This window comes from Bacillus sp. 1A, assembly GCF_052682215.1.
In genome coordinates this window covers 1,966,655-2,889,400 of the sequence record NZ_JBQYLZ010000001.1, presented here as the reverse complement: position 1 = coordinate 2,889,400, position 922,746 = coordinate 1,966,655, and the positions used below count along the sequence as shown (strand labels likewise).

The window sequence follows — 922,746 nt, the reverse complement described above, 5'->3', positions numbered from 1 at the left end:
AAAATCGAAAACCACGCCAAGCTATCGTAACAGTTCCCGCCACTACTCAGCTACTAGCCATTGAAAAAGTGCGTGCGGAATGTAAACGTCGTTTCGGAAAAGCTTTATTATTGCAAACAGAAATTAAAGAAGAAATAACTTTTGAACAAAAAGAAAGCCGACCATAAATTGGTCAGCTTTCTTATCCGATCATATTTTCACATGAAGATTAGGGGCATCCTCTTTAAGGATCGGGATTTTCCCATTATGTACGTTCCATAATGGTCATCGAACAATATATTTCTATGCAATTAATTATTGAATAGAATAGGGCAAAACTTGTTCGCATTTTTAGAAAAGGGATAGGGATATAATTCAAGTAGTACTTCGAATACTCGAACTTTACACTCATTATATTAAAGCAAATCCTTTTATATGGGAAATATGAATTACTTACATAATTCATTCGTAAAACATATTAGTTTGCTATATTATTTTTATTCCATCAATAACATACATCCAGCTACAACTGGTGTCATAATCATTGAAAGCTGCAAAAGCATACGTGGTGCATAATTTGTAAACTTCGCCCCGATATACGCTCCTAACATCGTGCCAATTAATACTTGCAATAACAGTATATAATCTAGGTAGCCTTCTGAACTATATCCTAGCCCACCTCCAATCGCAATCGGCAATATGACAAGCATTGTTGTTCCTACAGATTGCTGGATTGTTAATCCTAATAGAACCATTAATCCAAGTTGAATAAATGGTGCAGAACCAATCCCAAATGAACCAGCCATCATTCCAGTGACTAATCCGAGACATATACATTTCATTATATTGTCTTTCGAAAAATCTTTAATTTCTGCTAAAAGTAGTTCTTTCCTATTTTGAAACTTAATTAATTTAACAAACATAAAAATTGCAGATAAAAATAACATCCCAGCTGTAAACCAATGAAGAAGATGCGGTGGTATAAGTGAACCAAGCTTTGCACCAATATAAGAACCAAGTGCTCCACATCCACCAACAATCCCTCCTATAGTAACTACAACATTTCCTTCACGATAATGACTTATAACCCCAGATAATGTCGTAAATGCCATTGCAGTTAAAGACGTTGCAAGCGCAACATGAATAGGAATGTGGAATACTAAAGTGAGTATTGCGATAATAAAACCAGCTCCCCCTGCTCCAACAAATCCTAATAAAACTCCCATTACTAACATCGTTATAATAATTGCCACAGACTTTCCCTCCAGTAAAGCAATTATCCATCATATTCTTCCTTGTATACAAATAAAAAGCATCCTAGATGGATGCTTTTTATTTCAATAATATGTACTTAATCTTGATTAATCAAAATAACTGCCGGACCAGCAACTACTACTCCAGCTACTTCTATCTTTTCAAATTCCTTTACTGTAATAGATATAACTCCTTCTCTTTCCATTAATTCTTTACTCAGGACATCAGTCGGGATTGCTTTCACCGTCTTACCTCCTTTTCATTTATACAATATGATACAGTGAAACTTTAATCAGTTGCGATTTGGTCCATTCCGCACTGATTATAATCGGGCTGCTCGTTTATGCACGATAAAAATAACCCAATGCATCTATATATATGCATCACCTCCACTTTCATTCCTTATTCCCTTCAAAACCCTTCTCTCCCTTCCGTAACGTATTGAAAAATAAAAAAGAAGCTATAACATATAGCTTCTAAATTTATTTAATCTCTCTGCACCTTATATTTCAAAACTCTACTATCTTTATCAAATTGTAAAACAAGATGTTCACTATCTATAGGGATAAAGCCACGTTCAGTTCCAAGATAGTACGAAGTGATAACCCCGTTTTCTCCATTTCTCGTTTCAGTAGGCGTTCCTAATAATTGTGTAATTTCTTCATTTGATTTTCCTGTTAATTTATATTTTTGTATTAGATCATCTACCATATGTACCCGTTTATCTTCAGCATGTAACCATCGATCTTGATTAAACTTTGAAGTGTATGTATTCATACTTAATTGTGCAGTACATACTATTAACGGAATAAGTGCTACTATTAACACTCCCGACATTTGCTTCTTTTCTTCATTACGATTTTTAGCAACATATAAGATCCACTTTTGAATCATAACTAATAAAACAAATGGCACGACTATTACAAAAACGCTCGTTACACTTAATGACGTATGAGCCATACCAATAATAAACATAAAAGCAAGATACATTAGTATATACAAACAAATATAAACATACAAAATACCCCTTAATATAGTACTCAGAAAGCCCACCTCTTTTTAATTCATTATATAATTTATTCGATTAATGGTTTCTCGAAGTTTTTCTAACTCTTGATCTGTATATATTACTTTCCCTGTTAAGATCTCATTTCTAAAGAACATTACAATTTGCTCTCTATCTTTTAATCTCGGCGTTTTTTCTTCAGACAGATCTAGCACTTCTTTCCCACTCTCATTATAAAAATATACAATCGGTTTTACGTTTTCCTTTACAATATCAACTTGTATTTCTTTCAAACAATTGTATAGAATATGGGATAGTTTCTTCGCTCTATATACTGGATTCCCTTCATTTTTCACTTGTATCGTTAATGAATCTTCACCTGTAATACATTCAAACGTCTCTTCTTTCTCTACTTCTTGTTGATACTTGCCAATTTCATCAATCATAAATGAATATATACTAGCATTTTCTTTCGTTAAGCCATGAATTAATGTCCCTGTCCATTCTTTCGTCTCAAGTACATACATACCCGTTTTACTTAAGACAAGATGATGAATGCGAAAATCATTTCCTCCGTGCTGACTTTTAATAAAAACATTCGGCATAATATGAAATTCATTTTCTAGTATTATGCCTTGTTCTACGAATCCACGCTTCATATAATGTAATGTTTCGTGTGTATTCACTTCAGCTCCATTTTTCGTATACTCTCGCAAATTTGCAATTAACTTTTGAAACATGTGTATTTCGTTACTATGTTTCTCTTGTATTTCACTTCGTTCTTTACTATGTTGCATAGCTAATTGATTTTTCATCATACGCATATTTTCAAGTTCTCTAGCTGCACTTATTTGTAAATCATTGTATTTCTTCTGTTCCATATTTTTTAATGTATTTTGTTGTTCTTTATGCTCTGTAACCGTAGCTGCAATTTCAGTTTCATACGTTTCAATTGCTTGTTTCTTTTCAAATTCTACTTGCTGACTCTCTGATTCTAGCTGTTTATTTTTATAGAACAGCACGAATACTACAGCTAATAATAATAAAATCACACCTATTAGCACATAATCCATATCCTTACTCCTTTATTCCATTTTCATTTATTTTTATAAACATCCATTATATTATACTATGCTTTCAATATACACTTTGTAAAAATTACATATTTTTAATGAAGAGAGACTTTAATAAGCGATTTTTCTCATTCCCCACTGATTGTTTCAGGTTGCCCGCAAATAGCAGCATAAAAGGAATCTCAGGCGAGATACCTTTTACGTGCATTTTATTGTACACCATACTGAATATAACTTGAATCATAGTATATCCAGCCATTTCCACCTAAACCAAGCCAACCATCTTGCTTACACCATACTCTATAAGCCTCACCGCGATGTAACTGTCTTATAACATTTCCATTTAATGATGGAGCATCCCGCAGATTCACATTATCACCAGTAATAGTCGCCACATAATGTTTATACTGAATGTAACTTGGATCATAGTATATCCATTCGTTTCCACCTAAAGCAAGCCAACCATTTTGTTCACTCAAAACTTCATACGATTCTCCTCTATTTAGCTGGCGAATTACACTAGATTGTAAAGATGGTCCACTCCGTAAATTTACATTATCGCCTTTAATTACAGCAACGCCGTAGACTGCAGTAGCAGTACTAGGTGGAGAAACATTTCCACCACCATTTGTTCCATTTCCTTGCAAAGCTTCTAATGAAACCGCTGCTGATACGTCACAGTTTCCTACTACACCTGAAATTCGACCAGAATCTGTGTATTGCTGCCCACTCTGTCCATCCACCAGCATCAGCAGGCGGCGTACTAGAGTATTTAGAAATCCAAAGTGGAATATCACTTAATCCGTTAATTCCAAACTCATTAATATACCAAACTCCTGTATATAACATGACATCTTTTCCAGTAGCCTGTTTCACATAATTTATGAAACTTCTTGCCCAATTAGATATAGCAGTACCAGTTAAATTACTATTACTCGGATCTATCGGTGATTCTAAATCTAAAACTGGTATTAAGTCTGTCTGATTGCTTTGTAATATGTTCACAAAATGTTTCGCTTCTGAAATTGCATCATTTAGTTCTGGATGTGCAAAATGGTATGCACCGATTAATACATTCGCATTTCGCGCTGCTTGTACATTTTGAACCAAAGTAGGATCAAGATTATTCACACCTTCTGTCGCTTTTGCATACGCCGCTGAAATACCCGATCCCTTCACTGCATTCCAATCAATGTTCCCTTCCCAATGAGACACATCGATAAACGTAATATTTGAACTAGATCTATCTTGCATATAAAAGCTCCTATCAATTTTTTTCATTTCGTATACATACAATATGTACAACTTTAATAAAGAGTCTCGACGTTTATACTATCGACATTGAGAGCAAACATATTTTATAAACAAAGTAAAAAGGCCTTGTAATTACAAGGCCTGTTGGAAATTCCCTTTATTTTGTAGTAAATACATATTATAATACAACCCTTGCTCACTCAGTAATTCTTGATGTGTTCCTCTTTCTACTATTTCTCCATCATGCATAACAAAAATTTGATCTGCATCTTGAATTGTAGATAATCTGTGTGCAATTGCTATAGTCGTTCTCCCTTTTCGCATTTGATGTAATGCTGTTTGGATCGCATCTTCTGTTTCTGTATCAATATTAGCTGTTGCTTCATCTAATACTAATACTTTTGGATTCGTTGCTATCGTTCTAGCAAAAGCAATTAATTGTCGTTGACCACTAGAAAATGCAGCTCCTCTTTCTACTACTTCCGTTTCATACTGTTCTGGTAATTTTTCAATAAACGTATTCGCTTGCACAAATTGTGCCGCTTCTTTTACTTCTTCATCCGTAATTTCTTCATTGTACATACGAATATTTTGTTTTACATTTCCCGCAAATAAAAATGCATCTTGCAATACGAGTCCTATTTTCTTTCTAATTTCTCTTTCTTCAAATTTCTCTAAATCTACACCATCTATTACAATATTTCCAGACTTAATATTATAAAATCGCATTAACAAATTCATAATAGTACTTTTTCCGCTACCAGTGTGCCCAACGAAAGCCACTGTTTGCCCTTGTTTCACGTGAAAAGATACATTTTTTAAAACATCACGTTTTCCATCATACGAAAAAGTAACATTTTTAAATTCAATTTCTCCATTAACGACTTGAGGATTTCCATCTCCTATTTGAACTGGCGCTAAATCTTTCTCATCCATTAAATGAAATACACGTGATGATGAAACAAGTGCCTGTTGGAAAAATGATAATTTCATCATCATCTCATTTACAGGCTGGAAGAAACGATGTATATAGTTAACAAACGCATATAAGACACCTACTTCAACAGGACTCTTCAAAGCATCAATTCCAAATAAACCAAGTACTAACGCAATAGCCACAATATGAACTAAATCAGTTGCTGGACGTAAAAGTAACGCGTCTAATTTTAACGTCCGCCGCCCTGCACTATAATGTTTATTATTCACTTCTTCAAACTCTTTTCTCATACGCTTTTCTTGTCTGAACACTTGAACAATATTCATTCCTTGAATGGACTCATTTAACTTCGCATTTAACACGCTTAATTGATTACGTACTTCTAAATAAAAGGCTGCACTCTTCCGGCGATATAGCACCATAATTGCAAACATTATCGGAATTAATACGAGAGAAAATAGAGCTAGTTTTACATTTAATAAAAACATTGCTACTAAAATACCTATTAAAAAGACTACATTTTTGACAAATGTGGATAATACACTGACATAAAAATCTTTAATTGCTTCCGTATCATTCGTTATGCGCGATACAAGCGTACCAATCGGCGTACGATCAAAGAAACTTAATGACAACTTTTGAACATGATCATATACTTCAACACGCATATCTTGAACAATTTTAAAAGCGATATTTTGAAAATACAATAAGTCTAAATAAGTAAATAATACTTTTAATAAGTGAGCAATAAGATACACTACAAATAGAGTAACAAGTGCTGATTGATCAAAGTTACGTGGTACTAAATGTTCATCAAGAAATTGTTTAATTAAAAAAGGACCCATCATTTCAGTTACAGTTGCACCAACTAAAAAGATAAATGCTAAAGATAGCAACCTTTTATATGGCTTCATATAAGAAAGTAATCTACTTAAATCACTCCGCTTCTTCCCGGTCATCATACGCCTCCTTTCTCGACTAATGCTTCTAACTGCTGGCTCTCGTACATTTCTTTATACCAACCGTTTTCTTCCATTAATTGTTCATGTGTACCTCGTTGTACAATTCTGCCTTCATCCACAACAAGTATAAGATTGGCATGTTGAATTGCACTTAAACGATGAGCAGTAATAATCGTTGTTTTTCCTGCTCTTTCCCTCTTTAATGCATTTAAAATCGTTTCTTCTGTTTTTGCATCTACCGCTGATAAACAATCATCTAAAATTAAAATTTCCGCATTCGTTAATAAAGCACGTGCAATAGAGATTCTCTGTTTTTGGCCTCCAGATAACGAAACGCCTCTTTCTCCTACTACTGTTTCATACCCTTCTGAAAATTGAAGGATATCATCATGAATACAAGCAATCTCTGCAGCGCGGGTTATTTCATTATATGTAGCATCCGCCTTTCCGAAGGCAATATTCTCCCCAATACTCGCTGAAAATAAAAAATGATCTTGCGGCACGTATGAAATGGCAGAACGGACACCGTAAAGTGTTACATCGCGAATATCCCGCTCCCCAACTTTTAATTCACCACTAAAATGATCATACTCACGGATTAAACATTTTAATAAAGTCGTTTTCCCTGCTCCTGTACGTCCGACAACGCCTAGTGTCTCACCCTTCTTCAAATCAAAGTGAACATCTATTAGCTGTAACAGTTCATTTTTCTTATATGAAAATGAATCGACCGCAAATGTAACATCACCGCTTGCTACTTTATGTACAGCATCTTCTCTATTTACTACATCTGATTTTTGCGAGAGAATTTTTTCTACACGGTCATACGAAGCACGCCCACGCTCCATAATATTAAACAACCATCCAAAGGCTAACATTGGCCAAACGAGGGTACCTAAATACGTTGTAAATGTAACGAGATCACCTACAGTTAATTCACCTCTCACAACTAATAATGACCCGTAACACACTGCAATTAAAAAAGAAAATCCAACGATAAGAGAGATTGTTGGATCAAACAACGAATCAATACGTGCGACTAACATATTTTTATGTACAACATCTTCTGATTTTTTTCGAAATGCTTGTAAATCTTCTCTCTCTTGTCCAATTGATCGAATTACCTTCATCCCACTCATACTCTCTTGCACTTTATCATTGATTTCTGAAAACGATTGCTGCGCTTTATGAAATCTTTTATGTAATAACGTTCCATAATAATTTGTCGAAATCGCTACAATCGGCATTGGAATTAAGCTTAACAATGTTAACTTCCAACTAATTGTAAAACCCATCGCTACGAGTACACATCCCCCAACCGCTAATGAGTCAACAAGTGTTAAAACACCCGATCCAGCAGTTTGTTGAATCGCCTGAATATCATTAGTCGCATGCGCCATCAAATCACCCGTACGACGTGATTGATAGAAAGATGGGCTCATCCTTGTAAAATGTTCATATAAATTCTTTCGTAATTGACGGGCTAGTTTTAACGAAGATCCAAAAATCATAATACGCCATAAATAACGTAATATGTACATAGTAATCCCTACAACTACTAACAGAATAACCCACCTCAACAATTTTTCAGATGTTAATGTTCCATTATTAATTTCATCTACTACAATACCTAGTACTTTCGGAGCTACAAGTTCAAGAAGCGCGACACCAAATAACATAATAATTCCGATTATGTACGCTCGTTTTTCTTGTTTAAAAAACCACGCTAAATTAATAAATACCTTCATTTTTATCCTCCTCCCTTAAAATGAGCGATGTTTTCAGTTTACCAAAAATACTGAATTTTTAAAAGTTTTAAACTGCATAACTAACAAAAAGAAAAGACACTCTTAGCGAGTGTCTTTTAGCGCTTATTTCGTTTGTTGCTTATTCATCGCGCTCATCATTTGATTGATTTTCTTTTGGGAAGGTTTTTGTCCCATTTGCATCATCATCATTTTTAACATTTGTTCATTAATTGGTGGATTTTTTTCTAAGTAGTTCATCATGTATTTGCGGGCAATGAAAAATCCTAACGCCACGCCTGCTACTAGTGCTACTACGCCCACTAGAATACCTAACCAAATTGGCATATATTTTCCTCCTTCATGTTGTCTACCTTACAGTGTACTAAAACCTTTTCAATAAGACAAGATACAATTCGACATTTTTTACACATATGTTCGTACTTGTTTTAGAGGATTCAGCCATCCGTACTTTGTATTTTCATAATCCATAGCTAAAAATGTTAATTCACACTTTCTTAACACCTCAAAGAAAGTCGTTTCCATAGAAACGTTTCCAGAGGTATTCATGCGAATATAGTGCGGTTTCACCATTATTTCGCCGTATTCCGCTCCTGTATAAAGTGTATGTGTATGATGTGTTCGATCATATTTACCAAGAACACGCAAAGCTTGTTCTAATTTATGGTGAATTTTCATTACTTGTAATGGCATCGTTATATACATCATTTGTTTATATAACACTTTTTTCTCCGAAAGGGACCCAGATTCTGAAAATCTAGCAAATAAATCAAAAAACAAATATTCACGACCAAAGTAAGCTTTCGCAATATCCTCTTGAATTAAATACAATTCATACGTTTTCATCTTTCGCCTCCCAATCTGGACAACCTTTTCCCTTCATTATATAGAAGAAATTTTGCAATGATTGTCTGACTGCGGAGAGATAAAAAACTTTTTCTGTCGAAAAAACTCATTTACATAGAAAAATCTCTCCATGCCGGAGAGATTTTTCTAAAATCATTAAAGCATTTCTTTTACTTTACGAACAACGTTCTCTACAGTAAATCCATACTCTTCCATAATCTTCTCACCAGGAGCAGAAGCACCGAATGTATCGATACCTAACACATCTCCGTCAAGACCTACGTAACGGTGCCATCCGAATGTAGCACCCATTTCGATTGCGAAACGTTTTGTTACTGCTTTTGGTAATACAGATTCTTTGTACTCAGCTGTTTGAGCTTCAAAGCGATCCATAGATGGCATGCTGACAACAGCTGCGTCAACGCCGTCTACTGCTAACGCTTTTTGCGCTTCAACAGCTAGACTTACTTCAGATCCAGATGCAAGTAAGATTACATCAGCTGTTTCTTTCTTGCTTGCAGAAACTACATATGCACCTTTTGCTACTTTTTCATACGTATCTTCTTTTGCACCTTCTAATGTTGGAAGGTCTTGACGAGTTAATACTAAAGCAGTTGGTTTGTTTGTAGATTCTAGAGCTAGTCTCCAAGCTGCAACAGATTCGTTACCATCAGCTGGACGAATAACAGATACATTTGGCATTGCACGTAGCGCTGCTAATTGCTCGATTGGTTCATGTGTTGGACCATCTTCACCAACAGCGATACTGTCGTGTGTGAATACATACGTTACTGGCAATTGCATTAATGCTGCAAGACGAATTGCTGGACGTAAGTAGTCAGAGAATACGAAGAACGTACCACCGTAAGTTTTTAAACCGCCATGTAGTGCAATACCGTTCATTGCTGCACCCATTGCGAACTCACGTACACCGTACCAAATGTTTTTTCCGCTGTAATCATCTCTTGTAAAGTCTTTTTCGTTATTCATGTATGTTTTGTTAGAACCAGCAAGGTCAGCAGATCCACCGAAGAATGATGGTACAGACTCTGCAATTGCATTAATTACAGCACCTGAAGAATTACGAGTTGCTGCTTTTGATCCTAATTCATAAGTTGGTAAGTTTTGCTCCCAACCTTCTGGAAGAAGACCATTCATTGCCGCTTGTAATTCGTTTGCTAATTCTGGATATGCTTGTGCATATTCACCTAGCATAGTGTTCCAGGCTGCTTGCGCAGTTTCACCAACATCTTGTACAGTTTTACGGAAGTTGTCATATACTTCTTCTGCTACATGGAAGTCTTGCTCAGCAGTCCAAGCATATGCTTCTTTCGTTAATTTTGTTTCGTCTACACCAAGTGGAGAACCATGTGAAGCTGATTTTCCTGATTTGTTTGGAGAACCGAAACCAATTGTCGTTCTTACTTCAATTAGCGTTGGGCGTTTTTCGTCAGCTTTCGCTTCTTCGATTGCTTTCGCGATAGCTTCAATATCGTTTCCATCCTCAACACGGATTACTTGCCATCCGTATGCTTTGTAACGATCTTCTACACTTTCAGAGAATGAACGATTTAAATCGCCATCTAATGAAATATCGTTTGAATCATAAAGCACAACAAGACGACCTAATTGTAAATGAGCAGCTAATGAAGATGCTTCAGCAGAAACGCCTTCCATTAAATCTCCATCACCACAAATAGCGTATGTATGATGATCTACTACATTATACGCATCACGGTTATATTTAGCCGCTAAATGTCTTTCAGCCATTGCCATACCTACAGCAGTTGCAATACCTTGTCCAAGTGGACCAGTAGTTGCGTCTACACCTGCTGTATGACCGTACTCAGGATGTCCTGGAGTTTTGCTTCCCCATTGACGGAAGTTCTTTAAGTCATCCATTGTTAGATCATAACCAGATAGGTGAAGTAGGCTGTATAGTAACATTGAACCATGACCTGCAGATAATACGAAACGATCACGGTTAAACCACGTTGGGTTATTTGGATTGTGTTTCATAAATTGAGTCCATAATGTATAAGCCATTGGTGCTGCACCCATTGGCATTCCTGGGTGACCAGAGTTTGCTTTTTCAATCGCATCGATGGATAATGTGCGAATCGTGTTGATAGAAAGTTGTTCGATTGAATGTGACATGCTATTCTTCCCTTCGCTTATATTAGTAAACGTTTTATACATTTATATGATAGCTTCCCACGCAAGATTATACAACATGTATCGACAAATATGTTGATATTTTTTTGGTTTTTCATAAAAAAATCAATGATTTCGGGAATGTATGGGTATTCAATATGACATACTTTTTCATTATTTTTATTTTAAAAAGAAAGGGAATTATCTGTATATTTATTCATCATTTTCAAATTCCATAATGCAAAATATATCCTTCCCCATTTTTCACTCTGCACAGCAAACGAATAAAAGAATTTAAATCTTGGCATAATTTATCTCGATTAAATACGTATCTTTCATATTCTCCATCAGTATTATTATCATTTTCCCATTGAAACTGCCCTGTCAGTTCGATTGTTTCTGGCGCTAGAGAAAACATGTTAACTAGCGAACAAAATAACTGTTCTGCTATCACTGCCCCTTGCTGTTCTATTTTCGTAATACCATAATAGTGAATTCCAAATCCTTCTGCTCTTTTCGCTGGATAATAGGTCGGAATCCAATGGGTAAAATCTAATAGATATACGATTAGCTCATCACTTAATACAACACACTCATCTATCGTTGCTTCTTCTTTATATAGAAAACAAAGTTCAATCCAATCTATACCTATAAAATCCAACCCTTTTTCTTCATTCGAAACAAATACAAATTCGTGCTGTAAAGCCAAATTATCCCCCCTATTGCTCACATTTATTATTCTTATTATATAAAAAAGCACCTTTTATAGGTGCTTAAAATAAATTATACAATTTTCTTCCGTATCGAACTTGAAATAAAATCAATGATAATTACCATTAAAATAATACCCAATAAAATAATCCCCACACGAGACCAATTGCGTGAACTCAGTGCAAAAATTAGAGGCGTACCAATCCCACCTGCTCCAATAACACCTAAAATAGCAGCGGATCGTACATTAATTTCGAACCTGTATAACGTATACGATAGAAAATCCGGTAATACTTGTGGCAATACTGCATACCAAAGTATTTGAAAGCGATTCGCACCTGTAGCTATTAACGCTTCCGTCGGTCCTTTATCTATATTTTCAATTCCTTCTGAATATAATTTCCCTAACATTCCGATAGAGTGTAATCCTAAAGCTAGAACTCCGGCAAAGGAGCCTGGTCCAACAGCTTTTATAAATAAAAGAGCCATAACTAATTCAGGAAATGTACGAACAAAACTAAGTACAAATTTCCCAGTTCCTGCCGTTAATTTTCCACTGCTCATATTCGTTGCCGCCCAAAAAGCGAATGGAACAGATAAAAAGGCAGAAATAAATGTACCTAATATCGCAATTGCCAACGTATCAATTAAGCCATGTAATAAATCTTCACCATCTGGCAAAGATACATACGACCAATCTGGATTCAATACACCTGTCATAATTGCTTTTGTAATTTCTCCTGCCGTATCCTTTATTCCCTCTAGCGGGACTCCTGAAAAAGCCCATACATAAACAAATGCAAGTGCTATAAAAATAAACCAGCGATACACACTCGGTTTCTTCGGTTTTGGTACAATTATCGTCGTTTTACTCATTATAATTTCTCCCGCAACAATGTACTTACATAATCAATTAACAATACAACAACAAGGGTATAAATAATAATAGATGCAGTTTGTTGATATTGTAAAAATCCAAGTGTACGGTCATAATACAACCCAATACCACCTGCTCCTACTAAACCTAAAACAGCTGCTGCACGTACGTTCACCTCAAATGTATAAAGAACATAGGAGACAAAATGTGCTTTCACTTGCGGAATTACCCCATACACAATCCATTGCACTTTATTTGCTCCTACTGCTGTCATCGCCTCTAATGGACCTGGATCAATCGATTCCATTGACTCATACAACAATTTCGCCACAAGCCCAATTGAGAAAAAAGTAAGAGCTAAAATACCTGGAAGTGGTCCTATTCCAAAAATAGCTACGAAAATTGCCGCTAATAATAAATCTGGTATCGTTCGGATAAAATTTAAAACCAATCGAGCTGGACCGTACAAAAATGTACTAGTAAACACATTACTTGCCGCAAATAGTGCCAGTGGAATAGCTAAAATCGCTCCTAAAGTCGTCCCAATAATCGCCATACGTATTGTATCTAACATCGCTGTTGTAATAACTTGAAAATAACTCCAATCAGGCGGCACCATCTCTTTTAACAAATCAATCATATTAGGAAAACCAACTACTAGTTTTGAAAATGATGCGTCGACCTGTACACTACTTCCCCACAACAGTAAAATGACTAGAATAGCCGTTAACATATGTTTCAACTTACTCGGCGGCTTCGGTATCGATTTTGAATATATCGTCGCGTCATTCATTTAACTGCCACCTCTAATAATTCACTTTTCTGCGCTACGTCTCCATAAATTTCAGCAAATTTTTCATCCGTTGCCTCTTCTACTGAACCATCAAAAACAATTTCGCCTGCATGTAATCCAATAATGCGTGTCGCATATTGCCTAGCTAAATCAATAGAATGTAAGTTTACAATTGTTGTAATCCCAAAATCTTCATTAATTTTTTTCAAATCATCTAATACTTGCTTTGTTGTTAGCGGATCTAACGACGCAACAGGTTCATCTGCCAATATGATTTTTGCTTCTTGCGCCAACGCTCTAGCAATCGATACACGTTGCTGTTGTCCTCCTGATAATTCATCAGCTCGCGCATATGCTTTTTCTAAAATATTCACCCTTTTTAACGATTGAAAGGCAAGCTCCAAATCTTCTTTTGGAAATAGACCTAACGTTGTACGAAAAGTCGAATGGTATCCAACACGCCCAGCTAATACATTCTTCAAAACCGTTGATCGTTTTACAAGGTTAAAACTTTGAAAAATCATACCAATATCCCGGCGCATGCGTCGTAATTCTTTTCCTTTCGCAGCAGTAATAGACTCACCTTCAATCAAGATTTCTCCTTCTGTAATCTCATGAAGGCGATTTACCGATCTAAGAAGTGTAGACTTTCCAGCCCCCGACAGCCCTACCATTACAACAAACTCACCTTTTTGAATGTTCAAGTTTATATTATTCAATCCTTTTGTACCATTCGGATACATTTTGGAAACATTTCGAAATTCTATCACACATCTTACCTACCTTCTATGTATTCAAAATGGCAAACTAACTGGAAACATATGCCTTCCAGTTAGCTGCCATTTCCATATGTATTATTGCGTTTTTACTTTCTTTCCATATTCACGAACGATATCAAATTTACTATCATCAGATTTAACATATCCTTCATGTGAATATACTTCTTTAATGATTTTGTGACCTTCCTCATTCTTTCCTATTTCAATGAAAGCGTCCTGTAATTTCTTACTCCACTCTGCATCTAAATCAGAACGTACCGAAATCGTATCATTTGGAATTTTTTCCGTAAATTTCACTATTTTCGTTTGATCGAATATATTCGGATAATCTTTTTTCACAATATTACGAGCATCTTGGAATACAACAGATGCATCTACATCACCATTTAAAAGAGCAATCAGCGACTGATCGTGACCTTTTAATGTAACAGGTTTCACATCCTTTAGCGGATCAATTCCCTCTTTTAACAATACAGCCGCAGGCCATACATACCCCGCTGATGACGTTACATCTTGATAACCAATTTTTTTACCTTTTAAATCTTTTACACTGTTAATATTTGAATCTTTCTTAACTACAAACTCAGATTTATAAAAGTCTACTAAATCCTTTGTAGGAGCTCCCGTTTCATCATCTACTCCAAAACGTTGTGCTTGTAAAATTACGTTTGCAGCCTTTTTCTCATGCGCTAGCACATACGCTGTTGGAGGTAAAAACCCTACATCTACTTGCTTAGACGCCATCGCTTCTACAATTGTATTGTAATTCGTTGAAATGCTAACTTTTACCGGAATATTTAATTTATCACTTAATAACTTTTCCAATGGTTTTGCCTTTGCCTCTAACGTATCTGCATTTTGAGAAGGAACAAATTGAACATTTAAAGTCTTCGGTACATAACCTTTTTTCGTATCTTCAGTTTTACTTGCACTTGATTCTTTCGTTCCACAACCACTTAATAATCCCGCCGCTAGTACAACTGTCGTACTCATTGCAAAAACTTTTTTCAACATATTAATGCCTCCAATTTTGTTGTTATAAAATTGCCTTCCGTAAACATGAAGAAATATATCACACATTTTCACGTACAATTGCTTATTTACAGAATCTTTACACATTCTATACATTCTCATTAAAATTCTCTTCATATATTTGATATGCTTAATTAGTAGATAACAATAGAAAAGGTGAATGATATTGAATCCAAATCAAATTGTAACTTTAAACATTTTATTAACAAGTGATATACATGGCACTGTTTATCCAATTCACTACCAAGATAACTCTCAAGCTGAAATTGGTTTAGCCAAAATTTCTACTCTTATAAAAAAAGAACGTTCCCAAAATAGAAACGTTCTTTTAATTGATAACGGTGACTTCATACAAGGAACACCCTTCACTTATCATTACGCTACATATGAAGAAGATAAGAAAAATCCAATGTCTTTATTAGCGAACTATTTACGTTATGATGCTGCAGTTATTGGAAATCATGAATTTAATTATGGAATGGACATATTAAATAATGCTATTTCTACTGCAAACTTTCCGTATCTATCAGCAAATATTTTAAATAAAAACAGAAAAGAACCTTATTTCGGGAAACCATATATAATAAAACATATTGAATCAAATATAAAAATTGCTATTTTAGGGATGACAACGCATTACATTCCCAATTGGGAACAACCCCATCACATTCAAGATTTACAATTTGAAGATGCATTAGAAACAACAAAAAGATGGGTTTCTTACATTCGCGAACACGAGAAACCCGATTTATTAGTCGTAGCCTACCATGGGGGATTTGAACGCGATTTACAAACTGGGGTACCGACTGAAGTTTTAACAGGTGAAAACCAAGGATATGCAATGTGCCATGAAATTGAAGGTATAGACATTTTACTAACAGGCCACCAACACCGGGAAATCGCTCACACCGTAATGAATGGTGTAACAATTTTACAGATTGGATGCAATGGACACTCCGTTGGAAAAGTAACAGTAACATTCGAAAAAACAGAAAAAAAATGGATAAAAAAAGAGAGTTATTCACAATTATTGCCCGTACAAGGAATTGAGGCTGACCAAGATATTCTTTCCTTGGTTGCCGATTATGAAGAAAAAACACAAAATTGGCTCGATCAACCTATTGGAGTAATCTATGGGGACATGCAAATTTCAGATGCTATGCAAACTCGTTTGCAAGACCATCCTTTTATTGAATTCATAAATAAAATACAGATGGATATAGCTAATGTTTCCATTTCTTGTACAAGCTTATTCCATAATACATCTCCAGGTTTCCCTAATCGCGTAACAATGCGTGACATCGTTTCTAATTATATTTATCCAAATACATTAAAAGTAATTAGAATAACTGGAGCGGATATAAAAGATGCCCTTGAACTCTCTGCTTCTTATTTCATATTAAAAGCAGATGGAACTATCATCGTAAACCCTACCTACATAGAACCAAAGCCGCAACACTATAATTACGATATGTGGGAAGGAATTTCGTACGTATTAAACATTTCCAAACCAATTGGCGAGAGAGTAGAATCCTTACAGTATAAAGGCGCTCCACTTCATATGAATGAAGAATATGACGTCGTTATGAATAATTATCGCGCAAGTGGCGGAGGGAACTTCTTTATGTTTCAAAATAAGCCCGTAATAAAAGACATACCAACAGATATGTCTGAACTTATCGCTAACTATATATTGAAGCACAAAAATATAGAAGCAACAGTCAATAACAACTGGAAAGTTATTAAATAACGGATATAATACATAAAAAAGATGGGCTTCGCCCATCTTTTAGTTTAATTTTGCATTATCTTGCTTTTTTAAAGCTTTTAATTTCGCCGGTGTAACATCAGTACCTTCTTCGTTAACAACTTTAATTCCTTTAAGTTCGTTTAACATATTTTGACGAAATCCTTTTAAATATTGTTCACGTAGCGATTGGCGCTCACGTTGTTCTTCTTCAGTTAAACCTTCAGCTTTTGCTTTTTTCGCTAAGAAGTTAATGCGTTCAATGAGTTCGTGACTTTGCATCTCGAATCCCCCTTTTACTCAAAACTGATTATTATCATACAATAGTTAGTCCTCTTTATCAAGCAATTGCTTTGTATATTCTACATATCTTCGATGTACAGTTGCTTTTGAAACATCATGACCAAAACCACGAAGTGTTGCTGCAATTTCTTCAAAAGTTAATTCATTCCGGCGTAAACGTACAATTTCCTCAATTGGCACTTCTTTTTTCTCACGTCCTATACTTAAATGACGATTTTTCAAATTATTCTCTGGACGAAATCCTTTCTCTACCGCTCTTTGCATGCCACGTTTAATTTTTAAATTGTGGATCTTTCTTTGATACTCTTCAACAATCCCAATTATATCTAGTACCATCGAATCAGAGTCAGAGAGTTCTAATTCTCCATTATGCGTATGCGTATATACTTTTATTCCCTCTTTATGTAAACAGTGCATTAATGCAATCTTTGCATTCCCTCTTCCAAGGCGCGTTTCATCTTGTATGAGAAGTACATCAACTTGTTCATCGCGAATTGTATCTAGCACTTCTAATATGCCATCACGTTCAATTGTATAACCACTAGCCTGCTCCTCAATCACCTTTACAACATTCATTTGATAGCGCTCAGCTAAATGCAATAATTCATCTTTTTGACGCAATAATGATGTTTCCTGTTCTTCTTTTGTTGTGCTCACACGTGCATAAATAATTGCATTCATTTTGAACCCTTCTTTCTCACTATATTTTCCTTATAGTGTATCATAAATTCGTCTTTCGTTCGAACTTATGTTTGTAGAATGTTTTTTCGCATGTTATACTTATTAATAAGAAAAATGAAAGAAAACGAGGTGTTAGAAAACATGGAAAAGTTAACGAAACGCCAGCAAGACATTCTCGACTTTATTAAGCTAAAAGTACAAGAAAAAGGATATCCACCTTCCGTACGTGAAATCGGTCAAGCAGTCGGCCTCGCTTCTAGTTCTACAGTGCATGGACATTTATCACGACTAGAAGAAAAAGGATATATTCGACGCGATCCAACAAAACCACGAGCAATTGAAATTTTAGGTGACAACCGAATGGATACAGAGACACAATCTGTTATTCAAGTTCCAATTGTCGGAAAAGTTACTGCTGGATTACCGATTACAGCAGTTGAAAGTGTAGAAGATCACTTCCCACTTCCAGCTAGCATTGTTGCTGGAGCAGACCAAGTATTTATGTTACGTATTTCCGGAGATAGTATGATTGAAGCTGGTATTTTCGATGGGGATTTAGTTGTTGTTCGCCAACAACAGTCTGCATACAATGGTGAAATTGTAGTCGCTTTAACAGAAGATAACGAAGCAACTGTTAAACGTTTCTATAAAGAAAAAGACCATTTCCGTCTACAACCGGAAAACTCTTCATTAGAACCTATCATTTTAAAACAAGTATCAGTTATTGGAAAAGTAATTGGCGTATATCGTGATTTACATTAAGAATAAAAAAAGAAGATAATTACCTTATTTATATACGGTAATTATCTTCTTTTTTTGTATTTTGATAGATTTTCATACATTTTATTTCTTATGAACGAGTTTCAATCGTCACATCGCCAGCAGCTGTTTTACCACTAATCTTTTTACTACCATTGCCAATTGTTATATTTTTATTTTCTTCATTAAAAATCATTACTTCACCAGCAGCACTTTGCCCAGTTATAACTGCATCTTGTGGTTTTTCTAATAAAGTAATATCTACATCCTCAGCAGTTGAACTTGCCTCTACATCATATTTAGGATCATGATCCATAATATGCACTTCCCCGCTAGCCGACTTCGCAGTTACTTTTCCTATTACCTTCTTAAAGCTCACCTCACCAGCTTTTGAAGATCCTTCCACACTTCTTGCTGTGACATTTTTCAAATCTACTTCTCCAGCGAGTGTCCCAACACTTACACAATCACTTTTCACATCACTTATTTCTATTTGTCCAGCTGATGAATTTATTTTTATCTCTTGGTATGAACGTTCAGGCACGAGGAGAGTTATTGTAGACGTTTGAAATCTAAAATCGTAAAAAGAAAAATCAAATGAAGCACCTTTTTCTCTTTCCCCAATAATTTTTAATGTGTCACCATCTTCGGCAATACGAACCTCGTGTTTACGTACATCTCCTGATTGCTTTACATAAAAAGAAGAGTCGGGAGATTTTTGGACAACAATATCCCCAGCATCTAACTTAACTTCTATATTTTTTAGTGTTTCGTTTTTAATTACGTCTTCTTTATTTCCTTCTTCTGCAGTTTGCACTGCTTTTTCATATGTTTGTGAAATCCCTATTACTCCAATAATGATACAAGCGATAGCTACTAATAATATTTTCTTCATCATCTACTCTCCTTTTATCATTTTGAAGTTCCATATTACATAACGTACGCATAACTTTTTAAACCACTTCGTACTATAATAAGCGATAATACATAACAACAAACCTACCCCAACAAACGTTATACTAACGAATAAATCCAACCATATAAAAGTACCCATAAATACTTTTCCAATAACGAAAAATGGTGTCACTACACTAGCAATTCCACCGAGCCAGAAGGAAAATATAAAAGCAATAATTGCAACTAACGGGCCTAACACAATAATAAAATTAAACAAACTAAGTCCAATCGCTGCCATGACAGCCCTTGTTATATTCGGAGTAGATGGGTCCTTTTTCATTTCATCAAAGCGATACAAAGCAAGTAAGTCTTTCGCAATTACTTTCGGAGAGCCAAGGCCCTTTATTATTTCCGATTCAGTTTTTCCTTCTTCTATTCCAAACTGAAAATGCTCTTCATAATCAAATAAAATATCTTTCCTCTCTTCTTCCGGTAACTTTCTAAGATGACTTGATAATTCTTTAAGAAACTGTTCTTTACTCATCCCATTCCACCCCTTCAATAATTTCTTGTACGCCTTTTGCAAAATCACGCCACTCCGCTACTAACAAATTCAGTTGCGTTTCCCCTTGCTCAGTTAGTTGATAATATTTACGAGGCGGCCCCTCCGTAGATTCTTTCAAATACGTTTGAAAATACCCTTCTTTCGTTAAACGACGTAATAAAGGATACACTGACCCTTCCGATATTAAAAATTTATTTGAGATTTGCTGTACAAGTTCATAACCGTAACAATCCTTACGTTTCACAAGTGCCAAAACACACAGTTCTAACACACCTTTTTTAAACTGAACGTTCAAGGTCAATCCCCCTTTCTCATTTCAGTACTGTTCAATACACGGTACCCGTTATATCCATAATATACCACTTAGTATTATTCATTGCAAGGTACTATATTTTTCAATACTTAATTTTCGAATTAAATACATCCACACCTTATTTCAACTTCCACATTTTCATTCATAGCTAGCACGCATTTTAAATAATCCACATGACTTTTTTCGGGCACTTTGCGGGCACCCATCTAATTCATTTCACAAGCCTTTATATTTGCCCACAAATAAAAAAAGCCCTGATACCGTAGTATCAAGGCTTTTTTCTCTCTTAGTATAGAGACATATATTGATCGCGTTCCCATTGGTGAACTTGTGTGCGGAAGATGTCCCACTCAATCTCTTTTGCTTCGATGAAGTGCTCAAGTAAATGTTCTCCTAGTGCACCGCATACTACTTCATTAGATTGTAATGTAACTAATGCTTGCGCTAATGTTGCTGGTAAGTCAACGATACCTGCTTCTTCGCGCTCTTCTTTTGTCATTACATAGATGTTACGGTCTACTGCAGCTGGTGGAGTTAATTTGTTTTTAATTCCATCAAGACCTGCTGCTAATAATGTAGCCATTACTAAATATGGGTTTGCAGCTGGGTCAACACTACGTACTTCTACGCGTGTACTAATACCACGAGATGCAGGGATACGTACTAATGGGCTACGGTTTTGTGCAGACCATGCTACGTAACAAGGAGCTTCGTATCCAGGTACTAAACGCTTGTAAGAGTTTACAGTTGGATTTGCTACCGCTGTAAATGCTGGTGCGTGTTTTAAAATACCTGCGATGAAGTGACGAGCATCATCACTTAATTGTAAGTCACCGTTTTGATCGAAGAATACGTTCTCACCATTTTTGAATAGCGATAAGTTACAGTGCATACCTGAACCGTTCACACCATATAATGGTTTTGGCATAAATGTTGCGTGTAAACCGTGTTTACGAGCAATTGTTTTTACAACAAGTTTGAATGTTTGAATGTCATCACATGAGCGAATTGCATTTGCATATTTAAAGTCAATTTCGTGTTGCCCTGGAGCAACCTCATGGTGAGACGCTTCAATTTCAAAGCCCATTTCTTCAAGTTCAAGAACGATATCACGACGACAGTTTTCCCCTAAATCCATCGGCGCAAGGTCGAAGTATCCACCGTTATCGTTTAATTCTAATGTTGGATTTCCTTTTTCATCTACTTTAAATAGGAAGAATTCTGGCTCTGGTCCAAGATTGAAATCTGAGAATCCTAATGCTTCCATTTCTTTTAATACACGCTTTAAGTTGTTACGTGGATCGCCATCAAATGGAGTGCCATCTGCATTGTAAATATCACAGATTAATCGAGCTACTTTTCCTTTTTCAGCTGTCCAAGGGAAAATTACCCAAGTATCTAAATCTGGATATAAGTACATATCAGATTCTTCAATACGTACGAAACCTTCAATAGAAGATCCATCAAACATCATTTTGTTATCAAGAGCTTTTGTTAATTGGCTCACTGGAATTTCTACGTTTTTAATTACTCCTAAAAGGTCCGTAAATTGTAAGCGGATATACTTTACATTCTCTTCTTTCGCCAAACGGAAAATATCTTCTCTTGTGTACCTAGCCATTATAAATTCCTCCTTAGTCCCTCTAAACACCTTCAGAATCAGTTATCTTTAGTGAAAAAACCTTGAAATGTCACCTTGTCGCAATGAAGTCCGATTAAATCTACCTGTATGTTGTAGTTCATCTCGAAGTATTTTGCGAAGCTCAGTTTTTGAAATTTCTTTCGTTTCTTCTTTTACTTTCACTGTTTCTGTTTGATTTACTTTCATTAGTAACACTTGTTTAATACCAGCCATATTCAAGCCTTGATCTAATAAATCTTTAATCTCTAACAACTTATCTACATCGTTAAATGAAAATAATCTACGATTCCCCTTTGTACGGGTTGGAGAAACAAGATTATGCTCTTCATAGTAGCGAATTTGACGTGCAGATAATTGTGTTAAATCCATAACAATACCAATAGGAAACAGCGGGGCAGAACGTCTATCTTCTTTCATTGTTTCAGTTCCTCCTTCGCCTTAACTGCTTCTCATTTTATACCATGTTATGTTTAGTGTCAATAGATGTTAGCTTTTCTTACATGATTTTTTTATAAATTTTTTCATTCTTTTTTCTAATGAGATTAATCATTACTTTCACACGAAAAAAGCTGTCGAAATCGACAGCTTCCCCTCAAGAAATTGTTAATAATTCTTTTTCAATTAACGCATCAATTGCAGAACAAATCGCAATCTTCACATGTGAATAAGTTAACCCACCTTGCACGTAAGCAACATAAGGCGGACGAATTGGACCATCAGCTGACAATTCAATACTTGCACCTTGAATAAACGTTCCCGCAGCCATAATTACATCATCTTCATAACCCGGCATATAGTTGGCATATGGAGTGAAGTGAGAATTAATTGGAGATGCATATTGAATCGCTTGGCAGAATGCAATCATACGATCTTTATCATCAAATTGAACAGACTGAATTAAATCTGTTCTTGGTGCATTCCATGCTGGTGATGTATTCATTCCTAACTTCTCTAAAAATGCAGCTGTAAAAATCGCACCTTTTAGTGCTTGTCCCGCTACATGCGGTGCTAAGAAGAAACCTTGATACATTTCTTGCAGACTGTATAAAGATGCCCCTGCTTCCGCACCGATTCCCGGAGATGTTAAACGATATGCACACGCTTCAACATACTGTTCTTTACCAACAATGTAACCACCAGTTTTAACAATTCCACCACCAGGGTTTTTAATAAGCGAACCTGCCATTAAATCTGCACCAACATGACATGGCTCTTGCTCTTCAATAAACTCACCATAACAGTTATCTACAAACACAACAACATCAGGTTTAATTTCTTTAACGAATGCTATCATCTCTTTAATTTGAGAAATAGTAAACGATGGACGAGTAGCATAACCTTTTGAGCGCTGAATCCCAATCATCTTCGTATTACTATGAATTGCAGTCGCAACAGCTCCAAAATCAACAAGCCCCTCTTCAGTAAGCGGAACTGCATTATAACCAATATTATATTCTTTAAATGAACCTACACCTTTTCCGCGTACACCAACGATTTCTTCTAACGTATCATACGGTTTACCAGTGATGTACAATAACTCATCTCCCGGACGTAAAACACCAAATAACGCTGTAGAAATAGCATGAGTACCTGAAATAATTTGCGGACGAACAAGACCAGCTTCCGCTCCAAATACATCCGCATACACTTTTTCTAACGTATCACGGCCAATATCATCATAACCGTAACCTGTCGTCGGAATAAAATGCGAATCACTAATTTTATGTTTACGGAAACTTTCTAACACTCGAAACTGATTGCTTTCAATTACTTCATCCGCGCGTTTATGTACTTCTGTAATCTGGCTCTCTACTTCTTTTACGATTGGAGCAATTTTTTCTCCATTTTTCAAACGATCAAACATTTTTATTTTCTCCTTCTTCCACTAAAAATCTCTTTAATTGCACATTAAGCGATGAATGAGCAAAAATATACCCCACGCAATCATATACAAATTTATCTTCCAGAAACTCCATCTTTGTTAATAGCGTCTCCGTCTTTAATAGCGTTAACAGCTTACCTTCACTCGGTGGAATTTCCACTTGATAACGATTCATTTCTTCCTTCATTTTCGTTTCTATCGCTTCTTTTATATGTAATAAATCACTTTGTTCAAAGGCACTAGTCATTAAGAAGTCACTTTTCGGAAACGGAATAAAGTTTTGATGTAATTCATCTTTTTTATTATATAACGTAATAATAGGAATATGATTAATTTCAAGTTCTGACAATAATTGTTTTACTGTTTTCTCATGCCCTACATAATTAGGATCTGCTGAATCAACTACATGTAAAATAACATCCGCTTCACCAGCTTCTTCTAATGTCGAACGAAAAGCAGCAATTAATGACGTAGGTAAATCTTGTATAAAACCTACCGTATCAGTTAGTAATACTGTATAACCTGAAGGTAACGGCATCTTCCTTGTCGTCGGGTCTAGCGTTGCAAACAACAAGTTTTCTTCAAACGTATCTGCTTCCGTCAATCTATTAAACAGTGTAGATTTTCCTGCATTCGTATACCCTATTAATGAAACTTGAAATACTTTATTATCTTTTCTTCTCTCACGATATCTTTTTCGATGCTCCACAACAACTGCAAGTTGTTTCTTTATTTCATCAACGCGTGATCGAATATGACGACGATCCGTCTCAAGTTTCGTCTCACCCGGCCCTCTCGTTCCAATACCACCACCAAGACGTGATAAAGACAATCCTTGCCCCATAAGACGTGGCATTGTATATTGCAACTGAGCTAATTCTACTTGAAGCTTACCCTCCCTCGACTTCGCACGTTGCGCAAAAATATCTAATATTAGTTGCGTTCGATCAATTACCCTCGCATCTAATACTGAGGATAAATTCCGAATTTGACTCGGCGTTAATTCGTTATTAAATACGATAACATCCGGTTCTAATTCTTCCGTTAACATTGTAAGCTCTTCTAATTTACCTTTACCTATATAAGTCGCCGGATGAAACTTCGGTCGTTTTTGCGTTGTAGACACTAACAATTCTGCTCGTGCAGTCTTCGCTAGCGATGCAAGCTCTTTCATGGAATGCATAAACTTTTCATCATCATCTTGTGGCAATTGACAGCCTACTAATATGACTTTTTCTTTTTCTTCCATCAAATATGTTCACTCATCCTTTTCGAAATTTAAACCTTCTAATATAATAGCAGAGGAAGCACATTTCATCTAGTTAGCGGGGGAGAAAATTCATGGCATGGGAGATTTTTAGCATCATAGGCACAATCGCTTTCGCATTAAGCGGAGCCATTGTTGCAATGGAAGAGGATTATGATATTTTCGGGGTGTATATTTTAGGAATGGCAACCGCATTTGGGGGAGGTGCCCTTCGTAATTTATTAATCGGTTATCCGATTGTCGCGTTTTGGCAACAAGACATGTTATTCCAAATCGCACTACTATCAATGACGATTATTTTTCTTTTTCCTAATAAATTAATTAGACATTGGAAAAAGTGGGAAAATATCACTGATGCTATCGGCTTATCAGCATTCGCCGTACAAGGAGCATTATACGCTCAAAAATTAAATTTACCAATTAGCGCTACAATCGTAGCAGCTGTTTTAACTGGTATTGGCGGTGGCATCATCCGCGATCTTTTAGCCCGCAGAAAACCTCTCGTCCTTCGAGCTGAAGTATATGCCTTTTGGACGATTCTTGCAGGTTTCTTAATCGGTGCTCAAATTATTGTTAGCGATTGGGCTCTATATACCTTATTCATTTTAATTGTTTGCTTCCGCATGGTTTCTATTCATTACAAATGGCATTTACCGCATAGACGTATCGATACAAAAGAACGTTCAGTGCATAAATAGCAATCCAACCTCTTTACAGATTGTAAAGAGGTTTTTCTTTTCTAACGAGTTTTTCTTTACATAATGTTTATACTAATCCTCAAAGCGAGGTGAACACAAATGACAAACCACGTTAATAAAGGTGCTCAAAAAAGCTCAGTAGGTCAAATTGGACACGATTCTAATTCTGCACACGAAAAAAGCGCTAAAATGGAACGCTTCCATAAATCTTATCAAGAAAAAGCAAAAAAAGAGTAGCAGCACTTATACAAAAAACAGACGCACAGTTTACGTACTGTGCGTCTCCTCTTCAAGCATCAAATCACAACTTGATATCCCAATTAAATCATATTTATCATACGTATCCTCTTGCAACAACCGCATAGCCTGTGTACGAATCGATTTTTCAACAATATTCCGTACATATCTTCCATTACTAAACGATGTAATTTGCGATGAGTACTTTACAGCATGTAAATGATCTCTAAATTTCCATTCAGCCTCTTTCGATAACTGGTATTCACGTTCTTCATACATCCTCTTCCCAATTTCCAACAGTTGATTTACTGAGTAATCAGAAAATTCAATTATAAATGGAAAACGTGATTGCAGTCCTGGATTTAATGAAAGAAAGTGATTCATCTCTCTTGAATAACCGGCTAAAATCAATACAAAACCGTGTTGTTTATCTTCCATATGTTTTACGAGCGTATCAATTGCTTCTTTCCCAAAATCTTTTTCTCCCCCTCGAGCTAATGAATACGCCTCATCAATAAACAAAATACCTCCCATTGCTTTTTTTATTAAATCTCTTGTTTTCTGAGCTGTATGACCGATGTACTCTCCTACAAGATCAGCTCGTTCAGCTTCAACTAAATGCCCTTTTGATAGAATATTCATCTCAAACAACAATTTCCCTATCATTCTAGCAACAGTTGTCTTCCCTGTACCTGGATTCCCTTTAAACAACATATGGAGTACTTGCTTCTCAGATTTCAACCCTATTTCTTGTCTTTTTTTATTCACATAAATCCAAGCATATATTTCTTTTATTATCTTTTTTATATCATCCATCCCAACAAGCTTTCCCATCTCTTCTTCAATTCTTTGCAACATCTCATGTTTCGTAGTAGTTTCACTTGAAATCACTGTTTTATTTTCTGCGGCCGGTAAAGAAATTTTCTTTCGATGATTTAACACAATGTTAATTTGATTATTATTTTTCTTTCGCATCGATTGTTCCATACAATCACCTCATTTTATCCCGCATGAACAGGCAGTAAGACTCCCACCTCAAAATTCAGCAAATGCTAGGAAGTTAGCCGGGAGATAACTGTCCGTAAATGCCCAATTGGTTCAACTAATAATCAGAGGGATGAACAAAATCCCCACTGATTAAAGTTTCACTTTATCCACTCACCAAATATTATTATTCCGGTCTCCCTTGCAAATGACTATTTTCAGAAAAGTTTGCTATAATATAAGAAATAATGAAGGTGGTGGGACTATGGAGACAACGGAATTCCATGATACAATACAAGCCTTTTCTATTTTTTTATTGAATAAAGGCCGAAAACCTTCAACCATTAAACGTTATGTTTATGACATTGAAGATTTCGGACATTGGTTAGAAAAAAACAAAAAGCTCCCTTCCAGTAATATATGGGCTACACTTTGTACAAAAGACTACGAAGATTACTTTTCCGACCTAAAAAAGAATCGACATTACTCAGAGAAAACGATGCACCGTGTATTTATTGTATTAAATAGAATGCATCATTTTCTAAACATCCCTAACCCATTAAAGAACATGGAAATTTCTATTCAACCAGACCGCACACTTCGTAACGAAGATTTCATTTCATCTGATGAAGAAAAAAGATTAAAACATATAATCACTTCATTAGAAGGACTTTCAGAAAAACAACGTCCTGTGCGCCCTTTATTAATGGATCGTAATGTTGCTATTTTAAACTTATTAATCGACTATGGATTATCCTTACAGGAACTTACAGCGTTAACTATGCATCACGTTCACTTTGAAACTAACACATTATCTATCCCAGAAACCGCAGGGGTAGAAAGAACAATTACATTAACTAACGAAGACAAAAAACAACTATATACTTATTACAAAAGCATCCCTGAACCCGTTCGTCCAAAATACCATAGTCATGACCCATTATTTATCGCATTTGATTTTAATCGTGGAACATACAGATGGGTATACGAAAATGATGCACCGAAGGGATTAACAGAAATCGCTATCCAAAAAATGATTCGCCTCGAAGTATCTAGAGCTAATTTACGCAAAGGAATCTCAGGACAACACTTTCGTAACACCTATATTTTAAACTTAATAAAAAAAGAAACTCCGGAGTCAGAAATTATAAAACTAGCTGGATTCAAATCAAAAGTTTCACTAAAACGATATTATAAATACGCAGAAAATAGAAAAAACGCCTTATCATAAGGCGTTTTTTCTATTTTTTCTTTAAACAAACGATTTTACTATGACCATTTAACTAATTTTTGCATCTACTATGATGAGTTTCGTTCCTATCCTCATTAGAAAGGAGAGATTTAATGTCTCATTATAACGACAGTCAGAACAAATTCTCCAAACCATGCTTTCCAGGTAGCGCTGGACGAATCCCAAATACCCCATCAATCCCAGTTACTAAGGCACAACTTAGAACATTCCGCGCAATTATTATCGATCTAACAAAAATAATCCCAAAACTTTTCGCAAATCCATCTCCTCAAAATATTGAAGATCTAATCGATACATTGAACCTACTAAGTAAATTTATTTGTTCACTAGACGCTACTTCCTCCCTGAAAGCACAAGGGCTAGCTATTATTAAAAACTTAATAACTATATTAAACAATCCAACCTTCGTAGCAAGCGCTGTATTTATCGAGCTTCAAAATCTAATTAATTATTTACTATACATTACAAAACTATTCCGAATCGACCCTTGCACACTTCAAGAGCTTCTTAAATTAATAGCAGCATTACAAACCGCTCTAGTTAATTCTGCTTCATTCATTCAAGGACCTACTGGGCCTACTGGGCCAGCAGGCGCTACCGGACCTCGAGGTAACACGGGCGCTACTGGTGCTACTGGTCCTCAAGGTAACACGGGCGCTACTGGTGCCACTGGTCCCCGAGGTAACACGGGCGCTACTGGCGCTACCGGTGCCACTGGTCCTCAAGGTAACACGGGTGCTACTGGTGCCACTGGTCCTCGAGGTAACACGGGCGCTACTGGTGCTACTGGCGCTACTGGCGCTACCGGTGCCACTGGTCCTCGAGGTAACACGGGCGCTACTGGTGCCACTGGTCCTCAAGGTAACACGGGCGCTACTGGTGCCACTGGTCCTCGAGGTAACACGGGCGCTACCGGTGCCACTGGTCCTCAAGGTAACACGGGCACTACTGGTGCCACTGGTCCTCAAGGTAACACGGGCGCTACTGGTCCTCAAGGCGTTCAAGGTAACACAGGTGCTACTGGTGCTACTGGACCTCAAGGCGTTCAAGGTAACACAGGGGCTACTGGTGCTACCGGTGCCACTGGTATAGGAGTTACCGGACCTACCGGACCTTCTGGTGGGCCTCCTGGACCTACTGGGCCTCAAGGACCTCAAGGTAACACAGGTGCTACCGGTGCCACTGGTCCTCAAGGTGCTCAAGGTAACACAGGTGCTACCGGTTCCACTGGACCTCAAGGTGCTCAAGGTAACACAGGTGCTACTGGTGCTACTGGACCTCAAGGTGCTCAAGGTAACACAGGTGCTACCGGACCTCAGGGCGTTCAAGGTAACACGGGTGCTACCGGTTCCACTGGACCTCAAGGTGCTCAAGGTAACACAGGTGCTACCGGTGCCACTGGACCTCAAGGTGCTCAAGGTAACACAGGTGCTACTGGACCTCAGGGTGTTCAAGGTAACACAGGTGCTACCGGACCTCAGGGCGTTCAAGGTAACACTGGCGCTACTGGACCTCAGGGTGTTCAAGGTAACACAGGCGCTACTGGTGCTACTGGACCTCAAGGTGCTCAAGGTAACACAGGTGCTACTGGTGCTACTGGACCTCAAGGTGCTCAAGGTAACACTGGCGCTACTGGTGCTACCGGACCTCAAGGCGTTCAAGGTAACACTGGCGCTACTGGACCTCAGGGTGTTCAAGGTAACACTGGCGCTACTGGTGCTACTGGACCTCAAGGTGCTCAAGGTAACACAGGTGCTACTGGTGCTACTGGACCTCAAGGTGCTCAAGGTAACACTGGCGCTACTGGTGCTACCGGACCTCAAGGCGTTCAAGGTAACACTGGCGCTACTGGACCTCAGGGTGTTCAAGGTAACACTGGCGCTACTGGTGCTACTGGACCTCAAGGTGCTCAAGGTAACACAGGTGCTACTGGTGCTACTGGACCTCAGGGCGTTCAAGGTAACACAGGTGCTACTGGTCCTCAAGGTGTTCAAGGTAACACAGGTGCTACTGGGCCTCAAGGCGTTCAAGGTAACACGGGCGCTACTGGGCCTCAAGGCGTTCAAGGTAACACGGGTGCTACTGGACCTCAGGGCGTTCAAGGTAACACGGGTGCTACTGGGGCTACTGGTGCTACTGGTGCTACTGGACCTCAAGGTGCTCAAGGTAACACGGGTGCTACTGGGGCTACTGGACCTCAGGGCGTTCAAGGTAACACGGGTGCTACTGGACCTCAAGGTGCTCAAGGTAACACAGGTGCTACTGGTGCTACTGGACCTCAGGGCGTTCAAGGTAACACAGGTGCTACTGGGCCTCAAGGTGTTCAAGGTAACACAGGTGCTACTGGGCCTCAAGGCGTTCAAGGTAACACGGGCGCTACTGGGCCTCAAGGCGTTCAAGGTAACACGGGTGCTACTGGACCTCAAGGTGTTCAAGGTAACACAGGTGCTACTGGACCTCAGGGCGTTCAAGGTAACACGGGTGCTACTGGTGCTACTGGGGCTACTGGGGCTACTGGACCTCAAGGTGCTCAAGGTAACACGGGTGCTACTGGGGCTACTGGACCTCAGGGCGTTCAAGGTAACACTGGCGCTACTGGGCCTCAAGGCGTTCAAGGTAACACAGGTGCTACTGGTCCTCAAGGTGTTCAAGGTAACACAGGTGCTACTGGGCCTCAAGGCGTTCAAGGTAACACGGGCGCTACTGGACCTCAAGGCGTTCAAGGTAACACGGGTGCTACTGGACCTCAAGGTGTTCAAGGTAACACAGGTGCTACTGGACCTCAGGGCGTTCAAGGTAACACGGGTGCTACTGGTGCTACTGGTGCTACTGGACCTCAAGGTGCTCAAGGTAACACGGGTGCTACTGGACCTCAGGGCGTTCAAGGTAACACGGGTGCTACTGGGGCTACTGGACCTCAAGGTGCTCAAGGTAACACGGGTGCTACTGGGGCTACTGGACCTCAAGGTGTTCAAGGTAACACGGGTGCTACTGGACCTCAAGGCGTTCAAGGTAACACGGGTGCTACCGGACCTCAAGGCGTTCAAGGTAACACAGGTGCTACCGGACCTCAGGGCGTTCAAGGTAACACGGGTGCTACCGGACCTCAAGGCGTTCAAGGTAACACGGGTGCTACTGGTGCTACCGGACCTCAAGGCGCTCAAGGTAACACAGGCGCTACTGGACCTCAAGGCGTTCAAGGTAACACTGGCGCTACTGGACCTCAAGGCGTTCAAGGTAACACTGGCGCTACTGGGGCTACTGGACCTCAAGGTGTTCAAGGTAACACGGGTGCTACTGGACCTCAAGGCGTTCAAGGACCAACAGGTGCTACCGGCGCCACTGGTATAGGAGCTACTGGACCTACTGGACCTTCTGGTGGACCTACTGGACCAACCGGGCCTACTGGACCTAGCTTCCCTGTAGCAACAATTGTTGTAACAAACAACATTCAACAAACAGTACTCCAATTTAACAACTTCATTTTTAATACTGCAATTAACGTAAACAACATTATCTTCAATGGCACAGATACAGTTACTGTTATCAACGCTGGTATTTATGTCATTAGCGTATCCATCTCTACAACTGCACCAGGATGTGCCCCACTTGGAGTAGGAATTTCAATAAATGGAGCAGTCGCAACTGACAACTTCTCTTCAAATCTAATAGGCGACTCACTTTCATTCACTACGATCGAAACATTAGCTGCCGGCGCAAACATTTCCGTCAAACCTACCCTTAGCGAAATTACAATTCCTGAAACAGGAAACACTAACATTCGCCTTACTGTATTTAGAATCGCTTAAATTTCACTATGTATCGTTTAAGGCAAATAAAAAAAGAGCGAGAAATTGAACTGCACCCCAATTGTTAGACACAGTCTAACAATTGGAGGTGCAGTTTTTCTATGGCTAAATTTACAGCTGATGAAAAAATACAAATCGTTCTACGTTATTTGAACGGAAATGAAAGTTATCGAGAAATGGGTAGATCGCTCGGTATAAGTGACACAATCATTTTGAATTGGGTAAACCAATATAAACAGAATGGTGTGGAAGCTTTTCTAAAACGATGTACAAATTACACACAACAATTTAAACTAGACGTACTAAACTTTATGATTGAAAACGGTATGTCCTTATTTGAGACGGCAGCTATCTTTAATATTCCTGCCCCTTCAACGATTTCTGTTTGGAAAAAACAACTGGAAACACAAGGAATTGATGCCCTTCAATCTAAGAAAAAGGGGCGTTTATCCATGAAAAAAGATTCAAATAAACAATTAAAACAAGCTTTAGCTGAAGGGTCAGCCGAAGCACTTGAAGCACGTATTAAACAGCTTGAAATGGAAAATGAGTACTTAAAAAAGTTGAATGCCTTAGTTCAAAACAAGGAAAAATCACAAAACAAGATAAAGCGCAAGTAGTCTATGAATTAAGGCATAAATATTTGGTGAAGGCACTCGTGGAGCTAGCTGGTATTCCACGAAGCACGTATTATGATTTAGTAAAAAAAATGAATCGCCCAGATGTAGACGCCGATTTGAAAGCTGAGATTAAAGCGATTTATGAGGAGAATGAAGGTCGTTATGGTTACCGTCGCATTCGTGATGAATTAACGAATCGTGGTCAGAAAGTGAATCACAAGAAGGTGCAACGCATTATGAAAGAGCTTGGCTTAAAGTGCGTTGTGCGCATGAAGAAATATAAATCTTATAAGGGGAAAGTCGGTAAAATTGCACCCAATATTTTAGAGCGTAATTTTTATGCAGATGCACCGAATCAAAAATGGGTAACAGACATCACAGAGTTTAAATTGTTTGGAGAAAAACTGTATGTATCACCTGTATTAGATTTGTATAATGGTGAAATTATTACCTATACAATTAGTTCTAGACCGACGTATTCGCTTGTTTCAGAGATGTTAGAGAAAGCATTAGAACGTTTACCTGAAAACCACCAGCTATTGATGCATTCGGATCAAGGATGGCATTATCAAATGAGACAGTACGTCCGTACACTTGAATCAAGAGCTATCGTACAGAGTATGTCTCGAAAAGGAAACTGTTACGACAACGCAGTAATAGAGAATTTCTTTGGGATTATGAAGTCGGAGTTCCTCTATATAAAAGAATTTGAATGTATTGAGCATTTTAAAATAGAATTAGAAAAATATATAGATTATTATAATACGAAACGGATTAAGGCAAAATTAAAAATGAGTCCGGTACAATACCGAACTCACTTTTATCAAGCTGCCTAATGAAATAACCGTGTCTAACTTTTAGGGGTCACTTCAAATCCGCTCTTTTTTTGTTATGTACAATAATTCATTACTACTCTAATTCAATTGAAACATTTTTTTGTGGTACAAATGTAGAAATTGCATGTTTATAAATAAGCTGTTGCTTACCCTCTGTTTCCAGTAGGACTGTAAAATTATCAAATCCTTTAATTAATCCACGAAGCTGGAAACCATTTAATAAGTACAGCGTAACAAACGTATTTTCTTTACGGAGTTGATTTAAAAACTGATCTTGAATATTGATTGATTGCTTCATGTCGAATCCTCCTCTTTTTCTCTACTTACTATTATTCGACTTTAGTTGTAACTTTCCTTCTATGTATCGTAAAATTTCTGACGTTTTTTCACCGCCTGTAACATCAAACCACGTGACATCCATCTTATTACGGAACCACGTTAATTGACGCTTTGCATAACGACGTGAATTCGTCTTTAATTGTGATACCGCTTCTTCTAAAGAGACACGATCCTCAAAATAATCATATATCTCTTTATACCCAATCGCTTGAATAGATTGACAATCTCTTATCTCACGATTATACAGCCCTTTTACTTCCTCTAATAAACCTTGTTCCATCATTAAATCTACTCGTAAGTTAATGCGATCGTATAGCATTTCTCGATCCATTGTCAAGCCAATTAGTGAAACATCATATAATAACTCGTTTTCTTGTTTTTCGAGTTGTTCACTCATTTTTTCACCCGTCGTGTGGAAAATTTCTAACGCTCTAATGACACGACGTACATTATTTGCATGAATACGCTCAGCACTTTCTGGGTCTACTTCTTGTAATTTCTTATGTACATATTCCACACCACGTTCTAATGCTAACTTTTCCATTTGTTCTCGGTATATAGCATCGCCAGCATCATCCGTAAACTGATAATCGAATAAAACAGATTGTATATACAGACCAGTTCCACCAACGATAATTGGCAATTTACCACGCTCTGCAATCTCTCGAATATGCTTACGAACACGTTCTTGAAATTCGGCAACAGAAAATGATTCTTCCGGATTTTTTATATCGACCATATAATGCGGAATTCCATCCATCTCTTCTTTTGTCACCTTTGCAGTTCCAATATCCATCGTACGATAAATCTGCATGGAATCTCCACTTATAATTTCACCATTCAACGCTTTGGCAAGATCAATACTTAACTTCGTCTTTCCAACAGCAGTTGGTCCAATGATGACAGCAACTTTTTCACGTTGCACTTCTCCCATATCATTCAACTCTCTTTATGTAATGTACTCCATCTATTGATTATATCCAATCTTACCAATTTTAACGGCATGATTGCAAGTTCTTTCATTCCGGTACATGAAATTACAAATAAAAAAGAACATAGTTTGTCCAATTCCGCATATACATGATTAAAAATACCTTCGAGAGGATGAGTTGACTATGAAACAATCCACCATCAATTTTTCATCTTTAACAAAAGACCTTATTTTAGCTACTGCTACAAAAGAACAAAATTGTTCACAAGAAGAATTATATTTCGCCTTAAATTGTTTGCTACGTTCTTTTCATTCTACTCTCCAAGAAACAACATTACATCCAGAAAATAAAAATACAGAGTATATACAAAATCAATTTTGCAGTGCCTATAAAATTATTACAGGTAAAACTATTTATCCTTTTCAATAACCCATAAAAGGCGGTTGCTTACATACTTTCAAGCAACCGCCTTTTATATTAATACATATACACTATTTGATCACTTTCACTTTTACAGATTTGCGCCCCCAGCTATCGGCACTACCATCTGAACCGACTAATACATCAATACGATTTCCTTTAATCGCACCACCAGTATCTCCAGCAATTGCTTCTCCATATCCTTCTACCCATACTTTTGATCCAAGCGGAATTACTTTAGGATCAACAGCAATTACTTTCATATTCGGATTTGCTGTTAAGTCATGCCCCATTGCAGTTAATACACGACCACCATACGTACCATTCTCACTTGGATGCGCTGTATACGCTGTCGCTTCTACTGTTATTTCACGTCCACCAGCAGGTGCACTTGTTTCAGTAGATTTCATAACTTGTTTCGTAGTTGACTGCTGTTTTGCCACAGGTTTACTTGATTCTACATTTTTAACAGACTCTTTGCTCTTAACTACTTTATTATTTTTAACCGGCGTATTTACTCTTACTGGCGCCTCTTCTTGCGTTACAACTTCTTTCTTTTCAATTACAGGTGCCGTCCCTGTTAAAAATGGCATGTGAACATATCCCGTTTTTCCATTATAGTCAAATTGTAACCATTCATTTTGAACTTGATTTGTCGTTTCAATTACATCACCTTTATTCAGCTTACCAAGAATTTCAGAGTCAGTATTCGCTCCAGCACGAACATTTAACACGCCCGGCGTTACATAATATGTACTTTTTGTAAATTCAGCACTTACAAACGCTTCTTTACCATTTAATTTAATTTTTGCCCATCCGTTTTCTGTATTTATAACATCTAATTTATTTCCACTTAACATTTTACCTACAAGCTTTGACTCTACAGTTGGGTTTTCTCTAACATTTAATACGTCTGTTGTTACAATCGTTTCTGCTTTCGCAGAACCTGCAAAAATCCCAAGACCAAAAACTGCCGCCGTTGCTATACCTAATAATTTTTTCATGAATAGCCTCCATTTGCTTTGTTTTCGTATTTTCATTATAGCAACAGATTTTTAGGATTTTTAGAAATCACACAATTACAAACCATTCGTAATACACGATTAATGAGTTGTAACATAAATTTCCATATTAATGAATTCCATTTCTAATAGAATTTCCAATAGTTTTCATATATTTTCCACATACTAGCCCAAAATTTTTTTCCAGAAAAAATTACAGTATTACTTTTTTGTTACAAAAAAAACATATTTCATTACATCTTTTACCAAAATTCATCATTCTCCAATTATTAATCTCCTTTTTTGTAATAAAAAAGAGCAGCTAATAAAAGCTACTCCTTTTTCATGTGTTATTTAACTTTCTTTTTCCAAATCCCCATCATAAGAGCTGAAATAACTGTCCCTATGAATATCGAGAAAATATATAACACCGGTTTATTTACTAATGCGATAACAAACAATCCACCATGCGGTGCTGGTAATGTAATTTGGAATAACATAGATAATGCACCCGCAATACTTGAACCAACAACACAACTTACTATTACTCGAATCGGATCTGCAGCTGCAAATGGAATCGCACCTTCTGTAATAAACGATGCTCCCATAATATAATTTGTTAAACCAGATTTACGTTCTGCTTCAGTAAATTTTGATTTAAAGAAAGTAGTTGCGAATGCAATCGCTAATGGTGGTACCATACCACCGGCCATAACAGCAGAGTGCACGCCAAAGTTCTGCGCTTCTATTGCAGCAATACCAAATGTAAATGCAGCTTTATTAATTGGACCACCCATATCAATTGCCATCATACCACCTAATATAAGACCTAGTAATATAGCATTTGTACCGTTCAAACCATTTAACCATCCTGTTAACATTTCATTCAATGCTACTACAGGCGGAATTACTACTTTTTGCATAACAACTCCTGTAATCAACAATCCAAAGACCGGATATAACAATACAGGTTTAATTCCTTCTAACTGTGCTGGTAATCCTGAAAACAATTTTTTCAATCCTAAAACAACATACCCAGCTAAGAAACCAGCAATTAATCCCCCTAAAAATCCAGCATTCGCATGTGCAGCTAAAAATCCACCTACAACACCAGGCATGAAACCAGGGCGATCAGCAATAGAACTTGCAATAAATCCAGCTAAAATTGGTACGAGGAATAAAAACGCACCTGTTTTGCCTCCACCAATAGACATTAACAATTCAGCCAATGGTCCTTCTGCTTTTATGCCACCAATCCAAAATGCTAGTGCAATTAAAATTCCTCCACCAACAACGAATGGAAGCATATTACTTACACCGTTCATTAAGTGCTTATAAATTCCTAACCCTTTTTCTTTCTCTGTACTTTCTGTCTTCTCATCTTCCTTTATTCCTTTAAAGATTGGCGCGTCTTGTTTTACAGCTCGGTTAAGAAGCGCTTCCGTTTTTCTAATCCCATCAGCGACTGGCACTTGAATGACATGTTTCTCAGCAAAACGGTTCATTTCTACTTGTTTATCTGCGGCAACGATAATAGCTGTTGCTCGTTCAATGTCCTCTTTCGTTAAAGCGTTTTTTATACCTGTTGATCCATTCGTTTCAACTTTAATCGCTATTCCTAGCTCTGCTGCTTTTGCTTTCAAGCTATCCGCAGCCATATAAGTGTGAGCGATTCCAGTTGGACAAGCCGTAACTGCTAATACGTACGGTTCATTTCCTTGTGGTTTTGCAACCTCAATGTCTTCTTCTTCTTTTTCATTCTCTTTTTCATCAAATAAACGAAGAAGTTCCTCTTCATCCTTTGCTTCTAACAATTGCTTACGAAATCCTTCATCCATTAATAATGTAGATAGGCGCGATAACGTTTCTAAATGAGTATTATTCGCCCCTTCGCTCGCAGCAATCATAAAGAATAAATGTGCAGGCTGCCCATCAAGCGATTCATAGTTGATACCGCTTACACTTCTACCAAAACAAATCGCTGGTTGCTTAACAGCTTTTGTTTTCGCATGAGGTATTGCAATCCCTTCCCCTATTCCAGTCGTACTTTGTGACTCCCGCTTTAAAATAGCTTCTTTAAATTCCACTTTACTATTTAAACGATTTGCTCCGTCTAATTTCTCAACTAATTCATCTATGACAGCTTCTTTATTTGAAGCTGTCAAGTTCATAATAACTGTATCCCTTTTTAATAGTTCTGTAATTTTCATATGTTACTTCCCCCTATCGCTTAGTTACAATTACTTGCGACAATAATTCTTCTACTTTTTCTTTTTCACATAAATCAGCTGAAAATGCCGTTGCACTCCCTGTTGCAACGCCATATTGAAATGCCTTTTCAATATCTTTTGTCTGTTCATATTTACCTACAAATCCTGCAACGAGAGAATCTCCGGCCCCGACCGAATTAATTACAACACCTTTTGGAACAGTTGCTTCATATATACCTTCTGCCGTAAATAATAAAGCCCCATCTCCAGCCATTGATACGATAACGTGCTCTACACCTTGTTCAACTAATTTTCTTCCAAACGGTAAAACATCTTCTACTGTTGAAATCTCTACTCCGAATAACTCACCAAGTTCATGATGATTAGGCTTTATTAAAAATGGTTTATTTTTAATTACATGCTGCAGCGCACTTCCACTTGCATCGACTACTACGCGAATACCTTTCTCAGCTCCGAGCGCTGCGATTGATTCATAAAAAGTAGTTGAGATAGACGCCGGTACACTTCCAGCTAGTACAACACAATCTCCCTGCCTCATACTTTCAATTTGTTTCATTAATTGTTCAAATTGCCCATTTGTCACACTAGGACCTTGTCCATTTAATTCTGTCTCTTCTTGCCCTTTTATTTTCACATTAATTCGGGAATCACCGTCTACTTGGACGAAGTTTGTTGTTACACCTTCCGCCTGTAATACATCTTTAATAAATCGACCGGTAAATCCACCAGTAAATCCAAGCGCTACATTTTCAACACCTAAACGATGAAGAACACGAGAAACGTTAATGCCTTTCCCTCCAGGAAATTTCATATCTTTCTCTGCTCGATTTACTGCGCCTAAATCGAAGGAATTAACTTGTACTACATAATCAATAGATGGGTTTAAAGTAACTGTATAGATCATTGTTTATCAGCCTCAATTACATTGGTTTGTCTTTTATATTTTTCTAAATCAATTTCTAAATGGTTTGTAATAATATTTGCTTCTTCAACATTGGCAATTTTCGCAAACGCAACTTCTGAAAACTTACTTTCATCAATTAAGAAATATCCTTCGTTCGCAAATGTTAATGCCATTTGTTTTAAAAGTGCCTCTTCTGGATCTGGAGTTGTAAAACCAAGCTGTTCATGCACACCATTTGCTCCTAAAAAACATTTATCAAAACGGTACTTCTGCATGCTTTCCTGTGCCATAGCACCAATTAAAGCTTTCGTCCTACTTTTCATCATTCCGCCTAGTAAATACGCACGAATATTATTTTCAACTAAAGCTTCAATATGCATAAGTCCATTCGTAACGACAGTAACATCTTTATTTATTAAAAATGGGATCATTTCAAATGTTGTACTTCCTGCATCTAAATAAATGCAATCACCTTGTTCAACAATGCTAGCCGCATAGTTAGCAATTTGTTGTTTTATTTGAATGTTTTTGGATGATTTTTCAACCATCGTTGGCTCTTGTCCTTTTCCTGTTAAAACAGCAGCACCACCATGAACTCTTTTTAATAACCTTTGCTTTTCCAATTGCGCTAAATCACGACGAATTGTTGATTCAGAGCTTTCTGTTCTTTCCACTAATTGCTGTAATTTAACAACCTTCTGCTCTTTTACAAGTTGCAATATCATTTGATGACGTTCAGGAGTTAACATTTTATTCACCTCTTCTTTGATTACAGTATAATGAAAACGATCACAAAAATCAACCATAAACATTCACAAATAACCAAAACCAGTCACAAACAGTTATAAACAACAAAAAAGAAACCCATTTGATTGTTATATCAAATGGGTTTCTTTTTTCGATTCACTTATAAAGAAGCTTTATATATACTTAAAACATCGTCTTTATTTAATTTTTTAAAGTTACCAAATTCACCATAAGCCATCGCTTTATCAGCCATTAAATCAATTTCATTTTCCCCAATACCGTAATCCGCTAACGTTACTGGTGCCTCAATTGAAGTCCAAAATTGACGTAACGCCTCGATTCCTTCTAACGCAATTTCTCGATCAGTCTTTTCATCTGTTTCTACATCGAATACGCGAATAGCGAACTGTTTAAAACGACTTACATTTTCATCTACAACACGCTTCATCCAGTTCGGGAATAAAATCGCAAGGCCACCCCCGTGTGGTATATCATGAACCGCAGAAACTGCATGTTCAATATTATGAGTCGCCCAATCTCCTTTTACTCCCATCGCTAAAATACCGTTTAACGCCATAGTACCGCAATATAAAATAGTTTCTCTATGCTCATAATTTTCTAAATCACTTAAAAGCTTAGGAGCAGTTTCAATTACTGTTTTTAAAACAGATTCACAATAACGATCTTGTAATTCTGTATTTGTTCCATGATGGAAGTATTGCTCTAATACGTGCGACATAATATCTACCATACCGTAAATTGTTTGATCCCTCGGCACAGACGCAGTATGAACTGGATCTAAAATCGAAAACTGCGGGAAAGTAACTGGGCTACCCCAGCCATATTTTTCATTCGTTTCCCAGTTTGTAATGACAGAGCCAGCATTCATTTCAGATCCTGTTGCCGCAAGCGTAAGTACCGTACCAAATGGTAATGCCTCACTAGCAAAGGCTTTTTTCGTTACAATATCCCATACATCTCCATCATATTTGCTACCAGCAGCAATTGCTTTCGTACAGTCGATTACACTTCCTCCGCCAACCGCTAATATGAATTCGACGCCATTATCTTTACAAATTTGAATCCCTTTCTTTACAGTTGATACACGAGGATTCGGTTCAACACCTGTCAATTCAAATATTTCCGCATTTATATCTTTTAAAATAGAAATTACATTATCATAAATACCGTTTCTTTTAATGCTGCCTCCCCCGTATACGAGAAGAACTTTTTTACCGAACTGTGGAATTTCAGTTTTTAACTGTTCTAATTGACCTTTACCGAAAATAAGTTTCGTTGGATTACGAAATACAAAATTTTGCATATCCCTTTACCATCCCTTCTATATGAAAAGCAACTATACTTTTGTATACCATATTTTTTTCATTTCACAAAAATATTTGCCTAACAAAAAAATCCCAGCCTAAAGGCTGGGATTTTTTATTGATAATACGGTGAGATCATTAAGTAAACAATAACACCAGATAAACTTACATATAACCAAATTGGCATCGTCCAACGTACAATTTTACGATGACGTGTTAATTGATTTGTAAAACCAAATACAAGTGCAAACAATGCAAGTGGTACAATAATTGCTGCCAGGATTATATGTGTAATTAAAATGATGAAATACACATATTTAATGAATCCTTCTCCGCCAAAATGTGTTGCTGGCGCCAAGTAATGATACGATAAATAAGAAACACAAAATAGCAACGTCGTTGTAAATGCTGCTAGGATGAAACCACGGTGCATTTTCACATTCTTCTTAATAATAGAGTATAAAGCTGCTAATAAGAATACGAACGTAAAGCTATTAAAAATTGCATTTAACATTGGTAAAATTGTTACATCAAAATGTACTTCTCCTTCATAGCCAACAGGTCCAAAGAACAAAAATAAAATAATCGCATTTACAATTACAGAAAGCGTTATCACAATAGGAGCATAGCTTTTCTGATTAGTTGATTGATCCACCAAAATGGTCACTCCTCTTCCTTCAAATATGTATACGTAACCTCACTATTTTAACATATTATTCACAGTGTAAATGTGACAATAGTTTGACACAGTAAGACAGAGCAAAGAAAAAAATCCTTCTTAATAAAACTTCTTAAGAAGGATTTTATCGCTTTATTATTTAAATAGCAATGTAATTAGTTTTTGTTAAAAAACGTATTACTATATGCTTGATAAATTTCAGACACTTGATATCCCATTAAAGAAATTGCTGTTAATGAAAAGAAACCAATCATAAGAAATCGAAACCACATATAAATCTCCTCCTTGTATTTAGCTTAAAAAGCAGTCGCTATATTACAAGTTGAATGGCACTCTTCATCGTCACTTTCCTTTTTCTTTACAATTGCTGTTATAAATCGAATCATAAAGAAAATCACAAAAGGAAATTGTTCGTAATTTACCTTGGCATAGTTTGGCAACGGCTCGCGCTGCACATCGAACGGAGATGAGAAGGAATAGAACATACCTTGCTCTTCCATATATACAATTACAATTTTCATACAAAACATTATTCCTAGAAATGAAACAATATCTTGCCATTCTGTCGTATATAACAAGTTATACAGCTCTAGTACGTACTCTTCCATCGTCATCCCCCCTTCCTTTTTTACCATTTTGCTCGCCTTCATATAAAAAGTCAAGAAAAAAGTTTATATTCACTATGACAATAGTAATTACTTGTTTCTATGATTATATATGATTCTTTTATAGCAATGATTGGGTGTAACTCTCTTCTAAAACAAGAAATTAGAATCGAACAGATTCCTCATTCTTGCTTTTAGGATTCAATAATGTACTATTTTTATTTCTATTAAAAATAAAATAAGAAATTATTATAAGAACAGTAACAAGCATTGTTAAAAGCGCTTGTGAACGTAAAGATTCAATTGCGAGCATGGCAACTAAAACTGCTATAATCGCAGTAATTGTAACATATGTTACATATGGAAAAAGCCACATTTTGACTTTCAAATTTTGTTGTTCCGCTTTCCCCATTTTTTTACGTATCTTGAAATGTGAAACCGCTATAACGAGATAAACGAGTAACGCAATCCCGCCAGATGCATTCACTAAAAATAAAAATACTTTATCTGGAGATATGTAACTAAAAACAACTCCAATGTAAGCAAAGAAAGTTCCAAATAAAACCGCCCGAACTGGAACACCACTACTATTCAATTTCAAAAATGCCTTTGGTGCGTCTCCTCTTTCTGCCATTGAAAAAAGCATTCTTGAGTTCGTATATAAACCCGAATTTAAACAAGAAAGTACAGCTGTTAAAACGATAAAGTTCATAATTTGTGCTGCCGCTGGTATCCCTATATGTTCCAGCACCGCCACAAACGGGCTTTTTAGTATGTTCGCTGAATTCCACGGAAGGAGTGTAACAACTACAGCGATCGATCCAATGAAAAATACGAGAATACGCCAAATTACACTATTTGTTGCTGTTTTTACTGCTTTTACAGGTTCGGCAGACTCTCCAGCGGCTACTGCGACAATCTCTGATCCCATAAATGAAAATATAACGACGGTAATTCCAAGTAGCACCGAACTTATACCATTTGGCATAAATCCTCCTTGCCCTACTAAATTCGAAGTGCCAGGTGCTTCCGTTCCTGGTACAAGTCCTAAAATAACAGCGAGTCCAAGACAAAGGAACAAAACAATACTTATTACTTTAATAAATGAAAACCAATATTCAAACTCTCCAAATGATTTCACCGAAAAAACATTCGTCAATGTTAATAAAATCGTTAATATTAAGCTTAATAACCAGAGCGGGATTTCTGGAATCCAATATTGAATAATACCAGCACCTGCTGTAGCTTCTATCGCAATAACAATTACCCAGAAAAACCAATATAGCCACCCAATTGTATAACCGGCCCATGGACCAATTGCTTCTCTTGCATATGTTGCAAATGAACCACTTGTCGGGTTAATAGCTGCCATTTCCCCTAGCATTCTCATAACGAAAATGACTAGAAGTCCTGCTAATGCATATGAAACGATAGAACCTGGTCCGGCTGAATGCACAACCGCACCGCTTCCAACAAACAAACCAGCTCCTATTACGCCACCAATGGAAATCATTGTAATGTGGCGTATTTTGAGGTCTTTCTTAAGATTTTTATCCAACTCTTGTACATCCCCTTCCAAACTTAATTTTGAAATTTACCCCGCATTAACGGGCAGTAAGACCCCCACCTCAAAATTCAGCGGAAGCAAAGAAGTTAGGTGGGAATCTACTGCCCGTAAAAGCCCGATTGGTGAGGGCTGATAATCAGCGGGGATGAACAAAGCCCCACTGATTAAAGTTTCACTTTATGTAAGAGTATTATGCGAAAAATCTTGTCCTATACTTTAAAATATATCAAAATATTCTGAATTTAACAATCGTAATTCGACCTCCTCCAAAAATTATTACATTAGGTTTAATAATTTTCCATACACAATTGTTGAGAAAATTATAGTCACCTTACAAAAGATCAAATTTTCAGATATTATGAAATAAACAAGATTATACATCTAGACAACTTTTTGTATAGGAGTGTTGATATGTTAAACAAGTTCAAATTTATTTGTTGTACTTTAGTAATTTTCTTACTGCTACCGCTAGCTCCCTTCCAAGCACAAGCTGCAAACAATTTAGGATCAAAATTACTCGTTGGATACTGGCATAACTTCGACAACGGTACTGGCATTATTAAATTAAGGGACGTTTCACCAAAATGGGATGTAATCAATGTATCTTTCGGTGAAACTGGTGGTGATCGTTCCACTGTTGAATTTTCTCCTGTGTATGGTACAGATGCAGAGTTTAAATCAGATATTTCTTATTTAAAAAGTAAAGGTAAGAAAATAGTTCTTTCAATAGGTGGACAAAATGGGGTCGTTTTACTTCCTGACAATGCGGCTAAGCAACGTTTTATTAATTCCCTACAATCTCTGATCGATAAATATGGTTTTGATGGAATAGATATTGACCTTGAATCAGGTATTTACTTAAACGGAAATGACACTAATTTTAAAAACCCAACTACTCCTCAAATCGTAAATCTTATCTCAGCTATTCGAACAATCTCAGATCATTACGGTCCAGATTTTTTATTAAGCATGGCTCCTGAAACAGCTTATGTTCAAGGTGGTTATAGCGCATACGGAAGCATCTGGGGTGCTTATTTACCGATTATTTTCGGAGTAAAAGACAAACTAACATACATTCACGTTCAACACTACAACGCTGGCAGTGGCATTGGAATGGACGGTAATAACTACAATCAAGGTACTGCAGACTACGAAGTCGCTATGGCAGATATGCTCTTACATGGTTTTCCTGTAGGTGGTAATACAAATAACATTTTCCCAGCTCTTCGTTCGGATCAAGTCATGATTGGACTTCCTGCAGCACCAGCGGCCGCTCCAAGTGGCGGATATATTTCTCCAACTGAAATGAAAAAAGCTTTAGATTATATCATTAAAGGAATTCCTTTCGGAGGAAAGTATAAACTTTCAAATCAGAGTGGCTACCCTGCATTCCGCGGCCTAATGTCTTGGTCTATTAATTGGGATGCAAAAAACAACTTTGAATTCTCTAATAACTATAGAACATATTTTGATGCTATTCCCTTGCAAAAATAATAAAAAACAACAATAGGTTACATAACCTATTGTTGTTTTTTATTTATGTAAATTACTTTTTCACTTCTACATGATGAAAAGATTCTTTTCCATCTCTACATAACTATTTACAATACTTAAAAGTAATTTGCCACGAAACCATTTCGTTATATAAACTTTCCAATTCTTTATGCCATGTTTCTACCATAGAAATTCCCCTTTCCTTTTTAACACTTTAAATAAAAATCACATAACATTCTGTATTTACCCAATAAAAAAAGAGAACTTTCTCTGAAAGTCCTGTTACTACTCTAAAATAGTCTAGTTGCTATTTTGCTTTAACACAAATACTGAAAGTTCAGGTACACTCCAAAATCTAACAGGCATTCGGGTTGTCCCAATACCACGATTTACGTATAAATGTAACGGCTTATTCTTCCCTTCTAATTCATACATACCTTCAACATGACTCTCAGCTAATTTTGTAGTAATTAATGGACCTATAAAAGGAATTTGAACTTGTCCTCCGTGACTATGTCCTGACATTTGAAAATCAACTGGGTAACGAGCTACTTTGTCTACAATATCCGGCTCATGTACTAAGAGCATATTAAAATCTTGTTGCCTTACTTGTTTTAAAGTCGCGTCTATTTTCGGATTTCCTAATAAAAAATCATCCAAACCTGATATTGTAATATATTTGCCATTTTCCGCATTAATTTTATGCACTTCATTTACTAACACAGAGAAACCAGCTTCCTCCATATACTTTTTATAAAATAAACTACCTCCCCCGCCCCTATCATGATTCCCAAACACTGCATATTTCCCTAAGGGCGCATGTATTTTCTGTAAAATACTTTTCGCTTCTTCTCTTTCCGCCTTATACGATCCAAACTTATCTATTAAATCCCCTGTAAAAACTACTACATCTGGATGTAATGCATTCATCTTCTCTACCAAATTTTCTAGTTGTTTCAATGTAAATTCTGGCCCTAAATGCACATCTGAGAATTGTAATATCTTTTTGTTATTAAACTCTTTAGGAATTGTAGAAGCTTCTATTTCATTCCACGTAACTGTTACTAGTTTTCGTTCTATTTCTGTCGCATAGAAATACAAACTTATTGAAATCATTACTATACTTATGAAACTGATTATACATATCTTGACGATTGATTTTTTTTGTTCTTTTTTTACATGATTCGTATTCATGTTCTCACCTCTAGAAGTACTTTAAAGCCTTATTGTTACATTAATGTGACAACATGAACAATGTTAGCTATATCCAATTCTATCCTCATTCACTTTGACAAATTTATACAGAAGTCATAACATGTTTTTATAATACATAGATTCTTAAAAATGTTCCTTCTATTCATTCTATCATTTTATTAAGGAGAGATTATTCATGTCTGTATTTACACCAGAAGAAATTACGGAACTTGCTGCGAATTCCGGTAGAAAAAAAGCTCATTTATCATTACTCCCTATGCTAATTCTCGGTTTTTTTGGTGGTGCTTTCATAGCATTAGGGTATTTACTCGATATTCATGTTATTGGAACAATGCCAAAATCTTGGGGATCATTTACTAGTTTTCTAGGTGCCGCTGTATTTCCTATCGGTCTTATACTCGTTATTCTTGCAGGCGGTGAGTTAGTAACTGGCAATATGATGACCGTTTCAATGGCATGGCTTCACAAAAAAATCGACTTATTTCACTTCATTCGAAATTTAGTTATTGTTACGTTTAGCAACTTCATAGGTGCTGTATTCGTTGCTTATTTTTTCGGTCATATCGTCGGATTAACAGAAGGCGCTTTTTTAGCGAAAACAGTTTCTATTGCGCAAGCTAAACTTCAAGATACACCACTACAAGCCTTCATTTCTGCAATCGGATGTAATTGGCTCGTTTGTTTAGCTGTTTGGCTTAGTATGGGAAGTAAAGAATTTATCGGAAAGATTATCGGCATTTGGTTCCCAGTTATGACTTTTGTTGCGATTGGATTTCAACACGTTGTAGCCAATATGTTTGTTATCCCAGCTGCAATTTTTGCCGGTCATTTAACTTGGATTGAATATTTTCCAAACTTCATTTTTGTTTTCTTCGGAAACTTAGTAGGAGGTATGTTATTTGTAGCATTACCTTATTTCATATCCTATAATAAGAAACTCCCTTCCAATAAAGAGCAAACTGCATTAAAGAAAAAATCTGTATCCGCTTAAATTGAATGTCTATAAAGTGGCTCTCAAAAATATTACAAATTTCATTTTTTTTACGAATATATGTGCGTACACTTGTTCTCGAATGTTTTATACGTTATAATAACAACTTAAATAGCATTATTTACATATGAGGTGAAAAACATGAACAAAACAGAATTAATCAAAAACGTAGCACAAAATGCTGAGATTTCTCAAAAAGAAGCTACTGTAGTTTTACAAACTGTAGTAGAATCAATCACTAACACTTTAGCTGCTGGTGAGAAAGTACAACTTATCGGATTCGGTACATTCGAAGTTCGCGAAAGAGCTGCTCGTACAGGCCGTAACCCACAAACTGGTGAAGAAATGCAAATCGCAGCTTCTAAAGTACCTGCTTTCAAAGCTGGTAAAGAACTAAAAGAAGCTGTAAAATAATGAAAAATAGCCTTCTCGTTTATGAGAAGGCTATTTTTTTCATTACATAATTAATAAAAATCTGACCATTATGCTGTTTCTTTTGTTCCTTTATGCAAATAAAACCGTTACTTTCAAAGAAAGGTTTTGCTGTAATACTCGCCTCTGTATATATCTCCCTATGACCCAAGCTTACTGCTTCTTTTTCTAACTTCTGTAGTATGTAGGAAGCTATCCCTTTTCCTTGATAATCTTTATGCGTAAATAAGCGATCCACGTAATGATCATCATTATAATCCCCAAATCCCACTATCACACCGTTATGATCCGCTACATAACTAATATTCTTTTCTAAAGACTTTAACCAGCTTTCTCTATCTAGTCGATCTGGTGCCCATGCCTGTAGCTGTAACACGTTATAATCTTTTGCATTAATTGTATGAACTGTTTCATAGAACAACTGTAATACTTGTTCTAAATCCTCCTTATGGAATGTTCTAATGATCGTATCTTTTAACATATATGAACCTCCTTACTAAACTATCATTTAACTTGTCTACCATCTAGTATTCAATATTTCTGCTTTATTATATCTTTTTTCTTTCTATATAAACAAAAAACAATACTTATTTCAAAGTATTGTTTTTCGTTTAAAAGCATATGCAATTACTCTCTAGATTTTTATTTTTTTAATTTCACTCTTTGTAATCGTAATGCATTTAATACAACGGATACAGAACTAAATGCCATAGCCGCTCCTGCAACCCAAGGTGCTAAGAAACCGAACGCCGCAATCGGGATTCCTAATCCGTTATAAGCTAGTGCCCAGAATAAATTTTGCTTAATATTTCTTATCGTCATCTTACTCATAAAGATTGCATCAGCAATACTATTTAAATCCCCACGGATTAACGTAATATCTGCCGCTTCCATCGCTACATCCGTTCCTGTTCCAATTGCCATACCGATATCCGCCGTAGCCAGTGCAGGAGCATCATTTATTCCATCTCCAACCATTGCTACTTTCTTACCTTGTGCTTGGAGTTTTTTCACTTCTTCTGCTTTTCCTTCTGGTAATACTTCTGCAATTACGTGATCAATACCAACTTGCTTAGCGATTGCCTGAGCAGTTTGTGTGTTATCTCCTGTGATCATAACAACGTCTAGACCCATTTTCTTAAGTCTTGCGATAGCTGCTTTTGAAGTATCTTTTACAGTATCTGCAACGGCCACTATACCAGCATATTCTTTATTGATCGCAATAAGCATTGCTGTTTTTCCTTCTCGTTCTAGCTCTTCCATCGATTTAGAAACTTCTTCAATATCAATATCGAATTTCTTCATTAATCGACGTGTACCAATTAATAATTGTTTCCCTTCTACAACTGATTCGATACCGAATCCTGGAATCGCTTCAAACGTTTCTGAACTTGGGATATCAATTTTCTTTTCTCTAATTCCTTCTACAATCGCTTCTGCAAGTGGATGTTCAGAATTTTTTTCTGCCGCACCGACTAAACGTAGTATTTCTTCTTCATGGAATCCATCTGCTACAATTACATCTGTTAAAACAGGCTTCCCGTTTGTCACAGTACCTGTTTTATCTAGAATAACTGTATCTAATCGGTGCGTTGCTTCTAAATGCTCTCCACCTTTAAATAAAATACCATACTCCGCTGATCTTCCTGATCCAGCCATAATAGATGTAGGTGTCGCAAGACCTAATGCACATGGACAAGCGATAACAAGTACGGCTATCATTTTCTCAAGTGCTCCGCCAAAATCACCAGGTGTAACAAATAGCATCCACACTGCAAATGTGATAATAGCAATCACAACTACAACAGGTACGAAAATACCTGAAATTTGATCAGCTACCCTTTGAATAGGAGCTTTTGAACCTTGCGCCTCTTCTACTACTTTAATAATTTGAGCTAATGCAGTATCTCTTCCTACCTTAGTTGCTTTCACTTTTAAAAAGCCATTTTTATTCATTGTAGAACCGATTACTACATCCCCAATTGTTTTATCAACTGGAATACTTTCACCTGTTAACATCGATTCATCTATCGCTGACTTTCCTTCTACAATTTCCCCATCTACCGGGATTTTTTCACCGGGTTTTACATAAACGATATCACCAGCTACTACTTCTTCGATTAAAATTTTCATTTCTGTTCCATCTCGTACAACAGTAGCGGTTTTCGCCTGTAATCCCATTAATTTTTTAATTGCTTCTGACGAGCGTCCCTTTGCTTTCGCCTCAAATAATTTACCTAAAATAATTAATGTAATAAGTACTGCACTCGTTTCAAAATACAAGTCTGTCATATGTTCCGAAGAACCAATCGACCTAATACTTAAATACACACTGTAAAAATACGCTGCCGACGTTCCAAGTGCCACGAGAACATCCATATTGGCACTTTTATTTCGTAACGCTTTATAAGCTCCAACATAAAACTGCCCACCAATGATAAACTGAACTGGAGTTGCAAGAGCTAGCTGCACCCAAGGGTTCATAAGCATATCAGGTAAATAAATAAACGATGTAAATGAGAAATGACTTACCATTGCCCACAGTAACGGGAATGATAAAATAAATGAAATGATAAATTTCTTCTTTTGTCGCTCAATTTCTTGTAAGCGATGATCAGTTGATCCATCTTGCTCATCTGATTTCACTTCCAATTTATATCCTAATTTCGTAATTGCACTCTTCATTTCATTTACATTAATTTCATCAGGGTTAAAATCTACTGTAGCTGATTCCAAAGCGAAATTTACTGTCGCTCCGTTCACACCTTCTAACTTATTTAAACGCTTTTCTACTCTATTGGCACATGCTGCGCATGTCATCCCAGAAACAGTAAACTCGGCTTTATCACTTACAATTCCATATCCTAACGATTCAACTTTTTCCTTAAACTGTTGCGGATTTGTTTTTTGGGGATCATACATTATTTTTGTTTTTTCAAGTGCAAAATTTACATTTGCATCATGAACACCTTCTACTTTTTTCAGACCTTTTTCAATTCTATTCGCACATGCCGCACATGTCATTCCTGATATTTGAAGATTAGCCTCTTTCTGTTCATTCATGTCTCTCACCTCTATATACCCTTATGAGGTATAATTATTAGCAAAATAAATCGTACTTCCTATAAAGTACGATTTATTTCCATATCTAAAAATAATTATTGAACATCGTATCCTTGATCTTCAATTACAGCAACGATATCTTTTAGTGTTACAGCAGACGAGTCGATAGTAACTTCAACAGTTCCTTCTGCTAATTGAACCTTCACTTGTTCAACACCGTTTAGTTCTTTCACACTGCTTTCAATAGAATTTACACAATGTCCACAAGACATACCTTCAACTTGTAATGTTAACTGTTCCATTTAAAATCCTCCTCTTGTTTCTTCATTGTTTGTTAATCACAATTACATCTTACCATACCCCCCTAAGGTAATCAATGGTTTTGTATCATGATTTTTCAATTATTTTCTAAAAGTTTATTTTACATACACTTTTTCACATCAATACCCCGAAATCTTATATGAAGGTAAACAAAAAACAAGCCAGTTACATACTAGCTTGTTTTTACGCTTTTGAAAAACGTTCAAATACAGTCATTAATTCTTCAATTGCTTCGTCACCATTGCCATCTTTAATAGCACCTGAAACACAATGACTTGTATGGTTTTTTAATACACCCATTCCTACTTTTTTCATCGCTGCATTAATCGCTGAAATTTGTACTAAAATATCCACGCAATAACGATCATTTTCAATCATATTTTGAATACCGCGGACCTGTCCTTCAATTCTCTTTAATCTATTTATAATCTGCTCTTTTTCTTTTTCTGATCTATGTGTTACCGCTTCATGCTCTTTATGATCCATATTATCACCTTCTTAAAGTTTCTCTTCATCCAATAAAACAATTATTTTTACGAGTATACCAATTATAGCATTAATTATCTACGTATGATACCCCATATGAGTATATTTCCGCTCTATGCTTATTCTTAACAACTTATTAGCTTCTCAGACTCAATTATTATGATAACCTTGCCTTTTTTTCAAAAAACAATAATAAGCAGGGATTAACCATCCCCGCTTATTATTCATCCACAAATATAAAAGTCTCAATTTTCACACGTGTAAATTGAGACTTTTTTCTTCCTATATATAATTATTGCTGATCACATACTTTTGTATCATTCACTACTGAAGTTCCTTCAACGGTTACCGTATGAAAACAGTCATTTACACGAACTGTCACGACATTATCTTGCCGATCAATAACGTGATATTCATTAAAATTTTTATTCAGAGCACTGCGAATTTGTTCTCCTTCATAAATTGGAATGCCATGTGATAAAACCCAAATAAGCCCAGCGATAGCAAGAATAGTTTTCATACGATCTACCTCCTTGAGAATATAGTGAACTTTTAATCCATGCTTTTTCAGCTCTACTAATCACGAATGGAATGAATCAAGCCTTTTTGGAAATAAGTTCATTTCGTCTATTTTATGTTTATGCTAATTGTGACCGAATTGTGACAACTTTTTGTCTCTTTAGACGAAAAGTTGAAACAAAACGTTCAAAAAGGACAATTCTACTTGCACAAACAAAAGGCTATGGAGAATTTTGATATGCTCCCCTTAAGGTAGACAGATTAAAAAATAAAAATCTGTTTGATCTTAAGGGGAGTTTTTTTGATGTCCAAAAAACGGTATCTTCCTGAATTTAAGCTAGAGCTATTGCTTGCTTATAGAAAAGGAAATTATACAATTACAGAACTTTGTAAGAAGTATCAAGTTACGCAATATTCATTCAAGGAATGGATGAAGTGTTTTGAACAATATGGGATTGAAGGTCTACAAAAAAGCTCATCATGGAAACGATATTCAAAGGAAGTCAAAGAAACAGCGGTTATGGAGTATTTATCAGGGAAATATTCTCAATATGAAATTATTAGAAGACATGAAATCTCAAGTAGATCCGTTCTCCAGCGATGGGTAAAGCATTATAATAGTCATAGAGAGTTGAAAGATACGTTGAAAGGAAAGATACGATCTATGACGAAAACGAGAATAACCTCTTGGGAGGAACGAATTCAAATTGTCCTATACTGTTTGGAGAACAATAAAAACTTTCAAATGACCGCTGACATGTATGATGTTTCTTACCAACAGGTCTATCAGTGGGTCAAGAAATATAACAATGGTGGAGATGAAGCATTAAAAGATAGACGTGGAAGAAAGAAGGAAGAACAAGAGCTTTCACCAGAAGAAAAAGTGAAATTAGAAATGAAGAAACTTGAAAGAGAAAATGAGCGGTTACGAGCCGAGAATGCATTTTTAAAAAAGTTAGAAGAACTCGAGAGGAGGCGTTAAATCAAGTACGTTTTGAAAATAAATATGTCGCAATTCAAGAACTTCATAAAGAAAAAAATATGCCAATCTCACTACTCTGTAAAATCGCTGGCATTACACGTGCAGCATATTATAAATGGGTAAACCGTACACCTTCAGTTAGAGAAACACAAAATAAAAAAATCATAGAAGAAATACAAATCCTTCACGAGAAATTAAAAGGTATCTATGGCTATCGTCGAATGGTGTTAAATATGAATCGCCTATTCGGTGAAACCTTCAATCACAAACGTATTTATCGTTTGATGAAGATAGCTGGATTACAATCTGTCATTCGTAGAAAAAGAAAGCGTTATAAAAATGTCACACCACAACATGTCACACAAAACGTATTAAATCGTGAATTTACAGCAAATAGACCGAATGAAAAATGGGTAACGGACGTGACAGAATTCAAGTATGGCTCATCTAAGAAGGCTTATTTAAGTGCGATTCTTGATTTGTATGACGGTTCCATTGTCAGCTACGTTCTAGGACATTCTAACAATAATCAACTTGTATTTAAAACCTTTGATCAAGCGCCAATTCGTTCATCTAAAGATGAACTTCTTCTACATAGCAATCGTGGTTTTCAATATACTTCCCATGGATTCAAGCGCCGTGTAGATAAAACAGGCATAGTCCATAGTATGTCACGTGTTGGTAGATGCATTGATAATGGGCCAATGGAGTCTTTTTGGGGAACGATTAAGTGCGAGAAATATTACTTACACAAATACGATACGTTTGAGGAACTAAATCAAGCGGTAGACGAGTACATTCAATTTTATAATTATGACCGATTCCAAAAACGACTAAACGGCCTCAGCCCCATGGAATATAGGGCTGAAGCCGCTTAGGGTGTTTTTATTATTTTCACTGTCTACTTGACGGGGGCTGTTCATTTCCCATAGCCTTTTGTTTGCATTTTATTAGATATTCATTTCAATTTATACGTGACTAATAAATCTTAACCCTTTACTTAAAGAGGTCGGCACAACTGATGCATGATTCTCCCCTTCAGCTTCATAAAACGTAAATCGAAACTGATCGTGTTTTACTCGGAGAAGGCGCTCTGATAATTCATTTGCACCTACAACCATATGCTCTCGTTCTAGTGAACCAACTGTAAGAAATACTCCTGTTTCAACTTTTGCATTGTTTAACTCATTTATTAGATTCTCTTCTTTTTCAAGCACGGATTGGTTATTCCACCAAATAGATGGACTACTAATAAAATAACTTTGAAAGGCATTTACGTTTGTAAATAGTATATGTAAAGCAAATAAACCACCTAGCGAATGCCCAAATAATGTTTGCTTCCCTTTATCAATCTCATAATTATTTTCAATTTGAGGTTTTAATTCTTCTTCAATAAAAGTAAAGAAATTATGTGCTCCTCCTGTTTTAGGCCACGGTTTACCGTCTGGTTTTAAAGGGGCATCTTTTGAAATTACACTAGGCGTAAAATCATAGCATCTTTCCTCACCTGAAAATGCCCCTTCAATTGGATAACCAATACCTACTATAATGGCTGGTGAAACACCTGTTTTTTCCGCTCTAACTGATTGTATTTTAACCGCTTCATGGAATGTTTGAAAAAAAGCATTGCCATCTAATACGTATATAACAGGATATCCTGACTCTGGTGCTGGCTGCCTCGGCTTTGAAATATGTATTTGATATTCCTTACCGTCTAATTTTGAATACATTTTCCACTGTTCTGTATTAGATGTAATAATCTGCTGTTTTTCAATAGTAGTATTCATCTTATATTCCCCCCTTCTTAACTCGTTACATATATTTCTACTTTCTCTTCTTGAAGTGCAACACTATCGTATCCAAAACAAACAGGAGACCCATTATACGGATCAATCATGACGCGCGCATCAATATGAAATACTTCTTTTAACACTTCATTTGTAATGATTTCTTCTGGGCTACCAGTTGTAACGATTTCCCCTTCCTTCATCGCAATAATTTCATCTGAAAACCTTGCTGCATGGTTAATATCATGCAGTACCATAACAACCGTACAATTATGTTCTTTATTTAACTTCTCCACAATTTGTAATACATCTAATTGATGAGACATATCGAGATATGTAGTCGGTTCATCTAGTAGTAACACTTCTGTCTCTTGTGCTAAAGCCATCGCTAGCCATACCTTTTGTCTTTGACCGCCTGATAAATTTGCAATTTGTCTCGTTCGAAATTCAGAAGTTTTCGTTATATCTAATGCCCAGTCAATCATCTCTTTATCTTTTGAAGTTAACTTATTTACATTATTTCGATGAGGATAGCGTCCATAAGAAATTAATTCTTCCACTTTAAGTTCTCCTGGTGCAATTGGAGTTTGCGGGAGTAAAGCTAACTGCTTCGCAATTTCTTTCGTTGGAATCGTATTTAAATCCTGTCCTTGCAAATATACTTTACCGCTCTTTTGCTTTAAAATTCTTCCCATTGTTTTTAACAGTGTTGATTTACCGCACCCGTTTGGCCCTATAATTGTCGTTACTTTTCCTTCTTGTATTTCCACATTTAAATCGCGAAACACTGTAAGCTTTTCATAACTCGTTTCTAAATTTTTTGCACTTAAAATACTCACTTTTATTCCTCCTCTTACGCTTTCGCCTTATAAAGTAAATATAAGAAATACGGTACACCGACAATAGAAATAACGATCCCAACAGGTAACTCTACAGGGTTGAAAACTGTTTTTGCAATAAAGTCTGAAGCTATTACAAGGAACATTCCGATTACTCCGCACGTAGGAATGATATGCTTATGCTGAATACCAACAAGCCTTTTCGCTATATGCGGTGCCATTAAACCAATGAAACCAATACTTCCTGAAACTGCAACACATGCACTTACAAGTCCGATACTACTTAATAGTAAAATAGATTTCTCTCTTTCTACTGAAACACCTAAACTTGTAATACTCGTTTCTTCCAATTGAAATAAATCTAATAAATAAGCTTTCTTTTGTATAAGCGGAATTAATATGATAAGCCACGGCAACATAGCAATAATATACTTCCAGTTTGCACTATATATACTTCCTGACACCCAAACTGCAGCCATCTCGAAATCAGTTGACTTCATTTTGAGTGATAAATACATGGAAAATGCTCCAAATCCTGATCCAATCGCAATCCCTGTTAATAAAAGACGCTGCGAATCTAACTTACCGTTTTTCCACGAAAACAGATAAATAATGATAGCAGCTCCTAACCCGCCAACTAAACCAAACATCGGCATCATCATAATAGAAACCCAGTCTGTGCTCTTTAATTGCCCTTGAAAGAAAAACATAAAAATGACGATTGCTGTTCCTGCTCCGGCATTTACTCCTAAAATTCCCGGGTCTGCCAGGCCGTTTCTCGTAATCCCTTGAATTACAGCACCTGCAACACCTAGACCTAATCCTACTAATCCAGCAATTACGATACGAGGAAGACGAAACTCAAAAATAACTAAATCATGGTCTGGTACTGGATCTATTCTAAAGAGTGTTTTAAATACATCTGTAATTGTAATATCAAACGTACCATTCGTTAAACTAATATAAATAGCACATAGTATTAAAAATATAATAATCCCCATCGTCATTCCAAAACGTTGACTTGAACTTTTAAGCATGTCTCTCTCCTCCTCTTGTACGAATTAAATAAAGGAAGAAAGGAATTCCAATTAAGGAGGTAACGACCCCAATAGGTGTTTCAAATGGATAGTTTACAAATCTACTTAAAACATCACATAACGCTAAGAAAACTCCACCAATAACGCCTGCACATGGCAAAATCCACTTATAATCTACCCCAATTATAAAGCGAGTAATGTGCGGAATAATTAAACCTACAAAACCAACTTTTCCTACTAAAGCAACTGCTGTTCCTGTTAAAAAGATAACTGATAAAATTGCCATCGCTTTAACTAGTTTTGTACGCTGCCCTAGGTTAATAGAAACTTCTTCTCCTAAAGAAAGAATGGTAATAGATTTTGATATTAACAATGCTAAAATTATTCCAATTATCCCAAACGGTATCGTGATTTTAATGATATTAGGGTCCACTTGGTCTAACTTTGCATTAAACCAAAAACTAACATTTTGAGAGATTTGGAAATATGATGCCATCGCGGCCGATACACTACTTAAAAATGTTCCAATAACTGTTCCGATAATCGCTAACCTAACTGGTGATAAGCCATTTTGAAGGAGCGAACCAAAACCAAATACGATACCGGCTCCTAGTGCAGAACCAATCATTGAACATAAAACCATACCAATTGATGACATTCCCGGAAGAAAAATCATACAAAGTGTAATAACAAAGGCTGCCCCATCCGTCACACCCATAATAGAAGGGGATGCAAGATAGTTTCTTGTCATCCCCTGCATAAGTGCTCCTGATATGGCTAGAAATGCTCCAACTAAAAGAGCTGCAACTACCCTTGGTAAACGTGAAGTAATAATAATATTATGATTTACATCGCTTGAATCAAAATGAAATAATGCGTTCCACACTATTTCAGCATCAATACTCTTCGCCCCATACAAAATAGAAAGTATAACTGTAAATAAGATGAGTATGGGTGCTATACATAATATAGTCACTGGTACTGCATTTGTTTTCTGCATATCATTCAACGCACCTTACTTATTGTATTATTTAGATAAATTTTTCACTGCTTCTTTTAAGAATGCTGTTTTACTCCAAGCAGTACCACCTTGTGCCATTGGGTCTACAACGTTTACAAACACTTTCTTTTCCTTCGCAGCATTCATACTTTGCCAAATTGGATTACTTTCAATTTCTTCTAGCACTTTCGGGTTTTTATTTTCAGTTGTCTCATATTGTAAGAAAATATAATCTGGGTTAAGTTCAGCAAGTTTTTCAAATGAAATTTTCTCTTGTGCTTTTACAGTTTTCAATTGTTCTGGAGCAGTTAATCCAAGATCTTTATAAATGACAGGGTTGAAGTATACTCCTTCTGGATATAGGAATAATTCGTTTGCTCTTAGTCTAATGACAAGTACTTTTTTGTCTTTTAACTTATCTCCTAGTTTTACTTTTGCCTTTTCAGCGTCTGAATTGTAATCTTTAATAATTTTTTCTGCTTTATCTTTTTTACCAGTTAATTCTCCCATTAACTTTAAGTTATCTTCCCAATTTGTTGAAACGTGTGATACCGGGAATGTAGGCGCTACTTTCGTAAACTTTTCAGCTGTTTCTGCTGGGAATTTTGTACTTGATGTAATAACGTCTGGCTTTAATTGTAGTAATGTTTCAAAATTTGGTTGCATTTTCTCGCCAACAGATTTCGCACCCTCTAAATCTTTCTCAAGATACTTCGGTAATTTACCACCAACAGTAATGGCACCTACCGGCTTAATACCAAGTACCGCTGCATCTTCCATTGACTCTAAACTAGCTGTCGCAATTTTATCTACTTTTGCTGGTACTGTATATTCTTTACCTAAATATGTAATTTTTCTTTTTTCGTCTTTTTTCGTTTCCATAGCTTTTGTCTGTTGCTTTTGTTCTCCTGAAGTTTTATCCGTACTATTGCATGCTGCTAGTCCTACACTTAAAACTGTAACCATCCCTAAAGTAAATAACTTCTTGTTCATCTTTATATAACTCCTCTCGAATTTTCAAACTATATTCTCAATAAAATTTAACTATATGTAACTTATCTCACATATATATTTCATTAGATTAATAATTCTATCCAGAACTCATTCTCGTTCACTTCCCCTAAACTATAATTCTTTTACACTTCATCTATTGATAACACTTTTCATTGATAATGATTATCGTTACTAAGTATATATTTAATATGCAATTATTTCAAGAAAGATTTGAAAAATTTTAACAAACTGAATAAAAAAGAAGTATCCACCTAATCTTAGGAAGATACTTCTTTTTTTAGAAATTTATATGTAATTCAACTGGGCAATGGTCTGATCCCATTACTTCACTATTAATTTTCGCCTCTGTTATTTTGTCTTTCATTCTTTCGGAAACAACAAAATAATCTAAACGCCATCCAATATTTTTTGCTCTCGCTCCCATACGATACGACCACCACGAATATGCACCTTCCTGATCAGGATACAGATAACGATACGTATCAATAAATCCTTCTTCTAAAATACATGTGAATTTCTCTCGTTCCTCATCAGAGAATCCAGGGTTTTTACGATTACTTTTTGGATTTTTTAAATCGATTTCTTTATGAGCAACGTTTAAATCACCGCAAAAAACAACGGGCTTTTTTTCATCTAATTGCTTAATATAAGCTCTGAAATCATCTTCCCATTTCATTCTGTAATCTAATCGTTCTAATCCTCGTTTTGAGTTTGGTGTATATAACGTTATCATGTAAAAATCTTCGAATTCTAAAGTAATAACTCGTCCTTCTTGATCATGCTCTTCAATTCCTAAACCGTATGTTACAGATAGCGGTTCTTTTTTCGTGAAAATAGCTGTTCCTGAATAGCCTTTTTTCACAGCATAATTCCAGTATGTATAATATCCCTCTGGATTTAAATCAATTTGCCCATCTTGTAATTTAATCTCTTGTAAACAAAATATATCAGCATTTGATTCCTCAAGATATTCTAAAAATCCACCTTTTGCGATAACTGCTCGCAAACCATTTACATTCCACGAAATTAACTTCACCTATAGTCCTCCTCTTGATGTTCACTTTCAAATTTCATGCTATCACAAAATAGAAAAACAATCATATTTTCACCTTTGTAATCTTGCTCTTACATTTGTGAATACATACATACGCACTTTATTCAGGTTATACTAATTTCAGAGGTGATGTTCTTTGCACAATGAAGGGATTACGTTAACAAATGAGCATTGGCAAGCAATTATTCATAATGACCCTTCCTATGATAGTAAATTCTTTTATGCTGTGAAATCAACCGGAATCTTTTGCCGACCGTCATGCAAATCAAGAATACCGAATAGAAACAATGTACGAATTTTTCATCATGCAGAGCAAGCATTAAGTGAAAAATTTCGCCCTTGCAAACGTTGTAAACCAAATGGGCTCACTTTACCTAATGAAGAGTGGGTAGAACAAATTAAAGATTATATCAAAAAGCACTTTGACGAATTATTAACTCTCGACATACTTGCTGAAATATGTCATGGTAGCCCATTTCATTTGCAACGCACTTTCAAAAAAGTAACAGGAATAAGTCCAATAGAATATATACAGCAGTTTAGGATTGTTAAAGCGGCAGAACACCTTTTACACACAAATCAATCCATTAAAGAAATTAGTACTGCTGTCGGGATAGAAAACCCAGAGTATTTCGCAACTTTATTTAAAAAGAAAACCGGACTTACTCCTACTGAATATCGAAAAAAGAACGAAATGAAAGAAGGATAAAATAATAAATTCCTCCAAAAATAAATTTATATATTGGACGCTACTTACACATGAAAATTGGCATTTTCATATTGCTGCAACTGAAAATGGACTATGCTTCATTGGATCACAAGATGAAAAATTTGAAGAACTAAATATATGGGCTAGAAAGAAATTGCCACAACATATATTGGCATGTAATCCAGATTACCTACAATCATATATGAAAGAAGTTATCGAGTATTTAGAAAGTAAACGTGAAACTTTTACATTCCCTATCGATGCTTACGGAACTGATTTTCAATTATCTGTTTGGAATACGGTACGTGAAATTCCTTATGGAAAGACATACTCTTATTCAGAAATTGCCGAAAGAATGCAAAAACCTACTGCTGTGCGTGCCGTTGCTACTGCTATTGCTGCCAACCCTCTTCTCATTACAATTCCTTGCCATCGTGTTATTGGAAAGAATGGTAAACTAACCGGTTTTAGGGGTGGATTAGAAATGAAGAAAGTGTTGCTTACATTAGAAAAGTCTCAGGTAAAATGCATATGACAGCAAAATATACTAGCACATTAACTTTAGCAGTTCCAACAGAATTTAGTTTCCAAGAAAATTTACGCTATCTATCACGTTCTAACAATGAATGTATGTTCCACATTGAAGATAACAAAATTTATAAAGTTATCCCTGTTCAGGATGTACATCCTTTAGTTGAAATTAGTATGAACTCGGATGATAATATTCAAATACGTTTTTTAGAAGAATCATATACATCTGAAGAATCGATATGCGAAGCTGTAGCTCACTATGTAAAAGAGTGGTTTGATTTAACTACTGATTTAGCTCCCTTTTATACATTAGCTAAACATGATGTACTCCTTCAAGGACCAATTGAACAATATTATGGGCTTCGTACTTTAGGTATTCCAGACTTATTTGAAGCACTTTCCTGGGGAATTATCGGTCAGCAAATTAATCTCACATATGCTTATACACTAAAAAGAAGATTAGTCGAACACTTTGGAAATTATGTAGAATGGAACGATAGAAAACATTGGATATTCCCTTCTCCTGAAACGATTGCCAATTTACATGTAGAGGATCTCAAAAACTTAAAAATGACGACTAGAAAATGCGAATATGTAATCGGTATTGCAAAGCTTATTACAGAAGGAAAATTATCAAAAGAATCTTTACTGCAAATACAAGATGTGCAACAAGCTGAAAAACAATTAACTGCTATACATGGTATAGGACCGTGGACTGCCAACTATGTTTTAATGCGCTGTTTACGATTTCCTTCCGCTTTTCCCATTGACGATGTTGGCTTGCACAATGCAATTAAATATATAACAGGTTCTGAAAGTAAACCGACTAAACAGGAAATAAAAGATTTTGCGGCAAATTGGACCAACTGGGAGTCTTACGCAACTTTTTATTTGTGGCGAGTATTATACTAAAAAACCAAGTAGCGCATCCGCACTACTTGGTTTTTTTAAGCTTGTTCTTCGAATCGTCTTGCGATTTCCACAATAACCTGAACAGCTTTTTCCATCGTATCCACCGAAACATATTCAAATTTACCGTGATAGTTTTCACCACCTGTGAAAATATTCGGCGTTGGTAATCCCATATACGATAATTGTGATCCATCTGTTCCACCACGAATCGGGTGAATGTTTGGTTCGATATTTAAACTTTTCATCGCTTCATATGCAATATCAACAATTTCTCTCACTGGTTCGATTTTTTCGAGCATGTTATAGTATTGATCATTCATTTCTAAAACGACTGCATTTTGTCCATACTTCTCTTGCATTTGCTTCACAATATTTTCAACGTTATGTTTACGCACCTCAAAATTTTCACGATCAAAATCTCGAATAATATAATACGCTTTACTTTGCTCAACATCACCATTTAATGAAAGTAAATGATAGAATCCTTCATAGCCTTCTGTATATTCTGGTGCCTCTTCTACTGGTAAGTGCCCATTAAACTCCATAGCAAGTTTAGTTGCGTTACGCATTTTATTTTTCGCTGTTCCAGGATGTGTATTCGTTCCGTTAAACGTTAACTTAGCACCTGCAGCATTAAAGCTTTCATACTCTAAACCACCTAATGGACCTCCATCCATCGTATAAGCACATGATGCACCAAATGCTTCTACATCAAAATGCGCTGGCCCACGACCAATTTCTTCATCCGGAGTAAATGCTACTCTTATTTTCCCATGTTTAATTTGCGGATTATGTATTAAATAGTTCATTGCAACCATAATTTCAGTCAGACCAGCTTTATCATCTGCTCCTAGAAGTGTCGTACCATCCGTTGTAATAATCGTGTGTCCTTTATATGATGGTAATTCCGGAAACTGTTCTGGCGTTAACACAACATTTAGCTCTTCATTTAACGTAATTGCATTGCCATCAAAATTTTCATGAATTTGTGGTTTTACGTTTTTCCCTGTAAAGTCTGTTGCCGTATCTAAATGTGCTAAAAAGCCGATTACTGGAACATCCTTATCCGTATTAGCAGGAAGTGTTGCCATTACATACCCATTATCATCCATTGTTACTTCTGTTAAGCCAATCTCTTTTAACTCTTCCACTAATAACTTCCCAAACTCAATTTGTCCAGATGTTGTTGGTACTGTATGACTTTCTTCATTTGATTGTGTATCAATCTTTACATATCTCGTAAATCTTTCAATAAGTTCTTGTTTCAAACTCATTCACTCCCTTTTATGTTTCTCGTTCTATTATAATCCTTAAAACGAAATATTTTAACTTTTTCGACTGCGAATATATATTTCATTTGTATTTTAGCAATTTTAAATAGCAGCTAAAAAGTCGTAATATTTGTACATCAAAACTCTTACATGTAATATACATAATTATACAATATAGGAGGTTTTAAAGATGAGGCTAACTCTCTTTCGCTATTTTCTTTTTTTCTTAGGATTAATTTTTTTCGGCCTTGGAAACGCCCTTGCAGTCAAAGTTAAATTTCTCGGTTTACACCCTTGGGAAGTTTTAAATATGGCTCTCTACCAAAGGTTTGGGTGGACCATTGGTACGTGGAGTGTCATATGTGGATTATGTCTCGTTCTCATTTCTTTACTAGTAGATCGAAAATATATAAATGTGGGCACATTTTTAAATGCACTACTTATCGGTCCCATTATGGACTTTTTCTTACAATCAAATATCCTTCCAAACGCTAGTGATTATTTATGGATAAACTTACTCATTTTATTTGCTGGTATTGCAATTACAGGTATTGGGGGAGGGATGTATGTTGCGGCTGGGATTGGTGCTGGCCCTCGCGATGGATTCATGCTTACTATTTCCGACAAAACAGGACTGTCTATTAGCCGTGCTAGAATTATAGTAGAATGTGTTGTACTAGTTATTGGATTTATGCTAGGAGGTCCTGTTTTCATCGTAACTTTTCTGTACACCTTTATTCAAAGTCCAATCTTTCAGCAATCATTTAAGATGTTTCAAACACTCTTACATACTTTACATAACAAAGAGAAAGTTAGTGAACATATTTAAAGTACAGCTTAATACAAATAAATTCACCCTATTTACGATTCTCACCGCAAATAGGGTGTTTCTTTTTTCATCTCACAATTTCAGAATATATACTACTCATTCACAATAAAAGTATATACATCGTCATAAATACAGCCATTTACTTTAATTACATACTTCCCTGGTTTACTAAAACGAATTGTGTATTTATTTAACTGAATTGCTTCTTTATCTCCAGAAAGAATATCAATACTTCTACCACTCAATACATAAAATTCACTTTGATTCATCGTTACATCAATCGCATTGAAATTTCCTTCTTTCACCTGCTTTGTTTCCGCAGCGCTTACACTTTGTTCTAAAAACAGTAGTCCACTTAATCCAATCGTCCCCGCTAAAGCAACTCCCGCAAACTTTTTAATCTTTTTCATCACAATGTCCTCCTTATAAATTTTGTGTAAAGATGATGTTCCCCTTTACACCACAAAGCCTATATGTAATGAAATGAAAAGTAAACGGGGACCGTAAGACAAAATTCTACATCTTTTTCTCTGTTTGAATATAAATCCAACGTTTGGAGTTTCGTCAAACTTAAAATTGTTTCCTTAAACCAACTTCCATTTATATTATTCAGAAATTGAATAATTACTTATTAATTTAACATTCTAAAAATAGTTGATAAAAATGCATTCTATAAAAAAGAGTGTGTTTTATAAGTAAAAATTAAACACACTCCATATATTCAGTTTCATTCTCCTATCCATAATTTTTTTACATTCAATAATTGTTCAGCATTAAATTCCAGCTTATATATGTCAGGCTTTGATGTATGTATTAGAAATTCAAACCCGTATTGCTTATCAAAATAATTCATCATGAGTGTCATTACAAGCCCATGTGTGCCAATTACAATTTTTTGTCCTTGAAAATCCATTAATATTTCCTTTAACACTTTCACTACCCGTCTCTGACAATCCTTATATGACTCTCCTTCCATGAGTGTAAAGTCAGGATTAGAGAACATCTTCTTTACAAGCGGATACACCTCTTTATCTGATATAACTTGATCCCCACTGGAAAACATACACTCTTTAAGGTTTTCATATATTAATATTTCTTTTTCATAGAAATTGGCTGTTTTTTCTATCGTTAACACAGCCCTCTTATATGGACTTGAAATGAAAGTATCGATTCCCTCTGTTTTTAATATGTCTGTTACTCTATGAGCGTCTAAACTTCCCTTTTCAGTTAAACCACGTGTTCTTTCACTCCCTTCTAATTTTGATGATTCACCGTGCCTAACCATATAGATATATGTATTCATACTTCCTCCTTGAAAATATTCATTCGTTTTTTATAAATCTTGTTGTTTTGTTCGTGTAATCCATTCTCCTACTAAACTCTCGAATAGTTCAGGCTGTTCAATTTGCAAATTATGTCCCGCCATATCAAGCACCGCTAATGTTGCTCTTGGATAATCTTCAATAATTTCTATAATATCTCGATAACCTACCGATATATCTTGTCTTCCTGCTAATAAAAGAACGGGTTTCTCATATTTCTTTCGGTGAAACTCCATAGTAAGAGAATAATTTTTTTGCAATCTTTCAATAAATTCATAATTAGCAACATCTAACCCCGGCTTAATTTCTTCTTTAAATCGCTTATATGTATTTTTATTTGCTACCACTGCTAACTCGCTAAATTCATTTCTTTCGGTAGAAGTTAACGTATTTAAAAACTCCTTATCTTGTACAATTATCTGTTTATCCGGTAAACGTCTTTCTTTTGTCAGCGCAACAACCACAGGACATATTAATAATAATCCATTGACTCTCTCAAACATTTTTGAAAGTATCCCTCTAGCTAAATATCCGCCGAAAGACTCTCCTACTAGTAAAAAATCTTTCTTTGGAATGATTTCTTCAATAAATATAGTTAACACTTCTAATATATGATCTGAACTATTTATCCAATCTGGAGCGTTCGACTTTCCCATTCCAGGTAAATCAATATATATTCGTTGATAACCTTCATATTTTTGAAATACTGATTCCATACATTTCATCATTAACCTATGATCCGGAGCACAGCCATGTATAATAAAGACCGGTTTCCCCTCTCCAACAATTTCATAGTATATTTCCGCATCTTTAATTCGCCATAACATAAAAAGTCCTCCCTATTTAGTGAAAATACTATCCACTCTGTAAGAATACACGTTCTTATTTTATATCCTTTTGTAACATTTTTACAAATGTTACTTTTCAGATTAAAAATGAAAACCTTACTTAAAATAGCCTATAACAATCCAAAGATCAGCTAGAAAGAGGATTCTCATCATTTTATATGCAATTGTGCATCTCCTCTTACAAATCACTAAAAAACCTTTACAATTCAAAGGATGACTAAATATACAATTTCCATTTAAAATCTTGATGAAGTACATATTATCAAACTCGATATTTTTCAATTTTAAGAAGTATTAAACTCTTCAATACTTTCCTTATAAACAAGATTTTTACAAGGAAATCTGATACAATTCTTAAATAATATTATTACGTATAGATATTACGAATATAGTGCATAATTAAAGAAGGTGATTTTATTGAAATTAAATAAAAATTTACAACTATGTATATTAATCGGAACATTAATATGCTATTCAATCTATTTTATATTTTTTTACCTGTTCCCTACTCATTTTTCAAATTCGGATGTACGCTTCGCTTCACTTATCGTTGAAGCCATTACATTTGTATCACTAATTTATTCTATATATTCTAAAAAAGTCAGTTCAAATCCATTTTGGGTATGTATCACAATAGCAATTGGGAGTTTTTTATTAGGAAAAATAGTATATACATATCAAGATAGCTTCTTCGAAATTCCAATACATCGTTTTACTATTTCTGATGTATTTTACATGTTTTTTCTACTCTTTTGTCTTATCGCTTTCAGTTATAAAATTTTAAAAGAATGCGATAAATGGGAAAAAGCGTTCTTTATTTGTGATATATGTATAGTACTTACTTCCATATTCACATTAGAGTGGTATTTATTTAATCAACCAAATTTAAATATATTCTCTCTTTCACTAGGAGATGTTTTCCTTTCATTTCTATATCCAATTGCAGATTTATTATTTCTTCTACTAGGCGTTAGTCTCTTTTTCCGTCCGACAATTTTTAATTCTAAACGGAAGATTTATATCTTTATTTTTGTATTAATAAGTTCTGCAACTTTTAACTATATTTATTTTTACTTAAATAACCATTTAGCAACTGAAACGATAACATTATTACGTCTTTTATATAGAATACCTATATTATTTATTGCAATAGCTGGATCTATTTCAGCAGATCGTAATAGCCATAAAAATTATTTCATTGTTAACCCTATAATAGGAAAAAAGGCTTTAGTTGTATTTCCCTATCTTGCTGTTGCAATACTAATCGGGTTTACATTAAAAGAACAAACATCATCCTCAACTCTCATTACAGGAAATTGTATTACTTTTATTTTCGTACTCATTCGTCATTCTATTGTACGTATGCAAAACAATTCCCTAACAAAACGTTTACAGGCATTCAATGCGCAACTAGAAGAAAAAGTGACTTTACGGACTTCTGATTTAGTTCATAAATCAGAGGCTCTATCTCAAAAACAACAAAAGTTTAAATCGTTATATGAATATCATCCTGATCCTATTTTTACAATTGATTTACATGGCGTATTCTTAAATGTAAATCAAGCCGGAAGTATGCTACTTGGAGCACCAACAGATGAGTTACTCGGTGAAACTTGTTTTTCGATTATTTTAGATGAAGACAAACATAAACTAACATCTGCATTAGAAAAGGTGAAACAACAAGAATCGGCATACTTACAACTAAGTTCTAAATATAAAGATGGTTTTACTTATTTTTTATACGTTACCATCGTCCCTATTATAATAGACGGACAAATTTCAGGAAGCTATATTATGGTAAAAGATATTACCGCACTAAAAAAGCAACAAGAAGAAATAAAGTATTTAGCATTCCATGATACGGTAACGAAAATTGGGAACCGTGCCTTTTTCCATAAGAAATTAAAAAGAGTTATAAAAAATGCTAAAACAACAGACAGTGAGTTCGCATTATTATACTTAGATTTAGATCGCTTTAAAGCAATTAACGATACACTTGGACATTCGGCAGGAGATCACATATTAGAAGAAGTAGCGAAGCGATTCCAATCATGTCTTCCATCACATACTCATCTGTCAAGAATCGGTGGCGATGAATTTACAATCTTAATTGAAAACTATACTGACGAAGATTCCTTATTCGATTTATGCAACCAGTTATTTGAATGCATGGAAAAACCGTTTGTCATACATGAGCATACATTAACTTTATCACTTAGTATCGGCATCGCTATTTATCCACATTCCGGAATCGATACCGCTACACTTTTGAAAAACGCTAATGTTGCAATGTATGATGCAAAGGCAAAAGAGCTTAACTCTGTCTCTATTTATGACGATGTAATCGCTAAAAAAATTGAAAGACGATTACGATTAGAAAAAGATTTACCAAACGCAATACAAAATGAAGAATTGTTCCTTTTGTATCAACCTCAAGTTGATAGTGAATCTAATAAAATTATCGGTGCAGAAGCTCTAATCAGGTGGAATCATCCTGAATTAGGCGTTATTTCTCCATATGAATTTATTCCGATTGCTGAAGAAACACTACAAATTATTCCAATAGGAAAATGGACATTGCAGCAGGCTTGTGAGCAAATGAAACGTTGGCACACACTCGGATATTCTCATTTAAAAATTGGTGTAAACTTATCTGCTAAAGAATTTGAACAAGAAGATTTTGTAAAGTCTATTTCTTCTACATTAGCAACTACAGGCTTACCGGCAAGTTCTCTCGACCTTGAATTAACAGAGCGCATTGCAATGATGGATGAGCGAGAAACATTGATAAAGCTCCGCACACTAAAGGGTTTAGGAGTTCACATTTCAATCGACGACTTTGGTACAGGTTATTCTTCACTAGCGTATTTACCTTTATATCCAATAGATACGTTAAAAATCCCAAGAGAATTTATTACAATGTCTGAAACGTGTGAAGACGGAATGGAAATTATTAAAACGATTATCACATTAGCACATACATTAGAAATGTCTGTCATTGCAGAAGGTGTAGAAACGAAAGAACATGTGAATTTCCTTCAAAAAAATAAATGTCAGTTTATTCAAGGTTACTATTATAGTAAACCTATCCATACTCATGCATTTACTAAGCTATTAGAAATCGGTATTCACCTATAGTATATTGCTAATATGGATAAGTAATAATGAATTTGAACAACTATAGTAAAAAGGAAAGAAGATATCTTCTTTCCTTTTGTTTTTTTATTTAAATTTCTATTCCTTCACCACTTCATTTATTATATCTATTAATTGATGAATCCCCTCATCATTTGTTTTCTTATATCCATTCATGTTTTGAATATATCTCTCCTTATTTGTATACAACTTATTTACTGCATGTATGAATACATTCGTACTTATTCTGTCCTGGATTATAACTTCCGCATATCCTTGCCGAGAAAAATATTCAGCATTTAAAACTTGATCTCCCCTACTAGAACTGTTAGTTAACGGGATAAGCAACATCGGTTTCTTCAAAAATAGCAATTCAGAAATAGCAGTAGAACCTGCTCTAGAAACTACAACACTCGCCATATTTAGTATATGCGGCAACTCGTCCCCTATATACTCAAATTGCATATAACCTTCCATACCAATAGATGAATCCACCTTCCCTTTACCGCACATATGAACAATATTAAAATTTAATAGTAATTTTTCCAAACTTCCCCTTACCATATCATTTATCCATTGAGCACCTTGACTCCCACCCATAATTAACAATACTGGTTTATCTTGCTGAAATTTACAATAGCTTCTTCCCCGCAATACATTGCCCCTCTCAATTTCTTCCCTTACAATTGGTCCTACATAAACCTTCTTCTCATTACTTACATTTTCTCCTGTCTGAGGAAATGTTGTGCATAGTTTTGTAGTAAAAGGTAATGCTATTTTATTTGCTAATCCTAACGTACTATCTGGTTCACGTATTATTACAGGTACTTTATTCATCCACGCTCCTATTACTACAGGAACGGACACAAATCCTCCTGCCGAAAAAACAACATCTGGTTTTATTCGTTTCATCAATTTATAACTTTGTATGCAACCTTTTATTATTTTAAAAGGATCTTTAAAGTTCTCCCAATCCCAATATCTCCTAAGCTTCCCCGTTGAAATACTGTTGTATTTCACATTTTGAACTAATAGTTTTTCAATTCCATTTTGAGATCCAATATACTCAATTCCCCATCCTTTTTCCATAAATTTAGGAATCAATACCATATTAATCATTACGTGTCCGGCTGTACCGCCCCCAGTAAAGAGAATCTTTTTATTCATAATTTATATCCACCTTTATCATTAAAAATCTTGTTTTATACTAATCTATTAAATGTAAGTAAACTTACTATTATTTATATAAACATTTAGCTCAAACCCTATATCTTGCAAAAAATCTTTAATAAGATCATAAAAATCATTTCCATACTCACTACATTCATACTGAGCAAAGACTTGAATTACAGGCCTAGTTCCTGTACCTATTACTGGATTTTTCCTATCACCCTTTTTACCTTCCACATAGGCTTGACATTTATTTATCGCCTCATAGATACACAAAACATGCTCTTCCTCATCTTTCCAGTCCAGCGTATCAACAATTAAAAGAAATAGCGTATTTTGATTATCTATTGTTTTATAGCCATTCATATATTTCTTACACCCTTTTCATTTTTCATTGAATGCAGATTTCACTACACTTCGCATACTCGAGTACATCTTTTAATGATTGATGGAATTGAATTTCTGGGACCCAACCTAACCTTTTTATATCCTCTATTACTAAACTCTCATTTGATTCGCTTCCACTATGCTCTGCTTCTTTTATGGAAAAACTCAGCTGTGTTAATTCTTTGTATTGTTCTATTACATCTAATAAAGACCGTTTTATCCCTGATCCAATATTATATTGTTTTCCATTTATTCCATCGCGCAATAACACATGATACGCTTTAACCGCATCACGTACATCTAGAAAATCCCTACTATCTTTCAAACTGTTTACTTCAATAATTGCTTCACTTTTATTCGACTCTATAGTTATCATTTTTTTTGCAAGAATAGAACAAATACCATTCGATACTCCTGGACCAATTAAATTCGAGGGCTTTGCAATGATAATATTTGAATTCGTTAATTCACTCCACGCCTCTGCAATAATGACTTGCATCGTTTTACTTAAACTATATGGATTTGAAATTTTTATATTGCTCATACTATCTGCTTGCAAAGCAGATCCTATAACCAATGTTCTACAGTGAGGTACTTCTTGCTTAATTGCTTCTAATAAATATAACGTCCCTATTACATTAACCTCTACATATTCAAGAGCAGCTGTCCAAGACTCTATGACCGAATTCTTTCCTGCTAAATGCAATACATAATCTGGCTTTATTTGTTTCATTACCTTCATTACTTCGCTCTTATTAGTTAAATTACAAGTAATACCATTCCCAATTATTTCTCTATGTGCACGATTTTGAAACATAGGAATTACATGAAAGCCCTGCTCTAAAAAATATTGGCAAGCATGGCGTCCTGTGAAACCATTTGCACCTGTTATTAAAAGACTCGCATTTTTTTTCATCGTAAAAACCCTCCTTTTAATAACATTTGTTTCACCTCGTGTTTTGTAAGTAAGTCTTGTTGAGAACTAAAACTCTTCACATCCACAAGCGGATAGCTAGCATAATATTCTTGCAGTCCTTCTATAGGAATAGTCGGTAGTACCACAAAATAATTTTGATCAAAACTTATACTTGTTTTACTCTCTACCTCAGATAAAAGCATTTCACTTAATTTTTCACCCGGTCTTATCCCTACTTCTTTTACCTTCACGTTTTCCTTTTTCGAATCTTCAATTAACACTTCTGCTAAATCTGTTATTTTACATGCCGGCATTTTCATAACAAAGATTTCCCCACCTCTACCTTGATATACGGCTTTAAATAACAATCCAACAGCATCTTCAATCGTTAAGAAAAATCTAGTCATACTTGCATCGGTAATCCCTACTTGTAAAGATTTTTTAATTTGTTTTTTAAAGAGTGGTACCACACTTCCGCTCGTCCCCAAAACATTTCCACCACGAACACAAATGAATTTTGTTTTCTTCGTTTGCATATTCGCATGCACCATTAACTTCTCACCAATTGCTTTTGTCATCCCATACGTATTTGATGGATCGGCTGCTTTATCCGTTGAAACATATATAACTTTCTCAACTTGCATCTGTATAGATGCTTCAATTACATTTTGTGTACCATGTATATTTGTTTTTATAGCTTCATAAGGATAATACTCACATACTGGAACATGTTTTAAAGCTGCAAGATGGAATACATAATGGACACCTTGGCATGCATAGACTAGTTGTTCTTTATCACGAATATCTCCAATAATAAATTTTAATCTATCATCATTTATAAACTGTTGCTGCATTTCAAACTGAACCGTTTCATTTCTTGAAAAAACTCTAATTTCTTTCGGTGATTTTTCTAATAATTGTTTTATAAGTTCCTGTCCCCACGAACCTGTACCACCAGTAATTAAAATTATTTTATTTAGCATTTCTTTTCCTCCTACCACACATTTCAATTAAAATTGTATTTATAAAATTTATTGAATTATTTTCAATTGATTTAAATCATAATTGTCGTTTGTTACATTTAATTGACAAAATAAAAAAACAGAAACTATTAAAAATAGTTTCTGTTTTTTATTTCACCTCACAACAGTAAGATTTTTTATACTTTTTGCATGATAACTAAACCCTTGTAAAAAACACCGCTCATTTATTTCTTATACTCGTAATAAAATAAATAGAACGATTCATAGCCAATAATCATGTTTAAATTTATGAAAAATGGAGGTAACGGAATGTACCGAAGCAATTCAAATCATACATATAACGGACCTTCCAAAGCACTGCCTCTCTCCCTATTTGATGTAAAAAATGAATTAAAACAAAAAAGCAAACTCATACATTCTGGCTCGATGTATAAATTAACGAAAGAAGAGCAACTCATCATCAACAACATAAAAATACAAACAGAACAGCTAAATAAAAATAATGTGACAAGAACACGCGCATACTACCAATTTTACACTCAATATCCAGAAATACATTGGGCACTACTTGGGCATATGGTATCACGTAACGGCGGTTGGAATATGACTGATTTAAAGGGCGATTTATATACGAAAATTTTATCAGAGAAAGATCAAATCACATTTTTTTCTTTTTTAGAAAGAGGGAATTGGCTTATTTTCCAAGATGTATATCCTCAATTTCTGCTTTATGAACAAAGTGTGAAAAGAGCACAAAAGCTATTTCACCTTCTCCCTCACCTAAATGTTTCTACATTTATGGAAACGATGTGGAACGATTTTTGGAAAACAGGTAACAAAAAAACATTAGCCATTGCAACTATTATTAATGAACAACACTACTTAGAAAAAAGAGTAATTCAAAATATACAATTTAAAAAGACTGTACTTAATAGTATTGGATTTAAACTCTTTGATTTCTTTCAGTTTAATCATATCCTTTTCCCATTCTACGAAAATGATAAGAAACTCAAAGTATTACTATTTGGTGATACAATGAAACATTTCACTTCCTTACACGAACGAATCTTAATTGGAAAAAGGTTGTATTCATTATTATTTCGAGACACACATGTTTTATCTCAAATAATAAGCTGGGCCCAGCACCATCCGCATACAGGATCAAGGAAAGATTACTGGCCTCATTTATTTTCAAGTGTCAATGAATCTTTTTCCCGTGAGTTTTATAAGCGTCGAATAAAGAAATGCCAGTTGCGTAGTGGCGCTTATCGTATATACAGTCCTGCACTCATCTATGCATGGCGAGATATGAAACATGAAGAAGTTGACAATGAAGATTGGTTTACGGACTGGCAAGTTGTAAATTACTTAGTAGATAAGGAGGAAAATATAAATGGACAAATTACAGAAGACTACTGTAAAACACTGGAAAAAATTGAGTTGGCAATTCTTGCAAAGAAAAACGTCCTCCTTCGAGAAGAAGAATGATTTTCTAGCATTAGCAGTTACAATCTTACTCTCTTCTATTATCGGAACTTGCTTAGATGCTTTCTTTGTTGCGAAACAAATATATTCCTTTCCGGTTAGACCATTCTCATCCATATTTTCAGTTAACATTGGCTTTACTTTGTTTGTACTACCGATTTTAACAGCTGTTTTTATACAAATTTCCAAAACATTATCTACAATTTCTAGAATTCTACTTATTATTTCAATAGGTATTTTTGCCAGCATTTTTGAACAAGTTGCTGAAAGATTCGGTTTCTTTATTCATAGCTTGGATTGGAATCATACATATTCTTTATTTGGCTATATGATTTTCTTTTCTTTTATTTGGAAAGTATATCATTTCATACAAAAATGAAGAGACCATAATCGATCTCTTCTTAAGCATAATCTTCGGTTATTGCTAATGATGCAGGATTTTGAAGAATTTTTGAACGTAAACGGTAGGCAACGATTTTCTTCTTATATTGCTTGATTACATCAACATGTTCCTCATGGCTATACAGAGAAAACCTAATCTCTTTATTCCCTTTCTTCGTGTTAATAACGATCGGTGTTCCTTCCCCGTGCGGTGGGAAATAATGTTTATCTAAAAATAAAGCCTCATTAAATTCATGAATAACTTGTAGTTTCATTTCTCCCTCTATATTTTTTCCATCTATCGATATAGAGGTATTCTCTTCTTCAAGTTTTTGATGCAATTCAAATCTACTAATAATTGATTCTACAACAGAAGTTGGCATACTAGAAACTAGCACTTTAAGAGCGCCAAAAATAAATAAAGTAACTATAAACCATGTTGTCATTTTCTCATCTCCATTACATTTTAAAATATAAATTTCGTTCCATACGGTATGAATATACTAATGAGTATTCCCGTTACAATCATCGTTACCGAACCGATTGTCGCTTCTTTTTCGCCTTCCTTCACGAGACGACTCACACCGATAATATGTGATGCGCAGCCCATCCCCACTCCTTTTCCAATCGTACTTGTTATTCGGAAAAACTTAAGTACTGTTGGTCCGATAATAGCACCTGTTATCCCTGCAACAACTACAAAACTAGAAGTCATAGATGGAATACCGCCAATTTGATCCGCTAATGAAATGGCGATAGGCATCGTCGCTAATTGCGGCAGTGTTGTTAATATGAGTTCCTTATCTATATTTAACATTCCGCCAATCACTACATTCATACTCGTTAAAGCCACTATACCTACCGCTACGCCGATAAGTATCGACAAAAAGTTTTTCATAAGTATTTTTCGCTCTTTAAATAAAGGTATTGCTAACGCTACAATTGCAGGACTTAATAAGCCGGAAAGAATATCTCCCCCATTTTCCCTATATTCATGATGAGAAATATCAAAAATTAAAAATAAGCAAATCATACTCGCTGTAACTGTTAACACCGGTAACGTAAATGGAAACGGAATTTTTTTATATAACTTTGTCGCCAATACATACATTACTACAGTAATAATAATTAAGACCATTTGCATCGTGCACCTTGTCGATTTTATTTTTTTGATGTTACTAATAATTGACTTATATATCCTGAAACAATTAAAGTTACTACCGTACTTGCAACTACTAACAGGAATATAATACTCCCCTTACCGAAAAGAAAAGACCCGAATTCCATCAGCCCTGTTGTCGAAGGAATTAGAAATAACGGTAAAAATACGAGTAACTTTTCCGCACCTTCCTCAAACCACTTTAATGGTAAAATACGAGTAGAAAGGAGCAGAAACAGCATTAACATCCCAATTAAACTTCCTGGCATTGATAAATGGAATACTCCTTGAATCCACGTACCAACTAAGCTAAATACATATAGCACGCCTACTTGCAGTAAAAGCGCCACGTACTTCATTTCTTTCCCTCATTTCAATATTACGCATCACTATTATGAGATCTCATTTAACGTTTCTGCAAACCTCGTAATTCCCAGTTGAATTTGTTCGACATCTACTCTCCCAAAAGTAAAACGAATATATTCATTTTTAGTACCTAAAACACTTCCCGGGACAAACGCTACACCATTTCGTATAGATTCGCCTAATAAATGATATTCATCAAATGTTCCTTGCACTTTGCACCATAAATGTATTCCACCCTCTGGAACAAAAAATTCAACCTGGTCCCCTAATATTTCTTCAAGCTTTCTAATTAACACATCTCTTCTGTCTTTCAATTGCTCACGAAGCATTGTAATATGTGCATGAAAATCTTCTGATTCTAAAAATTGATTTGCCACCCACTGCGTAAATACACTATGGCCAAAATCAACTTGCTGTTTTGCATCCGCTAAACGTTCTATTACACGCGTAGGGCCAATTACCCAGCCAATACGTAATCCTGATGCAACAATTTTTGATAATGAACTTATATAAAGAACATTCCCGTTTTGATCCATTGACTTTAATGTAGGATTCACTTCTCCATTAAATGAAGTTAAACTATACGGATCATCTTCTACAATCGGTATACCAAATTCAGAAGACAGCTCTAAAACCTTTTTACGCCTTGCTAATGACAACACAGTTCCCGTTGGATTTTGATAATCTGGATTCAAAAATACCATGCGAATACGATGCTTTTTATGCAAATCAATTAAGTCATCTGGATTCATTCCATGCTGATCAACAGGTAGATGGAATATTTTTAAGCCAGCAGATTTAAACATCGGCAATGAAAAACAATACGACGGATCTTCAATTGCAATCGCGTCTCCTGGTTTTAATAAGCATTGCACGATAAGGTTAAGTGCCTGTTGTGCGCCAGATGTAATAAGGATAGAATTCGAATCTGCTTCAATTTGTTTATATTGCTGAACATGTGCTGCAATTGTTTTTCTCAACATTTCATTTCCAAGCGGATGGTCATAACCGAGGTTTTCCATAAATGTTTTCTCCGACAAAATCGTTCGGAATCTATCGCTCGGAATCAATTCTGGTGACAATTCACCACTCGCTAAATTAATTAAGTCGTCTTTTTGTGTTTCCGTTCTAATTTGTTGAACGAGTGGTACGTTAGGTAAGAACGATCCATCCTCCACGTACCTACCCCAGTTCGGTATTCGTTTATGTGAGACACCCCATATATCTGTATTGACCCTTGTTCCGCTTCCCTTTTGCCGTTCTACTACTCCAAGTGATTTTAATTCTTCATACGCAGCTACTATTGTACTCCGGTTCACCTGTAATTCTTTCGCTAACGTACGCTCAGAAGGTAACTTGCTGTCAGAAGGAAACTCACCTGAAGAAATACCCCTTTCCATATAATCCGCTATTTGTTTATATACAGGCGTCTTATCTGCACGATTTGGTTTCCATTCCACCTTGTTGCCCCCTCTCAAAACGAACTATCCTTGATTCCCTAATAACAGTATTAACTTTAATAATAGTATTAATTAATTACATGATTTAAAAATCTTTCTACCGTCATATTAAAGCTAGTCGGCTGTTCTAAATAAGGTAAGTGTCCACTATTTTTAAACTCAATAAAAGTTGTATTTTTCAAACGTCTTTCAAACTCTCTTACATATTTCTCGGGAACGAAATCATCATTTTCCCCTCTTATAATTAAAGTAGGACATGAAATATTTGAAAGAAACGGTCTTTGATCATAATCTACTAATTCAGCAAATAATCTTTGAATATGCACCGAATTAATAGACTGTAAAGATTGATAAAATCCCCTAACAATTACTTCATTATCTGCTACTCCCATCGCCTTCAATAATGTATCCGCCCATGTTTTTCCATTATCGTGTAAGCTAAGTAAATCATATACTTCAATTCGTTCTTTTCGATCTTCAGGCTCCAAATAGGGAAATGCATTTACAACAATTAAACTGGAAACAAAGCCTGGATATTGAATAGCAAAATCGATACCGACTCTAGCTCCTTTTGAAAGACCACACATAACTACTTTTTGTAACTTTAAATAACTGCATAACTCATACAAAACATTTGCATATTCTTTAAAAGGAATTTCCAGCCCTTCAGATTTCCCATGCCCCGGTAAATCAAGAGAAATCACCGTCCAATTCTCTTTGAAATATTGCCTTTGATATAGCCAATTGTTTGCGTTCCCACCAAGACCGTGTAATAACAATATAACAGGGCCCGATCCTTCTATATTGTAAGAAATTTTCCGATTCTTATATTCAAAATACATATTCATCACCTTCAGCTATAACGTCACTTACTCTTATCTTTGAATGAATATATCCAAAATGGTTCCTTTTCTAACCACTCTACTGTTTCCGGTACACCTTCTTCATACTCTCTTTTTAGTTCCGTTACTTTCGTCGCAAATTGTGATGCATGTGCTTGCAATGCCTCTAACTTTTTGGGAACATATTCTTTCACTTCATTTTTAAAATGCGGAGGACCTATTTCCGCTTCATGATTCTTCGAAAAAGCTACCGCATAAAATGTTGGCCTTTTATATTCCGGAATATTAGCTAACGCCTCTGCTACCGCTTCTCCTGTTGCATCATAATCTGGATGAACCGCATATCCCGGATAAAAAGAAATGACTAACGAGGGATTCACTTCTTCTACACATTTTTGTATTACACGTCTTAACTCTCCGGGAGTTTCAAATTCAAGAGTTTTATCACGATATCCCATCATACGTAAATCTTTAATCCCTAAAATATTTGTAGCGCTCTTTAGTTCCTTCTCTCTTATAACATTTAATGATTCACGTGTTGCAAAAGGAGGATTCCCCATCGTTCTCCCCATTTCACCTAACGTTAAGCAAACATAAGTAAGAGGAACATTTCGCTGCGCATAAGCTAAAATTGTACCTGCCACGCAATATGACTCATCATCTGGATGCGGAAAAACAATTAAAACGTGGCGTTCATTTTTTATCAAAATCATACTCCTCCATCATATACAATATTAACCTTTTTCTTTCAAAACTATTAAATCACTACCGCATACCACGTTACCCCAACAAGTAGTACAAAAAGAAGGAGAATATAAATAGTTGATAAGTTTTTCACATTTCTCTTTGTAGACTTGCTGTAATTCTCCTCCACATTTCGTGCAACTAGCACGGTCCCAAACAGCGATACAATTACAATAATAACCACTAGTGAAATTGCAAAACTCATTGTATTTTCACCTCTCTAAAGACAATCTATTTTAATAAAGAACTTCCTCTTTAAAACGTTAATAACATACTACCTTTCTTCTCTTATCATAATGTATGTTTGCCAAAAACGGACCAACCACTTTTGTGTTTTTTTGCTCATCCACTTTGAAAATAAAAAGCAACTGATCACTTTGGACTCAGTTGCTTTTCACACGATAAATTATTTTCTTTTTTTATTTGAAATTAATTCGATTTAAAAGTTTAGTCTTTTCATAATGAAACATCGATTGAGATAACTCGAAAATTGTCCCGTTTACAAGACATACTGTATTTTCAATAAGAAGCGCCGGATCACCTTCATTTAATTCTAACAGCTGCGCGTTTTCTTTATTTACTTTTTCACAACTAATAACTTTATCGGCAAAGCCAATATTTAATCGTAAATCTTCAATGAAATAACTGTATACAGAGCTTAATGCTATTTCTTTATTCAAATATGGAATAATATCCTTTTTGAAATAACTTACTTCAATAGAGAATGGTTTACCATCTACAATTCTTAAACGCTTCAAAAAATATATCCTAGTTCCAGCTTCGCATTGCATCCGCTTTGCTATATCTTCGTCCGCATCTATTACTTCAAGCTCTAACACTTTCGTTTCAATATTTTGCGAAACGAGATTTTTCGTTAATCCACGTAAACTTCCTAAATTAATGTAATCTGTTACAGAAGTTTCACGTAAAAACATACCACTACCTTGCACTTGAAAAATATAACCTCTATTTACAAGCTGACTAATTACTTTACGTATCGTATTACGGCTTACTTCAAACCGATTCATCAAAGCTTCTTCTGTAGGTAGTTTTTTCGTTTCATTAAAAAGCCCATCTCTAATGTTTTGCTCTAACACATCTGCAATTTGTTTATACTTTGCACTCATACACTTTCTCCTAAAATACTCTTTTATCTGTTATAACTCTTCTCCTCTCGTTTCGATCACATGTTTATACCAATGAAACGAAAGTTTTTTCTTACGTTTTAAGTTATCATTATGATCGACAAAAATAAAGCCATATTGCTTTTTATACCCATTTAACCAACTTAATAAATCAATCACTGACCATGCATAATAACCTTTTAAATTGATTCCCTCTTCAATTGCACGCTTTATTACTTTTAAATGCTCTTCAATAAATTTAATTCTCGGAACATCTACAACTTCTCCTTCAATGATTGGATCTTCATCACCAAGTCCATTTTCCGTTACATACATCTTTATGTCACCGTAACGCTCTTTCAACATATGCAATCCATCTAAGAAACCTTCGGGAGATATTTCCCATCCCCATTTTGTATATGTTTTATCATCCATTTTTACTGTGCGATAAAAACCATCAAAAGAAGGATTACCTGGAGCAAGTGTTGAGTTTTCTCGAGAATGCTCATCGCTCTTTATATCCATATCGTATCTTTCTACTCGTATTGGTTGATAATAATTCAAGCCAATAAAATCATTCTTTTCGGCATTTTGTTTAATGAATTCTAATTCTTCAACCGTCCAATTAGGAGTCCACCCTTTTTCCTTTAATTGTTGAACAACATAAGGTGGATACTCACCTTTTAAAACTGGATCATAATACCAATACGTTTCATATTCATTCGCATGATTTGCTGCTAGTATATTTTCTTTTTCCTCATCCACACTATAAGCAGGTAAGAAAACATGTGTAATCCCAATCTCCCCATATTGTTTCAGCTGCTTGTACACCGCAACTGTTTTCGCATGCGCATAAAATACATAATGAGTCGCTTGAAAATACTTTGGAACATCATTTTGTATTCCTGGTGGATGTGCACCTTTTAAATAGCCTAATCCACAAAACATTACTGTTTCATTAAAAGTAATCCAATGTTTCACTCTATCACCAAATGCCTTAAAGCAAATTTCGGCATACTTTACAAAAGCATCTGCTGTTCGTTTATTCGTCCACCCACCATCCTTTTCTAATGGTAATGGTAGATCCCAATGATATAAAGTGACAAACGGTACAATCCCGTACTTTAAACATTCATCAATTAAATTGTTATAAAATTTAATGCCTTTTTCATTTACCTCTCCATCTCCAGTCGGCAATATTCTCGCCCAAGAAATCGAAAAACGATACGATTCCAATCCCATCTCAGCCATTAAACGAACATCTTCCTTATATCGATGATAATGATCAACCGCTACATCACCATTTGTTCCATTGTATGTTTTGCCAGGAATTTTTGAAAACTCATCCCAATTCGTAACACTTTTTCCATCCTCATTCCATGCACCTTCTACTTGATAAGAAGCTGAAGCGGCTCCGAATAAAAAATCATGTGGAAACTTCATAGTATATACCTCCATTTCATTAGAATAAATCAAATTCATTATTACATATAAAATTTATAGGTACAAATTTAAATGATTATTAAGTTTCTGTTTTTCACTATAATAGAACATAGCATTCACACCATTTACAAAAAAAGAACCTATAAAGGTCCTTTTTCAAATTGTGCAACGCAGACTATATTGAGTATCTTAAAGTTTATACTAATGATAAATGTTAACAAACTTATTCTTCAATAATGAATTGTGAAATTAGCATTTCTAAATTTTCGACTTTCTTTTTCATTTCATTAGATTTCGTCGTTATTTCTTGAATCAATGTGGCTTGTGCTTGAATTGATTGTACCGTTCGATTCGTTTCTTGTGCGACTTGTGTTGCAGTTTCAGAAACTATTGATAAAGAGGCATTCACTTCTTCTGTCCCAGCAGACATTTCTTCTGTGGCAGCAGACACTTCTTGAATTTGGGACGTTATTCTATTAATATCTTGCATAATAGATGAAAATGTGAGTTCTGCCTTATATGCTGCTTCTTTACCACCACTAACCTGTTGATGACCTTTTTTCATTACATGAACTGTATCCTGTGTATCTTGATGTATAAAACGTAATAAATTATTTATATCATTTACAGACGTTTTAGATTTCTCAGCCAGACCTCTTACTTCAGCTGCAACTACTGCAAATCCTTTTCCATTTTCTCCGGCGCGTGCTGCCTCAATTGCAGCATTTAAGGCCAGTAAATTCGTTTGTTCTGCAATATTAGTAATAATATCTAGCGCTTCTTCAATTTGTTGTGTACGTGTAACAAGTCTATCAATGACCTTAGCAGTTTCTTCGACAACTTCATTCACACTATTCATTTGACGAATAGATTGTTTTATAACTTCACTACCAGCATTTGCTTGGTCTATTGTTGCAACAGCAACTTCAGCAACCATCGCTGAAGATTCAGCTACTGTTTGAACTCCAGTTGCAATTTCTTCCATCGCAGTTGAACTTTCTTGAATACTAGTCACTTGTCCCTCTATTTCTTTATTTATTTCAGAAGTAGTTCGAACAACCTCGTTTGATATATTTGCTGCCGTTTTTGTCTCTTGTAACATATTTTCAGTTGAAATAATCACTTCTTTTGCTGTAACCTTCACCTGACCGACTAATTGTTGCAAGTTATCTAACATACTATTAAAAGATTGTACAATATGGCCTAATTCGTTCTCGGATTTATAAGAAGTTCGAATTGTTAAATCTCCAGCAGATACTCGTTCCATATCTTTTTGTAATAATACAATTGGTTTTTTTATAGCATTTTTTATTATAAAACCAATAAAAATAATTATTATGATTCCAACACATGAAATAATTACAAATGTTATTGTTGTATTTTTCACACTATTGATATTCTCTTTTTGTAGTTGTTCAGCCTCGGTATTATTATATAAAATAAGTTCACGAATAGACTGAATTGTTTTTCCCATATTAGGCTCAATTTCTTTTAAATAATAGCTATACGCTTCTTCATTATTAATCAGTCCCAAATCCTGTGCTTTCTTCATTTGTATTCTTAAATCTTTGAATTGACTTTGAAATGCATTATACAAGCCCTTTTCTTTATGAGAACTAATTCTAGTTTCAAATTGTTTTAATAACTCATCATTTTCTTTCCTAGTCTTATCCATTTCTGTTATTAGTTCTTTCATTCTTTTTTCATCTTTCGATATCATAATCTCCATAAAATTCATATTAACATGGTAAAAATTTGATTCTACAGTTCCTATCCATTCAATTGGTAATAGCCTTTCGTCATACATACTAGAAGATGTATTTTCACCTTTTTGAAGCCCTAAAAACCCTAGAGAAGATAACATGATACAAGCCAAACTCGATATAATGACTAACACATTTAATTTCGTTCCAATTTTACTATTTTTAATAAAAGACAACAAATCCACTTCATCTATATATTAGACTTATATGTTTTATATTACAATAAAATTCGACATTTATCGACAATTTTTTGTGTCGATTTTATAACTGCATTAAATTATTATATTAACTATATAAACCTATTCAAAGAACTTTGATTCTCATAATATCAAATACTAAAAAGTCTTATGGGAATTCCACAAGACTTTTAATAGCGTTACATTGTTTCTATGAGATTATGGTGAAACTTAAAGTGACTTATTAGTTCTTATAACTTCTTGATAGAGAATCGGTGACCACTTATCACTAACATAATCTTGGATCACCCAACCAACTCTTTTTGGATTCTCTTGTTTAATATATGCCGCAATTTCGGGATTTATATGAGAGGCATAATAATATGGGCTATTCCATGCTGTACCACCAGAAGACAAGCTTGTAAAATTAACATATAGATGATTTAAATCCTCACTATTGTTCATCGTTTCATTGATCGTATCTTTAATAGATTTTACTTTCTCATCATAACTCACTTTATATTTATCTTGTACGGTTACATTTACATTTTGATTTACAGTTGTCGTAAACGTCTCATTATCTGGCCAATAAAAATTATTATATCCTCCAGATTCATTACTACCACTATATCTTTTTAGTAGTACAATTTTCCCTCGAGCATCTCCAAGTTTTATATTTCCTTCTGTTTTTAAAAAGATAGGATCAACAAAATAATTTTTTTCAAACGTATTACTAAATGAACCTTCTGCCCCTTTCATATCCTCATACTCTTTTTTTAAAGACATAATAATTGTTTCACTTGGGTTATCTTTTAAAAATTGTTTCGCTTCGTTTATGAATTCATGCAGTGTTACATAAAGATATAATGGCCCATGATGAAGAACTATCGTATTATCATCTGTTAAACGGCCTCTTATATCAAAAATGCGAGCTCCATGATCCATTTGATAACGAAAATCATACTCTTGCGTCATTCCCCATACTTGCTTTATTGGATTTTGTAATTTGAACGTACCACTATCATGTGTTCCTGGAATTGAAATTCGTGCTAACGGGATGTTATCAGGTATAGGTTGCATCCATTTTGACCAATTTTCAAGTTCAATAACAGAGCTAGCTGCAACGACTTGCTTATCATGTAAAGCAAATACAGATGTGATAAATATCATACTACATATGAATAATTTCAAAATAAACTTCTTATTGCTCATTATTATTCCTCCTTTTTCTGTTTTATATCAAACTTATTGAATATAATATAATCTGGTGAGTAAAAAATAAATAACATTTCATCAATATGAAATATTGCATAGAAGTAAAGTTAAAAAATCATTCACATATACTGAATTAGAAAAATTTAAAGGAACTTCATCTGAAGTTCCTTTCGTTTATTTTATATTCAATATATATGAACCATCTTTATTCTCATACTTATAAACATATAAATAATATTTACCCGGCTTTGCATTATAAGTTTCTTTAACTACATTCCCTTCATTTTCACCATATGCTACATAGTTGTTTAAATCTGATTCATGATGAAGTACCCATGTCATTCCAATGTTTTGTTCATTTAGTAGAGAAATATTAATATTTTCTGGTGAGTCAATTTGGAAAGTAAATACATCTACCTTATCACGATTATGTAGTGTTCCTTTCATTTGTGTATGAAAGTTAACTTTATTTGCCTGTCTATGTTCATTATTTGGTTCATTTTCTGTTACTTGTAACTCATTCCCACCGTTTGGTTCTCTTTGTTCATACCCTAAGTTTACTAGTATAGACTTCAAATCTGGTAAAACACCAATTTTATCTGCATATGGATTTTTAGATTTCGTTCCAGTGTTATGGTTACTTAATATCGTTCTTAATTCACTTGGTCTATACGGTTGTCCTACATTTTTTTTAGCAATGCTTTGTACTAAAGTCGCTGCCCCAGCAATAATTGGCGACGCACTAGATGTTCCACTAAAGCTTGTAGTATAAAGATTTACAGCACTTCTACTTTGCTCAGCTGTAGTTGTATCTACATTTTCTCCCCACCCGTACACATCAATCCGACTTCCATAATTTGAAAACCACATACGCTCATGAGGGAAAGATGAAGAGCCCGCTCCTACCATAATTGCACCTGAATCTTTAAAATCTTTACTATTACGATTTAAGACTTGTTTACCATTTCTATCTTTAAATTGATCTAAATCATTCCATCCATTTGCTCCAGCCTCTATAATTACAACACCTTTATCTGTACCAGCACGAATTGCATCAAAGATATCTGGTTGTACTTCAACAGGTAAATATTTATCACCATATCCATCAAAGGAAGCTTGTGCCTCTAATAATAAAACATCCCCAGCTTCTAAATGATTTACAGCACTTAATATCGCATCAGCTGTATTATACTGTCCGTTATCCCTTATTTGAGAAATCACTTTCGCTTTCGCTTTTGGCGCAATCCCAATATTCCCCACTTCATTATCTTCGGAGGATACAATTCCTAGTACAGACGTCCCATGTCCAACATGCTGATCTGTATTTCTTCCAGACATTAATTCAATATTTTGATGTACTAAATCCTCATGATTTAATAGCCATCCATATTCCATATCAACAAAAGTTATACCATTTCCATTACCGCCTTGAACCCCCCAGGCGAAAGGCGCATTAATACCGTATGGTGCTGCTTCAAGATAACCTTGTTGTTTAAATCTAGGATTGTTATTAGGACTAAGAGCTACACTTGATATTTGCACTTCCGGTGGCGTTATTTTTTCTTGTTTCTGCATATACACATCTTCTATTAAAGAAGATGTCTTTAACTTATCTACTAGTTCTTCTTTCTGCTCACCATTTTGAGTTTGAAGAATATAGTAGTTTAATAAACTTGTAGATACATTATTGGGTGCTTTCACTTCAAGGTCTTGTATTTCTTCTGGACTTACAGATATGAATAAACGAGTGAATGTTACATCTGGATATTCTACCAAAAGTTCTTCTAGTACTTTATCACTTGCTTGAGCTTGTATCTGTTTTTCAATACCATCTTCATATGGTAATTTCAAATCCGCATTGAATTTTACAATGATTTTCTTATCTGTTTCTTGTTCTATCCCTAATTTACTCTGCTGTTCTATAGAATCAGCATTTACAATATTGACCGTGTCCCCTATTCCTAAAAATATTGAGATAATTACAGCTGAAACAGATATTATTTTAAATATATTCATTACATCACTCCTCCTATTAACAATATTTAATCATTATATTAATCTATAATGATTTTATTTATATAACATATTCCCTTTCTACTAAATAGATTATAGTAATCAGCAATATGAACTTCAATGTATTTTCATATGCAATATTTCATATTCGGACTCTACACTGCATAAATAAGAAACTTATGATGATTATTTATTTTATACGTGCTAATATACTTATATTAAAATATTATGTATAGACATTCTGAACTACATTACTTAACAGTTTCACCTTATTTTTGCTAGGAGGATTTACAATGAAATTATTAAAAATAAAACATATAATCCCTATATCTGCAGCTGCAATTACATTCGTATGTCATCAAAGTACAGCTGAAGCATCTACCATTCATACAGTAAAAAAGAATGATACACTTTGGGGCATTAGTAAACAATACGGGGTTTCAATACAATCCATTAAACAGGCTAATAATAAAGGAAACGATCAAACTTTTATTGGTGAACAGTTAAATATTCCAGGGTCCACGAACTCAAATGAAATCACCGTTCGTCAAAATGCCAAACCCAAACCTGCAAACATTTCTAGACAAATTATTTATCAAGTACAACAGGGAGATTCATTAGAAACGATAGCAAAGCGTTACAATGTTACCGTTCAATCTATAAAACAAATTAACAATACAGCCGGAAACAAGCTTTATACAGGACAACATTTAAAAATTAACTCAAGCATTTCAGAAAAAGAAAAAGACTTAATGGCACGCTTAGTTACTGCTGAAGCAGGTGGCGAATCCTATAAAGGTAAAGTAGCTGTAGCAAAAGTTATACTAAATCGTGTAAACGCAAAAGGTTTTCCAAATACAATAACAGGCGTTATTTATGAACCTATTAAATACGGATATGCCTTTACTCCTGTTACAGATGGAAGAATTAATCAGCCTGCAAGCCCAGAAGCAAAAATGGCAGTAGAAGAAGCTATCTCCACAAATGGCATACATTCTGATTGGCTTTATTTCTATAATCCAAAAACATCAACAGACAAATGGATTACGACACGTCAAACAGTAGCAGTAATTGGTAACCATCTGTTTGCTAAATAACATTTGAAATCATTAACAGACCTCTTCACTTGAAAGGTCTGTTTCTTTATATGTTAGATTTTATTAATCATATGACATAGTGATTATTTAAAACTATTTCTTCTTTCAAATAAAAACATTTGTATTTATCCCACCACTCCGAGAAATTAAAAAAGCATCAAGTTCAAAAACTCCCTCTTTATTAATAAAAGCTATTTCTTAACTTCATAAAATTGTTATACACTAGAAAAATAAAAACAAACTATTCGTTAGCGGGTGGAAAAATATGTATGACGTTACAATTATCGGTGCTGGAGTAAGTAGCATTTTTATGGCTTATTCACTGGCTAAAAGTAACAAAAAGGTTTTAATTCTTGATAAAGGTAAAGCGCTAGAAGATCGCCATTGTCCTTTAGACGAAGGAAAAGTGTGTACTTGTACTACATGTGATAAATATTTTGGGTTTGGTGGTTTAGGAAAATCTGAAGGGAAATTTAATTATACAAACGGATTTGGCGGAGAACTTGAGCAAAAAGTCGGTAAAGAAAGCTTTATTCAACTCATGGCTGAAGTAGATGAAATTCTATGTCAGTTCGGAGGAAGTTCTGTTTCAAAATACTCTACAGAAAATCCAAATCTCAATAAGAGAGCAGAAACGTGTGGTTTACAAATGCTAACAACAGAAGTACGACATCTTGGTACTACCCTTTCAAGTGACATTTTTCAACAACTCTATAAATTTTTACTTACGAAAATAAATATTCAATTTCATATAGATGTACAACATATTATGAAACAGAAAGATCATTTTACAATAGAGACAAATGAAGGAACAGTTCAATCTAAGCAACTAGTATTTGCAACTGGGCGTTCTGGAGCGGATTGGTTAAAAAAAATGTGCACTTCTCTCCATATTTCTCAGGAGCAAACTCGTGTAGATTTAGGGATTAGAGTAGAGATGAACGAACACCAATTACGTTCTATATTAAAAGATACATTTGAGACAAAACTTTCTTATGAGCATGAACACTTCACCGCAACTACGTACTGTATGAATCCAAAAGGACGCATCATTAGAAAGTACGAAGAAGGTTTAGTTATGCCTGACGGTCAAAATTTTCGAGAGGAAGGAACTGGCACACCTAACTTAAATTTCACTTTATTTATCCCGCGCTATTTTTCAACTCTCAAAGAAGCAAATGTATACGCAAGTTCAATTATTAAAAGCATTAACCAAGGACAAGATCGAATTGTTATACAGCGCTTAGAGGACTTACTAAATAAACAACCTACAACAGAGAACGGCATGAAACATAACCGTATACAGCCTACACTACAAGGAGATTATGGAGATTTGAATACAGAAATTCCTCGATTATATATTGAAGGGCTTAAAGAATTTTTATTACGTTTAGAACAATTTATCCAGGAACCAATCGATAAAGATACTTTATTATATGGAATTGACGGAAAGTTCTATGCTCCTACGATAAAAACCAATAACCATTTTGAAACAAGTGTGCATGGACTATTTTTAGTTGGAGATTGTTCAGGCGTCACTCATTCATTATCTCAAGCTGCTGCAAGTGGGTTGTATGTTGGAAAATATTTATCTCATATTTAATTTCTTTCATTAAGATAGCAATCAAATATTTTAACTTCCATAACACTTTATTTATGTACCTTGTCCTTCCCCTGCTAATGATTATCCCGCCAAGAATCGGGATTTTACGAGATACATATTTAACATAACTATGTATGGTAAAACTATCGACATTCAATTCTAACAAATTGAATGTCAACAGTTTTAAAAGCCTCTATTCTTTTCCACTTTCATTTGTTCGATATTTTGTAACATCATCATAGTGTTTAATATGTTAGGATGTCTATAAGTATTTTTTACTACAACTATGACTTTTTCTGTTCTATTTCCAAAAATAGATTTGCGCTTTAAAATTCCCCATTGTACGTATATGAATACTTCATATTATTACCTTTAGAAACCATTAAATGGTTCATTATACTCTAATAGTTATGAAAATATAATATATAAAGCAAGTTAAATAAATTGTATAAAGAAGGTGTAAAAATGAAAAATAAAATCAATTTACAAATGCAAAATATAAGCTTTGTTTTAATAATTGCTTTAGCAGTATGGTTAAAAACATATCTTATTACAAGATTCAGTTTCGATTTAAAAATTGAGTCTTCTACACAAGAGCTTATTTTGTTTATTAGCCCTCTCGCTGCATCATTAGCTTTTGTCGGATTAGCATTATTTGCAACCGGTGAAAAGCGAAATTATATAGCTCTATGTATTAATCTCTTATTAACAATCGTACTTGTTGGGAATGTAATGTTCTATGATTTTTATAGTGATTTCGTTACGTTACCAGTACTTGGACAAACATCAAACTTCGGCCAATTAGGCGGCAGTATTATAGAAATATTGAACTATAAAATTATACTCGCTTTCGTAGACATTATTTTCTTCTTTATTTTGTTAAAGAAGAAGGCACTAGTCTTCCAAACAGGACGTGTAACTCATCCGGCACGCTTGTTATATTTTCTCTTAACGTTTGGTGTATTTTTTGCGAATCTACACCTTGCAGAAAAAGAACGACCTGAACTATTAACGAGATCATTCGACCGAGTCATGCTTGTTAAAAATTTGGGACTATACACTCATCAAGTATATGATTTAACACTACAAGTAAAAGCAGGATCACAAAAAGCACTTGCTGATAGTAGTAAATTACAAGAAACTGAAAACTACGTAAAGGCAAACCAAAGTGAGCCAAACCCTAACATGTTTGGTGCAGCAAAAGGAAAAAACGTAATTGTTGTCACTCTTGAATCCCTACAAACCTTTTTAATAGGCGCATCAGTTAACGGTCAAGAAGTTACACCATTCTTGAATGAATTCATAAATGAAAGCTATTACTTCGATAACTTTTTCCACCAAACTGGGCAAGGAAAAACATCCGATTCTGAATTTCTAATCGATACGTCGCTGTATCCATTAAATCGAGGAGCTGTATTTTTCACGCACGGTAACAATGATTATACTGCGACTCCAGAGATTTTACGTCAGCAAGGTTATTTCACTTCTGTATTCCATGCGAATAACGCAACATTTTGGAATCGTAACATTATGTACTCTGCTCTCGGTTATGATCGTTACTATAATGAACTTGATTACAAAATTACGCCCGAAACAAATTTAAATTGGGGATTAAAAGATATCGAATACTTTGATCAATCAGTAGATATATTAAAAACTGTTGACCAACCCTTTTATGCTCGTTTCCTTACTTTAACGAATCATTATCCATTTACGTATGATGAAGATACAAAATTCATTGAACCATACAACTCTGGTAATGGCGTATTTGATCGTTATATCGTAACAGCACGTTACTTAGACGAATCAATTAAAAAATTTATTGAGCGTTTAAAGGCCGAGAGAATGTATGATGATTCTATTATTGTGTTGTATGGTGATCATTATGGCATTTCTGAAAAACACAATCGCGCAATGGCACAGTTTTTAGAAAAAGATCAAATAACAGAATTTGATACTTTAAATTTACAACGTACACCTTTATATATTCATATGCCTGGGCAAACAGAAGGTCAAACGATTTCAAAGCCTACGGGACAAATCGATATGAAACCTACTATTCTAAACTTACTTGGGATTGATACTACGAACGATATCCGTTTTGGTCATGATATGTTTTCAGATGAATATACCGGTTTTGTTGTTTTACGTGATGGTAGCTTTATTACAGAGAAGTATGCATACACAAACAACACTTTCTATGATCGCATAACAGGTGAAATTGTAGATTTACCAAAAAAAGAAGCACAAGCACTCATTAACCGTGCACAAAACGAATTACGAATGTCTGACAAAATTATTGAAGGCGATTTATTACGTTTCTCAGAAAGTAATAAAGTTAAAACTGGCGAAGTACAAACTAAAATTAAAGAGACTGAAAAATAATCTAAATATGAAAAGGGAGCAACTCATTAAGGTTGCTCCCTTTTACTCTCTTATAAAAAATCTGATATGTTTTACTTTTATTCTACGCTTGTTTCTAAAGTTACATCTGTATAGGTATGATCATCACCTATATTTAAAATTACTTCACATTGACGTAATCTCAATTCAAAGAGCATGATAGAATCATGATAAACTTCAGGTTGTGATTTCATCTTATGTAACATCTCTTGTTTTTCTTGTATTTCTAAATGAGTGTTTTCTACAGCTTGTTTCAAGGAGTTAAATGGATTCCTAAAGAATATGTTAATATCCCGCTCTTGCGTGTTTTCAAATAACTCAAATTGCAAGAAAAATTTCTTCATAATAGAAGCCGTTACCTCGGTATAATCTTCATTTTCTACATACTGTTTGTATTTGTTATATAGCATACCTTTGTTTTTAGGAAGAACTCCAAATAATTTACCGGCACTTTTCAGTAAAAATTGTGCTGGCGTAAAGCGACGTAAAATATTTACTTCATCCATTTGTATTCTAGTCGTCATTCTGTCAGTATCTCTGCGCCAGTCATCAAGCACTTTAAAATCACATTCTAACTGTATTCGATTTTCTCCAAATAAAGAATTAAGTCCTTCACTAAGTTCTTCTAAGTACGATTGACTTTGAAGGAGCTCATTATTAGAAATCGCAATCCAATTTTTCATAGAAAGAGCAAAATTAGGTAATACAGTTTGTTCTAAATATTTATGTACTCTTTCATTCATCGCTTTATTTAGTTCCGTATCAATGTGCCTAAAATCGCTTTCTTCACTAATTAAATCCGAACAACTCTGTAATATCTTCGGAATATTTTCAGTAAGTTCATTCGTAATTTCCATTTTCATTGTGCGATATGATTTTGTAATGAAATGAATTTTTTCCTTCTCAAAAGTAGTAAGATTATTAATGCTACCATTTAGTTTCACTAGCATATCTTCATTCCAATGAATAGAATCCACTAAATTGTTTTCTTTCTCAACGCGTTTATCCAATAGATATGTAATTGTTTTTCGAATGAAAAACAATAGCTTTTCCGTACGTTCTGCATCGACATTTTTATGATTAAAGTTAAAATGAATAAACTCAGTTAAATCATTTAATTGTTGACTACTTGTATATAACGAAGAGTAAGGGAAAATTCTCGCATGCGGGAAATATGTGTTTATTCTCGCTTGCGTATCATGTAATACTCTTTTCACTTCTGCATCACTGTAAATGTTATCGATTTTATTTAATAAGAAATGAATTTGTAAATTTGGTGTATGTTCTTGAATGCTTAATAGAATATCACGTTCTTTGTCAGTAAAAGGTGAATCCGCATTCAATACGAATAGTAATTCGTCTACAGAATTTAAATATTCGAATACCTCATCTCTAGTATCGTTATTCCTATTAAATCCAGGTGTAACTACAAATGTAAGTTTATTTTCACTTAAAAATCTGCATGGTAATTTAAATTCAACACATGCTCTATCTCTATATGTTTGATGGTGCTGAGACATCATATTATGGTAATCCGAGACATCTTCAGTTGTTGTAATTGCTAAGTCTGTTATGGCGTTAATTTCTGTATGCGCATCATTTTTTAAAACTACTACATTTGAAATTGATTTTTCTAATATATTTTCTCCTATTATAGAGTTAATAAATGTAGTTTTTCCGTTTCCTGAAGTTCCCGTTACTAAAATGCGATTTGTACTTAAATCTGCGAGCTCGCCAACTAACCATCTAAATCGGTGACCCATTTCTATATTATGTTTTTGTGCCCACTCTGTAATAGATTCAAAAAGATGCAAACTATACTCTAAGCCATCCACATGATTAATAGAATATAACAACAGGTTTTCAGCATGTTTTATATTTGCTGAATCTATTTCGGAAGGGAAAATCTCATCCCATGCCAATACAGCTGCAGATGGAAATACAGCATAAGATGGATTGACAACCTTTAACCAATTTGTTAACAAGTTTGGAATGATATCGTACAATTGTTTAAGGATATATTGACCTTGAATTAATTCAAAGTACGTTCCTTCGTAAAGAGAAGAAATTTTGTCCCATATATCGGACGAATGTATTTCGATATGTAAGAAAAATTCATTTATTGTGTTAAGCCATGATAAGTAATTTTGTTCGTTTTTATAACTATTCCAAAGTGATGAAACCATTTGCGTAAATTGTACTTGATCTACATTATTTAACGTAACTAATACTTCATAAAAATAATCTGGTGAAATATGTTTAGTAAATCTTTTATCGATATATCCTTTTAAAACCTCAAACCACGGATAAGATTCTGTTCGAATTAACTCATTCACAGCAAGCTCTACTGCACTATCAAAATCTTGCTGCTCCTCATAAAAGGAACGGGCAATTTTTGTGACATTTGGATAATCCGGATTTAAAGAAACTGCTTCTTTAATAACAGCGAAAGCAGAGTCAAAATTATTTTGCTCTATGTAAAGAGAAAGTAATTGTAATCTAATCTCCGTCATCAATATTATATTATCAGTAGTAATGGACGTATAAACATTTTCAGCAACTGGTAATTGATTAAGCTCGAAATAAGCATCGGCAATATTTTTTTGTGCCCATGGTGCTAATTCATTACTAACTTTTTCCCATTTAAAAATAGCTGCTTCAAAATCTTGATGGCGATAATAAAATTCACCTTGTGCAAAACGAATGTAAGATCCATCAGAAATCTCATTTCTTTCTTCGTTTACATAAGCTTCTCCAAGTACATCAATAGGTGGTTTTGTTTCATTCTCCATTAGGAATGTTTCATAATACATCTTTTTTATTAATTGTTTTTCTACTCTCATCTTTTCCCCCACTATATCTTGAAAATACATTTTTAAGATATGTCAATACTTTTTGTATGTATGCTTTTTATCTTAACAAAGAATATCTTTTGGAAAATTTCATTTTCCTTTCATTTTTCAAGTTAGATTGAATTTTTATGAGAAAAGTTTCAGTTTTTTTTCAATTTCCTTTCAGTTATGAAACAGCATTAAATGTTCCTAATAACCTAATAACACTATAATCTCCCGCATTATATTATCAGGAAAAGTCTATATAAACCCATATTATAAAAACAATTTATAACGAATATATACGCAGCATTCCCTTCCCTAATAAATAAAAGAAGCATTATCATATATTTCTCACATTGTTTTCCTTTGAAATATTTCAGTAGTTACGTAATTTAATTCCATTAACCTCTATAAATAACTAGTCCAAAAAAAATCTATATGCATATCATGTTATAGTAAAGAATTCAGGAAATCCTAAAAGGAGGCATTTTCATGTTTGAAGATAAATCTAAAATAAATTACCCATATGAATTTACTGAAACTACAACAATCCCGCTAAAAAACCCCATCAATAAAACTTTCAAAAACGGCTCTGGTACACATACTTTCCCAATTAAAAAACACTATAAAGAACAGGTGTTATATACGGAAAAAATTAATAATAATAAAAATAAATAACCTTATAGACTCTTATAACAATTAATCAAATAAGAATCTATATTAAACCTTGCATAGTTATTATATAAATCTTTCTTATACAACCCACGTATTTTTAAAAAGTGCTGATATACAGCGCTTTTTTATACATAGATAATGGAAGAACAAAAAAGGTATGGATATTTTCCATACCTTTTTTGTTCTTTACTATTTATAAATAAAGTACTTCCATGTTTATTTTACCTAATAGCACTTTAATGGGCCTTCTAGAAGAAATAAAAGCTAGTTTAATGAAAAAATAAGTTTCTTAGCCAATGCTCCTACTAGCATATTTTTACTCGTTGGAGTCATTGAAAAAAGGAGTAACTTTATGATAAATCACAAAGTTAAAGAAGCACCCAAGAATTATATATGTCATTTGCTCTATTATATATATTCAGAAATTCACCAAACATTGTTTCAAAGCTACTTAGTTTTCATAAAATATTTTTTGTTTTCGTTGGAACGGATAAGCTTTAATCTCATCTGTATCTAAATTTTCATGAAATAAATGAATAGCTATAATTTGTCTACAATCGTAGGTATGATAATAATATGTTCCGGACTCCATACACATTACGCTTGTATATATAGTATTATCTAATGCCCCTTCTTCTGTTATTACTCCGCCTTTAGGAACCTCACAATTTGATAAAATATGAAAAAGGGCCGTTACTCCCTCTTCTTCGCTATCTATACCTTGAATGTTTTGTTTGCCATATGCTGCCCGTACAAACCTTGATGGCGGGGTGAAATCTCCTGGAAGTCCCATTGAGCCCGATCCCTGACCAAAAGCACTTAATGATAAGTTACTCCACTCTGTTGGCGCGAATGGCTGCGATTTAAGGCCTATATATTGTCTTAAATTTTGTAAATGCCAATTAAACTCCGGACTATTCGTCATCACTCCTAGTGGGTTGTCATACATTTTTAATCCTTCATTTGTCGGCTCCAGTACAATGCAATCTCCCCATTTATCCGCTAAAATCCAATGTAGTGGTGGCGTAAGTCCTAAATCCGGTAATGGTATATCCAAAAAGGTAAGGCTATCTACAGATTCCTTTAACTCTTTGACAGAGTTGAATTGTGTCAGACTCCAAGTCACAAAATCAAATGGAGCCAAATTCGTTTTATTGTCATCTACGCTTTGACTATAAGTAGCGAATCCTGGAAAATAGAGTGTCGCACATGTCATACCCGCTTCATTTACTCCGTCCGCCATAATGATCCTTCCTTGATGATTAATACCCATTCCGACCGTAGCATGTTTCGTATTAATGATTTCACCAGTTATATTATTCCACTGGTAATGTCGAGGAATGATTATTACTTCTTGATTCAAATCTAACGTGAAGTCCATCGTTCTTGCAAATAGATGCTGACCGTTTTTTGTCTGTAATGTCAAACTCGTACACATAAAGAACACCCCGTTTTATGGTTTTATCTACACTTTATATAATTCTGATAAGTCTGTAAATTAAAACCCTCTTCCCTTACAAAATATTGAGAAAGCATATATGTACAAATAGGTTGGGTTATCGCTAGTTGATAAAAGAATTATATGAAAAAGGAGCGACTTGTTGTAGCCTGTACCCTCTCTACTACACTGATATTTCCAAAACAACTTTTGCACCACGCAGCTTTTTCGAATTACTTAAGTAAAGGTTTCCACCGTGTTGCTTTGCAAAATTTTTAGCAATGTATAACCCCATTCCATAATGATTTTTAGAGTTTCTACTTTTATCTCCTCTATAAAACTGCTCTGTAGCTGAATTTATTTCCTCTTCTGTAAACCCTCTTCCCGAGTCCTCGACAATAAATTGTAATTTTTCACTAATCATTTCCACTGAAAACATTAAGTCTCCATTTGTTGGAGAATATTCAATTGCATTCATCATTATATTCATAATGGCCCTTTTCAAAGCAGTCTCATCAACATGAATCAAATTTGGTATATCCTCAACATTTTTAATTAAATTTAACTGTTTGCCCAGAACACAAATCGCACTTTCTTCTATAATATTATGAATAAAGTTATGTAGATCTATTTGCTTAAATTGAAGTGAAGTGCTTTCCTCACATTTCGTAATGTCGAGTAAAGTTTTCATATACATTTCCATCTCATCAACACTTTTCAAAATATGCTCATTACACTTTTTCTGATTTGAATCTAGTGTTGATTCATTTAATAGCTCTGCATTCCCTCTCAATATTGTTAATGGCGTCTTAATGTCATGCGCCAAAGCAGCAATCTGCTCTCTTCTATTCGTTTCCATATCCCACTGTGTACGTAAGGAACTATTCAATTCATCTTTCATTTTTACTAAAGAATTTAATACTTCATTCACTTCAATTATTTTAGATTGTTCTACTTGAAAATCTAAATCTTCCTTTTGAATTTTATCCGTTACCTTTCTCAAAATCAGCATTTCCTTTGACAATGATTTGCCAAAATAACGAGATAGAAATATCACTTCAGCAACAAATAATAAAATAAAAAGGACAATTTCACAAACTTCCGGACTCGGTAAATACTTCTGCAAAAAAGGATTTTTAAAATTAGCATGTAAAGTATATAGAATGACACAAATATCTTTATCGCGTTCTATAATTGCATAGTAGTACTTACCATCACCTTTTTCATCATTCTGTATGTTATTCCATATTCGTCCTGCATAATCTTTATTAATATTCTCTTGTATAACGTTTCCTGACAAATCATACACAGCATATTTATATTGTTTTAAAATTTCATCATCGTCCTGTTCCGCTTTAACTATGGACTCTCTTTGCGACTCAATCTGTTTTTCATAATAATTTGCTGGAAGGATTATTTCTGCATTAACTCCAATTTGGAATAGAATCATAAAAAAAGTGACTAATGCAATCGTCCCTATTGAAAATGCAAAGATATACTGGATTAATATTTTGCTAAGGTTTACTTGTTTTTTCACTTTCTCCATTTATAACCAATTCCCCACACCGTTTCTATTGGATTCATATCATACTTACATAGTTTTTGACGGATATTTTTAATATGTTCTACAATTACTTGGCTATCACTTTCTCCCTCATATCCAAAAACATTTTCGTAAATCTTTTCTCTTGAAAATACTTGCCCATGATTCAAGGCTAAATATTCACAAATTCCGTACTCACTTTTCGTAAATGCGATAGATGTATCTTCATGCCATATTTCTTTACATGATAGATGAAATGTAAGACCTGATAGAAAAAATGCATTTTGCTTTTCTCTATGCTCACGCCTTACATGTGCAGACACCCTCGCACGCAGTTCTCCAATTCCAAAAGGTTTTGTAATATAGTCATCTCCGCCGAGGCTAAGCCCTGTAATCAGATCCTTCTCCATTGTTTTGGCAGTTAGAAACACAATTGGACTATCGACCAAATCTCGTATTTCCTTACACAGTGTAAATCCATCTATTTCTGGCATCATGACATCTAATAGAATTAAATCATAATGACAAAATTTATCCTTTGATATTGTAAGAGGATTACTAACGGCCGTTACCTCATGACCTTCTTTCTCTAAAGCACTTTTAATAATATAAAGGATACCGTCCTCATCATCAATTGCTAATATTCTTGCCATATAGAATCTCCCCCTCGTTTCCATTATAATACAAATGCATTTACATTTCTTTGCGTCCTTCATAAAAGGAAAACCACATAAGGGAAATAACAAATGCAATGATCGTGAAACAAACGCAAATCACCGCTCCCATTTTTGCCTCTACTTGTAAGACATGAATAGAATCGGGACTCAATTTGTGTTCCAAAAAATAATTGCATAATCTCACACTCCACGCACATGGCGTGTATTTCCAAATCACATCTCCCATCCCTGTAAGCATTAAAGCTGCCAGCAAGATTTCTATAATTCCAATCCCAATGGAAGTACCTTTACTAAAACGAAAATTTAAGAACAGATGCCATATATACATAAAGATTTGACAACCAAAAAGAATGACGGAAATTTTAACATACAAAGCAAATGGAAAGTCATTTTGCCCTAACAGAAAATGAAACCCTACCGCAAACCCAACGACTGCCAACATAGTTGAACAAAACCCACATATTAAAAGTAAACATACTTTACTAATAAATGCTTTACGCCTTCCGTATTCCGTTGATAAAAGTTCTTTAAAATTCCCTGCCACAGCCTCTTGTTCCACAACAGAAGAACACACAATGCTAATTAGCAACGGAAAAGATATCGATAATACTTGAATATATCCTGAAACCTTATTTATAGAATCAACTTTTGAAATGGAAGAATAACTTAAAAAAAGAGCAATACCGATGATTGGCATCGCTATATGTATCCAGAAAAAAATCGTATGTTTCATTTTTATAAAATCAGCTCTTAATATCCTCGACAAAAGCGCCATATTATTTTGCCTCCTGCTTTTCAAACCATTTTGCCGTCATATAAGTGAACAAAATGAACAACACGACAGAAATTGCCACGCCTGGCAGAATTGCATCGTAGGAAAGGAGTTCTGGTTTGAACGTTACACTTCCGGTTTCTGCATATAGACCATTTGGTAGTATTTTTAAAATAGGAATCATAAGTCTACTTGGGTATGTGTATGGACTAATCATCCAAATATTTTCTGTTGCTAATATAACCCCAAAAAGTCCATTTGCCCCTATATTCAATAGAAGTGTCGGAAATAGACCTATTTTATTACCTAAAAACAAGCATATCGGAATTTGCCACATAAAAGTAACGATTAAAAGAACACTTCCTAATAGCGCATTTACTGTAGGAATGATTCGGAAATTCTCCTTATTTAATAGTAAACTAGATAACTGGATTCCACAGAAAAAAAGTATGCATGAAAAGCTCAAAATCCCTAAAATTAGTAACACTTTAGAAATCCATACTCGTTTTAATGAAACTGGTAACGATAAGATAGAACGATTATTCATTTTCTTATCTTTCTCCACAAGAAGTACACAACTTAAAGAAATCATTCCTGGAAGCATCGTAATGTACCACCAATTGTAACTAGATAATTGAAAATAATCCGCCGATAATAAAAAAGCAATTAGTATTGTGGCAAATGGAACTAGCCATATAAGTTTGTTCAAAAAAGTATGTTTAATTTTAATTTTTTCAGATGCAATATATAGATTCATTTCTTATGCCTCCCTTCTATACTTTCCAGCCACTTGTACAAATAAATCTTCCAGATCATCATCCTTATTCAACTCCCCCTGGTACCCCAATACACCGCCTGATATAATCCCAACATGATCTGCAATTTGACTTACTTCGCTTAAAATATGACTAGATAAAATGACAGTAATTCCTTTTGCGGGAAAGGAAAGGATTAGTTTTCTTAATTCCTGAATCCCAAAAGGATCTAGTCCATTCATCGGTTCATCTAATATTAAAAACTTCGGATGATTCAGCAGTGCAATCGCAATTCCCAATCGTTGCTTCATCCCCATAGAAAATTCCCTCGCTTTTTTCCTATCTGTATTCTCTAGCTCCACAACATGCAATACTTCATCAATCCTTGATTTAGGCAAACCTAAAACAGTCGTACGAACCTGAAGGTTTTCTCTTGCTGTTAAATTTTCATAAAGCGGCGGAGACTCAATTAAAGCACCAATAGAATGTAAATCTTGCCGTGTCCATTTATGACCATCAAAATAAATCTCACCAGAAGTAGGTATAAGCATACCTGTTATCATTTTTAAAGTTGTCGATTTCCCTGCCCCATTAGGACCTAGTAATCCATAGATTGCATATTTCGGTACGGAAAGCGAAATATTTTGTACTACACTTTGCTTTCTAAATGTTTTGCAAAGGTTTTTTGTTTCTAACATCATCTCAGTCATCCTAAACTTCCTCCTCGTATATTGTAATTCTAGAGTAAACGACAATTATAAGGATTCTATAAGGAAAATAAAAAGACATAGAGAGATAGGAAATATTTTTCAAATGCGATATGTATGAAACTATGTATTCACATAATTTTTCTATACTTGGCTAGGATTAAGAATTTTTTTAAAAGCTCTTAAACTAAATGCAAACAAAAAAAGAAGCGATGTATTTCATCGCTTCTTTTTTATTAAATCATATCCAAAATCATAGTCCCCCTACATAACCCTCTTAAACATCTTCTCCAACTCATAAGTAGAATGATGCACAAGAATTGGTCTTCCGTGCGGACATGTGTATGGGTTTGTTGTTGTACGTAGCTCTTCCAGTAAAGCAAATATTTGATCGTTCGTTAAATATTGATTTGCTTTAATGGATGCTTTACAGCTCATCATGATGGCTGCTTCTTCACGTAGTTTTTTAATGTCAACTTTTTTTAGTTTGACGACTTGTTCCATCATTTCGTCGATAATTTCTGTTTCTTGTCCTTTCGGGAACCACGTTGGATGCGAGCGGACGATAAAGGATTGATGGCCGAATTGCTCCAAGAATAATCCAACTTTTTTCAGTTCTTCTAGTTGCTCTTCGACACGTAAAAATTCAGTGAGAGATAGGTCAATACGGTATGGTACAAGTAGTTCTTGTACTTCTTGTGCTACCCTTCCTACTTTATCCCGGAAGTATTCATAATTAATACGTTCCTGCGCGGCATGTTGGTCAATCATATATAAGCCTTTATCATTTTGAGCGAAAATATATGTTCCATGCATTTGTCCAATTGGATAAAGTGGTGGTAAGTCATTACCGTTCATTTCAATCTCTTCTATTTCCTGAACTTCTTCTTCCAATTCCTCTAATTCAAAGTCTTCATCGTTACTGTTCCACGATTTCTCTTTTTGAATTGGTTCTTCCATTATCGGTTTAGTAGATGGTTGCCAACTTTGTTCTTCTCTTACGAGCGACTGTGGTGGTTGCCATTCTTGCTTTGGCGGTTGCCACAGTTGTGCTGGCTGTTTCACAGCCAGTGGTTCTTCTCGTTTTTCATCCATGCCAGTCGGTAAAACGATGTCCGGCATAGATGGTTCTTTCGGCTTCGCATGCTCAAACTGAAACTGTTCTTGCACACTTTCATCTTTTTCTTTTTTCTTCGTTGTTACACCTGCATCTGGAATGAGCTGTATTTTTTTGAATGCCGATTGCAATGTTTCTTCGATAAGCTTTAGTAATTCTTGTTCTTTACTAAAACGAACTTCTAATTTCGCTGGATGTACGTTAACGTCAACAAGCATTGGATCCATTTCAATCGATAAGAAGCCGATTGGATATCGTCCGACTGGCAGTAACGTATGGTATCCTTGCTGAATGGCTTTCATTAATACGAAATTTCGAACGTAACGGCCATTTACGATCGTTGACATATAATTTCGAGATGCTCTCGTTACTTCTGGTAATGTTACATAGCCCTTAATTGTAAAATCTAAAGATTCAGCTTCAATTGGAACAAGCTTCTTCGCAACTTGAATGCTATAAATCGATGCAAGTACTTGTCTTACATCACCATTTCCTGATGTATGAAGCAATTTCTTTTCATTATGAAACAGCTTTAATGATACTTCTGGATGCGACATTGCAATACGATACACGATATCTGTAATATTCCCAAGCTCTGTATGAATGGTTTTCATATATTTAAGACGCGCTGGTGTATTAAAGAATAAGTTTTGTACTGTAATATCTGTTCCTTTTCGGCTCGCTGTTTTCTCCTGCTTTATAATGTCTCCACCTTTAATCATAAGGTGTGTACCAGGCGCATCACCTGTGCTAGTGATTAATTCTAATTCACTAACTGAGGCAATACTCGGCAATGCCTCACCGCGGAAACCGAGTGTTCTAATACGAAACAGATCGTTTTCATCTTTAATTTTGCTCGTCGCATGTCGTTCAAAAGCGACGATACAATCTTCTTCTGCAATGCCATCCCCATTATCAATGATGCGAATTTTTGATAAACCAGCTTCTTCTAAGTGGATTTCAATAGATGTACTATTCGCATCGATAGAATTTTCCACAAGTTCTTTTACGACTGAGGCAGGGCGCTCTACTACTTCCCCTGCCGCAATTAAGTTAGAGAGTTGATCATCGAGTTTGCGAATTTTCCCCATCTACTTACTCATCCTTTCTTTAACTTTTTCTGCAAGCGATACAGTTCGTTCATCGCCTCTAAAGGTGTCATATCAAGTAAATCAATTTTTTTAATTTGCGCAAGTACTGCCGTTTCTTTTGCATCTAGAACTGGCTTGTCTTGTTTTTTCGAAGATTGTTCTCCACCAAAGAATGATAATTGCGATTCTTCCTCAGTCTCTACTTTCGTCTCTTGTATTTCTGCTGGTTCTTCTTTTACAACAGCTGCTTCTGGAGCCACTTCTTGTACTTTCACTTCTGTACGCTTTGGAATAATAATTTCTTCTTGTCCTTCTAGTTGCGCTAACACTTCTTTCGCACGGGCGATTAAGCTATCTGGAAGCTCCGCAAGTTGCGCAACGTGAATTCCGTAACTTTTATCAGCTGCTCCATCTTGAATTTTATGAAGGAATACTACTTTTCCGTTCTCTTCAATAGCTGAAACGTGTACATTCTTCAATTGTCCTAAACTTTCTTCTAGCACCGTCAATTCATGATAATGCGTAGAGAATAACGTTTTCGCACCAATTTGGTCATGAATATGTTCAATGATTGCTTGTGCAAGTGCCATACCATCATACGTAGATGTACCGCGTCCAATTTCATCGAATAAAATTAAACTTCTTTCTGATGCATTTGCAATTGCATTTTTCGCTTCTAACATTTCGACCATAAATGTACTTTGACCCGAAATTAAATCATCCGCTGCACCAATTCTCGTAAAGATTTGATCGAATACAGGTAATACCGCTTCTGTTGCTGGTACGAAACAACCAATCTGTGACATAACAGTTACAAGTGCTAATTGTCTCATATACGTACTTTTACCAGACATGTTCGGTCCTGTAATTAAAAAGACATCCATCTTCTCCGGCATAATACAATCATTCGGTACATACAATTTCCCGTTCAATACTTTTTCAACGACAGGATGACGACCATCTTTAATAAAGATTTCGCGCTTAGTTGTTAAAACCGGTTTTACAAACTGTTCTTCTTCACTAACTGTGGCGAAACTTTGCAGTACGTCTAATTCACTAATTACTTTCGCTAAATGTTGTAATTTCGGAATAAATACTTTTACTTCTTCACGAAGCGCTGTAAATAAATCATATTCTAATTGTACAATTTTCTCTTCTGCCTCTAAGATTAATGTTTCTTTTTCTTTCAATTCATCTGTAATGAAACGTTCCGCATTAGCAAGCGTTTGTTTACGCTCATAGCGGCCTTCTGGAAGCGCTGCAAGATTCGCCTTCGTCACTTCAATGTAGTAGCCGAAAATACGGTTGTACCCGATTTTTAACGATTTAACTCCTGTAATATCACGCTCTCGTTTTTCAAGCTCAGCGATCCACGTTTTCCCGTTTTTACTAACGTAACGATATTGATCAAGCTTGTCATTATAACCGTCTTTAATAATATCTCCATCTTTAATAGAAAGCGGTGGGTTTTCTTGAATACTTCTTCCTAGTAATTCAGTTAAGCTCTCACATGGATCCGCACCTTGAATTAACCTTGCTGCATAAGCATTATCTAACAGACTAATCGCTTCTAAAATAGCCGGTACTTGAAGTAAAGATCGTCTTAACTGTAATAAGTCCCGTGCATTCACATTACCAAATGCAACTTTCCCTGCTAAACGTTCTAAATCATATACTTCTTTTAATTTTTCTTTTAAATCTTCACGTAAGAAGTAATCATTTACAAATGTTTCAACCATTTCTAAACGCTCTTCTACTTTTTCTTTTTGGATCAGCGGACGTTCCATCCACTGTTTTAACATACGACCACCCATAGCTGTTTTCGTTTTATCTAATAGCCATAATAATGATCCTGTTTTTTCTTTCGTTCGGAGTGTTTCTGTCAGCTCTAAATTTCGCTTTGAATGCACATCAATTTTCATAAATTGATTCGTATAATAAATTTCCACTGGTTGTAAATGGTCTAACGAACGTTTTTGCGTTCTTATTACATAGTTAAATAAGCGTCCAACTGCTTTAATTAACTTTGCTTGCGAAACGTTTTTCACAAGATGTTCTAACCCTTCCGGAATCGTTGTTGCATCTTCATACGAAATCGTCATTTTTAATGTTGCAGTTAATTTATTTAATTCATCTTTTGAAAATGTAGAATCTACAACAATTTCTTTTGAACCAGTTGCATACACTTCTAATAAAATATCTTCTACTGAACCTGTTAACAACGTTACTGTATTTTGTCCAGTCGTTAAATCATTACAAGCTAAAGCATACGATCCATCTTCAAAATATGTTAATGCTGCTAAGAAGTTATTTTCTTTCTCATCAATAGTACGCCCTTCCATCATCGTTCCTGGCGTAATTAGTTGTACGACTTCACGGCGTACTACACCTTTAGCTGTTTTTGGATCTTCCACTTGCTCACAAACAGCTACTTTATATCCTTTTTCAACAAGTTGTTCAATATAATTTTTAGCTGCATGATGTGGTACACCGCACATCGGTATACGATCACTACTACCACCATCTCGGCTCGTTAATGTAATTTCAAGTTCATGAGCTGCTTTAACCGCATCTTCAAAGAACATTTCATAAAAATCACCTAATCGGAAAAATAAAAAGGCATCTTGATAGTCTGCCTTAACCTTTAAATATTGCTGTATCATAGGGGTATATTGAGTCATACTTTTCCTCCATAATTCTTACATAGTAATCAATTTTCATATATGTCACACTTCACGGACATCCATATCTCCTATTTCAGGAGTCTTTCCTCATTATAGCACATTTCATAAGGAATCATGTTCATTCAAGCATCACTTATGTAAAGTAAAAAGCTAGGAAGAACTTCTCCCTAGCTTTCTATTACTCTTCTTCTGCATCGACGATAAAGTTCGGATCTAATTCTTCAAACTCATCATCATCGACTTGGAAATCCTCGTCTGATTCTACGCAACCTTCAGGATTTACACTTACACAAATTTTCGTTTCCCCAACTACTTCTGTTACAAATTCACGTTCTACAGTTACAACAATTTTATTACCATTTGGTGATACAAGAGCTTCTAAACAATTTGGTGGCTGAATGACACGAGCAATAATTTCTAAATCATCACCAGAAAAGTTTTTATCACGATACCCAATACTCACTTCATCAGTGTAGTTCACACGTTCTGTTACAACTTCTGTCTTTGTATTACCATCAAATGAATACCAAGTGTTCACATCATAGAAACCTTCAATTTCCACATGCTTTCCATTCTTTCTTGCTTCGTACGAGTGGTTAATTACCCAGCACCCTAAAATACTTGTTGGCTCATTATTCGATTCACATGTATGCGTTGACTTTGTATACTTACGTCCTTTTCCAACCACTGCTTTTGTAATAATCTCTCTAAATTCGGACATTCGTAACCCTCCTCAATCACTATTCACTTAATCATATGCGTGACAATAGCGGAATGTGTCATTCTTTTTTCGAGAAGAACTTACGTTTAACCCATTAAAAAAAGAGATGTCAATTCGACATCTCTTTAACAACCACAATTTCCTTTTTTACTTTCTACTGCTGCGCCCGTTTCACCCTTCAATACATCGCCATTAGTCGAAATTAATATTTCATCTGTTACGTTGTTAGAAATCGTACTTGCAACTAGCTGTAGTAAGTCATTTACATATGTTTGTGAAGATTTAAATTCTTGCACAACTGGGATACTATCCAACTTATCTTGCAATGCATCAATGTCAGCTTCTACTTTTTTCAAAGCTTCCCATTTCCCGTAATGCTGCAAGTTTACTGCTTGTTTTTGCAGTGCTTTAATTTCATCAATTGCGCGCTTTACATTTTCATTTTTATGAATTTGCGCCTCTGCTTTCTTAAAGAAATCAACTTCTTCTGTTTCAGAAATCATTTTTGCTAATTCTTTCGCTTGTTCAACAATTTCATCTTTCGAATATGCTTTCATCTATTATTCCACCTCAATCGGCTCTTCAACTAATTCCCCGTTAAGAGACCAAGTTTTTGCTTCCGTTACTTTTACTTTCACAAGCTGACCAATTAAAGATTTTGAAGCGACGAAGTTTACAAGTTTATTCGTACGAGTATAACCTGCGAGTACTTCTGGATTATTTTTACTTTCCCCATCAACTAACACTTCCACAATTTGACCTTTGTAACGATTATTCTTTTCAATTGCCAACGTATTGACTAGTGTATTTAAGCGTTGAAGACGTTCTTTTTTCACTTCCATCGGTACATTATCTTTCATTTTTGCAGCTGGTGTACCTTCGCGCGGAGAATAAATAAAGGTAAAAGCAGTATCAAATCCTACTTCACGATATAACGACATCGTTTCTTCAAATTGCTCATCTGTTTCATTCGGGAAACCAACGATAATATCAGTTGTGAATACTGCATTTGGAATTGCTTCTTTAATTTTTCTTACAAGTTCTAAATAATGCTCACGTGAATATTTGCGCGCCATAATTTTTAACATATCTGTGCTTCCAGATTGAACTGGTAAGTGAATATGTTCTACTAAGTTTCCACCTTTTCCAAGCACTTCAATTAAGTGATCATCGAAATCACGTGGATGGCTCGTTGTAAAACGAATACGGGCAATATCAACTTTACGGAGTTCGTCCATTAAATCGCCAAGACCGTATTCGAAATCTTCAAAGTCTTTACCATATGCATTTACGTTCTGGCCAAGTAATGTAATTTCTTTATAACCATTCGCAGCTAAATGACGAATTTCTTGGATAATGTCTTCTGGACGTCTGCTTCGCTCTTTTCCACGTGTATACGGCACGATACAATATGTACAGAACTTATCACAGCCATACATAATATTTACCCAAGCTTTAATATCACCACGGCGTACTTTCGGAAGGTTTTCAATTACATCCCCTTCTTTTGACCAAACTTCAACTACCGTCTCCTTCGAGAACATCGCATCTTTAAGAATATACGGCAATCTATGAATATTATGCGTTCCAAACACCATATCTACATGCTGATTTTTTTGCATAATTTTATTTACAACAGATTCTTCTTGAGACATACAACCACATACACCAATTAAAAGGTCCGGATTTCTTCTTTTTAATGACTTTAAATGACCTAGTTCACCGAAAACTTTATTTTCAGCATTTTCACGAATTGCACAAGTATTTAATAAAACTACATCTGCATCTTCAGTTGAAAAGGTTGGCTCATATCCAAGTGCGGTGAAAATACCCGCCATTACTTCCGTATCATGCTCATTCATTTGACAACCATATGTACGAATATAGAACTTTCTTCCTGTACCAAAATTGCGAAATTCTTCAGATAAGCCAAAATCCCGTTCAATTTTAACTTCTTCTCTCCCTCGTTTTTTCGCATCTTTTAAGGAAGGTGGTTGGTATACACTTTCAAAGTATTTACTATAATCTTTCTCTTCTTTTTTCGTAGAGGAATTTGCTTGTCGACTTGCTAATCGTTGTTGCTCGTTCATCGGTAATCTCCTTTCACCCTTAACTATACACACTCTATAGTCCATTTTAATGCGCTTTGACTCACCTCAAAAATGGTTAGATAGCTTGAGAGATAACTTGTCCTTTGAAACTTGAGTAATCAATCTAATCATTCATAAGAATGAAGTCTTCCCCACACAAATAGACATTCCCTTTTCATACTTCTTTTTGTCCTATCCAAAAGCATATTGCTTTATCCCTATAAACATTACCATAGTATGAAGCGTTGCGCCAATTTTAACAAGAAAGAGGCTCTGTCTGATCTTACATTTCATCAGCAATGAACTCGCCATTTTCATACAACGATTTATATATTATTTTACCATTCTGAATTTTCTAAGTAAATAAGACTACCCTATATTTTTTACTCATAAAAAAAGGTTACCAAATGGCAACCTCCTCTTCTTACATTACATAAATTCAGCTACGAGTTCATCAAACATTTTCTGATCCATATTTAAATCAGCTTGCACTAAAGGCTTCTCACTATAGCCTTTTACAAGTTCTTGGTATGAAGGTTGCGCTGTATTTTGATATATTAAACCTGTTACTAATCCGTTATTTTCCATTAACGTTTGCATAGCCATCATGCGATTAGACGGATCATATCCCTCTACTGTACTTAGTTTTGTTAAATTCTCTTTAAACCAATCGTAAGTATTTACTTTATTGTAAGTAACACATGGGCTGTATACGTTAATTAATGAAAATCCTTTATGGTTAATACCAGCTTCAATAATTTGTGTTAATTCTTTTAAATCACTTGAAAAGCTTTGCGCCACAAATGTCGCACCAGCTGTTAAAGCCATTTCCATAACATTTAGTGACGGTTCAATTGAACCTTGTGGTGTGCTTTTCGTTTTAAATCCAGCTTCACTGCGCGGTGAAGTTTGCCCTTTTGTTAATCCGTAAATTTGGTTATCCATTACGATGTACGTAATGTCGATGTTACGACGAATAGAATGGATTGTATGTCCCATACCAATCGCAAATCCATCACCGTCACCACCTGATGCGATAACTGTTAAATCACGATTTGCCATTTTCACACCTTGTGCAATTGGAAGGGCACGACCATGAATACTATGCACACCATATGAATTAATATAACCTGAAATACGACCTGAACAGCCGATACCGGAGACAACAGCAAGTTCATCTGGATTTAAACCAACGTTAGCTGCCGCACGTTGAATTGCAGCTTGCACCGAGAAGTCTCCGCAACCTGGGCACCAGTTTGGTTTTACGCTGTTACGAAAGTCCTTAAATGTTGCCATTTAATACAACCCCTTTTTTGCATTCGTTGTAAATCTCTTTCGGCAAGAATGGGTTCCCATCATATTTTAAAAGACTAGAAATTTTCTCACCGTTACCAAGATTCATTTTCATAATGTTAGCAAGCTGACCTGTTGCGTTGTTTTCTACCACTACAACACGCTTCGCATTTTTCACAAGTGGATCGATTTCAGCTGTCGGGAACGGGTGAATTAAGCGTACATGAGCATGGTTTACTTTCATACCCTCTTGTTCTAAACGCTCCATTGCTTCTTCGATCGCACCACGAGTTGAGTTAAATCCAACAAGCAATACGTCCGCTTCTTCATGCTTAACATTTTTATAGACAGGGGTATTAAACTTCAAGTTCTCCATTTTACGGAAACGTTTGTCCATTTGATCTTTACGGTTTATTGCTGATTCAGATGGTTTACCAGTTTCATCATGTTCTACACCTGTAACATGGTGAACACCATTTTTCATACCAGGTAAAACACGTGGTGAAACGCCATCTTCGGTTACTTCATAGCGCTTGAAGTATGCTTTATTTTCACGTTCTGGTAATTCCGCTTCTAAATCAAGCTTACCACGACGAATTTCCACTTTATCTAACGTAAGCGGTTCTACAGTTTGTTTTCCTAAAGAAAGCTGTAAATCCGTTAAGAAAATAACAGGTACTTGATATTCTTCAGCTAGGTTAAATGCTTCTACAATATCATAGAAAGCTTCTTCAACTGTACTTGGCGCCATTACGATTTTTGGAATCTCACCGTGCGTACCGTAAATCATCGCCATTAAATCCGACTGCTCTTGTTTCGTTGGTAATCCTGTACTTGGACCACCACGTTGTGTATCAACAATTACTAATGGTGTTTCTGTAATACCCGCTAAACCAATCGCTTCCATCATTAAAGATAGACCCGGACCGGCAGATGCAGTTAATGTACGAACACCAGCATAGTTTGCACCGATTGCCATTGTACAAGCTGCGATTTCATCCTCAGTTTGGATTACTGTTCCACCAACTTTTGGCAATTTTTTAATTAAGTATTCCATAATTTCAGATGCAGGTGTAATTGGATATGCAGACATAAAGCGAGCACCACCAGCTACCGCACCAAATGCGATTGCATCGTTTCCAATCATAAACATGCGTTTCTTACCATCAGCTTTTTCAAGCTGCATCATGTTTACTTTCTCACCAAGCAATTCTTTCATATATTGAGAGCCGCGCTTAATTGCGTCCATATTCTTTTGAACGACTTGCTCTCCTTTACGACCAAAGATTTCTTCAACAACATTTAAATAAGCTGTTTCATCTAATCCTAATACCGCACTTGATGCCCCAACAGCAACCATGTTTTTCATTAATGATGTGCCTAATTCTGAAGCAATATCTGTAAACGGTATCACATATAGATTTACATCTGTATTATCAGGTATTGTTGGATTAAATTTCGCATCCGCAACTACAATTCCACCTGGACGTAGTTCGTGGAAGTTAAAATCAATTGTTTCTTGATCAAAAGCAATTAAAATATCTAAATCATCTGAGATCGCGCGTACTTCTGTTGTACTTACGCGAATTTTATTATTTGTATGGCCGCCTTTAATACGTGATGAGAAGTGGCGGTAACCGTATAGGTAATATCCTAATCGGTTTAATGCAATACAGAAGATTTCTCCTGTACTTTCAATTCCTTCACCTTGTTGGCCTCCAACTTTCCATGAAAGTTGACTAATCATCTCCTACACCCCTTTTGGCTGCATTCATTGTAGTGTATTTTTTTACAGTAATAGTTTAGCATTTTTTATACAAATAAACTACAACGGACGCAAATTATGCCTCTTCTGATTTCCCTGAATCTTTAGTATAAAGCTATTTTGTTTTTCATTCTAGTATTAGGTCTTAAAAAAAGAAATAATATCAAATGAATTAATTCTAATTTTTCTGGATTTTTAAAACAAAAATCTTAAAAGCTTATATGTTCAACAAAATTATCATATAAAAATCGCTCTACAGTAGATGCAGCATAGTGTTTACAAAGCTCATTCATTACATTTTCATAATCTCGATACGCTGATACATTTACAACTGTTTCTAATATCCCATCAAAATCCGAACCAAACCCTATATTGTTCTCTCCACCTAATGAACAAATATATTCGATATGTCTTACTATATCTGTTATATTCGCTTGTTTTTCATTTGTTAAAAACTGCGGTACGAAAGTGACACCTATCATGCCATTTCGCTTTATAAGAGCTTTAAGTTGTTCATCGTTTAAATTACGTGGATGCTGACAAAGTTTCATACAGTTTGAGTGGGAAGCAATAGGATTTTTTGCACTTTCTACAACATCCCAAAAACTTCTTTCATTCAGATGAGACACATCAGTCCATACATGTAACATATTAAGTTCTTGTACAACGTCTTTACCGAAAGTCGTTAAACCCGCCCCACGTGTCTCTAGCGCACCATCAGCTAATAGATTGGCATAATTCCATGTTAGTCCAAAAGAACGTACTCCTAGGCGATACAACAACCGTAATTTCATTGCATCTTTTCCAATTGCTTCGCATCCTTCTAGTGTTAATATCGCTCCAATCTCGTCCTGTTTTAACATGTTAATATCATCTTTTGTCTGAATAAACTTTACACCCGGTAATGATAAAATTTCATTATAAAAAATATCTACCATTTGTAATGCCGCTTCAAATCGTTTTTCATATAGCACTGTTTCTGGCACATATATAGCAAAACATTGTATACTTCCTTTTCTTCTCTTTAACTGTTCAAATGTAATATGTAATTGCGGATCATGTTTAAAATCCTTTTTCCCTTGTGCACTCCATAACTGAAGAAGCACATCACAATGAGCATCAAAAATTTTCATTTTCATTCCTCCATTATAAAAACAACCTGTTTGCATACTGCAAACAGGTTGTTTAAACTTAACGAGGTTCTACAATTAATTTTATTGCTGTACGTTCTTCCCCATCAATCATAATATCCGTAAACGCTGGGATACAAATCAGGTCCAAACCACTAGGCGCTACAAATCCTCTTGCAATTGCTACTGCCTTTACCGCTTGGTTCAATGCACCTGCACCAATGGCTTGAATTTCTGCTGTTCCGCGTTCGCGAATAACACCTGCAAGTGCACCAGCTACAGAATTAGGGACCGACGTTGCTTTAACTTTTAATATTTCCATTCCGCGTTTCCTCCTCGTTTCTATAAAAAGTATTAGCAATTATTTCACTTTAACTTATATTCACGAGGAATGACGCGTATTCCTGCTAAATTTCTGTAATTTTTCTAAAAAATTAAAAAATAATAACTTTTCTAAATCTTATCCAGAAATTACTCAAAAAATGGCTGATCATCATTAATTAAGATACGCTGGATTTTCTTAGCTTTTCCTGTATTAGGATCCACATCAACTAGCACTGCACTTAATTGTGTTCTACCACTTGTCACTTCAAATCGTACTGGTAAGTTTGTTAAAAACTTCTTCAATACCGCTTCTCGATCCATACCTAAAATCCCATCGTAAGGACCTGTCATACCAACATCTGTGATATATGCGGTTCCGCTTGGTAAAATACGATTATCTGCTGTAGGAACATGTGTATGTGTACCCACTACTGCTGTAGCACGACCATCTACATACCAACCTAACGCTTGTTTTTCACTTGTAGTTTCCGCATGAAAATCAATAAAGATAATATTCGTACGTTTTTTTGCAATGTTAATTAATTCATCCACTTTACGGAATGGACAATCAATTGGAGGAAGGAATGTACGTCCTTGTAAGTTAATAACTGCAACTTCTGTTCCATTGCAGTTCACAAAGATAAGTCCTTTTCCTGGAGTTCCTTCTGGGAAGTTAGCTGGTCTTGCAAGATATTTTGCGTCATCAATAAATTCAAATACTTCACGGTTATCCCAAGCGTGGTTTCCAAGTGTAACCGCTTGTGCCCCGCATTCTAAAAAGTTTCGATATATTTTTTCCGTAATTCCACGTCCACCTGCTGCATTTTCTCCATTAATAATGGTTACTGTAGGTGTATATTTCTTCTTTAATGCCGGTACGTATTGTTGAATCATACCTCTACCAGGAGATCCTACTACATCCCCAACAAATAATATTCTCATATGTCTTACCCTTCCTATGTACTACATTTTTTATTACTATAGCTTCAAGTGATTTCCTTACAATATATTTATTATAAGTTCGTTTCACTTGTATACTAATTCCCTTTATTTTAACCAATTCCAACACAAAAAAATAAAGTGGTGTTTCACCACTTTATTTTGCGTATTCCACTGCACGTGTTTCACGAATAACAGTTACTTTAATATGTCCTGGGTAATCCAGTTCATTCTCAATACGTTTTCGAATATCACGAGCTAAACGATGAGCTTCTAAATCATCAATTGTATCTGGTTTTACCAGAATACGAACTTCTCGTCCTGCTTGAATTGCGAAAGATTTTTCTACGCCTTCATAAGACTCTGAAATCTCTTCCAACTTTTCAAGACGACGAATATAGTTCTCAAGTGTTTCACTACGAGCTCCAGGTCTTGCAGCTGATAATGCATCTGCTGCTGCAACTAAAACTGCAATGATAGAAGTTGGTTCTGTGTCCCCATGGTGAGATGCAATACTGTTTATAACTACAGGATGCTCTTTATACTTCGTTGCGAGTTCGACACCAATTTCAACGTGGCTACCTTCTACTTCATGATCAATTGCTTTACCGATATCATGTAATAGACCAGCACGTCTTGCTAGTTTTTCATCCTCACCAAGCTCCGCTGCCATAAGTCCAGTTAAATATGCAACTTCCATAGAGTGTTTTAAGACGTTTTGTCCGTAACTTGTACGGTATTTTAAACGACCTAAAATCTTAATTAAATCTGGATGTAATCCGTGAACACCCACTTCAAACGTTGTTTGCTCTCCGACTTCGCGAATATACTCGTCCACTTCACGTCTTGATTTTTCGACCATCTCTTCAATACGCGCTGGGTGAATACGTCCGTCCTGTACTAGTTTATCAAGAGCGATACGAGCTGTTTCACGACGAATTGGGTCGAATCCAGAAAGGATAACCGCTTCTGGTGTATCATCGATAATTAGGTCAATACCTGTTAACGTTTCTAACGTACGAATATTTCGACCTTCACGTCCGATAATACGTCCCTTCATTTCGTCATTTGGAAGATTTACAACCGAAACGGTTGTTTCAGCAACATGATCAGCTGCACATCTTTGCATTGCAAGAGATAAAATCTCTTTTGCTTTCTTATCCGCTTCTTCTTTCGCACGAACTTCACTTTCTTTTACCATTACGGCAATTTCATGAGAAACTTCACTTTCTACTTTACCAAGAATAATTGCTTTCGCTTGTTCGCGTGTCAGATTGGAAATGCGCTCTAATTCTGTTTGTTGCTTTTGAACTAACTCTCCCACTTTGCTTTCCAACTCTTCAATCTGTTGTTGTCTCGCTACAAGAGAATCCTCTTTCTTTTCTAACTGTCGCTCGCGTTTATCGAGCGTTTCGTCTTTACGATCAAGGTTCTCTTCTTTTTGCATTAAACGATTTTCTTGTTTTTGTAATTCGCTTCTACGGTCACGAATTTCTAATTCAGCTTCTGTACGAAGTGTATGAATTTCATCCTTTGCTTCTAAAAGCGCTTCTTTCTTAAGTGCTTCAGCCTCACGATTCGCTTCGTCTAGAATACGTTTCGCTTCGTTAGCTGCACCATTAATCTTCGCTTCAGCAATAGACTTTCGAACAAAAAAGCCAACAACTGCACCGACTGTTGCAAGCAAAATGGAGATGAGTATCCAAACTGTACTACTCATGATTTCACCTCCCCTTGCTATGAATGAAAAAAAGACTGTCGGCATGTACATTGAATACCAACATACAGCAAAGACCGTCGTCCCGCTTTTTTAAGGGACTTTCTTCATTTCACAATTAAAATGTCATATTATTATTTCGGCAAGATTTAAGTCTTACTCCGAATATTACTTCTCTTCTTGAGAAGAGTGTTTCGTATATAAGAAAAAATATACATTCTCATTGTATCTATCGCAATTTTCATTGTCAAGCGTTGTCTACTTTTACTTTCTTTACCTTCAGCTCTAATTCATATATGAATTTAAAAAGAAGACAGCATATTATCCTGGAAAACCTTAGTGAATTCCAGTTTATGCATACAAAACATGCATATATCCCTCTTTATACATAGCCTTTTAGGCAGATTACATATTTTATCTCCAACGATATACAACGCTTTCATAATAATTAAAAATAAAAGACACGGAACGTGTCTTTTATTTTTTAATCTTGAAGATTTGAATCTTCCGTTTCTTCAGCACCAGAGTCTTCACCAATTCCGTGATGGTCACGAACAAAGAAGGCAATTTCCTCTCTTAAATCCGTATTCTCTTTTAAGAATTGCTTCGAATTTTCACGACCTTGCCCTAAACGCTCTTCATTATAAGAGTACCAAGCACCACTCTTTTGAACGATATCAAGTTCAGAAGCCATATCTAAGATTTCACCTTCTCTTGAAATACCTTCTCCGTACATAATATCAACTTCAGCAACACGGAATGGTGGTGCCACTTTATTTTTAACTACTTTTACTTTTGTTTTATTACCAACGATGTCGTTACCTTGCTTTAATTGCTCCGCACGACGCACTTCAAGACGAACTGTTGAATAGAATTTCAACGCACGACCACCTGGAGTTGTTTCTGGCACTATCTATAGATTTTCCATCTCTATAGTCCGGACTATCTCTTCATCTCTTTACAGAGAGCCTTGCACTTCCAGCAGTAGCCTATCATCTGCCGTACCCTACTCAGTTAACTAAAAGTCCTTTTCGGTAGTCTCTACACCTTCCCCATATAAATATGAAGCTTGGCACGGTATTACCCTAAATAATGGTGGGCTTCACCGTTAGCAACTATATAAATAGTTACACCCTTAGGCAATAAGGTTCACAAGGTTTTTTAACATGCTATCACTAGCAAGGGAAACCCATGGTAAACTCCTTAATCTTTACGATTAAGCAACTTGTGGTTGATTTCCGAACATAACCCCAACTTTTTCACGAATTTGGTTAATAAAGATTGCGATTGTTTTTGATTTATTAATTGCACCTGACAGCTTACGAAGTGCTTGAGACATTAAACGAGCTTGTAGACCTACGTGTGAGTCACCCATGTCTCCTTCAATCTCAGCTTTCGGTACAAGAGCTGCTACAGAGTCAATTACGATAATATCAACCGCGCCACTTCGTACAAGTGCTTCTGCGATTTCTAGCCCTTGCTCCCCTGTATCAGGTTGTGATAATAGTAATTCATCTATGTTAACGCCTAATTTTTGTGCATATACAGGATCCATTGCATGCTCCGCATCAATAAACGCTGCTTGTCCACCTTGACGCTGTACTTCCGCGATTGCGTGTAATGAAACTGTTGTTTTCCCTGAACTTTCTGGTCCATAAATTTCGATAATACGACCACGTGGGTAGCCGCCTACCCCTAATGCCACATCAAGTGCTAAAGAACCACTTGAAATTGTAGAAATTCTACGCTCCGCTTGTTCTCCTAATTTCATAATTGAACCTTTACCGAATTGCTTCTCTATTTGTTTTAACGCCATATCTAACGCCGCTTGACGATCACTCATTCAAAATTCCTCCTTAACTGAATTGCTAATCTTATTATACCTATTTTCAATTCAATTTGCCAACAAAATCGAACATTTATTCGATTTTTTTATTTTCCATTAAATAAAAATGAGTTTAACCATAAAAAAAGCTAGAAGAAACTTATATCTCTTCTAGCTTTTTATATAAATGATAAAATCCATATTTCACCGAACGTTCCCTAATTTGTTGACGACTTCCACTTAAAATAAGAGGAAAGACTACAGTTGGTTCATCCTTAATCGCCAATCCAACGAATACTGTTCCCGGCTCTTTATGTTCTGAAGCATCCGGTCCTGCTACCCCAGTGAAACTAATTCCGATATCCGCTTTTAATAAGCCCTTAACATTTTCAGCAAGATAACGAGCACATTCTTTACTAACTGCACCATCAGTAGACAACACTTCCGCAGGTACATGTAAAACATGTTGCTTCACATCATTATGATAACAAATGATACCGCCTTTAAATACCGAAGACACACCAGCACTTTCTGTTACTTGATTGCCAAAGAGACCACCGGTTAAACTTTCTGCACACGCTAAAGTTAATCCTTTTTTCTTCAATAACTCTATCGCCTTATCATGCAGAAACTCTTGATCATACCCGTAGAAAAATTTTCCTACTCTTTCTAAAATCAAATCTTCCATATGCTGAATGCGTTTCGCAGCTTCATCAGCATTTTGATGTTTGGCAGTTAAACGTAGTGTCACTTCTCCATCATTCGCAAGGGGGGCGATTGTCGGGTTCGTTTGTCCATCAATTAAATCTTGAACTTTCACTTCTAATTGAGATTCCCCAATCCCGAAAAAGCGAAGCACACGAGAATAAATGTTTTCTCCTGTTGTAAAGTTACGTAAAAAAGGCTCTACATAACTTATATACATCGGCTTCATCTCTTTCGGTGGTCCTGGTAATAAAATATAAACTTTCCTGTTCTTATTTAGCCCCATACCAGGTGCCATGCCGTGATCATTCGCAAATACAGTTGCTCCATTCAAAACGAGCGCTTGCTTTTTATTATTCTCTGTGAACTCGCGACCTGTACGCTTAAAGTACTCGCTTATCGATGCTAATGCCTTTTCATCATATACAAGCTCTTCACCCAACCTAGAAGATATCGTTTCTTTCGTCAAATCATCTTTTGTCGGGCCTAATCCACCTGTGAAAATAAGTATGTCAGCACGTTCTTCCGCAACTTCAATCGCCTGCTGTAATCGCTTGTTATTATCTCCAACTACAGTATGGTAGTACACATTAATTCCGATTGAAGCTAACTTTTCAGATAAAAACTGGGCATTTGTATTTGCAATTTGTCCAAGTAATAATTCAGTTCCAACCGCAATAATTTCAGCATTCATCCCAATTCCCCCATAAACTTCTATTTTGAGTTTACAAAAGCAGCTCTATTTTTCCAGAAATAATCCCACCCTGAAATAACAGTAAAGATTAATGCAATCCATATGAAAATATCAGCAACTGGGATATGGATTAAATTTAAAGGTACATCGTGTAATAAATACGCCGCAATTGCAATAATTTGTGTCCACGTCTTAATTTTCCCTAACTGATTTGCTGCCACTACTTCTCCTGTTCCAGCAAGTACAAGGCGTAAACCAGTTACTGCAAACTCACGGCTGATAATTACAATAACGATCCAAGCAGGTACGTATTGCATCTCAACTAATGTAATAAGCGCTGCTGAAACAAGTAATTTATCAGCTAACGGGTCAAGAAACTTCCCTAAATTCGTTACAAGATTATACTTTCTTGCGTAATGTCCATCAATCCAATCTGTAGCCGAAGCAATAATAAAGATAAGTGCCCCTACTAAATGTTGAATTGGTAAATCAACATCACCAATTGTGTATGAACCCCATTCAAAGGGCGCTAACATAATTACCATAAAAATTGGAATTAAGAAGATTCTAGATATTGTAATTTTATTTGGTAAATTCACAGCTATTCCTCCATCATATCAAAAACATTTGTTCATTGAAAAAAGTCATCGAGGCGATGACTATTATTGTGCTGGTTGCCCTATCCCTTGGTTTTTTATCACCAATCTTTGGTGAAGTTCTTTTTCTGGATCCAATGGATAAGCGACCACTTGGCCATTCAGTTTAACTTCAACATTCGTTGCATTCCCAATATTAAGTCGCACTTCTTTTAATGTTGATACATCACGTTTTTCTATTTGGCCCTCTTGTACTGTAGCGTTTAGAATCACATTCCCCGCATCATCTTTAACATCTACATAACTCGCACCTTTACCCGATATTTCCAGTTCTAATGTTTTATTGTTATGAATTTCCAAAGTAGATACTTTACCAGTTGTACCAACTACTTTTACTTCTTCTTGTCCCGTTGGTTGTGCTGGTTGTTCCTCTTTCTTTGGCTCTTCTTTCTTTGGTTCCTCTTTTTTCGGCTCTTCCGCTTTCACTTCATCTTTCTTCGTATCTAACGGAGAGTTTTCTGCTTTTTTAACTTCAATTTTCTCACTTTGAGCATTCGGAACTTTCTCATCACCTTTTCCAGTTAACGCTTGGAAAACAAACCAAATTACCACTCCAAATGCAATTACTAATAGCGCAACTAAAACTTTCGGCATATGATCTGCAATTGGCCATGATGAAGATTTTTGCATTGTTTCTTGTGTTTTCTGTCCTGTTGATACTTGTGGAACGTCGCGTTTTTCAGATTGTGGTATCGTACTCTGATACTCTACAAGCAGTTCCTCTCCATTTAACCCAACCGCATCTGCGTATTGTTTAATGAATGCACGCGCATAAAAAGCTCCTGGCAATACATCATAATTGCCTTCCTCAATCGCTACTAAATGGCGTTTTTGAATTTTTGTAATCTCATGCAGCTGATCCATAGACAAGCCCTTCGTTCCTCTTGCTTCTTTCAGCTTTTGTCCTAATTCTGTCACTACTAACACCTCAATATTTCTTTAAAAGTCAAACATAGAGAAATTATTTTGCGTACCTTGCTCAATTTCATCTACTAAATTATATTGAATTTCTTCATCATAATCGTTACGCAACTCGATAATATAATCAAAATCATCCAATGTGTATTCTGACTGACTCACAAATACGTCAGGATGTTCCACAACTTTCGTTGCAGGTAATCTCATAATTTCACGAACAAGCTGCCAATGCCTTTCGTTAGCACGCTTTGTTGACACGATTCCATCTAAGATAAAAATATTGTCGTCGCTATACTCATCTTCAATCAATTGACTACGAACAGTTTGCTTAATAAGAGTAGATGATACAAATAACCATCTTTTATTTGCACAAACACTAGCGGCAACAATGGATTCTGTTTTTCCGACACGAGGCATTCCTCGTATCCCGATTAGTTTATGACCTTCTTTTTTCATTATTTCAGCCATAAAGTCTACAAGTAACCCTAATTCATCACGTACAAATCGAAATGTCTTCTTATCATCTGCATCTCGTTGTATGTACCTACCATGTCTAACCGCTAGCTTATCTCTTAGCTTTGGCGGACGATATTTCGTTACCGTTATGTTATCCATCGTATTTAAAATTGATTCAAGTCTAGAGATTTGCTCTTGATTATCACACATAAGGAGTAATCCACGTCGTGCATTATCTACACCATTAATTGTGACAATATTAATGCCGAGCATACCGATTAACGAAGAAACGTCACCAAGCAAGCCAGGTCGGTTTTTATGTATTTCATATTCAAAATACCATTCAATCATCCAAGATCACTCCCCTTGCTTACTTTACACCTACGTACTATATTATATGATTTCACCTTAATAGGGAAGCTAAATGTATAATCTATCCCGTTCAATTATTATACAAAAAAAATAGAGAGGAGAATCTCCTCTCTATTTTTTACTTATGCTGTACAAACTTCACCATTAAGTTTGCGATTGTATGTTGCTCTTGTTCATCAGCAACTTTCCAAAGCTCAGACAATAATTTCTCTTGATCGTTGCGCGCTTCTACTTCATTTGCTAAATAATCTCCAACACGAAATGCCATATCTGATACAGCACCACCATCAAGACCTTTTCCTGATGCCTGTTCTAAACGTTCTCCTAAAAAGCTCTTCCATTGATCAAAATTATCTAAAACTGACATGTGTAAGCACCTCACTACTTAGTAATAGAATCATGCTTAATTTGTACAGTTTTTCATTTTTTATGTAAGAAATTTTTAGCAATGCCAACCACCATTTACTCCGATAATTTGTCCAGTTATGTAAGATGCTCCTGGTGATACGAGGAATGACACTGTTTTCGCTACCTCTTCTGGTAGTCCCAACCTGCCTAACGGGATCTCTTCAGCAATTTCATTCTTATCCTCTTCTGAAAATACTTGTAACATTTCCGTTTCAATTGCACCTGGCGCCACCGCGTTAACCCTTAATCCACTTAATGAAACTTCTTTCGCTAAAGCTTTCACATATGAATTTTGTGCACCTTTCACCATCGAGTAAAGCACTTCACATGATGCGCCGATTTGGCCCCATATAGAAGAAACAAGTACAATATTACCACTTCTCCGCTGAATCATAGATGGCAGCGCCCTTGATAATAATTTATAGATACTCTTCACTTGAAGTTCTACCATATAATTCAATTCATCGTTCGTTACATCTGTTACGAGTCCAAAGATACTCTTCCCAGCTGCATATACGATAACATCAAGAGGATGTTCAATTTGTTCCCACAACTGCTCTGCCCCATCAGTAGAAGCTAAATTCGCTTGAACAGGAATCACTTCACCCCATTCTTTCTGCAACTCGTTCACTTTCTCTTCACCGTTATTATAATGAACATATACTGTATATCCATCTTGAATTAATTGTTTTGAAATAGCAGAGCCAATCCCTCCGCTTCCTCCAGTTACTAATGCATACTTTTTCATACAATTCCTCTCTTATCTCAACAAAATCTTTCTCCTATAAATAATACCCTCATCTTACAATTTATCAATGATAAGATGAGGGTATTATTATGAAATCTTTTATTTTTTCGGTAAAACTTGACAAACACTCATTTTCTCTTCTGATAATAATAATTTGGCTACTTCTTGTAAATCTTGAACAGTTAAACTTTCTAATACAGTCAATGCCTCAAACAGACTAGATTCATTAAACGCATATCGTGTAAATTGATTTGCAATATACTCCGGCGAATTCAACGAGCGTAAAAAGCCACCTATTTTCTTTTTCTTTACTCGTTCTAATGCCACTTCATCTAATTGATCATAATTTGTATTTAGTAAAATGCTTTTCAAACGCTCTTCCAGCTCATCAGGTTGCTTCGTATCGCCGCCAACCATTGCAAAACCGAAGTTATTCTCTTCCGTATAATCATACGAGAACGAATCATCAATAAGACCTTCATTATATAAAGATTCGTAATGAACGGAGCTTTTCCCAAATAAATAATCTAAAAGTAACGTAAGCGCAATTTCTTGTTTTAAAAGGGCTTTCCCTTTTTCTTTTAAATTTGTCGCTTTAATACCAACTAAACATTTCGGTGTTTGTACAGGCATGGAAATAATTTTCTTCTTTTCATTTACCTCATCTGGTTCTTCCTCAAATGAACGTACAATTTCTGGCTGGTTTTTATAATCTTTTTTCGCTTGATTTTCACGTACTAAATCCATTGTTTTCTCTGGATCAATTGCCCCCACAACGAACAATAACATATTGCTCGGATGATAAAATGTTTCATAACATTCATATAATAAGTCTTTCGTAATTTTACTAATAGACTCGATTGTCCCTGCAATATCAATTTTAATTGGGTGCTTTACAAACAAGCTATCAATTAATCCAAAGTATAAGCGCCACTCTGGATTATCTTGATACATTTGAATTTCTTGCCCAATAATCCCCTTCTCTTTTTCAACTGTTTTTTCAGAGAAGTAAGGCTCTTGTACGAAGTTTAACAATGTATTTAAATTTTGTTCTACATTTGATGTACATGAAAACAGGTAAGCTGTTCTTGTGAAAGATGTGAAAGCATTTGCTGATGCTCCTTGTTTACTAAACAATTGGAAAGCATCGTGATCTTCTTTTTCAAATAATTTATGCTCAAGAAAATGAGCAATTCCATCAGGCACACGAATCATTTCTTCTTTACCTAGTGGTACGAATGTATTATCCATAGAACCATATTTTGTCGTAAACGTTGCAAATGTTTTATTAAATCCTTGCTTCGGTAAAATATATACATCTAATCCATTAGGAAGTTTTTCATAATAGAGTGTCTCTTTTAATTGCTCATAAACAATTTTCTCCATTTATTCTCCCTCCGTTCCATGTAAAAAGTAAATTGTATCTAGTTCAATATTTTTAGCAACTTTCACAATCTCTTCTTTCGTTACACTTTCAATACCTGAAAGCCATTCTTCAACCGGACGCGTACGGTCTGAAATAATACCATGATACAGCATTTCCACAAATCCGCGCGGTGTATCAATCGCTTCTAATATTTGATTTTGAATGACACTTTTCGTTTGATGCATCTCTTCTTCAGAAAAATCACCATTTTGCATCGCCAACATTTGTTCTTTAATAATCTCAACAGCTTTTTCATAATTTTTCGCTTCGATCCCTGACATGACAAACAATAAGCCTTTATGACTTTCAAAGCGAGACGCTGCATAGTACGCTAAACTATTTTTTTCACGAACGTTAACGAATAACTTCGAATGAGAAAATCCTCCAAACAATCCATTGAACAATTGTAGTGCAAAATAATCTTCGTCTTTATACGTAATAAACGTACGATAACCAATGTGTAATTTACTTTGTTTTAATTCTTGTTTTTCAACAACTTCTTTTTCTTCATTATTTCTCTTATGAAGAAGTACATTTCTTTCTCTCGCAGGACGCGCTGAAATAGAAAAATACTTACTTACAAGATCCACTGCGTTTTCTGAAATATCACCAATAATGTATAGATCCATTTCATCTTCTGCTAACACTTTTTGATAATATTGATACAAACTTTCATTTGTAATAGAAGAAACACTCTCTTTTTTCCCATGTGCACTTAAACGATACGGTTCTACTTTGCACATTTCTTCAATTAAACGCTCGTTTGCATAGCGCATTTTATCATCGTACGTAGCTTCAATTCGTTGCAAGAGCGCTCTCTTTTCACTTTCTACGATAGAAGGTAAAAAACCATCCCCCTCTGTTGCTGGATGTAAAACGATATCCGATAACATAGAAAGTGCTTTTTCAAATAGCGGTGGTGCATCATGTAAATATACTTCATTTGCAATGTCTACATAAATAGAGATAATATGGTCTTCTCCTTTTTTACTTACATCTACTGCCAAAGAAGATCCGTATAATTCTTCTAAATATTGACGAAGACGAATTACAGAAGGAAGCTTTTCTGTCGCACTTTGCAATACGTATGGCAATAGGGCACGCTCTGTCACCGTCTCTTCATTTAAAGGTGCTTTAAAACGAAATACAAAAGTATTTGTTTTATATTTATCAGTCGGGATAATATGTACTCGCAAACCACCTAACTCATGTAACCGTTGTTCCATTAGTTTCATTTATAGCCCTCCTTTACGTATATAGGAATATTCCTCTTCAATATACAGTTTTTAGAAATAAAAAATCAACTTTTCTTCCTCACTATACTTACATGAGGCTCTTTCTAAAAACTGTCATATGTAAGGAACATCGTAAAATTCCGTATTACATATAGTCTATGTAAAAAAGCCCGCACTAATGTGCGAGCTTTTTTATACTTATCGTTTTCCTTTTTCATACGGCGTTCCTAACGCTTTCGGAGCTTCAGAACGACCTACAAAACCAACAAGTGCTAATATTGTGAATACATACGGTAATATCGTTAAAAATACACTTGGAATTTCCTTTAGTACCGGAATCGTACCACCTGTTATTCCAAGTGATTGAGCAAATCCGAAGAACAGAGCCGCTCCAAGAGCACCGAGTGGATTCCATTTACCGAAAATCATAGCTGCTAGCGCTAAGAAACCTTGTCCAGTAATTGTAGCACCTGAGAAGTTACCAGAAATCGACATAGCGAAGACCGCTCCCCCAACCCCTGCAAACATTCCAGATATAGCAACTGCAATATAACGCATTTTATATACATTAATACCCATCGTATCTGCTGCCATTGGATGTTCACCAACCGCACGAAGACGAAGACCGAACGGCGTTTTATAAATGACATACCAAACGACAAACGCTAAAATAATAGCAATATACGATGTTAACGGTACATTTGAGAAAAAGATTTTTCCGATTATCGGAATATCCGAAAGACCCGGAACATCGATTTTTTCAATACGATATTGAATGAAATCAGTTTGTCCTTTGCCAAAGATTTTCTTAATCGCAAATACCGTTAAACCAAGAGCTAAGAAATTAATCGCTACCCCGCTCACTACTTGATCCGCACGGAATGTAATGGATGCTACCGCATGAAGAAGTGCAAATAACCCACTACCAATTGCTGCAAATAATAGAGCTATCCAAGGAGTCATCGCTCCCCACGTATCACCCATTAATAACGTTGTAACGATACCAGTAAATGCACCAAATAACATTAAACCTTCTAACGCTATATTTACAACCCCAGAACGTTCACTAAACACTCCACCTAACGCCGTAAAAATAAGTGGCGCTGCCGTATATAACGTACCCGTCACAAGAATGGCTAAAATATCTAAAAAACTCATTTATTTCCCCTCCTTGCTCATGCGTGTAAGTGCCCAGCGTAAAACATAACTGCACGCTACAAAGAAAATAATACATGCAATAATAACGTTAATTAACTCAGAAGGTACATCTGCTTCAAAATTCATTTGTGGGGCTGCACTTTTCAAACCACCGAACAGTAAAGCCGCTAATAATATACCAAACGGATTATTCCCCCCAAGTAGAGCTACCGCAATCCCATCAAATCCGATACCAGTAAACGAAGACATCGCTGTCATGTTTTGGAATGTACCAAGCCCTTCCATAGCACCACCAATCCCTGCAAATGCACCCGCAATCGTCATAGATAGTACAACATTTCGAGAAACTTTCATCCCCGCATACTGAGAAGCATGTTGATTAAATCCAACAGATTTCAATTCGTATCCCAATGTCGTTCTGTCCAATAAGAACCACATAATAATTGCTACTAATATCGCTACGACAATCCCCCAGTGCAAACGAGAACCATCTGTTAAAGAAGATAACCATTCAGAAGATAAAGAAGCACTAGATTTTATATCATATGACTTCTCATTCGCCTCATGTAAAAAGCGTTTAATTAAATCATACGTCACGTAAAGTGCAATATAATTCATCATAATCGTTACGATTACTTCATTTACTTTAAATTTCCCTTTCAAATATCCCGGGATAAATCCCCATAGCCCACCAGCTATTGCCGCTACTAAAATTGACAACGGAATATGTAAAATTGCCGGTAATGATACTGCATATCCAAACCAAACAGCAGCAAGCCACCCGACTAATAACTGTCCTTCTACTCCGATGTTAAAAAGGCCTGTACGGAATGCAAATGCTACAGAAAGTCCTGCTAATACAAGCGGAATCATCGTACGTAATGTTTCACCAATTGCTTGTGGATTTCCAACCATTCCTTCCCAAAGCGCTGCATACCCAACAATTGGATCATATCCACTAAATAACATTACAATGGCACCAACAAGTAAACCAAAAATAACGGATAATACAGGAACTAAAATATTAATTGTTCGCTCCGTTAAAAATTTTTTAGCCATTTGTATTCACCTTCTCTTTCTCCGTTCCGCCAGCCATCAACAAACCAAGCTGTTGTTCATTTGTTTCTTTCGCATCAACAATTGCTACAATTTCCCCTTCATATATAACAGCAACTCGATCACTTACATTTAAAATTTCATCCAGTTCTAGCGATAGAAGCAATACTGCTTTTCCCTTATCTCTTTGCTCGATTAATTTTTTATGAATAAATTCAATCGCACCTACATCTAAACCACGTGTTGGCTGTGCCGCAATTAATAAATCTGGATTACGATCCACTTCACGTGCGATAATTGCCTTCTGCTGGTTTCCACCAGATAGTGCACGAGTTAATGTGTGTTCACCAGGTGTACGCACATCAAACTGTTCAATAAGCGCTTTTGCTTTTTGTGTGATTTGACTAAAGTTTAAAATCCCTTTCTTTGAGAATGGATTTTTATAGTACGTTTGTAAAACTATATTATCTCTAACAGAAAAATCAAGCACAAGACCGTGTTTATGACGATCTTCTGGAATATGACCAATTCCTTCCTCTGTAATTCTTCGAACAGGCCAATTTGTTATTTCTTTTCCTTTAATTGCAATAGAACCTGACTCAACTTTTCGTAAACCAGTAATTGCCTCTATTAATTCACTTTGTCCATTTCCATCAATCCCTGCAATACCAACGATTTCTCCTGCACGAACAGTTAAGTCAAGGCCTTTTACAGCAGGTAATTGGCGTGCATCATGAACGAAAATATTCGAAACAGATAGAACCTCTTCTTTCGGTTTAGCCTCTATTTTTTCTGTTTTAAAATTCACTTGACGTCCGACCATTAATTCTGCAAGTTTATGTTCATTCATTTCCGCAACGTCAACTGTACCAATTCCTTTACCTTTACGAATAATTGTGCAACGATCGCAAACTTCCATAATTTCTTTCAATTTATGTGTAATAAGAACGATAGATTTTCCTTCTTGCACAAGCTTTTTCATAATTTGAATCAACTCGTGAATTTCTTGAGGAGTTAACACCGCAGTTGGTTCATCGAATATTAAAATCTCCGCACCACGATAAAGCGTCTTTAATATTTCAACCCTTTGCTGCATCCCAACCGAAATATCTTCAATCTTTGCATTTGGATCAACTGCTAAACCGTACTGTTCAGATAATTGTTTAATTTCTTTCGCAGCCTCTTCAACAGCAATTCTTCCTTTTTTCTTCGGCTCATTTCCAAGAATAATATTCTCTGTAACTGTAAAATTATGAACAAGCATAAAATGCTGATGGACCATCCCAATACCAAGGTCATTTGCTATATTCGGATTTGTAATTTTTACAGGTTTTCCTTTAATCTTAATTTCTCCCTGTTCTGGTTGATACAAACCGAACAGTACATTCATCAATGTTGATTTCCCTGCACCATTTTCTCCAAGTAAAGCGTGTATCTCTCCCTGTTTTACTTGCAGCGTAATATCATCATTCGCTACAATGCCTGGGAATACTTTTGTAATATTGTTCATCTCAATTACGTATTCCATTTTGTTCCTCCTTCTAGCAGGGAACACTCCCCAATTGCAGTCTATTAAAGGTATTTTTATATATACAAAGGTTAGTTCTAAGAACTAACCTTTGCTATTTCTCTATTATTATTTCTTTAGAGAAGCTTCATATGTTTTATATTCTTCGTCAGTTGCAGGTACTTTAATTTCACCGTCAGTGATTTTCTTCTCAAACTCTTCTACTTTTGTTAAGATTTCTGGATTTACTTTTTTCACATTGTCAGTAGTTTTCGCAATACCAATACCGTCATCTTTTAATCCGAACTCTTCTACTTTACCGCCTTTTAATTTACCATCTTTCGCTTCTTGTGCTACTTTTGCTACTGCAATATCAACACGTTTTACCATAGAAGTTAAAGTTACGTTTTCAGGCATACCTTCTTGATTTTGGTCACGGTCAACACCGATTACCCAAACGTTTTCACCTTTTTTCTTACGGTTTTTCGCTTCTGTGAATACACCGTTACCAGTTGCACCTGAAGCATGATAAATTACGTCAACTCCACCACCGTACATTGCTGAAGCTAATACAGATCCTTTTTCTGGTTTGTCAAATGCATCTGCATATTGCGCTACAATTTCGATATTTGGATTTACTGCTTTTGCACCAGCTTTGAAACCTGATTCAAACTTTGTAATTAATGGGCTCTTCACGCCGCCAACAAATCCAACTTTATTTGATTTTGTCGTCATTGCTGCTACAGCACCAACTAGGAATGAACCTTCATGGTCTTTAAATGTAATACTTGTTACATTCGGCTCTTTCACAACAGTATCTACAATAGCAAATTGCTCTTTCGGATATTGTTTTGCAACCTTTTCAATCGAGTCTTGCATTAAAAATCCAATTCCGAATGTTGTGTTATAATGATCTTTCGCAAATTTTGTTAAGTTCGGAATATAGTCTGCATCTTTACTTGATTGAAGATAACGATATCCTTCATTTTTCTTTAAATCGTTGTCTTTACCAAATTTCGTTAAACCTTCCCAAGCTGATTGGTTAAATGATTTATCATCAACGCCCCCAACATCTGTAACCATACCAACTTTGAACTCTTTTTTGTCGCTACTCGCTTTATCCGAGTTACCACACGCACCTAAAACCGCACTTGCTGCTAATGTTAATGATAATAAAAGACCTGTTTTTTTCTTCATACTAGAAACCCCTCCTAAAATTATATATATCTCTTTATTCTTACGCTGCTGTCCCTAACTTCTTGCTGTCACCTCCCTAAAATGGAACTTACCTACATACGTTTTCTTAATACGTGGAAGCTAAACTTATCAGCTCTAAAGTAATTGATAGAATATAAGATTGGCTCATCATTTTGATCATAGTGCATTTGTTTTAAAACTAGCAGTGCCGTTTCCGGTTCACATTCTAAAATCGGTGAAATTTTCGAATGATAGCCAATTGGCTCAATGTGAGCAACTGCGTATGTGATACGTTTGTGCGTATTGTTATGTATCACTGTAAGTAATGATTCTTCGTTGTATCCCGATAAATCTGGCAAGATTTCTTTTGCAAGTTTATCGATACAATATACAACAGGTTCCCCATCTGCTGTACGCACACGCTCAATCATTACGGCATTAAAACCGTCTTCACTATTAAACTTCTCTTTTTCTTCTTCTGTTAAACTTGTTGTAGATGATGATAAAAAGATAGTTCCTGGTGTTTTCCCCACACTAGAAATCATATCTGTAATACTAGAAAGTTGTTCAATCCCAGAAGAAAATAATGGCTTTGCATTTACAAATGTTCCTACACCATGTCTACGAATGACAACATTTTCTTCTTCTAAAATACGCAGCGCTTCCCTTAAAGTCGCCCTACTTACACCAAGTTCTTTCGCTAAATCAAACTCTGATGGTAACTTCTGTCTTTCTTTGTAAGCTCCATCTTTAATTTTTTCTTTGATGTGATCAATCACCCGTAAATATAGGTGACGACTATCGGATTTTACTGACATAAGACTCCCCCGCATTTCAATTATTCGACCTCTGATGTAAGACTTCTTTTCTCTTTTTTCAACTTACAACATAATAAAAATTGCTAAATACTAAAAATAAGCTTAATTGTCGAATAAATATTAATAATTTTTTAAGATTAAATTTTCACTCTTTACTGCATAAAAAAAACTTTGCACCATAAACATTCCTCATTTCGAGAAAAAGTTCGGCACAAAGATCTCTTACATCCTTTGTTACACACTTTTCCCCTCATAGTCCAGCAATTCATGGTTGCCGGGTAGAAACTTATGGACCTTATCTCCAAGATTATATGAGGCAGTGATTCTTTTCGAAGTAATCTTACCACTTGCTCCCATACGTGTCAACAAAATTTAACATTTTTCTACATTAAATATCGAACATTTATTAAAAACATAATCAAAGTATTCGTATTCTAAAGAATCGCTTTAGATGTAAGCCCTTTCTTTATCGCTGAATATAGTATATAACAAAACTAGCATATAAAAAAGCCTAATTGTAAAAACAATTAGGCTTTTTTTATGAACTTTTTTCTTGTACATCATTAATGAGCACTTCTCGTGGTTTACTACCTTCATACGGACCTACTACACCATTCATTTCCATTGCATCAATTAAACGGGCAGCTCGCGTATAACCTACTCTAAACCTACGTTGCAACATAGAAACAGATGCTGTTTGCATTTCCACTACAAGCTGAACTGCTTCATCATATAATTCATCTTCTACTTCCTGCTTCGTATCAGGAACATCTTGTGGAATCATATCTTCTTGATATTGCGCTTTTTGCTGACCAATAACATACTCTACAACTCTCTCAACTTCATCATCGGATAAAAATGCACCTTGTACACGTACAGGCTTCGATGCACCAATTGGTATAAACAGCATATCTCCACGACCTAGCAGTTTCTCTGCACCACCACCGTCAAGAATTGTACGAGAGTCCGTTTGAGAAGATACCGCGAATGCAATACGTGATGGAATATTCGCTTTAATAACTCCCGTAATAACATCAACCGATGGACGCTGCGTCGCAATAATTAAATGAATACCAGCCGCACGAGCCATTTGTGCTAAACGCATAATCGCATCCTCTACATCTGATGAAGCAACCATCATTAAATCGGCTAACTCGTCCACTATTACTACAATATAAGGTAATTCCGGTTGTTTCGCTTCTGATTGACTATTATGTTCTTTAATATGATCATTATATCCTTCAATGTTACGCGTGCCACTATGAGCAAATAATTCATAACGTCGTTCCATTTCACTCACGACTTTTTTCAAAGCTTGTGATGCTTTTTTCGGATCAGTTACAACTGGTGTTAATAAATGCGGAACACCGTTATATACATTTAACTCTACCATTTTCGGATCAATCATCATTAATTTTACTTCATGTGGTTTTGCACGCATTAAAATACTAACAATAATACCATTAATACATACACTTTTCCCGCTACCTGTCGCACCAGCTACTAGTAAATGGGGCATTTTATTTAAACGGGCTAATACAGCTTCACCTGTAATATCTCGTCCAAGACCAATTAACAACTTCTCTTCCGGATGATTATTAGCCTTAGAATCAAGAACTTCTCTAAGCGTTACCATAGATACTTCTGAGTTCGGAACTTCAATCCCTACAGCTGATTTCCCGGGAATAGGTGCTTCAATACGAATGTCTTTCGCAGCTAAAGCAAGTGCTAAATCATCACTTAAACTAACGATTTTGCTTACCTTTACTCCCATATCAGGATACACTTCATATTTTGTAACTGCAGGACCTCTATGTACTTTTGTTACTTTCGCTTTCACTCCAAAACTTTGGAATGTACGTTCTAATTTACGAGCATTCTCATAAATTTCTGCATTTTCATTTGTAACTTGCTTATTCTTAGGAAATTTCAATATATCAAGTGCAGGAAGCTTGTAATCTTTATTTTCTACATTTGAAAATTGCATTGGCGGGGCACTTGTTTCCGCCTCTAAAGATTCTACAATCTTTTCTCCACGCTTTTTCTTAGATTCTTCAACAGGCGGAGCCTCTTCAATAGACGGTGAAGTTATTAACTCCGCTTCCTGTTCTTCGCTAATTCGTTTATTCTCTTCTTCATTTACAGGATAATTCTCAGTGAAATTCGAAATAATTGGAGGATCAATTGAGATTTCTTCCATCGGCTCAATAATCTCTTCTTGTTCTGCAGCACGTTTGCTTCTTGTGCTTCTCGTTGTTTTTTTCTTTTCTGTTTGTTCAGCCGTCCTTTTGGATCTCCAATCTTTATAATCCCCTTGCATTACTTCAAATTGACTTCTAAGGATTCTTCCTACAGGGGCAAGTACTTCTCCAATATGCTTATTTGTTATACAAAGTATGCCGAGAATCACTAAAATAATACCAATGATATAAGCTCCTACTTCGTCAAATAAAAAGTAACACGTCGCGAACATAAGCGCCCCAAACATACCACCGCCTAAATGAACGCTATCCGGCCCCTTTTTCATTTCAAGAAAGAAGTTATCTTTCGTACTCACAATAACAGAAGTATTTTGCACCGCTCCATCTTTCGTAAGAAGGTTAAATAATGTAATATGACTAAACATTAATATCGCCAATACTATTAAATAAAAACCAATTAACCGTTTATTTAAAAGGTTCGGCCATCCACGTTTGATAACAAACGAAACCGATAAAGCTATTACACCTAACACACCAATTATGTACCACTCACCAAAGAAGAAGCGAAAAAATAACACAAACGATTTCCCTACAACACCTAGCTGTAAAATCGTAATGATTGAAAGTGCAAAAAGAGTTAAACCGACGATTTCATAATACAAAGTTGGCTTTATCGTGCGTCTTGCTTTTGCCTTCGTCCCTCTTTGCTTTTGTTTTGCCATTTCTTCACCTCGTATTCTACATGTAAGTAGGGCTTCCTTAAAAAGCACTACTTATATGTCTGTTTTCTCTATTTTTTCAGGTCTTATATCTTCTATTTTTACACTTCTTGTAAATTGTTAAATAAACAGAAGAAAGCAGCCCTCTCATGGCTGCTCAACCGTCTTGTTTTTTATATTATACCATAGCTTCTAAACAAAATCCTTCTTTTTGCTAAAAGGTTATTTTCTGGCCGGGCTCAAACTCTAAGTAGTGTAGCGGATCCGTACTTAACACACGTACAATAGAATAACACCTATGTTCTTCTTCAGAAACCATTAATTCAACACCGTTTATATTTACAACTTTTTGGCTTTCACATTGCGAATAATCAGCTGGATATACAAGTTGCTCTGGCATAATTGTGTATAAAATCATTGTAACATTGTCCCTTCTGCACTATTATCCATGCGAGCATCTATTAATTCATTCAGCTTTCGAATCGCATTCCCAATACCACCGACATCATCTATAAGACCATATTTCACTGCATCGCCACCAATAACATTCGTCCCAATATCTCGCGTCAAATTCCCTTTCGCAAACATAAGTTCTTTAAAACGATCTTCGGTTACTTTCGAATGCTTCGTCACAAATCGAATGACTCTTTCTTGCATTTTATCTAAATACTCAAATGTTTGCGGCACACCTATAACAAGACCTGTTAGACGAATGGGATGAATTGTCATCGTCGCAGTTTCCGCAATAAATGAATAATCCGTAGAGACGGCGATTGGTACACCGATAGAATGCCCTCCGCCCAGAACAAGTGATACCGTTGGCTTTGAAAGCGAAGCTACCATCTCAGAAATTGCTAACCCTGCTTCAACGTCACCTCCGACCGTGTTTAATATTAAAAGCAAACCTTCAATTTTCGGATTTTGTTCTATCGCAACAATTTGCGGAATAATATGCTCATATTTTGTTGTTTTATTTTGCGGCGGCAACTGAACATGACCTTCCACCTGCCCAATGATTGTTAAACAATGAATACTCGATTCATTCATTTGTGGTACATTCGTTTGCCCTAGCTGTTGAATTTTTTCCACTATCGAGGCTTCTTTCCCAGTTTCTTTCGGCTCAGCCTCTTTCCCTTCATTTGTATAACGATCACGTTCTGTCATATCGCATCCCCTTTCACTCGTATATAACTATTATTTCTTAAGTTATAAATTTCATTCGATAGAGTTTAAAAAGAAAAAAAGATCACCCGTAAAGGTGATCTTTTTTATACTTCCATAATAATCGGTAAAATCATAGGTTTTCTCTTTGTCTCTTCGTACAAGAACTGCCCTAATAATTCACGAATATTTTGTTTTAACATAGACCATTCAATTGAATACTCTTTAATCGATTGCTCAACAATCATACGTACAATCTCTGTAGAGCGGTCAATTAACGCTTCTGATTCACGAACATACACAAAACCACGTGAAATGATTTCTGGACCAGAGATAATTTTCTTTTCATCTTTACCAAGTGTTACAACAACTACTAATATTCCATCTTGAGATAACATTTTTCTATCTCGAAGAACGATATTACCAACGTCACCTACACCTAATCCATCAATTAACACATTACCAGCTTGTACTTTGCCAACTAAGTTTGCGTCATCGTCACCAAAAGCAATTACATCGCCTTTTTCTACGATAAAGATATTCTCTCTTGCAATACCTACATCTTCAGCTAAATATGCATGTGCTTTTTGCATACGGAACTCACCATGTACGGGTACAAAATACTTAGGTTTCATTAAATTTAACATTAATTTTAATTCTTCTTGGCTACCGTGACCTGAAACGTGAACTTTTCTTTCACCGTAATAAATAACATCAGCTCCAGCTCTAAATAACAAGTCAATAATTTTCGATACAGATATTTCATTACCCGGAATTGGAGAAGCCGCAATAATAACCGTATCGCCTTTACGAATTGAAATTTGTTTATGAGCTTGCTTCGCCATTCTAGAAAGGGCTGCCATCGGTTCACCTTGGCTACCTGTCGTTAAAATAGCTACCTTTTTCTCTGGGAAATTGTCTACTTCTTGTAGTGAAATAACCATACCTTCTGGAACATCTAAATAACCAAGACGTCTTGCGATATCTACCACTTTCACCATGCTACGACCTACAACCGCTACTTTTCGTCCTGTTTCAGCAGCTGCATCAAATACTTGTTGAATGCGATGTACATTCGATGCAAATGAAGCAACAATAATACGTCCTTCTGCGCCGTAGAACACTTTAGAAATTTCTACACCAACTTCTTTTTCAGAACCTGTATAGCCTGGACGCTCAGCATTTGTACTATCAGATAATAAGCACAGTACGCCTTCATTTCCGATTTGTGCCATTTTCCCAAGGTCTGCTCCACTATTTCCAATTGGAGTTTGATCGAATTTAAAGTCTCCCGTGTATACGATAGCACCTTTTGATGTATGGAAACAAACACCAACAGAATCTGGAATACTATGTGTCGTTCCAAAGAATGACACCGTTGTAGTATTAAACTCTACTGTTGAATTTGAATCGATTGTTTTTAAGTCTACACGGCCTAACATACCCGCTTCGCCAAGTTTTTCTTGTATAAGTCCTACCGTTAATTTCGTTGCATACACTGGAATAGATAATTTACGAAGTACGTAAACAATACCTCCAATATGATCTTCATGACCGTGAGTAATAAATAAACCTTTTACTCGCTCTTGATTTTCCACTAAATATGTAATATCAGGAATAACGATATCAATTCCAAACATTTCATCTCCTGGGAACATTAATCCTGCATCTACAATAAAGATTTCAGAATCAATTTCAACACAGTACATGTTTTTCCCGATTTCACCTACTCCACCAAGAGCAAATACTTTAACAGACTCATTCTCTTTTCTCTTCATGTTGTTGCCTGGTTTAAAAATCTTTCAAACACTGATTTCACTAAAATTGCAGAGACACCAGGGGAAACTCTACAACCACCATATATTCACCGTCCAAGACGAATGTCCTTACCGTTATGCGATATCATGTCCTTGTTTTTTTTAAACCAGGTTTCACCTCTCTTTCATTATATAAATCAAATATCTTATTCGATATGATATGAAAATGTAATCAAATTATAATTTTTACCAATTTTGCTAAGCATACCCGTACTAAGCTACTTAGCCATATTATACCTGATACAAGAAATAGAACACAAGTTAAATCGTGCGAAAGAGAAAGTAAAAGAACGGAATTACAACAAAAATATCGAACGTATTTCCTTTATATTTGCTCCGATTTTATACTCCATATTATTTTGAAGAAATAGCCATAAATACGCTAAATTTATTTCATAATATGGATTTTCAAGACTTATTCTTCTAGAATCGAATAAAAAAACTTATAAAATGAAGCTTTTTTATAAATCACATCACATTTGAGGCAATTCCTCTGAAAAACAGAATCGATAGTTTATTACGTTTATACAAATGTTTATTCTATAATAACTATGTTTTTTTGATTCATTTAAAGGGGTACAATTATTATCTTGTACATGTTGCAATACATAATGAAAAAGTGATCAAACACATGGAGTAATATGGTAGGTAAAAAAGAGCGGCAAAGATTTTCATGCCATAAAAAAATGACCTAGTTCTACACTAGGTCATTTTTTATTAACGAGGGATAGATTGCATAACAGATTGTAACGTTACTCTTTCTTCTTCTGTTAATGGAAGAAGTGGTAAACGTACAGAGCCTACATCTAATCCAACCATTTGTAACGCTGTTTTTACTGGCGTTGGGCTTGGCGCCATAAATAATGAATCCGTTACTCTTACAAGTAATTGATGTAATTTTTGCGCCTTTTTAAATTCTCCTGCTTGGAATGCTGCAATCATTTCTTGCATTTCATTTCCGATAACATGAGATGCTACAGAAACGATACCTTTCGCTCCAACTGCCATAGCTGGTAACGTTAAACCATCATCACCGCTGTATACCGCAAAGTCGTCCGCTGTTTTTTCAATGATTTCTGTCATTGTTAACACATCGCCGCCTGCATCTTTAATCGCAACAATGTTTTCTATTTCTGATAAACGAACAACTGTATCAACGGAGATTTGTACAATAGATCGTCCTGGAACGTTATATAGCATAACCGGAAGCGGCGTGCTTTCAGCAATTGCTTTAAAGTGCTGATACATTCCTTCTTGACTCGGTTTGTTATAATACGGTGCTACTAGCATTACTGCATCAACACCAACCTCTGTTGCCTTTTTAGTTAAGTCAATAGAAGCATGCGTATTATTACTACCTGTTCCAGCGATTACGGGCACCCTTTTATCGACAACAGATACGACATGGCGATATAACGCTACTTTTTCTTCTGAAGTTAATGTAGGAGATTCTCCTGTCGTTCCTCCTACCACGATTGCTGTTGTACCGTTATCTATTAAATAATTTACCAATTTCGTTGTCTTCGCAAAATCGATATTTCCGTTTTTATCAAACGGAGTTACCATCGCGGTTGCAATTGTCCCAAAATCTATCATGGTCTCACTCCTTATTGTTCCAGTTGCTTTTCTTTTGAAAGCTCAAACGCACTATGTAATGCATTTACAGCCTCCACTAAATCAGTTTCTTTTACAAGAACCCAAATTGTCGTATGGCTATCTGCCGATTGCAGAATTTGAATACCTTTTTCCGCTAAAGCTGTAACGATTTTCGCAGTAACCCCTGGGTATCCTGCCATTCCAGCTCCTACAATAGATACTTTTGCACAATGCTCTGTCACAATTGGCTCATATCCAAGGTTTTTTAATAATTCAACTGCACGACTTGATACACTATCACTCACCGTATAAGCTACCCCAGTAGGTGAAATGTTAATTAAATCGACACTGATTCCTTCATTCGCCATTTCTTTAAACACATGCTGTTGTAAATCATATGCTGTTTCTTTTGCCAGCACTTTAATTTGCGTCACATTTGATACATGAGCGATACCTGTAACAGGACGTTCTTCTACATCACGGCCTTTTGTCGCACCGTCCGATGCTGAAATAAGCGTACCTTCACTATCAGAATACGTAGAACGTACACGAAGTGGTACTTTGGCATGCATCGCAATTTCAACTGCACGTGGATGCACGACTTTTGCACCTTGATATGCCATGTTACAAATTTCATTGTATGTTACCGTTTGAAGATGACGTGCATCTTTTACAATGCGAGGATCCGCAGTCATAACACCTTCTACATCTGTAAAGATATCAATAAATTCAGCATGAAGCGCAACACCTAATGCAGAAGCTGAAGTATCGCTACCTCCGCGTCCAAGTGTTGTCGTATCACCTTTTTTCGTTTGTCCTTGGAATCCTGTAACGACGATTACATCTACATTTTCTAGCTCTTCATGTATACGATCGCAGTTCATTTCAATAATCTTAGCATTCGTAAAATCATCATTTGTTACAAAACCAGCTTGTGCACCATTTAATGCCGCTGCTTTTATACCGTTCTCATTTAACATGTTAGAGAAGACGATTGCTGAGATTAATTCTCCGCATGATAATAATAAATCTTGCTCACGATTAGAAATGCGAGATTCCTCTTGATTTACAAGACTTAACAAAGTATCAGTTGCATATGGTTCACCTTTACGGCCCATAGCAGATACGACAGTAACTACTTTATAACCCGCATCTAGCGATTTTTTTATATGATGAAGCGCATGCTTACGTCCATTTTCATCACGTACGGATGTGCCACCAAATTTTTGAACAATAATTTTCATATTTTGCACCTTCTCTTAGCCGTTTACACTAATTGTAATTTTACTAAGCGCTCTGCAATTTGAACAGAATTCCATGCAGCGCCTTTTAATAAGTTATCAGATACGACCCAAAGATGGAATCCTTTATCGTTATTTAAATCTTTACGGATTCTTCCAACGAATACTTCGTTTTTACCTACTGCAGTAGCTGGCATTGGATATAACTGCTCTTCTGGATTATCTTGCAGAACAATACCTTCCGCATTTGCAAGTAAGCTCTTGAATTCTTCTACTGTTACACCTTCTTTTTCCACTTCGATGTAAACAGACTCAGAGTGACCTGATACAACTGGTAAACGTACACATGTTGCCGCTACTTCTAATTCAGGCATATGCATAATTTTTTTCGTTTCATTAATCATTTTCATTTCTTCAAACGTAAATCCATTATCTTGGAATTTATCAATCTGTGGAATCGCGTTGAAAGCAATTTGGAAATGTTTCTTATCACCTGATACAGGTAAAACATTCGCCTTCACTTCTTCACCATTTAAGATTGCTTGTGATTGTTCATGAAGTTCTTCAATCGCTGCCGCACCAGCACCTGATACAGCTTGATATGTGGAAACGATTACTCGTTTTAAACCATATTGCTGACGAACTGGCTCAAGAGCTACTACCATTTGAATTGTAGAACAGTTTGGATTTGCAATAATACCATTATGTTCTTTTAAGTCGTTTTCATTTACTTCAGGTACAACAAGTGGCACGTTTTCTGTCATACGGAATGCACTTGTATTATCAACAACAATCGCACCGCGCTTTGCTGCTTCTGGCGCTAATTGTTTTGATACAGATCCACCAGCACTAAATAGTGCGATATCTACTCCTTCAAAACTTTCAGGAGTTGCCTCTTGAACTGTAAATTCTTCGCCTTTAAATACAAGTTTCTTACCTGCAGATCGTTTAGATGAAAGTAACGTTAACTTCCCGATTGGAAATTCTCGTTTCTCTAAAGTATTTAACATTTGTTCACCAACTGCGCCGGTTGCTCCAACTACAGCGACATGAAAAGTTTTTTGCTTTTCCATCACTATGCCCCTTTCTAGATACCAATCCTTCTATAACTTAGAATCAGAAGGAGTATACAATACCCCTTCTAATCTTAATAACGTTAATTTTATCATATTCTACAGTAAGAATGATGGTTTCATCAAAAATTGTCCGTTTTTTTTCGTTTTTTAATTCATATATCTGAATTTTTCTACGACAACCGGTTGCAATTGCTTTCCTTGCAACGCTTCTAACACTGTATCTTCCAGCAGCTCCATGCGAGCTACCATTGAGTTCGGTTTTTTCTCTGGTGCATCTTGACCGAATGGGACGAAATAGATGTTTTTTGTTGCCATTAGGCGCATGAGATTTACCCCATTAAGCCCTAAAGCATCATTCGTCGAAACAGCCAACACGACAGGCTTGCCATTTCTTAACGTCGCTTTTGCTGCCATTAATACTGGAGAGTCTGTCATTGCATTTGCAAATTTACTCATAGAATTTCCTGTTAGTGGCGCAATCACCATACAATCTAGTGGAATTTTAGGTCCTAGTGGTTCTGCACCAACGATGGAATTAATCGCTTTAAAGCCTGTTACTTCTTCAATCTTTTTAATCCACTCTGCTCCTTCGCCAAATCTCGTATTTGTTGATTGAACAGTGTAAGAAACAACGGGGCGTACTTCTGCTCCCTCAGCAATTAATTTTTCTAAATGAGGCATTACTTCTTCGTACGTACAATGTGAACCAGTAAAACCAAACCCTATTCTTTTCCCTTTTAAATTCATTCCCCATTCTCCTTTCTTGCTATTACGTCTTCTGCTAGTAACTGAGAAAGAACGTTCGCTAAAATTTGTCCTGCTGTTTTTGGAGCAACAATACCTGGTAATCCAGGTGCTAACAGCGCTTTGACTCCTCTTTTTTCCGCATATCTAAAGTCGGTACCGCCTGGTTTAGAAGCTAAATCAATTACTAACGTATGAGCCGGCATTTTCGAAATAACATTCGCTGTCACGACGAGATGCGGAATTGTATTAATGACAATATCGATATTTCCTACTTCTTTCTCAATATTTTGCATATGAAAAGGAGAAAACATCATTTCTGTAATACGTGCAATATGTTCCGATCGTCTTGCTCCAACTTTGACATGGGCTCCTAATGATTGAAATGCTCTGGCAACACTCATCCCTGTTCTACCAAATCCTAAAACCATTACATTGGAACCATGAATTGTATAGTCGGTATGTTGAATTACCATCATTAATGTACCTTCTACAGTTGGTATAGAATTGTAGATTGCCACATCATCACGATCAAATAATTTAACAAGTTTGCGGTTTGTAGTAGATACGAGATTTTCCAAGTAAGGCGTACCAATACCTGAATATATAGTAAAGTGTTCTGGTGTATTTTCAATTTGTTCTTTCGTTATAGAAACTTTTTCGTTTGAAAAAATAGTATCTACTTCTCCCTTGGCATTTGTACCTGCAACTGGCAAAATAATTGCATCTACAGAAGTGAAATCTAAATTTTGTATACTTTCTTTTGCTGCCCCTGTGAAGCCATGATCTAACTGATCAAACCCTATCAATGAAAGTTTCGCATCCAATTCAACTAGCTTGCGAATTACTTCTAGCTGTCTTGCATCTCCTCCTATGACAGCAATATGCATCTCAGTCAACATTCCCTAATTCACCTTCTTTTTCTGTCATTTATAAGAAAAGTGCCTACTTTTTCTTTTTCCTCCACATCATATGTAATGTACGAGTTTTAGGTGATTGAAAAACAAAAGCACGTATGATTTATCCCGCTATTTGTATGCAGTTAGACCTCCATCTCAACATTCGACATATGAGAGGACATTATACGGGAAATTGATTTCCCGTAAACGCTCGATTCATGTGAGCTTTTACTCAGAAGAGAATGAACAAAAAAAGATGACCAAAATGGCCACCTTTCACTTCGAATTTGAATGATCCGTAATATCACAAAGGATCATATCGTGCCCTACTTTCATAATTTGACTCCACGTGACTCTTACTTCTTGTGGTTCCTTTTTAAAACCTCCCCATTTCCCAGCAGGTATGATAAGAGCCTGTATTTGCCCATTCTTCTCATCGATTTCTAAATCCACATGGCCTAAAACTCCCATTTTTTCTGCTCTTTCTAAATTTACGATCTCTTTACCACTTAATTCACTTAAACGCATACACTCTCCCCCTACCGAATTATTAATTTTAGTTATCTATAATTAGTACCTATTCTGTATATCAAAAAAAAATAACCGTATCTCATTTAAAAGAGATACGGTTATTTTTACATACTTCATATAAAGCAATTATAGTTTTATTCCTTTTGGAAGTTTTCCATCTGGACTAATTAATGCTGCAGAGAACTCATCTGTAAACATGTTACGAATTAACTCATCAACATTTTCTTTTGTTACAGTGTTTACACTTTCAATAATCTCATCAAGTGAACGATGCTTACGAAGTAGCAATTCATTTTTACCATTACGGCTCATACGGCTATTCGTACTTTCTAAACTTAACATTAAGTTTCCTTTTAATTGCTCTTTACTATTAATAAGCTCTTTTTCTGTAATACCTGTATTTTTCAATGTTTCTAATGTTTCTTGCATTGTTTCATACAGTGTATCTAATTGTTGGCTACCTGTTCCACCATACAGCGTTAACATACCTGTATCTTCATAAGAAGAATGGTAAGAAAATACTGAATAGGCTAACCCGCGTTGCTCACGTACTTCTTGGAATAAACGGCTACTCATACTACCGCCTAAAACGTTATTTAATACAATTAAGTTATAAATATCTTCGTGTCCCATTTGTAAGCCTTTATATCCTAAACATAAATGAGCTTGTTCTGTTTCCTTTTTACGTGCTACCTTATTAAAATGGAAAATTGGGCTATGTACTTGTTCACGGTTTGTTGTTCCTTCATAACTACCGAAATATTGCTCTACCGTTTGCAAGAAGGCTTCATCAATATTTCCTGCAACTGAAACAACGACATTTTCAGGTGTGTAATGATCCTTAATATATTGGCGTAGCGTATCACCTGTAAACGTATCAAGCGTTTCTTCTGTTCCTAAAATAGGATATCCAAGTGGATGCGTTTCATATGTTGCTTTCGTTAACATATCATGCACAATATCATCTGGAGCATCTTCGTACATTTTAATTTCTTCACATACGACATTCTTCTCTTTTTTCAGTTCTTCCTCATCAAATGTTGAATTAAAGAACATATCTGCTAATACATCTAAAGCATATTTAGCATGCTCATCTAGCACTTTTGCATAGTAACAAGTGTATTCTTTTGAAGTAAAAGCATTCACTTGCCCACCAATGCTATCAAATGATTCTGCAATTTCGCGTGCACTACGTGTTTCTGTCCCTTTAAAGAACATATGCTCTAAAAAGTGGGAAACCCCGTTATTTTTTTCATTTTCATTTCTTGATCCCGCATGAATCCAAATACCAATTGCAACCGATCTTACTGTTGGTATATTCTCCATAACGATTCTTACACCATTTTTACAAGTATATTTTTTAATCAAAAACTTTCCTCCTACTGCCAGTTTCTCTAATTAATTGCTATTATTTAATGATAACAAGTTTAAGGATGAATGTCATGCAAATGTATTTAATCCACACGTTTTTCATCCAGTAATTCTGTTATATTCCCTACTTTATATCCTTGTTCCTTCAATTTTGTAATCATTGTATCTAATGCTTCTGTTGTAGATGAAGTTGGATGCATTAATACGATAGCACCTGGATGTATTTTTGTCATCACTCTCTGCAATAGTACCTCTGGTTCAGGTCGCTTCCAATCAATTGTATCTACAGTCCACATAATCGTTCCCATTTGGAAATCATCTGCAATTTTCACGACTTCATCCCGAAAACTTCCACTCGGCGGAGCAAACCATCTTACCTTTTGATTCGTAGCTGCTTCGATCATTCGATTTGTTTTTTGTAACTGATCTCGGATTTCATCAGAAGATAGCGTTTTCATATTAGGGTGTGTGTAAGAATGATTTCCGACTTCTTGATTTGCATCAACAATCATTTTTGCAAATCGCAAATTTTCCTTCACCCAACGTCCTTCTAAAAAGAAAGTCGCTTTCACATCATGTTTTTTCAATATTTCTAATATACGAGGCAAATACTCGTTTCCCCACGCCACATTTATTGTTAATCCCACCATCTTTTTATTTGGATGTCCCCTATAAATTGGAGCTGGTGATAAATCTTCTAAGTGGACACTCGGTGATACTTCCTTGAATTCCAGATATTTTTGATCAAATTTCTTTAGTTTCCTCATATTATTATAAGATGCTTCGATATCAACTTGTCTTCCATTATATCCTGGTGTTAATTTCCATATCTTATCAATCATCGCGTTTTGAGGTGCAATCTCATATTGTTTTGCATGTTTTTGAATTTCTTCATATAAGTTATCCTGTGCAAAAACGGAATAAGAGCCTACACTGACATATAAAAAGAATATACATATGTATGCCAATATACGAGCTTTCATATAAACCCTCCCATTAACTATATAAAAACCTTTTTTCTTCTTATCTTTGTTAATTTGAGCGTTATAATGAAAACTATACCTATACTGACATAAAAATATATGTAAATCATATTTTTTACATAACAAAAAAAGCCAGTTTAACTGGCTTTTACTTATTGCTGCTCTTGTTTGTTTTCTTCTTTAGCAGCTTCTTTTTCTTGCTCTTCTTTTAGCAATACTTTTCTAGATAGATTCACACGACCTTGCTTGTCAATCTCGATAACTTTAACTGTAATTACATCACCGATCTTCACAACGTCTTCTACTTTACCTACACGCTCAAGTGCAAGTTCTGAAATGTGAACTAATCCATCTTTACCGCTGAATAATTCAACGAAAGCACCGAATTTCTCAACACGTTTCACTTTTCCTTCGTAGATTTCACCTACTTGTACTTCGCGAACGATATCTTCGATAATTTTCTTAGCTTTTTCATTCATTTCTTGATTTATTGAAGAAATGAATACTGTACCATCTTGCTCGATGTCAATTTTAACGCCAGTTTCTTCAATAATTTTATTGATTTGTTTACCGCTCGGCCCAATAACGTCACGGATTTTATCTGGGTTAATTGTCATTGTAATAATCTTTGGAGCGTAAGCTGATAATTCAGTACGTGGCTCTGCAATAACAGATAACATATGATTTAGAATGTGCACACGACCAACTTTCGCTTGTTGTAATGCCTCTTCTAAAATTTCACGAGATAGACCATCGATTTTAATGTCCATTTGCAGTGCAGTTACACCTTTTGCTGTACCTGCTACTTTAAAGTCCATATCACCTAAATGATCTTCCATACCTTGAATATCAGATAAAATTGTGTAATGCTCACCAGTTTTAACTAGACCCATTGCAATACCTGCAACTGGAGCTTTAAGTGGAACACCAGCATCCATCATTGCTAAAGTACTACCACAAATACTTGCTTGTGAAGTAGAACCATTTGATTCTAAAACTTCAGATACAAGACGTACTGTATATGGGAAATCTTTTTCAGATGGAATTACAGGTTCAAGAGCACGTTCTCCTAGTGCACCGTGACCAATTTCACGACGACCTGGTCCACGCATCGGTCTTGTTTCACCAACACTAAATGATGGGAAATTGTAATGGTGCATAAAGCGTTTTGATTCTTCTACACCAAGACCATCTAAAATTTGTACATCGCCTAATGCACCTAATGTACAAATACTTAATGCTTGTGTTTGTCCACGTGTGAATAAACCAGAACCGTGTGTACGAGATAAAATACCAACCTCTGATGCTAATGGACGGATTTCGTCACCTTTACGGCCATCTGGGCGGATTTTTTCAACTGTAATAAGACGACGTACTTCTTCTTTTACAATTTTATATAAAATCTCACTTACTTGTCCTAATGTATCAGCGTCAGCTTCCTGCGCTTCGTAATGCTCAATTACACGCTTTTTCACTTCGTTAATTGCATCTTCACGTGCATGTTTCTCATGTACTTGAATTGCAGAATGCATATCCTTCTCAGACATTTCACGTACAGCTTGATTAAGATCAGCGTCAACTTCATAAAGTTTCACTTCTGTTTTCTCTTTACCTACAGCTTGTACAATCTCTTCTTGGAATGCAATTAGACGTTTAATTTCGTCATGTCCAAACATAATTGCTTCTAACATTGTTTCTTCAGGCACTTGATCTGCTCCTGCTTCAACCATGTTAATTGCATCTTTCGTACCAGCCACAACAAGGTGAATATCACTTTGTTCTTGCTGTTCTACTGTTGGATTAATAACGAATTCGCCGTTAATACGACCAACTGTTGCACCCGCGATTGGACCTTCAAATGGAATATCTGAAATCGATAACGCTAATGAAGAACCAAGCATAGCTGCCATTTCAGAAGAACAATCTTGATCAACACTCATTACTATGCTGACAACTTGTACTTCGTTACGGAAACCATCTGCGAAAAGCGGACGAATTGGACGGTCGATTAAACGACTTGCCAAAATTGCTTTTTCACTCGGACGACCTTCACGTTTAATGAAACCGCCAGGAATTTTTCCGACTGCATATAAACGTTCTTCATAGTTTACTGTAAGTGGGAAGAAATCTACATTTTTTGGTTCTTTTGATGCAGTTGCTGTAGATAGAACCGCTGTATCGCCATATCTTACTAATACTGCTCCGTTCGCTTGCTTCGCAAGCTGACTTGTTTCAACTGTTAGCTGGCGACCAGCTAAATCTATCGAGAAGACTTGCTTTTCTTGACTCATTTAAGTACCCCTCTCAATTTAAAGTATTCAATTCTTCTATGTAAATGGATAGTATATCACAATATTCTACCTCTAGTATTACCGAAAATGAAGTAAGCTATAAAGGGTAGAAGATATATTTTTACCTAACAAAAAAGCGGGAATATTCCCGCTTCTTTGACTATCGACGTAAGCCAAGCTTTGTGATTAATTCACGGTAACGTGTGATATCGCTATTACGAAGGTAAGTTAGTAAGTTACGACGTTTACCAACCATCTTTAATAGACCACGACGTGAATGATGATCTTTCTTGTGAGTACGTAAGTGCTCGTTTAGAGTGTTAATTTGCTCCGTTAGGACAGCAATTTGAACCTCTGGAGAACCAGTATCAGTCTCATGAGTTCTAAATTGTGCAATGATTTCATTTTTACGCTCTTGTGTTAAAGCCATCCTATTTCACCTCCTATTAATTAAACCCCCAATTACCTAGCAAGCGTCGGTGAGTCGCAATGCCAAGCAATGGTTGTCATAAAGTACATAACATAGAATACTACTTTTCATTTGAAAAAGCAAGTATATTCTTTTCGTTCGCAAAATATTCTTGTGCTGTTTTCTTATCTTTTGCAATTTGTTCAACTAACTCATCGATGCCATTGAATTTCTTTTCTTCTCTTATACGCATATGCCACTCTACTGTAACATTTTGATCATATATGTCTTTGTTAAATTCAAATAAGTGCACTTCAATAGATAATTGACGCTCATCTTCTTTAAATGTTGGTTTATATCCAATATTACATACACCATCGTACCATTCATCGTGAACTTTTAATCTCACTGCATAAACACCTACAGGTGGTAATAGATACTCATCACTTAAACCTATATTAGCTGTGGGAAAACCAATTTGACGTCCACGCTTATCACCGTGTACAACCGTTCCCCCTACTGTATATGCTCTACCTAAAATAGATGGAATCTGTTCCATTTCGCCATTTCGAATTAACTTTCGTAATGCTGTAGAACTTACTTTCTCTTCTTGAAATTCAACTTTTTCAATCACAGTCTGTGTAAACTCCCCTCTTGCATGAAATGGTAAAGTCTCCATCTTTCCTTTTCCTAAACGTCCATATGAATAATCAAACCCTGCTACTACATGCTTTACATTCAAACCAATAATATAATCATCTACAAATTGTTGTGGCAATAAGCCTGCAAACGATTCATCAAATTTAATAACATATAATATATCGATCCCTAAGTTTTCGACTATTTTTTCTTTATCACACATTGGTGTAATATACTCCGCATGCGCTTCCTTTTTTCCTAAAACAACAGATGGATGCGGATAAAATGTCATAACTGCACTTTTATATCCCCGTTCATCCGCTATTTGTTTCGCAGTTCGAATTACACATTGATGCCCTAAATGAATGCCATCAAAAAATCCTAATGCCATTACAGTAGGTGGTAATTCTAATTTATTTTGTTCATGTGGATGAGTTAAATGAATAAGTTTCACGCTTGAATTCACCTTTTTCTGTAATAATCCTTCCAATAATTCATTATAGCTTTAGTTCTTGATTATTCACAAGTACTTTCATCGGCTTTAGCATACCAGGGTGTTTTGGATGGTGCTCAAAAATTGCAAGGCAGCGATCATTTTTATCAAACACTGTTATAAATGGCGCTGTTATTTGCAATTCATTTTTTAAGAACATACCATTCTTTATTTTCTCTGCTTGCTTTTCATCTACAACCATTTTCGGGAACTTACTTAACGCTTCATCAATTGAAATGAAGATAGACTCTACTGTTCCATTTTGCACGTTTTCTTCAATTTCTTCAAATGATATGCAATCTTCTAATAAAAATTCACCAGAAGCTGTTCTTACAAGGTGAGACATATGTGATGGAAAACCAAGTTTTTCACCAATCATTACTGCTAACGTTCTTACATATGTTCCTTTACTACACGTTACACGGAAACGGAATGAAATATTTTCCCCCTCAAACACTTCACGGTCATCTAGTAATACAAATTCATGAATTGTAATTGTACGAACCGGACGTTCAACTTCTTGTCCTGCTCTTGCATATTCATATAATTTCTTCCCGTTAACTTTTACAGCTGAAAACATCGGAGGCATTTGTTCAATCGTACCTGTTAATGCAGCAAGAGCCCCTTCTACTTCCTTACGAGTAATAACACGATCTACATTTTTCGTTTCAACTACTTCACCAGAAGCATCTTCAGTTGTCGTTGAAAATCCAAGTGTTACTTCACCTTCATATGTTTTCGTCTCACTCGTTAAAAATTGTGCAATCTTCGTTGCTCGTCCCACACAAATAGGTAATACTCCTGTTACATCTGGGTCTAATGTTCCTGTATGACCAATTCGTTTCTCACGCAATATCTTTCTTAATTTAAATACACAATCATGTGATGTCATGCCTTTTGGCTTATGTAATAATACTACACCTTCCATATATGTTCACCTCATCATAATTCTTTCATAGTAATTATCCAAAATTTATTTTGCATTGAAAAAATGGATAGACAAATGTCTATCCATTATTCTTCACGTTTACCGTCTTTATTAATTTGATGTAAAAGTGTATCAATTCGATGACCATATCCGATAGACTCATCAAACTCAAAGGAAATTTCCGGTGTTTTACGAAGACGAATACGCTGGCCAATTTCTGAACGAATGAAGCCTTTTGCCTTCGCTAAACCTTTTAATGTACTTTCTTTCTGTTCCTCATCACCTAAAACAGAAATATATACTGTAGCAATTTGTAAATCCCCACTCACTTGTACATCTGTTACTGTAACAAATCCAACACGTGGATCTTTAATTTTACGACTGATGATGTCGCCTAATTCTTTTTTCATTTGCTCGCCTACACGGTTTGCACGTAATTTCATAACTCTTCACCTCATTCAATACCATTCCAATTGTGTTATTGTACGTTCAATTTCAGGAAATGAATCGATGTACTCGAGTACACGATTCATTTCTTTTTCACAAATAACACGATTAGAGGATACAGAAACAATTGCAATTTCTGTACGTTGCCATACATCTTGATGCCCTACTTCTGAAACAGCTACGTTATAACGCTGCTTCACACGAGTTAGCACCCGTTGCAAAATTGCTCGTTTCTCTTTTAAAGAATGCACATCGTAAATCATACACTCGAATGAGAGTGAAGCGATAATCATCGCTTCACTTCTTCCATAATGTACGCTTCAATGATGTCCCCTTCTTTAAGATCATTATATCTCTCAATTGTAATACCACACTCATAGTTTTGTGCAACTTCTTTTACGTCATCTTTGAAACGTTTTAACGTATCAAGTTGTCCTTCGAAAATTACTACGCCATCACGGATAATACGCACGCCACTATCACGTGTAATTTTACCGTCAATTACGTAACAACCTGCGATTGTTCCAACTTTTGTTACTTTGAATGTTTGGCGTACTTCCGCTTGACCGATTACTTTTTCTTCGAATTCTGGATCCAGCATACCTTGCATTGCTGATTCGATTTCTTCGATTACTTTATAGATAATACGGTGTAAACGAACATCAACATTCTCTAATTCAGCTGTACGCTTCGCATTCACATCAGGGCGTACGTTAAATCCAATTACAATTGCATTAGATGCAGAAGCTAAAATAACATCAGATTCTGTAATCGCACCTACGCCTGTATGGATAATTTTAACTTTAACACCTTCAACATCAATTTTACGAAGTGACGCTGCCATTGCTTCTACAGAACCTTGTACGTCTGCTTTCACAATTAAGTTAATTTCTTTTACATCGCCTTCTTGGATTTGTTGGAATAAATCTTCAAGGCTTAATTTAGATTTTTCACCACGCTGAGCAAGTAACGCTTCTTGTGCACGTGATTCACCGATTTGACGAGCTTTCTTCTCATCAGCGAATGCCATGAAACGATCTCCTGCTTGTGGTACTTCGTTTAAACCTGTAATTTCAACAGGAGTTGATGGACCAGCAACTTTTACACGACGACCAATATCACTTACCATTGCACGAACACGTCCGAATGAAGTACCAACAACGATTGGATCTCCAACTCGAAGTGTACCGTTTTGAACAAGTAATGTCGCGATAGTTCCTTTACCTTTATCAAGCTGTGCTTCGATTACAGTACCAGTTGCATAGCGGTTTGGATTTGCTTTATATTCTTCTACTTCACTTACAAGAAGAATCATTTCTAGTAAGTTGTCAATTCCTTCACCTTGAATTGCAGAAATTGGTACAAAAATTGTATCTCCACCCCAAGCTTCTGGAACTAATTCATATTCTGTTAATTCTTGCATTACACGATCAGGATTTGCCGCTGGTTTATCCATTTTATTCACAGCTACAATAATTGGTACTCCAGCTGCTTTCGCATGGCTAATCGCTTCAACTGTTTGTGGCATAACACCGTCATCAGCTGCAACAACAAGGATTGTAATATCCGTTACTTGCGCACCACGAGCACGCATCGTTGTAAATGCCGCGTGACCAGGCGTATCTAAGAATGTAATCTTCTTGTCATTTACTTCAACTTGGTATGCACCAATATGCTGAGTAATTCCACCTGCTTCGCCTGCAGTTACTTTTGAATTACGGATAGAGTCAAGTAAAGTTGTTTTACCATGGTCAACGTGCCCCATAATTGTAACTACAGCTGGACGCTCTTTTAAGTTCTCTTCATCATCTTGCTCATCGATGAATGTTTCAAATTCAGTTTCACTTACAACTACTTCTTCTTCTACTTCAATACCATAATCAGTAGCAATTAACTCAATTGTATCTTTATCTAAGTCTTGGTTAATTGTTGCCATAATTCCAAGCATAAAGAGCTTCTTAATAATTTCAGACGGCTCTTTGCTTAATTTTTTAGCAAGCTCACCTACTGTAAGACTTCCAGAGAAAGTAACTTTATCTGGTGTTTCTACAGTTTGTGTTTGTTGTCTTCCAGCAAAGTTATCTTGACGTTTGTCTTCAGTTCCCTTGCCTTTTTTCTTTTTCTTATTGCTGTTCTTTTTACTACGAACAACTTTTTCTTCTACTTCAAACTCATCTGCAACAGAAGGTTTTTCAGTTTGATACGCATTATCTAATTTATTTACTACTTCATCTTCTAACATTGTCATATGATTCGAAACCTCGATATTCATTTCTTTTAGTTTTGTCATAAGATCTTTACTTGAGATATTATGTTGTTTTGCATATTCATGCACTCGAATTTTACTCATACCTTCACCCCCGGTAATTTGTATCGAGCATGCTACGCAGCTTTTTCGCAAAGCCCTCATCTAACACAGCTACAACGACTCGCTCGTCTCTCCCAATCGCATGCCCTAATTGTTGTCGATTTTCGACCTTTCTCATTGGTACGTTGTAATACGTCGCTTTATCCGTGATGCGTTTTGTAGTATTTGCTGACGCATCTTCAGATAGCAATACAAGTTTTGCTTTGCCACTTCGTACTTCTTTTAAAACAAGTTCTTCACCCGAAATAATTTTCCGAGCCCGGTTTGCTAGTCCTAAAAACGATTTCCAATCGGACACTTATTTCGACTCCTTCTCAACAAGCTCAAGAAGCTCTTCGTATAGAGAACCGTCGATTTTCGCTTTTAGATGATGTTCCAAAACATTTTTCTTTTGGGCTTGAAGAATACTTTCTTTATCTTTTGATAAATAAGCACCTCGTCCTGATTTCTTTCCAGTTAAATCAATGGACACTTCTCCCTCTTTGGAACGAACAATGCGAACGAGCTCTCGTTTTGATTTCATTTCTTGCGTTGCAACACATTTTCGTAACGGAACTTTTCGATTGCTCATACTCATCACCTCTATTCGATTTCGTCTTCAACTGAATCGAATCCGAATGCGATTACGCTATCTTCTTCTGTTACAATACCAAGTTGTTTCGCATCAGACTCACTCTTAATATCAATTTTCCAACCTGTTAATTTAGCTGCAAGACGTGCATTTTGTCCACGCTTACCAATAGCTAATGACAGTTGGTGGTCTGGAACAACAACAGTTGTTGCTTTTTCTTCTTCATCTACAAGAACTTTAACAACTTGTGATGGGCTTAAAGCATTTGCAACATATTCTACTGGATCATTTGACCAGCGAACGATGTCAATCTTTTCGCCTTTTAATTCGTCTACAATGCGTTGTACACGTTGTCCTTTCGGTCCTACACAAGAACCTACTGGATCAACATCAATGTTCTCTGCATGTACAGAAATTTTAGAACGATCGCCAGCTTCACGTGCTACAGAACGAATTTCAACAGTTCCATCATAAATTTCAGGAACTTCCATTTCGAATAAACGTTTTAAAAGACCAGGATGTGTACGTGATACGTAAATTTGTGGTCCTTTTGTTGTTTTTTCTACTTTCGTAATGAATACGCGAATACGATCATGTGGTTTGTACTGTTCGTTTGGCATTTGCTCACTTACAGGTAATAAAGCTTCTACTTTCCCTAAGCTTACATAGATAAAACGAGCATCTTGACGTTGTACGATACCCACCATGATATCTTCTTCACGGTCACTAAACTCAGAGTAAATAACACCACGCTCTGCTTCGCGCACTCGTTGTGTTACAACCTGTTTTGCAGTTTGTGCTGCAATACGACCGAAGTCTTTTGGTGTTACTTCAATCTCTAGTACGTCACCATCTTGATAGTTTGGATTAATTTGTCTTGCTTCTTCAACAGAAATTTCAAGACGTGGATCAAACACATTATCTACAACGTCTTTACGCGCTAAAACTTGAATTGTTCCCACTTCTGGGTTAAAGCTCACACGAACGTTTTGTGCTTGATTAAAATTGCGTTTATAAGCAGAGATTAACGCTGCTTCAATCGCATCAATAATAATATCTTTGCTGATTCCTTTTTCTGACTCTAATACGAGCAAGGCATCTAACAACTCAGTGCTCATGAAGATCCCCCTTCTAACTAAAACGTAACAGCAAGTCGCGCATTTGCAACTTTATCCATTGGAATTTGGATTTCTTTTTTACGTGTTTTAATTGTTAATAATAATGTAATTGTAGTACCATCGTAGGAAAGTAGCTTTCCTTCAAACATTTTTTCACCATCAATCGGCTCATATGTTTTAATTGCCACTTGTTTTCCTACCGCTTGCTGGAAGTCTTTCTCTTTCTTTAATGGGCGTTCCGCTCCAGGAGATGATACATCCAAAAAGTAAAGATGAGGAATTGGATCCTCTTTATCTAAAGCTTCGCTTAAACGTTCACTTACCGCACCGCATTCTTCAATGTCGACTCCCTTTTCAGAATCGATGAATACGCGTAAGAACCAGTCTTGTCCTTCTTGCACATACTCTACATCTACAAGTTCAAGATTTAACTCTTCAACGATTGGCTGCGCAAATGCTTCTACAACTTCTGTGACTTTCTTATCCATAAACAGCCTCCTTCCTGCCGCCATGTACCATTTACAAGAAAAGACCCCGTCCATAAAAACGGTCCATCTTATTCTTTCTCGTTAGCTAACAAAAGCCCCTGCCGTTAAGCAGGGAATATCTGTCTTAGTATTACCAAATTTAAGAAGTAAAACTTGTAACAAAATATGTATATACGACAGAAATTTCTTACCTCTCCACATCAATAAAACGTAGATAGTAACACGAAAGAGTGGGTTTCCCCACTCTTTTTTTTACACAATATACATGACATGGTTATCTCGGTTAATAGTATACCATAGCAAATGTTGATTTGCAAAGAATTTTCCTACCTATTAGAACAGTGATAACTGGTTTTGATCAGGTAGATCGCCTAAGCAACCTTGACTATCTAAATACTCAATAATTGTTTTCGAAACCTTACTGCGCTGCTGTAAATCTTCTTTTGATAAGAAATCTCCATTTTTGCGTGCTTCTACAATACTTAAAGCTGCGTTTGTACCAAGTCCAGGCACTGCATTAAATGGAGGAATTAAAGTATCCCCATCAATAATAAATTCTGTTGCATGCGAACGATATAAATCAACCTTTTGGAATGAGTATCCACGCTCACACATTTCAAGTGTCATTTCTAGTACTGTTAATAAACTTTTCTCTTTCGGCGCTGCATCCAAACCTTTTTGCGCAATTTCATCAATTCTTACACGTATAGATGCTGAACCTTTCGCCATCGCCTCTATATCAAAGTCATCTGCACGAACTGTAAAGTATGCCGCATAGAATAGAAGCGCGAAATGTACTTTAAAGTATGCAATACGTACAGCCATAAGTACGTAAGCAGCCGCATGGGCTTTAGGGAACATGTACTTTATTTTCTTACATGAATCAATATACCAACCTGGTACATTATTACTTTTCATGTCATCTTCCCATTCTTCCGGTACACCTTTACCTTTACGAACTGACTCCATAATTTTGAAGGCTAATGATGGGTCTAAACCTTGATAGATTAAATATACCATGATGTCATCACGACAACCGATAACTTCACTCAGCGTACATGTACCGTTATAAATTAACTCGTTTGCATTACCAAGCCATACGTCTGTACCATGTGATAGTCCAGAAATTTGGACTAACTCAGAGAATGTCGTAGGTTTCGTCTCTTCTAACATCTGCCTTACGAATTTCGTACCAAACTCTGGTATACCAAGTGTACCTGTTTTACAGTTAATTTGTTCTTCCGTTACCCCTAACGATTCTGGGCCTGAGAAAATTTTCATTACTTCCGGATCGTCTGTTGGGATTGTTTTCGGATCAATACCACTTAAATCTTGTAACATACGAATAACAGTCGGATCATCGTGTCCTAGTATATCAAGTTTCAATAAATTATCATGAATGGAGTGGAAATCAAAGTGTGTCGTTCTCCACTCAGCCCCTATTGAATCCGCCGGAAACTGAATTGGTGAGAAATCAAAGATATCCATGTAATCTGGCACAACGATAATACCACCTGGATGCTGTCCTGTTGTACGTTTTACGCCCGTACATCCTGCTACTAAGCGGTCAATCTCTGCATTTCGAATCGTTAAATTATGATCATTTGCATAACCTTTTACATATCCATAAGCCGTTTTTTCCGCAACTGTACCTATTGTACCCGCACGGTATACATAATCTTCACCGAACAGTACTTTCGTATAGTTATGGGCACGTGGTTGGTATTCCCCGGAGAAGTATAGTGATAGGTAAGCATTTGATATTATCTCCAGCTTTTCCCCCACTCCACACCGTGCATGAGGCTTTCACACTCACACGGCGTTCCATCGTTAACTTTGTCGAAATTTATACGCTGAGTTTTGGATTTCCTACTTCCGTTCTCAGCTTATTTAATTTACTTAATGCTTTCTTGTCAAATTTGATTAACATTTTTTTATAATCTTCATTTGCAAGAGGGTCTTTATTGTGAATTAACATATGATATTTCTTATTAATAATAATTAAGTTGTGATATTCATCACTACCACCTTGTCCTGTCGGCTTGATGTGATGACATATAGCATTATGAGGAGTCAATCGTTCTCCCGTTATGCCACAACATCCTTTTTGCGCGACATATTTACTTAAGCGATTATTTTCATACAGAACACTTTTTGTTATATATATTCCTTTACGAAACATTTCAATTTCTCGCACAGACACACGTTTTATTTCTTTATGAATTGATGCCCTATCCTTTTTATTATAAACAGAGAAGTTAGGGTCTCTTTGACCTCGTATATCATGTCGAATTGCTTCAATAGGATAGACCAGTAATCCATTACTTTTAAACCTTGAACAATTATAATCTCCATAAAACTTATCAATGATATTATTCGTTTCCTTTGTATAAACAAAGATGTTTCTAAACATCAATGATTTTATATTTGGATGAACTTTATGTCTTATCTCATTAAAATCTTGAGATATTCTGGTCGCAATTTTGTAGTAATTATGCAAACCGAGAATGTTCGAGTTAAAGTTCATTACTTTTTCTGGAGTAGGACTTTTTCTTAGTTTTACTAATTGATGCCTAATGCCACCCAATACTTTGCCTTTCGCTTTCGGGTCCATTTTAGAATTTACAATATAACCAGTTTTAGCATTTCCCTTCTGAACTGCTCTAAATCGAATTCCTAAAAAATCTGTACCGTTTTTCCGTAAGTTTGTGATTTTACTTTTTTCTTCACTTATCTCAAGCCCCAATCTTTCCTTGAGCCATTTTTCAACCGCTATTTTAATCTTTCTAGCGTTTTCGTAGGAATTTGTGAAGATTTTAAAATCATCTGCATACCTTACTAGATACATTGGTTTTAACCTTGTCTTTTTAAGCGCATCCGTTTTATTGCGTTTCAATTTATAAGGTATTCTTGTCGGTTTTGTTTCCCATTGGTTTGATACCCACCAGTCAAGTTCATTTAATACAACGTTGGCTAGCAATGGAGATAAAATACCACCTTGAGGAATCCCTTTAACAGAAATGCCTTCACCTGTAACTTCCGCCTTCAGCATCTTTTTGATGATGTATAAAACTTTTTTATCCCGTATTCCAATTGTCCATAGTTGCCTCATTAGCTTTTTATGATTAACGTTATCAAAGAAACCTTTAATATCTATATCCACTACAAAATGTTGATGACTGTGATTGACCATGTGATAGCACCTAGCTAAAGCGTCATGAGTGCTTCGTTTTGGTCGAAAACCATAGCTTTGCGGATGAAACTTCGCTTCAACAATCGGTTCCAAAATTTGTAGGAACATTTGTTGAATTAATCGGTCTTCAATCGTTGGAATCCCTAGAGGTCGCATTTTTCCGTTTGGCTTTGGTATAAACACACGTCTTACTGCATGTGGCATGTAATTTTCCAATCTCTTCTTCGTTAATCTAATTATCTTGTCGGCATCTATTTTATTAAGATGTTTTATTGTGTGTCCATTTGTACCTTTTGTTTTACTACCTGTATTGCTTTTTAAATTACGAAAGGCTAATCGAATGTTTTCTTCAGAAATAATCAACTCATAAATATTTTTGAAATATCGACCCTTTTTGCTTTCTTCATAAAGATTATCAAAAGTTGATTGCAAGCCAAAATATTCATTGTTTCTTAACTTTTGAATCATCAAGTCAGCCAACTAATCACTTCCTTATGAAGTTTTCGTTTCTCTTTTGTCATACACGAATCTGACTTTTGTAGGTTTTATTTTCGACGTTAACGACTTGTGCCCTTCCCTCTGAAATGTTTTTATCCTCCGACTTATTGGTTATTCAGTCATCTTCGGCATTTCATTAAGCGGTACTACGGCACTACTGCCACTTTCGTAAAATGTGTTATAGCATCTGCCTTTCCACATACCATCGTCATCGAAGTGCAATCTTCTCTTATGTCGAAAGCTTCACACGTTCCACTATTCTTATCTGTACATAATCCCCTTAGGTTCCCCCTAAATTCCGCCAAGCTTGACTGTGCCTGTAACACAGTATGGATTTTCATAACCAAACGCTTACTCATCCACACTTGGAAGTCCTCTTTGGACCCCGTTACATTTCTGTAACGTGACATTCACGAAAAGTCAGTCGAGGGTTCGTCCCAATCATTCTACTGATTCTAACCATAGGAATTTTATAGACACCAGACCTATCATTCACAGAAGATTTATATCTTCCTTTCCTCGTCTTTTACGTTAGGGTGAATTTCAGCCTACTTTAACGGGCTTCAAACGATGTTGATGTTTGCAATATCGCTATCGCTTGCCGTAGCTTCAGTGAGTATGTTTCAGGACGTTACTCCATCATTCCATACTTCGGAATAGCAGTTCTACTAGCAGATGCTAGTGCTTAACCTTTTCAGTTAAGAACGTGTCACACTCAGATCGATATCGGGTACCTTATCTCCTTTAAATCCAAGGAACGTTTCGAACGGGATATCATGTCCATCTTTCACGTATGGAACATTACATGCAGGACATTCTTTATCCGGCAAGTCAAAACCAGAACCTACAGAACCATCATTAAAGAATTCTGATTGCTTACACTTCGGACATACATAGTGTGGTGGTAATGGGTTTACTTCTGTAATTTCCATCATCGTTGCAACGAATGATGAACCTACCGATCCACGCGAACCTACTAAATATCCGTCTACTAACGATTTTTTCACAAGCTTATGTGAAATTAAATAAATTACGGCAAATCCATGCCCAATAATACTTTTTAATTCTTTTTCTAAACGCGCTTCTACAATTTCAGGTAACTCTTCACCATAAATGCTACGCGCCATTTTATAACTCATGTCACGCGTCTCATCATCTGCACCTTCAATTTTCGGTGTATATAGATCATCTTTCACTGGATGAACATCCCCAATTAATGATGCAATCTTTTGTGTATTCGTTACAACAATTTCTTTCGCTACGTCTTCACCTAAGAATGAAAAACACTCTAACATTTCATCCGTTGTACGGAAATGTACAGGCGGTAATGAATGTCGGTTTAACGGATTGGCTCCGCCCTGCGAACTGACTAAAATTTTGCGATACATCGCATCCTCTGGGTCTATATAATGCACGTTTCCTGTAGCAACAACTGGTTTATCTAACGTCTCACCTAGTTTTACTAAGTTAGAAATAATTGTTTTTAATTGTCCCTCATCTCGAACAAGTTCACGCTCTACTAAATGACGTAACACCTCTGGAGGCATTACTTCAATGTAATCATAGAACTGCGCAATTTCTTCTACCTCTTCAGGAGCTTTTTGCATCATCGCCTCAAACACTTCACCTTTATCACAAGCCGTTCCTACTAAAATTCCTTCACGATATTTTTTTAATAGTGACCTTGGTACTCGTGGTACACGGTAAAAGTAATTTAGGTGAGAATAGGAAACAAGTTTATATAAATTTTTCAACCCTACATCTGATGTGGCAAGTAATGTCATATGACTTGGACGTCCACGCTTATACGCATCCCCTTGCCCCATGCTATCATTTAATTGATCGTGATATTCAAATCCCTTTTCAATCACATCTTTTAACATTTTCACAAGTAAGTATCCCGTTGCTTCTGTATCATAAATCGCACGGTGATGTTGCGTTAATTCAATATCAAGCTTTTTACACATCGTATTTAATCGATGGTTTTTCATTTCCGGGAATAAGAATCTTGCAAGTTCTAACGTATCAATAACAGGATTATTCGTTTTTTCTAGTCCAGCCTTTTTAAAACCTACGTTAATAAAGCCCATATCAAAACTTGCGTTATGAGCAACAAGTGTATGGTCGCCCATCCATTCTTCAAACTTTTTAAACACTTCGTCCACTTCTGGTGCATCCGTTAACATATCATCTGTAATACCTGTTAATTCAATAATCGTCGCAGATAATGGTTGATGTGGATTTGCGAAAGATTCAAAGCGGTCAATAATTTCGCCACCTTTTACTTTTACAGCCGCTAACTCGATAACAGTATCATATACAGCTGATAAACCTGTCGTCTCAACGTCGAAAACAACATAAGTTTCCTCTGCAAGTAAACGATGCGCTTCGTTATATGCAATCGGTACACCATCATTAACTAAATTCGCCTCTACACCATATATAACTTTAACCCCAGCCTTTTTACCCGCAGAATATGCCTCTGGGAAAGACTGCGCAACAGCATGGTCTGTAACAGCGATTGCCTCATGTCCCCATTTACCTGCTTGGGCAACAAGTCTAGAAACAGGAGTAACAGCGTCCATTTGGCTCATCGGTGTGTGAAGGTGCAGCTCTACACGTTTTTCACCTTCTGGCGCTTTATCTTTACGAGACGGTCCTGTTATTTCATTTATATCATTTGCAATCATTACTAAATCTCGAACGAATGTATCATTTTGAACAGAACCACGCGCTTTCACCCACATTCCTTTTTTCAAGGATTGCAGCATTGGAATATCTTCTTTGTCACGCGAGAACATTTTGATCATAATTGAATCCGTATAGTCTGTTATTTTTAAAGTTAATAACGTACGGCCACTACGTAGCTCTTTCGTTTCTACATGGAAGACATACCCTTGAACTGTTTTTCTTCTTTCTTCATCTTGAATTTCTCGCATCGGTGTAATCTCTTCATCCGGCTTAATAAGATATCCGAGTACAACCGGTCCTTCATGCACAACGCTACTTTCTTCAGCTTGCTTCTTTGCCATTTCTTCCATAGCTTGTATAACACGTTCACGATCTTCTTGCTGCGTTTGCTCACGAAACTTTTGCATTTCTTCTGTATTTTGCTGTATATGTGTGTCTAACTGAAAACGCGGGAATCCAAAAGTTTCGTATTGATCCCCTACTGGTTTCGCAACGTTTTTCTTTAAAGCAGTAGATTCCAGCTCATTATTCACATTTATTAGCAACTTCACTCCATTCACCTGCGGAAGCTGCTTTTTTAAGTAAGCAAACATAGGTGAAAATGTAATTCGTTCCGTACAAAGTGGCCAATACGCCCTCACTTCTTCTTCTGTAAATTGTTTATTCTCTGTTTCTAATGCAAATGTTGTTCTTGCAATATGAGAAAATGATTGCTTAAGCTTTGTTTCTAGCAATTCATATAATTCTATAGGCAAAATTCGTGGCACTTGTAAATCAAAATGCCAACTTTTATTCGCTTTATCAATAACGAGCCTTTCAATGCCACCACCTTGTAAATATTGATTTATAAGATCGTCTGGTATTTGCAACTGCTGGAGCAAAATTTGAAATCGCTCTTGTTGTTCATTTGTTAAAGACATAAGCACTCTCCTTCCATTTGCTATTATAAATTGAAACGTACTACAAAGAAAGATTTCTCCCTTCTTCTTTTACAAAATACGTTTACAAAGAAAGAGAAGGTACCTCATTACGAGGTACCTCTTCTTATTTTAAAATATTTGCAATATATGTTTGAAGTTCTTCTACTTTCACTTCTTCAGACTCGCCTGTAGCACGTACTTTCACTTCTACAATACCTTCGTCTGCTTTTTTACCAACTGTCACGCGAACTGGAAGGCCGAATAAATCTGCATCTGCAAATTTAACACCTGCACGTTCTGCACGATCATCTAGTAATACTTCGTACCCTTGCTCTTGTAATGAGTTGTAGATGTTTTCACCCATTTCACGTTGCGCATCAGATTTCATATTTACTGGAATTACATGCACATGGAACGGTGCAACAGCTTTTGGCCAAACTAAACCGTTCTCATCATTAAACTGCTCTGCGATTGCTGCCACTGTACGAGATACACCGATACCGTAACAACCCATAATAAGTGGTTGTGTTTTTCCGTTTTCATCTAGGAATGTTGCGTTCATTGCTTCACTATAACGAGTTCCTAATTTGAATACATGGCCAACTTCAATTCCGCGTGCGAAAAGAATTGTTCCATTTCCATCTGGAGACTGGTCTCCTTCTTGAATGAAGCGTAAATCTGTATATTGACTTACTTTAAAGTCACGTTCTGGATTTACATTTACATAATGGAATCCTTCTTCGTTCGCTCCTGAACATCCGTTAACAATTGATGCTACAGCATGGTCTGCGATAATTTCGATATCCCCTGTTACACCAATCGGTCCTAAAGAACCAACTTCACAGTTTAATAATTCTTTCACTTCTTCATGAGAAGCAAGCTCAACAACTGAAGCGCCGTATACATTTTTCACTTTTACATCGTTTACTTCATGATCACCACGAACAAGTACAACTACTAATTTCTCATCTACTTTAAATACCATAGACTTAATGCACTTGTCAGCTTCAATGTTTAAGAATGCAGATACTTCTTCAATTGCTTTTTGATCTGGTGTTGCTACTTTTTCAAGTGCCTTTTCTGCTTCATCACTCTTCGTATACGTAGCTACCACAGGAGCCATTTCGATGTTTGCTGCATAATTAGATGTATCAGAGTATGCAATTGTATCTTCACCAACTTCAGATAATACCATAAATTCATGCGTATCTTTTCCGCCCATTGCTCCAGAGTCAGCAATAACTGCACGGAAATTCAAGCCACAACGAGCAAAAATGTTAGAGTATGCTTTGTATAAGCGATCGTATACTTCATCTAAGCTCTCTTGTGTAGCATGGAAAGAGTATGCATCTTTCATTAGAAACTCTCTTCCACGTAATAAACCGAAACGAGGTCTTTGTTCATCACGGAATTTTGTTTGAATTTGGTACAATGTTAACGGTAATTTTTTATATGATTTCACTTCATCACGTACAAGATCCGTAATTACTTCTTCATGTGTCGCTCCTAATGCGAATTCACGAGCGTTACGATCTTTCATACGCATTAATTCAGATCCGTAAGAATACCAACGGCCTGATTCTTGCCATAATTCTGCAGCTTGCATCGCTGGCATTAATAATTCTACAGCTCCTGCGCGCTCCATTTCTTCTCGAACGATACGTTCTACTTTGTGTAATACTTTTAATCCAAATGGTAGAAAACTATAAATACCAGAAGCATTTTGACGCATAAAACCTGCACGAAGTAATAACTGATGACTCTTAATCTCCGCATCAGCTGGAACTTCACGTAATGTAGGACTGAATACCATACTTTGTTTCATTTATTCGCACCTCTTCATTTTACTCTTACACGCAGTAAAACCCCTCACCTCGAGTTAGGTGAGGGATTTTATTCTACGAGCTCTATTTCATTATAAGTTTCACTTTATTTTACAAGAAAAACTTACGAATGTCATTCCAAGTTACAACTAACATAAGTAACATTAATAATGCAAAACCAATAAAGTGAACCATTCCTTCTTTTTGGCGGTCAATTGGTTTCCCTCGTAACGCTTCAATTAAGAAGAAGAACAAACGTCCACCGTCTAAAGCAGGGACTGGTAGTAAATTAAATAAACCAAGGTTAATACTTAAAACTGCTGCTAAACTTAATACACGCGTAAATCCATAATCTACAACTTGATCTGTTAGATTATAAATTCCTACTGGACCTGACAACTCATTAATAGAGAATTGACCAGTTACTAATTTCACAAGTGAATCAAAAATTAGTTTTGTCCATTGGTATGTTTGTTCAAATCCTGATTTAATAGAACCCATTACTGTTTTCTCTACTGGAGAGTAAACACCAATTCTACCTACTTCGTCTTTTCCTTCTTTATCGAGTGTTGGCGTTACTTTTACATTAAACTGTTCATTATCACGCTTTACTTGTAACGTAATTTCTTTATTTGGGTTTTCACGTACAATGGTAACAACATCTTTCCATGTACTTGTGTTTTTCCCATCGATTGCTTGAATTGTATCATTTTCTTTTAATCCGGCTTGCTCGGCTGCACTATTCTCCATTACTTTTCCGACCATTGGCTTGTCAACAGGAACACCTTGTACAAATCCAAGAATCACAAAAATAACAAATGCTAAAATGAAGTTCATTGCAGGACCTGCAAAGATTGTTAAGGCACGTTGACCCAATTTCTTGGAGCCGAACTGCCTATTATACGGAGCAATTTGTATTTCTTCACCAGCAGTAATAATACGAGCCTTTTCATTCACTCGGAATGTTTGAAGCTCTTCCTCGTACTCTTCATAGCCCGAAATTGTTAAATTATGCTCTAAATCAGCTTGTTCGACTTCAATGACACGAACATTTGGATACTTTTCATATCCATCAAAAACTAATTTCGCAACTTCGTCTTTTTCATTTAATACAAGGCCAACCTTTTTTCCAGGCTTTAACTCAACTGTGTCTGCATCCTCGCCAGCCATTCTTACATAGCCACCAAGGGGCAGTAATCGAATCGTATACACCGTTTCATTCTTTTCAAATGAGAATATTTTCGGACCAAAACCAATCGCAAACTCACGGCATAAAATACCTGCTCTTTTTGCGAAATATAGATGCCCTAGCTCATGGAAAAATACGAGTGCACCGAAAATTAATATAAAGGCAATCGCTGTATTCAATTCCATACCACCTTTGCTAAATTTGTTCCATCACAAACCGTCTTGTGGTTGCATCAATTTCCAGAATTTCCTCTAAGCTCGGACGTGCAATGACATTGTGATGGTTCATTGCTTTTTCAATGAGGTCTTCCACTGTTAAGAAACCAATTCTCTTTTGTAAAAAAGCTTCAACAGCTACTTCATTCGCTGCATTCATTACAGCTGGCATACTTCCACCTGTTTTTCCAGCTTCATACGCAAAACGCAAACAACGGAAACGTTCTTGGTTCATTTTCTCAAAATGCAATGTTCCCATTTCCCATAAATTTAACTGTTTTGTGTCTGAAAGAGGTAATCGATCAGGATATGTAAGTGCGTATTGAATTGGTACTCGCATATCAGGTGAGCCAAGCTGTGCCATCACACTACGATCTTCAAATTCAACCATAGAATGAATAATACTTTCTTTATGTAAAACAACATCGATTTGCTCATAAGGGATACCAAAAAGCCAATGTGCTTCAATTACTTCTAGCCCCTTATTCATCATTGTAGCAGAATCAATTGTAATTTTCGAACCCATTGACCAGTTTGGATGTCGAAGCGCATCTTCTACCGTCACATGATGCAATTCATCTCTCGTTTTATCACGGAAACTTCCTCCAGAAGCTGTAATAATCAGTCGAGAAATTCTTTTTTCATTTTCACCATTCAAGCATTGAAAAATAGCTGAATGTTCACTGTCTACTGGAAGTAACGAAACATTATGTTTTCGTGCTGCTTCCATTACAAGATGCCCTGCGGTTACTAACGTTTCTTTGTTTGCAATTCCGATTGTTTTTTTCGCCTCAATTGCACGAAGTGTTGGTAACAACCCTACGCTACCTACAACAGCATTTACTACAATCTCCGCATCTGGATGTAATGCTACTTCTAAAAGCCCTTCACTACCATATACAATTTTTGTATTACCAGAGACAGCTTGTAATTTTAAAACATCTTCCTCTCTTTGCACAGAGACAATTTGCGGAGAAAATTCTTGAATTACCTTTACTGCGTAGTCAATATTTTTCCCTACAGAAAAAGCAACGAGACGGAATTGGTCTGGGTGCGAGCGTAATACATCTAAAGTTTGTGTACCAATTGATCCGCTTGCACCTAATAAACTAATGTTTTTCATGACTCCAACCCCTCGTTCATTTATTAATTGTATTGTAATAAGAAGTAGAGAATTGGTAAAACGAATAACCAACTATCTGTTCGATCTAATATACCACCATGTCCAGGTAAAATTGTACCTGAATCTTTTACGCCATAATGACGTTTAAATGCAGATTGCACTAAATCACCAATTTGTCCAAAAATAGAAATGATAATTGTCAACACAATTAAAATCCCTACATTAGCCTCAACTGGGAAGAACATATTGTAAACAAGTGCCACAACAATCCCACAAACGATGCCGCCTAATGAACCTTCAATCGTTTTATTCGGACTAATTTCTGGCCATAATTTTCTTTTTCCTAATGCTTTCCCTACGAAATATGCGCCTGAATCGGTAGCCCATATAACAAATAATGCGCAAAACACATATTTAATTCCTAAAATTCTCGTTTCATTCAAATATAAGAATCCCATTGCAACATATGTTGTTGCCATTAGTAAAAAGGAAGCATGGTCAAAAGTAAATGTATTCTTAGAAAGGACTGTATATGATAAAAGTAATAAAACAATCACAAATGTGATTTCTAATTTACCTAATCCAATCCAAGTAAACAGTTCTGATGCACTACTTGGAATTAAAATAACCCATAATAATACTGCAGCTAAAACTGTTGGTACTGAAATAAGCGTAAGCTTATTCATACGAATTAATTCATATAAACCTATAGAAGCAAGTGCATACACTAAAACCGTAAAAGGCACGCCACCGTAAATTACGATGGGAATGAATAGCGCGGCAGCAACCACTCCAGTAATAATTCTCTGTTTCACTACCAAACCCTCTCTTTCTACACGCCTCCGAATCTGCGCCCTCTATGTTGAAAGTCTGTAATCGCATTTAGCAAATGTTCCTCGGTAAAATCTGGCCAATACACATCTGTAAACCAAAACTCCGAATATGCAATTTGCCATAACATGAAATTACTAATACGTAGCTCTCCGCTCGTACGGATTAACAACTCTGGATCAGGTAAAGAACTCGTCATTAAGTAGGAAGAAAGCATTTCTTCACTTACATCTTCAACACGAATTTTTCCTTCCTCACTATCTTTCACCATATGTTGCACAGCAGAAACGATCTCATCTCGACTTCCATAGTTTAACGCGAAATTAAGAATTAATCCCGTATTCTCTTTCGTATCTTCCATGGCCTTTTCCATCGCTCTGCGTGTATGCGTAGGAAGACGATCTTGTTGTCCTATCACTCGGACTTGTACGTTCTCTTCAATCAATTCTGGTAAAAATGTACCTAGAAATTCTTCTGGAAGCCTCATTAAATAGTCAACTTCCTTTTTCGGTCTTTTCCAGTTCTCAGTTGAAAAAGCATAAAGAGTTAACACTTTCACATTAAGTTTGCTTGCAAATTTTGTGATTTTCTTTACAACTTGCATGCCTTCATGATGTCCCGCAATACGAGGCATCGCTCTCCTCTTTGCCCATCTTCCATTACCATCCATAATGATGGCAATATGTTCTGGGATGTATCCTTTTTTCACTTTTTCAACGAGATGATCAAACGATGCGACCTTTTTACTTTTAAAAAAAGGAAAGTTTTTAAACATCATTCATACCCTCCAGCAAGCAGACGTATGCCTAAAAGTGTAAAAAGACCCCCTTAAGAAGAGGGTCATATTTGCGAAGGTATCGCTATTACACTTCCATGATTTCTTTTTCTTTGTTTTTTGCGATTTCGTCAACTTTTGCAATATATTTATCTGTTTCTTTTTGGATATCTTCAGTATATCCTCTTAAATCATCTTCTGTAATATCGCCAGCTTTTTCAAGCTTCTTAAGATCATCGTTACTGTCACGACGTACGTTACGAACAGCAACTTTTGCTTCTTCAGCATATTTTTTCACAACTTTTACAAGATCGCGACGACGCTCTTCTGTTAATGCAGGGAATGCAATACGAATTACAGTTCCATCATTAGAAGGATTTAAGCCTAAATCTGCTTTTAAGATTGCTTTTTCAATATCACCGATAGAAGTTTTATCATAAGGTTGAATTACAAGTAAACGTGCTTCTGGAACTGTAATGTTCGCTAATTGCACAACAGGTGTTGGTGCACCATAGTAATCAACTTGTACCTTATCTAATACAGACGAGCTTGCACGACCTGCGCGAACTGTTGCCAATTCACGAGAGTAAGCAGCAACTGCTTTTTCCATTTTTTCATTTGAAGACTTCAATACTTGTTGTCCCATATTTATTTCCCCCTTACAACTGTTCCGATATTTTCGCCTAAAACGGCACGTTTAATGTTACCTTTTTCCATAACCGAGAATACAATTAATGGAATATCATTGTCCATACATAAAGAAGAAGCTGTTGAATCCATTACACCTAAACCTTCTTTTAATACATCTAAGTAAGTAAGTGTTTCGTATTTCGTAGCTGTTGGGTCAAGAGATGGATCTGCATTATATACGCCATCTACATTGTTTTTCGCCATTAAGATAACGTCTGCTTCGATTTCCGCTGCACGTAGTGCTGCCGTTGTATCTGTAGAGAAATATGGGTTACCTGTACCTGCTGCAAAGATCACAACACGTTTTTTCTCTAGATGACGCACTGCTTTACGACGAATGTAAGGCTCTGCTACTTGACGCATTTCGATTGAAGTTTGAACACGAGTTTGAATTCCAATGTTCTCTAGGCTATCTTGAAGAGCTAATGAGTTCATAACTGTTGCTAACATACCCATGTAATCTGCTCCAGCACGATCCATTCCCATTTCACTTCCGATTTTTCCACGCCAAATGTTTCCGCCACCAACAACAACAGCAACCTCTACATCAAGTTCTGCAATTTCCTTCACTTGTTCCGCAACTGATTTAATAACAGATGGGTTAATTCCAAATCCTTGTTCGCCAGCTAACGCTTCTCCGCTTAGCTTTAATACGACACGATTATATTTCGGTTTACTCATAATGAACCTCCAATTGCTTACATCTTTATTTTAAAAAAGGGAACACAATGTGTTCCCTAATCTTTATTAGTTGCTACCTTTTACTTGGTTCATTACTTCTTCAGCAAAGTTGTCTTCGCGTTTTTCGATACCTTCACCAACAGCGTAGCGAACGAATCCTTTTAATGTTCCGCCTTTAGACTCAACGAATTGACGAACTTTCATATCAGGGTTTTTAACGAATGCTTGGTCAAGTAAGCAAATTTCTTCGAAGAATTTGCCAAGACGGCCTTCAACCATTTTTGCAACGATTTTTTCAGGCTTGCCTTCGTTTAAAGCTTGTTGTGTTAATACTTGACGCTCATGCTCAACTTCTTCAGCTGTTACAGCATCGCGGTCGATGTATTTAGGGTTAACTGCTGCGATGTGCATTGCTACATCTTTAGCAGCAGCTTCGTCAGTAGAACCTTCAAGAACTGTTAATACACCAATACGTCCACCCATGTGTAGGTAAGCGCCGAATGCATCAGCATCAGTTTTTGTTACGATTTCGAAACGACGAAGTGTAAGTTTTTCACCAATTTTAGCGATTGCTTCGTTGATGTGCTCTTCTACTGTTTTGCCGCCTTCGATTGTTTGAGCCATAGCTTCTTCAATGTTAGCTGGTTTGTTAGCTAATAAGTGAGCAGCTAATTCTTTAATTAATGCTTGGAAACCTTCGTTTTTCGCAACGAAATCAGTTTCAGAGTTTAATTCTAAGATTAAACCTTCGTTACCGTTTGTTTCGATGAAAGTTAAACCTTCAGCAGCGATGCGGTCTGCTTTTTTAGCAGCTTTTGCAATACCTTTTTCACGTAAGAAGTCAATTGCTTTCTCCATGTCGCCATTAGTCTCAGTTAAAGCTTTTTTGCAGTCCATCATACCTGCGCCTGTTTTTTCACGAAGTTCTTTTACCATTTGTGCAGTGATTGCCATATTTTTCATCCTCCTAAAATATGTATTTATACCTTTTATAAAGGTGTTTATACCTTAAAAAAGGTGATAAAAGGCCGAACCCCTTATCACCTTTCCAAATTTGTTACGCAGTAACAGTTTCTTCACCTTGTTTTGCTTCAAGGATCGCGTCTGCCATTTTAGATGTAAGAAGTTTTACAGCACGAATTGCATCATCGTTTGCTGGGATAACGTGATCGATTTCGTCTGGATCACAGTTTGTATCAACGATACCGATGATTGGAATGTGTAATTTGCGTGCTTCAGCAACTGCAATACGCTCTTTACGAGGGTCTACTACGAATAATGCACTTGGAAGACCTTTCATATCTTTAATACCGCCTAAGAATTTCTCAAGACGCTCTAACTCTTTTTTAAGTTGAACAACTTCTTTCTTAGGAAGTACTTCGAAAGTACCATCTTCTTGCATTTTTTCGATGTCTTTAAGGCGCTTGATACGCTTTTGGATTGTTTGGAAGTTTGTTAAAGTTCCACCTAACCAACGTTGGTTAACGAAGTACATACCAGCACGAGTTGCTTCTTCTTTAATAGCTTCTTGTGCTTGTTTTTTAGTACCTACGAATAAGATGTCTCCGCCTTCAGCAGCGATGTCACGCATCGTTCTGTAAGCTTCCTCAACTTTTTTCACAGTTTTTTGTAAGTCGATGATGTAGATACCGTTACGCTCTGTGAAAATGTAACGCTTCATTTTTGGGTTCCAACGACGAGTTTGATGTCCGAAATGAACACCAGCTTCAAGCAATTGCTTCATAGAAATTACTGACATAATATAGTTCCTCCTAAATGGTTTTTGATATCCTCCGTTTACTTCATCTCTAAGCGAAACTACAAACGTAGCACCAACACTTAAATCAGTAAACGTGTGTACTTTGTACTGACACCACTGCTTACTATATCATACTGAAATATTACAATCAAGTCGAAAATGCGAACAATGTAAAACTTTCTTTGTTCACACTCGAATTCTAGTATTACCAACCTGTATTTCCTTTAAGCAAAAAAATAAAATTCAATTCATAGCTTTTCCGAAAAACACGATTATGACACTATTCACAAACAACATCAATCTTTTATACACAAAAAAACTCTCCTCAAAAAATGAGGAGAGTTTTATAAATTAGTTTGTTTTTAATTTAGCAAGTTCCTGTAGAAACTTGTCGTTTAGCACTTTAATGTATGTTCCTTTCATACCTAAAGAGCGAGACTCAATAACACCAGCACTCTCTAATTTACGAAGTGCATTTACGATTACAGAACGAGTAATTCCTACGCGATCAGCAATTTTACTTGCAACAAGTAAACCTTCTGTTCCATTTAATTCTTCGAAGATATGCTCGATTGCTTCTAACTCACTGTAAGATAATGAGCTAATCGCCATTTGAACAACAGCTTTACTACGTGCTTCCTCTTCGATTTCTTCTGCTTTTTCACGTAAGATTTCCATACCTACTACAGTTGAACTGTATTCAGCAAGGATTAAATCATCGTCTAAGAACTCTTGACCAAGACGAGCTAACACTAATGTGCCTAGACGCTCACCGCCACCAACGATTGGTACGATTGTAGTTAAACCTTGACCAAATAATTCTCTATTTTCTACTGGGAATGCTGTGTAAGCACTGTTTACATCTAAGTTTGAAGATGTTTCTGTAATGTTGAATAAGCTTTGCGTGTATTCTTCCGGGAATTGACGCTCTGCAAGCATTTGTTTCATACGCTCATTCTCAATTTGTTGGTGAATTGCATAACCTAGTAATTTACCACGACGACTTACTACGAATACGTTCGCTTCGATTACTTCACACATTGTGTCAGACATTTCTCTAAAGTTTACAGGCTTTCCTGCTGCGCTCTGTAATAACGCATTTAATTTTCTTGTTTTTGCTAATAATTCCATTTCAAAAGTTCCTCCTACATGTTACTTACATATTTTTTCATCACTTGGAAACTAGGGCGAGTCACCTGATGACACTATTACAAAATAAACTGGCTCACATCTTTATTTTTAGCAATCGTTGCTAATTTCTCCTCAACGTATTGAGGTGTTATCGTTATTTTCTCTAACGTAATTTCAGATGCTTCAAACGATAAATCTTCAAGGAGTTTCTCCATAATCGTATGAAGTCTTCTTGCTCCAATATTATCTGTATCCTGATTAACTTGATAAGCAATCTCAGCAATCTTACGAATAGCTTCGTCTGAAAATTCAATTTCTATACCTTCAGTCGCTAATAAAGCCATATATTGTTTAATTAACGCATTGTCAGGCTCGATTAATATTTTAACAAAATCATCTGTCGATAATTTTGTTAATTCTACTCGAATCGGAAATCTCCCTTGCAGTTCCGGAATTAAATCCGACGGTTTAGACATATGAAACGCTCCAGCTGCAACGAATAAAATATAATCCGTTTTTACTGATCCGTATTTTGTCGCAACATTCGATCCTTCTACAATTGGTAAAATGTCACGTTGCACACCTTCACGTGATACATCTACGCTATTCGACTGCTTACCAGCAATTTTGTCAATTTCATCGATAAAAATAATCCCGAGCTGTTCAGCACGATAAACAGCCTCTTGTGTAACTTCATCCATATCAATTAAGCGCTGTGCTTCCTCATTTGTCAAGAGTTTTCTTGCTTCTTTCACAGAAAGTTTACGTTTTTTTGTTTTTTTCGGCATAAAACTTCCTAACGCATCTTGGAAATTCATTCCCATTTGTTCCATGCCAGTTCCTTGTAACATATCGAACATGGAAGACTGTTGCTCAGTCACTTCAATCGATACAATTTCATCTTCAAGAAGTCCTGCAGCAAGCTTTCTTTCCACATCTTGACGTTTCTTTTCGATTTCAACATCTTCCTGTGCATCAGATGTTTGATTCGAATTTTGAGCACCGCCAAATAGCATTTCTAATGGGTTTTTAAATCCAGATTGTTTCTCCGGACTCGGCACTAAAATTTCAACAAGACGTTGGTTCGCTTGTTCTTCTGCTTTGTCTTGTACTTTAATTACCATTTCTTCTTTCACGATACGAACTGACGTTTCCACAAGGTCACGTACCATCGATTCTACATCTCTACCTACATATCCAACTTCTGTAAATTTGGTAGCTTCAACCTTAATAAAAGGTGCTCCAACGAGTTTCGCCATTCGTCGTGCTACCTCTGTTTTACCAACACCTGTCGGTCCAATCATTAAAATATTTTTAGGTGCAATTTCATCACGTAGATTTTCAGCTAATTTACTTCGACGATATCGATTTCTTAAAGCTACAGCAACCGCTTTCTTCGCATCTTTTTGACCGATAATGTATTGATCTAATTTTTCCACAATTTGACGCGGAGTAAAATGTAAATGCATATAAAATGCCTCCCTTACGATTCTACAATTCTTCCACAATTATATTGTGGTTTGTATAAACACAAATATCGCCAGCAATGTCTAAACTCGCTTTCGCAATTTGCTTCGCTGTTAAATGTTCACTTGCATATTGCTTTAAAGCACGACCTGCAGAAAGCGCATAATTCCCACCAGATCCAATCGCTAAAATACCATCATCCGGTTCAATCACTTCTCCTGTACCTGAAACAAGAAGCATAGTTGTTTTATCCATGACAATGAGCATCGCTTCTAGCTGACGTAACATTTTGTCGCCACGCCATTGTTTTGCCATCTCAACTGCAGCACGCTGCAAGTTCCCATTGTACTCTTCTAATTTCCCTTCAAACATTTCAAAAAGAGTAAATGCGTCAGCAACGGAACCTGCAAAGCCAGCTAAAACTTTCCCTTGGAAAAGTTTACGGACTTTACGAGCTGTATGTTTCATTACAACTGCATTTCCCATTGTCACCTGACCATCTCCAGCCATTGCACATTCTCCATTATGATGAACTGCAAATATCGTTGTAGCGTGGAAATTTCCCATAGAAAAAAACTCCTTTATATGTTTTTATAGCTTTAAAAGCAATTTATGCCCGCGGGTGATGCTTCATGTAGACCGAACGCAATCTTTCTTTAGAGACATGCGTATAAATTTGTGTCGTCGACAAATTCTCATGACCAAGTAGCTCCTGTACAGTACGTAAATCCGCCCCTTCATCTAACATGTGTGTAGCAAATGTATGCCTTAACATATGGGGACTTATCCGCATTGTCAGTGAAGCCTTCTTAATGAGTTCGTTTAATACATAACGTACCCCTCGACTTGTTAGCGGCGTGCCTTTCGCATTTAAAAATACCATATGAGAGTGCTCTTCAGTTTTGTGAGCTAACTGTTTTCTCCCGTTCTCTATATAAGTAATTAAAGCATCTTGCGCATAGCTTCCGAACGGAATATACCTTTGTTTTTTTCCTTTTCCCATTACTAAAATTGTTCCCACCGCGAAGTCAATATCGGTAAGTTGTAAATTGACACATTCACTCACACGGATTCCAGTCGCATACATCAACTCTAATAAAGCTTGATTCCTTTGACCTAGCGGCGTTTCCGTATCAGCAACTTCAAATAATTCCTCTAATTCTTCAGCATATAAAAACTTTGGGATTGACAATTCTTTTTTGGGGAGTGACGCAAGTGCAAACGGATTATCTTTCCGATAACCTTCACGCATCAAAAAACGATATAAACTTCGTAAGCTTGATACTTTTCTTGCGACAGATTTACGGGCTAACTTTTCATCGTGCAACGTCGTTAAGTACAAACGAACATCCGCGTATGTAACATCTAAAAAAGAGGATATGCCTTCTCGCTCCATAAATTGCACAAAATGTTCTAAATCATTTTGATAACTTGCAATTGTATATTTTGAATAATTTCTTTCAATTTGTAAATATCCAACGAATAATTGTAACAATTTCTTCACATTCACACAATTCACCTCAATAAAGGCTACTAAATCGTATCACAACTTAGTAGCCTTTGCAAGAAATTTAACTAAATATTTACAAAATTTTGAATTGTTTCTAAAGCGCGTGTTGCATATGCTTCATTTCGTTCTGCTTTCCTCTTAATTTTCTTCTCTAACGGTGCAAACAAACCGAAGTTTGCATTCATTGGCTGGAAGTTTTTCGCGTTTGTCGCAGTAATATAATTCGCCATACTTCCCATTGCAGTTACAGGCGGTAATACAACCGGTTCTTCACCTTTCACAAGTCGCGCAGCGTTAATACCCGCTAGTAATCCTGACGCCGCTGATTCAACATATCCCTCTACTCCAGTCATTTGACCAGCGAAGAATAAATCATCACGTTGTTTATATTGATATGTTGGACGAAGCAAGTTAGGTGAATTAATAAACGTATTACGATGCATTACACCATAACGTACAATCTCTGCGTTTTCCAGTCCTGGAATCAACTGTAACACTTCTTTTTGTGGTCCCCACTTTAAATGCGTTTGGAAACCTACGATATTGTATAACGTTCCTGCTGCATCATCTTGACGTAACTGAACAACAGCATATGGCGTTTTCCCTGTTTTCGGATCTTCTAATCCAACAGGTTTCATCGGTCCAAATACTAGCGTCTGTCTTCCTCTACTTGCCATAACTTCTACCGGCATACAACCTTCAAAGAAAATTTCTTTTTCAAATTCTTTTAAAGGTACTGTTTCAGCAGCAATTAAAGCCTCGTAAAAACGGTCAAATTCCTCTTCCGTCATTGGGCAGTTTAAATATGCAGCTTCACCTTTATCGTAACGAGACTTTAAATATACTTTATTCATATCAATGCTGTCTTTCTCAACAATCGGTGCTGCAGCATCATAGAAATAAAAATAATCTTCACCTGTTAATTCTTTTAATTGTGCAGCAAGATCAGGAGACGTAAGCGGACCTGTCGCGATAACAGTAGGTCCTTCTGGAATTTCAGTAATTTCTTCATTCATCACAGTTACGTTCGGATGGTTTTTCACATACTCTGTTACCTTTGCCGCAAATTCATGACGATCTACAGCTAAAGCCCCTCCTGCTGGTACAGAGCACTCATCAGCTGCACGAATAATAACAGAGTCCATTAAACGCATTTCTTCTTTAATAACACCAACAGCGTTTGTTAATGTGTTTGCGCGAAGCGAGTTACTGCATACTAACTCTGCAAATTTATCTGTGTGATGAGCTGGCGTTTGCCTTACTGGTCTCATTTCATATAATTTTACTTGGACACCACGTTTTGCAATTTGGTAAGCAGCTTCACTTCCTGCAAGACCTGCGCCAATGACGTTTACTACTTGTGTTGTCATATTTATCACCTTTCCTTTTCTTCCCGAAAAAAATGTGAGCAGTTACGCTCACATTTGTTGTTCTTCTTCATAATCACACGAAATACATTGTACTTGCACGCCTTTTTTCAACTTCTTCTCTACAAGCATTCCTTCGCACTTCGGACATTTACGACCAATTGGTTTATCCCAAGATACAAAGTCACACTCTGGATACGTACCGCATCCATAGAAAAGACGTTTCTTTTTATTACTACGGCGTTCAATAATTTGACCTTTATCACACTTCGGACAAGTAACACCGATTTCTTTCACAATCGGTTTTGTATTACGACAATCTGGGAAATTCGAACAAGCCATAAATTTCCCGTATTTACCCATTTTAAAGACCATTGGGTGATCACACAATTCACAGTCTTCCCCAGCTGGTTCATCTTTAATTTCCACTTCACGCATTTCTTTTTCCGCTTTTTCTAAACGCGGTTCAAAGCCTACGTAGAAATCATCAACAATTTTTACCCAATTCGCATTTCCTTCTTCTACTTCATCAAGACTTTGCTCCATGTTAGCAGTAAATTCAATGTTAATAATTTCTGGGAAAAACTCTAAAATAAGTTCAATTACTATTTCACCAAGTTCAGTTGGAACGAAGCGTTTATTATCCAAACCTACGTATCCACGTTTTTGAATCGTTTCAAGTGTCGGTACGTAAGTCGATGGTCTTCCAATTCCAAGCTCTTCAAGTGTTCTTACTAGACGAGCCTCTGTATAGCGCGGCGGAGGTTGTGTAAAGTGTTGCTTCGGTTCTAAATCCTTCGAAAATACCGTTTCCCCTACTTCTAAAGGTGGCAACATTTTATCCTTTTCTTCAGCCCCGTCATCTTTCGACTCTACATACACTTTCATAAATCCTGGAAACTTTACAACCGATCCACTTGCACGGAACTGAACATTGTTATTAATGAGTCTAGCTGTCACAGTATCCATTATAGCAGACGCCATTTGACTTGCAACAAATCGCTCCCAAATCAGTTTATACAACCGAAGTTGATCCCGACTTAAGAAACTCTTTAGTTCCTCTGGCCTTCTCATTACCGAAGTAGGACGAATTGCCTCATGCGCATCTTGCGCGTTCGACTTTTTCGTTTCTTTCTTCTTTTCTGTCCCTATGTATTCCGCACCAAACGCCTCAGTAATGTAAGTACGAGCCTCTGTTTGAGCTGTTTCTGAGATACGTGTTGAGTCAGTTCTCATATACGTAATAAGACCTACAGTCCCTTGCTTTCCAAGATCTATCCCTTCATACAATTGCTGCGCGAGCATCATTGTTTTCTTTGCTCGCATGTTTAACTTACGAGCTGCCTCTTGTTGCAAGGAAGATGTTGTAAACGGTAATGCAGGATTACGTTTTCGCTCTTTTCGCGTTACATTTTCAACTGAAAACGCATTATCTTTCATCTGTTCAATTATTTCATTCACTTGCGTTTCATTCGTTAATTGAACTTTTTCACCATCTACACCGTAAAAACTTGCTTCAAATGTGTCTTTCCCTTTCACAAATTCTGTCTTAATTGTCCAGAATTCTTCAGGCTCAAAGATTTGAATTTCTTTTTCACGTTCGATAATTAAACGAACTGCTACAGATTGTACGCGTCCTGCACTTAATCCTTTTTTTACTTTCTTCCATAATAAAGGACTAATATTGTAACCAACAAGACGATCTAGTATACGCCTTGCTTGCTGTGCATCTACTAAATCCATATTAATCGCACGAGGATGTTTAAATGATTCTTTTATTGCATCTTTTGTAATCTCATTAAACACAACTCGGCAATCTGATTCAACGTCCACATTTAACGTATTGGCTAAATGCCAAGCAATCGCTTCCCCTTCGCGGTCTGGATCGGCCGCGAGATAGACTTTCTTTGCTTTTTTGGCCGCTGATTTTAAATCTTTTAAGACGGGACCTTTACCACGAATGGTAATATACTTCGGGGTGAAGTTGTTCTTTACTTCTATCCCCATTTGGCTTTTAGGTAAATCGCGAACGTGTCCCATAGACGCGACAACTTTGTATTTTTTCCCTAAATATTTCTCAATGGTCTTCGCCTTAGAAGGCGACTCCACGATTACGAGGTAATCTGACATGCTAGTGCCTCCTTAAGAGGTGGATTCAAGTCTTCATCAATCTTATTGATTTCTCTTGTTTTTGTCAATCAAGAATGAATATACCATACAGTGCCTATCTACCATTTGTCAATAATTGTTTAATAAAAACATAAAAATATAAGGTTAATTTAAAACTTCTTCCAAGATATCTTCTGCATTTCTTACTAGTTTTGCTCCTTGTTGAATGAGATGATTCGTTCCTGATGCACTATCTATAAATATAGGTCCAGGAAGTGCAAATACCTCTCTATTTTGCTCTAAAGCAAGGTCCGCAGTAATAAGTGTTCCACTTCTTGATTTCGCTTCTACAACTAAAACACCCTTACTTATACCACTAATAATCCGGTTCCTTTTTGGAAAATACCATTTTTTCGGTGCATAGTGCGGCGGATACTCCGTTAATAACAATATATATTCATTCCACGTTTCATATAAATGTCTATTCTCTTTTGGATACATATACGATAATCCATGTCCTAGTATTGCAATAGTCGGGCAATGCCGTCTTACTGTAATTTCATGAGACATTGTATCTATCCCTCTTGCAAACCCACTGACAATAAGCCATTCCCTTTCTAATAATGGGTGTAAAATAAATTTTAAACTCTCCTGTCCATATAAAGTCGGTTCTCTCGTTCCAATAACCGCTAATTTATTCGCTTTATTGAGAAAATCCTTCTCTCCTTTTCCATATAACACAAAGGGGGGATCTTGTATTTCACGTAATAATTGTGGATAATCTTCATCCCATATAGTCATATAAAAGATTCGATTTTTCTCTAAATAAGATATATATTGCGGGAGATTTGAACTTTGAAGAAAATTTACTAATTCTGAAGATTTTTTCGAGGATATTCCAGTGTAGTATTCCATTTGTTTTGTATTAAACGTGTATATTCCCTTCAATTCAGGATCGACATATAGTAGTCTTTCCATCGCCTTCCAATGATCTGCTAAAAAATAATGAAGATGTAATAATCGTTCTCTTTTCATCTTAATTCTCCTTACCCATAATTTTTATTATGTAAACAAAAATTGCGTAAAAAGACACCTTCAAGCAAGAAGGTGTCTTTCAACAGATTAGTAGTTTTTACAAGTCTCAAATAGACCTTTTTCTTTTAAAACAGAGATTAGCGTTTCGCCCATAACCGCTGGAGTTTCCGCTACTTTAATACCACAAGCTTCCATCGTTTTAATCTTTTCTGCAGCAGTTCCTTTACCACCAGAAATGATTGCACCAGCATGGCCCATACGTTTGCCAGCAGGCGCTGTTTGGCCACCAATGAAGCCTACAACAGGTTTTGTCATATTAGCTTTCACCCATTCAGCTGCCTCTTCTTCTGCTGTACCACCGATTTCACCAATCATAATTACAGCATGCGTTTCTTCATCTTCATTAAATGCTTTTAACGCATCAATAAAGTCCGTACCGTTAACTGGGTCTCCACCGATACCTACAGCAGTAGATTGGCCAATACCTTCTTGTGTTAACTGATGTACAGCCTCATACGTTAATGTACCAGAGCGAGATACGATACCTACATGGCCTTTTTTATGAATATACCCTGGCATAATACCAATTTTACATTCATCAGGCGTAATAACACCAGGACAGTTTGGTCCAAGTAAACGTGTATGTTTACCCGCCATATATCTCTTTACGTTTACCATATCTAATACAGGAATTCCTTCAGTAATACATACTACTAAATCGATTTCTGCATCAACTGCTTCCATAATTGCATCAGCCGCAAAAGCGGGTGGAACGTATACAACCGAAGCATTTGCGCCTGTTGCCTTCACTGCATCTTCTACAGTATCAAATACTGGTACACCTTCAATATCAGTGCCACCTTTACCTGGCGTTACACCACCGACAATTTTCGTACCGTATTCAATCATTTGTTTTGTGTGGAATAAACCTTGAGAACCTGTAATACCTTGAACAATAACTTTTGTATCTTTATTAACTAATACGCTCATTTTTCTCCCCCGCTTTCTATTAGCCCACTAGTGAAACAATTTTTTGTGCACCGTCTGCCATAGATTCTGCTGCAACAATATTTAAGCCAGACTCATTTAAAATTTTCTTACCTAACTCGACGTTTGTACCTTCAAGACGCACAACTAAAGGCAATTCAAGACCTACTTGTTTCGTCGCTTCAATAACACCTTCTGCGATAACATCACACTTCATAATGCCACCAAAAATGTTAACGAAGATACCTTTTACATTTTTGTCAGAAAGGATAATTTTGAATGCTTCTGTAACTTTTTCAGCTGTTGCACCGCCACCAACATCTAAGAAGTTAGCTGGATCGCCATGGTAATGTTTAATGATATCCATTGTAGCCATCGCTAAACCTGCACCATTAACCATACAACCGATATTTCCATCTAAAGGAATGTAGTTTAAGTCATATTTAGAAGCTTCAATTTCTTTTGAATCTTCTTCATCAAGATCACGAAGTTCTAAAATGTCTTTATTGCGATATAAAGCATTAGAATCAAAGTTTAATTTCGCATCTAATGCCATAACTTTACCGTCACCTGTTGTAACAAGTGGATTGATCTCCGCGATTGAGCAATCTTTTTCGATAAACGCACGGTATAAGCCCATCATAAACTTCACAGCTTGTCCTACAAGCTCTTTTGGAATATTGATGTTAAACGCGATTCGGCGCGCTTGGAAGCCTTGTAAGCCTACTGCTGGATCAATATATTCTTTAAAGATCTTTTCAGGTGTTTGCTCTGCTACCTCTTCAATTTCTGTTCCACCTTCTTCAGATGCCATTAAAACAACTTGAGAAGTTGCACGATCTAAAACTAAACCAACATAATATTCTTTTTTAATATCGCAACCTTCTTCGATAAGTAAGCGTTTTACTTCCTTACCTTCAGGACCTGTTTGATGTGTCACAAGTGTAGTTCCTAAAATGCTCTCTGCATATGTACGAACTTCATCTAAATTTTTTGCAACTTTTACTCCGCCAGCTTTGCCGCGTCCACCAGCGTGAATTTGTGCTTTTACTACACATACATCCGTTCCTAATTCTTTCGCTGCTTCTACAGCTTCTTCTACTGTAAATGCAACCTTCCCGTTCGGAACGCTAACCCCATAGCTTTTAAGGACTGCCTTACCTTGGTACTCATGGATATTCATGGTCCCATCCTCCCCTGTTTTCCTGTTTTACTCGAAAAGTTTTTTAATGTTTAAAAAACATTACATTGCCATTGTATAAGATGATTGGCACGCTGTCTACAATAAAGTGTCAGAAAACTGAAATCGCTTTATTCTTTTTTAAAAATAATAATGTTCATATACCAAAATAAAAAAATAAGCTGCATATTCGCAGCTTATTTTTGAATCGTATCTTTAATTGGTGCAAAAGATTTCCGATGTTCCTCTAATACTCCATGCGCTTCAATCGCTTCTAAATGTTGTTTTGTGCCATATCCCATATGTTGTTCAAATCCATATGCAGGATACTTTTCTCCAAGCTCTTTCATCATACGATCTCTCGTTACTTTCGCAATAATGGATGCAGCTGAAATAGAAATACTTTTCGCATCCCCTTTAATAATGGACGTTTGCGGAATTGGTGTAGGAAGTTTCATCGCATCAATTAATAAATGTTCTGGTGCACAAGATAAATTCGCAACAGCATCTAACATCGCTTGTTTCGTCGCTTGATAAATATTTATCTCATCAATAACTTGTGGTGATACAATTCCAACTCCAATTGCAATTGCTTGTGCTTTAATTTCATCATAAAAACGCTCTCGCTTCGCCTCACTCAGCTTTTTCGAGTCATTTAACCCTGGAATATAAAAATTTTCCGGAAGGACAACAGCTGCCGTCACGACAGGCCCAGCTAGCGGCCCACGCCCTACTTCATCTATACCGGCGATAAGTGTGAGCCCTTTTTCACGTAATGCGATCTCGTACTTGGACATTTCGAAAAACTTTTCTTTTTCTTTCTGCGCTAACTCTTTTTGTTTATGCCACTTCAAAATAAGCTTTTGTATTCCTTTTCGCTCGTCTTTCATTAATATTTGGAAGCGGTCGTCCTCCTCACTCATTATTTCATGCAGTAAACGTTCCGCTTCTTGAATAGTCACTTTTTGCATTCATGCCACTCCCTTTATATACAAAAAAGAAAAGACGTACAAACGCACGTCTTATACTTCTTCTACTTTTTCTGCATCTTCTGTCTGCTCTGCAAACTCTTCTGGTGTTTCAAACGTCATTTTCCCAAGTTTTCCACCACGAAGCTCACGAAGTACAAGCTCAGATGTTTTATCATAATCAATCATTCCGCCGCCCATTAAACAGCCTCTATTTTTTCCAATTGCATCGAATAACTCCACAATATCTTCTGGAATTTCATTTAAATTATATCGCTCTTTCAAACGTTCTGGGTAATGTTTCTCCATAAAACGTAAAGCGTAAACAGCAACATCTTGTAAATTTAAAATTGAATCTTTAATTGCGCCCGTTGTCGCTAATCGAAGACCCACTAATTGATCTTCAAATTTAGGCCATAAAATACCAGGTGTATCTAACAGTTCCATTTCCTTCCCAACTTTAATCCACTGTTGAGCTGTTGTCACACCAGGACGATCTCCTGTTTTAGCAATATTTTTCTTCGCTAACTTATTAATTAACGTAGATTTACCAACATTCGGTATACCTACAATTAATGCACGAATCGCTCTCGGTCTAATACCTTTTGCAACCATTTTATCAAATTTTTCTTTCACCAACACTTTACAAGCCGCTGCAATTTCCTTCATACCTTGTCCAGCTTGCGCGTTAATTGAAATTGCCATTTGGCCTTTTTCTTTAAAATATGCGATCCACTGCTTTGTTAATCGATCATCTGCCATATCCGCTTTATTTAAAACAACAAGCCTTGGCTTATGTGTAATAATCTCATCGATCATTGGATTTCGAGAAGATAAAGGTAATCGAGCATCTACAAGCTCAATTACAACATCAATTAACTTTAATTTTTCTGTTACTTGGCGTCTAGCCTTTGCCATATGTCCCGGGAACCATTGAATTACCATGTTGCCACCTTCTTTTTCTTTTATTTCACAATACGAGCATCTTTTAACGGCCAATATAGTATATTTGCTTTTCCAATCACTCGGTCCATTGAAATTGTACCAATCGAACGGCTATCTTTACTAAAACGACGATTATCGCCTAAAACAAATAATTGACCTTCTGGAACAGTTTTCTTCCCTGTCATTTCTTCAAGAGTAAAATCATATGTAAGCGGTCCGTCAGCAATTTGTTTTTTTTGCTTGTCTAAATACGGCTCCTCATAAGCCTTTCCGTTAACATATAGTTTATCATTACGATACTCTATTTCATCGCCTGGCAGGCCGATAATGCGCTTAATATAATCTTTATCTTCCGTCGCTCGGAATACGATAATATCAAATCGTTTCGGATCTCCTATGTGATAACCAATTTTATTGACAATCATTCGATCGCGATCATGTAAAGTAGACGCCATCGATACTCCATCTACGAGAATTGGCGCAAAGAAAAACTGTCTAATAACACCCGCTAATACAACAGCAATCAAAATTGCTTTAATCCATTCCCAAAGTGAACTCTTTTCTTTCTTCATGCATTTCCCCTCCACGATTATGTACGCTGCTCGTATTATATCAAAATTTTATATAGATTGGAAAAAGGGAGCTTGTGTATTTACAAGCTCCCATACATGTCTTATCGAATTTCTTTAATACGTGCTTTTTTACCGCGAAGGTTACGTAAGTAGTATAACTTAGCACGACGTACTTTACCACGGCGAAGTACTTCAAGTTTCGCGATTCTTGGCGTGTGAACTGGGAATGTACGCTCAACACCTACACCGTAAGAAATCTTACGAACTGTGAATGTTTCACTGATTCCGCCACCACGACGTTTAATTACAACACCTTCGAAAAGCTGAATTCTTTCACGAGTTCCCTCAACTACTTTTACGTGTACACGTAAAGTGTCTCCAGGACGGAATGAAGGAAGGTCAGTTTTTAATTGGCCTTGAGTAATTTCTGCGATTAATTGTTGCATATTAAATTCTCTCCTTTAAACAGATGCTCTTATAAAGTCTTAATAAATTACAGCGGAACATCGTTAATACGGCCACTGATTTCAGTAGCACAAGTGTTATAATAGCATATTGCTAGGACTGTTGCAATAGAAAATATATCAAGCCCTTACTTGTCTTCTTTAATTTGTTCTAGCCATTTCGCTTCTTGCTTAGATAATTCTCGTTCTTCCAGTAAATCCGGTCTACGCGTGTACGTACGACGTAGTGATTCTTTGTGTCGCCATTCATCAATATTTTTATGATTTCCTGACATGAGTACATCCGGTACCTTCATACCACGAAAATCAGCTGGACGTGTATAATGAGGATGTTCTAATAAACCTGTACTAAACGAATCCTCGACTTGTGAAGCATGATTTCCTAGCACTCCCGGGAGGAGACGCACGACACTATCCGTAATAACCATAGAGGCTAACTCTCCGCCGGTTAATACGTAGTCACCAATAGAAATTTCCTCCGTTACGAGATGCTCACGAATTCGTTCATCGTAACCTTCATAATGACCACACACAAAAATAACATGCTCTTCTTCAGCAAGTTCTTCTGCCTTCTTCTGCGTAAAACGCTCTCCTTGTGGACACATTAGGACAACTCTCGGTTTACGTTCTGTTTCCTTCGTTAACTCTTCCACTGCATCAAAGATAGGCTGGGGGGTTAATACCATCCCAGCGCCACCACCATACGGATAATCATCTACGCTATTATGCTTACTCGTTGTATAATCGCGGAAATTGACAACACGAAGCTCTACCGCTTCTTTTTCTTGTGCTTTCTTTAAAATTGAAGATCCAAACACACCCGTAAACATATCTGGAAACAATGTTAAAATGTCAATTTTCATTATAATAGCCCTTCCATTACATGAATGGTTACTAATTTATTCTCAATGTTAACTTGAAGTACAACATCATCAATATAAGGAATTAATAGATCTTGACCTTTTGGACGTTTAATTACCCAAACATCATTTGCACCAGGAGATAAAATTTCTTTTATTGTTCCTAACGCTTCTCCTTCTTCCGTTACAACACTGCAACCAATAATTTCATGGTAGTAGTATTCGCCTTCAGCTAGTTCACCTAACTGCTCTTCTGGTACTTTTATTAAAGAACCTTTAAACTTCTCTGCTTCATCAACATTGTTGTATCCTTCAAATGTTAATAAATCAAATGTCTTATGTTGACGATGAGAAGTTACTTTCACTGGAAGGTAGTCTGTACTTTTCTCATTACTTATGTATAACGTGTTTCCTACTTTATATCGCTCTTCTGGAAAATCAGTACGAGAAATAACACGAATTTCTCCTCTTACGCCATGAGTATTTACAATTTTCCCTACGTTAAACCACTTTGTCATAAATAGTATGTCACCCCTGGTTTCTATATAAATTAAGCATCTCCATTTCACATATGGAACATGCAACTTCTCTTTAAATGTTAAAAAAGGGAGAGGAAATAACTCCTCGCCCTTTTTACGTTTATTGAATTTCCAGTGTTACTTTTTCATCATTATGATGTCCCACTGAATACAAGAGCATTCGAATTGCTTTCGCAACTTTCCCTTGCTTTCCAATGACTTTTCCAACATCCTCAGGATGTACAGTTAATCGATACTTTATCTCTCCGTTGTAAAGTTCCTGTGTAACTTTTACATCTTCAGGATGATCGACAAGAGGCTTGACAATCGTCTCGACTAACTTCTTCATAGTCATTGCCTCAATTACTTACCTTGTTTAGATAAGTGGAATTTCTCCATGATACCTTGGTTAGAGAATAAGTTACGAACTGTATCAGATGGTTTAGCACCATTTCCTAACCATTTTAATGCTGCTTCTTCGTTGATCTTAACTTCAGCTGGTTGAGCAACCGGATTGTAAGTACCGATTTCCTCAATGAAACGTCCGTCACGAGGAGAACGAGAATCTGCAACAACTACACGATAGAAAGGAGTTTTTTTAGCTCCCATACGTTTTAAACGAATTTTAACTGCCATTTATAAAGCACCTCCGAATTTATTTCACACAGATAATTATATTAGCAAAAAGACTATTGCTTTGTAAAGTATTTTTTCTTAACAGAGCCATCTTTTTTCCTTACATGAATGGAAACTTCAATCCACCTAGTCCTTTTTTCTTACCTTTTTGCATTCCCGTCATCGTTTTCATCATCTTTTTCATATCATCAAATTGCTTGATTAAACGATTGATTTCTTGTACCGTTGTACCGCTACCTTTGGCAATGCGCTTTTTGCGACTAGCATTGATTATTTCCGGTTGTTCTCGCTCTAATTTAGTCATAGAACGAATAATTGCCTCAATATGCCCAATTTGTTTTTCATCAACTTGCGCATTTTTCAGCCCTTTAATTTTATTTGCACCAGGAAGCATTCCTAACAATTCATCAAGCGGTCCAAGTTGACGCACTTGTCCAAGTTGTTCTAGGAAATCGTCAAGCGTAAACGAAAGCGTACGCATTTTTTGCTCAAGTTCTTTTGCTTTCTCTTCATCAACTGTAGCTTGCGCTTTTTCAATTAATGTTAAGACGTCTCCCATCCCTAAAATACGGGATGCCATACGCTCTGGATGGAACGCTTCAATCGCATCTAGTTTTTCACCCATACCAGCAAATTTAATCGGTGTATTTGTTACCGCCTTAATAGATAATGCCGCACCACCGCGCGTATCACCATCTAATTTCGTTAATACAACACCTGTTAAACCTAACTGTTCATGGAAACTTTGTGCAACATTTACCGCGTCTTGTCCCGTCATCGCATCGACAACAAGGAAAATTTCATCCGGTTTCGCAACTTCTTTCACTTTCGCTAATTCATCCATTAGTTCTTCATCAATATGCAGGCGACCTGCTGTATCAATTAAAACATAATCGTGATGATCTTCTTTTGCTTTTGCAATCGCTTGTTTCGCAATTTCAACAGGACTTACTTGATCTCCTAAAGAGAATACAGGCATGTCCAATTGCTTCCCTAATGTTTCAAGCTGTTTAATCGCTGCTGGACGGTAAATATCCGCTGCAACAAGCATTGGTTTACGATTATGCTTTTTACGAAGCAAATTCGCAAGCTTACCCGTCGTCGTTGTTTTACCCGCACCTTGCAGACCAACCATCATTATAACAGTCGGTGGCCTATTAGCAACAGCAATTTTACTTTGCTCTCCGCCCATAAGCTCTGTAAGTTCTTCCTGTACGACTTTAATTACTTGTTGTCCAGGTGTCAAGCTTGTCATTACATCTTGTCCGACAGCACGTTCAGACACACGCTTTACAAAATCTTTTACTACTTTAAAGTTAACGTCCGCTTCTAAAAGAGCTAGACGAACTTCTCTCATCATTTCTTTCACATCGGCTTCAGAAACTTTTCCTTTGCCGCGGATTTTTTGCATTGTCTGTTGAAGTCGGTCGGCTAATCCTTCAAATGCCATATTGCCGCCCTCCTAATCTAATTTTTCGATAGCTTCAACAACTTGTTTCATTTCTTCATTCACATGCTCTTCTTCGCTGATTAGCTGTTTTAGCTTTGCAACAAGTCGCTGTCGCTCTTGAAACTTTTGAAGTAATACTAATTTATCTTCATATTCTTCAAGCATCGCTTCAGTCCGTTTAATGTTATCATACACGGCTTGGCGACTTACATCAAATTCTTCCGCAATTTCACCAAGAGATAAATCATCTAGATAATAAAGCGACATATAACTTCTTTGTTTTTGCGTTAACAACGATTGATAAAAATCAAATAAATAGTTCATTCTCGTTGTTTTCTCGAGCATGTTGGATCATCCTTTGTTAAGTGATTTCCCTTTACATGAATTAGTTTACATGGAGTACAAAAGAGTGTCAAGTTTTTTTCTTAACATCACATATTTTTATAGAAAAAGAAGCGGAAAATGCCGCTTCTTTCACTTACACTTCTTCTGTTTCTACTAAGTTCGCAAATAAACCATACACATATTGTTCTGGATCAAACTGCTGCAAGTCATCCATTTGCTCTCCTAATCCAACGAATTTCACCGGTACATCCATTTCGTTACGAATCGCTAATACAATACCACCTTTAGCAGTTCCATCTAACTTCGTTAAAACAATACCAGTAACGTTCGTTGCTTCACGGAATGTCTTCGCTTGACTTAAACCGTTTTGTCCTGTTGTTGCATCAATAACAAGTAATACTTCGTGAGGAGCCCCCGGTACTTCACGCTCAATTACACGCTTCACTTTCTCTAACTCTTTCATTAAGTTTACTTTATTTTGTAAGCGTCCTGCTGTGTCACATAGTAATACGTCTACTTTACGTGCTTTCGCGGCTTGTACAGCGTCATACATAACCGCCGCTGGATCAGATCCTGACCCTTGTTTAATCACTTCTACACCAACGCGATCGCCCCATACTTCTAATTGTTCAATCGCTCCTGCGCGGAATGTATCTCCTGCCGCCAATAGGACAGACTTACCTTCTGATTTGAATTTATGTGCTAGTTTACCAATCGTCGTCGTTTTCCCTACGCCGTTAACACCGACAAATAAAACAACTGTTAATTGATCCTCTTGCATATTAATTTCGTTACTAAACTCACTGTCGCCTTTGTAAATTCCTACTAACTTTTCTGAAATAACAGCTTGTACTTCTTTTGGATCTTGGATGTTACGACGTTGCACTTCTTCTTTCAATTGATCAATTAATTCCATTACCGTCGAAACTCCGACATCTGCACCAATTAAAATTTCTTCTAATTCCTCAAAGAAATCTTCATCTACTTTACGATAACGATAAACTAAATCATTTACTTTATCTGCAAACGAATTTCTCGTTTTTTCTAATCCATGTTTAAATTTCTCTGTTACCGTATCTGTTTGTTTTGAAATTTTTTCTTTTAATTTTTTAAAAAAACTCATACTGTCCCATCCTTCCTAATTACTTGCAACTAGTTCTTCTCCATCATCTAAACGAACCGAAACAAGTTTAGATACCCCTGACTCTTGCATTGTTACACCGTACAATACGTCAGACTCTTCCATTGTACCTTTTCTATGTGTAATGACAATAAACTGTGTCTCATCACTAAATCTCTTTAAATACTGCGCAAAACGGGCAACATTCGCCTCATCAAGAGCCGCCTCTACCTCATCTAATACACAGAATGGGACTGGGCGCACTTTTAAAATACCGAATAACAGCGCAATTGCTGTTAAAGCACGCTCCCCACCAGAAAGTAAACCTAAGTTTTGCAGTTTCTTCCCTGGCGGTTGCGCTACAATATCAATACCAGTATTTAATAAGTCCTCTGGATTCGTCATGACTAAATCCGCTCTACCGCCTCCAAATAATTCAGAGAATACCGATTGAAACTCCATTCGAATTCCTTCAAACGTAGTAGAAAAACGTTTTTTCATTTCTTCATCCATTTCAGTAATAAGTTGGTGCAATGTCGCTTTCGCTTCTTCTAGGTCATCTTTTTGCTCTAGTAAGAATGTATGACGCTCTGCTACACGCTCATACTCTTCAATTGCCCCTAAGTTCACTGTACCTAGCTCTTCGATGGATAATTTAATTAGTTTCACCTTTTTACGTGCATCCTCTGCAGGCATCATCATTGTATACTTCAGTTTTGCTGCTTCAAATGAAATCGTATATGTTTCACGTAAATGTTGTAATCTATTTTCTAACTCTACATCAAGTCGGTTTATTTTTACTTCTTGATTTTTCAGCATCTCAAGAATGTATTTATGTTTACCTGTTGTTTCTTTCAGATTACGTTCTAAATGTTCTACCCTCTCTTGTAACGTTATGCGTTGTTCACGACGAGAGCGAATTAACTCTGAAGTTTGATTACGATCATATGCTTTCTTCTCAATCATATTCGTAATCTGTTCTTCACCACTTGAATTAGATGTCATTTCTTGTTTTAAGAATGCTAAATCCTCTTTCGTTTTGACAAGCGTTGCATCCGTTTCTTCTTTTTCCTTCGTCAATCGTTCAACTTTTTCTTTTTGATTAGATAAGCGTTGTTGCTTTTCAGCCGCCAACACTTTTAACTCAGTCATTTCTTTTTGCACTTTTTCTTTCGAAGAATGCTGCTCACTTTTTTGTTTTGTTAAAGCGACAATTTTGCTATCTAATTCCGTAATCTCCGCTTGAAGCGTTGCTAAAATCTTTTCTAGCTCTTCTTTACGCCCTTGTATCTTCACTTGATCTTGTAAGAATCCTTCAATCTCTAAATCGTAAATAGATAAACGATCATTAATACGATGTTCTTCTAATTCTAAGCGACTAATTTCTTCTCTTAATTTCTGTTCATCTACACGCTCTGCTTCTACATTTTTCCTTAGTTCCCGTATTTTTACTTCTTTTTCTTGAATCTCTTGCTTTACTGCTTTAACAAAGTTTTCTAACTTTGTCGTTTTTTCTTCCATATCAATTAACTTGTTCGTCCACTCTTCTAGCTCACGTTGACGTCCTAATAAAGAAGATTTCGCCTGTTTTACCGCTCCACCAGTCATAGAACCACCAGGGTTCACTACATCACCTTCGATTGTTACAATGCGATAACGGTATTGCAGTTGTTTCGCCAACTCATTCGCCCCACGTAAATCTTTCGCAACAATAACAGTACCTAATAAATTTGAAACTACATTTTCATATTTATTGTTATATTGCACAAGTTCTGCCGCCACACCTACAAACGATGGGTGTTGATTTACAATACGTAATTGTTCAAATGATAACGATCTACTTTTAATAACAGCTTGCGGTAAAAACGTTGCTCGTCCATGTTTATTTTGTTTTAAAAACGTAATTGCATTACGAGCATGTTCTTCTTTTTGTACGACAATATGCTGCATCGCTGCACCTAGAGCAATTTCCATTGCAATTTCATATTCTTTCGGTACCGTTAGCAGTTCTGCAACAGCACCCTCGATACCTTGCAACCTATCTTCTCTAGCTTTTAACACTTCACGTACCCCTTGATAGAAACCAGAGTAATCCTCTTGCATCTCTTCTAGCATTTCTTTTCGGGAACGTGCCTGTTGTACAAATTGATACGCTTGATACAGTTTTGTTTCATTTTCACTATACTGCGTCTTGCATTTCCCAAGTGCCGCTTCTGTCTTTTGTATATTCGAAAGGATACCAGCTACTTTTTCTTTCACTTGTTCATAACTTTCCACAAGTTTCGTCTTTTTCGCTGTAATTTCCATGCGTATTTCTACATATTTCGCATTTTCTTCATCGAGGCGTTCATTTTTTGAGTTTTGTTGTTTAGATTGTTCTTCAATCATAGATAACTCATTACGATGACTAGCTTGTTGATTTAAAAGTTCAATATAGTCACCTTTTAAATTCTCAATTTGTTCCTCTAAATTGTCAGCAAAAGTTGCAAGCAGTAGCTCATTATCATGCAATTTTGTCTCCAACTCTTTTACTTGATTTACAAATTGCATCAACACTTCTGTACTGGATTCAATTTCACCATCATAACTTGTAGCTTTCTCTGTTAATTCAACAATTAACTGTTCGAGTTGTGCACAATGCGTCGTTGCATTTTGTTTTCTCTCTTTTAATAACTCACGCTGTCCTTCTAACTTTTCTAGCTCTTTACTAGAAAGAAGCAGCACTTCTTGTAAGGAATCTACAGACTCATCTACTGCTTGTAATTGTCCTCGTAATTCCTCAAGCTCTTCTTCACCTTTTTGTAAATGCGTTGACATTTTAGCTTCTTCGTTTTTATTATGCCCAAACTGATTTCGAAGCGCTTCCCATTTCTCATGTAATTCTTCAATTTCATGTACAATAAGCGCCGCTTCTACTTTCTCTAATTCTTCTTTTTTCTCGAGATAATCTTTCGCAATAGAAGCTTGTCTTTCTAAAGGTTCTACTTGACTACTTAATTCGTGAATGATATCTTGTACACGATTTAAGTTTTCTTGTGTGTCTGCTAATTTCACTTCAGCTTTCTTTTTACGAAGTTTGTATTTCAGCACTCCTGCAGCTTCTTCAAATACACCACGACGTTCTTCTGATTTACTACTTAAAATCTCTTCAACTTTCCCCTGGCTAATAATCGAAAAAGCTTCTCTTCCCATACCAGAGTCCATAAATAAATCGATAATATCTTTCAATCTACATGATTGTTTATTAATATAAAAATCACTATCACCAGAACGAGATACACGACGCGTTACACACACCTCATTATATTCAATCGGTAAACGTTGATCTTCATTATTTAAAGTTATTGTTACTTCAGCAACATTAACTGCTCTTCTCGTATCACTGCCTGCAAAAATAATATCCTCCATCTTTGCACCACGTAATGATTTTGCAGATTGTTCACCAAGTACCCAGCGAATCGCATCAGTAATATTACTTTTCCCACTTCCATTAGGTCCTACTACGGAAGTTACACCTGGGACAAAATCAACAGATACACGCTCAGCAAAAGACTTAAACCCTGCTATTTCTAATCTTTTTAAAAACACGAAAGGCCTTCCTCCTATTCTCCGTTGTTATAACTGTTGTCTATACAAAAACAAGCTATTATACGGATTTCCCTTCCCTTTATTCACAAACAAAAAGAAAGTTTCATTCTATGCATAAGGAATCCCCCTCATTCAAAGGGGGATTCCTTATAGTTGTTCTTTTAATTTTTTCAATGCTTCTGCAGCAGCTTGTTGCTCTGCTTCTTTTTTCGACTTGCCACTACCAAGACCTAAAGCCACGTTATTTAACGTAACACGTGACACAAATTCTCGATTATGGGCCGGTCCTTTTTCCTGCAAAATTTGATACTCAATATTGCCACTACCATCACGCTGAATCAACTCTTGTAATTGACTCTTATAATCCATCACATGAGAAAAAGCACCTTCATTAATTTTAGGGTATACAATTTCTTTTAAGAAGCCCCATACTGTTTCTAACCCTTGATCAAGATAAAGGGCACCAATAAACGCTTCAAAGACATCCGCTAATAAAGCTGGTCGTTCACGTCCACCTGTCATTTCCTCACCTTTTCCTAATAAAACAAGGCTACCAAATGACAACTCGTTTGCAAAACGAACAAGAGATGGTTCACATACAATAGCTGCACGTAGTTTCGTTAACTCTCCTTCGCTCATTGTCGGATATTTTTGAAACAGATACTGTGACACAGTAAGTTCCAATACTGCATCTCCAAGGAATTCGAGACGCTCATTGTCTTCATGCGGTTTTTTTCGATGCTCATTCACATACGATGAATGCGTAAATGCTTGAATCAATAATTTTTCATCTGAAAACGTAATACCTATCTCTTCTTGAAATACTTTAAACGCTTCACGATATTTTGTTTCGTATTTTTTTTCTCTATGTTTTCGGTACGGCATAGGTCCCTCCAGATATAAGCCGAGAAGCCCCGCTAAAAAACGGGACTTCACTTAAGCATTATAGATGACTCTCTATGTAAGTCACAGCATCGCCAACAGTAGCAATCTTTTCAGCATCTTCATCAGAAATTTCCATTTCGAATTCATCTTCCAATTGCATTACAAGTTCTACTACATCTAGGGAGTCTGCGCCTAAATCTTCTTTAAAGCTCGCAGCTGGTACTACTTCAGTTTCTTCTACACCTAAACGATCAACGATGATTTTTGTTACACGCTCTAAAACATCTGCCATTCCATTCACCTCCCCTCAAATATTATATTAAATATTGGCCAAAAAAACTAGTTGAAATCAATTCTTTTATTACATTACCATTCCGCCATCAACATTTAACGTTTGCCCTGTAATATATTTGCTTTGATCAGAAGCAAAAAACGTTACAGTATTTGCGATATCTTGCGCTTCACCAAACTGAGCTGCAGGAATTAACTTTAACATTTCGGCTTTTATATTTTCATCTAATATATCCGTCATATCAGTCGCAATAAAACCTGGAGCAATTGCATTTACAGTAATATTACGGCTCGCTAATTCTTTTGCTGATGTTTTTGTTAATCCAATTACACCCGCTTTAGCAGCAACATAGTTTGCTTGTCCTGGATTACCTGTCACTCCAACAACAGAAGCGATATTAATAATACGTCCATGACGCTGGCGCATCATGTATCGAGATACTGCCTTCGTACATAAGAATACACCTTTTAGGTTTGTATTAATAACTGTATCCCATTCTTCTTCTTTCATACGCATTAATAAATTATCTTTTGTTACACCTGCATTATTTACAAGAATATCAACTTGTCCAAATGTATCTACAGTTTGTTTCACCATATTTGTAACGTCTTCAGCATTTGCAACATCTGCTCTTACTGCAATTGCATCCGAACCTAATTTCTTTATTTCATCAACTACTTCATTCGCCTTTTGCTCATTACCAGCATAATTTACTACAACATTTGCCCCTTGTTTCGCTAAATCAATCGCAATCGCACGACCAATTCCACGTGAAGCACCAGTTACTAATGCTACTTTCCCTTTTAACATCAGTTTTCTCCTCTCAAATTTGAAATGGTATCTTTTAATGTCTCTTCATCGTATATCGCATATGCTTTCACTGATGAATCAATTGACTTCATAAGTCCAGCAAGTACTTTCCCAGGTCCAATCTCAATAAATGTATCTACCCCTTGATTCACCATGTTTTCAATGGACGGGTACCATAAGACAGGCGAATAGAGCTGTTCAATTAGCTTTTCTTGAATAAGTGCACCATTTGTAATAACGTCTGCTGTTACATTTGCGATAACAGGAATATTCGTATCTTGAATTGTAATTTCTTTTAAGACACTTTGGAACTTCTCCGCTGCTGGCTTCATAAGCGAAGAGTGGAACGGTCCACTTACCTTAAGCGGAATTGCTCTCTTTGCACCATTTTCTTTCGCTCTTTGAGAAGCAATCTCAACTCCTTGCTTTGTTCCAGAAATCACAATTTGCTTCGTACTATTCATATTAGCGATTTGCACTGCATATCCTTCACTTGTTACTTCTTCTGTAACTTGTTTCAGCATATGTGGGTCAGCACCTAAAATAGCCGCCATTGCACCTTCTCCACCAGGAACAGCTTCTTCCATATATTCCCCACGTTTTCTTACAGCATATACAGCGTCTTCAAAAGTTATTGCACCCGCTGCTACAAGAGCGCTATATTCACCTAAACTATGCCCTGCAACAAAGTCTGGTGTAATATCATACTCTTTCAAAGCTGTCAAAATAGCAAAACTCGTTGTTAATAAGGCCGGCTGCGCATTTGTCGTTAACGTAAGCTTTTCCTGCGGCCCTTCAAAAATCACTTCTGAAAGTGAATCTTGCAACACCTCATCTGCTTTCGCAAACACATTTGCAACCTCTTTATTATTCTCCGCTAACTGTTTACCCATTCCAACTGCCTGTGAACCTTGGCCCGGAAAAAGAAATGCTAGTTTTCCCATTTCAAATCCTCCTCTTATTGGAGTGGCTCTTTCTCCATTACGCTTGAAATAGTAGGAATAACTTCTTTCGCTACCATTTCTCTCGTTTGACGAATCGCACTAAATATTGATTGGTCATTGGAAGAACCGTGAGCCTTAATGACTGGAGCTTTCAATCCAAATAATGCCGCTCCTCCATACTCCGAATAATCCATTTTATCTTTTAATACCATAAGTTTTGGCTTTAATACCGCTGCTGCTAATTTGCTCGTAAACGAACTCATTAACTGCTCTTTTAACATAGAAAATAACGCAAGTGCTGTTCCTTCTAATGATTTTAGCGCTACATTCCCTGTAAAACCATCACATACAACAACATCTGCTACACCTTGCAATAAATCTCTTGATTCAACGTTCCCAACGAAATGAATTGGGGCATCCTTAAGCATTGCAAAGACTTGTTTTGAAAGCTCGTTCCCTTTGCCATCCTCTGTTCCAACGTTCAAAAGTCCAACGCGAGGATTTTTAATTCCTCTTACTTTCTCAGCGTATACAGATCCCATTACTGCATATTGATATAAATGAATTGGTTTTGCATCAACGTTCGCTCCAACATCTAACATAACAAAACCTTCTCCATCAACCGTTGGCATTGTAGGGGATAAAGCTGGTCGCTCAATCCCTTCCATACGACCTACAACGAACAATCCAGCCGCCATTAAAGCTCCTGTACTACCAGCTGATATACAAGCATCCGCTACACCGTCTTTCACTTGCTGCGCTGCTAGTACCATTGAGGCTTGTTTTTTTCGACGAACCGCTCTTACTGGTTCATCTGTCGATTCGATTTTTTCATCTGTATGAAGTATAGTAATCCGTTCTTCACTCGTTAAGTATTGACGAATTTCCTCTTCTTTCCCTACTAACGTAATATGTAAATCAGAATATTCCTTAATAGCTTTCATTGCTCCTAATACGACAGCCTTTGGAGCATGATCGCCGCCCATTGCATCTATTGCGATTTTCATAAGTTGTTACCTTCCTCACTATAATTACTAGATCGATACATTTCAAAAGTGCCTGTAAAAACAAGTTCTTCTCCAACAAAGCTACGCACTTTGACAACGGTCCGTCCTTTATCATTCTCTACATCTTCAACGCGCGCTTTTGCAACAACACGCTCTCCTAATTTTACAGGACGAATGTATCGAATGGTAGACTTTGCAGTTAAAGCTAATTCTTCATCAATAACCGCAACAGCTAGTGAGTTTGCTTGTGCAAACAAATGATGCCCACGGGCAATCTGATTTCTTTTAAATACGTGTTCTACCTTCACTTCAAAGATAGAAATCGCATGTCTATCTAATTCTATATCGATAATTTCTCCGACAACCTCTTCTAACGGTAAAGATTTCACATCTTCTTCATGTTGCTTTGTAGCTACATGTTTAATTCTTTCTCTTAATTCAGGAATAGATAATTCCATACGGTCAAGACGTACGGTTTGTATACTCACTTGAAATTTTTCTGCTAAATCTTCATCCGTAATAAAAGGATTCGTTTCTATTGTTTGTTGTAATAATTCTTGTCTTTCTTTTTTACTTCTTCTTTTTTTCATACCGCACCATCCATTTTTATGACTAGGTACTAACAGTAGTATATAATCATTAAAAGTAGAATGCAACAAAAACTTTCGTTGCCTCCCTTTAATCGAGCTTCTCTCCTTGGAACACACCTGTCCCGTCAAGATAAGTACGCAGCGAAGCATACTGATCATTATGCCAAAACGCTTCTGATTCTACTAGTAACGCCGCATCTTGTCTAGCTGTTTCTAACGCTCGATAATCATGTACCATATCAGCAACCTTGAATTCTGGTAAACCACTTTGCTTACTTCCAAAGAAATCTCCAGGACCTCTTAACTCTAAATCTTTTTCTGACAATACAAATCCATCATTCGTTTCGGTCATAATACGCATTCGCTCTTTTCCCGTTTCCGATTTTGGATCCGCGATTAATAAACAATATGATTGTTCACTACCACGCCCAACACGTCCCCTGAGCTGATGGAGCTGCGATAAACCGAAACGCTCTGCATCATAAATAACCATTACAGTCGCATTCGGTACGTTCACACCTACTTCAACAACTGTTGTCGACACAAGAATTTGCACTTTATTTTCACTAAATTGTCCCATTATCTCTTCTTTTTCTTGAGATGAGAGTCTGCCATGCATTAATCCGACTTGACATTTCCCTTGATAATGATGAGTCAGCATACTATGTAAGTCAATCGCATTTTGTACATCAAGTTTCTCAGATTCTTCAATAAGGGGACAAATAACATATGCTTGTCTTCCTTTTTTTATCTCCTTCTCCACAAAACCGAGAACTCGATCTAACATATCATGTTTTGCCCAGTATGTTTCAATTACCTTTCTACCAGCTGGCATCTCATCGATTATAGAAACATCCATCTCTCCAAATGCAGTAATTGCTAACGTACGCGGAATTGGCGTCGCCGTCATAAATAAAACATCCGGACTTTCACCTTTCTCCCTTAAAACTCGTCGCTGCGCTACACCAAATCGATGTTGTTCATCAGTAATAACGAGACCTAACCTATGAAAGATAACTTCATCTTGAATTAAAGCATGTGTTCCAACAAGGATATCTATTTCTCCTTGTTCTAATTTTGCCAAAATCTCTCGACGCCTTACACCTTTAACAGAACTGGTTAACAATTCAACATTCATACCAAAGTGCGAGAACGTCTCTGCAAGCGATTGATAATGTTGCTCTGCTAAAATTTCTGTAGGAACCATTAAAGCACCTTGATAATGTGCTAACTTCGCTGCATAAAGGCCAATCGCTGCAACGACTGTTTTCCCAGAACCTACATCACCTTGCAACAGACGATTCATCCGATAAGGAGATGTCATATCTTTCATAATTTCATCTACTACCCGACGCTGCGCACCAGTTAATGGAAACGGAAGTGCATCAATAAACTCTTGCAATTCTGCTGAAGGAATTTCTTTTTTCGTCCCTTTCGAATTTTCCCTCTCCATTTTCCGTAATGTTTGCATTTTTAGCTGAAATAAGAAAAACTCCTCATATACAAAACGGCGACGTGCTTGTTTTAAATCTTCCTGTCCTGCTGGAAAATGCAACGACCGAAGCGCTTCATAACGCGGCAATAATTTATATCGACTTAGCAATCCATCAGGTAACACTTCAACTATAGATTCTCCATACTCCTTGAACGCTTGGGCAATAAAACGGCGCATCTGTTTTACTGTAAGTTTCCCTTTCACTGAGTATACAGGCTCTACTTCTTGTTGACGTACAACTGGTCCAAAATGAAGCTCTGATACCGCAATCGTTTGACGGTGCTGATCCCATTTACCAGTAATCGTTACTGTTTCATTTAAATTTAACTTCTGCTTATAGTACGGCCTATTAAAGCATACAGCTGTAATTAAATAACGACCGACGAGGACACGAACCGTAAGACGCGACTTCTTCTTCCCATAATATTGCAGTAAAGGAGCACTATGAACCTTCCCCTCAACTGTTACACGTTCATCATGCTTTACTTCAGCAAGATCTTTCATCGCATAATCTTCATAACGGTACGGAAAATGTTCTAATAGATGAGAAACTGTATAAATCCCCATCTCGTTTAGTAATTCAGATGTTTCTCCTCCGATTCCCTTTACATCCGTAACAGGAACTTGTACAACTTCATTCAAGATTCTCACGCTCCGTCACATTATTTTCTTTGATTCATTCATACTATTGACATCTGTAATCGCTCTCTTTCACCCTATATATTCTATCATAGGCATTCTTAGAGAAACTACTCAAATCCCTCATAAACAATACGAAAGAAAAGAGCCTCACTATTAGCAGCAAGGCTCTTTTTTATCTTCAATATGCTAGCCTTTTGAATAAAAACTAGTAATAAACTTCATATTACTACTTCTTATCCATTAGCAAGTAAGTAATCCATTTATTTTCAAAACGAATTTTCTCTTATTCTACAGAGAAGATGAACGAATACACCGGTTGGTTTCCAGCATGTACTTCTACTTCTGCATCTTCAAAATTCTCCTCTACAAATGCAACTAACTCAGCTACTTCTTCGTCAGTTGCATCTTCACCTTGAAGAATCGTTACAATTTCAGAATCTTCATCAATAAGTGCTTCTAGTAATTGCTTTGCAGCTCCTACTTTTGCAGCGTTTGTTGATACAATTTTTCCATCTGCAATACACATGAAATCATCTTTTTGAATCGCTACACCATCAATTTCCGTATCACGTACAGCATACGTAATTTGACCGGTTTTCACATGAGATAAAGCTTCTTTCATGTTTTCTTCGTTCTCTTCTAAAGTTCCCACTGGATTAAATGCTAACATTGCAGCCATACCTTGAGGAACTGTTTTTGAACGAATTACAATCACTTCTTGATCCACAACTGACGCTGCTTGTTCTGCTGCCATAACGATATTTCCGTTGTTCGGTAAAATAATGATTTTTTCAGCATTCGCTTCTTCAATCGCCTTCACAATATCCTCCGTACTTGGATTCATCGTTTGGCCACCTTCGATAACTTTCGTCGCGCCAATGCTCTCAAATAAAGTTTTGATACCAGATCCCATAGCAACAGTTACGATACCGTACGGTTGTTTCTCTTTAGACTGGCTAGTTTGCTCAGGCATCATAGTAGGCTCATCTAATAAAGCAGTATGCTGTTCACGCATATTTTCTACTTTAATCTTAATTAAACTACCATAGCGTTGTCCATAATTCATAGGATCTCCAGGATGTTCCGCATGAATATGAACCTTAACAACCTCATCATCTGATACAACAAGTAGTGAATCTCCGTACACACTAATATCTTCACGGAATTTTTGTTCAGAGAAATTATGTTCTTTCATTTTTTCAGGCTCTAATTTCACCATGAATTCCGTACAATATCCATACTTAATATCTTCTGTACTCAATTGGCTTTGTACACTACGGTGATGTTCTGCGCGTACCATGTCATTCATAGATGGTTGGGCAGACACATTAGAAGAAATCGTTTCTCCTTTTAAGTCAGCTAAAAATCCTTCGTATACAACAACAAGACCTTTACCACCGCTATCTACAACGCCAACTTGTTTTAATACAGGTAATAAATCCGGCGTACGATTTAACGATGCATTCGCTTCTTTCACAACGTCTTCCATAAACAAAACAAAGTCGCGCTGTTTTTTCGCAACTGTCACTGCATATTTACCCGTTTCTCTTGCAACCGTTAAAATCGTTCCTTCAATCGGTTTCATAACCGCTTTGTAAGCCGCTTCTACCCCAGCATCTAAAGCTGCAGCAAAATCAACTGTTGTTAATTCTTCTTTTTGTTCAATGGATTTAGAGAAACCACGGAACAACTGAGATAAAATAACTCCAGAGTTACCACGTGCTCCCATTAATAATCCTTTGGCTAAACTTACGCCGACTTTACCAGCATGCTGTGAAGGATTTGCTTTCACTTCACGTGCGCCTGAAGTCATTGATAAGTTCATGTTTGTACCGGTATCGCCATCTGGAACCGGAAATACGTTTAATGCATCAACAAGCTGAACATTATTTGTTAAATTATTCGCTCCTTGCATGATCATTTGTGATAAACGTTTCCCATCAATTTTTTGAATTGACACAGATTTTCCTCCTTAATGCACATTACAAGTTTATTACTTTAACTCCTTGTACGTAGATGTTTACAGAATCTACTGCTAGTCCTACAGTTTGATCTAATGTATATTTCACTTTCGTCTGCACGTTATGTGCTACTTCTGAAATTTTCGTACCATAGCTCACAATAATATACATATCAATATGTACTTCATCTTCATCTTTACGAACAATAACACCTCTAGTGAAGTTTTCTTTTCGTAAAATGTCTGTTAAACCATCTTTTAACTGATTTTTTGATGCCATACCTACGATACCGTAGCAATCTACTGCGGCACCTCCAGCAATTGTTGCAATTACATCTGTACTAATATCAATTTGACCATACTTCGTTTTAATTTCAATTGACATCTCGTTTCCCCCTTCATGAATGGTGAAAGTGAGCTAGACTACTTTAGTTACTATCATATAATCTTTTTAAAGAAAATTCCATCGTTCTTTCTTTTCACTCTCATATTTTATGTTTTAAATCACATTTTTTATGATGAGCAAAATAGTCCATTGTTATTATACAACATGTACCACTATAATATGTCAAGCAATTTTTCTTGATTTCAACTTTTCATCATCGACATATGGTGTCAAGTAATTTTTCTTGATTTCTTTTTTCTACGGTGTTGCATTCTCTTTTTAGTTGTGTTAAATTATAGTAGTGTTTTTAGCATCGCAAAAAAGACTAACATTGAAAAATTACGTATGGTAAGGTATCAAGGGAGGGAAATATAAATGGCTCGTGTTTGTGCTATCACTGGAAGAAAAGCTCGTTCTGGTAACTCTCGTTCTCACGCAATGAACGCTACAAAACGTAAATGGGGCGCTAACCTTCAAAAAGTTCGCGTACGCATCGACGGAAAAGTTCAACGTGTTTACGTTTCTGCTAGAGCATTAAAATCTGGCAAAATCGAACGTGTTTAATAATAAAAAAAAGAGCCGATAGGCTCTTTTTTTACTATGACAATGGAAAAAGCACCGGTAATAGGTGCTTTTTTTAATCTTTTTTGAAGGTATTTAACATGGCACGAACAATTCCACCAAGAAATTTAGGTAACTTAATTGTATAAAATCTCATGGTTTCCCTCCTAATCCCCATTACTCCACTTGTTTACTATATGATGTAAGGAGCAAAATTGTTTCTTTAATCAGTGCTTCTTATCACCATTAATATGCCAGAAGTAAATGAAAAAGTACCTTTTTCCTCAACGAGTTCATTACTAATACAAAGTGTTGATCCCCATTCTATTGTTTTATTAGTTAGAGGATACTTAAAACCAAGTAATGTAATCCCTTCTACTATTTCAGTAACCGGCACAAAAGATACATAAGGGAAATTTTTATTTTCTTCAATTATATGTGTACCCACTTTTTTCACGCTTATTTCATTTTTATTGTCTACAATACACATTTCTATCCCTACTTCTAACCCTCTTAAAAGCATCTGTATATTTGCTAAACCGTGATCCAGCCTTCCACCGGTGGCACCAAAAATACGAATCAATATCGGATTTTGTTCTAACGCCCAATTAATCGCAATTTCTAAATCTGTTTGATCTTTTTCACGAGGAACAATATGTAAGTCATTTGTTTGCTGGCCCATCCATACTAATTCCTCTTCAGTAACTGAATCGTAATCTCCAAATGCAACAGCTGGAGTAATCCCTCCTTTTAATAGACGATATACTCCTCTATCAACTGCCGCCCACACTACTTTCTCATTTTCATATCGAGAAAAATCTGCACAATATTCCGCAGGTCCACCCGCTAAAATATGAATAATCATGTTTCCTTCCCCTTCTATTGTAAAAAGGCAATCTGCCATTCGGTAGATTGCCTTTTTACATATTTTTTCTCTATCCTTTATAAATAGTGAAAACTTACTACACTAGCAGTTTCACTAGGATAAAGACTCGTTCATTCATTATCCACGAATGACACGAATTGCTTCACCACGGTCTTTTTGATTGTATACTGCTGATCCAGCTACAAGTACATTTGCTCCTGCTTCAACACAAAGTCGTGCTGTTTCAGTGTTTACACCACCATCAACTTCAATTTCTACTTCTAGATTGCGCTCTTTAACCATTTCTGCCACTTGTTTAATTTTCGGTAATACAGAATGGATAAATTTCTGTCCACCAAATCCAGGGTTTACTGTCATAAGCAATACCATATCGATATCTTCTAATACATGCTCAATCGTCGAAACTGGCGTATGCGGATTTAATACAACTCCCGCTTTAATGCCATGAGACTTAATTAGCTGAATTGTACGATGCAAATGAGGGCACGCCTCTACATGAACAGTAATAATATCCGCTCCCGCTTTTGCGAAAGTCGGGATATAGTTATCAGGATTTTCAATCATTAAATGTACATCTAATGGTAAAGATGTAATTGGACGGATAGCTTCTACAATTAATGGTCCAATCGTAATATTTGGTACGAAATGTCCATCCATTACATCGACGTGAATGTAATCCGCTCCACCTTTTTCTACATCTTTAATCTCTTCCCCTAATTTTGAAAAATCTGCTGATAAGATCGATGGTGCAATTTTAATCATAACTAATACCTCGGCTTTCTCTCTCTAATTTCTTCTACGAATTGTTTGTAATTTTTATAACGATATTCTGTAATCTTCCCTTCTTCAACTGCTGTCTTCACAGCACATTTCGGTTCAGAAAGATGTGTACACCCTCTAAATTTACAGTATTGGCTCGCTTCTTTCAACTCTGGAAAACAATATGTAAGATCTTCTACCTCTATATCTATGAAATCAAGTGAACTAAAACCAGGTGTATCTGCAACTAGTCCGCTTCCAACCGCAATTAATTCCACGTGTCTTGTCGTATGTTTCCCACGTCCTAAATGCGAAGAAATATCATTCGTTTTCAGTTCTAACTCTGGACGTAAAACGTTAAGCATAGAAGATTTTCCAACACCAGATTGCCCTGCAACGACAGAAATACAACCTTCTAAGAATGGTTTTAAAATATCAATACTTTCCGATGTATTTATAGAAGTAAATAATACATCATATCCCATTTCACGATAGTCATTTGCATAAGATTCAACAGTCTCTCTCATTTTTTCATCCACTAAATCCATCTTACTAATGCAAATAATCGGCTTAATGTTATGATATTCAATCAGCACTAAAAATCGATCTAATAGTCCCGGATTAAAATCTGGTTCTACTGCAGAGAAAACGAGAATTGCTTGATCAACATTAGCAATAGGAGGCCTAACAAGTTCATTTTTCCGATCAAATACTTCAAGCACATATCCTTCAGTTGGATTATCTGCTTGAAAGACAACTTGGTCTCCTACCAGTGGCGTAATTTTATTTTTTCTGAACACACCACGCCCACGGCATTGTGTAATCCCTTCTTCATGCTGCACATAATAAAATCCACTTAGAGCTTTTACAATTTTTCCTTCTGGCATATAATTCTCCTTTATTTTGTATAAAGTGAAGCTGTCATTAATATTAAATGGTTTAAAATTCTTTAAATACTTATTTCAAAACCCGTCATATATACAAGTTAATATATTTAATCTACCATCAAATTTAAAATATTATTTATAACAGTATCACTTTTATAGCTTTTTGAATCATATATTTTTGCCTGTCATACAGTCCACTATATGTAGACAGCATAACAGGCAAGAGTAATACATTCCATCCCCTCTAGAAAGAAAATGGAAGTCATTATTATTGAGTTGGGTATGGTACTTCTTTGTCGATAATCGTTACACCATCTCGTACAATTTTATAGTGTCCTTTTGTACCTTCTTGAATTACAAATTCTAAAGAAATAGTTGCCGACTCTGAAATTGTTCTAGTTTCAATTGGTCTATCCATTTTTTGTTGCATATCTTCTTTATAAATTTCTATTGTTTGCGGTTTTTTCTCACCAATTATAGAAGACTCATACGGAATAGAAATATTATCCACTTTCACTGTTTTCGTTACTTTCGGCTTAGGCCCCTCTGAGATGATAATCGTCACTTTATCTCCTTCTTTTAACGGCGTTCCTGGTTTTGGAGATTGCGAAATTACAAGTCCTTTATCAACAGTATCGGAATACTCTCGTTTTATATCTGGAGTTAGCTTTCTCTCATTCAAATAACCGTTTACGCTATTTTCAGTCCATCCTGAAAAATCACCTGGTCTAATTTGATAAGGACCTTTACTTACCCAAATTTTCAGTTCTTGTTCCGCTTCTACTACCATTTGATCAGGCGTCGGAATTTGCTCTACGATTTCACCTTTCGGCCTATCATTTTCAATATAATTTATTGTAACTTGCTTATATTTTTCTTCTAATTCATTCCTTATACTCTCAAAATCTTTTCCTGTGAGATCACTCATCTTACTTTTCTTTTTTCCACCTGATTGATAGATAGTAATTTTAGAGTTTTCTTTCACGACTCTACCTGCCACAGGGTCTGTTTTTATCACATCACCTGCTTCAACATCATCTGTATATACAATGTTAGGTTCCGTAACCTCAAAACCCTTTTCAACTAATTTATTTACTGCTGTCGTATACTTCATACCAGCCACATCAGGGACTTTTACATCTTTTGGAATAAAGAATCCCGGAATAACAGTAAGCGCTAACGTTATTCCAATTGCTAAAAGTAAAAATGTCGTAATTAAAACTTTGATCCATTTATTACTTCGCTTTTTCTTCTTATTTAATTCCGTTTCTTCTTTTCTTTTCTGTTCATCCACTTTACTTCCTTTTAAAACAATTGTTTCATCAGTTACATTTTCGAATAATTGTTCTTGTTGAATAATTGGAATCGCTTTTGTCGCTTCCATATCTTCCGGTATGTAAAATGGCTGCTCATTTATCCTCTCTGGATATAGCGCAGTTTCAATATCTCGTTTCATCGCATTGGCAGATTGATATCGGTGAAACGGATCTTTCGCAGTTGCCTTTAATATAATATTTTCGACACTTTGCGGAATATTTTCATTCCATCTCTTTGGAGACGGAATTTCACTTTGTAAATGTTTTAAAGCTATAGCAACAGCAGATTCGCCAGAAAACGGTTGTCTTCCTGTTAACAACTCAAACATAACGATTCCTAGGGAATAAATATCTGATTGTTTATTTGCTATCCCGCCGCGTGCTTGTTCTGGTGATAAGTAATGCACCGAACCGAGTACCGAATTTGTATGTGTAATTGTTGTTGCACTTGTAGCTGTCGCAATTCCAAAATCTGTTACTTTTATTACTCCATCAGCTCGAATTAAAATATTGTGCGGTTTAATATCACGGTGCACAATTTCAAAATGATGGGCGTGTGCCATGGCGGATGTTAACTGCTCCATAATATCAAGAGCTTCTCCTATAGGTAACATCCCTCGCTCAATTATGTATTGCTTCAATGTTTGTCCTGGTACATACTCCATTACAAGATAATATATACCATCTTCTTCTCCGACATCATACATATTCACAATATTCGGATGCGACAACGTTGTAACAGACTGCGCTTCTCGATGGAAACGTTTAATAAACTCTTCATTATTTGAATAGTCGAGTCTTAATATTTTTACCGCTACATCTCGGCCAAGTATATCATCATGAGCTAAATACACATTGGCCATTCCACCACCACCAATCATTTTCAGCAGCTTATAACGGTCATTTAAGCGTTTTCCAATCAGCACGTTGCACTTCACCTACTTTCGTTTGTCGAACCCGCATAATCAATAAGAACAAGGGTGATATTATCTTCCCCGCCACGATCATTCGCCAATTGAATGAGACGTTGTCCCTTAGTTTCAAGCTGTTCATTTAACTGTAAAATTTGTTGCATATCAGCAATAGAAACTTTGTTAGATAACCCATCCGAGCAAAGAAGTAACTGATCATCTTCCTCAAGCACCAATGTTTTAACATCTAATCCGACTTTTTCTTCTGTTCCTAATGCCCTTAACAAAACATTCTTTTTCGGGTGATATTCTGCGTCTTCTTTTGAAATTTCACCATGTCTTACAAGTTCATTTACAAGTGAGTGATCTTCCGTTACAAGCGAGATTTCTCCCTCTGATACCATATAACAACGACTATCTCCTATATGACCTATTGTCACAAAGTTTGGCGTACAAATCGCTATTATAAGTGTTGTTCCCATACCATTACATTCTACATGTTGCTTAGAGTACTCATATATACGCTCATTAATAATCCCAACACTCGTATGTAACCACTCTTCTACTTTTTTTGGTTCATTCATATTATGCGTTTGCTTCCAATAATCATGGAATAATTGAATGGTCATCGAGCTAGCTACATCACCAGCTCGATGACCTCCCATTCCATCTGCTACTACCGCTAAAATATTTCCATCTAAATTGTGAAAAACTCCTGCACTATCTTCATTATGTTGGCGAACTTTTCCTTTATCTGATAGAAACACGGCTTTCATCTCGTCACCTCGTCTCTTCTTTACGCTCCTTCGCACGTAACTGACCGCAGGCTGCATCAATATCATGACCTTGTTCACGGCGAATTGTTACATTCACTCCACGATCTTTTAACGTTTTTTCAAATAAGAAAATTTGTTCACGTGGCGTACGTACATAATCACGTTCAGGTACGTAGTTTACCGGAATTAAGTTTACATGACATTTTACACCTTTTAAAAGCGCAGCAAGTTCTTCAGCTTGCTCAACTTGGTCATTTTCTCCTCCAAATAAGCCATATTCAAACGTAATACGACGCCCTGTTCTATTTACATAGTATTTAACAGCTTCCATTAAGTCTGGTAGCTTATAAGCACGGTTAATCGGCATTAATTTTGAACGTAACTCTGTATTTGCAGAATGCAATGAAATCGCAAAATTAATTTGCATATCTTCTTCAGCGAACTTATAAATTTTTGGAACAATTCCACTTGTTGAAACTGTCATATGTCTTGCACCAATATGAATTCCTTTTTCATGGTTTACAATGCGTAAGAATGACATTAAGTTGTCGTAATTATCAAACGGCTCTCCAATTCCCATAACAACAAGCGAACTTACACGTTCTTCTGTTTCATCAAGTGCACGTTGCACTTCTACTACTTGCGCTACAATCTCTCCAGCCTCTAAGTTTCGTTTTAACCCACCAAGTGTAGATGCACAGAACGTACAACCAATACGGCATCCAACCTGTGTTGTTACACAAATAGAATTTCCATATTCGTGTCGCATTAACACTGTTTCAATAGAATAACCATCATATAATTGGAATAAGAATTTAATTGTTCCATCAGAAGATGTTTGTTTTACCAATGTATTTAAAGTAGTAATATCAAAGGAATTCGACAATTTATCGCGTAATCCTTTAGAAAGATTCGACATGTCGTCATAATTTTTTACACGTTTTTTATATAGCCAATCAAAGATTTGTCCTGCACGGAATTTAGGTTCTCCTTGTTCCTTTAACCAATCTTGCATTTCATGAAGTTGTAAAGAATAAATTGATGGTTTCTTCGTTTCTAGATTTTTCTTTTGTTTTCTCACAGTCGTTTCCACGATGCTACACCTTCTTCCTTAAACAAGCAATATAAAAGCCATCTGTTGCAAAATAATGCGGTAAAATTCGTACTTGACCTTCATCAATATACGGATTTAACTTTTCTGGCATGCGATCTTTTATCGTAGTATCCCATTCAAATTCAGGATGCTCTTGTAAAAATTGCTTTATTACTTGTTCATTTTCTATTTTTTCTATTGTGCACGTACTATAAACAAGGCGACCACCTTGTTTTAATAACGGTGCTATTTTTTCTAGTATTGCAAGTTGAATCGTCGATAATCTTTCACTATCGCCTTTATTTTTACCTAACTTAATATCAGGTTTACGTCTAATCACACCAAATCCAGAACATGGTGCATCTACTAATATTTTATCAAATGTTTCATTTGCAAAGTGTTCTTGCACTTTTCTAGCATCTAGTGCTTTTGTTTCGACATTTTCTAGACCAAGTCTCTCTGCTTGTTGTTTAATTAAACGTACTTTGTGTGCATGTAAATCAAGAGACATAACTTGACCTGTTCCTTTTAATCGCTCTGCAATGTGCGTTGTCTTTCCGCCCGGAGCAGCACAACTATCAAGAACTTCATCTCCCTCATTCGGTTCTAAAGCGCGTGCTACAAGCATAGAACTTTCATCTTGAATAGAAAGAAAACCTTTTTTGAACGCATCTGTATGCGCTACATTCCCTCTTTCAATTTGAATTGCATCCTCTGATAAATCGCCGCGCTTCGCTTCTATACCTTCACCAGCCAACAACTCAATTGCTTCTTCTACTGTTATTTTATCAACATTTACACGCGCTGTTGGTACCGGGGGTAACATGTTCACTTCACACATTTTCTCTGCTGTCTCTAAACCATATTCAGAAGCCCAGTCTTGCACAAGCCACATTGGATGACTTGTTGCAATTGCCAAACGTTCTATTGGATCCTTGATTTCATCTACAGAAGGTACCCCTTCTCTCTGAATCGAACGTAATACCCCGTTTACCATACCAGCAATCCCTTTATGCCCGCGACGCTTTGCAATTTCAACTGCTTCATGAATAGCCGCTCTTTCTGGCACTCGGTCTAAATAAATCATTTGATATAAAGATAAGCGAAGTAATACTCTTACCCACGCCTCAACCTTCTTTTTTAAAAAAGGCTGTAAATAATAATCTAATGTGTCACGACGTTGAATCGTTCCATATACAATTTCAGTTAACAAACCAATATCTTTTCTATCAATTGCATTTTTTTCAATTAGATTATTTAAAAGTAAGTTACTGTATGCACCACTTTTTTCTACTTGAATTAAACCATCAAGAGCTAACTCACGAACATTTTGTCTCATGCATTTTCTCCTAACTTCGTTCCAATTTCAGGTTTTGTGCCACGTAAAAATTGCGAACAACTCATACGTTTTTTACCAGAAGGTTGCAATTCAGTGATTTTAACACCTGTCTCATTCCCTGTTGCAACAACAAATCCATCTTCTTCAAGAGCTACTATTGTACCTGGTTCAGCTTTCTCTGTAATAGAGACCTTCTCTCCCCACCATACTTTAATAACTTGTCCTGCCAAAGTCGTATAAGCGACTGGCCATGGATTCAATCCGCGAATGTGATTGTATACTTCTTCACCTGTTTTTGTCCAATCAATTTTCTCTTGCTCACGTTTTATATTATATGCAAACGTTACTTCTTCTTCGTTTTGTTTAATTGGTTCTAACTTACCTTGAATTAATAAAGGTACTGTTTTAGATAGAAGGTGTGCCCCTGCTTCACTTAACTTATCGAATAAAGAGCCTGTCGTTTCACGCTCTTCAATCTCGACTTCTACTTGCGTTAAGATATCACCAGCATCCAATTTCTCTACCATATACATAATTGTAATACCCGTTTTTTCTTTACCTTCCATAATTGCATAATGGATTGGTGCACCACCACGAAGTTCAGGTAGTAAAGACGCGTGGACGTTAATACATCCATACTTCGGTGCTTCTAAAATTTCATTTGGTACAATCTGACCGAAAGCAGCTGTTACAATTAAATCTGGCTCTAATGCCAAGACTTGTTCATATTCGTCTTTTTCACGAATTCTTAACGGTTGTAACACCGGAATACCATGTTTTTCTGCTTCAACTTTAACAGGTGTAGGTGTTAATACTTTTTTTCTACCTACCGGACGATCAGGCTGCGTCACAACACCTATTACATCATAGCCATCTTCGATAAGACGACGAAGCACCGGCACTGAAAAGTCCGGTGTTCCCATAAATACTACTTTTATCATTCAAAAACCGCTCCTTTTAATACCTATTCTAATTCGTTTTCCTCATAATATCTTGTCACTTTCGATGTAAATAACACACCGTGTAAATGATCGATTTCATGTTGAATTGCACGTGCTAAAAATCCTTCTGCTTCTAGTAAAAATACTTTACCTCGGCGATTTTGCGCACGTACTTTAATATAATCCGCACGTTCCACTTCACCATAAAGTCCCGGGAAGCTTAGACAGCCTTCGGGACCTACTTGTTCACCACGTTTTTCTAGTATCGATGGATTGATTAACTCGATTTTCCCCGTATCATCACCGATATCAACTACCGCAACTTGCAAGCTTACACCTACTTGAGGCGCAGCTAAACCGACTCCGTCCGCAATTAACATTGTTTCATGCATATCTTTCAACAATTTCACTAACTTTTTATCAAAGTTAATTACTCTTTCGCATGGTGTTTCTAACACTTCATTTGGATGCTTTACTATTTCTAAAACTGCCATATTTCCCTCCGCTACATTAACATTGTTGGATTAAAATCAATTGAGATTTGTAGCTCTTTTTGCATTTCTGCTTGATAATGTTCATTTACCATTTTGAGCACGTTCTTTAAGTTTGGTTCCCGTTTGTATTTTATCATGCATTGATAACGATATCTATCTTTTATCCTTGGAATTGCTGAAGCAACCGGTCCTAACACCATCGTTTGCTCTGTGCAGTGCGCCCGTAAATGACCGACAATTTTTTCCGTCACTTGCACTGCCTTTAATAATTCTGGATGAGATACTGTTACAAGCACAACATAGTAATAAGGTGGATATTGTCTTGTTCGTCTCATTTGCATTTCTTGGTCAAAAAACACATCATATTGTTGGTTCTTTGCTAACTCTATACTGTAATGTTCTGGCGTATACGTTTGAATTATAACTTCCCCTGGCAATTCATGTCTGCCTGCTCGTCCACTTACTTGCGTCAATAACTGATACGTCTTTTCACTCGCTCGAAAATCAGGCAAGTGAAGCATCGTATCTGCAGTTAAAACCCCGACAAGAGTTACTTTAGGAAAATCTAATCCTTTCGCAATCATTTGTGTTCCAAGTAGTATATCTGCTTTTTCTTCCCCGAACGCCTTTAATAATTTTTCATGCATTCCTTTGCGACTTGTCGTATCTACATCCATTCGAATGACTCGTGCCTCTGGAAATAGTTTTGTAATTTCTTCTTCTACCTTTTGTGTACCTGTACCAAAGAAACGAATATATGTACTTTGACAAGCAGGACACGCAGTCGGCATATTCTCTTCGTGACTGCAGTAATGACATTTTAAACGATGGTTCATTTTATGATATGTCAGCGAGATATCACAATGCGGACATTGTACAACATACCCACAATCACGGCACATAACAAATGTAGAATGACCTCTTCTATTTAAAAAGAGCACCATCTGTTCTTTCTTTTCTAATCGATCTGCTATTTTTTCATGCAATGCCTTCGAAAACATGGAACGATTCCCGTCACGAAGTTCCTCACGCATATCAACAATCTCTACTGTTGGTAACGCTTGTTTATTCATACGTTTTTCCATCGTTAGTAATTCATACACACCTTTTTTCGCTCTTGCAAACGATTCAAGTGTCGGTGTTGCACTACCAAGAACGATAGGACATTTATGATATTGCCCCCTCCAGACAGCTACATCCCTTGCATGATACCTCGGATTATCTTCTTGCTTATAGCTCGATTCATGCTCCTCATCAATAATAATAATCCCTAAATTTTCAAAAGGAGCAAATACAGCTGAACGTGCACCAACTACAACTTTCACTTCTTTTCTTAAAATCTTACGCCATTCATCATATTTTTCTCCAACAGACAGCGCACTATGAAGAACCGCAACTTGCGAGCCAAATCTGCCTTTAAAACGATCTACCATTTGAGGCGTTAGTGCAATTTCAGGAACAAGTACAATAGCTTCTTTCCCTTTCGCGAGCACCGCTGCTATAGATTGTAAATATACTTCTGTTTTTCCGCTTCCTGTAACACCATATAGTAAAAATGGATTGTAAGTTTCATTTGTAATTGATGATAAAATCGGTGCAATAACTTGCTTTTGTTCCTCCGTAAGTGGGAATGGTTTCGTTTGTTCAAAATCATCATCGTCATACGGATTTCGGTACACTTCCACATACTTTTCTGAAATTAGCCCCTTTTTAACAAGTGCTTTAATCGGAGCGTCTGTTATTTGCAACTCTTCTGTTATCACTTTCAACGGCACACTTTTATAATTTTCCACAAAATAATAGAGTACATCTTGTTGTTTTTTACTTTTCAGTTCAAATGCTGCTAATTCCAATTTATCTTCTAACAACTCCGGTTGAACGACTCTTTGTTTCTTCTTTTGCACTTTATCTTTTACCTGATAAACAACTTCAATCGTGCCATTTTTAATTTCTTGTTGAATCGTGCGGTATAGATGCGGCTGCGTCTCAATAGCTTCCCAATCTATCGCTTCTTTGTCCTGAAATAAAAACAGTAGTTCAGGTGCTACTTCTTCTTGTTTACGAAGTTGTAGACGCTTTTTATACGTAGCTTTTATCGCCGTTGGAAGCATGACTTGAAAGGCTGAAATCATATAACATAACGTTTCGCTTGTAAGCCAATATCCAAGCTTTAATAATTCCTCGTTTAAAACTGGTGTTACATCTAATATTTCATGGATTGTCTTTAGCTTCTTACTTTCTACTTCAGCCGAATCTTTGATGCCAATAATAAAGCCTTGCAATTTCCTTGGGCCAAATGGAACTACTACACGCATGCCTGTCTGAACAATATCTTCCCACTTTTTAGGGATAATATAATCAAATGGTCGATCTGTCTGACGTGCAGGTACATCAACAATTACACTTGCAAATTTCATAGACGATCATCTTCTAACATCATTTCAATTTGCTTTAATATTTCACGAGCAACCTCTTTCTTCGTTAAAAGTGGTAACTCGATAACTTCTCCATCTTTTCTATACATTGTTACAATGTTTGTATCTGTACCAAATCCAGCTCCTTGTGCCTTTACATCGTTCGCAACAATCATATTCGCATTTTTCTCACGTAATTTTTTTGTTGCGTATTCCTCTACCTTTGTCGTTTCAGCCGCAAAACCGATAAGTAACTGTTTATCCTTCATCTCACCTAACGTTTTTAAAATATCTACTGTTCTCTCGAGTTCGATTACAGCATCACCATTTTTCTTTTTCATTTTATTATCATGAACATATTTCGGGCGATAATCTGCAACTGCTGCTGTTTTAATGACAACATCTACGTTTTGATACTGTTGCAGAACTACTTCTAACATATCTTGTGCAGATTCCACTTGTACCGTATTTACATGTAATGGTGGGTTTAATGCTGTCGGTCCCGAAACAAGTATGACATCAGCACCTAAGTTCGCTGCCACTTCCGCAATTGCATATCCCATTTTCCCAGAAGAAAAATTGGTCATAAAACGCACTGGATCAATCTTTTCACGAGTTGGGCCAGCAGTTATTAATATTTTTTTTCCTTGCAACGGTTTTTGTTCGGAAAAAGCCTCTTCTAACCGTGCAATAATTGCTTCCGGTTCTTCTAGTCTTCCCTTCGCAACATAACCACACGCTAAAAAACCTTCTCCAGGCTCAATAAATGTATATCCTAACGTTTTCAACGTCATCATATTTTTTTGTACAATTTTGTTTTCATACATATGCACATTCATAGCAGGTGCAATCCACACTGGGGCTGTAGTAGCTAACAAAGTAGTTGTAATCATATCGTCTGCAATACCACCAGCTAACTTCCCAATACAATTGGCAGTAGCAGGTGCAACAAGTACTACATCTGCCCAATCTGCTAAATCGATATGTGCAATAACAGCCGAGTCTTTCTCATCGAATGTATCTGTATATACGTCATGGCGAGAAAGTGCTTGAAATGTAAGAGGCGTAACAAACTTCATTGCCGACTCACTCATCATTACTTTTACAATAGCACCAGCCTGTGTCAATTTACTAGTTAACGCAGCCGCTTTAAAGACCGCAATGCCTCCTGTTACACATAGAAGTATCTTTTTCCCTTTTAGCATATGGCTCGTCCTCTTTCTTTTTCAAACTTATAATACTGAAACAGAATTCCCAGCTCATCAGTACCAATATTTCTTCCCTATCGTAAAAAAATAACAACCTACTTGTAAATAGGTTGTTACCGTTACATAGAAAATTATAAAGTCTATGTTTTAATTTGTCGAAAAGAATGTCTTAATCGATGATTTTGCCTTCGCTTGGTACATATTTTAATACTTCTGCATCGATTTCTTCTAATGATTTACCTACACATTTATGAGAAACAGGTTGCTCGATAACACAGTTATCAGCAAGTTGCATTTCACGCGCACGTTTTGCAGCTACTGTTACAAGTGTATATTTAGAATCGATTTTTGTTAATAATGAATCAATTGATGGATTTAACATAATTATAGACCCTCCGTCATTTCTTTATAATATTTTGCTACTCTTTCGCGGCGGCAATGTTCACCAACCACAATTGCTTTAATTCTTTCACAAGCTAATTCAACTTGATCGTTTTCTACAACATAGTCGTAAGCGTCCATCATTTCGATTTCTTCTTTCGCTACCGTTAAACGATTTTCAATAACATCTTCAGTTTCTGTACCACGGCCGACAATACGGTTCTTTAGTTCAGATAAACTTGGAGGTGCTAAGAAAATAAATACACCTTCTGGGAAAGCTTTCTTAACTTGAATTGCTCCTTGCACTTCAATTTCTAAGAATACATCTTTTCCTTCTTGTAATGTTTTTTCAACATAGTCAATCGGTGTTCCGTAATAATTACCTACGAACTCAGCCCACTCCAGTAATTTTTCATTACGAATCATTTCCTCAAATTCTTCTCTCTCTTTAAAGAAATAATCCACACCATCTACTTCACCTTCACGTGGCTTACGTGTCGTTACTGAAATGGAGTACTGAAAACGTGTATCCTCATGACTAAACAGCTCTTTTCGAACCGTTCCTTTACCAACCCCAGAAGGTCCTGAAAGAACGATGAGCAATCCTCTTCTACTTCTCATAAATATGTAAAACCTACCCTTCCTCACTTAAATCTTCTTTATTATTCAAACGATGTGCAATCGTCTCTGGCTGAATTGGACTTAATACCACATGCCCATCATCCATAACAATAACCGCCCTTGTTTTTCTCCCATACGTAGCATCAAGCAAAGCATTATGTTCGCGTGCTTCCTGTACTGTTCGTTTAATAGGAGCTGACTCCGGACTTACAATAGCAATAATTCGATGAGCAGATACAATATTTCCGTATCCAATATTTAAAAACCGCATGGCCATAGTTTGCGCCTCCTAGTAAGTCTATCCGATTTCTCCACCACGTATAACTTTATATATTTTTTGAAAGCTACTCAATATTTTGTACTTGTTCACGAATTTTTTCAAGGTTATTTTTCATTTCTACAACATATTTTGAAATTGTTAAGTCATTTGCCTTAGAACCAATCGTATTAATTTCTCTATGCATCTCTTGCACGATGAAATCCATTTTCCTTCCAACAGGCTCTTCAATCTGCAGTGTTTCACGAAATTGCTCTAAATGACTTTGCAAACGAACTAACTCTTCGTGAATATCACAACGCTCTGCAAAGATTGCGACTTCTGTTAACAATCTTTGTTCATCTAGATCTTGATTATGTAATTCTTTTAAGCGATTTTCTAATCGTTCACGATATTTTTGTGTAACAATCGGTACATGCGGAATAATTGCATTTACACAATTGTGAATCTCTTGTAGACGATACGCTATATCTTTATGTAATCGTTCTCCTTCGCCATCCCTCATCGTTTTTAACATATGAGCAGCTTGGCGAACAGCCTCATATAAACCGTTCTCAAATTGTTCATTTACATTTTCTACTTCTTCAATCGCTGTTACTTCTGGCATTTCCATTAATTGCTGAAGTGTAATAGAATCTTGTAATTGAAATTTTCCTTTTATATCTTCCATAATCGATTGGTACTGCTCAAGAAGCGACCAATTCACATTTAATTTTCTTTCAACAAGCCCTTCACCCGTTATACTAATAGACACTTCAATGCGTCCACGCCGAACTTGTTCTGCAATTATTTTACGAATTTTTTCTTCAAATATCATCATTTGCTTCGGAAGTCGAATACTCATCTCTAGGAAACGGTGGTTCACCGATTTCATTTCTACTGTAATTTGAAAAGTATCATTTTCTACTTTCGATCTTCCAAATCCTGTCATACTACAAATCATTTTTATCACATCCAAGCCATGAAATAACTCAATGAAAAAGGTAATAGAGACAAGGCTCTACTACCTTCTGTAAATTATATCACATTTTCATATCATTGACTATTTCAAGTTTAATCCCTTCTTATATAATACTGGCTTTTCCTTCTTCCCCTTTTTCCCTGTTAATAAAGAACCTACTAATAAGAAGGTCGGAATTGATGACAAACCTCCAATTAACAACCAATCTCTCGCTTGTATTGGCATTGTACTAAAGATCGGTTGTAGCGGTGGGTAATATATAACCACTAACATTAACAGTAAAGAAATAATAACCGCTCCTACTAAATACACGTTCCCAAACGGATTACGGTGGAAGATTGAATGTTCACTTCGGCAATCAAATACATGAATAAGTTGTGCAAGTACCAACGTCGCAAACGCCACAGTTTGTGCATATTTCAGTTCATTTGGATGTTGATTATATGCAATAATAAACGCCACTAACGTCACTGCTCCAATTAGAAAGCCACGGCTTATAATTTTCCAGGCAAGCCCTCTAGCAAATACCCCTTCTTTCGGATGACGCGGCGTTCTCTTCATAACGTCTCCTTCCGCCTTATCCAATCCTAATGCCATCGCCGGTAATCCGTCAGTCACTAAGTTCACCCATAAAATTTGAATGGGAACCATCGGCAGCGGTAATGCAAGTAACATTGCAAATAACATGACTAAAATTTCTCCTACGTTCGATGCTAATAAATAACGAATAAACTTACGTATATTCTCGTATATATTTCTACCTTCTTTAATTGCTGATTTAATCGTAGCAAAATTATCATCTAGCAAAACAAGAGAAGAAGCTTCTTTCGCAACGTCTGTCCCTGTAATTCCCATCGCTATCCCAATATCCGCTGTTTTTATAGCCGGAGCATCGTTTACTCCATCACCTGTCATCGCTACTATATGCCCTTTATTTTGCAACGCCTTAACAATCTTCAATTTATGTTCAGGTGATACTCGAGCAAATACATACGTATCTTCTACAACACTTTCTAGTTCCTCTACATCCATATTCGCGAGTTCTACTCCTTCAACAACACGTCCACCAGGTGGTAAAACCCCTAATTGTTCCGCAATTGCCATTGCTGTCACTTTATGATCTCCTGTAATCATCACTGTTCGAATACCAGCTTCTCTGCACTCTTTTACAGCCTGTTCTACCTCTGGTCTTGGCGGATCAATCATTCCCTGTATCCCGACCAACATAAAATCTTTTTCAACGTCTCTTTCATGTTCAATAGAATCTGTTACTTTTAATGGCTTAAATGCAACTGCAATTGTTCGGAGCGCTTGACTACCTAAACTATGAATAGCCGCCTGTACTTCTTTTCTATACAACTCACTTAACGGTTGTTGCTTATCCCCCCATAAAATCGTTTGACTCATTTGCAGGAGGACATCTGGTGCTCCCTTCGTAACAAGAAACTTTTTCCCCTCTCTATCTCGCACAATAACACTCATCATTTTTCGAGTTGAATCGAATGGAAATTCACGAATAATTTCAAATTTCCCTTTCAGTGCCTCACGCGTTATCCCCGCTTTCATTGCTGCAGCTACAAGTGCTCCCTCAGTTGGATCTCCATCTAATACATACGCCTTTTTCTTTTGAATAATATTTGCGTTATTACAAAGTGAACCAAATGTTAGTAGTTGATACAGTGCTTTTGTTTTAGCTGGATCGCATTCTTTTTCACCTTTCAAAAAAGAGCCATTAGGTTCATATCCTTGACCCGTAACTTTCCATAATTCCCCACCTGACCACATATGTGTTACCATCATTTTGTTTTGCGTCATTGTTCCTGTTTTATCAGAGCATATAACAGAAGCGCATCCTAACGTTTCTACCGCTGGTAACTTCCTTACAATTGCTCTCTTTTTAATCATACGCTGTACACCAAGCGATAAAGCTACTGTAACAATTGCTGGTAATCCTTCAGGAATAGCAGCAACAGCTAGCGACACGCCTGCTAAAAACATATGATACACTTCATTCCCTTGATACACACCGGCTAATACAACAAGCGCTGTCAAAATAAGAGCGACAATAATTAATATTTTCCCGAGTTGCTCTAATCTTCTTTGCAGTGGTGTTTCCATTTGCTCTGCATTTTGTAACATATTTGCAATTTGGCCCATCGCTGTATTCATACCAGTTGCTACAACGACCCCTGTTCCAGCTCCTCGTGTAATCATCGTACCCATAAAAGCCATATTTTTTTGATCACCAATTGAAACATCTTTCCCCTGCAGAGCTTCTACCTTCTTCTGCACCGGTACTGACTCTCCTGTCAAAGCTGATTCTTCGATATATAAACTTGATGCCTCAACAAGACGTACATCCGCCCCAATACGATCACCACTAGAAAATTTAATGATATCACCTAAAACAAGTGCTTTAGACGGTGCTTTTACCCAATTTCCATTCCGCATTACAGTAACTTGCGGGGCGGCTAGCTCTTTTAAAGCTTCCAGTGACTTTTCAGCCTTTCTTTCTTGAAAAAAGCCAAGAATACCATTGATAATAACAATCGCAACAATCGCAATAGAATCAATGTATTCACCTAAAAAAGCTGAAACTATTGTTGCACCAAATAAAACAAGTACCATAAAATCTTTAAACTGCGCCAAAAATACCATCAGTGCAGAAGGCCTTTTGGCTTCATCTAATTCATTTGTACCAAATTTTTTTATTCGCCCTTCTGCTTCCTTCTCTGTAAGCCCAACCTTCACATTCGTATTCGTTCTTTCTTCCACTTCGTTTGCGCGCATTCCATACCAGTTCATCCCGCTATCGACCTCCTGATTCCAGACATACTCTATTGAAAGCTTATTCAGCCTCGTCCAAAAAAATGCTATAATTAACTTTTAGTTAGAAAGGAGTGTTCATTTATGGCATTCGATGGATTATTTACAAGAGCAATTACACATGAAATTGCAAATTCTCTTTACACTGGAAGAATTTCCAAAATATATCAACCTTCAAAATACGAGATTTTATTACATATTCGAGCAAACGGAAAAAATCAAAAACTAATTCTTTCCGCTCATCCGACATATGCACGTTTACACTTAACAAATCAAAATTACGATTCACCTGCACTTCCGCCAATGTTTTGTATGCTTCTTCGTAAGCATTTAGAAGGTGGATTCATTGAAAAAATTGAACAAATTGGTTTAGAGCGCATTATTCAAATTACAGTTCGTAGCAGAAATGAAATTGGTGACGAATCGCTAAAAACATTAGTAATTGAAATAATGGGACGACATAGTAACATCATTTTAGTAGATACAAAAACAAACAATATTTTAGATAGCTTAAAACACGTTTCTTTAGCGGTAAACCGACATCGAACTGTATATGCTGGAGCGGAGTACATTGCACCACCAGCACAACATAAAATTAACCCACTCCAGATTGAAACAAATGATGAATTTATTAGACCGCTAGACTTTCTATCTGGAAACATGGATAAACAGCTTGTCGGCACCTTTACGGGAATTTCGCCGTTATTCGCAAAAGAAGTAGTGAAAAAAGCAGGTATGGTAAATGAAAAAGCATTAGCGGACGCATTTTTCTCCATACAAAAACCATTACTAACTCATACATATTCACCAACAATGACTACTTCAAATGGAAAAGAATTCTTTTATCTTTTCCCTCTTGCACACTTGCAAGGAGAAGACAAGACATTCTCATCTGTTAGTGAATTGCTAGACCGTTTCTTTTTCGGAAAAGCAGAGCGCGACCGTGTAAAACAACAAGCTTATGATTTAGAGCGCTTTATGCAAAACGAAAAAAATAAAAATGAGAAGAAACTCATTAAACTAGAAAAAACATTACAAGATGCCGGAAAAGCAGATAAATATCAACTATTTGGAGAACTACTTACAGCCAATATGTACGCTTTGAAAAAAGGTGATAAAGATATTGAAGTCGTTAACTATTACGACGAAAATGGCGGAACTGTAAAAATTACATTAGATCCTTTAAAAACACCATCTGACAATGCGCAACGCTATTTCCAAAAGTACCAAAAAGCGAAAAATTCAGTTGTTGTTGTAGAAGAACAAATCGAAAAAACAAATGAAGAAATTCTTTATTTTGATAGCTTACTTCAACAAATGGAAGCTGCTTCTTCAAAAGATATTGAAGAAATTCGCGAGGAATTAGCTGACGAAGGTTATATGCGCAATCGTAAAGCAAAAAATGCTAAGAAGAAACCAACTAAACCGGTATTAGACAAATATTTAGCTAGTGACGGAACAGAAATTTTCGTCGGTAAAAACAACAAGCAAAACGATTATTTAACAACGAAGTTTGCCCGTCGTGATGAAATTTGGTTACATACGAAAGATATCCCTGGGTCTCATGTTGTCATTCGTTCTCTTGAACCTACCGAAGAAACCGTGTTAGAAGCTGCTAAAATCGCTGCCTATTTCAGTAAAGCAAAAGATTCTAGTTCTGTTCCTGTAGATTTCACCAAAATACGCCATGTCAAAAAACCGAGTGGTGCAAAACTTGGTTTTGTTACGTACGACAATCAGCAAACCGTATATGTAACACCTGATGCTGATACTGTAATGAAATTAAAAGCTTAAATATAAAAATGCGTTGCTCATAAGCAACGCATTTTTTATATTTTTTCAATTTAGTTCCTATATCCATTCAATAACTCAAAACATCTTTCTCCCTTTCAATATTGTCAAAAAAATTGACAGTGTCATTTCACAGTTGTATAAATTTTTTTACAACATGTAAATAAAGTGCGCCTCCAATCAATATTTTTTCATCCCCCTGCTATTTATTGAAGCAATCTGGATTTTATGAACAAACCGTCTCCCACAAATAGCGAGCTATTTTTTATCTCCCCTAAAATATATGTTGTTCCTACTATCTTTTCTTCAAATATATATTTTGGCACACTATTTGCTTTATTCAATACTGTGAATAGGGGGAATTAACATGACTTTAAAAATTAATAAAATCCAAAATCAACTACAAAACTATGAAATTGACGGATTACTTATTACAAAAAAAGAAAACCGCCAATATGCAACAGGCTTTACAGGTAGTGCTGGCGTCGTCTTAATCTCTGCGGATAAAGCTGTTTTTATAACTGATTTTCGCTATGTAGATCAAGCGAAATCACAAATAAAAGATGCTGAAATTATTATGCATAAAGGAAATTTAGAAAAAGAAATTGCAAATCAAGTATCGAAATTAAACATTCAAAAACTCGGAATTGAAGAAAACAACATGACATTGCAACAATATAAAAACTTACAAAAATACGTACATGTGGAAATGATTCAAGTGTGCGAAATCATCGAAAATATTCGTATTATTAAAGACACGCCTGAAATAGAAACAATGAAAATTGCAGCTAATATTGCTGACGAAGCATTTCACCACATCCTTACGTTTCTAAAACCAGGAATAAGTGAAAATGATGTACGAGATGAGTTAGAATTTTTCATGCGTAAAAAAGGGGCTACCTCCTCATCATTTCAAATCATTGTAGCTTCTGGCGTTCGCTCTTCACTTCCTCATGGAGTTGCATCAAATAAAATAATCGAGCGAGGCGACGTCGTTACATTAGATTTCGGTGCACTTTACGACGGATATTGTTCCGATATAACACGTACTGTAGCAATTGGGGAACCATCAGAAGAATTCAAAAAGATATACAATGTTGTACGAGAAGCGTTAAAACGTGGGACGGAAGCAATTAAACCTGGAGAAACTGCGAAAAGTATCGATGATATAACGAGAGATTACATTACTGAGCATGGATACGGCCAATATTTTGGACACTCTACCGGTCATGGTCTTGGGTTAGAAATACATGAACCTCTTCGCCTATCCCAAGAAAGTAAGGCTACTTTAGAAGAAGGTATGGTCGTTACAGTTGAACCTGGTATTTACATACCAAACTGGGGCGGTTGTAGAATTGAAGATGATATTGTCATTACAAAAGACGGATATGAAGTTATTACAAAATCAAATCGGGAACTAATTGTCATACCTTGTTAAAATCATAACCTTTTAAAAGGAGTTTTTCTCTGCACATAGAATTCTTTCTCTGGAGTCGTCGTTTAAAGAGGGGGAATTTAAATTGAATTTTGTAATTGATAAAATAGATGGTTTGCAAGCTGAATTTTCCAAACTTGTTTCCATGATGAATTACGCTCGCTATACAACAATGCAAGCGGTGGAATGTTTAACAATTGAAGAACTTGATTATTTATATGATGAGGAAGCAAACTCAATTGGTATGCTTTTGTACCATATGGCTGCTATTGAATTTTACTACCAAATTCATACTTTTGAAGACCGTGAACCAACGGAGGCTGAATTAGAACAGTGGTTACCTGCTATTGAGTTAGGAGTTCTTGGACGCGAGAAAATAAAAGGAAACTCTATAGAATTTTACATAAACACATTAGAAAAAGTACGTTCCAAAACGATCGAGACTTTTCAATCGTTACCTGATGAATGGCTATTTAAAACGACAGACTTTTGGTATGACAAACCAGCAAACAACTACTTTAAATGGTTTCACGTTTTTGAAGATGAAATCAATCATCGCGGACAAATTCGTTTAGTTAAAAAGATGCAAAAAACACATTCAGTAAAGTAAGAAAGTGCCACCGGATAAGGTGGCACTTTCTTTTATTCATTAACGAATAACTTTTCGTTTATTTTTTTAGCAACTACCGCTACCGATATTAAAATACATATTAAGTATAGCAATTTTACAATAAACAACCACCCTTGAAACATTATAATTCCATCTATTATCTCATTTCCTTTCAATAACAAAAATGGAATTGTGCTAATTATAATGACAAACTCGATGCTGAAAACAAATTTCTTTTTTCTGCTATATGCTTTCCATTCATCCCAGCGATACATGGGAGCAAATATCAATACTCCTATACATAATATAATTGGTACCCATTCACTTTTAAGAAATTGCCCTGAAATAACTGATAATAGTAAACAAACGAGCACACCATAATAACCTATTTTCTCTCTCATTCTTCCCCCCCCATTCTACTTCTCCTTTAATATGTAACTTACTATGCTTATAACAAATCTTAGTAAAATAACAAATACAATTACAATATAAAGCCCCTTCGCAGATGACATCCATTCTTGAAAAATAGACATTTTCTCCATTTGCTTCTGCCCCTCTATTAAAATAATCCCTGCGATAAATGAACAAATAACAATAATGCCTATCATAAATCCGATACTTTTCTTACTATATTGTTTCATATCATCCCAGTTATATAAAAGTATAAATACAAACCCGAAAACAGGTATAATACTGATCCATTCATTGTTTGTAAACAGGTTTAAAATGATTAATAGACTACAAGATATAACGAATCCCCAAAATCCAATTTTTTTGTGCATAAGCCCTCCTTAAATTCCATTTTTAGGATTAATTGTATTGTAACCTCCATTTCTACTTCTTACCATTACAGTATATGAAATTTCACTTTTTTTCTTTTTCCTATACTCACATACTTTTACTGCTTTCATACAATAAACTACACGAATGCCTAAAGGATGTGAATGTTATGGGAGTTGAATTAACGCTGTTGCATGCTCTCTATATTCTTTGTTTACTCACTATTATTACTTTTTTTATTCTCCGGAAAGATACGACGATTATTTGTATCGTTTTTATCTTTTTATTAGCATTAACTGCTACAAGTTCTATCCCTCTTGCCGTTAGCGGTATTTTTCAAAGTTTCATTTACGCCATTACTGAGCTATTACCAACTATATTAATCATCTCCATTATCGTATCAATGAGCAATCTACTCGTTCATACTGGCATAAATGATACGATGATTTCACCATTTACAAAGATGATTCGTACCCCTACCCTCGCCTACTGGATTATCGGCCTTTTAATGATGACAATTTCTTTCTTCTTTTGGCCTTCTCCAGCTGTCGCTTTAATGGGAGCTATTTTATTACCCGTGGCTGTGCGCGTCGGCCTTCCGCCAATTGGAGTTGCCATTGCTATGAACTTGTTCGGACACGGCATCGCCTTATCTGGTGACTTCGTTATTCAAGGTGCATCGAAATTAACAGCGGATGCTGCTGGTCTTCCTGTTTCCAGCGTTGTTTCTGCCAGTGTTCCCCTCGTTATCGTTATGGGTATTGTGACAACTTCCGTCGCATTTTTCTTCTTACGAAAAGAATTCCATACAGGCTTATCGTTGCAAGAATCTATCCCATCAACTGAGTCTTCTAAAACGCTCACTTCATTATCTCCTCGAACAAAAAAATGGCTCGCTATTTGTATTCCGATCGTATATGCCATCGATATCCTTTTCATGATTCAATTTAAACTACAAGGAAGCGACGCAACTGCACTTATCGGCGGGACGACTGTTATTATGATTATCATTATTTCCCTCATCGCTTACAAAGAAAATGGACTGAATAAAACGACCGATTATTTTATAGAAGGGCTCCAATTTGGATTTAAAATTTTCGGCCCAGTTATTCCAATTGCTGCACTCTTTTATTTAGGAGATAGCGGTTTTGTAAAAATTATCGGAGACTATTTACCGAAAGGTTCACATGGAATCATTAACGACTTAGGGATCGCCTTATCTCAAACTGTTCCTTTAAACCAATATGTATCGGCGGGAACATTAACTATCGTTGGCATCATAACTGGATTAGATGGATCTGGATTTTCCGGCATTTCACTTGCTGGTTCGATTGCTAACCTTTTTGGAACAGCACTTGGGCATGGAACAGCTACATTAACAGCACTCGGGCAAATTGCTGCAATCTGGACTGGGGGCGGAACGTTAATTCCTTGGGCGCTTATTTCTGCCGCTGCCATTTGTAAAGTTGATCCATTTGAACTTGCACGCCGAAACTTTTTACCCGTTGTGATTGGCTTAATTGTCACCACGATCGTTGCGATGTTTATTTTATAACGTAAGTAAGTGTTCTCTTGCTTACGTTTTTTATTGTGAAATCCATCATTTATTACTGACTTCCAAAAGGGATTATGTATATATTAGCGAAATTATATTAAGAGAGTATTTACTTCAAAACGTTTACGAGAAACAGATTACTTCCATTAGAAAAGGGGACATAACTATGAATGAATTGATTTTCGTCTTATTAATTTGTCCATTACTTATCTTTATCGTTTCTGTTATTGGAACGCGCAAGACGAAAACGTATTACGTAATGCCGATTGTAACGTTTGCTAGTTTTTTAATAATAGGTGTTATCGCCTTTACTCCAAAATTTTTCTTTTGGGTTGGTATGTACAGCATCTTCTCATTTATTGTTTCTTATATGACGCTATTGTTTGTGAGAGGATATGAGGTTGTGGAAAACGCTAAATAGTTGTTAGCAAGGAGATTGTCATATGATTTTCTTTGATATTGATGGAACTTTACTTGATTATGATACTGCTGAAAGTAAAGGTATTATAGATTTCTTTCAAACATATAACACTATTTTTTTAGGTAATGAATTAGAAGCCACAAAATTCTGGCATGAATTATCAGAAAAATATTTCAACAAATTTTTATCCAAGGAATTATCTTTCCAAGAACAACAAGTAATGCGAATGTATCATTTATTTAAAACATACGGAGTAAACTTATCAGCCAGAGAATCTCAGCATAGATTCAATCAATATATAGAACTATATAAGAACAACTGGACCCTGTTTGAAGATGTACTCTATACATTACAAACCTTGCAGCAAAGAGGGTACTCATTAGGTATCATTAGTAATGGCGATTATGAACAACAAATTGAAAAATTAACCGCTCTAAACATTCTACAATATTTCCAATATATTTTTACTTCTAGTGAGATTGGTATATCGAAGCCAAACCCTAAAATCTTTCAAAGAACTGTATTACAATTGAATCTTGAAATGAAAGATTGCTATTATATTGGCGATCGATTAGAAACAGATGCAATTAGTAGTACAGCAGCTGGAATGCATGGGATATGGTTAAATCGGGATAACTTGCAACTCAAGTTTGATGTTCCTACTATCTGTTCTTTACATGAAGTTTTAACAATACTATAAAAAAACGACCGCGTTCCCCCGCGGTCGTCTTTTTCGTGTTACGCTGTGATCCAAGCTTCGTTTGCTGGATTTTTACGCCACTCTTGTAATTTTTTCGTTTCAGCTTGTCCGATCATACCTTTTTCTGCTGCTACTTCAGTTAATGCACTGTAATCGCTTAAAGAGTATGATGCTACGTTAGCTGCTTCTAGTTTTTCTTTTCCTGCTTCTAGCTCGTATGTGAAGATTGATACGATTCCTAATACTTCACATCCAGCTTCGCGAAGTGCTTCTACACATGTAATTGCACTACCGCCAGTTGAAATTAAGTCTTCTACTACTACTACTTTTTGACCTTTTTCAGCTTTTCCTTCAATTTGGTTCCCTTTACCGTGACCTTTTGCTTTACTACGTACGTAGCACATTGGTAAATCCATACGATCGCTTACCCATGCAGCGTGCGCAATACCAGCAGTTGCTGTTCCTGCAATAACTTCTACAGTTGGGAAGTGCTCTTTAATTAACTCTTCTAATCCAGCTGCAATCGCTTGACGTACTTTTGGATAAGATAAAGTTAAACGATTATCACAATAAATTGGTGATTTCATACCTGAAGACCAAGTGAATGGATCATTCGGTTGTAAAAATACTGCTCCAATTTCTAATAAATGCGATGCGATTTCTTTTTTCATACTGTTACACCTTCCCACTGTTGTTTTACTGTTTTATACGCTTCAAGCGGATTTTCCGCTTTTGTAATACTACGTCCAACTACGATGTAGCTTGAGCCAAGTTCCCTCGCACGTTTCGGTGTTGCTACGCGCACCTGGTCATTTACATCATCGCTTGCAAGACGAATCCCCGGTGTTACTGTTACAAATTCATTTCCGCATACTTCACGTAATTTCGGAACTTCAAGTGTTGAACAAACAACACCATCAAGTCCACTTTCTTTCGTTAGTTTTGCATAATGAGCAACCGCTTCTTCTAACGTTTTCTCAATGCCAATCTCTTTTTTCATCATAGCTTCCGAAGTGCTTGTTAGTTGTGTAACTGCAATACAAATCGGTCTCTCTTTTCCTTCTTGCTTACCTTCCTCTAATCCCTCAATCGCAGCTTTCATCATACTGCTTCCCCCAGCAGCATGAACATTTACCATATCAACATCTAGACTAGCTAGGCTACGCATAGCGCTTTTTACTGTATTCGGAATATCATGAAGTTTTAAATCTAGGAAGATCTTATGCCCTTTTTCTTTTAAGTACGTAATAATCGCAGGTCCTTCTTTGTAGAATAACTCCATACCAACTTTGACAAATAACTCTTCCCCTTCAAAGTGGTGTAAGAATTGTTCTACATCTTGTTTCCCTGGAAAATCTAGTGCAACGATTAACGACTGTGACATGTTTGCTTCCAGCTCCTTCCTTGACATTCCGAAATGTGATCAAATCCTAATTCATCTAGTAATGCTGGTAATTCTTCAATAATTGTCGGACATACGAATGGATCGATAAAGTTCGCTGTTCCAACTGCAACCGCGCTTGCGCCAGCATAGAAGAATTCAATTACATCTTCCGCAGTTTCAATACCACCCATTCCGATAATCGGAATGTTAACCGCTTGGCTTACTTCATGTACCATACGAATTGCTACTGGCTTAATCGCAGGACCTGATAATCCGCCTGTACGGTTTGCTAAAATTGGTTTAGCTGTTTTTAAATCTAGACGCATACCAAGCAATGTATTAATCATCGTTAAACCGTCCGCACCCGCATTTTCAATTGCTTTTGCAATCTCCACAATGTTTGCCACGTTCGGTGACAATTTCACATATACCGGTACTTCAGAAACCTCTTTTACTCGCTTCGTTAAATCAGCAGCAATTTCAGGATTCGTACCAAAAGCGATACCACCCGTTTTAACGTTTGGACAAGAAATATTTAATTCTAGCGCATGAACATTAGGTGCCTTTGAAATTTCTTTCGCAACTGCTACATAATCCTCGGCTTGTGAGCCAGCAACATTCGCAATAATCGGAAGATCAAATTGCTCAAGAAAAGGTAATTCAGAATTCATTACCTTTTCTAATCCAGGATTTTGAAGCCCGATTGCATTTAGCATTCCGCCTGGTGTTTCCGCAACACGAGGCGTTGGGTTTCCGTAACGAGGCTGTTCTGTTGTCGCTTTAATCATAATTGATCCAAGTACACTTAAATCATAGAACTGTGCATACTCACGACCAAATCCGAAGCAACCAGATGCTGGGATGATTGGATTTTTTAATGATAACCCTGGTAATTCAACTTGCAATCTGTTCATAGTACAACCTCCCCGATTGGAAATACTGGTCCGTCGCTACACACCTTCTTGTAAGAATGTCCACTCGGATCTGCTTGTAAATGGCATACACATGCGAAACATGCTCCAATGCCACAGCCCATACGCTCTTCTAATGAAATGTAGGCTTTTCTCTCTTTATAGCGTCCTTCTAATGCACGAAGCATCGCTAAAGGTCCACATGAGTATAGAATGTCAAAGTCGATTCCATAGCTATCAATTACATCTGTTACAAAGCCTTCTGTACCATGCGTACCATCAACTGTTGCAACATACGTATCACCAAGCTCTGCGAATTTCTCTTCATAGAAGACAACATCTTTCGTTTGGAAACCTAAGATGTGAATAACGCGTACTCCCTTTGCTACAAGACGCTGTGACAATTCATATAGTGGTGGTACACCAATTCCCCCTCCAACTAATAGAGCCGTTTGTCCAGCTTCCGCTTCTTCTACAGGAAAACCATGTCCAAGTGGTCCTAACACATCTACAAGTTCGCCTTGTTTTCTTTTCGCTAATGTTTTTGTTCCTTGTCCTTCCGCACGATATAGCATTGTAAATTCGTTCTTGTCTTGATCGACATTACAAATACTAATTGGGCGGCGCAGAAGGGGCGTAATGCCCTCTGCTACCTTAATGTGTACAAACTGTCCTGGATCGTTCATTTGCTGCACTAGATCCCCTTGAAGCACTAATTCGTAAATGTTTTTTGCGATTTCTTTTTGGTTAACGACGATCATATTTTGCTTTTGCATCATGCATGTACCACCTCGTGACGCTTCGTTTGCGTAATTTCTTTCATTGAATGAGCTGAGAATGTCATAGATTCTAGTACTCGTAAGATTGCTCTCGTTGTATCAAGTGATGTTAAGCAAGCCACACCATTTTCTACTGATTCACGGCGAATGCGGAAACCATCACGCGCTGGTTGTTTGCCTTTTGTTAATGTATTGATTACAAACTGTGCTTTTCCTTGACGGATAATATCAAGTAAGTTGTACTCTTCAGAATCAATTTTATTTACAACTTGCACTGGAATGTTTTGCTCTGCTAACGATTGTGCTGTTCCAGCTGTTGCTAATAAGTTATAGCCGATTTCGTGGAAACGTTTTGCAATTTCCATTGCTTCTTCTTTATCTTTATCCGCTACAGTGATGATTACTGATCCGTGCGTTGGGATGTTAATTCCTGAAGCAACTAACCCTTTGTATAATGCTTTTTCAAGTGTTAAGTCTTTACCCATTACTTCCCCTGTTGATTTCATTTCAGGTCCTAATGTTGTATCAACTGAACGTAGCTTCGCAAATGAGAATACCGGTGCTTTTACATACACTTCTTTCTCTTCTGGGTGATAACCAGTTCCATATCCTTGTTCTACAAGATCTTGACCTAAAATAACTTTCGTTGCAACATTCGCCATCGGTACGCCTGTAATTTTACTTAAGAATGGTACTGTACGGCTCGCACGTGGATTTACTTCAATTACATACACTTCATCTTTGAATACTACAAACTGAATGTTTAGTAATCCAACAATGTTTAAACCTTTTCCAAGTGCAATTGTATGTTCAATAATTTGTTCTTTTAGTTTTGCAGATAAGCTTTGCGGTGGATATACTCCGATTGAGTCACCAGAGTGAACTCCAGCGCGTTCAATATGTTCCATAATACCTGGAATGAATACATTCTCACCGTCTGAAATTGCATCTACTTCAATTTCTTTACCAACCATGTAACGATCGATTAATACTGGATGATCTGCGTGAACTTTAACCGCATTTTTCATGTAGTGCAGCAGTTCTTCTTGACGATATACGATTTCCATCGCGCGTCCACCTAGTACGTAAGATGGTCTTACTAATACTGGGTAACCAATTTTGTCAGCGATTGCTACCGCTTGCTCTACAGTCGTTGCTGTTTTACCAACTGGTTGCGGGATACCAAGTTGTGTTAGAGCTGCTTCAAACTTATCACGATCTTCTGCACGGTCTAAATCTTCAAGTGATGTTCCTAAGATTTTCACACCATGAGCCTCTAATTTAGCAGCTAAGTTAATTGCCGTTTGTCCACCGAATTGGACGATAACACCTTCTGGTTTTTCTAAATCGATAATGTGCATTACATCTTCGATTGTTAATGGTTCAAAGTATAATTTGTCAGAAATACTGAAGTCTGTTGAAACTGTTTCTGGATTGTTATTAACAATGATTGCCTCATATCCCGCTTCTTTAATTGCCCATACAGAGTGAACTGTTGCATAGTCAAACTCAACACCTTGACCGATACGGATTGGACCAGATCCTAGAACTACTACACTCTTACGATCTGTTCTAACTGATTCATTCTCGTCACCATATGTGCTGTAGTAGTATGGTGTTGCAGATTCAAACTCTGCCGCACAAGTATCTACCATTTTATAAACAGGAGTTATGTTGCTTTCTTTACGCATATCGTAAATTTCACGCTCTGTTTTGTTCCAAGAATTGGCGATGTAATGGTCACTGAAGCCCATTTCTTTCGCTGATTGTAATACTTCCATATTTCCTACATTTGCTTTTACTTCGCGTTCCATATTTACGATATTTTCAACTTTTTGTAAGAAGAAGAAGTCCATTTCACACCAATTGTTGATTTCTTCTTTCGTTACACCTTGACGAATTGCTTCTGCTACAATAAACAGTCGCTCATCATCAGCTTTTATAATGCGTTTTTTCATTGTCTCTTTATCAAGCTCTTTTAAATGCTCTAACTCTAAGTGATAAACACCAAGTTCTAAAGAACGAATCGCTTTTAATAATGATTGCTCTAAGTTACGTCCAATTGACATAACTTCACCAGTTGCCTTCATTTGTGTACCCAGTGTTCTGTTTGCTGATTCAAACTTATCAAATGGCCAGCGTGGAATTTTTGAAACAACATAGTCTAATGCTGGTTCGAAACAAGCATATGTTTTTTGTGTTACTGGATTTATAATTTCATCTAATGTTAAACCGACTGCAATTTTTGCCGCTAGCTTCGCAATTGGATATCCAGTTGCTTTAGATGCTAGTGCAGATGAACGACTTACACGCGGGTTTACTTCGATTACATAATATTGGAAGCTATATGGATCAAGTGCAAGCTGAACGTTACATCCACCTTCAATTCCTAATGCACGAATAATTCGTAATGAAGTGTTTCGTAACATTTGATATTCACGGTCACTTAATGTTTGGCTCGGTGCTACAACGATAGAATCACCTGTGTGAACCCCAACTGGATCGATATTTTCCATGTTACATACTACAATCGCGTTATCATTTGAATCACGCATTACTTCATATTCAATTTCCTTACAACCAGCAATGCTCTTTTCTAATAAACATTGTGTTACCGGACTATGTTTTAATCCACCTGATACGATTTCAATTAGTTCTTCTTCATTACTACAGATTCCGCCACCTGTTCCCCCCATTGTAAATGCTGGGCGAACAATAACTGGATATCCAATTTCTTTTACAAATTCATGAGCTTCTTCTAGCGTATGAATAATGGTACTAGATGGAATTGGTTCATTTAATTCCTGCATTAAGGTACGGAATAAATCACGATCCTCCGCTTGCTCGATTGCTGATAATTTTGTTCCTAAAATTTCAACTCCGCACTCTTCAAGTATGCCTGATTTCGCAAGTTCAACAGCCATATTCAGGCCTGTTTGACCACCTAATGTTGGTAAGATTGCATCTGGACGTTCTTTACGAATGATACGGCTTACGAATTCTAGTGTTAATGGTTCTATATATACTTTATCTGCCGTTGCAGTATCTGTCATAATTGTTGCTGGGTTAGAGTTAACAAGGATTACTTTGTAACCTTCTTCTCTAAGAGATTGACAAGCTTGTGTACCAGAGTAGTCAAACTCTGCTGCTTGCCCAATTACAATTGGTCCTGATCCGATTACTAAAATTGTGTTAATGTCTAGGCGTTTTGGCATAACTCTTCCCCTTCTTTCTTGAAGTTTTCAATCATTGCTAAGAAATCTTCGAACAAATCGTTTGCATCTTCTGGTCCTGCAGAAGCTTCTGGATGGTATTGTACTGTAAATGCTGGGAACTTCGTATGACGAAGACCTTCTACTGTTCCATCATTTAAAGCAACATGTGTAATTTCAAGTTCTGTATTTTTAACTGATTCTTCTTCTACTGCGTAACCATGATTTTGAGATGTAATTGCTACTTTTCCAGTTGCAAGATGTTTTACCGGATGGTTTAAACCACGGTGACCGAATTTTAACTTACTTGTATTCGCACCAGATGCTAGAGCGAATAGTTGATGTCCTAAGCAAATTCCGAATAAAGGAACTTTACCGATAATGTTTTTTAACATTTCAATTGCTTCTGGTACATCTTTTGGATCTCCAGGTCCGTTACTTAACATAATTCCATCTGGGCTAAGACGTAAAATTTCTTCTGCTGTTGTATTGTAAGGTACTACAATTACATCACAGTCACGTTTATTTAATTCTCGTAAAATACCATGTTTCATTCCGAAGTCTACAAGTACAACTCGGTGTCCACGGCCTGGGCTTGGGTATGGATCTTTCGTTGATACGCGTTTCACGTGATCTGTAAATACTGTCGCTTTTAATTGGCTCACGATGTATTCTACATCTGCATCCATGTTACATAGACGTCCACGTAATGTACCGTATTGACGAATTTTTCTCGTTAATTTTCTTGTATCAATTCCTGCTAACCCTGGGATATTTCTTTCTTTTAAGTAATCATTTAACGAAATTTCATTACGGAAGTTTGATGGATGATCACAAATTTCGTTTACGATTAAACCATTTACAGATGGGTGAATTGATTCAAAATCGTCACGGTTGATGCCGTAGTTTCCGATTAATGGGTACGTGAATGTTACGATTTGACCGCAATATGATGGATCAGATAATGTTTCTTGATATCCAGTCATTCCTGTTGTAAATACAACCTCACCTGACTTTTCGATTTCTCCTCCGAAACCTTTTCCAATTAATACTGTTCCATCTTCTAAGATAAGTTGTCTTTTCATACTAATGCACTCTCCTTTTGCCATGCGATCTTACCACCAACGATTGTCATTACCGGCCATCCTTGGCATTTCCAACCTGCGAATGGTGTATTTTTTCCTTTTGATAAGAATGTTGTTGGGTCAATCTCTTCTTCTTGTTCTAAATCAATGATTGTAATATCAGCTGTTCTACCTTCTTTCAGGCGACCTGCTTCTAAGCCGAATGTATCAGCTGGTTTTTCTGTTAAGAATTGAATTAACTGCTCTAATGTAATAATTCCTTTTTTCACAAGGTTTGTGTATAGAAGTGGGAATGCTGTTTCAAAACCAGTAATTCCGAATGGTGCTCTTTCAATTCCTTGCGCTTTCTCTTCCGCTGTATGCGGTGCATGATCAGTTGCGATCATATCAATTGTTCCATCTAATAAACCTTCAATTAGTGCTGCGTGATCTTCTTTTCCACGAAGCGGCGGGTTCATTTTAAAGTTAGGATCAGCTGATGGGATATCATCTTCACATAACACTAAGTGATGAGGTGTTACTTCTGCTGTTACTTTAATTCCAGCGCGTTTCGCATCTCGAATTACGCGTACAGAACCTTTCGTACTTACGTGACATACGTGATAGTGACAATCTGCCGCTTCAGCAAGCAGTATATCCCTTGCAATATGTACAGATTCACATACTGATGGGATACCGTTTAATCCGTGTTTCTCAGAAAACTTCCCTTCATGTACACAACCTTTATTAATAAGAGTATTCTCTTCACAATGCGCAACTACTGCCATATTTAATTTCGCTGCACGCTTCATAGCAGCTAACATCATGCTAGCATCTTGTACGCCTACACCGTCATCAGTGAAAGCAAATGCTCCAAGTTCTTTTAATGTTTCGAAATCTGTCATTTCAGAACCAGCTTGGCGTACTGTAATTGCTCCGTATGGTAGTACGTTGACATGCGCTTTTTCTTTAATACGATTTTGCAAGTCTTCCATATGTTCTCTGCAATCTGGTACTGGGCGTGTATTTGGCATTGCACAAATTGTAGTGAACCCACCTTTTGCCGCTGCTAGTGTACCTGTTTCAATTGTTTCTTTATGTTCACCACCTGGTTCACGAAGATGTACGTGTACATCTACTAATCCAGGTGCGATTAACTTTCCGTTCACATCGATTACTTCAGCATTATCTGCCGTAATATTTTCTGCTACCTTAGCGATTTTACCGTCTTGTACGAGAAGATCTGTTGCTACGATTTTTCCTTCTTCATTCATATAACGACCATTTTTAAACAAGTAATTCATGTTTCATTCCTCCTAATACATTTGGTAAGGCGCGTTTTAGTACAGCCATTCTTACGTAAACTCCATTTTCCATTTGTTTAAATATGCGTGAACGCTCACACTCAACAAGTTCACTTGCAATTTCAACATCACGGTTTACAGGAGCTGGATGCATAATAATGCTTCCTTCTTTCATACGCTTTTCTCTTTCCACTGTTAATCCGTGTTTCTCATGATACTCTTTCATAATGTCTGTTTCATAATGATCATGACGCTCATGTTGTACACGAAGTAACATCATTACATCCACTTCTGGAACAAGTTCATCTAATGGTTTGTATGTTCCAAACGTGCTGTCTTCATCTTTCCACTCTTCTGGACTTGCAAAGTAAATTGTTGCACCCAGTTTCGTTAATGCTTCTGCATTAGAACGTGCTACTCGGCTATGACGAACATCTCCTACTATCGCAATCTTTAATCCTTCAAATCTTCCAAACTCTTGTTTAATTGTAAGAAGATCGAGTAGGCACTGCGTTGGATGGTTTCCACATCCATCTCCAGCGTTTAAGATTGGGATATTTACCTGTTCTTTTAGTTCATCGAAGTAGCGATCTTGCTCATGGCGGACGATCACCGCTTTTGTTCCGATTGATTCCAGTGTTCTTATCGTATCGTATAAAGTTTCTCCTTTTTGTACGCTTGATGCATCCGCTGAAAAGTTTAAAACTTCAAGTCCTAATCTCTTCTCAGCAACTTCAAAGCTAAATCTCGTTCTCGTACTATTCTCAAAGAACAAGTTCGCAACAAAAGTTTGCTCTGTCGTTTTGCTCTCTTTTCCATTCGCGAAATCTTCTGCGTCTTTTAGGATTTCTGAAATTTCTACTTCTGATAATTCACTCATCGTTAACAAATGGCTCATCGTCATCCCTCATCTTTCTGATTTTTATGTTACCACTTTTGTATTTTTATAACAACTTTTGTATAAAAATACCCTAGTCATTTGAGACTAGGGTGCAAGGAAGAAGCCACCCTTTCCGGTCTCACAGGACTGAATTAAAAGGTTATTATTATGAAGCAATCTGCTTAGATTGTTTTATTTGTTTCGTTTCTGGTAGTAGTAGATTTAATAGTACACCTACAATTGCTGCTAGTGCCATTCCTTCTACTTGGAACGATTCTCCTACGTGGAGTACCGCTCCACCAATACCGATTACTAGTATTACTGATGCAATCATTAAGTTTCGTTTGTCACTTAGGTCTGTTTTATCATCTACCATCATGCGTAATCCGCTTGATGCAATTACACCGAATAGTAAGATTGATACACCACCCATAACTGGTGTTGGGATCGAATGAATCAGTGCAGAAATCTTACCGATAAATCCGAACATGATTGCAAACACTGCTGAGCCGATGAATAAGTATACACTGTATGCTCTCGTAATTGCTAACACACCGATGTTTTCACCATACGTTGTATTCGGTGGTCCACCTATTAGTGATGCAATCAATGTTGCTATTCCATCACCGAAGATTGAGCGATGTAAACCTGGTTTTTCAATTAAATCTCTTTTAATAACATTTCCAAGTACAATTTGATGTCCGATATGTTCTGAAATTGTTACTAGTGCAACTGGTACCATCAAGAGTACAATCTTCCACGAAAACTCCGGAGTATATGTTACAAATGGTACTGTGAAATCTGGTACAACAAACCATTTTGCCTCAGCTACCGGCTTTAAGTTTACTAGCCCTTGGAAGTAAGCAAAGATATATCCGCCGATAATGCCCAGTAACACTGGTATGATACTGAAAAACCCTCTTCCGAATATAGAGCAGATAATTGTAATTGCTAATGTTACTAATGCTACTGAAAAGTGTGTAAAGCTATATTTGCCATCCGCACCGTTCATCGCCATGTTAACTGCTGTATGTGCTAAAGCTAGACCGATTACCATTACGACTGGACCAACTACGATTGGCGGAAGTAATTTCATAATCCACTCTGATCCTGACTTCTTAATTCCGAGTGAGATTAAGATGTACACAAGTCCTGCAAACAAACCACCGAGCATTGCTGCTCCAGGTCCACCTGCTGTTTTCGCTGTTATAATCGGTGCGATAAAGGCGAATGATGATCCTAGATAGGCAGGTACTTGACCTTTCGTTATAAGAAGAAACGCTAGCGTTCCTAATCCACTTGATATTAATGCTACTGACGGATTCAATCCTGTTAAAAACGGAACAAGCACTGTTGATCCAAACATCGCGAACAAATGTTGTATACTTAAAAATAACCATTTTCCCGGTTTCGGTACTTCATTAACGTCTAACACTGGCTTTTGTTCCATTGTTACATCCTCCTTCAGTTTAAATCTTTGCAATAAAAAAACTCTTTGTGCCTGTGCACAAAGAGTCCTACACTTTCGTATGCCAAATTTGACATATGAAAGCCAAGACCCTTTGGCAGCCTCACAGGACTACATTTAAAAGGGCTTTACTTATCGTATATGCTTACTCGATCTTGTTGATCTGTCTCTTGCAAATCAACTTCGATACGCTCTTCACTTGATGTTGGAATGTTCTTTCCTACATAATCAGCGCGAATTGGTAGTTCACGATGACCTCTATCAACAAGAACCGCCAGTTGGATTTGTGATGGTCTACCTAAATCCATAAGAGCATCCATTGCTGCTCGAACTGTTCTTCCTGTATATAATACATCATCCACAAGGATAACTTTTTTCTTCGTAATATCTACAGGGATATCAGAACCTTTTACAAGTGGTTCTTCATTTTTCGATTGTAGTGTTAGATCATCACGATATAACGTAATATCTAGCTCTCCAACTTCCATTTCTTTTCCTTCAATTTGACCAATTCGTTCTGCCAAACGTTGTGCAATAAAAATTCCACGAGTTTTAATTCCGACAAGAACACAATTATCGACACCTTTATTTCGTTCCACGATTTCATGACTAATTCGTGTTAAAGCGCGGCGAATCATTTGGTCATCTAAAACGACAGCTTTCTCTTGCATGCTCTACACCTCCAAGCTTTTTTCTTGCGTGAGAGTAATGGTATAAAAAAAGTCCTCTCAGCGTGTGCGAGAGGACTTTTGAAAAAAGGGTACAGCATACCCTATGTATTTCAAACCGTTACCTTCTCAACCTCACGGGGCTGTGTTAAAGGATCATTATTTAACTGTTGTCAGTATCTCAGTTTTCTTATGATTTGTCAATACTATTTCCGTAAAATATTTAATGCGTCTTCAAACACTTCTGGAATCGGTGCCTCAAACTGAATATATTCACCAGTACGAGGATGGTCAAACCCTAAAATACCTGCGTGAAGTGCTTGTCCATTCATGTCTAATGTTTTCTTCGGACCATACTTCGGATCTCCTGCAAGTGGATAGCCAATATATTTCATATGAACACGAATTTGGTGCGTACGTCCCGTTTCTAAGCGACATTCTACAAGTGTAAAATCTTTAAAGCGTTCTAACACCTGGAAGTGTGTAACAGCATTCTTACCATTTTCATCAACTGTCATGCTTTGACGTTCTTTCTTATCGCGACCAATTGGCGCATCGATCGTTCCTTTATCATGCGGAATCACACCGTGTACAATCGCTTTGTAACGTCTTGTTACTGTTTTTGCTACAAGTTGATTTACAAGTGACTCATGCGCCACATCATTTTTAGCAACCATTAATAGTCCAGATGTATCTTTATCAATACGATGCACAATACCAGGACGCATTACACCGTTAATACCTGACAGGTCTGTACAATGGTGCATAAGTCCGTTTACAAGCGTACCGCTTGTATGCCCTGGAGCTGGATGTACAACCATACCACGTGGCTTATTTACAACGAGTACATCTGCATCTTCATAATAAATTTCTAAGCCCATATCTTCTGCTTGGATATCTAACTCTTCTGGATCAGGAATCGTTACTGTAATTTCATCGTTTTCTTTAACTTTGTAATTCACTTTTACCGATTTTCCATTAACTGTAACGACATCATCTTTAATCCATTGTTGTACTTGTGAACGTGACCATTCACTGTTTATTTCTGCAACGAATTTATCAATTCGCTCACTTTTTTGTTCTTCTGCAACTGTTACTTGTACTACTTCACTCATTCAATTACTCCTTCGTTTTCTTGCCTTCTAATAATGTTTGAATAATAATTAATACAACACCAATACATAATGCTGAATCAGCTATATTGAATACTGGATAGTTGTACGAGAAAATATACACGTGAATGAAATCCACTACTTCTTGTCTAAATACACGATCAATGAAATTACCAATTGCTCCGCCTAATATTAGACCTAATGAAATCCCTAGAAGTTTGTCTGTTTTCGCATATTTTTGCATATAAATTACGATAAATACTACAAAAACGACTGTAATAATGTAGAAAAACCACATTTTATTTTCTAAAATCCCCCAGGCAGCTCCTCTATTTCGATGTGATGTTATGTATAATACATTATCGATAATCGGAATGCTCGTACCCAATTCCATGTTCTTTACAATTAGCCATTTCGATATTTGATCGATGGCAATGACAAATAACGCTATTACATAATATATCATTTTCATTTCCCCCACAAAGACAGTGTACCTCAAAATTTTAGCATAGCTGTAACCTTTTCACAATGAACCTTTATAGAAGAATAAAATAAATTAAAAAAAGGTAACATAATATCGTTGTGCGCATTCATACATTTACTTTTTCATAGAAAAATTCATGAATGGTACGGGCAGTCGGCATCGTCTTCATTTGTTTTACCGAAATTGCTCTCCCCGTTTCTTCACAAATACCATACATATCTATTTCCATTTTAAATAATGCACGTTCTACATCTTTTAAGTCCTCTTTTATATCATGTAATAGGAGTTTTTTCTTTATCTCTTCCTTAATTTCATATCCAAGCTCTTCGCTAAACTCTGTATCATATTTGTGCATGACCTCTTTAGCTAGCCTCTCTTGTAACTCTTTTCGCATCAATTGCAATTCTTCTTTGATTTCCATATACATTTCATTCACGTGTACATTCCTCCCAGCTGCAATGTACGATTAGTGTGTCCGAAATTTCTATGCTTACCTCACACACATTTTTCCTTCATAGGAAAGAGAGTGAAAGTTATTTTAATATATCATCAATAAAAAAACTGACTGTACTTACGCACAGTCAGTTTTTTTATTATTTTACATAGTTTTCTTTAACAACTGTTGCACAACGCTCACATAATGTTTCATGTTCAGCGTCTTTACCAATTGTTTCTGAAACTACCCAACAACGTTCACATGTTTCACCAGTTGCTTGAGCAACAGCAACCGCTGTATGCTCATACTTCGGCGCATCTGCTGGCGCTTCTTCCATCATACCACCAAGTTTATACTCAGAAACGATGAATAATTGCTTTAAGTCTTCGCTAATAGACTCTAACATAGTTTTCATTTCTACAGTCGGATATAGCGTAATACTTGCATTTAATGACTTACCGATTACTTTCTCATTACGAGCTACTTCTAACGCTTTTAATACGTCATCACGCAGCGTCATAAATGCATCCCATTTTGTTTTTAATGCTTCCGCACCATCTAATTGTACAGCTTCTGGCATATTAGTTAATTGTACACTTTCTTCTGTTACACCCGGAATGTATGGCCATACTTCATCAGCTGTATGCGGTAAGATTGGTGTTACAAGTTTCGTCAATGCAACAAGAACATCATATAATACAGTTTGAATTGCACGACGATCTTCATGGTTTGCACCTTCAATGTATAAAATGTCTTTTGCAAAGTCTAAGTAGAATGAACTTAAATCAATTGTACAGAAGTTATGAATTGCATGATACACAGCAGCGAAGTCGTATGTTTCATATGCTTCTTTTACTTTTGTAATTAAGTCATTTAATTTCACTAACATGTAACGATCTACTTCACGAAGTTCAGCTACAGCTACTGTATTTTCACTTGGCTTAAAGTCATCTAAGTTTCCTAATAAGAAACGGAATGTGTTACGGATTTTACGATACACTTCTGCTACTTGTTTTAAAATATCATCTGAAATACGTACATCAGATTGATAGTCAACAGAAGATACCCATAAGCGTAAAATATCTCCACCTAATTGATCCATAATTTTCTTCGGTACGACGATGTTTCCAATCGACTTACTCATTTTACGTCCTTCACCATCTAATACGAAACCATGGCTTAGTACGCCTTTATATGGAGCTTTACCTGTTACAGCAACTGCTGTTGATAATGAAGAGTTAAACCAACCACGATACTGGTCAGATCCTTCTAAATATAAATCAGCTGGACGTTGTAAGTCTTCGCGCTCTTCTAATACTGCTTGGTGAGAAGAACCTGAATCGAACCATACATCCATGATGTCTGTTTCTTTACGGAATTCACCATTTGGGCTACCTGTATGTGTAAATCCTTCTGGTAATAGATCTTTCGCTTCACGCTCAAACCATACGTTAGAACCGTGCTCACGGAATAAATCTGCTACATGGTTAATTGTTTCATCTGTAATAATTGGATCACCATTCTCTGCATAGAATACAGGGATTGGCACACCCCATGCACGCTGACGAGAAATACACCAGTCACCACGGTCACGAACCATATTATGAAGACGAGTTTCTCCCCATGCTGGTACCCATTTTGTTTCCGCAACAGCTTCTAATAATTCTTTACGGAACGCTTCAATAGATGCAAACCACTGTGCTGTCGCACGGAAAATAATTGGTTTTTTCGTTCTCCAATCATGCGGGTATGAATGCGTAATGAATGTTAGTTTCAGTAACGCGCCTACTTCTTCTAATTTTTCTGTAATTGGCTTGTTAGCTTTATCATAGAATAAGCCTTCAAATCCAGGTGCTTCATTTGTTAATACACCTTTATCATCAACTGGGCAAAGTACTTCTAATCCATACTTTTTACCAACAACGAAGTCATCTTCCCCGTGTCCTGGTGCTGTATGAACACAACCTGTACCTGCATCTGTTGTTACGTGATCTCCTAGCATAACTAATGAATCACGATCGTAGAATGGATGTTTTGCAACTGTATACTCAAGTTCGCTACCTTTTACCGTTTTCACAACTTCAGCATTTTCCCACTCTAACGTTTTTGCAACTGTCTCAAATAGTTCAGAAGCAATAATATATTTTTCATCATTTACTTTTACAATAGCGTATTCAAGTTCTGGGTGAACAGAAATACCTAAGTTTGCAGGTAATGTCCAAGGTGTTGTTGTCCAGATAATGAATTTCTCATCACCTTCTAATACGTTCTTTCCGTCTTTTACAGGGAATGCTACGTAAATAGATGCTGATTTTTTATCTTGGTATTCAATTTCAGCTTCTGCTAAAGCTGATTCACTCGTTGGAGACCAGTAAACTGGTTTCTGCCCTTTATAGATATAACCTTTTTTCGCCATATCACCGAACACTTTAATTTGTTGCGCTTCATAAGCCGGCTCTAAAGTAATATATGGGTTATCCCAATCTGCACGTACACCTAAACGCTTAAATTGTTCACGTTGACGTTCTACTTGTTCATATGCATACTCTGCACATAACTTACGGAACTCAGCAACTGTCATTTCTTTACGCTTTACACCTTTATTTGTTAAAGCTTGCTCAATTGGTAAACCGTGTGTATCCCAACCCGGTACATATGGTGCGCAGTAACCTGTCATTGACTTATAACGAACAATAAAGTCTTTTAGCACTTTATTTAATGCATGTCCCATATGAATGTCACCATTCGCATATGGAGGTCCATCATGCAGTACAAATAAAGGACGACCTTTCGTATGTTCTTGTACCTTTTCATAAATATTCATTTCAGCCCACTGTTCTTGCATTGCAGGCTCACGTTTTGGTAAATTCCCACGCATTGGGAACTCTGTTTTTGGCATTAGTAATGTATTTTTGTACTCCATGCTCAATTCCTCCTTACATGTATAAAAGAAACACTTAAAAAACGGAATAAAAAAGAGACCTTCTCATCCCAAAAAGGGACGAGAAAGTCTCCCGCGGTACCACCCTAGTAGATCCTATACGTATGTATACAATCCTCTTTATATTCTTAACGCGAATATACGCCTACGCTTACTCTGTTTGTTCAGCGCGGAACTCCAGGGTGATATTCCCATTATCTCCTTATCCTGAGCTTACACCATCCTCAGTTCGCTATATAAGGTATGAAAAAGGTACTTATCCCTATCTTCGTTTTTCTTAATAAATATGTTGTTTAAAATTATATGTAATAATGAGAAAAACGTCAAGCTTACACTGTTTCTTCTTTTTTCAACAGTTCATCTACTTCGTCTTCTAACTCAATTAGTTTATCCCAATCATCGTTGTTTAACATTTCAAGCTGTGTTTCTAATAACATACGGAAACGAGTACGGAATACTTTCGCTTGTTTCTTTAGCTCTTCAATATCAAAGGCAACTTTTCTTGATTTTACTAACGCTTCGTTAATAATACGGTCTGCATTCTTTTCAGCTTCACGTACGATTAATTTTGCTTCTTTTTGCGCATTACGTTTTACTTCTTCCGCTGCTTCTTGTGCAACGATGATAGATTTGTTTAACGTATCTTCAATATTAGAGAAATGATCTAACTTCCCTTCTAATTGCGCAACTTTTTCTTCTAAAGCTTTTTTCTCACGAATGACTAATTCATAATCTTTGATAATTTGATCAAGAAACTCATTTACTTGATCTTCATCATAGCCACGGAATCCGCGACCAAATTCTTTGTTATGAATATCTAATGGTGTTAACGGCACAACGCCACCTCCAAGTAGTTATCTAAATTTCCTATTTCAATTATATCTTTTCTTCGACAAAATAGGAGGATTTCCTTCTAAAAAACCAATCATTTTAGTATACCATACAAAATTCTCCATTTGTCGCGCTTTGTTCTACCTTCTACAGAAAACAATTTACTTCGTCCATATCCTCTCACTGAAAAAACATCTCCTGGATAACATTCATAAGAAGTTTGCTCCACTGTTTTCCAATTAACTTTTACTAAACCATTTTTTATGAAAGGTTGTACTTTTTGTCTGGATATATGTAACATTTCAGCTAACATAACATCTAAACGAAGTGAAGAAACCGTTCCAGATTTCTCTCCCCACGTTTCTTGCATCTGTAGAATTTTTTCTCCTTGCACTGGTGATAAGGAGACTTTCACTTTCCCTATAGATTGTAAGTTCATCTCAATATAAGATACAACTTCTTTCGCGACTACAATTTGGGCACGATCTTCTTGAAGCAAAATATCACCACATTTTTCTCTCGTTAAACCAAGAGACATAAATGTACCTAATATTTGCCTATGTTCTAGCGTATAAAACTTGGAAGGATAGTCAATTTCCAATACTTCTACTTGAAATTCCTCTTCATTCACTACTAGATAGTCCGGATAAATGAGTGCTCTCTTACGCTCTGCATGAGGCGTTGCACCATCAAACTGTACAGCAACATCCCCTTGTCCTATTACCATAGTGACAATTTGTTGTTGTCTTGGATCAAGGAAGTCTGTTAACTTCACTTGATGGTACTCCGCTGCTCGCTTCCACTCTAACACCTTATCCACAAAGACCTCTTCATCGGGTCTGAAATGTTCATAGATGCTCATGTATTTAACCTCTTACTATAAGAAATAGTTGAATATACTTATTAAACCATTCGTAGCAAGCTTTAACGTGAAAATCGCAACGAGTGGAGAGATATCAATCATACCAAGCGGCGGAATAAATCTGCGAAACGGTTCTAAATACGGTTCACAAATACGCGCAAGAATTTCTCCAAAAGTTGATTCCTTTGCACCAGGGAACCATGATAGAAGAATGTAAATAATAAGTGCCCACGAGTAGATCTCGATAGCAGTAATTAAAACGTTTAAAACTGTTACCATGGCGTATTACCACCTCTTTATATTTGTGTCTTCTTCTTCACCGAATAACTCTGAAATTGCACCAACAATATCTACATTTTCAGGGGTACACATAAATGTTTTCGGTCCTATTTTTTGAATGTCCCCGCCTATAGCGTATACAGTACCACTTAAAAAGTCAACGATACGTACAGCTTGATCAGTAGACATTCGTTGTAAATTAATCACAACAGCTCGTCTACCTTTTAAATGGTCCGAAATCCCTTGTGCTTCCGAATATGTGCGTGGTTCTAATAAAACAACTTTTGAAGATTGCTTTGCCGTTTCAATGCTCACAACATTTTGTTTCGGTTGCGCTTTTGGAAACGCAACATCTTGTTGTTCTGGCGGATCTTGCTGCTTCTTCATGTCTGTTTGCTCCTTTTCATAACTATATTGAGCTGCTTCTTTTTCTTCCGGTGTATCAAAAAAGAAGTATTTTACTTTTGACCAACTCATAATAAGATTCTCCTTCCTTTTACGCTTTTCCTACTAAAATCGTCCCCAAACGAATATATGTAGCACCTTCTTCAATTGCAATCGTGTAATCATTAGACATTCCCATTGATAATTCTTTACATGGCGCATGTAATAATTCTAGCTCCTGCACCTCTGTTTGTAGCATACACAACTCCTTAAAACAGCGTCTGATTTCTTCCTCTTCTTCTGTAAACGGAGCCATTGTCATTAGTCCAACCACTTCAATCTTATCCAATTCTTGCAAACTTTGAATAAAAGAAATGGTTTCTTCTATTGCCAATCCTTGCTTTGATTCTTCAGATGATGTTTTCACTTGAATAAAACATTTCACTTTCTTATCAGCACGTTTTTGAATTTCTTTTGCAAGTGAAAGACGATCTAACGAATGTAAATAATCAATTTCATTAATGATTTCTTTTACTTTTCTCGTTTGTAATGATCCAATAAAATGCCAATTCACTTTTGAACCGAAATGTTCGTACTTCTGTAAGAAACCTTCATTTCTATTTTCACCTAAATCGATAATTCCAGCTTCAATTACTTCGTTTGTTTTTTCAATTCCTACCGTTTTTGTAACCGCAACGAGTTTAATATCTTGCAACGAACGTCCCGCTCGTACGCAAGATTGTTTAATTGCTTCATTTACAGTTGTTAAATTTTTTTGTACTGTCACTTGCTTTCTTCCTCCTTAAAACCTATGAAACTCAACATTCTTCCTGTCTTACCTTGATCACGACGATGAGAGAAAAATAGTTGTTCTTCACAGCTTGTACAAAGAGATGACATTACAATATTCTCTTCTTTTATGCCTGATTGTACACATAATATACGATTAATTTCTTTTAAATTAATTGCGTACTGCCCATCAGAAATTTTTTTATAAGGGACAGAGCCGTTTACTACTTGCTCTGCTGCTGTTAACACTCGATCATCAACAACGTAACAACAAGATCCAATTGCTGGTCCAATTGCAACATGAATTTCATCACTTGAAATCCCTTCTGCATTCCATTTTTGAATCATTTCCTTTGCAATCTCTTTTACAGTCCCTTTCCATCCAGCATGCGCAAGTCCTATCATACCATGTGATGGTGCATAAAAATAGAGTGGAACACAATCCGCGTAACATGATGTTAGAAGAACATCATTATTAGTCGTATAAATACCATCTGTTTTTGAAATGCCGTCTTCATATGAATAGACGCCACTTCCTTTTTCCTGTTGTCCTACTTTTTCAACATGATGATCATGAACTTGTTCAGAGCAAATCCAGTTTTCTAATGGTTTTTGTAACTTATTTGCTAAAATGCGTCTGTTTTCATGAACGTTCTCCACGATATCATTCACATGTAATCCTAAATTCATCGCATGAAAGGAGCCCGTACTTACCCCACCATCTTTTGTCGTAAATCCAGCAGTAATGTTTCCAAGTTCTTTCCACGCTTGTAAATACAGTATACCGTCCACATATTTAAATGGTTGTCTCATAAAGTGACTCCTTTTAATTAAAATAACATAAAAAAGCATGGTACTTCCTGTCTATTTTACCATACTTTTATTTTTTCATAATGCCAACAGAAAAAAAAGAGGAATTTGTAATATTCTTTATGAAATTGTCGGTGTTTGTATTGATTCTGTTACAGAATTAACAGGATTTACTCTAACAAGTATGACATCTTCCCCAATTTTCATAATTTCCTCCCAAGGAATTACAATTTCTACATCCTTCCCAAAGATCCCTAACATACGTGCCTGTTTGGAAATAATAATAGCCCCGATCTTCCCTGTGTTCATATCAATTTCAATATCTCCAATATTCCCAAGCCTTTTTCCATCTGAAACATTTATTATCTCTTTCATCTGCAACTCCGAAATTCTTATCATTTTCATCCTCTCCCTTATATATGACGAATTGAAAAAACACTGTTTCTCAAATTAACAGGAAGCACCCTCTACTAATCCCATATTATTTTCATTATATGAACACAGCTTCCCTACTATGAGCGAAGACAAACTATATTACATATAAAAAGGTTTCACCATAAATGGTGAAACCTTATCCTTGAATCGTCTTATTCATTTGTTTAATAGCTGATTTCTCTAAACGTGACACTTGTGCTTGAGAAATCCCAATCTCTTCTGCAACTTCCATTTGTGTCTTTCCTTGAAAGAAACGTTTTCGAATAATCATTTTCTCACGATCATTTAAACGCTTCATCCCTTCTTTCAGTGCTAACTCTTCAACCCACTGCTCGTCCTTTTGTTTTTCATCACTTAACTGATCCATAACAAAGATAGGATCTCCCCCATCGTTATAAATCGGTTCAAATAATGAAACTGGATCTTGAATCGCATCTAATGCAAAAACAATTTCTTCATGAGTCACTTCAAGCACTTTTGCAATATCCATTGCTGTTGGTTCTTTTGAATTTTCTGCAATCAATTTCTCTCTTACTTGTAACGCTTTATACGCAATATCTCGTAATGATCGAGATACGCGAATCGGATTATTATCACGCAAATATCTGCGTATTTCCCCAATAATCATCGGCACAGCATACGTTGAAAATTTTACATTTTGGCCTAAATCAAAGTTATCAATGGATTTCATAAGTCCGATGCAACCAACTTGAAATAAATCGTCAACATATTCTCCTCTGTTATTAAATCTTTGGATGACGCTCAGTACAAGACGTAAGTTTCCATTCACTAATTTCTCTCTTGCGCTTATCTCTCCACTTTGCATTTCACGAAATAATTTACGCATTTCATCATTTTTTAGTACGGGAAGTTTAGCTGTATCAACACCGCAAATTTCTACTTTGTTTCTCGTCAAAGTGTTCCCTCCTATCGGGAGTTGCTGTACAGTGTAAAGTATTTCCTTTGAAGGGGATTTTATGCATGCGGTTTTCTCTTCATTTTTCATTTTCGTTGTCTCTTCTCATACAACGAAAGAGAATAAGACCAGCCTAGATAACGGCTGGTCTTATTCTTTACACCATTTTATTAAATTCTTTTCGTAATCTTTTTATGATTCTTTTTTCTAAACGCGAAATGTATGACTGTGAAATCCCAAGCATATCCGCCACATCTTTTTGCGTCTTTTCCTCTTCTCCAGCAAGCCCAAACCGAAGTTCCATAATTTGTTTTTCACGATCATTTAATTGATGCAATGCTTTCATTAGAAGATGACGATCTACAGTAGCTTCTAAATCTTTTGTAATAATATCATCATCTGTACCTAATACATCTGATAACAAAAGTTCATTCCCATCCCAATCGATGTTAAGCGGTTCGTCAAAAGAAACTTCTGAACGATTTTTATTATTCCGACGCAAATGCATTAAAATTTCATTTTCTATACAACGTGAGGCATATGTCGCTAATTTTATTTTCTTTTCCGGATTAAATGTATTCACTGCTTTAATAAGGCCAATTGTTCCTATACTAATCAAATCTTCAATATTTATCCCTGTATTTTCAAACTTTCTTGCTATATATACAACTAAGCGTAAGTTGCGTTCAATCAGTAACGATCTTGCTGCCTGATCTCCTTTTGGCAATTTATTCAAAAGAACTTCCTCTTCTTCTTTCGTTAACGGTGGTGGCAACGCTTCACTTCCACCGATATAATAAATTTCATCGGTCTTAATTCCTAATTTCAACAATACTTTATACCAAAGGTATACTAAATAAAATTTTAATTTCATCATATTATCCCGCCTCCCATTATTAAGCAATTACCATTTTTTGCGAAATTAACATTTTCGGATGCACAATACATTGATACTCTCCATTGGTTGACAACTGTTGTGTATTTAATCCAATCAATACTTTGCTGACTACAATAGAACTACCTTCATGATAAATTTGCACACTGTCTGGCTTAATTGCCCATAAAAATTGATTCTCTACTCCTACTGCTCTGAAAGGAATTAAGCGTAATTTTGTCGCCCAGCCAGAATCATTTTCTGGTATTTGAGGAATCTCTGTTTTGGAATAAATTTGTTCTGTTAACCAAGCTGGCAAGCAATGCTCTAATGATGAAATATGCATAATCATAACGGGTGTTTTTGTTAACGGGTCGTAAAGTTGGTTCCCACTATCAATTAAACCTGCGAGTTCTAGTTCCTCTTCAGCTAATTGAATTTTCAATTTCACAATTTGGTCATAGTGTATTTTTGTAACCTCTACACTTTCAATACGCTTTTTAGAAAAATAATAAATTACTGGAAAACCAAAAACAACAAACAACCAGCTAATTGGATCACCGTAAGAAATTGATTGAGATTGAACCAATCCATTTACCATTTCATTCGTTTGCAAAAAGAAATGAGTCCCAATTAACCCTCCGCCAACCATAAAGGTTACAAAGTAAAAAGTAAAAACAGTTTGTGCATAGTTTCTAAACGTTGTAAACCCAAATGCTGTATACACAATAAGTAACGAGTACAGTAGTTTCAAAATTGGATGTGTCATCATAGAAGCAAAAGGAGTAAAGGCAAAAATAACAATGGTTGAACCTATAAATGCCCCTAACACAAGCCTCCATCTTTTGATCTTCTTTTTTAACACGGTTGCTGTTAATAAAAGTAAAAGAAAATCAATGCAGGCGTTTAACAACCAAACAACGTCGGCGTAAACAACCAAACAATTCACCTCTTTTTTTAAGTTGAGACTAGTATAATGCATATCCAATAGGAAAGTGTGTCAATTTGCGGAGGTGTTTTTTTGTTATTTTGTGCTTTCTAGACAAAATCTGTCGGTAAAAAATAAAAGTATATGTTTCATAGAATACTATATCTTTTTACTTATATATTAAGTGGAACTTTAATCACCCCGCACGAATCAGGCTGCCCAGCAAATAGCGGGATAAATCGAAATATATAAAATAAAAAAAAGACCTGCTTAGCAGATCTTTTCCCTGTATAAAACAAAAAAGGAGCATAAAAACTCCTTTTCTTTTATCGTCTACGACGGTTACGTAAGAATGCTGGAATATCGATGTCATCTGAATCTGTATGACGCTCATGCACAACCGGCTCTTCACGTTTCATTTCACGCTTAACTTCACGTTGTTTTGAAGGTTGAGCTACTTGCTGTTGCTGTTGTTGCGTGTGATTCGCAGTCGGACGGATAATTGGTTTTGGTGGCTGCGTCGAAGCACTATCATCAAAACCAGTTGCAATTACAGTTACAACGATATCATCTTTTAATCCTTCATTAATAACAGAACCGAAGATCATATTTACTTCTGGATCTGAAGCTGAAGCTACAATGTCTGCCGCTTCTTGTACTTCATATAAGCTTAAGTTAGCTCCACCCGTAATGTTCATAATAACACCTTGAGCTCCATCAATAGATGTTTCTAATAATGGACTAGAAATCGCTTTTTTCGCAGCTTCAGCAGCACGATTTTCTCCATTACCAGAACCAATACCCATTAAAGCAGAACCTCTATTAGACATAATTGTCTTTACGTCTGCGAAGTCTAAGTTAATTAAACCTGGTGTTGCAATTAAATCAGAAATACCTTGAACACCTTGACGTAATACGTTATCTGCTTCACGGAATGCTTCTAACATCGGCGTATTTTTATCAACAATCTCTAACAAGCGATCGTTTGGAATTACAATAAGCGTATCTACATTTTCTTTAAATGCCGCAATACCAGATGCTGCTTGCGTTGCACGTTTACGTCCTTCAAATGTAAATGGACGTGTCACAACACCAACTGTTAATGCACCTAATTCTTTTGCAACTTGAGCAACAACTGGAGCTGCACCAGTTCCAGTTCCGCCGCCCATACCAGCAGTTACGAAGACCATATCCGCACCACGAAGTGCTTCTTGGATCTGTTCTTTACTTTCTTCTGCAGCTTTTTTCCCTACTTCAGGGTTTGCACCTGCACCAAGTCCACGTGTTAATTTTCCACCAATTTGCATTTTTGTTTCAGCTTTTGATAGATTTAATGCTTGTGCATCAGTATTCACAGCGATAAAGTCTACACCTTGTACACCGTGTTCAATCATACGGTTTACAGCATTGTTTCCGCCACCGCCGACACCGATAACTTTTATATTCGCTAATTGATCTTGAGTAGTATCAAACTCTAACATGTCGAAATCCCCCTAGAACCTCATTTTTCGTGTCCAATTTTAATCCCATAAATAACGGAATACACGTTTTACTTTTGACATCATACGTTCATCATTTTGATTATTATTGTTTTGATTACGAGTTTTTTGTTTCGCAGGTTGCTGTTGTACCGGCGTTGGTGCTGGTGCTGGTACTGGTTCAAAATGTTCTTGCTTTTCCTGCACATTTTTCCCACGTAATTTAGCTTTTTGATAAGAATGTTTAATTAATCCTACTCCACTTGTATATTGGGGCTCACGCACACCGATATAATCAGGAGTCGCTATACGAACATTTTCATGTAAAATATCATATGCAAGATCAAGAACACCCGGCATAGAAGCAATTCCACCAGTTAGTACATAGCCAGAAGCTACTTGCTTTACTCCTAACTTACGCACTTCATCTTGAACAAACATTAAAATTTCCTCTACACGAGCCTCTATTATATCCGATAATTCCAACTGAGAATATTGTTCTGTTTGATCGCTTCCCATAATAGGAACCGTAAACATCTCTTCTTCAGATGCTGTATCATAAAAAGCATGTCCATATTTCAACTTTATTTGATCTGCATTGTCTGTTGAAGTTTTCAACCCAATCGCAATATCCTTCGTTATATGGTCTCCACCTAACGGTAATACGCTCGTCGCTTGTAACTCTCCATCTTTAAAAATAGATAAAGTTGTAGATCCTCCCCCCATATCAACAAGGGCTACTCCTCTATGTTTCTCATCTGAAGATATAGCAACTGTTGCAGCCGCTAAAGGTTGAAGACAAATATCAACTATTTCAAGACCTGCTTTTTCTACACAACGAAGTAGGTTATGTAGTAAAGTTCTCGAGCCTGTTATAAGTGTACCTTCCATTTCTAATCTTACACCGATCATCCCGCGTGGATCGTTAATCTCGTCAAGACCGTCTACGATGAACTGTCGAGGTACCACATCAATAAACTCACGCTCTGGAGCAATTGACACAACTTGTGCTGCATCTAGAACGCGTAAGACATCTTCATTCCCGATTTCACGATCTTCATTTGAAACAGCCACTACTCCGTGACAAGGAAGTAGCTGTACCTGGTTTGCATTGACACCTACTACAACTTGCTCAATGTGGATTCCCACCATGCGCTCAGCTTGTTCAATTGCTTTTTTAATTGATCGAACAGTCTCGTCTATATCAACTATCGATCCCTTCTTTAAACCATTCGATTTTACATTTCCAACACCAATAATGTTTAAGCTGTCATTAACCATTTCACCAATGATGACTTTAACATTGGATGTACCGATGTCAAGACTAACATATATTTCATTGCTGTTCATTCTTTGGCACCTCCTTCTTTATTTATACCATACAACTCAATATATGGAACAACAATCGCAACTTTACTATTTATAAGAAAAATATTCAACGTCTTTATACGTTTCCCTTTTTTAACCCTATATTTTTCTTATTTTTATTTAACATTCATTTAAGAATATCGCAGTAAACTATGAATAACTGCTTATCTTGAAATAATTCTATTTCAAGTGTAAAGATTACCGCCAAGTATAAGTCTACACTAAGATGTACTCATAGAAAAGTGAAACTTGTACCAATCCTAGTATGAATCTAAGAATTTTTACATCTTTTTCATCAAATGAACCATTCTTGTAAATTCAGATGTATTCAATAGAACGTTCGTTTCGTTTTTTCTACAGGAACGTAGTAAAAACTATCGTTCTATTCTTTTTTTTCTTCCGCTCCTAATTCTTTCGTATATGCCCCTACTTCTAAATCAATTAATACCTTTTTACCCGGTTCAATTGTTTTTAAGATAAGCGGATAAGCTTCCATACGCTTTGCGAAATTTTGAATCGTAGTGCTCACTTCGTACCCTTCGTTCATATATAAAGTAAGGTGATCTTCATTCGCATTCGTCGGTGAATAACGAATTTCAGAAATAGACCTTAAAATAGTTGGTGTTAATTTTTCAAGCTCAGCAATTAACTCCTTCATTTTTTCCTCTTTAAAAGGTTCAAAAATTGGTGCTGCAACAGGAAGTTTTCCGTTCGGAAGTACATCAAGTGTTTTCCCGTTCTCTAGTAACGGTTGTAATTTCCCATCTTTGTTTATATAACCAATCGTTAAATATTCTTCAATATGAACATCAATTTTATTTGGAAAACGTTTTTTTACATTTACTGCTTTAATTTCTTTTCGTTTCGTTAGGTTTTCTTCTGCTTTATGTGCTGTCACTCGGAAATAACTTGTATCATACGTCACACCTGATTCCTTCATCACTTGTTCATCTGTCATATAATGATTTCCAAACACACTTATCTTTTTGATATTGCTTAGCGGAGACCGAAAATAAATTAAAAAGAGCACTAATAAAAATAAAATTGATATGTATAAAATCAACCGATGATTAACATTTTTCTTGTTTTTCTTCTGTTGATTTTTTAACTTTGGTACACGATCCTGTAGTTTAATCACTTTACTATTTTTCATGTACGATCCCCCTACGTAACATAAAAAACGGCATGTTCCTCATGCCGTTCTTATCTTCTTATTATAACATAAATGATAATGAGCGGAACGAATAACCGTTATCTTCCAATGATTTCTACTTCTGTATGCATTTCTACGCCAAATTTATCCTTGATTGTTTGTTTTATTAATGCAATTAAAGATAAGACATCTTGCGCACTGGCTCCCCCAGTGTTAATAATAAAATTCCCATGCATTTCAGAAATTTGAGCTCCGCCTATTTGATAACCACGAAGCCCCGCCTTTTCTATTAAGTCTCCTGCAAAGTATGGGATTGGATTCCGAAATATGCTTCCTGCACAAGGATGATTCCACGGCTGTGTTTCACGACGGTAGTCTTTATTCTTTTGCATGACGCTTACGATTCCCTCACGCTCTCCTAACTGCAATTGAAACTCAGCTTCCAAAACAATACCAGGACGTTTCGTTTGCAATACAGAAGTACGATAGGAAAACTCCATTTCTTCATGTGTTAACCAATCAATTGTTCCGTTTTCAAACAAAATAAGAGCTTTTGATAATATGTTTGATATATCCGATTTATGTGCTCCAGCATTCATATACACTGCACCACCAACACTTCCTGGAATACCACTGGCAAATTCCAGGCCGGATAACCCTTGACGACTAAGTAAAGTTGATAATTTAATAAGGGGATACCCACCACCAACTCTTACTCTATGTTTTTCGACTTCTAAGTGCTCTAATCCTTCTCCTAAACGAATAACGACACCTTCTATACCTAGATCAGATACAAGAAGGTTCGAACCTCGACCAATTACAGTCCACTTTGTTTTATATTTTTTTACTAACTGCAACGTTTTTTCAATACTGGCAACATGCTTTGGCACAATTAAAATATCAGCTGGTCCACCTATTTTCATAGTGGTATAACGCGCTAACGCTTCATTCACTAACACGCGACCAACATTTGCTTCTATAAGCTCATTTACTAATTGCTCCATAAACAATCTCCCCCATACTAAGTATCCTTATTACAGTAGTATGCAGGGCGTTCACCTAACGTTATTTTTTTACAAGCTTATTCATTACTTCATACAGCTTATTTGCTGCATCTGGAATACCTAATTGCCCCGCAGCCAGCTTCATATTTTGTAATGTTTGTGCATCTAATAAAATCTCATCAATATCACGAATAAGCGTTTCTGCTGTTAAATCTTTTTCAAGCAACATTTTTGCTGCTCCTTTATCTACAACAGAACGTGCATTCTTTTCCTGATGGTTATTTGTTACGTAAGGACTCGGTATTAACACACTTGGCTTACCTAACGCGGTTAATTCTGCAAGTGTTGTTGCCCCCGCTCTTGAAACAACAAGATCTACACCTGTAAGTACCTCTGGCATATTATGAATGAAAGGTTTAATAATAACATTATTCGGATTCCCTTTTTGCTTCACTGCTTCCATCACTTTGTCATAATGAACTTCACCTGTTACATACAATATTTCGTAACTTTTATTTCCAAACTGTTCAATTGCCTCTACGAAAGCATCGTTAATCGGTCTAGCCCCACGACTTCCACCAAAAATAAGTACCGATTTTTTAGGAAGAGATAAACCTACTGAACGTTTTCCTTTCATTCCATTCTGATCCATTACTTCTGATGCTCTTGGATTTCCTGTCATCACCACTTTTGACTGTGGAAAATGTTCTGCAGCCGCTTCAAAACAAACCGCAACTTTATCAACATAGCGGCTTAAAAATTTATTCGTTACACCAGGTACACTATTTTGTTCATGTACAATGGTTGGAATACCTAATTTTGCTGCAGCATATACAACTGGTCCACATACATATCCACCCGTTCCAATCACAATATCCGGATTAAAACGACGAATATATCGTTTACTATCTTGTACACCCTTTAGGAAACGCATCACCGTTTTCACGTTATCTAACGATATTTTACGCTTAAATCCACTTATAACAATAGATTGAAACGGTATGCCTGCTTTTGGAACGATTGTGCTCTCTAATCCACTCTCCGTACCAATATATAAAAACCTTGCTTCCGGATTTAATTTTTTTATTTCTCTTATTAGAGCAAGAGCCGGATAAATATGACCTCCAGTGCCCCCACCACTTACTAATACACGCACTACTAACTCCTCCGCTTCTCTTTTCTTATTTCAGTCGTATTTATTTCTATATACATCATGTTTCTTCGCGCACATACGAAAAACCCTGTCTTATAAAACAGGGTTTAGTAGCGAGAATGGCGACTTATATTTAATAATACACCTACTGCCATTAACATTAATGTCAAACTTGATCCACCATAACTTAAAAACGGCAAAGTAATACCTGTTACAGGCATCAATCCTGTTACAACACCAACATTAATCATTACTTGAATCGCAATCATCGCCACAATACCTACTGCTAAAAACGTACCATATAAATCTGGCGCTCCTAAAGCTATACGAATCCCACGCCATAATAATAGACTAAATAATAATAACACAAATGAACCACCAATAAAACCTAATTCCTCGGATAAGATTGCAAATATAAAGTCTGTTTGCGGTTCAGGTAAATAAAGAAACTTTTGTCTACTTTGTCCAAGTCCAAGCCCGAATAATCCACCAGGTCCAATTGCGAGTAACGATTGAATAATTTGAAATCCACTTCCAAGCGGATCTGACCACGGATCTAAATATGATGTAATACGTTTCATTCGATACGGTGCTGATGCAATTAGCCCTACAAATCCTGCTACACCAAGCAAACCAAACATTGCAAAGTGAAAGACCCTTGCTCCCGAGATAAATATCATAATAATACATGTCCCAACCATTACCGTTCCTGTGCCAAGATCTGGCTGTAACATAATCATTCCAAAAGCAAGAAATACAAAACTAAGAGCTGGTAGTAAACCACGTTTAAAAGAGGTAATTAATTTTTGTCGTTCCGCTAAAAATTTTGCTAAAAAAATAATCATCGCAAACTTCATAAATTCTGACGGTTGAATGGAAAATGCCCCGATTCCAATCCAACTTCGCGCTCCTCCTCGAACAAGTCCTACCCCAGGAACAAGAACAAGAATAAGAAGAATGAAGCAAACTAGCAAAATTACTTTTGAATACGTACGCCACACCCAATAATCAATTTTCATAATTAAAAACATTGCCACTACACCAATACTTGCAAATAGCAATTGCCTTTTTGCAAAAAAGAATGAGTCCCCCATTTTATAAGAGGCCCAAACCGCACTCGCACTATACACCATAACCATTCCGATTGTTAACAACGCAAGTGTAACGATGATGAGAATAAAATCAGGGGTTTTCTTCATTACCCATAAACACCACCTCTTTAGGCAGAAACTTTTGCCCTATGTAACAAAACATCAGTAGGTGTTAGCCTACTGATGTTTTGATTTACTTTATATAAGTTTATGCACAGCTTGTATAAAAATGTCTCCTCTTTCTTCAAATGTTTTAAATTGATCCCAGCTTGCACATGCTGGAGAAAGAAGAATTACATCGCCATCTGTAGAATGAGCATATGCTTTCACTACCGCTTCATCTAAAGTATCGACACTTTCAATTGTATCTAATCCCGCTTTTTCTGCAGCTCTTACTAATTTTGGAGCTGTTTGTCCAAATGTCACAATTGCTTTTACATTTTTGAAATACGGAATTAAATCATCGAATTCATTTCCACGATCAAGCCCACCTGCTAATAACACAATCGGTTGTGTAAACGCAGATAAAGCTTTCTCAGTTGCTAACATATTCGTTGCTTTTGAATCATTATAAACCTTACGATTGTTAATAGTTGTTACATATTCTAAACGATGTTTTACACCTGTAAAACGTTTTAACACCGCCATAATCGCTTCATTAGAAACACCTAATAATTTTGCGATACTCATCGCTGCTAAAATATTTTCTAAATTATGTTGACCAGGTAAAACGATATCGCCTACTTCAACAACTTTTTCACCTTTAAAACAAAGAGCATTCTCTTTTATACACGCACCATCTTCAATTTCTTTCGTTGTCGAGAATAGTACTTTTTGCCCTTTACTATAAGCAGATAAAGCCATCACATCTGCATCATCTGCATTTATTACACTATAATCATTTTCTGTTTGGTTTTTAAAAATATTTGCTTTTGCTAAACCATATTCCTTCTTCGTCCCGTGATAATCTAAGTGGGCCTCAAATAAATTTAAAAACGCAGCAATTTTAGGTTGGAACAATTCTACTCCCATCAGTTGGAACGATGAAAGTTCTGTAACTACAACTTCATTTTCTTTTGCATCCTGTGCTACTTCACACGCTACAGTTCCTATGTTCCCTGCAATTACAGGATGCTTTTGTCCTTCTTTTAGCATTTCAAATGCAAGCATTGTCGTCGTCGTTTTACCGTTAGACCCCGTAATCCCAACAAATGGTGCTTCTGAAATACGATATGCTAACTCAACTTCCGTAACAATTGGAATTTGCTTCTCTTTCGCAGCAACTAATATTGGATTAGAATACGGGATTCCTGGATTTTTTACTACAAGAGAAATATTTCTCTCTAACAATTCTAAAGGATGACCACCGCATACAACGTCCATTCCTTTTGCTTGTAATTCTGCAGCAAGTACATTATCCGCTAAAGGCTTTCCGTCATTTACAATTACATTTGCCCCTAATTTTTGTAACAGCGTAGCTGCTGCATAACCACTTTTTGCAATGCCTAATACAAGAATATTTTTATTTTGAAATTCAGTTACAGTTTTCAATTACATCCACACCCCGATATAAATTCCTAACACAGCTAATAAAAATCCTACAGACCAAAATGTCACAACAACACGCCACTCTGACCAACCACATAATTCATAATGATGGTGTAATGGACTCATTTTAAAGACACGTTTTCCTGTTGTTTTAAAAGAAATGACCTGAATAATAACAGATAAAGTTTCCATTACAAATACTCCACCAATGATTACAAGTAGTAATTCTTGTTTTAATAAAATCGCTACAGCTGCAATGGCTCCACCTAAAGCTAAGGAACCTGTATCTCCCATAAACACTTTCGCTGGATTTGCATTGAATACTAAAAATCCAAGTACAGCTCCTACAACTGCCATACAGAATATCGCTACTCCAAATTGCTCTTGCGCTACTGCAATAATACTAAACGCTCCAAATGCAATAGCAGCTGTTCCTGATAATAAACCATCTAAACCGTCAGTTAAGTTAACTGCATTTGATCCACCAATAAGCATAAATAATACAAGTACAAAATACGCCCAACCTAGTTCAAACTTAACATCTGTTCCCGGAATCATGATGTATGTGTGGAACGCTTGCCCTTTTCCAATTAAAAAGAACGCAATAGCAATAACAAGCTGACCTACTAATTTTTGTTTTGATGTTAAACCAAGATTTCTCTTCTTAACTACCTTTATGTAGTCATCTAAAAATCCAATTAATCCGTAGCCAAATGTCACTAATAATAATAATGAAACCTCTGCACCTAAATGATTAAACTTAATCGCCATAATAAGTGAAGTTACCATCATAGATACATATATGACAATACCACCCATTGTAGGTGTCCCTGATTTTTTTTGATGTGACTTTGGTCCCTCATCACGAATACTCTGTCCGAACTTTAATTTCCTTAAAAATGGAATAAACAATGGCGAAAGGGCAACAGAAATTAAGAATGCTACCCCAGCCGTTACTAATAAACCTTGCTCAAGCACATGTAGTCCTCCTCTCACGTTGTTACTCTTCGTTGTTTAAACGCTCTGTAATTGCTTCTTTAGCGACTTCACGATCGTCAAAATGATGAACGTCTTTACCAATAATTTGATACGTTTCATGACCCTTACCAGCAATAATGATGATATCTTCAGCTTTCGCGTTAGCAATTGCATGGTATATCGCTTCTTTTCTATCAATAATTACTTCATAATTATTCCCATTTGCACCCTGCACCATATCATCTAAAATAGCCCCTGGCTCTTCACTTCTTGGATTATCTGAAGTGTAAATTGCATGAGTTGCATATTTTGTTGCAACACTTGCCATGATTGGTCTCTTTGTTCGATCTCTATCTCCACCACAACCGACGATGCAATATACATCGCCTTTTGCAAACTGTTTTGCTGTTTTTAATACATTCTCTAAGCTATCTGGTGTATGTGCATAATCAACAATAACTGTATAATTTTGTCCACCATCAACTACTTCAAAACGTCCTGGAACTCCAGCTAGTTGCTTTATTACATCAATAACCGTTTCTAAACTTACACCAGAAACAAGTCCTGCCGCTGTTGCCGCTAGTACGTTATATACATTAAATTTCCCAATCAATTTCATCGTAACATTTACACTTTCATACGGTGTTACAAGCGTAAATGTAGTTCCAGCACTCGTCATAACGATATCTTTGGCCATAATATCACTTGTTGTATCAATTCCATACGTTACAACAGTTGCCGCAGTACTTCTCATATATTCCGCAGTTACAGCATCATCGTTATTCAGTACCGCGTACTTTTCACGATCATGGTTATAACTATTGCCAAGTTGTGCAAATAGCAACCCTTTTGCATGTTTATATTCTTCCATCGTTTTATGGTAGTCTAAATGATCTTGTGTTAAATTTGTAAACACTGCTACATCGTAATCACATCCGTGTACACGACCAAGATCTAAAGCATGTGACGAAACTTCCATTACTGTACTATCTACACCGTGCTCAACCATTTTTAAAAATGTCTGTTGAAGTGTTAGTGCATCTGGTGTTGTATTTTTCACCTCAAATGTTTCATCACCGATTTTCATATTAATCGTTCCAATTAACCCCGTTTTATGACCATGTGCGCGCATAATCTCATCCATAATATGCGATGTTGTTGTCTTTCCATTTGTACCTGTAATTCCGATTAAATGTAACTTGTGTGTTGGTTGACCATAAAAATAATCAGCTAAAACCGCTAACGAACGAAAAGTGTTTTTCACAAGTACAACTGGAACGTCAACATCAATTGGTCTTTCCGCAACAATAGCAGCCGCTCCTTGTGCCGCTGCTTGCTTAGCAAAATCATGGCTATCAACCGTATATCCTTTCATACATACAAATAAGCTTCCCTCTTTCACTTTACGTGAATCAGCTTCTATAGATGTGATTTCTGGATTTTCTTTTGGAACAACTGGAAAATCATGCAAACATGATAAAAGTGTATGCAACTTCATTTCACTAAACCCTCTCTACATTGTGTATTTATCTCTTTTTTAATAAGCAACACGTTACCTCCTAAATATGTAAAATAGGAGGTAAGTGCTACTGTGTCTAATAAATAGACTTATTTATAATTGAGGCTCTTACAGCCTCAATTTAAGTAACTCTTCTATAAAGAACTCACTTCCACCAATTGTACCATAAAACGTACTAGGTTACCTTTAATTCCCGAAGTAAATTCTAATTTTTGAGCCTTCTTTCACTTTAGCTCCTGCTTCTGGGGATTGTTTAATTACTTTCTCTCCGTCTCCACTTATATCAAGCTTCAAATCGACGAGTTGTGTCTGTAAGTCTTTCTTTTTCATACCAATTAAATTCGGAACTTCCACAGTTGGTGTATCGCCCCATTTATATTCTCTCTCAACTTGTTCTTTTCTCGGTTTCACTCCCATAACAGGAAGTGCATCCCGAAGAATATTCCCAACAATTGGAGCTGCTACTACTCCACCAAATTGCGTTACACCTTTCGGATTATCAACAGCAACATAGACAACAATTTCCGGATCATCCGCTGGAGCAAAACCGATAAAAGATACTATATAATTATTCTCTAAATATTTACCATCTTTCACCTTTTGGGCCGTACCTGTTTTTCCACCTACACGATACCCATCAATGAAAGCACCTTTACCAGATCCCTTTGCTACAACATTCTCTAATGCATACCGAACTTTTTCTGAAGTTTCCTTGGAAATAACTTTTCTTTTTTCCACAGGTGTCTTTTTACTTACAACTTGATTATTTTTCGGATCAATAAATTCCTTAGCTATATACGGTTGATACAATGTCCCACCATTTACAGCCGCTGCTACTGCCGCTACTTGTTGAATTGGTGTTACAGAAACCCCTTGACCAAATGAAGTAGTTGCTTGCTCTACTGGACCAACTTTATCTAAATTAAATAAGATCCCACTACCTTCACCTTGCAAATCAATTCCAGTTTTCTGTCCAAAGCCGAAATTACGAATGTATTTAAACAATCGGTCTTTACCAAGACGATCACCAAGTTCGATAAATCCTGGGTTACAAGAGTTTTGAACTACTTCTAAAAACGTTTGGCTACCATGGCCTCCCGCTTTCCAGCATTTCAATCTAGCTCCACCCACTTCAGCTGCTCCATCATCATAAAACGTATCTTTCTCTAAGTCTACTAAATTTTCATTCAAGGCTGCTGCTAACGTAATGATCTTAAATGTTGAACCAGGCTCATACGTACTCCATACAGGTAAATTTCTATTATACACTTCTGGAGAAACACTTTGAAAATCTGCTGGATCAAAGCTCGGCCGACTCGACATACCTAAAATTTCACCATTTTTCGGATTCATTGCAATCGCAATCATACCATCTGGATTATATGTCGACTCTGCAATATTCATTTCTCTTTCCATAATTCTATTAATACGTGCATCAATTGTTAAACCTAAATTCAAACCAGCTTCTGGTTTTTTGAAATCATCACCAACATTAGGCATCCTTTGTCCTTTTGCATCTGCAAAAAAACGCACATGACCTTCATCACCATTTAGCTCTTTATCATAATATTTTTCCAGTCCCATAAGACCTTGGTTATCACTACCTGCAAACCCTAATACGTGTGATAAAAAGTTGCCAAATGGATAGTACCGGATAGAGTCCTCTGCGATATAAACACCTTTCAAACTTAATCCTCGTACCTCTTTCGCTTTATCATGTGATATTTTCCTTCCGCCTTTATCTAACCTTACAATTGATTCTTTTTTTGTAATTCTCTTATAAATCTCATCTTTTTCCACACCTAATACTGCAGCTAACTTCTCTGCAGTCTCTGCTGGTTTTTCAATTTGCCTCGGTACAACAAAGACAGTTGGAGCACTTTTATTCGTAGCAAGTTCCACACCATTTCGGTCTAAAATTTTCCCACGTTCAGGTTCAAAAGTAATATTTCGACTCCATGAATCCTTCGCACGATCCGTTAACATATTGCCAAGAAAAAATTGCACATATCCAAGACGAATATCGATGATAGTGAAAATAAGTATACCTGATATGAGTATAAAAATAAGTCGTTTTCTAACCGTTACATTTGATACACGCATATTGGAACAAGCCTCCCTTACGCCTAGCTTGTTCCAATATATGCTTGTACTTATTTAATTAGAACTTCTTCTCTTTTACCATTACTGTTTTTCTGCTTCTTGTTGTGGTTCAAGTGGCGGTACAAGTGTTACACCTAACTCTGTACCAGGTTGCAACAATGTTCCTTCTGCTACACTTTGTTCAGTGACGTATCCGGTACCAGTAGGTTTTAAGTTTAGCTTTAATGTTTTTGCTAAATTCATAACATCACGCAGTGCCCAGCCTTGTATATTTGGCATTGTAGGTTTATCTCCTACTAAGAAGACTCGATCACCTTTTAATGTTTGCTCAGTCGCTTTTGGCACTTGTTGCTGCACTTTCCCCTCACCTAATACGATTGGACGAAGTTTTGCTTTATCAATTGCTTTTTTCGCTTCTTCCATCGTTTTCCCGGTTACATCTGGAACGACAGTTTGCTGCTCTTTCACATATTTCTTCGGATCTTTCACTTCATTAGGCTTAATCTTTAAATACTCTAAACTATTCTTCGTTACATATTTAAAAATATCAGCTAAAGGTTGTGCGCCACTCTCATCATCTTTCAATTTCGGTTGTTTAACAGCTACATATACAACAAGTTGCGGATCATCCATAGGTGCCATACCTAAGAACGAGAATATATAATTCTCTCTCCCTGTCATATAGCCACCTTTTCCATCCGGAATTTGGGCTGTTCCTGTTTTACCACCAACTGAATAACCATCGACTTTATAAGCGGTTCCTGTTCCTTTCGGCGATGTAACAACACGTTCTAATAACTGTCTTACTTGCGCTGCTGTTTCTTTCGTAACAGGTTTTCCCACTTCTTCTGGCTTATGTTCTAATTTTACTTCCCCTGTTATTGGATTTACAATTTTATCAACTGTATAAGGCTTCATCATTTTTCCGTCATTTGCAATAGCAGTTGCAGCTTGCACAAGCTGAATTGGTGTTACAGTAGAACCTTGTCCAAAAGCTGTTGTTACTTGCTGTATTTGCTGATCGAATATAATTGTATTTGAACCTTCACCAGGTAAATCAATCTTCGTTTTTTCATCTAATCCAAAACTATGAATATATTTTCGGAATCGTTCTGGTCCAAGTTTTTGATCCCCTAAAATTGCAAACGCTACGTTGGAAGAGCGCTCTACCCCTTCATCAAATGTGATAGATCCCCATCCAGCGCCACCGTTATGATCTTTTATTTTTCGGTTTCCGACTTGATATGTACCAGACTGATAATAATCTTGTCCTTTGTACACACCTTCATTAATAGCTGCTGCTAGCGTGAAAATTTTCATTGTTGATCCAGGTTCAAATGCATTTGCAATTGCGTCATTATAAAAATATTTAATATCCTCTCGGTTCGGATCATAACTAGGTTTAGTAGACATTCCTAATATTTTCCCTGTTTTTGGATCCGCAACAATCCCTATTAAGCTTTCTGGTTCATAATGTTTACTCGCTTCTTTCATTGCGTCTTCTAAAAAACTTTGAATACGCTGGTCAAGCGTTAAATATACATTATCTCCATTTTTAGGTGCCTTTACATTCACTTTTCCGCCGTCAAGAGATACGCCTCTACGATCGCCTGTATAAGCTACTTCTCCGTTAGAAGCTCCTAAATACTTATCCAAACTCTTTTCTAAACCAAATTGTCCTATAGCAATCCCCTTATCATCAGGTCTCGCATGACCTACGACATAAGATGCGAAATCACCGTTTGGATATACTCTGGCATTTTCAGTAATAAAAGATATGCCTGGCAATTTTAATGCTTCTATTTGATCTTTCTGTTCTTTCGTCAAGCCCTTACCTAATTTCCCGAATTCCACTTGACTTTTATCTTTATTTAACGCAGCTAAAATATCCTCTTCGCCTTTTCCAAGTACTCCTGCAATTTTCTTTGCAGTGTCCTCTTTATTCTCAACCGGCTTCGCACCTTTTAATTCCGCTACAAGTTTATAAGAGTTTGCATCTTGCGCTAATACATGACCATTTTGGTCATAAATCGTTCCTCGATTTGCTTCGAGAACTCCTGCTTTACTATGTTTTTGCTGAGCGAGTTTATCCAAATCTTGATTATGCACTGTTCCTGTTGCTTGTATGTAAAAAAATCGGGCTAATAATAGCAAAAAGAGCAGGAGGAATAAAATCATAAAATACCCTGCTCCCTTATTGGTATGAAATTTAGTCATATTTCTCTTCATTTTCCCTTCACACCTATTGCCTTATTTGAGGCCCTTCACATTATTCGCATTAATTTCTAGCCCGTGTTTTTTTGCAACTTCAGCGATTCGTTCATAGCGACTTAACTTCTCTACTTCAGCCTGTAACTCTTGATTTTCTTTTTGCTGCTGTACAATTTTTTGTTCTATCGTCGCTGCTTCTACATTAACTTGATAAAGGCCTGCTTTATTTCCAATAAACGCTACACAGGCATACAATAAAAAGCCAATAAATGCTACATACAACAGTTTTTCGATTCTTGTAATCTTCGCTTTAGCTTTTGGCTGAACCATCTGCTGTGGGGGCGTTTGAATCTGTATCTCTTCTTGCGCTTGTTGTTTGTACTTTACAGCTAAGTTACTCATACCTCTCTCCCCTTTTTATCGTTTTTCAGCGATTCTCAATTTCGCAGAACGCGCTCGATTATTTTCTTCTAACTCTATATCAGAAGGTAAAATCGGTTTTCTCGTAATAAGCTTTAATTTTGGCTTAAATTCATCAGGAATAATCGGTAATCCTGGTGGCAATTGTGGCGTTGTGCTATTTCGTTTAAACGTCGTTTTACAAATACGGTCTTCTAAAGAATGGAATGTTATAACACTAACTCTTCCGCCCGGCTTGACCATCTCAATTGCAGATTCCAACGCTTCTTCAAATACTTTCAATTCATCATTTACCGCAATACGGATTGCTTGGAACACTCGCTTCGCAGGGTGTCCACCCGTTCTACGAGCAGGAGCTGGAATACCCTCTTTAATTAGTTCTACTAATTCTCCTGTCGTTTCAATAGCTTTATTCTCACGATACGCTTCAATTTTCCTTACTATTTGTTTTGAAAATTTCTCTTCACCATACTGGAAGAAAATTCTTACAAGTTGCTCATATGACCAGCTATTTACAACATCATATGCTGTTAATGGGGCATCTTGATCCATTCGCATATCTAACGGTGCATCATGATGATAACTAAAGCCACGCTCTGGTGTATCTAATTGCGGGGATGAAACACCTAAATCAAATAAAATACCATCTACTTCTGTTATACCTAATTCCTGTAGTTTTTCAGATAAATAACGGAAATTACTTTTTACTGTTATGAACTGCTCACCGTATGAAGAGAATCTTTCTTTCGCATTTTGAATCGCTATCTCATCTTGATCAAACGCGATTAATCTTCCACCTTCAGTTAATTGGGATAATAAATAAGAACTATGTCCTCCTCCCCCCAGTGTACAATCTACATATGTACCACCTGGCTTTATATCTAAGCCGTCTACTGTTTCCTTCAAAAGCACTGTTACGTGTTTAAACATTGTTGCACCTACTCTTTTTCCAATTAATTATGTTGAATGCATCTCCTCCTCCAAACGCATATTTCACGATTAGAGAACGAAATACTATGAAAGAACGACTCATTTAACTTGCCTACAAAGGCAGCATACTATACAAATCGCTATTTTCTTTTATTATATACTAAATTTTATCATCTTTTGCGGGAATTTAAATAAAAAACTGTCGAAAAAGATGATAATACGTTTACATTTTGTGCTATTTTGTCATATATTTAAGTATCCTGCATAATTACGATATTCACTTTTTTAAAATTGATAATTCAGAAAAATTTCACTTCACAGTAAATTCAACAAGACAAAAATAAAATCCTGCTCCTAAGAGCAAGATTCTATAGTTTTATAACATGATGTTTTCCGTCCCAAGAAAACGGTTTTTCCATTACACGATCAACGAAATCCAAACCAAACTGATTTAAATAGTAACATACATTCCACACACGCTCTTGCGGCGCCCCTAATGGACGAAGTGCAAATTGTATGCGACGGAATTTATTTAGCTGTACTTCATGTTTTTTCTCAACATTTCTTTTCAACATTCTTTCCAACAGTTCAATTTGTTCATTAATTTTGAATTCATTTTTCCCTGCAAACGCACTTAATCCAGGATCTATTTTCTTCACAAACTGTTGTAATGACGTATGGATATCAATTATTTCTTTTTTCGCCTCTACAAATCGATCATCTATCGGTTCCTCTATTTGATTAGATAACCAGTTTTCACGCAACTTATCTACGTTATTTAAAAACGGATCACTGTCTTGCAATTGCAAATCGTATAAATCTGTCGCTATATCCCTCTCTACATAAGTGATTGTAATACGCGGAACGACAGGCGGCATTTGGAAACCAATCGTATGGAAAACTTGTTGCAATTCACTCCAGTAAGCTAATTCCCCTGGTCCTCCAATAAACGCGAGCGTAGGAAATAGATACTCTTGCATAAGAGGGCGCGTTACAACATTATTACTAAAGCGTTCCGGACTTCTTTCCATCTCTTCCATCAATTCCTCATATGAAAAGGAATACGCTCCATCCTTCCCTACAAACTTCCCTTGATCGTCTTCAAGTAATACTCGTTCATTATCAATTTCCATGAATATATGTACTGCATTATACTTTGTTTCAATAATCGGTTTATATCCTAATTCTTTAATTATTTCCTGTTGGTTATGAAGCCCCTCTTGCACTTCTTTATACTTACCTATAATTTGCTTAAAAAACGGCACTTCTAATTTTCTTAATTCAGGATGATGCGAATCAACAAGAATTAAACCAGAATTAACGAACATTTTCATAATAAGATGGGCAAAGAAATCTACATACGTATTCGATTTCCCCAAAGAATCATCAATAAATTGCAGTACATCCTTTGTAAAATTCGTTTCAGGGTATGTTTTGAAAATTTCTTCAATCCACTTTCTACAGTCTTCCAAAGAAAGCTCGGACTCTGAAGCACTCGCCACTTTCGGATTACGGTCATGAAAAATAGTCTTTTTTATTTTTTTATTCTTCGTTACAAAAGTATGATTAATTTCATCCATATCATGGTCTTCACCAGCAATCCAGAAAACAGGAACGACTTTAACACCTAAACTTTCTTCCTTTTCCCTCGCAAGCTGTAAAACTGAAATAATTTTATGAATTGTATAAAGTGGTCCAGTTAATAACCCAGCTTGTTGTCCAGCTATAACAACATATGTATTTTCATCTCCAAGCGCTTTTACATTTTGAATCGTAGCTTCTCCCGCTTGTAATTTTGTATTATATTCTAATAAATGCGCTACTAAACCTTGGCGGAAAAACTCCCTCTCACGCAAATCATGTACACGCTGTTTAAAAGCATCTTCTGTTAACATATAGTCAAAACACGACTGTATCTCTTTTTTACCGTTCATATAGTCCGCTACAACACCTTGTTGCGGAACAGAGATTTCTTTTATCTCCATATAATTCTTCCTTTCGTATCCTGTTCTCTCACCAATCCACATTGTAGTCAATGTTGCACGTAAAAGCAAAGAATTACACTTATTCTTTTACTTCTAATCCTTTTATTGCATCGAACAAAAATTGCAGTGTCGGAACAGATCGTTGCTGTTTCTTAGCTTCTTCTAATACATATCCAACAATCGCACCGATTTCCGTTTGTCTATTTGCCCTTACATCTGCCAGCATAGATGATGTATTACGAGACGTTCTTTCACATACGTGACGTACCATTTTCCATACCATTTCTTTTTCTTCTTTAACAAGAAAAACGACTTCCTGAAAAACTTGCTCCATCAATCGATAAAAAAACGGGTTCGTAATCAACTCTCCGTTCTGGACTTGTAATAATGCTGTCAATGGATTGATACATACATTAACTACTAATTTTTTGTGCATGACATCCTTCCAATCATCTTCTATTTGAATCGGAAAATGAGGAAATGGAAAGCAATTAAATATTTTTTCAAAATGTATAGACTGGCCGTGCACGATTCCAAACTTCGTTACACCTATCCCCGTATGATAAACGATATGTCTTTCTTCTTTTTTTGCACCATGCTCTACAATCCCAACCGCAATATTTTCATTCCTTATTTGCTGCATAGCATGAAGGTGCGACATTCCGTTTTGCAAAAAGATTAATGAGGATTCCCCTCGCACAAAAGGTAGTATGTCAGTTATATGATATTGCTTAACAGCAATAAATATATAGTCTAGCTTCTGGTCTAGCATACTTTCTATTGGTAAAGCAGGTGGGAATACGGTTTCACGTTTTTCCTCCCTCATACAAGTTACACCCGTTCTATTCAATTCCTCAGCCTGTTTAGCTGTCCTTGTAAACAACGTAACATCTTGATTACTTTTTTGTAAATAAAATGCATATAACAGACCGATAGCTCCTGGTCCCACAACTCCGATTTTCATTTTCACACAAGGAACTCATATAAATACGTTACACAAGTCCCTTTTCCCTCCCCCTTTTTATCCCGCAAACGCCTGATTGGTGCGGAATCATAATTAACTAAAGGTGAACAAATCCCAATGATTACAGTTTCACTTTACCTTTCTCAATTCCATGAACATAGTTTACAATTTCATTACTCTTTAACAAACAAATGCAACCTCTACTTTCAATATGTATATACTACCTATTAATATGTTTCTACTCTTAGTTTAGCAAATCCTCAAAAAAATAATAAAAGAAATATACTATCTTCTTCATAAAAATAAAAAAATGAGTTATAATATTATTGTAAATATTTTTACTTTTCTGCATTCAACGAGACAAGAAAAGGATGTGATGTTATGGGATTCCCAAAAGTTGAGCGCTTGCTCATCAATTATAAAACATTAGACGAATTTAAAAAATTTAAAGGTTGCGGAGCTCAAGAACTATCCATGTTAGAAGAATTACAGGCAAACATTATTGAAAACGATAGTGAATCTCCATTTTACGGTATTTATTATGGCGGATCACTAATTGCACGTATGAGTCTATATATGAAAAGGAACGGCGGAGAACCATTCGAAATTACAGGTACTTACCTAGAACTCTATAAACTTGAAGTGTTACCAACTTTCCAAAAACAAGGATTCGGAGAAATGCTTGTAAATTATGCGAAGGGGCTACAGTTCCCAATTAAAACGATCGCACGTATCCATTCAGCTGGTTTTTGGGATAAATTAAATTTCCAGCCTGTATCAGTACCTGATGGTGATTTTTATGTTTGGAACCCAGAAATAAATTTGAATACGGTTACAAACGAAGAGTCTGCATAAGAAATAAAAAAACAGCTACATAGCAGCTGTTTTTTTATTTCTTTAACTTTTCTAATTTCCCATTCGAACGAGCGCTATTTCTTTCCGCTACCATTACACTTCTTTTTTGATCGATATAATCAAGCAATGTTCTATACTCTTCCTCATATACTGATAATCGCTCCAAAAGACTCTCTCTCTCTGTTTGTAACGATTCAATTTGCTGTTGCAACAACATTAAAGAGTTTTCATCTTTATAATTTTGCAAGAAATCAATAACATCATTCAATGTAATTGACGTAGGCTCTACTACCTTTGTCTCTTTTACTTCATAATTTTCTACTTTACGTAGTTGCTTCGCTTCTTCAATACGTTCTTTGTATTGCTTTCTAACGTAAGAATTCCATCTAAAGCCACATGCTGCTGGTGTACGAGATAAATGTCTTCCCACTTCTTTAAAGGCAGATAATTGCGTTCCACCTTCTCGAATATGCCGGAGTACTACTTCTGCCAGAAGCAAATCTTCATCATCAGTCCAAGCATCTTGTCTTGTTGTCGCCATCTCTCTAGTCCTCCCTATGCATTTTTTATTAAGCATATGCAGTTACTAGAAAAGATAGAATACAACAAATAAAGAATAAGACAAAAAAAATAAACGCAGAAGATATCTTCTACGTTTATTTTCCCGCAATTACTTGCTGATTACTTCTTTACCTTTGTAAGTACCGCATGCTTTACATACACGGTGAGCTAATTTCGCTTCACCACAGCTTGGGCACTCTACCATACCAGGTACTGATAATTTGAAATGCGTACGACGCTTTCTTTTTACTGTTTTAGAAGTTCTTCTAAAAGGTACAGCCATTCTTCCCACCTCCTTAAAAGAAATAGTTATTTTCATATGAAGGCCTAAACCAGTCTTCCGATTATTTGTCAAAAAACTTTGCAAGTCCTGCTAATCGTGGATCAACAGTCTTTTCTTTGTTTTCTTCCGAAATCACTTGCCAGTCTTGACCTTGCATCGGTGCTCCACCAGAAACATCATCACTGAAAATTTGCATTGGAATCTCCAAAAGTATATTTTCCTTGATTACGGGCAGTAAGTCAAGTACTTCTCCTTCTAAACAATGAATTTCAGCTTCAGTTTCAAATTCTTCTTGTGAAGTTTGGAACACCTCAGTTGTTTTAATGTCAAATGGTAATGTCACATCTACTAAAGAGCGAGAACATGGTAAAACCATGCTTCCAGTTATATGTAGATGGAACGTAAACTTACCGGAGCCAAAATCAACTCTTCCTGTTACATGAGCAGGATTAATTTCACGAATATCTTTCTCGACCTCTTGTAGCTCACTTACATCTACCATCTCATCCAATGTCAATCCTTTATTTCTCAATTTATTCAATTGATGGATGGACCATTTCATATCATATCACCTCAAGGCAACAAACAAAATTATAGCTAGCCATTTTATATTTGTCAATGTTTTTTCTTTACACTATAATGAAGTCATCATAGTAAATAATATATAGAGTATCACGTTTTTGAAAAAGATGCTACATCGAAAGGAGAGATTACCATAAAAGCCAGTGGTATTGTTGTTGAATATAACCCTTTTCATAACGGTCATGATTATCATGTGCAACAAACAAAAAAGTTAACACACGCCGATATTACAATCGCTGTTATGAGTGGCCCTTTTTTACAGCGTGGTGAGCCAGCACTCATATCCAAATGGTATCGTACCAAAATGGCCTTATCATGCGGTGTAGACCTTGTTGTAGAGCTTCCATACGCCTTCTCAACACAAAAGGCTGAAACCTTTGCAAATGGCGCTATTTCTATTTTAAACGCCCTGCGTGTTTCTGAAATTTGTTTCGGTAGTGAAGATGGGCAGATTGAAAATTTTCATAACACCATCTCTGTGCAAAAAAATGAAGAAGATACTTTTAATCGTCTTGTAAAGCAATTTATGAATGCAGGTAACAGTTACGCAAAAGCTACATCTGAAGCCTTCCTACACATTTTACCATCCGAAAAAAACATAGACATGTCACAACCGAATAACATATTAGGATTCCAATACATGAAATCAATTTTCTTACAAAATAGTTCTATGCAAGCACAAACGATAAAAAGATTCGCATCTCATTATCATGATGAAACATTTAGCGACCAACATATTGCAAGCGCAACTAGTATTCGTAAAAAACTTTTTAGCGAAAATAGTTCTTTTACAGAAATTGAGCCTTTTATCCCAAAAGCGACTGCTTCTCTTTTAGCAAGTTACAAACAAAACTACGGGATATTACATAATTGGGAACAATACTTTTCATTTTTCAAATACAAACTCATGACGATGTCTCCAGAAGACTTACGACATATATATGAAATAGAAGAAGGTTTAGAGCATCGTATTTTATCAAAAATACAAAACAGTTCCTCCTTCCATTCATTCATGGAAGCATTAAAAACGAAGCGTTATACATGGACTAGATTACAAAGAGCTTGTACACACATTTTAACAAATACAACAAAAGAAGAAATACATAGCGCAAATATAGAGCAGCACGCACCGTACATTCGTCTACTAGGCATGTCACAAAAAGGACAAACTTACCTTTCAAAAAACAAGAAAAAAATAGAACTTCCCATCCTTACCCATACAAAAACATTTGACCATCCTACTTTACACATAGAGCGAAAAGCCAATTCTGTATATTTCTCCATCATGCAAGAACCATTACGAACACAACTACTAAAACAAGATGCAACACACCATCCAATTCGTTATGATGAAACAACTGCAAAATTTCTATAAAAAACCTCTCTTTTTCAGAGAGGTTTATTTTTTCTCGCCCATTTTTTCCAAATACAGCAATGCATCATCCAGCGTATCAACTGGTACAACTTTCATTTTTGTTTTAATATCTTTCGCAGCCTCAAGCGCATCTTTATAATTCGATTTCTCCGCACCTTTTTCATTTGGCGCAAAGAACACTTCAGCACCAGCATCACTTGCAGCAACCACTTTTTGCTGAATACCACCAATCGGGCCAATTTCTCCCTTTTCATTTATCGTCCCTGTTCCAGCTATTTCATGTCCTCTTGTTAAATCATCTTCCACAAGTTGATTATATATTTCTAATGTAAACATTAGGCCTGCCGATGGTCCGCCTATTTCATGAGAATCAATTTTCACTTTCGGATCTACCATTAATTCTCTTTCAGTAACGATAGAAACCCCTATACCAACACGCCCATTTCCATTCGGAATGGTCTTTACATTTAAATTTTCTTTTAACTGTTTTCCATTTCTCTTATACTCAATATTTACTGCTTCCCCTTCTTTTTTCCCTGTCATATATTCAATAAATTGCTCCGTCTTTTCAAATGTTTTTCCGTCGACAGCTATGATGACATCTCCAAGCTTAAGCTTTCCTTCTGACGGCATCCCTTTCGCTACTCCTGCAACCAATACACCTTTATTTTCAAAAGAAACAGTACGGTTTGCACGTTTATACGCATTATAGATTGCTGCATTTTGCGAATCTTTCATCGCATAATTTTGGCGAAATTGATATTCTTCATCACTCTCACCTTTTTGCAATATTTCTTCCGCTTTCGAAATATGTGTATATTTATTAAACTGTGCCGCTATTAAATTCACCACATTTGCTGGTCCCATTGAAACCGTAACAAGCATAAAATCACCGGATTCTTTCGTTCCACCCTCAACTTGAACATAAGGCTCTAATTTGGCCGCCATTCCTGGTTTTGTTACATAATACGGTAAACGTACGTAAACAAGTAACATCGCCAATATAACCCCTATTAAAATTGCATATATAAACCGAAAACGCTTAAACATTATGTTTCTCCTTCCACTGCTCAATTAATAAATAAATATTTGCAACATGTTTTTCCGCCTCTACTTCTCCAACTCGAATAATGTCTTCAATGTTTGTAAAAGCACGTGAACTAAATTGTTCTACAGCTGGTCGCATCATTAAATCCGATGCAATTTGTCGATTCATCACCAGCTCATGTTGCATAATTTCAATACTCTGCATAATTACATCATAAATAGACGTAACCTCTCCATTCACTTTAATCGGCGATACATCAACAGCAATAACAATATCGGCACCTAACTCTTTCACAACCGATACTGGAATGCGATCAATCACTCCGCCATCCACCAATAATCGTCCATCTATCTTTTCTGGTACAAACACTCCAGGTACAGATATGCTAGCTCTCACAGCCTCTGCAACAGGACCACTTGTAAAAACTACTTTTTCCCCCTTCAAGATGTCAGTAGCCACAACAGCCGTCGGGATATCTAACTCTTCTAAATTTTTATTATATGTAAACATTTTAATCATATCTTTGACACGTTTTCCAGCAATAAATCCCATTTTCGGAACTGTAAAATCTAAATAATATTTCCTCTTAAAAACATTTGCCAGTTTATACAACCTTTCAACGTTTGAGCTAGCTGCATAAAACGTACCTACTAAAGCCCCCATACTACTTCCTGCAATCATATGAATCGGTATACCATTTTCTCTTAAAACTTTTATAACACCAATATGCGCAAACCCTTTTGCGCCCCCAGATCCAAGAGCTAATCCAATTTTCGGTTCTTTCATTTTTCTCACCCTTTAATTTTTTTCATTCCTTTTTCATACTTATGGTCTAAATGCACTACGTATCCACGTATACTGAAATGAACGTTTTTTGGGACAAAGGGGGATTTACTTACATGTATGAAAAATGGAAAACGGCTTTTCTTACCATATCAACACTGTTTTTAACCTTTTCTCTTGTACTTCACCCCCAAGCTGCTTTGCAAGCTTCCATTCGAGGGTTAAATATATGGTGGGAAGTTGTATTCCCTTCACTTTTACCGTTTTTCATCATTGCGGAACTTCTAATTAGTATTGGTGTTGTAAAATTTATAGGTGTTATATTAGAACCACTCATGCGACCACTTTTTCGCGTTCCAGGGATAGGCGGATTTGTTTGGGCAATGGGAATGGCTTCTGGATTCCCTGCTGGCGCCAAATTAAGCGCTAGACTACGTAAAAGTAATCAGCTAACACAAATCGAAGCAGAACGCCTCGTATCTTTTACAAACTCATCTAATCCACTTTTTATTTTTGGAGCTGTTTCTATCGGTTTTTTCAATAATCCTAAATTAGGAATCGTATTAGCTGCTGCACATTATTTAAGTAACTTTGCCGTCGGGTTATTGATGCGTTTTTACGGCCATAACAATATTTCCACGAAGGATCAACATCCTACTAAAAAACGTCCTTTTCAAAACCCTTTTTCAGTCCTACACGAGACGCGTATGCAAGAAAAAAGACCATTAGGAAAATTACTTGGGGACGCTATCGTTTCTTCTATTCAAACGTTACTTATGATTGGTGGATTTATTATTTTATTCTCTGTTTTAAATAAAATGATTACTGTATTTCATATTACAGCAGCACTTTCTTTTATTATGCAACATATTTTATCATTCTTCCAACTAACTACAGAATTTAGTATTCCAATCTTATCAGGCATTTTTGAAATGACACTCGGTAGCCAAATGATTAGTCAAATAAATGAAACACCCCTCCTGCAGCAAGCTATGGTAACAAGCTTTATTTTAGCGTTTAGCGGCCTTTCTATTCAGGCACAAGTTGCTAGCATATTAGCTGAAACAGACATCCGATTTAAGCCCTATTTTTTCGCACGAATTATCCAAAGTATTCTGGCTCCTATTTTTACTTTTATATTTTGGAAACCATTTTATGAAAAAGTAAGCTCTTTTTCACCTATGCAAAAAGATATCCCCGTATTTTTATCGAATCATTCTTCTATACTGCAAGAAATTTGGACATCTTTTGTACACTATGGACCGATCTTTACTTTATTTTGTTTATATGTATATGTTATCTTATTATTTTTTCGTAGCAACAAAGAAAAACCCCGTTCACTTTAACGGGGTTTGAAACTTTTCTTTTAAAGCACGTTCTACAACAGGAGGTACAAGATCTACTACGCTTCCTCCATATCTCGCAACTTCTTTTACAATGCTCGAGCTTAAAAATGAATATTGGTTATTTGTCATAATAAAAAAGGTTTCAATATTTTCATCTAATTTTCGATTCATAGAAGTAATTTGCATCTCATATTCAAAATCAGAAACCGCTCGTAACCCACGCAAAATCGCGTTTGCATTACGCATTTTCGCATACTCCACTAGTAGTCCACTATGTGAATCTACTTTTACATTCGGGATATCCTTTGTTGCTTCTCGAATTAAATCTAAGCGCTCTTCAACTGAAAAGAACGGTTTTTTTGACGAGTTGTTTAAAACTACTACGTATACCTCATCAAATACTTTTGCTCCCCTTTTAATAATATCCAGATGCCCAAGGGTAATTGGATCAAAACTTCCCGAAGAAATAGCTATACTAGTCATTCCGTCCCCTCACCTTCATACTTATAAATCGATATTGCTGTAATCCCATAATTTTCAGCTCTTACTTTTACAAGACTCCCTATAGAATCAGGTAAAACTACATCATTACCATGCTCTGACATAATTAATCCATCTCTATGTAGCAATCCATGTTGATCCATCACACTAATTAAAGATACAATTTTTTGATCTTTATATGGAGGATCAATTAATATAAGATCGAATGATATTTCACGTTTTATAAGAGCCTTTACCGCACGTTCTGCATCATTTCGATATACTTCAGCTTGTTCCTGTATTCGACAACTTTCTAAATTTTGATGGATTACTTTTATCGCTTTATTATCTCGATCAACAAAAATTGCTTTATCAATCCCTCTACTTATAGCCTCGATTCCAAGACCACCACTACCGCCAAATAAATCAAGAGCGATACCACCATCAAAATAAGGACCTATCATATTAAAGATTGATTCTTTTACTTTATCTGTCGTTGGACGTGTTGTATTACCTGGCACCGCTTTTAGTGGATGCCCTTTACATTTTCCTGAAACTACTCTCATCTGTTGTCACTACCTTTATTTCAATCTATCGAGCAATTATAGAAAACCTTTCTCCATTCGGTAACCGCTACCAAACTATACTATTCCATGAAATTTCCCATTCATTTCTCAACGAACAATAGGAGAACTTTGGCTTAAAATAACCGCTCTGCATTTTTATGTATTCATCTCACCATGCGCTAACACGAACCCATTATGTATATTCGTTTCACTTTATCTTTTTTATCCTATCATAAAATAAAAAAAAGAAAAATAAAAAGCCAAACATAAAATTTAATTTCATGATGTATATCTTCATTTAGATTGGACATAAATAATTATAACAACATCACCTTCGATGTTGTTGCCAACCGCGGAGAAGACTTACGTTTCCCCATAAGTTCTTCCTCCGGTTTCTCCTCTCCCTTTGCCTTCTTACTAGTACATGCTAGTATAAGAAGGGCCCTGCTTTGCAGGGTTTTTTTTCTTTGTCTACTTTTCATTTAAAAAGTGAGATGGTACAGTAAATAAAAGAAAGAGGAGGAAAAAATATGATTCAACGCTTTATAGAACTCGGAGAAGGCTACTCTGATTTATATGAATTACTTGAAATTGCCAAAGCAAATCAAGAACGTATAACACATATGTTACAATTTGAAACGATTAAAAATGAAAAAAAAGTGTGCTCACTTGTTGTAATATTAAAACCAACTACTACTGGTGATTTCCAACCATTATACATATGTCGTGAAAGCATTCCTGTACTTGAAAATAAAAAAAGTAAACGCGTCATTTTATTTGAAGAAACGGCAGAACAACTAGGAAGAAAAGTGACTACCTTTACGGTAAAACCATCCACAACTTTCCCAGAAAAAGAACTGTTTTTCAATCATTTAATTGGTATTTTACGAATGAATAATTTCATTCCTCCAATGAAATAAAGTGTTATTTCAAGTAAAAAAATCCCCTACTAAATTTAGCAGGGGATTTTTTCTATTAACTATAATCGTATTCTTTTGCCCGATCAGGACGTGAATTTTCAAATTCCGTTTTTAAATACGGGCGGTACGACTGTTCTATCTTCTTCACAAAAGGAAGTTTGTTCAACTTTTGCATCATATGCTCAATTTGTTCCATATCACAATATACTACTGCGTATTTTAAGCGTTTTGATATGTAATGTATGTTACCATATTTCCTTAAAATCTTGGCATGTTTCAATGAATGTAAATAAACAATCATACTTTGTCGTTGCCCGAACATAATCTTCTCCATCTTCTCCTTTTAAAAACATATATTTTATATTTTATGAAAACCAATCAGAAATTTATGACATTACAGGACAAACTCTGTATACGTTTTCTTCTATCTTCTAAAAAACGGGGTAATTTACCCCGTTTTACAGCCACAACCTCCGCCGGTACCACAACCGCCACCACAGCCACCAGCATCAAAAAATGGATTTCCTGTTGGAACTTTGATGGAAGAAGACACCTCAGAACCGATTGCTACACTAACTTCATCTAACAACTTTTGCAAAGCTGTTTCTACTCGTTTAAAAGCTGCAACCTTATCATGTAAGTCTACAGAACGCTTTAACTCCCTCATTTTCGTCGAAACGAAAGTATAATCAGGATGGTATTTACCGAAACGTTGCACTTCTTCATATCGTTCTTTCATCGCTGTAAATTGCTGAATTAACGTCTGAACTTCCATATCTTCATGCAATTCTTTATAACACTTACGATAGTCTTCTGCTATATCTGAACAGATAATCGCTTTTGCAAGCTGCTCTGCCTTATCTAATATCAATACGCTTTCCAGCGTCGCTACAATCATGAGAGACACCTCCGAGTATTCATCATACCACATTTAGAATAGAACTACTAATTGAAGTGTCTCACTAAACAGAAAGATATCACTCTAACTATTTTCCGTATAATCCCAGCACATACTTATACATTAATATGTTCCGCAATATTATATTTCAGAACATCCCATTTCCCACTATTTTCTTTCACATAACTAATACATGCATTTTTTAATGGTGTCTTAAACGAAATATCTTCCGGTGCAATTGCATGTAAAATTGCTTTTATCGCATGTGAATGAGCTACAATGATAATACGTTTGCCAGAATGGGTTTCTGCAACATCTTTTATAGCAGCAAAGCAACGAGTTACAATCTCTTCATCTTGCTCCATACCTTCTACTTTACCTTCTGCAATTAGCTCCCTAACAGTCGCAACCGGCTTCCCAGAAGCTTCACCAAAATTACGTTCAACAAATCGCTCATCTAATAAAATCGATTGCAATCCTGCAGCCCCTGCAATTTCCTTAGCTGTTTCGTGCGCTCTAATTAATGGGCTACTTATAATTACATCCCATGCTTCCGCTTGCAAAGCAACTGCACTTTGACTTGCTTGCTTCTTTCCCACTTCATTAAGTGGAATATCTTCACGTCCCTGAATAATCTCTTGAAAATTCCAATCAGTTTGTCCATGTCGTACTAAACAAATTTCCGTCATGCTCATGCTGCAACTCCTTTTTAAATAATCCGCTTCTATTGTATCAAAAGTTCTGCATGACGGACATAGTTTTCCCTTCCAATTATGTTGTATTTTGCTGCTTCATATACTGAAACATATCGATCATAATGGAGGCAACTGCCAATTGGTTTTGAAATTTCTCAACTTTATCTGGTATCGTTTTTTTGAAATGCTGCATAGCCGCTAACTCAAATGCCTCTTTTTCTTCAGGGTTTCGCGTTAGTTTTCTATACCAGTACGGTTGCTCCCTAATATAGCGAGATAAATCCTCATCAGCCTTTATAAACTCCATAATTTCTGCTCTCATCCGCTTTCCCCCTAATCCTTCTGAAAGAAAAATGGATTATTTTCGGAAGTACTTTCTTCTTGCCGCGCGGGCTTCCCTTGAAATTGTTGAAAAACTTGTTGCACACTACCAATTGCACTCGTCACATTAGCTAAATGGTGTTGCATCTGTTCCACATCTAGCTTTTTAAAGAAAGAAAGCATTTGTCCCATCACATCAGCAGTTTTTTCCTCTTCAGTTCGATTATCTTTTTCTTTTTCTTGTTTATTTTCTTTTACCGAAGAAAAAGCTGGCGCTCCATCAGGCCTAAAAGTTGCCCATATCGGATCTTCTTCACCAAGTAAGTACCATTCTTCATAAAACTGTTGCCAAGTTTTGTGACCACTTCTAACCTCATGAACCATTTTAGGGTGATGGTTTACAAACTCTTTAAACTGTTGAACCGATGGATGTAACGGCCCTTTTGTTGTTGGCATAATCCTCACCTCTTCATGTATATCTACTATATAGTAAGAAAAAAAAGGCACATGGTTCGCCTATTTTTAGACGATTCATGCACCTTTTTATCCTGCTATTTGCATACGGTAAGATTCCGACCTACACTTCAGTGAATACAAAGTACTTAAACGTGAGGTTTTCCCTACACAACTTAAAATTTCATTTTATTTTCGAATAAAGTTTTGTGTATAAAACTTATCGTATACCCCAACACCTAATCCTGTAAATTGTTCATTTAATACATTCTTTCTATGCCCTTCACTATTTAACCAACCTTGCACCGCCGCAATTCCATCACTATGCTGCGCCGCTATGTTCTCACCAGCAAGTTGAAACCCTACTTTCCCGCGCTGTAAACGATCTCCTAACGTACCTAGTGTAGGTGAATCGTGTGAAAAGTAATTATTATCCTTCATATCTTTACTATGCCCTATAGCCACCTCTGCTGTTTGTTGATCCCAAGCTAACAGCGGTAACTTATGGCGACTTCGAATAATATTTGTTAAATCAAAAATTTGTTGCATATTCCCATTCTCTATTTGTTTCATTTTATCTGGAGTCAATGGTTGTTCAGCTAGTAATTCACCCGAATAAACAAGCTGATACGGTCTTTGGCGTAATAACGTTTCATCATCCATATAACGAACACCAACAAGCTCATGTGTAAAATGATCAAAATATAATTGTGCCCAGCCATCTTCTACAGGTATTAATGGTTGTTCCATCACTTCCGTGTCAGATAACTCAAATTGATAACTATTTTTCCCTCTTTTTAACGAAATCTCATGCGAGAGTGGATTCTTTTTATACACTTCTTCATACTTTTCATTTATATAATAAGGCGGCACCTTAACCTGCTCACCAGCAACATACGCCGTTACAACTTTTCGTTCTGCAACTCCAAATTGAACATACTTAGTTAAATCTTGATTATATACCCACCATTCATATCCGTAAGCAGATGGCTCTATTCGAGATGGTTCGCCCCATTTTGCTAATAAATTTTCAGAGTCCCCACCAATCATATTTAAAACCGTATCGGAAGAGTCTTCATTTACTTGTTTTTTCTTTTTCACAATTTTATTTTCTTGCTTTGATTGAGATGGGGTTAATATATATTGTGAAACGAGTAATTTCCCGTATAAATCAACAGCTAAAATTAAAAATGTAATCATTACGATACGCAATAATTTCTTCAATCGATATACCTCCTGCACAAAACATAAAATTGAGATATACACAAATCCTTTTCTTTCCTTTTTTGTGTGTACCGTACTCTTTTCACTATATCATATTTTCGCAAAAAAAGTCTGGATTCTACCTTTTCTCTCAATATGAATTGCACTTTCTTATTATTCATACTATTATAAAAATAATGATGTAACATGAAAAGAGGAGGTATTATATGCAATTTACAAATACGAAATTTAATGGGGCAGTCGTTGATTTAACACTATTAACAGAGATTATGGAAAAGAACCATTTTGTACTTGCTGGACAGTGGGATTATGAACGAGTTACATACGATTATAAATTTGAAATATTAAATGATATTTATTATTTGCGCGTACAAGGTTTGGCTGTTGAAGGTGATGTTGGTAGCAGACACGCTGAAATAAAGCTACTTCCTCCCTTATTAGGAAAACATTATTATCCTCACGGCGTTGAATATGGTGATGGTGAAACTTTCCCAACGAATGTACTTCAAAAAAGCGAACAACTCCTACAAAATATCGAAAAAGAGTTAAAAGAGTTCCAAATCATTGAGTAAATAGAAAAAGCGCATCATATTGATGCGCTTTTTCTATTTATCTTACTTAAGAATGAATCGTCTTTTTGACTGGATACCCATAAATAGTTCCATCCTTTACTTTAATCTCATCTTCCCAAGGAACCTTATATTTACCTTCAGCTAAATCTTTTACAAACGTATACGGGTTTTCTTTCACCCCTCCAGGAGTCGCTACATATCCCCTTGCACCTAAATTATATATATTATTTTCGAGACCCCATCCTAATCTAGCCTGATCTGCTAGCTCTGGATATACTTCGGCAGTAACAATCTCCCAAGGATTTCGGTGTCCCTGCACTAAAGTAGTCCCATCAAAATTACATACTTGTCCTTCACCAAAGTAATAAAATACCCCATCATAACCCGCTAAGTTCACTGACAATGTATACATTAAGTTTTGCCATGCATTCGAACGATTAGTTAACATCCATTGTTCACTAACTTGTGTGCTATATCCAGAAATACGAATCAAGACATTTGCACCTTTATAAGCTGCTTCACGAGCTACTTCAGGAAACATACCATCATGACAAATACAAACAGCTAATTTACTTCCTCCAGGTCCATCACAAACAGGTAAGCCTAAATCTCCAGCTTTCCAAGGTTCGACTGGCACCCAAGGATTTAGCTTACGATACTTCAAAATCATTTCACCTTGTGGATCAATAATTATTGCTGTATTATACGGTTCTCCACCATCAGGGTTTCTTTCCATTATAGAAAAAACACCATATACCTCAGACTCTTTACATGCCTCAGCAAACAAGTCTGTTTCCGGCCCAGGAACTGTACATAAAAACTCTTCTGTAGTCCATTTTTTTGTATTAAGCCCTTGTGTACTATATTCTGGAAATACTATCAATTCCAATCCAGGATACCCTGATTTAGTTGAATGAATTGTTTTTATGATCTGTTTAATTTGTTTATCAATGTCTGCACGTGACTCTACTACTGGTACTGGATATTGTATTAATGCTGTTAAAAAACCACTAATTGGCTTTACCATACTTCCACTACTACCCATTTAAATTCCCCCTTAAAATAGTTCTTGTTTATTAAAGATAACAATATAAATTTGTAACTCTCTAAAAAACTTGCACTACACATGGAATCATTACGTATTAAAGCTAGTAGTAAATCTTATATCCACTTTTAGTACATGCCTACACTAACTTAACATAAATAAATTGAAAATTCAATCTTTTTACAGTTTACTAAAACTAAAAAAGTGTATGAAAACCCATACACTTTTTTACTTAGTCTGTAAATACGGCGGCAATTGTTGCAACTGCTCTTTATCCTTTTCACGCTCTCGACGCGCCCATCGAAAGAATACATAGCCTATAATTGTGCCATACACTATTTCCTGGACAATTTTCATAATGATGCCACCTGTTTGTTGGTCTTGTACGACTGGCATCCAGTGTAAAAATTCTGGTCCCGTTATATTTAAATCTGATAAAGTTCCTGCGGGTACACAAAGTTCCATCGCCTTCATCCAAGCAGCCGGATCCGTATACGTTGCAAATAACGGTGCAGTTGCAAAAATGATTAACGCACAAGCTGGCGTTAATAATATACCGTTAGCAAACATATAACCAAGTTTCTTTATATCACTTAATGTTTGATATTCTGGTAATGGATTTAGCATCGGCCACCACATCATGATTGCCGTAAAGAACAATATAGCGAGACAAATAGGATGAGCAATTTGACTTTGTTTTACTGTATCAAAAACAACTGGTAAATGATAAAAAGAAAACAGGCCATTAAATACAAACAATGCAATAAGTGGTTTAGCAAATATCTTTAATATAATTTGAACGAACTTAAAAGAAGTAATATAACGATATAACCAATCTGGTATACCAAGCAACAGTAACGGTGGAACTGCAATATACATAACTGCCATTTCAAACATATGTGCACTAAATATAATATGACCAATTAAATCAATAGGCCCTCCCTTTACAAAATACAAAAGAACAATCCCGGTCGTAAAATAAAAAATTTGCTTCTTACTTACCTTCCTCGCATTTTCAAATCGCATTCTATATGGCCCAATAATTAAAAAGTACCCGATAAGGATCGAAAGCATAAATAATAAAAAGATTGGACTCCATAGAGCTTGAAAACCAAATATCCACAAGTTACTCATTGTCACACCTACCTTCTTAAGGTTATCCTTTCACATAACATGAAGAGGGAGCTGTGACGACACAAGCTCCCTTATTCTTCACTTTTCAAATCCACACAATTGTCATAAAAGCTAAAATTGTAATTAACCCGATCAACAGACCAGAATAAAGAAAGAAACTTGCCGCTTCATGTCCTTTATGACTCATATGCATAAAATAATACAATTGAAAAATTACTTGTACCACTGCTAATAGTAAAATAAATGGTACTGAGAAAGTCGGACTAAAAGTTTTCGGATATGCGACTGCTGCAAATGCAACTAATGTTAAAAAAATCATTAATGCAAATGTAATAACTTGATGCTTCATTTCCTCCGCACTTTTTCTCTTCCGATAAACAAGATCAACTTTAGGATTATTCGTTTGCTTTATCGCCATTGTTTATCCCACCATTCCCATCAAATATACTACAGTGAAAATAAACACCCAAACTACGTCAATAAAGTGCCAATAAATCGATGCAACATAAAACTTCGGTGCATTGTATAAATTTAGACCTCTCTTCGCATTTCTAAAGATTAATGTTAAAATCCAACATAATCCAAACAATACGTGGAGACCATGTGTACCAACAAGAGCATAAAACGCGGAACCAAATGCACTACTTCTCATAGTATGCTTAAATTCATGCGTATAATGATAAAACTCATATATCTCAAATGCTAAAAACCCTAAACCTAGCAACACTGTTACTAGTAGCCAAAGTTGCATTTTTTTAAAGTTAAAGTTTTTCATATGATACATCGCATAAACGCTCGTTAAACTACTCGTTAATAAAAGCATCGTCATAATGAAAACGAGTGGCATTTGGAACATCTCTTGAGATGTTGGTCCACCATTTGTAGAATTCTTTAACGCCAAATATGTGCCAAATAAGGAAGCGAACAATACTGTTTCGCCTCCAAGAAATAACCAAAAACCGACAAACTTATTTTTCCCCTCAAGGGTTGCTTTTTCAGGCTCTGCTGGAAATGTTTCATTCGTTAATTTTTCATCTACATGCATTATGCCTTGCCCCCCTTATCTTCTAAATCTTCCTTATGAATATGATATCCATGATCATCAATTACTGAACGTAGGAACATTGTGCCAAATGTAATGATTAAACCGATAATTGCTACTAATAACCAAAACTTATCTTTTCCACCCTGCATATACATTGCACCGAATGCCGCTATAAACAATCCTAAAGAAATGATAAATGGTGAAAATGATGGATTTGGCATATGAATATCACCAACTGGTTCCGCCGCTGTCATCTCTTTATTCCCTTCACGTTTTTCAATCCAAAACGGATCTAACCCGCGAACAAATGGTAATTGTTTAAAGTTATATTCTGGTGTTGGTGCTGGCATTGTCCATTCTAATGTACGTGCATCCCATGGATCACGACCAGCCTTTTCTTTTGAAACTGTCGTTTTAATTACATTGAATAGAAGAACAATCGTTCCAAGAGCCATAAATACCGCTCCAATAGAACTAATCATATTCCCCATTTCCAACCCTTGGCCTTCAAGATATGTGTAGTAACGACGTGGCATACCAATTAAACCAAGGAAATGCTGTATGAAGAACGTTAAATGGAAACCGATAAAGAATAGCCAAAATGTTATCTTTCCTAACGTTTCATTCAATACTTTATTAAACATCAGTGGCCAATAATAATGAGCTCCTGCAAGTAAACCAAATACAACACCGCCGACAATTACATAATGAAAGTGAGCTACTACGAAATAGTTATCATGAAATTGATAATCCGCTGGTGCAGATGCTAGCATAACACCTGTAACTCCACCCATTACGAATGATGGAATGAAAGCTACTGCCCACATCATCGGTGTCGTAAAACGAATACTTCCTCCCCACATCGTAAAGAGCCAGTTGAATATTTTAATACCGGTCGGTACTGCAATCGCCATTGTTGCAACTGAGAAAATAGCATTTGCAACTGGACCAAGTCCAACAGTAAACATATGATGCGCCCATACCATAAATCCTAAGAATCCAATTAATACTGTCGCGAACACCATCGACGAATAACCAAATAATCGTTTTTTCGAAAATGTCGCGAAGATTTCTGAGAATATTCCGAAAGCTGGGAGTATAAGAATGTATACTTCTGGATGACCGAAAATCCAGAATAAATGCTCCCATATAATCGTATTCCCGCCCAATGCTGGATTAAAGAAACTTGTTCCAAATAAACGATCTAACATTAAAAGTCCTAATCCTACAGTTAACGGCGGAAAAGCGAATAATATTAGAGAAGATGTTACAAATGTCGTCCATGTAAACATCGGCATACGCATATACGTCATTCCTGGCGCACGCATATTAATAATGGTTACAAGGAAGTTAATACCTCCAATTAATGTACCAATACCGGAGATTTGCAAGCCGAGTACATAAAAATCAACACCATGGCCTTTAGAGGCTAAAGCTAAAGATGCATAAGATGTCCAGCCTGCATCAGGTGCTCCACCTAAAAACCAACTTAAATTTAAAAATACTCCACCAAAGAAAAATAACCAAAATCCGAGTGAATTCAAAAACGGGAACGCTACATCACGTGCACCAATTTGAAGTGGTACAGCGGCGTTCATAAATGCAAACACGAGTGGCATAGCTGCGAGGAAAATCATTGTTGTACCGTGCATCGTTAATACTTGATTATAAGCATCCCCAACAAGAAAAGCGTTGTTAGGAATCGCTAATTGAAGGCGAATAAATAGAGCTTCTATTCCGCCTATTATAAAAAACAATCCACCTGCAATTAAATAGAGAATGGCAATCTTTTTATGGTCTACTGTCGTTAAATAATCCCATATGACAGCACCCATCCCCTGTTTTTTTGCTACAGAACTCACGTTTTCAACCTCCCCTTCGCGAATAATCCCTCTTTACTTTTCAACTTTTAACGTTTGTAAGTATGCATTTAATGCATCAACTTGATCATCCGTTAAGTTGCCATATTTACCAGTCATTTTATTTCCTGGTTTCATATTTTCAGGATCTTTCAGCCATTTTTTTAAGTTTTCTTCATTGTTTTCGGCAATACCGGCAACCATATCGCGATCCGCAAAGTTTGCTAAGTTTGGTGCGATACGAGCGGAAGGTGGTCTACTATCATTAGATCCAACTGCGTGACAACCAATACAGCTTTTATTAAATATTTCTTGGCCCTCTTGCGCCTTTGTTGAGGCTACTTCTTTCTTCCCATCAATCTTCTTCATATCAGCAAGCCACTTTTTGTACTCGCTTTCATCTAAAGCTTTCACTTTGAATTGCATTAAAGAATGTGATGGGCCGCAAAATTCTGTACAAAAACCATTATAAGTGCCCGATTTATCTGCCTTTAACCACATTTTGTTCACATTGTCTGTATTTGTATCCATTTTCCCAGCTAAAGATGGAACCCAAAACGCATGTTTAATATCGGCACCCTTCAAATTCAAATACACTTTCTTACCTGTGGGGATGACTAAATCTTGAGAAGTTACTATTTTTTCTGATTTATAAGAAAATTCCCACCAATAAAGATTCGCTGTTACATCAACAACGATAGTATCTTTATCAATATTCTTTTTCTCCATCGCACTTACATCAGCAAGTTTGAATGTATATGTAACCGTCGGAACAGCTAAGATTAACAAAAGAATAATCGGAATAACTGTCCAAATAATTTCTAGTTTGTGATTCCCTTCAACTTGCTCTGGAATATAATCTTCCTGACCTTTCTTTTGTCGGAAACGCACAATTACATATAAGAAAATAATAGTAACTACTAGTACTACTCCTACCATAATCGCAGTTGCTAGTAAGAGCAAATCATATTGCATTTTTGCTACTTCTCCTTGCGGAATTAAAGTAGATTGAAAGGCTTTACCGCATCCCCCTAACAGTAAAGCCAGCAGTGAAACGAACGAAAGCAGTCGCCACTGTTTCTTCATACAAACAACCCCCACTTTCCTTGTGAATTAGATTGTACTTTATAGTTAAGTAAAGTAAATCTCAACGTAAAGAAATCCAATTATGTCGTTGTCTTAGAAGAATGTAACTACAATCATTGATACAAATAAGATTGTTAAATAATTTAGGGAATAAACAAACATTTGTACGGACCATTTGATGTCATCTTGCTTACGGAAGCCATAAAATCCTAAAACGATCCATCCGATGTTTAACAATGTTGCAATTACCATAAATGTTATCCCTAGTCCACTCATATAAAATGGTAGTGGTAATAAACATACTGTCCAAATCATAATTTGGCGTTTCGTAATTTCAAATCCATGAACTACAGGAAGCATTGGAATTCCTGCATTTCGATATTCATCAACACGTTTCATCGCTAATGCGAGGAAATGTGGGATTTGCCAAATAAACATAATTAAAAATAACATCCAAGCAATTGGATGGCCTAAAGATGGATCGATTGCTGCCCATCCAATTAAAGGTGGAACTGCTCCAGATATACTACCTACAACAGTATTTAGTGTATACTTTCTCTTTGTCCATAACGTATATAAGACAACATATGTGAAAGCACCAATAAATCCCATTAATACTGCCATTGGTGTTGTTAATAATAAAAATACAAATCCAAGAAGTAATATAACTAGTCCAAATGTAAGTGCAAATCCCGGTTTATACTTCCCAGTAACTGTTGGACGGGTTTTTGTTCTTTCCATTAACGGGTCGATATCTCGATCAATGTAGTTATTTAAACAACATACCCCTGCCATAATTAATCCAGAACCAACGATTGTAAAGAATAACTTATCCAGATTGTCCATCACACTTAATCCATTAAAATGTAATGCCAACCAAAATCCTGTAAATACAGTAAGTGTATTTGAGTTTACAATCCCCATTTTAACGAGCGCTGATAAATCTTGTAGCCGAGTTGTTTCCGGTACACTTGTAACAGCTGACTCATCATGCAGCTCACTTGTTGCATGGCTCATCACTTTAACCCCCTCTTAAAACTTTCATCTTTCTTTTTGCGCCTATTTCGAATGAAATATTTCGCTTCTATATAGCAATATTATTACAGTAGAAATATTGTTAATCCATTCTACTACTAATCTACGCCCATACTCCAATATATTAAATCATATTTCCCGAACATTTTGTGAAGAAAACATGAACTTTTTGTGTCGAATATAAAAACTTAATTCTTACTTGTCCTTATCATAACATGATGTTACCTTCTATAATAAACTTTTTTGTCATATTTAACACGTATTCTCCCCATATCTTTTCAAAATAGCCTGTTTTTCACCTAAAAATTCCCTTATATATCCTATTTCCACACCCATTTTCTCTCCCCTGTCTGCCCCCGCCATTTCTTTGCTATTTTATTATTTTTTATATATCATAGGAACTAGCGCTTTTTATTCTATACATAATGGAATGAAAATATTTCGCAATAACTTCATAGCAGAAAGATGGTGAAATAGATTGCAACGCTTTATTAAATGGTTAGCAGTCATTACGAGTCTTGATTTATTAATAGTTTTACTAGGAGGCGCCTTAGTTACAAAAACAGGTTCTGGCCAAGGGTGCGGTAAATCATGGCCACTTTGTAACGGTGAATTTGTTCCATCTAATTTATCAATGGAAACTATTATTGAACTAAGTCACCGCCTTACATCAGGATCAGCAGGAATTCTTGTCACTCTTCTTTGTATTTTGTCCTGGAAATATTATAAACATGTGCGCGAAACAAAAACGTTAGCAATTTTATCCTTCGTATTTTTAATTGCGCAAGCATTAATGGGAGCGGCAGCAGTTGTTTGGGGACAAATGCCAGCTGTACTTGCTATCCATTTCGGTATTTCCTTAATTTCATTTGCTTCTGTCATTTTATTAACGTGTCTTATCTTTGAAATTGATCAGAAATTTGATGCACGTTCACTTATTATGGACAAAAAAATGAAATTTCATATTTATGGTGTAACAATTTACAGTTATATTGTCGTCTACACAGGTGCTTTAGTACGTCACGAACGAGCTAGCTTAGCCTGTCCAGACTTTCCTTTATGTAGCAAAAATAGACCTATGCCAACTCAACTACATGAATGGGTTCAAATGGGACATAGAGTTGCAGCGATGTTAATTTTCGCTTGGATACTATACGCGATGATTCTCGCTATTCGCCATTACAAGCAGCAGCCTGTCGTATACTGGGGATGGATCATTTCATTTATCCTTGTTACACTTCAAGCTATCGTAGGAATTTTAGTCGTATTTACAAATGCTAATTTAGTAATGGCATTATTACATTCACTATTCATTTCTTGCTTATTTGCTGTACTATGCTATTTAGTTATGTTAGGTACACGAAGTAAAGTGAATGCAAAAGAAGCTGAATCAACTTCTAAACAAACAAAATAAATTTAAATTAAAATACCTTGCCGAATTGGCAAGGTATTTTTTGCAATAAAGTGAAACTTTAATCAGTGGGGGTCTTCATCCCCCACTGATTATTAGCCCGCACCAATCAGGCTTTTATGGGCAGTTGATCCCCCATCTAACTTCTTTGTTTTCGCTGAATTTTGAGGCGGGTGTCTTACTGCCCGGCGAATAGCGGGATAAAGAAAAAGAGCTGCATTTACACGAAGGCACTGAAAAACTCCACTTCATAAGAAAAAGGATCCTACCACCTACTATATAAAGGTGATGGGGTCCTTTTTAATTTCAACATATTGATAAAATGCGTGTTATTTTCTCAAAGTAACCACTTTTTCAGTGGCCTCATTTACACAGCTCTTTTTCTTTTTTAGTCATCTAATTCAATCAGTAAGTCACCCGTTTGAATTGCATCTCCATCGTTAACATATACTTTTTTCACTTTACCATTGAACGGCGCTTGAACTGTCGTTTCCATTTTCATCGCTTCTGTAATTGCCATAGAATCGCCTTTTTTCACTTCATCGCCTTCTTTTACAACTACTTTAATAACCGTTCCTGGCATTGTTGCACTAATGTGGTTTGGATTTTCACGGTTTCCTTTCACACGTTGTGCCACTGTTGCTTTCACACTTTCGTCTTTCACAACAATCTCACGTGGTTGACCGTTAAACTCCAAGTAAAGAATACGGTTTCCATCTGACTGAGGCTCTCCGATTGATACTAGTTTAACCATCAATGTTTTACCTTGTTCGATTTCCACATTGATTTCTTCACCAAGTCTCATACCATAGAAGAATGTCGGTGTATCAAGCACAGACACACTTCCATAAAGCTCAGCAACTTTTTCGTAATCCATAAATACTTTTGGATATAATGCATATGCAACAACATCAAAAATCGTCACTTCGCGTCCAAGCTTATGGAATAGCTCTTCTTTTAACGCGTCGAAATCTACTGGCTCTAATAATTCACCCGGTCTTACTGTTAATGGCTCTTTCCCTTTTAAAATAATTTCTTGTAACTTTTTCGGGAAACCACCATACGGTTGTCCTAAATCTCCTGAGAACATTTCAACAACAGACCCTGGGAAGTCCATAGAATGCCCACGCTCTAAAACATCTTGTTCTGTTAAGTGATTTTGAACCATAAATAATGCCATATCACCGACAACTTTAGATGATGGTGTTACTTTAACAATATCGCCAAACATGTCATTCACACGGCGGTACATTACTTTCACTTCATCGAAGCGATCTCCTAAACCAACCGCTTTCGCTTGTTGTTGTAGATTACTATACTGTCCGCCTGGCATTTCGTGCATATATACCTCTGTATGAGGTGCATTCATACCACTTTCAAACGGTGCGTAGTATTTACGTACATCTTCCCAATAATGAGATAGTTTTTCTAATGAATCTATATTAACGTCTGGCTGTCTTTCGTTTCCACCTAATGCATAGTATAGCGTGTTCGCACTTGGTTGTGACGTTTGACCAGCCATAGAACTTACTGCTACATCGACAATGTCAACACCTGCTTCAATTGCCTTTGTATACGTTAATATACCATTTCCACTCGTATCGTGTGTATGCAAGTGAATCGGAATCGATACCGTCTCTTTTAATGCAGAAACTAAATCATATGCCGCATTAGGTTTTAATAAGCCTGCCATATCTTTAATTCCTAATATATGTGCTCCTGATGCTTCTAACTCTTTTGCTAAGTTTTTATAGTAATTTAAATCATATTTACTACGTAACGGATCATGAATATCTCCTGTGTAGCACATTGTTGCTTCTGCAATTTTACCAGTGTCTCGTACAGCATCAATCGCAACTCTCATACCTTCTACCCAGTTTAAGCTATCAAAAATACGGAACACATCAATTCCTGCTTGAGCAGAACATTCCACAAATTTTTGAATTAAATTATCCGGATAGTTTTTGTAACCAACTGCGTTTGAAGAACGAAGTAACATTTGGAATAAAACGTTTGGCATTTTTTCACGAAGATCTAGTAATCGTTCCCATGGATCTTCCTTTAAGAAACGATATGCAACATCAAACGTTGCACCACCCCACATTTCCGCTGAGAATAGGTTCGGTAACATTCTCGCTGTCGGCTCTGCAATTTGATGTAAATCTTTTGTACGAATACGCGTCGCCAGTAATGACTGATGCGCATCACGGAATGTTGTATCCGTTAAAAGTACACGCTTTTGATCTTGTACCCATTTTACTAATCCGTCCGCTCCACGCTCATCCAAAATTTGTTTCGTTCCATTTTGAACCGGCTCTGAGTGTAATACATTCGGTATACGAGCATCCGGGAAAATTGGTTTCTCTTTTTTCCCTACTCCTGGGAAGCCATTTACTGTTACTGACCCAATGTAATTTAACATTTTTGTTCCGCGGTCTTTACGTTTCGGGAACAGGAATAGTTCAGGTGACGCATCAATAAATGAAGTGTCATATTCTCCTGATAAGAAGTTTTTATGTTTTACTACATTCTCTAGGAATGGAATATTTGTTTTAATACCACGAATACGGAATTCTTTTAAGTTACGTTCCATTTTCGCAGCAGCTTGTTCAAAAGTAAGTGCCCATGTTGTAACTTTTACGAGTAAAGAATCATAGTACGATGTAATAACAGCACCTTGGAAACTATTACCTGTATCAAGACGAACACCGAAACCACCGCCTGATCGGTATGCCATAATTTTCCCTGTATCCGGCATGAAATTATTTAGTGGGTCCTCAGTCGTTACACGAGATTGGATCGCAAATCCATGAACAACTACTTCCTCTTGCTTCGGAACACCTACCATTTTACTATGTAATGCATGTCCATCAGCTATTAAAATTTGCGATTGAACGATATCTACCCCTGTGATCATTTCTGTAATTGTATGTTCAACTTGAACACGCGGATTTACTTCAATAAAGTAAAACTCATCACCTTTTACAAGAAATTCTACTGTTCCTGCGTTTAAATAATTTACATTTTTCGTTAATTTCACAGCAGCATCACAAATACGCTGACGCAAATCATCTGAAAGCGACACACTAGGTGCGATTTCTACCACTTTTTGGTGACGACGTTGTACAGAACAGTCACGCTCGTATAAATGAACAACATTGCCCTCTTCATCTGCTAAAATTTGAACTTCTATATGTTTAGGTTTTTCAACGAATTTTTCAACGTATACTTCATCATTACCAAAGGCTGCTTTCGCTTCTGACTTCGCTCGATTATACGATTCTCTTAATTCTTCACTACTACGTACAATACGCATACCACGACCGCCACCGCCAAGGGAAGCTTTGATAATAATCGGGTAATCATACTTTTCAGCAAATTCTCCAACTTCTTCTACTGAATTTACCGGCCCATCACTACCAGGAATAACTGGAATTTGTGCTAGCTGCGCTTGTGTTCTTGCTTTCACTTTATCTCCAAACATATCTAAATGCTTACTCTTTGGACCAATAAAGATAATCCCTTCTTCTTCACAACGTTTCGCGAATTGAATATTTTCTGACAAGAAACCATATCCAGGGTGGATTGCATCTACATGATTACTTTTCGCAATCTCAATAATGCCCTCAATATCTAGATAAGCATCAATTGGCTTTTTCCCTTCCCCAACTAAATAGGACTCATCGGCTTTATAACGATGATAAGAACCACTATCCTCTTTAGAATAGATTGCAACTGTTTTTAATCCAAGTTCCGAACAAGCTCGAAACACACGAATTGCAATCTCTCCACGGTTAGCTACCAATACTTTTTGAATACGTTGCAGCTTTGTCATGATTTTCCCCCTCTACTTTCCTACCACTCTAGAGATAAAATATATACACACCCTAAAGAGCGTGAAGTTCTTCACTTTCTACATTATATTATACTTAGAAAGCTTCACTTTATTTTTATCCATCATACCTTATTTTTTAACAAATGATAAGTTTTCTGATCAATTTGTTTCACAAAAATAGTATAGCATACCTCTTCCTTTTCTAACAACTTAATTGTATATCACATTTAATTTAATGTGATATATTTTTTAGTGTATATACCAATTAATGCATCCTATTTAATGTTTCTTGCACATAAAAAAACACATCGCGCTCTAAAGCACAATGTGTTTTTTATTTTACTACAACAAGACGCGGTCCATCTTGCTCTCTTTCTTTCATTATCTCATTTTGTTGTTTCTCTTGTCGTTTTACATGACTAGCAACATTTAATAATATACCCATCGCAATTAAATTAGCCAATAAAGAACTACCACCATAACTAATAAACGGTAAAGGTACTCCTGTAAGTGGTATTAATCCAGACATACCACCAACATTAACAAAAGTTTGTATCCCAATTAAACTTGCAATTCCGATTGCAATTAAACTTCCAAATGGATCTTTACACTTCTGTGCTACTCTAAACGAACGAATGATAATAAGTAGTAAACAGATTAAAATGATAGCTACACCTATAAAACCTAGTTCTTCAGATATAATCGCCATAATAAAATCCGTTTGCGGCTCTGGTAAGTAGCCATACTTTTGTATACTATTTCCTAGTCCTCTACCATTTAACCCACCTGAGGCAATTCCAATAAATGAATTTATTAATTGAAATCCATCTTTTTGCGGATCGCTAAATGGATCAAGAAAAACTGAAAATCGAGCTTTTTGGTATAGACTTAATTTATAGTTTCCGATAAAATACAACGCCGGAACCCACACGACAGATGTTAATAAAAATCTTTTAATCCACAAGTTAACATTAACTCCTGAACAGAAGAACATAATTAACACTGTTCCACCTATTAATATGTCAGTCCCTAAGTCATTTTGTAATAAAATTAATACCATCGATCCACCGACAACAAATATAGGAGGTATTATCCCTTGAAAAAAAGGGGTTTGCCTCTCTTGTTTCTTAGCAAAAAAACTTGCTAGCGTAATAATAACTGCTATTTTTACAAACTCAGCTGGTTGTATACCTAATATCCATCCTTTTGCACCATTGATTACCTTACCGAAAAGAAAAGCTGCTGTTAGTAAGCCCAGACTCCCTAACCCCATCGCTGTAAGAATTATTTTTTTCTTCCAAAATTTGTAAGGAATTACAGCGACAATCACTAGTATTACTGTTCCAATAGCAAGAGCAACTAATTGTTTTTTAAAAAAGTGATCTGCTGGCCAGTTATATTTCGACGAAATCGCGACAATGGAACTAGAACTATATACCATTATAACTCCCAACACACATAAGATAACAAGAGGAAGTAATAATGAATAATCCATTGATTTCCATACTCTTTTCATTTCATTTCCTCTTTCTGTTTCAATTTAATTATTGTTGTATTCCATATGTACATTGATTCTTCCTGCTTTATTATACAAATAAAAAGCCCAAACTATTTCAGTTTGAGCCCCCCTATTTGAACCCGTTATTGTTGTTTGTTCGTAAATGCTTCATGAAGTGCAGATAACTCACGTTCAAGCTCTCCTAACATTGCTTTCCCTTGTTCTTCTGCAATAAGACCAAGGCGAACTGCAAAATCGACCTCGCGGGATAGTCCAAACATTTGTGTGTCTAACACTTCTTCATATAATGGACATTGCGGCATTGTAAGATTGTCCATTTGCACCTTAATAAGTCTTAAAATCTTCTCCGCATCCGCTTGTAGAAGGGCTAGTGCCTTTTCCTGATGATTTGATACTGTCTCAGACGCCAAATTGATTCCCTCCGTTTCCGTCCTACTCTCTCCTATCTATTAATATTAGCGATAGTTTTAGTAAATTGCAATAGAAACATTTTTTGTGACAACCGTGTCTAATGCTATTATACTGAAAAGTGGGAGTATAACACAAATGGGGGAACAACAATGAGCGAAATTTTATTTATTAATGGAAAAGTTCGTTTTCCAATCACTATCGATCCAACTGTTTGGATCTTTGATGATCGAAAAGTAGATTTGACAACTTACTTTGATGAAACAAGAGAAAACACTTCAGAACTAGAAGCTTATTTAAAAAACACTTCAGAGCATTGGGATCGCGAAATCCGTGATGGTGCTGCGTTTCCACCGATACAACAAAGTGTAAAGAAATATAAAAAAGAACAACTAATTACTGGAACGTTCGGTATACCATTTCATCCATTTCTTGCTAACGCCGAAATTTCAGATGGCGCTACGCAAGTCGAAATTGAAACAGTAGATCAAACAATAATACTTCCATTAGAAACTGTAGAAAATGCTATTCTTGGTTTTTCAAAAGAAGGAAAGCCATTAAAAGAGGATGGACCTGTTCATCTATATTACAATGATGGATCTAATAGACAAAATCCAATCCGTAACATCCGTAAATTCACAATTATTTAAAGTGTATACTTGGAAGAAAAAGGAGTGAGCCTCAGCTCACTCCTTTTATAATAAATCCGCTGCAAGTTGAGCTAAATTAGACCGCTCCCCTTTAACAAACTTTACATGACCACTAATACGTTGCTCTTTAAACTTCTCTACAACATATGTTAAACCATTATTATATTCATCCAAATACGGGTGATCAATTTGCTGAGGATCTCCCATTAATACAATTTTACTTTTTTCTCCTACCCTTGTTAATATCGTTTTCACTTCATGCTTCGTTAAATTTTGTGCTTCATCAATTATAATGAACTGATCTGGAATACTTCTCCCACGTATATAGGTAAGGGCCTCTACTTCAATCGAACCCATTCCAGCTAAAATAGCATCTAACTCTCCTGGCTTTTTCGTATTAAATAAGTACTCTAGATTATCAAAAATCGGTTGCATCCATGGTCTTAACTTTTCTTCTTTTTCTCCTGGTAAATAACCGATATCTTTTCCGACTGGAACAATTGGCCTTGCAACGAGTAGTTTTTTATATAGTCCTAAATCTTCCGTTTGCATGAGTCCTGAAGCCAACGCGAGTAATGTTTTTCCTGTACCAGCTTTCCCCGTTAACGTTACTAGCGGAATATCTTCACGAAGCAACAATTCTAACCCCATAATTTGCTGCACATTTCGTGGTCGTATCCCCCATACTTGTTCATTGTGAAAAATAAGTTTCTTTACCTTCTTACCTAAATGATCCACAATGCCAAGTGCTGAACTAGATCCCCCTAATGCATCTTTCATTACTACAAACTGATTTGGATAAAAAGGGTGATTTGCAATTTCGGATAAAGGCAATTCACCTTTTTCATAAAAATAATCTAATTGCTCTTTTGATATATACCCTTCTAAAAATCCTGAATATATATTATCTACTTCAATTACACGATCACTTAAATAATCTTCCGCCTTCAAACCAATTGCATCAGCTTTTACCCTTACGAGCACGTCTTTACTTACTAAAATAACAGACTTCCCGTCCTCTTTTTCTTGTTCTTCTAAAGATAGATTTTTTGCTACAGCTAAAATTCGATTATCATTTGTTTTTTCTACAAAAATATCTTGTAGTTGAACAAATGAACGATGATTTAATTCAATACGAAATGTACCGCCGTTTTCTAACGGAATACTTTCATGCAGCTTTCCTATTTCACGAAATTTGTCTATTAACTTAGATACATAACGAGCGTTTCGTCCTACTTCATCCATATAACGTTTTTTCGAATCAACCTCTTCTAATACAACTGCTGGAATCACTACTTCATTTGTTTCAAATGAAAAAATAGATAAAGGATCCTGCAAAAGTACATTCGTATCTAACACATAAATTTTATCCAACCTGTTACCCCCTGACTCCACTTTTAAATTTGTAGAACAAGGGTTTCATCCATAAAATATGGACGAACCATTGTTATAATTATATGTACCGTATAAACGAGGTAGAATCGAAATTCATAACCATGAAACCTTTTATTTATTTTTTATTCATTTCTATTCAATATATTACTTTTAATTATAATTATTAACATAAAATCACAATAACTGATTACAAAAGTTAATAACTTATTTTCTTATTTATCACATTTATAATTCTTTTATTCCTACTAACACTTGGCTATCCAGCTTTTTCGCTGCGCGAATATCATATGTTTTTTCATAGGTTGGCTCAGTTGCAAGCTTCGCTCCATAAAACATAACATCACGTACTTCTTGTACATTTACTTCTATTACAGTTAATTTTAGAGGAATGCCTTCCATTCTATCAGTCAAAATTTCACCTGCACCACTTATGGAAAATACGGATTCATTCGCCATTATAGTCAATACTAGCCCAGTACTATGCCGTATATTTTCCACAATACGTGAACGTTGATCTACTGCAAATCGAATACTAGTTTTACTCACTGCATACACCCAAGAAATAGCACTTACGTTAGGAACTTGTTTTTCGAAGTCTGTTGTTGCTACCATAACAATACATTCTTTACGTAACGTTTGTACTAAATCATCTGTTAATGTAGGATCTACTACATTCGCCATATTTCCACCTCCAAATATACTTACTATATCCTTATCATAACTTATTTTTCGAATTGCGAAAATATTATTTTTTCCCGCTATTATTCAAAAATATTACACTTCCATGATATACTTATACTGATAGAATTCGTATTGAGGTGACGAAATGAGAGTCAAGTGTATGATTTGTGATAAAAAAGATATGTTAGATGATGAAAATCCTATGGCAAAAAAACTACGTAACCGCCCTATTCATACATATATGTGCATGGAATGTTCGGAACGAATTGCAGAACGTACGATGGAACGTCATGCAAGTGGTAATTTCCGATTATACCGTGATAAAAAAGTCGAAGACGATTGGTAAAATGTAAATAAGTCCTTAATCATATAGATAAGGACTTATTTATATTTTTCAGGTTCACGATTCATTTGATCCAAAAAACAATCAATAGCTTCTAACGGAAACCTTGCAGATTTTCTTTCTCCATTCATTTCATATGTAATCAAATACATTTCTTCATTCTTTTTAACTTCCACATTCTTTAATTTATGTTCTTCATATATCATATTTTCAAATAACAAATACGTTTCTTGTGCAGCACGATCATCTGGACGTGCTTCGGCAACTGTTTTAATTGTTAACCAATTATATAACGCATCTTGTACTGAACGCATAAAAATTTGCCCCCTCACCCTGCTTTTTGTTGTCTCGCTTGACGTAAACGCAACCTATAAATCCCAAGTACAATTGCCGCTACAACAAGGCCCTCTCCAACAGGTAAAAAAACTGCAAAGAAAGTTAAAACTGTACATCCAATCGCTAACGATATATATATCACTATATTTTTTATTATTGATAGTTTTCTTGCAAAACCTAAATTATACACAAGTGCACTTAATATAATAATGATGCCATACAGCAACCACATCCCTAGTTCCGGATTTTCATCAACTTTACATAATTTCGCAAAAAACGACATTCTTTCTAACATCATTCATCCCCCTTTCTCACAAGAAACAAATTTTATTTATGTACTTAATACAAGAGTAACCCGCAAAAAAAATACTGTCCACAAAAAAGAGTAAATATTCCAAAAATAAATACAATAAAAAACAGCCACCCCTCAAAGGTAGCTGTTCTATTATTTTACGCTTCTACAGATTTCTTTTTCTTAGCAGCTCTTTCGCGCTCGCTCTTATCAAGAATCTTTTTACGTAGACGAATTGATTCTGGAGTTACTTCACAGAACTCGTCATCGTTTAAGTACTCTAATGACTCTTCTAAAGTCATTAAGCGTGGTTTTTTCATTGTTGAAGTTTGATCTTTCGTCGCAGAACGAATATTAGTTTGTTGTTTCATTTTTACAACGTTAACTGTTAAGTCATTCTCACGAGTATGTTCTCCAACAATCATACCAGCATATACTTCTGTACCTGGTTCAACGAAGATTACACCACGGTCTTCAACTTGCATAATACCGTATTGTGATGCTTTTCCTGTTTCAAGTGAAACTAGAACACCTTGGCGACGTCCACCAACTTGTCCAGCGTGTACTGGTTGGTAGCAATCGAATGTATGGTTTAAAATACCGTAACCACGAGTTAATGTTAAGAATTCTGTTGTGTAACCAATTAAACCACGTGCTGGAACCATGAAAGTAAGGCGAACTTGACCGTTTCCGTTATTCACCATATCTAACATTTCACCTTTACGTGCACCCATAGATTCCATAATAGAACCAGTGTATTCTTCAGGTACATCGATTTGCACGCGCTCTACAGGCTCACATCTTACGCCATCAACTTCTTTAATAATTACTTCAGGCTTAGATACTTGTAGTTCATAACCTTCACGACGCATGTTTTCAATTAGGATAGATAAATGTAATTCCCCGCGTCCAGATACGATCCACGCATCAGGAGAATCTGTATTATCTACACGTAAACTTACATCTGTTTCTAATTGTGAACGAAGACGCTCTTCAATTTTACGAGATGTAATGAATTTACCTTCACGACCTGCAAATGGGCTGTTATTTACAAGGAATGTCATTTGTAGTGTTGGCTCATCAATACGTAATAATGGTAGAGCCTCTTCATGCTCAACCGGACATACCGTTTCACCTACGTTAATGTCTTCCATACCCGAAACAGCTACTAAATCTCCAGCTTTTGCTTCTTCAATTTCTTGACGTTTTAATCCAATGTAACCAAATAATTTCGTTACACGGAATTGTTTTACAGTTCCATCAACTTTCATTAATGCAACTTGTTGTCCTACTTTCATTGTACCACGGAATACGCGTCCAACCCCGATACGACCAACATAGTCATTGTAATCAAGAAGTGCTACTTGGAATTGAAGTGGCTCTTCGCTGTTATCAACTGGTGCTGGAATATGTTCAATAATTGTGTCAAACAATGATTTCATATTCTCTTCTTGATTTGCTGGATTTGAATCTAAGCTTGCTGTTCCGTTCATTGCTGATGCAAATACAACTGGGAACTCTAATTGATCTTCGTTTGCACCAAGTTCGATGAATAAGTCAACTACTTCATCAACTACTTCATCAGGGCGAGCGAAGTCACGGTCAATTTTGTTTACAACAACGATTGGAGTTAAGTTTTGCTCAAGAGCTTTCTTTAAAACAAATCGTGTTTGTGGCATACAACCTTCATATGCATCAACAACAAGTAGAACACCATCAACCATTTTCATGATACGTTCTACTTCTCCACCGAAGTCAGCGTGACCAGGTGTATCTAAAATGTTAATTCTTTTATCTTCATAGTGAATCGCAGTATTCTTCGCTAAAATTGTAATACCACGTTCTCTTTCTAGATCGTTTGAGTCCATTGCGCGTTCTTCAATATGTTCATTCGCACGGAACGTCCCCGCTTGACGTAATAACTGGTCAACAAGTGTTGTTTTACCATGGTCAACGTGGGCAATAATTGCTATATTTCGTAAATCTTGTCGTTTTTTCAACATGTCCAACTCCTAATGTCTTTTTAATCCTTCTCTATTATAAGAGCGAAGGGGATACAATGGCAATCAAAATAAAATCAAGAATGAAAATATAGTTGTATTCTTACTTTTGTGAAAGTAAAATGAGATTGGAGGGTGAAGAAATGGAACACATTCAATATCGCTTTTTATTAACTGCAATTATCGGTGTTATTTTCTTAATCGGTATCGGCATTATGGTTGCTGAAAATAGTCCCATCGGTATTATTATTTGCATTATCGGCACATTTGTTACAGTTGGATACGGTTTTGTAACAAAAAGAAAAATGCGTAAATCGAAATAACGTCAAAAAGTAAGAAGCGCTTATACAGCCTCTTACTTTTTTTGTTACTCCGCTATAAATCGTAACAACTCTTCATACACTCCTGGTTTTGCAACTAATACGCTGCTCTTCTCTACGATAGAAAGCGGGGATCCAGAAAAAGTTGTCACCTTGCCTCCAACTTCCTCTACAATTATCTGTCCCCCACCAAAATCCCATGGTGATAATCTCGGCGTTACATATGCATCTATTCTTCCTGTTGCAACGTATACCATCTCTAACGCTGCACAGCCATATGATCTCGTGCCTCTTGCTTTCTTAACCAGTGCCATCATACTTTCCCTATTAAGCATTGGATTGTCGGTAAGCCATATCGCATTTAAAGCTACAATACCTTGCTCTACAGTTCCTTTTTCCAATAAAGGTATTGGTACTTCATTACAAAATGCTCCAGCTCCCTTTACCGCATGGTATAATTCATCATGAACTGGATCATAAATGAGTCCAACCTTTCCGATACCGTTCTCATAAATTCCAATTGAAATTGCGAAATTTCTTTTTTGATGAACAAAGTTCATCGTGCCATCAATTGGATCAATTAACCAAACAACCCCATCAGAAGAAGTTACCTCATCTCCATAACCTTCTTCTCCTAAAATATTATGGTTCGGGAATGTTTCTTTAATTTTCCCAATTAAAAACTGTTCTATTTCTCGGTCCATATTTGTTACTAAATCAGCTGCATTGGATTTCGTTTCTATAATAAGTGCTTTTTCCATTGATGCCATTAAAAACTCTCCTGCATCTCGAATCCACTGTTTGGCGTGTGCATCGATGTCTTTCCATACTTCTTGCATGTTTAAACACTCCGATCTATACTGTTCACAGAAAAAACGAACCCTTTATAAGGTTCGCACCAACTAATTTTTTATACATATACTATTATTACGCTTCTAAACGAATCATTTCAAGTCTTAACACTTCTAACTTTTGTACACACTCTTCTTTTTTCAGTTTATCATTTTCCATCATCGCATCATATAAAGTTGCTAATTCATAATCTAGCTCCAAACGTAGCACCGGTATTCTCTTTTCAGCATCTGTTCTCTTTAACGCATTAATCACCTGTCTCATATTATTTGCCTCCTCCCAATATTCGTCTGCCCTCGGACTATAATTGATTCAATTTTCTGATTTTTTATTTTATACTATACTATGTTGGATAAATCATCTATGCAACAAAATTATATTTTTTTATTTAAATTTTTTTGTGCTGTTTTTTTTATGAATAGTACAAGCTATGCTAAAATAAAAGCAAAATAGGAGTTGGAGGAACAATCATGACACTACAAACATTCAAGTCAACTGATTTTGAGGTCTTTACAGTTGATGGTCTCGAAGAACGAATGAGTGCAATTAAAACGAACATTCATCCTAAGCTTGAAGCTTTAGGGGAACAGTTTGCAACGTATTTATCCAAACAAACTGATGAGAACTTTTTTTATCATGTAGCAAAACATGCACGCCGCAAAGTCAATCCACCAAACGATACTTGGGTTGCTTTTTCAACAAATAAACGCGGTTATAAAATGCTGCCACATTTCCAAATTGGATTATGGGGTACTCATGCCTTCATATACTTTGGTTTAATCTATGAGTGTCCACAAAAAGTGGAGACGGCTCACGCCTTCTTAGAACATTTAAATGATTTAAAAACAAATATTCCAAATGACTTCGTTTGGTCCATTGACCATACTAAACCAAGTGTAAAATTACATAAAACACTTGAAACAGAAGACTTACAAAAGATGATTGAACGTCTAGCTACTGTGAAAAAAGCAGAATTATTAGTTGGGATTCATATATCACCAGAGGAGTTTTCAGCAATGACCAACGAACAATTCCTTGCTAAGATTGAATCTACGATGCAATCACTCCTTCCTTTATATGCACTTTGTAATCGATAGTAGAAAACGGACAATTTATATTGTCCGTTTTTAGTTGTTATCACATTATATCACTTCAGTTTTTATTTTTCAAAATATTTTTACATTTTCACGAGCTTTTGTTCTTCCGTTTCTTTCGCCCTTTGAATCGCACGGTATATAGAATATCCACTTACTTCTTGAAACTCTTTATCAATTTTCTTCTCTTCTGCTTTAGATGGAACAATCTCTTTAAAACGACGATATAATCCCATTAATTCTTCTCTTATAATTCCTTTTTCGTATGCTTTCTCAATTGCTTCATAAAACTTCACAATTACAACCATTTCCTCATTTGACCAATTATAATCTAACGGATATTGATATTCCATTTCGCACCTCATTTATCATTTCTTCTTATTTCAATATGCTATCTTAAAGGGATTTTTTTCTTCTTCACTATAGCCACTTTGCATTATACACTATTTATTCATTGTGATGGAATTGTCTTCCTCTATAAATTAATTGGAAATAACTATTTAACATACCCACTGTAAAAATATTTTTTTCTATACATCTATAATTATTGGTGATATAATGCTTTTGTTTTATAGAAAATAAAGTGAACCTACCATCTCAAAAATGCTTTTGTGATTGGCAGAAAAACAAGTCTCATTCTAAAAGCACTTAACTTTTTTAGAACAAGATTATATAAAACAAACTCTAATAAATATTATGAAAAAGAAGGGGTGTATAGATTGTCCCAATACGAAACACCATTGTTTACCGCTTTAGTTGAGCACAGTAAGCGAAATCCAATTCAATTCCATATTCCTGGTCACAAAAAAGGACAGGGCATGGATCCTACATTTCGCGAATTTATTGGGCATAATGCATTAGCAATTGATTTAATTAATATTGCGCCGCTCGATGATTTACATCATCCAAAAGGTATGATTAAAGAAGCACAAGATTTAGCAGCCGCTGCATTTGGTGCAGATCATACTTTCTTTTCTATTCAAGGTACAAGTGGTGCAATAATGACAATGGTGATGAGCGTGTGCGGTCCTGGTGACAAAATCCTAGTGCCACGAAACGTGCATAAATCAGTAATGTCAGCTATTATTTTCTCAGGTGCAAAACCGATTTTCATGCATCCTGAAATCGATCCAACACTTGGTATTTCACACGGAATCACAATTCACTCTGTCAAAAAGGCACTTGAAGAGCATTCAGATGCGAAAGGCTTACTTGTTATTAATCCAACATACTTTGGCTTTGCTGCGGACTTAGAACAGATTGTCCAATTAGCCCATTCTTATGATATCCCTGTACTAGTTGATGAGGCTCATGGTGTTCATATTCATTTTCACGATGAATTGCCGATGTCAGCGATGCAAGCCGGTGCAGATATGGCAGCAACAAGTGTTCACAAATTAGGAGGATCTTTAACGCAAAGTTCTATTCTTAACGTGAAGGAAGGCCTTGTGAACGTTAAACATGTTCAATCTATTATTAGCATGCTTACGACGACATCAACTTCTTACATCTTGTTAGCATCCCTAGATGTTGCTAGAAAACGTCTTGCTACAGAAGGAACAGCACTCATAGAACAAACAATTCAATTAGCGGAACAAGTTCGTGATGCTATTAATGCTATTGAGGATCTTTACTGTCCTGGGAAAGAAATGCTAGGTACAGATGCTACTTTTAACTATGATCCTACAAAGATAATTGTATCTGTAAAAGATTTAGGTATTACAGGCCATCAGGCTGAAGTATGGCTTAGAGAGCAATATAACATTGAAGTAGAACTCTCAGATTTATACAACATACTATGTCTTGTCACTTTTGGGGATACAGAAAGTGAGACAAATACACTTATTGCAGCATTACAAGATTTAGCAGCAACATTTAGAAATAAAGCCGATAAAGGTGTTCAAATACAAGTAGAAATTCCAGAAATACCAGTGCTAGCACTTTCTCCTCGAGATGCTTTTTATTCGGAAACAGAAGTCATTCCGTTTGAAAATGCAGCAGGTCGTATTATAGCTGATTTCGTTATGGTTTATCCGCCAGGGATTCCAATCTTTACTCCGGGGGAAATTATTACACAAGATAACTTAGCGTATATTCGTAAAAACTTAGAAGCGGGTTTACCTGTACAAGGTCCTGAAGATATGACATTACAAACATTACGTGTGATTAAAGAATACAAGCCTATCAGTTGATAGGCTTTTCTTTCACCATTTTTCCCTTTTCTCATACGATATTAAGTAATGTAACGTATAGGTGGGGATACGATTATGATTGTAATAGGCCGTTCTATTGTACATCCTTATATCACAAATGAATACGAGCCATTTGCAGCTGAGAAACAACAAATTTTATCAATAATGGCAGGAAATCAAGAAATTTATTCCTTCCGAACATCTGATGAACTCAGCTTTGATCTAAATTTGCGAGTGAATATTATTACTTCTGCATTAGAACTTTTTCAAAGTGGATTTCAGTTTCGCACATTTCAACAATCCTTTTGCAACCCCCAGTATTGGAAAAGAACGTCACTTGGAGGATTCGAGCTACTACCAAACATACCCCCTTCCATTGCCATACAAGATATTTTCAAAAACGGAAAACTATATGGAACTGAATGTGCCACCGCTATGATCATTATTTTTTACAAAGCTTTACTATCATTATATGAGGAAGAAACTTTCAACCGTCTCTTTGCAAACCTTTTACTTTATACGTGGGACTACGATCAAGATTTAAAGCTCATAACAAAAACGGGTGGTGATCTTGTTCCAGGTGATCTCGTTTATTTTAAAAATCCACAAGTGAATCCAGCTACGATCGAGTGGCAAGGAGAAAATGCAATCTATCTAGGAAATTTCTTTTTTTACGGACATGGCGTAGGTGTAAAAACAAAAGAAGAAATTATATACTCATTAAATGAACGACGAGTCCCTTACGCTTTTATTTCAGCTTTCTTGACCGATACTATTACCCGTATTGATAGCCGTCTTATGAGCCACTACGCTTCTCCTAGCACTCCACAGACATCGATAGGGTTTATTCCGATTAGAGATGATGCAATCGTTGCAACAGTTGGTCATACAACTACAATTTATTAAAAAAGCGCCTACATATGTATATGTAGGCGCTTTTTCTTATTTAAGCTTTTGTATGTTCTTTATGGTCACATTCGCAATGAGATCCACATTTCCCGTATAGTACTGTTGATTTTTCATCTTCAAAATGTCCGATTGTTCCTTCACATACTTGGCATACGATTGTTCCCATTTTTCATTTCCCCCTGAGTTTTAATAATAATCTACTTATTTATAATTAAGCTTTCGCCTTATCTCTATTAGCACATTCACAATTTGTACCACATTTTCCGTAAAGCACTGTCGTTTTTTCATCTTCAAAATGACCGATTGTTCCTTCACATATTTGGCATACAATTGTTCCCATTTTTCATTTCCCCCTAAGTTTATGGTCCTAAAAACTTTTAGCTGTCCATTTCCTATCAATTATTGGGCTTTTGTATGCTCTGTGTGATCACATCCGCAAGATCCACATTTCCCGTAAAGTACCGTTACTTTCTCATCCTCGAAGTGTGCAATTGTACCTTCACAATCTTGACATACGATCGTTCCCATTTTTCATTTCCCCCTAAGTTTATAATCCCAAAAACTTTTTGTAACCGCTTAACTTTCTGTCTTTATTTTAATATGTTATACTTTTTACGTCAATAGGTTTTTAGTATAACACATTAAATATTTTTAATTTAAATTAGTATGCGATATTCAAATAAAAAAACAGCCATATTTATACGTACGACTGTTTTACATTAATTATTCTTCATATTCCGCATGCAAAGAAGTAGATGGGACTAAAAATTTAAAAAACTGAGCTAACTCTGCTGCTTCCTCTTCTGACCTTAATTTAAAAACTTCCTGTATATGTTGCACATTCTCTACATCATCTCTTCCAAGTAAAGTAGACCTTCCTGTTTGCATACAAACAATGAGCGGCTTTCCAAAAAACATATTTGTATAAATAACACCAAAATCATAACGAGTATCATGTGTCATAAACCCCAAAAATCGTACCTTCACACTTTCATGCTCATCATACAATTTTTCAAACATCGGTTTCCACCTTTCTACATCACCTTTCATTAGTATATTAAACAAAAAAAGGAATACTCCTTTTAATTGTCAAAAAATTCAGTAGGATGTAGAATGATAGTATTCTACTAAGTTAGGAGGAACTTATATGCAACATGCCTTTATTACGCTTGTACCTAAATCCAATCAACAAACTGTTTCAACAGATGATATAAAACAACTTTTTCAGTACTATAAAACAGTTACTTCCAAAACTGGTGTTCAAATTAATTACGCTTATACAAATACCGCTTTTCCTTATGAAATTATAGATACATCCGCAACAACATTAAAACTACAAGCTACTCACGATCGATATGACTCCATATATGTTGGTGTTGGTATAGAAAAGGAACAATCTTTTATTCAGATTTCTTTACCACCTAATGCAACATTCGGTGATAAAGGAAAAGCAAATGAATTTTGCCGTTTTCTAGCGAAGAAATTAGAAGGAGAATTACAATTATTTAATGGAAGAACAATGTATTTCTATAAACGTTAATTTAAAAAATAGAATATACAATTAAAAAAAGTATGCAATTTGAACACGTAAGGAATAATGCCTGCTTTCTAATGTGCAATACAAAATATGCGATCACATATGCTAAATAAAGAAATACAAAGAATAGCATTACTTTGTAATGCAACTTATCACCATTTGACAATGATAATACTACGGAAAAACCACTCCATAATAAAAAATGATAAAATATAACATGTAATATTCTCATGGAACCTTCTCCTTTGACATGCTCTATTTTATTACTATATGGGATTAAGTTTGAATCAATTACATATTATACGAAAGCATATATACTACTTTTGAATTAACATATGTTCTAACGATTCATTTAAAGTATTATATATTCATTCGACAAGTACATATAAAGACCTTGCAAGCCCTTTTATTAAAATAAAAATAGCCCCTCTCTTTAAATAAGAGAGGGGCTATTTTCATTACTTAAATTATTTTACAATGTGAATTGGCATTCCAAGAGCAACTTCAGCTGCTTCCATTGTGATCTCACCTAATGTTGGGTGAGCGTGGATTGTTTGAGCGATATCTTCTGCTGTCATTCCAGCTTCGATAGCTAAACCAATCTCAGAGATAATATCAGAAGCGCCTGCACCTGCAACTTGAGCACCTACAAGAAGACCATCTTCTTTACGTGTTACAAGTTGTAGGAAACCGTCAGTGCTGTTTAATGATAATGCACGACCGTTAGCAGCGAATGGGAACTTAGATACAGCTACTGTCATTCCTGCTTCTTCAGCTTGTTTCTTAGTGTAACCAACAGATGCTAATTCAGGATCAGTGAAGCATACTGCAGGAATTCCGATGTAATCGATTGCTGATGCATGGCCACTAATTGCTTCAACAGCTACTTTACCTTCGTAAGAAGCTTTGTGAGCTAATGGTGGTCCAGGAACGATATCACCGATTGCATAGATGTTTGATACGTTTGTACGACATTGCTCATCGATTTCGATGATGCCGCGGTCAGTCATTTTAACTCCAACTTGCTCAAGACCAATTTCTTGAGTGTTTGGACGACGACCTACAGTTACTAATACGTAATCTGCTTCTACAGTTTGGATTTCACCTTTAACTTCAAAGCTAACTTTTACGCCAGTTTCTGTTTCTTCAACGCCTTTAGCCATAGCTTTTGTATGGATATTTACGTTACCTTTCTTTTGAAGAGCACGTTTAACAACAGAGCTCATAGCTTTTTCGAAACCAGCTAAGATTTCGTCGCCAGCTTCTACTACAGTAACTTCTGTACCGAAGTTAGCATATGCAGTTCCTAATTCCATACCGATGTAACCGCCGCCGATTACAACAAGTTTTTTAGGAATTTCAGGTAAGCTTAAAGCACCTGTAGAGTTGATAACACGTTTAGAGTATTTGAATCCTGGAATTTCGATTGGTGTAGAACCAGTTGCAAGAACAGCATTTTTAAACGTATACGTTTGTGCTGCATCTTCAGTCATTACGCGTAATGTATTAGCATCTACGAAGTAAGCTTCACCGCGAATGATTTCAACTTTGTTACCTTTAAGAAGGCCTTCAACACCGCCAGTTAATTTCTTAACTACGCCGTTTTTCCATTCTTGAACTTTTGTAAAGTCAACTTTTACGTTCTCTGCAGTGATACCCATGTCATCAGAATGCATTGCATTCTCATAACGATGACCTGCATTGATTAACGCTTTTGAAGGAATACATCCAACGTTTAAGCATACGCCACCAAGGTTAGCTTTTTCGATAATTGCTACCTTTTGACCTAATTGTGCTGCACGAATTGCCGCAACGTATCCACCAGGACCTGCACCAACAACGACTGTATCTAATTCAATTGGGAAATCTCCTACTACCATTGTTATTACGCCTCCATTACTAATAATTGTGGGTCATTCAATAGACGTTTAATTTGGTTTAATGCTTTTTGAGCAGTTGCGCCGTCAATTAAACGATGGTCAAAGCTTAGAGATAATGCTAATACTGGAGCTGCAACGATTTCACCGTTTTTCACAACTGGCTTCTCAGCGATACGGCCGATACCAAGGATTGCTACTTCTGGGTGATTGATAACTGGAGTGAACCATTGTCCACCTGCAGAACCAATGTTTGTGATTGTGCAAGAAGCACCTTTCATTTCAGCCGGAGCTAAACGACCATCACGTGCTTTACCAGCAAGATCATTGATCTCGTTAGAAATAGTGAAGATAGACTTGCGATCTGTATCTTTAACAACTGGTACTAATAGACCTTTGTCAGTATCAGCTGCGATACCGATGTTGAAGTAATGTTTATGAACTACTTCTTGAGAAGCATCATCTAAAGAAGTGTTTAACATTGGGTATTCACGTAATGCAGATGTTAAAGCTTTAACAACGTATGGAAGGTAAGTTAATTTAATACCTTTGTCAGCTGCAACAGCTTTGAACTTCTTACGGTGAGCAACAAGTTCTGTTACATCTACTTCATCCATTAATGTTACGTGAGGAGCTGTATGCTTAGAGTTAACCATTGCTTTAGCAATCGCTTTACGGATACCACTCATTTTCTCACGAGTTTCTGGATATTCACCAGCTGGGATTGGTTGTGCTTTTGGTGCTTCTTCTTTCGCTGCTGCTGGAGTAGCTTCTACTGCTGCTGGAGCCTCAGTTGCTGCTACTGCTTGTCCACCATTTGCAAATGCATCGATGTCAGCTTTTACGATACGGCCGTTCTTACCAGAACCAGCTACTTTATGAATGTCTACGCCGTTTTCACGAGCATATTTACGAACAGATGGCATAGCGATTACGCGCTCATTTACTACTTCTGCAGTTGCTGCTGGAGTAGCTTCCGCTGCTGGAGCTTCTACTGCTGCTTCTTCAGCTTTTGGAGCTGCATCATGATCGTCACCTTTAAATTTAAGGTTTTCGTATCCAGGAGCATCAAATTTAATTAATGTATCTCCTACAATTGCAACTGTTCCTTCTTCTACAAGTACTTCAAGTACTTTACCTTTAACAGGAGAAGGGATTTCTACTACTGCTTTATCATTTTGTACTTCAAGAAGTACATCGTCTTCGTTTACTTCATCGCCTGGTTTAATAAACCATTTTACGATTTCACCTTCGTGGATACCTTCACCGATATCTGGTAGTTTAAATTCAAATGCCACGGAATTCAGCCCCCTGATTCATTTCATTATTATGGAATATGTACAAAAGAAACCAGCATGTGCTGATTTCTTTTGCACATGAAAAGCTAAAAATTAGAAGTTCATTACTTTGTTAACAGCTTCAACAATATCTTTATGGTTTGGTAACCATACGCTCTCAGCTTGAGAGAATGGGAATACTGTATCAGCAGCTGCAACACGTACAACTGGAGCTTCTAAGTTTAAGATTGCACGGTCGTTAATTTCCGCTACAACGTTAGCTGCAATACCAGCTTGTTTTTGTGCTTCTTGAACTACAACTACGCGGCCTGTTTTTTCAACAGAAGCGATGATTGTTTCGATATCTAATGGTTGAACTGTACGTAAGTCAACTACCTCTAAAGAGATACCTTCTTTTTCAAGTTCTTCAGCAGCTTTTAATGCAGCATGAACCATAGCACCGTAAGCGATAACAGATACATCTGTACCTTCACGTTTAATATCAGCTTTACCTAAATCAATTGTGTAATCGCCTTCTGGTACATCTTGACGGAATGAACGGTACAATTTCATATGCTCTAAGTAGATAACTGGATCGTTGTCACGAATCGCAGAGATTAAAAGACCTTTTGCATCGTATGGAGTAGATGGAATAACAACTTTTAGACCAGGTTGTTGAGCCACTAATCCTTCTAAGCTATCAGCATGTAGTTCAGGAGTATGAACACCGCCACCGAATGGAGAACGAATTGTTACTGGAGCAGTCCAACGTCCACCAGAACGGTAACGCATACGAGCTAATTGACCAGAAACTGAATCCATTACTTCATAAATGAAACCGAAGAATTGGATTTCTGGAACTGGACGGAAGCCTTCTAATGCAAGTCCAACTGCAAGTCCACCAATACCAGACTCTGCAAGTGGAGTATCCATTACACGATCTTCACCGAATTCAGCTTGTAAACCTTCAGTAGCACGGAATACACCGCCGTTTACACCAACGTCTTCACCAAACACAAGTACGTTAGGGTCATTTTTCATTTCAACGCGTAAAGCATCAGTGATTGCTTGAATCATTGTCATTTGAGCCATGGCTTACTTCGACTCCTTTTCTTTGTAAATTTCATATTGTTCAGCTAAGTTGTAAGGCATTTTTTCGTACATGATTTCCATTAAATCAGTAACTTTTTGTTTTGGAGCTTGGTCAGCCTTAGCAATTGCTTGTTTGATATCTTCTTTTGCTTCTTCGATTACTTTCTCTTCAACTTCTTGAGACCATAGGCCTTTGTTTTCTAAGAATGCACGGAAGCGTACGATTGGATCTTTTTGTTCCCATTCGTTCTCGATATCTTTTGTACGGTAACGAGTTGGGTCATCACCAGCCATTGTATGTGGACCGTAACGGAATGTTAAAGTCTCGATTAAAGTAGGGCCTTCTCCGTTTACTGCACGCTCACGAGCGAAAGCAGTTGCTGCGTATACAGCTAATGGATCCATACCGTCTACTTGAATTCCGTAAATACCTGCTGCTACTGCTTTTTGTGCTACAGTTTTAGCTGCAGATTGCTTTTCTACTGGAGTAGAGATTGCATAACGGTTGTTTTGTACAACGAAGATTGCTGGAGCTTTGAATGCACCCGCAAAGTTCATACCTTCGTAGAAGTCACCTTGTGAAGCACCACCGTCACCAGTGTAAGTAATTGCAACAGATTTTTTACCACGTAGTTTCATACCTAACGCAACACCAGCAGTTTGGATGATTTGCGCACCGATAATGATTTGTGGAGCAAGTGCATTTACATTCTCAGGCATTTGGTTACCCATGAAATGTCCACGAGAGAATAAGAATGCTTGGTATAATGGTAAACCGTGCCATACTAATTGTGGCACATCACGATATCCTGGTAAGATGAAATCTTCTGCTTCAAGTGCGAAATGACTTGCTAATTGAGAAGCCTCTTGTCCAGCTGTTGGTGCGTAGAAACCTAAACGTCCTTGACGGTTTAAAGAAATAGAACGTTGATCTAGTACGCGAGTGTACACCATACGGCGCATTAACTCTTTTAATTGATCATCAGATAATTCAGGCATAGCTGCTTCATTCACAACTTCGCCTTTTTCATTTAAAATTTGTAATGTTTCAAATTGAGCTGCGATAGCTTTCATTTGCTCATCAACATTAAATAGGGTCTTTTTTGTTTTAGTACCCATTCCGTTCACCTCTTCCTCTCTTGAACCATATTCTGAAACGCTTTCACTATCTATTAGCTAGACTGAAAACGCAACAATGTAAACCAACAAATTTATCTGTCGGTTGAGAATAATTTTGTGTACCTAACAATCTGTACTAATGTTTTTTCAGAAACATATTAATACAATCTTGATCACGTTTTTTAGTTTACAACTATTCTAATTACGATGTCAATTACTTTGGATACGTTTTTTTATAAATAATATGCAGGTTTCTTCTACACAAACGTGTTTTTATTTTTCACATCTGTATTAGTAAGCATTAACCTACTGTTATATTATTCCCTTTTCAACTTATTTTTTCTCTTAGAATAATATGTAAACGATTTAATTCTCTTTAGTTTTTCTCTCTTCTTAGCAAAAATATACAAACTCTTCTTCCTTTTATAGGTAATTACCCATACATTTCTATCCTTCCCTCCATACATTATAGTAACCGCAGTGTTAGCGGGAAATGATAAAGGAGGTCATCTCATGTACGGATACTCATATTGCTATCCAACTTGTTCAAATCCTTCCTACGGTTATGGCGGTTCTTGTGGCGGGTCTGGACGCGGCTTCGCCTTAATCGTTGTGTTGTTTATTCTTTTAATTATCGTTGGTGCTGCTTGCATTCGCTAATGTAAAATGAAACAACTATGGAAGAAACAGACGGCTTTGCCGTCTTTTCTTTTTATTACATACATAAATATTCTATAGTAGAACGCTTTCCAAAGCGCTTCCCTACTTGTCGATGACTTTTTCCACCTCCTTTGGTAGACTAAAGAAGAAAGGAGAGATTACATATGCTTACAATGAAAGATGTAATTCGCGAAGGAGATTCTATTTTGCGAAACGTTGCAGAAGAGGTATCAATACCGGCGAGCGAAGAAGATACAACTACCCTTAAAGAAATGATTGAATTTGTAATAAATAGCCAAGATCCTGAAATGGCTGAAAAATATAGTTTACGCCCTGGAATCGGATTAGCAGCTCCACAAATCGGTATTTCAAAGAAAATGATTGCGGTTCATGTAACTGATACGGACGGTACGTTATATAGTCATGCATTATTCAACCCCAAAATCATTAGTCATTCTGTTGAACGTACATATTTACAAAGCGGGGAAGGCTGTCTATCAGTAGACCGCGAAGTACCTGGTTATGTCCCTCGTTACACAAGAATTACAGTGAAAGCAACATCTATCAACGGCGAAGAAGTAAAATTACGTTTAAAAGGTTTACCAGCAATTGTATTTCAGCATGAGATTGACCATTTAAATGGTGTTATGTTCTATGACCACATTAATAAAGAAAATCCATTTGCTGCTCCTGACGATTCAAAACCTCTAGAACGATAATAAAAAAAGGCGGAAGTTAATCTTCCGCCTTTTTTTATGAAATGGGTTCCATATTCACTTATAGCAATCCAGCCCATTTTAAGCCATGATATATGCCGTCTTCACTAACATCCTTTGTCACATGATTTGCAAGTTTTTTCAAGTCTTCGTGACCATTCCCCATCACAATACCTGTCCCAACTGCTTCGATCATTTCTAAATCATTTAAGCCATCTCCAAATGCATACACTTGTTCACGGTTAAATCCTAATTTTTCAATGAATTTCTCAATTCCTTTTGCCTTCGAACCACCATTCGGAATAATATCCATTGAATATGCATGCCAGCGAATAAAATGAAAGTCTGGGTAATGATTAATAAACTTTTCCTCTTCATTCACTTCACAGAAAAGAAGTGTTTGATAAATATTACGTTTCTCATAGAAATCAGGTTCATATGCCGGATGTTCAAAGTTTAAGCTTCCAAAACCTTCTTTCACATAATCATGATATTCTACTGATGCTCTCATTTCTTGATGATCCAGATATACAAGTGGATATCCTTCTTGTTTTGCAAACTGAGTAAACTTATGTAAGGCAGCTGGCTGTAACGGGTTATTAAATATTACCTCATCTTCAAATACAACGTACTGTCCGTTAAAGCTAACATAATTATGTATATTGAGTTCCTCACGAATATCTTCAAACATAAACGGCGCACGTCCTGTCGCAATTGCTACATGCACACCTTTTTCTTGTAAATGTCTTACTGCATCTCGTGTAGATTGCGGAATCTTCTTATCGTGATCTAATAATGTTCCATCAATATCAAAAAAGACAATTTTATCATTCATTTGTCAAAATCCTTTCCATTACTCTATATTCCTATTTTGATTATCGCTTTTCAAATTCTAAAAAAAAGTATAACATATTAAACATCTGTGAAGAAAGCGTTCACTTTCTAACCTTATTTATGAAACCTGCATATATATATTAGTAAAAAATGTGGATACTTGTTCGCATGAATTTTCTTTTCTATTCTTTCTCATACTATACCTATAACTAACGGCTACTAATCGTTACTATAGAATAACTTTTCCTGTATGAGAAAGGACAAGATTCAACATCCACTTTTGTCTTCTTTCTTATATCAGAGACGGAGTTTTCACTAGTAATATGCATGTTTTAAATAAGGAAAGGAAGGAGTAATCATGCTGAAGAAGCTGAAGAAAAAGCTCAAGCGTTATTTAAAAGATCTAGTCCGTAAAAAGACAATCGCTTAAATTGTGCCCATTTCGGGCTTTTTCTTCATTCTCATTCGAAAAAACATGAAAATCGTGACTGTTTGCTTTATAATAAGTAACAGATAATGCAAAACATAGACAAGGAGAGGTTTTCCAAATGATTTTTAAAGTATTTTATCAAGTAAAATTGACTGAGGTTCCAGTACGTGAAAATACAAAAGTTTTATATTTAGAGGCTACGTCTGAAAAGGATGTTCGTAAGAAATTAAATAAGTTCGCATATAATATCGAGTTCGTTCAGTCTGTTACTGGTGCTCATCTTGAATATGAAAAAGAAAACGCTGATTTAACATTAGCGGAAATCGTATAGTCATATGAAATTTCTAAAGAATGATCAAGCAGCCGTTTTTGCTTTAGGTGGACTTGGTGAAATCGGTAAAAATACATATGCTGTTCAATTTCAAGATGAAATTATTATTATTGATGCTGGAATTAAATTTCCAGAAGACGAACTCCTCGGAATCGATTATGTAATACCAGATTACACTTATTTTGTGCGAAACGAAGATAAAATTAAAGGATTATTCATTACACATGGTCACGAAGATCATATCGGTGGAATTCCTTACTTATTACGTCAAGTGAACATTCCGATTTATGGCGGAAAATTAGCAATTGCACTAATCAAAAACAAATTAGAAGAGCACGGATTACTTCGTAAAGCAAAACTTTATGAAATTCAAGAAGATGATGTTATTAAATTTAAAAAGACATCTGTTTCCTTCTTCCGTACAACTCACAGTATCCCAGATTCATACGGAGTTGTTGTGAAAACACCTCAAGGACAAGTTGTTCATACTGGCGATTTCAAATTTGATTTCACACCAGTCGGTGAACCAGCGGACTTAACAAAAATGGCTGAAATCGGAAAAGACGGCGTACTTTGTCTCTTATCTGACAGTACAAACAGTGAAGTTCCAAACTTTACAATGTCTGAGCGCCGTGTTGGTGATAGTATTCAAGATATTTTCCGCAAAGTAGAAGGTCGTATTATCTTTGCAACCTTTGCATCAAATATCCATCGTCTACAACAAGTTGTTGAAGCGGCTGTTGAAAACAATCGTAAAGTTGCTGTGTTCGGTCGCAGTATGGAAGCGGCGATTGAAATCGGACAAAACCTTGGTTATATTCGCTGTCCGAAGGATACATTCATAGATACAGCTCAACTAAACCGCCTACCGGCTAATAAAGTTGTTATTTTATGTACAGGTAGTCAAGGTGAGCCAATGGCAGCACTTTCACGTATTGCTAATGGTACTCATCGTCAAATTCAAATCATTCCTGGCGACACAGTTGTTTTCTCTTCTTCACCAATCCCTGGTAATACAATTAGTGTAAGCCGTACAATTAACATGTTGTATCGTGCTGGTGCTGATGTAATCCACGGGAAACTGTCAAACATTCATACGAGTGGACACGGTGGACAAGAAGAACAAAAACTAATGCTTCGTCTAATTAAACCGAAGTATTTCATGCCAATTCATGGTGAATATCGCATGCAACGTATGCATATGAAGTTAGCAAACGATTGTGGTATTCCAGAAGAAAACTGTTTCATCATGGATAATGGAGATGTTCTTGCTCTTCGTTCTGATGAAGCAAGCGTAGCTGGTAAAATACCATCTGGATCTGTCTATATTGACGGAAATGGTATTGGAGATATCGGTAATATCGTATTACGCGATCGTCGTATTCTTTCTGAAGAAGGACTTGTTATTGTAGTTGTAAGCATTGATATGAAAGAGTTTAAAGTTGCAGCAGGACCTGATATTATCTCACGTGGTTTCGTGTATATGCGCGAAAGTAGTGATTTAATTAATGATGCTCAAACATTAATTACAACTCATTTAGAAAAAGTAATGGAGCGTAAAACAACACAATGGTCTGAAATTAAAAATGAAATTACAGATACATTAGCACCATTCCTATATGAGAAAACGAAACGTCGCCCAATGATTTTACCAATCATTATGGAAATATAAGAAAAAGGACAATACCTTCGTGGTATTGTCCTTTTCTCTTATCTTAAAAAGTGTTTAAAACGATCTACTTCATCGTCATGACCAATTACAATTAATATATCTCCCGCTTGAATATTTTCCGTAGCTCGAGGAGATACAATAACTTCTTTACCACGTTTAATCGCTACAATATTCAATCCAAACTTCGCACGAATATCTAATTCGATTAAAGAATGACCATCAATTTTTTTATTTGCAATAATCTCTACAATACTATGCTCATCTGAAAGCTCAAGATAGTCTAATACATTACTTGATGCAATATTATTAGCAATCCTTTTTCCCATATCACGCTCGGGGTGCACAATGTGATCTGCCCCTATTTTACTTAACACTTTTTCATGGTAATCATTTTGAGCTTTTACAGTAATATTTTTTACACCTAACTCTTTTAAAATTAATGTTGTTAAAATACTTGAATTTAAATTGTCTCCAATAGCAACGACTACATGATCAAAATTACGAATACCAAGACTTTTTAATACCATCTCATCTGTTGAATCTGCAATTACAGCATGTGAAGCTATATTTGCAAACTCATTAATTTTATCCTCATCTGAATCAATTGCCATTACTTCCATACCTAATTGAGCGAGTTCTCGGCAAATACTTCCACCAAAACGTCCAAGACCAATGACAGCAAATTCTTTCTCTTTTTCACCCACAGGAATTCCTCCAATAACATCGAATACTATGTATTTTTATTGTAACATACTTTAGATTTGCTACAAAAACCTGTATATCATTCTTATTTTTGTTTTTGCATATAAAAATACTGTTGTAAATAAAATGCGATACTGAAAATTAACATACCAAATACAAATATATTTCCAAATGAACTAAATGTTTCAAAAACGAATAATAACGTTTCTTGTCCGAAGAAAGCAAATAATAGTTGTGTAAATGCGAATAGCAATGCCAATATATAATGATGTTGATGGAATAAATAATGTGTTGCACCTAAAAAAGCGATAAACGAAATAATGAAAATCCACCAATTTTCTAAAAACAGTTGCCAATTAGTAAATTGATATCCATTTACTAATATCGCAATAATTCCTATAACAGCCATCGTTGGCACACTCCAAAATAATGCTCGCCCTCTAAAGAAGCGTGTTCCTTTAACATCACCTTTTTCATGTGCAATGTATGTGAGTACTACCGTACTTATGTACAAAACTGAAAGAATTGTTAAAACGATAATAAGCCAAAAATGTAATTGATAATACTCATGCTCTATGTTTGTCACGATAGCCGCTAACATACACGGGATTAACATTCCAGTCCAACCATCTACTTTTCTTTCATTCCAAAACACTGTGTTACCAATCCGTATCCCTAACAACATAAAAATAATGATACCTAGTACAAATAATGTCGTTTTATTCCCTACTAAACTCGTCGAGAAAGCAATTAATCCAATAAATAAAAAGAGCACAAACCCATTCATAATTTCTAATACAGGTGATAAATATCTTTTCACCCATTTATAAGTTTCGTCATATTCATGATTATCTACTAAACGGTAGGCATAAAAACTTATCCCAAAATACACCGCCGCAATAATAACATACGCATATAAGACGAAACACAACATTGCACTGCTAATTTGCACGTAATTCCCCACCCTTTTTTCTATGTTTCACCTTGATTTTACACACTTTCTACACGAAATGTAAACATATATAAGCTAGTTAACTAATCATCTTCTCAATAAGCGATAATGAATAATGAGCAGCGGCTCAAAACCGCTGCTCATTACTTTATCCATTTGTATGCCAATGTGTATCCAAAACAAATATGAAAGATGTTTTCGTCTTGGAACTAACAAGTACCCACTGTAAGTTTTTGCAAAGTTGGCGAGCGAGTTTACTTTCTAGTTCCTTTCCACTTTACATATTGATCTAAAAATGCGATAGCTTTCTCAATAACCTCTTCATCTGGTTTTAATTTTGCATGGTGTAAACCATATTCTGAATTTACCCCAAGCCAAAACATAAATCCAGGAATCTCTTGAAGCATATAACCAAAATCTTCCCCTGTCATTGCCTCAGTACATGTAATTACATTCATATCAGTTTGTTCACTTACAAACTGCATAAACTCTCTCGTTAATACTTCATGGTTATATACTTGATGATACATCGCTCCATAGTCAATAACAGCTTCACATTGGAAGGAAGCTTCTATACCTGCAACAATTGCCTCAATCCTACTTTTAACACGCCTCATTGATTCCACTGATAACGTTCGGATCGTTCCTTCTAACCGAGACTTTTCTGCTATGATATTTTGAACTGTACCACCTGTTATTTTTCCGATTGTAATCACTGCACTATCAAGAGGATTCACATTACGACTAATAACGGATTGAAGTTGTGTAACAAGGTGACTTGCTGCTACAATCATATCATTTGCAGTATGCGGGTAGGCTGCATGTCCACCTTTCCCTTTTAAATCAACATATAACTCTGATGTATTCGCAAATAATAGTCCCTCTTTTGTGGCAATTGTTCCTACAGCGTATTCAGGTGCAATATGAAGACCAAGAATTATATTCGGCTTCCATTCTTTTAACTCTTCACTCTCTAACATAGGAAGAGCCCCTCCTGGCCCTTCTTCAGCTGGTTGGAATAGAAACACAAGGTCATCATCTATTCTTTCTGTTACAGCTGCTGTTAGAAGGCCTAAACCGATTGTTGTATGCAAATCGTGTCCACATGCATGCATCATTCCTTCATGAATAGAAGCAAACTCATATCCAGTTTCTTCGGTAATTGGTAAACCGTCTATATCTGCGCGATAACCGATAATTTTTTCTGGATTTTTTCCATTTACTTTAACAATGACACCCGTTTTCCATACTTTCACTTCCACATATTCATTCGAAAGCGTTCCTATGTAATCTAAAATATACTGTTGTGTTTTCCACTCTTTAAATCCAATTTCCGGTATTTTGTGTAAGTCTCTACGAATTTGAACGAATTTGCTTACTGCCATTTTTGCACCTCTATCTATAAAAAGCGCAAGAGCCTGTTATGCTCTTACGCTTTTTTTGTGTTTATTTCTCTGGGTTTAATTGACGAAGCTCTTGTTTAATTTCAGTTTTTGCTTTTGTCTTCTCATCAATCTCTTTAATTACACGTGCTGGAGTACCGGCAACAACTGTATATGGAGGTACATCTTCTGTTACAACAGCTCCTGCTGCTACAACTGCACCCTTACCTACTGTAACTCCCTCTAACACAACTACGTTTGCACCAATTACAACATCATCTTCAACGATAACTGGTTTTGCTGAAGGCGGCTCAATAACACCTGCAAGTACTGCACCTGCACCTACGTGACAGTTCTTACCAACAGTTGCACGTCCACCAAGTACCGCGTTCATGTCAATCATAGTACCTTCACCAATTACAGCACCGATATTAATTGTTGCATTCATCATAATAACAGCGTTGTCGCCGATTTCAACGTGATCACGAATAATCGCGCCTGGCTCAATACGAGCTTTAATACCTTTTAAATCAAGCATTGGAATTGCAGAATTACGACGGTCATTTTCAACAACGTAATCAACAATGTGCTTGCTATTTTCATCAAGAATTGTCTTAATTTCAGACCATTCTCCAAATAATACACCAGACTTTTTATTTACAAATGCTTGTACCGTTTCAGGGAATGTTACTTCTTTTAAATCCCCTTTTATGTATACCTTTACAGGAGTTTTCTTTTCACTTTTTTGAATAAACGAAATAATTTCGTTAGCGTCCATCATTTTCATTCTTGTTGCCTCCTAAATCCATTTATAATGTTACTCTACCAAACGATAGAGCGAGTAGCAAGATAATAATCCTATTTTTCCATTTGAATTTCTTCTATAATTTCTAAAAATGCCCTTACTTGCTTCAATTGTCTGGCCGATTCACTCGTCAATAACCATGTTTCTCTCGTTAATTGAACAGGTGTTTTATACATATTTTCCTGTACTTCTTTTAAAACAGTAGAAGGTAAAAGAGCATAACCTATACCATTTAAAACGAGTTGTTTGCAAGTCTCAATTTGATCAACCACAATTGTTCTCTTAGGTGGATTAGAAAATAAACCATACCACCAATTTTGTATTTGTCCATAATAAGTCGAATCACTTTTAAATTGAATAAAAGGTCTATTTGTTTCTTTTAACATCGTAATATCTTTTATTTCTTTATCCACTAAATAAAGTTCATCTTCAAATAATTGTTGCTTCTGACCTTTATATTCTTGTGTTCCTCTCAATATAGCAACATGAACGTCCCCTTCATAAAATTGCTTTTGTACTTCACTACTCCAGCCAGTAAACAGCGATATTTTCACAGAAGGGTATTTATGTACAAACTTCTTCAAAACAGGAGGAAGCCAATATTGACCAATAACTGATGCAACAGCTATTTTTAACGTTCCGTGAGTTTCTGTTCTAAAAACAGCTAGCTCACTTTTAATATCCTCTTCCTTTTGCAGCATTTCTTTTGCATAATTTGCGACTTTTTCCCCTTCAGGTGTAATTGTCAATCCTTTTTGTGAGCGAATAAAAAACTTCATTCCCCATTGTTTCTCCATAGATTGTAATCGTTGACTAAGCGCAGGTTGTGAAACAAATAAACGTTCCGCCGCTTTTCTCATATTCGATTCCTGAGCTAACACAACCATCATTTGAAAATCATCAATTTGCAACTTTCTCCCTCTTTCCTTAGCTTCCATACACCTTATCTCAATAAGCTTTTCATCCTTAATTTAACTATATACTCTTATATTTTTTATCTTTTTAAATATAATACATACACAACTGATATGCACGAAAAAAAAGTGACTTCTCCGTTTCTATGAAGTCACTTTTCTCACATTATCGATTATGTTGCCTTACTTTTTTATTCAACAATTTTAAAATAGCCCGACGTGTTAAAATCCCCTCAAAATACCCATCTTCATTGACAGCGCAAATAAAAGGATGATCAATTGTCATTTCTAAAGCTTTTGCAAACGAATCTTCTAACTTAAGAACCGGAATGTCTTCCTTCATCACCTGTTCTACTTTCATTTCGTCAAGTCTTTCAAACTCAATACGTTCTAACCCTAACATACCGTCTAAAATCATAGCAGTACTAATTAACCCATGCAATTTATACATCGGGTCCAAAACAGGTATCGCCGAATATCCAGATTTCACAAGAACGAGTAAAGCATGCTCTAAACCATTCCCCATTTGGACATGTGCTACTTTTTCTGATGAAATCATTAAATCTTTCACAAAAATTTGTTGAAACTCGTCTTTCGGAATACTAATCATATTACATCCCCCATTTTCCTACTTTTAATCACCGAATCTATTCATATTTTATGACAGCGTTTTCATATTATTATTTTGTCCTTACTTTATTTCAATAAAAACAAAATTACACAGCTATTTTAGCATACAACACAAAAAAAAGACTACCATTCCGGTAGCGCTTAATACCCCTTATTTTTTAATCTGTAAAATAACCTTGTGATTTTTTTATATTGTGTCACATCTGTCTGTTTTAAACCATTCTCAATATCTGTAATTTCCACAGATAAAATTTCACTCGCATAATTTTGCTGAAATAGAATATCTAGTAATAAACTCTCTTCTTCTTCTGTTAAAACAAATTCCCTTTTCATATACCCCTCTCCTTATACTCGCATCGTTACTCTTATTATATATAATTTCCAACCTATTTAATAGATGTAATATTCAGTTTTTATCGAAAGATATATATAAATTGTTTTTTATTTCGTATATCGATTTGCATAACTAAACGCCGCATAAGCATCTGGCTTAATTTTTGCAGTTAATCCCATCGCTTGAATTTTCGCTGTCATATCTAGAATAAATTCTTTTGTTAAACCATCATTTCCGATATCCAAGTGAATTTCCATTATAAATCCAGCCCCATCTTGAGCATATGGATGCAATAAATCCCATATTGTTTGTATATGATTTGGAGTAAATAGGCATGCGATCTCTTGGCTAAACTGCGTTTCTAAATATATTTTCTCACGTAAAGTTGCTGGCTTATCTTTCACTGATTTATGGTGTAAACACCCCCAGGCACCTTTTCCAACGCGATGAATATGAATTGCCGTAATAAACCTCGTATCCTTTTGATGTGCTTGTGAGTCTGTCCCAATGGATAAGCGATATAAATTTCGTGGATCCTTTTCAATGAAACTACAAATACGGCTAAATACCATATCAAAATTTAAATGTCTCTCTGAAACATTATAAAATGTATGTTCACCGGCCACATAGTCACGTCCTTTCAATTAGACAGACTTTTCGTATTCTCATTGTATGGGACAAAAATAAAAATTATAACTTCCTATCCTTTATTCGTTTCAATATTTCGAATTACATAATGGCAAACTTGGCACGTATAAATTACATTTTGATTCGATTGAGCCGTTAATACATGAATAATGTCAGCAGAATTGTGACATTTAGGACAAACCACAACTGGTAAACGTTCCATACAACACACCTCCTCGTTATTTTTATCTCGCTTTTACTATCTGTAAACAACCAATTGGTGATGACTAATATTCAGTATAGGACGAAGAAGCCCTACTGATTACAATTTCACTTTATTACCATTGTAGGAAAAATGAAAAATCCCTATACCTATATGCTAAAAAGTAATAGAACTAAAAAAGGTGTTGCCATATGGCAACACCTTTTTTATATGTATCAAGAAATGATATCGTAAATCTCAATTGCAACCATATCGATATTATCGAATTGATACACTTGAGGTTTTTCACCTTGTTGATACACTTCTAACTCATACATTTCACTTTTATCGAAAAATTTCACGCTACATTTGCGCTCACCGTTCACTTCAAAATAGCGTTGTGCTACTTCACCGCTTTCAGCTTGTTCTTGTAGACTAACAAGTCGAGTTAAAATTCCTTGGAGTAGAGACATGAAATCTCTCCTTTCTCTGATCTTCCTACCAATAGGTTTTACAGCTATACTCATTCTATCCGTCATAACAGAAAAAATGTTCCACAGTCTAGGATAAAGGTTATTGGCCAGAAACTCAACTAAAAATTTGTCGAAATGCGAAGGAAAAAACAGAAAGAACATCTTTTCCCTTCTTTATTGCGATTTTTATACTGGAAGAATATAATAAAAAACAGAAAAAAGGAGGAATTACAATGAGAAAAATTGAGGTTTACACACAACCTGATTGTCCGCCATGTGTCATTGTGAAAGAATTTTTAAAGCATAATAACGTTGTATATGAAGAATTTGACGTAAAAAAAGACGCTGCTGCACGCAATCGTCTTTTATACGACTATGATTCGTATTCAACTCCAACAGTTGTAATTGATGGAGAAGTTGTTGCTGGTTTTCAAATTGAAAAATTACAACAGCTACTCAATATTGAATAAGAATAGGTAAAGACCTATTCTTATTTTTATCCCACTATTTGTGGGCAGTAATAGCCCTATTGGTGCGAGCTATTAATCAGTGAGAGATGAACATCCCCACCGATTACAGTTTCACTTTATAATTGTTGTAATCGTTTTATTTCAGTTAAAAGTTCTTGGCTTTCATGATATCCGGCCAATTTCCATTTTCCTTGATCTCTTTGCAATGTTATAATTTGATATTGTCCACTTTTCGCCCGCTCATATACATATAAAATTTTATGCTCTTCATCATATGACATTTTCGTTTCTGAATGAAAAGAAAACGGCGCTTCTTTTGCTGGAAGTAAATATTCACCACTTTGTTTATCACTTCTACTATTTTCATCTGTAAATACTTGAAGGAAATTCTCTGTAAAATATGGTGATAACGTTTCTATCATCTTATTCATCGGCAAATGCTTCCCACGAATTGAAAATTGGGTTTCATAGCCCTTTTGTATCGTTGTAAACACTTCTTCCCGATCGACTTTCACTTCCTCTTTTCCTAAAACAGTTGTGACACTATAACCAACTAGAAAGGCAACGCATACAAATAGAACTAACCATATTCCATATTTCCTCATTTTTTCACCTTCCTTTTAAGAAAACTTGTCTTTGTAGTATTCATTGTAACAATGATTATGCAAAGACAGGGGTGGTTTCGTTCGTAAAATCTTTACAACGATAGACAGCATTTTCATCACCATTTTCACTATTACCAATTTATGATAAAAACAAACAAAAAATGCACGAATCTCTTCGTGCATTAAAATAAAACATCTTCTTCATATAAATATTCATACGATAAATCTATAAATAAAAAGTTTTCATCATCAATTGGGAAGGAAAATGTTCGTACCATCTCACCGGTTTCAATATCAGCATATAAATCTGAAAGTCTTGCCTTATTCTCAAAACGCATTTTCATAATGTTTTCTAGAAAATACGGACGCCAACTCCAGTTTTTCATATAATACTCAGGCATCACAATCCATTCCCCATCTTTTTTCATAACGTTTCCTGATTGTTGGAAACCATCTTCGTTACAAATAAATATGCGGAAACTACACTGTGACACACTTTGGCTAAATTGTAATAACCAATCATTTATATCTTCATTCTTTTTCTGTTTGGCTAGAACATCACCAATTCGATCACGTAACATTTCTGTTAAATTATAAATCTTTTGTAACTTTTTCTTCTCATGTTGAATAAATTGATGACACTCATTACCAAGTCGTTCTTTCAAAACGTTCGTTTCAATAAAATCAGGTAAGCACTCTTTCAAATAATTCCCTTGATAATATCTACCACCGTTTTTCCAAGCATATTGTAGTTGATAAAAAGCATCTATTTCTTCATATAACAATGTTGCACCAATTCTTCTAGCAAGTAATGATAAAGAATATAAAATATCTTGATAAGATTGTAAAAGTGCAGTTTGCCTTAAGTTTGTTAAATCTACTTTTAAAATATCCGGTGCTAACACGCTAATACGTTCTAAATTACTTGTACCCGTTCCGACTTTATTAATCGAAATTTGAATACCATATGTACGATAATACATAAGCAAATGATTAAATTGCTCTATATCTTCTTGACATTCATGTTCTGTAATTTCTAAAACAATGTGTTTCAAATTTAAACCTTGCTCTTCATACATCAATAAAAGTTGAAGTAAACTTTCATCATCATCGTTCATTAATACGTTAGCATTCCGATGTATAAATAATAATAGTTTTTGATCACTTTCTAAATAACGATTTAAAGCTTTTTCTACTATAATGTTATCCGCTTCCAGTTGAAACTCACTCGGAATAGAATCATCATGAAAGAAAGAAGCTAGACTTTGTATGCCCTCTTCTGTTTGAATACGTCCTACTACTTCATATCCAATTACAGTATGCTCATCAGCACTAAAAATAGCTTGATAATAAGGAAGGACTTTATCCAAGTTACTCATTACATCTAATGCATCTATCAACGCGCTTCCCTCCCTTTACTTTTCAAAAATTATAACATGATATTTACGGAAAAATAATAAAAAATCCCTTCAGTTTTCCTGAAGGGATTAGAGGGGTAAAATGCTAAGGGGAATTAGCAATTCTACTATGAAGAAAAAAGAGGTCTTAAATATAACGTATATATGACCTCCTGTAAACACTTTTCTTTCACATGTCACAATTCCGTCACATTTAACCGTAAGAATATGAATCAAACATTCATTTTCTTATCCCTTTTAAAATGGATATTGATGTAAATGTTGTCCTCCATCCATTGTCATACAAGTTCCATTTATGTACGCAGCTTCATCTGAACATAAATAATAAGCTAGACCTGCAATTTCTTCTGGCGTGCCCAGTCTTCCAAGCGGAACACTTTGTATCGTACGCTTAGCCATTTCTTCTGAAATCCATAATTTATCGGCACCGCCCGTACGTTCAATTGGTCCTGGCGCGATAGCGTTAACTCGTATTCCATATTTACGGCCCCACTCAACAGCGAGTGTCTTCGTCATTGCTAATACTCCAGCCTTCGCTGCAGCCGAATGAATAACTCCCGGACCTGCATCCCATGCATATGTTGCTACCATGTTAATGATATTCCCTTTTATACCTTTTTCAATCCAATATTTTCCGACAGCATGGCTGCAGTAAAATGTACCGTTTAATACAATATTAATGACTGAATTCCAGCCATTCACGGATAAATCTTCTGCTGGACAAATAAAGTTTCCAGCTGCATTGTTTATTAAAACATCAATTCGACCAAACTTCTCATCAATCTCTTCAATCATTTTCTGAATGTCATCAGTATTTCTTACATCCATTTGTACAGGTAATACTTGCCCCGGAAATTGTTCAATTTCCAACTTTGTTTCCTCTAGTTTTTCCTTTGTACGTCCTGTAATAACAACTCGTGCCCCTTCTTTTGCAAAACGGGTCGCCATTCCTTTTCCCATTCCGCTCGATCCACCTGTTATAATAACTACCTTTTCTTTCACATACATCCCCTCCCAAAAATGAATACACATTCATTTTATCATTTTATTTAATAGAAATCTTTATATTTTTAAACTTTTCTGATATTTTAACGTAAAGAGGTTTCTTTTTATTCGTTTCTTTCGTAATCTATACTACTTTTTTATTATTTAAAATATATTTTAAATAAACTGAAAGGAGATTTGAGTAACCTATAAATGTAACGAAAACATGTGATATAAGTTAAATAGGTATACTCATATTTTTATGAAGAAAATTACAAGAAGAGATTTTTTTAAAGCCGGAATGCGCACTTGTCTATATTCATTTATAACCACTAGCATCGGATACTATTACGCTAAATATATTGAGCCTCATTTACTCTCTTTTACAGAGCATACACTTACATCACAACTCATACCCAAAAGTTTTCATGGTATGAAGATTCTTCAATTTAGCGATTTACATCTCGGATACTATTTCTCTCTCCAACATTTATCTCAAATCGTTTCTAAAATTAATGCTGTAAAACCTGACATTGTTCTTTTCACTGGTGATCTCATTGATAATTATCAAACATATACTGACACTCCTTTCGTTCCATCTATTTTAAAAAATATACAAGCACCCTTCGGTAAATTTTCTATTTATGGTAACCATGATCACGGCGGATATGGAACGGAATACTACGAGCACATCATGCGTGAATCTGGATTTGAACTACTACTAAATAGCGAAAAGAGAATTCGTCTACTGGATAATAGTGAAATTTCAATTTTCGGTCTTGATGATATACTACTAGGCAAACCCAAAATAGAAGAAACACTACTGCACGCGAGGCAAAACACTTATAACATTGTTCTTGTTCACGAGCCAGATATTGCACCACAAATCGCTAAATATCCAGTTAACTTACAACTTTCTGGTCATAGCCATGGCGGACAAGTACAAATTCCCTTTTTAGGTGCTATTATTACCCCATCACTTGCTAAAAACTATGTTGAAGGTTTCTATACGATTCAAGATTTAGCTCTCTATGTCAATCGAGGTCTTGGCAGAACACGCGTCCCATTCCGATTTATGGCAAAACCTGAAATTACAATTTTTACGCTCCAACATTCGTAATAATTCGCCTATTTTCTTACATATCCTTTCTTGTACGCGCTCATCCACGTTTCATTTACCATATGATAAAAATGAGTCCAATAAAGGAGGTTTGTTCATGTATCCATATTATCAACCAATCCCAGTCCGTTCAGCACCTATTGGTCCAGTAGGCGACTCACGCTTCTTTCCGTTTTTTGGTGTTCCATTTCTAGCTGGGATTGCTGGTGGACTGCTAGGCGGTGCATTAGCTTTCGGGCCTAGACCGTATTACCCACCATATCCACCACCTTTCCCACCGCCAACACCTTATCCTTGTTATGGCGGACCTTGTCAACAACCATTCTATTATTAATGTACTCCAACAATTCTACCAATGTTATTCCCTCTCTTAACTGATCCATTAACATGCTTATAATAAAAACTATTCTCTCTACGCATCCTTCTATTTAGAGAATGTATAATAAGTAGAGAACAAAGTAAAAAAACCTCTTAAAAAAAGAGGTTTTTTTTACTTTGTTCTCATTATTCAGCATCCGTGTTTTGATACGCCATCTTAAACAACTTCACTTGGCTATCAATTTCTTCTGTACTACTATTAATAACATAGTAGTACTCACCAGATTTATTCTGTTCACGTGTTTTCACATTATCAGCTAATATAAGTTGTAAAATCGCCTTAATCCTCGCCTTCATTTCAATATCTAATATCGGGAAAGATATTTCTACTCGCTTCTCCATATTCCGCGTCATCCAGTCAGCTGAAGATAAGTATATTTTCTCTTCTCCATTATGATGGAAATAATAAATTCGGCTATGTTCTAAATATCTCCCGACAACACTAACTACCCGAATATTTTCACTTACATTTGGAATACCAGGCCTTAAACAACACGTTCCTCGAACGATGAGCTCTACCTTTACTCCAGCTTGTGATGCTTCATACATTTTTTTGATTAATGGTTTATCTGTTAATGAATTCATCTTAGCGATAATATATCCATTTCCATATTGCCTATGATAACGGATTTCTTCATCTATTAAATCCATAAATTGCTCTCTTATATCAAATGGTGCAACCGATAAATGATGAAAATGTGGCTTGGTTGTATAACCACTCAAATAATTAAAGAAATTTGTTGCATCGACCCCAAAGTCTTTTCGTGATGTAATATACCCGAAATCAGTATATAACTTTGCTGTTGCGTCATTATAATTTCCAGTCCCGAGATGTACGAACCTTTCGATTTTTCCGTTTTTTCTTCTTACAACTAGCGTAATTTTACTATGTGTTTTCAAGTGGCTTACACCGTAAATAACGTGACAGCCTGCCTTTTCTAATTCTTTAGCCCAATGCACATTATTTTCTTCATCAAATCTTGCCTTCAATTCAACTAATACCGTAACTTGCTTCCCTTTTTCAGCTGCTACCTTTAGCGCCTGAATAATCGGCGAATCCCCACTTACTCGATATAATGTTTGTTTGATTGCAAGTACATTCGGATCGTCTGCCGCATCACGGACAAAATCAACTACTGGCTGAAATGATTCAAAAGGATGATGTAATAAAATATCATGCTCAATTGCTTTTTCAAATACATCTTCCGCATCCCCCAAGTCTTGAGGCCGTTGCGGAATAAGAGCCGGATATACTAGATGTTCATATAAAGGAGCTAGTTTTTTATATAAAGAAAATAGACATGTTAAATCTAATGGTCCATCCATTATATACACATCTTCATCTTTTACTTCCAACACCTCATATAATAATGCTAATACTCTTTCATCAATATGCTCTTTGCCAACTTCTAAACGTACAGCAGCTCCCCACTTACGCTTTTTTAATTCTTTTTCAATTACCTTTAATAAATCCCTCGCACCTTCTTCATGAATCGTTAAATCCGCATTGCGTGTAATACGGAAACGAGTAACAGACGATACTTTATATCCTGTAAATAATTTATGAGTAAAACCACTAATTACATCTTCTAATAAAATAAATTTATGCTTTTGCCCCTCACTCGGTAAAAATATGAAACGTTCAAGTAATGAAGGAACTTGTACAATTCCTAACTTCGTGCGGTTTTCTTCCTCCACTTGTTTCTCATCATATAAAAGAGTAGCTAAATTCAAACTTTTATTTAATAACATCGGAAATGGACGATATGCATCAATAGCTACAGGTGTTAAGACTGGAAAAATCTGCTCATCAAAATACTCTTCTATAAATTCCCTCTGTTCTTTCGTCAAATCGTGGAATGTTAAACGTTCAATCCCCTCTAACTCCAGCGCTGGCAACACATAATTTTTAAACGTATCATATTGTACAGTCATTAATTCATGGGCCTTTATCGCAATTTTATTTAATTGCTTTTTTGGTGTTAAGCCAGCCTTATTTTCTGGTTGGTTAAACCCAGCACTCACTTGATCCTTCAATCCTGCTACGCGTACCATAAAGAATTCATCTAAATTGGAACTGAAAATGCTAATAAACTTTAATCTTTCCAAGAGCGGATTTGTTTCATCCTGTGCTTCTTGTAGTACACGTTCATTAAATGCTAACCAACTTAATTCTCGATTATTGTAATAAGCTGTATCATTTAAATTTACTATATTCCCCATCAACATTTCCATCCTCTTCACACTTCCCCTGAAACTTTTTTACTATAATTTAGTTACTTTTATTTTAGCAAATTACAATATTCCAAGGTGTTAATTTTTTGTAAAGACATCCGTACAACTTAACGTTTTGATTCGAAGGATAAATTAATAGTCGTTTTCAACACTCTTTCCAGCTGCTTTTTTTGTTTTTCAGCTTGCACTTTTTCCGCTAATGCCGATTGCTCACATACAATTTTAAATGTTAATCCTTCTTTACTTTCTGTTATAGATATCGATTCAACAAGCGATCTTTGTCTTATATTCAGAGCTGCTGAAAACTGTAAAACAGCCCCTAATAGACGGATTTTTTTTTGTTCATTTTTATCAAACCATCCTTCAAATGGGGACAAATGTTGTTTGAATAACATTTTTGATTTATAAGACGCAATAAGCGCTAATCTAACTCGCTCTTTATGCATCATCCCATCAATTGTTTTATTCGCTAATAAATAAAACGTATGTAAGCGGCTCGCTTCTTCGTCTATATATTTACCTATATTAAATACTTTCGCTGCTTGATGGAATACTTCCCAGTCTTTTACTGACATAGAAATCAGCCCTGTTTCTTCAAGTTGTTGACAAATGAGTCTTCCATGTTTAATAAGCTGCATTACAAATTCCATATCCATTTCATATTCATGTGATAATAAATACAAACTTTCTTCGACTACGTTCGGATAATATGAAATCCCCAAATCTTTTGTCAACTCTTCATAGAAAACACCTTCTCGTAACCCTTTTCTACTTAACACAAATGCTGGTGCCTCTATAACATTAACAAGCGTATGAAAAACTTCGACTGCTGGAATAATTGTATCTGCTCGATCTTTTGCCAATCCTTCCAATTTTTGAAGTTCTATGAACGACAATGCTTCCAATTCTTCTTTCACATTTTTAATATCTTCTTCTTTCATTTTATATAAATGTACCCCTGCTATAGGATAACAAATTAAATTTTGATGGATTTTCACTAAGTTCCTCGCACTACCACCAATTGCAATAAGAGGCAATTTCTTATCAATTAACCATGGTAATGTTCGAAATTGATATTCTAAGTACGTTTGAATCTTTTCCAACTCGTCTTCAGTAGGTATATCCTCTTTAATAAATTGTTGCTTTAAAGAAAGTGCTCCAAAAGGAAAGCTATGGTACTCTAGAATCTCTCTATTTCGAAAGTATGTAACTTCTGTACTTCCTCCACCAATATCTACTGTAATTCCTTCAGAGAACGAAGTTGAATTCATAACCGCTAAATAGCCGTAACGTGCTTCTTCATATTCTGATAAGACTCTAAGAGTAAAGTCTGTTTGTCCTTCAACCAGTTTTTTAATTGCCTCTTGATTCTCAGCCTGTCTAATTGTTGCTGTTGCAACACAAAGTACATGATGTAACTGGTGGAATCGTGTACTTTCTTGAAATTGAAATAACGTTTGTAACAATACCTCTATTCCTTCTTCATTCAACACACCATCAATTAAGTAATTCCTTAGCCGAGCAACCACTTTCGTATTTTCAATCTCCTTATAAAAACCTCCGTTTTGCTTTTCATAAATAACTAAACGCATTGTATTAGATCCAATATCTATAATGGCATATTGCTGTTTTAATATTTCTTTCAAACTTCTCACTCTTTCATTATCAAATTTCTAAAGCACATTCTATTACTATTATACAAAATAGTTGTTTTTTGTAACAATATTGCTTTAATATTGAAAATATATACAATCACTTTTTGCATATAATAAAAACCTCTTTTATTTATGTTATAATAATGAAAAATTGAAAGGAGATTCAATATGAAACCTTCACAACCACAATCTCAATTACAAAACCAACATTCTATTAATCGACTAGCTCAATCTATTTTCGTTGTGAATCGTCATGCTAAAGCTGCAACTAATCCGAAGTATTTATACTGGTTAAAAAAGACGGCTTTAGAACGCTTAATTGCTGAAAAAAAAGCTATTAAAGAAGGATTACATTTTTCTAGAAATCCACGTTTTAGCCAACAACAATCTGATGTTCTTATACGTTTAGGTGATTATTTTTTCCATATTCCTCCTACCAAAGAAGATTTTCGAATCCTACCACATCTTGGTCATCTTGAATCCTCCTATCGAAATCCGAAAACAACCTTATCTTTAACAGTAGCAAAAAAAACACTTCAAGATTATATTGGTCCTGAAGCACTGAAACAAGAAAAAAAATTAAGTGAACCTGTCCCATGGTATAGTCGTACTTATACAAAAAAATAAAACAGTTTGGCCAATTGTAGGCCAAACTGTTTTATTTTTTCTCTTCTTTAATTTTAATATTTGCTTGTTTATAAAAAGCTATTTTTTCTGTATTATAAGATTTTGTAAATTCATTAAACTTGTCTTTTTCTGATTCAATATCCTTATAAGATTGATTTACTACTTTTACTTTTTCACTAATATCTTTTAATTTTGTACCTTTATCTTGTAACATTGTATATAATTCTTTTTCTTGTTTTAACGATTTATTATAGCTATCATACATCTTGTTAAATGAATCTTGTCGTTTCTCATATGTGCTTTTCACTTTATCCGCTTGATCTTTCAATTTCTTATCTTCAATTTTCTTCACATATTTATCTGCTGATTTTACTTCTTCTTGTGCCTTACTTAAAGATTCTTTTTCTTTTTTAAGCACTTTGTCTCGTTCATCTGTATTTTTCACTGCTTGGTTCAATTTTTCCTTAACAGTTTGATTATTATCTTTTCCTTCTTGAACAATCTGGTTATATAATTCTTGTCCCTCTTTTTCTAAAGTTTCAAGTTTCTTTGCATCTTCAAACATTGTTTTTTCTTGCTTTGCAGCTTTTTCAAATGCAACATATAATTCCTCTTCTGGTTTCGGTCCGAAACAACCGGCTAATAAAGTCATTGATAATGCAGTTACAATTGCTAATTTACTATATTTCAACATCTTCTTCCTCCTACTTATATACGATCATCGTGTAAAAAGCTATGAAAATTATATATCCTTCTATAAACTCCATACTCGCACCTTTTCTACGAAAATCATTGATATTGTTTATAATGCTTATACAAATTGTATTACTTAAAATTACATTTTACTTTTTTGAACCAATTAGCAGTTTCATATCCATCTTTTACTTAGCACTTTTTAAAGCCTGTTCATACTATGTATTACATAAAAGTACAACGGAATTCATCACAGCCATAATAATTTGAAGAACAACAGTAATAATAATTCACCTGATAAAAGATGATCGTTGTTCTCTCACGTCTATCATTCTATCATTCCCTTTCCGGCTTTCTATCAAATAATCTATTTGTTCATTTTACACAGTATAAATGCTATCTTGCAACAACTTACAATTATTCTTGTCATTCCCTAAAAAGGAAAAGTGTAGAGCATGCTTTCCTCTACACTTTTAAAATGAAACACATTGTGCAAAATGCATTGACACATCCATCATAATTATATGCTTATTCCATATATTTTTAAAGACTTTTATTACAATAAAAGTTCTTTTTGTAATAAAAGTCAAAAAAATGTTACATTCAAAACTTCTTCATATCATATTTCTTCAAATCAAGGTTTCACTCATTTTCTTACAAATCCCTATGCTGGTACAATTGATTTTGTGCCTTTCTTAACAATTCTTCAAAAGTTTTTCCTTCTATTGGATAACTAGCAGCTCCAAATAATAGCGTCATACTTAACAAACCATTTTCTATTTCACTTTCAATATTTTTCATTAATCGATTTGTTATTGTCGACTTTTCATGTCCGTTATCAATCGCCACAATAACATACTTATTTTCATCCCACCTTGTAACGACATCTCCTTTACGAATTGTCTTTACAATCGTACTCTCCAATTTTTGTACTAACACCTCCAATTTTTTTTCTTGCACTGTTTCTTTTAGTTCTTTCCATTCTTTCACAGAAAGAATGTACACTGTAATATTATGAGAATCCCGTTCTGATAAAGCAGCTACTTTCTCAAAGAAATCAACTACAAAATCATTACTTGCCATACGCCCACTCGCTCTTTTATCATACCAATGTCCAAAATAATAGCTGAGTATCATTTGCAATATATAAATAATAAAGACGGTATAAAATGATCGCGAATCCAGTTTTGTAATTACATCCTGAAGCGCAATCCATTCTGTAACTGCCACTGTATTCCCAAGTAATAACCCACTAATTTTCCCTTTATGTTTCATACTTCTCCTCCTTTCTATACCAATATATGTTTCTATAACAATTATGTTTTTCTACAAAATAAAAAATGTACATATTGAGTGTACATTTCCGCTTAAGCTTGTCTACCATTTCTATTCTATTTCATATATATACTATATATCGTTTTAGAAAGAGGTGACTTATATGCTACAAAAAGAGAATCTATCAGATATTATACGTTTACTAGCAGGTTTTCTATTATCATTAAAATTACTGTTTAATTCTTTCGGAGTGAACTTTATTACAAACGATCAAATTGATGCTATTGTAAATGTTGCTTCCTTTCTTTTCATTTTATATTTTGGTTATAAAAATAATTATGTAGGAAAAAAAGGAATCGAGCAAAAAAAAGTACTCAAAAAACACAATCTTCATTAAAAAAGGAACCTTTCTTACAGGTTCCTTTTTATCATTGCCGCACAACAACTTCATTTGTTTGCAGCGGGCCATATGATACTCCTTTATATTGAAATGTATATGTAGCCTGAAATAATGCGTTTTTGATTGCTTTATCTTTATTTGCTTTTATTTTACAAATTAGTTCTACCTTCTCATTCGGTAATAAATTATCAATTCGCCACCTTACAAGCTGGAACAAAAACTCGCTCATCCCCTTATCAGCCTTTAATGAGTTTGGAATATAGGCAAAATAATCTCGAATCATATGACTTACTACAACTCGTGAAATCATTTCCATTCCTTTATTTTCAACTTCAATTCGAATAATAAGTATGTCATTTACATCATAGGTCAGTTCATATGAAAATTTTTCTTTATACATACTACGGATTTGCAATGTAACTGCTACATTAGGACATTCATTTTCTTTTTTTGAGCCATCAATCCATAACACCGGTTGTAGCGGCATTGAACGCCTACCTTGATCTGAAATTCGTTTCCATATTTTCATAATAATATTCACCCCATTTCAGATGCATCATATCCATACGACCTTATTCTGCCTCTCCACACAATATTAATAAAGCTTGTTACAAACGATATATAGTTATTACTCTTTCTTTTATCCTATTCGACAATATAAAGAAAAAACCATTTTTCCTCTGTTAACAGAAGGTATTCTTACTGAAATATTTTTTTACAATTTCCTTCATTGACTTTACACCAATACTAAGTATTGCTCACTCTTTCTCTGTCCATACAACAGAATATTTTGGCGGAAGAAAAAGTTTGCCTTTTAGTCAAATTTGACTATAATATTCTTTATGGCTTTGTCAGTGCACTTATGTAAATTGATTTAAAAAACTATATTTCAAATTTTTATGCGCTGCACTCAAAACTTCATATAGTTTACTTATTATTAAAGGAGGGTTATATTTGGAATCTCAATTATCAAAAAAAGACTCCAACAATACAAAATTTGTCGTTGCAGGTTTATTACTTGGTATTTTAATGGCGGCAATGGATAATACAATCGTTGCAACAGCAATGGCAACGATTGTTGGAGACCTAGGAGGATTTGACAAGTTCGTTTGGGTCACGTCTGCATATATGGTAGCAACAATGGCAGGGATGCCTATCTTCGGAAAACTTTCTGATATGTACGGACGGAAACGCTTTTATATTGGTGGTCTCATTCTTTTCTTATTCGGTTCTGCACTTTGCGGGACAGCATCTAGTATTGAGCAACTAAGTATTTATAGAGCAATTCAAGGGATCGGTGGCGGTGCTCTTATGCCTATCGCCTTCACGATTATGTACGATATATTCCCACCAGAAAAGCGCGGAAAAATGACAGGGCTATTTGGTGCGGTTTTCGGGACATCTAGTGTATTTGGCCCTTTATTAGGTGCTTATATTACAGACTATATAAGTTGGCATTGGGTCTTCTATATTAATATTCCATTAGGAATTATCTCTTTCTTCTTCATTACTAAATACTACAGTGAATCTCTAGAATTTAGAAAACAAAAAATTGATTGGGCTGGCGCTATTACACTTGTTATTAGTATCGTTTGCTTAATGTTCGCCTTAGAACTTGGTGGTAAAGAATACGCATGGAATTCCACTGTAATTATCGGTTTATTTACAACAGTTGTTATTATGCTTATTATTTTCTTCTTCGTAGAACGAAAAGCAACTGAGCCTATCATTTCTTTCCATCTATTTAAAAAACCTTTATTCGCAGCTAGCCAAGGCGTTGCCTTTTTCTATGGTGCCGCTTTTATTATCTGTACAGTTTATATCCCAATCTTCGTTCAAGGTGTTCTCGGTGGCTCAGCCTCCAATGCTGGATTAATTTTAACACCTATGATGGTTGGCTCTGTAATTGGAAGTCAAACAGGTGGACAGTTAGCTTCTCGAACAAGCTATCGTAACATCATGATAGTATCTGGCATTTTCTTCGTAATTGGTATTTATTTACTAAGCACTTTAACAATGGATACACCTCGTCTACTTGTAACGCTATTTATGGTTCTCACTGGACTTGGAGTCGGTTTTTCGTTCTCAGTTTTAAGTATGTCTTCTATCCACAAGTTAGAAATGCGAGACCGTGGTTCTGCTACATCAACAAACTCATTCTTCCGTTCACTCGGTATGACTCTTGGTGTAACGATTTTTGGTACAATTCAAAACCATATTTTTACTACTAAATTAAACACTGTGTTCCCTCCTGAACTAGCTAAATTAGCTCCAAAGGGCGGAGACACAAGTTTCTTATTATCACAAGGTGCCACCGAGAAGATTCCAGCTGAAATATTAACTGGTATTAAAGATGCTCTCGCTACATCTATTGCTAGTACATTCTTCTGGGCACTGATCCCGGCTGTACTAAGTGTTATTTGTATTTTACTTATGGGAAATGAACGCCTCTTTACAGGTCCAAAAACGAAACAAAAACAAAAGCAAGTAAGTTAATATAGAGAAAAGAAACGGCATATCCCTTTATGAAAACGGATATGCCGTTTATAATATGTATAAAGTTTTTATTTATAGGAGTTGAGACAGCATGAGCATGAAATTAGTCATTCTCGGCTTGCTACTCGAAGGAGATAAACATCCATATGAAGTGCAGCACATCATGAAAGAACGACAAATGGATTGTTATATTAAATATGCAAAAGGATCACTTTACTACGCCTTCGAGCAATTAGAAAAGCAGGGTGCAATTCGTATTACCACGATTGTTCGAGATACGAATAGACCCGATAAAACAATCTTTCATATAACAGAAGAAGGTAAACGGTTATTTCACACGTTACTATTAAAACAATTCGAGGCACAAAATCAAATATATAAACCAATTTATTCAGCACTCTCTTTCGCTCATTTTGGTGATGATCAAGAGTTAATTCCTATTTTAGAAAAAAAGAAAAATGATACCGTTCAATATTTACATAAAATGCAAACTATATATGATTGTAGTAAAGGACAAATTCCACGTGCACAACTATATATTTTACAAAGCGTTATTGAACATATTACAGTTGAATTGCAATGGTTAAACACCCTCCTTACAGATGCAGTTGCAGGGCGACTGTCGGAAATTGATATAGATACAAATTAAACTTATAAAGAAGAAACTGTAAAAAAGACAATAAAGTTATTTCTTTTTACACCCTAAAACAAGCATAGCCCCGTTCTAATTTAGGACGGGGGATGCTTGTTTTATTTTCGCTATAAGATACTTATTTCACTGCACTCAAAAATATAACAAAGATTTATTTATCACCGGTATCCCATAATAGAAGATTATTTCTTAAAATTCTATATAAAAAGGTTGTTGATTTTCATCCAAACTGTATTCAATTCTTTGTCTGAAATTCATAAAATTCACCATCTCTAACGCCTGCTCAATAGGATAGAACCCTACTTCCAAACTTTCTGGTGTAGTCGTTAATTTACCTCCAACTGGTCTAGCTAAAAACAACGTATTACATATTGAATGGTTCACATTTTGGAATACTCCACAAAATTTTAAAACTTCAATATCAACACCTGTCTCCTCTTTAGTCTCCCTTATTGCAGCATCTTTCAAAGACTCTCCTTCTTCAACTTGTCCACCTGGCATTTCCCATCCTCTTCTAGGTCCCTTAATTAATAAGATTTCTTTTTGTTCATTCATTACAATTGTCGCTGCTGAAACTATATGTTTTGGTGGTGAATAAATATTTTGTGTACTTTGTTCCAATTGAAATTCCCCATTTCTATAAACTTAGTATATGTATCTTTATACAGAAACCTTTTTCTTTCTTGTGATAACTTACTATTTCAAAATGAACCATTCAATCCCCTTCCTCATTCCAGAATATGGATGGATTTTCAAATAACATAACTAGCATCTTAGCTCTGTACAAGTACATACTTCTTTGTATGTTTAATCGTACTTACTTTCAATTCCTCTTACTTTTCTTCGTCTCAAAAAACCAGAATACTCCGAATAATAAAAATAAAAAACTTTAGAATTTTCTTATTTTAAAACAGTAGACAAAATTCCAAAAATTGTGTTAGAATTTGTTTCAATATCATATCGCTTGTTAACTTCCTTTCAAAAGGAAAATAGGTACACGAAAATTTCGTTTCGTGTTTAAAAGGGAAGCTTGGTGAAACTCCAACACGGTCCCGCCACTGTAAATGCTGAGATTTCTTTTCTATGCCACTGTGAAAACGGGAAGGTAAAAGAGATTATATGAAGCATAAGTCAGGAGACCTGCCTGTTTTAACAACACTGATAGATTCACGGATGATGATGAGGTGTTAAAACAAAAAGGAAGGCTTATTTTCTATGCCTTTATGCTTTTTGTTATAGGTATTTCCTAGTAAACGGAAATGCTTACTTTCAATTAGGGAGGAATTTAAAATGGCAATTCAAACAAGTAACTTAGGTTATCCACGTATCGGACTACAACGAGAGTGGAAAAAGACATTGGAAGCTTTTTGGTCCAATAAAATCGATGAAGAACAATTTTTAACAAAGATGAAAACAATTCGCCTTCAACACGTAAAAGTACAGCAAGAAAAAGGGATTGAACTCATTCCAATTGGCGACTTTACATATTATGATCACGTTTTGGATACTGCTTATATGCTAGGATTTATCCCATCACGTTTTTCTGAGTTTACATCTTACCTTGATGTATATTTCGCAATGGCGCGTGGCTCTAAAGATCACGTAGCTTCTGAAATGACAAAATGGTTTAACACAAACTATCATTATATCGTTCCTGAATATGAAGAGGGATTACAAATCTCTTTAAAAGATAATCGTCCACTTCGCTTATACGAAGAGGCAAAACAAGAATTAGGAGTAGATGGAAAACCTGTTATTTTAGGACCATATACTTTCTTAAAATTAGCTAAAGGCTACACACAAGAGCAATTTGCTACGATTTTAAAACAGTTAGTTGCACCTTACGTACAACTGATTTCAGAACTACATGCAGCTGGTGCACAAGTCATTCAAGTTGATGAACCGATTTTTGCTTCTTTAACGAAAGAAGAAGTTCAACAAGCAAAAGAAATTTATGAAGCTATTCGTAAAGAAGTTCCAAATGCGAATCTTCTTTTACAAACATATTTTGATAGTGTAGAAGAAAACTATGAAGAAATTATTACATTCCCTGTATCCGGTATTGGATTAGATTTCGTTCATGGTAAAGAAGGTAATCTAAATGCTATTTCAAAATATGGATTCCCAGCTGATAAAACTTTAGCTGTCGGTTGTATAGATGGCCGTAACATTTGGAGAGCTGACCTTGATGAAGTTCTTACGTTATTTACAACGTTACAAAAACAAGTCCAAACGAAAGATTTCATCGTTCAGCCTTCTTGTAGCTTATTGCATACGCCAATTGATAAAACAGAAGAAACTCACTTATCAACTGAGCTATTCGATGCGTTAGCATTTGCAAATCAAAAATTAGAAGAGTTAGTTCTTATTCATTCCGCTCTTACTCAAGGTACAGAAAGCATTAGTAATGAGCTGGAAACATACCGAAATGTACATCATACAATTCGTTCATCTGCTGCACGTAACCGAGAAGATGTTAAAGCAGCACGAACAGCACTAAAAGAAGAAGATTTTTCACGTCCTCTTCCATTTGAAAAACGATACGAATTACAACAAGTTGCCCTGGAGTTACCGTTATTACCAACAACGACTATTGGTAGCTTCCCGCAAACAACTGAAGTTCGTCAAACGCGAAAAGAATGGCGTAACGGTGTTATTTCAAATGAACAATATGAACAATTTATTGAAAAAGAGACAGAAAAATGGATTCGTTACCAAGAAGAAATTGGTCTTGATGTTCTTGTACATGGTGAATTCGAAAGAACTGACATGGTCGAATATTTTGGTGAGCGCCTTGCTGGTTTCTCATTCACTAAAAACGGTTGGGTACAATCATACGGTTCTCGCTGCGTAAAACCACCTGTTATTTATGGCGATGTTGCCTTTATTAACGGAATGACTATTAAGGAAACGGTTTATGCACAAAGCTTAACAGAGAAAGTTGTAAAGGGAATGTTAACTGGACCTGTTACGATTTTAAATTGGTCCTTCGTTCGAAATGACATTCCAAGAAAAGAAGTTTCGTATCAAATTGCATTAGCTCTTCGTCACGAAATTGAACTACTTGAATCTTCCGGAATTCGAGTAATCCAAGTCGATGAGCCAGCACTTCGTGAAGGAATGCCACTAAAAGAAAAAGATTGGGACGCTTATATTACATGGGCAGTACAATCCTTCCTTTTAGCAACTTCTTCTGTAGCAAATGAAACACAAATTCATACGCATATGTGTTACAGTAACTTCGAAGATATTGTTGATGCGATTCGCGCATTAGATGCAGATGTGATTTCTATCGAAACATCAAGAAGTCACGGTGAATTTATTGACACATTAAAACATACAACATACGAAAAAGGCATCGGTCTAGGTGTATATGATATTCATAGCCCACGTGTACCGAGTAAAGATGAAATGTATAAAATCGTAGAACAATCTTTAGAAGTATGTGATCCTAAATATTTCTGGATTAATCCTGATTGTGGTTTAAAAACGAGAAGAACGGAAGAAGTTATCCCGGCTCTAGAACACATGGTGCAAGCAGCAAAAGATGCTCGTTCCCTGCTAAAAACAAACGCATAACAAAAATGGGTTATCCTCAAAAAGGATAACCCATTTTTTATTCTTTACTTTCAAAAAAGAATTCGTATTGTATTTTATATAATTCATCATCCGTTGGTTCTTCAAGAGGAGTTGCCTGTAATACAACTGTATACTCACCATTCGGAATAGGGATTTGGAATTTATTCGAAAGAATACTTGTTACAACGATACATTCATTTTTAACTGTAAAAGGAACTGTAACCGTTCTAATCACCTCTTCTTTCTCAATATGTTTCCCAGGGGTCACTTTTACTTCACAAGTATAATCAGAGAGTGCTTCAAAAATAACAGTTCCATCCGCCTTCGCATAACCTCTTTCAAAATCTTCATCCGTCCAGTCTACGTAAGGCTGATCACCGTCATAGTTCATCAACATTAATTGCGAATAAGAAATTGTTAACTCCATCGTTCCCCTTCTCCTTCATTATGAAATATGCAACTACTACTTTACGTCAAATTTCACACGCGTACCATCTGGGTATTTATCTAACTTATTTCCTACCCAAGACCCTGCTCCGCGGTTATCTGCTGGACTTATATATTCAATATGTGCTCCTTTTCCGCCTTCTTTACACATCGCCATTGGCCATTCATCACGATCATACCCTTTTTTTGATGGGTATGGAGCTAACGATAATTTTCTTCTATCCGCAGCACCACCACGGTCGATTGTACAAACTTCTGAATGTCCTTCTTTTATAGCATCCGTAATATGTTTCCCTGTCTCTGGATATCGCTCTTTCGGAAATTCTAGAACTTGATCATATGCATTCGTTTTTTTGATACTTGTTTCCTCTGGAACAAGTACTTCATAAACCGCTACTACAATAGAAAGAATTGCAATAATTGAAATGATAATACCTTTTAATTGCTTCATGTATACCTCCATGCTTCTACCAGTTTCTTTTCCTCAGTTATTATAACAAACTTCTCCTGTATATGTTTTCAGACATTATTTTAGCTCTTCTTCGCCATTCCGCCAAAAACTCTCATTTTTCTTCATCTTTTCACTAATGCTGTAGAAAACTAATAACCTTCCGACATTCTTTTTTAAAGGAAGTCCTCATAAAAGATTGAAATGATATATACGATACTTTTTGGGGAGGAAATAACATGGAAGCTATCTATAAAACGAAAGATGTCACGAATAAAACAGGCATCCCAAAACATATAGTCCGTAAATATAGCCAACTGTTAGAGGAACATGGTTATATCATTTCAAAAACAGCTGATGCTCGTATTTATAAACTGGATGATTTAAAACTATTGAAATCTATACATGAAAGAGCTGCTAAACTGCAAGAAGATATTTCAGAAACGATACCTATTATTTTAAAAGAAAAAGAGGCCCCGCCTGTACCCGCTATACAAGATAAGCAAGAAATACAAACGAAAGAAAAAGAAGATGGGCGTAACTTTGAGGAGTTCATGTTAAAACTTGAAATGCTCGCTCAATTAAATGAAGCAATTATTCATCAAAATTCTACCCTTATTACCCAAAATCGTTTAAAAGATGAAAAGCTAGATGAATTGATGCAACAAGTTTATGTAAAAGAAGGCTCTCAAGAAAAAATGCTACAAGAGTTAGTAGATCATGCCGCTCAAACAGATGCCCTGCAAAAAGAAAAGATGGACTTATTAATGAATCATATGTATAAACGAGAATCCAAGCAAGAGGAAAAAATGAATAAACTCGTAAATCAAATTTATAATAAAGACAGCAACCGGGATGCACAACTTATGCAAGTGATTCGCGAAATTCAAGAAACAAAAAGATTAGTCGCAGCTTCGAAAGAACAAAGCTTTTTTCAATCATTTAGAAGTTTATTTAGCCGATCAAAACAAGAAAAAACATCTGAATAAAATAATATTTTTTTCCTATATAAAATAAAAAGTTACCTTCCATCGGTAACTTTTATTCCTTATTTCTTACAGCTGGCAATATAATAATCGCTTCAGTTCCTTTCCCACTTTCGCTTTTATATTCCAGCGTACCATTATGCGCTTGTAAAATACTAAATGTTACCATAAGTCCTAATCCTGTCCCTTTTTCTTTTAAAGAATAATACGGTTGTCCCAGTCTTACTAACTGTTCTTTCGTCATTCCAACACCACTATCTTTAACTCTTATTACTATCGTTTCATCTTTTTGCATAGCCGTTACTTTTAAATATCCTTTATTTCCTTGGATTGCTTCAATACCATTTTTAACAACATTCATAATAGCTTGCTTCAATTTCGTCTTATCACCGATCGTATAAAGACTTTCAGAAATCTCAACTTGCAAATATACACCTTGCATCGCTGCAAATGATGACATAAGAGTTGTCATTTCAATTAATTGAGCGGATAAGCAAATGTGTTCTTTTTTCTCAATTTGCGGCCTTGCTAAATTCAAATAATCTGAAATAATTTGTTCTGCCCGATCCAATTCGGCTAATACGAGACGCATATAATCCTTATTCTTCACATCTTCCGTACTTTCTAACAATTGAATAAAACCACGAACAACAGTGAGCGGATTTCGAACCTCATGTGCAACACTTGCTGCCAACTCACTTACAATATTAAGCTTTTCTGACTTTTGCATCTCTGTACGTAATATTGCATTTTCATTTAAATATTCTGTTAAGTACACTTGAAATACCATAGTCATAACCATAATAAGCGAAGCAAATATATATCCGCTATATAAGTGTGAAATGTGTGGTGTAAACCCCGTTTCTAACAGAACGTTAATCATACCAATCACTAAAGAAACAAGTACGTACAATGATGAAATCATAAATGCTAAAATTAGCTTCTTATCCCTTGAAAATAGAGACCATTTCTTTGATAAAAATAATGGAACTATCAATAGAAATATTACTTCTATGACTGGAAGAAGGCTCATTCCCTTTAGCGCCCATTCATATGCAACAAAAATAACGGCCGGGATTAAACCAACAATCCCACCATATAAAAAACCACTAACAATCGGGATTGGGTGAAAATTATACCCACAAATGTCACCAAAACAAATAGAGTATGTCATGGAGAGAATGAGTGTAATGCTGGATAAAAACATAATAAAGTAGCGGTTCGGCTTCGGAGGCATTTCTTGATAACGATTTAAACGAATCGCTTCATATAAAAATAGTGGCAAAATAATGATGGCAATTTGGATCATTAAATCACGGATCAGCTCCATAGCCTCTCATCCCCTATATGTATTTTGATATGATTATATCATTTTACGGGTTTATTTGTTTTAAAATTTTGATTTTTCTTAACGTATTTGTTAATTCTTTGTTAACAGCACATAATAATTGTTACAGATTTTCGAAATGAATGTAAACCCTGTACCAAATTTCTGCCTGACAGTATACAATGAATACGGATTACAAAGAAAATAAAAAATACTTCATGAGACGGACAACTATAGCAAAATACAGCATATAATCCATACTATCTATGTTTACAAATAAGTGATCATTATTTTAGTAGGAGGAAGATAAATATGGCGGGTACTACGCTTGTTTTAAAAGAAGAAAATTTGGTCGTTCTAGAAAATGTTGAAAAATCAGTATATGAAGAGTTACAGCATAAAACCGGAGAAGAAAATTGCACATGTGCTGTGAATGAATCAGTTGTTCACCTTGGCAAAGTATCCTCTGTACTTTGGAATGAAGATGAAATAGATTGGGAGTACGGATATTAAAAAGTCGCTTACAGCGGCTTTTTTTCTATTATCCCTCTCTTTCTACATAACATATACGCAAGCGAAATCATAGAAAATATGTTAAAATGAACTTAATTTTCAAACGGAAGAAAGGGAGATACAATGGAACAATTCATTAACCCTAGAGTGAAGGACATCCAAATTTCTGGAATCCGTCAATTCTCTAACATGATTCAAAACTATGATAATCTTATCTCTTTAACAATTGGACAACCCGATTTCCCTACGCCTTCTCTCGTAAAAGAAGCGGCAAAACGGGCTATTACAGAAAATTATACAAGCTATACACATAACGCCGGTTTACTAGAATTACGCAAGGCAGCTTGTAACTTTGTAAAAGATAACTACGATTTACAGTATTCACCTGAAAACGAAACCATCGTTACAATCGGTGCTAGTGAAGCAATTGATATTGCATTCCGAACGATTTTAGAGCCAGGAACAGAAGTTATTTTACCTGCCCCTATTTATCCAGGATACGAACCAATTATTCGATTATGCGGTGCTACACCTATTTTTATCGATGTTCGTGAAACTGGCTTCCGTTTAACAGCCGAAGCGCTAGAAAATGCTATTACAGAAAAAACAAGATGCGTCGTACTGCCATATCCTTCTAATCCAACTGGTGTAACTTTATCAAAAGAAGAATTACAGGATATTGTAACTGTTTTAAAAGATAAAAATATTTTCGTCCTTTCTGATGAAATTTATAGCGAACTTGTATATGAACAAAAGCATACATCTATCGCTCATTTCCCAGAAATGCGTGAAAAGACTATCGTCATTAACGGTTTATCAAAATCTCATTCTATGACTGGCTGGCGTATCGGTCTATTATTCGCACCAAGCTATTTAGCAGGACATATATTAAAAGTTCATCAATACAACGTAACGTGCGCTACTTCAATCGCTCAGTACGCTGCAATTGAAGCATTAACAGCGGCTAAAGACGCACCAAAAATGATGCGCCACCAATACAAGAAACGTCGTGATTACGTATATAATAGACTCATTCAAATGGGCTTAACAGTCGAAAAACCAACAGGTGCATTTTACTTATTCCCATATGTTGGTCATTTAACATCTTCTTCATTTGATTTTGCACTTGACCTTGTCAAAGAAGCTGGACTAGCTGTCGTTCCTGGAACAGCATTTTCTGAATATGGTGAAGGCTATCTTCGCTTGTCCTATGCGTATAGTATTGAAACTTTAAAAGAAGGCTGTGATCGATTAGAGGTCTTTCTACAACAAAAAGCTAAGAGTTAAACTCTTAGCTTTTTTTATGCATAATGATCGCAAGTTTGGCGCTTTAGTAATTTATGAGGAATAATAATACACTTTGCAGTAGACTCTGCATTCTCTACTTTATCCACTAAAGCTTTTGCTGCCTCATATCCTAGTTGATAAATATTCACATCAACTGTCGAAAGTGGCGGACTCGCAATTTCTGATAATAAAGCATTGTTAAAGCTTATAATGGAAACATCCTTTGGTACAACGAATCCTTTTTTAGAAAGAGCACTTAACACACCAAGTCCAATTAAATCATCCGTTGCCACAATTGCTGTCGGTGGTTGCTGTAGTCCCATTAACTCCTCAACGGCTTGTTGACCACTTTCCCTCGAAAAATCAAAATGTAAAATATACTCTTTTGGTAATACAATGTCCGCTAATTTTAAAGCATCACTCATACCAGCTAAACGATCTCTCGTTACAAGTAAATCGGATCCACCGCCGATGAACGCGATTTGTTTATGACCTAATGAAATCAAATATTCTGCTACTTCTCTTGCAGCTGTATAATTGTCATTATCTACATATGTAATTTCATCTTTTCGATCATACGGTTTCCCAATTAAAACAAACGGGAAATTTTGTTTATGCAAATATTGAATAATCCGATCATTCTCTCTTGAATATAAAAGAATAATGCCACCAATTTGGCGCCCCTGTACCATCTTTACAACACCATTAAAAATTTCATCTTCCGTTTCACCTGTCGACATATAAAGCGCATACCCTTCTACATGTGCAAATGAACTAATCCCTCTTATAACTTCTGGGAAAAACGGATTTTGAAAAGCTTTACTTGCAGAACTTGGCATAACAAGACCAAGTGTTTTTGTTGTTTGGTTAGCTAGATTTCTTGCGTTTAAATTGGGATGATACCCTAGTTCACTCATTACTTTCCGAACACGACGCTTTGTTTTTTCACTTATACTTGGATTATCAGCAATTACACGAGAAACGGTAGATGGTGCTACATTTGCCTTCTTCGCCACATCTTTAATTGTAACTGTCATAAAAATCCCCCTCCTCTCACTTCTCTGCCATTTTGTTATATATTTTAATCTTGCACCCGTTGCAAGTAATAGGAGAAGTCATAAACTTTCATTGATTCTATCTTCTAATACCTATCATATTCTCCCTCTCCATGTATTGTAAGGGATATAGCTCTTTTTTCCTATACTATAATATACTATTTATTTCACTTCTTTTCATATGTGATGTCAAATCTCTTTTCATCTCCCTATAAATTTTTTTATAGGGAGATGAAAAGAAAAATGGGACGTAACGTCCCATTTTTCATCCTTTCGTACCTCCAGCAGTTAAACCAGAGATAAAGTATTTTTGTAGTGATAGGAATAAAATTGAAATTGGGATTGCAATCAATACTGAACCCGCTGCGAACGTTGTAAATTCATTACCAAATTTCTTCGCTACCATTTCATATAACCCAACTGCTAACGTATAATTTTCTGGTGTGCGCAAAATAACACTCGCTAAAATGAAATCTGTAAATGGACCGATGAAAGTGAATAACGCCACAACCGCTACGATTGGCTTTGCAAGTGGCATAATGATTTGCCAAAAAATACGGAAATGTCCTGCCCCATCCATACGAGCTGACTCATCCAATTCTTTCGGAATCGTATCAAAATATCCTTTCATAAGCCATGTATTCATTGGAATTGCCCCGCCTACATAAATTAAAATTAATGCAAGGTGCGTATCGATTAACCCTGTTAACTGTGCTAATACGTATAGAGCGATTAGCGCCGCAAAGTTCGGAATCATTTGCAGAATTAAAAATGTTAATAAACCATTTTTTCTTCCAACAAAACGGTATCTTGAAAATGCATAAGCAGTAAAACTAATTGCTAACACTGAGAAAATCATCGTTATAACACTTACTTTTAATGTGTTTTTATACCATAGTAAATAATTACTATTCTCTAAATCTAATAACTTACGATAATGATCTAACGTTGCATTTTGCGGAATAATACTTGATCCAGATAAACTATCACCCGGATTAAACGATGAGCCAATAATCCATAATAATGGATAGAAAATGATGGCACACATTACGAAAATAACGAGATAACTTAATGAGAGACGTAACATCTTTTGTCTTTTAATATTCATTTACATCATATCCTCTTCTTGGAATGATTTTGTTCTCTTAAATTGCCATAACGCAACTGTAATAACGATTAACGATAAGATCATTGTAAGAGCTGCCGCTTTCCCATACTGCGCCGAAGTCATCGTTAACTTATAAATCCATGAAATTAAAATATCTGTTCCACCTGCGTCTTGTCCAGCTACAGCAGGACCTCCGCCGTTAAATAGATAGATGATACTAAAGTTATTAAAGTTAAACGTATATTGCGTAATTAATATTGGTGCTGTTGCATATAGAACAAGTGGCAATGTAATTTTACGAAACTGCTGCCAAGCTGTAGCTCCATCTACTGTAGCAGCTTCATATAACTCCCCTGGAATCGATTGCAGTATGCCTGTTGTCATTGCAAAGACGAACGGGAATCCAAGCCATGTTTGAATCATAATTAAAGCGATTTTTGCCCAAAATGGATCTGTCATCCAAGCAATCTTTTCGATTCCAAATAAAGCTAATACTTGATTGTTAATTGCTCCAAATGTCTCATTAAACATACCAGAGAAAACAAGAATAGATACGAATGCTGGAACCGCCCACGGTAAAATGAAGATTGTTCGAATAATTGCCTTCCCTTTAATACCAGGCTGATTTACGATAATCGCTAAGAAAATACCAAGCGCAACTTGTAACGTCGTTGCAACGAATGTCCAAATGACAGTCCAAGAAAATACGCTTAAAAATGTCTCTCTCCACATCGGTAATGTAAAGATATCAATAAAGTTTTTGAAGCCCACCCAATCTACTAATTTAGCTGGAGGAGAGTGGTATAAATCATAATTCGTAAATCCAATTAAAATTACGAAGATGATTGGAAATACAACTACAAAGATAAGTAATAGAAAACCTGGTGAAACCATTAAATATGGAAAACCTTGATCTAGTAAATTACGGTATTGCTCTTTTACAGAGTTTAAAGGTGTTCCTATATCACGTTTCTTCCCGTTTTGGTATGCATCATATAAATTAAATGCATATATTCCGAGTCCAAAAACGATGACGATGAGTGCCAAGATTCCTTCTACTAATAGAAAGACAGAATGATCACGTGGAACTTCTGTACCTAGCGTTACAATTCCCCATAATCCCATATTTAATAAATCAGCAAAGGCTACAATAAATGAACCTGTTAATACTAGAAAAATAAGACCTTTTACAAATTGCTTATTATACATTTGGCCCACGCCTGGAATGATAGATAACATGGTTGCCATTTTCCTATGCTTTGAACCGTTTAAACCGTTTGCTGGTTCCATAGATGTTTGCATGTTCCTTCCCCCTTTTTTCTGGGAGAGAATTCATGCCCCTCATATGAGAGGCACGAATTTCACCTTATTTTTTCTTACTATGATTTGCCTCAATATTACCTTTAATTTGCTTCACTGCATTGTCAAGTGCTGCTTTTGGTGCCTCTTTTTCCGTAACAACTAATTGAAGCGCATCTCCTGCTGGTTTCCATACTTCTTGCATTTCTGGAATGTTCGGCATTGGAATTCCATTTTCAGATTGTGTTGCAACTGCTTTTGCAGCTTCATTATCTTTAATGATTGGATCTTCCATTACTGCTTTTACTGGAGGAATTTCTTTTGTTTTCTCAAATCGAATTTTTGCGTTCTTTTCATTTGTTACCCATTCAGTGAACTTTGTAGCTAAATCATTTTGTTTCGAGAAACTTGTTACATGCCACCCTTTAACCCCAACAAATGTTTTCATTGGTTGACCGTTTGGTAATTTCGGCATTGGAGCAACGCCATAATCAATTCCGTTCTTTTCCATTGCTTGGAACGCCCATGGACCATTCATGATAGATGCTGCTTTTCCTTCGTTAAATAGTCCATCAGCAGCAGGTCCACCAGATTCACCGATAATACCTTTCGGGAATAACTTTTCTTTGTACCATTTTTGAAGATATTCAGCACCTTGTACTGCCCCACTATTATTTAATCCAACATCACTTGCATTTGGCTTTCCATCTTTTTCACCAAACACATAACCACCCATACCTGCCATGAATGCATTAGCAAAGTAGAAGTTATCTCCTAATGTTAGAAATCCATACTTGCCATCCTTCGTAAATTCTTTTGAGAAGTTAAACAGCTCGTCCATCGTTTCTGGTGCTTTTGGCATTAATTTTTTATTGTAAATAAAGACTGGTGTCTCAATTGCTTTTGGTAAACCATATAATTTTCCGTTATATGTCTGTGCTTCTATTGATGATTCAGTAAATCTACTCTTCACAGCATCATCAGCTTTCACTTCAGAAAGTAAACCTTCTGTTACTGCGTTTCCAATTTGATCATGTGGCAATGTTACAACATCTGGTCCCGTCCCCGCTGGTCCATCAAGGCGTAACTTCTTCACTTGATCTGTCATTTGCATTTCAACGACTTTTACTTTTACTTTATATTTTTCCTCAAAACTTTTCACTGCTGGTTCTAAACCAACACCTTTTTTATCATCTTCCCAAACGAGAAGATCGTAATCTTTCTTCGCTTTACTTTCTTCTTTCTTCCCTGAATCTTTTGGTCCACATGCAGATAACATACCAATTGATAATGCTGAAACCGTTAATAATGATAATGCTTTCTTCATCCCAAAAACCTCCCTAAATTGTATATGTACCTTACTGATTGAAAACGTTTGCATTAAATGGTTTAATAGAAGCACAAACAATATCTCAATCTATGAAAACGTTTGCGCTATTTGTCTATCATTATACAGTCTTTTATTTATTTTGCAAATATTAATTTTAAAATATTATTACTACACTCTTTATACATTGACTTTATATGAAATGAATACTACTCTTATAAGCAATATTAAAGCTATGCAAAAAGCAATCGTTTGCAACATATACTTTATTATTATACGTAAGGGAACAATATGCATGGAGATATTAAAGGGGGATTTTCTATATGCTTAAAGAAGCTATTTATCATAGGCCAAAAGATAATTACGCATACGCTTACGATGAAAAAACGATTCACATCCGAATACGTACGAAAAGAGAAGATGTTCAAAGCGCCACTCTTATTTACGGTGATCCTTATGAATGGAAAGAAGGGAAATGGATTACATCAAGTACACCGATGAAAAAAACTGGTTCTACTGCATTGTTTGATTATTGGTCCATTTCCATCGAGCCAAAATTTAAGCGATTACGTTATGGATTCGAATTAAAAAATGATACAGAAACGCTTATTTATGCAGAGCGAGGATTTTTTTCCAGTATTCCAAATGATGACGTTGGTAACTTTTTCTGTTTGCCATTTATTCATGCAAATGATGTGTTTCAAGCACCTTCTTGGATTAAAGACACTGTTTGGTATCAAATTTTCCCAGAACGGTTCGCTAACGGAGATCGTGCACTAAATCCAGAAAACACTCTTCCTTGGGGAAGCGCTGAGCCAACTCCAACTAATTTTTTCGGCGGAGATTTTGCTGGTATTATTCAAAACCTCGATTACCTTGTTAAGCTTGGAATTTCGGGAATATACTTCACACCTATTTTCAAAGCACATTCAAACCATAAATATGACACAATTGACTACATGGAAATCGATCCGCAATTCGGGACGAAAGAAACGTTCAAAGAACTCGTTCAAGCATGTCATACACACGGTATAAAAGTAATGCTCGATGCCGTGTTTAATCATAGTGGATACTTTTTCGATAAATTCCAAGACGTACTAGAAAACGGTGAGAAGTCTGCTTATAAAGAGTGGTTCCATATTCATGAATTTCCAATTGTAACGGATCCACTCCCGAATTATGATACTTTCGCGTTTACACCGTATATGCCTAAATTAAATACAGCACACCCAGATGTAAAAGAATACTTACTTGAAGTAGGGCGTTATTGGGTAAGAGAATTCAATATAGACGGTTGGCGCCTTGATGTAGCAAATGAAGTAGACCACAGCTTTTGGAGAGAATTCCGAAGCGAGATAAAGGCATTAAATCCTGAAGTATATATTTTAGGAGAAATTTGGCACGATGCACTTCCATGGCTACAAGGAGATCAATTTGATGCTGTAATGAGCTATCCTGTTACAAACGCTCTACTGTCTTACTTTGCTAATGATTCCATTAAAGCAAATGAATTTATGAAACAAATTACAGAGTCTCTCCATTCCTACTCTATGAATGTAAATGAAGCAGCGTTTCATTTATTAGACAGTCATGATACACCAAGAATATTGACAACATGTAACGGAGATAAAAATAAGTTACAGTTACTTTATGTATTCCATCTTTCCTTCATCGGCTCTCCTTGTATTTATTATGGAGACGAAATTGGTATGGACGGCGGTATGGACCCAGATTGTCGCAAATGTATGGTTTGGGATACGAAAGAACAAGATCATCTATTATTTACACATATACAAACATTAATTTCATTACGAAAGCAATATAAAGCATTTGGAGGACATGGTACTTTCCAATTCATCGAAGCAAATGATGAACATAATTATATTTCTTATACGAAAACATATGAAGATGAAACGATCTTTTTCGTTTTAAATCCGACTAATAGTGATGTTACAGCTTCACTCCCTCTCCATATTACTGGAAAGAAAATCATTAACATTTATACAAACGAAGAATTTTCAGCGGAAGCAAGTGTATTACAAGTTACACTTCCTCCATATGGATTCTCGATCTTAAAATGGTAATAAAAAATCCTTATGCCAAGGTGTGGCATAAGGATTTTTCTTATTTTAATTTAAATACCATCGCTTCATATGGACGTAATACAATGTTATCTATCGATCCACGCTCTACGTCGTAATTGTGTATTAATAACTCTGATTCACTATAACTAATGTCCTTAGGCAATTCAAATACACATTCTTCCGCCGTAAAGTTTGCAATAACAAGAAGTTTTTCTTCTTCATATGTTCTTACGTATGCAAAAATAGAAGGATTATTATCTAATATTAAATCATATGATCCGTACACAACTATTTCATTATTTTTGCGTAGGTCAATTAATTTTTTATAGTAATAAAAAATTGAATCTTTATTTTGGATCGCTTGTTTCACATTGATTTCTTTGTAATTAGGGTTTACCGTAATCCAAGGCTCACCTGTTGTGAATCCAGCATGATCTTTATCATCCCACTGCATCGGTGTTCTAGCATTATCTCGGCCTTTTATATAAATGGACTGCATTACTTTATCTATATCTTCACCGTGCTCTATCACTTTTTCCTTATACATATTTAATGTTTCAATATCTCGATATTCATCAATCGATTCAAATCGAACGTTCGTCATTCCGATTTCTTCTCCTTGATAAATATACGGTGTTCCTTTCATCATATGAAGCACCGTCGCTAACATTTTCGCAGATTCAATGCGATACATTCCATCATTACCAAAACGAGATACAACGCGTGGCTGATCATGGTTATTCCAATACAGGCTATTCCACCCTGTATGCTCTAATGCTTTTTGCCACTTCGTTAAATTCTCTTTTAAAGTAAGGAGTGAGCATGGTTTTACATCCCATTTTCCGCCTTCTCCCGAATCTAAATCCATATGTTCAAATTGGAATACCATCTGCAGTTCTTTTCGTTCTTCCCCAGTATACATTTTCGCTTCTTCTGTCGTTACACCAGGCATTTCACCAACCGTCATAATATCATAATGAGATAATACTTTTTCATTCATTTCATGTAAATATTTATGAATGTTTGGACCATTCATAAAATGCTTATGACCTGAAACATACCCCTCTTCTTCGGTTTCAACAGCTGGTAATCCCTCTTCTTTAGAAATAAAATTAATAACATCCATACGGAAGCCATCAATTCCTTTTTCTAACCAAAACTTCATCATTTCATAAACATCTTGTCTTACCTTTTCATTATCCCAATTTAAATCTGGCTGTTTTTTAGAAAACAGATGTAAATAATATTCATCTGTCATTTCATCATATTTCCATGCAGATCCACTAAAAGCTGCTCCCCAGTTGTTCGGCTCTTTTCCTTCTTTTCCAGGACGCCATATATAGTAATCTCTATATTTATTATCTTTTGATTTACGTGATTCAATAAACCAATTATGTTCATCAGAAGTATGGTTAACAACTAAGTCCATCATAAGTTTCATATTACGTTCATGCATTTCATGTAGTAGCTCATCCCAATCTTCCATTGTTCCGAACTCATTCATAATTTTACAATAATCACTTATATCATAACCATTATCATCATTTGGAGATTCATAGACCGGTGATAACCAAATGACATCAATCCCTAATTCTTTTAAGTAATCTAGCTTTGAAATAATCCCACGAAGATCCCCAATACCATCACCGTTACTATCCATAAAGCTACGAGGATAAATTTGATATACTACACTTTCTTTCCACCACTGTTTTTCCATTATGCTACCCCATTTCATTAATAATTCGATTTTCTCTTTTTTAAGGCGCAAACGTTTTCATTAATGAATGATAACAGATTCTATCTTAATTTAAAATAGCGCTTACAACTTTTATTCTTATTTTTCTAAGAAAACATACGCAAATTACTAATATCCCTCAAATAAATGAAAACGTTTTATTTTTTTGTTTATTTTTTGAATCTATTAGTTTATAATGAACTCAAAGAAAACGTTTGCATAATTTTTTCTAGGGGGCAATACCATGGCAGAATTGAAATTAGAAAACATTTATAAAATATATGATAATAATGTAACAGCTGTAACAGATTTTAATTTACACATTCAAGATAAAGAGTTTATCGTATTTGTCGGTCCTTCTGGATGCGGAAAATCTACAACATTACGAATGGTGGCTGGACTTGAAGATATTTCAAAAGGAGAGTTTTCAATTGATGGTAAGCTAATGAATGATGTCCCTCCAAAAGATCGCGATATCGCAATGGTTTTCCAAAACTATGCTTTATATCCACATATGAGTGTGTATGATAATATGGCATTTGGATTAAAACTTAGAAAAATACCAAAAGATGAAATCGATCGTCGTGTGAAAGATGCAGCAAAAATTTTAGGACTGGAACAATATTTAGATAGAAAACCGAAAGCGTTATCTGGTGGACAACGTCAACGTGTTGCGTTAGGGAGAGCAATTGTTCGAGACGCGAAAGTGTTCTTAATGGATGAGCCTTTATCCAACTTAGACGCTAAATTACGTGTTGCAATGCGCTCAGAAATTTCTAAATTACATCACCGTCTTGGAACGACAACAATTTACGTAACACATGATCAAACAGAAGCAATGACAATGGCTTCACGTCTCGTTGTTATGAAAGACGGAAAGATTCAACAAATCGGAACTCCAAAAGAAGTATATGAAACACCTGAAAATATTTTCGTTGGTGGATTTATTGGCTCTCCAGCAATGAATTTCTTCCGTGGTAAATTGACTGAAACCGATTTCGTTATAGATAATTCATTAAAAGTCAAAGTAACTGAAGGAAAAATGAAGATGTTACGTGAACAAGGCTATGTAAATAAGGAAATTGTTTTAGGTATTCGTCCTGAAGACATTCATGATGAATTGTTATTTTTAGAAGCTTCACAATCTACTGCCTTCACAACAAAAATCGAAGTTGCTGAGTTACTAGGTGCTGAATCTATTTTATATATGAAACTTGGAGATCAAGATTTTGCAGCACGTGTTGATGCAAGACATACATTTTCACCTGGAGATCAAATTAAACTAGCATTTGATATGAATAAAGCACATTTCTTTGATAGTCAAACTGAACAACGTATTCGTTAAAAAATAATTTTCCTCTTTATAACATACAAAAAAACCGTCCACATACTTTGAGGGCGGTTTTCATTATTATACGAGGGCTTCTACTGTATGAAATGATTGTCCTTTCGTGCCAATAATACCGAAAATCGGTAAGTCACTCAGCACCACTTCTTCTTGCTGTTTCATAAAAGATGACGTTAATTGTTTTATCTCTATCCAAACGTCATTAATACAAAGTACATTGGAATCGTTCTCTTGTTGGCGAGAAAAAATAGAATCTATTTTATATAAACCAGCATTTTGAAAAAGCATATCAATGCGACTAAATGCATTCAAAGTAATACTGATAACGCGTTGCCAATCTCCTTGCTTTCCCATATCATAGGATACAAAAAGTGCTTCTCCGCCTAGATTCGTAATTTCCTCCACTGTTGCTTGTCCACTTTCTTGATCAATGTCCGTCACAATTACTTTTGCGCCTTGTTTAGCCAACAAAAGAGCTGTATTACGTCCAATACCGATGCCACCGCCAGTTACGATAGCAACTTTTCCTGCAAGCTTCATTTTCATTACCCCTTCTATAAGTCTTACCGTCATTCAGTATACTCCTTTATGAGATTAGTCTGCAAGCAAGAAAAGTTGCTTATTAATTTGTAAGCGATTACTTTTTTACTCCTTCTTTTTTCTTACTATTACGCTGATCGAAAACTAAACCGATGAAAATTAAAATCCCCCAAAAGATTACGCTACCCCCAGTCATTTCAATTTCCCCCTTATTATATAAAGATATTATTTTAATCATTATAACATTTTCTTAATTTTCAATCTATTAAAATCAAAAATGATATGGATTAACTTTTTCTTATTATATATCCTTTAAAATATATTTATATAATAAAAAAAGACCTTCTTATTTTATGTATAAAAAGGTCTCTGTTTTATTATACAAGACTTATCACTTTTGTTTTTGTAATTAAATCTTGAAAACCACTATTATCTTTGCGGAATAACATCATATATACGTTACATAATATCGGAATTCCAAGTAGCAATATGTTCGGTAATAACAATACAAAAAATCTTATAATTAATGTTTGTAATGTTAACTTTTCACTCTTCAATGAAATTAATTTTATTCTCGTTACCTTTTTACCAAGTGTAACACCGTTCCAAATAAAGGGTACCAAAATAAAATATATCGTCATTAATATAAAAACTACTGCGAGATCATATCTATAATCACCAAAACTAATATTAAAGCGATTAAAAATAGCACTATAATTTCCGGTCATAATAGCTACTACTGCACCATACATAACCGAGATTAAAAACATGTCAATTAGGGAAGCACCTATGCGATTCATTACAAGCGCTGGACGATGCATCTTTAACTTCATTTTATGTCGACTCCTTTATATCCTTCTTTACCCGTCTCATCGTACCACTTCTAAAAAACATTGTAAACTAGCGTTTCTCTTACTTTTCTTGTACAATGTGTTACAACAGCATTGTAAAGGAGGTTCCCATATTGAAAAAATGGATAATCCTATTCGTCGCATTCCTATTAGCCGGTTGTGCTGGAAATACAAATCATATAACTTATACGATTAACGATGAATACGAACTCATACGTACTTCTGGAAATGCATTTGAACTTTTCCCATCGCAAGATGCTGTATATGCCACACAATACATTCCTGCAAAAATTACAGACATAGCTTGGGATGATAAATACATTATTGCAAAACAAATTGAGGAAAAGTCAGATCCGAATAACCCTGACGGAGCAATTGCAAATAAAAAAAGTGAGCATTATTGGATTATTGACGTAAAGCATAATAAACGTTTTGGTCCTTATAATGAAAAGCAATTTAATGAACAAAAAGATGCGTTTAAAATTAAGGTACCTTTTCAAAATGTAGATTCATACATAAAAGAAAAGAAAAAACAGTCAGCATAATATTTTTAACGCTGACTGTTTTTTCTTTTATGTTTTTAAAAATCCCCTACTCAGAAAGTGAGATATTAAAAGTTTGTGCCTCTTTTACAACATCTTGCGTTTCTGTATCTGCTGCGACTACATTATCTGTTGTAAACTTAATATCCTTTACCTTTTCTTTTCCATCATCAAGTATTAAGCCGATAATACCATCTCTTGTTTCACCAGGCTTATAGTCTTCCCTTGATACATTTTTTGTACCAACGAGCGTATCTTCATCATATAAAAAGTTTTGAGTTGCTACTTTAAAATGTTGCTTATCATTAATCGTAACATCATTCATAGAGAAAAATTGCATATTTTTATTCCCGCTATTTTCCACCTTATATGTAATTTCAACGTAACGAATCGTATCACTAATCTCTGTACCACTTATCGATGCATATAACTCCGCATCTTCTTGACTTACTTTATCTCCTAATCTACGCTTTACTTCTTCAGGAGTTAATGCCGTAAATACTTTTAATGCATTTTTTGCATCTTTACTCATCTGCGATAAAGAGATTACTTTTACATCTTGTATGTGAATTTTCATTGGTGCTACTTCAAATGTTTGATTTACAGATTGAATCTGTTCTAACTTAAAAGTACCCCACCCTGTTTCTTTCACTTTTTGTCCTACTTTTATCAGCTCACGCCCGCCATATTCTTTTGTTTCAGGAATAGATTCTTTCTTCTTCGGTTCAACTTTCTTTTCTTCTTGATGGAAGCAACCACTTAACATAAGAAGAAAACTACATAAAACAAAAATATTTTTCCATGCTTTCATCATATAATTTCTCCTAACACTATCATTCATTAATATAAATTAGTCCTTTTCTTTGTAGACTATAGAAACAATGAGAAGTCCACAAAACGAACTTGTCAGTCCAGATACTATTATACCTCCTATTTGGAAAATATGAAAATAGGGATCTACAAACGCGTGAACGATAAATACTAGAGCTGCGACAATGATTGCCGAAACCCAATACTTCCTTTTTTCTGAATCTATCATAATATCTTTCCCTGTTTCATCTTTATACTTCCATAATACGTATAATAGTAATAAGAAACCAACACATGTACTCCCGTGTTGCATATATTTATACACCGGGATACTATGTAATTCCCTTTGTAACAATGGTATTTCCATAACGAAGTAGCCTGTCTTATGAGTAAACGCATCCCAAACGACATGCGTGAGCATACCGAATAAAGCAGAATAGCAAAATACAAAGAAATCCTTCCATGTATGAAGCCCCCACCTCTTATCTACTGCATATGTATAGTAGCCTGCAAATGGTTTAGGTAAATGTGCTATAAACGGCTTTTTTAAAATGTAATGATACATATATGCGAACAGAAATACAAGTGGTAAATTCAAATGTAAGAATCCAAGCCATGTATGCCCAATAACACCATACGGTCTGAAGTATAAAAAATATTCAAAATCAGGCGCCATACTCCCTAATATAAGAGCCGTTACTGAAATATATTTGGACTGCTTTTTCACAAAAGGAAGGACTGCTGCTGGATGCGCAAATGTAAACGGCATGTTTTAACTCCTTTTCATATCTTCAATAGAATACCATCTATCATAACGAGAGAATTGATCTTGATGCAATGTTTATTTTCACATTGGAATATGATAGTTTACATGTTATAATCCACATAAAATATTCAGAAAATAAGGAGAGGTTCACGTGTCATTAACACTTGCCTTTTTTCTGTGGAAGTACTTAAAAATTATAAAATATATGCCTGCTCTCGTTGGTTTTATAAGCGTTCTTTTTATTTTCATATGGAAGAGAATGACTTTAGGCTGGGAAGGTATTGGCTTTGACGCACTTCAATATACAATACTATTTGCAAGCTGTCTTACCCTTGTATTTGCTGCTTTTTTAGAATCAAAATCCGTTATGAATTGAGGTTTATATATTGATTGACGTACCCTTTTTAAAAAATGTCACATTAAAAAAAGAAAATATCCCTAGTTTTTCCGCATATCCTTACTGTCTACCCGCTATCCGAACTTTACAATCACTTGCCTTCCATCCAAATGTAACATTCATTATTGGAGAAAACGGAACGGGAAAATCAACATTACTCGAAGCAATTGCAATCGCTTTAGGATTTAATGCAGAAGGTGGAACGAAGAATTTCCGCTTTAGCACAAACGATTCACATTCATCTTTATATGAATACCTTCGAATTTCTAAAAGTTTCAATACACCAAACGACGGTTTCTTTCTTCGTGCTGAATCATTTTATAACGTTGCTTCTTATATTGATGAGATGGATGCTGATCTAGAAGCACGCGGGAATCCAGTTATTGACTCATATGGTGGTATCTCACTACACAAACAATCACACGGCGAATCATTCTTTTCCTTATTTATGAACCGTTTTTCAGGACAAGGTTTATACATTTTAGATGAGCCTGAGGCCGCTCTATCACCAATGAGGCAACTTTCCATGCTTATTCGAATGCACGAACTAGCGGAACAAGGTTCACAATTTGTTATCGCGACGCACTCTCCTATTTTAATGGCTTATCCTGAATCCACTATATATTCTTTAACACAAGAAGGGATTCATGAATCCACATTAGAAGAAACCGAGCATTACCAAACGACAAAACTTTTCTTTGAAAATCGCGATCGATTATTTCATCATTTATTTGATTCTTAATAAAAAAGAAGCAGCGATTGCTGCTTCTTTTTTATAGTGCTTCTATAAATAATGCTACCCCAATACCGCCACCGACGCATAGAGAGGCAATTCCTTTTTCTAAACCGCGTCTCTTCAATTCATGAATTAAACTTACAGTAATACGAGCTCCTGTACAACCGATTGGATGTCCAAGTCCTACACCGCTACCGTTTACATTCACTTTTTCACGGTCTAAACCTAATTCTTTCTCTACAGCTAGGTATTGAGCCGCGAAAGCTTCATTAATTTCCAGTAAATCAGCATCTTCTAATGACCAATCTACTTTTTCTAACCCTTTACGAATTGCTGGTGCTGGTCCAATACCCATAATTTTCGGATCTACTCCAGCTACTGAATATCCAACAATTCTAGCTAACGGTTGTAAGCCTTTTTCTTTCGCTTTTTCTTCGCTCATTAATACTAGAACCGCACTTCCATCATTAAGGCCAGATGCATTCCCTGCCGTTACAGATCCATCTTTACGGAAAGCTGGTTTTAATCCTGCTAATTTTTCCGCTGTAATATCTGCACGTGGATGTTCATCCTTCGAAAATACTATTTCTTTTCTACGTTCTTTTATCGTAATAGGAACAATTTGCTCGTCAAAATATCCAGACTCGATTGCTTGCAGTGCCAATGTATGACTACGAAGCGCAACTTCATCTTGTTCCTCTCTTGTAATTTCATATTGGTCAACTAAATTTTCAGCCGTTTCACCCATCATAATATGGTGAATCGGATCTTCTAGTACTTCCCACACCGTATCACGAATTTCTCCGTGCTGTAGACGTTGTCCCCAGCGGTGCTGTTTTAATGCATAAGGGCTTGAGCTCATTGCTTCTACTCCACCTGCAATTACAACATCACTTACACCTAATTGAATTTGCATTGCAGCTGACATAATTGCTTGCATACCTGAAGAACATTGACGTTGGATTGTATAACCCGTAACTGTGTCAGGAAATCCTGCCGCTAATGCAGCTGTTCTTGCAGTATTTGCTTCATCAGTTCTTTGAATACAATGACCTAAAATTACTTCATCAACTTCGTGTGGTTCTACCCCGCCTCGTTTTACAGCTTCCTGAAGTACAGGAACCGCTAATTCTACTGGCGTTACATTTTTTAGCGCTCCTCCAAAAGTTCCAATTGGCGAACGAACTGCAGCTGTAATAACAACATTATGCATTTTGCACTTGCCCCTCTCTTATGTACCCTAGTCAGTTTTTAGGTGAAATTCCATAAGATGTATGTCTACATCTATCATACTATAAACATACTAAAAAATCAAAATATTTAATATAATAAAAATAGAAGGAATTAACCTTCTATTCTGTTAATGCATATAAAAATTTTTGTAAAATTTTCTCTGTCGTTTCATTCAATTTTGGTAACTTATCTACCGGAAAATATTGAAGCTTCAATCCCTCATGATCAAGCCTTAATTCTCCACTCACATGATGCCCCTGATACAGATGAATAACATTAAAAATTTCATCCCCATTAGGATAACGGAAATACACTTCCTTTCCTGATAAGACACCTAGAAATTGCATGATTTTTGCAGTTAATCCCGTCTCCTCGAATAATTCTCGGCGAGCAGTTTCTTCCGTCGTTTCTCCTAGTTCCATCGCGCCGCCAGGTACACCCCAATCATATGTATCTGACCGATATTGAAGCAATACTTCTTGATTATCATTTAGTATAATTATTGCTGACCCAACAAGAATAAGTGGTCTTGTCCCAACGACTTTGCGTAACTCTTCAATATACCCCAATATGTAAACTCTCCTTTCCTCACCCTTCCTTATCATAACAAAATTTTTCTTCTTTTGTTGATGTAATTTCAAAGAAAAAAAAGGAAGCTTTCACTTCCTTTTTTCCAATTTTATTTCTTAAAACTTTCATATTTTACAGCTTCAAAAGCTTCTTCAATTTCATCATTACGATAATGAACGTATGTAAAACGCCCTAATTCTACTAATCTTGCTATTTCTTGTAACGCTTTATGTTGCTCATATGTTTCCTCCAGCTTAATATGTACATAAAACTTCATTAATGGGTGTTCATATAAAGGTTCTCCCACCTCTACATATACATCTTCAACCCCTTGTACAACTCTTACATAACTCGCAAATTGATAAAGTGCTTCTCTGTCTGAAACGATTTTTAATGTATACATATATTCTCCCCCTTTTCTTTACTATATCAAAAAGATGACCACACCATGTTATAGAACTATGAAATTTTTTCGACTTGTAATAAACAAGGCTTTTATCCATACATAGGGTCTTTTCCCAACATATATTATAGAAAGAATTTTTTCAGTTGAGGTGTTCCTTATGGATCCATACGTCAATATATGTATTTGCATTACTCCAGGCGCCGATATTTCTGATGACCGTATCGCAAAAGATTTAGCAGTTGCAGAATCAATTTGGTACCCCATTACATTTCAAATTAAAGACGTAATCATTTTAAATGAACTTTTTCGTTTTTCTGACCGTGAAATTAGTTATAAAAATTCTATTCAAAGTCAGGAAAAATTAGCATCCTTTTTCCAAACATGTGTAAATGAAGCTCCTGAATGCGACCTTTACATTTGTTATATTGGCAGTGATTATTTCAAAGAAACAGCCGTAATTGCCTGCGCTTACTCTTTAGCCAAACAACAGCAACTTACTGGTTATATCGTTTTAACAAATTCGGCTGCTCCCATGAAAAATATATATACGCTCGCTCACGAAGTCGGTCATATTTTATTTACAAGACGTGTTCATGGAAAACTTACTCACGCAGATCCTCATTCCCTAACTGGCTCGGAGCACCATCCTTCTCCAACAAATCTTATGTACCCTATCGTACCTCGTCCTGAAAACGTCCATATTCATTCCTTATTAACAAACGAACAAAAAGAGCTCTCTTTACAAAGCTCTTTATTACAAAGAAAAAAACAGTAACTGTCATGTTACTGTTTAAAACAATTTATTCCAATTAACAAACGATATACCGGCTGCAAAGGATACACTATACACCTAAACCAAATCCCTCTAAAAATCAAAATATAGTATTTCTTTGGAAAAAATTTTTTGTATATCCAGAGCAGCCACTTTTTTGAACTACTCGTTTACACTTTTTCTCTCTTCAATTTTTAAAGACCATCTCATTAACCCATATATACTTCCATACATAAGTAATATCTTTGCAATTCCCCAAAATACATTTTTTTCTTCTAATTCTTTAAATATAAACATAATCGCTAAAGGAACAATTAGCACCAAAACACCCATCCAACCAAGGACATACACTTCTCCAACAAAAAGTAATAAAAAGATACTTGCTGCTAATATATATGTTTGCATTGTCGACAATTGCAAAATAGGTGTACCGTACCATTTATCAACAAACATCAATAATACTAATAATAAAATAGGAACCATTACTATTATGTAAATAATCCCGAACTCTACAAATTTATTTTTAAAAGAAGACATTCTAAACGCAACAATGGTTCCAATAATCGTAATGATTAAGACGATAGGATAGCCAATTAACTGTATATTCGTTAGTGTAAATTGCTGATTCGGATTATTAAATAAAATATGAGTTAATATCCAATACCCGCCAATACCAATTATCATGGCAAGAATACTCTTTATACTCCCGCCTTTATCCTTCTCCATTTCTTTCGCTAATTCTTCCGCATATTCTTTTGGTGAATCACCGAATATATCGCTTACCGTCTTTCCCTCTTTCTCACCTTCTATTAAATGAAGTTCTGCATCCTCTATAAAAGCGTCCACATCTTCTTCTTTCATTCCTTTTGTTATTAAATACACTTTCGTATCGATTAAAAACTTTTCTCCTTCTTTAGAAATCTGCATGATAAACCCTCCCTTATTTAACCGTTACTCTTCTATTCGTCTTCATCATAATTTCAAGGAAAATTAAAATAAACAAACTTCCGTATAAACATATAATTTGAAATAACATTGGCACGAGATCTTCTGATGTAAATGTTTTAAACAGTAACATAATCGAAAGTGGAATAATTAAATATAAGTTTTTAAACCATCCTTCAAAATATATATTTATCGCTACTGTGATCATAAAAATAACTCCAGCTAATATATAGCTTTGCGTTTGAGTGAATATAAACATTTTGGTAGGATATATCACATCTAATATCGTTACAGCCCCTATTAGAAACATTGGTACGATCATAACTAAAGCCCACATAGAAAACCACGTTTTTGTAAAACTTGTTACGAAGGTCATTTTGCGAAGTAGAAAATTAGGACCCATTACAGCTACAATCAATGTAAAGCTATAGCCAATGCACTGAATAAGTGACATCTGTAATAATCCGTTATTCACTATTAGGATAGAAGCAATAATCCAAAACGATACGATATTCATTACTGTAAAACCAATTTGCTTCCACGTTTCCTGTCTATCCTTTTCCATTACTTTTACAAGTTCATTTGCATATTCTTTCGGTGAGCTTCCGAAAATATCTTCTACACTTTTCCCATCACTCTCACCCTCGATTAAATGAAGTTCTGCATCTTCTATAAAATTTTCAATATCGCTTTCTTTCACACCCTTTGCCACTAAAAATAATCTCATATCTAATAAAAACTTTCGTGCTTCACTTGATATCATTATTTTTTTCTCCCCTTCCCCTCAAGTAGACGCTCTACACTACTTTGCATCGCTTCCCAGCGATCCATAAATTCATGAAGTGCTTCCTCACCTTTTTCTGTTAATGTATAATATTTTCGCTTTGGGCCAGATGGAGATTCCTTCATTACACTTGTTATTAATCCTTCCTTTTGCATTCGTATTAATAACGGATAAATACTTCCCTCACTCGCCATTGTAAAGCCATACTTCGCTAGCTTTTCACTCATTTCATAACCGTATATTTCACCTTCAGAAATAATAGCAAGTAAGCATCCTTCTAAAATCCCTTTCAGCATTTGACTTGTCGACATAATTTAAATCCTCCCACTATCTTGTTTTACAAGATAGATAAGCGTAAGTATCTTGCTTTACAAAATAGTATAGCAGAGACTATTTTGCAAAACAAGATAGCTAACAATATTTATCCAAATCTTTGCAGGATTTTTATTATCCCCTCTCTAAATAGAGCAATATGAGAACTTTATTACGAAGGGATGTTTTTCACCATGGTTACAAATCGAGTTATCTTTTTAACAGGTGCTGCAAGCGGTATTGGTTATGAAATGGGAAACGCTTTTGCAAAAGAAGGTGCAAAAGTTGTGATTACCGATCGTCTTGAAGAACGTGCAAAAGAAGCTGCTGAACAATTACAAAAAGAAGGCTATCAAGCTATCGGTTTAAAATGTGATGTTACATCTGAAGAAGAAATTACAGCTGCAATTTCTCAAACAGTTAATCATTTCGGTTCATTACATATATTAATTAACAACGCAGGAATGCAGCACGTTTCACCAATTGAAGATTTTCCAACCGAAAAGTTCGAACTACTTATTAAAATTATGCAAATCGCTCCTTTTATCGCAATTAAGCATGCCTTCCCAATCATGAAAAAACAAAAATATGGCCGAATTATTAATGTCGCTTCCATTAATGGCCTCGTTGGATTTGCTGGGAAATCTGCCTATAATAGCGCCAAACATGGCGTAATTGGATTAACAAAAGTTGCCGCTTTAGAAGGCGCTACTCACGGAATTACCGTTAATGCACTTTGTCCTGGTTATGTCGATACCCCTCTTGTACGTAATCAACTACAAGATTTAGCTACTACACGAAATGTACCACTTGAAAATGTTTTAGAAGATGTTATTTATCCACTTGTACCACAAAAACGCTTATTGCAAGTACAAGAAATCTCTGATTATGCTATGTTTTTAGCGAGTGAAAAAGCAAGAGGTATAACTGGACAAGCCGTTGTTATCGATGGTGGTTATACTGCTCAATAAAGTGAAGGCTTTTACTGCCCATTAATGCGGGGGTAAAAAATAAAGTTTGCTCACGAAGAGCAAACTTTATTTTACTTTCTATCGCGAGGACCTTCCTACTTTAGTAATTGTTTAGGAAGTTTCTCGATTGCAACAATTACCCCATCTAATTTACTTTCAATACGATGGAGTAAATATAATGTTACAACAATCGGAAACCCTACATTACCTATCATCCTGATCCACTCTTCCATCTTTTCCGCCTCCTTCCATTATATAAATAAGAGAAAAGAAAACATTTAGGCATAAAGTGAAACTTTAATCAGTGGGGGTTTTCTTCATCCCCCACTGATTATTAGTTGAACCAATCGGGCTTTTACGGGCAGTTGACCCCCACCTAACTTCTTTGCTTCCGCTGAATTTTGAGGTGGGGGTCTTACTGCCCGTTAATGCGGGATAAAAAAACAAGCTATTATGTATTAGCTTGTCTTTCAAATAACGATGCAATTTCCCGTTTATAATCTCCGTGTATGATGCCTTTTTCAGTAATAATACCTGTAATTAATTCATTCGGTGTTACGTCAAATGCAGGATTATAAACATCAGTTCCAATTGGCGCCACTTGTTTTCCAAAAATTTTCGTAACTTCGGTTTCATCTCTTTCTTCAATAACAATTTCTGTACCTGTTTGTTTCGTAATATCAAACGTAGATAACGGAGCTGCAACGTAAAATGGAATATCGAAATACTTTGCTAATATAGCTAAATTCATTGTTCCGATTTTATTTGCTGCATCTCCATTTGCGACAATTCGGTCCGCTCCTACAATAATCGCGTTTATTTCTTTCGTTTGAATAGCATGCGCTGCCGTATTATCTGTAATAAGTGTTACATCAATATTTGCCTGTTTTAATTCCCAGGTCGTTAAACGCCCGCCTTGTAAAACCGGTCTCGTTTCACACGCATACGCATGTAAACGTACACCTTTTTCTTTCCCAATATAAAACGGTGCTAATGCAGTACCATATCTAGCAGTTGCAATACTTCCAGCGTTACAAATTGTTAAAATGTTATCACCGTTTTTAAAGCATGTTAATGCATGTTCTCCAATACTCCGGCATACCGCTTCATCTTCTTGCTGAATGAGAAGCGCTTCTTCTTCTAATATTTTTTGTGCTTCTTTTATTGTAGTAATTTCTCGAATGGATTCTCTCATACGATCGATTGCCCAAAATAAATTGACTGCTGTCGGGCGTGACGTTCCTAAATAATTACAATCTCTATTAAACTTCTTTTGAAATTCTTCCATATGTACAGTATTATATTTTTTTGATGCAAGTGCCAAGCCAAATGCAGCTACAATTCCAATTGCAGGTGCTCCTCGTACTTCTAGCATGACAATACTTTTCCATACCTCTTCAATCGTCGTTAATGTTTTGTATTCTGTACTATGCGGCAACTTTGTTTGATTTAATACTGCAATGGCATCACCTTTCCAACTGACAGATCTCGGAACCGTAACAATTGTACTCATGCTTTTATCCCTCCAGAAACTGTCTGTTGAAATAATGTTCGGAACAGTTGAATATCAGCACTCTTAGCTTCATATTTTATTAGTTCTTTACCTAAGGATAACGCTTGTTTCTTAGCTTGAATCCTCGTTTCTTTATTTGCTATTCCATCTAAATCAGCTACATGCGCTAAGCCAATTGTTCTACGGATAAGCTCACATCCGGCAAATCCAACGGCATCTGTAAAAATATTTTGCAAAATAATTGGCAACCATTGTTTCTCTTTCGTATATGCTTCTACACCTTCTCCAATCCATAACTTCGTAAAAGCTTCTACAAAATAACTCCATGTTTTCTCAATATGGAAAAATAGCACACTTCTTTTTTCCTCTTCACGGGATAGTGCATTTAATAATAAATTTGCAATAAATTGGCCAAGATCAAATCCACATGGACCATATGTTGCAAATTCTGGATCAATTACTTTCGTTTCAGCAGGGGATGAAAAAATACTACCAGTATGTAAATCACCATGAATAAGCGCTTCTTTTCTCGTTAAAAATTTATATTTATACTGTGCTACTTTTAATTTTAAATTTTTGTCACTCCATAGTTCATCCACCGCTAGTTGTAACTCTGGTTCATAATCATTCGTATCATAATGACTAAACGGATCTGTAAACACTAAATCTTCCGTGATTTTACTAAGATCTGGGTTTACAAATGCACCTTCTAGTACCCTTTTCTCTTCTGATTGTAAACCGAAATCTGAAGTATAAAACAACACATGTGCTAGAAAGCGACCAATATGTTGGGATAAAAGCGGGTACTCCTCTCCATCTATTAATCCTTTTCTTGCAATTGTTAGCCTCGATAGATCTTCTATGACCGTTACTGCTAACTCTTCATCATGACTGTACACTACCGGCACATATTCCGGCACATACTTCGCAAAAATTTGTAATGCTTTACTTTCAATCGTCGCTCTTTTTATAGACAGTGGCCAGCTCTCACCAACTACTTTCGCATATGGCAGTGCTTGTTTGATTATAATAGACTTCTCTCCATCATCTAATTTGAACACGTAATTTAAATTTCCATCTCCAATTTCATGACAAACTACATTTGCTTTCTTTTCAAAATAACCATGTTCTTTCGCATATTGTATAGCTGTCGTTTCAGTTAATGAATAATATCCCATCGTCTTCTCCCCCTTTTTTAATTCAGAGGTTTTTCTGACGTAGAAAAACCTCTTTCCACAAAGAAAGAGGTTTGAAGTTTATCTTCTCCCCTCTTATCTGCCAGAAAGGTTTACTTTCTGCTGGAATTAGCACCGTGCCTTTTGGCGTAAATAAACGCCCCATTTCACAATGGTATTACGGTCGGTTGCTGGGCTTCATCGGGCCAAATCCCTCCACCTGCTCTTGATAAGAGTTGTATAATTTTTTGAATTTTTAACTTTATGTTGAAGACTATACCAAGAATAAAAATCACTTGTCAACATTTTATTTGTATAATTCTGGACGACGATCTGCAAAAACTGGAATTCCTTTGCGTACTTCTTTAATTTTCTCAAAATGAAGCTCTCCCAATAAAATTGATTCTTCTTCATTCGCTTCTACAACAACTTCGCCCCAAGGATCGACAATTAAAGAATGACCGGCAAACTCATTATTCGGATCCTTTCCTGCCCTATTACATGCAACAACATAACACTGATTTTCAACTGCTCTTGCTTGCAGTAACAAACGCCAATGCACTAAACGAACCAATGGCCATTCTGCTACAACAAATAAAACTTTTGCACCTTTAGCAGTATGAACGCGCATCCACTCTGGAAAACGAATGTCATAACAAATTGTGCCGGCGCACTCTACATCATCTAGCCTAAATTCACCTGTACTATTTCCAGCGATTAAATATTTATGTTCATCCATAAGCTGAAATAAGTGCACTTTACTATATTCATTGACTAGTTCTCCTTCCTTGTTTACCACATACATTGTATTTGTAACACCTTGCTCTGTTTGCTTCGCTATAGAACCACCGACAATATGTACACCATATTGCTTCGACCATTCTTTCAGCTTTTCTTTCGTTTGCAATCCATCCCTATCTGCAATTTCAGTAAGCCTCGTTAAATCATATCCCGTTGTCCATAGTTCTGGTAAGACAATCACATCTGGTCTTTCCTTCATCGCTTCGCTTATTTTATTTTTAGCATTCTCAATATTTTTTTCTACATCTCCAAAGACAATATCCATTTGAATACATGCGACTTTCATTTTGTCAGCCCCATTCTTAATTTTTTCTTTACAAAATACTGGAAAGATTATATCATTTGTCACTAGAATTGTAACAACTTTCAAAAGAGGTGGAAAGTATGAAATTATTTCAACCTTCTGAGATAGTAACATCATTGCCTACACAATTTTTTGCTTCACTTGTTGCAAAAGTTAACAAAGTCGTTGCAGCTGGTCACGATGTTATTAATCTAGGTCAAGGTAATCCAGATCAACCAACACCGCAGCATATCGTAAAAGCTTTACAAGATGCTGCTGAAAAGACCATTCATCATAAATATCCGCCATTTCGCGGACACGAAAGTTTAAAAGAAGCCGTGGCAACATTCTATCAACGCGAATATGATGTAGTAGTAAATCCAAAAACAGAAGTTGCTATTTTGTTTGGTGGAAAAGCTGGATTAGTAGAATTACCAGTTTGTTTTACAAACCCTGGTGATACTATTCTCGTTCCAGATCCAGGCTATCCAGATTATTTATCAGGAGTTGCTTTAGCAAAAGCACAATTTGTAACAATGCCGCTTATTGCAGAAAATAATTTTTTACCAGATTATACAAAAATTGATGCCACTACCGCTAAGCGTGCAAAGTTAATGTTTTTAAACTATCCAAATAATCCTACTGGTGCTACTGCATCAAAAGATTTCTTTGATGAAACCATTCATTTTGCTAATAAACATAATATATTAGTCGTTCATGATTTTGCTTACGGTGCTATTGGATTCGATGGTCAAAAACCTGTTAGTTTCTTGCAAGCAGACGGTGCTAAAAATACAGGTATTGAAATTTACACTCTATCGAAAACTTTCAATATGGCTGGATGGCGCATCGCTTTTGCTGTGGGGAATGAAAGTGTGATTGAGACAATTAACTTATTACAAGATCATATGTATGTTAGTATTTTTGGTGCAGTTCAAGATGCTGCCCGCGAAGCACTATTAAGTTCACAATCTTGCGTAATAGACCTTGTAAATAGTTACGAATCTCGAAGAAACGCTCTTGTTTCAGCTTGTCACTCAATTGGTTGGAATGTAGATATTCCAACAGGCTCATTCTTTGCATGGCTTCCTGTTCCGAAAGGATATACATCTGAGCAATTTTCTAATATTTTACTAGAAAAAGCACACGTTGCAGTTGCTCCTGGTGTTGGATTTGGTGAACATGGCGAAGGATATGTCCGTGTTGGTCTCTTGCATACAGAAGATAGATTACGAGAAGCCATTAATCGAATTGATAAATTAAATTTTTTCAAAAAGTAATTGACAACATGAAAAATATCTGACAAAATTCAGTTATCTTAAAAATTTAAACATTTCTAAATACTTCTTATCAAGAGCAGGTGGAGGGACGAGCCCGACGAAACCCGGCAACCGATCTACAATTGTAGACACGGTGCTAATTCTCGCAGCATTATGCTGACAGATAAGGAGCTGGTTGTAAAAAAACCTCTCCTTAGCTGAGAGGTTTTTTTATTTAACTAGGAGGTTTTAACAATGAGCGGAATTATAGCAACGTATTTAATCCATGATGATTCACATAACTTAGAAAAAAAAGCCGAGCAAATTGCACTCGGTTTAACAATTGGCTCTTGGACTCATTTGCCACACTTATTGCAAGAACAATTAAAACAGCATAAAGGCAACGTCATTCATGTTGAGGAACTAGCTGAACAAGAACATACCAATTCGTATTTACGTAAAAAAGTAAAACGCGGAATTATTAAAATCGAATATCCGTTATTAAACTTCAGTCCGGACTTACCAGCAATTTTAACAACTACATTCGGAAAGCTATCACTTGATGGTGAAGTGAAATTAATCGACTTAACATTTTCAGACGAGTTAAAACAATATTTCCCTGGTCCAAAATTCGGGATAGATGGTATTCGAAATCTTTTACAAGTGCATGAGCGTCCCCTTTTAATGAGTATTTTTAAAGGAATGATTGGACGAAATATTGGGTATTTAAAAACGCAATTACGCGATCAAGCAATTGGTGGTGTAGATATAGTAAAAGATGATGAAATATTATTTGAGAATACATTAACACCACTTACGAAACGCATTGTATCTGGAAAAGAGGTTTTAGAATCCGTATATGAAACATACGGACATAAAACGTTATATGCCGTAAATTTAACAGGACGAACTTTTGATTTAAAAGAAAATGCGAAACGCGCAGTGCAAGCTGGGGCAGATATTCTATTATTTAATGTATTTGCTTACGGACTAGATGTACTACAATCACTTGCAGAAGATGATGAAATCCCAGTTCCTATTATGGCACACCCTGCTGTAAGTGGTGCTTATTCAGCATCCAAGTTATATGGAGTTTCCTCTCCATTATTACTAGGAAAGCTACTACGTTATGCTGGGGCTGACTTTTCATTATTCCCATCTCCATACGGAAGTGTTGCACTAGAAAAAGAGGAGGCTCTTGCCATCTCAAAACATTTAACTGAAGACGATGCATTTTTCAAGAAGAGTTTTTCTGTTCCGTCTGCTGGTATTCATCCTGGTTTCGTTCCCTTTATTCTACGAGATTTCGGTAAAGATGTTGTTATTAATGCTGGCGGCGGGATACATGGGCATCCAAGTGGGGCGCAAGGGGGCGGTAAAGCTTTCCGTACTGCAATTAATGCTACTTTGCAAAATACACCACTCCATGAAGTAGATGACATAAATTTACATAGTGCACTACAAATATGGGAAAATCCCTCTCATGGGGTGAAATTATGAGTATTCAAGTATTTTGTGATTTCGATGGCACGATTACAAATAATGATAACATTATGTCCATTATGGAAAAATTCGCACCACCAGAAGCCGAAGAAGTAAAGAATAGAATTTTATCACAAGAGCTGTCTATTCAAGAAGGTGTTTCTCAATTATTTCAATTAATACCTACTAGTCTACACGATGATATGATTCAATTTTTAATAAAAACTGCTGAAATCCGTAGTGGTTTTCATGAATTTATACAATTTGTAAATGAAAATAACATTTCTTTTTACGTTATATCAGGTGGAATGGATTTCTTCGTCTATCCACTCTTACAAGGAATCATTCCAAAAGAGCAAATTTACTGTAATGAAACAGACTTTTCAAGTGAATTCATTACAGTTAAGTGGCCTCATCCTTGTGATCATCATTGTCAAAATCATTGCGGATTATGCAAATCATCTTTAATTCGTAAATTAAGTGATACGAATGACTTCCATATTGTGATTGGGGATTCAATTACTGATTTACAAGCTGCAAAACAAGCAGATAAAGTATTCGCTCGCGACTTCCTTATTACAAAGTGTGAAGAGAATTATATTGCTTATACACCGTTTGAAACATTTCACGATGTTCAAACCCAATTAAAACATTTGTTGGAGGTGAAATCATGAAACAACTTTTTCGTCAATGGTATGACTTAAGCGAGATAAAAAAAGAATTAACAACACGAAATTGGTTTCCAGCAACGAGTGGTAATATTTCTATAAAGGTTAGTCATGAGCCACTTACTTTTCTTATTACAGCAAGTGGTAAAGATAAAACAAAAACTACTCCAGATGATTTCCTATTAGTAGATCATCTAGGGGTTCCCGTATTAGAGACTGAATTACGCCCTTCAGCAGAAACAATATTGCATACACATATTTATAACAATACGAATGCTGGGTGCGTACTTCATGTTCATACAACTGATAATAATGTCATCACAAATTTATATAGTGATGCAGTCACCCTTCAAAATCAAGAAATTATTAAAGCTCTCGATATTTGGGAAGAAGGTGCAACAATTCACATTCCTATTATCGAAAACCATGCCCATATCCCAACGCTTGGAGAAAACTTCCGAAAGCACATACAAGGAGATTCGGGAGCAGTATTAATTCGTAACCACGGTATTACCGTATGGGGCCGAGATAGCTTTGATGCAAAGAAAAGATTAGAAGCTTATGAGTTTTTATTCCAATTTCATATAAAACTATTATCAATTCAAGGAGGCGTTTCTAATGGCGCAAATTCGTATTCATGAAGTAAATACTCGCATAGAAAATGAAGTGGAAGTATCTAAATTTCTACAAGAGAAAGGCGTTTTATATGAGAAATGGAACATCTCTAAACTTCCTACTTATTTAAATGAAAATTATTTGTTAACAGATGAAAACAAGGCTGAAATATTAGCTGTGTTTTCAAAAGAAATCGCTGATGTTTCAGCGCGCCGAGGTTATAAAGCACATGATGTAATTTCACTTTCAAATAGCACACCTAACCTTGACGAATTATTAATTAATTTCCAAAAAGAACACCATCATACCGATGATGAAGTTCGCTTTATTGTTAGTGGACATGGCATCTTTGCCATTGAAGGAAAAGATGGCAAATTCTTTGACGTTGAACTTGAGCCAGGCGATCTCATATCTGTTCCAGAAAATGCAAGACACTATTTTACCTTGCAAGATGATCGTCAAGTTGTAGCTATTCGTATTTTTGTTACAACTGAAGGCTGGGTTCCAATTTATTAAGGTAGTTAGTTGAATAAAAGGACTTGGATCCCCTTTTCCAACCTTTTATTCACTCTACATATATACATCCTCCTATGGAACAGGCTTATTTCAAAAAATGAAATAAGCCTGATTTTTTATTTTCTCAATCGTATGAGTCCTTCCGTTCAAAAACAATCTTCTCCTTCTATTTTTTAAGTGTATTTATTAACACTTTTTGAACATTTATTGAACTTTTTTTGAATTTTTTCTGAAAATTCTGTTTTGTATATGATATACTACAAATAACTAATAAGGAAAAGAATATCGCAAACAGAGGGGGATAATCATGAGTTTACTTATCGCACTTATACTAGGGGTTACGTGTGGAGCACTTCCTGTTATTCTAGGAGCTATTATGGAAGAGTTAGAAGTTGGTGTTTTAGGTTTTGTCGCATCTTGTGTAAGCGCTTTATTTTTTGGTTTATTCGGCGCTATTCCTGTTTCAATTCTGTGTGCATTTTATATAGTACGCCATGCTCGTGCAAAACAATTTGGTCCTAATCACATCGCGCAAGTTATTCCATTCCCAATTGAACGATGCCGCCGTGCTTCTAGCTTGTAATTATAAAATTAAATATACCTAAATAAATAAAAGTCCTCAAATGAGGACTTTTATTTATTTTCTTCTAGAAATTGAAACAATTCTTGTAAATGTAGGACATCTTCACTATAGCTAACAGATACGTGACATATACCGTCAATCTCTGCTTGCATATAAAGATCAACCCCATCTCGATCATATTTCAATGCCAAATAAAACTCCATTTCTTCTAACATCTTTTTTGAAGCTCGAATAACATAATGCCCCTTCTCATCTCTTCCATATTCGAATTCCGGCTCAAAATCATATTTTTGTTTAAAAGCTTCTTTTTGTTTTGCACTAATTTGTATACAAGTTGCTCGCTGAACAGTATCAATCATCTCATCAAATTTTTGAAGATCCATCTCATTTACCCCCTTATGTATTTTTTGTATAAAACTTGTGTTCCGCTATTCTCTTCCCCATCTTTCATTAACTCTTCATACAATTCCTTCGCCAAACTTAAACCTGGTACTGGCAATTGTAATTTTTCAGCCTCATCTAAAGCTATCTTCATATCTTTCATAAAATGCTTTACATAAAACCCTGGTTCAAAATCTCCCTTTAACATTCGAGGAGCTAAGTTACTCAATGACCAGCTACCTGCTGCTCCCGTTGAAATACTCTCTAATACTTTATCTGGGTCTAGTCCAGCTTTTTTCGCATAAGCAACAGCTTCACATACTCCAATCATGTTAGAAGCAATCGCAATTTGATTGCACATTTTTGTATGTTGTCCACTTCCAGCTGGTCCTTGCAACTGAATATTTGTCCCTAGTTTTCCAAATAATGGTAAACATTTTTCATATATTTCTTTTTCGCCACCGACCATAATTGCGAGCCTTGCTTCTTTCGCACCAACGTCTCCTCCAGATACAGGCGCATCTAACGTATATACATTCTTACTTTTACCAGTTTCGTTAATACGTTTTGCCAATGTTGGTGTAGATGTCGTGAAATCAATTGCTATCGTACCTTCATTTGCATTCTCCAAAATTCCATCTATCCCAAAATACACTTCTTCTACATCATGTGGATATCCAACCATAGTCATTACAACATCAACTTGCTTCACTAACTCTTTCGGTGTATCACACCAATTCGCACCATCTTGCACTAAAGAGTCTGTCTTCGTTTTCGTTCTATTATATACATATACTTTATAGCCGTCTTGCATTAAATGACGCACCATACTTTTTCCCATTACACCAATACCGATGAAACCTATTGATACATTTTTACGTTCCACTTTCCCATCCCCTTTGTTCTAATAACTCTCTTACTATATTTCAGAACTCTTTATTCAATATAACACGTTCTTTATCTCCAACCAAAACTTCTCATTACATTACTTTCATACTAAAGATCGATCTACTTTTTTTATGATACTAACCTTTTTATCTCCCTCTATATTCTCTAATATTATCAGTCCAATAACAGGAATTACTGTTATTCTTCCCCTTAATTTGCAATAAAATAAAAAGAGATTGTCCTCCTAATTAGCCCAGACATTAGGCTTTTACGGCTAGGTAATGCGGAATTAAATAATAGGTTACACCATAAACTCTACAAATAATATAACAATCTTCATTATATTTATTGTGTACTTACATACATATATTTTTCTCATTCTATAATTAGACAAAAAAAATCGCAACAATTTGTTGCGAAAAATCACTTTTTTTCTTTTCTATATACACACACTTGATTTTTACCATTTTTTTTTGCTTCATATAATGCAATATCCGCTCGTTGCATTAATTCTTCTCTTGTAATCCCTTGTTCATATAACGCGACTCCAAAACTCGCTGTTAATTTCGAAATTCCCGAGAAATGCTTTGTTTCAATGAAAAATCGTAATGATTCCGCAACCTGAAATGCTTCTTTTTCTACTGTATTCGTTACTAATATAATAAATTCTTCTCCTCCCCACCTTGCAAATACATGTTGCTGCTCCACTTTAGATTTCATAAGCTCTGCAAGCTGAATTAATGCTAAGTCACCAAAATCATGGCCATACGTGTCATTTACTGTTTTAAAATTATCTATGTCAAATAAAATAAGTGCTATTTTTTCATCGTTACGCATTGCATTATCCCATTCTGCCTCTAGTATTTGTTGGAACTTCAAACGATTATAAATCTCTGTTAACGAATCTATCATAGCAAGCCTTTCTTGTTCTTGATAGATTTCATCTAATTCTGTAATCTCTGTACACTTCACAATAAATCTTGATAAATCTTCTGGCAGTGGTGTCGCACGCAATAAAAAAGTTGACACTTCCCCTTCATAATTGGACATCTTAATTCTTCTATCATATGATAATGTATCATCTAACCATGTTATATCGTGAGTTGTTGAATAGTATCCGTTTTCTCTAATAAAATGTTCAGCAAATACTAAATGTTGCTCACGATAGGCAAATAAATTTTCATATCCGAAAAACTCTAAGAAATTTGTATTACAATCAACAATCTCATCGTCTTCTACTATAAATAATAGATCATTTTGAAAATCAAACATCGTTTGAAGTAATTCTTGTTGCAAACTTACTTGCCGCACTAAAGAAAGCTGATACAAACTCTTATTCACTTCCTCTAACACCATTTGTGGAGTCACAGGAGCTATCACAATATTACGTATTCCTAACGTAAGCACCTCTGCAAACTCGCTTGTTATCTGTTGATCCCAAATGACAATAAATGTACTCTGTGGATTATACATATTCTTTATATATTTTATTTGAGAAAAATCTGTTACATACATAATTACAATATGTGGTTTTGTTCTCTGAAACAATAATTCTCCTTCTTCAAAACTATTTGCTATAAACATACATTTTGGATGAATATTTTCTATCGTTTGTTGATGTGTACATCCATTTTCTATATAAAGGACATTTAACTGAAGATCTTGTAATACATTTTGGAAAACCGTATTCTCTAATAAAAAATGTAGTATGTTCATCACTAGTCTTCACTCACTTCATATATCTTGTTCTACTGCATTCCTCACAAACATTTTATAAAAAGACTGTTCTCTAAATACTTTAATGAGTGAGGGATACATATTAACAAGCTAATTGAGAATGCTCTCTTCGCTTTTTCTCTATAAATTCCTTTTCTAGTGTATGATTATAGGAATTGTATCGTTTGTATGAATGCCCTAGCTTCCTCTTTAAAACTTGACAATTAAAATAAAGATATTATATTCTTAAATTCGACAACTTACAAAATGTAAGTAGAATATATTACATGTATTTTTTTATAATTTGATATGTTACTTGGAGGATATATAATGACAAACGACAACTTTTTTAATGTTCTATACGAACGCACATCTACACGTGCATTCAACCCAGAGAAAGAAATTTCATCTACAGAGTTACACGAGATTTTAAAGGGAGCTGCTCAAGCACCTTCTGCTTGGAACTTGCAGCACTGGAAATTCCTTGTATTCCAAGGTGAAGATGTACAGAAACGATTGCATCCAATTGCTTATAACCAGCAACAAATACTTGATGCTTCTGCTGTAGTCGCTATTTTAGGTGATTTAGAAGCTTATAAAAACGTTGAACCAGTTTATGGTCCAATTGTAGAACAAGGATTTATGAAAGAAGAAGCAAAAGAGCGCTTAGCTAAAAATATTGAGTCTGCATATGCTCGTGAGCAATTCCCAAGAGATGCAGCCTTTTCAAATGCATCTTTAGCCGCAATGCAACTTATGCTTGCGGCTAAAGCAACTGGCTGGGATACTTGTGCTATTGGTGGTTTCAACCCACAAGCACTTACAGAAGAATTCAATGTTTCATCTCGTTACGTACCAATTATGCTTATTACAATTGGTGAATCAACTTTAAAAGGTCATCCTGCACCACGAATGAGCGTAGAACAAGTGAGTGAATGGGCAAAATAATAAAGTGAACCTTTAATCAATGTGAGGGGCTTACTGCCTGTTAATACGGGATAAAAAAGAAACGAAGGTAATTTCATTACCTTCGTTTCTTTTTCTTCTGTCACACACCCGTAATATTACAATGTATTATTCGACATCTATACATAAAAAAATAGTAAATTTCATGCTATTCCCATACACATAAATGGCGTTTCGTGTCGAATTTTGTTAAAACATCGAAATATAACCGTGTGTTTTTGTTACAATTATGATACAATGATAACAAATAGATAACAAGAGAGGGATTTTATTGAGTTCATACGGAAGCTTTATCGCACTTTTAAGTTACATAGTAACTGTACTGCTGTTATATTTTATTGGCGATGCTACAAACATATCAGTGTTACAATTCCCAAAAGAAGAAACGTTCCAATTAGACGCAGAAAAACATACTGCAAGATCCATTGCACCACTACTCTTAGCTCTCCCTGTATATATCATCGTTTTATATAAAAGTAAAAAAGTGTAAAGCCTACCTATTTCATTCATTTCGGTGGTCTTTACACTTTTTTGTGATATTTCCCCTATTTTAAACATCATTCCGTACTAAACACCCAGCTAGTCTTTTAAAATGAGAAAATCACCCAGAAAAAATTCCACTCTCTGTCCAGTCACTCACTACCGAACTTACATAGATTATAAGTGTGAAGGGGGTGATGAGGATTATGTTTGGATCATTTGGATGCTGTGATAACTTTAGAGACTGTCATCATCGTGAAAGAGAGTGCGACCATCGTGACCATCGCGAGAAAGAGAGAGAGAGAGAGGTAAAACCACAACAACCAGCTGTATGTAACGTACTTGCTAGCATTTCAGTTGGAACAGAACTTTCTCTTTTAAGCATTAGAGGTAATGGCACTTTCAACAATGTAATTTTTGAAGGTTTCGCTAACGGTGTTGCTCTTTTCTCTGCTTTAGCTCGTAATAACAATGATAAAGATAATAAAGATAATAACAAAGATGATAAGCACAATCAAAACCGAAATACTTTTACTGGTATTTTACGTGTATGCCCAACTGATATCGTTGCTATCGCTATCTAATTCTGTTCCTTATCCTCTATAGTAAGAAAATAAGATTTACTTTTCTCATAGAAAAAACCTGAGACCGATTTCAAATCGACTCAGGTTTTTTTATTGATTATATGCTTTTAACTAGTTCAACAACTTCTTCAGCAGTTGACATCATTAATGCTTTTTCTGCTAATGTTTCCATTTCTGCTTTTGACAACTTACTTAGTTGTGTTCTTGCAGGAAGAATAGATGTTGCACTCATACTGAACTCATCTAAACCTAATCCTAATAATAATGGGATAGCAAGTGAATCTCCCGCCATCTCACCACACATACCAGCCCATTTGCCTTCTTTATGAGCCGCGTCGATAACCATTTTTACAAGACGTAAAATAGATGGGTTATATGGTTGGTATAAGTAAGCTACTTGTTCGTTCATACGGTCTGCAGCCATTGTGTATTGGATTAAGTCATTTGTTCCGATAGAGAAGAAATCAACTTCTTTTGCGAATTGATCTGCTAATACTGCTGAAGCTGGGATTTCAACCATCATACCCACTTCAATAGAATTAGAAACAGTTGTACCCGCTTCTACAAGTTTCGCTTTCTCTTCTAATAAGATTGCTTTCGCTTGACGGAACTCATCAAGAGTTGCAATCATTGGGAACATAATTTTTAAGTTACCGTATACGCTAGCACGAAGTAATGCACGAAGTTGTGTACGGAACACATCTTGCTCATCAAGACATAAGCGAATTGCACGGTATCCTAAGAATGGGTTCATTTCTTTTGGTAAATGTAAGTATGGAAGCTCTTTATCTCCACCGATGTCAAGTGTACGAACAACAACAGGTTGACCTTCTTTTACACCTTCAAGAACTGCTTTATACGCTTCGAACTGCTCTTCTTCTGTTGGAAGATTGTCACGGCCCATGTATAAGAATTCTGTACGGTATAAACCAACGCCTTCTCCGCCATTATCGATAATACCTTGTACATCATTTGGTGTTCCGATATTTGCAACAAGCTCAACGTGATGTCCATCACTTGTTACAGTAGCTTGGTCTTTTAATTTTGCCCATTCAGTTTTTTGCTCTTCAAATTTCGCTTTCTTTTCTTCAAAAGAACGAAGAGTTTCTTCTGATGGATTTACAATTACTTCTCCATCTAAACCGTCGATGATTACGATATCGCCGTTTTGGATTTTCTCCATAACAACTTTCGTACCAACAACTGCAGGAATTTCCATAGAACGAGCCATAATTGCAGAGTGAGATGTACGTCCACCGATATCAGTTGTAAAACCTTTTGCATACTTACGGTTTAACTGAGCTGTATCAGATGGTGTTAAATCTTCAGCAATGATGATTACTTCTTCAGAAATTGTACCAGGGTTTGAGAAGTTAATTCCTAGTAAATGTGCAAGAACGCGTTTTGTTACGTCACGAATGTCCGCAGCACGTTCTTTCATATATTCGTTATCCATGTTTTCAAACATAGAAATAAACATTGATGCAACTTCATCCATTGCAAATTCAGCATTTACTTTTTCACTATTTACTTTATCTTTTACTGGGTTTACTAGTTCTGGATCATTTAACACTAATAAATGTGCTTCAAAGATCGCAGCTTTATCAGCACCCAGCTCAGCAAAAGCATGGTCCTTAATTGCTTCTAATTCAGTTTTTGCTTTTTCAAGCGCAGCGTCTAAGCGTGCAATTTCAGCAGCTTCGTTTGTAATTGATTTCTTTTCGATGTTAAATTCAGGATTCTCAAGTCTGAAAGCCTTTGCAATAGCAATCCCACTTGATGCAGCGATCCCTTGAATGTTAAGAGTCATTATTCTCCTAATCCTTCGTTTTTCATAGTTTCTTCGATAGCTGCTAGTGCTTGAGCTGCATCATCACCATTTGCAGTGATTTTAATTTCTGCGTTTTGTTGAATGCCTAAAGACATAACGCCCATGATTGATTTTAAGTTAACGTTTTTTCCGTTATACTCTAAGTTAATGTCAGAACCAAATTTGCTTGCAGTGTTTACAAGTAGAGTTGCTGGACGAGCATGAATTCCTGAGTCGCTAGTTACTTTAAAGATTTTTTCCATGATAATTTATCTCCTTTAAATTACAGTATTTTTTAGTTGTATAGACGTGAGTACTACATCATCTATTGTATATAATAGGCGATGTTCGGTCAACCACATCGCCTATTATAATTATAAACATTTTGCGTCAAATTCCTACTGAATGTCAATAATAGCGTTTTCGCCCTTCTTAACATTTCCATCTTTTTTCAATTCGACTTGTTGTCCTTGTTGTAAATTCGTAAAGACAATTGGTGTAATGATAGATGGTGCATTTTCTTTTACAAATGCAAGATCTACTTTTAATAATGGTTGTCCTTGTTTCACTTTGTCGCCTTGTGCTACAAGTGCTTCAAAACCTTCACCATTTAATTTTACAGTATCAATACCGAAGTGGATTAAAATTTCTTTTCCGCCTTCAGATTGAATACCAATCGCATGCTTTGTAGGGAATACGTTAACGATCTCACCGTTAACTGGAGAAACTACTGTTCCTTCTGTTGGCTCGATTGCAAATCCGTCTCCCATCATTTTTCCTGAGAATACTTGATCAGGTACTTCTGTAATCGGTAAGATTTTCCCTTCAATTGGTGATACGATTGTTTCGTTTTCATCAACTTGTTTAGGAGTTTCTTCTACCTTTACAGGCTCTTCTTTTTCAACATGAGGTGTACGACCTGACATAATATCATGAATTTGTGATTTTAACGTGTCAGATTTCGGTCCAAAAATAGCTTGAATGTTATTTCCAACTTCAAGTACACCAGCTGCTCCAAGCTCTTTTAAGCGATCTTTGTTTACATTCTTTTGTTCGTTAACTTGAACACGTAAACGAGTAATACAAGCGTCTAAAGAAGCAATGTTTTCTTTACCACCAAGTGCTACTAATACTTCACGTGGAAGTTCTCCTGCTTCTGTTTTACCTGCGCCGTCATTCGCATTTGCTACTTCACGACCAGGTGTTTTTAAATCCCATTTACGGATTGCAAAGCGGAATCCGAAGTAGTAAATAACTGCTAGTACAAGACCAACAATAATTACCCACCACCATGCTGTACGGCCTGGCAGTACACCGAATAACATAAAGTCGATTAAACCACCAGAGAATGTCATACCAATTTTAACACCTAAAATTTGCATTGTCATAAATGATAGACCAGCGAATACTGCGTGAATTCCGAATAGTACTGGTGCTACGAATAAGAATGAAAATTCAAGTGGTTCTGTAATACCTGTTAAGAAAGATGTTAATGCAGCAGAACCTAAAATACCAGCTGCTAATTTTTTATTTTCTGGACGTGCTTCATGGTACATTGCTAATGCTGCTGCTGGAAGACCGAACATCATGAACGGATACTTACCAGTTGTAAATGTACCTGCTGTTAATTCTACACCGTCTTTTAACTGTGCCATAAAGATTTTTTGGTCACCACGGATTAATTCGCCAGCTGCATTTGTATACTGACCGAATTCGAACCAGAACGGTGAATAGAAAATATGATGTAATCCAAATGGAATTAATGAACGTTCAATTAAACCGAATATGAATGCTGCTAATGTTCTATTTGCATCAATCATTTGATGTGAGAACGTATTTAAGCCACCTTGAATGTATGGCCAAATGAAACACATGATTATACCTACTACTAAAGAGAATGTTGCAGTTGCGATCGGTACGAAACGCTTACCTGCGAAGAAACCTAAGTATGATGGTAATTCAATGTTGAAGTATTTATTGTAGCAATATGCCGCTACTATACCGACGATAATACCACCAAACACTCCCGTTTGTAGCGTTGGAATTCCTAATACGTTTGCATATGCTGGATCTGTAAATCCAATTTTTACTGGGTCTGCTCCAGAACTTGTTACTTTCACTAGCTTATCTACTTCTAAGAACACACTCATCGTTTTGTTCATAATTAAGTAGCCGACGAACGCTGCTAATCCAGCTACTCCGTCTCCACCAGCTAAACCAATTGCTACCCCAACTGCGAATAATAATGCAAGGTTAGCGAAAATAATATCACCAGATTGTTCCATAATTTTTGCTACCATTACGAACCAATCTGCTTTTAAAGCAGGAATAACATTTGTTAACTGTGGATTTTGAAATGCATTACCAAATCCAAGTAAAATACCTGCTGCCGGTAAAATCGCAACTGGAAGCATTAACGCTTTTCCGACTTTTTGAAGAACACCAAAGATCTTCTTAAACATGGAAACCCTTCCTCTCTTATCTATATTGATACCTTCCGACAAACGCCAAAAAGACATGAGGAAAAAAAGATAGAACGATAGCTATACAAAGGGTAGTATATCCCTTTCTCAAGCTTACATTCCTTGCTTTTCTCCACTCATGCCTGATCGAATCAGTAACACGTGTCAAAAATAGGTTTACGTATAAGTTCACTATAATTAAGGCAAACGTTTTCGTTACTTACCTTAATGTGTTTGTCGAAATTTGTATAACTTTGCAATAGTTATTATACATAACTATTGTAAGCGATTCAATGATTTTTTTTAACGTTTTCATTTTAGACAAAAATATATGTCTTTTTACACATGCTCTGCTTTCACTAAGCGCTGCAGGTGCATCGTTAAATATATGCTCTCTGCTTCATACACAGGAAGTTGCAATTCTTTTTGCATGACCTTAACTAGCTTCCAAGCTAAATTATAACAGACAGGATATTCTGCCTTTAATAAATCAGCAAAACTTTGTGATTCCTCTACTTTTTCCCCTTTTTTTACCCGTTCAATTGCGTATTGTAAATGACGGATAAGGCGTAAATAATGGATACTTTCTTGGTCTAATGTAATTTGTAAGTTTGTCTCAATTAAAGATACGAGCTGTGCAATGAGACGGGAGTTTTGATTAACTGAAGATAAATCTGAATTTGTAAGCGAACTGTAAATATGGAGTGCAATAAAACCAATTTCTCCTTCTGGCAATGTAATTTGTAAACGAGAATTTAAAAGGTCTACAACACCTTCAGCAATTTCATATTCCTCTGGATAGAGCATTTTCGTTTCAACTAAAAAAGGATTATCAATTGTAAGTCCTTGTTTTAACCGCTTAATCGCAAAAGAAATATGATCTGTTAAAGCGATATGAATATGTTCATTCAATGGTGATTTTGCTTTTTCTTGAATGTAGAACATAATATCATTCATTAATTCAATTAGTTTTTCACTCACATGCGGCACTAACAGTTTGTATTGTTCACGATCACGTTCATTTTTTAAAACAAACATTTTTTCAATTTGTTCTTGTTCCAATACATCTTTCGCTTTTTTCCCAAATCCAATTCCTTTACCAATCACTACTACTTCCTCATGTTCAGGATGGCTAGCAATGATGACATTATTATTTAAAACTTTTTTAATTTCTAGATAATTATTCATATAACACCACCCTCGTACTTAAATAGCCTGCTTTTATGTTACAGAACATTCTTCTTTGTCGTCAATGTAAAACATCTACCATTTCATAAAAATTCATTTTTTAGACATGTTTATATATGATGCGTATAATGTAAGAGCAACTGTACATAGAAAGGAGATAACAACATGATTAAAATGTTTGTAAGTGATATCGATGGTACAATGATGCAACACGGAGGGTTAATTGACGAACAAGATATTGTAGCACTTCGTAGTCTTGCTGAGCAAAATGTTATTCTTTGCTTCGCCTCTGGACGACTTGATAATGAAATTGCAGACTTAATGAAAGCTGTAAATACAAATTTCCATCGTATTAGTGTTAATGGTGTTTTCGTATATACAGATAAAAATGAGCAACTCTTATCTGCAACTTTTGATTCCAGCATTCTTCCTGAGTTGTTAGATATGACGAATAAAGATCCTTATTTTCGTTATGTAAGTGATGAGCATAATTACTATATTGAAGAAAAAACACCATTTATTCACGAACTGGAACAACAAGTAACAATGACTTCTGTTGAAGAACCAAATTTATTACAGAAAATAGATGATACAATTTTCCCAAATAAAATCTCTGTCGGTGGAACAAAGGAGAGCTTACAACTCCTTCAGAAAAAAATTGATGAAAAGTTCCACGGAAAAGTTAGTACTTTCATTTCAGCAGAACAATGTTTAGATGTAATGCCACCTAATATTAGTAAAGGTTCTGCTATTTCTGTTTTATTAAAAGAGTTTCAACTACAACCAGAGGAAGTTGCTTGCATAGGGGATTCTTATAATGATATCCCGATGTTTTCTTTAACTCCTCACAGTTTTGCTATGTCTCAAGCAGATGAAGCAGTAAAAGAACACGCTCACTATGTAGTAAATACAGTTAAAGATGCTGTTAACCACGTAATTGCCCATAATAAAAATACGACTCACTCCTTGTAAGGATGAGTCGTATTTTTTCTTTACATGTTAAACAATTTGACATTAACTGTACTTCACGAACTGAAATATATTATTTGTTACGTGCGATGTTTGTAATAAACTTATAACGATCCCCACGATAAATACATTTCACATACTCTAACGGTACTTCACCTTCTGAATATGACCATTGACGCATTACAAGCACTGGCGCCTTTTTAGGAATATGCAGATGTTCAGCTTCATTATCCGTTGCAATTGAAGCTTCAATTGATTGAGTAGCGCTAACAAGTTTAAAGCCCAGTTTTTTCTCTAAATGTTCATATAAAGATTGTTGCAATATTTCTTCGTTAATATCTTTTACAAGAGCTGGCGACAAATATGTCGTCTCAAAAGCAATCGGTTCATCATCAGCTAAGCGTATACGCCTCACTTCATAAACCGACTCTCCCTCCTGTATTCTCAACCGGTCTGCTATTTTCGCAGTAGCTGGAACTAGGCGGAAACTAAGTAATTGACTACTTGGGTTCATCCCACGAGAAATCATATCTTCTGTGAATCCCGTCATTCCTTGCAATTTTTGTTCCACTTTCGGAAGTTGGACAAACGTACCGATTCCACGTTTCCGATATAAATAACCTTGTTCCACTAAATTATTAATCGCCTGTCTGATTGTCATACGACTCACTTCGAACTTATCGCAAAGTTCATTCTCAGATGGGATTTTATCTCCCGGCTTCCATTCGCCGTCCTCAATTAGCTGTTTCACCCACTCTTGAATCTGATAATAGATCGGAAATGGTGAATACTTGTCGATGTTCATCAGCAATCGCCTCACTGCATAAAGATAGAGCTTCTTGATCAGCGATTACGGTTACATTCGGATGACGTTGTAAAACTGTAGCAGGACACGCTTCGCTATATTCACCTTGCAATAATTCTTTCACAGCTTCTGCCTTTTTAGAACCCATAGCAACAAGTAGAATTTGTTTCGCTTTCATAATGCTTCCAATTCCCATTGTAATCGCATGCGTTGGCACATCTTCTTCTTTTTCGAAGAAGCGAAGGTTTGCTTGGCGTGTAGATTCTGTTAATTCAACAATGTTTGTTGGAGAATTAAACAGTGTTCCTGGTTCGTTAAATCCGATGTGACCGTTTTCACCGATTCCAAGAATCTGTAGGTCAACTGGGTTAGCAGCTAGAATGCCCTCGTAACGTTTGCACTCTTCCTCTAAATCACTTGCCATCCCGTTTGGTACATAAGTTTGTTTAAATGGAAGATGATCAAACAACTGTTCTTGCATGAAATAGTGATAGCTGTTTTTATCTTCATGTGGTAAATTTACGTACTCATCTAAGTTTACAGTGGTTACACGGCTTGTATCAAGTTTATTTTTTCGCATTTCTGCATAAATACCTAATGGAGAGCTTCCTGTAGCCATTCCTAATGTTGGATTTTCTTTTGTTTTTACAACTTCTTCAATTAATTTATATCCTGCTTCTGCTAGTTCTTCTGGAGTTTTTACAACAAGAATATTCATTTAATTACTTCCCTTCCTTCATATGAATTCCTAAACGAACCGTATCATATACATGTAAATCTTCATTCATCACAACAAAGTCTGCATCTTTTCCTACCGCTAATGCACCTTTATGATTTAATCCAAACTCTTCTGCTTGGTTAACTGATGTCATCAGTACTGCATCTTCGATTGAACAACCTGTAAATTCAATTACATTTCGGAAAGCTTGATCCATTTTTAGAATACTACCAGCTAACGTTCCATCTTCTAATCGAGCACTACCATCTTTTACATGTACTGGCTGTCCGCCAAGCTCATATAATCCATCTTCAAGACCTTTTGCACGCATTGCGTCAGTAATAACACTTACTTTTTTCGGTCCTTTTAATTTATATGCTAATTTCACCATATCAGGGTGAATATGAATACCATCTGTAATTACTTCAACCATTACATCTGGATTTAATAACACATGACCAACAACTCCTGGTTCTCGGTGATGTAATCCACGCATTTGATTGTATAAATGCGTTGCATGTGTAATGTTTCTATTTTTTAGTTGCGCATCAATTGCATCTGTATGCCCCATTGTGCCAACAACACCAGTTTCAGCAAGATACTGCTCAAACTCTAATGCACCTTCTTCTTCAGGTGCATATGTTACTAATTTAATTAGATTCCCGCTTGCTTCCTGCCATTGTTTAAATTGTTCAATATTCGCAGGAACAATATGTTCAAGTGGTTGTGCACCTGCACGTTTTTTTGAAACATACGGTCCTTCTAAGTGAATATATTCGAAATGTGCTCCTTTTTCTTTCGCTTCCTTCGCAGCATGTAGTGCCGCTTCGATTGCTTCTGGAGCTTGTGTCATTGTTGTTGGAAAGTAAGTTGTAACTCCTTCTTTTAACATTTCTTTACCTAGAGTTACTAATCCATCGCTATTTGCATCCATCGCATCAATATCGTATCCACCATGAATATGAACATCAATCATACCTGGAATCACAATCTTCCCTGCTACATCTAAAACCGCTTCATTTTCTTGTGATACATATTGAGCCATCAAACCAATTTCTTTAATTGTTTCTGCGTAACGAATAAATCCGTTTTCCACTACTTCTTGACCTGTATAAATTTTGGCATTGATGACAACTTGCGTTTTCATTTTCATCGATCCTTTCCCATGAAATACCTACTTGTTATTATTACCTTATTCGCCTAATTCCATCTTAATATATGCACGAGTAGTTGTCTAGACATTCGTATGAAATTTCCTCTTTGTTTAACAAAAAGGAAACTTAGTACGTCTCTTGCAATTATAATATATGTTATTCAGTTTTCCAAAAAGGGAGAATATCCCCTACCATATTACTCACTTAAGTAATGGCATTAATCCACTAGAGCCTATTGTAATATGCTCGCCGTCTGTTTCCATTTCTACTGTACGTTTATTTGTTCCATATATCATTATGCCATGCTGTTTTAAGCGTCTTACTACACTTTGATGCGGATGTCCATACGGATTTCTGCTTCCATATGAAAGAATCGCAAACTGTGGTTCTACTTTTTTTATAAACATTTCACTTGTTGAAGTATAGGAGCCATGATGTCCCACCTTTAACACATCTGCATGTACATCAAATTGCTTTAATATTTCAGTTTCCGTCCGCACATCAGCATCACCCATTAGTAAAAAATCCGCTTTTCCGTATCGTACCTTCAACACAATTGAAGATTCATTATTTTCATCTTTTGATTTCCCATTGTTTAATACTTGTATGGAAACATGCGGATCTAGCGGTATGTATTGTCCCTCTTTTACTGAAACGAAAGGAATTCCTCTTTTTTTAATATGATTCCGGTATGTGTGATACGTAAAAGAACTATATGTTTTTCCACTATCTAATATAAGCGATACCGGCATTTGCTCTACAATCGGAATAAGTCCTCCAATGTGATCCATATCAGGATGCGTACTGACGATAGCATCTAAATGGTTAATCCCTTTTTCGATTAGTTTTTGAATGATAACCTCTCCGGCTTCATAAGGTCCCCCGTCAATTAACATCGTTTGTCCATTTGGCAATGTGATAAGTGTCGCATCACCTTGTCCAACTTTTAAAAAACTCACTTTCATTTTACCAAAATGTTGCCGCTGCATATGTAAAGGAGACGCGGTATGAATAGACATCATATATCTTTTAGCCGATGCACTATTTAAAGAAAAGCATAACAAAACAGAAACTAACAATAAAATACCTCGCATACTTCTCATAACTCGTCTCCTTTTTTCAATTAGTATGGCACGGTATATAATTGATATACAAAAAAAGCTTAGCAAAATGCTAAGCTTTTATTTCGATATCTCCTGTAAAGAACCAAAGAATAAATCTGCTTCATTCATTTGTTCATTCTCTTCAGAAAGTGCCGGTAAATCATCTAATGTTTTCAATCCAAATGTATCCAAAAATTCTTTCGTTGTTCCATATAAAATAGGACGCCCTGGCCCTTCTGCTCTTCCCATTTCTTTTATAAGTAAGTGTGAAACTAACGTTTGTAACGCCTTATCGGTTTTCACCCCTCTAATCTCTTCCATTTCAGTCCTTGTAATAGGTTGACGATATGCCACAATCGCTAACGTTTCTAAAGCAGCCTGAGAAAGTGAAGCAGCTGTTGGGATATCTATTAATTTTTGATAGTACGAAGCATGTTCTTTCTTTGTAGCAAAACGATATACTTTTGCATACTGTACAATTTGCAAACCGCGGTGTGCACCTTCACATTCTTTTTGCATTTCTTCTAAAATATCGATTACTTCATTTCCTTCAATCTCAAGCACTTTCGCTATTTGCTCTGGATAAATCCCTTCATCACCAGAAACAAATAAAAGCCCTTCAATGATTGATTTCTGTTCTTTTCTATCCATTTTACGAGCTCCTTCCTCCAATTTTCTCCATAAAAATACACATCAAAAAACCGAATCACAATCAATGCGTTCGGTTCAATATTTTTTCTCTTGTTCCAAACGATACATTCAAACCTAGCATGAGATATATTATTCCCATCCCATTTTCCATACTAACTCTATGCAGATTTAGTAGAGCTTGATACGAAAATTTCATCAAAATTATGTTCTTGTTCAATTATGATTTGTTGATTTTTCATAAGCTCAAGAACCGCTAAAAATGTTACAACCATTATTTCCCGTTCATCATCAACAAACAAATCATAAAAACTTTGACGACCACCTTGTATTTCTAACTGTTTTAAAATATCAATCATGCGCTTTTCAATTGGTATTTCTTGACGAGTAATACGTGTTGTTACAGGTTTCTTTGCTTTTTTACGGCGCATTAATTTTTGAAATGCCGCTAGCATATCATATAACGTAACATCAAGAGGCAAGTTTGTCTCCTCTTCTTGTTGTAACGATGTAAAATCAATTGGCGGACGTGTATATAGCTGTGCTCTTTCTTGTTCTCTTTCTTTTAGCTCAGTAGCAACTTGCTTATATTTCTTATATTCAATTAACCTCTCCATCAATTCTTGACGAGGATCATCTATAAAGTCATCACCGTTATCAAGTACATCTTCTTCATGTTTCGGCAACAACATTTTACTTTTAATTTGTAATAAAGTCGCAGCCATTACTAAATACTCACTTGCAACATCTAACTGTAGTTCTTTCATCGTATGAACATAAGATAAATATTGCTCTGTAATTTCCGCTACAGGAATATTATATATGTCAATTTCATAACGATGTATTAAATGTAACAATAAATCTAAAGGCCCTTCAAAAGCCTCTACTTTAAAATTATACTGCACAAAGCATCCCACCACATTTTTTCTATAACAACATAAGTATAGAGCATACTCATGTTCTATCCAACCTTTTTAAGAAATTTAATTAAAAATAGACCTATGCCTATATCATCATGCCCACCGCTTCATATGATAACAGTGTAGTAAGAACAATGTAGGAGGTCAAAAAACTATGGGTCACGTTGATTGCGGTTTTAGCGGTGGGTTCGCATTACTTGTTGTATTGTTTATTTTACTAATTATTGTAGGGGCAGCTTGCTTCTGCTAATATGAACAATAACGACTAGGGACAATTCCCTAGTCGTTTATTGTTTATATTTCTATGATACACTTGTATTTATAACCGTTAAACAGGGGTGAAGAAAATGTATCCTACCGAATACATACAATTTTTAATTCATTTTCACGGAGATTATGATTATTTTGAATGCCACGAAACACTGGAAGAATATTGGAAAACAAAACCGAGAGGAAATCGTGATAATTATTTAGTCGGTCTTATTCAAATTGCAGTTTCTTTATACCATCAAAGACGCTCTAACTGGAATGGCGCAGAGAAGATGATGAAAAGCGCCATAACGATTTTAGAAAAAAACAGTGCACCTTTACTACGTTTAGGAATAAATCAGACACAACTTCTATGCTTACTCCAGGATAGATTGCAATCTATACAGAAAGAAGAGAGTTTTACACCGTTATTTTTACCGTTATCGGATACAGCATTAGAAAAGCACTGCATGGAATTATGTCAGAAACAAAACCTTCCTTGGAAAGACGTGAATGCTACTTCTAATGAATATATAATACATAAGCACACATTACGTGATCGAACAGAGGTCATCGCTGAACGAAACGAACAATTACAAAAAAGAAAGCAGAGATAATAAACCACTTATCTCTGCTTTTACGAATGTATATTTTGTTCTAGCCCTTTACACTTTTTGCAAAAACTTGCTGTTTGCTCATTTCCGCAAATTGTAAACTCAAGAAATTTACTCTTTAACTCTTGAACCATCTTCGTCCCAATACCCATATGACGATGAGACGGGTTCACACTCAAATGCTGAATTTCCAACACTTGATTCTCTTTTTTTACAATCCCCATTATCCCAACAAAATCTTCGTTTTGTTTCCACAAATACAATTGCCAATCATCCTTTGCTTCATAATCTTTCATAGTCAATTGTAATGTTTTCACATCTTTTTCAGTTGGCATAAATGAAAGAAGCCCCATTGCAATCTTTTCATAACTTTTTTTAAAACGAATTAACATAACCCTTATCCCTTCTTACAAAAGTTACAAACTATTAATCCCCTCAACCACTCTTTTCATATCACATTCATTTTACAATATTTTCAACAGAGTGAGAAGGGCCTAAAACAACTTGATAATCATACAAAGCGAAAAGAAGAAAGTCAAATATATGTTTCAGTACTATTTTTTCTAAGTAGATTAACAAAGAAACGCTGTTATATGAAAGTAAAAAGAAACATCCACCGCTCATTACCACTTCAATATTCATCACCTGAGAGCAAATGAATTCTAGCAAAATTAATGTAATAAAAATATTTATTGAAACATGAAATCTAATGTATTCTATGTAATTTGTTAAAATTTTGTTCTTATAAGCGCCATATTTTCGCTACAATAACAGTACTACTTGTATCATGTACTGCAAACGAAATACCCATTCCTATTAAAAAACAAAAAAGAGAGCAATAGCTCTCTTTTCCCATTAACTTATTCTTCCCAAACTTTAACTTCTTTCATTACATCGCCTTGACGCATGTTTAGTACTGTTTCAATACCGCTTGTTGCTTTACCGAATACAGTATGTACACCATCTAAATGCGGTTGTGGCTCATGAACAACAAAGAATTGGCTACCGCCTGTATTACGGCCAGCATGAGCCATAGAAAGTGAACCTACAAGGTGTCTATGAGGATTTCCATCAGTTTCACATGGGATAGAGTAACCTGGGCCACCTGCACCTGTTCCTGTTGGATCTCCACCTTGGCTTACGAAGCCAGGAATAACGCGGTGGAATGTCACACCATCATAAAATCCTTGCTCTGCTAGTTTTTTAAAGTTTTCTACTGTTTTTGGTGCCTCTTCTGGGAAAAATTCTAACTCGATTTTTTCACCATTTTCCATTAATATGTATCCTAAAGTTTTCATACGTATATGTCTCCTTTCAACTATCTCAGCACTATATTACCACATTCATGACTAGAAACAAAAAGAATCCGACAATCTAGATACTTCTTTTTCGAAATGTGGAAAAAGCTAGGTGACAAATAAGAAATATATACTATAATAACTGTGTTGCCCGAAAATTTTAGAAAGAGAAAGGGAGCGATTTTTCGTGAAAACGAAATTACTAGCTCTGCTATTGGCTGTAACGGTATTTATGATGCCAACAGCTTCGTTTGCAGACATCATCGAAGGAGAATCAATTGTTACACTAGGAGAAAACTTGTCTGAACAACAAAAACAAGATCTGTTAAAAGAAATGAAAGCACCAAAAGATGCTACAATCATTACTGTGTCTAATGCGGAAGAACATAAATTTCTAGAAGGGATTGTTCCAAAAGCGCAAATTGGTACGAGAGCAATTTCCTCTTCTATGATTACATACACAAAGCCAGGTTCTGGTCTCATTGTACGTTCAAAAAACATTAATTCGATAACAGATGCAATGTACACAAACGCACTTATTACAGCAGGTGTGAAAGATGCAGAAATTCAAATTACTGCACCATTTAAAGTTTCAGGAACTGCTGCTTTAACCGGTTTAATGAAAGCCTATGAAACAACATCGAACAAAGCAATTCCTGAGGAAGTAAAAAAAGTAGCCAATGAAGAAATGGTGCAAACAGCCCAGCTCGGCGATAAAATTGGTGAAGAAAAAGCAGTTCAACTTGTTGCAAAAATTAAAGAAGAAATTGCCAAAGAACAGCCAAAAACGACTGAAGATTTACGTTCATTAATTAAAAAAATTGCGGATCAACTTGGTATTACATTAACGGATGAACAGTTAGATAACTTAGTTGCGCTATTTGATAAAATGAAAAATCTTAATATCGATTGGAATCAAGTTGGCAGTCAGTTAAATAAAGCAAAAGAACACGTTTCTGCCTTTTTAGGATCTGAAGAAGGGCAAGGTTTCCTAGATAAAGTTAAAGATTTCTTCTCAAGTATCATTGATTTTGTTAAATCGTTATTCAAGTAAAAAGAAGCTCGTCAGTGACGAGCTTCTTTTTTTATACAAGTAATGGCAATTTCATAACAGCTTCTTCGACCGAACGAACAATATGATTTGCCTTATTCTTCACATATGGATGAGCATGATGTAGAGTAAATGAATGCGGAGTTACTTCAAACATAGAAATATCATTGAAAGAATCTCCAATGCATGCAACTTCATTTGCTTCAATTTGTAAATGTTCCATTAGTCGCCTTAAAGCACTCCCTTTACTTACTCCCCTTGGCATAATGTCAACATAGCGTTTACCAGACATAAAAACTTCCGCTTCGCTCTGAAATGTATCTCGTAACTCTTGATCTAATGCTGCAATTGTCTCTTCTTCCCCAAAAACAAACAATTTCGCAGGATGTACAGTCTTACCAAATTCCTCTTCTAATGCTTCTATCTCAGCAATATGCACGCCCATATACGTTTCAAAAGTATGATGATGTTCATTCTTTCTTTTTGTATACCGTTGCTCATTTGCACAAACAATATCTGCTAGTCCCTTTTTATGGATATATCGATATATTTCCTGGGCAATCCCATCTTCAAAACTTGATTCATGAAATATTTTTCCATCCGGCAGTAACATCATTGCTCCATTTAAACTAGTTGTGTAATACGGGAATGCAAACCTATTTACGACTTCATCAATTCGATGAGTAAAGCGGCCAGAGGCAAAACAAATATTTGTCCCTTTTTCAGCTAACCAACAAAGTGCACGTTCATCTTCTTTTTGCATATGATTCACATTGTAAACGAGCGTATCATCTAAATCACTTACAAATAATTTAATCATGTCCTCTTCCCCTTCCATACACAATATCTACTCTAAGTGTACACAAAAAATGTTTGATTTTTGTTAAAAAACAATAAATTTTTGCTAAAAAAATAAACGGGTGTATAATCCCGTTTATTTTTGTCTTTTTACATTTTGAGGTCTTACAATACTTGGGCGCACTTTTAAACTAGACATCGTCGGGCGAAGTAGAATTTTTGTTAATGCACCCCAATCAAATGGTAAAAACGGCCATAAATAAGGTGTTTGTAAACTTTTTATAGACGTTAAAAATAAAATCAATATCGTCATACCAATTACAAATCCCATCTCATGGAAGAGACCTGTTAAAATAATAACAAACAATTTTCCAACTTTATTTCCTAATCCTAATTCATAACTCGGTGTTGCATATGCACCGATCATAGAAACTGCTACATACAAAATAACTTCTGGTACAAACAAACCTACATCGATTGCTATTTGACCAATTAATATGGCGGAAATTAACCCTGCTGCAGACGATAACGGCGTTGGCGTATGAATGGCTGCCATCCTTAAAAACTCAAGTCCGATTTCGGCCATCAACACCTGTAATAGAATTGGTAAATGTGTCATCTTAGTCGGTCCAATGAAAGCAAGGTTTTCTGGTAAAAGAGTTGGATCAAATACAAACACTAACCAAAATGGTAGTAAAAATAAGGAGAATAAGACACCTAAAAAGCGTACCCAACGTAAAAATGTACCGACAGCTGGATTTTGTCTAAACTCTTCCGCATGCTGTAAATGGTGGAAATATGTTGTTGGAGTAATCATAGCACTCGGTGATGTATCAACTAGTACTAACACATGTCCTTCTAATAAATGATTCGCCGCTACATCCGGTCTTTCTGTATATCGAATAAGCGGGAATGGATTATAGCTTTGCTTTACAACAAATTCTTCCACTGTTTTATCCGCCATCGTAATTCCATCGACATCAATGTTATTTAATTCTTGTTTTATAATCTTTACTAAATCTGGATTTGCAACATCTTGAACATATGTAATACAAATATCCGTTTGGGATCTATCTCCTACTCGAATCATTTCATTTCGAAGACGTGGGTCACGTATCCTTCTACGAATTAACGCTGTATTTACAACGATATTTTCAACAAATCCATCCCTTGCACCACGTACTACCTTTTCTGTATCTGGTTCTGTCGGCGTCCGGCCCGGATAACTACGAACATCTATTGCGAACGCTTCCGTTTCACCTTCCACAAATATAACGATGAGTCCTGATAATACTTGAAGCATTACCTCATCCATCGTTTTCACTTTGCTTACTTGTTGATGGATTAAACGATTCTCTAAAAGCTTCACTGTATCTTCTTCTACATCCCTTATCTCATTTGTATCCACCGCTTCTTCTAAAATAGGGATAATATAATTTGTATCACAAAGTCCGTTTACAAATAACACACCAATTTCTTTATTTAAAATTTGAAATTTACGAATACCAACATCGTATGTAACACCCAGTCCAGCTGTTTGCTTTAAATAATTTTCATTATCACTTATGAAAGATGAAATAGGGATTTCCACTTTTTTAGGTTTCGTCATAAAAACCACTCCTTTCCAAAACTAATTGAATCGCTTTTCTAGTAATAGGTGATCCTCTCTCCCATTCATCGTTTCCACACATCTTACCAATATCACCAACTCCCACAATGACAGGAACATTCAGATCATCTAAACAATAAATTGTATCTCCGCTAATTCTGCCAATTTCACCATCTGGAAGTCCAAATTTATCAACACCGTATTCCGTTAAATTCCCGTTCCGATCTACACTGACATCTACACGTGCCCATTCCCAATGATGTGTATTAGACGCTACTGCCAAAATCCCCAGTACATCAATTTGTTTATGTGTGGCTACATATTTTAAAGCCTTTTCACCAGATCCTTCTCCAATAAATCCACTGTCATCAAACATGACAAATACAGGGTCATATGGCGTTTGCATAATAAGCTCAACAACTTTCTTCCCTGTCAATTTGGTTGGATTACTTTGTGATGCTGAAATACACCTTCCCCCAAATTCCTTCGTTAAAAGCTCAATTGTCCGCTTTGCATATTCATCTCCATCTGTGACCAAAACAACCCTTCGTCTCATTTGATTTATCCTTTCGGTTTACATATAAGTGCTACAAAAAATGAAAATAATATCGCTGCAGAAATGCCTGCAGACGTTAAACTAAACATACCCATACCAATCCCAATATATCCGTGTTTTTCTGCCGCATGCATTGCCCCATGTAATAGCGAATGTCCAAAACTTGTAATAGGAACTGTCGCACCAGCACCAGCAAACTTTATAAGCTTATCGTACAATCCGAATCCATCTAAAACTGCTCCTATAACTACAAAGGTAGCCATTAAATGGGCTGGTGTTAACTTTGCGAAATCTAACAATACCTGTCCAATTACACAAATGGCGCCTCCTACAAGAAATGCATATATAAAATCCACAATTCACTCTCCCTTCACTCTCTCAAATACGACACCATGTGCAATTGTTGGAATGGTTTCTTTCTGCTGCATCATCATCGGACTTAATAACGCGCCAGTAGCAACGACAAAAATTCGTTGTAAATTCCCTTTTTGCATCTCGCTTAATAAATGACCATATGTGACAACAGCTGAACAAGCACAACCACTACCACCGGCAAATACTTCTTCTTGACCGGAATCATAAATCATTAATCCGCAATCATTATATATATGCCTAAGATCATAACCTTCTTCCAATAACAGTTGTTTTGCGATTGGTGTCCCAATAGCTGATAAATCACCGGTAACAATCAAATCATAATCTGCTGCACTCCTCTTCAAATCTTCAAAATGTTGTTGAATTGTATGAGCAGCAGCAGGTGCCATCGCCGACCCCATATCTAAAGGATTCGCAATCCCTAAATCTTGCACTTTTCCAATCGTAGCTGCCGTAATTTTAATAGCACTTTTTTCTTTACTAATTAATATGGATCCCGCACCTGTAACAGTGGAATTTGCTGTTCCTGGTTTTTGTCCCCCATACTCTGTTGGATAACGGAACTGTCTTTCAGCCGTTGCATTATGACTACTTACCGTCGCTAAAACACGATTTGCGAATCCACCATCTATAAAGGCTGATCCAACCGCTAAAGTCTCCATCGAGGTTGCACAAGCGCTAAACATCCCTAAAAAGGGAATCCCCCAATTACGTGCAACATAATTTGCTGTCACTGTTTGATTTAATAAATCACCCGCTAAAAAGAAATCAATTTGTGATGTTTTTACATTTCCTTTTTGCAAGACTTGTTGAATTGAATCTGACATTAATCTTCGTTCAGCAAGTTCCCAGTTTTCCTCTCCGCAATGTAAATCATCATATGAAATATCAAAATCCTTCCCAAGAGGGCCTTCAGCTTCTTTTGGACCGACAGCAGTACCGGTTGCATTCACATAAATATCATTTTGAAATACCCACGTTTGTTTTCCGGTCAACCTCATACTAGCCCCTCCTTTAAGACATAAAAATGTTAAAAGTATATCTTATTAATCCAATAACGTATGCACCAACGACCCCAAAAACGATAACACTTCCCGCTAGCTTAAACATATTTGTAGCAACCCCAAGCACAATTCCTTCACTCTTATGTTCTAGCGCAGCGCTCGCCATAGAATTCGCAAATCCCGTAACAGGTACGGCCGATCCCGCTCCAGCAAATTGACCGATTTTATCATATACACCACAACCTGTTAAAATCGCCGATAATAATACAAGCGTTGCAACTGTCGGATTTCCTGCCTCTTGTTCACTGAAATGAAAATAATGTATATAAAATTTCATCAATACTTCTCCGACAGTACAAATGAATCCACCTACAAGAAATGCCTTGACACAATTTAGAAAATAGTTTGGTTTTGGATGGTACTCCTTCACTTTCTTTATGTAATCATCCTTTAGTTTTCGCCCTGTCATTTATATATTGCCTCCTACTTTACGAAATAAATCCAGTGAAACAATGAGCCTATTACTTTGCCAAGTACAAGAGCAACGAGTAAAACAACGATTTTCCCTTCTACCCCTACTCGTTTCGCTAAAATAGGTAAAACATTTAACACTTCTGTTAATGCGGCTGCAAGCATTCCAATGAATGTGCCACAAAATATTCCTAATATAACAAGCCAATATTGCGACGTTTGAAATGTAATGTTTTTCAAACTACACCAAGCTCCTGTTAACGTACCTGCAATAACTGCCCACTCAAAATATTGAATGTGCTTTCCACTTCTCGTTAATTGAGCTAGACGGGGGATTATACCAAGTACAGCTAAAAATGCGACATACCCGCTACCTACTGCAATTCCTCCCGCTAAACCAATTAAAATAACAAGCCCAGACTCAATCATCGGCAAGTTGTTTCATATTGTCCTTGTTTTCATGAACAATTACATATTGGTCAAGTGACTGCTGGTATTGGAACATCTCCACTTCTAACGGACTCGGCTCTTCATTAATTCGCTTTTGAAATACATGATTAAAAAATAAGACCATACCTAACCCAAGACCTACTGAATAAGGAATTTGAAATAGAAGTGGTTGTGCCTTAAATTCTCCCGTAATCATGTAATATAACCGCTGGTGCACTTGTTGCATGCTTACATCTTCATGGAAATAAATGATCGCAAGAGCCGCTCCAATAAAAAGTAACAACCATACAAGTCCGAAGAAAATCGGATGTACTTTCTTTTTTTCATATATAATTTCAACAAGAGTTTGTCCAGAACCGAGTAAATTAATTTGTATATGAGCCGCTTTTCGCCTAATAATCTCAATAATTTTCATAACATCAATTACAACATGCGTCTTATCATGCGCTGTTATTTTGTAAACTACCTCATCCTGTAACAACTCAACTACCACAGTATCTCCGGCAAGTTGAGCGACATCACGTAGTTTCACTTCATACGTAGGAGAAACTTTTAATCGATTACGCATTTTAATATAAATTGTTTGTTCCAATTTCCATTCACCTCTTCACTCTTCCTCGTAGTTGTAGTATGGTTATTGAATTTTTTTCTAATACAATTTTTTCATAAAAAAACATCTGTACCGTTTCGGTACAGATGTTTTTTAGTTTATGCCTTTTTCTTAAATAAATTTGCAATACTTAATGCGAGTCCTCCCCAAATGACTACCATACCAATAACCATCATCATAATCGCTGATCCGCTCATTATGAAACACCCCGATCTTTCCATTCTTTTTCAAGCTTAACAGAATCTGAATGTATTTGTGCATTCCATTTCTTTATACTAATGATTAGTGCAACGATAAGGAACGCTGCTGCAATTGACCAACCATATGTTACGACAAACTCCGTTGGATAATCTCCGTAGTTCTTTTTAATATTTTGGATTGTACCATCAATTAACATGTATCCTAACATAAGCGGGGTAATAACGAGTAAACTTACTCTCCAAAACGTCCCTAACTTAATATCAGATACGAAGTTTGCGTGATTTTGATAAACTGGTAAACGGCGTAGAATGAGCCCTATCGTAACTACTTCCACTAATGCAATTGAAATTAATCCGAAGTTATTAGCGAAATAATCAACAACATCTAAGAACATAAGTCCGCCACGTGTTGCAAAAACAAGAGAAACTAGTACGAGAAGCGTTCCCATAATTCCAATTGTTTTTTGACGGCTTAAGCTGAACTTTTCAGATACGGCAGCAAAACATACTTCCGCAAGCGAAATGAGGGATGTAATTCCAGCAACCGTTAATGATAAGAAAAATAATACGCCAAATAACGGTGACATCGGTAATTCATTAATAATTTGCGGGAATACTACGAATGCAAGTCCTACACCAGCACTTGCTACTTTATCAACTGGTACTCCCATATTGTTTGCCATAAATCCAAGAGCTGCAAAGACTCCAATCCCAGCTAATAATTCAAATCCTGAGTTTGCAAAGCCAGTAATAAAGGCATTATTTGTTGTATCTGAGTTTTTCGGTAAATAACTAGAATACGTAATCATAATTCCAAATGCTAAAGATAAGCTAAAGAAAATTTGACCGTAAGCAGCAAGCCATACCTTTCCATCAAAAATACGACTCCAATCCGGTTTAAAGAATGCATCTAATCCTTGCATCGCACCTTCCATCGTCACTGCACGAACTACGATAATAAGGAACATAACAACTAATAAAGGAATGAAAATACGGTTAACAACTTCGATTCCTTTTTTAACACCTTTAAATGCTACACCGAGCACGATAATCCAAACGAGAGCTAATGGAATTAATACTTCCGGCACAAGCCCCCCAAACTGTCCAGGCTTATCTGCAACATGCAAATACTCTTTAAATAAAAATGATTGTGTGTCCTTCCCCCATGCTCCAGTAATTGCAAAGTACGTATACGAAATAGACCAAGCAATAATTACTGCATAATATGTTGAAACGATAAATGTTACACACATTTGCCACCATCCGATAAATTCAGCACGAGGATGAATACGGAAGAACGTAAGTGGCGCTGAGCCACGGTGACGATGCCCAAGAGCAAATTCAAACGCCAATAATGAAATACCAGTCGTTAATAATGCGAATAAGTACGGTAAAAAGAATGCGCCTCCCCCATTTTCATACGCTGTATAAGGAAAACGCCATATGTTTCCTAATCCAACGGCAGAGCCAACCGCTGCGAAAATAAATCCAGCTCTCGTTCCCCATTGTTGCCTCGTTTCCATATTTCCTTCCCCCTTTGTGACAAGTTCATACTTGGATTATATTTTAAATTTACTAAATTATCAATAAATTCTGTTAATTTTTATGGAAGTTTACAATCCCTCCTAATTAAAGTCATAAAAAAAATCGAATAGATAGCTATTCATCTATTCGATCTTTCATCTGTTTTAATATTTTCTTTTCAAGTCTTGAAACTTGTACTTGCGAAATGCCTATTCGTTCCGCTACTTCCGATTGGGTTTGATCTTTATAGTAGCGTAAATACACAATTAAACGTTCTCGATCATCTAATTCTCTAATTGCTTCTTTTAAAGCAATTTTATCGAACCATTTCGTTTCAGATTGATCGGCAATTTGATCTAAAATAGTGATTGGATCTCCATCGTTTTCATACACCGTTTCATGTATGGATGAAGGAGCACGACTCGCTTCTTGCGCCAGAACCACTTCTTCTGGCGTTAGTTCTAACGCTTCGGCTACTTCGTTAATCGTTGGTGCCCTTCCGAATTCTTTCGAAAGCTCGTCTCTCATCTTTCGAATTTTATTTCCTGTTTCTTTTAAAGATCTACTTACTTTCACTGATCCATCATCACGTAAAAATCGTTGTATTTCTCCAATAATCATTGGAACTGCATATGTTGAAAATTTCACGTCGAAAGATAAATCAAATTTATCTACCGATTTTAAGAGCCCAATACATCCAATTTGAAATAAATCGTCTGGTTCGTATCCTCGATTAAGAAAACGCTGCACAACCGACCATACGAGACGCATATTACTTTGAACGATTGTATCTCTCGCTTGTTGATCTCCATCTTGACTTTGTTGAATTAACGCTTTTAGCTCGTGGTCCTTTAACTGAGGTTTCTTCTTCTCATTTTTGACCTCTATGTCCATAGGCTATTCTCCTTAATTGCATAGAGCGTTACTATTTGATAAGTATTTTGTCAAATGGATTGTTGTCCCGAAAGATTCGTTTGAAATAACTTCTACTTCATCCATAAAATTTTCCATGATAGTAAATCCCATTCCCGAACGCTCTAATTCAGGTTTAGTTGTAAAAAGGGGTTGTCTTGCTTCATCTAAATCAAAGATGCCAATCCCTTCATCTCGAATCGTGAGTTTCACCATTGCTTCTTCCAAAATTACAGAAATATAAACAACACCTTCTGCATTTCCTTCGTACCCATGAATAATTGCATTCGTAACTGCTTCTGACACAACCGTTTTAATCTCCGTAAGTTCTTCCATCGTTGGGTCTAGTTGCGCAATGAAAGCAGCTACTGTAACGCGAGCGAACGATTCATTTTGACTTAATGCTGAAAATTGAAGGTTCATTTCATTTCTCATTTATGCCACCCCCAACGTCGCGAGCGCATGCGCTTCACTTTCTTCTAAGCGAACAATTTTAAATAAGCCCGACATTTCAAATAAACGTTTAACAGGCGGTGAAATTGCACAAACAACCATTTCTCCACCTAATCCCTTTACATGCTTATATCGGCCTAATATAACACCTAAACCAGAACTATCCATAAACGATAAGTTCTCTAGGCTCAAAACAATATGATGAACACCATGTGTCTCAATCATATCTGTTACTTTCGTTCGCAACTCTTCAGCAGTATGATGATCTAATTCACCCGCTAGTCTCACACATAGGACGTCACGCTTTACTTCTAATTGCATGGAAAGACTCACACGATTTCCTCCTTATGCTCAAACTTTACTCATTTACATACATAAAGATTTTCGTGATACAACATAAGAATCCTTCCTACTGACAAAAGAAGAACTATTTCGCCATAAAGTGAAACCATTCGGCAATTATTTACTTTCATACGAATAGAAAAGCGGCAAAATATTTGCCGCTATTTTGATGTTGAAAACATCCCAAAACTTCTTTTAAATAACTCCCACCAGCTCGCTGCAGCAACATCTTCTTTTGCTACAATTGTTTGTTTTAATAAAACATCTTTATCTTTTTTAATAACAAGTGTACCAAGCGCGTCACCTTTTTTAATCGGCGCTTTCACTTTCTTTTCAGCAATTACTTCTTGCTTTACTTTATCCATATTTTCGCCCTTCTTCATAAGAAGAGACACATTGTCTGACGCAACTAAATCTACTTTTTCCTTTTTCCCTTTTCCTACTTGTACAGTCTTAATTTTTTCTCCTCGTGTATACAATTTCTTTGTCATATATTGTCCAAATGCGTAGTCAAGAAGCTTTGTTACTTGGTTGTTCCGTTCTTTCGATGTAGGTGCTCCCATAACAACTGAAATAACACGCATCCCATTCTTTTCAGCCGATGCCGTTAAACAATATTTTGCTTCTGTCGTAAAGCCCGTTTTCACACCATCTACTCCAGGATAAAAACGTACTAACTTATTCGTATTCACGAGCCAAAACTTCTTATCCGTATCTTCACGTAAATAGTCTTCGTATTTACCTGTATATTTGCGAATAAGTGGGTACTTCATCAATTCTTTTGCCATTATAGCCATATCATTTGCTGTAGAATAATGGTCTTTAGCCGGAAGACCTGTTGGGTTTTGAAAATGAGTATTTTTCAAGCCTAAATCTTTCGCTTTTTTGTTCATAATATTTACAAAACCTTCTTCTGAACCAGCGATATGCTCCGCTACTGCAACAGACGCATCATTTCCAGATGCAATTGCGATACCTTTTAGCATTTCATTTACAGTCATCTCTTCTCCAGGCTCTAAAAAGATTTGTGATCCACCCATTGAAGCTGCATGCTCACTTGCTCTAACTTTATCGGTCAGTTTTAGTTTTCCTTTTTCAACTTGTTCCATAATTAATAGCATTGTCATAATCTTCGTCATACTAGCAGGTGGTAACTTCTCATTTGGATTTTTATCAAACAAAACTTTACCTGTATCTTGTTCAATTACAATTGCTGATGACGCTTGTTCCGCTAACTTCGGCGTTGTTTCTTCTGTTTTTTCCTGCTTCGTCTTCTCAGATTGTGCGAAACTAACTGAAGTACCAGAAAGCAATAACATGAAACAAACAAGTATTCCAAAAACTCGCTTCATGACTAACCCTCCATTCTATATCAAACCTATTTTTTCCAATTTATTATTTTTTAATACCATATTTTGCTAATATTTTCAGTTGACAAATATATTCATCACCTATACTGTATTAAGTGTATTACATACAGTAGTACACTTAATACAAGTCAGAAAGGAGACATTGCTCTTGCATATTCAACTTGATCCAAGAAGCAACACTCCGATATGGGAACAAATTGTTCAAAATATAAAAGAACTCGTATTGAAAAACATGTTAGCTCCAAGTGATAAACTTCCTTCTGTACGCGAACTCGCTTCTTTACTCGTTATAAATCCAAATACAGTGAGTAAAGCGTATCAAGAGTTAGAGCGACAAGGGATTATTGAAACATTACGAGGAAAAGGAACATTTGTATCCCAATCGATTACCCCAACATTAGACGAAAGGAAAATCGCTATGGTTGAAAAGCAATTTCATCAATTACTATTAGAAGCCTCTTATCTTGGTGTTACGAAAGATAAAATTCATGATTGGATAGATTCATACTATAAAGAGATTGGAGGAAATGCAGATGTTGAAAGTAACAAACTTGAAGAAAACGATTGATAATCAAACAATTTTAGATGATGTTTCTTTCACATTACAAAGAGGAAGTATCATCGGATTACTCGGAAGAAACGGTGCAGGGAAAACAACTTTATTACGAACGATGGTCGGCATTTTAGACCCTGATGCAGGGACTGTTACATATGAGGATACAAACATTCATCATTGTCCTGAAATAAAGCAAAAAATCGTATATGTTCCGGATTCTACTAACATATTGAACGGATATACGGTAAAAGAAATTGTAAAGTTTTATAAAGAAGTTTATAACGCATTTGATGAAGCATATTTCTATGAACTGTTAGAACGTTTTAACTTACCAAACAAACGAATTCGTAATTATTCAAAAGGGATGAAAGCATTGCTTGCCATCATTTTAGCCGTTTCTACAAAAGCAGAATATATCATTTTGGATGAACCGACAAACGGACTTGATCCTATCGTTAAAAGGCAGATTTTACAGTTTCTCGTTGGAGAAGTGGCAGAAAAAGATATTACCATTTTCATCTCAACTCACCATTTAGATGAAGTGGAACAAATTGCAGATACAATTATTATATTAAAAGGCCATACTATCTCGTCTATTACATCACTAGACGATGCCAAATCACGATTTGCAAAAATACAAGTAGCTTACGAACGTTCATTACCTCAAAAACTAGAAAACTTAAGCAATATTAAAATATTAAATCAAACAGGAAAAGTATTTACAATCTTAATTGAGGGAAATGTGGCTGCAACATTGGAGAAGTTTTATAAAGAACAACCTATACTCATTGAAGAATTAACAATGTCACTTGAAGATGTCTTCGTTACGACACTAGAGGAGGATGGGTATGTTTCATAAGGCGTTGTGGATATGGAATTGGAAGCGCGGGAAATATGCTGTGTTGCTATTCTTCTTTAGTTCGCTTTACTTATTATCTTTTAGCTACTATAGAATTGCGCAGAAAGAACTTGATGCGTATTACGAATTACAAGAAAAAGGGAAGCAGTATTATTATTTTTATGCCTTTTCTTCGGGAGAAGGTAATAGTTTTTTGTTAACAGTTCTTATTATTGCTTTAGCCTGTTTATTGATAGGGTGGGAACGTAGCAACCAATCGAATACACTACTTATGACGATGCCGTTTAAAAGAAAAGATGTTTTCTTATCTAAATGGGCTTTTGGTTCATTTTGTATTTTGGGCTCGTTACTTATAAATTGGATCCTTATGTATGTTATTTATAGAACAACCATTCATTTTGATTATCAATCTTTTAGTCCATTTCATCGATACTTTCTTTATGCAATTGTTTCTTATGTTGCAGTATATACAGCCGCTTTATGTATCGGTACTTTTACTGGAAGCATTGTTTCACAGGTTGTTTTTTGTATTCCATGGTTACTAATGGGGCTTACATTTATTCCACTAGTGCACACTTTTACGATAAACCATTTAGAGGCTACCAATACTAAAAATAATAAATTAGATCAACAACTTTATGAAATCAATAAAAAAACAAATATAGTTGCACCAATATATAACTTCACGATTTATTACCATTATAATCCTGAATCACGTAAAAAAGAAAATGACTCAACTACTTTAAGAAATCCAGCATCTTATCACTATTATTCAGCTAAATCGATGTTAGTCCCTATTTTTTATACAATAGTTTACTTACTACTTGGAACATATTTATATAAACGATCGCCAAATGAAAACAGTCAAAAGATATTTATTTTCCAAAAGCATTTACGAATATGTATATGGGGGACAACCATTTACTTTGCATTACTAGGTGGCTATAAACTAAACCAATTTCATTTCTTACTTAACTACTATATCGCTTTGTTTTTCGCTGGAATTATTACTTATGTTGTATTATCACGCTTAACAAATTATAAAGTTTTTTAAAGGAGAGATCCTATGTTTCAAAAAGCACTATGGCTAAGAACGTATCAACAAAGTAAATATGTTGTATGGTTATTTTGGCTTGCCAGTTTCTATACTTTATCATATTACTACTATATGACTTCTATTCAACAGCAACAATTTCTAAATGACAACAAAAAGTGGAACTCTGTATATCATTACACCTTTAATTTAACACTTCTAGATTCTGTCATACTGTTAGGTATTGTGCTTATCGTTCTAGCTTGTACGTTAATTGGATGGGAAAGACAAAATAACTCTAGCGACTTGCTATGGTCTATGCCCTTTAAACGTTCACACCTCTATATAACAAAGTGGTTGTTTGGAATCTGTAATATCACCGCTGTTGTCGTTTTAAACTGGGGGCTATTTGCTATTATGAAAAAGTTAACTTTTCATAATAAATATCAAGTATTCTCCCCCTTTCATATTTATTTTATATACATGTTAATTGTACTAATTGCTATTTATACACTTGCCTTATGTATAGGAACAATCACTGGGAATGTTATATCGCAAGGAGTTCTCACTGCCGCTCTATTCATGTTCCCATTATTACTTCCAACACTTATTTCAGGCGTCATTGCTGTTCACTCAAACACTGAATTTCATGAGAACAGTGGCCTTATATATAATGTGACGGAAAACATACGTATTTCTAGTCCAGCAGAAGATTTCAATATTCACTTTAATTATGATCCACAAAATGCTTATACCGATCGAAACGGAGTACGTCATAACGAACCAAACTTTACAAAGATTCCACCGGTAAAAACATTGATTGGACCTATCGTACATATCATTGTTTTATTACCACTCGGTATATATTTATATGCTCGTTCAGCCAATGAGCGTAACGGTAACTACTTATTATATCCAAAACTACAAAAAGTAGTATCAGCTTGTGCTATTTTCTTTGGTGGGATCGTTGGAGGCTTAATACTAAGTCGCGCGCAGTCATTGTCCAGCTTTTACATCGGATTTTTAGTTACTAGTTTAATTATGTATTTCTTCCTGCCAAAAATATTAAAATGGAAGTTTACTTGGAATATTAACTAAATTCAACATAATCACATGTTGGGCATTGGAGGAATAACATGTTTTATAAGGCTTTATGGTTACATCATTACAAGCAAAGTAAGTACATTCTTTTACTCTTTGCTTGTAGTAGTTTTTGGTTTTTACCTATTAGCTATTTTAATGATTTACAGATTCAACTAACAAGTCTTTCAGCAAATCAAGTTAACTATTTCAGCTATAGTTTAAATGGGGATACTCTTATCATCCCCTTCATTCCAACTTTCATATTACTCGCTTGTTCATTAATAAGTTGGGAAAAACGAAATCAAACAGATCATCTGTTATTCGCAATGCCATTCACGAGAAAAGAACTTTTTCTTTCTAAATGGCTGTTCGGGACAATTATAATTATATTCATAATGAGCCTTAATATCATCTTAATGTATTTTATCCTAACGGTTAATCTGTTTAACCAATATCAATCCTTCGGGCCAATACTTACATTATTATGTTATGTTACCATTACATGGATTGCAATTTTTACAATAGCAATTTTTATAGGAACAATTGCTGGTAATGTCATTTCACATAGTATATTAAGCTTAGTTTTTATTATATTACCATCTGGACTAAGCATGTTGCTGTTTCATTTCACTTGGATTCACACAAATATATCTACAACTGAATTTTTCCTTAAGAAAGCGAATTACACATCATATGTAGAGAACATTGAAGTTTTTGCACCTACTAATAATACTTATATATCTTATACATTTAATCCAAAAGTAAAAGAAGTAAACATTAATAATCTAAAAGAATCCGTTACGGTGCAACACCAATTCCAGCCCATCTGGAAACTTATCACTCCGATTCTATATATTCTTTTTCTTTTACCATTAGGAGTATTTTTCTATAATCGGACAAAAAATGAAAATAACGGTAAACTATTATTATTCACTAGACTACAACGTCCATTTATACCGTGTGTCACGATATGTTTCGCACTATTAGGAGGCTGGTTAACAGGTGAAAAAAATGATCCAATATTAAGTTATTACGCTGGATTCATAATAATAGGAGTATTTAGCTATGTAGTACTTAACTATTTCATAAATAAAAAATTTTTACTTCGCACGAAATAACCTCCTTCAAAAGGAGGTTATTTCACATTCTCTCTTCTTTTCCCATACTCTTTTTCTTGCTTCGTTCCAAACCCGTCACCATTTGCGACGATTTGATCTGTTGGAGCAACTATGCTTTCAGCAATTCGCCATTCTCCTCCTTGTTGAATAAACACTTGCATAAAATAATTCATGCCATTTAACTGATACGGATTTTCTTTTTTCACTTCATAACGAGCTGCAACATAATACACTTGCACATTCTCAGCTTGAAACTTAGAAATATATTGCGATAATCTCGGGATATACTGCGATGCTTTCTGAAGTGGAAGCTGTTTTACTTTTATAAGAGAAGACTTTGTCACATTGCTTATCGTATCTTCATGCCGAATGTTATCACTATGATGAAATAAAATAGCATTCTGCATTGAACGAATCCATAGCTTTGAATATAAAACAGGTTGCTTATTTGAAATATGTTGTAATTCTTTTTGAACGACTTGAAGAGGCGTAGCCGCATCCGCGAACTGATTAAAGCAAAAAAAACTTCCAATCATAATGAAAAGCGTACAAATACGTTTCATAATTTTTCACTCCGATTCTTTTTAATTAAAGTATTGGAGTTTCAAAATGTTTTTATTCAAAAGAAAAAGGATAGGAAAGCTTTTGCTTCCTATCCTCATTTATTATAATACGCGGCCAAATAGCTCTAACACCATTTCGATTTCTTGGTCGCTCCAACCTTTAAATTTCTCTTTATAATATTCTTTACGCACAGCTTCAAGTTTTTCAGTTACTTCTCTTCCGTGTTCTGTAATTTCTAGGTACACGATACGACGGTCTGAATTTGAACGCTTTCTTTCTACAAACCCTTTTCGTACGAGACGATCAGTAACAGCTGTAATATGACTAGAGGTTACGTTTACTTCACTCGCAATTTGCGAAGCCATCTGTGGACTGTTTAAAAATAACGCGCGTAATACAGAAAATTCATTGTATGGCATATGTTCTGCAAAACGTGTATTAATATCATTTTGTAATAAACGTATCATCTTTCGAAATGATCCGGATAACTCTAAAATCAGTGTTTCTCTTTTTTCGTTCACTAGCCTCGTCCCTTTTTTATCATATTTACACATATTATAATCTATAAATACCCTTATTGTATATGCTTTCTTTCTTTAACATTCTCATTTATGTAACTTTTTCATACAAATTTCTTTTTTGTTCACACATATACATATAAATAAGGATGGTGATGGAAGATGCAAGGTGGAATGAATCCTTATTTACACAACGTACGTACAGCTAATACTGGTAAAGAAGCTACCATTACGGTGCAAGGTGAAGGCGTTGTAAAAGCAAAACCAAATGTTGTTATATTAACGATTGGTATTCGTACAGATCATAAAAATGTAAAACAGGCACAAGAAGAGAATGCAGTGCAATCCAAACAATTATTAGATGCACTAAAACAACTAGGTATTGCCGACAAAAATATAGAAACCATTTCATATACGATTACGCCCCAGTACGAATATGTAAATGATAAAGCATTACTACAAGGATATCGTGTGGAACATTTGTATGAAATTACCGTTTTAAATGTACAAAAAGCAGGGGAAGTATATGATATAGCCGTTTCAAATGGAGCAAACTTAGCAAAAGGGTTACGTTTTCGAATATCTCATCCAAATAAATATTATGAGCAAGCTCTCATTCAAGCTCTGCAACAAGCGGTAGAAAAAGCTCGTGCTATTGCGAGTACATACAATTTAAACATTAATCCAGTTCCACTCTCATTCGTTGAAGAATCCGCCCAATTACCACGGGAAGTGACGTCCTATGCTACTTTACATGCGCAAGCAGCTCCGCCCATTCAATCAGGAGAATTAGAAATCATTTCAACAATACGAGCCATTTTTACGTATTTATAAATAATTTCTTTTATAAGTAAACGTTATCATTTTCCTTGTTGTAAAAACATGATGTTCTGATATAATAAAGGACGGTGAGCTCTTACAAAAGAGATATCACGGGTGGGAGAGGGATATGAAAAAGAAGGTTTAACATGAAAGGAATACTTGAAAGAACATTTAAATTAGGTTTACACGAAACATCACCAAAACAAGAAGTTTTAGCTGGAGTTACGTCATTTTTCACAATCGTATATATTATGATTGTAAATGCATCAATTTTATCGGATGCTGGCATTCCTCTTGAAGCTGGAATTTTAGCAACTGTTTTCAGTTCATTTGTCGGATGTCTGCTCATGGCATTTTGGGCAAATGCACCTGCTATTCTTGTCCCTGGTATGGGCGTAAATGCATTCTTCACGTACACTGCTGTGCATACGCTCGGATTAGCTTGGCAGGAAGCATTAGCAGCTGTCTTCATCTCTGGTATTATTTTTGCAATTGCTGCGTTTACACCAATCGCTCGCGTGCTTTCAGTATCGATTCCAAAGTCATTAAAGGAAGCTATTACTGTCGGCATCGGATTATTTTTAGCATTTATCGGATTGCAAAAAGGTGGTTTAGTCGTTTCGAATCCAAATACTGCTGTTGCAATGGGTAAATTAAGTAACCCTGTCGTTCTTGCGACACTACTTACTCTTATCGTTGCACTTGTACTATTTATTCGTAACGTACGTGGAAGCTTTTTATGGACGATTGCAATAGGAACTGGTATTGCATGGCTATTTGGTCTTGTTGATACAAGTCAAATCGGAAATAGTTCATTCTCATTCGCTAATTACGGCGATGTGTTTGGAGCTATGTCATTTGGCAAACTTTCTTCCTTACCGTTTTGGATTGCAACATTCTCCTTAAGCATGGTGCTTATTTTTGAGAACATGGGACTTCTGCACGGTTTATTAGAAGATGACCGTAAATTCCCACGTGCTTACCAAGCAAATGCAATTTCAGCAATGACATGTGGTCTATTTGGCACAAGCCCTACCGTATCAACAGTAGAGAGTGCTGCAGGTATTACTGCAGGCGGAAAGACAGGTCTGACGTCTATCGTTACAGGGTTGTTATTCTTTGCATCACTGTTTGCACTTCCGTTTGTCAAACTAATTCCTGATAGTGCCATTGCACCAATCTTAATTATTATTGGCGGCCTGATGATTACAAGCATTCAGCAAATTCCTCTGAACGATTTTTCAGAAGGATTTCCAGCGTTCTTAATTATCGTCATGATCCCGCTCACATATAGTATCGCTGATGGCATTGCGTTCGGATTTATTGCTTATCCTATCTTAAAAATTGCTCTTGGAAAGCGTAAAGAAGTCGCACCGTCTATGTATATCGTTACATGCTTATTCTTAGCCATGTTTGTATTACATGCTATTGGTTAAGTAAAAACACCGAGGAATTTTCCTCGGTGTTTTTTTACTTAAACCATCCTTTTTTATAAAACCAAGCCATCATCCCACCGCCAATTAGTGCCATTAGAAGTAGACAAATAAAATAACTATATTGTCCACCAAGCTCTGGCATATGCGTAAAGTTCATTCCGTATACTCCCGCAATAAATGTTAATGGCATGAAAATAGTCGAGAATACAGTTAATGTTTTCATAATGTTATTCATATGATGTGAGTTTAATGAAAAATAGCTATCCCGAATATCTGCCGTTAACTCGCGGCTTGCTTCAATCATTTCTGTTAGTTTAAGCAAATGGTCATGTATATCTTTAAAGTAGATCTCATGATCACTTATACCGTAAAAACGAGTCGAATTTAAAATACGATACAATAAATCACGCATCGGAATGATTGTGCGCCTTAGCTTCGATAAATCTGCACGTATATCAAATACTTCTTCTAATACACTTCCTGCTGTCTCACCCGTTAAATTATCATCAATTGCATTTAAATGATCCTCAATGTAATATACAGGCGCAAAATAGTCATCTACAATTTGGTCGATAATTGTATGCGCTACGTGTAAAGGACTGTTTTTAATACGCTTCTTTTCTCCAAGTGTTTTCCATACTCTTTCGATTGCATTGTTATGAGAAAAGTGGAAAGAAACAATAAAACGATCACTAATAAATAAATCGATCTCGTGCGGTTCTAATCCATCCTCACCAAATGCATGAAGAACTAAAAAGTTATATCCATCATAAAAATCAACTTTTGGCCTCTGTACATATTCTATACAGTCTTCAATTGCAAGGGGATGGAACTTAAAATGATCTTGCAAAATGTATGTATACTCTTCTTTCGTTGGCTTATATAAATCTAGCCAATACCATACAATATGGTCTTTCGTTGTTTCTTCTAGCGAAACATCATATAATACTTCATCTGTTTTTGTTATTGCACAAATTCTAATCATAATTTCACCCATTATTATTATAAACAAAAAATAGCAAAAAAAGCCAAGGAGAAATACTCCTTGGCCCTTTTTTATTATTCAGTAACGATGCCGTGCACTAACGTTGGTGCATCTACATGTTCGTTAGCAATCTTCATGTTCTCATAAATTTTTGCTTTTACATCTTCCACATTTTCACGGTTTGCGTAAATTGTAACAAGGGATTCACCTTTTTTCACGCTGTCCCCTACTTTTTTGCGAAGCATTAAGCCAACTGCTAAATCAATTTCAGATTCCTTCGTCGCACGTCCTGCTCCTAAAAGCATTGCTGCTGTTCCGATTTCATCTGCAACGATTTCTGATACATAACCGTCTTCCTTCGCTTCTACTTCAATTTTAAACTGTGCTTGTGGTAATTTAGAAGGATCATCAACAACAGAAGCATCGCCGCCTTGCGCTGATAAGAACGTTTTAAATGATTCTAGCGCTTTACCGTTGTTCATTACTTCAATTAATTTCTCACGTGCATCTTCTAAAGATGAAGCTTGTCCAGCAAGGTATACCATTTGACTTCCAAGCGTTAAACATAACTCTTCTAAATCTTTCGGTCCTTTACCTTGTAATGTATCAATTGCTTCTTGTACTTCAAGTGCGTTACCGATCGCCTCACCAAGTGGTTGACTCATATCAGAAATAACAGCCATCGTATTACGACCAACGTTATTACCAATGCGCACCATTGCTTCTGCTAAACGTTTTGCATCTTCATCTGTTTTCATAAATGCACCTGCTCCAGTTTTTACATCAAGAACAATTGCATCTGCACCGGCAGCAATTTTTTTACTCATAATCGAACTTGCAATAAGCGGAATTGAGTTTACTGTTGCCGTTACATCACGAAGTGCATATAACTTTTTATCCGCAGGTGTTAAGTTTCCACTTTGACCAATAACTGCGATTTTGTTTTCATTTACAAGTCGCATGAATTCATCATTTTCGATTTCAACATGGAATCCTGGAACTGCTTCTAATTTATCAATTGTACCACCAGTATGTCCTAACCCACGTCCAGACATTTTTGCAACCGGTACACCTAAAGCGGCTACTAATGGACCTAACACAAGTGTTGTTGTATCACCAACACCACCTGTTGAGTGCTTATCTACTTTTATCCCTTCAATAGCTGATAAGTCGATTGTATCACCGCTATTTACCATTGCCATAGTTAAATCAGCACGTTCTTGATCGTTCATATCTTGGAAGAAAATTGCCATTGCAAGTGAACTTACTTGGTAATCAGGAATATCACCATTCGTATATCCTTCAACAATAAAGTTAATTTCTTCTGTCGTTAATGCATGTCCGTCACGTTTTTTTGCAATTAGGTCCACCATTCTCATTGTGAGGTCACCCCTTCATTTGTTTTACGATTGCTTTTACTAATGCTAAGAAGTTAGCTTTAACACGTTCTGTCGTTTCGATTACTTCATCGTGATGAAGTGGCTGATCTAAAATACCAGCTGCCATATTTGAAATACAAGAAATACCAAGTACTTTCATACCAGCATGACGCGCTACAATTACTTCAGGTACTGTTGACATACCAACTGCATCTCCGCCAAGTGTACGAAGCATACGAATTTCAGCAGGTGTTTCATATACAGGACCTGTCATTCCAACGTATACACCTTCTTGTACTTTAATATTTAAGTCCGCTGCAACTTGTTTCGCCATTTCACGAAGTTCTGTCGTATATGATGTAGACATATCAGGGAAACGTACGCCCATTTCAGAATCATTCGGTCCGATTAATGGGTTTGTACCCATGAAGTTAATGTGGTCTGAAATTAACATAAGATCGCCTGGCTCAAATGATGTATTTACACCACCAGCTGCATTTGTTACAACAACTGTTTCTACACCTAGTTCTTTCATAACACGAACTGGGAATGTTACTTTTTGCATGTCGTATCCTTCATAGAAGTGGAAACGTCCTTGCATTGCTACTACTGTTACACCTTGAAGTGTACCGAATACTAGTTGACCTGCATGACCTTCTACAGTTGATACTGGGAATTCAGGGATTTCACTGTAAGGTACTGTTACTGCGTTCTCGATTTCATCTGCTAATACACCTAGTCCAGATCCAAGGATTAGTCCTACTTGTGGCGTTTCTTGAAATTTCTCTTTTAAGTATGAAGCTGATTTTGTAATAAGTTCACGATTCATTTGTTTATCCCCCTATTTCTTTAGCTCGTTTAAGAAGCTTGTTCCGTGTTCTGGCATTTTCACGCCGAAGTTTTCTGCTACCGTTGCACCAATATCAGCAAATGTTTGACGAAGTGCTAATTCTTGTCCGCCTTCTTTCATGCTTGGGCTATATGCTAATAACGGTACGTATTCACGTGTATGATCAGTACCAGGATGTACTGGATCATTACCGTGGTCTGCTGTAATTAATAATAAATCATCTTCTTTTAGTTTTTCGAATACTTCTGGAAGACGAGCATCATACTCTTGCAGAGCTTCTCCGTACCCTTGTGGATCACGGCGGTGTCCAAATAATGCATCAAAGTCAACTAAGTTTAAGAAGCTAAGACCTGTAAAGTCCATGTTTAATGTATCTACAAGCTTATCCATTCCATCCATATTTGATTTCGTACGAAGTGATTCAGTTACCCCTTCTCCATCATAAATGTCAGAGATTTTACCAATAGCAATTACATCATAATCGCTATCTTTTAGTTCATTCATTACTGTGCGACCAAATGGTTTTAACGCATAGTCATGACGATTTGGTGTACGTTTGAAGTTTCCTGGCTCTCCAACGAACGGACGAGCGATAACACGTCCTACCATGTACTTCTCATCTAACGTTAGTTCACGTGCAATTTTACAAATTTTATATAACTCATCAAGTGGCACTACTTCTTCGTGTGCTGCAATTTGTAGTACGCTATCTGCGGAAGTGTAAACGATTAAAGAGCCTGTTTCCATTTGCTCTTGACCAAGTTCATCAAGAATTTCAGTTCCAGAAGCTGGCTTATTACCGATAATTTTACGGCCTGTTTTTTCTTCTAATTCATCAAGTAATTCTTTCGGGAATCCTTCAGGGAACACTTGGAATGGTGTATCAATGTAAAGACCCATAATTTCCCAGTGTCCTGTCATTGTATCTTTACCAGTAGATTTTTCTTGCATTTTTGTATAATATCCAAGCGGTTTTTCTACTTTAGAGATACCTTTCATTTCACGAATGTTACCAAGGCCTAATTTCACCATGTTAGGCATTTGTAACCCATTCATATGTTCAGCAATGTGACCAATTGTGTCAGATCCTAAATCACCAAATTGTTCAGCATCTGGTGCTTCACCGATTCCAACTGAATCCATTACGACTAGGAATATACGTTTATATTTATTCATAACTGCGACCTCCTATAAGTTCAGTTCTACTTCTTGTAGTATGTTCAAAACGCTATAAAGTGAAACTGTTCTCCATAAGAATTCTCTTTCGTTCTCATTGTCAAACAGTACTTCTTTAATTGATTCTCTAACCTATTTCGTTTACTTTGAAACGACTCAAAAACATTTCTAGTTTTTTCTAAGTCAGATGTCAGACATCTGATACTGATATCATAACATGTTTACGCTTTCTTTTTAATACATTTTCGTAGAATTTCTCATTTTCTTCACACTTCTATTGTAATCCATTATGCAAATAAGTGCTAATTATTTTATGATTTATTTCTTCGTATAAAGTGAAACTTCGATTAGTAGGAGTTTCGTTCTTCTCCACTGATTATAAGCCCTCATCAATTGGACGTTTACGGAATAAAAATAAAAAGCAGCTCTAAAGAGCTGCTTTTTATTTTACTTCTACTGTTTCTTCTTTATGTTCATGTAGTTCACCTTTTTTAACATGAACTTTCACTTTGTAAGAACCGTTTTCTTTGAAAGTATGTTTCGTTTCATACTCTCCTTTATTTCCTTCTTTCGCTGGAATAAATTCGTGTTTTTCAACACCATCTTTCCAAATCTCAAGTTGTACTTCAGCACCAGTTAACGCTTCTTCTTTTTGTTTTAAATGAACTTTCATAGTCGATTCAGCATTTGCTTTTATATCACCAGCCATAAGATGGATCATTGTATCGCTTTTATGATCGCCATGCCCTGCACCGTGATCACTATTTTCTTTTTTCGCATCTTCTACTTTCGCATTTCCTACAGCCACTTTTACTTCTGGCATAACATGCATTTCACGTGCATTTGTGTGAGCGATAATATGGTATACTCCATCCGTCTCGAACGTTTTCTCCACTGCATAAACACCTTTTCCTTTATGCTTCCCATCTAACATCTCGTGCTTTTCGTCGCCAGCTTTCCAAATTTCAAACTTTACATCATCAGCATCTGTTACTTTTTCTTTTCCTTGTGTAACAAGTGCTTGTACTTCTGTTTTTTCACCAGGTTTAATTTCTTTCGGATTTGTTTGAACTGCTACTTTTACAGCTTCTAGTTTCTGTTCTTTTTTCGGTTCTTCTTTGTTTGTATTACAGCCAGCCAATGCTAGCATCGCGATAAATACAGTCATAATAAGTTTTTTCATCATCATTTCCTCCTTCATACCTTATTTAGTATAGAGGAAATACATTGTAATATTCTAGTCTTCTGCTGAAAACAATGTACGAAATGTTTGTGAAGTTTTTGTGAAGTACTGTAGCCTTTTGAATCTATGAAAAAAGAGCATAGTAACTATGCTCTCGGATGAAACTGTTTATATACATCTTTTAATCTAGCTTTTGAAACATGCGTATAAATTTGCGTCGTTGAAATATCTGCATGTCCAAGCATTTCTTGCACAGCACGCAAGTCTGCCCCATTTTCTAATAAATGCGTAGCAAAAGAATGGCGCAACGTATGCGGTGTAAGCTCTTTTTCAATATTTGCTTCTTTCGCCAATCGTTTTAAAATTTTCCAAAATCCTTGTCTTGATAATCGATTCCCATGATGGTTTAAAAAGAGTGCATCTACTACTTTTTTACCCATCAATTCTCTTCTTCCCTTTTCAATATACTTTTGAATCGCTTCCGTCGCTAAACTTCCTAGTGGAATAATTCTTTCTTTATTCCCTTTCCCTATGCAACGAACAAATCCCATCGTTAAATGTACATCTTCTAAATTTAAGGCAATTAATTCCGAAACACGAAGTCCTGTTGCATACAATAACTCTAGCATCGCTTTGTCACGAACCCCAAAAGCACTCGTCATTTTTGGCGTCTGAAGTAACGCCTCCACTTCATCGATTGATAGTACTTTCGGTAATTTCCGTTCTCCTTGCGGCGTTTCAATATGTACGGATGGGTCGTGCTCTACCGCCCGTTCACGAAGTAAAAATTGGTGAAACGAACGAATCGATGCAATATGACGTGCTAATGTTTTCGAAGATTTTCCGTTTTCTTTTAAGTGCTGCAGAAAATTAACAATGTGCAAGCGTGTCACTTCATGAAAGCTTTTCGCCTGTTCTACATTTTGCAAATACTTTACATAACTTTTTAAATCACGTTCATAAGATACTACTGTATTTTTCGCTAGCCCTTTTTCGACAACCATATAATGAATAAAATCTTTTAATTGATCTTCCAATCTACACTACTCCCCATTTTCATAGAAAAACATCATTCTATTTACGAAAGCATCCTTTGCCGGCTCTTCATTCCCTGATACTTTTTCTACAGTCTCTTCTTTTGGCTTTTCATAACGATGATAGCTTTCATATTCTTCATTTATCCATAGTATAGCGAAATAAAACAAAATCGTACAACTTGTAAATAATAAAAATACTTTTATCCCATCAAAAGTTAATTTTAAAGCTCGGCGCATTGTAAATTCCTCCAAAATATAAGTTATTACAACATATGCCAAGCTTTCACCAATTTATACCTTATTCAAATAAAAAACCTCTTCCTAGTTAAATAGGAAAAGGTTATTTTTCATCCGTTTCATTTTCTTGACAATTTTTACAAATCCCATGGAATGTTAAACGATGATCCTTCACCTTAAAGCTCCAGTCATGTTCTACTTTCCTTTCCACTTCACCAAGTAAATCTTCTTGTATTTCTTGTACAGCACCACATTGTGTACAAATCAAATGATGGTGGAAACGCTGCGCACCTTCTTGGCGTAAGTCATAGCGTGAAACACCGTCTCCGAAGTTAATCTTATCGACAACTTTTAACTCAGATAATAGTTCTAAAGTTCGATAGACGGTTGCTAATCCGATCTCTGGCGACTTTTCTTTTACAAGGAGGTAAACATCTTCTGCGCTTAAATGATCTTCTTCATTTTCTAGCAGCACACGAACTGTTGCTTCACGTTGCGGTGTTAATTTGTAGCTCGCTGCATGTAATTGCTTCTTAATTCGTTCAATTCTTTCTTCCATTCGGTACTACTCCCTCCTCGCCACTCTTACACCATTATATCAGAAGAAGGGCTTCTGTCAAAAGAAAAACAATAAAAACAAATTGATAATTATTCTCAAAAAGTATTTATTGTTTATTAATAGCCTCAACGACTTCTTTCATTAAAACTGGTGATGCATAAGCTTCTACACTAGAAGCAAGAGCTAACACTACTCCGATTACAAGAAAGAAGCATGTATAACGAATCAATAATGGTAATAGCGGTTCGGTTATTTTCCGAATAAATTGATGTCTAATCATCCGTAAGGAAAAGCTTGCGGCAATTGTTGTCATAACGAGAAATACTGGAATAATAATGAGATTTTGTGGCAATACAGAAACGAATGCTAATAATAATCCATTCCATCCATGCTGACTTACTAAAAAACCTACTGTAAATCCGACAACTACTCCTTTTACAAATAATAAAATAAAAATAAGTGGCAATCCAATAATTGAAATCCCCAAAATCCAAATAAATCCAATGTATTTTAATTGCGAAAAGTAACTTTCTCGAAACATTTCGCTCGCAACAGCAAATTCTCCTTTAGAAACTTGTCCAAAAAAACGTTGTAAATAAAATGATAAATCTTGTTTTTGATTTAATTGTAAACTATTTACAAGAATGGCCCCAAATATTACTCCCATCAATAATAAAACAGCGTTAAATATATATAATGAAGAGTTTTCCTGTATGTGAGACATTACACGGTCTTGCCAAGTTTTTCTCCACATTTTTCTTCCCTCCGTTCACACTCTTACTAAAAATGTATGAAAGAAAGAAAAAAGTATGACGAATTAACATTGAAATTCCGCTCTACTTTGCTAAACTAAAAAGTAGAGAATAGGAGGGATTTCTCTTGAAACCATTATTATTAGATTTTCCAACATTATTTCAAACTGAACGCTTACAAGTTCGTAAGCCATTTCCAGGTGATGGTGCAGAAGTGTATGAAGCAATCCAAGCTTCTCTAGAAGACTTAGTACCGTGGATGCCAATTAACGCTGAAACAGAAGAAAGTGCTGAAGAAATCGTTCGTAACGCTCACGGGCAGTTTTTACTTCGTGAAACACTTGATTTTCACTTATACGATAAAGTATCTGGTACATTCATCGGAGCTATAACGCTCAAGCCTGAAAACTGGGATATTCCAAAGTTTTCACTTCACTTCTGGCTGCATAGTGCTTATACAAAACAAGGCTATATGACTGAAGCCATTAAAGGTGCCATTCAATTTGCCTTTGATAAGCTAAGTGCTAGAAGAATTGAAATTCGTACTGATGCAACAAATGCAAATGCATGTAACCTAGCAGAACGTTTAGAATTTATTCTAGAAGGTACAATGGAAAATGATTTCATAGCACAAGATGGTAGCTTACGTGATGCACGCGTATACGCTAAAATCAATTAAAAAACACTCGCCTTTGGCGAGTGTTTATTTTTGTAGTTGTAAATATTGTACTGCAAACATCGTCTTCGCATCATGAATACGAAGATCTTTCATAAGAATAATCGCTTCTTCTAACGATACTTCCATCAATTCCACGAATTCATCTTCATCTAACTCGGCTTTATTTTCTTTTTTCGTCAAACCTGTCGCTTTATATACATATAAAATTTCATCTGCAAATCCTGGAGATGTATAGAAAGAAGTAATAAGCTCCATATTTTCACATACATATCCTGTTTCCTCTTCTAATTCACGAACTGCTGTCACCTCAGGTTTTTCACCAGGTTCTAACTTGCCGGCCGGAATTTCTATAATCGCCTTTTCAAGCGCTTTACGATACTGCTCGACAAGCACAATTTTCCCCTCATCAGTAATAGCAATAATAGCAACTGCACCAGGGTGATTTACAATTTCACGTTTACTCATTGCTCCATTTGGTAATACTACATCATCAACACGAACTTTTATAACTCTACCATCAAAAATCGGTTCAGTTTTTACTGTTCTCTCTGCAAGATTACTCATACTACTTCATCTCCCTGTTCTATTTCCTATTCTTTCCTCATACATTTTACCACATTGAAAGGAGCGTGATAGAAATGAAAGTTTATATTTTACCAAATCGCGTCACTTTAGTCGGAAAAGCATGGCAAATTCGCCATAAGCTAAAACAATATGGAAAAGAGTATACAACTGTACAAGAGTGGATTACAGCAAATAAAGTGAAACTTTAATCAGAGGGGGTTTTGTTCATCCCCTCTGATTATTAGTTGAACGAATCGGGCTTTTACGGGCAGTTAATCTCCCACCTAACTTCCTCGTATGAGCCGAATTTTAAAGTGGGGGTCTTACTGCCCGTTAAAGCGGGGTAAAAAGTAAACGTTTGTCAACCCCTTTTCCCTTGCGTACAATAAAGGTAAGGAGGTTGACCTATGAAAAAACGTCAATTAGGAAACTCAGATTTGTTTGTGACAGAAATGGGACTTGGCTGTATGTCTCTCGGTACATCTGAAACAGAAGCTATGCGTATTATCGATGAAGCAATCGATTTAGGAATCAATTTTTTTGATACAGCGGATTTATATGATTATGGATTAAACGAAGAATTTGTTGGAAAAGCCTTAAAAGGGAAACGAGACCAAATTGTTCTTACAACAAAAGTTGGAAATCGATGGACAGAAGAAAAAAACGGGTGGTCTTGGGATCCTTCTAAAAATTACATAAAGGCTGAAGTGAAAGAAAGTTTACGTAGACTTCAAACTGATTATATTGATCTTTATCAACTTCACGGCGGGACGATTGAAGATCCAATAGATGAAACAATTGAAGCCTTTGAAGAATTAAAAAAAGAAGGTATTATTCGTCATTACGGTATTTCTTCTATACGTCCAAATGTTATCCGTGAATATGCTAAACGTTCCAATATCGTTAGTGTGCTAATGGAATATAGCCTTTTAAATCGTCGCCCTGAAGAATGGTTCTCACTTCTAAGTGAACATCAAATTAGCATTATTGCTCGTGGGCCACTTGCAAAAGGAATTTTAACTGATAATAATGCAAGAAAGATAGAAAGAGTAAAAGAAAAGAATTATCTTTCTTATTCTTACGATGAATTATATGCGACACTCGCGAATGTAAAAGAAATAATCGGAGAAAGCTCTTTAACAGGAACAGCTATTCAATATTGCTTACATAACGAAACTGTTGCAGCTGTTATACCTGGTGCAAGCTCTATTGGGCAATTGAAAGAAAATGCCCAGGCTAGTAAACAAACACAGTTAACAACAGCTCAATATATACAACTTCAGCAAATTGCTAAATGTGATACTTACGCTTTACATCGTTAAAAAGACGCTACCATACTGGTAGCGTCTTTTTATAGCGTATCATATTTATCCGGATTCGTTCCTACATGTAAATTACGATTTAACGTATTAATTTGAGTCATCTCTTCTTCCGTTAATGAAAAATCAAAGATAGAAAAATTCTCCTTAATGCGAGATGGTGTAACAGATTTAGGAATCGTCACTACCCCGCTCTGAATATCCCATCTTAATATAACTTGCGCAGGTGTTTTTTCATATTTCGTAGCAATGGCCTGAATAATCGGGTTCTCGAATACTTCCCCGCCTCTCATTAATGGGCTCCATGCTTCCATTTGAATTTGCTCACCTTGACAGAAATTACGCAATTCAAATTGCGCTAACATCGGATGAAGTTCCACTTGGTTGACCATCGGCTTCACTTTACAATTTGGTAATAACAGTTCTAAATGATGTTTATGAAAATTTGAAACACCAATCGCGCGCACTTTACCTTCTTCATACAGTTTTTCTAGCGCTCGGTACGTATCGACATACTTCCCTCTTATTGGCCAATGTATTAAATATAAATCTACATAGTCCATTTGTAATTTCTTTAAGCTTTTTTCAAACGCCTCAAGTGTTTCCTCGTATCCTTGATCGTCGTTCCAAACTTTTGTTGTAATAAATATGTCTTCTCTCGGAATCCCTGATTCACGAACCGCTTCTCCGACACCGCTTTCATTTTCATATACAGTTGCTGTATCAATGGAACGATATCCAACTTCTAACGCTGTTTTTACTGCTTGTTTTACTTCATCGCCTTCTTTCGCTTTATAAACGCCTAGACCAATCATCGGCATTTTTACGCCATTATGAAGTGTAGTTGTTGGAATGTGCACAGTCGTCTCCCTTTCATTCTTACATTTTTTATAAGCCACCACTTTATTTCAACAAGATTCAACCAAAAAGTCAAAACATATGTACAGTTTACATAATAATTTTATACACTAAAACGCAAACTCAATTATTCATATTTCCTTCTCTCCATTCTTTCGCTTTTTCATCAACACTACGCACAAACTCATTTTTTCCTTCCGTATATAACGTGCCATCATATGTATATTTTTCGGCTAATTCTTTCTTTAAGGTTGCATATGCCTCTGCTTCTTCACAATGAGCCATCATATAATCACGAAACGCTAAATGCCTTACTATCTCAGGATTTCCTTTTTCAAAAACGTGTAAGTGATACGAGCGTTTTTCCTCAGTTCCATGAATAAAATAACGACGTCTTGAAATACCATTTTCCCCTTTTACGATATAACCAAGCTCTTCAAAACGTTCATTCCAATGATCTACTCTGTCGATACACTCTACTTCCATAATCATATCTATAATTGGTTTAGCTGCCAGTCCTGGCACTGATGTACTTCCAATATGATGGACTTTCACCATTTCTGGCATCGCCGATTTTAATCGTTCGGCCTCTATTTGAAATTTTTCATTCCAATGATTTTCATGCGGAACGACTACAATTTTTCTCATTAAAACTCCCCTTTTCTTACAAGCTCGTCAAAAAAATGATCAGCGGTATGCACTGATCATTTTTTATATTATTTAAAGTCTTTCCAAGTAAGGCTACTTTCACTTAACAGTTCTTCAAATGATTTATTCTTTTCACGTTCTTTTTGTTCTCGGCGCTTTCTTTCCTGCTCAGCTGCCTCTTTTTCTTCTTCTCTCACTTGCAATTCTTTCTTCTTATTCTTTAATTGCTGCATGAGTGAATCATTTAATTGATCGCCTAATGTAAGCGACTCTTGCTCTGGTCTATTCACTTGCGATTGTCTTTGCATTTGTCTTTGTTTCTTTTTCTTCATGCTACTCACCTTTTACTTTTTTCTCCATTATAGTAGATACACAATGAACTCGACAATAAAAAAGGTTCTTTACTCTATTATTCACCTTTTGTAAATATGTTAATTTTTCGAAAAAACTAAATTTTTATATAGATATAATCCTATGAATCTATTAAAATTATGTCGTATGATGTCAGATTATAAAAAAAAGGAGAAATGAATTATGTGGAAAAAAATCATTCCTGCTGTTGCCGTTTTAAGCACCATTACTTTTTCAAGCGTATTTGCCGCTCCCCCATCCCAGAATCCAGCTGAACAAAACCGCTACGTAGACGTACAAATGCTTGGTATTAATGATTTTCATGGACAACTAGATACTGTTAAAAAAATTAATAACAAAGAAGCTGGTGGCGCTGATTACTTAGCTACTTATTTAAAAGAACGTAAAAAGCAAAACCCTAATACACTTCTCGTACATGCTGGCGATATTGTCGGAGCTAGTCCACCAGTTTCAGCGTTGTTACAAGATGAACCAACGATTGAATTTTTAAATGACTTAAAATTCGATGTTGGTACAATCGGAAACCATGAATTTGATGAAGGTATCGATGAAATGAAACGCCTCATTTACGGTGGATATCACGAGAAAACAGGTAATTTCAAAGGTGCTAACTTCCCTTATGTCGCTGCTAACTTCTATAACAAATCAACTGGTCGCTTATTTTTACCACCATTTACTGTAAAAATGGTAGATGGTGTTCCTGTAGGATTCATTGGCGTTGTTACAACTGATACGCCAAATGTCGTGATGCCTACTATGCTTAAAAATGTACAGATCACTGACGAAGTAGAAGCAATTAATAAATCAGCGCAACAATTAAAGCGTCTCGGTGTTAAATCCATCGTCGTCCTTGCCCATGTCGGCGGAACAACTGATGAGTCTGGCGTGACAAATGGAGACCTTACTCGAATTGCAAATGAAACAGACTCGGAAGTTGATGTTATTTTCGGTGGACATAGTCACACATATGTAAATGGTACTGTAAATAATAAACTAATCGTCCAAGCGAACTCTTATGGAACAGCTTTCTCAGACGTAGATGTAACAATTGATCGTAAAACAAAAGATATTGTAAAGAAAAAAGCTGAAGTGATTACAACATATCATGAAGGTGTGGAACCTGATAAACAAGTAAAACAAAAAATAGATCAATATAAAGAAAAAATCGCACCACTTGTAAATGAAGTTGTAGGAAAATCTACAGCACCTATCGACCGTAAACAAAATGATGCTGGTGAATCTACTCTTGGGAATGTAATTGCCGACGCACAGCGTCAAACGATGCAAGCTCAAATCGCACTTATGAATCCTGGTGGCATTCGTAATGACTTAGATGCTGGCGATATTACTTGGGGCGAATTATATGGCGTTCAGCCTTTTGGAAACCAATTGATTAAAATCGATTTAACAGGTCAAGATATTCGCGACATTTTAAATCAGCAATGGCAAAAAGGAACAACAAGAATGCTTCAAATTTCAGGTATTCAATATACGTGGGATGCAAATAAACCAAACGGTGAAAAGGTTACGAATATACGCTTAACAAATGGCGAAGAGTTATCTCCATCTAAAACGTATAGCGTAGTTGCGAATGCTTTCTTAGCTTCTGGCGGTGACGGATTCGTATCATTTAAAAATGGGAAGAATTCAGAAACTGGTCCAAACGACTTTGAAGCGCTAGTCGATTATGTAAAACAATTAAAAGAACCAATTCAGCCAGTTATTGATGGAAGAATTCAAAAGGTAAATTAAGTATTTCCCTAATATGCGATCCAGATTTTATTGTAAAGGATACGCACTTATACTTAATCCACAATATTAGTAAAACCTAAAAAGGATACTCGTTCTTACAATGAACATAGTATCCTTTTCTTTAGTTATCAAAGTGTGATGTTTTGTTAAAATCATACTGTTGTAAAAATTGTTGTAACGCCTCTTCTACAAGTTTAGATTTTTGAATTCCTTTCGATTCTGATATAACGTCTAATTTTGCTAATATTTCTTTATTAATAGAAAAGGTACGTTTCTTTTTCTCTGTACTTATACTCATAATGGGCACAATTACTTCTTCTCTCTTTCTTAATAACTCATAAATACTTTGTAATTGCTCATAAATTAATAATTGATAATCCGTTTTCGCATATTGAAGGGCTGTCGCTTCTTGGAGTTGTAAGTGACGCGGTTCTTCTCCATCTCCTACAAAAATACGTTTCTTCTGTTCTCCATCATATTCGTATCCAATCAATCTTAATTTCTTTGATAATGTATATGGGCTTATTTCAAGACGTTTTGCTATAATAGCGATGGATTCACGTCTATTTAAGCAATCTATAATTTCTCCAATCGTCACAATTTCCCTCCTCCCGTGTTGAAATGACACTAGTATGGTATGTTACAATGATTTTCTAACAGTATATGCAAAACGAATAGCCTGTGCGATTCATACGATTTCAGAAAAGGAGGATTTCCATATGCTTTTTCGTAGCTATACCCCACAGTTTTATAATGAAAATAAACAACTCATTCCTAATAGTATTGCTACGATGGAAAGCGTTATGATCCATAATCGAAAACAAACTCTCCTTATGCGCGCGCAAAACATAGAGCAGCCAATTTTATTATGCTGTCATGGCGGACCTGGCATGGCACAAATTGGATTTATTCGTCATTTTCAAAAAGAATTGGAGAAACACTTCATCGTTATTAATTGGGATCAGCGCGGGGCAGGTAAATCCTTTTCAATGAAAGATTTCGGAGCAAATTTTACAATCGAACAATTCGTTTCCGATGCAAAAGAAGTGATTCAATATGTACTTAAAAAATTCAATAAACAGAAACTATTTCTCGCTGGTCATTCTTGGGGAAGTATTATTGGGCTTAACATAGCACATCAATATCCACAGTATATCGAGGCTTACATCGGTATTGGGCAGATTGTACATATGAAACAAAACGAAGAATTGCTATATCAGCATTTAATTCGTTCTGCAAAAAAACATGATCATAAAAAAGCATTAGCGTCCCTTTTAAAATTAGGCAAACCACCATTTTTAGATACGAGACGCCTTATTATTCAAAGAAAGTGGCTTGGCACATTCGGCGGAGCAATCCAAAACGGATCTTCCTTTTCTTTCATACGAAAAGGCTTCTTTTCCCCTGAATATACGCTATTAGATTGGTTCAAGTTTCTCGCAGGAAATTTAAAATCTGGCGTTTTATGGGAAGAAATGTTGACAATCGATTTCTTTTCTTCTATTTCATGCTTATCTATTCCGGTTTATTTTTGTTCTGGTCGCTATGATTATCAAACTCCTTATGCACTCGTTCAGGAATATTGTGATGTAATAGAAGCCCCCATAAAAAAGATGATTTGGTTCCCAAATTCAGCACATTCTCCTGATTTAGAAGAACCAGAATTATTCGCTAATTCTTTACAATCAATTAAACAAGAGCTAGCTTTTCAACATTAGTAACAAAAGGCTCTTTTACATTTCATAGAAAACAATTTATAATAATATGTCGCAACTATGTATAAATATAGCAAAGTGCTTCATATTTACTTGCCTTAGCACAATAAAATTTTAGGGAGATTACATTTATTATGAATGCTGTACTCGTCGCAGTAGCAGTTATGCTATTGCTTAGTTTGTTACGTGTCCAGGTCATTGTCGCCATCATTGTTGGAGCTTTAACAGGCGGAATTATCGGCGGACTCGGTATTTCAGAAACTATTAACACTTTTACAACTGGCCTTGGAAACAGTGCTCCAATCGCTTTAAGTTATGCAATGCTTGGCGGTTTCGCTATTTCCCTTTCCAAAACAGGACTTCCAGATGCCATGATTCAAACTGCACTAAAATGGATTGGCAATGAACAAGACACGAAAAAACAAGTTTATTCTAAAATACTTATTTTATTCATCATTTTAACGATGGCTTGTTTCTCACAAAATGTGATTCCTGTTCATATCGCTTTCATCCCCATCTTAATTCCGGCACTTTTAAAAGTATTAAATGAGCTGAAAGTGGATCGCAGACTTGTTACATGTATTATTACATTCGGATTGATTACTCCTTATATGTGGATTCCAGCAGGGTTCGGAAAAATTTATCATGACGTATTGCAAACAAATGCTGCGCAAAGTGGTCTTACATTTGATGTCGCACTTATTCCAAAAGCAATGACTATTCCAGCAATCGGTATGATTATTGGATTATGTGTAGCGGTATTCATTACGTACCGGAAACCTCGTACGTATGAAACAGAACAAGTTCATACTACCGCAAATGAAATCGTTCCCTATACAAAACGTAGCATTACTTTCGGATTGTTATCTATCATAGCCACATTAACTGTTCAATTAGCAACAGAATCAATGATTTTCGGTGCTTTAGCGGGGATTATCGTCTTATCAGTAAGTGGTAGTCTACCTCTTAAAGAAGCAGATGCGATATTAACAAGCGGAATGCGCATGATGTCCTTTATCGGTTTTGTTATGATCGCTGCCGCTGGATTTGGCGCTGTTCTTCGAAAAACAGGACATGTTGAATCTCTTGTGCAAACGAGTGCACATATAATTGGAAATAACAAACCACTCGCTGCATTTCTTATGCTTGTGATTGGACTTCTCGTTACGATGGGAATTGGTTCATCCTTTTCAACCATCCCTATTTTAACAACAATTTTTGTGCCTCTTTGCATGCAGCTTGGATTTAGTCCAATGGCCACAATTGCAATTATCGGTACAGCTGGAGCGCTAGGCGATGCGGGATCTCCAGCATCAGATAGTACACTTGGGCCAACATCCGGTTTAAATGCTGATGGTCAACACCATCATATATGGGATACATGTGTACCAACTTTTCTGCATTATAATATACCGTTACTTATATTCGGCTTTATTGCCGCAATTACATTATAAAAGGTGCGTTTTATACGCACCTTTTACTTTTTTATTTTTTCTTTTAATTGTTGTAAAGCTATTTTCCCATTTTCTTCGGCGCAACTTTCAATTTTCATGAGTGACGGGCCTATCCATTCACTGTCTATGCTCCCGTTCGGTCCAATAATTTTCAACTTATCCGGTATACGGATATTGAAATTTTTCGCTGCTTGAATTAACTCAAAAGTAACCTTTTCACTTGAAGTTACAATTCCATCTATATACGGGTAAGTTTGTAAGAATGTAATAAACTGTTTATTCGTATACCCTTGTACACATACTTCTCGATAAGAGATCCCTTCCTCCCAAACAGCGTCTAAAAATCCTGATATGCGCTCTTCCATTTCTTCACTATCTTCTCCCTCATCGAAATAAGCAAGAAATTGACAGCCTTTTTCTTTTAATAAAGAAACCGTTCTTTGTCCACTTTCATAATAATTTGCATGGGATTTTTTTTCATCAATCACAACAAACGGAAGTGGAATTTCTCCTATACTTTTAAAAACGGATCTTGTTAAAATAACACCTGCAACGTTATTTTCCTTCAACATATGTATGTATCTATTTTTATTCTCTATATTACAAACAATGATTTGATATCCTTCTTTATATGCTATTTCCTCAATACAATGTAGCAAAGTGATGTTTGATGAGTCATATAGATTATCTACAAGTAATGCAATTATCGTTGAATTCTCTTTAAATAATGGCTTTGCTGCATTATTTGGCCTATAACGTAATTCCTCAATTGCTTCCTTTACTTGTTCTACTGTGTCCTCATGAACGTATCCTTTTTCATTAATAACTCGTGAAACGGTTGCGACTGAAACACCTGCCAATTTTGCAACATCACGTATAGTTGCCACATCGTCACCCCTTAATATGGTAATAGATTACAATTTTACGGTAACCTAAATTACAATATTCGTCAAGGTTAATAACTTATATTTCTGAAAATTGTTACATCATTTTATTAAACGATACTCTAACTGTATTTCATGTAAAATTGGGATGTTATCATATCCGATACGCGGAATTTCTTTCTTTATTTTTCGTGCCTCTTCCACTGCATTCACATATAAATTAGTCATCACAAAATTACGTTTTTGGTAAAAACGTAACGCATTCATATTATCATTTGTTGTTATGAGCCAAACCCGCCCGCACCGTTCTTCTTCTTCTTCTGCAACTTGTAATACACAATCTACAAGTTTCGTCCCTATTCCTTTTCTTTCTTCAAAGCTATCTAACGATACAATTTCACACATATTTCCGGTCACTTCATACGTTATAATTCCGATTATTCTGTCATCCGAGAGCGCAACAAATCCTGGCAACTCTTCTAACTGATGCCCCTTACCACGTGAAACCATCAATGAACTCCCCCAGTTCTCACACATAAACATTCGGATTGTTTCTTTCATCGCTGGCGTAATTTTTTGTATATACACCATTTCCTATTTCTCCCCTTTTCTATCATTGTGATACAATGTAAGTGTATCACATGTAACGGTATTTGGAGGATGAGGTAAAGTATGAAACGTTTTTTTGCAGCATTGTTTACTATACTAGGTGCGATAACTGCCCTTGGGATTTTCTTTACAAATAAAGTGATGTACTTAAAGAAAAAAACAGAGGAAGAAGTACTCGAAAGAGAAACAAAAAAACATTTTCGTTTAGAGGATTTTGATGCTCTTCATAAAGAAGAAATTCATATTCCTTCGCAATTCGGATATGATCTTCACGGATATTACATTCCTGCTGGTCATTCCAATAAGTTTATGATTTTTTGTCACGGCGTAACTGTAAATAAAATGAACTCTGTAAAATATGCAAGGTTATTTTTAAACAGAGGGTATAATGTCGTTATTTATGATCATCGTCGTCATGGTAAAACTGGTGGAAAAACAACAAGCTATGGATACTATGAAAAACATGATTTAAAATCTGTAGTTGACTGGCTAAAAAGTCGCTTTGGAACAAATATAACACTCGGTATTCATGGTGAATCTATGGGAGCTGCAACACTTCTTCAATACGCAGGACTTGTAGAAGATGGTGCTGATTTCTATATTGCAGATTGTCCTTTTTCTGATTTCTACGGGCAATTACAACACCGTTTAAAGGTTGAATTCCATTTACCTAAATGGCCTTTATTACCTTTAGCAAATGCTTTTTTAAAAGTACGTGACGGTTATACGATTCGCGAAGTTTCACCAATCGATTGTATAAAAAATATTAATAATCCCGTCCTCTTTATTCATAGTAAAGATGATGATTATATTTTAGCTGATATGACGAAATCACTATATGAAGCAAAAGAAAACAATAAACAACTTTATATTGCAGAACGCGGTGCACACGCTTGCTCTTATAACGAAAATAAAGAAGAGTATGAAGCAGCCGTTGATCAATTTTTAAACTCATATGTAAAAAAAACAAAAAACAGGCTTGCATAAGCCTGTTTTTTTATTGCGCTAAAACGTCTGTAACTTGTTCCATATTTACAGAAATCCATTGCATTGCATCATCTAACGTTGGAAATTCTGTCGTTTGAAATGTTACTTCATCTTGAAGTAACCAAACATCCTTTGCCTCTTGCCCTACACCTGCAATGGACCAATGTAACAAACTATATGGATGATTATCATTCAAAAATGATGCCCACGTGCGCTCATTTGCAATGTTTCGTAATGTATGTAATTGTTTATCCATCTCTCGTCACCTTACTCTAGTCAGTTATAAAAAACATTATAACACTCTCTTCTCTCCCAAAGAAAGTGCTCATTTTACCCCGCATTAACGGGCAGTAAAACTCCCACCTCAAAACTCAACTAAAACAAGGAAGTTAGGTGGGAGATTAACTGCCCCTAAAAGCCCGATTGGTTCAACTAATAATTAGTGGGGGGATACCTCCCCCACTAATTAAAGTTTCACTTTATATTGTCAAGTACTTCTCTTAATTATATGATGAAATTAAGCGTTTGGGAAGGAGGGATAGCGTTGGCGAAAGTACAAATTAAAGTAAATGATAATGGCTCTTTTCGCGTTACAGGGGACGTGGAATTAGTCGATTCACAAGGGAATGTATTCCCAGCAAAACCGGCATTTTCTTTATGCCGTTGTGGTTTATCAAAAAATATGCCTTATTGCGATGCTTCGCATAAAGGGAAATTCGAGTCTGTCGTTAGAGCACCAGAGGCAGAATAATTTCACATGTGACATGCACATTTTTTTGTGCATGTTTTTTCTTTTCATTAACTCTCGTCCCCCTTTTCCTTACAACATTCCTCGTACTTTTGTCCTCATTCCAACTTACATATATTTTCACATAATTCTTCACATTCGAATATTTTTTTCTAGCCTTTTATTTTTTTTGTGCTATAATTTGAGCAAACAACATCCTTCGGGGTCGGGTGAAATTCCCAACCGGCGGTGATGAAGTGCAAACTTCTAAGTCCGTGACCCGTTTTCAACTCGAAAACGGTGGATCTAGTGAAACTCTAGGGCCGACAGTATAGTCTGGATGGGAGAAGGATATGTTTTCTAGTAATTTTATATAGCGAATACACTTTTATTTCAGTATGCATATTTTTAAAGTTTCGTTTTGAATCTTTATATATGTTTTATTTTGTATACTTATGTTTCTATACTGAAATAAAAAGATACGACTAGCGTTTGAAAAATTCGATATTTTTGCTAGGTTTTTTCCTTATGCAAAAATACCAATCATCGTTAGGTTTCTTTCCTGTACTTTCGTATTCGAACTATATTTCTAGAAATCACGTCTCCCAAACCCCAAGGATATAAAATCCTTGGGGTTTTTTGATTTTTTCAGGAGAGGTGAAGAGAATGACAGATCAAGAATATATGAGGATTGCCCTACAGTTAGCAGAAGGGACATCTGGACAAACAAGTCCAAATCCTATGGTTGGTGCTGTTGTTGTAAAAGAAGGAAACATCGTCGGTATTGGCGCTCATTTACGTGCTGGTGAAGAACACGCAGAAGTTCACGCGCTTCATATGGCTGGTGAAAAAGCAAAAGGAGCTACCGTTTATGTAACACTTGAACCGTGTAGCCATTTTGGAAAAACACCACCTTGCTGTGAATTGCTCATCAAAAAAGGAGTCAAACGGGTTGTAATTGCTACTCTTGATTGCAATCCTCTCGTTTCTGGTACTGGAAAAAGGAGATTAGAAGAAGCTGGCATCGAAGTAGCTACCGGTGTTCTTGAAACAGAAGCCACCTTATTAAATCGTTTCTTTTTTCACTACATGAAAACGAAGCGTCCATTTGTAACAATAAAAACAGCGATGAGCTTAGATGGAAAAACAGCAACTGTCACGGGTGAAAGTAAGTGGATTACAGGTGAAGAAGCACGAGCTGATGTTCACCAATATCGTCATACACATGATGCGATTCTCGTTGGAGTGAATACAGTTATAGCTGATAATCCGCATTTAACGACAAGAATTCCTAACGGGGGTAAACATCCTATACGCGTCATTTTAGATACCCATTTACGAACGCCACCATCTTCTCATGTCATAACAGATGGTTTAGCACCGACATGGATTTTTGTCGGTAAGGATGTAAATAAAGAGAAAATAGCTTCTTATGAATCTGAAAATATAGCTATATTCCAAATGAAAACAAAACATATAGAAATCAAGGACCTCCTTTTCTTTCTTGGAGAGAAGAAAATTCTTTCTCTATTCGTTGAAGGTGGTCAAACAGTTCACGCAAGCTTCTTACAAACAAAGCATTTCAATGAAATTATAACTTATATAAGCCCGATATTAATTGGTGGGAAGGATGCCCCTACTTTATTTGGTGGAAATGGTTTCGCAGCATTGCAAGATGCACTTTCCTTGGAAATTCAAGAGATGAAACAAATTGGTGATGATATAAAAATCGTTGCGAATGCCCGAAGTGAGGTGACGGAATGTTTACAGGAATTGTAGAAGAATTAGGAACGATTGCAAACATGCAACAAAGCGGAGAAGCGATGAAGTTAACGATCCATGCAAATAAAATTTTATCAGATGTTCACTTAGGTGATAGTATCGCGGTTAACGGTATTTGCTTAACTGTAACGAGTTTCACAACAGCTTCATTCACAGTGGATGCAATGCCTGAAACGATGCAATCAACATCACTTCGCATGCTTAAACAACACTCTAAAGTAAATTTAGAGCGGGCGATAGCTGCAAACGGACGATTCGGTGGGCATTTCGTTTCAGGACATATTGATGGCATCGGAACGATATTAAACAAAAAACAACACTATAATGCCGTCTATTACAAAATAGCTATTGCTGATGAATTGCTACGCTATTGTTTGCATAAAGGTTCCGTTGCTATTGATGGAACGAGTTTAACGATATTTGATATAGACGAATCTTCCATCACAATCTCACTCATCCCACACACAGTAAGTGAATCTGTTATCGGAGAAAAGAATGCCGGTGACATCGTAAATATTGAGTGTGACATGATCGGTAAATATATCGAACGCTTTATTTCTAAACCTGTAAAACGAACAGGTTCAATGAGCGAAAGCTTTTTACAAGAAAACGGATTTCTATAAGGGGGAAGCATTATGTTTCATCGTATTGAAGAAGCTCTAGAAGATTTAAAACAAGGAAAAGTCGTTATCGTATGCGATGATGAAAACCGTGAAAATGAAGGCGACTTTATCGCTTTAGCAGAGTATATTACGCCAGAAACGATTAACTTTATGATTACACATGGGCGTGGTCTCGTTTGTGTACCGATTACGGAAGAATACGCAGAACGTCTACAATTAGAACCAATGGTAGCTCATAATACAGATTCGCATCATACTGCATTTACAGTGAGTATTGATCATGTTTCTACAACAACAGGAATTAGCGCTCACGAACGGGCAACTACGATACAAGAATTATTAAACCCTGCATCAAAAGGTGCTGATTTCAATCGTCCTGGACATATCTTTCCATTAATTGCGAAAGAAGGCGGTGTCTTGCGCCGTGCTGGTCATACAGAAGCTGCCGTCGATTTAGCACAGCTTTGCGGAGCAGAACCAGCTGGAGTTATTTGCGAGATTATTAATGAGGACGGTACGATGGCACGCGTACCTGATTTACTACAGTGCGCAAAACAATTTGATATAAAAATGATTACAATAGAAGATTTAATTGCTTATCGCCGTCACCATGAAACACTAGTGACGAGAGAAGTGGAAATTACATTACCTACAGATTTCGGTACTTTCCATGCAATTGGCTATTCTAATTCATTAGATACGAAAGAACATATCGCACTCGTAAAAGGTGATATTTCAACAGGAGAGCCTGTACTTGTACGCGTTCATTCAGAGTGCTTAACAGGAGATGTATTTGGCTCGTGCCGCTGTGATTGCGGACCACAACTCCATGCTGCACTTGCTCAAATTGAGCGTGAAGGAAAAGGCGTTCTTCTCTATATGAGACAAGAAGGACGAGGCATTGGCCTTCTTAATAAGCTTCGCGCTTATAAGTTACAAGAAGAAGGATTCGATACTGTAGAAGCAAACGAAAAACTTGGGTTCCCAGCTGATTTGCGTGATTACGGTATTGGCGCTCAAATTTTAAAAGATTTAGGTTTACAACATTTACGATTATTAACGAATAATCCACGAAAAATTGCTGGCTTACAAGGTTACGATTTAGAAGTAATCGAGCGTGTACCATTGCAAATGCCAACAAAAGAAGAGAATAAAACGTATTTACAAACGAAAGTAAACAAATTAGGACATTTACTAAACTTATAATTAAGGGAGAGATTTATTATGGTATTCGAAGGTCATTTAGTTGGTACAGGATTAAAAGTTGGGGTTGTTGTTGGACGTTTTAATGAATTTATTACAAGTAAGTTACTCGGCGGAGCTTTAGATGGATTAAAGCGTCACGGTGTAGAAGAGACTGATATCGATGTTGCTTGGGTTCCTGGCGCATTCGAAATTCCTTTAATCGCTAAAAAGATGGCTAATAGCGGAAAGTATGATGCTGTAATTACGTTAGGTACTGTAATTCGTGGTGCTACAACACATTACGATTACGTTTGTAATGAAGTAGCAAAAGGAGTTGCATCTTTATCACTACAAACAGACATCCCAGTTATTTTCGGTGTATTAACGACTGAAACGATCGAGCAAGCGATTGAACGCGCGGGCACGAAAGCAGGTAATAAAGGCTATGAATCCGCCGTTGCTGCGATTGAAATGGCTCATTTATCAAAACAATGGGCATAAAAAATAAAAAAGAGGCCGTAGCCTCTTTTTTATTTTTTTACTTTTTTCCGTACATCTTTTATTAATTCATCCATTGTTTTTCCTTCTGTTTGTATACGAAGCGTTTGTGCTGTTCTCCATACATTCTCTCTTTTCTTCGCTTCTTCTATAATAGTAATTTCTTTTCGCACTTCCTTTAAATCTTTCCCTTCTGTTTTCAATCCAAAATGTTCAGCTTTCGTTCGAAAATGTTGTTCAATTCGTTGTTGCATTTCTTTTTGTTCAGGATTTTCGGTAGCCTTAACTGGATCAGCACTTATTGCTTTTAGTAAAATTAGACAAGTCATAATCGCTAATATATATTTGTGCATGTAAAATCCTCCAACCCAATATAAATTACATATTTACTATGTACAATTGGGGCTTGGAAAATTCGTCCACCAAAACTCTTTTTTCCGCTCAAAAACCAATAGTATCAAGCTTTCACAACTATTTATTACATTTTATTTACAAAAAAAGCAAACTCTTTTACAAGTTTGCTTTTTATCTATCTTATAATGCACATTCTTCAATCTCAAACCCTAAATCTTCAATCATACCCCAGTCTGCAGTCGGTTCTTGTCCAGCTGTCGTTAAGTAATCTCCAACAAAAATAGAGTTTGCTGCAAATAATCCAATTGGCTGTACAGAACGTAAATTGATTTCACGTCCCCCTGAAATGCGAATTTCTTTCGTTGGGTTTACAAAACGCATCATCGCCAGCACTTTTAAACATTCTATCGGCGTTAATTCTTTTTGTCCTTCAAGCGGCGTACCCTTTACAGCAACAAGAAAATTACATGGAATTGAATCTGCATCTATACGTTGTAATTCAAATGCAATTTCAGCACGTTCTTCTATTGTCTCTCCCATTCCAAAAATCGCCCCAGAGCATGGTGAAATGCCTGCTTGTTTCGCTTTTTGAACTGTATCAACACGATCGTCATACGTATGAGTGGAGCAAATACTTTCGTAATTATTTGCATGTGTATTTAAGTTGTGGTTATAACGATGTACACCCGCTTCTGCTAAACGTCCTGCTTGATCTTCGTTTAAGAAACCTAAACAACAACAAATCTTCAAATCTGTCGTTTCACGAATCTCCTTAACTGCTCCAATTACGTGATTCACCTCTTTATCCGTCGGGCGACGACCAGATGCTACAATACAATATGTACCCGCTTTACGTCGAATTGCTTCGTGTGCTCCTTCTACAATCTTTTCCTGCGTTAGCCATGCATATTTATCAATCGGCGCCTCTGAAATAATAGACTGTGAACAATATCCGCAATCTTCAGGACATAATCCAGATTTCGTATTAATAATCATATTCAATTTTACTTTCTTACCAAAGTGATGATGGCGAATGATGTAAGCTGCATTCATAATTTCTAACACTTCTGTATCATCAGCTTCTAATATTGCCATTGCATCCTCTTTCGTAATCATTTTCTCTTCTACTACGTCATGTGCAAGTTTTTTCCAATCCCTTTTTGTTTGTACTTGTTTCATTTCATCTCTTCCCCTCTTTTGTTATATGCATAAATAAAGCATGATACGTCGCCATTATCCCTTCATTTTCCGTGAAGTCTCTTTCGTATATGCGAAGCATCGCACGAAAGAGTGAGGGACTTTGACAATATGATTCTTCATTACTATTGGTCGCTCCTACTTTTCGAATAGAGTGTAGAAACTCCCTAACTTCTGTAAATCTCTCTATGTAACATGTTTCAGAAACATGCACATCCCCTGTTTCTATTTCACACATATGGCGCAACTGATTTTTCGAATAAAAAAGTTGCCCAATCGATGTTTCATTTTGTATATTTTTTTCTTCTTTCGCCCGCTGGAACGAAGCATGCAATTCTTGAAATGTTTCATGTCCAAACGTTGAAAAGAGTAATATCCCATCTATAGACAAATGATGAAATAAATTTCTTATCACTTGTTTTAAATCATTTAGCCATTGAAATGTGGCATTTGAAATAATGACATCATATGTTTCTTCTAGTCGTAATCTTTCGATATCCTCACAGTAAAACGTTACATTTTTCACATTTTGTCTAGTTTTCGCAACTGCAATCATACTTTCAGCAAAATCAATGGCTGTAATATGTGCTTTCGGAAATAAGTTTGACAATTGCTCTGTAACATATCCTGTTCCGCATCCAAGTTCTAAAATACGTATCGATGAATTTGCACTATATCGCCGATTCAATGTAGAAAGTAATGAATGTGCCATCTTTTTTTGTACATTTGCATATTGATCGTAGGATACAGATGCCGCGTTAAACCGTTTTTGAAGTAACGTTTTGTTGATCATGTCGTATCCCCTCTACAAATTGAATTATCTCATTTCCGCAATATTCGAAATTCGTTACACATAATGCGTGTCCAGCCTCACTTACTACCTTGAGCGTGGCAGTCTCATTCTCAGCCATACTACGCGCTGCAGACAATGGACAAATTACATCCTGCTCTCCGTGAATAAGTAGTATAGGGACTTTCATTTCTTTCAGTTCTTCTCTCATATCTGCTTCTATTAAATACTCCAAACCTAATTGCAAAGACTGAATAGAATCACCTTTAAAGCGTTTTATCATATCTTCAAACCTTTTATTCTCTTTCAGCTCATCTTTTGTAAACATATTTTCATAAAACCGCTTGAGCGTATCTTCTTTCTTTCTCACTAAATTCTTTTTTAGCCGTTCTACATGCAGAGTATTCCATCCACTCGTATAATCGTTCGTACTTGTAAATTTGGCAGTACCACCAATTAGTACGATACCTTTTGCCTTAACCTGTTTATGAGCTTGAACTGCTGCTAACGCTCCTAGTGACCATCCAACTAAAATTACATTTTCATCTTTTGCTACATCTATTATTCGCCCCGCAAATTCACTTTGTTCTTTCACATTACGCCAATTGATACATTGAACAGAATATTCTTTAAAATACGGCAGAACTAAAGTCCAAACACCTTCTTCCATTCCCCATCCAGGAATAAAAATAACCTTTAGCTCTTTCATACGAAAAACCCCTCTTCTTTATCAATGCGTATAATATGCTGAATAGCCCATTTCAAATCAGCTATTGTATGTTGGGACGTAACTGCAAAACGGACCCGTGAACTATTAACTGGAACCGTTGGTGGACGAATTGCAATTGCTGCAATACCTACCTCTTGCAACCTTCTACTAAACCGTAAAGCTGCTTCATTTGAACCGACTACAATCGGTACAATATGAGTTGAGCTATTCCCAATATCAAAACCAGCTTCTTGCAAATGTGTCCTAAAATATGCTCCATTCTCTATAAGTCTCTCTCTTCTTTCATTATCTTCTTTCACAATTTCAATTGCTTTTTGCACTGCTCCTAACGTTCCTGGTGGTAAAGCTGTTGTAAAAATAAAGCTTCTCATCATATTTTGTAAATACTCTATATACATTGCATCACCTGTCAAATACGCACCATAACACCCTAGAGCTTTGCTAAACGTCCCCATATGTATATCAATTTTTTGAGCAATATCTTTTTCTATATGAGACAACCCTGCTCCATCAATTCCATATATTCCACTCGCATGTGCTTCATCGACTATAATCATTGCTCCATATTTCTCTTTCATTTGCACTAAATCTCTTAAATATGCAGTATCACCATCCATACTAAAAACAGTATCTGTTACGATTAATTTTTTCTTTTTTGGCGGTGCTACTTGCAACAGCTTCTCTAAATGATCTAAATCATTATGACGATACCTTTTATGCTCTGCTCCGCTTAATATAATCCCATCAACGATGCTTGCGTGATTTAATTTGTCACTAAACACAATATCGTGACGACAGGCTAATGAAGAAATCACTCCAACATTTGCGGTATATCCACTATTTACAACTAAGGCTTTTTCAGTGCCTTTCCAATCGCATATACTTCTCTCAACCTCTTCATACAGTGAATAATTTCCTACAACGAGCCTTGATGCTGTCGCTCCAGTTCCATATTTTCTTGTGCATGCAATAGCAGCTTCTTTTAACCTCTCATCTCCAGCTAACCCTAAATAATTATTTGACGCTAAATTTAGCATCCTTTTTTCATCTCGAATAAGCCATGTCTCTTCTGCTTGTTCTGTTACATGCAAATTGCGATACTGCCCTTGCTTATTTAATTGTTGCAATTTAGATTGAAGATGTGTGCGCCACGTTTGATTCATTTCGGATGAACTCCTCTAATTTTGAAATCATTATATACTCTTTTGCAGATTCCAAGACTTCTTCTTTTGTAAACGCACCTTCAAAGAATGGTAATAAACCTAAAACCGGTACCCCACTTAGCTCTTCAATCATTTCTTTATTTGCTTGTACTCTTTCCATTTCACATTCTTTGCAGCCGGATAAAATTACACCTGCTACTGTTAAGCCATGTGCCTTTGCATAAGCAATCGTTAAAACTGTATGATTTACTGTTCCTAATGTAGGGCGTGCGACTATAATAAGAGGAAGCTGTAATTCCTTTGCGAAATCAATTACTAAAGCGTCTTCTGTATATGGAACAGCCAGTCCACCTGCTCCTTCTACAAATAGGCTATTAAACTCTTTCAATCGTTCATTATAATGATCCATAATGTCTTTTAAATGTACTACTCTTCCAGCTCTTTTCATGGCAAGTCTCGGAGCAAGAGGCTCTTCAATAGAATAAGGGCAAATTTCATCTTCTTTTGTCGGTACACCTGATAATGCTTTTAGCCTTGCTGCATCTCCCTCTGGATTTGATGCAACATGTCCACTTTGCAACGGTTTATATACCCCGATGTTATATCCCAATTCTCTAAATACACCTGCTAATGCACCGGCAACTACAGTTTTCCCCACTTCAGTATCCGTTGCTGTAACAAAAAAACCGCCCATTATTCTCCCTCCGTAACATCCGAGATTGCTTTATACAAAATACGTAACATATCATCAATCTCATCAATTGTAGAAGCAAGAGGAGGCATAAATACAATCGTATTACCGAGTGGTCGCAAAATCATGCCCAGCTCTCTTGAACGTTTACATACTTGAACACCGACTCTCTCTGTCCATTCAAACGCTTCTTTCGTTTCCTTATTCTTCACAAGTTCAATTCCAACCATTAACCCGCACTGACGAATATCCCCTACATGTTTATATGCAAAGAGCGATTCTAATTGCGTCGCCACATATTCTGTCTTACGTGCCACTTCTTCTATTAAATTTGTTTTCTCGTATAGCTCTAGATTCGCAATGGCTACCGCACACCCTAACGGATTCCCTGTATAACTATGACCGTGGAAAAACGTTTTTTGTTCTTCATAGTCTCCTAAAAAGGCATTATAAATTTCATCTGTCGTTACGGTGATTGCAACTGGTAAATATCCACCTGTTAAACCTTTTCCCGCTGTTAAAATGTCCGGCGTTACATTTTCATGTTCACATGCAAACATTTTCCCGGTACGCCCAAATCCAGTCGCTACCTCATCTGTAATAAATAGAACATTATATTTTGTACATAAATTACGGAGCCCTCTTAAGTATCCTTTTGGCATTGTAATCATACCGCCAGCACCTTGCATTAAAGGCTCTACAATAATCGCCGCAATTTCTTCATGCTTTTCTTTCAGCAGCTCTTCCATTTCTTCTAAATGTTTTTTCACAATTTCCTCCTTATTATTTCCATAAGGAGAACGATATGTATATGGATACGGCATTTTAATTGCCTCAAATAAAAGTGAACTATACACTTGGTGAAACAAGTCTATCGCTCCTACTGAAACAGCTCCAATTGTATCACCGTGATACGCTTCTTTTAATGTAACAAATCTTTGTTTCTTCGGTTTTCCTTTATGCTGCCAATATTGAAAGGCCATCTTAATTGCAATTTCAACGGCGCTAGAACCGGAGTCTGAATAGAATACTTTCTTCAAACCTTCTGGCACAACTTCAATTATTTTTTCTGCTAATAAAATAGATGGAACGTTAGCAAGTCCTAGCATAGTAGAATGGGCAATTTTATTTAATTGCTCACGAATTGCTTCATCTAATTCTGGTACTTGATGTCCGTGAACATTTAACCAAATAGATGAAACACCATCCCAATATTCATTTCCATTTACATCGTATAGCTTTCTTCCCTCTCCACGTTCAATAATGACAGGGTCTTCTTCTAAATAATCTTTCATTTGTGTAAACGGATGCCATACATAAGCTTTATTTTTCTCCGATAATTCTTCATATGTATAAGACGATTTTTCAGTCGTATTACTATTAACAGTCACAATTGTCACCCCTAATGTTAACTATTTTATAAATAAAGTTAACATTAAATTTAAATGACTGTCAATTATTTTTAAATCAAATAGTTCTTAAAAAAGAACAACTTATCATACGATAAGTTGTTCTACTTTCCGTGTTGTACCTTTCCGATTTCTAAAATAATCTCTTCATCTTTTTTTCCTTCTGTATCAATTCCAAGTTGTTTTGCATGTTCAATTAATAAATCATGGCGCTTCTCAAATCTTGCGGTATTTACTTCTTTCGTAACCTCTTCTTTTGTTTTTCCTTCAGTAGAAACTCCTAGTTTCTCAGCTGCTTTTTCCGTCGATTTCTTCACTTCTGACTGCTTTGTTCGACTTTGTTTTGACTGCTCTGATTCAGCTGCAAAAGCTGTGTAAATTCCAGCACTTCCGCCAATGACTAGTAAGGTGGTAAAAAGAATTATTTTTTTCTTCACTCTTTCCTCCCCTTTCAAATTCATTATAACGTACAAATTTAGAACATTAAAAACATTTAACCTTTATTTCCCTAAAAAAATATTGAACATTTTTATTGACATATAAGATGAAAATGTGATAAAAATTTAACTAACATCATATGAATCGGCATTGATAGGACTTAGTAGTATTTCGATTTCTGATTTCAGAGAGCTGGTGGTCGGTGCGAACCAGTACAGAGCGAATTATGAATTACCCCCTGGAGCTTCTTTTGCGAAACGTAAGGAGTAGCGAAAGACGGTTATAGACCGTTATATCTAAAGAGTGGTGAAACGAAACTGTTTCACAATTTAGGGTGGTACCGCGAATTTTTCGTCCCTGCATATATTGCAGGGGCGTTTTTATTTTATTAACGCATATCATACGACCCTTTATTTTGTGATACATTCATTTCACAAGCTAGGGTGGTACCGCGATTTCTTCGTCCCTGCATAATTATATGCAGGGACGTTTTTTTATCCAATCATTTCCGTATCATAATGAAGGACCAACAATTACCGATAATTTGTCACAAAATTCTAAATTTTAGAAGGAAATACACAATATTGGCGAATTTTATATAAAAAAGAGCTATTTTAAATTACTTAGGAGGGGAAAACAATGGTTTCAAAAATTGAATCTGTTCTTTTAACATTATTTATCTTTTTCTGTATTGGCTTTAGTGTTATTCAATTAGAAGTTTCACCACACATCCCAATTTTATTTGGTATCGTTCTTTTATTAGCATTTGGATTTATGAAAAAAATCTCTTGGTCTACGATGGAGAAAGGGATGATTAGTAGTATTTCAGCTGGTATTCCATCTATTTTTATTTTCTTGCTTGTAGGCGTATTAATTAGTGTTTGGATCGCCGCTGGAACAATTCCAACTTTAATGGTATACGGCTTCCAACTTGTATCTCCTAAAATTTTCATTCCAACTGTTTTTGTTGTTTGTGCAATTGTTGGAACGAGTATCGGTAGTGCCTTTACAACTGCCGCAACTGTAGGACTTGCCTTTATGGGCATGGGTAGTGCTCTCGGATATTATCCGGCTCTAATTGCTGGTGCAATTATTTCTGGTGCGTTCTTTGGAGATAAAATGTCTCCCTTATCTGATACAACTAACTTAGCTCCTGCTGTTACGGGTGTAGATTTATTTGAGCATATTCGTAACATGCTTTGGACAACAGTTCCAGCATTCATTATTGCTTTTATCGCATTTTTCATTTTAGGAGGCAGCACTAGTGGAGACGTTGACTTCACAAACTTTATTAGCACATTAGAGAAAAATACAACGATTTCTATCGTTACACTAATTCCAATTTTATTACTGTTCCTATTCGCATTTAAAAAAGTTCCAGCAGTTCCAACATTGCTTGCAGGAATTGTAGTAGGAATTATTATTCTCTTTATTTTCAAACCTAGCACTTCTTTAGCTGATTTAATGAAAATTATGCAAGACGGCTACGTTTCTAAAACTGGTATTAAAGACATTGATAGCTTACTATCTCGCGGTGGCCTGCAAAGTATGATGATGTCGATCGCGCTTATTTTCCTAGCTCTTTGTATGGGAGGATTATTACAAGGAATGGGTATTATCGCGCAGCTGATGAATATTATCTCTAGCTTCGTAAAAAATAGCACACGCTTAATTATTTCTACTGCTTCAACTGCAATTGGTGTAAACTTCTTACTTGGTGAGCAGTACTTATCCATCGTTTTAACAGGACAAGCATTTGCTAATAAATACGATGAAGTCGGTTTAGAACGTCGGAATTTATCACGAGTACTAGAAGATGCAGGTACAGTTATTAACCCGCTCGTACCATGGGGAGTAAGTGGTGTATTCTTATCGAACGTCCTTGGCGTTCCGACATTTGATTACCTTCCATTCGCAATTTTCTGTTTAGCTTGCCCAGTCTTAACAATTATTGTTGGTTTCACTGGATTTGGCCTTTCATGGAAGAAAGAAAAAGCTGTAACACTTTCATAATATATAAAAAGGATTACCTGAATCGGTAATCCTTTTTATATTTCTCCACTATCTATTTGCTTTCTTTCTTCTAAATAACAGAAGTAATCCCGCTCCAACAAACGCCAAGCCTGCTCCAATTGTAGAAGCAACACTTGTACCTGTTTTCGGTAAATCACGGTCTTCTTTATTTTCACTTACAGTTGTTGTTTCTTTTGAGTTTTGATTATCCGTTGTAGTTTGTCCAGATCCTGCATTATTTGCTTCATTTGTTGGTGGTGTCGTTGGATTTTCTCCATTACTACCTTCATCTGTTGGTGGTGTCGTTGGATTTCCTCCATTATTTCCTTCACCTGTTGGTGGTGTCGTTGGATTTCCTCCATTATTCCCTTCACCTGTTGGCGGTGTCGTTGGATTCTCTCCACCAGTTTCCTTATCATCATCGTTCTTCTTCGTTATATCAATTGCATATTTAGCAAATTCATTTTCAGATGGTCCAACATATGATATTTTCCCATCTTTCTTTATATACTTTTGTGCATTTAGTGAAGAATCGAATGTTGTATTTAATTTATCTGCAACAATCGGTTTAAACGTCCAATTTTTATCTGCTGCTGGATTAATAACTGGTGTTTCTTGCATATACTTCACAATGATTTGACGTGTTTCATCTTGTGATTGGTATACAACTTCTCCTTTACTTACACCTGGGAACGTTTGGCTACTTCCGCGATAGTTATTTGTAGCGACGATGAACTCTTGATTGTCAGCTACTGGCTTACCTTCATATGTCATATTTATAATACGATTCGTATTTGCATTTACAACTTTTCCATCTTTATCGTATTTCGCTGGTTGTGTTACATCAATTTCGTATTTTAAGCCATCTAAAATATCGAAGTTATATGTAGGATAGCCTATATTTACTAATGGTTGTTCTTCTGTTTTCTTTGGATCGATTTGATTAAACTGCCCTGCAGACATTTCAAGCCATTCTTTCACTTGTGCCCCATTTACTTTTACAGCATATAACGTATTTGGATATACATATAAATCTGCCACGTTTTTAATTGCTAACGTTCCAGCTGGAATATCCGTATAATATGTAGCACCGTTTCGGCCACCTGCTTTAAATGGTGCGCCTGCAGATAAAACTGGAATTCCTTTATATTTGCTATACTGTCCATTTTCAGCAAATAACTTTTCTACATACCATTTTTGTGCATTTGTTACAAGTTGTACAGAAGGATCATCTTGTACTAATGAGAAATAACTATTAATTGGCGCTGTCGTTTTTCCTACAGCTGTATTGACATAATCAATTGTCGCTTGATGATCATCTTTAATTTCATTAACTAATTGTTGATCGGATTGTACTAATGAATTCCCTTTACTATCAGCAATCGGACGAAGTTGCGGCTTCGATTGCTCTTTTTGTATTTCCCATTTTCCGTTTACCTTTTTCAATTGCATATCAATAATACCTAAGTTACTTCCAAAGACACCAGGCATTACAACTGGAACACCATTAAATACATCCTTCACTTCAGTATGTGAATGTCCCATTAATACTGCATCTACACCAGAAACTTCTGTTAAATAATACGACGCGTTTTCCATACCAACGTTGTATCCACTCTTATCAACGCCCGAATGCGCTAGTGCAACGATAACATCTGCACCTTCTGCTTTCATTTTTGGCACCATTTTCTTCGCTGTTTCAACTATATCTTTCGCTTTCACTTTTCCTTCTAAATTTGCTTTATCCCAATTCATAACTTGAGGTGGAACAAATCCCATTACGCCAATTTTCACTTTTTGTTTTTGTCCTGATTCATCTTCTACTTCTTTTTCAAAAACATGATATGGTTTAAAGTAATTTTGGTCGTTCTCTTCATTAGTATCTTTATCATCTTTATAGACGTTCGAGTTAATAACCGGGAACTCTGTTTTACTAATTACTTTGTTTAAATAGTCTAAACCGTAGTTAAATTCATGATTCCCAAGAGAGATGACGTCATACTTCATTAAATTCATTAAACGATATAATGGATGTGTATAACTAGGATCCACAGGCTTCTTCGGATCATTTATTTTATTTGCTACATAATCTCCAAGTGGTGTCCCTTGCAATGCATCCCCATCATCAAATAGGACAGAGTTCTTCGCTTCTTCACGTGCTTTATTAACAAGTGTTGCCGTTTGCACGAGACCTACTTTATTATCTGTTTTCGTTTGATAATAATCGTAATTCATTAAGTTAACGTGAATATCTGATGTTTCTAGAATTCGTAAGTTAACCGTACTCTCCCCAGTTTGCTCATCCGCATGAGCTGTTGTTGGCAATACTTGCGGCGCTATTACACCTATAGCAAGAGTTGCTCCAGCTAGCATTTTTTTTGACTTTTTCACAAAAAATCCCCCTTATACAATTACCAAAAATAATGAAATAAACCTCTATTTACCTCTAACCACATACCTTTTTTCTTCTATTAGAGACAAGATTTTCATTTCATCCTGCGCTAATGAGTAGTCCCCTTAAACGCCCGATTAGCGAAACTTTAATTAGTGGGAAATAAAGCCCTACTCATTAAAATTTCACCTTATCTGACATTATCATATATAATGTACTTTCATATCGTCAATATTTTTTGACATACTTCTACAAATTTTCTGTAAAGTTGTTGTAAACTTTTCATAAACATATAATATGCCCTTACATTGTTAATACTGCTGAATATGATACAATTACCAATTACAAGGAGGATGAATTTATGAAAAAAGTCATCTTAACAATTGTTTGTCTCCTCCTTCTAATCATTTCTTATTCTTATTTTGAAAAGAGCGATGAGACAAAACAAAATGAACCCGAAAAAAATACAGAAAAAACATCTACTCCAAGTTGGCTTGATAAGCAAACAAACGATTCCTTTTATCATCTCGTACTAGGTGATTCGCTCGCCAAAGGATATGGATCGACACACGGGGGATTTGCTGAATTAGCTTCTAGACAAATAGAAGCACAAATTCATAAACCAATTACCGTAGAAAACCTTGGGATAAACGGTCTTACAACAGATCGTCTCGCTAAAAAAGTGCAATCAGAAGATGTAAAGCAAAAAATTAAAGCTGCAAATATTATTACAATTAATATTGGAGGAAATAATTTATTCCGTTTAAATCGTGATGTCGGTGTTATAGATGGTATTAAAATGTTAAATAAAGAAAAAGCTCATTTTGAAGCGGATATAAAAAATATTGTAAAGACAGTTCGAGATCAAAATCCGAACGCTTTACTCATTCTCTCAGAACTCTATAATCCGTTACAACTCGATGACTCCATCGCCAGTTATGCAGATATGTTTTTAGATGGCTGGAATGAATCCGTTTATTCCATTTCAAAAGCAAATCAACCATCTATCGTTTTACCAATTCGTAAATTAATATCAAATGATAAAAAAGATTTACTCTTTGACCAAGTACACCCAAATGATGATGGCTACGCGATTATTGCCGATTCATTTACAAAAAAAGTGTTGGCCTACAAATATTAAAATTTCCATGAAACAATTCTATTTTTATAACATGTCTTTTTTGTTACAATGATAGTGGAAGGGGGCCTTTATATGGAATCACGCGAGTGGGAACGTATTGTTGATCATCTTCTTTCGCTAGTGCCTCTTTTTTATCGCAAATTTATGCTTCCTGGAGAATTTTCTTCTCAAAGACATATGCCGCCATCACATACACAAGTATTGCTGCTTCTGCATGAAAATGGCACATTAGCAGTTTCCGAAATCGGCAAGCGGCTAGCGATTTCACGGCCTAACATGACACCTCTATTAAACAAACTGATTCAAGAAGAACTAATAGAGCGTCATTATAGCGAAAAAGATCGACGGGTCATTTTAATTTCCCTAACAGTTGAAGGGAAATTGTTAGTAAATCAGTATCAACAATTCATTTTAGACAAATTAAAAGAAAATTTCCAAACATTATCTGAGGAAGAGCGCGAAAAGCTCATTCACTCTCTTCAAACCATTCAAAATTTAATTTTGAAAACAAACGCATAAAGCTGCTTCTACATAGAAGCAGCTTTATGATTCGTAATAATTACCATAGTACACATTTGAATATGGCCATGTCGTTAAATATGGTTTTTGTTCTTGCGTAGGCTGTTGTTGTGGTATTTGTGGTATTTGTGGTATTTGTTGTTGTCGATATAATTCGTATTGTCTACTCATATCATAAACCGGATAATAATTTACATATGGGTATACTTGCGGTACGTAATAATAATACATTCATTTTCTCCCCCTTTTTCTTAAACATATTCAAAGGAGAAAATGAATGTGACACTCTTTATATTTGTACGAGTGGTTCTCTCACTCGTTTCTTTCTGTTCTTCAAGCGGAGCTTACGGTTCTTTTCATATAAATAATGCACAACGAAATATGAAATTCCTCCAAACACAACTCCTAAAATCGTCATTCCAATTAATACATACACTTCACTCTGTAACAAGCTCTTTAACATTGTAAAAATATGACTCGAAAACAAGTCAGATATCGTAAATGGTTCATGATGTATTTTTTGCACATGAAATGGATATATCATTTTTCCTAACGCATAAGCAAATGGAAATAAAAATATCGGTAGAAACGATATTTTCCCAATAATATTGCCAATAACCGCAGCAGGAAAAGATCCCTTTGCTAATCGAACGATCGGATAAAATATTATATATACGAGCGATGCCGTATATATGACCAACATCTCTAAGCCAAAACCAATCGCAAAACCTAATGATACTTTCTTCGCTCCTTCTGGTGATCGAAGCAACTTATAATATTGAAACTTTAATATTCTCCACATCCGCTGGAAAAACGAATATGTTTTCTTAGTTGTTTTCACCCTCATCATCTCTTTAACTATATTTTATACCTAGTATGCCCTTACACACTCTGAAAAACAAATTTCATTTTCTCTTTCATTATAAATGATATCAAAATGGTTAACCAAATATACATACGACATTTCAATATAAAAAGCACACCCCAATTGTTATTCATGCTTAACAATTGGGGTGCACATCATTTAGGAAGGCTCTTCTACATTTTTAAATAAGCTTACTAATAATGCTTTTTGCGCATGCAATCGATTACCCGCTTGCTCAAATACGATAGACTGCGGTCCATCTATAATTTCTCCTGTTACTTCCTCTTCACGATGGGCAGGTAAACAGTGTAAGAAACGATACGTTTGCTTCGCATGCATAACAAGTTCGGTATTAATTTGGTACGGTTGAAATAAAGTATATTTCTCTTCTTCTCCCTCTTGCCCCATGCTCATCCAAACGTCAGTATAAATGAAATCTGCTTTACTCACTGCTAATTCAGCGTTATGCAAAATTTCAATTTCAGCTCCTGTTTCTTCAGCAATCGTTAACGCTTTTTTTACAATTTCCTCATTCGGTTCATACCCTACAGGCGTTGCAACAGTCATATTCATTCCAACTTTCGCACTCGCTAACAACAATGAATGACATACGTTATTCCCATCACCTACGTAAGCCAATTTTATTCCTTTAAATGTATTTGTTTCTTCATATATTGTCATTAAATCTGCCAACGCCTGACAAGGATGGTGATCGTCCGTTAATCCATTAATAACAGGAATGCTCGATTCTTTTGCAAGCTCTTCTACATCGGCATGTGAGAATGTACGTATCATGATCCCGTCAATATAATGAGATAATACTTTCGCAGTATCTGAAACGCTCTCCCCTCTTCCAATTTGCATCTCTTTCCCACTTAAAAACATGCCATGTCCCCCAAGCTGTACCATTCCTGCTTCAAAAGATACGCGAGTACGAGTTGAATGTTTATCAAAGATAAGGCCTAATATTTTTCCTTGTAATAAAGGCTCTTGCTTATTCTTTTTTAAATATATAGCGAACTCAATTAAAGAAATGATTTCTTCTTGTGTCAGTTCTTCTAATGTTAACAGATCTTTCGTATTTAATTTCGGTACTTGTACAGTTGACATGAAATTTCCCCCTTATATGATTGATACGTTTTTTGTAAAAACTACTTTTTTTATCATATATACTGCCTGTTCTAACTCTTCATTCGTTACAATAAGTGGTGGTAATAGTCTTATCACATTAGATCCTGCTTGTAATACGAGAAGTCCCTCTTTCTCTAGTTGTTCTATAAAACTTGCAACTTCATGCTTACACTCAATCCCAATCATAAGCCCCTTACCACGTATATTTTGAATACAGTCGACATGTCGTAATTCCTCTCGCAACTTCTCTAATACGTATTCGCCCTTTTCCTTTACTTCTTTTAAAAACGATGGTCTCTTACTTCCTTGCAATACTTCTTTCGCTGCAGCCATCGCAACATAATTCCCGCCAAACGTTGAACCGTGTGATCCTGCAGTGAACGACGTTCCGAGTTCCTTACGGCCGATCATCGCTCCAACAGGAATACCATTTCCTAGTGCCTTTGCAACGGTAACGATATCAGGTTTTATTCCCATTTGTTCGTAAGCAAATAGTGTTCCTGTTCTTCCTATCCCCGTTTGTACTTCGTCTATAATAAATAAGGAGCCGAACTTATTACATAATGTTTCAATCCCTTCCAAAAAAGATAGATTAGCAGGTATGACTCCTCCCTCTCCTTGAACAACTTCTACCATTACCGCCGCCACTTCTTCATTCATTACTTCCTCTAACACCTTCACGTCGTTAAAAGGGATATGTAAAAATGACGGAAGGAGTGGACCAAATCCTTCCTTCACTTTATTTTGCCCCGTCGCACTCATCGTTGCGAATGTTCTACCGTGAAAAGACTGCTGGCATGTTACGACAAGAGATTTTCCAGTATGCTTACGAGCCAGCTTCAACGCAGCCTCATTCGCCTCTGCCCCGCTATTACAGAAAAAAACAGAATCTAATGCTATATTTTCTGTTAATAATGACGCGACTTCTTCTTGTAAGCTGTTTGTAAACAGGTTAGATATATGCCATATATCATGAAGTTGCTCTTGTACAGCTTTCATAACAGTAGGGTGACAATGTCCTAAATTACATACGCCAATTCCTGATGTAAAATCTAAATATTGCTTACCATTTTTATCAATAACTTTCGTTCCACTTCCCTTTACAAACTCAATATTTCTTCTCCCATATGTTTGAAAAAGATGACTTGTCATACGATACTTACTCCTTTCGTTACCGTCGTTCCGATACACTCTCCCGTAACTTCAGTAAAATCTTTTGTACCGTTCACAATACTTATCTTTTGCACTCCCATTTTTAATGACACTAGTGCCGCCTGTACTTTCGGAATCATCCCGCCTGTAATAACTCCTTTTTCTATTAAAGTAACAATTTCAAATTCATCCGTTTTCTTTACTAATTTTCCTTCATGTAATATCCCATCTACATCCGTAATAAAAATGAGTTCTTTTGCGGATAACGCCGCCGCAATTCCAGCTGCAGCGGTATCCGCATTTATGTTATAAATCTCATTATCATTTATCCCGATTGGAGCAATAACAGGAATATAATTCAAATTTATCAATCCTTTTAGTAAGGCTGTTTCGACATAACTTACTTCTCCCACATATCCTATTTCTTCGCTGACAGGTTGAACTTGAAGTAAATTGCCGTCACACCCTGAACAACCTACCGCAAGTAAATTATGCCTTTGCAACTTCATTACAAATTTTTTATTCGTACTTCCGCATAGCACCATTTGAACAATATCCATAACTTCTTTTGGTGTTACTCGTAACCCATCTCTTTTTTCTACTTTGATGTTACAATCTTTTAATTGCGCATCAATTTCTGGGCCGCCACCATGGACAATCACTACTTTATACTTCTGTTGCAATTTCTTTATACAATCAAAAAACACATCATTTAATTGATCCAACATACTACCGCCGCATTTCACTACAATATAATCGCTCATCTTCCCTCTCCTTATGTACGATAACAAGCGTTTATTTTCACATATTCATAGCTTAAGTCACAGCCCCAAGCTGATCCGGTTTCTTCTCCTAAATGTAAATACACATCAATCATAATTTCATGTTCTTTTAATTTCTTTTTCATTTCCTCTTCAGAAAACATTTGAGGTTCACTATTTTTTAACACAGCGATAGATTGAAGAGTAATATCAATTGTATTTGGATTAATCGCTACTTCACTTTGTCCCATACTGCTAATAATTCGCCCCCAATTTGGGTCTTCACCATGTATTGCTGTTTTCACAAGACTCGAACCGACTATTTGCTTTGCAATTTTCTTTGCCTCTTCATTCGTTCGAGCTCCTAGCACATTTACTTCTATTAATTTCGTAGCACCTTCACCATCTTGTGCAATTTTTTTTGCTAAATCTTCACATACCTTCTGTAAAGCAAATACGAAAGTTTCCCAATCTGCATGTTCCATATTGATTGGTTTCGTTTCTGATAATCCACTTGCCATAACGATGACCATATCATTCGTAGAAGTATCTCCGTCCACCGTAATTTGATTAAATGTATGATTCGTTATTTGTGATAATGCTATTTGCAATACATCATGCTCTATATGAGCGTCTGTCGTAATAAAACTCAGCATCGTTGCCATATTCGGATGAATCATCCCTGAACCTTTAGCAACACCAGCAAGCACCACTTTCTTCCCATCAATCATCATCTCATAGCACGTTTCTTTCGTTATAAGATCCGTCGTTAAAATCGCTTCAGAAAAAGAATGAGCTTCACTTACTTCCTTCGTCGGGATAAGATTTGCAACTCCCTTTCGGATTATATCCATCGGTAAAGGAACACCAATTACACCTGTTGAAGCTACTGCAACGTAATTTTCTTTCACTCCAAAATGTTCCGCCCCTAATGCACGCATCTCGTATGCATCTTGTAATCCTTTCATTCCTGTACAAGCATTTGCATTTCCACTATTGACGATAATCGCTTGTAATTTCCCCTCAGCTGCTATACTGTCTTTCGTTACTTGCAGCGGGGCTGCTTGTATTTGATTCGTTGTATAGACAGCGGCACATGATGCTGGCACTTCACAAATGATCACACCTAAATCTCTTTGTTCTTTTTTTAAACCATTTGCAGTACCGATTGCCGAAAAGCCTTTTGGCGTTACAATTGAACCATTTTCTAATTTTGTAATAGACTCTACTTTAATCATCATGTCCCCCTTATAGATAAAGCGGCATATGTTGTAAACCTGTTGTTTCTTCTAGTCCCGCAACTATGTTTGCATTTTGAATCGCTTGCCCAGCCGCACCTTTCATCATATTGTCTATAACAGAAACGACTGTCACTCTTCCTGTTCTTTCATCGTAAGCTATCCCCATATCACAATAATTTGAGCCCCTCACTTCTTTCGGACTTGGAAACTCTCCTTGCGTGCGAATTCGAATAAAAGCCGATTGTTCATACGTTTCTTCATATAATTTTTGAAGTTGTTCTATTTCCATTTCTCGTTTTACTTTTGCATAAAGTGTAACCATAATCCCCCGTGATATCGGTATTAAATGTGTACTAAACGTGATTGGCTTCGTTTCCCTATTCCACTCTGCAAGCATTTGCTCAATCTCAGGAATGTGTTGATGCTCATTTACTTTATAAATGTGCAAGTTATCGTATAACTCAGGAAAGTGAGTCATTGTTGTTGGCGTTTTGCCAGCTCCAGATACTCCTGATTTCGCATCAATAATAATGGAATCTTCTTCAATCATGCCGCTACGTACTAACGGCAATATCGCTAATAATGCGGCTGTAGCAAAACATCCTGGGTTTGCAATTAAATTTGTATTTTGAATCTCGGACCTTTTCCATTCACTTAACCCATATACAGCTTCACTAAGAACTTCTTCTTTTGCAGCTGCCCTTTTATACCACTGTTCATATATGAAAGGATCTTTCATACGAAAGTCTCCAGATAGGTCAATTACTTTTAAACCTACTGCTAATAATTTTGGAGTTAACTCTCCTGATACTCCTGCTGGAGTTGCTAAAAATACAATTTCTGCTTTCTTCTTTATTTCCTCCGCATTAATTTCTTTTAACGTATGAACAAGAACATTTTGAAAATGCGGATATACATTTGTTATACACTCGCCAACTTGCGAAAAAGAATGAAGAGATGCTATCGAAAAATATGGATGTTGCTCTAATAACCGAATTAACTCAATACCTCCATACCCAGTTGCTCCAATAATCGCGACTTTCATATGCTCCTCCTCATATCGATTTTTTAAATTAAGTATGATTATAATATTGTATATTTATAGAGTCAACTAAATATTTATAAATTTTACAAACTTAAAAAACTTAATTTTACTAGAAAAACAATATACACAATTGAATTTTTATACAAAAAACAATGTATAGTAGTTTTTTCATTTCACTTCAAGTACAATAAAGTGAAACTATAATCAGTGGGGTTTTGTTCATCCCCACTGATTATTAGCCCACACCAATCGGGCGTTTACGGGCAGTCGATCTCCCACCTAACTTCTTTGCTCTAGCCGAATTTTAAGGTGGAAGTTTTACTGCCCGGCAAATAGTGGGATAAAACAATACATATGTACATACAGGCAGGGAAAAACATGAATGAAAAATTAATTGAGAAAATGATCATAAAAAGTTTTCAACAATATCAATGTAATCCTATGTCAAATGAGGATCAGGAAATGCTAATTAAACATATTCAAACGATAATTCATTCAAATACTGAAATTGATGTATACGAGGCAGTTGAGGATATCGTTTACGATTATGTGACTGGAAAATAAAAAAATAGGAGATTTCCATATGGAAATCTCCTATTTTTTACTTAATGATTTACCTGCAATACGCTCAAATAAACCTGGGAATAGTACATAAAGTTTCGGACCAATGCCCATCCACTTCGGTAAGTTTACTTCACGCTTTTTCGTTTGCATCGATTTTACGATTTGCTCTGCTACATATGTTGGTTTTAACATGTACCGTCCCATATTTTTCACATATGTACCGGATTGATCCGCTATTTCAAAAAAGTTTGTATCTATCGGACCTGGATTAATCGCTGTTACGAAAATATTTGTACTAGACAACTCCATGCGTAAACTATTCGTAAATCCTAATACTGCATGTTTCGTCGCTGCATACGCACTCGATTTTGGAGTTGCAATTTTCCCAGCAAGTGAAGCAATATTAATAATATGTCCTTCGTTCCTTTTCACCATATAGGGTAGTACCGCTTTCGTACAAGCTACTAATCCAAATACATTTACTTGGAACATATCTTTCACTTCATCCATTGACGCATCTTCAAATGTTTTAAAAATACCAAATCCCGCATTGTTTACTAATATATCAATACGTCCCACTTCTTGTAATACCTTTGAAAAAACAGATTGTACTTCCATCTCTTCACTTACATCTAATACATAATAATAGCAAGGCGTATTATAAGTTTCTTTAATTTTCTCTGCTAACGCTTTTAATTTCTCTTCTGTTCTAGCCATTAATACTGGAGTCGCCCCCTGCTCTGCAACTTGCATTGCAACTTGCTCTCCAATTCCACTAGAAGCACCTGTAATGACGATTACTTTATCTTGTAAACGTCCCGTCATTGCTGTCACCTACTTTGCATAATAAATCAATTGTTGCGAAGATTCATCAATCATCACTTGTTGATTATATGCTAAAAAATCTAATTGTCCAACAGTTTCTGAAATAGTAAGCGGCAATTGCTCCTTATATAATACCGGAAATAGTTTTACACATACTTCAAATGCTGTCATTGGTTTTTCCTTTAATAACTCAAGCACTTTAAACGCACGTGTTTCTTGCTTTTGTAATCTCGTATCAATAAGTTGTTTCACATTTAGAACATCTTCTCCATGTCCTGATAAAATGCGCGAAATATTCATTTCACTTAAACGCTTTAACGTTTGATTATATTGTAATAAAGGGCGCGCCCTTTCTGTTTGTCCTTCATATGGTGGTTCTAATATGGGATTCGAAGAAATATGGCTAATGAGAGCATCCCCGCCAATTAATATTCCATCAGATTCTCTATATAATGAAATATGAGTGGAAGCATGACCTGGTGTTTCGATTACTGTAAACCCAGGTAAAGAATCAATACGATCTCCCTCTCTCACAGTATGCGTTAACGATCTATTACAAGAATATTTAAGTGTCTTCGTCGTCAATAACGCCTCGTCTTTCAAAAATGCCGCTGGAACACCAAATTGCAAAGCTGTCTCTCTAAAAAACTCATGATACCGCTTTAAAAATTCTGGATTTTGCGTGATCCAAGGCTCATTCCAAGGATGTCCAATAATGTTCGTTTTCTCAGAAAATATATTTAAAAGCCCACAATGATCCGCATGATGATGCGTAATGACTACTGTTTTAATATCTTCTATCGCATATCCTAATGTACCTAATTGCCTTTCTAATGCACTTCTTGCCTCTTCTGTATTCGTCCCTGTATCAATTAATGTTAATGTCTCCCCCTCAACTAAAAACACATTCACAGTTTCAACTGCAAATGGTACAGGAATCTCCATTCGGTGAATCGCCGTCATGCTTAGCCCCCCTGTCTCTTTCCGGTTCAAAAATGAATACTTCTTCAGTTTACAACTTCTATATATATTTGTCATTATTTTCAGATAAAAAGAGGTGTTTCCTATAAAAAAACGAATGTATGTACATTTATAAGAATTTCTAACCAAATTTAAAGGAGGAACATCATGTCTATTCAAAACATTTCCTTTCTCGGTGCAGGCTCTATTGCTGAAGCTATTATTGGTGGCTTGTTACATGCAAATGTTGTGAAAGGCGAACAAATTACCGTAAGTAATCGTTCTAACGAGACAAGATTGCAGGAGCTACATAAAAAATATGGCGTCAAAGGTACGCATAATAAAAAAGAGCTACTTACTGATACAACTATTCTTTTTCTAGCAATGAAACCAAAGGATGTTGCAGAAGCACTTACTCCTTTTAAAGAAGATATACATAATAACCTGCTTATTATTTCCTTATTAGCAGGTGTTTCTACTCACTCGATTAGAAACCTACTTCAAAAAGATGTTCCGATTATTCGTGCGATGCCAAATACATCTGCAGCTATTTTAAAATCAGCTACCGCTATCTCGCCTTCAAAACATGCAACAGCGGAACATATTCAGACTGCCATAGCTTTATTTGAAACAATCGGTCTCGTCTCTGTTGTAGAGGAAGAAGATATGCATGCTGTCACTGCATTATCTGGAAGTGGGCCTGCTTATATTTATTACGTAGTGGAAGCGATGGAAGAAGCCGCAAAAACAATTGGTTTAAAAGAAGATGTTGCAAAGTCACTTATTCTTCAGACGATGATTGGTGCTGCTGAAATGCTAAAAGCAAGTGAAAAACACCCTTCTGTTTTGCGAAAGGAAATTACTTCTCCTGGCGGAACGACCGAAGCAGGCATTGAAGTATTACAAGAACATAAATTTCAACAAGCACTTATTTCTTGTATTACACAGGCTACACAACGATCACATAATCTTGGGAAAACATTAGAACAACTAACAAAAGAAAAATAAAAAATGGAGCTCAATTTTACTTGAGCCCCATTTTTTTATTAACATATATTGTTTAGTTATTAGTCTTCCCAAAAATCTCTTCTTGCAGACGGCGACCAGTTGGTGTTGCTGCAAGTCCACCTTCAGCTGTTTCACGAAGTGCTACTGGCATCGTTTGTCCGATTCTAAACATCGCCTCAATCACTTCATCACATGGAATTGTACTCGTTACGCCAGCTAATGCTAAATCAGCTGAAATCATCGCATTCGCAGCTCCTGCTGCATTACGTTTTACACAAGGTACTTCTACAAGCCCTGCAACAGGATCACATACTAAACCAAGCATATTCTTTAATGAAATCGCCATCGCTGTAGCTGCTTGATCTTGTGTTCCACCAGCCATCTCAACTGCTGCTGCTGCTGCCATTCCACTTGCTGAACCTACTTCAGCTTGGCAACCTCCTGCCGCGCCGGAAATACAAGCATTATTCGCAACAACCATACCGAAAGCTCCTGCTGTAAATAAAAATTCGATCATCTCTTCGCGTGTCGGCTGTAATTTTTCTTGCAGTGCAAACAGTACACCTGGCACTGTTCCAGCAGACCCTGCTGTTGGTGTTGCACAAATAATTCCCATCGCTGCGTTTACTTCATTTGTTGCAACAGCTTTACTCACCGCGTCCAAAATCGTATCTCCAGATAAGCCTTTTCCGCTATTCATATACGCCTGAACTTTTACAGCATCTCCGCCAGTTAAACCAGTTGGTGATTTCACTCCGCGAATACCACGTTCTACTGCTTGCTCCATCACGACTAAGTTCTTTTCCATACCAGCAATTACTTCTTCACGTGAAATACTTCTTGTTTTCATTTCACATTGAATCATAATTTCTGCGATTTTTACATTTTGTTCTTTAGCTTGCGCCACTAGTTCCGCTGCGTTCCGAAACATGGTGTGTCCCCCCTGCAATTATTCCATAATAGTTACTTGACAAATATTTTGTTGCGCGTTTATTTCTTCAATCACTTCATCTGCTAATAATTCATCTGTTTCGATAACCATAAGCGCTCTTCTTCCTTTTTCTTTACGAGAAACACTCATTGTACTAATGTTAATTTCATGTTTCGCAAGGATTGAAGCTACTGCTGCAATAGCACCGAAGCGATCGTTATTTACAATAAGTAGTGCTGGACTCGTGCCTGTTAATTGAAGATCGAATCCGTTTAATTCTACAACTTCAATTTTACCGCCACCAATTGAGCAAGCAACAACTTCAATTTCTTCTTCACCTTTATACAAACGAATTCTCGCTGTATTTGGGTGAGGTGCATTTGCATCTTCTTCAATGAATTCTACTTCGATGTTGCGCTCTTTTGCTATGTCTAGCGCCTCTGGAATACGTAAGTCATCTGTTTCAAACCCTAATATTCCACCGATCAATGCTACATCCGTACCATGCCCTCGATACGTCTTTGCAAATGATCCATATAATGAAATGCTTACTCTTTCTGGTTCATGACGAAACAGCTGGCGAGCAACTTGCCCCATTCTTGCTGCGCCTGCTGTATGTGAACTTGATGGACCAATCATAACTGGACCAATAATATCAAATACTGAGCGATACTTCATCATAACTCCCCCTAAACCTCTATGCAAAAATTTTTTACTATTCTATTAAGCTACCGAATCGGTTGCTTTTCCAGTTGTACGACGAATTTGTTACGCTATACGAATTGGATAGTTTTTGAATAACAGTGAAACAATATATCCTGAAATAATACCAGTTATGATAATAAATAAGAAACTTAGCATTACCTTCATTTAAAAATAATATAAGCTAATCCAGAATAAAGTCTGGTGGCAATCCAAAGTTTAACACAGAACCCCTTACAAGCATAGCATAAAGTGAACCTATAATCAGTGGGGGTTTTGTTCATTCCCCACTGATTATTAGTTGAACCAATCGGACGTTTACGGGCAGCCCGACTCCCACCTAACTTCTTTGCCCCAGCCGAATTTTGAGGTGGGAGTTTTACTGCCCGTTAATGTCGGATAAACAAGTGAAACTCCCATTGCTTTCATACCTTTTAGTGCTTTAAAGCTAAAAAGTGAAAAAAGACTTAGTACAAATAATAGTAATATCCTTCTTATTTATAATTCTCATGTTTCCCTCTCACGATTTAGTCAACTCCACTTGTTACGACAAATGGCTAAAACGCATGTAGCCTACAATAAATTATAATCTGCCCTCATTATAGCTTGTTTTTAATAAAACGCTTACTTTTAATAAATTTTAAAAGTTCTGAATAACGATACATTTTTGCTATTTGTACCACTCGTATGTCGTCTGACTTATATAACAGTTTTTCTAAACAATCGGTACTATGTATTTTTATCCTATCTCTTCACATCATTAAAACTTTCTGTTTCATCCAATATAAACATAAAATGATAACAGTTTTATTTTAAATTTTTTTTAGAAATAAAAAAATGGCAACCATTCGTCACCATTTTTTCACACCATTATTATCTATCTACTGGAAATGATTTCAAATCCGTAGCTATTTCAGTATTAGAAAATAGCTCTCTTGCCTCTTTCCATAATTCCTTATATGTATCTCCTTGATAACGAGAACTAATATGAGTCAATATTAATCTTTTTGCATTTGCCTGAAGTGCAATACTCGCAGCTTGCTTAGATGTAGAATGAAAATAATCATACGCTTGTTGTTCATCTTCTGCAGCAAAAGTGGCTTCATGAACAAGTACGTCAGCGTCTTGTGCCAGCTCTCTACTCGCTTCACAATATCTTGTATCACCTAAAATGGTAATAATTCTTCCTTTTTGAGGTGGACCAATAAAGTCTTTTCCATTTAGTATCGTACCATTTTCTAATTCAACTACTTCTCCATCTTTTAAACGTTTAAAGAGCGGGCCAGGTTTCACACCCATCTCCAGCAATTTATCGACTAAAAGAGCACCTTGTATATCTTTCTCTACAATACGATACCCAAAACATTCAATACCATGTGACAATCTTTTCGTTTCCACGTGAAATTCATTATCTTCAAATACAGTACCTTCTTCTGTTATCTCCACAATTTCAAGTGGATATTTTACATGTGTCGTACTTACTGATAATGCCACTTCAATAAATTGTTTAATTCCTTTTGGTCCATACACTGTTAAAGGTGTAGTCCCTCCTTGAAATGAACGGCTTCCTAATAAACCAGGCAAGCCAAAAATATGATCACCATGTAAATGCGTAATAAATATTTTTTCAATGCGGCGTGGGCGTACTGATGTATGTAATATTTGATGTTGCGTCGCCTCGCCACAATCAAATAACCAAGTCTGTCCTCGTTCTTCTAACAATTGCAAAGCAATTGCCGAAACGTTCCTTCCTTTCGAAGGAACACCTGCACCAGTTCCTAAAAATACAAATTCCACTTTCTTTCCTCCAGCTCTTTATATAATCTACCTTTCATCTTACGGAATGTTATTTCAAATGGCAAATCGAATTTACATAACCAATCATCTAGACAACTATATATCACGAACGTTATACTCAAAAAACTTAGTAATCGTTCGTGTTTTATGTTAAAATGATTATACTACATTTTAAGGGAGCGTTTTATTATGAAAGAAGCATTTCGTTTACAAACTGATTTTTCATCTTCATTTGATCGCTGGGTAAGTTCTTTCGTGTCTGATCACCCAGCACAATTAGAATGGACGACTTTGAAAGAATTAATCCATGAATATACAACAACACATACAAATGATTCATTACCAACATATATTTCTTCAGCTTTAACATATTACGCACAACGCGTTTCAACAACAAACAGTTCAGAAATTGTTATTTTTGAAAATGTTACAATCTCTTAATCTATCATAAAAAAGCACTGGTTACAGTGCTTTTTTATTTATACTTATTTAGCAAATCGTCATATTCCGCCCCAAGATCTTTATACATACTTCTATCAAACTCATCTAAATTTATCCTTTCACTTAATTTATTTAATAATTCCTTTGCTTGTAGTGCAAAAGAAACAATTTATTTTCTATAAAAACTTTACAGTAAAAAATTTCATAGTTAATTGTAAAAATAAAAGGTGTCATGATATTTACTACGTCATGACACCTTCTACATAAACTTATTTTCTAATTTTTGCTGAAAAGACTTTTCTTGCTTACGTAATAATTGACTACCTCGTTGTAAAATTGGCATTCCATACTTATCATTAATTTGATCGATGACAGCAAGTAGCGGCTCTTCTTTCGCATCTTCTTCAAATGAAAACAAATCTAATTGTTTCACCGATTCTGTCTTCCACTCTATTTCAGTAGCTGTAACACCTAGTAAACGAACGGAATCACCGTCCCAATGTTGCTTCCATAAACGAGATGCTGCCTGAAAAATATCTCGTTCTTCCCAAATCGCATTTTTCAATTGCTTACTCCGCGTTACTGTCCGCCTATCATGATATTTAATCATAATTTGAATATTATAGCTGACAAGAGTTCGCTTTTGTAATCTTTTACTCACTGATTTTGATAGCCGTTCTAACATATCAAGTAATTCTTTCTCTTCATCCATATCCTTTGAAAAAGTCATCGAATTACCGACACTTTTATGTTGTCCCATTTGACTCGGGTCAACTTCCCTATTATCCATACCTTTTGCCCGCTGTTGTAAATCAACGCCATGCTTTCCAATTTTAGCGCGAATGATATGTTCGTTTCCTTTTGCTAACTGCTCAATTGTTTGTATATGAATATCATTTAATTTTTCAGCTGTTTTTTCTCCAATTCCATGCATCGCTTCAACTGGAAGTGGCCAAATCATTTCTGGAATATCTCGTTTTCGAAGCACGGTAATACCGAGAGGCTTTTTCATATCAGAAGCTGTTTTTGCTAGGAAAAGGTTAGGAGCAATTCCGATGCTACACGGAAGCTGTAACTCTGTTAATAACGCCTGCTGAATCATCTTTGCTATTTCAAGAGGTGAACCGAGTGCGTAGCAATCTGTAATATCTAAATACCCCTCGTCTATAGAGACTGGTTGTATTTTTTCCGTAAAACGGGAAAGAATTTGAAACATTTGAAATGAAGCTTCACGATATAATGTAAAATTAGGACGCATTACAACTAATTGCGGGCATAACCTTTTTGCTTCCCAAAGAGGCATCGTTGTACGTATTCCATAGTCTCTTGCCTCATAACTACATGTTATAATAATTCCTTTTCTTTCTTTTTCATTTCCAGCAACTGCTAACGGCTTCCCTTGTAATGATGGGTCATGAGCAATTTCAACAGATGCGAAAAAACAATTCATATCTACATGCAAAATAACACGACCATTTTTCGGATACATTTCTCGCATAGTACTCACTCCCTAATCAGAACGTTCGTTCTTTCATTATATCAAATTTTGCATAATAGTTATAATAATTACTTGTTCTTTTCCCTTTATATATTCGATATAATTTACATAAAATAGATATAATTGTAAAAAGGGGTGATTGTGATGAAGTCAACTAATAAACTCAACTATACGTTCCTTGTGATTATATTAATCATAGCCATTAATTATTTACTACTTCCTATTTTCAACTTTAATACATTTGGATTCTTCCCTCGTCTAGTACATATAGCAACAACTTATATATTGCCATGGATTTTCTTGTATTGGCTGATCCGGCTTGTAAAAGTAATCGAATCAAAATAAAAAGCGTGTAAATCAATTGTGATTTACACGCTTTTTCTATTACATTACTTCGCTACTTCTTCAATAATTGCTATAACTAATTCTGCTGTTTTTGCTAATTCTTCAACAGGAATCTTTTCGTTTGTTGTATGAATTTCTTCATAACCAACCGCTAAGTTAACTGTTGGAATACCGTGTCCTGCAATTACATTTGCATCACTTCCGCCACCACTTTGGTGAAGAGAAGGTGTACGACCAATTTTTTCAGCTGCACGTTTTGCAACTTCTACAACGTGATCGCCCTCAGCGAATTTAAATCCTGGGTACATAACGTTTACTTCAACGTCTGCATGACCACCCATTTCTTTTGCAGTTGTTTCAAATGCTTCTTTCATTTTTGCAACTTGTGCTTCCATTTTTTCATTGATTAAAGAACGCGCTTCTGCAAAGATTTGTACATGATCGCAAACGATATTTGTTTGTGTACCACCTTCAAAACGTCCAATATTTGCAGTTGTTTCAGAATCAATACGACCAAGTGGCATCTTCGCAATTGCTCTCGCTGCGATAGTAATTGCAGATACACCTTTTTCTGGTGCTACACCAGCATGAGCTGTTTTCCCACGAATAATCGCATTCACTTTCGCTTGTGTTGGAGCTGCAACAACGATTTCACCAACTTTTCCATCGCTATCTAATGCATAACCGTATTTCGCTGTAATGCGCTCACGATCTAATGCTTTTGCACCAACAAGACCAGATTCTTCTCCAACTGTAATAATAAATTCAATTGTACCATGAGGGATATTTTTCTCTTTTAAAACACGGATTGCTTCGAACATGGATGCTAATCCTGCTTTATCATCCGCACCTAAAATCGTAGTACCATCTGATACGATATATCCATCTTTAATAGAAGGCTTAATTCCATTACCAGGAACTACTGTATCCATATGAGAAGTAAAGTAAATTGTATCAACGCCATCTTTTGTTGCTGGTAATGTACAAATTAAATTACCTGCACCATGCCCAGTAACAGCCATTGTGTCATCTTCAAATACTTCTACACCTAAATCTGTAAACTTCTTTGTTAATACTTTGCAAATTTCTGCTTCAAATTTCGTTTCAGAATCTACTTGTACTAATTCCATAAATTCATTTACTAAACGTTCTTGATTAATCATAAGACTGCGCCTCCTGCACTACCATTATGTATGTAACACTATTAATTATAACAGAATTTCGCAAAAGTTTCGAAATACAAGACAAAAAACAGACGGTTTATATGTCTAGATAACCATCTGCTTTCTATTACTCATTTAACAATACCCAGCGCATATGATCTTCCCATACTCCATTTACCATTAACATTTTCCTAGACACGCCCTCATATTGAAATCCTATCTTCGTCACGACTTGTATAGATGCTAAATTTCGTGGCATAATCGGTGCTTCTATACGATGTAACTGAAATTCCTCAAAAGCAACTTGAATCGCTTTTCTAAGCGCTTCTGTCGTATAACCTTTGTTTAACTCTGCCTTATCTAATTTATAGCCGAGTACACAAGATTGATAAATTCCGCGAACAATTAAATTAAATGAAATACATCCAATTATTTTCGTATCATCACCCTTTTTAAAAATCCAAAGCCTGATGATTTTACCTTCTGCAAACTCTTTTCTATCCTTTTGTAACTTTTTCTTCTGATAATCTAACGTAAAAAAATCATCCGGTCTATACTCTTCCCAAGCTTTTAAAAATTCACGATTCCTGTCGTAATATTGAAGAACTTTTTCAGCATACGACTCATCAATTTCCCTTAAATGTAAACGATTTGTTTCATATATTTTCATCATCGTATCTCCATTCTTCAGCTTGCATAACAAAAAACTTATACTCTATCATTAATTATATATTCTCTACATACATACAAATTTCCTGTTATACTTTACATGCACTTCTCGAATTTTGTCACTTCTCTCCCCTTGTCCACAATATCATTTCTCGTTACAATGATATTGTACTGATTTGCAAGGAGGTTTAACGATGCATAAAAAAGCTCAAAAAGTTATGATTTATGTAATGCTAATTTCTATGCTTGTAACAACATTACTTGCTGGCGCAAGTATGTTTTGGTAAAAAGGACGATGTATTCGTCCTTTTTTTACTTTTTACACATAACATAATAAAATAAACCATCTCGATATCGAGATGGTTTATTTTATATAAAGCACAATCGCTACAATACTAAAGGAAAATGACATTACAAGTGCTGTTATAAAACTTGTATATTGTTTCTGCTGAAATGCTCCAATAACAAATGTAAGATTGAGTAATGCCATACATACAATTGCTACAAGATAAGAACATATATTAAAAGTTGCCAATATGAATGTAATAACAAATAGAAATCCCATAAAAAATTGCATATACGAAATTTTTGGATTCAAGTACATATGAGCAACCCCTTTATCTAATTTTTTATCCCGATTGGTGAGGGCTGATAATCCGCGGGTAAAGAACATCCCACTGATTAAAGTTTCACTTTATCTTTCTATACTCTCATTAACTCATGGTTATGTACACATGTCAAGACAACTTATTACAGTAGAAAAAGCCAACCTTTTCGTTGGCTTTTTCATATGCAATGGCTCCTTTTTGTTTTGCCAATTGCTGAAATGATTTTTTCGACTTCACAATCCATACTTTCGTTCCAATTGGAATGCGGTCAAATAAATATTCCACATCGTTTTTCTTCATTCTTATACATCCTTGTGAAATATACTTTCCAATTGAACTAGGTTGGTTTGTTCCATGTATTCCATATTTACTTCCATCAGTTCCTCTTGCATTAAATCCAATCCACCTTGACCCAAGTGGATTTTTCGGTGACCCACCTGGAATATCCTTCGCAATATAATACGGATCCTTTGCTTTCATTACAACATCAAAAGTTCCCTCTGGAGTTAATTCATTTGTTTTCCCTGTCGCTACTGGAAAAACCTTTTGAATCTTTCCATCGTCAATATAAGCTAGTTTATTCGTCGCTTTATTTACAATAATAAAAGGATCTCCAGCACGTGGATTGTCACCAAGAGGCCAAATAGGCGATAAAGAAAGACATAATATGAAAGAGAGAAGATACGGCATAATAATTCCTACCTTCTATATAAGTTCTTTTATATTATCCTTTCCCTTAAAACGGCTTTTAATGAGTAAATATTGTTCCATTTCATACACAAGTTGAACAAGCTTCGCACGTATCTCAAATTCTTCACGTGTAACGGGCAATGGCATGTCTCTAAATAATTCTCTCATTTCTTGAAGCTGTCTTAAGGAAATAACCCCAGTACTCTCAGGGCTAATAGCATTTCCAATGTTTTCAACCACATCCGCAATCATATCAGCTTGTTCATATGTCCATGATAAAGAAGCTGCTAATGGTATCATCCGTTCTAAAATTTCGAATTGTTGCATGCGCATATTAAAATAACGATAATAATAGCCATCTTCTCGCATAAATGCATTCTCAAGTTTCTTAAACGATAAATCCCTTGCTTCATTTAGCATATTTTCAGTTTCAATAAGTTCTGCCCCGCTCCAGCTACTTTCTCTGTTTCGTAAATACACGACCATTTCAAACAAAATTGTTTTAAAATTACTTTCTATTGTATCCTGATACTCTTTTAACTTATTTTCACTACTTGGCATATACATATTCACTAATAAAGCCACGCTAATTCCTATCGTTAATATCGCAATTTCATTCCCAACAATAAGCCATGTAATTTGTTTCAATGAATATAGATGCATCACAATAACTGAACTTGTGACAATACCTTCTTGAATTTTAAGCATAACTGCAGTCGGAATAAATGTAAGTAATAATATACTAATTGCAAGTGGTGTATATCCAATTGTTTCAAAAATACAAAAAGCGAATACCATTGATAATACACAAGCTAAAAAACGATGTAACGACACTTGAAGTGATTTACGTTTCGTATTTTGTACACATAATATAACTAAAATGCCCGCTGAACTATAAAATTCTAATCCTAATAACTGCGCAATAAAAACTGCTGCGCCTGTCCCTATTGCTGTTTTTACTGTACGGTATCCAATTTTGAACATAGCACTGCTCCTATATGTATAAACGTATTTACAGTTAGTATAAAAAAAGGATGACACAATGTCATCCTTTTCTTCTTATTATTCACGCAACCTTTACATATTACAATATTTTTTGTAAAAATTGTTGCGCACGTTCACTTTTCGGTGCTACAAAAAATTCTGCTGGCGCACTATCTTCTACAAGCTTTCCACCATCTAAAAAGAGAACACGATCTGCTACTTCTTTTGCAAATCCCATTTCATGTGTAACAATCACCATTGTCATTCCTGTCGTAACTAATGATTTCATAACTTCTAACACTTCTTTTACCATCTCTGGATCTAGTGCTGATGTTGGTTCATCAAATAACATAACTTCTGGTTCCATCGCTAACGCTCTCGCAATTGCTACACGTTGCTTTTGTCCTCCAGAAAGACGATTGGGATACGTATCTTTTTTATTTAATAAACCGACCTTTTCTAAAAGTTTCTCGGCTTTCTTGTCAGCTTCTTGTTTCGTTACTCCTTTTACATTGATAGGAGCATACGTAATATTTTCTAATACAGTCATATGAGGAAATAGGTGAAAATGCTGAAATACCATTCCGACATTTTCACGAACGTGCATAATATTCGTTTTCGGATTCGTTACTTCTTCCGTTCCAATCCAAATGTGACCATTTGTCGGTGCTTCTAGCACATTCATACAACGTAAAAATGTTGATTTCCCTGATCCAGACGGTCCAATAATTGCTACTACTTCCCCTTTTTCAATCGTTGTTGTAATCCCTTTTAATACTTCGTTTTTTCCAAATGATTTATGAAGGTTTTCAATTTTAATCACTTTTCTTCATTCTCCCTTCAATTGCCTTCCCGACTAATGTAAGAATAATGACTAGCATATAATAAATTAGTCCAACAAAAAGTAATGGTTCAAGATATTTAAACGTCTCACCGCCTACAATGTAAGCACGGCGCATTAAATCGGTCGCTCCTATTACTGTTACTACAGCCGATTCTTTCGTAAGTGTCGCAAACTCGTTCACAAGCGCTGGTAATATATTTTTTAATGCTTGAGGGAAAATGATATTTCGCATCATTTTCCCGTAAGGAATCCCTAAAGCCATCGCTGCTTCTGTTTGTCCTTTATCAACCGCTTGAATGCCGGCACGAATTACCTCTGACATATATGCACCTGAATTTAAGCTAAATGCTAATACAGCTGCTACGAATGCTGGTATTTCATAACCAATTATTTGCGGGACACCGAAATAAATAATCATTAATTGCAATACAAGTGGTGTACCACGGAAAATTGATGTATAAAAATCTGCCGCTATATTTAATGCTCGTATTCTAGCAATTTTGCAAAGTGCTAATAACGTTCCTAAAATAAACCCAACTAACGCTGATACTGCTACAATTTTCAAAGTAACTTCTAGGCCTTTTAGTATATATGGTATCGAAGGCGTAATCGCCGAAAAATCTAAGTTCATTCTTTTCATTCCCCTCACAGAAAAGTGAAAGGCAGCTTACTTCTCGCTGCCAAACCATTTCTTCACTAATTTATCCATTTCTCCATTTTCTTGCATTTTTTTAATTACTTTATTAAATTCTGCTGTTTTATCACTGTTTTTCGGAAGGGCAATTGCTGCTCCTACTTCTTCTGGTGCTTCTTTAATTTCAATTCCTTGTAATTCTTTCATTTTTTCTAAATAATTTTTAGCAACTGTGTCTTCTATAATTGCAGCGTCAAAACGACCAGCTTTAATTTCTTGTACGATTTCTGGTATACGGTCACGTCCCTCAACTTTGAAATCTACTTGTTTTTTAAATTCTGCTGCTTTCTCTTCTTGGATAGATCCTGTTTGTACCCCTACTTTTTTCCCTTTTAAATCCTCTACAGATTGAATATTAGAATCCTTTTTAGAAACGACCATGTTTTTCGCAACAAAATATATATCTGTGAAATCAACATTATTTTTACGCTCTGACGTTGGCGTCATACCTGCCATTACGAAATCAACTTTTCCTGAGCTAAGGGATGCTAATAAACCACCAAAATCCATATCTTTCACTTTCACTTCATAACCAAGTTCTTTTCCGATATATTTAGCAACATCAACATCAAAGCCGATAATTTCATCACTTTTTGAGGCTTCTACGTATTCATATGGTTTATAATCTGCTGAAGTCCCCATAACCAGTACTTTCTTATTTTTTCCAGTAGCCTTTTCTTCCCCATTACTACAAGCACTGAACATACTTACAATTAAAATAAGTGCAAACGATATTGATAATAACTTCTTCATCTTTCTTCCCCCTAATAATGTATATTTAAAAGTTTAATAGAATATTTATTCGATGTTTGTATTGTATCAGCACTTTTATTTTTATGCAATATATAAAATAAAAATAAATAAAATAACAATATTAATGCCATTTATAATGTATAAAATAATGTATAAAATAATGTATAAAATAATGTATAAAACAACAAAACCATGCATGTCCCATAAATTTTAATACTAAATAAAAAAAGGCGGTACATCCACTTCATTGTGGACGTACCGCCTTTTCGCTTATATTTATAGTTCTTCACAATTCTCTTCGAAATAAGATTGTAGTTTTGCAATAACTTGCATTGGTTCATGACCTTCAATTTCATGACGTTCTACCATCGTTACAATTTTTCCATCTTTTAATAAAGCGAATGATGGAGAAGAAGGTGGATATCCTTCGAAATATTCACGAGCTGTTGCTGTTGCTTCTTTATCTTGACCTGCAAACACCGTTACAAGATGGTTAGGACGTTTATCATAATGCACGGAATGCGCAGCAGCAGGACGAGCAATACCACCTGCACAACCACATACAGAGTTTACCATTACAAGTGTTGTTCCATTTCTTTTAAACGCTTCTTCTACTGCTTCCGGCGTCGTCAATTCTGTATATCCAGCAGAGACAATCTCTTCACGTGCTTGGCGGACAACATCATTCATAAAAAAGTTAAAATTAATCAATCTTTTCCCTCCTCTAAAACTATCTATTTGTATCTTACCAGTTAATGTTTATGAAATACAAGTAAGTTTACTTGTATTTGGGTATAGAAAAGGTGTTAGAGCTCTTGCTCTAACACCTTTTTTTAATGGCCACGATGCTTTTGCTTTGCTTTTTGTGCTTTAATTAAACGTCTTCTTTGTTTTTCAGCTTCTCGCTTCTCTTTAGACTGCACTTTCTTTTCTTGTTTATACAATTCATAAGATAAACTAATCGCTTCTTGTGCCTTAGTAAAACGTTTTACATTTACTTCTTTTGCCGCTTGTCGTATGATACGTTTTATATTTTTTGGACGCTGTTTTTCTTCCACTTCCACACCACATTTTGCAACATGCTGGAAATACGCTAACATTGGACCATTCACAAATATAAGTACTTCTTCATCTGAAGGTTCCATTCCAAAAATATACCTTGCTCCATACAATTTTCCTTTTTCTTTATGCGTAATAATTCCTACGAAAAATTGACCATCGTGATATACTGTCAACTCCATTGACAGCCCCTCCTTAAAAAAATTAGAAATACGGGACATCCCGGAGGGGAAGGTTACTGACATAAAATTATGCGTCTGGACTACCAACCAGAGCTGTGTTTTTGTATTTCTTTCACTATTATTATATCTTTTTTTCCATAATCTTCATATATTCATCAATCATTTTTTTATGCGATCCTACAATATAATCAGGTAGTTCTGTTAGTGGGAAGAATGTAAGCTGAACCGCTTCTTCTTTGTTCATAACAAACTCCCCTTCATATTCTTCTGTATAATAAGCTGTCGTTACAGATTGAAATTCATCACCATTTGCTAGTTTTGTAAAATAGTTCGCTCCAGAAAATACATTAATTAATCGCAAGTTCTTCACTTCTATTCCTGTCTCTTCATATACTTCACGGCAAGCTGTTTCTTTTGGTGATTCGCCAAGCTCCATTAATCCGCCAGGCAATCCCCATTTTCCGTAAGGCTCTGTTCTTTGCTGTAATAATACATATCCATGTTCATTTATAACGAGTACAACAGCACCAACTAAAATTAAAGGGCGATGACCAACTACTTTTCGTAACTCCTCTACATATCCCATCGTATCCCTCCTTTTTCGTTGTCCACACTATTGTATCATATGTATGAAACGACAAAATGCGTATATTTTTCATTTTTTTAACAAAATATTTATTTTATGAGCTTCATCTACTGTAGCTAACATAATGGATTCGACTTCTGTACTCTTCTCTAGAAATTCTCTCGCCCACTCTTCTGTTTTTCCTAATAAAGCAAGAACATCTTGCTGAATGCTCCCATCCTTTACTAATATAAAAGAAACTTGAGATTTTTTTCCTGCCACTTTCAGATCAAGCCGTGAAACTGCTTCATATTCTGGATACCGAAATATAGAAACAACACCATTCGCTTCCCATAATGCTAATTTAATCGTTTGAATATCACTCACATTTCGCATGCGAAGTTCCGAAAATAAATATTCCACCGTAATTCTCGCTTTTTTCAAATTGCTAAAATCAATGGAACCATTGTGTATAAGAATAATAGGTGCTGGCTCTAAAAAGCGTCTCCATCTATCCCATTTCAACATTAAGACTGAACTTATAATGTGAAGTACAACGAGTATGAACGTTGTAATCATCGAGCCGAGTAATCCCACTTTTTCATCAGATAATGCGTTAGAAATATTCCCACCAAGCAATAACACTAATACAACATCTAAAAAACGAAGTTGCGCGATGGACCTTTGCCCCATCGCTTTCGCAACTAATATTAAAAATATGTATGCTATGATAGCCCGAATAACCCATTCACTATTAGAAAGATGCCGTGCCCCTTCAAAAATATGCATATGCATCACTTTGCACTCCCTACCCGTCTCAAACTGCTACTTTGTTTTAGTTTGCAACGTTTAAGAGCATATATGTAAAAAAGCTGATTCGTTTTTAAACGAATCAGCTTTTCTTACTTGACGGAAAACATATACTTTTTATACGTTTTTCGTACGGATAATATGAGACCCATCATAATCATATTCGAGAACAAGGAACTTCCTCCATATGATAAGAACGGTAATGCAATCCCTTTTACAGGCATTAATCCAACGATCATACCGATGTTTTGGAATATTTGAACTGTTAATATCCCAATTGATCCAGCACATAATAATGTACCGAATAAATTATCAGCAGAATAACCGATAATAATTGTTCGATATAGTAGTAATAGGAATAAGAATACAACTAACGCTGCTACGATAAATCCACCTTCTTCGGCAATTGTAGCAAAAATAAAGTCAGTATGCTTCTCAGGGATATAGACGTTTCCTTCGCCAAACCCTTTCCCTTCCATACCGCCACTACCTACAGCTAAAATCGATTGCTGTGTTTGATAACCTTGATCTGTATGTTCAAATGGATCTAACCAACCTAAAATACGTGATTGTTGGTGAGGTTTTAGTAACGTAACTAACTTATTAAAGAAGAAATCCTCATACCTTACGTAAATAAATATTAACGCAGATAATATGGTGACTGGAATAACTGTACATAACGCTATCAATTTCTTCTGAATACCTGACATAAATAAAATACATGCAATTGCAGCAGCATATAAGAACACCATCCCTGTATCCGGTTGGCTATATACAACAGCCATAGGCGGAAGGGATACTAACACAATTTTACCTACTAATTGTAAATCCGTTTGGAATGTCCTTGCCATATACTGTGCATTATGTTTCACTGCTATACTTGCTACTACGAGAAGCAATGAAATTTTGAAAAACTCAGATGGTTGAATTTGTCCAACTAACGGAAATACAAACCATCTTTTTGCACCTAATTTTTCAGGTGTGAAAGTGGAAACCGGTAGTATTTTCAAAAGAATAAGTGAACCAAATCCGACGATATAAAGTGGCCAAGACAATTTTTGTAATTGATCTAAGTCGATGCTTGCAACAAGCAATAACAATACAACTCCAATTATGTAGTTCAAACCCTGTTTCATCGCAAAGTTTGCCTCTCCATACTGGCCAGTTTGCTGACTGCTATATATAGCAGCTATACTCGTAACACATAATGCTAACAAAATTAATATTAATTTTACATCTAAACTTTTTAGAAACTCGGTACTTCTTTTCATGACATCCTCCTGAAACATTGTTACAGCAAAATAAAAAACCAGGAGTCAACATTCTTCATGTTTTGACGACTGATTACACATTATCTATAAAACACTTATATAGAATAACTCTCTTTTTCATACAATACAATATATTATACTACAGTTTCGTCAGTAAGATTTGCCAAAAAAATTATTCTTTTCTTATTTTATATCCATATACCATATATCAGCAATGTATTTTCATAAATTCCTAATACATAATCGTTCATTGTAAGATTACTGGGAAAGATATTATACATATAGTAGGTTGTAGATGAAGAAATAAGATGATAAAAAGCTCGCATAAGCGAGCTTTTTATTAATATACAGATGTATTATTTTCTGACGTATTTTCTAAAATTTCTTTTACACGTCCTAAGAACTTACCACAAATTAAGCCATCTAGTACACGGTGATCAAGTGATAAACATAAGTTAACCATGTCACGAGCACCGAACATACCGTTATCCATAATTACTGGGCGTTTTACAATTGATTCAACTTGTAAAATAGCTGCTTGAGGGTAATTAATAATACCCATAGATTGAACAGAACCAAATGATCCTGTGTTATTAATTGTAAATGTTCCACCTTGCATTTCGTCCGCTTTTAACGATTTCGTACGTACTTTTCCTGCAAGCTCTGTAATTTCACGAGCGATACCTTTAATCGTCTTCTCATCCGCGTGTTTAATTACTGGTACAAATAGTTCGTCCTCTGTTGCAACAGCGATAGAAAGGTTAATATCTTTCTTCTGAACGATCTTATCGCCAGCCCACATTGAATTGATTTGAGGATACTCTTTTAACGCTTGCGCTACTGCTTTTACGAAGAAAGCAAAGAACGTTAAATTAAAACCTTCGCGCTTTTTGAAATCACCTTTAATTGAATTACGGTATGACACAAGGTTTGTCACATCTACTTCAATCATCATCCAAGCATGTGGCGCTTCGTGTTTACTACGTAACATGTTCGCTGCAATTGCTTTACGCACACCTGTTACTGGAATTTCGATATCGCCAGGCATTGTTGGTACAGAAACTGGTTTAGCAGCTTCTACTTTTTGTGCTACTGGCGCTGCTTTTGGTGCTTCTGGACGCGCTTCTACTACTGCTGCTACCGCTTCCTCTTTCTTCGCACCTGCTTGCGGAATATTTCCAGATTCCACTAGCTTTAAAATATCTTTACGAGTGATACGGCCATTTGCTCCCGTACCTTCTACTAAATCTAAATCAACATTATGCTCACCTGCAAGTTTTAAAACAGCTGGTGAAAAACGTGGTTTTCCATCAGTTGGTTGTTTTGCTTTCGGTGCTTTTTCAGGCGTAGCTACTTCTGCCTTTGGTTCTTCTTTTGTTTTTTCCTCAACAGCTGTCGCTGCTACTTCATCTGCGCCTTCTACTTGAATAACACAAACTACTTCACCTACAGCTAACGTCTCACCTTCACCAGCAATTAATTCTTTCACAATACCAGTGAAAGAAGATGGTACTTCAGCATTTACTTTATCAGTCATTACTTCTGCAAGCGGATCATACTTGTTTACGTGATCGCCAACATTAACGAGCCATTTACTAATTGTACCCTCTGTAACGCTCTCCCCGAGCTGAGGCATTGTGATATTTTCTACAGCCATGTATAGTCCCCCCGATTAAAATTCCGCAAGTTCACGCATTGCTTTTTCAACTTTATCTGGATTTACCATAAAGAATTTTTCCATTGTTGGTGCATATGGCATTGCTGGAACGTCTGGACCTGCAAGACGTGCGATTGGCGCATCTAAATCAAACAGACAGTTTTCAGCAATAATTGCTGCCACTTCACTTATAATACTTCCTTCTTTATTGTCTTCTGTTACAAGAAGAACTTTACCTGTTTTAGAAGCTGCTTCAATGATTGCTTCTTTATCTAATGGATATACAGTACGTAAATCAAGAACATGTGCAGAGATGCCATCTTGCGCTAACTTTTCAGCTGCTTGAAGAGCAAAATGAACACATAATCCGTAAGTGATAACAGTAATATCATCACCTTCGCGTTTTACATCTGCTTTTCCGATTGGTAATACGTAATCATCCTCTGGCACTTCACCTTTAATTAAGCGATATGCACGCTTATGCTCAAAGAATAATACTGGATCTTCATCACGAATTGCTGCTTTTAATAAACCTTTTGCATCATATGGTGTAGAAGGAATAACAATTTTTAAACCTGGTTGGTTCGCAAACATCGCTTCCACAGATTGTGAATGATACAATGCACCGTGAACACCGCCGCCAAATGGCGCACGAATTGTAACTGGACAAGTCCAATCGTTATTAGAACGATAACGAATTTTTGCTGCCTCAGAAACAATTTGGTTTACTGCTGGCATGATGAAATCAGCAAACTGCATTTCAGCGATTGGACGCATACCATACATTGCCGCACCAATTGCTACCCCAGCAATTGCAGATTCTGCAAGCGGTGCATCAAGCGCACGATCTTCACCAAATTGATCATATAATCCGTGTGTCGCTTTAAATACGCCACCTTTTTTACCAACATCTTCACCTAAAACAAATACTTTCTCATCGCGTTCCATTTCTTCGCGCATTGCTAATGTAATAGCATCAATATAAGACATTACAGCCATGAAACGTTCCCCCCTATTCTGCGTATACGTGCTTCAATGCATCTTCAGGTGCTGCATACGGAGCATTTTCTGCATATTCTGTTGCTTCATTTACGATATGCATAATTTCGTCTAACATTTGTTTTTCAAATTCCTCAGTTAACACGCCAGCTTCTTTTAAATAAGCTGCAAATGTTATAATTGAATCTTTTTTCTTTGCTTCTTCTACTTCTTCTTTATCACGATAAACACGATCATCGTCGTCACTAGAATGTGCTGTTAAACGATATGATACTGTTTCAATTAAAGTTGGGCCTTCACCACGACGGCCGCGGTCTGCTGCCTCTTTTACAGCTTTATATACTGCAAGCGGATCGTTTCCGTCTATTGTATATCCAGGCATACCGTAACCAATTGCACGGTCTGATACGTTTTTACATGCTAATTGTTTTTCAACTGGAATAGAGATTGCGTATTTATTATTTTCACACATGAAAATAACAGGTAGTTTGTGTACACCAGCAAAGTTTGCCCCTTCATGGAAGTCACCTTGGTTTGAAGAACCTTCTCCAAATGTAACGAACGTTACTAAATCTTTCTTTTCCATTTTTCCAGCTAATGCAATACCAACTGCATGTGGTACTTGCGTTGTTACTGGAGATGATCCTGTCACAATACGATTTTTCTTTTGACCGAAGTGACCAGGCATTTGACGACCACCAGAGTTTGGATCTCCAGCTTTCGCGAAAGCAGACAACATAAGCTCTTTAGCTGTCATACCGAACGCTAGTACAACACCCATATCACGGTAGTATGGTAATGCATAATCTTTCTCTCTATCAAGAGCGAATGCTGCTCCAACTTGTGCAGCCTCTTGTCCTTGACAAGAAATTACGAATGGAATTTTACCCGCACGGTTTAATAACCACATACGTTCGTCGATTTTACGTGCAAGTAACATCGTACGGAACATTTCTAATACTTGCTCATCACTTAAGCCAAGCTCTTCATGGCGCTTTTCTTTTACTTCTGCCATTTTTCATAACCTCCTAAATCCACATTTTTATGCGTGTAACGCTTTTCCATCTACAGCTAATGCTGCTTCACCAATCGCCTCAGATAATGATGGATGCGGATGAATTGTATGTGCTACTTCCCACGGTGTTGCATCAAGTACTCTTGCAAGACCAGCTTCAGAAATCATATCTGTTACATGTGGTCCAATCATATGAACACCAAGAATGTCATTTGTTTCTTCATCAACTACAAGTTTTACGAAACCATCTGATTCGCCGTATACAAGTGCTTTTCCGATTGCACGGAATGAGAACTTACCTACTTTTAACTTATAACCTTTTTCTTTCGCTTCTTGTTCTGTTAAACCGACAGAAGCAACTTCCGGACTGCTATATACGCATTTTGATACCATAGAGTAATCAATTGGTGTAACTTCTTTACCAGCAATATGTTCTACTGCAACAATTCCTTCATGAGAAGCAACGTGAGCAAGTTGTAAGCCACCGATTACATCTCCGATTGCGTAAATATGAGATTCTTTCGTTTGATAAAACTCATTTGTTTGAATGTATCCTTTTTCCACAACGATATCCGTATTCTCTAAACCAATATTTTGCGTATTGGCTTGTCTTCCTACAGATACAAGCATTTTTTCTGCTTTAAATTCTTTATTCTCACCGTTATGTTCAGCTTGAATTGTTACTCCATTATCTTTTACCAATGTTTCTGGTAATACTTTTGCACCAGTTACCACTTTAATACCTTTTTTCTTGAATAGACGTTGCATTTCTTTTGAAACGTCCTGATCTTCTAGTGGTAATATCGTTTTCGCATACTCTAATACTGTAACTTCTACACCGAAGTCAGCAAGCATAGATGCCCACTCAATACCGATTACACCGCCACCAACGATAATAATCGAGCTAGGAAGCGTTTCCATTTTTAGGGCATGATCGGAAGACATTACATACTCTCCGTCTAATTCTAAACCTGGTAATGAATTCGGACGAGAACCTGTTGCAACAAGTACATTTTTTGGAATTAACATTTCATTCTCTTCTCCACTTGCAAGTTCAACTGAAATTGTCCCTGGCATTGGAGAGAAAATAGATGGGCCAAGAATACGGCCAATACCTTCAAACACATCAATTTTACCTTGTTTCATTAAGTGTTGAACGCCTTTATGAAGTTGCGTTACAATCTTCTCTTTACGCTCTTGCACTTTCGCAAAGTTTAGTTCTACATTACTTGCAATAACTCCGAACTCTTCGCTTTTTTTAGCAGTTGCGTAAACTTCCGCACTACGTAAAAGAGCTTTACTAGGAATACATCCTTTGTGCAAACAAGTACCACCAAGATTTTCTTTTTCAACAAGTGCAGTTTTTAAACCTAGTTGTGACGCTCGAATAGCAGCAACATATCCACCAGTACCGCCGCCAACGATGACTAAATCATATTCTCTTGCCATTATCTCAACCCCTAGCTACTGTTTGTTTTTCTCGTACAACATACTCTTTCGGCGCTTCTTCTTCACGTAATACACGAAGTGCTCCTTCTGCTAATGCTTGTAATTCATCTTCTCCTGGATGTACGATAACATCTGCAATCCAGTCAACACGTTCTTTTATTTCATCAACAAGAATTTTACTGTACGCAAGTCCACCAGTTAAAACGATTGCATCAATTTTCCCGTGAAGTACAGCGCTAGCTCCGCCAATCTCTTTTGCAACTTGATATGCCATTGCTTTATAAATAAGAGTTGCTTCCGGATCACCTTTTTCAACCATTTGTTCTACTTTGATCGCATCATTTGTACCGATTAGGCTTACAAGTCCACCTTGTCCAACAAGTTTTTTAACCATTTCGTCACGGTAATACTCACCAGAGAAACACATCTCAACTAATTGCCCTACCGGTACTGTACCCGCACGCTCTGGACTAAATGGTCCTTCTCCGTTTAAGCCGTTATTCACATCAATAACTTTTCCTTTTTTATGAGCACCAACTGTAATACCGCCACCCATATGTGTAACTAATAAATTTAAATCCTCGTATTTGTGATTTAATTCTTCAGCTACTTTACGGGCAACCGCTTTTTGGTTTAATGCATGGAAAATACTTTTACGTTCCATACCAGCAATACCGCTTATACGAGCAATCGGCTCCATTTCATCTACAACGACAGGATCTACTATGAATGCCGGAATATTTAATCCAGAAGCGATTTCATATGCTAAAATGCCTCCAAGGTTTGAAGCATGATGACCGCTAAACCCATTTTTTAAATCTTCTAACATCGAATCGTTTACTGTGTATGTTCCGCCTTCGATTGGACGAAGTAATCCCCCACGCCCACAAACTGCGTTTAATTTTGAAATGTTAATACCGTGAGAATGTAGAACTTCTAAAATCGTTTCTTTGCGAAACTCATACTGATCGATAATTCTCTTATATTTTCCAATTTGTTCTTCGTCATGACGAATAGTTTCTTCTAAAACAGGTCTTTCATTATCAAAAACACCAATTTTTGTGGATGTACTACCCGGATTAATAACAAGAATTCGATTTAAAGACACTGTTGCTACCTCCACTAATAAATTCAAAAGGAGGTGGAAACCTCATAAGAGGTAACCACACCTTTTGTAAAAGTAATATATGAATGATTAGCGACGGCTAATAATGTCATGACCGTTGCGTAAGTATGTGCTACGAGAGTTTTTCAAGCTTGCAATGCGCTCTTCAGCTAGACGATCTGCTGCTACATAAGTTGCAATGCCATCGCGTTTTGAAATTTCGATTACTTTTGCAATTGTGTCATAAATAGACTCAACACGCTTTAGTGCACGCTCTCTATTGTATCCATATAATTCGTCTGCTACGTTAATTACACCACCAGCATTAATAACATAGTCTGGTGCGTATACAACACCCATTTCATGAATCATGTCGCCGTGACGATTTTCTTTTAATTGGTTATTTGCAGAACCTGCGATTACTTTTGCTTTAAGTTGTGGGATAGTTTCGTCATTAACTGTTGCGCCTAATGCACATGGTGCGTAAATATCACATTCAACACCGTAAATTTCATTTGGCTCAACTGCTGATGCACCGAATTCTTCTACCGCGCGTTGTACAGCTTCTTTATTAATATCTGTAACGATTAATTTTGCTCCTTCAGCATGTAAATGTTTGCATAGGTGATATGCTACATTACCAACGCCTTGAACCGCAATTACTTTTCCTTCTAAATTATCAGTACCGAAAGCCTCTTTCGCAGCTGCTTTCATACCACGGTAAACACCGTATGCAGTTACTGGAGATGGGTTACCAGAAGAACCGAATGATGGTGAAATACCTGTTACAAAATCAGTTTCTTCGTGGATAATATCCATATCATCTACTGTTGTACCAACATCTTCAGCTGTAATGTAACGTCCGTTTAGTCCTTGAATGTAACGTCCTAATGCACGGAACATCGCTTCGCTCTTATCTTTACGTGGATCACCGATAATTACTGTTTTCGCACCACCTAAGTTTAAGCCCGCTGCTGCGTTTTTGTATGTCATCCCTTTTGCAAGACGCAATGCATCTTCAATCGCCGCTTCTTCAGAATCATATGTCCACATTCTTGTTCCACCAAGAGCTGGTCCAAGTGTTGTATCATGAATTGCGATGATTGCTTTTAAACCAGATTCTTTATCTTGACAAAATACTACTTGCTCATAATCATATTTTTCTAAGTATTCGAAGATTTCTAATGTCATTGTCGTTTCCCCCTAGTGTTTTACCCTTTTTGGTTTATTTTGAAGCAGTCGCAACTGCCAATGCTAATGAATATACTTTTGTTTCTGCTGAATCAGCACGAGATGTTAAAACAATCGGTGCTTTTGCGCCAGCAATCATAGCTCCTACTTTTGCATCCGCAAAGTATACGAGTGATTTGTATAGCACATTTCCAGCTTCAATCGTTGGGACGAGTAAAATGTCTGCCTTACCTGCTACATCACTTACTATGCCTTTATGTTCTGCTGCAATTTGTGATACTGCATTATCTAAAGCAAGTGGTCCATCAACGACACAATTTTTAATTTGTCCGCGGCGATTCATTTGAGTTAACATCGCTGCATCAATTGTCGCTTGCATCGCAGGATTAACAACCTCTACCGCTGCAATTGGTGCTACCTTTGGCAAATCCATTCCTATTGCCTGGGCAACTTCTACAGTATTCTGTATAATAGCAGCTTTTTGTGTTACATCAGGTGCAATGTTCATCGCTGCATCTGTAACAAAGATAAGACGATCGTAATTTGGAACTTCAAATGCTGCAACGTGTGAAAGTGTGCTACCTTTACGAAGTCCCCACTCTTTATTTAATACAGCTTTCAAAATATTTGCTGTTGGGATGTTTCCCTTCATAAGCACATCTGCTTCGCCATTTCTTACAGCTTTAACAGAAAGTTCTGCAGCCTCAGCACTTGACGCTGCTGCAATCACTTCAATGTGTTCTGAAGTTTGTAAACCTTGTTCTTGTAGCATCCCCATTATTTTTTCTTGATTTCCATATAGACGAAATTGAGCTAGCTGTAATTTAATTGCTTTCGCTACAGCTTCAATTACTTCATGATCTTCAGCTACTGCTACAGCCACAGTTTTTTTAGGCTGTCCTGCTGCTTGATCAATTAAGTGTTCTAACTTCATATTTTGTAATCAACCCTTTCCGTCGTCCCTCGTCTATTTATAAAGCAAATACCGTGCCAACTTTTAAAAGTGGTCTTACCAATAATGAAAACGCATTCAAAATGCAGTAAAATCAATACTTTGGAAAATAACAAAACATTCTGTCTTGTTTTGTCGCATTTTGTATACCATGCAATAAATTGCACGGTACGCAATTTATTGCATGCTATTTTTTGCACACTCATACTTTTCTAGCTTGTAATATAAATTTCGAACCGAAATTCCTAATGCTCTTGCAGTTTTTGTTTTATTTCCATCAAACCTCTCTAAACATTCATGAATGATATGCCCTTCAAACTCTGTCACTAATTGTTCAAGTGGCTTTTCTTCTAATTCAGGTAATAAGTTATTTTGTTTTACCTCAGTCTGCTCTTCTGTATGTAAAGGTGGTAAATGATGGACATCAATATATATTTCATTATAATTCATAAAGATAATAGCTCGTCCTAAAATGTTTTCAAGCTCCCTCACATTTCCTGGCCATTCATATGATTGTAAATATGAAATAGCCGAATCAGTGAGCCCCTCTACATTCCGGCCATAATCTTGGTTAATTTTTTGAATCAATCTGTCTGCAATTGCCGGTATATCTCCTTTTCGCTGACGAAGAGACGGAATGTGAATTGGAATTTTATTTAATCGATAATATAAATCCTCTCTAAACTCTCCTTCTAGAATGCCCTTTTCTAAATTCACATGTGTCGCTGCAATTACCCGGACATTTATAGGTATCGCTTTCGTTCCACCAACTTTTACAATTTCTTTTTCTTGCAACACGCGAAGGAGTTTCGCTTGCGTATTTGCAGACAATTCTCCTATTTCATCTAAAAAGATACTACCGTTATTCGCTTCCTCAAAAAAACCTCGTTTTCCGCCTCTTTTTGCTCCTGAGAATGCACCTTCCTCATAACCGAATAATTCACTTTCTAATAAAGTCTCGGAAATAGCAGCACAGTTTACCCGGACGAATTTATTATATTTTCGATTACTTCCATTATGAATTGCATGTGCAAACAATTCTTTACCCGTTCCAGATTCTCCGCGTAGTAATACTGTTGCTGGTGTATTCGCTCCAAGTTTCGCCTGTTCAATAGCGGCCGTTGTTTCATCTGAATTTCCGACAATGTCATCAAATGAATATTTCGCTTCTAACGTTCGAATAATTTGCCTCGCTCTATTCAATTCATTTGTTAACTTTTGAATTTCTGATACGTCACGAATTACACCAACGCTTCCTTTCAATATCCCATCCACTATAACTGGCGCTACGTTTACAATTACATCACGCTTCTTTTGTCCAATCTTCATATGTATTCCGCGTACCGCCCTACGCGTTCGAAGTACTTTCATATGCATACTTTCACCTTCTACAATATCAGTTGTAGCCGGTTTCCCAATAATGTCCTCTTCTGTTAAACCTGTTAATTTCGTATAGGCAGGGTTAATTACTAATCCTCTTCCCTTTTCATCCACGACCGAAATTGCTTCCTCAGACGAGTTGATAATCGCCTCAAGTAACGTTTGAATCTCCTTTAAATCTGTAACTTCTTCCGCAAGATCTACAACCTCTGTTATATCTTTAAAAATCGCAAATGCTCCTTGTACCTCTCCTCCCTCTTTTAATATTGGAATACGGGTTGTAATAATTTTCTTTTCATTTTCTAATGTCAGTTCATAATTTACTTCTATTTGTTTCGTACGTATAATACGAAGCAACTTACTAGTCGGAATAACTTCTAAAATATATTTCCCTACCGCATCTTCTTTTTTATATCCGATAATACGCTCTGCACTTTTATTAAATAGGCGTACTTGTCCCTCTCGATCAATCACAATCATACCGTCATGCGTAGAATTTAAAATTAAATCCCCTTGCTGCGTCTGTTCTTCTAACTTTCCAATTAAACCTTCCTTCTCATGTGCTAATCTCGTAACAATTTTCGCAATATCACCTGGTATAAGAAGAGTATCTTTATGCTTTTTCTTTATTAAATCTTTATGTAAATCATCGTCACCCGTCATATCAAACATTACATCAATATGCATAGAAAGAAACGGCGTTACACTCTCTCCAATTGTAACCCCATATTCCTTAGCCATTTGTAATCCCTTTGCTATCGGATTTATATCAATAATTCCTATAATTTGAAATATATTTGAACTTTGTAACAGATTCAGCAGTGTACTACCACCTTCACCTGCACCAACAATTAAAACTTTTTGTTTCATATATTACACTTCCTCTCGAAGTACCTCTGCAAAATTTTTCACACCCTTATCTTACTCGTTCAGCCCCCCTCTTGACAAACCCCCTTTTCATATAACATCATTGAAATAAACAAAATAATCTAAAAAGGAGCGTTTATATGCAGCGTTACCTTGCTCTATCATTAGCACTCATCCCTATTTCATTAGCTGTGTTTGGCATTAAGTTAATGAGAGATACTGTATTCGGGATTCTATTTCCTCCACTCTCTATACTGTGGTTACAATTTTTAATTGGCGCTCTCTGCTTCGCGCTCGGGTTTTATATTTTTGGCGGCTTCGTCTTACACCGAGACCGTAAACGAAATAAAGTACAAGCTCGCTTTAAAAGATAGGAAAGCTCCACTATTTATAAATAAAAAATGAGACCGTTACACGCGGTCTCATTTTTTTATTGGCAATAACATTCTTGCCGTTTCAGGATAATCAGTAATAATCGCCGAAATATTCATATCAAAATATTTACGCATAAGCGTTTCTTCATTAATTGTATAAGGGCGAACCTCTACACCACTCTCCATCGTTAATTCAGCAACAGCATCTTGAAGATAACGATAATTAGGGTGCACTGCTGTAGCGCCCATTTTTTTCGCATACGCCCACGGACTATGCAAACCTTCGCGATATAAAATCGCTGTTTGAATATCAGGAGCCATCATATGACACCTTTTCATACTGTAGTGATTAAATGAAGAAAATATAACACGATCTTCTAGATTACATTTCCGTACAAGCGTTATAACTTCTTCCTCTAAACCTCTGTATGGAACTTTATTATTTTTCAGTTCAATATTAAGTAGCAACTCTGTTTTATCAATCCATTCTAACACCTCTTCTAAAAGAGGTATTTTACAAAATCCTACTTTATCACCGAATTTATAGCTCGCATCTAATTTACATAAATCCTCATATAAATAATTACGAACCGCACCTTTTCCATTTGTTGTCCGGTCCACTGTTTCATCATGAATAACGACAACTTTTCCATCTTTCGTTAATTGAACATCAAGTTCAATTCCATCTGCTCTAAAAGATTCAGCTGCTTCAAATGAAATCATTGTATTTTCTGGGTACGTTCCCGCTGCACCACGATGTGCAAATATAAGAGTCATCCTCACTCCCCCAATCTTATGCTATACTATACGAAAAAGGAGGTACTTCTATGAGACCATTACAAATTTCTCCAGACACTGCAGTCCGCCTATCAAAAGCATTAGGTGTTCCACTTGAACAACTTATGCATATGCCGCAGCACATTCTAATTCAAAAGTTAGTTGAATTAGAAAAACAAAATAAAGACGAAGAATAATACAGTCCTGTTTTGCAGGGCTTTTTATTATTTTCTATTATATCACGGATGACTTCCCTGCTAAAATCCTTTAACAGATATACTATGATTCCATTTAACCTTTTCTTCAAACATTTATAATCAATAAATTAAAACCCCTCTTTTAATAAAAGAGGGGTTTCTTACTACTCATTTCAGTTACTCAAATTATGCATGTTTCTTTTCTTTATTAAAAATCATAAACAATTTATACAACCCTAAAGAAGCTGGAATATTCATAAATGCAAATGCTTCATAAGTATAATGAGGAGCTGTTTCCCATAGTAATAAGAAAGTAAACACCCCTAACGTACTAATCATCGCAATTCGTATAACTTCCGATTCATTTTCATCTTTCTTTTTATAAAGTATAACAGCCGCCAGAACAGCTATATAAACAAATAATTTGATAACATACGAATATACAGTAACGATTTTATACTTCGTTGTACTATAGTTCGATACGTAATTAGTTATCGTGTCGTTCTTCTGCTCAAACCATTGTCCAATACGGTACATGGAGAACTGACTTGATACCCATTCTCTAGTTATTTTTTCATTTAAATGGTGTACATAACCCGTTACACCAAGTTCACTGAAACGCTGCACTATAACTTCTTTATTGTGTTCATTTAAATCCTTCGTATTCTTTATGTTTTCATCATCAATATAATCTGCATCTGCCTGATTCCACACACCGTACGTATCTTTGTTCAACCCCATTTTCACCCAATGAGTGAATGGAATTTTTTCAATTTCATTATCGGTACTGAGATTTAGCTTTGTCGTTATACCTTTAAAACTTACAATAAGGATTAAACAAAATAAAACACTACTTAACACCTTTACAGAATACTCCTTACGAAATTTAAAAATATTTTCAATTAAAATCGCTAACGCTACCGCCAATGCTGTCGGTCTTATAATATAAGTACAAGCCGCAAAAACTCCTAATAAAATCCATAAAATAATCTTCAGCCTTTTTGTTTCCGCTGTTTTCAAACATAAATATGTATACATCGTTGCTGAAATAAAAAATATTACTAATGTATGCGTATAGAAAACTGGTGCCTGCCAATATATAAAAATGTTTAGCACAGATAACACGATCGATATGTGAGCAACTTTAAAGTTTGTAATTTTCCTTACAATCAATACATTTAAAATAATACTACCTGTTATACATACTATTGGTAATATTTTTATCGCCACATCTACGCTTCCTACCAATTTAGCAAAATATCCTCCTAATAATACAATATGTGTATTATATGGATAAAATAGAAGCTGTCCCATTTCTAAAAATTGATTATCTCCATTAAACACAGAGACAATTCCTTGTTTAAGGATGGCATAATCTCCTACAACAGGGTTAAATGCGATAGAAGTAATCATTATTTCCGTCGTCAAAATGATTACGATACCTAAAGCAATCATAATATTTGTGTACGTTCTTTTCATTTTATTAATAACCCATTTATAATACATAAAGAAGAGCGCAAATAAAAGCAACGTCGCCGCTAGAACAGCACCGACTTTTTTGGGAGTGTACTCCTCAGTCGGATAAGGAAATTCACCACTCATCAAAATTGTTTTCGGGATAAAAAATTTACTTACTATCATTGAAAATATAGATAAAAACACCGTCATAACAATGATTGGGTAAGCTCGATTCACTATTTTTTTTAAAGTCATTCATCCATTCTCCTATATCTCTAACTTTTCCCAATCAATGATACGTTATAGAGATTATGATGTCAAACCCACGTATTTCCTGTATATATCCTTCTTTTCACTACATTTTTTCACATAAATTTATATATTCCCTCAAAACCCTTAAATTGAAGGAAATAAAAAAACTCCCTAAAAGGAAGCTTCTTCGTAATCTATAGTTTATCTCACTATTTACAGGCAGTAAGAATCCCGGCACACAATTTGACGATGGCGTTAGGTGCGGGATGGGAGCCCCTACTAATTAAAGGTTCATTTTATTGCACATGTGGCGCATCTCCTGAATCGTATAGTTCTTTCGCTTTTTCCTCCCCGAATGTAGTTAAAATATAATGTTGCTCTTCTACCGCATCCATCGCTCTAGTGGCTTTACAAGTGCTACCTTCTTGGGCATCCGAGAAATAATTGTGATCTTCTACAATTTGACTAAAATCTTTTTTCGCCCATCTATCAGCAATCTCTAAAAGCTCATTTTTTTTCGCAAAGCCACTCTTATTTATGATATTTTTTAATTTTTCAGCATTATTTTGAATCATTGGAATGGATTCTGATTTTCGTTCTGCCACTACTTTTTGATGAGTCATGTGATGCATCACTGTAATGACTTCGCTTTCAGTAGAATTTTCAGTAACATACACATCAACAAAGACTCCATCTACCTCTCTACCTACTATCGTTGGATCTTCTTTTTTATCTATTTGAGCATTCACTTCTTTATCTACTGGATTATCGGCAAGTTCTAACATTCCAAATGTAACTACAACAGCAAGAACTCCCATAGCTGCTACTATTCCTAGCCAAGTTAATATTTTATTTTTCATTCCCCTTCTCCCTATCTATACCTATTTAATTGTCTTATAAAAAAACTCACTTATATGTAATATTACTAAAAACAGGATTTATTTTCCATAATATCAAACGAGCCATTTTCATCTATCCAAATAATTTCGATAAAATCGATATTACTTCCCCCTCTTTTTCTCAACAAAATAAAAAGACCAACGAATTCTAAAATTCATTGGTCATTAAATAAAAAGTTCATTGATTTTACATTTAATATCGAGTATAAATTTAAAGAATGATTAAGCTTTACTAAAACTTAAATCCCTTACTATCTTTACTCTCAGCTAGCCTTATGTTCAAGTCTCAGCTTATCCGCAACCATTGCGATGAACTCAGAGTTCGTAGGTTTTGCTTTTGACATGGATACTGTATAACCGAATAAGGACGAAATAGAATCAATATTCCCACGACTCCATGCTACTTCAATTGCGTGACGGATTGCACGCTCGACGCGGCTTGCTGTTGTATTATATTTCTTCGCGATATCTGGATACAATACTTTCGTAATAGATCCAAGTAATTCGATATCATTGTACACCATAGAGATTGCTTCCCTTAAGTACATATACCCTTTAATATGAGCAGGCACACCGATTTCATGAATGATACTCGTAATGCTCGCGTCTAAGTTTTTCGGTTTTCCATCTATTGTAGTTGCTGAACGGAAAGATGGAAGTGGACGTTTAATGGTAGCGTTCGCCTTACCGCTCACTTGACGAATATGGCTCGTTAAATTCTCCATATCAAATGGTTTTAATATGAAATATGAAGCACCTAAATCAACTGCTTTTGTCGTCACATCTTCTTGTCCAAATGCTGTCAACATAATTACGCTAGGCTGTCTTAGCCTTTCAATATTTCGCATTTTCTCTAGTACAGCTAAACCATCTAAATGTGGCATAATAATGTCTAAAACAAGTACATCCGGCTGCTTATCATTTAATAAATTTAAACACTCTTGACCATTATAAGCAGTACCAATTACTTCCATATCATCTTGAGCAGCTACGTAACTCTCTAGCATTGATACTAATTCTTTATTATCATCCACAAGACAGACTTTAATTTTCTCCACAGCTTTTCCTCCCTTACCGAATCGATTCTCCGACATGTGTATCCTTCTAGGCTACATGAATTGTTCGACAATTGTGTGAAAATTCCCTTTTAAAGTTTGTTACTTTCCGATAAAATCACAAAAAAATATGTTTATCGTTCATTTATTCCCTTTCGCAACACATTCCATCATAGAAATACAGCGAAACGTTCAACCCTTTTCTTTTATTTTACAACAAAAAACACCTCTTGCGGAGCTTTTACAAAATTTCAACGAATTTTTCAACAGAAAAGCGAGCTAATTAATAATTAGCTCGCTTTTCTTTCTTGTTCATAAATGTTAATTCCAGCCTCATGTAACATCCATTCAATATGAACACCATATCCTGATGTTGGATCATTTACAAATACATGTGTAACAGCACCAATTACTTTCCCGTTTTGTACAATTGGACTTCCGCTCATGCCTTGTACGATACCACCCGTTTTCGCTAATAAACGTTTGTCTGTTACTTTTATTACCATGCCTTTTGTAGCCGGAAACTTTTGCGGTACTGTACTAACAACTTCAATATCAAACGCTTCCACTTTATCTTTATCAATAACTGTTAATATTTTTGCCGGTCCCTCTTTGACTTGATGAGATAGTGCAATAGGCATCGCTTTATCCATTACGCCATTTGGTATATTTGTATTTAATTTCCCGAATATACCAAATGGACTATTTATTGTAATATTACCAATCACTTCACGATCTGGTGAGAACCTCGCTAATTTCTCTCCTGGATTCCCATGACTACCTCTTTCAATTGATGTAACTGTCGAACGCATAATTTGTCCATCTTCGACTTGAATCGGCTTTTTCGTATCGTTATCAGAAATGACATGACCAAGTGCCCCATATTTCATAGAATCAGGATGAACAAACGTCATTGTTCCGATTCCAGCTGCCGAATCACGAATATATAAACCAATACGATAAGACGATTCTCCACTGTCTTTTTGTGGTGTTAACTTAGTGCGGATATGTTTTCCATCTCTTAACAAAACAAGATTAAGCGGTTCACCTGTTTCACCACTATTATGAATAAATGGTGCTACATCACTCATTCTTTCAATTGTTTTACCATTAATTTCAGTAATCATATCTCCAATTTGCACACCAGCTGTTTCACCAGGAGATACTTTCCCTTTTTCAGTTTGAATTAAATGATGGCCTACAACAAGTACCCCTTTTGTATTTAACTTCACACCAATTGATTGTCCACCTGGAATAACTTTAAAATCTTTCAATACTTTCACATTTACTTTTTTCACTGGAAAACCAGCAAGCTGAAACACCATATCTGCTTCACCATTTTGATGAGGATTTACCATAAGTCCTTGTTTTTGTTCATTGGAACTTACTGTAAACACATGACGATCTGTAGATGAAGCTTGAAAAACTGGTAATGAAGCTATTTCTGATTGTTGTCCTTCAAAAACAACAAGTTGCCTCGGAGATGAAATAAACGTCCGAAGCGGTTTAAAACACCCAATAAAAACTAAAGAAACAAGGAGACAAAGACCTATTATTTTGCGAAATCTTTCTAATCTCAATTTGTTCACTCTCCTCGCTCCTACCCCACATTCAGCCTCTTCTTGGCTTCACTTTTTAATCTCTCCTTGCAGTGCTTTATTTATAACCGGAAGAATTAAGAAATCATTATTTGAGAAAAAAAGCTATCCATTACTGGATAGCCTCTGCTGTCTGTTTAAAATGATGCGCTTGCGTAAGTAATTCTTTCGCATGTTCTGTCGTTAAATCTGTAATTTCCACACCAGAAATCATTCGAGCTATTTCTGTTACTTTATCCTCCATAGTTAAAACGGTAACTGATGTAATTGTCCGATCATTCGCTACTTGTTTTCGAATAAATAAATGTGAATCCGCCATTGAAGCTACTTGAGGTAAGTGCGTAATACAAAGTACTTGCGAGTTTACTGATACTCGATAAATTTTTTCCGCAATAGCCTGTGCAACCCGACCACTTACACCAGTATCCACTTCATCAAAAATAACAGATGCAACACCTTGATGCTTAGAAAAAATGCTTTTTAAAGCTAAAATAATACGAGATAGCTCTCCGCCAGAAGCGACCTTTGAAAGTGGTTTTAGCGGCTCACCTGGATTTGTTGAAATATAAAATTCCACATGATCGTAGCCATCCGCCGTAAGTCTTACCGGGGCACCCTCAACAAGAGGCTCTTCAGCATTTCCTTCTCTCTTCATGATTCTCACTTCAAATTTTGTTTTCTCCATATATAATTCTTTTAATTCCTGATGAATGGCATTTGTAAGATGCTCTGCAAGCTCATGACGCATATTACTTAACGACGTTGCTTCTTGCAGAATAACACTTTCTAATTCCTTTAATTGCTTCTTCGTCGTTTCAATATGAACGTCTTTATTTTCAATCGTAAAAATTTCTTGTTCAATTTTATCAGCATACGCTAAAATCTCTTCTACAGTATTTCCATATTTTCTCTTTAGCATACGAATTTCATTTAAACGCGTTTCAATTTCATCTAAACGCTTCGGATCATATTCCATCATATCGAGCTTTTCTCTAAGTTGATATGCAACTTCTTCTAATAAGTAGTAGCTATTTGCAATTGAATCATGATTTTCTTGATAAACTTCATCTAAATGTGTAATACTCTCCATTTGTCCCATTGCGCTTCGTACATTATCTAACCCTTGTCCGTCAGCGCTTAATGAGCGATATGCATCGCCTAATGCTTTATAAATTTTTTCAAAATTAGAAATTCGCAATCGTTCTTCAGTTAATTCAATTTCTTCATCCATCTTTAAATCCGCCTTACTGATTTCTTCATGCTGGAATTGAATTAAATCTAAGCGATGTGCCATTTGTTGTTCATTTTCACTTAACGATTTTAACTGTTTTTTTAATTTCTCATAGTCAGCGTATACATTTTGATATATACCCAATTGTTTAACAATGCGATCTCCATCAAAATGATCAAGCATAAATAGATGACGCTCTTCATTCATTAAATCTTGTGTTTCGTGCTGCCCATGAATATCAACAAGTGTTTTTCCAATTTCCTTTAATATACTAAGGGTGACCAGTTTCCCATTTACACGACATACACTTTTTCCGTTTGCAGCGATATCACGCTTCAAAATAATCATGCCGTCTTCTATTTCTATATCCAACTCTTCTGCCTTTTCAATACACGGATGCTTATCATCTTCTACATAAAATAGCCCTTCTATCTCAGCTTTTTCTGTTCCGTATCGAACAAATTCCGCTGAACCACGGCCACCTACAAGTAAACTAATCGCATCAATAATAATCGATTTTCCGGCCCCTGTTTCACCACTTAAAACCGTTAACCCTTTTTGAAAAGAAATATTTAATGCCTCAATAATAGCAAAGTTTCTAATCGATAATTCCGATAACAATGCCCCATTCACCTCGTTATAAACTAATCCCCTATTAAGGGCTTTTCTCAGTTCTTCATTCAAATAGTCAAACTATATGTTTGTATGTATAAATTACTTTTCTAACCGCTCCATTGTACCAAACATTCGTTTTACGGGTCAATCCACCTATTTTCTAATTTTATTCAAAGAAAATATTATATTACAATTAAGAATTCACATTTTTAACCAATAAAAAAATCTTGTTCACTTTCCACTTTACAGAGGAAAGTAAACAAGATTTTTTTTTACAACATATTTAAGAAACGATCAGAGACAACACCTGTATCTTCAGGTGTACGGCAAATAATTAAGCAAGTATCATCACCACAGATGGTTCCGATGATCTCATCCCACTCTAAATGATCAATAAGTGCTCCAAGTGAATGAGCGTTACCAGGCAGTGTTTTTAGCACAAGCATATGTCCTGCCGTGTCTAATTTTACAAATGAATCCACTAGATTGCGTTTTAATTTTTGTAACGGGTTAAATCGTTGATCTGCTGGCAAGCTATATTTATAGCGCCCATCATGTAATGGCACTTTCACTAAGTGCAGTTCTTTAATATCGCGCGATACTGTTGCTTGCGTTACATTAAATCCCTCATTACGTAAAATATCAACTAATTCATCTTGTGTTTCAATTTCTTTGTTCGCAATAATTTCCCTGATTTTAATATGGCGCTGACCTTTATTCATACATTTGCACCTCACACTATCTCTTACCATAGTTTAAACATTGGTATACTTCACTTATTTATGTTAACTTATAATTCGTTGCTTGTACACAATTGTTTTTACAATCATTATACAATTACAACAAAAAGAGGAACAACATATGTTATTCCCCTTTTCCTTTTTGTTTTAGGACATCATGCGCCTCTGTAACTACTTGCTCAACAGAAACTGGAGAATGATTTTCGCCATTCTCACGTTCACCATGCCATTTCAGATGAATTAAAAATTCAATATTACCATCCCCGCCCGTAATTGGTGAGAATGTTAAACCTTCTACGTCGTATCCTTCTTTTATAGCAAAGTCGACAATCATTTCTACGACAGCCTCATGTACTTTTCGATCACGAACGATACCTTTTTTCCCAACTTGCTCTCTTCCAGCTTCAAACTGTGGTTTAATTAACGCTGCTACATCCCCATTAGGCATAAGCATTGTTTTTAAAACCGGCAGTATAAGCTTTAATGATATAAATGAAACATCGATACTAGAAAATTGCGGTAAACCACGTTCTAAGTCTGCTGGTGTCACGTAACGGAAGTTTGTCCGTTCCATTACGACAACACGCTCATCTTGACGCAATTTCCACGCAAGTTGATTGTATCCTACATCTAATGCATAAGATAATTTCGCTCCGTTTTGAAGCGCACAATCTGTAAAGCCACCAGTTGATGAACCAATATCTATCATAACTTTATCTTGTAAATCCAGGTGAAATGTCTCCAATGCCTTTTCAAGTTTATAACCACCACGGCTTACATACGGCATAACTTGTCCCTTCACCGTAATCTCTGTATCTTGTGGGATCTTCTCTCCTGGCTTATCAAGTCTCATCTCATTCGCATATACAAGTCCGGCCATAACGGCGCGTTTTGCTTTCTCACGTGTTTCTATAAGTCCTCGCTCTACTAATAGTACATCTACTCTTTCTTTTTTTGCACTCATTTGTTACGCCCTTTTTTGTTTTGATGGAATCATTGTATGAATACGGTCTACAACAGCATCTGTCGTTAAACCAATTTCTTCTAATAATTTTGTTACACTACCGTGCTCTATGAAACGGTCTGGAATACCCATTCGTTCAATTAACGCACTATGGTACCCGCTCTCAGATGCAAATTCAACTACTCCCGTTCCAAAACCACCAATTAAGCAAGCTTCTTCAATCGTTAAAATCGGTATATTTTTCCCTAAGAGATCATGTAAATATGCTTCATCCATCGGTTTAATAAAGCGAGCGTTCACTACTTTCACTGAAACTCCAGCCTTTTCAAGACGCTCAGCTGCTTCCATTGCCATTGGTATTGTCGTACCAAATGTTAAAATAGCCGCTTGTGTACCTTCTTTTAACGTTTCCCAAGTACCGATTGGAATCGCCTTTAATTCTTCATCCATATGAACACCAAGTCCATTACCGCGCGCATAACGTAATGCGATTGGTCCATCTTCATATTGCATCGCCGTATATACTAAATGTTGCCCTTCATTTTCATCTTTCGGCATCATAAGTACCATATTCGGCAAATGACGTAAGAATGAGATGTCAAATACACCTTGATGCGTTTCACCATCTGCTCCTACTAAACCAGAGCGATCGATTCCGATGAAGACATTTAAATTTTGGCGACATATATCATGAACAACTTGATCATATGCTCTTTGTAAAAATGTTGAATAAATCGCTAAGAATGGCTTCATTCCTTGCGTTGCCATACCCGCCGCCATTGTTGTAGCATGCTGTTCTGCAATACCTACATCAATCATACGATCCGGGAATTCTTTTTGGAATTTCTCAAGTTTCGATCCAACAGGCATTGCAGGTGTAATTGCAACGATACGCTCATCCGTTCTCGCTAGCTTAAGTACTGTATCACTAACAACAGCACTCCATGCTGGTGCAACTTCTTTCGGTTTAACGAAGTCACCCGATTCAATTTTATAAGGTCCTGTTCCATGCCAAGTTCCAATAACATCACTCTCAGCCGGTTTATAACCTTTTCCTTTTTTCGTAATAACATGAACAAGCACTGGGCCTTTTGTTTTCTTTGCATATTGCAACGTTTCGAATAACTTTTCATAATCGTGCCCATCAACTGGACCTAAATATGTAAAGCCTAATTCTTCGAAAAAGACACCGGATACTAGTAAATATTTAAGACTATCTTTTATTTTCTCTGCTGTCGCAGCAACTTTCCCACCGACTGCTGGGATTTTCTTTAATATATACTCTAGTTCATCTTTTACCCAATGGTATTTCCCTGCGGTACGTAGACGTCCAAGTACATTATGAAGCGCACCAACGTTTGGTGCAATTGACATTTCATTATCATTCAAAATAACAATCATGTCTGTTTTTTCATGTCCAATATGGTTCAATGCCTCTAAAGCCATTCCGCCGGTTAGAGCACCATCTCCAATGATTGGTATAACATATTCTTTCGTTTTCTTTAAATCACGCGCTAGAGCCATTCCCATTGCAGCAGATAATGATGTCGAGCTATGGCCAGTTTCCCATACATCATGCTCACTCTCGCAACGTTTTGGGAAACCACATAGACCTTGATATTGCCTTAATGTACCGAATTCCTTTGCACGTCCTGTTAAAATTTTATGTACATAGGATTGATGTCCTACGTCCCATAAAAATTTATCTTTCGGACTATCAAATAATTTATGCAGAGCAATTGTGAGTTCTACTACACCTAAATTAGGTGCAATATGTCCACCTGTTTGAGAGAGCTCTTCAATTAAAAACTTACGAATATCCTCACTCAATCCCTCTAGTTCACCGATAGACATATCTTTCAAAAAACTAGGGTTTTGAATTTGCGTTAGATCCACATGGATCACTCACTTTCATTTCATAATCTGTCAACATGTCAAATATTATAAAAAACATTTACACAAAACAAGAAATTATCTTTTTTTATTTTTCACCTTGTCCTGCAATTAACCAGTCTATTGCGCCCTAATCCTATTATAAACCATATTTCTTTAGGCGATGAAAAAAATAGCCGCTAACACGAAGTGATAACGGCAATGTAATCTACATATATTTTTGCCAATAACAAGAAAAGAAAAACCTTTTCCTACATTTATATCATAAAATGATGAATGACTCAACAAATGGAAACGCTGTTATATTAGTTATTACGTTTTGCAATCAAATCGCAAATAGATAGTAAATATTCATCTTGTAATTGCAAGGAACCAATAGCACCTTTTGCTTTTGCAATTGTTTCTTCTAAAATATCCTTTGCTCTATCTACAGTAAATAACGTCGTATATGTGCTCTTTTCGTTGGAAACATCACTACCAATCGGTTTTCCAATCTCTTCTTCGGTTCCTTCCACATCTAAAATATCATCTCGAATTTGGAAAGCTAGGCCGATATATTTTGCAAACGCAAGTAACTTTTCTTCTTGTTCTTCTGTGGCATCAGAAAGTATCGATCCTGCAAGTACAGCGAATTCAAGTAGTTTCCCAGTCTTATGCTTATGAATATACTCCAACTCATCAATCGTAAGCTGTTTCCCTTCAGCTTCCATATCTGCCACTTGTCCGCCAACCATTCCTTCTGGTCCTGCCGCTTTTGCAAGCTCAAGTACAAGTCTTACTTTTTTTTCAGCAGAGATTTCCTTTTGTTCATATGCCATAATAACTTGAAAAGCATACGTCAACAAACCATCGCCTGCTAAAACTGCCATCGCTTCACCAAATACTTTATGATTTGTGGGCTTACCTCTTCTTAAATCATCATCATCCATACAAGGTAAATCATCATGAACTAACGAGTATGTATGTATCATTTCAAGAGCACAAGCTGCACCTATTCCAAGATTTCTTTCTTTACCAAACGCTTGTAATGTCGCAAATAAAAGTAACGGGCGGAGACGCTTTCCACCCGCTTCCAAAGAATATGCCATCGCTTCACGAAGTACATTTGGACATTGTAATTCATTTGCATAGCTTACAAGCTTCTCTTCTACGAAAGTTTTACTTTCTTTCAAAAAAGTATCAAAAGCAATAGTCACTATGCTTCATCTCCTAAAGCAGTAAACGGTTCAAGCTCTCCATCTTCCCCAAGAATAACTGCCATTTGTTCTTGTACGTTCTTCAACTTCTCATCACAAAGCTTAGATAATTCCATACCCTCTTTAAAATAAGAAATTGCTTCTTCTAAAGGTACGTCACCTTGCTCTAGCTTAGAAACGAGGTGCTCAAGTTGCGAAATTGCCTCTTCAAAGCTTAATTTATTTTCCATTATTCAATTCACGCTCCTCTATGCCTGATACGCTACAATCTAGTATTCCATCTTGTAATTGAACTGAAACAGCATCTCCAAGGCTGACATCTTTCACACTTTTTAACACTTGCTTCTCTTCATCATATACAAGCCCGTACCCTCTCATCATTACTTTAAGCGGACTTAACGCTTCAAGTTTTTGAGCAGCTCTTACAAAGGCAAATTCTTTCGTTTGAAGTAATGTTTGCATTTCACGTTGCAATTGCTTTTGCAATGTTTCAACCGCTACCTTCGTTTGCATAATTTTTTGAGCTGGGTGGTGCTTCTCTAAATAAAATGAAAGCTGTTTTAACTGATTTACCTTTTTATCAATATAGCGCTCTTTCGCTAAAACAAGCTGTTCTAACGCTCTATCTAATTGCTCTTCTTTTTGCTCATATACTTGTCTTGGATAACGGAACGCATAAGATTTTTGCAATACTTGTAGTTTTTCTTCTTTTTTATGTACTAACTCTCTCATTGCTCTTTGCAATCTTAGAGTTCTTTGTAATACCTTTTCTTGTAACTCTATAATGTTAGGCGCTGCCAGCTCAGCTGCTGCAGTCGGTGTTGGCGCACGTAAATCGGCAACAAAATCCGCAATTGTAAAGTCCGTTTCATGGCCTACTGCCGAAATAATAGGGATCTCACTCTTAAAGATTGCCCTTGCTACCATTTCTTCATTGAAAGCCCATAACTCTTCAATAGAGCCTCCCCCTCGCCCAACGATTAGGACATCTATCTCTCCCATTTCATTTGCTGTACGAATCGCTTGTACAATTGAGGGAGCTGCTGACTCCCCCTGTACAAGTACCGGAAACACAATAACATTTCCAATTGGATAACGACGTTTAATCGTTGTTATAACATCACGAATCGCTGCCCCTGTTGGTGACGTAATCACACCTATTGTTTTAGCATAAGGAGGAATTGTTTTTTTATAAACTTGAGAAAACAAACCTTCTTCCTCTAAACGAACCTTTAATTGTTCGTAAGCTAAATGCAGGTTTCCGACTCCGTCAGGCTGCATGTCTTGAATATAAATTTGATAAGAACCACTCGCCTCGTAAACGGAAATTTTCCCTTTCACAAGTACCTTCATCCCATTTTCAGGTCTGAATTTAATATTACGATTATGACCCGCAAACATAACCGCTGCGATTCTTGCATTTTCATCTTTCAATGTAAAGTACATGTGGCCACGACTATGATTTTTAAAGTTGGAAATTTCACCTTTTAACCAAACAGACTGCAAATGCGGATCATATTCTATTTTTGTTTTTATATAGCGTGTTAACGCTGTAACGGTTAAATATTGTTTTTCCATTTTCTCTCTCCTCATAGCCGACTCAAATTATTTACAAACGACACCTGCACGCTTAGCAGATTCAACAGTATTATGAAGAAGCATTGTGATCGTCATTGGACCAACACCCTTTGGCACAGGTGTAATGTAACCTGCAACATCTAACACGTTGTCAAAGTCAACATCACCACAAAGTTTACCTGTTTCTAAACGGTTCACACCAACGTCGATTACAACCGCTCCTTCTTTAATATAATCAGCTGTTACCATTTTAGGTCGTCCAACAGCTACGATTAAAATATCAGCTAACTTCGTTAACTCTTTCATATTTTGCGTTTTAGAATGACAATATGTTACAGTTGCATTTTCATTTAAGAACAATTGCCCCACTGGCTTGCCGACAATATTACTTCTTCCAATTACTACAACATGTTTTCCTGAGATATCAAGATTTGTTTCTTTTACTAATTCTACGATACCGTGCGGTGTACATGGAAGGAATGTATCTTGTCCCGTCATCATACGTCCCACGCTGATTGGGTGAAATCCATCTACATCTTTTTCTGGTGAAATCCTTTCAATGATAGCTTTTTCTTCAATATGTTTTGGTAAAGGTAATTGCACTAAAATGCCATTAATACGGTCATCGCCATTTAAGCGATCGATTTCAGCAAGCAAACGCTCCTCAGTAATTGTTTCAGGAAGTTCAATTAGCTCTGAATAGATTCCTACTTGTTCACAGCCCTTTTCTTTTCCTTTTACATAAGAACGAGATGCTGGATCTTCTCCAACTAGAATAACTGCTAATCCTGGTACAATCCCTTGCTCTTTCAACTTCACAACTTCTTCTGTTAATTGTGCTCGTTTTTTCTCCGCAACTTCATTTCCTTTGATGATTACTGCTACCATTTTAAGATTCCCCCTTAAAGAAATTACAGTGTATCTTTTATATTAGATAAAACGCCGTTAATAAAACGACGAGATTCCTCATCCCCAAATGTTTTAGCAATTTCAATCGCTTCGTTAATTGTTACGTTGTGTGGAATTTCTTCCATGTATTTCATTTCATACACAGCTACACGTAAAATACTGCGATCAACAATACTAATACGCTCCAGCTTCCATTTTTTTAAGTTTTGACGAATCGCTTCATCAATTACTTCTTTATTTTCTACAAAACCTACTACAAGTGATTCTAGAAAATCATTTGTTTCTTCACCTTCATCTAGCGTGTTTTCCACCGCTACTTTCGGTTCTAATTCACCTGTAATATCCATTTGGTATAATGCTTGCATAGCTCTTTCTCTAGCCGTCCTACGTTTCATTGTAACTCTCCTTTATGCTTCAAGTCTTTCCTTATGCTTTGTTATATTATTATAATTTATAAGCCGTCAATTCACTTACTCTTACAGTTTTCATTGATTTTCCAACCTTATAATACAATGATAATAACACAATTTATCGTTTCACACACGGGTTACAAGGCTGAAAAATAATAAAAAGATTAACTTCAAGTTCCATATCTTATCACAATGTACGTTTTTTGGAAAAACGAAACATCTTCTTTTTGATTTCTTATTTTTTGAAATAGTATAATAATTAGAGGGTTTTAATTTGTGAAGAAATGAAACGATAAAAAAGATGCCTATGTTACTAGGCACCTTTTTCATTCTTACACTGGTTCAATTTCTGTTTTTTGTGTTTCGAATGTTACGCCAACGATGTGAACATTCACTTCTTTTGGCTCAAGCCCTGTCATTGTAAAGAGTGCCTGGCGAATGTTGTCTTGAATCTTTTGTGCAACAACTGGAATTGCTACGCCAAAATACATTACAACATAAAGGTCAACGATAATATCTTCGTTTGCTAATTCAACCTTTACACCTTTACCATGATTTTTCTTACCTAACTTCTCAACAACATCTGTAGCAAAATTACCACGCATTGCCGCTACACCTTCTACTTCAGCAGCTGCAATACCTGCGATTACTTCAATTACTTCTGGTGCAATTTCTACTTTACCAAGAGTTGTATCTTGACCCATATCTAACATATGTTCAGCCATGAAAAAAAACCTCCTTTAATGTATCACTGCGTCACAAGTTCATGCTCTTCCAAAAACTTCGTATTAAACTCACCTTTTACAAAATCAGGATGATCTAGCAATTGCAAATGGAACGGGATTGTTGTATGTACGCCTTCAATGACAAACTCACTGAGTGCACGCTTCATTTTTGCAATTGCCTCTTCACGTGTTTTTCCGTGAACAATTAATTTAGCAACCATCGAATCATAGAAAGGTGGGATTGAATATCCCGGATATACAGCTGAATCGACGCGAATACCAAATCCGCCTGGTGGCAAGTACATTTCTACTTTACCTGGGGATGGCATAAATTTTTTGGCAGGGTTTTCCGCATTAATTCGGCATTCAATTGCCCAACCATTAAATTGTACTTCTTCTTGCTGTAACGATAACTTTTCTCCAGAAGCAACACGAATTTGTTCTTTAATTAAATCCATCCCTGTTACCATTTCAGTAACTGGATGCTCAACTTGAATTCTCGTATTCATCTCCATGAAATAAAAGCTTTTCGTTCTATATTCATAAATAAACTCAACCGTACCAGCACCTGTATAATCAACCGCTACCGCCGCTTTAACTGCCGCATCACCCATCTGCTTGCGAACATTTTCATCAAGTGCAGGTGATGGACTTTCTTCTAGTAGTTTTTGCAAGCGGCGCTGAATTGTACAATCACGCTCTCCTAAATGAATGGCATTTCCATGTGTATCTGCCATTATTTGAATCTCAACATGGCGGAAATCTTCAACGTACTTTTCTAAGTATACACCAGGGTTCCCAAAAGCGGTACTAGCTTCTTGCTGTGTAATTTGAATTCCTTTTACAAGCTCTTCTTCATGGCGTGCAACACGAATACCTTTTCCGCCGCCACCTGCAGTCGCTTTAATAATAACTGGATATCCAATTTGATTAGCAAGCTCGATCGCTTCTTCGGTATTTTTAATAATCCCTTGTGAACCTGGTACAATCGGAACCCCTGCTTCTTTCATTGTATCACGAGCAACGTCTTTTGTGCCCATCTTTGAAATAGCTTCTGGACTTGGACCGATAAAAATCAAGTTACATTCACGGCATAGCTCTGCAAAATCTGCATTCTCTGCTAAAAATCCGTATCCTGGATGAATAGCATCGCAGCCTGTTAACTTCGCAACACTAATAATGTTCGTCAAATTTAAATAGCTTTCTTTCGAAATCGTTGGTCCTACACAATACGCCTCATCAGCAATTTGTACGTGAAGTGACTCTTTATCTGCTTCTGAATAAATTGCGACTGTTTCAATATCCATTTCTTTACAAGCACGAATAATTCGTACAGCAATTTCCCCACGATTGGCTATTAATACTTTTTTTATCATCACAAAGACTCCCTTATTACGCTTTTACAAGAAATAGCGGTTGTCCATACTCAACAAGCTGCCCATTATTAACAAGAATCTCAACAATTTCACCATCTACATCTGCATCGATTTCGTTAAATAACTTCATAGCCTCGACAATGCATACGATAGAATCTTTTGATACTCTGTCTCCTACACTTACATATGCAGGTGTATCAGGCGAAGATGAAGAATAGAATGTACCTACCATCGGTGATGTAATTTTATGTAGGTTTTCATTTTGAACCACTTTTTGCTCTTCTTGTTTTGGTACTTCCACTTGTGCTGCCGCTACTGTTGTTTCAACTTCAACAGGTGCTACTGGTTGCACGACTTGTTTTGCTACAGGTGCTTGCACCGCAACAACTTCATTACCATGCTTTTTCATTTTGATTGTCGTACCATCTTTTTTGTATTCAAATTCATCAATATTAGAGCTATCAATTAATTTAATTAATTCACGAACTTCTTGAATTTTAAACATGTAAAATCCACTCCCATACTCTTGTTTGTCTCGTTTTTACAGATTATCGTCACTAAAACTAGATTGACTGTAAAAATACGATGTACTCTATTAGAAAATGCACTTCATTTACTAATAGAAATAATTGCTATTTCCATCTTACGATAAATTTTTTAAACATTCCAATTTATATTTCTTTATAATAAATCGAAACTCCTGTAAAAATATTATTCCAATAAAAATTTATTACCTAGTAATAATACCAAGTTTCACACAAAATTGGCAAGACCACTTCTAAAAAAACATTCCTTACTTTTTTCACAATGCTACACAATAAACAGATCATTACCGCTCCACTCTTCACCTCATCTATAGTCAACAACATATTTTTACCAAATATTATTTTTTTGTTTACACACCGTTCATCATTCCTTCATATAAGAATAGTATGTTCAAAGTGTAGAAAATATATCGTATCGAGGTGTGGACATATGATATGGCTCATTCTCTTCTTACCTGCCGTAATGGTCTGGGCATTCGTTCTCTTCATCCACGTCAAATCTGGAAAAAGTAATCATCATTACCATGAACCGCTAATCTTTTACTCACAACGTATTTCTCCGTTCCGAGTTGAACATAATAAAAACAACTACAAAGACGAAACAGAAAAAAGCTATCGAAAATGATAGCTTTTTTTCTATAACTATTTTCAAACAATCCGATTCGTAAAAACTAATAATCCGCGAGGGATTCCCCCGCGGATTATTAGTTTTTATTTTGTTGGTGGATCAAATTTCACACCTACATCTTTTGATCCGCCTTCACTTCTTACAAGCTGTATAATTTTATTCGCTTCTTTTTGTGAATGCTTTGCTGCTTTCACAGTTACTTTAATGTCAGTTCCATCAGCTCTTACAAGGGCATCTTTATATCCTCCTTGAGACTTAATCACTGTCTCAAGTAATTCTTGCTTCGTTTCCATTGTAGTAATTGCATCAAAATTATCTTTCGCTTTACTCTTTTCTGTTGCTGAAGATTTTGCTGAATTCATCACTTCTTGTAATCTTGATTTTTGTTCACTTAGCTGATCTTCCATTTGCATACGTAACGCTGTGAAATTTTCATCACTGGATTGAACTGTTACGTTAGCATCTTTTTTACTTGTTTCTTTTTGAGCACTCTCTTTTTTGTTTGTTTCTTTGTTTGTTTCTTTATTTGATGTTTCCTTGCTTGTATTTTCTTTTTTTGGCGTTTCTTTAGGTGCTTCATTTGTTACTGCTTTATCAGTACCTTGTTTTTCTTGTCCAATCTTTTCACCTGTTGCCGGCGATGCTGTATTCATTTTGTCAGGAGTTGTTACGTAATAAACAGATAGTACAACAACTAAACTTAACATCGTTAATAGCCAAACCGTTTGTTTTTTTAACACTTTATTTCCTCCCTATCAATTTTTCGGTGATACTGAAACACGATGAGCTGGTACATCTAGCAGCCGTATTACAGCTTCTTTTACCATCGCTTTAACTTGTATATTATCCACTCCTTTTGCTACGACAAGAACACCTCGTACTTTCGGTTTCTCTGTTCGTAAAACAACGGGAGTTTCTTTATCACCTTCACGTATAATGACTGTCTTTTCATCAAGGGACTCATCTTCTACTTCCCTCTTACCACCTGTCTTATCTGTTTCACCTGTTGTTTGTGAACGTTTCACTGTGTTTTTTTCTAATATTTTTTCCTCAGATGAATCTAAATTTACTTTAATCGTTACATTTTTTACTCCCGCTATTTCTTCTAAGGCTGCTTTTAATTCTTGTTCATACGCTTTTTCATACTTTTCTACATTTGACATACTATCATTATTTTTTTGTCCAAAAGTTGGTACGTCTTTTTCTTGGTTTTGCGTTTTTTGTTCTTTAAATACAGGTACTTCTTCTTTTTTACTTGAAAAAAGACTACTAGAAAACATAAGCAAAATCCCAAGAATGAGTAGGACAAGTAAAAACTTAGGTGTTATCTTTTTTCCCTTCTCATTGCTTTCTTTTTCATCCCCATTCAATAAGTTTCGAAAAAATGAGAACTTCGAATTTTTATCTTTATTGTCCATTTACTCTACCTGTCCTCCCCTCCATTTGAACTTGGATTTGTTTATTCTCTAGTTGCCACCTGCTTGAAAAGAAATCTTTCATTTCTACATTCGTTTCTTCTACTTTTTTCGGAGGTTCCTTCGTGTTAATTTCAACTGGTTTTACTGTTTCGATTGCATCATTTTTACTACGTTCTTTTTCTTTCAACGTCACAACAACAGTTTGAATATCTTTCGCTGACTTTACTTCCGCTGTACTTTCCGCTGCGACTATTTGTATTTCAGAGACTGTCATACCATACTTTTTCTCGAATTCTTTTCCTACTTCTTTTTTCATTTTGGTAGCCATCTCTTCTAAACTATATGCACGTGTTAGAGCTTGTATTTCTTTTTTCTTCGAATCTATTGAATTTTTTACAGATCCTTCTGCTACGTACTTCTCTTCATTAAAATTTGCGATTACTTCATTCACATCTGTTTGCAGTAGTTTAAAAAGGGGCGTTAAGATTAAAACAACTAATAATAGACTTACAACGAATTTAACGTACTTTTGCAAATTTGAATTTGGAAGAATAAGATGAAGCATTGTCGCTAAGAGTAAAAAAACGATAATATTTCTAATCCACTCTGTAACAAATTGCATACCCTTCACCTCCTACCGCATCATAAGTGTAATGTTCCCCGCAGCAATAATAATTGTGATACTTAAAAAGAACATAAATGATACGATAGCTAAGCAAGCAAATACATAAATGATGCTTCGCCCGATAATATCTAAACATTGAATAATTGCTCCGCTGCCAACTGGCTGTAATACTGCTGCTGCGAATTTATAAATAAACGCGATACAAAAAATTTGAATCGCTGGAAAAGCAACAATTAAGCATAGAATGACGAGCCCGATAATTCCGACTGTGTTTTTTAATAATCCCGATGCACTAATAACAGTATCCGCCGCCTCTGTAAACATTCTTCCTACTACGGGAATAAAGTTCCCTGTTACAAATTTAGCAGTTTTCACAGCTATTCCATCAGCAACAGCTGTCGCTGTTCCTTGTACAGATAATACCCCTAAAAAAATCGTTAAAAAAATACCGATAATCCCAACGCTAACGTTTTGCAGGAGCTTGGACAATTTCGTAACTTTATATTGATCACTCATCGTACTTACAATACTTAATATCGTTGCAAGTAATAAAAGTGGTAGAACGATATAATTCATCAAAAGCCCGCTCGTGTTCATTAAAAAGATAATAATCGGATGAAAAAACGATACAGATACAACACCACCTCCAGTTGCTATGAGTGCAAGCAAGATTGGCAATAGCGCTAATATGAAATCTACCATTGTTTGTATCGTTTCTCTTGCATATGTCATGACGACATAAAAACTATTTAAAGCGAAAATAATAAGTACCATATATACAACTGCATCCGCAATTTTACTTACACTACTCTTTGAAAATGCAGATTGCAGTGATTGCAACAATGCACTAAAAATTGTAAGCATAATGAGCGTTCCCAGCAGCTTCCCATTTGCAACAAGCTCGTGAAATAAATACTTTAATAAACCTAGCATCCACTCTTTTATAGAAATTTCTTTTTCTCCCTTTACAAACTCCATAAAGCTACCTTTTTGACTCTCTGGTAAATAACCTCCATATTTTGTAACAAGCCCGTCCCAAAATTGCTTCACATCTTCAATTCCGAGCTTATCCAATTGTTGATCAACGACGTTTGTTTCTACAGGAGAAGCTTGTACAACAACCGGTAAAGAAAAGAAAAGGAAGCAAGCAAATAGCAGCTTAGCTCCAAACCCCCTCAACATTCACTCCCCCTTATCCCGTCGGTAAAAATCCGAGAATAGTTTCAATGACAACCGTCAAAATAGGAATCGCCATTACTAAAATTAAGATTTTTCCAGCTAATTCAATTTTCGAAGCGATTGCCCCCTGCCCTGCATCTTTTGTAATTTGTGCTCCAAACTCAGCAATATAAGCAATTCCAATAATTTTTAGCAACGTTTCTACATATACGTTGCTAACTTTTGCTTCACTCGCTACTCTCTCAATCATTTGTAAAATAGAGTGAATTTGATCAATTAAAAGAAGAAACATCACGCTACCTACGAACACAATAAATAACGACGTAATGCTAGATTTATGCTGATTTAATACAGCTGCTAAAAACGTAGCAACGAGGCCTAATCCGACAATTTGTATAATTTCGATTCGAACCGCCTCCTTTACTGGAAGAGAAAGACACTCTTAATCTTGTCGAATAGCGTATTAATTAAAAATGCGACATGAAATAAAATAACGACAAAACCGACAAGGATAACCCAATTTGCAATATCCTCTCGCTTTAATTCTTTTAGTACGGTATGAATAAAAGCTAAAACAATGCCGATTCCGGCGATTTGAAATATTAATCCAACATCAATGGACATCGCCTTTCTCCCTCCTATAGCAGTAAAATTACGATAAGTAGACCCGCTAGTACCCCTAAGCTCTTGATCATTTTTTCGTATTGCAGTTGTAATGCTTTCGCTTCCTCTTCTTCTCTCTCTAAATGTGTAATACATAAGCGAATATGTTTTTGTTGTGATTCTCGATCATGTTGTCCGAGCGTTTCGCCAAATTGCTGCAAAATCTCGTACTCAGTTTGTTGAAATGCTGTTAGCTTCCAATTTTCTTTCAAACTATCTATCCAAGCTTCTCTTACTGTTTGTTCTCCACCTTCTAGCCTTCTAGCGAAACTTTGAAATATCCAATTTAACGGCTTAGGCATTTGTTTCACTAATCGCTCGGCAGCTTCAGACAAAGGTGTGTGCCCATACATAATTTCTGCCTCTAATGATTGAAGTGCCGCTTTTAATAATCTAAGTTGCCTTGGTCTCTCACTGTATCTTTTAGCGTATGAAAATCCGAAAAAGGTGCTGACCGCAACGATTAACACTGCACCAAATATTTTCACCATACGCTTTGCGCCTTTCTATGAGGTAATACCGATTTCCCATATTTATCTTTTACTTGCATAACTGTTCCTGGCCCTCTTGCTTTTGATAGCTCCACAAACCTATCAAATATGCCGAGCTCCAGCACCGCCTTTAGTGATGGGCGTTTCACAACATCATCATAAGAAAATCCATGTGCGCTTATAAAAAGCTGAACCCCTGCATGCACCGCCTCCATAATTGCTTCACTATCTTCTTTACGCCCAATTTCATCTACAATCAAAATATCTGGACTCATAGAACGAATCATCATCATCATTCCTTCAGCTTTTGGACATGCGTCTAACACATCTACTCGTGTGCCGAAGTCATATTGCGGAATACCTTTCACACAACCTGCAATTTCTGACCGCTCATCAACAATCCCCACTTTACAAGAAGGAATTTTCGAAGCACTTACACCTTGACTCATACAACGTGCTACATCTCTTAAAAGTGTTGTTTTCCCCGTTTGCGGTGGGCCAATTACCATCGTGTTTAACCATCGTGATTCATACAAATACGGCAAAAGTGGTTCAGCTATTCCTATTTTTTGACGAGCGATACGAATATTAAAGGAAGAGACATCTCGAATCATTTTCACTGCGCTTTTTTCTGTAATGACTTTTCCAGCTAAGCCGATTCTATGTCCTCCTCGAAGTGTCACATACCCACGTTTTAATTCCTCTTCCATCGTATAAATTGAGAATTGACTTAACTTATTCAATAAGTAAATGGCATCCTCTGCTGTAACGATATAGTCATAAAAAAACACTTCGCCATGAGCAATACACTCTAGCGGTCTTCCAATTCGAACACGAATTTCCTCTAGAGCATCGTATTGCTTACAACTTTCCACTAGCTGCTTCATCGTTTTCGGTAAAACTTCTAATACTTCTTTCATCAGCTTCTCCCCACTATACCTGGCTTACTTATTTCAACAACGCGATAAAAATGCAGCCAATTCCAAGCGCTAGAAAAAAGAGTTTCAAGAAAGAAATCTCACTTGCCACACTCGCTATGCCTATTGTCATTGTTAAAATTAATACGGTCGGTCCAACAAACGCCAACATACCATTTATAAACAATGCTTTCTTCGCATCATTCACATAAAGCATAAGCAAAGCGGCGAATATTTCTGCGCTACCCGAAAACAACCGAAGTAACCCCATTACAAGCACGGATGTTTCCATTGCCGCTAGCCACTGTTTCATTCTCCCACCTTCTCCCATAACGGTTACTAATGCTATATGCTAAAAAAGAATATATTTGTACAACCATATGCAGAGGTTGTCTATTTCAGAAGTAAAAACATAACTTTTCTCTAACACTTTTATCAAATCTGAATATTCCTATTATTTTATGGTATATTTAATTTAAAAGGGGTATAGACGATGCAACACGTTACTTTAGTACCACTCGATTTACGCTATGCAAATGTGATTTTCAAGCTATCAAGTGATCCCCACGTAAAAAATGCATTAGGAATAAAAGTAGAAAAGATCGAAGACACGAAAGCATTTCTTCTTTTCGCAATAGAAGAAGAGCGCCAAAAGAGGTCTTTATCGAGAATGATTGTAAATGAAGAAAACGAAATAATTGGTCTCACCACACTTAAACATATTAATTATGAAAAGAAACAATCTCACATTGGTAGTTGGCTCGGCTATCCATACTGGAGAAAAGGATATAACGAGGCTGCTAAAAAAGAAATCTTTAAAATTGCTTTTTTGGACTTACAACTTTCCTACGTATTTACTGGAGCTAAAACGAATAATGTCCGCTCGTTAAAAGCACAAGAAAAACTGCCTTATATTTCATTGCATGTGGAAGATAGATTCCCCGGTGAACATTCTGCCTTAGAGAATGAAGTAAAATCTTCTTGTGTACTACATGTCGTGTCACGTGAAAAATTTCTAAATTGGCTAGACCTACAAAAGGAGAAGGAAAAATATGAAGGTAGTAAAAATTAGTTTAACAGTCGTAGTAGAATTAGCTCTTATTTATCTTTTTTCAAAATTGGTCAGTTGGTCATTTATGGAGGCCTTTTTCCTTGGTAGTTTAGCGATATTTGCAATTACATGGCTAATTATTATGAGTAATCATAGAAACAACATTACGGATCATGCAATAAGTAAAACATTAACTGGTGTTGAGACTGGCAAAATAAAACCATTTCAAATCGTTTTCACTCCATATATGGCGGGTACTCTTTCACTTGTTTTAGTTAGTTTTATTATCACTGCTATTTACTATCTACCCTATTTCCTATAAAAAAAGCACTCGTGATGATCACGAGTGCTTTTCTACTATGCACGAGAAACGTATTTACCTTCACCAGTGTTGATGATAAGCATTTCGCCTTCGTTAATGAAGATTGGTACTTGTACAACAAGACCAGTTTCTAATGTAGCTGGTTTTGTTACGTTAGAAGCTGTATCGCCTTTAATACCAGGCTCTGTTTCTGACACTTTTAATTCAACTGTGTTCGGAAGTTCAACACCAAGTACTTCATCTTGGTATGTCATAATAGATACTTCCATGTTTTCTTTTAGGAATTTAAGTTCGCGCTCGATTTGGTTTTCACCAAGTTCGATTTGCTCGTAAGTTCCGTTATCCATAAATACGTGAGACTCACCGCTCGCGTATAAGTATTGCATACGACGGTTTTCGATGTGTGCTTTTTCTACTTTTTCACCTGCACGGAATGTTTTCTCTTGAACAGATCCTGTGCGAAGGTTACGTAGTTTAGAGCGAACGAATGCAGCACCTTTACCTGGCTTTACGTGTTGGAAATCCATTACTTGCCAAAGGGCATTGTCCACTGAAATTGTTAAACCTGTACGAAAATCGTTTACTGAAATCATGTAAAAAAATCCTCCTGTATATTACAAAATAATAAGTTCTTTTGGTGATTTCGTAATTACTTCATTACCTTCACTTGTTACAATGATATCATCTTCAATACGTACGCCGCCAATACCTGGAATATAAATACCTGGTTCTACTGTTACAGCCATTCCTGGTTCAAGTACTGTATCAGAACGGAACGCTAAACCTGGTGCTTCATGGATTTCAAGACCAATTCCATGACCAGTAGAGTGTCCAAAGTATTCACCATATCCTTTTTCCGTTATGTAATCGCGCGTTAACGCATCCGCTTCACGGCCTGTTAAACCAGCTTTAATACCGTTCACACCACGTAATTGTGCTTCTAAAACGATATTATAAATTTCTTTCAATTTATCAGATGGTTCGCCAACTGCAATCGTACGAGTAATATCAGAACAATATCCTTTGTAATAAGCGCCGAAGTCTAATGTAACGAAATCTCCTGTTTCTATCACTTTTTCAGATGCCACGCCGTGCGGTAATGCCGAACGAAGACCTGAAGCAACGATAATATCAAACGAAGAAGATGTTGCTCCTTGTTTTCTCATGAAAAATTCAAGTTCATTTGACACTTCAATTTCAGATACTCCCGGGCGAATGAATGATAGAATATGTTCAAAGGCAGCATCTGCAATCTGTGCAGCTTCCTTTAATATCTTAATCTCTGAATCAGTCTTTATCAAGCGTAACTTTTCTACAAGCCCAGAAGTTGGGATAAATTCAGCATCGATTACTTCTTTATGCGCTGAATAAGAACTATATGTAAGAGTATCTTGCTCAAAGCCAAGCTTTTGAATTCCCAGTTGCTTCACTTGCTTTGCAACTTCATCAATGATTAATCCTGCATGCTGTACAATCTCGTATCCAACCGCTTGTTTACTAGCCTGCTCTACATATCGGAAATCTGTAATAAATTGAGCACGATTTTTCGAAATCAGTACAACACCAGCTGTTCCTGTGAAGTTAGCCATATATCTACGACTGTGTTCATTTGTTAACAAAATACCGTCAATACCTGCCTCATCAAATGCACTTCTTACTCTTTCGATTTTCTCCATTACTTTATGCCTCCCTCAATTTCTCCATTAATGCAAATAACGCTAACTTATAGCCATAAAAACCAAATCCTACAATTTGTCCCGCACAAACAGCTGCCGTCACAGATTCGTGACGGAACGACTCACGCTGGTGAATGTTAGAAATATGTACTTCAATAACAGGAATCGAAATGCTCGCAATTGCATCTCGAATCGCATAGCTATAATGCGTAAATGCTCCAGGATTTAAAATGATCCCTTCATATATATCTTCCGCCTCATGAATACGATCGATAATCGCACCTTCATGATTCGATTGGAAACATTCTAACTCCACTCCCATTGTTTCTGCTTCTTGCTTCATATCCGCTTCAAGTGTCGCTAGCGTGCCCTTTCCATATACATTTACCTCCCTGACACCGAGGCGATTTAGGTTAGGACCGTTTACGAGGAGTACCTTTTTCATATGTTTAAAACTCCTTAATATTAAATATCTATACAACATTTTAACATAGGAGTTACTTGTTTGAATAGTTCGTCTTCTCTTCCCCTTCTCGCTCAGCTTTATTCGTATTTACTGCGTAGGAAACAGAGTATGCTATAAACACACCATACAATATAAAAATACATATCGTCGTCACAATTGTTTCTTTCGGTAAATGGAGTGCACTTTTAATGGCAGGCGCTATTAATCCCATTCCGAAAAATAGTAACGCCCACCAAAATAGCCCATAAATCATTCCTGGAATAATTCCTTCAAACTTCGCCAAAAACGCTTTATACAAAAAGGCAATCAAAATTGAGAGTAATCCCATACAAATAATTCCTGATACATTGCCCCATATCCCTTCTTTCCAGCTTCCAAAGGCAAATGGTAATAGTAAATAGTTCGGTCCCGCTTCCGTGAATGAAAATATATGAAGGAAATACCATATCCCCCCCCAAAAGATTCCACCAAACAAACCAATTTGCACATAATTCCTTGTTCCTAATTGTTCTTGACTCACATCGACACCTCCGCTCAATAGTATGCCCGAAACTATTTTGAACCATGTTTAAATACTGCGAAATTTGTCTATAAAAAGAATAAGAAATGTCCGACTCTCGTAACATTTTTCCTTGTCATATACTTGTATTTGTCGATAAAATAAAGGAAACTCGGTGATTGTCTTATTTCAAAATGACAGAACCCAGTATGACAATTGCCTCTTTTTCTACATAAGAGAGAAACAAATACAGGTTGGTGTTAACATGGCAGAAGAGTCAAAACAAATATATGGCGGGCAAGCAGTCATAGAAGGAGTTATGTTTGGCGGTAGAGAATATACTGTTACAGCGGTTCGTCGTAAAGATAAATCGATTGAATTTTATCGATTACCACGCGTTCGTAATAAAGCATTATCTATCCTGAAAAAAATTCCATTTTTACGAGGGATTGCCGCTATTGTGGATGCAAGTGCGAATGGAGCAAAACATTTAAACTTTGCTTCAGAACGATTTGATGTCCACCCAGAAGAAGACGAACAAATTGCAAATAACAAAGAAGAACAATCGAAATTAACGATGGTATTAGGAGTTGCAGCAGTTGGCGTTTTATCTTTCATATTCGGTAAAGTCATTTTCACAGCAGTTCCTGCACTACTAGCTGAATTAACGAGACCGATTTTCCCTTCTCATACAGGGCAAATCATTGTCGAAAGTGTCATTAAGCTCATGCTATTATTGAGCTATATATACTTTATTTCTTTAACCCCACTTATTAAACGGGTATTTCAGTACCATGGTGCGGAGCATAAAGTAATTAATGCCTATGAGAATAATCTTCCAATGACTGTAGAAAATGTTCAAAAACAAACTCGCCTTCATTATCGCTGTGGCAGTAGCTTTATTATATTTACAGTCATTATTGGAATGTTTGTTTATTTCCTTGTCCCTACAGATCCACTTTGGGCCAGAGTCGTAAACCGAATTTTATTAATTCCAGTCGTTCTCGGCATTTCTTTTGAAGTGTTACAATTTACAAATCGATTACGCGATATTCCAGTATTACGCATACTTGGATATCCCGGATTATGGCTGCAACTATTAACAACGAAAGAACCAACAGATGATCAAGTGGAAGTAGCCATTGCATCGTTTGAAGAATTATTACGTTTAGAAAACAAACAATAATTATTTAAAATTGGTGTTCAACTCCTTTCCTCATCGTTAATATACTAATTTTAATATATGTTTTTAGGAGGTGTCCCTTATGAACGGTCGTTCGTTTACATTCGCTATAGTTATGCTTATTATCGGATTAGCAATATTCGGCCTTGTCTCATCTGTCATTACAAATCCAATGGGTGTATTAAGAAATATCGGGTACATGTTACTTGTTGTCGGTATCTTTTATTTGCTATACAAGATGTTTACAAATTCTAGTGGTTCTGCAAATTCGCAAAGCTCTTATAAGCGTGCAGCGAAACAATCGAACCGCAAACATGGGAAACAAAATGTAGCACCCCTAAGCAATTCTTTCTTGAAATCAAACGCTTCTAATGACAAAGGGAAAAAAGGGAATCCTTCCACTTTGAAGCGAAAAAGAAAACAATCTCATTTAACTGTCATTGAAGGTAAAAAAAACAAAAAGAAAGACCGTGCTTCCTTTTAGGAAATACGGTCTTTTTTTATATTTTGCAGTACTTCTTTCAGACTTTTATCTTTCATACTTTCAATTCGAAGATGATGATTTTCAAATGGTAATTTCCGTGTCACATCATTAGGTACAACAACGCACTTTAATCCTGCTGCAATCGCTGCTTTTAATCCGTTTAACGAGTCTTCAAATACAACAGCTTCAGACGGATCAATCCCTAAATCTTCTATCGCAATTCGATAAAGTGCTGGATCCGGTTTTACCTTCTCAACATCTTCCCTTGTTTTAATGACTTCAAAATAATCTCGAATTTGTAGCTCTTCCAAAAAAGAAGTAACCCATTCTCTAGATGAACTGGAAGCTAATGCGATTTTCAATCCCATTTCTTTCGCTTCCTCTAAATATTCTTTTACCCCGTCACGAGCTTCTGGTATTTTCATTTTCTCTTTATGTAAAGTTTTCACTTTTTCTTTTAATGCATCCTTGTTAAACTTCTCTTTTAATTGCTCATTTAAATATGCATATAGTACATCATCTGTCGTTCCAATACATTTTGCAAATTCCTCTAAAGGTAACTCCCCACCGTACTCACGAACGGCGTCTCTGAAAGAGTGAAACCATATTGTTTCTGTGTCCACAATTAATCCATCAAAATCAAAAATAATTGCTTTCATAATTTCCCCATCCTTTTCGGTTGAAATAAAAAAGGAAACGACATACGTTCCCCCTTAATTACTTTTCTCTTCATTTGCTTTTTGAACGCCACGAAGTGTTTCCACTCGAATCTCATCTTGTTCAAAATATTGCACTAGATCACCAATGCGGTCAATTGCTTCCCAACTTAAATGATGTTCAATTCCTTCTACATCATTGTAAATTTTACTTTCATCCAAACCGATAATACGCATAAATTGCTCTAGCAAGTCATGACGGTATACGAGACGCTCTCCGATTTTTTTACCTTTTGATGTTAATACAAGCCCTCTATATTTTTCATAAATTAGATATTCATCTTTGTCTAATTTTTGCACCATTTTTGTTACAGAGGATGGATGTACACTCAGCGCTTCAGCAATATCAGATACGCGGGCATAACCCTTTTCATCAATCAACAAATAAATTTGTTCAATATAATCTTCCATACTAGGGGTAGGCATCGGTTTCCTCCATCCAATTTCATTTTGCTCATTCCGTACGAAGCAATCAATAAAATGATACACCAGAAAGAATAACGTGACAAGTTGAAAACAAGCCTAAATATTTAAAAGAAAAAAGAACTTGCATTCCAATACAAGTTCTTTTCATGTAAAATATTGAATTTCTGCGTTAGGAAAAAAGTGATGAATATATCCTCTAATCGTTTCTTCCAATACTTCTGCATCATCTTTTTTATATACGTATTTCCCGATGCCATATCGTCCCCATTTATATTTGCGCTTCTCTTCATCCATTTCAAGCTTCGTATTCGGATAACGCTCTTGAATGACCTTTTTTGCTGGTTTTGTAAAGCGATGTTGAATTAATTCAAATGTTAAATTCGGTATCGACAAATCTTTTAGCGCATTGTACAGTCGCTCAAATAGTTCACGGTATCCTTCTTCCCATCCTTCATGCATATAAAGTGGCGCAACTATAAACCCAAGTGGATAACCCGCACCTGCTACTTTACGAGCTGCTTCAATTCGTTCTTCAAAAGGTGATGTCCCCGGCTCAAAATTTTTGATTACATACCGTGAATTAATACTAAATCGAAAACGAGTTTTCCCATTATGTTTTGCATCTAATAAATGATCAACGTGCGAATATTTCGTAACGAAACGTAAACGCCCATGCTCACTTTCTCCAATGAATTCAATCGTCCGCTTTAATGCATGTGTTAAATGATCAATTCCAACAATATCTGATGTACAAGCCGCTTCAAACCTTGTTATTTCTGGTGCTCTTTCATCCATATACTGCTTTGCCTTCTCAAATATTTCATCAAGATTGACATACACGCGAACGTAAGGCTTACTCCCAAGTGTCGTTTGCAAATAGCAATAATGACAATGTCCCATACACCCCGTTGCGAGCGGAATTGCATATTCAGCTGACGGTTTTGACGTATCAAACTTTAATGTTTTCCTCACCCCAACGACAAGTGTTGCCTTTGCATTACGATACTTTTGCAAGTCATTTTCACCTGGCAAATTTCTAATTTGATTATGGGATGTCGTTTCACGAATTTCTAATCCCATCTTCGTAAACTTCTCATACAGCTCTTTTCCAAGCGGATATTCGAGTGCCTTCGGTTCAAAGTAAACGAGTTTTGGCATAAATGGTTTCATATACTTCCCTCCTCTCGTTAGTATGGGAAACGATGAAAAATTAACACTCATTAAAGTTTTCCACTTCAGTAACTTGCGTTGCAAGTTACTGAATGTTATAATTTGGATAACAGCTACCTTGCAACGCAAGTTACCTGAGTAAAAGGTGGGGAAATCATGCACAGCCAAATGTTAAAAGGTGTGCTCGAAGGTTGCATCCTATACATCATTTCACAAGAAGAAGTGTACGGATATGAACTGAGTACAAAATTAAATAAACAAGGATTTACATTCGTAAGCGAAGGAAGCATATATCCGTTATTGTTACGTATGCAAAAAGAAAAATTGATTGAAGGAACATTAAAAGCCTCCTCACTCGGTCCAAAACGTAAATATTATCACGTAACCGATAAAGGATTAGAACAGCTTGAAGAATTTAAACAAAGCTGGGGAATGGTTTCAACAACGGTGAACAATTTATTACAAGGGGAGTGATAGGGATGAAGGCGAAAGATTTAATCGAACTAAATAACGGAAAGCGTAAATTATTAACTACAGAAAATGAAACCGCCTATAGTGACATGTTAATATACATTCGCTTAGCTAAAGTACCAGAATACCACGCAGAAGAACTGCTAATCGAAATTCTCGATCACCTTATCGAAGCCCAGCAAGAAGAAAAAAGTGCTTATGATATTTTTGGCGACGACTTACAGGCATACTGTGACGAACTAATTGCTGCCCTACCGACACAAAGTTTATGGGAACAATTATCGATTCCTTTATTTATAACTAGTTACCTGTTAGCAATATATTTTGCTGTTTCTTCCGTAATTGCATTGATATTTCCCTTATTTTCAAATGAAGCACGTTTTAAATTTGTACACATTGATTTCATTTATCTGCTTGCATTTATCTTGTCCGTACATCTTATGATACGTTTTGTTTTCGATTTTATTAACACTGATTTATTTAAAAATAAAACAACTATTTGGAGGCAACTTGGAGAATTTTTCATACGCCATAGCCTATGGATACTATTAATCGGTATTTCCTTTTTATTTATGAAACAGCCCTATACTACATTACAAATCTCACCTTGGATTGGCGCTTTACTAGCCATCTCTTGCTATGCACTATATAAACTCTTCTACAAAAAAGAATATTTAGACTTTAAAAAGGAGTAACGATATGATGACTGAAAAAGAAATGGTTAAATTAAACAATGAAAAGAGAGAGTTATTAACAGCTGAAAACGAAGCTGCTTATGGTGATATGCTTATTTATTTACGCCTTACTAGCGTTCCACAAAAACAAATGGAAGAATTACTTTTAGAAATATTGGATCATCTTTTAGAAGCGCAAGAAGACGGTAAAACTGCACATGACATTTTCGGAGAGGATTTAAAAGCTTACTGCGATGAATTAATTAACTCTTCGGAACATCAAAATTCTTTCCAACAAGCTGCCGTTATTGGATTTGCGGTTAGTTTATTATTAGCTGTTCAAATTGGATACGATACATTCACTGCTCTTATGCAAAAACTATTTTCAAGTACAAACACTTCAGGAATTCCATTTAGTATTCCTGGAACAATATTATCTGCTATCGTTTTAACAATTGGTGCTTTTATAACTTTTTCTTTATTTAGACGTTTCTCTTTTACGATATTAGTTTCCTGGAAACAAAAAGCACTCCTCTTATTATCAGTATTTATACCTTTTGTCTTATCAGTTTTTGCAAACGTATTTTTCAAAACACAACCATACTTATTTTATAATTTGTCTATTTTGCAAGGTTCTCTTATTACACTTTCTTTTTATATTTTGTACAAATTTTTATATAAAACATCTAATTTTTAACAGCCTTTCAATAGGCTGTTTTTCTTCTGTCTAATTTTACAAATTGAAAAATTTCATAAAGAAAATAAGAAAAATGCAAAATAATTAAAGTTAATTGTTGACGTGATGCTTTTATTATCGGTATCATAAATCTTCGTGAGCAATTATTTTTCGTTATACGATTTTTTTATTATTACTGAATTTTTGAGAGGAGAAATTAAATGTCAGTTAAGAAGAAAACGCAAGTACGCACCGGCAAAATGGTACGTGAACTAATGTTAGCAGACGAAGATGTAAATGCTTCGCTAATTATGGTATATAGTGAAAACGGTGTAAACGCAGAAATTAAAATCGAGGGCTTAACGCCGAAATGTAACGAAGAATTATTTTTGAGCGGAAACGTGGATTGGAACAAGAGTGTTATTTATAAAATTGTTGATTTCACTGGGAACGCTGAAGTTGGTAAAGTTACATTAACAGCGATGAACAAAAATAATGTTTCTCTAGAAGTTGAACGCGTTATGTGGAGCAAAGAAAATAAAGAAGCTGCTGAGCAAGAAGAAACTGTTGTAGAAGCTACTCCGAAAAAAGAAGTAGTTGTAGAAGCTCCAAGAGCAGTTACACCTGCTCCAAAACCTGTTACGCGAGTAGAAACACCTGCAGCATCTAAACCTACTCCGGTACCGACACCGAAGCCAGTAAGTGTAGAAGCAGCTGTGGAATTATCTACTCCAGCACCTGTGAAAAAGGCAGCACCAACTCCAGTTACAAAGCAAGAGACAGCACCGGTCGCTCCTGCAAAACCGAAGCAACCTGCTTTGACTGAAACAAATACAAAACTACAAGAAAATTATGTTAAACTTGTGAAAAAGACAATTGAAGTTTGTCAAGATTACGAGCTTGGCATCGACATAGATGATTCTATTGAAAGCTTAAAAAAAGAACTACAAAGCCAAGGTATTAGCGTTACATTTGACAAAGAAATTATGGACGTTGTAAATCGCCTTCGTTCTTTACAAGATAAAGGAATCAAAGTAGAAAAAGTACTTAATTTACTATAAAAAAAAAATAAGAGGTGGCAATTGCCACCTCTTATTTTTTATAATTCCATTCCTTACTTTCATACTTCTCTTTTGCTAATGTTTGGACTTCATGTAACTGTTCTTCTGTTAATTCATACGGAACAAGCTCTACATCTAATCCTTTTTCAAACCCAACCTCAAACGCTTTAATTAACTGCTCGATTGTAAACGTACGGTCTGTTAATTCATTAATGGCTACCGCTTTAGAAGAGAACATACTCTTCATACGCTCTTTTACACGTTCACTCGGGAATAAAAACAGATCGTATAATTCATCTAAATCTATTTCTAACGGAATCGATCCGTGCTGTAAAATCACACCTTTTTGACGTGTTTGAGCACTACCTGCGATTTTTCTTCCTTCTACTACAATTTCATACCAAGACGGTGCATCAAAGCATACGCCTGAACGTGGATTTTTTAAATTTTCACGGTCTGCTTCTGTTTTTGGAACTGCATAATACGCTTCTAATCCTAATGCCTTAAAACCGTCTAATAAACCTTGCGAAATAATACGATACGCTTCTGTAACTGTTTTTGGCATATTTGGATGATCTTCAGACACAATAACACTGTACGTTAATTCTTTATCATGTAGTACACCCCTGCCGCCTGTTTGACGACGAACGAATCCATATTTCTTTTCGTTAACTACATCCATATTAATATCTTTTTCAACACGCTGGAAATACCCAACTGTTAATGTTGGTACTTCCCATTCATAAAAACGAATGGTTGGTGGCATTTTCTTTTCACTTTGCCAATTTAATAAACATTCATCTAACGCCATATTAAATGCCGGTGAACATTGACCAGAGTTAATATAACACCATTTTTCTTTTCCCATCCTGCACCTCATATAACCAATTATTTTTCACATTCTCTAGTCTACCAAATTCGACAAAATTTGTGAAAGAATACGAAATTTCTTCTTATATGCAAATGAATCTGTTGCATAAATACATACGGGCATTATAATATTGAAAGTAGGATAAGAAAAAAGGGAGCGATAGAACCGTGTCAACAACTTGGATTATTTTATTAGCCGTAATCGTAGCGTTCATCGGCTACACTGTATGGATGTATTTCTATCAGAGAAAATTAATTAAAACACTTTCAGAAGAAGAGTTTCGTGCTGGCTACCGTAAAGCACAGCTTATCGATATTCGCGAAGCAGACGAATATACTGCAGGACATATTTTAGGCGCACGTAACATTCCATTATCACAAATTCGCCTTCGTCATAAAGAACTTCGCAAAGATCAACCAGTTTACTTATACTGCCAAAGCGGATTCCGTACTGGTCGTGCAGCTCAATACTTAAAAAAACAAGGCTACAAAGATTTCTACCAATTACAAGGTGGATTCAAAACGTGGACTGGAAAAATTAAAAAGAAATAATAACATACAAAAACTAGCTGAATCATTCAGCTAGTTTTTTCATTCCATATTATTCGCAATGTATAATAAATTTTGCTTAATCACATCTTTATCATTCTCTTGTGCATTACGATACAGCAGCTGATATTCAAGTCCTTTCTCTTTCCAAATAAGCGTAGCGAATTCATCTCCTCGCCCAGAGTCATCTTTATTTTTAAAATAAGCGAATGCTCCACTATTCAATTTCATTTGTTCTTGAAATCGTTTCTCTTCTACGAGATCCGGAAAACTATAAGGAAAGTTCGCAACATTTAACTCAATATACTCATTTCTACCTGGCTCCCGCTGTCTATATTTAATCATTAAAACAGCGTTCTTTTTCCCAATCGTTCTGACTTCCCCCTTCACATCACTCGTAATGTCATACGGTAAAAACTCCGGAACTTTAAATTTCACCGGAAAATATTTCGGAAGCTCCTTTAGCGGAATAGGATCCGTAACACGATCCATCACTCCCCCTGTTGTTCCCACAAAGTTTTTTTCTTCTTGCATCGTTTGCTGAAACGAACATGAACTTAGCACTAGACTAGAAAACACGAAACAAATGATTCTTTTTTTCAATTTGTTTCCGCCCTTTCTTCATACCGCTCTCTTTATGAATAAAGCGTTAATGCCCGATTGGTGGGGCTAATAATCCGCGGGAGATGCCCGACTGATTAAAGTTTCACTTTGTATGCTATTCATATTCGCTTCATTAACAAACTCCCCCTTTGAAAACTTTCCACGTTATTCTCACACATTTTGACAAAACTTCTTTTATAGACGCAAAAAAGCCCCCTATCATTCTTACGCCCAAATAAAAAGGTTACGCGAATAAAAAGAAGCCTTATTTATAACATAGTTTGTGAAAAGCTTTTCAGGTCAAGATTTTTTCATTCTTATTATTTTCCCTTTATAATAAAGGAAAGAGGTGATACATATGGCCAATATAAAACAAATTGCAAAAACTGCTGGTGTATCCATATCAACTGTTTCCCGCGTCCTTAATAATCACCCTTACGTAAAAGAAGAAAAACGTAAGCGTGTTCTAGATGCTGTTGAAGAATTGAACTATGCAAAAAATATAAATGCTATTCATTTAATAAAGGGAAAAACATATACAATCGGGGTTATGCTCCCTTTCATTAATCTTCCATACTTCAGTACAATTATTGAAGGAATCGGAAACGAAGCGTTAACAGCTGGATATCACATTAATTTATGTCAAACAAATTACGATAGCCTCGAAGAGATTCGTGTTCTTGAAATGATGAAAATGAAACAATTCGACGGAATGATTATTTGCTCTCGAACGAGTTCTTGGGAACAAATTGAACCTTTCGCAAAATTTGCCCCTATTATTTCATGTGAAAAGATAAAGCATCCCCTCATTTCATCCGTCTACGTAGATCACTATGAAGGCTTCCGTCTCGGCACTGCCTATTTACTCAGTAAAGGCCATGAAAAAATCGGAATCTGTTTAGCAAGAAAAACGAGTGCAAATTCTATGGAGCGCGAAAAAGCATTTGCTGATACGCTGCATAACGAAGGTAAAACGGTACATCCAGATTGGATTTTTCATCAATGCTATACGATGCAGGATGGTGCAAAAATACTTCATCGCATTTTAAACATGAAAAATCGCCCAACCGCTATTTTTACAGCGAACGATCAAGTTGCAGCTGGTTTATTAACAGAGGCGCGAAAACATGGCATTCGGGTCCCTGAAGAACTTGCTATCCTTGGATTTGATAATCATGAAATTTCAAAGGCGTTAGAAATTTCCACAATTGAACACCCCGGTCTCGCAATGGGCTCACATGCTTTTTCTTTATTCCATAAACAAATCCAAAGCGAGCAAATTGCCGGGAAGGCAGAAGAGCTTTCATTCCATTTAATTGAGCGAGATACTGTCTAAAAAAAGAGCGTTACCTGTGAAGGCACTGAAAAACTCCACTTCATAAGAAAAAGGATCCTACCACCTACTATATAAAGGTGATGGGGTCCTTTTTAATTTCAACATATTGATAAAATGCGTGTTATTTTCTCAAAGCAACCACTTTTTCAGTGGCCTCTTACCTGTAGCGCTCTTTTTCAGCTCTTCACCTATTGACTTTATATTTTCCATCTCATATAATGAACCTAACGAACGGTAGGTAGGGGATGAAAATGACAGCAAACCGCATTAAAGCTGTAGCACTTTCTCATTTCGCACGCTACGGCTACGAAGGAACTTCATTGGCAAATATTGCTCAAGAAGTTGGGATTAAAAAACCATCGATTTACGCACACTTTAAAGGAAAAGAAGAGCTATATTTTATATGTTTAGAATCTGCTCTTCAAAAAGATTTACAGAGCTTCACAGACGATATCGAAAAATTTTCAAATTCGTCTACTGAAGAATTGCTCTTACAGTTACTAAAGGGCTACGCAAAACGATTTGGTGAAAGTGAAGAATCAATGTTTTGGTTACGAACTTCTTATTTTCCGCCTGATGCATTCCGCGTACAAATTATCAAAAAAGCGAATGCACACATTGAAAACGTCGGAAAACTTTTATTCCCTATATTTAAACAGGCAAACGAGCAAAGTGAACTGCATAACATTGAAGTAAAAGACGCTCTAGAAGCTTTTCTATGCTTACTGGACGGACTTATGGTGGAACTACTATTCGCAGGTTTAAATCGCTTTGAGACTCGTTTAAACGCCTCTTGGCAAGTATTTTGGCGAGGTCTTTCAAACTGACGGATTGCTCCTTTGCAATGCGTCGTTTTTAAGCCCTTTACCTAACGACTGGTAGGAAGGAGAAATGACATATGGCATGGATTTATGTAATCATAGCTGGTATTATTGAAATCTTTTGGGTTATTGGACTTAAAAAAGCGGAAGCACCACTTGAATGGGCTGGTGTTGCGTTATTAATTACAATTAGTTTCGTCTTATTATTTAGAGCTTATAAAGATTTACCTGTCGGCACTGTATATGCAGTCTTTACAGGAATTGGAGCTGGTGGGATCGTTCTTACAGAAATTTTCGTCTTCGGAGAACCTTTCTCTATTGTAAAAGTTTTATTAATCGGTTTAATCTTCTTCGGAGTAATTGGGCTAAAACGAGTAACAGAAGAAAAAGAAGCGAAGGAGGCCGCATAAAATGGCTTGGGTATTTTTAATTCTAGCTGGTATTTGTGAAATTATTGGTGTACTCTTTATGAAAGTAGCCACTGAAAAGAAAGGCTGGGCACCAAAAGTTATTTTAATCGCTAACTTCGGCGTAAGTTTCTTCTTCTTATCCCTTGCGATGAACACGTTACCGATGGGAACTGCTTACGCGATTTGGACTGGAATCGGAACTGCGGGAAGTGCACTTCTAGGTATTCTTATTTTCCGCGAATCAGCGGATTGGCGTCGTCTTGCCTTCTTAAGTTGCATTCTATGCGGCGCTGTTGGCTTAAAACTATTAAGCTAACGTGAGGTGAATGTCATGTGGAAAGAAAAAGGAAAACAAATGTTAGCATGGATTACACTCGGGAGTGTCATTCTATTGCAAATCAGTTTTCATATAATAGAATGGTTGTTTCATAAAATAGTATCCATTCTTACCTTCCTTCCTAGCATGGCACTTGAAATTGCATCTATTGCTTGGTCAGTTATTGCCTCCATTGCAATCGTCATTATATGGAGTATCGCCAAACTATGGAATAAATTATTTAAAAAGGACAGTACTTCTGAAAAAGAGTAACTGTCCTTTTTTACATTCATTCAGACTTTCTGTAGAAGTTTGATGTGATAAGACAAAGAAGACCAACTATGACAATACTTATACCAATTCCTTTATGTAAATTAGGAATTGGTGATGGTATATCTGAATAGAAATTTGCTAATATGAGACCGATTGAAAATAAAAGTACCCCTATTCTATATAACCATTTTCTTTTGTTCATCATTCTCCCCCTAACATTTTTCATACACTCCTTTCTTTTGGACATACTACCTAAAAAAGGAGTGGATAATATGCAAAATTCTATACATAAGCAGATCCTATTTTTATTTTTCTTCTTTCTCATTCTCGTTATCATTTTCAGCTTTATATTACATACTCCAAAAGATGTTGTACCGAATAGCCTCTCTGTTTATAAACTTTTACTTTCATATTGTCGTTATTGAAGAAGGTGCCTTATATAAGGCACCTTTTAAAATTCTCTTTTCTCATACAATTTGACTGAAACGAAGATAGATATTATGAACATGCATATTGAACTAACGAATAACATGCTGTTATATAGTTGAATTTGTTCTAGGTTGATTCCAAAGAAAATAGAGGAAACAGCCATAGGTGCTATCAATATAAAAATCGCAATAAAAATAGTTTTTTTATACGCTAACCAAAACGATATTGGTAAAACAAAACTTAAATACATTAAAATAAAGCTAATACTAGCAACCATTGTCGTTTCAATAAATTCAAATAGGTTAACCCCACTCTTCATTCCCATCGTGAAACAACCGACCGTTGCGCTTATAAAAAGAATAATCATTGCTACTATATATTTTGCATACACAATTTGTTTTCTCCATATTGGTAAGCTATTTACTATAACTTCACTCTCATTTTTACTATCTGCTTCAAATGTTTTTACTGTTGCCCCAATTGTAAAAATTACTGACATAATTATGAACAGATTTTTCGTATCTGTTAAGGCCATATAAAAGAAAACAGGATACAGTATGTACCAAATTAAAAATTTCCATTGAATGATGAAATCTTTTAAAATTAGTTGTTTCAATGCTATTCCCCCCTCACAGATCACGCTCATTATAAAAATGAATTGAGAAAAACATGGACATAACATATAAAAGAAGCAGCCCTGCTATAAAACAAATATTTACGACTAAACTCGTGTTCCAAGCATTTTCTACATCTAACCAGACGTTACTTACAATCAGTCCACTTAAATACCCCAACGCAAGTCCGGCGAACGGAGCAATTTGTTTTGCACTGCTATATCCTACTAAAAATTCAATTGGGAGTACGATTATGCTACAAACCAATCCTCCCGTTATTCCGCCAAGAACAGCTCCCCACAGCATAAGTCCAGTTATATATTCATTTTGTAACTGAATTAAACCAATCACTAGCGAGAAACCTCCACCTAAAGCAACTAAAATACTTACAAATATGTATTTCCCTATGACAATATCTTTCCGCTCAAACGGTAAACTATTTACTATTATTTCACTTTTATTTTTCCCCTCATAGCTCATTGACAGTACCATACCAAGAAAAGGTATAGATACGCTAATCGTCATAAGGAAACTATCTCTATGAAAATCAACAATAGCAAGGAAAAACAAACATATAAGATAAACAAATCCTAACTTTCTTTGCAACATCATATCTTTTAAGACTAATTGCTTGATCATGTTTTACCCTCCTAATATGAAAATGCCCCTTCTATAACTCTGCCTCCTGAAACATTTTCATTGAGAGCAACATTGATACGACTATACTTACTAACACTCCGATACCAACAACACTCATTGCTAGTGTAGCCTCTTGAGAGTGGAGTACTTTTAACATGATTATTTCATCACCAAAAATATTGCACATAAGGCCAATCATACCCATTAAAGGAAAAATCATAATCACATTCAAGACAGTAATAGCTTTATATCCCCCAATGTAATTAGTAGGTATCGTTACTACACAATAAATCAAGGTTGCTACTATTACTGAAAATATTGCATATCCAGGCATAACTATATCTCTGTTCAACAAAATATTTCCTAATATTACGACTATAGAGGTTATACTCAAACCGACTATAATAAATAATGTGGTTGAAATATATTTAGCTATAACTATCTCTTTTCTCATTATAGGCAAACTCACTAATACTTTTTCTGTTTTACTTTTTTCTTCATAATAAAAAGAAATATATATAATCGTACTACATGTTATAAATAATCCTATTGCAATCCCCATTGGTTCTACAGAATTTCTAAAAACAGATAAAATAGGTATTAAAAAATAGAAAGGAAACATCTTCTTCTGTAAGAAAAACTCCTTCAAAATCAACTGTTTCATATGAATTCTCCTCTCTACAAATCACGTGCTTCATAAATTTTAATTGTAAGAAACATAGAAGCGATATAAATACTGACTAATGCAATGAATCCAACTATAAATACACCAATATGCATAGGATTCATAATCCACTCCATGAATGAAGGCGTTGTTTCATTCAGCCCATCACTAATAAATATCCAAAGTATCCCCCCGACTCCTATTGATGCTGCTGATACTAGACTTCTTACTACATTCGATTTTATAGCATAATAACTAGGGAAAAAGGTGACAACTAAAAATACGGCGTAAACAAGCCCATTTACTACTCCATACCATGGAATTTCAATGTATAGATTAGGATGATATGCACCGATATCACCAATAACAGCGATACCTCTTATAAGGAAAATAAGCAACAACGTAGAGAACATGCCACCTACAATAAATATTGCGCTAGATATATATCTAGCAATCACGATATCCTTTCTACTTAACGGTAAACTATTCATAACAATGTCGCTTGTATTCCGTTCATCTATTACAATTAATATCGTAACTGAGGAAAGAGTTATAAATAAACAACTCATAGGAAACAGCATTTCACCACCGTTTTCAAACAAAAAGAATACAAAGGGTATAGTAAGATACACTGACCATATCCCCCGAAAAAAGAACAAATCTTTATAGATGAGCTGACGCACAGGCACCTCTCCCTTTTGCGGTGTAAACGATAATATCATCTAATGTAGGCTTTTCTAGTACAACCTCATTTCCAAACCAATCGATAATTGCTTGTTTATCCTTCGCTAAACCTTCGAAACCAAATTTATTTTTTCGTAATCCAATAAATAATTCTTTTCCTTCTCGGTCTAATAAATCATTACTTCCTTTTACGATTACGTAGTTCTCCATTAGTTCATCTTTCTCACCAGTAAATATAATTTCTCCATCATTGATGAACGTAATATAATCTGCGATGCGCTCTAAATCTGTTGTAATGTGCGTTGAGAATAATACAGATACTTCATCCTCCATTACAATTTCTTGCAAAATATCAAGTAATTCACTTCGAACAACTGGATCTAATCCTGCTGTCGGTTCATCCATAATGATAAACTCTGCGTGATGTGAAAGTGCGATAGCAATCGCAAATTTCATTTTCATCCCTTTTGATAATTCTTTAATTTTTTTATACTTCGGAACTTGCAATCTATGCATATACGATTGATACTGCTCTTCGTCCCACTTTTTATATAGCGGTGCAATAATACGTTTCATTTGTTCACACGTTAAATCTTCGTAGTAATGATTTTCATCATATACAAAACCGATATTTTGTTTTATTTCCTTCTCGGCTTTTTTATTGTCCTTGCCAAAAATTTTTATATCACCGCTATCTTTTCTAATTAAATTCATAATCATTTTGATCGTCGTACTTTTCCCTGCGCCATTCGGTCCGACAAATCCCATAATATATCCGCGTGGTAACGTAAAACTTATATTTTTCACTGCAAAATCTTGATAACTTTTACAAACGTTTTTTAGCTCTAGCACTCTTTATTCCCCCTCATATAAACACGCAATCATCTGCTGTAAATCTTCAAGTGAAAGCTGCAACGCTTTACTTTCATTTACAATCTCTTCCGCTTTACTTTCCAATAGACGAAGCCTTTGTTCGTTTAGTAGTTCATTATTTTTACGTGAAACATAAGTCCCCTTCCCAGCAACAGTTTCTATATATCCTTCTTTTTCAAGCTCCTCGTACGCACGCTTCGTTGTAATTACACTAATTTGTAATTCCTTCGCTAAGCTACGAATAGACGGTAATTGGTCTCCACCCTTTAAACCACCATTTAAAATAAGCTGGCTTAATTGTTTTCTTATTTGTACATAAATAGGGTCTTGGGAAGAATTCGAAATAATAATATTCATGTTTTCCTCCAGTGTGTATATACTGTATATACCTTATATATACAGTATATACACACCATCCTATTTTTGGCAAGAAAAAAAGACCAACATTTTCCTGTTGGTCTTTCGTATATGTATCACTTTTCAAAGCGATCTAACATCTCATCTCTCATTCCGAAACTCACTACCGCAATTCCTACATACATAAACAGAAGGAACGCCGGATGAACTGTGTTGTACCAAGTGCTATCAACAATTAAATAAATCGTTAATGCTACAACAAGAACAAACGCTAAGATAAACATATAAAAGTGTCTTGTACTACCCATAATAAACTCCTCTCTTCTCTCGTCACCATTCAACAGTATATTGTATCGAATAATTCGATATGACTCAAGGTTAACTTTCTGTTATGTAATCAAGTTCCACCTTTACAATGTCCTCACATGCTATTGAAATGATTGTTCCTTTCTTATCAATTGCCGTCACTTCTCTATTATCCATTACACGATGTGCTACTCTTTCTAATACTTTTCCTTGATCTCGATAACAAAATTCTTTTACATCTTTAATCGTTTTTCCGTTTTCTAAATGGTATATCATTCTATAACACCGATATCCCACATTTTCACCCCCAACTTGCTCGTTTTTTCACATATACATAAAAATGAGTCATTCCTATCTCATTGCATCTTCTTAATTTCAATAAAATTCTAACAAAAATAAATACTTTTATCAAACTGACTTTTTCAACAAAATCACCTATAAAACTACTTCTTTACACCATTATGAAACAAAAAATATAAAATTTTAACATTTTCTTCACTAGTTCTGCATAAAGTGAAACTTTAATCAGCGGGGGATTTTTGTTCATCCCCACTGATTATTAGTTGAACCAATCGGACATTTACGGGCAGTCTATCTCCCACCTAACTCCTTTGCACCAGCCGAGTTTTCAGGTGGGAGTTTTACTGCCCGCAAATAGTGGGACAAATTCTCCATACAAAAAAAGAACCCGCATATAGCGAGTTCTTCCTTTGTTATTCTAATTAAACTTGTACAGGAGCTAGCTTTTCATAACGTAAAACTGGTTTACGAGCAGCCAATGTTTCATCCAAACGTTTAATTACCGTTGTATGTGGCGCTTCTTGTACAACTTCTGGATTTTCTTCTACTTCTTTAGCAATTTGAATCATCTTATCAATGAAACCATCTAATGTTTCTTTTGATTCTGTTTCTGTCGGCTCAATCATAATACATTCTTCCACATTTAATGGGAAGTAAATTGTCGGTGGATGGTAACCGAAATCAAGCAGGCGTTTTGCAATATCTAATGTACGTACACCAAGTTTCTTTTGACGACGACCTGATAATACAAACTCATGCTTACAATGTCTATCGAATGGAAGATCATAGAATGGTGCTAATCTTCTCATCATATAGTTCGCATTTAATACCGCATACTCCGTTACTGCACGTAGTCCATCTGGACCCATAGAACGAATATATGTGTATGCACGAACGTTAATTCCGAAGTTACCATAGAATGGTTTTACGCGCCCAATTGCTTCTGGACGATCATAGTTAAAGTGATAGCCATTTTCCGTTTTCTCTAAAATTGGTTTTGGTAAGTACGGAATTAAATCAGCTTTCACACCTACTGGACCCGAACCTGGGCCACCGCCGCCGTGAGGACCTGTAAATGTTTTATGAAGGTTTAAATGCACAACGTCAAATCCCATATCTCCTGGGCGCGCTTGGCTTAATACCGCATTTAAGTTTGCACCATCATAGTATAATTTCCCGCCTGCGTTATGGACGATTTCTGCCATTTCTAAAATATTTTCTTCGAATAGACCTAATGTATTAGGATTTGTTAACATAAGTGCTGCTGTTTCTTCGTTTACAACACGTTTTAAATCTTCCAAGTCAACAAGACCATGTTCATTTGATTTTACTGTAATTGTTTCAAAGCCAGCTACAGTTGCAGATGCTGGATTCGTTCCGTGAGCAGAGTCAGGAACAATTACTTTCGTACGGTTAAAGTCACCATTTGCTTCATGGTATGCACGAATTAACATTAAGCCTGTCCATTCTCCGTGTGCACCAGCTGCTGGTTGCAATGTAACAGTATCCATACCTGTAATCTCAATTAAGTGCTCTTGTAAGTCATACATTAATTCCATTGCACCTTGTACTGTCTTTTCATCTTGTAATGGATGAATATTTGCAAATCCTGCGAAACGAGCTACATTCTCATTAATTTTCGGATTATATTTCATCGTACAAGATCCAAGTGGATAGAATCCAGAATCTACACCGTGATTACGGTTTGAAAGTGCTGTATAGTGGCGCATAATGTCAAGTTCAGATACTTCTGGTAGCTCTGCATCTTCTACTCGAATATAATCGCTCTCAAACACATCTTCTAGTTTCACTTCTTCTACATCTAATTTTGGTAGGCTATATCCTATGCGTCCTTCTTTACTCACTTCAAAGATAAGTGCTTGGTCTTGATTCTTCATTGGATAGCCCCCATTTCGTTTACAAGTGTGTCAATTTCCTCTTTTGTACGAAGCTCAGTTACTGCTACAAGCATATGGTTCTCATGCTCTTTATAATCACGGCCTAGGTCGTAACCGCCGATAATATTCTTTTGTAATAATGCATCGCTTACTTCCTTCACTGGACGCTTGCAATCTACAACAAACTCATTGAAGAATGGTCCAGCAAATGTTACAGTGAAGCCTTTCGCTTCAAATTGACGTTTTGCATAGTGTGCTTTAGAAATGTTTTGACGTGCCATTTCTTTCACACCTTGTTTACCAAGTGCCGTCATTGCAACTGATGCTGCTAATGCATTTAACGCTTGGTTTGAACAAATGTTAGACGTCGCTTTATCACGGCGAATATGCTGTTCACGTGCTTGTAACGTTAATACAAATCCACGTTTACCATCTGAATCTACAGTTTGTCCAACAAGACGTCCTGGAATTTTACGCATAAATGCTTTCGTTGTTGCAAAGTAACCACAGTGTGGTCCACCAAACTGCGTTGGAATACCAAATGGTTGTGCATCACCGATTACAACATCAGCACCAAATTTCCCTGGTGGTGTTAATGCGCCTAATGATAATGGATTTGAAGAAACGATAAATAATGATTTTTGTTGATGAACGATTTTTTCAATATCAGCTAATTTTTCAACTTGTCCGAAGAAGTTTGGATATTGAACGATTACACAAGCAACTGTATCATCTACTTCACTTTGTAATACGTCTAAATCTGTTACACCATCTTTATGATTAATTTCAACAACTTCAAGATGTTGACCTTTTGCATACGTTTCAAGTACTGCTCTTGATTCTGGATGAACTGCACTAGATACAAGAATTTTCTTTTTGCGAGTATGGCCAGCTGCTAGCATTGCCGCTTCAGCTAAAGCTGTACCTCCGTCGTACATAGAAGAGTTTGCTACATCCATTCCTGTTAATTCACAAATCATTGTTTGGAATTCAAAGATCGCTTGTAATTCCCCTTGTGAAATTTCTGGTTGGTATGGCGTGTAAGCTGTATAAAATTCTGAGCGAGAGATAACGTGATCTACAATTACTGGAGCGTAATGATCGTATACACCTGCTCCTAAGAAAGAAGCGTATTCTTTTAAGTTAGCATTTTTACTAGCCATTTGAGTTAACTCTTTTAAAAGCTCTGGCTCTGATTTTGCTTCTTTAATTTTTAAATCCCCTTTAAAACGAACACTCTCTGGAATATCAGAGAATAACTCATCGATCGTTTGAACGCCGATCGTTTGTAACATTTCTTTTTTGTCTTCTTCTGTCATTGGAAGATAACGATGCAACATGAAATCTACCCCTCTCCCCGTTACTTTGAACGTTTATAAAATGGTGTTGGAACAACTACTGCTTTGACGCGTTTATTACGAATTTCAATTTCTACTTCTGTATCAACTGCTGCGTATTTTACATCAATTAGTGCTAAACCAATGCTTTTCTTTAACGTTGGAGATTGTGTACCACTCGTTACTTCCCCGATTTTTTCTTCTCCAATAAATACAGGGTAATGTGTACGAGGAATTCCACGTTCGATTACTTCGATGCCGACTAACTTACGAGGCGCACCGTTTTCTTTTTGCTCTTTTAACGTTTCTTTTCCAAAGAAGTCTGCTTCTTTATTTGGTTTTACCGCAAAGCCAATGCCAGCTTCAATCGGTGTAATATCTTTTGATAATTCTTGACCATAAAGTGGTAATGTTGCTTCGAAGCGAAGTGTATCACGAGCACCTAAACCACATGCTTTTAAGCCTTCTTCTGCTCCAACTTCAAGAAGTTTCTCCCAAAGTTTTGCAGCATCTTCACTCTTACAGTAAATTTCAAATCCATCTTCACCTGTGTAACCTGTACGAGATACAAGTGCTGGAATTCCATCTACAAGAATATCGTTTTTAAATTTAAAGAACTTAATTTCTTTCAAATCTTCTGACACAACTTTTTGTAAAATGCCTTCTGCTTTTGGACCTTGAATTGCAAGCTGTGCAACTTCACTAGAAACATTGACTACTGTCGCATCGCCAATTACATGGCTAGCTAACCATTCGTAATCTTTCTCGATATTTGATGCATTGATTACTAATAAATAGTCTTCTTCACCACGTTTGTAGATTAATAAATCATCTACTGTACCACCATTTTCGTAGCACATAGCTGTATATTGTGCGCCTCCTACCTTTAAAGTAGAAACGTCATTTGTAACAACACGTTGTAAAAATGCTAAACTATCTACACCTTTTACCTCAACTTCTCCCATATGAGACACATCGAACAAACCTGCAGCCGTACGTACAGCTTCATGTTCTTCTTTAATGCTTGAAAATTGAACTGGTAATTCCCAACCACCGAAGTCGATTGTTTTTCCACCATACTTCGCGTATACATCAAATAACGGTGTACGTTGTAATGTAATCATGCTCTCTCCCCCTTATGCTTTGACAAATCAATAAAAGTTGCTCGCCATATCTAAACATTTTCACTCTGAAAAGATAGGATATACGGAATCTCATTATATTTTTTTATGAAAGCGTAAATAAAAAATCACTTTCTTGGATAAAATACGAAAGATTCCACACATTTCACACCATTATCCTAACATCATTCGCTATATTTCATCAATATTCTAGCATAAAAAATAATTTAGAATTTTTCATTCTTAATCTTATTAAATACAACTTTCAAAATTCAGCCCTTTATCTTTGCCTATTCTTTAACTTTCAGTATGTGTAATAGCGCCTTATTACAAGGTTTATATAATAAAGATTTTTTTAATAATTACTTTAGTTTATAAAAGGTGGGAGAGTCGTAATGAATGTCGATATTTCCGTAGATCGAACGTGGCAAAACAATTTTTTAAATAGAATTAATGAAGATGGTCCTTGGACAAATTGGGATTTATATCATTTAGCTTATAAAACAGAAAAATCGTTACTTGTTCCTACTTTCGATGGATTACAAGCACCGAAGCATTTATCTCATTTCACACCACTTCCTCATCAATTAGAAGTCGCTCAAAATGTCATTGAACAAATGAATGGTAAAGCGATACTAGCAGATGAAGTGGGACTTGGGAAAACGATTGAAGCTGGGCTTATTTTAAAAGAATATATGGTCCGCGGCCTTGTGAAAAAAGTACTTATACTCGTCCCTGCCTCTCTCGTATCACAATGGGCATACGAATTAAATACAAAGTTTTTTATTCCAGCTGTAGCCCAAAAGAAAAGCTACTCGTGGGAACAAGCCGATGTGATTGTATCATCAATTGATACTGCAAAACGTTCACCGCATCGCGATATTGTTTTGAATTTAGAATATGACCTTATTATTATCGATGAAGCACATAAACTTAAAAATAATAAAACAAAAAACTATGAATTTGCACAACGATTAAAAAAGAAATTTTGCTTATTATTAACCGCTACGCCTGTTCAAAATAAGATTGACGAAATTTTCAACCTCGTTTCTTTATTAAAGCCAGGACATTTAGGCAATCAATCCAACTTTGAAGAATATTACGCTTCAAAAAATCGTTCCGCCGAATCTGATGAACATTTAAAAGCTCTTATTAACAAAGTGATGGTCCGAAATCGACGTCATAATACCGGAATTGATTGGCCAAAGAGACATGTACGTACAATTTTTGTTGAGTTTAATGAAGAAGAGCAAGCTTTGTATAATGGTATTGAAAATTGGCGAGGACAAGATGCCTTCACATCTGCTTTCTCATCGTTAACTTTAAAACGGGAAGCGTGTAGTAGTCGTGAAGCTGTTTACTATTCATTAAAAAAACATGTGGAAAAAAGGCAGAAAGAAAATGAGCATTACATAAAAGACCCGCATATTGATGTGCTAATGGACAAAATTAATCATATTCCTTTCAACTCAAAAGCGAATAAAGCACTAGAGCTTATAAAAGAAATTGACGATAAAGTCATTATCTTCACTGAATATAGAGCTTCACAAATGTATTTACAATGGTTTTTACAACAACACGGTATTTCTTCCGTTCCATTCCGCGGCGGGTTTAAACGCGGGAAGAAAGATTGGATGAAGGAGCTTTTCCAAAACCACGCACAAGTATTAATTGCAACCGAAGCTGGTGGTGAAGGGATTAACTTACAGTTTTGTAGCCATATGATCAATTATGACTTACCGTGGAATCCAATGCGTCTTGAACAAAGAATCGGACGTATTCACCGTCTTGGTCAAAAGAATGATGTTCATATTTATAACTTAGCTACAAAACATACTGTTGAAGAACATATTTTGAAACTGTTATATGAAAAAATCAATTTATTTGAGCGTGTTATCGGTGAACTTGATGAAATTTTAACGAGAATTAATATGAAAAACATCGACGCACATATTCAAGAAATATTTGCGCAGTCAAAAAGCGAAGGAGAAATCCGAATTAAGATGGAAAACTTAACATCTATTATCGACTTCGCGAAACGAAATGAAGCTGAGGTGCAAGGCTATGCAGCAACATGAAATTCATAATTACTTATACAATTTTTTTGAGGCGAATAACTGCGAAATTTTAAAGCGCTCCCCTCATCTATTAGATGTGCAGTTAACAATTGAGATGGATAAATTATTAATGAACCGTCCTTTTTATTGGCACTATCTTGAGAAAACAGGAGGCGTACCGAATCCGATGCGCCTTACTCTTCTTACAAATCCGGAAAGTGAAGAAAGCGATGGTGAGCTTATTCACTACGGTTCACCACGTCTTCATCAAATTTTCCAAACGACAAAAGAATTAGGCTCTTACATACGTTTATATGAGGAAGTACGGCATAGCGGAGCGACACATACACCACTCCATCCTTGGCTCGGTGTAAATATTAAAGTTTCCTATCAATGTGATCGAAAAAAAGACATTCTTCACTCTATTGGTATTCATCTCATTTCTGGCACAATGATTGCAAACTTTCATGAAACATTAGCTAAAATTAAACTTACACCGAAAATACCTGACTTTTGTTTTACACTCTCGCCTATCATTAAACCGCAAAGCGGTTTACAACGTATAGAGGATGCTTTAAAAAATATTATTGCAGAAGATGACCATACGTGGGCGAAAGAAGCAAGAGTGCGCTGGAATCACGATTTAGATCTTTTAAATCGTTTTTATGAAGAAAGTGATGAACTTCCTGAAAGCTATGAAATTGAAAAACAAGCCTTGCAAGAGCAATATGAACCACGCATTACAGTACAAATTATTAACGGCGGACTCTTTTATGTTACCGCGAATCATTTTCTATCTTAAAGAAGCTCCTTCTGCTTTAGAAGGAGCTTTATTTTGAGTTACTCTCTATCTTCATTACGCTCTTGTTGTTTTTTCTTTGCCATACGTTTTTGAGACGCACGATCCTTTGCACTCACATGATTTGCATCAGTTGGAAGATTTTCTTTTGAACGGCCAATTCCATTGCTCATCTTTTCACCCCTTTTTATATCTTTCAAAATACCCCCTTATTTTCAGCTAGAGATACAATCCTTATACAAAAAAATAAGAGCAGCCATTGGCTACTCTTACTCACTCACATATTTTTGAAACATATCATGGATGCCTTTATTTACGAGGTTCGAGATCTGCTCGTCAGATTTATTCGGATAACGATCACGCAATCTGATAGATGCCTTCACCATTAAATTTTCTAATACAGAACGGCCACCTTCTCCATAAATAATTTCAGCATACTTAACAAGCCTTCCATCCTCTACTGTTGCTGGATTATGATTGAAGAAAAATTTACTCATTGTCTCCACCTCTCTATTTTGATAACGTTTACATTTATATAGATTATTTATGTTATTTATTTCACAATATTGTATGCATGTATATTTAATTAGTTTCATTATAAAGCAACATATCGATAGTAAATATGTGATTTTCCGTCCATTTTGTGAACAAACCAAAAAATGAAAGCGTTCCCTTTATTATATACTAAAAAAACTTACTACGCTAGGGGCAATTTTTTCAATCTACTAATCCCTCAAAAATTAATATATTTTTTCTTTTCCCATTAAACCTTATACAATTTTCAGAAATTATATTATAAAATATATGTATGACTTAAGGAGGATTTATATGAATCAAAATAAAAAAGCTATATTAGATCTTGTCTTTTATCTTGTAATCCCATTCCTCATTTGGAAATTTGCAAAACCTTATATCGATCCTTATTACGCGATGTTACTTTCCTCTGTTCCGGGGATTATTTATACACTGTATACCTTTAAAAAAGAAAAACAGTTTAACGTGACAGGATTCTTTATTTTAATTACACTCATTTCTAATACAACGGTAGACCTATTATCTGGATCAGCTGAACGGATGTTGTGGAATGATGCGTATTATCACATCGTACTCGGTATTATCGTCATATGTACAATTTTTATAAAAAAACCACTTATGTTATATTTCGCAGCAGATATTGCCGCATTGCAAGGCCATGACCGTGATAAAAGTCGTGAACTGTATCGTGATAGTCGTATCTATCCAGCACTACAATACTTAACGCTATTTTTCGGCCTACAATTCATATTAAAAAGCTTCTTAAAAATTTATTTCATCTCTGTTTTCGGTGTAGAGGGCTATGGTGAAATGAGAGCAATTATGACCGCTGTTGGGTGGGGCATTTCTATTTGCATCGGAATTGGATTTGTTTGGGTAAACAATAAAATACATGCCGTTACAGAAGAAAAGGAATCCGTGCAGTAAATGAAAATCCCCTAGTAGCATCATACTACTAGGGGATTTTCATTTACTGCACGGATTACGAAATCGTTAACTTGATTTTTTTCTTTTATTTTTTACGTTTCGATAAAACAAAGCAGCACTAAGCGGCATAACACCAAACCACTTATTCATAAATGGCTCTTTTTCAGCACGGCGTTGTTCTTTCTTTTGTTTACGATCTTCTTTTGGAGCATCCATATACGACACAAACTGCTGTGTCACAAAGCGAACATAATCATTAGTAGACATATTATCATCACCTCTACTTGATTAGTATGTCCATTTTTTTATTCATTAATCTTTTCTTTTAATTCATTCATGATTTGTTTTACCGTTTTATTCGTCGTATCAATATGAATATGAGCCTCTTCATAATGAGCTCGGCGCGATTCAAATTTCATCACAAATGCCTCTATATCTTTCTTCTGAAATAGTGGACGTGTCGTATCTTCACGAAGCCTTTCTGCAATTACATGTGGATCACAATATAAATACACGACAGTTCCATTTTCCTTCATCCACTTTCGGTTTTCTTCTCGCTCAATGATTCCGCCACCAGTTGTAATAATTACATTACAACTCGGTAGTGAACGTAACATTTCACTTTCATATTCCCGAAAAGCCATTTCACCTTCTTCGGCAAAAATATCACGAATCTTCTTCTCTTGCTTCTCTTCAATTTTTTGGTCTGTATCGACAACATCCATATGAAGTTCTTTACTTAACGCTTTTCCAATTGTTGTTTTCCCAGCTCCCATATAACCGGTTATGTATATAGATTTCATTTTCGTTCCTCTCAATCATCCGTTATTATTTGTTATTATAACGAAAGATTTCATTATTTAATAAAAAAACGTTTCGTTCTCCTTATCCAATGGAGAACAAAACGTAATATACCACTTTTACTTATAAGTACCTCTTCTCACCCACTGCGTTGCAATCCATTTCTCACCTTTCGTTACAGGTGCCCCTCCGTGTAACGTAAGCTCATTTAGTGATTGGTCTTGATAAAAATACTCAAAGTATACTGCCATTCCCTTTCTAGGGTGCACAGAAAGATTTAATTTAGGGAAGAACGTTTCTCCGCCCTCTTCTACATCATTTAAGTACATGACAAGCGTACTAATACGATTATTAGCAGCTGATCTACTATGTTCCGCAAAATAATCATAGTGCGCTTTATATTGTTGATCCACTTCATAATTTAAAATGTGTAATCCTTCTCCATGCGACGCGGGAACATTCATGATAGATGAAATTCGTTTTTCAATCTTCGCAGTAAATTCATTATCGTCCAAAAATGTACCACTACTCGTTCGAATATCATTTACATCACGTGATGAACCAACTTTTGAACGCGCTAACTTACTTTTAGACAATTCAATCAATTCGTCGCATTCTTCATCACTTAATACATTTCCTAACACGACAATAAGAGGTTCTTCGAATTTTGAAATAATGTGTATTTCCCTATCTTCCGTCATAATTGCATTTCCTTTATGATCAAAAATAGTTTGTTCCTTATTTTCACCTATTTGATTGTTATTTGTCATTTCCCTATTCTCCCTAAAAAAATATGTTTGGATAGCTTGAATATATCATATTCTTTCTACCTTTCTCTTTTTTGAGAAAATTTAAACTTTCAATTGTTTTATTTATCCATTTCCTTTTAAAAACAACCTATTACAAAATGAGAAATTATGGTTTTTATCCGTATATTTTACATGCTATCCTTCTATCCAATCGAATATTTTCTCATCCTTTTTTCTATACCGAAAACTAACCTTGTAGAAAACTTCTTGTTTTATTTTGCACTGCAACGAAACGAGTATAACATCGTTTTCAAAGACGTAATTCCCACTTGCTTCGCCCTTTTCATATTGAAAGAAAAAAGTATCTTCCTTTTCTTTTTGCTGTAAGTCTTTTTTTATATTTGTAATAGATCGATTTAGTAGTTCCTCCAGTACAAACTTTTGCTCTATTTCAATATAAAATTTTTTATCTATAAGCAACATATTCGTTTCGTATACAAAGAACGAAGTTAATAATACAAGAAAAATGATTGTTCCTGGCATCGTAAATCCATCTTGTTTTCTCATATATTTATTTCCATTTCGCTATACCTGACAGCTACACCTTCATATACTTTCCCACTCATATCTTTCACATTTATAAAGAGCAAATGAGGTGTTACTTCATACGAAACCATTTCAACATTTTGTAATATAACTTCTCTTCCGCGCATATTCACTTTTCTTATAAGACGATTATTCAATTTTTCATACGTCACTTCATCTCCAGTGCGAAGACGGAAGCGCAAAAGATTATCTTTATTTTCAGGGACTATTTTTTCTACAAAAGATACTTCACGAAACTCTAACTGTACTTGTCCTATAAACACATCCCATTCCCAATTATTTAATCCTTTTGATTGGTTGTTCTCTATTCCAATAAAATTCAAACGTGGTAAGAGTAAAAAGAACAGTGATAACAGAAAAAAACATACGATCATTTCTATTAATGTAAACCCAACTTCTAATTTATTTCTTCTCCTGCATAAAAGCATTGTTCCATCATTCTTCCTTTCACATCTTTCCACATAGCACAAACTTCATTTCCTCCCCAATATGTGTAATATACATTTCCGTTTATGACTTTTTCTTGCGGTCGTTTCATCCCATTCTCATACGTATATAAAGCTGCTTCCCTTTTTAATAATACAAATGCTTTATAACGAATTTGTATGTTTTTTCGTTCTTGCATAACCAATACTGTTTGCGGAAGTAGTAAAGATACTGCCATCATTACTATACTTAATGCTACAAGCATCTCAGCCATCACTGACCCTTTTTGACATTTCACGATACGTAAATCTCCCTCTCCCAAGCTGAAATACAATCTCATATTTATAACTTCGATACGAAAGTAAAATAGTGCCACCTCTATTAATATTTCCACTCAGATTATATGTCATCGGATTTGGAAAAGTATTCAAATCAATTTGTATATCGCTATCATATTCTCTTTTAATGATAGTAAGATTCGTACTTAGCTCCCCTATATAATACGTATGTCTATCTTTATACCATCGTAATGTATAGTGTTTTTGACGGTTTATCGCTAATTGTTGCATATACAAAATATCATTTGAAAACTGTCTTAAAAATTGTTCCACTTTTTGTTTTTCATGTAATGAATGTACGTTAAAATACGTGACCATACTTAGTACAGAAATTGCAAATAGAACGAGTAGCATTTCTAAAAGAGTAAAACCTTTTTGCTTCACAGTTTCCCAGTTGTTACTGTGCCATCATTTGAAATATGAATGGATTCACCATTCGGACATTCATCAGCTGTAATATATTTTTCATCCCTTAGCTCTTTTAACGAGGGAATTTTATTATGTTGTAAATGGTATGCTTGTATTTGAGCTTCTATAGATTTCACATAGGCTTTACATCCTTTTCCTTCGACGGATGAACGCTGTGTAACTACATTCGGAATAATTAATAGTAATAATACAGTTATGACGACCATAACTAATAACATTTCTAAAAGGGTAAACCCTTCTTCATTCTGCATGTACATACCTCCTAAATAGAATTCATCATTTGAAACATTGGCATAATCATTGCTAAATACATAAGAACGACTATTCCTCCAATACACGTAAATAAAATTGGTTGAATGATCACTAACATACGTTTAACTTTTTGCTCCATCTTTCCCATAATATGATCGCTATAGTCACCTAATTCAATCGCCAAATTACCGTTTGCTTGTCCATGCGTAATAATATAAGAAAGTTCTTTCTCATAATATCCGCTTTTAGCAATAATAGATTGCAACGGTTCTCCCGCAATTAATTGACGTTCAATTCGGCCCGCTTCATATTGAAAAAACGGATGATAATGTTGCTCCATCATTATTGTTAGGGCCTCAAGTACTGATAGTCCGCCTTGTAATAAACCGCTCAATTGAGCGGCGAAATAATGTGAATGCTTTAAAATAAGAAATGTTTTTACGAGGGGGATACGAAGCTTAATTTTCACCTGCTTCATATGCGGGAGTTTCTGAAAGTAAAATATATATGCACTACAGCCAATCATAACGATAAAAAGAGTGCTAAAAATAAGGTAGGGTAGTAGCTTAATTGTACTTAATATTTGTTTTGTAAATAATGGTGCTGTAGAACCAAACGAACTATATACCATATCAACCTGTGGTAATAAAATGCGGTTAAAAATCAAAATCATGATCATTAAAAAAAACGCCAAAAACATAGGATACTGCATTATTTTCATCATATCTTTCCTATACTTATCCTTTTTATATAGAAGTGCACTCCCTTGTTGCAATGCAAAAGAAATATCACCATGTTGCTCGGCATAAAATAAATAACTTAACATCTCCTGATGAAACTTTAATTGATGAAAAGAATCGTGTAGACTTTTTCCATCTTTTAATCCATCAACCATGTGCTGTAATTGTACTTTCTTTTCTAAAGGTAATTGAAACCGTAAAAATTCTAATGCCTGCAAAAGGGAGTATCCTTTTTCTAATAGCTCTCCTAATCGTTTCAGTAATACTACTTGATCACTTAAACTCCATATTTTCTTAAACATAAACATCCTCTTCTAAAAATCCTAAAGCGTATCCTTTTCGTATCGAAGATTCTAATGTTTCATGCTTGTATGAGACACATTCCCCGTTTGCTTCTTTAATCGCTTGTTTTAACTCATATCCATATAACAACTCATAAATACTCGCTTGCCTTACTTGCCTCATTGATTTACATAAAGTTGAACACTTTCTTTTACAAAACGGACACTTTAATTCGACAAGTCGCTGTGCAGCTATAGCCAATAAAGATTGTTCAATCTCTTGCCTCGTTATACCGAAATCCATAAATCGGAGTATCGCCCCTTTCGCATCACTAGTATGCAGTGTCGTCATTACTAAATGTCCAGTCAAACTTGCTCTTATAGCGATTTTTGCTGTTTCTTCATCACGGATTTCACCGACTAAAATAATATCTGGATCATGACGTAAAATAGCCTTTAGTCCCGCCTCATATGTGATACCTGCTTTTTCATTTATTTGAATTTGTAATAAATCGTCATTTCTTTTTTCAACTGGGTCTTCCAGTGTAACGATGCGGCGCGTTTTCTTTTTTCTAATTACCTCTAATAATGCATACATTGTTGTTGTCTTCCCAGAACCAGTCGGTCCAGTAAATACGAGTAACCCATGTGAATAACTTAAAAAAGAGAGTAATTTTTTTGCTGTACTTGGAAATAACGAAAGATGAGATAACGGCTGAATAGATGCTTGTAAATGGAGACGAATAACGAGACTTTCTTGGTATACGGTTGGAAGCGTGGAAAGGCGTAAATACACTTCTTGTCCATCCATTTGTAAATACAGTGAACCATTTTGTGGCTTCCGCCTTTCTCCTATATCCATGGATGCTAAAAATTTAAAGTGTGAAACAAGTTTTTCTCCAAAATCCTTTTCAATGCAATGTTTCGTCATTAAATCTTTCCCTATACGCAGTTGAACCACTACATCCTTCTTCCGGGGCACAATATGTAAATCCGATGCTTGTACCCTGCACGCCTCTTTCAAAATCGTATTCGCAAAACTTTCAATTCCATTCATCATTTTTCCCTCCCCACTATGTATATAGCATGAAAAAACAGATAAGAAAAATCGGCATTTTTGTATTTTCACTAGAGAAAAAAGGGAAAATATGTTTGTGAAATTATGAACAATTTCCGAATTATTGTCTGAAATTACCTATATGGAAGTTTATCTGTATTATAATGTTATTATCTTGGATAAAGTGATAAAGGTGGAGATCCTCATGGAACAAGCTTTAAAAATTACAGGCGTATTATCTGACCCAACTCGTTATTACATTTATAAATATATTTCTCAAAAACATAGTTACGTAACTGTACAAGAAATTGCAGATGAGTTTGAGATTCATCCAAACGTAGCACGTTTACATTTATCTAAATTAGAAGATGTTCATATGCTGAAATCGGAAACGAAAAAAACTGGAAAAGGCGGAAGACCAAGCAGATTATATGTATTATCTGAAGATGTGATTCAATTACAATTTCCATTCCGCGATTATCAATTGTTAGCAAGAATAGCATTTAATTCTTTACTTAGCCTTGGCGCCGCTGGTGAAAAAGCGCTATACGAAACAGGAAAACAATTTGGGGCCGAGTTAATGCAACAACATATGCAGCGTTTACATGTGAATGAAGATGCTTTAACAGTAGAGCAAAAAGTCCAAATTGCAAAAGAAGCTTTCTCAACAGCTGGTTTATCACCTGCATTTGAATTAAGTGCAGATGGAACGAAAATTTTCTACGATGTACACAATTGTCCATTTAAAGAGGTTGCTGTTCATCACCCAACTGAAATTTGTAATATGCACGGAGATATGATGAAAGGGATTTTTGAAATCCTATTCCCTAACATGGAATTAACTCGAAACGATAGTCTACTAGATGGATGTAAATCTTGTAATTATAAACTAACAATTTAATTTCTCATATAAAAAGAAGCCAATTATAATTGGCTTCTTTTTATATGAACGAATATTTACAATAGTAAGAAAAATAAACTATAATGAGGAGAGGTTTACTTTTTTAGAAAAGGAGGGAGATGGCATGGAGCGCATGTTTCGCGTTCTCGGCTTTTGGACTGGAATTTTCTCGGTTATGTTTTACGTAGGGGATATGCAACAGGCTGCACTACTATTTTTAGGACAAACAGGTTTCTTCGTACTTTTAAGCTATTTAAATTTAACAGAGCGTATGTATATATACGTATTCGGGGCATATTTAACTATTTTCTTCATAGGATTTACATACTACACGACGTTTTTACTTGTCCCTGGAGCTGGACATTAAAGATGGCATTTTGCCATCTTTTTTTTAATTCTGCAATTCCCTAGTTGACTTATAGGTTTTATTGCCTTATATTCTATATAACAGATTGGAATTAGGGGGAATCAACATGAATACACTGCTTGTCGGAATTAACGTTGCAGTCATGATCATCTTAGTTGGCGTATTATATTATATGCAACGTAAGCATGTATCTTTTAATAAACGTGTATTTACTGCTTTAGGAGTCGGAATTATATTCGGTCTTATATTACAATTTATTTATGAGCCAACTTCTAAAGTAATTATTGAATCAAATACTTGGTTTGGCTTAATCGGTAGCGGTTATGTGAAATTACTTCAAATGATCGTTATGCCACTTATTTTAGTATCTATTATTTCCGCATTTACAAAATTACAGTTAACGAAAAACCTTGGTAAAATTAGTGGTCTTATTATCGGAATTTTAATTCTTACTACAGGAATCGCTGCAGCTGTCGGTATTGCTGCAAGTGCAGGATTTGATGTATCAGCAACAGGCTTGCAACAAGGTGATGCAGAATCTGCTCGTCTGAAGCTAGTTGAAGAAAGATTTACTTCTATTGAAAAAACAACAATTCCAGATAAATTATTAGAGCTGTTACCTACAAATCCGTTTCTTGATTTAACAGGAGCTCGTCCAACATCAACAATTTCTGTTGTAATATTTGCAGCCTTTATCGGTATCGCCTTTATAGGTGTAAAACGAAAATATCCAGAACAAGCAGAGCTGTTTAAGAAAATGCTTGATGCTGTATATGCAATTGTAATGCGTATGGTAACATTAATTTTACGTCTTACTCCATACGGCGTATTAGCTCTTATGGCAAAAACAGTTGCTGGTAGCGATATAAATGCTATTTTAAAACTTGGTAACTTCGTGTTAGCGTCTTACGTAGCACTTATCGTAATGTTCGTTATCCACTTATTATTAATTGCTCTATCTGGTTTAAATCCAATTCAATATTTAAAAAAGGTGTTCCCTGTATTAACATTTGCATTCACATCTCGCTCTAGTGCTGGTGCAATGCCATTAAATATTGAAGCGCAAAAAGAAAAGCTTGGTATTTCCGAAGGGATTGCAAACTTTGCAGCATCATTCGGAGTATCCATCGGACAAAACGGTTGCGCAGGTATTTATCCAGCAATGCTTGCAATGATGGTCGCTCCAACTGTAGGAATCGATCCATTACAACCACAATTTATTTTAACTTTAATCGCTGTCGTTGCTATTAGCTCATTCGGTGTTGCCGGTGTTGGTGGCGGTGCAACATTCGCAGCGTTAATCGTACTATCTACAATGAACTTACCAATCGGTATTGTCGCTCTTGTTATCTCAGTTGAACCATTAATCGATATGGGTCGTACAGCTCTTAACGTAAGTGGTTCTATGACAGCAGGTCTTATTTCTAGTAAATGGCTTGGTGAATTAGATCAAGATACGTACAATCAAGATGATACAAAAACTGGTGAAATTGCTTCATAATGAAAAGGACGCTAACAAAAATGTTAGCGTCCTTTTTTAGTTTTTTTCATCTTCCTCTTTGTCTTTTATACATAAGGCATAACATATTGTTTCAAACACTATGTATAAAGCTCTACCAATTACTTCAGCCATGGTAAAACACCACTTATATATCATTATGTATAGATGTAACGAAATTATACTTTTTTTCATTTTTTTAATAACTATTAATTATAAACTAAAGACTAACTATTATTCCTCATCTGCAAACTGTAAAAACTCTTCCAACCGCTCCTTTAACTCCTCCTCTATCTCACAATAAGTTTCATCAACAAGTTCACCACTTAACTTACTTCCCCAAAACCTTATTTGAAGCGGTACTCCTAAAAAATAATTACAACATTCCCAGATAGGAACTGTATAAAATTCAATCATCTTTCCTTCTTCATCTAATACAGCTATCGAAATCGATGAATAATATCCTGTTTCAAAAGGATTTTCTTTATCTCTGATGAGTTCTATAAATAATTCCATGTTTTTTTCTATGTACAAATGTGAATAATCTTTAAAAAGTTTAAATGATATTCTCTCTATTTCCTTCTCCATGCATTGAACCTTCTCTTTTAACTCCAATGTAAAATCTCGTTCTTTATACTTCATTTCCGTCTCCTTACACATAGAAAAAGAGAATACAATAATATATTCTCTTTTCTCAAATATATTTCATTATCTCACAGCCCGTCCTTTTCACAAATAACCATTTTGTTCGCACCATTTATGAAATTGTCCTACGTCTACTCCAACTAACACGATATCCTTTAGCTCTACATCAATGATTTGTTCTCCAATTACAATAGCAAACTGCGATTCTAATTTTGTCTCGCTGTTCTTTACAATTCCAATTCGGTTCCGATGCGGTCCATCTTTTATATATGCTTTTTGTCCTACAATATCAAAGTTCAAGTCTCTCACCTCTTTTATTGCGCTTAAATTTGAAATACGAACTCAAATTCGGAAATTTTCCTTTCCTTGCACTATTTCTCTATATATATGACGAAACAATAAAAGAGTCCTCCCTTCTTTACAATTATTTTTTCTTTGTTTCATTTTTGTGATTGAAACGTAAAGTTTATAATAAAATACACTTGGAAGCGCTTTCTATGTAATTTTTTATGTTATAATATATAAGTAGAACTTCGCAAAGAGGGTTAAAAAAAATGAATACAAAAATGATTAAAAAAGTAATTGACGCATTAAAAGTATATGGCTTTCAGAATGTATCATTCTGTGACAAAACGAAACAATTTTTATTTCATAACGAAATGGATATTATGAGCGGCTATGCAGAAATAACATATAGTAGTCAATTTGAAAAATTCAACGTACAAATTCATCCGATTGAAACACATCACCAAGCAGAGTTACAAGAGGTTGAAAGACATATACAGGCCTGTATAAGGAAAGTGGAATATTTAAACGCACTTCTTAGCGGGCAAACAAAACTAGATGACAAAATTATTATAATGTAAAAAAAGAACGTGATATTGAAGTGACCCCTAAAAATTAGACACGGTTATTTCATTAGGCAGCTTGATCAAAATGAGTCCGGTATTGTACCGGGCTCATTTTTAATTTTGTCTTAATCCGTTTCGTATTATAATAATCTATATATTTTTCTAATTCTATTTTAAAATGCTCAATACATTCAAATTCTTTTATATAGAGGAACTCCGACTTCATAATCCCAAAGAAATTCTCTATTACTGCGTTGTCGTAACAGTTTCCTTTTCGAGACATACTCTGTACGATAGCTCTTGATTCAAGTGTACGGACGTACTGTCTCATTTGATAATGCCATCCTTGATCCGAATGCATCAATAGCTGGTGGTTTTCAGGTAAACGTTCTAATGCTTTCTCTAACATCTCTGAAACAAGCGAATACGTCGGTCTAGAACTAATTGTATAGGTAATAATTTCACCATTATACAAATCTAATACAGGTGATACATACAGTTTTTCTCCAAACAATTTAAACTCTGTGATGTCTGTTACCCATTTTTGATTCGGTGCATCTGCATAAAAATTACGCTCTAAAATATTGGGTGCAATTTTACCGACTTTCCCCTTATAAGATTTATATTTCTTCATGCGCACAACGCACTTTAAGCCAAGCTCTTTCATAATGCGTTGCACCTTCTTGTGATTCACTTTCTGACCACGATTCGTTAATTCATCACGAATGCGACGGTAACCATAACGACCTTCATTCTCCTCATAAATCGCTTTAATCTCAGCTTTCAAATCGGCGTCTACATCTGGGCGATTCATTTTTTTTACTAAATCATAATACGTGCTTCGTGGAATACCAGCTAGCTCCACGAGTGCCTTCACCAAATATTTATGCCTTAATTCATAGACTACTTGCGCTTTATCTTGTTTTGTGATTTTTCCTTGTTTTGAACTAAGGCATTCAACTTTTTTAAGTACTCATTTTCCATTTCAAGCTGTTTAATACGTGCTTCAAGTGCTTCGGCTGACCCTTCAGCTAAAGCTTGTTTTAATTGTTTATTTGAATCTTTTTTCATGGATAAACGCCCCTTTTTCTTAGATTGAAGGGCATCAATTCCTTGTGTTTCCAGTTGTTTTTTCCAAACAGAAATCGTTGAAGGGGCAGGAATGTTAAAGATAGCTGCCGTCTCAAATAAGGACATACCGTTTCCAATCATAAAGTTTAGTACGTCTAGTTTAAATTGTTGTGTGTAATTTGTACATCGTTTTAGAAAAGCTTCCACACCATTTTGCTTATATTGGTTTACCCAATTCAAAATGATTGTGCCACTTATACCGATCGCTCTACCCATTTCTCGATAACTTTCATTTCCGTTCAAATAACGTAGAACGATTTGTATTTTTTCATCAGCTGTAAATTTAGCCATAGAAAAACTGCACCTCCAATTGTTAGACTGTGTCTAACAATTGGGGTGCAGTTCATATCCTCACGTTCTTTTTTTACATTATACGTTCATCTTTTCCTTCAGTTGTAATCCTGTAATGGATTGTAATACATCCATTGCTTCTCCAAATGTCATATCAAATATCGTCTTATCCTCTATGTATGGAAATTGTCTAAAGCGCTTTTCTAACATTTTCACGGCGTCCGACGTAAAGTGTACACTATCAATGCCAAATTCTGTTTCAAGAAGAACGATCCAATCTAACACATGAAAACCTAATCCATTTACGAATGAAATAAGTTTTTCTTCTGGCTGTGAAGATAAGAATACGTGTCGTTCCATCTCATCGAAAAGTTCTTCACCTAAAACTTCTGCTAATTCATCATCATGTTCGCGTTCAATAATCTCTTCATATCCGTAATCATCCACAAGCTCTTCTACTTCTTCACTGTCCTCACAAAGCAATTGACTAAGAACGGCCCCTTTCTTAAATTCACTATTTTGTACAACTTCTAAAAAGCTCGTTTCCCATCCATTTTCTAATTTCATATTATATACTCCTTTATATACGTTTCTTATCATCACTGTTCCCAAAAGATCACTTTTATAACCTTTTAGGTCGTTACTATTATTTCACATGATTCATAACATAAGATGCATATTCAGTTGCATCTCCTTCAAAAATATTTATTTCTGGCAAATGATAGAACGTTGTTTGAAGCGGGTTTCTTTCATGATATACATATATCTTTTTCTCTAGCGCAATCGCCATTCCAAACTCTGTATGGCTCCCGTTTCCGCCATCTAATATAAGTAAAAAGACATCCGCTTCTTTAATAGCATTCTTTTCTGCCTGACCAATTTCTCTTAATTGATCTTGATTCACTGCTCTTTCGTTTCTTGTCCAATCATATGTATGGTGCCATCCTGCATGTTTCAGTTCATTTGCTATAGAACGTACAAGATGTTTATTTTGGAATCCTGAGGCGACATAAAAATTCATTTATATACACTCCTTCATTATGTACGGGAAACTCCTTTTAGCGTTAATTGCTATAAACATAATAAAGAACGACTTCAAAAAAAAAATCCCCCTCTTTAAAACTTATTTGCGTTTAAATGATGGGATTCTTCATGCTCTTCTTTTATTTTCTTCTTTTTATAACTTTCATCAGCTAACATTTCTAGTTCAGCTGTTATTTCTGATTTTTCAAGCTCTCTTTCTTGCGAAAATTTCCTTGAAATATAAACAATAACACTACCAACGTACAACACAAAGCATATAATAAGTGCAGTATTTTCATAGAGACTTAGCTCCAACACAGTCACTCCTAATCCATTCGTATTTTCACGCTTCATTAATTGGAATTTCCCTACTAATCCATTTGTTATTGTAACATAAAAATATCAATCCTTGGAATCTTTCATCCTACTAAAAAAGACATGATTGTTTCATCATGCCTCTGAAATATGTTGAATGATTGTTTGAATTGCTTCTTTTCCATTATATTTTTTTAGTGCTGTTTTATACATCTCATTATTTTGATTTAATTCTTCGACATGCTTTATAAGTGATTTCACAGTCACATCTTCTTCATACAATACGGAAGCATATCCTTGTCTTTCAAAAGACTCTGCATTTAGTATTTGATCTCCACGACTTGCAAATTTCGATAGCGGAATTAAAACCATCGGCTTTTGCAATGTTAAAAACTCAAAGATGGCATTAGAGCCCGCACGTGAAATAACAAAATCTGTTATCGCTAATATGTCTGGCAGTTCTCCATGTATATATTCAAATTGTTTATATCCTTCTTTATTTTGTAAGCTTTCATCAAGATTACCTTTTCCGCAAAGATGAACAATTTGATATTTTTTCAAAAGTTCTGGTAACGCTTCTCGAACCGTTTCATTAATTTTCTTTGCGCCCAAACTTCCTCCCATAATTGTAATAACTGGCTTTTTACGTGAAAAACTTAAAAATGCTAAACCTTTTTCACGATTTCCCTTTAGCACTTCTTCACGTACAGGAGATCCTGTATAGATTACTTTTTCTTTCGGTAAATGTTTCGCAGCTTCTTCAAATGTAACAAATATTTTCGAAGCAAAACGGAGCGCAATTTTATTTGCTAGTCCTGGCGTCATATCAGATTCATGTAATAAAACAGGGACTCTATTTAGCCAGCCTCCAATTACGACTGGTACAGATACGAAACCACCTTTTGAAAAAATCACATCCGGTTTTAGTTTTCGAATCCTTACATACGCATCCATAACACCCTTCATTACAAGAAAAGGATCTTTTATATTTTTTAAATCAAAATAACGACGTAGCTTTCCACTTGAAATACTATAGTACGGAATGCCTTCCTGTTCTATAATCGTTTTCTCAATTCCTTGATGAGAACCAATATAAGAAATATCCCAATTCCGTTCTTGTAAATGTGGAATGATGGCTAAATTAGGTGTTACATGCCCTGCCGAACCGCCACCTGTAAAGACTATTTTCTTCATACGTCTCCCCCTTCTACACTATAATACACTAAAATATCTTGCCTCAGGGTGAGAAAATACCATAGCCGTTACAGACGCTTCTGGCTCCATCATAAATCCTTCCGTTAATGAAATACCTATTTCCTCTGGATGAATTAAGCGAAATAGCTTTTCTTGATCTGCAAGTTCTGGACATGCCGGATAACCGAAGGACACTCGTATCCCTCTATATTTCGTACGGAAACGTTCTTCCATCGTCAGTTCTGATGAATCTGGAATACCCCAGCGATCACGAATGAGCATATGTGTTTTTTCAGCAAGACCTTCTGCTAGTTCAAGCGCTAACGATTGAATGGCATGACTGCGTAAATAATCACCCTTCGCCTTCCACTCTTCAGCAATGTCCCGAACGCCTTCCCCAACCGTAACAGATAGGAAAGCAACATAGTCCATCTCATCTCCAACTGGTCGTAAATAATCACCTAAAGTACGATATGGTGCTTTTCCTTGCCTTGGGAATGTGAAACGCTCTATAACACGTGTATGATCTTCTGGATCATATATTACAATGTTTTGTCCGTCACTTTGCGCTGGGAAAAATTGATACACCGCTTTCGGTTTTAACCAAGATTTTCCTTCCTGCAATAATTCGTCTATTAAATCATTTAATTCGTGTGCTCTCTTATCTCCCTCTCGCAAAAGCTTCTTCACATTTCCTTTTAATCCAAGGTGATGTCCAAGTAGCATTTGTCTATTTAAAAATGGAGCGAGATGTACAACTGGGATATCCCGTAATACAATTCGCTTTGTTGAATCAGGTATCATAACCTCAGCCTTCGGTAACGGTTCAATTACTGCTGGAATTTCTACTTTCTTCTCCTCTTTTTTTACGATATGAAGATGACGCTCTTTTTTATCTTGTTTCATCTTCTCGCGCTCTTCTTCTTTTTGAAGCTTATTAATGATATCAAGACCAGTCATCGCATCACTCGCATAGCATACGAGCCCTGTATATGATGGGGATATACGGTTATCTGTAAACTTTCTCGTTAACGCTGCCCCGCCTACAACGATTGGAATATCAATATTTGCCGCTTTTAAATCTTCAGCAGTCGTTACCATTTGTTGCGCTGATTTTACTAATAAACCAGAAAGGCCAATAATGTCAGGCTTCTTTTCTTGTACTTCTTGTACAATTCGATCTGAGCGAACATTGATTCCTAAATTAATAATCTCATATCCGTTATTCGATAAAATAATTTCAACGAGGTTTTTCCCAATATCATGTACGTCACCTTTAACAGTTGCTAATAATACTTTCCCTTTTTTCGCACTCTCGCTAGATTCCATATGTGGCTCTAAATAGCTTACGGCAGCTTTCATACTTTCAGCACTTTGCAATACTTCGGCAACGATAAGCTCATTATTATTAAATAATCGTCCCACCTCATCCATTCCTGTCATAAGTGGGCCATTAATAATATCCAAAGGTTTTCTTCCTTCTGTAAGTGCAAGGCTTAAATCTTCTTGTAGTCCTTGTTTCGTACCTTCTACAATGTAATTTGCCAGCCTTTCATCAAGAGTTAATGTTTCTTGGGTAACGACATCTTTCTTTTTTGCCGCGCGATAAAAATTTGTAAATTCTTCTAACGTCTCTTGCGTCGTTTCAAAAAGTAGTGCATCAGCAAGACGTTTTTCTTCCTCTGGAATTGACGCATACCGTTCTAATTTTTCCGTATTCACAATTGCGTAATCTAGTCCTGCTTTCGTTGCATGATATAAAAAGACGGAATTTAATACTTCTCGGCCAGCTGGTGGTAAACCAAAAGATATGTTACTTACACCTAAAATCGTTAAACACTCTGGTAAGGCTTCTTTAATAAGGCGAATTCCTTCTATCGTCGCTGCCGCTGAACCAATATATTCTTCATCACCTGTACCTACAGGAAATACAAGTGCATCAAAAATAATATCTGACGGGCGTATACCATATTTCGTCGTCAATAACTCATAACTTCTTTTCGCGATTTCGAGTTTTCGTTCTGCACTAACCGCCATACCATCTTCATCAATTGTTCCTACAACAATAGCAGCACCATATTTCCGAAGAAGCGGCGTCACTTTTTTAAATCGTTCTTCTCCATCTTCTAAATTAATTGAATTAATAACAGCTTTTCCTTGAATATAAGTAAGAGCTCGCTCCATCACATTTTCATCTGTTGAATCAATCATAATTGGTACTTTTAACACTTTCGTAACTTCTGCCAAGAAGTTTTCCATATCTTCTATTTCATCGCGATCAGGATCTGCCATACAAATATCAATAATATGAGCATTTTTCTTCACTTGCGCTCTTGCGACTTCAGCAGCCTCTTCAAATTTCCCTTCTGCTACTAATCGTTTAAATTTACGTGACCCAATAACGTTTGTTCTTTCACCAACAAATAATGGTCTCATAGAGTCATCATATTGAAGTGCCTCTAATCCACTAACCCCGTGTCCATCTCTTTCGTGGTGTTCACGCGGCTTAAGAGAAGCTAACGCAGATTTCATTGCTTTTATATGTTCTGGTGTTGTGCCACAACAACCCCCGATAATATTAACCCATCCTTCTTCAGCAAATCGCTTCACTTTTTCAGCGAGAGAAGATGGAGATTCATGATAATGTCCATCTTCATCAGGAAGACCTGCATTTGGATAACAAGAAATGTAACACTCCGACAAATCAGATAGTGAACGAATATGGTCTCTCATAAACTCCGGACCAGTCGCACAGTTTAATCCAACAGATAGTGGCTTCATATGTTCTACTGATAAGTAAAAAGCCTCAATTGTTTGCCCGGCCAGAGTCGTTCCCATCGGTTCAATCGTTCCTGAAATCATAATAGGTACAATTTTATTTAGCTCATCAAAAGCTGCTTGAATTCCAATATAAGCAGCCTTCACGTTACGCATATCTTGACTCGTCTCAACGAGTAATACATCTACGTCGCCATTCAATAAGCCTCTAGCCTGCCGTGTATAGGCTTCAATTAATTCTTCAAACGTCACACCACCTGTAACACTAATCGCTTTCGTTGTCGGCCCCATTGCTCCCGCAACATATACTTCCTTCCCGCTTTCTTTGACCGCTTGCTTCGCTAAACGTGCTGCCTTCTCATTTAATTCCTCATCTAAATGAGACAACTCATAATCACTTAATACAATATTCGTCGCCCCAAATGTATTTGTTTCAATAATATCCGCTCCAGCTTCAATATAAGCTTTATGAATCTTTAAAATGACATCAGGCCTTGTTTCTACTAAATATTCATTACAGCCTTCGTACTCTTCTCCTCCGAAATCTTCCGCAGTTAAGTCCTCTTGCTGGATCATTGTTCCCATTGCACCATCTAATATTAAGATGTTATTTTGTAATTTTTCTTCTATACATTTCATCAGTTAATACCTTCTTTCACTTCTTGCTTTTCTCTCACATATTTAACAAGATGTTCTGTAATTTCATATTTTAGAAATGGTGTAATAAGATAAATGCCGTTAAAATATTTCATCGCCGCATCGATCAATTCTTGTGAAATGCGAATCCCTTCCTCAATTGCTGCCTCTTTCGTTTCATGTCCATCCATTCTCTCCCTTATTTCTTCAGGTAGTGTAATACCCGGTACCTCAAAATGAAGGAAATCTGCATTCCTTTTACTTATTAATGGCATAATCCCAATAAAAATAGGTTGTTCCAAATGCTTTGTCGCTTCATACACTTCTTCAATTAACGCGATATCATAAATTGGCTGCGTTAAGAAATATTCCGCTCCAGCATCTATTTTCCGTTCCATTCGCTTAACCGCTGCTTTTAAATGTCTTACATGCGGATTAAACGCACCTCCCACTGAAAACCTTGTTGCTGGACCAATTGATTTCCCTAAAATCGAGCGCCCGTCGTTCATTTCTTTAATCATTTTAATGAGCTCAATAGAGGACAAATCATATACAGAAGTGGCACCTGGAAAATCACCAACGCGTGCTGGATCACCAGTTAAAGCTAACACTTCTTCCATACCTAACGCTGATAGGCCTAGTAAATGAGATTGTAGTCCGATGACGTTATGGTCTCTACACGTTAAGTGCGTCAATACCGGAATATCGTGCTTCGTTAATAATGCCCCCATTGCCATATTCGAGATGCGAGGCGATGCTAATGAATTATCTGCTAGAGTAATAGCATCTGCACCAGCTCTTTTCAATGCTCTTGCTCCTTCAAAAAATCGCTGCGTATTTAACGTTTTCGGTGGATCTAATTCCACTACTACTGTCGTTTGTTTTTTTGCTTTCTCTGCTAATGTGACATGAGCTTTTGAACGCTTCTCGTGTGTATGAACTACTTTCGGTCTTTGAATCGTATCCTTTTCTATTACAGGTGTAACATTTGCAATTGCACGTTTCATACTTTCAATATGTTCTGGAGTCGTGCCACAACAACCACCCAATAACCGGATACCTTGCTCAATAAATTTCGGTGTCATCGCTTCGAAATAAGCCGGACTTCCCTCATATACGTAGCGTCCCTCCACATAATTCGGGAGACCTGCATTTGGATATGCTGACAAGTAGCCATTTTGAGGAATCGATATCATTTTAAAAGCTTCCGTCATATGAAGTGGCCCTAGTTGACAGTTCAATCCAACGACATTTGCACCGTAATCTAAAAGCTGCTTTAATATTTCATTTACATCATTTCCATTTTGAGTCGTACCTGCCTCATGTAACGCTAATTGAGCTACAATTGGAATATTCGTTTGTTTTCGTAACACCTGAACAGCATGAAGTAATTCAAACTCATCATAGAAAGTCTCTAATAGCAGTCCATCAACCTGTTCTTCTAGTAATGCACTTGCCTGCTCAAGTAGCATAAATTCTCGCTCCATATCAGTTGTTGTAACAGCTCCGATATGTTTCATACCACCAATTGTCCCTAAAATTGCATTTCTATCTGTAACAGATGCTTTCGCAATCTTCACTGCCGCTTTATTAATTTGAACAACTTGATTCTCTAAGCCATACATACGTAATTTCGCTTCATTCGCTCCGTACGTATTTGTTTGAATCACATCAGCCCCAGCAGCTACATATTGCTTATGAATCGATATAATTAAATCTGGATCAGATATATTCAATTCTTCAAAACTACTTTGCAAGCCATGTGAATGTAATAATGTCCCAACCGCGCCATCACCTATTACAATTCCTTTTGATAATAAATCTAGTAATTTCACAAATCTCCCTCATTTCTATCAATATAAAAAAAACCCTCTTCACTTTGAAGAGGGGGACATAATCATTCCTCCTCTTATTATGCAAAACATTCGTTTTGCAGGTATTAGCACCGTTTCAAACATTTCGTTTAAAGGTTGCCGGGTTTCACAGGGCCTTTCCCTCCACCGCTCTCAATAAGAGTTTGTCTTTATTATTTTATTTATGTAGCTAAAAGGAAATACGTTCCCCTTTTAACAATGTTTGTTAATTTTTTAATAAATTTAGCATGCACAAATGCAAAAGTCAATGACACTTGCGGAAAAATAAAAATTATTTAAAATAAAGTTGCAATTCAATTATCTTTTGTTGTAAAGTTAAAAACATAATAAAATTTCATACGAACATTCTTATCTAGAGAGGTAGAGGGACTGGCCCTTTGACGCCTCAGCAACCATTAACATTTGTTAATAAGGTGCTAATTCCAGCAAATTGTGAAAGATTTGACAGATGAGAAGAAGACTCTATTCAAACCGAAAGCCTTCTTCTTTAGAAGGCTTTTTTTATTTTACATTCACTTAATTGTTAATTTAAAAAGGAGGAATTTTCACATGTCAACTATTGAAACAAAACTAGCACAAATCGGAAACCGGAGCGAGACTACAACAGGAACTGTTAACCCACCTGTTTATTTTTCAACTGCTTATCGTCACGAAGGAATTGGTAACTCTACTGGCTTTGACTATTCACGAACTGGCAATCCAACTCGCGGTCTTTTAGAGCAGGCAATCGCAGATTTAGAGTACGGTGAACAAGGTTATGCCTGTAGTTCAGGGATGGCAGCTGTTCTCCTCGTCCTTTCCCTATTCCGTTCCGGAGACGAACTTATTGTATCTGAAGATTTATACGGGGGCACTTATCGATTATTTTCTGAGCACGAAAAAAAGTGGAATGTTCGATGTAGATACGTAAATACACAATCTATTAAACAAATTGAGCAAGCTATCACAACTGAAACGAAAGCTATTTTCATAGAAACTCCAACTAATCCGTTAATGCAAGTTACTGATATTGCCGCTGTCGCAACTGTAGCGAAAAGACACGGACTACTTCTTATTGTAGACAACACATTCTATACGCCTTATATACAGCAGCCATTAACAGAAGGTGCCGACATTGTACTTCATAGCGCAACGAAATATTTAGGGGGACATAACGATGTCCTAAGCGGACTTGTCGTTGCAAAAGGAAAGGAACTTTGTGAGGAAATCGCTCATTATCATAATGCCTCTGGTGCGGTCTTAAGTCCATTTGACTCATGGCTATTAATTCGTGGTATGAAAACGTTAGCGCTTCGCATGAGACAACATGAAGAAAATGCAAAAGCAGTTGTTGCTTATTTAAATGATGAAGACGGGGTGACAGATGTATTTTATCCTGGAAGAGGCGGCATGATCTCATTTCGTCTGAAAGATGAAACATGGATTAATCCATTCTTACAATCTTTATCCTTAATTACATTTGCTGAAAGTCTTGGTGGTGTTGAAAGTTTAATGACGTATCCAGCAACGCAAACACACGCTGATATTCCTGAAGAAATCAGAACAGCAAACGGTGTATGTAATCGTCTTCTGCGATTTTCCGTTGGCATTGAAAATAGTAACGATTTAATCCAAGACTTAAAGCAAGCCATTAAACTTGTAAAAGAAGGTGTAAGAATATGAGTTATTCTATAGATACACTCTTACTGCACAACCAATATAAACATGACTCGCAAACAGGAGCTGTTAACGTTCCCATCTATAATACATCAACATTCCACCAGTTTGATGTAGATACGTTCGGAAAATATGACTATAGTCGCTCTGGTAATCCAACTCGTGAAGCTCTTGAAGATATCATTGCTTTATTAGAAGGAGGAACAAAGGGATTTGCCTTCGCATCAGGAATTGCAGCGATTTCTACTGCATTCCTCCTTCTTTCACAAGGCGATCACGTACTCATTTCAGAAGACGTATACGGAGGAACTTACCGAATTATAACTGAAGTGCTCTCCCGTTACGGTGTGTCACATACATTTGTTGATATGACAAATGTAGAAGAAATAAAGCAAAACATTAAGCCAAACACAAAACTCTTTTATGTGGAAACACCCTCTAATCCACTTTTAAAAGTGACAGATATTCGTGCTGTTTCTAAACTTGCAAAATCTATTGACGCCCTTACTTTTGTTGATAATACATTTTTGACACCACTATTCCAGAAACCACTTGATCTTGGCGCCGATGTCGTTCTTCATAGTGCCACAAAATTCATTGCCGGTCATAGTGATGTTACTGCCGGATTAGCGGTTGTAAAAGATGCCGAACTCGCTCAAAAACTTGGATTTTTACAAAATGCATTCGGCGCTATTTTAGGTCCTCAAGATTGTTCTCTCGTACTTCGCGGTCTAAAAACATTGCATGTACGTCTTGAGCATTCAGCTGCAAACGCCAATAAAATTGCACATTATTTACAAGAGCACGCTAAAGTTAAAAATGTCTATTATCCTGGCTTACAAACACATCTTGGATTTGATATTCAACAATCTCAAGCTACATCAGCCGGAGCTGTCCTATCTTTCACTTTACAATCAGAAGACGCACTCCGCCAATTTTTATCAAAAGTAAAATTACCTGTCTTTGCAGTTAGTTTAGGAGCTGTCGAATCGATTCTTTCCTACCCAGCTAAAATGTCACATGCAGCACTGTCGCAAGAAGCTCGTGATGAAAGAGGAATTTCTAATTCATTACTTCGGTTATCTGTCGGCCTTGAAAATGTTGACGATTTAATATCCGATTTTGAAAATGCCCTTTCTTATGTAGAAGAACCTGTAAATGCATAGAACGAACAGAAGATATGAAATTAAGTTTTCATATCTTCTTTTTTATACCGTTAAGTATATTTTTTACTTTTCGTATAGTCCATAAAAAAACAAAAGAGCACCATCTATTTCTAAATAATGAATTAATTGATATATTAAGAAGTAAATAAGGGGGCAAAAATAATGGATACTTGTGCAGATGTTTTAATCGTTATCGATTTACAAAATGGAGTATGTTATAGCGAAGAGCATTTATTCGATTTACAAAATTTACTTACAAAAGTAAATAAAAGAATTTCTTCATACAGAAAATCAAATAAACCAATCATTTTTATTCAACATTGTGACGATGATTTAGTACCCGAAAAAGAACTTTGGGCTATTCATGCTGATCTAGATGTTCAGGAACAAGATTTTTTTGTAAGAAAAACACATGCCAATTCATTTTATAAAACAAACTTGAAAGAGATTTTAGAACAATTATCTGTACACCGTATTGAATTTTGTGGTGCCCAAACAGAGTACTGTATGGATGCTACGATTAAATTTTCCCATGGACTAGAATACGAAAACTTCATGGTACAGAAAGCAACCTCTACGTTAAATAATCCATTTATGTCCGCAAAAGAGACAATTGATTTTTATGAGAACATATGGAACCGCAGATTTTTAAAGCTGATAAAAGATGAACTCTAGAATATATAACTAATGTCTTGGTAATTCTAAAATTTATCAGCTATACCCAAATATTTTGTTATCACCATAAAGAAGCTGACTATATTCAGCTTCCTTTCTTTTAACCTGTTTTATATTCTATATATAACATTATAATTCCTTTTTCTTATTATTTTAAAAATTTTGTATATTCATTTGAAAGAATAAGAAAATCATGATAAAATTGTGTTACAAATATATCTATATCTTTCAATTTTTAAAACGCATCGAAATTTTCACCCAAAAATGTCATTTTACAAAACCATGCAAATTTATCTACTTTATTTACATCAGGGTCTCTTTTCTTACAATTTCTTTACTTTAGGACTTTTTTTCTGCAACAACTGTTTTCTTTTCTTTAATTTTTTGGTATGTATAGTATGGTATAACAGCTCACACGGAGGTGGAAAAGAACATGTTAGAAACCTTTCAAAAAGAAATAGAACTATATGAAAGCAATGCAGAATTATTGAAAGTACTTGCTCATCCTGTTCGCTTATGTATTGTAAAAGGATTAATTGAACGTGGTCCAAGCAACGTTTCTACAATGTACACTGGCTTAAACATGCCACAATCTACAATTTCACAGCATTTAGCAAAATTAAAAAGTGCTAAAATCGTTTCAAGTGAAAGAAAAGGATTGGAAATTTATTACAAAGTAGAAAACGAGACAATTATTCAACTCGTTCGCGTATTATTAGGTTAAGAGCTCATAAACAGAGAAAAAGGGCGTATTTTATATTTTTTATCTCATATCTTTAATATAAATATATATCATGAGAGGAAATATATGATGCTACATAATTAAAAAGTCGTATTAAAAAAACAAGACACAGAAATATGCTGTGTCTTGTTTTTTTATATTTTCAAATACTGATCCAAGTGTAACTGTTGCATATGTTTCGTATGTATCACAACATCAAATGCACTCCCTAATCCTCCGCTCAAAATCATAGAACGAACTGCACGATTTTGTTTTTGAGTTTCAGAAAAAGGATTTCGATCTTGGTGACCCGTAAGCTGATCTAATATTCCTGCTGCTAACAAAAACTCAGATTGCTTCTTATGCCATACTATATTCATGCCTTGCAGACTAAACATCTCTTTCAGTTCGTCCCAATGAATATGAGTAGTAAGATCCATTTCACCTGGATGCTCTAAAGGATTACGGATTAACTTATGCTCGTAATATCCTCGTAAACTTCCTTCTTGATGTGCAGGATGCATCCATTCTTCTTTTGTGTATCCATAATCAACGGTAATACATACACCTCGTTGAAACCATTTCGCAATTTCTACTATATATTCTTCCATCGCAAGTGGCACTTCAAAACGCTGACCTTCAGCAAGATGAATATTATATTTCAATAAGTATCGACCAATATTTTTCTGTAGCGGTCTACATACTTCTGCGAGTTTCCCTTCCTCTGTGTACGTAACGCGTACTTCATACAATATTCCATTTCTCTTCTCAATTACTTCAACAGGAAATGCATCAAATAACTCATTCGAAAAAAGAACGCCTTCGAATGATTCTCCCATTTCACTATGCGACGTATAATACGACACATTAGAAAACGAACAAAGATTTTTCTGCTGAAAGTTTCTATGAAAAGGGCTCATTTCAATCATTGAATAGTTTAAATCAATAAAGGTTTTTGGAGATACTTGCTTCCACTCTTGTAAAACATCATAGGCAAACCTTCCTGTTCCCCCACCAATCTCACAAATATTCGGAGCAACTTCACCATTTTCAACAAGACGAATAAAAAACTTAGCAAATGTTTTTGCAAAAACAGAGGATACGTTGCTACTTGTAAAAAAATCCCCTTGTCTTCCAATTTTTTCACGTTCCTTCATATAATAGCCATGTCCCTCTGTGTACAATACGAGGTTCATATACGTACTATATGAAATTGAATAATCCTTCTCTTTCTCCATCCATTCTTTTAAAATGAGCTCCATCTCCATACTAGCTCCTTACTGTAAAAATGGATTATTCTCTTTTTCAAAACCAATGCTTGTTTCTGGACCATGTCCACATAGCACCACTGTTTCATCTGGTAATACAAATAATTTTTCTTCAATACTTCCAATCAATTCAGCAAAACTTCCACCGGGTAAATCTGTTCTTCCGATGCTCATTTGGAACAATACATCACCAGAAAATACAGCATTCGCCTCTTTACAATAATAAGAAATACTGCCTGGAGAATGTCCTGGCGTCTCAAAAATCTCAAAATTAAATGAACCAATTGCTAATGCACCTTCTGCATTAATAATATGATCTGCTGGTTTTGCTGTAATACTGCGATTCATCATAAAAATTTGAGAGCCATTTACAGTTGCATCGCCTAACCAATCTGCTTCTTCTTTATGTACGTACACAGGAATATGAAAAGCGTCTCTTACCGCGTCAACAGCACCAATATGATCAAAATGAGCATGTGTTAATAAAACAGCAAGTGGCTTTAATTGTTCTTCTTGTAAATATGTAACGAGCTTCTCTCCTTCGTGACCAGGATCAAAGATAATACACTCATTTTGATCATTCGTTAAAATATAAGCATTCGTTTGTAATGGGCCTAACGGCATTTGTATCCATTTCATATGAAAATCTCCTCCAATTATTAAACTTACTTTCAATGATACAACATTTTTTTCTCTTAGGAAAAGAAAGGATGCTATCTCGACAATCATTTTTAAAACATGTACAATATAAAAGAGTTAATATTCTAAAAACTCATATTGAGGAATGGGTAGACAGAGGAGGATATTGTATGGGCCTTGTTATTATTTTTGCGCTAGTCACTCTGTTAGCTGTATTCGCTACGCTTAGAACTCTTCGCGAAAAAAACTTATTCGCGGGCGGCTTTGCAATTGCAACTGTACTCGTTTTCGGATGGTTTACGATCATGACTGTTCTATATAACGGGTACCCACCAGCAGCTTAATTCATTTACATGTTATTCTTCATCAAGATTTCACACAAAAAGAGGAAGGGTTTCCCCTTCCTCTTTTCATATTTCACAACTTATACCATCTTCGCTTCGTATTTGTGCTTTTTTACAAGCCAAGCTCCTCCGATAACACCTGCATCATTACCAAGTATTGCAATCGCTAACTTTGTGCTCTTTACAGCACGTGAGAAAGCATATTGCTCGAAATAACGTTGAATTGGCTCTAATAGTGCATCTCCAGCTTTAGACACGCCCCCGCCAATAACAATTTTCTCTGGGTTCAACGTACTAGCAAGGTTCGCTACAGCTAACCCTAAATAAGAAGCTACTTTTTCTACTACTTCGCCTGCTAGCTCGTCACCTTGTCCAAGTGCTTCAAACACATCTTTTGATGTAATACGCCCTTCTTCTGCTAACATAGAACGTAGAACACTCTCTTTATTAGTCTCTTGTATTTTTTGCATAGCAACACGCACAATACCCGTTGCAGATGCTACAGTTTCTAAGCAACCAGACTTCCCGCAATTACATGGGAAAGCATTCTCTGTAACTACTGTAATATGTCCAATCTCACCAGCAGCTCCGCTTACGCCGTGTACAATCTCACCATTGGCGATTACACCACCACCAACACCAGTGCCAAGTGTCATACAGATTAAATCTTTTGCTCCTTCACCAGCACCTTTCCACATTTCACCAAGCGCTGCTAAGTTTGCATCATTATCAATAACAACAGGTAATCCTGTTTCTACTTCTAATAAATCTTTTAACGGATAGTTTTTCCATCCTAAATTGACCGCTTCATAAATCATTCCAGACGCCACGTGTACAGGACCAGGAGCTCCCATACCAATACCGATTAACTTGCTTTTTAATTCACCTAACTCTTCTAACTTTTTATCAATAGCTTTCGCTACATCAAGCGTAATATGTTTTCCTTGCTCATTTGTATTCGTAGGGATTTCCCACTTATGTAAAATTTCACCGTACACATTAATAAATGCTAATTTAATTGTTGTACCACCAAGGTCAACCCCAACTAACCATTTCTCTTCCATGTTGCTTACCTACCTTTATCTAATTCTTATTTAGCTCTTTTTGAATTTCTTGCTTCAATAAAAATAAAGCTGTTTGATAGTCTTGTGGATCGATTAACTGTGATTGATTTAATTCACGCAATTCATCTTGCATTAATTGTAAATCTGCAATTCTATCACCCGTATAAATAATCGTACCAAATTTCTTTAGCAATTGCTGAATATCATAAATAGATACCATTTTATCACCCTCTATGCTCACTTACTATAAAAAATTATAATAAGAAAACGTTCACATATTTTATTATAATCAAGAAGAAAAAGTCTCGTCAATTTTTATTTGTCTATACAAGCCCATTTTTAACCATTGTTCCTTTTTCTGTAATAATTTTTTCTACGTTTTTATCAAACGGCTCTACTGGAATATGTTCTACTATTTGAAAACTATAAGCTAATGATAGCGTTTTCCCTTTATAATGCAAGAGATAACGATCATAATACCCACCGCCATATCCAATCCGTTCTCCTCGTTCTGTATAAGCTACACCTGGCACGATTTGAAGATCAATGTCATCTGCATTCACTTCTTCCGTACGCGCTGGAATTGGTTCACGTAAATTCATATACACTATTTCTAATTGATCAAAATTACTAATTTGCCGGAAAGACATTGTTCGTGTTTCTTTATTACACTTTGGAACAACAACTTTCTTTCCTTCTTCCCAAGCTTTTTCGATAATAGCATATGTATTCACTTCATTTTCCATTGAGAGAGTGATTCCAACTGTTTTAGCTTCAGCCCACTCTTTTTGCGCATACAACGAAAATGCAATTTGCTCTGATAAAGTTGTATACCGTTCTTCTGATAAAGAATTCATGTGCTCTATTATTTGTTTACGTAAACGTACTTTCTCTTCTCTCACACACTTTCCCCCTCACAGTGATACTTTTCTCTACGATGATAGTGTATCACTTTTAACAGAGGAATCGAATAAAAAAAGAAACAGTAGGAAAATATTCCTACTGCTTACTTTGTTTCACGGTGTAACGTAGACTTCTTGTCACGCTTGCAATACTTTTTAAGCTCGATACGCTCAGCGTTGTTACGTTTGTTTTTCTTTGAGATATAGTTACGATCTCCGCATTCTGTACATGCTAGAGTAATATTCACACGCATTCTTATTCCCTCCAGTACTAATAACTTAAATCAGACTATACTATAATACCACTTTTAAAATAAAAATTCTACACCTTTTGATATTGTCTAATTTTTTCTATAAGATTTTTCATGTTTTCCCTTGCTATTACTGGGTTTCTGGCATGCGAATACACTAAAAATTTCGGTTGTTTTGTGTCAGAAACGATATAAGACCACTCTTTTTCGGTATATCTGAACTGTACTCCTTCAAATATACCTTCTTCCTTTCTTTCCATATCAGCCAATAATTTCCTCATTACTTTTCCTTTTTCATTCCATGAACATACAACTTCATCACAAAGTAGATAAAGCGGCGGTGATTGCTCTACTATGCTGAGAAATGTTTTCCCCTGCAATGCTATTAACTCGAATAATTTTCCAATTCGATATAAAATATCTCGCTTCCATCTCGCTTGAAACGACTTTTTTTCATCCTGCGTATAAAATAGAAGGTAACATTCGCCTAATTTCAAAGACATCGGGTAAATATTTCCTGCTGATTCAAGTAATAAATCTGGAATATCTACCTCTTCAAAATCTGTTCCTTGGTAAATATTACTATGATTATCATATAACTCGAAATAATTTCCTTGCTCTGAAAACATAAGTGCCATATTTGCTTTGCTTGATTTCATCAAAGCTTTCACATGATCCTTTTGTTCGCCCGCATAAATCCATGTAACTGTGCATCCGAGCCTTTGTAAAAAGAGCATCAGTAAATGTTGTAACATATCATTCCTCTTATTAATAAGAAGATGAAACTTTTGTTTTTGTATTTTCTCAATATCAACGCGCTCTAATACAGCCTCTATATAATCATGTAAAGAAACGTGGACTAGCTTATTCCGCCCCATTTCTTTCTCACATACGTAATAAAACGACTCAGACATATATACTTGTTCTATCGCTTTTTGCTGCTTATACGTTAATTGTACCCCCTCCTTACCATATAACTTTATAACAACCTCTTTTTCGTTTTCCACTTGAATGAAAACCCCACCTGCACATTGTAAATCCTGAATGCTATACTGAAAAAGTGACTCGTTTATTTCTTTGCATTCCATCGTATGAATCCCGATACCATGAATCGCATGAAGAAAGAGATTTTTATAAGAAGTCGTTTCTATATGTTCTTGACTCCCAATTAATATACTTTCTCCTTTGGCAAAAAGAGATCCATACGCCATCGCAACCTTCACAATAAATTGAGGAGTGATTTCAACATTACCTCTTCCTACAATGCGGCTTTTTTGCAACCATCCTGCACTCTTTTCACTTTCTTGAACACCAGCCGATCCTACTACTGAATAGCTGTCAATCGCCTTATATGGCCATAGTTTTCCCTTTTGCTTAATTACCGTACTTTTCCCTATATGACAATGATCCGCTACAATGCTTTTTTGAAACAGTGTAACGTCATCTTCCACCATTGTATGCTCTCCTATGGTCGTTTCTAATAGCTCGCAATACTGACCAATGTGCGCATTTGCAAAAACAATACTTTTTTGAAGATGAGAATAACTTGAAACCACACTATTTTTCCCGATAATAGAGTATGGCTCAATTACAGCTCCAGCACCAATCTTTGCTCCTTCTCCAATAAAAGAAGGACCGTGAATTTTCGTTCCTTTTCCAATCGTCACACCTTCCCCCATCCATACCATCGGCAATACTTCCGTGTAAGGAATAGGTACTTGCAATTTTTTCGTTAACAAATCAAATTGTGCTTGTCGATATTGATCAAATGTACCGATATCTAACCAATAACCTTCTGACAAATATGCAAATAACGCGTTCTTATTTGCCAATAGCGGAAACACATCTTGACTGAAATCAAAAAACTCTCGGGGCGGTATGTAAGAAAAAATTTCTGGCTCCATAATATATATACCTGTATTCACAATATTAGAGACTACTTCATTCCAGCTAGGTTTTTCTATATATCGTGTAACCTCTTGTTCTTTGTTCATTACAACTAAACCGAATGAGAGTGGGTTTTCTACTTCCTTTACAAACATAGTTACCATTCTTTTCTTTTGTTCATGAAACGTAATTCCTTCTGATAATTGAAAATCAGTTAACGCATCCCCGCTTATCACAACAAACGTTTCATCTAAAAATGTTTCCGCTTGTTTAATACTCCCTGCGGTTCCAAGCGGGGGAGAATCTTCAAAGTAGTACAAGTTAACTCCCCATTTGCTACCGTCTCCAAAATATTGCTTAATGGCCGTACTCATATACTGAACAGTAATTGCAATTTCACGAATACCATGCTGACGTAATAATTCAATATTGTATTCCAAAACTGGCTTTTCTAATAATGGTAACATCGGCTTTGGAGTATTACATGTTAATGGTCTAAGGCGTCGTCCTTTTCCTCCAGCTAAAATAACCCCCTTCATATACTTCAGCCTCCACTTATATAATGATCAGTAACTTCATATACGATATGTATATTATCTACCCCGCATTAACTAGCAGTATAAAATGAAACTTTAATTAGTAGGGATTTTGTGCATCTCCCACTGATTATTAGCCCTGACCACTCAGGCTTTTACAGGCGGTAAAACTGTCTATATACATGTACCTTTTCAACACCACAAAAGAAAGCGCTTACCATTAACTTAGTAAAATATCCCTTAATAAGTGAAAAACATATATGTCCTATTTTTTCCATTATATTATGATACATCTTATCATCATAAACTAAAGGAAACAACGAGCTTTTTTTGTCATGTTTTGACTAAAAAAAGCAGGTGATGTTTCACCTGCCTTTTTTCTTTATTCATTTAATAAGTAATGCTTTCCTTTTACTAAATAAAAAACATTTTCAGCAATATTTGTAATATGATCTGCTACACGCTCGATATATCTCGCCACAAAGGATAATTGTGTAATTTGTGTAATTGCTTCTGGTTGTTCTGGAACTGAAGATATAAATTCACGAATCGCTTTCCCATATATTTCATCAACTGAATCATCCATTTCGGCAATTTGTTTCGCAAAAGTTAAATTTTCTTGCTCATATGCTTCTAGCGCTAACTGTAGCATCTTATTTGCAATTGCAAACATTTCATCAAGATTGTGCAAACTAACAACCACCTCTTTTTCCCCAAGACGAATTGTTGATTTCGCAATATTAACAGCATGATCTGCAATACGCTCTAAATCTGTGGCTGTTTTAATTGAAATGAAAATCCTTCTTAAATCACTTGCTACAGGTTGCTGCTTCGTAATAAGCATAAGCGCAAGATCATTTATTTCCTCTTCTAAATTATCCATACGATAATCACCATCTATTACCTCTAACGCTTTCTCTACATCCCTTTTATGAAGACCTTCCATAGCAAGCAATAAAGCTTCCCTCGCTAGCTCTCCAAGCTCAATCACCTTTTGCTGTAACATTTTTAAATCACATTGAAACTGTTCTCTTACCATTGTTTCTTCCCCCTCAATATTATGCGCCATTATATATAGATCTCCTACCTAGCCTACTTGTAATAAGCCTTAAGATAGGAGAAGTATTACTTCTCTAATGAAATGAGGTAAAAATAAGAAATACCCTCTGTTAAGAGGGTATTTACTCTTATCCTTGCAACGATATCAACCGAATCGGCCTGTAATATAATCTTCTGTACGCTTATCTGAAGGTGTCGTAAATAATTTATTTGTATCTGTATATTCCACAACTTCTCCACTTAAGAAGAAAGCAGTTTTGTCTGAAATACGTGCTGCTTGTTGCATGTTATGCGTTACGATCACAATACTAAAGTCTTTCTTTAACTCTTGAATTAATTCTTCTACTTTTAATGTTGAAATTGGATCTAGTGCCGATGTTGGCTCATCCATTAAAATAACGTCTGGTTCAATTGCTAAACAACGTGCGATACATAGACGCTGTTGCTGTCCACCAGATAAACCGTATGCATTATCATGCAAACGATCTTTTAACTCATCCCAAATCGCTGCTCCACGTAAACTTTTTTCAACAATTTCATCCAATGTTTTTTTATCACGAATACCATGAATTTTCGGGCCATATGCTACATTTTCATAAATAGATTTCGGAAATGGATTTGGCTTTTGGAACACCATTCCCACATGAGTTCTTAATTCTTCAACTGGGTATGATTTTTCAAATATATTGCGCTCTCTGTATTCAATTACACCTGTAGTTCGCACGATTGGTACTAACTCTACCATACGATTTAATGTTTTTAAGTACGTTGATTTACCACAACCACTTGGCCCGATAATTGCTGTAACTTCATTCTCATGAATGCTTAAGTTAATATCTTTTAAAGCATGGTCTTCTCCGTACCATAAATTTAAGTTTTTCGTATCAAATACTACTTTCTTTGGTGCAGTCTCGATTTTCTCCTCGTTTTTCACCTGTACATTTACTACTGTTGCTACCATTTGAATTCCCCTTTCATCCATTTCCAACTTATTTTCGATTTCGTAACCATAAGACAAATATATTGATAAAGAGTAATAAACCTAACAACACAATCATCCCAGCAGCTGCTACGTACTGAAATTCTTCTTGCGGTCTACTCATCCAATTAAAAATTTGAATTGGTAAAACTGTAAATCTATCAAACATACTAAATGGAACATAATTTGCAAATGCAAGTGCCCCGATAACTAATAGCGGTGCCGCTTCTCCAATCGCCCTTGATATCGCTAACGTACAACCCGTTATAATTCCTGGGAAAGCAGATGGCAATACAATTTGATACATCGTTTGCCACTTCGTAGCACCTAATCCGTAAGAGGCTTCTAATAATGAACTTGGTACAGATCGTATCGCTTCTTGACTCGCTACAACAACTGTCGGTAAAACGAGTAAACTCATCGTCAGTGCCGCCGCAATAATACTCTCACCTAAATGAAGAGCATATACAAAAATAGTTAAGCCGAGTAATCCAAATACAACGGAAGGTACTCCTGCTAACGTTTGATTATTAATTTCTATTACCTTTTTAAATATAGATTCCTTCGCATATTGCTCTAAATAAAGAGCAGTTCCGACTCCAAATATAAAGGAGACCGGTATAACAATACTCATAAATAATATTGTTCCTGACAAAGCTGCAGCAATCCCAGCTTCTTTCGGATTACGCGAAGCGAAGTTTGTAAAGAAATCTAACGAAAGGTAACTTATACCTTTTTCAAAAATTTGAAAAAGTAAAATAAGCAGTATTACTATTGAAAACAAAATTGCTATATAAAATAACAATTTGTAAACTCGGTCTTTTAAAAAGCGTGATGCCATATTCTCTTGTATTTTTTTATGATTCAACATTCGCATATTATGTCACCCTCCTAAAGCGACGCATAATAGACTGCGAAATGATGTTCATGATAAAAGTAAATAAGAATAAAGTTGCGCCTACAGCATACATGCTGTAATACGTAATTGTTCCATGCGGAGCATCACCTAAACTCACTTGCACAATATAGGCTGTTAGCGTTTGAATAGAGTGTGTCGGATCGAGCGATACATTCGGTGTAGATCCCGCTGCAATTACAACTATCATCGTTTCACCAATTGCCCTGGAAACAGCTAATATGATCGCTGCCATAATCCCTGTAAAAGCCGAAGGAAACACGACTTGTTTTACCATCTCAAACCGAGTTGCTCCAAGTGCTAACGAAGCTTCTTTCGTTCCTTTCGCTACAGCTCTCATCGCGTCTTCAGATAGAGATGCAATTGTAGGTATCATCATAAAGCCAATAACAATACCTGGACTAATCGCATTAAAAAACTGTAAATCTGGTATAATCCGTTGTAAAAGCGGTGTGACAACTGTTAATGCAAAAAAACCATATACAATTGTCGGAATACCTGCTAATAGTTCTAACATCGGTTTTAATACTTTCCTTGCACCGTTTGAAGCATATTCGCTTAAAAATACGGCACAGGCTAAACCGATAGGAATTGCTACGAGCATGGCAATTGCTGTTACAAGGAACGTTCCACATATAAGTGGTAATATACCGAATTTAGGATCTTCAAAAAAAGGTAACCATTCTTTTCCCGTCAAAAAGGAGAGTAATGGTATTTTTTGAAAAAACATCAATGTTTCATTTGCCAATGTAAAAATAATTCCAAGTGTCGTTACAATAGACACGCTAGCAATTATTTTTAGTAATAACGGAACGATTCGATTGATTCGCTGCGTTTTTTTTCTTTGTTTTGTATTTCTTTCAATCAAATGTTGTACAGAAAATGTAATTTGACTTTTGTCATTATGAGCCAAAGATGAAAACCCCTTTCCACCCTGACATTACCTTTTTATTTCTGTTAACATCCGCAGCTGTTCATTGTATTTTTCTTTTGGTAATTTTACATATCCAACCTCTTCAGCAAGATTACCTACATGCTGAATCATAAACTCAATATAATTTGCTACATTCATTTTATTTCGGATAGATGCATCATTTACATAAGCAAATAACGGCCTAGATAATGGCTTATACTTACCTGATTGAATGGTATCTTTCGTCGGAAGTACACCATTCACTTTTATTGCTCTCACCTTATCTCGATTGGCCATATAATAAGCATATCCTACAAAAGCAATGGCATTTTTATCATTCATTACCCCTTGCATAATAACTTGATCATCTTCAGACAAAGAGACTTTTTTTACAATGCGACTATTTTGTAAGATGACATTTTGAAAATAATCATACGTACCAGAGTCTACACCTGGCGCATAAAACTTCACCTGTTCACGTGGCCATGATGAATGAATTTGTGACCATCGCTTTTCGCTTCTATCTTCACTCCATAATAGACGTAACTCGTCTACCGTCATATTGTCTACCCAAGTATTTTGGCGACTCACAACGATCGTAAGGCCATCGTAAGCGACTTCAAACGGTGTAAACTGAATGGAGTTTTTTTTCATCTCATTTTCTTCCACTTGTTTCATTGCTCTCGAAGCATTATTTATATCTACTTCTCCTTTACTGAAACGATTAAATCCTCCTCCTGTTCCAGAAACACTGATGGAAATTTTCACGTTTGGATGCACCTTTGTATATTCCTCCGCTACCGCTTCTATAATAGGAAAAACTGTTGAGGATCCATCAACTCTCACTTCTCCCATTTCATTCACAGCAAATGCAGTAGACGTGCCAACATAAAAGAAACATGTCGACAATATGAAAACTTTAATCGATGCACTTATCCATTTCACGTGTTCTTCCTCCTAGAAGTAACCGGAAATAACAGGATTACAGATATAAGAATACTGCTAAACTATTAATTCGGTTTTAATTGTTTGTAAAAGTTTTGTAAAGTTCCACAAGAATCAACATTAGGTGAAATTCTAATCCGTAGCCATTGTTCATCTTCACTGATGATTGGTCCATAAAACCGTTATCCTCCAGAAAGATGCATAAGTATCATTTATGAGGCCCCTTAATTTTCCGCTATGATACGCTTGTCCACTTTATTAAAACGTATGCATGAACCATAAAAAAAAGCACACTATCTTTTCAGATAGTGTGCTTTTTTTACAACTTTTTTATTCATCATCTTGCTCTTTATTTTTCTTATCTATTTCATCTTTTGTAGCTTCGCCATTTTCTACCTTTTTCAAATCAAAGTACGCGTCCATAATGTCACGGCTAATATATCCATTAATACCTGATTTATCATCTACCCAAGGTACAACAACAGAAAATGCTACTTCAGGGTCTTCAAATGGCGCATAACCTACTAACGTTAAGTTATATGTCTCTTTGCGCTCACCTTTTGCATTTCTACCAATCTCTTTATCTCCGCCATACACAGTTTGAGCTGTACCTGTTTTACCAGCAGCTGTATATTTTGCAGTCGAAAAATAGCTTAAAGCCGTACCACCCGGACTGTTAAACACTTGCTTAAATCCTTCCTGAACACGTTTAATTTGTGATTCAGGCATATCTACACGGTTTAGTACTTTCGGTTCCATTGAATGAACAACTTTTCCAACTTCATCTGGTTTCACTGCCGGTTGACGAATTTCTTTCACAACTTGCGGCTGCATACGGTAACCACCATTTGCAATTGTTGAAACATATTGTGCTAATTGAAGCGGTGTATACGTATCATACTGTCCAATTGATAAGTCCAATAAGAAACCTGGCATATGATCTGTTCTACCTCTTTGTCCAGCCGTTTCATTCGGTAAATCAATGCCAGTTTTTACACCAAGTCCAAATTGACCGAAATAGTAACGCATCGTATCATATGATTTTTGTTTTATATCTAACGTACCGCCTCTTACATAGGGAACACCAGCAATATTCATCGCTGTTTTAAACATATAAACGTTTGAAGACATTTTTAACGCTGTAAGGTCATTAATATATCCCATCGGCTTCCAAGAAGATTTTTTTAGTGGTCCTTTTAATACAATTGGTTCATCGAGTTGAACTGAACCTGGTTGAATCGCGCCTGTTTGATATCCAGTAAGTATTGTCGCGCCTTTTACAGTTGATCCCATCGGATAAGAACTTGTCATCGTTCCTAATGCGAAATCTTGTACTTTCGTTTCGCCATTTTCATTCACTAACTGTTTCCCTGCCATAGATAAAACTTCACCATTTTTCGGATTCATCATTACAACGAATGCACGATCTAAAAGTGGTTGCCCACCTTTATATTTCAATAAACTTTTAGTGATAATTTCTTCTACACGCTTTTGTAATTCCATATCAATTGTTAAATTCAGATCATTACCACTTTGCCCTTTTGATACATTAATCGTTTCTAAAATATTACCGTTTTTATCTGTAATATTTTTCACTTCTGCCTTCGTACCGTGCAAACTATCTTCATATTGCTGTTCAAGATAACTTTTTCCTACTCGTTCATTTCGATTGTAATCACGAACAAGATAGTAATCTAGTCTTTCTCTCGGTAAACCTTCATCAGACGTTGACACCCCGCCAAGTACACTTCGGAATAAATCACCATCATATGCATATTTTCGTTCCCAATCGACACTCGTATCTACTCCTGGCAATTCCGCTAATGTTTCACTAATAATCGCATACTCTTTTTCTGTGGCATCCTTCTTAATGACTTGTGGTGTCATTGCATATCCGCCGTCCATTTTGCTTTTAATTGCTAGTATTTCTAAATCTTTTGCGGATAATTGATTCACTTCTTCTTCTGTAACGCGACTTCTTTGACGCTCATCTAATTCTTTATCGTCAATTTTTTTATCTTTTAACTCTTGACGATCTTTATTCGTAATTTTTTCTTTCGCTTCCTCTTTATGCATAGCAAGCCAATAATCTTTTTTATCACGATCTGTTAATTTATCTGTCGGTACTTCAATCAAATCTGCCAGCTTTTTCGCTGTTTCTAAGCGAGCCTCTGCAGTTGATCCTTTCATTTTTGTAAATGTAATCGTACGTACAGCTGCATTATCTACTACAGCTCGCCCATAACGGTCAAATATTTTCCCACGTGGTACAGGATTACTTATCGTCGAGTTCTCTTTCCTCTCCACTTCATTCTTATATTCCTCACCGCGAACAATTTGTACATATCCAAGCCTTACAATAACCGCGGAGAACATTAAAAACACGCAGAAAAACAGCACGTTTAACCGAAAAGGAACGTGAGTCTTTTTCTTTTGTTGTTTCTGCTTCTTGCTCATACAAACCCCCTCTACCAACAGCTATGTAATGTGAAAGGGACACCTTCATACAGGTGTCCTCACTGCTGTCTTACATCTTTTTCTATTCTAGCATAAAACAACCGAGAAGTTAACCTTCTGGTTCTGTTTGATTCTGCGCATTTGCTTGCGTTACAACACTTGTTTTACTTGCATTTCCCTCATCATATTTGACATTTTTAACTGCAAAATAAATAAGAAAATGTCCTGCACCTAAAATACATAATAAGTAAGGTAAACTTTTTTCGGGCGGAAAGAATAGTACAGCACATAAAAAACTTAAAATCGAGCAAATCCTTCCTGCATTTAACCATAATTCTCGGACAACTACATACTCTACACGCCACTCTCTCGCATTTTTCGCTCTGCCAATTACATCATATGTCATGGACCCGTACGGAACAAGCAAAATAGGGTATGCAACCGCAATACACGCTGCATAAATAAGTAATTTTGCGTATGTAACGTTGAATATAACTAAAAATACGACAGCATATAAAATAATGCCTCCAAGCAAAATTGCTTTTTTCCGCCACTCTTTCTTTAACATACGAGTGACTAAGTAGTAACATACAAATGATACAGCAGAATTTACTAAGCTATATTTTCCTAAGGCGAGTTCGCTATCCGTCGCTAAATACACGTACACGGAAATCACAAAAATAAACGTTCCCTCTCTCAACCCTTGGAAAAAATGAGCACGTGTAATTCTTCCCCAATTTTTATCAATCTGCCGCTCTTTCAATACTTGTACAATTTCATACCGTCCTTCACATTCTCTCTTAGATACAAAAAAGCTTAAAATAACAGCAATTGCAAATAACAGTAACGAAAGAAAGAATATGACCGTATAGCCACTCCATTTCTCCATACGTGAAATTGTGTATCCAGCTGCTATCGGTCCAATCATGCCAGAGAAGGATGTAAGAAGTCCAAGAAACCCATTAAAGAAATCTCTTGTTTCTGGTTCTGTAATCTCAAATGTTAATAAGTTAAACGCGAGCCAGTAAAAACCATATCCGACTCCTAAAAGAGCCCCCATTAATAAAATATAGTGAGAAGCGCTTTTTCCCGCTACTAAAACAACGATAAAAAAAATAGCTAACGTGCCTACGCCTATTCGTAACAAGATTGAGCGATCAATACGCTTCGCTAATTTCCCACCTATAAGAAATGTGAGAGGCTGTAATACAACGCTGGCCAAATTATACAAGCCAAGATTCACATAATTTTGTGTTTGTTTCCATAAATAAATGTTAACAAACGTATTCGATAAAGAAATTGCGAGCGTGTATAAACCTCCAATAAGGAGCAATAACACTAAATCCCGATTCACTTCAACGTCACCAATTACATGTTTCCACTTCATACACAACTCTCCTTTACTTCATGTTCTAGTCTTCCAAAGACAAGCCCAATTATGTAAAAGGAAAGCATAAAAAAGCTAGGAGCATTCTCCTAGCTTTTTTCTATCGTTATTACAATTATTTTGCTTCTTGGTAACGTTTTTCAGCAGCGTTCCAATCTACAACGTTCCAGAATGCACCGATGTAGTCAGGACGACGGTTTTGGTAATTTAAGTAGTAAGCATGTTCCCAAACATCTAAACCTACAACTGGAGTTTTACCTTCAGTTAGAGGAGAATCTTGGTTTGGCGTGCTTGTTACTTCTAATTCACCATTGTTTACTACTAACCAAGCCCAACCAGAACCGAAACGAGTTGCGCCAGCTTTTGCGAATTCTTCTTTGAATGCATCGAAGCTACCGAATTTCGCTTCAATTGCAGTTGCAAGTTCGCCTACTGGTTGTCCGCCGCCGTTTGGAGATAAGATTGTCCAGAAGAATGTATGGTTAGCATGTCCGCCACCATTGTTACGTACTGCTGTACGGATTGCTTCTGGTACTTCGTTTAAGTTTGCAACTAATTCTTCTACGCTTTTGTCAGCTAATTCTGCATGACCTTCTAAAGCAGCGTTTAAGTTTGTAATGTACGTGTTATGATGTTTTGTATGATGGATGTTCATTGTTTCTTTGTCAAAGTGAGGCTCTAAAGCATCATACGCATAAGGTAAATTTGGTAATTCGTGTTTTGCCATTGTTATATTCCTCCCAGTTTATGTATTGCCACTTAAGTGACATACAACTTCATTCTACCCTAATTGCCATAGGGTGCAAACAAATAAATCACATTGTCTTGCTATCATTAACGTAGCAAAAATCCCACTTCTTTTCAATTAAAATGCTCATATATTCCGTAAAAAAAGCTCCCTTCTACAAGGAAGCTTCCCACTGACATAATAAACATGCGAAATGGATATGGACCCTGTAGGACTCGAACCTACGACCGGACGGTTATGAGCCGTCTGCTCTAACCAGCTGAGCTAAGGGTCCACAATTATGTATGTAACAACATATCAAATAAAGGAATTCCTATCGGATATATCCTTTAAGAAATGTAAGATAAATTTACCATATGGCAAAGAAAAGTGTCAATTGTATTTTTCTCATATAAAAGAAGAAAATTAATAAAAAGAAATTTAGTTATCTCCACTATATGTAAATATAATATATCTTGAGATTCTCTAGATTCCTACGTTACAATGATTTTATACATACATAAAGGAAGTGAATCTATGTCCATATTTACCCAATTAGCAAAAAGCGTATATTCGCCTAAAGATATGGCGCTATTCCGTTTTCAAAAAATCGGAAAAACCATTTTGTATATTATGCTACTTTGTCTAATCACTACTATTCCAAGAACATTCTTTTACGGCAGCTTTATCCAAGATAGTGTCAGCATGGTAAATCAAGCAATTGAAAAAGATTTACCTGATTTTAAAATCGAAAACGGTGAACTAAAAGCAGATATTGAACAACCTATTCTAAAGGAAGAAGGAGATGCTCTTTTCGTATTTGATCCCAATACAACAGATATAGAAACATATAAAAACAAAACTGGTTTATTTATTTTAAAAGATAAAGTAGTTTCTATAGGAAATGGTCAAACACAAACATACTCCTATAATGATTTATTAGGGACATCTCTTGAGAAGAAAGATTTACAAGATTTCATTTCTGTATTCGATAGTATTTATCCAATTTTACTAGCCGTTATCGGTGTGTTAGTATACCTATTCCAATTGTTTATTACTTTCTTAGGAATTACTTTACTTGCGTTTATAGGTTCTGCTATGAGTGGTCAACGTAAATTATCTTATAAGCAAGTATGGACGTTAACTGCATACAGCTACACAATCCCAACAATCTTCTTTATGATTATGGATCTATTCAAAATCGTTGTACCTGGTTCAACATTTATTTATATCGCAGTTGTTTTAATTGTTCTTTACTTAACGATTAAAGAAGTTCCAAAACCGAAAGAAAAATAAAAACGAAAAAATGCCTAAATAGGCATTTTTTTTTTGGACAAGCATATATTCCTAGCAAAGGAGTGAAGAATATGAAAAGATTAGGTATATTCTTATTCGTGCTTGTTCTTGGTTATATATTTTATTACGATATAAAAATCGGCACTTTACCGATGTTAAGTTCATATAAAAAAACAACCGCGGCCCAAACGATAAAGCAAGAAAATACAGATACAAAACAAAATAAAGAGAACAAAGCAGAAAAAGAAACAGATGTAACTTATAAAACAATTGAAGTCAAAACAGGTGAGACAGTTCTTTCTATTACCGAACAAATTAATAAGAAAAAAATCCCTTCCATTGAAAAGGTAATTGATGACTTTAAACAACTAAACAAAAGTACATCTGCTACAAAAATACAAATTGGAAAGTCTTATAAATTCCCGTTATATCAATGAGCAATCACTTAATCCTTGTCAATTACATAAAGGCGCTGATACAATAGTAAAAGTGAAACCGAGCACTTCGGTTTCTATAGCCCTGTATCACGTATACTTTCATTGATATGAGGGACTAAATAAGAAACTTCTTTTATAAGGAGAGCGATCTATTCGTGAATGAAATGACTCATCGTACAAAAACACGTCCAGTTAAAGTCGGTAATTTAACAATTGGCGGTAATAATGAATTAATTATACAAAGTATGACAACAACAAAAACACATGATGTTGAAGCAACAGTTGCTGAAATTAAACGTTTAGAAGAAGCTGGCTGTCAAGTTGTCCGTGTTGCTGTTCCAGACGAACGCGCAGCAAATGCTATTGCTGATATTAAAAAACAAATCAACATTCCACTTGTTGCTGATATTCATTTTGATTATCGTCTTGCTTTAAAAGCAATTGAAGGCGGCATTGATAAAGTACGTATCAATCCAGGTAACATTGGTCGTCGCCATAAAGTAGAAGCTGTTGTAAATGCGGCAAAAGAACGAGGTATTCCAATTCGTATCGGTGTAAACGCAGGTTCATTAGAACGTCACATTTTAGAAAAGTACGGATACCCAACTGCAGATGGTATGGTTGAGAGTGCCCTACATCATATTAAAATTTTAGAGGACTTAGATTTCCACGATATTATCGTATCTATGAAAGCCTCTGATGTTAACTTAGCAATTGAAGCATACGAAAAAGCTGCTCGTGCTTTTGATTACCCATTACATTTAGGTATTACAGAATCCGGAACATTATTTGCCGGAACTGTAAAAAGTGCCGCTGGTCTTGGCGCAATCTTAAATAAAGGCATCGGAAATACACTACGTATTTCATTAAGTGCTGACCCAATTGAAGAAGTAAAAGTTGCGCGTGAACTATTAAAGTCATTCGGTCTTGCATCTAATGCAGCAACACTTATTTCTTGTCCAACTTGTGGTCGTATTGAAATTGATTTAATTAGCATCGCTAACGAGGTGGAAGAATACATCTCTACACTAAAAGTACCAATTAAAGTTGCAGTACTTGGTTGCGCTGTAAACGGTCCTGGTGAAGCTCGTGAAGCTGATATCGGTATTGCCGGTGCACGTGGAGAAGGATTATTATTCCGTAAAGGGCAAGTTGTTCGTAAAGTACCAGAAGAAATAATGGTAGAAGAACTGAAAAAAGAAATCGATGTAATTGCTGCTGAAATTGCTGCTGAAATTGCTGCTGAACGAGAAAAAGAAAAAGAAACACAAGAACAATAAAAAGAAGGTTGCCACAATATTTGTGGGCAACCTTCTTTTTTACGTAAAAAAGCTCGTCAGTTATGTAACCGACGAGTTCTTATTTTGCACATTTTGGACAACGGCCGTATATTTCAAACTTATGCCCGGTTACTTCATAACCGTTAAAATCTTTATTCATAAAATCCATCGGGCAGGAAGTAATCTCTTTCGTCCCCCCGCAATCTAAACAAATAAAATGATGATGATGTTCCATAATAGAACATGTAAAACGAAAATGTTTTTCACCATTTAATTCCGTTTGTTCTAAAACACCGATTTCAGCAAACACCGTTAAGTTACGATAAATCGTATCAAAGCTAAGACCTGGATAATCATCCTTCATATGCTCTAAAACGTCTTTCGCCGTTAAATAACGATTGTGAGCTGCAAATAACCTGAGCATTTCTTCCCTTTTCCCAGTATGTTTGTATCCTTTATCTTTCATTAGGCGTAAAGCTTCTGTTAGATTCATATCTATCCCTACTTTATGCAGTTTTTTTCTTTTTCCATAAAATCGCACCAATTAAAATAAGAACTGCTATCATAACAATTGTACCACCTGGTGCTAGATCAAGTTGATATGAAGCAAACATTCCACCAATTACTGCAATTTCACCAAATAAAATGGAAAAGAAAATTGTTTGTTTAAATCCATTTGCAATACGAATACTTGCTGCAACTGGTAACGTCATTAATGATGATACGAGAAGAACCCCTACTACACGCATTGATACTGCAATAACAAGAGCAACCAATATAATGAAAATAAAGTGAATCCACTTTGCACTCAAACCGGTTGATACAGCATATTCCTCATCAAACGATAGTAAAAATAACTCTTTGTATAATAAAGTAATCGTTACAATAACAACAATTGCTACAATGCCGATGATTATTAAATCCGTACTTGTTACAGCACTTACACTCCCAAATAAATAACTAAATAAATCAGTGTTAAATCCATTTGCAAGTGATATAAAAATAACCCCAATCCCCATTCCTGCTGAAAGAATAATCGGAATTGCTAATTCTTGATAATGTTTATATACAGTACGTAATTTTTCAATTAGTAACGCCCCACCAATAGAAAAAATCATTCCCATATATAACGGATTTAAAAATCCTCCTGTGAAAATTGTTTTTTCTAGTAGTAAACTTGCAGCAATACCCGATAATGTCACGTGACTTAAAGCATCCGCAATAAGCGACATTCGGCGAATGACAACAAATACACCGATAAGCGGCGCAACAAGTCCTATTAAAATCCCTGCATATAAAGAGTTCCGTAAAAAGTCATATTGTAAAAAATCTTGTATCATTATATCCTCCCGTGATGCTCATGCTCGTGTTCTAAACGATGAACATGATGTCCATATAAGACGGACATTTCTGCATCTTCTAACTCTCGGAACTTCTCTACATTTCCATGGAAATGTAGATGTTGGTTTAAGCATGCAACATGTGTTACCTTCTCAGTAACAGCTCCCATATCATGAGTAACGAGAATTAATGTGATTCCTAACCTTTTGTTTAAATCCTCTAATATCTCATAAAAACTTTCTACATTCTTCACATCGATTCCAACAGTAGGCTCGTCCAAAATAAGTAATTCAGGATCACTAACGAGCGCACGAGCAATAAATACACGCTGTTGTTGTCCACCAGAAAGTTCTCCGATATTGCGCCCTTGAAACGCACTCATCCCTACATCAGCAATCGCTTTTTCTACCTTTTCCTTATCGTTTTTCGTGAAAAAGCGAAACAGCCCTTTTTTCGAAACGAGTCCCATTGATACAACTTCAAAAACAGTGGCCGGAAAACCAGAATTAAAGCTATTTGCCTTTTGCGACACATAACCAACTTTGTTCCATTCTTTAAACTTCTTACTGTCAACACCAAACAAACGAATACTTCCCTGTTTTGGCTTTAAAACGCCTAATAAACATTTTAGCAAAGTTGATTTCCCAGAACCATTTGGCCCAACTAAACCTAAAAAAGCTCCCTTCGGAACTTGCAAATTAATATCTTCTAACACATTTCGATCTTCATATCGAAATGACAATCCTTCTATTTCTAATATATTATTCATAGCATCTCACCTATTTTAATTCAGAATGATTCCGATTTATATCTATTTGAATTATAGTACAGCTTATTATAGTTGTAAACCAATCTGCCTAAAATATATCAATCTTTTCAAGAAACCTTACTATTATAACAAAAAGCAGAGAAAAATTCTCTGCTTCCGAAAAATATTCCTATAAAATGAAACCTTAATCAGATGAGGCCATCCTCTAACGATTGGCGAGGGCTTTTACTGGATAAATTTTCTAGTGGATAGCCGATTTAAACTTGCCACCATTTGTCTCTTGTGTATTCATAATCGTAACAAACGCATTCGCATCAATTTCATACACAATTGATTTTAACTTCGTCACTTCCAGACGCGTTACAACTGCATAAATAACTTCTTTTTCTTTATCCGTGTAACCGCCTTTCGCTACAAGCTTTGTAGTTCCACGACCAAGACGATGCAAAATCGCATTTGATACTTCCTCATATTGATCTGATACAATTAAAACTGCTTTCGTTTCATCTAAACCTTGAATGACTGTATCAATTGTTTTGAATGCGATATAGTACGTCATAACAGAATACATAGCTTGTTCAACACCAAATACAAATGCTGCCCATGCAAAAATGAATAAGTTCACAAACATTACAAATTCGCCAACAGAGAAAGGTAATTTCTTCGTTAATAAAATACCCATAATTTCTGTTCCGTCCATTGATCCACCATGGCGAATAACGAGCCCTACACCAATACCTAAAATAAGACCACCAAACACTGTTGCTAAAATCGGCTCTGTTGTAAATGGCGGAACAGCATGTAACGTTGATTCAATAAACGCTAAAGCTACAATACCGAACGCCGAAGATAACATGAACGTTTTTCCGATTTGCTTATAACCTGAATACATAAATGGGATATTGAGAATAACGACTAAAGTAGAGAAACTTAACCACCAAATATTAGGAGTAAGATAATCTAATATAAGAGAAATACCAATAATTCCACCATCAATAATTTTATTTGGCATTAAAAATAGTTCAATCGCTACCGCTGCGCATGCTGCCCCAAAAATAATCATAACTAAACGATAAATAAGATGGATAACACTTTCTTTTCGGTGTTGCTTTTGTTCCATAAGTCCTCCTTATACTCTTTTTCTATAGTTTTGTCCTTATATTATACCATACGCTTCTTTTTCTCATGAAAAAAGAAACTCTATACGAATATGTACAAGCTACGTACTCATATATTTCGATAGAAGAACGTGTGAAGGAGGATAACTCAATGAACCTCATTAAACAACTTGTAAATAAAAAATTAAATCATATTTCTACAAAAGAGTTATTGAAATATAGTAAAGAGTATGAAGTTTCTATTACGACTGCACAAGCGGATCAAATTGTTTTACTTATGAAAGGAAAGAATATTAACATTTACGATAATGACGAACGGCTCGAGCTCTTAAAACAAATAGCAAAAGTAACCTCCCCTGCTACTGCCCAACAAGTAAATACTTTATTTCAGCAACTACTAAAATAAGGAGGGGAAAATCCCCTCCTTATTGCTTATTGCGCTTTAATTTTCTCAAGAATCCCTTCATCAAAAGTACCATTTTTCAGCATTTCGATTTCTAATTTATACGGCGGCTTCTTATCTTTTTTATCTTCACCTACATATGGCGTTTCAAGGATTTTTGGTACGTGCATTAACTGCGGATGATGCACAATATGATGTAACGCTTTATAACCGATATGACCGAAGCCGATATTTTCATGACGGTCCTTTCCTGCGCCGCATACATTTTTACTATCATTAATATGAAGTACTTGCAAACGATCCATACCAACAATCTTATCAAATTCATTTAATACGCCGTCAAAATCATTTACAATATCATATCCTGCATCGTGCGTATGACACGTATCAAAGCATACTGATAATTTTTCATTATATTTTACACCATCAATAATCTTTGCAATTTCTTCAAAGCTACGACCGCATTCTGTCCCTTTTCCTGCCATCGTTTCTAACGCAATGTTAACCGTCTGCTCTGGCGTTAATACTTCATTAAGCCCTTTAATAATTTGTTGAATACCAGCATCCGCTCCTGCACCAACGTGCGCACCTGGGTGAAGAACGATTTGTTTCGCTACACCTAATGCCGATGTTCTTTCAATTTCCATGCGAAGGAAGTCTACACCTAATTGGAATGTTTCTGGCTTCGTCGTATTCCCAAGATTAATAATATATGGCGCATGTACGATAATTTCCTCAATACCGTTTAGTTCCATATGTTTTCTTCCTGCTTCTATGTTCAATTCTTCTATTGGTTTTCTTCGTGTATTTTGCGGTGCACCTGTATAAATCATAAACGTCGTTGCACCGTATGAAACAGCCTCTTCACTTGCTGCTAATAACATTTTCTTACCACTCATAGAAACATGAGATCCAATCTTTAACATACAATCACCTCTTCAATATACAATAGATATAATAATAGCATAATTTGTAGAAATATGTAGCGAATTGTTTGTTCCTAAAACACTACGCAAATTGTAACTAGCTACACCGAAACTTTAATCAGTGTTTTTCCATTCCCCACCGATTATTATCCCGCAAATATCCGGATAAAAAAAGATAAGGGGGCTCCCCTTATCTTTTTTTATTGCTATATTTTTTCTTCACTTTATCACGTTCTGTTGCAAGTTTACGTTTATAGTTTGGTTTTACTTTTTTCGGCTTTTTAATAACTTTCGTTGCCATAACATCAAGTTCGTCATTTGGTTTTTTACGGCTCTTACGACGACGACGTTCACCTAAATCCGCCCACTCATCTCCGCGTAACTCTACATGCTTGAACTCAATATGACGTTGTTTTTCTAAACTATCTAACGCTTCTTCGTTTGCTGGATCATAAATCGTCACTGCAATACCTGAATGCCCCGCACGTGCTGTTCTTCCAACGCGGTGAACGAAGAAATCTAAATCTGATGGAAGTTCGTAGTTAATAACATGACTAATTCCTTCAATATCAATACCACGTGCTGCTAAATCAGTTGCAACAATATATTGGAATTCAAGATCACGAATTTGTTTCATCATTTTTTTACGATCACGCGGTGATAAATCTCCGTGAATTCGTCCAACTTTTAAGCCACGTTCCATTAATCCGTCAGCAACCTGATCCGCCATCTTCTTCGTATTCGTGAAAACAACTGCTAAATACGGTTTAAATTGTAGCAACATTTTGTTCACTAAATCGATTTTGTTACGATGTTTAGAAGGTACTAAATAATGCTCAATATTCCCAGCCGCAACTTGTTTTGGATTGATATGAATATGCTCTGGATTCTCCATATATTTCTTCAGAAACGGTTTTAGTTTTTGAGGAATTGTTGCAGAGAAAACTAGCATTTGCAAGTTTCTAGGCATGCGTGATGCAATTTTGTCTACATCATGAATGAATCCCATATCAAGCATTAAGTCTGCTTCATCGACAATAATAGTATTTGCTTTATGAACAAATAATGCTTGTGCTTCTACTAAATCTTTAATACGTCCTGGTGTTCCAACTACAATATGAGGTTGTTTTTTCAACTTTTCAATTGATCGTTGTTTATCAGTTCCACCAATTAAACAACGTGCTGTAATCATTTGATCTTCCGCACAAAACTTTGTTAATTTCACGATTTCTTCGTAAATTTGTTGTGCTAACTCACGAGTAGGCGCTGTAATAACAAGTTGTACTTCTTCACGACTTGCATTAATTCTGTTCAATGTAGGAAGTAAGTATGCATGTGTTTTCCCAGAACCTGTTTGGGATTGTCCAATTACACTTACACCTTTTTTCACGACCGGGAAAATTTTCTTTTGAATTCCTGTCGGCTCTGTAAAGCGTAGTTCACGAACTGCATCTATTAAAAATGGTTTAAAATCATACTGTGTAAAAGTTTGTTGTGTCATAAGTTACACCTTCTTTCTAAATTTCTACTGCGCGCACAAATCAGCCAAGTCTACATTATATCGAAATCTACAAGTAAAATCCATCTTTAGTTTAGGTTTTTACTTCAAAAACTAACCTTCTTCCCTCTTATTGCATATTGTATGTGTATATACCTAACTGAAGAAAGGAGGATTTCTCACATGTTTCCAAAATCCCATACAAGGCAAATGTATCCGAATCAAGGACAGCAACCTTATACACCATATCCAATTCCACAACTACCACCGATGGCGCAAAAAAAGAAAGGTTTCCTTGCTAAACTCTTTAAAAAACACGATCCAACTGAGCCTTTCATGCAAATGGTTCCACCTTATCGACAAATGGATGGACCGCCGCCAATGATGCACCAACAACCGCCGCCCCAATATCAACAACAATACCGATACCAACAGCAATACCAACAGCAATACCCGCAGCAGTACTCACAACAATATCAACCATACATGCAGCAACATCCAGAGCAAATGATCCCCCCTCAAATGTATGAATCAAATGAAACGCGCGGCGGTGCAGCAACTACAGCAGCATCAAGTAGCGGCATCGGCAGTTTTTTTGCAAATTTAATTTCGAATCCAACTAATATGATAAACAATATTGAAAAAGTATCCCAAGTCGTTCAATCTGTAAGCCCTGTCGTCGAACAGTACGGTCCTATTATGCGTAACCTACCAAGCATTGTTAAAATCCTCACCTCTGGAAAAAGTACGGAAGAAGATCCAACTGAAAATCAGGCTGAAGACATAACAGAAAACGTTGAGGTAGCAACTCCGCCTCCTCCACAAAAAAAAAGAAAAAGAAAAAAAATAGTGATTGAGCCTGTCATAGAAAAAGAATTACAAGAGGAGCCTGTTCATAAAATAGCAACAAAACCAAAACTATATGTGTAACAATCCTTTGTTTTCTATCCATTCCTCCTTTATAATGTAAAAGACTATGCACAAAAGTATCCCTTGTTTAGAAGGAGAGGATTACTCATATGAAAATTGTTAAAATTTCCCCTCGTGGTTATTGCTACGGTGTTGTGGACGCGATGGTTATTGCACGTAACGCCGCATTAGATACATCATTACCAAGACCTATTTATATTTTAGGTATGATTGTTCACAACAAACATGTAACAGATGCATTCGAAGAAGATGGCATCATTACGTTAGACGGTCCAAGTCGATTAGAAATTTTAGATAAAATCGAATCTGGTACTGTTATTTTCACAGCACACGGTGTTTCTCCAGAAGTTAAACAACGTGCAAAAGAAAAAGGTTTAACGACAATCGATGCCACTTGTCCAGATGTTACAAAAACACATGATCTTATTGAAGCAAAGAAAGCTGAAGGTTACCATGTCATTTATATCGGTAAAAAAAATCATCCAGAACCAGAAGGCGCAGTTGGTATTGCACCTGACATCGTTCACCTTATCGAAAGAGCTGATGATTTAAAAACATTAGAAATTCCAACAGATAAAATTTTAGTTACAAATCAAACAACGATGAGCCAATGGGATGTTCAACATTTAATGGAGGACATTCAGAAAAAATTCCCAACAGCAGAATTCCATAAGGAAATTTGTTTAGCAACTCAAGTTCGCCAAGAAGCTGTCGCTAAACAAGCTGATGTTGCAGACTTAACAATTGTTGTCGGTGATCCGAAAAGTAACAACTCAAATCGTTTAGCACAAGTATCACAAGAAATCGCTGGTACGAAAGCATACCGCGTTGCAGACGTAAGTGAGATTAAATTAGAGTGGCTACAAGGTGTAGAAAACGTAGCTGTTACAGCAGGTGCTTCTACTCCAACTCCAATTACAAAAGAAGTTATCGCTTTCTTAGATCAATATGATCCAATGAATCCCGCTACATGGGAGAGAGTTCGAAAAGTACCGTTACAAAAAATATTACCTCGTGTAAAAGTGAAAAAAGAACAATAATAAAAACCGTTGCCTATACGAGCAACGGTTTTTATTTTTCTTATACAAATGTAAATGGATCTGTATGTAATTGCGAAGCATGAATGTGTACATTGAATTTCTTTGCATCCACTTTTTCTTGTAATTGCTTTTGTACACCTTGCTTCATTACTTTTTCAACGTTATGTCCTGGGTCAACTATATTTAAACCGAGCATCATCGCATCATGAGCAACATGATAATACATGTCACCTGTTACATATACATCCGCTCCTTTAAATTTAGCTTGATTGATGTATTTGTTACCATCGCCACCAAGTACAGCCACTTTACGCACTTTATCATCTAATTTCCCAACAACTCTTGCGCCCTTCACATCTAATGATTGCTTTACATGTTCCGCAAACTGTCCAAGTGTCATTTCTTCTTGTAAATATCCTATTTTTCCAAGCCCTAATGTTTCACCTTTGTTATCAAGTGGATACACATCATATGCTACTTCTTCATATGGATGTGCCGTTACTATTGCTTTAATCACTTTTCGCTGTAGTGAAGCTGGAATTATCGTTTCGATTCGCACTTCTTCTACGCGTTCTAACTGCCCAGTTTCCCCGATATAAGGATTTGTTCCCTCTTGAGGTACAAACGTGCCTGTACCCTCGCTATTAAACGTACAGTGGCTATAATTGCCGATATGACCAGCACCTGCGTCTCCTAATGCTTTTCGTACTTCTTCTGCATGAGTTACTGGCACAAACACAACAACTTTTTTCATTTCTTCTGCATATGTCGGTGCCAAAACTTCTGTATTTTGCAATCCTAACGCCTCAGCAAGTAAATCATTTACCCCGCCCTTAGCAACATCCACATTTGTATGTGCTGCATAAATGGCAATATCATTTTTAATACACGTTTCAATAATTCTTCCGTACGCTTTATCTGTATGAATCGCTTTTAACGGATTAAAAATTAAAGGGTGATGCGCAATAATGACATTCGCCCCTAATTGAATTGCTTCATCCACAACTTCCTCCGTTACATCTAACGCAATCAATACGTGTTGTACGGGTTTATTAAGCGCTCCAATTTGCAGGCCAATCTTATCTCCTTCCATCGCCAAATGCTTCGGATACATACTTTCAAATAAAGAAATAATTTCATGGCCATTTGGAATTTTACTCATGATAAAACCTCCCGTATCATTTTCATTTTCGCTTCTACTTCCGCACGCTTCGCTTTTGTTTCTTCAGAATCAGCCGCACGTTCTAACTGCTTTAAAATATTTTGGAAGTTTTTTAATTCCCCTTCCCATTTTTCAACGAAAGCTTCACCTTTTTCTTTTATTAAAAATGGCCCCATAAATAATTCCGCTTGTTTATTCTCAGAATAAGGCACCGCGATGTTTCCTTGCTCGCCTACTAAAATCTCATAAATTTTCCCATCTTCTTTTACGATTTTTTCATGGATAAGCTCCCATCCATTCTCAATAAACCATTCACGAATGTGATGCGCTGCAATATTCGGCTGTAAAATTAAACGAGTTACCCCTTCTAATTTTTCTTTACCACTTTCTAAAATGTCACGAATTAACGCTCCGCCCATTCCAGCAACCGTAATTACATCTACTTCTCCTGGCGCGATAACAGCTAATCCATTCCCTTTACGCACATCTATTTTATCTTGTAAGCCACTTTCAGCTACAGTTGCTTGTGCAGAGCGAAATGGTCCATCTACAACCTCTCCAGCAACTGCTTTTGTAGCAATATTATTTATAATTGTATAACACGGTAAATACGCATGATCCGATCCAATATCAGCTACTGTAGATCCTACTGGTATTTCACTCACTACTTCTTCTAATCGTTTTGAAAGCTTTACTTCATTCATGTATTTCCATTACTCCTTCTCTTGTCAGTCTGTCTCCATGATAATGAATTTATAGTAGTTGTTGCAAGCCTATAAAAACAATTCACTTCTCTATCACTCATCGTATTTTAGAAAATATAGAAAAACAAGCCCTTTGCATAAGCAAAAGACTTGTCATACGGAACTTTATTTTTTCTTCGATAACCAATCAGCTACTTTAGCGGCTTGATCAGCTGGAACTATATTGGCAGGCATATTTCCTTTTCCTTTCGAAAGAATTTCTTTAATTTCATCTTTTGAAAGTTTCCCACCAATTTTTTGTAAATTAGGTCCTACTGCCCCTTGTAACTGGTCACCGTGGCAGCTCGTACAGCTTTGCTTCACAATATCCTCTGGCTTTGATGCTGTTTGTGCTGGCTTCCCACCATTTTTTGCATCAGCTAACTCTTTAGATTTATTTAGCCCCTGAAATGAAAATACAAACATAACGATAATACCTAATGCTGCAATAAGAGCGAACGGAATCAGCGGATTACGTTTCATATCTCTTCTCCCCCCTCTATACCCCTAAATAGTTAGATGATTCAGTCATTTCCATTGTACTTGAAAACGTTCTATCAGAAAAGAGTAAACTACTAATCGTTAAAAATATTCCATAAATTCAGTTTATTGTTTTTTATTGTTATATCGCTTATTATTTCGATAATTATTAACGTTTCTCATCATATTTTTCACTTTTCTACATATATTTTTGTATAGAATACACAAAATTAATCGAAAAATCGAAAAATGAGCATTTGCAAATCAAAAGACAATTCTGTAAAATAAATTACAAGAAATTGTAATCGTTGCCGATAGCTAAAGTTTAACAAAAGTTAACAAAATAAAAAAGTTTACTTCACAAAGGTGAAGTAAACTTAAAAGTAGCCTATTCTAAGAAATCCTTAAGACGCTTACTACGGCTTGGATGTCTTAATTTACGAAGTGCTTTTGCTTCAATTTGACGGATACGTTCTCTCGTTACGCCGAATACTTTCCCAACTTCTTCAAGCGTACGAGTTCGTCCATCATCTAAACCAAAACGAAGACGTAGAACATTTTCTTCACGATCTGTTAGTGTATCTAACACATCTTCTAATTGTTCTTTTAGCAATTCATACGCTGCATGGTCCGCAGGCGATGTTGCTTCTTGGTCTTCAATAAAATCACCTAAATGGGAGTCATCTTCTTCACCAATCGGTGTTTCAAGAGAAACTGGCTCCTGTGCAATTTTTAAAATTTCGCGTACTTTTTCTGGAGCAAGATCCATTTCTTCACCAATCTCTTCAGGAGATGGTTCGCGTCCTAAATCTTGTAGTAATTGACGTTGTACACGAATTAACTTATTAATCGTTTCAACCATATGAACTGGAATACGAATTGTTCGTGCTTGGTCTGCAATCGCACGTGTAATCGCTTGGCGAATCCACCAAGTTGCATACGTACTAAATTTGAAACCTTTACGATAATCGAACTTTTCAACCGCTTTAATTAGACCCATATTCCCTTCTTGGATTAAGTCTAAGAAAAGCATACCACGGCCTACGTAGCGCTTTGCAATACTTACTACAAGACGTAAGTTTGCTTCTGCAAGACGACGTTTCGCTTCTTCATCGCCTTCTTCAATACGCGTTGCAAGTCGAATTTCTTCTTCTGCAGATAGTAAATCTACACGACCAATTTCTTTTAAATACATACGAACAGGATCATTGATTTTAACCCCAGGTGGTACACTTAAATCATTAAGGTCGAATTCTTCTTCCGCTTTTGTAATTTGGCGATTATTAGGACCTTCGTCGTTATCATTGTCACCAACTAAGTCAATCCCTTGTTCACCTAAATATTCATAGTATTCATCCATTTGATCGGATTCAATTTCAAATCCATTCATGCGTTCTGCAATCTCTTCATATGTAAGAACGCCACGTTTTTTTCCGAGCTCAGTGAGTTGTTCTTTCACTTGCTCAAGGGTCATTTCAGTTTCAATTTGTTTAGAACGAGCTGGTTTGTCAGCCATCTGTTCCCCTCCTTACGCGAGATACAAACATTCATTATACTAAAAATTTATCAAAAAAGCTATTTTCTCGCTTTTTGATTTTGTAAATATGCTACATAATATTTAGCAGCCTCTACAGGATCTGTTTTTTCCATTTGTTTTACCTTAAAGATGATTTCCATCTTTTCAAGTTTTTCTTGATGACGGCTGAGCGTCTCTAAATGGCCTTGTAACACTTCTTCTGTGTATTCTGGATTAATAAATTCATCCGTCGAAATATCAGTGATAATATTTTTCAACTTCTCATCAGAGAGCCAACTTAAAAATGTTCCGACTGAAGGTTCATTTCCCTTTTCATAATATGCGTATAGTTCATATAAAATCCCTTTATGTTCTTCTGTATGAAAATCTTCTATGTGGGATTCCATACGAACAGCCACTTCTGGACTTTGCAACATATGATAAATAATTTCTCTTTCTGCCCTTTCAAAACCTGTTAACTTCGGTTTTGTTTGAACAATTTGAGACGGCTTAGAAACCTGCTTTACTTGTTTTTGCTGTACCTTTTGTTCTTTGCGATATTGGTGCAATTGATTCAAAAGAGTTTCCATTGAATACGAAAATTCTTGCGATAATGACTTCAAATATGATTCTGCCTGCATCGCATCCTGTAGCAACGATAACTCTTTTAAAACACTTTTCACATATTCTTCTTTGCCAGACTCATCTTGCAAATTTTTCCCTAAACGCAAATAATTTATTTTAAAACCAACAAAACTTATACTTGATTTCACAAGATTTTCAAAAGCAGTTGTCCCATATTGTTGCACATATTCATCAGGATCAAGCTTATCTGGCAAGGATGTAACTTTCACTTGGCAACCAACTTTTAGCAATAATTGCCCTGCTTTCATCGTTGCTTCTCGCCCTGCTTTATCACCATCATAGCAAAGAACAACAGTTTCAACGTTACGTCGCAGAAGTTTTGCTTGTTCTTCAGTTAAAGCTGTTCCCATTGTCGCGACAGCTTCTTCCACACCACTTTTTACCGCAGCCATTACGTCGGCATACCCTTCAAAAAGGACCACTTGCCCACGTTTTCTAATAAACGGCCTCGCTTGGTGGAAGTTATACAACAATTTACTTTTATGAAAAATCGGTGTTTCAGGGCTATTTAAATATTTCGGAGTGTCATCTCCTAATGCCCTTCCACTAAACGCTATCACTTTACCTTGTAACGTATAGATTGGAAACATAACTCTTCCACGGAAGCGATCATAATGACTACCATCCTTCTCGCTTCTTATGAGAAGACCAGCTTGTTCCATACTAGACAGCGATAAACCTCTTTTTTGTAAAATTTTCGTTGCTGCATCCCAAGCAGGTGACGCATAACCAATTTCAAACTTCTCAATCATCTCTTTCGTAATACCACGTTTTAACAAATACGAAAGTGCTTCATTTCCTTCTTCTGTATTTACTAATAAATGATGATAATACTTTTTCAAAAGTTCATGAGCCTGTTGCATGATGACAGTGTCATCAGATATGTCTTCTTGTTGTCCTTGCCCTGATGTATACTCTGCAACCGCCATTCCATTTCTTTCACCTAGCTTTTGAACAGCCTCGGTAAAAGCCAATCCTTCCATTTTCATTAGAAAGGAAAATACATTTCCACCTTCTCCACATCCGAAGCAATGAAAAATTTGCTTATCAGATGAAACAGAGAATGAAGGAGAATTCTCACCATGAAATGGACAAAGGCCGAAATAGTTACGCCCCTGTTTTCTAAGTTGAACGTATTCACCAATCACTTCTACAATATCCGATGACGTCCGAATCTGTTCAACAACTTCTTCGGGAATTCTGTTCCCCATAAATCCATCTCCGTGTCGTATTTTGTATTCGATAAAAATTAAAAAATTCCTTTATAATTCGACAATATTTTTTCTAAACTTATTAGAAAGTGTTGTCGATCACGTTATCAAACGATTTTGTAGGCCCTTTTCTGCGTAATTTCGCAGATACGTACCTACTATATAAAATTGTATCCATTTGCTCACCTGTTACAAATGTACCTCCTGGAGACAATACATATACACTTTTTTACAAGAAGACTAGCAAGCACCATATCCTATGTGATCACGAGATCTGTTTTTTGCATGTTGATACATATAAAAAATCAACTTTAGCTTATTCAGTATCTACATAGATCCAATTTCCCTTGCTTCTTCCTTAAACGATGAGCATACGATGTGACAAACAAAATTTCGACATGAACTTTCGTTCCAACTTGCACAGTTTTCAGCATTCACAGGCTATGCATCTGCATCAACTAATACGATATTGATGTTTTGCATATTTCTGTATTCTACATCCCTTCTGCGAATCCTTCCATAATGTGCGTTTTCTTGTATAGATTTTGTCGATTTAACGTAATTACATGTCTTTTCGTAAATCCTATCCCTAGTTTATTCTGAAAAATTAAAGTCTAAACGTAAAATATAGGTTTTTATCACAATTTTTTATTATAATATATTTTCTTCAACTACGCTACATATCCCTTTATTTTTTCATCTTCTATTTCAGGATAACGAAACCCTGCCTTTAGCATAATAAAAAGACAGAAGAATATAAGTATAACCACTCCGCTATAATCTATTACGAAATCAACAGGTATTATGTTTCTCACGAGCGAAAAAAGCACATTCACCTTTGGTAAATGTGCTAAAACAATTTTTGGTTTTGCACTGCATTCACAATAATGTTGGCTGTTTCTTCAATCGCTTTATTCGATACATCAATTACTTGACAATTTATTTTACCAACTACATTCTCAAAGTGATCAATTTCTTCTTTAATACGATTAATATTGGCATATGTTGCACCATCACTTAGTCCAAGTGATTTCAATCGCTCTTTTCGAATATGATTCAACTTCTCTGGCGTAATTTTCAAACCGAAGCATTTTTCTTTAGCCACTTGATATAACTCTTCAGGCGGATCTACTTCTGGTACGAGCGGTACATTAGCAACTTTCAAACGTTTGTTATGCGCTAAATATTGTGAAAGTGGTGTTTTTGATGTGCGCGAAATCCCAATCAACACGATATCTGCTTTTAAAATACCACGCGCGTCTCTACCATCATCATACTTTACAGCAAACTCAATCGCTTCAATCTTTTTAAAGTATTCTTCATCTAATCTACGAACAACACCCGGCTCATATCTTGGTACTTGCCCTGTAATTTCTTCAATTTGATCGATAAGAGGCCCGATAATATCATATGCCTCTACGCCTTCTTTCGCAGCCTCTGTCACTAAATACTGACGCATGTCAGGCTTTACTAACGTAAAACAAATAAGCGCTTGATTGCTCTTAGCAATCGAAATCACTTCTTTTAATGTCCCTGTATCTTCTACATACGGTACACGTCTAATATCAGGAGCAAATGGGAATTGCCCCATCGCTGCTCGAACAACCAAATCAGCCGTTTCTCCAACAGAGTCAGATACGACATATACGATTTTATTATCCATTATATTACCTCACTTTAAACAAATTACACTTATTCGTTATTTACTAAGTTTACAAACGCACGTGTAATATTTGTTTTTGTAATTCGTCCAATCACTTCTAAACCTTGCTTCGTATCTTTCACAACCGGCATCGCATCAATCTGTCTTTCTATTAATTCCATCGCAATATCATATAAAGAATCCTCTCTACGACACATCGTAATGTTTGGCATCCTTGTCATGATAATATTAACCGGAAGAGAGGTTAAATCCTGCTTTCCAAGGCTAGCTCTTAATAAATCTTTACGAGACACAACACCAACTAATAGAATCGCCTGATCTACAACAAATAAGGTACCTACGTCCTCTAAAAACATTGTACAAATCGCATCGTATACTGATACATTTTTATCAATTACAGCTGGTCTAGATTGATAATCTTGTACTTTAATTTTCTTAACAGCCTCAGATAATAGCTGCCCCCCGGTTTTACCCGTATAAAAATAACCTACGCGTGGACGCGCTTCTAAATAACCAGCCATCGTTAAAATTGCTAAGTCTGGTCTTAGCGTTGCACGTGTTAATCCTAATTGCGCAGCAATTGACTCCCCTGTAATAGGACCGTGATCTTTTACAATCTGAATGATATGTTCTTGCCGTTTATTCAGCTCTATGATAATCACCACCTTTAATGCACAACGAAAAAAGTTATACTATCTCTTAAATATTATATACTAAATATGCTATTTGAAAAAGATAGGATGTAAAAAGGACCGTATACGGCCCCAAATTATATTTGAAACTTATCAAGTTGTTCTAAGAAACGTCTTGACTTCAAATAAATCCCGCAATATTCATCATAATATGTATTCAATACTAAACGCATTTGTTTTTTTGTGCTATCCTTCACCGATACATTGCCAAGTCTATGTAAATCGAAGTGGTAGAAAAGACGTAATAATTTATGAACAGCTTCTCCCACTGGTATACGATACTGGTCTTGCTCAGCATGACGCGAGCACAGAAAACCGCCTTCCCGGACAGAGAAGGCGACAAAATCTGTTTCTTGATGACAAATCGCACATGTATCAAAGTACGGGCGCATCCCTAATACCGGAAGCATTTTCGTTTGATAAATTAATGATAATACTTCTGAATCAACACCCTCACACATATAATGCAACGTTTGATATAACATTTCAAATAAATATGGATTATGTTTTTTATCTTCTGTTGCTTTATCAGTTAACTCAACAATAAATGATGCATAAGCAGTTAAAAATATATCCTCGCGAATTTCTTTCATAGTTGAAATAATCTCGCCTTGTTGCAAAGTTCCAAGTCCAGATCCCATTTGAATAAGAAAATTACCATGGGTCATAAGTTGCGAAACAGATGCTAACCGGCTTTTCGGTTTTTTCGCTCCTCTTGCCATTGCACTTACCTTACCCAATTCTCTTGAGAATATTGTAACAATCTTGTTCGTTTCTCCGTAATCTGTCGTACGGATAACGATGCCCTCAACTTTTTGAAACATGTTCGTCACCATCCAAGGTTTGAACAAAACGGGTCAAGAAATTGGAGAGTCTAGATGCGCTAGCTCCTCTTCATGTTGATCCATCTCATCGTTTACGTCTTTTTCCATTTCTTTCAAAAGCAAGTACGTTTCAATGCTTCCTGTTTTGGAGAAAAACTTCCAGGTAAAATCTAGCATAAGAATCCACCTTTCTCAATAAGCGTAGCCTATAAACCAATTTCCTTTGTTGTTATTAAATTGACCCATTTTGTCCATTTTCATGTGAGAAAAATTTTTCCTAATTTATCAAAACTCATAAAAACCAATAATCAGCGGATGAACAAAACATCCGCTGATTACAGCTTTACTCTATTTTAGTACTCGTCTTCGCGGAAACCAAGGTCACGAAGCTGAGACATTTTATTACGCCAATCTTTTTGCACTTTTACCCATACTTCTAAAAATACTTTAGAACCAAGTAATGCTTCAATGTCAAAACGAGCTCGCTTACCGACTTCTTTTAACATCTTTCCTTGCTTACCTATAATAATTCCTTTTTGTGATGCACGTTCAACAACAATCGTTGCGTTTATATAAACCGCTCCGCCCTCACGTTTTTGAATTGCATCAATAACAACCGCTACAGAGTGCGGCACTTCTTCACGTGTTAAATGTAATACTTTTTCACGAATAAGCTCTGAAATAATAAATCGCTCTGGATGATCCGTTACTTGATTATCTGGGTAGTATTGCGGTCCTTCTGGTAAATACTTTTTAATTGTTCCAATTAAAGCATCCACATTATTTCCATCTAATGCAGAAATTGGTACAATCTCTGCAAATTCATATAGTTTACGGTATTGATCAATTAACTCTAATAATTGCTCTGGATGAAGTTGGTCAATTTTATTAATTACTAAAAATACTGGTTGTTTCGTTTCTTTTAATTTCTCAATAATGAATTCCTCACCACGACCAAATCCTTCAACTGCATTGACCATAAACAGAACAATATCAACTTCTTTTAATGTCGTTTGAGCCATCTTCACCATGAAGTCGCCTAATTTATGTTTAGGTTTATGTATTCCTGGTGTATCAATGAAAATTACTTGTGAATCATTTTCTGTATATACGCCTTGAATTTTATTACGAGTTGTTTGTGGCTTGTCACTCATAATGGCAATTTTCTGGCCGATAATACGATTTAAAAATGTAGATTTTCCAACATTCGGTCTGCCAATAATAGAGACAAAACCTGATTTATAACCTTTTCTATTCATGTAAATCCTCCGCTAAAAATGCTCCTGGTAACAATTCTCCAACTGTAGTCTCTTGAACGTCACCATGTAAATTTGATAGGTATACTTTCGTATCCTGTTTACATAATTCTACCATAACTTGTCGGCATGCTCCACAAGGAGGTACCGGACGCTTTGTATCCGCTACAACTGCAATAGCTACAAACTCTTTATCTCCTTCAGAAATCGCCTTAAATAAAGCTGTTCTTTCTGCACAGTTACATAAACCATATGATGCATTTTCAACATTACATCCACGATATACTTTTCCATCCTGTGTTAATAATGCTGCACCTACTTGAAATTTAGAATATGGTACGTACGCTTGTTTACGCGCTTCGATTGCTTCTTGAATTAATTGTTTACTATTCATATTCCCGCATCCTTCCTGTCCACAGCTGTGAATAAGATACACTCTCTTATTAAAGGCCTTTACAGCACTTTCAAAGCTTCATAAAAGCTTTGGAATGCAACTATACCACATACGGCAAAAAGATAATAGCACCAATTATAACGGCTATTATCGCAAACAATAAAACCGATCCGGCTGCGACATCCTTTGCAATTTTCGCAAACGGATGTATATCGGTAGTCGCTAAATCTACTGTTTTCTCCACAGCCGTATTTACCATCTCTAAACTCATTACAATTCCTATTACAATAAGTAATACCATCCACTCTACTTTCGTAATATGGACATAAAAGCCGCAGCATATAACAATGACTGCGGCTAAATAATGAATTTTCATATTTCGTTCATGACGAAGACAAAAGAATATACCTGCTATAGCATATCCAAAACTATTTATAAGTTTTCCTTTTTTCATCGACCTAATCCAAATGCCTCTAAAATTTCTTTTTGTCTTCCAAACATTTCTTTTTCATCCTCTTCTGTCATGTGGTCATAACCAAGTAAATGTAAAAAGCCATGTAACGCTAAAAAGCCAAGTTCACGATCAAAAGAATGTCCATACTCTTCAGCTTGTTCTTTCGCTCTCGGAATAGAAATAATAAGGTCACCTAACATACGTGGCATCTCTGCACCTACAATTTCCATTTCTCCTTCTCCCATTTCTTCCATAGCAAAGGAAATGACATCAGTAGGCTGATCCTTATCTCGGTAATCACGATTAATCTCGCGAATGCGTTCGTTATCTACAAATGTCACTGATAACTCCGCACCATCCTCTATTTTTTCCATTTGAGCTGCTTTTTCTAATATCTCACGAATTAAATTCACATATTCTTCTTTCACTTCTTCTGTTTCATCAATGAAATCAATTAATAAACTCATTCTTTCTCCTTCTCTTCCGGTGGTTCCGGATATGTAATACGCGAATGGAAAATACCATTTAACGTTTCACATAACGTTTTTCCAACGATTTGTAGTTCCTTAAACGTCAAATCACATTCACTAAATTGCCCATCTTGCAGGCGATCTTTAATAATACTTTGTACTAAATTATTAATTTGATCTGGCGTTGGGTGATTCATAGAACGTACCGCCGCCTCAACACTATCAGCAATACCAACAATTGCCGACTCTTTAGAAGTTGCTTTTGATCCCGGATAGCGAAACATCTCTTCTGTATATTTTTCTTTATCTTCTTTAATCGCCTTATAATAAAAATATTTAAGTAATGTTGTACCATGGTGTTGTCCAGCAATATCGATAATTTCTTGCGGAATATGGTATTCTTCGAGCATTCTGACTCCATCTGTTACATGAGCAATGATAATATCTTTACTCGTCACAGGATCTAATTTGTCATGTGGATTTTCAATTCCCATCTGGTTTTCAATAAAGAATTGCGGTTGTACTGTTTTTCCTACATCATGATAATACGCCCCTACACGTGCTAATACACCATTTGCTCCAACCGCTTCACACGCTGCCTCAGAAAGATTCGCTACCATTACACTGTGGTGATACGTTCCTGGCGCTTCTAACAAAATTCTACGTAAAAGCGGATGATTCGGACTTGATAGTTCCATAAGCTTCATGCTTGATACAATTCCAAGTCCACTCTCTAAATACGGTAATATCCCCATAGCCAAAACGGATGAGATAATTCCTGAAACGGAAGCCATCAATAATTGCGTTCCAATTTCAAGAGGTGAAAAATTCCCATTACGTAATAATAATAACGCCGCTAAGACGACCACATTTAAGATAGAAACGAGTATACCAGCTTGCAAAATCATCGTACGACGATTTTTTTCTCTTAAGAAAATGCTTACTGATAATGAACTTAACAACACATAAATACCTACACTATAATTCAGTGTACTTGTTACCCCTTCATTAAACATAATACTTCCGCACACAGAAAAAATCATACTTGTTAAAAATACAAACCGATCGCCAATCATTAGTTTTACAAGTATTGTTCCCATCGCAACCGGAACAACATACGCAATTCCTGCATATTCAAGCTTTTGAAACAAACTAATCGTTTTCATTAAAACAATCGTGATAGATAAAATTGTAATATACGCTAAAATATACGGTCTATCTTCTCTTTTACGCTGTAAAAATACTTCAAACTGCTTATGCATAAAGTACAGTAACACACCAATGAGCACTGCTAATCCAACATAAGGCTGAAAACTATTACCTTTCTCTAATAAACCGACTAATTTCAACTGATTATACATATCACTTGAAATTGTTTCACCTTCTCTAACAATAACTTGTCCTTGAAGAATATAAACAGGTGGAATTAAATCTTCTTCCGCTTTCTTCTTCTCTTTCGTTACAACCGGATCATAAAAATAATTTGCTGTAATCGCATATGATCCTAGCGCGTTCACAGCTTCCTTCAATCCACTATTCACATTGAGGCTTTTCATTTCATTAACAAATCGCTCTTTTGCTGCTATTTCTTCGGACATTTTAATATTTCCACCCATAATAACACTAATAGACGTTAGAGCCGCGTTCTTTGCTAATTCTAATTGATCCGGTTCTGCATTAATAAAATATAATAAATTCTCATCCGATAATTCCTTTGTTAAATTAGATGGCAACTTCTTCTTCAATTTTTCTAATTTATTTGCATCGGTCATCTTTTTTTGCTCTTCAGGTCCAGCAGCTTTCATCTCTTGAATTGCTTCATTTACCTTAGCAAAAACATCATTTACAATATCTACTCTATTTTGTTTATATTCACTTCTATATGTATATTGATCCCCAACTTTTTGAGCGGCCTCTTGTTTTTTTCTGTCCGTTATAACCTTATCTTCAATTTTAATAGGAGAATGAATTGTTTTTTTCGCAATAGAATACATATCAACATCTAATTGCTCTGGTTTTACATTATTCATAAGTGCAAAAAACAGCACTGCTCCTAATAAAACGTAAGAAATCCAACTTAGTTTTTTCGAATGTTGTAAATTACGAAACCACTTAGAAATTTCTTCAGATCTTAACATGATTTCAATACCTTCTCCTCTCCAGAAATAAAGTGAAACTATTTATAGCTTTCATTTCTTCTAGCCAACGATACTTTTAAGTAACATTTTGATACACCAGCACCTATAGTTTATTTCTCTTATCTTTTATGATAGTAAAAAATATGCCGTTCGCCAACCTTAATACAAAAAGAAATGATCCTGACAAATAGGATCATTCCATTTTATCATATGCCTCAATAATACGTTGCACCAGCGGATGCCTCACAACGTCCGTTTGTTCTAATGTAATGAATGAAAGACCTGATACACCAGATAAAATGTTAGAAGCTAGCGAAAGCCCTGATTTTACCCCTTTTGGTAAGTCTACTTGTGAAGGGTCCCCCGTAATAACCATTTTAGAACTAAAACCTAATCTAGTTAAAAACATTTTTATTTGTGCACCCGTTGTATTTTGCGCTTCATCTAAAATAACAAATGAATCATCGAGCGTACGCCCTCTCATATAAGCAAGAGGTGCAATTTCAATTACCCCTCGCTCCATCATACGTTGCGTATATTCTTGTCCAAGAATATCGTGCAAAGCATCATACAATGGACGTAAATACGGATCTACCTTCTCTTTCAAATCTCCTGGTAAAAAACCTAAACTTTCTCCAGCTTCTACAGCCGGTCTCGTTAAAATAATTTTCTTTACATACCCTTGCTTTAAAGCTCTCACAGCCATTACTACAGCTAAGTATGTTTTCCCAGTCCCAGCAGGTCCCATTCCAAATACAATATCATTCTTCTTCATTGCATGAATATATCTTCTTTGCCCCATTGTTTTTACACGAATGGATTTACCTTTTGCCGTTTTAAAGATTTCTTCTTCATATAACTCTTCAAATTGAGCAATTTTCCCTTGTTGTGCGAGCTGAATTGCATACGCAACATCTCTTTCTGTAATTGATATACCTTTTCGAATAACAACAAGTAATTGCTGTAAGATTTTTTCTACGAGTGTCACAGTTTCAACTGCTCCAGATACATGAACAGTTTCACCTCTAGTTACAATCGATACATTCAATTCCCGTTCAATTACTTTCAAATGAGCATCATTGACTCCAAAAAGAGCGATTGCTTCGTTAGCATTTTCCAATTGTTGGTTCATTTCTACTAATTGTTCTGCCATTACTCAGTCTCCTTGAATATCGGATTCGGATATTGGTTGTGGCTCTGCAATATTTTCGATCACAGTATAATGCAATGTGACTTTTAGTTGATCCGCCTCAACCTCTTTACTCAAAATCTTATCACTTACAATCATAGCATGTTCATCCAATTTTTTCTTTAGTTCTTTTTCAGCCATCTCTTTCGCTACTTTCATTGCCTGTTTTTCTGTATATTCCCGATTCGCTTCTTCCTCTTCTCGTACAATATCTTTTTCATACGCGATCGGCAGTGTAAAACCAAATAGTTTCACATCGTGTTTTACACTTTCAGTACGAGAGCGTTTATACTTATCATGTTGAAATCCCCATATTTTTATTTTCGCACTCCCAAATGTAAGGTAATGCTCATTATATGCATTGCCAGTATATACTTGAAATTGCGTCTTTAGTGGTACACTCACCTCAGATGTGTACCACGTTTCTCCATATACAATACCTTTCGCCGAAACAATCGTCGGACTCTCCTCATTACCGTATATCCCTGATACGAGAAGCTGTCCTTTTTCGACATGATCATTTTTCAAGACAACTGGTTTTCCTACTTCAACAAATGTTTTTGTCACAATCGCTTCTTTTTTTGCAACTAAATTTTGCGGCCTTTGTTCCTTTTCTTTTTTCGGCTCGTTTTTTTCAACAATTTTAAAATGGTACGTCGTTCCTCTTATTTCTAATCCCGCCCAAGTAATCGCATTAATATTGTCTGTCAAATGACGTTGTACATCTTCTACATTAGGCATTTGGAATTGTAATTTTCCTTTTTTAATACCCATTTTGTCCAATTCTTTCATCAATATATATTCTGTTTCAGGTTTCGCTCCTGTAATTTCAATTTTCCAAACCATATTGGATAATGCAATCATGCCAAAAAAGAAAATTAAAAAACCAATTAAGAATCCACTATTTTTAATTAAACGCTTATTCAAAAAAGGAAAACCGTAACGCCCAATAAAATATAGTTTACATTCATTTTTTCTATAAATTGGTTTTATTTTCTTCACATCTCGTAATAACATACAAAAAACTAACGTTTCATCAGCAATCTTCTTAACATCCCAAACTAATAATTTTCTACGTACACATTCGTTAACGAACCGTTCTGCACCTCTACCTTCAATTCGTACTTTTACATATCCAAGCCACTTTATAAACCATTTATTTTTCATCTACTATCTCCACTACCTTTCCAAAAGTATACACACTACTTTTTTCACTTTAATTAGCAAAATAGCTCGTACGAAAATGAAATAAAGAGTTCTACCACCCATAAATAGCGAGATAAACTGAATAGTAAGGTCGAATCACGAAAATAACGAAGAAAAACTTCACATATGGAAGTTTCCCTCACTCCTCTTTTTTTTCGTTTTCTAAAAATGTCACTTGCTCAATTATTCCTTCAAGCAAAAGTTCTTCTGGAAGGATTGTTTTAATAATAAAGGATTGCCCTTTAATTAATAATTGACCGTGCTTTAATAACAATCTTACTTCTTTATCTGAAAACACTAATAAACCCCGATGATTTTCTATATAGATATGCACTTGCCCAACAAGCGTGATCCGAGGTAGATCCATTAGCACATCCACTGGCAGGTCTATTTGCTTTGTTAACCAATTCTTCATTTGTTCTAATTTTTTCATCTCAAAAGACCCCCTCTCATCCCATATGTATGAAAAAAGAGCTTGTAATATCACGTCCAAACTGAAAAAAAGCATAAAAAAACGTCTCATACGAAATGAGACGTTTTTTTATGCTAATAGCTGGATAACCAACTTATTCACAAGTGATCCGTCTGTTTTACCTTTTACTTTCGGCATAACAGCAGTCATCACCTTACCCATATCTGCTTTAGAAGTTGCACCAACTTCAGAAATAACTTGCTTAATTACATTCGCTAGTTCTTCTTCTGTTAATTGCTCCGGCAAATATGCGCTTAAAATCTGAATTTCACTTTGCAGTTTATTAACAAGGTCTTCACGACCAGCTTTTTTAAATTCAAGGAGGGAGTCCTTATACTGTTTTACTTCACGAGCTAAAACTGTTAATTCCTCTTCTTCAGTAAGAGTATGTTGCAGTTTAATACCTTCATTTTGTAAAGCAGCCTTAACCATACGAATAACGGTTAATTTTTCTTTTTGTTTATTCTTCATCGCTTGTTTCATATCATCGTTTAAACGACCGAGAAGACTCATCACTTACACCCTCTCTTAGAATTTACGCTTTCTTGCCGCTTCAGATTTCTTCTTACGTTTTACACTTGGTTTTTCATAAAACTCGCGCTTTCTTGCTTCAGCAAGTGTACCAGTTTTAGAAACCGATCTTTTAAAACGGCGAAGTGCATCCTCCAAAGACTCGTTTTTACGAACGACTGTTTTTGACATTCTCTTTCCCTCCCTCCGAAACATCACACTTACATACTAATTTCAGCATGCAAAAAGAAACCCTTCTTCAGCATGTCTTTTACGATTATAATACATTTTATCACTTCAGGTCAACTATTTGGCAGAATAAAAGAAGAATAGATGCCCTTTCCTGTTCAAAAGCTACGTAGATAGCTATTATCCTTTTCCCCTGAAGACAACTATGTTTTTATCATTACATCTTTTTTAATGCAGGAATGTACGAAACAACTACTCATTCGACGTACCTGCCTTTTTCAGTACTTAACTTCTCCACGAAAAAAAGAAAGCATGCAAATCGTTTCCGTTTGCATGCTTTTTTTATCCCGCTATTTGCCGGGCAGTAAGACCCCCCACCTCAAAATTCAGCACAAGCAAAGAACTTAGGTAGGAATCCGGCTGATAATTAGTGGGGAGGAACAAAAACCCCACTCATTAAAGTTTCATTTTATGCGCTTGCTGATTCTTTTTTTACATCATCTTCAAGAACACGAACAAATTGCGCTTCGTTATATGGATAACCAGCTTTCGTAATTTTCACTTTCACTAGCTTACCAATTAACTCTTCTGATCCTTCAAATACAATTTTTAAGTAGTTATCCGTATAGCCTACATATAACCCTTTACGGTCGCCCTCTTTAAATTGCTCTTCCGGAATGATTTCAAGCACTTCCCCTTCAAACTGTGATGCATACTCTTTCGCTAATTGGTTAGATAGTTCAATTAAACGATGAACACGATCATTCTTCACATCTTCAGGAACTTGATCTTCCATACGCGCTGCAGGTGTTCCTGTACGCTTTGAGTAAGGGAATACGTGTAACTCAGAGAAGCGATTCTCTTTAATGAAATTGTATGTTTCCATGAATTCTTCTTCTGTTTCACCTGGGAAACCAACAATTACATCCGATGTAATCGCAAGGCCTGGTAACGCTTCTTTCAATCGATCTAAACGCTCTTGGAAAAATTCCATCGTATACTTACGACGCATACGCTTTAATACAGTATTAGATCCAGATTGCAATGGAATGTGCAAGTGACGTACAACTACTTCAGACTTATCTAACACTTCAATTACTTCATCTGAAATCTGACTCGCTTCAATAGAAGAAATACGTAGACGTTTTAATCCGCCTACTTCCGCTTCCATATCACGAAGTAATCCAGCTAAGTTATAATCTTTAATATCTTCACCGTACCCACCTGTATGAATACCTGTTAATACGATTTCTTTATAACCTGCATCTACTAATTGCTGCGCTTGTTTAATAACTTCTTTTCCATCACGAGAACGCATTAAACCACGTGCCCAAGGAATGATACAAAATGTACAGAAATTATTACAACCCTCTTGTATTTTTAAAGATGCACGTGTACGATCCGTGAAATAAGGTACATCCAGTTCTTCGTATACACGTGTTTTCATAATATTGCGGACAGCATTAATTGGTTGACGCTCTTTGCGGAATTCTTCGATGTATCCTAACATCTTTTCACGATCCTGTGTACCAACTACAATATCTACGCCTGGAATCGCCATAATTTCCGCTGGAGATGTTTGTGCATAACATCCCGTTACACAAATAACCGCATCCGGATTTTGACGAACAGCACGTCTAATAACTTGACGGCTTTTCTTATCTCCCGTATTCGTTACTGTACACGTATTAATAACATATACATCAGCTTTCTTTTCATATTCAGTTCTTTCATATCCACCTTGTTTAAACAATTGCCAAATGGCCTCTGTTTCATAGTGGTTTACTTTACAACCTAACGTATGGAACGCAACAGTTGACATTGATCATCACCCCATCAATTCAAAATGATACGAAGCAGCACTTAACGCGTATAACGGCGCCGTTTCTGTTCTTAAAATTCTTGGTCCTAAACTACATGGTACAAATTTATGTTCACGAAGCGTAGTAATCTCTTCCTCCGCTAAACCACCTTCTGGTCCAAATACAATCAATAGTTTTTGGCCTGGTTTCATCGTCGTTAAAGCTTTAGCAAAATTGGATTTCTCACCTTGTTTTGCTTCCTCTTCGTACGCAACAAGACATACATCATACTCATTACTCATTGAAAGCAATTGCTTAAATGATGCCGGAGCATGCACTTCTGGAATTTCGCTTCTATGCGATTGTTCCGCAGCTTCTTTCACAATTTTTCTTAAACGCTCAACTTTTTTATCAGCCTTTTTCGCATCCCATTTTACAATAGAGCGAGATGCTTGAAATGGTAAAAATGCGGCCGCCCCAAGCTCAGTTCCTTTTTGGAAAATTAACTCTAGCTTGTCTCCTTTTGGCAGTCCACTTGCAATCGTCACGAAAACAGGAAGTTCACTTGACGCCTCTACCCATTCTACAATAGCCGTATTAATAAATTCACTGGTAATTTCATCAATTGAACATATTGCTGTTTTTCCGTTTACACAGCAATAAATGTGATCTCCAGCTGACATACGCATCACTCTTGCGATATGATGTACGTCATCACCTACAATGCGAATACTTGTCTCATTTACATATTTCTCTTCTACAAAATAACGTTGCATATAATCACCTTAGTAGAGTTTCGTTCCTTTCGTAAGTCAACACTTACGAAAAGAACGAAACGTTATCATTTTTTCATATAACAAACGGCAAGTCCCTCACCTTATAGTGAGAGACTCCCCCTTTTCATTATAAACTAAAATCTATATTACGCATTTCGTGCAATAATTGCTACCCAATCTTCCATTCGTAATACTTCTTCAATTGTAAATCCAGCTTTTTCTAGCGCTTCAGAAATTATCTTTTCCTTCGCTGCAATAATGCCCGATGTAATAAATAATCCGCCCGACTTCACAACTCTTGCTGCATCCTCAGGGAATAAAAGAATAATTTCTGCTAATAAGTTAGCTACGATTAAATCAACAGGACCTTCAATACCTTCTAAAAGACTATTTTGCCCAACAGACACGATATCATCTGTTTTATTTAAACGTACATTCATTTCTGCACTTTCCACTGCAACCGGATCTAAATCATACGCTTGAACAGAAGACGCACCTAATTTTGCCGCTGCAATACTAAGTACACCAGAACCTGTTCCTACATCAATGACAGTATCACCTGGCTGAACTGTTTTTTCTAAAGCACGAATACACATCGTTGTTGTCGGATGAGTTCCTGTTCCAAATGCCATACCTGGATCTAATTCAATAATTTTTTCTTCCGGAGAAGCTGGTGTATATTCTTCCCACGTCGGCACAATTGTGAATGTATCAGAAATTTGTACTGGATGGTAATATTTTTTCCAAGCAGTAGCCCAATCTTCTTCATTGACTTCGTTAACGGTAATATTTCCAGTACCAATTTCGATGTCGTAAGATGGAAGCATATCAATAGATGATTTTACACCCGCAATCGTTTCCTGTAAAGAATCCGTTTGTGGGAAATATGCTTTTATTAATACACCTTCTGCCGGATATTCATCTGGGTTCAATGCATAAATTTCACCATATTGTTGCTCGCGCTCTTTCGTCAACTCCGCTGGATCCTCAATCGCAACTCCACTAGCACCAGCTTCATGTAAAATATGAGAGACAGCTTCTACTGCTTCTTCTGTTGTATGAATACTAACTTCTGACCATTTCACAATTTACCAACTCCATTTTTCATTTCCATTATTCCCCTTTGAAAGCACGTTTAAGCTTTCCAAATAAACTATCATCCTGCTCTTCTTGTCCCGCAAATTCACGTAATAACTCTTTTTGATGTGAAGTTAATTTCGTCGGTACAACAACACGAACGACTACATATTGATCTCCTTGACCGTATCCACGTACGTTCGGAGCACCTTTTCCTTTTAAGCGGAATTCTGTTCCTGTTTGTGTTCCTGCTGGAATTTTTAGCTTCACTTTCCCATGAACAGTAGGAACTTCCACTTCAGCACCAAGTGCCATTTGCGCAAATGTTAATGGCATTTCACAAATAATGTGATCTCCTTCACGCTCAAAGAATTCATGATTTCTCACATGAACAACAACATATAAATCTCCTGCCGGTCCGCCATTTACGCCCGCTTCACCTTTTCCAGATACACGAATTTGTTGACCATTATCAATACCTGCTGGAATTTTAACATTGATTTTTTTACGTTTACGTACTTTACCAGAACCGTGACATGTCGTACATTTTTCTTTAATCATTTGACCAGTTCCTGAACAATGACCACAAGCTTGACGGTTTACGATACGACCAAATGGTGTATTTTGTTCTACACTTACTTGCCCTGATCCTGAACAATGTTTACATGTTTCTTTTGAAGTTCCTGGTTTCGCTCCGCTACCTTTACAAGTATCACATGGATCTTCTACTGGAATCTCAACATTTAATTCTTTACCAAAAATAGCTTCCTCAAACTCTAAAGTAACTTGATATTGTAAGTCAGCACCTTGACGCGGAGCATTTGGATCACGACGTCTACCGCCACCGCCGCCAAAGAACGAACTAAAGATATCTTCGAAACCGAAGCCACCGCCGAAGTCTCCTCCGCCGCCAAAGCCACCGAAACCTTGATTTGCACCAGCATGACCAAATTGATCATATTGCGCGCGCTTTTGATCGTCGCTTAATACTTCGTATGCTTCTTGTACTTCTTTAAACTTTTCAATTGCATTTTCTTCTTTACTTACGTCTGGATGGTATTTTTTAGCCAAACGACGATACGCTTTTTTTATTTCATCTTTTGAAGCACCCTGGCTAAGTCCAAGGACCTCATAATAGTCTCGTTTACTCATAAATTTACAACCCCCGAATCTTTCACATAAACGTAATTTTAACACCGAAAGAAAGTGCTTTGCAACAAAGTTTCCTCACTTACAGTATGCAAAGTAAAAAACTTAAGAACCTCACACTTTTCTTTTCATTCGTGAAAAAAGCCAAAGTCAAGGCACGCTTGACTTTGACTTTTTGTCATCTTACTTATTTATATTACTTATCTTCTTTTACTTCTTCGAACTCAGCGTCTACTACATTGTCTTTCTTCGCGCCAGCATCTTGTGCTCCTTGTGCACCTTCTGCTTGCCCTGCAGCTGCTTGAGCTTGCTCGTATAATTTAACAGTTAATTGTTGTACGATTTCTTGTAAAGCGTCTTTTTTCGCACGGATTTCCTCAAGCTCGTTCTTCTCGATCGCAGCTTGTAATGCTTCTTTCGCTTCTGTTGCTTTTGCAACTTCAGCCGCATCCACTTTACCTTCTAAATCTTTTACAACTTTATCTGTTTGGAATACAAGTTGGTCAGCTTCGTTACGAAGTTCAACTTCTTCCTTACGTTTTTGGTCAGCGTCAGCATTTGCTTCTGCTTCTTGTACCATACGATCTACTTCTTCATCAGAAAGACCTGAAGAAGATTGGATTGTAATAGTTTGCTCTTTGCTTGTTCCTAAGTCTTTTGCACGTACGTTAACGATACCGTTCGCATCAATATCGAATGTTACTTCGATTTGTGGAATACCACGTGGTGCTGGTGGAAGGTCTGTTAATTGGAAACGACCTAATGTTTTGTTGTCAGCTGACATTGGACGCTCACCTTGTAATACGTGAATATCTACTGCCGGTTGGTTATCAGCAGCTGTTGAGAATACTTGTGACTTACTTGTTGGAATTGTAGTGTTACGCTCGATTAATTTCGTGAACACACCACCCATAGTTTCAATACCTAAAGAAAGTGGAGTTACGTCTAATAATAGTACGCCTTCTACATCACCAGTAAGTACGCCACCTTGAACTGCAGCACCTAATGCTACAACTTCATCAGGGTTTACACCTTTATATGGTTCTTTACCAGTTTCACGTTTAATAGCTTCTTGTACAGCTGGGATACGAGTAGATCCACCAACAAGGATAACTTTATCTAATTCACTTGGAGCAAAACCAGCGTCTTTTAATGCACGACGAGTTGGCTCTAACGTTCTTTCAACAAGACCTGCTGAAATCTCTTCAAATTTCGCTCTTGTTAACGTTAATTCTAAGTGTAATGGACCAGCAGCTCCAGCACTAATGAATGGTAATGAAATTTGTGTTTGTGTTACGCCAGAAAGATCTTTTTTCGCTTTTTCAGCTGCATCTTTCAAACGTTGAAGTGCCATTTTATCTTGGCTTAAATCAATGTTATTTTCTTTTTTGAACTCAGCTACTAAGTGGTCAATAATAACTTGGTCAAAGTCATCTCCACCAAGACGGTTGTCACCAGCAGTTGAAATAACTTCGAATGTTCCATCTGCTAACTCAAGGATAGATACGTCAAATGTACCGCCACCTAAGTCATATACTAAGATTTTTTGCTCTTCATCTTGTTTTTCTAAACCGTAAGCAAGCGCTGCTGCTGTTGGTTCGTTAATGATACGCTCAACTTCTAAACCAGCGATACGACCAGCATCTTTTGTTGCTTGACGTTCTGCATCGTTGAAGTATGCAGGTACTGTAATAACAGCTTTCGTTACTGTTTCACCTAAGTATGCTTCAGCAGAAGCTTTTAAGTTTTGTAAAATGATTGCAGAAATTTCTTGAGGTGTATAATCTTTACCTTCAACTTCTACTTTGTAGTCTGTACCCATATGACGTTTAACAGACATGATTGTATTTGGGTTTGTAATTGCTTGACGCTTTGCAACTTCCCCAACTTGACGCTCTTCATTTTTGAAAGCTACAACAGAAGGTGTTGTACGGTTTCCTTCTGGATTTGGGATAACCTTTGGTTCTCCACCTTCCATAACAGCTACACAAGAGTTTGTTGTACCTAAGTCAATACCGATAATTTTACTCATGGCGAATCCTCCTACTTTTATGTAAATTATTGATTTACTTTTACCATTGATGGGCGAATCACACGGTCTTTTAGTTTATAACCTTTTTGGAATTCTTCAACTACCGCGTTTGATTCAAATTCACTATCTTCCACTTGCATAATAGCTTGGTGTTCATTAGGATCAAACTGTTTACCAACAGCTTCAATCGCTTCAACGCCTTCTTTAGTCAACGCTTCTAGCAATTGACGATGCACCATTTCCATACCTTGTAACAAGGATTTCGTTTGCTCATCAGTTGCTTCCACTTGCATCGCTCTTTCAAAATTATCAAGAGCTGGCAAAATATCTGAAACTAGACTTTGTGCTCTATATTTTTCAGCAGCCTGTTTATCCATTTGGACACGACGCTTATAATTTTCAAAATCAGCTTGTAGACGTAATGTGCGACCTTCCGTTTCCGTTAGCTTCGCTTGTAACTCATCTACTTTTTCTTGTAAAAGAGCAGCCTCACTTTTTTCTTCTACAGTTTTTTCACTGTTTTCTGTCGTGACAGCTTCTTCAACTTGCGCTTCTTTTACTTCTTCTACCACTTGTTCGTTACGCTCTTCCACAATATTCACCTCCTTAAAAGGTATTAGGTATTATGCTGAACACAATTCCTTAAGCATTATATATTACACACAGCAATGAAAATTTCATTACTTGAGCGAATGTATTACTCTCATTTACTTTTTAAGTCCATCAGTAAATTGTCTCGTAAATAACTGTAACAAACTAATTACCCGAGAGTATTGCATTCTTGTCGGACCTAAAATAGCAATTGTTCCAAGCTGTTCTTCTCCAATCGAATATGTTGCAGAAATTAAACTACAATCTTCCATGGCCGTCGCAGAGTTTTCCCTACCAATGTTCACTTGAATACCTACTTGTTTATGACGCAAAATGTCATAAAACTCGGCTTCATTATCAATCATCGTCAGCAAGGATCTTACTTTGTGAATGTCATGGAACTCTGGTTGCGAAAGCATATTTGCTTTGCCTCCAAAGTATATCTTTTCCGATAAAGGAACTTGAAATGTACCATCTAACATTTTTATTGCACTATCGTAATTATGAACATATCCACGTAAAACTGTAACAATCTCTTTAAAGATTTTGTTATGCAGTTCTGCCATTGGTACACCCGACAGCTTTTCATTTAAAATATTAACCATTTTTTCTAAATCTGATAAATCAACAGATTCCGGAACGGTAATCGTTTTGCTTTGTACATGCCCTGTATCCGTTACAATAATAGCGACTGCAGTTTGATGGTCAAGCGGTACAATTTGTACGTTTTTAAGTTTATTTGTGCTTAACTTCGGTCCAAGAACAATGGCCGTATAATTCGTAAGCTCTGATAAAATTTGAGCCGATTGCTGTGCAATCTTTTCCGCTTCAAAAATTCTTTCAGCAAATAAATCTTTAATTTGTACAATTTCATCGTTCGGTAAGTTTTGCGGCGCTAAAAGATGGTCTACATAAAAACGATATCCTTTTTCAGAAGGAACACGTCCTGAAGAACTATGCGTTTTCTCAATAAACCCTAGTTCCTCTAAATCAGCCATTTCATTTCGAATAGTAGCTGAACTAAACGTAATTTCATCTTTCTTAGCCAACGTCCTCGACCCAACAGGTTGCGCTGATCCAATAAAGTCATCAATAATTGTTTGTAAAATTAAGAGCTGACGTTCCGTAAGCATCTCATCATCACCTCTGTTAGCACTCTTTGTCTTCGAGTGCTAAATCTATTAATAACTTACCAAAATTGACATTCAATTGTCAACGGAAACGTCACGAAATAATGAAACTTTTTCACGTTTATGGAACATTTAATTAGTCAATCAAAAATGATTGGAATACTTCATTCCCTAATAATTTTCCTTTTCGCGTTAAACGAACATATCCATCTTTCTCTTCAAGCAATCCTTGTTCTTGATTTTTTTGCAACTGCTTCGCGAAAACTTGATTCATCTCCATATTAAATTTCTTTTGAAACAATATTTTAGATACACCTTGTGTTTTTCGAAGTCCTAAGAACAACTCTTCTTCCATTCTTTCTTTCTCCGTCACCGCGTGAACATCTAAATATGGAAATCCAGTTTCATCGATTTTATTGAAATATTGCTTGAGCGGCCCTACATTTTGGATACGTTCTCCATTTACATAACTATGCGCTCCAGCTCCAAATCCATAATACTCCTCATTATTCCAGTATGTGAGATTGTGTCTACTTTCATTATCACCTTTTGAGAAATTGCTAATTTCATACTGGCTATAGCCGTGTTTCTCCATTTCATCCATTACCATTTCATACATTTTCGCTTCATGATCTTCACCTGGAAGTCTTAATTTCCCTTTATTCATTAAGTTATAAAACACAGTTTTCGGTTCCACAATTAATGAATATGCTGAGAAATGTTGTACACCAAGCGTAAAAGCAATGTCTAATGTTTCTTTTACATCTTCTATCGTCTGCCCTGGCAGAGCATAAATAATATCTACATTTATATTTTTAAAGCCCACTTCCTGCGCTTCTCTAATTGCTACAAATGCATCTTCCCTCGTATGCTTACGCCCAATTTTCTCAAGCAACTCATCCCGAAATGTTTGCACACCAAAACTAATTCGGTTCACTCCACCTTCTAGCAATACATTTAACTTCTCTTTCGGTAAATCACCTGGATTCGCTTCAAATGTTAATTCACAATTTGGAGCAAACGGGCGTAAGCGACGGTTTATAATATCTAGTAACTTTTTTGTCTGTTCCATATTTAACGCTGTCGGAGTTCCTCCACCAACAAAAATCGTTTTCATACTATCAAACGGTACTTTTTGAACTGTATTTATTATTTCTTTCTCTAAATACTCTAAATATTGATCGACCGGTTGGCGTTCAATAAACACTTTATTAAAATCACAATAGTGACAAATATGCTGACAAAATGGAATATGAATATATGCAGCTTGAACCAAATATAACTCCTACCTTTCTAAAAAGAAAACCTCCGCACTCCGGAGGAATCTTCACTTCTCTAACGTATTACGAATTTGTTCCATTCGCATTTTTCCCCAATCATACATCATTTCAACGATCGGTAAAAGCGACATGCCTAATTCCGTCATATAATACTCTACTCGCGGAGGAATTTCTGGGTATACTGTTCGGTCAACAATCCCATCTTCCATTAACTCTTTTAATTGGTTCGACAAAACTTTATGAGAAATGCTTGGGAATAATCGTTGTAATTCACTAAAACGATGAGGCCCTTCCACACCAAGATGCCACAGTATCACAACTTTCCACTTCCCGCTAATAATAGAAAGCGTCAATTCCTTTTCACAATTAAAATTGCCATTTTGTATTTTTTCGTGAATATCTTTTCGAATATTTTCGGACATTAATAGTCTCCTAACTCTATATCAATCATTCATAAATATAGCCACCTCACTATTGTAAATGAGAGAAGCTACGTTGTCTAAAAAGTAATTATACATAAAAAAGAAGCCGTATAAACGACTTCTTTTTTTATCTCAATCCGCATGAAATAACAATCAATTATTAGTTGTCATCCATTTTCAGTACAGCCATGAATGCTTCTTGCGGTACTTCTACAGAACCAACAGACTTCATACGTTTTTTACCTTCTTTTTGCTTATCAAGAAGTTTACGCTTACGAGAAATGTCACCACCGTAACATTTCGCAAGTACGTTTTTACGCATTGCCTTAATTGTAGAACGTGCTACAACCTTGTTTCCGATAGTCGCCTGAATTGGTACTTCGAACTGTTGTCTTGGAATTAATTCTTTTAATTTCTCTACGATTACTTTACCACGATCATACGCTGAATCACGGTGTACGATAAATGATAGAGCATCGACTTGTTCGTTATTTAAAAGAATATCCATTTTCACAAGTTTCGATGGTTTGTAACCAATTAACTCGTAGTCAAACGATGCATATCCTTTCGTATTTGATTTCAACTGATCGAAGAAGTCATATACGATTTCTGATAACGGGATTTCGTATGTTAGTGTAACACGCGTTTCATCTAAATATTGCATATCAATAAACGTTCCACGTTTACCTTGGCAAATTTCCATTACAGCTCCAACATAGTCATTCGGAACCATAATTGAAGCCTTCACAAACGGCTCTTCTACACGATCAATAGACTGTGGATCTGGCATATTAGATGGATTATCAACAATAACATCTTCACCGTTCGTTAAATACACTTTATAAATAACGCTTGGTGCTGTTGTAATTAAATCGATTTTAAATTCACGTTCAATACGTTCTTGAATGATTTCCATGTGAAGAAGTCCTAAGAAACCACAACGGAAACCAAATCCTAGCGCTTGAGATGTTTCTGGTTCAAACTCAAGAGCAGAATCGTTTAACTCTAATTTTTCTAACGCATCACGTAAGTCGTTGTAACGTGCAGAATCGATTGGATATAAACCACAGAATACCATCGGGTTTAATTTACGATAACCTGCTAACGCCTCTGCAGCCGGACGTTTTGCATGTGTGATCGTATCACCTACGCGTGTATCACCTACGTTCTTAATAGATGCTGCTAAGAAACCTACATCACCTACTGTTAACTCGTCACGTTGCGTTGTTTTCGGTGTAAACACACCTACTTCTGTTACTTCAAATTCTTTTCCAGTTGCCATCATACGTACTTTATCGCCAACTTTTACCGTTCCATTTACAACACGGATATATGCAATTACACCGCGGTACGGGTCATATAAAGAATCGAAAATCATACATTGTAAAGGCTCTTCTGAATCCCCTGTTGGAGCTGGTACCTTTTCAACGATTTGTTCTAAAATATCTTCAATACCAATACCAGCTTTCGCTGAAGCAAGTACAGCTTCCGATGCATCTAAACCAATTACATCTTCTACCTCTTGACGTACACGTTCTGGGTCCGCACTTGGTAAGTCGATCTTATTAATAACTGGTAATATTTCTAAATTATTATCAAGCGCTAAATATACGTTCGCTAATGTTTGCGCCTCAATCCCTTGTGCTGCATCCACAACAAGAATCGCACCTTCACAAGCCGCTAAACTACGAGATACTTCGTACGTAAAGTCGACGTGTCCTGGAGTATCGATTAAGTGAAGAATATACTCTTCACCGTCTTTCGCTTTATACGTTAGTTGTACTGCATTTAATTTAATTGTAATACCGCGCTCACGCTCTAAATCCATAGAGTCAAGCAATTGAGCTTTCATTTCACGTTGTGTTAACGCGTTTGTTTTCTCTAAAATACGGTCTGCTAACGTTGATTTTCCGTGGTCAATATGAGCAATGATAGAGAAATTACGGATTTTGGACTGTCTTTTTGCTCTTTCTTCTTTGTTCATCTATGTTCTCAACTCCTAATAGTCTCGCCAATATACACTAGCACTGATTATATCAATAGAGCAGCAAAGATTCAATGAAAACTCGTGCTGCTTACAATACAAATCATTCTATCTATATCTTATGCGAACAAACCATAAGAGACAAACCTTTTTCAAATTTAAAAACGACTGTCGTACAAAATGGTAAGACAACCGTTCTTCCTGCTACCCTTAACTAAAAATCTCTCTCACTTTCCCAACAACTATATCCGTTCCGAACTTTGTTACTTCATAAGAAGCACTTGCTATTGCCATACCAATTCCTTCTACAACATTAAAGCTTTTTAAGCTTTCTAATTGTTTTTGTTTTTCAGCAACGGAAAACGAACTTCCCAAAATTTCTGATTCAGCACCCGCACCCTCTGTTCCTGTCATATGAGCGATTTGTTCATACGACATTTGCTGATAACCTTTCATACTTTTTAAACCATGATTAGCAAGTGCCACCCCTGCTATTATCATAAGTAAACATAAAGCCGCACTACATATACATAAAAGCGAAAAACGGCTTAAACGATTATCGTCTCTTCCCATCAATGTGTATATGCTCCTGTATTATCTTGGTCAATTTGATGATGCAAGGCTGCATTTAAACCACTCGCTATTACATTCGCCATATCCTCTATGAAAGCATCCACTTCTTTCGGAGTCACCATTAAATTATGACCAAGAGGAGATAACACTTCATAAATTAATTTTCTCTTCTCTTCATCTTCCAGTGTACCTACAGCACCTAAAAACATATTCCGACTCTTTTCATCCGGCATATCTTCTTCTGTTAATTTTTTCTTTTCTCCAAATGTAAAACCGGCTGGCAACAAAGAACGGGAAGGTTTGTTGCCTTCTTTCATCTCCCGTCCAAAATGTTTCAAAATAAAATCAATTGTATCGCTTGTAATCGAAACTGCATCAACCACAGTCGGAACACCAATCGCGATAACAGGAATACCCAATGTTTCTTTACTAAGTTCCTTACGCTTATTCCCAACACCCGATCCAGGATGAATTCCCGTATCAGAAATTTGTATCGTACTATTTACTCGTTCAATAGAGCGGGCAGCTAATGCATCAATTGCAATAACAAAGTCTGGCTTCGTCTTCTCAATGATTCCATAAATGACATCGCTCGTTTCGATTCCTGTAATTCCCATTACCCCCGGCCGAATTGCACTAACAGGCCTAAACCCTTCTTCTACACTTTCAGGCTGCAATTGAAACAAATGTCTCGTTACCAATACATTTTCTACAACGATTGGTCCAAGCGCATCTGGCGTTACATTCCAATTCCCAAGGCCAACAATTAAACAACTCGCTTCTTTCGTAACGCCAACCTCTTCTAAGAAATAAGAAAATTCTTTTGCAAAAATGCGCTCTACTTTTTGTTGCAGTTCCGTATCTTGTTGACGTATACCTTGTACTTCAAGCGTTAAATAACTCCCAGGTTTTTTACCCATCGATTCAGAGGCAATTTCATCAATCGTTACTTTTGTAATGGTAATGCCTTCTTCTTCCCTCTCTTTGACAATAACTCCTTGTATCCCTTTTTGCTCTTCTTGACTCTCTTGCAGCATTTCATGTGCCTCTACAGCAAGGTCCGTTCTAACACTATATTTACTTAAATCTAATGGTTCTTTCATCGTATCTCCTCCGTAATTCATAGTAAATATCGTTAGATTTCCCAAAGTTATATAAGGTCATTCTTTCCTTTACGTGAAATTTCATTGATATACTATTGCAATTCTCTTCACCGTTTGATAGAATATCACTTGTTCTATGTTAAGAATCGAGTCATTCGATTGCACCAGGGAGGTGAAAAGTATGGCAAACATCAAATCTGCTATCAAACGCGCTAAACTTAGCGAAGAGCGTCGTTCACATAACGCTTCTATCAAGTCTGACATGCGTTCTGCTGTTAAAACTGTAGAAGCTTTAGTTACTAATAACGATCTTGAAAATGCTAAAGAAGCTTTCAAAACTGCTTCTAAAAAACTTGACAAAGCAGCTCGTAAAGGTCTTATCCACCAAAACGCTGCAGCTCGTCAAAAATCTCGCTTAGCGAAACAAGTAAACGCGTAAGGCGTTTAAAAAACGATCCATTTGGATCGTTTTTTTATATACAAAAAGTTCACATGCTAAGCACGTGAACTTTTTGTTTCATCACATATGATTTAACCGCATTAAGAAAAACTCAAGTACAAGTTTCTTGTCCATTTTTCCAGTCTTCATACTATAATCAGCTTCCGCTAATTCTATAATCACTTTTTTTAATTCTTCAAAAGAGAAAAACTTCGTTTGATTCATCGCTAACTTTACACGATATGGATGCACACCAATATGAGACGCAATTTGATTTTGTCCATAACCACGTTGCTGTAACTCTTTCACTTGATAGAGCAAGCGGAATTGACTTACTAATAACGCAAGCAGTTTAATTGGTTCCTCTTGCTGCGTAAATAATCCATCCAAAATTTGCATCGCACCCGCGATATCTTTTTTTACCACTTTTTCTGTCAAAGCAAACACATTTTGTTCAACCGATTTTGGCACAAGCTCCCCAACAAGTTTCGGTGTAATCTCTCCGCCCATACCGACGTATAACGTTAACTTGTCCATTTCCTTCGCCAACATCGTTACATTACTTCCCACAAGCTCTAACAACAAACTAACAGCTGCATTATCTATATGCACATGCACTTCATCTGCACGAGCAACAATCCACTTCTGAACATCCTGCACTTGCATCGCATTCGCTTCTACTACGTCCGCTGTTTTCTTTAATAGTTTTGTAATTTTTTTTCGTTCATCAAGTTTTTCGTAAGGCGCAACAAAAACAAGAATAGAAAATGGAGAAGGCTCTCCAATATATTCTTCTAAAATTTTTATATTTTGCTCTAATTTTTCTTTTTGTGAAGTTAAAAATAGTGGTGATTTTATTAATATCACTTTACGTTCCCCGAAAAAAGGAAGTGTACGTGCATCCTCAACCACATCTTCTAAATACGCTTCTTCTAAATCATATGTCACAACATTAAACTCGCGATCTTCCTCTTCGAGCGCTTCTGTTGTAATAAGCTTTATCGTTTCATTTATAAAAAACGCTTCCGTTCCATACAGTAAATACACTGGAGCAAACTGCTTCTTTTTAATCTTTTTATGTATATCACTCATACTTTTTCCTACTCCCTAACTTGGCAATATATATTTATACTACTGCCCTAGCTTTCGTTTTACAAGTACAAAGGAACAGGCTTTATGACCCGTTCCTTTATTTATATTAAACGCCACGCAATAAGCCCCGGGTTTCTTATTGGTGTGCGGTAATCACCTTCCCTTTATTATTCACAATAAAAATTCGAGTATAAGTGCCAACTGTTAACATGCTTGGAAACAAAAAACTCACGTTCCTTAACGATCTAAAGTAGTAAAAACGCTCGATTTCTCTTCATATGGAAATTGTAGATTTTTTTCTGACAATATTTTATACTAAAGTGGAATGTTGGGGAGGGATTCTAAATGAATGATTTTGAACAGAACGTTCAAAGTAAACGCAATGACGCTATTGATTCAGGGGTAGGATTTATCGTCTCATTTGGTTTTTTCGCAACACTTTTCATCATTGCAACTGTTATTAAATTTATCGGTTCTTAAAGACTGCTGCTTACTGGCAGTCTTCTTTTTTATCTATTATGTGTTTCATCATATGTGATTTTGCTACGAAAGGTTCCGTGTTCCACTTTAAAAACATAGGAAATAGCGCCTTGCTTATCCGTACGCCATATTTCAATCCCCATCTTCTCCAAACGCTCTATCACTTCCTTATGAGGATGCCCATACCTATTACGCTCACCGACAGAAATAATCGCTACATCAGGCTGTACAGTGCTCAAAAAAGGCACTATAGATGACGTATTACTCCCATGATGAGCAACCTTTAAAACATCCGCCCGTAAATCTGGATACGTAGCTATTAAAAATTTCTCTCCTTCTTCTTCTAAATCACCTGTAAACAGCCACGTTGCCCCTCCTAATTTTGCCCATATTACAATTGAAGCATTATTTTCACTTCTTGCTTTTCCTGTTGGAGCTAACACAAAAAATTCCGCTTCATTTACGCTCCAACTCTCTCCTTCCCCCACTTCACTTATTTTCACTTCCTTTTCTAATGCCTGTTTCTTTAATACTTTTTCTAATACCGCATCTTGTTCTTTTCGGCCAAATACAACTTCTTTTACGGTTATATTTGATAATAACTCTTGCGCAGCACCTATATGATCCGCATCTCCATGCGTTACGATTAATTTATCAATTGTTTTAATCCCTTCCTTTTGTAAATAAGGGATTAAAATATCATTTCCAACAGAAAATTCATGCTTTTTCCGTTGCCATTCTTCCTTATTTGCACACATTGTGCCACCAGTATCAATGAGGTAAATCTCTTTATCGTACGGGAGGCGAATTAAAATTGCGTCTCCCTGTCCAACATCAAGAAATGTAACACTCCCACTTTCTCGAAAATACGGATATACATAATGACATGTACAAACGAAAAGAAATATACCCGAAGCTACGAACATAATTTTCTTCGACACCCGCCTTTCCCAAACCATCAATATACTAACAATACTCGCGTAATATAGAGCTACAAGAAGTATAGGTGTTTGCCCGAAAACAAGGCGGATAAACGGTAAATTTTCACAATAACTTAGAAAATCATTAGAAAGATTCAAACCTATTGATAGTACATTCGCAAGTCCTTTTGCAAGAAACGGGACGATCGGTATACATACCAAAACGATAATACTACACGGCAATACAATAAGAGATAAAAACGGAACGTATAGGATATTAAGAAGAATACTATATGGAGAAAAATAACCGAAGTGATATAACAAAATCGGAGTACTAACGAGTTGTGAAATAAAAGAAATATAAATGGAATTTCGGATTACTCCATTGCTACTATCTAGTAAAAGCGGGGCTGACAAAAGCAAGGCGAAACTACCAACGAACGAAAACTGAAAGCCAATATTAAAAACAAGATACGGATCAAATATAAGCATACATATAGCTGTAACGCTTAAAGCATCTAAGCTAGATAAACGAATAGAACATATGAAAGCAATCAACATCAAAACTCCTGTTATAGAAGCTCTTATAACAGACGGTGATGCTCCTGCTAAAATCATATATAGAGGAATGCAAAAGATAAGACATACTGTCGCTATCTCCCTCGTCACACCACTTCTTAGCAAAATAAAATACACAATTACCATTAACAATACGATATGCGATCCTGAAATCGCCAACAAATGTACAAGACCAAATTGCTGATATTGCTCTTCAACTTCAAATGTCATTTGTTGTCTATCACCAAATACTAATGCATTCATAAAAGCACCTGATTGCTCCGGAAACATTTCTGTAACGCCCGAGATTGCTTGCTGTCTCAAAAGAAGAATCCATTGCACGAGTGACAACGATGTTTTTTGGCATTCAGAAATATGTATAGCCTCCAATATGAAATGAATATTTTGCTTATACAAATAATCACGATAATTAAAACCATGAAAGTTCCGAGCTATTGGTGGTTCTTTCCTCTCACCTTCGAATACACATGATACTCCTGCATGTAATTGTCGCAGTTGTTTCTTTTCCAAGGCCGATTTAATTTTGTAACTTAACTGCACTATATTTTTATTCTGATCTTCAACTTGAAATGTTAGGCGATCCCCGTTAATAAGAGGTGTATTCTGTATTAGCCCCCTTGTAACTTCGTAAGACTCTCCTAGAGGCTTGTTTTGCCCTTGAATATACGTAGTGTACATAGCGCCACTAAAACACGCTAACATACAAAAAAAGAAGGTTTTACGCGAAGTACGGTATAAACAATAGAAAACATACAAAACGAGACAACAAGTCAGCAATAAAACTGAAGTGGAAAAGGCAATTGCAATCCCTATGATAAATGAGATTGCAACATAACCCCATTGTCCATACAACTATACTCACTCCTTATAGCATCATTTTTGCTTTCGTGAATACATGCTGTAATTCTTCCATTGATAAGTTTTCTTTTTCTAAAGATGCAAATAGTTCTTTTAACTCCATATGACGCTTTTGATCCTCTAATGCTGCAATATTATATTCTAGCGGAACGTGTTTCACTGTTACATCCGCTTTTTCAAATAACTCTACGGCATATGGATGATTTTTATAATCCTGCGCATAATAAACTGCTGTAATACCACTTTGAATAATCGCCTTACAGCATTGTAAACAAGGGAAATGCGTAACATAAATTTCCGCTTCCTCGGTTTTCACACCGAATTTTGCACACTGTAATAAAGCATTCATTTCTGCGTGAATTGTACGAACACAATGATTATCAATAACGTAGCATCCATCATCTATACAATGTACGCCACCTTTAATTGAACCATTATATCCACCAGCAATAATTCGTTTATCACGAACGATTGTCGCTCCTACTGCAAGCCTTGTACATGTACTACGTAAAGATAGCAGATGGCTTTGCGTCATAAAATATTGATCCCATGAAATTCGTTCCATATTTTTCACCTACTTTTTTGTCTACTTGTAGTGTAGCGAATGAAGAAAAACTTCGTCAATCTTTTACGGAATAATAATTTGATCTTTTATTCTTTCCAATGACTTCACACCGATCCCATCAATCTCCAACAAATCTTCTATTTTCTGAAAAGGACCATGTTCTTCTCGATATTTCAAAATACTTTCTGCTTTCCGAGAACCAATGCCTGTAATTTTTTCAAGTTGTTCTTTAGAAGCTGCATTTATTTGAACTTTCCCCTCCCCCTTTGCAATAGCAGCTACCTCTTGCACTTGTTCGTTTTCATTCGGTACATAAAGGATCATTTGGTCTTGTACCATTTGTGCTAAATTTACCTTCTTCCTATCTGCCTCAGGTAAAAAACCACCTGCCTTTTCAATAGCATCCTTGACCCGGTCCCCTTCTTTCATTTCATACACCCCCTCTTTAACAACAGCCCCTTTCATATCAATTACAATTATTTTTTTCTGCTGCTTTGTATCCGATATTTTCGGTTTACTTTTCTTCTCTAGCTCTTTCGCTTGAACATCCGTTGCAATGACCGTTCGCTCTGTATGCTGGTTCGTTTTCCAAAAAAGAAGAAAAAGTACAGTTCCAATAATAGCTACTAATCCTAACCATTTCTTTGGAAAATCCCACATCATTTTACACCTCTAATCATAAATTTATAACATCATTCATATTGTTTAGGAGAAAGCTGTTACGAAGGAGGGATGAAACATTGAACATAGGAATTATAGGGACAGGGAACATGGGGAATATACTAATCGACGCATTTTTAGAAACCCGTGCTGTCAAACCTTCGTGCCTTACAATGATTAATCGAACGCCCGCCAAAGCATATCATATAAAGGAAAAACACCCTTCTGTTCATATCGCCAAAACTATCGATGAGGTAATCGAACGATCACATCTTATTTTTATTTGCGTAAAGCCGATAGATATATACCCGATCCTACAAAAATACGCTGAACATTTTTCTGATGAAAAGTGCTTAGTTTCTATCACAAGTCCAATATCTCCGTCACAATTAGAGACGCTTGTACCTTGCCACATTGCACGTATCATTCCGAGCATTACAAACCGCGCCCTGTCTGGCGCATCACTATTTACATTTGGAAGTAAATGCTCTGAAGAGTGGCAACAAAAGCTATTTCGCCTATTCAAAAACATTTCTACTCCTCTTATGATAGAAGAAGATATAACGCGCGTTTCATCTGATATAGCAAGCTGCGGCCCTGCATTCTTTAGTTATTTATTACAATGTTTCATTAACGCTGCTGTAGATAAAACAAATATTACACATGAAGAAGCCACTACTTTAGTAAGTGAAATGGTCGTTGGAATGGGGAAACTACTTGAAAAAGAGATTTTCACATTGCCTACTTTACAAGAAAAAGTATGTGTTAAAGGCGGCGTTACAGGAGAAGGCATTCGTGTTTTAGAAGAACATGTTGGGGATATGTTTCATAAATTAATTGAGCGGACACACGAGAAATTTGATGAAGATTTAAAATGCGTCGATCAGCAATTCAATAAACACACATAATAAATACGTCATCGTCATTCCAAATCCTTTTTATAAATACTTACTTTTTTACATTACATTTTCACCTAAACTAGTATTTTCACACTTCACGTATATCATCTTCTTATTATGCTAGAACTAAAATTACAACTTCTTTACAAAACAAAAGCAACCTTCTCGGTTGCTTTTGTTTTATCCGTTTTTCTTCGCCATGAAAAAAATACGCTCTGTTTGTTCTGTAACTTCAAGTCGCTCAAAATCACCAGTGACGCGAAGCACGGTAAAACCAGCTTCTTCAAGCCATGTCGTTAACTCTTCGACCTGATATGCACGTTGCACGTGACATTCGTCAAAACGATGGTACACATCTTCTTCTGGGTCTTGAACAAAGAATGTTAAATCATGTTCTACACTATTTGATTCTTCACCAGGGAAGCAATTCCAAATAAGAGATATTTCTTCTCCATTCACTGTGTATGTTTCATTTTGAAATACATGATGTATTTTATATAAAGAATGTACATCAAATAAAAACAAACCATCTTGACGTAAATGGTGAAACACTCTTCGAAATGTTTCTTGCACTCCATCTTCTTGCAATACATAGTTTAATGAATCACAAAAGATTGTTACACAGTCAAACTCACCTGGAACGTCAAGCTCTCGCATGTCTTGTTGGTAAAAAGGAATAAAGTATCCTTCTCCGCCTAGTTTTTGCTGAGCGACCGTTAACATCTCTTCTGAAAGATCGACACCGATTAAATCGTAACCCTTTTGTACAAGCGGAAGTGTTACATTACCAGTACCGCATGCTACATCAAGAATCTTCGCCTCTTTCATATCCGCTTGCTGTAAACTTTCCTCTGTGAATTCCACCCATTTATCATAAGGAACATCATTCATTAGTTCGTCGTACAACAATGCAAATTGTTCGTATTTCATTGGTCTAGCTCGTCTGTAATATCCTCACGTGGCACATCGCCCCAAAGACGCTCTAAATTATAGTGATTACGCTCATCTTTATGGAATACATGAGCAACTACATCTCCAAGGTCAACTAGTACCCAGCGTGCTTCGTCAAAACCTTCCATACGTTGTACGTCGATTTCAAACTCATGTGCTTTTGATTTAATTTCACGCGCAATTGCTTGCACTTGCTTATCTGAGTTACCGTGACAAATAATGAAATAATCTGCAATTGGTGAAATACCTTGCATATTTAGGACAACCATATCTTCTGCTCTCTTATCATCAGCCGCTTTTGCTGCTAATACTAATAAATCTTTATCTTTCATTTACTAATTTCCTCCTTGATAACTGCGTTGTATGTTTGGAATGTTAATGGATAAATCGTTTGATTTTTTTCCATTAAAAATTGAATTGTTCGCTTTAACGCAAATAATAAAGCTTGATTTATATCCTTATATGCGAGTTTACGAGCTTCCTCCACCCCTGGAAACTTTCGCCCAGGCTCAATGTAATCAGCTACATAAATTACTTTATCTAACATCGTCATTTTCTCATGACCACTTGTATGATATGTAATAGCTTGCAGGATTTCAGGATCCGTAATGCCTACTTCTTTTTCTACTAAGTATGCCCCAACAGGTGCATGCCATAACTCTTTGTTATAACAAAGTAAATCTTTCGGCAAATCTTCACTTTTAATAATCTCTTCCATCTCAGAAATCGCTCTACACTTCGCATAATCATGGAATATAGCTGCAACTTCAGCCTTTTTTTCATCCACACCGTATAACTTAGCAAGTTCAATTGCTGTCTCCATTACACCTATTGTGTGTATATAACGTTTTTCATGCATTTGTTGTTTGACAATATGAAGTGCTTTCTCACGATTCATACAACCCATTCCTCTCGACATACACCTGTACTTTTTCGGGAAGTAAATATTTACATGTTCTCTTCTCTTTATATCTCTCACGCAATAAAGATGAAGAAACTGCAAACTCCGGAATTTCCACAGTGGTGATAGGATAAGGCGTACGCAATGTATAACCAGGTCTTGCAACCCCAACAAACGTCACAAGATCGAGTAACGCTTCAATGTTATACCACTTCGGTAAATACTCAACCATATCTCCACCAATAATAAAGTGAAACTGCACATCCGGATACTTCTTCGTCAATTGTAACATAGTGTCATACGTATAAGATGGGCCCTTTCTGCTTAGCTCTTCTAAACAAATAGAAAAATGTTCCTCCGCCTCAGTCGCAAGCTCTAACATTTGTAAGCGATTTTCTACACTTGTAATATTCCGTCCTTGTTTATGTGGTGGAATTTGGTTCGGTAAGAACCATACTTCTTCTAAATTCAAAGCGTGATATACTTCATTTGCAATTAGCAAATGCCCATAATGTGGCGGATCAAATGTACCGCCAATGATGCCAATTTTTCTCAAAAGAAACGCCCCTTCCTTTTACCTACAGTAACTCTCTTCATTCCTATCCGAAGAGAGTTCACTGTTAATAAAAGTTCAATTGGTTTCGCTCTCTACATCATTACGCACTAACGATAAAAAATAGCATATGCTATTCTTTTGATCGCGGAAGTTTAATTTGTTTATTTTCTCTAGATTCTTTGTATAAAACGATTGTACTTCCAATTACTTGAACGATTTCAGCACGTGCGCCTTTTGCAAGTTCTTCTGCAACTTCACGACGATCGAATTCACAGTTTTGTAGCACACTTACTTTAAATAGTTCACGAACTTCTAAAGTATCTGCGATTTGTTTAATCATATTTTCATTTACTCCGCCTTTTCCTACTTGAAAAATTGGTGTTAAATGATGTGCTTGTGCACGTAAAAATCTTTTTTGTTTTCCTGTTAACATATATGTTAGCCTCCAAGCTTTCTTATAACTAATTGTTTCATTCTATCGATATTCGGTACACGCCCTGTCCACATTTCAAATGCAAGTGCACCTTGATAGACAAACATATCAATACCATTTTGAATCATTGCACCTTGCTCTTTTGCCTCACATAAAATTTTCGTTTCAAATGGATTATAAATTATATCTGATACAATCGTCCCTTTTTTTAACGAAGAAATTTGTAATGGCGTATATTCGACGCGTGGATGCATACCTATTGTTGTCGTCTGAATGATAATATCATAATCTCCTTGTTCTTCTGTTGCTTTTTCTAGCGATAAAGCAACAGAATTAACAGTAGCCGTACATGCAGCAATAAGTTCTTTCGCCTTATCTGCTGTACGATTAGCTACATCAATCTCTTTCACACCTACATCAGCAAGAGAAAAATAAATAGCTCGACTAGCACCACCTGCGCCAAGCAATAAAATACGTTTCTCCTGAAGTGGTTCACTACTAATTGACTGCAGCGCTCGGACAAAACCAATTCCATCTGTATTGTAGCCAATCAATTTTCCATCCTTATGAACCACTGTATTTACTGCACCAATTTGTTTTGCTAGCGGGTCAATCTCATCCAAATAATCCATAATAGCAACTTTGTGCGGCGTTGTTACATTAAATCCTGAAATACCTAATGCTTTTAAACCTCTTACTGCTTCCCCTAGCACTTCCTCTTTAACAAGAAATGCATGATAATGGGCATCCATATTCAAGTGTTCAAATGCATCGTTATGCATAACTGGCGATAATGAATGTCCAATTGGATTTCCGATTACACCATATAATTGTTTCATAAATCCCTCTCCATATTAAATTAAAGATTTACGTAGCGAAACACTTACTCCTTTTGGTACGTGTGCAACAATTTTTGCTCCCGATTCGTTTACCGTAACCCATCCTAATCCAGAGAATACAACATCCGTTTTTGGTTCACGAATATTAAATTCGTATTTCACTAACTCTGGCATATTTTCTAATTCTTCTGGTGTTGGCGGGCTTAGTAATTCCCCAGCATGATTTTTATACAATTCATCTGCTTTCTCAAGCTTTGTACGATGGATTGTTAAACGATTCGAGAAGTGACAAGTAAATGCACGACGACCACCACTTACATAATCAAAACGTGCCAATCCACTGAAGAATAGTGTTTGTTCTTCATTTAATTGGAACACCATTGGCTTAATTTCTTTTGTTGGTGTAATAAGCTTTAAGCTTTCTTTTCCAACATAATGAGCCATTTGATGGTGGTTAATAATACCTGGCGTATCATATAAAGAAGATTCTTCGTCTAACGGAATATCAATTAAATCAAGTGTTGTTCCTGGGAAATGAGATGTTGTAATTACATTTTCAGTCTCATCACTAAATTCTTTAATCATACGATTAATAAATGTTGATTTTCCTACATTCGTACATCCAACAACGTAAACATCTTTTCCGCCGCGGTAATACTCAATAGCATCTGCCAACTCAGCAATCCCTTGTCCCTTTGCTGCACTAATTAAAAAGACATCTTCTGGCTTTAATCCTAGCTGCTTTGCACTATAGCGCATCCAATGCTTTACTTTATCATGTTTTACTGACTTAGGAATTAAATCAGCTTTATTTCCAACAAGTAATACTTTATTATTTCCCACGAAACGATGTAGGCCAGGTAACCAGCTACCATTAAAATCAAAAATATCTACAATTTTAACTACTAACGCATCCGATTTTCCAATTCCATTTAGAATACGTAGGAAGTCATCATCTGTTAATGATACATCTTGAATTTCGTTATAATGTTTCAAGCGAAAACAGCGTTGACAAATTACTTGTTCTTTCTCTAAAGATGAGGTAGGAGCATATCCCACTTCGTTTTTATCTTCTGTTTGAATTTCTACACCGCAACCAATACATTTAATTGTTTCAGTCAAACTTTATTCCTCCCAGTTAATTAAACCTTTTTTCTTCATATTTCTCATAATTCTTCGTTCAATTTTTCGATTAAAGCGCGTTACTAATCCGTCCGTTTGTGCTACCGGTACAACTAAAATTGTATGAAGTCCCACTCGGTTTCCACCTAAAACATCCGTTAGTAACTGATCTCCAATTACTACAACTTCATCTGGTTGCAGGTGCATCTCTTGTATCGCACGCTTAAACGCGCGAACAAATGGTTTACGCGCACTATGAATAAATGGAATGCCTAATGGATCAGCAAAGTCTTTCACACGTTGCTCATTATTATTTGAAACGACCGTTACTTGAATACCTTGCTCTTTCATTTTCAAAAACCATTCTTCAAGTTGTGGCGTTGCATTTGGACGATCCCATTCAATTAACGTGTTATCTAAATCAGTAATGACACCTTTAATTCCACGTTTTTTCAAATCTTCTGGTTGAACATGATATACATTTTTCACATATTCATTTGGTAAAAATAGCTTCAATTTCTTTCACCTCTTTGAGGAGTTTTCATAAAAATTTTTCGACAACATATTTCGATATATGACCTGTGGATAAAATTGTACACATTTTCCACATTAATTTTTCAGCTAATTTGGAATTTACTAACAATCTATACACATTTTATCCACCTAGGTATGTGGATAACCACTCGTTTGTGACTGTCATATTTTTTTGGTACATTAAATGCAACAACGAATCAATCCTTAAATTATTAGGAGGTGACTCACCTTGAAAACAAAATATATGGAACAGTTGTCTACTGAGTTACTCACTGAGTCTTATTATAAAGCAAAAGAACTAAAATTAAATCCCGACTTCATTTTACTTATAAAACAAGAAATGATTAGACGCTCATTAGAGGACAAGCTTGTCAAATCGTCTTGATTACATATAAAGTGAAATTTTAATGAGCTAACTTGTAAAAAGAGCCATCCTGCGATGGCTCTCGAATAAACAAGTACTCCCATCTAGGGAATTTCATCATTAAGCATCTTTGTCCATAACTCTTGCTTACAGTTATAAAATGTTTTCTTTACTTATGAGCCGAACGAGTAGCAATTTTTTCACCAAGACGAAGCTCTTGTCCACTCTTCAATTCCTGCACTACTTCTATCATATCTTTTTCAAACAATAACACAACTGTTGAGCCAAATGTAAAGTATGCCATTTCTTCACCTTTTTGAACAGTGTCTCTTTCATGCAACAGCTCAATACTATTAACAAACATAGCTCCTACTTTTACAAGTGCCATATGTTCACCGTCACTATTTACTTCTGTAACAGAGCGATAATTTTTTGACAATGGCTCTTTCCCATATTCCATACCAGCTGCATTTACCGGATATGACTTTCTACCAAGTACAAACCTTTCAGTCACAGAACCAGAAAGCGGACTATGAATACGATGATAATGACTTGGGCTTAAATAAATAACCATGTATGTACCACCTGCATATCGCTTTGCACGTTCTTCATTACCTAGCATATCCACGATTGAATAACGCTTACCTTTAATATGAAATGTTTTTGTGTCCTCAATAGGACCGTGATCAGCAAAAACACCATCAACAGGACTAACGATACTCGATGCATCTGTATCAACACTACGCTTTCCTTCTTTTAGCTTACGCGTAAATAATTCATGCAATGTTCTATATTCCTTCAAACCCTTTTCCATCTCATCTTGGTTAATTTGAAAAACTTTCGCATACGATGGAATAATGATAGAGCTCAAACGAGATTGTGCAAATTTACGTAATATATAAGAAGTAAAACGACCATTTGTAAGTTCGATCATAAGTCGATATAATGTACGTCGCAAATTGCGAAACCTCCTAATCAGTCTATAACTTTAGCTTCCCCTTCTTTTTCTTCTATATCATATGTAAAATTGGTTCTTATTCCCACATATCATATAGAACTGTTTCATTATACATGCGGAAAACTAAGTATGGTATTATTCTTAAATTGTTTAGCACCCTCTAATATTACAGATAGAATCCGTCATTTTCAACAGTGAACATAGATTTCTTCTGAACACAACTCTTTTTCTTTCCTTACTTACAAAAAGAAAAGCAGCCCATTTTAAAATATGGCTGCTTGCAATGTACATTATTCGTTCGCTTTTTTCTCTTTCTCAGCTCTTACAAATTCATGGAACATTTTCATTAAAGCGCGCTTTTCAATTCTTGATACGTAGCTTCTGGAAATACCAAGTGCCTTTGCAATCTCTCGTTGCGTTTTCTCCTTATCAAGCCCCAGTCCAAAACGCTTCACGATTACTTCTTTCTCTCGTTCGTCTAAAATATCGATATACTCTTTAATCTTTTCTAACTCCATACTAAGCTGAATCATATCAATTACATCTTCAGACTCTGATTTTAATATATCAATAAGCGATATTTCATTCCCCTCTTTATCTTGCCCGATTGGATCATGAAGTGAAACGTCTTTTTTCGTTTTTTTCAGTACACGTAAATGCATTAAAATTTCATTTTCAATACATCGTGCTGCATACGTCGCAAGTTTTGTGCCTTTTCCTGCCGAATAGCTCTCGATTGCTTTAATGAGCCCAATTGTACCAATTGAAATTAAATCTTCTGCATCTTCCCCTGTGTTTTCAAATTTTTTAACGATATGAGCTACAAGCCGTAAATTATGTTCAATTAACAGATTTCTCGCTTGAGCATCACCTTGCTCCATTAACTCTAAGTACTTTCTCTCATCGTCTGATGATAACGGCTGCGGAAACGCATTATTCTTCACATAAGAAACAAAGACAAACACTTCTCGAACCATATATCCAATTGCGGCGAATAGACTCAAACCTTTCACCTCCGCCAAAATAGTGGTCTTTACTATGTGTATGTGGGCGTGAGGTTATTTGTGTCTGTACGATATAAATATGGAATCCTTAGCTTTTTGTCGAGCGAAATAAGTCTTTCATACCTTGAATATTTTTTCCAATGTATTACAATATGTAAGATTCCAAAATTTTGAAAGAGGTGTTTTCATGCGATACGCTACATCACAAATCAGAAACCTTGTAATACTCACATCATCATTTTTCTTACTTTCAGCCTGTGGACAACAAACGTCTCCTACAAAAACTGAGGCTACTAAACAAGATACTGCCGTATTAAAAGACAGTACAAAAACGGAAGATAGCCAAAAAACTGAAGACAGTGCAAAAGCTGAGAACAACGCAAAAACCGAGAACAACGTAAAAACTGAGAGCAACGCAAAAACTGAGAACAATACAAAAGCTGAGAACAACGCAAAAACTGAGAACAACACAAAAGCTGAGAACAACACAACAACTAAAAACAACGCAAAAGCTGAGAACAGCACAACAACTAAAAACAATGCAAAAACTGAGAACAACACAACAACTGAGAACAACACAACAACTAAAAACAACGCAAAAGCTGAGAACAGTACAACAACTAAAAACAATGCAAAAACTGAAAATAATACGAAACCTGAAGCAGAATCTAAAAACACACAAAAAGAGCAACAACCAGCTAAGCAACCAAATAAACAAACTGATACTAATACATTCACAAGTGAAGATGCTATAAAAGTTCTAGAAAAAAGAATGGGAGCTCGCTCAAATGAAATTCGTTACAGCTCCAGCGAAGACAAACTAATTGGCACAATAAATGGTATTAAGCTATACGACGTATTATACGGACGCGAATCTCCTGAAAACTCTCGTGCGCTAAATTTTGCAGTGGGATCTGATGGAAACCTATATGATTGGTCAAAAGCTCAAGATGGTATTCTTCAACCACTTAACGGCAATTAATAAATGATTCTAAGAACATAGTAAAAGCCAATCGATACGTATCGATTGGCTTTTACTAATACTCACTCCAAATTTTCTCCCCGGTATGCGCATCAATATAACGAATTTCTCGACTACAGCCAGAGGGTTCTTTATGATTTTCATCTGTTGTTTGTTTATATAATAATTTATATACTGTTTCTTCTGCATCATTATCTATGTCCCATTCTAAATTAACTCGGATGGCCTCTTTGTATATTTGTAATACTTTTTCTTTTGTTACTTTTGGTGTTGTTTCATATGTAAGCAATTCTTTTATAAAGTTGCTAGACTCTCCAGAGTAGTGCATCACAGCACCATTTTCTGTATTGATGTTGACCATAAATTGGTTATACTCTGCCGGAATATCATTGATATATACAGAAAAGATAAATCTTTCAATCCCATCTTCTGCTTCTTCACGTTCCTCCCAAAGACGCAGATATTGTGTGATATCTGGAATAACTCGTTCTAAAAATTGAAGTGCTTTTTGTAAACATTCCTCTCTAGACAGTATTTGCTTTACTTCTTTATCATCTGTCAGTTTTATAAAACTAGTTAATTCATTGGTTAATTTATCAATTGTAACGCTAACTAAATTATTATATTTCAACATCGGTAAATGCTTTTTAAAGAATTCATTCATTTGTATATTTTTTTAAGAATGCATTTGCAATCTCTCTTGCTTTATTCTCTCCTATCGCTTCCTTACCACTCGAAAAATATTTTTTATCATCTATACTAAATTCGATTAAATTACCAGTATGTCTATTCAGGGTAATTTGTATCGTTCTCTCCTCATCGTCTTTATGTTCCCACCATAATAGATGATATGGGTCATCCACACCTTCTTGATCATCTACGACAAGCCTATAATCATCTGGAATATCAATCATATGAGCCACTTGCTCTTTTCTTTCTTTATCTTTTTGATTCATCATACCTCTCCTTCATTACAATTTAAGGTAATTATAACAAATAAAACTAAATGGCTATAAACAAAAAAGACTAGAGATATCTCTAGTCTTCTACTTCGTCTCACGATGTAGCGTTACTCGCTTTAATCGTGGACAATATTTTTTTAGTTCGATGCGCTCTGGATTGTTTCGTTTATTTTTTTTAGAAATATAATTACGATCACCGCACTCCGTACAAGCTAATGTAATATTTACACGCATATGCAATTCTCCTTTCTTTCAAAGATCGCAAACTAAAACGTAATGATTACGATTTATATGTTATATAACTTTATTCTATTTGTCAATTACAAAACAAAAGGGATCTAAATAGAACCCTTTTGTTTAAGTAAGCTATACCTTTTTTTAAAATGTTTCATATGTAACAAACTCACTAATCGGCTTTCGATATCCCCGTGGGCGAATTTTAGTAGTATCGCTTTTTCCTATCGTAATCATTAAAACAGGTACTACATGCTCCGGCATATTTAATTCACTTTGCACTGCTTTTTCATCGAAACCGATCATTGGGCACGTATCATAGCCGTAATATTTAGCTGCATACATAAAAGTCATCGCACTTAACGATGCATTTCTAATCGCTTCCTCTTCCATGAAGCGTTCTCCTTTTCCTTCATATAGCCCTTTCGTTTGCTTAATTGTATCTTTATATTCACATTCATCAATCATCTTTAAAACCTTCATACCGAAATAAATATTTTCGACATTTTGATATGCTCTCTTATCACCACAAACAAGTATTACCGCAGATGCACTCGATACTTTATATTGTCTGAAAGCTAGCTCTTTTAATCTTTCTTTTCGCTCTTGATCACGAATTACAACATAATGTGTATGCTGCAAATTGTAACAAGATGGCGAAAGCTTTGTTAGCTCAAATATTTTTTTAAAATCCTCATTAGGGATTTCTATTCCTTGTTCAAATTTCATTGCGGAACGTCTGGCAACTGCTAATTCTTCAAAGTTCACCGTATAGCCTCCTTAATAACCATAAATTCAAATATACATTAATTCATACAATCGAATAAATCAAATGAAAACACTTTAAATTATGGATAATAATGATGATTTACAAAAAAAAGACAAAAATCTGAAACAATTAGTTCATACGAAATTCACACGAATCTATTACTATAAGAATTGTACATAGTGAATTTATTAACAATCACGTTTATTCATATAGAATCTTACTCGAAAGGAGTTGAAAGTATGAAAACTAAATATCGTTTTATGATCTCATCATTTGCTGCTTGCGCTTATATGCTTTGGTATTTAGTATAATAACAACCTCACTTGTAAATAGGAAAAGGTGTGTATATAAATGGAATATAATCAATCAACAGTTAACTACTGGAAAGCTTTTGTACTACCGTATACATTTGCTTTAGAAGAGTTAAAAACTAAATTTGAAATTATGAACCGGGAAGCTCAATTTTTAGAGGATTACAACCCGTTTGAACATATAAAAACAAGATTAAAACAACCTGAAAGTATTATTAAAAAGCTTGAGCGTAAAAATTTATTACCGACAGTTGAGAATGCGCAAACGCATTTACAAGATATCATCGGCATTCGTATTACATGTTGCTTCGTAGAAGATATTTATCATTTAAAAGAAGTCATTCAAAAGCGTGAGGATATGGAAATCATAGAAGTAAAAGATTATATCGCTAATCCAAAGGGAAACGGATATAAAAGTTTACACATGATCATTAAGTATCCTTTATCACTGAATTCTGGTACAAAAGATGTATTTGCAGAAATCCAGTTACGTACACTTGCTATGGACTTTTGGGCGAGTTTAGAACATAAACTTTATTATAAATATGAGGGGAAAATACCTGAGTATTTAAAAGATGAACTACATGATGCAGCAATGAAAGCTGAAGATCTTGATAATAAAATGGCAACAATTCGCCAAGATATTGATGATATCGAAGCATGTTCAAATCAAATTCTGTTACCACTATAAAAAAAGGTTCTCTCCAATGAGAACCTTTTTTTTTTCGCTATTTACGGGCAGTAAGGCTCTCCGATTAAAGGTTCACGTTATTTTTTCCCTATCGTGCGAACTTCTTCAATTTTCCAGCCATCCTCTTCTTTTCCAAGTGCATACTGTACTTTCTTCTGAAGAGTGACCTCTCCCTCTATTTCCTTTTCCTTTGTTTCAACTACAACATACCCTGCTTTACTAGCGTTCATGTCTATATGTTCCAATTCAATTTTCTTATTTCCCTTTTGAAAAGCGGCTTCTTTTTGTGTTTTTAAATCTTCAGCACTAGGCATCTTCTTTGAGAATAACTCCATATGTTCAGCAAGATTTTTTTCATTTGTCGTCCGTACAAATTTCTCCATAACATCTTGAATCGATTTCTCTTCTTCTTTCGTTATTTGTACCTTCTCCTCAATTTTTTTAGTAGTAGATTTTTGTTCTATATGATTCTCCTTGGATTGACATCCAACTAGCAATACTACACCTATTAGAAGGGATCCTATCCCTCTGAAAAAAGCCCTCATCTTTCCCATCTCCTAAAAAGAAAAGTGAGGCATTTCGCCTCACTTTTCTTGATAATTAGCGTCTTCCTTTATTCGGATCGCCACCGCCAACAATATCAAAGACACGTTTAGCGATATTTGTATTCTCTTGAACGCCAGAGAACAAGTATTTACCAGGGCCAAATGCATATACGTTTACATCTTCCCCCGTATGTCCACCTGTCGTCCATCCTGTAACCGAACGCTTATTGAAAATATCCTCAATCGCATTATCAATCTTTGTTACATCTTTTGAAGGAGCAATATCATTTACCGCTTTAATTTCTTCTGGTGTTAATTGTAAATCAATATATTTTTTCAATGTCTCTTCTACATTTGCACCTTTTGCAATCTCATTTGCCATGAAGTCTGGTGTGCGTTTTGCAGCTTTAATTGGATCTACTTTAAAGTTATACTCACCATTCACACCTAAAGATAATCCGCCAGTAGCGTGGTCTGCCGTTGCAACGACTAACGTATTTTTATCTTTTTTCGCAAACTCAATCGCTGCTTTAAATGCTTTTTCAAAGTCTTCCATTTCACTCATTGCACCTACGATATCATTATCGTGTCCAGCCCAGTCGATTTGACTTCCTTCAACCATTAAGAAGAAACCATTTTTATTTTTGTTCAAACGCTCAATTGCTGCATTTGTCATTTCTTCTAATGAAGGTGTCTTCTCATTACGGTCAATCATTTTATCTAAACCGCCTGGTGCAAATAAACCTAAAATTTGATCGTTTTTATCATTTAACAATTGATCTCGATCTGTTACGTAGCTATAACCAGATTTCTTAAACTCCTCTGTAAGATTACGATCTTTTCTAACAAAGTTTTTTACGCCGCCGCCAAGCATAACATCTACTTTATGCTTCCCTTTAATTTTTTCATCAAAATAATCATTTGCAATTGCATCCATATTTTTACGACTAATGTCATGCGCACCGAAAGCAGCTGGTGTTGCATGTGTAATTTCAGAAGTAGCAACTAATCCTGTTGATTTCCCTTTTTCTTTCGCTTGTTCAAGAACAGTTTTCACTTCTGCTTTATCATTATCAACTGCAATTGCCGCATTATATGTTTTAATTCCCGCTGACATAGCTGTTGCTGCTGATGCAGAGTCTGTAATATTTTCATGTTCATCTTCCGGATATGTTTTTTGTGTTCCTACAAGATGCTTATCAAACTCTGTAGATTCCATCTCGAATGTTTTTGGATTATCTTTCATATAACGATGAGCCGTCATGTATGAAGGTCCCATACCATCCCCAATTAATACAATGACATTTTTAATCTTTGCATTGCTTCCGCTCTCATCTGCATTAACCTCACTAGAACGAGTAAAATTCCATGTTGCTACCGAAGTAACAGCTAACGACGCCACAACTGCAAATGGCCATGCTTTTTTTACAAACTTTTTCACTATATTGTCCCCCTAATTAGGTTATTCATTTCCCACTATCAAATTTAATAGAAGACTATTAAGAGAAAATTAGTTATATGTAAATTTTTTGTTAACTTATGTAAATATAAGTTATAATTTGTATAAGTTTGTCTGTTCGTATCAACATTCTTCGCCTTTACAATCCAAATATAAACAAGTTGGATTTCATTTAACGTAAATCTCTTATTTAACATTTTCAATCTACTTTTATGAAAATTAATAGAAATGTGGGGAGTATTTATGAAAACAATAAAGCTAGATGAATCTTTTATTTTTGATTTACTCGACCTTTGCAAAGCTATTGGATGGTTACAAGATAAAGCATTTATGAAAAAGCAATTCGAAATGTATCTTTCTCTCGGCACACTTATTGGTTATATGCATGAAAATAAACTGATTGCAGCTGGAGGAGTATTTCCTTTTAAAGATAGTTTTTCTACTATTGGCATGTTAATCGTTCATCCTAATTTTCAAGGCCGAGGCATCGGGCGTATTTTGCTAAATCGTTGCTTAGAACACACTCTCCCAAAACAACCAATTGCACTTCTTGCAACAAAAGCTGGCGAGCCTCTTTATACATCATGCGGATTTAAAACAGTAACAACGATTCATCGTTTTGAGAAACAAACTACTAAAACACATATCACTCATACGCAACAAGTGAAAGAACAAGATCTTGTCTCACTTATTTCTCTCGATCAAATTACAACTGGTGCTAATCGTTCCTTACTTTACTCATCGCTATTACCAAGAACTAGCCACTCTTTTAAAATTGAGAGAAATAACTGTATAGAAGCTTTTTCCTTATGTATACAAAAAGGAAATATATTATGCGTCAATCCACTTATCGCAAAGCAAGAGAAGGATGCTATTCAATTATTCAAGAAAATCTGCGAGTGTTGGAATGGCACAGTAAGGATCGATGTCCCACATTCACAATTTTCATTTCGTAAATTTCTTCAAACAGAAAATTTCCAAGAAACGCTTCTTTCACCTCTTATGATGAAAAATGGTAGCCAACTTCCTGGAAATCGTAATATGCTATTTGCTATGATAGACACAGCGTTATGTTAGAAAGGGGACACCTAATTGAAGCGATTTAGCTATTTTATGGTAGGTTGTCTTACTCTTACACTTTTAGTAGGATGTAGTGCAGCAGAAAAGCCAGTAGAACAAGTAAAACAAGTTAAAAATACACTTACAGCGAAACTAGCTACCGAGGAAAAAATGGTAGAAATAGATGGTCAAACCATTTACTTTAAAAAGATTGGTAATGAAAAACCACCTTTACTTATGATCCATGGATTTGGAGGATCATCAGATGGTTTTCAAAAGATTTACTCAGACTTAGCAAAAGATCATACAATTATTTCTGTAGATGCTTTAGGATTCGGGCGCTCATCTAAGCCAATGGATTTTTACTACTCTTTCCCTACCCATGCAAATTTGTATTATAAACTAATGAAAAAACTAGGTTATGATTCGTTTGCAACACTAGGACACTCAATGGGCGGAGAAATTTCTCTTAATTTAACCTATTTATATCCTGAAGCCGTTACCCACCTTATTTTAACTGATGCTACAGGCGGCCCTCATACATTCGTTAATAAACAAGGTTCACCAAAACCACAGTTATCGACTGATTTAAATACCGTTTCTACTATTGCAGATTATGATGAAAACAAAGTTAAATCCAAGCGTAATGATGAAGAGCATTACAATAAAATGAAATTATGGCCTAGACGTCTTCAAATCAATGCAAATGAAATTAAACAACCAACCTTAATTATATGGGGAAGAAATGATAGTAGCGTTTCTTGGAAAGAAGGAGAAACGTATCATCAATTCTTAAAAAATAGTACTTTCCATATTATCGAAAAAGGTTATCATGCACCATTTCGTCAAGAGCCACAAGAATTTGTAGGGTATGTAAAAGACTTCTTTAAGAACAATAAAGTTGAAAAATAACATAAGCGGGTATCTCATTTTGAGATACCCGCTTTCATATATTAAGCAGCTTGCTTTTGGCGTTTTTGAGTTTTTGATCCTAATACTTTCGGAATAACGAAACCATCTATTCCAAATTTACCAGCGTTCATACCAGAGACTAGGACAAACATTGATAGGATAACCATTTCAGGGTTTACACCAATTGACCCACTAAACATATAGGAAAAGTTCATTACAAGACCGAAAAAGACCGCTGTTTTTGTTAAACAGCCTACAATTAAACCAATTCCGACTAAAATTTCTCCCCACGTTACAAGTGTATTAAATAGATCAACGTTTGGAATTGCGAAGTCTTGTAAAAATGATGCCCACCAAGATTGCACAGCCGGTTGTGCTCCTTTAGATTTTTCAATTGCACCTTGTAAATAACCAGTTGCATCGAACCCTTTTCCTTGTAGTTTACCGATTCCAGCCATTAACCATGTGTAACCAAGATACACTCGAATTACTGCCAACACAAAAGAAACTGCTTTGTTTTCTCTTAAAAATTGAATAACCATATCTTCCTCCTAAAGTTGTAATTAAGTTAGTTACAGATAATATAATATCATTAGTTACTTATTTTTAAAATGTTAATCATGAATAATTTGTGACATACATAAAAAAACATTAAATACTAATATATAGTAACTTCTATTACCTGTAAAAACTTGAACATATCATACCACAGGTGATAATCATTTTCATTGAAAAAAATGCAAAAAAAATGTGAGTTAAATGTGAAACACGTTTATTCGAATATAGAATAAACATGTTTCACACTAGTTATAGAATCGAAATGTATGTGTCTCCTCATCAATTAACCTCGCTTCTTCTAACGTTTTTTCATGGTTAATAACCCCGTAAAATAAGCGTATAGTAAACATAAGTGCTGCATTTCCATCTACATAATCTATCGATCCAATATACGATTTCGCCCCACTGCGTAAAAAAGATTCTGCTAGATTTTGCTCCCCTAACGTACACCCGCTATTTACAATATGTGTATTATGCAATTTTGCATATTTATAAATTTCTGCTGCACCAAAGTATCCCCTCGGTTCATCTTGTTCATATATATCTTCACCTAACTCTTCCATGACAAACTTTCCTTCCTCACCATGAAAGCAAAAAATAACATAATTGATATCATTATATAAACCCTTTCCAGAAAGAATATTAATGAACTCTCTCGGTCTACCAATCCAGTATGTTACAACTTTTGCCCCAAAATATTCAAGCAATGCTCGGATTGATTGCGCCTCTAAATCCGAATTAAAACCAACTACTAATGCAACATTCAACATACACCCTCCATCCTATCATTAGATCTCATCAATCAGACTTTTAAAAGATACATCCATTTCATATATACCCGTTTCTTGCAAAAAATCAGATCTAGTTAAAACGACTTTCTGTACATATTGCCTATACGCTGTAATTGTCCCGTCGTGAGATACAATGCAAATTTTTTCAGCGCCTAGCTCATAGCACCAAAGAAGAAATTCATCTACTATTTGCTGAAAACGATTCTCTGAAATAGTATTTATACCTTCCGTCCATAACTGCTTATTTGTACTTTTCTCTATCGAAAAATGTGGAAATAAATTTGCTATCATTTCCTGATCTACTATGTCATCACATGGTAATGTTTTCGCTCCTTCTCGATAAGGAAAAATACGTGGGGATACATATGGGTGGACGATTTTTTGACAAGCTACTTTCGCACTCCATATTGCCGCTGTTTGTAAAGTTCTACGTGTAGGACTAACAATTAATATATCCGTTTCTTGTAATGGCACATTGCATTGAAGTAATTTAGCCTGATTCTTTCCCTCATCCGTTAATGGCGGATGAAGCACTTGTAAACTTGACGGCAAATCCTTTGTATGTTCACCTTCTCCGTGCCGAACAAAGACAAGCTTCATATCCAGCCTCCTCTCTCTATGAAATCCTCTTACATATTTCTTCCCTACCTCATTCTTTATTCCTGCTATATGAAAAACTGGTATGTAAAAAACATTTGACACAATTAATTGAAAAACATTACAATTATAATATGTAAAATACTTTTTACAAGAGAGAGGGGAATCACAAATATGAAATGGATTATCGCCTTTATCGGAATGATCATATGGGGATACATAAATGGATTTTTTAATAGTGATAAAACCGCTAATCCTTGGATTACAGATGATGAACGTGAAACAAAAATTAAACAGAAAGCAATTATTGCAAGCTGGTCTGGTGTTTTCATGTTTTGTATCATTAACCTCTTAAACAAATGGTTAGGTTTAGGAACGAGTAATACATCACCTTACTTACCATCTTCTGTCGCAACTATTTTAAAAGAAAATGTAGAGTTACAAGTTTTACTTATGCTATTTATTACGTATGGCATATTTTACGTATACTATCGAAGAAAATTAAGCGCTTAACTTTTATCTCATGATTATCCTCCTAAATGGTTATAGTAATTAGGACGAAATGAAAGGAGCGATATAAAAATGAGTAACTCGAATGACTTTTTAGATACACTACATGAAAAACAAGCAAAAGATGAACAAAATAGAAAGCGTCAAGGAAACGGAAACCCCGCGAAAAAAAAGCCAAATAAAACACATAAATAACAATAAAAAACCTGCCTAAAATTATCTTTTAGGCAGGTTTTTTATTCTTCTTTTACCGAGATGACATTTTCCCAGTTCCATTTCTCATAATACCATTCTGGTACATCTATATTTTCAATCCACTTCTTTTCCTGTTTTCCATCACTACTGGAAAGCCATACATTGGCTTTCTTACGGTCTGAACGTATCCATATTAATTGATTGTTCTTCTTCATAAAGATGGGATGATAGTCACCTTGCTTATGGGGTGGCTTTGTGATTTGATGTTGTTCGTCGCTTGTACTATCGATCTCATATAAGGATGGCAGTGGCCTTTTTTCTGGCGGAGTTTCTATCCCTGCCTCTTTTGCTCGTGAAACGATCATTACTTTATCGTTCTTCCATACAAAATCCCAATCGACATATCCTTTCGGCGTAAAGGTGTTCTGCTGAAGTGCCGGCAGCTCTTTTACTTTTAAATGTTTATTCTCTAACGCAACTCTTCCGCTTCCTTCAATATAAGCTAAAATATTCTTGGATGGCGCCCATTTGAACCATTGTGTGTTTAATAACATTTGATCTACCTTTTCAAAGCGACTGCCATCTGCTCGAACTAAGCAAAGCGTATTACTATCAGCTGACCACGAAGCTGTCGGTACCGCTAAAAATGAAATCCACCTTTGATCCGGTGACCACTCAAACCCACTTGCAACTAGCGCTAGAAAATCATCATGTTCATTTGGTAATGCATACAAATGCTTCATTTTGTGAGGATTCATATGTGCATCTATTTGCACTTCATATAGCTGAGCTCCTGTCCATCCTGTTGGAAGTAAGTGTGCTTCAGAAGATACAAGAAACTTCTTTCCATCAGGGTACCATGCATAATCACCTACACCAGCTGACACATTTTCAAAATCTGTATTCTTATTTTTGACATCAAACGTATTTAATGTATTTGCAAATACAAATGCAATTATATTCTCTTTCGGTGACCATTGATAATTCGATACCTCAGATTGCAATGGCCTAACTTTTTTTCCATCTTCCAGTCGGCACAACTCCAAGGTGTTTTGCTTCTTTCCTTTAGCATAAGAAATCCATTCTCCATCATGAGACCATTTCGGCCCTGTTATGTACTCGCCTTTTGTTATTTGTTTTTCTTTTCCATCAATTTTAACCCAAAGATCATGATGACGAATAAAAGCAACCTTCACCCCATTATGTTCCGCACGAGTACTAAACATTGAAGATAAAAAAATAAACAAAACCACACTACTACTCACGATAATTTTTTTCATACGTCCCTCCATTTTCTTATAGCATTCCTCATATTCCACTTACTATATGCGAATTTCACTCCGCATTGATTGGCAGTTACTGCACAATTGTTGTGGATTTATGCACAGTGGAGGATGGGCTTCCCCCGCTGTGTATGAGCCATTCGACATAATCCCAAAAAATTTCCCAAATTTTTTTAATTCAAAGAGGATTGGTATGAATTATGTCGAAAGTATAGTTTAGCCAACATTCGATTTTATATTTCAGAACAAAAATGTAAGATAACTTTTCGGAATATTGTCACTTTTTATTAGGGGGAGTTTCAATGAAAAAAACTACATCTGCACTATTAAGTATGGCGCTTGTCTTTTCTAGTTTTGGAGCTTTAAGCGCGCATGCTGAATCGCTGCAAAAGGAGAAGCAATTTAGTCCACAGTTAAAAGCGAATATTGAGCAATGGGGAGAAAACAAAATCGCGCAAAATGTTGAAACAAAAACATCAAAAGAAATTTCAGTCATTGTAGAATTGCATCATGCTCCGCTCGCTTCACAAAGTAACATTCAGCATGCTCCAGATTTAAAAAATGGAAGTGTGCAATCATACCATGCACTACTAAAAAAGGCGCAAGAGGATACAACAAAGAAAATTAAAGAAAAAGCACCAAAAGCAAAGATAAAAGAAACATATAGCACGTTATTTTCTGGATTCTCTATTTCTATCCCAGGAGATCAAATTGCTGCTTTAGCTTCTTTACCCGAAGTAAAAGCTGTTTATCCGAACTTAACATATAAATTGCATGAAACAGCAAAAAGCGCTACTAAAGAAGAAGCGCCAAATATTGGCGGACCGACAATCGGTGCACCTGAAGCATGGAATTTAAAAGATCCATCTGGCAAACCGCTTGATGGAAAAGGTATGAAAGTCGCTATTATTGATTCTGGCGTAGACTATACACACCCCGACTTACAAGCAAACTATATCGGTGGATACGATACAGTCGATGAGGATAACGATCCGATGGATGGTAACGTACACGGTACTCATGTAGCTGGTATTATTGCTGGTAACGGAAAAATTAAAGGCGTTGCTCCGAATGCTTCTATACTCGCTTACCGTGTCATGAACGATGGTGGAACTGGTACGACCGATGATATTATCCAAGGTATTGAGCGCGCTATTCAAGATGGTGCTGACGTTTTAAATTTATCTCTCGGTCAAGATTTGAATGTCCCTGATCAACCTGTAACAATGACGTTAGAACGCGCAGCAAAGCTTGGTGTTACTGCAGTTGTTTCAAATGGAAATGATGGACCAAAACCTTGGTCTGTTGATGCTCCTGGTAACGCAAGTAGTGTCATCTCTGTTGGCGCATCGACTGTTTCTATTCCATTCCCAACATTCCAAGTAGCTGGTTCTAATAAATCTTACCAAGGATTACCGTTATCAAAAGCAGATTTCCAAGTAGAAAACGATGCTCAGCTTGTCTATGTTGGCTACGGTAATTCAAGCGATTACGCTAAACAAGATGTGAAAGGGAAGTTTGCCCTCGTTTTACAAGGAACTTCGAGCACGTTAGTAAAAGCAGAACAAGCGAAACAAGCTGGAGCTATCGGGGTGCTACTAATTTCTAATGAAAAAGAAATTAATATTATGCCTGAATATTTTGGCCGTGAAGAGATAGCTCTTCCAGTTATGCAACTATCAAATACAAATGGTGAAGAGTTGAAAAATTTAATTACAAAAAGAAAGAAAAATATAAAAATTGGACAACCGAACAAAACAGAACTTATTGGTAACTTTAGTTCCAGAGGACCATCACAAGGAAGTTGGCTCATAAAACCTGATGTTGTTGCACCTGGCGTACAAATTACTAGTACGGTACCAAGGGGTGGCTATGAATCTCACAACGGAACAAGTATGGCTGCGCCACAAGTAGCAGGAGCCGTTGCCTTACTACGTCAAATGCATCCTGATTGGACGACAGAACAATTGAAATCTGCTCTTGCCAACACTGCAAAAACATTAAAGGATGTCAATGAAAATACATATCCTGTTATGGCACAAGGATCAGGTTTAATTAACATTCCGAAAGCAGCTCAAACGGATGCGTTAGTGAAACCGAACAATGTAAGTTTCGGTCTTATTAAACCGAATAGCGGCAAAGTGAAACTAACACAAAATATTACGTTACAAAATCTTTCTAGTAAAAAGAAAAGCTTTTCAACTCGTGTAGAATTACTAGATGCAAACACAAAAACAAAAGTAAAAACTTCTGTTCCTTCATCGATTAGCGCACAGCCAAATAGTAATACGGAAAAGCCATTTACTATCACTGTCGATAGCTCACTACCACAAGGTGTGTATACTGGGAATCTGTATGTAAAAGAGCAAGGGAAAACTGAAGAAATGCGTATTCCATTTACATTTAGTATCGACCCTAAAGATTATAAACGTATCGACGGTCTCGAAATTATTAATTCTACTTTTAGTCCAAACGGCGATAACATATTAGATGATAATCTCATCAACTACTATTTAGTTGCTCCAGTCGAAGATGTAACGTTACACGCTAACTTAGTTACAAAAGAACGTGTGACATACCAAGGAATGATTTATCAAGGAAAAAATGAAACAGCAGGTTATAAACCTTTCAAATGGAATGGTACAAAAATAGATGGATCACCACTAGCGGATGGTCTATATCAAATTGAAGCTGTTGCTTCTAATTCAGGCGGAGAAACGAAACAAACAGCGGCTGTATTTATTGACCGAACTGCACCGAAATTAACACATGAAGTTGATCAAGAAAATCTCGTAATTAGAGGAAAAGTTGACGATATCCTACTAGATTGGATGACAGAATCTGGTTGGGTTGCACCTGGTATTCCAGTGAGAATGCAATATGAAATTAATGGAAATGGTATGTGGGAAAGTGCGTTCTTGAATCCTTGGGAGAAAAGTTATGATATTTATTTCGATCGTAACCAATTACAACAAGGAAAAAATACTATTCATATTGTAGCAACTGATGCAGCTGGAAATACATCTAATTTAAATGTTGACTTAGAAGTGAAATGAAGTAAAACTTTAATCAGCCCTCACCAATCGGACGTTTACGGACAGTAAAGCTTCCATCTAACTTCTTTGCTCCGGCCGAATTTTGAGGTAGAAGTTTTACTGCCCACAAATAGCGGGATAAAATTATTGTTGACAATCTTTTAAAAATAGTTTTATAATACGAAACATAGTTTAGTTGAACGAATTATATATCGGCTTTGAAGGAATACTAGTAGCGACTTATATCCCTGTCTCAGAGAACTGATGGTTGGTGCGAATCAGTACATATACAAGCGTGAATTACAATTCTGGAGCTTCTTTCCCGTAGTGCACATAATGCATGAAGAGAAAGACGGATCTTTCCGTTATCTTAAAGTGAGTGGTAAACAATTTTTCTGTTTACAATTAGGGTGGTACCGCGATTTTTATCGTCCCTATCGGATTTTCCGATAGGGGCTTTTTTGCGTCCGTCCCTTTGCACAATTTCATATATACGCGTTGAAAGAATCGCAGTAATATCTTATATCCCTGTTACAGAGAGCTAATGGTCGGTGGAAATTAGCACATATATAAGTATGAATTACAATTCTGGAGCTTCTTTTTCGTAGTGCTTGTACGCATGAAGGAAAAGACGGAGTTTTTCCGTTATCATTAATTGAGATGTAAGTATGTTTTCACTTACAAATAGGGTGGTACCGCGATTCTTTCGCCCCTATCGGATTTTCCGATAGGGGCTTTTTCTATTTCTCACAGAAACAAATGTTAAATAATTCCGAATCTTATGATAAAATTTTATAAGCGCTTACAATTTTGAAAGGTGGTGGTTCCAGCTATACCCAACCAATATTCAACTTTATAGAAAACAAGGAGGATGTCTAAATGACAAAGAAAACAGAAATTCCATCGCATTTAAAACCATTCGTATCCACGCAGCATTATGATCAATATACACCGGTGAATCACGCTGTTTGGCGTTACATTATGAGACAAAATCATAGTTTCTTAAAAGACGTTGCTCATCCAGCCTATGTGAACGGACTACAATCATCTGGTATAAATATAGATGCAATTCCAAAGGTAGAAGAAATGAATGACTGTTTAGCACCAAGCGGATGGGGAGCTGTAACAATTGATGGACTTATTCCCGGCGTAGCATTCTTTGATTTCCAAGGACACGGATTACTACCAATCGCAACAGATATTCGCAAAGTAGAAAATATCGAGTATACACCAGCTCCAGATATCGTACACGAAGCAGCAGGACACGCACCTATTTTACTGGATCCTACATATGCGAAGTATGTGAAACGCTTTGGACAAATTGGTGCGAAAGCTTTCTCTACAAAAGAAGAACATGATGCTTTTGAAGCTGTTCGTACATTAACAATCGTAAAAGAAAGCCCTACTTCTACTCCTGACGAAGTTGCCGCTGCTGAAAATACTGTAATTGAAAAACAAAAATTAGTTTCTGGTTTATCAGAAGCTGAACAAATTTCACGTCTTTTCTGGTGGACAGTAGAATATGGGTTAATCGGAAATATAGATGCTCCAAAAATATATGGTGCTGGTCTCCTTTCTTCTGTTGGCGAAAGCAAACATTGCTTAACAGACGCTGTAGAAAAGGTTCCATTCTCTATCGAGGCATGTACAGGTACAACTTATGACGTAACAAAAATGCAACCACAACTATTTGTTTGTGAATCATTTGAAGAATTAACCGAAGCACTTGAAAAGTTTTCTGAAACAATGGCCTTTAAAACTGGTGGAAAAGAAGGTTTAGAAAAAGCGATTCGCTCTGAAAACTATGCAACTGCGGAACTAACTAGTGGATTACAGATTACAGGTACATTCAGCGAGACAATTGAAAACGATGCAGGTAAAGTGATTTACATGCGAACAAATTCGCCAACTGCATTAGCAATTCATAATAAACAACTAGCGAATCATTCTACCTCTGTACACAGTGACGGCTTTGGAACACCAATTGGATTACTCACTGAAAATATTGCATTAGAAAATTGTACAGATGAACAACTACAATCATTAGGAATTACAATTGGAAATATTGCTGAGTTTACTTTTGCAAGTGGTATTCATGTAAAAGGAAAAGTAACAGATATTATAAAAAATGATAAGAAAATTGCTCTTATTTCCTTTATCGATTGCACAGTTACTTATAACGCCCGCGTATTATTTGATGCTTCATGGGGCGCATTTGATATGGCTGTTGGCTCACAAATCATTTCAGTATTCCCAGGAGCAGCAGATGCAGCATCATTTTTCCCAATTGATGAAGAAACAGAGGAAACTCCAGCACCTCTTGCATTAACTGAGCTGGATCGTATGTATCAAACAGTTCGTGATATTCGAGGTGGAGGTATTTTACACGACGCACATGTCGATCAATTAGTAGCAATTCAAGAGGTATTAAATAAATTTTATCCGAAAGAATGGCTGCTTCGCCTTGAAATATTAGAATTACTTTTAGAGCATAACAAAGGACACGAAACATCAGCAGCATTATTACAACAACTTTCTACTTTCACAACTGACGAAGCTGTAACACGCCTTATTAACAATGGTCTTGCACTACTGCATGTAAAGGATGTGAAAAATGATGCTACGATTAACTGAAGAAGAAGTTCAAGGGGAATTATTAAAGGTGGATAAATGGATGATAAAAGATGAAAAATGGATTGAACGAAAATATATGTTTTCCGACTACTTAAAAGGAGTCGAATTTGTCTCTGAAGCCGCCAAACTATCAGAAGAACGTAATCACCATCCATTTATCCTTATCCAGTATAAAGCAGTCATTATTACTTTGTCATCTTGGAATGCAAAAGGTTTAACGAAACTAGATTTTGAGCTTGCAAAGCAGTTTGATGAACTATTTTTACGAAACGAAAAAGCAATTATAAGAAAGTAAAAAAAGAGAAGCCTTTTTTAGGCTTCTCCTTTAATTTTGAAATGGATACAATGTCCAAATGGATCCTGGGCTTGTAATATTCCATCTTTGTACGTAGCAATCTTGCCAATATTTTTTAAGCTTTCACATACTTGCTCTTTTTGTTTTTCATCTGCTAGTACAATTGTGAAATATTTCAAGCCAACAGAATTTGGCATTTGCGGCGGTATTCCTTCACCTTGCCACGTATTTAAACCGATATGGTGATGATAGCCACCTGCCGATACGAACAACGCGCCATTACGAGCTGGGATTGTTACTTCAAAACCAAGACCATCCACATAGAAACGTTTCGCTTCTTCCAAATCAGCTACATGGAAATGAATATGCCCCATCACAGTACCAGCTGGAAAACCATTCCACGCAATTCCTTGCTGCAATAATTCTTCACCAGCTAACGGGTTACTAACAAATGGTAGTTCTCCATTCTCATCACGCCAAACTTCTTTTTGGCGATCATGATAAATTTCAATCCCGTTTCCATCTGGATCAGCTAAATAAAGGGCCTCACTAAAGTAATGGTCGGCTCCGCCGTGCAGTGGATATACCATTTCTACAAGATGACGAAGAATATTCGCTAAATCCTGTCTACTTGGTAGTAAAATTGCGTAATGATATAACCCCGTTCTCCCTCTTTGCTTTGGTAAAGCTTCTTTCTTTTCTTCAATGATAAGGAGTGGTTCATTATTTTCATTCCCAAATGTAACGACCATTTCATCTTCTTTTAGTACTTTCATACTTAGTACTTCTGTATAAAACTCTAGTGATTTCTTTATATTTGATACATATAAATGAACAACATCAAGTGTTGTATCGGGATGAAGTTGAAAACTCATCTTGTTAGCCCCCCATTTAATTTAGTTCTTCTTTGACATTTTCTCTTTTAAGAAATTATCTACAAAACCGTCTGCTTTCGCAACAAATAAGTACGCACCCATTGCTAACAATGCAAGTTCTAATTCGAAGCCAGGATTTTTTCCATCTCCTAATAAACCAGCTGACCATTTTACTTTTACAATTGCTCCAACCATTACAAGTGCAAATAATAATCCAATATATCTTACACCTAAACCTAGAATTAACAATATACCACCAACTACTTCCGCTGTTGCTACACCGTATGCAAGACCTCCTGGTAAACCAATGCTTGTAAACCACCCTGCAATATTGTCAATCCCCGATTGGAATTTTGTTAAACCGTGCATAAAGAATGTTACCCCTAACACGATACGAATAATTAAGTTACCGATATGTTGATTCATTTCATTCTCTCCTTTATAGTTTTCTTATACAAAACTTTTATTTACATTACAAAACATACACTAATTTTTTTTATTCGTCAATTCATTTTCACTGGGAAAAAATATATTTTTTTTGCTATGATACAAATAGTTGTTTACAAAAAGGAGCTTGATTTTATGAATATTGGTTCTGCAATACGTGAAATTCGTCAACGTAGAGGCATAACAATCGCACAAATTTGTGAGGGAACAGGTCTTTCTAAAGGATTTATGAGTCAGGTTGAAAATAATAAAACATCACCATCTATCTCAACTTTAGAAACAATCTCCAATTTTTTAAACGTTCCCCTTCCCTATTTATTATTAGAACAAAAAGATCGGTTGAAAGTTGTCAAAAAGGTAGAGCGTAAATACAGTGTATACGGAAAAGATGAACAAAGAATTGAACATGTTGCAGAGCAAGGTGGCCTCCGCCTAAACCTCGTGGAAATTCCTGCTGGGTTTCCGAAAGAAAATATACCAAATGCCCATGAAGGGGAAGAATGTCACCTTGTATTACGCGGAAAACTAGAAGTTCAACATGGAGAAGATATTGCAATAGTAGAAGAAGGTGATTCTTTCTCCTGGAATGCATGTGTTCCTCATATCGTTCGTAATATAGGGGAAGAAACTGCATTATTACTCATCTCTAGTCATGCAGAAAATCGAAAACGTGTTTATTAAATAAAAAAGAAGCCTGTAAATCAGGCTTCTTTTTTATCCCCTTATAACGCCATAACTTGTCCCAACTAGTACAGTCTTTTCATGTTGATTGCGATAAACTGACTCGATTGAAACCTTTTTATATCCTTCCATCTGTTCAATATTTGTTAAAGTTAATTCACAAGTGATCGTATCTCCTGTAAAAACCGGTCTAATAAACTCACTTACTAATTCTCTTGCTATGTAATGTAATTCTTCTCCTACTTTCGTTCCAATACTAGCAGTTAATAAACCATGAACCATTAAACGTCCTTTTTCATCATATTCCATATGATGCCTACCTTTATCTCCTGTAATATTTGCAAATTCAAAAACCTCTTCCTCAGTAAATCTTCTTTCGTATTTAAATACATCCCCAACTTTTACATTCATTTTTATCCCCCGTTTAATAAACAGAATTTTCTTTTATTTTACCATAAAATGAGTCTCAGTTCAGTTTATATTATTAAAATAGCGATCCTTTTTCTACACTATCTTACTTTTATCGGTGCCCATCTTTTTTTGCTACTTGATACCCGTAGTACGCACATGTTCCATTTCTCGATAACTCTCTCACCTCAAAACCACAACTTCTATAAAAATCAAAATTATTCGCAGATGTATGTGCAAACCAGTCTCCATGTGGCAACTTTTGCAAACAAAGAGCGACAAGTTTCTTACCTAATCCCTTCCCTCTATATTCACATTTCACAACTAAATTTACTATGTTCGCGATCATGATTCCATCAGAAATGACTCTAACCATCGCAATCATCTCTTCTTCATCCCAAATTGTGAATGCCCATGTTGAATTTTCAAATGCTATCGTGAATTTTTCAATTTGCCAAGAAGGGATATTATCATTACTCCAACCAGCATCTTCGAATAAAGTTTTAATTGCATATGCTGGCACACCATTCGTTCCCTCACGAATAATAAGGCCATTATGATAAATATACATGTAATCCCCCCTTTATTTTTATATACCATTCTTCAAAAGATGCAATTTACCTTTTTTCATCCAACGCGTTTAATGGAATAAACAAGAACGTCCATCCCATGAAATGAAGTTGTTTTCTCATAACTAAGCCCTGTTTTTCTAGCAACAAAGATTGAGGCGGGGTGATCCGGATTAATAAGAGAAATTAATTTATTCATTCGTAACGCTTGGAAACCATAGTCTCGAAATGCTGCCGCAGCTTCTTTCGCATACCCTTTTCCCCAATACTGAGGTAATAACCAATAACCAATTTCAATTTCTTCTTTTCCATCTATCTGCTGCTTTACTAACCCTGCATGACCAATTCGTATTCCCGTTTCCTTTTCAATCAATACAAATAAACCAAAACCGTTTTTATAGCTAGGAATCACCCACTCCTCCAAACTTTTTTTACATTGCATATATGTTTTTAACGTCCCATTTCCAATATAGCGCATTACCTTCTCATTTCCCCATAGCGAAGCATAGAACTGCAAATCATCCATTGTATATTTGCGAATTTGTAAACGATCTGTATGAAACATCTCTGCGCTCCTTCCCGCGAATTTGTACTTAACTACACGATCATGTTTTGTATGTATACTAAATGTTACTATCTATTATAAATGAACCAAGAATAAAATACAGAATATTCAATCCCTCAAGAATCTAAAAAAGGCAGTAGACAAATATTGTCTACTGCATCCATATCATAACTAGCATAAAGAAAACTACAATTGAGGGGGGTGTAGGATTTTCAAATATACTAGATACTTATCCCGTTCTAACGGGCGGTAAACTTTTCAATTATATGAAAGTGAAAAGTTTACCGCACATAAGAACCTTTGCGGTCATTAAGAGAGCGCCGTTAAGTACTCCAATACACGCTGTGCTTTTTCTCCACCCATTCGTGCATGTTGAAGAAGAGAAATACCATGTGGACCCGATGCACACAATGCCTCTGGTTGTGCTACTAAAATAGCTTGTACAACTTCTAATTCTCCAAGCATCGCGGCCGCGAAAATGTCCATTCGAGCACCCTTTTCTAATAAATAGAGAGCAATATCTTTACGACCTACATGTGCCGCCGCTCCTAACGCACTTTCCCAATCTGATCCGCCCCAATTGTAAGAGGCATGAAGTAAGCTTGGCGATTCAGCCAACAGTTCTTGTACTTTTTCTAAATCTCCGTGAGCTGCCATAACAAATTCTCTTACTAACTCAGTGGTAATACATTCTTCTGTTCGCATCTTGCTCCTCCTTTTTTAGAAATTCGTTTTGGTGTGAAAAATGGCTTGTCACTTCCTTGAAAAATATCTACCTCTATGCCGAACACACGTTGAAACATTTCATGACATAACACTTCTTCTGGTATACCGTCATACTGAAGCTGCCCTCGCTTTAATACGAGTAAACGATCACTATATTGAGCCGCTTGGTTAATATCATGTAAAACCATTACAATTGTCATGCCAAACTCCTCGTTTAACCGTTTCACAAGTTCCATTACTTCCAACTGATGAACGATATCTAAAAAGGTTGTTGGCTCATCTAATAATAAGACATTTGTACGTTGTGCTAGCGTCATTGCAATCCAGGCACGTTGTCTTTCTCCTCCTGATAAAGATTGTAAAAGACGATATTCATACCCTTCAAGATTTGTAACAGACAATGCCCAATCAACAATTTCTTCATCGTCTTTATTTAAGCGACCTCTCCATGATTTATGAGGTCCCCTTCCAAATTCGATTAATTCTTTCACTGTTAAATCTAATTGATGATCATGCATTTGTGGTAACATCGCTAATTGCTTCGCTACATCGGCACTTTTCATCGTATGAATACTTTTTCCATCTAAAATGATATCCCCTTCGCTTTGTTTAAGTAGTCTTGCCATTAAACGAAGCAAAGTAGATTTCCCCGACCCATTCGGTCCAATTAAACTAACGACCTCTTCAGCTTTAATATGTACATTCATATTTTGCATTTGAAATCTTTCAGAATGTGCGTAAAACACTTTATTAACGGAAATCACGCTGTTTCCCCCCTCTATGAATTAAATATAAGAAGAACGGACCGCCTAAGAAGGATAATAAAATACCGACAGGCAATTCAATTGGATCGAACCAACTTCGAGCTATCGCATCCGCGAAAACAAGTAATATCCCTCCGCCAAGGCATGATAATGGCAGTAAATATTTATAGTCATTTCCAACTAATAAACGTAACATATGTGGTACAACAAGACCGACAAATCCAATAAGACCAGAAATACTAACTGCAATTCCAGCTAATAGTGTACTTACTACTATTAAATAAAACCGGCTTCTCTCCACGTTATGACCTAATAATTTCGCCATTTCATCTCCAAGCATTAATACTCGAATATGCTTTATACCAAAGAAGGCTAATATAATAGCGAATAGTGCATAATAAATAATCATGTTTAAATGTGCCCAACTTACACCACCAATGCCACCTGCTAACCAGGGTAACACCGATTGTACTTTGTCACTATGTAATAACATTAACGCTGACGTCGCTGCACCAATTAATGCATTGATTGATACACCTACTAAGACAATCCTTGAAGGCGGCGCCCCTTTTTGCCATGATAAAGCATAAATGACCATCGCCGTTATGAAAGCTCCTATAAACGCCCCGAGCGGTAAAAATGCCATATGCTGAGGGAATAAAATCATAATTACAATTGCTACAAGGCCTGCTCCAGATGAAACCCCGATAATACCAGGGTCTGCAAGAGGATTTCTCATAACCCCTTGCAGCAGTGCACCAGATGCTGCTAAACATGTTCCTACTATAAATCCAACGAGCACTCTCGGTATACGAAGGTCCCATACAATTCGATGAACCGTCGAACCTTCATCTTGTATCCCTGTTAAAATTTCTCGTAAAGAAAAGGATAGGCTTCCTGCGAAAAGACCGTAAAAAAGACCTAGAATCGTTAATACAACTAAAGTAACTGCTATTATCCATCTTTTTTTCGCAAAAGGATGTTCCTTTTCCCTTACTACTTCACTACTTTCCATACGTATCATTTCCTTACATCTTGTATACTTTTATACATAAAGTCCATTGCTTCTGTAACTTTTGTTCCAGGATTTGATCCAAATAAGTCTGGTGGCAAAATAACTACACGATTTTGTTTTACTGCATCTAAATTTTTCCACGCTTCATTTTTCATCATTTCGCCTTCAAATGCTTTTTTAACGCTATTTGGATCTCCATGTGTAATTAAATAAATCACATCTGGATTTGCCTCAATAATACGTTCTACACTTAGCTGCGCATATTGCGGATATTCCTTCATTTCCGGAAAATCAGCTGCAATATTTTTTCCGCCTGTTTTTTCTAAAATATTACCTGATAAAGATGTTGGTAATGCTGCTAAATAAGTACCTGGTGCTCCGTATACTAACAGTGCTTTCACATCACTCTTTTTCTCATATGTCTTCATTTGATCATTAATTTTTTGATTAAGTTCTTTTGCTTTATCTTCTTTCTTCATTATCGTTCCATATAGTTCAATATTCTTTTGAATATCTTGTACAGAATTCGCAGAAGAAATCATTACTTTCGTTCCTTGTCCTTCAACCGTTGGAACATTCTTTTGAAACCCATTGTTAGCAATAAGTACATCCGGTTTTAAACTAGCGATTTGCTCAAAATTCGGTTGATGTGCATTCCCGATTACTTGTACTTTCTTTAAATCCTCTGGAAGAGTTATTTTTGCATCCGGACGACCTACTATTTTTCCGCCTAAAGCATGAATAATATTCATGTCCCCCATACTTAATGTTGCAAAACTCTCTGGCACTTTATCGAATGTTACCTTTCTTCCTGATAGGTCGGTAACTTCGATTTTCTCTTTTCCTTTTTCTGTTTTTGTTGCAGATGCTTTTTCGTCTCCCTTTGCATTGCAACCTATTAACAAGAAAAAAATAGATAAAATCGCTGTGAATAGCGTAATAGATTTTTTCATTCTTCCACCTCTAACTGATAATGATAATCATTAACTACTACTCTACTTTAATTGATAAGGATTATCATTGTCAATATAAACCGCATACATTTTTTACAAAAACAAAAAGCACTACAAAAAGATTCGTTCTTTTCGTAGTGCTCTATTTCATAATATTACTCACATTCGTTTCCCTCTAACTGTTCTCGCATCATTTTCACACGCTGAAAGAAAAAGAATGATAAACTTAAAAATATAACGGTACTCCCCATCATAACAAAAGATTGTATTGCTTCTTTTGCTCCATTCGGAATCAATAAGCCAACCATTAACAATGTACTTACAGCGAGAAGGATTTGTCCGAACCGAGTATAATCTTTTATTTTTCCTTGTAATTCTTTCATTATATTCTCACTCCTCTATTTCACTGTATCATATTCTATTAAACTTAAAGACCAGTAAATACAACCATTCTGGGAGATGTTTTCCAAATGAAAAAGAGCCGCTTTACTGCGACTCTTTCATACCCATTACTCCCCTTTATATGCTTCCATATAAATTTCTTTCAACTCTGAAATGAGAGGTAATTTCGGATTAGCTGTTGTACATTGATCTTCAAAAGCTCTTTCTGCTAATAATCCAACAACCTCTTCAAATTGGTCTTTAGCAACTCCTTGTCCTGCAATACTCATATTTATATTTAAGCTTTTTCCAAGCTCAATAATTGCTTGGACGAGGGATTCCACACCTTCTGCTGTCGAGCCTGCTGGAAGCCCGAGCATTCTCGCAATATGTGCATAACGTTCATCAGCCACAAAGTGCTCATATTTTGGGAACAATGCGTGTTTTCTTGGCTTAATAGCATTATAGCGAACTACGTGCGGCATAAGAATTGCATTCGCACGCCCATGCGGAATATGAAATTCCGGTCCAATTTTATGTGCTAAGCTGTGATTAATACCTAAGAAAGCATTTGCAAATGCCATCCCTGCAATTGCAGAAGCATTATGCATTTTTTCTCGTGCTTCTTCGTCATTTCCATCTTTAAATGCTCTTGGTAAATATTTAAATACGAGATCAATGGCCTTTAATGCTAATCCATCTGTATAGTCATTTGCTAGAACAGACACATACGCCTCGATTGCATGCGTTAATACGTCCATACCAGTGTCTGCTGTTACATGTGGTGGTACTGTCATTACAAACTGTGGATCAACAATTGCTACATCTGGTGTTAATTCATAATCCGCGAGCGGATACTTTATATTATTTTTCTTATCTGTAATAACCGCAAATGGTGTCACTTCTGATCCTGTTCCTGATGTTGTTGGAATGGCAACAAACTGCGCCTTACTTCCTAATTCCGGATATTTACATGTACGTTTTCTTATATCTAAAAACTTCTGTTTAATTCCATAGAATGTTGTTTCTGGGTGCTCATAGAAAAGCCACATCCCTTTCGCTGCATCCATAGCTGAACCACCACCAAGTGCGATAATTACATCTGGCTTAAAACTTCTCATCATTTCCGCACCTTTAAACACAGTTTCATCTGATGGATCTGGCTCGACCTCAAAGAAAACTTCGACTTTTACATCATTTGCATGTTTACGTAAATAATGCGTAACCGTATCTACATATCCGTGCTCAACCATTCCTGGATCCGTTACAATAAATGCACGTGAAATGTTAGGCATATTTGCTAAATATGCTGTCGCATGTTTTTCAAAATAAATTTTTGGTGGTAATTTGAACCACTGCATATTCTTTTTTCTATTTGCCAACCTTTTTATATTTAATAAATGCGTCGCTGTTACGTTTTGAGAAACTGAGTTTTTCCCATACGAGCCGCAACCGAGCGTAAGTGATGGAATAAATCCATTATATATGTCACCGATTCCACCTTGTGATGAAGGGGCGTTTACAATAAGACGGCAAGCTTTCATACGTAATCCAAATTGTTTTTGTACTTCTTTATTTGTAGAATGAATGACTGCTGAATGTCCTAAACCACCAAGGTCTAACATGTCTTCGCAATATGTAAGTCCCTCTTCTAGTGAATTTGCTTTTACACAAGCTAATACTGGACTCAGTTTCTCACGAGATAGTGGATATGCTCCTCCGATACCTTGTATTTCAGCTACAAGCATTTTTGTATTTTCAGGCACAGTAATTCCAACTAATGCGGCAATGTACTGTGCTGATTTCCCTACAATATCACTATTTACTGCACATGTATTTTCATTAATAACAAGCTTTTCTAATTTTCTTCTCTCTTCTTCTGTTACAAAGTAACAATTGTTTGCAATCATTTCTTTTTTCACATCATCATAAATTTCCTTGTCTACAATGATTGCTTGTTCTGATGCACAAATCATACCGTTATCAAATGTTTTTGATAAAATTAAATCATTAACAGCTCGTTTTATATGCGCTGATTTCTCTATATAGCATGGTACATTACCAGGACCTACACCTAGCGCTGGTTTTCCAGTAGAATAAGCTGATTTCACCATACCTGCTCCTCCAGTTGCCAAAACAAGCGCAACACCTTCATGGTTCATTAATTGTTTCGTTGCTTCGACAGAAGGTCTTTCAATCCACTGAATACAATGTTTTGGTGCCCCGGCCTTCACCGCTGCATCATATACTGTTTTCGCCGCTGCAATGGAACAGTTTTGTGCTGAAGGATGAAATGCGAAAATAATTGGATTTCTCGTTTTCATCGCGATTAATGCTTTAAACATTGTTGTCGACGTTGGATTCGTTACTGGCGTTACCCCAGCTACTACTCCGACAGGTTCCGCAATTTCTATTATTTCTTCATGAGGATCTTCGTGAATAATCCCTACTGTTTTATCTTTCTTTATGCTATGCCAAATATATTCAGTAGCAAAAATATTTTTAATGCATTTATCTTCATATACACCACGACCTGTTTCTTCAACAGCCAACTTTGCAAGTGGCATATGTTGATCCACACCTGCTAATGCCATTTCATGAACAATGTTGTCAATTTGCTCTTGTGTAAAACTTTCTAATGCTTGTAAAGCCTTTCGACCGTTATTCACTAACGTATCAATCATCTCTTTTACTTCCTGCATTTCATTTACAACTTTCTCTTTGACTACCATGTAAATTCCTCCTATTCTGCTATCATGGACTAAATAAGACCCTATAGGTCATAATGAGTCTCGATTAGCGCAAAAAAAATAGAGTTGCTTTCCTACATGAACCTCATTGTTTGTGAAATATTTCACAAGTTTGTTCGTGAGTAACACTTCATGAACTTAATATACATGAAATTATTTCATTTGTGTATGTCTATTTTGTGAAGTTTTTCACAAAAATAATGTAATAAAAATGCACTGCCTATATGAGCAGTGCATTTTTATTATGCTAACGCTTGTGCTAGATCTTCAATTAAATCTTCACCGTCTTCAATACCGACAGAAATACGAATTAATGTATCTGTAATTCCTAGCTCTTTACGACGATCTGCTGGGATTGATGCATGTGTCATTTGAGATGGGATAGAAATTAAACTTTCTACTGCCCCTAAACTTTCAGCAAGTGTAAAGTATTGTAAGTTCTCTAGTACTTTATTTAATGTTTCTTCACTATCTACATCAAATGAGATAATAGCACCAAATCCATTTGCTTGTTCTGTCGCTAGTTCATGGTTTTGATGTGATGCAAGACCTGGGTAATATACTTTATTTACTTTTGGATGGTTATTTAAAAACTCAGCAATTGCACGTGAATTCGTTTCATGCTCTTCCATTCGAATTCCTAATGTTTTTAAACCACGAAGTAGTAAGAAGCTATCTTGTGGGCCAAGAATGCCTCCTGTTGAGTTTTGTACAAAGTGAAGGTCTTCTGCTAATTGCGGGCTATTTACAACTACTAGGCCTGCAACTACGTCACTATGACCTCCTAAATATTTCGTTGCACTATGAAGTACAATGTCTGCTCCTAAAGTAATCGGCGACTGCCAATATGGCGTCATGAATGTGTTATCGATAATTGTTAATAAATCTTTCTCTTTAGCAAGAGTAGATATTTTCTTAATATCAGTAATTTTCAGTAATGGGTTCGTTGGTGTTTCCACATAAATCGCTTTCGTATTTGGACGAATCGCTTCTACAACTTCCTCTAGGTTTGTTGTATCTACAAATGTATGCTCAATACCGAAGCGATTTAATACTTTCGTGATAACGCGGTACGTTCCACCATACACATCATCTGTTAAAATAACGTGGTCACCTTTTGAGAACAACATAATTGTAGCTGTAATAGCAGCCATTCCTGAACCAAATGCAAAACCAGCATGACCGTTTTCTAATACTGCAATCATTTCTTCTAAAGCTGCACGTGTTGGGTTGCCTGTACGTGAATATTCATATCCTTGATGCTTACCAACTGCTTCTTGTTTGTACGTACTTGTTTGATAAATCGGTACATTTACAGATCCAGTTGAAGGTTCTCCTATGCGAATACCATGAATTAACTTTGTCTTTGCTCTCATTTTTTATTCCCATCCTTTGTATATGTCTTTACTTAAATAGCGCTCACTACTATCAGGAAAAATCGTTACAATATTTGTACCTGGCGCCGCTTTCTCTGCTTCAAGTAAACTTGCATGAAATGCTGCTCCGGAAGAGCTCCCAACGAGCAGTCCTTCTTTTTGCGCTAATTCCTTCACTCGTAAAAATGCATTTCGATCAGAAATTGTATGAATTTCATCAAAATAAGATGTTTTCAAAAATGGCGGGATAAATTCAAGGCCAATCCCTTCTGTTTCATGCGAACCAGCTTTACCACCATTTAAAATAGATCCTTCTGGTTCGACAATAACCGTTTTTATATCTATATTTTTTTCTTTCAAATAAGATGCAGTCCCCATGAATGTACCACCAGTTCCTGCTCCTGCAACAAATATGTTAATCTCTCCGTTAAGTGCCAACCAAAGTTCAGGTCCTAATGTTTTGAAATAAGCACGCGGGTTTGCTTCATTCGCAAACTGACTTGGAGAGTATGAATTCGGTATTTCATTTACTAATTCTTTTGCTTTTGCAATTGCGCCGGTCATTCCTTGCTCAGTTGGTGTATGCACAACCGTTGCACCCAGTGCTTTCATTAGTTCTTGCTTTTCAATACTAAATTTCTCTGGTACACAAACGATAACGTGTAAATCATGTTGTAACGCTGCAAGTGCCAGTCCAATACCAGTATTTCCAGCAGTCGGTTCAATAATTGTTCCACCCTGGGTAACAAGCCCTTTTTCTAGCGCATCTTCAATTAATTCTCTTCCTAAACGGTCCTTAACGCTTCCACCTGGGTTATAAAATTCAAGCTTTGCAAATAAACGGACCCCTTCCGGAAGTGAAAAACGAGTAATTTCTACAACTGGCGTATGACCAATCAACTCATGAACTCCACGATATACATTCATCGTGTTCTCCCCCTTATTTGCCAATAAAGAAAAGGCAACTGTATGTATTTTCTTTATATGAGACAGTTGCCTTTTTGTTACATTACTTTAACTCTTCTAGTACTTTTACGATAAAGTTTGTAGAATGAAGAGCTGCTTGATCTAAAAATTGATCAAATGAAACATTTGATTCTTTACCAGCAATATCAGAAAGTGCACGAATAATAACAAACGGAACTTCATATTGGTGGCATACTTGTGCAACAGCTGCTGCTTCCATTTCTACTGCATAAAGGTCTTCAAATTTATCACGAATTGCTGCAACGCGGTTCGGATCACTCATAAATGAATCACCTGTTGCAATCATACCTTTTACAACTTGAATATTTTCTTCTGCCTGCATACATTTCTCAGCTAATGCAACTAATGCTTCATCAGCCTTGAATCCAGGCGGCATTCCTGGTACTTGACCATACTCATAGTTAAATGCTGTTACATCTACGTCATGATGACGAACTTCTGTTGAAATAACTACATCTCCAACATTTAGAGAATGATGGAAGCCACCAGCTGAACCAGTATTAATTACTTTTTCAGGCTTATATCTTTCTAATAAAATTGTCGTTGACATCGCTGCATTTACTTTACCAATACCAGACTTTAACAAGATCACTTCATGTCCTGCTAATTGTCCTTTCGTAAATTCACAACCCGCAACCGTTTCTGTTTCTGCTTGTTCTAATTTGTCACGTAAAATACGTACTTCTTCTTCCATTGCTCCAATTACAGCAATTCTCAATCTAATCCCTCTTTCTATTGCTTAGTTGCCTCCATTACCCAAACGAAATGATTTAATCTCGTAAACGTTACATGGAAGCCATTGTTTTCAAAAATAGACTGCATGACTGGAATACGTGTATAGTATTCCGTTTGCAAATCGTTTGCTAACTGATGGAAACCTCTTTGTTTTGCTGTTTCAACAGTTTTATCATATGCATCTTGATCTGCAAATATCGTATCAGCAAACACTATTTTACCACCTTTGTTTAGCAATTGACTATACTTCGCAATCGCTACATTTTTTTCATCATCTGTTAAATGATGAAATGCGTAGGTGCTTACTATGGTATCAATTGAATTTGGGACTTCAAACGAAAGAAAATCACCTTCTGTAATGGAAAATTCTTTTGGCAATTTCTCTTTTGCAATCATGCGCATTTCACGTGACGGTTCTATACCGTAAACTGTGCGTCCAGCAAACAATAATTTATTTGTTAAATTGCCAGTACCAACACCAAATTCTAATACATTACCAAATGACTTGTTAACTACATCCTCTAGAATGTCCTCATAATGGGCGAAAACTTCTTTATATTGTATATCTTCGCCTTGTACAAATGAGTCGTACGTATGAGCCCACTCATCAAATAAACCATTAAATTCTGTACCCATAAAAATTCCCCTTTTTCTTATCGGTTTTATCAGTATAATATGCCCTCTTTCTAAAAATGTCAATTGAAATGTACATGGTATTTCCTTCTTTTCTTTGTTACACTATAGTTGATTACATAGGAGAGGGGTCGTCTTCGTGTCATTTACCTTTGAAATGTTAGAAGATAAAGTAGAGTTTTTCGAAGCAGGAGACTTAGCTTCTTTGGAACGAAAAATTAGTGAACAAATCGATAATAATAAAGCACTTATGCTTGAAGTTCATCACATCTCGCATCAAATGGTTATGGATCCCGAAAACAAAAGGCCATATTATAGCGCGGTTGTTCATTTTAAATTAAAGAAATTACGCTAACTAAAAAAAGAGAAGCTCCTAAGGAGCTTCTCTTTTTTTAGTTTAGAGTTTGAACAAGTACCGGTTTCCAGCCCTCATTATCTACCCAATCAATATTCACATAATATTTTTTGCCTGATTGTTTATCTTGTACGTTACCGTAAGCTTTATTTTTACCGTTATTTCCGATTCGATGAATAACTAATTGCTCTACTGGAACGTCAATTGCAGCTGAAATAGCTTGATTCATCTCATTCCAATCTGCTGTACCTTTTTTAAACGTCATCGCAGGTGTCGCACCTTGCTCTGTACCTACTGGCTTCCAAGAAGATTTCGTATAAGCGTCAGTTGCCTTTGGCTGTGTTTTTTCAGCTGGTACTTTCTCGTTAGCTTTCGCTTCTTCTTCAGCTTTTTTCTGTTCTTCTTCAGCCTTTTGCTTCTCTTCTTCCTTCTTCTTAGCCTCTGCCCTATCTTGCTCGTTCTTCTTCGTCTCTTCTTTGCCTTTAGCTTTCTCAGACTTATTCTCTTTCGTTGTTTGCTGAGCTACTTTTTTATCACTAGAAGACGCTTCTTCTTTTCTTTCAGGAACAAACAATTGATATGATACAATAGCTACTAATATTAATACAATTGCAATTGCAATATTTAAAACACCGTTTTGACGACGTTTTTGTTGTTTCTGTTGGAATCTAGATCCTCCTGCCATTCTTCAAACCTCCATGCAGTTTTTCATACTTGCTATTGTAACATTAAATCTAGAAAGGTTGAACATTTACAATAATATTTTCACGAAATGAAAACATTTCACTATGAATTGCAAGATTACTTTTCATTCTCTAATCGATAGATTGATTCTACGATAGCTTTGAAAATAGGTGTAACTTTATTTACATTATTATTCGTCTCTATATCCACGACAACTAAAGCATATCTTGGATTTTCATATGGAAAATAACCTGCAAACCAACGATTCACTTTCGTCCCTTTTCCTGTTTGCGCTGTCCCAGATTTTCCAGCGACACTTAGTGGTAACGACCTGAATGCTGCTCCTGTTCCTTTCTCCGTTGTTACAACGCCCCTTAATAACTCTTGTAATGTTTTCACCGTTTCATAGGAAAGCTGTTTTCCACCTAATGTATGGTCTTCAAATGTATAGAAGTCCGTTCCATTTTTATACATTATTTTTTCCACAGCTTTCACTTCCATCTTTTCTCCACCTCTAGCAATCGTCGCCATCATATTTGCAATCGCTAGAGGTGACATACGTACATCTTTCTGTCCAATTGCTGTTTGCGCCACCGCCTTTTTACTATTCTTATTTCCTTCACTACCCCAAATCGTAACCCTCTTCTCCTCTGGCATTTGCTCAAAATGAGTTGTATGAAATACAGAACCTTTCCATCCAACCTTACGAGCGGCTCCTAACGCTGCTACGTAAGTTTCTAACACCATCTTATCCTTTTGTATTAGCTCATTACCTAACTCTGAAAATGTCCTGTTACAGCTTCTAGCAAAGCTCTCTTTAAAACTAAGTGTACCCATCATAACTTGTGGGTGGTCTTCACCATATAAATCTTGATTACAATTAAATGTACGATTAAACACATTTTCATTTTGATCAATCACTGCCGCTGCAACTATTGTTTTAAAAACAGAACCGGGAAAATGTGGTGTCAACATTTGATTTTCAAGTGTAGTTGTATATAAACGCTCATCCTTCACCTGCACAGATGGTTTACTGACCATCGCTAAAATTTCATTTGTCTTTACATCAAGTAATACTAATCCCCCCTTCTTTATTTCGCTTGCTTCAACCACTTCTTCTACCTTTTGCTGTAACCTGTTATGTAAAGTTGTTTGAATCGTCACTGGATAAAACGGATTTCCAGGCGCAGTATATTTCGCTTGTTTTCCAAAAATCGGTTCCCCTTGTCGGTCCACTTGATACAATACTTTTGCCTCTCCATCGGTCAAAAGAAATTCATCAAATGATTGCTGCAATCCTGAAATACCAATTGGCGTTTGTCTTGAAATCTTTCTTACTTCTCCGTATCGTTTTTGAAATTCTTGTTCATTCTCCCCCACATCGCCAATTAAATGATTCACCCTGCCAGTTTGCCGTAAACGAACTTCAGCTGCTACAATACCTAATACATTTAATTGATTTACCTTCTCCATCTGCTCTCGTGCCAAGCGAAATGGACCATTTCCCCTTTGCATGATAAATGCACTTTTCTTGTCTTTCATTTGACTTTCAATCTCTTGTCTCGACACACCAATGATATGCGCAATTTTCTCTAACATGTCATTTTTTATTTGTAGAAATGGAAAAACAATTAAAACAGGATACTTTTTCTCACCTATTTCCTTACCGTTCCGATCTATAAAATGGCCTCGTCCATCATCTACCGTAATGGACTGCGTCCGTTGTGTAACACTTTTTTCAATTAAATTTATCTTACGATCTGTAAATGATTCTGTATCTATAATTTGTATTTGAATTAAACGACAAAGTAAAATAAACATGATACATATAAAACAAATTAAAACAATTGTAATTCTCCGTTTTATTTTCATAAAAAAACACCTCGTCTATTATAGTTTGGACGGAGTGTTTCATCTTTTATACAAATAAAAAAATCACTCGCTTTTACACGAGTGATTTTTTATTATTTTACAGAGATAATCTCTACTTGCATTTCTCCACCTGGAGTTTGGATTGCTACCTTCTCACCAATTTGCTTACCTAATAAGCTTTTTGCAATTGGAGAATCGTTAGAAATTCTTCCTTCAAATGGATCTGCTTCTGCGCTACCTACGATTGTGTAAGATTCTTCATCTCCACCTGGTAACTCTTTAAATGTTACTGTTTTACCTAATGTAACAACTGTAGACTCTTCGCCGTTATCTGTGATGATAACTGCGTTACGAATCATGTTTTCTAATTGTGTAATACGTCCTTCTACGAACGCTTGCTCATCTTTCGCTGCATCGTACTCAGAGTTCTCAGAAAGATCTCCGAAGCTACGTGCAATCTTAATTCGCTCTACAACCTCTTTACGTTTTACCGTTTTTAAATCTTCAAGTTCGTTCTCTAGCTTTTGCTTACCCTCTTGCGTCATAGGGTATGTTTTTTCTGTTGCCATATTTTCCACTCCTTTTATATACCAATCCCCCGAAAAAAAAGAGGAGTTCCATATGAAAACTCCCCCACTTATATGTATAGCGGAGGTTTCTAGCACGCCTGTACTAGCGGAGTTGTCACATACAACCCCGTATTCCCAATTCCTCTTTATATAAAGAAGATATGTATGGAAAGTTGATATAAATATGCCCTCACCTATATATAGATGAGGTTGCATGTTTCATTGTATTCGATAGGAAGGGAAAAAATCCCTTCCTATCGTATATCTTTTACTATGCTATTACAAATTTACTTTTTGTTCAAGAATTGTTGCAATTTTTGTCACCATAATATCAATTGCAACATGGTTTTGTCCACCTTCAGGGATAATAATATCCGCAAATTTCTTAGAAGGCTCAATAAATTGATTGTGCATTGGACGTACAACACTTACGTATTGATCAATAACTGAATCCATCGTACGGCCGCGTTCCTTAATATCACGCTGCATGCGGCGTAAAATACGAAGATCTGCATCTGTATCAACGAATAGCTTAATGTCCATTAACTCACAAAGACGTGGGTCTTCTAAAATAAGAATTCCTTCTAAAATGATTACATCTTTCGGCTCAACTGGAATAACTTCTTCTGAACGCGTATGCAATGTATAGTCATATACAGGCTTATCAATTTGCTCATATGCAAGTAACTGCTGCAAATGTTCAATTAACAGATCATTATCAAACGCAAGCGGATGATCATAATTTGTTTTTAAACGCTCTTCCATTGGTAAATGGCTTTGATCTTTGTAATAATAATCTTGCTCTAAGATTAAAATAGAATGACCTTTAAAATGGTCAAAAATCGCTTTCGTTACACTCGTTTTACCTGATCCCGAACCACCAGCAATTCCAATTACAACAGGCTTATTCGTCCCCATTCGACTATCAACTCTTTCTTATTGAAGTATGCTTTTGCGCATCATATTATTCACATACACTGGTTGATCCACTTTGAATTTCACGATTTGCAGCGGATGTCTCGCTGCATCTAATTCGTTTCCATCCTCATCCCAAATTTTCTCCACCGTCTGCGTAAAGTTTTCTATTTCTGGCCCAAAGAACTCCACTTCATGTCCTGGTTTGAAATGATTACGTTGCTCAATCGTTACGATGCCTGTTTCTTCATTATAATCTAACACTAAACCAGCGAAATCATACGTTGTTTTCTTACTATGATTTCCAAACATTTGCTCTTGATGTCCTGGAACCCCTTCAAAGAATGCGGGAGCTGTATCACGATTTGCACATTTATCAAGCTCATCTAACCATTCTTGTTTAAACTCAAAATTATCCGGATCCGCACAATACGCATCAATTACTTTACGGTATACCGTTGCTACAGTTGCTACGTAATGGATTGATTTCATACGTCCTTCAACTTTTAAGCTATCAATTCCAATTTCAATCATTTTCGGAATTGATAAAATTAAATTTAAGTCTTTTGGACTCATTGCAAAGTGAGCATCTTCTTCTTGGAATAGAGGAAGCTCTTTTGCATCTTTATGTTGTGATACTGTTTGAACTAAATCATAGTCCCAACGGCAAGATTGACAACAACCACCACGGTTAGAGTCACGTGCTGTCATATGGTTACTTAACGTACATCTGCCTGAATATGCGATACACATTGCACCATGGACGAATGCTTCAATTTCAATATCCACTTTTTCTTTAATTTCTTTCATTTCTTCATAGCTTGCTTCACGAGCTAATACAAGACGATGTAAACCTTCTTCTTTCCAATACTGTGCTGCTTTCCAGTTGGATAGTGATTGTTGTGTACTTAAATGCACTTCAACAGAAGGCGCTACACGTTTACAAGTCTCAATAATAAGCGGATCAGCAACGATAATTCCCGTTACGCCAGCTTTTTCAATCCCTTTTAAATATTCCTCTAGCCCGTCCATATTTTCATTATGTGCAAAGATATTTGTTGTTACATATATTTTTGCTCCATATTTCTTTGCAAATTCAACACCTTCTGCCATTTCTTCCAGTGTAAAGTTACCTGCATTCGAACGAAGACCAAATTCTTGTCCACCTAAATATACAGCATCTGCCCCATAATGGATAGCTACTTTTAATTTTTCTAAGTTACCCGCAGGGATTAACAGTTCAGGTTTCTTCACAATAACGCGTTTGCCATCGATTACTCGTGAAATTTCTTGTACAGTCATTTCCTACACCCTCCTCTTTTAGTAAACCGTCTCTTTAAAGAAGAATCCTGTATCTAACGGACGATTTACTGGTTGCATTTCTTCTATCTCTTTATATAAATCGTCTTTCACGTCATAATACGCATCACGATCTTCTACACATAAATCAATTGCTTTACGATATTTCTTCGTTACCTCAATAATGTATGCAGAGCTTTTTAGTACACCATCAACTTTTAAGCTAGCGACTTCAGCGTCAATTAGTTCTTCTAACTCATCGATGAAACAAATATCGTTTGGACTCATAATGTGAGTACCATTTTCATCTTCATAAATTGGATATTTATTGTTACGCTCTGGGTCATATAAGAACATATTCTCTTCATATTTTTTCTTTTCAATGTCAAGATTACGTCCTTGATACTCAAAGTAGTTTCCTACTAAGGAACGTTTCGATTGGAACATACAAGTCATACCGTGAATTTGTACTTCAAGTTCCACTTCAGCATTTTCTTTTAATTCAACAATTTCATCTAAGCTAAGCTCACGAGCTAATACAGCGCGTTTTGCTCCTCTTTGTCCCCAGTAGTTACAAGTAAACCAGTTTGTTGCTATTGTTTCTGTATTCCAGTGCAATTGCATATTTGGCGCTACTTCTCGGACCGCCATTAATACTGCTGGGTCTCCGAAAACAATTGCATCTACACTTACTTCGTTTAAAAATGCAACATAATCTGTTAATTCGTCTACTTTATCATTGTGGAACATAGCGTTCATTGCTACGTATACTTTTACACCATTTTCATGCGCAATCTTCACAGCTTGTTTCACATCTTCACGTGAAAATTCCCCCGCTAAACGTAAACCGAACTTTTGCTCACCGATCATTACCGCATCTGCTCCTGCTTTCGCAAGAGGTTCGATATCCACTACTGCTTTTGGCGTTACTAACAATTCAGGTTTCTTCATACCTTGGTCACCCTCTCTTTTTACTAACAGCTACTCCATCACCAATTGGGAAAATCGTTGTATCATATCCTTCATGGTTCATAAGCCATTCATTGTACGTCTTAATACGACGGATTAAACCACGTGTACGTCTGTTTTCAATTTTCTCTTTTGTCGTTACAAGACCATGGTACATAACATTATCTGAAATAATTACGCCACCAGGGTTTAATAACGGTTCATATAAGTCAAAAAAGCGACGATATTGTCCTTTTGCTGCATCAATAAAAATAACGTCAAATGTTCCATGTTCTTCTACTTGCTCACCTGTTTCTAACGCATCACCGTAAATAACAGAAATACGCTCTTTAACTGATGAATGTTCTATATATTCAAGTGCTTTTTCATATCGCTCACGATTGCGTTCAACTGTCACAATGCGAGAATTTGGAATAGCTTGCATCATACGAATACTAGAATAACCAATTGCTGTACCAAGCTCTAAAATGCTTTTTGGTCCAATTAAACGTAAAAATTGCAACATAAATTCCATTCCAAGTCGATCCATAATCGGCACATGATTTTCTTTCGCATAATCTTCCATTTCAAGAATTAATTTATCTTTCGGATCAATAAATGATAATAGGTACTCGTTAACTGCATCCTCCATAATGGTCCTCCTTATTTACATGGAGAAGTGCCTCTATGACGTCTTTTCACACATAGAATGCAATAAAAATACAAGCCAGCTTCATCCTTAGCTTGTACGTCCCGTTTTGATATTAAAAACGATTCTTCTGCCAGTTTTTAACCCGATATATTTTACCACAAAAAAGAGGGATGTGCGACATTTTTCGCTATCCCTCCCCATTTCACTGTTTTTTCGTAATATATTTTTGCTTTAATGTATTATGCTCTTCCAATGTTTTCGCATAGTACACTTCACCAGTTGGTGCAGCTAAGAAATAATAATAATCTGTTTGTGCAGGCTCTAACGCCGCTCCCACTGAATGTTTACCAGAGTTTGCAATCGGACCAATCGGCAATCCTTTCACAACATACGTATTGTACGGTGAGTTTATCTTTAAATCTTCGTATAATACACGTTGTTTATGCTTTCCAAGTGCATATAATACCGTTGGATCAGTTTGCAGGGGCATACCTTTTTCCAAACGATTATAAAAGACACTAGAGATTTTTTGACGATCTGTAAAGCCTGTTGCCTCTTCTTCAATAAGTGAAGACAATGTTAAAAGCTGATGAACATCCCAGTTTTTCGCTTTCATTTTTGCCTCGTTTTGAACAATGATTGCATTCGTTTTCTCAAGCATTGGAATTACAATTTCTTCTAACGTCGTATCTTTTTTATAGAAAGAGTACGTCGCAGGATATAAATAACCTTCTAATGGATATTTAATATTGCTATCAAAGATTTTATCCGTTAACAACTTCGGATACTTTTGCTGCATTTTTTGAATAAATGCTTTATCGTTTAATTGACGTACGACATCATCTTTATTCCACTTTAATTCGTTTGCAACCGTTTCTGCAATTTCAGTTACTTGTGCACCTTCTTTTATCGTCACTTTATAAAGAGCTGGACGATGTACATTACCAGATGACATTTGTTCAATAACATCTGAGGCACTCATTGAGGGATTTAATAAATATGTACCCGCTTGTAAATTTTTAGATTTAGCCTTCGTATAAAAACTAAAAACTGTACCGTTTTTCACAGCACCTTTTTCTTCTAAAATCTCACCAATTTTACTAGTAGATGATCCTTTTGGAATTTCTACTTCAATCTCTTTTTTATTCCCGCTATCAACTGGTCCTAATGCGGATGAAATATACGCATAGACTGAACCACAAACTAAAAGCAGTGCAATAATCGAAAATAAAAAAAGACGTCTACGCTTTTTTTTCACTTGATTCTCTATCAACACTCTTCCTCCTTAATTAAATTGTAGACCGTATGTATATCTTTCTATACAACACGATATAAAAACACAATAAATTTATTTATCTTTTTTAGATAGACATTTTATTTTTCTACAATCCGTCTCATTATACTACAAAGGATTACACGGTTTCGACAAAAAATCTTTCATTTTACATATAAAAAAAGGTGGACTATATGTCGTCCACCTTTTCAGTACTTATTATTCAGCTTCTTGCTCATCAGCTAGAGTGTTGAACATTTCTTGTACCATTTCCCACTCTTCTTCAGATTCGATTGGAAGTAAACTTCCGCCCTCTTCTTCATTTTGCTCATAAGCCATTGCATCATAAATTTGGTCTCCATCTTCGTCTACTTCACCGATTGGAGAGAAGACTACGTATGATTTTTTGCCAAATTTTTCAGCATCAAAAGTGAAAATAATTTCACATAAATGTTCGTTACCTTTTTCGTCTACAATTGTAATTTGATTTTCTTCCATTTTGGTCACCTCTTATTTACTATCTAAAAATCCTTGTAAGATTACGACTGCAGCCATCTTATCGATTACCTGTTTTCGCTTCTTACGACTCACATCAGCTGAAATGAGCAGACGTTCCGCTGCCATCGTTGACAAACGCTCGTCCCACATTACAACTTCTAATTGTAACAGATTTCGCAGGTTTTCTGCAAATTGCTGGCACGCTTCACCACGTGGGCCAATTGTACCATTCATATTTTTAGGTAAACCTACTACTATTTTGTCCACATTGTACTGCTTTACTAACTCAGAAATACGATCAAAACCAAAGTGGCCTCGTTCTTCGTTAATCCTGATTGTTTCCAGCCCTTGCGCTGTCCAGCCCATTTCGTCGCTCATTGCAACTCCGACTGTTTTTGTACCTACATCTAAACCTAATATCCGCATAAACTACTCCTCACGATGATGTTTCAAGTACGACTTCACAAGCTCTTCAATTAACTCATCACGTTCAAGCTTGCGAATGATGCTTCGTGCATCTTTATGGCGAGGTATGTATGCTGGGTCTCCACTTAATAAATAACCGACGATTTGGTTAATCGGATTATAGCCTTTTTCTTGAAGTGCATCATACACAGTTAAAAGTACATCATTTACATGGACACTCTGTTTTTCATCTTGAATGCTAAACTTCATTGTTTTATCAAAACCGTCCATTTCAAGCACCTCACTTATATAGTAAGTATAGGGAGAAGAACTTCTCCTCTCCCTACCATTGTACACTACTATCTCTTTATTTTGAAACAGATTTAACGTACTCTTGTACAAATGCTAAAGCTTCCTCAACTTGCGCTGGGTTTTTACCGCCTGCTTGAGCCATGTCAGGACGGCCACCACCACCGCCGCCACAACGAGAAGCTACTTCTTTCACAAGTTTACCAGCATGGTAACCTTGGCTAATTAAATCTTTCGTTACGCCAGCTAAGATGTTTACTTTATCATCATTTACAGACGCTAATACGACAACTGCAGACTCTAATTTATTTTTCAGGTCATCCATCATCGTACGTAAGTTGTTCATATCTGCAACGTTTACTTTCGCTGCTAATACGTTTACTCCATCAACTGTCATTACTGAATCAGTTAAGTTTCCAGCTTCAATATTGCTTAATTTTGCAGCAAGAGATTCGTTTTCTTTTTGAAGTTGTTTTACTTCAGCAAATAAACCATCCACTCTTGTTAAAATATCTTTCGGGTTTGTTTTCATTTTTCCTGCTGCTTCTTTTAATAAACCTACTTGATCGTTCATTAATTCGTATGCAGATTTACCAGTTACTGCTTCAATACGACGCGTTCCTGCACCGATACCAGACTCAGCAACGATTTTGAAAATACCAATTGAAGCTGTGTTATCAACGTGACAACCACCGCAAAGCTCTAAGCTATAATCGCCTACTTGTACAACGCGTACAACATCACCGTATTTTTCACCGAATAATGCCATTGCGCCCATTTCTTTCGCTTCTTCAATTGCTTTTTGAGAAATCTCAACATCAATACTTTCCCAAATTTTCTCGTTTACGATACGCTCAATTTTTTCTAATTCGTCAGCTTGTACTTGACCGAAGTGAGAGAAATCAAAACGTAAACGTTCAGAAGTTACAAGAGAACCTGCTTGGTTAACATGCGTTCCAAGTACGTCTTTTAATGCTTGGTGTAGTAAGTGAGTTGCTGTATGATTTTTCACAACGCTACTACGGTTTTTCGTGTCGATAATAGCTTTCACAGCCGCATCTTTCGTTAATGTACCTTCTTCAACAACAACTTTGTGTAAGTTTTGACCATTTGGTGCTTTTTGTACGTCTTTTACAAGTACTTTCACGCCGTCAGCAAGAAGGTAACCACGGTCTGCAATTTGTCCACCGCTCTCAGCATAGAATGGTGTTACATCAAGCATTAATTGCCCTTCTTCACCAGCTTGTAAGCTATCTGTGTATTCGCCGTTTTTCACAAGTGCAACAACGTTACTTTCTGTTGCAACTGTACCGTAACCAACGAACTCGCTCGCTACTTTCACTTCTCCAAGGACACCGCCTTGAACTTGCATAGAATCAACGTCTTGACGAGCAGCACGTGCGCGCTCACGTTGTTTTTCCATTTCACTTTCAAAGCCTTCCTGATCAACTGTCATACCAGCTTCTTCTGCATATTCTTCTGTTAATTCAATCGGGAAACCATATGTGTCATATAGACGGAACGCATCTACTCCAGAAATAACAGTTGTTTTTTCTTCTTTTGCTTTTGTGATAACTTCAGCTAAAATTGCTTCCCCATCATGAAGTGTTTCATGGAAACGCTCTTCTTCGTTTTTCACAACTTTTGCTATGAAATCTTTCTTTTCAAGTACTTCTGGGTAGAAGTCTTTCATTACTTCTCCAACAACCGGCACTAATTCAAACATGAATGGACGGTTGATGTTTAATTTCTTCGAATAACGAACCGCGCGGCGTAATAAACGACGTAATACATAACCACGGCCTTCGTTAGATGGAAGAGCACCATCACCTACAGCAAATGTTACTGTACGGATATGGTCAGCAATTACTTTAAACGCCATATCTTTTTCTAAGTCACCATTACGATACTTCTCACCAGAAATTGATTCTGTTGCGCCAATCATCGGCATGAATAAGTCTGTATCAAAGTTTGTAGGTACATCTTGAACGATAGATGTCATACGCTCTAGACCCATCCCTGTATCGATGTTTTTCTTAGGAAGCGGTGTATATGAACCGTCTGGATTATGGTTAAATTGAGAGAATACAAGGTTCCATACTTCTAAGTAACGCTCGTTTTCTCCGCCTGGATATAATTCTGGGTCACTAAAGTCATTACCATAAGCTTCTCCGCGGTCATAGAAAATCTCTGTATTCGGTCCGCTTGGGCCTTCACCGATATCCCAGAAGTTTTCTTCTAAACGGATGATGCGCTCTTTTGGAACACCCATTTTTTCATTCCAAATTGTGAATGCTTCTTCATCTTCTGGATGGATTGTAACTGATAGTAATTCTTTATCGAATCCGATCCATTTGTCGCTCGTTAAGAATTCCCAAGCCCAAGTAATTGCTTCTTCTTTAAAGTAATCACCGATTGAGAAGTTTCCTAACATTTCAAAGAATGTATGGTGACGAGCTGTTTTCCCTACGTTTTCAATATCGTTTGTACGAATTGATTTTTGGGCATTTGTAATACGTGGATTTTGCGGGATTACACGTCCATCAAAATATTTTTTTAATGTCGCTACACCACTGTTAATCCATAACAGAGATGGATCTTCATGCGGAACTAGTGATGCACTAGGCTCTACTGCATGTCCTTTTTCTTGGAAAAAGTCTAAAAACATTTGACGAATTTGTGCGCCTGTTAGTTGTTTCATTGTATTTTCCTCCTTAAATATAAAAAACTCCCGCCCCTATAAAAGGGACGAGAGTTAACTCGCGATACCACCCTAATTATGAATTGATTATTATAACAATCAATTCATCACCTCATGGTGCCGTAACGTGGCAAGACGGCAGTGATTAGCTGCTCTCAGGATTAGCTTTCTGTTACCCTTCATTTAAAGCTTCTTTCAGCCATATGGAAGCTTCTCTCTATAAATGGACTGTAACGTACTTTTTCCGTCATTGATTTAATGTATTATATGACTAAATATAATAGAATTCTCTTAAGTTTGTCAATGTAGATAATCATTTATATTGCATTAACCATAGTTATTCTACTATTCATTCTTAACAGCCTTTCAATATATTATGCATTTATTAATAAATTGTACTACCTCTATATTTTTTTCAGAATATTATTTTTTTGTTATAATTAAATTATTAATAATAAAGAAGCGAGCAAAATGACAACTTTATTGAACAAGGCTAAAAACATATTAACGACTGACGAAACGATATTATTTTACACTGCATGTTCATTAGATATATTTATTTATCGTTCCGTTGCAAGACCAGGACTGTTAATTTTAACGAACAAACGGCTCTTCTTTTATGGACCAGATGTAAGTAAGAACCCAATATTTGAAGAGTACTCTTTTGCAAACATTTCTAATCTAAAAGAGCAAAAGCGGCTTTTCAGCAATCAAATTATATTTATGTACGATAATGAATGGAAAAAAATAAAGCATATTCAAACAAATGATGTAAGCTCTCTCGTTCAACAAATACACGAGCAACTCTCTAAATAATGAAAGCCCTCTACTTTTATAAGTAGAGGGCTTTCATATTACACATCTTCTTTTTTCCAAAGAGGTCTTACATGAACAATCACTGTACGAATAACCGCTAAAATTGGAACTGATATTAGTAATCCTACAATCCCAGCTATCTCTCCTCCAACTAGTAATGCAAGCATAATAATAACAGGATGCATACGAAGTGACTTACCAACGATGTAAGGTGATAAAATGTTACTTTCCAAAAATTGCAAAATGGCAATCGTAATTCCCGCCTTAATGAGTAAACTCGTTGATACCGTCGCCGCAATCATCAATGTCGGAATCGCCCCTAAAATAGGACCGAAGTACGGGATTATATCCGTTACCCCAATAATAATGCCGAGTAATAATGGATATTTCATACCGATAAACCAAAAGGAAAGAACAGATACTCCCCCTAATACTAAGCAAACAAATAACTGTCCTCGAATATAACTTCCGAGTGACTTATCAATTTCTTTCGCCAGCATTTGCCCTGTACTACGCCACTTACTTGGGACTAGTTTCCAAAAGATGTGATAAAATTCACCGTAATCTTTTAATATGTAAAATACAATGAACGGTATTAAAAAAATAATAAGCAACGAATCCAGTACGCCACGAGCCGTACTCATCACTTTATTTAAAAGTGATTGTATCTTCGTTTCTACACCATCAAAAATTTGTTTCACCTTTTCATGAATAAATGATGGGAAATTTGCTGTTTGTTCTGTGACGCCATCCATCCAAGAATCATACATTTTTGTAAACTGCGGAAATTGTTCATTAATCTCTTGTAACTGTTTAATAACAACTGGCGTTCCTTTATAAATCCCATAACCAATTCCGCCAAAGAAAAGGATGTAAATAAGCAAAATAGCAAGTGTACGTGGCATCCCTTCTTTATGAATTTTTTCAATTAAAGGATGCAATAAATACGCAATAAAGCATGCAATAAGAAACGGTGTAATTGCCACTTTAAATGCAAAAATAATCGGTGCCCATAGCGGCTTAATTTTTAAAAAGACAAGTAAACAAAGAAACACAAGTAACAATAACCCTAAACGATATATCCAAATGATTTTAAGATTCTTCACACGAAAAACCTCCTCCACCTTTATTTTGAAAATAAACAGGGTAGGTTATGTGCAAAAGTTTTAAAATCTTTTCGTGCAGACCATACTGTTTTGTAAAGACATACATATACATAACATAACAAGGACAACCACCCCTGAGAATGCAGCATGAAACAATATAATCAGGAGGGCTAATAATGGTTTTATTTATGCTCGTATTATCAGCACTTTTTATGATTCTTGAATGGGTTTGTATCGGGTTTGGGATTTGGAAAGGTTTCTTTATTCGTTCCTCGCGAAAAGAAAGGGCGAAGCAGTTATTTCATTACGGAATGCTTGGCGTTGGATGTTACGGCCTATCGTATCTCTTCTCTGAAATCGGACTTTTATATTTACATACAAGTGCATAAAAAAACTCCCTTATCATGAAGGGAGTTTTTTGCGCTTATAAATAAGATTTAATCATCTTACGTGCTTTTTTCATATTGCGTTTTGAAAATACATCTTGCTTGCGAGCATATTGATATGCTGCCGCTCCAACACCTAATGCGATTAATGAATTGCGTAGATTCAAAGTAAATCCCCCTTTTCGTTATCCGATCGTTCTTTCGTTCTCATCAAATAAATCATCAAGAGAGCTTAATGAACCATCTTCCTCTACTTGATGCGTATGGATTTTCCCTTTTGAAACCGATAATTCGATATAACAATTCCAGCAATAAAATTGGTTGACACCTATTTTTCCAATGTCTTTCCCTTTGCAATTTGGACAAATGAACATATGGCTTTCATCTCCTTACAGTCTCCCAGATTCTATTCGCCATTATGTCCAAACCGCATTCATTTATACATTACTGGAGCCTTTCAACGTTATACGTTTGAAAGTTTCACTATATAATTTCACCTTGTTACATGAAATCATACGGTGAAATGTTTTCCACGTCCATTTCTTCGCCATTAACTGTTACCATCTGTACTTCTCCTTGTGATTCTTGCAAACGATTCGCTAAAGTCGTTTGACGCATTGCATCATCAAGGCGATTTACACCAGATTGGAAAGCTGCTTCCTCCCCGCAAATAATGAGGAACTTTTTACTTCTTGTAATACCAGTGTAAATTAAATTACGACGTAACATACGATTGTAACTTTTCACTATCGGCATAATCACAATTGGAAACTCACTACCTTGCGATTTATGAATCGAACAGCAATAGGCATGTGTAATTTGATTTAAGTCTGGCTTTGTATACGTTACCTCAATTCCATCAAATGAAACGATAATCATATCTTGTTGTTCAACGTTCTCTTTCGCATAAAACACCGAAACAATTTCTCCGATATCACCATTAAACACTTGGCTCTCCGGTTGATTAACGAGTTGCAGTACTTTATCACCTCTTCGGTATACAACATCACCGTAAGCAATTTCTTTACTCTTTTCCCTTTTCGGGTTAAACACTTCTTGCAACGCTTCGTTTAGTACATTAATACCGGCAGGGCCACGATACATCGGGGCCAGTACTTGTACATCTCTTGCGCTAAACCCTTTTGTCTTAGCATTTTCACAAACCTTCTTAACAACCTCAACAATTTGAGCTCCTGTACAGCCAATAAATGAACGATCTTTTTGATTTTGCGCTAAATCTGGTGGGAGCGTTCCATTTTTTATCGCATGGGCGAGTTGAATAACAGATGAGCCTTCCGCTTGACGATAAATTTCAGTAAGCTTCACTGTTGGAACTGCACCTGCATTCAATAAATCTTTCAACACTTGTCCAGGTCCTACAGATGGTAATTGATCTTCATCACCTACAACGATAACTTGAATGTTAGTCGGCAATGATTTAAACAGCTGATTTGCAAGCCAAATATCAACCATTGAAAATTCATCAATAATAAGCAATTTCCCTTGTATCGGATCCGTTTCATTACGCTGGAAAGACCCTTCTGGGGTCCAGCCAAGTAAACGGTGAATTGTACAAGCTGGAAGTCCTGTTGATTCACTCATTCGCTTCGCTGCTCTTCCTGTTGGGGCCGTTAATAATATCGGAAATGGATTATCGTCACTGTATTCATTCGGATTTAACGATAGCCCGTGCAGTGACGCATACATTTCAACAATTCCTTTAATAACTGTTGTTTTCCCTGTTCCTGGTCCACCTGTCAATAACATCATCGGTTTATGAAGTGCCGTTTGAATCGCTTCTTGCTGAAACGGTGCATACTGTACATTCAGTTGTTCTTCAATTTGACCTAACGTCTTTAACACTTCTGCTTCAGGAAATGAAGGTGTTTCCTCCTGATTCATAAGCCTGCGAATAGACTTTACAACACCTTTTTCTGAGTAAAATAACGATGCTAAATACACTCGTTCTTCTTCTATGATAACTTTCCCTTCACTTTGCATCATTTCAACGCAAGCTACAATGTCTTCCTCGGTCACTCTTCCTTCTTGATTATTTAAAAGTGACATCGTTTCTCTTACGAGTTGATTTTTCCCCATATAAACATGACCAAGTTGCAATGAAACATTCTCTAACGTATAAAAACAACCCGCACGTACACGGTCATCATGATTACCCGATATACCTAACGCACGTCCTATATCATCCGCTCTTCCAAATCCAATCCCGTCCACTTCTTCAATAAGCTTATACGGATTATTACGAATCACTTCTAATGTCATCTCTTTATATTGCTGGTAAATCTTAATAGAAAGCTTCGTTCCAAAACCGTAACCATTTAAAAAACTCATTACTTTCTCTAGCCCTTGATGTTCAACAATTGTCTCATATATTTCCTGAGCTTTTTGCTTATTGACAACACCATTTAACGCATCCGGATCATCCATAATTTTAGAGATGGCATGTTCCCCAAGATGATCCACAATTTTTTCAGCTGTACGCTTTCCTATCCCTTTAAATAAATCACTCGCTAAATATTGCACCATACCAGCTTTTGTTTGCGGCAATTCTTTCTTAAATGTTTCAACTAAATATTGTTTCCCATACTTCGGATGGTCTTTAAAATGCCCTGTCAATGTAAACACTTCATCTTCATGCATGCGGGGAAAATGACCGTTTATCATCACTTTTTTTTCGTCGTACGTTTCATTCGTCTCAATGACTTTCATACTGACAACGGAATAGAGGTTTTCTTCGTTGTGGAAAATGGTATGAAGAACTTGCGCTTTTATAAACTTTTTATCTTCTTCAAACAAATCCATTGCATGTTGATTTCCCATCTTTCCTCTCCTTTCCGGTTCGTTTCACTTTAATGAGCAGTACATCCCCCACCTATTTAGATGAGGGATAACTACCCATTAAACTATATTTTCATCTTATTCAGCTTCTTGCTCCAACAAACGAACACCATTGCCAGCTAAAAAGTGATCTGGCTGAATTTCAGTTGCTTTCTTAAATAAAGTAAGAGCCTTCTCGTTATTTTCTTCAAATACGTACGCAACACCTAAATTATAATACGCATCTACATGCTCTTCATCCATTTCTAATACCTTTTCAAAATAAGGTTTCGCCTCTTGAATATGTTCTAAACGTGCAAAGCAAAGTCCGCACTGAAACACAGCTTCTACATCGTTTTCATCTAATTCTGTTGCTCTTTGTAAAAACGGCAGTGCAAGACGATCATTTCCAAGTTGCACATGTGTAATACCTAACATAAATGTTACATCAGCTGATTGTAATCCCGCTTGCATCGCTTGTTCAAATACAGCCTTTGCCTCTGCAAATTGCTCTTGACCGTAATATACATTTCCTAATCCATAATAAGCAGCCGCAGATTTATCATCTAATTCTAATGCACGTTTATAAAATAAAATTGCTCTTTCACTATCACCTAGTACATCTAATAAGTTCGCAAAATTAATGTATCCAAGCGCATCTTTCGGATTTTCTTCGATTGCTTCTGTGAAATTTTTAGCAGCTTCTTCCCAGTTTCCTTCTTGCATATATTGAATACCTGTTTCAAGTTTGTTTGACATGTCCTTCACCTCTACAACAAATTATAACAAAGAATGTATTTTCCAAGCGAACGAAAATTCGCTTTATGTAAAAGAAACCTCTAACCGCTAATCGGCAGAGGCTTCTCATTTTATCCTAAATAATCCAATTTCTTACCACTACGATATACTTCATCAATTGTAGCACCGCCTAAGCACTCATCTCCATCATAGAAAACAACTGCTTGTCCTGGTGTAATTGCACGAATTGGCTCATCACAAAGAATACGAACTGTATTTTCATCAACGATTTGAACCGTTACTTTATTGTCTTCTTGACGATAACGGAATTTCGCTGTGCACTTAAATTCTTTTTCTTTCGCTTCATTACTTACCCAGCCGATATTCGTAGCAATAACTTCATCACCATATAGAAGTTCGTTATGGAATCCTTGATCAACATATAAAATGTTTTCTTTCAAGTTTTTCCCAACAGCAAACCACGGATCACCGTTACCACCAATACCAAGACCATGACGTTGTCCAATTGTATAGTACATTAAACCGTCATGTTTTCCTTTCACTTCACCAGATAATGTTTGCATCACACCTGGTTGCGCTGGTAAATAGTTGCTTAAGAAATCTTTAAAGTTACGCTCACCGATAAAGCAAATACCAGTACTATCTTTCTTCGCCGCTGTCGCTAAACCAGCTTCTGTCGCCATTTCACGAATTTGCGGTTTCTTTAATTCACCTAATGGGAACATTGTTTTTGATAATTGCTCTTGGCTTAATTGATTCAAGAAATACGTTTGGTCTTTATTATCATCAACGCCGCGAAGCATTTTATATTCGCCGTCCATATAAGCAACGCGTGCATAATGACCTGTCGCTACATAATCAGCACCAAGCGCAATCGCATGCTCTAAAAATGCTTTAAATTTAATTTCTTTATTACACATTACATCTGGGTTTGGTGTACGACCAGCTCGGTACTCATCTAAGAAGTACGTAAATACTTTATCCCAGTATTGTTTTTCAAAGTTTACTGCATAATACGGAATGCCAATTTGGTTACACACTTCAATTACATCATTGTAATCTTCTGTTGCTGTGCAGACACCATTCTCATCTGTATCATCCCAGTTTTTCATAAAAATCCCGATTACATCATAACCTTGCTCTTTTAATAAAAGAGCTGCTACAGATGAATCGACGCCACCGGACATCCCGATGACAACGCGTGTTTCTTGAGGTAGTTTGTTCATCATGTCACCTCCCATGCTAATTTTGTGTTAATCGCTTCACGATTTTCACTGTTTCGTACGCCGCTTTCTCAATTTGCTCTTTCGTATTTCCAAGTCCGAAACTAAAGCGTACGGATGAACGTATTTGATCGGAGTCTTTTCCGAACATCGCTACTAATACATGTGATGGATCAATCGAACCAGCTGTACACGCCGAACCACTCGACACTGCAATGCCAGCTATATCTAAGTTCACAAGGAACGGTTCAATGTTCATTCCTGTAAAACTGATATTAAGCACATGTGGTAAGCGATATTCTAAGTTTCCGTTTACCTCGAAAGTAATGTCTTCATTTTTGAAGACAGATACCATTATATCTTTAAACTCTTCATATTGGGCATTTTTTTGCTCACGAGTTTTTTCAGCTAGCAAAATTGCATGTTGCAAACCAACGATACTCGGTACATTTTCAGTACCAGCACGGCGTTTTCTTTCTTGCTCCCCGCCTATTAATAACGGTTCAAATTTCACATTTGCACCAGCGTATAGGAACCCTACACCTTTTGGTCCATTAATTTTATGAGCTGAAATCGATAATAAATCAATGCCGAACTCTTTCACATCTATTTCTACTAACCCGTAAGCTTGTACCGCATCTGTATGAAAATAAGCTTGATGCTCTTTTAGCAACTTCCCTATTTCCGCGATTGGTTGCATCGTCCCGACTTCATTATTCCCAAACATAACGGATACGAGAATCGTCTCTTCTGTTAATGCATTTTGTATGTCAGAAACTTGAACGCGTCCTGTTTCATCAACAGGTAAATATGTCACTTCAAACCCTTCGCGCTCTAACAATTCACACGTATGCAAAATTGCATGATGTTCAATTCGCGTCGTTATAATATGGTTACCTTTATGACGGTTCGCACGTGCTACACCTATAAGTGCTAAATTATCCGCTTCTGTACCACCGCTCGTAAATATAATTTCATTCGGATTCGCATGAATGCTACGTGCTCCCGCGCGTCTTGCCTCATCTACTGCATGGCGCGTTTGACGTCCATAAAAGTGAATACTCGACGGGTTCCCGAATGTTTCTGTCATATATGGAATCATCTTTTCGACCACTTCTGGGTGAGTCGGAGATGTCGCAGCATGATCTAAGTAAATGCGTTCCATTAAATCTCCTTCTTTCCAAATCGTTTCACAAGGAATTAAATGTAAAACATATAGCCCCCGTGATTTTCTTCCTCATAACGTACTAAATCTTCTAACGTTGTACTATCTAACACTTCTTGCACCGCATCACGAACACGCATCCATAATTGGCGTTGTGCCGGTTCCTCTTCTTCTATCATTTCTACAACACTAATCGGGCCCTCTAATACACGGATTACATCCCCAGCTGTAATGTTAGCTGGCTGATCAGACAATACATATCCGCCATATGCCCCACGCGTACTCTTTACTAGACGAGCGTTACGAAGTGGTGAAATTAATTGCTCTAAATAATGTTCCGATAAATCATGTGCCTGCGCAATTGATTTTAAGGAAATTGGACCTTCACCAAACTTTTTTGCAAGATCGATCATAATTGTTAAGCCGTAGCGGCCTTTCGTTGAAATCTTCATCTATTTTGCACCTCTTTTCAAATTTTCACTTCTATTGGTTATATCTTATTTATAAAAGAACACAATTTAAAATCCTATGAAATTATAGCATAATATAGTATTATAAGAAATTTCAACTTGTGTATCAAAATGATAACATAAAATCACATTGAAAAACTCGGAAATTATTACAATTGAAAGAAAAATGAAAATATTTATATTCATTTTTTCCACAAAACAGCATCCTATTTCAAATTCCACTAAAAAAAATGATACGATAGAAAGAGATTATACATTAAGGGAGACGGTAAAAATGAAACAACCACTCGCACATCGAATGCGCCCTACAAATATTCAAGAAATTATCGGACAACAACATTTAGTTGGTGAAGGAAAAATTTTATGGCGAATGGTCCAAGCAAATCATTTTCAATCTATGATTTTATACGGCCCTCCAGGCACAGGAAAAACATCCATTGCGAGCGCAATTGCAGGAAGTACTGGAACCCCTTTTCGCCTATTAAACGCTGTTACTCATAATAAAAAAGATATGGAAGTTGTCGTACAAGAAGCAAAGATGCATCGACACCTCGTTTTAATTTTAGATGAAGTACACCGTCTAGATAAAGCAAAACAGGATTTTCTACTACCTCATTTAGAAAGCGGACTCCTTACGTTAATCGGTGCAACAACGAGTAATCCGTTCCATGCTATTAATTCTGCTATTCGAAGTCGTTGTCAAATCTTCGAATTACATGCATTAACAGAAGATGATCTTTTAATTGGCTTAAAACGAGCACTTGAAGATAAAGAAAAAGGTCTTGGGGAATATGATGTAACGGTTACGTCGGAAGCATTACATCACTTTGCAAATGCATCTGGTGGAGATATGCGTTCCGCTTATAATGCACTTGAACTTGCTGTTTTATCTAGCTTTACAACGGACGACAAAGCTGCGGAAATTACGCTAGAAATTGCAGAAGAATGCTTGCAAAAAAAGAGCTTCGTTCACGACAAAGGCGGTGATGCTCATTATGACGTATTATCGGCATTTCAAAAATCGGTACGCGGAAGTGATGTAAATGCAGCACTTCACTATTTAGCACGTCTTATTGAAGCTGGTGATTTACAAAGCATTGGTAGACGTCTTCTTATTATGGCATTATATACCCTATCAATGGGAAAATTATTTAAACAAACAATTATTCTATAAACCTCTTTATTATCAATGGATAGTAAAGGGGTTTTTTATTCCCAAAATAAAATTAATAGGGGGATAATCCATTATAAATAACGAATATCTTTTAGTAATAAACTGTGTAGAAAGGAGAAAGTTATGCTCACTAACTATAAATACTTTGTACGAGAAACCATAATAGAAGAAATCAATAACAAAGAGAATTTTCAAACTAACGTGGTAAGTATAGGTATTAAGAATAGGGTAGATGGTACAGTTGCACCTTCCCCCTTAACTAACTTCCTTATAAAAAATTACGAGGTACATAGAGGGAAATTAAATACTATTAAGGCTCCCGCTTACGTAATCACAAGATTTCTTAATTATATTAATGAAAGAATCGAACAAAAAGATCCCGACTTCATTACTTTACGAGAAGCAGGACTAAAAGGTTTAGAACTACAACACGCCAGTAGCTTTTTGTCATATCAAACACTTATTAAAAATAATAAATTGAACACCTTTGAACACTACGCGAACTATTTAAATGACTTTTACGTCTTCCTAAACTTAGAAGGCATAACAAGGAATTATACATTCCAAGAAACCATAATTACAACTCAATATGGAACAAAAAGAAAAAAATTCGTCTCATTTGATGAGGCTCCTTCTCCACCAATCAAACCTAATAAAATCCTACAACGACAAACCTACAAAAAGCTTAAAGACTTCGGAGAAAATCGTTTAGTTATGGTAATTGAATTTATAGAAATTACTAAAGCTTTATATCCTGAAATAGCCCTTGGTATCTTTTTTATGTTTTATGGGGGACTTAGACGCGGAGAAGTCGTGAATCTAACCAAAGATAGCTTTGACTATAAAAAAAATTCTCACTGTATAATAAAAATAAGAAACAGAACAAAAATTTTATTCTCTCATATTAAAGACAATTCAAAAAACCAACCAAAAAAAGAAAGAGATCAATTGATACTATTAACCCCCCTACTAGACGAACTACTTGAGACCCATTTAAAATACTTTTCAAAACATCCAACAGCTCTTTTTACAAACCAGAATGGAACACCCCTCACCGGAAAAAGTTTTGAAGGAAGATTCAAAAAAATAAGAAAAAAGTTCGAAGAAGAGCTAAGTCAAAAGATTGAGCGTAGAAATGATTATGAGTTAATTAAAGGAGTCATTTGGTCAAGCCATATCGGCAGAGGAGTTTTCACAAATTTTTTATTATCAATCGGTATGCCTTTAACAGAAGTATCAATTGCAAGAGGGGATGAAAGCGGAGAATCTTTAATGGCATATATCGAGGAATTAAATGCTCAAGCCGCTTTAATAAAAGGATCAGAAGTAATTGCTCAAAGGTATAAAGAGTATAAAAATTGTATCTCAAAAAAAAATTTGGATAGCGAGGAAATATCACAAGCATCCTTAAAAGGAGTTGCAACAATTGAACCACAATATATCACAACCTTTAAAAAGCTATACACAACAATTAAATAAACCATTAGATCTGATTTCTTTTAATCAAGTAAATAAAGATCAGAAGTACAAACACGTAAAGATGTCTCACGAAAAACTGAACAATCTCGAGAAAAATGGTTTTATTACTACATATGAAGGTACAATTCCTGGTGCAAAATACGTTTCACTCTCTCAACTTGAACTACTTGTAAAAAAAGAAAAACAAGAAGCTCAAACTACAATTACTTTTAATGCATTAAATAAATCAAAAGAGTTTAGACATTTACGTTGGAGCAAAGTAACTAAATTGGTTTCTGAAGGCGAACTTGAATTCGTCAAGACTATTTCTGGATTCAAAGCTGTTACCATTAGCTCACTTAAGAAGTACATAAAAAAAATAGAATCCTCAAACAGCAATGATGGTTTCATTTCAACATCAAAAATATTAACAACATATAAACAAGCACATAAAATACTTTATACAAATGTAACTACCAGTTTCCTGAAATATGCAATGGACAATGGTGTTCAATATAAGAAAATAAATGACTCCATTCTTCTTGATATTAAAGAACTAGAGAATTTCCTAGGTGCTTTCAATTCTAAATGGATTCAAAGAAAAGAAGCCACACAGATTTTAAAGGTATCTCCGACCTATCTCTTTAAACAAAGTCGCAAACGTAAAATAAAAACTCTAAGACTCGGACGTTGTATATATTATAGTCGAGTCTTTATTGAGTCAGAGCTAACAACACTATCTTTAAAAAGAAAGCAACAAAAACTAATACACTTAAGAAAAATTGAAGAAAACAAAAATATAAAAGAACTAAAGAACCTAGGGAACAAAACCTCCCTTAGTAATGCACTACTTTTTTTAAAAGGAAAAGGAGTGCATATTAATAAGGAAGAATCTCTGATATCTTTATGTCTATTATTAAACATTAAAATACTAAATGCTAAAACTACAAATCAAAAATTAATATACTGGAAACACCTTAAGAAAATCAGCAATGAATATGTACCTTTTTCTTTCACAGAACCTAAAATTACAAATTATTGTAAAGAGAACAATATACCGTTAGTTCCTATTAACAACTCTACTTCCACTCTAATTAGCAAAGATAATTTTCAATCTTTACTGTCTCATTTTTATTATTGTAAATCCGATGCACAAGACCTTTTAAACGCATCCAACCCTGCCTTTCAAAAAATAAAAAAACAATATATAAACACCAAGTACATTTTCACTATTCGTAAAAGTGTATCCTATTTCTTAAAAAGTGCAATAGATACTTTAGTTCTTCAACAACAAGAATACTTTACTGAATGGATGGACTGGAGAGAAGCAAAAAAATTTATCAATAATCCTAAAATGCTACAACACTATACAAGTAAAAATCAAAAGATTAAAACTATAGAAGCACCATTATTAATCCATCCCCTTATACAGCCTGGAAGACTCCTTTATTCTAGGCGAGATGTAATACACCTTGCACAAGAGCTCGAAAAAAGTATTCAATTTAATAATTTAGGGATTAATAACCCCTATAATGTTTTTGAATTAGGAGTTAAACAAATCTATAACCTAGAATTTGATTCTATTGCTTCCAAAGCAAAAAAGATCTGGTTTGACTTTGTAAAGAAAAAATTATTTGAATCTAAAAAAAATGAACAAGGTACAAGGAGCTATTTAAAACAATTAATAGCTTGTACTAATCTTATAGCTACAGTCACTTCAGAACTAAAAAAAGAAATATTCAATTTTACATCAAACGAGTTAAACACTCATTTTTTTGGACCTGATGATATTCCTAAAGATTACAAGAAGATTTTTTACTCTTTTATCACAAAATTACATAGTCAATTTCGAGAGCTAGCAAATTCGGTAGGCAAAAAAGTATTCAATCTAAACAATGTTTTAAAAGTACATAATGAAATTAAATCAAAAAAATGTAAAGATATTTATCCCTTTATTGAATATCTACAATTATATGACTATGCCAACAATATTAATTTGCATAAACAACAAGCTATAAATGATACTCGATTGAATCTTAAAGGACTTCCTTGTTCTCGCTACGACTCAATGTGGCTACTTCTTCTTGTAAATTTAAATAATCCTTGGAATCACGGAGATATTCTAAATTTGCCAAAAGTTGACCTTACTATGACTGAAATTAAAAGTCTAGAATGGCTAGAACACAATGAGATTACCTCAAAAGATGTTAAATCTATTTTAATACAATTAAAGTTATGGGATTCTCGAAGAGAAAAAACGAATATTCAACAAAACTTTCACATTTCATCGGAGTTGGAGTTAGCATTTGCAACAGCTATATCCATTTGTGAATTAAGGCGAAATGCAGAATCTTCTACATCTCAAAACACATTGATTGATTTAAAAACGACGTCACAAAGATTAAAAAGAAGTCATAAACCTTATATAGAGTTCTTCAAGAATCTACATAGTGACTTTTATTATGAAAACCTAAAACTTTCTAGAAGTATTATTTCATATAAATACACTGTTTTATCCGAGTACACAGAACCTAATGAAGAAACAATAAAGTATGAGAGAGGACATTCCAAGCAAGATACAACTAATATATATGTTCATATACCATCTGAACATTTGGATTTTTTATGTAAACAATTGTTCGCACGAGATTTCTTTGGAAATATTTATTACAATCTTTCTAACATACTTTATGGTGAAACAAAAAAACGAGATGAACAAACGCTTCGAATTATTAATTTAAAGAAGCGCCTTGGAGACATTTTAAGAACTGAAAGAATATCTGCTATATTAAATGAGCTTTCAAATGAAAAAAAAGTTGTAGATGAGATTATCTTTGGTATGGATACACCTTTAGTTAAATCCATACACGATAAGCTATCCTGTCACAATTTACAAGCAAAGGAAAAAGACTATCAATGTCTTAATTATCCAAATGGTTGTGTATATCCAGGTAGAAGTTGCATTAGGTGCCCCTTATCAGTAGGCAATCACTTAGCTGTAATGAGCGTAATTAATAAATTAAAAAACAGTTTATATGAAATTTCAAACACTTTCGACAGCTCAACCACTCAAGAAAAAACCGTCATAGCTAATCAATTAAATCAAAACCTTATAGATTTCGGAGCTTGCATATCACAATTCACTCAACAAGATGCCAATGAGCTTTACCAACTTCTTTCTATTGAAAGAGAAGACTTTTTATCCTTTTTAGCTAAACTTCCTAATTACGAATACTATATTACCTATAATCCTAAATTGGAGCGATAGCCGTGAAGCCACTTAAAGTAGATTTAGAAGATATTTCAATCGAATTACTTTCAGATGAACAATTTGATTTTAAACACAGTTCACTTGAGGCAAAAAGCATTTTAAATTCTCTGTTTTATGATGATATATTACACCCCCTAATAAGATTGGAATTTGATGACAACACTTGGATATTACCTAACAACTATCACGGTACTCTTACATTGGATTTTAGTATATTTCAATCCGAATTAAAACTTAGCACCTTAGATATTCTGAGAATAAAATGTTGGATAGCAAAAACCTTACAAAGGGTCACTACTCTTAGAGCACAAACACTATTGAATAGATTAATCTTTACGATAAGAAAAACAAATTATTTTGATATAAATAAAAGCGAAGAATTTGCTGATTATCTCCGAACCACTAAAGATATATCAAATATGTATAAACTTTCTATTATACAAGTAACTTTAAACTTCCTTGACTACAATTTATTTGAAACATCTTATAATAGTTATGATAAAGCTTTATATTCCTTATCAAAATCCATTAAACCCGAAAATAGTACGAGAGAACTTCCTACAGCAACCGATATGATTGTATTCGATTCTTGGGTAGAACAATTTTATCACGATGAAATTGCCAAAAATGAGATTAGTCCTACACTCATACGCTACTATCCTATTGTTATGTGGTGGAAATTAACTACTATAATTCCAATACGCCCTATAGAATTCTGTGATATTAGTAGAGATGCCTTATCTGAAGACAAAGAAGGGAAATTTCATCTAAAATTACCAAGAAAGAAAAATAAAAATAACATTCAAATTATTGACAAGATACACATTAGCAAAGACCTTGGTGAAATAATTAAACACTATTTAAATATTACCAAGAACTTTGGTAAAAGTAATACACTGATATCATATCGTTCAATCCAGTCAACTTATCCAGAACAGCATATTAAAACTACAAATGTAACTAAAATTAATCCAAATTTAATAACTACTGGAAATTTCAAATGGCTATTAGTCAACTTTCACAGTGAAATACTAGAGGGGAAGTATAATTTAAAAATTCCAGCTTATGCTCGAGAAAGACATCCAAGCCAAGGTTACGATTTAACCAAACAAATAACGCCCGGCGATACTCGACATATAGCCATAATGTCATTAATATCACAAAAATATCATCCAATTGAAATAGCCAGATTAGCTGGGCACAGAACTTTATCAGCATACTTCCATTATTCTAATCACAAATCTTACTGGATTGATCTAGAGGTTCAAAAGCTTTTATTTAAATTTCAACGAGAAAAAAATTCTATTGCTAATGGTAACTATGAAACTTCCCAAAATCTATGGGCAAAAATAACTAATCGGTCTTTATATAAACCCCCTACTAATAATTATCAAGAAAAAATGAAAATTGGTTTTTGTACAGATAACCAAAAACGGTGTTTCACGGATTGCATCTTGTGTCAACATTGGAGAATTTCAACAACGGAATTCAATACCCCTGCAACACAAAAGATTATCCAACAAGCTATTCAAAAACACACAAACACAGCAACTAACTTACTTACAGATTTGTTTAACCTTATACAAGCGCTTAATCTCGATGAATTCACTTCGATAAATCCAGAAATCAAAAATACATTAGACCAGAAAACAATGGCTTTTAATGAAATGATTCAACAAATAGCAAAAGTAAAATATATTAAGGAGGAAAAATTAATCAATGACTAAACAAAAACCAGGAGCTCCCATCAAAGAGTACTCTACAGAAATTATTAAAAACATTATCTATAATTACAGGCAAGATGAACAGCCTACAGGACGTATCTCTTATTTAAAAATATGGAAGTATGCTTTAAAACTGTCGCAAGCTCAAGATAATAATGTAGAATGTAACAATGCACTAAAAATAGATAGAAAATATGGTTCCGAAGATTTATGGAGAAAAAATAATAAAAAAACTGGAAAACCTAATCTTGGAAAAAAATTAGTGGATGAAGCGAATAAAATAAAAAATTACTATGTTACTGATACAAATAACAACTCAATAAAAATACCTAGTGTCGAAGATGCTGTTTACAAACTCCATTCTAAAGAAGATATCATTGAATCATTAAAACCTTTAGAAATACTTTGTATAGACTACGCTCACAAAGCAGAAGCATTATCCAAGCAAATTGAAAAAATTCAACAAGAACTAGAATTCTACAAAGGGCTATCTATCAAACAAGAAGAAGCGATTTTCAAATTAGCTAGATATGGGCGTTCAAAAGATGGCTTGGTTAAAAATATTTTAAATACAGGAACCAGTAAAAACAAACTTGTTGCTGAAGCACTAGAAAATATATTTATTAATCCAATGGAGTTTCTTTATAATGATATTAGTGATAACAATCAATCTACTAATACAATTAATTTAAAGGAAAGAAAACAAAAGCTCACCAATAAATATGGCTTGTAAATATCAAATAAACTACAGATCATCCAAAATCCTTATATAAACTTTCAACAGGAGGTCATTTTATGGATCATACTCCCTTAGCGTATAGAATGCAACCTAAAACAATCGATCAAGTAATTGGCCAAGAACACCTTTTAACCGAAGGACAACCTTTATATGAAATGATTTCAAAAGATCATATATCATCAATAATACTGTATGGTAGACCTGGAATCGGAAAGACATCTATTGCTAGCGCAATCGCTGGAACAGCAAAGTTACCCTTCAGAAAATTAAATGCTGTTACAAATAACAAAAAAGATCTTGAAATTGTAGTCAATGAAGCAAAGATGATGCGAAGGTCTATAGTGCTCTGTGTAGACGAACTTCATAGGTTTAATAAAACACAGATAGAATATCTATTGCCATTTATAGAAAAGGGTTTATTAATTCTAATTGGGCTAACTAGTGAAAATCCTTACCATAATATAAACCCTGCTATTCGTTCAAGGTGTGTTATCTTCGAATTAAATCCATTAACCGAAGATGAAATCAAACTAGGTCTAACAAAAGCTCTAAAAGATGATATAAATGGTCTAGGTAAATATAATATAACCATTGATAATGATGCTTTAACTGCTCTTGCAAATTCATCAGGCGGGGATATGAGAGCTGCATTAAATAATTTAGAATTGGCTTATCTAACCGCTTCAAAAACAGATGAAAATATTAATAAAATAACTCTAAATAATATCAAAAAAGCAATACAGAAAAACAATATCCATATGGATAGAGATGGAGACAATCATTATAACGTATTAAGTGCATTTCATAAATCTATGCGTGGTGGGGATGTTGATGCTAGCCTGCTTTATTTAGCAATGTTACTAGAAGCCGGGGATCTAAAAGGCATATATCGACGTATAATAGCCGTTGCATATGAAGATGTAGGATTAGCCCAAAGCTTAGGCACAAAGGTTATAGCCGCAATTCAAGCTGCTGAAATAGTCGGTTTAAGAGAAGCAAGAATACCATTATCTAACGTAGTAATTGAATTGTGTTTAAGTCCAAAATCAAATCAAGCTTTAGTAGCTATCGATAAAGCTATTGAGTTAGTTCGTTCTGGCAAAAGAATAAATATCCCTAATCATTTAAAAGATAACCACTATGAGGGGGCGCAAGAACTTGGTAATGGTATAGGATACGAATATCCCCATAATCATTCAATTGGAAAATTTGGCGGATGGCTTCCTCAACAATATCTTCCCGAAAATTTAATTGAGACTAGGTTCTATCAACCTGATGAAATTGGACAGGAAGGACTACTAAAGAAAATTAATGATAAACTTAAAAACGAACAAATTAAATATTTAAAAACAAAAATGTAACTTAAGAATTTGTAAATAACTACAAATAAAATCTTTATATCCTAATAAGAAAAACACTAAGCAAGGGAAACTGACCTTATTTAGTGTTTTTCTTTACTCATAAATAATTAAGTTATTATTATTTCCTTCTCTTTCGAGATATCAATAAACTTTCCCCTATTTATTCTATGGAGCTTTATCCTATCTATAGTATGTGGATTACCTTTGGGACAAATATGATAGGAGTATCTACCTTTCAAAATATATTTCCCATTATATTTCTCTTTACTCGTTCCTAAATAAACAGTCCCTTTAAAGGTCTCCACATAACTATGAATTGTATCAAGAACAAATTGATACTCTGATTTATTTGAAATTTCATTTGGTATAGCACCCGTCCCTAGTAAAACGTAGTCCGATAATTGAATCGCTTGTTTAATATAAGATAAATTCTTCATCAATTCTTTGTAATAAAGATCACAATACTTTTCTTTTATATTAGATGAAATATTATCTAATTTAGAAGAATCAGACTCGTAGAAAGGATAAGCATTTACTATGGTAAACTCCCCTATTTTCAAATCCATAAGATTGTGATATGCAATTTTTGCACATTTATTGATAGTGTTATCAGAGTCTTCTTCATCAGCCTTACTTGGATTCATTAAAATAAAAAGAAAATTTTTATTAAATTTATTCTTTAACTGAGCAGTAAGAATGTTTCTTGATAACCTTTCATTATTTACATAATTAATTATACAATGTGTAGGTGTCTTAACATAATTAGGGTATAACATCTCAACAGGAAGTCCACCTTTCTCTTTTTGAAAACTTTATCATTTATTATAAGATTAGTTACTGCAATGATTTCACAAAATATGAACAGCTACCTTTGCTTCTCTCATTTCTCTTAATAAAGCATATTCCACTTCCTCCACGGTATGTGTATAAGGTAAATATGCTATACCATCAATATCTGAAGGTTTTTCAACATTCGATTTTAATATACAACATACATTTGAACGTCCTAACTTCCCATAGAAAAATCCTAATTCAAATAAAACATTTTGTCTTGCCCTAAATTTATAACTTAATGATTCAAATGGTACTTCCTCATATAAAGCACCTATATCATCGGGCGTAAGCAAAACAATTGCATACCCCACCTCAGAATATTTTTCAAACTTCTCTATTAAAGTGAGTCCGCTATTAACCATTCTATTTAATACAATTGGTTCCAAACCACCCCTTCTTAGGATAGCTTCTGTTTCTAACAAAGCAACTTTATCTCTTCCGTGAACAATAAAGACTTTTTTATTGTCCATCCCTTCCATCTCACTATAATTCTTCGGCAGTGGCTCATCTTTATTAAAAATACTCGGTAACATATCCTCTAGTATATTTATATGGTTTAACAGGGATTCATATCCAGTATCATTAATTGTTTTCCCTGTATTTGAATAATGAAAAGCCTCAAACTCAAAGTCAGGAAACCCCAATTGCTTTGAACAATTATTCAGCATCATTACTAACCTTTCCAAATCATCAGTGTATCGCCACTCTTTATTATAATTTCTAATATCTTTGATTACTTTTTTTAATTGAAACACTACAGTATTATCTTGCTTTCTCATTAGTCTCCCCCCTACCAAAATATGTTATCATAATTATATAATATCAAACCAATAAATTTTTATTAATGTAAAAATGGAGAGTGATAGTACAGTGAATTTTGAAGAACTAAAAGAATTAATAAATAACATAGAAGATAAAAAATCACAGTTTGATCGTAGTAATTTTTTCAAGCTAACTTTCCATCAACCTTCACAGCTGATTTAATCGATGTAATTGGTAAAGACAAAATTGAAAATTGGCTACATCAATTTGAAAGTCCGGAAGACAAAGATATTGCTAGTGGAATTTTTTCAAAAATTCAATATTATGATAGTCAATTAGTTAAAGATTTATGTAAATTAGCATTTATTGAATGGCAAATAAACAATCAAGCAAGTATTCAAGATGCAATATTTATACCGTTAGGATTGGCGGGAAAAAGTGGTCAAATGGTAGGATACTTATTTAGAACGGTCAATGGTATTCCTGAATTTAAAGTGAAATATCAAGAATCTTTAAGCAAAGAAGACATCATACAGAATAAACATATTATTTTTTTAGATGATTTTACTGGAACTGGAAATCAATTTTTAAAAAACCCAATAGTACAAGATACTATCAAGTTAAAAGAGAAAGAACAAAGCCCAATTCAACTTGCTTTCATTTCATTAGTCGCTACAGAGGAAGCAATAGAAAATATACAGAACAATATTAATATACAAATCATCTCTCCACACATAAGGCGGAAAGCATATGCTGGTAACGATGATGAATTCATTGGATTTAACGAGAAATATGGAAGTGGATTATTTAAACGAGGAGATAAGGATCAATACTTAGGTTGGGGAGCGATTGGTGAAACAATTGTTTTCTTTTATAATGTTCCGAATAATACTTTACCCATTTTATGGTCTAGTGCTTACTCAAAAGTAACACAGAGCAACTGGATTCCACTCTTCACTAGAAGTGGTGTTAATGGTGCAAGACCATCTGCACGTGGAGAAAACGCAGCTAAAGCATTCTATGAGCATCTAACAAACTCTACACTCTATTCAGAAGACTACCTTATCTGGACAGATCTAGTAAAAGAAATATATTTAAAAATGAGGGTAGACACCTTTGAATTAAATGAACTACATACTCTATTATCGATAACATCTAACTTAATGATTCCTTATGATATGCTTACGTACGATTCTCCACTACCTTTTCTAAATAAGATAAGAATTTATATATTAGATGTAGTAGCAGAGCAAACAAGCATAAAGTGTTCCGAAGAAAATTTCACTAAATTATTAAATATTCTAGACGTAGATCAATATTCAGTCACTCAAGGGTTTTTATTGCGCACTAAAATCTCATCTATTATAAAAAATATAATACTAAAAAATAATCAACTACTAGATTTATCCATAAACAATCTAGAAATAAAGAAAGAAAACATTTATATAGTACAAGGATTAACATCAGCACTACTGATGATTCCTAATGAAGAATTCAGGTCACTACTTCTCCCACTCTGTACTAAATTAAAGGCTATGCGTTATCATAATACCAGCCATACGTTACGACTTCATACAGAAATATTATTGGCTAGACTTGAAGCAAGGAAAATCAATTTACAAGATATAAATTTAGATATTGCAAAACGACACGTGAATTATTTTGGCGAGTATAAAATCTTACCAGTAAATATAATTCAAAGTCATTTAGGACAAATTCTATAAATAATTTCTTACCCTATGCCCTAATTATTTAATGTACAATTAATTAGGGCATCATTTATTCTCTTCTAATAACCTTGTAATTAAAAGCTCTATTTAATTAAGATTTATCTTCACACTTATCTAGTAATACACTTATTTCTTCGGAAACCGCCTCATACTCCTCTTCCCTTAACAAACTAAATTTATTATCAAGAGTAATAGTTTTACCCTCAAAAGCTATACCTTCTATTTCTACCAATCCCAGTATTAATTGTGCATTATTTGGTTTGTTCATAATAATAAATTGTAACATTCTCTCTAAATTTTGCTTTTCCTGATCTTGTTGATTAGGTGAATCTATAATGATGGGACAAAACGTAGAAGTAGCGTTTTCTTTCATTACCTGAAGGATACTATAGTAATATGCTAGTAACGCTCTTGGCTTACCACTTCCACTCTCCGAGATTCTTGAACTAATTTTCTTATACGATTTTTCGTCCATTGTTAGAACTCCTAGATTAAGCAAGTTCTTTTGCATTAACTCAAAATATCTATCTCTAATTCGTTTTTGTCTCTTTCTATCTTCATACATCCTTAAGTCACTTTTTAGACTTTCGATAAACTGTTCTTTTAAAGAAATGGTAGTTGTCAATTCTGTTATTTCATTTTCAATAATAGAATTCATTTCTTTTTTACCTTCATTAAGAATCATATCCTTAAAATTAGTACTCCCTTTCTTTTTCGAGAGCATCACTTCTATATTTTTAATTTCTTGATTATTAGTATTAAACAGCAGATATTCCTCTTTTATTTTTATACGAGTTTTTATCAATTCTAAATCTAAATCATATAACAAATTTCGACAAGTATCTTCATCTTTTGCAATTGAAAAACGCTCAGCGAATGAGTTTTCATATGTAACTCCACAAGTCGGACATTCTATTATGTTAGATAGTTCCGTAGAAAATTCAAAGTCCGCTTTTAACTCATCTATTGCACCTTGCACTACCTTCACTTGATTTTCAATATCTAACCTATCATTTTCCAATTCTAATATTCTTTGTTTAAGTTTTTCTCTCCGCGCATTCAATTCCTCATATCGAGTAAGTAAATCTTCAACCTCTTTTTTAAACTCTTCTGAATCAATTAAAACTATTTCTTCTTTAATTTGGTCATTAATTTTTGATCTAATATTATCAGAAATAACTCTTTTATATTCTAAATCGGATATTTCTTTATAATAGGTTTCAATTAAGGCCTTTAATTCATAATATTCGTTTGGTTTAATCCCTGTATGGTAATTAACTATTTTCTCTCTCCAATTACTAAACTGAGAAAGTTTGGTGAAAGAATTCCAATTATCATTCCAACCAGCATCTTGATCTATATAAAATGGTAGGAAAAAGTATGCAGGTGGAGGTATTAATAATTCACCAGACCTATCATTTAATTTAATCCTATAATCAAACAACTCGGCTAAAAATGGACCTATTCCCTTAGTAATACCATTAAAGGTTTTAATTACTTTTTGCTTAGAATCAAATACTGCAAAAAAATTTTCTTTACGTAAAATAGAATAACTCTCTTCATCAATCATAAAATCAATTAATGTAATTGCATTAGCAGTTTTCCAATTTTGATGCATATCTTTTGGCTCAGCACCAAAAGTCCAGTATATACTCTTAATTAATGAAGACTTACCAGTGTGATTATCACCTTTTATCACCGTTATATTTGGATGAAATGTTATCCTTTTTGCTTTCTTTTCCACGAATGATACGAGTTTCATTTCCTTTATTATTAAATTTTTCATAGTTAGCTAACCTCAGATTTCTAATTAATCTTCTAAAATTTTCACTCATCTTTACAATACTCCATAAGTATTACGACTTTGATATAGAATTCATTGTATAAAGGATGTGGATTAACTTTTAAATAATCCATATATACAGGCTGAAGCAAGTCTACATTTAAATAATTTACTTTTTTATTCTTATATTTTTTTAGGCTTTCTTTGATTTGACTTATTATCTTTTTCAGAGGTAAGTTGGCATAATTCATTTTATCCACCTTATATTGATTCCAAGCCTGCTTTAATTTTAACCTATCTGAAAAAGGTATCCCTTCCTGTACCAGGCTATCAAAACTCAAGTCCCATAGTTCTTGTTCTGTATCGTTCTCCGAAAACATTTCTACGTATTCTTGAAATTGTTTTCGACTAATTCCTTTTCTTTTAGCTAATTCATCGAAACCACTTATCTCTCCTTCATAATTATTTTTGACCTTAACTTCACTAAATAATGCATCGTATACTAAACTAATTTTATATTTAGAATCTGGATTTTGCCTCTCGATAAACTCACTTAATTTCCCCTTCAAATATGTTTCTCTATTATTTATTAACAGTTCAGAGACCTCAAAAAAGGTTATTTCAATAAAATCCGGATTATCTTTCAACTGATGTTCTGCAATAACCTTATTAATAACTTCCCCAAGAGTTTCTTCACTTAATTCTGCTAAACAAACCTTACTCTTAGTTACACTTTTTTCACCGCTCAAAAGCTTTAAATTATAAGTATAATTTGAAATAAAATTAAGTGATAACGTATGATTTGGAAATTGCATCTTACACTCATACATCTTTCCGAGAATTGATAAAGTTGGTCCCTTTTTCCCTTCTTTACGTTTAGTGAGTTCTTTGATTGTCCATTTTTTTGCAGCTGTCTTTATTTGAAAGAAAGATACATTCTCCGGATCTATATCCGAGTCATACACCACAACATCATCATAATAATCCATTACTAGAAGGAAATTCTCATTTGTTTCATACAATTCCATCATCTTCAAAATTGCCCAATCCTTTTGATAATCAAATCTATTAGATGATCTTGATCCACTTATATCTCTTGGTTTCTTAGAAGTTAAATCCCTTAGTTTTTCCATATAATCAACCTATCCATCTCCAATATTAAACAGTTTACTATTTTTAACATATCAAAATTGGCTCTTATTTGCCATACATAAAGATTAAAAATCAGATAATTTTGTAAGGACATTTCTGAATTAAGAAGCTTCCATATAGAAACAAAAAAACAGATAGTTAGCTTTCATAATAGACTAACTACCTTATGGGGTATTATGTAGTATTTTTTATCACAAAAAGTTACTAATAATCATCAATCAAAATTGGTATTTAGACCTTATCCCTAACACACACTACTGATAAAATTTTTCTTCAAATCTTTCAATTTCTTCATAAATCTTATCTAATCTTCTAAAAAGAACCGGATTATTGTTCCCTGTTATTTTTGTCAAAAAATCGGACATATAAGTATTCAACTCCATAATACCTTCTTTTACGATTGAAACTGCTTGTAAAGATGTCATAATACTCTTTTCGTCACCAGTCGTATCATCATTGCAAATAATATCCTGAATTTGTAGAAGGAAGATTGAGCGCTGCATTCCTTGATATAGATACTCATAAACCCATTCTGTTTGATGTAACGTTTGATAATGCCCTTTATGCCCACCTACTTCACATATCGCTGCAAATAGTAAGTTCTCATATATTTTCTCAAAGGGCTGCTTCCAACCAATCAAAGGAATACCAAGCATTTCCTCAAATTGATTTTCAACTGAATCTTCTATTAGGGCGCATTTCTTATAAATATCTAAGCACCAATCCGTTTGTATAGAATAATTTTGTGGAAAATTAATTATGTTCGAATCCATATAGAACCACACCTCACATCGGCTTAAGAATAGTAAAATTATTATTACCTTTATTATGGACTCTAAGCTTATAAATAAATATCGATATCCACAAAAAACAAAAAAGGAATGCTATATAAATTGATAAAATCAATTTATATAGCACTCCCTTTTATTATTTAAGCTAACACTTTAGGCTCTATCTCATAATCCTTCATCATCATTTCATAATGAGATTTATGTCCTAAATTAATAAAAATATTCTTAAATACTTCAAAGTATTTTTCAGTAACTTCCTGACTATCCTCAACAAATAAGTCTTCACTAATATGATGAGATCCATCATTTATCCAAGAAAATAAAGAGCGACAAGCATATCTTTCCTCTTCTACAAATTTTTCAATCTCCTCTTCAACGTTAACACTGCCAAAAAATTTAAAGTAATTTTCAATTATTCTACGCATAATATTTTGAATTGTTGTCGAATTTTCAGGACCTATAACCTTTAATTCTTTCCAAAGTAATTCGTAGGATGTCTTTATAGGATTTTCATCATACTGCTGAATATAAGATCTATTATTTGTTTTTCTAACAATCCAAAAAGTTTCATCGCTTAATTTTTGATTCCCTTTTCCTTTATTAAATGAAACTTCTTTATGAAAATAAACATTATGAGTTAATATAAACAGTTGCTTGACACTAGAACTATTCGTTCGTACTTCACTAATCAATTGTCTAATTAAACTGCTCACAATAAACAAGACATTACTATCTAAACTTGATATAGGATCATCAATCACAACAACTTTACTGGAGGTAATTTGCTCTTTGCTCTCACTACCCTTAATGAGTTGATAAAAGTATAAAAAGGTAATAAAGGTCTTTTCTCCCTCACTCAAAGTGCCCTTAACATCCTCACCATTCTCTCTTATTATTTTATAATTTCCTTGTTCCTCAGCTTCTGCTAGCTCAAAATTGGTAAATCCAAAGGATTTCAGCACTCTGTTTATTTCGCCTATAGAATATTGAATATTTGTTATTTGCTCTTGATAACCTAATATCTGCTTTTTCAGTTCCTCTTTGTACGCTTTCTTTTGTTGAATGCTTTTCCCCATTCCATCAATCGCTCTTTTTAGCTCCGTATTTTTACTTTCATAAAACATATAATTAGCTTTGTTCTCTTCTGAAACATAGTACCACATATCTCTAATCAACTTAGACTTTTCTTCTTGTATATTATCTATAAGAGCATTAAATTTTTTAATTTCTTGGTTAGCCTTTTCAATCTCGGCATTTACTTCTTGAATATACCCTACTAATGATTCGATCATTATTATTTGACTCGGCTCTTTCTTTTTTTGATTCATTAATAATTGATTCTCTTTATATTTAGTTTTTAAAGCATCTAAAATATAACTAACTCTTTCTAAATTAAGGTAAGGGCCTTCCTCTTCTTTTAACTCTTCAACTCTCTCTAAGAGTTCCTCTACACCTTGTTGATATTGATGAGCCGCTAAATCCAATTCTTGTAAATGAGTTGTATACGTTTCATCAAAATATTCATTTATTTGCTCAATAAATTTTCCTGGCAATTCCTGCTGACAAAATGGACAACTTCCATTTGTCTGTCTCATATGTATGTGTCCTTGTTTTACCCAATCACTGATATTTAAACTTGATATTAAAGCTGCAATATCAACATCCTCTTTACCAATAATTTTAGCTTGAAATATACTATTTTTTTCAATACTCTCATCAAAAAGAATATATGGATATTCCTTTATTTTTTCTTGCGGTCCATTAAAAACTGACTCTTTTCTTTTGACTATTTCTTCTAATGGCTTTAATTCACCCTGTTTCCCAACTTCTGATAAACATTTACCCATAAATCTGTCTTTCGAATTGCGAAAACCATCAAATGCTTCCTTAAACTCTAAATCATATTTAATTTTCAACTTCCAACAATTCTCTTTAAATTGCTGCTTTAATTCTTGTTGTTGAGATAACTTTTTCTCTAAACCTTCTTGTATTTTGAAAATATTATCGCTATTTTTTCCAATCTCACTCAAACATTGATCAATTAATTCTGTTAACTCTGTTGACTCTTTTCCTAAGGTGAAAATCCCTTTAATATCACTATGTAAACGAAAGTTTTCCTCTACGAAGTTCCGATTATATACAACCGTTTTTATTTCATTAGAATTCCAAGCTATTTCACAATTAGGATACCTTCCTACATCACGTACAATTTCTGAAATAGTGGTTTTTCCAGAACCATTGCTCCCATATATGTAGTTAATTTTTTTTAATGCTTCAAGTTGTGCTCCCGCTTCATCATATGTTGCAATACCCTTAATTTTAATATTGTGTATCATCTTAATCCCCTCAATAATAAAATATAATATTTTTTCCATATATTATAACATTAAGTTCATTTAATCCTAAAGTAAATTTAATAAAATAAGTATGTCTTTAAACACAAGGAACTCAAATTACACGAGGAAAAACAATTATTCCCCAATAAATCTTGGGGGATAATTGTTATAAATATTGTTAAAACAATCATAAGATAAATTCCCCAATGATTTTTAGGTATATAAACAAGTTATGAAGATATCGGACTTGCTAGCCCGCAAGCCGGACCGCGTACACTAGCAGCTATAGAATCCGCTGAACGAGTTGGATTCCCGGAGGCACGCATACCACTTGCAAATGCTGTTATCGAGCTTTGCCTATCACCAAAATCAAACTCAGCTTATAAAGCACTTGATGCTGCATTACACGATTTACGTAACGGTCAAACAGGCGACATTCCAAGTCATTTAAAAGACAGTCATTACAAAGGCGCAGAATCACTTGGAAGAGGCATTGGATACTTATATCCACATGACCATCCAAATGGCTGGGTACAACAACAATACTTACCTGATAAAATAAAAAACAAACAATATTATAAACCGAAAACGACAGGGAAATTTGAGCAAGTACTTTCTACTGTATATGAAAGATTACAAAGTTCGAATAAAACGAAAAATAAAGGGTAACCTAAGCGAAAACGTCACCATTATGGAGGCTTCGCTTATGAAAACACGTCAAGATGCATGGACAAAAGAAGACGATCTCCTTTTAGCAGAAACTGTTTTACGACATATTCGCAGCGGTAGCACACAAATAAAGGCATTCGATGAAGTCGGCGATACATTGAACCGCACTTCCGCAGCTTGCGGATTTAGATGGAATGCTGAAGTAAGACCGAATTACGAAGATGCGGTGCAACTTGCAAAAAAACAACGGAAAGAATTAAAACGCTCTGAAGCTAAAATAGAAAAAGAGCATTTCACGAAAACGAAACAACTCGTAATCGATGCCGAGTTTTCAGAAGATATTACGCCAAGTAAACAGGATCTTACCATGCAAAGTGTCATTTCATTTTTACAAAACTTGGAGCACAATAATCCTTCACTCGCAAAGTTACAAACTGAAAATGACGTATTACAAGCTCAGCTCACTTCCCTGCAAAAAACAAATCATGAACTTGAAGCAAAATTAGCGGTCCTCTCAAAAAAACAACAAGCAATCGAAGAAGATTACGCCATGCTTGTTAGAATTATGGACCGTGCTCGAAAACTCGTTTCAGTTGAAGAACAAGAAGAACAGATCGCTCCAATTTTCAAGACAGATCAAAATGGAAATTTAGATATTATTTATTCTGCAGAAAATTAAAAACAGGGATGTCACTTTTTTGACTAAGTGACATCCCTGTTTGTTTCTTCTGTGAATGATATATTGGTAAATGAAATTATATCGACGATTTTTCAAATATATCTATCGTAACTTACAATATATCAACGATTTTTTTAATTATATCAACGATTCGACAAGAGATATCGATTTACCAACAAATATTGACAAAACAAGTCGATTTGTTACAAAAGGAAATTTACGGAGTTAATTGGATATATTTAACTTAAATATTACTATAAACATATACGATTGAAAGGAGCTGATTGCCATTTCATTAGTAGTTTTCAAAATAACACTCGGTGTTCTCGTCCTAACATTAGGATTTTTTACCATTCAAAGTTTAAAAAAGACTTCCGCCTATAAGTCGGATAAATACGATTATTCTTTATTAGGATTACTTACATTCGAATTATTAGTATTGCAAATATCTGCAATTCTTTAAAACATAATAGAAAAAGCATATATCCTAGACGGATATATGCTTTCTTCTTATTCTTGCCCTACACGCTTCACTTCAACATTTTTAATACGTTCACGTACAACGTGACTTGCCATAATTAGGCCTGCCACAGATGGTACGAATGCATTTGATGAAGGTGGTAATTTCGCTTTACGGATTTTTGCATTTTCGTCTGGTACGATTTCTTTACGTACTTCTTCACGAATTACGATTGGGTTTTCGTCAGAGAAGACAACTTTTACACCTTTTTTAATACCATCTTTACGAAGCTTCGTACGAATTACTTTCGCAATTGGATCTGTATGTGTTTTAGAGATGTCCGCAATACGGAAACGAGTTGGGTCCATTTTATTTGCTGCACCCATGCATGAGATAATTTTAATTTTTCGACGTAAGCACTGTTTAATTAAATGAATTTTGAACGTAATCGTATCAGATGCATCTACTACGAAATCCAATCCATGTTTGAAGAACTCTTCATATGTTTCATCAGTATAAAACATTTCTAGTCCAATTACTTCACACTCTGGATTAATGTCTGCGATACGCTCTTTCATTAATTCTACTTTTGAACGTCCTACAGTAGATACTAACGCGTGAATTTGACGGTTTACGTTTGTAATATCTACAACGTCTTTATCGACTAATACGAGACGTCCTACGCCAGAACGTGCTAACGCCTCTGCCGAAAATGACCCTACGCCGCCAATTCCTAAAATACCGACTGTACTATTTTTTAATATTTCAAGTCCTTCTTTACCGAAGGCTAATTCATTACGTGAAAATTGATGTAACATTCAGCTCTACACTCCTATTACAAAAATGGTCTATCATGTATTCTAGCGTTTTTCCGACTATTTGTATAGAAAAAGTTATAGAATTCCTAAAAATACATATTTCGAGAATAAAAACATAGTGTAAACCGGCTTTTATTTCCCCCTAAATATACGTTTAAAAAGGAGGATTCAGAGGGCCGAGCAGATCGAGGCGCTGAAGCCAGGAGGAGCGCAGTGTAGCTTTACTACTCGAGCACCGGACTGGCGAAGCAACGACGAGATGCGACTGCCCTCTGAACCGGATTTTTTAAACTTCCTCTCAAAAAAAGTCTAGACGGCTATAGTATAACCATCTAGACTTTATTCTTACTTCTCTTCTTTTAAGCTTAATTGTAAGTTTAACTCTTCAAGCTGTGCTTCTGCAACTGGGCTTGGAGCTTCTGTTAATAAGCAGCTTGCGCTTGCTGTTTTCGGGAATGCAATTGTATCACGAAGGTTCGTACGGCCTGCAAGTAACATAACAAGACGGTCTAAACCTAATGCGATACCACCGTGTGGTGGAGTACCGTATTCGAATGCTTCTAATAAGAATCCGAATTGCTCTTGTGCTTCTTCTTGTGAGAATCCAAGTGCTTTGAACATTTTTTCTTGTACGTCACGCTCGTAAATACGAAGTGATCCACCACCAAGCTCATAACCATTTAATACAAGGTCATATGCTTGTGCACGTGCTTTTTCTGGTGCCGTTTCTAATAACTCAACATCTTCACGGAATGGCATTGTGAATGGGTGGTGAGCTGCGAAGTAACGATCTGCATCTTCATCGTACTCAAGAAGTGGCCAATCCGTTACCCATAGGAAGTTAAATTTACTTTCGTCAATTAACTCAAGCTCTTTACCTAGACGTAAACGAAGTGCACCTAAGCTATCTGCGACAACGCTCTTCTTATCTGCTACGAATAGTAATAAGTCGCCAGCAGTAGCTTCTAATGTAGCCATTAACGCGTTTGCTTCTTCTTCACCGAAGAATTTCGCAATCGGTCCTTTTAAGCCGTCCTCTTCCACTTTAAGCCAAGCTAGGCCTTTTGCACCGTATACTTTTACGAATTCAGTTAATGCATCGATATCTTTACGAGAGTATTTGCTCGCAGCACCTTTTGCATTAATTGCTTTTACTTGTCCGCCGCTTTCTACAGCACTTGTAAATACTTTAAAACCACAACCTACTGCGAATTCAGATAAGTCTGTTAGTTCCATTTCAAAGCGTGTATCTGGCTTATCAGAACCGTAACGAGCCATTGCATCAGCATATTTCATACGAGGGAATGGTGCACTCACTTCTACACCTTTTGCATCCTTCATAACTTTCGTCATCATGCGCTCCATCATATCTAAAATTTCATCTTGTGTTAAGAATGAAGCTTCGATATCGATTTGCGTGAATTCTGGTTGACGGTCTGCACGTAAATCTTCGTCACGGAAACAACGTGCTACTTGATAGTAACGCTCAAATCCGCCGACCATAAGCAGCTGTTTAAATAATTGTGGAGACTGTGGTAACGCATAGAATTCACCATCATGTACACGGCTTGGTACTAAATAGTCACGAGCTCCTTCTGGTGTACTCTTCGTTAAAATTGGTGTTTCCACTTCTAAGAACTCTTCTGTGTCTAAGAAGTTACGAATTGTTTTCGTTACGTCGTGACGCATTTTGAATGTGTTAAACATTGCAGGACGACGTAAGTCTAAATAACGATATTTTAAACGCACATCTTCTGATGCATCTGTATCATCAGCAATAATGATTGGCGTTGTTTTTGCTGCATTTAATACGTTTACTTTCGTTGCTTGTACTTCAATACGACCCGTTGCCATATTGTCATTAATTGCGCCTTCACCACGCTCAACAACTGTACCTTCTACGTGCAATACGTATTCACTACGAATAGTTTCTGCTATTTCTAACGCTTCTTTTGATGTTTCTGGGTTAAATACAACTTGCACGATACCTGTACGGTCACGTAAGTCGATAAAGATTAATCCACCTAAATCACGGCGTTTTTGTACCCAACCTTTTAATTGAACTGTTTGTCCAACCGCTTCTACTGTTACTTTTCCACATGCATGTGTTCTTTCAGCCACTGTAAGTTCCCCCTATATTAATTTCTCTGCTACGTATGAAGCAAATACATCTAATGCTACTTCTTCTTGTTCGCCTGTTGCCATATCTTTCAAGTTAATGATGCCTTTATCTAGCTCATCTTCCCCTAATACAGCTACAAATTTCGCCTTTAGACGATCTGCTGATTTAAATTGTGCTTTCATTTTACGGTCTAAATAATCTTTTTCAACTGATAATCCAGCTTTACGAAGATCAAACGCAACTTTCGCAGCATGGTCTTTCGCTTTTTCACCAAGCGCTACAACATAACAATCAATACTATGTTCAATTGGTAATTCTATGTTTTCAGCTTTTAGCGCCATAATTAAACGTTCGATACTCATCGCAAAACCGATACCTGGCATTTCTGGCCCACCAATTTCTTGTACAAGCCCGTTATAACGGCCACCGCCGCTTAATGTAGTGATAGCACCGAAACCTTCTGCCTCACTCATAATTTCAAAAACAGTGTGTTGATAGTAGTCTAAACCACGTACTAAGTTCGGATCTTTTTCAAACGGAACATCCATCATCGTTAATAGTTCTTGAACTTTGTCGTAGTATACTGCTGAATCTTCATTTAAGTATTCTGTAATAGATGGTGCTGTTCCCATTAATTCATGGTTACGGTCCTTCTTACAATCTAAAATACGAAGAGGGTTCTTTTCTAAACGAGATTGACAGTCAGAACAGAACTCACCGATACGTGGCTCAAAGTGTGCGATTAACGCATCACGGTGCGCTTGACGGCTCGCCGCATCACCTAAGCTGTTTAATACAACTTTAATATTTTTTAAACCCATGCCGCGATAAAACTCTACAGCAAGTGCAATTACTTCTGCATCAATTGCAGGATCGTTACTACCGATTGCTTCAATACCAAATTGTACGAATTGACGATAGCGACCTGCTTGTGGTCTTTCGTAACGGAACATTTGACCGATATAGTATAATTTCGTTGGTTGTGTTGCATCACCGAACATTTTGTTTTCAACGTAAGAACGTACAACAGGTGCAGTACCTTCTGGACGTAATGTTAAACTGCGCTCTCCACGATCTTGGAATGAGTACATTTCTTTTTGTACGATATCTGTCGTATCACCAACACCACGTAAAAATAGCTCAGTGTGTTCAAAAATTGGTGTACGAATTTCTTTATAGTTGTAACGACGGCAAATTTCGCGTGCTTGCCCTTCGATATACTGCCATAACTCAACGCTACCTGGAAGAATATCTTGCGTTCCGCGTGGGATTTGAATAGACATATTCAGTTCCTCCTCAAATTGTTTTAATCTTAATAAAAATAAAAAAACTCCCGCCTCTACTGTTTGAACAGTAGGGACGAGAGTATTATACCCGTGGTGCCACCCTAATTGAAGCACGTATGCTTCCACTTTTTTAATAACGCTTAAATGTGCGTTCATCCCTACTAAGCATATATGCCGTTCAAGTTGAAACCTCTAGAGTGTCATTCAATCAGTCATCATGCAGAAATGTTTTCAGCCTAAGACATTTCTTCTCTTTCCATGTGTATCTCATTTACTCTTCTCTATCAACGGTTATATTCATATGTAAATATAAAATTACTATACGTTTGTTGAGTAGGATTGTCAAGTACTCTAAGAGCGTTCAATCTGCTTCTTTAGACGCTTTACATCTTGAAGAGAAATCCCAAACTCAGAAGCAAGCTCCATTGAAGTATTGTTTTGCTCTTTTGAAATAAAATCATGAAAATTTACGTTAAACAGTTGATTTGCACCATTTGTAACAGAATGCCCTTTTTCATTCATACGCATACGTATATCCCTCACATTCAATATAGATGTTTTACTTTTTATTGTTCCATATTGATGAAAGAGTTATACATAACTGAAACAGCTATTGATTCCAAATAAAGTGAAACTTTAATTAATAGGGTTTTGTCCATTGCCACTCATTATTATCCCTCACTAATCAGGCTTTTACGGGCAGTTGATCTCCCACAAATAGCGAGATAAATGAACAAAACATACAACAATGTATAAAAAAGAGAGGATTATGTAATCCCCTCTTCTTAAGCAATACTATTTACTATCCACAATTAAGGTCACCGGACCATCATTGATTAAAGAAACATCCATCATTGCTCCGAACTTCCCTGTTTCTACATGCAATCCTTGCTTACGAACTTCCTCATTAAAGAAATCATATAAACGCTCTGCATAATCAGGTTTGGCAGCATCCATAAAGTTGGGACGTCTTCCCTTGCGGCAATCTCCGTATAATGTGAATTGCGAAATTGATAGAACTTGTCCTTCTACATCAAGTACAGAATGGTTCATCTTTCCACTCTCATCTTCAAAAATACGTAAGTTCGCAATTTTTTCTGCAATGTAAGTTGCATCTTTTTCTGTATCTTCATGCGTAATGCCAACTAGTAATGTTAAACCGAACGGAATTTGCCCTACGATCTCACCGTCTACTGTGACAGACGCTTCTTTTGATCGTTGTAAAACAACTCTCATCTTTTCTACACTCCCTATTAATGCATCATGCGTCGTACTGCATAAATTTCTGGAACACGTTTAATGCGTTCTACTACTTTTTTCAAGTGCTGTAAGTTACGAATAGAGATTGACATATTAATTGTCGCCATCTTATTACGGTCACTTCTACCAGAAACTGCCGAAATATACGTTTTCGTCTCTGTAACAGCTTGTAATACTTCATTTAATAAGCCACGGCGATCGTAACCTGAAATTTCAATATCAACGTTATACTCAATTTCTTTTTCAGGACTACCTTCCCACTCTACTTCCAATAAACGTTCTATAGCTTCTTCTGTATGAACATTTACACAATCACGGCGGTGAATCGATACACCTCGGCCTTTCGTAATATACCCAACGATATCATCACCTGGAACCGGGTTACAGCATTTTGATAAACGAATTAATAAATTATCCGCACCACTTACTTTAACGCCAGAATCCCATTTTCGAATTTTCATTGGTTTACGAACTTCTTTAACTTCAACGATTTCTTCTTCTTCACGTTGCTTACGGAATTTGTCCGTTAGTCGCGTAACAATTTGCGACGCTGTAATCCCGCTATATCCAACTGCTGCAAACATATCTTCTTCATTTGCAAAGTTGAATTTTTCAGCAACACGTTTTAAATTGTCAGGAGCTAACACTTCTTTCATCTCATACTCTAGGCTACGCACTTCTTTCTCAACAAGTTCACGGCCTTTTTCAATATTTTCATCTCTACGTTGCTTCTTAAAGAATTGACGTATTTTGTTTTTTGCATGAGATGTTTGAGCAAGTTTCACCCAGTCTTGACTTGGCCCATACGAATGTTTCGATGTTAAAATTTCAATGATGTCACCAGTTTTTAATTTATAATCAAGCGTCACCATTTTCCCGTTTACTTTTGCACCAATTGTTTTATTTCCAATCTCTGAATGCACGCGATACGAAAAGTCAATCGGAACAGATCCAAGTGGCAATTCCATTACGTCGCCTTTCGGTGTAAAGACGAATACCATGTCAGAGAATAAATCAATTTTTAATGACTCCATAAACTCTTCTGCATTAGAAGCTTCATTTTGCCATTCTAATATTTGACGGAACCATGTAAGTTTCTTCTCTAATGTACCTGTTGTTTCTGCTGTTTTTCCTTCTTTATACGCCCAGTGCGCCGCGATCCCGAATTCTGCAATCTCATGCATTTCTTTCGTACGAATTTGCACTTCAAGCGGATCACCTTTCGGCCCAATTACAGTCGTATGAAGAGATTGATATAGATTTGCTTTCGGCATCGCAATATAATCTTTAAAACGACCTGGCATCGGCTTCCAGCACGTATGAATAATTCCAAGTACTGCATAACAATCTTTAATACTATTTACAACGACACGTACAGCTAATAAATCGTAAATTTCATTGAACTGTTTATTTTGCAGTGCCATTTTACGATAAATACTGTAAATATGCTTTGGTCTTCCAGAAATCTCAGGTTGAATTGCAACTTCTTTTAATTTCTCACGAATACCAGTCATTACTTCGTCTAAATATTCTTCACGCTCTGCACGTTTACGCTTCATTAAATTTACAATACGATAGTACTGCTGTGGATTTAAATAGCGAAGTGACGTATCCTCTAGCTCCCATTTAATAGTACTAATTCCGAGTCTATGTGCTAAAGGTGCAAAGATTTCTAACGTTTCATTTGCAATGCGACGCTGCTTCTCTTGAGGCAAATGTTTCAATGTACGCATGTTATGAAGACGATCAGCTAGTTTAATTAAAATAACTCGAATATCTTGAGCCATTGCGATAAACATTTTGCGATGGTTTTCTGCTTGTTGTTGCTCATGAGATTTATATTTAATCTTTCCGAGCTTTGTTACACCATCGACAAGCATAGCAATTTCTTTATTAAATTCCCGTTCAATATCTTCTAATGTAATTTCAGTATCTTCCACTACATCATGTAAGAAACCTGCTGATACTGTAGCTGGATCCATGTGTAAATCAACTAAAATACCTGCAACTTGAATTGGATGAATAATGTACGGTTCACCCGATTTTCTGTATTGTTCGCTATGCGCATCACGTGCATATTCATAGGCACGTGCCACTAGCTCAATATCTTCATCTGCTAAATATTGACTTGCTTTCTCGAGTACCTGTTCAGCTGTTAGTACCTGCTCATTTGCCATCGAATCACCTTTTATTGAAAATTGACTTTATCTTAATTAAGTAGAATAAATTATATTCTATCATTATAACCTAATGATTGTGAATTGTGAAAAGGAAAAGATTTTACTGACATTTCACCTTATTTTTTTGTGCAATTATACAAAAGTACCCGCTCCTCTCCAAGAGATTCACGGGTACTTCTTATCACCGTAGTTTTACCTATATAGTGATTAGTATTTTTCTAATACTAATACATCGTAACCATCTAACATTTTACGACCATCTAAGTAAGTAAGCTCTACTAAGAATGCAATTCCTGCTACAACTCCGCCAAGTTCTTCAACTAGCTTAATTGTCGCTTCAATTGTTCCACCTGTAGCTAATAGATCATCTGTAATCAATACGCGTTGACCTGGCTTAATTGCATCTTTATGGATTGTTAAAACATCTTTACCATATTCTTTACCGTAGTCAACTGTAATTACTTCACGTGGTAATTTTCCTAATTTACGAACTGGTGCAAAACCTACTTCTAACGCATAAGAAACTGGGCAACCGATAATAAAGCCACGTGCTTCTGGCCCTACTACAACGTCAATGTCTCTTTTCTTTGCATACTCAACGATTGCATCTGTTGCTGCTTTGTATGCTTTACCGTCGTTCATTAACGGTGTAATGTCTTTAAATACAATACCTTCTTTTGGATAATCCGGTACAATTGCGATATGTTGCTTGAAATCCATATTTCTGAATCCTCCTCAGATCTAAAAGGTTTGTAAATACAAATCCTTTACCCTAACTGTTCTACTTCTTTATGATTACGAATCGTTTCAAACCATGTATATAGTTGCTGATATGTGCTATAAACCAATTCTTTTTCTAATTGTAAGTGGTTCATTTTCTCACGATATGTGTTCGATTCAATTAAATCACGCTTTTGTTTTTTGTCTGCCATAAAAATGACGCCATCTTTTATTGTAACAAATTCTAACTCAAAAAACACCTGTGTCATGAAATTTACTGTATCTTTTGACCAACCTTTATGTCGACATAGTTGTTCTCCATATTGTCTTAAAGAAAATGGTGCTTTTTGGCTCAAGAACGAATAGTACCATTTAAAATGTTCCCTCGTTGGAACAGTACTAAATAAATGATTATTCTCTTGATAAAATAGCGTATAAATTCGCGACGGGAACCCAACTTTAAATAAATCTCTTAATTCATCTGTTCCTTTTGGCAAATCAAGTAACACGATGTATTGATCGTCTAAATGAGTCACTTCTGATGCATGCATCATATGCTCTTTATAGTCTTCTAAAGAAAATTTATTCAATACCTCTTCAGAAAAATACACCATCGTTATTTTTTCTTTCGGAAGTTCTGCTACATTCGCTTCTACGTTACGCATACTACGCCAATCAAATAATTGCCACGCCTCTACAGCAATATCTTGTACCATTAATTGCGGCTTCTTAAAATTATTCCATTCATTGATAGATGCTTCCCCTATTACAGATACCTTTGCAACTGGAGAAATTTCTTTCGCATACGCACCAAATCCAAATCCGATTGTATCCAATGTCGCTTGTCCATCGCGAAGAGCCATTTTCAAATGTGAACCGTCTGATCCGATTGCACGAATACTTTCTAGCTCTGCATCCTTCACTGCAATACGCGGTTTTGGATTTCCAACACCAAATGGCGCTAACTTTTGCATGTCTTCAATTGCTGCCAGTGTTACATCCTCCACTTTACAAAAGACATCAACAGCTGTAATTGGAATAAAATCTTCTTCTGTTAAAATTACCTCTGCTTGTTCATTTAAGCGGCGGCGCAATTCATCTACATCATTCATATGTAGCGTCATTCCCGCTGCCATCGGATGCCCTCCGAAGTGTGGCAATAACTCTCTACAATCTGACAAGTTTGCAAACAAATCAAATCCTGCAATACTACGTGCTGAACCTTTTGCTGTTTCTTTTACAGGATCAATGCATAATACAATCGTTGGACGATAAAAACGTTCAACTAATTTAGATGCGACAATTCCAATTACACCTGGATTCCAGCCTTCTTTTGCCAGTACTAGTACTTTATTGTCTTCTGGCGGGAAATTATTTTCCACTTCAGCGATAGCTTCTTCTGTAATTTGCTTTACAATATCCTTTCGCAGTTTGTTCAGCTCATCAATTTCTTCAGCTAGCTCTTTCGCTTCTTCTGGATCATCTGATAATAAAAGATGTACAGCCGGCGTAGCATCTTCTAAACGGCCAACTGCATTAATACGCGGCGCGAGTGAGAATCCAATGCTCTCTTCTGTAATTTCACTTTGCGAAACGTTAGCAACTTTAAATAGCGCCTTTAGCCCGATATTTTTCGTCATGCGCATATGCTTTAAACCGCGCTTCACTAGCAATCTATTCTCACCATGAAGTGACACTAAATCGGCTACTGTACCAATTACTGCAATTTCTAATAAATTTTCTGGTACACGGCCTAGTAGTGCATGTGCAACTTTAAATGCAACACCTACACCAGCTAAATAGTGAAACGGATATACACCGCCATCTAATTTCGGATGAATAATCGCAAGTGCTTCTGGCAATTCTGGTGGTGGCTCATGGTGATCTGTAATAATAAGATCTATTCCAAGCTCCTTCGCTACCTTCGCTTCATGTACTGCTGCGATACCAGTATCGACAGTAATAATTAGGGAGAACCCCGCGCTATGCGCCCAACGAAATGCTTCTTCGTTTGGTCCATAACCTTCTGTGAAACGGTTTGGGATATAAAATTCTACATTTGCACCTAATTCTTGCAAAGCAAGATATAACACAGTCGTACTACTTACTCCGTCCGCATCGTAGTCACCAAATATTAATATTTGCTCTCCATTTTGAATCGCCTTATTTACACGTTCTACCGTTCTATCCATTCCTTCTAATAAAAATGGATCATGAAATTCTTGATTTTCTGTATTTAAAAAATCTAAAATCTTATCTTCTGTATCTAGTCCTCTACCGAGGAATAACGAAACGACAAGTGGTGATAATTTTAATTTACTTGCTAATTCACTCACTCGCTCGTCATTATATTCTTTTTCTTTCCAACGCGTTTTCGGTTGTAACACGAAATCACCCCTTAACCTGTTCATTATACAAGACAGATTAAGGGGTGACAATATAATGCAAACTACGATGCAATATCTATATACTAAAATGTTAATAATGTTTAATTTGGAGAATACGGATTTATATGTACAAACACATTTTGTACGTTATCTTGTTCCATAAGCGTTTCTTTCACATGCTTTCCAATGCGGTGCCCTTCTTCTACAGTAATGTATGGATCTACAGAAACTTTAATATCGACAATAACGTAATGACCATGCTCCCTTGCATATAAAGAACCGATTTTTTTCACACCGTCTATTTGAAGTACTGCTTCTCTAAGCGGAACAACATCTTCCTCATGAAGAACATGATCAAGCGTTGCATGAATTGCTTCTGCTCCAATACTCCATGCCATTTTTGCAACAAGAAGTGAAACAAATAATCCTGCAATTGGATCGGCATATACAAGCCAATCTAACCCGAACTTACCACCCATAATTGCTGCACAAATACCGATTAAAGCTGCAATTGAAGAAAATACATCCGAACGATGTTCATATGCATTTGCAATAATTGCATCACTATTTACCCTCTTCCCTAATCGGAATTTATATTGAAACATTCCTTCTTTCACGATAATTGAAAGAACAACAGCAAAAATCGTAATTCCCTTCGGTGGTTCTAGTTCCTGCGAAAAAGCTTTTATAGACGAAATCGCTATCTCGATTCCCACAATAAATAATAATACTGCAACAATAATTGCTGAAATCGATTCCGCTTTACCATGACCGTACGGGTGATCTTCATCGGGCGGTTGCTTTGCTGCTCGCAATCCAAAAAGTACAGCGAGCGAACCAATTACATCTGATGCAGAATGTACGGCATCCGCTAATAGTGCTTTACTGTTCCCAATATAACCAATTACCGCCTTTACAATCGCTAATATAATATTACCAACGATCCCGACAATAGCACCAAACTCGGCCTGTTTAAAACGTTCATCTTTTTCCATAATTAAAATCCCTTCTTTTCTTAACCTATCTTTTTATTGTAGCAAAAACAGCGATAACATCACCACCTTCTTCCATCCTACTTCTGTTAAAAAGTTGCTATCTTATTGTATCCACAAACGAAAAAAGAGATGCCTCATAAAGAGACATCATCTTTTTTATACTTGCGGTTCAGATTCTACTTTCTCAACCTTTTTCTTGTTTTTACCCTTTTTCAAACGACGGTTTTCAAGCATTAACCAAATTTGAGAAGCAACGAAAACAGAAGAGTACGTACCTACAACTAATCCAACAAGTAACGCAAACGAGAAGTTACGTAGTGACTCACTACCGAAGATAAGTAACGCAATTACTGGGAATAACACTGTTAATACGGTGTTAATTGAACGACCAAGCGTTTGGCGAATACTTGCATTTACGATTTCTTCTAAGTCTTTTATATCGCGAACTCGTTTTTTCTGTTTGTATAATTCACGGTTTCTATCAAATGTAACAATTGAGTCATTAATAGAATAACCGATGATTGTTAATACCGCAGCGATAAACGTTAAGTCTACCTCTAATTGGAAAATACTAAATATAACAATCATAACGAACGCATCATGTAATAATGCAAGCACTGCAGATAATGCATACGTAAATCGGAATCGAATACTTACGTATAAAATGATAACCGCAGAAGCAATTAATACTGCGATAAATGCATTTCGTGCAATCTCTTTACCGATTGTCGGTGAAACTGTACTTACGTTTGGATCTGTACCGTATTTATCATGGAAGAATGTTTTTGTTTTCGCAATTTCATCTTTTGATAGAACACCTAAAGTACGAACAGCGAAACCTTTATTGTCATCTCCAGTAGGTACAATATTTTCTTCCTTCACATCAATGTTCAATTCTTTAAAATCTTTATGAACATCTGATACAGTAACTGATTGTTTTGATTGCAAGTCGATACGTGTACCACTCGCAAAATCAATACCAAGATTCAATTTGAAAATTGGTAAAATAATTGCACCTGCAATTACAACTACAATCGAGAAAACAAGGAATTTATGACCGATATTTACGAAATTAATACGATCAAATCTTGTCGGTGGATGTACTACACCTTTTGTTAATGGAATAATATCCTTTTGTTTCACACCAAAGTATGCTGGTTTTTTATCGAAGTAACGGCTCTTTACAAGTAATCCTAGTAAGAAACGAGTACCGAATACGTTCGTAACAAAACCAACTAAAATACTTACGATTAAACTTGTTGCGAATCCTTTTACAGAGCTATTACCATAAACAAATAACACACCAGCCGCTGCAAGTGTTGTAATGTTCGCATCTAGAATTGTTGCTAATGAACGATGGTTACCAGCACGAAATGCTGACATCATTGACTTACCAATTTTCAGCTCTTCTTTCAGTCTCTCGTAAGTAATAATATTCGCATCAACTGCGATACCTACCCCGAGCACTAACGCCGCAATACCTGGCAACGTAAGAACTGCATGCATCCAGTTAAAGACAAGTAATGTAACGAAAATGTATAAGCCTAACATAATAACCGCTACAATTCCTGGTAAACGGTAGAATACAAGCATAAATAAGAAAATAAGAGCGATACCAATCGCACTAGCGAAAATCGTTTGCTCTAACGCTTGTTGACCAAATTTCGCTCCAACTGATGTTGAATACATTTCTTTTAAATCAACAGGAAGTGCGCCTGCATTTAATAAAGATGAAAGTTGTTTCGCACTTTCAACTGTGAAGTTTCCACCTACGATAGATACTTCAGCTTGGTTAAATACTTGTTCTACTGTTGCTGCTGATAAAAACTTCGGATTCGGTTTTGCTGATTCTGCTTTATACGAATCTTTTCCTTCTTCAAAATCAAGCCAAATTACCATTAAATTCGTTGGTGGTGGCATTTTTGAAATCTTTTCTGTTACTCCACGGAATTTTTCAGCGCTTTTTAACGTAAGTCCAACACTTGGACGACCTTTATCATCAAATGTTTGCTTCGCTCCGCCGCCTTTTAAATCCGCCCCATCCATAAGAAGGTTGTCATCTACATCACGGAATGTTAATTTCGCTTGTGTTGATAACATTTCACGTGCTTTTTGCTGATCTTGTACACCAGCAAGCTGTACGCGAATTCGATCTTGTCCTTCGATTTGAATGTTCGGCTCACTTACACCGAGAACATTGACACGATTTTCAAGAGCACCTACTGTACTTACGAGTACGTCTCGATCAATTTTATCACCTTTTTTGGCTGGTTTTACTTCATAAAGAATTTCAAAACCACCGCGAAGGTCTAGTCCTAGACTAATTCCTTTTGCTATGTCTTTTCCTGCCGCACCAATTACTCCACCGATTAATAAAACGATGAGGAAAAAGGCGGCAATTCTCGTACCACGCTTTGCCATATGTACCCTCTTTCTGCTACTAACACTTTAAATAAATCTCTTACGATTTACTTTTACACGTGTGCATACGCCTAGTTAGTAGACTTCCTTTCTATAATTTTGCTAGTTCATCACTAGCTGTGTCGGTAAGTTTTTCACAATACCTACACTTTCATTATTTATTTTTTCTCTTCACTACCCCCTTTATATATAATCTTAGACATAATTATTTCCTCATTATCAATACCTATCATTATACTGCAAAAGGAAGAACAAACCAATTGCAGTCGGTTATTTATTTTCATATTCATCAAATGACCAAAGTGGTGCTTGATATGCTTCAACAGTTAAATAATTCATATATTCATTAGTACTTACTCTTAATACATCATTTACTAATTCATATAATCTAACATCACCGTTTATTTTTTTCCACTTCTTCACTTTAAGAAACTTCCAAATATCATCATCTGTTACTCGGTCATAACCGAACATGTGAAACTCTTCTACTTTGCTTTCTAAAACGACTTGTAACTGTCCGCGGTATGATTCTACCAAAGCCTCTTTTTCTAACATACATAAACATCTCCTTCTTATTTCAGCACGAAAAGTCGCTTTTAATCCCGCTCTAATGGACAGCAATAACTACTTTCAAGAGCACTCTCATACTTCACTCTCTTAAATGCTTGTCATTCTTGTCTCATACGTGCATATAAATTATTGTAAATCATTCCACTGATTTTGAGAAGGTAGGAGAAGATCATGACGAGACAAAGCTTTTTAAAAGGCGCATTTATTTTAATGATAGCCGGCTTTATTACCAAAATCCTTGGATTTATTAACCGGATTGTAATGGCACGTATTTTAGGGGAAGAAGGTGTTGGCCTTTATATGATGGCCGTTCCTACATTCATTCTAGCAATTACATTAACACAAATCGGCCTTCCTGTCGCAATCGCAAAATTTGTAGCAGAAGCAGAAGCTGTGAACGATAAACAAAGGGTTAAAAAAATATTAACAGTGTCATTAGCTGTTACATCCGTTATTAGTATCATTTTAACAATCGGAATTATGCTCCTCACACCTATTTTAGCAAAAACATTATTAACTGATGAACGAACGTACTATCCATTAATGGCCATTTTACCTGTCGTTCCTGTTATTGCTGTTTCTTCTGTTTTACGCGGTTATTTCCAAGGGAAACAAAATATGAAACCTAGCGCTTATGCTCAAGTTATAGAACAAGTTGTCCGCATTACAATTATCGCTATATGCATTCAGTTATTTTTACCTTACGGCGTAGAATATGCTGCAGCTGGCGCTATGTTATCAGCCGTTCTCGGTGAAGTTGCATCGTTATTATTTTTACTCACTTTATTCCAGCGCGAAAAACATTTATCTATACGCTCTAGATTTTTCACTACTGTAAAGGAGAGCAAGGGTACATTTTATTCTCTTATGGATATTGCCCTTCCAACTACAGGAAGTCGTTTAATCGGTTCCGTTTCATATTTTTTTGAACCTATCGTTGTTATGCAAAGCTTAGCGATTGCCGGAGTTGCTGCCTCTGTCGCAACCCAGCAATACGGTATATTAAACGGTTATGCATTCCCACTTCTATCACTGCCAGCCTTTATTACATACGCTCTTTCTACAGCACTCGTTCCATCTATTAGTGAAGCGATGGCTAAAAGACAGCATAAATTAGTGGAACACCGCCTCCAACAAGCTCTTCGGATCTCATTAATTACTGGTGGGTGGTCAGTCGTTATATTATACGTATTCGCTTCTCCTATTTTAACTCTTATGTATGGATCAGATAGTGCAACAGCATTTATCCAGCTTCTTGCACCTTGCTTTTTATTTCATTACTTTCAAAGTCCACTTACCTCTGTTTTACAAGCTTTAAACTTAGCAAGAGCTGCAATGATGAATACATTTATTGGCGCCATCGTGAAATTAATCGTTATTTTTGTACTAGCTTCAAGGCCAGATTTTCAAATGATGGGGGTTGCCCTTGCAATTGCAGCAAATATAGTGACGGTAACATTCCTTCATTACGCTACTGTTTTAAAGAAAATTACATTTACCATTTACGCAAAAGACTACATTTTCGGCGGACTTGCTATCGGTATTGCAGGTGCTTTCGGCTTTTACCTTCATAAATATATGATTTTCTCTCATTCACTCGGCGTACAAACATTATGGGAAATCACTTTAACAACAATCGTTTATATTACCCTCCTCTTCACTTTCAAACTCATTCGAAAAGAAGAGTTAAGTCGACTTCCAATCATTCGAAAACTTTCATTTTTGAAGTAAACGGGCTTACTATTTCATATAGTAAGCCTCTAGTTTTCTTTCAAATCAACAAAAAATTGTCCGTTTTGAAAGCTGCAGTATAAAATTTGTGCGATATCGTTATAACCTAAGTTTTTTAATTTTCCAATGAGCCATTCGTCTGTATGTTCAATCATTTGTAAATGATTCAATTGAATTTCTCCATCAATAATAAGAGGAAGAGTAAACTGCAATGTATCCTGCCCGCCTTTTTGTTTTTGAAAGACAGATAACTTCCCAGATGGTTCTAAAATAGCGTATTCTACATCTCGGATATCTCCAACTCCTTGCTCCCTTAATTGCATCAATAAATCATCTATATTATAACGCTGCTTTCTCATCTTCTTTTCATCAATTTTCCCCGCATTTACAAGAATAGCCGGCTCACCTTCTATTAAATGCCGAAATCGTTGAAACTTTAATGAAATGACTGACAAAATAATTTGTATACACATAAGAAAAGTCATCGGAACTAATTGGTGCCAAAGTGATTTATCGGTATTTTCAATTGCGACTACAGCCATTTCCCCAAGCATAATGAATACGACTAAATCTAATACACTTAACTCTCCAATTTCACGTTTACCCATAAGACGAAAAATAATTAATATGATGATATATAAAAGCATCGTCCGGCCAATGATTGATACCCATTCCATTTCTACATCTCCTTTTTTACGTATAGACTCCCCTATAAAAAATAAACTAGTCTAACTTGGGCAAAAAGAAAATATGCTTGTATTAAAAAGGGGGAATGTATAAATGGATGGAACGAAAAAATTATCAACCGCAATCGGCTTTGGTATCATTACCTTATTAATTTTTGCATCAATTATTAGCATGGTTATGGCTCTTTTATTAAAGTTTACAGATATGACTGAAGAGACATTAGCCGTTACTATTTTTATACTAGCTCTTTTATCTATGCTTATATCCGGATTTACTGCCGGCAAAAAAGTACAAGGGAAAGGTTGGCTAGTAGGTTTCACAACAGGTCTTACATTCGCTATACTTGTTTTTCTAGTTAACTATTTAGGCTTCTCTCAAACTTTATCGAACTCCCAGTTACTTTATCAATTAGCATTAATGGGCGCGAGTACACTCGGTGGTATTTTCGGGGTAAATATGTCAAAACAAAATAACTAAAAAAGGCCCTGCACATTTCATGCAGGGCCTTTCTCATTAGTTTTTCACAATTTCACGAATCGCATTACGATCGAAAGTTAAGTGTGAACCACCAGATTTAATAACGATTTTCGTCTCATCTACTGATTCGATTGTACCGTGTAAACCACCGATTGTTACGATAGCATCACCTTTTGCTAACTCATTTTGCATTTGAGCAACTGCTTTTTGACGCTTTTGTTGCGGGCGAATTAATAAGAAATAGAAAATCGCAAACATCGCAACGATCATAACGATATTCATCATACCTGGATTCATCTTTTGTTCCTCCTTTTAAATTATGTATTAGAAGTTTTTAGCATTCGGTTTATTAAAGCCATACTGTTCAAAGAATTCTTCGCGGAAATCGCCAAGACGGTCTTCACGAATAGCTTGTCTCACCTGCTCCATTAAGTTTAACAGAAAATGAAGGTTGTGATAAGACGTTAAACGAATTCCAAACGTTTCATCACATTTCATTAAGTGACGAATGTACGCACGAGAGTAATTTTTACATGTATAGCAATCACAGTTTGGATCAAGTGGACCGAAGTCTCTTGCGAATTTTGCATTTTTTACAACTAGACGACCTTCACTTGTCATACATGTACCATTTCGAGCGATACGAGTTGGAAGTACGCAGTCAAACATATCAACTCCGCGAATTGCACCATCAATTAATGAGTCAGGAGAACCCACTCCCATTAAGTAACGTGGCTTATTATCTGGAAGAAGTGGTGTTGTAAACTCAAGTACACGGTTCATAATATCTTTCGGTTCCCCAACAGATAAACCACCTATAGCATAACCAGGGAAGTCCATTGAAACAAGGTCTTTCGCACTTTGACGACGAAGTTCTTCGAACTCTCCACCCTGTACGATACCAAATAAACCTTGATCTTGTGGACGTTCATGTGCTTTTAAGCAACGTTCTGCCCAGCGGCTTGTACGTTCTACAGATTTCTTCATATATTCAAAAGTAGCTGGGAATGGTGGACACTCATCAAATGCCATCATAATATCTGAACCTAATGCATTTTGAATTTCCATCGCTTTTTCTGGTGATAAGAATAATTTATCTCCATTTAAGTGATTACGGAAGTGAACGCCTTCCTCTTCAATGCGACGGAAGTCACTTAAACTAAATACTTGGAAACCACCAGAATCAGTTAAAATCGCACGGTCCCAGTTCATAAATTTATGCAAACCACCTGCTTCACGAACAATTTCGTGACCTGGACGTAGCCATAAATGATACGTATTACTTAAAATAATACCAGAATCCATTGCTTTTAATTCTTCTGGTGACATTGTCTTAACTGTTGCAAGTGTACCAACTGGCATAAATGTTGGTGTATCAAATGAACCGTGCGGCGTATGTACACGTCCTAAACGGGCACCCGTTTGTTTACAAGTTTTAATAAATTCATAACGAATTGCTGTCATAATTTACTCCTTTTATTTGTTTCCCATTTTAGCGTGAGATGCAACGAACATTGCATCACCGAAGCTAAAGAAACGATATTTTTCTTTTACTGCTTCATTATAAGCATGAAGTACATTATCCCTATTTGCAAATGCACTTACAAGCATAATTAATGTTGATTTCGGTAAATGGAAGTTTGTAATTAAACCATCAATTGCTTTAAATTCATAACCTGGGTACATAAAAATATCTGTCCAGCCAGAAGCAGCACAAAGCTTGCCGTCATGATCTGTCGCAATTGTTTCTAACGTACGAGTTGAAGTCGTACCTACCGTAATAATACGTCCACCATTCTCTTTCACGCGATTTAATAACGCAGCTGTCTCTTCAGACATATGGTAATATTCTGCGTGCATATGGTGTTCTTCAATCGTATCTGCAGAAACTGGTCTAAATGTTCCAAGTCCTACGTGAAGTGTAATGAAAGCTAACCCGACGCCTTTTTGTTTTAACTTCTCCAGTAACTCTTCTGTAAAGTGAAGTCCTGCAGTCGGCGCTGCTGCTGAACCGATTTCTTTCGCATATACCGTTTGATAGCGATCGCGATCTTCTAGCGTCTCTTTAATATATGGAGGAAGTGGCATTTCCCCAAGTTCATCTAAAATTTCATAGAAGATGCCGTCATATGAAAATTCAAGATGACGTCCACCTTGATCTGCAGTTCCTATGCAAGTTGCTTTTAATTTCCCTTCGCCAAAAGAGATAACAGTTCCTTCTTTTACACGTTTCGCTGGCTTAACAAGCGTTTCCCACTTATCGCCTTCTTCTTGTTTTAGAAGAAGTACTTCAATGTGCGCGCCTGTATCTTCTTTCACACCGTGCAAACGAGCAGGCATAACTTTCGTTTCATTTAAAACTAAGCAATCCCCCTCATGTAAGTAAGAAAGAATGTCTGTAAAATGTTTATGCTCAATATCGCCTGTTTCACGATCTAACACCATTAATCTTGATGTTTCACGATCTTCTAATGGGATTTGTGCAATAAGTTCTTCTGGTAAATGAAAATCAAACAGATTAATATCCATAACTATATCCACCTATTTCTTATTTAAATCGATTTATTATATACATAATAAAAGATAATACAATACTTAACACAATACATGTAATGATAGGAAAATAAAAGGTAACGTTACCTTTTTTCACAAAAATATCGCCTGGAAGCCTTCCTATGAACTTCCAAGCTAATCCAACAACGATAAGTAAGATACCTGCTGTAATAAGCAATTTTGGCATCTCCGTCATACTTTTGGTATCTCCATTCCGAAATGCTCATAAGCAAGTGGTGTTACAATTCGACCCCTTGGCGTTCGTTGTAAAAAGCCAATTTGTAGTAAATATGGCTCATATACATCTTCAATCGTATGGGATTCTTCTCCAATCGTTGCCGAAACTGTTTCTAATCCAACTGGACCACCACGGAATTTCTCAATAATACCAAGCAATAATTTATGATCAATATGATCTAGACCTAATTTATCTACTTGCAGTAGTTCTAACGCCATTTGTGTAATTTCCATTGTAACCGTTCCGTTACCACGAACTTGTGCGAAATCTCGTACACGTCGTAATAAACGATTCGCAATACGAGGTGTACCACGAGCACGTCTTGCAATTTCTAGTGCGGCTAACGAATCAATTTCAACTTCGAATACTTCTGCTGTACGTTCAACAATCTCAGAAAGCTGATCTACTGTGTAATACTCTAATCTTGAAAGTACACCGAAACGGTCACGAAGCGGCGCTGATAATGCCCCCGCACGGGTCGTTGCTCCAACTAATGTAAATGGCGGTAAATCTAAACGTACAGACCGTGCTGATGGCCCTTTTCCAATTACGATATCAAGGCAAAAATCTTCCATCGCAGGATATAACACTTCTTCAATTGACCTATGCAAACGATGAATTTCATCAATAAATAATACATCACCCGGCTGAAGTGCTGTTAATACAGCTGCTAAATCTCCCGGCCTTTCAATTGCTGGACCTGAAGTTGTTCTAACATTTACGCCCATTTCATTAGCAATAATATTGGCAAGCGTCGTTTTACCAAGTCCTGGTGGTCCATATAGAAGCACATGATCTAACGTTTCTTCACGCATTTTCGCTGCTTCAATAAATACCTCTAAATTATGTTTCGCTTTATCTTGGCCAATATACTGACGGAGCGTCTGTGGCCGTAATGAATATTCTAAATCCGAATCTTCATATGCAGATTCCCCTGAAAGGAGACGTTCGTCCATTATACTCACCTCTTACCATTTAGTAAAAGACTAAGTGCCTTTTTAATATACTGATCCGTCGTTAATGATTCTTTTAATAACTCTGGTACAACGCGAGAAACTTCTCGTTCTGCGTATCCAAGTGCGCGCAGAGCTTCCAGCGCCTCATCAAGCTCAACTGATGAACCTTTCTTCTCATCAAAACGTTCTGTGTCTGAGAATAAATCAACAAATGCATCTGGCACGACATCAGCTAGTTTTCCTTTTAAATCTAAAATCATTTGGCGCGCTGTTTTCTTTCCGACGCCCGGGAACTTCACTAAAAACTTCTCGTCTTCGTGTTCAATCGCTTGAACGACCTGTCCTGTTTGACCAGACGCTAAAATTGCAAGAGCGCCTTTTGGTCCAATACCAGACACACCTAACAACTTTGTAAATAATAAACGCTCTTCACGTGTTTTAAACCCGTAAAGTGCCATAATATCTTCTCTCACATAATGATATGTATAGACACGGATTTCTTGCTTACTTCTTTGAAATACATACGGATTTGGTGTGAAAATTTGATAACCAATTCCATTATGGTCAATTACGACATATTCCGGTCCTACATACTCCACGTAACCTGTAACATATTCAAACAAAATACGATCTCTCCCTCTTAAATCATGTATTCCATTTTAACATATTTAATGATAGAAAAGCGAGACTACCCCAACAAATGTTCCCTATTTGAAACTTCTGTTATTTTCCATTGACAGAAAGTATGAAGCACCTTAATATACAGAATTCGATAATGATTATCAATGTTAATTAAAGGGGTTACATCAGGATGAAACAGAAGCTATTTATTTTATTTACTATTATGCTAGTTGTTCTTTCTATCGTTGGCTGTTCTTCTCAAAAAGAAGAATCGAAAGCGAAAGAAAGAACAACTGAAAACAAAAGTTGTAAAACACGCTAAAGGGGCAGCTACAATTCCAGTAAATCCAAAGAGAATTGTTGACCTGTCTAGATCAACAGAAGAATTATTACTTCTTGGACACAAACCTGTTGGTACAGCAAGCACATATAAAGATAAAATCCAAAATCATTTAACAGAAAAATTAGACGGAGTAAAAGCAGTAGGGTGGTACTGGGCACCTAAAGTTGATTTAGAAGCTGTTACTGCATTAAAACCAGACTTAATTATTTTAAATAATCGTCAATTGAAGATCTATGATCAATTAGAAAAGGTTGCACCAACAGTTGTTTTAGAAACAAACTTAGAAGACTGGCGCGGTAAGTTTAAAGACGTAGGTAAACTATTTGACGAAGAAAAGAAAGCAGACAAATGGATTGCAGACTACGATAAAAAAGCAGACTCTTTATCTAAAAAAATTAAAGAAAAAACAAAAGATGAGAACTTTATGTTCGTCGCAGTTACACCACAAAACTTCCAGCAACAAAAGGTACAGATTTAAAACAAACGATGGCACAAGTATCGCTAGAAGGTCTTGTTGCATTCCAGCCTGACCAAATGTTTATTGTAAACTTCGGCGGCGAAGCTGATAAAGTTTACGAAGACTATAAAAACAGTGCCGTTTGGAAGGACAATAAAGCAGTTAAAAACAATCACGTATATGAAGTATCGAATGAAATCTTCAATACAAAAGCTTTCAATCCAATCGGAAAAGATATGCTAATCGATGAAATCGCAAAACAAATTTTAGATAAAAACAAGTAAGAAAAAAAGCAGCTCACCACGAGCTGCTTTTTTTCTTACTTTGCACTGCGTATTGCTTCATTTTTTCAATCGTCTTCACAAAACCTTCTTTTGATTTAATGCGAATACCACGCTTCAATTTCGCACGCTCATAACTCTCAAGCTTTTTCATATCAATTTGAAAGAAGGAATGAATCGCATTATCACTTTTCGGTACACCTTTGAAAATTTGTAATATCCCTTCCTCTGAAACACCGAAATAACCGCTCGTCTTTAATAACGGAGAAATATCATCAACTTTCTTTTGTAATACAATTTGTACATCATCACGATCAACGAGCTGCCATTCTTTATACTGCTGTAAAAACTTTTCTAAGTCCGCTACTTTTTCTGTAAATATTTCCTCACTTACTTCTCCATCAACATACATTCGCTCTAATAAAATTGTAACTTCAGGCTCTTTTTCTGTTACTTCTGGTACTGGCCCTTCCGCCTTCACATTCGTTTCATAAACGAAACAAAACATCATAACGAAAGCTTGCATCGCAATCAGTATCCATTTCATTTCCGTTCACCTCTTTTAGGCAAGATCAAACTTTCATTAGTAGTTTTTCCGGAAATGGAGGTTTTATCCATATAAATGACCATATTACATTTCTCTCGAAAATAAAAAAATGCAGATAAAGTTTTATCTTTATCTGCATTAGCATTTGTTTTTATATAAAATGAAAGACGCCTGCAAAGCAGGCGTCTTGATGCGTTTACGGCGAGAGACCAGGCGACCACATTCGCGTGTTTAGCACTTAAGCATATCTCTCGTCTTACGTAAATTAGCTCATCGCTTTGCTAATATAACATTAATAAAGTATAAGTGCAACATGTTTATAAAAATATTTTATTTACTCTTTTATCCAAACGGACTTTGTGTAAATTATAAATTGATAATTGTAATATATATGTTACAATTAATATAATAGCGAAATCATAATAAACAGGAGATGGATATTGTGAAAAAAATAAAGGATGAACGTCTCATTCTGAAAACATTAAAAAACATACGTATTGCCTTTCTTTTTCAATCGCTTGGTATAATTGGTATTTTAGGCTATATCGGATTCACTGAAGGAATGGATCAAATTACGAAATCTCCATTGTGGCTATTATTTATGCTTACAAGTATTTTACTTGCTTATTTACAGTTAAGTGTTTCAATCGATGTAGAAGAAGGTGAAAAGGAAATAAAATTAACTCCTTATTACAAGCTTGTCTTACGCTCTCTTATTGTTGGAATTATTATAGCTATTATTTATATCATTTTCAGTCCAGAGAGACCTTTTTTCGAAGCTATTTTAACAGGTAGTATTTTCTTCATATGTTTTTTAGTTTCTTATTCCGTTAGTTATTTTATTAAAAAACGTCGTTTAAAAGATGACGATGAATAAAAGAAGAAGGGCTATCCCTTCCTCTTTCGTTTTGCTATCGCATAGTACCAGTTAAACCGTAACGAATGTCTCGGAACATATTTCCTATGTCACGATTAAAATCGTTTGTAACTGTACCGTTACGTAAACGCGTGCTCATTGCATCGACACGAGTAAACATATCATTTCTTACAGAAACATATACGTTTCTGTTTCCAACTTCATTTGAAACCGCTTGACGAATTTCGTTCGCCATCGTCGTTTCATTTGTCACTGTGTTACGTGGTTTTACTGCAATCGCTACATCGTTTCCATATACAACTGTAGACACGCGGTCTACGTTATTCATACGTTTCACACGATTTGTTATTCTTTCAGCTGTTTTACCATCATTGTTAATGTATGAATTGTTCATTGTAATATTACGAGTTGGATGCGGATTAGCAATTTGTCCGTTGTAATTTACATCACGGTAATAATTGTATCCTGTATCGTTACGACCATTTCTATATGTTACATAATCTGTATAGCGATCATTACGCGCTACATTATCACGATACTGGTGTGTATCGTTATAAGATGTATGCTTATAGTTGTAGTTACGTCCATCCATTGCATTGTTATCTTTTGGTGTACCACATGCAGCTAATGCACTGGTAACTAACAAAGAAGCAGCAATCACTTTTACTTTCGTATTCAATACAAAAACCCCCTCTGTTAGAATGAACTTCTCTTCTGAAAAGCTCCCTCTTATGATGAGTAACAGAGAAGGTTTTTACACTGTTAATATTTCACTGGGGATTTTCTAACATTTGATGTAAATCTTCCATTTTCAGAAAGACTCTACATACAAAAAAGGCGGGAATAATCCCGCCTTTTTTAAACTTCCTCTTCGTCCTCTTCTTCTGAAACCGGCTCCCCAAATACATTTGGTGGATCTGGTTGATAATACATCGTTCCTGGCTGTGGCGCATATGCCGATTGAGTTGGTTGATAATATAAAGGATTCGCGTATTGTGGTCCTCCAGGTTGCGGACTATATAGCCTACTCTCTCCTCCGCATCCACAATCTTCCTCTCCTTGCACGAGCGGTGGCATATTATTATCCATTGGCATCATATTTGGATTTGGCATAGACGTATATTGCGGTCCAAACGGTGCCCCTTGCTGATATGGCATTTGATATGGATTTTGTTGTTGATAATACGGATTTGGCGGCATCATAGGCTGTTGGTATGGTATTTGATATGGCATCATATTCGGTGGTTGATTATTATCCATGATCGGCATCATATTCGGCATTTGATTGTTATCCATTATTGGCATCATATTTGGCATTTGATTGTTATCCATTATTGGCATCATGTTTGGCATTTGATTGTTATCCATTATTGGCATCATATTCGGCATTTGATTGTTATCCATTATTGGCATCATGTTTGGCATTTGATTGTTATCCATTATTGGCATCATATTTGGCATTTGATTGTTATCCATTATTGGCATCATATTTGGCATTTGATTATTATCCATTATCGGCATCATGTTCGGCATTTGATTACTATCCATTATCGGCATCATATTCGACATTTGATTGTTATCCATTATCGGCATCATATTCGGTATTGGATTATCATCCATGATTGGCATTATATTTGGCGGTTGATTGTTATCCATTATTGGCATTATATTTGGTGGTTGATTATTATCCATGATTGGCATTATATTTGGTGGTTGATTATTATCCAACATTGGCATGATGTTTGGCATTTGAATATTTGGCGGTATTACTTGTGGAATAACTACATTCTCTTTCGTTACATTTGGTGACACGATATTCCCTACATTTTCTTTCTTCACTTGCGGTGACACGATATTCCCCACATTTTCTTTCTTCACTTGCGGTGACACGATATTCCCTACATTTTCTTTCTTCACTTGCGGTGACACGATATTCCCTACATTTTCTTTCTTTACTTGCGGTGACACGATATTTCCTACGTTTTCTTTCTTTACTTGCGGTGACACGATATTTCCTACATTTTCTTTCTTTACTTGCGGTGACACGATATTTCCTACATTTTCTTTCTTTACTTGCGGTGACACGATATTTCCTACATTTTCTTTCTTTACTTGCGGTGACACGATATTTCCTACGTTTTCTTTTTTTACTTGCGGTGACACGATATTATCTTTTTTCGTTTGCGGAGAAATGATGTTATTAGGTTTCATTTTAGTAATTTGAGGAGCAATTAACTCGCTTCCTTTTTTAATGACATCTGAAATTTTATATTCTTTTTTCGCTTTTATTGGTGGTTGCGGCGGCTGTGGTAATACATTTATCGAAAACTTCGTATTTTCTTTTTCTGCTGGTTTTTGTTTTTCTATAACAGGTGGTTTTTGAATAACAGACGGTTTTTCAACTGGTTTTTCCATTTGAATTGGCTTTTCTTTTTGTACCTCTTTTTGCGGCTTTACCTGCACTTCTTTTTGCGGTTTCACTTGCATTTCCTTCTGCGGTTTTACCTGTACTTCTTTTTGTGGTTTCACTTGCATTTCCTTCTGTGGTTTTACTTGCACTTCTTTTTGTGTTTGTTGCATAGCAGGTTGCTGTGTAATTGGCGCTGCTTGATACGTAACTTCTTCCTCATCCTCTATTCCAAGCGGAGTTGGCGTTGCTGCAAACTCTTTTTGTTGGACTTCTTTTACGTATTGTTTTGGAGGTGCTGAACCTGCTCCAGCATGTTGTTTCACGTGAACGCTGTTTGATGGTACTTTAATTTTCATACCTGGCATGATTAAATCTGGATTACTAAGTTGTGTATTTGTATTTTTCAACGTATCAAAATCCACTCCGTACTTTTTCGCAATTTTCCAAAGGGTATCCCCTTTTTGCACGATATGAATTTTCAAATTTTCCCCCTCCTGTATAATTTATCTATAAGTAACAAATCTCATGAAGTAACCCTTTCTAAATAACGCTAACTTCTTTTCACTTTTAACACTTCTGCTATTTCCAATATAGTTCGAAGTGGAATAAGCATAAGAAAATCGCAATGATTTCTTCAAAACAATGTATGCCCATTTCGTTCTCGTTATGATTATATGCATGAAAAAAAGCAACAGAAATACCGTTGCTTTACACACGCTCTAACATACGATTTAATGCGAGAACCGCTTCTTCAGTCACTTGTTTATCTACGCTAATAACGTTAATTTCTTCTCCTCTTTCTACCGTTTCAAGCACCCATAATAAGTGCGGCAGATCAATTCGGTTCATCGTTAAACACGGACACATAAATGGATTAAGTGAAACAATCTCTTTATCTGGATGTTGCTGAATAATTCGGTTCACTAAATTCATCTCTGTACCAATTGCCCATTTACTTCCAGGTGGCGCTGCTTCAATCATATCAATAATATATTTCGTTGATCCTGCGTAATCCGAAGCATCAACAACCTCATAACAACATTCTGGATGTACAATAATATTCATATCCGGATGATTTCCCCGTACATTCTCAATGTTTTTCACTGTAAAGTTTTGATGAACCGAACAATGCCCTTTCCATAAAATCACTTGAATTCCTTCTATATCTCCATCGTACTCTAATGAATCTGTATGTGGGTCCCATACTGCCATTTTATCTAATGGGATACCTAAATCGTATGCTGTATTTCTTCCTAAATGTTGATCCGGTAAAAAGACAAGACGCTCTTTTTGTGTAAACGCCCAAGACACCATTTGTTTTGCATTAGAAGAAGTTACTGTTGCTCCGCCATTACGACCACAAAACGCTTTAATTGCAGCTGTAGAGTTAACATATGTTAACGGAATCATCGTATCTCCAAATAATTTTGTGAGCTCTTTCCATGCCCTTTCTGTTTGTTCAATATCCGCCATGTCTGCCATCGAACAACCTGCACGCATATCTGGCAAAATAACGATTTGATCATCTGTCGTTAACATATCTGCTGTTTCTGCCATAAAGTGTACACCGCAAAATACAATATATTTCGCTTCTTTATTGTTCGCTGCAACTTGCGCAAGCTGAAGTGAATCACCTGCTGCATCAGAAAATTGTACCACTTCATCCTTTTGATAATGATGTCCTGGAATAAATAATGTTTTCCCCATTTTTTCTTTAATTTCACGAACACGCTTTTCCATATCTTCTGTTGTCATCGTGTAATAACGCTCTGGTAACATCGTTTCAATCGGTTGTACTTTTTCTAAAATACTCATATTCCTTTCTCCCCTCTAAACCACTTTCCTTACGCCTCAATATTGAAACTAATATCAAGTGCTTTCACTGAATGTGTTAACGCTCCAATTGAAATATAATCGACCCCTGTTTTTCCATATTTCGATAAACCTTCAATTGTAATGCCTCCTGATGCTTCCGTAACGATGGCACTTGGTACAATCTTTGAAAACTCCCGAATCTCATCTGGCGTACTGTTATCAAACATAATAATATCTGCACCAGCAGCTACAGCCTCTCTCACTTGCTCCTCCGTTTCTGTTTCCACTTCTACTTTCACCATATGTCCTAATTTTTCTTTCACCGATGTAACAGCTTTTGTAATAGAACCAGCAAAAGCAATATGATTGTCTTTAATCATGACACCGTCATATAAACCGAAACGGTGATTAAATCCGCCTCCGCACACGACTGCATACTTATCAAACATACGTAGCCCTGGCATCGTTTTTCGCGTATCGCAAATACGTGTATGGCCACTATCTAAAGCAAGAACAGCTTTATGTGTCATCGTAGCTATCCCGCTCATACGCTGGATAACGTTTAATATAACGCGCTCTGCCATTAATAACGAAGCAATTGGTCCTTGCGCAGTTGCGATTATTTCGCCCTTTTCTACAAGATCTCCATCTTTTTTATGAAGCTCCACTTCAATTCTTTCATCAATTAATTTAAATCCTTCTTCAATTACTAAACGCCCCGCAAAGATACCTGTATCCTTCGCAAGAAACATTCCTTTTGAAAGTAAATTGTCTGGAAAAATAAGCTGAGATGTTACATCTCTTTCTCCTATATCTTCTAGAAAAAATCGATTTAATGCTTCTTTCACTTTTATCGTGTTCATAGAGCCCCTCTTCCTTTCATCACACAAGTTGTAGTTTTCTTTTCACTCGAACGATCTCTTTTTTTACGCTATTTCTATCTGGATAATCACTTCGATAATGGCCACCAATACTTTCTTCTCTTTGCAAAGCTGATACGACTATAAGCTCACAGGCTGTTAACATATTAATAAGCGTTATCTCTTCATTTGTAAGAGCATCATGTTGTAATATCATATTTCGAACACCATACTTACTAAGCCATCTCTTTGCATAAGATAAACTTTGCTCTGTTCGCACAATCCCAACATATTTCATCATGCATTCTTGTATTTCTTCTTTCGCCGGCAAATGATTCAGAACAATAAACTTCTTTTCCTTCTCAGCCACGTTGTTCCAGCTTTCTTTTGTCGCTTTCGTTAAAATATGTTTTCCTATTCTTTTTCCAAACACAAGACCTTCTAATAATGAATTACTTGCTAATCTATTTGCTCCATGAACACCATTACAAGCTACTTCACCGACCGCATATAAATTTGGAATGGACGTCTCCCCATCACAGTTCGTTTTCACGCCGCCCATATGAAAATGAGCACCGGGTACGACTGGAATGCGTTTTTTATTTATATCGACACCATTCTTTTTACACAATGATGATACCGTCGGAAAACGTTCTTCGAAATTTTGAATAGACTCGATATTTAAATACACTTGTTCACCCGCCAAAAGCTGCTCATGAATCGCTCTTGCTACTACATCACGTGGTGCGAGATCGTGATCAGGGTGTATATTCATCATAAAATGCTGCCCTTTTCCATTCATAAGGACAGCTCCTTCCCCACGGACAGCTTCAGAGACGAGGCCGCAGCATCGTCCGCTCGTGTATAACATTGTTGGATGAAATTGTACAAACTCTAAATCTACGAGCTCCCCGCCTGCGCGGTACACCATCGCAAGTCCATCACCCGTAATTGTCTTATCATTAGAAGTAAAGGCGTATAAACTGCCAATCCCGCCTGTTGCTAACACCGTATACTCTGCAACGTAACGCTTCAACTTCCCTTCACTAGTTCTTGTTAAAACTCCAACACATTTATCATTTTCTATAATAAAATCGAGCACCATTTCCTGTTCCACTACCGTAACGTGCGGAGCTACTTCTTGAATGAAATGCTCTAATAAATTCTTTCCTGTTGCATCGCCACCTGCATGTAAAATACGACGCTTTCGATGTGCGCCTTCTTTTCCAAGATGAGGACCCGTTTCATCTCCATCAAATTTCATTCCATTTTCAATGAGATTATTCATTTCTTTCGGTCCTTCCTCGACTAAATAACGGACCACATCTTCATTGTTATAATGACATCCTGCTACTAACGTATCTTCAAAATGATCATTTGGATTGTCATATGTAGCAACCGCTGCGGCAATTCCACCTTGCGCTAAATATGTATTATTATTACGATTTGTTTCCTTTGTGATAATAATCACATTCTTTTCGTGACAAATCTCTTTCGCAACACGAAGTGCCGCAACGCCACTTCCAATAATTAAGACATCTGCACTTGGCATAATTGTTGCCTCCTACTTTACACTTTTCAACTGTCTTGACACCTATATTTACATAGTTTTAAAATAATGACAAGAGTTTTTTTATAATTCTTATTTTCACTACCATTTAAAAAATACAAGGAATGTAACTCTTACTAGGGAGAGGAACTTACATGATGATATATCTTGACTATGCAGCTACTACACCTATGAGTGAAGAAGCATTACACACATATATGAAAGCAGCATCGCAATACTTCGGAAATGAACAAAGTTTACATGATATTGGAGGAACAGCCTCTTCTTTATTACAAGTTTGCCGAAAAACATTTGCTGAAATGATTGGTGGAAAGGAACAAGGGGCATTCTTCACAAGCGGTGGCTCGGAATCCAACTACCTTGCGATTCAATCCCTTCTCAATGCTCGAAATAAGAAGCACATTATTACGACACCTATGGAACACGCATCCATTCGAAGTTATTTTCAATCCTTACAATCAGAAGGGTATACCATTACTGAAATACCTGTTGATGAAGACGGGCTAATTCATTTAGAAGATTTAGAAACAGCTATTACAGAAAATACTGTTCTAGCAAGCATACAGCACGGAAACTCTGAAATCGGAACCGTTCAAAACATCACAGAGATCGGGGCACTTTTAAAAAAACATAACGTTTTATTTCATTCAGATTGTGTGCAAACATTTGGTAAACTTCCTATTAATGTTTTTGAGATGGGAATTGATAGTCTCTCTGTTTCAGCACATAAAATATACGGACCAAAGGGTGTTGGCGCTTGCTATATAAATCCCCAAGTTCGCTGGGCACAAATATTTCCAGGAACTTCTCACGAAAAAGGATTTCGCCCAGGTACAGTAAACGTTCCTGGCATCGCATCTTTTTTAACAGCTGCTGAGAATATATTAAAAAATCAACAAGAAGAGAGCTTACGTTTTAAAGAGTTACGATCCTACTTTTTAAGACATTTACAAGCGCTTCCTCTAGAAATTCAAGTAGAAGGTCATTCTACTTCTTGTTTACCACATATTGTTGGGGTTACAATAAAAGGAATAGAAGGTCAATATACAATGCTAGAATGTAATCGCCACGGTATTGCCATTTCCACTGGAAGTGCTTGCCAAGTCGGTAAACAAGAACCTTCGAAAACAATGCTTGCAATTGGAAAAACGTATGAAGAGGCAAAACAATATGTTCGCTTCTCTTTCGGACAACAAACAACGAAAGATCAAATTGATACTACTATTCATGCACTACACACAATTGGAAATCAATTTTATAGAGGTGTTAAATCATAATGAAACAAAATGACCAAAAAAAGATTTTAGGTGAAGAAAGACGACAACTTATCCTTCAGTGGCTTCTCGCTGCAAATGAACCGTTATCTGGGAATGAACTGTCGAAAAAGACAAATGTAAGTCGACAAGTGATCGTGCAAGATATTTCCTTGCTTAAAGCACGAAACGAACCGATTATCGCGACTGCTCAAGGGTATTTATATTTAAAACCACAAGAGAAACAACAAGCTTTCGAACGCGTAATTGTATGCCAACATAAACCAGCGGAAGTACGTCAGGAACTTACAATGCTTGTTGATCACGGCGTTACGATTAAAGATGTAAAAGTTGAGCATCCTGTATACGGTGACTTAACAGCTTCCATCATGGTAAGTAATCGATTTGATGTAGAGCAATATTTACAAAAAATCGAAAACACAAATGCTTCCTATCTTTCGCAGCTAACAGATGGTATTCACTTACATACAATTGAGGCAGATTCAAAAGAGAAATTAGACGCTGCTTGCGAGGCACTAGATAAAGCAGGATTTCTCGTTTATTAATTCATGTAAAGCACAGAGTTTTTATCATTCTCTGTGCTTTTTTAGTGATATAATATTGTAATCAATTGTAAAGGGGATCAAACATGGGAATCGAACTCGTTCACTTTAGCATTGGCAAACCGAAACAAATGAAATATAGCGAAGATAAAGAAATGATTACTGGTATATGTAAAGAACTTACAGAAGAAGCTTTCCTCTCAAAAGATGGATTTCGTGGTGATGACGTAGCAGATTTAAAACACCACGGGGGACCTGATCGCGCAGTTTGTGTGTACCCACATGAGCATTACGCACTATGGGAAGAAGAATTTCAAACTACGCTTCCAGCTTCCACATTTGGCGAAAACATTACCGTAACAAATATGTTAGAGCGTGATGTTTGCATTGGAGATACATATCAACTAGGTGAAGCAATCATTCAGGTCACACAAGCGAGAGTACCTTGTAGCACTATTTCAAAACGTCTCGGTATTCCTGGCATACTGCCTCGCATTGTAGCAACTGGATTCACTGGTTACCTATGCCGCGTTCTTCAAGAAGGTACTGTACGTAAAGATTCTAAAATTACATTACTAGGACGTCAACCGGGCAACGTTTCTGTTTTGTTCTCTAACGAAATTTATTTTCATAATAGAAAAGATAAAGATGGCATTGAAAAGATTCTTGCTGTTCCAGAACTAGCCGATATTTGGCGTGGTCAGTTAGAGGATCGTCTTGCGAAATTAAAATAAAGAATCCCATCATTTATAGGTGGGATTTTATTTATCTATCACAAAATGTATTATCCGATGAAATTATACCAGCAATTAGAAGGGAACTGTCGACAGTTCATCCACCTCTCTTACAACCAATAAGAAGAATAACTACCCAGCACAGTAACAGAAAAACCGAGTGCTTCAAGTTCCATCGTTACGCCTGGCAATAATACATCATCGTATGCTTTATCGACATCGATTAAGAAAAAGTAATTTCCTAGTCCTGTTTTCATCGGACGAGATTCGATTTTTGATAGATTTAATTTTCTCCATGCGAAAGCTGATAACACTTGATATAGTGCCCCTGCATAATCAGCAGGTAACGTTATCATAAGCGTCGTTTTCTCTCCGCGGTTTTCTCCGTTATTTGGGAGTATGGCTTTCTTTTTTTTATGGAGCACTAGGAAGCGTGTATGATTGTTTTTGTGCGTATGAATATCACGCCTTACAATTGTTAAACCGTATTTTTCTGCGGCCGCTTCATTTGCAATGGCAGCGATTTTTTCTTCAGGATGTTCTTTCACATATTGCGCGGCTGCACTGGTTGATGTCATATCTCGGACGGTTACCCCTTTTAATTCTTCATTTAAAAACTTATGACATTGTGCAATAGCGTGTGGATGAGAGTGCACTGCATATACTTCTTCCCACACTTCTGCATACTGCGGATGTACAAGTAAATGTTGCTGAATTGGTACTGTAATTTCTCCTACAATAGAAAGTGGTTGCTCATGTACGAGGTAATCAACTGTTATATTCACTGAACCTTCTATCGCGTTTTCTAGTGGTACCACTGCATAATCTACATTTCCATTTGCAGCTGCATCAATACAATCTGGAATCGTTCGATACGGTACATGCTCTGCTTCCGGAAAAAAACGAATCACCGCCATATTTGTAAATGTTGCTTCTGGTCCTAAATACCCTACTCGAATCATCGTCTTTTCCCCTCTTTTTCATTTTCTTACTGTTATACCATACTTTTTAATATTCTTCTATGTAAATTTCGAATATTAAAAAAAGACTAGCATTTGCTAGTCTAAATGTTTCTTATATTCTCTTTGAGCGAAGAAGAAATAAATGATACATGCTGCGATATAAAACAGAATGAACAAACCTACTTTTTTTAATGATCCATCCATAAAGAAAGTATTATGAAACGTATATAACGCAACTGCACTATGCATACTCCCTACTATAATTGGCGCAAAAAATAGCATACATAATTGCCAACGAGAAATTTTCCATACTTCTTCCTTCGTCATTCTAAGTTTAGAGAGTGCACCATACTGCTTTCGGTCCGATGCAATATTATGGAACCATTTAAAATACACGATACTACATGAAGTAAGAAAGAATAATATACTAATAAACGAGCCCACAAATAGAGTAATATCGCCGCCTTCTTTCATACTTACATATAACTCCATATTACTTCGAAATGCATTATTATTATCTTGTTTCATATGTTTCCGTAAATCTTCGTTCAATTTCTTCGTCTTTTCGATATTTGATAATGTGTAGCCTCTATATATCATCTTTTCAGAATCAGGAACCTTATTTGCTATATTGTCAAAGTCTTCATCATTCATAACGAAGAACAGACCATTAATGTGCGAAGGATGATGGTTAAATTGAACCCCTTCTTTCTGACCGTTAAATACGAATTGATATGGTTGATTTATTACTTGCAATTGAATCTCTTTTTGATTATATACATTCGAATTATTGTATTTATTATAATAAACGAGTGTCACTGTACCTTTTTTAGGGTGATACGTTTTCTGTTTTTGTCTTCTTGCCTCTTGATTGTATTCACTTTCTTTAATGAGCGGCGCTACTTCTGTTTCTTCCTTATTGGACTGAAAAGATGCATACACTCCAACAAAACTCATAGATTGAAAGTCATCATACCCATATTGGTGCAATAATTGTTCAACCGTGCCTTCCGCAAAGACTTCGTGAGAAGAAGTACCTTTTTCTATGTAAGAAAATGAGTGCACGCCCCCGTCCCTCCACATATCTTGCATACCAGAAAAATATAAGAACACCGTACCTGTTGCCGTAACTACAAATGTCGTTGCCATCGACATTAGAAAGAAAAAACGACCATTTTCCTTCATTCGATGTGACAATTGATTCACTATAAATAAATACGGATATGTATACATAATCTTTTTATTTCGTTTTATTATTTCTAATATTTGAGCAGTGCCGTGTGTAAAAGAAAAATACGTTCCGAAAAAGACAAGTATAGACACAGGAAAAAAATAGAACGCTATCGTTGGCATCCTCGCTTGTAACGCTAACGCATATCCTATCCCTAAACAAATAAAGCCGAATATACAAAGCCACATTGATGTTTTCTTCTCTTTTTTATCTGTTCGAAATTCTTTCAATAACCGAATGATTTTTATATTCCATATACGTAAAGCACTTATAAATGATAAAACAACAAATACGACCATATACGCAATAAACGTTCCCCCAATTGCTCTCACGTCAAATATGACAGGGAGCTCTTTCGGAAGCTCCAGTAACATACTAAACACCATGAGGAAGAGCTTTAAGAAGATCATACCAAGCCCAATACCGAAAACATTAGCAAATACCCCGATCAACATTTGCTCGGTCATAATCACTCCTATTACGTTAGACTTCGTTGCTCCCATTAATATATATAACCCTAATTCTTTCTTACGCGCTTCTATGAAAATAGAAGTAGCGTACAAAATAAATATGACGAAAAAAGAAATGATTATAACATTACATATAATAAGTCCCCAGCGTACGTTTTGATACCACATCGTCTCCTGCATATACGGATGTACAATGACAGACATGTATGCAAAAGACGCAAATATTGCAAAACAACTGCTTAAGAAAAACACTTTATAATTACGCCAATTTCCTTTTATATTTTGCAGCGCTATTTGCCGAATGTTCATCTATCGTCCCCCTATAACTTACTACATAGGCAAAAAGCTAGAGGTTTCTCTAGCTTTGCACGTGTTTCAAATATCCTCTTTGTGCAATCATAAAGTAAATTGCAGAAGCTACAATGTATGCTCCAATTACAATCGCTCCTGATTTCCATAAATCGAGATAAAGCATTTTTCCTAACGTATGAAGAGCAAATCCACTATGAATGGCACCAATTAAAATTGGGATAAAGAAGATAACGCCCATTTGTCGAATTGCAATTTTGCGAATTTCTTTATCTGTCATACCAATTCTCTTTAACGATTTAAATTGAATACGATCTTGCTCTTTATCGTTAAACCATTTAAAGTATGTCATACTACAAGCAAAGAAGAAGAATAGTACAGCTACGAAGAAACCGATAAACATTGTAATTGCTCCTGATTCTCTTATATTTTTATAAGCGAACACCGAATTATGCAATTCCTCTTGCTTATCTGGTGCAACTTCCTTTTTCAAATCTAACACAAGATCTTCCGTACTTTTCCAGTCTTCTATATAATAGCCGTAATATTTCGTCTTTTCTTCATCTGGTACGAGTTTTGCGTATTTCTCAAAATCTTGATCATTCACAATGAGATATTCACTATCATTAAAAACAGAAAATGGAGTTGGGTCATTTAATTGAACAGACTGCGTTTGTCCGTTAATTTTAATTTCATGCGGTTTCGTACGATCTATCTTCATCATATCATTCGCCATATCCATTATGACCATCGTTGCACTACCTGGTGCATTATGAACTTCTCTAACTTGCTCTTTCTTTTGTTTACGTACTTCAGCGTTATATTCTTTTTCTGAAACAATCGCCATTGGCATCTCATGTTCACTGTTAAACATCGTGATTTTTTGAGTTCCAGGAAGTTTTACGTACGTTACTTCTCGCGCTTCTTCAAATCCGTGTTTTTTTATTAATTCTTTTGTTTTTCCTTCTTTTATGACATTATGCGTATGTATTCCCTTTTCCTCATACGATATAGCATGCGGGGTACTAGTTGCTGCCTTATAACTCATATCCTCAAAGAATACGTACAGTGTACCAACTGCTGAAGATACAACCGCCGTAATAATAGAAATTACAAATAGAAAACGAGCATTATCTTTCATTTTATAAATAAGATTGCTAAGTACGAACATATTTGGATATGTATAAAAAGATTTTTTTCTTTTTTGCAATGCTTTTAATACGACTGTACTACCTTGTGTAAACAGTAAATAAGTTCCGCCTATCGTCAGCCCTACAATCGGTAAAAACAGTATGATAAAATTCATAAATGTTACTTGGAAGCTAAGTACATATGCAACAATAATACATCCTATACCAACTACACATAACGATGTAAATGCAAAAGGTTCTACTTTTTGTTTTCTTGCTTCTCTTAATAAATCAATAATTTGCAAGCGGCCTACTGTCCAAACACTAAACAATGATAGGATTAAAAATAGAATAAAGTATACACCTGCTGTAATAAGAATTGCTTTACTATTCCATACGAGTGGAAGTGTTTTATCTATTTTCAATATTACGCTTAATGCTTGGAAAAATAATTTTGAACAAAGCATGCCAAGCCCAATACCTACTACAATTGCAATACTACCTAACATAAGCTGTTCTAATATAATCATTCGGCCAAGTTGAGATTTTGTTCCGCCTATTAATGTTAATAGACCAAACTCTTTTTTTCTTGCTCGTAAAAATGTTGAATTTGCATATAAAATAAAGAGTGCTGAGAAGATGACTACAATATAATTCATCGATTCTAGCCCTTTTGAGATCATCTCTCTCATACTAATATTACCACTTACGACATCTGGATGATAAATAAAGGAAGCATACATGAAAAATACGACAATCGATAAACAGCTACTAATAAGGAAAGCTTTATAATTACGCCAATTTCCTTTTACGTTATTAAGCGCGAGCTGGCGAAAGTTCATGATATTCTCCTCCTAGCATCGCAAGTACGTCCAGAATTTCTTGGAAAAAGGCTTGTTTCGTTCTTCCTTTATGTATTTCTGAGAAAATTTCTCCGTCGCGAATGAAAAGAATACGTTCGCAATAACTCGCCGCTACTGGATCATGCGTTACCATTGCAATTGTCACTTTCTTTTGTTCATGTAAATCTTGCAATGCACTCATTAATGATTTTGCTGACTTCGAATCTAAGTTTCCAGTTGGCTCATCCGCTAAAATTAGCGTAGGTTCATGAATGATCGCTCTCGCTGCTGCTGCACGTTGTTGTTGTCCGCCTGACACTTCATATACTTTTTTATTTAAAATTTCTTCGATATTTAAAAATTTTGCAATCTCAAGCACTTTCGCATCGATTTCATTTACAGATTTCTTCGCCATTACAAGTGGTAAAATGATATTTTCTTTAATCGATAACGTATCAAGTAAGTTAAAATCCTGGAAAATGAATCCTAAATGTGTACGGCGAAACTCCGCTAATTTTGCAGCACGCATTTGATTAATTTCTTCACCATTTACAAGCACATGACCTGAAGTTTGCTTATCAATTGTTGCTAATAAATTTAAAAGCGTTGTTTTCCCGCTCCCTGAAGGCCCCATAATTCCTACAAATTCGCCTTCTTCTATTTTAAAATTTATATCGTTTAAAGCAGTCGTCGCTACTGAACCTTTTGATTGGTACACTTTTGTTAATCCTTTTACTTCAAGAACACTCATTTCTAATCCCCCTATGTGTTTTCTTCTTACACTTACTATAAGAAAAATAAGAAAAAGAAACGAGTGATTTCCCTTACAAAACGTTTTGTTATCTTACAGTTTTGTCATTTTTCTCATTAATGTATGATATTCTTCATCTTTTGCAAATTGGAACGTGAATGTTGTCCCTTCCCCTTCAGCCGATTGCACATACATTCCATGATGTAAATTATCGCAAATTTCCTTCGTAATATATAAACCCATTCCAGTCGCTTCTCTTGTTTTACGGCCATTTATTCCCGTAAAGAATGGATCAAATATACGCTTTACATCTTGCTTTGGAATACCAATTCCATTGTCCTTAATATGTAGTAACACCTTTTGATCTTTCTCTTCAATTTGAAATTGAATTTCCTTTTTCTCTGCTTCTGAAATTTTCGTATACTTAATTGCATTTACAACAATTTGCCCAATAGCAATACTTAGCCATTTTCTATCAGATGCAACCATACAAGTATCTTCTTCAAACATTACTTTCGGAAATACAGACGATTGAATGAAGGATTTTCGATTTTCATTAATGATACCTCTAATAATATCTATCACATTTACTACTTCTACTTTATAATCTTTCGCAAATTGATCTAACCTTGCCATATGTAACGCTAAATCTAAACCATTTAGTATACGATTATTTTCTTCACGAATACTTTCAACTGTTGCTCTTGCTTCACGATGCTCCTTACCAAACTTTTGTAATAGCAATTCTATAACCGATACTGGTGTTTTCATTTGATGAATCCATTGGTTCATAAATATCATTTGCTGTTGTTCTTTCGCATGTTGTTTATGAACTTCATTCATATATTGCTGTCTTAATAGCGTAAACGATTCAACAACCATCTCTTGTTCTAAAGTATAAGAAGTATCAATAAGTAAAGAGTCGTGTAATGTATTTCCGCTAGCAACATATTTTTCGATTCTTTTTAAAAATACACTTCGTTTTCGATAATCGTAAATGAGGTATACAGTAAATACAACTGTCCCTAATAAAAGCCCATATAACCACGTACTCCAATCAATGGATCTTTTTTCTAAAAGACTTTGCAACTGCAAAACGAGCCCAAATAAACAAAGGCTAATAATATAAGAAAGAAGTAAAGAAAAACGGTCCATGAGGTAATTTTTAACCTTCATGCCCTTCGCCCCATTCTGTAAGAAGCGCATAACCATATCCGCGTTTCGTTACAATTGCATTTTGAATGCCTAGCTCCTCTAGTTTCTTCCTTACGCGTTTTACATTTACGGTTAATGTATTATCATCAACAAAAGCTACCTCGTCCCACAGGGCTTCTAACAGTTCTTCACGCGTTACATATTGATTTGCTTGTTTCATTAAACATTCTAATAAGTAAAATTCATTTTTTGTGAGCTCCGTTTGTTGCCCCTGCCACTCAACAATGTGCTGGGACGGAAATAACAACAGTCCATTTACACCTAAACAATCACTCTCAGCAACAGAGGCATACTCACCATAGCCACGGCGAAGTGCACTTTTCACCTTAGCCATTACAATATCTAAATGGAATGGCTTCGTAATGTAATCATCTCCGCCATTCTCGATCGCCATTACTTGATCCATTTCCCCTGTTCTTGCAGAAACAAAAATAATTGGCGCATTCGATACAGTACGAATTTGACGACACCAATAAAAACCATCAAAATATGGTAAATTAATATCCAGTAATACGAGATGAGGATTTATTTTCACGAACTCATCTTTTATATGACGTAAATCACTTGCTCTAAATGATTGATAGCCATACCTTTCTAAATGCTCCTCTAATATTCCCGCTATTTTTTCATCGTCTTCTACAATTAATATTTTATACATGTTCGTTTTCTCCCCATAAAAAATTCTTCCAAAGCCACTCCTTGTTCTATTATAAATTGAAAATTTAATTAGTGGGTATTTTTTCCTATATGAATCAGACATTTACAATAAAGTGAAACTTTAATCAGTGGGGATTTGGTTCATCCCCCACTGATTATTAGTTGAACCAATCGGGCTTTTACGGGCAGTTGATCCCCCTAACTTCTTTGCTTTCGCTGAATTTTGAGGGGGGGCTTACTGCCCGTTAATGCGGGATAAAAAAAGACTGCCATATTTCGGCAGTCTTAATCGATAAATTCAAATTGATATTCAAGAATTTTTACAATATCTCCGTCTACTGCACCACGTGCACGAAGGGCTTCATCAATACCCATTCCACGCATTTGACGAGCAAATCGGCGTACAGATTCATCACGTGAGAAGTCTGTCATTTTGAATGTTTTCTCAATATCGTAACCAGAAATAACAAATGTGCCATCACTTTCGCGTGTAATTTCAAAATTAGATTCAGATTCAAATTTGTACATTACACTTGCTTCAGATTCTTCCACATCATCGTACATTGGGAATTCTGGTGTTGTTTCTAATAAGTTCGCTACTTCAAATAGTAAGTCACGAACACCTTGCTTCGTTACAGCTGAGATTGGGAAAATTTTCACTTCGTCTCCCAATTTTTCTTTAAATGCTTGTAAGTTTTCTTCTGCACCTGGCATATCCATTTTGTTTGCAACAACAACTTGCGGACGCTCAGTTAAACGCATATTGTATTCTTTTAGTTCACTATTGATTGTTACATAATCTTCATATGGCTCACGGCCTTCTAAACCAGACATATCGATAACGTGCACGATTACACGTGTACGCTCAATATGACGTAAGAATTGGTGTCCAAGTCCGACGCCGGCATGTGCGCCTTCAATTAGTCCAGGAAGGTCAGCCATAACGAAGCTGCGGCTATCACCAGTTTCAACAACACCAAGATTTGGAACGATTGTTGTAAAGTGATACTCTGCAATTTTCGGACGCGCTGATGATACAACAGATAATAATGTAGATTTACCTACACTTGGGAATCCAACAAGTCCAACATCTGCTAGCACTTTAAGTTCTAGCGTGACATCACGTTCTTGACCTGGTTCCCCGTTCTCAGCGATTTCTGGCGCTGGGTTCGTCGGTGTTGCGAAACGTGAGTTACCACGGCCACCGCGGCCACCTTTTGCGATTACAGCTGTTTGTTCATGCGTTACTAAATCGGCAAGAATTTCACCTGTTTTTTCATCTTTTACTATTGTTCCCGGTGGAACCTTTACGATTAAATCTTCAGATTTACGACCGTGCTGACCTTTACTCATTCCGTGCTGACCACGATCAGCTTTGAAATGACGTTGGTAGCGGAAGTCCATTAATGTACGTAAGCCTTCCTCAACAACAAAAACAACATCTGCACCTTTACCACCGTCGCCACCTGCTGGGCCACCTTTAGGTACATACTTCTCACGACGATACGCAACCATTCCGTTACCACCGTCGCCGCCTTTTACATATATCTTGACCTGATCTACAAACATTATTTCACCACACTTTTTTCGATTAGTTGTAATATAACTGAGACTTCTTCGTCTCGTACTGTATAAGAAATGGAATACCATTTATTGTTTTGGTTCGCAAGCCAATTCTGTAGTTCTTCTACACTCGTTAGCTTACCACGAAAATCAAAAAAGAAACGAGCATTCTCCGCGTCACATTCAATTGTGATACAAACATAATTTTCAACATATACGTCTAAACTATGCTGAAGTATTGAGAAAAATTGATTCGTCCATGTACATACAATCTCATCTAAGTGAGATAAGTTATGTAATTTCCCTAATACTTCGTACTCCAATAAGCACGGCTGCTGTTTCCAATTATATGTTAAAATCCACTCTGAAAATAAAGGCATTGATAACCCTATCAGATTGGATTCTTGTCTCGCTTCTTGGACAAAACGATCGATGAGACTATGAATTTCTTCCACTTTTCCAAGGGAAAGGTTTCCTTTCACCATCTGCATACGATTGAGCCAATCATGTCTTGAATGACGCAATGCATCTATAATTGTCCATTTTTCATTCATTTAGATACCCCTTAATATAGAAAAACTCTAACCTGCACTCAGGTTAGAGTTTTCCGTGAGTTCTTATGCTTCTTGAGCAACAGGATATACGCTCACTTGTTTGCGGTCACGGCCAAGACGCTCAAAGCGTACTACGCCGTCAACTTTCGCGTATAAAGTGTCATCGCCACCACGACCAACGTTAACACCTGGATAAATTTTTGTACCGCGTTGACGGTAAAGAATTGAACCACCTGAAACCGTTTGACCATCTGCGCGTTTAGCACCAAGACGTTTTGACTGAGAGTCACGACCGTTCTTTGTACTACCTACACCTTTCTTAGATGCGAAAAACTGAAGATCTAATCTTAACATACGTTACACCTCCTGCACTTTTTCTATTAAACGGATATACTTTCCGTAATCAAGTTCGATCGTCTTAAGCGAAACAACCAATCCTTCTAAAAGTATCTGTGCTTTTTCTGCTGTATGAACGTCTAAATCATTAGGCAATTCATACGTTAAGAATCCACCATCACTTCCGAGTTCAATAGTTGCTTGCACATTACAAAGTTCTTCCACTGCATTTATAGAACCAAACACAACCGCTGTAGTTCCAGCACAGACAAGATCTTGTCCATGTGGCGCATAATTGGCATGTCCAGTCATTTTAAATGATTGGATACTTCCTAATTTCGTGCGACTTATCGTAATTTTAATCATGTTAACCTGGATTAAGCGTTGATAGCTTCAACAACTAGCTTAGTGTAAGGTTGACGATGACCTTGTTTCTTACGATTGTTCTTTTTCGCTTTGTATTTGAAAACGATGATTTTCTTAGCGCGACCTTGTTTTTCAACTTTCGCAGTAACTGTTGCACCTTCTACAACTGGGCTACCAACTTTAACGTTTTCGCCACCAACGAAAAGAACTTTGTCAAAAGTAACAGTTTCACCAGCTTCAACATCTAATTTTTCAATGTAGATTGCTTGACCAGCTTCAACTTTAATTTGTTTTCCACCTGTTTCGATAATTGCGTACATACTTGCACCTCCTCTTAATTACTAAGACTCGCCAAAAACGAGGTAGACATAAATGTCTTTAGGGAACCTGTCTTGTGCGGTTGTAGCATATAGCCGTTTAGGTGCTATAAACTATAACATAAAGATGTTATCATGAATCATAGACGGTTGTCAATAAATGTTCTACTAACTATTTTTTCCGTTCTACAATTTCTGTTTTACTTCCAAAACGGACAATTGCATACTTTTCGATCATATCATCTTTGAAACAAATTTCAAATGGAATATTTTTTTGTAATTCTTTTTGCAAAAATTGTTTTTGCAATTCTTTAGGTGCAGCGATTAATACTGCCTCATCCTCTATATTGCCATATGTAATTAGCTCTCTCTCTAACTCATACGCAATTGTTTCATATGACATTACATACCCCGTCGCTTTGCAAGATACACACTCTTCTAGTAATACGTCGCGTAAAGAATGTTTCTTACGTTTACGTGTCATCTCCAAAATCCCTAACTCTGTAAAACCGAGAACTCTTGTATATGTGCGATCATTTTGCATAGCAGCCATCAGACATTCTCTTACCTTTTCTTTATCTTCTCTTCTTTTCATATTAATAAAATCAATTAATATCATACCACCGATATCACGCAGTCTTAATTGACGTGCAATCTCTTCAGCTGCCACTTCATTTGTACGAAGGACTGTATCTTGTAAATTCTGTTTTCCAGTAAACTTGCCCGTATTCACATCAATTACAGTCATCGTCTCCATTTGTTCCACAATTAAATAGGCACCATTCGGGAGCCACACAATTTTTTGAAGTGCTTTTTCGATCTCACGCTCTATTCCAAAGTGGTTAAAAATTGAAGATTTTTCATTATAAAAAGATACTTTTTCTTTTCCGATCTTTTCTTCTAATTCTTTTACTATACTTCTTGTATCTACAACTACTTTTTCAATCGTTTCAATCGGATTCTCTTGGAATACACGATCTAAAAAGGTCGCCGGTCGATGAAGTAGTAACGGTGCCTTTCCTTGGCCCTCTTTTCTTTTTAGCTCTTCATATAACTGCTGTAACCTTTGCATTTCAGCTTGTATTTCTTCAATTTCTCCTTTTTCAGAAGCAGAGCGGAAAATATAACCTCCTGTCCCTTCTACCTCAATTTGGAGTAGCTGTTGCCTTCTTTTATTGTTTTTTATTTTCCGAGAAACCGCACGCATTTCATCATATGGCATATAAACGACATATTTCCCGGTAAATTCTACGTTCGCCGTCAATTTCGGCCCTTTCGTATCAATTGCCTCTTTCACAACTTGCACGAGTACTGCTTGCCCTTCATGTATACGATAAGAAGATGGTACATCATCGTACGAAAGGTACGCATGTTTTTCTAAACCGATGTTTACAAAAGCTGCGTTCATTCCAGCAATCGTTCTTACGATACGTCCAACATAAATATGCCCAACAATCTCTTGTTCTTCATTTCGTTTCCATAAAAACTCAACAATTTTTTTCTTCTCTTCAATTGCAACGCGTTTTTCCGATCCTGCATAGTTCATATATAACGTTTTCAAAATTCTTTCCTCACTTTATAATCTTCTTTGCTTTTACAATAATAAAAGGTTAGTGCTATCGTCAACACTAACCGATTAATTCTTCAACAGATGAAGTTGTTCGTTTTTCAGTAAAATACGCATAGAGTAATTCATTTTCATCCAATGTATAATGTTCTTTATATTTTCCATGGACGATAATAGAGTGCTTATACCCTCTACGAAATTTTGTGAATATCTTATATAAATGATCTTCTGATTGCACTTCAATAGGTGCAATCTTTTCAATTCCTCTTTTGTTCCCATAATAACGTTCCAATAAAAAACGCATAAAGGCATACTGTCTTTGTTTCCACTCTTGATATAACGACACCGCTAAAAATATGAGTAGTACCCACATCATAATATTGTTACTATTCCAAAGTAACTGCCACACTAGTATTACACTAAAAAAAACACATGATAATTTCATCATCTTTTCATGTGCTTGTAAATAAGGAAAACGATATGATAATACGTTAAACAATACTTTTCCACCATCAAGCGGCCAAATAGGTAGTAAATTAAATGCTAAAATAATTATATTATTCCATATAAAGAAATAATATAAATCCGCACCCAGCCAACCAGCTTCAAACACTATATAACCTACCACCATCATCCAAATATGTTGTATAGGCCCTGCAATTACAACAACAAGTTCCTCTTTCAATGACTTATTCCCATGTTCCTCAAGCTCAGCCACACCGCCAAACGGTAAAAGTTGAATCTTTTTAATACGCCAATTGTAGTGTGCCGCCGCAAAGGCATGCCCAAGTTCATGGATAAGAACGATACAAAATAACAGTAGTAACTCTTTAAAACGTGCCGTAAAAATACCAATGACAATAATAACCCAAAACAACGGATGCACTGAAATCTTCGTTAAAACTTCTCTATATTTAATCAAATGAAATCACCTGAATCGGGTCAATAAATTTTTCATTCTTTTTTATCGCGAAATAAAACTTACCATTTTTATTATTTGCATCATTATTCACCGTTCCAATTTTTTGTTTCTTTGAAACGTAATCATATAATTTCACTGTCATGTCATTTAAATTCGCATACCACGATTCTGTTCCATCTGCATGCTGAATTTGAACCGTATTACCAAGTTCCTCTTTCTTGCCTGCAAAAACAACTAGCCCTTCATTCACTGACTCAACAGTTGCATTTATAGCTGTTTGAACAAATACACCTTGGCCATTTTTTTGAAACCCTTGCATCACCTTTCCAGAAGCAGGGATGGCATAATCTTTTTGCTGAATAGTTCCTTCTTTTTTCTCAGTAGGTGAATAAAATACGAGCGGTTTTCCAAACTGCTTTTCGTACCATTTCGCTACAGTAGCAAACTGAAATTCTTCTTTCATCACTTTTTCTGTAACAGCTTTAGCACCGTCGAAAGAAGAGGGTGCATTCTTATATAAAATAGCGACAGAAAGAACTAATATTGCTGATAACAAAAATTTGAAGAAAAATACTTCTTTTCGAAATAAAGGATGAATTTCCTTTTCTCCTTCTTCAATAAATACTGTTTCACTATCAAAATTCCCTCCAGCAAAATACTGCTCTTCCTCCATCTTTTCTTGCTCTGCCTTCCTTTTCGCAATCCGTTTTTTAATTTCTTCTACACGACTATTTTTCATACTGTCTCCTTTCTTTCGTTAAGCTAATTTAAATAGAAACAGTTGTATACAGTTTGTACATATGTATGAGCTAAGAAAGGAAGATATTCGTGTGAAGAAAAAAGAAAGCACTTCGCATATGTGCGAAGTGCTTTTAACGGATTCCAAAGAAGTTTTTCATCTTTGTAAATACCGATATCTTTTCTTGTCCAAATGCTTGCAATGGTACATTCTCACCCAACAAGCGTCTTGCAATATTACGATAAGCTAACGCTGCTTTTCCGCTCGGTTGCAACGCTACAGGTTCACCTGTATTTGTAGCACGAATAACTTCATCATCATCCTCGACAACACCAAGAAGCTCGATTGACAATGTACGTACGATTTCATCAACATCTAACATATCCTGCTCATGAAGCATATGACTACGCACACGATTAATAACAAGTTTTGGTGGTTCAATATCCTCTTTTTCTAAAAGCCCGATAATACGATCCGCATCGCGCATTGAGGATACTTCTGGCGTCGTAACAACGATTGCTTTATCCGCACCAGCTACCGCATTTTTAAATCCCTGCTCAATCCCCGCAGGACAATCAATTAATATGTAATCATAATCTTGACGTAATACTTGTATTAATTCATCCATTTGTTCAGGTGTTACCGCTGATTTATCACTCGTTTGTGCTGCAGGTAATAAATAAAGATCATCAAAACGCTTATCTTTAATAAGCGCCTGAGGTAAACGGCAACGCCCTTCAACGACATCAACAAGATCAAATACAATACGATTTTCCAGCCCCATTACTACGTCTAAGTTTCGAAGACCGATATCTGTGTCAATTAAGCACACTTTCTTTCCAGATAACGCCAGGGCTGTACCAATGTTCGCAGACGTTGTAGTTTTACCTACTCCGCCTTTTCCAGATGTAATTACTATTGCCTCTCCCACAGCTATACAATTCCCCTTTCTAACTTTGTTAAATTAGGTCTAAGATGAGTGAGAAGTTGCAGTCGATCGACAACAATGTGATTGTTCTCATTAATATACGCACATTCTGCCGCCTCCGCTCCGTCTTCTTTCTCTTCCGGAGCCCGCATTGCCACATCACTAATTCGAAGTTGCATCGGGTTCATATCAGATGCAGCGATTACGGCATCCGAATCCCCATAATACCCAGCATGCGCAATTCCTCTTAATGATCCTACGACAAAAATATTCCCCCCAGCGATAACCGTTCCGCCTGGATTAACATCTCCAATTAACAATAAATTTCCTTTTACATGTAAAACTTGTCCAGAGCGAACAATTTTGGAAATAGGGACAATTTCTGTTTCTTCTTTCCAAGCTATTGCTTCTGCTTTCGTTATAACATCACTTTCAATTGAATCCACAACAAGATTCTTTTTATTACGAATTAACGTACGAATCTCTTCTTGTTGGACTTCTGTTAAATAACGATTTCCCACTTTCACATGCACTTCAATTAAAGAGCGCCCATCACCATCATAGTAATGTGTAGAAAGCTTTTCATCCAGTTCCTCCAGTAATTCAGAGAATGAACAACAATCATCTAAATGAAGCGTTATTCCGTCTTTTGTCCCTTTTATTGTTACATTTTGTTGCTTTTTTTCTTCCACTAAAGTTCACCCCACCGATTCAATTCGACATAAAATTAGAAAATCCTTTTTTCTTTTTCTTCCATCGCTTTTGAAAGACGCACTAAATATCGTCTCAGTGGGAAACAAACTATCAATAAGAAAATTGCATTTAGCAATAAAGTAGACAGGAGACGATCTGTGAAAAAGACATACGCTGACATATGAGTACGTCCTAACAAAGTTAAAAATCCATACACATAATACTCTAGTGCTACAATGCTAGCTAGTACAATAGAAGCAACAATAAATAAATTCAATTGTAGTATCTTCATCACACTATAAACTAAATAAGCTAAAATCGGATACGCAAAAATATATATACCGACAAGTTCTGTGTATACGGTATCAAATAAGAAACCAAATAAGAGTCCGTAATAAATCCCTTGGACCGGACTATAGTACACAGTAATAAAACATAACACAATTATAAAGAAATGAGGTGCTGCTATACCGTCTTTCCAAAAAACCTCTGTTGGAACAATAGTAGCAAACATATTTTCAAATAGAAAAACAAAAAGGAGCAAAAGAGGAAGAGCTGCTCTTTTTAAAATCTTCATCATCTCTTCTCCCCCTCCTATTCTAATGGCGCTGAAGGCGTTGCACGTTTAGCAACCATAATATGCTCTACGTCATTCAAGTCAGCGGCCGGTTTTACATAAGCTGTTTTTGTTAAGCCGTATGGATCTGGCTGAACATCAACGATTGTTCCAATTACAAGACCTTTCGGGAAAATATCACCAAGTCCAGATGTTACAACTAATTGATCTTTCGCTACCTGAGCATCAGAGCCAATCTTTGTGAAAAGAAGTAAGTGCTTTTCTTTGTCGTAACCTTCAATCAATCCGAAGATTTTCTCATCACCTTGTACGATAGCAGAAACACGATTTGTTCGGCTCATAGAGCTTAGCAATTCTACTGATGATGTAAACTGGGATACACTTTTCACTCGTCCAACTAGACCTTGTGAAGTTACTACAGCCATATCTTTTTTAATTCCTTGCTGTGCTCCTTTATCAATTCCGATTAAATCGTACCATTTATCTGGATTACGAGAAACAACAGTAGATGGAATTTCAGTATATTGGCTATTCAACTCTTTTTTACCCGTTAACTCTTGTAACTTCTTGTTATCATCTTCTAATTGTTTTACTTTTCCTGATAGACCTGCATAATTATCTAATTTTGCTTTTAATTCTTTATTCTCTTCATACGTGCGCTTTACATCCTCTACATTTTCGAAGAATCCAGCTACGTATTTCGCTGGCTTTTGGAATACACGTTCTACAACACCGACAGTGTCTTTAACAAACTGCTCTGGCCATGTTAAACTGTTCCGTTCTTTCAATGAGATTCCAATCAATGCCACGAGAAGAATAATACTAACTAACAAAACAATTAATCTTTTGTTTAAGAAAAACTGTGGCACGTTCACACCCTCTTAATTTCATTGATTTTTATTTTGCAATATTATCGAGCAGCAGTTTTGAAAAGATCGATATTGTCTAATGCTTTACCCGTTCCAATTGCTACGCAATCTAATGGATCTTCCGCAACAAGAACTGGCATATTTGTTTCTTCACTAATCACTTTATCTAAGTTACGTAGTAATGCTCCGCCGCCTGTTAATACGATACCACGGTCCATAATGTCTGCCGCTAATTCAGGTGGAGTTTTCTCTAACGTATTTTTAACAGATTCTACAATTGCATCTACTGTATCTTTTAATGCATCTGCAATTTCTTCTGGCTGAATTAGTACTGTTTTTGGTAAACCACTTACTAAATCACGACCGCGAATTTCCATAGGCTCGATACCTTCTGGCTCGCCTGCAGAACCGATTTCTAATTTTAATGCTTCAGCCGTTCTTTCACCAATCATTAAGTTATAGCTTTTCTTAATGTACTGAATGATTGAATCGTCCATATCATCACCAGCAACACGAACTGATTGACTTGTTACAATACCACCTAAAGAAATGATTGCAACTTCTGTTGTACCGCCACCGATATCAACAACCATACTACCAGTTGGTTCCCAAACAGGTAAGTTCGCACCAATTGCTGCTGCAAATGGTTCTTCGATTGGATAAGCATCACGAGCACCCGCTTGACGAGTCGCATCGATTACTGCACGTCTTTCTACAGCTGTAATACCAGACGGTACACATACCATTACGTAAGGCTTACGTGAGAAGAATCCATTTGATTTTTGAGCTTGTTGAATGTAATATTTCATCATTGTTGCTGTCGTTTCGTAATCAGCAATTACACCGTCTTTCATCGGGCGAAGTGCCACAACGTTTCCTGGTGTACGACCAATCATTTGTTTTGCATCGCTACCTACAGCAACGATTTGTTTCGTATCAGTTTGTAACGCTACTACTGAAGGTTCACGTAAAACTACACCTTTTCCTTTTACATATACAAGCGTGTTCGCAGTTCCTAAATCTATTCCAAGATCGCGAGTAAAGCCACCAAATCCAAACATATTATTTATCTTCCTTTCTTGTTTTCACGGACTCATTTTTTCTTACTTTATATTATAAAAACAGTACGTTTTTTATATCTTTATCCTTCTTGTAGATAAATTTCTACAAAAAACTCATAAATCACATTATAAAACAAAATAAGTAAAAAGCATAGTCTTAAATATGACCTTTTTCCTTTAAACTCACGAATTTATGGTCACCTATTATAATATGGTCAAGCACTTCAATTCCGATAATCTTGCCGCATTCTACTAAGCGTTTCGTTACTTCAATATCCTCTCGGCTCGGCGTGGGGTCTCCTGAAGGGTGGTTATGAAGACATATGATAGAGGCTGCTGCGCGGCGGAACGCTTCTTTAAAAACTTCCCTTGGATGTACAATTGATGTGTTTAAACTTCCAATGAAAACCGTTTGCCTATGTATAACTTGATTTTTTGTGTTCAAATATAAACATACAAAATGCTCCTGTTGCAGGAAGCGCATTTCTTCCATCATATATCTCGCACAATCTTCTGGGCTTCGAATGCTGTATCTATTTTGATATTCTAAACGTACCATTCTTCTACCAAGTTCAAAAGTAGCTATAAGCTGGGCTGCCTTTGCAATCCCAACACCATGTATACTGACAAGCTCTTCTAACGTTGCATCTTTCAACATACGTAAACCATCAAAGTGATGTAAAATTTTATCTGATAACTTTAAAACTGTTTCTTCTTTAGAACCTGTTCTAAGTAACACAGCAAGAAGCTCCCGATTCGATAAACTTCCAGCTCCTTCTAACAATAAACGCTCCCGTGGCTGTTCTTCTTTGACAACATCACGAATACCGTTCATTTCTCCACCCCTTTTATTTGTTCTCTCAAAGAAAATCCCATGCAATTTTACGCATGGGTTACATCACTATTAAATTGTTTTAATTCCCGAACAAGACGTGAAATTGGTAACCCGACTACACTATAGTAGTCCCCTTGAATATGTTGAACAAAAATAGATCCTTTACCTTGAATTCCATAACTTCCTGCTTTATCAAGAGGTTCTTTTGATGCAACATATACGTCAATTTCCTCTTCTGTTAATTCCCAAAACGTAACTTCTGTACGCTCGTAAAAAGTGACTGTTTTGTCTTTTGCTATAATTGCAACACCAGTATACACTTCATGTGTTTTCCCTGATAATAATTGCAACATTTCTTTCGCCTCAGCCTCATTAGAAGGCTTTCCAAGAATACGCGATTCATATGTAACAATTGTGTCTGCACCTAACACAATGTAATCACTATTCGTTTCTGCTACCGCAGATGCTTTTTGCAGGGCGAGGGACATAACGATATCAGAAGGTGATGAGTACGCACCAATCGTCTCTTCTACTTCACTTACAATGATTTCAAATGGTACATCCGCTAACTCAAGCAGTTCCTTCCTGCGAGGTGATCCTGATGCTAAAATAATTTTTCTCATATTTTCTCCTTCCTTTCTCACATGAAGCAGAATCATTTACATCAATCGTATCAAAGGAATAGTTTGTCCACAAATGAAAGAAATATTATTTTCTCTAAATAAAATAATACTTTTTACTAAAATACGATTATATTCCTGCCATAGAGAAAGCACTTTGCTCTAAATTCAAAAGAAAAGAAAGAAGTACCTATACTTCTTCCTTCGTCATTTCATTATCCTATTATTTCACCTTTTGGGAAACAATTTTTTCATATGAAAGTATACCATCAATAATAACTTGATTTAATTTCGCCAAAGATTCCTTATCACCTTTTCCATCCTTCACTGTTTGCACAGCTATTGACGTATACATATACAATTTCTTTGCTTCTTCCTGCTTCATACTTTTCCCTTCTTTTTCAATTGCTTTCCACTCTTTTTCAATCGCACCTATATCTTTTGCATTACTTTTTCCACTAGTTTGTACGCTGGAAGCATATTTTGCTAAATGAGTATATAATGGCTGTACTTTTGTTAAAAATGCCCCAACTTCTTTATCATCTTTAAGTAATGCTTTATCTGTTATATCCCAGTTCTTTTTCAATACGGAGACATTATCATTTTTATACTGCATCATTAATTGATTTATGCCTTGTTCATCGCTAGCAATACCAACAACTAATGCATACTTATCACCGCTTGGTTTTAAAGCTGCAACGCCTCCATTACCTTTCCACTCTTCAAGAGCGGCCTGTCCCTTTTCTTCGGAAGAATAAATCCCTCCTTGCACAAAAAATAATTTCATTGGATCTAATGACGTTCCTGTCTGTGTTTTTTGTTTTTCCTCTTTTGGTGCCGGTGTTTGTTCTGCCGTTCCGCCCACCTTTGATTCTTCATTTCGCATCTGCTTCGAAGCTGTTACTTCGCTTCCCCCTGTCGCACCTTGTCCTTTAAGTAACTGTAGCATTCCCATCCCAAACGCCGTACCAATAACAATCGCAGTTGCAACGATTGCAATTAACGTATTGCTCCACTTCTTTCGTTTTTTTTCCTTAGACACCAATTTCGCTTTTTGAAACGGAACAACGTTTTTCGGTCTTTCACTTTCTACTACCATCCATTCAAATTCATCTTTCTTCTTCTCCTCATATTTCGCTTCGGTTCCATTCACTTTCACTGAGATCGTTCGTGATTGCTTGTCCATACACTCACACCTCACCTCTTATCGTTGTCCGCATCATATCATATTCATTTCACAAAAAAACGAGATATTTGTCAGAGGAATTCGCCAAATAATCCTATATATTTATCTTATATGTATGCATTTGACTTCATTTGTAGAACAAAAAAACTAGATAGCAAAGACTATCTAGTTTTTCTCGCAAATATATTTTCGAACTTCCGAAATGAAATAAAGAGAACCTGTTATGATAAAAACATCATTTTCTCCAATCATTCCAACCTTCGTATCAATTGCCTCTTTCCAATTTTCAAAAACTAGTTTTGACTCTTTCTTTGAATACGATGCAAGCTTGTCAGCAGAAATAGCACGATCAAAGGCGAATGTTGTAAAAATAATTTCATCGGCAATGGTTTCTAATTGATCTACCATATTATGCAATTGTTTATCACCTAGGGCAGTAAATAAAACTATTACATTTTTATTTTTGTAATGTGATTCTACTGTTTTCACAAGACTTTCGATACCTTCTGGGTTATGGGCACCATCTATAATAATATCTGGATTGCTTTGCAGTTTTTCAAATCGCCCAATCCAATACGCTTCCTGTAATCCAGTTCTTATTTCTTCTTCCTCAATTAAAAATGATAAGTATGTTTTGACATACATGACTGCCATAAGTGCAAGTGCTGCGTTTCCTACTTGGTGAACACCTTTCATTGAGATTCGCACATCTTCAAAGGTGGCGAAAGGACAAATGAAATCGAACTGTTCTCCATCTTCGCCAGACTGTTTATGTAACACTGTAAAATGCTTGCCCATCTCGTATAAATTTGCATGATTTTCCTTTGCAACTTTTTGAATGACTTGCAATGCTTCCTCATCTCGTACACCAGTAATAACCGGAACACCAGACTTAATAATCCCCGCCTTTTCATATGCAATTTCTCCTAGTGTATTCCCTAAAATATGCATATGATCGTGGCCGATATTTGTAATAATCGTGAGAACAGGATGAATAACATTCGTAGAATCAAAACGCCCTCCAAGCCCTGTTTCAAATAAAACAACATCACAGAAATTAACTTTACCGAAATAACAAATTGCCATAACAGTAATAATTTCAAACTCAGTCGCTTCCCCTAAATCTGTCCCATCTAGTTTTTCAACGACTGGCTTTACCATCTTTACAAGTTCAGTAATCTCTTCATCTGCAATTGGTGTCCCGTTCACACTAATACGTTCGTTAAATGTTTCAATATATGGAGAGGTAAATGTTCCTACCTTATATTTTGCATCTTCTAACATGTAGCGCATATATGTTAACGTTGAACCTTTTCCATTTGTACCAGCAAGATGAACACATTTTATGTGACGCTCTGGATTTCCAAGCTCTTCTAGCATCCATCTCATTCTTTCTAATCCTGGTTTAATACCAAACTTCAATCGGCTATGAATCCACCCTATCGCTTCTTCGTATGTATGTATCACGTATGCTTTCCCCTTTCAAAAGACAACCTTCATACTCCTATTATACGCAAAGAAAAGAGACTCACCAATATAGTGAGCCTCTAAAAAACATTTTACTTTTCAAGATCTGCTAGGCGTTGGCGAACTGCTTCACGTTTTTCTAGGTAGTCTTGCTCTTTCGCACGCTCTCCGTCAATAACTGCTGCAGGAGCTTTCGCTACGAAACCTTGATTTGAAAGTTTCTTCTGTACACGTTCTACTTCTTTGTCGAACTTCTCAAATTCTTTCTCAAGACGTGCTCTCTCTTCATCAAGATTGATAAGATCAGCTAACGGTAAGAATAACTCTGCACCTGATACGATTGCAGTCATTGCTTTTTCTGGTGCTTGTAAATCCGTTTGAATTATTAATTCGCTTGGGTTACAGAAACGCTCAATGTAAGAGCTGTTTTTTGTAAGTTGAGCAAGTACAGCCTCATCTTTTGCTTTAATTTGCATTTGAACTTTTTTGCTCATTGGCGTATTAACTTCTGCACGGATGTTACGAACAGAGCGAATGATATCAACTAGAAGGTGCATTTCTGCCGCAGCTTCTGTATCTTGTAAATCTTCGCGAACTGTTGGCCATGCTGCTACTGTAATAGATTCGCCTTCATGCGGTAAATGTTGCCAAATCTTCTCTGTTACGAATGGCATGAATGGGTGTAATAGACGCATTGTTTGGTCTAATACGTAAGCTAAAATAGAACGAGTTGTTTTCTTAGCTGCTTCATCTTCACCATATAGTGGCAGTTTCGCCATTTCAATGTACCAGTCACAGAAATCGTCCCAAATGAAGTTGTATAATGAACGACCAGCTTCACCGAACTCATATTTATCCATGTTACGCGTTACGCTTTCGATTGTTTCGTTTAAGCGAGTTAAAATCCACTTATCCGCAACTGATTTTTCCCCAGTTAAATCGATTTCTTCATACTTCATATCATCCATGTTCATTAATACGAAACGTGATGCGTTCCAGATTTTATTAATGAAGTTCCAAGTAGACTCTACTTTTTCCATACTGAAACGTAAATCTTGACCTGGTGCGCTTCCTGTTGATAAGAAATAGCGCATTGCATCTGCACCGTACTTCTCGATAACGTCCATTGGATCAATACCGTTACCAAGAGATTTACTCATTTTACGTCCTTGCTCATCACGAACTAAACCGTGAATTAATACATCTTTAAATGGACGCTCGCCTGTAAACTCTAAACCTTGGAAAATCATACGAGATACCCAGAAGAAGATGATGTCATAACCCGTTACTAGTGCATCTGTTGAATAGTAACGTTTGAAGTCTGCTGCATCTTCATTAGGCCAACCAAGTGTTGAGAATGGCCATAACGCTGAACTGAACCATGTATCCAGTACGTCGTTATCTTGATTCCAGTTTTCAATATCTGCTGGCTCTTCTGTACCTACGTATACTTCACCAGTTTCTTTATGATACCAAGCTGGAATACGGTGTCCCCACCATAATTGACGAGAAATACACCAGTCGTGAATGTTTTCCATCCAGCGTAAATATGTGTTTTCGAAACGCTCTGGTACGAACGTTACTTTCTCTTCTTCTTTTTGTTGAAGCTCTACTGCCTTCTCAGCAAGTGGAGCCATTTTTACGAACCATTGTGTTGATAAGTAAGGCTCAACAACTGCACCACTACGCTCACTATGACCTACTGAATGCATATGAGGCTCGATTTCTACTAATACGCCCGCTTCTTGTAAGTCCTTCACTAACGCTTTACGGCATTCGAAACGATCCATACCGTTATACTTACCAGCTTTTTCGTTCATTGATCCGTCTTCGTTCATTACTAAGATACGTGGTAAGTCATGACGGTTACCTACTTCAAAGTCATTCGGGTCATGAGCTGGTGTAATTTTTACAACGCCTGTTCCGAAATCTTTTTCTACGTACTCATCAGCAATAATCGGAATCTCACGGCCTACGATTGGAAGTGTAACTGTTTTCCCGATTAAATGTTTGTAACGATCGTCTCCTGGATGAACTGCTACTGCTGTATCACCAAGCATCGTTTCTGGACGAGTAGTCGCAAGACGAATATGACCAGTGCCATCTGTTAATGGATAGTTCATATGGTAGAATGCACCTTGAACTTCTTTATGAATTACTTCAATATCAGAAAGAGCTGTGCGTGTTGCTGGGTCCCAGTTGATAATATATTCACCGCGGTAAATTAAGCCTTTTTCGTATAATTGAACGAATACTTTATTAACCGCATCGATAAACCTTCATCTAATGTGAAACGTTCGCGAGAATAGTCTAGTCCTAAACCAACTTTCCCCCATTGTTGACGAATGTGAGACGCGTATTCCTCTTTCCATTCCCAAGCTTTTTCAAGGAATTTCTCACGGCCAAGATCGTAACGTGAAATACCTTCTTCACGAAGTTTTCCTTCTACTTTCGCTTGTGTTGCGATACCCGCATGGTCCATTCCTGGAAGCCATAATACATCGTAACCTTGCATACGCTTCGTACGAGTTAAAATATCTTGAAGAGTTGTATCCCAAGCATGACCTAAGTGTAACTTACCAGTTACGTTCGGAGGTGGAATTACAATTGTGTATGGTTGTTTCTTCTCATCTCCTGTTGCTTCGAAATATTTGCCTTCAAGCCACCATTGATAAAGGCCTTCTTCAACGGACATATGATCATATTTAGTTGGTAAATTCTTTTCCGTATTTGACATTATTTTCCCTCCTTAAAATAAAAAATGCCCCTCATCCAAAAAGGACGAGGGACATCGCGGTACCACCTTTATTTACAAACAAATTCAGAAATTTGCTTATACTCTTAATTTGATAACGGACAAATCCGTCTTTTCCTAATGAGAACTATTCCGTTCAGAAAAGATGCTCCAGGGCTACCTTCTAACATAACTATCTAGAGAATCTCCCAGCTAATGATTCTCCTCTCTGAAGACGTTTCTTGTTATACTCTTCCCCTTCAAGGCATTTATATGATTGTTAATTATTATATACAATAGTGTAAAAAACGAAACCCTATTCGTCAAGATAAATTTAATACTACGGCTTTTCGAGCAAAAAAAGAAGATAAGTAGCATCCTCTACTTATCTTCTTTATTCCACTATTTGCGGGCAGTAAGATCCCCCACTAATTAAAGTTTCACTTTATCCGTTCCCTTGCTGGGCAGCTTGTAATTGCGAAAGGAAATATTCTATATTGCTAACGAGCCAATGCGATTGTTGTAAGCTCTTTACTCCGAGAAGTTCATTTTCCTTATTGCGACTCCCTCTTCTTTTCTTATAAGACTGGATTTGCCGAATAAATTGCGATGGATACGTCATATACGCAAACATGAGTAGTTGCTCTTCTTTCGTAAAAGGGAAATTCTTTTGGTACATTTGATACCATTCAAACCGATCACTTCGCGCAATTGGATACGTGTTTAAAGACCGAGAATAAAACCCTACTATATCTTGCACCGGTGTGGCAAACTTCGATTTTTCTAAACTAATAAAATAGCCATTCCGTTCATAATCAAATAAGAAATGATTAAGCGATACGTTACCATGTACAAAAGTAATACGTGTTTTTTCTTTTTCTTTCATCGCATCGTTCCACTCAGTTAATTGCTTCATTGCAAACTCACGCGCCCTCATTACATGATGATAGTACGTACAATATTGCAATTCAAACGGAGACATATACCACTTCGCTTCAGATTCTACGAGAAACTCTTCTAACATCTCACCATCATTCTCCCAGCGATCGGATATATTTGTATAATGTTTTTCTAAATCTTCTTCTGTATACGTTTCTTCTTTCACCGTTTTTTGATGTAACGTCCCGAGAGTTTGAAACATTTTATGGTATTGATCATTATCCTCGCCATTGCCTTCCGCACGTTCTAACCAAGGCATTAAATAATAATTATACGTCCCGTCACTTAAAATATAATTTCCATCCGTCGCATGGTATATAGGTACATAATTTGAAAAACCGTTCTCCTTCAAATATTGAATATGGTGCAAAAAGTTATTCCGTTCTAACTTCCCGTCTTCTATTTTCTTGAGCGCATACGGACCTTGATTCGTGTAAATTTTCGTTACACTTCCGTGCTCTTCCATATGCTGTGTATCCAATCTATATTGCCTTACAATGGGTTCATAGCGATTTCGTAATTCAATATCCATACGAATAACCCTTTCTATTCAAAACATTGCCTTTAGGAAAATAAGTGAGTGAAAACACTCACTTATTTCGCTTTTGCCCTTGAAACAGGAATATAAATAATTTGTCCCGCAGTTAAATATATATCTTCTGTTTGATTGACACGATATAAGTTTTGTACAGACGTTTCATAACGGTCTGCAACAGATTCGATTGTATCCCCTTCTTGCACGAAATACATTCTTAACTTTGTAAATTCTTCTTCCGGTTCTTTCGTAAATATTTTCGTTAAATAAAGTGCATTTTCATCTCGCTGTGAATACGTTTCTTCTTCTTGCTCTTCTTGTTTTTTCGCTTTTTCTTTCTTGAAATCTTTTCTTCCGAACAATTCAAATTGTGGCGTTGATTCTTTCTCCTCTTCACGCTCCACAAATTCATGTTCTTCTATTTCCTCTTCCTCTACTTCCTGCTCTTTTCTTTGCTCTAGTTGAAACGGTTCAAATGCGTAATCTTCCCACTCATCTGATTCCTTATAGACTGGTTCTTCTACGTGCATGGCAGGTCTATTTTCATCTTCTTGTGCGGAATCAGCCTCTAACTCAGCATACGCTGTTTCTTCCTCTTCATCCTCGATTCTTTCTTCATCACATAAACCAGTGATAGATATATCCGCTAATAATTGTAAGCAACCATTTTCCTTTAATTCATAATCAAATTCCTCAATAGATACATATAGTTCTTCAATTACTTTCACACGGTTTCTCGGAATTGATATTTCAAGCGGAAAGGAATGAACAAGTTCATTAACCCCATCTTCCCTTGTTTCTACATAATCAATCGACTTCGCTGGCGATAAATCTCTTAATGAATAAGCCGAATCATCTTGCCGCGCAACATACTCTCCCGTTAAATCTAATTGCCCTCTCACGATAACTTCATGATCAAGCTCTTCTATCTCAACGTCTGGATCTAACGAAATTGACAAAAGTTCTTCGACTTCCTGTCCTTTTTGGAACCAAACAGATTCTTTTAATGAAAAACGTAATGAATGATCTGTTGCCACTTCTTTTCCCCCTCCCAAACTATATGTCATTACAGATTTATGTATGGAAAGCTGACTTTATGAATAAAAAAAATCGCTCCCCTTATGGAGAGCGATTTTCTTTCAACAATTAAGCTTTTAATTTTGACATTGCAATTTCAGCTGCTGCAATCGTCGCTTCAATATCTGCATCACTATGTGCTGTCGATAAGAATAGACCTTCGAATTGAGATGGTGGCAAGAATACACCTTGTTCTACCATTTCACGATAGTAAGCCGCAAAGAATTCTAAGTTTGAAGATTTTGCTGCATCGTAATTAATAACTTGTTCATCTGTAAAGAAGATACCAATCATAGAACCCGCACGGTTAATATGATGCGGAATGCCATGTTTTTCAGCCGCTTTACGTAAGCCAGCTTCTAACATTTCAGCTTTACGCTCAAATTCTACATATGATTCTGGCGTTAACTGTACTAACGTTTCATAACCTGCTGCCATTGCAAGTGGGTTACCTGATAAAGTACCTGCTTGGTAAATCGGTCCGCTCGGTGCAACTTGGCGCATAATTTCTGCTTTACCACCGTATGCTCCTACTGGTAAGCCACCACCGATTACTTTACCTAAACAAGTTAAATCAGGTGTTACACCGTAATAACCTTGTCCGCAATTATAAGCAACTCGGAATCCTGTCATGACTTCATCAAAGATAAGCAATGCACCATTTTGCTCTGTTACTTCACGAAGACCTTCTAAAAATCCTGGTTGCGGAGGAACAACACCCATATTTCCTGCTACTGGTTCTACAATTATACAAGCAATATCATCACCAAATTGTTCGAAAGCGTATTTCACACTTTCTAAATCGTTATACGCTACTGTAATCGTATTTTTCGCTACACCTTCTGGTACACCTGGGCTATCTGGTAAACCTAGCGTCGCCACACCAGAACCCGCTTTAATTAATAACGAATCACCATGACCGTGGTAACAACCGATGAATTTCAAAATTTTATTACGTCCTGTATAACCACGAGCTAAACGTAGCGCACTCATTGTCGCTTCTGTTCCAGAGTTAACCATACGTACAATCTCAATTGATGGTACGCGCTCAATAACAAGTTTCGCTAATTTATTCTCAATTTCCGTTGGGGCACCGAAGCTTGTTCCTCTTTCAGCAACAGATTTTAAAGCTTCAACAACACGATCATTCGCATGACCATGAATTAAAGGACCCCATGATAATACGTAATCGATGTATTCATTTCCATCGATATCATATACTTTAGAGCCTTTTCCGCGCTCCATAAACAACGGATTCATACCAACAGACTTAAAAGCACGAACGGGACTATTTACGCCACCAGGCATTAAATCTTGCGCCTCTTCAAACGCCGCAATCGACTTATCAAACTTTTTCATTATTTAGCGCCTCCTTCTTGTAACCATCTTGCTGCATCTTTTGCATGATACGTAATAATTAAATCTGCTCCTGCACGTTTCATGCTAATTAATTTTTCAAGTACAACTTCTTTTTCATTAATCCAACCATTTTGCGCTGCTGCTTTAATCATCGAATATTCACCACTTACGTTATAAGCAACGACTGGTAAATTAAAGTTATTTTTCACATCACGAATGATATCTAAGTAAGAAAGAGCTGGCTTTACAATTAAGAAATCTGCCCCTTCCATTACATCTGATTCTGCTTCACGGAATGCTTCCATACGGTTCGCTGGATCCATTTGATATGTTTTACGATCACCAAATTGCGGAGCACCGTGCGCCGCATCACGGAATGGTCCGTAAAATGCTGATGAATATTTCACAGCGTACGACATTACTGGTACGTGTCCAAAACCATTTTCATCTAATGCATGGCGAATTGCTGTTACGAATCCGTCCATCATGTTTGATGGCGCAATAATGTCCGCTCCTGCTTTCGCTTGGCTTACAGCTGTTTTCGCAAGAACTGCAAGAGACTCGTCATTTAAAATAATACCATCTTCAATTACACCGCAATGACCATGGCTTGTGAATTGACATAAACATGTATCTGCAACTACTACTAGCCCAGGGAATTCACCTTTAATTTGCTTAATTGCACGTTGCACAATTCCATGATCACAATATGCTGATGATCCAACTTCATCTTTTTCAGCAGGTAAACCAAATACAATAACAGAACGAATACCTAAATCAACAACCTCTTGCATCTCAGCTTGCAATAAATCTAAAGATATTTGATATACGCCTGGCATAGAAGGCACTTCATTACGAACATTTTCTCCTTCTAATACAAAAATAGGGTAAATAAAATCTTCCGTATGTAAAAACGTTTCACGCACAAGCGCACGCATATTACCACTTTGTCTTAAGCGACGATGACGATTAAATTGTAAAGAGTTCATAGATTTCTATCCCCATTCTTTTATTTTATAGATTCACAAATGCATTGTAGTAATGCTTCTACAGTGTACTCTTTCGGCATAATAACATGCGGAAAATAAAGGCTCGCCTCTTTTTCCGTAATAGGCCCTATACAAGCAATTGTACATTTTTTTGTCCATTCTCTCCAGTTTGTACCATCAAGTAAACGAACAAAATTAGTAACAGTTGAAGGGCTCGTAAATGTAATAACGTCTACTTCTCCTGCTTCTAACACTGCGATAAGTTCTTGCCTTTTCTCTACATTCGCTTTCGTACCATATACGATTAGCTCATCTAGAGAAATACCAATTTCGCGAAGTGCAACTGGAATGACGTCTCTTGCTAAATTCCCTTTCGGAAATAAAATGCATTCATTTCCACTTAGTCTTTTTACAAACTCTTCTGCAAATACTTCTGCAACAAATGAAGTTGGAACGAAGTCCACTTGATAGCCCCGATTTTCTAATTCTAATCTTGTTTTCACGCCTACTGCAGCAATTTTAGTCTTTGCGGGTAGCTTCTTTCTCAAACTATCTAGAAAAAAAGCTACCCCATTTTTACTCGTAAAAATCACCCAGTCATACGAATGCAGCTGCCCTGCTATATGTTGAATTTCCCTATGAGACATACCTTCCATACGCAAAAGCGGAATTTCCAATGGAATTCCGCTCTTTTCTTTTACCGCTACACTCATTTGTTTCGCTTGATGCTGAGCACGTGTAATTAATACCGTTTTGCCAGCGAGAGCGTTCATATTTATTGTTGCCCCTTATTTGCAGTAAGAATGAGTTCTTTGGCGCCTTGTTTAATTAAACGGTCCGCAACCTCTAATCCTACTTCCTCTGGATTAGTTCCTACTACTGTCTCTTTCAATAAAACAGAACCGTCCATAGAACCGACAAGAGCTGTTAATTCGATTGCATCATTTTCTGTAAGAGTTGCATATCCAGCGATTGGAACTTGGCAGCCACCTTCAAGTTTATGAAGAAATACTCGTTCTGCCGCCACTGTTCTTTCTGTTACTGCATCATTCATATGCGCTAACAACTGTAGTAAATCCTTATCATCCTCACGGCATTCAATCGCTAATGCACCTTGTCCTACAGCAGGTACACATAACGTCTCATCTAAATGTTCTGTAATAACTTCATTATCCCAGCCCATTCTTTGTAATCCAGCTGTTGCTAAAATGATTGCATCGTAATCTTCTTCTTGTAATTTACGTAAACGTGTATCGATATTTCCTCGAATCCACTTCACTTGTAAATCTGGTCTCGCAGCTAATAATTGTGCACTGCGTCTTAAACTACTCGTACCTAAAATAGCGCCTTCTGCTAACTCTTTAAACGATGCTCCGCTTTTTGAGATAAAAGCATCACGAGGGTCAACACGCTTCGGTGTACAACCAATCATTAATCCTTCTGGAAGTACGGCCGGCATATCTTTCATACTATGTACAGCCATATCAATTTCTTTCGTAAGTAACGCATGTTCAATCTCTTTAACAAACAAGCCTTTTCCGCCTACTTTTGAAAGAGTAACATCTAAAATAACATCACCCTTTGTGACGATTTCTTTCACTTCAAATTCATATGGTAAACCTAGTGCTTTTAACTGATCAATAAACCAGTTTGTTTGCGTTAATGCTAATTTACTCTTTCGTGACCCTACAATAATTTTGCGCATAATTCTCTCTCCTCATTATAAATACCAAAAGTGGAAGTTGGATAAACTGCTTAATAGAAAAATATTGATTAGCATTACGAGAAATGCTCCGATGTTCCACTGCACGATTTTCTTCCCTTGCAACACATCTGCCACTCGTAAATATAGGCCAGCACAATATACAAATAGAACGACAAAAGACCCGATCACTTTCGTATCATACCAATGGAAATTGTCCAATTTCGTATATCCCCATATGCATCCTAATAAAATAGCTAATAAGAAAAATGGAACAGAAAATAAATTTAATCCGTAAGACATCGATTCTAGCTTCGGCAAATTCCCTAACCTTCTTAATCTCGCATTCCATTTTTTCTTTTTTAATAGGCGATATTGCAATAAATACATAATAGAAAAAATGAACGATACAGTGAAAGTTGCATAAGAAATAATAGCCATACCGACATGTACATATACAAGTTCTGAAACTAATTGCTCTGCCAGTACCGGCGACATCTTTCCGAGCGGTGTAAAAATAGAAAAAGCGCTTACGCCAAATGCGACAACATTTGTAAAAAAGACTAGAAAGTCAATTCTCATAAATCGATTAATGACTAACGACATCGTAATCAATAGCCAAACATAAAAATAAATCCCTGATAATAAAGTTAATATAGGGCTCGTTTCTGAATCTGTAGCCCTAAGTAACATAAAGATAGACTGCAGAACCCATACAATCGAAAGTAACCAAAAAGCAAATCGGTTCGCCTTTCGGTTACTTTGGAAATAATCTATAAAATATAAACTAATGCTACAAGCATATAAAATAATTGCAATATGATAAATAATACTGTTATTTAAAAAACTCATCCGATCATCCTTCCAAATTATAAAGATGGAACGGATGGTGTCCACGCTCTTTTATGTTCTACTTCTTCCGCACAACTCTCTACATCTTCCATTTCTAAGTCGAAAATCTTTGCAAATAACGCTAATTTTTCGTCTGCTCCCTCTTCAGCAGCTATTTCTTTCGCTACTAAAATTGGGTCTTTTAATAATTGATTAATAATACTTTTCGTATGCTTACTAATTACTTTTCTCTCACGATCACTAAGATTCGGTATTTTTCGTTCCAAGCTTTCCATCGTTTCACTTTGAATAGCAAGTGCCTTATCACGAAGAGCTGCTATTAACGGAACAACACCAAGTGTACTTAACCACGTTTTAAATAAAACAATTTCCTCTTCAATCATAAATTGAATTTTCTCTGCTTCTTTCAAACGCTCAGCACGATTTGCTTCCACTACTCCTTGCAAATCATCAATGTCATATAAGAAAGAACCTTCTAGTTCATCAATCGCTGGATCAATATCACGTGGCACTGCAATATCCACCATAAATAACGGACGACCAGAGCGCATTTTCTCTACCTTTGTCATCATCTCTTTCGTGATGACATATTCAGATGCACCAGTTGAACTAATTAAAATATCTGCTTCTAATAATGCACATTGCAATTCACTTAAAGGCTTTGCATGTCCCATATATTTCTCAGCCATTACTTCCGCTTTCGTAAAAGTCCTATTCATGACTGTTACTTTTCGAGCACCGCTTCCATATAAGTTTTGCAGTGCCAGTTCACCCATCTTACCAGCACCAAGAATAAGCACATGACAATCTGTTAACTCACCAAATATTTTCTTTCCGAGCTCAACAGCAGCATAGCTAACAGACATCGCACTTTCACCAATCGTCGTTTCTGAGTGCGCACGTTTCGCTAACGTAACCACCTGCTTAAACAACTCATTAAAAATTGTGCCTGTCGCTTTTACTTGTTGCGCTTCTAAAAAGCTATCTTTTATTTGGCCTAAAATCTGTGTTTCTCCAACTACCATAGAATCTAAACCGCACGTCACGCGGAATAAATGATCTATTGCACCGTCTTGTTCAAAAATAGTTAAATATGGTGCGACTTCTTCTATTTCAAGCTGAAACCAATCAGCTAAAAACTTCTTAATATAATACCGTCCCGTGTGTAATTGATCGACAACAGCATAAATCTCAGTGCGATTACAAGTTGATACAATGACATTCTCTAACACGCTCTTTTGATTTTGTAATGTAGTCATTGCTTGCTCTAGCTCTGCTGCCTGAAATGTGAGTTTCTCACGAAATTCTACAGGGGCTGTTCGATAATTTACACTAACAACAAGAATATGCACGCAGCATGTCCCCCTTCACCCGTTTTATCACTTTATCTACTATCATAATACAACTTTCCTCTTATGAATCTGACAATCGTGTGAACAACCGATTATTTTTTATTTATTCTCCGTATGTAATAAAGGAGATTCAGTAAAACTAATAAAGACTTTCTACTTTATAATTATTATAAATTAATAACTCTATTTGTACGTTACCAAAAAAAGCACTCATAATCAAGTGATGGAAACTATTCCATATGAATTATAACATCATCTTTCCTATCTTCTTTCATCATGCAAGAAAATATGTATGATTGTTCCAAATCGTAGCACAAACTTTCTCAATACAATGTATTTGACATTGTATTTCTTTTCCGTTATATTGATTTTACAAAATTAAATTGTGCACAATTTAATTAGAAGGGAGTTATGTATGACAGAGAATTCTTTACATCTAGATAACCAACTTTGTTTTTCTATTTACGCCTGTTCTAAAGAAGTTACCCGCTTTTATCGACCATATTTAGAAGAGATGGGTATTACGTATCCCCAGTACATTACTTTACTCGTACTATGGGAGCAAGATGGACTAACAGTAAAAGAAATTGGAGAACGTCTATTTTTAGATTCCGGTACGTTAACACCTATGTTAAAACGAATGGAATCATTAAAACTTGTAAAACGCGTTCGTTCCAAAGAAGATGAGCGCAAAGTTTGTATTAAATTAACAGAACAAGGTAAAGATTTAAAAGAAAAGGCTTGTTCATTGCCGACAACAATGGCAACAAATTTAGGAATTACAGAACAAGAATATCGTTCTTTATTAATTCAATTAAATAAACTAATTGAAACAATGAAAACAATTAATGATAGAAAAGGGGAATAAACATGGATAAATTATATACTGCTTCAGTAACTGCTACAGGTGGAAGAAACGGAAAAGTAATTTCAGATGATGGCATATTAAATCTTGATGTAAAAATGCCGAAAGCACTAGGTGGTGCAGGCGGAGAGGCAACGAATCCAGAACAACTATTTGCTGCTGGTTATGCCGCTTGTTTTGATAGTGCATTACAGCTTGTCATTCGTACAAAACGTGTGAAAGTAGAAAGTACAGAAGTAACTGCTCACGTTTCTATCGGAAAAGATACAGATGGTGGTTTCGGCCTATCTGCTGTACTTGATGTACATGTTGCTGGCGTCTCTCATGACGAAGCACAAGAACTTGTAGAAGCCGCTCACGGTGTATGTCCTTATTCGAAAGCAACAAGAGGTAATATTGAGGTTATATTAAACGTACGATAAAAAAATTTAGTAAATAAAAAAAACGCGCGACATTCGTCACGCGTTTTTTGTTTTTGTCATTCTATGAATTGCCTTCCACGCTTCTTCTTTTCCAAGTCCTGTTTCAGAAGAGAATAGAACGATTTCATCGCCAATTTCAACAGCAAGCGTTTCTTTTACAACTTTTAAATGCTTTTGCCATTTCCCTTTCGGAATTTTATCGGCTTTCGTTGCAATAATAATTGTTGGGATTTCATAATGCTTTAAGAAATCATACATCATCACGTCATCATTTGTTGGTTGGTGACGTAAATCAACTACTAATACAGCTGCGTCTAATTGCTCACGTGTTGTAAAGTAAGTCTCAATCATCTTGCCCCATGCTGCGCGCTCTGTTTTAGATACTTTCGCATAGCCATAACCTGGAACGTCAACAAAATGCATCATCTCATTGATTAAGAAAAAGTTCAACGTTTGCGTTTTTCCTGGTTTAGAAGAAATACGTACTAACTTTTTACGATTTAAAATTTTATTAATAAAGGAAGACTTCCCGACATTTGAACGACCTGCTAATGCAATTTCTGGTAAATCACTGTCTGGATATTGTTCTGGTTTAACAGCACTAATTACAATATCTGCTTTTGTTACTTTCATTGTTTCACTCCTACTAATGCGTGCTCCAATACTTCATCTAAATGAGATGCAAGCACAAACGTAAGGTTTTCTTTTACGCTTTCTGGAATATCATCTAAATCTTTCTCGTTTTCTGCCGGCAAAATAATTTTTGTTAAGCCTGCGCGGTGAGCACTTAATGTTTTTTCTTTTAAACCACCAATTGGTAATACACGACCACGAAGTGTAATTTCACCTGTCATCCCCACTTCTTTACTTACAGGAATACCTGTTAGTGCAGAAATAAGTGCCGTTGCCATCGTAATACCTGCTGACGGTCCATCTTTTGGAACTGCTCCTTCTGGAACATGAATATGAATATCATTTTTCTCATGGAAATTCGGATCAATCTGAAGCTCTTCTGCACGAGAACGAATATAGCTAAACGCTGCTTGTGCGGATTCTTTCATAACATCCCCAAGTTTCCCTGTTAAAATTAATTTCCCTTTACCTGGCGCTACAGACACTTCAATCGCAAGTGTATCACCGCCTGCTGCTGTATACGCTAACCCTGTTGCCATACCAACTTGGTCTGTTTTTTCAGCTTGCCCATAACGGAATATGTGCTTACCAAGTAAATCAACAATGTTTTTCTCTGTTACTACAATACGCTTGCGTTCTGCTGTAACGATAATTTTTGCTGCTTTACGACAAACTTTTGCGATTTGACGCTCTAGCGTACGAACACCGGCCTCACGTGTATAATAACGAATAATTTCAAGAAGTGCTTCATCACGTACTTGTAAATTACCTTTTCGTAAGCCATGCTCTTTTAATTGTTTCGGCAATAAATGTTCACGGGCAATGTGAACTTTTTCAAGTTCTGTATAGCCAGCAATCGAAATAATTTCCATACGGTCAAGCAACGGACCTGGAACACTTGAAAGTGTATTCGCAGTTGCTACAAACATAACTTTCGATAGATCATACGGTTCTTCAATGTAATGATCACTGAAGTTATGGTTTTGTTCTGGGTCTAACACTTCAAGTAATGCTGCTGATGGATCTCCACGGAAGTCGTTAGACATTTTATCAATCTCATCTAATAAAAAGACTGGATTAACTGTTTTCGCCTTTTTCATACCTTGAATAATGCGTCCTGGCATCGCTCCAACATACGTACGACGGTGACCACGGATTTCAGATTCATCACGTACACCACCAAGGGATACACGGACAAAATTACGATTTAATGATGTTGCAATTGAACGCGCTAACGATGTTTTCCCGACCCCAGGAGGTCCTACTAAGCAAAGGATAGGTCCTTTTAATGAATTCGTTAACTTCTGCACAGCTAAATATTCAAGTACGCGCTCTTTCACTTTCTCAAGCCCGTAATGATCTTTGTTCAAAATTTCTTCAGAATGAGCAAGATCAATCATATCTTCTGTCGCTTCTGTCCACGGAAGTGCTAATAACCAATCCATATAATTACGAATAACACCGCTCTCCGCAGAACTTGCTGGTAACTTTTCATAACGGTCTAATTCTTTCAGTGCAGCCTTCATTGTTTCTTCAGGCATTCCTGATTGTTCAATTTTCTCACGAAGTTCTTCAACTTCCCCGCCCTTACCTTCTTTATCACCAAGTTCAGTTTGAATCGCCTTCATTTGCTCACGTAAGAAATACTCTTTTTGCGTGCGCTCCATTGAACGTTTCACTTTTTGTCCAATTTTCTTTTCTAAACTAAGTAACTCTTGTTCATCTTGAATAATTGAAATAAGTGTATGTAATCGTTCCTTCACAGATACAATCTCTAAGATTTCTTGTTTCTGCTTCGTTTTAATCGGCAAGTGAGAAGCAATTAAATCAGCTAATCTTCCTGGCTCTTCTACATCAGCTACCGTTGCAAATGTTTCATTTGAAACTTTTTTCGAAACTTTAATATATTGTTCGAAATGCTCCAGTAATGTACGCATAAGAGCTTTCTCTTCTAGATCATCTTCCACTTCTTCAGTTACCGTTTTGATAGAAACCTGCACTACATTCTCTTCTTCGATAAACTCTACTACTTCAGCTCTATGTAAACCCTCTACAAGGACACGAAGCGTACCGTTCGGCAATTTTAACATTTGCTTCACTTTCGCCACTGTACCTACACTATATATGTCATCTTCTTTCGGATCATCGATATTCATTTCTTTTTGCATCGCTAAAAAGATGATATTTTCATCCATTGCCGCCTGCTCTAGTGCTTGTATCGATTTATCACGTCCTACATCAAGATGCAGAACCATCGTTGGATATACGAGAACGCCTCTTAATGGTAGGAGGGGTACGATTCTTTCATTCGTATTCATACTAGACATAGCACCTCCATAATAAATTAAACTCCTGTTCAACTATTTTATATTACAATACATCTAGATGCAATTGCAGAGATTTTCCGCAATTGTAAATCCCTCGTTTTTTCTCCCTTTTAAAAAGGAAAAAAGACTCCGCTTAAGCATACAAACTTAAACGAAGTCTGGCAAATTTTATTATCATTCATTCTCACATTGATTGTGCATCTGTTTCGTCTACAGTAGTATGTATATCAAGGTCTCGATGCATATTTTCCTGCATAAATGTTAGCTCAAATACTTCTTTTAACTTACGAACAGGAATGATTTCAATTCCTTTTATTGTATACAAAAACGGTTGCATGTTTTCAGCAGGAATGATGACTTTCTTAGCACCTGCTTTTTTCGCGGCTTTTATTTTTGCGTACACACCACCAATAGGTTTCACTTCCCCGTGTATACTTATCTCACCGGTCATCGCTACTTCATTACTCACATACGTACGATGCACTGCTGAATATACACCTGTTGCCATAGCAATACCTGCCGAAGGCCCATCAATTGGGATACCACCTGGAAAATTAATATGTATATCGTACCCTTCTGGCAACACATCTAGAGAACGAAGTACTGTTAATACATTATCTACAGAACCTTTCGCCATACTTTTACGGCGAATGGATTTCGTTTGACTACCAATACTTTCCTCTTCCACAATCCCGGTAACATTTACCGACCCTTTATCTTTCGCCTTGATTGCTGTTACTTCAATTTCTAATAACGCGCCTGTATTTGGTCCGTATACAGCAAGTCCATTTACAAGACCGATTCTCGGAATAGGATAAATACGTTTTTCATATTTCGGTGTAAGTTGACTAGAGTGAACAACCCACTCTATATCTTCATCTTTAATGAAAGAACGTTCTTCATTTATTGCCATACCAGCAGAAATTTGTACAAGGTTAATCGCTTCTCGTCCATTTCTTGCATACATCCCTATCATTTCAATACCATTTTCACCTATTTGCATTTCCACTTTATCAGCTGCATTCTTCGCTACTTTTTGAATCTCTTCTGTATCTAACTCACGGAAAAACACTTCTAAACAGCGTGACCGAATAGCAGGAGGAATCTCCTCTGGCGAACGTGTCGTCGCCCCAACTAAGCGAAAATCGGCTGGCAAACCTTTTTGAAAAATATCATGTATATACGTTGGAATCATCGAATTTTCTTCACTATAGTACGCACTTTCCAAAAATACTTTCCGATCTTCTAACACCTTTAACATTTTGTTCATTTGAATTGGATGTAATTCACCAATCTCATCAATGAACAAAATACCACCATGCGCATCTGTTACAGCCCCTTTTTTCGGCTGTGGGATACCAGCTTGCCCCATTGCACCTGCCCCTTGATAAATCGGATCATGGACTGAACCAATTAATGGGTCTGCAATACCACGTTCATCAAATCTTGCTGTCGTCGCATCAAGTTCGATAAATGTTGCATTCGTACGGAATGGAGATTTCGGATTGCGTTTCGCTTCTTCCAATACAAGACGTGCTGCCGCTGTCTTCCCGATACCTGGCGGACCATATATAATTACATGTTGCGGATTCGGACCACAAAGAGCCGCTTTTAACGACTTAATCCCGTCCTCTTGCCCTACAATATCTAAAAAGGATGTAGGGCGTACCTTTTCCGCAAGCGGCTCTGTTAAAGAAATCTCACGCATTTTACGAAGCTGTTCTAATTCTTTTTTCGATTCTCGATCAATTGAAACTTTTTGTGTTCGCTGATTTCGAAGTAAATGCCAAAAATACAATCCGACAATTACACCAAAAACAAGTTGAACAAGTAAAAATATATTTGTCCAGCTCATAATTTATTTCCTCCCGCAATGTTTTATCATTTAGTATTTCCGTGGAGGAACATAGCTAAACATAAAGAAAAACAGCAATTATAAAAATTGCTGTTTTTCTTCTTCGCACTATGCAGATGTTTTTGTATCAAGTACAGTACCGTCTTGTAACACCAATTTCGGCGGTTCATTATCAGCTACTGTTTCTTTCGTCAGAATACACTTCTCGATATCTTTGCGAGATGGAAGTTCGAACATTACATCAAGCATTAAGCCTTCAATAATAGAACGAAGTCCACGAGCACCTGTTTTACGTTCAATTGCTTTTTTCGCAATCTCAACTAGTGCACCTTCTTCAAACTCTAACTCAACATCGTCAAGCTCCAATAATTTTTGGAATTGCTTAACAAGTGCATTTTTCGGTTTCGTTAAAATATCTACAAGAGCATCTTCATCAAGCGGCTCTAGGTTCGCAATAACTGGAAGACGACCGATAAACTCCGGAATTAAACCGAATCTTAAAAGATCCTCTGGTAAAACGTGAGATAAAACATGCTTCTCATTTACATCAGCATTTTTCTTCTCAGCACCAAATCCAATTACTTTCTCACCAAGGCGACGTTTAATAATTGGCTCAATGCCATCAAACGCTCCACCACAAATGAATAGGATGTTCGTTGTATCAATTTGAATGAACTCTTGATGCGGATGCTTACGACCACCTTGAGGTGGAACGCTCGCTACAGTACCTTCTAAAATTTTCAGAAGTGCCTGCTGTACACCTTCACCAGATACATCACGTGTAATTGATGGATTTTCGGACTTACGTGCCACTTTATCAATCTCATCAATATAAATGATTCCTTTTTCCGCTTTCTCTACATCATAATCAGCTGCTTGGATTAATTTTAGTAAGATGTTTTCTACATCTTCCCCTACATAACCAGCTTCTGTTAAAGATGTTGCGTCCGCGATTGCAAATGGAACATTTAAAATACGCGCTAATGTTTGTGCCAATAATGTTTTACCACTACCAGTTGGCCCAATAAGTGAAATATTACTCTTCGCTAATTCTACATCATCAATTTTACTGTTAGAATTAATGCGTTTGTAATGGTTATATACCGCTACCGCTAGTGCTTTTTTCGCGTTATCTTGTCCGATGACATACTCATCTAAGATTTCACGAATTTCTACCGGTTTCGGTACATCTTTGAATTCTACTTCTTCGTCCTTCGCAAGCTCCTCTTGTACAATTTCAGTACAAAGTTCGATACACTCGTCACAAATGTAAACACCTGGACCTGCAACTAACTTTCGAACTTGCGTTTGTGTTTTACCACAGAAAGAACATTTTAATTGACCTTTTTCATCATTAAATTTAAACATATTTTCACACCCCTTACAAAGTGCTAACCTCTTGCCTTCGTATGTACACGATAAATGTATCGTATGTAAATACATATTATGTCACTACGTGGCGAGAAATACAAATAATATGACTAGTTATGTACAAATAAAAAAATTTTAAAACTTTTGAAATATGTATATTCGACTTGTAAAGGAAGTTTTCCTTCTTCATCGAAAAGTTTTATAAATATATTTCTATATTTATAAAACAAGGCACGATTAAAATCGCGCCTTGTTATTTTATTATGCAGCGTTGTCTACTAAGAAGTCTACAGCTTTACGCACTTTAAGGTCTTCAGATAAAGCGTCTACGCTTCCAAGAGCTTGCTTGATAGCGTCTACTGGCATACCGTACATTTCAGCCATTTTTTCAACTTCTGCAGTTACTTCTTCTTCAGTAACTTCGATGTTTTCAGCTTCAATGATAGCTTCAAGAACAAGATTGATTCTTACGCGTTTTTGAGCGTCTTCTTTCATTTGCTCTTTTAACTTGTCAGCGTCAGTACCTGTGAATTGGTAGTAAAGCTCAAGGTTCATACCTTGTTGGCTTAAACGTTGCTCGAATTCACGAACCATACGATCTAACTCAGTGTCGATCATAGCTTCTGGAATCTCGATTTCAGCGTTAGCAGCAGCTAATTCTACTACTTCGTCACGTACTTTGTGCTCAGCTTCGTGCTTTTTGCCTTCTTCTAAGTTTGTGCGAAGTTTTGTTTTTAATTCATCAAGAGTTGCAACTTCTTCGTCAGCTTCTTTAGCGAACTCGTCGTTTAACTCAGGAAGTTCTTTTGTTTTGATTTCGTGAATTGTTACTTTGAATGTAGCTGGTTTACCAGCTAATTCAGCAGCGTGGTACTCTTCTGGGAATGATACTTCAACTTCTTTAGAATCACCAGATTTAAGACCAATTACTTGCTCTTCGAAACCAGGGATGAAAGTACCAGAACCGATTGCAAGAGAATAGTTTTCGCCTTTTCCGCCTTCAAATGCTTCGCCATCAACGAAACCTTCGAAGTCGATTACAGCTGTATCACCGTTTTCAACAGTTCCTTCTTCTTTAACAACTAGTTCAGCTTGACGCTCTTGTAAAGATTTTAATTCGTTCTCTACATCTTCGTCAGTTACAGTTGTTTCAACTTTTTCTACTGCTAAACCTTTGTACTCACCTAATTTAACTTCAGGTTTCACTGTAACTTTTGCAGTGAAGATAAGGTTAGCATTTTTTTCGAACTTCTCGATGTTGATTTCAGGATGATCAACTGGGAAGATACCAGCTTCATCGATCGCTTCACCGTATGCTTTTGGTAAGATGATATCTAAAGCATCTTGGTATAAAGATTCGATACCAAAGCGTTGTTCGAATAACGGACGAGGCATTTTCCCTTTACGGAAACCTGGTACGTTAATTGTTTGTACTACTTTTTTGAACGCAGCGTCGATAGAGTTGTTTACTTCTTTAGCATCAACTTCGATTGTTAAAACGCCTACGTTACCTTCTAATTTTTCCCATTTTGCAGCCATTTATTCTTTCCCTCCAACTATAATAATGTATGCACATACCTCTATAGATTAAAATCTTCATTATCTCTTTTTTGAAATAACAAAAGTACAAATAATCCTCTAGCAAAAGCTTTCAGATATAATGTTCCAATCTACTAATTGTCTAAAAGACAACTACGGTATATTTTGTTCGAGAATAATATGAAACATATTAAGTAAGAGATTTACACTTCTCTTCTCTTACAAACAGGCAGATTTCTGCCTTTTGCAACCCTTACATTATAACATAGAATATGCTCGTTTCAAGAACCGAACGATTCTTTTTCATAATTATACGGGCAAATATCCTTCTCTTTCAACACGTAATAACCATTGATAGGCAATATGAAACTCTTCTAATTCAATATTATACGCTGTCATAAGCTCTTCTTCATCAATAATCAATCCGAAACGCTTTCTTCCAATTCTCTCTAAAACAGCAGCCCAAATCTCCACTTTATCCATTAATAGAGCGAATGGGAAAACGCTAATTCGCAATTCTTTCCAATATGTAACCATCGCATCAAATATATCGGGATAATTTTGCTCTAATCGGCTTGATAATGTATGTATAATGTTATTGGATTGCTCCTCATTATGACCTGTAAATGCTGGAATCACCTTGATCGTATTTCCAAACTTTTCTACCTCTATCTCTTCTTCTATTTGATTTTCTATCATTTTATATAAAATAGAAGTTTTCAAATAAGGGTGCTGTTTTTCGTCTATTAAAAATTTCTTTAAAATAGGTAATGCAAGATCCAAGTCTTTTAACGAAAGTTGCTGAATCGCTCTTAGCTTTTGCCCAAAGTTTTCTCCAAACATTTCATTAGTAAACTCATCCAATTCAAAATTCGAATCGACTAGTGACGTATCTACTTCACTTAACATACCTTCTGCAAATAAAGCGAGCTGTGCTAATTTTTCCTTTTGCTCAGGCATTACATCTTTCGTTTGCAAAACCTTTTCAACGATTTCAATGACACCTTCATAATCATTTGTTTGAACTAAAATCGTCACATATGTTTCAAGAATATCACCAAATAATACAGCTCCTGTTTCAAGTAACTGTTCACATTTGTCTTTCGCTTCTTCCATATGTTTTAATTCTAACAAACAAATAACAGAAGCGAGTTCCGTTTGTTCCGTTTCTGCATTATACTGACGTAATATTTCAAAGCAGCGCAATGCATCTTCGAATTTCCGCTCTTTCAGTGCTAAAAAACCTTCATCAATATATCGCTCTGATAGTTGTGGAAACAATACGACCGTATTTTCTTTTTTATCCATACGTCCGCCTCTTTTTCTAGATTTTAATTATCTTTAAAGTAAATATATCAAATGAGTAATAAGAACACAACATCCCAAAACCCTTTGTTTGAAATATAGAAATATTTAATTTTTATATTTCAATATAAACAAATCCTTACTAAAAATTAAAAATGTGCAAATAAAAATCCTCAGCAATTAAAGCAGAGGATTCATCATTAATGGAAAGCTTTTATAATAGTGGGGTATATAACAAGGGTAATAATTTGGAGAACAATAATTGCCATAACAATCATGCTAAAATAGAAGATTGGTTTACTTCGCTTCATTAAAAACATAATAATAAGCATCGTACAAGCAAACAAACTTAAGAAGAACAAACTCGTTGTCGAACTAAGTATACCACTCGGGACAAAGAACAATAACACTACACTACAAGTACCTATAATTCCAAATAACCATTCCATTCATTCACTCATTCCCTTTCCCTCTCATGGCAGTTTTTTTACTAAGCGATTAAATGTTTTACAACATCAACTACATACGTTAATTTCTCATATGCTACAAATCCAAAAGCAACTGTTAAACCCGTTACGATTAACCCTTTCATCATTTCTTCCTCCTCGTTTTATCGTTGTTACCTTCATTATAGAGGATTAGCAATTTGTTACCATCGAACTTCCTTACAGTTACCTTACAGAATTGTAAGATTTCAAAATGGATAGAAAAAAACCTCATATTACTTGAGAGGTTTTCACGGAATTTCTCTATAATTACTTGCAAAATTAACTTTTTTCTCTTGATTATTTTTCGGAGAATCCACTCTTAAACTGATAGATTTACTAAATAACTTAGGTTTGAAATAATTATTCGTTACTTTTCTTAACTTACCTTCATATATTTTCGTATTACAAGAAAACAACCGATGAAAATCATGTTAATATATTTTTATACAATTAAGAATTTAATTTACAAGGGGGATTATGTATGTTTAAAAAAATGGCTGCAGATGTATTAGGGCTAAGCGATGTAGGTTCTGTCATTACACCGAAAGATTACGATAAAGTTGATGCTGATGATTACGTGATGCATGAAGATGGGGAGAAAATTTATTTTCTAATCAAATCAAAATCAGATGAATATTGTTTCACAAACAAAGGATTAATCCACCTAGATGGTACAAGCGCAACAAGTAAAAAACGTACACTACGCCGCTTTAGCTATAGTAAGTATCAAATTAAAAACGTAGCACTTGAAACTGCAGGAACGATTGATTTAGACGTAGAAATTAAGTTCCAGATGGGGGATGAGCATTATTCAATTGATGTTCATAAAAAACATATTGAAGAATTAAAAGATTTATATAAGGCTTTACTTAAAATAGAAGAAATTTCATACGACAACGATATTACATTGCAGTATGCACATAAAAGTCTAGATATGGCATCTAACGCTTTCAGCCGTATTTCAAACGCACAAGTAAATTTAGCAGAACAATTTAAAGAAATGAACGAGATCGCCTTTAACTGGCTCGTTGATACGAAGAAACAATATAACGTGAAAGATTATGGTTTTGTATTTGAGAAGTTTATTAATAACTAAACAAGAAACCCTTGTTATCAAAAGATAACAAGGGTTTCTTAGCGTCCCAGGAGAGATTTGAACTCCCACTCCGCCCATTTCCGTACTATTTTATATATTTTGATCGCAGTCTTAATATATCTTCTCCTTCACGAATGCCTGCCGATCCCTTCCTCACATTTTTTACGACAGTCCAATCTGGGTTAGTTTCATCACCGATGTTCTGTACTGTAAAGTTGCCATCACCATATTTCCGGTGACCTTCTGCCAATTTCTCCGTTAAATCATTCTCATTTGATCTCGCCATCTTTGCGCCATCTCCCTTTTTTATACAACCTTCTTAAACTGTCCAACCAATCACACGTCCAGTCAATTGGAGATTCTCGTTTTCCGCTTCTATTAATTGTAACACACTGTCGGGGATAAGTTCCGATAACAGCTGCTTAATCGTACTAGAATGGTAAAAAGTTTTATAACATTGTAAGTGATTAATTAGGAGCATCTGGATATGAATTCGATTTCCATCATAAACCTATTGACTCTTTAAATTAAACAAGAGAAATAGGGCGCATAAATGGCGCTCTTTTCTTAATGCACTTTAATCTGTTGTATATAATAATTATCATATGTTACTTTATATTTTTTACACTTCTTGCACATACATCAATTTTTAAACAAACAAAAAACCTTGTTATCAAAAGATAACAAGGTTTTTTTAGCGTCCCAGGAGAGATTCGAACTCCCGACCGTACGCTTAGAAGGCGTATGCTCTATCCGGCTGAGCTACTGGGACATGGAGCGGGTGAAGAGAATCGAACTCTCGACCAGAGCTTGGAAGGCTCTTGTTTTACCACTAAACTACACCCGCATATGTTATTTTATTTTTCTTCGTTAGCACTGTTGCCCTATCGACAATATTTATTATATGTATAACCATACATAAAGTCAACACCTTTTTTAAAAGAGGATAATTTTTCTTATCCTCTTTTAAAAACTGCTTGTTCAACTAGTTGTCCGTCTAATGTTTCAAAACGAACTTCCATTTGATTTTCATCCATTTCTAATAAAGCAAATGTCTTTTCTACACGCTGACGTGGCAATAAAATACTGCCTGGATTAATAAATAAAACGCCATCGATTAATTCTGCACCTAATACGTGAGAGTGTCCGAAGCATGCAACTTGCGCCCCTACCTCTTCTGCATGGTACGCTAATGTTTGTAATGTCATTTTCACGTTATGACGATGTCCGTGCACAACTACGAAACGAATGCCATCTACATCAGTTACAATTTCGTCTTGAAAGTTAGCATAATCACAGTTCCCTTTTACAACATGGAAACCTTGCAGCTCTTCATGAGCAGGTGTTAGCTCTGAATCACCGCAATGAATCATGACATCTACTTTTCCTTCATATTTCTCTTTCAACTGCTGTAATTCCTTCACAGAGCTATGACTATCGCTTACGATTAAAGCTTTCATCAATCTCTCTCCCTTATTCTCCTAAAAACCATTCAGGGATTTTTTCTTCTAACTTACGAAGAGCACGTCCGCGGTGACTAATGGCATTTTTCTCATCTGAACTTAGTTCCGCCATCGCTTTTTTATATTCTTCCACATAAAAAATCGGATCATATCCAAAACCGTTTTCCCCGCGGCGCTGTTCTAAAATATACCCTTCGCACGTCCCGTTTACGATGACAGGCTTTTTATCACCTTCAGGGAAAGCCACTGCTAATGCACAGTAGAAGCGAGCTTTACGCTTTTCAAACGCTATGTCATTTAATTCTTGTAACACTTTATCAATATTCGCTTGATCATCTTTCGGCTCTCCAGCAAAACGAGCTGAATACACGCCTGGTTTTCCATTTAAAGCATCTACAATAAGACCTGAATCATCTGCGATTACGATCGCATTCAGCTGTCTACTCAAACTATCCGCTTTTAAGATCGCATTTTCTTCAAATGTTTCACCAGTTTCTTCGACTTCTTCAATATGAGGAAAATCGTGTAATGATTTTACTTCTAAATCAAATCGCTCAAATAACTCAGCAAATTCACGTACTTTCCCCATATTTTTTGTCGCTACAACAACTTGTTTCATACTTTCCACCTCTACTCTATATGAGATACGATGTCACCTAGCGCTTCTTTTTGCATGTCAATCAGTTGGAAGATACCTTGTTCCGCAGCATCAAGTAATTCATTTAACTGCGCTCTGCTAAACGTCGCCTCTTCTCCAGTTCCTTGCACTTCAACAAACTGACCTTTTCCAGTCATAATTACGTTCATATCAACGTCTGCTTTAGAATCTTCTGCGTAGTTTAAATCTAAAACAACACCTTGCTCTTCAACAATTCCTACTGACGTTGCTGCTAAATAATCTTTTACTGGAATTTTAGATACTTTTTCTGCTTGTAATAACTTCTCAAACGCTAATACCATTGCTACATATGCACCTGTAATAGAAGCAGTTCTCGTTCCACCATCCGCTTGAATAACATCACAATCAATCCAAACCGTTCTCTCACCAAGTGCTTCTAAGTCAACTACCGCACGTAATGCTCGTCCAATTAAGCGCTGGATTTCCATTGTACGTCCTGTTACTTTCCCTTTACTTGATTCCCTAATTGTACGTTGTTCTGTTGCACGTGGAATCATCGCATATTCAGCTGTTACCCAGCCCTTTCCTTCTCCACGCATAAACGGTGGGACACGCTCTTCAATTGTCGCTGAGCAAATTACCTTTGTATCCCCAACCTCAATTAATACTGATCCCTCTGGATGTTTTAAATAATTCGTATGAATATGTATATGGCGTAATTCTGTTTTCTCTCTACCATCTACTCGCATAAAAATAACCTCCTCATAGCTACTTGTTAGTATAGCCAAATTTAAATGTATGATATGTATACAATAAAAGAAGAGGAACCCAAAAAGCAATTCCCCTTTCTTACTTAAGTATATCAAATTATTGAAGATTAAAAACTACCTGTATTCACGTTTTCTGGACGATCGACAGGTTTTATTAACTTTCCGCCCTTTTCATCTATAAGATTCGCTTTACCATTTACTTCAATAGAAACACTTTTCACGCCTTTCTTTTCTGTTAAAGATAAAACTAACGACTTCAATACGTAATTTGAAACCATATTTTTATCTGGGTTTATAAATATATTTTCATTAAAGTTTAATGTAAGATTTCCATCTTGTAACTTCGGATTCGTAATCAACTTAACTCCTGGATTAAAATCATTCAGAAGCGATTGATGAATCGGTCCTTTTACAAGTTCATCTATAATTGCTGCATAATCATTTTCTTTTCCTTCTACAACGCGGCGTGTTACTGGTACGTAGTATTGCTGCTTATTATTATTTTGTGCCATAAAATAAAGTGTAACCGGTTTTGTATTTGTTACATCAGCTACTTGTTCATCATCGAAGTTGATACCATTAGCACGGCTCACCCCTTCACCAATCGGTGTACCACCAACAGGCATCTTTGCCAATTTCTCACCATTTATTTGGAACTGCACTTGTTTTATTTCTTTAAATTGCGTCAACGTCCAGGCTATTGACTCAACCATCTGACGCTCTTCCTCTTTTGCATAGTTTTTCATTTCTTTAGAGAAATCAATGACTGCCGTCCCATCTTTTTTCAAATCTAGTGTCATCGATGTATTCGCTGGAATGACTGCACGGAACCCATTCGGTAATAAATTCGTTACCGGTCCATCTTTCACAAGGTACTCTAACGTTTGCTGAATGACCCCATTTGCTTTCGGAGTAGGTATAGCTAACGTTTGCGGTACAACATAACCATTTTTATCAACAAGGTATAGTTCTCTATTCTCCGTTTGTCCTTGCTTATCTTTCTTAGCTACTTCTTTCTTTCCATCCTCTGTATACGTAACTTGTTTTGGCGGATCAATTTGTTCCGTTGCTTTCTCCTGATTTATAAAGCCACACCCTGTTAGTAAAACAGCGCTCACAGTAGCACCAACAACCCATTTAAAAGTGGATTTAGGCATGCCATTCCCCCCTAAAATCTAAGTTTGTACTATTATTTATACGAGCTGTTTCATGTTTTAGAACAAGCTGTGCTTCCTATAAACAAAAAAACTCCTGATTTCTCAGGAGCTCACTTATATCGATTCTATTATTATTCTTTTTCTAAATGAATATGTTTCACATTTTCAATCGGTTGACCGAACCATTTTGATGCAATTTCTTTAAATAGTCCTATTTTTCCTGTTGTTAAGAAGAGATGATCACTTTGTTCCTCTCCCTCATTCAACATTTTACTATGGTATAAAATCGTACTTACTTCGCGCGCTGTTTCATCACCTGAACTAATTAGTTGTACTTTATCTCCCATTACTTTTTTAATAACAGGACCTAAAATTGGATAATGTGTACAACCTAAAATAAGTGTATCAATTTCAGTATTTTTCAGCGGTTGCAACGTTTCTCGTACAACTTCATACGCCATTTCACTTTCAAAATTCCCACTCTCTACAAGCTCAACGAAAGGCGGACACGCTAAACTTTCTACCATAACACGGTTATTAATAGACTTTAACGCTTCTTCATATGCACCACTTTTCACCGTTCCAATCGTTCCAATAATCCCAACATGATACGTGTTTGTCACTTTTAAAGCTGTACGTGATCCTGGGTGAATAACCCCTACCACTGGAATTGGTAATTGTTTCTGCATCTCTTCTAATACAACCGCAGTTGCTGTATTACACGCAATAACTAACATTTTGATATTTAAATCTAGTAAATGCTCCGTCATTTCCCACGTGAATTGACGCACTTCTTCTCGAGAACGTGGACCATAAGGGCAACGTGCCGTATCCCCTAAATATATAATACGCTCTTTCGGCAACTGACGAATTAATTCCTTCGCTACTGTTAAACCGCCAACTCCTGAATCGATAACACCGATTGCTCTATTCAACTTCATCACCCGTTTTCTCATTCATCATCTTATTTTATCATTATATTTTACACACTTTAAGTTCGCTAACTTAAACTGCTTCTGTATGAAAATTTTCATTTGTACCTGTATAGACTAGGACCTTTTTTATTTTGCTCCTTTTTTTCATAATTTGCAAGACAGAAAAATAACCGACCCTCTATATGAAAGTCGGTTTCTTCTATATAAAATGTGTATTTATCGCTCCATCTTTTTTTGGAAAGAAGACATTCCTATTAATAAGAAGAAATGAGCAGAAATGAAAGCGAGCACTTTTTCTATAATTTATTGACAGCTCTTCTTATAGCTTTCCCTATTTCCATACTAGACTGCGGGTTTTGCCCTGTAATTAAACGCCCATCTACTACTACATGCGGTGTGAAATTTGGAACAACATAAAACAAAGCTCCTTCTTCTTTCAATTTACTCTCTAATAAAAACGGCACTCGCTTTTCTAAATGTACAGCTTTTTCCTCATCGTTTGTATAACCTGTTATACGCTTACCGGCAACAAAAAACGAGCCATCTTTATTTTTCACACCGACTAAAGAACTTACTCCGTGACAAACAGCCGCTACAATCCGGTTATTGTTGTACATATTCTCAATCAAATTTGCAACATATGGATTACCTGGAAAATCTACAATCGCTCCGTGCCCACCACCAAATAAAACTGCATCATAATCCGAAAAATGAACATTTGAGATCGGCTTCGTATTTTGCAATAAAGAAGCGACATACTTAAATTCACGAGGTATCCCGTTCGGAATAGACACTCTATCAATAGGTACTTTACCGCCCTTTATCGACACAATGTCAACATCGAACTTAGCTTTTTTAAATACATTATAAGGAGCTGCGAGCTCTTCCAGCCACAAACCAGTCGGGTGTCCATTCATATCATGAGCGCTTGTTGAAACTAACAATATCCTTTTCAACATATCCCCTCCTTACTACCTATTTATGTATGGAATGTTCTTATCATTCATATAGCAAGCGGAAAAAACGATAACAACAAGCTGACCTTTTTTATAAAAGTCAACTTGTTGTTATCGTTTGAATTCTTTCGTACGAAGATTTTCACAACCTTATAACTTTTATCTCCAACGCCACGCAATCGTGTTATCCTCCATATGTATAGCAGGTATATTAATCCCTAAATATCGCTGATCATCCTCATCAAAAATAGACCAATTTTCTTCATATGAAAATTCAGGGTCTATGCTTTCAAAATCAAATCCACTATCTTCGTCTACCATCTCACGAAAATATTTTTGGAACGGTTTACTATTCTCGAATAGACGAATTGTTCCATACATCCATGGCATGTCTCCAAAAACATCTTTAATTTCACCTATCTCCATATCCTTAAAACACAACTTCATATTTGCACCTTCTTATTTATAAATGACAAAGATACCTATCCTAAATACCTCATCATGTTCTAAAACAGTTACTTTTAACATTTCTTCCTGAAACATACCTTCCCTCTCAAAGTCTGAGATACCTTTTTAAATTCAAAATATAAGCAAAAAAATAGCCGACTCTTCATATAAAAGTCGGCTTTCTTTTTATAGTTCGAGCTCTCCCATGCGAAGAAGCTCAACAACTGCTTGTGAACGTCCTTTAACTCCTAGCTTTTGCATTGCGTTTGAGATGTGGTTGCGTACTGTTTTTTCACTGATAAAAAGTTCACCTGCAATTTCCTTCGTTGTTTTATCTTGAACCAGTAATTCAAATACTTCTCTCTCTCTCTTTGTGAGTAACGGTTTAGATTGATACGCTTTTTCCTTCAACTGGTATAAACCTCCTTGCTTAAGCCAGAGCCGTGTATGTGTAAGTTGGGTGTTTATTTAGTCAAGATATTGTATGAACGAAATGTGCGGGTGGTGAATGAAAATAGGCTTTATTTCACATGTTATTTTAGACTTTTATACAGTGCAGACACTCTTTGTATCCACTCACTTTTCATTACGCCATATTTGTTCTAGTAATATGCTGACAACTGTACCTACGAATAAACCATTTCCGAATATATATTGCATAACAGACGGCAGTGATTGGAGTGCTCCAGACGGTAAAAACATAACACCGCTTCCAAATAATACAGAAACTCCTAAAACCGTTACATTCCTTTCGCTCATTGGCACTTGTTTTATATTATGAAACCCAATTCCAATTAACTGTACGAACGAAGCCATTAAAACCGCAGATGCGACAGCGGGTGGTAACGATGCTAAGTAACGAATAATATTTGGAAACAACGACATTACGACTAGTAACAAACATGCTAGTAAGAACGATCGTATATATTTTTGTTTCGTTAAACGTATAAATCCTGCCGTTGCTGGTAACGGCACGACACCTACAGTTGAAAATACAGAAGAAATGATATGCGAAATCCCTCCAACCCACGTACCACCCTTCAACTGTTTTTGTTCAATAGTCCCCTTTTGAATGGTAGCTTGATTAATTGCTATAATAGCTGCCACTGTATTTGAAACTAAAATACATACCATAACGAAACTGGATACAGCCATACCTGTATTCCACTTTGGAAGTCCCCAAGCAAATACATGTGGAAGTTGCACAAAATGAGTTACTTGAGATGGAATCGTCATTTTTCCTGCAATGAGAAAAAGAATCCATCCACTAATTAATCCTATTAAAACCGCATAACTTTTGACAAAACCTTTTCCGAAGTTAGATAGTATAATAACGAAAAGAAATATGCTAAACGCAATTATCGCTGTAAATCCATCGATTTGAGAAACAGTAGCAGTAATTCCTAGCATTCCTTTTAGAAATACACCGCTTAATTGTAAACATAATAAAAGTAAAAACGTCCCTGTCACAAGCGGCGTGAATAAAAATAAAATACGTCCGATAAAACCAGTGACTCCTAATCCGATTAAAATAACACCGGAAATTATCATTCCTAATTCTAAAATTTGCAACGTACTATGTAATTGACCTTGCCCGGCCGTTGCATAAGCAAGTACGGTAAATACTCCAACCCACGATCCAGCTGGTCCATCCGCAATTGGCAGTCTATGTCCAAGCCACCCTTGTAAAAAAGAAGATATACCAACTACAAAAAACGTACGCTGCATTAAATAAAATATTTCTTCCGTCGTAAGATGAAATAATCCGCCAACGACAATTGGTAGTGCGATTGAATTCGCTAATAAAAATATAAACCATTGCAAAGTTCCCATAATATGATTTTGGTTATGTTGATTGTCCAAATTTTTCATCCTTTCTAGCTTCCCTATAAGAAATATATGGCAAGCATAACAAAGAAGGGTTCTACACTCACAATTAGAACCCTCCTCAAAACATTCACACGATTCTTTTACACAAGATTATTTAATTCCACCTCATTTAAACTTCCAACAACAATATTCCCTTTATGCACGACTAAACGTTTCTCTGTTTGACGCGCTACCGCTTCAGCAGTACATGTTGCATTCGTCAAAACAAAACTCGCTTCATCTCCTACATTCGGCCATGCTCGCTTCCCTTCATTGTTTAACGTTTCTTTTCCTCCCGTAATAAAGCGAAAGGCTTTTCCTAAAGACCTTTCGTCACTCCATCCAAAACGTTCCGCTAATCGATTTGCCTTTTGCAGCATATCACCTGTGCCAAACGGTGACCAATGATCAGTAATACTATCATTTCCTAATGAAACTTTCACACCTTTTTTATCTAATAACGGAATTGGGATTACTTGTTTCCCAATTGGCACCGTTGAAGTAATATCAATATTTAAAGCAGCTAGTCTTTCCGCCACTTCTTCAACTTCTTTATCCGTAACACCACCAAGTCCAAGTGCATGACTAATTGTTACGCGACCTTGCCATCCGGCTTCTTCTGTTAAACTTGCCAATCGCTTCATCGTAAACGTCCCAAGATTATTCGCATCATGCAGATGAATATCAACATCCGCATTAAATTCTACTGCGATATCCATAATGGTATGTAATGATTTTTCAATATCATTATCCACTGTAGCTGGATCCACTCCACCGACTAGATGCGCACCCATACGCATCGCATCTTTCACAAGTTGTACAGAATTACTACGCAATAATCCATGTTGCGGAAAAGCAACAATTCTACCAGAAACTTGATTTTTATATGTTTCCAACGCCGCTAACGTCGCCTCCAAATTACCAAGACCAATAATCGGATCAACATTACAATGCGTTCTTATATTCGTTGCACCATTTCGAAGCAATAACGCTAACATATTTTCCGCCCTATCTTGAGCAGTTGCTAATTGCTTCGGCAGAATTTTTTCTTCTTCATTAAAACGCGTAAAAATATTCTCTGCTGGCATACAAGCTTTCCAAGGGCCACTATAATACGTCTTATCAATATGAATATGCATCTCTTCGAAAGCTGGCAAAATCAATAAACGCTTAGCATCCAGAATTAATATTCCTTCCTCTTGAACAGCCCCTGCTATCATTTTTTTAATTCGTCCATCTTCAATGAGTAAACTACATAACTCTGTTTCTGTTTGGGAAATTCTCCCCTCTTCATATGTATACCCTGATTCAAGCATTACATTAGTCAACCAATATACTGTCATCTCTATTTCCCCCACCCTTTATTAAAAGTTACCTTATATCCCTTACTATAAGTGTAATATCAACTGAAAATTAAGACAATTAATATGACTGTCCCCTAAAAAAATGTCATACAACCTCATAGTCTTCTCATAAATTTCCATATAGAATAGAAGTATATAGCTTGTTATAAAGTGAAACTTTGATCAGTGGGGGGGGTGTTCATCCCCCACTGATCATTAGTTAAACCAATCGGGCTTTTACGGGCAGTTAATCCCCACCTAACTTCTTTGCTTTCGCTGAATTTTTAGGTAGAGGTCTTACTGCTCGTTAAAGCGGGATAAAAAGGAGTGGATTGGAAGATGTCAAAAAGATTATGTAAATCCGAAACTGATAAAATGCTATTTGGTATATGCGGTGGTTTAGGGGAATATTTTGATATTAGCTCTACTCTCATTCGCATACTTTGGGTCATTGCTATTTTATGTTTTGGGACGGGGTTTTTAGTTTATTTTATTTGTTTATTACTTATGCCACGCTCTTACTAATAACATTCTTTCATATATTTGAGCACAGCATATAAAAAATCCCCTATAGATTTTTCTATAGGGGATTTTTTCATGAAGAATATTTCATCGTTAAATGTAATACTGCTACTTCATCTTCTTCATTTCTATAACTATGTTTTTTATTCGCTTCAAATTGAATAGAGTCAAACTCATTTAATTCGTATACATCGCTTTCTACTTGAATCGATACTTTCCCTTTCATTACTGTTACAAGCTCAATAGCACCTTCATGATGAGCTTCTGGTTCATATATACTATTCGATTTTAAACAAGCACGGTGCATTTCCATCCCCGTTTCTTTCGTATAGCGGAACATCGTTTCTAAATGCCATGCTTGTCCTACATCTACTGCAAATCCTTCTCCGCAGCGCGCCACAGCTACAGGCTCTCCAACAACCATCAATCTCGATAAAGGAATCGATAACCCTTTCGTTATTTTCCAAATGACAGCTAACGTCGGATTCGTTTCGCCTCTTTCAATCTTTCCTAATGTTAATTTACTAACCCCTGTTTTTTGGGCTAATTCTTCTAAACTTAATTTTTGTTCATTTCGAATTTGTCTTAACAGCTGACCTACTTGCTGAATGACTTCTTTCGTTTGCATATCTTCATGTTCTTTCATCTATAAAACCACCTTAAAGTATAAAAAAGTTTACTTTTATTATTTTTAAGTATATTATACTATACATAATCATCAAATTCCGAAAGGAGTGCTATACTTCATGCGCGCAATTTTATTAGGCCTTTTATCATCAGCCTTTTTTTCCGCAACCTTTATTATTAATCGAGCGATGAATGTATCTGGAACGAGCTGGGCCTGGACAGCTTCCTTCCGTTTTTTATTTGCTCTCCCTATTTTATTCCTTATCGTTTTATTTCGCAAAAACTTAAGGGGTTTATGGGAAGAATTAAAGAAACATCCATTAGCGTGGATCGGATGGGGTTCCGTTGCTGGCATTGGTTTCTATTCTTTATTAAGTTTCGCAGCTGTCTTTTCTCCAGCTTGGCTCGTTGCTGGAACTTGGCAAGTTACTATATTAGCAGGTTTACTTTTATCACCATTATTCTTCGTTAAATTAGAAACGAAATCCGGCACAAAACTTGTACGCGGAAAAATTCCACTTCGTAGTTTATATGTCGCATTATTTATTTTACTTGGTGTAATTTGTATGCAAGCTACTGCAGCAGGTCATATTACAATGACTCAGTTCATTTCAGGTTTTTTACCTGTCGTAGTAGCAGCCTTCTTATATCCATTCGGCAACCGAAAAATGATGGAACTTGTTGGCGGACGTCTTGATACGTTCCAACGTGTATTAGGAATGGCAATAGGAAGTCTACCTATAACAATTTTACTTGGTATATATGGATTTTCTACTACCGGTATTCCAACATCCAGCCAAATGTTGCAAGGATTTTTGTTAGCATTATGTTCTGGCGTGATTGCGACGATGACATTTTTCTTTGCTACTGACTTAGCCAAAGATAACCTCTCTCTACTTGGAGCTGTTGAAGCAACGCAAGCTGGAACGATGGTCTTTACCGTGTTTGGCGAAATTGTTTTCTTGAATGGTTCATTTCCTGGTGGTCTTTCCCTACTTGGAATGATTATTATTATGTTAGGAATGGTTGCTAATAGCGTTTTAAACCGTTCTGCTCCAGTCGTTAAGCAGAAAAAAACTGCATAAAAAAGAGTATAGTTCTCTAACAAAGAACTATACTCTTTTTTTATTGTCCCCCTATTTCGCCTTATCAGAATAGTATTTCATTAGCTGTTTATACTAAAACCTATGTTATAATACGTTTCATGCGCAATATTAGGAGGTAAATTATGTTAAAAAAAGCAATCGCTGAATTTATTGGTACATTTGTACTTGTATTATTCGGAACTGGAGTAGCTGTCATTGGCGGCGGAATTGAAGGAATTGGAACATTAGGAATCGCTATGGCTTTCGGTCTATCTATTGTGGCTATGGCATATAGCATCGGAACAATTTCTGGATGTCACATTAACCCAGCAGTATCAGTAGCTATGTTCATCAACAAAAGAATGAACGCTATGGAACTTTGTTATTATGTATTAGCTCAAATTTTAGGTGGTTTATTAGGAACTGCAACGTTAGTAACGATTTTACGCTCTGCTAAAACACCTTTAGATAATTTAGGTCAAAATGGTTTTGGAACTCTTGGTTTATCTGGAGCATTTCTAGTTGAATTTATTTTAACTTTCGTATTCATTTTAGTTATCGTTGCTGTAACAGGTAAAAAAGGAAGTTCTTCTCTAGCAGGATTAGTAATTGGTTTCACATTAGTTTTAGTTCACTTATTAGGAATTCCGTTAACTGGAACTTCTGTTAACCCAGCTCGTAGTATCGCACCAGCTCTATTCGCTGGCGGAGAAGCACTTTCTCAACTATGGGTATTCATCGTAGCACCAATTCTTGGTGGTATCGTAGCAGCTATTGTTGGTAAATTCATTTTAAATACTGAAAAATAGAATTTTCAATATTTCTGAATAAAAAAAGGCGAGCCCTCATTATGAGGTTGCTCGCTTTTTTACTCTTTCATTTTAGACTTTAAGTTTGTAACTAATTGATCTACCGTTACATTTGCAAGTACGTTTTCCATCGCTTCTTGCGCTTGCATTAAAATAATTTCTAATACTGATTGAATATTAGCTCCTACTGGACATTCAATGTTGGGATTTTCATGGAAGGAAAATAGTTGTCCTTCTTCTACAACTTCCACTGCTTTATATACATCAAGTAATGTAATTTCTTCTAAATCACGAGCAAGTGTCGTACCACCTTTACCAGCTTGTACATCAACAAGTCCTGCTCTCTTCAACATTCCTGTAATGCGACGAATCACAACTGGATTTGTATTCACACTACCAGCAATCCATTCAGAGGTACAGCGAGAGTTTCGATCTATCGCAAGTAACGTTAACATATGAACACCTACTGTAAAACGACTACTAATCCCCATCTGCACACCCTCCTTTGTATTCATTCTATTAAAAGACGACTCTTATTATTATATACTATTTTTAATTTATACATAAAGAAAAAGCATGATTCCAATAGGAAATCATACTTTTCTCTCATTATTGACGCTTTATAAACTTCGCTAAATCTTTAAATTTCACTTTGTCTGAGTAATTCATTACGCCATTTACGTAAATGCGACTTGCAAGCATATTGATGATAACGATAGTCACCAATAAAATTACTAGCGTCACACCAATTTCTACAGCGCCTGCTTCACCAGCTACAAGTCTTGAAAATGTAACCATAGGTGTAAAGAATGGAATATATGAACTAACTACAGCTAATGTACTATTAGGATCAAATAATGATTTAATACTAATGAAAAATGCTGCTATACCTAACATTGTAATTGGGAACGAAAGAGATTGCACATCCTCAATTTTTGATACAACAGCCCCAACCGCTGCATATAACATTGCATATAGTAAGTAGCCCGTAACAAAATATACAACGAACATACTAATTACTACCGCATCCAATTTAGAAAAGTCTAGTGTAAGTCCTATTAAAGATGCGTTTTCTAAATCTACCCACCCTAATAAATATGGTACAAGAAAACCGAAGGAAGCAATAACTAGTAATAGTAAAGCACTAGAAACAATTGCTAAAATTTTAGCATGTAGCATTGTTAATGGTTTTACTTTCGGAAGCATTAACTCCATAACACGGGATGATTTTTCAGATGCTATCGTCGTCCCAATTGCAGTTCCAAACACAATAATAAACATATATAAAGCAAACGAGAAAACATAACCAATTCCAAAGGAAGATGCATGATCCTTTACTGCTTCTTGTTTTAACGGAATTTCCATCTGTAACTGTTTTGCTACTTCGGCAGATACATTATTTTTTTCAATCATTACCGCTGTATACTGTTCCTTTAAATAACTTGCCATAAGTGTAGCAGTTGATTGACTCGGAAAACCACTATACATATACGTCACTTCCGGAATACCATTCTTTTCTGTAATACGGAATAAGCCATCTAAATCCCCATCTTCCACTTGCTTACGTAGCTCATTAAACTTATCCTTATTTTCTACAGTTACTTTAGCAGACGGAAGTAACTTTGTTACATCACTTTCTTGCACTTTATAAGTATCGCTTTCCGTTACTACCGCAAATTTATCTTTTCCTTTATCGTTATCAGCAGTGAAATGATTAAATGCGAAAAGTCCAAACACAACTAAAAATAAAATCGCACTCGTAATTAATGATTTTTTAGATAAAAATGCTTCCCTGAAATAAAATGAAAATACGTGAGAAAATTTACGCATCGTTATTTCGCCCTCTCTACAAAGATTTCATTTAACGTCGGCTCTAACATTTTAAATTGTCGTAAAGTAACACCTTGTTCTTGCAACTGTTGTAAAATCTTTAGAGCTTCTGCATCGTCTTGTACTTGCACATAAAGAAGGCCTTGTTGTTTTTCATACGATACATGTATAGCTTTTAATCCCTTCGCATTTTCTTCTGTATCTTCAATCGTTAAATTGCGGAAACCGTACTCTTTTTTAATATCACTTAACTGGCCTTTTACGACTGCTTCGCCTTTTTTCAAAATACATACATGTTGGCAAAAAGCCTCTACTTGTTCCATACGATGACTAGATAAAATAATGGTCTTTCCGCTCTGTACTTGTTCTTCAATAATGCTAGCTAGCATCCCAGCATTAACTGGATCAAGTCCGCTAAATGGTTCATCTAAAATGAGAAGTTCAGGATTATGAAGAAGAGCAGCAATTAATTGGATTTTTTGCTGATTTCCTTTTGAAAGCTCTCCTGCCGTTTTAAATTTATATTCCGGTATCGCTAATCGCTCTAACCAGTGATCAATAGCAAGATCTACTTCTTTTTTCGACATTCCTTCTAATCTACCAAAATATCGCAACTGGTCTATTACTCTACTTTTTGTATATAAACCTCTTTCTTCTGGTAAATACCCAATCGTTACCCCACTAGTCCCAAATGATTTTCCATTCCACGTAATAGATCCTTCATTAGGCGTTAATAATCCGAGAAGCATTTTGATTGTCGTTGTTTTCCCTGCACCATTTCGTCCAAGTAATCCTAGCACTTCACCTTTTGGTAACGAAATTTGCAAACCGTTAACTGCTTTTGATTCCCCAAATTGTTTCGTTAAGTTTTGAATTTGTAAACTCAAAGTATAAAGCCTCCCCTTTAATATCATTCATACTCTCTTTCAAAGACTATGTTTATTCAGGATAAAATATAGCACTACACTTCATCCTCTTAGTATGTAACATCTCCTTAATCCATCATTTGTTCTATTTAGTTAAAATTGTAAATAATATCATTTCATTTGTCAATTATAATTGTCATTACGACAATTATAATTGACAAAATAATTTCCAATATTTTTCTCATCTTTCTAATATAGGACATACTACTATATATACAAAAGACAATATGCAAATGTTCATAAAAAAAATTTATATTTTAATATATAATATAAGATGATTTTCTAACATCAAGGAGGATACATATGAAGATGAAGAGGGGTATTACCACTTTATTATCTGTAGCGGTTCTATCTACATCGCTTGTAGCATGTTCAGGAACACCAGAGAAAACAGTGGCAAAAGAAGAAAAAGTAAAATTAACAGAACAGCAATTAATGGCTGATTTATGGTATCAAACAGCTGGTGAAACGAAAGCACTTTACTACCAAGGGTACAATATCGGTCAATTGAAGCTTGATGCAGCTCTTGCAAAAGGGACAGAGAAAAAGCCTGCTATCGTACTTGATTTAGATGAAACGGTTTTAGACAACAGTCCTCATCAAGCAATGAGCGTAAAAACAGGAAAAGGCTATCCGTATAAATGGGATGATTGGATTAATAAGGCTGAAGCTGAGGCCCTTCCAGGCGCAATTGATTTCTTAAAATATACAGAATCTAAAGGTGTAGATATTTACTACATCTCAAATCGTAAAACGAACCAACTAGATGCAACAATTAAAAATCTTGAGCGTGTAGGTGCTCCTCAAGCAACGAAAGAACATATATTACTACAAGATCCGAAAGAAAAAGGAAAAGAAAAACGCCGTGAACTCGTTTCGCAAACACATGATATCGTCTTATTCTTCGGTGATAACTTATCTGATTTCACTGGTTTTGATGGGAAATCTGTAAAAGATCGCAATCAAACAGTTGCAGATTCAAAAGAACAATTTGGTGAGAAATTTATTATTTTCCCGAATCCGATGTATGGCGATTGGGAAGGCGCTTTATATGATTATGATTTCAAAAAATCAGATGCTGAAAAAGATAAAATCCGTCGCGACAACTTAAAATCATTTGATGCAAAATAAAGAGGATGGCATTCGCCATCCTCTTTATTTTCCCTTCTCTGTTAAAGGCAAGATAAACACTTCCACACGCCTATTCTTTGCCTTTCCTTCTTGTGTATCGTTTGGAGCAATTGAACGGTATTCTCCGTAACCAATCGCACTAAATTTTTCTGGTTGTAATTCTTTATTTTGGAGTAATACTTGCATAAAATTAACTGCACGCTGCGTACTTAATTCCCAGTTCGATGCAAACTGCGCATTGGCAATAGGGACATTATCCGTATGACCAGATACTGTAATCTCACGAGGTGACGCTGAAACAAGTAAGCTAGACATCTCTTTTGCAATCCCTAGTGATTCTAACTTCACATCTGCTTTCCCCGAATCAAACAGCACATTCTCTAATATTGTCACCATTAATCCCTTTTCAGTTAATTTAGTTTGAAAAGAAGAGGATAATTGTTTCTCATTAATATATTGATCAATCTTTTTTTGTAATGCTTTCAATTCATCCATTTCTTTTTTTTCTTTTTCTCTAGCTTCTTCTTGTTTTTTTGCTTGTTCTGCCTCAAGGCTACTTGCTGATAATTCCTTTTCATCATTTGGCTTCTGATCACTTAAAAACTCTTTATTTCCTGTTCCACCTGCTAATTCGCTTCGAAATGCTACTGCCATCTGTTTGAACTTCGCAGCATCTATACTACTCATCGCAAATAAAACGATGAACAATGCAAATAACAACGTTAACATATCAGAATAAGGGATTAACCAAGTTTCATCGATATGTTCTTCGTGTTTTTTCTTTTTACCTCTTCTATTTTTTTTACTCCGCATTTTTTTCTGCTCCTTTTTCTAGCTTTTTACGTTCAGTTGCAGAAAGTGCACCTAAAATGCGGTTCTTCATAATAAACGGATATGTACCCTCTTGTAACATTAATAAACAATCAATAATTAAACGTTTTTTCTCTAATTCAGCTGCAGATTTTTGCTTTAGTTTATTTGCAAATGGATGCCATAATACATAGCCTGAAAAAATACCAAAAATCGTTGCAATAAAAGCACCCGAAATAGCGTGACCTAACTTTTCAATATCAGTTAAATTGCCAAGTGCAGCTACAAGACCAATAACAGCACCTAAAACCCCTAATGTCGGTGCATATGTACCAGCTTGAGAAAAAATTGCCGCTCCTTTTGCATGCCTTTCTTCAATTGCTTCTAATTCAGCTTCTAAAATCTGTTCTAGATCTTCTGCGGATACGCCATCAATCACAAATTTCATACCACGCAAAAGAAATTCATCTTGAATTTTGTCTAATTGTTGCTCTAAAGACAAAATACCGTATTTTCTACTTTCTGATGTCCAATGAACAAATAATTCTAGCAACTGTTCATAACTTAAATCCTTTTTATTTGAACCAAAAAGAACTTTAAATAATTTTGGAACCCTTTTTAGTTGATTCATCGGAAATGCTATACATACTGCAGCAAATGTACCGATAAAAATAATTAATGCTGCGGCAGGATTCAATAAGGCATTTATGTCAGCGCCCTTGACGACCATCCCTACTACTACCGCTACAAATCCTAAAATAAGTCCAATAATTGTTGCAAAATCCATTCCCATTCACTCCTAGTCTATACAAGAAGTTCTTTATTCTCGATAATCGCTACATCTTCTTATGTATATATATTACATAAAAAATTCATTTCATGAAAGATAAGAAATGAATTAAATGAAAAAATACTACAATTTCACACATTTTCTGACATTTTCTTTGCATTTCTATTACGTTACGACTCTTATATTTCTTTTTCAGTAAACTAGACTTATAATAAAAAACGATACATATTTTATTAAGAAAGGACTGTGATTACAAGGTATCATGAAAAAGATAATCATTATTTCTGCCACTACTATTGTAATCGGTATCACTTCTTTCGCTTACTTTAGTTCTAAATCACCACTACAAAATGAGGCGAAAGCTGTCGAAAGTCAACAGCATAGTAATCACCAAAAAGAAGAGATTCCTGCTTTTCCAAAAGCTGATCATACTGCAAAGAAGCTAGAAAATGATTTTTCCGTTGTAACAAATCCAGAGTCTAATCTTGTCTTAGTTAATAAACATCGAAAACTACCAGACGGATACATACCTGAAGACTTAACAAGACCAAACGTACCATTTACTAGTCCAAAAGATAAAGAAAAAACATTGCTGCGTAAAGATGCTGCAGATGCGCTTGAAAATATGTTTGAAGCGGCAAAGAAAGAAGGACTTGAACTTACAGCTGTATCTGGTTATCGTTCATACAAACGCCAAAAATCATTACATGATACATACGTTAGACGTCAAGGAAAAGCTGAAGCTGATTCAGTAAGTGCCATTCCTGGTACGAGTGAACATCAAACTGGTTTAGCAATGGATATTAGTTCAAAATCTGCTAAATTCCAATTAGAGCCTATTTTTGGAGAGACAGCCGAAGGAAAATGGGTTGCAAAACATGCCCATGAATTTGGCTTTGTAATTCGTTATTTAGAAGATAAAACAGAAACAACAGAATATTCATATGAACCGTGGCATTTGCGCTACGTTGGTAATCCATACGCTACATACATATATAAACATCATTTAACATTAGAAGAAGCAATGAAAGACAAAAAATAAGAGAGCAAATTGCTCTCTTATTTTTCTTTCACTCTATCATTGTAGTAATTTTTTCTTCCATTCTTCAGGCCACGGTTCGCCTTTTCCCGTTTTTTTCGATGCTTGAACCATCATTCCACGGCCGACTAAACAAGCTTCTCCTTCTGCATTCTTCACCATGTAATGCAAATCTAAAGAAGAATTCCCAACCGATCCCGCTTTTACATACACCTTCAACTGTTCATCAAAATATATTTGCTTAATAAAATTACATTGTAAATCTGCAACAACGATCATCGTTTCTGAAGATTCATGCGTCCATTCTTGCATAAATCCAAGTTCTTTAAACAATGCGATACGTGCTTCTTCAAAATAGGTAAAGGCAACGACATTATTTACATGCCCAAACATATCTACTTCACCAAAACGAACTTTTACAGGATTGTAAAATGAAAAACCACTTTCCCATCGCTCAAAGTCTTCAATATAAGAAATCCTCTTCATTGTTTCCTCTCCTTTTCGCCTTCAAAATAAACAGAATAAACAGAAAAATAAAGTTATAAATATTGCCTCTTCAACATGAAGAGGCAATATTTATTAATAGTTATTGTCGCTACCAAAGAAATCTTTAAACGATTGAATTGTTGTATCACGGTTTAATGCCGCAATTGAAGTTGTTAATGGAATACCCTTTGGACATGATTGCACACAGTTTTGAGAGTTACCACAGTTTGCAAGTCCTCCATCTCCCATAATTGCACGTAAGCGATCTGCTTTATGCATTTCACCCGTCGGATGTGAGTTGAATAAACGAGCTTGTGATAACGGTGCTGGTCCAATAAAGTCAGATTTACTATTTACGTTTGGACATGATTCTAAGCAAACACCACATGTCATACATTTTGAAAGCTCATAAGCCCATTGACGTTTCTTCTCAGGCATTCTTGGTCCTGGTCCTAAGTCATACGTACCATCAATTGGAATCCAAGCTTTAACGCGTTTTAGAGCGTTAAACATGCGACTACGATCAACTTGTAAGTCACGTACAACTGGGAATGTCTTCATTGGTTTTAAGCGAATTGGTTGTTCTAACTGATCAATAAGAGCTGTACATGATTGACGTGGTTTTCCGTTAATCACCATCGAACATGCGCCACATACTTCCTCTAAACAGTTCATATCCCATGCAATCGGAGTCGTTTGGTTTCCTTTTGAATCAACAGGATTACGACGAATTTCCATCAGTGCCGAAATAATGTTCATATTTGGACGATATGGAATTTCAAACTCTTGGTCAAACTCTTGTGCATCTGGTCCATCTTGTCTCGTAATGATGAGGCGGATTGTTTTCTCAGACATGTTGCTTATCCCCCTTCTCTTCACCCTTAGCAGCTACATCATGTTTTGAAGAATAGTCACGTTTACGTGGTTTAATTAATGAAACATCCACTTCTTCGTAATGGAATGCTGGTGCATTTCCTTCTCCTTCAAATTTCGCCATCGTAGTTTTTAAGAAGTTTGCATCATCACGATTTGGGAATTCAGGTTTGTAATGCGCCCCGCGGCTCTCATTGCGGTTATATGCGCCAATTGTAATAACACGTGCTAACTCAAACATATTTGCAAGTTGGCGTGTAAATGAAGCACCTTGGTTACTCCATCTCGCTGTATCGTTAATGTTAATGCGTTTGTAACGCGCCATTAACTCTTCAATTTTCGCATCAGTTTCTAGTAGCTTTTTATTTTCACGAACTACTGTAACGTTATCTGTCATCCATTCTCCAAGCTCTTTATGAAGAACATATGCATTTTCGTTACCATCAAGCGTTAAAATATTGTTAAATTTCTCTGTTTCGATTAATTCATTTTGCTCATATACAGTAGATGAAACAGCATCAGACGATTTAGAAAGACCTTTCATATACTCAATCGCGTTCGGTCCTGCTACCATACCACCGTAAATTGCTGATAATAGTGAGTTCGCACCAAGGCGGTTTCCACCGTGCATAGAATAATCACACTCACCTGCTGCAAATAAACCTGGAATACTTGTCATCTGCTTATAATCAACCCATAGTCCGCCCATTGAATAGTGAACTGCTGGGAAGATTTTCATTGGTAGTTTACGAGGATCATCACCTGTAAACTTCTCATAGATTTCAATAATTCCACCAAGTTTAATATCTAGTTCTTTCGGATCTTTATGAGAAAGATCTAAGTACACCATGTTTTCACCGTTAATACCTAGTTTTTGCTCTACGCAAACGTCAAAGATTTCACGCGTTGCAATATCACGAGGTACAAGGTTTCCGTAAGCCGGATATTTTTCTTCTAGGAAGTACCATGGTTTACCATCTTTATATGTCCAAACACGGCCACCTTCACCACGTGCCGATTCACTCATAAGACGTAATTTATCGTCTCCAGGAATTGCCGTTGGATGAATTTGAATGAACTCGCCGTTTGCATAATATGCGCCTTGTTGATATACAGCAGAAGCTGCTGTACCTGTATTAATAATAGAGTTAGTTGATTTTCCAAAGATGATACCAGGGCCCCCTGTTGCCATAATCACGGCATCAGCTTGGAAACTTTTAATCTCCATTGTTTGTAAGTCTTGTGCAACGATTCCTCGGCACACACCTTCGTCATCAACAACAGCTCGTAAGAAATCCCAACCTTCATATTTCGTTACAAGTCCTGCTACTTCGTGACGACGTACTTGCTCATCTAATGCGTATAGTAATTGCTGTCCAGTTGTTGCACCAGCAAATGCTGTACGGTGATGTTGTGTTCCACCAAAACGACGAAAATCAAGAAGTCCTTCTTCCGTACGGTTGAACATAACACCCATACGATCCATTAAATGAATAATACCAGGTGCTGCTTCACACATTGCTTTAACTGGTGGTTGGTTCGCTAAGAAGTCCCCACCATAAATTGTATCGTCAAAGTGGATCCATGGAGAATCCCCTTCACCTTTCGTATTTACGGCACCGTTAATTCCACCTTGGGCACATACAGAATGCGAACGTTTTACTGGTACTAAAGAAAACAGTTCAACATTTACTCCTGCTTCCGCCGCTTTAATCGTTGCCATTAAGCCAGCCAAGCCACCGCCGACTACTATAAGTTTCCCTTTCATGCTCTCCCACTCCTTACTGGTTTGCTAGCTGTGGATCGATGAACGCTAATAATGCACTCACACCTACATAAGATAGACCTAAGAATATAGCTAATGTTACATAAGTAGAGATTCTTTGTGAACGTGGAGATACTGTAATTCCCCAGCTGATGCAGAATGTCCATAGTCCATTTGCAAAGTGGAAAATTGTTGAAACAACACCGACCAAGTAAAATGCAAACATAGCTGGATTGTTTAAAATATCTGCCATCATATCATAGTTTACCTCTTTACCTAGCATTGCTTGAATACGAGTTTCCCAGACGTGCCAAGAAATGAAAATCAGTGTAACGATACCTGAAATTCTTTGGAAGACGAACATCCAGTTACGGAAATAACCGTAAGAAACCGCATTGTTCTTAGCTGTAAATGCAATATATAAGCCATATATAGCATGGTACAGTATCGGTAAAAAGATGATGAAAATCTCTAGCGCGTACCGGAATGGAAGGAGCTCCATAAAGCCTGCAGCTTTGTTAAAAGCCTCTGCTCCTCGTGTTGCAAAGTTGTTTACAATTAAATGTTGCGTCAAAAAGACACCAACCGGGATGACCCCCATTAATGAGTGCCACTTACGAAACGTATACTCGCGGCCTTTCATGTCCCCATTACCCCCCTTGAATGTTTGACTGCTGTTTTCAGATTAGTTTACAACAATAATGTTTTTTCACTATTGGCATAAGAAAAACTGAAAAAATTATTCGAAATATTTCAGCATAATTTGATACCAAGTTCATTTTACTCCTATTTTTGTCGAAGCGTCAAGAAAACGTATACATAATTTGCATATAATTTGCCAATTCTTTTTTTCTTCTTATATATTCAGATTTTCTCAAAGAAAAATCTGTTTTTATAAATGAGAAATGTTATATAATAATCCCTATAGAAAGAGGGGAATATTGTGAGTAAAAATACAATCGATACAACATCTTTAGAAGATGTTTCATTGAACGCCTTCGCTTATGAATTGCTACGTGAAGAATTACTACCTGATTTAATCGGTAACGATTTAGATGGTATTTTATACTGGTCTGGTAGAAACCTTGCAAGAAAATATCCACTAGAAACAATTGAAGAAGTCATTCAGTTCTTTGAAAAAGCTGGCTGGGGCACTTTAAGTATTATTGAACATAAGCGTCGTGAAATGCAGTTCCAACTTAAAGGCACACTCATCGCTGAACGTCAAAAACAAAACAGACATTCTTCTTATCAATTAGAAGCTGGATTCATCGCTGAACAAATTCAAAAGCAACGAAACGTCGTTGCAGAGTCCTATGAAGAAAAGAAAAAACGTTCAGACTCTATTACATTTCTTGTGAAATGGGATATAAAAGATCTCATTGAAGTGTAGCATTACCTACAGTCAACTAGACATATAAGTTTAGTTGACTTTTTTTGTATTTTCATTCAGTTAGGTTTATTTTAAATCTTCAGAAATTATACCAGAAAATAGAAGACGTTGTAAACTACAACGTCTTCTTATCCGCTAAATAAGTATAAATCGTCTCTGCGACATTTTTCGGCATACCCGCTTCGACAAATTCAGCTAAAGAAGCTTCTTTCATCTTTTTTAGTGACCCAAAATGTTTCAACAATATCTTTTTTCGTTTATCTCCAATTCCAGGAATATCATCCAGTGCTGATTGAATGACAGATTTCCCGTGTAATTGACGATGGAATGTAATCGCAAATCGATGCACTTCATCTTGAATGCGCTGCAATAAATAAAATTCTTGGCTATTTCGCTCAAGCATCACAGGTTCAGGTGGATCTCCAATAATTAAATGGGAGGTTTTATGTTTGTCATCTTTTACAAGCCCTGCCATCGGAATATATAAACCGAGTTCGTTTTCTAGAACATCACTTACAGCTGCCAGATGCCCTTTTCCACCATCAATAATGATTAAATCTGGTAAAGGCAAACTCTCTTTCAGTGCCCTTGTATAACGGCGTCTCACAACTTCTCTCATAGACTCATAATCATCTGGTCCTTGAACCGTTTTAATTTTATATTTCCTATATTCTTTCTTAGCTGGTTTCCCATCGATAAAAGCAATCATTGCAGAAACAGGATTTGTCCCTTGAATATTTGAGTTATCAAACGCCTCAATACGATAAGGTGTTTCAATCCCGAGCTGCTTCCCTAAATGATCTACCGCCTTAATCGTTCGCTCTTCATCACGTTCAATTAAGTAGAATTTCTCTTCAAGAGCAATCTTCGCATTTTTATTTGCTAATTCTACAAGATCTTTTTTCTTACCGCGTTTCGGCTGTGTCGCTTCAACTTCTAAAAAGCGCTCTACTAACTCTGAGTCTATACTTCCTGGAACGACAATTTCCTTCGGCTTAAAATGACTGCTGTTCTCATAAAATTGACCGATAAACGTTAAAAATCCCTCTTCTGGTTCATCGTAAATTGGAAACATAGAAACATCACGTTCAATTAGCTTTCCTTTTCGAACGAAGAAAACTTGAACACACATCCATCCTTTATCAACTGCATACCCAAACACATCACGATCCACTAAGTCACTCATAATCATCTTTTGTTTTTCCATAATCGCATCGATATGAGCAATTTGATCCCGCAACTCTTTTGCACGTTCAAATTCTAGTTTCTCTGAAGCTTCATACATCTTTGTTTCTAATTCTGAACGAACTTCTTTATGCCCACCATTTAAAAACTTAATAATTTCATCTACAATTTCTTTGTTTTGTTCTTCCTTCACTTCTTTCACACAAGGCGCTAAACATTGACCCATATGATAATATAAACAAACTTTATCTGGCATATTTGAGCACTTACGAAGCGGATACATACGATCTAGCAGCTTTTTCGTTTCATGAGCTGATTGTGCATTCGGATAAGGACCAAAATACTTTCCCTTATCCTTTTTTACATTTCGCGTAATAAGTAATCGCGGCTGTTTCTCAGCTGTAATTTTAATAAAAGGATATGTTTTATCATCTTTTAATTGAATATTATATTTTGGATCATGTTTTTTTATTAAGTTTAACTCTAAAATGAGAGCCTCTAGATTTGAGGAGGTTACAATATATTCAAAATCTACAATTTCTCCTACAAGCCGTAGTGTTTTTCCATCATGTGAACCAGTAAAGTACGAGCGCACACGATTTTTAAGCACTTTTGCCTTTCCGACATATATAACCGTTCCTTGCTTATCTTTCATTAAATAACAACCAGGTTGATCTGGTAAAATAGCCAATTTTTCTTTTAAATGTTCGTGCACTCGTTACCCTCCATTTCTACATGCTTAGCATCTTTATTTTCACATGAAAACATACTATGCCAAAACACCCAACATACGTTCTTTTATTGTAACGGAAAGGTGTAAAAAAGGAAAATAAAAAAGGCTACCAAATGGTAGCCTTTATTTTAGAAGTGTTTAGAAACTAATTCTACTAACGCTTCTTTCGGTTTGTAACCTAACGTTTGATCAACTACTTTACCGTCTTTTAATACGAAAAGAGCTGGAATGCTCATTACTTCGAATTGACGAGCAGTTTCTTGGTTTTCATCCACGTCTACTTTTACTACTTTTACTTTTTCGCCTAATTCTGCATCAATTTCCTCTAATACAGGAGCGATCATTTTACAAGGTCCACACCAAGGTGCCCAGAAATCTAATAATACAACACCTTCGCTAGTTTCAGCTGCGAAGCTTTGGTCATTTGCATTTACAATTGCCATTTTATTTCCTCCTTCAAGTATATTCTACCAAGAGTATATCATTAACTTATATACGTGGCGAATAATATGTATCGTTATGTATTGTAACAAAAAAGTGTTCCTTTATACTATATAAAAATACGGATTAAATACTAAAAAGATGAGAGACAGGGGATCTCTCACCTTTTCTATATATAGGGGTACTTCACTTGGAACTCAAGGGTACTCAAATCATGAATGTACTTTTAACTTTTTAAACTCTTCTGTTAAAAGAGGTAAGACTTCAAATAGATCGCCAACAATACCATAGTCAGCTACTTTGAAGATACTTGCTTCTGGGTCTTTATTAATCGCAACGATTATTTTTGAGTTAGACATACCAGCTAAATGCTGAATCGCACCAGAAATACCGCATGCAATGTATAAGTCTGGCGTAACAACTTTACCAGTTTGACCAATTTGTAATGAGTAATCGCAATACTCAGCGTCACAAGCACCACGAGATGCTCCAACAGCGCCGCCTAATACGTCAGCTAACTCTTTTAATGGCTTGAATCCTTCTTCACTCTTCACACCGCGTCCACCAGCGATAATAACTTTCGCTTCAGAAAGGTCAACACCTTCTGCCGTCTTACGGACGACATCTTGAATAATTGTACGTAAATCTTTTACATCTACTGTAATAGAAGACACGTCACCACTGCGAGACTCATCTTTTTCAAGCGTCGCAATGTTATTTGGACGCACTGTCGCAAATAAGATACCGTCTGTTACAATCTTCTTCTCAAACGCTTTACCAGAGTAAATTGGACGAGTAAAGATAACATTTCCACCTTCAACATCTAAAGCAGTTACGTCAGAAACTAGACCAGCTTCAAGCTTCGCTGCTAATTTTGGTGATAAATCTTTACCCAGTGCTGTATGTCCAAATACAATACCTTCTGGCTTTTCTTCAGCATATACAGCTGAAAATGCTTGTGCATAACCATCAGATGTATATGATTTTAATTTATCATTTTCAACTGTCACAACGCGATCTGCACCGTAATGAATCAATTCATTTGCAAAAGAGGCAACGCTGTCTCCAACTAGAAGACCTACTACTTCACCGCCTTCTGCAATTGTTTTTGCTGCTGCTACCGCTTCAAACGAAACGTTACGTAGCGATCCATCACGAACCTCACCCATTACTAATACTTTACGAGCCATAGATTTTCCCTCCTGCATATATAATTTCGTATTTTATTAGATTACTTTCGCTTCTGTATGGAGCAACGATACAAGTTCTTTTACTTGATCTTGCAGCTCGCCTTGTAACACTTTTCCTGCATCTTTCTTAGGAGGCAAATAGATTTCAATTGTTTTTGTCTTTGCTTCCACATCATCTTCTTCTAAATCTAAATCATCTAATTCTACTTCTTCTAGTGGCTTTTTCTTCGCTTTCATAATACCTGGAAGCGATGGATAACGAGGTTCATTTAAACCTTGTTGTGCTGTTACTAAAACTGGTAATGAAGTTTCAATCACTTCCGTATCACCTTCAACATCACGCTCAATCTTCACGTTTGTACCGTCAATTTCAAGTTTTGTAATTGTCGTTACGTACGGAATATTTAACGCTTCTGCTACGCGTGGACCAACTTGTCCAGATGCACCATCAATTGCAACGTTCCCGCCTAAAATTAAATCTACATCTTTATCTTTTAAATATTCAGCAAGTACTTTTGCTGTCGTGAATTGGTCACCATTTTCCACATCATCTTCAATATTAATTAATACCGCTTTATCACAGCCCATCGCTAATGCCGTACGAAGTTCTTTCTCACTATCTTCGCCACCGACTGTTACAACAGTAACTTCGCCACCTTGTGCGTCTCTTACTTGAATTGCTTCTTCAATCGCATATTCGTCGTAAGGGTTGATGATGAATTCCGCTTCGCCATCGTAAATTGCACCGTTTTTAATTACGATTTTTTCTTCTGTATCAAATGTTCGTTTCATGAGTACGTAGATGTTCATTCCATTTACCCCCTTGTTTTTCAGAAAGATTCTATCAATTTTAATTTTCTGTTAATTTATATTAAAAAAATAATTGAACTACCTGCCACTAAATGAAGGCTTACGTTTTTCTAAAAACGCTGCTACACCTTCTCTTCCATCTTCACCCGTAAATACTTCACCAAAGATTTGAGCTTCGCGTTGTACACCTTCATAATAATGAGACGATTTCGTCGTTTGCAATAACTCTAGTACAGCACGAGTCGTCGCTGGGCTTTTTCCAGCAATCTGTTTTGCAACTTTAAGCGTATCATCTAAAAATGTTTCTTCAGCAAAAACTCCGTTAACAAGTCCCCATTTTAATGCTTCTGCACCAGTAATCGGTGTACTTGTTAACATCATTTCACAAGCTTTCGCTTTCCCAACATAACGTGGTAATCGCTGTGTACCTGCAAATCCAGGAATTAATCCAAGTGTTAATTCAGGTAAACCAAGTTTTGCACTTTCAGTTGCAAAGCGCATGTGGCAAGACATAGCAAACTCAAGGCCGCCGCCAAGTGCCGCTCCATGAATTGCCGCGATAACTGGTTTTGAACATTTTTCAACACGCTCAAACGTAACTTGTCCAAGCTGCGCTAATTCTGTCGCTTGCTTCGCTTCAGTAACAGATGTAAATTCTTTAATATCTGCTCCCGCCGAGAAGAAGCGCCCTTCACCGTGAATAACAACAACACGAATGTTATCATCCTTCTCCACTTGATCAATTAATTCAGTAACGTCATGCATAACTTGTGAAGACATCGCGTTTGCCGGCGCATGATTTAACGTCGCCACCGCGATATGATCTTCAACTCTTACAGATAGGAATTTCAACATGATCCCTCCCATTATTGACGATAACCACAAGCTGCAATAAGTAGCCCATGTACCGTTTTTGAAAGTGCGACCAGATCATACTTATGATCGCTCATTACCCAATTGGTCACAACTTCATCTACTGTTCCAAAGATCATTTGTCTTGCCACGCGAACATTTAAATCCGCTTGGAATTCACCTTGCTTTATACCTGTCTCCAAAATCTCATCCATAACTTGTAAGTAGCCTTTTAATACTTCATTTATTTTCAGGCGTAAGTCTTGATTGGACTGTCTTAGCTCTAATTGCGTAACGATAGCAAGAGGATCATTTTGTGATAACAGCAAGAAGTGCGTTTCTACCAACATGAATAACTTCGATACAGCGCTTTCAATTCCTGCTGTTTTTTGACGAATTGTTTCGACAAAATCTCCCATCTTCTCTTGGAATAAGGATATTAATATATCTTCTTTATTTTTAAAATATAAATAAATCGTGCCATCAGCTACCCCAGCTTGCTTTGCTATTTTAGAAACTTGCGCTTGGTGGTACCCATTCTCCGCAATCACAATGACTGCCGCATCAATAATTTGATTGTATTTTGGTCTATTTTTCTTCACTTTACTGTCCCCTTCAAGAAGATGACTGAATGAATAGTCATTCATATTCTTATAATACTGACTATTTAGAAAAGTGTCAATCCTATTTTTTCAAAAAGAAAGGGCCTTAGCCCGTTTGCTCATCCTCATGTTTTCTTTTCTCTTCATCTATTAGGACACGGCGTAAAATTTTTCCGACTGTCGTTTTCGGCAGTTCATCTCTAAACTCATATACTTTCGGCACTTTATAAGCCGCTAAATATTTACGCGCAAACTGGTTTAATTCTTCCTCAGAACACTCCGCACCTTCTTTTAACACAACAAATGCTTTAACTGTCTCTCCCCGGTACGGATCGGGAACTCCAATCGTCACTACTTCTTGCACTTTTTCATGCTCATATAATACTTCTTCTACTTCGCGAGGATACACATTAAATCCACTCGCAACAATCATATCTTTCTTACGATCTTTCACATAGAAAAATCCATCTTCATCCATGTAACCAACATCCCCTGTATGAAGCCATCCGTCTTGTAATACAGCTGCTGTTTCTTCTGGCTTATTCCAATACCCTTTCATAATTTGAGGACCCTTTACAACAATTTCACCAATTTCACCCGGAGGTAAAGCCTCTCCAGTTTCAAGTGACATAATGTTTGCCTCTGTATCTGGCCACGGCACACCAATACTTCCTGGCACGCGTTTTTCCCACAAAAAATTCCCATGTGTAACTGGCGACGACTCCGTTAATCCATAACCTTCTACCAATTTCCCACCTGTAACTCTCTCAAACTCTTCCTGTACTTCTACAGGAAGCGGGGCAGATCCACTAATACAAGCTTGAATAGAAGAAATATCATATTCTTTTAAGAGGGGACTATTTAATAGAGCAATATAAATGGTCGGTGCCCCTGGAAATAGTGTGACTTTATGTTTTTTTATCGCTTCAAAAACCATTTTCATATCAAACTTCGGAATCAGCACCATTTTATATCCTTGCATAATACTTAAATTCATTACAGCTGTCATCCCATACACATGAAAGAACGGAAGGACACCAAGAATTACTTCTGCCCCTTCTTTACAATTATATAGCCAATGAGCTCCCATTAAAGTGTTCGAAACAAGGTTTTTATGCGTCAACATAACGCCTTTCGGAAATCCAGTTGTTCCTCCAGTGTACTGTAAAAGAGCTAGATCATTTTCAGGATCACAAGGCACTTCAACATTAACATTACTTTCTCGTTCTACTGATTTCCATAGATGAATCGTTTCGCTTTCCGACACATCCACAACAAGATTTGCCTGCTTTTTTTGTACAAATGGATAAAGTAAATTTTTAGGGAAGGGTAAAAAGTCCGCAATCCGAGTTACGATAATATGTTCAATTTTTGTAGCAGATTGAACATTCGTTACTCTTGGAAACACTAAATCGAGACAAAGAATTACTTTTGCTCCCGAATCATGAAGCTGGTATTCTAATTCTCTTTCTGTATATAGTGGATTTGTTTGTACTACGATACCTCCCGCAAGTAATGTACCATAATAACCAATTACAGATTGCGGACAGTTTGGCAACATAATAGCAACTCGATCACCCTTTTCCACACCGAGTTTTTGAAGATAATTTGCAAACCTCTTCACCTTATCGTGGAAGTCTGAAAATGTAATATCCTTCCCTAAAAAGTGAAGCGCTTTCTTTTCTGGATAACGTGAAGCCACCTGTTCCACATATCCATGAAGCGGCTGAATATCATAAGAAATCGTACTTGGAATTTCTTCTGGATAACTTTTCAACCATGGTTTTTCCACCTTCATTCCCCCTTCAAATACATAAAAATAAATGAATGTTCATTCATGATGGTTGTTTTCATTATATTATAGTCGCCATAACGTTACAATCATAATATTCTGACTTTTATATAACTATGCTTCACTCCATTAACTTCTTATTATATGTATAAACTCTCCTAATCTTAAAAGAATAAGAGAGTTATTATTTAGCTTAACCTTATTATCGTTAACACAGCTCCTGGTGTAGTTGTTGATAATGTTGCAACAGCTAACAAACCAAATAGTTGCAAACTAATGGCACTTCCAGCCGCAAGAGTCGTAATAATTGTTGCACTAAATGATGTAGTTGCTAACGCAGGAGAATTGATCGTTCCAGCAAGAGGTGCACCATTAATTGTAATCCGCGAACTGACTAATAATGAAGCCGTTATATTAATCGTATATGAAATATAATAATTCCCCGCATTTGCAGCCGTAAATACTGTATTCCCCCCAGAAACAGTAATACCTGGACCAATATTTTGATTATTCGGAAGCGGGACATTCGTTCCACCAAGAAGTACCGATATCGCTGTTCCCGATGTATTATTTGCAAAAGCGTATGTTGCAGTTATACTTGTGCCAGTTGCCCCCGTGTCTCCTGTTGCTCCTGTTACTCCCGTTGAACCTGTTGCTCCTGTTGCTCCTGTTATTCCCGTTGCTCCTGTTATTCCTGTCGCTCCTGTCGCTCCTGTTGGACCTGTTGCTCCTGTTATTCCCGTTGCTCCTGTTACTCCTGTCGCTCCTGTTGGACCTGTTGCTCCTGTTATTCCTGTTGCTCCTGTTGCTCCTGTTGCTCCTGTTGCTCCTGTTGCTCCTATTGGACCTGTTACTCCCGTCGCTCCTGTTGGACCTGCTATTCCTGTCGCTCCTGTTGGACCTGTTGCTCCTGTTATTCCTGTTGCTCCTGTTGCTCCTGTTGCTCCTATTGGACCTGTTACTCCCGTCGCTCCTGTTGCTCCCGTTGGACCTGTTACCCCTGTTATTCCTGTCGCTCCCGTTGGACCTGTTACCCCTGTTATTCCCGTCGCTCCCGTTGGACCTGTTACCCCTGTTATTCCCGTCGCTCCTGTTGCTCCCGTTGGACCTGTTACCCCTGTTATTCCCGTTGGACCTGTGGCACCTGTTGGACCCGTTGCTCCCGTCGGACCTGTTGGGCCAAGCTTAGGAACTGTCCCATCACAACTAAAACAGCATGAATCAACATGTACACCATTTTGATTATTACACCCACAATATCCATTTATATTATTGCTCCATGAAGACATGTTGATCACTTCCTTTACATTCGATCTTTTAAGTACAATCACCGAGTTAGAAAACACCTATCTAAATAACAAAGAAATACTTTACCTAGTGGGGATAAACACAGATTTATTCCATACATTCTAGTAGTTATTACATGCGATTTGCTCTCTTTTTGCTTGTACTTTCGCCTTCTTGCTCAAATGAAATTCTTTTTTTCATTCTGCATATACATATAAACTTCAATCCAATTGGTGTATTCATCGGCGGACTACTTGCAGTTGAAATTTTCCTTTTTTTCATGGAAATTAGGATTTAGCTCAATAGCCCTTACTTTAATAGAAATCGGTATTTCAGCTCTCGGCTCAACAATTATTCAACTCTTTATCGTTAACACAAATTTGAACGTTGCTGTACTTGGAGCACCTTATTTCTTATGGTTGGTGAGGAAGAGTTGGAAGAAAGTTAAAAAGAAGCTTCTTGGAAGTCTCCTTTTTTATTCATTCTTATAAGGTTAAAAGGAAACTATCTTTTTTTCACGAATGTAACCTATGAACATAACGAGGAGGGATAACATGTATCAAACTATTGAAGGCTTCTTGCAATCATGGACATACGAGGCTGAGTCTACTCAAAAGATGCTCGATGCATTAACCGATGAATCTTTGTCACAAGAAATTGCACCTGGACACTGGACGTTAGGCAGAGTTGCTTGGCATATCGTGACAGCAATTCCAGTTATGCTATCTGGTACGGGGCTTAAGTTTGAAGGGGAAACGAAAGATTATCCTGTTCCAACTTCAGCTAAAACAATTGCAGATGGGTATCGTAAAGTGAATGCGGCTTTTGTTGAAGCACTTCAAAGCGAATGGACTGATAAGGATTTAACTACTATTAATGACTTCTTTGGTCGCCCTATGCCGAATTCTATATTTTTAATGACACTTATTAATCATCAAAATCACCATCGCGGGCAAATGACAGTTTTAATGCGACAAGCCGGCTTAACAGTTCCTGGCGTATATGGTCCTGCAAAAGAAGAATGGGCTGTGGCTGGAATGGAAGCTCCTAAAATGTAACTACAAAAAAAGACAAGGTGTTTACAAACCTTGTCTTTTTCTGTAACTTGTTTCATGTGAAACTATTTTTGCTAAATGGTTGTTTTATGGAAAAAATACGTTAAAATGAATACATAGTATGAAGAGGAGCAACCAAATTGAATACAAAAAATAAAAAAATAGTTATGGGAACTATTTTACTAACTTCTATTATTGGAGTTATCAGCGTATCTCTTTATTTCACAAGTTATGGTACCCCTTGGGGAAAACAAACAGCAATTACGGAATCAAAAGAATATATTACAAAATACTTTAATCTAGATGCGGAAGTCAAAAATACTTCTTACGATGCTAAAATGAATAGCTATGTAATCTCCTTCGAGACAAGTAAAGACGGAGAGTTTACTATCGAATATAAAAGCCCTAATAACTTTAACATTTCTTCAGGAGTTCAGGAATATTTGAACAAACACTCCAAATTTACAGAGTAGTAACGAAGCATACATATACAAAAAAGAGTTGGTGTAACGCCAACTCTTTTTTCTTATTCTTGTCATACAGTTATATCTTCCTTCTCTATATTTTTAATTCCGTAATATGCAATCGCAACTCCAATTGCAGCAAGTACTAGTTGAAGGGGAAGAAAAGTTGCTGTAGAAAACATAGGAGTGTTATTAATTGCAATTGATACAACAATCAGAGATGAAACAATTGTAGTTGGCACCGAACGTTTACGCATTCCGAAATATAGAGGGATTAAACTTATTCCCGCAGTTGCAATGGCTAAAGGAACAAGGTTTATCCCTTCTTGCTTCAATTGATCTATTGTGAATGAATTAGGAAGAATTGAAAAATAGCTATCTATCCCAAAGAAAACTCCTACTACTAAAATGTTAGATAAAATAACTGTTATAAATGTTAATGTTGCTGTAATAACCAACTTACTAATCATCATTTTCTTTCGGTTAATTGGATAAGAAAACATGAGTAATATTGTTTTGTTTTTATATTCACCAATTATTAACCTTGCGATTAATACACTACCAAAAATAATAAATGTTGCTCTTACTAATGTACTAGCCGTTAACAACATCATCTGCGGATCCCTTATTTCCGGATCACCTTCTACTTGAGCAACGATGCTCGTAAAGATCATTAATGCCAGTATAGCGATATTTGCAATAATCGCTCCCCTTACATACCATCCAAGCTTAAACTTTTTCAATTCTAGCTTCATAAGATGTAGCATAATAGTCCTCCTTTCATTTACATTTTAATCGATATAAATCGCTCCTGTTTTACTTAAAATCTTCACTTCGTTTTTTGCATCACCAATAGTTCCCTCTTTTATTTTTTCTGTATTTTTATCTTTCTTAAGCTCTTTTAAATCCACAATTATGTCAGTCGAATTACTTTTAGCCGTAAGTTTCAATGATACCGGGACACCTTTATACCGTACGCCAATGTCTCCCGATTTTGTTTCTATAAATAATGATTTTCCTTCTGTCATATCTTTTAGTAATACTTCCCCAGATGTTGAAGTGATGTTCATATTTTCATTTTTTACATTTTTCACATAATTATCGCCAGTAGTAGAAGTTATATTTACTTCTTGTAATGAACTATCTTTTAACATTAAATCTCCACTTTCGGATGTGAACTCACCCTTCTCGGCCGATAGTCCTGTAATCATTTCATCTCCAGACTTGCCTTTTGTCACGATATTTTTTACTACTATATTGCTTATTTTCACATCACCCGATTTATTATTTAATACAATTTTATCTATTTCTTTCTTCGGAATAGCTATACATATACTATTTTTCTTCCTAAACGTAAAACCATTAAAAAATTTGGTCACCTTTTGTTTTTGCTTAATCACAATTTTATTTTCGTCATTTTCTATTTTGACGGGATCTATCTTTTTATCTACTTGTTGACCTTGAGCGGAAATTACTATTTTCTTAGCGTCTGTACTTTTAAATTCAATATTCCAGTTTTCATTGTCTACTTCTATTTCTTTTATATTATTGATTTCAAAAGACCTTTCTTGCTTAAAATCTTTCACCTGAAATACCTTAAAACCCAAAACCGCACTAGCAATTGTAATGACTAATATTGCAATTACTATTATTTTTTTCACCAGTCATACCCCAGTTCGTTTTTGTTTTAAGCTTGCTTCACGCCACATCAATCTTGTCGATTTTTCGATACGATAGATAACTAATGAAAATTCCTAATAAACAGAGCACGATTGGGATAGCTATAAAATCAAACATACTTACTTGACCATTTCCAGGACCAACGTTACCATTAATCAGCATACCAATTATTACTGCTGAAGTAATCGTTGTCGGTGTCGATTTCTTTCTCATTCCAAAAAATAAAGGAATTAAACTTATACCAGATATCATAAATGCACTTATAATAGTAGTTGGAACGGTAGCTATTATTTCCCCCATCGTAACAGGCGTTTCAAGTATTCCTATTATTGGATTCATACAGAATATGAGCAAACTAATAATAAATGTTGCGATTATCGTGCTCACAAAGCAAAAACTAAAAACAATTGCTAATTTCGCTCTCATTAGCATTTTCCTTTGCAGTGGGTACATAAATAGTAGCTGTATTGTTTTGTTCTTGTATTCATCAATCACTAAACGTGATAAAATAACCGATGCAAAAATAACAAATGTAATTCTAATAAAAATATTTGCTAAAGACATGTATTCCATATAGCTAGAGAACATCAACTCATCCTCTACTTTAGATGCCCATGCCATAAGACTTACCGCAGCAAAAATTGCTATAATACCAATCGCTACTCCTTTAAAATAACTAGATAATTGATGTTTCTTCCACTCGAGCTTCATTAATCTAAACATTCAAACCACGCCTCCATTCTTTATATAACTGTCTCTACACTACTAACATTCTAATTCCAGCAGTAACTACACTTAACATTCCTATCACTAGTAGAATTAACAACCATTTCCGCTCTGGTTTTCTATAATATAAAATCCCACTTATGAACATTACGACCAATCCACTTACTAGATTCACTAACAATCCATTAAGCATGAATGCCCTCTCCATCCATTACATTTAAGAAATATTCCTCTAAGGAACTATGTTTCTTATTAATACTTTCAATTTCCACATCATTCATAATAAGTGCTTTTGAAATGGCTTGCTGAGACACTGCCGTATCATACACACGAATCATATTTCCGCTCATTATTTTATAATTTTTTATACCAAGTTTATCTTCTAAAATATAAGCTGCACGCTTCACATCAGGAACAGTAATTTCAATGTACTCTGTTTGTTTTCCGTTAATACTCTTCATTGAAACTTCTTTTATTAGTTTTCCATTTTGAATTACACCAATTGTATCCGCCATTAATTCCATCTCACCTAAAATATGACTAGAAACTAATAATGTAATGCCATATTCTTTGCAGAGCATTTTAAATAAGTCTCGTAACTCTTTAATACCAATTGGATCTAAACCGTTTATGGGTTCGTCTAAAATGAGCAATTCTGGCTTTGTCACGATTGCCCTTGCAATACCAAGTCGTTGCTTCATTCCCAATGAAAAATCTTTTACTTTTTTATTATCTATACCGTGCAGTTTCACTAAATGTAATGCATGGTCAATTGCGTTTTTATCGTAATAGCCCATATATTCACAATGTAATTCTAAATTTTCTTTCGCCGTTAATTTATCATAAAAGATTGGGTATTCAATAATTGTCCCCATTCTTTTTAATACTTCATAAGATGTGTCTGTTAACTTCTCACCTAAAATTTCAATCTCACCGCTCGTCGGTTTTATTAAATTTGTAATCATTTTCATAATCGTTGTTTTACCAGCACCATTCGGTCCTAAGAAACCGTATATCTCTCCTTTTTTCACATGCATGTTAACGCTAGAAATAACTTCTTTCCCTTTAAACACTTTCGTTAACTGATTCGTTTTTAATATATAGGTCATGTCACTTTCCCCTTTCGCACTACTTTATATTTTTATAATAGACAACGGAAATCTCTTTTTTCTTACCCGTTTCTTACAAATTCCTTACGCTGAAAAAAAAGCTTGTAGAATTTACTTCTCTACAAGCTAAAACTGCATCTTTTTTAATGCAACTGTAAAAATTGTTTTTTCATACGGCTTACTAGAAAGATGAATTTTTCCATCCATCGCTTCCACCAGTCTTTTCGTAATCGTTAACCCTAAACCGCTTCCTTGGTACAATCTATTTCTCGAATCTTCAAGTGTGTACATACGCTCAAACACTTTATCAATATGAGATTCATCAATCCCTTTTCCTTTATCCCATACGTCTATATACACATTCGTTTCATCATCTCTTAACGTCATACCCAGTATCTTTCCATCGTCTCCATATGTAATTGCATTTGATATTAAATTATTCAATACTCTACCTAATACTTCTACATTTCCAAGTGCATATATATTTCTTTCTGGTATATCAATATGAACATGAAAACCTTTCGACGTCACTAAATCATAAAAAGATAAAATCTTCTCACGACAAACTTCATTCATATTCACTTTTGTCATCTCGATTGCTTTGTCACCAGATTCTAATTTTGCTAAGTCAAAAAACTTATGAATTAGTTCCATTACTTCTAGTGTTTTCACATGCACCTTTTCAAGTAATATTTGCTGTTCTTCTTTATTTATCGTTTTATCCTTATTTAACATTTCTGTATATCCAAGAATAACTGTTAGTGGCGTCTTTAAATCATGTGAAATATTGGAAAGCATTTTTCTCATCGAAATTTCTACTTTCGCATGATCTGCATTCGTTTTCTGTTTTGCAGCTAATAATTGATTAATTGCCACTAATAATTTTTGCAATTCTAGATCATCTGTCATAACGAGTAACTTCTCGCCTGTTTGTTCATTTACAATACTTTCTAACTTTTCGTATGTGTATCGTAAATTTTTGCTACTGTTTTTCCTCCTTTTATACTGTATGTAAATGACACATAACAATATAAAAACAATACCTATTAACAAATTGACCATATTACATCACTTCCAACTTATAGCCGATGCCCCATAACGTTTTAATATACTCTGGATTAGATGGATCACTTTCAATTTTCTCGCGCAATCTTCTCATATGAACATTTATAACATTATCATCACCGTAATACTCTTCGTTCCAAACTAACGTATATATTTGCGCTTTTGTAAATACACGATTTTGATTCTTTACGAATAGCTTTAAAATCTCAAATTCTTTTAAAGTAAGTTTGAGGGGCTTTCCGTTTTTTTCAACCGTAAAATTAATTGGATCAATTGCTAAATCACCAATTTGAATCATCTTTTCTGTTGTTTCTGTAGCCGAATATTTCGTAGACCTCCGAATACCCGCTTTTACACGTGCAGCCAATTCAATCATAGAAAATGGCTTACAAATGTAATCATCTGCTCCCAGTCCTAATCCAACAGCTTTATCAACATCTGTATCTTTTGCCGACATCATTAAAATCGGAACTGCACTTTTTTCCCGAATGATTCGCACAACCTCTAAGCCATCTAGCTTTGGCATCATAATGTCGAGGATAATCAAATCAAATGAACCTTTTAAATATGTGTTCACGCCTTCTTCTCCATCAGATGCGATTGTAACTTGAAAGCCCTCTTTTATTAAATACTTTTCCACCATCTCTTGAATTGAAATATCGTCTTCAACTAATAAAATATGATGTGACATATGTCTATCCCCTTTTTACAAACGTTAACAATTCAATTGTATCGTAACTACTACAGACTGGAAACAATTATATGAATTTTCAAACCAACTTCCCTTCCTTCCATAACAATGATATGATAAAATTCACTACTATTGTTCATAATTAACTTTATATAAAGGAGACTTATCATGTCAGAAAACAAAAAAGTAAGCTTAGCTGATTTAATGCGTGAACAACTTGCAAAGAAAAAGCAAGGAAATGGAAATGGTTCAAATAATACAAATCAAAGCCAAGCAACGAAAAAATTACAAAACCAACAAACGAAGAAAACAAACAACCAGCGTAGACGTACAGGTGTATAAATGAACGGACAAAAACGTTCTAATATCGCACCCGGTCTTGAAGTTGATATTGTACTAAAACAAGATCAACGAACAGGCAAATTAACACGTGGAATTGTAAAAGATATTTTAACAAACTCCCCTTCCCATCCTCATGGCATTAAAGTGCGATTGCAGGACGGGCAAGTCGGTAGAGTACAAAATATCGTTCAATAAGAAAAGGAGCTCAAGTAAACTCGAGCTCCTTTTTCTTTATTACCCTTTAATTTTCTCGATGAAAACTACTTTTAAATAGTCTCCTTCTTTGAATTGATCAATGGTACGGAAATCTTCTGGTAAAGAATGTTCTTCTAATATTTTATATTTGCCATTCATTTCTTTAAATGCCGTATCTATAAATCCTTTAAACTTTTTCATATCAAATGCGCTACAATTTGTAGAGGCAACAATAATCCCATTATTTTCTGTAATCGCAATTGTTTCTTTTAATAAGTTTTTATAATCTTTCGCTGCACTAAATGTATATTTTTTTGAGCGTGCAAAGCTTGGAGGATCAAGTACAACCATATCAAATTTCATCTTTTTCTTAGCTGCATATTTGAAGTAAAGAAATACATCTTCTACAATAATGTCTTGTGCTTCATAATCTATTTCATTTACACTAAACTGCTCAATCGTTTTACTTAAACTACGATTTGCCAGGTCGACACTCGTCGTTTTGCTCGCTCCGCCAAGCGCTGCAAATACAGAGAAAGCACCTGTATAAGAGAACATATTCAACACTGTTCTCCCTGTCGCATATTTATCACGAATTTGTTTTCGAACGTTACGCTGATCTAAAAATACACCAACCATCGCTCCATCGTTTAAATACACCGCAAAGTTCACACCGTTCTCTTTTACGATAAGTGGGAACTCGCCGCGCTCTCCTGCTACGAAATCATCGCCTTCAATGTATTTCCCTTTCGTATCAAAACGCTTTTTCTCATAAATCCCTTTAAAGTTTGCTACTTTTTGAAGAGCTGCTATAATCTCATCTCTGAAAGTATAAATCCCTTCACTATACCAACTTACTACATAATAGCCGTCATAATAATCGATAATTAAGCCTCCAAGACCATCACCTTCGCCATTTAGGACACGGAATGCTGTCGTATCACTTGATTTGTAAAATTGCTTTCGTTTATGTAAGGCAGATTTTATTTTGCTTTCAAAGAAAGATTGATTAATTTGTTCACTCTCTTTTCTCGTTAAAATCCAGCCGTATCCTTTATTTTGTTTTCCATAATAACCTTTTCCGATAAAATTGTTCTTCTCATCTACTACTTTAATGATTGTTCCTTCTTCCTGAACATCATTTAAATTTTGAATTGCATCTTTTAAAATAAGCGGATATCCACTTTTAATTTCTTTTATAAATTTCGGTTTTATTTTTACAGTTACTTCTGATCGCATATAATAACTTCCTTTCCATTTGCATGCTTTCTAATTCGTAGGAAGCATATAAAAAACGAGGCTAAAAAATAACCTCGTTTCACTATACCATATTATCGCTTTGCTAGTACAACTCGCTTAATCGCCACATATTTACTACATTTTGAAATGGAAATCTTACTGTCCAAAATAATAAAAAAACTTATTTATTTCACATTTACCATTGACAATGATAATGATTTTCATTATCATTTAACGTATATGAGTTCTCGAAAATAAAGGCTACATTTATAGGAGGAATAAAACATGATTATTGTTACAAATACAGCTAAAATTACAAAGGGAAATGGACATAAATTAATTGAGCGTTTTAATAAAGTAGGTCAAGTCGAAACGATGCCAGGCTTTTTAGGATTAGAAGTTCTTTTAACGCAAAATACAGTTGATTATGATGAGGTAACAATTAGCACACGCTGGAATGCAAAAGAAGATTTCCAAGGTTGGACGAAGAGCTCAGCATTTAAAGATGCTCACTCACATCAAGGTGGGATGCCAGAATATATTCTTGATAATAAGATCACTTACTACAATGTTGAAGTTGTACGTATGCCAATGGCTGCAGCACAGTAAACATATTTCTTTTTTAAAGTATAGAATATGAGAAGCGTTACCACTTCTCATATTCTATACTTTTTTATTTACTGTCTTTTTACTAGTTTCGCATGCACGACTAACCTTCCTGCTTCCGGATCAAGTGCATAGTCACACGTCGAAAGTGTTACGATTTGATCACTTGCTGTCAATTTTGCATCCGTTTTGTACAGCGATTTTTCTTGAATTTTCTCCAAAAATGATGTGTATTCCGTATCATTGCTAAAATCCGTTTCAATGTAATAAAAATCAGTTGTTGTTGTATACACCGAGAACACTTCAAGATCATATCCTTCAAATAATGTATCGTAATATAATTTACGATGCGACATGAAGAACTCTTCATCTAACATTTTCTTTAAACTTCCAAACATAGAACCATCTTTCATACGGTGACCATATAAAATAGTATTTCGATTTTGAGATTTCACATCATTACGATAGTCCATAAAAATACTTCCCGCTCTCATATCTTCACCTTTATAATTACGAAATAAATAGTAATCATTGTCTTTCGCCTGAACGATTGGATAATTAATTTGTGTATCATCCATCGTAATCCATCCAACTATTTCTTGGTTAATTTGCTGCAGAGCTTTGAACTGTTTACGTACTTCCCCGTCTTGTGATTGCTCTTCCATCGGACTCTTTTCATAAATGTTTTGTGCTTCGGCCATTACTTTACGATTTTCATAGTAATCCATGAAAATATCACCTAATTCATATACTGAATAGAAAAAGGTACCTAAAAAAACAACTGTAAGTATTCGTTGAAAAAAAGAATTCTTCTTCTGTTCTTTTTTACTACTCAAATCATCACCTCAAAACGGATTGTTCGCATATTTAAATACCCATTGGGACCATATACAACCCTGTATCTTCATCTTGCTTTACAACGACATCTACACCGTATATCGTCTTTATCATACTTTCTGTCACAACATCATTCGGCTTACCTTTCGTAACAATTTCGCCGTCTTTCATAACGATGATATGATCACTATAGCGGATCGCCTGATTGATATCATGTAGTACCATAACGATTGTCAATCCATGTACTTCATTTAACTCTTTTACTAGCTCTAATATTTCAAGTTGATAATAAATATCTAAATATGTTGTCGGTTCATCTAAAAAGAGCATTGGTGTTTTCTGAGCTAACGTCATGGCAATCCAAACACGTTGTCTTTCTCCACCAGATAAAGCATGAATCTCTTTATCACGTTTACTTAGCAAATTCGTACATGCTAAAGCCCTTTCGATCGCTTCTCTATCTTCATCAGTTTGCGAGGAAAAAATATTTTTATGAGGCATACGACCATAACTTGTTAATTTCTCTACCGTCATGTCTGCCGGTGCTTCATTTTGTTGATGGACAACGGCTAACTTTCTAGCAAACTCTTTCGGTTTATATTGACTAATCGCCTTCCCATCGAGTATTATCTCTCCGCTACGAGGGTCGTGATTTCTTGACATCACGCCAAGTAATGTCGATTTCCCGCAACCGTTTGGGCCAATAATTGTTGTAATTTTACCAATTTCTATTTCACTACTAACCGACTTTAATCGATCCGTTACATTATCATACGAAAAGGTTACATTTTTAATTTCCATGAACTTTATCACTCTTTCTAAGCAAGAATATTAAGAATGGGCCACCAATCACCGCCATAATCGTCGCTGCTGGAATTTCGTTAGGTGGCACAATTAACCTTCCAATCGTATCCGCCGTCAAAATTAATAACGCTCCTGCAAGAGCAGAAAATGGAATTAATACTTTATGATCCGAACCGACTAGTTGTCTTGAAATGTGCGGAACGAGTAATCCTACGAAAGCAATAACACCTGCAATCGCTGTTGATACTGCCGCTAAAAGTACTGCAATAGCAGAAATAATAAGACGAACTCTCGTCACGTGCAAACCTAAGTTTTTCGCAGTCTTATCTTGTAGCGATAATAAGTTACACCAAGCTCCTACAAACAGAGCAAGAATAAGACCAATTGTTCCATATGTAACCATTATTTCTACATCGCCCCACGTCTTCATCGTTATGTTAGAAGTCGTCGTTTGCTTAATACTCTTAATGAAATATCCACAAATCGTAATGAACGATTCATTTAATCCAGTGAACATCGCATTAATAGCTATACCAACTAAAATAATGCGAAGCGGACTTAACCCTGACTTCCATGAAAATGCATAAACGAGATAACATGCAAACGCACCACCTAAAAAGGCGAATACGGGTGTCCAGAAAAAGAATTGCGGGAATAACGTAATAATAACAAGTGTCATAAAACTTGCCCCAGAAGATATCCCGATTACCCCAGCATCAGCAAGTGGATTTTTCATAACAGCTTGAAAAAGCACACCTGAAACAGCCAGAGCTGCTCCAGTAAATAGTGCAATAATAATACGTGGGAAACGTAAATCTTTAATCACTTCAACATCTTCATTCCCCCCTGTAAATATCCCTTGCACAAGCTCAACAATACCTATTTCTAAACTCCCTTTCATCGCTGACAATGATGTCATAACAATAAGCAATGCAGTAACAATGAGGAAACTCCAAGTTTTTTTATTCATTCCACTCTTCCTTTATATTAAAATGCATCACGGATACATCATTTTTTTCAATTCATCTAACGCTTCCATTGCTGCTAAATTACCTGTCGTCCCAAATAAGCGCTCTTCTAAATCGTAAACACGGTTATTTTTAACTGCAGCGAAATGTTTCCAAATATCATTTGTTTTAAATTCTTTATCAAACATTTTCACAACTTCATCAGGCATACCATGAGCTGCTCGTAAAATAATATCCGGATCAGCTTTCTTTAAATACTCTGTATTAGAAGCTAAATACTCTACTTGTTCACCTTGTACAATGTTTTTACCACCTAATTGTTTCACTAAATCTCCAATATAAGAATGCTCTGTTGCTACTAAATAACTCCCTGGTACACCTAATAAAATAAGCACTGTCGGTTCTTTCTTTCCCTTTACTGCTTTTTTAATTTCTGCAACCTTGTTATCTAACTTCGTTACAACTGCTTCAGCCTGCTTTTCACGTCCATATTGCTTACCTAAATCGCTAATGGAATTTTGCATATTTTTCAAGCTTGTTAAATCTAAAAAGTTTACTTTCGTGCCGACACCATCAAAAACTGGCTTTAATTCATATTCAAGTGTTGTCACGGATAATACTTCTGACGGCTTTAACGATTTTACCTTTTCCATATCAGGACTCATCGGATTCCCGACTTCAGGTAAACCTTTATATCTCTTTGGTAAATCTTTCGTACTTGTTGGAACACCAACTAAATCTACTTCTAACGCATCCATAATTTCAGTAACAGCAACTGTCGTTGCAACAATTCTCTCTTTACTCTCACTCTTTACCTGTTTTGTTGCTTCTTTTTTAGGCGCCGAGCATCCAGCTATACTCACTAATAGAATGATAGCCATTAGTACACTAGCAATTTTCTTCACTCTCAATCACCACTCCTTTCCAAATAATATGAAACAAGTCTTGATGCATGCGAACATGCATCAAGACTCCAAAAATTACAATCTTCCTGCTCTATATTTACGAACTAGTAAAACAAGTGACCCAAGCAATAGCACCATGTATAAACCTAGTTGTGCTGTATCTGCCGTTTTTGAGTTTTTCTCTTTTTTCGGATCATTTTTTTGATCTTCTTTTTTCTTCTTATCATCTGCATTTCGGTTAAAGTCAGGATTATCTACTTTTTTCACATTATCTACTTTCGGTGTAATCACTGGATTGTTCGGATCATTTTTCGGATCTTTTTTTGGATCCTCTTTAATCGTTCCTAATGCACCAATATTATTTGTATCAAATTGAATTTGGACATCGTAGAAATGATGGTAGTTCATTTCGTTGATATCAACTTTTACTTTTGCATTTAATTTTGCAAATAAATCACTTACTTCAAATTGCACTACTCTCGTATTTGCATTTTTATCTTCGCTTACTACTTTCGCATCAGCAAAAAGACTGTTATTTTCCGTTTGGAATTTTGTAATCCATGCACTATTTTTCAACGTCATCTCAATGTACTTTTTACCATCTTTAACGATTAATTTTGCTGGGTGTACAGTATAGTCATGCATCTTTGAAAGCTCATTTGTTTTATCTTTTAACACTTTAAATGGAATATCATATTGACCATCCACTAAATTTTTCGGATCAACTATTACTTTTGGTTGATTATTTCCGCCTTGGTTATCGTTTCTGCCTTGATTGTTGTTTCCACCTTGGTTGTTGTTTCCGCCTTGGTTATCGTTTCCGCCTTGGTTATCGTTTCCGCCTTGATTGTCGTTTTCACCTTGGTTATCATTTCCGCCTTGATTGTCTAACGGTTTAACGCTATCTTTATCAAATGCAAATTGAATGTCGTAGAAATGGTGATAATTCATTGAATCGATATCTACTTTTACTTTTGCATTTAACTTTTTAGATAAATCATCTACTTCTAACTCTACTACTTTTGTATTTTGCTCTTTATTCTCACTTAACACTTTTGCGTTAACAAAAGAACCATTCTTTTCAAACTCAAATTTTGTAATCCATGTACTGTTCGTTAATGTAAACGATACATACTTCTTACCATCTTTCACTTTTAGTACAGCTGGACTTTTTGTATACGTGTTCATCATTGAAATTTCTTCTGATTGATCTTTTAAAGCTTTGAAATTGATGCTGTATTCACCGTCTTTAATTGTTTCAACATTCGGCTTCTCTACTTCTGGTTTCTCTACTTCTGGTTTCTCTACCTCTGGTTTCTCTACTTCTGGTTTCTCTACCTCTGGTTTCTCTACTTCTGGTTTCTCTACTTCTGGTTTCTCTACCTCTGGTTTCTCTACCTCTGGTTTCTCTACCTCTGGTTGCTTTTCTTCGTTCTTAATTGACTCAAGTTTATCTTGTTCAAATAAAAGTTGTACATCATGTGTTTGCTTATAGTTTCTTGCTGCCATTTCGATAAATACTTTTGTATTTAATTTTTTTGATAAATCGTCCACTTCAAACTCTACTACTCTTGTATCTTTTTCTTTATCTTCACTCACTACTTTTGCATCAACAAATGCGCCATCTTTTTCCGTTTGGAATTTTTTAATTAATGAGCTACTTGTTAGTGTTACAATTGCCTTTTTCTTACCGTTTTCTACTTTTAATACTCCTGGATTTACCATGTAAGTATTCATCTTAGATTCTTCATCTGTCTTATCTTTTAACACTTTAAATGGAATACTATAATTCCCATCGTTAATTGTGTTAGAATTGGGTTGTTGATCTGGGTCAGGCTTTTGGTCGGGCTTCTGACTTGGATCCGGTTTTTCATTTGGATCTGGCTTATTTGCTGGATCCTCTTTTTCATTTGGTTTTTCTACATGAATCGGTGTAATACTATTTTGATCAAATGCAATACGCACATCATAATCATGATGATAATTTAAAAAGTCTATGTCCACTTTTACTTTCGCATTTAATACTTTCTCTACATCGTCCACTTCAAATTCTACTACTCGTGTATCTTTTTCTTTATCTTCACTAATTACATTTGTCGCAACAAACTGGCCATTTTTTTCTGTTTCAAACTTCGTAATCCATGAACTATGTTCTAACGTAAAGGATACCTTCTTCTTCCCATCCTTCACTTTTAAAGTTCCTGGACTTACAGAGTATTGATTCATCATAGATTCTTCATCTGATGTATCCTTAAGAACTTTGAAACCGATTGAATATTCACCGTCAGCTAGTTGGCTTGCTGCTTGAACTGCAAGCGGTTGTAATGTTGATACGAATGTAAATATCATTAAACACATCGCAACAACAATTTTAAGATATCTATTCAATGGAATAACGCTCCTTTATTTAGTTTTGACGTACTTTACGAATTAAGAAAACACCTGAAATAAGAATTAACGCTGCAAATATTCCAATGCGTGCTTCATCACCTGTTTTTGGATTATCTGTTTTTTCAGCTTTTCCACTTTCATTTGTTCCTTTGCTTGCCTCTTTATTTGCTTCTTTACTCTCTTCTTTCTTCACTTCTTCTTTTACTTGTGTATCTGTTTTTGTTTGATCATTATTCTTTGTTACAGTAGTTGCTTTATTTTCTCCACCTACCGCTTTTACATTTGCATCAAACGCAAAGCGAATTGTGTAGTTATGGTCATAATTTACGTTCGGTACAACAACATGAATTTTTGCAGCTGCTGGCTTAGATAAATCGTCTATTTTAAACTCTACAGTTCTTTTATCTGCTGATTCATCTTTACTAACAACTTTTGCATCAACAAAATTCCCGTTTTCAGGTGCTTTAAATTCTGTAATCCAAGCACTATGATTCATCGGAATTTGTACTCTCATCTCACCATTTTTTACAACTAACTTAGCTGGTTTTTCAAAATAATCATTTGCCATTGAAGCTGAATCATTTTCCGCTTTTTGAATGACATAGTTAATATCATAAGTACCGTCAGCTAGTTGTGCTGAAACTTTCCCATATGGCATGGCAAGAAAAGCTAGCATACATACGAACGTTATAATAAAAGCGGGTAATACAGAAATCTTTCTCATTTGGCTTACTTCCTCCTTGTTTATCTTTCATCCATACTTTTTTGAAAATGATAATTATTCTCAATTTATAAGAAAAAAATAATAATCCTCTATCATTATTTAATTGTAATTTATTTATGTAATGTAGATATCATTGATTATCATTCTCACTACGTGTTAAAAATAATATCCCTCCCTATTCCTTATAAAGAGCGATTTACATTTTAACATAAGTCCCTATTTCTTTTGATGATTATCATTCTCAATGAAGGTCAAAAAAAATAAAACCACCATTCTCCTACTCTATCACCTCTATCTACAAAATGATATCGTTATAGAAAACCTTATACCTTTCACTCCTCACTTTCCTTCAAATATTTCCACAACTAAGTCAATCTTAGCCTAATGCTAATTTTTTTGTCAACTATATTACGTATAAAATTTTTAATATCTAAATTTCCCTATATACAATTTTTTCTACAAAAAAAGAGACTTTCTTTCATAGAAAGCCTCTTTTCACTATTTTTCTACAGCAACTTCTTGCTTTTGAAATAAAGAAACTACATATCCAATTGCAATTCCAATGATACCCGGAACTAGCCAACCAATCCCTACACTATATAGTGGAATTTTATCTAAGATAGGAGCAAGGGCCGCTACTTGAAGACTTGCATTATGCAATCCATCAAAGAAGCTAATTGCAAATGAACCTACAATACCGCCTACATACATAGCTAATGGAAGACGAATATAGTTTTCAACAAGTGATAATACAATCAGTACGATACCAATTGGGTAAATTGCAATTAAAATCGGTAATGCTAATGCGTTTAACTGAGTTAACCCAAGGTTTGCTACCATAAATGCTAATACACAGAAGATGAAAACAATCTTTTGATAAGAAAGCTTTGGTAATAAAGAAGAAAAATATTCCCCACAAGCTGCAACAATACCTACAGAAGTTGTTAAACATGCCGCTGTAATTGCGATCCCTAATAATAAAGTTCCGTAACTACCAAATAAATGATTTACAACGTTTGTTAAAATAATCCCTCCGTTTGCTCCCATTCCAAGAGACACACTAGAAGCTCCCAGATAAGCAAGTGCTAAATAAACAAGTAGTAAACCGAGCGCTGCAATAAATCCTGCAAAGATTGTTACTTTTGCAATGCTGTTCTTATTTGTAACGCCTTTTGCTTTTAAAGCATTAATAACAACATTTCCGAAAACAAGTGCTGCAAGTCCATCTAAAGTTAAATATCCATCAATAAAACCTTTAAAGAGCGGAGCATTATACGCTTCTGTCGGTGCACCAAATTCTCCAATTGGTGTAATAATTGCTTTACCTACGATAATTGCTATAACAGCTAACAAAATTGGAGTTAATACTTTACCGATGCGGCCCACTAATTTCGATGGGTTTAAAGCTAAATAGAAAGTTACTGCAAAGAAAATGAATGTAAAGATAACAAGTGGATACGATTGACCAGCTATATCACTTGGTAAAAATGGTGCAACACTCATTTCATAAGCAACTGTTCCTGTACGCGGAACACTTACGAATACGCCTAAACATAAATAAATTGCAGTGATAAAAACAAGTGCGAATACAGGGTGTACACGCCCCGCTAGCTCATTAATATCTCCCTTTAGAGCTATAACAATTACCCCTAATAAAGGTAATCCAACACCTGTTACGATAAAGCCAAATAACGCGATCCATACGTCTGTTCCAGCACCTTGCCCTAAAGCCGGCGGGAAAATCATATTACCTGCACCGAAAAATAGTGCAAACAACATTAAACTTATTGCAAACATCTCAGAAAACTTTAAAGATGATTTCATTTCTACTAACCTCCTACATATTTTTATATCGACAAAATATTCTGAATTAAAGGCCGTCACATATCCTCTTTCAAGCATACTTCCCCGTAAAAGAACGCAAAAAACACCCGTCCCTAACAAAGGGACGAGTGTTGAAATCGTGGTTCCACCCTTATTCTAATAAAATGAATTTATAACAAAATAAGCTCATTTTATAGCTCGTGTAAATTGATAACGGTTTTATCCGCCAAGAATTACAATGCATCATGCAGTTCACTCTTGAAGTTTAGAGGTGGTAAGTTTGTCTTTCCGTATTAGGAAGCTCACAGCCTAGGCTCCCCTCTCTGAGAATCGTCAAAAACAACTCATGTCCTCATCATTACTTTTATAAAATATCTTGTCGAAACTTGTTGTTTTTTATTATATGGGCTATTTTTTAAAAAATCAATAGTTTTATTTTTTCTGACAAAAAAATATAGGGAGAAAATTTTTCCTCCCTAAAACTGATTTATTAAAATGTCTAATTCCTCAGATGTAACGCTCCGCCATTTTCCCACTTCAAGATCGTCTAGCTCTATATTCAGAATACGAACCCGCTTTAGCTTTGTTACAGTAAATCCGAAAGCACGGCTCATTCTACGAATTTGTCTGTTCATTCCTTGCGTTAAAACGATGCGAAATGTAGACTGATCCACTCTCGTCACTTTACAAGGCTTCGTCATTCCACCCTTAATCTTTACACCGCTGGACATCTCATCAATAAACCAATCTGTAAACGGCTTATCAACCGTAACAATATATTCTTTCTCGTGTTCATGATCTCCGTGTAAAATTTGATTCGCAATCGCACCGTCATTCGTTAATAAAATTAATCCTTCCGACGCTTTATCTAATCGTCCAACAGGAAAAATACGCTCAGGGTAATTAATATAATCAATAATATTGCCTTCAATATGCTCGGCTGCTGTACAAGTAATACCAACTGGTTTATGAAAGGCGATATACACCTTTTCTTTCTCTTCTTTTACAATAACCTGTCCATCAATCGTTACCACATCACCATCGCTCACGAGTGCACCGTGCGTACATATTTGACCGTTAATAGCCACGCGTCCTGCTTTAATGAGGCGATCTGTTTCACGTCTGGAGCATGATTTTGCTTCGCTTATGTATTGGTTGATTTTCATAGCTTATTCCTTTTCCTATATATTAAAAGCGTCAATCTATGGCAATATCACTCTGCCACGATTGACGCTCTTTTACTTCGCAAAAACAACTAAATAAATAACCCCAATTACCAAAAATATTCCACAACAAGCTAACAATACTTTTGCAAGTTTGTCCATAAACATATAATGGTTCCCCTTTGTTTCGTTGTTTGCTATTTTAATTCGACAACTGTTACGCCTAGGCCTCCCTCGCCCATGTCACCGTAACGGAAGTTCTTCACACCGCGGTGTTTCTTCAAGTAATCTTGTACACCTTGGCGAAGCGCTCCTGTTCCTTTACCGTGAATAATTGATACGCGAGGATAGCTTGCAAGCTGTGCATCGTCTAAATATTTTTCAACGCGCATCATTGCATCTTCATAACGTTCACCGCGAAGATCAAGCTCTAACGAAACGTGATAATCTCTACCCTTCACACTTGCAACTGCTTTTTTCTCAGTTTGCTTCGGTGTATTAATGTATTCCATATTGGATTCTTTCACTTTCATCTTCAGAATACCAATTTGTACGCTCCACTCTGTATCACTTACTTTTTCAAGCAATTGACCTTTTTGACCGAACGTTAACACTTTTACTTCATCACCTGCGCGTAATTGTTGTTTTGGCGCTGTGTTTTTCACGTTTACTTTTTGTTTCTTCACAAGCTCTGGCGCCGCACCTTCTAGACGGCTCTTTGCTTCAATAAGCTCATGGTCTTTCACGTTTATAAGCTGTGCTTTACGCAATTGACGAAGTTCTCGAATAATGCCTTCTGCTTCTTTCTTTGCAGCTTCGACTTTTTCTTCCCCTTCTTTTTGCGCTTTTAATAATTTTTCATCGCGCTCATCATTAAATTCAATAATTTGACGCTGTAATTCGCGATGCAGTTTTTCAGATTGCTTGCGAAGTGCTTCTGCTTCGTTCCAGTCACGCTCTGCATTCTTTTGACTTTCTTCTAACTTCGCAATCATATTTTCAATTTTGTTTGTATCTGTACTAATGTGGTTACGAGCTTGATTAATCACGCGATCAGATAGTCCAAGGCGCTTCGAAATTTCAAAAGCATTACTACGTCCTGGTACACCGATTAATAATTTATACGTTGGGCTTAATGTGTTAACGTCGAACTCAACGCTCGCATTAATAACTTTCTCACGGTTATATCCGTATGCTTTTAATTCTGGATAATGCGTCGTAGCAACAACGCGAGCACCACGATTACATACTTCATCTAAAATTGAAATTGCTAATGCAGCCCCTTCTTGCGGGTCTGTTCCAGCACCTAATTCATCGAATAAAACTAAGCTTTCAAAATCAGCTTTTTCTAAAATATCAACAATGTTCACCATATGTGAGGAGAACGTACTTAAACTTTGTTCAATCGATTGCTCATCACCGATATCGGCAAAGATATTTTTAAATACACAAATCTCTGACTCATCCATTACTGGAATGTGAAGGCCAGATTGCGCCATTAATACACAAATACCAACTGTTTTCAGCGTAACTGTTTTACCACCTGTATTCGGCCCTGTAATAACAATTGTCGTAAAATCTTTACCTAACATAATGTTATTTGGCACGATAATTTCTGGATCAATAAGCGGATGACGTGCTTGTCTTAAATCCATATAGCGCTCGTTATTTACAATTGGCTTCGTTGCTTTTATACGCTTCGCATAAAAAGCTTTCGCAAAAATAAAGTCAAGATTCGCAACTACTTCTACGTTAGATAAAACGATATCTGCTTCTACTGCCACTTCTTCTGTTAACATCAATAAGATGCGTTCAATTTCTTGTTTTTCTTTCACTCGTGCTTCTTGAAGCGCGTTATTTAACTCTACAATGACTTGTGGTTCAATAAATAACGTTTGCCCAGAAGCTGATTGATCGTGAACAATACCGCCATATACACCGCGGTATTCTTGTTTTACTGGGATTACGTAACGTTCGTTACGAATCGTTACAATCGCGTCAGACAGCATCTTTTGCGCGTTAGAAGAACGCGTCATGTTTTCTAACTTTTCACGAATACGGCTTTCCGCAGTACGAATTTGAGTACGAATACCACGCAGTTTATCACTTGCGCTATCGACTACTTCACCGCCATCACCGATGCAATTTGTAATTTTCTTTTCTAAATCATATAAAGATATAATTTGAGCGACATGAGTTTCTAAAATAGGAAGCTCAACACCATTATCAACCATATCTTCAATGAAACGTTTCATATTGCGACTACCATACATCGTATTTGCAATATCAAGTAGTTCATTTGGACTTAACATACTCCCAATCTTTGCACGCTTCACATTTGAGCGAATATCCGTAATACCACCTAATGGTGCACTACCTTTTAAACGAATGACTTTCGCTGCTTCATCCGTTGTATCTTGCATTTCTACAATTTCTTCAAAATCAGTGCTTGGCACTAAATGCTTCACTTTGTCACGGCCAAGTGAAGAGGCTGTATGTTCAAGTAATTGTTCTTTTACTTTATTGTATTCTAATACACGCAACGTTCTTTCTAACATGTTGCAGGTCCCCCTTGTGTTACTTATTACGTTTAATATAGTCTAATAAACGTTCGATATCCCACGTGTTAATCACGTTATCTTTTTGAATCCAACCTTTACGTGCTGCCGCTACACCTGTTTCCATATCTTCTAACATTTCAAGCGTATGAGCATCCGTATTAATCGCTACTTTTACACCAGCATCTTGTGCTTGTTTTAATAATTTCGCGCTTAAATCTAGACGATTTGGATTCGCATTTAATTCTAAAACTGTATTTGTCTCTTTTGCGAGTTCAATTAATAAATCTGTATCTACATCGTAACCCTCACGACGCCCAAGAAGGCGTCCTGTCGGATGGGCAATCATTGTGACATGCTTATTCTCCAGCGCAGCACGAAGACGTTTCATAATCGTTTCACGGTCTTGTGAGAAGCTAGAGTGAATCGCTCCAATGACATAATCTAATTCTGCTAATACTTCATCATCAAAATCAAGTGTTGCATCTGGTAAAATGTCCATTTCAATTCCGCGTAAAATTGTAATGTCTGGATACTTTTCGTTCATACGTTCAATTTCTTTCGCTTGTTCACGAAGGCGCTCTTTCGTTAAACCATTCGCTACTTTTAAGTATTGTGAATGGTCGGTAATTGCCATAAATTTATAACCACGAGCACGACATGCCTGTACCATTTCCTCAATCGAAAAGGCACCGTCACTCCACGTTGTATGCATATGTAAATCACCTTGTATATCAGAGAACTGAATTAAGTTCGGATACTCTTTAATTAATTCAATTTCTTTTCCATCTTCACGCACTTCTGGTGGGATGAATGGAAGACCGAAATGAGAGAAGAACTCCTCTTCTGTTTCAAATGTTCTCACTTCACCTGTTTCTAAGTTTTCTACACCGTACTCACTGATTTTCTCGCCTCTATCTTTCGCGATTTGGCGCATTTTTACGTTATGGTCTTTTGATCCTGTGAAATGATGAAGAGTTGTAATAAATTCTTCAGGTTTTACTAAACGGAAATCGATTGAAATATCATATTCATATTGAAGACGAACAGAAACTTTCGTATCTCCACTTGCGATTACTTCAATCATATTATCGAATTGCAGTAAATGCTCACGTACTGTAGCTGGTTCTGACGTTGCAATGATAAAATCTAAATCTTTCACTGTTTCACGAACTCGGCGCAAACTACCAGCGCGAGAGAAACGAATTACTTCAGCGATATTCGACAATTTCTCCTCTATTTCCCCGGCAATAGGCAATACCATTGCGATTGGTAAACGCTCTGGACGAGAGCCTACTTGATCGATTGCTTCTAATATTTTCTCTTCTGTCTTCTTACCGAAACCTGCTAAAGCTTGTACTTTATTTTCCTCACAAACCGCTTTTAGCGATTCCATATCAACAACACCAAGTTCTTTATATAACTTAGCTACCTTTTTACCACCAAGGCCTGGTAATTTTAATAACGGTAATAAGCTACTTGGCACTTCTTTCTCAAGCTCTTGTAATACTTCAGATGTTCCCGATTCTATATATTCTTGAATCACTGCTGCTGTTCCTTTTCCAATGCCCGGAATCTTCGTGAAATCTTCAATTTCAGAAAGACTACGATCGTCACTTTCTAATGCTGCTGCCGCTTTACGAAATGCAGATATTTTAAATGGATTCGCGCCCTTTAGTTCCATAAACAGGCCGATTGTCTCTAATAATTTAATAACTTGTTTTTTATTTACTTTCATCATTGCCCCGCCTTTCTTTCATAGAAAAAAACTCCTCTTTCCGAAAAAAGAGAAGTTATACTCTGCTACCTGTCTGCCATAGTTCCTTCACCTTTTCAGAAAGAATCGGTGTATCGTCTACAATTATTTTGCTAATTGATGATTTTTGTAATGGTGTTTGTACTTGTTCAATCGGAAGAATGTTTCCAATGATAATTAAAACAAACAAAATGATATATACTTCTAAAAATCCGAGGATTGCCCCCGCAAACGCATTGACTTGCTTTAAAACCGGTATTTCTGCAAACATATTTAACAAATTACCAAGTAATGAAAGTGCGATTTTTGTAATAATAAACAATATGATAAACGCAAGCGCTTGATAAAATACTGTTTCAATATTATTTGCATCAATCCATTCTGGAACAGATACGTTTTTATCAAATGGATACGGAATAAATTTCGCAAGTGCTGGCGCTAAATCTTTACAGTACCAGTATGCAACAAGGTATGCGATAATAAAGCTTGTTAACTTTACAAGTTGCAGAATAAACCCTCTGCGTAAGCCGAGGAAAAATCCCATAACAAGCAGTAAAATGATAATAATATCAATCATGTTATTCCATTCCTTTTTTTGTCATACTTTCTTTCAATTTCTCATGTTCTTCTTTTAATTTTATGTAATCGTGTATGACGTTTACCGCCGTCAATACCGCTAGTCTACTCGTGTCAAGCGAAGGATTCTTGGCATTGAGTTCGCGCATTTTATCATCCACAATCGCTGCTACCATGCGGATATGACTTGTACTTTCATCGCCAACAACTGAATATTGTTGACCATAGATTTCTACATTAATTCGACTTTTCTTTCCCTTTTGTTGTGACAACTCACCGGCCTCCAATCACGTACAGAATCCTAAAGTTTATCATACCATGAACCATCATATTATGGAAACAGAAAGAACAATCCGATATGATAAAAATAACAATATAAAAAAAGGGGCGACCACTATGTCAAATTCTATCGTAATTCAAACAAATTCTACAGTAATTGAAGACATGAAACAACAATACAAACAGGCACTTAGCCCAAAAACCCCACAAGGCGGAATCTTCATGGCAAAGGTGCCGTCTTGCACCATTACAGCTTATAAATCTGGAAAAGTAATGTTCCAAGGTGGCCGTGCTGAAGCAGAAGCTTCTCGTTGGCAAACTGTCTCTCAAACACCGAAAACAGCTGTAAAAAAATCTGTCGATTCACACCGTTATGCACCACCTACTTCCATCGGTACAATGTCTATCGTAGGATCAGATGAAGTTGGTACTGGTGATTTCTTCGGACCGATGACAGTAGTTGCTGTATATATGGATGCTAAGCAAATCCCACTGTTAAAAGAACTTGGTGTAAAAGACTCTAAAAACTTAAATGACGATCAAATTACTGCCATTGCAAAACAACTTCTACACGTTGTTCCTTACAGCTCTCTTGTCCTTCATAATGAAAAATATAACGAACTATTTGATAAAGGAAACAACCAAGGTAAGTTAAAAGCTTTACTGCATAATAAAGCTATTACAAACTTATTAGCTAAAATTGCACCTACAAAACCTGAAGGCGTCTTAATCGATCAATTCACACAACCTGATACATACTACAAATATTTAGCAAAACAAAAGCAGGTACAGCGTGAAAATGTTTACTTTGCGACGAAAGGTGAAAGCGTCCATTTAGCAGTAGCCGCTGCTTCTATTTTAGCTCGTTACTCATTCGTAAAACAGTTTAACGAACTAAGCAAAAAAGCTGGTATGCCACTTCCAAAAGGTGCTGGTAAACAAGTTGATATTGCAGCTGCTAAATTAATTCAAAAGCTTGGTAAAGAACGATTACCTGAGTTTGTGAAAATGCATTTCGCTAATAAGGAGAAGGCGTTTCGCTTATTAAAATAGTATCGACAAAAACAGGAGCCTACAAACTCCTGTTTTTTGTTTCACTCTACTATTGTCCTTTTATTTTTGTTACAATTAAAATATACAGATTATTCTAACATAGGAGGAGATTCCCAGTGCTACTTCTACAAATGATTCTAAATATTTTACTAGGCGATCCACACGAAAGACAGTTTGAAATTAGAGAAAACATTCAGCTACTAAGTGAACAACGAGAGTTCAACGATTTAATAGAGCGCTACGGCCGATCTTTCTTATTAAACTTTCGGATTCGAAGATTTATCGGGAAACACGATGCCCGCTTGTTAATACACAATCCAGCAAAACTACAACACTTCTGTGAGGAACTTGAATCTATGATTAGAAAAAAAGGATTGTTTACATAAGGAGGGAATTCATATGAACGCTGTGAAAATTAAAAAGTTATTATATGTTTTTGTACACCTCGTAGGTCCACTTTCTTACTTCATTATTTCTACCATTTGGGGAGCTTTTTTCACTACTAAATCAACATTCGAAAATATATCTGATAACCTTGGCGTTATGGCCATCTATTACGTGTTCATGAGCTTACTGTGGTATTTCTATTTAGATCGATTAGACAAAGATGTAGATAAAATTACAAAGGAAATTAACGATAATAAGGTGTAATACATATAAAAAAAGGAGAGCCGCCAAGACTCTCCTTTTTTATGTTAACTTCTTTTCTGCTTCTTATTTGATGAAGATACTTTATGAGAACCTGTTTCATGTGTCGTCGTTCCTTGTCCTTCTACTTCTGGAGAACCAAGGCTTGATCTTGAATGATCTTTTTTCACTTTTTTACTCATTTATATTCACCCCTTCGCGTTACTTTTTGCTACGAGGTAATAAACTATGCAAAATAAAAAGCGAGAGGAAACCCTCTCGCTTTTTCATATCTTAAAACTCAGAAGAACCTGGAGTTCTTGGGAATGGAATTACGTCACGGATGTTAGCCATGCCAGTAATGTACATTAGGAAGCGCTCGAAACCTAGACCAAATCCAGCATGTTTTGTACCGCCGTATTTTCTAAGTTCTAAGTACCACCAGTAGTCCTCTTCGTTCATACCTAATTCTTTAATTCTGTCTACTAAAACGTCCATTCTTTCTTCACGTTGACTTCCGCCGATTAATTCGCCGATGCCAGGAACTAGAAGGTCAGTAGCAGCTACTGTTTTTCCATCTTCATTCATACGCATGTAGAACGCTTTAATGTCTTTCGGATAGTCAGTTACGAATACAGGGCGTTTGAAGATTTCTTCTGATAAGTATCTTTCGTGCTCTGTTTGTAAATCAATACCCCATTCTACTGGGTATTTGAAGTCAGCACCCGATTCTTGAAGTACTTTAATTGCTTCTGTATATGTGATACGACCGAAGTCAGAGTTAATTACGTTGTTCATGCGCTCTAGAACTGTTTTATCAACGAAGCTGTTGAAGAAGTCCATTTCTTCTGGTGCATGCTCTAGTACGTATTTCATTGCATATTTCAGCATATCTTCTGTAAGATCCATTACGTCGCCTAATTCAGCGAATGCAATCTCCGGCTCAACCATCCAGAACTCAGCTGCATGACGAGTTGTGTTTGAATTTTCTGCACGGAATGTAGGTCCGAATGTGTATACGTCACGGAATGCTAATGCATAAGCTTCAGCGTTCAGCTGTCCACTTACTGTTAAGTTTGTTTCTTTGCCGAAGAAGTCTTTTGATTCATCAACTTGTCCGTCTTCACCTTTTGGTACGTTGTTTAAATTTTGCGTTGTTACGCGGAACATTTCGCCTGCACCTTCTGTATCACTACCAGTGATGATTGGTGTATGAACATGTACGAATCCACGCTCTTGGAAGAACTGGTGAATCGCAAATGCTGCGACAGAACGTACACGGAACGTTGCAGAGAATGCATTTGTTCTTGGACGTAAGTGAGCGATTGTACGTAAATATTCAAACGTATGACGTTTCTTTTGAAGTGGGTAATCAGAATCTGATAAGCCCTCGATATCAATTTTTTCTGCTTTAATTTCAAATGGTTGCTTCGCTCCAGGCGTTGCAATTACTGTACCTTCTACTTTAACTGAAGAGCTAAGTGGAAGTTTTGCAATTTCTTTGAAGTTTTCTAACTCTGTATCGAAAACGATTTGAACGCTTTTGAAGAAGCTACCGTCGTTTAATTCGATGAAACCAAATGCTTTTGAATCACGTAAGTTACGAATCCACCCTGATACTTGTACTGTTTGACCTGCGTATTTATCTGTATCTCTATACAGACTTTTTACTAATGTGTTTTCCATAGTGAAATTCTCCTTTGCACATATATTTAAATACAAAAAAACCTTTCATCCATAAAGGGACGAAAGGTTAAACTTCGCGGTACCACCCAATTTGTCATAAAGACCAACTTTAACTCGTATGTAATACATACTTCCCGGTTTGTAACAGGCCGGATTCCCGTCTAAGCCTACTCTTGAATACAAGTTTCAATTTCGGTTAGCAACTCCAAGGTGTTCTTCACATATACCGCCTCATCAGGCTCTCACCGTCCCTGACTCGCTTTGGATTATAGTATATACTACTTTTCCTTATCATCGTCTTTCATTTTGTTAAACTAAAATTAATGTACTACATTCGAGAGAAAGATGCAAGATACCAAAAAATATATCAGCGATTTTTGTAATATATCGATTTTCCGACAATCGTGCCATAAAAAAATTGCCGGACTTAATCCGGCAATCTTTTATTACTTACGTAACTCCGCACCAAATTTCTCTTCTACCGTTGTTAATACACGGTTATGTGCTTCTGTTACTTCTTCGTCTGTTAACGTACGTTCTGCATCGAAGTAGGTCATAGAGAATGCAAGTGACTTCTTGCCTTCTTCCATTTTTTCACCTTCGTATAAGTCGAATAACGTTACGTCTTTCAGAAGTTCTCCGCCAGCTTCAGCAATGACTTGCTTCATTTCGCCAGCTTTTGTTTCTTTTGTTACGACAACAGCCATATCACGTGTCATAGATGGGAAACGTGGAATTGCTGCGTAGTAAGTTTCTTCTGCGTCTGCACCAAATACTTTTACAAGAGATAATTCGAATACGAATGTATTTTTCACATCTAATTGTTTTTCTGCTTCTGGGTGCAATTGACCGATGAAACCAATTACTTCGCCATCTAATACGATGTCAGCTGTACGACCTGGGTGCATACCTTCACGTTTTGCTGGTGCATAAGTGATTTGGTTTGCAACGCCAAGTACGTCGAATAATCCTTCTAGTACACCTTTCACAACGAAGAAGTCTACTACTTTCTTCTCACCTTGCCATGCATGGTGAAGAGCAAGTCCTGTCATAACACCTGCAAGATGTTGTTCTTCTTTCGGAAGTTCTCCTGCTTCTGTTGGTAAGAAGACAGAACCTACTTCGTATAAAGCAACACTATCGTTTTTACGTGCCACATTATATGAAACAGCTTCTAGTAATTGCGGTACTAAACTTAAACGAAGTTGGCTACGCTCTTCACTCATTGGAAGTGCAAGGTTTACAGGAGCTTTTTCATTTGGCTCAACCATATATTGCTTCGCTTTATCAGCGCTTGTTAATGAATATGTGATCGCTTCATATAAACCAGCACCCTCTAGGAATCGACGTACTTTACGACGTTTCGTTTGTGCTGATGTTAATTTACCACGAGTCATTGTTCCAGAAGGTAATGTAACTGGAATGTGGTCATAACCGTATAGACGACCCACTTCTTCTACTAAGTCTTCTGAAATTGTAATATCAGGACGACGTGCTGGTACATTCACATGGAATGTTCCTTCTACTTCTGTGAATGGGAATTTCAAGTTTGTGAACATTGTACCCATTTCACTTGCAGAAATATTTGTACCTAATACACGGTTTACTTTTTCAGCAGTAACAGATACTGTACGCTCTTGTACTTGTAAGTTGTCAGCTTCTACTACACCTTCAAGTGCTTCTCCGCCAGCGTATTTTGCCATTAAAGCAGCTGCGTGTTGAATTGCTTCAAATGTACGTGTTGGGTCGATTCCTTTTTCAAAACGTGCGCTTGATTCACTACGAAGACCTAAGTCTTTTGATGTACGGCGCACTGTTTGACCTGCAAAGTATGCAGATTCAATTAAAACGTTTACTGTCTCATTTGTAACTTCAGAATCCGCTCCGCCCATTACACCAGCAACAGCTAAAGCTTTTGTTCCGTTTGTAATTACAAGGTGGTGGCTTTGTAACGTACGCTCTTGATCATCTAACGTTTCAATTTTTTCGCCTTCTTTTGCAAGACGAACAACGATTTCTTTTGAACCTAATTTATCGTAATCGAATGCATGTAACGGTTGACCGTATTCCATTAAAATGTAGTTTGTAATATCAACTACATTGCTAATTGGACGAATGCCAGCTGCCATAAGGCGCGTTTGCATCCACATTGGTGATGGACCAATCTTTACGTTTTTCACCATTTTTGCAATATATAATGGGTTTTCTTCTTTCGCTTCTACACTTACAGAAATGTAATCAGAAGTTTTTTCTGCCGTTTCTTGTAAGCTGATAGCTGGAAGTTTTACTTCACGGCCATAAATAGCAGCGACTTCATATGCAACACCTAACATGTTTAAGCAATCTGCACGGTTTGGTGTTAAACCAAGCTCAAGTACTTCATCATGTAAGTTTAAAATTTCAAGTGCGTCTGCACCAACTTCAGCGTCACTTGGGAAGATGAAGATACCGTCTGCATATTCTTTTGAAACTAACTTTCCATCAATACCAAGCTCTTGAAGCGCACAAACCATACCGTGCGAAGCTTCACCGCGTAGTTTTGCTTTTTTAATTTTGAAGTTACCAGGAAGTACAGCACCAACTTTTGCAACTGGTACTTTTAAACCTTTTGCAATATTAGCAGCTCCACAAATAATTTGAACGGGCTCTTCTTCACCGATATCGATTAAACATTTGCTTAATTTATCAGCTTCTGGGTGTTTTTCACATTCTAATACGTGACCAACTACAACACCTTTTACACCTTTATTTAATACTTCAACACCTTCTACTTCAATACCACTTTTCGTGATTTTGTCTGCTAGTTCTTGTGCTGTTACATCCTTAATATCTACATACTCTTGTAACCAACGATATGATACGAACATACTTATCCTCTCCTTCCCTTACGCTCGTTTGAATTGTTGTAAGAAACGTACATCATTTGTATAGAAATGACGAATGTCATCTACGCCGTATTTCAACATTGCGATACGCTCTGCGCCCATACCGAATGCGAAACCTTGATATTCTTTTGAATCATAACCAGCCATTTCAAGTACGTTCGGGTGAACCATACCTGCGCCTAAAATTTCGATCCAGCCAGTTCCTTTACAAGTGCCGCAACCTTTGCCGTGACACATCATACAAGAAATATCCATCTCTACAGATGGCTCTGTGAATGGGAAGAAACTTGGACGAAGACGGATTTCACGATCTTCACCGAACATCTTTTTCACGAATACTTGCAGTGTACCTTTTAAGTCACTCATGCGAATGTTTTTATCAATTACAAGACCTTCAATTTGCATGAATTGGTGTGAATGCGTCGCATCATCGTCATCGCGGCGATACACTTTACCAGGACAAATAATTTTAATTGGGCCTTTTTCTTTATTATTTTCCATCGTACGTGCTTGCACAGAAGATGTATGTGTACGTAGTAACGTTTCTTCTGTAATGTAGAATGTATCTTGCATATCACGCGCTGGGTGATCTTTCGGTAAATTTAATGCTTCGAAGTTGTAGTAGTCTTTTTCTACTTCTGTTCCTTCAGCTACTTCATAACCCATACCGATGAATACATCTTCAATTTGTTCAACAACAGCTGTTAACGGATGGTGACAACCTGTTTCAACAGGACGACCTGGTAGTGTAACATCAATTGTTTCCGTAGCTAATTTCGCTTCAATTACTGCTTTTTCTAAGTTACCAATTTTGTCTTCTAAACGCGTTTGGATTGCTTCACGTACTTCATTTACTAATGCTCCCATACGTGGACGCTCTTCTGCTGATAATTTTCCCATGCCGCGTAATACTTCTGTAATTGGACCTTTTTTTCCTAAATATGCTACGCGTACGTCGTTTAAGCCCTTTAGCTCTTTCGCTTCTTCAATAAGCTCTAACGCTTTTTGCTTTAGCTCTTTTAAACGTGCTTCCATTTGGAACCCTCCTAATTTTAAAAATAAAAAAACCTCGCTCCCAAAAAGGGACGAGGTAAATTCGCGGTACCACCCTAAATTGACAGACCAGGTCTGCCCACTCATTAGTTATAACGATCAATTCTGACCGGAACGCCTTTACATATATATGGTCCTGGCGTCAACTCCAGAGGTGAATTCACTTCCGTCTACCATAAGAATGCTTTCAGTCTAAGGCATTCTCTCCCTATATGGCGATTTTGTAAGTTACTCTTCTCTATCAACGTTTTTCGTTATTTAACTTTTAATATAATATACTTCAACTTATTATAAGAAGTTTTTTATTTGTTCGCAACTGGGCTTTGTAAATAATACGTTAAAATCCCTGCTGCAACCGCAACATTTAATGATTCTGCCCCGCCGTAAATCGGAATATACAAGTTTTGATCCGTTTTTGCAAGAATTTCTTGGCTTACGCCGCTTCCTTCATTTCCTACAATTAATGCAAAACCACCAGCTGGCGTTACTTCACCATACGGAACTCCATTTTCAAGAGCTGTTCCATATACAGGAACGTTATTTTCTTTTAACTTGTCTACCCACTCTTCTAAGTTCCCTTTTACAACTGGTAAATGGAAAATAGAACCTTGTGTAGAGCGAAGCACTTTACTATTATATGCATCAACGCATCCTTCTCCAAGCACAACAGCATGAATACCAGCTGCATCAGCTGTACGAATAATTGTCCCTAAGTTGCCCGGGTCTTGAAGACCATCCAATAAAAGAAACTTTCCATCTGCAAGAGCTACTTCACTCTCATGTTTCTCACAAACAGCAAATACCCCTTGCGTCGTTTCTGTTTCACGTAGTACTTTTACGATTGCTTCAGGTACGATATACATTTCCACATCATTAACTGTCCAATCTTTCGGAAGATCTGTCTGATCAGAAACGATAAGTTCTGTTACAACTCCTGCTTTTAAAGCTTCTTCCACTAAGTGGAATCCTTCTACAAAAAATAAACCTTTTTTATCGCGCTCTTTTTTCGTCTGCAGCTTTTTCCACTGCTTCACACGCGGATTTTGCACTGAATCAATGTTTTTCATAATATGTATTTCCCTCTCTTCTTGTCTTATCATTATAGCCTATTTTTCATACATATTTACATAAAAAAGAACAAAAACTAACGTCAGTTTCAATTCTGAAGAAGAGGTGAAAATAATGAGTTTTAATTTACGCGGTGCTGTATTAGCGAATGTATCTGGAAATTCACAAGATCAATTACAAGAAACGATTGTCGATGCAATTCAAAGCGGTGAAGAAAAAATGCTTCCAGGTCTTGGCGTTTTATTCGAAGTCATTTGGAAAAATGCTGATGAAAATGAAAAACACGAAATGTTAGGAACACTGGAGCAGGGATTAAAAAAATAAACAATAAAAGGTCACCTTAGAAAAAAAACTAAGGTGACCTTTTATGTCTATAAAATTTTTCTTCTCCTAAACATTTCTACTTTACTAACGCTACCCCGATGGAGTACAATGTTCAAAATACATTTAAACCGATCGATTTTCTTTATAGACACCATTAGATAAAAAGGAGTGAATGTTTTATGCACCGTATTACGCTTGAACAAATTTTCAAACACCATATTACACAAAAATACGTAAATCGTTCTGGGATGGTCCACGCGATTGCTGTCGCTTACCATGCGTTTCACTTAGCTAAAAAGCATCACGCCTCAGTCGATGCTGCAACAAAAGCTGGTTTCCTTCATGATATCGGACATCACACATGGTACAGTGAGGGAGAATGGGATTATGACTTGTATAAAAAGAATGATATCCATGCAATTAAAGGAGCAGAAAGAGCTCATAAATTACTTATTAGATTAGGGGAACATCCGAAACTAGCAAAAGAAATTTCTATCGCGATTCTTCTTCATACAGATTCTTTCTTAGTACAGCAAGAAATTGAAAGGACATCTCTTCAAAACATTATTAAATGGGCAGACGAAGCAGATGAAGAACCGGGCGGAGCGCATCATTATAGAACGATTTCTTATGAAAAAGCACTTAAAGCTATTCAGCAGTTAGACCGATTGGTAGAACGTGAATTGCAAATAGAGCAATCAAAATCGAATAACAAGGCAGAACATAGTTATCAATGAGAAAGAGGCATCACTATAGGGTGATACCTCTTTTATTATTTTATGGAAAATACACCTTTATATGTAATATTTAAATATTACATATAAAAACAAAATACTTTACAATTAAATATACAAATATAAAGAGGTGATTTTACAAATGCAACCCGCTACACAACTTTCTAATGAACAGAAATACTCTATGTCATGGGGACAATTTATTAGCTCCGTTTTATTCGCTTTTTTCGGAACCGGACTTATTACTGTGTTCCTCGCAATGCCCTTAACAATTTATACAGCCGGTCTTACAGATAAAAAACAAATTGCCCTGTATGAATCTATTGCAAATACTGCAAGTATCGTATTACAACTAGCCGTGTTGTTATTCTTCATTTTTAAATTCGAACCCGCAAAAAAATTACTACTAAAATCTTTTAACTTTAAAGCACTTAAAGAATGGCATACATACGTATACTTACTTCTTTTCTTCACTATAAATATTTTACTCAATTACATCTTGTTAAATTATATGTTCCAAGACGCAACAAAGCAGCAATCTTCCGCACTTAACTTAGATGCTTTCAAGCAGTATCAAATATTATTACTTCTCGGCTTCGCAATACTTACACCAATTTTTGAAGAGCTGATTTTCCGTGGTTTTATACTCCGCTTCTTCTCAGAACGCTTTCCATTTTGGATTGCAGCTATCGTAACAAGCTTCTTCTTCGGTATCGCTCATACATACTCACTTGGCGTAATGGTAATTACTTTCTTCATGGGATTATTAATGGCTATTTTATGTAAAAAAACAAAATCCATTATTCCAGCTATGTTATTTCATATTATGAATAATATGTTGGCATTTTTGAGCTAAAAAGAGGTATCATTGCGATACCTCTTTTATTACAACTTCAAACTCTTCCGTTTGCACAGAACATCAATGTAAAATCATTACTGTCTGTAAATATTAGCTTCAAAATATCATTTTTACTACACTGATGACTTTTTTGTATAAATATTCTATAATCTTTATATATATAACTATAAAACAAGTAAGGATAGGTGATTCACTATTATACAAGCCACGCAACTAACTTACCCACAAAAACACCCTATGTCACTCTCACAATTTCTATTTTCACTCGTTTTTGCGATTTGGGGAACAGGATTCCTAGCCAATCTCTTTATAGGCCTTCCTACCGTTATTTATACAGAAGGTTTAACCGATCCAAAACAAATTGCTTTAACAAAATCACTTACTACTTTTGGGAGGCATTTATTTGTATTGTGCATTTTATTAATTTTAATTTATGCATATAAGCCATTAAGAAATTTAATTGTCCCAACACTAAACTTTACAGCATTAAAAAAAGTAAGCACATACATCTATATCATTCTTTTTTACGGACTACATATCGTTAATGATATATTTATAATTAATAATATTTTTCCTGATGCGGTAAAAGAGCAGTCATCCGCTTTAGACCTAGAAATGTTAAAACAATACAAACTATTATTGCTAATAGGTGGCGCTATACTTGTACCTATTTTTGAAGAACTTATAGTCCGCGGTATTATTCTTCACTTCCTACAACAGCGCTTCCCATTTTGGATTGCAGCGTTTGGGTCTAGCTTCCTCTTCGGAATAGGTCATATATACTCAACTGGTGTGATGTTTAGTATGTTCATCATGGGTCTATTTATGGCCATTTTATGTAAAAAAACAAAATCCATTATTCCAGCTATATTACTTCATATTATGAATAATATGTTAGCCTTTTTAGGATAAAGAGAGGTATCATCACGATACCTCTCTTTACTCTTTTATCACAACTTCGAACTCTTCTTCCGTTAGCACTTTTCGATAATCCGTTTTCTTTTCTCCTTCTTCACCAGAAGTTAGGACAGGTGTCAGTATAATTTTCGTTACATTATCCTCTAGTTTTTCAAACCGCCAATAACTATTTTTGGATAGTGTATGTCCTGAAACTGGTTTTAGCTCTTTCCCATCTTGATCTTTTCCCATAAATGTTACATCTAACTTTGTTCCGTTCAACATCTTATAGTTCAACTTCGCAGATATATGCGAAACTTTTAAATCTTCCACTTCTATTTTTTGACCATTTTCTAATTTAAAATGTTTATGGATTGGGATTGTTTTCGTTTCTGCTTTTAATTTGTCTCCAGATGCTTTAAAAGAAAATCCCCATTCTCCTTTTATTGATGTTTTACCTTTTAACGGCATAAGTCTTCTATATACAATTTGTATATCTAGTTCCCCATCCAATACCATTGGATTCATTTGTGAATCTTTCAAATTTGTAGTAGTAAAAAATGTGTATGTATAATCATTTACTTTTTGTTTACCTCCACCACCACTACCATTTAACTCTTTTCCATTTATATAAACATCTGGGTGCGGTAAAAAAATCCCCCCTAGATTAACACTGTTAGACTTAAACGTACTATTAACAATAATCTGCCCTTCATCTATCATCACTTCATCTAATCGTACTTCTACACCGTTATCATTAACTGTTTGTCCTATTGTCGTTTTATATTCTTTTAAAGGTTCCCCTCTACTGTTTACATAGTCTTCCATTTTACTTCCGATTAACGGTATATCCGCAATCATCCTTCTCATATCTACAGTCATCATCATAATAAATAATGCCGCAGCCGATGTTACAATCGCTACATTCCGTTTCGTATGAGCTTTGTTCTTGTTTATTTTTTTACGAATTCGCTTTTTTATTTTCTGTTTCTCTATGTGCGTTAAGTTAACCTCTTCATATTCATTCTCATCCATTTTTATATCATTTAACATTTCATATGGATCTTTCATTTTCTTCACCTCTTTTCTTATTTATTTCATCCGGTTATGTAAAAATAATGACCTTAACTTCTTCCGTCCTCTCGATAGACGATTGTATATAAAAGAAGTTTTCACTCCCATTTTCTCTGCAATATTTTCTACACTATCTTCTTCCACGTAATGCTTCATAAAGATTTCTTTATCGTTCTTCTTTAAATGATCTAATATATGTTCCATATCATTACTAATTTCATTTTTAGTCGTATCGGTATGCATCGCTATTTCACCTATTTGATCTAACCCTTTTTCATTTACTGTTTTCGCATATTTCTTCGCATAATCGATAGATTTGTATTTTGTAATAGCCGCGATCCAATTTTTTAAAGTATTTTTCTCTTCATCATACTTTTCAATATGATTCCAAATTGCTAATAACACATCATCCATACATTCCTCTTGTACATCTTGAAACGAAGCTAAATGCTTCTGAATAATACTTTTTATAAGTCCACCATACTCGTCGATAATAAAGTATAATGCTTTTTCATTCTTTTTCCTTAGCTGCATTGCAACGTTCTCTTCTGTAATTTTCATATGCACCCTCCTCTCTAACGTTCTCTATATCTATTAATTCGTATCATTACTTCTCATTTCTATCAATTTATACATATTTATTAATAATATCCAAAATAAACCTCATGTAGTAAAATATAACTGATTACTATAGAAGGAGACTATATATGTTGAGCTTACTTTGGGTTGTTTATATGCCACTTCTTGTTTTATGCGGATTGTTCGGTGGTATTTTTTTAATTGTTACTAGCATGAAACATCGTAAATTATTTGTTGGTTTAATGGGGCTACTTAGCTTCTCCTTTGTCACACTACCTTTTGTTTTTTGGGGCATGGGAGTGGATAGCAATACAATCCTCCCTATTTCAACAACTTTATATTGGATACTGTTTTCTTTAACTGGATTATTAGCAGGGGTAAGTGGAGTACAAGCCAAAATTAAAAGTATACGTAATATGGGATTCATTATTTTTACCACTGGAATATTAGGTGTTATCTTCTGGGAACTCATGTCTGTAGGTGATTCATTCTATATATAATATTTTTTAGCAACCTACAAATCGGAGGTAATACAAAAATGTTTGGAATATTAACTTGGATGATTTTAGCTCTTACTTTAATGTTATGCGCATTTATCGTTGGTACTTTTTTAATTATTGCTGGTATTAAATGTCGTAAATCACTTACTATTATAGCTGGTTTAATTAGCATTTCACTTATCGTTGTTCCTATTATTTGTATAGGTTATGGAATAGATTTAGAGGGGATGGTTCCAATTTCGGGAACTTTATATTGGGGTTTCTTCTCTTTAGCTGGACTATTAGCTATTATAAGCGGAAGAAAAATATCAAGTATTCGTTCTATGGGGACAATTTTATTTCTAGCAGGGCTGTGCTCCGTAACTGGTTATCATTTTTTATATCTCACTCTTTAAAAAGACAAAAAAGCAGGGAAATTAATTCCCTGCTTTTCTATTTGATTTATTGCCTGACGGTAAGAAGAACGATAACACCCAAGCAATCCCTGCGAGTATCGTTGCAATTAAGAAGGCATCGTTAATACCGTTAATTGCAGATAGCTTTGAAATTTGTCCAAATAATAGTTGCGTGCTCATCGCATCTCCTGCTTGCGCTGATCCAGCAATCGCTGCTAAACTTTGCCCCATGCCGTGTACTTTATCAACTAAAATTGGGTTTGACGTTGTTAACATGTTGCCGTAATCTGCTACGTGAGCAGTCGTTTGTTGCGTCATAAGTGTAATTAATATCGCTGTTCCAATTGAACCAGCTACTTGTCTTGACGTATTTTGCGTTGCTGTACCGTGAGAAATTAATTTCATCGGCAGTGCGTTCATACCTGCTGTCATAATTGGCATCATAATGAATGACATACCAATCGAACGTATAATATAATCCGTCATAATAACGCTATACGGTGTATCCATCGATAACGTTGTGAATTCATATGTCGCAAACGTTGTAATGGCTAAACCGACAATTGCTAACGGACGAATACCATACTTATCAAATAGTTTACCTGCAATAGGTCCCATGATCCCCATAATTAATGATCCTGGCAGTAGTAATAAACCTGATTCTATCGGTGTGAAACCGCGAATGTTTTGCAGATATACCGGAAGTAATAACATACCTCCGAATAATGCCATCGTAACAATTGCATTAATTACTAAAGTAAAAGTAAATACTGGGTATTTAAACACTTGTAAATCAAGCATTTTATTGTCTGTTGTTAGCTCTCTCCAAATAAATACCGCAATACCTACTACACCAATGATAAGTGAAATAACAACCTCTGCACTAGTCCAACTATTATTTCCTGCTTCACTAAATCCGTACAATAAGCTACCTAGTCCAATACTTGAACTAACAACACCGAATACATCTAACTTCGTTTTAGATACTGGCTGAGCTAGTGTAAAGAATTTTAAAGATAGGAATGTAATAATTAAACCGATAATAAACATCGCATAGAACATTAAGTTCCAGCTATAATTTTCAATCACCCAGCCCGTTACAGTTGGTCCGATAGCTGGTGCTAAAATCATCGCTACACCTAGTAATCCCATCGCTGCTCCGCGCTTATGAGGCGGGAATAATGTCATGAAAATATTCATACCAACCGGCATTAAAATACCTGCACCCACCGCCTGAATAACGCGGCCCGTCATCATCATTGTAAAGTTTCCTGAAATAGCACAAATGATAGATCCTACCGTGAAGAATAACATTGCCGCTACGAATAATTTACGATACGTAAATCGTGAAACTAAAAAGGCACTAATCGGTACTAAAATACCATTTACAAGCATGAAGCCTGTAATTAACCATTGTGCTGTTGAAGTTGATACGTTAAATTCATTCATTAACGGAGGCAATGCAACGTTAATAATTGTTTGGTTTAAAATAGAAACGAACATGCCGAGAATTAATACAGCTACAACTGCTTTTACGTTCACATTTTCTACAGGCGTAGACATTTGTTTTTTCGGCACTTCTTTTTCTTGTTTTACTTCTTCTTGCTTTCCTGTTTCTAACTCAACTACATTAGAAATTTCTGCTTCTTGCTTTCGTTCAATTTCTTTCTCTTCTGTTTCTACCTTACTTACTTCTATTTTATTTACGGCTGGGACTTGTTCTTCTCCCACGTTCGTTTTTTTCTTTCGTAAAAGACGATTTACAAGGAAGAAGACGATTATACAAAATAGTGCATATCCTGCAATTGCAATTGAGGACATCTCATCTCCCCCTTACTTATGAATACGAACTGACACATTCATTCCAGGAACAATATTTACTGATTTACTATGATCTAAAGAAATTTTAACTGGTACTACTTGTGTTACTTTCGTATAGTTCGCTGTTGCGTTGCTTGATGGTAACATAGAGAATGTATTCGCTGTTGTTAATCCAACTTGCTCTACTTTTCCTGATAACGTTGTATCTGGGTATGCATCTACATACACATCTACATCTTGACCTTTTTGTACATCGTCAACATCTGTTTCTTCAATGTTTGCTGTTACCCATAAATTGTTCATATCAAATGCATAAGCAATTGGGCTACCTGCTCCAACGAAAGCATTTGTTGTTGCATTTGATTGTACAATTGTTGCATTTTGTGGAATTGTTACATCTATTGTTTGTTCTCCATTTGCTGCCGCTACAGTAACAGCACCTAATTTATCATTTTCATTGTAATTCTTTCCTACTTCAGCTTTCCAGTCAGTTAATTTACCTGCTACTGGTGATGCAATCGGAATTACCTTTCCATCAATTTTTGCATTTTCTGTTTTTAAATAATTTTCCGCTTGATTGTAATAGTAATAACCGCCAATACCGCCGCCAACTAGTACAATTAATGTGATAATGTTGATAATCACCATTCTTCGAAACTGATTCATTGCATTCCTCTCCTTATATCGCATATAATTTTTTTCTAAACTATTTACGTCCTTATTGTTTAGATTGTTTAATTGTTAATTATATTAACTTTTAAACAAAAAAATCACACCATCTGCGGTGTAAATTGAAATTTATCTACCTGCGAGCGGTGCTGATTTCTGAAGGACTATCGTTTATAATTATAAATAATTATTTTGAATCTACAACCGACAATTTACGCATGAAATGTCGCTTAAACAACAATATAATACCTATATGTTGTTTAAGTATAGAAAATTAAACGAGGGGAAGTAAAAATGTCTATTAAAAATACAAATGATCCACGTGTAAAGCGGACGAGACAACTCATACAGGATGCTTTTGTCGCTTTAGTAGGCGAAAAAGGATTTGATGATGTAACTGTTCAACATATTGCAGAACGTGCTCCTGTAAATCGCGCTACGTTTTATAGCCATTACCATGATAAATATGACCTATTAGACAAAAGCATTGAAGAAATGTTAGAGAAGTTAACAGAAGTTATTAAGCCGAAAAATAGAAATAAAGAAGAGTTTCAACTTACATTTGATTCACCACATCCGACATTTTTGGCTTTGTTCGAACATATCGCAGAAAATGTGAACTTCTATAACGTTATGCTTGGTGATAAAGCCGCTGGAAACTACTCTTATAAAATGATGAAAACAATACAAACACATTTAACATTAAGCTTGTCTATTTCACAGCCAGATGATAAAGATCTTATGGTTCCTCGTGATATTTTAATTAGTTATGTGACAGGAGCTCATATCGGGATGATTATGTCATGGTTAAAAAGAGGGATGATTTATACCCCGCATTTTATGGCCATGCAATTAACTCGTTTAATTATTTTAGGAGCTCATACTGCTGCAGGATTAGAACGACCTTTTTAAAACATAAAAAAGCGAAGGAAAATCTCCTTCGCTTTTTCTATTAATTAAATGTAATGTTATGTACAGCCTCTTTATCAAGACGTTTAATAACTTCTACAATTAACTTCACTGCATTTTCATAGTCATCACGGTGTAACATTGCCGCATGAGAATGAATGTAGCGCGTTGCAATCGTAATTGCCATAGACGGAATACCATTTGCAGAAATGTGAATTGCGCCTGCATCCGTTCCACCGCCCGCTACTGAATCATATTGATACGGGATTTGTAATTCATCAGCAACATCAACTACAAAGTCACGTAAACCTGTATGTCCAATAACAGAAGCATCATATAAAATGATCTGTGGTCCGTCACCCATTTTACTTTGCGCTTCTTTTGCCGTTACACCTGGCGTATCTCCAGCGATGCCAACATCTACTGCGAACGCGATATCTGGTTTAATATAGTTCGCAGATGTTTTCGCACCACGAAGACCAACTTCTTCTTGTACAGTCCCTACGCCGTATACAACGTTTGGATGCTTTTCATCTTTTAATTGTTTTAATACGTCAATTGCAATTGCACAACCAATTCGGTTATCCCATGCTTTTGCAAGTAACATTTTTTCATTTTTCATCACTTGGAATTCAAAGTAAGGTACAACTTGATCGCCTGGTCGTACGCCCCACTCCATTGCCTCTTCTTGGCTAGAAGCACCAATATCGATGAACATGTCTTTAATTTCAACTGGCTTTTTACGCGCTTCTGGAGGTAAGATGTGCGGTGGTTTTGAACCAATTACACCTGTTACATCTCCTTTACGCGTTACAATTGTCACGCGCTGCGCAAGCATAACTTGTGACCACCAGCCACCAACCGTTTGGAAACGAAGGAAACCTTTGTCATCAATTTGTGTGATCATAAAGCCGACTTCATCTAAATGACCTGCAACCATAATTTTCGGGCCGTTTTCTTCCCCTACTTTTTTCGCAACTAAGCTTCCTAAATTATCAGTAGAAAGTTCGTCCGCAAACGGCTCAATATATTTCTTCATTACTTCGCGTGGTTCACGCTCGTTACCCGCAATACCACGTGCATCTGTTAATTCTTTTAGCATTGTCAATGTCGCGTCTAATTTTGTCATTGCCAACACCCTCCTTTTTCTTCAGTCACTTCATTATACAAAAGGAAATTGAAATATTCAAAAATTAAATCAATATCCTTGTGTTTGACGCTGATGATTTACTTCATTTTTATCTAAATATGCCTTTTCAATTTCTTCTTGCTCAAACTCTAGCGCTTGTCCAAGTCGAAGGTAGCTTGTAAATAATTCAATATAGTTCGTAATAGATGGTTGATCTGTAAAACGAATTACTTTCGCATATGTGTCTAAGAAAATTTCTACTTGTGTTTTATTCGTTTGTGCACATTTATAGAATAGGAAGTTTTTATCAATACCTAAATCAATTCCGATTGATAAAATAAAATGCAAGCCATCTACGTATTCTTCTAATATTACTTCACGTTCTGATGCTGGTTTGTTGCTCCAATATTTAAAACAACGTGTTTCATTTGCAAGTTCTCCAATTTCTACAAGAAGAGCTAACATTTTTTCTTTTAACAACTTTTTCGGTTGTAAATCATGCTCTTTCACAATACGGTCATCTAATTCTTTTTGTAATTTAAATAGTTGTAGTAAGTCCATTCTATTGTCCTCCTCCAACATCGCATTTTACGCAACAATGTTGTTTCATCTCAAAGTTCATTATTATTTTTCGTTTCTTATTAATAAGTCAGCCATTTATCTCTTTACAAAATAGCTTGTCCTTAATTTACAAATACGTTTCAATCATCACTATTAGATTGTTCACTCCGATTGGTGATAGTTAATCATTATCCGGGGATTGTCCACTGATAAAAAATTTATTTTATCTGATGAAAGTTCCATATCATCTTTCCATTATAGCAGTGTCGTTTCAGGTAGGAAAGATACTCTTCTTTCCAAAGGGGGATAATTGAAAAAAGCCAGGAGAATTCTCCTGGCTTCATATAGATATTCTTCTATATCGCTATAGTTTTTATATTGATTTTGTCATATCGATAACGACATACTTCTCTTTGCATACAAATAAAAAAACCTTAGAAGAAAAATCTTCTAAGGTTTCAACTAATTAATTAGTTAATGTTGTTTTTTGCAACTGTTGCTAATTCAGCGAAAGCTTTTTCGTCATGAACAGCTAAGTCAGCAAGCATCTTGCGGTTAACTTCGATGCCAGCATTTTTAAGACCGTGCATTAAACGGCTGTAAGAAAGACCATTCATACGAGCTGCTGCGTTGATACGTGTAATCCATAATTTACGGAAGTCACGTTTCTTTTGACGACGGTCACGGAATGCATACATTAGAGATTTCATAACCTGTTGGTTAGCAACCTTGAATAATGTACTCTTAGAACCGTAGTAACCTTTTGCTAATTTTATAACTTTTTTACGACGTTGACGAGTAACTGTACCACCTTTTACTCTTGGCATAATATTACCTCCTAATTGTTCTATATATCAGCCGAACTTATTTTAAGTTGTCAAGCATTTGACGAATGCGTTTGAAGTCACCAGCGCTTACTACACCAGCTTTACGTAGTTTACGTTTAGCTTTTGTAGATTTGTTAGCGAATAAATGGCTTGTGTAAGCGTGAGAACGTTTCAGTTTACCTGATCCAGTCTTTTTGAAACGCTTTGCAGAGCCGCGATGAGTTTTTTGTTTAGGCATAGGTATTTCCTCCTCTATCTATTACTTATCGTTTTTCGGTGCTAAAACTAAGAACATACTACGTCCTTCCATTTTAGGCTTAGATTCAATTGTACTAACTTCAGCACAAGCTTCTGAGAAGCGATCTAAAACACGTTGACCGATTTCTTTATGAGTAATGGCACGTCCTTTAAAGCGAATTGACGCTTTAACCTTGTCGCCTTTCTCTAAAAACTTGATAGCATTACGAAGTTTTGTGTTAAAGTCGTGTTCGTCAATTGTTGGACTTAAACGAACTTCTTTCATGCTAATTACTTTTTGATTTTTGCGCTGTTCTTTTTCTTTCTTCTGTTGCTCAAAGCGGAATTTACCGTAGTCCATAATGCGGCATACTGGCGGTTTCGCATTTGGAGCAACTAATACTAAATCAAGATTAAGATTTGCAGCTAAGTCTAAAGCGTCATTACGAGACTTGATTCCAAGTTGATCGCCATTTGCACCAACTAAACGTACTTCACGTGCACGAATTTGCTCGTTAATCATCATATCCTTGCTAATAGTAAGCCACCTCCAAGGTTTTTTCAGAACATCTTTTGTAGTCATAGAACCCGACAAAAAAAGTGCGGGCATACGACACCCACACTTGTAAATTCTTAAGTAAGAAATACATTTACCTGTAAACTGCGAATGCGTCCATCAGGTGAGAAGCGGGTGCTTCTACTTGTTCCACAAAACAATATTCTATTATCCTTGATGAGTTTATCATAGGACATGACGTCTGTCAAGAAGACGCTATGTGTTTTACTAACAACAAGAAATATTGTAACAAACAACTAACATACTTGCAATACTTTTTTATGATAAGTATAGTTTGGTTATTTTTTCTAGTTTTTCTTTTTTATAATACATACGAAAGCCGCGGTATACCGCGGCTCTGTCTTATCGTTTTCCTTCTACTTTAATCATATCAACAAAAGCATCTAATGCAATTGTTTCTGATTTTTGTTCACCATATTTACGTACGTTTACGCCGTTTTCAGTTACTTCATTGTCACCTACTACAAGCATGTACGGAATTTTTTGCATTTGTGCTTCACGGATTTTGTAACCAATTTTCTCTTCACGAGTATCTAATTCAACACGGATACCAGCACGACGTAATTCATCTTGTACTTTCTTCGCATAGTCTAAATGTACTTGCGGAGAAACTGGAATTACTTGCGCTTGAACTGGAGCTAACCAAGTTGGGAATGCACCTTTGTATTCTTCAATTAAGAAGGCTACGAAACGTTCCATAGTTGATACAACACCACGGTGAATTACAACTGGACGATGTTGTTTACCGTCTTCACCAACGTAAGATAATTCAAAGCGTTCTGGAAGTAAGAAGTCTAATTGTACAGTTGAAAGTGTTTCGTCTTTTCCAAGAGCAGTACGAACTTGAACGTCAAGTTTTGGACCGTAGAATGCCGCTTCACCTTCAGCTTCATAGTAATCAAGACCCATTTCATCCATAGCTTCTTTTAACATACCTTGTGCTTTTTCCCACATCTCATCATCAGCATAGTACTTTTTAGTATCAGCTGGGTCACGATAAGATAGACGGAATGAATAATTCTCTAAACCGAAATCTTTGTACACTTCTAGAGTTAAGTTTACAACACGTTTTAACTCTTCTTTAATTTGATCTGGGCGAACGAAAATGTGCGCATCGTTTAAAGTCATTCCGCGTACACGTTGTAATCCAGATAATGCTCCAGACATTTCATAGCGGTGCATTGTTCCAAGTTCCGCAATACGGATTGGTAATTCACGGTAGCTGTGAATATCATTTTTATAAACCATCATGTGGTGAGGGCAGTTCATCGGACGAAGAACTAACTCTTCATTATCCATTTTCATTGATGGGAACATACCATCACGGTAGTGATTCCAGTGACCAGAAGTTTCATAAAGCTCTCTGCTTCCTAGTACTGGAGTGTATACGTGATCATAGCCTAAGCTTGCTTCTTTATCAACGATGTAACGCTCGATAATGCGGCGGATAGTTGCACCTTTTGGTAACCAAAGTGGTAAACCTTGTCCTACTTTTTGGCTATTAGTAAATAGTTTTAATTCTTTACCTAATTTACGGTGATCGCGCTCTTTCGCTTCTTCAAGCATACGTAAGTGCTCATCTAATTCTGCTTTCTTAACGAATGCAGTACCGTAAATACGTTGTAGCATTTTATTATTGCTATCGCCGCGCCAGTAAGCACCTGCAACGCTTAATAATTTAAATACTTTAATTTTCCCTGTAGATGGAAGGTGAACACCACGGCAAAGATCGAAGAATTCGCCTTGCTCATAGATTGAAATAACTGCATCTTCTGGAAGATCGTTAATTAAATCTAATTTTAACTCATCGCCGATTTCTTCAAAGCGACGAAGTGCTTCTGCACGTGGCACTTCATGACGAACGATTTCTAAGTTCTCGTTCACAATTTTTTGCATTTCTTTTTCGATTTTCTTGAAGTCTTCAACTGTAATTGCTTCTTCCATATCAATATCGTAGTAGAAGCCATTTTCAATTACTGGACCAATGCCGAGCTCAAGCTTAGCATCTTTATATAAACGTTTTAACGCTTGTGCTAATAGGTGGGCTGTTGAATGGCGTAAAATGTATAAGCCATCTTCAGAATCTAATGTAATAATAGAAACTGCACCATCTTCTTCGATTGGTGTAACAAGATCGATCATCTCATCGTTTAATTTTCCAGCCACAGCTTTTTTCTTTAAGCCTGGGCTAATAGAAGCTGCGATTTCTTCAGTTGTTACGCCTTTTGGAAACTCCTTCACAGCTCCATCAGGGAAAGTAATTTTAACTACATCTGCCATCACTGGTCACTCCTCTTTTTTTCAAAATAAAAAACACTCATCCCGTAAAAAGGGACGAGTGTTGAATTCGTGGTTCCACCCTTGTTCCAATTAACATTATTGTTAATTGCTCAAGTTCAACATAACGGTGTTGTCCGTTAGCAATTACTAGAAAAAACCGTTCACTGCTAAAGTTTAGAGGTGGTAAGTAATAATCCCGTACTAGGAAGCTCACACCCTAAGGCTTCCCTCTCTGAAAATCGTAGAAAACTACTCATGTCCTCATCATGACATTTCAATATATTTCATTTATGTAGGTAATTATATGCTCAAAAACTTAGAAAATCAAGGGCGTTACCTTTATTTTTTAAATTTTTCACATTGCGCTCAAACTCATGTAATCCATGTAATTGGACCCGTTCTTGAAATACATTTCGCAAAGTAATAATCATATTATGGTCTTGTTCTTTCGTATATAAATAAATTTTTTTCGGCGAAATAGAAAGAAGTGGTGCAATTACTTTCGTATCAATATATACATCCTTTTGCTTTAATAATTCCTCGTCTATATATTGGACCAATTTCTCCTGTTTTAAACGTCTACCTTTATCATCATAGAAAATAAAACTTTCATCAAAAATAAGATGCACACAGGACAAACGTGATTTTCGGCTGCGCACTTGTTGCCTTAGCGTCTCAATAAACATTTGATATTCTTGTTCCAACTTATACTCATCAATCGACAATTCAGCAAGCTTAGCTACCATTTCCCTATATGTACGAAGGCGAAAACGAACATATGATGAAAACGAGAACGAAAGCGGATCACAAAGCCAGTTATTTAAAGAAGATTTAATATATGATTCAAATGTGTGACGTGTTAATTCACGAGCAATCCCTTTTCTTCTTCCCTTTAAAATCTCTTGTGCCATATGCAATATTTGATGACACTCTTCCTCTTCTTCATAAAAAAACTTCTCTTTTAAGATTGTATAAATCCACTTATTTTGCTTTACATTCACAATGAAATATACCATTACCGGCAATAAAATCTTTTCAATATAATTCGATTCACATACTGGTATGTGAATCACCACTTTTTGTTCCTGTAAATACACACTCGTTTCCTTATATAACAGTTCCGCTCTTTTCAATAGTTGTCTATATACATGCATAGCATCATTTTTTTCTTCGAAGCAAATTTCAATCACTTTTGTCCCCCCTTTTATCCCTGCTCTAAAGGATTGTATCTATACGTTACAAATCCTATAAGAGTCCGTCCCGCGTGAAGTTCACTCTTAGTAGAATTACATTTCCTATCGTTAGAAAATCCACTCAATATGGCTTGCTAATTTTATATATATTAAGGGAGGGAGAAAAAAATGATACAAGCTACAATGAATTTTCTATAAGAAGTTTTTCGTTTTGCAATTCACCTATTCTGAAAAGTGTTCAAAACGAAAAAAGAGCAAGCTTTTCAGCTTACTCTTTACTTATGACGTCGGTTTTTCCCGCCAATCGGAATTGGCTTCGCTAAATATTTAATTCGTTCCATAATACGTGCTGCTTTCATTTGTTCTGCTTCACCACGCTGTGTATACGTTAAATGATGTTCCAATTCCTTGAAATCAAAGTTAGACGTAAAGAACGTCGGCAAGTTTTCTAACATACGGAATTGCAAAATTGCACCAAGCACATCGTCACGCACAAAGCTTGACATCGCTTCTGCTCCGATATCATCTAGCATTAAAACTTGTACGCGTTTCACCGCATCAATCTTTTCCCCAATCGAATTATCTTGAATCGAACTTTTAATTTCACGTAGAAATTCAGGGAAGTATACGAGCATCGAACTTATTTTCTTTTGAGCAAGTTCATTCGCCATTGCTCCTAACAAATACGTTTTCCCTACACCAAATTTACCGTACAAATATAAACCTTGTACTTTTTTACCAGGTTCATATGTACTTAAAAATTCATTAGCTGCACCAATTGCATCAATACGCGCATCTAAATCTGAAGGATCTAAGTTTTCCATCGTTGCCTGTAAAATGTCAGTTGGCATATATACACTTTGAACGAGTTTTTCATATTTCTTTCTCTCGTCATATGCTACTTTTCTAACACAACGATCGTATTGAATATCAATCATCTTCCCTTGGATAACGAGCTTTGGCTCATATCCTTGCAGCATGTTTTTACACGAACCTAGATCCGGACAATCCGCACAACCTACACTTTGTCCAATATATTCGTATAACTTCACCAGGCTGCGTTCAATCATAGAAGTTGTTACTTCACCTTGATGTTCGTCTATAAATTCTTTCACACGCGGATGTGCCATTACTTCCGCCTTTAATACTTCATATCTATTTTTAAAATTTTTATTTTCCATTAACTTTGCAAATGAATTTTGAATATGCTCCATTTTCTCACCTCAAAGAGCGTTCATTCTCTTCTATTAATCACGCTTATATTTTTTTAACACTTCTTCTAGTCGTTTTCGTTCATCATCTAACGTACTTGCATCTTTTTTCTTACTTACATCTTTCTTCACTATTTCTTTCTCTTGTTCTTTCGGCTCTTCTTTCAGCCAATCTGGTACCATTTCTTTTCTTATCGTTTTCTTCGACGTACGGCCTTTTTTCTTCGTCTCAGCCCATTCTTGATATTGACGGTTTTCTTCTTTCGCTAACGCCATTGCTTCAGCTACTGTACCGACCTTTTTACGTGCCCAATGCCCAGCAATTTTCTCCACATACGTTTTCGCAAGCTTCATATCTGAGCGTAGCATAACGTAATAAATAAGTACATTCACAACACCTGGCGTTAATTTTTGATTGATCATTACATCTTCAACGATCTGCAAGTCAGCCTTTGTCGCCTCTGCACCACCAGAGATTTCTTTTAATAGTTGTTTTGGTGAGATTTCCTCTAACTGTTTTATTAACATCTCTTCTTGCGTAGAAGGCTCTTTTCCTTCCATCATACGTGCAGCGTGAGGTTGTACTCTTTCACTTAATACAGGTAACGCTTGACCGTTTTCGAACTGATACCAATCACGTGCTCCTTTTCTAAGCCTTTCGATATCAATTGTCTGCATCTCTGTCACCGTACCAAGAACGATATTTTGCATCGATAACACATCTACATCGTACACGTAAGCAAGTGTACTGACACATTCTCGCACTTGATCTGTAATCGCCTTTTTAGGGACAAGAGCGGACAAGCCATCTACAAATAAGGAGAAATCAAAGAAATCATTCCAAACTTTTGGAGCGTCTCCCTTCTCGTTACTTGGCATAGCTGTCGTTTTTGGAATACGAAGATCTTCTTGCGCATGCTCAAGCTGTCCTGGATTAAACGAACCAAACACATCATTGAAAGAACGCGTAACATTTTCATAAGAAGCAAAATCAAATTCTTCTTCTAAGAAATATTGCTTTACTTGATTATATTTTGTCCGACTCAATCGATTGTATAAAAAGATGCTTAACACAATATCATCAAAAAACTGCTTCGGAGATAAAGGTGGTTGCAATTCGTATATAAACATTCGAATATCTTTTTCTTTCTTAATATATACCTTCAAAAGGCCAATTGCTTCTAACTTTACTCGTTCCTCATATATTTCGGGAAGCTGCATCTGCATGGTCACCATAAGGGAATGATGTGTATTCTCTTTTCCAAACACACGATCTTGCTCTAACTCTCCCCATAGCGTCATGTACAAACTAAAAGCTCTACTACCTATTAACGGCTGATACAACATCGTTAACACTTTTCGGTCGTAATTATGCAGTAACCCTTTCGCACTTACTTTATAACGATCAATTGGCAATAGCTCCATCCATGACTGTTTTTCCATTCTTGCTTTTCCTTTCTCTCATCCAATCTATCCTCTACTTCATTCGTTCTATCTTCATTATATAATTGCTTAGCGAAAAAGAGCTATTAGCTTTCGCTTCTAGCTCTCTTATCTCATTACTTACGGTATGTAAAGAGAATAAAATACAACTTCTACTCTCTTTCTTTTTGCAGTATATCTTTTAATTCTTCAATAAATACATTTAAATCTTTAAATTGGCGATATACAGAAGCAAAACGCACGTAAGCAACATCATCAATATCACGCAGTTCTTCCATAACAATTTCACCAATCATATCACTTTTCACTTCTGATATACCTAAATTACGAAGTTCACGTTCCACACTTTGAGTTACTTCTTCTAATTGTCTTAAAGATACTGGTCTTTTTTCGCACGCTTTAATTAAGCCGCGCAAAATCTTTTCTTTATTAAATTCTTCTCGTGTGCCTTCTTTTTTTACAACGATAAGAGGTGACTCTTCTACTCTTTCAAATGTCGTAAAGCGACTTAAACAACTTTCACACTCTCTCCTTCTTCGAATAGAGCGCCCCTCGTCTACCGGACGCGAATCTAACACTCTTGTACCATTATGCGAACAGGATGGACAACGCAATATATTCACTCCTTTACACTATACTCTTTATTTTTTCTCTACTTACTTCATCTGACAATATATATACAATATTATATAACTCATTCTAACTCTCTTACCACTTTAAGTTTAAGCACATTATTTTATCATCTCGTTTTCAAAAATAAGATGGTAGATGGGGTGCTAACTTATTCGTAAGAGCCCAATTTATCTCACTAACGAGTACGTTATATTTTTCCTTTTTTATAAACTAAAAAAGAGGTGCATTATACACCTCTTTACATTTTAAATCAATTATGTTCTTTTTTAAAGAGCTTTTGTTTCTCTCTGCTTAATTTCGAAGCTACCAGTGCCTCGAGGAAGCTCGATGCTCTCACGCGTTTTCGCGTTTAAACCTTCTGCAATATATTCTGCAGCAACATTTGGATCAATACGATCCCCACAAGTATAAACATCAATACTTGCGTAACCGTGCTCCGGAAAGCTATGAATTGTTAAATGTGATTCCGAGATAATTACTACTCCACTTACACCTTGTGGTGCAAATTTATGGAAAGCAACCTCACGCACTTCAGCACCAGCTCTCAGTGCTGCATCCACAAATAATTGTTCAATATACGGCATGTCATTAAGCTTGTCGAAATCGCAATCCCAAAGTTCAGCGATTACGTGACGACCCATCGTATCCATAGTATCCATTCTACAGTTCCCCCTTGTAAATTTATTCTAACTGTTCGAATTGAAAACTAATTTGCAATTTGGCTTGCTCCACTACCACGGGGGAAAGTTAGTCCAGAGAGGTCCTAACCCTTTAAGTAGTGACTACGTACCTCAGCTCTTAAGTTTACGAGTGTTAGTATACTTTGTTTATTTTCATTTTGCAACAACAGTTTTTTCGATTTTCTGTCATATTTTCCTCTTTACTTTTCCCTAAAAAACATAAACGATTCACAAATACAGTAATCACAACGTTTCGTGGTATGTCCACTTTCAAAAATATACTCCTATAATTTTTTTCCTTTTCAGAAAAAAATAAAAAAAAGAGGGCAAATATTCACTTGCCCTCTCCCTTATTCACTTAAATATGTTGCACATTTTTTTGCTTCGCTAATTCGTCAACAACTAACGTTACAAGATCTACAACACGACGAGAGTAGCCCCACTCGTTATCATACCAAGCAAGTACTTTCACTTTACGATCACCCATTACCATTGTAGATAAACCATCAATAATAGCTGAGTGTGTATTTGTATTAAAGTCAATAGATACTAAAGGCTCTTCGCTGAATTCTACAATGCCTTTTAACGCACCGTTTGCAACAGTTTTGAATGCTTCATTAATAGCTTCAACTGTCACATCACGTTTTACATCTACTACTAAGTCAACAAGAGACACGTTTGGTGTTGGTACACGAAGTGCCATACCATGAAGTTTTCCGTTTAAGTGCGGAAGAACCTTTGCAAGCGCTTTCGCAGCACCTGTCGTTGTCGGAATGATTGATTGTCCGCAAGCACGTGCTCTTCTTAAATCTTTATGTGGGTTATCAATATTTTTTTGGTCATTTGTATAAGCGTGAACAGTTGTCATTAAACCGTTTTCAATTCCAAACTGCTCATCTAACACCTTAACAACAGGCGCTAAACAGTTTGTTGTGCAAGATGCATTTGAAATAACAGTATGTTTTGTAATATCTAATTGGTCTTCGTTCACACCAACTACAATTGTTACATCTTCATTTTTACCAGGCGCTGTTAAAATAACTTTTTTCGCTCCAGCTTCAACATGTAGAATTGCTTTTTCTTTTGAATTAAATTTACCAGTTGCTTCAATTACAACTTCAACACCTAGATCTGTCCAAGGCAATTCCTTTGGATCGCGGTTGTTTAAAAGGCGAATCATTTTCCCATCAACTAATAAGTAATCTTCAAATGCTTCTACTGTTCCGTCAAACTTGCCGTGAACTGTATCATATTTAATTAAATGTGCTAACGTTTCAGATGGATAGCTTGCATTGATTGCTACAATTTCGAATGCGCTTTCTTTTATTGCCTGACGAAATACCATTCTCCCAATACGTCCAAATCCATTAATTGCCACACGAGTCATAATATGTTATCCCCCTTGAATGCGTTATACTATTTATCTCCAATCCCAATAATAGTATAACACAAAAAGGGGATATGTCACTAAGCATTTTCATTAATTTCACAATTTTTTAGTCAATAATGTTCCAATTCTTTAAAATCACCTGTAATTGTGTTTTCGTTCCCATAATTGTGCCATCATTATTTATCACTTCATCTGCATTCTTCACTTTTTCTTCTAACGGCATTTGAGATTGAATACGAGCTCTTGCTTCTTCTTCTGAAAAATTATTTCGTTTCATTAAACGTTCTAATTGTATTTTCGGTGTAACTGCTACAACTAAAACACGATCAACGAGACTTGTTAATTTACTTTCAAACAAAAGAGGAATATCCAACACAACCGCTTGTGCCCCTTCTTTTATGTACATTTCTTTTTGCCTATTCATTTCCTCACGCACTGCAGGATGAACAATTTTATTTAACTGCAATCGTTTTTCTTCATTATAGAAAATGACACTTCCTAATTTCGGCCGATCCAGTTCTCCATCTTTTTGTAATACTTCCGTTCCAAACACTTCTACAATTTTGTTATATGCTGGTTTTCCTCGTTCTACAACTTCTCGCGCAATAATATCTGCATCAATAACTGGTATACTCAGTTCACGAAACATTTGAGACACTGTACTTTTTCCACTTGCAATGCCTCCCGTTAATCCAATTACTACTGTCATCATATAATCCTCCTCATAATAAAAGGCGCGAAACTAATGTTCCACGCCCATACTTACATTTTCCAAATTCCAATAATAATGAGTAATACCCCAGGCAGGAATGTAAATTTTTGTAACCATTTCATATTTGATAAAACCGTTCCAAGTTTCATTCCAATAAATAAAAACAAAGAACTCATAACCGCAACTAATATTGCCATCATAGCGGGCGCATACCCTAATAAAGATGCACCAATTCCAGCACCGAACGAATCTATAGAAAGAGCGATACCAAGAAGTAACGCTTCTCCTGCAGAAATGGTGCCTGATTTATCAAAATCTGCAACAGTCGGTTTCCGTAAAATTTGAATCACTAGCCCGAGCGAAGCAATTTCTAATTTCCAAACCTTCTCCTCTTGCTTTGGTTCTTCTTTTTTCTCACTTCGAAAAAATTGGTATAATACCCAAATTCCTATTCCAATAAGAACAAGCCCACCGATACGCGTTGCGATAACAGGTGAAAATATTTTCGCGATCATATGTCCAATTCCCATTGAAACAAGCATAACAGCCGCTGAACACATTCCGATAATTATAATTGATCTTAGTGGAATTCTTACGCTTCTTAAACCATACGTTAGCCCTACACTACAGCTATCTAAGCTTAATGTAAAAGCTAATAAAATAAGAGATAAATAAAGGTACATCGGTAAGCTCCTCCCTTATACATAGCCCTGCTGTATGTATATGACAAATGCCTATCCGATGTTATCTCTTTTCTATATTCTCGGCTGACAAATCGGGCAGTAATGCGTTCCTCTTCCGCCAACAACTGTTTTTTCTAATATCGTACCGCAAGTCACACATGGTTCTCCTTTTTTTCCGTATACATTTAGAAGTTCTTGGAATGAGCCAATTTGCCCTTGCGAATTCATATACGTTCGAATTGTACTTCCGCCTCGCTTCACTGCTTCACCTAACGTTGTAACAGTCGCCTCGTAAATTCGTTCAATTTCTTCTGCTGTTAAAGACGAAGCTTCTCGTTCCGGATGAATTTGAGAACGGAATAAAACTTCATCTACATATATATTTCCAAGCCCTACTAAAAGACGCTGGTCTAATAATACGACTTTTATTTTACGATTGGTCTTTTGCAATCTTTCTTGTAAATACTGCGGTGTCAATTCAGCATCAAACGGCTCCGGACCTAAGTCAGCAAGAGGCATTTGATTCAATTCTTCACCTTTCTTAAAGAGATGCATCGTACCAAACTTTCTCACATCTTTATAATGTAGTTCAGTTCCATCTGTAAATAAGAAACGGACGTGTGTATGCTTATCAATTGGCTCGTCCTCTTGATGCAGTAAAAACTTACCTTCCATACGCAAATGTGAAACAATAACATAATTCGTTACATATAAAAGCAAAAACTTTCCTCTTCGCTTTATATTTTCAATCTTCTCGCCTCTTAGCATTTCTTTAAAGATTTCTGCATCATCCGGTCGTTTTACTATTTTGGGATAAGTAATAATGACATCTTCAATCGTTTTTCCTGTTACAAGATTTTCAAGCGTCCGCCTAACATTTTCAACCTCTGGTAATTCAGGCATTTCATCACTTCCTTATTTTGCGTCGTACCAAGTTGGACCGTAAGAATAATCAACTTTCAACGGAACCACGAGTTCAATCGCATGCTCCATTACTTCAGGTACAAGCTTCTCTAATTTTTCAATTTCTTCTTTTGGTGCTTCAAATATCAATTCATCGTGTACTTGCAGAAGTAGACGCGCCTGTAATCCTTCTTCTTCTAGACGGTCTGCCATAATAATCATCGCTTTTTTAATAATATCTGCTGCAGTCCCTTGAATTGGTGTATTCATAGCCGTACGCTCAGCAAAGCTACGTAAATTGAAATTACGACTCGTAATTTCCGGAATATAACGGCGGCGATTTAATAATGTAGCCACATACCCTTTTTGTTTCGCATCTTTTACGATGTCACTCATGTATTCTTGTACACCAGGGAAACTTTCTAAATACTTTTCAATAAATTCCGCTGCTGCTTTTCTTGTAATTCCTAAGTTTTGTGAAAGACCATAATCACTAATACCATATACAATTCCGAAATTGACAGCTTTCGCTTGTCGTCTCATATTCGAAGTTACTTCATCTTTTTCAACACCAAATACATCCATCGCTGTTTTCGTATGAATATCCATGTCATGTTGGAACGCTTCAACTAGCCCTTTATCATTTGCAATATGAGCTAATACGCGAAGTTCAATTTGTGAGTAATCTGCCGCATACATAATCCATCCTTCTTCTGATGGAACAAATGCCTGACGAATCTTTCTTCCTTCTTCTAATCGAATCGGGATATTTTGCAAGTTCGGATCCGTTGAACTTAATCGACCTGTTTGCGTTAATACTTGATTGAAACGAGTATGAATTTTAGATGAATCTTCATGTACCACTTTTAATAAACCTTCAATATAAGTTGAATTTAGTTTCCCTAATTGACGATAATGTAAAATGTTTGGAATAATTTCATGGCGATCCATAAGCTTTTCTAGTACATCAGCTGACGTAGAATAACCTGTTTTCGTCTTTTTAATAACTGGTAAGTTTAAGTTTTCAAACAGAATAACACCAAGCTGCTTCGGTGAATTAATATTAAATTCTGTTCCCGCAAGCTTATAAATTTCCTGTTCCATTTCCTTTAATCTACCTGCAAGTTCTTCTCCCATATTACGAAGACGCTCCGTATCAACTTTTACACCTTTTACTTCCATATCAGCTAATACACGCGCAAGCGGTAATTCTAACTCTGTAAACAGTTCATATTGCTCATTTTTTTGTAACTCTTCAACGAATGTTTGCTTTACATCATATAATACGTGCACTTTACGAGCTACATGCTCCGCTACTACTTCTAGCTCTGGAACAGCACGCTTCGCACCTTTTCCGTAAACTTCTTCATCAGATTTCACAGCATGTGTTTCTTTCATTTTTGCTACAGTACGGAAATCTTTATCCGTATCAGCCGGGTCAAGTAAATAAGCAGCGATTAATAGATCAAAGTCAATCCCTTGCATATCTATCCCGTTCCATTTCAGTGCAACGATTGCGCGCTTCGCATCAAATGTATACTTTCTCATTTCTCCATCTGCAAGCCACTCTTTAAAAGCGTCTGACTTAAGAGCGATGTCTGTTCGAATAAAGTAACAGCCATTTTCATTTTGAATACCAAAACCTTGAATGTCCGCTTTATGATAGTTATCTTCTTGTACTTCAACAATAAGTGCACTATCTTGCCCTAGCATTTCTTCTGTAACTTCTTCCACAATATCAAATGTAATATCATCTAATTCAGCTGGAGCCGTTTCTTCTGGCGTAACACCTAATTTATTTAAAAGAGATGTAAATCCTAAATTCTCGAACATTGGAATGACATCACTTGCTTCATACCCTTTATACTCCATATCATCCACGTGCACTGTAATCGGCGCATCTGTAATAATAGTTGCAAGGTCTTTACTCATAAGAGCTTGGTCTTTATTTGCTTCTAACTTTTCTTTTAATTTCTTCCCGCTTACTTGATCTATATTTTCATACACTGCCTCGACCGTTTCAAACTGTGTTAACAATTTAATCGCAGTTTTTTCACCAACTCCTGGTACACCTGGAATATTATCTGACTGGTCTCCCATTAAACCTTTCATATCGATAATTTGCTTTGGTGACAAGCTATATTTCTCAAATAAAGCTTCTTTCGTATATTCATCCACTTCTGTAATCCCTTTACGAGGAATACATACGAGTGTATTATCTGAAACAAGTTGCAGTAAGTCTTTATCTCCTGAAATAACTTTTACATGAAACCCTTGTTCACTCGCTTCTTTCGCTAACGTCCCCATAATGTCATCCGCTTCATAATTTTCTAATTCATAACGCGGTACGTTGAATGCATCAAGCATCTCACGAATAAACGGGAATTGCTCTGATAATTCAGGTGGAGTCTTTTGACGTCCTCCTTTATACTCACTATACGTTTTATGACGGAATGTCGTTTTCCCCGCATCAAACGCTACTAACATATGCGTTGGTTTTTCTTCCTCTAATATTCTCATTAACATCATTGTAAAACCGTAAATTGCGTTCGTATGTATACCTTTGTCGTTATTTAAAAGCGGTAGTGCAAAGAAAGCACGATACGCGATATTGTTACCATCTACTAATACGACCTTTTTTTCCAAACCAGAAACCTCCCCATACAAATTTGAAATGATTTTTTTCACAGAAAAAAACCGTTCCTTTCCTCTCTCTATATTAACATGACTAATAGAGAGAAGAAAAATAACGGCTATTTTCTATCATATATACAAACGTTTACTAACATAAAAGGGAAGTGACGAGAACAGCATAACTATTCTCGTCCAAAATTACTCCTTGGATGAAGGGGTTTTCATGTATTATATTAACAGACCTTTATTAATATTTAATTAAGCCATTGTTAATATATTGTAAACATCCTTCATCCTATTTTTCAGTTGCTGATTTTGGTAAAACAACTGTAAATGTTGTCCCTTCCCCAACTTCACTATCCACTGTAATCGTACCGTGATGTGCCTCAACTAAATGCTTTACAATCGATAATCCGAGGCCTGTACCACCAGTATTTCTACTTCTCGCTTTATCCACTCGGTAAAAGCGTTCAAAAATACGCGGAATTTCATCTTTACTAATACCAATTCCCGTATCCGATACTTTTATATAAGCATTATATTTATCTTCTGCTAATTCTACAGAAACAACGCCTCCAGCCGGCGTATATACGATTGCGTTATTCATTAAATTAATAAAGATTTGCTTCAAACGACTTGGATCTCCAATGACCGAGACTCCTTTTAGCGCATTTACTTGTAAAGAGATTTCTTTTTCTCCTGCTTTGTTATCAAGCACCATACGAATGTCTTCAAGAAGTCCCTTCATATCAACGGTCCCCATACTCAATTTAAATCCTTGTTGCTCAATCTTTGATAAATCTAATAAATCTTCAATTAACCCTTGCATGCGTTCACTTTCTTTTAAAATAATGTGCAAGAAATGTTCGCAGAATTTTTTATTATCCATAGCACCGTCCAAGAGCGTTTCTGAAAAACCTTTAATAGAAGTAATCGGTGTCTTTAGTTCATGAGACACATTCGCTAAAAAGTCTTTTCTCATTTGTTCTAATTTCTTTAGCTCAGTAATGTCATGGAATACAAGGACAATCCCTTTCCATTCATGGTTCGTCCCGATAATCGGCGCTCCATATACTTCGAAATGCTTTCGCTCAATTCCAAGCGGCAATAACATTTGTTTACGCACTTTCACTTCTGTCATAAAGATTTCTTCCACGAGCTCTATAATTTCTGTATGATGAAACGACTCATAATATAAACGATCTAAATATTCTTCATCTGTTACGTGGAAAGTCTCCTTATAAGAACGGTTTACAAGGTTTATATAACCGCGGCTGTCTATTAAAATCATTCCGCTTCCCATATTTTCAATTAACGTATGCAGACGATCTTGTTGCATTTCTTGCTCAAGTGTCATCTCTTGTAAATTACGGGCTAAAATATTAATCGCTTTACTCAGCATTCCCGTTTCATCCGAATGACTTTCATAAGCGCGTGCTTTATAATTTCCCTTCGCTAATTCGATAGCAACTTTCGTAACGGATTCAATCGGCCTAATATATTGCCCTGTAATTTTCATACCTAAAAATACGACTACGAGACAAGCGATAACAAATCCGATAATTAATAATCCCCACGTTTTTTGATGAACAGATTTCAAAGGCTCAATTGTACTTTTCACCAAAATGTACCCTTGTTTTCCTGCTACATCTTGAACGAATACCGCATGGTAAAATTCATTATTCTGATCTGTTTCTTTCGTAATGACTTTGTTTCTTTGTTTCGTTGTTTCAGAAGAAAGTTCTTTCATTATCCCTTGGCTAAACGCAGACTGTTCTCCTCCGCTATATTGAACTTTCTTTTTTTCATCTACAAATGCAATAGAAGCCTGTATTTTTTCTTCTAATTTTTCAAATACATATGGATTTTTTAAAACTTCATCAAAACCCTGTTCTTCTGCTAATACCGCAACGTACTCTGTTTCTTTTACCATTCTCTCTTTTGCATGATCTATATAGTAGTTTTCAAACACGGTTTCCAGTAATAAACCTAGTCCGACTAAAATAAAAACAATAAGAGAAACAAATGTAAAAAGAAGCCTGGAACGAAATTTATTCATCCCCTTTTGGCTCCTCTAATTTATATCCTAAACCACGTATCGTTTTAATGTACGTCGGTTTTTTCGTATTTTGTTCAATTTTATCGCGCAAATGGCTAATATGAACGTCAACAATTCGTGTATCACCAGCAAAATCATAGTTCCATACAGCACTTAATAATTGATCACGTGTCAACACGCGACTTTTATTTTTCGCAAGATAAACAAGTAGTTCAAATTCTTTCGGTGTTAATTCAAGCTTTCTTCCTTGGAAATAAGCCTCATAAAATTCCGGCAAAATTTTAAGTTCAGCAAGTGTGATACTCTCTTCATCTGACGCTTCTTTCACTTGTTCTTCCTGTTGCAATTTCGTACGGCGTAAAATCGCCTTCACGCGTGCAACAACTTCCCTTGGGCTAAATGGCTTCGTCATATAATCATCCGCCCCAAGTTCAAGACCTAATACCTTATCAAATTCATCATCTTTTGCTGTTAACATTAAAATCGGCGTCATAACACGCTGCAATCGTAATTCTTTACACACTTCCATACCATCCATTTTTGGAAGCATTAAATCTAATATAATTAAATCTGGGCGTTCTGTTGTCGCTTTTTGAAGCGCCATTTCTCCATCCATCGCTGTTATAACCTCAAACCCAGCTTGTTGTAGATTAAATTCAATTAAAGTTAAGATAAACTCCTCATCATCAACTACTAAAATACGATTGTTCATTCTTTTCCTCCAAGTTATAGACTTGAAACCTTCTTCATCCTAGTATTTTCCCCGTTATTCTCATCATACTAGAAAACAAGGTACCTCTCAATATAATTGTCTATACATGGAGCTCGTTTCTACTAATACTTCGAAAATAAAAGCAATTAAAACTTCATTCTCTCTCCCTCTCCGCTATCCAAATTCGGTAGATAAACCTACCTTTTTCAAAGTATTTTTCCGTATGAACCATAAATCCCCTCTCCTGCGCTAGGAAAAACGAAAGAGCACACGCTATTTTATAGTCCAGTGTTTCATATCCATCAAATACTCTTCCATACATTTCATTCGCGACCCCGTCTGCCCACACTTCAGCTTCTCTTATCGTTTCAAAAATAATGTCTTCTCTCTTCCACTTCACCTTAAAAACACCCCTTTCATTGACTTCAATTACCAATAAATATATTATTAATTTAAATATATAAATAAGCACAATTCAGGAGGCTATTATGCGAGTATTACTACCTATTTTAACTTTAGTAGTAACATGTTTCCTTACTTTTAACGTACAAAGCTGGGATACGATTAAAACAGGTTGCTCAGAATTTGCCGAAGGGTTTAAAGAAGGATTTTTCAACTAAAAATAGCGCTAGCCCCTTATAGTAAGGTATGCTAGCGCTATTCATATTTTCATGCTTTAAAAATTATCTAATGCTTTTTCCATAATAGAAACTGATTTAAAAGGCGGCGTTACTGTTAAAGAACCCTTTACAACCGTTTCTCCTTTTTCATCATGAGCAGATACAAGCATATCAATTGTATGTTCCTCCTCAGAAACAGCCACAACTTCAAAATGGATTTGTAACGTTTCATAATGATGAACATGCTTCACGAACGTAAGGTCCTTCCTAGTAATATGACTGCCTGGACCTGGTAAATATTTCGTAACTGCCGTTGTAATCATTCCCGTTAGCATAATGCTTGGTACAATCGGCTTTTCATACGGAGTTTGGGATGCGTAATCATGCTGAATATATAATGGATTGGCATCATTCGTTAACCCTAAGTACAATAACAAATCTTTATCCTCAATTTTTTCAGTGATAGATAATTTCTCTCCTACTGTAATTTCATCCATTCTACGACCAATTTGAACTTTTTTCTTTAACATGTTACAACCCCCTCCGATTTTTTCACCTTATTATCCTACTAATAGCGATACCTGATCCGAAATTTACTATGATGAGGGCAATGTATAGTATAAATCTATAGTTTCATTATAGGATACACCAAATGATAGCGTTTTCATATTATTTCAAAAAAACATTTGAATAAATAGTAGAAAAAGATTCGGGGCCCCGAATCTTTTTCTACTTATATTTAATTATTAAACAAGAACCTTCATTACATTACGTACAGATTCTACAGAGCGATCTAACGCTTCTCTTTCATCTGTAAGAAGTTCTAACTCAATAATTTTTTCAATTCCGTTACCACCTAGAATTACTGGTACGCCTAAGTAAAGGTCGCTATAACCATATTCACCTTCAAGGTACGCAATAGCTGGTAATACACGGCGTTGATCTTTTAAAATTGCTTCTGTCATTTCAACTAAAGAAGCAGCTGGTGCGTAATATGCACTACCGTTTCCTAATAAGCCTACAATCTCGCCGCCACCTTTACGGGTACGTTCTACGATTGCTTCTAAACGCTCTTTCGGAATTAACGTTTCTAACGGAATGCCACCTGCATAAGAATAACGTACAAGAGGTACCATATCGTCACCGTGTCCACCAAGAACAAATCCTGTAATGTCTTTCACAGAAAGATTTAATTCTTGTGCAATAAATGTACGGAAACGAGCTGTATCTAATACGCCCGATTGACCGATAACACGCTCTTTCGGGAATCCTGCTTCTTTAAATACAGAATATGTCATTGCATCAACTGGATTTGTTAATACAACAATAATCGCATTTGGTGAATGTTTTGCAATGTCGCGCGTAATACTTTTCATAATTTTAGAGTTTGTTGCTACTAAGTCATCACGGCTCATACCAGGCTTACGTGCAATACCTGCTGTAATAACGACAACGTCAGAATCAGCAGTATCTGCGTAATCAGATGTTCCAATAATGTTAGCATCAAAACCTTGTACTGGGCTCGCTTCTAACATATCTAACGCTTTCCCTTTTGTTGGATTTTCCAGTTGTGGAATGTCCACTAATACAACATCTGCAAGTTCTTTTTGTGCTAATAAGAATGCTGTTGTTGCTCCTGTAAATCCTGCACCGATGACTGAAACTTTCTTGCGTTTGATTGTCATAATTTACCCCCCGCTTTAATTATGCGTTTTTGATTATCGCTACATCCATGTTTTTAATAAGTTCATTAGCGAACTCAGAACATTTCACTTCTGTTGCACCTTCCATTAAGCGTGCGAAATCATAAGTTACTACTTTTGAAGCAATTGTTTTCTCAACTGAATCAGTTACTAATTTCGCAGCTTCGTTCCATCCTAAGTGCTCTAATAATAATACACCAGAAAGAAGAACTGAAGATGGGTTTACTTTGTCTAAACCTGCATATTTTGGAGCTGTACCATGTGTAGCTTCAAAGATAGCATGTCCAGTCACATAGTTAATGTTTGCACCAGGTGCAATACCAATTCCACCTACTTGTGCAGCAAGTGCATCAGAGATGTAGTCTCCGTTTAAGTTCATTGTTGCAACAACATCGAACTCACGTGGACGAGTTAAAATCTGTTGTAAGAAGATGTCTGCAATAGAATCTTTTACGATGATTTTCCCAGCCACTTCAGCGTCTGCCATCGCTTTATTCGCTGCATCTTTACCATCTTTCTCAACAATACGGTCATATTCAGCCCAAGTAAATACTTTATCGCCGAATTCTTGTTCCGCTACTTCGTAACCCCAGTTTTTGAAAGCACCTTCTGTAAATTTCATAATGTTTCCTTTATGAACTAATGTAACAGAAGAACGTTTTTCGTTAATTGCATATTGAATTGCAGCACGAACAAGACGCTTTGTCCCTTCTTCCGAGATTGGTTTAATACCAATACCAGATGTTTCTGGGAAGCGGATTTTATTAACACCCATTGCTTCTTTTAAGAAAGCAAGGACTTTTTCTGCTTCTGGAGATCCTTGTGCATATTCAATTCCAGCATAAATGTCTTCTGTATTCTCACGGAAAATAACCATATCAGTATCTTCCGGACGTTTTACAGGTGAAGGAACACCATCAAAATAACGAACTGGACGTAGACATACATATAAATCTAATTCTTGACGAAGTGCTACGTTTAGAGAACGAATACCACCGCCAACTGGAGTTGTAAGTGGACCTTTAATCGCGATTAAATATTCACGGATTAAATTTAAAGTTTCTTCTGGTAACCACTCGCCTGTTTGGTTGAATGCTTTTTCCCCTGCAAGCACTTCTTTCCAAACGATTTTCTTCTCACCATCATAAGCTTTTTCAACTGCTGCTTCTAGTACACGAGATGCAGCTGCCCAAATATCAGGACCAATTCCATCTCCTTCGATAAATGGAATAATCGGATTGTTTGGTACATTCATAACACCATTAGTTACAGTAATTTTTTCACCTGTCGTCAATGTGATAACCCCCATGTTTGAAATTTCATATGTATGAAACTGAGGGAATAACCCCTCAGTTCAAACCGTTATTTAAATTAAAATATTCTAATCATTACGTCTTCCCGAAAAAATCAGACTTTTGAAAGCGTATTTTCACTATCAAAATAGTGTTTTTCGCTTATCGTTGTGCAATTGGAACGTACACTTGATGTGTTGGTCCATTATAATCAGCACGCGGACGGATTAAACGGTTGTTTTCATATTGTTCTAGAATATGAGCTAACCAGCCTGACATACGGCTAATTGCAAAAATAGGTGTAAATAAGTCATGGTCAATTCCTAAGCAATGGTATACAGAAGCTGAATAGAAATCAACATTTGGTGGAAGACCTTTTTCTTTTGTTACAATGTCTTCAATTTTGATAGACATATTATACCATTTGTCTTCTCCTAAAAGCACGCATAATCTCTTAGACATTTCACGTAAATGTTTTGCACGCGGATCACCCTGCTCATATACACGGTGGCCAAAGCCCATGATTTTCACTTTATTTTGAAGAGCATTATGAATATATGATTCAACATTTTCTTCTTCGCCAATTTCAGTTAGCATCTTCATTACATTTTCGTTTGCCCCGCCGTGAAGAGGACCTTTTAACGCTCCGATTGCTGCTGTAATACCAGAATATACATCTGAAAGTGTAGCTACACAAACGCGTGCAGTAAATGTAGAAGCGTTTAACTCATGATCTGCGTGAAGTACAAGCGCCTTGTCAAAAGCTTCAATTTCAACTTCATTTGGCTCGCGATCATTTAACATGTACAAGAAGTTTGCAGCTAATGATAAATCGTTTCTAGGCTCAACAACATCTAAACCTTTACGAATTCTTGCATAAGCAGCAACTAAAGTTCCCACTTGAGCCTGCAATTTAACCGCTTTCAAATAATTGGAGTTTTCATCCATAATTTCAGCGCTCTCATCGTATAATGATAGCATGGAAATTGCAGTTCGTAAAACAGACATCGGATGTGCGATTTTTAAATCTACTTGTTTCAAATATGTTAAAATCTCACCTGGAACTTTATAGTATTCCGATACAATCTCTTTAAATTTCGCTAGTTCTTGTTCATTAGGAAGCTTGCGATGCCATAATAAGTACACTACTTCTTCAAATGTAGCATTCTCAGCTAAATCATCAATATTATACCCAACATAAGTTAATGTATCATCAATAATAGAGCTCACAGATGATGTTGTTGCTACTACCCCTTCTAAACCTCGAATAACAGTCATGACATTCTCTCCTTTTCCTGAAAATTCTCCCAACCTTGCTCCTTATATCTATTTGCTTCCCTTTTGAATTATGAACGCCCGTTCACTCTTTAGGCAAGCAAAATGCACGATCATGCAAATTTGTTGCGATGTTCCCCTCTTATTGTCCATTGTTTACATGGAAAGCATGAGCGTGAATGTCTCCCCGAATCCTCACGCTCAAAACAACAAGTTAGTGAGGAAAATTAATTCCGAAGAGTTTTATGATAAAAACAACATAAAACAATATCATTATAAAATTGTTTTATGTTGTTTTTATTTTATCTGGTGTAAAGTCTCTGCTGTTATGTAACTTTTCAAAGTTTCTAATCCTATTATAAACAATTATCTGACTTTTGTGAACAGAAAGAATTCAAAAATTTTATATTACTATAAAATTCCTTATTTAAACATCTGTATAATACTCATAACTGCATAGGCAATTCCAGCCCCAATTAATGGACCTACAGCAACTCCATTAAATAAAGCAACCGCTATAATTGTCCCGAAAACGAGCGCAGTTGTAATATGAGGATCCGTCGTCAATAATTGTACGCCGCCTTTCGCTAACAAAGCAACCGCTACCCCTGAAGCTAAAGCAATCCATGCATAATACGATTTCGCCGCTTCTCCAAGTTGTTTAAAACCTATTTCCCCCGTCGCAATCGGTACGAGTACTGCTATTGTAATAACCGTTACACCGAGGTTAATCCCTTTCGTTTGTAGATAAGGAAAGACTTTATCTCCTAGAAACGTAAATTTCAATAAAAATAACACACCAATAGCTACAGTAAGCGATTGGTTTTTAGCAACAAGTCCTATAATAAGTAGTATGAATAAAAATAACGTTGACTGACTAATCATGTTTACACTTCCTTTCTGAAAATAATGAACTCATTTCCAAACAAAAATACCTTTAAACCTATCGTTATACATGCTATATCGATGTATATTCAACAATAACCACTTCATTTTTTATGTATTTTAAAATGCTAAAATGAGACTTTCATCATCAAAAATTTAAGCATGTATACATTTTTGAAAACGATTGTCTCTCCTTTCTTTTCTAATAAGAAACAGGTAAAATAAAAAGAAGAGAAAATGAAGTTTTTACCATATAGTAGAAGCATCAACACCAAGCTTTTACAGTCACTCACGTACTGAAAAAGCAGGAAAAATCCATCATTCCACTATAACATAAAGTGAAACTTTAATCAGTGGGGCATTTTCCACTGATTATTAGCCTTCACCAATCGGGCTTTTACGGGCAGTTTATCTCCATCTAACTCCTTTGATCCAGCCGCACTTTTGATAGGAGATTTACTGCCCGTTAATGCGGGGTAAAGTGAAACTTTAATCAGCGGGGCACACTCGTTATAAGTTGAACGAATTAGGATAATCAAAATTGGAATGGGAGGTATACATCTTTGAACCGAAACTTACTATATATGATATTGCGACTCATATTTGTCATTGTAGCAACAGTAGCCGGGTTCTATGCATTACTATATATGTCAGGACTTATCTACCCTTTTATTATCGCTTTCGCATTTGCTTATTTGATTAATCCCGTCGTCAATTTCCTTAATCAAAAACTACAATTTCCTCGCGCACTAGCAGTACTCGTTAGCTTAATTCTCGTATTCGGAGCTATCGTCGGACTCGTTACATATCTTGTAACGGAAGCAATATCTGCCACAACATACTTACTACAACTTGTTACAGTAAAGTTTCCGGATATCGTTAAATTCGCAGAGCAATTTGCACTTAATCATATTATGCCTCTCTATGATGATTTAATTTCTAAATTTAATCATCTTGGTGAACCACAGCGCTATACGATTACACAAAACATTCAAAACTTAGGAACCGAAGCAACGACGCAAATGAAAGAACTTTTAACTGCTATTATAAGCGGGTTAACAAATTTCATTAGTGCATTACCAACAACTTTAACTGTCCTTGTATTCGTTTTATTAGCCACTTTCTTCATTAGTTACGATTGGCACCGTCTTGCTCAGAAAGTAAGAAAATTTTTGCCGAATCGTGTTCATGGCTATGGAAAAACTATTTTTGTCGATTTAAGAAAAGCTTTATTTGGTTTTGTTAAAGCGCAACTTACACTCGTATCTATGACAACTGTTATTGTACTAATCGGACTTTTAATATTACGCGTACCATACGCCATTACTATCGCAATTATTACAGGGGTTGTAGATTTACTCCCGTATTTAGGAACAGGCGCCGTCTTCGTTCCTTGGGTTATATACGTATTTTTCACCGGCGACACTGCTTTCGCCATCGGTCTTCTCATCTTATACATCGTCGTGATTGTCCAAAGACAAATTATGGAACCTAAAGTACTTTCCTCCAATATCGGTCTTGATCCATTAGCAACACTGATTGCTCTATTTGTCGGCTTTAAGCTTTTTGGCTTTTTAGGATTAATCATCGGTCCAGTCATCTTAGTACTACTTAATACATTGCACAAAGCTCGTGTATTCCATGATTTGTGGAAATATATTAAAGGCTCACCTTCAAAATAATAGTTTCTAATTCATATACAACAAAAACTTACATGTAATCAGTGGGAATTTCCCACTGATTATTCCTTGTACTTATTTTTCACACTCATTACATGCAACAAGAGGATTTCCCACAAAAAGGATAATACTCTTGTTTTTTGCATTAAAAACGCATATTTCGAGGCATTTTTACATATTTATTCTATTTTTTATATAATTATTACTTACATTTATTACTTTTTATGTAAATGAATAAATATGCAAAATGGTATAAAATAAGACTTAAACTAACATTTTTCCTGTTCGTATCTAACTTTTCCATACCAATTGATTCTTTTTATATACAAAAACCAGCTTGAATTCATATGAATTTCCCTACAACACATTCATTAAGAACTACCTCCATATCCAATCGAAAAATACATAGCAAATATAATAAGGCAAAACTATGATCAGTAAAGATTTTGTCCACCACCGATTATTAACTTTCACCAACCGGACTTGTATGAGCAGTCTGATTTCCACTTAACTCCTTCGCATTCACCACATTTTAAGGCATGATACAGCAACACTTTAATCAACAGAACTTCATCCATCTCTCATCCTTTTGCGGGCAAAAAAATAGTGCTTAGATCGCTATAATCTAAGCACTATTTCTGCACAATAATAGTAGAACTCTTTCTAAACTTCCATTCCATCCACTTCATAACAAACGGCTTCAACAAAGCCCTCGTCATAGGGATAACGAAGATCAAACCTATTATATCCGTTACGTATCCAGGAAGTACCAAAAGAATACCTCCTACAAAGATAAAAATACCATCCAGTACCGCTCCTCCTGGCATTTCTCCTCTATTCAACTTAGATTGAATCTCTCTAAGCACTTTAAATCCTTGTCTTTTCGCCAAATAGACACCTACAACACCCGTAAATACAATCATAGCGAACGTAGACCATAAACCTATTACATGACTCGATCCAATTAAGACTGTAATCTCAATCGCCGGTATTAAAATAAACAAGAATAGTAACCACTTCATAGTTCTACACTCCTCTCACTCATCACTTTAAACGAACCCAGAGCGCCCGTATACGCTACACAGAAACTAAACACCTTTCCCTATTGAACCTCATAACAAACGGCTTTCAAACGTAATTCCAGGCGTTTCAAGCTGATTCCACCTCGTTTTTGTGTAAAAAAAAAGAGAAGGACTCCGATCCTTCTCTTCGTGTTACTTATAGCACTTCCGCATGTCCATTATAAACAATTCCGCGTGCTGCATCAACTGTTACTTCTTGGCCATTTTTTAAAGTTGCTGTTACGCCGTTTACACCAACGATAACAGGAATACCGATTGATACACCTACAACAGCCGCATGGCTTGTTAGACCGCCTTCTTCTACAACTAGAGCAGCAGCTTTTTCGATTGCAGGAATCATATCTTTATCAGTGCTTGTTGTAACAAGGATATCACCTTTGTTTACGTTCGCTACAGCTTCAGCAGCTGTTTTCGCTACAACTACTTTACCTTTTGCAGCTTTACGACCGATTCCTTGTCCTTTCGCAACTTCTTCACCAACAACATGGATTTTCATTAAGTTTGTTGTACCAGTTTCAGCAACTGGAACACCAGCAGTGATTACTACAGTGTCTCCAAGTCCAATTAGACCTGCATCCATACCTGTTTGAATTGCAGTATCTAACATTTCGTCAGTAGACGCTGCACGTTTTCCAGCCATAAATGCTTGTACACCCCAAACAAGTGCAAGACGACGTCCTACTTGCTCGTCAGATGTTACAGCTACGATTGGAGATTTCGGACGGTATTTAGAGATCATTTTCGCAGTATGTCCACTTTCTGTTGGAGCTACGATTGCAGCTACATCAAGAGCAAGTGCTGTATGCGCAACAGATTGGCTAATTGCATCTGTAATTGTTGGAGTGAACTCTTTAATACGTTTTTTGAACATATCTTCATATTGTAATGATTTTTCAACACGTACTGCAATGTTAGCCATCATTGTTACTGCTTCTACTGGGTATTGACCAGCAGCTGTTTCACCTGAAAGCATGATTGCATCTGTACCATCGAAGATTGCGTTAGCTACGTCACTTGCTTCCGCACGAGTTGGACGTGGGTTACGTTGCATAGAATCTAACATTTGTGTCGCAGTAATAACCGGTTTACCTAACACGTTACATTTTTTGATTAGACGTTTTTGTACTAATGGTACTTCTTCTGGTGGAATTTCTACACCCATATCACCACGAGCTACCATTAAACCGTCAGAAACTTCTAAGATTGAATCGATGTTATCGATACCCTCTTGGTTTTCGATTTTTGGTACAATTTGGATGTATTGAGCGTTATGCTCTTCTAATAATTCACGGATTTCTAATACGTCAGATGCTTTACGTACGAATGAAGCTGCGATGAAATCAACTTTTTGCTCGATACCGAAGACGATATCTTTTACGTCTTTTTCAGTGATACCAGGAAGCTTAATGCTTACGTTTGGTACGTTAACACCTTTTTTATTTTTTACAGTTCCGCTGTTTAAAACTTTTGTACGGATGTTTCCGTCAGCTTTTTCGATTACTTCTAGTTCGATAAGACCGTCATCGATTAGAATACGAGAACCTGGGTCTACATCGTCATAAAGACCAGCATAAGATACAGAGAACTTCTCTGCAGTACCTAATACTTGCTCAGTAGAAAGAACTACTTCTGCACCTGTTACAAGCTCAGCTTGTCCGTCTACGAAGTCGTGAGTACGGATTTCTGGACCTTTTGTATCAAGTAAGATACCAACTGTTTTACCAGTTTTCTTTGAAGCTTCACGAATGTTTTTAATACGAGCGCCGTGCTCTTCATGGCTACCATGAGAGAAGTTTAAACGAGCAACGTTCATACCCGCTTCGATTAATTGTTCTAATTTCTCAATACTTTCACTAGCAGGACCTATAGTACATACAATTTTAGTTTTACGCATATTGCACCTCCGAAAATTATGAAACCGTTCCCAAATATCCGACATTAAGCCGATTAGATGGATAATTCTTTAGATAATTGATACATATCTTTATCGATTGTATGCTTTTGAGCTAACGCTTCGATAATATCATGATCAACAAGTTTATTATCTTGAATACCTACACAGCGTCCACCTCTACCAGCAATTAATAATTCAACTGCTCTTGCGCCAAGACGACTTGCTAATACACGGTCTTGTGCACTTGGTGATCCACCACGTTGTACGTGACCTAATACAGTTACACGAGTATCAAAGTTTGTTGCTTCTTCAATGTGCTTACCGATGTCAATTGCACTTCCAACACCTTCAGCCACAATGATAATACTGTGTTTTTTACCACGTTCACTACCACGCTTCAGACGAGCAATAACATCTTCCATGTCATACTCTTCTTCTGGAATTAAGATTGTTTCGGCACCATCAGCTAAACCAGCCCATAATGCGATATCTCCAGCATGACGTCCCATTACTTCGATAACATATGTACGTTCATGAGATGTAGCTGTGTCACGAATTTTATCAATTGCATCAATAACAGTATTTAAAGCTGTATCGAAACCAATTGTGAAGTCTGTTCCAGGAATATCATTGTCGATTGTACCTGGTACACCAACACATGGGAATCCTTGTTCAGTTAATTTTTTAGCACCTTGGTAAGAGCCATCTCCACCAATAACAACAAGTCCTTCGATACCGTGTTTCTTTAATTGCTCGATACCTTTTAGTCGTACTTCTGGATCTTTAAACTCAGGACATCTTGCTGTATATAATTTCGTACCACCACGGTGGATAATATCGCCAACAGAACCAAGTTCTAATTTTTCAATATGACCAGAAATTAAACCCGCGTATCCATGGTAAATACCATATACTTCAATATCATGGAAAATCGCTTTACGAACAACTGCACGAATGGCAGCATTCATACCAGGTGAATCTCCACCACTTGTTAATACACCAATACGTTTCATTTGTACTCACCTCATAAAGATTATTTGCCTTATAATAAAATAACACGAAAAAATATAAAAACACAATGGAGAAGATGTGTCTTTTCATAATAAAAACGTGCATTCGCGAAGAGGAACGCACGCTTTTATTATTTTATCCCAATGGAAGCGTTTGAAAACGAAACTTGCCCAATTTTCATATATTTTTCATAACGTTTTTCGATTAATTCATCTTTCGAAATTCCGCTTAATTGTTCAAAAGTTTTCTTAAGCATTAAATCTATATTTTCTGATTGTTTTAAAATATTACGATGCGCTCCACCTTTTTCCTCTGGAATAATTTCGTCAATTACACCTAATTCCTTCAAATCTAATGCTGTAATTTTCATCGCTTCTGCAGCTTCTTTTGCTTTACCAGCGTCTTTCCAAAGAATTGCCGCCGCACCCTCTGGTGTAATAACAGAATACGTGGAATTTTCCAGCATATGAATGTAATCTCCTACTCCAAGACCTAACGCACCACCACTACCACCTTCACCGATAACAATACAAATAACAGGGACAGTTAAACCCGCCATTTCAAATAAATTACGGGCAATCGCCTCACTTTGTCCACGTTCTTCAGCTGCTTTACCAGGATAAGCTCCCTTCGTATCGATGAAACAAATAATAGGACGATTAAACTTTTCCGCTTGTTTCATTAGACGCAGTGCTTTTCGATATCCTTCTGGATGAGGCATCCCAAAATTACGACGAATATTTTCTTTCGTATCTTTTCCGCGTTGGTGCCCAATTACAGTTACAGGCATCCCCTTATATTTCGCAATGCCGCCGACAATCGCTGCATCGTCGCCAAATAGGCGATCTCCATGACATTCAAAAAAATTAGTAAATAAGTGCTCAATATAATCGAGCGTTGTCGGTCGTTCTGCATGACGAGCAATTTGAACACGGTCCCATACTTTCATATTGCCGTATATATCTTCCTCTAATTTTTCTAGCTTGTCTTCCAAAATACGAATCTCCTCACTGAAGTCCATCTGGCTGTTTTTCGTATAGTCTTTCAGTTCACGAATCTTATTTCTTAGCTCAACAACTGGTTTCTCAAATTCTAGCTCTGCCATACAGCCATTTCCCCTCCTTGATGAACTTCTAAAATCTTACGGAGCGATTCTCTCATATCATCACGATGCACCACCGCATCTAATTGACCGTGCTCTAATAAAAATTCTGCCGTTTGGAAATCTTCCGGTAGTTTCTCACGCACTGTTTGTTCAATTACACGTCTACCAGCAAATCCGATAAGTGCACCTGGCTCTGCAAGATTGTAATCACCAAGTGAAGCGAAACTCGCTGAAACCCCGCCCGTCGTTGGGTGAGTCATAACAGAAATAAATAACCCTCCTGCATTACTATGCTTTTTCAAAGCTACGCTTGTTTTTGCCATTTGCATTAAACTTAATATCCCTTCTTGCATACGGGCACCACCCGACGCAGTAAAGATAATAAATGGAACTTGTAAGTCGTATGCTTTTTCAACTGCACGGGCAATTTTCTCTCCTACAACAGAGCCCATGCTGCCCATTCGAAAACGAGAATCCATTACTGCAACAACAACAAGCATGTCATCAATTGTTCCTTCACCAGTTACAACCGCTTCGTTCAATTTAGTCTTCTTACGATCGCTCTCTAGTTTCTCTTCGTATCCTGGAAACTCGAGTGGATTTAATGAAACCATTTCTTTGTCATACTCACAGAATGACCCTTCGTCCAATATACTATCAAGACGTTCCCATGCATTCATAGGATGATGATATCCACAATTCACACATACTTTTAAATTTTTTAGAAGCTCTTTCGTATACATGATTTTTTTACATTTCGGACATTTTGTCATAACGCCATCCGGTACATCTTTTCGTACTTGTTCTGAAGGTATTGCAGCATACTTTTTCTTTTTCACGAATAAATCTCTTAGCACAATTTGACCCCCTTCATTGAGAGCTAAGGTTAGCGCAAGAAGAAAATTGGGCTAACACCAAAGTTTGATGTTAGCCTTATCTTCTTAATCTGTCTAATAACCTCACTCTTTACGTTTAACTTTAACCGCTACGCGATAGAATGTTTGTCATAACGTGTCATGGTCATTTCGACAAATTTTATACATTACGAGTGAAACTGTATATTCTCTACTAATTCATCGTAAATTTTTAGTGCATCATTTTCTTGTTTTTCTTTCAAAGTAGCATAAAGCTTTCTATACATATCGATAGAATCTCCTGAAACTTCACAAGAAAGAGTTGATACGTAATCATTTACGATCATCCAAATGCGATATAGTAAATAATTATCGACTTGTTCAATGAGTGTTTTAAAGAACGTTTGATGAAGCATCGGAATTGAGTTTTCATTTTCTTCAAGCACTTGATTTAATTTTCTTAGCACTTTAGAAAACGTTTCTTTCGGCAAATTACATACAATTCGAATCATATCTTTCTCAAGCAATCGTTTTGTTTGTAATAAATCACGAATTGTTTTCTCATCTTGCAGCAAGAACGGCGCAATCAATTGTACAAGACCGTTATCGTAAAAGTTTCGAATAAACGTCCCTTCACCACGTCTCGTTTCAATCAATCCTACCAGTTCTAAAGCACGCAATGCTTCTCTTACAGAGGAACGCCCTACGTTTAAACGTGAACTTAACTCACGCTCAGACGGCAAACGATCCCCCGCCACCAATCCATCTTCTTCCATAATGGAACGGATTTTTTTTACAATTTCGAGATATACTTTTGTATTTGATGATGTCAATGGAAATTCCTCGCTTATTCTTTACCAATCAGCGCTAATTGTTTTGTTTTCTCAGCAATCTCATTTGGATCTACTTGACGGCGAGCTACTCCTGTCTCCATTGCTGCTTTCGCAACGTAAGCTGCCACTTGAGGCGCTACACGCGCGTCAAACGGTGCCGGAATGATATAGTCTGCATTCAACTCATCTTCTGCTACAAGCTCAGCAATAGCCTGTACAGCTGCCATCTTCATTTCTTCGTTAATTTGTGTCGCATGTACGTCAAGTGCACCACGGAAAATACCAGGGAACGCTAGTACATTATTTACTTGGTTCGCGAAGTCAGAACGACCCGTTCCAACAACAGCTGCGCCCGCTGCTTTTGCCAATTCTGGCATAATTTCTGGAACTGGATTCGCCATTGCAAAAATAATTGCATCGTCATTCATTGTACGAACCATCTCTTCTGTTAATGCACCTTCTGCAGATACACCAATGAATACGTCCGCACCTTGTACAACGTCAGCTAAAGAACCTTCGATACGATTCTTATTTGTATATTTTGCAACTTCATCCTTCACCGGATTCATCCCTGTAGGACGACCATCATAGATTGCGCCTTTACGGTCACACATAATAATGTCGCGTACACCATAGCGATATAAAAGTTTAATAATTGCAATACCTGCTGCACCTGCGCCATTTGCGACAACTTTAATGTCAGACATTTTCTTTCCAACTAATTTTAGCGCGTTCACAAGACCTGCTACTGTTACGATAGCTGTTCCGTGTTGATCATCATGGAAGATAGGAATATTTGTTTCTTTTTTCAAACGTTCTTCAATAATGAAGCAGTTTGGTGCTGCGATATCCTCTAAGTTAACGCCGCCAAAAGTTGGCTCCATTAATTTTACAGTTTCAACAATTTTATCTACATCGTTTGTATTTAAGGCAATTGGGAATGCATCTACACCAGCAAAGCTCTTGAATAATACAGCTTTACCTTCCATTACTGGAAGAGATGCTTCAGGTCCAATGTTACCAAGACCAAGTACAGCCGTTCCATCTGTCACAACTGCTACCATATTTCCCTTCATCGTATATTCATATACCTTACTTTTATCGTCATAAATTTCCTTACAAGGTTCTGCAACCCCTGGAGAATATGCAAGACTTAAATCTTTTGCATTTTCTACTTTTACTTTTGATACAGTTTCTAATTTTCCTTGATGCACTTTATGCATGTGAAGTGCTTCTTCACGAAGTGTTGACAAACTATCCACTCTCCTCAAATTATTCTAGCTGATATCAATTTCTCCAAGTGGTCTGACCACGAACACTACTACTATAATAATCGAAGTGTAGGGAAATTGTCCATTATATTTTCACAACTACATTTTCTTCCCCGACAATTTCACGAAGTGCTCCTAAACATTCTTCACTTGGATGAATCGATAAACTTCGAGACAATTGTACCATTTTATGTTCCTTTTCATAATAAATTAGTACTTTCGCAAAACCTGAATAGTCAAACAATATTTTAGTAACCTGATTTAAAAGCTTTTTCTCATACTGAGACGACAATTTCACGTAAACAGATGCATCTTTCTTTTCTTCATACACATCCATTTCTTCTAACGGATATAGTCCATTTACAATCCATTGCAACTTATGATTTCTAAGCTCAATCATGCCGTCAACTAAAACAATTGCTCCTTCTTGTAACTTATCTGAGAAATGTATATATGTTTCAGGGAAAAGAACTGCTTCCATTTCATCGTTTTGATCACAAAATGTAATAAACGCCATCTTTTGCAACTTTTTCGTACGAATCACTCTCACGCTTGTTATATACACGATAGCCCTTTGTACTTTTTTCTTATGTCGCATTGCCTGAGCAAGAGATGGAATTTCTAATTCTTTCGCTAACTTCACATACTGCGCTGTCGGATAGCTTGATAAATAAAAACCTAGTGCTTCCTTCTCTTTATTTAACTGTTCAATAAAAGAGAGCTCTTCTCCTTGCACGTATTTTGATTTTGGAACAGCATCTCCTAAATCACGTGCAAGATTTGCGTACTCTAACGCTCCTTTAAGGCTTTTCCATAAATTTGTTCTCGAAACACCAAAATCGTCAAAACACCCAGACCAGACGAACGCCTCTAAATTTCGCTCTGTTACAAACTTTGATGGCATGCGAAGACAAAATTCAAATAAATCTTCAAATACTTTTTTCTCTCGTTCTTCGAGTAATGCTGTCACTGTAGCCATTCCGATGTTTCGAATTGAAAGTAAGCTGTAACGTATCGCATTACCTTCTATTTGGAAATTGTAACCACTTCTCTGAAGAGACGGTGGCAAAACGTGAAAACCTTTCCGCTTTGTTTCTCGTATATACTGCACAATCTTATCTTCATTTCCAATTGCACTTGATAATAATGCTGTCATAAATTCCAGCGTATAATTCGCTTTTAAGTAAGCAAGCTGATATCCAATCATACTGTAGGCTACAGCGTGACTTCGGTTAAAACCGTAATTCGCAAATCTTACAATTAAATCGTAAATTTTCTCTGCGGATGTCTCGTCATAACCATTTTGTAAACAGCCTTGTACAAAATGCTTACGCTCCTGATCTAAAATATCACGATTTTTTTTACTCACTGCACGGCGTAATAGATCTGCTTCTCCGAGCGAGAATCCCGCCAACTTCGACGCAATTTGCATAATTTGTTCTTGGTATACAATTACACCGTATGTTCTTTCTAAAATCGGCTTTAAATCCGGATGTAAATATTCAATTTTTCTTTTTCCGTGCTTTGATTCAATAAAGGTTGGAATTTGTTCCATTGGTCCTGGCCTATATAACGAGTTAACAGCGACAATATCTTCAAATTCATTCGGTTTTAACCCGCGAAGTACATTTCGCATACCACCTGATTCAAGCTGGAATACACCTGTTGTATCCCCTCTACCTAACAATTGGAACGTCTTTTCATCTTGAAGTGGTAAATTTCTTAAATCAATTTGTGTCCCCGTCTTTTTCACGATAAACTTTATAATATTTTCAAGTAACGTTAAATTACGTAATCCTAAAAAATCCATCTTTAACAAACCAAGTTCTTCTAATGCATCAGCTGGGTATTGCGTAACATACACATCGTTATGCCCTTCTTGTATTGCAACACTTCCAGTTAACGGCTCTTGGCTCATAATAACGCCAGCTGCATGAATAGACGTATGACGTGGTAAGCCTTCTACGCGTTTTGCAATTTCAAACACACGCTCATGTAACAGATTCCCTTGTATAAACTCACGGAGTGATTGCGATTCCTCATATGCATCTTTTAACGTTATACCAAGCTTTGATGGGATAAGTTTTGAGAATATGTCAATGTCTCGCGGTGGAAGCCCCATTACACGCGCAATATCTCTAATTGCCGCTTTCGCTGCAAGCGTCCCGAACGTTACAATTTGTGCAACACGCAACTGACCATATTTATCTTTCACATATCGAATCATCTCATCACGTCTTATATCGGGAAAATCGATATCAATATCTGGAAGTGTCACACGTTCAGGGTTTAAAAATCTTTCAAATAATAGATCGTATTCAATCGGATCAATATCTGTAATTTCTAATACGTAAGAAACGAGTGAGCCGGCTGCCGATCCACGTCCTGGTCCTGTTAAAATATGATTTTCATGCGCATACTTCATAAAATCCCACACGATGAGGAAATAATCACTAAACCCCATACTAGAAATAACGTTTAATTCATGATTCAGACGCTTTATATGTACTTCTTTCGGCGTACCATATCGTTTCTGCAAACCTTCTTCACAAACGCGGCGTAAATACATATCATTCGTCTCGTTAGCTGGAACAGGAAATTTCGGTAATTGATTTATATGAAACGGTATTTCTACTCTGCAACGTTCTGCAATTTCTACTGTGTTATAAATCGCTTCTTCTACTTGAGAAAATAGTGCTTCCATTTCATCGGATGATTTTAAATAATATTGATCAGTTTTCAACCTTGGTCTATCTGGATCAGTCATTTTCGTTCCACTTTCAACAGATAATAAGCACTCATGAACAAGTGCGTCACTTTGATTGATGTAGCGTACATCGTTTGTTGCAACGACTGGAACATTTATCCTACTCATAAATGCAGGTAATTTCTCTTGCAGGAGCAGTTCATCTTGAATCGCATGATGCTGCAAACTCATATAAAAATTGTCGAACATACTTTGGTACATGCGAGCTACTTCTTCAGCTTGACTCTCTTTGTCTTCTAATAATAATTGTTCAATTTCCCCATCTTTACCTGGTGAAATAGCAATTAATCCTTTCGCATAATGGGCAAGCCACTTTTTCGGAATACCTTCTTTTGACTTCGTCATAATGCTACTAGAAATCTTTAATAAATTTTGATAGCCCATTTCATTTTCAGCAAGTAAAACAAGCGGATAAGATTTTTCCTCTTCTTCACTAAAAATAGAAGCTGTTAAGCCGATAATAGGCTGTATACCATGTTTCTTACATGCTTTATAAAACGGAATAACGCCATACATAACATTTTCGTCCGTAATAGCGAGTGACGAGAAACCAAGTTCTTTCGCCCTGACTACAAGCTCATCAATTTTACAAGCACTTTTTAATAAACTAAAAACGGTTTGACATTGTAAATGCACAAACTTCACTGTTGTACCCTCTCTTTACCAATCTGACTACTTTTATTATAGGTGATGAGGAAAGCGGAAATCAAAACATACTTCTTATACTTTGTCCATATATATGAAGAAGAAAGGGGAATGACGATGGATGTAAGAGAACATACTTTTTTCTCTCTGCTTATTATTAGTTATTTTATTGCCTTTGGGGTTATACTTGGTGGTTCATTAATTGGTGGATTTGGTGCATTTCTTATCGGAAAACCAACTCTAACTTACATTAATCAATTCGCCCAAAATTTAAGAATTTGGGCACTCGTTGCAGCAATTGGCGGAACATTTGATACTTTTTATAGCTTTGAAAGAAGTTTCTTTGGCGGAGATATGAAAGATATTGTAAAACAAATTCTCCTTATTTTTTTCGCAACGGGTGGTATGCAAACAGGTCTTACTATTATTAAATGGCTAACGCAGGAACATGTATGAGAGTACCAAGTGCCAATACAGCAAAAAAATGGTATTTAGTTTTAGCTGGTGCTGCTGTTGGAGGCGTGTTAAGCTGGTTTGTTTTTTTGTACATATACGGTGTTTTTCAAGAAGAACAAGCTAGTAAAATAGCAGAGCAACGAGAAATTATAGAAAAACAAGAAGCAAAGCTCCACGTCCTTCTCGAAGATCAAGAAAAATTGAATACAGAAAATAAACGACTCTTAACTATTCAAGAGATTAAAATAAAACTTATAAATCGAGAAAAATACGATTTAGACAACCTTACACTCGAAAATATGACTACGTCTATCCATAATGACCTCCAACATCTTTTAACGAAAAACATTCAAAGTATAGCAAAAAATAAAGACCTACTCAAAAAGGTAATCGAAAACAAAACGTACAAACATTACGATCGGCTATACCGTTTCAAAGTCGATACGATATCTTTTGATACAGTGCTTGAAATTAGCATTACGATAGAGAAAGAAAAATAAAGAAGGAGGGCTTTAGCGCCGCTCCTTCTTTTCGTTTTCATATATAATCTCTTATCTACACAACTCACGTAAATCAGCAAAAAGACGATCCGCTTCTTCCCAAGAAGATGCTTTTGCACCAGAAGCCATCGGATGCCCTCCGCCATTATATTGCATTGCTAATTTATTTATCACTGGTCCTTTTGAACGAAGACGAACACGAATCACATCGTCTTCCTCTAAAAATAGAACCCACGACTTTAATCCATCAATATTACCAAGTGCTCCAACAACACCGGATGCCTCAGAAGGAAGTACATCAAACTTTTCTAACACTTCTTTCGTTAATTTAATGTAAGCTGCTCCTTCTTCTACCATCGTAAAGTTTTGTAAAATATAGCCGTTTAAACGAGCAATCTTTTCTTTCGTCTTATACATTTCATTGTATAAATCTGTGAATTTCACATCCATATCAACAAGCTCACTCACGTAACGAAGTGTTTTCGCTGTTGTATTCGGGAATAAGAAACGACCTGTATCCCCAACAATACCAGCTAAAATAAGACGAGCTGCTTCTTTCGTTATCTGTAATCCTTTATTTTTTCCATAACTGTAAAACTCATAAATCATTTCACTTGTAGAACTTGATGTCGTATCTACCCACGTAATATCTCCGTACGGATCTTCATTCGGATGATGATCAATTTTAATTAACATCTTCCCTTTTGCATAGCGTTGATCGTCAACACGTTCTTGGTTCGCAGTATCACATACGATAACAAGTGCATTTTCATATACACTATCTTCAATATCATCCATTACTCGTAAATATTCTAGTGAAGATTCATTGTACCCAACCGTATAAATATTTTTCTCTGGAAACGATTCTTGTAGAATTGTACCAAGACCTCCCTGTGAACCTAATGCATCTGGATCTGGACGCACATGACGATGAATAATAATTGTATCAAACTCTTTAATTGCTCTTAAAATTTGCTCATACATATGTATAATCTCCTTTTTATTCAACTTCTTCACTTTATCCTCCATTATAACGGAAAGTATTTCATACATGCGAACAATTGCTTTATAATAAAAATTAGAAAGTTTAGATATTTCTTTTTTCTTCACTATAATTTTTCACAAAGCGATGGGAGTGTGCATTATGCCAGTATTAGTCTTCTGTATTATCGTCTCATTTATGTTGTACCTCTTCTACAAAACAAAATACTTTCGTACAAACCGCCCAATGGAAAAAGGTTGGCTCTCAGGAAAATCCGCAATGGCACTCGGTTCATTCGTCTTATTCTTCGGGATAAACCAATTCTTTTTAGAACTTTCAACCGCTCGTATGATCGTCGGTGTTTTATTCGTTCTATTTGGTAGTGCGAGTGCATTTAATGGATTTCGCCAATATAAACATTTCTTTCCACTAGCAGTTAAAGAAGCAGAAGCTTATGAAGCAACGTAAAAAAGCATCACCATTGTGATGCTTTTTTACGTCCTCTACTTTTTAAAATCATATATGCAACAAACGCAGAAGGTATATTAAATAGGTTGCCTTGCACATGAAAATGTAATTGTTCCTCTTCAAAAGACATTTTTTCATATAGTTCTCGCTGAGATAATCCTGTACGTTTCATTTTTTCATGTAAACCTTGTAAATATAAATATTGGATCGGTATCATTACAAGAAAGTAAAATAGTGCGATACCACCAAAGAAGATTATTTCTGATGACATATTGCATACCGCCTCCTCAAAATCCATTTTCTTACAATATAATTGTAACATAGTCTACCATCTAAATAAATTAATATTCTGTCATTTAACATTATATAAATCACTCTCTACATAAAAAAAGATGGAACAAATCAAAACGATTTGTTCCATCTTTTTATTTATCAATCAATTGCACCATAAGTAATGCTTTTCCAACAACATTACCTTCATGGTGTACTTCTACATCAACCTTACCAAATTTACGGCCAATTTCTAATACTTTCGGATGAACGGATACAACATTATCAATCTGTACCGGCTTTACAAAATAAATTGTTAAGTTCTCAACAATTGAATCACTCTTCTTCTGAGCACGAATGACACGGTTTGTTGCTTCTGTCACAATTGTTGTAAATACACCGTAAGATAATGTTCCGATTGAATTCGTCATTTGTGGTGTCACTGAAAATTGATACAAATGCTCATTTTTTGCTTCTTTCGGCGTCATAAATTGATTCGTTACAATATCATCAATCGTTTCACCAACTTGTGGTTGACGCTGAATCATCTGTAATGCCTGAAGTACATCTTGACGACTAATGATACCTTGCAATTTATTTCCATCTTCCACAACAGGAAGTAATTCAATACCTTCCCATACCATCATACGCGCTGCAGCTGCGACAGACATCTTTCCATTTACCGTAATAGGGTGTTTCGTCATCACTTTATCAATTGGTGTATCTTTCGCAACACCAATCATATCCTTAGAAGTCACAATACCTAATACCTTTTTATTTTCATCAACAATCGGATATCTTCCGTGCATCGTCTCTTCGTTATACGCATGCCATTGCTGCACTGTATCATTTGGTTTTAAATATAACGTTTCTTCAATTGGCGTTAAAATATCTTCAACGAGTACAATTTCTTTCTTAATCAGCTGATCGTAAATCGCACGGTTAATTAACGTTGCAACTGTAAATGTATCGTAACTACTTGAAATAATCGGCAGTTTTAATTCATCTGCTAATTTCTTCACATGATCTTCCGTATCAAATCCGCCCGTAATTAATACAGCGGCTCCAGTTTCTAACGCTAATTGATGCGCGTTCGTACGGTTACCGACAATAAGTAAGTTTCCAGCTTCTGTATAGCGCATCATCGCTTCTAATTTCATTGCCCCGATTACGAATTTATTTAACGTTTTATGTAGTCCTTCTCTGCCTCCAAGTACTTGGCCATCAACAATGTTAACAACTTCTGCATATGTCAACTTTTCAATATTTTCTTTCTTCTTTTGTTCAATTCGAATGGTTCCGACACGTTCAATCGTACTAACATACCCTTTATTTTCTGCATCTTTAATTGCACGGTAAGCTGTCCCTTCACTTACACTCAAATCTTTTGCAATTTGCCTTACAGAAATTTTATGCCCTACTGGCAGGCTATTAATATGTTCTAAAATTTGGTTATGCTTGGTAGCCAAATGGTTTCACCATACTTTCTTTTCCCTAAATTCTTCATGTGTTGTATTTTCAGTATACTATATTTTCAAAACTGTTACACTCTCTCTTTATATATCTGTACTATTTTTTTTATAACAAAATACGCCTTACATGACACTACTTCTTCTATTACAACAATGTAATGGTATTGTCATCTCGTTCGATAGTTTGTCCAGCCGCTTCCATATACAATGAAGACAAGAAATGAAACAAAGGGGCGGATATATGATGAAAAAATTATTAGAAGTTGTAGGTGCTGTATTTTTAGCTTTCGTAGACGGAAAAAAAGTTGCAATGGAATTGAATGAAACACCTGAACAGCCACTTCCAAAAAGAAAAAAATCATCAAAACAAGTACAACCTTTAAAAGCTGTCCTACACACGTAAAAAACCCTTCACTTGTCTTTTCAAATGAAGGGTTTCTTTTCTATAGTGTAATACTTTCTCCAGCTTCTAATACTTTTCCTGTACAATTGTGTAGCTTTTCTACAAATTGATATGGGTCTTGTTCAATTACTGGGAACGTATTGTAATGCATCGGTACAACAGTTTTCGCCTGAGTCCATTTCGCTGCTAAAACAGCATCTTCTGGTCCCATTGTGAAATTATCACCAATTGGTAAAAACGCTATATCAATGTTATTCAGTTCCCCTATTAATTTCATATCAGAGAATAGAGCGGTATCTCCTGCATGGTATACAGTTTTCTCTTCTGCTGTAAATAAAATACCTGCTGGCATACCTGTATATGTAATCGTCTTATTTTCTTCATCAATATAACTAGAACCGTGGAATGCTTGTGTAAACTTCACTTTTCCGAAGTCAAATTCATGCGAACCACCAATATGCATCGGATGTGTATTTACACCTTGCCAACTTAAAAATGTCGCTAGTTCAAATGGTGCCACAACAACTGCATTATTTTTCTTCGCAAGCTCTACTGTATCTCCAACATGATCAACATGTCCATGCGATAAAAGAATTGCATCTACTTTGACATCTTCAGCCTTTAAATCCGTTGTCGGATTTCCGGTTAAAAACGGGTCAATTAAAATCACTTTTCCATTCGTTTCAATCTTTACAACTGAATGCCCGTGATAAGATACTTTCATTTCTACATTCCTCCCCTATTCACATTCTCATTTTTTATTCTACATGATTTTTCAATTCCCTGTCTTTTCTAACATCTATTTACTTGTCATAACGCTTTCTTCCGATGTAAAGTTATATTTGTAATTAAATATCTCGGGGGTGCCAATCGATGAATGCTAGATTAGAAAATTTAATGCAATGGCTAAAAGAAAAAAACGTAGAAGCTGCGTTCTTAACTTCTACACCAAACGTTTTCTACATGACAAACTTCCACTGCGAACCACACGAAAGACTTCTTGGTATGTTTGTATTCCAAGAAAAAGAACCTATTTTAATTTGCCCTAAAATGGAAGAAGGTCAAGCGCGTAACGCTGGCTGGGCACATGAAATTATCGGATTTACTGATACTGACAGACCATGGGATATGATTGCAAAAGCAATTAAAGACCGCGGCATCAATGCAAATGCAGTTGCAATTGAAAAAGAACATTTAAACGTAGAGCGCTACGAAGAATTAACAAAACTGTTCCCAAATGCAGCTTTCAAATCAGCTGAGGAAAAAGTTCGTGAACTTCGCTTAATTAAAGATGAAAAAGAACTTTCTATTTTACGCGAAGCAACTAAAATGGCGGACTACGCTGTTGAAGTTGGTGTAAATGCAATTAAAGAAAATCGTAGCGAGCTAGAAGTATTAGCAATTATTGAACACGAATTAAAAACAAAAGGCATACATAAAATGTCATTTGATACGATGGTATTAGCAGGTGCAAACTCTGCTCTTCCACACGGTATTCCAGGTGCAAACAAAATGAAACGCGGCGATTTCGTACTATTTGATTTAGGCGTAATCATTGAAGGTTATTGCTCTGACATTACACGTACAGTAGCATTCGGTGAAATTTCTGAAGAACAAACTCGCATTTATAACACTGTACTTGCTGGACAACTACAAGCAGTTGAAGCATGTAAACCAGGTGTTACACTTGGTGCAATCGACAATGCTGCTCGTTCTGTTATCACAGATGCAGGTTACGGCGACTTCTTCCCACACCGACTTGGTCACGGACTTGGAATTAGCGTACACGAATATCCAGATGTAAAAGCTGGTAACGAGTCTCCATTAAAAGAAGGTATGGTCTTCACAATCGAGCCCGGTATTTACGTACCAAACGTAGGTGGCGTTCGTATTGAAGATGATATTTATATCACAAAAGACGGATCAGAAATTTTAACGAAATTCCCGAAAGAATTACAATTTGTAAAATAATAAAAAGGCAGCGTGATTGCTGCCTTTTTCTATTTCTCTACTATTTCAAATTTCTCTACAATCATTTTTGCTGGATAGCTTTCAAGTATTTGAGAAAACCATACTTTTATTCTATCCCCTGTTTTTAACTGTTTATATGTGCCTTTATCTTTAAAGCTCAAAACTATATGTGATGGATGCTCTTTATTTATTTGTTGTTCCATATAATGTTGCAATTCTACTTTTGTATTAAACGTTTTATCATCTACAAAAAACACCGTGTCATTTCTTACTATGACATACCCCTCTTCAGGTACTTTTTTTACCGCTACTTGCTCTACTTGTTTTATATCACACGCTGATAATATGATTAGAAATACACTTAAAAACATAAAGTTTTTCATACGCCTATTCATTTTTAACTCCTTACTCTAGGCTATTTCAAATTTAAAACCATCTTCTCCTCATACTTATCATCCCATTTAATCACAACCTCTATCGGTTCATCTTTAGATAGAGGCGCACAACTTACACAAGAAGACTTCATTTCAATCCTTGCTCCTTTATGAACTTCTGAAGTTTGCGTCATTGCACGAAAGGTTTCATTAATAGCAATCTCTAAATTTTTAAATTCTGTATTTCCATCTCCGCCCTTATACTGAAACGTAAACATTCCATCTTCACTGTCATCCTTAATATATCCTTTATATTGCCCCGTCCAACTTTTGCTCTCACTAGAAAAAGTAACATACGAAATCGAACAACTTCCTAAAAAGAAAATACTAATAAAAAAGAATAATGCTCTCTTCATAATGCCCCTCCATTCAAAAGCACTTATTTATTGTCTATTTCTTCCTCTTATTATATTATAAAAATACAGAATTTTCTAAAACAGGAGGTTTATATGTTACAACAACAGTTAGAAAAAATTCGTAATAATAATTACATACTGAATAAAACACTTAACATTGATTCCTTAAGTTCCAATATGCTTGAGCATATCGGTGTTACTGATAGCTATTTAAGAGACAAACTTATTTACTCTACTTTTTTTCATCTCATCAAAAAGGACTACATTTCACACACGCAATTAAAGAAACTATTATTAGAAAGCATGAGTGAAAAATATTTATTGTATAAAATTCATTCGGATGACGAAGATGCTGTATTTACCCGTGCATTTACGACATTATTAATTGCGCTCATTATTGATGCTGATACAAATCATAATTTCTTATCACAGACTGATATTTTAAATGTGAAAGATCAATTAATTCTATATATGAACAAAGAACATGATTTCCGTGGATATGTTCAAGACCGTGGCTGGGCACATAGTATCGCTCATGCTTCCGATACATTTGAGGCGCTTGTGAATAGTCCTAAACTGGAAACTTTATATTACGAAGAAATATTACAAACTTTATTAAACAAAGTTTGTGTTCATTCCCTCTATTACAAATACGAAGAAGATGAGCGTCTCGTTTATCCTATTGTCGCAATGCTGCAAAATGGTCTAAAGGAAGAAGTACTCATATTAGCCCTTCGTGATTTAGTAGCTCAATTACAAGTTCAAAAATCAATGCTACATATTGAATCGTACGAGTTTCTATACGGAAATATAAAATCTTTCTTACGTAGCTTATTTTTCAGATTACGTACAATGTCTATATGTAAAGAAACTGAATACGAAATTGAAAAATTACTACAAGGACTTCGCCAATATTACTAAAAAAAGAAGGCCACTCAAAAAGTGCCTTCTTCTATTTCACTAATATTTAATTGAAATTTCACGATCCAAACTGAGAAAAGGTGGACAAGAATCGCAAACGCCATACATGCTCCGCTTAAAAAAGTTAGTATAGGATGCGAATACACGTGCCCTAATCCATAGGATATCGCCACGAAAAACATTGTTATGTAAATATAAATTGCTCCATGTATTTGCCTCATATGAACCTCCTTTTCCCATATTATAACATAAGTTTTCTGATTATTCACATTAATCTCTTGTAATCAATATTTCTCAACTGTTACACCTCTAACAGCAGCCTTAATATACGGTGCTCCTTGTAAACTTTGTAAATCCTCTGTTTTGCCGGTTACGACTACACCGTATATTGGTAAGTCTTTTGGTTTCGTGTTTTTTATTTCTTTATAGTTTGTCCTAAAATACTCTTGAAACCCCCCTTTATTTTCACTTAAAGATTTCATAGATTCAAGAAACCCCATTGAGTTCCCTTCAATATCCTTGTACTCGTCTTCCTTCTTATCAGCATAACTACCCTCAAAACCAAAAATGTTCATTGATACCTCTGCATTTAACACCGCTCCGGTTTCAGGATCTGCTAGCCCAGTATACGTCTCTGCTTTCGTTTCATCATATGTATCTACCCAAAGCCACACAGGTCGTATTCCTTCAGGAAGCATTTTTACTACTTCTTCCGCTGTATATGCCTTATCAAAAGATAGTGCTACCTCTGCAACTTTATTCTGCAATTCACTAATTCTCTCTAAATCATCCGCATAGTTTAAATACGTTACAAAAGGTAAATAAAATCGCATTTCCCTTTGCATTGTCTGTCTATTATAATCTTGCCTTGTAGCAAATTCTGATTGTTTATTTATATTCTCTTCTTCTAAACCTGTATTTCCATTATAATTTATTTGACTATAACCAAAGATCGAATACTCATAAATTTCATCAATCCATTTAACTGGTTGTCCTTGAATATTTTTATAGGAACTGTACATCATTGTACCGCTAGCTATTCCCATACTTAGTTTTGTATGTCCATTAAAAATAATATTAGGCCCTTGAACACTTTGTCTTAAATATACTCTCTGATCCATTTCTCGCTTACTCTTCTCGTTAAAATAAATTAACAAACTCATACTACCTATAATCAAGACTAATGTCACAACAACTGAAATAACTAGGTTTCTCCAAAACTGCTTCCTCTTCGCTCTCTTCATCAAAGTCTTCATCTGCTTATCATCCATATTCAAATCAAAGTCCTTCCGACTCATCGTTTCTCCTCCTATATAATTTTTTAAATTGATTTCTTGCACGGTACAAACTTGTTTTCACTGTTTCTTCTTTCATACTTAATAAAATGGCAATTTCCTTATAAGATAGTTCATATTCATATTTCAACAGTAAAATATGACGATAATCCTCCGTCATCGTCTCCAATATTTCTTGTACCTCACATTGTAGTTCACTTGTTAAAAGCACTTCATCTAACGACTTTTGACCAATAAGAACGACAGATTCAATTGCAATGGGATTTAGTCTTTTTTCTTTTCGATGTAAATCTCGGTGCTGATTGATCGCAACTCTAAAGAGCCACGGCGCTAAATGTTCCAACGGTATTTCCTCCATAAGCAATAAAGCTTTATATAACGTATCTTGCACAATATCTTCCGCTTCTTTTCTATCTGCCCCAATCTTAATTAAATATCTAAACACAGCTTTTGACTTCTCTATTAATAATGTTTCAAACGTATCATGGCTCATTCTGCTCTCCTTTCTATATACTCAACGTTTGAGAGCATAAAATGTATACAGCTTTTCTATAATTTTTTTCAAAATAAAAAGCACACCTATTTTGATGCGCTTCTCTCCAACATACTATTCTATTATTTCATCGCGTCCTTCACAACATCTTGAATCATAACGACTTCTGTTTTCATATCAACAGACAGTGCTTCTTCATCAATACATTCATACCAAAACGCTAAGTGCTTTTTATCAATTTCATGATGAGAATTTTCGACAGGAGTCCCGCCTTCTCCTTGCACAGAATACCAATATAAGTACTCT

Annotated in this window: 941 protein-coding genes, 3 tRNA genes, 14 pseudogenes, 7 riboswitches and 13 other annotated features (2 of these 978 only partly in view); of the genes and pseudogenes, 207 read left to right on the top strand and 751 right to left on the bottom strand. The window is 36.0% G+C overall.

The window, feature by feature from the left end; genetic code table 11:
* Nucleotides 1–167: the 3' portion of a DUF3903 domain-containing protein gene (locus tag ACUN0F_RS14700; RefSeq protein WP_000624203.1), read on the top strand. The gene continues 40 nt to the left of window position 1, outside the view; the window shows 167 of its 207 coding nt (coding positions 41–207); its start codon lies beyond the left edge, outside the window; it ends in the stop codon at nucleotides 165–167.
* 309 nt (nucleotides 168–476) lie between these two features.
* Here the strand turns inward: ACUN0F_RS14700 and ACUN0F_RS14695 are convergent, their stop codons facing one another.
* The 15 genes and pseudogenes from ACUN0F_RS14695 to ACUN0F_RS14625 all read right to left on the bottom strand — a co-directional run bounded on the left by ACUN0F_RS14695 (nucleotide 477) and on the right by ACUN0F_RS14625 (nucleotide 15,405).
* Nucleotides 477–1,232 (bottom strand): sulfite exporter TauE/SafE family protein, encoded by a 756-nt coding sequence (locus ACUN0F_RS14695; RefSeq protein ID WP_147786358.1) that lies wholly within the window; start codon nucleotides 1,230–1,232, stop codon nucleotides 477–479.
* A 98-nt stretch (nucleotides 1,233–1,330) separates the two neighbouring features.
* On the bottom strand, nucleotides 1,331–1,477 hold the full coding sequence (locus tag ACUN0F_RS14690) for a BC1881 family protein (RefSeq protein WP_000644411.1): 147 nt from the start codon (nucleotides 1,475–1,477) through the stop codon (nucleotides 1,331–1,333).
* A 242-nt stretch (nucleotides 1,478–1,719) separates the two neighbouring features.
* The gene (locus tag ACUN0F_RS14685; RefSeq protein WP_080345009.1) at nucleotides 1,720–2,286 is read right to left on the bottom strand and encodes a hypothetical protein; all 567 of its coding nucleotides are present in this window, start codon (nucleotides 2,284–2,286) and stop codon (nucleotides 1,720–1,722) included.
* A gap of 6 nt (nucleotides 2,287–2,292) precedes the next feature.
* Nucleotides 2,293–3,312 carry a nuclease-related domain-containing protein gene (locus ACUN0F_RS14680; protein ID WP_264462766.1) on the bottom strand — a complete coding sequence of 340 codons (1,020 nt, stop codon included), beginning with the start codon at nucleotides 3,310–3,312 and terminating at the stop codon, nucleotides 2,293–2,295.
* A 209-nt stretch (nucleotides 3,313–3,521) separates the two neighbouring features.
* Nucleotides 3,522–4,566 (bottom strand): annotated as a pseudogene (locus ACUN0F_RS14675) (GH25 family lysozyme).
* Nucleotides 4,567–4,698: 132 nt separating this feature from the next.
* A complete protein-coding gene (locus ACUN0F_RS14670) occupies nucleotides 4,699–6,462 on the bottom strand; it encodes an ABC transporter ATP-binding protein (protein ID WP_445539593.1) in 1,764 nt (587 codons plus the stop codon).
* Nucleotides 6,462–8,213, bottom strand: a complete 1,752-nt coding sequence (locus ACUN0F_RS14665) for an ABC transporter ATP-binding protein (RefSeq protein ID WP_445539592.1) — start codon at nucleotides 8,211–8,213, stop codon at nucleotides 6,462–6,464. The genes ACUN0F_RS14670 and ACUN0F_RS14665 overlap by 1 nt, the downstream gene beginning before the upstream one ends.
* A 123-nt stretch (nucleotides 8,214–8,336) precedes the next feature.
* Nucleotides 8,337–8,558, bottom strand: coding sequence for a YneF family protein (locus ACUN0F_RS14660; RefSeq protein WP_001123315.1), 222 nt, complete (start codon nucleotides 8,556–8,558; stop codon nucleotides 8,337–8,339).
* Nucleotides 8,559–8,636: 78 nt separating this feature from the next.
* The gene (sirA, locus tag ACUN0F_RS14655; RefSeq protein ID WP_000860645.1) at nucleotides 8,637–9,077 is read right to left on the bottom strand and encodes a sporulation inhibitor of replication protein SirA; all 441 of its coding nucleotides are present in this window, start codon (nucleotides 9,075–9,077) and stop codon (nucleotides 8,637–8,639) included.
* A 156-nt stretch (nucleotides 9,078–9,233) separates the two neighbouring features.
* Complete coding sequence (gene tkt / locus ACUN0F_RS14650; protein ID WP_000019750.1) at nucleotides 9,234–11,234, bottom strand: transketolase; 2,001 nt, start codon at nucleotides 11,232–11,234, stop codon at nucleotides 9,234–9,236.
* A 223-nt stretch (nucleotides 11,235–11,457) separates the two neighbouring features.
* Nucleotides 11,458–11,940: a hypothetical protein gene (locus tag ACUN0F_RS14645; protein WP_046954527.1), complete on the bottom strand. Its 483-nt coding sequence runs from the start codon at nucleotides 11,938–11,940 to the stop codon at nucleotides 11,458–11,460.
* A 74-nt stretch (nucleotides 11,941–12,014) separates the two neighbouring features.
* Nucleotides 12,015–12,818, bottom strand: a complete 804-nt coding sequence (phnE, locus tag ACUN0F_RS14640) for a phosphonate ABC transporter, permease protein PhnE (protein WP_048565869.1) — start codon at nucleotides 12,816–12,818, stop codon at nucleotides 12,015–12,017.
* The gene (gene phnE / locus ACUN0F_RS14635) at nucleotides 12,818–13,612 is read right to left on the bottom strand and encodes a phosphonate ABC transporter, permease protein PhnE (RefSeq protein ID WP_000996079.1); all 795 of its coding nucleotides are present in this window, start codon (nucleotides 13,610–13,612) and stop codon (nucleotides 12,818–12,820) included. Before phnE (ACUN0F_RS14635) ends, phnE (ACUN0F_RS14640) begins: the two co-directional genes overlap by 1 nt.
* Nucleotides 13,609–14,382, bottom strand: coding sequence for a phosphonate ABC transporter ATP-binding protein (gene phnC, locus ACUN0F_RS14630; RefSeq protein WP_000569233.1), 774 nt, complete (start codon nucleotides 14,380–14,382; stop codon nucleotides 13,609–13,611). Before phnC ends, phnE (ACUN0F_RS14635) begins: the two co-directional genes overlap by 4 nt.
* Nucleotides 14,383–14,466: 84 nt before the next feature.
* Nucleotides 14,467–15,405: a phosphate/phosphite/phosphonate ABC transporter substrate-binding protein gene (locus ACUN0F_RS14625; protein ID WP_000915072.1), complete on the bottom strand. Its 939-nt coding sequence runs from the start codon at nucleotides 15,403–15,405 to the stop codon at nucleotides 14,467–14,469.
* A gap of 184 nt (nucleotides 15,406–15,589) precedes the next feature.
* Here ACUN0F_RS14625 and ACUN0F_RS14620 point away from each other — a divergent pair, with 184 nt between their 5' ends.
* On the top strand, nucleotides 15,590–17,173 hold the full coding sequence (locus ACUN0F_RS14620; protein WP_001069269.1) for a bifunctional metallophosphatase/5'-nucleotidase: 1,584 nt from the start codon (nucleotides 15,590–15,592) through the stop codon (nucleotides 17,171–17,173).
* Nucleotides 17,174–17,212: 39 nt separating this feature from the next.
* Here ACUN0F_RS14620 and ACUN0F_RS14615 read toward each other — a convergent pair whose 3' ends face one another.
* Both ACUN0F_RS14615 and ACUN0F_RS14610 read right to left on the bottom strand, forming a co-directional pair.
* A complete protein-coding gene (locus ACUN0F_RS14615; protein WP_001190582.1) occupies nucleotides 17,213–17,452 on the bottom strand; it encodes a DUF896 domain-containing protein in 240 nt (79 codons plus the stop codon).
* 45 nt (nucleotides 17,453–17,497) lie between these two features.
* Entirely contained in the window at nucleotides 17,498–18,154 is a 657-nt protein-coding gene (locus tag ACUN0F_RS14610) for a YneB family resolvase-like protein (protein WP_046956545.1), read from the bottom strand.
* Between the two features lie 141 nt (nucleotides 18,155–18,295).
* Between ACUN0F_RS14610 and lexA the strand changes: the two genes are divergently transcribed.
* Nucleotides 18,296–18,916 carry a transcriptional repressor LexA gene (gene lexA / locus ACUN0F_RS14605; RefSeq protein ID WP_000413737.1) on the top strand — a complete coding sequence of 207 codons (621 nt, stop codon included), beginning with the start codon at nucleotides 18,296–18,298 and terminating at the stop codon, nucleotides 18,914–18,916.
* Between the two features lie 88 nt (nucleotides 18,917–19,004).
* Here lexA and ACUN0F_RS14600 read toward each other — a convergent pair whose 3' ends face one another.
* The 7 genes from ACUN0F_RS14600 to hflX form a co-directional block, all read right to left on the bottom strand.
* Nucleotides 19,005–19,811 carry a DUF4097 family beta strand repeat-containing protein gene (locus ACUN0F_RS14600; protein ID WP_445539591.1) on the bottom strand — a complete coding sequence of 269 codons (807 nt, stop codon included), beginning with the start codon at nucleotides 19,809–19,811 and terminating at the stop codon, nucleotides 19,005–19,007.
* Nucleotides 19,812–20,354: a DUF1700 domain-containing protein gene (locus ACUN0F_RS14595; RefSeq protein WP_000032404.1), complete on the bottom strand. Its 543-nt coding sequence runs from the start codon at nucleotides 20,352–20,354 to the stop codon at nucleotides 19,812–19,814.
* Entirely contained in the window at nucleotides 20,347–20,670 is a 324-nt protein-coding gene (locus tag ACUN0F_RS14590) for a PadR family transcriptional regulator (RefSeq protein ID WP_001102619.1), read from the bottom strand. Before ACUN0F_RS14590 ends, ACUN0F_RS14595 begins: the two co-directional genes overlap by 8 nt.
* Nucleotides 20,671–20,974: 304 nt before the next feature.
* Nucleotides 20,975–22,309 carry a type I glutamate--ammonia ligase gene (glnA, locus tag ACUN0F_RS14585; RefSeq protein WP_000135338.1) on the bottom strand — a complete coding sequence of 445 codons (1,335 nt, stop codon included), beginning with the start codon at nucleotides 22,307–22,309 and terminating at the stop codon, nucleotides 20,975–20,977.
* Nucleotides 22,310–22,357: 48 nt separating this feature from the next.
* Nucleotides 22,358–22,747 (bottom strand): transcriptional repressor GlnR, encoded by a 390-nt coding sequence (glnR, locus tag ACUN0F_RS14580; protein WP_000656785.1) that lies wholly within the window; start codon nucleotides 22,745–22,747, stop codon nucleotides 22,358–22,360.
* A gap of 175 nt (nucleotides 22,748–22,922) precedes the next feature.
* The gene (locus ACUN0F_RS14575; protein WP_000460307.1) at nucleotides 22,923–24,194 is read right to left on the bottom strand and encodes a methionine gamma-lyase family protein; all 1,272 of its coding nucleotides are present in this window, start codon (nucleotides 24,192–24,194) and stop codon (nucleotides 22,923–22,925) included.
* Nucleotides 24,187–25,461, bottom strand: a complete 1,275-nt coding sequence (hflX, locus tag ACUN0F_RS14570; RefSeq protein ID WP_000391406.1) for a GTPase HflX — start codon at nucleotides 25,459–25,461, stop codon at nucleotides 24,187–24,189. The genes ACUN0F_RS14575 and hflX overlap by 8 nt, the downstream gene beginning before the upstream one ends.
* A 92-nt stretch (nucleotides 25,462–25,553) precedes the next feature.
* Here hflX and ACUN0F_RS14565 point away from each other — a divergent pair, with 92 nt between their 5' ends.
* Both ACUN0F_RS14565 and ACUN0F_RS14560 read left to right on the top strand, forming a co-directional pair.
* Nucleotides 25,554–26,177, top strand: coding sequence for a trimeric intracellular cation channel family protein (locus ACUN0F_RS14565; RefSeq protein ID WP_000312271.1), 624 nt, complete (start codon nucleotides 25,554–25,556; stop codon nucleotides 26,175–26,177).
* A gap of 99 nt (nucleotides 26,178–26,276) precedes the next feature.
* Nucleotides 26,277–26,414: a hypothetical protein gene (locus tag ACUN0F_RS14560; RefSeq protein WP_000181498.1), complete on the top strand. Its 138-nt coding sequence runs from the start codon at nucleotides 26,277–26,279 to the stop codon at nucleotides 26,412–26,414.
* 30 nt (nucleotides 26,415–26,444) lie between these two features.
* Here ACUN0F_RS14560 and spoVK read toward each other — a convergent pair whose 3' ends face one another.
* The gene (gene spoVK, locus ACUN0F_RS14555; protein WP_000438186.1) at nucleotides 26,445–27,401 is read right to left on the bottom strand and encodes a stage V sporulation protein K; all 957 of its coding nucleotides are present in this window, start codon (nucleotides 27,399–27,401) and stop codon (nucleotides 26,445–26,447) included.
* 262 nt (nucleotides 27,402–27,663) lie between these two features.
* Between spoVK and ACUN0F_RS14550 the strand changes: the two genes are divergently transcribed.
* From ACUN0F_RS14550 to ACUN0F_RS14540, 3 genes are all read left to right on the top strand, one after another.
* Nucleotides 27,664–28,629: a tyrosine-type recombinase/integrase gene (locus ACUN0F_RS14550; protein ID WP_264462763.1), complete on the top strand. Its 966-nt coding sequence runs from the start codon at nucleotides 27,664–27,666 to the stop codon at nucleotides 28,627–28,629.
* 113 nt (nucleotides 28,630–28,742) lie between these two features.
* The gene (locus tag ACUN0F_RS14545; RefSeq protein ID WP_445539590.1) at nucleotides 28,743–32,459 is read left to right on the top strand and encodes a Gly-Xaa-Xaa repeat protein; all 3,717 of its coding nucleotides are present in this window, start codon (nucleotides 28,743–28,745) and stop codon (nucleotides 32,457–32,459) included.
* A 101-nt stretch (nucleotides 32,460–32,560) separates the two neighbouring features.
* Nucleotides 32,561–33,915, top strand: a protein-coding gene (locus tag ACUN0F_RS14540) for an IS3 family transposase (RefSeq protein ID WP_445539589.1) whose coding sequence is annotated in 2 segments (ribosomal slippage) — nucleotides 32,561–33,014 and nucleotides 33,014–33,915 — 1,356 coding nt in all. Because the reading frame shifts where the segments join, the coding sequence is not laid out codon by codon here.
* A 73-nt stretch (nucleotides 33,916–33,988) separates the two neighbouring features.
* On the opposite strand, the gene hfq is transcribed toward ACUN0F_RS14540, so the two are convergent.
* Together hfq and miaA are read right to left on the bottom strand one after the other, a co-directional pair.
* The gene (gene hfq, locus ACUN0F_RS14535; RefSeq protein ID WP_000813896.1) at nucleotides 33,989–34,213 is read right to left on the bottom strand and encodes an RNA chaperone Hfq; all 225 of its coding nucleotides are present in this window, start codon (nucleotides 34,211–34,213) and stop codon (nucleotides 33,989–33,991) included.
* A 21-nt stretch (nucleotides 34,214–34,234) separates the two neighbouring features.
* Nucleotides 34,235–35,188 carry a tRNA (adenosine(37)-N6)-dimethylallyltransferase MiaA gene (miaA, locus tag ACUN0F_RS14530; RefSeq protein ID WP_264463203.1) on the bottom strand — a complete coding sequence of 318 codons (954 nt, stop codon included), beginning with the start codon at nucleotides 35,186–35,188 and terminating at the stop codon, nucleotides 34,235–34,237.
* A gap of 181 nt (nucleotides 35,189–35,369) precedes the next feature.
* Between miaA and ACUN0F_RS14525 the strand changes: the two genes are divergently transcribed.
* Nucleotides 35,370–35,615 (top strand): hypothetical protein, encoded by a 246-nt coding sequence (locus ACUN0F_RS14525; protein ID WP_000814419.1) that lies wholly within the window; start codon nucleotides 35,370–35,372, stop codon nucleotides 35,613–35,615.
* A gap of 62 nt (nucleotides 35,616–35,677) precedes the next feature.
* On the opposite strand, the gene entD is transcribed toward ACUN0F_RS14525, so the two are convergent.
* From entD to gabP, 8 genes are all read right to left on the bottom strand, one after another.
* A complete protein-coding gene (gene entD, locus ACUN0F_RS14520; protein WP_000734619.1) occupies nucleotides 35,678–36,610 on the bottom strand; it encodes a cell wall-binding protein EntD in 933 nt (310 codons plus the stop codon).
* A 347-nt stretch (nucleotides 36,611–36,957) separates the two neighbouring features.
* Nucleotides 36,958–38,817 (bottom strand): PTS fructose transporter subunit IIABC, encoded by a 1,860-nt coding sequence (locus tag ACUN0F_RS14515; protein ID WP_264463202.1) that lies wholly within the window; start codon nucleotides 38,815–38,817, stop codon nucleotides 36,958–36,960.
* A 13-nt stretch (nucleotides 38,818–38,830) separates the two neighbouring features.
* The gene (gene pfkB, locus ACUN0F_RS14510) at nucleotides 38,831–39,742 is read right to left on the bottom strand and encodes a 1-phosphofructokinase (protein ID WP_445539588.1); all 912 of its coding nucleotides are present in this window, start codon (nucleotides 39,740–39,742) and stop codon (nucleotides 38,831–38,833) included.
* On the bottom strand, nucleotides 39,739–40,491 hold the full coding sequence (locus ACUN0F_RS14505) for a DeoR/GlpR family DNA-binding transcription regulator (RefSeq protein ID WP_000957284.1): 753 nt from the start codon (nucleotides 40,489–40,491) through the stop codon (nucleotides 39,739–39,741). Before ACUN0F_RS14505 ends, pfkB begins: the two co-directional genes overlap by 4 nt.
* A 158-nt stretch (nucleotides 40,492–40,649) precedes the next feature.
* Nucleotides 40,650–41,813: an iron-containing alcohol dehydrogenase gene (locus ACUN0F_RS14500; protein ID WP_046956536.1), complete on the bottom strand. Its 1,164-nt coding sequence runs from the start codon at nucleotides 41,811–41,813 to the stop codon at nucleotides 40,650–40,652.
* Between the two features lie 116 nt (nucleotides 41,814–41,929).
* Complete coding sequence (locus tag ACUN0F_RS14495) at nucleotides 41,930–42,472, bottom strand: DUF420 domain-containing protein (RefSeq protein WP_000228316.1); 543 nt, start codon at nucleotides 42,470–42,472, stop codon at nucleotides 41,930–41,932.
* Between the two features lie 317 nt (nucleotides 42,473–42,789).
* Complete coding sequence (locus tag ACUN0F_RS14490) at nucleotides 42,790–43,128, bottom strand: hypothetical protein (protein ID WP_113732328.1); 339 nt, start codon at nucleotides 43,126–43,128, stop codon at nucleotides 42,790–42,792.
* Nucleotides 43,129–43,261: 133 nt separating this feature from the next.
* On the bottom strand, nucleotides 43,262–44,656 hold the full coding sequence (gene gabP / locus ACUN0F_RS14485) for a GABA permease (protein ID WP_445539587.1): 1,395 nt from the start codon (nucleotides 44,654–44,656) through the stop codon (nucleotides 43,262–43,264).
* Between the two features lie 420 nt (nucleotides 44,657–45,076).
* Between gabP and ACUN0F_RS14480 the strand changes: the two genes are divergently transcribed.
* The gene (locus tag ACUN0F_RS14480; protein ID WP_002107829.1) at nucleotides 45,077–46,159 is read left to right on the top strand and encodes a chitinase; all 1,083 of its coding nucleotides are present in this window, start codon (nucleotides 45,077–45,079) and stop codon (nucleotides 46,157–46,159) included.
* 52 nt (nucleotides 46,160–46,211) lie between these two features.
* Here ACUN0F_RS14480 and ACUN0F_RS14475 read toward each other — a convergent pair.
* Together ACUN0F_RS14475 and ACUN0F_RS14470 are read right to left on the bottom strand one after the other, a co-directional pair.
* Nucleotides 46,212–46,291: pseudogene (locus tag ACUN0F_RS14475) on the bottom strand (N-acyl-L-amino acid amidohydrolase); the annotation flags it as partial.
* A gap of 168 nt (nucleotides 46,292–46,459) precedes the next feature.
* Nucleotides 46,460–47,353 (bottom strand): metallophosphoesterase, encoded by an 894-nt coding sequence (locus ACUN0F_RS14470; RefSeq protein WP_001095327.1) that lies wholly within the window; start codon nucleotides 47,351–47,353, stop codon nucleotides 46,460–46,462.
* A gap of 196 nt (nucleotides 47,354–47,549) precedes the next feature.
* Between ACUN0F_RS14470 and ACUN0F_RS14465 the strand changes: the two genes are divergently transcribed.
* Together ACUN0F_RS14465 and ACUN0F_RS14460 are read left to right on the top strand one after the other, a co-directional pair.
* Nucleotides 47,550–48,365, top strand: coding sequence for a formate/nitrite transporter family protein (locus ACUN0F_RS14465; RefSeq protein WP_000110532.1), 816 nt, complete (start codon nucleotides 47,550–47,552; stop codon nucleotides 48,363–48,365).
* Nucleotides 48,366–48,506: 141 nt separating this feature from the next.
* Nucleotides 48,507–48,779 (top strand): HU family DNA-binding protein, encoded by a 273-nt coding sequence (locus tag ACUN0F_RS14460; RefSeq protein WP_001043902.1) that lies wholly within the window; start codon nucleotides 48,507–48,509, stop codon nucleotides 48,777–48,779.
* 19 nt (nucleotides 48,780–48,798) lie between these two features.
* Here ACUN0F_RS14460 and ACUN0F_RS14455 read toward each other — a convergent pair whose 3' ends face one another.
* From ACUN0F_RS14455 to ACUN0F_RS14435, 5 genes are all read right to left on the bottom strand, one after another.
* A complete protein-coding gene (locus tag ACUN0F_RS14455) occupies nucleotides 48,799–49,278 on the bottom strand; it encodes a GNAT family N-acetyltransferase (RefSeq protein WP_000910418.1) in 480 nt (159 codons plus the stop codon).
* Nucleotides 49,279–49,439: 161 nt separating this feature from the next.
* Nucleotides 49,440–51,860, bottom strand: coding sequence for a heavy metal translocating P-type ATPase (locus ACUN0F_RS14450; RefSeq protein WP_264463198.1), 2,421 nt, complete (start codon nucleotides 51,858–51,860; stop codon nucleotides 49,440–49,442).
* A gap of 95 nt (nucleotides 51,861–51,955) precedes the next feature.
* Nucleotides 51,956–52,162 carry a copper chaperone CopZ gene (copZ, locus tag ACUN0F_RS14445; protein WP_000436979.1) on the bottom strand — a complete coding sequence of 69 codons (207 nt, stop codon included), beginning with the start codon at nucleotides 52,160–52,162 and terminating at the stop codon, nucleotides 51,956–51,958.
* A 202-nt stretch (nucleotides 52,163–52,364) separates the two neighbouring features.
* Nucleotides 52,365–52,667: a metal-sensing transcriptional repressor gene (locus ACUN0F_RS14440; RefSeq protein ID WP_000349636.1), complete on the bottom strand. Its 303-nt coding sequence runs from the start codon at nucleotides 52,665–52,667 to the stop codon at nucleotides 52,365–52,367.
* A gap of 292 nt (nucleotides 52,668–52,959) precedes the next feature.
* On the bottom strand, nucleotides 52,960–53,187 hold the full coding sequence (locus ACUN0F_RS14435) for a hypothetical protein (RefSeq protein ID WP_000849106.1): 228 nt from the start codon (nucleotides 53,185–53,187) through the stop codon (nucleotides 52,960–52,962).
* Between the two features lie 303 nt (nucleotides 53,188–53,490).
* Here ACUN0F_RS14435 and ACUN0F_RS14430 point away from each other — a divergent pair.
* Nucleotides 53,491–55,046 (top strand): IS3 family transposase gene (locus ACUN0F_RS14430; RefSeq protein WP_445539586.1). Its coding sequence is split into 2 segments (ribosomal slippage): nucleotides 53,491–54,133 and nucleotides 54,133–55,046, totalling 1,557 coding nucleotides; the frame shifts between segments, so codons are not numbered across the junction.
* A 90-nt stretch (nucleotides 55,047–55,136) separates the two neighbouring features.
* Here the strand turns inward: ACUN0F_RS14430 and ACUN0F_RS14425 are convergent.
* From ACUN0F_RS14425 to ACUN0F_RS14400, 6 genes are all read right to left on the bottom strand, one after another.
* The gene (locus ACUN0F_RS14425; protein ID WP_001098319.1) at nucleotides 55,137–55,955 is read right to left on the bottom strand and encodes an alpha/beta hydrolase; all 819 of its coding nucleotides are present in this window, start codon (nucleotides 55,953–55,955) and stop codon (nucleotides 55,137–55,139) included.
* Nucleotides 55,956–55,972: 17 nt separating this feature from the next.
* Nucleotides 55,973–56,794 carry an ABC transporter ATP-binding protein gene (locus ACUN0F_RS14420; RefSeq protein WP_046956533.1) on the bottom strand — a complete coding sequence of 274 codons (822 nt, stop codon included), beginning with the start codon at nucleotides 56,792–56,794 and terminating at the stop codon, nucleotides 55,973–55,975.
* 14 nt (nucleotides 56,795–56,808) lie between these two features.
* Nucleotides 56,809–57,831: a FecCD family ABC transporter permease gene (locus tag ACUN0F_RS14415; protein ID WP_000920448.1), complete on the bottom strand. Its 1,023-nt coding sequence runs from the start codon at nucleotides 57,829–57,831 to the stop codon at nucleotides 56,809–56,811.
* Nucleotides 57,824–58,831, bottom strand: coding sequence for a FecCD family ABC transporter permease (locus ACUN0F_RS14410; protein WP_001173044.1), 1,008 nt, complete (start codon nucleotides 58,829–58,831; stop codon nucleotides 57,824–57,826). The genes ACUN0F_RS14415 and ACUN0F_RS14410 overlap by 8 nt, the downstream gene beginning before the upstream one ends.
* Before the next feature lie 27 nt (nucleotides 58,832–58,858).
* Nucleotides 58,859–59,824 carry an iron-hydroxamate ABC transporter substrate-binding protein gene (locus tag ACUN0F_RS14405; RefSeq protein ID WP_264460930.1) on the bottom strand — a complete coding sequence of 322 codons (966 nt, stop codon included), beginning with the start codon at nucleotides 59,822–59,824 and terminating at the stop codon, nucleotides 58,859–58,861.
* 298 nt (nucleotides 59,825–60,122) lie between these two features.
* Nucleotides 60,123–60,881, bottom strand: a complete 759-nt coding sequence (locus ACUN0F_RS14400) for an exodeoxyribonuclease III (RefSeq protein WP_046956529.1) — start codon at nucleotides 60,879–60,881, stop codon at nucleotides 60,123–60,125.
* A gap of 154 nt (nucleotides 60,882–61,035) precedes the next feature.
* On the opposite strand from ACUN0F_RS14400, the gene ACUN0F_RS14395 reads away from it, so the two are divergent.
* The 3 genes from ACUN0F_RS14395 to ACUN0F_RS14385 are packed head-to-tail and all read left to right on the top strand — an operon-like array spanning nucleotide 61,036 to nucleotide 63,051.
* A complete protein-coding gene (locus ACUN0F_RS14395; RefSeq protein ID WP_000551293.1) occupies nucleotides 61,036–61,608 on the top strand; it encodes a bifunctional transcriptional activator/DNA repair enzyme AdaA in 573 nt (190 codons plus the stop codon).
* A 4-nt stretch (nucleotides 61,609–61,612) separates the two neighbouring features.
* Entirely contained in the window at nucleotides 61,613–62,143 is a 531-nt protein-coding gene (locus tag ACUN0F_RS14390; RefSeq protein WP_001088916.1) for a methylated-DNA--[protein]-cysteine S-methyltransferase, read from the top strand.
* Nucleotides 62,140–63,051 (top strand): DNA-3-methyladenine glycosylase family protein, encoded by a 912-nt coding sequence (locus ACUN0F_RS14385; RefSeq protein ID WP_046956526.1) that lies wholly within the window; start codon nucleotides 62,140–62,142, stop codon nucleotides 63,049–63,051. Before ACUN0F_RS14390 ends, ACUN0F_RS14385 begins: the two co-directional genes overlap by 4 nt.
* 35 nt (nucleotides 63,052–63,086) lie before the next feature.
* Here the strand turns inward: ACUN0F_RS14385 and pepT are convergent, their stop codons facing one another.
* A complete protein-coding gene (gene pepT / locus ACUN0F_RS14380) occupies nucleotides 63,087–64,319 on the bottom strand; it encodes a peptidase T (protein WP_046956525.1) in 1,233 nt (410 codons plus the stop codon).
* A gap of 193 nt (nucleotides 64,320–64,512) precedes the next feature.
* Between pepT and ACUN0F_RS14375 the strand changes: the two genes are divergently transcribed.
* Nucleotides 64,513–65,151: a YczE/YyaS/YitT family protein gene (locus tag ACUN0F_RS14375; RefSeq protein WP_001241260.1), complete on the top strand. Its 639-nt coding sequence runs from the start codon at nucleotides 64,513–64,515 to the stop codon at nucleotides 65,149–65,151.
* Between the two features lie 92 nt (nucleotides 65,152–65,243).
* Here ACUN0F_RS14375 and ACUN0F_RS14370 read toward each other — a convergent pair whose 3' ends face one another.
* The 3 genes from ACUN0F_RS14370 to ACUN0F_RS14360 form a co-directional block, all read right to left on the bottom strand.
* Entirely contained in the window at nucleotides 65,244–65,561 is a 318-nt protein-coding gene (locus tag ACUN0F_RS14370) for a hypothetical protein (protein ID WP_097859095.1), read from the bottom strand.
* Nucleotides 65,562–65,878: 317 nt separating this feature from the next.
* Nucleotides 65,879–66,454 carry a histidine phosphatase family protein gene (locus ACUN0F_RS14365; RefSeq protein WP_264460927.1) on the bottom strand — a complete coding sequence of 192 codons (576 nt, stop codon included), beginning with the start codon at nucleotides 66,452–66,454 and terminating at the stop codon, nucleotides 65,879–65,881.
* A 30-nt stretch (nucleotides 66,455–66,484) separates the two neighbouring features.
* The gene (locus tag ACUN0F_RS14360) at nucleotides 66,485–67,300 is read right to left on the bottom strand and encodes an alpha/beta fold hydrolase (protein ID WP_431146529.1); all 816 of its coding nucleotides are present in this window, start codon (nucleotides 67,298–67,300) and stop codon (nucleotides 66,485–66,487) included.
* A gap of 438 nt (nucleotides 67,301–67,738) precedes the next feature.
* Here ACUN0F_RS14360 and ACUN0F_RS14355 point away from each other — a divergent pair, with 438 nt between their 5' ends.
* Nucleotides 67,739–70,459, top strand: coding sequence for a sensor domain-containing phosphodiesterase (locus ACUN0F_RS14355; RefSeq protein ID WP_264460925.1), 2,721 nt, complete (start codon nucleotides 67,739–67,741; stop codon nucleotides 70,457–70,459).
* Nucleotides 70,460–70,555: 96 nt separating this feature from the next.
* Here ACUN0F_RS14355 and ACUN0F_RS14350 read toward each other — a convergent pair whose 3' ends face one another.
* From ACUN0F_RS14350 to ACUN0F_RS14335, 4 genes are read right to left on the bottom strand one after another with little or no spacing between them, the layout of a single operon-like run.
* Nucleotides 70,556–71,623, bottom strand: a complete 1,068-nt coding sequence (locus ACUN0F_RS14350) for an undecaprenyldiphospho-muramoylpentapeptide beta-N-acetylglucosaminyltransferase (RefSeq protein WP_087985008.1) — start codon at nucleotides 71,621–71,623, stop codon at nucleotides 70,556–70,558.
* Nucleotides 71,624–71,671: 48 nt separating this feature from the next.
* Nucleotides 71,672–71,992 (bottom strand): DUF6572 domain-containing protein, encoded by a 321-nt coding sequence (locus ACUN0F_RS14345; protein ID WP_048545900.1) that lies wholly within the window; start codon nucleotides 71,990–71,992, stop codon nucleotides 71,672–71,674.
* A 25-nt stretch (nucleotides 71,993–72,017) separates the two neighbouring features.
* Nucleotides 72,018–72,929, bottom strand: coding sequence for an NAD-dependent epimerase/dehydratase family protein (locus ACUN0F_RS14340; protein WP_264460924.1), 912 nt, complete (start codon nucleotides 72,927–72,929; stop codon nucleotides 72,018–72,020).
* The gene (locus tag ACUN0F_RS14335) at nucleotides 72,926–73,912 is read right to left on the bottom strand and encodes a UDP-N-acetylglucosamine 4,6-dehydratase family protein (protein ID WP_060487514.1); all 987 of its coding nucleotides are present in this window, start codon (nucleotides 73,910–73,912) and stop codon (nucleotides 72,926–72,928) included. Before ACUN0F_RS14335 ends, ACUN0F_RS14340 begins: the two co-directional genes overlap by 4 nt.
* Before the next feature lie 309 nt (nucleotides 73,913–74,221).
* On the opposite strand from ACUN0F_RS14335, the gene ACUN0F_RS14330 reads away from it, so the two are divergent.
* Nucleotides 74,222–75,400 carry a DUF2515 domain-containing protein gene (locus ACUN0F_RS14330; protein ID WP_199694800.1) on the top strand — a complete coding sequence of 393 codons (1,179 nt, stop codon included), beginning with the start codon at nucleotides 74,222–74,224 and terminating at the stop codon, nucleotides 75,398–75,400.
* A complete protein-coding gene (locus ACUN0F_RS14325; RefSeq protein ID WP_445539585.1) occupies nucleotides 75,363–75,776 on the top strand; it encodes a CBO0543 family protein in 414 nt (137 codons plus the stop codon). Before ACUN0F_RS14330 ends, ACUN0F_RS14325 begins: the two co-directional genes overlap by 38 nt.
* A 22-nt stretch (nucleotides 75,777–75,798) precedes the next feature.
* Here ACUN0F_RS14325 and ACUN0F_RS14320 read toward each other — a convergent pair whose 3' ends face one another.
* From ACUN0F_RS14320 to ACUN0F_RS14265, 12 genes are all read right to left on the bottom strand, one after another.
* The gene (locus ACUN0F_RS14320) at nucleotides 75,799–76,224 is read right to left on the bottom strand and encodes a YfmQ family protein (RefSeq protein WP_098093347.1); all 426 of its coding nucleotides are present in this window, start codon (nucleotides 76,222–76,224) and stop codon (nucleotides 75,799–75,801) included.
* Nucleotides 76,225–76,244: 20 nt separating this feature from the next.
* Nucleotides 76,245–76,916 (bottom strand): LrgB family protein, encoded by a 672-nt coding sequence (locus tag ACUN0F_RS14315; protein ID WP_445539584.1) that lies wholly within the window; start codon nucleotides 76,914–76,916, stop codon nucleotides 76,245–76,247.
* A 23-nt stretch (nucleotides 76,917–76,939) separates the two neighbouring features.
* Nucleotides 76,940–77,296: a CidA/LrgA family holin-like protein gene (locus ACUN0F_RS14310; RefSeq protein ID WP_098048823.1), complete on the bottom strand. Its 357-nt coding sequence runs from the start codon at nucleotides 77,294–77,296 to the stop codon at nucleotides 76,940–76,942.
* A gap of 33 nt (nucleotides 77,297–77,329) precedes the next feature.
* Nucleotides 77,330–78,763: a MocR-like pyridoxine biosynthesis transcription factor PdxR gene (pdxR, locus tag ACUN0F_RS14305; RefSeq protein WP_048545917.1), complete on the bottom strand. Its 1,434-nt coding sequence runs from the start codon at nucleotides 78,761–78,763 to the stop codon at nucleotides 77,330–77,332.
* A 68-nt stretch (nucleotides 78,764–78,831) separates the two neighbouring features.
* Nucleotides 78,832–79,605, bottom strand: coding sequence for an alpha/beta fold hydrolase (locus ACUN0F_RS14300; protein WP_445539583.1), 774 nt, complete (start codon nucleotides 79,603–79,605; stop codon nucleotides 78,832–78,834).
* Between the two features lie 23 nt (nucleotides 79,606–79,628).
* Nucleotides 79,629–80,309: a bacillithiol biosynthesis deacetylase BshB2 gene (bshB2, locus tag ACUN0F_RS14295; protein ID WP_445540820.1), complete on the bottom strand. Its 681-nt coding sequence runs from the start codon at nucleotides 80,307–80,309 to the stop codon at nucleotides 79,629–79,631.
* A 53-nt stretch (nucleotides 80,310–80,362) separates the two neighbouring features.
* Nucleotides 80,363–80,554 (bottom strand): hypothetical protein, encoded by a 192-nt coding sequence (locus tag ACUN0F_RS14290; RefSeq protein ID WP_445539582.1) that lies wholly within the window; start codon nucleotides 80,552–80,554, stop codon nucleotides 80,363–80,365.
* 214 nt (nucleotides 80,555–80,768) lie between these two features.
* Nucleotides 80,769–81,476: a GntR family transcriptional regulator gene (locus tag ACUN0F_RS14285; protein WP_046956514.1), complete on the bottom strand. Its 708-nt coding sequence runs from the start codon at nucleotides 81,474–81,476 to the stop codon at nucleotides 80,769–80,771.
* A gap of 30 nt (nucleotides 81,477–81,506) precedes the next feature.
* On the bottom strand, nucleotides 81,507–82,916 hold the full coding sequence (locus ACUN0F_RS14280) for a glycoside hydrolase family 1 protein (RefSeq protein WP_445539581.1): 1,410 nt from the start codon (nucleotides 82,914–82,916) through the stop codon (nucleotides 81,507–81,509).
* A 223-nt stretch (nucleotides 82,917–83,139) separates the two neighbouring features.
* The gene (locus ACUN0F_RS14275) at nucleotides 83,140–84,855 is read right to left on the bottom strand and encodes a methyl-accepting chemotaxis protein (RefSeq protein ID WP_445539580.1); all 1,716 of its coding nucleotides are present in this window, start codon (nucleotides 84,853–84,855) and stop codon (nucleotides 83,140–83,142) included.
* Nucleotides 84,856–85,086: 231 nt separating this feature from the next.
* Nucleotides 85,087–86,067, bottom strand: a complete 981-nt coding sequence (locus tag ACUN0F_RS14270) for a phosphatidylinositol-specific phospholipase C (protein WP_445539579.1) — start codon at nucleotides 86,065–86,067, stop codon at nucleotides 85,087–85,089.
* A gap of 177 nt (nucleotides 86,068–86,244) precedes the next feature.
* Nucleotides 86,245–88,086, bottom strand: a complete 1,842-nt coding sequence (locus tag ACUN0F_RS14265) for a S8 family peptidase (protein ID WP_445539578.1) — start codon at nucleotides 88,084–88,086, stop codon at nucleotides 86,245–86,247.
* A gap of 290 nt (nucleotides 88,087–88,376) precedes the next feature.
* On the opposite strand from ACUN0F_RS14265, the gene ACUN0F_RS14260 reads away from it, so the two are divergent.
* The 3 genes from ACUN0F_RS14260 (at nucleotide 88,377) to ACUN0F_RS14250 (ending at nucleotide 93,168) form a co-directional block, all read left to right on the top strand.
* The gene (locus ACUN0F_RS14260) at nucleotides 88,377–89,180 is read left to right on the top strand and encodes a cell wall hydrolase (protein ID WP_046956510.1); all 804 of its coding nucleotides are present in this window, start codon (nucleotides 88,377–88,379) and stop codon (nucleotides 89,178–89,180) included.
* A gap of 265 nt (nucleotides 89,181–89,445) precedes the next feature.
* Nucleotides 89,446–90,783 (top strand): NAD(P)/FAD-dependent oxidoreductase, encoded by a 1,338-nt coding sequence (locus tag ACUN0F_RS14255; RefSeq protein ID WP_445539577.1) that lies wholly within the window; start codon nucleotides 89,446–89,448, stop codon nucleotides 90,781–90,783.
* Between the two features lie 465 nt (nucleotides 90,784–91,248).
* On the top strand, nucleotides 91,249–93,168 hold the full coding sequence (locus tag ACUN0F_RS14250; RefSeq protein WP_445539576.1) for an LTA synthase family protein: 1,920 nt from the start codon (nucleotides 91,249–91,251) through the stop codon (nucleotides 93,166–93,168).
* Nucleotides 93,169–93,245: 77 nt separating this feature from the next.
* On the opposite strand, the gene ACUN0F_RS14245 is transcribed toward ACUN0F_RS14250, so the two are convergent.
* Nucleotides 93,246–96,029 (bottom strand): dynamin family protein, encoded by a 2,784-nt coding sequence (locus ACUN0F_RS14245; protein WP_445539575.1) that lies wholly within the window; start codon nucleotides 96,027–96,029, stop codon nucleotides 93,246–93,248.
* 483 nt (nucleotides 96,030–96,512) lie between these two features.
* On the opposite strand from ACUN0F_RS14245, the gene ACUN0F_RS14240 reads away from it, so the two are divergent.
* Nucleotides 96,513–96,698, top strand: a complete 186-nt coding sequence (locus tag ACUN0F_RS14240) for a hypothetical protein (RefSeq protein ID WP_000461129.1) — start codon at nucleotides 96,513–96,515, stop codon at nucleotides 96,696–96,698.
* Between the two features lie 448 nt (nucleotides 96,699–97,146).
* Here the strand turns inward: ACUN0F_RS14240 and ACUN0F_RS14235 are convergent, their stop codons facing one another.
* From ACUN0F_RS14235 to ACUN0F_RS13750, 98 genes and pseudogenes are all read right to left on the bottom strand, one after another.
* Nucleotides 97,147–98,133 (bottom strand): choloylglycine hydrolase family protein, encoded by a 987-nt coding sequence (locus ACUN0F_RS14235; RefSeq protein WP_445539574.1) that lies wholly within the window; start codon nucleotides 98,131–98,133, stop codon nucleotides 97,147–97,149.
* A gap of 184 nt (nucleotides 98,134–98,317) precedes the next feature.
* Nucleotides 98,318–99,679 carry a sensor histidine kinase gene (locus tag ACUN0F_RS14230; protein ID WP_445539573.1) on the bottom strand — a complete coding sequence of 454 codons (1,362 nt, stop codon included), beginning with the start codon at nucleotides 99,677–99,679 and terminating at the stop codon, nucleotides 98,318–98,320.
* The gene (locus ACUN0F_RS14225; RefSeq protein WP_445539572.1) at nucleotides 99,667–100,329 is read right to left on the bottom strand and encodes a response regulator transcription factor; all 663 of its coding nucleotides are present in this window, start codon (nucleotides 100,327–100,329) and stop codon (nucleotides 99,667–99,669) included. Before ACUN0F_RS14225 ends, ACUN0F_RS14230 begins: the two co-directional genes overlap by 13 nt.
* 40 nt (nucleotides 100,330–100,369) lie before the next feature.
* Complete coding sequence (locus tag ACUN0F_RS14220) at nucleotides 100,370–101,128, bottom strand: lantibiotic immunity ABC transporter MutG family permease subunit (protein ID WP_327987932.1); 759 nt, start codon at nucleotides 101,126–101,128, stop codon at nucleotides 100,370–100,372.
* Between the two features lies 1 nt (nucleotide 101,129).
* Nucleotides 101,130–101,882 (bottom strand): lantibiotic immunity ABC transporter MutE/EpiE family permease subunit, encoded by a 753-nt coding sequence (locus ACUN0F_RS14215; protein ID WP_327987934.1) that lies wholly within the window; start codon nucleotides 101,880–101,882, stop codon nucleotides 101,130–101,132.
* Nucleotides 101,883–101,885: 3 nt separating this feature from the next.
* Nucleotides 101,886–102,590 (bottom strand): lantibiotic protection ABC transporter ATP-binding protein, encoded by a 705-nt coding sequence (locus ACUN0F_RS14210; RefSeq protein ID WP_445539571.1) that lies wholly within the window; start codon nucleotides 102,588–102,590, stop codon nucleotides 101,886–101,888.
* Between the two features lie 261 nt (nucleotides 102,591–102,851).
* The gene (mutL, locus tag ACUN0F_RS14205; RefSeq protein ID WP_000516495.1) at nucleotides 102,852–104,795 is read right to left on the bottom strand and encodes a DNA mismatch repair endonuclease MutL; all 1,944 of its coding nucleotides are present in this window, start codon (nucleotides 104,793–104,795) and stop codon (nucleotides 102,852–102,854) included.
* 8 nt (nucleotides 104,796–104,803) lie between these two features.
* Nucleotides 104,804–107,476 (bottom strand): DNA mismatch repair protein MutS, encoded by a 2,673-nt coding sequence (gene mutS, locus ACUN0F_RS14200; RefSeq protein ID WP_000196003.1) that lies wholly within the window; start codon nucleotides 107,474–107,476, stop codon nucleotides 104,804–104,806.
* Between the two features lie 181 nt (nucleotides 107,477–107,657).
* Nucleotides 107,658–108,200, bottom strand: coding sequence for an outer spore coat protein CotE (gene cotE, locus ACUN0F_RS14195; protein WP_001288802.1), 543 nt, complete (start codon nucleotides 108,198–108,200; stop codon nucleotides 107,658–107,660).
* 125 nt (nucleotides 108,201–108,325) lie between these two features.
* A complete protein-coding gene (locus ACUN0F_RS14190) occupies nucleotides 108,326–108,757 on the bottom strand; it encodes a RicAFT regulatory complex protein RicA family protein (RefSeq protein WP_000649386.1) in 432 nt (143 codons plus the stop codon).
* 3 nt (nucleotides 108,758–108,760) lie between these two features.
* Nucleotides 108,761–110,290, bottom strand: coding sequence for a tRNA (N6-isopentenyl adenosine(37)-C2)-methylthiotransferase MiaB (miaB, locus tag ACUN0F_RS14185; RefSeq protein ID WP_001005406.1), 1,530 nt, complete (start codon nucleotides 110,288–110,290; stop codon nucleotides 108,761–108,763).
* Nucleotides 110,291–110,719: 429 nt separating this feature from the next.
* Complete coding sequence (locus ACUN0F_RS14180; protein ID WP_000190162.1) at nucleotides 110,720–111,586, bottom strand: 2-oxoacid:ferredoxin oxidoreductase subunit beta; 867 nt, start codon at nucleotides 111,584–111,586, stop codon at nucleotides 110,720–110,722.
* Nucleotides 111,573–113,330, bottom strand: coding sequence for a 2-oxoacid:acceptor oxidoreductase subunit alpha (locus ACUN0F_RS14175; RefSeq protein WP_000625432.1), 1,758 nt, complete (start codon nucleotides 113,328–113,330; stop codon nucleotides 111,573–111,575). The genes ACUN0F_RS14180 and ACUN0F_RS14175 overlap by 14 nt, the downstream gene beginning before the upstream one ends.
* Nucleotides 113,331–113,557: 227 nt before the next feature.
* Entirely contained in the window at nucleotides 113,558–114,481 is a 924-nt protein-coding gene (locus ACUN0F_RS14170) for a dipeptidase (RefSeq protein WP_445539570.1), read from the bottom strand.
* Between the two features lie 58 nt (nucleotides 114,482–114,539).
* The gene (gene spoVS, locus ACUN0F_RS14165) at nucleotides 114,540–114,800 is read right to left on the bottom strand and encodes a stage V sporulation protein SpoVS (protein WP_000404341.1); all 261 of its coding nucleotides are present in this window, start codon (nucleotides 114,798–114,800) and stop codon (nucleotides 114,540–114,542) included.
* 149 nt (nucleotides 114,801–114,949) lie between these two features.
* Nucleotides 114,950–115,744, bottom strand: a complete 795-nt coding sequence (locus ACUN0F_RS14160) for a TIGR00282 family metallophosphoesterase (RefSeq protein WP_001221093.1) — start codon at nucleotides 115,742–115,744, stop codon at nucleotides 114,950–114,952.
* A 154-nt stretch (nucleotides 115,745–115,898) separates the two neighbouring features.
* Nucleotides 115,899–117,461 carry a ribonuclease Y gene (gene rny / locus ACUN0F_RS14155; protein WP_000099775.1) on the bottom strand — a complete coding sequence of 521 codons (1,563 nt, stop codon included), beginning with the start codon at nucleotides 117,459–117,461 and terminating at the stop codon, nucleotides 115,899–115,901.
* Nucleotides 117,462–117,942: 481 nt separating this feature from the next.
* A pseudogene (locus ACUN0F_RS14150) lies at nucleotides 117,943–118,365 on the bottom strand (recombinase RecA); the annotation flags it as partial.
* A 327-nt stretch (nucleotides 118,366–118,692) separates the two neighbouring features.
* Nucleotides 118,693–119,301, bottom strand: a pseudogene (gene recA / locus ACUN0F_RS14145) (recombinase RecA); the annotation flags it as partial.
* 142 nt (nucleotides 119,302–119,443) lie between these two features.
* Nucleotides 119,444–120,682, bottom strand: coding sequence for a competence/damage-inducible protein CinA (gene cinA, locus ACUN0F_RS14140; protein WP_046956498.1), 1,239 nt, complete (start codon nucleotides 120,680–120,682; stop codon nucleotides 119,444–119,446).
* 20 nt (nucleotides 120,683–120,702) lie between these two features.
* Nucleotides 120,703–121,281 (bottom strand): CDP-diacylglycerol--glycerol-3-phosphate 3-phosphatidyltransferase, encoded by a 579-nt coding sequence (pgsA, locus tag ACUN0F_RS14135; RefSeq protein ID WP_001052976.1) that lies wholly within the window; start codon nucleotides 121,279–121,281, stop codon nucleotides 120,703–120,705.
* A 63-nt stretch (nucleotides 121,282–121,344) separates the two neighbouring features.
* Nucleotides 121,345–122,256 carry a helix-turn-helix domain-containing protein gene (locus tag ACUN0F_RS14130; RefSeq protein WP_000137490.1) on the bottom strand — a complete coding sequence of 304 codons (912 nt, stop codon included), beginning with the start codon at nucleotides 122,254–122,256 and terminating at the stop codon, nucleotides 121,345–121,347.
* Between the two features lie 21 nt (nucleotides 122,257–122,277).
* Complete coding sequence (locus ACUN0F_RS14125) at nucleotides 122,278–123,063, bottom strand: DUF3388 domain-containing protein (protein ID WP_000574107.1); 786 nt, start codon at nucleotides 123,061–123,063, stop codon at nucleotides 122,278–122,280.
* A 139-nt stretch (nucleotides 123,064–123,202) separates the two neighbouring features.
* Nucleotides 123,203–123,451: a DUF3243 domain-containing protein gene (locus tag ACUN0F_RS14120; RefSeq protein WP_000114455.1), complete on the bottom strand. Its 249-nt coding sequence runs from the start codon at nucleotides 123,449–123,451 to the stop codon at nucleotides 123,203–123,205.
* Nucleotides 123,452–123,526: 75 nt separating this feature from the next.
* The gene (gene ymfI / locus ACUN0F_RS14115) at nucleotides 123,527–124,240 is read right to left on the bottom strand and encodes an elongation factor P 5-aminopentanone reductase (protein ID WP_000759593.1); all 714 of its coding nucleotides are present in this window, start codon (nucleotides 124,238–124,240) and stop codon (nucleotides 123,527–123,529) included.
* Nucleotides 124,241–124,339: 99 nt separating this feature from the next.
* Nucleotides 124,340–125,626, bottom strand: coding sequence for an EF-P 5-aminopentanol modification-associated protein YfmH (gene yfmH / locus ACUN0F_RS14110; RefSeq protein WP_445539569.1), 1,287 nt, complete (start codon nucleotides 125,624–125,626; stop codon nucleotides 124,340–124,342).
* Complete coding sequence (gene yfmF / locus ACUN0F_RS14105) at nucleotides 125,627–126,901, bottom strand: EF-P 5-aminopentanol modification-associated protein YfmF (RefSeq protein ID WP_000772440.1); 1,275 nt, start codon at nucleotides 126,899–126,901, stop codon at nucleotides 125,627–125,629.
* 198 nt (nucleotides 126,902–127,099) lie between these two features.
* Nucleotides 127,100–128,059, bottom strand: coding sequence for an ABC transporter permease (locus tag ACUN0F_RS14100; protein WP_445539568.1), 960 nt, complete (start codon nucleotides 128,057–128,059; stop codon nucleotides 127,100–127,102).
* A complete protein-coding gene (locus ACUN0F_RS14095) occupies nucleotides 128,060–129,118 on the bottom strand; it encodes an ABC transporter permease (protein WP_001074492.1) in 1,059 nt (352 codons plus the stop codon). It abuts the gene before it with no gap.
* Nucleotides 129,111–130,643 carry an ABC transporter ATP-binding protein gene (locus tag ACUN0F_RS14090; RefSeq protein WP_000456916.1) on the bottom strand — a complete coding sequence of 511 codons (1,533 nt, stop codon included), beginning with the start codon at nucleotides 130,641–130,643 and terminating at the stop codon, nucleotides 129,111–129,113. Before ACUN0F_RS14090 ends, ACUN0F_RS14095 begins: the two co-directional genes overlap by 8 nt.
* A gap of 108 nt (nucleotides 130,644–130,751) precedes the next feature.
* The gene (locus ACUN0F_RS14085; RefSeq protein WP_000730590.1) at nucleotides 130,752–131,819 is read right to left on the bottom strand and encodes a BMP family lipoprotein; all 1,068 of its coding nucleotides are present in this window, start codon (nucleotides 131,817–131,819) and stop codon (nucleotides 130,752–130,754) included.
* 92 nt (nucleotides 131,820–131,911) lie between these two features.
* Nucleotides 131,912–132,637, bottom strand: a complete 726-nt coding sequence (locus ACUN0F_RS14080; RefSeq protein ID WP_000114178.1) for a GntR family transcriptional regulator — start codon at nucleotides 132,635–132,637, stop codon at nucleotides 131,912–131,914.
* Nucleotides 132,638–132,870: 233 nt separating this feature from the next.
* Nucleotides 132,871–132,972, bottom strand: a riboswitch (purine riboswitch).
* Nucleotides 132,973–133,175: 203 nt separating this feature from the next.
* Nucleotides 133,176–135,560 carry a DNA translocase FtsK gene (locus tag ACUN0F_RS14075; RefSeq protein WP_001118773.1) on the bottom strand — a complete coding sequence of 795 codons (2,385 nt, stop codon included), beginning with the start codon at nucleotides 135,558–135,560 and terminating at the stop codon, nucleotides 133,176–133,178.
* A gap of 211 nt (nucleotides 135,561–135,771) precedes the next feature.
* Nucleotides 135,772–135,975, bottom strand: coding sequence for a YlzJ-like family protein (locus ACUN0F_RS14070; protein WP_000605028.1), 204 nt, complete (start codon nucleotides 135,973–135,975; stop codon nucleotides 135,772–135,774).
* Nucleotides 135,972–136,721, bottom strand: coding sequence for a translocation-enhancing protein TepA (tepA, locus tag ACUN0F_RS14065; protein WP_000139829.1), 750 nt, complete (start codon nucleotides 136,719–136,721; stop codon nucleotides 135,972–135,974). Before tepA ends, ACUN0F_RS14070 begins: the two co-directional genes overlap by 4 nt.
* 104 nt (nucleotides 136,722–136,825) lie before the next feature.
* Nucleotides 136,826–138,496, bottom strand: coding sequence for a ribonuclease J (locus ACUN0F_RS14060; RefSeq protein WP_000823079.1), 1,671 nt, complete (start codon nucleotides 138,494–138,496; stop codon nucleotides 136,826–136,828).
* A gap of 756 nt (nucleotides 138,497–139,252) precedes the next feature.
* Complete coding sequence (dapA, locus tag ACUN0F_RS14055; RefSeq protein WP_000564777.1) at nucleotides 139,253–140,131, bottom strand: 4-hydroxy-tetrahydrodipicolinate synthase; 879 nt, start codon at nucleotides 140,129–140,131, stop codon at nucleotides 139,253–139,255.
* A gap of 11 nt (nucleotides 140,132–140,142) precedes the next feature.
* Nucleotides 140,143–141,375, bottom strand: a complete 1,233-nt coding sequence (gene dapG / locus ACUN0F_RS14050) for an aspartate kinase (RefSeq protein WP_000692479.1) — start codon at nucleotides 141,373–141,375, stop codon at nucleotides 140,143–140,145.
* A 23-nt stretch (nucleotides 141,376–141,398) separates the two neighbouring features.
* Complete coding sequence (gene asd, locus ACUN0F_RS14045) at nucleotides 141,399–142,445, bottom strand: aspartate-semialdehyde dehydrogenase (RefSeq protein ID WP_000414854.1); 1,047 nt, start codon at nucleotides 142,443–142,445, stop codon at nucleotides 141,399–141,401.
* 150 nt (nucleotides 142,446–142,595) lie between these two features.
* A complete protein-coding gene (dpaB, locus tag ACUN0F_RS14040) occupies nucleotides 142,596–143,195 on the bottom strand; it encodes a dipicolinate synthase subunit B (protein WP_001049480.1) in 600 nt (199 codons plus the stop codon).
* The gene (gene dpaA, locus ACUN0F_RS14035) at nucleotides 143,192–144,094 is read right to left on the bottom strand and encodes a dipicolinic acid synthetase subunit A (protein ID WP_000954740.1); all 903 of its coding nucleotides are present in this window, start codon (nucleotides 144,092–144,094) and stop codon (nucleotides 143,192–143,194) included. The genes dpaB and dpaA overlap by 4 nt, the downstream gene beginning before the upstream one ends.
* Before the next feature lie 273 nt (nucleotides 144,095–144,367).
* Nucleotides 144,368–144,619, bottom strand: coding sequence for a YlmC/YmxH family sporulation protein (locus tag ACUN0F_RS14030; protein WP_264460900.1), 252 nt, complete (start codon nucleotides 144,617–144,619; stop codon nucleotides 144,368–144,370).
* A 129-nt stretch (nucleotides 144,620–144,748) separates the two neighbouring features.
* Nucleotides 144,749–145,990 carry a M16 family metallopeptidase gene (locus ACUN0F_RS14025; RefSeq protein ID WP_000593006.1) on the bottom strand — a complete coding sequence of 414 codons (1,242 nt, stop codon included), beginning with the start codon at nucleotides 145,988–145,990 and terminating at the stop codon, nucleotides 144,749–144,751.
* 86 nt (nucleotides 145,991–146,076) lie between these two features.
* Complete coding sequence (locus ACUN0F_RS14020) at nucleotides 146,077–146,976, bottom strand: polysaccharide deacetylase family protein (protein WP_046956493.1); 900 nt, start codon at nucleotides 146,974–146,976, stop codon at nucleotides 146,077–146,079.
* Nucleotides 146,977–147,128: 152 nt separating this feature from the next.
* On the bottom strand, nucleotides 147,129–149,267 hold the full coding sequence (gene pnp / locus ACUN0F_RS14015; RefSeq protein WP_445539567.1) for a polyribonucleotide nucleotidyltransferase: 2,139 nt from the start codon (nucleotides 149,265–149,267) through the stop codon (nucleotides 147,129–147,131).
* A 160-nt stretch (nucleotides 149,268–149,427) separates the two neighbouring features.
* On the bottom strand, nucleotides 149,428–149,697 hold the full coding sequence (gene rpsO, locus ACUN0F_RS14010; protein ID WP_001229392.1) for a 30S ribosomal protein S15: 270 nt from the start codon (nucleotides 149,695–149,697) through the stop codon (nucleotides 149,428–149,430).
* A 100-nt stretch (nucleotides 149,698–149,797) separates the two neighbouring features.
* Nucleotides 149,798–150,769, bottom strand: coding sequence for a bifunctional riboflavin kinase/FAD synthetase (gene ribF / locus ACUN0F_RS14005; RefSeq protein WP_000766715.1), 972 nt, complete (start codon nucleotides 150,767–150,769; stop codon nucleotides 149,798–149,800).
* Nucleotides 150,770–150,812: 43 nt separating this feature from the next.
* Nucleotides 150,813–151,736 carry a tRNA pseudouridine(55) synthase TruB gene (gene truB, locus ACUN0F_RS14000; RefSeq protein WP_000399354.1) on the bottom strand — a complete coding sequence of 308 codons (924 nt, stop codon included), beginning with the start codon at nucleotides 151,734–151,736 and terminating at the stop codon, nucleotides 150,813–150,815.
* 86 nt (nucleotides 151,737–151,822) lie between these two features.
* The gene (gene rbfA, locus ACUN0F_RS13995; protein ID WP_000776445.1) at nucleotides 151,823–152,179 is read right to left on the bottom strand and encodes a 30S ribosome-binding factor RbfA; all 357 of its coding nucleotides are present in this window, start codon (nucleotides 152,177–152,179) and stop codon (nucleotides 151,823–151,825) included.
* Between the two features lie 15 nt (nucleotides 152,180–152,194).
* A complete protein-coding gene (locus ACUN0F_RS13990; RefSeq protein ID WP_000582364.1) occupies nucleotides 152,195–152,476 on the bottom strand; it encodes a DUF503 domain-containing protein in 282 nt (93 codons plus the stop codon).
* Nucleotides 152,473–154,533, bottom strand: coding sequence for a translation initiation factor IF-2 (gene infB, locus ACUN0F_RS13985; protein WP_000036355.1), 2,061 nt, complete (start codon nucleotides 154,531–154,533; stop codon nucleotides 152,473–152,475). The genes ACUN0F_RS13990 and infB overlap by 4 nt, the downstream gene beginning before the upstream one ends.
* A 4-nt stretch (nucleotides 154,534–154,537) precedes the next feature.
* Nucleotides 154,538–154,849 carry a YlxQ family RNA-binding protein gene (locus tag ACUN0F_RS13980; protein ID WP_001286521.1) on the bottom strand — a complete coding sequence of 104 codons (312 nt, stop codon included), beginning with the start codon at nucleotides 154,847–154,849 and terminating at the stop codon, nucleotides 154,538–154,540.
* Nucleotides 154,850–155,122 carry an RNase P modulator RnpM gene (gene rnpM, locus ACUN0F_RS13975; RefSeq protein WP_000071127.1) on the bottom strand — a complete coding sequence of 91 codons (273 nt, stop codon included), beginning with the start codon at nucleotides 155,120–155,122 and terminating at the stop codon, nucleotides 154,850–154,852.
* A gap of 11 nt (nucleotides 155,123–155,133) precedes the next feature.
* Entirely contained in the window at nucleotides 155,134–156,240 is a 1,107-nt protein-coding gene (gene nusA, locus ACUN0F_RS13970; RefSeq protein WP_000102596.1) for a transcription termination factor NusA, read from the bottom strand.
* Between the two features lie 17 nt (nucleotides 156,241–156,257).
* Nucleotides 156,258–156,728, bottom strand: coding sequence for a ribosome maturation factor RimP (gene rimP / locus ACUN0F_RS13965; protein WP_000359098.1), 471 nt, complete (start codon nucleotides 156,726–156,728; stop codon nucleotides 156,258–156,260).
* 333 nt (nucleotides 156,729–157,061) lie between these two features.
* Nucleotides 157,062–158,477, bottom strand: a pseudogene (locus tag ACUN0F_RS13960) (PolC-type DNA polymerase III); the annotation flags it as partial.
* Between the two features lie 97 nt (nucleotides 158,478–158,574).
* Entirely contained in the window at nucleotides 158,575–160,389 is a 1,815-nt protein-coding gene (gene ltrA, locus ACUN0F_RS13955) for a group II intron reverse transcriptase/maturase (protein WP_336296928.1), read from the bottom strand.
* A gap of 176 nt (nucleotides 160,390–160,565) precedes the next feature.
* Entirely contained in the window at nucleotides 160,566–160,778 is a 213-nt protein-coding gene (locus ACUN0F_RS13950; protein ID WP_223267285.1) for a hypothetical protein, read from the bottom strand.
* A gap of 354 nt (nucleotides 160,779–161,132) precedes the next feature.
* Nucleotides 161,133–164,030: pseudogene (locus ACUN0F_RS13945) on the bottom strand (PolC-type DNA polymerase III); the annotation flags it as partial.
* A 124-nt stretch (nucleotides 164,031–164,154) separates the two neighbouring features.
* A complete protein-coding gene (locus ACUN0F_RS13940; RefSeq protein ID WP_046956487.1) occupies nucleotides 164,155–165,855 on the bottom strand; it encodes a proline--tRNA ligase in 1,701 nt (566 codons plus the stop codon).
* Between the two features lie 109 nt (nucleotides 165,856–165,964).
* Nucleotides 165,965–167,221, bottom strand: coding sequence for an RIP metalloprotease RseP (rseP, locus tag ACUN0F_RS13935; RefSeq protein ID WP_001090238.1), 1,257 nt, complete (start codon nucleotides 167,219–167,221; stop codon nucleotides 165,965–165,967).
* A 16-nt stretch (nucleotides 167,222–167,237) separates the two neighbouring features.
* Nucleotides 167,238–168,380, bottom strand: a complete 1,143-nt coding sequence (gene dxr, locus ACUN0F_RS13930) for a 1-deoxy-D-xylulose-5-phosphate reductoisomerase (protein WP_000790363.1) — start codon at nucleotides 168,378–168,380, stop codon at nucleotides 167,238–167,240.
* Nucleotides 168,381–168,403: 23 nt separating this feature from the next.
* Nucleotides 168,404–169,195, bottom strand: a complete 792-nt coding sequence (gene cdsA, locus ACUN0F_RS13925) for a phosphatidate cytidylyltransferase (RefSeq protein WP_000813596.1) — start codon at nucleotides 169,193–169,195, stop codon at nucleotides 168,404–168,406.
* A 17-nt stretch (nucleotides 169,196–169,212) separates the two neighbouring features.
* Nucleotides 169,213–169,989: an isoprenyl transferase gene (gene uppS, locus ACUN0F_RS13920; RefSeq protein ID WP_000971311.1), complete on the bottom strand. Its 777-nt coding sequence runs from the start codon at nucleotides 169,987–169,989 to the stop codon at nucleotides 169,213–169,215.
* An 85-nt stretch (nucleotides 169,990–170,074) separates the two neighbouring features.
* Nucleotides 170,075–170,632, bottom strand: coding sequence for a ribosome recycling factor (gene frr / locus ACUN0F_RS13915; RefSeq protein WP_000531506.1), 558 nt, complete (start codon nucleotides 170,630–170,632; stop codon nucleotides 170,075–170,077).
* 2 nt (nucleotides 170,633–170,634) lie between these two features.
* The gene (gene pyrH, locus ACUN0F_RS13910) at nucleotides 170,635–171,357 is read right to left on the bottom strand and encodes a UMP kinase (RefSeq protein WP_000042667.1); all 723 of its coding nucleotides are present in this window, start codon (nucleotides 171,355–171,357) and stop codon (nucleotides 170,635–170,637) included.
* A 66-nt stretch (nucleotides 171,358–171,423) separates the two neighbouring features.
* Nucleotides 171,424–172,311 carry a translation elongation factor Ts gene (gene tsf / locus ACUN0F_RS13905; protein WP_001018585.1) on the bottom strand — a complete coding sequence of 296 codons (888 nt, stop codon included), beginning with the start codon at nucleotides 172,309–172,311 and terminating at the stop codon, nucleotides 171,424–171,426.
* A gap of 103 nt (nucleotides 172,312–172,414) precedes the next feature.
* Entirely contained in the window at nucleotides 172,415–173,116 is a 702-nt protein-coding gene (gene rpsB, locus ACUN0F_RS13900; RefSeq protein ID WP_000111484.1) for a 30S ribosomal protein S2, read from the bottom strand.
* 351 nt (nucleotides 173,117–173,467) lie between these two features.
* Nucleotides 173,468–174,247 carry a GTP-sensing pleiotropic transcriptional regulator CodY gene (gene codY, locus ACUN0F_RS13895; protein ID WP_000421290.1) on the bottom strand — a complete coding sequence of 260 codons (780 nt, stop codon included), beginning with the start codon at nucleotides 174,245–174,247 and terminating at the stop codon, nucleotides 173,468–173,470.
* Nucleotides 174,248–174,324: 77 nt separating this feature from the next.
* Nucleotides 174,325–175,716, bottom strand: a complete 1,392-nt coding sequence (gene hslU / locus ACUN0F_RS13890) for an ATP-dependent protease ATPase subunit HslU (RefSeq protein ID WP_000550070.1) — start codon at nucleotides 175,714–175,716, stop codon at nucleotides 174,325–174,327.
* Nucleotides 175,717–175,738: 22 nt separating this feature from the next.
* Complete coding sequence (gene hslV, locus ACUN0F_RS13885) at nucleotides 175,739–176,281, bottom strand: ATP-dependent protease proteolytic subunit HslV (protein WP_000526271.1); 543 nt, start codon at nucleotides 176,279–176,281, stop codon at nucleotides 175,739–175,741.
* A 43-nt stretch (nucleotides 176,282–176,324) separates the two neighbouring features.
* The gene (gene xerC / locus ACUN0F_RS13880) at nucleotides 176,325–177,224 is read right to left on the bottom strand and encodes a tyrosine recombinase XerC (RefSeq protein ID WP_001101235.1); all 900 of its coding nucleotides are present in this window, start codon (nucleotides 177,222–177,224) and stop codon (nucleotides 176,325–176,327) included.
* Between the two features lie 65 nt (nucleotides 177,225–177,289).
* Entirely contained in the window at nucleotides 177,290–178,594 is a 1,305-nt protein-coding gene (gene trmFO, locus ACUN0F_RS13875; protein ID WP_000211996.1) for an FADH(2)-oxidizing methylenetetrahydrofolate--tRNA-(uracil(54)-C(5))-methyltransferase TrmFO, read from the bottom strand.
* A 48-nt stretch (nucleotides 178,595–178,642) separates the two neighbouring features.
* A complete protein-coding gene (gene topA, locus ACUN0F_RS13870) occupies nucleotides 178,643–180,721 on the bottom strand; it encodes a type I DNA topoisomerase (protein ID WP_001286953.1) in 2,079 nt (692 codons plus the stop codon).
* A 144-nt stretch (nucleotides 180,722–180,865) separates the two neighbouring features.
* Nucleotides 180,866–181,735, bottom strand: a complete 870-nt coding sequence (dprA, locus tag ACUN0F_RS13865) for a DNA-processing protein DprA (protein ID WP_445539566.1) — start codon at nucleotides 181,733–181,735, stop codon at nucleotides 180,866–180,868.
* Between the two features lie 87 nt (nucleotides 181,736–181,822).
* Nucleotides 181,823–182,725 (bottom strand): succinate--CoA ligase subunit alpha, encoded by a 903-nt coding sequence (gene sucD / locus ACUN0F_RS13860; protein WP_000115178.1) that lies wholly within the window; start codon nucleotides 182,723–182,725, stop codon nucleotides 181,823–181,825.
* 19 nt (nucleotides 182,726–182,744) lie between these two features.
* Complete coding sequence (gene sucC, locus ACUN0F_RS13855; RefSeq protein WP_001020778.1) at nucleotides 182,745–183,905, bottom strand: ADP-forming succinate--CoA ligase subunit beta; 1,161 nt, start codon at nucleotides 183,903–183,905, stop codon at nucleotides 182,745–182,747.
* A gap of 194 nt (nucleotides 183,906–184,099) precedes the next feature.
* Complete coding sequence (locus ACUN0F_RS13850) at nucleotides 184,100–184,873, bottom strand: ribonuclease HII (protein ID WP_046956485.1); 774 nt, start codon at nucleotides 184,871–184,873, stop codon at nucleotides 184,100–184,102.
* Between the two features lie 51 nt (nucleotides 184,874–184,924).
* Nucleotides 184,925–185,815 carry a ribosome biogenesis GTPase YlqF gene (gene ylqF, locus ACUN0F_RS13845; RefSeq protein ID WP_000236709.1) on the bottom strand — a complete coding sequence of 297 codons (891 nt, stop codon included), beginning with the start codon at nucleotides 185,813–185,815 and terminating at the stop codon, nucleotides 184,925–184,927.
* 20 nt (nucleotides 185,816–185,835) lie between these two features.
* Complete coding sequence (lepB, locus tag ACUN0F_RS13840) at nucleotides 185,836–186,387, bottom strand: signal peptidase I (protein ID WP_000711858.1); 552 nt, start codon at nucleotides 186,385–186,387, stop codon at nucleotides 185,836–185,838.
* Between the two features lie 101 nt (nucleotides 186,388–186,488).
* Complete coding sequence (gene rplS, locus ACUN0F_RS13835) at nucleotides 186,489–186,833, bottom strand: 50S ribosomal protein L19 (RefSeq protein WP_001186518.1); 345 nt, start codon at nucleotides 186,831–186,833, stop codon at nucleotides 186,489–186,491.
* 146 nt (nucleotides 186,834–186,979) lie between these two features.
* The gene (trmD, locus tag ACUN0F_RS13830) at nucleotides 186,980–187,714 is read right to left on the bottom strand and encodes a tRNA (guanosine(37)-N1)-methyltransferase TrmD (protein WP_445539565.1); all 735 of its coding nucleotides are present in this window, start codon (nucleotides 187,712–187,714) and stop codon (nucleotides 186,980–186,982) included.
* Nucleotides 187,714–188,229, bottom strand: coding sequence for a ribosome maturation factor RimM (gene rimM, locus ACUN0F_RS13825; protein WP_000170282.1), 516 nt, complete (start codon nucleotides 188,227–188,229; stop codon nucleotides 187,714–187,716). Before rimM ends, trmD begins: the two co-directional genes overlap by 1 nt.
* A 121-nt stretch (nucleotides 188,230–188,350) precedes the next feature.
* Nucleotides 188,351–188,578, bottom strand: coding sequence for a KH domain-containing protein (locus ACUN0F_RS13820; protein ID WP_000737397.1), 228 nt, complete (start codon nucleotides 188,576–188,578; stop codon nucleotides 188,351–188,353).
* Between the two features lie 14 nt (nucleotides 188,579–188,592).
* Nucleotides 188,593–188,865 carry a 30S ribosomal protein S16 gene (gene rpsP / locus ACUN0F_RS13815; RefSeq protein WP_000268750.1) on the bottom strand — a complete coding sequence of 91 codons (273 nt, stop codon included), beginning with the start codon at nucleotides 188,863–188,865 and terminating at the stop codon, nucleotides 188,593–188,595.
* Between the two features lie 100 nt (nucleotides 188,866–188,965).
* A complete protein-coding gene (ffh, locus tag ACUN0F_RS13810; RefSeq protein WP_000863466.1) occupies nucleotides 188,966–190,315 on the bottom strand; it encodes a signal recognition particle protein in 1,350 nt (449 codons plus the stop codon).
* 12 nt (nucleotides 190,316–190,327) lie between these two features.
* Nucleotides 190,328–190,660, bottom strand: coding sequence for a putative DNA-binding protein (locus ACUN0F_RS13805; RefSeq protein WP_000891061.1), 333 nt, complete (start codon nucleotides 190,658–190,660; stop codon nucleotides 190,328–190,330).
* A gap of 133 nt (nucleotides 190,661–190,793) precedes the next feature.
* Entirely contained in the window at nucleotides 190,794–191,783 is a 990-nt protein-coding gene (ftsY, locus tag ACUN0F_RS13800; RefSeq protein ID WP_000007644.1) for a signal recognition particle-docking protein FtsY, read from the bottom strand.
* A 15-nt stretch (nucleotides 191,784–191,798) separates the two neighbouring features.
* Nucleotides 191,799–195,368, bottom strand: a complete 3,570-nt coding sequence (gene smc / locus ACUN0F_RS13795) for a chromosome segregation protein SMC (protein ID WP_445539564.1) — start codon at nucleotides 195,366–195,368, stop codon at nucleotides 191,799–191,801.
* A gap of 147 nt (nucleotides 195,369–195,515) precedes the next feature.
* The gene (gene rncS, locus ACUN0F_RS13790) at nucleotides 195,516–196,253 is read right to left on the bottom strand and encodes a ribonuclease III (protein ID WP_001146867.1); all 738 of its coding nucleotides are present in this window, start codon (nucleotides 196,251–196,253) and stop codon (nucleotides 195,516–195,518) included.
* A 58-nt stretch (nucleotides 196,254–196,311) separates the two neighbouring features.
* Nucleotides 196,312–196,545, bottom strand: coding sequence for an acyl carrier protein (gene acpP / locus ACUN0F_RS13785; protein WP_000786062.1), 234 nt, complete (start codon nucleotides 196,543–196,545; stop codon nucleotides 196,312–196,314).
* A gap of 69 nt (nucleotides 196,546–196,614) precedes the next feature.
* Complete coding sequence (gene fabG, locus ACUN0F_RS13780; protein ID WP_000911777.1) at nucleotides 196,615–197,355, bottom strand: 3-oxoacyl-[acyl-carrier-protein] reductase; 741 nt, start codon at nucleotides 197,353–197,355, stop codon at nucleotides 196,615–196,617.
* A complete protein-coding gene (fabD, locus tag ACUN0F_RS13775) occupies nucleotides 197,355–198,299 on the bottom strand; it encodes an ACP S-malonyltransferase (protein WP_000516944.1) in 945 nt (314 codons plus the stop codon). The genes fabG and fabD overlap by 1 nt, the downstream gene beginning before the upstream one ends.
* 14 nt (nucleotides 198,300–198,313) lie before the next feature.
* Complete coding sequence (plsX, locus tag ACUN0F_RS13770; RefSeq protein ID WP_046956482.1) at nucleotides 198,314–199,306, bottom strand: phosphate acyltransferase PlsX; 993 nt, start codon at nucleotides 199,304–199,306, stop codon at nucleotides 198,314–198,316.
* Nucleotides 199,303–199,896: a transcription factor FapR gene (gene fapR / locus ACUN0F_RS13765; RefSeq protein ID WP_000747352.1), complete on the bottom strand. Its 594-nt coding sequence runs from the start codon at nucleotides 199,894–199,896 to the stop codon at nucleotides 199,303–199,305. Before fapR ends, plsX begins: the two co-directional genes overlap by 4 nt.
* An 88-nt stretch (nucleotides 199,897–199,984) precedes the next feature.
* Nucleotides 199,985–202,033: an ATP-dependent DNA helicase RecG gene (gene recG, locus ACUN0F_RS13760; protein WP_001006891.1), complete on the bottom strand. Its 2,049-nt coding sequence runs from the start codon at nucleotides 202,031–202,033 to the stop codon at nucleotides 199,985–199,987.
* Between the two features lie 283 nt (nucleotides 202,034–202,316).
* Complete coding sequence (locus ACUN0F_RS13755) at nucleotides 202,317–203,993, bottom strand: DAK2 domain-containing protein (protein WP_046956480.1); 1,677 nt, start codon at nucleotides 203,991–203,993, stop codon at nucleotides 202,317–202,319.
* Between the two features lie 22 nt (nucleotides 203,994–204,015).
* Nucleotides 204,016–204,378: an Asp23/Gls24 family envelope stress response protein gene (locus ACUN0F_RS13750; protein ID WP_000021109.1), complete on the bottom strand. Its 363-nt coding sequence runs from the start codon at nucleotides 204,376–204,378 to the stop codon at nucleotides 204,016–204,018.
* 375 nt (nucleotides 204,379–204,753) lie between these two features.
* Between ACUN0F_RS13750 and rpmB the strand changes: the two genes are divergently transcribed.
* Entirely contained in the window at nucleotides 204,754–204,942 is a 189-nt protein-coding gene (gene rpmB / locus ACUN0F_RS13745; protein WP_000124776.1) for a 50S ribosomal protein L28, read from the top strand.
* A 73-nt stretch (nucleotides 204,943–205,015) separates the two neighbouring features.
* Here rpmB and spoVM read toward each other — a convergent pair whose 3' ends face one another.
* The 17 genes from spoVM to ACUN0F_RS13660 all read right to left on the bottom strand — a co-directional run bounded on the left by spoVM (nucleotide 205,016) and on the right by ACUN0F_RS13660 (nucleotide 223,008).
* Nucleotides 205,016–205,096: a stage V sporulation protein SpoVM gene (gene spoVM / locus ACUN0F_RS13740; RefSeq protein WP_001213599.1), complete on the bottom strand. Its 81-nt coding sequence runs from the start codon at nucleotides 205,094–205,096 to the stop codon at nucleotides 205,016–205,018.
* 66 nt (nucleotides 205,097–205,162) lie between these two features.
* The gene (locus tag ACUN0F_RS13735) at nucleotides 205,163–205,843 is read right to left on the bottom strand and encodes a thiamine diphosphokinase (protein WP_002008369.1); all 681 of its coding nucleotides are present in this window, start codon (nucleotides 205,841–205,843) and stop codon (nucleotides 205,163–205,165) included.
* Nucleotides 205,844–205,942: 99 nt separating this feature from the next.
* Complete coding sequence (gene rpe, locus ACUN0F_RS13730; protein WP_000589963.1) at nucleotides 205,943–206,587, bottom strand: ribulose-phosphate 3-epimerase; 645 nt, start codon at nucleotides 206,585–206,587, stop codon at nucleotides 205,943–205,945.
* Between the two features lie 2 nt (nucleotides 206,588–206,589).
* The gene (gene rsgA / locus ACUN0F_RS13725; protein ID WP_001113945.1) at nucleotides 206,590–207,471 is read right to left on the bottom strand and encodes a ribosome small subunit-dependent GTPase A; all 882 of its coding nucleotides are present in this window, start codon (nucleotides 207,469–207,471) and stop codon (nucleotides 206,590–206,592) included.
* 268 nt (nucleotides 207,472–207,739) lie between these two features.
* Entirely contained in the window at nucleotides 207,740–209,713 is a 1,974-nt protein-coding gene (gene prkC, locus ACUN0F_RS13720; RefSeq protein ID WP_000904763.1) for a serine/threonine protein kinase PrkC, read from the bottom strand.
* Nucleotides 209,714–209,721: 8 nt separating this feature from the next.
* Nucleotides 209,722–210,474 carry a Stp1/IreP family PP2C-type Ser/Thr phosphatase gene (locus tag ACUN0F_RS13715; RefSeq protein ID WP_000648694.1) on the bottom strand — a complete coding sequence of 251 codons (753 nt, stop codon included), beginning with the start codon at nucleotides 210,472–210,474 and terminating at the stop codon, nucleotides 209,722–209,724.
* Nucleotides 210,475–210,478: 4 nt separating this feature from the next.
* A complete protein-coding gene (gene rlmN, locus ACUN0F_RS13710; protein WP_000450539.1) occupies nucleotides 210,479–211,567 on the bottom strand; it encodes a 23S rRNA (adenine(2503)-C(2))-methyltransferase RlmN in 1,089 nt (362 codons plus the stop codon).
* Between the two features lie 4 nt (nucleotides 211,568–211,571).
* Nucleotides 211,572–212,906: a 16S rRNA (cytosine(967)-C(5))-methyltransferase RsmB gene (gene rsmB / locus ACUN0F_RS13705; RefSeq protein ID WP_001249653.1), complete on the bottom strand. Its 1,335-nt coding sequence runs from the start codon at nucleotides 212,904–212,906 to the stop codon at nucleotides 211,572–211,574.
* Nucleotides 212,903–213,847: a methionyl-tRNA formyltransferase gene (gene fmt, locus ACUN0F_RS13700; RefSeq protein ID WP_000598793.1), complete on the bottom strand. Its 945-nt coding sequence runs from the start codon at nucleotides 213,845–213,847 to the stop codon at nucleotides 212,903–212,905. The genes rsmB and fmt overlap by 4 nt, the downstream gene beginning before the upstream one ends.
* Before the next feature lie 23 nt (nucleotides 213,848–213,870).
* Entirely contained in the window at nucleotides 213,871–214,341 is a 471-nt protein-coding gene (def, locus tag ACUN0F_RS13695) for a peptide deformylase (RefSeq protein ID WP_000279468.1), read from the bottom strand.
* 11 nt (nucleotides 214,342–214,352) lie between these two features.
* Nucleotides 214,353–216,758 (bottom strand): primosomal protein N', encoded by a 2,406-nt coding sequence (gene priA / locus ACUN0F_RS13690; protein ID WP_000666705.1) that lies wholly within the window; start codon nucleotides 216,756–216,758, stop codon nucleotides 214,353–214,355.
* On the bottom strand, nucleotides 216,755–217,960 hold the full coding sequence (gene coaBC / locus ACUN0F_RS13685; protein WP_000911721.1) for a bifunctional phosphopantothenoylcysteine decarboxylase/phosphopantothenate--cysteine ligase CoaBC: 1,206 nt from the start codon (nucleotides 217,958–217,960) through the stop codon (nucleotides 216,755–216,757). Before coaBC ends, priA begins: the two co-directional genes overlap by 4 nt.
* A gap of 172 nt (nucleotides 217,961–218,132) precedes the next feature.
* A complete protein-coding gene (gene rpoZ / locus ACUN0F_RS13680; RefSeq protein ID WP_000933965.1) occupies nucleotides 218,133–218,345 on the bottom strand; it encodes a DNA-directed RNA polymerase subunit omega in 213 nt (70 codons plus the stop codon).
* 2 nt (nucleotides 218,346–218,347) lie between these two features.
* Nucleotides 218,348–218,965: a guanylate kinase gene (gene gmk / locus ACUN0F_RS13675; protein ID WP_001257740.1), complete on the bottom strand. Its 618-nt coding sequence runs from the start codon at nucleotides 218,963–218,965 to the stop codon at nucleotides 218,348–218,350.
* A 13-nt stretch (nucleotides 218,966–218,978) separates the two neighbouring features.
* Entirely contained in the window at nucleotides 218,979–219,242 is a 264-nt protein-coding gene (gene remA, locus ACUN0F_RS13670; RefSeq protein ID WP_001251456.1) for an extracellular matrix/biofilm regulator RemA, read from the bottom strand.
* 67 nt (nucleotides 219,243–219,309) lie between these two features.
* Nucleotides 219,310–220,185 carry a YicC/YloC family endoribonuclease gene (locus ACUN0F_RS13665; protein WP_445539563.1) on the bottom strand — a complete coding sequence of 292 codons (876 nt, stop codon included), beginning with the start codon at nucleotides 220,183–220,185 and terminating at the stop codon, nucleotides 219,310–219,312.
* A gap of 99 nt (nucleotides 220,186–220,284) precedes the next feature.
* Nucleotides 220,285–223,008: a calcium-translocating P-type ATPase, SERCA-type gene (locus ACUN0F_RS13660; protein WP_264460892.1), complete on the bottom strand. Its 2,724-nt coding sequence runs from the start codon at nucleotides 223,006–223,008 to the stop codon at nucleotides 220,285–220,287.
* Between the two features lie 105 nt (nucleotides 223,009–223,113).
* Here ACUN0F_RS13660 and ACUN0F_RS13655 point away from each other — a divergent pair, with 105 nt between their 5' ends.
* From ACUN0F_RS13655 to ACUN0F_RS13645, 3 genes are all read left to right on the top strand, one after another.
* Complete coding sequence (locus ACUN0F_RS13655) at nucleotides 223,114–224,823, top strand: Rqc2 family fibronectin-binding protein (protein ID WP_445539562.1); 1,710 nt, start codon at nucleotides 223,114–223,116, stop codon at nucleotides 224,821–224,823.
* Between the two features lie 364 nt (nucleotides 224,824–225,187).
* Nucleotides 225,188–226,258, top strand: coding sequence for a M24 family metallopeptidase (locus tag ACUN0F_RS13650; RefSeq protein ID WP_445539561.1), 1,071 nt, complete (start codon nucleotides 225,188–225,190; stop codon nucleotides 226,256–226,258).
* 82 nt (nucleotides 226,259–226,340) lie between these two features.
* Nucleotides 226,341–226,865, top strand: a complete 525-nt coding sequence (locus ACUN0F_RS13645; protein WP_264460889.1) for a DinB family protein — start codon at nucleotides 226,341–226,343, stop codon at nucleotides 226,863–226,865.
* A gap of 32 nt (nucleotides 226,866–226,897) precedes the next feature.
* Here ACUN0F_RS13645 and ACUN0F_RS13640 read toward each other — a convergent pair whose 3' ends face one another.
* Together ACUN0F_RS13640 and ACUN0F_RS13635 are read right to left on the bottom strand one after the other, a co-directional pair.
* Entirely contained in the window at nucleotides 226,898–227,266 is a 369-nt protein-coding gene (locus tag ACUN0F_RS13640; protein WP_264460888.1) for a YoqO family protein, read from the bottom strand.
* A 15-nt stretch (nucleotides 227,267–227,281) separates the two neighbouring features.
* A complete protein-coding gene (locus tag ACUN0F_RS13635; RefSeq protein ID WP_264460887.1) occupies nucleotides 227,282–227,647 on the bottom strand; it encodes a YoqO family protein in 366 nt (121 codons plus the stop codon).
* 167 nt (nucleotides 227,648–227,814) lie between these two features.
* On the opposite strand from ACUN0F_RS13635, the gene ACUN0F_RS13630 reads away from it, so the two are divergent.
* The 3 genes from ACUN0F_RS13630 (at nucleotide 227,815) to ACUN0F_RS13620 (ending at nucleotide 230,321) form a co-directional block, all read left to right on the top strand.
* Nucleotides 227,815–229,200 (top strand): hypothetical protein, encoded by a 1,386-nt coding sequence (locus ACUN0F_RS13630; protein WP_445539560.1) that lies wholly within the window; start codon nucleotides 227,815–227,817, stop codon nucleotides 229,198–229,200.
* A gap of 166 nt (nucleotides 229,201–229,366) precedes the next feature.
* Complete coding sequence (locus ACUN0F_RS13625; RefSeq protein ID WP_087985066.1) at nucleotides 229,367–229,621, top strand: YbeF family protein; 255 nt, start codon at nucleotides 229,367–229,369, stop codon at nucleotides 229,619–229,621.
* Between the two features lie 22 nt (nucleotides 229,622–229,643).
* A complete protein-coding gene (locus ACUN0F_RS13620; protein WP_445539559.1) occupies nucleotides 229,644–230,321 on the top strand; it encodes an HAD family hydrolase in 678 nt (225 codons plus the stop codon).
* A gap of 38 nt (nucleotides 230,322–230,359) precedes the next feature.
* Here the strand turns inward: ACUN0F_RS13620 and pyrE are convergent, their stop codons facing one another.
* The 39 genes from pyrE to panE form a co-directional block, all read right to left on the bottom strand.
* On the bottom strand, nucleotides 230,360–230,992 hold the full coding sequence (gene pyrE / locus ACUN0F_RS13615; RefSeq protein WP_000711449.1) for an orotate phosphoribosyltransferase: 633 nt from the start codon (nucleotides 230,990–230,992) through the stop codon (nucleotides 230,360–230,362).
* On the bottom strand, nucleotides 230,989–231,705 hold the full coding sequence (gene pyrF, locus ACUN0F_RS13610; RefSeq protein WP_000083488.1) for an orotidine-5'-phosphate decarboxylase: 717 nt from the start codon (nucleotides 231,703–231,705) through the stop codon (nucleotides 230,989–230,991). The genes pyrE and pyrF overlap by 4 nt, the downstream gene beginning before the upstream one ends.
* Nucleotides 231,690–232,619, bottom strand: coding sequence for a dihydroorotate oxidase B catalytic subunit (gene pyrD, locus ACUN0F_RS13605; RefSeq protein ID WP_001081053.1), 930 nt, complete (start codon nucleotides 232,617–232,619; stop codon nucleotides 231,690–231,692). The genes pyrF and pyrD overlap by 16 nt, the downstream gene beginning before the upstream one ends.
* A complete protein-coding gene (pyrK, locus tag ACUN0F_RS13600; protein WP_000983346.1) occupies nucleotides 232,616–233,395 on the bottom strand; it encodes a dihydroorotate oxidase B electron transfer subunit in 780 nt (259 codons plus the stop codon). Before pyrK ends, pyrD begins: the two co-directional genes overlap by 4 nt.
* Nucleotides 233,392–236,610 (bottom strand): carbamoyl-phosphate synthase large subunit, encoded by a 3,219-nt coding sequence (carB, locus tag ACUN0F_RS13595; RefSeq protein ID WP_431146423.1) that lies wholly within the window; start codon nucleotides 236,608–236,610, stop codon nucleotides 233,392–233,394. Before carB ends, pyrK begins: the two co-directional genes overlap by 4 nt.
* Nucleotides 236,595–237,692, bottom strand: coding sequence for a carbamoyl phosphate synthase small subunit (locus ACUN0F_RS13590; protein ID WP_000828673.1), 1,098 nt, complete (start codon nucleotides 237,690–237,692; stop codon nucleotides 236,595–236,597). The genes carB and ACUN0F_RS13590 overlap by 16 nt, the downstream gene beginning before the upstream one ends.
* Nucleotides 237,689–238,975, bottom strand: a complete 1,287-nt coding sequence (gene pyrC, locus ACUN0F_RS13585; protein ID WP_001108374.1) for a dihydroorotase — start codon at nucleotides 238,973–238,975, stop codon at nucleotides 237,689–237,691. Before pyrC ends, ACUN0F_RS13590 begins: the two co-directional genes overlap by 4 nt.
* Entirely contained in the window at nucleotides 238,959–239,873 is a 915-nt protein-coding gene (gene pyrB / locus ACUN0F_RS13580; protein WP_000018865.1) for an aspartate carbamoyltransferase, read from the bottom strand. The genes pyrC and pyrB overlap by 17 nt, the downstream gene beginning before the upstream one ends.
* A 148-nt stretch (nucleotides 239,874–240,021) precedes the next feature.
* Nucleotides 240,022–241,305 carry a uracil permease gene (gene uraA, locus ACUN0F_RS13575; RefSeq protein ID WP_000435919.1) on the bottom strand — a complete coding sequence of 428 codons (1,284 nt, stop codon included), beginning with the start codon at nucleotides 241,303–241,305 and terminating at the stop codon, nucleotides 240,022–240,024.
* A gap of 146 nt (nucleotides 241,306–241,451) precedes the next feature.
* Complete coding sequence (gene pyrR / locus ACUN0F_RS13570; RefSeq protein ID WP_001156490.1) at nucleotides 241,452–241,994, bottom strand: bifunctional pyrimidine operon transcriptional regulator/uracil phosphoribosyltransferase; 543 nt, start codon at nucleotides 241,992–241,994, stop codon at nucleotides 241,452–241,454.
* Between the two features lie 203 nt (nucleotides 241,995–242,197).
* Entirely contained in the window at nucleotides 242,198–243,106 is a 909-nt protein-coding gene (locus ACUN0F_RS13565) for an RluA family pseudouridine synthase (RefSeq protein WP_000005846.1), read from the bottom strand.
* A gap of 4 nt (nucleotides 243,107–243,110) precedes the next feature.
* Nucleotides 243,111–243,569 (bottom strand): lipoprotein signal peptidase LspA, encoded by a 459-nt coding sequence (lspA, locus tag ACUN0F_RS13560; protein WP_000642186.1) that lies wholly within the window; start codon nucleotides 243,567–243,569, stop codon nucleotides 243,111–243,113.
* 124 nt (nucleotides 243,570–243,693) lie between these two features.
* Nucleotides 243,694–244,023 (bottom strand): hypothetical protein, encoded by a 330-nt coding sequence (locus tag ACUN0F_RS13555; protein WP_001004658.1) that lies wholly within the window; start codon nucleotides 244,021–244,023, stop codon nucleotides 243,694–243,696.
* Between the two features lie 157 nt (nucleotides 244,024–244,180).
* The gene (gene ileS2, locus ACUN0F_RS13550; RefSeq protein WP_445539558.1) at nucleotides 244,181–246,946 is read right to left on the bottom strand and encodes an isoleucine--tRNA ligase; all 2,766 of its coding nucleotides are present in this window, start codon (nucleotides 246,944–246,946) and stop codon (nucleotides 244,181–244,183) included.
* A 71-nt stretch (nucleotides 246,947–247,017) separates the two neighbouring features.
* Nucleotides 247,018–247,242: a binding site (T-box leader), on the bottom strand.
* 51 nt (nucleotides 247,243–247,293) lie between these two features.
* Nucleotides 247,294–247,800, bottom strand: a complete 507-nt coding sequence (gene divIVA, locus ACUN0F_RS13545; protein WP_001131609.1) for a septum site-determining protein DivIVA — start codon at nucleotides 247,798–247,800, stop codon at nucleotides 247,294–247,296.
* Nucleotides 247,801–247,889: 89 nt separating this feature from the next.
* Nucleotides 247,890–248,657: a YlmH family RNA-binding protein gene (locus tag ACUN0F_RS13540; RefSeq protein ID WP_000029706.1), complete on the bottom strand. Its 768-nt coding sequence runs from the start codon at nucleotides 248,655–248,657 to the stop codon at nucleotides 247,890–247,892.
* A gap of 15 nt (nucleotides 248,658–248,672) precedes the next feature.
* Entirely contained in the window at nucleotides 248,673–248,936 is a 264-nt protein-coding gene (locus tag ACUN0F_RS13535; RefSeq protein ID WP_000259082.1) for a YggT family protein, read from the bottom strand.
* A gap of 6 nt (nucleotides 248,937–248,942) precedes the next feature.
* Nucleotides 248,943–249,413: a cell division protein SepF gene (locus tag ACUN0F_RS13530; protein WP_000119131.1), complete on the bottom strand. Its 471-nt coding sequence runs from the start codon at nucleotides 249,411–249,413 to the stop codon at nucleotides 248,943–248,945.
* Nucleotides 249,414–249,432: 19 nt separating this feature from the next.
* Nucleotides 249,433–250,107, bottom strand: coding sequence for a YggS family pyridoxal phosphate-dependent enzyme (locus ACUN0F_RS13525; protein WP_327973441.1), 675 nt, complete (start codon nucleotides 250,105–250,107; stop codon nucleotides 249,433–249,435).
* Nucleotides 250,104–250,922, bottom strand: a complete 819-nt coding sequence (gene pgeF / locus ACUN0F_RS13520; protein ID WP_046956465.1) for a peptidoglycan editing factor PgeF — start codon at nucleotides 250,920–250,922, stop codon at nucleotides 250,104–250,106. The genes ACUN0F_RS13525 and pgeF overlap by 4 nt, the downstream gene beginning before the upstream one ends.
* A gap of 117 nt (nucleotides 250,923–251,039) precedes the next feature.
* A complete protein-coding gene (locus ACUN0F_RS13515; protein WP_000619413.1) occupies nucleotides 251,040–251,318 on the bottom strand; it encodes a YlmC/YmxH family sporulation protein in 279 nt (92 codons plus the stop codon).
* 172 nt (nucleotides 251,319–251,490) lie between these two features.
* Entirely contained in the window at nucleotides 251,491–252,270 is a 780-nt protein-coding gene (sigG, locus tag ACUN0F_RS13510) for an RNA polymerase sporulation sigma factor SigG (RefSeq protein ID WP_000197753.1), read from the bottom strand.
* A 157-nt stretch (nucleotides 252,271–252,427) separates the two neighbouring features.
* Complete coding sequence (gene sigE / locus ACUN0F_RS13505; RefSeq protein ID WP_000976947.1) at nucleotides 252,428–253,147, bottom strand: RNA polymerase sporulation sigma factor SigE; 720 nt, start codon at nucleotides 253,145–253,147, stop codon at nucleotides 252,428–252,430.
* A 19-nt stretch (nucleotides 253,148–253,166) separates the two neighbouring features.
* A complete protein-coding gene (gene spoIIGA, locus ACUN0F_RS13500; RefSeq protein WP_327973439.1) occupies nucleotides 253,167–254,084 on the bottom strand; it encodes a sigma-E processing peptidase SpoIIGA in 918 nt (305 codons plus the stop codon).
* Between the two features lie 314 nt (nucleotides 254,085–254,398).
* Complete coding sequence (ftsZ, locus tag ACUN0F_RS13495; protein ID WP_000888983.1) at nucleotides 254,399–255,553, bottom strand: cell division protein FtsZ; 1,155 nt, start codon at nucleotides 255,551–255,553, stop codon at nucleotides 254,399–254,401.
* A gap of 39 nt (nucleotides 255,554–255,592) precedes the next feature.
* Nucleotides 255,593–256,900 carry a cell division protein FtsA gene (gene ftsA, locus ACUN0F_RS13490; RefSeq protein WP_001087543.1) on the bottom strand — a complete coding sequence of 436 codons (1,308 nt, stop codon included), beginning with the start codon at nucleotides 256,898–256,900 and terminating at the stop codon, nucleotides 255,593–255,595.
* 400 nt (nucleotides 256,901–257,300) lie between these two features.
* Complete coding sequence (gene divIB, locus ACUN0F_RS13485) at nucleotides 257,301–258,071, bottom strand: cell division protein DivIB (protein ID WP_000798232.1); 771 nt, start codon at nucleotides 258,069–258,071, stop codon at nucleotides 257,301–257,303.
* Between the two features lie 98 nt (nucleotides 258,072–258,169).
* Complete coding sequence (murB, locus tag ACUN0F_RS13480; RefSeq protein ID WP_264460878.1) at nucleotides 258,170–259,075, bottom strand: UDP-N-acetylmuramate dehydrogenase; 906 nt, start codon at nucleotides 259,073–259,075, stop codon at nucleotides 258,170–258,172.
* A gap of 61 nt (nucleotides 259,076–259,136) precedes the next feature.
* Nucleotides 259,137–260,231 (bottom strand): undecaprenyldiphospho-muramoylpentapeptide beta-N-acetylglucosaminyltransferase, encoded by a 1,095-nt coding sequence (gene murG / locus ACUN0F_RS13475; protein ID WP_001265424.1) that lies wholly within the window; start codon nucleotides 260,229–260,231, stop codon nucleotides 259,137–259,139.
* 104 nt (nucleotides 260,232–260,335) lie between these two features.
* Nucleotides 260,336–261,427, bottom strand: coding sequence for a stage V sporulation protein E (gene spoVE, locus ACUN0F_RS13470; RefSeq protein WP_000753517.1), 1,092 nt, complete (start codon nucleotides 261,425–261,427; stop codon nucleotides 260,336–260,338).
* Nucleotides 261,428–261,517: 90 nt separating this feature from the next.
* On the bottom strand, nucleotides 261,518–262,870 hold the full coding sequence (gene murD / locus ACUN0F_RS13465) for a UDP-N-acetylmuramoyl-L-alanine--D-glutamate ligase (RefSeq protein ID WP_264460877.1): 1,353 nt from the start codon (nucleotides 262,868–262,870) through the stop codon (nucleotides 261,518–261,520).
* Nucleotides 262,871–263,845 carry a phospho-N-acetylmuramoyl-pentapeptide-transferase gene (gene mraY, locus ACUN0F_RS13460; RefSeq protein WP_000893058.1) on the bottom strand — a complete coding sequence of 325 codons (975 nt, stop codon included), beginning with the start codon at nucleotides 263,843–263,845 and terminating at the stop codon, nucleotides 262,871–262,873.
* A gap of 22 nt (nucleotides 263,846–263,867) precedes the next feature.
* A complete protein-coding gene (gene murE / locus ACUN0F_RS13455; RefSeq protein WP_048546093.1) occupies nucleotides 263,868–265,343 on the bottom strand; it encodes a UDP-N-acetylmuramoyl-L-alanyl-D-glutamate--2,6-diaminopimelate ligase in 1,476 nt (491 codons plus the stop codon).
* Nucleotides 265,344–265,550: 207 nt separating this feature from the next.
* Entirely contained in the window at nucleotides 265,551–267,467 is a 1,917-nt protein-coding gene (locus tag ACUN0F_RS13450) for a stage V sporulation protein D (RefSeq protein ID WP_001266227.1), read from the bottom strand.
* A gap of 81 nt (nucleotides 267,468–267,548) precedes the next feature.
* The gene (locus ACUN0F_RS13445; RefSeq protein ID WP_445539557.1) at nucleotides 267,549–269,696 is read right to left on the bottom strand and encodes a penicillin-binding protein; all 2,148 of its coding nucleotides are present in this window, start codon (nucleotides 269,694–269,696) and stop codon (nucleotides 267,549–267,551) included.
* A gap of 21 nt (nucleotides 269,697–269,717) precedes the next feature.
* Entirely contained in the window at nucleotides 269,718–270,080 is a 363-nt protein-coding gene (gene ftsL / locus ACUN0F_RS13440; protein WP_000067079.1) for a cell division protein FtsL, read from the bottom strand.
* Between the two features lie 15 nt (nucleotides 270,081–270,095).
* Nucleotides 270,096–271,028, bottom strand: coding sequence for a 16S rRNA (cytosine(1402)-N(4))-methyltransferase RsmH (gene rsmH, locus ACUN0F_RS13435; RefSeq protein WP_000472512.1), 933 nt, complete (start codon nucleotides 271,026–271,028; stop codon nucleotides 270,096–270,098).
* A 368-nt stretch (nucleotides 271,029–271,396) separates the two neighbouring features.
* Complete coding sequence (gene bshC / locus ACUN0F_RS13430) at nucleotides 271,397–273,013, bottom strand: bacillithiol biosynthesis cysteine-adding enzyme BshC (protein ID WP_087985076.1); 1,617 nt, start codon at nucleotides 273,011–273,013, stop codon at nucleotides 271,397–271,399.
* Nucleotides 273,014–273,092: 79 nt separating this feature from the next.
* Nucleotides 273,093–273,983: a 2-dehydropantoate 2-reductase gene (gene panE, locus ACUN0F_RS13425; protein ID WP_088064312.1), complete on the bottom strand. Its 891-nt coding sequence runs from the start codon at nucleotides 273,981–273,983 to the stop codon at nucleotides 273,093–273,095.
* 375 nt (nucleotides 273,984–274,358) lie between these two features.
* On the opposite strand from panE, the gene ACUN0F_RS13420 reads away from it, so the two are divergent.
* Nucleotides 274,359–274,832 carry an N-acetyltransferase gene (locus tag ACUN0F_RS13420; protein ID WP_098142264.1) on the top strand — a complete coding sequence of 158 codons (474 nt, stop codon included), beginning with the start codon at nucleotides 274,359–274,361 and terminating at the stop codon, nucleotides 274,830–274,832.
* A gap of 34 nt (nucleotides 274,833–274,866) precedes the next feature.
* Here ACUN0F_RS13420 and ACUN0F_RS13415 read toward each other — a convergent pair whose 3' ends face one another.
* The 3 genes from ACUN0F_RS13415 to ACUN0F_RS13405 form a co-directional block, all read right to left on the bottom strand.
* A complete protein-coding gene (locus ACUN0F_RS13415; protein ID WP_106101703.1) occupies nucleotides 274,867–275,373 on the bottom strand; it encodes an RsfA family transcriptional regulator in 507 nt (168 codons plus the stop codon).
* A gap of 129 nt (nucleotides 275,374–275,502) precedes the next feature.
* Nucleotides 275,503–275,676, bottom strand: a complete 174-nt coding sequence (gene rpmF, locus ACUN0F_RS13410; protein ID WP_001984764.1) for a 50S ribosomal protein L32 — start codon at nucleotides 275,674–275,676, stop codon at nucleotides 275,503–275,505.
* Between the two features lie 61 nt (nucleotides 275,677–275,737).
* Entirely contained in the window at nucleotides 275,738–276,238 is a 501-nt protein-coding gene (locus tag ACUN0F_RS13405; protein ID WP_000872150.1) for a YceD family protein, read from the bottom strand.
* Between the two features lie 153 nt (nucleotides 276,239–276,391).
* Between ACUN0F_RS13405 and ACUN0F_RS13400 the strand changes: the two genes are divergently transcribed.
* On the top strand, nucleotides 276,392–277,633 hold the full coding sequence (locus ACUN0F_RS13400; RefSeq protein ID WP_165775555.1) for a nucleotidyltransferase: 1,242 nt from the start codon (nucleotides 276,392–276,394) through the stop codon (nucleotides 277,631–277,633).
* Between the two features lie 24 nt (nucleotides 277,634–277,657).
* Here ACUN0F_RS13400 and ACUN0F_RS13395 read toward each other — a convergent pair whose 3' ends face one another.
* Nucleotides 277,658–278,683, bottom strand: coding sequence for a SepM family pheromone-processing serine protease (locus ACUN0F_RS13395; protein WP_000476311.1), 1,026 nt, complete (start codon nucleotides 278,681–278,683; stop codon nucleotides 277,658–277,660).
* Nucleotides 278,676–279,467 (bottom strand): patatin-like phospholipase family protein, encoded by a 792-nt coding sequence (locus ACUN0F_RS13390; RefSeq protein ID WP_000662602.1) that lies wholly within the window; start codon nucleotides 279,465–279,467, stop codon nucleotides 278,676–278,678. The genes ACUN0F_RS13395 and ACUN0F_RS13390 overlap by 8 nt, the downstream gene beginning before the upstream one ends.
* Nucleotides 279,468–279,580: 113 nt before the next feature.
* Here ACUN0F_RS13390 and ylbJ point away from each other — a divergent pair, with 113 nt between their 5' ends.
* Nucleotides 279,581–280,810 (top strand): sporulation integral membrane protein YlbJ, encoded by a 1,230-nt coding sequence (gene ylbJ, locus ACUN0F_RS13385; protein WP_060488406.1) that lies wholly within the window; start codon nucleotides 279,581–279,583, stop codon nucleotides 280,808–280,810.
* On the opposite strand, the gene coaD is transcribed toward ylbJ, so the two are convergent.
* Entirely contained in the window at nucleotides 280,802–281,293 is a 492-nt protein-coding gene (gene coaD / locus ACUN0F_RS13380; RefSeq protein WP_000200598.1) for a pantetheine-phosphate adenylyltransferase, read from the bottom strand. The two genes, ylbJ and coaD, sit on opposite strands and share 9 nt — an antisense overlap.
* A complete protein-coding gene (rsmD, locus tag ACUN0F_RS13375; protein WP_001266975.1) occupies nucleotides 281,290–281,856 on the bottom strand; it encodes a 16S rRNA (guanine(966)-N(2))-methyltransferase RsmD in 567 nt (188 codons plus the stop codon). The genes coaD and rsmD overlap by 4 nt, the downstream gene beginning before the upstream one ends.
* Before the next feature lie 530 nt (nucleotides 281,857–282,386).
* Between rsmD and ACUN0F_RS13370 the strand changes: the two genes are divergently transcribed.
* Nucleotides 282,387–282,776 carry a DUF7147 family protein gene (locus ACUN0F_RS13370; protein WP_445539556.1) on the top strand — a complete coding sequence of 130 codons (390 nt, stop codon included), beginning with the start codon at nucleotides 282,387–282,389 and terminating at the stop codon, nucleotides 282,774–282,776.
* 55 nt (nucleotides 282,777–282,831) lie between these two features.
* On the opposite strand, the gene ACUN0F_RS13365 is transcribed toward ACUN0F_RS13370, so the two are convergent.
* The 6 genes from ACUN0F_RS13365 to ACUN0F_RS13340 all read right to left on the bottom strand — a co-directional run bounded on the left by ACUN0F_RS13365 (nucleotide 282,832) and on the right by ACUN0F_RS13340 (nucleotide 286,367).
* The gene (locus ACUN0F_RS13365; RefSeq protein ID WP_002080814.1) at nucleotides 282,832–283,098 is read right to left on the bottom strand and encodes a YlbG family protein; all 267 of its coding nucleotides are present in this window, start codon (nucleotides 283,096–283,098) and stop codon (nucleotides 282,832–282,834) included.
* A 126-nt stretch (nucleotides 283,099–283,224) separates the two neighbouring features.
* Nucleotides 283,225–283,674, bottom strand: coding sequence for a YlbF family regulator (locus ACUN0F_RS13360; protein ID WP_000634355.1), 450 nt, complete (start codon nucleotides 283,672–283,674; stop codon nucleotides 283,225–283,227).
* A 116-nt stretch (nucleotides 283,675–283,790) separates the two neighbouring features.
* A complete protein-coding gene (locus ACUN0F_RS13355) occupies nucleotides 283,791–284,363 on the bottom strand; it encodes a histidine phosphatase family protein (RefSeq protein WP_033657734.1) in 573 nt (190 codons plus the stop codon).
* A gap of 82 nt (nucleotides 284,364–284,445) precedes the next feature.
* Nucleotides 284,446–284,691 carry a YlbE-like family protein gene (locus ACUN0F_RS13350; RefSeq protein WP_001200991.1) on the bottom strand — a complete coding sequence of 82 codons (246 nt, stop codon included), beginning with the start codon at nucleotides 284,689–284,691 and terminating at the stop codon, nucleotides 284,446–284,448.
* An 11-nt stretch (nucleotides 284,692–284,702) separates the two neighbouring features.
* Complete coding sequence (locus tag ACUN0F_RS13345) at nucleotides 284,703–285,146, bottom strand: YlbD family protein (protein ID WP_001143336.1); 444 nt, start codon at nucleotides 285,144–285,146, stop codon at nucleotides 284,703–284,705.
* A gap of 186 nt (nucleotides 285,147–285,332) precedes the next feature.
* Nucleotides 285,333–286,367: a CAP domain-containing protein gene (locus ACUN0F_RS13340; protein ID WP_000735384.1), complete on the bottom strand. Its 1,035-nt coding sequence runs from the start codon at nucleotides 286,365–286,367 to the stop codon at nucleotides 285,333–285,335.
* 206 nt (nucleotides 286,368–286,573) lie between these two features.
* On the opposite strand from ACUN0F_RS13340, the gene ACUN0F_RS13335 reads away from it, so the two are divergent.
* On the top strand, nucleotides 286,574–286,939 hold the full coding sequence (locus ACUN0F_RS13335) for a YugN family protein (protein WP_001160938.1): 366 nt from the start codon (nucleotides 286,574–286,576) through the stop codon (nucleotides 286,937–286,939).
* Between the two features lie 46 nt (nucleotides 286,940–286,985).
* On the opposite strand, the gene ACUN0F_RS13330 is transcribed toward ACUN0F_RS13335, so the two are convergent.
* The 7 genes from ACUN0F_RS13330 to ctaB form a co-directional block, all read right to left on the bottom strand.
* Nucleotides 286,986–287,984: a formamidase gene (locus ACUN0F_RS13330; RefSeq protein WP_046956455.1), complete on the bottom strand. Its 999-nt coding sequence runs from the start codon at nucleotides 287,982–287,984 to the stop codon at nucleotides 286,986–286,988.
* A 228-nt stretch (nucleotides 287,985–288,212) separates the two neighbouring features.
* The gene (gene ctaG / locus ACUN0F_RS13325) at nucleotides 288,213–289,118 is read right to left on the bottom strand and encodes a cytochrome c oxidase assembly factor CtaG (RefSeq protein WP_088093443.1); all 906 of its coding nucleotides are present in this window, start codon (nucleotides 289,116–289,118) and stop codon (nucleotides 288,213–288,215) included.
* Between the two features lie 85 nt (nucleotides 289,119–289,203).
* On the bottom strand, nucleotides 289,204–289,536 hold the full coding sequence (ctaF, locus tag ACUN0F_RS13320; RefSeq protein ID WP_000985699.1) for a cytochrome c oxidase subunit IVB: 333 nt from the start codon (nucleotides 289,534–289,536) through the stop codon (nucleotides 289,204–289,206).
* 3 nt (nucleotides 289,537–289,539) lie between these two features.
* A complete protein-coding gene (ctaE, locus tag ACUN0F_RS13315; RefSeq protein WP_000557858.1) occupies nucleotides 289,540–290,163 on the bottom strand; it encodes a cytochrome c oxidase subunit III in 624 nt (207 codons plus the stop codon).
* The gene (ctaD, locus tag ACUN0F_RS13310; protein ID WP_000501451.1) at nucleotides 290,163–291,998 is read right to left on the bottom strand and encodes a cytochrome c oxidase subunit I; all 1,836 of its coding nucleotides are present in this window, start codon (nucleotides 291,996–291,998) and stop codon (nucleotides 290,163–290,165) included. The genes ctaE and ctaD overlap by 1 nt, the downstream gene beginning before the upstream one ends.
* Before the next feature lie 60 nt (nucleotides 291,999–292,058).
* Complete coding sequence (coxB, locus tag ACUN0F_RS13305) at nucleotides 292,059–293,108, bottom strand: cytochrome c oxidase subunit II (RefSeq protein WP_445539555.1); 1,050 nt, start codon at nucleotides 293,106–293,108, stop codon at nucleotides 292,059–292,061.
* Nucleotides 293,109–293,201: 93 nt separating this feature from the next.
* A complete protein-coding gene (gene ctaB, locus ACUN0F_RS13300; RefSeq protein ID WP_000017546.1) occupies nucleotides 293,202–294,125 on the bottom strand; it encodes a protoheme IX farnesyltransferase in 924 nt (307 codons plus the stop codon).
* A 496-nt stretch (nucleotides 294,126–294,621) separates the two neighbouring features.
* Here ctaB and ctaA point away from each other — a divergent pair, with 496 nt between their 5' ends.
* The gene (ctaA, locus tag ACUN0F_RS13295; protein ID WP_001188725.1) at nucleotides 294,622–295,557 is read left to right on the top strand and encodes a heme A synthase; all 936 of its coding nucleotides are present in this window, start codon (nucleotides 294,622–294,624) and stop codon (nucleotides 295,555–295,557) included.
* A 385-nt stretch (nucleotides 295,558–295,942) separates the two neighbouring features.
* Here the strand turns inward: ctaA and pyc are convergent, their stop codons facing one another.
* From pyc to ACUN0F_RS13280, 3 genes are all read right to left on the bottom strand, one after another.
* Nucleotides 295,943–299,389 (bottom strand): pyruvate carboxylase, encoded by a 3,447-nt coding sequence (gene pyc, locus ACUN0F_RS13290; protein ID WP_445539554.1) that lies wholly within the window; start codon nucleotides 299,387–299,389, stop codon nucleotides 295,943–295,945.
* A gap of 334 nt (nucleotides 299,390–299,723) precedes the next feature.
* Entirely contained in the window at nucleotides 299,724–300,905 is a 1,182-nt protein-coding gene (gene ftsW, locus ACUN0F_RS13285; protein ID WP_046956453.1) for a putative lipid II flippase FtsW, read from the bottom strand.
* A gap of 125 nt (nucleotides 300,906–301,030) precedes the next feature.
* Nucleotides 301,031–301,318: a YlaN family protein gene (locus ACUN0F_RS13280; protein ID WP_000135698.1), complete on the bottom strand. Its 288-nt coding sequence runs from the start codon at nucleotides 301,316–301,318 to the stop codon at nucleotides 301,031–301,033.
* A gap of 150 nt (nucleotides 301,319–301,468) precedes the next feature.
* Here ACUN0F_RS13280 and ACUN0F_RS13275 point away from each other — a divergent pair, with 150 nt between their 5' ends.
* The gene (locus tag ACUN0F_RS13275; protein WP_001289800.1) at nucleotides 301,469–301,966 is read left to right on the top strand and encodes a hypothetical protein; all 498 of its coding nucleotides are present in this window, start codon (nucleotides 301,469–301,471) and stop codon (nucleotides 301,964–301,966) included.
* 45 nt (nucleotides 301,967–302,011) lie between these two features.
* Here ACUN0F_RS13275 and ACUN0F_RS13270 read toward each other — a convergent pair whose 3' ends face one another.
* Both ACUN0F_RS13270 and ACUN0F_RS13265 read right to left on the bottom strand, forming a co-directional pair.
* Complete coding sequence (locus tag ACUN0F_RS13270; RefSeq protein WP_000358079.1) at nucleotides 302,012–303,340, bottom strand: PhoH family protein; 1,329 nt, start codon at nucleotides 303,338–303,340, stop codon at nucleotides 302,012–302,014.
* A 246-nt stretch (nucleotides 303,341–303,586) separates the two neighbouring features.
* The gene (locus ACUN0F_RS13265; protein WP_046956452.1) at nucleotides 303,587–304,042 is read right to left on the bottom strand and encodes a pyridoxamine 5'-phosphate oxidase family protein; all 456 of its coding nucleotides are present in this window, start codon (nucleotides 304,040–304,042) and stop codon (nucleotides 303,587–303,589) included.
* Between the two features lie 145 nt (nucleotides 304,043–304,187).
* Here ACUN0F_RS13265 and ACUN0F_RS13260 point away from each other — a divergent pair, with 145 nt between their 5' ends.
* Entirely contained in the window at nucleotides 304,188–304,388 is a 201-nt protein-coding gene (locus ACUN0F_RS13260; RefSeq protein WP_001995040.1) for a YlaI family protein, read from the top strand.
* 35 nt (nucleotides 304,389–304,423) lie between these two features.
* Here ACUN0F_RS13260 and ACUN0F_RS13255 read toward each other — a convergent pair whose 3' ends face one another.
* From ACUN0F_RS13255 to typA, 3 genes are all read right to left on the bottom strand, one after another.
* Nucleotides 304,424–304,699 (bottom strand): hypothetical protein, encoded by a 276-nt coding sequence (locus tag ACUN0F_RS13255; RefSeq protein ID WP_046956451.1) that lies wholly within the window; start codon nucleotides 304,697–304,699, stop codon nucleotides 304,424–304,426.
* 14 nt (nucleotides 304,700–304,713) lie between these two features.
* A complete protein-coding gene (locus tag ACUN0F_RS13250; protein ID WP_000893656.1) occupies nucleotides 304,714–305,016 on the bottom strand; it encodes a YlaH-like family protein in 303 nt (100 codons plus the stop codon).
* Between the two features lie 155 nt (nucleotides 305,017–305,171).
* Entirely contained in the window at nucleotides 305,172–307,016 is a 1,845-nt protein-coding gene (gene typA, locus ACUN0F_RS13245; protein WP_000914755.1) for a translational GTPase TypA, read from the bottom strand.
* A gap of 140 nt (nucleotides 307,017–307,156) precedes the next feature.
* On the opposite strand from typA, the gene ACUN0F_RS13240 reads away from it, so the two are divergent.
* The gene (locus ACUN0F_RS13240; protein ID WP_000400128.1) at nucleotides 307,157–307,336 is read left to right on the top strand and encodes a DUF5325 family protein; all 180 of its coding nucleotides are present in this window, start codon (nucleotides 307,157–307,159) and stop codon (nucleotides 307,334–307,336) included.
* A gap of 44 nt (nucleotides 307,337–307,380) precedes the next feature.
* Here ACUN0F_RS13240 and ACUN0F_RS13235 read toward each other — a convergent pair whose 3' ends face one another.
* Nucleotides 307,381–308,172 carry an inositol monophosphatase family protein gene (locus tag ACUN0F_RS13235; protein ID WP_046956450.1) on the bottom strand — a complete coding sequence of 264 codons (792 nt, stop codon included), beginning with the start codon at nucleotides 308,170–308,172 and terminating at the stop codon, nucleotides 307,381–307,383.
* Nucleotides 308,173–308,260: 88 nt separating this feature from the next.
* Nucleotides 308,261–308,449, bottom strand: a complete 189-nt coding sequence (locus ACUN0F_RS13230; RefSeq protein WP_001250166.1) for a hypothetical protein — start codon at nucleotides 308,447–308,449, stop codon at nucleotides 308,261–308,263.
* A 206-nt stretch (nucleotides 308,450–308,655) separates the two neighbouring features.
* Between ACUN0F_RS13230 and ACUN0F_RS13225 the strand changes: the two genes are divergently transcribed.
* Nucleotides 308,656–309,282 carry a YktB family protein gene (locus ACUN0F_RS13225; RefSeq protein WP_000175087.1) on the top strand — a complete coding sequence of 209 codons (627 nt, stop codon included), beginning with the start codon at nucleotides 308,656–308,658 and terminating at the stop codon, nucleotides 309,280–309,282.
* Between the two features lie 80 nt (nucleotides 309,283–309,362).
* On the opposite strand, the gene ACUN0F_RS13220 is transcribed toward ACUN0F_RS13225, so the two are convergent.
* Nucleotides 309,363–309,632 carry a UPF0223 family protein gene (locus tag ACUN0F_RS13220; RefSeq protein ID WP_000456567.1) on the bottom strand — a complete coding sequence of 90 codons (270 nt, stop codon included), beginning with the start codon at nucleotides 309,630–309,632 and terminating at the stop codon, nucleotides 309,363–309,365.
* Nucleotides 309,633–309,998: 366 nt separating this feature from the next.
* Here ACUN0F_RS13220 and speA point away from each other — a divergent pair, with 366 nt between their 5' ends.
* Both speA and ACUN0F_RS13210 read left to right on the top strand, forming a co-directional pair.
* On the top strand, nucleotides 309,999–311,471 hold the full coding sequence (speA, locus tag ACUN0F_RS13215; RefSeq protein ID WP_264460868.1) for an arginine decarboxylase: 1,473 nt from the start codon (nucleotides 309,999–310,001) through the stop codon (nucleotides 311,469–311,471).
* 75 nt (nucleotides 311,472–311,546) lie between these two features.
* Complete coding sequence (locus tag ACUN0F_RS13210) at nucleotides 311,547–312,377, top strand: protein-glutamine gamma-glutamyltransferase (RefSeq protein WP_000635323.1); 831 nt, start codon at nucleotides 311,547–311,549, stop codon at nucleotides 312,375–312,377.
* Nucleotides 312,378–312,417: 40 nt separating this feature from the next.
* Here ACUN0F_RS13210 and ACUN0F_RS13205 read toward each other — a convergent pair whose 3' ends face one another.
* The 4 genes from ACUN0F_RS13205 to ACUN0F_RS13190 form a co-directional block, all read right to left on the bottom strand.
* Nucleotides 312,418–312,546 (bottom strand): GapA-binding peptide SR1P, encoded by a 129-nt coding sequence (locus tag ACUN0F_RS13205; RefSeq protein ID WP_000536796.1) that lies wholly within the window; start codon nucleotides 312,544–312,546, stop codon nucleotides 312,418–312,420.
* 45 nt (nucleotides 312,547–312,591) lie between these two features.
* Complete coding sequence (locus ACUN0F_RS13200) at nucleotides 312,592–312,720, bottom strand: GapA-binding peptide SR1P (protein WP_097917854.1); 129 nt, start codon at nucleotides 312,718–312,720, stop codon at nucleotides 312,592–312,594.
* A 59-nt stretch (nucleotides 312,721–312,779) separates the two neighbouring features.
* Entirely contained in the window at nucleotides 312,780–312,908 is a 129-nt protein-coding gene (locus tag ACUN0F_RS13195) for a GapA-binding peptide SR1P (protein WP_000536778.1), read from the bottom strand.
* Nucleotides 312,909–313,103: 195 nt separating this feature from the next.
* Nucleotides 313,104–313,400, bottom strand: a complete 297-nt coding sequence (locus ACUN0F_RS13190; protein ID WP_033662752.1) for a DUF3055 domain-containing protein — start codon at nucleotides 313,398–313,400, stop codon at nucleotides 313,104–313,106.
* 127 nt (nucleotides 313,401–313,527) lie between these two features.
* On the opposite strand from ACUN0F_RS13190, the gene ACUN0F_RS13185 reads away from it, so the two are divergent.
* Nucleotides 313,528–313,920: a DUF1885 family protein gene (locus ACUN0F_RS13185; RefSeq protein ID WP_087985085.1), complete on the top strand. Its 393-nt coding sequence runs from the start codon at nucleotides 313,528–313,530 to the stop codon at nucleotides 313,918–313,920.
* A gap of 1 nt (nucleotide 313,921) precedes the next feature.
* On the opposite strand, the gene ACUN0F_RS13180 is transcribed toward ACUN0F_RS13185, so the two are convergent.
* The 5 genes from ACUN0F_RS13180 to pdhA form a co-directional block, all read right to left on the bottom strand.
* Nucleotides 313,922–314,149, bottom strand: coding sequence for a hypothetical protein (locus ACUN0F_RS13180; RefSeq protein WP_001221352.1), 228 nt, complete (start codon nucleotides 314,147–314,149; stop codon nucleotides 313,922–313,924).
* A gap of 235 nt (nucleotides 314,150–314,384) precedes the next feature.
* Complete coding sequence (lpdA, locus tag ACUN0F_RS13175) at nucleotides 314,385–315,797, bottom strand: dihydrolipoyl dehydrogenase (protein ID WP_000260106.1); 1,413 nt, start codon at nucleotides 315,795–315,797, stop codon at nucleotides 314,385–314,387.
* Between the two features lie 5 nt (nucleotides 315,798–315,802).
* Nucleotides 315,803–317,092: a pyruvate dehydrogenase complex dihydrolipoyllysine-residue acetyltransferase gene (gene pdhC / locus ACUN0F_RS13170; RefSeq protein ID WP_000863412.1), complete on the bottom strand. Its 1,290-nt coding sequence runs from the start codon at nucleotides 317,090–317,092 to the stop codon at nucleotides 315,803–315,805.
* A gap of 93 nt (nucleotides 317,093–317,185) precedes the next feature.
* Nucleotides 317,186–318,163, bottom strand: coding sequence for a pyruvate dehydrogenase complex E1 component subunit beta (gene pdhB, locus ACUN0F_RS13165; protein WP_000068162.1), 978 nt, complete (start codon nucleotides 318,161–318,163; stop codon nucleotides 317,186–317,188).
* Nucleotides 318,164–318,166: 3 nt separating this feature from the next.
* Entirely contained in the window at nucleotides 318,167–319,282 is a 1,116-nt protein-coding gene (pdhA, locus tag ACUN0F_RS13160) for a pyruvate dehydrogenase E1 component subunit alpha (RefSeq protein ID WP_000536893.1), read from the bottom strand.
* A gap of 513 nt (nucleotides 319,283–319,795) precedes the next feature.
* Between pdhA and ACUN0F_RS13155 the strand changes: the two genes are divergently transcribed.
* Both ACUN0F_RS13155 and def (ACUN0F_RS13150) read left to right on the top strand, forming a co-directional pair.
* Nucleotides 319,796–319,942: a YjcZ family sporulation protein gene (locus ACUN0F_RS13155; protein ID WP_000274561.1), complete on the top strand. Its 147-nt coding sequence runs from the start codon at nucleotides 319,796–319,798 to the stop codon at nucleotides 319,940–319,942.
* A gap of 164 nt (nucleotides 319,943–320,106) precedes the next feature.
* Complete coding sequence (gene def / locus ACUN0F_RS13150; protein ID WP_046956448.1) at nucleotides 320,107–320,661, top strand: peptide deformylase; 555 nt, start codon at nucleotides 320,107–320,109, stop codon at nucleotides 320,659–320,661.
* Nucleotides 320,662–320,719: 58 nt separating this feature from the next.
* On the opposite strand, the gene ACUN0F_RS13145 is transcribed toward def (ACUN0F_RS13150), so the two are convergent.
* Nucleotides 320,720–321,493, bottom strand: a complete 774-nt coding sequence (locus ACUN0F_RS13145; protein ID WP_264460867.1) for a Cof-type HAD-IIB family hydrolase — start codon at nucleotides 321,491–321,493, stop codon at nucleotides 320,720–320,722.
* A 547-nt stretch (nucleotides 321,494–322,040) separates the two neighbouring features.
* Here ACUN0F_RS13145 and ACUN0F_RS13140 point away from each other — a divergent pair.
* Both ACUN0F_RS13140 and rnjA read left to right on the top strand, forming a co-directional pair.
* Nucleotides 322,041–322,253 (top strand): DNA-dependent RNA polymerase subunit epsilon, encoded by a 213-nt coding sequence (locus ACUN0F_RS13140; RefSeq protein ID WP_000576445.1) that lies wholly within the window; start codon nucleotides 322,041–322,043, stop codon nucleotides 322,251–322,253.
* 4 nt (nucleotides 322,254–322,257) lie between these two features.
* Nucleotides 322,258–323,925: a ribonuclease J1 gene (gene rnjA / locus ACUN0F_RS13135; RefSeq protein ID WP_000670370.1), complete on the top strand. Its 1,668-nt coding sequence runs from the start codon at nucleotides 322,258–322,260 to the stop codon at nucleotides 323,923–323,925.
* A gap of 38 nt (nucleotides 323,926–323,963) precedes the next feature.
* Here the strand turns inward: rnjA and ACUN0F_RS13130 are convergent, their stop codons facing one another.
* From ACUN0F_RS13130 to ACUN0F_RS13085, 10 genes are all read right to left on the bottom strand, one after another.
* Nucleotides 323,964–324,629 carry a potassium channel family protein gene (locus ACUN0F_RS13130; protein ID WP_000504032.1) on the bottom strand — a complete coding sequence of 222 codons (666 nt, stop codon included), beginning with the start codon at nucleotides 324,627–324,629 and terminating at the stop codon, nucleotides 323,964–323,966.
* A gap of 83 nt (nucleotides 324,630–324,712) precedes the next feature.
* Nucleotides 324,713–325,579, bottom strand: coding sequence for a hypothetical protein (locus ACUN0F_RS13125; RefSeq protein ID WP_046956446.1), 867 nt, complete (start codon nucleotides 325,577–325,579; stop codon nucleotides 324,713–324,715).
* Between the two features lie 254 nt (nucleotides 325,580–325,833).
* The gene (locus ACUN0F_RS13120; RefSeq protein ID WP_000301171.1) at nucleotides 325,834–326,964 is read right to left on the bottom strand and encodes an N-acetyldiaminopimelate deacetylase; all 1,131 of its coding nucleotides are present in this window, start codon (nucleotides 326,962–326,964) and stop codon (nucleotides 325,834–325,836) included.
* A 61-nt stretch (nucleotides 326,965–327,025) separates the two neighbouring features.
* Nucleotides 327,026–327,748 carry a 2,3,4,5-tetrahydropyridine-2,6-dicarboxylate N-acetyltransferase gene (dapD, locus tag ACUN0F_RS13115; RefSeq protein ID WP_000783245.1) on the bottom strand — a complete coding sequence of 241 codons (723 nt, stop codon included), beginning with the start codon at nucleotides 327,746–327,748 and terminating at the stop codon, nucleotides 327,026–327,028.
* 71 nt (nucleotides 327,749–327,819) lie between these two features.
* Nucleotides 327,820–328,704: a LysR family transcriptional regulator gene (locus ACUN0F_RS13110; protein ID WP_002008407.1), complete on the bottom strand. Its 885-nt coding sequence runs from the start codon at nucleotides 328,702–328,704 to the stop codon at nucleotides 327,820–327,822.
* 142 nt (nucleotides 328,705–328,846) lie between these two features.
* Nucleotides 328,847–329,290 (bottom strand): cyclic-di-AMP-binding protein CbpB, encoded by a 444-nt coding sequence (cbpB, locus tag ACUN0F_RS13105; protein WP_000623572.1) that lies wholly within the window; start codon nucleotides 329,288–329,290, stop codon nucleotides 328,847–328,849.
* A gap of 161 nt (nucleotides 329,291–329,451) precedes the next feature.
* On the bottom strand, nucleotides 329,452–329,643 hold the full coding sequence (abbA, locus tag ACUN0F_RS13100; RefSeq protein ID WP_000817795.1) for an antirepressor AbbA: 192 nt from the start codon (nucleotides 329,641–329,643) through the stop codon (nucleotides 329,452–329,454).
* A gap of 108 nt (nucleotides 329,644–329,751) precedes the next feature.
* Complete coding sequence (locus ACUN0F_RS13095) at nucleotides 329,752–330,270, bottom strand: ribonuclease H-like YkuK family protein (protein WP_000896654.1); 519 nt, start codon at nucleotides 330,268–330,270, stop codon at nucleotides 329,752–329,754.
* Nucleotides 330,271–330,344: 74 nt separating this feature from the next.
* Nucleotides 330,345–330,494, bottom strand: coding sequence for a hypothetical protein (locus tag ACUN0F_RS13090; RefSeq protein WP_000440542.1), 150 nt, complete (start codon nucleotides 330,492–330,494; stop codon nucleotides 330,345–330,347).
* Between the two features lie 215 nt (nucleotides 330,495–330,709).
* Nucleotides 330,710–330,946, bottom strand: coding sequence for a YkuJ family protein (locus tag ACUN0F_RS13085; RefSeq protein WP_000055151.1), 237 nt, complete (start codon nucleotides 330,944–330,946; stop codon nucleotides 330,710–330,712).
* Nucleotides 330,947–331,179: 233 nt separating this feature from the next.
* Here ACUN0F_RS13085 and ACUN0F_RS13080 point away from each other — a divergent pair, with 233 nt between their 5' ends.
* A complete protein-coding gene (locus ACUN0F_RS13080) occupies nucleotides 331,180–331,416 on the top strand; it encodes a glutaredoxin family protein (RefSeq protein ID WP_001225788.1) in 237 nt (78 codons plus the stop codon).
* Between the two features lie 116 nt (nucleotides 331,417–331,532).
* Here ACUN0F_RS13080 and ACUN0F_RS13075 read toward each other — a convergent pair whose 3' ends face one another.
* The 3 genes from ACUN0F_RS13075 to fadH all read right to left on the bottom strand — a co-directional run bounded on the left by ACUN0F_RS13075 (nucleotide 331,533) and on the right by fadH (nucleotide 334,441).
* Entirely contained in the window at nucleotides 331,533–332,021 is a 489-nt protein-coding gene (locus tag ACUN0F_RS13075) for a DUF3993 domain-containing protein (RefSeq protein ID WP_001233812.1), read from the bottom strand.
* A gap of 182 nt (nucleotides 332,022–332,203) precedes the next feature.
* A complete protein-coding gene (locus ACUN0F_RS13070) occupies nucleotides 332,204–333,421 on the bottom strand; it encodes an EAL domain-containing protein (RefSeq protein ID WP_046957433.1) in 1,218 nt (405 codons plus the stop codon).
* Nucleotides 333,422–333,676: 255 nt separating this feature from the next.
* Entirely contained in the window at nucleotides 333,677–334,441 is a 765-nt protein-coding gene (gene fadH, locus ACUN0F_RS13065) for a 2,4-dienoyl-CoA reductase (RefSeq protein ID WP_000660912.1), read from the bottom strand.
* A gap of 244 nt (nucleotides 334,442–334,685) precedes the next feature.
* Between fadH and ACUN0F_RS13060 the strand changes: the two genes are divergently transcribed.
* A complete protein-coding gene (locus ACUN0F_RS13060) occupies nucleotides 334,686–335,543 on the top strand; it encodes a metallophosphoesterase (protein ID WP_046956442.1) in 858 nt (285 codons plus the stop codon).
* 97 nt (nucleotides 335,544–335,640) lie between these two features.
* Nucleotides 335,641–335,877 carry a hypothetical protein gene (locus ACUN0F_RS13055; RefSeq protein WP_000283744.1) on the top strand — a complete coding sequence of 79 codons (237 nt, stop codon included), beginning with the start codon at nucleotides 335,641–335,643 and terminating at the stop codon, nucleotides 335,875–335,877.
* Between the two features lie 170 nt (nucleotides 335,878–336,047).
* Here the strand turns inward: ACUN0F_RS13055 and ACUN0F_RS13050 are convergent, their stop codons facing one another.
* The gene (locus ACUN0F_RS13050; protein WP_000425559.1) at nucleotides 336,048–338,156 is read right to left on the bottom strand and encodes a polyphosphate kinase; all 2,109 of its coding nucleotides are present in this window, start codon (nucleotides 338,154–338,156) and stop codon (nucleotides 336,048–336,050) included.
* Nucleotides 338,157–338,263: 107 nt separating this feature from the next.
* Entirely contained in the window at nucleotides 338,264–339,802 is a 1,539-nt protein-coding gene (ppx, locus tag ACUN0F_RS13045) for an exopolyphosphatase (protein ID WP_046956440.1), read from the bottom strand.
* Between the two features lie 177 nt (nucleotides 339,803–339,979).
* On the opposite strand from ppx, the gene ACUN0F_RS13040 reads away from it, so the two are divergent.
* Nucleotides 339,980–340,438, top strand: coding sequence for a YkyB family protein (locus tag ACUN0F_RS13040; RefSeq protein WP_000804864.1), 459 nt, complete (start codon nucleotides 339,980–339,982; stop codon nucleotides 340,436–340,438).
* Between the two features lie 31 nt (nucleotides 340,439–340,469).
* Here the strand turns inward: ACUN0F_RS13040 and ACUN0F_RS13035 are convergent, their stop codons facing one another.
* Both ACUN0F_RS13035 and ACUN0F_RS13030 read right to left on the bottom strand, forming a co-directional pair.
* The gene (locus ACUN0F_RS13035; RefSeq protein ID WP_264460865.1) at nucleotides 340,470–341,132 is read right to left on the bottom strand and encodes a YkyA family protein; all 663 of its coding nucleotides are present in this window, start codon (nucleotides 341,130–341,132) and stop codon (nucleotides 340,470–340,472) included.
* Nucleotides 341,133–341,785: 653 nt separating this feature from the next.
* Entirely contained in the window at nucleotides 341,786–342,406 is a 621-nt protein-coding gene (locus ACUN0F_RS13030; RefSeq protein WP_445539553.1) for a diguanylate cyclase domain-containing protein, read from the bottom strand.
* A 163-nt stretch (nucleotides 342,407–342,569) separates the two neighbouring features.
* On the opposite strand from ACUN0F_RS13030, the gene ACUN0F_RS13025 reads away from it, so the two are divergent.
* Nucleotides 342,570–342,803 carry an SPP1 phage holin family protein gene (locus ACUN0F_RS13025; RefSeq protein WP_000939452.1) on the top strand — a complete coding sequence of 78 codons (234 nt, stop codon included), beginning with the start codon at nucleotides 342,570–342,572 and terminating at the stop codon, nucleotides 342,801–342,803.
* A gap of 31 nt (nucleotides 342,804–342,834) precedes the next feature.
* Here ACUN0F_RS13025 and ACUN0F_RS13020 read toward each other — a convergent pair whose 3' ends face one another.
* Nucleotides 342,835–343,335, bottom strand: coding sequence for a hypothetical protein (locus ACUN0F_RS13020; protein WP_046957438.1), 501 nt, complete (start codon nucleotides 343,333–343,335; stop codon nucleotides 342,835–342,837).
* A gap of 425 nt (nucleotides 343,336–343,760) precedes the next feature.
* Between ACUN0F_RS13020 and ACUN0F_RS13015 the strand changes: the two genes are divergently transcribed.
* Complete coding sequence (locus tag ACUN0F_RS13015) at nucleotides 343,761–345,302, top strand: MDR family MFS transporter (RefSeq protein ID WP_000445747.1); 1,542 nt, start codon at nucleotides 343,761–343,763, stop codon at nucleotides 345,300–345,302.
* 91 nt (nucleotides 345,303–345,393) lie between these two features.
* The gene (locus ACUN0F_RS13010; protein WP_000062072.1) at nucleotides 345,394–345,951 is read left to right on the top strand and encodes a PadR family transcriptional regulator; all 558 of its coding nucleotides are present in this window, start codon (nucleotides 345,394–345,396) and stop codon (nucleotides 345,949–345,951) included.
* A 192-nt stretch (nucleotides 345,952–346,143) separates the two neighbouring features.
* Here the strand turns inward: ACUN0F_RS13010 and ACUN0F_RS13005 are convergent, their stop codons facing one another.
* Nucleotides 346,144–346,575: an NUDIX hydrolase gene (locus tag ACUN0F_RS13005; protein ID WP_000438232.1), complete on the bottom strand. Its 432-nt coding sequence runs from the start codon at nucleotides 346,573–346,575 to the stop codon at nucleotides 346,144–346,146.
* 353 nt (nucleotides 346,576–346,928) lie between these two features.
* A riboswitch (cobalamin riboswitch) is annotated at nucleotides 346,929–347,116 on the top strand.
* Between the two features lie 128 nt (nucleotides 347,117–347,244).
* Here ACUN0F_RS13005 and metE point away from each other — a divergent pair.
* A complete protein-coding gene (gene metE / locus ACUN0F_RS13000) occupies nucleotides 347,245–349,533 on the top strand; it encodes a 5-methyltetrahydropteroyltriglutamate--homocysteine S-methyltransferase (protein ID WP_088064326.1) in 2,289 nt (762 codons plus the stop codon).
* Nucleotides 349,534–349,570: 37 nt separating this feature from the next.
* On the opposite strand, the gene comJ is transcribed toward metE, so the two are convergent.
* Complete coding sequence (gene comJ, locus ACUN0F_RS12995; RefSeq protein ID WP_000424016.1) at nucleotides 349,571–349,960, bottom strand: competence protein ComJ; 390 nt, start codon at nucleotides 349,958–349,960, stop codon at nucleotides 349,571–349,573.
* A 36-nt stretch (nucleotides 349,961–349,996) separates the two neighbouring features.
* The gene (gene nucA, locus ACUN0F_RS12990) at nucleotides 349,997–350,431 is read right to left on the bottom strand and encodes a DNA-entry nuclease (RefSeq protein ID WP_000811502.1); all 435 of its coding nucleotides are present in this window, start codon (nucleotides 350,429–350,431) and stop codon (nucleotides 349,997–349,999) included.
* Nucleotides 350,432–350,667: 236 nt separating this feature from the next.
* On the opposite strand from nucA, the gene ACUN0F_RS12985 reads away from it, so the two are divergent.
* Entirely contained in the window at nucleotides 350,668–351,417 is a 750-nt protein-coding gene (locus ACUN0F_RS12985) for a DUF3967 domain-containing protein (protein ID WP_000387495.1), read from the top strand.
* Between the two features lie 52 nt (nucleotides 351,418–351,469).
* Here ACUN0F_RS12985 and kinB read toward each other — a convergent pair whose 3' ends face one another.
* Nucleotides 351,470–352,744: a sporulation sensor histidine kinase KinB gene (gene kinB, locus ACUN0F_RS12980; protein WP_000420378.1), complete on the bottom strand. Its 1,275-nt coding sequence runs from the start codon at nucleotides 352,742–352,744 to the stop codon at nucleotides 351,470–351,472.
* 309 nt (nucleotides 352,745–353,053) lie between these two features.
* Here kinB and ACUN0F_RS12975 point away from each other — a divergent pair, with 309 nt between their 5' ends.
* Entirely contained in the window at nucleotides 353,054–353,254 is a 201-nt protein-coding gene (locus ACUN0F_RS12975; protein WP_000929285.1) for a hypothetical protein, read from the top strand.
* A 123-nt stretch (nucleotides 353,255–353,377) separates the two neighbouring features.
* Nucleotides 353,378–354,541, top strand: a complete 1,164-nt coding sequence (locus ACUN0F_RS12970; RefSeq protein WP_000434596.1) for an aminotransferase A — start codon at nucleotides 353,378–353,380, stop codon at nucleotides 354,539–354,541.
* A 14-nt stretch (nucleotides 354,542–354,555) separates the two neighbouring features.
* Here the strand turns inward: ACUN0F_RS12970 and malR are convergent, their stop codons facing one another.
* From malR to ACUN0F_RS12950, 4 genes are all read right to left on the bottom strand, one after another.
* Nucleotides 354,556–355,578 (bottom strand): maltose operon transcriptional repressor MalR, encoded by a 1,023-nt coding sequence (malR, locus tag ACUN0F_RS12965; protein ID WP_000219036.1) that lies wholly within the window; start codon nucleotides 355,576–355,578, stop codon nucleotides 354,556–354,558.
* A 283-nt stretch (nucleotides 355,579–355,861) separates the two neighbouring features.
* Nucleotides 355,862–356,704: a maltosaccharide ABC transporter permease MalD gene (gene malD / locus ACUN0F_RS12960; RefSeq protein WP_001022607.1), complete on the bottom strand. Its 843-nt coding sequence runs from the start codon at nucleotides 356,702–356,704 to the stop codon at nucleotides 355,862–355,864.
* Entirely contained in the window at nucleotides 356,705–358,006 is a 1,302-nt protein-coding gene (gene malC, locus ACUN0F_RS12955) for a maltosaccharide ABC transporter permease MalC (protein ID WP_001194989.1), read from the bottom strand.
* A 64-nt stretch (nucleotides 358,007–358,070) separates the two neighbouring features.
* A complete protein-coding gene (locus ACUN0F_RS12950) occupies nucleotides 358,071–359,330 on the bottom strand; it encodes an extracellular solute-binding protein (protein WP_445539552.1) in 1,260 nt (419 codons plus the stop codon).
* 323 nt (nucleotides 359,331–359,653) lie between these two features.
* Between ACUN0F_RS12950 and ACUN0F_RS12945 the strand changes: the two genes are divergently transcribed.
* Complete coding sequence (locus ACUN0F_RS12945) at nucleotides 359,654–361,414, top strand: alpha-glycosidase (protein WP_254979581.1); 1,761 nt, start codon at nucleotides 359,654–359,656, stop codon at nucleotides 361,412–361,414.
* A gap of 40 nt (nucleotides 361,415–361,454) precedes the next feature.
* Here ACUN0F_RS12945 and malL read toward each other — a convergent pair whose 3' ends face one another.
* Nucleotides 361,455–363,131: an oligo-1,6-glucosidase gene (gene malL / locus ACUN0F_RS12940; RefSeq protein WP_264460862.1), complete on the bottom strand. Its 1,677-nt coding sequence runs from the start codon at nucleotides 363,129–363,131 to the stop codon at nucleotides 361,455–361,457.
* A gap of 262 nt (nucleotides 363,132–363,393) precedes the next feature.
* Between malL and ACUN0F_RS12935 the strand changes: the two genes are divergently transcribed.
* Complete coding sequence (locus tag ACUN0F_RS12935; RefSeq protein ID WP_000818929.1) at nucleotides 363,394–364,494, top strand: ABC transporter ATP-binding protein; 1,101 nt, start codon at nucleotides 363,394–363,396, stop codon at nucleotides 364,492–364,494.
* Nucleotides 364,495–364,560: 66 nt separating this feature from the next.
* Here the strand turns inward: ACUN0F_RS12935 and ACUN0F_RS12930 are convergent, their stop codons facing one another.
* The 3 genes from ACUN0F_RS12930 to ACUN0F_RS12920 all read right to left on the bottom strand — a co-directional run bounded on the left by ACUN0F_RS12930 (nucleotide 364,561) and on the right by ACUN0F_RS12920 (nucleotide 365,870).
* A complete protein-coding gene (locus ACUN0F_RS12930; protein WP_000218424.1) occupies nucleotides 364,561–365,070 on the bottom strand; it encodes an SDR family NAD(P)-dependent oxidoreductase in 510 nt (169 codons plus the stop codon).
* Nucleotides 365,071–365,134: 64 nt separating this feature from the next.
* Complete coding sequence (locus ACUN0F_RS12925; protein WP_000145657.1) at nucleotides 365,135–365,233, bottom strand: hypothetical protein; 99 nt, start codon at nucleotides 365,231–365,233, stop codon at nucleotides 365,135–365,137.
* 181 nt (nucleotides 365,234–365,414) lie between these two features.
* Nucleotides 365,415–365,870: an RDD family protein gene (locus ACUN0F_RS12920; RefSeq protein WP_445539551.1), complete on the bottom strand. Its 456-nt coding sequence runs from the start codon at nucleotides 365,868–365,870 to the stop codon at nucleotides 365,415–365,417.
* Nucleotides 365,871–366,001: 131 nt separating this feature from the next.
* On the opposite strand from ACUN0F_RS12920, the gene ACUN0F_RS12915 reads away from it, so the two are divergent.
* Nucleotides 366,002–366,433, top strand: coding sequence for a DUF3997 domain-containing protein (locus ACUN0F_RS12915; protein WP_000758773.1), 432 nt, complete (start codon nucleotides 366,002–366,004; stop codon nucleotides 366,431–366,433).
* A 46-nt stretch (nucleotides 366,434–366,479) separates the two neighbouring features.
* Here the strand turns inward: ACUN0F_RS12915 and ACUN0F_RS12910 are convergent, their stop codons facing one another.
* Nucleotides 366,480–367,244, bottom strand: coding sequence for a hypothetical protein (locus ACUN0F_RS12910; RefSeq protein WP_000973878.1), 765 nt, complete (start codon nucleotides 367,242–367,244; stop codon nucleotides 366,480–366,482).
* Nucleotides 367,245–367,280: 36 nt separating this feature from the next.
* The gene (locus ACUN0F_RS12905) at nucleotides 367,281–368,009 is read right to left on the bottom strand and encodes a DUF4184 family protein (RefSeq protein ID WP_445539550.1); all 729 of its coding nucleotides are present in this window, start codon (nucleotides 368,007–368,009) and stop codon (nucleotides 367,281–367,283) included.
* Nucleotides 368,010–368,157: 148 nt separating this feature from the next.
* Between ACUN0F_RS12905 and ACUN0F_RS12900 the strand changes: the two genes are divergently transcribed.
* Together ACUN0F_RS12900 and ACUN0F_RS12895 are read left to right on the top strand one after the other, a co-directional pair.
* Nucleotides 368,158–368,382: a hypothetical protein gene (locus ACUN0F_RS12900; protein ID WP_445539549.1), complete on the top strand. Its 225-nt coding sequence runs from the start codon at nucleotides 368,158–368,160 to the stop codon at nucleotides 368,380–368,382.
* 10 nt (nucleotides 368,383–368,392) lie between these two features.
* A complete protein-coding gene (locus ACUN0F_RS12895; protein ID WP_000567981.1) occupies nucleotides 368,393–369,145 on the top strand; it encodes an AAA family ATPase in 753 nt (250 codons plus the stop codon).
* A gap of 31 nt (nucleotides 369,146–369,176) precedes the next feature.
* Here ACUN0F_RS12895 and ACUN0F_RS12890 read toward each other — a convergent pair whose 3' ends face one another.
* From ACUN0F_RS12890 to ACUN0F_RS12880, 3 genes are all read right to left on the bottom strand, one after another.
* Nucleotides 369,177–370,352 carry an acetyl-CoA C-acetyltransferase gene (locus tag ACUN0F_RS12890; protein WP_000552069.1) on the bottom strand — a complete coding sequence of 392 codons (1,176 nt, stop codon included), beginning with the start codon at nucleotides 370,350–370,352 and terminating at the stop codon, nucleotides 369,177–369,179.
* 139 nt (nucleotides 370,353–370,491) lie between these two features.
* Nucleotides 370,492–370,941, bottom strand: a complete 450-nt coding sequence (locus ACUN0F_RS12885) for an NUDIX hydrolase (protein WP_000540530.1) — start codon at nucleotides 370,939–370,941, stop codon at nucleotides 370,492–370,494.
* Nucleotides 370,942–371,051: 110 nt separating this feature from the next.
* The gene (locus ACUN0F_RS12880) at nucleotides 371,052–371,345 is read right to left on the bottom strand and encodes a DUF3928 family protein (RefSeq protein WP_000288327.1); all 294 of its coding nucleotides are present in this window, start codon (nucleotides 371,343–371,345) and stop codon (nucleotides 371,052–371,054) included.
* Nucleotides 371,346–371,505: 160 nt separating this feature from the next.
* On the opposite strand from ACUN0F_RS12880, the gene ACUN0F_RS12875 reads away from it, so the two are divergent.
* On the top strand, nucleotides 371,506–372,123 hold the full coding sequence (locus tag ACUN0F_RS12875; RefSeq protein ID WP_060488377.1) for a hypothetical protein: 618 nt from the start codon (nucleotides 371,506–371,508) through the stop codon (nucleotides 372,121–372,123).
* A 15-nt stretch (nucleotides 372,124–372,138) separates the two neighbouring features.
* Here ACUN0F_RS12875 and ACUN0F_RS12870 read toward each other — a convergent pair.
* The 4 genes and pseudogenes from ACUN0F_RS12870 to ACUN0F_RS12855 all read right to left on the bottom strand — a co-directional run.
* Nucleotides 372,139–372,275, bottom strand: a pseudogene (locus tag ACUN0F_RS12870) (DNA-binding protein); the annotation flags it as partial.
* Nucleotides 372,276–372,282: 7 nt separating this feature from the next.
* Nucleotides 372,283–373,047 carry a DUF1129 domain-containing protein gene (locus ACUN0F_RS12865; RefSeq protein ID WP_001167266.1) on the bottom strand — a complete coding sequence of 255 codons (765 nt, stop codon included), beginning with the start codon at nucleotides 373,045–373,047 and terminating at the stop codon, nucleotides 372,283–372,285.
* 13 nt (nucleotides 373,048–373,060) lie between these two features.
* Nucleotides 373,061–373,828, bottom strand: coding sequence for a DUF1129 domain-containing protein (locus ACUN0F_RS12860; RefSeq protein WP_097857849.1), 768 nt, complete (start codon nucleotides 373,826–373,828; stop codon nucleotides 373,061–373,063).
* On the bottom strand, nucleotides 373,828–374,160 hold the full coding sequence (locus ACUN0F_RS12855; protein ID WP_000107986.1) for a PadR family transcriptional regulator: 333 nt from the start codon (nucleotides 374,158–374,160) through the stop codon (nucleotides 373,828–373,830). The genes ACUN0F_RS12860 and ACUN0F_RS12855 overlap by 1 nt, the downstream gene beginning before the upstream one ends.
* Before the next feature lie 195 nt (nucleotides 374,161–374,355).
* Between ACUN0F_RS12855 and ACUN0F_RS12850 the strand changes: the two genes are divergently transcribed.
* The gene (locus tag ACUN0F_RS12850; RefSeq protein WP_445539548.1) at nucleotides 374,356–375,132 is read left to right on the top strand and encodes a 3-hydroxybutyrate dehydrogenase; all 777 of its coding nucleotides are present in this window, start codon (nucleotides 374,356–374,358) and stop codon (nucleotides 375,130–375,132) included.
* 95 nt (nucleotides 375,133–375,227) lie between these two features.
* Here ACUN0F_RS12850 and ACUN0F_RS12845 read toward each other — a convergent pair whose 3' ends face one another.
* From ACUN0F_RS12845 to ACUN0F_RS12830, 4 genes are all read right to left on the bottom strand, one after another.
* Nucleotides 375,228–375,365, bottom strand: a complete 138-nt coding sequence (locus tag ACUN0F_RS12845; protein WP_000393342.1) for a YvrJ family protein — start codon at nucleotides 375,363–375,365, stop codon at nucleotides 375,228–375,230.
* 218 nt (nucleotides 375,366–375,583) lie between these two features.
* Complete coding sequence (mtnA, locus tag ACUN0F_RS12840) at nucleotides 375,584–376,645, bottom strand: S-methyl-5-thioribose-1-phosphate isomerase (RefSeq protein ID WP_445539547.1); 1,062 nt, start codon at nucleotides 376,643–376,645, stop codon at nucleotides 375,584–375,586.
* A complete protein-coding gene (gene mtnK, locus ACUN0F_RS12835) occupies nucleotides 376,642–377,823 on the bottom strand; it encodes an S-methyl-5-thioribose kinase (protein ID WP_264460857.1) in 1,182 nt (393 codons plus the stop codon). Before mtnK ends, mtnA begins: the two co-directional genes overlap by 4 nt.
* Before the next feature lie 90 nt (nucleotides 377,824–377,913).
* Nucleotides 377,914–378,056, bottom strand: a riboswitch (SAM riboswitch).
* 71 nt (nucleotides 378,057–378,127) lie between these two features.
* Nucleotides 378,128–378,991 (bottom strand): carbon-nitrogen family hydrolase, encoded by an 864-nt coding sequence (locus ACUN0F_RS12830; protein WP_445540819.1) that lies wholly within the window; start codon nucleotides 378,989–378,991, stop codon nucleotides 378,128–378,130.
* A 14-nt stretch (nucleotides 378,992–379,005) separates the two neighbouring features.
* Here ACUN0F_RS12830 and ACUN0F_RS12825 point away from each other — a divergent pair, with 14 nt between their 5' ends.
* The 6 genes from ACUN0F_RS12825 to ACUN0F_RS12800 all read left to right on the top strand — a co-directional run bounded on the left by ACUN0F_RS12825 (nucleotide 379,006) and on the right by ACUN0F_RS12800 (nucleotide 384,027).
* Nucleotides 379,006–380,184 (top strand): pyridoxal phosphate-dependent aminotransferase, encoded by a 1,179-nt coding sequence (locus ACUN0F_RS12825; RefSeq protein ID WP_000765535.1) that lies wholly within the window; start codon nucleotides 379,006–379,008, stop codon nucleotides 380,182–380,184.
* A gap of 64 nt (nucleotides 380,185–380,248) precedes the next feature.
* A riboswitch (SAM riboswitch) is annotated at nucleotides 380,249–380,354 on the top strand.
* A gap of 64 nt (nucleotides 380,355–380,418) precedes the next feature.
* Complete coding sequence (gene mtnW / locus ACUN0F_RS12820) at nucleotides 380,419–381,663, top strand: 2,3-diketo-5-methylthiopentyl-1-phosphate enolase (RefSeq protein ID WP_445539546.1); 1,245 nt, start codon at nucleotides 380,419–380,421, stop codon at nucleotides 381,661–381,663.
* Nucleotides 381,660–382,319 (top strand): 2-hydroxy-3-keto-5-methylthiopentenyl-1-phosphate phosphatase, encoded by a 660-nt coding sequence (locus tag ACUN0F_RS12815; protein ID WP_000027484.1) that lies wholly within the window; start codon nucleotides 381,660–381,662, stop codon nucleotides 382,317–382,319. Before mtnW ends, ACUN0F_RS12815 begins: the two co-directional genes overlap by 4 nt.
* Complete coding sequence (locus tag ACUN0F_RS12810; protein WP_000811328.1) at nucleotides 382,316–382,954, top strand: methylthioribulose 1-phosphate dehydratase; 639 nt, start codon at nucleotides 382,316–382,318, stop codon at nucleotides 382,952–382,954. Before ACUN0F_RS12815 ends, ACUN0F_RS12810 begins: the two co-directional genes overlap by 4 nt.
* Nucleotides 382,932–383,444: a 1,2-dihydroxy-3-keto-5-methylthiopentene dioxygenase gene (locus ACUN0F_RS12805; protein WP_445539545.1), complete on the top strand. Its 513-nt coding sequence runs from the start codon at nucleotides 382,932–382,934 to the stop codon at nucleotides 383,442–383,444. The genes ACUN0F_RS12810 and ACUN0F_RS12805 overlap by 23 nt, the downstream gene beginning before the upstream one ends.
* Nucleotides 383,445–383,751: 307 nt before the next feature.
* A complete protein-coding gene (locus ACUN0F_RS12800; protein WP_000054671.1) occupies nucleotides 383,752–384,027 on the top strand; it encodes a hypothetical protein in 276 nt (91 codons plus the stop codon).
* Nucleotides 384,028–384,077: 50 nt separating this feature from the next.
* Here the strand turns inward: ACUN0F_RS12800 and ACUN0F_RS12795 are convergent, their stop codons facing one another.
* From ACUN0F_RS12795 to ACUN0F_RS12785, 3 genes are all read right to left on the bottom strand, one after another.
* Nucleotides 384,078–384,410 (bottom strand): DUF3909 family protein, encoded by a 333-nt coding sequence (locus ACUN0F_RS12795; RefSeq protein WP_264460853.1) that lies wholly within the window; start codon nucleotides 384,408–384,410, stop codon nucleotides 384,078–384,080.
* A 5-nt stretch (nucleotides 384,411–384,415) separates the two neighbouring features.
* Complete coding sequence (locus ACUN0F_RS12790; RefSeq protein ID WP_264460852.1) at nucleotides 384,416–385,294, bottom strand: NAD(P)-dependent oxidoreductase; 879 nt, start codon at nucleotides 385,292–385,294, stop codon at nucleotides 384,416–384,418.
* A gap of 425 nt (nucleotides 385,295–385,719) precedes the next feature.
* On the bottom strand, nucleotides 385,720–387,012 hold the full coding sequence (locus ACUN0F_RS12785; RefSeq protein WP_001023199.1) for a GGDEF domain-containing protein: 1,293 nt from the start codon (nucleotides 387,010–387,012) through the stop codon (nucleotides 385,720–385,722).
* A gap of 330 nt (nucleotides 387,013–387,342) precedes the next feature.
* Here ACUN0F_RS12785 and ACUN0F_RS12780 point away from each other — a divergent pair, with 330 nt between their 5' ends.
* From ACUN0F_RS12780 to ACUN0F_RS12770, 3 genes are all read left to right on the top strand, one after another.
* Complete coding sequence (locus tag ACUN0F_RS12780; RefSeq protein WP_000180385.1) at nucleotides 387,343–387,960, top strand: nitroreductase family protein; 618 nt, start codon at nucleotides 387,343–387,345, stop codon at nucleotides 387,958–387,960.
* A gap of 289 nt (nucleotides 387,961–388,249) precedes the next feature.
* On the top strand, nucleotides 388,250–388,468 hold the full coding sequence (locus tag ACUN0F_RS12775; protein WP_000100492.1) for a hypothetical protein: 219 nt from the start codon (nucleotides 388,250–388,252) through the stop codon (nucleotides 388,466–388,468).
* A 196-nt stretch (nucleotides 388,469–388,664) separates the two neighbouring features.
* The gene (locus tag ACUN0F_RS12770; RefSeq protein WP_000468029.1) at nucleotides 388,665–389,042 is read left to right on the top strand and encodes a DUF3915 domain-containing protein; all 378 of its coding nucleotides are present in this window, start codon (nucleotides 388,665–388,667) and stop codon (nucleotides 389,040–389,042) included.
* A 97-nt stretch (nucleotides 389,043–389,139) separates the two neighbouring features.
* On the opposite strand, the gene ptsP is transcribed toward ACUN0F_RS12770, so the two are convergent.
* From ptsP to glcT, 4 genes are all read right to left on the bottom strand, one after another.
* On the bottom strand, nucleotides 389,140–390,852 hold the full coding sequence (gene ptsP, locus ACUN0F_RS12765) for a phosphoenolpyruvate--protein phosphotransferase (protein WP_264460851.1): 1,713 nt from the start codon (nucleotides 390,850–390,852) through the stop codon (nucleotides 389,140–389,142).
* Nucleotides 390,852–391,115 (bottom strand): phosphocarrier protein HPr, encoded by a 264-nt coding sequence (ptsH, locus tag ACUN0F_RS12760; protein ID WP_000411080.1) that lies wholly within the window; start codon nucleotides 391,113–391,115, stop codon nucleotides 390,852–390,854. The genes ptsP and ptsH overlap by 1 nt, the downstream gene beginning before the upstream one ends.
* 135 nt (nucleotides 391,116–391,250) lie before the next feature.
* A complete protein-coding gene (gene ptsG, locus ACUN0F_RS12755) occupies nucleotides 391,251–393,314 on the bottom strand; it encodes a PTS glucose transporter subunit IIABC (RefSeq protein WP_000473194.1) in 2,064 nt (687 codons plus the stop codon).
* Nucleotides 393,315–393,653: 339 nt separating this feature from the next.
* Nucleotides 393,654–394,502, bottom strand: coding sequence for a glucose PTS transporter transcription antiterminator GlcT (glcT, locus tag ACUN0F_RS12750; RefSeq protein WP_001067321.1), 849 nt, complete (start codon nucleotides 394,500–394,502; stop codon nucleotides 393,654–393,656).
* Nucleotides 394,503–394,667: 165 nt separating this feature from the next.
* Here glcT and ACUN0F_RS12745 point away from each other — a divergent pair, with 165 nt between their 5' ends.
* Nucleotides 394,668–395,474 (top strand): Cof-type HAD-IIB family hydrolase, encoded by an 807-nt coding sequence (locus ACUN0F_RS12745; protein WP_000594231.1) that lies wholly within the window; start codon nucleotides 394,668–394,670, stop codon nucleotides 395,472–395,474.
* A 70-nt stretch (nucleotides 395,475–395,544) separates the two neighbouring features.
* On the opposite strand, the gene phnF is transcribed toward ACUN0F_RS12745, so the two are convergent.
* From phnF to scpA, 6 genes are all read right to left on the bottom strand, one after another.
* Complete coding sequence (gene phnF / locus ACUN0F_RS12740) at nucleotides 395,545–396,276, bottom strand: phosphonate metabolism transcriptional regulator PhnF (RefSeq protein ID WP_002194085.1); 732 nt, start codon at nucleotides 396,274–396,276, stop codon at nucleotides 395,545–395,547.
* Nucleotides 396,206–396,994, bottom strand: coding sequence for a glucosamine-6-phosphate deaminase (gene nagB, locus ACUN0F_RS12735; RefSeq protein ID WP_001024205.1), 789 nt, complete (start codon nucleotides 396,992–396,994; stop codon nucleotides 396,206–396,208). The genes phnF and nagB overlap by 71 nt, the downstream gene beginning before the upstream one ends.
* Nucleotides 396,995–396,998: 4 nt before the next feature.
* A complete protein-coding gene (gene nagA / locus ACUN0F_RS12730) occupies nucleotides 396,999–398,141 on the bottom strand; it encodes an N-acetylglucosamine-6-phosphate deacetylase (RefSeq protein WP_283886358.1) in 1,143 nt (380 codons plus the stop codon).
* Nucleotides 398,142–398,348: 207 nt separating this feature from the next.
* Entirely contained in the window at nucleotides 398,349–399,251 is a 903-nt protein-coding gene (locus ACUN0F_RS12725) for a ComEC/Rec2 family competence protein (RefSeq protein WP_001257286.1), read from the bottom strand.
* Between the two features lie 78 nt (nucleotides 399,252–399,329).
* Nucleotides 399,330–399,902, bottom strand: coding sequence for a segregation/condensation protein ScpB (gene scpB, locus ACUN0F_RS12720; RefSeq protein WP_000375162.1), 573 nt, complete (start codon nucleotides 399,900–399,902; stop codon nucleotides 399,330–399,332).
* A gap of 158 nt (nucleotides 399,903–400,060) precedes the next feature.
* The gene (scpA, locus tag ACUN0F_RS12715; RefSeq protein ID WP_001199757.1) at nucleotides 400,061–400,804 is read right to left on the bottom strand and encodes a segregation/condensation protein A; all 744 of its coding nucleotides are present in this window, start codon (nucleotides 400,802–400,804) and stop codon (nucleotides 400,061–400,063) included.
* A gap of 169 nt (nucleotides 400,805–400,973) precedes the next feature.
* Here scpA and ACUN0F_RS12710 point away from each other — a divergent pair, with 169 nt between their 5' ends.
* Together ACUN0F_RS12710 and ACUN0F_RS12705 are read left to right on the top strand one after the other, a co-directional pair.
* Complete coding sequence (locus ACUN0F_RS12710; RefSeq protein ID WP_000510194.1) at nucleotides 400,974–401,069, top strand: YjcZ family sporulation protein; 96 nt, start codon at nucleotides 400,974–400,976, stop codon at nucleotides 401,067–401,069.
* A gap of 97 nt (nucleotides 401,070–401,166) precedes the next feature.
* Nucleotides 401,167–401,685 (top strand): DUF309 domain-containing protein, encoded by a 519-nt coding sequence (locus tag ACUN0F_RS12705; protein ID WP_000283609.1) that lies wholly within the window; start codon nucleotides 401,167–401,169, stop codon nucleotides 401,683–401,685.
* A 20-nt stretch (nucleotides 401,686–401,705) separates the two neighbouring features.
* Here ACUN0F_RS12705 and ribT read toward each other — a convergent pair whose 3' ends face one another.
* The 3 genes from ribT to ACUN0F_RS12690 all read right to left on the bottom strand — a co-directional run bounded on the left by ribT (nucleotide 401,706) and on the right by ACUN0F_RS12690 (nucleotide 402,980).
* The gene (gene ribT / locus ACUN0F_RS12700) at nucleotides 401,706–402,074 is read right to left on the bottom strand and encodes a GNAT family N-acetyltransferase RibT (RefSeq protein WP_000908397.1); all 369 of its coding nucleotides are present in this window, start codon (nucleotides 402,072–402,074) and stop codon (nucleotides 401,706–401,708) included.
* Between the two features lie 67 nt (nucleotides 402,075–402,141).
* Nucleotides 402,142–402,324 (bottom strand): hypothetical protein, encoded by a 183-nt coding sequence (locus ACUN0F_RS12695; protein WP_002008447.1) that lies wholly within the window; start codon nucleotides 402,322–402,324, stop codon nucleotides 402,142–402,144.
* 218 nt (nucleotides 402,325–402,542) lie between these two features.
* Nucleotides 402,543–402,980 carry a peptidylprolyl isomerase gene (locus ACUN0F_RS12690; RefSeq protein ID WP_000853789.1) on the bottom strand — a complete coding sequence of 146 codons (438 nt, stop codon included), beginning with the start codon at nucleotides 402,978–402,980 and terminating at the stop codon, nucleotides 402,543–402,545.
* Between the two features lie 187 nt (nucleotides 402,981–403,167).
* Between ACUN0F_RS12690 and ACUN0F_RS12685 the strand changes: the two genes are divergently transcribed.
* Nucleotides 403,168–404,034 (top strand): DUF1002 domain-containing protein, encoded by an 867-nt coding sequence (locus ACUN0F_RS12685; protein ID WP_000850509.1) that lies wholly within the window; start codon nucleotides 403,168–403,170, stop codon nucleotides 404,032–404,034.
* Between the two features lie 31 nt (nucleotides 404,035–404,065).
* On the opposite strand, the gene ACUN0F_RS12680 is transcribed toward ACUN0F_RS12685, so the two are convergent.
* The 14 genes from ACUN0F_RS12680 to dacF form a co-directional block, all read right to left on the bottom strand.
* Entirely contained in the window at nucleotides 404,066–404,869 is an 804-nt protein-coding gene (locus tag ACUN0F_RS12680; RefSeq protein ID WP_264460848.1) for a Cof-type HAD-IIB family hydrolase, read from the bottom strand.
* A 96-nt stretch (nucleotides 404,870–404,965) separates the two neighbouring features.
* Complete coding sequence (gene spoVAF / locus ACUN0F_RS12675) at nucleotides 404,966–406,438, bottom strand: spore germination protein SpoVAF (RefSeq protein WP_046956415.1); 1,473 nt, start codon at nucleotides 406,436–406,438, stop codon at nucleotides 404,966–404,968.
* Nucleotides 406,425–406,994 (bottom strand): stage V sporulation protein AE, encoded by a 570-nt coding sequence (locus ACUN0F_RS12670; protein ID WP_264460847.1) that lies wholly within the window; start codon nucleotides 406,992–406,994, stop codon nucleotides 406,425–406,427. The genes spoVAF and ACUN0F_RS12670 overlap by 14 nt, the downstream gene beginning before the upstream one ends.
* A gap of 5 nt (nucleotides 406,995–406,999) precedes the next feature.
* Nucleotides 407,000–407,350 carry a stage V sporulation protein AE gene (gene spoVAE / locus ACUN0F_RS12665; protein ID WP_000345909.1) on the bottom strand — a complete coding sequence of 117 codons (351 nt, stop codon included), beginning with the start codon at nucleotides 407,348–407,350 and terminating at the stop codon, nucleotides 407,000–407,002.
* A gap of 3 nt (nucleotides 407,351–407,353) precedes the next feature.
* Complete coding sequence (gene spoVAD, locus ACUN0F_RS12660) at nucleotides 407,354–408,370, bottom strand: stage V sporulation protein AD (protein ID WP_046956414.1); 1,017 nt, start codon at nucleotides 408,368–408,370, stop codon at nucleotides 407,354–407,356.
* 13 nt (nucleotides 408,371–408,383) lie between these two features.
* The gene (gene spoVAC, locus ACUN0F_RS12655; protein ID WP_046956413.1) at nucleotides 408,384–408,842 is read right to left on the bottom strand and encodes a stage V sporulation protein AC; all 459 of its coding nucleotides are present in this window, start codon (nucleotides 408,840–408,842) and stop codon (nucleotides 408,384–408,386) included.
* 14 nt (nucleotides 408,843–408,856) lie between these two features.
* The gene (gene spoVAB / locus ACUN0F_RS12650; RefSeq protein WP_000572948.1) at nucleotides 408,857–409,273 is read right to left on the bottom strand and encodes a stage V sporulation protein SpoVAB; all 417 of its coding nucleotides are present in this window, start codon (nucleotides 409,271–409,273) and stop codon (nucleotides 408,857–408,859) included.
* Entirely contained in the window at nucleotides 409,266–409,886 is a 621-nt protein-coding gene (spoVAA, locus tag ACUN0F_RS12645; RefSeq protein WP_046956412.1) for a stage V sporulation protein SpoVAA, read from the bottom strand. Before spoVAA ends, spoVAB begins: the two co-directional genes overlap by 8 nt.
* Nucleotides 409,887–410,002: 116 nt before the next feature.
* Nucleotides 410,003–410,101: a methionine/alanine import family NSS transporter small subunit gene (locus tag ACUN0F_RS12640; RefSeq protein ID WP_000016829.1), complete on the bottom strand. Its 99-nt coding sequence runs from the start codon at nucleotides 410,099–410,101 to the stop codon at nucleotides 410,003–410,005.
* On the bottom strand, nucleotides 410,101–411,627 hold the full coding sequence (locus ACUN0F_RS12635) for a sodium-dependent transporter (RefSeq protein WP_000450073.1): 1,527 nt from the start codon (nucleotides 411,625–411,627) through the stop codon (nucleotides 410,101–410,103). Before ACUN0F_RS12635 ends, ACUN0F_RS12640 begins: the two co-directional genes overlap by 1 nt.
* Before the next feature lie 136 nt (nucleotides 411,628–411,763).
* Nucleotides 411,764–412,522 (bottom strand): RNA polymerase sporulation sigma factor SigF, encoded by a 759-nt coding sequence (gene sigF / locus ACUN0F_RS12630; protein ID WP_000350733.1) that lies wholly within the window; start codon nucleotides 412,520–412,522, stop codon nucleotides 411,764–411,766.
* A 12-nt stretch (nucleotides 412,523–412,534) separates the two neighbouring features.
* Nucleotides 412,535–412,975, bottom strand: coding sequence for an anti-sigma F factor (gene spoIIAB, locus ACUN0F_RS12625; RefSeq protein ID WP_001243399.1), 441 nt, complete (start codon nucleotides 412,973–412,975; stop codon nucleotides 412,535–412,537).
* A complete protein-coding gene (gene spoIIAA / locus ACUN0F_RS12620) occupies nucleotides 412,976–413,326 on the bottom strand; it encodes an anti-sigma F factor antagonist (RefSeq protein WP_000059133.1) in 351 nt (116 codons plus the stop codon).
* 170 nt (nucleotides 413,327–413,496) lie between these two features.
* Nucleotides 413,497–414,687 (bottom strand): serine-type D-Ala-D-Ala carboxypeptidase DacF, encoded by a 1,191-nt coding sequence (gene dacF / locus ACUN0F_RS12615; RefSeq protein WP_445539544.1) that lies wholly within the window; start codon nucleotides 414,685–414,687, stop codon nucleotides 413,497–413,499.
* A 166-nt stretch (nucleotides 414,688–414,853) separates the two neighbouring features.
* On the opposite strand from dacF, the gene ACUN0F_RS12610 reads away from it, so the two are divergent.
* Genes ACUN0F_RS12610 through ACUN0F_RS12590 form a run of 5 tightly spaced genes read left to right on the top strand, consistent with a single transcriptional unit; the run spans nucleotide 414,854 to nucleotide 419,354 of the window.
* A complete protein-coding gene (locus ACUN0F_RS12610) occupies nucleotides 414,854–415,273 on the top strand; it encodes a GntR family transcriptional regulator (RefSeq protein ID WP_000548038.1) in 420 nt (139 codons plus the stop codon).
* Nucleotides 415,239–416,120 (top strand): ABC transporter ATP-binding protein, encoded by an 882-nt coding sequence (locus ACUN0F_RS12605; protein ID WP_445539543.1) that lies wholly within the window; start codon nucleotides 415,239–415,241, stop codon nucleotides 416,118–416,120. The genes ACUN0F_RS12610 and ACUN0F_RS12605 overlap by 35 nt, the downstream gene beginning before the upstream one ends.
* Nucleotides 416,110–417,174, top strand: coding sequence for an ABC transporter permease (locus ACUN0F_RS12600; protein WP_000468502.1), 1,065 nt, complete (start codon nucleotides 416,110–416,112; stop codon nucleotides 417,172–417,174). The genes ACUN0F_RS12605 and ACUN0F_RS12600 overlap by 11 nt, the downstream gene beginning before the upstream one ends.
* 12 nt (nucleotides 417,175–417,186) lie before the next feature.
* Nucleotides 417,187–418,251, top strand: a complete 1,065-nt coding sequence (locus tag ACUN0F_RS12595) for an ABC transporter permease subunit (protein ID WP_445539542.1) — start codon at nucleotides 417,187–417,189, stop codon at nucleotides 418,249–418,251.
* Between the two features lie 38 nt (nucleotides 418,252–418,289).
* Complete coding sequence (locus ACUN0F_RS12590) at nucleotides 418,290–419,354, top strand: ABC-2 transporter permease (protein ID WP_445539541.1); 1,065 nt, start codon at nucleotides 418,290–418,292, stop codon at nucleotides 419,352–419,354.
* Between the two features lie 17 nt (nucleotides 419,355–419,371).
* On the opposite strand, the gene ACUN0F_RS12585 is transcribed toward ACUN0F_RS12590, so the two are convergent.
* Nucleotides 419,372–419,917: a hypothetical protein gene (locus tag ACUN0F_RS12585; protein ID WP_264460842.1), complete on the bottom strand. Its 546-nt coding sequence runs from the start codon at nucleotides 419,915–419,917 to the stop codon at nucleotides 419,372–419,374.
* Between the two features lie 102 nt (nucleotides 419,918–420,019).
* Nucleotides 420,020–420,439 (bottom strand): MarR family winged helix-turn-helix transcriptional regulator, encoded by a 420-nt coding sequence (locus tag ACUN0F_RS12580; RefSeq protein ID WP_001003311.1) that lies wholly within the window; start codon nucleotides 420,437–420,439, stop codon nucleotides 420,020–420,022.
* A 159-nt stretch (nucleotides 420,440–420,598) separates the two neighbouring features.
* Between ACUN0F_RS12580 and ACUN0F_RS12575 the strand changes: the two genes are divergently transcribed.
* On the top strand, nucleotides 420,599–421,270 hold the full coding sequence (locus ACUN0F_RS12575) for an SIMPL domain-containing protein (RefSeq protein ID WP_001161444.1): 672 nt from the start codon (nucleotides 420,599–420,601) through the stop codon (nucleotides 421,268–421,270).
* 134 nt (nucleotides 421,271–421,404) lie between these two features.
* On the top strand, nucleotides 421,405–422,694 hold the full coding sequence (locus ACUN0F_RS12570; RefSeq protein ID WP_000676236.1) for an NCS2 family permease: 1,290 nt from the start codon (nucleotides 421,405–421,407) through the stop codon (nucleotides 422,692–422,694).
* A gap of 34 nt (nucleotides 422,695–422,728) precedes the next feature.
* Here ACUN0F_RS12570 and corA read toward each other — a convergent pair whose 3' ends face one another.
* From corA to spoIIM, 9 genes are all read right to left on the bottom strand, one after another.
* Nucleotides 422,729–423,691, bottom strand: coding sequence for a magnesium/cobalt transporter CorA (corA, locus tag ACUN0F_RS12565; protein WP_002008459.1), 963 nt, complete (start codon nucleotides 423,689–423,691; stop codon nucleotides 422,729–422,731).
* A 62-nt stretch (nucleotides 423,692–423,753) separates the two neighbouring features.
* Nucleotides 423,754–425,058, bottom strand: a complete 1,305-nt coding sequence (locus ACUN0F_RS12560; RefSeq protein ID WP_001243064.1) for a pyrimidine-nucleoside phosphorylase — start codon at nucleotides 425,056–425,058, stop codon at nucleotides 423,754–423,756.
* 7 nt (nucleotides 425,059–425,065) lie between these two features.
* Nucleotides 425,066–425,887: a purine-nucleoside phosphorylase gene (locus ACUN0F_RS12555; protein ID WP_001078444.1), complete on the bottom strand. Its 822-nt coding sequence runs from the start codon at nucleotides 425,885–425,887 to the stop codon at nucleotides 425,066–425,068.
* Between the two features lie 12 nt (nucleotides 425,888–425,899).
* On the bottom strand, nucleotides 425,900–427,084 hold the full coding sequence (gene deoB / locus ACUN0F_RS12550; RefSeq protein WP_097917818.1) for a phosphopentomutase: 1,185 nt from the start codon (nucleotides 427,082–427,084) through the stop codon (nucleotides 425,900–425,902).
* A 442-nt stretch (nucleotides 427,085–427,526) separates the two neighbouring features.
* Nucleotides 427,527–428,270 (bottom strand): FixH family protein, encoded by a 744-nt coding sequence (locus tag ACUN0F_RS12545; protein ID WP_060488351.1) that lies wholly within the window; start codon nucleotides 428,268–428,270, stop codon nucleotides 427,527–427,529.
* A 143-nt stretch (nucleotides 428,271–428,413) separates the two neighbouring features.
* Entirely contained in the window at nucleotides 428,414–429,304 is an 891-nt protein-coding gene (gene xerD, locus ACUN0F_RS12540; protein ID WP_000390083.1) for a site-specific tyrosine recombinase XerD, read from the bottom strand.
* 6 nt (nucleotides 429,305–429,310) lie between these two features.
* Nucleotides 429,311–429,541: a YqzK family protein gene (locus ACUN0F_RS12535; RefSeq protein ID WP_001250432.1), complete on the bottom strand. Its 231-nt coding sequence runs from the start codon at nucleotides 429,539–429,541 to the stop codon at nucleotides 429,311–429,313.
* Nucleotides 429,542–429,644: 103 nt separating this feature from the next.
* The gene (gene fur / locus ACUN0F_RS12530) at nucleotides 429,645–430,100 is read right to left on the bottom strand and encodes a ferric iron uptake transcriptional regulator (protein WP_000392655.1); all 456 of its coding nucleotides are present in this window, start codon (nucleotides 430,098–430,100) and stop codon (nucleotides 429,645–429,647) included.
* Between the two features lie 106 nt (nucleotides 430,101–430,206).
* A complete protein-coding gene (spoIIM, locus tag ACUN0F_RS12525) occupies nucleotides 430,207–430,824 on the bottom strand; it encodes a stage II sporulation protein M (RefSeq protein ID WP_223261357.1) in 618 nt (205 codons plus the stop codon).
* 155 nt (nucleotides 430,825–430,979) lie between these two features.
* Here spoIIM and ACUN0F_RS12520 point away from each other — a divergent pair, with 155 nt between their 5' ends.
* Complete coding sequence (locus ACUN0F_RS12520) at nucleotides 430,980–431,531, top strand: GNAT family N-acetyltransferase (RefSeq protein ID WP_264460841.1); 552 nt, start codon at nucleotides 430,980–430,982, stop codon at nucleotides 431,529–431,531.
* Between the two features lie 24 nt (nucleotides 431,532–431,555).
* On the opposite strand, the gene ACUN0F_RS12515 is transcribed toward ACUN0F_RS12520, so the two are convergent.
* Entirely contained in the window at nucleotides 431,556–432,095 is a 540-nt protein-coding gene (locus tag ACUN0F_RS12515; RefSeq protein WP_000067040.1) for an NUDIX domain-containing protein, read from the bottom strand.
* Between the two features lie 74 nt (nucleotides 432,096–432,169).
* On the opposite strand from ACUN0F_RS12515, the gene mciZ reads away from it, so the two are divergent.
* Nucleotides 432,170–432,304: a Z-ring formation inhibitor MciZ gene (mciZ, locus tag ACUN0F_RS12510; RefSeq protein WP_000870297.1), complete on the top strand. Its 135-nt coding sequence runs from the start codon at nucleotides 432,170–432,172 to the stop codon at nucleotides 432,302–432,304.
* 198 nt (nucleotides 432,305–432,502) lie between these two features.
* Nucleotides 432,503–433,417 carry an aldo/keto reductase gene (gene lolS / locus ACUN0F_RS12505; RefSeq protein ID WP_426968991.1) on the top strand — a complete coding sequence of 305 codons (915 nt, stop codon included), beginning with the start codon at nucleotides 432,503–432,505 and terminating at the stop codon, nucleotides 433,415–433,417.
* A 29-nt stretch (nucleotides 433,418–433,446) separates the two neighbouring features.
* Here the strand turns inward: lolS and ACUN0F_RS12500 are convergent, their stop codons facing one another.
* The 3 genes from ACUN0F_RS12500 to ACUN0F_RS12490 all read right to left on the bottom strand — a co-directional run bounded on the left by ACUN0F_RS12500 (nucleotide 433,447) and on the right by ACUN0F_RS12490 (nucleotide 435,252).
* Nucleotides 433,447–434,274 carry an aldo/keto reductase gene (locus ACUN0F_RS12500; protein ID WP_048546278.1) on the bottom strand — a complete coding sequence of 276 codons (828 nt, stop codon included), beginning with the start codon at nucleotides 434,272–434,274 and terminating at the stop codon, nucleotides 433,447–433,449.
* A gap of 121 nt (nucleotides 434,275–434,395) precedes the next feature.
* The gene (locus ACUN0F_RS12495) at nucleotides 434,396–434,920 is read right to left on the bottom strand and encodes a GrpB family protein (RefSeq protein ID WP_001227178.1); all 525 of its coding nucleotides are present in this window, start codon (nucleotides 434,918–434,920) and stop codon (nucleotides 434,396–434,398) included.
* Nucleotides 434,921–434,988: 68 nt separating this feature from the next.
* Nucleotides 434,989–435,252, bottom strand: a complete 264-nt coding sequence (locus ACUN0F_RS12490; RefSeq protein WP_264460840.1) for a YqkE family protein — start codon at nucleotides 435,250–435,252, stop codon at nucleotides 434,989–434,991.
* A gap of 202 nt (nucleotides 435,253–435,454) precedes the next feature.
* Here ACUN0F_RS12490 and ACUN0F_RS12485 point away from each other — a divergent pair, with 202 nt between their 5' ends.
* A complete protein-coding gene (locus tag ACUN0F_RS12485; protein WP_445539540.1) occupies nucleotides 435,455–437,044 on the top strand; it encodes a bifunctional metallophosphatase/5'-nucleotidase in 1,590 nt (529 codons plus the stop codon).
* A gap of 121 nt (nucleotides 437,045–437,165) precedes the next feature.
* Here ACUN0F_RS12485 and ACUN0F_RS12480 read toward each other — a convergent pair whose 3' ends face one another.
* Entirely contained in the window at nucleotides 437,166–437,642 is a 477-nt protein-coding gene (locus tag ACUN0F_RS12480; RefSeq protein WP_046957475.1) for a ribbon-helix-helix domain-containing protein, read from the bottom strand.
* A gap of 121 nt (nucleotides 437,643–437,763) precedes the next feature.
* Between ACUN0F_RS12480 and ACUN0F_RS12475 the strand changes: the two genes are divergently transcribed.
* Both ACUN0F_RS12475 and ACUN0F_RS12470 read left to right on the top strand, forming a co-directional pair.
* Entirely contained in the window at nucleotides 437,764–438,762 is a 999-nt protein-coding gene (locus ACUN0F_RS12475) for an alpha/beta fold hydrolase (RefSeq protein ID WP_445539539.1), read from the top strand.
* A 131-nt stretch (nucleotides 438,763–438,893) separates the two neighbouring features.
* Complete coding sequence (locus ACUN0F_RS12470) at nucleotides 438,894–440,213, top strand: Na+/H+ antiporter family protein (RefSeq protein WP_000994830.1); 1,320 nt, start codon at nucleotides 438,894–438,896, stop codon at nucleotides 440,211–440,213.
* A gap of 23 nt (nucleotides 440,214–440,236) precedes the next feature.
* On the opposite strand, the gene ACUN0F_RS12465 is transcribed toward ACUN0F_RS12470, so the two are convergent.
* Together ACUN0F_RS12465 and ACUN0F_RS12460 are read right to left on the bottom strand one after the other, a co-directional pair.
* Nucleotides 440,237–441,100, bottom strand: a complete 864-nt coding sequence (locus ACUN0F_RS12465) for a LacI family DNA-binding transcriptional regulator (RefSeq protein ID WP_264460835.1) — start codon at nucleotides 441,098–441,100, stop codon at nucleotides 440,237–440,239.
* A gap of 99 nt (nucleotides 441,101–441,199) precedes the next feature.
* The gene (locus ACUN0F_RS12460; protein ID WP_098628600.1) at nucleotides 441,200–441,688 is read right to left on the bottom strand and encodes a GNAT family N-acetyltransferase; all 489 of its coding nucleotides are present in this window, start codon (nucleotides 441,686–441,688) and stop codon (nucleotides 441,200–441,202) included.
* An 81-nt stretch (nucleotides 441,689–441,769) separates the two neighbouring features.
* Between ACUN0F_RS12460 and ACUN0F_RS12455 the strand changes: the two genes are divergently transcribed.
* Nucleotides 441,770–442,693: an alpha/beta hydrolase gene (locus ACUN0F_RS12455; RefSeq protein ID WP_264460834.1), complete on the top strand. Its 924-nt coding sequence runs from the start codon at nucleotides 441,770–441,772 to the stop codon at nucleotides 442,691–442,693.
* Between the two features lie 10 nt (nucleotides 442,694–442,703).
* Here ACUN0F_RS12455 and ACUN0F_RS12450 read toward each other — a convergent pair whose 3' ends face one another.
* Complete coding sequence (locus tag ACUN0F_RS12450) at nucleotides 442,704–442,949, bottom strand: DUF2552 family protein (RefSeq protein ID WP_000360794.1); 246 nt, start codon at nucleotides 442,947–442,949, stop codon at nucleotides 442,704–442,706.
* A 288-nt stretch (nucleotides 442,950–443,237) separates the two neighbouring features.
* Here ACUN0F_RS12450 and ACUN0F_RS12445 point away from each other — a divergent pair, with 288 nt between their 5' ends.
* The 5 genes from ACUN0F_RS12445 to ribH all read left to right on the top strand — a co-directional run bounded on the left by ACUN0F_RS12445 (nucleotide 443,238) and on the right by ribH (nucleotide 447,511).
* Nucleotides 443,238–443,444, top strand: coding sequence for a CDGSH iron-sulfur domain-containing protein (locus ACUN0F_RS12445; RefSeq protein WP_001151582.1), 207 nt, complete (start codon nucleotides 443,238–443,240; stop codon nucleotides 443,442–443,444).
* A gap of 188 nt (nucleotides 443,445–443,632) precedes the next feature.
* Nucleotides 443,633–443,776, top strand: a riboswitch (FMN riboswitch).
* Nucleotides 443,777–444,086: 310 nt separating this feature from the next.
* Nucleotides 444,087–445,199: a bifunctional diaminohydroxyphosphoribosylaminopyrimidine deaminase/5-amino-6-(5-phosphoribosylamino)uracil reductase RibD gene (gene ribD / locus ACUN0F_RS12440; RefSeq protein WP_264460833.1), complete on the top strand. Its 1,113-nt coding sequence runs from the start codon at nucleotides 444,087–444,089 to the stop codon at nucleotides 445,197–445,199.
* Nucleotides 445,181–445,825: a riboflavin synthase gene (ribE, locus tag ACUN0F_RS12435; protein WP_046956395.1), complete on the top strand. Its 645-nt coding sequence runs from the start codon at nucleotides 445,181–445,183 to the stop codon at nucleotides 445,823–445,825. The genes ribD and ribE overlap by 19 nt, the downstream gene beginning before the upstream one ends.
* Before the next feature lie 12 nt (nucleotides 445,826–445,837).
* Nucleotides 445,838–447,031 (top strand): bifunctional 3,4-dihydroxy-2-butanone 4-phosphate synthase/GTP cyclohydrolase II, encoded by a 1,194-nt coding sequence (ribBA, locus tag ACUN0F_RS12430; protein ID WP_046956394.1) that lies wholly within the window; start codon nucleotides 445,838–445,840, stop codon nucleotides 447,029–447,031.
* Nucleotides 447,032–447,049: 18 nt separating this feature from the next.
* Nucleotides 447,050–447,511, top strand: a complete 462-nt coding sequence (gene ribH / locus ACUN0F_RS12425) for a 6,7-dimethyl-8-ribityllumazine synthase (protein WP_000230900.1) — start codon at nucleotides 447,050–447,052, stop codon at nucleotides 447,509–447,511.
* Between the two features lie 29 nt (nucleotides 447,512–447,540).
* On the opposite strand, the gene ACUN0F_RS12420 is transcribed toward ribH, so the two are convergent.
* From ACUN0F_RS12420 to ACUN0F_RS12385, 8 genes are all read right to left on the bottom strand, one after another.
* Nucleotides 447,541–447,861 (bottom strand): hypothetical protein, encoded by a 321-nt coding sequence (locus ACUN0F_RS12420; RefSeq protein WP_000549786.1) that lies wholly within the window; start codon nucleotides 447,859–447,861, stop codon nucleotides 447,541–447,543.
* A gap of 181 nt (nucleotides 447,862–448,042) precedes the next feature.
* On the bottom strand, nucleotides 448,043–449,041 hold the full coding sequence (gene bioB / locus ACUN0F_RS12415; RefSeq protein ID WP_264460832.1) for a biotin synthase: 999 nt from the start codon (nucleotides 449,039–449,041) through the stop codon (nucleotides 448,043–448,045).
* Nucleotide 449,042: 1 nt separating this feature from the next.
* The gene (gene bioC, locus ACUN0F_RS12410; protein WP_087985142.1) at nucleotides 449,043–449,852 is read right to left on the bottom strand and encodes a malonyl-ACP O-methyltransferase BioC; all 810 of its coding nucleotides are present in this window, start codon (nucleotides 449,850–449,852) and stop codon (nucleotides 449,043–449,045) included.
* Nucleotides 449,818–450,558 carry an alpha/beta fold hydrolase gene (locus ACUN0F_RS12405; protein WP_445539538.1) on the bottom strand — a complete coding sequence of 247 codons (741 nt, stop codon included), beginning with the start codon at nucleotides 450,556–450,558 and terminating at the stop codon, nucleotides 449,818–449,820. The genes bioC and ACUN0F_RS12405 overlap by 35 nt, the downstream gene beginning before the upstream one ends.
* Complete coding sequence (gene bioF / locus ACUN0F_RS12400; RefSeq protein ID WP_046956391.1) at nucleotides 450,555–451,742, bottom strand: 8-amino-7-oxononanoate synthase; 1,188 nt, start codon at nucleotides 451,740–451,742, stop codon at nucleotides 450,555–450,557. Before bioF ends, ACUN0F_RS12405 begins: the two co-directional genes overlap by 4 nt.
* Nucleotides 451,708–452,436, bottom strand: coding sequence for an ATP-dependent dethiobiotin synthetase BioD (gene bioD, locus ACUN0F_RS12395; protein WP_060488335.1), 729 nt, complete (start codon nucleotides 452,434–452,436; stop codon nucleotides 451,708–451,710). The genes bioF and bioD overlap by 35 nt, the downstream gene beginning before the upstream one ends.
* Nucleotides 452,436–453,824: an adenosylmethionine--8-amino-7-oxononanoate transaminase gene (gene bioA, locus ACUN0F_RS12390; RefSeq protein WP_046956389.1), complete on the bottom strand. Its 1,389-nt coding sequence runs from the start codon at nucleotides 453,822–453,824 to the stop codon at nucleotides 452,436–452,438. The genes bioD and bioA overlap by 1 nt, the downstream gene beginning before the upstream one ends.
* 122 nt (nucleotides 453,825–453,946) lie before the next feature.
* Nucleotides 453,947–454,279, bottom strand: a complete 333-nt coding sequence (locus ACUN0F_RS12385; RefSeq protein WP_264460830.1) for a hypothetical protein — start codon at nucleotides 454,277–454,279, stop codon at nucleotides 453,947–453,949.
* A gap of 142 nt (nucleotides 454,280–454,421) precedes the next feature.
* Nucleotides 454,422–454,642 (top strand) — a binding site (T-box leader).
* A 277-nt stretch (nucleotides 454,643–454,919) separates the two neighbouring features.
* On the opposite strand from ACUN0F_RS12385, the gene nhaC reads away from it, so the two are divergent.
* Nucleotides 454,920–456,293, top strand: coding sequence for a Na+/H+ antiporter NhaC (gene nhaC / locus ACUN0F_RS12380; protein WP_445539537.1), 1,374 nt, complete (start codon nucleotides 454,920–454,922; stop codon nucleotides 456,291–456,293).
* A gap of 48 nt (nucleotides 456,294–456,341) precedes the next feature.
* On the opposite strand, the gene cpdB is transcribed toward nhaC, so the two are convergent.
* Nucleotides 456,342–458,684, bottom strand: a complete 2,343-nt coding sequence (gene cpdB, locus ACUN0F_RS12375; RefSeq protein ID WP_445539536.1) for a bifunctional 2',3'-cyclic-nucleotide 2'-phosphodiesterase/3'-nucleotidase — start codon at nucleotides 458,682–458,684, stop codon at nucleotides 456,342–456,344.
* Nucleotides 458,685–459,046: 362 nt separating this feature from the next.
* Between cpdB and ACUN0F_RS12370 the strand changes: the two genes are divergently transcribed.
* A complete protein-coding gene (locus tag ACUN0F_RS12370) occupies nucleotides 459,047–459,826 on the top strand; it encodes a GDSL-type esterase/lipase family protein (RefSeq protein ID WP_000755857.1) in 780 nt (259 codons plus the stop codon).
* A gap of 72 nt (nucleotides 459,827–459,898) precedes the next feature.
* Entirely contained in the window at nucleotides 459,899–460,345 is a 447-nt protein-coding gene (locus ACUN0F_RS12365; protein ID WP_000445824.1) for a MarR family winged helix-turn-helix transcriptional regulator, read from the top strand.
* A 24-nt stretch (nucleotides 460,346–460,369) separates the two neighbouring features.
* Here the strand turns inward: ACUN0F_RS12365 and ACUN0F_RS12360 are convergent, their stop codons facing one another.
* The 7 genes from ACUN0F_RS12360 to argC form a co-directional block, all read right to left on the bottom strand.
* Nucleotides 460,370–460,576, bottom strand: a complete 207-nt coding sequence (locus ACUN0F_RS12360; RefSeq protein WP_445539535.1) for a hypothetical protein — start codon at nucleotides 460,574–460,576, stop codon at nucleotides 460,370–460,372.
* Nucleotides 460,577–460,634: 58 nt separating this feature from the next.
* The gene (locus ACUN0F_RS12355; RefSeq protein ID WP_002008481.1) at nucleotides 460,635–461,195 is read right to left on the bottom strand and encodes a DUF2062 domain-containing protein; all 561 of its coding nucleotides are present in this window, start codon (nucleotides 461,193–461,195) and stop codon (nucleotides 460,635–460,637) included.
* A gap of 174 nt (nucleotides 461,196–461,369) precedes the next feature.
* Complete coding sequence (gene argF / locus ACUN0F_RS12350; protein WP_000108882.1) at nucleotides 461,370–462,320, bottom strand: ornithine carbamoyltransferase; 951 nt, start codon at nucleotides 462,318–462,320, stop codon at nucleotides 461,370–461,372.
* A 12-nt stretch (nucleotides 462,321–462,332) separates the two neighbouring features.
* On the bottom strand, nucleotides 462,333–463,493 hold the full coding sequence (locus tag ACUN0F_RS12345; RefSeq protein ID WP_445539534.1) for an acetylornithine transaminase: 1,161 nt from the start codon (nucleotides 463,491–463,493) through the stop codon (nucleotides 462,333–462,335).
* Entirely contained in the window at nucleotides 463,490–464,257 is a 768-nt protein-coding gene (gene argB, locus ACUN0F_RS12340) for an acetylglutamate kinase (RefSeq protein WP_001286779.1), read from the bottom strand. Before argB ends, ACUN0F_RS12345 begins: the two co-directional genes overlap by 4 nt.
* Nucleotides 464,258–464,268: 11 nt before the next feature.
* The gene (gene argJ, locus ACUN0F_RS12335; RefSeq protein WP_141498572.1) at nucleotides 464,269–465,492 is read right to left on the bottom strand and encodes a bifunctional glutamate N-acetyltransferase/amino-acid acetyltransferase ArgJ; all 1,224 of its coding nucleotides are present in this window, start codon (nucleotides 465,490–465,492) and stop codon (nucleotides 464,269–464,271) included.
* A gap of 10 nt (nucleotides 465,493–465,502) precedes the next feature.
* On the bottom strand, nucleotides 465,503–466,540 hold the full coding sequence (argC, locus tag ACUN0F_RS12330) for an N-acetyl-gamma-glutamyl-phosphate reductase (protein ID WP_445539533.1): 1,038 nt from the start codon (nucleotides 466,538–466,540) through the stop codon (nucleotides 465,503–465,505).
* A gap of 378 nt (nucleotides 466,541–466,918) precedes the next feature.
* On the opposite strand from argC, the gene ACUN0F_RS12325 reads away from it, so the two are divergent.
* Nucleotides 466,919–467,104 (top strand): YqzH family protein, encoded by a 186-nt coding sequence (locus ACUN0F_RS12325; protein ID WP_001003210.1) that lies wholly within the window; start codon nucleotides 466,919–466,921, stop codon nucleotides 467,102–467,104.
* 30 nt (nucleotides 467,105–467,134) lie between these two features.
* Here ACUN0F_RS12325 and ACUN0F_RS12320 read toward each other — a convergent pair whose 3' ends face one another.
* Together ACUN0F_RS12320 and ACUN0F_RS12315 are read right to left on the bottom strand one after the other, a co-directional pair.
* The gene (locus ACUN0F_RS12320) at nucleotides 467,135–467,929 is read right to left on the bottom strand and encodes an SDR family oxidoreductase (RefSeq protein ID WP_000147782.1); all 795 of its coding nucleotides are present in this window, start codon (nucleotides 467,927–467,929) and stop codon (nucleotides 467,135–467,137) included.
* A 9-nt stretch (nucleotides 467,930–467,938) separates the two neighbouring features.
* The gene (locus ACUN0F_RS12315; protein WP_046956382.1) at nucleotides 467,939–468,892 is read right to left on the bottom strand and encodes an MBL fold metallo-hydrolase; all 954 of its coding nucleotides are present in this window, start codon (nucleotides 468,890–468,892) and stop codon (nucleotides 467,939–467,941) included.
* Nucleotides 468,893–469,057: 165 nt separating this feature from the next.
* On the opposite strand from ACUN0F_RS12315, the gene proI reads away from it, so the two are divergent.
* Nucleotides 469,058–469,897, top strand: a complete 840-nt coding sequence (gene proI / locus ACUN0F_RS12310) for a pyrroline-5-carboxylate reductase ProI (protein ID WP_000027261.1) — start codon at nucleotides 469,058–469,060, stop codon at nucleotides 469,895–469,897.
* Between the two features lie 52 nt (nucleotides 469,898–469,949).
* On the opposite strand, the gene sdaAA is transcribed toward proI, so the two are convergent.
* The 3 genes from sdaAA to rnz all read right to left on the bottom strand — a co-directional run bounded on the left by sdaAA (nucleotide 469,950) and on the right by rnz (nucleotide 473,327).
* A complete protein-coding gene (gene sdaAA, locus ACUN0F_RS12305; protein WP_000489470.1) occupies nucleotides 469,950–470,828 on the bottom strand; it encodes an L-serine ammonia-lyase, iron-sulfur-dependent, subunit alpha in 879 nt (292 codons plus the stop codon).
* Between the two features lie 18 nt (nucleotides 470,829–470,846).
* Nucleotides 470,847–471,506, bottom strand: coding sequence for an L-serine ammonia-lyase, iron-sulfur-dependent subunit beta (gene sdaAB / locus ACUN0F_RS12300; RefSeq protein WP_000877443.1), 660 nt, complete (start codon nucleotides 471,504–471,506; stop codon nucleotides 470,847–470,849).
* An 897-nt stretch (nucleotides 471,507–472,403) separates the two neighbouring features.
* Nucleotides 472,404–473,327: a ribonuclease Z gene (gene rnz / locus ACUN0F_RS12295; RefSeq protein WP_000397451.1), complete on the bottom strand. Its 924-nt coding sequence runs from the start codon at nucleotides 473,325–473,327 to the stop codon at nucleotides 472,404–472,406.
* Nucleotides 473,328–473,516: 189 nt separating this feature from the next.
* On the opposite strand from rnz, the gene ACUN0F_RS12290 reads away from it, so the two are divergent.
* Complete coding sequence (locus tag ACUN0F_RS12290) at nucleotides 473,517–473,768, top strand: DUF3932 family protein (protein ID WP_000656497.1); 252 nt, start codon at nucleotides 473,517–473,519, stop codon at nucleotides 473,766–473,768.
* A 259-nt stretch (nucleotides 473,769–474,027) separates the two neighbouring features.
* Here the strand turns inward: ACUN0F_RS12290 and ACUN0F_RS12285 are convergent, their stop codons facing one another.
* The gene (locus ACUN0F_RS12285) at nucleotides 474,028–475,266 is read right to left on the bottom strand and encodes a DNA polymerase IV (RefSeq protein WP_060488322.1); all 1,239 of its coding nucleotides are present in this window, start codon (nucleotides 475,264–475,266) and stop codon (nucleotides 474,028–474,030) included.
* 144 nt (nucleotides 475,267–475,410) lie between these two features.
* Here ACUN0F_RS12285 and ACUN0F_RS12280 point away from each other — a divergent pair, with 144 nt between their 5' ends.
* Entirely contained in the window at nucleotides 475,411–475,611 is a 201-nt protein-coding gene (locus ACUN0F_RS12280; protein WP_071743122.1) for a hypothetical protein, read from the top strand.
* 44 nt (nucleotides 475,612–475,655) lie between these two features.
* On the opposite strand, the gene ACUN0F_RS12275 is transcribed toward ACUN0F_RS12280, so the two are convergent.
* Nucleotides 475,656–476,774, bottom strand: a complete 1,119-nt coding sequence (locus ACUN0F_RS12275; RefSeq protein WP_327973402.1) for a tripeptidase T — start codon at nucleotides 476,772–476,774, stop codon at nucleotides 475,656–475,658.
* A 127-nt stretch (nucleotides 476,775–476,901) separates the two neighbouring features.
* The gene (locus ACUN0F_RS12270; protein WP_002008488.1) at nucleotides 476,902–477,447 is read right to left on the bottom strand and encodes a GNAT family N-acetyltransferase; all 546 of its coding nucleotides are present in this window, start codon (nucleotides 477,445–477,447) and stop codon (nucleotides 476,902–476,904) included.
* A gap of 190 nt (nucleotides 477,448–477,637) precedes the next feature.
* Between ACUN0F_RS12270 and prli42 the strand changes: the two genes are divergently transcribed.
* The gene (gene prli42 / locus ACUN0F_RS12265; RefSeq protein ID WP_000549038.1) at nucleotides 477,638–477,730 is read left to right on the top strand and encodes a stressosome-associated protein Prli42; all 93 of its coding nucleotides are present in this window, start codon (nucleotides 477,638–477,640) and stop codon (nucleotides 477,728–477,730) included.
* A gap of 77 nt (nucleotides 477,731–477,807) precedes the next feature.
* On the opposite strand, the gene ACUN0F_RS12260 is transcribed toward prli42, so the two are convergent.
* The 19 genes from ACUN0F_RS12260 to ACUN0F_RS12170 form a co-directional block, all read right to left on the bottom strand.
* Nucleotides 477,808–478,047, bottom strand: coding sequence for a DUF3894 domain-containing protein (locus tag ACUN0F_RS12260; protein ID WP_000281162.1), 240 nt, complete (start codon nucleotides 478,045–478,047; stop codon nucleotides 477,808–477,810).
* Nucleotides 478,048–478,180: 133 nt separating this feature from the next.
* Nucleotides 478,181–478,741 (bottom strand): L,D-transpeptidase, encoded by a 561-nt coding sequence (locus ACUN0F_RS12255; protein WP_001146549.1) that lies wholly within the window; start codon nucleotides 478,739–478,741, stop codon nucleotides 478,181–478,183.
* A gap of 15 nt (nucleotides 478,742–478,756) precedes the next feature.
* Nucleotides 478,757–479,725: an aromatic acid exporter family protein gene (locus tag ACUN0F_RS12250; protein ID WP_000472675.1), complete on the bottom strand. Its 969-nt coding sequence runs from the start codon at nucleotides 479,723–479,725 to the stop codon at nucleotides 478,757–478,759.
* A gap of 100 nt (nucleotides 479,726–479,825) precedes the next feature.
* Nucleotides 479,826–480,548 carry an amino acid ABC transporter ATP-binding protein gene (locus ACUN0F_RS12245; protein WP_000590215.1) on the bottom strand — a complete coding sequence of 241 codons (723 nt, stop codon included), beginning with the start codon at nucleotides 480,546–480,548 and terminating at the stop codon, nucleotides 479,826–479,828.
* Nucleotides 480,541–481,200: an amino acid ABC transporter permease gene (locus ACUN0F_RS12240; protein WP_001046922.1), complete on the bottom strand. Its 660-nt coding sequence runs from the start codon at nucleotides 481,198–481,200 to the stop codon at nucleotides 480,541–480,543. Before ACUN0F_RS12240 ends, ACUN0F_RS12245 begins: the two co-directional genes overlap by 8 nt.
* Before the next feature lie 36 nt (nucleotides 481,201–481,236).
* The gene (locus tag ACUN0F_RS12235) at nucleotides 481,237–482,016 is read right to left on the bottom strand and encodes a transporter substrate-binding domain-containing protein (protein WP_445539532.1); all 780 of its coding nucleotides are present in this window, start codon (nucleotides 482,014–482,016) and stop codon (nucleotides 481,237–481,239) included.
* Between the two features lie 276 nt (nucleotides 482,017–482,292).
* Nucleotides 482,293–482,706: a BrxA/BrxB family bacilliredoxin gene (locus tag ACUN0F_RS12230; RefSeq protein ID WP_002008492.1), complete on the bottom strand. Its 414-nt coding sequence runs from the start codon at nucleotides 482,704–482,706 to the stop codon at nucleotides 482,293–482,295.
* A gap of 143 nt (nucleotides 482,707–482,849) precedes the next feature.
* Complete coding sequence (locus ACUN0F_RS12225; protein ID WP_000424204.1) at nucleotides 482,850–483,257, bottom strand: YjdF family protein; 408 nt, start codon at nucleotides 483,255–483,257, stop codon at nucleotides 482,850–482,852.
* Nucleotides 483,258–483,378: 121 nt separating this feature from the next.
* On the bottom strand, nucleotides 483,379–483,843 hold the full coding sequence (locus ACUN0F_RS12220) for an NUDIX hydrolase (RefSeq protein WP_002008493.1): 465 nt from the start codon (nucleotides 483,841–483,843) through the stop codon (nucleotides 483,379–483,381).
* Nucleotides 483,844–483,912: 69 nt separating this feature from the next.
* A complete protein-coding gene (locus ACUN0F_RS12215; protein WP_000550962.1) occupies nucleotides 483,913–484,617 on the bottom strand; it encodes a DUF421 domain-containing protein in 705 nt (234 codons plus the stop codon).
* Nucleotides 484,618–484,724: 107 nt separating this feature from the next.
* A complete protein-coding gene (locus ACUN0F_RS12210) occupies nucleotides 484,725–485,903 on the bottom strand; it encodes an FtsW/RodA/SpoVE family cell cycle protein (RefSeq protein WP_000831201.1) in 1,179 nt (392 codons plus the stop codon).
* 340 nt (nucleotides 485,904–486,243) lie between these two features.
* Entirely contained in the window at nucleotides 486,244–487,560 is a 1,317-nt protein-coding gene (locus ACUN0F_RS12205; protein ID WP_000257676.1) for a dihydrolipoamide acetyltransferase family protein, read from the bottom strand.
* A 15-nt stretch (nucleotides 487,561–487,575) separates the two neighbouring features.
* Nucleotides 487,576–488,559 carry a 3-methyl-2-oxobutanoate dehydrogenase subunit beta gene (gene bfmBAB / locus ACUN0F_RS12200; RefSeq protein WP_000290073.1) on the bottom strand — a complete coding sequence of 328 codons (984 nt, stop codon included), beginning with the start codon at nucleotides 488,557–488,559 and terminating at the stop codon, nucleotides 487,576–487,578.
* 13 nt (nucleotides 488,560–488,572) lie between these two features.
* On the bottom strand, nucleotides 488,573–489,574 hold the full coding sequence (gene bfmBAA, locus ACUN0F_RS12195; protein WP_000852549.1) for a 3-methyl-2-oxobutanoate dehydrogenase subunit alpha: 1,002 nt from the start codon (nucleotides 489,572–489,574) through the stop codon (nucleotides 488,573–488,575).
* A 27-nt stretch (nucleotides 489,575–489,601) separates the two neighbouring features.
* Nucleotides 489,602–491,023, bottom strand: a complete 1,422-nt coding sequence (gene lpdA, locus ACUN0F_RS12190; protein ID WP_000090438.1) for a dihydrolipoyl dehydrogenase — start codon at nucleotides 491,021–491,023, stop codon at nucleotides 489,602–489,604.
* A 4-nt stretch (nucleotides 491,024–491,027) separates the two neighbouring features.
* On the bottom strand, nucleotides 491,028–492,131 hold the full coding sequence (gene buk / locus ACUN0F_RS12185) for a butyrate kinase (protein ID WP_000056195.1): 1,104 nt from the start codon (nucleotides 492,129–492,131) through the stop codon (nucleotides 491,028–491,030).
* Nucleotides 492,132–492,218: 87 nt separating this feature from the next.
* The gene (locus ACUN0F_RS12180) at nucleotides 492,219–493,319 is read right to left on the bottom strand and encodes a leucine dehydrogenase (RefSeq protein WP_000171360.1); all 1,101 of its coding nucleotides are present in this window, start codon (nucleotides 493,317–493,319) and stop codon (nucleotides 492,219–492,221) included.
* Nucleotides 493,320–493,353: 34 nt separating this feature from the next.
* Entirely contained in the window at nucleotides 493,354–494,253 is a 900-nt protein-coding gene (yqiS, locus tag ACUN0F_RS12175; protein WP_000763068.1) for a phosphate butyryltransferase, read from the bottom strand.
* Between the two features lie 195 nt (nucleotides 494,254–494,448).
* A complete protein-coding gene (locus tag ACUN0F_RS12170; RefSeq protein ID WP_000810986.1) occupies nucleotides 494,449–496,521 on the bottom strand; it encodes a sigma-54 interaction domain-containing protein in 2,073 nt (690 codons plus the stop codon).
* A gap of 137 nt (nucleotides 496,522–496,658) precedes the next feature.
* On the opposite strand from ACUN0F_RS12170, the gene ACUN0F_RS12165 reads away from it, so the two are divergent.
* Complete coding sequence (locus ACUN0F_RS12165) at nucleotides 496,659–496,892, top strand: DUF2627 domain-containing protein (protein WP_001190196.1); 234 nt, start codon at nucleotides 496,659–496,661, stop codon at nucleotides 496,890–496,892.
* A 48-nt stretch (nucleotides 496,893–496,940) separates the two neighbouring features.
* Here ACUN0F_RS12165 and ACUN0F_RS12160 read toward each other — a convergent pair whose 3' ends face one another.
* Nucleotides 496,941–497,669 (bottom strand): glycerophosphodiester phosphodiesterase, encoded by a 729-nt coding sequence (locus ACUN0F_RS12160; RefSeq protein WP_000172569.1) that lies wholly within the window; start codon nucleotides 497,667–497,669, stop codon nucleotides 496,941–496,943.
* A 50-nt stretch (nucleotides 497,670–497,719) separates the two neighbouring features.
* Between ACUN0F_RS12160 and ACUN0F_RS12155 the strand changes: the two genes are divergently transcribed.
* Nucleotides 497,720–497,866 carry a YycC family protein gene (locus ACUN0F_RS12155; RefSeq protein WP_001247671.1) on the top strand — a complete coding sequence of 49 codons (147 nt, stop codon included), beginning with the start codon at nucleotides 497,720–497,722 and terminating at the stop codon, nucleotides 497,864–497,866.
* 186 nt (nucleotides 497,867–498,052) lie between these two features.
* Here ACUN0F_RS12155 and ACUN0F_RS12150 read toward each other — a convergent pair whose 3' ends face one another.
* The 16 genes from ACUN0F_RS12150 to accB form a co-directional block, all read right to left on the bottom strand.
* Nucleotides 498,053–499,579, bottom strand: coding sequence for a glycosyltransferase family 39 protein (locus tag ACUN0F_RS12150; protein ID WP_000172828.1), 1,527 nt, complete (start codon nucleotides 499,577–499,579; stop codon nucleotides 498,053–498,055).
* A 293-nt stretch (nucleotides 499,580–499,872) separates the two neighbouring features.
* Nucleotides 499,873–500,436, bottom strand: a complete 564-nt coding sequence (locus ACUN0F_RS12145) for a PRK06770 family protein (protein ID WP_445539531.1) — start codon at nucleotides 500,434–500,436, stop codon at nucleotides 499,873–499,875.
* A gap of 302 nt (nucleotides 500,437–500,738) precedes the next feature.
* The gene (spo0A, locus tag ACUN0F_RS12140) at nucleotides 500,739–501,533 is read right to left on the bottom strand and encodes a sporulation transcription factor Spo0A (RefSeq protein WP_033658812.1); all 795 of its coding nucleotides are present in this window, start codon (nucleotides 501,531–501,533) and stop codon (nucleotides 500,739–500,741) included.
* A 287-nt stretch (nucleotides 501,534–501,820) separates the two neighbouring features.
* Complete coding sequence (gene spoIVB, locus ACUN0F_RS12135) at nucleotides 501,821–503,119, bottom strand: SpoIVB peptidase (protein WP_046956370.1); 1,299 nt, start codon at nucleotides 503,117–503,119, stop codon at nucleotides 501,821–501,823.
* A 121-nt stretch (nucleotides 503,120–503,240) separates the two neighbouring features.
* Nucleotides 503,241–504,980, bottom strand: coding sequence for a DNA repair protein RecN (gene recN, locus ACUN0F_RS12130; protein WP_000947735.1), 1,740 nt, complete (start codon nucleotides 504,978–504,980; stop codon nucleotides 503,241–503,243).
* A gap of 266 nt (nucleotides 504,981–505,246) precedes the next feature.
* A complete protein-coding gene (gene argR, locus ACUN0F_RS12125) occupies nucleotides 505,247–505,696 on the bottom strand; it encodes an arginine repressor ArgR (RefSeq protein ID WP_001032581.1) in 450 nt (149 codons plus the stop codon).
* 142 nt (nucleotides 505,697–505,838) lie between these two features.
* Complete coding sequence (locus ACUN0F_RS12120) at nucleotides 505,839–506,678, bottom strand: TlyA family RNA methyltransferase (protein WP_046956369.1); 840 nt, start codon at nucleotides 506,676–506,678, stop codon at nucleotides 505,839–505,841.
* Nucleotides 506,679–506,681: 3 nt separating this feature from the next.
* A complete protein-coding gene (dxs, locus tag ACUN0F_RS12115; protein ID WP_097818201.1) occupies nucleotides 506,682–508,574 on the bottom strand; it encodes a 1-deoxy-D-xylulose-5-phosphate synthase in 1,893 nt (630 codons plus the stop codon).
* Between the two features lie 302 nt (nucleotides 508,575–508,876).
* The gene (gene ispA / locus ACUN0F_RS12110) at nucleotides 508,877–509,767 is read right to left on the bottom strand and encodes a (2E,6E)-farnesyl diphosphate synthase (protein WP_000150365.1); all 891 of its coding nucleotides are present in this window, start codon (nucleotides 509,765–509,767) and stop codon (nucleotides 508,877–508,879) included.
* Nucleotides 509,767–509,997 carry an exodeoxyribonuclease VII small subunit gene (gene xseB / locus ACUN0F_RS12105; RefSeq protein ID WP_000428423.1) on the bottom strand — a complete coding sequence of 77 codons (231 nt, stop codon included), beginning with the start codon at nucleotides 509,995–509,997 and terminating at the stop codon, nucleotides 509,767–509,769. Before xseB ends, ispA begins: the two co-directional genes overlap by 1 nt.
* Nucleotides 509,987–511,345, bottom strand: a complete 1,359-nt coding sequence (gene xseA, locus ACUN0F_RS12100) for an exodeoxyribonuclease VII large subunit (protein WP_000415269.1) — start codon at nucleotides 511,343–511,345, stop codon at nucleotides 509,987–509,989. Before xseA ends, xseB begins: the two co-directional genes overlap by 11 nt.
* Nucleotides 511,346–511,372: 27 nt before the next feature.
* Nucleotides 511,373–512,233 (bottom strand): bifunctional methylenetetrahydrofolate dehydrogenase/methenyltetrahydrofolate cyclohydrolase FolD, encoded by an 861-nt coding sequence (folD, locus tag ACUN0F_RS12095; protein ID WP_000226735.1) that lies wholly within the window; start codon nucleotides 512,231–512,233, stop codon nucleotides 511,373–511,375.
* Nucleotides 512,234–512,256: 23 nt separating this feature from the next.
* Nucleotides 512,257–512,649 carry a N utilization substance protein NusB gene (gene nusB, locus ACUN0F_RS12090; protein ID WP_000830244.1) on the bottom strand — a complete coding sequence of 131 codons (393 nt, stop codon included), beginning with the start codon at nucleotides 512,647–512,649 and terminating at the stop codon, nucleotides 512,257–512,259.
* A gap of 347 nt (nucleotides 512,650–512,996) precedes the next feature.
* On the bottom strand, nucleotides 512,997–513,389 hold the full coding sequence (locus ACUN0F_RS12085; protein ID WP_000807630.1) for an Asp23/Gls24 family envelope stress response protein: 393 nt from the start codon (nucleotides 513,387–513,389) through the stop codon (nucleotides 512,997–512,999).
* A 23-nt stretch (nucleotides 513,390–513,412) separates the two neighbouring features.
* On the bottom strand, nucleotides 513,413–514,765 hold the full coding sequence (accC, locus tag ACUN0F_RS12080; protein ID WP_000592872.1) for an acetyl-CoA carboxylase biotin carboxylase subunit: 1,353 nt from the start codon (nucleotides 514,763–514,765) through the stop codon (nucleotides 513,413–513,415).
* 16 nt (nucleotides 514,766–514,781) lie between these two features.
* Complete coding sequence (gene accB, locus ACUN0F_RS12075) at nucleotides 514,782–515,270, bottom strand: acetyl-CoA carboxylase biotin carboxyl carrier protein (RefSeq protein WP_046957515.1); 489 nt, start codon at nucleotides 515,268–515,270, stop codon at nucleotides 514,782–514,784.
* 470 nt (nucleotides 515,271–515,740) lie between these two features.
* Here accB and ACUN0F_RS12070 point away from each other — a divergent pair, with 470 nt between their 5' ends.
* Nucleotides 515,741–515,935 carry a hypothetical protein gene (locus ACUN0F_RS12070; protein WP_002107729.1) on the top strand — a complete coding sequence of 65 codons (195 nt, stop codon included), beginning with the start codon at nucleotides 515,741–515,743 and terminating at the stop codon, nucleotides 515,933–515,935.
* Nucleotides 515,936–516,021: 86 nt separating this feature from the next.
* Here the strand turns inward: ACUN0F_RS12070 and ACUN0F_RS12065 are convergent, their stop codons facing one another.
* Genes ACUN0F_RS12065 through ACUN0F_RS12025 form a run of 9 tightly spaced genes read right to left on the bottom strand, consistent with a single transcriptional unit; the run spans nucleotide 516,022 to nucleotide 521,544 of the window.
* Nucleotides 516,022–516,678 carry a SpoIIIAH-like family protein gene (locus tag ACUN0F_RS12065; RefSeq protein WP_000914707.1) on the bottom strand — a complete coding sequence of 219 codons (657 nt, stop codon included), beginning with the start codon at nucleotides 516,676–516,678 and terminating at the stop codon, nucleotides 516,022–516,024.
* 15 nt (nucleotides 516,679–516,693) lie between these two features.
* Nucleotides 516,694–517,356 (bottom strand): stage III sporulation protein AG, encoded by a 663-nt coding sequence (gene spoIIIAG / locus ACUN0F_RS12060; protein WP_000368870.1) that lies wholly within the window; start codon nucleotides 517,354–517,356, stop codon nucleotides 516,694–516,696.
* Nucleotides 517,346–517,978 carry a stage III sporulation protein AF gene (spoIIIAF, locus tag ACUN0F_RS12055; RefSeq protein WP_001161039.1) on the bottom strand — a complete coding sequence of 211 codons (633 nt, stop codon included), beginning with the start codon at nucleotides 517,976–517,978 and terminating at the stop codon, nucleotides 517,346–517,348. Before spoIIIAF ends, spoIIIAG begins: the two co-directional genes overlap by 11 nt.
* A 12-nt stretch (nucleotides 517,979–517,990) precedes the next feature.
* Nucleotides 517,991–519,163, bottom strand: a complete 1,173-nt coding sequence (spoIIIAE, locus tag ACUN0F_RS12050; protein WP_000943696.1) for a stage III sporulation protein AE — start codon at nucleotides 519,161–519,163, stop codon at nucleotides 517,991–517,993.
* 10 nt (nucleotides 519,164–519,173) lie between these two features.
* Nucleotides 519,174–519,557: a stage III sporulation protein AD gene (spoIIIAD, locus tag ACUN0F_RS12045; protein ID WP_079998460.1), complete on the bottom strand. Its 384-nt coding sequence runs from the start codon at nucleotides 519,555–519,557 to the stop codon at nucleotides 519,174–519,176.
* A 23-nt stretch (nucleotides 519,558–519,580) separates the two neighbouring features.
* Nucleotides 519,581–519,784: a stage III sporulation protein AC gene (spoIIIAC, locus tag ACUN0F_RS12040; protein ID WP_000020914.1), complete on the bottom strand. Its 204-nt coding sequence runs from the start codon at nucleotides 519,782–519,784 to the stop codon at nucleotides 519,581–519,583.
* Between the two features lie 14 nt (nucleotides 519,785–519,798).
* Entirely contained in the window at nucleotides 519,799–520,314 is a 516-nt protein-coding gene (gene spoIIIAB, locus ACUN0F_RS12035; protein ID WP_000238693.1) for a stage III sporulation protein SpoIIIAB, read from the bottom strand.
* Nucleotides 520,308–521,234, bottom strand: coding sequence for a stage III sporulation protein AA (spoIIIAA, locus tag ACUN0F_RS12030; RefSeq protein WP_000665891.1), 927 nt, complete (start codon nucleotides 521,232–521,234; stop codon nucleotides 520,308–520,310). The genes spoIIIAB and spoIIIAA overlap by 7 nt, the downstream gene beginning before the upstream one ends.
* 28 nt (nucleotides 521,235–521,262) lie before the next feature.
* A complete protein-coding gene (locus ACUN0F_RS12025) occupies nucleotides 521,263–521,544 on the bottom strand; it encodes a YqhV family protein (RefSeq protein ID WP_000816054.1) in 282 nt (93 codons plus the stop codon).
* Between the two features lie 180 nt (nucleotides 521,545–521,724).
* On the opposite strand from ACUN0F_RS12025, the gene ACUN0F_RS12020 reads away from it, so the two are divergent.
* Both ACUN0F_RS12020 and ACUN0F_RS12015 read left to right on the top strand, forming a co-directional pair.
* Nucleotides 521,725–522,303: a GNAT family N-acetyltransferase gene (locus tag ACUN0F_RS12020; protein WP_445539530.1), complete on the top strand. Its 579-nt coding sequence runs from the start codon at nucleotides 521,725–521,727 to the stop codon at nucleotides 522,301–522,303.
* Nucleotides 522,284–522,604, top strand: coding sequence for a hypothetical protein (locus ACUN0F_RS12015; RefSeq protein WP_445539529.1), 321 nt, complete (start codon nucleotides 522,284–522,286; stop codon nucleotides 522,602–522,604). Before ACUN0F_RS12020 ends, ACUN0F_RS12015 begins: the two co-directional genes overlap by 20 nt.
* A gap of 35 nt (nucleotides 522,605–522,639) precedes the next feature.
* On the opposite strand, the gene efp is transcribed toward ACUN0F_RS12015, so the two are convergent.
* Genes efp through ACUN0F_RS11995 form a run of 4 tightly spaced genes read right to left on the bottom strand, consistent with a single transcriptional unit; the run spans nucleotide 522,640 to nucleotide 525,266 of the window.
* Nucleotides 522,640–523,197, bottom strand: coding sequence for an elongation factor P (gene efp / locus ACUN0F_RS12010; RefSeq protein ID WP_000626521.1), 558 nt, complete (start codon nucleotides 523,195–523,197; stop codon nucleotides 522,640–522,642).
* Between the two features lie 21 nt (nucleotides 523,198–523,218).
* A complete protein-coding gene (pepQ, locus tag ACUN0F_RS12005; RefSeq protein WP_087985171.1) occupies nucleotides 523,219–524,280 on the bottom strand; it encodes a Xaa-Pro dipeptidase in 1,062 nt (353 codons plus the stop codon).
* A gap of 4 nt (nucleotides 524,281–524,284) precedes the next feature.
* On the bottom strand, nucleotides 524,285–524,725 hold the full coding sequence (gene aroQ, locus ACUN0F_RS12000) for a type II 3-dehydroquinate dehydratase (protein ID WP_000757087.1): 441 nt from the start codon (nucleotides 524,723–524,725) through the stop codon (nucleotides 524,285–524,287).
* 52 nt (nucleotides 524,726–524,777) lie between these two features.
* Nucleotides 524,778–525,266 (bottom strand): YqhR family membrane protein, encoded by a 489-nt coding sequence (locus ACUN0F_RS11995; protein WP_000076903.1) that lies wholly within the window; start codon nucleotides 525,264–525,266, stop codon nucleotides 524,778–524,780.
* Between the two features lie 244 nt (nucleotides 525,267–525,510).
* On the opposite strand from ACUN0F_RS11995, the gene ACUN0F_RS11990 reads away from it, so the two are divergent.
* Entirely contained in the window at nucleotides 525,511–526,431 is a 921-nt protein-coding gene (locus ACUN0F_RS11990) for a DUF1385 domain-containing protein (protein ID WP_000807116.1), read from the top strand.
* A 79-nt stretch (nucleotides 526,432–526,510) separates the two neighbouring features.
* A complete protein-coding gene (locus ACUN0F_RS11985) occupies nucleotides 526,511–526,912 on the top strand; it encodes an SA1362 family protein (RefSeq protein WP_283882671.1) in 402 nt (133 codons plus the stop codon).
* On the opposite strand, the gene ACUN0F_RS11980 is transcribed toward ACUN0F_RS11985, so the two are convergent.
* From ACUN0F_RS11980 to splB, 3 genes are all read right to left on the bottom strand, one after another.
* Nucleotides 526,909–527,571, bottom strand: coding sequence for an HAD family hydrolase (locus tag ACUN0F_RS11980; RefSeq protein ID WP_445539528.1), 663 nt, complete (start codon nucleotides 527,569–527,571; stop codon nucleotides 526,909–526,911). The two genes, ACUN0F_RS11985 and ACUN0F_RS11980, sit on opposite strands and share 4 nt — an antisense overlap.
* Before the next feature lie 54 nt (nucleotides 527,572–527,625).
* Nucleotides 527,626–528,054 (bottom strand): transcriptional regulator MntR, encoded by a 429-nt coding sequence (gene mntR / locus ACUN0F_RS11975; RefSeq protein ID WP_001143070.1) that lies wholly within the window; start codon nucleotides 528,052–528,054, stop codon nucleotides 527,626–527,628.
* Nucleotides 528,055–528,198: 144 nt separating this feature from the next.
* Nucleotides 528,199–529,224, bottom strand: coding sequence for a spore photoproduct lyase (gene splB / locus ACUN0F_RS11970; RefSeq protein ID WP_000802111.1), 1,026 nt, complete (start codon nucleotides 529,222–529,224; stop codon nucleotides 528,199–528,201).
* Nucleotides 529,225–529,380: 156 nt separating this feature from the next.
* Between splB and ACUN0F_RS11965 the strand changes: the two genes are divergently transcribed.
* The 4 genes from ACUN0F_RS11965 to ACUN0F_RS11950 all read left to right on the top strand — a co-directional run bounded on the left by ACUN0F_RS11965 (nucleotide 529,381) and on the right by ACUN0F_RS11950 (nucleotide 532,106).
* On the top strand, nucleotides 529,381–529,698 hold the full coding sequence (locus tag ACUN0F_RS11965) for a PadR family transcriptional regulator (RefSeq protein WP_098047930.1): 318 nt from the start codon (nucleotides 529,381–529,383) through the stop codon (nucleotides 529,696–529,698).
* Between the two features lie 5 nt (nucleotides 529,699–529,703).
* The gene (locus ACUN0F_RS11960; protein WP_445539527.1) at nucleotides 529,704–530,390 is read left to right on the top strand and encodes a DUF1129 family protein; all 687 of its coding nucleotides are present in this window, start codon (nucleotides 529,704–529,706) and stop codon (nucleotides 530,388–530,390) included.
* A gap of 7 nt (nucleotides 530,391–530,397) precedes the next feature.
* Nucleotides 530,398–531,066 carry a DUF1129 family protein gene (locus tag ACUN0F_RS11955; protein ID WP_445539526.1) on the top strand — a complete coding sequence of 223 codons (669 nt, stop codon included), beginning with the start codon at nucleotides 530,398–530,400 and terminating at the stop codon, nucleotides 531,064–531,066.
* Nucleotides 531,067–531,266: 200 nt separating this feature from the next.
* Complete coding sequence (locus ACUN0F_RS11950; protein WP_445539525.1) at nucleotides 531,267–532,106, top strand: hypothetical protein; 840 nt, start codon at nucleotides 531,267–531,269, stop codon at nucleotides 532,104–532,106.
* A gap of 31 nt (nucleotides 532,107–532,137) precedes the next feature.
* Here the strand turns inward: ACUN0F_RS11950 and ACUN0F_RS11945 are convergent, their stop codons facing one another.
* Nucleotides 532,138–532,974 carry a lipoate--protein ligase family protein gene (locus tag ACUN0F_RS11945; protein WP_000514072.1) on the bottom strand — a complete coding sequence of 279 codons (837 nt, stop codon included), beginning with the start codon at nucleotides 532,972–532,974 and terminating at the stop codon, nucleotides 532,138–532,140.
* A 170-nt stretch (nucleotides 532,975–533,144) separates the two neighbouring features.
* Between ACUN0F_RS11945 and ACUN0F_RS11940 the strand changes: the two genes are divergently transcribed.
* The gene (locus tag ACUN0F_RS11940; RefSeq protein ID WP_000108656.1) at nucleotides 533,145–533,528 is read left to right on the top strand and encodes a rhodanese-like domain-containing protein; all 384 of its coding nucleotides are present in this window, start codon (nucleotides 533,145–533,147) and stop codon (nucleotides 533,526–533,528) included.
* A 39-nt stretch (nucleotides 533,529–533,567) separates the two neighbouring features.
* On the opposite strand, the gene ACUN0F_RS11935 is transcribed toward ACUN0F_RS11940, so the two are convergent.
* Nucleotides 533,568–534,104 (bottom strand): hypothetical protein, encoded by a 537-nt coding sequence (locus tag ACUN0F_RS11935; protein ID WP_046956564.1) that lies wholly within the window; start codon nucleotides 534,102–534,104, stop codon nucleotides 533,568–533,570.
* A gap of 382 nt (nucleotides 534,105–534,486) precedes the next feature.
* On the opposite strand from ACUN0F_RS11935, the gene ACUN0F_RS11930 reads away from it, so the two are divergent.
* From ACUN0F_RS11930 to ACUN0F_RS11910, 5 genes are all read left to right on the top strand, one after another.
* A complete protein-coding gene (locus ACUN0F_RS11930) occupies nucleotides 534,487–535,464 on the top strand; it encodes a LacI family DNA-binding transcriptional regulator (protein WP_001273975.1) in 978 nt (325 codons plus the stop codon).
* 245 nt (nucleotides 535,465–535,709) lie between these two features.
* Complete coding sequence (locus ACUN0F_RS11925; RefSeq protein WP_141474868.1) at nucleotides 535,710–536,291, top strand: TetR/AcrR family transcriptional regulator; 582 nt, start codon at nucleotides 535,710–535,712, stop codon at nucleotides 536,289–536,291.
* A 71-nt stretch (nucleotides 536,292–536,362) separates the two neighbouring features.
* Entirely contained in the window at nucleotides 536,363–536,695 is a 333-nt protein-coding gene (locus ACUN0F_RS11920) for a DMT family transporter (RefSeq protein WP_000312344.1), read from the top strand.
* 1 nt (nucleotide 536,696) lies between these two features.
* Nucleotides 536,697–537,011 (top strand): DMT family transporter, encoded by a 315-nt coding sequence (locus ACUN0F_RS11915; protein WP_000312623.1) that lies wholly within the window; start codon nucleotides 536,697–536,699, stop codon nucleotides 537,009–537,011.
* A 15-nt stretch (nucleotides 537,012–537,026) separates the two neighbouring features.
* A complete protein-coding gene (locus ACUN0F_RS11910) occupies nucleotides 537,027–537,284 on the top strand; it encodes a DUF3975 family protein (RefSeq protein ID WP_087985176.1) in 258 nt (85 codons plus the stop codon).
* Between the two features lie 16 nt (nucleotides 537,285–537,300).
* On the opposite strand, the gene ACUN0F_RS11905 is transcribed toward ACUN0F_RS11910, so the two are convergent.
* The 12 genes from ACUN0F_RS11905 to gcvT form a co-directional block, all read right to left on the bottom strand.
* A complete protein-coding gene (locus ACUN0F_RS11905) occupies nucleotides 537,301–537,486 on the bottom strand; it encodes a hypothetical protein (protein ID WP_141542702.1) in 186 nt (61 codons plus the stop codon).
* 249 nt (nucleotides 537,487–537,735) lie between these two features.
* A complete protein-coding gene (locus ACUN0F_RS11900; RefSeq protein WP_033662759.1) occupies nucleotides 537,736–538,359 on the bottom strand; it encodes an ABC-2 transporter permease in 624 nt (207 codons plus the stop codon).
* Entirely contained in the window at nucleotides 538,343–538,966 is a 624-nt protein-coding gene (locus ACUN0F_RS11895; RefSeq protein WP_327973393.1) for an ABC-2 transporter permease, read from the bottom strand. Before ACUN0F_RS11895 ends, ACUN0F_RS11900 begins: the two co-directional genes overlap by 17 nt.
* A 31-nt stretch (nucleotides 538,967–538,997) precedes the next feature.
* On the bottom strand, nucleotides 538,998–539,630 hold the full coding sequence (locus tag ACUN0F_RS11890; RefSeq protein ID WP_327973392.1) for an ABC-2 transporter permease: 633 nt from the start codon (nucleotides 539,628–539,630) through the stop codon (nucleotides 538,998–539,000).
* 14 nt (nucleotides 539,631–539,644) lie between these two features.
* On the bottom strand, nucleotides 539,645–540,313 hold the full coding sequence (locus tag ACUN0F_RS11885) for an ABC-2 transporter permease (RefSeq protein WP_262719685.1): 669 nt from the start codon (nucleotides 540,311–540,313) through the stop codon (nucleotides 539,645–539,647).
* On the bottom strand, nucleotides 540,294–541,166 hold the full coding sequence (locus ACUN0F_RS11880) for an ABC transporter ATP-binding protein (RefSeq protein WP_149213035.1): 873 nt from the start codon (nucleotides 541,164–541,166) through the stop codon (nucleotides 540,294–540,296). The genes ACUN0F_RS11885 and ACUN0F_RS11880 overlap by 20 nt, the downstream gene beginning before the upstream one ends.
* 3 nt (nucleotides 541,167–541,169) lie before the next feature.
* Complete coding sequence (locus tag ACUN0F_RS11875) at nucleotides 541,170–541,544, bottom strand: GntR family transcriptional regulator (RefSeq protein ID WP_327973390.1); 375 nt, start codon at nucleotides 541,542–541,544, stop codon at nucleotides 541,170–541,172.
* A gap of 116 nt (nucleotides 541,545–541,660) precedes the next feature.
* Nucleotides 541,661–541,852, bottom strand: a complete 192-nt coding sequence (locus ACUN0F_RS11870; RefSeq protein WP_000535935.1) for a hypothetical protein — start codon at nucleotides 541,850–541,852, stop codon at nucleotides 541,661–541,663.
* A gap of 70 nt (nucleotides 541,853–541,922) precedes the next feature.
* The gene (locus tag ACUN0F_RS11865) at nucleotides 541,923–542,126 is read right to left on the bottom strand and encodes a DUF3929 family protein (protein ID WP_000639158.1); all 204 of its coding nucleotides are present in this window, start codon (nucleotides 542,124–542,126) and stop codon (nucleotides 541,923–541,925) included.
* Between the two features lie 446 nt (nucleotides 542,127–542,572).
* Nucleotides 542,573–544,048: an aminomethyl-transferring glycine dehydrogenase subunit 2 gene (gcvPB, locus tag ACUN0F_RS11860; protein WP_000795689.1), complete on the bottom strand. Its 1,476-nt coding sequence runs from the start codon at nucleotides 544,046–544,048 to the stop codon at nucleotides 542,573–542,575.
* Complete coding sequence (gcvPA, locus tag ACUN0F_RS11855) at nucleotides 544,045–545,388, bottom strand: aminomethyl-transferring glycine dehydrogenase subunit 1 (protein ID WP_445539524.1); 1,344 nt, start codon at nucleotides 545,386–545,388, stop codon at nucleotides 544,045–544,047. The genes gcvPB and gcvPA overlap by 4 nt, the downstream gene beginning before the upstream one ends.
* 20 nt (nucleotides 545,389–545,408) lie before the next feature.
* Nucleotides 545,409–546,509: a glycine cleavage system aminomethyltransferase GcvT gene (gene gcvT / locus ACUN0F_RS11850; RefSeq protein WP_000631766.1), complete on the bottom strand. Its 1,101-nt coding sequence runs from the start codon at nucleotides 546,507–546,509 to the stop codon at nucleotides 545,409–545,411.
* 392 nt (nucleotides 546,510–546,901) lie between these two features.
* On the opposite strand from gcvT, the gene ACUN0F_RS11845 reads away from it, so the two are divergent.
* The gene (locus tag ACUN0F_RS11845) at nucleotides 546,902–548,584 is read left to right on the top strand and encodes a DEAD/DEAH box helicase (RefSeq protein ID WP_001100049.1); all 1,683 of its coding nucleotides are present in this window, start codon (nucleotides 546,902–546,904) and stop codon (nucleotides 548,582–548,584) included.
* Nucleotides 548,571–549,365, top strand: a complete 795-nt coding sequence (locus ACUN0F_RS11840) for a YqhG family protein (RefSeq protein WP_001183978.1) — start codon at nucleotides 548,571–548,573, stop codon at nucleotides 549,363–549,365. The genes ACUN0F_RS11845 and ACUN0F_RS11840 overlap by 14 nt, the downstream gene beginning before the upstream one ends.
* A 38-nt stretch (nucleotides 549,366–549,403) precedes the next feature.
* Here the strand turns inward: ACUN0F_RS11840 and ACUN0F_RS11835 are convergent, their stop codons facing one another.
* Nucleotides 549,404–549,535, bottom strand: a complete 132-nt coding sequence (locus tag ACUN0F_RS11835) for a hypothetical protein (RefSeq protein ID WP_033662760.1) — start codon at nucleotides 549,533–549,535, stop codon at nucleotides 549,404–549,406.
* A gap of 96 nt (nucleotides 549,536–549,631) precedes the next feature.
* Nucleotides 549,632–549,859, bottom strand: a complete 228-nt coding sequence (locus ACUN0F_RS11830; RefSeq protein ID WP_000032702.1) for a hypothetical protein — start codon at nucleotides 549,857–549,859, stop codon at nucleotides 549,632–549,634.
* 73 nt (nucleotides 549,860–549,932) lie between these two features.
* Between ACUN0F_RS11830 and ACUN0F_RS11825 the strand changes: the two are divergent.
* Together ACUN0F_RS11825 and ACUN0F_RS11820 are read left to right on the top strand one after the other, a co-directional pair.
* Nucleotides 549,933–550,050 (top strand): annotated as a pseudogene (locus tag ACUN0F_RS11825) (GTP pyrophosphokinase).
* A 140-nt stretch (nucleotides 550,051–550,190) separates the two neighbouring features.
* Nucleotides 550,191–550,823 carry a VC0807 family protein gene (locus tag ACUN0F_RS11820; protein ID WP_001075114.1) on the top strand — a complete coding sequence of 211 codons (633 nt, stop codon included), beginning with the start codon at nucleotides 550,191–550,193 and terminating at the stop codon, nucleotides 550,821–550,823.
* 66 nt (nucleotides 550,824–550,889) lie between these two features.
* Here ACUN0F_RS11820 and ACUN0F_RS11815 read toward each other — a convergent pair whose 3' ends face one another.
* The 10 genes from ACUN0F_RS11815 to comGA form a co-directional block, all read right to left on the bottom strand.
* Nucleotides 550,890–551,090: a YqzE family protein gene (locus tag ACUN0F_RS11815; protein ID WP_000106081.1), complete on the bottom strand. Its 201-nt coding sequence runs from the start codon at nucleotides 551,088–551,090 to the stop codon at nucleotides 550,890–550,892.
* 38 nt (nucleotides 551,091–551,128) lie between these two features.
* Nucleotides 551,129–551,626: a shikimate kinase gene (locus ACUN0F_RS11810; protein ID WP_000836638.1), complete on the bottom strand. Its 498-nt coding sequence runs from the start codon at nucleotides 551,624–551,626 to the stop codon at nucleotides 551,129–551,131.
* 117 nt (nucleotides 551,627–551,743) lie between these two features.
* Entirely contained in the window at nucleotides 551,744–552,394 is a 651-nt protein-coding gene (locus ACUN0F_RS11805) for a 2OG-Fe(II) oxygenase (protein WP_445539523.1), read from the bottom strand.
* A gap of 174 nt (nucleotides 552,395–552,568) precedes the next feature.
* Nucleotides 552,569–552,940, bottom strand: coding sequence for a competence type IV pilus minor pilin ComGG (gene comGG, locus ACUN0F_RS11800; RefSeq protein WP_046956345.1), 372 nt, complete (start codon nucleotides 552,938–552,940; stop codon nucleotides 552,569–552,571).
* Nucleotides 552,937–553,407: a competence type IV pilus minor pilin ComGF gene (gene comGF / locus ACUN0F_RS11795; RefSeq protein ID WP_000923111.1), complete on the bottom strand. Its 471-nt coding sequence runs from the start codon at nucleotides 553,405–553,407 to the stop codon at nucleotides 552,937–552,939. Before comGF ends, comGG begins: the two co-directional genes overlap by 4 nt.
* Nucleotides 553,377–553,679: a competence protein ComG gene (locus ACUN0F_RS11790; RefSeq protein ID WP_445539522.1), complete on the bottom strand. Its 303-nt coding sequence runs from the start codon at nucleotides 553,677–553,679 to the stop codon at nucleotides 553,377–553,379. The genes comGF and ACUN0F_RS11790 overlap by 31 nt, the downstream gene beginning before the upstream one ends.
* Nucleotides 553,672–554,127, bottom strand: coding sequence for a comG operon protein ComGD (gene comGD / locus ACUN0F_RS11785; RefSeq protein WP_445539521.1), 456 nt, complete (start codon nucleotides 554,125–554,127; stop codon nucleotides 553,672–553,674). The genes ACUN0F_RS11790 and comGD overlap by 8 nt, the downstream gene beginning before the upstream one ends.
* Nucleotides 554,124–554,423: a competence type IV pilus major pilin ComGC gene (gene comGC, locus ACUN0F_RS11780; RefSeq protein WP_001178693.1), complete on the bottom strand. Its 300-nt coding sequence runs from the start codon at nucleotides 554,421–554,423 to the stop codon at nucleotides 554,124–554,126. Before comGC ends, comGD begins: the two co-directional genes overlap by 4 nt.
* A gap of 11 nt (nucleotides 554,424–554,434) precedes the next feature.
* Nucleotides 554,435–555,466 (bottom strand): competence type IV pilus assembly protein ComGB, encoded by a 1,032-nt coding sequence (gene comGB, locus ACUN0F_RS11775; RefSeq protein WP_264460808.1) that lies wholly within the window; start codon nucleotides 555,464–555,466, stop codon nucleotides 554,435–554,437.
* The gene (comGA, locus tag ACUN0F_RS11770; protein WP_445539520.1) at nucleotides 555,459–556,502 is read right to left on the bottom strand and encodes a competence protein ComGA; all 1,044 of its coding nucleotides are present in this window, start codon (nucleotides 556,500–556,502) and stop codon (nucleotides 555,459–555,461) included. The genes comGB and comGA overlap by 8 nt, the downstream gene beginning before the upstream one ends.
* Nucleotides 556,503–556,707: 205 nt before the next feature.
* Here comGA and ACUN0F_RS11765 point away from each other — a divergent pair, with 205 nt between their 5' ends.
* From ACUN0F_RS11765 to ACUN0F_RS11755, 3 genes are all read left to right on the top strand, one after another.
* A complete protein-coding gene (locus ACUN0F_RS11765; protein WP_000434130.1) occupies nucleotides 556,708–557,403 on the top strand; it encodes a helix-turn-helix transcriptional regulator in 696 nt (231 codons plus the stop codon).
* Between the two features lie 124 nt (nucleotides 557,404–557,527).
* Nucleotides 557,528–557,770: a DUF2626 domain-containing protein gene (locus ACUN0F_RS11760; RefSeq protein ID WP_445539519.1), complete on the top strand. Its 243-nt coding sequence runs from the start codon at nucleotides 557,528–557,530 to the stop codon at nucleotides 557,768–557,770.
* A gap of 106 nt (nucleotides 557,771–557,876) precedes the next feature.
* Nucleotides 557,877–559,271: an L-cystine transporter gene (locus tag ACUN0F_RS11755; protein ID WP_046956341.1), complete on the top strand. Its 1,395-nt coding sequence runs from the start codon at nucleotides 557,877–557,879 to the stop codon at nucleotides 559,269–559,271.
* 231 nt (nucleotides 559,272–559,502) lie between these two features.
* On the opposite strand, the gene ACUN0F_RS11750 is transcribed toward ACUN0F_RS11755, so the two are convergent.
* Both ACUN0F_RS11750 and ACUN0F_RS11745 read right to left on the bottom strand, forming a co-directional pair.
* Nucleotides 559,503–559,910, bottom strand: coding sequence for a hypothetical protein (locus ACUN0F_RS11750; RefSeq protein ID WP_046957547.1), 408 nt, complete (start codon nucleotides 559,908–559,910; stop codon nucleotides 559,503–559,505).
* An 87-nt stretch (nucleotides 559,911–559,997) separates the two neighbouring features.
* Complete coding sequence (locus ACUN0F_RS11745; protein WP_001008334.1) at nucleotides 559,998–560,213, bottom strand: DUF3912 family protein; 216 nt, start codon at nucleotides 560,211–560,213, stop codon at nucleotides 559,998–560,000.
* A 254-nt stretch (nucleotides 560,214–560,467) separates the two neighbouring features.
* Between ACUN0F_RS11745 and ACUN0F_RS11740 the strand changes: the two genes are divergently transcribed.
* Nucleotides 560,468–560,779 carry a hypothetical protein gene (locus tag ACUN0F_RS11740; protein ID WP_001093232.1) on the top strand — a complete coding sequence of 104 codons (312 nt, stop codon included), beginning with the start codon at nucleotides 560,468–560,470 and terminating at the stop codon, nucleotides 560,777–560,779.
* 52 nt (nucleotides 560,780–560,831) lie between these two features.
* On the opposite strand, the gene ACUN0F_RS11735 is transcribed toward ACUN0F_RS11740, so the two are convergent.
* From ACUN0F_RS11735 to ACUN0F_RS11705, 7 genes are all read right to left on the bottom strand, one after another.
* A protein-coding gene (locus ACUN0F_RS11735; RefSeq protein ID WP_445539518.1) for an IS3 family transposase occupies nucleotides 560,832–562,186 on the bottom strand; the annotation gives its coding sequence in 2 pieces (ribosomal slippage) (nucleotides 560,832–561,733 and nucleotides 561,733–562,186; 1,356 coding nt in all).
* A gap of 78 nt (nucleotides 562,187–562,264) precedes the next feature.
* Complete coding sequence (locus ACUN0F_RS11730; RefSeq protein WP_000764277.1) at nucleotides 562,265–562,753, bottom strand: hypothetical protein; 489 nt, start codon at nucleotides 562,751–562,753, stop codon at nucleotides 562,265–562,267.
* 79 nt (nucleotides 562,754–562,832) lie between these two features.
* The gene (locus ACUN0F_RS11725) at nucleotides 562,833–563,207 is read right to left on the bottom strand and encodes a nucleoside 2-deoxyribosyltransferase (RefSeq protein ID WP_088123399.1); all 375 of its coding nucleotides are present in this window, start codon (nucleotides 563,205–563,207) and stop codon (nucleotides 562,833–562,835) included.
* Between the two features lie 95 nt (nucleotides 563,208–563,302).
* Nucleotides 563,303–563,563, bottom strand: coding sequence for a DUF3966 domain-containing protein (locus tag ACUN0F_RS11720; protein WP_000817963.1), 261 nt, complete (start codon nucleotides 563,561–563,563; stop codon nucleotides 563,303–563,305).
* A gap of 96 nt (nucleotides 563,564–563,659) precedes the next feature.
* Nucleotides 563,660–564,718 (bottom strand): undecaprenyldiphospho-muramoylpentapeptide beta-N-acetylglucosaminyltransferase, encoded by a 1,059-nt coding sequence (gene murG, locus ACUN0F_RS11715; RefSeq protein ID WP_445539517.1) that lies wholly within the window; start codon nucleotides 564,716–564,718, stop codon nucleotides 563,660–563,662.
* 18 nt (nucleotides 564,719–564,736) lie between these two features.
* Nucleotides 564,737–568,135: a methionine synthase gene (metH, locus tag ACUN0F_RS11710; RefSeq protein WP_445539516.1), complete on the bottom strand. Its 3,399-nt coding sequence runs from the start codon at nucleotides 568,133–568,135 to the stop codon at nucleotides 564,737–564,739.
* On the bottom strand, nucleotides 568,135–569,967 hold the full coding sequence (locus ACUN0F_RS11705; protein WP_000770341.1) for a bifunctional homocysteine S-methyltransferase/methylenetetrahydrofolate reductase: 1,833 nt from the start codon (nucleotides 569,965–569,967) through the stop codon (nucleotides 568,135–568,137). The genes metH and ACUN0F_RS11705 overlap by 1 nt, the downstream gene beginning before the upstream one ends.
* A 71-nt stretch (nucleotides 569,968–570,038) precedes the next feature.
* Nucleotides 570,039–570,148, bottom strand: a riboswitch (SAM riboswitch).
* Between the two features lie 203 nt (nucleotides 570,149–570,351).
* Nucleotides 570,352–570,461, top strand: a riboswitch (SAM riboswitch).
* Nucleotides 570,462–570,555: 94 nt separating this feature from the next.
* Here ACUN0F_RS11705 and metI point away from each other — a divergent pair.
* From metI to ACUN0F_RS11685, 4 genes are all read left to right on the top strand, one after another.
* A complete protein-coding gene (gene metI / locus ACUN0F_RS11700; RefSeq protein WP_000103901.1) occupies nucleotides 570,556–571,668 on the top strand; it encodes a cystathionine gamma-synthase/O-acetylhomoserine thiolyase in 1,113 nt (370 codons plus the stop codon).
* The gene (gene metC / locus ACUN0F_RS11695) at nucleotides 571,665–572,828 is read left to right on the top strand and encodes a cystathionine beta-lyase (RefSeq protein ID WP_000122285.1); all 1,164 of its coding nucleotides are present in this window, start codon (nucleotides 571,665–571,667) and stop codon (nucleotides 572,826–572,828) included. Before metI ends, metC begins: the two co-directional genes overlap by 4 nt.
* Nucleotides 572,829–572,990: 162 nt before the next feature.
* Complete coding sequence (locus ACUN0F_RS11690; protein ID WP_000379163.1) at nucleotides 572,991–573,503, top strand: cysteine hydrolase family protein; 513 nt, start codon at nucleotides 572,991–572,993, stop codon at nucleotides 573,501–573,503.
* Between the two features lie 433 nt (nucleotides 573,504–573,936).
* Complete coding sequence (locus tag ACUN0F_RS11685; protein ID WP_000894375.1) at nucleotides 573,937–574,227, top strand: ArsR/SmtB family transcription factor; 291 nt, start codon at nucleotides 573,937–573,939, stop codon at nucleotides 574,225–574,227.
* 152 nt (nucleotides 574,228–574,379) lie between these two features.
* Here the strand turns inward: ACUN0F_RS11685 and ACUN0F_RS11680 are convergent, their stop codons facing one another.
* Complete coding sequence (locus ACUN0F_RS11680; protein ID WP_002008530.1) at nucleotides 574,380–575,492, bottom strand: class I SAM-dependent methyltransferase; 1,113 nt, start codon at nucleotides 575,490–575,492, stop codon at nucleotides 574,380–574,382.
* 9 nt (nucleotides 575,493–575,501) lie between these two features.
* Entirely contained in the window at nucleotides 575,502–576,131 is a 630-nt protein-coding gene (locus ACUN0F_RS11675; RefSeq protein WP_445539515.1) for an MBL fold metallo-hydrolase, read from the bottom strand.
* A 170-nt stretch (nucleotides 576,132–576,301) separates the two neighbouring features.
* Here ACUN0F_RS11675 and ACUN0F_RS11670 point away from each other — a divergent pair, with 170 nt between their 5' ends.
* A complete protein-coding gene (locus ACUN0F_RS11670) occupies nucleotides 576,302–576,475 on the top strand; it encodes a DUF2759 domain-containing protein (protein ID WP_000524847.1) in 174 nt (57 codons plus the stop codon).
* 80 nt (nucleotides 576,476–576,555) lie between these two features.
* Here the strand turns inward: ACUN0F_RS11670 and glcK are convergent, their stop codons facing one another.
* The 14 genes from glcK to ACUN0F_RS11600 all read right to left on the bottom strand — a co-directional run bounded on the left by glcK (nucleotide 576,556) and on the right by ACUN0F_RS11600 (nucleotide 590,793).
* The gene (gene glcK / locus ACUN0F_RS11665) at nucleotides 576,556–577,539 is read right to left on the bottom strand and encodes a glucokinase (RefSeq protein WP_000391711.1); all 984 of its coding nucleotides are present in this window, start codon (nucleotides 577,537–577,539) and stop codon (nucleotides 576,556–576,558) included.
* A gap of 19 nt (nucleotides 577,540–577,558) precedes the next feature.
* A complete protein-coding gene (locus tag ACUN0F_RS11660; RefSeq protein WP_000253699.1) occupies nucleotides 577,559–577,759 on the bottom strand; it encodes a YqgQ family protein in 201 nt (66 codons plus the stop codon).
* A 103-nt stretch (nucleotides 577,760–577,862) separates the two neighbouring features.
* Nucleotides 577,863–578,441 carry a 5-formyltetrahydrofolate cyclo-ligase gene (locus ACUN0F_RS11655; RefSeq protein ID WP_001206435.1) on the bottom strand — a complete coding sequence of 193 codons (579 nt, stop codon included), beginning with the start codon at nucleotides 578,439–578,441 and terminating at the stop codon, nucleotides 577,863–577,865.
* A 104-nt stretch (nucleotides 578,442–578,545) separates the two neighbouring features.
* The gene (gene rpmG, locus ACUN0F_RS11650; protein WP_001265616.1) at nucleotides 578,546–578,695 is read right to left on the bottom strand and encodes a 50S ribosomal protein L33; all 150 of its coding nucleotides are present in this window, start codon (nucleotides 578,693–578,695) and stop codon (nucleotides 578,546–578,548) included.
* 68 nt (nucleotides 578,696–578,763) lie between these two features.
* The gene (locus ACUN0F_RS11645; protein WP_046956335.1) at nucleotides 578,764–581,118 is read right to left on the bottom strand and encodes a sugar phosphate nucleotidyltransferase; all 2,355 of its coding nucleotides are present in this window, start codon (nucleotides 581,116–581,118) and stop codon (nucleotides 578,764–578,766) included.
* 379 nt (nucleotides 581,119–581,497) lie between these two features.
* Entirely contained in the window at nucleotides 581,498–582,154 is a 657-nt protein-coding gene (phoU, locus tag ACUN0F_RS11640) for a phosphate signaling complex protein PhoU (RefSeq protein WP_033657724.1), read from the bottom strand.
* A gap of 165 nt (nucleotides 582,155–582,319) precedes the next feature.
* Nucleotides 582,320–583,135 carry a phosphate ABC transporter ATP-binding protein gene (gene pstB / locus ACUN0F_RS11635; RefSeq protein ID WP_000226689.1) on the bottom strand — a complete coding sequence of 272 codons (816 nt, stop codon included), beginning with the start codon at nucleotides 583,133–583,135 and terminating at the stop codon, nucleotides 582,320–582,322.
* A gap of 28 nt (nucleotides 583,136–583,163) precedes the next feature.
* Nucleotides 583,164–584,030, bottom strand: a complete 867-nt coding sequence (gene pstA / locus ACUN0F_RS11630) for a phosphate ABC transporter permease PstA (protein WP_001242549.1) — start codon at nucleotides 584,028–584,030, stop codon at nucleotides 583,164–583,166.
* Between the two features lies 1 nt (nucleotide 584,031).
* Nucleotides 584,032–584,982 (bottom strand): phosphate ABC transporter permease subunit PstC, encoded by a 951-nt coding sequence (pstC, locus tag ACUN0F_RS11625; protein ID WP_046956334.1) that lies wholly within the window; start codon nucleotides 584,980–584,982, stop codon nucleotides 584,032–584,034.
* Nucleotides 584,983–585,009: 27 nt separating this feature from the next.
* Nucleotides 585,010–585,927, bottom strand: a complete 918-nt coding sequence (gene phoX, locus ACUN0F_RS11620; protein WP_445539514.1) for a phosphate ABC transporter substrate-binding protein PhoX — start codon at nucleotides 585,925–585,927, stop codon at nucleotides 585,010–585,012.
* 330 nt (nucleotides 585,928–586,257) lie between these two features.
* Nucleotides 586,258–588,384, bottom strand: a complete 2,127-nt coding sequence (locus ACUN0F_RS11615; RefSeq protein ID WP_445539513.1) for a peptidoglycan D,D-transpeptidase FtsI family protein — start codon at nucleotides 588,382–588,384, stop codon at nucleotides 586,258–586,260.
* A gap of 109 nt (nucleotides 588,385–588,493) precedes the next feature.
* Complete coding sequence (locus ACUN0F_RS11610; protein WP_264460799.1) at nucleotides 588,494–589,771, bottom strand: MFS transporter; 1,278 nt, start codon at nucleotides 589,769–589,771, stop codon at nucleotides 588,494–588,496.
* A gap of 115 nt (nucleotides 589,772–589,886) precedes the next feature.
* The gene (sodA, locus tag ACUN0F_RS11605) at nucleotides 589,887–590,498 is read right to left on the bottom strand and encodes a superoxide dismutase [Mn] (protein WP_001052034.1); all 612 of its coding nucleotides are present in this window, start codon (nucleotides 590,496–590,498) and stop codon (nucleotides 589,887–589,889) included.
* A 221-nt stretch (nucleotides 590,499–590,719) separates the two neighbouring features.
* Nucleotides 590,720–590,793 (bottom strand) — tRNA-Ile (locus tag ACUN0F_RS11600).
* Between the two features lie 242 nt (nucleotides 590,794–591,035).
* Between ACUN0F_RS11600 and ACUN0F_RS11595 the strand changes: the two genes are divergently transcribed.
* The 3 genes from ACUN0F_RS11595 (at nucleotide 591,036) to ispG (ending at nucleotide 593,511) form a co-directional block, all read left to right on the top strand.
* Nucleotides 591,036–591,794 carry a DUF1189 domain-containing protein gene (locus ACUN0F_RS11595; protein ID WP_264460798.1) on the top strand — a complete coding sequence of 253 codons (759 nt, stop codon included), beginning with the start codon at nucleotides 591,036–591,038 and terminating at the stop codon, nucleotides 591,792–591,794.
* Nucleotides 591,795–591,865: 71 nt separating this feature from the next.
* The gene (gene yqfZ, locus ACUN0F_RS11590; RefSeq protein WP_000825418.1) at nucleotides 591,866–592,231 is read left to right on the top strand and encodes a protein YqfZ; all 366 of its coding nucleotides are present in this window, start codon (nucleotides 591,866–591,868) and stop codon (nucleotides 592,229–592,231) included.
* A 164-nt stretch (nucleotides 592,232–592,395) separates the two neighbouring features.
* The gene (gene ispG / locus ACUN0F_RS11585) at nucleotides 592,396–593,511 is read left to right on the top strand and encodes a flavodoxin-dependent (E)-4-hydroxy-3-methylbut-2-enyl-diphosphate synthase (RefSeq protein WP_445540818.1); all 1,116 of its coding nucleotides are present in this window, start codon (nucleotides 592,396–592,398) and stop codon (nucleotides 593,509–593,511) included.
* A 79-nt stretch (nucleotides 593,512–593,590) separates the two neighbouring features.
* Here the strand turns inward: ispG and ACUN0F_RS11580 are convergent, their stop codons facing one another.
* The 4 genes from ACUN0F_RS11580 to ACUN0F_RS11565 form a co-directional block, all read right to left on the bottom strand.
* The gene (locus ACUN0F_RS11580) at nucleotides 593,591–594,004 is read right to left on the bottom strand and encodes a Fur family transcriptional regulator (protein ID WP_001054512.1); all 414 of its coding nucleotides are present in this window, start codon (nucleotides 594,002–594,004) and stop codon (nucleotides 593,591–593,593) included.
* A gap of 13 nt (nucleotides 594,005–594,017) precedes the next feature.
* Complete coding sequence (locus ACUN0F_RS11575) at nucleotides 594,018–594,851, bottom strand: metal ABC transporter permease (protein ID WP_000613823.1); 834 nt, start codon at nucleotides 594,849–594,851, stop codon at nucleotides 594,018–594,020.
* Entirely contained in the window at nucleotides 594,851–595,621 is a 771-nt protein-coding gene (locus ACUN0F_RS11570; protein WP_001059648.1) for a metal ABC transporter ATP-binding protein, read from the bottom strand. Before ACUN0F_RS11570 ends, ACUN0F_RS11575 begins: the two co-directional genes overlap by 1 nt.
* A gap of 241 nt (nucleotides 595,622–595,862) precedes the next feature.
* Complete coding sequence (locus tag ACUN0F_RS11565) at nucleotides 595,863–596,741, bottom strand: YitT family protein (RefSeq protein ID WP_000435955.1); 879 nt, start codon at nucleotides 596,739–596,741, stop codon at nucleotides 595,863–595,865.
* A gap of 149 nt (nucleotides 596,742–596,890) precedes the next feature.
* Between ACUN0F_RS11565 and ACUN0F_RS11560 the strand changes: the two genes are divergently transcribed.
* Nucleotides 596,891–597,145 (top strand): DUF2624 domain-containing protein, encoded by a 255-nt coding sequence (locus ACUN0F_RS11560; protein WP_001048965.1) that lies wholly within the window; start codon nucleotides 596,891–596,893, stop codon nucleotides 597,143–597,145.
* Nucleotides 597,146–597,171: 26 nt separating this feature from the next.
* Here ACUN0F_RS11560 and ACUN0F_RS11555 read toward each other — a convergent pair whose 3' ends face one another.
* Both ACUN0F_RS11555 and ACUN0F_RS11550 read right to left on the bottom strand, forming a co-directional pair.
* Nucleotides 597,172–598,068, bottom strand: a complete 897-nt coding sequence (locus ACUN0F_RS11555) for a deoxyribonuclease IV (protein WP_000912444.1) — start codon at nucleotides 598,066–598,068, stop codon at nucleotides 597,172–597,174.
* A gap of 190 nt (nucleotides 598,069–598,258) precedes the next feature.
* On the bottom strand, nucleotides 598,259–599,569 hold the full coding sequence (locus ACUN0F_RS11550; protein ID WP_000194012.1) for a DEAD/DEAH box helicase: 1,311 nt from the start codon (nucleotides 599,567–599,569) through the stop codon (nucleotides 598,259–598,261).
* Nucleotides 599,570–599,749: 180 nt separating this feature from the next.
* Here ACUN0F_RS11550 and vrrA point away from each other — a divergent pair, with 180 nt between their 5' ends.
* Both vrrA and ACUN0F_RS11540 read left to right on the top strand, forming a co-directional pair.
* Nucleotides 599,750–600,496 (top strand): VrrA/YqfQ family protein, encoded by a 747-nt coding sequence (gene vrrA / locus ACUN0F_RS11545; RefSeq protein ID WP_445539512.1) that lies wholly within the window; start codon nucleotides 599,750–599,752, stop codon nucleotides 600,494–600,496.
* 89 nt (nucleotides 600,497–600,585) lie between these two features.
* The gene (locus ACUN0F_RS11540; protein WP_000706674.1) at nucleotides 600,586–601,536 is read left to right on the top strand and encodes a 4-hydroxy-3-methylbut-2-enyl diphosphate reductase; all 951 of its coding nucleotides are present in this window, start codon (nucleotides 600,586–600,588) and stop codon (nucleotides 601,534–601,536) included.
* 40 nt (nucleotides 601,537–601,576) lie between these two features.
* On the opposite strand, the gene ACUN0F_RS11535 is transcribed toward ACUN0F_RS11540, so the two are convergent.
* From ACUN0F_RS11535 to gpr, 31 genes are all read right to left on the bottom strand, one after another.
* A complete protein-coding gene (locus tag ACUN0F_RS11535) occupies nucleotides 601,577–602,698 on the bottom strand; it encodes a Nif3-like dinuclear metal center hexameric protein (RefSeq protein WP_000036227.1) in 1,122 nt (373 codons plus the stop codon).
* Nucleotides 602,695–603,402: a tRNA (adenine(22)-N(1))-methyltransferase gene (locus tag ACUN0F_RS11530; RefSeq protein ID WP_445539511.1), complete on the bottom strand. Its 708-nt coding sequence runs from the start codon at nucleotides 603,400–603,402 to the stop codon at nucleotides 602,695–602,697. Before ACUN0F_RS11530 ends, ACUN0F_RS11535 begins: the two co-directional genes overlap by 4 nt.
* 165 nt (nucleotides 603,403–603,567) lie before the next feature.
* Nucleotides 603,568–603,924, bottom strand: a complete 357-nt coding sequence (cccA, locus tag ACUN0F_RS11525; RefSeq protein WP_000828141.1) for a cytochrome c550 — start codon at nucleotides 603,922–603,924, stop codon at nucleotides 603,568–603,570.
* A 385-nt stretch (nucleotides 603,925–604,309) separates the two neighbouring features.
* On the bottom strand, nucleotides 604,310–605,437 hold the full coding sequence (gene rpoD / locus ACUN0F_RS11520) for an RNA polymerase sigma factor RpoD (protein WP_000764061.1): 1,128 nt from the start codon (nucleotides 605,435–605,437) through the stop codon (nucleotides 604,310–604,312).
* Between the two features lie 59 nt (nucleotides 605,438–605,496).
* Nucleotides 605,497–607,293 (bottom strand): DNA primase, encoded by a 1,797-nt coding sequence (dnaG, locus tag ACUN0F_RS11515; RefSeq protein ID WP_000528234.1) that lies wholly within the window; start codon nucleotides 607,291–607,293, stop codon nucleotides 605,497–605,499.
* An 850-nt stretch (nucleotides 607,294–608,143) separates the two neighbouring features.
* Nucleotides 608,144–608,956, bottom strand: a complete 813-nt coding sequence (locus ACUN0F_RS11510; protein ID WP_000368941.1) for a pyruvate, water dikinase regulatory protein — start codon at nucleotides 608,954–608,956, stop codon at nucleotides 608,144–608,146.
* A gap of 29 nt (nucleotides 608,957–608,985) precedes the next feature.
* Nucleotides 608,986–609,618 (bottom strand): helix-turn-helix transcriptional regulator, encoded by a 633-nt coding sequence (locus tag ACUN0F_RS11505; protein ID WP_000583754.1) that lies wholly within the window; start codon nucleotides 609,616–609,618, stop codon nucleotides 608,986–608,988.
* A 107-nt stretch (nucleotides 609,619–609,725) separates the two neighbouring features.
* On the bottom strand, nucleotides 609,726–610,472 hold the full coding sequence (recO, locus tag ACUN0F_RS11500) for a DNA repair protein RecO (protein WP_000487012.1): 747 nt from the start codon (nucleotides 610,470–610,472) through the stop codon (nucleotides 609,726–609,728).
* Nucleotides 610,473–610,505: 33 nt separating this feature from the next.
* Nucleotides 610,506–610,649, bottom strand: a complete 144-nt coding sequence (locus ACUN0F_RS11495; RefSeq protein ID WP_000883924.1) for a YqzL family protein — start codon at nucleotides 610,647–610,649, stop codon at nucleotides 610,506–610,508.
* 176 nt (nucleotides 610,650–610,825) lie between these two features.
* Nucleotides 610,826–611,731, bottom strand: a complete 906-nt coding sequence (gene era, locus ACUN0F_RS11490; RefSeq protein WP_001080239.1) for a GTPase Era — start codon at nucleotides 611,729–611,731, stop codon at nucleotides 610,826–610,828.
* Complete coding sequence (locus ACUN0F_RS11485; RefSeq protein WP_001086293.1) at nucleotides 611,724–612,122, bottom strand: cytidine deaminase; 399 nt, start codon at nucleotides 612,120–612,122, stop codon at nucleotides 611,724–611,726. The genes era and ACUN0F_RS11485 overlap by 8 nt, the downstream gene beginning before the upstream one ends.
* 100 nt (nucleotides 612,123–612,222) lie before the next feature.
* Nucleotides 612,223–612,576 carry a diacylglycerol kinase family protein gene (locus ACUN0F_RS11480; protein ID WP_445539510.1) on the bottom strand — a complete coding sequence of 118 codons (354 nt, stop codon included), beginning with the start codon at nucleotides 612,574–612,576 and terminating at the stop codon, nucleotides 612,223–612,225.
* Nucleotides 612,573–613,043, bottom strand: a complete 471-nt coding sequence (gene ybeY, locus ACUN0F_RS11475) for an rRNA maturation RNase YbeY (RefSeq protein WP_000054689.1) — start codon at nucleotides 613,041–613,043, stop codon at nucleotides 612,573–612,575. Before ybeY ends, ACUN0F_RS11480 begins: the two co-directional genes overlap by 4 nt.
* Nucleotides 613,040–615,184: an HD family phosphohydrolase gene (locus ACUN0F_RS11470; RefSeq protein WP_046956328.1), complete on the bottom strand. Its 2,145-nt coding sequence runs from the start codon at nucleotides 615,182–615,184 to the stop codon at nucleotides 613,040–613,042. Before ACUN0F_RS11470 ends, ybeY begins: the two co-directional genes overlap by 4 nt.
* A gap of 193 nt (nucleotides 615,185–615,377) precedes the next feature.
* Nucleotides 615,378–616,337 carry a PhoH family protein gene (locus ACUN0F_RS11465; RefSeq protein ID WP_445539509.1) on the bottom strand — a complete coding sequence of 320 codons (960 nt, stop codon included), beginning with the start codon at nucleotides 616,335–616,337 and terminating at the stop codon, nucleotides 615,378–615,380.
* Nucleotides 616,338–616,340: 3 nt separating this feature from the next.
* Entirely contained in the window at nucleotides 616,341–617,540 is a 1,200-nt protein-coding gene (yqfD, locus tag ACUN0F_RS11460) for a sporulation protein YqfD (RefSeq protein WP_000792473.1), read from the bottom strand.
* Nucleotides 617,541–617,718: 178 nt separating this feature from the next.
* The gene (gene yqfC, locus ACUN0F_RS11455) at nucleotides 617,719–618,012 is read right to left on the bottom strand and encodes a sporulation protein YqfC (protein ID WP_000732264.1); all 294 of its coding nucleotides are present in this window, start codon (nucleotides 618,010–618,012) and stop codon (nucleotides 617,719–617,721) included.
* Between the two features lie 108 nt (nucleotides 618,013–618,120).
* Nucleotides 618,121–618,564: a GatB/YqeY domain-containing protein gene (locus ACUN0F_RS11450; protein WP_000054579.1), complete on the bottom strand. Its 444-nt coding sequence runs from the start codon at nucleotides 618,562–618,564 to the stop codon at nucleotides 618,121–618,123.
* 15 nt (nucleotides 618,565–618,579) lie between these two features.
* Nucleotides 618,580–618,753: a 30S ribosomal protein S21 gene (gene rpsU / locus ACUN0F_RS11445; protein ID WP_000048061.1), complete on the bottom strand. Its 174-nt coding sequence runs from the start codon at nucleotides 618,751–618,753 to the stop codon at nucleotides 618,580–618,582.
* Between the two features lie 466 nt (nucleotides 618,754–619,219).
* Nucleotides 619,220–620,572, bottom strand: coding sequence for a tRNA (N(6)-L-threonylcarbamoyladenosine(37)-C(2))-methylthiotransferase MtaB (gene mtaB, locus ACUN0F_RS11440; protein WP_000108688.1), 1,353 nt, complete (start codon nucleotides 620,570–620,572; stop codon nucleotides 619,220–619,222).
* Nucleotides 620,573–620,578: 6 nt separating this feature from the next.
* Nucleotides 620,579–621,328, bottom strand: coding sequence for a 16S rRNA (uracil(1498)-N(3))-methyltransferase (locus tag ACUN0F_RS11435; protein ID WP_001190150.1), 750 nt, complete (start codon nucleotides 621,326–621,328; stop codon nucleotides 620,579–620,581).
* A gap of 146 nt (nucleotides 621,329–621,474) precedes the next feature.
* Nucleotides 621,475–622,413 (bottom strand): 50S ribosomal protein L11 methyltransferase, encoded by a 939-nt coding sequence (prmA, locus tag ACUN0F_RS11430; RefSeq protein ID WP_000872122.1) that lies wholly within the window; start codon nucleotides 622,411–622,413, stop codon nucleotides 621,475–621,477.
* Nucleotides 622,414–622,441: 28 nt separating this feature from the next.
* A complete protein-coding gene (gene dnaJ, locus ACUN0F_RS11425; protein WP_000043954.1) occupies nucleotides 622,442–623,557 on the bottom strand; it encodes a chaperone protein DnaJ in 1,116 nt (371 codons plus the stop codon).
* A gap of 193 nt (nucleotides 623,558–623,750) precedes the next feature.
* The gene (gene dnaK, locus ACUN0F_RS11420) at nucleotides 623,751–625,586 is read right to left on the bottom strand and encodes a chaperone protein DnaK (protein ID WP_000034697.1); all 1,836 of its coding nucleotides are present in this window, start codon (nucleotides 625,584–625,586) and stop codon (nucleotides 623,751–623,753) included.
* 26 nt (nucleotides 625,587–625,612) lie between these two features.
* Nucleotides 625,613–626,179 carry a nucleotide exchange factor GrpE gene (grpE, locus tag ACUN0F_RS11415; protein WP_000392716.1) on the bottom strand — a complete coding sequence of 189 codons (567 nt, stop codon included), beginning with the start codon at nucleotides 626,177–626,179 and terminating at the stop codon, nucleotides 625,613–625,615.
* Between the two features lie 114 nt (nucleotides 626,180–626,293).
* Nucleotides 626,294–627,310 carry a heat-inducible transcriptional repressor HrcA gene (gene hrcA / locus ACUN0F_RS11410; RefSeq protein ID WP_000954944.1) on the bottom strand — a complete coding sequence of 339 codons (1,017 nt, stop codon included), beginning with the start codon at nucleotides 627,308–627,310 and terminating at the stop codon, nucleotides 626,294–626,296.
* Nucleotides 627,311–627,443: 133 nt separating this feature from the next.
* A complete protein-coding gene (gene hemW / locus ACUN0F_RS11405) occupies nucleotides 627,444–628,583 on the bottom strand; it encodes a radical SAM family heme chaperone HemW (protein ID WP_000249446.1) in 1,140 nt (379 codons plus the stop codon).
* Nucleotides 628,584–628,634: 51 nt separating this feature from the next.
* Nucleotides 628,635–629,009 carry a winged helix-turn-helix transcriptional regulator gene (locus ACUN0F_RS11400; RefSeq protein ID WP_001293536.1) on the bottom strand — a complete coding sequence of 125 codons (375 nt, stop codon included), beginning with the start codon at nucleotides 629,007–629,009 and terminating at the stop codon, nucleotides 628,635–628,637.
* A 160-nt stretch (nucleotides 629,010–629,169) separates the two neighbouring features.
* Entirely contained in the window at nucleotides 629,170–630,993 is a 1,824-nt protein-coding gene (gene lepA / locus ACUN0F_RS11395; RefSeq protein ID WP_001030960.1) for an elongation factor 4, read from the bottom strand.
* Between the two features lie 210 nt (nucleotides 630,994–631,203).
* Nucleotides 631,204–631,569, bottom strand: coding sequence for a YqxA family protein (locus ACUN0F_RS11390; RefSeq protein ID WP_079998465.1), 366 nt, complete (start codon nucleotides 631,567–631,569; stop codon nucleotides 631,204–631,206).
* Nucleotides 631,566–632,669 carry a GPR endopeptidase gene (gene gpr, locus ACUN0F_RS11385; RefSeq protein WP_000662625.1) on the bottom strand — a complete coding sequence of 368 codons (1,104 nt, stop codon included), beginning with the start codon at nucleotides 632,667–632,669 and terminating at the stop codon, nucleotides 631,566–631,568. The genes ACUN0F_RS11390 and gpr overlap by 4 nt, the downstream gene beginning before the upstream one ends.
* A gap of 181 nt (nucleotides 632,670–632,850) precedes the next feature.
* Here gpr and rpsT point away from each other — a divergent pair, with 181 nt between their 5' ends.
* Complete coding sequence (rpsT, locus tag ACUN0F_RS11380) at nucleotides 632,851–633,108, top strand: 30S ribosomal protein S20 (protein WP_001274014.1); 258 nt, start codon at nucleotides 632,851–632,853, stop codon at nucleotides 633,106–633,108.
* A gap of 81 nt (nucleotides 633,109–633,189) precedes the next feature.
* Here the strand turns inward: rpsT and holA are convergent, their stop codons facing one another.
* Nucleotides 633,190–634,200, bottom strand: a complete 1,011-nt coding sequence (gene holA / locus ACUN0F_RS11375; protein WP_001279932.1) for a DNA polymerase III subunit delta — start codon at nucleotides 634,198–634,200, stop codon at nucleotides 633,190–633,192.
* A gap of 345 nt (nucleotides 634,201–634,545) precedes the next feature.
* Here holA and ACUN0F_RS11370 point away from each other — a divergent pair, with 345 nt between their 5' ends.
* A complete protein-coding gene (locus ACUN0F_RS11370; RefSeq protein ID WP_000997609.1) occupies nucleotides 634,546–634,680 on the top strand; it encodes a YqzM family protein in 135 nt (44 codons plus the stop codon).
* Nucleotides 634,681–634,709: 29 nt separating this feature from the next.
* Here the strand turns inward: ACUN0F_RS11370 and ACUN0F_RS11365 are convergent, their stop codons facing one another.
* The 3 genes from ACUN0F_RS11365 to ACUN0F_RS11355 form a co-directional block, all read right to left on the bottom strand.
* Complete coding sequence (locus ACUN0F_RS11365) at nucleotides 634,710–637,031, bottom strand: DNA internalization-related competence protein ComEC/Rec2 (protein ID WP_445539508.1); 2,322 nt, start codon at nucleotides 637,029–637,031, stop codon at nucleotides 634,710–634,712.
* Nucleotides 637,032–637,044: 13 nt separating this feature from the next.
* On the bottom strand, nucleotides 637,045–637,602 hold the full coding sequence (locus ACUN0F_RS11360; protein WP_000439780.1) for a ComE operon protein 2: 558 nt from the start codon (nucleotides 637,600–637,602) through the stop codon (nucleotides 637,045–637,047).
* Nucleotides 637,603–637,665: 63 nt separating this feature from the next.
* Nucleotides 637,666–638,265 carry a helix-hairpin-helix domain-containing protein gene (locus ACUN0F_RS11355; protein WP_000989940.1) on the bottom strand — a complete coding sequence of 200 codons (600 nt, stop codon included), beginning with the start codon at nucleotides 638,263–638,265 and terminating at the stop codon, nucleotides 637,666–637,668.
* A 77-nt stretch (nucleotides 638,266–638,342) separates the two neighbouring features.
* On the opposite strand from ACUN0F_RS11355, the gene comER reads away from it, so the two are divergent.
* On the top strand, nucleotides 638,343–639,170 hold the full coding sequence (gene comER / locus ACUN0F_RS11350; RefSeq protein WP_001020561.1) for a late competence protein ComER: 828 nt from the start codon (nucleotides 638,343–638,345) through the stop codon (nucleotides 639,168–639,170).
* Nucleotides 639,171–639,341: 171 nt separating this feature from the next.
* On the opposite strand, the gene ACUN0F_RS11345 is transcribed toward comER, so the two are convergent.
* The 8 genes from ACUN0F_RS11345 to ACUN0F_RS11310 form a co-directional block, all read right to left on the bottom strand.
* Nucleotides 639,342–640,091 (bottom strand): class I SAM-dependent methyltransferase, encoded by a 750-nt coding sequence (locus ACUN0F_RS11345; protein ID WP_000873071.1) that lies wholly within the window; start codon nucleotides 640,089–640,091, stop codon nucleotides 639,342–639,344.
* On the bottom strand, nucleotides 640,088–640,444 hold the full coding sequence (gene rsfS / locus ACUN0F_RS11340) for a ribosome silencing factor (RefSeq protein WP_000653202.1): 357 nt from the start codon (nucleotides 640,442–640,444) through the stop codon (nucleotides 640,088–640,090). Before rsfS ends, ACUN0F_RS11345 begins: the two co-directional genes overlap by 4 nt.
* On the bottom strand, nucleotides 640,441–641,010 hold the full coding sequence (gene yqeK, locus ACUN0F_RS11335) for a bis(5'-nucleosyl)-tetraphosphatase (symmetrical) YqeK (RefSeq protein WP_001078361.1): 570 nt from the start codon (nucleotides 641,008–641,010) through the stop codon (nucleotides 640,441–640,443). The genes rsfS and yqeK overlap by 4 nt, the downstream gene beginning before the upstream one ends.
* Complete coding sequence (gene nadD / locus ACUN0F_RS11330) at nucleotides 641,000–641,569, bottom strand: nicotinate-nucleotide adenylyltransferase (RefSeq protein ID WP_264460790.1); 570 nt, start codon at nucleotides 641,567–641,569, stop codon at nucleotides 641,000–641,002. Before nadD ends, yqeK begins: the two co-directional genes overlap by 11 nt.
* 130 nt (nucleotides 641,570–641,699) lie before the next feature.
* Nucleotides 641,700–642,002, bottom strand: coding sequence for a ribosome assembly RNA-binding protein YhbY (gene yhbY, locus ACUN0F_RS11325; RefSeq protein WP_000955225.1), 303 nt, complete (start codon nucleotides 642,000–642,002; stop codon nucleotides 641,700–641,702).
* Nucleotides 642,003–642,007: 5 nt separating this feature from the next.
* Nucleotides 642,008–642,841, bottom strand: coding sequence for a shikimate dehydrogenase (gene aroE / locus ACUN0F_RS11320; protein ID WP_445539507.1), 834 nt, complete (start codon nucleotides 642,839–642,841; stop codon nucleotides 642,008–642,010).
* A 15-nt stretch (nucleotides 642,842–642,856) separates the two neighbouring features.
* The gene (gene yqeH / locus ACUN0F_RS11315; protein WP_445539506.1) at nucleotides 642,857–643,963 is read right to left on the bottom strand and encodes a ribosome biogenesis GTPase YqeH; all 1,107 of its coding nucleotides are present in this window, start codon (nucleotides 643,961–643,963) and stop codon (nucleotides 642,857–642,859) included.
* A gap of 3 nt (nucleotides 643,964–643,966) precedes the next feature.
* The gene (locus ACUN0F_RS11310; RefSeq protein ID WP_000765308.1) at nucleotides 643,967–644,479 is read right to left on the bottom strand and encodes a YqeG family HAD IIIA-type phosphatase; all 513 of its coding nucleotides are present in this window, start codon (nucleotides 644,477–644,479) and stop codon (nucleotides 643,967–643,969) included.
* A 247-nt stretch (nucleotides 644,480–644,726) separates the two neighbouring features.
* Between ACUN0F_RS11310 and ACUN0F_RS11305 the strand changes: the two genes are divergently transcribed.
* A complete protein-coding gene (locus tag ACUN0F_RS11305) occupies nucleotides 644,727–644,882 on the top strand; it encodes a sporulation histidine kinase inhibitor Sda (protein ID WP_000853283.1) in 156 nt (51 codons plus the stop codon).
* A 148-nt stretch (nucleotides 644,883–645,030) separates the two neighbouring features.
* Here ACUN0F_RS11305 and ACUN0F_RS11300 read toward each other — a convergent pair whose 3' ends face one another.
* Both ACUN0F_RS11300 and sigK read right to left on the bottom strand, forming a co-directional pair.
* A complete protein-coding gene (locus tag ACUN0F_RS11300) occupies nucleotides 645,031–645,819 on the bottom strand; it encodes a phosphatidylserine decarboxylase (RefSeq protein ID WP_264460788.1) in 789 nt (262 codons plus the stop codon).
* A 290-nt stretch (nucleotides 645,820–646,109) separates the two neighbouring features.
* Nucleotides 646,110–646,823, bottom strand: a complete 714-nt coding sequence (gene sigK / locus ACUN0F_RS11295; RefSeq protein ID WP_445539505.1) for an RNA polymerase sporulation sigma factor SigK — start codon at nucleotides 646,821–646,823, stop codon at nucleotides 646,110–646,112.
* A 187-nt stretch (nucleotides 646,824–647,010) separates the two neighbouring features.
* Between sigK and ACUN0F_RS11290 the strand changes: the two genes are divergently transcribed.
* The gene (locus ACUN0F_RS11290; protein ID WP_445539504.1) at nucleotides 647,011–647,805 is read left to right on the top strand and encodes a hypothetical protein; all 795 of its coding nucleotides are present in this window, start codon (nucleotides 647,011–647,013) and stop codon (nucleotides 647,803–647,805) included.
* Nucleotides 647,806–647,860: 55 nt separating this feature from the next.
* On the opposite strand, the pseudogene ACUN0F_RS11285 reads toward ACUN0F_RS11290, so the two are convergent.
* The 3 genes and pseudogenes from ACUN0F_RS11285 to ACUN0F_RS11275 all read right to left on the bottom strand — a co-directional run bounded on the left by ACUN0F_RS11285 (nucleotide 647,861) and on the right by ACUN0F_RS11275 (nucleotide 649,730).
* Nucleotides 647,861–648,761, bottom strand: a pseudogene (locus tag ACUN0F_RS11285) (YcdB/YcdC domain-containing protein).
* Nucleotides 648,762–648,851: 90 nt separating this feature from the next.
* Nucleotides 648,852–649,001 (bottom strand): 50S ribosomal protein L33, encoded by a 150-nt coding sequence (gene rpmG, locus ACUN0F_RS11280; protein WP_001265617.1) that lies wholly within the window; start codon nucleotides 648,999–649,001, stop codon nucleotides 648,852–648,854.
* Between the two features lie 144 nt (nucleotides 649,002–649,145).
* Nucleotides 649,146–649,730, bottom strand: coding sequence for a nitroreductase family protein (locus ACUN0F_RS11275; protein ID WP_445540817.1), 585 nt, complete (start codon nucleotides 649,728–649,730; stop codon nucleotides 649,146–649,148).
* Between the two features lie 391 nt (nucleotides 649,731–650,121).
* Here ACUN0F_RS11275 and ACUN0F_RS11270 point away from each other — a divergent pair, with 391 nt between their 5' ends.
* A complete protein-coding gene (locus tag ACUN0F_RS11270) occupies nucleotides 650,122–650,772 on the top strand; it encodes a GTP pyrophosphokinase (protein WP_000456212.1) in 651 nt (216 codons plus the stop codon).
* A 77-nt stretch (nucleotides 650,773–650,849) separates the two neighbouring features.
* Here the strand turns inward: ACUN0F_RS11270 and ACUN0F_RS11265 are convergent, their stop codons facing one another.
* Together ACUN0F_RS11265 and ACUN0F_RS11260 are read right to left on the bottom strand one after the other, a co-directional pair.
* Nucleotides 650,850–651,317: a hypothetical protein gene (locus ACUN0F_RS11265; protein ID WP_001201021.1), complete on the bottom strand. Its 468-nt coding sequence runs from the start codon at nucleotides 651,315–651,317 to the stop codon at nucleotides 650,850–650,852.
* A 55-nt stretch (nucleotides 651,318–651,372) separates the two neighbouring features.
* On the bottom strand, nucleotides 651,373–652,758 hold the full coding sequence (locus ACUN0F_RS11260; protein WP_445539503.1) for an alkaline phosphatase: 1,386 nt from the start codon (nucleotides 652,756–652,758) through the stop codon (nucleotides 651,373–651,375).
* Nucleotides 652,759–653,019: 261 nt separating this feature from the next.
* On the opposite strand from ACUN0F_RS11260, the gene ACUN0F_RS11255 reads away from it, so the two are divergent.
* Together ACUN0F_RS11255 and ACUN0F_RS11250 are read left to right on the top strand one after the other, a co-directional pair.
* Nucleotides 653,020–653,853 carry a GNAT family N-acetyltransferase gene (locus ACUN0F_RS11255; protein ID WP_264460785.1) on the top strand — a complete coding sequence of 278 codons (834 nt, stop codon included), beginning with the start codon at nucleotides 653,020–653,022 and terminating at the stop codon, nucleotides 653,851–653,853.
* A 15-nt stretch (nucleotides 653,854–653,868) separates the two neighbouring features.
* Nucleotides 653,869–654,747 (top strand): alpha/beta fold hydrolase, encoded by an 879-nt coding sequence (locus tag ACUN0F_RS11250; protein WP_000819830.1) that lies wholly within the window; start codon nucleotides 653,869–653,871, stop codon nucleotides 654,745–654,747.
* A gap of 41 nt (nucleotides 654,748–654,788) precedes the next feature.
* Here the strand turns inward: ACUN0F_RS11250 and ACUN0F_RS11245 are convergent, their stop codons facing one another.
* The 3 genes from ACUN0F_RS11245 to ACUN0F_RS11235 all read right to left on the bottom strand — a co-directional run bounded on the left by ACUN0F_RS11245 (nucleotide 654,789) and on the right by ACUN0F_RS11235 (nucleotide 656,696).
* Nucleotides 654,789–655,289 (bottom strand): DoxX family protein, encoded by a 501-nt coding sequence (locus tag ACUN0F_RS11245; RefSeq protein ID WP_000236600.1) that lies wholly within the window; start codon nucleotides 655,287–655,289, stop codon nucleotides 654,789–654,791.
* Nucleotides 655,290–655,550: 261 nt separating this feature from the next.
* Nucleotides 655,551–656,075, bottom strand: a complete 525-nt coding sequence (locus ACUN0F_RS11240) for a delta-aminolevulinic acid dehydratase (protein ID WP_264460784.1) — start codon at nucleotides 656,073–656,075, stop codon at nucleotides 655,551–655,553.
* An 18-nt stretch (nucleotides 656,076–656,093) separates the two neighbouring features.
* Nucleotides 656,094–656,696, bottom strand: a complete 603-nt coding sequence (locus ACUN0F_RS11235) for a histidine phosphatase family protein (protein WP_000779732.1) — start codon at nucleotides 656,694–656,696, stop codon at nucleotides 656,094–656,096.
* A gap of 171 nt (nucleotides 656,697–656,867) precedes the next feature.
* On the opposite strand from ACUN0F_RS11235, the gene ACUN0F_RS11230 reads away from it, so the two are divergent.
* Together ACUN0F_RS11230 and ACUN0F_RS11225 are read left to right on the top strand one after the other, a co-directional pair.
* Nucleotides 656,868–657,206 (top strand): hypothetical protein, encoded by a 339-nt coding sequence (locus tag ACUN0F_RS11230; protein WP_000871130.1) that lies wholly within the window; start codon nucleotides 656,868–656,870, stop codon nucleotides 657,204–657,206.
* A 69-nt stretch (nucleotides 657,207–657,275) separates the two neighbouring features.
* Nucleotides 657,276–657,398: a DUF4023 domain-containing protein gene (locus ACUN0F_RS11225; RefSeq protein ID WP_000071861.1), complete on the top strand. Its 123-nt coding sequence runs from the start codon at nucleotides 657,276–657,278 to the stop codon at nucleotides 657,396–657,398.
* 41 nt (nucleotides 657,399–657,439) lie between these two features.
* Here ACUN0F_RS11225 and ACUN0F_RS11220 read toward each other — a convergent pair whose 3' ends face one another.
* Nucleotides 657,440–658,678, bottom strand: a complete 1,239-nt coding sequence (locus tag ACUN0F_RS11220; protein WP_264462036.1) for a TolB family protein — start codon at nucleotides 658,676–658,678, stop codon at nucleotides 657,440–657,442.
* A 305-nt stretch (nucleotides 658,679–658,983) separates the two neighbouring features.
* On the opposite strand from ACUN0F_RS11220, the gene ACUN0F_RS11215 reads away from it, so the two are divergent.
* The 3 genes from ACUN0F_RS11215 to ACUN0F_RS11205 all read left to right on the top strand — a co-directional run bounded on the left by ACUN0F_RS11215 (nucleotide 658,984) and on the right by ACUN0F_RS11205 (nucleotide 664,645).
* On the top strand, nucleotides 658,984–661,737 hold the full coding sequence (locus ACUN0F_RS11215) for a S8 family serine peptidase (RefSeq protein WP_445539502.1): 2,754 nt from the start codon (nucleotides 658,984–658,986) through the stop codon (nucleotides 661,735–661,737).
* A gap of 188 nt (nucleotides 661,738–661,925) precedes the next feature.
* Nucleotides 661,926–662,155, top strand: a binding site (T-box leader).
* Between the two features lie 50 nt (nucleotides 662,156–662,205).
* Nucleotides 662,206–662,433 (top strand) — a binding site (T-box leader).
* 162 nt (nucleotides 662,434–662,595) lie between these two features.
* Nucleotides 662,596–664,350, top strand: a complete 1,755-nt coding sequence (locus ACUN0F_RS11210; protein WP_264462038.1) for an aromatic amino acid hydroxylase — start codon at nucleotides 662,596–662,598, stop codon at nucleotides 664,348–664,350.
* The gene (locus ACUN0F_RS11205) at nucleotides 664,331–664,645 is read left to right on the top strand and encodes a 4a-hydroxytetrahydrobiopterin dehydratase (protein ID WP_000979549.1); all 315 of its coding nucleotides are present in this window, start codon (nucleotides 664,331–664,333) and stop codon (nucleotides 664,643–664,645) included. The genes ACUN0F_RS11210 and ACUN0F_RS11205 overlap by 20 nt, the downstream gene beginning before the upstream one ends.
* 17 nt (nucleotides 664,646–664,662) lie before the next feature.
* On the opposite strand, the gene ACUN0F_RS11200 is transcribed toward ACUN0F_RS11205, so the two are convergent.
* Nucleotides 664,663–665,520, bottom strand: coding sequence for a VOC family protein (locus tag ACUN0F_RS11200; RefSeq protein ID WP_000009823.1), 858 nt, complete (start codon nucleotides 665,518–665,520; stop codon nucleotides 664,663–664,665).
* Between the two features lie 21 nt (nucleotides 665,521–665,541).
* On the bottom strand, nucleotides 665,542–665,946 hold the full coding sequence (locus ACUN0F_RS11195; RefSeq protein WP_001071550.1) for a DoxX family protein: 405 nt from the start codon (nucleotides 665,944–665,946) through the stop codon (nucleotides 665,542–665,544).
* 156 nt (nucleotides 665,947–666,102) lie between these two features.
* Here ACUN0F_RS11195 and ACUN0F_RS11190 point away from each other — a divergent pair, with 156 nt between their 5' ends.
* Nucleotides 666,103–666,648 carry a helix-turn-helix domain-containing protein gene (locus ACUN0F_RS11190; RefSeq protein ID WP_001020697.1) on the top strand — a complete coding sequence of 182 codons (546 nt, stop codon included), beginning with the start codon at nucleotides 666,103–666,105 and terminating at the stop codon, nucleotides 666,646–666,648.
* A gap of 33 nt (nucleotides 666,649–666,681) precedes the next feature.
* On the opposite strand, the gene ACUN0F_RS11185 is transcribed toward ACUN0F_RS11190, so the two are convergent.
* The 13 genes from ACUN0F_RS11185 to ACUN0F_RS11125 all read right to left on the bottom strand — a co-directional run bounded on the left by ACUN0F_RS11185 (nucleotide 666,682) and on the right by ACUN0F_RS11125 (nucleotide 678,513).
* Nucleotides 666,682–667,059 (bottom strand): MaoC/PaaZ C-terminal domain-containing protein, encoded by a 378-nt coding sequence (locus ACUN0F_RS11185; protein ID WP_001101451.1) that lies wholly within the window; start codon nucleotides 667,057–667,059, stop codon nucleotides 666,682–666,684.
* Nucleotides 667,060–667,168: 109 nt separating this feature from the next.
* Complete coding sequence (locus tag ACUN0F_RS11180) at nucleotides 667,169–667,627, bottom strand: GNAT family N-acetyltransferase (protein WP_000276111.1); 459 nt, start codon at nucleotides 667,625–667,627, stop codon at nucleotides 667,169–667,171.
* A gap of 56 nt (nucleotides 667,628–667,683) precedes the next feature.
* Nucleotides 667,684–668,262 (bottom strand): GNAT family N-acetyltransferase, encoded by a 579-nt coding sequence (locus ACUN0F_RS11175; protein WP_264462076.1) that lies wholly within the window; start codon nucleotides 668,260–668,262, stop codon nucleotides 667,684–667,686.
* Nucleotides 668,263–668,499: 237 nt separating this feature from the next.
* A complete protein-coding gene (locus tag ACUN0F_RS11170) occupies nucleotides 668,500–668,895 on the bottom strand; it encodes an ankyrin repeat domain-containing protein (protein WP_033662762.1) in 396 nt (131 codons plus the stop codon).
* Entirely contained in the window at nucleotides 668,862–669,680 is an 819-nt protein-coding gene (locus tag ACUN0F_RS11165) for an ABC transporter ATP-binding protein (RefSeq protein ID WP_445539501.1), read from the bottom strand. The genes ACUN0F_RS11170 and ACUN0F_RS11165 overlap by 34 nt, the downstream gene beginning before the upstream one ends.
* Complete coding sequence (locus ACUN0F_RS11160; RefSeq protein WP_445539500.1) at nucleotides 669,667–670,695, bottom strand: FecCD family ABC transporter permease; 1,029 nt, start codon at nucleotides 670,693–670,695, stop codon at nucleotides 669,667–669,669. The genes ACUN0F_RS11165 and ACUN0F_RS11160 overlap by 14 nt, the downstream gene beginning before the upstream one ends.
* 5 nt (nucleotides 670,696–670,700) lie before the next feature.
* Complete coding sequence (locus ACUN0F_RS11155; protein ID WP_088082372.1) at nucleotides 670,701–671,648, bottom strand: ABC transporter substrate-binding protein; 948 nt, start codon at nucleotides 671,646–671,648, stop codon at nucleotides 670,701–670,703.
* A 155-nt stretch (nucleotides 671,649–671,803) separates the two neighbouring features.
* Nucleotides 671,804–672,031, bottom strand: coding sequence for a YrhC family protein (locus tag ACUN0F_RS11150; RefSeq protein WP_445539499.1), 228 nt, complete (start codon nucleotides 672,029–672,031; stop codon nucleotides 671,804–671,806).
* A 126-nt stretch (nucleotides 672,032–672,157) separates the two neighbouring features.
* Nucleotides 672,158–674,761: a bifunctional acetaldehyde-CoA/alcohol dehydrogenase gene (adhE, locus tag ACUN0F_RS11145; protein WP_046956312.1), complete on the bottom strand. Its 2,604-nt coding sequence runs from the start codon at nucleotides 674,759–674,761 to the stop codon at nucleotides 672,158–672,160.
* A gap of 260 nt (nucleotides 674,762–675,021) precedes the next feature.
* A complete protein-coding gene (locus tag ACUN0F_RS11140; RefSeq protein WP_046956311.1) occupies nucleotides 675,022–676,155 on the bottom strand; it encodes a bifunctional cystathionine gamma-lyase/homocysteine desulfhydrase in 1,134 nt (377 codons plus the stop codon).
* A gap of 3 nt (nucleotides 676,156–676,158) precedes the next feature.
* A complete protein-coding gene (locus ACUN0F_RS11135; RefSeq protein WP_001103884.1) occupies nucleotides 676,159–677,082 on the bottom strand; it encodes an O-acetylserine dependent cystathionine beta-synthase in 924 nt (307 codons plus the stop codon).
* Nucleotides 677,083–677,164: 82 nt separating this feature from the next.
* A complete protein-coding gene (gene mtnN / locus ACUN0F_RS11130) occupies nucleotides 677,165–677,860 on the bottom strand; it encodes a 5'-methylthioadenosine/S-adenosylhomocysteine nucleosidase (protein ID WP_001217038.1) in 696 nt (231 codons plus the stop codon).
* 14 nt (nucleotides 677,861–677,874) lie between these two features.
* On the bottom strand, nucleotides 677,875–678,513 hold the full coding sequence (locus ACUN0F_RS11125) for a class I SAM-dependent DNA methyltransferase (protein WP_000536314.1): 639 nt from the start codon (nucleotides 678,511–678,513) through the stop codon (nucleotides 677,875–677,877).
* Nucleotides 678,514–678,649: 136 nt separating this feature from the next.
* On the opposite strand from ACUN0F_RS11125, the gene ACUN0F_RS11120 reads away from it, so the two are divergent.
* Nucleotides 678,650–678,865: a YrzA family protein gene (locus ACUN0F_RS11120; protein WP_098274448.1), complete on the top strand. Its 216-nt coding sequence runs from the start codon at nucleotides 678,650–678,652 to the stop codon at nucleotides 678,863–678,865.
* Nucleotides 678,866–678,902: 37 nt separating this feature from the next.
* On the opposite strand, the gene ACUN0F_RS11115 is transcribed toward ACUN0F_RS11120, so the two are convergent.
* The 12 genes from ACUN0F_RS11115 to alaS all read right to left on the bottom strand — a co-directional run bounded on the left by ACUN0F_RS11115 (nucleotide 678,903) and on the right by alaS (nucleotide 690,990).
* On the bottom strand, nucleotides 678,903–679,550 hold the full coding sequence (locus ACUN0F_RS11115; RefSeq protein ID WP_046956309.1) for a YrrS family protein: 648 nt from the start codon (nucleotides 679,548–679,550) through the stop codon (nucleotides 678,903–678,905).
* A 116-nt stretch (nucleotides 679,551–679,666) separates the two neighbouring features.
* Nucleotides 679,667–681,421, bottom strand: a complete 1,755-nt coding sequence (locus tag ACUN0F_RS11110) for a peptidoglycan D,D-transpeptidase FtsI family protein (RefSeq protein WP_445539498.1) — start codon at nucleotides 681,419–681,421, stop codon at nucleotides 679,667–679,669.
* A gap of 92 nt (nucleotides 681,422–681,513) precedes the next feature.
* Nucleotides 681,514–681,990, bottom strand: a complete 477-nt coding sequence (greA, locus tag ACUN0F_RS11105; protein ID WP_000179964.1) for a transcription elongation factor GreA — start codon at nucleotides 681,988–681,990, stop codon at nucleotides 681,514–681,516.
* 279 nt (nucleotides 681,991–682,269) lie between these two features.
* Nucleotides 682,270–682,908, bottom strand: coding sequence for a uridine kinase (udk, locus tag ACUN0F_RS11100; RefSeq protein ID WP_000537082.1), 639 nt, complete (start codon nucleotides 682,906–682,908; stop codon nucleotides 682,270–682,272).
* Between the two features lie 18 nt (nucleotides 682,909–682,926).
* The gene (locus tag ACUN0F_RS11095; protein ID WP_000217969.1) at nucleotides 682,927–684,207 is read right to left on the bottom strand and encodes a peptidase U32 family protein; all 1,281 of its coding nucleotides are present in this window, start codon (nucleotides 684,205–684,207) and stop codon (nucleotides 682,927–682,929) included.
* Nucleotides 684,208–684,225: 18 nt separating this feature from the next.
* Complete coding sequence (locus ACUN0F_RS11090) at nucleotides 684,226–685,155, bottom strand: peptidase U32 family protein (protein ID WP_445539497.1); 930 nt, start codon at nucleotides 685,153–685,155, stop codon at nucleotides 684,226–684,228.
* A 7-nt stretch (nucleotides 685,156–685,162) separates the two neighbouring features.
* Nucleotides 685,163–685,804 (bottom strand): O-methyltransferase, encoded by a 642-nt coding sequence (locus ACUN0F_RS11085; protein WP_000389093.1) that lies wholly within the window; start codon nucleotides 685,802–685,804, stop codon nucleotides 685,163–685,165.
* Nucleotides 685,805–686,006: 202 nt separating this feature from the next.
* Nucleotides 686,007–687,077 (bottom strand): endolytic transglycosylase MltG, encoded by a 1,071-nt coding sequence (gene mltG, locus ACUN0F_RS11080; protein WP_264462044.1) that lies wholly within the window; start codon nucleotides 687,075–687,077, stop codon nucleotides 686,007–686,009.
* A gap of 219 nt (nucleotides 687,078–687,296) precedes the next feature.
* Nucleotides 687,297–687,575, bottom strand: a complete 279-nt coding sequence (locus ACUN0F_RS11075) for a DUF1292 domain-containing protein (protein ID WP_000392246.1) — start codon at nucleotides 687,573–687,575, stop codon at nucleotides 687,297–687,299.
* A 12-nt stretch (nucleotides 687,576–687,587) separates the two neighbouring features.
* Nucleotides 687,588–688,001 (bottom strand): Holliday junction resolvase RuvX, encoded by a 414-nt coding sequence (gene ruvX, locus ACUN0F_RS11070; RefSeq protein ID WP_001221204.1) that lies wholly within the window; start codon nucleotides 687,999–688,001, stop codon nucleotides 687,588–687,590.
* Nucleotides 688,002–688,004: 3 nt separating this feature from the next.
* On the bottom strand, nucleotides 688,005–688,271 hold the full coding sequence (locus ACUN0F_RS11065; RefSeq protein ID WP_000348590.1) for an IreB family regulatory phosphoprotein: 267 nt from the start codon (nucleotides 688,269–688,271) through the stop codon (nucleotides 688,005–688,007).
* Between the two features lie 76 nt (nucleotides 688,272–688,347).
* A complete protein-coding gene (gene alaS, locus ACUN0F_RS11060; RefSeq protein ID WP_048541432.1) occupies nucleotides 688,348–690,990 on the bottom strand; it encodes an alanine--tRNA ligase in 2,643 nt (880 codons plus the stop codon).
* Between the two features lie 40 nt (nucleotides 690,991–691,030).
* Nucleotides 691,031–691,250 (bottom strand) — a binding site (T-box leader).
* A gap of 211 nt (nucleotides 691,251–691,461) precedes the next feature.
* On the opposite strand from alaS, the gene ACUN0F_RS11055 reads away from it, so the two are divergent.
* Nucleotides 691,462–691,806: a PH domain-containing protein gene (locus tag ACUN0F_RS11055; RefSeq protein WP_060488234.1), complete on the top strand. Its 345-nt coding sequence runs from the start codon at nucleotides 691,462–691,464 to the stop codon at nucleotides 691,804–691,806.
* A 38-nt stretch (nucleotides 691,807–691,844) separates the two neighbouring features.
* On the opposite strand, the gene ACUN0F_RS11050 is transcribed toward ACUN0F_RS11055, so the two are convergent.
* Nucleotides 691,845–692,912 carry an AI-2E family transporter gene (locus ACUN0F_RS11050; RefSeq protein WP_445539496.1) on the bottom strand — a complete coding sequence of 356 codons (1,068 nt, stop codon included), beginning with the start codon at nucleotides 692,910–692,912 and terminating at the stop codon, nucleotides 691,845–691,847.
* Nucleotides 692,913–693,088: 176 nt separating this feature from the next.
* Between ACUN0F_RS11050 and ACUN0F_RS11045 the strand changes: the two genes are divergently transcribed.
* Nucleotides 693,089–693,301, top strand: a complete 213-nt coding sequence (locus tag ACUN0F_RS11045) for a hypothetical protein (protein WP_000242555.1) — start codon at nucleotides 693,089–693,091, stop codon at nucleotides 693,299–693,301.
* Nucleotides 693,302–693,336: 35 nt separating this feature from the next.
* Here the strand turns inward: ACUN0F_RS11045 and ACUN0F_RS11040 are convergent, their stop codons facing one another.
* From ACUN0F_RS11040 to cymR, 7 genes are all read right to left on the bottom strand, one after another.
* Nucleotides 693,337–693,465: a YrzQ family protein gene (locus ACUN0F_RS11040; protein WP_001053553.1), complete on the bottom strand. Its 129-nt coding sequence runs from the start codon at nucleotides 693,463–693,465 to the stop codon at nucleotides 693,337–693,339.
* 18 nt (nucleotides 693,466–693,483) lie between these two features.
* A complete protein-coding gene (locus ACUN0F_RS11035; RefSeq protein ID WP_000469281.1) occupies nucleotides 693,484–693,672 on the bottom strand; it encodes a hypothetical protein in 189 nt (62 codons plus the stop codon).
* 127 nt (nucleotides 693,673–693,799) lie between these two features.
* Complete coding sequence (gene recD2 / locus ACUN0F_RS11030) at nucleotides 693,800–696,136, bottom strand: SF1B family DNA helicase RecD2 (protein WP_046956304.1); 2,337 nt, start codon at nucleotides 696,134–696,136, stop codon at nucleotides 693,800–693,802.
* Nucleotides 696,137–696,232: 96 nt separating this feature from the next.
* Entirely contained in the window at nucleotides 696,233–696,892 is a 660-nt protein-coding gene (locus ACUN0F_RS11025; RefSeq protein WP_445539495.1) for a tetratricopeptide repeat protein, read from the bottom strand.
* 110 nt (nucleotides 696,893–697,002) lie between these two features.
* Nucleotides 697,003–698,118 (bottom strand): tRNA 2-thiouridine(34) synthase MnmA, encoded by a 1,116-nt coding sequence (gene mnmA, locus ACUN0F_RS11020; protein WP_001038022.1) that lies wholly within the window; start codon nucleotides 698,116–698,118, stop codon nucleotides 697,003–697,005.
* A 16-nt stretch (nucleotides 698,119–698,134) separates the two neighbouring features.
* Nucleotides 698,135–699,280 (bottom strand): cysteine desulfurase family protein, encoded by a 1,146-nt coding sequence (locus tag ACUN0F_RS11015; RefSeq protein ID WP_000439914.1) that lies wholly within the window; start codon nucleotides 699,278–699,280, stop codon nucleotides 698,135–698,137.
* A gap of 35 nt (nucleotides 699,281–699,315) precedes the next feature.
* Nucleotides 699,316–699,732 (bottom strand): cysteine metabolism transcriptional regulator CymR, encoded by a 417-nt coding sequence (cymR, locus tag ACUN0F_RS11010; protein ID WP_000704116.1) that lies wholly within the window; start codon nucleotides 699,730–699,732, stop codon nucleotides 699,316–699,318.
* Nucleotides 699,733–700,024: 292 nt separating this feature from the next.
* Between cymR and ACUN0F_RS11005 the strand changes: the two are divergent.
* The 6 genes and pseudogenes from ACUN0F_RS11005 to ACUN0F_RS10980 all read left to right on the top strand — a co-directional run.
* Nucleotides 700,025–700,873: pseudogene (locus ACUN0F_RS11005) on the top strand (replication-associated recombination protein A); the annotation flags it as partial.
* Nucleotides 700,874–701,047: 174 nt separating this feature from the next.
* Entirely contained in the window at nucleotides 701,048–702,403 is a 1,356-nt protein-coding gene (locus ACUN0F_RS11000) for a tyrosine-type recombinase/integrase (RefSeq protein ID WP_445539494.1), read from the top strand.
* On the top strand, nucleotides 702,351–705,650 hold the full coding sequence (locus ACUN0F_RS10995) for a hypothetical protein (RefSeq protein ID WP_445539493.1): 3,300 nt from the start codon (nucleotides 702,351–702,353) through the stop codon (nucleotides 705,648–705,650). The genes ACUN0F_RS11000 and ACUN0F_RS10995 overlap by 53 nt, the downstream gene beginning before the upstream one ends.
* Nucleotides 705,651–705,652: 2 nt before the next feature.
* A complete protein-coding gene (locus tag ACUN0F_RS10990; protein ID WP_445539492.1) occupies nucleotides 705,653–707,380 on the top strand; it encodes a hypothetical protein in 1,728 nt (575 codons plus the stop codon).
* On the top strand, nucleotides 707,373–708,110 hold the full coding sequence (locus ACUN0F_RS10985; protein WP_445539491.1) for a hypothetical protein: 738 nt from the start codon (nucleotides 707,373–707,375) through the stop codon (nucleotides 708,108–708,110). Before ACUN0F_RS10990 ends, ACUN0F_RS10985 begins: the two co-directional genes overlap by 8 nt.
* A gap of 62 nt (nucleotides 708,111–708,172) precedes the next feature.
* Complete coding sequence (locus ACUN0F_RS10980) at nucleotides 708,173–709,477, top strand: replication-associated recombination protein A (RefSeq protein ID WP_445539490.1); 1,305 nt, start codon at nucleotides 708,173–708,175, stop codon at nucleotides 709,475–709,477.
* Nucleotides 709,478–709,584: 107 nt separating this feature from the next.
* On the opposite strand, the gene ACUN0F_RS10975 is transcribed toward ACUN0F_RS10980, so the two are convergent.
* The gene (locus ACUN0F_RS10975; protein WP_445539489.1) at nucleotides 709,585–710,253 is read right to left on the bottom strand and encodes a DUF1643 domain-containing protein; all 669 of its coding nucleotides are present in this window, start codon (nucleotides 710,251–710,253) and stop codon (nucleotides 709,585–709,587) included.
* Nucleotides 710,254–710,325: 72 nt separating this feature from the next.
* Nucleotides 710,326–711,090 carry a TIR domain-containing protein gene (locus ACUN0F_RS10970; protein WP_445539488.1) on the bottom strand — a complete coding sequence of 255 codons (765 nt, stop codon included), beginning with the start codon at nucleotides 711,088–711,090 and terminating at the stop codon, nucleotides 710,326–710,328.
* A gap of 204 nt (nucleotides 711,091–711,294) precedes the next feature.
* Here ACUN0F_RS10970 and ACUN0F_RS10965 point away from each other — a divergent pair, with 204 nt between their 5' ends.
* On the top strand, nucleotides 711,295–712,797 hold the full coding sequence (locus ACUN0F_RS10965; protein ID WP_445540816.1) for a phosphoribosyltransferase-like protein: 1,503 nt from the start codon (nucleotides 711,295–711,297) through the stop codon (nucleotides 712,795–712,797).
* A 97-nt stretch (nucleotides 712,798–712,894) separates the two neighbouring features.
* Here the strand turns inward: ACUN0F_RS10965 and ACUN0F_RS10960 are convergent, their stop codons facing one another.
* The 4 genes from ACUN0F_RS10960 to ACUN0F_RS10945 all read right to left on the bottom strand — a co-directional run bounded on the left by ACUN0F_RS10960 (nucleotide 712,895) and on the right by ACUN0F_RS10945 (nucleotide 718,865).
* Nucleotides 712,895–714,589: a hypothetical protein gene (locus ACUN0F_RS10960; RefSeq protein WP_445539487.1), complete on the bottom strand. Its 1,695-nt coding sequence runs from the start codon at nucleotides 714,587–714,589 to the stop codon at nucleotides 712,895–712,897.
* A 41-nt stretch (nucleotides 714,590–714,630) separates the two neighbouring features.
* Nucleotides 714,631–715,719 carry a dsDNA nuclease domain-containing protein gene (locus ACUN0F_RS10955; protein WP_445539486.1) on the bottom strand — a complete coding sequence of 363 codons (1,089 nt, stop codon included), beginning with the start codon at nucleotides 715,717–715,719 and terminating at the stop codon, nucleotides 714,631–714,633.
* Between the two features lie 273 nt (nucleotides 715,720–715,992).
* Nucleotides 715,993–716,511, bottom strand: coding sequence for a hypothetical protein (locus ACUN0F_RS10950; protein ID WP_445539485.1), 519 nt, complete (start codon nucleotides 716,509–716,511; stop codon nucleotides 715,993–715,995).
* 158 nt (nucleotides 716,512–716,669) lie between these two features.
* Entirely contained in the window at nucleotides 716,670–718,865 is a 2,196-nt protein-coding gene (locus ACUN0F_RS10945) for an AAA family ATPase (RefSeq protein ID WP_445539484.1), read from the bottom strand.
* Nucleotides 718,866–719,093: 228 nt separating this feature from the next.
* Here ACUN0F_RS10945 and ACUN0F_RS10940 point away from each other — a divergent pair.
* Nucleotides 719,094–719,534, top strand: a pseudogene (locus ACUN0F_RS10940) (AAA family ATPase); the annotation flags it as partial.
* 37 nt (nucleotides 719,535–719,571) lie between these two features.
* Nucleotides 719,572–720,213 carry an RsfA family transcriptional regulator gene (locus tag ACUN0F_RS10935; RefSeq protein WP_000857718.1) on the top strand — a complete coding sequence of 214 codons (642 nt, stop codon included), beginning with the start codon at nucleotides 719,572–719,574 and terminating at the stop codon, nucleotides 720,211–720,213.
* Nucleotides 720,214–720,723: 510 nt separating this feature from the next.
* Here ACUN0F_RS10935 and ACUN0F_RS10930 read toward each other — a convergent pair.
* The 11 genes from ACUN0F_RS10930 to ACUN0F_RS10880 all read right to left on the bottom strand — a co-directional run bounded on the left by ACUN0F_RS10930 (nucleotide 720,724) and on the right by ACUN0F_RS10880 (nucleotide 735,417).
* Entirely contained in the window at nucleotides 720,724–721,491 is a 768-nt protein-coding gene (locus ACUN0F_RS10930; RefSeq protein ID WP_000903181.1) for a tRNA threonylcarbamoyladenosine dehydratase, read from the bottom strand.
* Nucleotides 721,492–721,836: 345 nt separating this feature from the next.
* On the bottom strand, nucleotides 721,837–723,612 hold the full coding sequence (aspS, locus tag ACUN0F_RS10925) for an aspartate--tRNA ligase (protein ID WP_000840882.1): 1,776 nt from the start codon (nucleotides 723,610–723,612) through the stop codon (nucleotides 721,837–721,839).
* A gap of 12 nt (nucleotides 723,613–723,624) precedes the next feature.
* Nucleotides 723,625–724,896 (bottom strand): histidine--tRNA ligase, encoded by a 1,272-nt coding sequence (gene hisS / locus ACUN0F_RS10920; RefSeq protein ID WP_000027073.1) that lies wholly within the window; start codon nucleotides 724,894–724,896, stop codon nucleotides 723,625–723,627.
* A 69-nt stretch (nucleotides 724,897–724,965) separates the two neighbouring features.
* Nucleotides 724,966–725,196: a binding site (T-box leader), on the bottom strand.
* A 54-nt stretch (nucleotides 725,197–725,250) separates the two neighbouring features.
* Nucleotides 725,251–725,427 (bottom strand): hypothetical protein, encoded by a 177-nt coding sequence (locus ACUN0F_RS10915; RefSeq protein ID WP_001242605.1) that lies wholly within the window; start codon nucleotides 725,425–725,427, stop codon nucleotides 725,251–725,253.
* Between the two features lie 267 nt (nucleotides 725,428–725,694).
* Nucleotides 725,695–726,135, bottom strand: coding sequence for a D-tyrosyl-tRNA(Tyr) deacylase (locus tag ACUN0F_RS10910; RefSeq protein WP_001266955.1), 441 nt, complete (start codon nucleotides 726,133–726,135; stop codon nucleotides 725,695–725,697).
* Between the two features lie 17 nt (nucleotides 726,136–726,152).
* A complete protein-coding gene (relA, locus tag ACUN0F_RS10905) occupies nucleotides 726,153–728,336 on the bottom strand; it encodes a GTP diphosphokinase (protein WP_001262796.1) in 2,184 nt (727 codons plus the stop codon).
* 210 nt (nucleotides 728,337–728,546) lie between these two features.
* On the bottom strand, nucleotides 728,547–729,059 hold the full coding sequence (locus tag ACUN0F_RS10900) for an adenine phosphoribosyltransferase (protein ID WP_000346221.1): 513 nt from the start codon (nucleotides 729,057–729,059) through the stop codon (nucleotides 728,547–728,549).
* A 47-nt stretch (nucleotides 729,060–729,106) separates the two neighbouring features.
* Nucleotides 729,107–731,446, bottom strand: coding sequence for a single-stranded-DNA-specific exonuclease RecJ (recJ, locus tag ACUN0F_RS10895; protein WP_000941222.1), 2,340 nt, complete (start codon nucleotides 731,444–731,446; stop codon nucleotides 729,107–729,109).
* A gap of 101 nt (nucleotides 731,447–731,547) precedes the next feature.
* Entirely contained in the window at nucleotides 731,548–732,441 is an 894-nt protein-coding gene (locus ACUN0F_RS10890) for a cation diffusion facilitator family transporter (RefSeq protein WP_000409734.1), read from the bottom strand.
* A 156-nt stretch (nucleotides 732,442–732,597) separates the two neighbouring features.
* Nucleotides 732,598–734,862 carry a protein translocase subunit SecDF gene (gene secDF, locus ACUN0F_RS10885; RefSeq protein WP_445539483.1) on the bottom strand — a complete coding sequence of 755 codons (2,265 nt, stop codon included), beginning with the start codon at nucleotides 734,860–734,862 and terminating at the stop codon, nucleotides 732,598–732,600.
* 270 nt (nucleotides 734,863–735,132) lie between these two features.
* Nucleotides 735,133–735,417: a post-transcriptional regulator gene (locus ACUN0F_RS10880; protein WP_000890214.1), complete on the bottom strand. Its 285-nt coding sequence runs from the start codon at nucleotides 735,415–735,417 to the stop codon at nucleotides 735,133–735,135.
* 186 nt (nucleotides 735,418–735,603) lie between these two features.
* Here ACUN0F_RS10880 and spoVB point away from each other — a divergent pair, with 186 nt between their 5' ends.
* On the top strand, nucleotides 735,604–737,163 hold the full coding sequence (gene spoVB, locus ACUN0F_RS10875; protein WP_264462048.1) for a stage V sporulation protein B: 1,560 nt from the start codon (nucleotides 735,604–735,606) through the stop codon (nucleotides 737,161–737,163).
* 29 nt (nucleotides 737,164–737,192) lie between these two features.
* Here spoVB and ACUN0F_RS10870 read toward each other — a convergent pair whose 3' ends face one another.
* The gene (locus ACUN0F_RS10870; protein WP_215562156.1) at nucleotides 737,193–737,840 is read right to left on the bottom strand and encodes a DUF421 domain-containing protein; all 648 of its coding nucleotides are present in this window, start codon (nucleotides 737,838–737,840) and stop codon (nucleotides 737,193–737,195) included.
* A gap of 103 nt (nucleotides 737,841–737,943) precedes the next feature.
* On the opposite strand from ACUN0F_RS10870, the gene ACUN0F_RS10865 reads away from it, so the two are divergent.
* The gene (locus ACUN0F_RS10865; protein WP_445539482.1) at nucleotides 737,944–738,327 is read left to right on the top strand and encodes a TIGR04086 family membrane protein; all 384 of its coding nucleotides are present in this window, start codon (nucleotides 737,944–737,946) and stop codon (nucleotides 738,325–738,327) included.
* Between the two features lie 36 nt (nucleotides 738,328–738,363).
* On the opposite strand, the gene yajC is transcribed toward ACUN0F_RS10865, so the two are convergent.
* Genes yajC through ruvA form a run of 6 tightly spaced genes read right to left on the bottom strand, consistent with a single transcriptional unit; the run spans nucleotide 738,364 to nucleotide 742,697 of the window.
* Nucleotides 738,364–738,624, bottom strand: coding sequence for a preprotein translocase subunit YajC (gene yajC, locus ACUN0F_RS10860; RefSeq protein WP_445539481.1), 261 nt, complete (start codon nucleotides 738,622–738,624; stop codon nucleotides 738,364–738,366).
* A 27-nt stretch (nucleotides 738,625–738,651) separates the two neighbouring features.
* Nucleotides 738,652–739,791: a tRNA guanosine(34) transglycosylase Tgt gene (tgt, locus tag ACUN0F_RS10855; RefSeq protein ID WP_000125371.1), complete on the bottom strand. Its 1,140-nt coding sequence runs from the start codon at nucleotides 739,789–739,791 to the stop codon at nucleotides 738,652–738,654.
* Between the two features lie 12 nt (nucleotides 739,792–739,803).
* Nucleotides 739,804–740,856, bottom strand: a complete 1,053-nt coding sequence (queA, locus tag ACUN0F_RS10850) for a tRNA preQ1(34) S-adenosylmethionine ribosyltransferase-isomerase QueA (RefSeq protein ID WP_087985314.1) — start codon at nucleotides 740,854–740,856, stop codon at nucleotides 739,804–739,806.
* A gap of 19 nt (nucleotides 740,857–740,875) precedes the next feature.
* Entirely contained in the window at nucleotides 740,876–741,076 is a 201-nt protein-coding gene (locus ACUN0F_RS10845; RefSeq protein ID WP_000138162.1) for a DUF2905 domain-containing protein, read from the bottom strand.
* The gene (gene ruvB / locus ACUN0F_RS10840) at nucleotides 741,073–742,074 is read right to left on the bottom strand and encodes a Holliday junction branch migration DNA helicase RuvB (RefSeq protein WP_000344465.1); all 1,002 of its coding nucleotides are present in this window, start codon (nucleotides 742,072–742,074) and stop codon (nucleotides 741,073–741,075) included. The genes ACUN0F_RS10845 and ruvB overlap by 4 nt, the downstream gene beginning before the upstream one ends.
* 5 nt (nucleotides 742,075–742,079) lie before the next feature.
* Complete coding sequence (gene ruvA, locus ACUN0F_RS10835) at nucleotides 742,080–742,697, bottom strand: Holliday junction DNA helicase RuvA (protein WP_016086163.1); 618 nt, start codon at nucleotides 742,695–742,697, stop codon at nucleotides 742,080–742,082.
* Nucleotides 742,698–742,885: 188 nt separating this feature from the next.
* On the opposite strand from ruvA, the pseudogene ACUN0F_RS10830 reads away from it, so the two are divergent.
* A pseudogene (locus tag ACUN0F_RS10830) lies at nucleotides 742,886–743,779 on the top strand (iron-hydroxamate ABC transporter substrate-binding protein).
* 13 nt (nucleotides 743,780–743,792) lie between these two features.
* Here the strand turns inward: ACUN0F_RS10830 and ACUN0F_RS10825 are convergent.
* Entirely contained in the window at nucleotides 743,793–744,323 is a 531-nt protein-coding gene (locus ACUN0F_RS10825) for a BofC C-terminal domain-containing protein (protein WP_046956297.1), read from the bottom strand.
* Between the two features lie 433 nt (nucleotides 744,324–744,756).
* On the opposite strand from ACUN0F_RS10825, the gene ACUN0F_RS10820 reads away from it, so the two are divergent.
* Nucleotides 744,757–745,200 (top strand): branched-chain amino acid ABC transporter substrate-binding protein, encoded by a 444-nt coding sequence (locus ACUN0F_RS10820; RefSeq protein WP_080377683.1) that lies wholly within the window; start codon nucleotides 744,757–744,759, stop codon nucleotides 745,198–745,200.
* Nucleotides 745,201–745,234: 34 nt separating this feature from the next.
* Here the strand turns inward: ACUN0F_RS10820 and ACUN0F_RS10815 are convergent, their stop codons facing one another.
* The 5 genes and pseudogenes from ACUN0F_RS10815 to nadB all read right to left on the bottom strand — a co-directional run bounded on the left by ACUN0F_RS10815 (nucleotide 745,235) and on the right by nadB (nucleotide 751,837).
* A complete protein-coding gene (locus ACUN0F_RS10815; protein ID WP_264462050.1) occupies nucleotides 745,235–745,879 on the bottom strand; it encodes a YhcN/YlaJ family sporulation lipoprotein in 645 nt (214 codons plus the stop codon).
* A gap of 2,056 nt (nucleotides 745,880–747,935) precedes the next feature.
* Nucleotides 747,936–748,092, bottom strand: a pseudogene (gene safA, locus ACUN0F_RS10810) (SafA/ExsA family spore coat assembly protein); the annotation flags it as partial.
* A 226-nt stretch (nucleotides 748,093–748,318) separates the two neighbouring features.
* Nucleotides 748,319–749,425 (bottom strand): quinolinate synthase NadA, encoded by a 1,107-nt coding sequence (nadA, locus tag ACUN0F_RS10805; RefSeq protein ID WP_445539480.1) that lies wholly within the window; start codon nucleotides 749,423–749,425, stop codon nucleotides 748,319–748,321.
* Nucleotides 749,426–749,454: 29 nt separating this feature from the next.
* Nucleotides 749,455–750,288, bottom strand: coding sequence for a carboxylating nicotinate-nucleotide diphosphorylase (nadC, locus tag ACUN0F_RS10800; protein ID WP_445539479.1), 834 nt, complete (start codon nucleotides 750,286–750,288; stop codon nucleotides 749,455–749,457).
* A 19-nt stretch (nucleotides 750,289–750,307) separates the two neighbouring features.
* Complete coding sequence (gene nadB / locus ACUN0F_RS10795; RefSeq protein ID WP_445539478.1) at nucleotides 750,308–751,837, bottom strand: L-aspartate oxidase; 1,530 nt, start codon at nucleotides 751,835–751,837, stop codon at nucleotides 750,308–750,310.
* A gap of 152 nt (nucleotides 751,838–751,989) precedes the next feature.
* Between nadB and ACUN0F_RS10790 the strand changes: the two genes are divergently transcribed.
* From ACUN0F_RS10790 to ACUN0F_RS10780, 3 genes are all read left to right on the top strand, one after another.
* A complete protein-coding gene (locus ACUN0F_RS10790; protein ID WP_000973753.1) occupies nucleotides 751,990–753,132 on the top strand; it encodes an IscS subfamily cysteine desulfurase in 1,143 nt (380 codons plus the stop codon).
* Nucleotides 753,132–753,674, top strand: a complete 543-nt coding sequence (locus tag ACUN0F_RS10785; protein WP_000812240.1) for a transcription repressor NadR — start codon at nucleotides 753,132–753,134, stop codon at nucleotides 753,672–753,674. Before ACUN0F_RS10790 ends, ACUN0F_RS10785 begins: the two co-directional genes overlap by 1 nt.
* 83 nt (nucleotides 753,675–753,757) lie before the next feature.
* Nucleotides 753,758–754,405, top strand: coding sequence for an MOSC domain-containing protein (locus ACUN0F_RS10780; RefSeq protein WP_445539477.1), 648 nt, complete (start codon nucleotides 753,758–753,760; stop codon nucleotides 754,403–754,405).
* Between the two features lie 110 nt (nucleotides 754,406–754,515).
* Here the strand turns inward: ACUN0F_RS10780 and pheA are convergent, their stop codons facing one another.
* The 32 genes and pseudogenes from pheA to hemA all read right to left on the bottom strand — a co-directional run bounded on the left by pheA (nucleotide 754,516) and on the right by hemA (nucleotide 788,111).
* Complete coding sequence (gene pheA / locus ACUN0F_RS10775; protein WP_445539476.1) at nucleotides 754,516–755,367, bottom strand: prephenate dehydratase; 852 nt, start codon at nucleotides 755,365–755,367, stop codon at nucleotides 754,516–754,518.
* 96 nt (nucleotides 755,368–755,463) lie between these two features.
* Nucleotides 755,464–757,377 (bottom strand): ABC transporter permease, encoded by a 1,914-nt coding sequence (locus ACUN0F_RS10770; RefSeq protein ID WP_445539475.1) that lies wholly within the window; start codon nucleotides 757,375–757,377, stop codon nucleotides 755,464–755,466.
* A 49-nt stretch (nucleotides 757,378–757,426) separates the two neighbouring features.
* A complete protein-coding gene (locus ACUN0F_RS10765) occupies nucleotides 757,427–759,349 on the bottom strand; it encodes an FtsX-like permease family protein (protein ID WP_445539474.1) in 1,923 nt (640 codons plus the stop codon).
* Nucleotides 759,324–760,100 (bottom strand): ABC transporter ATP-binding protein, encoded by a 777-nt coding sequence (locus tag ACUN0F_RS10760; RefSeq protein ID WP_000114530.1) that lies wholly within the window; start codon nucleotides 760,098–760,100, stop codon nucleotides 759,324–759,326. Before ACUN0F_RS10760 ends, ACUN0F_RS10765 begins: the two co-directional genes overlap by 26 nt.
* 93 nt (nucleotides 760,101–760,193) lie before the next feature.
* On the bottom strand, nucleotides 760,194–761,276 hold the full coding sequence (locus tag ACUN0F_RS10755) for a HAMP domain-containing histidine kinase (protein WP_264462056.1): 1,083 nt from the start codon (nucleotides 761,274–761,276) through the stop codon (nucleotides 760,194–760,196).
* Nucleotides 761,266–761,973 carry a response regulator transcription factor gene (locus ACUN0F_RS10750; protein ID WP_000276710.1) on the bottom strand — a complete coding sequence of 236 codons (708 nt, stop codon included), beginning with the start codon at nucleotides 761,971–761,973 and terminating at the stop codon, nucleotides 761,266–761,268. Before ACUN0F_RS10750 ends, ACUN0F_RS10755 begins: the two co-directional genes overlap by 11 nt.
* Nucleotides 761,974–762,257: 284 nt before the next feature.
* Nucleotides 762,258–763,541: a GTPase ObgE gene (obgE, locus tag ACUN0F_RS10745; protein ID WP_046958810.1), complete on the bottom strand. Its 1,284-nt coding sequence runs from the start codon at nucleotides 763,539–763,541 to the stop codon at nucleotides 762,258–762,260.
* Nucleotides 763,541–764,089 (bottom strand): sporulation initiation phosphotransferase B, encoded by a 549-nt coding sequence (locus ACUN0F_RS10740; RefSeq protein ID WP_001003576.1) that lies wholly within the window; start codon nucleotides 764,087–764,089, stop codon nucleotides 763,541–763,543. The genes obgE and ACUN0F_RS10740 overlap by 1 nt, the downstream gene beginning before the upstream one ends.
* Before the next feature lie 63 nt (nucleotides 764,090–764,152).
* On the bottom strand, nucleotides 764,153–764,443 hold the full coding sequence (gene rpmA, locus ACUN0F_RS10735; protein WP_000944957.1) for a 50S ribosomal protein L27: 291 nt from the start codon (nucleotides 764,441–764,443) through the stop codon (nucleotides 764,153–764,155).
* Nucleotides 764,444–764,446: 3 nt separating this feature from the next.
* On the bottom strand, nucleotides 764,447–764,791 hold the full coding sequence (locus ACUN0F_RS10730) for a ribosomal-processing cysteine protease Prp (RefSeq protein ID WP_002008596.1): 345 nt from the start codon (nucleotides 764,789–764,791) through the stop codon (nucleotides 764,447–764,449).
* Between the two features lie 11 nt (nucleotides 764,792–764,802).
* Nucleotides 764,803–765,111, bottom strand: a complete 309-nt coding sequence (gene rplU, locus ACUN0F_RS10725; RefSeq protein WP_000270907.1) for a 50S ribosomal protein L21 — start codon at nucleotides 765,109–765,111, stop codon at nucleotides 764,803–764,805.
* A 14-nt stretch (nucleotides 765,112–765,125) separates the two neighbouring features.
* Nucleotides 765,126–765,203 (bottom strand) — a sequence feature (ribosomal protein L21 leader region).
* A 77-nt stretch (nucleotides 765,204–765,280) separates the two neighbouring features.
* Nucleotides 765,281–766,669 carry an Rne/Rng family ribonuclease gene (locus ACUN0F_RS10720; RefSeq protein ID WP_097856904.1) on the bottom strand — a complete coding sequence of 463 codons (1,389 nt, stop codon included), beginning with the start codon at nucleotides 766,667–766,669 and terminating at the stop codon, nucleotides 765,281–765,283.
* 67 nt (nucleotides 766,670–766,736) lie between these two features.
* Nucleotides 766,737–767,597: a stage IV sporulation intramembrane metalloprotease SpoIVFB gene (gene spoIVFB / locus ACUN0F_RS10715; RefSeq protein ID WP_000599080.1), complete on the bottom strand. Its 861-nt coding sequence runs from the start codon at nucleotides 767,595–767,597 to the stop codon at nucleotides 766,737–766,739.
* Complete coding sequence (gene spoIVFA / locus ACUN0F_RS10710) at nucleotides 767,590–768,336, bottom strand: stage IV sporulation protein SpoIVFA (protein ID WP_046956283.1); 747 nt, start codon at nucleotides 768,334–768,336, stop codon at nucleotides 767,590–767,592. Before spoIVFA ends, spoIVFB begins: the two co-directional genes overlap by 8 nt.
* A gap of 133 nt (nucleotides 768,337–768,469) precedes the next feature.
* Nucleotides 768,470–769,267: a septum site-determining protein MinD gene (minD, locus tag ACUN0F_RS10705; protein ID WP_445539473.1), complete on the bottom strand. Its 798-nt coding sequence runs from the start codon at nucleotides 769,265–769,267 to the stop codon at nucleotides 768,470–768,472.
* Between the two features lie 2 nt (nucleotides 769,268–769,269).
* A complete protein-coding gene (minC, locus tag ACUN0F_RS10700; protein WP_000391511.1) occupies nucleotides 769,270–769,956 on the bottom strand; it encodes a septum site-determining protein MinC in 687 nt (228 codons plus the stop codon).
* A gap of 35 nt (nucleotides 769,957–769,991) precedes the next feature.
* Nucleotides 769,992–770,537 carry a rod shape-determining protein MreD gene (mreD, locus tag ACUN0F_RS10695; protein WP_000975755.1) on the bottom strand — a complete coding sequence of 182 codons (546 nt, stop codon included), beginning with the start codon at nucleotides 770,535–770,537 and terminating at the stop codon, nucleotides 769,992–769,994.
* A 14-nt stretch (nucleotides 770,538–770,551) separates the two neighbouring features.
* The gene (gene mreC, locus ACUN0F_RS10690; RefSeq protein ID WP_001135496.1) at nucleotides 770,552–771,403 is read right to left on the bottom strand and encodes a rod shape-determining protein MreC; all 852 of its coding nucleotides are present in this window, start codon (nucleotides 771,401–771,403) and stop codon (nucleotides 770,552–770,554) included.
* A gap of 41 nt (nucleotides 771,404–771,444) precedes the next feature.
* The gene (gene mreB, locus ACUN0F_RS10685) at nucleotides 771,445–772,464 is read right to left on the bottom strand and encodes a cell shape-determining protein MreB (protein ID WP_000466737.1); all 1,020 of its coding nucleotides are present in this window, start codon (nucleotides 772,462–772,464) and stop codon (nucleotides 771,445–771,447) included.
* Nucleotides 772,465–772,621: 157 nt separating this feature from the next.
* The gene (gene radC / locus ACUN0F_RS10680; protein WP_264462058.1) at nucleotides 772,622–773,299 is read right to left on the bottom strand and encodes a DNA repair protein RadC; all 678 of its coding nucleotides are present in this window, start codon (nucleotides 773,297–773,299) and stop codon (nucleotides 772,622–772,624) included.
* Nucleotides 773,300–773,346: 47 nt separating this feature from the next.
* Nucleotides 773,347–773,922: a Maf family protein gene (locus tag ACUN0F_RS10675; protein WP_445539472.1), complete on the bottom strand. Its 576-nt coding sequence runs from the start codon at nucleotides 773,920–773,922 to the stop codon at nucleotides 773,347–773,349.
* Nucleotides 773,923–774,142: 220 nt separating this feature from the next.
* A complete protein-coding gene (locus ACUN0F_RS10670; RefSeq protein WP_046956281.1) occupies nucleotides 774,143–775,105 on the bottom strand; it encodes a hypothetical protein in 963 nt (320 codons plus the stop codon).
* Between the two features lie 165 nt (nucleotides 775,106–775,270).
* The gene (locus tag ACUN0F_RS10665) at nucleotides 775,271–776,572 is read right to left on the bottom strand and encodes a bifunctional folylpolyglutamate synthase/dihydrofolate synthase (protein ID WP_445539471.1); all 1,302 of its coding nucleotides are present in this window, start codon (nucleotides 776,570–776,572) and stop codon (nucleotides 775,271–775,273) included.
* Between the two features lie 92 nt (nucleotides 776,573–776,664).
* Nucleotides 776,665–779,309, bottom strand: a pseudogene (locus ACUN0F_RS10660) (valine--tRNA ligase).
* A 37-nt stretch (nucleotides 779,310–779,346) separates the two neighbouring features.
* Nucleotides 779,347–779,579: a binding site (T-box leader), on the bottom strand.
* A 172-nt stretch (nucleotides 779,580–779,751) separates the two neighbouring features.
* Nucleotides 779,752–780,777 carry a spore coat protein YsxE gene (gene ysxE / locus ACUN0F_RS10655; RefSeq protein WP_048541358.1) on the bottom strand — a complete coding sequence of 342 codons (1,026 nt, stop codon included), beginning with the start codon at nucleotides 780,775–780,777 and terminating at the stop codon, nucleotides 779,752–779,754.
* Between the two features lie 62 nt (nucleotides 780,778–780,839).
* On the bottom strand, nucleotides 780,840–781,817 hold the full coding sequence (spoVID, locus tag ACUN0F_RS10650; RefSeq protein ID WP_000179734.1) for a stage VI sporulation protein D: 978 nt from the start codon (nucleotides 781,815–781,817) through the stop codon (nucleotides 780,840–780,842).
* A 109-nt stretch (nucleotides 781,818–781,926) separates the two neighbouring features.
* Nucleotides 781,927–783,216 carry a glutamate-1-semialdehyde 2,1-aminomutase gene (hemL, locus tag ACUN0F_RS10645; RefSeq protein ID WP_048541355.1) on the bottom strand — a complete coding sequence of 430 codons (1,290 nt, stop codon included), beginning with the start codon at nucleotides 783,214–783,216 and terminating at the stop codon, nucleotides 781,927–781,929.
* A complete protein-coding gene (gene hemB, locus ACUN0F_RS10640) occupies nucleotides 783,216–784,205 on the bottom strand; it encodes a porphobilinogen synthase (protein ID WP_001087075.1) in 990 nt (329 codons plus the stop codon). Before hemB ends, hemL begins: the two co-directional genes overlap by 1 nt.
* 20 nt (nucleotides 784,206–784,225) lie before the next feature.
* Nucleotides 784,226–784,978, bottom strand: coding sequence for a uroporphyrinogen-III synthase (gene hemD, locus ACUN0F_RS10635; protein WP_264462062.1), 753 nt, complete (start codon nucleotides 784,976–784,978; stop codon nucleotides 784,226–784,228).
* Nucleotides 784,979–784,980: 2 nt separating this feature from the next.
* On the bottom strand, nucleotides 784,981–785,910 hold the full coding sequence (hemC, locus tag ACUN0F_RS10630; protein ID WP_264462063.1) for a hydroxymethylbilane synthase: 930 nt from the start codon (nucleotides 785,908–785,910) through the stop codon (nucleotides 784,981–784,983).
* A 15-nt stretch (nucleotides 785,911–785,925) separates the two neighbouring features.
* Nucleotides 785,926–786,759 (bottom strand): cytochrome c biogenesis protein, encoded by an 834-nt coding sequence (locus ACUN0F_RS10625; protein ID WP_445539470.1) that lies wholly within the window; start codon nucleotides 786,757–786,759, stop codon nucleotides 785,926–785,928.
* Nucleotides 786,760–786,776: 17 nt separating this feature from the next.
* The gene (gene hemA / locus ACUN0F_RS10620; RefSeq protein ID WP_000547847.1) at nucleotides 786,777–788,111 is read right to left on the bottom strand and encodes a glutamyl-tRNA reductase; all 1,335 of its coding nucleotides are present in this window, start codon (nucleotides 788,109–788,111) and stop codon (nucleotides 786,777–786,779) included.
* Between the two features lie 415 nt (nucleotides 788,112–788,526).
* On the opposite strand from hemA, the gene ACUN0F_RS10615 reads away from it, so the two are divergent.
* Entirely contained in the window at nucleotides 788,527–788,979 is a 453-nt protein-coding gene (locus ACUN0F_RS10615) for a MarR family winged helix-turn-helix transcriptional regulator (RefSeq protein WP_000138543.1), read from the top strand.
* A gap of 2 nt (nucleotides 788,980–788,981) precedes the next feature.
* A complete protein-coding gene (locus ACUN0F_RS10610) occupies nucleotides 788,982–789,398 on the top strand; it encodes an organic hydroperoxide resistance protein (RefSeq protein WP_046956275.1) in 417 nt (138 codons plus the stop codon).
* A gap of 36 nt (nucleotides 789,399–789,434) precedes the next feature.
* Here ACUN0F_RS10610 and ysxC read toward each other — a convergent pair whose 3' ends face one another.
* The 7 genes from ysxC to ACUN0F_RS10575 form a co-directional block, all read right to left on the bottom strand.
* A complete protein-coding gene (gene ysxC, locus ACUN0F_RS10605; protein WP_000869124.1) occupies nucleotides 789,435–790,031 on the bottom strand; it encodes a ribosome biogenesis GTP-binding protein YsxC in 597 nt (198 codons plus the stop codon).
* Entirely contained in the window at nucleotides 790,028–792,358 is a 2,331-nt protein-coding gene (gene lon / locus ACUN0F_RS10600; RefSeq protein WP_000097312.1) for an endopeptidase La, read from the bottom strand. The genes ysxC and lon overlap by 4 nt, the downstream gene beginning before the upstream one ends.
* A gap of 184 nt (nucleotides 792,359–792,542) precedes the next feature.
* Complete coding sequence (gene lonB, locus ACUN0F_RS10595; protein ID WP_046956274.1) at nucleotides 792,543–794,213, bottom strand: ATP-dependent protease LonB; 1,671 nt, start codon at nucleotides 794,211–794,213, stop codon at nucleotides 792,543–792,545.
* A gap of 108 nt (nucleotides 794,214–794,321) precedes the next feature.
* Entirely contained in the window at nucleotides 794,322–795,581 is a 1,260-nt protein-coding gene (clpX, locus tag ACUN0F_RS10590) for an ATP-dependent protease ATP-binding subunit ClpX (protein WP_000472285.1), read from the bottom strand.
* A gap of 264 nt (nucleotides 795,582–795,845) precedes the next feature.
* Nucleotides 795,846–797,123: a trigger factor gene (tig, locus tag ACUN0F_RS10585; protein WP_000729261.1), complete on the bottom strand. Its 1,278-nt coding sequence runs from the start codon at nucleotides 797,121–797,123 to the stop codon at nucleotides 795,846–795,848.
* Nucleotides 797,124–797,432: 309 nt separating this feature from the next.
* Nucleotides 797,433–798,431: a hypothetical protein gene (locus ACUN0F_RS10580; protein ID WP_445539469.1), complete on the bottom strand. Its 999-nt coding sequence runs from the start codon at nucleotides 798,429–798,431 to the stop codon at nucleotides 797,433–797,435.
* Nucleotides 798,432–798,628: 197 nt separating this feature from the next.
* Complete coding sequence (locus ACUN0F_RS10575; RefSeq protein ID WP_001983650.1) at nucleotides 798,629–798,877, bottom strand: hypothetical protein; 249 nt, start codon at nucleotides 798,875–798,877, stop codon at nucleotides 798,629–798,631.
* A gap of 520 nt (nucleotides 798,878–799,397) precedes the next feature.
* Here ACUN0F_RS10575 and ACUN0F_RS10570 point away from each other — a divergent pair.
* Entirely contained in the window at nucleotides 799,398–800,012 is a 615-nt protein-coding gene (locus ACUN0F_RS10570) for a PH domain-containing protein (protein WP_000473869.1), read from the top strand.
* 85 nt (nucleotides 800,013–800,097) lie between these two features.
* On the opposite strand, the gene ACUN0F_RS10565 is transcribed toward ACUN0F_RS10570, so the two are convergent.
* From ACUN0F_RS10565 to ACUN0F_RS10505, 13 genes are all read right to left on the bottom strand, one after another.
* Nucleotides 800,098–800,298 carry a hypothetical protein gene (locus ACUN0F_RS10565; protein ID WP_000124458.1) on the bottom strand — a complete coding sequence of 67 codons (201 nt, stop codon included), beginning with the start codon at nucleotides 800,296–800,298 and terminating at the stop codon, nucleotides 800,098–800,100.
* A 412-nt stretch (nucleotides 800,299–800,710) separates the two neighbouring features.
* Nucleotides 800,711–800,784 (bottom strand) — tRNA-Arg (locus tag ACUN0F_RS10560).
* 1 nt (nucleotide 800,785) lies between these two features.
* Nucleotides 800,786–800,859, bottom strand: a tRNA-Gly gene (locus ACUN0F_RS10555).
* A gap of 109 nt (nucleotides 800,860–800,968) precedes the next feature.
* Nucleotides 800,969–801,472: a metallophosphoesterase gene (locus ACUN0F_RS10550; protein WP_000645515.1), complete on the bottom strand. Its 504-nt coding sequence runs from the start codon at nucleotides 801,470–801,472 to the stop codon at nucleotides 800,969–800,971.
* A gap of 13 nt (nucleotides 801,473–801,485) precedes the next feature.
* Nucleotides 801,486–802,094 (bottom strand): XTP/dITP diphosphatase, encoded by a 609-nt coding sequence (locus ACUN0F_RS10545; RefSeq protein WP_046956272.1) that lies wholly within the window; start codon nucleotides 802,092–802,094, stop codon nucleotides 801,486–801,488.
* Between the two features lie 11 nt (nucleotides 802,095–802,105).
* Entirely contained in the window at nucleotides 802,106–802,843 is a 738-nt protein-coding gene (gene rph / locus ACUN0F_RS10540; protein WP_001261765.1) for a ribonuclease PH, read from the bottom strand.
* Nucleotides 802,844–802,971: 128 nt separating this feature from the next.
* Complete coding sequence (gene gerM / locus ACUN0F_RS10535; RefSeq protein ID WP_445539468.1) at nucleotides 802,972–804,021, bottom strand: spore germination protein GerM; 1,050 nt, start codon at nucleotides 804,019–804,021, stop codon at nucleotides 802,972–802,974.
* Nucleotides 804,022–804,152: 131 nt separating this feature from the next.
* A complete protein-coding gene (racE, locus tag ACUN0F_RS10530) occupies nucleotides 804,153–804,962 on the bottom strand; it encodes a glutamate racemase (RefSeq protein WP_097916601.1) in 810 nt (269 codons plus the stop codon).
* Between the two features lie 290 nt (nucleotides 804,963–805,252).
* Nucleotides 805,253–805,915 carry a type 1 glutamine amidotransferase domain-containing protein gene (locus ACUN0F_RS10525; protein WP_264462069.1) on the bottom strand — a complete coding sequence of 221 codons (663 nt, stop codon included), beginning with the start codon at nucleotides 805,913–805,915 and terminating at the stop codon, nucleotides 805,253–805,255.
* A 156-nt stretch (nucleotides 805,916–806,071) separates the two neighbouring features.
* Complete coding sequence (locus ACUN0F_RS10520) at nucleotides 806,072–806,359, bottom strand: hypothetical protein (RefSeq protein WP_046956268.1); 288 nt, start codon at nucleotides 806,357–806,359, stop codon at nucleotides 806,072–806,074.
* 186 nt (nucleotides 806,360–806,545) lie between these two features.
* A complete protein-coding gene (gene gerE, locus ACUN0F_RS10515) occupies nucleotides 806,546–806,770 on the bottom strand; it encodes a spore germination transcription factor GerE (protein WP_000659484.1) in 225 nt (74 codons plus the stop codon).
* Between the two features lie 165 nt (nucleotides 806,771–806,935).
* Nucleotides 806,936–808,231 (bottom strand): purine/pyrimidine permease, encoded by a 1,296-nt coding sequence (locus tag ACUN0F_RS10510; RefSeq protein WP_046956267.1) that lies wholly within the window; start codon nucleotides 808,229–808,231, stop codon nucleotides 806,936–806,938.
* A gap of 98 nt (nucleotides 808,232–808,329) precedes the next feature.
* A complete protein-coding gene (locus ACUN0F_RS10505) occupies nucleotides 808,330–809,571 on the bottom strand; it encodes an amidohydrolase family protein (protein WP_264462070.1) in 1,242 nt (413 codons plus the stop codon).
* 339 nt (nucleotides 809,572–809,910) lie between these two features.
* Here ACUN0F_RS10505 and ACUN0F_RS10500 point away from each other — a divergent pair, with 339 nt between their 5' ends.
* Nucleotides 809,911–810,096 (top strand): PspC domain-containing protein, encoded by a 186-nt coding sequence (locus ACUN0F_RS10500; RefSeq protein WP_000044335.1) that lies wholly within the window; start codon nucleotides 809,911–809,913, stop codon nucleotides 810,094–810,096.
* A 70-nt stretch (nucleotides 810,097–810,166) separates the two neighbouring features.
* Here ACUN0F_RS10500 and ACUN0F_RS10495 read toward each other — a convergent pair whose 3' ends face one another.
* Nucleotides 810,167–810,739, bottom strand: coding sequence for a helix-turn-helix domain-containing protein (locus ACUN0F_RS10495; protein ID WP_046958785.1), 573 nt, complete (start codon nucleotides 810,737–810,739; stop codon nucleotides 810,167–810,169).
* Nucleotides 810,740–810,839: 100 nt separating this feature from the next.
* Here ACUN0F_RS10495 and ACUN0F_RS10490 point away from each other — a divergent pair, with 100 nt between their 5' ends.
* Both ACUN0F_RS10490 and ACUN0F_RS10485 read left to right on the top strand, forming a co-directional pair.
* Nucleotides 810,840–811,805 carry a DMT family transporter gene (locus ACUN0F_RS10490; RefSeq protein ID WP_088082328.1) on the top strand — a complete coding sequence of 322 codons (966 nt, stop codon included), beginning with the start codon at nucleotides 810,840–810,842 and terminating at the stop codon, nucleotides 811,803–811,805.
* Between the two features lie 143 nt (nucleotides 811,806–811,948).
* The gene (locus tag ACUN0F_RS10485; protein ID WP_000913204.1) at nucleotides 811,949–812,614 is read left to right on the top strand and encodes an MIP/aquaporin family protein; all 666 of its coding nucleotides are present in this window, start codon (nucleotides 811,949–811,951) and stop codon (nucleotides 812,612–812,614) included.
* Nucleotides 812,615–812,673: 59 nt separating this feature from the next.
* Here the strand turns inward: ACUN0F_RS10485 and ACUN0F_RS10480 are convergent, their stop codons facing one another.
* The 3 genes from ACUN0F_RS10480 to ACUN0F_RS10470 form a co-directional block, all read right to left on the bottom strand.
* On the bottom strand, nucleotides 812,674–813,105 hold the full coding sequence (locus ACUN0F_RS10480; protein WP_000512998.1) for an Rrf2 family transcriptional regulator: 432 nt from the start codon (nucleotides 813,103–813,105) through the stop codon (nucleotides 812,674–812,676).
* 118 nt (nucleotides 813,106–813,223) lie between these two features.
* Complete coding sequence (locus ACUN0F_RS10475; RefSeq protein ID WP_046956264.1) at nucleotides 813,224–814,444, bottom strand: ABC transporter permease; 1,221 nt, start codon at nucleotides 814,442–814,444, stop codon at nucleotides 813,224–813,226.
* 2 nt (nucleotides 814,445–814,446) lie between these two features.
* Entirely contained in the window at nucleotides 814,447–815,331 is an 885-nt protein-coding gene (locus ACUN0F_RS10470) for an ABC transporter ATP-binding protein (protein WP_264462074.1), read from the bottom strand.
* A gap of 342 nt (nucleotides 815,332–815,673) precedes the next feature.
* Here ACUN0F_RS10470 and ACUN0F_RS10465 point away from each other — a divergent pair, with 342 nt between their 5' ends.
* Nucleotides 815,674–816,501 (top strand): 5'-nucleotidase, lipoprotein e(P4) family, encoded by an 828-nt coding sequence (locus ACUN0F_RS10465; RefSeq protein ID WP_000782761.1) that lies wholly within the window; start codon nucleotides 815,674–815,676, stop codon nucleotides 816,499–816,501.
* Between the two features lie 24 nt (nucleotides 816,502–816,525).
* On the opposite strand, the gene motB is transcribed toward ACUN0F_RS10465, so the two are convergent.
* Nucleotides 816,526–817,314: a flagellar motor protein MotB gene (motB, locus tag ACUN0F_RS10460; protein WP_001256743.1), complete on the bottom strand. Its 789-nt coding sequence runs from the start codon at nucleotides 817,312–817,314 to the stop codon at nucleotides 816,526–816,528.
* Nucleotides 817,304–818,098 (bottom strand): flagellar motor stator protein MotA, encoded by a 795-nt coding sequence (gene motA / locus ACUN0F_RS10455; protein ID WP_060488187.1) that lies wholly within the window; start codon nucleotides 818,096–818,098, stop codon nucleotides 817,304–817,306. Before motA ends, motB begins: the two co-directional genes overlap by 11 nt.
* Nucleotides 818,099–818,363: 265 nt before the next feature.
* Between motA and ACUN0F_RS10450 the strand changes: the two genes are divergently transcribed.
* Nucleotides 818,364–819,143, top strand: a complete 780-nt coding sequence (locus tag ACUN0F_RS10450; protein ID WP_048541274.1) for a M15 family metallopeptidase — start codon at nucleotides 818,364–818,366, stop codon at nucleotides 819,141–819,143.
* A gap of 36 nt (nucleotides 819,144–819,179) precedes the next feature.
* Here the strand turns inward: ACUN0F_RS10450 and ACUN0F_RS10445 are convergent, their stop codons facing one another.
* The 4 genes from ACUN0F_RS10445 to sdhC form a co-directional block, all read right to left on the bottom strand.
* Complete coding sequence (locus tag ACUN0F_RS10445) at nucleotides 819,180–819,626, bottom strand: acyl-CoA thioesterase (protein WP_000822749.1); 447 nt, start codon at nucleotides 819,624–819,626, stop codon at nucleotides 819,180–819,182.
* Between the two features lie 93 nt (nucleotides 819,627–819,719).
* Nucleotides 819,720–820,481, bottom strand: coding sequence for a succinate dehydrogenase iron-sulfur subunit (gene sdhB, locus ACUN0F_RS10440; protein ID WP_001291830.1), 762 nt, complete (start codon nucleotides 820,479–820,481; stop codon nucleotides 819,720–819,722).
* Complete coding sequence (gene sdhA / locus ACUN0F_RS10435; RefSeq protein WP_000676749.1) at nucleotides 820,474–822,267, bottom strand: succinate dehydrogenase flavoprotein subunit; 1,794 nt, start codon at nucleotides 822,265–822,267, stop codon at nucleotides 820,474–820,476. The genes sdhB and sdhA overlap by 8 nt, the downstream gene beginning before the upstream one ends.
* 13 nt (nucleotides 822,268–822,280) lie before the next feature.
* The gene (sdhC, locus tag ACUN0F_RS10430) at nucleotides 822,281–822,907 is read right to left on the bottom strand and encodes a succinate dehydrogenase cytochrome B558 (protein WP_000678354.1); all 627 of its coding nucleotides are present in this window, start codon (nucleotides 822,905–822,907) and stop codon (nucleotides 822,281–822,283) included.
* A gap of 300 nt (nucleotides 822,908–823,207) precedes the next feature.
* Between sdhC and ACUN0F_RS10425 the strand changes: the two genes are divergently transcribed.
* Nucleotides 823,208–823,657, top strand: coding sequence for a YslB family protein (locus ACUN0F_RS10425; RefSeq protein WP_000042225.1), 450 nt, complete (start codon nucleotides 823,208–823,210; stop codon nucleotides 823,655–823,657).
* Nucleotides 823,658–823,772: 115 nt separating this feature from the next.
* Here the strand turns inward: ACUN0F_RS10425 and uvrC are convergent, their stop codons facing one another.
* The 8 genes from uvrC to ACUN0F_RS10385 form a co-directional block, all read right to left on the bottom strand.
* On the bottom strand, nucleotides 823,773–825,557 hold the full coding sequence (uvrC, locus tag ACUN0F_RS10420; protein ID WP_046956261.1) for an excinuclease ABC subunit C: 1,785 nt from the start codon (nucleotides 825,555–825,557) through the stop codon (nucleotides 823,773–823,775).
* 146 nt (nucleotides 825,558–825,703) lie between these two features.
* Nucleotides 825,704–826,018, bottom strand: a complete 315-nt coding sequence (trxA, locus tag ACUN0F_RS10415) for a thioredoxin (protein ID WP_001018944.1) — start codon at nucleotides 826,016–826,018, stop codon at nucleotides 825,704–825,706.
* 210 nt (nucleotides 826,019–826,228) lie between these two features.
* A complete protein-coding gene (gene etfA / locus ACUN0F_RS10410) occupies nucleotides 826,229–827,206 on the bottom strand; it encodes an electron transfer flavoprotein subunit alpha (protein WP_000101967.1) in 978 nt (325 codons plus the stop codon).
* 36 nt (nucleotides 827,207–827,242) lie between these two features.
* Entirely contained in the window at nucleotides 827,243–828,016 is a 774-nt protein-coding gene (etfB, locus tag ACUN0F_RS10405; protein WP_001029035.1) for an electron transfer flavoprotein subunit beta, read from the bottom strand.
* A gap of 78 nt (nucleotides 828,017–828,094) precedes the next feature.
* Nucleotides 828,095–828,871: an enoyl-CoA hydratase gene (locus tag ACUN0F_RS10400; protein WP_000911294.1), complete on the bottom strand. Its 777-nt coding sequence runs from the start codon at nucleotides 828,869–828,871 to the stop codon at nucleotides 828,095–828,097.
* A gap of 11 nt (nucleotides 828,872–828,882) precedes the next feature.
* Entirely contained in the window at nucleotides 828,883–829,470 is a 588-nt protein-coding gene (locus ACUN0F_RS10395; RefSeq protein ID WP_000742213.1) for a TetR/AcrR family transcriptional regulator, read from the bottom strand.
* 106 nt (nucleotides 829,471–829,576) lie between these two features.
* Nucleotides 829,577–831,262, bottom strand: a complete 1,686-nt coding sequence (locus tag ACUN0F_RS10390) for a long-chain-fatty-acid--CoA ligase (protein WP_445539467.1) — start codon at nucleotides 831,260–831,262, stop codon at nucleotides 829,577–829,579.
* A gap of 188 nt (nucleotides 831,263–831,450) precedes the next feature.
* Nucleotides 831,451–832,551 carry a BclA C-terminal domain-containing protein gene (locus ACUN0F_RS10385; RefSeq protein WP_445539466.1) on the bottom strand — a complete coding sequence of 367 codons (1,101 nt, stop codon included), beginning with the start codon at nucleotides 832,549–832,551 and terminating at the stop codon, nucleotides 831,451–831,453.
* A gap of 552 nt (nucleotides 832,552–833,103) precedes the next feature.
* Here ACUN0F_RS10385 and ACUN0F_RS10380 point away from each other — a divergent pair.
* Nucleotides 833,104–833,607 (top strand): DinB family protein, encoded by a 504-nt coding sequence (locus ACUN0F_RS10380; RefSeq protein WP_445539465.1) that lies wholly within the window; start codon nucleotides 833,104–833,106, stop codon nucleotides 833,605–833,607.
* Nucleotides 833,608–833,744: 137 nt separating this feature from the next.
* Nucleotides 833,745–834,077: a YfjL-like protein gene (locus ACUN0F_RS10375; RefSeq protein WP_445539464.1), complete on the top strand. Its 333-nt coding sequence runs from the start codon at nucleotides 833,745–833,747 to the stop codon at nucleotides 834,075–834,077.
* Nucleotides 834,078–834,139: 62 nt separating this feature from the next.
* Here the strand turns inward: ACUN0F_RS10375 and ACUN0F_RS10370 are convergent, their stop codons facing one another.
* From ACUN0F_RS10370 to ACUN0F_RS10340, 7 genes are all read right to left on the bottom strand, one after another.
* Nucleotides 834,140–834,835, bottom strand: coding sequence for an ABC transporter permease (locus ACUN0F_RS10370; RefSeq protein WP_046956256.1), 696 nt, complete (start codon nucleotides 834,833–834,835; stop codon nucleotides 834,140–834,142).
* 24 nt (nucleotides 834,836–834,859) lie between these two features.
* The gene (locus ACUN0F_RS10365; protein ID WP_445539463.1) at nucleotides 834,860–835,729 is read right to left on the bottom strand and encodes a DUF4097 family beta strand repeat-containing protein; all 870 of its coding nucleotides are present in this window, start codon (nucleotides 835,727–835,729) and stop codon (nucleotides 834,860–834,862) included.
* 37 nt (nucleotides 835,730–835,766) lie between these two features.
* Nucleotides 835,767–836,471, bottom strand: a complete 705-nt coding sequence (locus tag ACUN0F_RS10360; protein WP_046956254.1) for an ABC transporter permease — start codon at nucleotides 836,469–836,471, stop codon at nucleotides 835,767–835,769.
* Between the two features lie 34 nt (nucleotides 836,472–836,505).
* Nucleotides 836,506–836,667 (bottom strand): hypothetical protein, encoded by a 162-nt coding sequence (locus ACUN0F_RS10355; RefSeq protein WP_000931777.1) that lies wholly within the window; start codon nucleotides 836,665–836,667, stop codon nucleotides 836,506–836,508.
* The gene (locus tag ACUN0F_RS10350) at nucleotides 836,660–837,583 is read right to left on the bottom strand and encodes an ABC transporter ATP-binding protein (RefSeq protein ID WP_046956253.1); all 924 of its coding nucleotides are present in this window, start codon (nucleotides 837,581–837,583) and stop codon (nucleotides 836,660–836,662) included. Before ACUN0F_RS10350 ends, ACUN0F_RS10355 begins: the two co-directional genes overlap by 8 nt.
* Nucleotides 837,584–837,709: 126 nt before the next feature.
* Entirely contained in the window at nucleotides 837,710–838,645 is a 936-nt protein-coding gene (locus ACUN0F_RS10345; RefSeq protein WP_445539462.1) for a HAMP domain-containing histidine kinase, read from the bottom strand.
* 1 nt (nucleotide 838,646) lies between these two features.
* Nucleotides 838,647–839,339 carry a response regulator transcription factor gene (locus ACUN0F_RS10340; RefSeq protein WP_000018032.1) on the bottom strand — a complete coding sequence of 231 codons (693 nt, stop codon included), beginning with the start codon at nucleotides 839,337–839,339 and terminating at the stop codon, nucleotides 838,647–838,649.
* Between the two features lie 168 nt (nucleotides 839,340–839,507).
* Here ACUN0F_RS10340 and ACUN0F_RS10335 point away from each other — a divergent pair, with 168 nt between their 5' ends.
* Together ACUN0F_RS10335 and ACUN0F_RS10330 are read left to right on the top strand one after the other, a co-directional pair.
* Nucleotides 839,508–839,681, top strand: a complete 174-nt coding sequence (locus ACUN0F_RS10335; RefSeq protein ID WP_001293584.1) for a hypothetical protein — start codon at nucleotides 839,508–839,510, stop codon at nucleotides 839,679–839,681.
* Nucleotides 839,682–839,876 (top strand): YwbE family protein, encoded by a 195-nt coding sequence (locus ACUN0F_RS10330; RefSeq protein ID WP_001014310.1) that lies wholly within the window; start codon nucleotides 839,682–839,684, stop codon nucleotides 839,874–839,876.
* A gap of 39 nt (nucleotides 839,877–839,915) precedes the next feature.
* On the opposite strand, the gene ACUN0F_RS10325 is transcribed toward ACUN0F_RS10330, so the two are convergent.
* Entirely contained in the window at nucleotides 839,916–841,115 is a 1,200-nt protein-coding gene (locus ACUN0F_RS10325; protein ID WP_048544299.1) for a class I SAM-dependent rRNA methyltransferase, read from the bottom strand.
* A 285-nt stretch (nucleotides 841,116–841,400) separates the two neighbouring features.
* Between ACUN0F_RS10325 and isdG the strand changes: the two genes are divergently transcribed.
* The gene (isdG, locus tag ACUN0F_RS10320; RefSeq protein WP_000587825.1) at nucleotides 841,401–841,724 is read left to right on the top strand and encodes a heme oxygenase; all 324 of its coding nucleotides are present in this window, start codon (nucleotides 841,401–841,403) and stop codon (nucleotides 841,722–841,724) included.
* A 68-nt stretch (nucleotides 841,725–841,792) separates the two neighbouring features.
* On the opposite strand, the gene srtB is transcribed toward isdG, so the two are convergent.
* The 12 genes from srtB to zapA form a co-directional block, all read right to left on the bottom strand.
* On the bottom strand, nucleotides 841,793–842,557 hold the full coding sequence (gene srtB / locus ACUN0F_RS10315; protein ID WP_445539461.1) for a class B sortase: 765 nt from the start codon (nucleotides 842,555–842,557) through the stop codon (nucleotides 841,793–841,795).
* 31 nt (nucleotides 842,558–842,588) lie between these two features.
* Nucleotides 842,589–843,359: an ABC transporter ATP-binding protein gene (locus tag ACUN0F_RS10310; RefSeq protein WP_000403736.1), complete on the bottom strand. Its 771-nt coding sequence runs from the start codon at nucleotides 843,357–843,359 to the stop codon at nucleotides 842,589–842,591.
* The gene (locus ACUN0F_RS10305) at nucleotides 843,349–844,332 is read right to left on the bottom strand and encodes a FecCD family ABC transporter permease (RefSeq protein WP_001036828.1); all 984 of its coding nucleotides are present in this window, start codon (nucleotides 844,330–844,332) and stop codon (nucleotides 843,349–843,351) included. Before ACUN0F_RS10305 ends, ACUN0F_RS10310 begins: the two co-directional genes overlap by 11 nt.
* Nucleotides 844,333–844,359: 27 nt before the next feature.
* Entirely contained in the window at nucleotides 844,360–845,235 is an 876-nt protein-coding gene (gene isdE, locus ACUN0F_RS10300) for a heme ABC transporter substrate-binding protein IsdE (RefSeq protein WP_445540815.1), read from the bottom strand.
* 75 nt (nucleotides 845,236–845,310) lie between these two features.
* Complete coding sequence (locus ACUN0F_RS10295; protein WP_445539460.1) at nucleotides 845,311–847,623, bottom strand: NEAT domain-containing protein; 2,313 nt, start codon at nucleotides 847,621–847,623, stop codon at nucleotides 845,311–845,313.
* 19 nt (nucleotides 847,624–847,642) lie between these two features.
* Nucleotides 847,643–848,350, bottom strand: a complete 708-nt coding sequence (isdC, locus tag ACUN0F_RS10290) for a heme uptake protein IsdC (RefSeq protein ID WP_445539459.1) — start codon at nucleotides 848,348–848,350, stop codon at nucleotides 847,643–847,645.
* Between the two features lie 498 nt (nucleotides 848,351–848,848).
* Nucleotides 848,849–850,174 (bottom strand): branched-chain amino acid transport system II carrier protein BrnQ6, encoded by a 1,326-nt coding sequence (gene brnQ6 / locus ACUN0F_RS10285; protein WP_000842659.1) that lies wholly within the window; start codon nucleotides 850,172–850,174, stop codon nucleotides 848,849–848,851.
* A 117-nt stretch (nucleotides 850,175–850,291) separates the two neighbouring features.
* Nucleotides 850,292–850,542 (bottom strand) — a binding site (T-box leader).
* Nucleotides 850,543–850,650: 108 nt separating this feature from the next.
* Nucleotides 850,651–851,340, bottom strand: coding sequence for a 23S rRNA pseudouridine(2604) synthase RluF (locus ACUN0F_RS10280; RefSeq protein ID WP_445539458.1), 690 nt, complete (start codon nucleotides 851,338–851,340; stop codon nucleotides 850,651–850,653).
* Between the two features lie 194 nt (nucleotides 851,341–851,534).
* A complete protein-coding gene (locus tag ACUN0F_RS10275; protein WP_000893721.1) occupies nucleotides 851,535–853,895 on the bottom strand; it encodes an endonuclease MutS2 in 2,361 nt (786 codons plus the stop codon).
* A 19-nt stretch (nucleotides 853,896–853,914) separates the two neighbouring features.
* The gene (gene polX, locus ACUN0F_RS10270; protein WP_000867528.1) at nucleotides 853,915–855,633 is read right to left on the bottom strand and encodes a DNA polymerase/3'-5' exonuclease PolX; all 1,719 of its coding nucleotides are present in this window, start codon (nucleotides 855,631–855,633) and stop codon (nucleotides 853,915–853,917) included.
* A gap of 55 nt (nucleotides 855,634–855,688) precedes the next feature.
* Nucleotides 855,689–856,228: a CvpA family protein gene (locus ACUN0F_RS10265; RefSeq protein ID WP_000565409.1), complete on the bottom strand. Its 540-nt coding sequence runs from the start codon at nucleotides 856,226–856,228 to the stop codon at nucleotides 855,689–855,691.
* A 1-nt stretch (nucleotide 856,229) separates the two neighbouring features.
* Nucleotides 856,230–856,499 (bottom strand): cell division protein ZapA, encoded by a 270-nt coding sequence (gene zapA / locus ACUN0F_RS10260; protein ID WP_000082701.1) that lies wholly within the window; start codon nucleotides 856,497–856,499, stop codon nucleotides 856,230–856,232.
* A 124-nt stretch (nucleotides 856,500–856,623) separates the two neighbouring features.
* On the opposite strand from zapA, the gene rnhC reads away from it, so the two are divergent.
* The 3 genes from rnhC to ACUN0F_RS10245 all read left to right on the top strand — a co-directional run bounded on the left by rnhC (nucleotide 856,624) and on the right by ACUN0F_RS10245 (nucleotide 858,210).
* On the top strand, nucleotides 856,624–857,559 hold the full coding sequence (gene rnhC / locus ACUN0F_RS10255; protein ID WP_445539457.1) for a ribonuclease HIII: 936 nt from the start codon (nucleotides 856,624–856,626) through the stop codon (nucleotides 857,557–857,559).
* A 116-nt stretch (nucleotides 857,560–857,675) separates the two neighbouring features.
* Entirely contained in the window at nucleotides 857,676–857,945 is a 270-nt protein-coding gene (locus tag ACUN0F_RS10250) for a hypothetical protein (protein WP_000925542.1), read from the top strand.
* A 13-nt stretch (nucleotides 857,946–857,958) separates the two neighbouring features.
* Complete coding sequence (locus ACUN0F_RS10245; protein ID WP_000994734.1) at nucleotides 857,959–858,210, top strand: hypothetical protein; 252 nt, start codon at nucleotides 857,959–857,961, stop codon at nucleotides 858,208–858,210.
* Nucleotides 858,211–858,254: 44 nt separating this feature from the next.
* On the opposite strand, the gene ACUN0F_RS10240 is transcribed toward ACUN0F_RS10245, so the two are convergent.
* From ACUN0F_RS10240 to ACUN0F_RS10220, 5 genes are all read right to left on the bottom strand, one after another.
* Complete coding sequence (locus ACUN0F_RS10240) at nucleotides 858,255–858,389, bottom strand: YuzL family protein (RefSeq protein ID WP_000039594.1); 135 nt, start codon at nucleotides 858,387–858,389, stop codon at nucleotides 858,255–858,257.
* Nucleotides 858,390–858,480: 91 nt separating this feature from the next.
* Entirely contained in the window at nucleotides 858,481–859,872 is a 1,392-nt protein-coding gene (asnS, locus tag ACUN0F_RS10235) for an asparagine--tRNA ligase (protein WP_000432173.1), read from the bottom strand.
* Between the two features lie 52 nt (nucleotides 859,873–859,924).
* Nucleotides 859,925–860,176: a binding site (T-box leader), on the bottom strand.
* 142 nt (nucleotides 860,177–860,318) lie between these two features.
* On the bottom strand, nucleotides 860,319–862,739 hold the full coding sequence (gene pheT / locus ACUN0F_RS10230; RefSeq protein WP_046956242.1) for a phenylalanine--tRNA ligase subunit beta: 2,421 nt from the start codon (nucleotides 862,737–862,739) through the stop codon (nucleotides 860,319–860,321).
* Nucleotides 862,740–862,757: 18 nt separating this feature from the next.
* Nucleotides 862,758–863,792, bottom strand: a complete 1,035-nt coding sequence (pheS, locus tag ACUN0F_RS10225; RefSeq protein WP_000388220.1) for a phenylalanine--tRNA ligase subunit alpha — start codon at nucleotides 863,790–863,792, stop codon at nucleotides 862,758–862,760.
* 43 nt (nucleotides 863,793–863,835) lie between these two features.
* Nucleotides 863,836–864,064, bottom strand: a binding site (T-box leader).
* A 48-nt stretch (nucleotides 864,065–864,112) separates the two neighbouring features.
* Nucleotides 864,113–864,910, bottom strand: coding sequence for a TrmH family RNA methyltransferase (locus tag ACUN0F_RS10220; RefSeq protein ID WP_445539456.1), 798 nt, complete (start codon nucleotides 864,908–864,910; stop codon nucleotides 864,113–864,115).
* An 82-nt stretch (nucleotides 864,911–864,992) separates the two neighbouring features.
* Between ACUN0F_RS10220 and sspI the strand changes: the two genes are divergently transcribed.
* From sspI to ACUN0F_RS10200, 4 genes are all read left to right on the top strand, one after another.
* Nucleotides 864,993–865,202 (top strand): small acid-soluble spore protein SspI, encoded by a 210-nt coding sequence (sspI, locus tag ACUN0F_RS10215; protein WP_000009511.1) that lies wholly within the window; start codon nucleotides 864,993–864,995, stop codon nucleotides 865,200–865,202.
* Nucleotides 865,203–865,381: 179 nt separating this feature from the next.
* Nucleotides 865,382–865,939 (top strand): HD domain-containing protein, encoded by a 558-nt coding sequence (locus ACUN0F_RS10210; protein WP_000554785.1) that lies wholly within the window; start codon nucleotides 865,382–865,384, stop codon nucleotides 865,937–865,939.
* A 139-nt stretch (nucleotides 865,940–866,078) separates the two neighbouring features.
* A complete protein-coding gene (locus ACUN0F_RS10205; protein ID WP_445539455.1) occupies nucleotides 866,079–866,792 on the top strand; it encodes a lysostaphin resistance A-like protein in 714 nt (237 codons plus the stop codon).
* A gap of 240 nt (nucleotides 866,793–867,032) precedes the next feature.
* Nucleotides 867,033–867,707: a lysostaphin resistance A-like protein gene (locus tag ACUN0F_RS10200; RefSeq protein ID WP_445539454.1), complete on the top strand. Its 675-nt coding sequence runs from the start codon at nucleotides 867,033–867,035 to the stop codon at nucleotides 867,705–867,707.
* 27 nt (nucleotides 867,708–867,734) lie between these two features.
* Here the strand turns inward: ACUN0F_RS10200 and ACUN0F_RS10195 are convergent, their stop codons facing one another.
* Complete coding sequence (locus tag ACUN0F_RS10195) at nucleotides 867,735–868,763, bottom strand: DUF4179 domain-containing protein (RefSeq protein WP_445539453.1); 1,029 nt, start codon at nucleotides 868,761–868,763, stop codon at nucleotides 867,735–867,737.
* Nucleotides 868,764–868,784: 21 nt separating this feature from the next.
* A complete protein-coding gene (locus tag ACUN0F_RS10190; protein ID WP_445539452.1) occupies nucleotides 868,785–869,327 on the bottom strand; it encodes a sigma-70 family RNA polymerase sigma factor in 543 nt (180 codons plus the stop codon).
* Nucleotides 869,328–869,473: 146 nt separating this feature from the next.
* Between ACUN0F_RS10190 and ACUN0F_RS10185 the strand changes: the two genes are divergently transcribed.
* Both ACUN0F_RS10185 and ACUN0F_RS10180 read left to right on the top strand, forming a co-directional pair.
* Complete coding sequence (locus ACUN0F_RS10185) at nucleotides 869,474–869,845, top strand: hypothetical protein (RefSeq protein WP_000950053.1); 372 nt, start codon at nucleotides 869,474–869,476, stop codon at nucleotides 869,843–869,845.
* A 38-nt stretch (nucleotides 869,846–869,883) separates the two neighbouring features.
* Complete coding sequence (locus tag ACUN0F_RS10180; protein ID WP_426969095.1) at nucleotides 869,884–870,240, top strand: ammonia permease; 357 nt, start codon at nucleotides 869,884–869,886, stop codon at nucleotides 870,238–870,240.
* A 21-nt stretch (nucleotides 870,241–870,261) separates the two neighbouring features.
* Here ACUN0F_RS10180 and ACUN0F_RS10175 read toward each other — a convergent pair whose 3' ends face one another.
* The gene (locus ACUN0F_RS10175; protein WP_046956237.1) at nucleotides 870,262–872,061 is read right to left on the bottom strand and encodes a DHA2 family efflux MFS transporter permease subunit; all 1,800 of its coding nucleotides are present in this window, start codon (nucleotides 872,059–872,061) and stop codon (nucleotides 870,262–870,264) included.
* Nucleotides 872,062–872,073: 12 nt separating this feature from the next.
* Complete coding sequence (locus tag ACUN0F_RS10170; RefSeq protein ID WP_264462099.1) at nucleotides 872,074–872,727, bottom strand: HlyD family secretion protein; 654 nt, start codon at nucleotides 872,725–872,727, stop codon at nucleotides 872,074–872,076.
* Nucleotides 872,728–873,024: 297 nt separating this feature from the next.
* Here ACUN0F_RS10170 and ACUN0F_RS10165 point away from each other — a divergent pair, with 297 nt between their 5' ends.
* Nucleotides 873,025–873,642: a TetR/AcrR family transcriptional regulator gene (locus tag ACUN0F_RS10165; RefSeq protein ID WP_000023655.1), complete on the top strand. Its 618-nt coding sequence runs from the start codon at nucleotides 873,025–873,027 to the stop codon at nucleotides 873,640–873,642.
* 40 nt (nucleotides 873,643–873,682) lie between these two features.
* Here ACUN0F_RS10165 and ACUN0F_RS10160 read toward each other — a convergent pair whose 3' ends face one another.
* The 19 genes from ACUN0F_RS10160 to ACUN0F_RS10070 form a co-directional block, all read right to left on the bottom strand.
* Nucleotides 873,683–874,768, bottom strand: a complete 1,086-nt coding sequence (locus ACUN0F_RS10160) for a M42 family metallopeptidase (protein WP_000163551.1) — start codon at nucleotides 874,766–874,768, stop codon at nucleotides 873,683–873,685.
* A gap of 69 nt (nucleotides 874,769–874,837) precedes the next feature.
* Nucleotides 874,838–875,329 carry a dUTP diphosphatase gene (locus ACUN0F_RS10155; RefSeq protein WP_000365057.1) on the bottom strand — a complete coding sequence of 164 codons (492 nt, stop codon included), beginning with the start codon at nucleotides 875,327–875,329 and terminating at the stop codon, nucleotides 874,838–874,840.
* Between the two features lie 470 nt (nucleotides 875,330–875,799).
* On the bottom strand, nucleotides 875,800–876,156 hold the full coding sequence (rplT, locus tag ACUN0F_RS10150; protein WP_001138364.1) for a 50S ribosomal protein L20: 357 nt from the start codon (nucleotides 876,154–876,156) through the stop codon (nucleotides 875,800–875,802).
* Between the two features lie 37 nt (nucleotides 876,157–876,193).
* Nucleotides 876,194–876,394 (bottom strand): 50S ribosomal protein L35, encoded by a 201-nt coding sequence (gene rpmI / locus ACUN0F_RS10145; RefSeq protein WP_001125946.1) that lies wholly within the window; start codon nucleotides 876,392–876,394, stop codon nucleotides 876,194–876,196.
* Between the two features lie 21 nt (nucleotides 876,395–876,415).
* Nucleotides 876,416–876,919, bottom strand: coding sequence for a translation initiation factor IF-3 (gene infC / locus ACUN0F_RS10140; protein WP_000973214.1), 504 nt, complete (start codon nucleotides 876,917–876,919; stop codon nucleotides 876,416–876,418).
* A gap of 62 nt (nucleotides 876,920–876,981) precedes the next feature.
* Nucleotides 876,982–877,102: a sequence feature (ribosomal protein L20 leader region), on the bottom strand.
* Nucleotides 877,103–877,312: 210 nt separating this feature from the next.
* A complete protein-coding gene (gene thrS / locus ACUN0F_RS10135) occupies nucleotides 877,313–879,250 on the bottom strand; it encodes a threonine--tRNA ligase (RefSeq protein WP_445539451.1) in 1,938 nt (645 codons plus the stop codon).
* 47 nt (nucleotides 879,251–879,297) lie between these two features.
* Nucleotides 879,298–879,527: a binding site (T-box leader), on the bottom strand.
* Nucleotides 879,528–879,558: 31 nt separating this feature from the next.
* Nucleotides 879,559–880,440: a putative sporulation protein YtxC gene (gene ytxC / locus ACUN0F_RS10130; RefSeq protein ID WP_087985377.1), complete on the bottom strand. Its 882-nt coding sequence runs from the start codon at nucleotides 880,438–880,440 to the stop codon at nucleotides 879,559–879,561.
* A gap of 278 nt (nucleotides 880,441–880,718) precedes the next feature.
* A complete protein-coding gene (dnaI, locus tag ACUN0F_RS10125; protein WP_000400114.1) occupies nucleotides 880,719–881,657 on the bottom strand; it encodes a primosomal protein DnaI in 939 nt (312 codons plus the stop codon).
* Nucleotides 881,658–881,690: 33 nt separating this feature from the next.
* Nucleotides 881,691–883,097 carry a replication initiation and membrane attachment family protein gene (locus tag ACUN0F_RS10120; protein WP_046956233.1) on the bottom strand — a complete coding sequence of 469 codons (1,407 nt, stop codon included), beginning with the start codon at nucleotides 883,095–883,097 and terminating at the stop codon, nucleotides 881,691–881,693.
* A 152-nt stretch (nucleotides 883,098–883,249) separates the two neighbouring features.
* Entirely contained in the window at nucleotides 883,250–883,711 is a 462-nt protein-coding gene (gene nrdR, locus ACUN0F_RS10115; RefSeq protein ID WP_001203687.1) for a transcriptional regulator NrdR, read from the bottom strand.
* A 285-nt stretch (nucleotides 883,712–883,996) separates the two neighbouring features.
* Nucleotides 883,997–884,380, bottom strand: a complete 384-nt coding sequence (gene speD, locus ACUN0F_RS10110; RefSeq protein WP_002003660.1) for an adenosylmethionine decarboxylase — start codon at nucleotides 884,378–884,380, stop codon at nucleotides 883,997–883,999.
* A gap of 388 nt (nucleotides 884,381–884,768) precedes the next feature.
* The gene (locus ACUN0F_RS10105; RefSeq protein WP_445539450.1) at nucleotides 884,769–885,797 is read right to left on the bottom strand and encodes a glyceraldehyde-3-phosphate dehydrogenase; all 1,029 of its coding nucleotides are present in this window, start codon (nucleotides 885,795–885,797) and stop codon (nucleotides 884,769–884,771) included.
* Between the two features lie 109 nt (nucleotides 885,798–885,906).
* Entirely contained in the window at nucleotides 885,907–886,509 is a 603-nt protein-coding gene (coaE, locus tag ACUN0F_RS10100; RefSeq protein WP_046956232.1) for a dephospho-CoA kinase, read from the bottom strand.
* A 53-nt stretch (nucleotides 886,510–886,562) separates the two neighbouring features.
* Nucleotides 886,563–887,195: a sporulation membrane protein YtaF gene (gene ytaF, locus ACUN0F_RS10095; protein ID WP_000281739.1), complete on the bottom strand. Its 633-nt coding sequence runs from the start codon at nucleotides 887,193–887,195 to the stop codon at nucleotides 886,563–886,565.
* 72 nt (nucleotides 887,196–887,267) lie between these two features.
* Complete coding sequence (gene mutM / locus ACUN0F_RS10090) at nucleotides 887,268–888,098, bottom strand: DNA-formamidopyrimidine glycosylase (protein ID WP_087985380.1); 831 nt, start codon at nucleotides 888,096–888,098, stop codon at nucleotides 887,268–887,270.
* Between the two features lie 12 nt (nucleotides 888,099–888,110).
* The gene (gene polA, locus ACUN0F_RS10085) at nucleotides 888,111–890,744 is read right to left on the bottom strand and encodes a DNA polymerase I (RefSeq protein ID WP_264462100.1); all 2,634 of its coding nucleotides are present in this window, start codon (nucleotides 890,742–890,744) and stop codon (nucleotides 888,111–888,113) included.
* Nucleotides 890,745–891,027: 283 nt separating this feature from the next.
* Nucleotides 891,028–892,791: a sensory box histidine kinase PhoR gene (phoR, locus tag ACUN0F_RS10080; protein WP_445539449.1), complete on the bottom strand. Its 1,764-nt coding sequence runs from the start codon at nucleotides 892,789–892,791 to the stop codon at nucleotides 891,028–891,030.
* Nucleotides 892,784–893,503 (bottom strand): two-component system response regulator PhoP, encoded by a 720-nt coding sequence (phoP, locus tag ACUN0F_RS10075; RefSeq protein ID WP_001065223.1) that lies wholly within the window; start codon nucleotides 893,501–893,503, stop codon nucleotides 892,784–892,786. Before phoP ends, phoR begins: the two co-directional genes overlap by 8 nt.
* Nucleotides 893,504–893,657: 154 nt before the next feature.
* A complete protein-coding gene (locus ACUN0F_RS10070; protein ID WP_264462102.1) occupies nucleotides 893,658–893,903 on the bottom strand; it encodes a hypothetical protein in 246 nt (81 codons plus the stop codon).
* 88 nt (nucleotides 893,904–893,991) lie between these two features.
* On the opposite strand from ACUN0F_RS10070, the gene ACUN0F_RS10065 reads away from it, so the two are divergent.
* The gene (locus tag ACUN0F_RS10065; RefSeq protein ID WP_264462103.1) at nucleotides 893,992–894,123 is read left to right on the top strand and encodes a hypothetical protein; all 132 of its coding nucleotides are present in this window, start codon (nucleotides 893,992–893,994) and stop codon (nucleotides 894,121–894,123) included.
* A gap of 56 nt (nucleotides 894,124–894,179) precedes the next feature.
* On the opposite strand, the gene ACUN0F_RS10060 is transcribed toward ACUN0F_RS10065, so the two are convergent.
* The 5 genes from ACUN0F_RS10060 to ACUN0F_RS10040 all read right to left on the bottom strand — a co-directional run bounded on the left by ACUN0F_RS10060 (nucleotide 894,180) and on the right by ACUN0F_RS10040 (nucleotide 899,278).
* A complete protein-coding gene (locus tag ACUN0F_RS10060) occupies nucleotides 894,180–894,653 on the bottom strand; it encodes a MaoC family dehydratase (RefSeq protein ID WP_000914190.1) in 474 nt (157 codons plus the stop codon).
* A 216-nt stretch (nucleotides 894,654–894,869) separates the two neighbouring features.
* Entirely contained in the window at nucleotides 894,870–895,808 is a 939-nt protein-coding gene (mdh, locus tag ACUN0F_RS10055; RefSeq protein ID WP_000153236.1) for a malate dehydrogenase, read from the bottom strand.
* 19 nt (nucleotides 895,809–895,827) lie between these two features.
* Entirely contained in the window at nucleotides 895,828–897,120 is a 1,293-nt protein-coding gene (gene icd, locus ACUN0F_RS10050; protein WP_000206896.1) for an NADP-dependent isocitrate dehydrogenase, read from the bottom strand.
* A 160-nt stretch (nucleotides 897,121–897,280) separates the two neighbouring features.
* Nucleotides 897,281–898,429, bottom strand: coding sequence for a citrate synthase (gene citZ, locus ACUN0F_RS10045; RefSeq protein WP_000503659.1), 1,149 nt, complete (start codon nucleotides 898,427–898,429; stop codon nucleotides 897,281–897,283).
* Nucleotides 898,430–898,816: 387 nt separating this feature from the next.
* Entirely contained in the window at nucleotides 898,817–899,278 is a 462-nt protein-coding gene (locus tag ACUN0F_RS10040; RefSeq protein ID WP_000625511.1) for a DUF441 domain-containing protein, read from the bottom strand.
* Between the two features lie 563 nt (nucleotides 899,279–899,841).
* On the opposite strand from ACUN0F_RS10040, the gene ytvI reads away from it, so the two are divergent.
* Nucleotides 899,842–900,960 (top strand): sporulation integral membrane protein YtvI, encoded by a 1,119-nt coding sequence (gene ytvI / locus ACUN0F_RS10035; protein ID WP_001081380.1) that lies wholly within the window; start codon nucleotides 899,842–899,844, stop codon nucleotides 900,958–900,960.
* A gap of 629 nt (nucleotides 900,961–901,589) precedes the next feature.
* On the opposite strand, the gene ACUN0F_RS10030 is transcribed toward ytvI, so the two are convergent.
* The 8 genes from ACUN0F_RS10030 to dnaE form a co-directional block, all read right to left on the bottom strand.
* Complete coding sequence (locus tag ACUN0F_RS10030) at nucleotides 901,590–901,979, bottom strand: FxsA family protein (RefSeq protein WP_048544357.1); 390 nt, start codon at nucleotides 901,977–901,979, stop codon at nucleotides 901,590–901,592.
* A gap of 196 nt (nucleotides 901,980–902,175) precedes the next feature.
* The gene (gene pyk / locus ACUN0F_RS10025) at nucleotides 902,176–903,933 is read right to left on the bottom strand and encodes a pyruvate kinase (protein WP_001232677.1); all 1,758 of its coding nucleotides are present in this window, start codon (nucleotides 903,931–903,933) and stop codon (nucleotides 902,176–902,178) included.
* Nucleotides 903,934–903,986: 53 nt separating this feature from the next.
* Entirely contained in the window at nucleotides 903,987–904,946 is a 960-nt protein-coding gene (gene pfkA / locus ACUN0F_RS10020; RefSeq protein ID WP_000821162.1) for a 6-phosphofructokinase, read from the bottom strand.
* Between the two features lie 128 nt (nucleotides 904,947–905,074).
* The gene (gene accA / locus ACUN0F_RS10015) at nucleotides 905,075–906,049 is read right to left on the bottom strand and encodes an acetyl-CoA carboxylase carboxyl transferase subunit alpha (RefSeq protein WP_445539448.1); all 975 of its coding nucleotides are present in this window, start codon (nucleotides 906,047–906,049) and stop codon (nucleotides 905,075–905,077) included.
* Nucleotides 906,037–906,906, bottom strand: a complete 870-nt coding sequence (accD, locus tag ACUN0F_RS10010) for an acetyl-CoA carboxylase, carboxyltransferase subunit beta (RefSeq protein ID WP_264462105.1) — start codon at nucleotides 906,904–906,906, stop codon at nucleotides 906,037–906,039. Before accD ends, accA begins: the two co-directional genes overlap by 13 nt.
* Nucleotides 906,907–907,091: 185 nt before the next feature.
* The gene (locus ACUN0F_RS10005) at nucleotides 907,092–907,736 is read right to left on the bottom strand and encodes a FadR/GntR family transcriptional regulator (RefSeq protein ID WP_000204435.1); all 645 of its coding nucleotides are present in this window, start codon (nucleotides 907,734–907,736) and stop codon (nucleotides 907,092–907,094) included.
* A gap of 14 nt (nucleotides 907,737–907,750) precedes the next feature.
* On the bottom strand, nucleotides 907,751–908,959 hold the full coding sequence (locus ACUN0F_RS10000) for an NAD(P)-dependent malic enzyme (RefSeq protein WP_161796084.1): 1,209 nt from the start codon (nucleotides 908,957–908,959) through the stop codon (nucleotides 907,751–907,753).
* Between the two features lie 133 nt (nucleotides 908,960–909,092).
* Complete coding sequence (dnaE, locus tag ACUN0F_RS09995; RefSeq protein WP_445539447.1) at nucleotides 909,093–912,419, bottom strand: DNA polymerase III subunit alpha; 3,327 nt, start codon at nucleotides 912,417–912,419, stop codon at nucleotides 909,093–909,095.
* A 42-nt stretch (nucleotides 912,420–912,461) separates the two neighbouring features.
* On the opposite strand from dnaE, the gene ACUN0F_RS09990 reads away from it, so the two are divergent.
* Together ACUN0F_RS09990 and ytrI are read left to right on the top strand one after the other, a co-directional pair.
* Nucleotides 912,462–912,875 (top strand): YtrH family sporulation protein, encoded by a 414-nt coding sequence (locus ACUN0F_RS09990; RefSeq protein ID WP_073516695.1) that lies wholly within the window; start codon nucleotides 912,462–912,464, stop codon nucleotides 912,873–912,875.
* Nucleotides 912,872–913,375: a sporulation membrane protein YtrI gene (gene ytrI, locus ACUN0F_RS09985; protein WP_046958744.1), complete on the top strand. Its 504-nt coding sequence runs from the start codon at nucleotides 912,872–912,874 to the stop codon at nucleotides 913,373–913,375. Before ACUN0F_RS09990 ends, ytrI begins: the two co-directional genes overlap by 4 nt.
* A 51-nt stretch (nucleotides 913,376–913,426) precedes the next feature.
* Here the strand turns inward: ytrI and ACUN0F_RS09980 are convergent, their stop codons facing one another.
* On the bottom strand, nucleotides 913,427–914,359 hold the full coding sequence (locus ACUN0F_RS09980; RefSeq protein ID WP_445539446.1) for a DHH family phosphoesterase: 933 nt from the start codon (nucleotides 914,357–914,359) through the stop codon (nucleotides 913,427–913,429).
* Between the two features lie 160 nt (nucleotides 914,360–914,519).
* Between ACUN0F_RS09980 and ACUN0F_RS09975 the strand changes: the two genes are divergently transcribed.
* Nucleotides 914,520–914,825 (top strand): YtpI family protein, encoded by a 306-nt coding sequence (locus tag ACUN0F_RS09975; protein WP_001144779.1) that lies wholly within the window; start codon nucleotides 914,520–914,522, stop codon nucleotides 914,823–914,825.
* Nucleotides 914,826–914,832: 7 nt separating this feature from the next.
* On the opposite strand, the gene ACUN0F_RS09970 is transcribed toward ACUN0F_RS09975, so the two are convergent.
* Both ACUN0F_RS09970 and ACUN0F_RS09965 read right to left on the bottom strand, forming a co-directional pair.
* Complete coding sequence (locus ACUN0F_RS09970) at nucleotides 914,833–915,096, bottom strand: DUF3949 domain-containing protein (RefSeq protein ID WP_000093554.1); 264 nt, start codon at nucleotides 915,094–915,096, stop codon at nucleotides 914,833–914,835.
* 154 nt (nucleotides 915,097–915,250) lie between these two features.
* Nucleotides 915,251–916,564: a DRTGG domain-containing protein gene (locus ACUN0F_RS09965; protein ID WP_445539445.1), complete on the bottom strand. Its 1,314-nt coding sequence runs from the start codon at nucleotides 916,562–916,564 to the stop codon at nucleotides 915,251–915,253.
* A gap of 244 nt (nucleotides 916,565–916,808) precedes the next feature.
* On the opposite strand from ACUN0F_RS09965, the gene ACUN0F_RS09960 reads away from it, so the two are divergent.
* Complete coding sequence (locus tag ACUN0F_RS09960) at nucleotides 916,809–916,970, top strand: hypothetical protein (protein WP_060486545.1); 162 nt, start codon at nucleotides 916,809–916,811, stop codon at nucleotides 916,968–916,970.
* A gap of 40 nt (nucleotides 916,971–917,010) precedes the next feature.
* Here ACUN0F_RS09960 and ACUN0F_RS09955 read toward each other — a convergent pair whose 3' ends face one another.
* A complete protein-coding gene (locus tag ACUN0F_RS09955; RefSeq protein WP_264462110.1) occupies nucleotides 917,011–917,694 on the bottom strand; it encodes a metal-dependent hydrolase in 684 nt (227 codons plus the stop codon).
* Between the two features lie 149 nt (nucleotides 917,695–917,843).
* On the opposite strand from ACUN0F_RS09955, the gene pepQ (ACUN0F_RS09950) reads away from it, so the two are divergent.
* A complete protein-coding gene (pepQ, locus tag ACUN0F_RS09950) occupies nucleotides 917,844–918,941 on the top strand; it encodes a Xaa-Pro dipeptidase (protein WP_445539444.1) in 1,098 nt (365 codons plus the stop codon).
* Between the two features lie 29 nt (nucleotides 918,942–918,970).
* Here pepQ (ACUN0F_RS09950) and ACUN0F_RS09945 read toward each other — a convergent pair whose 3' ends face one another.
* Together ACUN0F_RS09945 and ACUN0F_RS09940 are read right to left on the bottom strand one after the other, a co-directional pair.
* Entirely contained in the window at nucleotides 918,971–919,336 is a 366-nt protein-coding gene (locus ACUN0F_RS09945; protein WP_088091802.1) for a DUF3221 domain-containing protein, read from the bottom strand.
* Nucleotides 919,337–919,356: 20 nt separating this feature from the next.
* Nucleotides 919,357–919,731: a hypothetical protein gene (locus tag ACUN0F_RS09940; protein ID WP_000816714.1), complete on the bottom strand. Its 375-nt coding sequence runs from the start codon at nucleotides 919,729–919,731 to the stop codon at nucleotides 919,357–919,359.
* A gap of 93 nt (nucleotides 919,732–919,824) precedes the next feature.
* Between ACUN0F_RS09940 and ACUN0F_RS09935 the strand changes: the two genes are divergently transcribed.
* The gene (locus ACUN0F_RS09935) at nucleotides 919,825–920,652 is read left to right on the top strand and encodes a DUF2785 domain-containing protein (protein WP_264462112.1); all 828 of its coding nucleotides are present in this window, start codon (nucleotides 919,825–919,827) and stop codon (nucleotides 920,650–920,652) included.
* A 14-nt stretch (nucleotides 920,653–920,666) separates the two neighbouring features.
* Here ACUN0F_RS09935 and ACUN0F_RS09930 read toward each other — a convergent pair whose 3' ends face one another.
* The 4 genes from ACUN0F_RS09930 to ACUN0F_RS09915 all read right to left on the bottom strand — a co-directional run.
* A complete protein-coding gene (locus tag ACUN0F_RS09930; protein WP_001248904.1) occupies nucleotides 920,667–920,873 on the bottom strand; it encodes a hypothetical protein in 207 nt (68 codons plus the stop codon).
* Between the two features lie 63 nt (nucleotides 920,874–920,936).
* Entirely contained in the window at nucleotides 920,937–921,950 is a 1,014-nt protein-coding gene (locus ACUN0F_RS09925; RefSeq protein WP_445539443.1) for an anti sigma factor C-terminal domain-containing protein, read from the bottom strand.
* Nucleotides 921,931–922,440: an RNA polymerase sigma factor gene (locus ACUN0F_RS09920; RefSeq protein WP_046958737.1), complete on the bottom strand. Its 510-nt coding sequence runs from the start codon at nucleotides 922,438–922,440 to the stop codon at nucleotides 921,931–921,933. Before ACUN0F_RS09920 ends, ACUN0F_RS09925 begins: the two co-directional genes overlap by 20 nt.
* A 122-nt stretch (nucleotides 922,441–922,562) precedes the next feature.
* Nucleotides 922,563–922,746 carry the 3' portion of a DUF6176 family protein gene (locus ACUN0F_RS09915; RefSeq protein ID WP_264462114.1) on the bottom strand. The gene runs 161 nt beyond the window's last position, so the window shows 184 of its 345 coding nt (coding positions 162–345); the start codon falls outside the window, past its right edge; it ends in the stop codon at nucleotides 922,563–922,565.

What these genes read in the sequence shown, in the direction of transcription:
- ACUN0F_RS14680 (WP_264462766.1), bottom strand. Translation starts at nt 3,312, where the DNA reads ATGGATTATGTGCTAATAGGTGTGATTTTATTATTATTAGCTGTAGTA.
- ACUN0F_RS14670 (WP_445539593.1), bottom strand. Translation starts at nt 6,462, where the DNA reads ATGACCGGGAAGAAGCGGAGTGATTTAAGTAGATTACTTTCTTATATG.
- ACUN0F_RS14665 (WP_445539592.1), bottom strand. Translation starts at nt 8,213, where the DNA reads ATGAAGGTATTTATTAATTTAGCGTGGTTTTTTAAACAAGAAAAACGA.
- ACUN0F_RS14660 (WP_001123315.1), bottom strand. Translation starts at nt 8,558, where the DNA reads ATGCCAATTTGGTTAGGTATTCTAGTGGGCGTAGTAGCACTAGTAGCA.
- sirA (WP_000860645.1), bottom strand. Translation starts at nt 9,077, where the DNA reads ATGAAAACGTATGAATTGTATTTAATTCAAGAGGATATTGCGAAAGCT.
- tkt (WP_000019750.1), bottom strand. Translation starts at nt 11,234, where the DNA reads ATGTCACATTCAATCGAACAACTTTCTATCAACACGATTCGCACATTA.
- phnE (WP_048565869.1), bottom strand. Translation starts at nt 12,818, where the DNA reads ATGAGTAAAACGACGATAATTGTACCAAAACCGAAGAAACCGAGTGTG.
- phnE (WP_000996079.1), bottom strand. Translation starts at nt 13,612, where the DNA reads ATGAATGACGCGACGATATATTCAAAATCGATACCGAAGCCGCCGAGT.
- ACUN0F_RS14625 (WP_000915072.1), bottom strand. Translation starts at nt 15,405, where the DNA reads ATGTTGAAAAAAGTTTTTGCAATGAGTACGACAGTTGTACTAGCGGCG.
- ACUN0F_RS14615 (WP_001190582.1), bottom strand. Translation starts at nt 17,452, where the DNA reads ATGCAAAGTCACGAACTCATTGAACGCATTAACTTCTTAGCGAAAAAA.
- ACUN0F_RS14610 (WP_046956545.1), bottom strand. Translation starts at nt 18,154, where the DNA reads ATGAATGCAATTATTTATGCACGTGTGAGCACAACAAAAGAAGAACAG.
- lexA (WP_000413737.1), top strand. Translation starts at nt 18,296, where the DNA reads ATGGAAAAGTTAACGAAACGCCAGCAAGACATTCTCGACTTTATTAAG.
- ACUN0F_RS14600 (WP_445539591.1), bottom strand. Translation starts at nt 19,811, where the DNA reads ATGATGAAGAAAATATTATTAGTAGCTATCGCTTGTATCATTATTGGA.
- ACUN0F_RS14595 (WP_000032404.1), bottom strand. Translation starts at nt 20,354, where the DNA reads ATGAGTAAAGAACAGTTTCTTAAAGAATTATCAAGTCATCTTAGAAAG.
- glnA (WP_000135338.1), bottom strand. Translation starts at nt 22,309, where the DNA reads ATGGCTAGGTACACAAGAGAAGATATTTTCCGTTTGGCGAAAGAAGAG.
- glnR (WP_000656785.1), bottom strand. Translation starts at nt 22,747, where the DNA reads ATGAAAGAAGATAGACGTTCTGCCCCGCTGTTTCCTATTGGTATTGTT.
- ACUN0F_RS14575 (WP_000460307.1), bottom strand. Translation starts at nt 24,194, where the DNA reads ATGTTTGATCGTTTGAAAAATGGAGAAAAAATTGCTCCAATCGTAAAA.
- hflX (WP_000391406.1), bottom strand. Translation starts at nt 25,461, where the DNA reads ATGGAAGAAAAAGAAAAAGTCATATTAGTAGGCTGTCAATTGCCACAA.
- ACUN0F_RS14565 (WP_000312271.1), top strand. Translation starts at nt 25,554, where the DNA reads ATGGCATGGGAGATTTTTAGCATCATAGGCACAATCGCTTTCGCATTA.
- ACUN0F_RS14560 (WP_000181498.1), top strand. Translation starts at nt 26,277, where the DNA reads ATGACAAACCACGTTAATAAAGGTGCTCAAAAAAGCTCAGTAGGTCAA.
- spoVK (WP_000438186.1), bottom strand. Translation starts at nt 27,401, where the DNA reads ATGGAACAATCGATGCGAAAGAAAAATAATAATCAAATTAACATTGTG.
- ACUN0F_RS14550 (WP_264462763.1), top strand. Translation starts at nt 27,664, where the DNA reads ATGGAGACAACGGAATTCCATGATACAATACAAGCCTTTTCTATTTTT.
- ACUN0F_RS14545 (WP_445539590.1), top strand. Translation starts at nt 28,743, where the DNA reads ATGTCTCATTATAACGACAGTCAGAACAAATTCTCCAAACCATGCTTT.
- hfq (WP_000813896.1), bottom strand. Translation starts at nt 34,213, where the DNA reads ATGAAGCAATCAATCAATATTCAAGATCAGTTTTTAAATCAACTCCGT.
- miaA (WP_264463203.1), bottom strand. Translation starts at nt 35,188, where the DNA reads ATGGGAGAAGTGCAACGTGAAAAAGTTGCTGTCATCATTGGACCAACT.
- ACUN0F_RS14525 (WP_000814419.1), top strand. Translation starts at nt 35,370, where the DNA reads ATGAAACAATCCACCATCAATTTTTCATCTTTAACAAAAGACCTTATT.
- entD (WP_000734619.1), bottom strand. Translation starts at nt 36,610, where the DNA reads ATGAAAAAATTATTAGGTATAGCAACGGCGGCAGTTTTTGGTCTTGGG.
- ACUN0F_RS14515 (WP_264463202.1), bottom strand. Translation starts at nt 38,817, where the DNA reads ATGAAAATTACAGAACTATTAAAAAGGGATACAGTTATTATGAACTTG.
- pfkB (WP_445539588.1), bottom strand. Translation starts at nt 39,742, where the DNA reads ATGATCTATACAGTTACTTTAAACCCATCTATTGATTATGTAGTACAA.
- ACUN0F_RS14505 (WP_000957284.1), bottom strand. Translation starts at nt 40,491, where the DNA reads ATGTTAACTCCTGAACGTCATCAAATGATATTGCAACTTGTAAAAGAG.
- ACUN0F_RS14500 (WP_046956536.1), bottom strand. Translation starts at nt 41,813, where the DNA reads ATGCAAAATTTTGTATTTCGTAATCCAACGAAACTTATTTTCGGTAAA.
- ACUN0F_RS14490 (WP_113732328.1), bottom strand. Translation starts at nt 43,128, where the DNA reads ATGGTAAAAAAGGAAGGGGGGATGACGATGGAAGAGTACGTACTAGAG.
- ACUN0F_RS14480 (WP_002107829.1), top strand. Translation starts at nt 45,077, where the DNA reads ATGTTAAACAAGTTCAAATTTATTTGTTGTACTTTAGTAATTTTCTTA.
- ACUN0F_RS14470 (WP_001095327.1), bottom strand. Translation starts at nt 47,353, where the DNA reads ATGAATACGAATCATGTAAAAAAAGAACAAAAAAAATCAATCGTCAAG.
- ACUN0F_RS14465 (WP_000110532.1), top strand. Translation starts at nt 47,550, where the DNA reads ATGTCTGTATTTACACCAGAAGAAATTACGGAACTTGCTGCGAATTCC.
- ACUN0F_RS14460 (WP_001043902.1), top strand. Translation starts at nt 48,507, where the DNA reads ATGAACAAAACAGAATTAATCAAAAACGTAGCACAAAATGCTGAGATT.
- ACUN0F_RS14455 (WP_000910418.1), bottom strand. Translation starts at nt 49,278, where the DNA reads ATGTTAAAAGATACGATCATTAGAACATTCCATAAGGAGGATTTAGAA.
- ACUN0F_RS14450 (WP_264463198.1), bottom strand. Translation starts at nt 51,860, where the DNA reads ATGAATGAACAGAAAGAGGCTAATCTTCAAATATCAGGAATGACATGT.
- copZ (WP_000436979.1), bottom strand. Translation starts at nt 52,162, where the DNA reads ATGGAACAGTTAACATTACAAGTTGAAGGTATGTCTTGTGGACATTGT.
- ACUN0F_RS14440 (WP_000349636.1), bottom strand. Translation starts at nt 52,667, where the DNA reads ATGGATCATAAAGAGCATGAAGCGGTAACACATAGATCAGAAAAAGAA.
- ACUN0F_RS14435 (WP_000849106.1), bottom strand. Translation starts at nt 53,187, where the DNA reads ATGAAAACTATTCTTGCTATCGCTGGGCTTATTTGGGTTTTATCACAT.
- ACUN0F_RS14425 (WP_001098319.1), bottom strand. Translation starts at nt 55,955, where the DNA reads ATGAATACTACTATTGAAAAACAGCAGATTATTACATCTAATACAGAA.
- ACUN0F_RS14415 (WP_000920448.1), bottom strand. Translation starts at nt 57,831, where the DNA reads ATGCTTAAAAGTTCAAGTCAACGTTTTGGAATGACGATGGGGATTATT.
- ACUN0F_RS14410 (WP_001173044.1), bottom strand. Translation starts at nt 58,831, where the DNA reads ATGCAGAAAACAAATGCAGTACCAGTGACTATATTATGTATAGCACCC.
- ACUN0F_RS14405 (WP_264460930.1), bottom strand. Translation starts at nt 59,824, where the DNA reads ATGAACAAGAAGTTATTTACTTTAGGGATGGTTACAGTTTTAAGTGTA.
- ACUN0F_RS14385 (WP_046956526.1), top strand. Translation starts at nt 62,140, where the DNA reads ATGACAGCAAAATATACTAGCACATTAACTTTAGCAGTTCCAACAGAA.
- ACUN0F_RS14375 (WP_001241260.1), top strand. Translation starts at nt 64,513, where the DNA reads ATGAGGCTAACTCTCTTTCGCTATTTTCTTTTTTTCTTAGGATTAATT.
- ACUN0F_RS14370 (WP_097859095.1), bottom strand. Translation starts at nt 65,561, where the DNA reads ATGAAAAAGATTAAAAAGTTTGCGGGAGTTGCTTTAGCGGGGACGATT.
- ACUN0F_RS14365 (WP_264460927.1), bottom strand. Translation starts at nt 66,454, where the DNA reads ATGAATACATATATCTATATGGTTAGGCACGGTGAATCATCAAAATTA.
- ACUN0F_RS14360 (WP_431146529.1), bottom strand. Translation starts at nt 67,300, where the DNA reads ATGTTATGGCGAATTAAAGATGCGGAAATATACTATGAAATTGTTGGA.
- ACUN0F_RS14350 (WP_087985008.1), bottom strand. Translation starts at nt 71,623, where the DNA reads ATGAATAAAAAGATTCTCTTTACTGGGGGCGGTACAGCCGGACACGTA.
- ACUN0F_RS14345 (WP_048545900.1), bottom strand. Translation starts at nt 71,992, where the DNA reads ATGAATGGCTATAAAACAATAGATAATCAAAATACGCTATTTCTTTTA.
- ACUN0F_RS14340 (WP_264460924.1), bottom strand. Translation starts at nt 72,929, where the DNA reads ATGAAAAAAAATGCGAGTCTTTTAATAACAGGTGCAAATGGTTTCACA.
- ACUN0F_RS14335 (WP_060487514.1), bottom strand. Translation starts at nt 73,912, where the DNA reads ATGCTAAATAAAATAATTTTAATTACTGGTGGTACAGGTTCGTGGGGA.
- ACUN0F_RS14330 (WP_199694800.1), top strand. Translation starts at nt 74,222, where the DNA reads ATGTACCGAAGCAATTCAAATCATACATATAACGGACCTTCCAAAGCA.
- ACUN0F_RS14320 (WP_098093347.1), bottom strand. Translation starts at nt 76,224, where the DNA reads ATGACAACATGGTTTATAGTTACTTTATTTATTTTTGGCGCTCTTAAA.
- ACUN0F_RS14315 (WP_445539584.1), bottom strand. Translation starts at nt 76,916, where the DNA reads ATGGTCTTAATTATTATTACTGTAGTAATGTATGTATTGGCGACAAAG.
- ACUN0F_RS14310 (WP_098048823.1), bottom strand. Translation starts at nt 77,296, where the DNA reads ATGAAGTACGTGGCGCTTTTACTGCAAGTAGGCGTGCTATATGTATTT.
- ACUN0F_RS14300 (WP_445539583.1), bottom strand. Translation starts at nt 79,605, where the DNA reads ATGTATTTTGAATATAAGAATCGGAAAATTTCTTACAATATAGAAGGA.
- ACUN0F_RS14290 (WP_445539582.1), bottom strand. Translation starts at nt 80,554, where the DNA reads ATGAGTTTTGCAATTTCACTAGTGGTTATTATTGTAATTGTATCGCTG.
- ACUN0F_RS14285 (WP_046956514.1), bottom strand. Translation starts at nt 81,476, where the DNA reads ATGAGTGCAAAGTATAAACAAATTGCAGATGTGTTAGAGCAAAACATT.
- ACUN0F_RS14280 (WP_445539581.1), bottom strand. Translation starts at nt 82,916, where the DNA reads ATGAAGTTTCCACATGATTTTTTATTCGGAGCCGCTTCAGCTTCTTAT.
- ACUN0F_RS14270 (WP_445539579.1), bottom strand. Translation starts at nt 86,067, where the DNA reads ATGAGCAATAAGAAGTTTATTTTGAAATTATTCATATGTAGTATGATA.
- ACUN0F_RS14265 (WP_445539578.1), bottom strand. Translation starts at nt 88,086, where the DNA reads ATGAATATATTTAAAATAATATCTGTTTCAGCTGTAATTATCTCAATA.
- ACUN0F_RS14260 (WP_046956510.1), top strand. Translation starts at nt 88,377, where the DNA reads ATGAAATTATTAAAAATAAAACATATAATCCCTATATCTGCAGCTGCA.
- ACUN0F_RS14255 (WP_445539577.1), top strand. Translation starts at nt 89,446, where the DNA reads ATGTATGACGTTACAATTATCGGTGCTGGAGTAAGTAGCATTTTTATG.
- ACUN0F_RS14250 (WP_445539576.1), top strand. Translation starts at nt 91,249, where the DNA reads ATGAAAAATAAAATCAATTTACAAATGCAAAATATAAGCTTTGTTTTA.
- ACUN0F_RS14245 (WP_445539575.1), bottom strand. Translation starts at nt 96,029, where the DNA reads ATGAGAGTAGAAAAACAATTAATAAAAAAGATGTATTATGAAACATTC.
- ACUN0F_RS14240 (WP_000461129.1), top strand. Translation starts at nt 96,513, where the DNA reads ATGTTTGAAGATAAATCTAAAATAAATTACCCATATGAATTTACTGAA.
- ACUN0F_RS14235 (WP_445539574.1), bottom strand. Translation starts at nt 98,133, where the DNA reads ATGTGTACGAGTTTGACATTACAGACAAAAAACGGTCAGCATCTATTT.
- ACUN0F_RS14230 (WP_445539573.1), bottom strand. Translation starts at nt 99,679, where the DNA reads ATGGAGAAAGTGAAAAAACAAGTAAACCTTAGCAAAATATTAATCCAG.
- ACUN0F_RS14225 (WP_445539572.1), bottom strand. Translation starts at nt 100,329, where the DNA reads ATGGCAAGAATATTAGCAATTGATGATGAGGACGGTATCCTTTATATT.
- ACUN0F_RS14220 (WP_327987932.1), bottom strand. Translation starts at nt 101,128, where the DNA reads ATGGCGCTTTTGTCGAGGATATTAAGAGCTGATTTTATAAAAATGAAA.
- ACUN0F_RS14215 (WP_327987934.1), bottom strand. Translation starts at nt 101,882, where the DNA reads ATGAATCTATATATTGCATCTGAAAAAATTAAAATTAAACATACTTTT.
- ACUN0F_RS14210 (WP_445539571.1), bottom strand. Translation starts at nt 102,590, where the DNA reads ATGACTGAGATGATGTTAGAAACAAAAAACCTTTGCAAAACATTTAGA.
- mutL (WP_000516495.1), bottom strand. Translation starts at nt 104,795, where the DNA reads ATGGGGAAAATTCGCAAACTCGATGATCAACTCTCTAACTTAATTGCG.
- mutS (WP_000196003.1), bottom strand. Translation starts at nt 107,476, where the DNA reads ATGACTCAATATACCCCTATGATACAGCAATATTTAAAGGTTAAGGCA.
- cotE (WP_001288802.1), bottom strand. Translation starts at nt 108,200, where the DNA reads ATGTCCGAATTTAGAGAGATTATTACAAAAGCAGTGGTTGGAAAAGGA.
- ACUN0F_RS14190 (WP_000649386.1), bottom strand. Translation starts at nt 108,757, where the DNA reads ATGAAAGCATATTCGAAAGATGAAATTGTTGAACAAGCGAAAGAATTA.
- miaB (WP_001005406.1), bottom strand. Translation starts at nt 110,290, where the DNA reads ATGAACGAGCAACAACGATTAGCAAGTCGACAAGCAAATTCCTCTACG.
- ACUN0F_RS14180 (WP_000190162.1), bottom strand. Translation starts at nt 111,586, where the DNA reads ATGGCAACATTTAAGGACTTTCGTAACAGCGTAAAACCAAACTGGTGC.
- ACUN0F_RS14175 (WP_000625432.1), bottom strand. Translation starts at nt 113,330, where the DNA reads ATGATTAGTCAACTTTCATGGAAAGTTGGAGGCCAACAAGGTGAAGGA.
- ACUN0F_RS14170 (WP_445539570.1), bottom strand. Translation starts at nt 114,481, where the DNA reads ATGAAAATTTTTGATGCTCATTGTGATGTGCTTCTTCAGTTATGGAGT.
- spoVS (WP_000404341.1), bottom strand. Translation starts at nt 114,800, where the DNA reads ATGGAAATATTAAAAGTTAAAGCAACGTCGGTCCCTAATTCTGTAGCT.
- ACUN0F_RS14160 (WP_001221093.1), bottom strand. Translation starts at nt 115,744, where the DNA reads ATGAGAATATTATTTGTTGGGGATGTAGTAGGATCTCCTGGTAGAGGT.
- rny (WP_000099775.1), bottom strand. Translation starts at nt 117,461, where the DNA reads ATGAGTAGTACAGTTTGGATACTCATCTCCATTTTGCTTGCAACAGTC.
- cinA (WP_046956498.1), bottom strand. Translation starts at nt 120,682, where the DNA reads ATGAATGCTGAAATTATTGCGGTTGGAACTGAATTATTACTTGGACAA.
- ACUN0F_RS14125 (WP_000574107.1), bottom strand. Translation starts at nt 123,063, where the DNA reads ATGATTGAATGGTATTTTGAATATGAAATACATAAAAACCGACCTGGC.
- ACUN0F_RS14120 (WP_000114455.1), bottom strand. Translation starts at nt 123,451, where the DNA reads ATGTCAGTTTTAGATAATTTTGATCAATGGAAGAGCTTTTTAGGAGAA.
- ymfI (WP_000759593.1), bottom strand. Translation starts at nt 124,240, where the DNA reads ATGAAAAAGTATGCATTAGTAACTGGAGGAAGCGGAGGGATTGGCTCT.
- yfmH (WP_445539569.1), bottom strand. Translation starts at nt 125,626, where the DNA reads ATGGAGAAAATTGTTTATGAGCAATTAAAAGAGACACTCTATTATGAA.
- yfmF (WP_000772440.1), bottom strand. Translation starts at nt 126,901, where the DNA reads ATGAAACTAATGGAACAACGGTTACATGAGTTAGGTGGTTTGCGAGTA.
- ACUN0F_RS14100 (WP_445539568.1), bottom strand. Translation starts at nt 128,059, where the DNA reads ATGAGTTTTTTAGATATTTTAGCCATTCTTGTGACGGGTACGTTATAT.
- ACUN0F_RS14095 (WP_001074492.1), bottom strand. Translation starts at nt 129,118, where the DNA reads ATGGCTAAAAAATTTTTAACGGAGCGAACAATTAATATTTTAGTTCCT.
- ACUN0F_RS14090 (WP_000456916.1), bottom strand. Translation starts at nt 130,643, where the DNA reads ATGGAATACGTAATTGAGATGAACAATATTACAAAAGTATTCCCAGGC.
- ACUN0F_RS14085 (WP_000730590.1), bottom strand. Translation starts at nt 131,819, where the DNA reads ATGAAGAAAAAAACAGGTCTTTTATTATCATTAACATTAGCAGCAAGT.
- ACUN0F_RS14080 (WP_000114178.1), bottom strand. Translation starts at nt 132,637, where the DNA reads ATGTCAGTAAAATCCGATAGTCGTCACCTATATTTACGGGTGATTGAT.
- ACUN0F_RS14075 (WP_001118773.1), bottom strand. Translation starts at nt 135,560, where the DNA reads ATGGCAAAACAAAAGCAAAGAGGGACGAAGGCAAAAGCAAGACGCACG.
- ACUN0F_RS14070 (WP_000605028.1), bottom strand. Translation starts at nt 135,975, where the DNA reads ATGATTTTATACACAATTATGCCAGAGCAACTTGTATATCCAGCTGAT.
- tepA (WP_000139829.1), bottom strand. Translation starts at nt 136,721, where the DNA reads ATGACAGAACGTGATCGTTATACAAATGAAGGGAAAGAGGCTGAGCCG.
- ACUN0F_RS14060 (WP_000823079.1), bottom strand. Translation starts at nt 138,496, where the DNA reads ATGAAGAGAAAAGAGAATGAGTCTGTTAAAGTATTTGCTCTTGGTGGA.
- dapA (WP_000564777.1), bottom strand. Translation starts at nt 140,131, where the DNA reads ATGATAGATTTTGGGACAATTGCAACCGCGATGGTAACTCCGTTTGAT.
- dapG (WP_000692479.1), bottom strand. Translation starts at nt 141,375, where the DNA reads ATGAAAATTATTGTTCAAAAATTTGGTGGCACATCCGTACGTGATGAA.
- asd (WP_000414854.1), bottom strand. Translation starts at nt 142,445, where the DNA reads ATGGAAAAGCAAAAAACTTTTCATGTCGCTGTAGTTGGAGCAACCGGC.
- dpaB (WP_001049480.1), bottom strand. Translation starts at nt 143,195, where the DNA reads ATGAATTTAAAAGGGAAAAGAATAGGGTTTGGTTTTACTGGTTCACAT.
- dpaA (WP_000954740.1), bottom strand. Translation starts at nt 144,094, where the DNA reads ATGTTGACTGAGATGCATATTGCTGTCATAGGAGGAGATGCAAGACAG.
- ACUN0F_RS14030 (WP_264460900.1), bottom strand. Translation starts at nt 144,619, where the DNA reads ATGCGTTTAAGTGAATTAAGTGGTAAAGAGATCGTAAATTTAGAAAGA.
- ACUN0F_RS14020 (WP_046956493.1), bottom strand. Translation starts at nt 146,976, where the DNA reads ATGAAAGCTCGTATATTGGCATACATATGTATATTCTTTTTATATGTC.
- pnp (WP_445539567.1), bottom strand. Translation starts at nt 149,267, where the DNA reads ATGAGTCAAGAAAAGCAAGTCTTCTCGATAGATTTAGCTGGTCGCCAG.
- rpsO (WP_001229392.1), bottom strand. Translation starts at nt 149,697, where the DNA reads ATGGCTTTAACACAAGAGCGTAAAAATGAAATCATTGCACAATTTAGA.
- truB (WP_000399354.1), bottom strand. Translation starts at nt 151,736, where the DNA reads ATGGAAGGTGTAGTATTATTACATAAGCCAAAAGGCATGACATCACAT.
- rbfA (WP_000776445.1), bottom strand. Translation starts at nt 152,179, where the DNA reads ATGAAATTACGTGCAAACCGTGTAGGCGAGCAAATGAAAAAAGAATTA.
- ACUN0F_RS13990 (WP_000582364.1), bottom strand. Translation starts at nt 152,476, where the DNA reads ATGATTATCGCTTCACTCTCATTCGAGTGTATGATTTACGATGTGCAT.
- infB (WP_000036355.1), bottom strand. Translation starts at nt 154,533, where the DNA reads ATGAGTAAAATTCGAGTGCATGAATATGCAAAACAACATAATATCTCA.
- rnpM (WP_000071127.1), bottom strand. Translation starts at nt 155,122, where the DNA reads ATGAGCAATCGAAAAGTTCCGTTACGAAAATGTGTTGCAACGCAAGAA.
- nusA (WP_000102596.1), bottom strand. Translation starts at nt 156,240, where the DNA reads ATGAGCACTGAGTTGTTAGATGCCTTGCTCGTATTAGAGTCAGAAAAA.
- rimP (WP_000359098.1), bottom strand. Translation starts at nt 156,728, where the DNA reads ATGGATAAGAAAGTCACAGAAGTTGTAGAAGCATTTGCGCAGCCAATC.
- ltrA (WP_336296928.1), bottom strand. Translation starts at nt 160,389, where the DNA reads ATGATTCAAAAGTTAAGAAACAATGAATATTTTGGCTTGCAATCAACT.
- ACUN0F_RS13950 (WP_223267285.1), bottom strand. Translation starts at nt 160,778, where the DNA reads ATGAGTAAGCGTTTGGTTATGAAAATCCATACTGTGTTACAGGCACAG.
- ACUN0F_RS13940 (WP_046956487.1), bottom strand. Translation starts at nt 165,855, where the DNA reads ATGAAACAAAGTATGGTATTCAGTCCTACATTACGTGAAGTTCCAGCT.
- dxr (WP_000790363.1), bottom strand. Translation starts at nt 168,380, where the DNA reads ATGAAAAACATTAGTTTATTAGGTGCAAGCGGATCAATTGGTACACAA.
- uppS (WP_000971311.1), bottom strand. Translation starts at nt 169,989, where the DNA reads ATGATGTTTAAAAACTTTCCTTTTTTTAAAAGTAAAAAGGTCGCATCG.
- frr (WP_000531506.1), bottom strand. Translation starts at nt 170,632, where the DNA reads ATGGGACAACAAGTATTGAAGTCTTCAAATGAAAAAATGGAAAAAGCA.
- pyrH (WP_000042667.1), bottom strand. Translation starts at nt 171,357, where the DNA reads ATGAGTAAACCGAAATATAATCGTGTCGTATTAAAGCTAAGCGGAGAA.
- tsf (WP_001018585.1), bottom strand. Translation starts at nt 172,311, where the DNA reads ATGGCAATCACTGCACAAATGGTAAAAGAACTTCGTGAAAAAACAGGC.
- rpsB (WP_000111484.1), bottom strand. Translation starts at nt 173,116, where the DNA reads ATGTCAGTAATTTCTATGAAGCAATTGCTTGAAGCTGGTGTTCATTTC.
- codY (WP_000421290.1), bottom strand. Translation starts at nt 174,247, where the DNA reads ATGGAATTATTAGCAAAAACAAGAAAATTAAATGCGTTATTACAGAGC.
- hslU (WP_000550070.1), bottom strand. Translation starts at nt 175,716, where the DNA reads ATGCATTTACATTTTACTCCGCGTCAAATTGTGGAAAAATTAGATCAA.
- hslV (WP_000526271.1), bottom strand. Translation starts at nt 176,281, where the DNA reads ATGGGAAATTTCCACGCTACAACGATATTTGCAGTTCATCATAATGGA.
- trmFO (WP_000211996.1), bottom strand. Translation starts at nt 178,594, where the DNA reads ATGACAACACAAGTAGTAAACGTCATTGGCGCAGGTCTTGCAGGAAGT.
- topA (WP_001286953.1), bottom strand. Translation starts at nt 180,721, where the DNA reads ATGTCAGATTACCTCGTAATCGTGGAGTCGCCTTCTAAGGCGAAGACC.
- dprA (WP_445539566.1), bottom strand. Translation starts at nt 181,735, where the DNA reads ATGAAAAGAGAACGATTATTACATCTTCATTATTTTTTAGCAGATCAT.
- sucD (WP_000115178.1), bottom strand. Translation starts at nt 182,725, where the DNA reads ATGAGCGTATTAGTTAATAAAGATACAAAAGTTATTGTTCAAGGTATT.
- sucC (WP_001020778.1), bottom strand. Translation starts at nt 183,905, where the DNA reads ATGAATATCCATGAGTACCAAGGTAAGGCAGTCCTTAAAAGCTATGGG.
- ACUN0F_RS13850 (WP_046956485.1), bottom strand. Translation starts at nt 184,873, where the DNA reads ATGCAAAAAGTGACTATTCAAGAAGCGGAACGTTTACTGCATGAAATA.
- ylqF (WP_000236709.1), bottom strand. Translation starts at nt 185,815, where the DNA reads ATGGTAATTCAATGGTTCCCGGGACATATGGCAAAGGCTAGACGCCAA.
- lepB (WP_000711858.1), bottom strand. Translation starts at nt 186,387, where the DNA reads ATGAAGAAAGAAAAGAGTTCACTTTGGGAATGGATTAAAGCAATTTTG.
- rplS (WP_001186518.1), bottom strand. Translation starts at nt 186,833, where the DNA reads ATGCAACAATTAATCGCAGAAATTACTCAAGGCCAATTAAAAACTGAC.
- trmD (WP_445539565.1), bottom strand. Translation starts at nt 187,714, where the DNA reads ATGAAAATTGACATTTTAACATTGTTTCCAGATATGTTTACGGGTGTG.
- rimM (WP_000170282.1), bottom strand. Translation starts at nt 188,229, where the DNA reads ATGACAAAGTGGTTTAACGTAGGGAAAATTGTAAATACTCATGGCGTA.
- ACUN0F_RS13820 (WP_000737397.1), bottom strand. Translation starts at nt 188,578, where the DNA reads ATGAAGAAGTTAGTCGAGACGATTGTCAAGCCTCTTGTCGATCATCCT.
- rpsP (WP_000268750.1), bottom strand. Translation starts at nt 188,865, where the DNA reads ATGGCAGTTAAAATTCGTTTAAAACGTATGGGAGCTAAAAAAACTCCT.
- ffh (WP_000863466.1), bottom strand. Translation starts at nt 190,315, where the DNA reads ATGGCATTTGAAGGATTAGCCGACCGACTTCAACAGACAATGCAAAAA.
- ACUN0F_RS13805 (WP_000891061.1), bottom strand. Translation starts at nt 190,660, where the DNA reads ATGCTCGAGAAAACAACGAGAATGAACTATTTATTTGATTTTTATCAA.
- ftsY (WP_000007644.1), bottom strand. Translation starts at nt 191,783, where the DNA reads ATGAGTTTTTTTAAAAAATTAAAAGAAAAAATTTCAAAACAAACAGAT.
- rncS (WP_001146867.1), bottom strand. Translation starts at nt 196,253, where the DNA reads ATGCCGTACCGAAAACATAGAGAAAAAAAATACGAAACAAAATATCGT.
- acpP (WP_000786062.1), bottom strand. Translation starts at nt 196,545, where the DNA reads ATGGCAGATGTTTTAGAGCGTGTAACAAAAATCATCGTTGATCGTTTA.
- fabG (WP_000911777.1), bottom strand. Translation starts at nt 197,355, where the DNA reads ATGTTAAAAGGGAAAGTAGCATTAGTAACTGGTGCTTCACGTGGAATT.
- fabD (WP_000516944.1), bottom strand. Translation starts at nt 198,299, where the DNA reads ATGGGAAAACTAGCATTTCTTTTTCCGGGCCAAGGTTCACAGGCAGTT.
- plsX (WP_046956482.1), bottom strand. Translation starts at nt 199,306, where the DNA reads ATGAAAATCGCAATAGATGCAATGGGCGGCGATCATGCTCCAAAGGCT.
- fapR (WP_000747352.1), bottom strand. Translation starts at nt 199,896, where the DNA reads ATGAAAAAAAGAAGAAGTAAAAAAGAAAGACAAGAATTATTACAACAA.
- ACUN0F_RS13750 (WP_000021109.1), bottom strand. Translation starts at nt 204,378, where the DNA reads ATGTCAATTGAAATTAAAACGAAGTATGGTCAAATTGATATTAGTACA.
- rpmB (WP_000124776.1), top strand. Translation starts at nt 204,754, where the DNA reads ATGGCTCGTGTTTGTGCTATCACTGGAAGAAAAGCTCGTTCTGGTAAC.
- spoVM (WP_001213599.1), bottom strand. Translation starts at nt 205,096, where the DNA reads ATGAGATTTTATACAATTAAGTTACCTAAATTTCTTGGTGGAATTGTT.
- ACUN0F_RS13735 (WP_002008369.1), bottom strand. Translation starts at nt 205,843, where the DNA reads ATGGCAGATTGCCTTTTTACAATAGAAGGGGAAGGAAACATGATTATT.
- rpe (WP_000589963.1), bottom strand. Translation starts at nt 206,587, where the DNA reads ATGATTAAAATTGCACCATCGATCTTATCAGCAGATTTTTCAAAATTA.
- rsgA (WP_001113945.1), bottom strand. Translation starts at nt 207,471, where the DNA reads ATGCCAGAAGGAAAAATTGTAAAAGCTCTAAGTGGATTTTATTATGTG.
- ACUN0F_RS13715 (WP_000648694.1), bottom strand. Translation starts at nt 210,474, where the DNA reads ATGAAAGCCGTGTTTCTATCAGATAAAGGAAAAGTTCGCCAACATAAT.
- rsmB (WP_001249653.1), bottom strand. Translation starts at nt 212,906, where the DNA reads ATGAGACAAAATGTTCGTGAGTTAGCTCTTGATGGTTTAATTCAAGTA.
- fmt (WP_000598793.1), bottom strand. Translation starts at nt 213,847, where the DNA reads ATGATAAAAGTAGTATTTATGGGAACACCGGACTTTTCAGTGCCGGTG.
- def (WP_000279468.1), bottom strand. Translation starts at nt 214,341, where the DNA reads ATGGCAGTTTTAGAAATAGTAAAGCATCCAAATGAAGTGTTAGAAACA.
- priA (WP_000666705.1), bottom strand. Translation starts at nt 216,758, where the DNA reads ATGAAATTTGCAAGTGTAATTGTTGATGTACCTGCACGTCAGACAGAT.
- coaBC (WP_000911721.1), bottom strand. Translation starts at nt 217,960, where the DNA reads ATGCTAAAAGGGAAAAAGATACTTCTATGTGTAACAGGAGGCATTGCG.
- rpoZ (WP_000933965.1), bottom strand. Translation starts at nt 218,345, where the DNA reads ATGTTAAATCCATCAATTGATTCATTATTAACAAAAATCGATTCTAAA.
- gmk (WP_001257740.1), bottom strand. Translation starts at nt 218,965, where the DNA reads ATGAGAAGTAGAAGAGGATTGCTCATCGTTCTTTCAGGACCTTCTGGG.
- remA (WP_001251456.1), bottom strand. Translation starts at nt 219,242, where the DNA reads ATGGCCATGCGGTTTTTAAATATTGGATACGGAAATATTGTATCTGCT.
- ACUN0F_RS13665 (WP_445539563.1), bottom strand. Translation starts at nt 220,185, where the DNA reads ATGATTTGTAGTATGACAGGATTTGGAAGATCGAAAGTAGAAAATGAT.
- ACUN0F_RS13660 (WP_264460892.1), bottom strand. Translation starts at nt 223,008, where the DNA reads ATGAACTGGTATGGAATGCGCGCAAACGAAGTGGAAGAAAGAACGAAT.
- ACUN0F_RS13655 (WP_445539562.1), top strand. Translation starts at nt 223,114, where the DNA reads ATGGCATTCGATGGATTATTTACAAGAGCAATTACACATGAAATTGCA.
- ACUN0F_RS13650 (WP_445539561.1), top strand. Translation starts at nt 225,188, where the DNA reads ATGACTTTAAAAATTAATAAAATCCAAAATCAACTACAAAACTATGAA.
- ACUN0F_RS13640 (WP_264460888.1), bottom strand. Translation starts at nt 227,266, where the DNA reads ATGAGAGAGAAAATAGGTTATTATGGTGTGCTCGTTTGTTTACTATTA.
- ACUN0F_RS13635 (WP_264460887.1), bottom strand. Translation starts at nt 227,647, where the DNA reads ATGCACAAAAAAATTGGATTTTGGGGATTCGTTATATCTTGTAGTCTA.
- ACUN0F_RS13630 (WP_445539560.1), top strand. Translation starts at nt 227,815, where the DNA reads ATGGGAGTTGAATTAACGCTGTTGCATGCTCTCTATATTCTTTGTTTA.
- ACUN0F_RS13625 (WP_087985066.1), top strand. Translation starts at nt 229,367, where the DNA reads ATGAATGAATTGATTTTCGTCTTATTAATTTGTCCATTACTTATCTTT.
- ACUN0F_RS13620 (WP_445539559.1), top strand. Translation starts at nt 229,644, where the DNA reads ATGATTTTCTTTGATATTGATGGAACTTTACTTGATTATGATACTGCT.
- pyrE (WP_000711449.1), bottom strand. Translation starts at nt 230,992, where the DNA reads ATGAAAAAAGAAATCGCATCGCATTTATTAGAAATTGGAGCAGTATTT.
- pyrF (WP_000083488.1), bottom strand. Translation starts at nt 231,705, where the DNA reads ATGTCACAGTCGTTAATCGTTGCACTAGATTTTCCAGGGAAACAAGAT.
- pyrD (WP_001081053.1), bottom strand. Translation starts at nt 232,619, where the DNA reads ATGAACAGATTGCAAGTTGAATTACCAGGGTTATCATTAAAAAATCCA.
- pyrK (WP_000983346.1), bottom strand. Translation starts at nt 233,395, where the DNA reads ATGATGCAAAAGCAAAATATGATCGTCGTTAACCAAAAAGAAATCGCA.
- carB (WP_431146423.1), bottom strand. Translation starts at nt 236,610, where the DNA reads ATGCCAAAACGCCTAGACATTAACACAATTTTAGTAATCGGATCAGGA.
- ACUN0F_RS13590 (WP_000828673.1), bottom strand. Translation starts at nt 237,692, where the DNA reads ATGAAAAGACAACTTATCTTAGAAGATGGAACAGTATTAATTGGAAAA.
- pyrC (WP_001108374.1), bottom strand. Translation starts at nt 238,975, where the DNA reads ATGAATTACTTGTTTAAAAATGGTCGTTATATGAATGAAGAAGGAAAA.
- pyrB (WP_000018865.1), bottom strand. Translation starts at nt 239,873, where the DNA reads ATGAGCCATTTGTTAACGATGAGTGAATTATCAGAAGTAGAAATTTCA.
- uraA (WP_000435919.1), bottom strand. Translation starts at nt 241,305, where the DNA reads ATGGAACAAAAGCCAGTGTTAGACGTTAATGAAGTACCGAAACCGGGA.
- pyrR (WP_001156490.1), bottom strand. Translation starts at nt 241,994, where the DNA reads ATGCAAGAGAAAGCTGTCGTTTTAGATGACCAAATGATTCGCCGCGCT.
- ACUN0F_RS13565 (WP_000005846.1), bottom strand. Translation starts at nt 243,106, where the DNA reads ATGAGTGAAGTAGTACAAGTAACAGTTGCAGAAGAACAAAAAAGTGAG.
- lspA (WP_000642186.1), bottom strand. Translation starts at nt 243,569, where the DNA reads ATGATATATTATGTAATAGCGTTATTTGTCATTGCCATCGATCAAATA.
- ileS2 (WP_445539558.1), bottom strand. Translation starts at nt 246,946, where the DNA reads ATGGAGTACAAAAATACATTACTAATGCCAAAAACAGAGTTCCCAATG.
- ACUN0F_RS13540 (WP_000029706.1), bottom strand. Translation starts at nt 248,657, where the DNA reads ATGAGCATCTATGAACATTTCAGACCCGATGAAGAGGTCTTTGTGGAT.
- ACUN0F_RS13535 (WP_000259082.1), bottom strand. Translation starts at nt 248,936, where the DNA reads ATGGTAACAGTTTTAAACGTTTTAATTACTGCTATCGAGATCTACTCG.
- ACUN0F_RS13530 (WP_000119131.1), bottom strand. Translation starts at nt 249,413, where the DNA reads ATGAGTTGGTCAAAAGTAAAATACTTCTTTTTTGATACACCGGAAGAA.
- pgeF (WP_046956465.1), bottom strand. Translation starts at nt 250,922, where the DNA reads ATGAGACAACCATTTAAATATGTGGACGGTATACTGTATTTACAAGCG.
- ACUN0F_RS13515 (WP_000619413.1), bottom strand. Translation starts at nt 251,318, where the DNA reads ATGATAAGAATTTCGGAGTTGCAGATGAAAGAGATAATAAATGTTTCA.
- sigE (WP_000976947.1), bottom strand. Translation starts at nt 253,147, where the DNA reads ATGATGAAATTAAAATTTTATTTAGTATACCTTTGGTATAAAGTATTG.
- ftsZ (WP_000888983.1), bottom strand. Translation starts at nt 255,553, where the DNA reads ATGTTAGAGTTTGATACTACTCAAGATCAATTAGCGAATATAAAAGTT.
- ftsA (WP_001087543.1), bottom strand. Translation starts at nt 256,900, where the DNA reads ATGAACAGCAATGAAATATATGTTAGTCTTGACATCGGTACATCCAAT.
- divIB (WP_000798232.1), bottom strand. Translation starts at nt 258,071, where the DNA reads ATGAAAAATAGTAAAGTGATTAAACTACAGGATCGTGTACCAAAGTTA.
- murB (WP_264460878.1), bottom strand. Translation starts at nt 259,075, where the DNA reads ATGGAGCAATTAGTAAATGAGCTTATAGAAGCAAATGTTGGTCGCGTG.
- spoVE (WP_000753517.1), bottom strand. Translation starts at nt 261,427, where the DNA reads ATGAAGAAAACCCCTGATTTTATTCTCATCATCGTTACACTTGCGTTG.
- murE (WP_048546093.1), bottom strand. Translation starts at nt 265,343, where the DNA reads ATGAAGTTGCATACACTTTTATCATGTTTGCATGATTTTCCAGTTGTT.
- ACUN0F_RS13450 (WP_001266227.1), bottom strand. Translation starts at nt 267,467, where the DNA reads ATGCGTGTATCAAATGTAACGGTTAGAAAACGACTTATTTTTATACTC.
- ACUN0F_RS13445 (WP_445539557.1), bottom strand. Translation starts at nt 269,696, where the DNA reads ATGAAGAGAAATATGACTAAATTTCATACCAATAAGGGAGCAGGGTAT.
- ftsL (WP_000067079.1), bottom strand. Translation starts at nt 270,080, where the DNA reads ATGAGTAACTTAGCTGTAAAGTACAAACAACAAGCGCAAGAAGAGATA.
- rsmH (WP_000472512.1), bottom strand. Translation starts at nt 271,028, where the DNA reads ATGTTTAAACACGTAACAGTGCTTTTGAAGGAAACAGTAGACGGCTTA.
- bshC (WP_087985076.1), bottom strand. Translation starts at nt 273,013, where the DNA reads ATGGAGATAAAAGAAATCTCTGTTCCGCAACAAGGTGTTGTAGCGGAC.
- ACUN0F_RS13420 (WP_098142264.1), top strand. Translation starts at nt 274,359, where the DNA reads ATGGGATTCCCAAAAGTTGAGCGCTTGCTCATCAATTATAAAACATTA.
- ACUN0F_RS13415 (WP_106101703.1), bottom strand. Translation starts at nt 275,373, where the DNA reads ATGGCGACAACAAGACAAGATGCTTGGACTGATGATGAAGATTTGCTT.
- rpmF (WP_001984764.1), bottom strand. Translation starts at nt 275,676, where the DNA reads ATGGCTGTACCTTTTAGAAGAACTTCTAAAACAGTAAAAAGAAAGCGT.
- ACUN0F_RS13405 (WP_000872150.1), bottom strand. Translation starts at nt 276,238, where the DNA reads ATGAAATGGTCCATCCATCAATTGAATAAATTGAGAAATAAAGGATTG.
- ACUN0F_RS13395 (WP_000476311.1), bottom strand. Translation starts at nt 278,683, where the DNA reads ATGTTTAAGCGTTTTCGGTTTATATATGCAATTTTAATAGGGGTTATA.
- ACUN0F_RS13390 (WP_000662602.1), bottom strand. Translation starts at nt 279,467, where the DNA reads ATGAAAGAACCGAAAATTGGATTAGCTCTTGGATCTGGGGGCGCAAAA.
- ylbJ (WP_060488406.1), top strand. Translation starts at nt 279,581, where the DNA reads ATGTATGAAAAATGGAAAACGGCTTTTCTTACCATATCAACACTGTTT.
- coaD (WP_000200598.1), bottom strand. Translation starts at nt 281,293, where the DNA reads ATGACTAGTATAGCTATTTCTTCGGGAAGTTTTGATCCAATTACCCTT.
- rsmD (WP_001266975.1), bottom strand. Translation starts at nt 281,856, where the DNA reads ATGAGAGTAGTTTCAGGAAAATGTAAAGGGCATCCACTAAAAGCGGTG.
- ACUN0F_RS13370 (WP_445539556.1), top strand. Translation starts at nt 282,387, where the DNA reads ATGATTCAACGCTTTATAGAACTCGGAGAAGGCTACTCTGATTTATAT.
- ACUN0F_RS13365 (WP_002080814.1), bottom strand. Translation starts at nt 283,098, where the DNA reads ATGTTCGGGCAACGACAAAGTATGATTGTTTATTTACATTCATTGAAA.
- ACUN0F_RS13360 (WP_000634355.1), bottom strand. Translation starts at nt 283,674, where the DNA reads ATGATTGTAGCGACGCTGGAAAGCGTATTGATATTAGATAAGGCAGAG.
- ACUN0F_RS13355 (WP_033657734.1), bottom strand. Translation starts at nt 284,363, where the DNA reads ATGACGGAAATTTGTTTAGTACGACATGGACAAACTGATTGGAATTTT.
- ACUN0F_RS13350 (WP_001200991.1), bottom strand. Translation starts at nt 284,691, where the DNA reads ATGAGAGCAGAAATTATGGAGTTTATAAAGGCTGATGAGGATTTATCT.
- ACUN0F_RS13345 (WP_001143336.1), bottom strand. Translation starts at nt 285,146, where the DNA reads ATGCCAACAACAAAAGGGCCGTTACATCCATCGGTTCAACAGTTTAAA.
- ACUN0F_RS13335 (WP_001160938.1), top strand. Translation starts at nt 286,574, where the DNA reads ATGCAATTTACAAATACGAAATTTAATGGGGCAGTCGTTGATTTAACA.
- ACUN0F_RS13330 (WP_046956455.1), bottom strand. Translation starts at nt 287,984, where the DNA reads ATGGGTAGTAGTGGAAGTATGGTAAAGCCAATTAGTGGTTTTTTAACA.
- ctaG (WP_088093443.1), bottom strand. Translation starts at nt 289,118, where the DNA reads ATGAGTAACTTGTGGATATTTGGTTTTCAAGCTCTATGGAGTCCAATC.
- ctaF (WP_000985699.1), bottom strand. Translation starts at nt 289,536, where the DNA reads ATGGCGATAAAGCAAACGAATAATCCTAAAGTTGATCTTGTTTATCGG.
- ctaE (WP_000557858.1), bottom strand. Translation starts at nt 290,163, where the DNA reads ATGCATGTAGATGAAAAATTAACGAATGAAACATTTCCAGCAGAGCCT.
- ctaD (WP_000501451.1), bottom strand. Translation starts at nt 291,998, where the DNA reads ATGGGTGCTGTCATATGGGATTATTTAACGACAGTAGACCATAAAAAG.
- coxB (WP_445539555.1), bottom strand. Translation starts at nt 293,108, where the DNA reads ATGAAGAAACAGTGGCGACTGCTTTCGTTCGTTTCACTGCTGGCTTTA.
- ctaB (WP_000017546.1), bottom strand. Translation starts at nt 294,125, where the DNA reads ATGAGCCATGCAACAAGTGAGCTGCATGATGAGTCAGCTGTTACAAGT.
- pyc (WP_445539554.1), bottom strand. Translation starts at nt 299,389, where the DNA reads ATGACAAAGCTGCAACGTATTCAAAAAGTATTGGTAGCTAACCGTGGA.
- ftsW (WP_046956453.1), bottom strand. Translation starts at nt 300,905, where the DNA reads ATGAAAAGAGTATGGAAATCAATGGATTATTCATTATTACTTCCTCTT.
- ACUN0F_RS13275 (WP_001289800.1), top strand. Translation starts at nt 301,469, where the DNA reads ATGAGCGAAATTTTATTTATTAATGGAAAAGTTCGTTTTCCAATCACT.
- ACUN0F_RS13265 (WP_046956452.1), bottom strand. Translation starts at nt 304,042, where the DNA reads ATGGCGAATGTAGTAGATCCTACATTAACAGATGATTTAGTACAAACG.
- ACUN0F_RS13260 (WP_001995040.1), top strand. Translation starts at nt 304,188, where the DNA reads ATGAGAGTCAAGTGTATGATTTGTGATAAAAAAGATATGTTAGATGAT.
- ACUN0F_RS13255 (WP_046956451.1), bottom strand. Translation starts at nt 304,699, where the DNA reads ATGCGTTCAGTACAAGATGCGTTATATAATTGGTTAACAATTAAAACA.
- ACUN0F_RS13250 (WP_000893656.1), bottom strand. Translation starts at nt 305,016, where the DNA reads ATGTTAGAAAGAATGTCGTTTTTTGCGAAATTATGTAAAGTTGATGAA.
- typA (WP_000914755.1), bottom strand. Translation starts at nt 307,016, where the DNA reads ATGTTGAAAAAACGACAAGATTTACGAAATATAGCAATTATTGCCCAC.
- ACUN0F_RS13240 (WP_000400128.1), top strand. Translation starts at nt 307,157, where the DNA reads ATGGAACACATTCAATATCGCTTTTTATTAACTGCAATTATCGGTGTT.
- ACUN0F_RS13235 (WP_046956450.1), bottom strand. Translation starts at nt 308,172, where the DNA reads ATGCAAGAAGTATGGAAAGACATCGATGCACACGCCAAACAGTGGATT.
- ACUN0F_RS13230 (WP_001250166.1), bottom strand. Translation starts at nt 308,449, where the DNA reads ATGAGACAGGTGATTAATGCGTTAAAGAGAACAGATGCTGAAAAGAGA.
- ACUN0F_RS13225 (WP_000175087.1), top strand. Translation starts at nt 308,656, where the DNA reads ATGACACTACAAACATTCAAGTCAACTGATTTTGAGGTCTTTACAGTT.
- ACUN0F_RS13220 (WP_000456567.1), bottom strand. Translation starts at nt 309,632, where the DNA reads ATGGAATATCAATATCCGTTAGATTATAATTGGTCAAATGAGGAAATG.
- ACUN0F_RS13210 (WP_000635323.1), top strand. Translation starts at nt 311,547, where the DNA reads ATGATTGTAATAGGCCGTTCTATTGTACATCCTTATATCACAAATGAA.
- ACUN0F_RS13205 (WP_000536796.1), bottom strand. Translation starts at nt 312,546, where the DNA reads ATGGGAACAATCGTATGCCAAGTATGTGAAGGAACAATCGGACATTTT.
- ACUN0F_RS13200 (WP_097917854.1), bottom strand. Translation starts at nt 312,720, where the DNA reads ATGGGAACAATTGTATGCCAAATATGTGAAGGAACAATCGGTCATTTT.
- ACUN0F_RS13195 (WP_000536778.1), bottom strand. Translation starts at nt 312,908, where the DNA reads ATGGGAACGATCGTATGTCAAGATTGTGAAGGTACAATTGCACACTTC.
- ACUN0F_RS13190 (WP_033662752.1), bottom strand. Translation starts at nt 313,400, where the DNA reads ATGTTTGAAAAATTGTATGATGAGCATGAAAGTGTGAAGGTACGATTT.
- ACUN0F_RS13185 (WP_087985085.1), top strand. Translation starts at nt 313,528, where the DNA reads ATGCAACATGCCTTTATTACGCTTGTACCTAAATCCAATCAACAAACT.
- ACUN0F_RS13180 (WP_001221352.1), bottom strand. Translation starts at nt 314,149, where the DNA reads ATGAGAATATTACATGTTATATTTTATCATTTTTTATTATGGAGTGGT.
- lpdA (WP_000260106.1), bottom strand. Translation starts at nt 315,797, where the DNA reads ATGGTAGTAGGAGATTTCCCAATTGAATTAGATACAGTCGTTGTTGGT.
- pdhB (WP_000068162.1), bottom strand. Translation starts at nt 318,163, where the DNA reads ATGGCTCAAATGACAATGATTCAAGCAATCACTGATGCTTTACGCGTT.
- pdhA (WP_000536893.1), bottom strand. Translation starts at nt 319,282, where the DNA reads ATGGGTACTAAAACAAAAAAGACCCTATTTAATGTTGATGAGCAAATG.
- ACUN0F_RS13155 (WP_000274561.1), top strand. Translation starts at nt 319,796, where the DNA reads ATGTACGGATACTCATATTGCTATCCAACTTGTTCAAATCCTTCCTAC.
- def (WP_046956448.1), top strand. Translation starts at nt 320,107, where the DNA reads ATGCTTACAATGAAAGATGTAATTCGCGAAGGAGATTCTATTTTGCGA.
- ACUN0F_RS13145 (WP_264460867.1), bottom strand. Translation starts at nt 321,493, where the DNA reads ATGAATGATAAAATTGTCTTTTTTGATATTGATGGAACATTATTAGAT.
- ACUN0F_RS13140 (WP_000576445.1), top strand. Translation starts at nt 322,041, where the DNA reads ATGATTTTTAAAGTATTTTATCAAGTAAAATTGACTGAGGTTCCAGTA.
- rnjA (WP_000670370.1), top strand. Translation starts at nt 322,258, where the DNA reads ATGAAATTTCTAAAGAATGATCAAGCAGCCGTTTTTGCTTTAGGTGGA.
- ACUN0F_RS13120 (WP_000301171.1), bottom strand. Translation starts at nt 326,964, where the DNA reads ATGGCAGTAAGCAAATTCGTTCAAATTCGTAGAGACTTACACAAAATA.
- dapD (WP_000783245.1), bottom strand. Translation starts at nt 327,748, where the DNA reads ATGAAAATGATGGACGCTAACGAAATTATTTCGTTTATTCAAAAAAGT.
- ACUN0F_RS13110 (WP_002008407.1), bottom strand. Translation starts at nt 328,704, where the DNA reads ATGGAAGCTAAGGAAAGAGGGAGAAAGTTGCAAATTGATGATTTTCAA.
- cbpB (WP_000623572.1), bottom strand. Translation starts at nt 329,290, where the DNA reads ATGATTAGTATTCCGAAAGACGAGTTTCAACAAATTTTTGTGAAAGAT.
- abbA (WP_000817795.1), bottom strand. Translation starts at nt 329,643, where the DNA reads ATGAAAAGGGAATTTGTTTTAACAGAAGAAGAAGAGAGTTTATTACTA.
- ACUN0F_RS13090 (WP_000440542.1), bottom strand. Translation starts at nt 330,494, where the DNA reads ATGGAACGTTTACCAGTTGTGGTTTGTCCTAAATGTCACAATTCTGCT.
- ACUN0F_RS13085 (WP_000055151.1), bottom strand. Translation starts at nt 330,946, where the DNA reads ATGTCTCTACTCCAAGGAATTTTAACTCGACTTGTTAGTCTACAAGAA.
- ACUN0F_RS13080 (WP_001225788.1), top strand. Translation starts at nt 331,180, where the DNA reads ATGAGAAAAATTGAGGTTTACACACAACCTGATTGTCCGCCATGTGTC.
- ACUN0F_RS13075 (WP_001233812.1), bottom strand. Translation starts at nt 332,021, where the DNA reads ATGAGGAAATATGGAATATGGTTAGTTCTATTTGTATGCGTTGCCTTT.
- ACUN0F_RS13060 (WP_046956442.1), top strand. Translation starts at nt 334,686, where the DNA reads ATGAAGAAAATTACAAGAAGAGATTTTTTTAAAGCCGGAATGCGCACT.
- ACUN0F_RS13055 (WP_000283744.1), top strand. Translation starts at nt 335,641, where the DNA reads ATGTATCCATATTATCAACCAATCCCAGTCCGTTCAGCACCTATTGGT.
- ACUN0F_RS13050 (WP_000425559.1), bottom strand. Translation starts at nt 338,156, where the DNA reads ATGGAAATGTTGATGGGGAATATAGTAAATTTAAATGATACAGCTTAT.
- ACUN0F_RS13040 (WP_000804864.1), top strand. Translation starts at nt 339,980, where the DNA reads ATGAAACCTTCACAACCACAATCTCAATTACAAAACCAACATTCTATT.
- ACUN0F_RS13035 (WP_264460865.1), bottom strand. Translation starts at nt 341,132, where the DNA reads ATGTTGAAATATAGTAAATTAGCAATTGTAACTGCATTATCAATGACT.
- ACUN0F_RS13030 (WP_445539553.1), bottom strand. Translation starts at nt 342,406, where the DNA reads ATGAAACATAAAGGGAAAATTAGTGGGTTATTACTTGGGAATACAGTG.
- ACUN0F_RS13025 (WP_000939452.1), top strand. Translation starts at nt 342,570, where the DNA reads ATGCTACAAAAAGAGAATCTATCAGATATTATACGTTTACTAGCAGGT.
- ACUN0F_RS13020 (WP_046957438.1), bottom strand. Translation starts at nt 343,335, where the DNA reads ATGAAAATATGGAAACGAATTTCAGATCAAGGTAGGCGTTCAATGCCG.
- ACUN0F_RS13010 (WP_000062072.1), top strand. Translation starts at nt 345,394, where the DNA reads ATGAGCATGAAATTAGTCATTCTCGGCTTGCTACTCGAAGGAGATAAA.
- metE (WP_088064326.1), top strand. Translation starts at nt 347,245, where the DNA reads ATGGCAATTCAAACAAGTAACTTAGGTTATCCACGTATCGGACTACAA.
- comJ (WP_000424016.1), bottom strand. Translation starts at nt 349,960, where the DNA reads ATGGAGTTAACAATTTCTTATTCGCAATTAATGTTGATGAACTATGAC.
- nucA (WP_000811502.1), bottom strand. Translation starts at nt 350,431, where the DNA reads ATGAAGCAATTAAAAGGTATTATCATTTCAATTATTGCAATTCTTTCT.
- ACUN0F_RS12985 (WP_000387495.1), top strand. Translation starts at nt 350,668, where the DNA reads ATGGAAGCTATCTATAAAACGAAAGATGTCACGAATAAAACAGGCATC.
- kinB (WP_000420378.1), bottom strand. Translation starts at nt 352,744, where the DNA reads ATGGAGCTGATCCGTGATTTAATGATCCAAATTGCCATCATTATTTTG.
- ACUN0F_RS12975 (WP_000929285.1), top strand. Translation starts at nt 353,054, where the DNA reads ATGGCGGGTACTACGCTTGTTTTAAAAGAAGAAAATTTGGTCGTTCTA.
- ACUN0F_RS12970 (WP_000434596.1), top strand. Translation starts at nt 353,378, where the DNA reads ATGGAACAATTCATTAACCCTAGAGTGAAGGACATCCAAATTTCTGGA.
- malR (WP_000219036.1), bottom strand. Translation starts at nt 355,578, where the DNA reads ATGACAGTTACAATTAAAGATGTGGCGAAGAAGGCAAATGTAGCACCA.
- malD (WP_001022607.1), bottom strand. Translation starts at nt 356,704, where the DNA reads ATGAATATTAAAAGACAAAAGATGTTACGTCTCTCATTAAGTTATCTC.
- malC (WP_001194989.1), bottom strand. Translation starts at nt 358,006, where the DNA reads ATGCAAACATCTATGGAACCAGCAAACGGTTTAAACGGTTCAAAGCAT.
- ACUN0F_RS12950 (WP_445539552.1), bottom strand. Translation starts at nt 359,330, where the DNA reads ATGAAGAAAGCATTATCATTATTAACGGTTTCAGCATTATCAATTGGT.
- ACUN0F_RS12945 (WP_254979581.1), top strand. Translation starts at nt 359,654, where the DNA reads ATGCTTAAAGAAGCTATTTATCATAGGCCAAAAGATAATTACGCATAC.
- malL (WP_264460862.1), bottom strand. Translation starts at nt 363,131, where the DNA reads ATGGAAAAACAGTGGTGGAAAGAAAGTGTAGTATATCAAATTTATCCT.
- ACUN0F_RS12935 (WP_000818929.1), top strand. Translation starts at nt 363,394, where the DNA reads ATGGCAGAATTGAAATTAGAAAACATTTATAAAATATATGATAATAAT.
- ACUN0F_RS12930 (WP_000218424.1), bottom strand. Translation starts at nt 365,070, where the DNA reads ATGACGGTAAGACTTATAGAAGGGGTAATGAAAATGAAGCTTGCAGGA.
- ACUN0F_RS12925 (WP_000145657.1), bottom strand. Translation starts at nt 365,233, where the DNA reads ATGACTGGGGGTAGCGTAATCTTTTGGGGGATTTTAATTTTCATCGGT.
- ACUN0F_RS12920 (WP_445539551.1), bottom strand. Translation starts at nt 365,870, where the DNA reads ATGAAGTTAAAGATGCATCGTCCAGCGCTTGTAATGAATCGCATAGGT.
- ACUN0F_RS12910 (WP_000973878.1), bottom strand. Translation starts at nt 367,244, where the DNA reads ATGATGAAAGCATGGAAAAATATTTTTGTTTTATGTAGTTTTCTTCTT.
- ACUN0F_RS12905 (WP_445539550.1), bottom strand. Translation starts at nt 368,009, where the DNA reads ATGCCGTTTACATTTGCGCATCCAGCAGCAGTCCTTCCTTTTGTGAAA.
- ACUN0F_RS12890 (WP_000552069.1), bottom strand. Translation starts at nt 370,352, where the DNA reads ATGCATAATGTTGTTATTACAGCTGCAGTTCGTTCGCCAATTGGAACT.
- ACUN0F_RS12880 (WP_000288327.1), bottom strand. Translation starts at nt 371,345, where the DNA reads ATGTATACATTAAAAATCGTTTCAGACAGAGAAGCACTTTATCAATTT.
- ACUN0F_RS12875 (WP_060488377.1), top strand. Translation starts at nt 371,506, where the DNA reads ATGGATCCATACGTCAATATATGTATTTGCATTACTCCAGGCGCCGAT.
- ACUN0F_RS12865 (WP_001167266.1), bottom strand. Translation starts at nt 373,047, where the DNA reads ATGCAGATTTCTAAAGAAGGAGAAAAGTTTTTAATCGATACGAAAGTG.
- ACUN0F_RS12860 (WP_097857849.1), bottom strand. Translation starts at nt 373,828, where the DNA reads ATGATATCAAGTGAAGCACGAAAGTTTTTATTAGATATGAGATTATTT.
- ACUN0F_RS12855 (WP_000107986.1), bottom strand. Translation starts at nt 374,160, where the DNA reads ATGTCGACAAGTCAAATGCTGAAAGGGATTTTAGAAGGATGCTTACTT.
- ACUN0F_RS12850 (WP_445539548.1), top strand. Translation starts at nt 374,356, where the DNA reads ATGGTTACAAATCGAGTTATCTTTTTAACAGGTGCTGCAAGCGGTATT.
- ACUN0F_RS12845 (WP_000393342.1), bottom strand. Translation starts at nt 375,365, where the DNA reads ATGGAAGAGTGGATCAGGATGATAGGTAATGTAGGGTTTCCGATTGTT.
- mtnA (WP_445539547.1), bottom strand. Translation starts at nt 376,645, where the DNA reads ATGAGTACAATTGTTACGGTTCCGAGATCTGTCAGTTGGAAAGGTGAT.
- mtnK (WP_264460857.1), bottom strand. Translation starts at nt 377,823, where the DNA reads ATGGGATATTATTCATTAACTGAAACGACAGCTATACAATATGCGAAA.
- ACUN0F_RS12825 (WP_000765535.1), top strand. Translation starts at nt 379,006, where the DNA reads ATGAAATTATTTCAACCTTCTGAGATAGTAACATCATTGCCTACACAA.
- mtnW (WP_445539546.1), top strand. Translation starts at nt 380,419, where the DNA reads ATGAGCGGAATTATAGCAACGTATTTAATCCATGATGATTCACATAAC.
- ACUN0F_RS12815 (WP_000027484.1), top strand. Translation starts at nt 381,660, where the DNA reads ATGAGTATTCAAGTATTTTGTGATTTCGATGGCACGATTACAAATAAT.
- ACUN0F_RS12810 (WP_000811328.1), top strand. Translation starts at nt 382,316, where the DNA reads ATGAAACAACTTTTTCGTCAATGGTATGACTTAAGCGAGATAAAAAAA.
- ACUN0F_RS12805 (WP_445539545.1), top strand. Translation starts at nt 382,932, where the DNA reads ATGGCGCAAATTCGTATTCATGAAGTAAATACTCGCATAGAAAATGAA.
- ACUN0F_RS12800 (WP_000054671.1), top strand. Translation starts at nt 383,752, where the DNA reads ATGAGTTTACTTATCGCACTTATACTAGGGGTTACGTGTGGAGCACTT.
- ACUN0F_RS12795 (WP_264460853.1), bottom strand. Translation starts at nt 384,410, where the DNA reads ATGGATCTTCAAAAATTTGATGAGATGATTGATACTGTTCAGCGAGCA.
- ACUN0F_RS12785 (WP_001023199.1), bottom strand. Translation starts at nt 387,012, where the DNA reads ATGAACATACTACATTTTTTATTAGAGAATACGGTTTTCCAAAATGTA.
- ACUN0F_RS12780 (WP_000180385.1), top strand. Translation starts at nt 387,343, where the DNA reads ATGACAAACGACAACTTTTTTAATGTTCTATACGAACGCACATCTACA.
- ACUN0F_RS12770 (WP_000468029.1), top strand. Translation starts at nt 388,665, where the DNA reads ATGTTTGGATCATTTGGATGCTGTGATAACTTTAGAGACTGTCATCAT.
- ptsP (WP_264460851.1), bottom strand. Translation starts at nt 390,852, where the DNA reads ATGACTCTTAACATTCAAGGGATCGCTGCATCAAGTGGGATTGCTATT.
- ptsH (WP_000411080.1), bottom strand. Translation starts at nt 391,115, where the DNA reads ATGGAAAAAATCTTTAAAGTAACTAGCGACTCAGGAATTCATGCTCGT.
- ptsG (WP_000473194.1), bottom strand. Translation starts at nt 393,314, where the DNA reads ATGTTTAAGAAGATCTTTGGTGTTCTTCAAAAAGTCGGAAAAGCGTTA.
- glcT (WP_001067321.1), bottom strand. Translation starts at nt 394,502, where the DNA reads ATGAATAATTATCTAGAAATTAAAAAAGTTTTAAATAATAATGTCATC.
- ACUN0F_RS12745 (WP_000594231.1), top strand. Translation starts at nt 394,668, where the DNA reads ATGATTAAAATGTTTGTAAGTGATATCGATGGTACAATGATGCAACAC.
- phnF (WP_002194085.1), bottom strand. Translation starts at nt 396,276, where the DNA reads ATGAACATCGACAAGTATTCACCATTTCCGATCTATTATCAGATTCAA.
- nagB (WP_001024205.1), bottom strand. Translation starts at nt 396,994, where the DNA reads ATGAATATTCTTGTTGTAAAAACTCCAGAAGAACTAGCAGAAGCAGGA.
- nagA (WP_283886358.1), bottom strand. Translation starts at nt 398,141, where the DNA reads ATGAAAACGCAAGTTGTCATCAATGCCAAAATTTATACAGGTCAAGAA.
- ACUN0F_RS12725 (WP_001257286.1), bottom strand. Translation starts at nt 399,251, where the DNA reads ATGAGAAGTATGCGAGGTATTTTATTGTTAGTTTCTGTTTTGTTATGC.
- scpB (WP_000375162.1), bottom strand. Translation starts at nt 399,902, where the DNA reads ATGGATAGAAAAGAACAGAAATCAATCATTGAAGGGCTTTTATTTGTT.
- ACUN0F_RS12710 (WP_000510194.1), top strand. Translation starts at nt 400,974, where the DNA reads ATGGGTCACGTTGATTGCGGTTTTAGCGGTGGGTTCGCATTACTTGTT.
- ACUN0F_RS12705 (WP_000283609.1), top strand. Translation starts at nt 401,167, where the DNA reads ATGTATCCTACCGAATACATACAATTTTTAATTCATTTTCACGGAGAT.
- ribT (WP_000908397.1), bottom strand. Translation starts at nt 402,074, where the DNA reads ATGTTAATTCGTTTTAAAAAAAGTTATGAAAAGATTGCAATGGGGCTT.
- ACUN0F_RS12695 (WP_002008447.1), bottom strand. Translation starts at nt 402,324, where the DNA reads ATGAATATTGAAGTGGTAATGAGCGGTGGATGTTTCTTTTTACTTTCA.
- ACUN0F_RS12690 (WP_000853789.1), bottom strand. Translation starts at nt 402,980, where the DNA reads ATGAAAACTTTAGGATACATATTAATGGAAAATGGTGAAAAAATCGAG.
- ACUN0F_RS12680 (WP_264460848.1), bottom strand. Translation starts at nt 404,869, where the DNA reads ATGGAAGGGGAAGAGGACATGATTAAATTATTTGTAAGTGATTTAGAT.
- spoVAF (WP_046956415.1), bottom strand. Translation starts at nt 406,438, where the DNA reads ATGACGAAACCTAAAAAAGTGGAAATCCCTATTTCATCTTTCATAAGT.
- ACUN0F_RS12670 (WP_264460847.1), bottom strand. Translation starts at nt 406,994, where the DNA reads ATGAGACGAAGGGTTGTTTTGGTCACAGATGGAGATGAATATGCAAAG.
- spoVAD (WP_046956414.1), bottom strand. Translation starts at nt 408,370, where the DNA reads ATGAGGTTGACCGGAAAACAAACGTGGGTATTTCAAAATGATATTTAT.
- spoVAC (WP_046956413.1), bottom strand. Translation starts at nt 408,842, where the DNA reads ATGACAGGGCGAAAACTAAAGGATGATTACATAAAGAAAGTGAAGGAG.
- spoVAB (WP_000572948.1), bottom strand. Translation starts at nt 409,273, where the DNA reads ATGATTGAGTCTGGGCTTGTTATTTTAATTGGTTTAGCGGGAGGAATT.
- ACUN0F_RS12640 (WP_000016829.1), bottom strand. Translation starts at nt 410,101, where the DNA reads ATGAGCGGATCAGCGATTATGATGATGGTTATTGGTATGGTAGTCATT.
- ACUN0F_RS12635 (WP_000450073.1), bottom strand. Translation starts at nt 411,627, where the DNA reads ATGGAAACGAGGCAACAATGGGGAACGAGAGCTGGATTTATTTTCGCA.
- sigF (WP_000350733.1), bottom strand. Translation starts at nt 412,522, where the DNA reads ATGGACATAGAGGTCAAAAATGAGAAGAAGAAACCTCAGTTAAAGGAC.
- spoIIAB (WP_001243399.1), bottom strand. Translation starts at nt 412,975, where the DNA reads ATGAGAAATGAAATGAACCTTCAATTTTCAGCATTAAGTCAAAATGAA.
- dacF (WP_445539544.1), bottom strand. Translation starts at nt 414,687, where the DNA reads ATGAAGCGAGTTTTTGGAATACTTGTTTGTTTCATGTTATTGCTTTCT.
- ACUN0F_RS12605 (WP_445539543.1), top strand. Translation starts at nt 415,239, where the DNA reads ATGTTGAAAGTAACAAACTTGAAGAAAACGATTGATAATCAAACAATT.
- ACUN0F_RS12600 (WP_000468502.1), top strand. Translation starts at nt 416,110, where the DNA reads ATGTTTCATAAGGCGTTGTGGATATGGAATTGGAAGCGCGGGAAATAT.
- ACUN0F_RS12595 (WP_445539542.1), top strand. Translation starts at nt 417,187, where the DNA reads ATGTTTCAAAAAGCACTATGGCTAAGAACGTATCAACAAAGTAAATAT.
- ACUN0F_RS12590 (WP_445539541.1), top strand. Translation starts at nt 418,290, where the DNA reads ATGTTTTATAAGGCTTTATGGTTACATCATTACAAGCAAAGTAAGTAC.
- ACUN0F_RS12585 (WP_264460842.1), bottom strand. Translation starts at nt 419,917, where the DNA reads ATGAAACGTATTTGTACGCTTTTCATTATGATTGGAAGTTTTTTTTGC.
- ACUN0F_RS12575 (WP_001161444.1), top strand. Translation starts at nt 420,599, where the DNA reads ATGCAAGGTGGAATGAATCCTTATTTACACAACGTACGTACAGCTAAT.
- ACUN0F_RS12570 (WP_000676236.1), top strand. Translation starts at nt 421,405, where the DNA reads ATGAAAGGAATACTTGAAAGAACATTTAAATTAGGTTTACACGAAACA.
- corA (WP_002008459.1), bottom strand. Translation starts at nt 423,691, where the DNA reads ATGGGTGAAATTATGATTAGAATTTGTGCAATAACAAAAACAGATGAA.
- ACUN0F_RS12560 (WP_001243064.1), bottom strand. Translation starts at nt 425,058, where the DNA reads ATGAGAATGGTGGACCTAATTGCAAAAAAACGTGACGGACATGCATTA.
- ACUN0F_RS12555 (WP_001078444.1), bottom strand. Translation starts at nt 425,887, where the DNA reads ATGAATCGTGAACTTATTACAAAATCAGCTTCATACTTAAAAGAGAAA.
- deoB (WP_097917818.1), bottom strand. Translation starts at nt 427,084, where the DNA reads ATGAATAAATATAAACGTATATTCCTAGTCGTAATGGATTCAGTTGGA.
- ACUN0F_RS12545 (WP_060488351.1), bottom strand. Translation starts at nt 428,270, where the DNA reads ATGATGAAAAAACTTATTATGACTGTATTTATCGCGATGCTAGCATTG.
- ACUN0F_RS12535 (WP_001250432.1), bottom strand. Translation starts at nt 429,541, where the DNA reads ATGCGCCGAGCTTTAAAATTAACTTTTGATGGGATAAAAGTATTTTTA.
- fur (WP_000392655.1), bottom strand. Translation starts at nt 430,100, where the DNA reads ATGGAAGAAAGAATTGAACGAATTAAGAAGCAATTACATGCAGCGAGC.
- spoIIM (WP_223261357.1), bottom strand. Translation starts at nt 430,824, where the DNA reads ATGTCTCACATACAGGAAAACTCTTCATTATATATATTTAACGCTGTT.
- ACUN0F_RS12515 (WP_000067040.1), bottom strand. Translation starts at nt 432,095, where the DNA reads ATGAGTAATCTTGCAGAGAGAACAGTAAAAACTGAACCGATTTTTGAT.
- mciZ (WP_000870297.1), top strand. Translation starts at nt 432,170, where the DNA reads ATGAAAGTTTATATTTTACCAAATCGCGTCACTTTAGTCGGAAAAGCA.
- lolS (WP_426968991.1), top strand. Translation starts at nt 432,503, where the DNA reads ATGAAAAAACGTCAATTAGGAAACTCAGATTTGTTTGTGACAGAAATG.
- ACUN0F_RS12495 (WP_001227178.1), bottom strand. Translation starts at nt 434,920, where the DNA reads ATGAGAAAAATTGTAGTCGTTCCGCATGAAAATCATTGGAATGAAAAA.
- ACUN0F_RS12490 (WP_264460840.1), bottom strand. Translation starts at nt 435,252, where the DNA reads ATGAAGAAAAAGAAACAAAGACAAATGCAAAGACAATCGCAAGTGAAT.
- ACUN0F_RS12485 (WP_445539540.1), top strand. Translation starts at nt 435,455, where the DNA reads ATGTGGAAAAAAATCATTCCTGCTGTTGCCGTTTTAAGCACCATTACT.
- ACUN0F_RS12475 (WP_445539539.1), top strand. Translation starts at nt 437,764, where the DNA reads ATGCTTTTTCGTAGCTATACCCCACAGTTTTATAATGAAAATAAACAA.
- ACUN0F_RS12470 (WP_000994830.1), top strand. Translation starts at nt 438,894, where the DNA reads ATGAATGCTGTACTCGTCGCAGTAGCAGTTATGCTATTGCTTAGTTTG.
- ACUN0F_RS12460 (WP_098628600.1), bottom strand. Translation starts at nt 441,688, where the DNA reads ATGGTGTATATACAAAAAATTACGCCAGCGATGAAAGAAACAATCCGA.
- ACUN0F_RS12455 (WP_264460834.1), top strand. Translation starts at nt 441,770, where the DNA reads ATGAAACGTTTTTTTGCAGCATTGTTTACTATACTAGGTGCGATAACT.
- ACUN0F_RS12450 (WP_000360794.1), bottom strand. Translation starts at nt 442,949, where the DNA reads ATGGATAAACAATTACATACATTACGAAACATTGCAAATGAGCGCACG.
- ribD (WP_264460833.1), top strand. Translation starts at nt 444,087, where the DNA reads ATGACAGATCAAGAATATATGAGGATTGCCCTACAGTTAGCAGAAGGG.
- ribE (WP_046956395.1), top strand. Translation starts at nt 445,181, where the DNA reads ATGTTTACAGGAATTGTAGAAGAATTAGGAACGATTGCAAACATGCAA.
- ribBA (WP_046956394.1), top strand. Translation starts at nt 445,838, where the DNA reads ATGTTTCATCGTATTGAAGAAGCTCTAGAAGATTTAAAACAAGGAAAA.
- ribH (WP_000230900.1), top strand. Translation starts at nt 447,050, where the DNA reads ATGGTATTCGAAGGTCATTTAGTTGGTACAGGATTAAAAGTTGGGGTT.
- ACUN0F_RS12420 (WP_000549786.1), bottom strand. Translation starts at nt 447,861, where the DNA reads ATGCACAAATATATATTAGCGATTATGACTTGTCTAATTTTACTAAAA.
- bioB (WP_264460832.1), bottom strand. Translation starts at nt 449,041, where the DNA reads ATGAAACAAGTACAAACAAAAAGGGATTGGAAAAAACTTGCACATGAC.
- bioC (WP_087985142.1), bottom strand. Translation starts at nt 449,852, where the DNA reads ATGATCAACAAAACGTTACTTCAAAAACGGTTTAACGCGGCATCTGTA.
- ACUN0F_RS12405 (WP_445539538.1), bottom strand. Translation starts at nt 450,558, where the DNA reads ATGAAAGAGCTAAAGGTTATTTTTATTCCTGGATGGGGAATGGAAGAA.
- bioF (WP_046956391.1), bottom strand. Translation starts at nt 451,742, where the DNA reads ATGAATCAAACGTGGCGCACACATCTTCAATCTAAATTGCAACAATTA.
- bioD (WP_060488335.1), bottom strand. Translation starts at nt 452,436, where the DNA reads ATGGGCGGTTTTTTTGTTACAGCAACGGATACTGAAGTGGGGAAAACT.
- nhaC (WP_445539537.1), top strand. Translation starts at nt 454,920, where the DNA reads ATGGTTTCAAAAATTGAATCTGTTCTTTTAACATTATTTATCTTTTTC.
- ACUN0F_RS12370 (WP_000755857.1), top strand. Translation starts at nt 459,047, where the DNA reads ATGAAAAAAGTCATCTTAACAATTGTTTGTCTCCTCCTTCTAATCATT.
- ACUN0F_RS12365 (WP_000445824.1), top strand. Translation starts at nt 459,899, where the DNA reads ATGGAATCACGCGAGTGGGAACGTATTGTTGATCATCTTCTTTCGCTA.
- ACUN0F_RS12360 (WP_445539535.1), bottom strand. Translation starts at nt 460,576, where the DNA reads ATGTATTATTATTACGTACCGCAAGTATACCCATATGTAAATTATTAT.
- ACUN0F_RS12355 (WP_002008481.1), bottom strand. Translation starts at nt 461,195, where the DNA reads ATGATGAGGGTGAAAACAACTAAGAAAACATATTCGTTTTTCCAGCGG.
- argF (WP_000108882.1), bottom strand. Translation starts at nt 462,320, where the DNA reads ATGTCAACTGTACAAGTACCGAAATTAAATACGAAAGATCTGTTAACA.
- ACUN0F_RS12345 (WP_445539534.1), bottom strand. Translation starts at nt 463,493, where the DNA reads ATGACAAGTCATCTTTTTCAAACATATGGGAGAAGAAATATTGAGTTT.
- argB (WP_001286779.1), bottom strand. Translation starts at nt 464,257, where the DNA reads ATGAGCGATTATATTGTAGTGAAATGCGGCGGTAGTATGTTGGATCAA.
- argJ (WP_141498572.1), bottom strand. Translation starts at nt 465,492, where the DNA reads ATGATTAAAGTAGAGTCTATTACAAAATTAGAAAATGGTTCAATTGTA.
- argC (WP_445539533.1), bottom strand. Translation starts at nt 466,540, where the DNA reads ATGAAAGTCGCGATTATTGGAGCAACTGGGTATGGAGGTATTGAGTTA.
- ACUN0F_RS12325 (WP_001003210.1), top strand. Translation starts at nt 466,919, where the DNA reads ATGAATGAAAAATTAATTGAGAAAATGATCATAAAAAGTTTTCAACAA.
- ACUN0F_RS12320 (WP_000147782.1), bottom strand. Translation starts at nt 467,929, where the DNA reads ATGACGGGACGTTTACAAGATAAAGTAATCGTCATTACAGGTGCTTCT.
- ACUN0F_RS12315 (WP_046956382.1), bottom strand. Translation starts at nt 468,892, where the DNA reads ATGACGGCGATTCACCGAATGGAGATTCCTGTACCATTTGCAGTTGAA.
- proI (WP_000027261.1), top strand. Translation starts at nt 469,058, where the DNA reads ATGTCTATTCAAAACATTTCCTTTCTCGGTGCAGGCTCTATTGCTGAA.
- sdaAA (WP_000489470.1), bottom strand. Translation starts at nt 470,828, where the DNA reads ATGTTTCGGAACGCAGCGGAACTAGTGGCGCAAGCTAAAGAACAAAAT.
- sdaAB (WP_000877443.1), bottom strand. Translation starts at nt 471,506, where the DNA reads ATGAAGTATCGCTCAGTATTTGATATTATTGGTCCAGTTATGATTGGT.
- ACUN0F_RS12290 (WP_000656497.1), top strand. Translation starts at nt 473,517, where the DNA reads ATGAAAGAAGCATTTCGTTTACAAACTGATTTTTCATCTTCATTTGAT.
- ACUN0F_RS12285 (WP_060488322.1), bottom strand. Translation starts at nt 475,266, where the DNA reads ATGCGAGAAATGTATCCGAAAAATGGTCGTGTTATTTTGCATGTAGAT.
- ACUN0F_RS12280 (WP_071743122.1), top strand. Translation starts at nt 475,411, where the DNA reads ATGAAGTCAACTAATAAACTCAACTATACGTTCCTTGTGATTATATTA.
- ACUN0F_RS12275 (WP_327973402.1), bottom strand. Translation starts at nt 476,774, where the DNA reads ATGATTAATCAAGAACGTTTAGTAAATGAATTTATGGAATTAGTACAA.
- ACUN0F_RS12270 (WP_002008488.1), bottom strand. Translation starts at nt 477,447, where the DNA reads ATGATGAAAATATATGAAACAAATCGTTTACATTTAAGGGAAATTGAT.
- prli42 (WP_000549038.1), top strand. Translation starts at nt 477,638, where the DNA reads ATGCATAAAAAAGCTCAAAAAGTTATGATTTATGTAATGCTAATTTCT.
- ACUN0F_RS12260 (WP_000281162.1), bottom strand. Translation starts at nt 478,047, where the DNA reads ATGTACTTGAATCCAAAAATTTCGTATATGCAATTTTTTATGGGATTT.
- ACUN0F_RS12255 (WP_001146549.1), bottom strand. Translation starts at nt 478,741, where the DNA reads ATGCCGTATCTTCTCTCTTTCATATTATGTCTTTCTTTATCGCCTATT.
- ACUN0F_RS12250 (WP_000472675.1), bottom strand. Translation starts at nt 479,725, where the DNA reads ATGTTCAAAATTGGATACCGTACAGTAAAAACAGCAATAGGGACAGGC.
- ACUN0F_RS12240 (WP_001046922.1), bottom strand. Translation starts at nt 481,200, where the DNA reads ATGAACTTAGATTTTTCGGCGATTACGCCTTCGATACCATATATACTA.
- ACUN0F_RS12235 (WP_445539532.1), bottom strand. Translation starts at nt 482,016, where the DNA reads ATGAAGAAGTTATTATCAATATCGTTTGCACTTATTTTAATTGTAAGT.
- ACUN0F_RS12230 (WP_002008492.1), bottom strand. Translation starts at nt 482,706, where the DNA reads ATGAATGATGTTGTCCGCCAAGCACGTGAAGAGATTGTCTCTGCTGGA.
- ACUN0F_RS12225 (WP_000424204.1), bottom strand. Translation starts at nt 483,257, where the DNA reads ATGGAGTTGACAGTATATCACGATGGTCAATTTTTCGTAGGAATTATT.
- ACUN0F_RS12220 (WP_002008493.1), bottom strand. Translation starts at nt 483,843, where the DNA reads ATGGGATATGTAGAGGAGTTACGAAAAGTAGTTGGTCATCGCCCTTTA.
- ACUN0F_RS12215 (WP_000550962.1), bottom strand. Translation starts at nt 484,617, where the DNA reads ATGCATATGCATATTTTTGAAGGGGCACGGCATCTTTCTAATAGTGAA.
- ACUN0F_RS12210 (WP_000831201.1), bottom strand. Translation starts at nt 485,903, where the DNA reads ATGAAAAGAAGTACCGAGTTTCTAAAAAGTTTAGATGTAAAATTAATA.
- ACUN0F_RS12205 (WP_000257676.1), bottom strand. Translation starts at nt 487,560, where the DNA reads ATGGCTGTAGAAAATATCACAATGCCTCAGCTCGGGGAGAGCGTTACA.
- bfmBAB (WP_000290073.1), bottom strand. Translation starts at nt 488,559, where the DNA reads ATGGCTGTAATGTCTTATATTGATGCTATTACATTAGCAATGCGCGAA.
- bfmBAA (WP_000852549.1), bottom strand. Translation starts at nt 489,574, where the DNA reads ATGGCAGAAGTAAAAGAAAAGCGCCATGAAGAGCTTGGCTTAAGTGAT.
- lpdA (WP_000090438.1), bottom strand. Translation starts at nt 491,023, where the DNA reads ATGGCAAGAGAATATGATTTAGTCATCGTTGGCGGCGGTACTGGTGGA.
- ACUN0F_RS12180 (WP_000171360.1), bottom strand. Translation starts at nt 493,319, where the DNA reads ATGACATTAGAAATCTTCGAATACTTAGAAAAATATGATTATGAGCAA.
- yqiS (WP_000763068.1), bottom strand. Translation starts at nt 494,253, where the DNA reads ATGAAGTTAGAACACTTAATTGATCAAGCAGCAGGACAGCCTAAAAAA.
- ACUN0F_RS12170 (WP_000810986.1), bottom strand. Translation starts at nt 496,521, where the DNA reads ATGAAACAAAAAGTTTTAATTGTTGGTGCAGGTGAAGGTGGTAGTACA.
- ACUN0F_RS12165 (WP_001190196.1), top strand. Translation starts at nt 496,659, where the DNA reads ATGCAGCGTTACCTTGCTCTATCATTAGCACTCATCCCTATTTCATTA.
- ACUN0F_RS12160 (WP_000172569.1), bottom strand. Translation starts at nt 497,669, where the DNA reads ATGACTCTTATATTTGCACATCGTGGTGCAGCGGGAACGTACCCAGAA.
- ACUN0F_RS12155 (WP_001247671.1), top strand. Translation starts at nt 497,720, where the DNA reads ATGAGACCATTACAAATTTCTCCAGACACTGCAGTCCGCCTATCAAAA.
- ACUN0F_RS12150 (WP_000172828.1), bottom strand. Translation starts at nt 499,579, where the DNA reads ATGACTTTAAAAAAAATAGTGAATCGAGCTTACCCAATCATTGTTATG.
- ACUN0F_RS12145 (WP_445539531.1), bottom strand. Translation starts at nt 500,436, where the DNA reads ATGAAAAATAAAATATTAACTTGGCTAGGAATAGTAGCAGCTATGGGA.
- argR (WP_001032581.1), bottom strand. Translation starts at nt 505,696, where the DNA reads ATGAATAAAGGTCAGCGCCATATTAAAATCAGGGAAATTATTGCGAAC.
- ACUN0F_RS12120 (WP_046956369.1), bottom strand. Translation starts at nt 506,678, where the DNA reads ATGAGTGCAAAAAAAGAAAGAGTAGATGTACTATTAGTAGAGCGAGGA.
- xseB (WP_000428423.1), bottom strand. Translation starts at nt 509,997, where the DNA reads ATGGAAAATAAATTAAGCTTTGAAGAGGCAATTTCGCAACTTGAGCAC.
- xseA (WP_000415269.1), bottom strand. Translation starts at nt 511,345, where the DNA reads ATGGAAAAACAATATTTAACCGTTACAGCGTTAACACGCTATATAAAA.
- folD (WP_000226735.1), bottom strand. Translation starts at nt 512,233, where the DNA reads ATGGTAGCAGTAATCATCAAAGGAAATGAAGTTGCGGAGAAAAAACGA.
- nusB (WP_000830244.1), bottom strand. Translation starts at nt 512,649, where the DNA reads ATGAAACGTAGGACGGCTAGAGAAAGAGCTATGCAAGCATTATACCAA.
- ACUN0F_RS12085 (WP_000807630.1), bottom strand. Translation starts at nt 513,389, where the DNA reads ATGGCTGAACATATGTTAGATATGGGTCAAGATACAACTCTTGGTAAA.
- accC (WP_000592872.1), bottom strand. Translation starts at nt 514,765, where the DNA reads ATGATAAAAAAAGTATTAATAGCCAATCGTGGGGAAATTGCTGTACGA.
- accB (WP_046957515.1), bottom strand. Translation starts at nt 515,270, where the DNA reads ATGTTTAAAATTCAAGAAGTTCGTGAATTAATTAAATTAATTGATAGC.
- ACUN0F_RS12070 (WP_002107729.1), top strand. Translation starts at nt 515,741, where the DNA reads ATGATATGGCTCATTCTCTTCTTACCTGCCGTAATGGTCTGGGCATTC.
- spoIIIAG (WP_000368870.1), bottom strand. Translation starts at nt 517,356, where the DNA reads ATGGACAATAAAGATAAAAATTCGAAGTTCTCATTTTTTCGAAACTTA.
- spoIIIAF (WP_001161039.1), bottom strand. Translation starts at nt 517,978, where the DNA reads ATGCAATTTGTTACAGAGTGGATTAGAAATATTATCGTTTTTTTACTC.
- spoIIIAE (WP_000943696.1), bottom strand. Translation starts at nt 519,163, where the DNA reads ATGTTGAGGGGGTTTGGAGCTAAGCTGCTATTTGCTTGCTTCCTTTTC.
- spoIIIAC (WP_000020914.1), bottom strand. Translation starts at nt 519,784, where the DNA reads ATGTCCATTGATGTTGGATTAATATTTCAAATCGCCGGAATCGGCATT.
- spoIIIAB (WP_000238693.1), bottom strand. Translation starts at nt 520,314, where the DNA reads ATGGTGAAAATATTTGGTGCAGTGTTAATCGTTGCGGTCAGCACCTTT.
- spoIIIAA (WP_000665891.1), bottom strand. Translation starts at nt 521,234, where the DNA reads ATGAAAGAAGTATTAGAAGTTTTACCGAAAACGATGAAGCAGCTAGTG.
- ACUN0F_RS12025 (WP_000816054.1), bottom strand. Translation starts at nt 521,544, where the DNA reads ATGAAACAGTGGCTAGCGGCAATGGAAACATCCGTGCTTGTAATGGGG.
- ACUN0F_RS12020 (WP_445539530.1), top strand. Translation starts at nt 521,725, where the DNA reads ATGCAACACGTTACTTTAGTACCACTCGATTTACGCTATGCAAATGTG.
- ACUN0F_RS12015 (WP_445539529.1), top strand. Translation starts at nt 522,284, where the DNA reads ATGAAGGTAGTAAAAATTAGTTTAACAGTCGTAGTAGAATTAGCTCTT.
- efp (WP_000626521.1), bottom strand. Translation starts at nt 523,197, where the DNA reads ATGATTTCAGTAAACGATTTTCGTACAGGTTTAACAATTTCAGTGGAC.
- pepQ (WP_087985171.1), bottom strand. Translation starts at nt 524,280, where the DNA reads ATGGAGAAAATCGAAAGAGTAAGAAGTGCATTTGATGAGGCAGGTATT.
- aroQ (WP_000757087.1), bottom strand. Translation starts at nt 524,725, where the DNA reads ATGAAAAAGGTACTCCTCGTAAACGGTCCTAACCTAAATCGCCTCGGT.
- ACUN0F_RS11990 (WP_000807116.1), top strand. Translation starts at nt 525,511, where the DNA reads ATGGCAGAAGAGTCAAAACAAATATATGGCGGGCAAGCAGTCATAGAA.
- ACUN0F_RS11985 (WP_283882671.1), top strand. Translation starts at nt 526,511, where the DNA reads ATGAACGGTCGTTCGTTTACATTCGCTATAGTTATGCTTATTATCGGA.
- ACUN0F_RS11980 (WP_445539528.1), bottom strand. Translation starts at nt 527,571, where the DNA reads ATGAAAGCAATTATTTTTGATTTTGATGGATTAATTGTGGACACAGAA.
- mntR (WP_001143070.1), bottom strand. Translation starts at nt 528,054, where the DNA reads ATGCCTACCCCTAGTATGGAAGATTATATTGAACAAATTTATTTGTTG.
- splB (WP_000802111.1), bottom strand. Translation starts at nt 529,224, where the DNA reads ATGAAACCATTTATGCCAAAACTCGTTTACTTTGAACCGAAGGCACTC.
- ACUN0F_RS11965 (WP_098047930.1), top strand. Translation starts at nt 529,381, where the DNA reads ATGCACAGCCAAATGTTAAAAGGTGTGCTCGAAGGTTGCATCCTATAC.
- ACUN0F_RS11960 (WP_445539527.1), top strand. Translation starts at nt 529,704, where the DNA reads ATGAAGGCGAAAGATTTAATCGAACTAAATAACGGAAAGCGTAAATTA.
- ACUN0F_RS11955 (WP_445539526.1), top strand. Translation starts at nt 530,398, where the DNA reads ATGACTGAAAAAGAAATGGTTAAATTAAACAATGAAAAGAGAGAGTTA.
- ACUN0F_RS11950 (WP_445539525.1), top strand. Translation starts at nt 531,267, where the DNA reads ATGTCAGTTAAGAAGAAAACGCAAGTACGCACCGGCAAAATGGTACGT.
- ACUN0F_RS11945 (WP_000514072.1), bottom strand. Translation starts at nt 532,974, where the DNA reads ATGGGAAAAGAAAAATGGTGTTATATTAACTCTGGTCAATGTTCACCG.
- ACUN0F_RS11930 (WP_001273975.1), top strand. Translation starts at nt 534,487, where the DNA reads ATGGCCAATATAAAACAAATTGCAAAAACTGCTGGTGTATCCATATCA.
- ACUN0F_RS11925 (WP_141474868.1), top strand. Translation starts at nt 535,710, where the DNA reads ATGAAAATGACAGCAAACCGCATTAAAGCTGTAGCACTTTCTCATTTC.
- ACUN0F_RS11920 (WP_000312344.1), top strand. Translation starts at nt 536,363, where the DNA reads ATGGCATGGATTTATGTAATCATAGCTGGTATTATTGAAATCTTTTGG.
- ACUN0F_RS11915 (WP_000312623.1), top strand. Translation starts at nt 536,697, where the DNA reads ATGGCTTGGGTATTTTTAATTCTAGCTGGTATTTGTGAAATTATTGGT.
- ACUN0F_RS11910 (WP_087985176.1), top strand. Translation starts at nt 537,027, where the DNA reads ATGTGGAAAGAAAAAGGAAAACAAATGTTAGCATGGATTACACTCGGG.
- ACUN0F_RS11905 (WP_141542702.1), bottom strand. Translation starts at nt 537,486, where the DNA reads ATGAACAAAAGAAAATGGTTATATAGAATAGGGGTACTTTTATTTTCA.
- ACUN0F_RS11900 (WP_033662759.1), bottom strand. Translation starts at nt 538,359, where the DNA reads ATGAGCGTGATCTGTGAGGGGGGAATAGCATTGAAACAACTAATTTTA.
- ACUN0F_RS11895 (WP_327973393.1), bottom strand. Translation starts at nt 538,966, where the DNA reads ATGATCAAGCAATTAGTCTTAAAAGATATGATGTTGCAAAGAAAGTTA.
- ACUN0F_RS11890 (WP_327973392.1), bottom strand. Translation starts at nt 539,630, where the DNA reads ATGAAACAGTTGATTTTGAAGGAGTTTTTCTTACAGAAGAAGATGTTT.
- ACUN0F_RS11875 (WP_327973390.1), bottom strand. Translation starts at nt 541,544, where the DNA reads ATGAATATTATTATTTCGAATTCTTCCCAAGACCCTATTTATGTACAA.
- ACUN0F_RS11870 (WP_000535935.1), bottom strand. Translation starts at nt 541,852, where the DNA reads ATGGGTAGTACAAGACACTTTTATATGTTTATCTTAGCGTTTGTTCTT.
- ACUN0F_RS11865 (WP_000639158.1), bottom strand. Translation starts at nt 542,126, where the DNA reads ATGATATACCATTTAGAAAACGGAAAAACGATTAAAGATGTAAAAGAA.
- gcvPB (WP_000795689.1), bottom strand. Translation starts at nt 544,048, where the DNA reads ATGAAGAATCAAGACCAAGCACTTATCTTTGAAGTGAGTAAAGAAGGA.
- gcvPA (WP_445539524.1), bottom strand. Translation starts at nt 545,388, where the DNA reads ATGTTGCATCGTTATCTTCCAATGACAGAAGAAGACAAAAAAGAAATG.
- gcvT (WP_000631766.1), bottom strand. Translation starts at nt 546,509, where the DNA reads ATGATTACATTACAACGTACACCGTTATTTGATGTATACGCGAAGTAT.
- ACUN0F_RS11845 (WP_001100049.1), top strand. Translation starts at nt 546,902, where the DNA reads ATGAATGTCGATATTTCCGTAGATCGAACGTGGCAAAACAATTTTTTA.
- ACUN0F_RS11840 (WP_001183978.1), top strand. Translation starts at nt 548,571, where the DNA reads ATGCAGCAACATGAAATTCATAATTACTTATACAATTTTTTTGAGGCG.
- ACUN0F_RS11835 (WP_033662760.1), bottom strand. Translation starts at nt 549,535, where the DNA reads ATGAGCAATGGAATTGGCCGTTCAAAAGAAAATCTTCCAACTGATGCA.
- ACUN0F_RS11830 (WP_000032702.1), bottom strand. Translation starts at nt 549,859, where the DNA reads ATGAGTAAATTTTTCTTCAATCATAATCCAGCAACAGTAGAGGATGGA.
- ACUN0F_RS11820 (WP_001075114.1), top strand. Translation starts at nt 550,191, where the DNA reads ATGAATCAAAATAAAAAAGCTATATTAGATCTTGTCTTTTATCTTGTA.
- ACUN0F_RS11815 (WP_000106081.1), bottom strand. Translation starts at nt 551,090, where the DNA reads ATGTCTACTAATGATTATGTTCGCTTTGTGACACAGCAGTTTGTGTCG.
- ACUN0F_RS11810 (WP_000836638.1), bottom strand. Translation starts at nt 551,626, where the DNA reads ATGAAATCTATATACATAACCGGTTATATGGGAGCTGGGAAAACAACA.
- ACUN0F_RS11805 (WP_445539523.1), bottom strand. Translation starts at nt 552,394, where the DNA reads ATGACAAATAACAATCAAATAGGTGAAAATAAGGAACAAACTATTTTT.
- comGG (WP_046956345.1), bottom strand. Translation starts at nt 552,940, where the DNA reads ATGAGAAAACAAGATGGATTTACGATGCCAGGAACAATCATTTTTCTT.
- comGF (WP_000923111.1), bottom strand. Translation starts at nt 553,407, where the DNA reads ATGCTTTTATGCAGGAGAAGAAATAAATTAGAAGTTGGGTTTACATTA.
- ACUN0F_RS11790 (WP_445539522.1), bottom strand. Translation starts at nt 553,679, where the DNA reads ATGGCTGAGATGCTTGTAGCATTAAGTATAGTAATGATGGCAGTATCT.
- comGC (WP_001178693.1), bottom strand. Translation starts at nt 554,423, where the DNA reads ATGCAGAATGAAGAAGGGTTTACCCTTTTAGAAATGTTATTAGTTATG.
- comGB (WP_264460808.1), bottom strand. Translation starts at nt 555,466, where the DNA reads ATGTTTAAGAAAATATGGAGTTTAAGTGATCAAGTAGTATTACTGAAA.
- comGA (WP_445539520.1), bottom strand. Translation starts at nt 556,502, where the DNA reads ATGAATGGAATTGAAAGTTTTGCGAATACGATTTTGAAAGAGGCGTGC.
- ACUN0F_RS11765 (WP_000434130.1), top strand. Translation starts at nt 556,708, where the DNA reads ATGGAACAAGCTTTAAAAATTACAGGCGTATTATCTGACCCAACTCGT.
- ACUN0F_RS11760 (WP_445539519.1), top strand. Translation starts at nt 557,528, where the DNA reads ATGGAGCGCATGTTTCGCGTTCTCGGCTTTTGGACTGGAATTTTCTCG.
- ACUN0F_RS11755 (WP_046956341.1), top strand. Translation starts at nt 557,877, where the DNA reads ATGAATACACTGCTTGTCGGAATTAACGTTGCAGTCATGATCATCTTA.
- ACUN0F_RS11750 (WP_046957547.1), bottom strand. Translation starts at nt 559,910, where the DNA reads ATGAAGTATAAAGAACGAGATTTTACATTGGAGTTAAAAGAGAAGGTT.
- ACUN0F_RS11740 (WP_001093232.1), top strand. Translation starts at nt 560,468, where the DNA reads ATGAATACAAAAATGATTAAAAAAGTAATTGACGCATTAAAAGTATAT.
- ACUN0F_RS11730 (WP_000764277.1), bottom strand. Translation starts at nt 562,753, where the DNA reads ATGAAATTAGAAAATGGATGGGAAACGAGCTTTTTAGAAGTTGTACAA.
- ACUN0F_RS11725 (WP_088123399.1), bottom strand. Translation starts at nt 563,207, where the DNA reads ATGAATTTTTATGTCGCCTCAGGATTCCAAAATAAACATCTTGTACGT.
- ACUN0F_RS11720 (WP_000817963.1), bottom strand. Translation starts at nt 563,563, where the DNA reads ATGAAGCGTGAAAATACGAATGGATTAGGAGTGACTGTGTTGGAGCTA.
- murG (WP_445539517.1), bottom strand. Translation starts at nt 564,718, where the DNA reads ATGAAGAAAATAGTCTTTACAGGTGGCGGTTCGGCAGGGCATGTAACA.
- metH (WP_445539516.1), bottom strand. Translation starts at nt 568,135, where the DNA reads ATGAAATGTATAGAAGAAAAATTACAAAATAACATCTTAATATTAGAT.
- metI (WP_000103901.1), top strand. Translation starts at nt 570,556, where the DNA reads ATGTCAACTATTGAAACAAAACTAGCACAAATCGGAAACCGGAGCGAG.
- metC (WP_000122285.1), top strand. Translation starts at nt 571,665, where the DNA reads ATGAGTTATTCTATAGATACACTCTTACTGCACAACCAATATAAACAT.
- ACUN0F_RS11690 (WP_000379163.1), top strand. Translation starts at nt 572,991, where the DNA reads ATGGATACTTGTGCAGATGTTTTAATCGTTATCGATTTACAAAATGGA.
- ACUN0F_RS11685 (WP_000894375.1), top strand. Translation starts at nt 573,937, where the DNA reads ATGTTAGAAACCTTTCAAAAAGAAATAGAACTATATGAAAGCAATGCA.
- ACUN0F_RS11680 (WP_002008530.1), bottom strand. Translation starts at nt 575,492, where the DNA reads ATGGAGATGGAGCTCATTTTAAAAGAATGGATGGAGAAAGAGAAGGAT.
- ACUN0F_RS11675 (WP_445539515.1), bottom strand. Translation starts at nt 576,131, where the DNA reads ATGAAATGGATACAAATGCCGTTAGGCCCATTACAAACGAATGCTTAT.
- ACUN0F_RS11670 (WP_000524847.1), top strand. Translation starts at nt 576,302, where the DNA reads ATGGGCCTTGTTATTATTTTTGCGCTAGTCACTCTGTTAGCTGTATTC.
- glcK (WP_000391711.1), bottom strand. Translation starts at nt 577,539, where the DNA reads ATGGAAGAGAAATGGTTAGTTGGGGTTGACCTTGGTGGTACAACAATT.
- ACUN0F_RS11660 (WP_000253699.1), bottom strand. Translation starts at nt 577,759, where the DNA reads ATGGTATCTATTTATGATATTCAGCAATTGCTAAAGAAATTTGGTACG.
- rpmG (WP_001265616.1), bottom strand. Translation starts at nt 578,695, where the DNA reads ATGCGTGTGAATATTACTCTAGCATGTACAGAATGCGGAGATCGTAAC.
- ACUN0F_RS11645 (WP_046956335.1), bottom strand. Translation starts at nt 581,118, where the DNA reads ATGAAGGGGGTTATTTTAGCTGGAGGAAAAGGACGACGCCTTAGACCA.
- phoU (WP_033657724.1), bottom strand. Translation starts at nt 582,154, where the DNA reads ATGGTAAGAGAACAGTTTCAATGTGATTTAAAAATGTTACAGCAAAAG.
- pstB (WP_000226689.1), bottom strand. Translation starts at nt 583,135, where the DNA reads ATGGTAGCAACAGTAGTAAATGTACAGGTGAAAAACGAGGAGAAAATC.
- pstA (WP_001242549.1), bottom strand. Translation starts at nt 584,030, where the DNA reads ATGCGAATGTTGAATCATAAAAAAATACAAGAGAATATGGCATCACGC.
- ACUN0F_RS11615 (WP_445539513.1), bottom strand. Translation starts at nt 588,384, where the DNA reads ATGAGCAAGAAGCAGAAACAACAAAAGAAAAAGACTCACGTTCCTTTT.
- ACUN0F_RS11610 (WP_264460799.1), bottom strand. Translation starts at nt 589,771, where the DNA reads ATGAAGTGGAAACATGTAATTGGTGACGTTGAAGTGAATCGGGATTTA.
- sodA (WP_001052034.1), bottom strand. Translation starts at nt 590,498, where the DNA reads ATGGCAAAACACGAATTACCAAATTTACCTTATGCGTATGATGCTTTA.
- ACUN0F_RS11595 (WP_264460798.1), top strand. Translation starts at nt 591,036, where the DNA reads ATGTCCATATTTACCCAATTAGCAAAAAGCGTATATTCGCCTAAAGAT.
- yqfZ (WP_000825418.1), top strand. Translation starts at nt 591,866, where the DNA reads ATGAAAAGATTAGGTATATTCTTATTCGTGCTTGTTCTTGGTTATATA.
- ispG (WP_445540818.1), top strand. Translation starts at nt 592,396, where the DNA reads ATGACTCATCGTACAAAAACACGTCCAGTTAAAGTCGGTAATTTAACA.
- ACUN0F_RS11580 (WP_001054512.1), bottom strand. Translation starts at nt 594,004, where the DNA reads ATGAATCTAACAGAAGCTTTACGCCTAATGAAAGATAAAGGATACAAA.
- ACUN0F_RS11575 (WP_000613823.1), bottom strand. Translation starts at nt 594,851, where the DNA reads ATGATACAAGATTTTTTACAATATGACTTTTTACGGAACTCTTTATAT.
- ACUN0F_RS11570 (WP_001059648.1), bottom strand. Translation starts at nt 595,621, where the DNA reads ATGAATAATATATTAGAAATAGAAGGATTGTCATTTCGATATGAAGAT.
- ACUN0F_RS11565 (WP_000435955.1), bottom strand. Translation starts at nt 596,741, where the DNA reads ATGGAACAAAAGCAACACCGAAAAGAAAGTGTTATCCATCTTATTTAT.
- ACUN0F_RS11560 (WP_001048965.1), top strand. Translation starts at nt 596,891, where the DNA reads ATGAACCTCATTAAACAACTTGTAAATAAAAAATTAAATCATATTTCT.
- ACUN0F_RS11555 (WP_000912444.1), bottom strand. Translation starts at nt 598,068, where the DNA reads ATGTTAAAGATTGGATCTCATGTTTCTATGAGTGGTAAGAAAATGTTA.
- ACUN0F_RS11550 (WP_000194012.1), bottom strand. Translation starts at nt 599,569, where the DNA reads ATGACACAACAAACTTTTACACAGTATGATTTTAAACCATTTTTAATA.
- vrrA (WP_445539512.1), top strand. Translation starts at nt 599,750, where the DNA reads ATGTTTCCAAAATCCCATACAAGGCAAATGTATCCGAATCAAGGACAG.
- ACUN0F_RS11540 (WP_000706674.1), top strand. Translation starts at nt 600,586, where the DNA reads ATGAAAATTGTTAAAATTTCCCCTCGTGGTTATTGCTACGGTGTTGTG.
- ACUN0F_RS11535 (WP_000036227.1), bottom strand. Translation starts at nt 602,698, where the DNA reads ATGAGTAAAATTCCAAATGGCCATGAAATTATTTCTTTATTTGAAAGT.
- ACUN0F_RS11530 (WP_445539511.1), bottom strand. Translation starts at nt 603,402, where the DNA reads ATGAATGAAGTAAAGCTTTCAAAACGATTAGAAGAAGTAGTGAGTGAA.
- cccA (WP_000828141.1), bottom strand. Translation starts at nt 603,924, where the DNA reads ATGAAACGTAATCCGCTGATTCCGTTCGCTCTTATTGCAGCATTAGGT.
- rpoD (WP_000764061.1), bottom strand. Translation starts at nt 605,437, where the DNA reads ATGGCTGACAAACCAGCTCGTTCTAAACAAATTGAAACTGAAATGACC.
- dnaG (WP_000528234.1), bottom strand. Translation starts at nt 607,293, where the DNA reads ATGGGGAACAGAATTCCCGAAGAAGTTGTTGAACAGATTCGGACGTCA.
- ACUN0F_RS11510 (WP_000368941.1), bottom strand. Translation starts at nt 608,956, where the DNA reads ATGGATAATAAAATCGTATATGTCGTATCTGACTCTGTTGGAGAAACG.
- recO (WP_000487012.1), bottom strand. Translation starts at nt 610,472, where the DNA reads ATGTTTCAAAAAGTTGAGGGCATCGTTATCCGTACGACAGATTACGGA.
- ACUN0F_RS11495 (WP_000883924.1), bottom strand. Translation starts at nt 610,649, where the DNA reads ATGCTAGATTTTACCTGGAAGTTTTTCTCCAAAACAGGAAGCATTGAA.
- era (WP_001080239.1), bottom strand. Translation starts at nt 611,731, where the DNA reads ATGAATAGAAAAGGTTATAAATCAGGTTTTGTCTCTATTATTGGCAGA.
- ACUN0F_RS11485 (WP_001086293.1), bottom strand. Translation starts at nt 612,122, where the DNA reads ATGAATAGTAAACAATTAATTCAAGAAGCAATCGAAGCGCGTAAACAA.
- ACUN0F_RS11480 (WP_445539510.1), bottom strand. Translation starts at nt 612,576, where the DNA reads ATGAAAAAAGGAAAACTTATAAATAGTTTTGGATATGCTATAGCAGGT.
- ybeY (WP_000054689.1), bottom strand. Translation starts at nt 613,043, where the DNA reads ATGAGTTTATTAATTGATTTCATTGATGAAACAGAAGAAGTGAAAGAA.
- ACUN0F_RS11470 (WP_046956328.1), bottom strand. Translation starts at nt 615,184, where the DNA reads ATGTTAAGATCTGAAGAAATTTCTAAGTGGTTTCGTAATTTACAACAT.
- ACUN0F_RS11465 (WP_445539509.1), bottom strand. Translation starts at nt 616,337, where the DNA reads ATGGCAGAACAATTAGTAGAAATGAACCAACAATTGGAAAATGCTAAC.
- yqfD (WP_000792473.1), bottom strand. Translation starts at nt 617,540, where the DNA reads ATGAAAAATAAATGGTTTATAAAGTGGCTTGGATATGTAAAAGTACGA.
- yqfC (WP_000732264.1), bottom strand. Translation starts at nt 618,012, where the DNA reads ATGAAAAAATTAGAACAAATGAAGAATTGGTTAACAAAGCAAATAGAC.
- ACUN0F_RS11450 (WP_000054579.1), bottom strand. Translation starts at nt 618,564, where the DNA reads ATGAGTCTTCTCGGTCGTTTAAACGATGATATGAAACAAGCGATGAAG.
- rpsU (WP_000048061.1), bottom strand. Translation starts at nt 618,753, where the DNA reads ATGTCAAAAACAGTCGTTCGTAAAAACGAGTCTTTGGAGGATGCACTT.
- mtaB (WP_000108688.1), bottom strand. Translation starts at nt 620,572, where the DNA reads ATGTCAACTGTTGCGTTCCATACGTTAGGTTGTAAAGTAAACCACTAT.
- ACUN0F_RS11435 (WP_001190150.1), bottom strand. Translation starts at nt 621,328, where the DNA reads ATGCAACGTTATTTTGTAGAAGAGAAATATGTAAATGAGACAAGTATT.
- dnaJ (WP_000043954.1), bottom strand. Translation starts at nt 623,557, where the DNA reads ATGAGTAAACGAGACTATTATGAGGTCCTTGGACTTAGCCAGGGTGCT.
- dnaK (WP_000034697.1), bottom strand. Translation starts at nt 625,586, where the DNA reads ATGAGTAAAATTATCGGTATTGACTTAGGTACAACAAACTCTTGTGTA.
- hrcA (WP_000954944.1), bottom strand. Translation starts at nt 627,310, where the DNA reads ATGCTTACGGAACGTCAGCTCTTAATTTTACAAACAATTATTGATGAC.
- ACUN0F_RS11400 (WP_001293536.1), bottom strand. Translation starts at nt 629,009, where the DNA reads ATGTCCGAAAATATTCGAAAAGATATTCACGAAAAAATACAAAATGGC.
- lepA (WP_001030960.1), bottom strand. Translation starts at nt 630,993, where the DNA reads ATGAACAAAGAAGAAAGAGCAAAAAGACAGTCCAAAATCCGTAATTTC.
- gpr (WP_000662625.1), bottom strand. Translation starts at nt 632,669, where the DNA reads ATGAAAGAACCATTAGATTTAAGTAAATATAGTGTTAGAACGGACCTT.
- rpsT (WP_001274014.1), top strand. Translation starts at nt 632,851, where the DNA reads ATGGCAAACATCAAATCTGCTATCAAACGCGCTAAACTTAGCGAAGAG.
- holA (WP_001279932.1), bottom strand. Translation starts at nt 634,200, where the DNA reads ATGAGTGATATACATAAAAAGATTAAAAAGAAGCAGTTTGCTCCAGTG.
- ACUN0F_RS11370 (WP_000997609.1), top strand. Translation starts at nt 634,546, where the DNA reads ATGAATGATTTTGAACAGAACGTTCAAAGTAAACGCAATGACGCTATT.
- ACUN0F_RS11360 (WP_000439780.1), bottom strand. Translation starts at nt 637,602, where the DNA reads ATGGAACGAATTTCATGGGATCAATATTTTATGACGCAAAGCCATCTG.
- ACUN0F_RS11355 (WP_000989940.1), bottom strand. Translation starts at nt 638,265, where the DNA reads ATGATGTGGGATTTTCCAAAGAAATGGTTAGGATTAGTAGCTATTATT.
- ACUN0F_RS11345 (WP_000873071.1), bottom strand. Translation starts at nt 640,091, where the DNA reads ATGAAATACGAACAATTTGCATTGTTGTACGACGAACTAATGAATGAT.
- rsfS (WP_000653202.1), bottom strand. Translation starts at nt 640,444, where the DNA reads ATGAAAGATAAAGATTTATTAGTATTAGCAGCAAAAGCGGCTGATGAT.
- yqeK (WP_001078361.1), bottom strand. Translation starts at nt 641,010, where the DNA reads ATGAATCGTGAGAAAGCACTTCATATTGTCAAACAACAAATGCATGAA.
- yhbY (WP_000955225.1), bottom strand. Translation starts at nt 642,002, where the DNA reads ATGTTAACAGGAAAACAAAAAAGATTTTTACGTGCACAAGCACATCAT.
- aroE (WP_445539507.1), bottom strand. Translation starts at nt 642,841, where the DNA reads ATGAAACAATTATATGGTGTAATCGGAAATCCAATTGGACATTCATTA.
- ACUN0F_RS11290 (WP_445539504.1), top strand. Translation starts at nt 647,011, where the DNA reads ATGCGATACGCTACATCACAAATCAGAAACCTTGTAATACTCACATCA.
- rpmG (WP_001265617.1), bottom strand. Translation starts at nt 649,001, where the DNA reads ATGCGTGTAAATATTACATTAGCTTGTACGGAGTGCGGTGATCGTAAT.
- ACUN0F_RS11275 (WP_445540817.1), bottom strand. Translation starts at nt 649,730, where the DNA reads ATGAAATTTGAACAAGGAATAGAAATCCCTAATGAGGATTTTAAAAAA.
- ACUN0F_RS11270 (WP_000456212.1), top strand. Translation starts at nt 650,122, where the DNA reads ATGGAATATAATCAATCAACAGTTAACTACTGGAAAGCTTTTGTACTA.
- ACUN0F_RS11265 (WP_001201021.1), bottom strand. Translation starts at nt 651,317, where the DNA reads ATGAGGGCTTTTTTCAGAGGGATAGGATCCCTTCTAATAGGTGTAGTA.
- ACUN0F_RS11255 (WP_264460785.1), top strand. Translation starts at nt 653,020, where the DNA reads ATGAAAACAATAAAGCTAGATGAATCTTTTATTTTTGATTTACTCGAC.
- ACUN0F_RS11245 (WP_000236600.1), bottom strand. Translation starts at nt 655,289, where the DNA reads ATGGTTATTCAATTTTTAAGAGAAAACAAAGCAGTTTCTTTTGTGTTG.
- ACUN0F_RS11240 (WP_264460784.1), bottom strand. Translation starts at nt 656,075, where the DNA reads ATGTTGAATGTTGCATTAGTAGTTGGTTTTAATTCGGATTTAGAGGCG.
- ACUN0F_RS11235 (WP_000779732.1), bottom strand. Translation starts at nt 656,696, where the DNA reads ATGAAGCTTGTCTTTGTTCGGCACGGAGAAGGTGAACATACAAAGGAT.
- ACUN0F_RS11230 (WP_000871130.1), top strand. Translation starts at nt 656,868, where the DNA reads ATGAAATGGATTATCGCCTTTATCGGAATGATCATATGGGGATACATA.
- ACUN0F_RS11225 (WP_000071861.1), top strand. Translation starts at nt 657,276, where the DNA reads ATGAGTAACTCGAATGACTTTTTAGATACACTACATGAAAAACAAGCA.
- ACUN0F_RS11220 (WP_264462036.1), bottom strand. Translation starts at nt 658,678, where the DNA reads ATGAAAAAAATTATCGTGAGTAGTAGTGTGGTTTTGTTTATTTTTTTA.
- ACUN0F_RS11215 (WP_445539502.1), top strand. Translation starts at nt 658,984, where the DNA reads ATGAAAAAAACTACATCTGCACTATTAAGTATGGCGCTTGTCTTTTCT.
- ACUN0F_RS11210 (WP_264462038.1), top strand. Translation starts at nt 662,596, where the DNA reads ATGACAAAGAAAACAGAAATTCCATCGCATTTAAAACCATTCGTATCC.
- ACUN0F_RS11205 (WP_000979549.1), top strand. Translation starts at nt 664,331, where the DNA reads ATGATGCTACGATTAACTGAAGAAGAAGTTCAAGGGGAATTATTAAAG.
- ACUN0F_RS11200 (WP_000009823.1), bottom strand. Translation starts at nt 665,520, where the DNA reads ATGAGTTTTCAACTTCATCCCGATACAACACTTGATGTTGTTCATTTA.
- ACUN0F_RS11195 (WP_001071550.1), bottom strand. Translation starts at nt 665,946, where the DNA reads ATGAATCAACATATCGGTAACTTAATTATTCGTATCGTGTTAGGGGTA.
- ACUN0F_RS11190 (WP_001020697.1), top strand. Translation starts at nt 666,103, where the DNA reads ATGAATATTGGTTCTGCAATACGTGAAATTCGTCAACGTAGAGGCATA.
- ACUN0F_RS11185 (WP_001101451.1), bottom strand. Translation starts at nt 667,059, where the DNA reads ATGAATGTAAAAGTTGGGGATGTATTTAAATACGAAAGAAGATTTACT.
- ACUN0F_RS11180 (WP_000276111.1), bottom strand. Translation starts at nt 667,627, where the DNA reads ATGTATATTTATCATAATGGCCTTATTATTCGTGAGGGAACGAATGGT.
- ACUN0F_RS11170 (WP_033662762.1), bottom strand. Translation starts at nt 668,895, where the DNA reads ATGCGAACAGAAGAATGTATTACCACTGAGTTAGTAAGAGAATTTGTT.
- ACUN0F_RS11160 (WP_445539500.1), bottom strand. Translation starts at nt 670,695, where the DNA reads ATGGAAAGTAGTGAAGTAGTAAGGGAAAAGGAACATCCTTTTGCGAAA.
- ACUN0F_RS11155 (WP_088082372.1), bottom strand. Translation starts at nt 671,648, where the DNA reads ATGAAAAAATCTATTACGCTATTCACAGCGATTTTATCTATTTTTTTC.
- ACUN0F_RS11150 (WP_445539499.1), bottom strand. Translation starts at nt 672,031, where the DNA reads ATGAAAGAATTACAAGGAAAAATAAAAGATTATACTCGGTTCGGACAA.
- adhE (WP_046956312.1), bottom strand. Translation starts at nt 674,761, where the DNA reads ATGGTAGTCAAAGAGAAAGTTGTAAATGAAATGCAGGAAGTAAAAGAG.
- ACUN0F_RS11140 (WP_046956311.1), bottom strand. Translation starts at nt 676,155, where the DNA reads ATGAGAGCAAAGACAAAGTTAATTCATGGTATTCGCATAGGAGAACCT.
- ACUN0F_RS11135 (WP_001103884.1), bottom strand. Translation starts at nt 677,082, where the DNA reads ATGAATGTATATCGTGGAGTTCATGAGTTGATTGGTCATACGCCAGTT.
- ACUN0F_RS11125 (WP_000536314.1), bottom strand. Translation starts at nt 678,513, where the DNA reads ATGGGTACAGAATTTAATGGTTTATTTGATGAGTGGGCTCATACGTAC.
- ACUN0F_RS11115 (WP_046956309.1), bottom strand. Translation starts at nt 679,550, where the DNA reads ATGGCAGGAGGATCTAGATTCCAACAGAAACAACAAAAACGTCGTCAA.
- ACUN0F_RS11110 (WP_445539498.1), bottom strand. Translation starts at nt 681,421, where the DNA reads ATGAAAATAAAACGGAGAATTACAATTGTTTTAATTTGTTTTATATGT.
- greA (WP_000179964.1), bottom strand. Translation starts at nt 681,990, where the DNA reads ATGGCAACAGAAAAAACATACCCTATGACGCAAGAGGGTAAGCAAAAG.
- udk (WP_000537082.1), bottom strand. Translation starts at nt 682,908, where the DNA reads ATGGGGACGAATAAGCCTGTTGTAATTGGAATTGCTGGTGGTTCGGGA.
- ACUN0F_RS11095 (WP_000217969.1), bottom strand. Translation starts at nt 684,207, where the DNA reads ATGACTGTACAAGAAATTTCACGAGTAATCGATGGCAAACGCGTTATT.
- ACUN0F_RS11090 (WP_445539497.1), bottom strand. Translation starts at nt 685,155, where the DNA reads ATGAAGAAACCTGAATTGTTAGTAACGCCAAAAGCAGTAGTGGATATC.
- ACUN0F_RS11085 (WP_000389093.1), bottom strand. Translation starts at nt 685,804, where the DNA reads ATGGAGGATGCAGTTAACGAGTACCTATTATCATTTATTGATCCGAAA.
- ACUN0F_RS11075 (WP_000392246.1), bottom strand. Translation starts at nt 687,575, where the DNA reads ATGGAAGAAAATCAAATTACAATTGTAGACGAAAAAGGTAACGAACAT.
- ruvX (WP_001221204.1), bottom strand. Translation starts at nt 688,001, where the DNA reads ATGCGGATATTAGGTTTAGATGTAGGTACAAAAACAGTCGGAGTTGCA.
- ACUN0F_RS11065 (WP_000348590.1), bottom strand. Translation starts at nt 688,271, where the DNA reads ATGGACGGTTTTGATAAAACAATGAAGTTTAGCATTCAAGATGAAAAA.
- alaS (WP_048541432.1), bottom strand. Translation starts at nt 690,990, where the DNA reads ATGAAACAACTAACAGGCGCACAAATTCGTCAAATGTTTTTAGACTTT.
- ACUN0F_RS11055 (WP_060488234.1), top strand. Translation starts at nt 691,462, where the DNA reads ATGACAACTTTATTGAACAAGGCTAAAAACATATTAACGACTGACGAA.
- ACUN0F_RS11045 (WP_000242555.1), top strand. Translation starts at nt 693,089, where the DNA reads ATGGTTTTATTTATGCTCGTATTATCAGCACTTTTTATGATTCTTGAA.
- ACUN0F_RS11035 (WP_000469281.1), bottom strand. Translation starts at nt 693,672, where the DNA reads ATGTTCATTTGTCCAAATTGCAAAGGGAAAGACATTGGAAAAATAGGT.
- recD2 (WP_046956304.1), bottom strand. Translation starts at nt 696,136, where the DNA reads ATGGGAAATCAACATGCAATGGATTTGTTTGAAGAAGATAAAAAGTTT.
- ACUN0F_RS11025 (WP_445539495.1), bottom strand. Translation starts at nt 696,892, where the DNA reads ATGTCAAACAAACTTGAAACAGGTATTCAATATATGCAAGAAGGAAAC.
- mnmA (WP_001038022.1), bottom strand. Translation starts at nt 698,118, where the DNA reads ATGAACAAACTACCTCAAGAAACACGCGTTGTCATCGGGATGTCCGGT.
- ACUN0F_RS11015 (WP_000439914.1), bottom strand. Translation starts at nt 699,280, where the DNA reads ATGGAACGCATTTACTTAGATCATGCTGCGACATCTCCGACTCACCCA.
- cymR (WP_000704116.1), bottom strand. Translation starts at nt 699,732, where the DNA reads ATGAAGATTTCAACGAAAGGCCGCTACGGCTTAACAATTATGATCGAT.
- ACUN0F_RS11000 (WP_445539494.1), top strand. Translation starts at nt 701,048, where the DNA reads ATGCTCACTAACTATAAATACTTTGTACGAGAAACCATAATAGAAGAA.
- ACUN0F_RS10985 (WP_445539491.1), top strand. Translation starts at nt 707,373, where the DNA reads ATGACTAAACAAAAACCAGGAGCTCCCATCAAAGAGTACTCTACAGAA.
- ACUN0F_RS10980 (WP_445539490.1), top strand. Translation starts at nt 708,173, where the DNA reads ATGGATCATACTCCCTTAGCGTATAGAATGCAACCTAAAACAATCGAT.
- ACUN0F_RS10975 (WP_445539489.1), bottom strand. Translation starts at nt 710,253, where the DNA reads ATGTTATACCCTAATTATGTTAAGACACCTACACATTGTATAATTAAT.
- ACUN0F_RS10970 (WP_445539488.1), bottom strand. Translation starts at nt 711,090, where the DNA reads ATGAGAAAGCAAGATAATACTGTAGTGTTTCAATTAAAAAAAGTAATC.
- ACUN0F_RS10960 (WP_445539487.1), bottom strand. Translation starts at nt 714,589, where the DNA reads ATGAAAAATTTAATAATAAAGGAAATGAAACTCGTATCATTCGTGGAA.
- ACUN0F_RS10955 (WP_445539486.1), bottom strand. Translation starts at nt 715,719, where the DNA reads ATGGAAAAACTAAGGGATTTAACTTCTAAGAAACCAAGAGATATAAGT.
- ACUN0F_RS10950 (WP_445539485.1), bottom strand. Translation starts at nt 716,511, where the DNA reads ATGGATTCGAACATAATTAATTTTCCACAAAATTATTCTATACAAACG.
- ACUN0F_RS10945 (WP_445539484.1), bottom strand. Translation starts at nt 718,865, where the DNA reads ATGATACACAATATTAAAATTAAGGGTATTGCAACATATGATGAAGCG.
- ACUN0F_RS10935 (WP_000857718.1), top strand. Translation starts at nt 719,572, where the DNA reads ATGAAAACACGTCAAGATGCATGGACAAAAGAAGACGATCTCCTTTTA.
- ACUN0F_RS10930 (WP_000903181.1), bottom strand. Translation starts at nt 721,491, where the DNA reads ATGTTACATCAATTTTCACGTAATGAATTAGCCTTCGGTAAAGAAGGA.
- hisS (WP_000027073.1), bottom strand. Translation starts at nt 724,896, where the DNA reads ATGTCTATTCAAATCCCACGCGGAACGCAAGATATTCTTCCAGGTAGC.
- ACUN0F_RS10915 (WP_001242605.1), bottom strand. Translation starts at nt 725,427, where the DNA reads ATGCGTATGAATGAAAAAGGGCATTCTGTTACAAATGGTGCAAATCAA.
- ACUN0F_RS10910 (WP_001266955.1), bottom strand. Translation starts at nt 726,135, where the DNA reads ATGAGAGTTGTTTTACAACGATCAAAAGAAGCGTCTGTCACAGTAGAC.
- relA (WP_001262796.1), bottom strand. Translation starts at nt 728,336, where the DNA reads ATGGCAAATGAGCAGGTACTAACAGCTGAACAGGTACTCGAGAAAGCA.
- ACUN0F_RS10900 (WP_000346221.1), bottom strand. Translation starts at nt 729,059, where the DNA reads ATGGATTTCAAGCAACATATCGCAATTGTACCGGATTATCCAAAAGAA.
- ACUN0F_RS10890 (WP_000409734.1), bottom strand. Translation starts at nt 732,441, where the DNA reads ATGGAAAAAGATGAACGTTTTAAACAGGCCGAGTTTGGTGCTATTGTC.
- secDF (WP_445539483.1), bottom strand. Translation starts at nt 734,862, where the DNA reads ATGGCAAAGCGTGGTACGAGAATTGCCGCCTTTTTCCTCATCGTTTTA.
- ACUN0F_RS10880 (WP_000890214.1), bottom strand. Translation starts at nt 735,417, where the DNA reads ATGTTAGAAAAAGAGGCTTTGGTAGAATCATACCGCGGACAGTTACAA.
- spoVB (WP_264462048.1), top strand. Translation starts at nt 735,604, where the DNA reads ATGACGAGACAAAGCTTTTTAAAAGGCGCATTTATTTTAATGATAGCC.
- ACUN0F_RS10870 (WP_215562156.1), bottom strand. Translation starts at nt 737,840, where the DNA reads ATGGAATGGGTATCAATCATTGGCCGGACGATGCTTTTATATATCATC.
- ACUN0F_RS10865 (WP_445539482.1), top strand. Translation starts at nt 737,944, where the DNA reads ATGGATGGAACGAAAAAATTATCAACCGCAATCGGCTTTGGTATCATT.
- yajC (WP_445539481.1), bottom strand. Translation starts at nt 738,624, where the DNA reads ATGAATCCAGGTATGATGAATATCGTTATGATCGTTGCGATGTTTGCG.
- tgt (WP_000125371.1), bottom strand. Translation starts at nt 739,791, where the DNA reads ATGACAGCAATTCGTTATGAATTTATTAAAACTTGTAAACAAACGGGT.
- queA (WP_087985314.1), bottom strand. Translation starts at nt 740,856, where the DNA reads ATGGATATTAATCTGTTTGATTTTCATTTACCAGAAGAACTTATTGCA.
- ACUN0F_RS10845 (WP_000138162.1), bottom strand. Translation starts at nt 741,076, where the DNA reads ATGACGGAGATGCCAAAATTGCTTATTACAGCAGGTATCTTACTTATC.
- ruvB (WP_000344465.1), bottom strand. Translation starts at nt 742,074, where the DNA reads ATGGACGAACGTCTCCTTTCAGGGGAATCTGCATATGAAGATTCGGAT.
- ACUN0F_RS10825 (WP_046956297.1), bottom strand. Translation starts at nt 744,323, where the DNA reads ATGAAATGGATACTGATTGCGATGCAAGCTTTCGTTATGATGTTTTGT.
- ACUN0F_RS10820 (WP_080377683.1), top strand. Translation starts at nt 744,757, where the DNA reads ATGGATATTGTGAAAAAAATAAAGGATGAACGTCTCATTCTGAAAACA.
- nadA (WP_445539480.1), bottom strand. Translation starts at nt 749,425, where the DNA reads ATGAGTATTTTAGAAAAAGTACAACCGATTGAAACGATGTTACCAGAG.
- nadC (WP_445539479.1), bottom strand. Translation starts at nt 750,288, where the DNA reads ATGAACACGATAAAAGTGAAAGAAGCATTAAATCGATTTTTTCTAGAA.
- nadB (WP_445539478.1), bottom strand. Translation starts at nt 751,837, where the DNA reads ATGCCAAGTGCAGATGTCTTAATTATTGGAAGTGGCGTTGCGGCACTT.
- ACUN0F_RS10790 (WP_000973753.1), top strand. Translation starts at nt 751,990, where the DNA reads ATGATGATATATCTTGACTATGCAGCTACTACACCTATGAGTGAAGAA.
- ACUN0F_RS10785 (WP_000812240.1), top strand. Translation starts at nt 753,132, where the DNA reads ATGAAACAAAATGACCAAAAAAAGATTTTAGGTGAAGAAAGACGACAA.
- ACUN0F_RS10780 (WP_445539477.1), top strand. Translation starts at nt 753,758, where the DNA reads ATGGGAATCGAACTCGTTCACTTTAGCATTGGCAAACCGAAACAAATG.
- pheA (WP_445539476.1), bottom strand. Translation starts at nt 755,367, where the DNA reads ATGATTCGAGTAGGGTATTTAGGACCAGAAGCAACATTTACAAATATG.
- ACUN0F_RS10770 (WP_445539475.1), bottom strand. Translation starts at nt 757,377, where the DNA reads ATGAACATTCGGCAAATAGCGCTGCAAAATATAAAAGGAAATTGGCGT.
- ACUN0F_RS10765 (WP_445539474.1), bottom strand. Translation starts at nt 759,349, where the DNA reads ATGAACTTTCGCCAGCTCGCGCTTAATAACGTAAAAGGAAATTGGCGT.
- ACUN0F_RS10760 (WP_000114530.1), bottom strand. Translation starts at nt 760,100, where the DNA reads ATGAGTGTTCTTGAAGTAAAAGGATTAACAAAAGTGTACCAATCAAAA.
- ACUN0F_RS10755 (WP_264462056.1), bottom strand. Translation starts at nt 761,276, where the DNA reads ATGAAGGTTAAAAATTACCTCATGGACCGTTTTTCTTTACTTCTTTCT.
- ACUN0F_RS10750 (WP_000276710.1), bottom strand. Translation starts at nt 761,973, where the DNA reads ATGTATAAAATATTAATTGTAGAAGACGATGAAAAAATAGCGGGAATA.
- obgE (WP_046958810.1), bottom strand. Translation starts at nt 763,541, where the DNA reads ATGTTTGTAGATCAGGTCAAGATATATGTAAAAGGCGGCGACGGTGGT.
- ACUN0F_RS10740 (WP_001003576.1), bottom strand. Translation starts at nt 764,089, where the DNA reads ATGAATGAAAAATGGACAATTATAGATGCATTGCGTCATTCAAGACAT.
- rpmA (WP_000944957.1), bottom strand. Translation starts at nt 764,443, where the DNA reads ATGTTAAGATTAGATCTTCAGTTTTTCGCATCTAAGAAAGGTGTAGGT.
- ACUN0F_RS10730 (WP_002008596.1), bottom strand. Translation starts at nt 764,791, where the DNA reads ATGATTAAAATTACGATAAGTCGCACGAAATTAGGAAGTATCCAATCA.
- rplU (WP_000270907.1), bottom strand. Translation starts at nt 765,111, where the DNA reads ATGTACGCAATTATCGAAACAGGTGGAAAACAAATTAAAGTTGAAGCT.
- spoIVFA (WP_046956283.1), bottom strand. Translation starts at nt 768,336, where the DNA reads ATGAAAAATAGTCGTGTAGAAGAAATTAAAAAACGGATTGCGAAAAGG.
- mreD (WP_000975755.1), bottom strand. Translation starts at nt 770,537, where the DNA reads ATGATGAAGATTTTAAAAAGAGCAGCTCTTCCTCTTTTGCTCCTTTTT.
- mreB (WP_000466737.1), bottom strand. Translation starts at nt 772,464, where the DNA reads ATGTTTGGATTTGGTGGCTTTACTCGCGATCTTGGAATAGATTTAGGA.
- radC (WP_264462058.1), bottom strand. Translation starts at nt 773,299, where the DNA reads ATGAACGGTATTCGTGATGTTGTCAAAGAAGAACAGCCACGGGAGCGT.
- ACUN0F_RS10675 (WP_445539472.1), bottom strand. Translation starts at nt 773,922, where the DNA reads ATGAGAAAAATTATTTTAGCATCAGGATCACCTCGCAGGAAGGAACTG.
- ACUN0F_RS10670 (WP_046956281.1), bottom strand. Translation starts at nt 775,105, where the DNA reads ATGGACAAGCAATCACGAACGATCTCAGTGAAAGTGAATGGAACCGAA.
- ysxE (WP_048541358.1), bottom strand. Translation starts at nt 780,777, where the DNA reads ATGGATATTGAATTACGAAATCGCTATGAACCCATTGTAAGGCAATAT.
- hemL (WP_048541355.1), bottom strand. Translation starts at nt 783,216, where the DNA reads ATGAAAAAGTTTGATAAGTCGATTGCGGCGTTTGAAGAGGCGCAAGAT.
- hemB (WP_001087075.1), bottom strand. Translation starts at nt 784,205, where the DNA reads ATGAACTCTTTACAATTTAATCGTCATCGTCGCTTAAGACAAAGTGGT.
- hemD (WP_264462062.1), bottom strand. Translation starts at nt 784,978, where the DNA reads ATGAACGCTCTCGCTGGCAAAACGGTATTAATTACACGTGCTCAGCAT.
- hemC (WP_264462063.1), bottom strand. Translation starts at nt 785,910, where the DNA reads ATGCGCAAAATTATTGTAGGGTCACGAAAGAGTAAATTAGCATTAACG.
- ACUN0F_RS10625 (WP_445539470.1), bottom strand. Translation starts at nt 786,759, where the DNA reads ATGAGTTTTTTAAATAACAGTATTATTTATCATATTGCAATTATTTTA.
- ACUN0F_RS10615 (WP_000138543.1), top strand. Translation starts at nt 788,527, where the DNA reads ATGACAGAGAATTCTTTACATCTAGATAACCAACTTTGTTTTTCTATT.
- ACUN0F_RS10610 (WP_046956275.1), top strand. Translation starts at nt 788,982, where the DNA reads ATGGATAAATTATATACTGCTTCAGTAACTGCTACAGGTGGAAGAAAC.
- ysxC (WP_000869124.1), bottom strand. Translation starts at nt 790,031, where the DNA reads ATGAAAGTAACAAAAGCAGATATTGTAATTAGTGCTGTTAAACCAGAA.
- lon (WP_000097312.1), bottom strand. Translation starts at nt 792,358, where the DNA reads ATGTCTAGTATGAATACGAATGAAAGAATCGTACCCCTCCTACCATTA.
- lonB (WP_046956274.1), bottom strand. Translation starts at nt 794,213, where the DNA reads ATGAGCTGGACAAATATATTTTTACTTGTTCAACTTGTTTTTGGTGTA.
- clpX (WP_000472285.1), bottom strand. Translation starts at nt 795,581, where the DNA reads ATGTTTAAATTTAATGATGAAAAAGGTCAATTAAAATGTTCTTTCTGT.
- tig (WP_000729261.1), bottom strand. Translation starts at nt 797,123, where the DNA reads ATGGCTGCAAAATGGGAAAAATTAGAAGGTAACGTAGGCGTTTTAACA.
- ACUN0F_RS10580 (WP_445539469.1), bottom strand. Translation starts at nt 798,431, where the DNA reads ATGGATAAAAAAGAAAATACGGTCGTATTGTTTCCACAACTATCAGAG.
- ACUN0F_RS10575 (WP_001983650.1), bottom strand. Translation starts at nt 798,877, where the DNA reads ATGGAATGGTTATTTGGAATTATAGGTACTTGTAGTGTAGTGTTATTG.
- ACUN0F_RS10570 (WP_000473869.1), top strand. Translation starts at nt 799,398, where the DNA reads ATGTTTAAAAAAATGGCTGCAGATGTATTAGGGCTAAGCGATGTAGGT.
- ACUN0F_RS10565 (WP_000124458.1), bottom strand. Translation starts at nt 800,298, where the DNA reads ATGGCGAGATCAAATGAGAATGATTTAACGGAGAAATTGGCAGAAGGT.
- ACUN0F_RS10550 (WP_000645515.1), bottom strand. Translation starts at nt 801,472, where the DNA reads ATGAAAGCTTTAATCGTAAGCGATAGTCATAGCTCTGTGAAGGAATTA.
- ACUN0F_RS10545 (WP_046956272.1), bottom strand. Translation starts at nt 802,094, where the DNA reads ATGAAACAAGTTGTTGTAGCGACAAAAAATATGGGGAAAGTACGTGAA.
- rph (WP_001261765.1), bottom strand. Translation starts at nt 802,843, where the DNA reads ATGCGAGTAGATGGTAGAGAGAAAACAGAATTACGCCATATACATATT.
- gerM (WP_445539468.1), bottom strand. Translation starts at nt 804,021, where the DNA reads ATGCCTAAATCCACTTTTAAATGGGTTGTTGGTGCTACTGTGAGCGCT.
- racE (WP_097916601.1), bottom strand. Translation starts at nt 804,962, where the DNA reads ATGAAGTTGAATAGAGCAATCGGTGTTATCGATTCAGGAGTTGGCGGT.
- ACUN0F_RS10525 (WP_264462069.1), bottom strand. Translation starts at nt 805,915, where the DNA reads ATGTTGAAAAGGATATTGTTAGTTTCAACAAGCGCTCATGATATGAAT.
- ACUN0F_RS10520 (WP_046956268.1), bottom strand. Translation starts at nt 806,359, where the DNA reads ATGAAGTTGTGTTTTAAGGATATGGAGATAGGTGAAATTAAAGATGTT.
- ACUN0F_RS10510 (WP_046956267.1), bottom strand. Translation starts at nt 808,231, where the DNA reads ATGAAAAATTTGGACAATCAACATAACCAAAATCATATTATGGGAACT.
- ACUN0F_RS10505 (WP_264462070.1), bottom strand. Translation starts at nt 809,571, where the DNA reads ATGACAGTATATTGGTTGACTAATGTAATGCTTGAATCAGGGTATACA.
- ACUN0F_RS10500 (WP_000044335.1), top strand. Translation starts at nt 809,911, where the DNA reads ATGTCAAAAAGATTATGTAAATCCGAAACTGATAAAATGCTATTTGGT.
- ACUN0F_RS10495 (WP_046958785.1), bottom strand. Translation starts at nt 810,739, where the DNA reads ATGAAAGAACATGAAGATATGCAAACGAAAGAAGTCATTCAGCAAGTA.
- ACUN0F_RS10490 (WP_088082328.1), top strand. Translation starts at nt 810,840, where the DNA reads ATGCGCGCAATTTTATTAGGCCTTTTATCATCAGCCTTTTTTTCCGCA.
- ACUN0F_RS10485 (WP_000913204.1), top strand. Translation starts at nt 811,949, where the DNA reads ATGTTAAAAAAAGCAATCGCTGAATTTATTGGTACATTTGTACTTGTA.
- ACUN0F_RS10480 (WP_000512998.1), bottom strand. Translation starts at nt 813,105, where the DNA reads ATGGGGATTAGTAGTCGTTTTACAGTAGGTGTTCATATGTTAACGTTA.
- ACUN0F_RS10475 (WP_046956264.1), bottom strand. Translation starts at nt 814,444, where the DNA reads ATGCGTAAATTTTCTCACGTATTTTCATTTTATTTCAGGGAAGCATTT.
- ACUN0F_RS10465 (WP_000782761.1), top strand. Translation starts at nt 815,674, where the DNA reads ATGAAGATGAAGAGGGGTATTACCACTTTATTATCTGTAGCGGTTCTA.
- motB (WP_001256743.1), bottom strand. Translation starts at nt 817,314, where the DNA reads ATGCGGAGTAAAAAAAATAGAAGAGGTAAAAAGAAAAAACACGAAGAA.
- motA (WP_060488187.1), bottom strand. Translation starts at nt 818,098, where the DNA reads ATGGATTTTGCAACAATTATTGGACTTATTTTAGGATTTGTAGCGGTA.
- ACUN0F_RS10450 (WP_048541274.1), top strand. Translation starts at nt 818,364, where the DNA reads ATGAAAAAGATAATCATTATTTCTGCCACTACTATTGTAATCGGTATC.
- ACUN0F_RS10445 (WP_000822749.1), bottom strand. Translation starts at nt 819,626, where the DNA reads ATGAAGAGGATTTCTTATATTGAAGACTTTGAGCGATGGGAAAGTGGT.
- sdhB (WP_001291830.1), bottom strand. Translation starts at nt 820,481, where the DNA reads ATGTCTGAGAAAACAATCCGCCTCATCATTACGAGACAAGATGGACCA.
- sdhA (WP_000676749.1), bottom strand. Translation starts at nt 822,267, where the DNA reads ATGAAAGGGAAACTTATAGTAGTCGGCGGTGGCTTGGCTGGCTTAATG.
- sdhC (WP_000678354.1), bottom strand. Translation starts at nt 822,907, where the DNA reads ATGAAAGGCCGCGAGTATACGTTTCGTAAGTGGCACTCATTAATGGGG.
- trxA (WP_001018944.1), bottom strand. Translation starts at nt 826,018, where the DNA reads ATGGCAATTGTAAATGCAAATGACCAAAGCTTCGCAGCTGAAACTAGC.
- etfA (WP_000101967.1), bottom strand. Translation starts at nt 827,206, where the DNA reads ATGGCTCGTAAAGTATTAGTAATGGGTGAGGTTCGTGATGGATCGCTA.
- etfB (WP_001029035.1), bottom strand. Translation starts at nt 828,016, where the DNA reads ATGAACATCTACGTACTCATGAAACGAACATTTGATACAGAAGAAAAA.
- ACUN0F_RS10400 (WP_000911294.1), bottom strand. Translation starts at nt 828,871, where the DNA reads ATGTTGAAATTCCTATCTGTAAGAGTTGAAGATCATATCGCGGTGGCG.
- ACUN0F_RS10385 (WP_445539466.1), bottom strand. Translation starts at nt 832,551, where the DNA reads ATGTCTTCATGGAGCAATAATATAAATGGATATTGTGGGTGTAATAAT.
- ACUN0F_RS10380 (WP_445539465.1), top strand. Translation starts at nt 833,104, where the DNA reads ATGTATCAAACTATTGAAGGCTTCTTGCAATCATGGACATACGAGGCT.
- ACUN0F_RS10370 (WP_046956256.1), bottom strand. Translation starts at nt 834,835, where the DNA reads ATGCTACATCTTATGAAGCTAGAATTGAAAAAGTTTAAGCTTGGATGG.
- ACUN0F_RS10360 (WP_046956254.1), bottom strand. Translation starts at nt 836,471, where the DNA reads ATGTTTAGATTAATGAAGCTCGAGTGGAAGAAACATCAATTATCTAGT.
- ACUN0F_RS10355 (WP_000931777.1), bottom strand. Translation starts at nt 836,667, where the DNA reads ATGCTTAATGGATTGTTAGTGAATCTAGTAAGTGGATTGGTCGTAATG.
- ACUN0F_RS10350 (WP_046956253.1), bottom strand. Translation starts at nt 837,583, where the DNA reads ATGACCTATATATTAAAAACGAATCAGTTAACGAAAGTGTTTAAAGGG.
- ACUN0F_RS10345 (WP_445539462.1), bottom strand. Translation starts at nt 838,645, where the DNA reads ATGGTCAATTTGTTAATAGGTATTGTTTTTATATTGTTATGTGTCATT.
- ACUN0F_RS10340 (WP_000018032.1), bottom strand. Translation starts at nt 839,339, where the DNA reads ATGTCACATCATATTTTATTAGTTGAAGACGATATTTCAATTCAAGAG.
- ACUN0F_RS10335 (WP_001293584.1), top strand. Translation starts at nt 839,508, where the DNA reads ATGTCAGAAAACAAAAAAGTAAGCTTAGCTGATTTAATGCGTGAACAA.
- ACUN0F_RS10330 (WP_001014310.1), top strand. Translation starts at nt 839,682, where the DNA reads ATGAACGGACAAAAACGTTCTAATATCGCACCCGGTCTTGAAGTTGAT.
- ACUN0F_RS10325 (WP_048544299.1), bottom strand. Translation starts at nt 841,115, where the DNA reads ATGCGATCAGAAGTAACTGTAAAAATAAAACCGAAATTTATAAAAGAA.
- isdG (WP_000587825.1), top strand. Translation starts at nt 841,401, where the DNA reads ATGATTATTGTTACAAATACAGCTAAAATTACAAAGGGAAATGGACAT.
- ACUN0F_RS10310 (WP_000403736.1), bottom strand. Translation starts at nt 843,359, where the DNA reads ATGGAAATTAAAAATGTAACCTTTTCGTATGATAATGTAACGGATCGA.
- ACUN0F_RS10305 (WP_001036828.1), bottom strand. Translation starts at nt 844,332, where the DNA reads ATGAATAAAAAAACTTGGAGTTTCCTCATTGTTACTGCATTGCTTATT.
- isdC (WP_445539459.1), bottom strand. Translation starts at nt 848,350, where the DNA reads ATGAGAAAGATTTCTGTATTACCCGCTTTTATTATAACGTTCGTATGT.
- brnQ6 (WP_000842659.1), bottom strand. Translation starts at nt 850,174, where the DNA reads ATGAAATCATCTTTAAAGTTTTCTGAGATGTTTGCAATAAGTTTAATG.
- ACUN0F_RS10280 (WP_445539458.1), bottom strand. Translation starts at nt 851,340, where the DNA reads ATGAAAATCAACCAATACATAAGCGAAGCAAAATCATGCTCCAGACGT.
- ACUN0F_RS10275 (WP_000893721.1), bottom strand. Translation starts at nt 853,895, where the DNA reads ATGTTAGAAAGAACGTTGCGTGTATTAGAATACAATAAAGTAAAAGAA.
- polX (WP_000867528.1), bottom strand. Translation starts at nt 855,633, where the DNA reads ATGAAAGTAAATAAAAAACAAGTTATTAAATTATTAGAGACAATCGGC.
- ACUN0F_RS10265 (WP_000565409.1), bottom strand. Translation starts at nt 856,228, where the DNA reads ATGATTGATATTATTATCATTTTACTGCTTGTTATGGGATTTTTCCTC.
- rnhC (WP_445539457.1), top strand. Translation starts at nt 856,624, where the DNA reads ATGTCAAATTCTATCGTAATTCAAACAAATTCTACAGTAATTGAAGAC.
- ACUN0F_RS10245 (WP_000994734.1), top strand. Translation starts at nt 857,959, where the DNA reads ATGAACGCTGTGAAAATTAAAAAGTTATTATATGTTTTTGTACACCTC.
- ACUN0F_RS10240 (WP_000039594.1), bottom strand. Translation starts at nt 858,389, where the DNA reads ATGAGTAAAAAAGTGAAAAAAGATCATTCAAGATCAAGCCTTGGTTCT.
- asnS (WP_000432173.1), bottom strand. Translation starts at nt 859,872, where the DNA reads ATGGAAAACACATTAGTAAAAAGTCTGTATAGAGATACAGATAAATAC.
- pheT (WP_046956242.1), bottom strand. Translation starts at nt 862,739, where the DNA reads ATGTTCGTATCATATCGTTGGTTACAAGAGTATGTAGATATTAAGGAT.
- pheS (WP_000388220.1), bottom strand. Translation starts at nt 863,792, where the DNA reads ATGGAAGCACGTTTAAAAGAGCTAAAGCAAAAAGCGTTAGAGCTTATT.
- ACUN0F_RS10220 (WP_445539456.1), bottom strand. Translation starts at nt 864,910, where the DNA reads ATGATAAGACAAGAAGAGAGGGAAATACATATTATGAAAAACATTGAT.
- sspI (WP_000009511.1), top strand. Translation starts at nt 864,993, where the DNA reads ATGAGTTTTAATTTACGCGGTGCTGTATTAGCGAATGTATCTGGAAAT.
- ACUN0F_RS10210 (WP_000554785.1), top strand. Translation starts at nt 865,382, where the DNA reads ATGCACCGTATTACGCTTGAACAAATTTTCAAACACCATATTACACAA.
- ACUN0F_RS10205 (WP_445539455.1), top strand. Translation starts at nt 866,079, where the DNA reads ATGCAACCCGCTACACAACTTTCTAATGAACAGAAATACTCTATGTCA.
- ACUN0F_RS10200 (WP_445539454.1), top strand. Translation starts at nt 867,033, where the DNA reads ATGTCACTCTCACAATTTCTATTTTCACTCGTTTTTGCGATTTGGGGA.
- ACUN0F_RS10195 (WP_445539453.1), bottom strand. Translation starts at nt 868,763, where the DNA reads ATGAAAGATCCATATGAAATGTTAAATGATATAAAAATGGATGAGAAT.
- ACUN0F_RS10190 (WP_445539452.1), bottom strand. Translation starts at nt 869,327, where the DNA reads ATGAAAATTACAGAAGAGAACGTTGCAATGCAGCTAAGGAAAAAGAAT.
- ACUN0F_RS10185 (WP_000950053.1), top strand. Translation starts at nt 869,474, where the DNA reads ATGTTGAGCTTACTTTGGGTTGTTTATATGCCACTTCTTGTTTTATGC.
- ACUN0F_RS10180 (WP_426969095.1), top strand. Translation starts at nt 869,884, where the DNA reads ATGTTTGGAATATTAACTTGGATGATTTTAGCTCTTACTTTAATGTTA.
- ACUN0F_RS10175 (WP_046956237.1), bottom strand. Translation starts at nt 872,061, where the DNA reads ATGTCCTCAATTGCAATTGCAGGATATGCACTATTTTGTATAATCGTC.
- ACUN0F_RS10170 (WP_264462099.1), bottom strand. Translation starts at nt 872,727, where the DNA reads ATGAATCAGTTTCGAAGAATGGTGATTATCAACATTATCACATTAATT.
- ACUN0F_RS10165 (WP_000023655.1), top strand. Translation starts at nt 873,025, where the DNA reads ATGTCTATTAAAAATACAAATGATCCACGTGTAAAGCGGACGAGACAA.
- ACUN0F_RS10160 (WP_000163551.1), bottom strand. Translation starts at nt 874,768, where the DNA reads ATGACAAAATTAGACGCGACATTGACAATGCTAAAAGAATTAACAGAT.
- ACUN0F_RS10155 (WP_000365057.1), bottom strand. Translation starts at nt 875,329, where the DNA reads ATGGACTTACTACAACTATTTAAATTACAAAAAGAATTAGATGACCGT.
- rplT (WP_001138364.1), bottom strand. Translation starts at nt 876,156, where the DNA reads ATGCCAAGAGTAAAAGGTGGTACAGTTACTCGTCAACGTCGTAAAAAA.
- rpmI (WP_001125946.1), bottom strand. Translation starts at nt 876,394, where the DNA reads ATGCCTAAACAAAAAACTCATCGCGGCTCTGCAAAGCGTTTCAAAAAG.
- infC (WP_000973214.1), bottom strand. Translation starts at nt 876,919, where the DNA reads ATGATGATTAACGAGCAAATTCGTGCACGTGAAGTACGTTTAGTTGGT.
- thrS (WP_445539451.1), bottom strand. Translation starts at nt 879,250, where the DNA reads ATGGCAGATGTAGTTAAAATTACTTTCCCTGATGGAGCTGTGAAGGAG.
- dnaI (WP_000400114.1), bottom strand. Translation starts at nt 881,657, where the DNA reads ATGGAGCATATTCAAAATTCATTTGCAAAGTTAATGGAAAATAAAAAT.
- ACUN0F_RS10120 (WP_046956233.1), bottom strand. Translation starts at nt 883,097, where the DNA reads ATGGAAAAACAGTCATGGATGGAGCTATTGCCAATTGATCGTTATAAA.
- speD (WP_002003660.1), bottom strand. Translation starts at nt 884,380, where the DNA reads ATGGATACGATGGGTCGTCACGTAATCGCTGAACTTTGGGATTGCGAT.
- ACUN0F_RS10105 (WP_445539450.1), bottom strand. Translation starts at nt 885,797, where the DNA reads ATGACTCGTGTGGCAATTAATGGATTTGGACGTATTGGGAGAATGGTA.
- coaE (WP_046956232.1), bottom strand. Translation starts at nt 886,509, where the DNA reads ATGACAGTAGTAATTGGATTAACGGGAGGCATTGCAAGTGGAAAAAGT.
- ytaF (WP_000281739.1), bottom strand. Translation starts at nt 887,195, where the DNA reads ATGTACCTTTATTTATCTCTTATTTTATTAGCTTTTACATTAAGCTTA.
- mutM (WP_087985380.1), bottom strand. Translation starts at nt 888,098, where the DNA reads ATGCCTGAATTACCAGAGGTTGAAAATGTTAGGCGGACGCTTGAAAAT.
- phoR (WP_445539449.1), bottom strand. Translation starts at nt 892,791, where the DNA reads ATGAATAAATTTCGTTCCAGGCTTCTTTTTACATTTGTTTCTCTTATT.
- phoP (WP_001065223.1), bottom strand. Translation starts at nt 893,503, where the DNA reads ATGAACAATCGTATTTTAGTAGTTGATGATGAGGAGTTTATCTTAACT.
- ACUN0F_RS10065 (WP_264462103.1), top strand. Translation starts at nt 893,992, where the DNA reads ATGCGAGTATTACTACCTATTTTAACTTTAGTAGTAACATGTTTCCTT.
- ACUN0F_RS10060 (WP_000914190.1), bottom strand. Translation starts at nt 894,653, where the DNA reads ATGTTAAAGAAAAAAGTTCAAATTGGTCGTAGAATGGATGAAATTACA.
- mdh (WP_000153236.1), bottom strand. Translation starts at nt 895,808, where the DNA reads ATGACAATCAAACGCAAGAAAGTTTCAGTCATCGGTGCAGGATTTACA.
- ACUN0F_RS10040 (WP_000625511.1), bottom strand. Translation starts at nt 899,278, where the DNA reads ATGATTAGTCAGTCAACGTTATTTTTATTCATACTACTTATTATAGGA.
- ACUN0F_RS10030 (WP_048544357.1), bottom strand. Translation starts at nt 901,979, where the DNA reads ATGAAGTGGTTACTATTCTTGTTTATTTTAATACCGGCGATTGAGATT.
- pyk (WP_001232677.1), bottom strand. Translation starts at nt 903,933, where the DNA reads ATGCGTAAAACTAAAATTGTATGTACTATAGGTCCTGCTAGTGAAAGT.
- pfkA (WP_000821162.1), bottom strand. Translation starts at nt 904,946, where the DNA reads ATGAAACGTATTGGTGTATTAACAAGTGGTGGAGATTCACCTGGTATG.
- accA (WP_445539448.1), bottom strand. Translation starts at nt 906,049, where the DNA reads ATGGCAGAGCTAGAATTTGAGAAACCAGTTGTTGAGCTAAGAAATAAG.
- ACUN0F_RS10000 (WP_161796084.1), bottom strand. Translation starts at nt 908,959, where the DNA reads ATGCATAAAGTGCATCAAGGAAAATTAGAAACTGTATCAAAAGTAAAA.
- ytrI (WP_046958744.1), top strand. Translation starts at nt 912,872, where the DNA reads ATGAGAGTACCAAGTGCCAATACAGCAAAAAAATGGTATTTAGTTTTA.
- ACUN0F_RS09980 (WP_445539446.1), bottom strand. Translation starts at nt 914,359, where the DNA reads ATGTATGAGCAAATTTTAAGAGCAATTAAAGAGTTTGATACAATTATT.
- ACUN0F_RS09975 (WP_001144779.1), top strand. Translation starts at nt 914,520, where the DNA reads ATGCCAGTATTAGTCTTCTGTATTATCGTCTCATTTATGTTGTACCTC.
- ACUN0F_RS09970 (WP_000093554.1), bottom strand. Translation starts at nt 915,096, where the DNA reads ATGTCATCAGAAATAATCTTCTTTGGTGGTATCGCACTATTTTACTTT.
- ACUN0F_RS09960 (WP_060486545.1), top strand. Translation starts at nt 916,809, where the DNA reads ATGATGAAAAAATTATTAGAAGTTGTAGGTGCTGTATTTTTAGCTTTC.
- ACUN0F_RS09955 (WP_264462110.1), bottom strand. Translation starts at nt 917,694, where the DNA reads ATGAAAGTATCTTATCACGGGCATTCAGTTGTAAAGATTGAAACGAAT.
- pepQ (WP_445539444.1), top strand. Translation starts at nt 917,844, where the DNA reads ATGAATGCTAGATTAGAAAATTTAATGCAATGGCTAAAAGAAAAAAAC.
- ACUN0F_RS09945 (WP_088091802.1), bottom strand. Translation starts at nt 919,336, where the DNA reads ATGAATAGGCGTATGAAAAACTTTATGTTTTTAAGTGTATTTCTAATC.
- ACUN0F_RS09940 (WP_000816714.1), bottom strand. Translation starts at nt 919,731, where the DNA reads ATGAAGAGAGCATTATTCTTTTTTATTAGTATTTTCTTTTTAGGAAGT.
- ACUN0F_RS09935 (WP_264462112.1), top strand. Translation starts at nt 919,825, where the DNA reads ATGTTACAACAACAGTTAGAAAAAATTCGTAATAATAATTACATACTG.
- ACUN0F_RS09930 (WP_001248904.1), bottom strand. Translation starts at nt 920,873, where the DNA reads ATGAGGCAAATACATGGAGCAATTTATATTTACATAACAATGTTTTTC.
- ACUN0F_RS09925 (WP_445539443.1), bottom strand. Translation starts at nt 921,950, where the DNA reads ATGAGTCGGAAGGACTTTGATTTGAATATGGATGATAAGCAGATGAAG.
- ACUN0F_RS09920 (WP_046958737.1), bottom strand. Translation starts at nt 922,440, where the DNA reads ATGAGCCATGATACGTTTGAAACATTATTAATAGAGAAGTCAAAAGCT.